799 protein-coding genes, 12 tRNA genes, 1 other RNA gene, 2 pseudogenes and 3 riboswitches (1 of these 817 running past the window's edge) are annotated in these 914,168 nt (G+C 66.7%); of the genes and pseudogenes, 342 read left to right on the forward strand and 472 right to left on the reverse strand.

The features are described from left to right. Nucleotides 1-1,004, forward strand: partial view of a DUF4034 domain-containing protein gene (locus GOC52_RS14105; protein ID WP_191849702.1) — the final stretch only. Its footprint begins 1,069 nt before the window's first position; only the last 1,004 of its 2,073 coding nucleotides appear in the window; the start codon falls outside the window, past its left edge; the stop codon is at nt 1,002-1,004. Between the two features lie 88 nt (nt 1,005-1,092). Here GOC52_RS14105 and GOC52_RS14110 read toward each other — a convergent pair whose 3' ends face one another. Both GOC52_RS14110 and GOC52_RS14115 read right to left on the reverse strand, forming a co-directional pair. Then, nucleotides 1,093-3,423: a TonB-dependent receptor gene (locus GOC52_RS14110; RefSeq protein ID WP_043400871.1), complete on the reverse strand. Its 2,331-nt coding sequence runs from the start codon at nt 3,421-3,423 to the stop codon at nt 1,093-1,095. 180 nt (nt 3,424-3,603) lie between these two features. Next, nucleotides 3,604-4,185: a TetR/AcrR family transcriptional regulator gene (locus GOC52_RS14115; RefSeq protein WP_043400867.1), complete on the reverse strand. Its 582-nt coding sequence runs from the start codon at nt 4,183-4,185 to the stop codon at nt 3,604-3,606. Nucleotides 4,186-4,286: 101 nt separating this feature from the next. Here GOC52_RS14115 and GOC52_RS14120 point away from each other — a divergent pair, with 101 nt between their 5' ends. The 4 genes from GOC52_RS14120 (at nt 4,287) to GOC52_RS14135 (ending at nt 7,343) form a co-directional block, all read left to right on the forward strand. Continuing rightward, complete coding sequence (locus GOC52_RS14120) at nt 4,287-5,342, forward strand: sugar phosphate isomerase/epimerase family protein (protein ID WP_010486563.1); 1,056 nt, start codon at nt 4,287-4,289, stop codon at nt 5,340-5,342. A 21-nt stretch (nt 5,343-5,363) separates the two neighbouring features. Then, nucleotides 5,364-6,257: an alpha/beta fold hydrolase gene (locus GOC52_RS14125; protein ID WP_010486561.1), complete on the forward strand. Its 894-nt coding sequence runs from the start codon at nt 5,364-5,366 to the stop codon at nt 6,255-6,257. Next, nucleotides 6,247-7,173: an alpha/beta hydrolase gene (locus GOC52_RS14130; protein ID WP_043400862.1), complete on the forward strand. Its 927-nt coding sequence runs from the start codon at nt 6,247-6,249 to the stop codon at nt 7,171-7,173. Before GOC52_RS14125 ends, GOC52_RS14130 begins: the two co-directional genes overlap by 11 nt. A gap of 94 nt (nt 7,174-7,267) precedes the next feature. Beyond that, nucleotides 7,268-7,343, forward strand: a tRNA-Ala gene (locus GOC52_RS14135). A 63-nt stretch (nt 7,344-7,406) separates the two neighbouring features. Here GOC52_RS14135 and GOC52_RS14140 read toward each other — a convergent pair. Continuing rightward, nucleotides 7,407-7,577 (reverse strand): hypothetical protein, encoded by a 171-nt coding sequence (locus GOC52_RS14140; protein WP_181390032.1) that lies wholly within the window; start codon nt 7,575-7,577, stop codon nt 7,407-7,409. 161 nt (nt 7,578-7,738) lie between these two features. Here GOC52_RS14140 and GOC52_RS14145 point away from each other — a divergent pair, with 161 nt between their 5' ends. Continuing rightward, nucleotides 7,739-8,224, forward strand: coding sequence for a hypothetical protein (locus GOC52_RS14145; RefSeq protein ID WP_191849704.1), 486 nt, complete (start codon nt 7,739-7,741; stop codon nt 8,222-8,224). Between the two features lie 6 nt (nt 8,225-8,230). On the opposite strand, the gene GOC52_RS14150 is transcribed toward GOC52_RS14145, so the two are convergent. Further along, nucleotides 8,231-8,992, reverse strand: a complete 762-nt coding sequence (locus GOC52_RS14150; RefSeq protein ID WP_043400854.1) for an SDR family oxidoreductase — start codon at nt 8,990-8,992, stop codon at nt 8,231-8,233. Between the two features lie 132 nt (nt 8,993-9,124). Between GOC52_RS14150 and GOC52_RS14155 the strand changes: the two genes are divergently transcribed. Continuing rightward, nucleotides 9,125-9,967: a bifunctional transcriptional activator/DNA repair enzyme AdaA gene (locus GOC52_RS14155; protein ID WP_049409128.1), complete on the forward strand. Its 843-nt coding sequence runs from the start codon at nt 9,125-9,127 to the stop codon at nt 9,965-9,967. Nucleotides 9,968-10,040: 73 nt separating this feature from the next. Here the strand turns inward: GOC52_RS14155 and GOC52_RS14160 are convergent, their stop codons facing one another. After that, nucleotides 10,041-11,066 (reverse strand): NADP-dependent oxidoreductase, encoded by a 1,026-nt coding sequence (locus GOC52_RS14160; RefSeq protein ID WP_043400849.1) that lies wholly within the window; start codon nt 11,064-11,066, stop codon nt 10,041-10,043. A gap of 334 nt (nt 11,067-11,400) precedes the next feature. Here GOC52_RS14160 and GOC52_RS14165 point away from each other — a divergent pair. From GOC52_RS14165 to dxs, 7 genes are all read left to right on the forward strand, one after another. Further along, nucleotides 11,401-11,476 (forward strand) — tRNA-Phe (locus GOC52_RS14165). A gap of 73 nt (nt 11,477-11,549) precedes the next feature. Continuing rightward, nucleotides 11,550-11,625, forward strand: a tRNA-Phe gene (locus GOC52_RS14170). Between the two features lie 161 nt (nt 11,626-11,786). Further along, nucleotides 11,787-12,338, forward strand: a complete 552-nt coding sequence (locus GOC52_RS14175) for a lipocalin family protein (RefSeq protein WP_010486517.1) — start codon at nt 11,787-11,789, stop codon at nt 12,336-12,338. Nucleotides 12,339-12,500: 162 nt separating this feature from the next. Further along, the gene (locus GOC52_RS14180) at nt 12,501-12,977 is read left to right on the forward strand and encodes an LEA/WHy family protein (protein ID WP_010486516.1); all 477 of its coding nucleotides are present in this window, start codon (nt 12,501-12,503) and stop codon (nt 12,975-12,977) included. Nucleotides 12,978-13,042: 65 nt separating this feature from the next. After that, nucleotides 13,043-14,833, forward strand: coding sequence for an acyl-CoA dehydrogenase C-terminal domain-containing protein (locus tag GOC52_RS14185; RefSeq protein ID WP_191849706.1), 1,791 nt, complete (start codon nt 13,043-13,045; stop codon nt 14,831-14,833). 384 nt (nt 14,834-15,217) lie between these two features. Continuing rightward, nucleotides 15,218-15,883 (forward strand): HNH endonuclease, encoded by a 666-nt coding sequence (locus GOC52_RS14190; RefSeq protein ID WP_019336875.1) that lies wholly within the window; start codon nt 15,218-15,220, stop codon nt 15,881-15,883. Between the two features lie 105 nt (nt 15,884-15,988). After that, a complete protein-coding gene (dxs, locus tag GOC52_RS14195; protein WP_010486509.1) occupies nt 15,989-17,896 on the forward strand; it encodes a 1-deoxy-D-xylulose-5-phosphate synthase in 1,908 nt (635 codons plus the stop codon). Between the two features lie 100 nt (nt 17,897-17,996). On the opposite strand, the gene GOC52_RS14200 is transcribed toward dxs, so the two are convergent. From GOC52_RS14200 to GOC52_RS14210, 3 genes are all read right to left on the reverse strand, one after another. Next, on the reverse strand, nt 17,997-18,200 hold the full coding sequence (locus tag GOC52_RS14200) for a hypothetical protein (protein WP_005417823.1): 204 nt from the start codon (nt 18,198-18,200) through the stop codon (nt 17,997-17,999). A 167-nt stretch (nt 18,201-18,367) separates the two neighbouring features. Further along, on the reverse strand, nt 18,368-18,931 hold the full coding sequence (locus GOC52_RS14205; protein WP_010486507.1) for a DUF3011 domain-containing protein: 564 nt from the start codon (nt 18,929-18,931) through the stop codon (nt 18,368-18,370). Nucleotides 18,932-19,062: 131 nt separating this feature from the next. Then, on the reverse strand, nt 19,063-19,269 hold the full coding sequence (locus GOC52_RS14210) for a hypothetical protein (RefSeq protein ID WP_010486505.1): 207 nt from the start codon (nt 19,267-19,269) through the stop codon (nt 19,063-19,065). Nucleotides 19,270-19,671: 402 nt separating this feature from the next. Here GOC52_RS14210 and GOC52_RS14215 point away from each other — a divergent pair, with 402 nt between their 5' ends. The 4 genes from GOC52_RS14215 to GOC52_RS14230 all read left to right on the forward strand — a co-directional run bounded on the left by GOC52_RS14215 (nt 19,672) and on the right by GOC52_RS14230 (nt 21,209). Then, a complete protein-coding gene (locus GOC52_RS14215; protein WP_054172213.1) occupies nt 19,672-19,956 on the forward strand; it encodes a hypothetical protein in 285 nt (94 codons plus the stop codon). A gap of 12 nt (nt 19,957-19,968) precedes the next feature. Then, entirely contained in the window at nt 19,969-20,202 is a 234-nt protein-coding gene (locus tag GOC52_RS14220; RefSeq protein WP_005410421.1) for a DUF1653 domain-containing protein, read from the forward strand. 88 nt (nt 20,203-20,290) lie between these two features. Continuing rightward, entirely contained in the window at nt 20,291-20,863 is a 573-nt protein-coding gene (locus tag GOC52_RS14225) for a TetR/AcrR family transcriptional regulator (protein ID WP_049434141.1), read from the forward strand. Between the two features lie 13 nt (nt 20,864-20,876). Next, a complete protein-coding gene (locus GOC52_RS14230; protein ID WP_049434138.1) occupies nt 20,877-21,209 on the forward strand; it encodes an SMR family transporter in 333 nt (110 codons plus the stop codon). Between the two features lie 22 nt (nt 21,210-21,231). Here the strand turns inward: GOC52_RS14230 and GOC52_RS14235 are convergent, their stop codons facing one another. From GOC52_RS14235 to GOC52_RS14245, 3 genes are all read right to left on the reverse strand, one after another. Beyond that, nucleotides 21,232-21,405 (reverse strand): DUF1328 domain-containing protein, encoded by a 174-nt coding sequence (locus GOC52_RS14235; protein WP_006380555.1) that lies wholly within the window; start codon nt 21,403-21,405, stop codon nt 21,232-21,234. 94 nt (nt 21,406-21,499) lie between these two features. Then, on the reverse strand, nt 21,500-22,141 hold the full coding sequence (locus GOC52_RS14240; RefSeq protein ID WP_191849710.1) for a LysE family translocator: 642 nt from the start codon (nt 22,139-22,141) through the stop codon (nt 21,500-21,502). 97 nt (nt 22,142-22,238) lie between these two features. Continuing rightward, the gene (locus GOC52_RS14245) at nt 22,239-22,871 is read right to left on the reverse strand and encodes a cation transporter (RefSeq protein ID WP_054172216.1); all 633 of its coding nucleotides are present in this window, start codon (nt 22,869-22,871) and stop codon (nt 22,239-22,241) included. Nucleotides 22,872-23,021: 150 nt separating this feature from the next. On the opposite strand from GOC52_RS14245, the gene GOC52_RS14250 reads away from it, so the two are divergent. Continuing rightward, nucleotides 23,022-23,714 carry an aspartate/glutamate racemase family protein gene (locus GOC52_RS14250; RefSeq protein WP_191849712.1) on the forward strand — a complete coding sequence of 231 codons (693 nt, stop codon included), beginning with the start codon at nt 23,022-23,024 and terminating at the stop codon, nt 23,712-23,714. Between the two features lie 24 nt (nt 23,715-23,738). Here GOC52_RS14250 and GOC52_RS14255 read toward each other — a convergent pair whose 3' ends face one another. Then, complete coding sequence (locus tag GOC52_RS14255) at nt 23,739-24,134, reverse strand: hypothetical protein (protein WP_012511691.1); 396 nt, start codon at nt 24,132-24,134, stop codon at nt 23,739-23,741. A gap of 242 nt (nt 24,135-24,376) precedes the next feature. Between GOC52_RS14255 and GOC52_RS14260 the strand changes: the two genes are divergently transcribed. The 3 genes from GOC52_RS14260 (at nt 24,377) to GOC52_RS14270 (ending at nt 25,763) form a co-directional block, all read left to right on the forward strand. Then, nucleotides 24,377-24,886: a DUF3011 domain-containing protein gene (locus tag GOC52_RS14260; RefSeq protein WP_010486479.1), complete on the forward strand. Its 510-nt coding sequence runs from the start codon at nt 24,377-24,379 to the stop codon at nt 24,884-24,886. Nucleotides 24,887-24,972: 86 nt separating this feature from the next. Continuing rightward, nucleotides 24,973-25,326: a DUF6713 family protein gene (locus GOC52_RS14265; protein WP_191849714.1), complete on the forward strand. Its 354-nt coding sequence runs from the start codon at nt 24,973-24,975 to the stop codon at nt 25,324-25,326. Further along, nucleotides 25,323-25,763, forward strand: coding sequence for a GNAT family N-acetyltransferase (locus GOC52_RS14270; protein ID WP_049455701.1), 441 nt, complete (start codon nt 25,323-25,325; stop codon nt 25,761-25,763). The genes GOC52_RS14265 and GOC52_RS14270 overlap by 4 nt, the downstream gene beginning before the upstream one ends. Before the next feature lie 68 nt (nt 25,764-25,831). Here GOC52_RS14270 and GOC52_RS14275 read toward each other — a convergent pair. From GOC52_RS14275 to thrS, 9 genes are all read right to left on the reverse strand, one after another. Then, nucleotides 25,832-25,908, reverse strand: a tRNA-Pro gene (locus tag GOC52_RS14275). 68 nt (nt 25,909-25,976) lie between these two features. Continuing rightward, nucleotides 25,977-26,333 carry a MerR family transcriptional regulator gene (locus GOC52_RS14280; RefSeq protein WP_005410431.1) on the reverse strand — a complete coding sequence of 119 codons (357 nt, stop codon included), beginning with the start codon at nt 26,331-26,333 and terminating at the stop codon, nt 25,977-25,979. Next, nucleotides 26,314-26,613 carry an integration host factor subunit alpha gene (locus GOC52_RS14285; RefSeq protein ID WP_005410432.1) on the reverse strand — a complete coding sequence of 100 codons (300 nt, stop codon included), beginning with the start codon at nt 26,611-26,613 and terminating at the stop codon, nt 26,314-26,316. Before GOC52_RS14285 ends, GOC52_RS14280 begins: the two co-directional genes overlap by 20 nt. 27 nt (nt 26,614-26,640) lie before the next feature. Continuing rightward, entirely contained in the window at nt 26,641-29,022 is a 2,382-nt protein-coding gene (gene pheT, locus GOC52_RS14290; protein ID WP_191849716.1) for a phenylalanine--tRNA ligase subunit beta, read from the reverse strand. Between the two features lie 121 nt (nt 29,023-29,143). Further along, nucleotides 29,144-30,139 (reverse strand): phenylalanine--tRNA ligase subunit alpha, encoded by a 996-nt coding sequence (locus tag GOC52_RS14295; protein WP_005417865.1) that lies wholly within the window; start codon nt 30,137-30,139, stop codon nt 29,144-29,146. Nucleotides 30,140-30,332: 193 nt separating this feature from the next. Beyond that, nucleotides 30,333-30,692 carry a 50S ribosomal protein L20 gene (gene rplT, locus GOC52_RS14300; protein ID WP_005410435.1) on the reverse strand — a complete coding sequence of 120 codons (360 nt, stop codon included), beginning with the start codon at nt 30,690-30,692 and terminating at the stop codon, nt 30,333-30,335. Nucleotides 30,693-30,703: 11 nt separating this feature from the next. After that, a complete protein-coding gene (gene rpmI / locus GOC52_RS14305) occupies nt 30,704-30,901 on the reverse strand; it encodes a 50S ribosomal protein L35 (RefSeq protein ID WP_005410436.1) in 198 nt (65 codons plus the stop codon). Nucleotides 30,902-31,166: 265 nt separating this feature from the next. Further along, complete coding sequence (gene infC, locus GOC52_RS14310) at nt 31,167-31,709, reverse strand: translation initiation factor IF-3 (protein WP_079222586.1); 543 nt, start codon at nt 31,707-31,709, stop codon at nt 31,167-31,169. 48 nt (nt 31,710-31,757) lie between these two features. Continuing rightward, nucleotides 31,758-33,659 (reverse strand): threonine--tRNA ligase, encoded by a 1,902-nt coding sequence (gene thrS / locus GOC52_RS14315; protein ID WP_191849718.1) that lies wholly within the window; start codon nt 33,657-33,659, stop codon nt 31,758-31,760. Nucleotides 33,660-34,087: 428 nt separating this feature from the next. Here thrS and GOC52_RS14320 point away from each other — a divergent pair, with 428 nt between their 5' ends. From GOC52_RS14320 to GOC52_RS14330, 3 genes are read left to right on the forward strand one after another with little or no spacing between them, the layout of a single operon-like run. Further along, nucleotides 34,088-34,384, forward strand: coding sequence for a hypothetical protein (locus GOC52_RS14320; RefSeq protein WP_005410439.1), 297 nt, complete (start codon nt 34,088-34,090; stop codon nt 34,382-34,384). Next, the gene (locus tag GOC52_RS14325) at nt 34,384-34,647 is read left to right on the forward strand and encodes a hypothetical protein (protein ID WP_043401932.1); all 264 of its coding nucleotides are present in this window, start codon (nt 34,384-34,386) and stop codon (nt 34,645-34,647) included. The genes GOC52_RS14320 and GOC52_RS14325 overlap by 1 nt, the downstream gene beginning before the upstream one ends. Before the next feature lie 10 nt (nt 34,648-34,657). Next, nucleotides 34,658-36,217, forward strand: a complete 1,560-nt coding sequence (locus tag GOC52_RS14330) for a PepSY-associated TM helix domain-containing protein (RefSeq protein ID WP_019336890.1) — start codon at nt 34,658-34,660, stop codon at nt 36,215-36,217. Between the two features lie 24 nt (nt 36,218-36,241). On the opposite strand, the gene GOC52_RS14335 is transcribed toward GOC52_RS14330, so the two are convergent. Together GOC52_RS14335 and GOC52_RS14340 are read right to left on the reverse strand one after the other, a co-directional pair. After that, nucleotides 36,242-36,646, reverse strand: a complete 405-nt coding sequence (locus GOC52_RS14335) for a VOC family protein (protein ID WP_054172224.1) — start codon at nt 36,644-36,646, stop codon at nt 36,242-36,244. Between the two features lie 90 nt (nt 36,647-36,736). Beyond that, nucleotides 36,737-37,927 (reverse strand): glycoside hydrolase family 18 protein, encoded by a 1,191-nt coding sequence (locus GOC52_RS14340; protein ID WP_191849720.1) that lies wholly within the window; start codon nt 37,925-37,927, stop codon nt 36,737-36,739. 222 nt (nt 37,928-38,149) lie between these two features. Between GOC52_RS14340 and GOC52_RS14345 the strand changes: the two genes are divergently transcribed. Further along, nucleotides 38,150-39,148, forward strand: coding sequence for a tetratricopeptide repeat protein (locus GOC52_RS14345; RefSeq protein ID WP_238794403.1), 999 nt, complete (start codon nt 38,150-38,152; stop codon nt 39,146-39,148). 114 nt (nt 39,149-39,262) lie between these two features. Here the strand turns inward: GOC52_RS14345 and pnp are convergent, their stop codons facing one another. The 29 genes from pnp to GOC52_RS14485 form a co-directional block, all read right to left on the reverse strand. Then, on the reverse strand, nt 39,263-41,371 hold the full coding sequence (pnp, locus tag GOC52_RS14350; protein ID WP_032128652.1) for a polyribonucleotide nucleotidyltransferase: 2,109 nt from the start codon (nt 41,369-41,371) through the stop codon (nt 39,263-39,265). Between the two features lie 151 nt (nt 41,372-41,522). After that, the gene (rpsO, locus tag GOC52_RS14355; protein ID WP_005410445.1) at nt 41,523-41,783 is read right to left on the reverse strand and encodes a 30S ribosomal protein S15; all 261 of its coding nucleotides are present in this window, start codon (nt 41,781-41,783) and stop codon (nt 41,523-41,525) included. Between the two features lie 173 nt (nt 41,784-41,956). Beyond that, nucleotides 41,957-42,865, reverse strand: coding sequence for a tRNA pseudouridine(55) synthase TruB (truB, locus tag GOC52_RS14360; RefSeq protein ID WP_043401948.1), 909 nt, complete (start codon nt 42,863-42,865; stop codon nt 41,957-41,959). A 105-nt stretch (nt 42,866-42,970) separates the two neighbouring features. Further along, nucleotides 42,971-43,354: a 30S ribosome-binding factor RbfA gene (gene rbfA / locus GOC52_RS14365; protein WP_005410447.1), complete on the reverse strand. Its 384-nt coding sequence runs from the start codon at nt 43,352-43,354 to the stop codon at nt 42,971-42,973. Between the two features lie 132 nt (nt 43,355-43,486). Next, on the reverse strand, nt 43,487-46,132 hold the full coding sequence (gene infB, locus GOC52_RS14370) for a translation initiation factor IF-2 (RefSeq protein ID WP_010486450.1): 2,646 nt from the start codon (nt 46,130-46,132) through the stop codon (nt 43,487-43,489). 92 nt (nt 46,133-46,224) lie between these two features. Next, nucleotides 46,225-47,736 carry a transcription termination factor NusA gene (gene nusA / locus GOC52_RS14375; RefSeq protein ID WP_006458580.1) on the reverse strand — a complete coding sequence of 504 codons (1,512 nt, stop codon included), beginning with the start codon at nt 47,734-47,736 and terminating at the stop codon, nt 46,225-46,227. A gap of 4 nt (nt 47,737-47,740) precedes the next feature. Beyond that, nucleotides 47,741-48,331 carry a ribosome maturation factor RimP gene (gene rimP / locus GOC52_RS14380; RefSeq protein WP_005410450.1) on the reverse strand — a complete coding sequence of 197 codons (591 nt, stop codon included), beginning with the start codon at nt 48,329-48,331 and terminating at the stop codon, nt 47,741-47,743. A 368-nt stretch (nt 48,332-48,699) separates the two neighbouring features. Beyond that, nucleotides 48,700-48,776, reverse strand: a tRNA-Met gene (locus GOC52_RS14385). 82 nt (nt 48,777-48,858) lie between these two features. Beyond that, nucleotides 48,859-48,935, reverse strand: a tRNA-Met gene (locus GOC52_RS14390). 127 nt (nt 48,936-49,062) lie between these two features. Next, a complete protein-coding gene (gene nuoN / locus GOC52_RS14395) occupies nt 49,063-50,523 on the reverse strand; it encodes an NADH-quinone oxidoreductase subunit NuoN (protein WP_191849724.1) in 1,461 nt (486 codons plus the stop codon). Between the two features lie 15 nt (nt 50,524-50,538). Continuing rightward, nucleotides 50,539-52,047: an NADH-quinone oxidoreductase subunit M gene (locus tag GOC52_RS14400; protein WP_005410452.1), complete on the reverse strand. Its 1,509-nt coding sequence runs from the start codon at nt 52,045-52,047 to the stop codon at nt 50,539-50,541. 23 nt (nt 52,048-52,070) lie between these two features. Then, nucleotides 52,071-54,230: an NADH-quinone oxidoreductase subunit L gene (nuoL, locus tag GOC52_RS14405; protein WP_191849726.1), complete on the reverse strand. Its 2,160-nt coding sequence runs from the start codon at nt 54,228-54,230 to the stop codon at nt 52,071-52,073. Nucleotides 54,231-54,237: 7 nt separating this feature from the next. Beyond that, on the reverse strand, nt 54,238-54,543 hold the full coding sequence (gene nuoK, locus GOC52_RS14410) for an NADH-quinone oxidoreductase subunit NuoK (RefSeq protein WP_006381125.1): 306 nt from the start codon (nt 54,541-54,543) through the stop codon (nt 54,238-54,240). After that, complete coding sequence (locus tag GOC52_RS14415; protein ID WP_049437083.1) at nt 54,540-55,196, reverse strand: NADH-quinone oxidoreductase subunit J; 657 nt, start codon at nt 55,194-55,196, stop codon at nt 54,540-54,542. The genes nuoK and GOC52_RS14415 overlap by 4 nt, the downstream gene beginning before the upstream one ends. 9 nt (nt 55,197-55,205) lie before the next feature. Beyond that, nucleotides 55,206-55,694 (reverse strand): NADH-quinone oxidoreductase subunit NuoI, encoded by a 489-nt coding sequence (gene nuoI, locus GOC52_RS14420; RefSeq protein WP_006381128.1) that lies wholly within the window; start codon nt 55,692-55,694, stop codon nt 55,206-55,208. 3 nt (nt 55,695-55,697) lie between these two features. Continuing rightward, nucleotides 55,698-56,792: an NADH-quinone oxidoreductase subunit NuoH gene (gene nuoH, locus GOC52_RS14425; RefSeq protein WP_006381129.1), complete on the reverse strand. Its 1,095-nt coding sequence runs from the start codon at nt 56,790-56,792 to the stop codon at nt 55,698-55,700. Then, nucleotides 56,789-59,023, reverse strand: coding sequence for an NADH-quinone oxidoreductase subunit NuoG (gene nuoG, locus GOC52_RS14430; protein ID WP_191849728.1), 2,235 nt, complete (start codon nt 59,021-59,023; stop codon nt 56,789-56,791). The genes nuoH and nuoG overlap by 4 nt, the downstream gene beginning before the upstream one ends. Next, complete coding sequence (gene nuoF, locus GOC52_RS14435; protein ID WP_191849730.1) at nt 59,020-60,360, reverse strand: NADH-quinone oxidoreductase subunit NuoF; 1,341 nt, start codon at nt 60,358-60,360, stop codon at nt 59,020-59,022. Before nuoF ends, nuoG begins: the two co-directional genes overlap by 4 nt. 4 nt (nt 60,361-60,364) lie before the next feature. Beyond that, entirely contained in the window at nt 60,365-60,892 is a 528-nt protein-coding gene (gene nuoE, locus GOC52_RS14440) for an NADH-quinone oxidoreductase subunit NuoE (RefSeq protein ID WP_006381132.1), read from the reverse strand. A gap of 97 nt (nt 60,893-60,989) precedes the next feature. Further along, entirely contained in the window at nt 60,990-62,297 is a 1,308-nt protein-coding gene (locus tag GOC52_RS14445) for an NADH-quinone oxidoreductase subunit D (RefSeq protein ID WP_191849732.1), read from the reverse strand. After that, entirely contained in the window at nt 62,294-63,043 is a 750-nt protein-coding gene (locus GOC52_RS14450; RefSeq protein WP_010486428.1) for an NADH-quinone oxidoreductase subunit C, read from the reverse strand. Before GOC52_RS14450 ends, GOC52_RS14445 begins: the two co-directional genes overlap by 4 nt. 33 nt (nt 63,044-63,076) lie before the next feature. Further along, complete coding sequence (locus tag GOC52_RS14455; protein ID WP_005410463.1) at nt 63,077-63,631, reverse strand: NuoB/complex I 20 kDa subunit family protein; 555 nt, start codon at nt 63,629-63,631, stop codon at nt 63,077-63,079. Then, nucleotides 63,622-63,978 (reverse strand): NADH-quinone oxidoreductase subunit A, encoded by a 357-nt coding sequence (locus GOC52_RS14460; protein ID WP_008265012.1) that lies wholly within the window; start codon nt 63,976-63,978, stop codon nt 63,622-63,624. The genes GOC52_RS14455 and GOC52_RS14460 overlap by 10 nt, the downstream gene beginning before the upstream one ends. 112 nt (nt 63,979-64,090) lie before the next feature. Beyond that, a tRNA-Leu gene (locus tag GOC52_RS14465) sits at nt 64,091-64,175 on the reverse strand. Between the two features lie 51 nt (nt 64,176-64,226). Further along, on the reverse strand, nt 64,227-64,664 hold the full coding sequence (gene secG, locus GOC52_RS14470; RefSeq protein WP_010486424.1) for a preprotein translocase subunit SecG: 438 nt from the start codon (nt 64,662-64,664) through the stop codon (nt 64,227-64,229). 31 nt (nt 64,665-64,695) lie between these two features. Further along, nucleotides 64,696-65,451, reverse strand: a complete 756-nt coding sequence (gene tpiA / locus GOC52_RS14475) for a triose-phosphate isomerase (protein WP_010486422.1) — start codon at nt 65,449-65,451, stop codon at nt 64,696-64,698. Between the two features lie 239 nt (nt 65,452-65,690). Then, nucleotides 65,691-66,524 carry an IS3 family transposase gene (locus GOC52_RS14480; protein ID WP_043397638.1) on the reverse strand — a complete coding sequence of 278 codons (834 nt, stop codon included), beginning with the start codon at nt 66,522-66,524 and terminating at the stop codon, nt 65,691-65,693. Then, entirely contained in the window at nt 66,521-66,814 is a 294-nt protein-coding gene (locus GOC52_RS20930; RefSeq protein ID WP_019338990.1) for a transposase, read from the reverse strand. Before GOC52_RS20930 ends, GOC52_RS14480 begins: the two co-directional genes overlap by 4 nt. Nucleotides 66,815-67,372: 558 nt before the next feature. Then, nucleotides 67,373-68,308, reverse strand: coding sequence for an isopenicillin N synthase family dioxygenase (locus GOC52_RS14485; RefSeq protein WP_032128257.1), 936 nt, complete (start codon nt 68,306-68,308; stop codon nt 67,373-67,375). A gap of 194 nt (nt 68,309-68,502) precedes the next feature. Here GOC52_RS14485 and GOC52_RS14490 point away from each other — a divergent pair, with 194 nt between their 5' ends. From GOC52_RS14490 to GOC52_RS14500, 3 genes are read left to right on the forward strand one after another with little or no spacing between them, the layout of a single operon-like run. Then, on the forward strand, nt 68,503-70,389 hold the full coding sequence (locus GOC52_RS14490; protein WP_191849734.1) for a DUF3413 domain-containing protein: 1,887 nt from the start codon (nt 68,503-68,505) through the stop codon (nt 70,387-70,389). A gap of 20 nt (nt 70,390-70,409) precedes the next feature. Then, nucleotides 70,410-71,555, forward strand: coding sequence for a glycosyltransferase family 4 protein (locus GOC52_RS14495; RefSeq protein ID WP_109814866.1), 1,146 nt, complete (start codon nt 70,410-70,412; stop codon nt 71,553-71,555). Continuing rightward, nucleotides 71,548-72,405, forward strand: coding sequence for a polysaccharide deacetylase family protein (locus GOC52_RS14500; protein WP_010483075.1), 858 nt, complete (start codon nt 71,548-71,550; stop codon nt 72,403-72,405). Before GOC52_RS14495 ends, GOC52_RS14500 begins: the two co-directional genes overlap by 8 nt. Nucleotides 72,406-72,483: 78 nt before the next feature. Here GOC52_RS14500 and glmM read toward each other — a convergent pair whose 3' ends face one another. The 5 genes from glmM to trpB form a co-directional block, all read right to left on the reverse strand. Continuing rightward, entirely contained in the window at nt 72,484-73,845 is a 1,362-nt protein-coding gene (glmM, locus tag GOC52_RS14505; RefSeq protein ID WP_191849735.1) for a phosphoglucosamine mutase, read from the reverse strand. Then, nucleotides 73,845-74,720, reverse strand: a complete 876-nt coding sequence (gene accD / locus GOC52_RS14510; protein ID WP_005410473.1) for an acetyl-CoA carboxylase, carboxyltransferase subunit beta — start codon at nt 74,718-74,720, stop codon at nt 73,845-73,847. The genes glmM and accD overlap by 1 nt, the downstream gene beginning before the upstream one ends. Nucleotides 74,721-74,935: 215 nt before the next feature. Further along, nucleotides 74,936-75,745 carry a tryptophan synthase subunit alpha gene (trpA, locus tag GOC52_RS14515; RefSeq protein WP_010483070.1) on the reverse strand — a complete coding sequence of 270 codons (810 nt, stop codon included), beginning with the start codon at nt 75,743-75,745 and terminating at the stop codon, nt 74,936-74,938. 1 nt (nt 75,746) lies between these two features. Next, nucleotides 75,747-76,424 carry a hypothetical protein gene (locus GOC52_RS14520; protein ID WP_043400989.1) on the reverse strand — a complete coding sequence of 226 codons (678 nt, stop codon included), beginning with the start codon at nt 76,422-76,424 and terminating at the stop codon, nt 75,747-75,749. After that, nucleotides 76,421-77,638: a tryptophan synthase subunit beta gene (gene trpB, locus GOC52_RS14525; RefSeq protein WP_010483065.1), complete on the reverse strand. Its 1,218-nt coding sequence runs from the start codon at nt 77,636-77,638 to the stop codon at nt 76,421-76,423. Before trpB ends, GOC52_RS14520 begins: the two co-directional genes overlap by 4 nt. 96 nt (nt 77,639-77,734) lie before the next feature. On the opposite strand from trpB, the gene GOC52_RS14530 reads away from it, so the two are divergent. After that, on the forward strand, nt 77,735-78,622 hold the full coding sequence (locus GOC52_RS14530; RefSeq protein WP_053443341.1) for a LysR family transcriptional regulator: 888 nt from the start codon (nt 77,735-77,737) through the stop codon (nt 78,620-78,622). Nucleotides 78,623-78,670: 48 nt separating this feature from the next. Here the strand turns inward: GOC52_RS14530 and GOC52_RS14535 are convergent, their stop codons facing one another. From GOC52_RS14535 to prmB, 10 genes are all read right to left on the reverse strand, one after another. Then, nucleotides 78,671-80,530, reverse strand: coding sequence for a C40 family peptidase (locus tag GOC52_RS14535; protein WP_191849745.1), 1,860 nt, complete (start codon nt 80,528-80,530; stop codon nt 78,671-78,673). 48 nt (nt 80,531-80,578) lie between these two features. Beyond that, complete coding sequence (locus tag GOC52_RS14540; RefSeq protein WP_100049987.1) at nt 80,579-81,256, reverse strand: hypothetical protein; 678 nt, start codon at nt 81,254-81,256, stop codon at nt 80,579-80,581. 187 nt (nt 81,257-81,443) lie between these two features. Beyond that, a complete protein-coding gene (locus GOC52_RS14545) occupies nt 81,444-82,100 on the reverse strand; it encodes a phosphoribosylanthranilate isomerase (protein ID WP_019660598.1) in 657 nt (218 codons plus the stop codon). After that, on the reverse strand, nt 82,097-82,867 hold the full coding sequence (truA, locus tag GOC52_RS14550; RefSeq protein WP_049398724.1) for a tRNA pseudouridine(38-40) synthase TruA: 771 nt from the start codon (nt 82,865-82,867) through the stop codon (nt 82,097-82,099). The genes GOC52_RS14545 and truA overlap by 4 nt, the downstream gene beginning before the upstream one ends. Nucleotides 82,868-82,899: 32 nt before the next feature. Further along, nucleotides 82,900-83,262, reverse strand: a complete 363-nt coding sequence (locus GOC52_RS14555; protein ID WP_032952441.1) for a VOC family protein — start codon at nt 83,260-83,262, stop codon at nt 82,900-82,902. Nucleotides 83,263-83,288: 26 nt separating this feature from the next. Continuing rightward, on the reverse strand, nt 83,289-85,349 hold the full coding sequence (locus GOC52_RS14560; RefSeq protein WP_043400992.1) for a FimV/HubP family polar landmark protein: 2,061 nt from the start codon (nt 85,347-85,349) through the stop codon (nt 83,289-83,291). A gap of 130 nt (nt 85,350-85,479) precedes the next feature. Further along, nucleotides 85,480-86,508 (reverse strand): aspartate-semialdehyde dehydrogenase, encoded by a 1,029-nt coding sequence (locus GOC52_RS14565; protein WP_010483049.1) that lies wholly within the window; start codon nt 86,506-86,508, stop codon nt 85,480-85,482. 92 nt (nt 86,509-86,600) lie between these two features. Then, the gene (locus GOC52_RS14570) at nt 86,601-87,638 is read right to left on the reverse strand and encodes a 2-hydroxyacid dehydrogenase (RefSeq protein WP_010483047.1); all 1,038 of its coding nucleotides are present in this window, start codon (nt 87,636-87,638) and stop codon (nt 86,601-86,603) included. After that, entirely contained in the window at nt 87,631-88,734 is a 1,104-nt protein-coding gene (aroC, locus tag GOC52_RS14575; RefSeq protein ID WP_010483045.1) for a chorismate synthase, read from the reverse strand. The genes GOC52_RS14570 and aroC overlap by 8 nt, the downstream gene beginning before the upstream one ends. Further along, nucleotides 88,731-89,660 (reverse strand): 50S ribosomal protein L3 N(5)-glutamine methyltransferase, encoded by a 930-nt coding sequence (gene prmB, locus GOC52_RS14580; RefSeq protein ID WP_010483043.1) that lies wholly within the window; start codon nt 89,658-89,660, stop codon nt 88,731-88,733. The genes aroC and prmB overlap by 4 nt, the downstream gene beginning before the upstream one ends. Before the next feature lie 122 nt (nt 89,661-89,782). Between prmB and GOC52_RS14585 the strand changes: the two genes are divergently transcribed. Further along, on the forward strand, nt 89,783-90,433 hold the full coding sequence (locus GOC52_RS14585; RefSeq protein ID WP_010483041.1) for an SCO family protein: 651 nt from the start codon (nt 89,783-89,785) through the stop codon (nt 90,431-90,433). Continuing rightward, nucleotides 90,430-91,272, forward strand: coding sequence for an archaetidylserine decarboxylase (gene asd / locus GOC52_RS14590; RefSeq protein WP_019336666.1), 843 nt, complete (start codon nt 90,430-90,432; stop codon nt 91,270-91,272). Before GOC52_RS14585 ends, asd begins: the two co-directional genes overlap by 4 nt. 107 nt (nt 91,273-91,379) lie before the next feature. Here the strand turns inward: asd and GOC52_RS14595 are convergent, their stop codons facing one another. Both GOC52_RS14595 and GOC52_RS14600 read right to left on the reverse strand, forming a co-directional pair. Further along, nucleotides 91,380-91,727 carry a ribonuclease E inhibitor RraB gene (locus GOC52_RS14595; protein ID WP_191849747.1) on the reverse strand — a complete coding sequence of 116 codons (348 nt, stop codon included), beginning with the start codon at nt 91,725-91,727 and terminating at the stop codon, nt 91,380-91,382. Nucleotides 91,728-91,750: 23 nt separating this feature from the next. Then, entirely contained in the window at nt 91,751-93,355 is a 1,605-nt protein-coding gene (locus GOC52_RS14600) for a transglycosylase SLT domain-containing protein (protein ID WP_191849749.1), read from the reverse strand. Nucleotides 93,356-93,477: 122 nt separating this feature from the next. On the opposite strand from GOC52_RS14600, the gene GOC52_RS14605 reads away from it, so the two are divergent. Together GOC52_RS14605 and greB are read left to right on the forward strand one after the other, a co-directional pair. Then, the gene (locus GOC52_RS14605) at nt 93,478-94,983 is read left to right on the forward strand and encodes a helicase HerA-like domain-containing protein (protein ID WP_191849751.1); all 1,506 of its coding nucleotides are present in this window, start codon (nt 93,478-93,480) and stop codon (nt 94,981-94,983) included. Nucleotides 94,984-95,064: 81 nt separating this feature from the next. Continuing rightward, nucleotides 95,065-95,571, forward strand: a complete 507-nt coding sequence (greB, locus tag GOC52_RS14610; RefSeq protein WP_019336668.1) for a transcription elongation factor GreB — start codon at nt 95,065-95,067, stop codon at nt 95,569-95,571. Between the two features lie 87 nt (nt 95,572-95,658). Here the strand turns inward: greB and GOC52_RS14615 are convergent, their stop codons facing one another. Then, nucleotides 95,659-96,498 carry a DUF3025 domain-containing protein gene (locus GOC52_RS14615; protein ID WP_043401151.1) on the reverse strand — a complete coding sequence of 280 codons (840 nt, stop codon included), beginning with the start codon at nt 96,496-96,498 and terminating at the stop codon, nt 95,659-95,661. Next, complete coding sequence (gene rimO / locus GOC52_RS14620) at nt 96,495-97,856, reverse strand: 30S ribosomal protein S12 methylthiotransferase RimO (RefSeq protein ID WP_191849753.1); 1,362 nt, start codon at nt 97,854-97,856, stop codon at nt 96,495-96,497. The genes GOC52_RS14615 and rimO overlap by 4 nt, the downstream gene beginning before the upstream one ends. A 203-nt stretch (nt 97,857-98,059) precedes the next feature. Here rimO and GOC52_RS14625 point away from each other — a divergent pair, with 203 nt between their 5' ends. Genes GOC52_RS14625 through GOC52_RS14635 form a run of 3 tightly spaced genes read left to right on the forward strand, consistent with a single transcriptional unit; the run spans nt 98,060 to nt 99,333 of the window. Further along, entirely contained in the window at nt 98,060-98,731 is a 672-nt protein-coding gene (locus GOC52_RS14625; protein ID WP_191849755.1) for a dienelactone hydrolase family protein, read from the forward strand. Further along, nucleotides 98,728-99,150 carry an HIT domain-containing protein gene (locus GOC52_RS14630; protein WP_010483023.1) on the forward strand — a complete coding sequence of 141 codons (423 nt, stop codon included), beginning with the start codon at nt 98,728-98,730 and terminating at the stop codon, nt 99,148-99,150. Before GOC52_RS14625 ends, GOC52_RS14630 begins: the two co-directional genes overlap by 4 nt. Before the next feature lie 15 nt (nt 99,151-99,165). Next, nucleotides 99,166-99,333 carry a LiaI-LiaF-like domain-containing protein gene (locus GOC52_RS14635; RefSeq protein WP_005418011.1) on the forward strand — a complete coding sequence of 56 codons (168 nt, stop codon included), beginning with the start codon at nt 99,166-99,168 and terminating at the stop codon, nt 99,331-99,333. 74 nt (nt 99,334-99,407) lie between these two features. On the opposite strand, the gene dcd is transcribed toward GOC52_RS14635, so the two are convergent. After that, nucleotides 99,408-99,980, reverse strand: a complete 573-nt coding sequence (dcd, locus tag GOC52_RS14640) for a dCTP deaminase (RefSeq protein ID WP_010483020.1) — start codon at nt 99,978-99,980, stop codon at nt 99,408-99,410. A 77-nt stretch (nt 99,981-100,057) separates the two neighbouring features. Continuing rightward, nucleotides 100,058-100,912 (reverse strand): iron-sulfur cluster carrier protein ApbC, encoded by an 855-nt coding sequence (gene apbC, locus GOC52_RS14645; RefSeq protein WP_026347084.1) that lies wholly within the window; start codon nt 100,910-100,912, stop codon nt 100,058-100,060. 214 nt (nt 100,913-101,126) lie between these two features. On the opposite strand from apbC, the gene GOC52_RS14650 reads away from it, so the two are divergent. The 8 genes from GOC52_RS14650 (at nt 101,127) to GOC52_RS14685 (ending at nt 119,131) form a co-directional block, all read left to right on the forward strand. Further along, complete coding sequence (locus GOC52_RS14650; RefSeq protein ID WP_010483016.1) at nt 101,127-103,916, forward strand: TonB-dependent receptor plug domain-containing protein; 2,790 nt, start codon at nt 101,127-101,129, stop codon at nt 103,914-103,916. Nucleotides 103,917-104,255: 339 nt separating this feature from the next. Continuing rightward, nucleotides 104,256-107,063, forward strand: coding sequence for a TonB-dependent receptor domain-containing protein (locus tag GOC52_RS14655; RefSeq protein ID WP_191849757.1), 2,808 nt, complete (start codon nt 104,256-104,258; stop codon nt 107,061-107,063). A gap of 141 nt (nt 107,064-107,204) precedes the next feature. Then, nucleotides 107,205-109,232, forward strand: coding sequence for an alpha/beta hydrolase family protein (locus tag GOC52_RS14660; RefSeq protein WP_049436800.1), 2,028 nt, complete (start codon nt 107,205-107,207; stop codon nt 109,230-109,232). Nucleotides 109,233-109,428: 196 nt separating this feature from the next. Beyond that, entirely contained in the window at nt 109,429-112,311 is a 2,883-nt protein-coding gene (locus tag GOC52_RS14665; protein WP_043401138.1) for a TonB-dependent receptor plug domain-containing protein, read from the forward strand. Nucleotides 112,312-112,501: 190 nt separating this feature from the next. Beyond that, a complete protein-coding gene (locus GOC52_RS14670; RefSeq protein WP_043401163.1) occupies nt 112,502-114,604 on the forward strand; it encodes a M13 family metallopeptidase in 2,103 nt (700 codons plus the stop codon). A gap of 242 nt (nt 114,605-114,846) precedes the next feature. Further along, complete coding sequence (locus tag GOC52_RS14675; RefSeq protein ID WP_191849759.1) at nt 114,847-116,853, forward strand: M13 family metallopeptidase; 2,007 nt, start codon at nt 114,847-114,849, stop codon at nt 116,851-116,853. A 123-nt stretch (nt 116,854-116,976) separates the two neighbouring features. Further along, a complete protein-coding gene (locus GOC52_RS14680; protein ID WP_057503579.1) occupies nt 116,977-117,471 on the forward strand; it encodes a VOC family protein in 495 nt (164 codons plus the stop codon). A gap of 76 nt (nt 117,472-117,547) precedes the next feature. Beyond that, on the forward strand, nt 117,548-119,131 hold the full coding sequence (locus GOC52_RS14685; RefSeq protein WP_191849761.1) for a phytoene desaturase family protein: 1,584 nt from the start codon (nt 117,548-117,550) through the stop codon (nt 119,129-119,131). A gap of 99 nt (nt 119,132-119,230) precedes the next feature. Here the strand turns inward: GOC52_RS14685 and GOC52_RS14690 are convergent, their stop codons facing one another. From GOC52_RS14690 to GOC52_RS14720, 7 genes are all read right to left on the reverse strand, one after another. Continuing rightward, nucleotides 119,231-119,905, reverse strand: coding sequence for a rhomboid family intramembrane serine protease (locus tag GOC52_RS14690; protein WP_032128229.1), 675 nt, complete (start codon nt 119,903-119,905; stop codon nt 119,231-119,233). 93 nt (nt 119,906-119,998) lie between these two features. Beyond that, entirely contained in the window at nt 119,999-120,337 is a 339-nt protein-coding gene (locus GOC52_RS14695) for an MGMT family protein (RefSeq protein WP_224329410.1), read from the reverse strand. Continuing rightward, the gene (locus tag GOC52_RS14700) at nt 120,334-121,254 is read right to left on the reverse strand and encodes a DMT family transporter (RefSeq protein ID WP_053443833.1); all 921 of its coding nucleotides are present in this window, start codon (nt 121,252-121,254) and stop codon (nt 120,334-120,336) included. Before GOC52_RS14700 ends, GOC52_RS14695 begins: the two co-directional genes overlap by 4 nt. A 162-nt stretch (nt 121,255-121,416) precedes the next feature. Beyond that, nucleotides 121,417-122,775: a glutathione-disulfide reductase gene (gorA, locus tag GOC52_RS14705; RefSeq protein ID WP_049454972.1), complete on the reverse strand. Its 1,359-nt coding sequence runs from the start codon at nt 122,773-122,775 to the stop codon at nt 121,417-121,419. After that, the gene (locus GOC52_RS14710; protein ID WP_043401124.1) at nt 122,772-124,022 is read right to left on the reverse strand and encodes an NAD(P)/FAD-dependent oxidoreductase; all 1,251 of its coding nucleotides are present in this window, start codon (nt 124,020-124,022) and stop codon (nt 122,772-122,774) included. Before GOC52_RS14710 ends, gorA begins: the two co-directional genes overlap by 4 nt. Before the next feature lie 3 nt (nt 124,023-124,025). Continuing rightward, nucleotides 124,026-125,270, reverse strand: a complete 1,245-nt coding sequence (locus GOC52_RS14715) for a DUF418 domain-containing protein (RefSeq protein WP_053443346.1) — start codon at nt 125,268-125,270, stop codon at nt 124,026-124,028. A gap of 99 nt (nt 125,271-125,369) precedes the next feature. After that, on the reverse strand, nt 125,370-125,852 hold the full coding sequence (locus GOC52_RS14720; RefSeq protein ID WP_049436806.1) for an FKBP-type peptidyl-prolyl cis-trans isomerase: 483 nt from the start codon (nt 125,850-125,852) through the stop codon (nt 125,370-125,372). A 73-nt stretch (nt 125,853-125,925) separates the two neighbouring features. Here GOC52_RS14720 and GOC52_RS14725 point away from each other — a divergent pair, with 73 nt between their 5' ends. Together GOC52_RS14725 and GOC52_RS14730 are read left to right on the forward strand one after the other, a co-directional pair. Further along, nucleotides 125,926-126,504, forward strand: a complete 579-nt coding sequence (locus tag GOC52_RS14725) for a C40 family peptidase (protein ID WP_065428014.1) — start codon at nt 125,926-125,928, stop codon at nt 126,502-126,504. 131 nt (nt 126,505-126,635) lie between these two features. Then, nucleotides 126,636-127,412 (forward strand): C40 family peptidase, encoded by a 777-nt coding sequence (locus GOC52_RS14730; RefSeq protein WP_049436807.1) that lies wholly within the window; start codon nt 126,636-126,638, stop codon nt 127,410-127,412. 259 nt (nt 127,413-127,671) lie between these two features. Here GOC52_RS14730 and GOC52_RS14735 read toward each other — a convergent pair whose 3' ends face one another. Next, nucleotides 127,672-129,006, reverse strand: a complete 1,335-nt coding sequence (locus tag GOC52_RS14735) for a dicarboxylate/amino acid:cation symporter (protein ID WP_019338617.1) — start codon at nt 129,004-129,006, stop codon at nt 127,672-127,674. Between the two features lie 154 nt (nt 129,007-129,160). Here GOC52_RS14735 and GOC52_RS14740 point away from each other — a divergent pair, with 154 nt between their 5' ends. The 5 genes from GOC52_RS14740 to GOC52_RS14760 all read left to right on the forward strand — a co-directional run bounded on the left by GOC52_RS14740 (nt 129,161) and on the right by GOC52_RS14760 (nt 134,421). Then, complete coding sequence (locus tag GOC52_RS14740; protein WP_010482981.1) at nt 129,161-130,867, forward strand: alkaline phosphatase; 1,707 nt, start codon at nt 129,161-129,163, stop codon at nt 130,865-130,867. After that, on the forward strand, nt 130,864-131,409 hold the full coding sequence (locus tag GOC52_RS14745; RefSeq protein WP_043401118.1) for a WG repeat-containing protein: 546 nt from the start codon (nt 130,864-130,866) through the stop codon (nt 131,407-131,409). Before GOC52_RS14740 ends, GOC52_RS14745 begins: the two co-directional genes overlap by 4 nt. A gap of 560 nt (nt 131,410-131,969) precedes the next feature. Beyond that, nucleotides 131,970-133,256, forward strand: coding sequence for a tRNA lysidine(34) synthetase TilS (gene tilS, locus GOC52_RS14750; protein WP_191849763.1), 1,287 nt, complete (start codon nt 131,970-131,972; stop codon nt 133,254-133,256). A gap of 36 nt (nt 133,257-133,292) precedes the next feature. Beyond that, complete coding sequence (locus tag GOC52_RS14755; protein ID WP_043402672.1) at nt 133,293-133,553, forward strand: exodeoxyribonuclease VII small subunit; 261 nt, start codon at nt 133,293-133,295, stop codon at nt 133,551-133,553. Continuing rightward, nucleotides 133,543-134,421 carry a polyprenyl synthetase family protein gene (locus GOC52_RS14760; protein WP_019338621.1) on the forward strand — a complete coding sequence of 293 codons (879 nt, stop codon included), beginning with the start codon at nt 133,543-133,545 and terminating at the stop codon, nt 134,419-134,421. The genes GOC52_RS14755 and GOC52_RS14760 overlap by 11 nt, the downstream gene beginning before the upstream one ends. Before the next feature lie 85 nt (nt 134,422-134,506). On the opposite strand, the gene GOC52_RS14765 is transcribed toward GOC52_RS14760, so the two are convergent. Both GOC52_RS14765 and pmbA read right to left on the reverse strand, forming a co-directional pair. Then, a complete protein-coding gene (locus tag GOC52_RS14765) occupies nt 134,507-134,878 on the reverse strand; it encodes a DUF4870 domain-containing protein (protein WP_010482972.1) in 372 nt (123 codons plus the stop codon). Nucleotides 134,879-134,965: 87 nt separating this feature from the next. Next, a complete protein-coding gene (gene pmbA / locus GOC52_RS14770; RefSeq protein ID WP_191849765.1) occupies nt 134,966-136,333 on the reverse strand; it encodes a metalloprotease PmbA in 1,368 nt (455 codons plus the stop codon). Between the two features lie 68 nt (nt 136,334-136,401). On the opposite strand from pmbA, the gene yjgA reads away from it, so the two are divergent. Further along, nucleotides 136,402-136,989 carry a ribosome biogenesis factor YjgA gene (gene yjgA, locus GOC52_RS14775; RefSeq protein ID WP_019338623.1) on the forward strand — a complete coding sequence of 196 codons (588 nt, stop codon included), beginning with the start codon at nt 136,402-136,404 and terminating at the stop codon, nt 136,987-136,989. Between the two features lie 41 nt (nt 136,990-137,030). Here yjgA and tldD read toward each other — a convergent pair whose 3' ends face one another. From tldD to GOC52_RS14795, 4 genes are read right to left on the reverse strand one after another with little or no spacing between them, the layout of a single operon-like run. Continuing rightward, nucleotides 137,031-138,476, reverse strand: a complete 1,446-nt coding sequence (gene tldD, locus GOC52_RS14780; RefSeq protein WP_109814843.1) for a metalloprotease TldD — start codon at nt 138,474-138,476, stop codon at nt 137,031-137,033. A 60-nt stretch (nt 138,477-138,536) separates the two neighbouring features. Then, the gene (locus GOC52_RS14785; RefSeq protein WP_191849767.1) at nt 138,537-142,391 is read right to left on the reverse strand and encodes a YhdP family protein; all 3,855 of its coding nucleotides are present in this window, start codon (nt 142,389-142,391) and stop codon (nt 138,537-138,539) included. 30 nt (nt 142,392-142,421) lie between these two features. After that, nucleotides 142,422-143,909, reverse strand: a complete 1,488-nt coding sequence (gene rng / locus GOC52_RS14790) for a ribonuclease G (RefSeq protein WP_010482960.1) — start codon at nt 143,907-143,909, stop codon at nt 142,422-142,424. Beyond that, complete coding sequence (locus tag GOC52_RS14795; protein WP_029379848.1) at nt 143,902-144,510, reverse strand: Maf family nucleotide pyrophosphatase; 609 nt, start codon at nt 144,508-144,510, stop codon at nt 143,902-143,904. Before GOC52_RS14795 ends, rng begins: the two co-directional genes overlap by 8 nt. A gap of 131 nt (nt 144,511-144,641) precedes the next feature. Between GOC52_RS14795 and GOC52_RS14800 the strand changes: the two genes are divergently transcribed. From GOC52_RS14800 to GOC52_RS14815, 4 genes are all read left to right on the forward strand, one after another. Next, on the forward strand, nt 144,642-145,379 hold the full coding sequence (locus tag GOC52_RS14800) for an SIMPL domain-containing protein (protein WP_006382138.1): 738 nt from the start codon (nt 144,642-144,644) through the stop codon (nt 145,377-145,379). Nucleotides 145,380-145,596: 217 nt separating this feature from the next. Next, the gene (locus GOC52_RS14805) at nt 145,597-146,247 is read left to right on the forward strand and encodes an energy transducer TonB (protein WP_019338627.1); all 651 of its coding nucleotides are present in this window, start codon (nt 145,597-145,599) and stop codon (nt 146,245-146,247) included. Between the two features lie 191 nt (nt 146,248-146,438). Continuing rightward, the gene (locus GOC52_RS14810; RefSeq protein WP_191849769.1) at nt 146,439-149,273 is read left to right on the forward strand and encodes a TonB-dependent receptor; all 2,835 of its coding nucleotides are present in this window, start codon (nt 146,439-146,441) and stop codon (nt 149,271-149,273) included. A 135-nt stretch (nt 149,274-149,408) separates the two neighbouring features. Beyond that, complete coding sequence (locus tag GOC52_RS14815; RefSeq protein WP_049454678.1) at nt 149,409-150,830, forward strand: basic amino acid/polyamine antiporter; 1,422 nt, start codon at nt 149,409-149,411, stop codon at nt 150,828-150,830. A gap of 128 nt (nt 150,831-150,958) precedes the next feature. Here the strand turns inward: GOC52_RS14815 and GOC52_RS14820 are convergent. From GOC52_RS14820 to GOC52_RS14855, 8 genes are all read right to left on the reverse strand, one after another. Next, nucleotides 150,959-151,035, reverse strand: a tRNA-Asn gene (locus GOC52_RS14820). Nucleotides 151,036-151,057: 22 nt separating this feature from the next. Then, nucleotides 151,058-151,528, reverse strand: a complete 471-nt coding sequence (gene rlmH / locus GOC52_RS14825) for a 23S rRNA (pseudouridine(1915)-N(3))-methyltransferase RlmH (protein ID WP_005418108.1) — start codon at nt 151,526-151,528, stop codon at nt 151,058-151,060. Between the two features lie 64 nt (nt 151,529-151,592). Continuing rightward, entirely contained in the window at nt 151,593-152,003 is a 411-nt protein-coding gene (gene rsfS / locus GOC52_RS14830) for a ribosome silencing factor (protein ID WP_005418109.1), read from the reverse strand. 58 nt (nt 152,004-152,061) lie between these two features. Next, complete coding sequence (gene nadD, locus GOC52_RS14835; protein WP_043402704.1) at nt 152,062-152,727, reverse strand: nicotinate-nucleotide adenylyltransferase; 666 nt, start codon at nt 152,725-152,727, stop codon at nt 152,062-152,064. Nucleotides 152,728-152,730: 3 nt separating this feature from the next. After that, complete coding sequence (gene holA, locus GOC52_RS14840; protein ID WP_043402706.1) at nt 152,731-153,768, reverse strand: DNA polymerase III subunit delta; 1,038 nt, start codon at nt 153,766-153,768, stop codon at nt 152,731-152,733. A gap of 9 nt (nt 153,769-153,777) precedes the next feature. Then, nucleotides 153,778-154,362 (reverse strand): LPS-assembly lipoprotein LptE, encoded by a 585-nt coding sequence (locus tag GOC52_RS14845; RefSeq protein ID WP_043402708.1) that lies wholly within the window; start codon nt 154,360-154,362, stop codon nt 153,778-153,780. 136 nt (nt 154,363-154,498) lie between these two features. Beyond that, nucleotides 154,499-157,141 carry a leucine--tRNA ligase gene (leuS, locus tag GOC52_RS14850; protein ID WP_191849771.1) on the reverse strand — a complete coding sequence of 881 codons (2,643 nt, stop codon included), beginning with the start codon at nt 157,139-157,141 and terminating at the stop codon, nt 154,499-154,501. A gap of 105 nt (nt 157,142-157,246) precedes the next feature. Further along, entirely contained in the window at nt 157,247-157,858 is a 612-nt protein-coding gene (locus GOC52_RS14855; protein ID WP_010482937.1) for a DUF998 domain-containing protein, read from the reverse strand. A 125-nt stretch (nt 157,859-157,983) separates the two neighbouring features. Between GOC52_RS14855 and trxA the strand changes: the two genes are divergently transcribed. From trxA to GOC52_RS14880, 5 genes are all read left to right on the forward strand, one after another. Then, the gene (gene trxA, locus GOC52_RS14860; protein WP_019336992.1) at nt 157,984-158,841 is read left to right on the forward strand and encodes a thioredoxin; all 858 of its coding nucleotides are present in this window, start codon (nt 157,984-157,986) and stop codon (nt 158,839-158,841) included. Nucleotides 158,842-158,948: 107 nt separating this feature from the next. Further along, the gene (locus GOC52_RS14865; RefSeq protein ID WP_191849773.1) at nt 158,949-160,649 is read left to right on the forward strand and encodes a FecR domain-containing protein; all 1,701 of its coding nucleotides are present in this window, start codon (nt 158,949-158,951) and stop codon (nt 160,647-160,649) included. Continuing rightward, a complete protein-coding gene (locus GOC52_RS14870; RefSeq protein ID WP_010482931.1) occupies nt 160,646-162,271 on the forward strand; it encodes a CHASE2 domain-containing protein in 1,626 nt (541 codons plus the stop codon). The genes GOC52_RS14865 and GOC52_RS14870 overlap by 4 nt, the downstream gene beginning before the upstream one ends. 75 nt (nt 162,272-162,346) lie before the next feature. Next, complete coding sequence (locus GOC52_RS14875; protein WP_010482929.1) at nt 162,347-162,799, forward strand: DUF4442 domain-containing protein; 453 nt, start codon at nt 162,347-162,349, stop codon at nt 162,797-162,799. Nucleotides 162,800-162,844: 45 nt separating this feature from the next. Further along, complete coding sequence (locus GOC52_RS14880) at nt 162,845-163,561, forward strand: hypothetical protein (RefSeq protein ID WP_191849775.1); 717 nt, start codon at nt 162,845-162,847, stop codon at nt 163,559-163,561. 8 nt (nt 163,562-163,569) lie between these two features. On the opposite strand, the gene GOC52_RS14885 is transcribed toward GOC52_RS14880, so the two are convergent. Continuing rightward, entirely contained in the window at nt 163,570-164,886 is a 1,317-nt protein-coding gene (locus GOC52_RS14885; RefSeq protein WP_126559420.1) for a hypothetical protein, read from the reverse strand. Nucleotides 164,887-164,962: 76 nt separating this feature from the next. On the opposite strand from GOC52_RS14885, the gene GOC52_RS14890 reads away from it, so the two are divergent. From GOC52_RS14890 to rnfB, 9 genes are all read left to right on the forward strand, one after another. Further along, the gene (locus tag GOC52_RS14890) at nt 164,963-165,646 is read left to right on the forward strand and encodes a DUF502 domain-containing protein (protein ID WP_054172268.1); all 684 of its coding nucleotides are present in this window, start codon (nt 164,963-164,965) and stop codon (nt 165,644-165,646) included. Continuing rightward, nucleotides 165,643-166,428 carry a queuosine precursor transporter gene (locus GOC52_RS14895; protein WP_010482923.1) on the forward strand — a complete coding sequence of 262 codons (786 nt, stop codon included), beginning with the start codon at nt 165,643-165,645 and terminating at the stop codon, nt 166,426-166,428. Before GOC52_RS14890 ends, GOC52_RS14895 begins: the two co-directional genes overlap by 4 nt. 95 nt (nt 166,429-166,523) lie before the next feature. Then, nucleotides 166,524-168,464, forward strand: coding sequence for a DUF885 domain-containing protein (locus GOC52_RS14900; RefSeq protein WP_191849776.1), 1,941 nt, complete (start codon nt 166,524-166,526; stop codon nt 168,462-168,464). A 17-nt stretch (nt 168,465-168,481) separates the two neighbouring features. Beyond that, nucleotides 168,482-169,552, forward strand: coding sequence for a serine hydrolase domain-containing protein (locus tag GOC52_RS14905; protein ID WP_191849777.1), 1,071 nt, complete (start codon nt 168,482-168,484; stop codon nt 169,550-169,552). Continuing rightward, complete coding sequence (gene gloA2, locus GOC52_RS14910) at nt 169,549-169,953, forward strand: SMU1112c/YaeR family gloxylase I-like metalloprotein (RefSeq protein WP_191849778.1); 405 nt, start codon at nt 169,549-169,551, stop codon at nt 169,951-169,953. Before GOC52_RS14905 ends, gloA2 begins: the two co-directional genes overlap by 4 nt. Nucleotides 169,954-170,331: 378 nt before the next feature. Further along, complete coding sequence (locus GOC52_RS14915; protein ID WP_005410552.1) at nt 170,332-170,775, forward strand: DUF2147 domain-containing protein; 444 nt, start codon at nt 170,332-170,334, stop codon at nt 170,773-170,775. A 99-nt stretch (nt 170,776-170,874) separates the two neighbouring features. Then, complete coding sequence (gene metG / locus GOC52_RS14920) at nt 170,875-172,956, forward strand: methionine--tRNA ligase (RefSeq protein WP_049411854.1); 2,082 nt, start codon at nt 170,875-170,877, stop codon at nt 172,954-172,956. A 78-nt stretch (nt 172,957-173,034) separates the two neighbouring features. After that, nucleotides 173,035-173,625: an HAD family hydrolase gene (locus GOC52_RS14925; RefSeq protein ID WP_010482899.1), complete on the forward strand. Its 591-nt coding sequence runs from the start codon at nt 173,035-173,037 to the stop codon at nt 173,623-173,625. 25 nt (nt 173,626-173,650) lie between these two features. Next, nucleotides 173,651-174,064: an Rnf electron transport complex subunit RnfB gene (gene rnfB / locus GOC52_RS14930; protein WP_010482896.1), complete on the forward strand. Its 414-nt coding sequence runs from the start codon at nt 173,651-173,653 to the stop codon at nt 174,062-174,064. 51 nt (nt 174,065-174,115) lie between these two features. Here rnfB and GOC52_RS14935 read toward each other — a convergent pair whose 3' ends face one another. Then, nucleotides 174,116-174,463: a RidA family protein gene (locus GOC52_RS14935; protein WP_005410556.1), complete on the reverse strand. Its 348-nt coding sequence runs from the start codon at nt 174,461-174,463 to the stop codon at nt 174,116-174,118. A 192-nt stretch (nt 174,464-174,655) separates the two neighbouring features. On the opposite strand from GOC52_RS14935, the gene mprF reads away from it, so the two are divergent. Further along, the gene (mprF, locus tag GOC52_RS14940; protein ID WP_191849780.1) at nt 174,656-177,220 is read left to right on the forward strand and encodes a bifunctional lysylphosphatidylglycerol flippase/synthetase MprF; all 2,565 of its coding nucleotides are present in this window, start codon (nt 174,656-174,658) and stop codon (nt 177,218-177,220) included. A gap of 29 nt (nt 177,221-177,249) precedes the next feature. Here the strand turns inward: mprF and GOC52_RS14945 are convergent, their stop codons facing one another. From GOC52_RS14945 to GOC52_RS14960, 4 genes are all read right to left on the reverse strand, one after another. After that, nucleotides 177,250-178,596, reverse strand: coding sequence for a virulence factor family protein (locus GOC52_RS14945; RefSeq protein WP_342354957.1), 1,347 nt, complete (start codon nt 178,594-178,596; stop codon nt 177,250-177,252). A 78-nt stretch (nt 178,597-178,674) separates the two neighbouring features. Next, entirely contained in the window at nt 178,675-179,292 is a 618-nt protein-coding gene (locus GOC52_RS14950; protein WP_010482890.1) for a DUF998 domain-containing protein, read from the reverse strand. After that, complete coding sequence (locus GOC52_RS14955; protein ID WP_049398321.1) at nt 179,289-179,462, reverse strand: oxidoreductase-like domain-containing protein; 174 nt, start codon at nt 179,460-179,462, stop codon at nt 179,289-179,291. The genes GOC52_RS14950 and GOC52_RS14955 overlap by 4 nt, the downstream gene beginning before the upstream one ends. A 50-nt stretch (nt 179,463-179,512) precedes the next feature. Then, on the reverse strand, nt 179,513-180,115 hold the full coding sequence (locus GOC52_RS14960; RefSeq protein ID WP_049434156.1) for an HD domain-containing protein: 603 nt from the start codon (nt 180,113-180,115) through the stop codon (nt 179,513-179,515). 228 nt (nt 180,116-180,343) lie between these two features. Here GOC52_RS14960 and GOC52_RS14965 point away from each other — a divergent pair, with 228 nt between their 5' ends. Then, on the forward strand, nt 180,344-181,498 hold the full coding sequence (locus GOC52_RS14965) for a tetratricopeptide repeat protein (protein ID WP_019662133.1): 1,155 nt from the start codon (nt 180,344-180,346) through the stop codon (nt 181,496-181,498). 6 nt (nt 181,499-181,504) lie between these two features. Here GOC52_RS14965 and GOC52_RS14970 read toward each other — a convergent pair whose 3' ends face one another. Continuing rightward, nucleotides 181,505-181,840: a zinc ribbon domain-containing protein YjdM gene (locus tag GOC52_RS14970; RefSeq protein WP_010482882.1), complete on the reverse strand. Its 336-nt coding sequence runs from the start codon at nt 181,838-181,840 to the stop codon at nt 181,505-181,507. A gap of 182 nt (nt 181,841-182,022) precedes the next feature. Here GOC52_RS14970 and GOC52_RS14975 point away from each other — a divergent pair, with 182 nt between their 5' ends. The 3 genes from GOC52_RS14975 to GOC52_RS14985 all read left to right on the forward strand — a co-directional run bounded on the left by GOC52_RS14975 (nt 182,023) and on the right by GOC52_RS14985 (nt 184,101). Further along, on the forward strand, nt 182,023-183,384 hold the full coding sequence (locus tag GOC52_RS14975; protein WP_057504191.1) for an Hsp70 family protein: 1,362 nt from the start codon (nt 182,023-182,025) through the stop codon (nt 183,382-183,384). Nucleotides 183,385-183,655: 271 nt separating this feature from the next. Continuing rightward, nucleotides 183,656-183,907 carry a YkgJ family cysteine cluster protein gene (locus tag GOC52_RS14980; protein WP_005410565.1) on the forward strand — a complete coding sequence of 84 codons (252 nt, stop codon included), beginning with the start codon at nt 183,656-183,658 and terminating at the stop codon, nt 183,905-183,907. A gap of 11 nt (nt 183,908-183,918) precedes the next feature. After that, nucleotides 183,919-184,101 (forward strand): hypothetical protein, encoded by a 183-nt coding sequence (locus GOC52_RS14985; protein WP_005410566.1) that lies wholly within the window; start codon nt 183,919-183,921, stop codon nt 184,099-184,101. Between the two features lie 49 nt (nt 184,102-184,150). Here the strand turns inward: GOC52_RS14985 and GOC52_RS14990 are convergent, their stop codons facing one another. The 3 genes from GOC52_RS14990 to GOC52_RS15000 are packed head-to-tail and all read right to left on the reverse strand — an operon-like array spanning nt 184,151 to nt 186,151. Continuing rightward, nucleotides 184,151-185,032 carry a DUF4097 family beta strand repeat-containing protein gene (locus GOC52_RS14990; protein WP_005414223.1) on the reverse strand — a complete coding sequence of 294 codons (882 nt, stop codon included), beginning with the start codon at nt 185,030-185,032 and terminating at the stop codon, nt 184,151-184,153. A 10-nt stretch (nt 185,033-185,042) separates the two neighbouring features. Then, nucleotides 185,043-185,576, reverse strand: a complete 534-nt coding sequence (locus GOC52_RS14995) for a hypothetical protein (protein WP_019337005.1) — start codon at nt 185,574-185,576, stop codon at nt 185,043-185,045. After that, nucleotides 185,573-186,151, reverse strand: a complete 579-nt coding sequence (locus tag GOC52_RS15000; RefSeq protein ID WP_019337006.1) for an RNA polymerase sigma factor — start codon at nt 186,149-186,151, stop codon at nt 185,573-185,575. Before GOC52_RS15000 ends, GOC52_RS14995 begins: the two co-directional genes overlap by 4 nt. Before the next feature lie 126 nt (nt 186,152-186,277). On the opposite strand from GOC52_RS15000, the gene GOC52_RS15005 reads away from it, so the two are divergent. Then, entirely contained in the window at nt 186,278-186,457 is a 180-nt protein-coding gene (locus GOC52_RS15005; protein WP_043402757.1) for a hypothetical protein, read from the forward strand. A gap of 34 nt (nt 186,458-186,491) precedes the next feature. Continuing rightward, nucleotides 186,492-187,085: a mechanosensitive ion channel family protein gene (locus tag GOC52_RS15010; RefSeq protein ID WP_010482867.1), complete on the forward strand. Its 594-nt coding sequence runs from the start codon at nt 186,492-186,494 to the stop codon at nt 187,083-187,085. Nucleotides 187,086-187,603: 518 nt separating this feature from the next. On the opposite strand, the gene GOC52_RS15015 is transcribed toward GOC52_RS15010, so the two are convergent. Next, entirely contained in the window at nt 187,604-187,870 is a 267-nt protein-coding gene (locus tag GOC52_RS15015) for a DksA/TraR family C4-type zinc finger protein (RefSeq protein ID WP_010482865.1), read from the reverse strand. Nucleotides 187,871-188,040: 170 nt separating this feature from the next. Further along, entirely contained in the window at nt 188,041-188,598 is a 558-nt protein-coding gene (locus GOC52_RS15020) for a DUF2058 domain-containing protein (protein ID WP_019338831.1), read from the reverse strand. Nucleotides 188,599-188,660: 62 nt separating this feature from the next. On the opposite strand from GOC52_RS15020, the gene GOC52_RS15025 reads away from it, so the two are divergent. The 3 genes from GOC52_RS15025 (at nt 188,661) to GOC52_RS15035 (ending at nt 191,603) form a co-directional block, all read left to right on the forward strand. Beyond that, a complete protein-coding gene (locus GOC52_RS15025; RefSeq protein WP_019338832.1) occupies nt 188,661-189,161 on the forward strand; it encodes a M48 metallopeptidase family protein in 501 nt (166 codons plus the stop codon). 47 nt (nt 189,162-189,208) lie between these two features. Further along, on the forward strand, nt 189,209-189,907 hold the full coding sequence (locus tag GOC52_RS15030; protein WP_019338833.1) for an RNA pseudouridine synthase: 699 nt from the start codon (nt 189,209-189,211) through the stop codon (nt 189,905-189,907). A 103-nt stretch (nt 189,908-190,010) separates the two neighbouring features. Further along, a complete protein-coding gene (locus GOC52_RS15035; RefSeq protein WP_191849782.1) occupies nt 190,011-191,603 on the forward strand; it encodes a phospholipase D family protein in 1,593 nt (530 codons plus the stop codon). A 3-nt stretch (nt 191,604-191,606) separates the two neighbouring features. On the opposite strand, the gene GOC52_RS15040 is transcribed toward GOC52_RS15035, so the two are convergent. Then, nucleotides 191,607-192,683: an HDOD domain-containing protein gene (locus tag GOC52_RS15040; RefSeq protein ID WP_010482855.1), complete on the reverse strand. Its 1,077-nt coding sequence runs from the start codon at nt 192,681-192,683 to the stop codon at nt 191,607-191,609. A 278-nt stretch (nt 192,684-192,961) separates the two neighbouring features. Here GOC52_RS15040 and GOC52_RS15045 point away from each other — a divergent pair, with 278 nt between their 5' ends. After that, nucleotides 192,962-194,059 carry a Glu/Leu/Phe/Val dehydrogenase dimerization domain-containing protein gene (locus tag GOC52_RS15045; protein ID WP_010482852.1) on the forward strand — a complete coding sequence of 366 codons (1,098 nt, stop codon included), beginning with the start codon at nt 192,962-192,964 and terminating at the stop codon, nt 194,057-194,059. A 44-nt stretch (nt 194,060-194,103) separates the two neighbouring features. Here GOC52_RS15045 and GOC52_RS15050 read toward each other — a convergent pair whose 3' ends face one another. Then, on the reverse strand, nt 194,104-196,959 hold the full coding sequence (locus GOC52_RS15050) for an autotransporter serine protease (protein WP_191849784.1): 2,856 nt from the start codon (nt 196,957-196,959) through the stop codon (nt 194,104-194,106). 183 nt (nt 196,960-197,142) lie between these two features. On the opposite strand from GOC52_RS15050, the gene GOC52_RS15055 reads away from it, so the two are divergent. From GOC52_RS15055 to GOC52_RS15065, 3 genes are all read left to right on the forward strand, one after another. After that, the gene (locus tag GOC52_RS15055; protein ID WP_049436441.1) at nt 197,143-198,318 is read left to right on the forward strand and encodes a thiolase family protein; all 1,176 of its coding nucleotides are present in this window, start codon (nt 197,143-197,145) and stop codon (nt 198,316-198,318) included. 124 nt (nt 198,319-198,442) lie between these two features. Beyond that, nucleotides 198,443-198,784: a hypothetical protein gene (locus GOC52_RS15060; protein WP_004153024.1), complete on the forward strand. Its 342-nt coding sequence runs from the start codon at nt 198,443-198,445 to the stop codon at nt 198,782-198,784. 158 nt (nt 198,785-198,942) lie between these two features. Continuing rightward, a complete protein-coding gene (locus GOC52_RS15065) occupies nt 198,943-199,353 on the forward strand; it encodes a hypothetical protein (RefSeq protein WP_010482846.1) in 411 nt (136 codons plus the stop codon). Nucleotides 199,354-199,634: 281 nt separating this feature from the next. Here GOC52_RS15065 and GOC52_RS15070 read toward each other — a convergent pair whose 3' ends face one another. Then, the gene (locus GOC52_RS15070) at nt 199,635-201,272 is read right to left on the reverse strand and encodes an acyl-CoA dehydrogenase family protein (RefSeq protein ID WP_010482844.1); all 1,638 of its coding nucleotides are present in this window, start codon (nt 201,270-201,272) and stop codon (nt 199,635-199,637) included. A 113-nt stretch (nt 201,273-201,385) separates the two neighbouring features. Here GOC52_RS15070 and GOC52_RS15075 point away from each other — a divergent pair, with 113 nt between their 5' ends. From GOC52_RS15075 to pdeM, 4 genes are read left to right on the forward strand one after another with little or no spacing between them, the layout of a single operon-like run. Further along, nucleotides 201,386-202,384 carry a ligase-associated DNA damage response exonuclease gene (locus tag GOC52_RS15075; RefSeq protein WP_191849785.1) on the forward strand — a complete coding sequence of 333 codons (999 nt, stop codon included), beginning with the start codon at nt 201,386-201,388 and terminating at the stop codon, nt 202,382-202,384. Next, nucleotides 202,381-203,988 (forward strand): ATP-dependent DNA ligase, encoded by a 1,608-nt coding sequence (locus tag GOC52_RS15080; RefSeq protein ID WP_019336698.1) that lies wholly within the window; start codon nt 202,381-202,383, stop codon nt 203,986-203,988. The genes GOC52_RS15075 and GOC52_RS15080 overlap by 4 nt, the downstream gene beginning before the upstream one ends. After that, nucleotides 203,985-206,444 (forward strand): ligase-associated DNA damage response DEXH box helicase, encoded by a 2,460-nt coding sequence (locus GOC52_RS15085; RefSeq protein WP_191849787.1) that lies wholly within the window; start codon nt 203,985-203,987, stop codon nt 206,442-206,444. Before GOC52_RS15080 ends, GOC52_RS15085 begins: the two co-directional genes overlap by 4 nt. Next, complete coding sequence (gene pdeM, locus GOC52_RS15090; RefSeq protein ID WP_049436446.1) at nt 206,434-207,075, forward strand: ligase-associated DNA damage response endonuclease PdeM; 642 nt, start codon at nt 206,434-206,436, stop codon at nt 207,073-207,075. Before GOC52_RS15085 ends, pdeM begins: the two co-directional genes overlap by 11 nt. A gap of 1 nt (nt 207,076) precedes the next feature. On the opposite strand, the gene GOC52_RS15095 is transcribed toward pdeM, so the two are convergent. The 9 genes from GOC52_RS15095 to rlmD all read right to left on the reverse strand — a co-directional run bounded on the left by GOC52_RS15095 (nt 207,077) and on the right by rlmD (nt 214,408). Beyond that, nucleotides 207,077-207,346 carry a hypothetical protein gene (locus GOC52_RS15095; RefSeq protein WP_049436447.1) on the reverse strand — a complete coding sequence of 90 codons (270 nt, stop codon included), beginning with the start codon at nt 207,344-207,346 and terminating at the stop codon, nt 207,077-207,079. Nucleotides 207,347-207,526: 180 nt separating this feature from the next. After that, nucleotides 207,527-208,795 carry an FAD-dependent oxidoreductase gene (locus GOC52_RS15100; RefSeq protein WP_191849789.1) on the reverse strand — a complete coding sequence of 423 codons (1,269 nt, stop codon included), beginning with the start codon at nt 208,793-208,795 and terminating at the stop codon, nt 207,527-207,529. Between the two features lie 103 nt (nt 208,796-208,898). Continuing rightward, nucleotides 208,899-209,105 (reverse strand): cold-shock protein, encoded by a 207-nt coding sequence (locus tag GOC52_RS15105; protein ID WP_005410590.1) that lies wholly within the window; start codon nt 209,103-209,105, stop codon nt 208,899-208,901. 88 nt (nt 209,106-209,193) lie between these two features. Then, the gene (locus tag GOC52_RS15110) at nt 209,194-209,940 is read right to left on the reverse strand and encodes an S-methyl-5'-thioinosine phosphorylase (protein WP_010482830.1); all 747 of its coding nucleotides are present in this window, start codon (nt 209,938-209,940) and stop codon (nt 209,194-209,196) included. Nucleotides 209,941-210,022: 82 nt separating this feature from the next. Next, nucleotides 210,023-210,577: a hypoxanthine-guanine phosphoribosyltransferase gene (locus tag GOC52_RS15115; protein ID WP_005410592.1), complete on the reverse strand. Its 555-nt coding sequence runs from the start codon at nt 210,575-210,577 to the stop codon at nt 210,023-210,025. Then, nucleotides 210,577-211,584 carry a beta-N-acetylhexosaminidase gene (nagZ, locus tag GOC52_RS15120; RefSeq protein WP_010482829.1) on the reverse strand — a complete coding sequence of 336 codons (1,008 nt, stop codon included), beginning with the start codon at nt 211,582-211,584 and terminating at the stop codon, nt 210,577-210,579. Before nagZ ends, GOC52_RS15115 begins: the two co-directional genes overlap by 1 nt. A gap of 165 nt (nt 211,585-211,749) precedes the next feature. Then, the gene (locus GOC52_RS15125) at nt 211,750-212,445 is read right to left on the reverse strand and encodes a DsbA family oxidoreductase (protein WP_043402358.1); all 696 of its coding nucleotides are present in this window, start codon (nt 212,443-212,445) and stop codon (nt 211,750-211,752) included. A gap of 112 nt (nt 212,446-212,557) precedes the next feature. Then, nucleotides 212,558-213,043 carry a CYTH domain-containing protein gene (locus tag GOC52_RS15130; protein ID WP_043402365.1) on the reverse strand — a complete coding sequence of 162 codons (486 nt, stop codon included), beginning with the start codon at nt 213,041-213,043 and terminating at the stop codon, nt 212,558-212,560. Nucleotides 213,044-213,073: 30 nt separating this feature from the next. Beyond that, on the reverse strand, nt 213,074-214,408 hold the full coding sequence (gene rlmD, locus GOC52_RS15135; RefSeq protein ID WP_010482826.1) for a 23S rRNA (uracil(1939)-C(5))-methyltransferase RlmD: 1,335 nt from the start codon (nt 214,406-214,408) through the stop codon (nt 213,074-213,076). 127 nt (nt 214,409-214,535) lie between these two features. Here rlmD and GOC52_RS15140 point away from each other — a divergent pair, with 127 nt between their 5' ends. After that, nucleotides 214,536-215,264, forward strand: coding sequence for a response regulator (locus tag GOC52_RS15140; protein ID WP_010482825.1), 729 nt, complete (start codon nt 214,536-214,538; stop codon nt 215,262-215,264). A gap of 525 nt (nt 215,265-215,789) precedes the next feature. Here the strand turns inward: GOC52_RS15140 and recO are convergent. The 9 genes from recO to rpoE form a co-directional block, all read right to left on the reverse strand. Next, nucleotides 215,790-216,509: a DNA repair protein RecO gene (gene recO, locus GOC52_RS15145; RefSeq protein WP_010482824.1), complete on the reverse strand. Its 720-nt coding sequence runs from the start codon at nt 216,507-216,509 to the stop codon at nt 215,790-215,792. Nucleotides 216,510-216,527: 18 nt separating this feature from the next. Continuing rightward, nucleotides 216,528-217,424, reverse strand: coding sequence for a GTPase Era (gene era / locus GOC52_RS15150; protein ID WP_043402362.1), 897 nt, complete (start codon nt 217,422-217,424; stop codon nt 216,528-216,530). Continuing rightward, complete coding sequence (rnc, locus tag GOC52_RS15155; RefSeq protein ID WP_010482822.1) at nt 217,421-218,101, reverse strand: ribonuclease III; 681 nt, start codon at nt 218,099-218,101, stop codon at nt 217,421-217,423. Before rnc ends, era begins: the two co-directional genes overlap by 4 nt. Further along, nucleotides 218,091-218,474 carry a DUF4845 domain-containing protein gene (locus GOC52_RS15160; protein WP_010482821.1) on the reverse strand — a complete coding sequence of 128 codons (384 nt, stop codon included), beginning with the start codon at nt 218,472-218,474 and terminating at the stop codon, nt 218,091-218,093. The genes rnc and GOC52_RS15160 overlap by 11 nt, the downstream gene beginning before the upstream one ends. A gap of 52 nt (nt 218,475-218,526) precedes the next feature. Further along, entirely contained in the window at nt 218,527-219,321 is a 795-nt protein-coding gene (gene lepB, locus GOC52_RS15165; RefSeq protein WP_010482820.1) for a signal peptidase I, read from the reverse strand. 54 nt (nt 219,322-219,375) lie between these two features. Then, complete coding sequence (gene lepA, locus GOC52_RS15170; protein ID WP_049435304.1) at nt 219,376-221,169, reverse strand: translation elongation factor 4; 1,794 nt, start codon at nt 221,167-221,169, stop codon at nt 219,376-219,378. A gap of 180 nt (nt 221,170-221,349) precedes the next feature. Beyond that, nucleotides 221,350-222,885: a DegQ family serine endoprotease gene (locus tag GOC52_RS15175; RefSeq protein ID WP_043402378.1), complete on the reverse strand. Its 1,536-nt coding sequence runs from the start codon at nt 222,883-222,885 to the stop codon at nt 221,350-221,352. Between the two features lie 74 nt (nt 222,886-222,959). Continuing rightward, a complete protein-coding gene (locus GOC52_RS15180) occupies nt 222,960-223,841 on the reverse strand; it encodes a sigma-E factor negative regulatory protein (protein WP_043402381.1) in 882 nt (293 codons plus the stop codon). Next, the gene (gene rpoE / locus GOC52_RS15185; protein WP_010482816.1) at nt 223,838-224,458 is read right to left on the reverse strand and encodes an RNA polymerase sigma factor RpoE; all 621 of its coding nucleotides are present in this window, start codon (nt 224,456-224,458) and stop codon (nt 223,838-223,840) included. The genes GOC52_RS15180 and rpoE overlap by 4 nt, the downstream gene beginning before the upstream one ends. Before the next feature lie 235 nt (nt 224,459-224,693). Between rpoE and GOC52_RS15190 the strand changes: the two genes are divergently transcribed. Beyond that, the gene (locus GOC52_RS15190; protein WP_043402385.1) at nt 224,694-226,757 is read left to right on the forward strand and encodes a 3-hydroxyacyl-CoA dehydrogenase NAD-binding domain-containing protein; all 2,064 of its coding nucleotides are present in this window, start codon (nt 224,694-224,696) and stop codon (nt 226,755-226,757) included. Nucleotides 226,758-226,926: 169 nt separating this feature from the next. Here GOC52_RS15190 and GOC52_RS15195 read toward each other — a convergent pair. Then, nucleotides 226,927-228,269 (reverse strand): IS3 family transposase gene (locus tag GOC52_RS15195; protein WP_191849791.1). Its coding sequence is split into 2 segments (ribosomal slippage): nt 226,927-227,822 and nt 227,822-228,269, totalling 1,344 coding nucleotides; the frame shifts between segments, so codons are not numbered across the junction. 564 nt (nt 228,270-228,833) lie between these two features. On the opposite strand from GOC52_RS15195, the gene GOC52_RS15200 reads away from it, so the two are divergent. The 3 genes from GOC52_RS15200 (at nt 228,834) to GOC52_RS15210 (ending at nt 231,191) form a co-directional block, all read left to right on the forward strand. After that, nucleotides 228,834-229,697, forward strand: a complete 864-nt coding sequence (locus GOC52_RS15200; protein ID WP_029550874.1) for a pirin family protein — start codon at nt 228,834-228,836, stop codon at nt 229,695-229,697. A gap of 121 nt (nt 229,698-229,818) precedes the next feature. Then, nucleotides 229,819-230,538 (forward strand): aquaporin Z, encoded by a 720-nt coding sequence (aqpZ, locus tag GOC52_RS15205; RefSeq protein ID WP_126559738.1) that lies wholly within the window; start codon nt 229,819-229,821, stop codon nt 230,536-230,538. 194 nt (nt 230,539-230,732) lie between these two features. After that, nucleotides 230,733-231,191, forward strand: a complete 459-nt coding sequence (locus GOC52_RS15210; protein ID WP_010482811.1) for a hypothetical protein — start codon at nt 230,733-230,735, stop codon at nt 231,189-231,191. A gap of 128 nt (nt 231,192-231,319) precedes the next feature. Here GOC52_RS15210 and GOC52_RS15215 read toward each other — a convergent pair whose 3' ends face one another. Then, nucleotides 231,320-232,171: a pirin family protein gene (locus GOC52_RS15215; protein ID WP_049481948.1), complete on the reverse strand. Its 852-nt coding sequence runs from the start codon at nt 232,169-232,171 to the stop codon at nt 231,320-231,322. Between the two features lie 215 nt (nt 232,172-232,386). On the opposite strand from GOC52_RS15215, the gene GOC52_RS15220 reads away from it, so the two are divergent. Then, entirely contained in the window at nt 232,387-234,468 is a 2,082-nt protein-coding gene (locus tag GOC52_RS15220; RefSeq protein WP_010482809.1) for a carbon starvation CstA family protein, read from the forward strand. After that, nucleotides 234,468-234,692, forward strand: a complete 225-nt coding sequence (locus tag GOC52_RS15225) for a YbdD/YjiX family protein (RefSeq protein WP_005410613.1) — start codon at nt 234,468-234,470, stop codon at nt 234,690-234,692. Before GOC52_RS15220 ends, GOC52_RS15225 begins: the two co-directional genes overlap by 1 nt. Nucleotides 234,693-235,183: 491 nt before the next feature. Here GOC52_RS15225 and GOC52_RS15230 read toward each other — a convergent pair whose 3' ends face one another. Continuing rightward, nucleotides 235,184-236,434, reverse strand: a complete 1,251-nt coding sequence (locus GOC52_RS15230) for a DUF819 family protein (RefSeq protein WP_010482808.1) — start codon at nt 236,432-236,434, stop codon at nt 235,184-235,186. A 135-nt stretch (nt 236,435-236,569) separates the two neighbouring features. On the opposite strand from GOC52_RS15230, the gene GOC52_RS15235 reads away from it, so the two are divergent. After that, entirely contained in the window at nt 236,570-236,959 is a 390-nt protein-coding gene (locus GOC52_RS15235) for a VOC family protein (RefSeq protein ID WP_191849793.1), read from the forward strand. A gap of 86 nt (nt 236,960-237,045) precedes the next feature. Here the strand turns inward: GOC52_RS15235 and GOC52_RS15240 are convergent, their stop codons facing one another. Both GOC52_RS15240 and GOC52_RS15245 read right to left on the reverse strand, forming a co-directional pair. After that, complete coding sequence (locus GOC52_RS15240; protein WP_010482806.1) at nt 237,046-238,332, reverse strand: sensor histidine kinase; 1,287 nt, start codon at nt 238,330-238,332, stop codon at nt 237,046-237,048. After that, the gene (locus GOC52_RS15245; RefSeq protein ID WP_010482805.1) at nt 238,319-239,032 is read right to left on the reverse strand and encodes a response regulator transcription factor; all 714 of its coding nucleotides are present in this window, start codon (nt 239,030-239,032) and stop codon (nt 238,319-238,321) included. Before GOC52_RS15245 ends, GOC52_RS15240 begins: the two co-directional genes overlap by 14 nt. Before the next feature lie 104 nt (nt 239,033-239,136). On the opposite strand from GOC52_RS15245, the gene GOC52_RS15250 reads away from it, so the two are divergent. The 4 genes from GOC52_RS15250 to GOC52_RS15265 all read left to right on the forward strand — a co-directional run bounded on the left by GOC52_RS15250 (nt 239,137) and on the right by GOC52_RS15265 (nt 245,936). After that, entirely contained in the window at nt 239,137-240,867 is a 1,731-nt protein-coding gene (locus GOC52_RS15250; protein ID WP_458309519.1) for an ArnT family glycosyltransferase, read from the forward strand. Nucleotides 240,868-240,978: 111 nt separating this feature from the next. Beyond that, a complete protein-coding gene (locus GOC52_RS15255) occupies nt 240,979-241,746 on the forward strand; it encodes a phosphatase PAP2 family protein (RefSeq protein WP_191849796.1) in 768 nt (255 codons plus the stop codon). Then, nucleotides 241,743-243,392 (forward strand): phosphoethanolamine transferase, encoded by a 1,650-nt coding sequence (locus GOC52_RS15260; protein ID WP_191849798.1) that lies wholly within the window; start codon nt 241,743-241,745, stop codon nt 243,390-243,392. The genes GOC52_RS15255 and GOC52_RS15260 overlap by 4 nt, the downstream gene beginning before the upstream one ends. A gap of 579 nt (nt 243,393-243,971) precedes the next feature. After that, the gene (locus GOC52_RS15265) at nt 243,972-245,936 is read left to right on the forward strand and encodes a M2 family metallopeptidase (protein WP_191849800.1); all 1,965 of its coding nucleotides are present in this window, start codon (nt 243,972-243,974) and stop codon (nt 245,934-245,936) included. Between the two features lie 121 nt (nt 245,937-246,057). Here the strand turns inward: GOC52_RS15265 and GOC52_RS15270 are convergent, their stop codons facing one another. The 3 genes from GOC52_RS15270 to GOC52_RS15280 form a co-directional block, all read right to left on the reverse strand. Then, nucleotides 246,058-246,450, reverse strand: a complete 393-nt coding sequence (locus tag GOC52_RS15270) for a hypothetical protein (RefSeq protein ID WP_019338658.1) — start codon at nt 246,448-246,450, stop codon at nt 246,058-246,060. Nucleotides 246,451-246,533: 83 nt separating this feature from the next. Beyond that, nucleotides 246,534-247,430: a siderophore-interacting protein gene (locus GOC52_RS15275; RefSeq protein ID WP_019338659.1), complete on the reverse strand. Its 897-nt coding sequence runs from the start codon at nt 247,428-247,430 to the stop codon at nt 246,534-246,536. A gap of 141 nt (nt 247,431-247,571) precedes the next feature. Beyond that, complete coding sequence (locus tag GOC52_RS15280) at nt 247,572-248,798, reverse strand: multidrug effflux MFS transporter (RefSeq protein ID WP_010482798.1); 1,227 nt, start codon at nt 248,796-248,798, stop codon at nt 247,572-247,574. Nucleotides 248,799-249,099: 301 nt separating this feature from the next. Continuing rightward, nucleotides 249,100-249,202: riboswitch (glycine riboswitch) on the forward strand. Nucleotides 249,203-249,264: 62 nt separating this feature from the next. Here GOC52_RS15280 and gcvP point away from each other — a divergent pair. Beyond that, on the forward strand, nt 249,265-252,132 hold the full coding sequence (gene gcvP / locus GOC52_RS15285) for an aminomethyl-transferring glycine dehydrogenase (protein ID WP_010482796.1): 2,868 nt from the start codon (nt 249,265-249,267) through the stop codon (nt 252,130-252,132). A 92-nt stretch (nt 252,133-252,224) separates the two neighbouring features. Here the strand turns inward: gcvP and GOC52_RS15290 are convergent, their stop codons facing one another. From GOC52_RS15290 to GOC52_RS15300, 3 genes are all read right to left on the reverse strand, one after another. Then, nucleotides 252,225-252,635 (reverse strand): VOC family protein, encoded by a 411-nt coding sequence (locus GOC52_RS15290; protein ID WP_005410627.1) that lies wholly within the window; start codon nt 252,633-252,635, stop codon nt 252,225-252,227. Nucleotides 252,636-252,774: 139 nt separating this feature from the next. Beyond that, complete coding sequence (locus tag GOC52_RS15295; RefSeq protein WP_043399061.1) at nt 252,775-254,142, reverse strand: amino acid permease; 1,368 nt, start codon at nt 254,140-254,142, stop codon at nt 252,775-252,777. Nucleotides 254,143-254,224: 82 nt separating this feature from the next. Then, nucleotides 254,225-254,947, reverse strand: a complete 723-nt coding sequence (locus GOC52_RS15300) for an AraC family transcriptional regulator (protein WP_043399063.1) — start codon at nt 254,945-254,947, stop codon at nt 254,225-254,227. A 114-nt stretch (nt 254,948-255,061) separates the two neighbouring features. On the opposite strand from GOC52_RS15300, the gene GOC52_RS15305 reads away from it, so the two are divergent. Next, a complete protein-coding gene (locus GOC52_RS15305; protein ID WP_191849802.1) occupies nt 255,062-257,152 on the forward strand; it encodes a catalase in 2,091 nt (696 codons plus the stop codon). A 22-nt stretch (nt 257,153-257,174) separates the two neighbouring features. Next, entirely contained in the window at nt 257,175-257,675 is a 501-nt protein-coding gene (locus GOC52_RS15310; RefSeq protein ID WP_100446390.1) for a hypothetical protein, read from the forward strand. Between the two features lie 138 nt (nt 257,676-257,813). On the opposite strand, the gene GOC52_RS15315 is transcribed toward GOC52_RS15310, so the two are convergent. Then, on the reverse strand, nt 257,814-259,937 hold the full coding sequence (locus GOC52_RS15315; protein ID WP_019338664.1) for a methyl-accepting chemotaxis protein: 2,124 nt from the start codon (nt 259,935-259,937) through the stop codon (nt 257,814-257,816). Nucleotides 259,938-260,172: 235 nt separating this feature from the next. Between GOC52_RS15315 and GOC52_RS15320 the strand changes: the two genes are divergently transcribed. Both GOC52_RS15320 and GOC52_RS15325 read left to right on the forward strand, forming a co-directional pair. Next, the gene (locus tag GOC52_RS15320; protein ID WP_191849804.1) at nt 260,173-261,132 is read left to right on the forward strand and encodes a L,D-transpeptidase family protein; all 960 of its coding nucleotides are present in this window, start codon (nt 260,173-260,175) and stop codon (nt 261,130-261,132) included. A 4-nt stretch (nt 261,133-261,136) separates the two neighbouring features. Beyond that, nucleotides 261,137-261,787 carry a M23 family metallopeptidase gene (locus GOC52_RS15325; protein WP_043399075.1) on the forward strand — a complete coding sequence of 217 codons (651 nt, stop codon included), beginning with the start codon at nt 261,137-261,139 and terminating at the stop codon, nt 261,785-261,787. Here GOC52_RS15325 and GOC52_RS15330 read toward each other — a convergent pair. The 5 genes from GOC52_RS15330 to hflK all read right to left on the reverse strand — a co-directional run bounded on the left by GOC52_RS15330 (nt 261,723) and on the right by hflK (nt 266,370). Continuing rightward, nucleotides 261,723-262,385 (reverse strand): hypothetical protein, encoded by a 663-nt coding sequence (locus GOC52_RS15330; RefSeq protein WP_043399076.1) that lies wholly within the window; start codon nt 262,383-262,385, stop codon nt 261,723-261,725. The two genes, GOC52_RS15325 and GOC52_RS15330, sit on opposite strands and share 65 nt — an antisense overlap. A gap of 127 nt (nt 262,386-262,512) precedes the next feature. Then, a complete protein-coding gene (locus tag GOC52_RS15335; protein WP_005410639.1) occupies nt 262,513-263,805 on the reverse strand; it encodes an adenylosuccinate synthase in 1,293 nt (430 codons plus the stop codon). A gap of 317 nt (nt 263,806-264,122) precedes the next feature. After that, the gene (locus tag GOC52_RS15340; RefSeq protein ID WP_043399079.1) at nt 264,123-264,308 is read right to left on the reverse strand and encodes a DUF2065 domain-containing protein; all 186 of its coding nucleotides are present in this window, start codon (nt 264,306-264,308) and stop codon (nt 264,123-264,125) included. 68 nt (nt 264,309-264,376) lie between these two features. After that, entirely contained in the window at nt 264,377-265,240 is an 864-nt protein-coding gene (hflC, locus tag GOC52_RS15345; protein WP_010482785.1) for a protease modulator HflC, read from the reverse strand. Beyond that, nucleotides 265,237-266,370: an FtsH protease activity modulator HflK gene (hflK, locus tag GOC52_RS15350; protein ID WP_043399081.1), complete on the reverse strand. Its 1,134-nt coding sequence runs from the start codon at nt 266,368-266,370 to the stop codon at nt 265,237-265,239. Before hflK ends, hflC begins: the two co-directional genes overlap by 4 nt. Nucleotides 266,371-266,523: 153 nt before the next feature. Between hflK and GOC52_RS15355 the strand changes: the two genes are divergently transcribed. Together GOC52_RS15355 and pilH are read left to right on the forward strand one after the other, a co-directional pair. After that, on the forward strand, nt 266,524-267,519 hold the full coding sequence (locus tag GOC52_RS15355) for a YhdH/YhfP family quinone oxidoreductase (RefSeq protein ID WP_043399083.1): 996 nt from the start codon (nt 266,524-266,526) through the stop codon (nt 267,517-267,519). A gap of 88 nt (nt 267,520-267,607) precedes the next feature. Beyond that, nucleotides 267,608-267,979: a twitching motility response regulator PilH gene (pilH, locus tag GOC52_RS15360; RefSeq protein WP_005410644.1), complete on the forward strand. Its 372-nt coding sequence runs from the start codon at nt 267,608-267,610 to the stop codon at nt 267,977-267,979. A gap of 88 nt (nt 267,980-268,067) precedes the next feature. Here pilH and GOC52_RS15365 read toward each other — a convergent pair whose 3' ends face one another. After that, entirely contained in the window at nt 268,068-268,961 is an 894-nt protein-coding gene (locus GOC52_RS15365) for a DnaJ C-terminal domain-containing protein (RefSeq protein WP_043399085.1), read from the reverse strand. A gap of 261 nt (nt 268,962-269,222) precedes the next feature. Here GOC52_RS15365 and GOC52_RS15370 point away from each other — a divergent pair, with 261 nt between their 5' ends. After that, nucleotides 269,223-269,705 carry a peroxiredoxin gene (locus tag GOC52_RS15370; RefSeq protein WP_043399087.1) on the forward strand — a complete coding sequence of 161 codons (483 nt, stop codon included), beginning with the start codon at nt 269,223-269,225 and terminating at the stop codon, nt 269,703-269,705. Nucleotides 269,706-269,734: 29 nt separating this feature from the next. Beyond that, entirely contained in the window at nt 269,735-270,310 is a 576-nt protein-coding gene (locus tag GOC52_RS15375) for a ferritin-like domain-containing protein (protein ID WP_043399090.1), read from the forward strand. Nucleotides 270,311-270,464: 154 nt separating this feature from the next. Here GOC52_RS15375 and pbpC read toward each other — a convergent pair whose 3' ends face one another. The 7 genes from pbpC to prpB form a co-directional block, all read right to left on the reverse strand. Then, nucleotides 270,465-272,846 carry a penicillin-binding protein 1C gene (pbpC, locus tag GOC52_RS15380; RefSeq protein WP_049454928.1) on the reverse strand — a complete coding sequence of 794 codons (2,382 nt, stop codon included), beginning with the start codon at nt 272,844-272,846 and terminating at the stop codon, nt 270,465-270,467. A gap of 49 nt (nt 272,847-272,895) precedes the next feature. Then, complete coding sequence (locus tag GOC52_RS15385) at nt 272,896-277,803, reverse strand: alpha-2-macroglobulin family protein (RefSeq protein ID WP_191849806.1); 4,908 nt, start codon at nt 277,801-277,803, stop codon at nt 272,896-272,898. A gap of 158 nt (nt 277,804-277,961) precedes the next feature. After that, on the reverse strand, nt 277,962-279,422 hold the full coding sequence (locus GOC52_RS15390) for a bifunctional 2-methylcitrate dehydratase/aconitate hydratase (RefSeq protein ID WP_049435259.1): 1,461 nt from the start codon (nt 279,420-279,422) through the stop codon (nt 277,962-277,964). 124 nt (nt 279,423-279,546) lie between these two features. Further along, entirely contained in the window at nt 279,547-280,725 is a 1,179-nt protein-coding gene (prpF, locus tag GOC52_RS15395) for a 2-methylaconitate cis-trans isomerase PrpF (RefSeq protein WP_054172323.1), read from the reverse strand. A gap of 50 nt (nt 280,726-280,775) precedes the next feature. Further along, nucleotides 280,776-283,394 (reverse strand): Fe/S-dependent 2-methylisocitrate dehydratase AcnD, encoded by a 2,619-nt coding sequence (gene acnD, locus GOC52_RS15400; RefSeq protein ID WP_191849808.1) that lies wholly within the window; start codon nt 283,392-283,394, stop codon nt 280,776-280,778. Nucleotides 283,395-283,491: 97 nt separating this feature from the next. Next, nucleotides 283,492-284,649, reverse strand: coding sequence for a bifunctional 2-methylcitrate synthase/citrate synthase (gene prpC, locus GOC52_RS15405; protein WP_010482770.1), 1,158 nt, complete (start codon nt 284,647-284,649; stop codon nt 283,492-283,494). 36 nt (nt 284,650-284,685) lie between these two features. Beyond that, on the reverse strand, nt 284,686-285,579 hold the full coding sequence (gene prpB, locus GOC52_RS15410; RefSeq protein WP_010482769.1) for a methylisocitrate lyase: 894 nt from the start codon (nt 285,577-285,579) through the stop codon (nt 284,686-284,688). Nucleotides 285,580-285,733: 154 nt separating this feature from the next. Between prpB and prpR the strand changes: the two genes are divergently transcribed. Then, nucleotides 285,734-287,317: a propionate catabolism operon regulatory protein PrpR gene (gene prpR / locus GOC52_RS15415; RefSeq protein ID WP_191849810.1), complete on the forward strand. Its 1,584-nt coding sequence runs from the start codon at nt 285,734-285,736 to the stop codon at nt 287,315-287,317. 84 nt (nt 287,318-287,401) lie between these two features. Here prpR and pdxH read toward each other — a convergent pair whose 3' ends face one another. Continuing rightward, on the reverse strand, nt 287,402-288,001 hold the full coding sequence (gene pdxH, locus GOC52_RS15420) for a pyridoxamine 5'-phosphate oxidase (protein ID WP_049410407.1): 600 nt from the start codon (nt 287,999-288,001) through the stop codon (nt 287,402-287,404). A gap of 40 nt (nt 288,002-288,041) precedes the next feature. Between pdxH and GOC52_RS15425 the strand changes: the two genes are divergently transcribed. Further along, on the forward strand, nt 288,042-288,869 hold the full coding sequence (locus tag GOC52_RS15425; RefSeq protein WP_191849812.1) for a kinase: 828 nt from the start codon (nt 288,042-288,044) through the stop codon (nt 288,867-288,869). A gap of 6 nt (nt 288,870-288,875) precedes the next feature. Here the strand turns inward: GOC52_RS15425 and GOC52_RS15430 are convergent, their stop codons facing one another. Further along, nucleotides 288,876-289,079, reverse strand: coding sequence for a dodecin family protein (locus tag GOC52_RS15430; RefSeq protein WP_005410663.1), 204 nt, complete (start codon nt 289,077-289,079; stop codon nt 288,876-288,878). 98 nt (nt 289,080-289,177) lie between these two features. Here GOC52_RS15430 and GOC52_RS15435 point away from each other — a divergent pair, with 98 nt between their 5' ends. The 5 genes from GOC52_RS15435 (at nt 289,178) to mdtD (ending at nt 293,800) form a co-directional block, all read left to right on the forward strand. Continuing rightward, on the forward strand, nt 289,178-289,720 hold the full coding sequence (locus tag GOC52_RS15435) for a shikimate kinase (RefSeq protein WP_010482764.1): 543 nt from the start codon (nt 289,178-289,180) through the stop codon (nt 289,718-289,720). Beyond that, the gene (gene aroB, locus GOC52_RS15440) at nt 289,717-290,829 is read left to right on the forward strand and encodes a 3-dehydroquinate synthase (protein ID WP_057502750.1); all 1,113 of its coding nucleotides are present in this window, start codon (nt 289,717-289,719) and stop codon (nt 290,827-290,829) included. Before GOC52_RS15435 ends, aroB begins: the two co-directional genes overlap by 4 nt. Before the next feature lie 120 nt (nt 290,830-290,949). Continuing rightward, a complete protein-coding gene (locus tag GOC52_RS15445) occupies nt 290,950-291,189 on the forward strand; it encodes a WGR domain-containing protein (protein WP_019336384.1) in 240 nt (79 codons plus the stop codon). 26 nt (nt 291,190-291,215) lie between these two features. Continuing rightward, a complete protein-coding gene (hemE, locus tag GOC52_RS15450; RefSeq protein ID WP_019336385.1) occupies nt 291,216-292,298 on the forward strand; it encodes a uroporphyrinogen decarboxylase in 1,083 nt (360 codons plus the stop codon). A gap of 92 nt (nt 292,299-292,390) precedes the next feature. Further along, on the forward strand, nt 292,391-293,800 hold the full coding sequence (mdtD, locus tag GOC52_RS15455; protein ID WP_191849814.1) for a multidrug transporter subunit MdtD: 1,410 nt from the start codon (nt 292,391-292,393) through the stop codon (nt 293,798-293,800). A 515-nt stretch (nt 293,801-294,315) separates the two neighbouring features. Here the strand turns inward: mdtD and GOC52_RS15460 are convergent. Together GOC52_RS15460 and GOC52_RS15465 are read right to left on the reverse strand one after the other, a co-directional pair. Then, a complete protein-coding gene (locus tag GOC52_RS15460) occupies nt 294,316-297,843 on the reverse strand; it encodes a hybrid sensor histidine kinase/response regulator (protein ID WP_049435243.1) in 3,528 nt (1,175 codons plus the stop codon). A 96-nt stretch (nt 297,844-297,939) separates the two neighbouring features. Further along, entirely contained in the window at nt 297,940-301,485 is a 3,546-nt protein-coding gene (locus tag GOC52_RS15465; protein WP_191849816.1) for a hybrid sensor histidine kinase/response regulator, read from the reverse strand. A 166-nt stretch (nt 301,486-301,651) separates the two neighbouring features. Here GOC52_RS15465 and GOC52_RS15470 point away from each other — a divergent pair, with 166 nt between their 5' ends. Genes GOC52_RS15470 through GOC52_RS15480 form a run of 3 tightly spaced genes read left to right on the forward strand, consistent with a single transcriptional unit; the run spans nt 301,652 to nt 303,443 of the window. Continuing rightward, on the forward strand, nt 301,652-302,284 hold the full coding sequence (locus tag GOC52_RS15470) for a YceI family protein (RefSeq protein WP_010482756.1): 633 nt from the start codon (nt 301,652-301,654) through the stop codon (nt 302,282-302,284). Between the two features lie 10 nt (nt 302,285-302,294). Continuing rightward, nucleotides 302,295-302,867: a cytochrome b gene (locus GOC52_RS15475; protein ID WP_010482755.1), complete on the forward strand. Its 573-nt coding sequence runs from the start codon at nt 302,295-302,297 to the stop codon at nt 302,865-302,867. A gap of 3 nt (nt 302,868-302,870) precedes the next feature. Beyond that, nucleotides 302,871-303,443 (forward strand): YceI family protein, encoded by a 573-nt coding sequence (locus GOC52_RS15480; protein WP_143994402.1) that lies wholly within the window; start codon nt 302,871-302,873, stop codon nt 303,441-303,443. A 103-nt stretch (nt 303,444-303,546) separates the two neighbouring features. Here the strand turns inward: GOC52_RS15480 and GOC52_RS15485 are convergent, their stop codons facing one another. Next, nucleotides 303,547-303,780: a glutaredoxin family protein gene (locus tag GOC52_RS15485; protein ID WP_019338792.1), complete on the reverse strand. Its 234-nt coding sequence runs from the start codon at nt 303,778-303,780 to the stop codon at nt 303,547-303,549. Between the two features lie 100 nt (nt 303,781-303,880). Here GOC52_RS15485 and GOC52_RS15490 point away from each other — a divergent pair, with 100 nt between their 5' ends. Beyond that, the gene (locus GOC52_RS15490; protein WP_019338791.1) at nt 303,881-305,263 is read left to right on the forward strand and encodes an L-serine ammonia-lyase; all 1,383 of its coding nucleotides are present in this window, start codon (nt 303,881-303,883) and stop codon (nt 305,261-305,263) included. A 70-nt stretch (nt 305,264-305,333) separates the two neighbouring features. Further along, nucleotides 305,334-306,329: an alpha/beta fold hydrolase gene (locus GOC52_RS15495; RefSeq protein WP_191849819.1), complete on the forward strand. Its 996-nt coding sequence runs from the start codon at nt 305,334-305,336 to the stop codon at nt 306,327-306,329. 109 nt (nt 306,330-306,438) lie between these two features. On the opposite strand, the gene GOC52_RS15500 is transcribed toward GOC52_RS15495, so the two are convergent. Genes GOC52_RS15500 through metX form a run of 3 tightly spaced genes read right to left on the reverse strand, consistent with a single transcriptional unit; the run spans nt 306,439 to nt 309,766 of the window. Further along, a complete protein-coding gene (locus GOC52_RS15500; protein ID WP_010482749.1) occupies nt 306,439-307,506 on the reverse strand; it encodes a homoserine dehydrogenase family protein in 1,068 nt (355 codons plus the stop codon). After that, nucleotides 307,503-308,738 carry an O-succinylhomoserine (thiol)-lyase gene (locus tag GOC52_RS15505; RefSeq protein WP_010482748.1) on the reverse strand — a complete coding sequence of 412 codons (1,236 nt, stop codon included), beginning with the start codon at nt 308,736-308,738 and terminating at the stop codon, nt 307,503-307,505. The genes GOC52_RS15500 and GOC52_RS15505 overlap by 4 nt, the downstream gene beginning before the upstream one ends. Beyond that, a complete protein-coding gene (metX, locus tag GOC52_RS15510) occupies nt 308,735-309,766 on the reverse strand; it encodes a homoserine O-succinyltransferase MetX (protein WP_191849821.1) in 1,032 nt (343 codons plus the stop codon). Before metX ends, GOC52_RS15505 begins: the two co-directional genes overlap by 4 nt. Before the next feature lie 77 nt (nt 309,767-309,843). Beyond that, nucleotides 309,844-309,962, reverse strand: a riboswitch (SAM riboswitch). A gap of 149 nt (nt 309,963-310,111) precedes the next feature. On the opposite strand from metX, the gene GOC52_RS15515 reads away from it, so the two are divergent. The 4 genes from GOC52_RS15515 (at nt 310,112) to GOC52_RS15530 (ending at nt 315,557) form a co-directional block, all read left to right on the forward strand. Next, nucleotides 310,112-310,996 carry a M23 family metallopeptidase gene (locus tag GOC52_RS15515; RefSeq protein ID WP_043399143.1) on the forward strand — a complete coding sequence of 295 codons (885 nt, stop codon included), beginning with the start codon at nt 310,112-310,114 and terminating at the stop codon, nt 310,994-310,996. Between the two features lie 66 nt (nt 310,997-311,062). Then, nucleotides 311,063-312,667, forward strand: a complete 1,605-nt coding sequence (locus GOC52_RS15520; RefSeq protein WP_014038155.1) for a peptide chain release factor 3 — start codon at nt 311,063-311,065, stop codon at nt 312,665-312,667. Between the two features lie 204 nt (nt 312,668-312,871). Then, nucleotides 312,872-313,510, forward strand: coding sequence for a PAQR family membrane homeostasis protein TrhA (gene trhA, locus GOC52_RS15525; protein ID WP_010482744.1), 639 nt, complete (start codon nt 312,872-312,874; stop codon nt 313,508-313,510). 73 nt (nt 313,511-313,583) lie between these two features. Further along, a complete protein-coding gene (locus GOC52_RS15530) occupies nt 313,584-315,557 on the forward strand; it encodes an AsmA family protein (protein ID WP_191849823.1) in 1,974 nt (657 codons plus the stop codon). Between the two features lie 551 nt (nt 315,558-316,108). Here the strand turns inward: GOC52_RS15530 and GOC52_RS15535 are convergent. The 3 genes from GOC52_RS15535 to mtgA all read right to left on the reverse strand — a co-directional run bounded on the left by GOC52_RS15535 (nt 316,109) and on the right by mtgA (nt 318,332). Next, on the reverse strand, nt 316,109-316,540 hold the full coding sequence (locus tag GOC52_RS15535) for a CBS domain-containing protein (RefSeq protein WP_043399148.1): 432 nt from the start codon (nt 316,538-316,540) through the stop codon (nt 316,109-316,111). Further along, nucleotides 316,500-317,519, reverse strand: a complete 1,020-nt coding sequence (locus tag GOC52_RS15540) for a glycosyltransferase family 2 protein (protein WP_010482740.1) — start codon at nt 317,517-317,519, stop codon at nt 316,500-316,502. The genes GOC52_RS15535 and GOC52_RS15540 overlap by 41 nt, the downstream gene beginning before the upstream one ends. A 63-nt stretch (nt 317,520-317,582) precedes the next feature. After that, nucleotides 317,583-318,332 carry a monofunctional biosynthetic peptidoglycan transglycosylase gene (gene mtgA, locus GOC52_RS15545; RefSeq protein ID WP_043399149.1) on the reverse strand — a complete coding sequence of 250 codons (750 nt, stop codon included), beginning with the start codon at nt 318,330-318,332 and terminating at the stop codon, nt 317,583-317,585. A gap of 77 nt (nt 318,333-318,409) precedes the next feature. On the opposite strand from mtgA, the gene hslO reads away from it, so the two are divergent. From hslO to GOC52_RS15560, 3 genes are all read left to right on the forward strand, one after another. After that, the gene (gene hslO, locus GOC52_RS15550) at nt 318,410-319,303 is read left to right on the forward strand and encodes an Hsp33 family molecular chaperone HslO (protein WP_010482737.1); all 894 of its coding nucleotides are present in this window, start codon (nt 318,410-318,412) and stop codon (nt 319,301-319,303) included. A 116-nt stretch (nt 319,304-319,419) separates the two neighbouring features. Continuing rightward, nucleotides 319,420-320,268, forward strand: a complete 849-nt coding sequence (locus tag GOC52_RS15555; protein WP_010482736.1) for an XOO1806 family protein — start codon at nt 319,420-319,422, stop codon at nt 320,266-320,268. Nucleotides 320,269-320,651: 383 nt separating this feature from the next. Beyond that, nucleotides 320,652-323,414 (forward strand): TonB-dependent receptor plug domain-containing protein, encoded by a 2,763-nt coding sequence (locus tag GOC52_RS15560; RefSeq protein WP_010482735.1) that lies wholly within the window; start codon nt 320,652-320,654, stop codon nt 323,412-323,414. A gap of 137 nt (nt 323,415-323,551) precedes the next feature. Here the strand turns inward: GOC52_RS15560 and GOC52_RS15565 are convergent, their stop codons facing one another. Continuing rightward, entirely contained in the window at nt 323,552-324,154 is a 603-nt protein-coding gene (locus GOC52_RS15565) for a TetR/AcrR family transcriptional regulator (RefSeq protein ID WP_006464233.1), read from the reverse strand. A 141-nt stretch (nt 324,155-324,295) separates the two neighbouring features. Between GOC52_RS15565 and GOC52_RS15570 the strand changes: the two genes are divergently transcribed. The 4 genes from GOC52_RS15570 to GOC52_RS15585 all read left to right on the forward strand — a co-directional run bounded on the left by GOC52_RS15570 (nt 324,296) and on the right by GOC52_RS15585 (nt 328,652). Further along, entirely contained in the window at nt 324,296-325,213 is a 918-nt protein-coding gene (locus GOC52_RS15570) for an alpha/beta fold hydrolase (RefSeq protein ID WP_010482732.1), read from the forward strand. After that, complete coding sequence (locus GOC52_RS15575; RefSeq protein WP_043399155.1) at nt 325,210-327,687, forward strand: acyl-CoA dehydrogenase; 2,478 nt, start codon at nt 325,210-325,212, stop codon at nt 327,685-327,687. Before GOC52_RS15570 ends, GOC52_RS15575 begins: the two co-directional genes overlap by 4 nt. Before the next feature lie 74 nt (nt 327,688-327,761). Continuing rightward, a complete protein-coding gene (locus tag GOC52_RS15580; RefSeq protein WP_191849825.1) occupies nt 327,762-328,241 on the forward strand; it encodes a hotdog fold domain-containing protein in 480 nt (159 codons plus the stop codon). A 27-nt stretch (nt 328,242-328,268) separates the two neighbouring features. Continuing rightward, nucleotides 328,269-328,652, forward strand: coding sequence for a hypothetical protein (locus tag GOC52_RS15585; protein ID WP_238794406.1), 384 nt, complete (start codon nt 328,269-328,271; stop codon nt 328,650-328,652). 29 nt (nt 328,653-328,681) lie between these two features. Here the strand turns inward: GOC52_RS15585 and GOC52_RS15590 are convergent, their stop codons facing one another. Continuing rightward, complete coding sequence (locus GOC52_RS15590; protein ID WP_191849829.1) at nt 328,682-329,029, reverse strand: DUF1304 domain-containing protein; 348 nt, start codon at nt 329,027-329,029, stop codon at nt 328,682-328,684. A 30-nt stretch (nt 329,030-329,059) separates the two neighbouring features. Continuing rightward, on the reverse strand, nt 329,060-330,388 hold the full coding sequence (locus tag GOC52_RS15595; protein WP_010482728.1) for an NTP/NDP exchange transporter: 1,329 nt from the start codon (nt 330,386-330,388) through the stop codon (nt 329,060-329,062). Nucleotides 330,389-330,675: 287 nt separating this feature from the next. On the opposite strand from GOC52_RS15595, the gene GOC52_RS15600 reads away from it, so the two are divergent. Continuing rightward, on the forward strand, nt 330,676-332,073 hold the full coding sequence (locus tag GOC52_RS15600) for a serine hydrolase domain-containing protein (protein ID WP_043399162.1): 1,398 nt from the start codon (nt 330,676-330,678) through the stop codon (nt 332,071-332,073). Nucleotides 332,074-332,214: 141 nt separating this feature from the next. Here GOC52_RS15600 and GOC52_RS15605 read toward each other — a convergent pair whose 3' ends face one another. Continuing rightward, the gene (locus GOC52_RS15605) at nt 332,215-332,973 is read right to left on the reverse strand and encodes an SDR family NAD(P)-dependent oxidoreductase (protein ID WP_043399165.1); all 759 of its coding nucleotides are present in this window, start codon (nt 332,971-332,973) and stop codon (nt 332,215-332,217) included. Between the two features lie 114 nt (nt 332,974-333,087). Between GOC52_RS15605 and GOC52_RS15610 the strand changes: the two genes are divergently transcribed. Further along, nucleotides 333,088-333,981: a LysR family transcriptional regulator gene (locus GOC52_RS15610; protein WP_043399168.1), complete on the forward strand. Its 894-nt coding sequence runs from the start codon at nt 333,088-333,090 to the stop codon at nt 333,979-333,981. Between the two features lie 120 nt (nt 333,982-334,101). On the opposite strand, the gene GOC52_RS15615 is transcribed toward GOC52_RS15610, so the two are convergent. Continuing rightward, on the reverse strand, nt 334,102-334,620 hold the full coding sequence (locus GOC52_RS15615) for a hypothetical protein (RefSeq protein WP_032130057.1): 519 nt from the start codon (nt 334,618-334,620) through the stop codon (nt 334,102-334,104). A 111-nt stretch (nt 334,621-334,731) separates the two neighbouring features. On the opposite strand from GOC52_RS15615, the gene GOC52_RS15620 reads away from it, so the two are divergent. Next, nucleotides 334,732-335,103 (forward strand): hypothetical protein, encoded by a 372-nt coding sequence (locus tag GOC52_RS15620; RefSeq protein ID WP_148563093.1) that lies wholly within the window; start codon nt 334,732-334,734, stop codon nt 335,101-335,103. A 292-nt stretch (nt 335,104-335,395) separates the two neighbouring features. Here GOC52_RS15620 and gcvH read toward each other — a convergent pair whose 3' ends face one another. The 9 genes from gcvH to nudE form a co-directional block, all read right to left on the reverse strand. Then, on the reverse strand, nt 335,396-335,791 hold the full coding sequence (gcvH, locus tag GOC52_RS15625; protein WP_010482723.1) for a glycine cleavage system protein GcvH: 396 nt from the start codon (nt 335,789-335,791) through the stop codon (nt 335,396-335,398). A gap of 93 nt (nt 335,792-335,884) precedes the next feature. Then, nucleotides 335,885-336,997: a glycine cleavage system aminomethyltransferase GcvT gene (gcvT, locus tag GOC52_RS15630; RefSeq protein ID WP_010482722.1), complete on the reverse strand. Its 1,113-nt coding sequence runs from the start codon at nt 336,995-336,997 to the stop codon at nt 335,885-335,887. A gap of 144 nt (nt 336,998-337,141) precedes the next feature. Then, nucleotides 337,142-337,585: an NfeD family protein gene (locus GOC52_RS15635; RefSeq protein ID WP_010482721.1), complete on the reverse strand. Its 444-nt coding sequence runs from the start codon at nt 337,583-337,585 to the stop codon at nt 337,142-337,144. 1 nt (nt 337,586) lies between these two features. Continuing rightward, nucleotides 337,587-338,546, reverse strand: a complete 960-nt coding sequence (locus GOC52_RS15640) for an SPFH domain-containing protein (RefSeq protein ID WP_005410704.1) — start codon at nt 338,544-338,546, stop codon at nt 337,587-337,589. Between the two features lie 66 nt (nt 338,547-338,612). After that, complete coding sequence (locus GOC52_RS15645) at nt 338,613-338,915, reverse strand: DUF962 domain-containing protein (RefSeq protein ID WP_029550878.1); 303 nt, start codon at nt 338,913-338,915, stop codon at nt 338,613-338,615. A 161-nt stretch (nt 338,916-339,076) separates the two neighbouring features. Next, nucleotides 339,077-339,406: a YnfA family protein gene (locus GOC52_RS15650; RefSeq protein WP_010482716.1), complete on the reverse strand. Its 330-nt coding sequence runs from the start codon at nt 339,404-339,406 to the stop codon at nt 339,077-339,079. After that, the gene (mazG, locus tag GOC52_RS15655; RefSeq protein ID WP_191849831.1) at nt 339,403-340,242 is read right to left on the reverse strand and encodes a nucleoside triphosphate pyrophosphohydrolase; all 840 of its coding nucleotides are present in this window, start codon (nt 340,240-340,242) and stop codon (nt 339,403-339,405) included. Before mazG ends, GOC52_RS15650 begins: the two co-directional genes overlap by 4 nt. A gap of 13 nt (nt 340,243-340,255) precedes the next feature. Further along, nucleotides 340,256-341,059, reverse strand: a complete 804-nt coding sequence (gene cysQ, locus GOC52_RS15660; RefSeq protein WP_010482714.1) for a 3'(2'),5'-bisphosphate nucleotidase CysQ — start codon at nt 341,057-341,059, stop codon at nt 340,256-340,258. Next, nucleotides 341,056-341,619 (reverse strand): ADP compounds hydrolase NudE, encoded by a 564-nt coding sequence (nudE, locus tag GOC52_RS15665; protein WP_010482713.1) that lies wholly within the window; start codon nt 341,617-341,619, stop codon nt 341,056-341,058. Before nudE ends, cysQ begins: the two co-directional genes overlap by 4 nt. Nucleotides 341,620-341,696: 77 nt before the next feature. Between nudE and bioA the strand changes: the two genes are divergently transcribed. Continuing rightward, nucleotides 341,697-343,088, forward strand: coding sequence for an adenosylmethionine--8-amino-7-oxononanoate transaminase (gene bioA, locus GOC52_RS15670; RefSeq protein WP_071306215.1), 1,392 nt, complete (start codon nt 341,697-341,699; stop codon nt 343,086-343,088). Further along, nucleotides 343,079-343,816, forward strand: a complete 738-nt coding sequence (locus tag GOC52_RS15675; RefSeq protein ID WP_043399181.1) for a 16S rRNA (uracil(1498)-N(3))-methyltransferase — start codon at nt 343,079-343,081, stop codon at nt 343,814-343,816. Before bioA ends, GOC52_RS15675 begins: the two co-directional genes overlap by 10 nt. A gap of 104 nt (nt 343,817-343,920) precedes the next feature. Here the strand turns inward: GOC52_RS15675 and GOC52_RS15680 are convergent, their stop codons facing one another. The 7 genes from GOC52_RS15680 to pilG all read right to left on the reverse strand — a co-directional run bounded on the left by GOC52_RS15680 (nt 343,921) and on the right by pilG (nt 355,913). After that, on the reverse strand, nt 343,921-344,385 hold the full coding sequence (locus GOC52_RS15680; RefSeq protein ID WP_010482710.1) for a chemotaxis protein CheW: 465 nt from the start codon (nt 344,383-344,385) through the stop codon (nt 343,921-343,923). Next, the gene (locus tag GOC52_RS15685; RefSeq protein WP_191849833.1) at nt 344,382-345,722 is read right to left on the reverse strand and encodes a chemotaxis protein CheB; all 1,341 of its coding nucleotides are present in this window, start codon (nt 345,720-345,722) and stop codon (nt 344,382-344,384) included. The genes GOC52_RS15680 and GOC52_RS15685 overlap by 4 nt, the downstream gene beginning before the upstream one ends. Beyond that, the gene (locus GOC52_RS15690; protein WP_191849835.1) at nt 345,709-352,422 is read right to left on the reverse strand and encodes an Hpt domain-containing protein; all 6,714 of its coding nucleotides are present in this window, start codon (nt 352,420-352,422) and stop codon (nt 345,709-345,711) included. The genes GOC52_RS15685 and GOC52_RS15690 overlap by 14 nt, the downstream gene beginning before the upstream one ends. 100 nt (nt 352,423-352,522) lie before the next feature. Continuing rightward, nucleotides 352,523-354,559, reverse strand: a complete 2,037-nt coding sequence (locus tag GOC52_RS15695; RefSeq protein ID WP_191849837.1) for a methyl-accepting chemotaxis protein — start codon at nt 354,557-354,559, stop codon at nt 352,523-352,525. Nucleotides 354,560-354,600: 41 nt separating this feature from the next. After that, complete coding sequence (locus GOC52_RS15700) at nt 354,601-355,131, reverse strand: chemotaxis protein CheW (RefSeq protein WP_171955128.1); 531 nt, start codon at nt 355,129-355,131, stop codon at nt 354,601-354,603. After that, nucleotides 355,131-355,493 carry a response regulator gene (locus tag GOC52_RS15705; RefSeq protein ID WP_005410717.1) on the reverse strand — a complete coding sequence of 121 codons (363 nt, stop codon included), beginning with the start codon at nt 355,491-355,493 and terminating at the stop codon, nt 355,131-355,133. The genes GOC52_RS15700 and GOC52_RS15705 overlap by 1 nt, the downstream gene beginning before the upstream one ends. An 18-nt stretch (nt 355,494-355,511) precedes the next feature. Next, entirely contained in the window at nt 355,512-355,913 is a 402-nt protein-coding gene (pilG, locus tag GOC52_RS15710; RefSeq protein WP_005418455.1) for a twitching motility response regulator PilG, read from the reverse strand. Between the two features lie 240 nt (nt 355,914-356,153). Between pilG and gshB the strand changes: the two genes are divergently transcribed. Then, nucleotides 356,154-357,101, forward strand: coding sequence for a glutathione synthase (gshB, locus tag GOC52_RS15715; protein ID WP_012511876.1), 948 nt, complete (start codon nt 356,154-356,156; stop codon nt 357,099-357,101). Continuing rightward, a complete protein-coding gene (locus GOC52_RS15720; RefSeq protein ID WP_191849839.1) occupies nt 357,101-357,985 on the forward strand; it encodes an energy transducer TonB family protein in 885 nt (294 codons plus the stop codon). The genes gshB and GOC52_RS15720 overlap by 1 nt, the downstream gene beginning before the upstream one ends. Before the next feature lie 573 nt (nt 357,986-358,558). Here GOC52_RS15720 and tsaB read toward each other — a convergent pair. The 4 genes from tsaB to mrcB all read right to left on the reverse strand — a co-directional run bounded on the left by tsaB (nt 358,559) and on the right by mrcB (nt 364,872). Then, on the reverse strand, nt 358,559-359,272 hold the full coding sequence (gene tsaB / locus GOC52_RS15725; RefSeq protein WP_143994928.1) for a tRNA (adenosine(37)-N6)-threonylcarbamoyltransferase complex dimerization subunit type 1 TsaB: 714 nt from the start codon (nt 359,270-359,272) through the stop codon (nt 358,559-358,561). A 9-nt stretch (nt 359,273-359,281) separates the two neighbouring features. Continuing rightward, nucleotides 359,282-361,330 carry an ATP-dependent DNA helicase gene (locus GOC52_RS15730; RefSeq protein WP_191849842.1) on the reverse strand — a complete coding sequence of 683 codons (2,049 nt, stop codon included), beginning with the start codon at nt 361,328-361,330 and terminating at the stop codon, nt 359,282-359,284. Between the two features lie 570 nt (nt 361,331-361,900). Then, nucleotides 361,901-362,437 (reverse strand): hypothetical protein, encoded by a 537-nt coding sequence (locus GOC52_RS15735; RefSeq protein WP_071306674.1) that lies wholly within the window; start codon nt 362,435-362,437, stop codon nt 361,901-361,903. Next, a complete protein-coding gene (mrcB, locus tag GOC52_RS15740) occupies nt 362,434-364,872 on the reverse strand; it encodes a penicillin-binding protein 1B (protein ID WP_043399215.1) in 2,439 nt (812 codons plus the stop codon). The genes GOC52_RS15735 and mrcB overlap by 4 nt, the downstream gene beginning before the upstream one ends. 96 nt (nt 364,873-364,968) lie before the next feature. On the opposite strand from mrcB, the gene GOC52_RS15745 reads away from it, so the two are divergent. Continuing rightward, nucleotides 364,969-367,068, forward strand: a complete 2,100-nt coding sequence (locus GOC52_RS15745) for a glycosyltransferase (RefSeq protein WP_191849844.1) — start codon at nt 364,969-364,971, stop codon at nt 367,066-367,068. Here the strand turns inward: GOC52_RS15745 and GOC52_RS15750 are convergent. Both GOC52_RS15750 and GOC52_RS15755 read right to left on the reverse strand, forming a co-directional pair. Further along, a complete protein-coding gene (locus GOC52_RS15750; protein ID WP_191849847.1) occupies nt 367,065-368,630 on the reverse strand; it encodes a hypothetical protein in 1,566 nt (521 codons plus the stop codon). The two genes, GOC52_RS15745 and GOC52_RS15750, sit on opposite strands and share 4 nt — an antisense overlap. A 30-nt stretch (nt 368,631-368,660) precedes the next feature. Continuing rightward, a complete protein-coding gene (locus tag GOC52_RS15755; protein ID WP_019336379.1) occupies nt 368,661-370,817 on the reverse strand; it encodes a RelA/SpoT family protein in 2,157 nt (718 codons plus the stop codon). Between the two features lie 130 nt (nt 370,818-370,947). Between GOC52_RS15755 and GOC52_RS15760 the strand changes: the two genes are divergently transcribed. Next, on the forward strand, nt 370,948-371,484 hold the full coding sequence (locus GOC52_RS15760; protein WP_010481716.1) for a hypothetical protein: 537 nt from the start codon (nt 370,948-370,950) through the stop codon (nt 371,482-371,484). A gap of 107 nt (nt 371,485-371,591) precedes the next feature. Here GOC52_RS15760 and hrpA read toward each other — a convergent pair whose 3' ends face one another. Next, nucleotides 371,592-375,674 (reverse strand): ATP-dependent RNA helicase HrpA, encoded by a 4,083-nt coding sequence (gene hrpA, locus GOC52_RS15765; protein WP_191849849.1) that lies wholly within the window; start codon nt 375,672-375,674, stop codon nt 371,592-371,594. Between the two features lie 86 nt (nt 375,675-375,760). Here hrpA and GOC52_RS15770 point away from each other — a divergent pair, with 86 nt between their 5' ends. The 6 genes from GOC52_RS15770 (at nt 375,761) to GOC52_RS15795 (ending at nt 382,702) form a co-directional block, all read left to right on the forward strand. Further along, entirely contained in the window at nt 375,761-376,309 is a 549-nt protein-coding gene (locus GOC52_RS15770; RefSeq protein WP_019660109.1) for a Dps family protein, read from the forward strand. Between the two features lie 559 nt (nt 376,310-376,868). After that, on the forward strand, nt 376,869-378,674 hold the full coding sequence (gene recQ / locus GOC52_RS15775; protein ID WP_191849851.1) for a DNA helicase RecQ: 1,806 nt from the start codon (nt 376,869-376,871) through the stop codon (nt 378,672-378,674). A gap of 153 nt (nt 378,675-378,827) precedes the next feature. Further along, nucleotides 378,828-379,208 (forward strand): CopL family metal-binding regulatory protein, encoded by a 381-nt coding sequence (locus GOC52_RS15780; RefSeq protein WP_049435662.1) that lies wholly within the window; start codon nt 378,828-378,830, stop codon nt 379,206-379,208. A gap of 75 nt (nt 379,209-379,283) precedes the next feature. After that, complete coding sequence (locus GOC52_RS15785; RefSeq protein WP_191849853.1) at nt 379,284-381,092, forward strand: copper resistance system multicopper oxidase; 1,809 nt, start codon at nt 379,284-379,286, stop codon at nt 381,090-381,092. Then, a complete protein-coding gene (locus GOC52_RS15790; RefSeq protein WP_191849856.1) occupies nt 381,089-382,108 on the forward strand; it encodes a copper resistance protein B in 1,020 nt (339 codons plus the stop codon). The genes GOC52_RS15785 and GOC52_RS15790 overlap by 4 nt, the downstream gene beginning before the upstream one ends. A gap of 81 nt (nt 382,109-382,189) precedes the next feature. Next, entirely contained in the window at nt 382,190-382,702 is a 513-nt protein-coding gene (locus tag GOC52_RS15795) for a GNAT family N-acetyltransferase (protein WP_109814753.1), read from the forward strand. A gap of 54 nt (nt 382,703-382,756) precedes the next feature. Here the strand turns inward: GOC52_RS15795 and GOC52_RS15800 are convergent, their stop codons facing one another. Beyond that, nucleotides 382,757-383,077 (reverse strand): TFIIB-type zinc ribbon-containing protein, encoded by a 321-nt coding sequence (locus tag GOC52_RS15800; protein WP_171955117.1) that lies wholly within the window; start codon nt 383,075-383,077, stop codon nt 382,757-382,759. Nucleotides 383,078-383,226: 149 nt separating this feature from the next. On the opposite strand from GOC52_RS15800, the gene GOC52_RS15805 reads away from it, so the two are divergent. Then, nucleotides 383,227-383,994 carry a CPBP family glutamic-type intramembrane protease gene (locus GOC52_RS15805; protein ID WP_010481705.1) on the forward strand — a complete coding sequence of 256 codons (768 nt, stop codon included), beginning with the start codon at nt 383,227-383,229 and terminating at the stop codon, nt 383,992-383,994. A gap of 94 nt (nt 383,995-384,088) precedes the next feature. After that, on the forward strand, nt 384,089-384,514 hold the full coding sequence (locus tag GOC52_RS15810; RefSeq protein ID WP_010481704.1) for a response regulator: 426 nt from the start codon (nt 384,089-384,091) through the stop codon (nt 384,512-384,514). A gap of 107 nt (nt 384,515-384,621) precedes the next feature. Here the strand turns inward: GOC52_RS15810 and GOC52_RS15815 are convergent, their stop codons facing one another. Both GOC52_RS15815 and GOC52_RS15820 read right to left on the reverse strand, forming a co-directional pair. Then, nucleotides 384,622-385,560 carry an alpha/beta hydrolase gene (locus GOC52_RS15815; RefSeq protein WP_191849858.1) on the reverse strand — a complete coding sequence of 313 codons (939 nt, stop codon included), beginning with the start codon at nt 385,558-385,560 and terminating at the stop codon, nt 384,622-384,624. Nucleotides 385,561-385,642: 82 nt separating this feature from the next. Continuing rightward, on the reverse strand, nt 385,643-386,482 hold the full coding sequence (locus GOC52_RS15820; protein WP_019337549.1) for an alpha/beta hydrolase: 840 nt from the start codon (nt 386,480-386,482) through the stop codon (nt 385,643-385,645). A gap of 282 nt (nt 386,483-386,764) precedes the next feature. Between GOC52_RS15820 and GOC52_RS15825 the strand changes: the two genes are divergently transcribed. Beyond that, the gene (locus tag GOC52_RS15825; protein ID WP_100050579.1) at nt 386,765-387,055 is read left to right on the forward strand and encodes a hypothetical protein; all 291 of its coding nucleotides are present in this window, start codon (nt 386,765-386,767) and stop codon (nt 387,053-387,055) included. A 78-nt stretch (nt 387,056-387,133) separates the two neighbouring features. Beyond that, nucleotides 387,134-387,451, forward strand: coding sequence for a hypothetical protein (locus tag GOC52_RS15830; protein ID WP_010481695.1), 318 nt, complete (start codon nt 387,134-387,136; stop codon nt 387,449-387,451). A gap of 479 nt (nt 387,452-387,930) precedes the next feature. On the opposite strand, the gene GOC52_RS15835 is transcribed toward GOC52_RS15830, so the two are convergent. The 3 genes from GOC52_RS15835 to GOC52_RS15845 form a co-directional block, all read right to left on the reverse strand. Further along, nucleotides 387,931-388,392 carry a PA2169 family four-helix-bundle protein gene (locus tag GOC52_RS15835; protein WP_043400569.1) on the reverse strand — a complete coding sequence of 154 codons (462 nt, stop codon included), beginning with the start codon at nt 388,390-388,392 and terminating at the stop codon, nt 387,931-387,933. Between the two features lie 432 nt (nt 388,393-388,824). After that, a complete protein-coding gene (locus tag GOC52_RS15840; protein ID WP_019658981.1) occupies nt 388,825-388,986 on the reverse strand; it encodes a hypothetical protein in 162 nt (53 codons plus the stop codon). Nucleotides 388,987-390,018: 1,032 nt separating this feature from the next. Continuing rightward, a complete protein-coding gene (locus GOC52_RS15845; protein WP_053092029.1) occupies nt 390,019-390,219 on the reverse strand; it encodes a hypothetical protein in 201 nt (66 codons plus the stop codon). Between the two features lie 45 nt (nt 390,220-390,264). Here GOC52_RS15845 and GOC52_RS15850 point away from each other — a divergent pair, with 45 nt between their 5' ends. Together GOC52_RS15850 and GOC52_RS15855 are read left to right on the forward strand one after the other, a co-directional pair. Continuing rightward, a complete protein-coding gene (locus GOC52_RS15850; protein ID WP_227200428.1) occupies nt 390,265-390,519 on the forward strand; it encodes a DUF4224 domain-containing protein in 255 nt (84 codons plus the stop codon). Continuing rightward, a complete protein-coding gene (locus GOC52_RS15855) occupies nt 390,519-391,547 on the forward strand; it encodes a site-specific integrase (RefSeq protein ID WP_049481780.1) in 1,029 nt (342 codons plus the stop codon). Before GOC52_RS15850 ends, GOC52_RS15855 begins: the two co-directional genes overlap by 1 nt. 60 nt (nt 391,548-391,607) lie before the next feature. On the opposite strand, the gene GOC52_RS15860 is transcribed toward GOC52_RS15855, so the two are convergent. Further along, nucleotides 391,608-391,683 (reverse strand) — tRNA-Lys (locus GOC52_RS15860). A 178-nt stretch (nt 391,684-391,861) separates the two neighbouring features. Here GOC52_RS15860 and GOC52_RS15865 point away from each other — a divergent pair. Next, nucleotides 391,862-392,860, forward strand: a complete 999-nt coding sequence (locus GOC52_RS15865) for a DUF2268 domain-containing putative Zn-dependent protease (protein WP_010481614.1) — start codon at nt 391,862-391,864, stop codon at nt 392,858-392,860. Between the two features lie 64 nt (nt 392,861-392,924). Here the strand turns inward: GOC52_RS15865 and queC are convergent, their stop codons facing one another. From queC to aspS, 18 genes are all read right to left on the reverse strand, one after another. Beyond that, nucleotides 392,925-393,590 carry a 7-cyano-7-deazaguanine synthase QueC gene (gene queC, locus GOC52_RS15870; protein ID WP_014038216.1) on the reverse strand — a complete coding sequence of 222 codons (666 nt, stop codon included), beginning with the start codon at nt 393,588-393,590 and terminating at the stop codon, nt 392,925-392,927. 78 nt (nt 393,591-393,668) lie between these two features. Beyond that, on the reverse strand, nt 393,669-394,370 hold the full coding sequence (gene queE, locus GOC52_RS15875; protein WP_010481613.1) for a 7-carboxy-7-deazaguanine synthase QueE: 702 nt from the start codon (nt 394,368-394,370) through the stop codon (nt 393,669-393,671). Nucleotides 394,371-394,546: 176 nt separating this feature from the next. Further along, the gene (gene ybgF / locus GOC52_RS15880; protein ID WP_053443405.1) at nt 394,547-395,365 is read right to left on the reverse strand and encodes a tol-pal system protein YbgF; all 819 of its coding nucleotides are present in this window, start codon (nt 395,363-395,365) and stop codon (nt 394,547-394,549) included. A gap of 3 nt (nt 395,366-395,368) precedes the next feature. Next, the gene (gene pal / locus GOC52_RS15885) at nt 395,369-395,887 is read right to left on the reverse strand and encodes a peptidoglycan-associated lipoprotein Pal (RefSeq protein ID WP_005410748.1); all 519 of its coding nucleotides are present in this window, start codon (nt 395,885-395,887) and stop codon (nt 395,369-395,371) included. Nucleotides 395,888-395,951: 64 nt separating this feature from the next. Further along, nucleotides 395,952-397,271, reverse strand: a complete 1,320-nt coding sequence (gene tolB, locus GOC52_RS15890) for a Tol-Pal system beta propeller repeat protein TolB (protein WP_049411092.1) — start codon at nt 397,269-397,271, stop codon at nt 395,952-395,954. A 283-nt stretch (nt 397,272-397,554) separates the two neighbouring features. After that, nucleotides 397,555-398,607, reverse strand: a complete 1,053-nt coding sequence (gene tolA / locus GOC52_RS15895; protein WP_053443407.1) for a cell envelope integrity protein TolA — start codon at nt 398,605-398,607, stop codon at nt 397,555-397,557. Continuing rightward, nucleotides 398,597-399,025 carry a protein TolR gene (gene tolR / locus GOC52_RS15900; RefSeq protein ID WP_005410751.1) on the reverse strand — a complete coding sequence of 143 codons (429 nt, stop codon included), beginning with the start codon at nt 399,023-399,025 and terminating at the stop codon, nt 398,597-398,599. Before tolR ends, tolA begins: the two co-directional genes overlap by 11 nt. A 24-nt stretch (nt 399,026-399,049) precedes the next feature. Beyond that, nucleotides 399,050-399,829, reverse strand: a complete 780-nt coding sequence (gene tolQ / locus GOC52_RS15905; RefSeq protein ID WP_006438802.1) for a protein TolQ — start codon at nt 399,827-399,829, stop codon at nt 399,050-399,052. A gap of 10 nt (nt 399,830-399,839) precedes the next feature. Continuing rightward, a complete protein-coding gene (gene ybgC, locus GOC52_RS15910; RefSeq protein ID WP_010481597.1) occupies nt 399,840-400,271 on the reverse strand; it encodes a tol-pal system-associated acyl-CoA thioesterase in 432 nt (143 codons plus the stop codon). Further along, complete coding sequence (gene ruvB / locus GOC52_RS15915; protein WP_010481595.1) at nt 400,261-401,301, reverse strand: Holliday junction branch migration DNA helicase RuvB; 1,041 nt, start codon at nt 401,299-401,301, stop codon at nt 400,261-400,263. The genes ybgC and ruvB overlap by 11 nt, the downstream gene beginning before the upstream one ends. Nucleotides 401,302-401,659: 358 nt before the next feature. Further along, nucleotides 401,660-403,579, reverse strand: coding sequence for a potassium transporter Kup (locus tag GOC52_RS15920; protein ID WP_014038224.1), 1,920 nt, complete (start codon nt 403,577-403,579; stop codon nt 401,660-401,662). A 49-nt stretch (nt 403,580-403,628) separates the two neighbouring features. Beyond that, a complete protein-coding gene (ruvA, locus tag GOC52_RS15925) occupies nt 403,629-404,222 on the reverse strand; it encodes a Holliday junction branch migration protein RuvA (RefSeq protein ID WP_010481591.1) in 594 nt (197 codons plus the stop codon). A gap of 13 nt (nt 404,223-404,235) precedes the next feature. After that, the gene (gene ruvC, locus GOC52_RS15930) at nt 404,236-404,757 is read right to left on the reverse strand and encodes a crossover junction endodeoxyribonuclease RuvC (RefSeq protein WP_088026882.1); all 522 of its coding nucleotides are present in this window, start codon (nt 404,755-404,757) and stop codon (nt 404,236-404,238) included. A 105-nt stretch (nt 404,758-404,862) separates the two neighbouring features. Continuing rightward, on the reverse strand, nt 404,863-405,594 hold the full coding sequence (locus GOC52_RS15935; RefSeq protein ID WP_010481589.1) for a YebC/PmpR family DNA-binding transcriptional regulator: 732 nt from the start codon (nt 405,592-405,594) through the stop codon (nt 404,863-404,865). 247 nt (nt 405,595-405,841) lie between these two features. Next, nucleotides 405,842-406,474: an esterase/lipase family protein gene (locus GOC52_RS15940; RefSeq protein ID WP_029379762.1), complete on the reverse strand. Its 633-nt coding sequence runs from the start codon at nt 406,472-406,474 to the stop codon at nt 405,842-405,844. Between the two features lie 75 nt (nt 406,475-406,549). Continuing rightward, entirely contained in the window at nt 406,550-407,071 is a 522-nt protein-coding gene (locus GOC52_RS15945) for a GNAT family N-acetyltransferase (protein ID WP_019337539.1), read from the reverse strand. Nucleotides 407,072-407,102: 31 nt separating this feature from the next. Next, the gene (locus GOC52_RS15950; protein WP_010481584.1) at nt 407,103-407,429 is read right to left on the reverse strand and encodes a hypothetical protein; all 327 of its coding nucleotides are present in this window, start codon (nt 407,427-407,429) and stop codon (nt 407,103-407,105) included. A gap of 16 nt (nt 407,430-407,445) precedes the next feature. Then, nucleotides 407,446-409,197 (reverse strand): aspartate--tRNA ligase, encoded by a 1,752-nt coding sequence (gene aspS, locus GOC52_RS15955; protein WP_191849862.1) that lies wholly within the window; start codon nt 409,195-409,197, stop codon nt 407,446-407,448. A 159-nt stretch (nt 409,198-409,356) separates the two neighbouring features. On the opposite strand from aspS, the gene GOC52_RS15960 reads away from it, so the two are divergent. After that, a complete protein-coding gene (locus GOC52_RS15960) occupies nt 409,357-410,100 on the forward strand; it encodes a DUF3011 domain-containing protein (protein ID WP_010481580.1) in 744 nt (247 codons plus the stop codon). A 76-nt stretch (nt 410,101-410,176) separates the two neighbouring features. Here GOC52_RS15960 and GOC52_RS15965 read toward each other — a convergent pair whose 3' ends face one another. From GOC52_RS15965 to blaL2, 3 genes are all read right to left on the reverse strand, one after another. Next, complete coding sequence (locus GOC52_RS15965) at nt 410,177-410,821, reverse strand: hypothetical protein (protein ID WP_019337537.1); 645 nt, start codon at nt 410,819-410,821, stop codon at nt 410,177-410,179. Between the two features lie 55 nt (nt 410,822-410,876). After that, complete coding sequence (locus GOC52_RS15970) at nt 410,877-412,091, reverse strand: cation:proton antiporter (RefSeq protein ID WP_010481576.1); 1,215 nt, start codon at nt 412,089-412,091, stop codon at nt 410,877-410,879. 85 nt (nt 412,092-412,176) lie between these two features. After that, nucleotides 412,177-413,088 carry a L2 family extended-spectrum class A beta-lactamase gene (gene blaL2 / locus GOC52_RS15975; protein WP_043400527.1) on the reverse strand — a complete coding sequence of 304 codons (912 nt, stop codon included), beginning with the start codon at nt 413,086-413,088 and terminating at the stop codon, nt 412,177-412,179. A 175-nt stretch (nt 413,089-413,263) separates the two neighbouring features. Between blaL2 and ampR the strand changes: the two genes are divergently transcribed. Then, nucleotides 413,264-414,130, forward strand: coding sequence for a LysR family transcriptional regulator AmpR (ampR, locus tag GOC52_RS15980; protein ID WP_191849864.1), 867 nt, complete (start codon nt 413,264-413,266; stop codon nt 414,128-414,130). Between the two features lie 77 nt (nt 414,131-414,207). Here the strand turns inward: ampR and GOC52_RS15985 are convergent, their stop codons facing one another. Then, nucleotides 414,208-416,073 (reverse strand): ABC-F family ATP-binding cassette domain-containing protein, encoded by a 1,866-nt coding sequence (locus GOC52_RS15985; RefSeq protein WP_154349537.1) that lies wholly within the window; start codon nt 416,071-416,073, stop codon nt 414,208-414,210. A 336-nt stretch (nt 416,074-416,409) separates the two neighbouring features. Between GOC52_RS15985 and GOC52_RS15990 the strand changes: the two genes are divergently transcribed. The 4 genes from GOC52_RS15990 (at nt 416,410) to ybaL (ending at nt 422,168) form a co-directional block, all read left to right on the forward strand. Beyond that, entirely contained in the window at nt 416,410-418,797 is a 2,388-nt protein-coding gene (locus GOC52_RS15990) for a TonB-dependent receptor plug domain-containing protein (protein WP_099589873.1), read from the forward strand. Between the two features lie 279 nt (nt 418,798-419,076). Then, on the forward strand, nt 419,077-419,385 hold the full coding sequence (locus tag GOC52_RS15995; RefSeq protein WP_049445850.1) for a hypothetical protein: 309 nt from the start codon (nt 419,077-419,079) through the stop codon (nt 419,383-419,385). A 9-nt stretch (nt 419,386-419,394) separates the two neighbouring features. Next, nucleotides 419,395-420,276: an XVIPCD domain-containing protein gene (locus tag GOC52_RS16000; protein ID WP_191849866.1), complete on the forward strand. Its 882-nt coding sequence runs from the start codon at nt 419,395-419,397 to the stop codon at nt 420,274-420,276. 194 nt (nt 420,277-420,470) lie between these two features. Beyond that, nucleotides 420,471-422,168, forward strand: a complete 1,698-nt coding sequence (gene ybaL / locus GOC52_RS16005) for a YbaL family putative K(+) efflux transporter (RefSeq protein ID WP_049445848.1) — start codon at nt 420,471-420,473, stop codon at nt 422,166-422,168. A 325-nt stretch (nt 422,169-422,493) separates the two neighbouring features. Here ybaL and GOC52_RS16010 read toward each other — a convergent pair whose 3' ends face one another. Beyond that, entirely contained in the window at nt 422,494-423,381 is an 888-nt protein-coding gene (locus GOC52_RS16010) for an AraC family transcriptional regulator (RefSeq protein WP_099589876.1), read from the reverse strand. 87 nt (nt 423,382-423,468) lie between these two features. Further along, entirely contained in the window at nt 423,469-424,755 is a 1,287-nt protein-coding gene (locus GOC52_RS16015; protein WP_088480729.1) for an O-acetylhomoserine aminocarboxypropyltransferase/cysteine synthase family protein, read from the reverse strand. A gap of 180 nt (nt 424,756-424,935) precedes the next feature. Here GOC52_RS16015 and GOC52_RS16020 point away from each other — a divergent pair, with 180 nt between their 5' ends. The 3 genes from GOC52_RS16020 (at nt 424,936) to GOC52_RS16030 (ending at nt 427,900) form a co-directional block, all read left to right on the forward strand. Then, a complete protein-coding gene (locus tag GOC52_RS16020; protein WP_191849869.1) occupies nt 424,936-425,673 on the forward strand; it encodes a response regulator transcription factor in 738 nt (245 codons plus the stop codon). Beyond that, the gene (locus GOC52_RS16025; RefSeq protein WP_057501269.1) at nt 425,670-426,959 is read left to right on the forward strand and encodes an ATP-binding protein; all 1,290 of its coding nucleotides are present in this window, start codon (nt 425,670-425,672) and stop codon (nt 426,957-426,959) included. The genes GOC52_RS16020 and GOC52_RS16025 overlap by 4 nt, the downstream gene beginning before the upstream one ends. A gap of 140 nt (nt 426,960-427,099) precedes the next feature. After that, nucleotides 427,100-427,900, forward strand: coding sequence for a MipA/OmpV family protein (locus GOC52_RS16030; protein WP_191849871.1), 801 nt, complete (start codon nt 427,100-427,102; stop codon nt 427,898-427,900). A gap of 40 nt (nt 427,901-427,940) precedes the next feature. Here GOC52_RS16030 and GOC52_RS16035 read toward each other — a convergent pair whose 3' ends face one another. The 3 genes from GOC52_RS16035 to GOC52_RS16045 form a co-directional block, all read right to left on the reverse strand. Further along, the gene (locus GOC52_RS16035) at nt 427,941-428,486 is read right to left on the reverse strand and encodes a hypothetical protein (RefSeq protein WP_219630723.1); all 546 of its coding nucleotides are present in this window, start codon (nt 428,484-428,486) and stop codon (nt 427,941-427,943) included. A gap of 97 nt (nt 428,487-428,583) precedes the next feature. Continuing rightward, nucleotides 428,584-431,169, reverse strand: coding sequence for an ATP-dependent chaperone ClpB (clpB, locus tag GOC52_RS16040; protein WP_057501267.1), 2,586 nt, complete (start codon nt 431,167-431,169; stop codon nt 428,584-428,586). Between the two features lie 181 nt (nt 431,170-431,350). After that, a complete protein-coding gene (locus GOC52_RS16045; RefSeq protein ID WP_088480725.1) occupies nt 431,351-432,166 on the reverse strand; it encodes a DUF3014 domain-containing protein in 816 nt (271 codons plus the stop codon). Between the two features lie 170 nt (nt 432,167-432,336). On the opposite strand from GOC52_RS16045, the gene GOC52_RS16050 reads away from it, so the two are divergent. Next, on the forward strand, nt 432,337-433,047 hold the full coding sequence (locus GOC52_RS16050; RefSeq protein WP_099589881.1) for a glutathione S-transferase: 711 nt from the start codon (nt 432,337-432,339) through the stop codon (nt 433,045-433,047). A gap of 81 nt (nt 433,048-433,128) precedes the next feature. Here the strand turns inward: GOC52_RS16050 and GOC52_RS16055 are convergent, their stop codons facing one another. From GOC52_RS16055 to GOC52_RS16070, 4 genes are all read right to left on the reverse strand, one after another. Next, nucleotides 433,129-434,733, reverse strand: a complete 1,605-nt coding sequence (locus tag GOC52_RS16055; RefSeq protein WP_099589882.1) for a SulP family inorganic anion transporter — start codon at nt 434,731-434,733, stop codon at nt 433,129-433,131. A 611-nt stretch (nt 434,734-435,344) separates the two neighbouring features. Beyond that, complete coding sequence (locus GOC52_RS16060; protein ID WP_191849872.1) at nt 435,345-437,063, reverse strand: thiamine pyrophosphate-dependent enzyme; 1,719 nt, start codon at nt 437,061-437,063, stop codon at nt 435,345-435,347. Between the two features lie 109 nt (nt 437,064-437,172). Continuing rightward, nucleotides 437,173-438,030 (reverse strand): XAC2610-related protein, encoded by an 858-nt coding sequence (locus GOC52_RS16065; protein WP_100447149.1) that lies wholly within the window; start codon nt 438,028-438,030, stop codon nt 437,173-437,175. 36 nt (nt 438,031-438,066) lie between these two features. Beyond that, complete coding sequence (locus tag GOC52_RS16070) at nt 438,067-438,549, reverse strand: DUF3574 domain-containing protein (RefSeq protein WP_010481551.1); 483 nt, start codon at nt 438,547-438,549, stop codon at nt 438,067-438,069. A 214-nt stretch (nt 438,550-438,763) separates the two neighbouring features. Here GOC52_RS16070 and GOC52_RS16075 point away from each other — a divergent pair, with 214 nt between their 5' ends. From GOC52_RS16075 to otsA, 4 genes are all read left to right on the forward strand, one after another. Further along, nucleotides 438,764-441,199 carry a TonB-dependent receptor plug domain-containing protein gene (locus GOC52_RS16075; RefSeq protein WP_191849874.1) on the forward strand — a complete coding sequence of 812 codons (2,436 nt, stop codon included), beginning with the start codon at nt 438,764-438,766 and terminating at the stop codon, nt 441,197-441,199. Nucleotides 441,200-441,365: 166 nt separating this feature from the next. Then, the gene (gene otsB / locus GOC52_RS16080) at nt 441,366-442,124 is read left to right on the forward strand and encodes a trehalose-phosphatase (protein WP_010481547.1); all 759 of its coding nucleotides are present in this window, start codon (nt 441,366-441,368) and stop codon (nt 442,122-442,124) included. A gap of 39 nt (nt 442,125-442,163) precedes the next feature. Then, nucleotides 442,164-443,945, forward strand: coding sequence for a glycoside hydrolase family 15 protein (locus GOC52_RS16085; protein ID WP_191849876.1), 1,782 nt, complete (start codon nt 442,164-442,166; stop codon nt 443,943-443,945). Next, the gene (gene otsA, locus GOC52_RS16090; protein ID WP_043402878.1) at nt 443,942-445,306 is read left to right on the forward strand and encodes an alpha,alpha-trehalose-phosphate synthase (UDP-forming); all 1,365 of its coding nucleotides are present in this window, start codon (nt 443,942-443,944) and stop codon (nt 445,304-445,306) included. Before GOC52_RS16085 ends, otsA begins: the two co-directional genes overlap by 4 nt. Before the next feature lie 72 nt (nt 445,307-445,378). Here the strand turns inward: otsA and GOC52_RS16095 are convergent, their stop codons facing one another. Genes GOC52_RS16095 through rluD form a run of 4 tightly spaced genes read right to left on the reverse strand, consistent with a single transcriptional unit; the run spans nt 445,379 to nt 448,077 of the window. Next, on the reverse strand, nt 445,379-445,816 hold the full coding sequence (locus GOC52_RS16095) for a thiol-disulfide oxidoreductase DCC family protein (RefSeq protein WP_043402863.1): 438 nt from the start codon (nt 445,814-445,816) through the stop codon (nt 445,379-445,381). Beyond that, on the reverse strand, nt 445,791-446,297 hold the full coding sequence (locus GOC52_RS16100) for a DUF4166 domain-containing protein (protein ID WP_019338720.1): 507 nt from the start codon (nt 446,295-446,297) through the stop codon (nt 445,791-445,793). Before GOC52_RS16100 ends, GOC52_RS16095 begins: the two co-directional genes overlap by 26 nt. Nucleotides 446,298-446,317: 20 nt before the next feature. Then, nucleotides 446,318-447,088 carry a peptidoglycan editing factor PgeF gene (gene pgeF, locus GOC52_RS16105; protein ID WP_043402859.1) on the reverse strand — a complete coding sequence of 257 codons (771 nt, stop codon included), beginning with the start codon at nt 447,086-447,088 and terminating at the stop codon, nt 446,318-446,320. Next, complete coding sequence (rluD, locus tag GOC52_RS16110; RefSeq protein ID WP_191849877.1) at nt 447,088-448,077, reverse strand: 23S rRNA pseudouridine(1911/1915/1917) synthase RluD; 990 nt, start codon at nt 448,075-448,077, stop codon at nt 447,088-447,090. Before rluD ends, pgeF begins: the two co-directional genes overlap by 1 nt. A gap of 114 nt (nt 448,078-448,191) precedes the next feature. Here rluD and GOC52_RS16115 point away from each other — a divergent pair, with 114 nt between their 5' ends. Beyond that, nucleotides 448,192-449,079, forward strand: coding sequence for an outer membrane protein assembly factor BamD (locus tag GOC52_RS16115; RefSeq protein ID WP_191849879.1), 888 nt, complete (start codon nt 448,192-448,194; stop codon nt 449,077-449,079). A gap of 190 nt (nt 449,080-449,269) precedes the next feature. Beyond that, nucleotides 449,270-450,469 (forward strand): annotated as a pseudogene (locus GOC52_RS16120) (lipase family protein). Between the two features lie 120 nt (nt 450,470-450,589). Here GOC52_RS16120 and GOC52_RS16125 read toward each other — a convergent pair. The 3 genes from GOC52_RS16125 to sucC all read right to left on the reverse strand — a co-directional run bounded on the left by GOC52_RS16125 (nt 450,590) and on the right by sucC (nt 454,514). Next, nucleotides 450,590-452,224, reverse strand: coding sequence for an NAD+ synthase (locus tag GOC52_RS16125; protein ID WP_043402872.1), 1,635 nt, complete (start codon nt 452,222-452,224; stop codon nt 450,590-450,592). A 224-nt stretch (nt 452,225-452,448) separates the two neighbouring features. Beyond that, complete coding sequence (gene sucD, locus GOC52_RS16130; protein WP_005410793.1) at nt 452,449-453,324, reverse strand: succinate--CoA ligase subunit alpha; 876 nt, start codon at nt 453,322-453,324, stop codon at nt 452,449-452,451. Nucleotides 453,325-453,344: 20 nt separating this feature from the next. Next, nucleotides 453,345-454,514, reverse strand: a complete 1,170-nt coding sequence (gene sucC, locus GOC52_RS16135; protein WP_004154430.1) for an ADP-forming succinate--CoA ligase subunit beta — start codon at nt 454,512-454,514, stop codon at nt 453,345-453,347. 405 nt (nt 454,515-454,919) lie between these two features. Between sucC and GOC52_RS16140 the strand changes: the two genes are divergently transcribed. Together GOC52_RS16140 and GOC52_RS16145 are read left to right on the forward strand one after the other, a co-directional pair. Further along, the gene (locus tag GOC52_RS16140) at nt 454,920-456,533 is read left to right on the forward strand and encodes a sensor histidine kinase (protein WP_143993947.1); all 1,614 of its coding nucleotides are present in this window, start codon (nt 454,920-454,922) and stop codon (nt 456,531-456,533) included. A gap of 60 nt (nt 456,534-456,593) precedes the next feature. After that, entirely contained in the window at nt 456,594-457,967 is a 1,374-nt protein-coding gene (locus GOC52_RS16145) for a sigma-54-dependent transcriptional regulator (RefSeq protein ID WP_010481514.1), read from the forward strand. Between the two features lie 185 nt (nt 457,968-458,152). Here the strand turns inward: GOC52_RS16145 and pilB are convergent, their stop codons facing one another. The 3 genes from pilB to GOC52_RS16160 form a co-directional block, all read right to left on the reverse strand. Further along, entirely contained in the window at nt 458,153-459,886 is a 1,734-nt protein-coding gene (gene pilB, locus GOC52_RS16150; RefSeq protein WP_191849881.1) for a type IV-A pilus assembly ATPase PilB, read from the reverse strand. A gap of 65 nt (nt 459,887-459,951) precedes the next feature. Beyond that, nucleotides 459,952-460,371, reverse strand: coding sequence for a pilin (locus GOC52_RS16155; protein ID WP_049425142.1), 420 nt, complete (start codon nt 460,369-460,371; stop codon nt 459,952-459,954). Nucleotides 460,372-460,479: 108 nt separating this feature from the next. After that, the gene (locus GOC52_RS16160; protein WP_191849882.1) at nt 460,480-460,941 is read right to left on the reverse strand and encodes a pilin; all 462 of its coding nucleotides are present in this window, start codon (nt 460,939-460,941) and stop codon (nt 460,480-460,482) included. A gap of 359 nt (nt 460,942-461,300) precedes the next feature. Between GOC52_RS16160 and GOC52_RS16165 the strand changes: the two genes are divergently transcribed. From GOC52_RS16165 to coaE, 3 genes are read left to right on the forward strand one after another with little or no spacing between them, the layout of a single operon-like run. Beyond that, the gene (locus GOC52_RS16165; protein ID WP_191849884.1) at nt 461,301-462,560 is read left to right on the forward strand and encodes a type II secretion system F family protein; all 1,260 of its coding nucleotides are present in this window, start codon (nt 461,301-461,303) and stop codon (nt 462,558-462,560) included. Between the two features lie 8 nt (nt 462,561-462,568). After that, a complete protein-coding gene (locus GOC52_RS16170) occupies nt 462,569-463,432 on the forward strand; it encodes a prepilin peptidase (RefSeq protein WP_049447482.1) in 864 nt (287 codons plus the stop codon). An 11-nt stretch (nt 463,433-463,443) separates the two neighbouring features. Then, the gene (gene coaE, locus GOC52_RS16175; protein WP_097049714.1) at nt 463,444-464,055 is read left to right on the forward strand and encodes a dephospho-CoA kinase; all 612 of its coding nucleotides are present in this window, start codon (nt 463,444-463,446) and stop codon (nt 464,053-464,055) included. Nucleotides 464,056-464,213: 158 nt separating this feature from the next. On the opposite strand, the gene GOC52_RS16180 is transcribed toward coaE, so the two are convergent. From GOC52_RS16180 to rimK, 6 genes are all read right to left on the reverse strand, one after another. Beyond that, entirely contained in the window at nt 464,214-464,600 is a 387-nt protein-coding gene (locus GOC52_RS16180; protein ID WP_191849886.1) for a hypothetical protein, read from the reverse strand. Nucleotides 464,601-465,082: 482 nt separating this feature from the next. Then, nucleotides 465,083-466,450, reverse strand: a complete 1,368-nt coding sequence (locus tag GOC52_RS16185) for a sensor histidine kinase (RefSeq protein ID WP_032952284.1) — start codon at nt 466,448-466,450, stop codon at nt 465,083-465,085. Then, nucleotides 466,413-467,090 (reverse strand): response regulator transcription factor, encoded by a 678-nt coding sequence (locus GOC52_RS16190; RefSeq protein ID WP_005410804.1) that lies wholly within the window; start codon nt 467,088-467,090, stop codon nt 466,413-466,415. The genes GOC52_RS16185 and GOC52_RS16190 overlap by 38 nt, the downstream gene beginning before the upstream one ends. An 8-nt stretch (nt 467,091-467,098) precedes the next feature. Then, nucleotides 467,099-467,572 carry a hypothetical protein gene (locus GOC52_RS16195; protein WP_010481496.1) on the reverse strand — a complete coding sequence of 158 codons (474 nt, stop codon included), beginning with the start codon at nt 467,570-467,572 and terminating at the stop codon, nt 467,099-467,101. An 89-nt stretch (nt 467,573-467,661) separates the two neighbouring features. Further along, nucleotides 467,662-468,138 carry a hypothetical protein gene (locus GOC52_RS16200; RefSeq protein WP_191849888.1) on the reverse strand — a complete coding sequence of 159 codons (477 nt, stop codon included), beginning with the start codon at nt 468,136-468,138 and terminating at the stop codon, nt 467,662-467,664. 246 nt (nt 468,139-468,384) lie between these two features. Continuing rightward, nucleotides 468,385-469,263, reverse strand: a complete 879-nt coding sequence (gene rimK / locus GOC52_RS16205) for a 30S ribosomal protein S6--L-glutamate ligase (protein WP_005410807.1) — start codon at nt 469,261-469,263, stop codon at nt 468,385-468,387. 167 nt (nt 469,264-469,430) lie between these two features. Here rimK and GOC52_RS16210 point away from each other — a divergent pair, with 167 nt between their 5' ends. Continuing rightward, nucleotides 469,431-469,796, forward strand: a complete 366-nt coding sequence (locus tag GOC52_RS16210; protein ID WP_238794407.1) for a hypothetical protein — start codon at nt 469,431-469,433, stop codon at nt 469,794-469,796. Nucleotides 469,797-469,860: 64 nt separating this feature from the next. Here GOC52_RS16210 and GOC52_RS16215 read toward each other — a convergent pair whose 3' ends face one another. Next, nucleotides 469,861-471,045 carry a hypothetical protein gene (locus GOC52_RS16215; RefSeq protein WP_238794408.1) on the reverse strand — a complete coding sequence of 395 codons (1,185 nt, stop codon included), beginning with the start codon at nt 471,043-471,045 and terminating at the stop codon, nt 469,861-469,863. A gap of 106 nt (nt 471,046-471,151) precedes the next feature. Between GOC52_RS16215 and GOC52_RS16220 the strand changes: the two genes are divergently transcribed. After that, nucleotides 471,152-472,018, forward strand: coding sequence for a PoNe immunity protein domain-containing protein (locus GOC52_RS16220; protein ID WP_329763592.1), 867 nt, complete (start codon nt 471,152-471,154; stop codon nt 472,016-472,018). Nucleotide 472,019: 1 nt separating this feature from the next. Here the strand turns inward: GOC52_RS16220 and GOC52_RS16225 are convergent, their stop codons facing one another. After that, a complete protein-coding gene (locus GOC52_RS16225; protein WP_019336442.1) occupies nt 472,020-472,424 on the reverse strand; it encodes a DUF805 domain-containing protein in 405 nt (134 codons plus the stop codon). Nucleotides 472,425-472,718: 294 nt separating this feature from the next. Between GOC52_RS16225 and GOC52_RS16230 the strand changes: the two genes are divergently transcribed. Continuing rightward, nucleotides 472,719-473,453 (forward strand): hypothetical protein, encoded by a 735-nt coding sequence (locus GOC52_RS16230; RefSeq protein WP_191849892.1) that lies wholly within the window; start codon nt 472,719-472,721, stop codon nt 473,451-473,453. A gap of 136 nt (nt 473,454-473,589) precedes the next feature. Here the strand turns inward: GOC52_RS16230 and GOC52_RS16235 are convergent. Continuing rightward, nucleotides 473,590-473,663 (reverse strand) — tRNA-Gly (locus GOC52_RS16235). Between the two features lie 128 nt (nt 473,664-473,791). After that, nucleotides 473,792-475,645 (reverse strand): autotransporter outer membrane beta-barrel domain-containing protein, encoded by a 1,854-nt coding sequence (locus GOC52_RS16240; RefSeq protein WP_191849894.1) that lies wholly within the window; start codon nt 475,643-475,645, stop codon nt 473,792-473,794. A 207-nt stretch (nt 475,646-475,852) separates the two neighbouring features. Here GOC52_RS16240 and thiS point away from each other — a divergent pair, with 207 nt between their 5' ends. The 4 genes from thiS (at nt 475,853) to GOC52_RS16260 (ending at nt 479,537) form a co-directional block, all read left to right on the forward strand. Next, the gene (gene thiS / locus GOC52_RS16245) at nt 475,853-476,053 is read left to right on the forward strand and encodes a sulfur carrier protein ThiS (protein WP_191849896.1); all 201 of its coding nucleotides are present in this window, start codon (nt 475,853-475,855) and stop codon (nt 476,051-476,053) included. An 80-nt stretch (nt 476,054-476,133) separates the two neighbouring features. Next, nucleotides 476,134-476,928 (forward strand): thiazole synthase, encoded by a 795-nt coding sequence (locus GOC52_RS16250; RefSeq protein WP_049437329.1) that lies wholly within the window; start codon nt 476,134-476,136, stop codon nt 476,926-476,928. Continuing rightward, complete coding sequence (gene trmB / locus GOC52_RS16255) at nt 476,928-477,662, forward strand: tRNA (guanosine(46)-N7)-methyltransferase TrmB (protein ID WP_010481468.1); 735 nt, start codon at nt 476,928-476,930, stop codon at nt 477,660-477,662. Before GOC52_RS16250 ends, trmB begins: the two co-directional genes overlap by 1 nt. A 27-nt stretch (nt 477,663-477,689) precedes the next feature. After that, nucleotides 477,690-479,537, forward strand: a complete 1,848-nt coding sequence (locus GOC52_RS16260) for an SLC13 family permease (RefSeq protein WP_010481466.1) — start codon at nt 477,690-477,692, stop codon at nt 479,535-479,537. A 331-nt stretch (nt 479,538-479,868) separates the two neighbouring features. On the opposite strand, the gene GOC52_RS16265 is transcribed toward GOC52_RS16260, so the two are convergent. Continuing rightward, nucleotides 479,869-480,204: a Rieske (2Fe-2S) protein gene (locus GOC52_RS16265; RefSeq protein WP_010481464.1), complete on the reverse strand. Its 336-nt coding sequence runs from the start codon at nt 480,202-480,204 to the stop codon at nt 479,869-479,871. Nucleotides 480,205-480,382: 178 nt separating this feature from the next. Here GOC52_RS16265 and GOC52_RS16270 point away from each other — a divergent pair, with 178 nt between their 5' ends. From GOC52_RS16270 to GOC52_RS16285, 4 genes are all read left to right on the forward strand, one after another. Next, complete coding sequence (locus GOC52_RS16270) at nt 480,383-480,664, forward strand: hypothetical protein (protein ID WP_010481462.1); 282 nt, start codon at nt 480,383-480,385, stop codon at nt 480,662-480,664. A 75-nt stretch (nt 480,665-480,739) separates the two neighbouring features. Next, nucleotides 480,740-481,456 carry a fumarylacetoacetate hydrolase family protein gene (locus GOC52_RS16275; protein WP_019660190.1) on the forward strand — a complete coding sequence of 239 codons (717 nt, stop codon included), beginning with the start codon at nt 480,740-480,742 and terminating at the stop codon, nt 481,454-481,456. A 55-nt stretch (nt 481,457-481,511) separates the two neighbouring features. Then, on the forward strand, nt 481,512-481,916 hold the full coding sequence (gene mscL / locus GOC52_RS16280) for a large-conductance mechanosensitive channel protein MscL (protein WP_010481458.1): 405 nt from the start codon (nt 481,512-481,514) through the stop codon (nt 481,914-481,916). 243 nt (nt 481,917-482,159) lie between these two features. Next, nucleotides 482,160-483,581, forward strand: coding sequence for a M28 family peptidase (locus tag GOC52_RS16285; protein WP_191849898.1), 1,422 nt, complete (start codon nt 482,160-482,162; stop codon nt 483,579-483,581). A gap of 185 nt (nt 483,582-483,766) precedes the next feature. Here GOC52_RS16285 and GOC52_RS16290 read toward each other — a convergent pair whose 3' ends face one another. From GOC52_RS16290 to GOC52_RS16325, 8 genes are all read right to left on the reverse strand, one after another. Next, nucleotides 483,767-484,600, reverse strand: a complete 834-nt coding sequence (locus tag GOC52_RS16290; RefSeq protein ID WP_191849900.1) for a TrmH family RNA methyltransferase — start codon at nt 484,598-484,600, stop codon at nt 483,767-483,769. Beyond that, the gene (locus tag GOC52_RS16295; protein WP_191849902.1) at nt 484,593-486,110 is read right to left on the reverse strand and encodes an alanine/glycine:cation symporter family protein; all 1,518 of its coding nucleotides are present in this window, start codon (nt 486,108-486,110) and stop codon (nt 484,593-484,595) included. The genes GOC52_RS16290 and GOC52_RS16295 overlap by 8 nt, the downstream gene beginning before the upstream one ends. 179 nt (nt 486,111-486,289) lie before the next feature. After that, the gene (locus GOC52_RS16300) at nt 486,290-486,829 is read right to left on the reverse strand and encodes a GNAT family N-acetyltransferase (RefSeq protein ID WP_088479603.1); all 540 of its coding nucleotides are present in this window, start codon (nt 486,827-486,829) and stop codon (nt 486,290-486,292) included. After that, entirely contained in the window at nt 486,822-489,947 is a 3,126-nt protein-coding gene (locus GOC52_RS16305) for an efflux RND transporter permease subunit (protein ID WP_049447386.1), read from the reverse strand. The genes GOC52_RS16300 and GOC52_RS16305 overlap by 8 nt, the downstream gene beginning before the upstream one ends. Then, on the reverse strand, nt 489,944-491,050 hold the full coding sequence (locus tag GOC52_RS16310; protein WP_088479604.1) for an efflux RND transporter periplasmic adaptor subunit: 1,107 nt from the start codon (nt 491,048-491,050) through the stop codon (nt 489,944-489,946). The genes GOC52_RS16305 and GOC52_RS16310 overlap by 4 nt, the downstream gene beginning before the upstream one ends. Nucleotides 491,051-491,324: 274 nt before the next feature. Beyond that, nucleotides 491,325-493,388, reverse strand: a complete 2,064-nt coding sequence (locus GOC52_RS16315; RefSeq protein WP_191849904.1) for a TonB-dependent copper receptor — start codon at nt 493,386-493,388, stop codon at nt 491,325-491,327. 72 nt (nt 493,389-493,460) lie between these two features. Next, nucleotides 493,461-493,892: a DUF2946 domain-containing protein gene (locus GOC52_RS16320; RefSeq protein WP_126559667.1), complete on the reverse strand. Its 432-nt coding sequence runs from the start codon at nt 493,890-493,892 to the stop codon at nt 493,461-493,463. Between the two features lie 621 nt (nt 493,893-494,513). Further along, the gene (locus tag GOC52_RS16325) at nt 494,514-495,497 is read right to left on the reverse strand and encodes a LysR family transcriptional regulator (RefSeq protein ID WP_049447748.1); all 984 of its coding nucleotides are present in this window, start codon (nt 495,495-495,497) and stop codon (nt 494,514-494,516) included. A 207-nt stretch (nt 495,498-495,704) separates the two neighbouring features. Between GOC52_RS16325 and cysK the strand changes: the two genes are divergently transcribed. After that, a complete protein-coding gene (gene cysK, locus GOC52_RS16330; RefSeq protein ID WP_049447749.1) occupies nt 495,705-496,664 on the forward strand; it encodes a cysteine synthase A in 960 nt (319 codons plus the stop codon). Between the two features lie 210 nt (nt 496,665-496,874). Continuing rightward, nucleotides 496,875-497,474: an O-acetyl-ADP-ribose deacetylase gene (locus GOC52_RS16335; protein ID WP_005410830.1), complete on the forward strand. Its 600-nt coding sequence runs from the start codon at nt 496,875-496,877 to the stop codon at nt 497,472-497,474. A 91-nt stretch (nt 497,475-497,565) separates the two neighbouring features. Here the strand turns inward: GOC52_RS16335 and GOC52_RS16340 are convergent, their stop codons facing one another. The 8 genes from GOC52_RS16340 to gap all read right to left on the reverse strand — a co-directional run bounded on the left by GOC52_RS16340 (nt 497,566) and on the right by gap (nt 509,440). Beyond that, a complete protein-coding gene (locus GOC52_RS16340; RefSeq protein WP_057499336.1) occupies nt 497,566-498,708 on the reverse strand; it encodes an iron-sulfur cluster assembly protein in 1,143 nt (380 codons plus the stop codon). A gap of 129 nt (nt 498,709-498,837) precedes the next feature. Then, nucleotides 498,838-499,842, reverse strand: a complete 1,005-nt coding sequence (locus tag GOC52_RS16345; protein ID WP_049447752.1) for a class I fructose-bisphosphate aldolase — start codon at nt 499,840-499,842, stop codon at nt 498,838-498,840. A 279-nt stretch (nt 499,843-500,121) separates the two neighbouring features. After that, the gene (gene pyk, locus GOC52_RS16350; RefSeq protein WP_191849906.1) at nt 500,122-501,588 is read right to left on the reverse strand and encodes a pyruvate kinase; all 1,467 of its coding nucleotides are present in this window, start codon (nt 501,586-501,588) and stop codon (nt 500,122-500,124) included. A 208-nt stretch (nt 501,589-501,796) separates the two neighbouring features. Continuing rightward, on the reverse strand, nt 501,797-502,450 hold the full coding sequence (locus GOC52_RS16355) for an HAD hydrolase-like protein (RefSeq protein WP_143993920.1): 654 nt from the start codon (nt 502,448-502,450) through the stop codon (nt 501,797-501,799). Continuing rightward, the gene (locus tag GOC52_RS16360; RefSeq protein WP_049434788.1) at nt 502,447-503,622 is read right to left on the reverse strand and encodes a phosphoglycerate kinase; all 1,176 of its coding nucleotides are present in this window, start codon (nt 503,620-503,622) and stop codon (nt 502,447-502,449) included. Before GOC52_RS16360 ends, GOC52_RS16355 begins: the two co-directional genes overlap by 4 nt. Before the next feature lie 639 nt (nt 503,623-504,261). Beyond that, on the reverse strand, nt 504,262-505,638 hold the full coding sequence (locus GOC52_RS16365) for a DUF3999 domain-containing protein (protein ID WP_010484085.1): 1,377 nt from the start codon (nt 505,636-505,638) through the stop codon (nt 504,262-504,264). Then, on the reverse strand, nt 505,635-508,310 hold the full coding sequence (locus tag GOC52_RS16370) for a DUF2339 domain-containing protein (RefSeq protein ID WP_049453734.1): 2,676 nt from the start codon (nt 508,308-508,310) through the stop codon (nt 505,635-505,637). The genes GOC52_RS16365 and GOC52_RS16370 overlap by 4 nt, the downstream gene beginning before the upstream one ends. Before the next feature lie 125 nt (nt 508,311-508,435). Continuing rightward, nucleotides 508,436-509,440: a type I glyceraldehyde-3-phosphate dehydrogenase gene (gap, locus tag GOC52_RS16375; RefSeq protein WP_010484083.1), complete on the reverse strand. Its 1,005-nt coding sequence runs from the start codon at nt 509,438-509,440 to the stop codon at nt 508,436-508,438. A 193-nt stretch (nt 509,441-509,633) separates the two neighbouring features. On the opposite strand from gap, the gene GOC52_RS16380 reads away from it, so the two are divergent. From GOC52_RS16380 to GOC52_RS16395, 5 genes are all read left to right on the forward strand, one after another. After that, on the forward strand, nt 509,634-510,263 hold the full coding sequence (locus tag GOC52_RS16380; protein WP_088026957.1) for an OmpW/AlkL family protein: 630 nt from the start codon (nt 509,634-509,636) through the stop codon (nt 510,261-510,263). A 387-nt stretch (nt 510,264-510,650) separates the two neighbouring features. Then, nucleotides 510,651-510,944: a transposase gene (locus GOC52_RS20935; RefSeq protein ID WP_019338990.1), complete on the forward strand. Its 294-nt coding sequence runs from the start codon at nt 510,651-510,653 to the stop codon at nt 510,942-510,944. Beyond that, nucleotides 510,941-511,774 carry an IS3 family transposase gene (locus GOC52_RS16385; RefSeq protein ID WP_458309520.1) on the forward strand — a complete coding sequence of 278 codons (834 nt, stop codon included), beginning with the start codon at nt 510,941-510,943 and terminating at the stop codon, nt 511,772-511,774. The genes GOC52_RS20935 and GOC52_RS16385 overlap by 4 nt, the downstream gene beginning before the upstream one ends. 135 nt (nt 511,775-511,909) lie before the next feature. Then, nucleotides 511,910-512,728: a S1/P1 nuclease gene (locus tag GOC52_RS16390; protein ID WP_143993921.1), complete on the forward strand. Its 819-nt coding sequence runs from the start codon at nt 511,910-511,912 to the stop codon at nt 512,726-512,728. Between the two features lie 11 nt (nt 512,729-512,739). Next, on the forward strand, nt 512,740-513,540 hold the full coding sequence (locus tag GOC52_RS16395; protein ID WP_010484080.1) for an MBL fold metallo-hydrolase: 801 nt from the start codon (nt 512,740-512,742) through the stop codon (nt 513,538-513,540). Nucleotides 513,541-513,597: 57 nt separating this feature from the next. Here the strand turns inward: GOC52_RS16395 and GOC52_RS16400 are convergent, their stop codons facing one another. The 3 genes from GOC52_RS16400 to GOC52_RS16410 are packed head-to-tail and all read right to left on the reverse strand — an operon-like array spanning nt 513,598 to nt 515,715. After that, nucleotides 513,598-514,161, reverse strand: a complete 564-nt coding sequence (locus tag GOC52_RS16400; protein WP_191849908.1) for a hypothetical protein — start codon at nt 514,159-514,161, stop codon at nt 513,598-513,600. After that, a complete protein-coding gene (locus tag GOC52_RS16405) occupies nt 514,158-515,357 on the reverse strand; it encodes a M56 family metallopeptidase (protein WP_191849911.1) in 1,200 nt (399 codons plus the stop codon). Before GOC52_RS16405 ends, GOC52_RS16400 begins: the two co-directional genes overlap by 4 nt. Further along, on the reverse strand, nt 515,350-515,715 hold the full coding sequence (locus GOC52_RS16410) for a BlaI/MecI/CopY family transcriptional regulator (RefSeq protein WP_010484077.1): 366 nt from the start codon (nt 515,713-515,715) through the stop codon (nt 515,350-515,352). The genes GOC52_RS16405 and GOC52_RS16410 overlap by 8 nt, the downstream gene beginning before the upstream one ends. 118 nt (nt 515,716-515,833) lie before the next feature. Between GOC52_RS16410 and GOC52_RS16415 the strand changes: the two genes are divergently transcribed. Together GOC52_RS16415 and GOC52_RS16420 are read left to right on the forward strand one after the other, a co-directional pair. Further along, nucleotides 515,834-516,391 carry a flavin reductase family protein gene (locus GOC52_RS16415; protein WP_100446616.1) on the forward strand — a complete coding sequence of 186 codons (558 nt, stop codon included), beginning with the start codon at nt 515,834-515,836 and terminating at the stop codon, nt 516,389-516,391. Between the two features lie 34 nt (nt 516,392-516,425). Further along, entirely contained in the window at nt 516,426-518,378 is a 1,953-nt protein-coding gene (locus GOC52_RS16420; protein WP_099559957.1) for an acetyl-CoA hydrolase/transferase C-terminal domain-containing protein, read from the forward strand. Nucleotides 518,379-518,464: 86 nt separating this feature from the next. On the opposite strand, the gene GOC52_RS16425 is transcribed toward GOC52_RS16420, so the two are convergent. The 15 genes from GOC52_RS16425 to GOC52_RS16495 form a co-directional block, all read right to left on the reverse strand. Continuing rightward, nucleotides 518,465-518,770, reverse strand: a complete 306-nt coding sequence (locus GOC52_RS16425) for a HigA family addiction module antitoxin (RefSeq protein WP_010484074.1) — start codon at nt 518,768-518,770, stop codon at nt 518,465-518,467. 11 nt (nt 518,771-518,781) lie between these two features. Next, on the reverse strand, nt 518,782-519,060 hold the full coding sequence (locus GOC52_RS16430) for a type II toxin-antitoxin system RelE/ParE family toxin (RefSeq protein ID WP_010484073.1): 279 nt from the start codon (nt 519,058-519,060) through the stop codon (nt 518,782-518,784). 271 nt (nt 519,061-519,331) lie between these two features. Next, nucleotides 519,332-521,329, reverse strand: a complete 1,998-nt coding sequence (gene tkt / locus GOC52_RS16435) for a transketolase (protein ID WP_019660003.1) — start codon at nt 521,327-521,329, stop codon at nt 519,332-519,334. Between the two features lie 336 nt (nt 521,330-521,665). Next, entirely contained in the window at nt 521,666-522,985 is a 1,320-nt protein-coding gene (locus tag GOC52_RS16440) for a dicarboxylate/amino acid:cation symporter (protein WP_019660002.1), read from the reverse strand. 57 nt (nt 522,986-523,042) lie between these two features. Further along, nucleotides 523,043-524,758 (reverse strand): BatD family protein, encoded by a 1,716-nt coding sequence (locus GOC52_RS16445; protein ID WP_171955070.1) that lies wholly within the window; start codon nt 524,756-524,758, stop codon nt 523,043-523,045. Then, a complete protein-coding gene (locus GOC52_RS16450) occupies nt 524,755-526,593 on the reverse strand; it encodes a tetratricopeptide repeat protein (protein WP_191849913.1) in 1,839 nt (612 codons plus the stop codon). The genes GOC52_RS16445 and GOC52_RS16450 overlap by 4 nt, the downstream gene beginning before the upstream one ends. Beyond that, nucleotides 526,590-527,600 carry a vWA domain-containing protein gene (locus tag GOC52_RS16455; protein ID WP_191849915.1) on the reverse strand — a complete coding sequence of 337 codons (1,011 nt, stop codon included), beginning with the start codon at nt 527,598-527,600 and terminating at the stop codon, nt 526,590-526,592. Before GOC52_RS16455 ends, GOC52_RS16450 begins: the two co-directional genes overlap by 4 nt. After that, the gene (locus GOC52_RS16460; protein WP_191849917.1) at nt 527,597-528,046 is read right to left on the reverse strand and encodes a DUF4381 family protein; all 450 of its coding nucleotides are present in this window, start codon (nt 528,044-528,046) and stop codon (nt 527,597-527,599) included. Before GOC52_RS16460 ends, GOC52_RS16455 begins: the two co-directional genes overlap by 4 nt. Beyond that, nucleotides 528,043-528,972, reverse strand: coding sequence for a DUF58 domain-containing protein (locus GOC52_RS16465; RefSeq protein WP_126560746.1), 930 nt, complete (start codon nt 528,970-528,972; stop codon nt 528,043-528,045). Before GOC52_RS16465 ends, GOC52_RS16460 begins: the two co-directional genes overlap by 4 nt. Nucleotides 528,973-528,980: 8 nt before the next feature. Then, on the reverse strand, nt 528,981-530,006 hold the full coding sequence (locus GOC52_RS16470; protein ID WP_019659996.1) for an AAA family ATPase: 1,026 nt from the start codon (nt 530,004-530,006) through the stop codon (nt 528,981-528,983). Between the two features lie 254 nt (nt 530,007-530,260). Next, entirely contained in the window at nt 530,261-532,234 is a 1,974-nt protein-coding gene (locus GOC52_RS16475; RefSeq protein WP_191849920.1) for a type IV pilus secretin PilQ, read from the reverse strand. 21 nt (nt 532,235-532,255) lie between these two features. Further along, nucleotides 532,256-532,744 (reverse strand): pilus assembly protein PilP, encoded by a 489-nt coding sequence (locus GOC52_RS16480; protein WP_191851466.1) that lies wholly within the window; start codon nt 532,742-532,744, stop codon nt 532,256-532,258. Nucleotides 532,745-532,788: 44 nt separating this feature from the next. After that, nucleotides 532,789-533,445 carry a type IV pilus inner membrane component PilO gene (locus GOC52_RS16485; RefSeq protein ID WP_010484063.1) on the reverse strand — a complete coding sequence of 219 codons (657 nt, stop codon included), beginning with the start codon at nt 533,443-533,445 and terminating at the stop codon, nt 532,789-532,791. Beyond that, a complete protein-coding gene (locus GOC52_RS16490) occupies nt 533,442-534,332 on the reverse strand; it encodes a PilN domain-containing protein (protein WP_191849922.1) in 891 nt (296 codons plus the stop codon). The genes GOC52_RS16485 and GOC52_RS16490 overlap by 4 nt, the downstream gene beginning before the upstream one ends. Beyond that, nucleotides 534,332-535,390, reverse strand: coding sequence for a pilus assembly protein PilM (locus GOC52_RS16495; RefSeq protein WP_010484061.1), 1,059 nt, complete (start codon nt 535,388-535,390; stop codon nt 534,332-534,334). Before GOC52_RS16495 ends, GOC52_RS16490 begins: the two co-directional genes overlap by 1 nt. A 219-nt stretch (nt 535,391-535,609) precedes the next feature. Between GOC52_RS16495 and GOC52_RS16500 the strand changes: the two genes are divergently transcribed. Both GOC52_RS16500 and GOC52_RS16505 read left to right on the forward strand, forming a co-directional pair. Beyond that, entirely contained in the window at nt 535,610-538,033 is a 2,424-nt protein-coding gene (locus GOC52_RS16500) for a penicillin-binding protein 1A (protein ID WP_049410127.1), read from the forward strand. A 359-nt stretch (nt 538,034-538,392) separates the two neighbouring features. Then, nucleotides 538,393-539,037, forward strand: coding sequence for a hypothetical protein (locus GOC52_RS16505; protein ID WP_010484059.1), 645 nt, complete (start codon nt 538,393-538,395; stop codon nt 539,035-539,037). Nucleotides 539,038-539,213: 176 nt separating this feature from the next. On the opposite strand, the gene GOC52_RS16510 is transcribed toward GOC52_RS16505, so the two are convergent. The 16 genes from GOC52_RS16510 to gmk form a co-directional block, all read right to left on the reverse strand. After that, nucleotides 539,214-539,957 carry a hypothetical protein gene (locus tag GOC52_RS16510; RefSeq protein WP_019659990.1) on the reverse strand — a complete coding sequence of 248 codons (744 nt, stop codon included), beginning with the start codon at nt 539,955-539,957 and terminating at the stop codon, nt 539,214-539,216. A gap of 69 nt (nt 539,958-540,026) precedes the next feature. After that, a complete protein-coding gene (locus GOC52_RS16515) occupies nt 540,027-545,141 on the reverse strand; it encodes an ESPR-type extended signal peptide-containing protein (RefSeq protein WP_191849925.1) in 5,115 nt (1,704 codons plus the stop codon). Nucleotides 545,142-545,205: 64 nt separating this feature from the next. Then, nucleotides 545,206-545,913, reverse strand: coding sequence for a pilus assembly protein (locus GOC52_RS16520; RefSeq protein ID WP_191849927.1), 708 nt, complete (start codon nt 545,911-545,913; stop codon nt 545,206-545,208). Nucleotides 545,914-545,930: 17 nt separating this feature from the next. Then, on the reverse strand, nt 545,931-547,040 hold the full coding sequence (locus GOC52_RS16525) for a CfaE/CblD family pilus tip adhesin (protein ID WP_191851469.1): 1,110 nt from the start codon (nt 547,038-547,040) through the stop codon (nt 545,931-545,933). 20 nt (nt 547,041-547,060) lie between these two features. Continuing rightward, nucleotides 547,061-549,784 (reverse strand): TcfC E-set like domain-containing protein, encoded by a 2,724-nt coding sequence (locus tag GOC52_RS16530; protein WP_191849929.1) that lies wholly within the window; start codon nt 549,782-549,784, stop codon nt 547,061-547,063. 51 nt (nt 549,785-549,835) lie between these two features. Then, entirely contained in the window at nt 549,836-550,342 is a 507-nt protein-coding gene (locus tag GOC52_RS16535; protein ID WP_049453695.1) for a CS1 type fimbrial major subunit, read from the reverse strand. A gap of 340 nt (nt 550,343-550,682) precedes the next feature. Beyond that, nucleotides 550,683-551,048 carry a NirD/YgiW/YdeI family stress tolerance protein gene (locus GOC52_RS16540; protein ID WP_029379914.1) on the reverse strand — a complete coding sequence of 122 codons (366 nt, stop codon included), beginning with the start codon at nt 551,046-551,048 and terminating at the stop codon, nt 550,683-550,685. A gap of 438 nt (nt 551,049-551,486) precedes the next feature. Further along, nucleotides 551,487-552,551, reverse strand: a complete 1,065-nt coding sequence (locus GOC52_RS16545; protein ID WP_191849931.1) for a hypothetical protein — start codon at nt 552,549-552,551, stop codon at nt 551,487-551,489. A 291-nt stretch (nt 552,552-552,842) separates the two neighbouring features. Continuing rightward, nucleotides 552,843-554,120 carry a citrate synthase gene (locus tag GOC52_RS16550; protein WP_010484050.1) on the reverse strand — a complete coding sequence of 426 codons (1,278 nt, stop codon included), beginning with the start codon at nt 554,118-554,120 and terminating at the stop codon, nt 552,843-552,845. 296 nt (nt 554,121-554,416) lie between these two features. Beyond that, complete coding sequence (locus GOC52_RS16555; RefSeq protein ID WP_010484049.1) at nt 554,417-554,659, reverse strand: type B 50S ribosomal protein L31; 243 nt, start codon at nt 554,657-554,659, stop codon at nt 554,417-554,419. An 88-nt stretch (nt 554,660-554,747) separates the two neighbouring features. Next, nucleotides 554,748-555,686 (reverse strand): nucleoside hydrolase, encoded by a 939-nt coding sequence (locus tag GOC52_RS16560; protein ID WP_191849933.1) that lies wholly within the window; start codon nt 555,684-555,686, stop codon nt 554,748-554,750. 428 nt (nt 555,687-556,114) lie between these two features. Further along, nucleotides 556,115-558,166, reverse strand: coding sequence for an ATP-dependent DNA helicase RecG (gene recG, locus GOC52_RS16565; protein ID WP_194445517.1), 2,052 nt, complete (start codon nt 558,164-558,166; stop codon nt 556,115-556,117). Nucleotides 558,167-558,233: 67 nt separating this feature from the next. Beyond that, a complete protein-coding gene (locus GOC52_RS16570) occupies nt 558,234-558,620 on the reverse strand; it encodes a RidA family protein (RefSeq protein WP_191849935.1) in 387 nt (128 codons plus the stop codon). A 196-nt stretch (nt 558,621-558,816) separates the two neighbouring features. Beyond that, entirely contained in the window at nt 558,817-560,979 is a 2,163-nt protein-coding gene (locus GOC52_RS16575) for a RelA/SpoT family protein (RefSeq protein ID WP_010484045.1), read from the reverse strand. A 105-nt stretch (nt 560,980-561,084) separates the two neighbouring features. After that, nucleotides 561,085-561,384: a DNA-directed RNA polymerase subunit omega gene (gene rpoZ, locus GOC52_RS16580; RefSeq protein ID WP_005410877.1), complete on the reverse strand. Its 300-nt coding sequence runs from the start codon at nt 561,382-561,384 to the stop codon at nt 561,085-561,087. Nucleotides 561,385-561,494: 110 nt separating this feature from the next. Further along, entirely contained in the window at nt 561,495-562,160 is a 666-nt protein-coding gene (gene gmk, locus GOC52_RS16585) for a guanylate kinase (protein WP_010484044.1), read from the reverse strand. A gap of 291 nt (nt 562,161-562,451) precedes the next feature. On the opposite strand from gmk, the gene fdnG reads away from it, so the two are divergent. The 8 genes from fdnG to selD all read left to right on the forward strand — a co-directional run bounded on the left by fdnG (nt 562,452) and on the right by selD (nt 573,061). Further along, on the forward strand, nt 562,452-565,520 hold the full coding sequence (gene fdnG, locus GOC52_RS16590) for a formate dehydrogenase-N subunit alpha (protein ID WP_191849937.1): 3,069 nt from the start codon (nt 562,452-562,454) through the stop codon (nt 565,518-565,520). A gap of 10 nt (nt 565,521-565,530) precedes the next feature. Further along, on the forward strand, nt 565,531-566,448 hold the full coding sequence (gene fdxH, locus GOC52_RS16595) for a formate dehydrogenase subunit beta (protein ID WP_010484042.1): 918 nt from the start codon (nt 565,531-565,533) through the stop codon (nt 566,446-566,448). Further along, on the forward strand, nt 566,445-567,092 hold the full coding sequence (locus GOC52_RS16600; protein WP_010484041.1) for a formate dehydrogenase subunit gamma: 648 nt from the start codon (nt 566,445-566,447) through the stop codon (nt 567,090-567,092). The genes fdxH and GOC52_RS16600 overlap by 4 nt, the downstream gene beginning before the upstream one ends. Before the next feature lie 402 nt (nt 567,093-567,494). Continuing rightward, on the forward strand, nt 567,495-568,478 hold the full coding sequence (gene fdhE / locus GOC52_RS16605) for a formate dehydrogenase accessory protein FdhE (RefSeq protein ID WP_191849940.1): 984 nt from the start codon (nt 567,495-567,497) through the stop codon (nt 568,476-568,478). Between the two features lie 4 nt (nt 568,479-568,482). Beyond that, nucleotides 568,483-569,907 (forward strand): L-seryl-tRNA(Sec) selenium transferase, encoded by a 1,425-nt coding sequence (selA, locus tag GOC52_RS16610; RefSeq protein ID WP_191849942.1) that lies wholly within the window; start codon nt 568,483-568,485, stop codon nt 569,905-569,907. Beyond that, nucleotides 569,904-571,835, forward strand: a complete 1,932-nt coding sequence (gene selB / locus GOC52_RS16615; protein WP_191849944.1) for a selenocysteine-specific translation elongation factor — start codon at nt 569,904-569,906, stop codon at nt 571,833-571,835. Before selA ends, selB begins: the two co-directional genes overlap by 4 nt. 24 nt (nt 571,836-571,859) lie before the next feature. Next, a tRNA-Sec gene (locus tag GOC52_RS16620) sits at nt 571,860-571,955 on the forward strand. A gap of 26 nt (nt 571,956-571,981) precedes the next feature. Further along, nucleotides 571,982-573,061 carry a selenide, water dikinase SelD gene (gene selD / locus GOC52_RS16625; protein ID WP_191849946.1) on the forward strand — a complete coding sequence of 360 codons (1,080 nt, stop codon included), beginning with the start codon at nt 571,982-571,984 and terminating at the stop codon, nt 573,059-573,061. Nucleotides 573,062-573,118: 57 nt separating this feature from the next. On the opposite strand, the gene GOC52_RS16630 is transcribed toward selD, so the two are convergent. Further along, nucleotides 573,119-573,979 carry a YicC/YloC family endoribonuclease gene (locus GOC52_RS16630; RefSeq protein ID WP_019661992.1) on the reverse strand — a complete coding sequence of 287 codons (861 nt, stop codon included), beginning with the start codon at nt 573,977-573,979 and terminating at the stop codon, nt 573,119-573,121. Nucleotides 573,980-574,102: 123 nt separating this feature from the next. Here GOC52_RS16630 and rph point away from each other — a divergent pair, with 123 nt between their 5' ends. From rph to pepQ, 7 genes are all read left to right on the forward strand, one after another. Next, nucleotides 574,103-574,828, forward strand: a complete 726-nt coding sequence (gene rph, locus GOC52_RS16635; protein WP_008267511.1) for a ribonuclease PH — start codon at nt 574,103-574,105, stop codon at nt 574,826-574,828. Further along, the gene (locus GOC52_RS16640; protein WP_191849948.1) at nt 574,825-575,214 is read left to right on the forward strand and encodes a VOC family protein; all 390 of its coding nucleotides are present in this window, start codon (nt 574,825-574,827) and stop codon (nt 575,212-575,214) included. Before rph ends, GOC52_RS16640 begins: the two co-directional genes overlap by 4 nt. Next, the gene (gene rdgB / locus GOC52_RS16645; RefSeq protein WP_010484033.1) at nt 575,211-575,807 is read left to right on the forward strand and encodes an RdgB/HAM1 family non-canonical purine NTP pyrophosphatase; all 597 of its coding nucleotides are present in this window, start codon (nt 575,211-575,213) and stop codon (nt 575,805-575,807) included. The genes GOC52_RS16640 and rdgB overlap by 4 nt, the downstream gene beginning before the upstream one ends. Nucleotides 575,808-575,863: 56 nt before the next feature. Further along, nucleotides 575,864-577,090 (forward strand): radical SAM family heme chaperone HemW, encoded by a 1,227-nt coding sequence (gene hemW, locus GOC52_RS16650; RefSeq protein WP_227200309.1) that lies wholly within the window; start codon nt 575,864-575,866, stop codon nt 577,088-577,090. A 122-nt stretch (nt 577,091-577,212) separates the two neighbouring features. Continuing rightward, nucleotides 577,213-579,492, forward strand: coding sequence for a DUF1631 family protein (locus GOC52_RS16655; RefSeq protein ID WP_191849950.1), 2,280 nt, complete (start codon nt 577,213-577,215; stop codon nt 579,490-579,492). After that, a complete protein-coding gene (locus GOC52_RS16660; RefSeq protein WP_010484030.1) occupies nt 579,489-579,863 on the forward strand; it encodes a PilZ domain-containing protein in 375 nt (124 codons plus the stop codon). The genes GOC52_RS16655 and GOC52_RS16660 overlap by 4 nt, the downstream gene beginning before the upstream one ends. 75 nt (nt 579,864-579,938) lie before the next feature. Continuing rightward, nucleotides 579,939-581,270, forward strand: a complete 1,332-nt coding sequence (pepQ, locus tag GOC52_RS16665; protein ID WP_191849952.1) for a Xaa-Pro dipeptidase — start codon at nt 579,939-579,941, stop codon at nt 581,268-581,270. A gap of 550 nt (nt 581,271-581,820) precedes the next feature. Here pepQ and GOC52_RS16670 read toward each other — a convergent pair. Next, nucleotides 581,821-583,143: an aminopeptidase P N-terminal domain-containing protein gene (locus GOC52_RS16670; RefSeq protein ID WP_152906759.1), complete on the reverse strand. Its 1,323-nt coding sequence runs from the start codon at nt 583,141-583,143 to the stop codon at nt 581,821-581,823. Between the two features lie 5 nt (nt 583,144-583,148). Then, a complete protein-coding gene (locus GOC52_RS16675) occupies nt 583,149-583,697 on the reverse strand; it encodes a YecA/YgfB family protein (protein WP_049453672.1) in 549 nt (182 codons plus the stop codon). A gap of 153 nt (nt 583,698-583,850) precedes the next feature. Between GOC52_RS16675 and GOC52_RS16680 the strand changes: the two genes are divergently transcribed. The 8 genes from GOC52_RS16680 to GOC52_RS16715 all read left to right on the forward strand — a co-directional run bounded on the left by GOC52_RS16680 (nt 583,851) and on the right by GOC52_RS16715 (nt 587,964). After that, on the forward strand, nt 583,851-584,072 hold the full coding sequence (locus GOC52_RS16680; protein WP_005410898.1) for a TIGR02449 family protein: 222 nt from the start codon (nt 583,851-583,853) through the stop codon (nt 584,070-584,072). Then, the gene (locus GOC52_RS16685) at nt 584,069-584,365 is read left to right on the forward strand and encodes a cell division protein ZapA (protein WP_143994190.1); all 297 of its coding nucleotides are present in this window, start codon (nt 584,069-584,071) and stop codon (nt 584,363-584,365) included. The genes GOC52_RS16680 and GOC52_RS16685 overlap by 4 nt, the downstream gene beginning before the upstream one ends. A 97-nt stretch (nt 584,366-584,462) precedes the next feature. Further along, nucleotides 584,463-584,648, forward strand: a non-coding RNA gene (ssrS, locus tag GOC52_RS16690) — 6S RNA. Between the two features lie 83 nt (nt 584,649-584,731). Next, nucleotides 584,732-585,325 carry a 5-formyltetrahydrofolate cyclo-ligase gene (locus GOC52_RS16695; RefSeq protein WP_033834478.1) on the forward strand — a complete coding sequence of 198 codons (594 nt, stop codon included), beginning with the start codon at nt 584,732-584,734 and terminating at the stop codon, nt 585,323-585,325. Next, the gene (locus GOC52_RS16700) at nt 585,322-585,801 is read left to right on the forward strand and encodes an EVE domain-containing protein (protein ID WP_005410901.1); all 480 of its coding nucleotides are present in this window, start codon (nt 585,322-585,324) and stop codon (nt 585,799-585,801) included. Before GOC52_RS16695 ends, GOC52_RS16700 begins: the two co-directional genes overlap by 4 nt. Before the next feature lie 22 nt (nt 585,802-585,823). Beyond that, nucleotides 585,824-586,471, forward strand: a complete 648-nt coding sequence (gene rpiA, locus GOC52_RS16705; RefSeq protein WP_019338635.1) for a ribose-5-phosphate isomerase RpiA — start codon at nt 585,824-585,826, stop codon at nt 586,469-586,471. Nucleotides 586,472-586,492: 21 nt separating this feature from the next. Continuing rightward, complete coding sequence (locus GOC52_RS16710) at nt 586,493-586,936, forward strand: DUF192 domain-containing protein (protein ID WP_010484023.1); 444 nt, start codon at nt 586,493-586,495, stop codon at nt 586,934-586,936. 182 nt (nt 586,937-587,118) lie between these two features. Further along, nucleotides 587,119-587,964, forward strand: a complete 846-nt coding sequence (locus GOC52_RS16715; protein WP_010484022.1) for a SirB1 family protein — start codon at nt 587,119-587,121, stop codon at nt 587,962-587,964. Nucleotides 587,965-588,042: 78 nt separating this feature from the next. On the opposite strand, the gene GOC52_RS16720 is transcribed toward GOC52_RS16715, so the two are convergent. Further along, the gene (locus tag GOC52_RS16720) at nt 588,043-588,267 is read right to left on the reverse strand and encodes a rubredoxin (RefSeq protein ID WP_014038358.1); all 225 of its coding nucleotides are present in this window, start codon (nt 588,265-588,267) and stop codon (nt 588,043-588,045) included. A 34-nt stretch (nt 588,268-588,301) separates the two neighbouring features. Here GOC52_RS16720 and thiE point away from each other — a divergent pair, with 34 nt between their 5' ends. Next, nucleotides 588,302-588,928: a thiamine phosphate synthase gene (gene thiE, locus GOC52_RS16725; protein ID WP_159360538.1), complete on the forward strand. Its 627-nt coding sequence runs from the start codon at nt 588,302-588,304 to the stop codon at nt 588,926-588,928. 16 nt (nt 588,929-588,944) lie between these two features. Next, the gene (hemL, locus tag GOC52_RS16730) at nt 588,945-590,234 is read left to right on the forward strand and encodes a glutamate-1-semialdehyde 2,1-aminomutase (RefSeq protein ID WP_191849955.1); all 1,290 of its coding nucleotides are present in this window, start codon (nt 588,945-588,947) and stop codon (nt 590,232-590,234) included. A 106-nt stretch (nt 590,235-590,340) separates the two neighbouring features. Here the strand turns inward: hemL and azu are convergent, their stop codons facing one another. Continuing rightward, nucleotides 590,341-590,790: an azurin gene (gene azu, locus GOC52_RS16735; RefSeq protein WP_019338772.1), complete on the reverse strand. Its 450-nt coding sequence runs from the start codon at nt 590,788-590,790 to the stop codon at nt 590,341-590,343. Nucleotides 590,791-590,913: 123 nt separating this feature from the next. Between azu and GOC52_RS16740 the strand changes: the two genes are divergently transcribed. Then, the gene (locus tag GOC52_RS16740; protein WP_049453666.1) at nt 590,914-591,516 is read left to right on the forward strand and encodes an HAD-IA family hydrolase; all 603 of its coding nucleotides are present in this window, start codon (nt 590,914-590,916) and stop codon (nt 591,514-591,516) included. A gap of 93 nt (nt 591,517-591,609) precedes the next feature. Here the strand turns inward: GOC52_RS16740 and GOC52_RS16745 are convergent, their stop codons facing one another. Continuing rightward, nucleotides 591,610-592,836 carry an acetylornithine transaminase gene (locus GOC52_RS16745; RefSeq protein WP_010484016.1) on the reverse strand — a complete coding sequence of 409 codons (1,227 nt, stop codon included), beginning with the start codon at nt 592,834-592,836 and terminating at the stop codon, nt 591,610-591,612. A gap of 63 nt (nt 592,837-592,899) precedes the next feature. On the opposite strand from GOC52_RS16745, the gene GOC52_RS16750 reads away from it, so the two are divergent. Further along, nucleotides 592,900-593,772: an ion transporter gene (locus GOC52_RS16750; RefSeq protein ID WP_043400272.1), complete on the forward strand. Its 873-nt coding sequence runs from the start codon at nt 592,900-592,902 to the stop codon at nt 593,770-593,772. Nucleotides 593,773-593,836: 64 nt separating this feature from the next. Here the strand turns inward: GOC52_RS16750 and GOC52_RS16755 are convergent, their stop codons facing one another. The 3 genes from GOC52_RS16755 to GOC52_RS16765 all read right to left on the reverse strand — a co-directional run bounded on the left by GOC52_RS16755 (nt 593,837) and on the right by GOC52_RS16765 (nt 596,724). Further along, nucleotides 593,837-594,802, reverse strand: coding sequence for a YiiG family protein (locus GOC52_RS16755; protein WP_043400298.1), 966 nt, complete (start codon nt 594,800-594,802; stop codon nt 593,837-593,839). 17 nt (nt 594,803-594,819) lie between these two features. Further along, entirely contained in the window at nt 594,820-595,812 is a 993-nt protein-coding gene (locus GOC52_RS16760; RefSeq protein WP_043400271.1) for a YiiG family protein, read from the reverse strand. 93 nt (nt 595,813-595,905) lie between these two features. After that, nucleotides 595,906-596,724, reverse strand: coding sequence for an SDR family oxidoreductase (locus GOC52_RS16765; RefSeq protein WP_019338776.1), 819 nt, complete (start codon nt 596,722-596,724; stop codon nt 595,906-595,908). A 108-nt stretch (nt 596,725-596,832) separates the two neighbouring features. Here GOC52_RS16765 and GOC52_RS16770 point away from each other — a divergent pair, with 108 nt between their 5' ends. Then, a complete protein-coding gene (locus GOC52_RS16770) occupies nt 596,833-597,516 on the forward strand; it encodes a hypothetical protein (protein WP_019338777.1) in 684 nt (227 codons plus the stop codon). A gap of 74 nt (nt 597,517-597,590) precedes the next feature. Here the strand turns inward: GOC52_RS16770 and GOC52_RS16775 are convergent, their stop codons facing one another. The 3 genes from GOC52_RS16775 to GOC52_RS16785 form a co-directional block, all read right to left on the reverse strand. Then, the gene (locus tag GOC52_RS16775) at nt 597,591-597,953 is read right to left on the reverse strand and encodes a DUF4288 domain-containing protein (RefSeq protein WP_043400269.1); all 363 of its coding nucleotides are present in this window, start codon (nt 597,951-597,953) and stop codon (nt 597,591-597,593) included. A gap of 157 nt (nt 597,954-598,110) precedes the next feature. Then, a complete protein-coding gene (locus GOC52_RS16780) occupies nt 598,111-598,599 on the reverse strand; it encodes a DUF2867 domain-containing protein (RefSeq protein WP_395136557.1) in 489 nt (162 codons plus the stop codon). 14 nt (nt 598,600-598,613) lie between these two features. Next, complete coding sequence (locus GOC52_RS16785) at nt 598,614-599,276, reverse strand: serine/threonine-protein kinase (protein WP_191849957.1); 663 nt, start codon at nt 599,274-599,276, stop codon at nt 598,614-598,616. Nucleotides 599,277-599,361: 85 nt separating this feature from the next. Here GOC52_RS16785 and GOC52_RS16790 point away from each other — a divergent pair, with 85 nt between their 5' ends. Then, a complete protein-coding gene (locus GOC52_RS16790) occupies nt 599,362-601,359 on the forward strand; it encodes a bifunctional DedA family/phosphatase PAP2 family protein (RefSeq protein WP_043400260.1) in 1,998 nt (665 codons plus the stop codon). A 177-nt stretch (nt 601,360-601,536) separates the two neighbouring features. Here GOC52_RS16790 and GOC52_RS16795 read toward each other — a convergent pair whose 3' ends face one another. The 3 genes from GOC52_RS16795 to GOC52_RS16805 form a co-directional block, all read right to left on the reverse strand. Beyond that, the gene (locus GOC52_RS16795; protein ID WP_019338782.1) at nt 601,537-602,115 is read right to left on the reverse strand and encodes an LON peptidase substrate-binding domain-containing protein; all 579 of its coding nucleotides are present in this window, start codon (nt 602,113-602,115) and stop codon (nt 601,537-601,539) included. After that, entirely contained in the window at nt 602,112-603,476 is a 1,365-nt protein-coding gene (mpl, locus tag GOC52_RS16800; protein ID WP_191849959.1) for a UDP-N-acetylmuramate:L-alanyl-gamma-D-glutamyl-meso-diaminopimelate ligase, read from the reverse strand. Before mpl ends, GOC52_RS16795 begins: the two co-directional genes overlap by 4 nt. A gap of 328 nt (nt 603,477-603,804) precedes the next feature. Next, entirely contained in the window at nt 603,805-604,368 is a 564-nt protein-coding gene (locus GOC52_RS16805; RefSeq protein ID WP_010484004.1) for an adenylate kinase, read from the reverse strand. Nucleotides 604,369-604,504: 136 nt separating this feature from the next. On the opposite strand from GOC52_RS16805, the gene GOC52_RS16810 reads away from it, so the two are divergent. The 3 genes from GOC52_RS16810 to GOC52_RS16820 all read left to right on the forward strand — a co-directional run bounded on the left by GOC52_RS16810 (nt 604,505) and on the right by GOC52_RS16820 (nt 607,231). Then, nucleotides 604,505-605,761 (forward strand): 6-phosphofructokinase, encoded by a 1,257-nt coding sequence (locus GOC52_RS16810; RefSeq protein ID WP_159360546.1) that lies wholly within the window; start codon nt 604,505-604,507, stop codon nt 605,759-605,761. Nucleotides 605,762-605,925: 164 nt separating this feature from the next. Further along, nucleotides 605,926-606,720: a hypothetical protein gene (locus GOC52_RS16815; protein ID WP_019338785.1), complete on the forward strand. Its 795-nt coding sequence runs from the start codon at nt 605,926-605,928 to the stop codon at nt 606,718-606,720. Nucleotides 606,721-606,841: 121 nt separating this feature from the next. Beyond that, nucleotides 606,842-607,231, forward strand: a complete 390-nt coding sequence (locus GOC52_RS16820) for a DUF488 domain-containing protein (RefSeq protein WP_029550884.1) — start codon at nt 606,842-606,844, stop codon at nt 607,229-607,231. A gap of 69 nt (nt 607,232-607,300) precedes the next feature. Here the strand turns inward: GOC52_RS16820 and GOC52_RS16825 are convergent, their stop codons facing one another. Next, complete coding sequence (locus tag GOC52_RS16825; protein WP_010484000.1) at nt 607,301-607,804, reverse strand: hypothetical protein; 504 nt, start codon at nt 607,802-607,804, stop codon at nt 607,301-607,303. 382 nt (nt 607,805-608,186) lie between these two features. Between GOC52_RS16825 and GOC52_RS16830 the strand changes: the two genes are divergently transcribed. Continuing rightward, a complete protein-coding gene (locus GOC52_RS16830; RefSeq protein ID WP_019338787.1) occupies nt 608,187-610,214 on the forward strand; it encodes a sodium-translocating pyrophosphatase in 2,028 nt (675 codons plus the stop codon). Between the two features lie 79 nt (nt 610,215-610,293). On the opposite strand, the gene GOC52_RS16835 is transcribed toward GOC52_RS16830, so the two are convergent. The 5 genes from GOC52_RS16835 to GOC52_RS16855 are packed head-to-tail and all read right to left on the reverse strand — an operon-like array spanning nt 610,294 to nt 613,246. After that, nucleotides 610,294-611,013: an energy transducer TonB gene (locus GOC52_RS16835; RefSeq protein WP_071306617.1), complete on the reverse strand. Its 720-nt coding sequence runs from the start codon at nt 611,011-611,013 to the stop codon at nt 610,294-610,296. Continuing rightward, on the reverse strand, nt 611,010-611,435 hold the full coding sequence (exbD, locus tag GOC52_RS16840; protein WP_010483997.1) for a TonB system transport protein ExbD: 426 nt from the start codon (nt 611,433-611,435) through the stop codon (nt 611,010-611,012). The genes GOC52_RS16835 and exbD overlap by 4 nt, the downstream gene beginning before the upstream one ends. 9 nt (nt 611,436-611,444) lie before the next feature. Continuing rightward, a complete protein-coding gene (exbB, locus tag GOC52_RS16845; RefSeq protein ID WP_057502941.1) occupies nt 611,445-612,173 on the reverse strand; it encodes a tonB-system energizer ExbB in 729 nt (242 codons plus the stop codon). Further along, complete coding sequence (locus GOC52_RS16850) at nt 612,160-612,627, reverse strand: YbaN family protein (protein ID WP_019338794.1); 468 nt, start codon at nt 612,625-612,627, stop codon at nt 612,160-612,162. The genes exbB and GOC52_RS16850 overlap by 14 nt, the downstream gene beginning before the upstream one ends. A 31-nt stretch (nt 612,628-612,658) precedes the next feature. After that, nucleotides 612,659-613,246 (reverse strand): biliverdin-producing heme oxygenase, encoded by a 588-nt coding sequence (locus tag GOC52_RS16855; RefSeq protein ID WP_053443478.1) that lies wholly within the window; start codon nt 613,244-613,246, stop codon nt 612,659-612,661. A 106-nt stretch (nt 613,247-613,352) separates the two neighbouring features. Here GOC52_RS16855 and GOC52_RS16860 point away from each other — a divergent pair, with 106 nt between their 5' ends. Beyond that, nucleotides 613,353-613,610: a DUF2789 domain-containing protein gene (locus GOC52_RS16860; protein ID WP_029550886.1), complete on the forward strand. Its 258-nt coding sequence runs from the start codon at nt 613,353-613,355 to the stop codon at nt 613,608-613,610. Nucleotides 613,611-613,760: 150 nt separating this feature from the next. On the opposite strand, the gene GOC52_RS16865 is transcribed toward GOC52_RS16860, so the two are convergent. The 4 genes from GOC52_RS16865 to GOC52_RS16880 all read right to left on the reverse strand — a co-directional run bounded on the left by GOC52_RS16865 (nt 613,761) and on the right by GOC52_RS16880 (nt 618,994). Then, the gene (locus GOC52_RS16865; RefSeq protein ID WP_191849961.1) at nt 613,761-616,679 is read right to left on the reverse strand and encodes a TonB-dependent receptor; all 2,919 of its coding nucleotides are present in this window, start codon (nt 616,677-616,679) and stop codon (nt 613,761-613,763) included. Between the two features lie 228 nt (nt 616,680-616,907). Next, a complete protein-coding gene (locus GOC52_RS16870; RefSeq protein ID WP_010483991.1) occupies nt 616,908-617,843 on the reverse strand; it encodes a FecR family protein in 936 nt (311 codons plus the stop codon). A gap of 104 nt (nt 617,844-617,947) precedes the next feature. Next, nucleotides 617,948-618,448: an RNA polymerase sigma factor gene (locus tag GOC52_RS16875; protein ID WP_014038389.1), complete on the reverse strand. Its 501-nt coding sequence runs from the start codon at nt 618,446-618,448 to the stop codon at nt 617,948-617,950. A gap of 72 nt (nt 618,449-618,520) precedes the next feature. Further along, a complete protein-coding gene (locus tag GOC52_RS16880) occupies nt 618,521-618,994 on the reverse strand; it encodes a hypothetical protein (protein ID WP_019338799.1) in 474 nt (157 codons plus the stop codon). Between the two features lie 183 nt (nt 618,995-619,177). Here GOC52_RS16880 and ppa point away from each other — a divergent pair, with 183 nt between their 5' ends. Together ppa and GOC52_RS16890 are read left to right on the forward strand one after the other, a co-directional pair. Then, nucleotides 619,178-619,714: an inorganic diphosphatase gene (gene ppa / locus GOC52_RS16885; RefSeq protein WP_005410935.1), complete on the forward strand. Its 537-nt coding sequence runs from the start codon at nt 619,178-619,180 to the stop codon at nt 619,712-619,714. A 152-nt stretch (nt 619,715-619,866) separates the two neighbouring features. After that, nucleotides 619,867-620,988 carry an HDOD domain-containing protein gene (locus tag GOC52_RS16890; protein WP_049481594.1) on the forward strand — a complete coding sequence of 374 codons (1,122 nt, stop codon included), beginning with the start codon at nt 619,867-619,869 and terminating at the stop codon, nt 620,986-620,988. A 56-nt stretch (nt 620,989-621,044) separates the two neighbouring features. Here the strand turns inward: GOC52_RS16890 and GOC52_RS16895 are convergent, their stop codons facing one another. The 6 genes from GOC52_RS16895 to thiC all read right to left on the reverse strand — a co-directional run bounded on the left by GOC52_RS16895 (nt 621,045) and on the right by thiC (nt 630,541). Further along, entirely contained in the window at nt 621,045-621,254 is a 210-nt protein-coding gene (locus GOC52_RS16895) for a hypothetical protein (protein WP_010483987.1), read from the reverse strand. Between the two features lie 170 nt (nt 621,255-621,424). Next, on the reverse strand, nt 621,425-624,283 hold the full coding sequence (locus GOC52_RS16900) for a TonB-dependent receptor (protein WP_010483986.1): 2,859 nt from the start codon (nt 624,281-624,283) through the stop codon (nt 621,425-621,427). Nucleotides 624,284-624,332: 49 nt separating this feature from the next. Further along, entirely contained in the window at nt 624,333-625,232 is a 900-nt protein-coding gene (locus tag GOC52_RS16905) for a helix-turn-helix transcriptional regulator (protein ID WP_010483985.1), read from the reverse strand. A gap of 114 nt (nt 625,233-625,346) precedes the next feature. Then, nucleotides 625,347-627,671 carry a winged helix-turn-helix domain-containing protein gene (locus GOC52_RS16910; protein WP_191849963.1) on the reverse strand — a complete coding sequence of 775 codons (2,325 nt, stop codon included), beginning with the start codon at nt 627,669-627,671 and terminating at the stop codon, nt 625,347-625,349. A 260-nt stretch (nt 627,672-627,931) separates the two neighbouring features. Then, entirely contained in the window at nt 627,932-628,603 is a 672-nt protein-coding gene (locus GOC52_RS16915; RefSeq protein WP_010483983.1) for an ion channel, read from the reverse strand. 93 nt (nt 628,604-628,696) lie between these two features. Then, nucleotides 628,697-630,541 (reverse strand): phosphomethylpyrimidine synthase ThiC, encoded by a 1,845-nt coding sequence (gene thiC, locus GOC52_RS16920; RefSeq protein ID WP_010483982.1) that lies wholly within the window; start codon nt 630,539-630,541, stop codon nt 628,697-628,699. An 82-nt stretch (nt 630,542-630,623) separates the two neighbouring features. After that, nucleotides 630,624-630,725: riboswitch (TPP riboswitch) on the reverse strand. 245 nt (nt 630,726-630,970) lie between these two features. Between thiC and GOC52_RS16925 the strand changes: the two genes are divergently transcribed. Then, nucleotides 630,971-632,548 carry a BCCT family transporter gene (locus tag GOC52_RS16925; RefSeq protein WP_043400215.1) on the forward strand — a complete coding sequence of 526 codons (1,578 nt, stop codon included), beginning with the start codon at nt 630,971-630,973 and terminating at the stop codon, nt 632,546-632,548. A 645-nt stretch (nt 632,549-633,193) separates the two neighbouring features. Here the strand turns inward: GOC52_RS16925 and ggt are convergent. Beyond that, the gene (gene ggt / locus GOC52_RS16930) at nt 633,194-634,861 is read right to left on the reverse strand and encodes a gamma-glutamyltransferase (RefSeq protein ID WP_100064779.1); all 1,668 of its coding nucleotides are present in this window, start codon (nt 634,859-634,861) and stop codon (nt 633,194-633,196) included. Nucleotides 634,862-635,602: 741 nt separating this feature from the next. On the opposite strand from ggt, the gene ilvC reads away from it, so the two are divergent. The 9 genes from ilvC to leuB all read left to right on the forward strand — a co-directional run bounded on the left by ilvC (nt 635,603) and on the right by leuB (nt 645,254). Beyond that, nucleotides 635,603-636,577: a ketol-acid reductoisomerase gene (gene ilvC, locus GOC52_RS16935; RefSeq protein ID WP_010480761.1), complete on the forward strand. Its 975-nt coding sequence runs from the start codon at nt 635,603-635,605 to the stop codon at nt 636,575-636,577. A gap of 36 nt (nt 636,578-636,613) precedes the next feature. Continuing rightward, nucleotides 636,614-638,350 (forward strand): acetolactate synthase 2 catalytic subunit, encoded by a 1,737-nt coding sequence (gene ilvG / locus GOC52_RS16940; protein WP_159360553.1) that lies wholly within the window; start codon nt 636,614-636,616, stop codon nt 638,348-638,350. Continuing rightward, complete coding sequence (locus GOC52_RS16945; RefSeq protein ID WP_005410947.1) at nt 638,334-638,585, forward strand: ACT domain-containing protein; 252 nt, start codon at nt 638,334-638,336, stop codon at nt 638,583-638,585. The genes ilvG and GOC52_RS16945 overlap by 17 nt, the downstream gene beginning before the upstream one ends. A gap of 96 nt (nt 638,586-638,681) precedes the next feature. Further along, a complete protein-coding gene (locus GOC52_RS16950; RefSeq protein ID WP_191849965.1) occupies nt 638,682-639,773 on the forward strand; it encodes a threonine dehydratase in 1,092 nt (363 codons plus the stop codon). Further along, nucleotides 639,770-641,356: a 2-isopropylmalate synthase gene (locus GOC52_RS16955; RefSeq protein WP_019338809.1), complete on the forward strand. Its 1,587-nt coding sequence runs from the start codon at nt 639,770-639,772 to the stop codon at nt 641,354-641,356. The genes GOC52_RS16950 and GOC52_RS16955 overlap by 4 nt, the downstream gene beginning before the upstream one ends. Nucleotides 641,357-641,366: 10 nt before the next feature. After that, nucleotides 641,367-642,146, forward strand: a complete 780-nt coding sequence (locus tag GOC52_RS16960; RefSeq protein WP_191849967.1) for a class I SAM-dependent methyltransferase — start codon at nt 641,367-641,369, stop codon at nt 642,144-642,146. 60 nt (nt 642,147-642,206) lie between these two features. Then, nucleotides 642,207-643,625 (forward strand): 3-isopropylmalate dehydratase large subunit, encoded by a 1,419-nt coding sequence (leuC, locus tag GOC52_RS16965; RefSeq protein WP_049413322.1) that lies wholly within the window; start codon nt 642,207-642,209, stop codon nt 643,623-643,625. After that, nucleotides 643,625-644,203 (forward strand): 3-isopropylmalate dehydratase small subunit, encoded by a 579-nt coding sequence (gene leuD, locus GOC52_RS16970; protein ID WP_191849969.1) that lies wholly within the window; start codon nt 643,625-643,627, stop codon nt 644,201-644,203. The genes leuC and leuD overlap by 1 nt, the downstream gene beginning before the upstream one ends. Continuing rightward, entirely contained in the window at nt 644,193-645,254 is a 1,062-nt protein-coding gene (gene leuB, locus GOC52_RS16975; protein ID WP_053443485.1) for a 3-isopropylmalate dehydrogenase, read from the forward strand. Before leuD ends, leuB begins: the two co-directional genes overlap by 11 nt. Before the next feature lie 101 nt (nt 645,255-645,355). Here leuB and GOC52_RS16980 read toward each other — a convergent pair whose 3' ends face one another. Next, nucleotides 645,356-646,129: an SDR family oxidoreductase gene (locus GOC52_RS16980; protein ID WP_053443486.1), complete on the reverse strand. Its 774-nt coding sequence runs from the start codon at nt 646,127-646,129 to the stop codon at nt 645,356-645,358. A gap of 118 nt (nt 646,130-646,247) precedes the next feature. Here GOC52_RS16980 and GOC52_RS16985 point away from each other — a divergent pair, with 118 nt between their 5' ends. After that, complete coding sequence (locus GOC52_RS16985) at nt 646,248-647,153, forward strand: LysR family transcriptional regulator (RefSeq protein WP_053443487.1); 906 nt, start codon at nt 646,248-646,250, stop codon at nt 647,151-647,153. 202 nt (nt 647,154-647,355) lie between these two features. Here the strand turns inward: GOC52_RS16985 and GOC52_RS16990 are convergent, their stop codons facing one another. Both GOC52_RS16990 and GOC52_RS16995 read right to left on the reverse strand, forming a co-directional pair. Further along, nucleotides 647,356-650,517, reverse strand: a complete 3,162-nt coding sequence (locus tag GOC52_RS16990) for an efflux RND transporter permease subunit (RefSeq protein ID WP_191849971.1) — start codon at nt 650,515-650,517, stop codon at nt 647,356-647,358. 4 nt (nt 650,518-650,521) lie between these two features. Next, nucleotides 650,522-651,652, reverse strand: coding sequence for an efflux RND transporter periplasmic adaptor subunit (locus tag GOC52_RS16995; RefSeq protein WP_191849972.1), 1,131 nt, complete (start codon nt 651,650-651,652; stop codon nt 650,522-650,524). Between the two features lie 119 nt (nt 651,653-651,771). On the opposite strand from GOC52_RS16995, the gene GOC52_RS17000 reads away from it, so the two are divergent. From GOC52_RS17000 to GOC52_RS17010, 3 genes are all read left to right on the forward strand, one after another. Further along, nucleotides 651,772-652,452 (forward strand): TetR/AcrR family transcriptional regulator, encoded by a 681-nt coding sequence (locus GOC52_RS17000; protein WP_043400176.1) that lies wholly within the window; start codon nt 651,772-651,774, stop codon nt 652,450-652,452. Nucleotides 652,453-652,588: 136 nt separating this feature from the next. Beyond that, nucleotides 652,589-653,236 carry a protein-L-isoaspartate O-methyltransferase family protein gene (locus GOC52_RS17005; RefSeq protein WP_049398378.1) on the forward strand — a complete coding sequence of 216 codons (648 nt, stop codon included), beginning with the start codon at nt 652,589-652,591 and terminating at the stop codon, nt 653,234-653,236. Nucleotides 653,237-653,252: 16 nt separating this feature from the next. Continuing rightward, complete coding sequence (locus tag GOC52_RS17010) at nt 653,253-654,611, forward strand: TolC family outer membrane protein (protein ID WP_010480790.1); 1,359 nt, start codon at nt 653,253-653,255, stop codon at nt 654,609-654,611. 100 nt (nt 654,612-654,711) lie between these two features. Here the strand turns inward: GOC52_RS17010 and GOC52_RS17015 are convergent, their stop codons facing one another. Together GOC52_RS17015 and waaA are read right to left on the reverse strand one after the other, a co-directional pair. Then, on the reverse strand, nt 654,712-655,932 hold the full coding sequence (locus GOC52_RS17015; protein WP_126560990.1) for an APC family permease: 1,221 nt from the start codon (nt 655,930-655,932) through the stop codon (nt 654,712-654,714). A 229-nt stretch (nt 655,933-656,161) separates the two neighbouring features. Further along, a complete protein-coding gene (waaA, locus tag GOC52_RS17020) occupies nt 656,162-657,460 on the reverse strand; it encodes a lipid IV(A) 3-deoxy-D-manno-octulosonic acid transferase (protein ID WP_010480795.1) in 1,299 nt (432 codons plus the stop codon). 60 nt (nt 657,461-657,520) lie between these two features. Here waaA and GOC52_RS17025 point away from each other — a divergent pair, with 60 nt between their 5' ends. After that, nucleotides 657,521-658,438, forward strand: coding sequence for an LpxL/LpxP family Kdo(2)-lipid IV(A) lauroyl/palmitoleoyl acyltransferase (locus tag GOC52_RS17025; protein ID WP_010480797.1), 918 nt, complete (start codon nt 657,521-657,523; stop codon nt 658,436-658,438). A 100-nt stretch (nt 658,439-658,538) separates the two neighbouring features. On the opposite strand, the gene GOC52_RS17030 is transcribed toward GOC52_RS17025, so the two are convergent. The 3 genes from GOC52_RS17030 to GOC52_RS17040 are packed head-to-tail and all read right to left on the reverse strand — an operon-like array spanning nt 658,539 to nt 661,179. Beyond that, nucleotides 658,539-659,870, reverse strand: a complete 1,332-nt coding sequence (locus tag GOC52_RS17030; RefSeq protein ID WP_164192619.1) for an O-antigen ligase family protein — start codon at nt 659,868-659,870, stop codon at nt 658,539-658,541. Beyond that, nucleotides 659,851-660,966 (reverse strand): glycosyltransferase, encoded by a 1,116-nt coding sequence (locus tag GOC52_RS17035; RefSeq protein ID WP_191849973.1) that lies wholly within the window; start codon nt 660,964-660,966, stop codon nt 659,851-659,853. Before GOC52_RS17035 ends, GOC52_RS17030 begins: the two co-directional genes overlap by 20 nt. A gap of 15 nt (nt 660,967-660,981) precedes the next feature. Further along, entirely contained in the window at nt 660,982-661,179 is a 198-nt protein-coding gene (locus GOC52_RS17040; RefSeq protein ID WP_005410967.1) for a zinc-finger domain-containing protein, read from the reverse strand. A 421-nt stretch (nt 661,180-661,600) separates the two neighbouring features. Between GOC52_RS17040 and GOC52_RS17045 the strand changes: the two genes are divergently transcribed. Next, nucleotides 661,601-664,945, forward strand: coding sequence for a GH92 family glycosyl hydrolase (locus tag GOC52_RS17045; RefSeq protein ID WP_191849974.1), 3,345 nt, complete (start codon nt 661,601-661,603; stop codon nt 664,943-664,945). After that, the gene (locus tag GOC52_RS17050) at nt 664,942-665,685 is read left to right on the forward strand and encodes a basic secretory protein-like protein (protein ID WP_125437700.1); all 744 of its coding nucleotides are present in this window, start codon (nt 664,942-664,944) and stop codon (nt 665,683-665,685) included. The genes GOC52_RS17045 and GOC52_RS17050 overlap by 4 nt, the downstream gene beginning before the upstream one ends. Nucleotides 665,686-666,103: 418 nt before the next feature. Here the strand turns inward: GOC52_RS17050 and GOC52_RS17055 are convergent, their stop codons facing one another. Together GOC52_RS17055 and GOC52_RS17060 are read right to left on the reverse strand one after the other, a co-directional pair. Next, nucleotides 666,104-668,395: an NADP-dependent malic enzyme gene (locus GOC52_RS17055; RefSeq protein WP_043400158.1), complete on the reverse strand. Its 2,292-nt coding sequence runs from the start codon at nt 668,393-668,395 to the stop codon at nt 666,104-666,106. A gap of 230 nt (nt 668,396-668,625) precedes the next feature. Next, the gene (locus GOC52_RS17060) at nt 668,626-669,969 is read right to left on the reverse strand and encodes a dicarboxylate/amino acid:cation symporter (protein ID WP_010480813.1); all 1,344 of its coding nucleotides are present in this window, start codon (nt 669,967-669,969) and stop codon (nt 668,626-668,628) included. A gap of 330 nt (nt 669,970-670,299) precedes the next feature. On the opposite strand from GOC52_RS17060, the gene GOC52_RS17065 reads away from it, so the two are divergent. Further along, the gene (locus GOC52_RS17065) at nt 670,300-671,469 is read left to right on the forward strand and encodes an OprO/OprP family phosphate-selective porin (RefSeq protein WP_043400155.1); all 1,170 of its coding nucleotides are present in this window, start codon (nt 670,300-670,302) and stop codon (nt 671,467-671,469) included. 66 nt (nt 671,470-671,535) lie between these two features. Further along, a complete protein-coding gene (locus GOC52_RS17070; RefSeq protein WP_049453603.1) occupies nt 671,536-674,178 on the forward strand; it encodes a hybrid sensor histidine kinase/response regulator in 2,643 nt (880 codons plus the stop codon). A 214-nt stretch (nt 674,179-674,392) separates the two neighbouring features. Here GOC52_RS17070 and GOC52_RS17075 read toward each other — a convergent pair whose 3' ends face one another. The 5 genes from GOC52_RS17075 to GOC52_RS17095 form a co-directional block, all read right to left on the reverse strand. Continuing rightward, nucleotides 674,393-675,307, reverse strand: a complete 915-nt coding sequence (locus tag GOC52_RS17075) for an IS110 family RNA-guided transposase (RefSeq protein ID WP_010480741.1) — start codon at nt 675,305-675,307, stop codon at nt 674,393-674,395. Nucleotides 675,308-675,640: 333 nt separating this feature from the next. Further along, the gene (locus GOC52_RS17080) at nt 675,641-676,291 is read right to left on the reverse strand and encodes a response regulator (RefSeq protein WP_005414428.1); all 651 of its coding nucleotides are present in this window, start codon (nt 676,289-676,291) and stop codon (nt 675,641-675,643) included. Between the two features lie 28 nt (nt 676,292-676,319). Further along, entirely contained in the window at nt 676,320-677,375 is a 1,056-nt protein-coding gene (locus GOC52_RS17085) for an ABC transporter substrate-binding protein (protein ID WP_010480822.1), read from the reverse strand. After that, nucleotides 677,372-678,763 (reverse strand): sensor histidine kinase, encoded by a 1,392-nt coding sequence (locus tag GOC52_RS17090; protein WP_191851473.1) that lies wholly within the window; start codon nt 678,761-678,763, stop codon nt 677,372-677,374. Before GOC52_RS17090 ends, GOC52_RS17085 begins: the two co-directional genes overlap by 4 nt. Further along, the gene (locus GOC52_RS17095) at nt 678,756-679,445 is read right to left on the reverse strand and encodes a response regulator transcription factor (RefSeq protein WP_019662067.1); all 690 of its coding nucleotides are present in this window, start codon (nt 679,443-679,445) and stop codon (nt 678,756-678,758) included. The genes GOC52_RS17090 and GOC52_RS17095 overlap by 8 nt, the downstream gene beginning before the upstream one ends. 242 nt (nt 679,446-679,687) lie before the next feature. On the opposite strand from GOC52_RS17095, the gene GOC52_RS17100 reads away from it, so the two are divergent. The 5 genes from GOC52_RS17100 (at nt 679,688) to GOC52_RS17120 (ending at nt 686,186) form a co-directional block, all read left to right on the forward strand. Continuing rightward, nucleotides 679,688-680,827 (forward strand): OprO/OprP family phosphate-selective porin, encoded by a 1,140-nt coding sequence (locus GOC52_RS17100; RefSeq protein WP_191851475.1) that lies wholly within the window; start codon nt 679,688-679,690, stop codon nt 680,825-680,827. A 75-nt stretch (nt 680,828-680,902) separates the two neighbouring features. Continuing rightward, nucleotides 680,903-682,231, forward strand: coding sequence for a CitMHS family transporter (locus GOC52_RS17105; RefSeq protein ID WP_049411738.1), 1,329 nt, complete (start codon nt 680,903-680,905; stop codon nt 682,229-682,231). A gap of 24 nt (nt 682,232-682,255) precedes the next feature. Next, a complete protein-coding gene (phbB, locus tag GOC52_RS17110) occupies nt 682,256-682,996 on the forward strand; it encodes an acetoacetyl-CoA reductase (RefSeq protein WP_005419193.1) in 741 nt (246 codons plus the stop codon). A 207-nt stretch (nt 682,997-683,203) separates the two neighbouring features. Next, nucleotides 683,204-683,728 carry a hypothetical protein gene (locus GOC52_RS17115; RefSeq protein ID WP_191849975.1) on the forward strand — a complete coding sequence of 175 codons (525 nt, stop codon included), beginning with the start codon at nt 683,204-683,206 and terminating at the stop codon, nt 683,726-683,728. Nucleotides 683,729-683,888: 160 nt separating this feature from the next. Then, on the forward strand, nt 683,889-686,186 hold the full coding sequence (locus tag GOC52_RS17120; RefSeq protein ID WP_019337119.1) for a TonB-dependent receptor: 2,298 nt from the start codon (nt 683,889-683,891) through the stop codon (nt 686,184-686,186). A 447-nt stretch (nt 686,187-686,633) separates the two neighbouring features. On the opposite strand, the gene GOC52_RS17125 is transcribed toward GOC52_RS17120, so the two are convergent. Then, on the reverse strand, nt 686,634-687,887 hold the full coding sequence (locus GOC52_RS17125; RefSeq protein ID WP_065178327.1) for a flavohemoglobin expression-modulating QEGLA motif protein: 1,254 nt from the start codon (nt 687,885-687,887) through the stop codon (nt 686,634-686,636). A gap of 126 nt (nt 687,888-688,013) precedes the next feature. Then, nucleotides 688,014-689,123: a ribosome small subunit-dependent GTPase A gene (rsgA, locus tag GOC52_RS17130; RefSeq protein WP_053443496.1), complete on the reverse strand. Its 1,110-nt coding sequence runs from the start codon at nt 689,121-689,123 to the stop codon at nt 688,014-688,016. A 114-nt stretch (nt 689,124-689,237) separates the two neighbouring features. On the opposite strand from rsgA, the gene GOC52_RS17135 reads away from it, so the two are divergent. From GOC52_RS17135 to GOC52_RS17145, 3 genes are read left to right on the forward strand one after another with little or no spacing between them, the layout of a single operon-like run. Continuing rightward, on the forward strand, nt 689,238-690,512 hold the full coding sequence (locus GOC52_RS17135) for a pyridoxal phosphate-dependent aminotransferase (RefSeq protein WP_010480840.1): 1,275 nt from the start codon (nt 689,238-689,240) through the stop codon (nt 690,510-690,512). Between the two features lie 3 nt (nt 690,513-690,515). Continuing rightward, nucleotides 690,516-691,133, forward strand: coding sequence for an SGNH/GDSL hydrolase family protein (locus GOC52_RS17140; protein WP_191849976.1), 618 nt, complete (start codon nt 690,516-690,518; stop codon nt 691,131-691,133). A gap of 4 nt (nt 691,134-691,137) precedes the next feature. Next, complete coding sequence (locus GOC52_RS17145; protein ID WP_029379711.1) at nt 691,138-691,854, forward strand: class I SAM-dependent methyltransferase; 717 nt, start codon at nt 691,138-691,140, stop codon at nt 691,852-691,854. 75 nt (nt 691,855-691,929) lie between these two features. On the opposite strand, the gene GOC52_RS17150 is transcribed toward GOC52_RS17145, so the two are convergent. Next, nucleotides 691,930-692,709 (reverse strand): polysaccharide deacetylase family protein, encoded by a 780-nt coding sequence (locus tag GOC52_RS17150; RefSeq protein WP_099560028.1) that lies wholly within the window; start codon nt 692,707-692,709, stop codon nt 691,930-691,932. Between the two features lie 59 nt (nt 692,710-692,768). On the opposite strand from GOC52_RS17150, the gene grxD reads away from it, so the two are divergent. After that, on the forward strand, nt 692,769-693,695 hold the full coding sequence (gene grxD / locus GOC52_RS17155) for a Grx4 family monothiol glutaredoxin (protein WP_010480849.1): 927 nt from the start codon (nt 692,769-692,771) through the stop codon (nt 693,693-693,695). A 77-nt stretch (nt 693,696-693,772) separates the two neighbouring features. Here grxD and GOC52_RS17160 read toward each other — a convergent pair whose 3' ends face one another. Next, nucleotides 693,773-694,312: a DUF924 family protein gene (locus GOC52_RS17160; RefSeq protein ID WP_043400116.1), complete on the reverse strand. Its 540-nt coding sequence runs from the start codon at nt 694,310-694,312 to the stop codon at nt 693,773-693,775. A 43-nt stretch (nt 694,313-694,355) separates the two neighbouring features. After that, on the reverse strand, nt 694,356-695,132 hold the full coding sequence (locus tag GOC52_RS17165) for an AMP nucleosidase (protein ID WP_010480853.1): 777 nt from the start codon (nt 695,130-695,132) through the stop codon (nt 694,356-694,358). Between the two features lie 151 nt (nt 695,133-695,283). Between GOC52_RS17165 and GOC52_RS17170 the strand changes: the two genes are divergently transcribed. The 5 genes from GOC52_RS17170 (at nt 695,284) to GOC52_RS17190 (ending at nt 700,082) form a co-directional block, all read left to right on the forward strand. After that, the gene (locus GOC52_RS17170; protein ID WP_191849977.1) at nt 695,284-696,693 is read left to right on the forward strand and encodes an amidohydrolase; all 1,410 of its coding nucleotides are present in this window, start codon (nt 695,284-695,286) and stop codon (nt 696,691-696,693) included. Then, entirely contained in the window at nt 696,693-697,976 is a 1,284-nt protein-coding gene (locus tag GOC52_RS17175) for an amidohydrolase family protein (RefSeq protein WP_049411696.1), read from the forward strand. The genes GOC52_RS17170 and GOC52_RS17175 overlap by 1 nt, the downstream gene beginning before the upstream one ends. Nucleotides 697,977-697,996: 20 nt before the next feature. Beyond that, nucleotides 697,997-698,629: a 2-hydroxychromene-2-carboxylate isomerase gene (locus GOC52_RS17180; RefSeq protein WP_054172487.1), complete on the forward strand. Its 633-nt coding sequence runs from the start codon at nt 697,997-697,999 to the stop codon at nt 698,627-698,629. Nucleotides 698,630-698,724: 95 nt separating this feature from the next. After that, a complete protein-coding gene (locus tag GOC52_RS17185) occupies nt 698,725-699,666 on the forward strand; it encodes a DegV family protein (protein WP_010480860.1) in 942 nt (313 codons plus the stop codon). Between the two features lie 77 nt (nt 699,667-699,743). Further along, nucleotides 699,744-700,082: a hypothetical protein gene (locus tag GOC52_RS17190; protein ID WP_053443843.1), complete on the forward strand. Its 339-nt coding sequence runs from the start codon at nt 699,744-699,746 to the stop codon at nt 700,080-700,082. A 40-nt stretch (nt 700,083-700,122) separates the two neighbouring features. Here GOC52_RS17190 and GOC52_RS17195 read toward each other — a convergent pair whose 3' ends face one another. The 4 genes from GOC52_RS17195 to GOC52_RS17210 form a co-directional block, all read right to left on the reverse strand. Then, a complete protein-coding gene (locus tag GOC52_RS17195; protein WP_100446719.1) occupies nt 700,123-701,538 on the reverse strand; it encodes an efflux transporter outer membrane subunit in 1,416 nt (471 codons plus the stop codon). Continuing rightward, nucleotides 701,535-702,617, reverse strand: a complete 1,083-nt coding sequence (locus GOC52_RS17200; RefSeq protein ID WP_191849980.1) for an HlyD family secretion protein — start codon at nt 702,615-702,617, stop codon at nt 701,535-701,537. The genes GOC52_RS17195 and GOC52_RS17200 overlap by 4 nt, the downstream gene beginning before the upstream one ends. 20 nt (nt 702,618-702,637) lie before the next feature. Then, the gene (locus GOC52_RS17205; protein WP_191849982.1) at nt 702,638-704,167 is read right to left on the reverse strand and encodes an MFS transporter; all 1,530 of its coding nucleotides are present in this window, start codon (nt 704,165-704,167) and stop codon (nt 702,638-702,640) included. 153 nt (nt 704,168-704,320) lie between these two features. After that, nucleotides 704,321-705,238 (reverse strand): LysR family transcriptional regulator, encoded by a 918-nt coding sequence (locus GOC52_RS17210; protein WP_010480868.1) that lies wholly within the window; start codon nt 705,236-705,238, stop codon nt 704,321-704,323. A gap of 141 nt (nt 705,239-705,379) precedes the next feature. On the opposite strand from GOC52_RS17210, the gene GOC52_RS17215 reads away from it, so the two are divergent. Both GOC52_RS17215 and GOC52_RS17220 read left to right on the forward strand, forming a co-directional pair. Continuing rightward, a complete protein-coding gene (locus GOC52_RS17215; protein ID WP_043400104.1) occupies nt 705,380-705,826 on the forward strand; it encodes a universal stress protein in 447 nt (148 codons plus the stop codon). Between the two features lie 5 nt (nt 705,827-705,831). Next, complete coding sequence (locus GOC52_RS17220; RefSeq protein WP_191849984.1) at nt 705,832-706,302, forward strand: hypothetical protein; 471 nt, start codon at nt 705,832-705,834, stop codon at nt 706,300-706,302. A 54-nt stretch (nt 706,303-706,356) separates the two neighbouring features. On the opposite strand, the gene GOC52_RS17225 is transcribed toward GOC52_RS17220, so the two are convergent. The 5 genes from GOC52_RS17225 to frmR all read right to left on the reverse strand — a co-directional run bounded on the left by GOC52_RS17225 (nt 706,357) and on the right by frmR (nt 710,703). Next, entirely contained in the window at nt 706,357-707,802 is a 1,446-nt protein-coding gene (locus GOC52_RS17225; protein WP_010480871.1) for a GGDEF domain-containing protein, read from the reverse strand. A gap of 187 nt (nt 707,803-707,989) precedes the next feature. Next, complete coding sequence (fghA, locus tag GOC52_RS17230) at nt 707,990-708,820, reverse strand: S-formylglutathione hydrolase (RefSeq protein ID WP_019336472.1); 831 nt, start codon at nt 708,818-708,820, stop codon at nt 707,990-707,992. Between the two features lie 63 nt (nt 708,821-708,883). Further along, entirely contained in the window at nt 708,884-709,243 is a 360-nt protein-coding gene (locus tag GOC52_RS17235) for a YqcC family protein (protein WP_043400095.1), read from the reverse strand. An 8-nt stretch (nt 709,244-709,251) separates the two neighbouring features. Further along, on the reverse strand, nt 709,252-710,361 hold the full coding sequence (locus tag GOC52_RS17240; RefSeq protein WP_049480532.1) for an S-(hydroxymethyl)glutathione dehydrogenase/class III alcohol dehydrogenase: 1,110 nt from the start codon (nt 710,359-710,361) through the stop codon (nt 709,252-709,254). 66 nt (nt 710,362-710,427) lie between these two features. Next, the gene (frmR, locus tag GOC52_RS17245) at nt 710,428-710,703 is read right to left on the reverse strand and encodes a formaldehyde-responsive transcriptional repressor FrmR (protein WP_005411009.1); all 276 of its coding nucleotides are present in this window, start codon (nt 710,701-710,703) and stop codon (nt 710,428-710,430) included. 213 nt (nt 710,704-710,916) lie between these two features. Between frmR and GOC52_RS17250 the strand changes: the two genes are divergently transcribed. Next, complete coding sequence (locus GOC52_RS17250) at nt 710,917-714,009, forward strand: TonB-dependent receptor domain-containing protein (RefSeq protein ID WP_191849986.1); 3,093 nt, start codon at nt 710,917-710,919, stop codon at nt 714,007-714,009. A gap of 47 nt (nt 714,010-714,056) precedes the next feature. On the opposite strand, the gene GOC52_RS17255 is transcribed toward GOC52_RS17250, so the two are convergent. Beyond that, nucleotides 714,057-714,962 carry a LysR family transcriptional regulator gene (locus GOC52_RS17255; protein WP_049411716.1) on the reverse strand — a complete coding sequence of 302 codons (906 nt, stop codon included), beginning with the start codon at nt 714,960-714,962 and terminating at the stop codon, nt 714,057-714,059. Nucleotides 714,963-715,092: 130 nt separating this feature from the next. Between GOC52_RS17255 and GOC52_RS17260 the strand changes: the two genes are divergently transcribed. Together GOC52_RS17260 and GOC52_RS17265 are read left to right on the forward strand one after the other, a co-directional pair. Beyond that, a complete protein-coding gene (locus GOC52_RS17260; RefSeq protein ID WP_109814504.1) occupies nt 715,093-716,196 on the forward strand; it encodes an alkene reductase in 1,104 nt (367 codons plus the stop codon). 59 nt (nt 716,197-716,255) lie between these two features. After that, entirely contained in the window at nt 716,256-716,672 is a 417-nt protein-coding gene (locus GOC52_RS17265; RefSeq protein ID WP_043400085.1) for a VOC family protein, read from the forward strand. 12 nt (nt 716,673-716,684) lie between these two features. On the opposite strand, the gene GOC52_RS17270 is transcribed toward GOC52_RS17265, so the two are convergent. Further along, a complete protein-coding gene (locus tag GOC52_RS17270) occupies nt 716,685-717,380 on the reverse strand; it encodes a DAPG hydrolase family protein (RefSeq protein WP_019336465.1) in 696 nt (231 codons plus the stop codon). A 76-nt stretch (nt 717,381-717,456) separates the two neighbouring features. On the opposite strand from GOC52_RS17270, the gene GOC52_RS17275 reads away from it, so the two are divergent. Beyond that, the gene (locus GOC52_RS17275; RefSeq protein WP_049480521.1) at nt 717,457-718,119 is read left to right on the forward strand and encodes a TetR/AcrR family transcriptional regulator; all 663 of its coding nucleotides are present in this window, start codon (nt 717,457-717,459) and stop codon (nt 718,117-718,119) included. A gap of 77 nt (nt 718,120-718,196) precedes the next feature. Here GOC52_RS17275 and GOC52_RS17280 read toward each other — a convergent pair whose 3' ends face one another. Continuing rightward, complete coding sequence (locus tag GOC52_RS17280) at nt 718,197-719,081, reverse strand: LysR family transcriptional regulator (protein WP_049411730.1); 885 nt, start codon at nt 719,079-719,081, stop codon at nt 718,197-718,199. Between the two features lie 107 nt (nt 719,082-719,188). Here GOC52_RS17280 and GOC52_RS17285 point away from each other — a divergent pair, with 107 nt between their 5' ends. Then, nucleotides 719,189-720,247 carry an NAD(P)-dependent alcohol dehydrogenase gene (locus GOC52_RS17285; protein WP_005419275.1) on the forward strand — a complete coding sequence of 353 codons (1,059 nt, stop codon included), beginning with the start codon at nt 719,189-719,191 and terminating at the stop codon, nt 720,245-720,247. Between the two features lie 91 nt (nt 720,248-720,338). On the opposite strand, the gene GOC52_RS17290 is transcribed toward GOC52_RS17285, so the two are convergent. Continuing rightward, entirely contained in the window at nt 720,339-721,703 is a 1,365-nt protein-coding gene (locus GOC52_RS17290) for a glutamate--cysteine ligase (protein WP_191849988.1), read from the reverse strand. A 152-nt stretch (nt 721,704-721,855) separates the two neighbouring features. On the opposite strand from GOC52_RS17290, the gene GOC52_RS17295 reads away from it, so the two are divergent. The 3 genes from GOC52_RS17295 to GOC52_RS17305 all read left to right on the forward strand — a co-directional run bounded on the left by GOC52_RS17295 (nt 721,856) and on the right by GOC52_RS17305 (nt 724,996). After that, on the forward strand, nt 721,856-722,560 hold the full coding sequence (locus tag GOC52_RS17295) for a VIT1/CCC1 transporter family protein (RefSeq protein WP_032129894.1): 705 nt from the start codon (nt 721,856-721,858) through the stop codon (nt 722,558-722,560). Then, nucleotides 722,557-723,381, forward strand: a complete 825-nt coding sequence (locus tag GOC52_RS17300; RefSeq protein WP_010480900.1) for a helix-turn-helix transcriptional regulator — start codon at nt 722,557-722,559, stop codon at nt 723,379-723,381. The genes GOC52_RS17295 and GOC52_RS17300 overlap by 4 nt, the downstream gene beginning before the upstream one ends. 640 nt (nt 723,382-724,021) lie before the next feature. Further along, on the forward strand, nt 724,022-724,996 hold the full coding sequence (locus GOC52_RS17305) for an MBL fold metallo-hydrolase (protein WP_191849990.1): 975 nt from the start codon (nt 724,022-724,024) through the stop codon (nt 724,994-724,996). 106 nt (nt 724,997-725,102) lie between these two features. On the opposite strand, the gene yihA is transcribed toward GOC52_RS17305, so the two are convergent. Further along, nucleotides 725,103-725,705: a ribosome biogenesis GTP-binding protein YihA/YsxC gene (yihA, locus tag GOC52_RS17310; RefSeq protein WP_014038472.1), complete on the reverse strand. Its 603-nt coding sequence runs from the start codon at nt 725,703-725,705 to the stop codon at nt 725,103-725,105. Nucleotides 725,706-725,861: 156 nt separating this feature from the next. Here yihA and GOC52_RS17315 point away from each other — a divergent pair, with 156 nt between their 5' ends. The 4 genes from GOC52_RS17315 (at nt 725,862) to GOC52_RS17330 (ending at nt 729,147) form a co-directional block, all read left to right on the forward strand. After that, nucleotides 725,862-726,662: a c-type cytochrome gene (locus GOC52_RS17315; protein WP_010480905.1), complete on the forward strand. Its 801-nt coding sequence runs from the start codon at nt 725,862-725,864 to the stop codon at nt 726,660-726,662. 106 nt (nt 726,663-726,768) lie between these two features. Beyond that, nucleotides 726,769-727,419 (forward strand): thiol:disulfide interchange protein DsbA/DsbL, encoded by a 651-nt coding sequence (locus GOC52_RS17320; protein ID WP_010480907.1) that lies wholly within the window; start codon nt 726,769-726,771, stop codon nt 727,417-727,419. A 106-nt stretch (nt 727,420-727,525) separates the two neighbouring features. Continuing rightward, nucleotides 727,526-728,356, forward strand: coding sequence for a thiol:disulfide interchange protein DsbA/DsbL (locus tag GOC52_RS17325; protein ID WP_010480908.1), 831 nt, complete (start codon nt 727,526-727,528; stop codon nt 728,354-728,356). A gap of 53 nt (nt 728,357-728,409) precedes the next feature. Continuing rightward, a complete protein-coding gene (locus tag GOC52_RS17330; RefSeq protein WP_177178893.1) occupies nt 728,410-729,147 on the forward strand; it encodes an endonuclease/exonuclease/phosphatase family protein in 738 nt (245 codons plus the stop codon). Nucleotides 729,148-729,225: 78 nt separating this feature from the next. Here the strand turns inward: GOC52_RS17330 and GOC52_RS17335 are convergent, their stop codons facing one another. Then, nucleotides 729,226-730,101 carry an EamA family transporter gene (locus GOC52_RS17335; protein WP_191849992.1) on the reverse strand — a complete coding sequence of 292 codons (876 nt, stop codon included), beginning with the start codon at nt 730,099-730,101 and terminating at the stop codon, nt 729,226-729,228. A gap of 72 nt (nt 730,102-730,173) precedes the next feature. On the opposite strand from GOC52_RS17335, the gene GOC52_RS17340 reads away from it, so the two are divergent. The 3 genes from GOC52_RS17340 (at nt 730,174) to fhuE (ending at nt 733,596) form a co-directional block, all read left to right on the forward strand. Continuing rightward, on the forward strand, nt 730,174-730,656 hold the full coding sequence (locus GOC52_RS17340; RefSeq protein ID WP_164193352.1) for an Lrp/AsnC family transcriptional regulator: 483 nt from the start codon (nt 730,174-730,176) through the stop codon (nt 730,654-730,656). Between the two features lie 77 nt (nt 730,657-730,733). Next, nucleotides 730,734-731,285, forward strand: a complete 552-nt coding sequence (locus GOC52_RS17345) for a M23 family metallopeptidase (RefSeq protein ID WP_191849994.1) — start codon at nt 730,734-730,736, stop codon at nt 731,283-731,285. A 172-nt stretch (nt 731,286-731,457) separates the two neighbouring features. Then, complete coding sequence (gene fhuE / locus GOC52_RS17350; protein WP_191849995.1) at nt 731,458-733,596, forward strand: ferric-rhodotorulic acid/ferric-coprogen receptor FhuE; 2,139 nt, start codon at nt 731,458-731,460, stop codon at nt 733,594-733,596. A 132-nt stretch (nt 733,597-733,728) separates the two neighbouring features. Here fhuE and GOC52_RS17355 read toward each other — a convergent pair whose 3' ends face one another. The 3 genes from GOC52_RS17355 to GOC52_RS17365 form a co-directional block, all read right to left on the reverse strand. Further along, nucleotides 733,729-736,590: a TonB-dependent receptor gene (locus GOC52_RS17355; RefSeq protein ID WP_191849997.1), complete on the reverse strand. Its 2,862-nt coding sequence runs from the start codon at nt 736,588-736,590 to the stop codon at nt 733,729-733,731. A 274-nt stretch (nt 736,591-736,864) separates the two neighbouring features. Then, nucleotides 736,865-737,239 (reverse strand): ExbD/TolR family protein, encoded by a 375-nt coding sequence (locus GOC52_RS17360; protein ID WP_100051524.1) that lies wholly within the window; start codon nt 737,237-737,239, stop codon nt 736,865-736,867. A 90-nt stretch (nt 737,240-737,329) separates the two neighbouring features. Beyond that, entirely contained in the window at nt 737,330-737,737 is a 408-nt protein-coding gene (locus tag GOC52_RS17365) for an ExbD/TolR family protein (protein ID WP_019338425.1), read from the reverse strand. Nucleotides 737,738-737,888: 151 nt separating this feature from the next. Between GOC52_RS17365 and GOC52_RS17370 the strand changes: the two genes are divergently transcribed. From GOC52_RS17370 to GOC52_RS17380, 3 genes are all read left to right on the forward strand, one after another. Continuing rightward, nucleotides 737,889-739,874: a transglycosylase SLT domain-containing protein gene (locus GOC52_RS17370; RefSeq protein ID WP_191849999.1), complete on the forward strand. Its 1,986-nt coding sequence runs from the start codon at nt 737,889-737,891 to the stop codon at nt 739,872-739,874. Nucleotides 739,875-739,942: 68 nt separating this feature from the next. Next, on the forward strand, nt 739,943-740,179 hold the full coding sequence (locus GOC52_RS17375) for a hypothetical protein (RefSeq protein ID WP_019338423.1): 237 nt from the start codon (nt 739,943-739,945) through the stop codon (nt 740,177-740,179). 55 nt (nt 740,180-740,234) lie between these two features. Next, on the forward strand, nt 740,235-741,455 hold the full coding sequence (locus tag GOC52_RS17380; protein WP_049452803.1) for a multifunctional CCA addition/repair protein: 1,221 nt from the start codon (nt 740,235-740,237) through the stop codon (nt 741,453-741,455). 342 nt (nt 741,456-741,797) lie between these two features. On the opposite strand, the gene GOC52_RS17385 is transcribed toward GOC52_RS17380, so the two are convergent. The 9 genes from GOC52_RS17385 to GOC52_RS17425 all read right to left on the reverse strand — a co-directional run bounded on the left by GOC52_RS17385 (nt 741,798) and on the right by GOC52_RS17425 (nt 753,039). Continuing rightward, the gene (locus GOC52_RS17385; protein ID WP_049429399.1) at nt 741,798-742,232 is read right to left on the reverse strand and encodes an SseB family protein; all 435 of its coding nucleotides are present in this window, start codon (nt 742,230-742,232) and stop codon (nt 741,798-741,800) included. Between the two features lie 49 nt (nt 742,233-742,281). Beyond that, the gene (locus GOC52_RS17390) at nt 742,282-742,617 is read right to left on the reverse strand and encodes a hypothetical protein (protein ID WP_191850002.1); all 336 of its coding nucleotides are present in this window, start codon (nt 742,615-742,617) and stop codon (nt 742,282-742,284) included. Nucleotides 742,618-742,620: 3 nt separating this feature from the next. Then, nucleotides 742,621-743,655 carry a S41 family peptidase gene (locus GOC52_RS17395; RefSeq protein ID WP_191850004.1) on the reverse strand — a complete coding sequence of 345 codons (1,035 nt, stop codon included), beginning with the start codon at nt 743,653-743,655 and terminating at the stop codon, nt 742,621-742,623. 329 nt (nt 743,656-743,984) lie between these two features. Next, the gene (locus GOC52_RS17400) at nt 743,985-747,104 is read right to left on the reverse strand and encodes an autotransporter outer membrane beta-barrel domain-containing protein (protein WP_191850006.1); all 3,120 of its coding nucleotides are present in this window, start codon (nt 747,102-747,104) and stop codon (nt 743,985-743,987) included. Between the two features lie 284 nt (nt 747,105-747,388). Beyond that, nucleotides 747,389-748,456 carry an acyltransferase family protein gene (locus GOC52_RS17405; RefSeq protein WP_191850008.1) on the reverse strand — a complete coding sequence of 356 codons (1,068 nt, stop codon included), beginning with the start codon at nt 748,454-748,456 and terminating at the stop codon, nt 747,389-747,391. Beyond that, a complete protein-coding gene (gene nagA, locus GOC52_RS17410) occupies nt 748,456-749,604 on the reverse strand; it encodes an N-acetylglucosamine-6-phosphate deacetylase (protein ID WP_191850010.1) in 1,149 nt (382 codons plus the stop codon). The genes GOC52_RS17405 and nagA overlap by 1 nt, the downstream gene beginning before the upstream one ends. Beyond that, nucleotides 749,604-750,632, reverse strand: coding sequence for an SIS domain-containing protein (locus GOC52_RS17415; protein ID WP_019338836.1), 1,029 nt, complete (start codon nt 750,630-750,632; stop codon nt 749,604-749,606). Before GOC52_RS17415 ends, nagA begins: the two co-directional genes overlap by 1 nt. 7 nt (nt 750,633-750,639) lie before the next feature. Further along, the gene (locus GOC52_RS17420) at nt 750,640-751,707 is read right to left on the reverse strand and encodes a LacI family DNA-binding transcriptional regulator (protein WP_100446739.1); all 1,068 of its coding nucleotides are present in this window, start codon (nt 751,705-751,707) and stop codon (nt 750,640-750,642) included. Between the two features lie 39 nt (nt 751,708-751,746). Next, on the reverse strand, nt 751,747-753,039 hold the full coding sequence (locus GOC52_RS17425; RefSeq protein ID WP_191850012.1) for a sugar MFS transporter: 1,293 nt from the start codon (nt 753,037-753,039) through the stop codon (nt 751,747-751,749). Nucleotides 753,040-753,415: 376 nt separating this feature from the next. Between GOC52_RS17425 and GOC52_RS17430 the strand changes: the two genes are divergently transcribed. The 3 genes from GOC52_RS17430 (at nt 753,416) to GOC52_RS17440 (ending at nt 759,753) form a co-directional block, all read left to right on the forward strand. Continuing rightward, nucleotides 753,416-754,435: a glucokinase family protein gene (locus GOC52_RS17430; RefSeq protein WP_053443519.1), complete on the forward strand. Its 1,020-nt coding sequence runs from the start codon at nt 753,416-753,418 to the stop codon at nt 754,433-754,435. Between the two features lie 143 nt (nt 754,436-754,578). Then, nucleotides 754,579-757,287 carry a TonB-dependent receptor gene (locus tag GOC52_RS17435; RefSeq protein WP_191850014.1) on the forward strand — a complete coding sequence of 903 codons (2,709 nt, stop codon included), beginning with the start codon at nt 754,579-754,581 and terminating at the stop codon, nt 757,285-757,287. Nucleotides 757,288-757,398: 111 nt separating this feature from the next. Further along, nucleotides 757,399-759,753, forward strand: coding sequence for a beta-N-acetylhexosaminidase (locus GOC52_RS17440; RefSeq protein ID WP_049409114.1), 2,355 nt, complete (start codon nt 757,399-757,401; stop codon nt 759,751-759,753). A gap of 124 nt (nt 759,754-759,877) precedes the next feature. Here GOC52_RS17440 and GOC52_RS17445 read toward each other — a convergent pair whose 3' ends face one another. Next, nucleotides 759,878-760,270 carry a VanZ family protein gene (locus tag GOC52_RS17445; RefSeq protein ID WP_010480949.1) on the reverse strand — a complete coding sequence of 131 codons (393 nt, stop codon included), beginning with the start codon at nt 760,268-760,270 and terminating at the stop codon, nt 759,878-759,880. Then, the gene (locus GOC52_RS17450; RefSeq protein ID WP_191850016.1) at nt 760,267-761,451 is read right to left on the reverse strand and encodes a class I SAM-dependent methyltransferase; all 1,185 of its coding nucleotides are present in this window, start codon (nt 761,449-761,451) and stop codon (nt 760,267-760,269) included. Before GOC52_RS17450 ends, GOC52_RS17445 begins: the two co-directional genes overlap by 4 nt. 59 nt (nt 761,452-761,510) lie before the next feature. Here GOC52_RS17450 and GOC52_RS17455 point away from each other — a divergent pair, with 59 nt between their 5' ends. Further along, nucleotides 761,511-762,248 (forward strand): pteridine reductase, encoded by a 738-nt coding sequence (locus GOC52_RS17455; protein ID WP_008265570.1) that lies wholly within the window; start codon nt 761,511-761,513, stop codon nt 762,246-762,248. A 60-nt stretch (nt 762,249-762,308) separates the two neighbouring features. Here GOC52_RS17455 and folK read toward each other — a convergent pair whose 3' ends face one another. After that, nucleotides 762,309-762,794 (reverse strand): 2-amino-4-hydroxy-6-hydroxymethyldihydropteridine diphosphokinase, encoded by a 486-nt coding sequence (gene folK / locus GOC52_RS17460; RefSeq protein ID WP_010480956.1) that lies wholly within the window; start codon nt 762,792-762,794, stop codon nt 762,309-762,311. A 91-nt stretch (nt 762,795-762,885) separates the two neighbouring features. Here folK and GOC52_RS17465 point away from each other — a divergent pair, with 91 nt between their 5' ends. Continuing rightward, nucleotides 762,886-763,626: a 20S proteasome subunits A/B gene (locus tag GOC52_RS17465; RefSeq protein ID WP_049481514.1), complete on the forward strand. Its 741-nt coding sequence runs from the start codon at nt 762,886-762,888 to the stop codon at nt 763,624-763,626. Between the two features lie 80 nt (nt 763,627-763,706). Here the strand turns inward: GOC52_RS17465 and GOC52_RS17470 are convergent, their stop codons facing one another. The 4 genes from GOC52_RS17470 to GOC52_RS17485 form a co-directional block, all read right to left on the reverse strand. Then, nucleotides 763,707-765,218 carry a hybrid sensor histidine kinase/response regulator gene (locus GOC52_RS17470; RefSeq protein WP_099560000.1) on the reverse strand — a complete coding sequence of 504 codons (1,512 nt, stop codon included), beginning with the start codon at nt 765,216-765,218 and terminating at the stop codon, nt 763,707-763,709. Between the two features lie 4 nt (nt 765,219-765,222). Continuing rightward, on the reverse strand, nt 765,223-765,663 hold the full coding sequence (locus GOC52_RS17475) for a response regulator (RefSeq protein WP_005411057.1): 441 nt from the start codon (nt 765,661-765,663) through the stop codon (nt 765,223-765,225). Continuing rightward, a complete protein-coding gene (locus GOC52_RS17480; protein ID WP_191850018.1) occupies nt 765,660-767,477 on the reverse strand; it encodes a sensor histidine kinase in 1,818 nt (605 codons plus the stop codon). The genes GOC52_RS17475 and GOC52_RS17480 overlap by 4 nt, the downstream gene beginning before the upstream one ends. 231 nt (nt 767,478-767,708) lie before the next feature. Next, nucleotides 767,709-768,095, reverse strand: coding sequence for a BON domain-containing protein (locus GOC52_RS17485; RefSeq protein ID WP_191850020.1), 387 nt, complete (start codon nt 768,093-768,095; stop codon nt 767,709-767,711). A gap of 170 nt (nt 768,096-768,265) precedes the next feature. Between GOC52_RS17485 and GOC52_RS17490 the strand changes: the two genes are divergently transcribed. Beyond that, nucleotides 768,266-769,309: an oxidoreductase gene (locus GOC52_RS17490; protein WP_191850022.1), complete on the forward strand. Its 1,044-nt coding sequence runs from the start codon at nt 768,266-768,268 to the stop codon at nt 769,307-769,309. A 357-nt stretch (nt 769,310-769,666) separates the two neighbouring features. Here GOC52_RS17490 and gnd read toward each other — a convergent pair whose 3' ends face one another. The 7 genes from gnd to GOC52_RS17525 all read right to left on the reverse strand — a co-directional run bounded on the left by gnd (nt 769,667) and on the right by GOC52_RS17525 (nt 777,143). Then, nucleotides 769,667-770,572: a phosphogluconate dehydrogenase (NAD(+)-dependent, decarboxylating) gene (gnd, locus tag GOC52_RS17495; RefSeq protein WP_043401640.1), complete on the reverse strand. Its 906-nt coding sequence runs from the start codon at nt 770,570-770,572 to the stop codon at nt 769,667-769,669. A 10-nt stretch (nt 770,573-770,582) separates the two neighbouring features. Next, on the reverse strand, nt 770,583-771,821 hold the full coding sequence (locus GOC52_RS17500; protein WP_043401637.1) for a hypothetical protein: 1,239 nt from the start codon (nt 771,819-771,821) through the stop codon (nt 770,583-770,585). Between the two features lie 17 nt (nt 771,822-771,838). Beyond that, complete coding sequence (locus tag GOC52_RS17505; RefSeq protein WP_049452827.1) at nt 771,839-772,438, reverse strand: DUF2242 domain-containing protein; 600 nt, start codon at nt 772,436-772,438, stop codon at nt 771,839-771,841. A gap of 243 nt (nt 772,439-772,681) precedes the next feature. Further along, complete coding sequence (locus GOC52_RS17510) at nt 772,682-774,859, reverse strand: carboxy terminal-processing peptidase (RefSeq protein ID WP_191850024.1); 2,178 nt, start codon at nt 774,857-774,859, stop codon at nt 772,682-772,684. 278 nt (nt 774,860-775,137) lie between these two features. Then, nucleotides 775,138-776,148, reverse strand: a complete 1,011-nt coding sequence (lipA, locus tag GOC52_RS17515) for a lipoyl synthase (protein WP_010480979.1) — start codon at nt 776,146-776,148, stop codon at nt 775,138-775,140. A gap of 18 nt (nt 776,149-776,166) precedes the next feature. Then, nucleotides 776,167-776,877 carry a lipoyl(octanoyl) transferase LipB gene (gene lipB, locus GOC52_RS17520; protein WP_010480980.1) on the reverse strand — a complete coding sequence of 237 codons (711 nt, stop codon included), beginning with the start codon at nt 776,875-776,877 and terminating at the stop codon, nt 776,167-776,169. Next, a complete protein-coding gene (locus GOC52_RS17525; RefSeq protein WP_005411067.1) occupies nt 776,865-777,143 on the reverse strand; it encodes a YbeD family protein in 279 nt (92 codons plus the stop codon). The genes lipB and GOC52_RS17525 overlap by 13 nt, the downstream gene beginning before the upstream one ends. 263 nt (nt 777,144-777,406) lie before the next feature. On the opposite strand from GOC52_RS17525, the gene GOC52_RS17530 reads away from it, so the two are divergent. Continuing rightward, a complete protein-coding gene (locus GOC52_RS17530) occupies nt 777,407-778,480 on the forward strand; it encodes a lipid A deacylase LpxR family protein (RefSeq protein WP_019338844.1) in 1,074 nt (357 codons plus the stop codon). Between the two features lie 122 nt (nt 778,481-778,602). On the opposite strand, the gene GOC52_RS17535 is transcribed toward GOC52_RS17530, so the two are convergent. The 10 genes and pseudogenes from GOC52_RS17535 to GOC52_RS17580 all read right to left on the reverse strand — a co-directional run bounded on the left by GOC52_RS17535 (nt 778,603) and on the right by GOC52_RS17580 (nt 791,650). Then, on the reverse strand, nt 778,603-779,820 hold the full coding sequence (locus GOC52_RS17535) for a D-alanyl-D-alanine carboxypeptidase family protein (RefSeq protein ID WP_010480982.1): 1,218 nt from the start codon (nt 779,818-779,820) through the stop codon (nt 778,603-778,605). A 100-nt stretch (nt 779,821-779,920) separates the two neighbouring features. Further along, nucleotides 779,921-781,198 (reverse strand): septal ring lytic transglycosylase RlpA family protein, encoded by a 1,278-nt coding sequence (locus GOC52_RS17540; RefSeq protein WP_191850026.1) that lies wholly within the window; start codon nt 781,196-781,198, stop codon nt 779,921-779,923. Then, entirely contained in the window at nt 781,195-782,346 is a 1,152-nt protein-coding gene (gene mltB / locus GOC52_RS17545) for a lytic murein transglycosylase B (protein WP_191850028.1), read from the reverse strand. The genes GOC52_RS17540 and mltB overlap by 4 nt, the downstream gene beginning before the upstream one ends. A 676-nt stretch (nt 782,347-783,022) precedes the next feature. Then, nucleotides 783,023-783,936: pseudogene (locus tag GOC52_RS17550) on the reverse strand (IS110 family RNA-guided transposase). A gap of 618 nt (nt 783,937-784,554) precedes the next feature. After that, nucleotides 784,555-785,565 (reverse strand): rod shape-determining protein RodA, encoded by a 1,011-nt coding sequence (gene rodA / locus GOC52_RS17555; protein WP_425603860.1) that lies wholly within the window; start codon nt 785,563-785,565, stop codon nt 784,555-784,557. A 146-nt stretch (nt 785,566-785,711) separates the two neighbouring features. Continuing rightward, nucleotides 785,712-786,824: a rod shape-determining protein RodA gene (gene rodA, locus GOC52_RS17560; protein WP_010481418.1), complete on the reverse strand. Its 1,113-nt coding sequence runs from the start codon at nt 786,822-786,824 to the stop codon at nt 785,712-785,714. After that, nucleotides 786,821-788,899: a penicillin-binding protein 2 gene (gene mrdA / locus GOC52_RS17565; protein ID WP_010481416.1), complete on the reverse strand. Its 2,079-nt coding sequence runs from the start codon at nt 788,897-788,899 to the stop codon at nt 786,821-786,823. The genes rodA (GOC52_RS17560) and mrdA overlap by 4 nt, the downstream gene beginning before the upstream one ends. 3 nt (nt 788,900-788,902) lie before the next feature. Continuing rightward, nucleotides 788,903-789,388 carry a rod shape-determining protein MreD gene (gene mreD, locus GOC52_RS17570; protein WP_019660684.1) on the reverse strand — a complete coding sequence of 162 codons (486 nt, stop codon included), beginning with the start codon at nt 789,386-789,388 and terminating at the stop codon, nt 788,903-788,905. After that, the gene (mreC, locus tag GOC52_RS17575) at nt 789,385-790,482 is read right to left on the reverse strand and encodes a rod shape-determining protein MreC (protein ID WP_049481455.1); all 1,098 of its coding nucleotides are present in this window, start codon (nt 790,480-790,482) and stop codon (nt 789,385-789,387) included. The genes mreD and mreC overlap by 4 nt, the downstream gene beginning before the upstream one ends. Nucleotides 790,483-790,603: 121 nt before the next feature. Further along, entirely contained in the window at nt 790,604-791,650 is a 1,047-nt protein-coding gene (locus GOC52_RS17580; protein WP_005419402.1) for a rod shape-determining protein, read from the reverse strand. Nucleotides 791,651-791,933: 283 nt separating this feature from the next. Here GOC52_RS17580 and GOC52_RS17585 point away from each other — a divergent pair, with 283 nt between their 5' ends. Further along, nucleotides 791,934-792,872, forward strand: coding sequence for a carbohydrate kinase family protein (locus GOC52_RS17585; RefSeq protein ID WP_010481412.1), 939 nt, complete (start codon nt 791,934-791,936; stop codon nt 792,870-792,872). A 186-nt stretch (nt 792,873-793,058) separates the two neighbouring features. Here the strand turns inward: GOC52_RS17585 and GOC52_RS17590 are convergent, their stop codons facing one another. The 4 genes from GOC52_RS17590 to ubiE form a co-directional block, all read right to left on the reverse strand. Beyond that, nucleotides 793,059-793,682, reverse strand: coding sequence for an HAD family hydrolase (locus GOC52_RS17590; RefSeq protein ID WP_010481411.1), 624 nt, complete (start codon nt 793,680-793,682; stop codon nt 793,059-793,061). Next, nucleotides 793,682-794,413: a hypothetical protein gene (locus tag GOC52_RS17595; protein WP_019337678.1), complete on the reverse strand. Its 732-nt coding sequence runs from the start codon at nt 794,411-794,413 to the stop codon at nt 793,682-793,684. The genes GOC52_RS17590 and GOC52_RS17595 overlap by 1 nt, the downstream gene beginning before the upstream one ends. 127 nt (nt 794,414-794,540) lie before the next feature. Then, entirely contained in the window at nt 794,541-796,469 is a 1,929-nt protein-coding gene (locus tag GOC52_RS17600; protein WP_053443536.1) for a M1 family metallopeptidase, read from the reverse strand. A 246-nt stretch (nt 796,470-796,715) separates the two neighbouring features. After that, nucleotides 796,716-797,477: a bifunctional demethylmenaquinone methyltransferase/2-methoxy-6-polyprenyl-1,4-benzoquinol methylase UbiE gene (gene ubiE / locus GOC52_RS17605; protein ID WP_005411082.1), complete on the reverse strand. Its 762-nt coding sequence runs from the start codon at nt 797,475-797,477 to the stop codon at nt 796,716-796,718. Between the two features lie 80 nt (nt 797,478-797,557). On the opposite strand from ubiE, the gene GOC52_RS17610 reads away from it, so the two are divergent. The 5 genes from GOC52_RS17610 to GOC52_RS17630 all read left to right on the forward strand — a co-directional run bounded on the left by GOC52_RS17610 (nt 797,558) and on the right by GOC52_RS17630 (nt 799,930). Next, on the forward strand, nt 797,558-798,010 hold the full coding sequence (locus GOC52_RS17610; RefSeq protein WP_005411083.1) for a nucleoside deaminase: 453 nt from the start codon (nt 797,558-797,560) through the stop codon (nt 798,008-798,010). A gap of 198 nt (nt 798,011-798,208) precedes the next feature. Further along, on the forward strand, nt 798,209-798,469 hold the full coding sequence (locus GOC52_RS17615; protein WP_010481405.1) for a hypothetical protein: 261 nt from the start codon (nt 798,209-798,211) through the stop codon (nt 798,467-798,469). 75 nt (nt 798,470-798,544) lie between these two features. Beyond that, nucleotides 798,545-798,880 carry a hypothetical protein gene (locus GOC52_RS17620; protein ID WP_005411085.1) on the forward strand — a complete coding sequence of 112 codons (336 nt, stop codon included), beginning with the start codon at nt 798,545-798,547 and terminating at the stop codon, nt 798,878-798,880. Between the two features lie 67 nt (nt 798,881-798,947). Beyond that, complete coding sequence (locus GOC52_RS17625; protein WP_010481401.1) at nt 798,948-799,370, forward strand: low affinity iron permease family protein; 423 nt, start codon at nt 798,948-798,950, stop codon at nt 799,368-799,370. 107 nt (nt 799,371-799,477) lie between these two features. After that, nucleotides 799,478-799,930, forward strand: a complete 453-nt coding sequence (locus GOC52_RS17630) for an REP-associated tyrosine transposase (RefSeq protein WP_191850030.1) — start codon at nt 799,478-799,480, stop codon at nt 799,928-799,930. 108 nt (nt 799,931-800,038) lie between these two features. Here GOC52_RS17630 and smeF read toward each other — a convergent pair whose 3' ends face one another. The 3 genes from smeF to smeD form a co-directional block, all read right to left on the reverse strand. Further along, nucleotides 800,039-801,424 carry a multidrug efflux RND transporter outer membrane subunit SmeF gene (gene smeF, locus GOC52_RS17635; protein WP_043401010.1) on the reverse strand — a complete coding sequence of 462 codons (1,386 nt, stop codon included), beginning with the start codon at nt 801,422-801,424 and terminating at the stop codon, nt 800,039-800,041. 97 nt (nt 801,425-801,521) lie between these two features. Next, complete coding sequence (smeE, locus tag GOC52_RS17640) at nt 801,522-804,644, reverse strand: multidrug efflux RND transporter permease subunit SmeE (RefSeq protein ID WP_010481397.1); 3,123 nt, start codon at nt 804,642-804,644, stop codon at nt 801,522-801,524. Nucleotides 804,645-804,656: 12 nt separating this feature from the next. Beyond that, nucleotides 804,657-805,841: a multidrug efflux RND transporter periplasmic adaptor subunit SmeD gene (smeD, locus tag GOC52_RS17645; protein WP_019337674.1), complete on the reverse strand. Its 1,185-nt coding sequence runs from the start codon at nt 805,839-805,841 to the stop codon at nt 804,657-804,659. 208 nt (nt 805,842-806,049) lie between these two features. Here smeD and smeT point away from each other — a divergent pair, with 208 nt between their 5' ends. Together smeT and GOC52_RS17655 are read left to right on the forward strand one after the other, a co-directional pair. Next, a complete protein-coding gene (smeT, locus tag GOC52_RS17650) occupies nt 806,050-806,709 on the forward strand; it encodes an efflux transporter SmeDEF transcriptional repressor SmeT (protein ID WP_191850032.1) in 660 nt (219 codons plus the stop codon). Nucleotides 806,710-806,754: 45 nt separating this feature from the next. Next, nucleotides 806,755-807,747, forward strand: a complete 993-nt coding sequence (locus GOC52_RS17655) for a Gfo/Idh/MocA family protein (protein ID WP_043401018.1) — start codon at nt 806,755-806,757, stop codon at nt 807,745-807,747. Nucleotides 807,748-807,801: 54 nt separating this feature from the next. Here GOC52_RS17655 and hslU read toward each other — a convergent pair whose 3' ends face one another. The 9 genes from hslU to GOC52_RS17700 form a co-directional block, all read right to left on the reverse strand. After that, entirely contained in the window at nt 807,802-809,175 is a 1,374-nt protein-coding gene (gene hslU, locus GOC52_RS17660; protein ID WP_010481393.1) for an ATP-dependent protease ATPase subunit HslU, read from the reverse strand. A gap of 60 nt (nt 809,176-809,235) precedes the next feature. After that, on the reverse strand, nt 809,236-809,787 hold the full coding sequence (gene hslV / locus GOC52_RS17665) for an ATP-dependent protease subunit HslV (RefSeq protein WP_005411093.1): 552 nt from the start codon (nt 809,785-809,787) through the stop codon (nt 809,236-809,238). A 74-nt stretch (nt 809,788-809,861) separates the two neighbouring features. Beyond that, nucleotides 809,862-810,062 carry a DUF3079 domain-containing protein gene (locus GOC52_RS17670; RefSeq protein ID WP_006393300.1) on the reverse strand — a complete coding sequence of 67 codons (201 nt, stop codon included), beginning with the start codon at nt 810,060-810,062 and terminating at the stop codon, nt 809,862-809,864. A gap of 77 nt (nt 810,063-810,139) precedes the next feature. Further along, entirely contained in the window at nt 810,140-811,030 is an 891-nt protein-coding gene (gene xerC / locus GOC52_RS17675; RefSeq protein ID WP_100446755.1) for a tyrosine recombinase XerC, read from the reverse strand. Nucleotides 811,031-811,043: 13 nt separating this feature from the next. Further along, the gene (locus tag GOC52_RS17680) at nt 811,044-811,718 is read right to left on the reverse strand and encodes a DUF484 family protein (RefSeq protein ID WP_010481384.1); all 675 of its coding nucleotides are present in this window, start codon (nt 811,716-811,718) and stop codon (nt 811,044-811,046) included. Continuing rightward, nucleotides 811,715-812,566, reverse strand: coding sequence for a diaminopimelate epimerase (gene dapF / locus GOC52_RS17685; RefSeq protein WP_043401027.1), 852 nt, complete (start codon nt 812,564-812,566; stop codon nt 811,715-811,717). The genes GOC52_RS17680 and dapF overlap by 4 nt, the downstream gene beginning before the upstream one ends. Beyond that, a complete protein-coding gene (gene lptM / locus GOC52_RS17690; RefSeq protein ID WP_019337667.1) occupies nt 812,559-812,831 on the reverse strand; it encodes an LPS translocon maturation chaperone LptM in 273 nt (90 codons plus the stop codon). The genes dapF and lptM overlap by 8 nt, the downstream gene beginning before the upstream one ends. A gap of 82 nt (nt 812,832-812,913) precedes the next feature. Next, on the reverse strand, nt 812,914-813,339 hold the full coding sequence (locus GOC52_RS17695; RefSeq protein ID WP_125437725.1) for a YbaN family protein: 426 nt from the start codon (nt 813,337-813,339) through the stop codon (nt 812,914-812,916). A gap of 54 nt (nt 813,340-813,393) precedes the next feature. Then, a complete protein-coding gene (locus GOC52_RS17700; protein WP_191850034.1) occupies nt 813,394-815,505 on the reverse strand; it encodes a S9 family peptidase in 2,112 nt (703 codons plus the stop codon). 143 nt (nt 815,506-815,648) lie between these two features. On the opposite strand from GOC52_RS17700, the gene GOC52_RS17705 reads away from it, so the two are divergent. After that, on the forward strand, nt 815,649-816,833 hold the full coding sequence (locus GOC52_RS17705; protein ID WP_191850036.1) for a pyridoxal phosphate-dependent aminotransferase: 1,185 nt from the start codon (nt 815,649-815,651) through the stop codon (nt 816,831-816,833). A gap of 120 nt (nt 816,834-816,953) precedes the next feature. On the opposite strand, the gene GOC52_RS17710 is transcribed toward GOC52_RS17705, so the two are convergent. Continuing rightward, a complete protein-coding gene (locus GOC52_RS17710) occupies nt 816,954-819,050 on the reverse strand; it encodes a prolyl oligopeptidase family serine peptidase (protein WP_010481373.1) in 2,097 nt (698 codons plus the stop codon). A 69-nt stretch (nt 819,051-819,119) separates the two neighbouring features. Further along, nucleotides 819,120-819,446 (reverse strand): hypothetical protein, encoded by a 327-nt coding sequence (locus GOC52_RS17715; protein WP_043401037.1) that lies wholly within the window; start codon nt 819,444-819,446, stop codon nt 819,120-819,122. Nucleotides 819,447-819,573: 127 nt separating this feature from the next. On the opposite strand from GOC52_RS17715, the gene GOC52_RS17720 reads away from it, so the two are divergent. Next, nucleotides 819,574-820,176: a lipocalin family protein gene (locus tag GOC52_RS17720; protein ID WP_010481371.1), complete on the forward strand. Its 603-nt coding sequence runs from the start codon at nt 819,574-819,576 to the stop codon at nt 820,174-820,176. An 86-nt stretch (nt 820,177-820,262) separates the two neighbouring features. Here GOC52_RS17720 and GOC52_RS17725 read toward each other — a convergent pair whose 3' ends face one another. The 3 genes from GOC52_RS17725 to GOC52_RS17735 form a co-directional block, all read right to left on the reverse strand. Then, entirely contained in the window at nt 820,263-820,952 is a 690-nt protein-coding gene (locus GOC52_RS17725; protein ID WP_010481370.1) for a methionine ABC transporter permease, read from the reverse strand. Beyond that, entirely contained in the window at nt 820,949-821,956 is a 1,008-nt protein-coding gene (locus GOC52_RS17730) for a methionine ABC transporter ATP-binding protein (RefSeq protein WP_010481369.1), read from the reverse strand. Before GOC52_RS17730 ends, GOC52_RS17725 begins: the two co-directional genes overlap by 4 nt. A 185-nt stretch (nt 821,957-822,141) precedes the next feature. After that, nucleotides 822,142-823,038, reverse strand: a complete 897-nt coding sequence (locus tag GOC52_RS17735; RefSeq protein WP_010481368.1) for a DMT family transporter — start codon at nt 823,036-823,038, stop codon at nt 822,142-822,144. Between the two features lie 90 nt (nt 823,039-823,128). Between GOC52_RS17735 and GOC52_RS17740 the strand changes: the two genes are divergently transcribed. Further along, on the forward strand, nt 823,129-823,611 hold the full coding sequence (locus GOC52_RS17740; protein ID WP_010481366.1) for a YajQ family cyclic di-GMP-binding protein: 483 nt from the start codon (nt 823,129-823,131) through the stop codon (nt 823,609-823,611). Nucleotides 823,612-823,646: 35 nt separating this feature from the next. On the opposite strand, the gene GOC52_RS17745 is transcribed toward GOC52_RS17740, so the two are convergent. The 3 genes from GOC52_RS17745 to GOC52_RS17755 all read right to left on the reverse strand — a co-directional run bounded on the left by GOC52_RS17745 (nt 823,647) and on the right by GOC52_RS17755 (nt 827,773). Further along, a complete protein-coding gene (locus tag GOC52_RS17745) occupies nt 823,647-824,744 on the reverse strand; it encodes a helix-turn-helix domain-containing protein (RefSeq protein WP_191850038.1) in 1,098 nt (365 codons plus the stop codon). Between the two features lie 417 nt (nt 824,745-825,161). Then, a complete protein-coding gene (locus GOC52_RS17750; RefSeq protein WP_043401040.1) occupies nt 825,162-826,289 on the reverse strand; it encodes an NAD(P)-dependent alcohol dehydrogenase in 1,128 nt (375 codons plus the stop codon). A 17-nt stretch (nt 826,290-826,306) separates the two neighbouring features. Next, nucleotides 826,307-827,773 (reverse strand): benzaldehyde dehydrogenase, encoded by a 1,467-nt coding sequence (locus tag GOC52_RS17755; RefSeq protein ID WP_191850040.1) that lies wholly within the window; start codon nt 827,771-827,773, stop codon nt 826,307-826,309. A 193-nt stretch (nt 827,774-827,966) separates the two neighbouring features. On the opposite strand from GOC52_RS17755, the gene GOC52_RS17760 reads away from it, so the two are divergent. After that, complete coding sequence (locus GOC52_RS17760) at nt 827,967-828,533, forward strand: DUF1415 domain-containing protein (RefSeq protein WP_043401058.1); 567 nt, start codon at nt 827,967-827,969, stop codon at nt 828,531-828,533. Continuing rightward, nucleotides 828,530-829,333 carry an SDR family oxidoreductase gene (locus GOC52_RS17765; protein ID WP_191850042.1) on the forward strand — a complete coding sequence of 268 codons (804 nt, stop codon included), beginning with the start codon at nt 828,530-828,532 and terminating at the stop codon, nt 829,331-829,333. Before GOC52_RS17760 ends, GOC52_RS17765 begins: the two co-directional genes overlap by 4 nt. 82 nt (nt 829,334-829,415) lie before the next feature. Here the strand turns inward: GOC52_RS17765 and GOC52_RS17770 are convergent, their stop codons facing one another. After that, nucleotides 829,416-831,446, reverse strand: coding sequence for a M3 family metallopeptidase (locus GOC52_RS17770; RefSeq protein ID WP_043401047.1), 2,031 nt, complete (start codon nt 831,444-831,446; stop codon nt 829,416-829,418). A gap of 170 nt (nt 831,447-831,616) precedes the next feature. Between GOC52_RS17770 and GOC52_RS17775 the strand changes: the two genes are divergently transcribed. Further along, nucleotides 831,617-832,021 (forward strand): hypothetical protein, encoded by a 405-nt coding sequence (locus GOC52_RS17775; RefSeq protein WP_010481352.1) that lies wholly within the window; start codon nt 831,617-831,619, stop codon nt 832,019-832,021. A gap of 48 nt (nt 832,022-832,069) precedes the next feature. On the opposite strand, the gene GOC52_RS17780 is transcribed toward GOC52_RS17775, so the two are convergent. Beyond that, a complete protein-coding gene (locus GOC52_RS17780) occupies nt 832,070-833,182 on the reverse strand; it encodes a PLP-dependent cysteine synthase family protein (protein WP_043401049.1) in 1,113 nt (370 codons plus the stop codon). Nucleotides 833,183-833,304: 122 nt separating this feature from the next. Between GOC52_RS17780 and gloA the strand changes: the two genes are divergently transcribed. Together gloA and GOC52_RS17790 are read left to right on the forward strand one after the other, a co-directional pair. Beyond that, complete coding sequence (gene gloA / locus GOC52_RS17785; RefSeq protein WP_043401053.1) at nt 833,305-833,823, forward strand: lactoylglutathione lyase; 519 nt, start codon at nt 833,305-833,307, stop codon at nt 833,821-833,823. 124 nt (nt 833,824-833,947) lie between these two features. Then, complete coding sequence (locus GOC52_RS17790; RefSeq protein ID WP_019338853.1) at nt 833,948-834,376, forward strand: VOC family protein; 429 nt, start codon at nt 833,948-833,950, stop codon at nt 834,374-834,376. Nucleotides 834,377-834,443: 67 nt separating this feature from the next. Here GOC52_RS17790 and GOC52_RS17795 read toward each other — a convergent pair whose 3' ends face one another. Both GOC52_RS17795 and glmS read right to left on the reverse strand, forming a co-directional pair. Further along, nucleotides 834,444-834,875, reverse strand: a complete 432-nt coding sequence (locus tag GOC52_RS17795; protein WP_043401055.1) for a CBS domain-containing protein — start codon at nt 834,873-834,875, stop codon at nt 834,444-834,446. A 445-nt stretch (nt 834,876-835,320) separates the two neighbouring features. Continuing rightward, entirely contained in the window at nt 835,321-837,159 is a 1,839-nt protein-coding gene (glmS, locus tag GOC52_RS17800) for a glutamine--fructose-6-phosphate transaminase (isomerizing) (RefSeq protein ID WP_010481343.1), read from the reverse strand. A gap of 203 nt (nt 837,160-837,362) precedes the next feature. Here glmS and GOC52_RS17805 point away from each other — a divergent pair, with 203 nt between their 5' ends. From GOC52_RS17805 to GOC52_RS17835, 7 genes are all read left to right on the forward strand, one after another. Continuing rightward, on the forward strand, nt 837,363-838,640 hold the full coding sequence (locus GOC52_RS17805) for an efflux RND transporter periplasmic adaptor subunit (protein WP_043401065.1): 1,278 nt from the start codon (nt 837,363-837,365) through the stop codon (nt 838,638-838,640). 35 nt (nt 838,641-838,675) lie between these two features. After that, the gene (locus GOC52_RS17810) at nt 838,676-839,401 is read left to right on the forward strand and encodes an ABC transporter ATP-binding protein (protein ID WP_014038558.1); all 726 of its coding nucleotides are present in this window, start codon (nt 838,676-838,678) and stop codon (nt 839,399-839,401) included. Nucleotides 839,402-839,411: 10 nt separating this feature from the next. Next, the gene (locus GOC52_RS17815) at nt 839,412-840,710 is read left to right on the forward strand and encodes an ABC transporter permease (RefSeq protein ID WP_010481337.1); all 1,299 of its coding nucleotides are present in this window, start codon (nt 839,412-839,414) and stop codon (nt 840,708-840,710) included. 20 nt (nt 840,711-840,730) lie between these two features. Then, nucleotides 840,731-841,948: an ABC transporter permease gene (locus GOC52_RS17820; RefSeq protein WP_010481336.1), complete on the forward strand. Its 1,218-nt coding sequence runs from the start codon at nt 840,731-840,733 to the stop codon at nt 841,946-841,948. A gap of 16 nt (nt 841,949-841,964) precedes the next feature. Further along, entirely contained in the window at nt 841,965-842,342 is a 378-nt protein-coding gene (locus GOC52_RS17825; protein ID WP_191850044.1) for a PDZ domain-containing protein, read from the forward strand. Nucleotides 842,343-842,465: 123 nt separating this feature from the next. Then, entirely contained in the window at nt 842,466-843,812 is a 1,347-nt protein-coding gene (locus GOC52_RS17830) for a sigma-54-dependent transcriptional regulator (protein WP_010481334.1), read from the forward strand. After that, the gene (locus GOC52_RS17835; RefSeq protein ID WP_010481333.1) at nt 843,809-845,161 is read left to right on the forward strand and encodes a sensor histidine kinase; all 1,353 of its coding nucleotides are present in this window, start codon (nt 843,809-843,811) and stop codon (nt 845,159-845,161) included. Before GOC52_RS17830 ends, GOC52_RS17835 begins: the two co-directional genes overlap by 4 nt. A 47-nt stretch (nt 845,162-845,208) precedes the next feature. On the opposite strand, the gene GOC52_RS17840 is transcribed toward GOC52_RS17835, so the two are convergent. Beyond that, nucleotides 845,209-845,742 carry a GNAT family N-acetyltransferase gene (locus tag GOC52_RS17840; protein WP_191850046.1) on the reverse strand — a complete coding sequence of 178 codons (534 nt, stop codon included), beginning with the start codon at nt 845,740-845,742 and terminating at the stop codon, nt 845,209-845,211. Then, entirely contained in the window at nt 845,711-847,078 is a 1,368-nt protein-coding gene (glmU, locus tag GOC52_RS17845) for a bifunctional UDP-N-acetylglucosamine diphosphorylase/glucosamine-1-phosphate N-acetyltransferase GlmU (protein WP_191850048.1), read from the reverse strand. The genes GOC52_RS17840 and glmU overlap by 32 nt, the downstream gene beginning before the upstream one ends. A 121-nt stretch (nt 847,079-847,199) precedes the next feature. Here glmU and GOC52_RS17850 point away from each other — a divergent pair, with 121 nt between their 5' ends. The 3 genes from GOC52_RS17850 to GOC52_RS17860 are packed head-to-tail and all read left to right on the forward strand — an operon-like array spanning nt 847,200 to nt 850,587. After that, a complete protein-coding gene (locus GOC52_RS17850; RefSeq protein ID WP_191850050.1) occupies nt 847,200-849,164 on the forward strand; it encodes a hypothetical protein in 1,965 nt (654 codons plus the stop codon). Continuing rightward, nucleotides 849,161-850,207: a glycosyltransferase family 2 protein gene (locus GOC52_RS17855; RefSeq protein ID WP_191850052.1), complete on the forward strand. Its 1,047-nt coding sequence runs from the start codon at nt 849,161-849,163 to the stop codon at nt 850,205-850,207. The genes GOC52_RS17850 and GOC52_RS17855 overlap by 4 nt, the downstream gene beginning before the upstream one ends. After that, complete coding sequence (locus GOC52_RS17860) at nt 850,204-850,587, forward strand: GtrA family protein (protein ID WP_191850054.1); 384 nt, start codon at nt 850,204-850,206, stop codon at nt 850,585-850,587. The genes GOC52_RS17855 and GOC52_RS17860 overlap by 4 nt, the downstream gene beginning before the upstream one ends. Nucleotides 850,588-850,791: 204 nt before the next feature. On the opposite strand, the gene GOC52_RS17865 is transcribed toward GOC52_RS17860, so the two are convergent. From GOC52_RS17865 to GOC52_RS17905, 9 genes are all read right to left on the reverse strand, one after another. Beyond that, entirely contained in the window at nt 850,792-851,214 is a 423-nt protein-coding gene (locus GOC52_RS17865; RefSeq protein WP_005419509.1) for a F0F1 ATP synthase subunit epsilon, read from the reverse strand. 113 nt (nt 851,215-851,327) lie between these two features. Continuing rightward, complete coding sequence (gene atpD / locus GOC52_RS17870; RefSeq protein ID WP_010481327.1) at nt 851,328-852,734, reverse strand: F0F1 ATP synthase subunit beta; 1,407 nt, start codon at nt 852,732-852,734, stop codon at nt 851,328-851,330. A gap of 38 nt (nt 852,735-852,772) precedes the next feature. Further along, a complete protein-coding gene (atpG, locus tag GOC52_RS17875; RefSeq protein WP_010481324.1) occupies nt 852,773-853,636 on the reverse strand; it encodes a F0F1 ATP synthase subunit gamma in 864 nt (287 codons plus the stop codon). 83 nt (nt 853,637-853,719) lie between these two features. After that, entirely contained in the window at nt 853,720-855,267 is a 1,548-nt protein-coding gene (gene atpA / locus GOC52_RS17880) for a F0F1 ATP synthase subunit alpha (RefSeq protein ID WP_005411130.1), read from the reverse strand. Between the two features lie 44 nt (nt 855,268-855,311). Further along, nucleotides 855,312-855,839, reverse strand: a complete 528-nt coding sequence (locus tag GOC52_RS17885) for a F0F1 ATP synthase subunit delta (protein ID WP_010481321.1) — start codon at nt 855,837-855,839, stop codon at nt 855,312-855,314. 2 nt (nt 855,840-855,841) lie between these two features. Continuing rightward, nucleotides 855,842-856,312, reverse strand: coding sequence for a F0F1 ATP synthase subunit B (locus GOC52_RS17890; protein ID WP_005419512.1), 471 nt, complete (start codon nt 856,310-856,312; stop codon nt 855,842-855,844). Between the two features lie 106 nt (nt 856,313-856,418). Then, on the reverse strand, nt 856,419-856,724 hold the full coding sequence (gene atpE, locus GOC52_RS17895; protein WP_005411133.1) for a F0F1 ATP synthase subunit C: 306 nt from the start codon (nt 856,722-856,724) through the stop codon (nt 856,419-856,421). Nucleotides 856,725-856,797: 73 nt separating this feature from the next. Next, a complete protein-coding gene (gene atpB, locus GOC52_RS17900) occupies nt 856,798-857,598 on the reverse strand; it encodes a F0F1 ATP synthase subunit A (protein WP_010481316.1) in 801 nt (266 codons plus the stop codon). A 31-nt stretch (nt 857,599-857,629) separates the two neighbouring features. Beyond that, a complete protein-coding gene (locus GOC52_RS17905) occupies nt 857,630-857,995 on the reverse strand; it encodes a hypothetical protein (protein WP_006394654.1) in 366 nt (121 codons plus the stop codon). 459 nt (nt 857,996-858,454) lie between these two features. Here GOC52_RS17905 and GOC52_RS17910 point away from each other — a divergent pair, with 459 nt between their 5' ends. Further along, nucleotides 858,455-859,273 (forward strand): hypothetical protein, encoded by an 819-nt coding sequence (locus GOC52_RS17910; RefSeq protein WP_010481314.1) that lies wholly within the window; start codon nt 858,455-858,457, stop codon nt 859,271-859,273. A gap of 232 nt (nt 859,274-859,505) precedes the next feature. Here the strand turns inward: GOC52_RS17910 and lpdA are convergent, their stop codons facing one another. The 3 genes from lpdA to GOC52_RS17925 all read right to left on the reverse strand — a co-directional run bounded on the left by lpdA (nt 859,506) and on the right by GOC52_RS17925 (nt 863,816). Further along, entirely contained in the window at nt 859,506-861,314 is a 1,809-nt protein-coding gene (gene lpdA, locus GOC52_RS17915; RefSeq protein ID WP_191850056.1) for a dihydrolipoyl dehydrogenase, read from the reverse strand. A 106-nt stretch (nt 861,315-861,420) separates the two neighbouring features. Further along, the gene (gene aceF, locus GOC52_RS17920) at nt 861,421-863,133 is read right to left on the reverse strand and encodes a dihydrolipoyllysine-residue acetyltransferase (protein WP_171954623.1); all 1,713 of its coding nucleotides are present in this window, start codon (nt 863,131-863,133) and stop codon (nt 861,421-861,423) included. Between the two features lie 167 nt (nt 863,134-863,300). After that, on the reverse strand, nt 863,301-863,816 hold the full coding sequence (locus tag GOC52_RS17925) for a DNA-deoxyinosine glycosylase (RefSeq protein ID WP_029379745.1): 516 nt from the start codon (nt 863,814-863,816) through the stop codon (nt 863,301-863,303). Between the two features lie 186 nt (nt 863,817-864,002). On the opposite strand from GOC52_RS17925, the gene GOC52_RS17930 reads away from it, so the two are divergent. From GOC52_RS17930 to glpK, 3 genes are all read left to right on the forward strand, one after another. Continuing rightward, nucleotides 864,003-864,638, forward strand: a complete 636-nt coding sequence (locus GOC52_RS17930) for an OmpW/AlkL family protein (protein ID WP_010481310.1) — start codon at nt 864,003-864,005, stop codon at nt 864,636-864,638. Between the two features lie 245 nt (nt 864,639-864,883). Then, complete coding sequence (glpD, locus tag GOC52_RS17935; RefSeq protein ID WP_191850058.1) at nt 864,884-866,386, forward strand: glycerol-3-phosphate dehydrogenase; 1,503 nt, start codon at nt 864,884-864,886, stop codon at nt 866,384-866,386. Between the two features lie 106 nt (nt 866,387-866,492). Next, the gene (glpK, locus tag GOC52_RS17940) at nt 866,493-867,992 is read left to right on the forward strand and encodes a glycerol kinase GlpK (protein ID WP_049411058.1); all 1,500 of its coding nucleotides are present in this window, start codon (nt 866,493-866,495) and stop codon (nt 867,990-867,992) included. 188 nt (nt 867,993-868,180) lie between these two features. Here the strand turns inward: glpK and GOC52_RS17945 are convergent, their stop codons facing one another. Both GOC52_RS17945 and GOC52_RS17950 read right to left on the reverse strand, forming a co-directional pair. Further along, on the reverse strand, nt 868,181-868,975 hold the full coding sequence (locus GOC52_RS17945; protein ID WP_010481303.1) for a MetQ/NlpA family ABC transporter substrate-binding protein: 795 nt from the start codon (nt 868,973-868,975) through the stop codon (nt 868,181-868,183). Nucleotides 868,976-869,001: 26 nt separating this feature from the next. Then, complete coding sequence (locus GOC52_RS17950) at nt 869,002-869,973, reverse strand: helix-turn-helix transcriptional regulator (RefSeq protein WP_010481302.1); 972 nt, start codon at nt 869,971-869,973, stop codon at nt 869,002-869,004. A gap of 81 nt (nt 869,974-870,054) precedes the next feature. Between GOC52_RS17950 and GOC52_RS17955 the strand changes: the two genes are divergently transcribed. Both GOC52_RS17955 and GOC52_RS17960 read left to right on the forward strand, forming a co-directional pair. After that, nucleotides 870,055-870,657: a LolA family protein gene (locus tag GOC52_RS17955; protein ID WP_010481299.1), complete on the forward strand. Its 603-nt coding sequence runs from the start codon at nt 870,055-870,057 to the stop codon at nt 870,655-870,657. A 107-nt stretch (nt 870,658-870,764) separates the two neighbouring features. After that, nucleotides 870,765-871,541: a DUF481 domain-containing protein gene (locus GOC52_RS17960; RefSeq protein WP_010481298.1), complete on the forward strand. Its 777-nt coding sequence runs from the start codon at nt 870,765-870,767 to the stop codon at nt 871,539-871,541. Between the two features lie 128 nt (nt 871,542-871,669). On the opposite strand, the gene hemC is transcribed toward GOC52_RS17960, so the two are convergent. The 5 genes from hemC to mdoH form a co-directional block, all read right to left on the reverse strand. After that, on the reverse strand, nt 871,670-872,581 hold the full coding sequence (gene hemC, locus GOC52_RS17965) for a hydroxymethylbilane synthase (RefSeq protein ID WP_019338866.1): 912 nt from the start codon (nt 872,579-872,581) through the stop codon (nt 871,670-871,672). 570 nt (nt 872,582-873,151) lie between these two features. Next, on the reverse strand, nt 873,152-873,883 hold the full coding sequence (locus GOC52_RS17970; RefSeq protein WP_010481294.1) for a LytR/AlgR family response regulator transcription factor: 732 nt from the start codon (nt 873,881-873,883) through the stop codon (nt 873,152-873,154). A gap of 10 nt (nt 873,884-873,893) precedes the next feature. Next, the gene (locus tag GOC52_RS17975) at nt 873,894-874,937 is read right to left on the reverse strand and encodes a sensor histidine kinase (RefSeq protein WP_053443558.1); all 1,044 of its coding nucleotides are present in this window, start codon (nt 874,935-874,937) and stop codon (nt 873,894-873,896) included. A gap of 3 nt (nt 874,938-874,940) precedes the next feature. After that, nucleotides 874,941-875,600 carry an alpha/beta hydrolase gene (locus GOC52_RS17980; RefSeq protein ID WP_100050030.1) on the reverse strand — a complete coding sequence of 220 codons (660 nt, stop codon included), beginning with the start codon at nt 875,598-875,600 and terminating at the stop codon, nt 874,941-874,943. A 50-nt stretch (nt 875,601-875,650) separates the two neighbouring features. After that, nucleotides 875,651-877,576: a glucans biosynthesis glucosyltransferase MdoH gene (gene mdoH, locus GOC52_RS17985; RefSeq protein WP_191850060.1), complete on the reverse strand. Its 1,926-nt coding sequence runs from the start codon at nt 877,574-877,576 to the stop codon at nt 875,651-875,653. Nucleotides 877,577-878,072: 496 nt separating this feature from the next. Here mdoH and GOC52_RS17990 point away from each other — a divergent pair, with 496 nt between their 5' ends. After that, the gene (locus GOC52_RS17990) at nt 878,073-880,118 is read left to right on the forward strand and encodes a TonB-dependent receptor domain-containing protein (RefSeq protein WP_191850062.1); all 2,046 of its coding nucleotides are present in this window, start codon (nt 878,073-878,075) and stop codon (nt 880,116-880,118) included. Between the two features lie 60 nt (nt 880,119-880,178). On the opposite strand, the gene GOC52_RS17995 is transcribed toward GOC52_RS17990, so the two are convergent. Further along, the gene (locus GOC52_RS17995; protein ID WP_167345305.1) at nt 880,179-880,349 is read right to left on the reverse strand and encodes a hypothetical protein; all 171 of its coding nucleotides are present in this window, start codon (nt 880,347-880,349) and stop codon (nt 880,179-880,181) included. Between the two features lie 213 nt (nt 880,350-880,562). On the opposite strand from GOC52_RS17995, the gene GOC52_RS18000 reads away from it, so the two are divergent. Further along, entirely contained in the window at nt 880,563-880,949 is a 387-nt protein-coding gene (locus tag GOC52_RS18000; protein ID WP_191850064.1) for a DUF2628 domain-containing protein, read from the forward strand. A 78-nt stretch (nt 880,950-881,027) separates the two neighbouring features. Here GOC52_RS18000 and GOC52_RS20845 read toward each other — a convergent pair whose 3' ends face one another. From GOC52_RS20845 to GOC52_RS18015, 3 genes are all read right to left on the reverse strand, one after another. After that, nucleotides 881,028-883,559: a methyl-accepting chemotaxis protein gene (locus GOC52_RS20845; protein ID WP_191850066.1), complete on the reverse strand. Its 2,532-nt coding sequence runs from the start codon at nt 883,557-883,559 to the stop codon at nt 881,028-881,030. Nucleotides 883,560-883,768: 209 nt separating this feature from the next. Then, nucleotides 883,769-884,662, reverse strand: coding sequence for an NAD-dependent epimerase/dehydratase family protein (locus GOC52_RS18010; protein WP_049480185.1), 894 nt, complete (start codon nt 884,660-884,662; stop codon nt 883,769-883,771). A 98-nt stretch (nt 884,663-884,760) separates the two neighbouring features. Continuing rightward, nucleotides 884,761-885,672: a S41 family peptidase gene (locus GOC52_RS18015; protein WP_191850068.1), complete on the reverse strand. Its 912-nt coding sequence runs from the start codon at nt 885,670-885,672 to the stop codon at nt 884,761-884,763. 50 nt (nt 885,673-885,722) lie between these two features. Here GOC52_RS18015 and GOC52_RS18020 point away from each other — a divergent pair, with 50 nt between their 5' ends. Beyond that, nucleotides 885,723-886,187 carry a MarR family winged helix-turn-helix transcriptional regulator gene (locus GOC52_RS18020; protein WP_043397563.1) on the forward strand — a complete coding sequence of 155 codons (465 nt, stop codon included), beginning with the start codon at nt 885,723-885,725 and terminating at the stop codon, nt 886,185-886,187. Between the two features lie 5 nt (nt 886,188-886,192). Here GOC52_RS18020 and GOC52_RS18025 read toward each other — a convergent pair whose 3' ends face one another. After that, complete coding sequence (locus GOC52_RS18025) at nt 886,193-887,677, reverse strand: DUF4434 domain-containing protein (protein WP_043397560.1); 1,485 nt, start codon at nt 887,675-887,677, stop codon at nt 886,193-886,195. 204 nt (nt 887,678-887,881) lie between these two features. Between GOC52_RS18025 and GOC52_RS18030 the strand changes: the two genes are divergently transcribed. The 3 genes from GOC52_RS18030 to GOC52_RS18040 all read left to right on the forward strand — a co-directional run bounded on the left by GOC52_RS18030 (nt 887,882) and on the right by GOC52_RS18040 (nt 890,246). Next, entirely contained in the window at nt 887,882-889,138 is a 1,257-nt protein-coding gene (locus tag GOC52_RS18030) for a M24 family metallopeptidase (RefSeq protein WP_010481275.1), read from the forward strand. Further along, nucleotides 889,131-889,805, forward strand: coding sequence for a CerR family C-terminal domain-containing protein (locus GOC52_RS18035; protein WP_010481273.1), 675 nt, complete (start codon nt 889,131-889,133; stop codon nt 889,803-889,805). Before GOC52_RS18030 ends, GOC52_RS18035 begins: the two co-directional genes overlap by 8 nt. A 135-nt stretch (nt 889,806-889,940) precedes the next feature. Then, nucleotides 889,941-890,246 (forward strand): KGG domain-containing protein, encoded by a 306-nt coding sequence (locus tag GOC52_RS18040; RefSeq protein ID WP_043397558.1) that lies wholly within the window; start codon nt 889,941-889,943, stop codon nt 890,244-890,246. Between the two features lie 10 nt (nt 890,247-890,256). Here GOC52_RS18040 and GOC52_RS18045 read toward each other — a convergent pair whose 3' ends face one another. Further along, entirely contained in the window at nt 890,257-891,729 is a 1,473-nt protein-coding gene (locus GOC52_RS18045; RefSeq protein ID WP_043397555.1) for an MFS transporter, read from the reverse strand. Between the two features lie 126 nt (nt 891,730-891,855). On the opposite strand from GOC52_RS18045, the gene GOC52_RS18050 reads away from it, so the two are divergent. Further along, entirely contained in the window at nt 891,856-892,476 is a 621-nt protein-coding gene (locus GOC52_RS18050) for a TetR/AcrR family transcriptional regulator (protein WP_029379742.1), read from the forward strand. A gap of 15 nt (nt 892,477-892,491) precedes the next feature. Here the strand turns inward: GOC52_RS18050 and GOC52_RS18055 are convergent, their stop codons facing one another. Next, nucleotides 892,492-892,842, reverse strand: coding sequence for a VOC family protein (locus GOC52_RS18055; RefSeq protein WP_043397553.1), 351 nt, complete (start codon nt 892,840-892,842; stop codon nt 892,492-892,494). A 122-nt stretch (nt 892,843-892,964) separates the two neighbouring features. Next, complete coding sequence (locus tag GOC52_RS20940; RefSeq protein WP_029550896.1) at nt 892,965-893,165, reverse strand: hypothetical protein; 201 nt, start codon at nt 893,163-893,165, stop codon at nt 892,965-892,967. 188 nt (nt 893,166-893,353) lie between these two features. On the opposite strand from GOC52_RS20940, the gene GOC52_RS18060 reads away from it, so the two are divergent. Further along, nucleotides 893,354-896,734 carry an autotransporter domain-containing protein gene (locus GOC52_RS18060; RefSeq protein ID WP_043397550.1) on the forward strand — a complete coding sequence of 1,127 codons (3,381 nt, stop codon included), beginning with the start codon at nt 893,354-893,356 and terminating at the stop codon, nt 896,732-896,734. A gap of 66 nt (nt 896,735-896,800) precedes the next feature. Here the strand turns inward: GOC52_RS18060 and cml are convergent, their stop codons facing one another. Both cml and GOC52_RS18070 read right to left on the reverse strand, forming a co-directional pair. Continuing rightward, nucleotides 896,801-897,988 carry a CmlA/FloR family chloramphenicol efflux MFS transporter gene (gene cml / locus GOC52_RS18065; protein WP_043397546.1) on the reverse strand — a complete coding sequence of 396 codons (1,188 nt, stop codon included), beginning with the start codon at nt 897,986-897,988 and terminating at the stop codon, nt 896,801-896,803. A 198-nt stretch (nt 897,989-898,186) separates the two neighbouring features. Beyond that, nucleotides 898,187-899,092, reverse strand: coding sequence for a LysR family transcriptional regulator (locus GOC52_RS18070; protein ID WP_043397606.1), 906 nt, complete (start codon nt 899,090-899,092; stop codon nt 898,187-898,189). Nucleotides 899,093-899,198: 106 nt separating this feature from the next. On the opposite strand from GOC52_RS18070, the gene GOC52_RS18075 reads away from it, so the two are divergent. Further along, nucleotides 899,199-900,689: an MFS transporter gene (locus GOC52_RS18075; protein ID WP_238794410.1), complete on the forward strand. Its 1,491-nt coding sequence runs from the start codon at nt 899,199-899,201 to the stop codon at nt 900,687-900,689. An 85-nt stretch (nt 900,690-900,774) separates the two neighbouring features. Here GOC52_RS18075 and GOC52_RS18080 read toward each other — a convergent pair whose 3' ends face one another. Beyond that, nucleotides 900,775-901,227, reverse strand: a complete 453-nt coding sequence (locus GOC52_RS18080; protein WP_191850070.1) for a PA2169 family four-helix-bundle protein — start codon at nt 901,225-901,227, stop codon at nt 900,775-900,777. A 554-nt stretch (nt 901,228-901,781) separates the two neighbouring features. Between GOC52_RS18080 and GOC52_RS18085 the strand changes: the two genes are divergently transcribed. After that, on the forward strand, nt 901,782-904,616 hold the full coding sequence (locus tag GOC52_RS18085; RefSeq protein WP_191850072.1) for a TonB-dependent receptor plug domain-containing protein: 2,835 nt from the start codon (nt 901,782-901,784) through the stop codon (nt 904,614-904,616). 258 nt (nt 904,617-904,874) lie between these two features. After that, nucleotides 904,875-905,903 carry an IclR family transcriptional regulator gene (locus GOC52_RS18090; RefSeq protein WP_191850074.1) on the forward strand — a complete coding sequence of 343 codons (1,029 nt, stop codon included), beginning with the start codon at nt 904,875-904,877 and terminating at the stop codon, nt 905,901-905,903. A gap of 8 nt (nt 905,904-905,911) precedes the next feature. Here the strand turns inward: GOC52_RS18090 and GOC52_RS18095 are convergent, their stop codons facing one another. Beyond that, nucleotides 905,912-906,862: an EamA family transporter gene (locus GOC52_RS18095; protein WP_191850076.1), complete on the reverse strand. Its 951-nt coding sequence runs from the start codon at nt 906,860-906,862 to the stop codon at nt 905,912-905,914. A gap of 7 nt (nt 906,863-906,869) precedes the next feature. On the opposite strand from GOC52_RS18095, the gene GOC52_RS18100 reads away from it, so the two are divergent. After that, nucleotides 906,870-907,673 (forward strand): AraC family transcriptional regulator, encoded by an 804-nt coding sequence (locus tag GOC52_RS18100; RefSeq protein WP_049436921.1) that lies wholly within the window; start codon nt 906,870-906,872, stop codon nt 907,671-907,673. Nucleotides 907,674-907,680: 7 nt separating this feature from the next. On the opposite strand, the gene GOC52_RS18105 is transcribed toward GOC52_RS18100, so the two are convergent. Next, on the reverse strand, nt 907,681-908,097 hold the full coding sequence (locus GOC52_RS18105; protein ID WP_019336342.1) for a hypothetical protein: 417 nt from the start codon (nt 908,095-908,097) through the stop codon (nt 907,681-907,683). 127 nt (nt 908,098-908,224) lie between these two features. Here GOC52_RS18105 and GOC52_RS18110 point away from each other — a divergent pair, with 127 nt between their 5' ends. Together GOC52_RS18110 and GOC52_RS18115 are read left to right on the forward strand one after the other, a co-directional pair. After that, nucleotides 908,225-908,893, forward strand: coding sequence for a glutathione S-transferase family protein (locus GOC52_RS18110; protein WP_071305906.1), 669 nt, complete (start codon nt 908,225-908,227; stop codon nt 908,891-908,893). Nucleotides 908,894-909,023: 130 nt separating this feature from the next. Next, nucleotides 909,024-909,416 (forward strand): DoxX family protein, encoded by a 393-nt coding sequence (locus tag GOC52_RS18115; protein ID WP_049436918.1) that lies wholly within the window; start codon nt 909,024-909,026, stop codon nt 909,414-909,416. 24 nt (nt 909,417-909,440) lie between these two features. On the opposite strand, the gene GOC52_RS18120 is transcribed toward GOC52_RS18115, so the two are convergent. The 4 genes from GOC52_RS18120 to GOC52_RS18135 form a co-directional block, all read right to left on the reverse strand. Continuing rightward, nucleotides 909,441-910,127 (reverse strand): hypothetical protein, encoded by a 687-nt coding sequence (locus tag GOC52_RS18120; RefSeq protein ID WP_019336339.1) that lies wholly within the window; start codon nt 910,125-910,127, stop codon nt 909,441-909,443. Next, nucleotides 910,127-910,552 carry a hypothetical protein gene (locus GOC52_RS18125; protein ID WP_010481243.1) on the reverse strand — a complete coding sequence of 142 codons (426 nt, stop codon included), beginning with the start codon at nt 910,550-910,552 and terminating at the stop codon, nt 910,127-910,129. The genes GOC52_RS18120 and GOC52_RS18125 overlap by 1 nt, the downstream gene beginning before the upstream one ends. A gap of 58 nt (nt 910,553-910,610) precedes the next feature. After that, complete coding sequence (locus tag GOC52_RS18130) at nt 910,611-911,597, reverse strand: glycoside hydrolase family 43 protein (protein WP_171954607.1); 987 nt, start codon at nt 911,595-911,597, stop codon at nt 910,611-910,613. Between the two features lie 101 nt (nt 911,598-911,698). Continuing rightward, nucleotides 911,699-912,118 (reverse strand): H-NS histone family protein, encoded by a 420-nt coding sequence (locus GOC52_RS18135; RefSeq protein ID WP_043397532.1) that lies wholly within the window; start codon nt 912,116-912,118, stop codon nt 911,699-911,701. A 244-nt stretch (nt 912,119-912,362) separates the two neighbouring features. On the opposite strand from GOC52_RS18135, the gene GOC52_RS18140 reads away from it, so the two are divergent. Further along, a complete protein-coding gene (locus tag GOC52_RS18140; protein ID WP_049452911.1) occupies nt 912,363-912,842 on the forward strand; it encodes a YcxB family protein in 480 nt (159 codons plus the stop codon). Nucleotides 912,843-912,921: 79 nt separating this feature from the next. After that, on the forward strand, nt 912,922-913,305 hold the full coding sequence (locus GOC52_RS18145; protein ID WP_049452913.1) for a hypothetical protein: 384 nt from the start codon (nt 912,922-912,924) through the stop codon (nt 913,303-913,305). A gap of 178 nt (nt 913,306-913,483) precedes the next feature. Here GOC52_RS18145 and GOC52_RS18150 read toward each other — a convergent pair. After that, nucleotides 913,484-913,559: transfer RNA gene (locus GOC52_RS18150), tRNA-Ile, on the reverse strand. A gap of 219 nt (nt 913,560-913,778) precedes the next feature. Then, nucleotides 913,779-913,910: a hypothetical protein gene (locus tag GOC52_RS20850; protein WP_019338915.1), complete on the reverse strand. Its 132-nt coding sequence runs from the start codon at nt 913,908-913,910 to the stop codon at nt 913,779-913,781. Nucleotides 913,911-914,168: the final 258 nt, after the last annotated feature.

Raw genomic sequence — 914,168 nt, forward strand, 5'->3', positions numbered from 1 at the left:
TGCAGCAGGCCTGGACGCTGGACCGCGACATGGTCCTGCATGAAGGCCTCAGCAATCTCGAGGCCTGCGCCTGGTTTGCCCACGTCGATGGTGCCGAAGCGCTGTTCGCCCAGGTGGTGGACTACGCGGCACGCGAAGGTGATTCCGCGATCGGCCTGCTCTGGGCGGCCACCGCCATCGAGCATGGACTGCTCGGCCAGACCGCCGACCCGGCACGTGCCGCGCCCCTGCTGCAGCGCGCCCTGGAACTTGCCCCGCGGGAGAACACCTCGGCAGTCACGTTCGCGGCCAACCTGTTCTGCGATGTATCACAGGCCGCCGGCCTGTCGCTGCTGCAGCGCATGGCCGACGATGGCGACGCCGGCGCGATGTCGGCACTGTGCGACCTGTACAAGGGCCGCCTGGGTGGCCGTGACCAGCCGCAGTTCGTTGATGCGGAAAAGGCCGCGTACTGGCAGGAACGCGCGGTGGATGGCGGCGACCTGATTGCCACCTACAACCTGGGCGTGCGCCTGGTCGCTGCCGGCGGCGCCGGCAACGAAGCACGCGCGCGTGAGCTGTATCTGCGCTGCCTGGATGAAGCGGAAACCGGTGAACGCGTCTGGGCCCCCACTTGCCGCAACCTGGCCTGCCTGGCATTGGATGGCGAGAACGACGCGCACAAGCGCGAAGCGGTCGAGCGCGCATTGATCCCGCTGTGGTGGCGCGGCGATGACGACGACAAGCTGTGGGCGGCCGGCTATCTGGCCGACGTCTACCACTTCGGCAACGGCGTGCCGGCCAACGCCTTCCTGGCGCTGACCTGGCTGCAACGCGCCAGCGAGATCGATCCGGAGTATGTGGATGTGGTGCGCATGGCGCCGCTGATCAATGGCGAAGGTCGCTGGTTCGGTGCCAGCCGCGCACGCAGGCAGCAGGCGCAGGACCGCCAGCAGGTGGACAGCGCCACCTGGGCCCTGACCTTCGGCCAGCGCAGCCAGGACAGCGACCTTACCGCAGTCTGAAGCAACGCAAAGGGCGGCCCGGAACTCCGGGCCGCCCTTTGCTTTCCAGCAGTGCGATGGCGGGAGGCCCCGCCACCGCGCCAGAGCCTTACCAGTTCATGTTCAGCGAGACACCCACGGTGCGCGGCTCGTTGTAGACCGCCGCCATGTAGTTCTCGATCACACCCTTGAGGTTCTTCTCGTTGGTGATGTTGCGCGCGAACAGCGCAACTTCGTAGGCACCGTAGTTGCCCGAGTAGCCGATCTTCAGGCCACCTTCGAAGTCACCCTTGGAGTTGAACTCCTTGCTGTCGTACAGCACGAAGCTGGTGTAACCCTGCTTGTTCCAGTCGGTGGAGACGAACATGGTGCCGGCGTCGCTGACCGGGAAGTCGTAGCGGGCGGCCAGGTTCACGTTGTACTTCGGCGCGTTCGGCAGCGGGTTGCCGTCGATCTGCGCGAAGGTGTTGGCACCGACCTTGATGGTCGGGTCGCCGACGGTGCAGACCACCTGGCCGTTGAGGCCGCAGACCTGCGCGTAGACGCGCTTGTCCTTGATCTCGCTGTGCAGCAGGCTCAGGCCGGCGCTCAGGGTCAGGTTCGGGATCGGGCGCAGCTCCATGTCGGCTTCGAAGCCGTAGGCCTTGGCCTTGTCGGCGTTGAACAGCACGCCGTTGCCGTCCGAATCGTTGCCGTTGAGCTGGATGTCGTTGACGGTGTAGGTGAACGCGGTGGCGTTCAGGCGCAGGCGGTTGTCCCACAGGCTGCTCTTCACGCCCGCTTCCCAGGACAGGATCGTCTCGGAATCGGCGGTGGTGAAGTCGGCATTGAACACTGCCGAACGGCCCTGGATGGTCGGGCCACGGAAGCCACGCGCGACCTTGGCGTAGACGCTCACGTCCGGCGTGATCTGATACATCGCGCTCAGATCCCAGCTCGGGGTGGTGTCGGACATCTTGACGTCGGTGCGGCCCTTGTAGGTGACCACGCCGGCAGCGGTGTCGGCGGTCTTCAGCAGGCGGGTGTGCTTCTCGTCCCTGGTCTGGCGCAGGCCGGCGGTGACGGTGAACTTGTCGGTGAAGGCGTAGCTCAGCTGGCCGAAACCGGCCCACGAGGTGTTCTGGTTGCGCAGGCGCACCCAGTTGTTCGGATTGCGTGCCGCGCCCTGCAGGAACCAGGCGCGCTGGTAGAAGTCGGTGGTGTCGCTGCCGTTGAAGTAGAACGCACCGGCCTGCCACTGCAGCGCGCTGTCGTCATGGCTGGCCAGGCGGAATTCCTGGGTCCACTGGTCCAGGTCGCGGATGCGGCCCATCGACTGGCCGTAGCCGTTCGGCACGCCGTTCACCGGGAAGTTCACCGCAGCGCCGCCGTCGGTGTCGCCACGGCTGTAGCCGGAGGTGGTTTCGTAGGCGGTGATCGAGGTGAAGTCGATCGCGCCGAAGTCGTAACGTGCCTTCACCGAGCCGCCGTAGGTCTTGTAGGCCTGCGGATTGTTGTCGGCTTCATCGTAGGCAACCTTGTCGCGCGGCACGTCGGTCTTGTTCGAGCCCTTGGTCAGCGCACCGCGCAGGAAGAGGGTCGAGGTACCTTCGTAATCACGAGCATGGGCCGAGGCCAGGATCGAGAACTGGTCGCTCGGGGTCAGCAGCAGCTGCGCGCGCACGTTGCGGTCATCGAAGCCGCCCATGGCGTTCTTCTTCGGGCTGACCGTGCCGTCGGCGCTCGGGCCCTTGTAGGTGTTGTCGACGTAGTCGTCGCGGTGCTGGTACAGGGCCGACACGCGGAACGAGGCGATGTCGTTGATCGGGCCGCCGAAGCCGCCGTCGATCGACACGCTGTTGTAGGTGGCGTAGCTGGCGCTGACGCGGCCGGTATAGTCCTGGGTCGGCTTCAGGGTGTCGAACTTGACGATGCCGGCGGTGGTGTTGCGGCCGAACAGCGAGCCCTGCGGGCCGCGCAGCACTTCTACCTGGTCCACGTCAAAGACCGGGTTGGACTTCAGCACCACGTGTTCCAGCACCACGTCGTCCTGGATGATCGAGACCGGCTGCGAGGCACCCAGGTAGAAGTCGATGTTGCCCAGGCCGCGGATGTAGAAGCGCGGGAAGATACGGCCGGTGGTGGTTTCCGCATACAGGCTCGGCACGCGGCCGGACAGCGCCAGCAGGGTGTCGTCGCCGCCAGCGGTGAAGTCGCGCATGCGCTCGCCCTGCACCACGCCGACCGAAACCGGCACTTCCTGCAGGTTCTGCTCACGGTGTTCGGCGGTCACGGTGATCGTGTCCAGGCCGGTCGGGGTCGGCGCGCTGTCCTGCGCGGCGGCGCCGAAGCTGCCGACCAGGGCCAGACCGGCACAGGCCAGTGCCAGCGGGTGGCGGCGGAAGGAAACAAGGGAAGACGACAGACCCGACAGGCGGCGGGAATCGGTATGGGAGGGCATGCAATGCTCTGAGGAGGCGTCCGAGCGGCCTGCGCGGGCCGGGCGGCAAAAAGGAGGAAAACTGCGCAAGCGGCCATTATCCCCCAAATTGTTACGATTTCGTTGCGCAGCCCCCAAACCCGGCGAAACAAGCGCTTTCGGCACAGTTTCAGGGCATTCCGCACGCCCTGAAGGCTTGACTCAGGGCAGCGGGGTCAACGCGACATCGACCATCGCCAGCAGGCGCTCGCGGCTGATGCTGTCACGCGCCTGCACCGAGATGCCATGCAGCACCGTGGCGAAGTGGTCGCCCAGCGCCTGCACCGCCGCGTCGTCGGCCAGCTCCCCCTCGGCCTGCGCCTGCTGCAGCCGCGCGATGATCGCCGCCGTGCGCTGGCGACGATGACTGGCCAGCCAGTCCCGCACGCCTTCGCCATCGGGCGACACGCTGCTGGCCGAGGACACCACCAGGCAACCATGCGGGCGCCCGCGACGGGTGTAGGTCATCACCGCCTCGCGCAGCATCGAACCGATCGCCTCACGCAATGTTGCCTGCTCCAGCGCGCGCGGCGCGAAACCGCCCTCGCCTTCTTCGTACAGCGCCACGGCTTCGCGGAACAACTGCTCCTTGCTGCCGAACGCGGCGTAGATGCGTGCAGAGGCAATGCCCAGTGCTTCGACCAGTGCCGACATCGACGTGCCTTCATAGCCGTGCTGCCAGAACAGCAGCATCGCCTTGCGCAACGCCTGGTCCCTGTCGAATTCGCGCGGTCGCCCTGCCATCTGCCTGCCTGCTCCAGTGAGGCGCGCAGTGTAACGCGGGTGTTGACCATCGCGAGAGTCGCGCCTATTCTTTGTCGATCGACAAATAATTGGAGCAACACATGCAGACCCTCAAGGGCCCCAGCCTGCACCTGGCGCAGTTCGCCGGCGACCAGGCCCCGTTCAACTCACTTGCCAGCATTGCCGCGTGGGCCGCCGGCCACGATTTCAAGGCGCTGCAGATTCCCGCGTGGGATGCACGCCTGTTCGACCTGGCCACCGCCGCCGACAGCCAGGACTACTGCGACGACATCCGTGGCACCCTGGCCGAGCACGGCCTGCAGGTCAGTGAGCTGACCACCCACATCCTCGGCCAGCTGGTGGCCGTGCATCCGGCCTACGATGAACTCTGCGATGGCTTCGCGCCGGAAGCACTGCGCGGCAATCCGCAGGCCCGCACGGAATGGGCACAGCAGCAGCTGCACCTGGCCGCTCGCGCCTCGCGCCGTCTTGGGTTGCAGGACATGGGCACCTTCTCCGGCTCGTTCGCCTGGCCCTACCTGTTCCCGTTCCCGCAGCGCCCGCCTGGCCTGATCGATGCCGCCTTCGATGAACTGGCCCGCCGCTGGCGGCCGATTCTTGACAGCTGCGAGGACAATGGCATCAACCTCTGCTACGAGATCCATCCCAGCGAAGACCTGCACGACGGCACCAGCTTCGAGCGCTTCTTCGAGCGCGTCGGCCAGCACGAGCGCTGCCGCATCCTGTTTGATCCCAGCCACTTCGTGCTGCAGCAGCTCGACTACCTGCAGTACCTCGACATCTACCACCCGCTGATCCGCATGTTCCACGTCAAGGATGCGGAGTTCCGCCCCAGCGGCCGCCAGGGCATCTATGGCGGCTACGCCGACTGGACCGAGCGCGCCGGCCGCTTCCGCTCGCTGGGCGACGGCCAGGTCGACTTCAAGTCGATCTTCTCCAAGCTGGCCCAGTACGACTACCAGGGCTGGGCGACGCTGGAATGGGAGTGCTGCCTGAAGGACCAGGAAGCCGGCGCGCGCGAAGGCGCTGCATTCATCCACGACCACATCATTCCGGTCACCGACAAGATCTTCGACGACTTCGCCGGTGCACCGATCAGCACCGCGCAGATGCAGCAGATGCTCGGCATCGCCTGAGCCCCAACGGAGCACTCCCTCATGACCACTTCTCTTTCCGCTGGCGCTGCCGGCGACGCTCCCCTGCGCCACCATTACCTGCGCATCGACGGCCAGCGCGTGCATTGCGTGTCCGCGGGTCACGGTGAACCCGTATTGCTGATTCCCGGCTGGCCGCAGACCTGGTACGCCTGGCGCCATGTGCTGCACGCCCTGGCCGAAGCCGGCTTCGAAGCCATCGCGGTCGATCCGCCGGGCATCGGCGAATCCGATCGCCCCAGCCACGGCTACGACACCGGCAGTGCCGCCGCCGTCCTGCACCAGACCATGCAGGCGCTGGGCCACGAGCGCTACCAGGTAGTCGGACATGACATCGGTATGTGGATTGCCTATGCACTGGCCAGCGACCAGCCGCAGGCGGTGCGCCAGCTGGCGGTTACCGAAGCGGTGATTCCCGGCCTGGCGCCGGAACCGGGCATCTTCGCTGCCCCGGCCGACAACATCTTCCTCTGGCACTTCATGTTCAACCAGGTCGCGGACCTGCCCGAAGCACTGATCAGTGGCCGCGAACGCGCCTACCTGGAGTTCATGTTCGACCGCTGGTCGTACCGCCGTGACGCGGTGGCTGCCGACACCTACATCGCCGCCTACAGCCGCCCCGGCGCACTGCGGGCCGGCTTCGCCTGGTACCGCGCGATCCCGGAAACCATCCGCCAGAACAAGGAACGTGCACAGCGCCGGCTGGCGATGCCGGTGCTGGCCATCGGCGCCGAGCACGCCACCGCCGATGCGCCGATGCTGACCCTGCAACCGCACGCCGACAACGTGCGCGGCAGCATCGTGCCGGGCTGCGGCCACTTCATCATGGAAGAAGCGCCGCAGGCGTTCCTGGCGCAGCTTCTGCCGTTCCTGCAGGAGGTGCGCCATGCAGCTTGAACCGGCGCTGCAGCAGTTTGTCGACGCCGTCGCGGCGCATCCGCTGCCGGAGGAGCTGCGCGAACTGCGGGCGATCAGCGAGAGCGCGCTGCCACAGTTGCAGGGTGCGCCGCAGCCGGTTGCGCATGTGATCGAACACACGGTGATCGCACGCGACGGGCAGGCGCTGGACGTCCGCCTCTACACACCGGAAGGTTTGCCCGACGGACCAGCGCCGGCCCTGCTGTTCGCCCACGGCGGCGGCTGGTTCCAGTGCTCGTTGGCGGTCTATGACGGTCCCTGCCGTGCGCTGGCCAATGCCAGTGGCTGCGTGATTGTGGCCGTGGGCTACCGGTTGGCGCCGGAACACCCGTTCCCGGTGCCGCTGCACGACGTTGCCGATGCCTGGTCGTGGCTGCAGGACAACGCCGAGCGCCTCGGGCTGGACCCGCAGCGATTGGCGATCGGCGGCGACAGCGCCGGTGGCAATCTGGCCGCCGCCTGCTGCCTGCTGCTGCGCGATCTCGGCCTGCCGCAACCGTGCCACCAGTTGCTGCTGTACCCGGCGCTGGATGCCGGCATGGGCAGCGATTCCTACCGCGACTACGCCACGGGCTACTACCTCAGCGCCGAACTGATGCAGCGCTGCTGGCAGGCCTATCTGGGTAATCTGGATCAGCCGTCGTCACTGGCCTCGCCCGCGCAGGCAACAGACCTGCAGGGGCTGGCGCCAGCCTCCGTACTCAGCTGCGAGCACGACCCGCTGCGCGACGAAGCCGAGCAGTACGCGCATCGCCTGCAGGCCGAGGGTATCGCCTGCACGCTGGAGCAACTGCCCGGGATGATCCATGCCTGCATCCACCTGCAGGGGGTGGCTGTTTCTACCGGCGTGGCGGTACAGCGCGCGGGCGCCCTGCTACGCCAGGCGCTGGCCTGAACCGGCTGGGGGCGGCGGCAGATCAACGCCTGCCGCCGTCCCGGCCCGGCGCTTGGCAAGCCCGCCGGGCGGCGCTACACTGAAAGCCTGCCGTGGGGCCATAGCTCAGCTGGGAGAGCGCGTCGTTCGCAATGACGAGGTCAGGAGTTCGATCCTCCTTGGCTCCACCACTATTCGGAAAGAACCCGTAGATCTCCGCGATCTGCGGGTTTTTTCTTTTCAGCACCCGGGGCTCAGGCCGGCTCCTCACCGCCATCCTTGCGATGTGGACTGCGCGAGTGCCTATCGCGCACCTGTTGATCGCGCTGCCCCGGCCGCTGCTTGGCCACATCGTCCTGCTTCCTGTCCTGGCGGCTTTCCTGGATGCCCTGCTTCGGGTCCTGATCCTTGCCTCGCTCGTTCATCGAAATCTCCCACGCCGGCGACGGGCCCACGTTGCCCACCACGCTAGAGGTTGCCGGGTAAGCCGCAGGTCAGTCCTGTGCCAACGTCATGTGCAGGCACGGGCTTGCCGCCACGGCCCCCGCGCAGCCAGAATCCGGGGCATCACGCCCACCGGTATGCCATGCCCTCTCCTGCCCAGCACGCTGCGCACGTGTTGCCGTTGATCCTCAATGCGACAGACGGCAGCATCCAGCTCGGCAACCTGCCGACGTTGATCTGCCCCACCCTGTCACTGGAGGAGGCGCGCATCGACTTTGCCACGCTGATGCGAGGAGAGCGCGATGTCGGCACCGGCTATCACTGGCTCAGCCTGCACCAGCTCAGCCTGGGCGGTGCGCCCGCTGGCATCAGCCTGTGCTTCCACGGGCAACAGCTCGACATGGTGACAATGGGCGTCGATCTACCCGGTGCAACGTTGGAAGACGGCTGGCCAACCCAGGCCGCGATCGATGCCGAAGTCGCCTTCATGCGCCGCACCCTGGGTGCGGCGTTGGGTCGCAAGCTGGCCGGCGGCCACGCCCGGTTCGGCTGGGGCGAAGCCTGGGCCCGTTTCGATCCGAAAGGCTTCATGGCCAGCAGCGGTATCCGCTACGCGCCACGCTCCTGACCCCGCTCAGGTACGTGTGATCGACACCCCACCTTCCACACGCATCGCGGTTCCGGTAACGAAACTGCTTTCATCGCTGGCCAGGAACAGCGCCGCGTTGGCGATCTCCTCCGGCTCGGCCATGCGCTTCAGTGCGTGCAGCGAGCGCACGAAGTCGCGGGCATCGCCGGTGGGTGCGGCCTGCCGCCCCATCTCGGTATCGGTGCCACCGGGCAGCAGCACGTTGCTGCGCACGCCGCGCGCGCCGTATTCGGCAGCGATCACCTGGCTCAGGCCGATCAACCCGGCCTTGCTCGACGCATAGGCCGCCATGCCCGGGAATCCCACGGTGTGGCCGACGAAGGTACCGACGAACACCAGCGAGCCGCCGCCGCGCGCCAGCAGTGCCGGCAACTGCGCGCGTGCCGCATGGAAGGCGGCATCCAGATTGGTCGCCATCACTTCGCGCCAGGCGTCCACCGGGAACTCCGCCGCCGGCACGCCCGGGCCAAGCATGCCGGCATTGTTGAGGGCGATATCCAGGCCGCCGAATGACTGCTGGGCCAGATCAACCAGCGCCTGCGCCGTACCCGGGTCGGCCACGTCGGCGGCATGTACCACGGCTTCGCCACCGGCGGCGCGAATCTGCTCGGCCAGCGCCTGCAGCGGCTCCGGCCGCCGTGCGTTGAGCACCAGCTTTGCCCCTTCGGCAGCGAAGCGCAGGGCGCTGGCGCGGCCGATGCCGGCGCTGGCACCGGTGATGAGAGCGATCTTGTTGTTCAGGCGCATGGTCGTGGTACCGGTTGTGAAGTGGCCGCCACGATGCCGCGCCTCTCCCCTGCCAACACTCCGTTTCCGGGCCTGGCCCATCGGTGCAGGAAACGGAGTTTCCGCAGCACCGGCGCGTGCCAGAATCCGGCCATGGACAGTACCGCCACCACCGCCCTCGATGCCCGCGTCGAACGGGTCTGCCGCCACCTTCAGGCCAGCCACGACGAACCCTCGCTGCAGGAACTGGCCGGGATCGCGGGTTGCAGCCCAACCCGCCTGCATCGCCTTTTCAAGGAAGCAACCGGGTTGACCCCGAAGCAGTACGCTGCCGCGCTGCGCGCCGACCGCCTGCGCACCGGGCTGGAACAACAGGAACGCATCACCGACGCTTTCCACGATGCCGGCTTCGGCTCCAGCGGACGCTTCTACGAGAACGCACCGAAGTTGCTGGGCATGACTCCCAAGCAATGGCGCGCAGGGGGGCGTGGCGAAGTCATCCACTTCGCGCTTGCCGAAAGTTCACTGGGCAGCGTGCTGGTGGCCAGCAGTGCCACCGGCGTGGTCGCGATCCTGCTCGGCGACGATCCGGAGACGCTGCTGCAGTCATTGCAGCAACGCTTCCGCCAGGCCGAACTGGTCGGCGCCGACCAGGGCTATGAACAACTGGTGGCACAGGTGGTGGGCCTGGTCGAGGATCCCACGCGGGGCGCCACGCTGCCGCTGGACATCCGCGGCACCGCGTTCCAGCAACGGGTATGGCAGGCGCTGCAGCAGATTCCGCGCGGGCAGACCGCGTCGTATGCGGATGTCGCCGCACGCATCGGCGCGCCCCGCTCGAGCCGTGCCGTAGCACGTGCATGCGCAAGCAACCCGCTGGCGGTGGCAGTTCCCTGCCACCGCGTCGTACGTCGCGATGGGGACCTGTCCGGCTATGCGTGGGGTGTAGCGCGCAAGCGCGAACTGCTGCGCCGGGAAAAGGCCTCGACTGCCTGACGTGGGTGCCGACCTTGGTCGGCACGCCCAGCTTCCGGTAGGTGCCGACCTTGGTCGGCACACCGCCAAGCCCTCAATCCAGCTTCACCACCAGCTTGCCGAAGTTGTGCCCCTTCAGCAGCCCGAAGAACGCCTCCGGCGCATTTTCCAGCCCTTCCACCACATCCTCGCGGTACTGGATGCGGCCATCGCGCAGCCACTGCGGCATCTCGCGTTCGAAGTCCGGCCACAGGTGGTTGAAGTCGTGCACGATGAAACCGCGCACGGTCAGGCGCTGGCGCAGAATCTGGCTGAACAGTGCGGGCAACCGGTCCGGACCGGGCTGCTCGACGCCGCGCTCGTTGTACGTGGCGATGGTGCCGCACACCGGAACGCGGGCGAAGTCGTTGAGCAGCGGCAGCACTGCATCCAGCACGTGCCCGCCCACGTTCTCGAAATACACGTCGATACCCGCAGGAACCGCTGCGCGCAGCTGCGCGGCGAAATCAGCGGCGCGATGATCCAGCGCCACGTCCACCCCCAACGTCTGCAGGTAAGCGCGCTTGGCTTCGCCACCGGCGATGGCGACCACGCGCGCGCCCTGCAGCTTGGCCAGCTGCGCCACGGTCGCACCCACCGGCCCGGTCGCGGCAGCCACCACCAATGTCTCGCCCGCCTTCAAACGGGCGATTTCATGCAGGCTGGAATAGGCGGTGAAGCCGGGCATGCCATATACCCCCAGCGCCGTACTCAGCGGCAGCCCGGCCGGATCCAGCCGGCGCCCCAGTGCCTTGGCCGGCAGCACCGCGTGGGTCTGCCAGCCACCCGGTGCCAGCACCAGCTCACCTGTGGCTACGCCCTCGGCGTTCGACTGCAACACCTCGGCCACGGTCTGCCCTTCCATCACCGCGCCCACCGCCACCGGCGCGGCGTACGACGGGCCCTCGTCCATGCGTCCCCGCATGTACGGGTCCAGCGACAGGTAGCGGTTGCGCAGCAGCACCTCGCCAGCGGCCAATGACGGCAACGCAACTTGTTCCAGGCGGAAATTGGCTGCACTTGGCGCCCCCTGCGGACGCGACGCAAGCACGATGCGGGAGGTGGTCGAGGAATCGGACATGGCCAGGTCTCTGCTGCTGCCAGCATCAGGAAAGGAGTGCCGACACTACGCCGCAGCCATCCCCGATGGCGGCCACGAAAACAGCGTTCCATGGACCGGCGCGGCACGGGGCCGGCGCAGCCCTTGCCCTTGCAGCTTTGACGATCGCGGCGATCTGCTGATTTCCACCGCAGACGATGATCGACTGACCACGCCCCGCCCCACGACGGAGGATCAAGCACTTGCGAGCGCGCAGACGGCAATGTGAAGAAATCTTGGCAAAACGCTTGCCGAAGGCAGCCGACCTCCGTAATATACGCGTCCTTGGCAGCGACCTCGCTGCAACGAAACATGTGGCCGAGTAGCTCAGTTGGTAGAGCAGGGGATTGAAAATCCCCGTGTCGGCGGTTCGATTCCGTCTTCGGCCACCACTTTCGAAGGCCTGCAGAAATGCGGGTCTTTTTTTTCCGGAAACCGGGTTTGATGACGGTTGCCACACAATTTGGCCGAGTAGCTCAGTTGGTAGAGCAGGGGATTGAAAATCCCCGTGTCGGCGGTTCGATTCCGTCTTCGGCCACCACTTTCGAAGGCCTGCAGAAATGCAGGTCTTTTTTTGTCTGCGATCTGCGATCCCCCTCCTGGCCTCGATACATGCCAGCCCACCGCCGTCCGGTTGACGAAACATTTACACCGCCGCGCGCCGCGGCACCTACGCTCCAGACTCCTGCCTGGAGCCTGTCGATGCATCTGCGCCCCGCCCTGCTCGCCTGCCTGCTGCTGGCCGCCCTGCCGGTGATCGCCGCCGAGCCGGTGCGCGCGGTCGACATGCTGGACATCGATCGCTATGCCGGCCAGTGGCACGAGATCGCGCATCTTCCGGTGTCGTTCCAGAAGCAGTGCGTCGGCGAGATCACCGCCAACTACGGGCTGCGCCGCGATGGCCGCATCAGTGTCACCAACGCCTGCCGCAACGGCGACGGAGAACGCGTGGTTGCTGAAGGCGTAGCACGCCCGGTCGCCGGCCATCCCGGCCAGTTGCAGGTGCGCTTCGTGCCGGACTGGCTGAGCTGGGTGCCGCTGGTCTGGGCCGACTACTGGGTCCTGGCACTGGATCCGGACTATCAGTGGGCGTTGGTCGGTGAACCGGACCGCAAGTACCTGTGGATTCTCTCGCGCCTGCCGGAAATGGATCGCGCCCGGTTCGAACAGCTGAAAGAAAAAGCCGAAGCCATGGGCTACGACCTCGGCCCACTGCGCCTGATGGCCCCGATTCGCGATACGCCCGCCGACTGAACCGCCCGGCATCCAGCGCACCACGCGTGCGCCATCCGGCGCTGCGCACGCCCGGCCGCCATCTTCACGCGCTACCCTCTGCGACGGGTCGCCACAGGCGATCCAAACGACCATACGCCGTAGTATGCTTATCCAACGCACCCCTCCAGAGGACCTGCGCCCATGCTCCACCGCTTCCGTATCGCCTTGATCGTCCTGTGCACCCTCGCCCTTGTTGCCTGCAACAACGGCATCGTCAAGCGTGTTTCGGAACCGGCGGCCAGCCTGCAGCAGCTGACCGTGCGCGCCGACGGCAACTGGACCGTGGCCCTGCGCCTGCAGAACTACAGCTCCATGCCCATGACCTTCGATGACGTCGCGCTGGCGCTGACCGTGGGCGACAGCGACGCCGGCACCCTGCAGGCCAAGCCGGGCATCTCCATCGGCGGCACCTCGGCCGATGTCATCAATGTCGACCTGGTGCCCAGCTCGGCCGCACGCCTGGTGGTGGCCGACGCATTGGCCAGCAACCGCACCCTGGCTTACGGCCTGAAGGGAACGGTGGCGGCCACGCCGCAGGAAAAGAAGCAACGCAGCTTCGACATCAGCAGCCGCAGCACCCTCAACCAGGCCCCGGGCCTGCCGGGCGTGCTGCGCTGACTCCCGCTTTCCGCCGCGGCGCCCGGCGCCGCTCCCCCTGTCCCTGATCAAATCGAGACGTACCGATGAGCAGCTACACCGCCCCGCTTTCCGACCTCCGTTTCGCCCTGCACGACGTGCTCAAGGTCGAGCCCCTGTTCGCCCGCCTGGGCTTCACCGACGCCACCGCCGACGTGGTCGATGCCGTGCTGGAAGAAGCCGGCCGCTTCAGCGCCACCGTGCTGGCCCCGCTCAACAGCGTCGGCGACGAGATCGGCTGCGTGCTCGACCAGGCCACCGGTGAAGTGACCACCCCGCCCGGCTTCAAGCAGGCCTACGACCAGTTCGTCGATGGCGGCTGGACCGGCCTGACCGCCTCGCCGGAACTGGGCGGCCAGGGCCTGCCGCACACCCTGGGCGTGCCGCTCAACGAAATGATCAACGCCGCCAACCTGGCGTGGGGCAACTTCCCGCTGCTCTCGCACGGCGCCATCGAAGCGCTGAAGCAGCACGGCGAAGCCTGGCAGCACGAAGCCTTCCTCAAGCCGCTGATCGAAGGCCGCTGGACCGGCACGATGTGCCTGACCGAGCCGCACTGCGGCACCGACCTGGGCCTGCTCAAGACCAAGGCCGAGCCGAATGCCGATGGCAGCTACGCGATCACCGGCACCAAGATCTTCATCACCGCCGGCGAGCACGACCTGACCGGCAACATCGTGCACCTGGTGCTGGCCAAGCTGCCTGACGCCCCTCCGGGCGCCAAGGGCATCTCGCTGTTCGTCACCCCCAAGTTCAAGGTTGACCGCGATGGCAACGTTGGCGAGCGCAATGCACTGCGCTGCGGCTCGATCGAGCACAAGATGGGCATCAAGGGTTCGGTCACCTGCGTGATGAACTTCGATGGTGCGCAGGGTTACCTGGTCGGCCAGCCGCACAAGGGCCTGCAGGCGATGTTCACCATGATGAACACCGCGCGTCTGGGTGTGGGCCTGCAGGGCATTGGCCTGTCCGAGCGCGCCTACCAGAACGCGCTGAAGTACAGCCGTGAGCGCCTGCAGTCGCGCGCCCTCAGCGGCGCCAAGTTCCCGGACAAGCCGGCCGACCCGATCCTGGTCCACCCGGATGTGCGTCGCATGCTGCTGACGGTGAAGTCGCTGGTCGAGGGCAGCCGCCTGCTGGCCCTGCACGCTGCCACCCTGATCGATGTCGCCCACCATGCCGAGGACGCCGCCGAGCGCGAGCGCGCCGACACCCTGGTGAGCTTCCTCACCCCGATCTCCAAGGCCTGCCAGACCGAGTGGGGTATCGAGAACACCTACAACGCCCTGCAGTGCTTCGGTGGCCACGGCTACATCCGCGAGCACGGCATGGAGCAGCTGGCGCGCGACGCCCGCATCACCACGCTGTATGAAGGTACCACCGGCATCCAGGCGCTGGACCTGATCGGCCGCAAGACCGCGTCCAGCCAAGGCGCCGGCCTGAAGCTGATGCTGGCCGAGATCGAAGCCTTCGCCAAGGAACACGAGGGCAACGAAGCGCTGGCCGAGTTCATCGGCCCGCTGCGCGCAAAGGCCACCGAATGGGGCAAGCTGACCCTGGACGTGCTGCAGCGCGCGGCCGCCAACCCGGACGAACTGGGTGCGGCCAGCTACGACTACCTGTTCTATTCGGGGTACGTGGTTCTGGCCTACTGGTGGGCCCGCAGCGTGGCCGCCGCCGATGCCAGCGCGCACGGCGCCGCCTTCACCCAGAGCAAGCGCGAGACCGCGCGGTTCTACTTCGCCCGCGTGCTGCCGCGCACGCTCAGCCATGCCGCCGCCATCCAGGCCGGCGCCGCCCCGCTGATGGCGATGGACGACGAGCGCTTCGGCGCCTGAGCCGGGCTGCCGCGGTAGTGCCGGCCGCTGGCCGGCAACCGCAAAAGCAACAGCTGCATCCCGGTGGATGGCGGGGCGGTGTGGGCTGGCAGGACACGCCGTAAACCCATCCTTGGCGGCTCGATGGCGCCAACCATGGCGCCAACGGTCCTGCCAACCCACACCCCCCGCCTCTGACAGTTCCCCGCGATCTGCGTAGATCCACGTCATGCGTGGATGAAAACCACCGAAATCCATCTGGAGAAAAGCCCCCCTTTTGTTAAGGGGGGCGCACCGACAGGTGCGGGGGATAGGAGGAATGCGCGGACCTGAATCTTGCGATTTGGGTTTCGCCCACAGGGCGATACCCAAATCGCAATGATTCAGGTATAAGCTGTTCTCCCGATGGAGACAGACACTACACGCTTGGGTCTGATCGAAGCCGGAGCTCCGTTTTCTGCTCCGGGCGCCGAAGCATCGCCCAACGCCACGACGCTGCATCGCCCCGGTTCGGTCCGGCTGCTCTCGCTTGATGCCCACGGACGCGTACTGGACTGGATCACCTGGCAGGATGCGGCGTGCCTCTACGCCCGCGAAGCCGTCGCCTGGACACTCGGCGATCCCTGCCTGCACATCCACGGCGGCACAAACCGCTTCAGCGGCCTGCAGAGCGGGATGGACCTGCACCCGATCATCGCCGCGCGCGGCCACGCCCGCTCCCGCGCGATCGACCCGACGCCGAACCTGACCAACCCGGCCCTGTTCGCCCGCGACGCCCACCTGTGCATGTACTGCGGCCAGCAGTTCAACCGCCCCACCCTCACCCGCGACCACGTCATGCCGCTGTCCAAGGGCGGCCTGGACTGCTGGGAAAACGTGGTCACCGCCTGCTTCCACTGCAACTCGCGCAAGAGCGACCGCACCCCGCAGCAGGCCGGAATGCCACTGCTGGCGGTGCCCTACCGGCCCAGCTGGATCGAGCATTTGATCCTGTCCAACCGCAACATCCTGGCCGACCAGATGGCCTTCCTGAAGGCGCAATTGCCGAAGCGCTCAAAACTGAGCACCTGAATCGCCGAAAATGCAACCCTCACCGTCCTGTCACGGGCGGCGGCGTTTGCTTGCCCCACCCCCGTTTGAGGGCGAAAATGGGCGTTCAGAACAAGTGCGAACATGATGATCGACTCTGCCCGCTATCCCCGCCTCGCGCGCATCCAGACACCGGATGACCTGCGCACGTTCGACGAATCCGAATTGAGGGCGGTCGCCGACGAACTGCGTGCCTACCTCATCGAGTCGGTGGGCAAGAGCGGCGGCCACTTCGCCGCCGGTCTGGGCGTGATCGAACTCACCGTGGCCCTGCACTACCTGTACCAGACCCCGCAGGACCAGCTGGTCTGGGACGTCGGTCACCAGACCTACCCACACAAGATCCTGACCGGTCGCCGCGACGAGATCCACACCGTCAAGCAGAAGGACGGCGTGGCACCGTTCCCGAAGCGTGAAGAGAGCGAGTACGACACCTTCGGCGTCGGCCATTCGTCGACCTCGATCTCGGCCGCGCTCGGCATGGCCATCGCTCGCCAGTCCGAAGGCGACAACCGCCAGGTCGTTGCGGTGATCGGTGACGGTGCGATGACCGCCGGCATGGCCTTCGAAGCGCTGATGCACGCCGGCGGCATGGAGCCGGAACCGAATCTGCTGGTGATCCTCAACGACAACAACATGTCGATCTCCGAGGCGGTCGGCGGCCTGACCAAGATGCTCGGCCGTGCTACCGGCAGCCGCACGCTCAATGCACTGCGCGAAGGCGGCAAGAAGATCCTAGGCGACAAGAAGAACAACCCGGCGCGCTTCGTGAAGCGCTGGGAAGAACACTGGAAGGGCATGTTCGTGCCGTCCACGATGTTCGAGGAAATGGGTTTCCACTACACCGGCCCGATCGACGGCCACGACATGCCCGCCCTGCTGTCCACGCTGAAGACGCTGCGCGCCTCCAAGGGCCCGAAGCTGCTGCACGTGATGACGACAAAGGGCAAGGGCTACGAGCCGGCCGAAGGCGATCAGATCGGCTACCACGCGGTGGGTCCGTTCGATCCGGACAAGGGCCTGGTGGCCAAGGCTGGCGCCAAGAAGCCCACCTATACCGACGTGTTCAGCGACTGGCTGTGCGATGCCGCCGCCGCCGAGCCGCGCCTGTACGGCATCACCCCGGCGATGCGCGAAGGCTCCGGCTTGGTGCGTTTCAGCAAGGAATACCCGCAGCGCTACTTCGACGTGGCGATTGCCGAACAGCACGCGGTCACGCTGGCCGCCGGCATGGCGACCCAGGGGGGCAAGCCGGTGGTGGCGATCTATTCGACCTTCCTGCAGCGCGCGTACGACCAGCTGGTACATGACGTGGCCATCCAGGACCTGGATGTTCTGTTCGCCATTGACCGCGCCGGTGTGGTCGGCCCGGACGGTGCGACCCATGCCGGCAACCTCGACCTGAGCTTCCTGCGCTGCGTTCCGAACATGGTGGTGATGGCGCCATCCAATGAAGCCGAGTGCCGGCAGATGCTCAGCACCGGCCTGCAGCACCCGGGCCCGGCCGCCGTGCGCTATCCGCGCGGCACCGGCACCGGCGTCGCCGCAGGCACCGACCTTTCCACCCTGCCGATCGGCAAGGGCGAGCTTCGCCTGCAGGGCAGTCGTATCGCCCTGCTCGCCTTCGGCAGCACCGTGGCCGCCGCCGAACAGGTTGGCCGCGAACTGGGCCTGAGCGTGGTCAACATGCGCTTCATCAAGCCGCTGGACCGCGAGCTGGTGCTGGCTGTCGCCGCCCAGCACGAGGGGCTGGTGACGATCGAAGACAACGTGGTGGCCGGTGGCGCCGGCTCCGGCGTCGGTGAGCTGCTCAATGCCGAAGGCGTGCTGCGCCCGATCCTGCACCTGGGCCTGCCCGACAGCTACCAGCACCACGCCAGCCGCGAGGACCTGCTGGCCGAAGCCGGCATCGACGCCGCAGGCATCCGCGCGGCCGTACTCAAGCGCTGGCCGCAGCTGGCTGCCGGGACCCCGCCCCTCAGCGCGGCAGGCTGAGACCGGTCACCACCCAGTGGATCCACGCATGGCGTGGATCCACTGCGGAACAGGGGTCGATCCACGCCATGCGTGGGGACAGATCAGGGAGCCCCAGCCCTCAGCCGTAGCTGACCGCTTCCACGAACGCGCCGCTGGCCTCCACCCGCACCGCAGCGCGCTGCCCGGTGTCGACGAAGTGGAGGCGTGCAAGGGTTTCAGCGAAATCGTAGGCCCGGGCACCATCGCGGAACTCGATCGGTTCCGGCCGGTCCGGGTGCAGCACGCGCCATTGGCGTTGCTCGCATTGCAGGCGGATCAACATGCAGCTCACTCCTTGAGGCAGCGTATCGACGGTGGCGGGATGGGCGTGCCGGTTACGGCAGACTTCATCGCGGCGGATCAGGGGCACGCAGAGGTGCCCTGATCGCAGAAGATACGACGTTCAAAATGTGAGCTGTATCAGATTATTCTGATTTTCGAGGCGCGTGCTCAATTCACCTGGAACTGCGCCCGGCAACCGTCGCTGACCCAGATGCCACGGCGGTCCCAGCCCCAGGTCTGGCCCTCGATGCAGGCGCTGCGTGAATCCTGACGGACCAGGCGCACACCACGACGGATGCGCGCATCGCAGTACTCCTGGCGATGGCCGTTGGAATGGCAGGTGATCACCTCACCCCCACCCCAGCCATTGCCACCATTGCCCCAGCCGTTGCCATGGCCACCACCCCAGCCACCGCCGCGGCGGTACTCGCCAACGAACTCGGCACGACAGCCCTGGGTGACCCAGACACCGTAGCGCGATTGTCCCCAGGTCTCGCCTTCCACGCACGGCGAGCCCGACAACTGGCGGATCATCCGGGCACGGCCTTCCAGGCGACATTCATTGCTGCGGTTCTTGATCGATTCGCAGCGTACGATGCCGCCGCCATCACGACCGCCATAGCGATCGTCGTCATACCCGTAGCCATAGCTCTGCGCCTGCGCGCCGCCCGCGGCCGCCAGCATTGGCAGCAGGGTGCAGGCCAGGGTACGCCAGGTGAGTGCCTTGCCCATCGGGATCTCCGGATGAATACGATGGCGCAAGCATCCGGGATTCGTTGCGCGGCGCACAGGGGGCGCCCTACGGCGGTTTTTTCCCCATTCAAACAACTCAACCGTGGCTGACTGCGCCTCGGCCGGTGGCGTCAACTTCCGACGTGGAGTGCGTCCACCGAATTGCCGAGCGCCTCGACCCGTACCGTGCTGCGCTGGCCGGTACGGCGGTGGTGCTCCAGGGCCCGCGCCGCAGCGACATCGAAAGCCTCGGCGCCCCGTGCATAACGGGTGGCGTCATGCGCCTGCGGATCCAATACGGACCAGTGCCGGGCGTTGCATTGAACGGTAATGACCATTGGAAGACTCCTGCGGAATGAAGGCACGCCGGCAGCGGAAGGCCCTGAGCGCCGGTACACCATCAGGCTAGCGAGCACCTCCGGGATGGCCTATCAGATTTGTACGAAAATGCCGCGCCGGACTGTCAGACCGCCCCGCCCTCACATCCCTGAGGCCGTTTAGTGAATCCCTTTCGTGACCCTTGTCACGGAGTTGGCAGAGCTTCACACTACCGTCACCAACAGGGGCCCCTTCCACATGCGCACCTTCTTCTCGCAGCAGCGTTCGACGTTGCTGAAGTTCTACTTCGTGGCCAGCTATCTGGTGCTGATCGAGGAACTGATCCGCGCCGCCCTGCACTGAGCACTTGCTGCCGTTTTTCCTGCGGTCGACACTGTTGCTTTAGGCACGGAGCTCCGCCGATGAAATCCCTTCTTCTGATTCCCGCGCTGCTGGTCCTGGTCGCCTGCGCCAGCCCGGACAAGGCACCCACGCACGCCGAAGCGACAGCCACGTCGCCGGCCACGCCGGTGGTCGGCGGTGATCGCGATGCGCATGGCTGCATCGGTTCGGCCGGCTACCAGTGGTGCGAGCACAGCCAGCGTTGCGAACGCCCGTGGGAACTGGCGCAGGCACAGGGCCTGGCCAATACCGCCGAAGCCATCGATGCCTACTGCGCAAAGCCGGCCAGCCCGGCGCGCAAGTGAGTCGCGCCCACCATGGCTGAGCTGAGTCCGCTCCCCACCCTGGCCCCGGGCCGCTACCGCCACTTCAAGGGCGGCGAGTACGAAGTGCTGGACATCGTCCGCAGCAGCGAGACCCTGCAGCCGATGGTGCTGTACCGCGCGTTGTATGGCGAAGGCGGCCTGTGGGTACGCCCGTACGCCATGTTCGTCGAGCAGGTGCCCGGCGAGCACGGACCGCAACCACGTTTCGCCCGCGTCGACGCATGACGGTTCCGCTGCCGGTCCAGGCCGGCAGCGCGCGGCAACACAGCGGGCCTGCGCTACAATCGTACCGTCCAGTCGGTTTCTTCCCACCATGTCCGCATCCCCCTCCCGTTCGCGCCGCAAGGCGCCCGACAGCGTGCGCCAGTCACTGCTGCAGGCCACCATTGAAGTGATCGGCCGTAACGGCCTGGCCGCGCTGACCGTGCAGGACGTCGCGCAGGCCGCTGGTGTCAGCAAGGGTGCGTTGTTCCATCATTTCAGCAGCAAGCAGGCACTGGTGGATGAAGCCGTCGGAGCGCTCATCGGCGAGTTCGAAGCGCGGGTACGCGCCCTGCTGCAGGAAAATCCCGAAGGCCATGGCCGTTTCAGCCGCGCCTATGTGCAGGCCAATTTCGAGCATCTGCTGCAGCAGGAGCAGGACAACGACATCGGCCTGACCCTGGGCAACCTGATGGAACCGGCCCTGCTCGCGCATTGGCGCACCTGGAAGCGTGCAATGCTGGCCGAATTCGCCGGCGAAGCCAACGATCCCCGACTGTATGCGGCGCGCTGCGCGGCCGATGGCTACTGGGCCACGGCCTACGGCCGGCCGCTGGACGAGGAGGAACGCATCAACGCACTGGCCATGGCCGAACAGGCCCTGAAACTGTGCGACCCGCAGTGAGCCGGAGCGCGCAATGAATCCCTACCTCTACCTTGCTGCAGCCATCATGCTGGAAGTGATTGCCACATCACTGTTGAAGGCCTCCGACGGCATGAGCCGGCTGGCGCCGACGCTGGGCGCGCTGGTCGGCTACGGGCTGTGCTTCTACTTGTTGTCGATGACCATGAAGTCGATCCCGACCGGCATCGCCTACGCGATCTGGTCCGGCGTCGGCATCGTGCTGATCTCGCTGATCGGGCTGGTGGTGTTCAAGCAGCGCCTGGATGCACCGGCGTTGATCGGCATCGGCCTGATCTGCGCCGGCGTGCTGGTGATCAACCTGTTCTCGCGCAGCAGCGCACACTGAGCACGCTGCTGCGCGATCAACGCTAGCTGACCTTCTTCGCTACGGTCATGCCGAGCAGGAACAGCACCACGGCAATGATGATGCCGGCCCAGAACAGGAACTTGGCGATGCCGACCGCGGCACCGGCAATGCCGCCGAAGCCGAGCACGCCCGCAATGACGCCGATGATGGCGAAGATGATGGCCCACTTGATCATGTCAAACCTTTCCCCGCGGGGACTGCGTACTGGATGATCAGGCTAGGCCGTGGCCGATGCGGCAGTCGTGAACAGGCCGCGTGCGCGGCGTGAATCAGCGCGGACGGAAGCGCAGCAGCGCGACGGCAAACGCCAGGAACACGCTGCCCACCAGCCGCTCGAACCAGCGTCGTGCAAACGGCTTGGCCAGCCAGCGGCGCAGGCCATGGCCACCGGCTGCATACATCACGTACCAGAACAGTTCGCAGGCGGCGAAGGTGGCCACCAGCACGCTGTACTGCAACGCCTGGCCGCGTGACGGATCAACGAACTGCGGCAGGAACGCCGCCGCGAACAGCAGCAGCTTGGGATTGCTCAGGCCCACCAGAAGGCCACCACGGAACACGGTCCAGGCACCAAGCGTCGGCGTCATCGGCAGTGCGGCATCCACCGTCACCGGTGGCGCGGGACGGCAGCTGTCACGCCATGCCTTCAGGCCCAGCCAGGCCAGATAGGCCACGCCCAGATAGCGCAGCACCTCGAACAGCATCGGCGAGGAATGCAGCAGCGCACTCAGGCCCGCTGCGGAGGCCGCCAGCACCAGCAGCATCGCCAGCAGGCAGCCCGCCATGGCCGGAACGCTGCCGCGGAAACCCAGCCCGACGCTGCGCCCCAGGATATGCAGCATGTTCGGCCCCGGCGTGCCACACAGAACGAACACCGTGGCCAGGAACCACCACCAGGTATGCAGGGCCATTTCAACATCCACGCAGGAAAACCCAGCAGGCTTAGAGCGTGACCATGGCCTGCGTCACATACAGCCTGACGCGGATGCGACGGTTACAGACGCGTACTCACGACGTCAGCAGACGCGCGCTGCGCAGCTCTACCCAGGCCGAGCGCAGGACCCTCAACGCCGAGCGCAGGAACAATACCAGCAGTGCGACCGCTACCAGCAGATCCGGCCAACCCGCACCGAACAGCGCTACCAGGCCCGCGGCCAGCAGCACCGATACGCCCTCATACAGATCATTGCGCGAGCATTCCCAGGCGGACGCCAGGTTGATGTCGTCGTTGCGATAAGGGGTCAGCAACCACAGGCACGCCGCGTTGGCGGCCAGGTTGAGCAGCGCCGCCAGGCCCATGCTGGCAAACAAGGGCACCTCCGGATGCAGCAACCGCCATCCGATCTGCGCAGCCACCGCGAGCGCTGCTGCCAGGATCAGTAGCCCCTTGAACAGGGCAACCCGCGCCTTGGCCACGAGGCCTGCGCCGACCACGGCCAGGCTCAATGCATAGGTCGCCGCGTCACCCAGGTTGTCCAGGGCGCCAGACAACAGCGAGGACGAATGGCTGTACCCGGCAGCAGCGACCATCAACGCAAAGGTGGCCAGATTGACCAGCAGCACGATCCACAGCACGCGCCGGTGCCGCGCCTGCATCGCCGCCACGTCCAGGGTCTTGCCACAGCCGCAACACTCGCCCATCGCCCCGCCCTCCCATTGGTAGCGACATTATCGCGCCGCAGCAGCACCGGGGTCGATCAGACCCCGCTCGCGGACCTGCCCAACGCCCACGTATTGCGCAATGCCCTTCCTCATTGTGCTGCAATGACCGCCTCTTCCCTGGAGCAATGCATGAAGACTCTCGGCCTGATCGGCGGCATGAGCTGGGAAAGCTCGGCCCAGTACTACCGGCTCATCAACGAGGACGTGCGGCAGCGCCTCGGTGGCGCGCACTCCGCGCAACTGCTGCTGTGGTCGGTGGACTTCGCGCCGATCAAGCAGCTGCAGCACGACGGCGACTGGGACGCACTGGGCGACCACATGGTCGACGCCGCACGACGCCTGCAGGCCGGTGGTGCCGATCTGCTGCTGGTCTGCACCAACACCATGCACACGCTGGCCGACCGCATCGAGGCGGCCTGCCCACTGCCGCTGCTGCATATCGTCGATCCCACCGCCCAGGCCATCGTGCAGGCAGGCGCACGCAAGGTGGGCCTGCTCGGCACCGCCTTCACCATGGAGCAGGACTTCTACCGCGGCCGGCTGCAGGATCGCTTCGCTCTGGAAGTGCTGGTGCCCGATGCCGATGACCGGCGCAGCGTGCACGACATCATCTACCAGGAGCTGATTGCCGGCGTGGTCAGCGAGCACTCACGGCAGGTCTATGCCGGCGTGATCGCGCGACTGGTGGCGCGCGGTGCCGAAGCGATCATTCTTGGCTGCACCGAGATCATGCTGCTGGTACGCCCGGAGGACAGTGCAGTGCCGTTGTTCGATACCACTGCCCTGCATGCGCGGGCTGCGGTGGACGCAGCACTGGCCTGATCCTGCCTTCGGTGCAGCGCGGAATCAGTCCGCGCCCTGCACTTCCAGCGCGGTGATCAGCCACTCGACCACCGCCTGGGAATCGCACAGGAAGAAGATGGCATCGCCGGAGCGCGCTTCGGTAAGCAGGCGATAGACCGTGATCGCCACCGCCGACTGGTTGGCGATGAACACTTCCGGGCTGCGCGGCCCTTCGCTGTGGCCGGCAACCGCGTGCAGCGCCTTGCGTGCGGCCACGGTCGCAGCCGGGTCCGCGCTGCGGGTCAGTTCCGGCCCGCGCAGGCCCCAGGCAATGAACACATGCTTGCCCTTGAACGTGGTGTCCAGGACCCGCACCTCGGCGCCGCCTGCGTCGGCCGAGCGATGAATGACGGTACTGCTGATCAACGCAACCCCCTGTGGTCGTCGTGGTCCGCGCATCCTCCCCCACAGGCCGCCCGCACACCAGTGACGGCAGCCACAGGCTGCGCCGACAGGCGTGGAAGACATGTAAGAAGGTGTAAACCGATGCGATCGGATGTGCAGCGATGATACGGGATGTAAGCCTCTGCATGGGCCCGTGCGCACTACTAAATCCTTACTGAGCCACTTCCGGAACGATGCGTTCCGACGGCCCCGTGCTGGGTCATTCTTGCCGCCCGAATCCACGCTCGAGGCTCCCTATGACCCTTCGCCCGCTGCTGCCGATCACCGGCGCCGCCCTTGTCCTGCTGCTGGCCGCCACCGCCGTGGCCGCCCAGGACTACGACACTGATCACATTCCAGCGCTGCGCTGCGAATCCCAGTTCAACAAGACCGAGCAATGCCCCATCGAGGGCCCGATGCGCCTGGCCAGGCAACTGTCGGTCACCCGCTGCGTGGAGAACCAGAACTGGGGCCAGAGCCGCCGCACGTTATGGGTGACCGACGGCTGCCGCGCCGAGTTCGTCGCCGATGGATACGGGCGCTGGCCGGGACGTGGCCGCGGCCGTGACCGCGACAACGAGGGTGAACGCCTGGTCTGCGAGTCCTACGAGAACAAGGACAAGGAGTGCCGGATTCGCGTTCGTCACGAGGTACGGCTGGTCAAGCAGAAATCGGTGACGACCTGCATCGAGGACCGCAACTGGGGCTGGGACCGTCGCGGCGTATGGGTCAGCGACGGCTGCCGTGCCGAGTTCCGGGTGTATTGACTGCCTGCCACGCGCTGGCTGCAACGAGTAGACGTGCGTGCAAGGCGGAGTCGATAGACTATGGCCTGCATGGCAGGGAGCACGACATGGAACGATGGTATCTGGCGACGCTGCTGGCGTTGATCCTGCATCAGATCGACGCTGCGTTCTGGCAGGAATGGACCATGTTCCATGTGCCCGGCGGCATCCAGGGCTTCCTGCTGTTCAACCTGTTCGCAGTCGGCGCCGTGCTTGGGGGTTATCGCCATGCCCTGTTGGGTACATCCACGGCGCGCGGCTATGCACTGGTTTGTGGCGCGCTCGGCATTGGCACGGCGCTGATCCACCTGGCGTTTGCCCTGCTCGGTCGCAATGAATTCCACCTGCCGCTGTCGATCATCGTCCTGCTCGCCTGTTTTGTATCGGGTGGCGGTCTGTTGCTGCAGCTCCGCCCGCGATGAGCCGGACGTCCCGTTCTCCGCGCCTGCGTAACGGCAGCCCCCAGGACGCGGATGCCTTGATCGCGCTCGACAGCGTGGCAGCCATTGATCCAGAGCGGATCATGCAGATTGGCAACTGGCTGGCACACGGCGGCCTGTATGTCGCCGAGCAGGACGGCAGGGTCGTCGGCTACCTGGTCATGCATCACCACTTCTTCGGCGAGGCCTTCGTCGAGATGCTGATGGTGGCGCGCGAACGCCGCGGCCACGGCATTGGTACCGCACTGCTGCGACACGCGATCGCACGGCGCGGTCGCGGCAAGCTGTTCACCTCGACCAATGCCTCCAACATCGGCATGCAGCGCCTGCTCGTTGCGTCGGGCTTCATCGACAGCGGCATCGTGCATGGATTGGATGACGGCGACCCGGAGCTGATCTATCGCTTCGCTGAAGACTGATCATCGGCATCAGCAGCGCGCACAAAAAAGCCCACGCATTGCTGCGCAGGCTTCTTGATTCATCACAGTGGTCGGGACGGCCGGATTCGAACCGACGACCCTCTGCCCCCCAGGCAGATGCGCTACCAGGCTGCGCTACGCCCCGACTGATGCTGCGATGTGCCCGCCAGTGCGGCGGGCCGTGAAGTATAGCGGATTACGATGGAAATGGGATCAGCGGCGCAACAACTGCAGCACTTCTTCCAGCTCCATGCGTACCTGCTTGATAATCTGGTTGCTCAGCGCCGATTCCTCGCGGGCATCGGGGCCGTCCAGACGCAGGCGTGCACCACCGATGGTGTAGCCCTGTTCGTACAGCAGGCTGCGGATCTGCCGCACCATCAGCACGTCATGGCGCTGGTAGTAGCGGCGGTTGCCTCGGCGCTTGGCCGGCTCAAGGCTGGGAAACTCGGTTTCCCAGTAGCGAAGGACGTGCGGCTTGACGTCGCACAGCTCGCTGACTTCACCGATGGTGAAGTAGCGCTTGGCCGGGATCGGCGGTAGTTCGCGGTTACTGCCCGGATCCAGCATAAGCTTCCACCCTCTCCTTGAGCTTCTGGCCCGGACGGAAGGTGACCACCGTACGGGCGGAAATCGGAATTTCCTCGCCGGTCTTGGGGTTGCGACCCGGGCGCTGGTTCTTGCGCCGCAGATCGAAATTACCGAAGCCCGACAGCTTCACCTGACGTCCCTGTTCCAATGCTTCACGCAGCACATCGAAAAACGCGTCGACGAATTCCTTGGCTTCCCGCTTGTTCAGACCGACTTCGTCGAACAGCTTTTCCGCCATCTCCGCCTTGGTCAATGCCATTGCCTGCTACCCCCGAGTGCTGCCCGCTCAGCCGCGGATCCGGGCGTGGTGTTCACGCTCGATGGCAGTGACCGCCTCGGCCACCACCGCATCCACGTCGCGGTCCGTCAGAGTGCGCGACTTGTCCTGCAAAATCAAGCCCATAGCGAGACTCTTGAATCCCGGCTCGACGCCCTGGCCGACATAGCGGTCGAACAGGTTCAGGTCGCGCAGCAGCGGGCCGGCGGCCTGGCGGACGGTCGCCGCCAGATCGGCCCAGGCCACCTGTTCAGGCACCAGGAACGCCAGGTCGCGGCGCACGGCCGGGAAGCGCGACAGCTCGCCCGCACGCGGCAGGCGGCGGGCGGTCAGCGGCTCCAGATCCAGTTCGAAGGCGTAGACGTCGGATTCGATGTCCATCGCCTTGACCAGGCGCGGATGGACCTGACCGATCCAGCCGATCGCCACGCCATCGCGGAACACCTCGGCCGAGCGCGCCGGGTGGCCGTAAGGACGGGCCGACGGGCGGAACTCCAGCTGCGCGCCACTGGCAGCGGCCAGCGATTCCAGGTCGCCCTTCAGATCGTGGAAGTCGACCTTGCGGGTCGGCAGGCCCCACTGCACCGCCTGCGCATCACCGCAGACCGCGGCGGCCACGCGCGGGGTTTCCAGCGGCGCCGGCTGGCCATCTCCGGCCTGCTGGGTGAACACCCGGCCGAGCTCGAACAGGCGCACGCGACCCAACTGGCGCGCGGCATTGCGGCCCAGCGTGGCGACCAGGCCCGGCAGCAGCGACGGGCGCATCACCGCCAGTTCGGCCGACAGTGGGTTGGCCAGCGGTACCAGGCCATCGCGCAGCTGCCACTGGGTCAGCAGCGCGTCGTCGACGAAGGCAAAGTTGACGGTTTCCTGCTGGTCGCGGGCGATCAGCTGGCGACGAACGCTCAGCGCGTCCAGCTGGGTCTCGCTCGGCATCGCCACGCGCGAGGCACCGCCCGGCAGCGTGGTCGGGATCTGCTCGTAACCGTGGATGCGGGCCAGTTCTTCGATCAGGTCTTCTTCGATGGCGATGTCGAAGCGACGGCTCGGCGCGGCGACCTGCCAGCCCTCGGCCGTCGCAGCCACGTCCATGCCCAGCGCGCGCAGGATGCGCTCGACTTCGGCGTCGTCGATGGTGATGCCCAGCACGCGGCTGATGCGAGCACGGCGCAGTACGATCGTCGCCGGCTGCGGCAGGTCATCGGCACGCACGGCCTCGGTGACCGGCGCCGGGGTACCGCCGGCGAGGTCCAGCACCAGGCGGGTGGCGTATTCGATGGCGGTGCGCGGCAATGCCGGGTCGACGCCACGCTCGAAGCGGTGGCCGGCATCGGTGTGCAGGCCGAGCTTGCGGCCACGGCCCATGATCGCGGCCGGCGCGAAGTGCGCAGCTTCCAGGAACACGGCGGTGGTCGCGTCGGTGACGCGGGTATCGAAGCCGCCCATCAGGCCGGCCAGACCGACCGCACGGTCAGCATCGGCAACCACCAGGAAGCTGTCGTCCAGTGCGGCATCGCGGCCGTCCAGCAGCTTCAGGCTCTCGCCCGCGCGCGAACGGCGCACGGCAATGCTGCCCTGCAGGGTACCGAGGTCGTAGGCATGCATCGGCTGGCCCAGCTCCAGCATCACGTACTGGGTGATGTCGACCAGCAGCGAGACCGGACGCACACCGCTGCGGCGCAGGCGCTCGGCCATCCACAGCGGGGTCTTGGCAGCGGCGTTGACGCCTTCGATGACGCGGCCCAGGTAACGCGGTGCTTCGGCGCCGGCATCGAGCTGGATCGACAGTTCGCGGCTGCCGACCGGCGCAATGGCGTCGGCCGCGAAGTCCAGCACTTCACTGCGGGTGGCGGCGGCGACGTCGTAGGCGATGCCGCGCAGGCTGAAGCAGTCGGCACGGTTCGGGGTCAGCTTGATCTCGATGCTGGCGTCCGGCAGCCCCAGATACTCGACCAGGGACTGGCCGACCGGTGCGTCGTCCGGCAGTTCCAGCAGGCCGGAGGCATCGTTGTCCAGGCCCAGCTCCTTGGCCGAGCACAGCATGCCGTTGGACTCGACGCCACGCAGCTTGGCCGGCTTGATCTTCAACTCGCCGATCTGCGCACCGACCATCGCCAGCGGCGCGACCAGGCCCGGGCGCGCGTTCGGCGCGCCGCACACGATCTGCAGCAGCTCGCCCTGCCCGGCATCGACCTTGCACACCTGCAGGCGATCCGCTTCCGGATGGCGCACGGCTTCCACGATGCGCGCCACGACCACGTGGTCGAGGCCGTCGCCGAGCGCGGTCACCTCTTCCACTTCCAGGCCGATGGCGGTCAGCACCGCGCTGAGCTCATCGCGCGAGGCGGAGGTCGGGACGTGGCTGCGCAGCCAGTTTTCGGAGAATTTCATGGTGTCACCCTGGTGGGAGGTGTGCCTCCCGTTGCGGTTTTTGTGGTCGCCCAGCGCATGCGCAAGGAGGCGTCCATCCAGAAAAGCAGCCGAGCATGGCTCGGCTCTACACTGTTGCGGCTTACGCGAACTGCTTCAGGAACCGCACGTCGTTCTCGAAGAACGCGCGCAGGTCGTTGACGCCGTAGCGCAGCATCGCGAAACGCTCCACGCCCATGCCGAAAGCGAAGCCGGTGTAACGCTCCGGATCGATGCCGACATTGCGCAGCACGTTCGGATGGACCATGCCGCAGCCGAGCACTTCCAGCCAGCGGGTGCTGCCATCAGGCTGCTGCCAGGCGATGTCCACCTCCGCGCCCGGCTCAACGAACGGGAAGTAGCTGGGACGGAAACGCATTTCGAAATCGCGCTCGAAGAACGCGCGCACGAATTCGGCCAGCGTGCCCTTCAGGTCGGCGAAGGTCGAATGCTCGTCGACCAGCAGGCCTTCGACCTGGTGGAACATCGGCGAATGGGTCTGGTCGCTGTCGCTGCGGTACACCTTGCCGGCGGCGATCATGCGCAGCGGCGGCGCGTGGTCGCCCATGTAGCGCACCTGCACACCAGAGGTATGCGTGCGCAGCAGGCGGCCGTCGCCGAAGTAGAAGGTGTCGTGCATGGCGCGCGCCGGGTGGTGCGGCGGGAAGTTCAGCGCCTCGAAGTTGTGCCAGTCATCCTCGATCTCCGGCCCTTCCGAGAGCTCGTAGCCCAGCCGGCCGAAGATGCCGGTGATGCGCTCCAGGGTGCGGGTGATCGGATGCAGGCCGGCACGGTCGCCATTGCGGCCCGGCAGGGTGATGTCGATGGCTTCGGCGGCCAGGCGCGCATCCAGTGCCGCGTCTTCCAGCAGCGCCTTGCGCTCGCCCAGTGCGCGGGTCAGCGCATCGCGGGCCTGGTTGATCGCTTCACCGGCGGCCTTGCGCTCGTCGGCCGGCAGGGCGCCGAGCTGCTTGAGCTGCGAAGTGATGCTGCCACTTTTGCCAAGCAGGGCCACGCGCAGCTGTTCCAGCACGTCGGGGCTCTGTGCGGCGGCCACATCGGCCAGCGCCTGGGTGGTGAGGGATTGGATGTCGCTCATGGGGGGCCGGAACTCCAGTCGATCTGCCATCGCGATGCGCGAAGGGCCGACCCCTGTCGCCACCGCCGTCCCCGCGCTGCCGTCGTGGCCTCGCCGGGACCCAAAAAAGAATGGGGAAGGACTTGCGCCCTTCCCCATGCATTGCCTTGACCTGACACCGTTCCGAGTGAACGGTTACGGCATCGGGAAGGACTTATGCCGCCAGCGCGCCCTTGGCCTTTTCAGCCAGCGCAGCAAAACCGGCTGCGTCGTGCACGGCGATGTCAGCCAGGACCTTGCGATCCAGGGTAATGCCGGCCTTCAGCAGACCGTTCATGAAGCGGCTGTAGCTCAGGCCGTTGATGCGGGCAGCCGCATTGATACGGGTGATCCACAGCGAACGGAAGTTGCGCTTCTTCTGCTTACGGCCGATGTAGGCGTACTGCTGTGCCTTGATGACCGCCTGCTTGGCGACGCGGAAGACCTTGCGACGGGCGTTGTAATAGCCCTTGGCGAGATCCAGAATTTTCTTGTGGCGGCGACGCGCCTGTACGCCACGCTTAACTCGTGCCATTTTTCAGTTCCTCAGAGGTAAGGGAGCATGCGGTCCAGACGGCCTGCGTCTTCTGCACGGACATGGCCCGTCTGACGCAGATTACGCTTACGCTTGGTCGCTTTCTTCGTGAGGATGTGGCTACGGTTGGCGTGGCCGCACTTGTACTTGCCCGAGGCGGTCTTGCGGAAACGCTTGGCCGCTGCCCGGTTGGTCTTGATCTTGGGCATTGCAATGTCCTTGATGGGGGTGACCCTGGTTTCTGACTGATCTGGCGGCGGCCTGGGCCGCTCTTTCCGTCCTGCCATGATCGGCGTACGACCCGTCCTGGGTGGGTCGAGCCGGGCATGATACAGGCAAAACCGCCCTGTCACCAGCCCCTGCAACCCTTTTGCCGACAATTCACCGGCTTCCTGCAAAAGCAAAGGGACGCCAATGGCGCCCCTTTACCCTGAACCATTCAGCCAGGCGCCCCGGAAGGCGGCCCGTCAGGCCTCAGGTCTTCTTCTTCGGCGCGATCATCATGACCATCTGACGCCCTTCCAGGCGCGGACGGGATTCAATGACGATGTCCTCGCCCAGATCGGTCTCGATCCGGTTGGCCATTTCACGACCCAGTTCCTGGTGGCTCATTTCACGGCCACGGAAACGGATGTTGACCTTGATCTTGTCGCCTTCTTCGAGGAACCCGCGCATCTTGCGCAGCTTGATCTGGTAGTCGCCCTCGTCCGTGACCGGACGGAACTTCACTTCCTTGATCTCGACCTGCTTGGTCTTCTTCTTGGCCTCGCTGGCCTTCTTCTGCGCTTCGAACTTGAACTTGCCGAAGTCCATGATCTTGCAGACCGGCGGATCGGCCTGCGGCTGGATTTCGACCAGGTCCAGGCCTTCATCTTCGGCCATGGACAGCGCTTCGTCGCGCGACAACACGCCGATCATTTCTCCGTCACTGCCGATCACGCGGACGCGCGGCACACGGATTTCCTGATTCTTGCGGTTCTGTTTGTTGTCAGGGGTGCTGATATTACGTTCTCCCAAGGGTATCGAACCGGTCCGGGTGCCTGTGCGCCCGGACCGGACCTTTGCTTACGCGCCCTCGGCGTGGAGCCGCTCGATGAAGGCCTGCAGGCTCATGCTGCCCAGATCTTCGCCAGAACGCGTACGCACCGCCACAGCCCCATTTTCCTTCTCGCGGTCACCAATGACCAGCAGGTAGGGCACGCGCTGCAACGTATGCTCGCGGATTTTATAGCCGATCTTCTCGTTACGCAAATCCGAGCTGACGCGGAAGCCTTGCTCCGCAAGGGTTTTGGTCACGCCCGAGACGTACTCGGCCTGGGCGTCGGTGATGTTGGCCACCACCACCTGGGTCGGGGCCAGCCAGGCCGGGAACTGGCCGGCATGGTGCTCGATCAGGATGCCCAGGAAGCGCTCCATCGAGCCAACGATGGCACGGTGCAGCATGACCGGGTGCTTCTTCTGGCTGTTCTCATCCACGTACTCGGCGCCCAGACGGCCCGGCATCATGAAGTCGACCTGCATGGTGCCCAGCTGCCAGGTACGGCCGATGGCGTCCTTCAGGTGGTACTCGATCTTCGGGCCGTAGAAGGCGCCCTCGCCCGGCAGCTCCTGCCACTCCACGCCACAGGCGGACAGCGCCGAACGCAGTGCGCCCTCGGCCTTGTCCCAGGTGGCGTCGTCGCCCAGGCGCGATTCCGGACGCAGCGCGATCTTGATCTGGATCTCGTCGAAGCCGAAGTGCTGGTAGACCGCCAGCGCCTGCTGGTGGAACGCGGTCACTTCCGATTCGATCTGGCTCTCGGTGCAGAACACGTGGCCGTCGTCCTGGGTGAAACCACGCACGCGCAGGATCCCGTGCAGCGCGCCGGATGGCTCGTTGCGGTGGCAGGAACCGAATTCACCGTAGCGGATCGGCAGGTCGCGGTAGCTGTGCAGGCCCTGGTTGAACACCTGGATGTGGCCCGGGCAGTTCATCGGCTTGACCGCGTAGGTGCGCTTCTCCGACTCGGTGAAGAACATGTTGTCCTGGTAGTTGTCCCAGTGGCCGGACTTCTTCCAAAGGCTCACGTCCAGGATCTGCGGGCAGCGCACTTCGCCGTAGCCGCTGCTGCGGTAGACCTTGCGCATGTACTGCTCGACCACCTGCCACAGCGCCCAGCCCTTCGGGTGCCAGAACACCAGGCCCGGCGCTTCTTCCTGCAGGTGGAACAGGTCCTGCTGCTTGCCGATGCGGCGGTGGTCGCGCATCTCGGCTTCCTCGATGCGCTTGATGTACGCCTCAAGCTGCTTCTTGTCCGCCCAGGCGGTGCCGTAGATGCGCTGCAGCTGTTCGTTCTGCGCGTCGCCACGCCAGTAGGCGCCGGAGATGCGGGTCAGCTTGAAGGCCTTCAGGAAGCGCGTGTTCGGCACGTGCGGGCCACGGCACATGTCCACGTATTCCTGATGGTAGTACATGCCCATCGCCTGGATGTCGTCGGACATGTCCTCGATCAGGCGCAGCTTGTAGTCCTCACCACGGGCCTTGAAGATCTCGATCACTTCGGCGCGCGGCGTCATCTTCTTGATGACGTCGTAGTCCTGGGCGATCAGTTCACCCATGCGCTTCTCGATCGCGGCCATGTCGTCCGGGGTGAACGGGCGCTCGGAGTAGATGTCGTAGTAGAAGCCTTCGGCGATCACCGGACCGATCACCATCTTCACATCCGGGTACAGCTGCTTGACCGCGTGGCCGACCAGGTGGGCGCAGGAGTGGCGGATGATCTCCACGCCCTCCTCGTCCTTGGCGGTGATGATGCGCAGGCTGGCATCGTGGTCGATGACGTCGCTGGCATCGACCAGCACGCCATCCACGGCACCGGCGATGGTGGCCTTGGCCAGGCCGGCACCGATTGACTGGGCGACGTCCATGACGCTGACGGGGTTTTCAAACTCGCGGCGACTGCCGTCGGGGAGGGTAATGTTGATCATCGGAGTGGCTTCGTGCGGGGCCCGCTGGGCGGGCTGGAAAGCGCTCCCGGGGCGGCGCCCGGGCAATAAAAAAGCGCCACGAGGGCGCCAGGGACACAGGGCCTTCGGGGGCAGGTCAACAGTGGGCGGTGGTAGTGCTCATGTCGCACGCTCGGCCGGCGCTGGGCGCGGGCCACCTTGTTCCAGTCAGGGAGTGTGATGATCTTAAACCAGCGCACCGGAAAGCCCAAGGGCTACCGTACGTTACGCTGAATGGCCCTCGCTGGCGGCGTGAAAACGCAATGATTACCATGTCCGCGCAGCCCGCCCCGTGCCAGCCTGCCCGCTTCCCCCCAGGACCTCGTGATGCGCCACCCGCTCCGACCGGCTCCCGCCGGCCCCGCCCGTGCCCCGCGTTCGCTGGCCCGCTGCCACGGCGGCCGCCCGCAATGATCACCGTCGGCCTTTCCACCCTGGGCTTCTGCAGCCTGGGCATGCTGGCGGCGATGTTCTCCGCGCTGGCCTTCTATGCCGCCTCGCCGCACTGCCGCTGGCCGCGCCTGCGCCGGGCCGGCCGCCTGGGCCGCCAGATCGGCCTGGTCGCGGCCGCCGCCGCGCTGTGGCTGTGGATGGCCGAGCTCGGCTTTGCCGCCGGCCTGGTGGCCATGCTGTGCACCTGGATGCTGGCGGCGATGCTGCTGCCGGCACTGGCCGCCTGGCATCGCCCGGGCACGGAGTCGCCCTGATGTGGCCGCGCGCCTTCGCCGGCATCGTCGCCGGCTTCTTCCTGGCCGCGGCCGCGACCGGCCTGCTGGCATGGCTGCCGCCCGGCCCCTGGCAGCGGGCGCTGGTGCCGACCCTGATCGCTTTCATCCCGCTGTGGATGCTGGCCGCCCTGTGGGCGTTCAGTTTCCGCAGCGCGCTGCGTGCCTGGCTCGTGCTGGGCGGCAGCGCCGCCGCCGGCTTCGCCGTGCTCGGGCTGCTGCGCCTGACCGGCGCGGTGCAATGAGACCTCTCCCATGAAGTTCAGTTCGCAGACGCTGCGCACGTTCACCACCCTGCACACCTGGGTCGGCCTGGTCGCCGGGTTCGGCCTGTTCGTGGCCTTCTACGCCGGTGCGCTGACCCTGTTCCATCACGACCTGCCGCTGTGGCAGACCCCGGGCGCGGCCACCGCACTGCCAGCCGGGCTGGACGATGCGCAGTACCTGCTGGAAGACGTACTGGCGACACACCCGGAAGCCCGCCGCCACGTCGGCATGACCTTCCCCGGCGCCGACCACCCGCAGCCACTTGCGTACTGGCAGGCCGATGATGGCAGCTGGCGTTATGCCTGGCCGGGGCAGATTGGCGGCAGCCCGACGCCGCCGCAGACCGGGCTGGCCGAGCTGGTCAACGAGCTGCACTACAGCCTGGGCCTGCCCGTGGCCGGCATCTACGTGATGGGCATTGTCAGCCTGCTGTACGGCATGGCGCTGCTCAGCGGCCTGGTGATCCATCTGCCGAAGCTGCTCGGCGACCTGTTCGCGCTGCGTCCGGGGCGCAACCTGAAACAGCTGTGGCAGGACGCGCACAACGTGATCGGCGTACTGAGCCTGCCCTTCCACCTGATGTTCGCGGTGACCGGCGCCCTGCTCTGCCTGGTGTTCGTGCAGATGGCCCTGCTCAACCCCCTGATCTTCGACGGCAAGGCCCTGCAGGCCGTGCCAACAGCGATGGACACCGCACCGGTGCGTGAAGCGACCGGCATCCCCTCGCCGCCGGGCAGCCTGCGCGTGCTGCAGGCGCGGGCGCTGGAGGTGGCGCGCGCACAGGGCGTGACCAGCTTCGAGCCGGCCTACCTGAAGCTGGCCAACGCGGGCGACACCAACGCCACCATCGAGATCACCGGCGAATCCACCGGCACCCTCGGCCCGCTCGGCGCCGTGGCGCTGGATGTCGCCACCGGCCAGGTACTGGCCACCCAGCTGCCAGGCCAGCGCGACGCCAACCACGCCACGCTCAGCGCCGCCTATGCGCTGCACTTCGGCGAGTTCGGCAACGGCGTGGTGGTCTGGCTGTACTTCCTGCTCGGCCTGGGCGGTGCGTTCCTGTTCTACTCGGGCAACCTGCTGTGGATCGAGTCGCGGCGCAAGCGTCGCCAGCCGCAGCAACCGCGCGCCGGAGTGAACATGGCACGGGCCACGGTCGGCGTGTGCATCGGCCTGTGCGTGGCGATCTCGGTCGCGTTCCTCACCGCGCTGGTGCTGGAACGGCTGGCGCCGGCGGCGGTCGACCACGGCATCCGCTGGGCCTGCTTCGGCAGCTGGGCGGCCTGTGCGCTGTGGGCCGCGCTGCGCCGCCCGGCACAGGCCGCACGCGAGCTGCTGTGGGCGGCGGCAATCAGTACCGCGCTGGTGCCGATCCTGCACGGCGCACTCAATGGTGACTGGCTGTGGCGTGCTGCGGCGCGTGGCCACTGGCCGCTGTTCTGGGTCGATGCCATCGCGCTGGCCATGGCCTTCGGCTTCGCCCGCCTGGCAGTGGCCAGTCAACGCCGCGCCCGCAACGGCGATCCGAACAGCGTCTGGGCCAACTGAGCCTTCGCCGGGCATGGCACGGCGCTACCGGAGCAGGTGCGCTGGGTCCGGGTAACGGCTGACTTCGATCAGGTTGCCATCCGGGTCGCGGAAGTACACCGATTCGATCGGCCCCAGTGCGCCGGTGCGGGCCACCGGCCCCTCCTCCACCGCGACGGCCTGCGCCTGCAGGTGGGCCAGCACATCGACTGTCGCCGTAAACGTGACCAGACACAGGTCGGCACTGCCCGGCGTGGGTCGTAACGCATGCGGCTGCAGCGGGGCACTGGCCGGATGCAGATTGATCTTCTGCTGGCCGAACTGCAACGCGGTACGGCCCGCGCCGAAGCGCACGACCTGCATGCCGAGCACGCGCTGGTAGAAATCACAACTGCGGTCGATGTCGGCGACGGTGAGGACCAGATGGTCCAGGCGTTCGAGATGGATCATGCCCGCAGCGTAACGCTGCGGGCATGGACATGCTGTGCGGGGTTGGGCCGATGGCGTTGCGGCATTGCGCCGGGCATCGCCTGATGCAGCTCAATCGCCGATGCGCGCCTTCTGCCAGGGGCCCAGCATGGCGTTGAGCAGGCTGGCCTGTTCGTCGTCGCCGGTCAGCTCCCACATGAACACACCGGCCAAGCCCTGCTCACGGGCGAACTGCGCACGCAGGCCGATCGAGCGCGGGTCTTCGTAGCTGATGAAGATCTTCCGTTCGGCGTTGTACAGCCACGGGCTCTGCGCCTGCGGCTGCCAGTGCTTCGTCCAACCCGGCTGGTCGAGATAGCGCGCCTTGATCACCCGCCAGTCGCCGGCATCGGCCGGCGCACTGTAGGACTGGTACAGCCCATCCGGGGCATCGCCGGTGACCTTGAAGCCGCGCCCGTAGAACGGCACGCCCAGCACCAGCTTGTCGGCCGGTACGCCGTGGTCGCGGTAGAACTGCACGGCACCGGCCACGTTGTTCCAGCGCCGCAGCTCCGGCGCCAGTGGGTCGGCCGGTACCTCATGCAGCGGTGCGTTGAAGGTCGACACCGTCGAGAAGCCAGTGCCCATGTCGTAGCTCATCAGGTTGATGAAATCGAACACCTTGGCCAGCGCCGGCAGGTCGTAGCTGGCGGCCGGATCGTAGGGGCCGTCGGTCTGCAGGCGACCGGCGGCCAGCGCGGCGGTCAGCAGCATCGGCTGCCCCGCCTTGCGACCGCGCGCATCAAGTGCCACGCGGAACGCCTGCGCGAGCTGGGTCAGATTGGTGCGATCCTGCGGACGGTGCGCCAGCTCCTTCGGGCCGCCACTGACCGGGAATTCCCAGTCGATATCCACGCCATCGAAGATGCCGGCATGGCGATCAAAGAACAGTGCCATGCATGAGTCCACCAGGCGCTTGCGGCTGGCCTCGGTCAACGCTGCATCGGAGAACCCACCCGCGCCCCAGCCACCGATCGAAATCAGCGTGTGCAGGTGCGGATGCGCCTTCTTGAGTTCAGCCAGCGCGGCGAAGTTCTTCGGCGCTTCGGCACCGACCGTGCAGCGGCCGTCCTCGATGGTGGAGAACGCATAGAACAGATGGGTCAAGCGCTCGGCGGGAATGCTCGACACCGGATAGCGCTCGGCGGAACCACCGGGGTAGTAGGCACCGAAGATCGGCGGCTGTGCGGGCGCGGCGTGCGCGGAAATGGGCAGGGCGCCGGCAATCAGCACGGCAAGGACGGCCACGGTCTGGCGGAACATGGAATCTCCCGGTTCGAAGGCGCCGCCACGTTAGCAAACCGATGAGGCTGTGGGACCGATGTCGCCACATGTCGTCCAGTGGACAGCAACGATCCGCCAGAGGGCGACAATGGGGCAGTCATGCCGCTGCCATCATGCATTGCAGCAGGACACGCGCCGACGCGGCGCACCCGGCCTCCTGCATCGGCTAAGGTGGCCGCGGATCTTCAACCGCACATGGACATGAGCATCGATCACGACACCAACCCCGACGGCGACCTGCTGGACGACGCATCCCTCGATGAACGCCAGTCACTGGAAGCGCGCGCCTACGACGCGTTCCACGAAGGCGACCTGCCCCAGGCGGTGGCGCTGTTTGCCGAGCTGATCGCACTCGCTCCCGAAGTGCCGTACCTGCATTACATGCGCGGGCTGGCGCACAAGTACCTGCGCGACTGGCCGGCCTCGTTGCAGGACAACCTGCGATCGGAGCAGCTGCGCGAGGAATTCGATGTCGCCACGGCCTGGAATGCCGGCATCGCCGCCACCGGCATGGCGGACTGGGCCGAAGCACGGCGCCAGTGGACCCGCTGTGGCATCACCCTGCCCGAGGGCGAAGGCCCGATCGAGGGCAACTTCGGCGTGGCCTGCGTGCGCCTGGCGCCATGGTCCGATGCCGAGGTGGTGTACATGAGCCGCATTGATCCGGTGCGTGCACGCATCGACAACGTACCGCTGCCCGAAAGTGGCTTCCGCTTCGGCGACATCCTGCTGCATGACGGTGCATCGACCGGCCGCCGTACATACGGCGAACGCGAGGTACCGGTGTTCAATGCCATGCAGCGCCTGCAGCCATCGGACATGGCGACCTTCACCGTGTTCGTGCAGTGCGATTCAGCCGATGACATCGCTGCCCTGGGGGCCATGAACCTGCCCGGCATCGGCATGGTCGAGGACTGGACCGCGACCGTGCGCCGGCTGTGCCGCCGCTGCAGCTATGGCACCCCGCATCAGCATGGCGACGAGGCAGAAGTCACTGAGGAAGGCACCTGGGCGCGCCAGCGCGATCTGGGCATTGCCGCTCAGGGCCGGGCTGCGGTGGAGACGCTGCTGGCGACGTGGGCCGCTGCGGCCCCGGGACGCGTGCTGGAGGCCATCGAACAGCGCGAGCATCCGCTGAGTGACCCCGCTCCGGGCCAGGTGTGGTGGCTGGGGGAAGAGGAAGAAGGCGCGCAGGTGTAAGGACCAACGGTTCTCACCCACAGGATTGAAGGCAAAGAAAAAGCGGGCCGAAGCCCGCTTTTTCATTTCAGCGATTCCAGGAGCGTGTCAACCAAGGTTGACACCCACCGCCGATTATTCGGCGCTGACGGCGTCGCCTTCTTCCACGGCCTTCATCGACAGGCGGATACGGCCCTGCTTGTCGACTTCCAGCACCTTGACCTTGACCACATCGCCTTCCTTCAGCACGTCGCCGACCTTCTCGACGCGATCGCTGGAGATCTGCGACACGTGGACCAGACCGTCCTTGCCCGGCAGGATCGTGACGAACGCACCGAAGTCCATGATCTTGGCGACCTTGCCTTCGTAGATGCGGCCCGGCTCGACGTCCGAGGTGATCTGCTCGATGCGGGCCTTGGCGGCCTGGGCAGCGATGGCGTTGACCGATGCGATGACGATGGTGCCGTCGTCCTGGATGTCGATCTGGGTGCCGGTTTCCTTGGTGATGGCCTGGATGGTCGAACCACCCTTGCCGATCACTTCGCGGATCTTGTCCGGGTGGATCTTGATGGTCAGCAGGCGCGGCGCGTAGTCCGACAGCTCTTCACGCGGAGCGGTCAGGCCATGGGCCATTTCGCCCAGGATGTGCAGACGGCCAGCCTTGGCCTGCTGCAGCGCCTGCTTCATGATCTCTTCGGTGATGCCTTCGATCTTGATGTCCATCTGCAGGGCGGAGATGCCCTCAGCGGTACCGGCCACCTTGAAGTCCATGTCGCCCAGGTGATCTTCGTCACCCAGGATGTCGGACAGGACGACGAAGCGCTCGCCTTCCTTGACCAGACCCATGGCGATACCGGCAACCGGCGCCTTCACCGGCACGCCGGCGTCCATCAGGGCCAGCGACGAGCCGCAGACCGAGGCCATCGACGAGGAACCGTTCGACTCGGTGATTTCCGAGACGACGCGGATGGTGTACGGGAAGGCTTCCAGCGACGGCATGACAGCCAGCACGCCGCGCTTGGCCAGGCGACCGTGGCCGATTTCGCGGCGCTTCGGGCCCATCATACGGCCGCACTCACCCACCGAGAACGGAGGGAAGTTGTAGTGGAACAGGAAGTTTTCCTTGTACTCACCGGCAACGGCGTCGATGACCTGGCCGTCACGGGCGGTGCCCAGGGTGATGGTCACAATGGCCTGGGTTTCGCCGCGGGTGAACAGCGAGGAACCGTGGGTACGCGGCAGCACGCCGGTCTTCACGGCGATCGGGCGGACGGTGTCCAGCGCACGGCCGTCGATGCGGACCTTGGTGTCCAGCACCGAGTCACGCATGGTGCGGTATTCCAGCTCGCCGAATTCCTTCGACAGCTCGGCCGGGTTCCAGCCTTCAGCGGCCACGCGGCCAGCCAGGGTTTCGACCACGTCCTTCTTGATCGCCGAGATGGCGTCGCGGCGCTGCAGCTTGTCGCGCACCTGGAAGGCTTCGCCCAGGCGCGGGCCGATGGCTTCCTTCAGGGCGGAGATCAGCGCGTCGTTCTTGGCCGGGGCTTCCCAGGTCGACGGCTTGGTGCCGGCTTCGACGGTCAGCTCGTTGATCGCGTTGATGACCTTCTGCATCTCGCGGTGACCGAAGGTCACGGCGCCCAGCATCACTTCTTCGGACAGCAGCGCAGCTTCGGATTCAACCATCAGCACGGCGTTGGAGGTGCCGGCGACGACCAGTTCCAGCTGCGAGTCAGCCAGTTCGCTGACGGTCGGGTTCAGGATGTACTCGCCGTTCTTGTAACCGACCTTGGCAGCGCCGATCGGACCCATGAACGGGGTGCCGGCCAGGGCCAGGGCAGCCGAGGCGCCGATCAGGGCCGGGATGTCGCCGTCCACGTCCGGGTTCAGCGACATGACCGTGGCGATGATCTGCACTTCGTTCTTGTAGTCTTCGGGGAACAGCGGGCGGATCGGACGGTCGATCAGACGCGAGATCAGGGTTTCCTTCTCGGTCGCACGGCCTTCACGCTTGAAGAAACCACCCGGGATACGGCCGCCGGCGTAGAACTTTTCCTGATAATCGACGGTCAGCGGGAAGAAGTCCTGGCCTTCGCGCGCGCTCTTGGCGGCGACGGCGGTGACCAGCAGTACGGTGTCGTCCATCTTGACGATGACGGCACCGCTGGCCTGACGGGCGACTTCGCCGGTCTCGAGCGTGACGGTGTGCTTGCCGTACTGGAAGGTTTTGGTGATTTTTGCCACGGAGGGTGTCCTTGGGGATGCTGTCTGCGAATTTGGACCGTCGGCGACCCTTGCCGCCAGCGGGTGGCCGGATCGTTCCGGCCTGAATCGGGGATTGCGGTGCTACAAAACAAAACCGCGGCGCATCGCTGCGCCGCGGGGGATTCGTTGCTTAGCGACGCAGGCCAAGCTTTTCGATCAGGGCCTTGTAACGCTCGACGTCCTTCTTCTTCAGGTAGTCGAGCAGGCTGCGACGGCGGTTGACCATCTGCAGCAGGCCGCGGCGGCTGTGGTGGTCCTTCTTGTGGGTCTTGAAGTGGCCGGTCAGCAGTTCGATGCGGGCGGTCAGCAGTGCAACCTGGACTTCCGGGGAGCCGGTGTCAGCCGAGCTGCGCTTGTTGTCTTCAATGACCTTCTGGGTGTCGATCGACATTTCTTTTTTCTCTGTGATGCGTGGCCGGCAGGAACGCGCTTCGCGCACCGCCAGGCTCGCCGTGGACTACGAGGATGAAACCTGCGCGAGGCAGGCTGCCGGAAAACGGCCGCGAAATTGTAACGGTCGGGGGGCCTCGGAACAAGGTCCGGGGCTGAACCGTCCGGGCCCGGTCAGAGGTTGAAACGACGCTGCGGAGCCAGCAGGCCACTGTCATCGACCTGACCCAACCCCTGGACAGCATCGTCCGGACCGAACACGGCCACCAGACCACGGGGCCACGACAGATCGCGCTGGCGCTGGCCGACGCAGAAGCGGTGGGCCTGGTCGGCATCGAGGTCGACCCGCGGGTATTCAGCCAGGCCGGCCGCCAGCGGCAGCAGCAGCGCGTCCATGCCCGCCTCGTCACCCGCCTCGACCATCGCCCGCAGCTGATCCAGGGTGACCATCGCCGGTTCACGGAACGGCTCGACCCAGAGCCGGCGCAGCGCACTGATATGCGCGCCACAGCCCAGCGCCTCGCCCAGATCGCGGGCCAGGCTGCGGATATAGGTGCCCGAGCCGCAGGTCACACGCAGCCGCAACCGCTCCGGCTGCTGCTCGAGCACCTCGATGGCGTGCACCTGCACCTCACGCTCCGGCGCTTCAATGACGTCACCGCGGCGGGCCTTCACATACAGCGGCTCCCCGCCCTGCTTCAGCGCCGAATAGATCGGGGCGCGCTGGCGGATGCTGCCGGTCAGCGGCGCCAGCGCCGCCTGCAGGGTCTCGGCACTGATCGAAGGCACCGGGCGCTGCAGCAGCACCTGGCCTTCGGCATCGTCGGTGTCGGTGGTCTGGCCCAGCATGATCTCGGCGTCGTAGGCCTTGGCCGAGCCGAGCAGCAGGCCGGCAATCTTGGTCGCCTCGCCGAAGCACAGCGGCAACAGGCCGGTGGCCAGCGGGTCGAGACTGCCGGTATGGCCGCCCTTTTCGGCACGGAACAGGCGACGAGCCACCTGCAGGGCGGCGTTGGAACTCATGCCGGTCGGCTTGTCGAGCAGCAGGATGCCATCCAGGCGGCGGAACTGAATTCGGGTCATGACAGGACGTTGTAGAGCCGAGCCATGCCCGGCTGCCGCAACGCGGCCCGCACAGGCGTCGCGTTGCCGGAATGAAAAGACGCCGGGCATGGGCCCGGCGCTGGCTTATTCTTCGTCGCTCTCGCGACGCTTCTCCGCGGCCAGCGTATCGGGCAGGTCGCGCAGGATGTTGTCGATGTGCTCACCACGGTCGACCGAGTCGTCGTAGTGGAAATGCAGCTCCGGCACGTGGCGCAGCTTCATCGCGCGGGCCAGATCCATGCGCAGGCGGTAGCCCAGCTCCTTCAGGCCGGCCACGGCTTCAGCCGAACGTTCCGGCATCAGCGCGGTGACGAACACCTTGGCATGGGCCATGTCGCGGGTGATTTCCACGTCGGACACGCTCACCGAGGGCAACCCATGCTCGCGCACGGCGTTGTGCACCAGGGTGCCGAGTTCACGGCGCAGCTGGGCGGAGACACGGTCGGTTCGATGGAAAGTCTTGGGCACGAGGAGCTCTTGGTTCAGTTGTCGCCCGACCAACGGTTGGGCGCTACCTTTGATTCGATTGTCGCCCGACCAACGGTCGGGCGCTACAGGTACATGGTAGGGCCCGACCGTTGGTCGGGCCACCTTGCAGCATTACAGGGTGCGCGGCACTTCGATACGCTCGAAGCACTCGATCTGGTCACCCGGCTTGACGTCGTTGTAGGCCTTCACCGCGATACCGCATTCGGTACCGTTGCGGACTTCCTCGACGTTTTCCTTGAAGCGGCGCAGCGATTCCAGTTCGCCTTCGAAGATCACCACGCTGTCGCGCAGCACGCGGATCGGCTTGTTGCGCTTGACCACGCCCTCGATGACCATCGAGCCGGCAACGGCGCCCAGCTTGGAGCTGCGGAACACGTCGCGGACCTCGGCGATACCGATGATCTCTTCGCGGATCTCCACGCCCAGCAGACCGGAGGCCACCTGCTTCACCTGATCGATCACGTCATAGATGATCGAGAAGTAACGCAAGTCGACGCCGTTGGATTCGATGATGCGACGGGCCGAAGCATCCGCACGCACGTTGAAGCCGATGACGGTGGCCTTCGAAGCAGCCGCCGAGTTGGCGTCCGATTCGGTGATGCCGCCCACGCCGGAGTGGATCACGTTGATGCGGATGTCGTCGTTGGACAGCGCGACCAGTGCCTGGCTCAAGGCCTGCACCGAACCCTGCACGTCGGCCTTGATGACCAGGTTGAGGACCTGCTGGCCCTCGCCCTTGCCCAGGGTCGCCATGATGTCTTCCATGCGGCTGCCAGCGGTGGCCACCAGGCGCGATTCACGGCGCTTGGTCTCACGCTGCTGGGCAACGTCCTTGGCCAGGCGCTCATCCTCGACGACCACGAAGTCGTCACCGGCTTCCGGCACGCCGGACAGGCCCAGGACCTGCACCGGGATGGACGGGCCGGCGAACTCCGGCTGCTTGCCGGTTTCGTCGAACAGCGCACGCACGCGGCCGTACTGGATGCCGCACACCAGGTAGTCGCCCTTCTTCAGGCGGCCCTGCTGCACCAGCACGGTCGCGACCGGGCCGCGGCCCTTGTCCAGCGACGATTCGATCACCACGCCCGAGGCGCGGCCTTCGTCGACGGCCTTCAGCTCCAGCAGCTCGGCCTGGATCGAGATGGCGTCCAGCAGGTCGTCGATGCCCAGGCCGGTCTTGGCCGAGATCTCCACCATCTGGGTATCACCACCGAAGTCTTCGGCCACGACCTGCTCGGACAGCAGTTCGTTCTTGACCCGCATCGGGTCGGCGTCGGACTTGTCGATCTTGTTGATCGCCACGATCAGCGGCACACCCGCCGAACGGGCGTGCTGGATCGCTTCCTTGGTCTGCGGCATGACGCCGTCATCGGCGGCCACGACCAGCACCACGATATCGGTCAGCTTGGCGCCGCGGGCACGCATCGAGGTGAAGGCAGCATGGCCCGGGGTATCCAGGAAGCTGATCACGCCCTTCGGCGTATCCACGTGGTAGGCACCGATGTGCTGGGTGATGCCGCCGGCTTCGCCGGTGGCGACCTTGGTACGGCGGATGTAATCCAGCAGCGAGGTCTTGCCGTGGTCGACGTGGCCCATGATGGTGACCACCGGCGGACGCTGGGTGGCTTCGCCCTGGTTTTCACCGGTCGAGGCCAGCAGTGCGTCTTCGGCATCGTTGTCATTGGCACGGATTGCCTTGTGACCGAGTTCTTCGGTCACCAGCGCGGCGGTGTCGTGGTCGATGGACTGGGTGATGGTGGCCATCACGCCCATCTTGAACAGCGCCTTGACCACCTCGCCGCCCTTCAGCGCGAGCTTCTGCGCCAGGTCGGCCACGGTGATCGTGTCGCCGATCGCCACTTCACGCACCACCGGCGCGGTCGGACGCTCGAAGGCGTGCGGACCGGCATTGTTGCCACCGCGCGACATGTCGCGACGGCCACCCGCCTGGTTGCGCCCGCCCGGACGACCACGGGTGTTGCTGTTGTTGCTGTTGCCACGACGCGCGCGGTCGGCAGCCGACAGGTGCATCTGGCCGGCGAAACGATCGCCCGGGCCACGCTCGTTGCGCGGCGCGCTGCGGTTGTTGCGGTCGTCGTTGCGCGGCGGCGGCGGCGCACTGCGCGGCGCAGCCGGAGCGGCGGCCGGCGTGCGTGGCGGCCGCGGCGCGGTTTCATCGATCGGAGCGCGCTTGGGCTTGGTGGCGGCCAGTGCCTCGGCAGCCTTGGCGGCAGCCGCAGCCTCTTCGGCAGCCTTCTTCTCGGCCTCTGCGCGTTCCTTGGCCGCAATCTCTTCCTCACGGGCGCGGACGATGGCTTCGTCGCGCAGACGATCCTTCTCGGCCAAGGCCTGCTGTTCGGCGAGGTTGCGGGCACGCGACTCTTCGAGCTTGCGCAGGATGTCGGCGCGCTCTTCGTCCGGCGTCATGGCGCGCGCACCATCCTTGACGTAGGTGCGCTTCTGGCGCACCTCGACATTCACGGTCGTCTTGCTGCGACCGGAATTGACCGTCACTTCCTGCTGCTTCCGGCGGTTGAGCGTGATCTTCTTTGCAGACTGATCGGTCTCTTCCGGGGCCTGCTCGGGCTTGCCGTGCGAACGACGAAGGAAGCCCAGGAGCTTAACCTTCTCGGAGCTGGTCACGACCTGGTCGGGACCGCTGAACTTCATGCCGGCACCGGCCAGCTGTTCCAGCAGTTTTTCGACCGGCGTGTTGACCAGTTCGGCAAGCTTGCGGATGGTGGTTTGCTGCGACATTCGGATCCTATGATCTTGTGGGCGCCCCCCCGCATCTGGAGGTGGCGCGGATTCTACGCCCTGAGCGGCTCAGGGCCCTGTTCATTGCCGGCTCATTCGCCGCGTTCCAGTCGGGCGATCTCTTCGGCACGGGCGGCCAGGATCAGCGCAGCGGCGCGCGCCTGATCCAGTCCTTCGATACCGAAGTCCATGACCTCGTCGGCGGCCAGGTCGGACAGGTCCTCGCTGGTACGCACGCCGTGGCCGGCCAGCGCATATGCGGTGGCTTCGTCCATGCCCTTCAGGGACAGCAGGTCCTGCGCCGGCTGGCCGTCTTCAAGGCCTTCTTCGACTGCCAGGGCCTCATTGAGCAGCGCATCGCGGGCACGAGCGCGCAGCTCTTCGACGATGTCTTCGTCGAAACCTTCCACGGCCAGCAGTTCGCCGACCGGGACATAAGCGATTTCCTCGACGGTACCGAAGCCTTCGCTGACCAGGATGCCGGCGATCTCTTCGTCCACTTCCAGCTTGTCCATGAACAGCTGGCGGGCCGACGCCTGCTCGGCTTCCGACTTGGCGGTGACCTGGTCCTGGGTCATCACGTTGAGCTGCCAGCCGGTCAGGCGGCTGGCCAGGCGCACGTTCTGCCCGCCCTTGCCGATCGCCTGGGCCAGGCGGTCTTCAGCGACAGCCAGGTCCATCGAGTGCTTGTCTTCATCAACGATGATCGACTGCACTTCGGCCGGCGCCATCGCGTTGATGACGAAGTTGGCCGGGTTGTCGTTCCACAGCACGATGTCCACGCGCTCGCCATTGAGCTCGTTGGACACGGCCTGCACGCGCGAACCGCGCATGCCGATGCAGGCACCGATCGGATCGGTGCGCTGGTCGTGGGCCAGCACGGCGATCTTGGCGCGGTCGCCCGGATCGCGGGCACAGGCCTTGATTTCCACCAGGCCCTGGCCGACTTCCGGCACTTCCAGCTTGAACAGCTCGATCATGAATTCCGGGGCGGCACGGCTGATGAACAGCTGCGGGCCACGCGGTTCCGAACGGACTTCGGCCAGGTAGCCGCGCACGCGGTCGCCGGCGCGCAGCACGTCGCGCGGAATGCCCTTGTCCTTCGGGATGAAGCCTTCGGCGTTGCCACCGAGGTCGACGTAGATGTTGCCGCGCTCGGCGCGCTTGACCACACCGGTGATCAGCTCACCCACGCGATCCTTCCATGCATCCACGACCTGCTGGCGCTCGGCTTCGCGCACGCGCTGGACGATGACCTGCTTGGCGGCCTGGGCAGCGATGCGGCCGAAATCCGGGTTCTCGATCTGCTCTTCGATGTAGTCGCCGACGTCCACGCCTTCGGCCTCATCGACCGCGTCCATCAGGCGGATCTGGCGATCCGGCGATTCCATGACCACGTCATCGGCCACCACTTCCCAGCGGCGGTAGGTTTCGTAGCTGCCATCCTTGTGGTCGATGACCACGCGGGTCAGCACTTCCTCGTCGGGATAGCGCTTCTTCGCTGCCGAGGCCAGGGCGGCCTCGATGGCATCGAAGATCACTTCACGCGGCACGCCCTTCTCGTTGGCGACTGCGTCGACTACCAGCAACAGTTCCTTGCTCATTGGCTCACTCCGCGCGCGGCTTCTTTGCCGCCGGCTCGTTGGAAGAAGAATTCGTGTTCGGCTTCGGACGCTTCGGTGCCGGACCGGTCGGCTTGCTCGGGGCCAGCCCCAGCGCCACCCAGTCGGGCATGATCCGTGCCTTGTCGATGTTGTCGGCCGACACCACCACTTCGGTCTTGTCGACGATGAAGGTGATGGTGCCAGCGGCCTCGTCGGTCGCCTCGATACGGCCCTGCAGGCGACGACGGTTGTCCTGCGGCAGCTTCAGCGTGACCTTGGCCGATTCACCCTGGTGGCGGGCGAACTGCTCCAGGTTGAACAGCGGGCGATCCACGCCCGGCGAGGACACTTCCAGCGTGTAATTGCCGCTGATCGGGTCTTCGACGTCCAGCTGCGCCGACACTTCGCGGCTGACCCGCTCGCAGTCGTCGACATTGATGATGCGCTCGGGCTGTTCAGCCAGCGGCACGTCGATGTAAAGGCGCAGGGTCGCACCGCCGGGGGCCGGCAGATACTCAACGCCCAGCAGCTCCAGGCCCAGCGACACAACGGTCGGGGCGAGCAGATTCGCGATGTCGGTTGCCTTGTCGCTCACAGCCTGCCTTGATCTCTTGGTTGGGTGCCGGCCTTGGCCGGCGTGAAAACATGACGCCCCGGAAACGACAAAGGGCCCGCTGGGCCCCTTTTCCGGAAAGACTCCGGTGACTGGATTCCGGTTGCAACCTGCATTGCCTGCCGGTTGCGGCCCTCCTTCCGGGTCTGGACTCCCGCTGGGAGGCCACCTTCAGGGGTATTGCTAGGCCGCTGATGATAGCGGCTGCACCGCGCTGGTGCAAGGTGCGAGGCCTGGGGTCAGATCCCATTTCCGCAGGATAAAGGGATCTGACCCCAATCGGACGGAAACGACGCAAACTGCAAAGAAAAACGCCTTCGAAGCAGGACTTCGAAGGCGATCTCTTTACTTGGTAGCGGGGGCAGGATTTGAACCTGCGACCTTCGGGTTATGAGCCCGACGAGCTGCCAGACTGCTCCACCCCGCATCAGAAGCGGAATTATGAGTGATGGCTTCAAAACATGCAAGCTTTCCCTCATTCATCAAACCGGTTGGCGCCGATCTGAAGTTGGTAGCGGGGGCAGGATTTGAACCTGCGACCTTCGGGTTATGAGCCCGACGAGCTGCCAGACTGCTCCACCCCGCACCGGAAGTGTTTGAACTGCTGCCCTGCTCTTTCGAGGAGGACTCCCGCAACGATGTTCTGGCTGAACCGCTGCAGTGACAACTCAGGCTGCGCATATTACACGAATCGCGCAGCTTTGTGTCAACTTTTATGCAAGATGCGCAAATGCCTGCTGGCACCAGACCATGATCGGGTTCCAGGCCAGGCCCAGAGCCAGCAGCGCCAGGGCGTTCACGCCCAGCACCAGGCCCAGCACGCGATCGTTGCTGCGCGGCATGGCCTCACCCACCGGCTCATCGAAGTACATGACCTTGATGACACGCAGGTAGTAGAAGCAGCCGACCACCGCGCACAGCACGCCCAGGATCGCCAGCCACAGCAGGCCACCGTTCACGGCAGCGCCGAGCACGGCCAGCTTGGTCCAGAAGCCCAGGAACGGCGGGATGCCGGCCAGCGACGCCATGATGCACAGCACGAGGCCGGCCATCCACGGGTTGCGGGCATTGAGGCCCTTGAAGTCCTCGATGTTCTCGGCTTCAAAGCCGGCGCGCGACAGGGCGATGATCGCACCGAAGGCGGCGGTGGACATGATGGCGTAGGCCAGTGCGTAGAACAGCGCTGCGGCATAGCCCTGGGCGCCACCACCGGCGATGCCCATCAGCAGGAAGCCGATGTGCGACACGGTGGAGAAGGCCAGCATGCGCTTGAGGTTGCTCTGCGCGATGGCCATCAGGTTGCCGATGACCAGCGACACGGCGGCCAGGCCGGCAATCAGCATCTGCAGTTCGGTCGACAGCGGGCCCACGCCCATTTCCAGCAGGCGGTAGGCCATGCCGAAGGCGGCCAGCTTCGGCGCCGAGCTGATGAACAGCGCGATCGGCGCCGGGGCACCCTGGTAAACGTCCGGCAGCCACATGTGGAACGGCGCGGCACCCAGCTTGAAGGCGACGCCGGCGATCATGAACACCGCACCGGTGATCAGCAGCACGCGCTCTTCCGAGTGCGGGATGGCATCGCGGATGACGTCCAGGTGCAGGCTGCCGGTGGCGCCGTAGATCAGCGACATGCCGTACAGCAGCAGGCCGGAGGCCAGCGAGCCGAGCACGATGTACTTCATCGCCGCTTCCGAGGCCAGGCCGTTCTCACGGTTGCTGGCGACCAGGGCGTAGGAGCACAGCGCCAGCAGTTCCAGGCCCAGGTAGACCATCAGCAGGCTGCCGGCCGACACCAGGATCATCATGCCGGCGGTGCCGAACAGGATCAGCACCGGGATCTCGCCCTGGAACAGGTTGCGGTCACGCAGGTAACGCCAGCCATAGACCAGGGTCAGGCCGCTGAGCAGCACGATCCCGGTCTTCATCACGTCCGCAGCGGTATCGCGCACGAACATGCCATGGAAGACCTCCCCCTGCCCGCCCACGCCGGTGGCCAGCATGAACAGCACCACGGCCAGCGCAGCGAGCGAGAACAGGTGGGTGACGATCTTGTTCCGGTTGCTGACGAACAGGTCGAGGATCATCAGGGCGAAAGCGCTGCCGATCAGCACCAGCTCGGGAGCGAGCGGTGGCAGGTCAGCGGCGGTCAATGGCAGCAGCGGCGAGGTGGTCATCATCAAATCCTGGAATTACAGCAGCTTGCTGGATGCGATCTGCATCGCCAGCTTCGCGATCGAGGGCTCCATCAGGTCGGTCAGCGGCTTGGGGTAGATGCCCAGCGCCAGCACGCCGATGGCGAACACGCCCAGCACCAGCCATTCGCGGCCGTTGATGTCCTTCAGTTCGGCCACGTGGCTGTTGGCCACCTCGCCGAAGAAGATGCGCTTGTACAGCCACAGGGTGTAGGCGGCACCGATGATCAGGGTGGTGGCCGCGCCCAGTGCGATCCACGGATTACGCTGGAAGGCCGACAGGATGACCATGAACTCACCGACGAAACCGCTGGTGCCCGGCAGGCCGGCATTGGCCATGAAGAACAGCATGGCGAAGGTGGCGAACCACGGCATCACGTTGACCACGCCGCCGTAATCGGCGATGCGGCGGCTGTGCATGCGGTCGTACAGCACGCCGACGCAGGAGAACATCGCACCGGACACGAAGCCGTGCGAGATCATCTGCACCATGGCGCCCTGCAGGCCCAGGCGGGCGGCATCGGCGTTGCCGGCCTCACGCACCAGCCACAGGGCGATGAAGGTGCCCAGGGTGACGAAGCCCATGTGCGCGATCGACGAATAGGCGATCAGCTTCTTCATGTCGTCCTGCACCAGAGCGACCAGGCCGACGTAGATCACCGCGATCAGCGACAGCGCGATCACCAGCCAGGCCCATTCCTGCGACGCGTCCGGGACGATCGGCAGGTTGAAGCGCAGGAAGCCGTAGCCACCGATCTTCAGGGCGATGGCGGCGAGGATCACCGAACCGGCGGTCGGCGCTTCCACGTGCGCGTCCGGCAGCCAGGTGTGCACCGGGAACATCGGCACCTTGACCGCGAAGGCGATCAGGAAGGCGAAGAAGATCCAGGTCTGTTCCTTGGCCGACAGCGGCAGCGCGTACAGGTCGGCCAGCTGGAAGCTGCCGCCCTTCATGTACAGGTAGATCAGCGCCACCAGCATCAGCACCGAGCCGAGGAAGGTGTACAGGAAGAACTTCAGCGCGGCGTAGATGCGGCGCGGGCCGCCCCAGACACCGATGATCAGGAACATCGGGATCAGCATCGCCTCGAAGAACACGTAGAACAGCATCGCGTCCGTCGCGGCGAAGATGCCGACGGTGACGCCTTCCAGGATCAGGAAGGCCGCCACGTACTGGTTCACGCGCTTGTCGATGGCGCTCCAGGCGCCGATCAGGGCAAGCACGCTGACCAGGGTGGTCAGCAGGATCAGCGCCACGGCAATGCCGTCCACGCCCAGGTTGTAGCCGATCTTGTACGCCGGGATCCAGGCATGGGTCTCGACGAACTGCAGGCCGTCGATGCCCGCGTTGTAGCCGCTCAGCAGCGAGAGGCTTGCAACGAAGGTGAGCACCGCGACACCCAGCGACGCCCAGCGGGCGGTCTGCGCATCACGGATCGCAAGGATCAGGGCACCACCGATGATCGGCAGCCAGATGAGGACACTGAGTAGAGGCCAGTTCGACACGTCTTCTTATTCCGTACAGGTCATCAACGCAGGTAATGCATCAGCACGCCCAGCAGGGCAATCAGGCCGATGATCATCGCGAAGGCGTAGTGATAGAGGAAACCGGATTGGGTACGACGCAGCACGCCGGCTGCAACGTCCACAACACGTGCCGAGAGATTGACCACGCCGTCGACGATGTTGCTGTCGATCCAGCGCGAGACCTTGCCCAGCTTGACGCTGCCGCCGGCAAAGCCATCGATCCACAGCTTGTCGAAGCCGTACTTGTTTTCCAGCACCGAAACGATCGGGGCGAAGGTCTTGCGCGCCTTGCCCGACAGGTCCGGCTTCCAGAGGTAGAACAGCGCGGCCAGCAGGAAGCCCGCGAGGGTCAGCCAGAACGGCGGCAGCATCATGCCGTGCAGCGCGAACGCGACCGGACCATGGAACTCTTCACCCAGGAACGCGACGGTGTTCTTGGCCGGATCGTAGAAGTCGACGATGCCGGTGAAGAACGTCTGCGCCTGGCCCTTGATCGCCTCGTGCGCATGGTGGCCGGCCCAGTCGGTGCCATGCAGCATCGGGCCGATGCTGAAGAAACCGATGGCGATCGACGGGATGGCCAGCAGGATCAGCGGCAGGGTCACCACCCACGGGGTTTCGTGCGGCTCATGCGGACCGTGGCCATGGCCGTGGTCGTCATGGGCATCGCCATGGTGGGCGTCGGCGGCGTGGTGATCGTCATGGCCATGGCCATGATCGTCGTGCGCGTCGCGGAAGCGTTCCTTGCCATGGAAGGTCATGAACAGCAGGCGGAAGCTGTAGAAGCTGGTCACCAGCACGCCACCCAGCACTGCCCAGTAACCATAGGTGGCCACCCAGCTGTTCTGCATGTGGGCGTGGATCTCGGCCGCCTCGATGATGGTGTCCTTCGAATAGAAGCCGGAGAAGAACGGCGTACCGACCAGGGCCAGCGTACCGATCCACATGGTGACGAAGGTGATCGGCATGTACTTGCGCAGGCCGCCCATCTTGCGCATGTCCTGCTCGTGGTGCATCGCGATGATGACCGAGCCGGCACCCAGGAACAGCAGCGCCTTGAAGAAGGCGTGGGTCATCAGGTGGAACACGGCCGCCGAATAGGCCGACACGCCCAGGGCGACGGTCATGTAGCCCAGCTGCGACAGCGTGGAGTACGCGACGACGCGCTTGATGTCGTTCTGCACGATGCCGATCAGGCCGGTGAAGAACGCGGTGGTGGCACCGATGAACAGCACGAAGTTCAGCGCGGTCTGCGACAGCTCGAACAGCGGCGACATGCGGGTGACCATGAAGATACCGGCGGTCACCATCGTCGCGGCGTGGATCAGTGCCGAGATCGGGGTCGGGCCTTCCATCGAGTCCGGCAGCCACACGTGCAGCGGGACCTGGGCCGACTTGCCCATGGCGCCGATGAACAGGCAGATGCAGATGACGGTGGCGATCGACCAGATCACCGGCTCGTTCAGCAGCTGCATGCCCAGGATCGTGCCGTCCCAGATCTGCAGCTGGGCGCGCGGGTCAGCCAGCATGCCGGCCTGCGAGAACACCTGCGAGTAGTCCAGGGTGCCGAACACCCACAGCACGCCGGCGATGCCCAGCAGGAAGCCGAAGTCACCGACGCGGTTGACCAGGAACGCCTTCATGTTGGCGAAGATCGCGGTCGGGCGCTTGAACCAGAAGCCGATCAGCAGGTACGACACCAGGCCAACCGCTTCCCAGCCGAAGAACAGCTGCAGGAAGTTGTTGCTCATCACCAGGGTGAGCATCGAGAAGGTGAACAGCGAGATGTAGCTGAAGAACCGCTGGTAGCCCGGATCGTCCTGCATGTAGCCGATCGTGTAGATGTGGACCAGCAGCGACACGAAGGTCACCACCACCATCATCATCGCGGTCAGCTTGTCGACCATGAAGCCGACGTGGGCCGAGTACTGGCCGACTTCAAAGAACGTGTAGATGTTCTGGTTGAACGGCTGCGCACCGCCCCAGAGCAGCTGGTAGAGCGTGTACATCGACAGGCCGCAGGCAACCGCAACGCCGAGGATGGTGATGGTCTGCGCGCCGAAGCGCTTGACCTGGCGACCGAACAGGCCGGCGATGATGCTGCCGAACAGCGGTGCAAGCACCACTGCGATCAACAGACTCTTGGAGAGAGTGATTTCCATCTGCGGATCAGCCCTTCAACGAATCGACTTCGCCGACATTGATCGTGCGGCGGGTACGGAACAGGGTCACCAGGATCGCCAGGCCGATGGCGGCTTCCGCGGCGGCGACGGTCAGGATGAAGAAGACGAACAGCTGGCCGGACGGATCGCCCAGCTGACGCGAGAACGCGACGAAATTGACGTTCACCGACAGCAGCATCAGCTCGATCGACATCAGCAGGACGATCACGTTCTTCCGGTTGAGGAAGATGCCGGCCAGGCTGATGGCGAACAGCACCGCGCCCAGCGCAAGCATGTGGCCAAGGGTAATCACGGCTGGGTCTCCTCGCCGGCGGCCGGCTTGCTGTTGCTGTGCACGACCGGTGCCTCGGCGCCCATCTTGACCATGCGCAGGCGCTGGCCGGCCTTGACCATGGTCTGCTCGCCCGGGTTCTGGCTCTTCACGCCGGTACGGCGACGCAGGGTCAGCATCACGGCGGCAACCACGGCCACGGTCAGGATGACCGCAGCAAACTCGAACGGCAGCAGGTATTCGGTGAACAGCGTGCGGGCCAGCCAGGTGACGTTGGAGCTGTCGGCGGCGAGCGCAGCGGCGTTGTCGGCCGGGAACGGGGTGACCGCCCTGCCCTTCACGCCGATCAGGATCAGCATCTGGACCAGCATGGCCACGGCAACGATCAGGCCGACCGGCAGGTAGCGCACCCAACCCTCACGCATCTTGGTGGGGTCGATGTCCAGCATCATCACCACGAACAGGAACAGCACCATCACCGCGCCGACATACACCAGCACCAGTGCCACACCGAGGAACTCGGCGCCGACCAGCAGCCAGACGCAGGCGATGGAGAAGAAGGTCAGCACCAGGCAGAGCACGGCGTGAACCGGGTTGCGCACGCTGATCACCGCACCGGCCGAAACCGTTGCCGCGATGGCGAACACCCAGAAAGCGATATTTACCCAATCCATCTCTCGACCTCAGCGGTAAGCGGCATCGGCGGCGCGACGCTCGGCGATCTCGGACTCGAGACGGTCGCCCAGGGCCAGCAGCTGCGGCTTGGTAACGATGTTTTCGCCACGATTCTCGAAGTGGTACTCGAGGATGTGGGTTTCGACGATCGAGTCCACCGGGCAGCTTTCTTCACAGAAGCCGCAGAAGATGCACTTGAACAGGTCGATGTCGTAGCGGGTGGTACGGCGGGTGCCGTCTTCGCGCTTGGCCGAGTCGATGGTGATGGCCAATGCAGGGCACACCGCTTCGCACAGCTTGCAGGCGATGCAGCGCTCTTCACCGTTGGGGTAACGGCGCAGGGCGTGCAGGCCACGGAAGCGCGGCGACTGCGGGAACTTCTCCATCGGGTACATCATCGTGTACTTGGGCTTGAAGCTGTACTTCAGCGTCAGCCAAAGGCCGCCCAGCAGTTCGAGCAGCAGCAGGCTCTTGAAGTAATGGGTAATCCTGTTCATCACTTAGACGCCCTTTTGAATCACGCCGAAGAACACCATGACGGCGGTAACCGCGATCCACAGAATGGCCAGCGGGATGAAGACCTTCCAGCCCAGGCGCATGATCTGGTCATAGCGGAAGCGCGGGAAGCTGGCACGGAACCAGATGTAGGCACTGGCGAAGAAGAACACCTTGACGAACAGCCACGGTGCACCGCCCTTCCAGATCCAGTCGACCAGCGGCGAGACATCGCCGAAGTTGACCCAGCCCTGGATCGGGCTCAGCCAGCCGCCGAGGAAGAAGATCGAGATCAGGAAGCTGATCAGGATCATGTTGGCGTACTCGGCCAGGAAGAACAGCGCGAACGCACCGCCGGAGTACTCGACCATGTGGCCGGCGACGATTTCCGACTCGCCTTCCACCACGTCGAACGGCGCGCGGTTGGTTTCAGCCACGCCCGACACCCAGTAGATGACGAACAGCGGGAACAGCGGCAGCAGGAACCAGTCGAAGAAACCGGAATTGCCGGCCTGCGCCATCACGATGTTGCTCAGGTTCAGGCTGCCCGACGCGATCATCACGCCGACCAGGGCGAAGCCCATGGCGATTTCGTAGCTGATCATCTGCGCCGAGGCGCGCATCGCACCCAGGAACGCGTACTTCGAGTTCGATGCCCAACCGGCCAGGATGATGCCGTAGATGCCCAGCGAGGTCATCGCCAGCAGGTACAGCAGGCCGGCATTGGCGTTGGACAGCACGATCTGCGAATCGAAGGGGACCACCGACCAGGCCGCGAAGGCCGGGGCCAGGGTGATCAGCGGTGCCAGCAGGTAGATCGCCTTGTTGGCGCTGCTCGGCTGGACCACTTCCTTGAACAGCAGCTTGAAGACGTCGGCAAAGGCCTGGAAGATGCCCATGCCCACGTACATCGGGCCGTGGCGGACGTGCATCCAGCCGATCAGCTTGCGTTCCCAGACCACGTAGAAGGCCACCGAGATGATCACCGGAACGGTGATCACCAGGATCTTCAGGATGATCCAGATCAGCGCGCCGATGTCACCGAGGCCAAGCAGCCACTGGTGCAGCGGGTCGACCGCGTTCAACAGCAATTCGTTCATGCAGCCACCACCGTTACGCGAGCGGCACCCAGCGGCGCGGTCGCGCCGTGGCCCGATTCAATCCAGACCGAACCCGCAGCGACGCGGGCGTCGACCACCACCGGCAGGGTGGCCTTGCCGGCATCGGTGCCGACCTTGGCCATCTGCCCTTCCTGCAGCTGCAGGCGAGCGGCATCGTCAGCGTTCAGCACGATGCGCGGGGCGTTGTTGAGCGGATGCGACTGCAGCGCCGGCGCACGACGGACCACCGCATCGGTGCGGTAGATCGCAGCGGTCGAAGCCACTTCCAGGCCTTCGCCGGCAACCACCGGCTGTGCCGAAGCGGCAACGGCGACCGACACCGGAGCCAGGCTGGCACGCAGGCCGGCCAGGTCGGTGAAGTCGAAACCGGCCAGCGCCATGTCGCCGCCCAGGGCGCGCAGCACGCGCCAGCCCTCACGGGCCTCGCCCGGCAGCTTGCCGCCGGCACGGGCCGACTGCTCGCGACCATCGAGGTTGGTCAGGGTGGCGTCGATTTCCGGCAGCGTACCGATCGGCAGGATCACGTCGGCAACATCACGGGTGGAGACGCAGGCGAACTGGCTGAAGGCCACCACCTGGGCACCGACCAGCGCCTTGCGCGCGGCAGGTGCATCGGCGAAGTCCAGGCCCGGCTCCAGGCCGTACACCACGTAGGCCTGGCGCGGCTGCGCCAGCATCGCGGCGACGTCCTTGCCGGCCGGCAGTACGCCGGCGCGGGTCAGGCCAACAGCGTTGGCGCCCTGCGGGATGCGGCACAGCTTGGCACCGGTGGCGGCAGCGAAGTCACGCGCGGCAGCGCGGATCGCGGCAGCCTGCGGGTGGTTCTCGGCGATGCCACCGACGATCAGCACGGTGTTGTTGCCGCCCTGCACGGCCGAACGCAGCTCTGCGTTGGCCAGGGCGTCGACGAACTTCGACGGTGCAACGATCTGCTTGCCGGCGATGCTGAAGGCGAAGTCGAAGTCCACCGGGTTGACGACGTGGATCTCCGCGCCGTTGGTGGTCTGCGCCTTGCGCAGGCGTGCGTGCAGCAGCGGCAGTTCGTGGCGGATGTTGCTGCCCAGAACGACGATGCGGTCGGCGCCTTCGATCTCGGCCAGCGGCAGGCCGAACACTTCGGCGGTGGCGGCGTCGGAGAAATCGCGGTTGTTGATGCGGTGGTCGATGTTGCTCGAGCCCAGGCCCTTGGCCAGGCGGGCCAGCAGCGCGCCTTCCTCGTTCGAGGTGGACGGATGCACCAGCACGCCCAGGTTGTCGCCCTGGTTGGCCTTGAGGATCTCGGCGGCCGCGGCCAGGCCTTCGGCCCAGCTCACTTCCTTCCACTCGCCATTGACCTTGCGCAGCGGCTTGACCGCACGGTCTTCGCTGTACAGGCCCTGGTGCGAGTAGCGATCACGGTCGGACAGCCAGCACTCGTTCACCGCTTCATTGTCGCGCGGCACGGTGCGCAGCACTTCGCCGCGACGCACGTGCAGGAACAGGTTCGAACCCATCGCGTCGTGGTAGCCCAGCGATTCGCGCGCGGTCAGTTCCCACGGGCGGGCGCGGAACTGGAACACCTTGTTGGTCAGCGCACCGACCGGGCAGACGTCGACGACGTTGCCCGACAGCTCGGTGGTCAGCGGCTTGCCGTCGAAGGTACCGATCTGCAGGTTCTCACCGCGGTACATGCCACCCAGTTCGTAGGTACCGGCCACGTCGGCGGTGAAGCGGACGCAGCGGGTGCACTGGATGCAGCGGGTCATCTCGGTGGCGACCAGCGGGCCCATGTCCTCGTCCGGCACCACGCGCTTGCGCTCGTTGAAGCGGCTGACCGAACGGCCATAGCCCAGCGACACGTCCTGCAGCTCGCACTCGCCGCCCTGATCGCAGATCGGGCAGTCCAGCGGGTGGTTGATGAGCAGGAACTCCATCACCGAGCGCTGGAACTTCAGTGCCTTTTCGCTGCGGGTGGCGACCTTCATGCCGTCCATCACCGGGGTAGCGCAGGCCGGCGCCGGCTTCGGCGACTTCTCCACGTCCACCAGGCACATGCGGCAGTTGGCGGCAATCGGCAGCTTCTCGTGGTAGCAGAAGCGCGGAATCGAAATGCCGGCCTTGTCGGCCGCCTGGATGATCATCGAACCCTTGGGCACGACCAGGGACTTGCCATCGATTTCGATGGTCACGTGATCCGGTGGCACGTTCGGGTTTACGGGTTGCGCGCTCATGCGGCGGCTGCCTCCACCTTCTTGCCGTCAACCATCGAATGACCGTTGACGATGTAGTACTCGAATTCGTCCCAGAACTGGCGCAGGAAGCCCTGGATGGGCCATGCAGCCGCTTCACCGAACGCACAGATGGTGTGGCCTTCGATCTGGCCGGCCACCGCCTTCAGCTGGTGCAGGTCTTCCATCGTGGCCTTGCCGGCGACGATGCGCTCCAGCACGCGGTGCATCCAGCCGGTACCTTCACGGCACGGGGTGCACTGGCCGCAGGATTCCTTGTGGAAGAACTGGCTGATGCGGCAGGCGAACTTGACGCAGCACACGCTGTCGTCGAGCACCACGATCGCACCCGAACCCAGGCCGGAGCCCAGCGCACGGATGGTGTCGTAGTCCATCGGCAGGTCCTTCAGCTCGGCCGCGGTCAGCACCGGCATCGACACACCGCCCGGGATCGCGCCCTTCAGCGTGCGGCCCGGACGCAGACCACCGGCCATTTCCAGCAGATCGTGGAATTTGGTGCCCAGCGGCACTTCGAAGTTGCCACCGTTCTGCACGCAGCCGGACACCGAGAAGCACTTCGGGCCGCCGTTGGCGGTCAGGCTCAGGCCCTTGAACCACTCCGGGCCGTTGCGGATGATCGCCGGCACCGAACCATAGGTTTCGGTGTTGTTGATCGTCGACGGCTTGCCGTACAGGCCGAAGTTGGCCGGGAACGGCGGCTTGTAGCGCGGCTGGCCCTTCTTGCCTTCCAGCGATTCCATCAGCGCGGTTTCTTCGCCGCAGATGTAGGCGCCAGCGCCCAGCGCGCCGTAGATGTCGATGTCCACGCCGCTGCCGAGGATGTTCTTGCCCAGCCAGCCGTTCGCATAGGCATCGGCCAAGGCCTGTTCGAAGTGCTCGAACGGCTCATGGTGGAACTCACCGCGCAGGTAGTTGTAGCCCACGGTCGAACCGGTGGCGTAGCAGGCGATCGCCATGCCTTCCACCACCGAATGCGGGTTGTAGCGCAGGATGTCGCGATCCTTGCAGGTGCCCGGCTCGGATTCGTCCGAGTTGCAGAGGATGTACTTCTGCATGTTGCCCTTGGGCATGAAGGACCACTTCAGGCCGGTCGGGAAGCCTGCGCCACCGCGGCCGCGCAGGCCCGAGGCCTTGACCATCTCGATGACCTGCTCCGGCGGGATCTTCTCTTCGAGGATCTTGCGCAGGGCGGCGTAGCCACCGGTCTTCAGGTAGCTTTCGTACGACCACGGGGTGTCGTAATGCAGGGTGGTGTAGACCACCTGGTGCGGCAGCGGCGCGAGGCCGACCGGACCCTTGGATTCGTGGTGATGTGCCATGCCCTTACTCCAGCCCGTCCAGCAGCTCGTCGACCTTTTCCAGGGTCAGACGCTCATGGTAGTGACCGTTGATGACCATCATCGGCGCGCCACCGCAACCGGCCAGGCACTCTTCCTCGCGCTTGAGGTAGACGCGGCCGTCCGGGGTCGATTCACCGTGCTTGATGCCCAGCTTCTTCTCGCAATGGCGGACGATGTCCTCGGCGCCATTGAGCCAGCAGCTGATGTTGGTGCAGATGGCCACGTTGTTGCGGCCCACCTTCTCGGTCTCGAACATCGAGTAGAAGCTGGCGACCTCGTAGGCCCACACCGGCGGCAGATCAAGGTACTTGGCCACGCCGGCGATCAGCTCGTCGGTAAGCCAGCCCTCGTTCTGTTCCTGGGCCGCATGCAGGCCCTGCAGCACGGCAGAGCGCTTGCGGTCCGGCGGGAACTTGGACAGCCAGTGATCGATGTGAGCGCGGGTCTTGTCGCTCAGCACCACCATCGGGTCGACGTCGCGCGCCGCCTCGAAATTACCTGTCGCCTTCATCGGCCGACCTCAGCGAAATGCATAACGTGAAATTCCAGAAACTGCGGCGCCGGCTTGCGCCGGCTGCCTGCAGCGGGCGTTGGCGTGGCGGACGGCATTACCGGTCAACCTCGCCGAACACCAGGTCGTAGGTACCGATCATCGCCACCACGTCGGCCAGCATGTGGCCGCGCACGACCGAATCGATCGAGGACAGGTGGGCGAAGCCCGGTGCGCGCAGGTGCACGCGGAACGGCTTGTTGGCGCCATCGGAGACCAGGTAGCAGCCGAACTCGCCCTTGGGCGCTTCCACTGCCGCATAGGTCTCGCCGGCCGGCACGCAATAGCCTTCACTGAACAGCTTGAAGTGATGGATCAGCGCTTCCATGTCGTCCTTCATGTCCTCGCGCTTGGGCGGAGCGACCTTGAAGTTCTTCACCATCACCGGGCCCGGGTTGGCCTTCAGCCACGCCACGCACTGCTTGATGATGCGGTTGGATTCGCGCATTTCGGCAACGCGGACCAGGTAACGGTCGTAGCAGTCGCCCTCCTTGCCCAGCGGGATGTCGAAATCGACGGCATCGTACTTGGCGTACGGACGCTTCTTGCGCAGGTCCCAGGCGATGCCCGAGCCGCGCAGCATCACGCCGGTCATGCCCCACTGGTGGGCCAGTTCCGGAGTGACCACGCCGATACCGACGGTACGCTGCTTCCAGATGCGGTTGTCGGTCAGCAGGGTTTCGTATTCGTCGATGCGCTTGGGGAATTCGACGGTGAAGTTCTCCAGGAAGTCCAGCAGCGAGCCTTCGCGCGAAGCATTGAGCTGCTTCAGCGCCTTGCCCTTGTGCCAGCGCGATTCCTTGTACTTCGGCATGTGGTCCGGCAGGTCGCGGTAGACACCGCCCGGACGGTAGTACGCCGCGTGCATGCGCGCGCCGGAGACCGCTTCATAGCAGTCCATCAGCTCTTCGCGCTCGCGGAAGGCGTACAGCATCACCGCCATCGCACCCAGGTCGAGCGCGTTGGAGCCCAGCCACATCAGGTGGTTGAGGATGCGGGTGATTTCGTCGTACATGGTGCGGATGTACTGCGCACGCTCCGGCGCCTCGATGCCCATCAGGGTCTCGATCGCGCGCACGTAGGCGTGCTCGTTGCACATCATCGACACGTAATCCAGGCGATCCATGTAGCCGATCGACTGGTTGAACGGCTTGGACTCGGCCAGCTTCTCGGTACCACGGTGCAGCAGGCCCACGTGCGGGTCGGCGCGCATGATGGTTTCGCCGTCCATTTCCAGGATCAGGCGCAGCACACCGTGCGCGGCCGGATGCTGCGGGCCGAAGTTCATGGTGTAGTTGCGGATTTCCTGCCGGCTTTCGACGGCGTTGCTGGCGAATGCTTCGCCGGCCTGGTGTACGTGGCTCACTTCACTGCCTCCTGCGCGCGCTCACCTTCTGCGGTCTGCAGACGGGCGTCGTCGCGGATCACGCGCGGCACGCCGACGCGCGGCTCCACCGAGGTGACCGGTTCGTAGATCACGCGCTTCTTTTCTTCGTCGTAGCGGACTTCGACATTGCCGATCAGCGGGAAGTCCTTGCGGAACGGATGGCCGACGAAACCGTAGTCGGTCAGGATCCGGCGCAGGTCCGGGTGGCCTTCGAAGATCACGCCGTACAGGTCGAACGCTTCGCGCTCGAACCAGTTCAGGCCCGGCCAGATGCTGGTCAGCGAGGACACCACCGGCAGCGCTTCGTCAGGGGCGAAGCACCGCAGGTGCATCATCAGGTTGTGCTGGTACGAGCGCAGCTGGGCGACCACGGCGAAGCGCTGGGTCGGCATGTGCTGCGGGCGGGCACCGTCGGCGCCGTTTTCCTCGGTGGGGAACTCGCCCCACGCGAAGCGGCCCTGGGCCTTGCCTTCGACGCCGCGGCTGAAGCCCTGAGAAGACACGTCGGCGGTGTCCCATTCGTCGGAGCCATAACCAAGGTAGTCGACGCCGCAGAGATCCACGGCCTGTTCGAAACCAAACTCGTCACGCAGCGCCAGGGCGGTGGCGTGCCACTCGGCGGCAGGCACTTCCAGCGTCACTTCGCCGCGGGGTTCGACCACGATGACTTTCGCACCAGCGAAACGTGCGGACAGTCGGTCGATGAAGGATGCTTGCTCTGCCATGGGGGCTTGGCGCGCTCTTGTCAGGTGAAGGGGTCAGCGGGCGATGGTCTGTGTACGCCAGATCTTCTTCTGCAGCTGCAGGATCCCGTACACCAGCGCCTCGGCGGTCGGCGGGCAGCCCGGGACGTAGACGTCCACCGGCACCACGCGATCACAGCCGCGCACCACAGAATAGGAGTAGTGGTAATAGCCGCCACCGTTGGCGCAGCTACCCATCGAGATGACCCACTTCGGGTCCGGCATCTGGTCGTAGACCTTGCGCAGCGCCGGGGCCATCTTGTTGACCAGGGTACCGGCCACGATCATCACGTCGGACTGACGCGGCGACGGGCGGAACACCACGCCGTAGCGGTCAAGGTCCAGGCGCGCGGCGCCGGCGTGCATCATCTCGACCGCGCAGCAGGCCAGACCGAAGGTCATCGGCCACATCGAGCCGGTGCGCGCCCAGTTCAGCAGTGCATCGACGCTGGTGGTGACGAAGCCCTTTTCCAGCAGCGGGTTGTCGCCTTCCGGCCGCAGGATGTCATCAACCCGGCCTTCCGGCGTGGGGTTGTTCATGAGGCCATCGAGAGTCTGAATCACTCCCATTCCAGCGCTCCCTTCTTCCAGACGTAAATGAAACCGAGGAACAGCATGCCGACGAACAGGCCCATGGTGATGAGCGAACGGGCACCCAGCTCCATGAAGACCTGGGTCCACGGCACGATGAAGATGATTTCCAGGTCGAAGACGATGAACTGGATCGCGATCAGGTAGTAGCGCACGTCGAACTTCATGCGCGCGTCTTCGAAGGCCTCGAAGCCGCACTCGTACGGCGACAGCTTTTCCAGATCGGGGCGGCGGGGACCGAGGAATCGACCAACCAGCATCAGCGTAATGCCGATACCGGTGGCAACGATCAGAAACAGCAGAGACGGCAAATATTCGGCCAGCACAGCGATTCTCTCTTGCCTCTGCCGCCGCGCCTGCAGGCGCTTTGGCATGGGGGGAGTGGACGGGAATCTGCCTGGCGCCTTGCGCGCCAGACGAACCCGCTTTACTTACAAATGGTGCCCAAGAGGGGACTCGAACCCCTACGACTTGCGTCGCTACCACCTCAAGGTAGTGCGTCTACCAATTCCGCCACCTGGGCAAACGATCACATCAGACTATCTTCCCGATGCGCCGCGTATTGTAACCGGCTTCAGTCTTTCTGGGAGCCTTCCGAAGGCTTTTCTTCACCAGAAACCGAAGATTCCGCCTGAGCCGGCACATTCGCGGCCGGAACCGGGGCGGCCGGGACCGCATCGGCCTTCGGAACGGCCGGCAGCTCGCCCGCCGGAGCCGCCGGAGCGACGGCCGCCGGAGCGGACATCAGGCCCAGATCCTGGTCGGCCGCCGGGCGGCTGCCATGACCGGCATACCAGGCCATGAAGAGGCTGATGCCGAAGAACACGACAGCCAGCCACTTGGTCGATTTGGACAGGAAGTTCGAGGCGCCACGCGCACCGAACACCGTACCCGAGGCACCGGCACCAAAGCCCGAACCCGCCGCCGCACCCGAACCACGCTGCATCAGGATCAGCGCGATCATGGCCACAGCGACCAGCACGTAGACGACATTGAGGATCAACATCAGCATTGGAAACCGCCCTCGGACAAAACTTCTAGGATTAGTTCGCGGCCGCCGCCCTTGCGATGGCCAGGAAGTCCGCGGCCACCAGGGAGGCGCCGCCGACCAGCCCACCATCGACATCCGGCTGCGCGAACAGTTCCCCGGCATTGTCGGGCTTCACGCTACCGCCGTAAACAATGGGCAGTGAATCAGCGATTCTAGCATCGATGCGCGCGACTTCGCCACGGATGAACGCGTGCACCTGCTGCGCCTGCTCCTTGGTGGCGGTACGGCCGGTACCGATGGCCCAGACCGGCTCGTAGGCGACCACGGCCTTGGCGAAACCGGCCGCGCCGACCAGCTCCAGCACCGGCGCCAGCTGGCTGGCGATGACCGCTTCAGTCTGCCCGGCCTCGCGCTGCTCCAGGGTCTCGCCCACGCACAGCACCGGCACCAGGCCGGCGTGCTGGGCGGCGGCGAACTTGCGTGCGACCAGCTCGCTGCTTTCATGGTGGTACTGGCGACGCTCGGAATGGCCGACCAGGCCATAGCGGGCCCCGACCTCGACCAGCATGGCCGCGCAGACTTCGCCGGTGTAGGCGCCCTTCTCGTTGCTGCTCACGTCCTGTGCGCCAAAGGCCAGGCCGGCCTCGCCGAAGTCCTCGACCAGCTCCCCCAGGTAGGGCAGCGGCGGCAGGATCACCACGTCCACCCCCTCCAGCGGCAGCCCGGCGGCCACCTGCCCCAGCAGTTCATTGGCGAATTGACGGCTGCCATGCAGCTTCCAGTTTCCGGCGACGATCTTGCGGCGCATGAGCGGTGGCTCCTGTGTGAAGTCAGCCGGTCATGATACCCGTTACGGCAAAAATCCGTTTCCGTGTAAGCGGTTACATGGATTTTCAGCCAACGGCGCGGCCCCTCGTGGCGGGGGTTGGGTTGGGTTGGTCGCGGAGAGCCCGGTTGGATTGGCGGGCTTGGCCGGGCGGGTGGGGATGGCGGGGGACGCCGTAAACCTGTGGTGGTCAAGTATTTTTGGACACTCCCAAAGGGAGTTCAGGCCACCTGCTCTTCACAAAGCGCAGGTGGCACAAGGCCGTTGGCACTGTGCGGCCGACGGTGGTTGTACCAGTCCACGAATTGCTCGATGTCTGCTGCAGCCTCCTGTCGAGTGGGGTATTTGGAGTAAAGCCACTCCCCTTTGAGGGTGGCGAAAACCCGTTCCACCACCGCGTTGTCCCAGCAGTTGCCCTTCCTGCTCATGCTTTGGGTGATGCCGTTGTCACGCAGAATTTCGGCCATGGCATGGCTGGTGTACTGCCGACCTTGATCCGAGTGGAAAAGTAGTCGCCCGTTGGGACGACGCTGTTTCAGAGCCCCACGCAGGGCTCTGACGGCCAGCCAGGCATCCCCTTCGTGAGAGTGGGCCCAGCCCACGATCCGTCGGGCAAACAGATCCACCACGATGGCCAGATAGAGCCAGCCTTGCTGGGTCGGGATGTAGGTGATATCCCCTGCCCAGACTTGGTCGGGTGCCTCCGGGTTGAATTGGCGTTCCAACACGTTGGGCGCGGTCAGTGCCTGCGGCCCCAGACTGTGGTACTTGTGCCGCCGGTGCTGCCGCGCCCTGACGCCGGCCCGGCGCATCAGCGTCCGGGCGCGGTAGCGACCCACTGGCAGGCCGCGATTGGTCAGCTCCCTGGCCATCTTGCGAGAGCCACAGCTCCCCCGGTGGGACTGATGAATGCGACGAACCAGATCAACCTGGGCCAGCAGTTCCCGGTCAATCCGGGGCTCCCGGTGCAGCCAGGCGTAGTAGCTGCTACGGGGATAGTCCATCAACTGACACACCAACCGGATCGGAGCGACCTTCCCCAATTCCTGGATCACCTGTTCCGGTGATCGCTGTCCCGAATGAAGAAGGCGATGGATTTTTTTAGTAGGTCGCGCTCCTCCTTGAGCCTGCGATTCTGGGCCTCCAGCTCGGCGATTCTGACCTGGGCATCTACGGGCGGTGCCTCGGCCTGCGGGTCATGTTTTCGACGCCATTGCTCGATCCAGCGCCTCAGCGCCGTCGGGCCGACATCCATCAGCTGGCAGACGTCCCTGACTGTCTGCCCCTCCACAACCACAAGGCGAACCGCCTCGTCCCTCATGCCCTGAGTGATCTGCTTTGCCATGGGTCTACCTCGATGCTTGAAATTGATCCTATCGAGTGTCCAAGTTGATTAGACCACCACAACCCGTCCCTGGGGGCTTGGCCGCGGCATCCATGCCGCGGACACCCCCGCCATCCCCACCCGCCCGGCCTCTGACACATTCCAGCGGTTCCGCCCGCCACGGAAAGAAAAAAGAAGAGCAAATGCAAAAGCGGCATTGCGGGTGGCTGCCGGGTTGGACCAGCCCCTACCCCACTTCGATCCGACAGATCTCATCCACGCAAGGCGTGGATCTACCGCGTCGACCAAGGTCGACACCCACCGGGAATCGCGATTTACCCACCGTCACCGGGAAACTGTCGAAGGCGGGGAGGTGTCGGATGGCGGGGTGTCCGCGGCATGGATGCCGCGGCCAAGCCCCCAGGGATGGGTCCACGGCGTCCCCGCCATCCGACACCTCCCCGCCTCCCCACGGAACACCCCAGAGCCGCTTTGGCTTTGGCTTTGGCTTTGGCCTCTGCGGGTGCAGGGTGCAACCCTGCAAAGAAACAGGCCGCCTTTCGGCGGCCTCACTTCTCTTTACTTCAGCTTGATCTCGCGCAGGCGTTCCTCGAGGAAGCCGTGGGCGGTGATCGCCTCCGGGTACCGGCTCGGGTTCTCCGGGGTGATGCAGGACGGCAGCACGTCGATCAGGTAGTCGGGGTTCGGGTGCAGGAAGAACGGCACCGAGTAACGCGGCTGGCGCGCCAGCTCACCCGGGGGATTGACCACGCGGTGGATCGTGGACGGATACACGTGGTTGGTCAGGCGCTGCAGCATGTCGCCGATGTTGACCACGATGGTGTCCGCGTCCGAGGTGAACGGCACCCACTCGCCCTCATGCGACTGCACTTCCAGGCCCGCGGCGCTGGCACCGACCAGCAGGGTGATGAAGTTGATGTCGCCATGGGCACCGGCACGCACGTTCGGGATGTCGTCGGTGGTGATCGGCGGGTAGTGGATCGGGCGCAGGATCGAATTGCCGAAGTTGGTCTTGTCGGCGAAGAAGTCTTCCGGCAGGCCGATGTGCAGGGCCAGCGCCGACAGCACGCGCGAACCCAGGTTGTCCAGCGCCTGGTACAGGCCGTAACCGCGCTCACGGAAGCCCTCGACCTCGGTCGGCCACAGGTTCGGCGCCATCACGTCACGGTACTTGGAGTCGTCGGCGATCTCACGACCGATGTGCCAGAACTCCTTCAGGTCGAAGTGCTTGGAACCCTTGGCGGTTTCCACCCCGAACGGGGTATAGCCGCGGGCGCCGCCACTGCCGGCCACGTGGTACTTGCGCTTGACCTCCTCCGGCAGGGCGAAGAAGGCCTTGAAGGCATCGTAGGCCGCGTCGATGTCGGCCTGCGGGATGCCGTGGTTGCGGATGCCCGCGAATCCCCATTGGCGGTAGGCCGCGCCCAGCTCGGCCACGAAGGCCTCGCGGTCGCTGTCGAAACGGGTGATGTCGAGGGTGGGGATCTGGCTCACAGCGGTTCCTGGCTTGTCGTTGGGTCTGGGAGGGCCAGCGCATTCATGGCCCACCTGAACATTGTGACAGATCGCCCCGGGGACGCCACTCGATACGAAGAAACAAACCGATACAATGCGCAACCCGCGCGCGGATTAACGATTCCGTCACAACCGGGACTCCCGCCCTGTTCCACCTGCCCCCTCCGTCCTTCATGCGTCCTGCTGCTCCTTCTGCCGACACCTCCCTGCCCTCCGGCCCGGCACGCCATTGGCGACGACTGGCCTGGTGGTCGCTGTTCGTGGCCGGCAACGCATTGCTGGCCATGGCGATCACGCTCGGCAACGTGCCGTTGGCCGACAACCCAGGTGGCAGCGTGGGCCTGGCCTATCTGGCCGTCGCCCTACCCGGCCACCTGCTGGCCTTCGGCGCCCTTGCCGGCCTGCTGCCTCTGCTGCTGGGCCTGTGGCCGCGCAGCGCACGCACGCTGAGCATCAGCGCCGTGCTGCTGCAGGGCCTGTGGCTGTGCCTGTTGCTGGTTGATGCGAAGGTTTTCACTCTGTATCGGTTCCACCTCAATGCCATGGTCGTGAACATGGTGTTCGGCGGTGCGCTGCAGGACCAGGTCGCGTTGTCGTGGAAAACCTGGCTGCAGGCCGGACTGCTGGTAGCCGCCATCTTCGCTGCCGAAGGCTTGTTGGCCTGGGCCTGCTGGAAGCTGCTGCCTGCCCCGCCGCGCCGCCGCCGGGTCCTGCAGGCCTGGGCCGTGGTTGCACTGCTGATGGCGGGCGGCCAGGTCGCCACGGCCTACTACGATGCCCGCGGCGACCGCGACGTCATCGCCCAGTGGAACTACCTGCCCTGGGCACAGCCGATCACCGCCAAGAGCTTCATGCGCAGGCTCGGGGTCATCAGCGAACAGCAGGCCGGCCTGCCCGACCCGCGCCATGCGCAGCTGCTGTATCCGCTGCAGCCCCTGCGCTGCCAGAACCCACACCGGCCGAATGTGCTGATGGTGGTGCTGGAGTCGCTGCGTCAGGACGCCATGACCCCCGAGCTGATGCCCAACACGACGGCACTGGCCCGGACCGCGCGCGTGTACGACCAGCATTTCAGCACCGGCAATGCCACCCGCTACGGCCTGTTCGGCCTGCTCTACGGCCTCCCCGGCGGCTACTGGCAGAGCATGCTGGACGAACAGCGCGGCTCGCAGCTGTTCCAGGTGCTGGGCCAGCAGGGCTACGACCTGCACCTGTACGGCAGTGCACCGCTGTACAGTCCGGAGTTCGATCGCACGGCCTTCGCCGACGTGCGCGACCAGCTGCACCAGGGCCCCTCCGCCCTGACGCCCGACAAGCGTGACGCAGCCATCGTCGCCGCACTGCAGACCGACATCCGCACCAGCCAGGCCGCGCAGCGCCCGTGGTTCGGCTTCGTGTTCCTCGACTCCACCCACGCCGGCTACCACCTGCCCACCGGCTACCCGCCGGTGGCCACACCGATGGCCAAGGAGATCGACTTCCTGTCCTTCGGACCGGACCACGACCCGACGCCGGAGCTCAATCGCTACCACACCGCCGTGCACTACGCCGACAGCCTGATCGGCTCGCTGCTGGACGACCTTCGCGCGCAAGGCCTGGCCGACGACACCATCGTGCTGGTCACCGGTGACCATGCCGAAGAGTTCAACGACCTCAAGCTGAACTACTGGGGCCACAACGGCAATTTTTCCGACTACCAGTTGCAGGTGCCGTTCGTGCTGCACTGGCCCGGCCAGGCCAGCGGCCATGAGGCGCGCACCAGTTCGCATGAGGACTGGGTGCCGACGTTGATGCGCCACGCACTGGGCTGCGAGAACGCATTGAGCGACTTCAGTACTGGCCAGGACCTGCTGGCGGCACCCACCACCGGCAAACGTGCGCTGGTGGTGGAGAGCTGGTCGCAGCGCGCGGTACGCCATGGCGATGCCATCTACGTATTCGACAAGTTCGGCAACGCCACCGCGCTCGACCGGCACTACCGCCCGCTGCCGCAGCAGGCTCCGGACGCCGCCGCCATCCGCTCCGCATGGGAAGCGCTGACCCGCTTCCGCAACCGCTGATTTTCAAGGGCCGATCCTGCATGAACCGTCCGCTGCGCATCCTGCATACCGAAGCCGCCAAGGGAATGGGCGGGCAGGAGATCTACATCTTCCGGCACATGCAGGTGATGCGCGCGCGTGGCCATGAGGTGTCGTTGCTGTGCCAGCCCGATGCGCGCCTGGCCACACTGGCACGCGACGACGGCTTCACCGTGCATACGCTGCGCATGGGAGGCCTGGCGCGCCTGCTGCGTGGCGTGTGGTGGGTATCGCGACTGGTGCGCCGCGAACATTACGACGTGGTCAACACCACCAGCCGCCGCGATGCACTGATCGCCGCCGCCGGTGCACGCCTGGGCGGCACGCCGCTGGTGGTGCGCTCGCGCCATCTGATGAGCCCGGTCAATTCGCTGCTGACCTATACCGGGCTTCCACACCGGGTATTGACCGTCAGCAGCTTCGTCAAGCAGCTGCTGGCCGACCGCGGCATTCCGACCGAGCGCATCGGCATCGTGCCGCCGATCGCGGTTCCGCCGCGCTGGAGCGAGATCCGCAAGGCCGATCCCTGGCAGTGCCTGCAGGAGGTGCGCACGCAAGTACGTGCCGAGCTCGGCTTCGGTGAACAGGACATCGTGGTCGGCTGCGTGGCGGTGCTGCGCGAGCCCAAGGGCCACGCCGACCTGCTGCAGGCGATGGTGCCGTTGTGCAAGGCCAACCCGGACCTGCACCTGGTGATCGTCGGCGATGGCCAGGCCGTGACGGAACGACTGCAGGCGATGTGCGCCGAGCACGGGCTGCAGCGCCAGGTGCACCTGCTCGGCTACCGCGATGGAGCCTGCCGGCTGATGGCCGGCTTCGACATCTTCGCACTGGCCTCGCACAAGGAAGCAGCCGGCACCGTGTTCCTGGAAGCGGCTTACGTGGGCGTACCGATCGTGGCCACGCGAGTGGGTGGCGTGCCGGAGATGGTGGTCGATGGCAGCAATGCGATCCTCACCCGTTTGGGTGACAATGCCGCCCTGACAGGTGCATTGCGCCTGCTGGTGGACGACCCGGAACGGCGGCGGCAGATGGGGCGCGCTGGCTGGGACTGGATGCACGGCGCACATCGCTTCACGCCGGACGGCCACGGTGAAGCCACCGAACACTACTACCACCAGTGGCTGAAGGAGCTGGGACATGGCTGATGCGCGAACCGTTCCGGTGCTGATGCACCACCATGTCAGCCCCTCGCCGGGCATGATCACCGTGTCGCCGGAAAACTTCGAAAGCCAGATCGCGTGGCTGGCAGGCAATGGCTGGACCTCACTGACGCTGGACCAGTACGCAGGCTTCCTGGCCGGCAAGCCGGTGCCGCGCAGGTCGATCGTCATCACCTTCGACGATGGCTACCTCGACAACTGGGTGTATGCCCATCCGATCCTGCAGAAGTACGGCATGCATGCGGTGGTGTTCGTGGTCACCGGCTGGATGGGCGAAGGCCCGGAACGTCCGCACGCGGGCATTGCCGGGGCGACGCTGCCGCCGACGCCGGACCATCGTGGCTGCGAAGCAGCGATCTACGAGCAGGACCGCAGTGACGATGTGATGATGCGCTGGAGCGAAGCACGTGCGGCCATCGCCGCCGGCACCTTCGAAGTGCATTGCCACACCCATACCCATACCCGCTGGCTGCGCCGCGACGATCTGGACCGTGCGCAGCGCCGCGCAGGCCTCAGCCGGGATCTGGCGATCTCGCGCGAAGTCCTGCAGGACAAGCTCGGCGACGTGTCCGATACGCTGTGCTGGCCGTACGGTGATTTCGACCAGGATCACATCGAAGTGGCGCGCGAGCAGGGCTTCCGCTACCTGCACACCACCCATCCGTTCGGCCGCAACGTGATCGGCGGCGACCCGGAACGCATCTATCGTTTCGCGATCCGCAACCGGCCGGCCAACTGGCTGCGCAAGCGCATCCGCCTGAGTTACAACCCGCTGATCGCGCCGCTGTTCAATGGGTTCAAGGCACGCCAGAAAAAGATGGTGCCGGGGCCGTAGGCGCGACACAGCCCTGCCCGCAAAAAGAAAACGCCCCGGAATTCCGGGGCGTTTTTCCTGTACCGACGGGCACGCGCCTCAACTGGCGGCTTCACGCACCGCAGCGGACAAGCGGTCCAGCGTCTGCTGCATCAGCGTGGCGTCATCGGCCTCCACGGTGACCCGCACCACCGGCTCGGTACCGGACGGACGCAGGAACGCGCGGCCACGGCCGGCTACGGCCTGCTGCGCCACAGCCAGCGCGGACTGCACGCTTTCAGACTGCACCGTGGCCTTGGCCGAGACATTGCCCAGGCGCACGTTGACGGTCTTCTGCGGCACCCGTACCAGGCCCTTCAGTGCCTGGCGCAGGGTCTGCCCACTGTTGCGCAGCGCGACCAGCACCTGCAGGGCGCTGACTATGCCATCGCCGGTGGTGGCCCGGTCCAGGCACAGCAAGTGGCCCGAGGCTTCGCCACCGAGTACACCACCGCCCTCGACCAATGCCTGGTGCACGTAGCGGTCACCGACGTTGCTGCGCACGAACGGGATCTGCAGATCGGCGAAGGCCTTCTCCACACCGTAGTTGCTCATCAGCGTGCCGACCACCGGGCCGCGCAGGCGGCCTTCGTCCTTCCAGGCGCGGGCCAGGATGTACAGCAGGTCATCGCCGTCGACCGGGTTGCCCTGGTCGTCGGCCATCAGCACACGGTCGCCATCACCATCGAAGGCGATGCCGAGATCGGCGCGGGTCTCGCGGACCTTGGCCGCCAGGTTGTCGATATGGGTGGAGCCCACGCCGGCGTTGATGTTGACGCCATTGGGCTCGGCCCCGATGCCGATCACTTCGGCACCCAGTTCGCGGAACAGCAACGGTGCGATCTGGTAGGTGGCGCCGTGTGCGCAATCCAGTACCAGGCGCACGCCACGCAGGTCGAACACGCGCGGCACGCTGGCCTTGCAGAACTCGATGTAGCGGCCGACCGCTTCGCGCGCGCGCGACGCCTTGCCCAGCTTCTCCGATTCGGCGGTGGTGAACGGAATGTCCAGCGCCGCTTCCAGGGCCAGTTCGGTGGCGTCGTCGAGTTTCTCGCCCTGGGCGGAGAAGAACTTGATGCCGTTGTCGTAATGCGGGTTGTGCGAGGCGCTGATGACGATGCCGGCGTCCACACCCAGCGTGCGGGTCAGGAACGCCACCGCCGGGGTCGGCATCGGGCCGAGCAGCTGCACGTCGGCACCGGCGGCCACCAGGCCTGCTTCCAGAGCCGCTTCGAACATGTAACCGGAAATGCGGGTGTCCTTGCCGATCACCACGATCGGCCTGCGCCCGTCCTGGCCGCGCTGGGCGACCAGGACACGGCCCAGGGCGTTGCCCAGGCGCAACACGAAGTCAGCCGAGATCACGCCCTGGCCGACCCGCCCACGGATGCCATCAGTACCGAAGTACTTGCGGCCTCCCATCAAGCCACCTCCGGCGCCGGCTGACGGCCCAGCATCGCCAGCAGGTCGGACAGGCGGTCACGCATCTCGCGGCGGTCACAGATCTGGTCGATGGCACCGTGCTCCAGCAGGAACTCCGAACGCTGGAAGCCTTCCGGCAGCTTCTCGCGCACGGTCTGCTCGATCACGCGTGGGCCGGCGAAGCCGATCAGCGCCTGCGGTTCGGCGATGTTGATGTCGCCCAGCATTGCGAACGAGGCCGATACGCCACCGGTGGTCGGGTGGGTCAGCACCGAGATGTACGGCAGGCCAGCTTCACGCAGCTTGCCCAGCGCGGCCGAGGTCTTGGCCATCTGCATCAGCGAGAACAGGCCTTCCTGCATGCGCGCGCCGCCACTCTGCGAGAAGCACACATACGGGGCACCGATCTCGACTGCGGTTTCGGCGGCCAGCGCGAAACGCTCCCCCACCACCGAGCCCATCGAGCCGCCCATGAAGGCGAAGTCGAACGACGAGGCCACCAGCGCACGGCCCTTGAGCAGGCCGCGCATGGCGATCAGCGCGTCATATTCGCCGGTGTTCTTCTGCGCGATCTTGATGCGCTCGCTGTACTTCTTCTGGTCCTTGAACTTGAGCAGGTCGGTCGGCCCCAGGCGCGCACCGATCTCGGTGGTGCTGTCGGCGTCGAACAGGGCGGCCAGGCGCGCGCGCGCGCGGATCGCCATGTGGTGGCCGCACTTCGGGCAGACCTCCAGATTCTCTTCCAGTTCCGGACGGTACAACGCGCTGCCGCAGTTGCTGCACTTTTCCCACAGGCCCTCGGGGACACTGCGCTTCTTGCTGGGGGTGTTGTCGGTGCGGATGCCGGACGGCATCAACTTGCTGAGCCAACTCATGCGGGAGGACACTTCCGTTCAGGGCGGCCCAAGGGCCGCAAAGGCGGACAGTCTAGCTCCGCTTTCCCCGCCCGTGCACCCCCTTGCCGGCCACGGGGCAGCCTGAAAAAACCATGCTGGGACGTACGTTTAGGTGCTGGGTCGTGCCGGCCGCTGGCCGGCAGCCCTTGCATGCGAGCCGTCAGGAGGATGCCGGCCAGCGGCCGGCACCACCGTTACGCATCCAGCGCCTGCCGCAGCGGGGCCAGGAAGGCTCCAGCGCGCTGCGCGGCCTCTTCAGCCGAGCCCGCTTCGGCCAGCACCGCCACCAGTGCACTGCCGACCACCACGCCATCGGCCTGGCGCGCCATCGCCGCCGCACTGGCCGCATCCTTGATGCCGAAGCCAGCCACCACCGGTACCGAAGCGCGCGCACGCAGGGCCTGCAGGCGGGCGCTGGCAGCATCACTGTCCAGCCGCTCGGACGCGCCGGTGACACCGGCAAAGCTGACGTAATAGAGATAGCCACGGGCCAGCGCCAGCAGCTTGTCGGCACGTGCCTCGCTGGTGGTCGGCGAGGCCAGCAGCACCAACGCCAGGCCGGCCGCATCGAAAGCCTGCTGCGCTTCACCGGCTTCTTCCGGCGGCAGGTCGACCAGCAGCACTCCATCCACACCGGCCTCCACGGCCGCCTTGGCGAAGGCGGCGTAGCCGTGGATCTCCACCGGGTTCAGGTAGCCCATCAGTACTACCGGCGTCTGCGCGTCACGCTCTCGGAACTGCGCCACGGCCTGCAGCACGTAGCGGCTGCCCGCCCCGCGTGCCAGTGCACGTTCGGAGCTGCGCTGGATGGTCGGGCCATCGGCCATCGGGTCGGAGAACGGCACGCCCAGTTCGATCACATCGGCGCCGGCATCGACCAGTGCATGCATGACCGGCACGGTGGCCTCCAGCGAGGGATCACCGGCAGTGATGAAGGGAATCAGCGCCTTGCGCTGCTGCTCGCGCAGTCGCTGGAAACAGGCATCGAGTCGGGATACAGGCATCTCAGGCACATCCTTCAATCAGTTCAATCGCATCGCTGGTCCCCCAGTACATCCGGGTGACCTTCCCTTCAAACAGTTCCAGGCGGATGCCCAGGTCCGAACCCGGGTCCTGCCAGGTGAGGTACTCGCCCTGGTCACCGTCGTAGGCATGCGGGCTGGACACCGGCGGTTTCGGGAACTGGGCCACGGCCTGGGCTCGGGTCATGCCGATGCGCAGGCCGAACGGCCCCGGCTGTTCGACCGGCAGTTCCGGCTCATCGCCCGGCTTCAGATCAAAACGGACCACGCGGTCGTCGTCGGTCATCATCGACACGCCCGGCGGCAGCCCCTTGCCGTCGTAGTACTCGCAGTCGCCTTCGAAGAATTCCTTCGCGCCCTGCGCCTTCCAGGGACCCAGCGCCTTCAGGTCAGTCATGTGCTGGCCAACCAGCACGTCACCGGCATGGTCCAGTGCCACCGAAGCCACCGCAGGCGCGTCATCGCCGCTCGTCCCTTCTTCGGAGGGGGCATCGACAATGGGCGTACGCGCCATCGGGTCAAGATCATCGTTGGCAGCCTGCTGCACAGGCTGCGTGGTGGCCTTGGCGGCCGGTGCCAGCACCGGCGGCTCCGGCGGCTGGCACGCGGCCAACCCCAGTGCCAGCAGCAGCACGCCACTGTTCCGCAGCAGCGCGCTCACAGCACCAGCCCTTCGCGCGCGGCGATGGTATGCACGTCCTTGTCGCCACGGCCGGACAGATTGCAGAGCACGATCTGGTCACGCGGACGCTCACGCGCCAGCTTGATCGCCTGCGCCAGCGCATGGCTGGATTCCAGTGCCGGCAGGATGCCTTCGGTGTGCGCCAGCAGGTGGAAAGCCTGCAGCGCTTCCTCGTCAGTGATGCCGAGGTACCGTGCACGACCGGTATCGGCCAGGAATGCGTGCTCCGGGCCGACGCCCGGGTAGTCCAGGCCGGCCGACACCGAGTGGGTCTCGATGATCTGGCCGTCGTCGTCGCACAGCACATAGGTGCGGTTGCCGTGCAGCACGCCGGGGCGACCCGCCGCGATGGAGGCGGCATGGCGACCGGTGCTGATGCCATCACCGGCAGCTTCGGCGCCGACGATATCGACCTGGCGATCGTTGAGGAAAGCATGGAACAGGCCGATGGCATTGCTGCCACCGCCCACGCAGGCGGTGATCGCATCGGGCAGGCGACCGTATTCGGCCAGCATCTGCTCACGCGCTTCGCGGCCGACGATGGCGTTGAAGTCACGCACCATGCGCGGGTACGGATCGGGGCCGGCCACGGTGCCGATGATGTAGAAGGTGTCCTGCACGTTGGTCACCCAGTCGCGCATCGCTTCGTTGAGCGCGTCCTTCAGGGTGGCCGAGCCGGAAGTGACCGGTACCACCGTCGCGCCCAGCAGCTTCATGCGGTAGACGTTGATCTTCTGCCGCTCGATGTCGGTGGCGCCCATGTACACCACGCATTCCAGGCCCAGGCGCGCGGCAACCGTGGCACTGGCCACGCCATGCTGGCCGGCACCGGTCTCGGCAATGATGCGCTTCTTGCCCATGCGCGCGGCCAGCAGCGCCTGGCCGATGGTGTTGTTGATCTTGTGCGCGCCGGTGTGGTTCAGGTCCTCGCGCTTGAGCAGGATCTGCGCGCCGCCGACGTGATCGCTCAGGCGCTGGGCGTGATAGATCGGGCTCGGCCGGCCCACATAATGCGCCAGGTCGCGGTCATAGGCCGCCTGGAATTCGGGGTCCTGGCGGGCCTGGTCATAGGCCTGGGCCAGTTCCTGCAGCGGGCCGACCAGGGTTTCGGCAACGAAGCTGCCGCCGTAGCGGCCGAAGTGGCCCTGGGCATCCGGGAAGGCGTGGTAGTCGGCAATGGGGGAGGCAGACATGGATACGACCGGTGGTTCAGACAGGTGGATACTCTAGCGCACGGGTCGTGACCGGAAAATGGATATTATCTGGCGCATACCGTCAGGAAATCTCACATGAACCGTTCCCTGCTTCCGCCGCTCAATGCACTGCGCGCGTTCGAGGCCACCGCACGCCTCGGTGGCGTGGGCCGCGCCGCACAGGACCTGCACGTCACCCACGGTGCGGTCAGTCGGCAACTGAAGCTGCTGGAGGATCATCTGGGCCTGGCACTGTTCCAGCGTGCCGGCCGCGGGCTGCGCCTGACAGCGGCTGGCACCCGCCTGCAGGCGGCGTGCAGCGAGGCCTTCGGCGGGATCGAGGACTGCGTGCGCGAGCTGCGCCGGCCAGCGGCCTCCCCAGCACTGGTACTGGGCTGCAGCGGCAGCGTACTGGCGCGCTGGATGATTCCGCGCCTGCCCGTGCTGCAGGCCGCCCTGCCCGGCGTGCGCCTGCAGTGGTCGGCGCTGGATGGCAGTTTCACCGAAGCGCAGGCGGCGCTGGACGCCGTGCTGCTGCTGGCGCAGGGTCCGTGGCCACGGGGCTGGCAGGTCCGCGAGCTGGCACCGGAGCGGGTTGGCGTGGTGGTGGCCCCGTCACATCCGGCGGCGCAGCGCCTGCGGCAGGCACCGCCCTCGGCACTGCTGCAGGAAACAGTGCTGCACACCAGCTCGCGGCCACAGGCGTGGCCGGCATGGGCGCAGGCACATCGCCTGGACCCATCAAAGTTGCAGCTGGGCACCGCTTTCGAACATCTCTATTACCTGCTGGAAGCAGCAGTCGCCGGGCTGGGCCCGGCGATCGCGCCCGAGCCGCTGGTGGCCGAAGATCTGGCAGCAGGCCGGCTGGTCGCACCGTGGGGGTTTGCCGCCACCGGCGGCTTCTGGGTGCTGGCGCGGCCGGATGGCCCGGCCGATGCACGGGTGGACGCCCTGGCCGACTGGGCTGCAGCGCAACTGCGATGAGACGAGGCCCCGGGCGGCATTCACCTCCCGGAGCCCGCAACGCAGGCCTCAGCGACCGCCCATCGCGACCCGCTGTTGCTCCTCATGCACCTGCTGCTGGTGCGACGGATCTGCCAGCAGCTTGGCACTGGTCTGCTCCAGTGACGGCGGCGCCTGGGCCAGATCGACGGCGGTGCGGAAGCCCGGCGTCGTGCCCATCACGAACGCCTTGCCATCCTGCACCGTGATGCTCTGCAGCTTGTCGGCCGCGTCGATACCGTTCTGCTTTGCATGCAGGGTGATATTGGCCGCAGCCTCTTCGGAAAACACGCTGGGAAGCTTGCTGCGGACGGCGTTGTGCAGTGCGTGGTCCGGATGCGATGCATCGTTCAGCGACGGCCCCTTCGGTGCAGCCGCTGCAGGTTCATGGCCCTGCGCACGGCCCGCCGCCAGTGCGGCTGTGGTCTGGCGACCGACAATTCCATCGGCCGCCAGCCCCTGCTGCTTCTGGAACGCGATCACCGCTTCGCGGGTGTGGTCACCGAAACGGCCATCCTCCGACAACCGATGGCCCTGCGCATCACGCACGCCGAGCTGATTGAGGGTCTGCTGCAACGCCTGCACGTCGGTGCCACGCTGCCCCTGCTTCATCACCTCGCTGGTGGCCGCCGGGTGTGATGCAGCCGGCTGCACGGTGGCGCCAGGCCGGGACAGCGCAGGTTCGCCATTGCCATGCAGCGGCGCGCGCACCTGGAATTCCGGCTTCGGTGTCAGCGCACCAACGATGCGGGTGCTTCCGCCATCCCAGTACCCGCCCGGCCGGATGGTGACTTCGGCCGGCCCGGTGCTTCCCTGCGAGCCGATGAACTGGATGTTTCCCTGCGCGTCGTAGCCTTTGAAAATACCGACATGCTGGCCCTGCGACGAGGAGAACATCAGGATATCGCCCTGCTTCAGCGATCCGTTCGGCTTGCGTGCTTCGGCAGCCGAGGTCACATCGAAATGCTCGCGTGCGTAAGCGGTCGTGTTCGCGCCATTGAACAGCGTCGAGGTAGTGAACCCTGCGGCGTTCTCGCCACGCACGTCGTAACCTGCGTTCTTCAGGCCACGCCATACGAATGCCGAGCAATCCACGCCGAAGCGTCCGTCACCATCGAGGTCACGCTCCAGCCGGCTGCTGTCGCGACCGGGACGCGGATGGTCGGGGCGCCCGTATTCGTACTGGCGGCCCGAGGCCATGAAATGCTGATAGGCCTCGTTGTAGAGCGCGGCACTGCCAACTGCAGCCGCGGCCTGGCCCGCCGCGGGCGCAGCTGCCGAAGGCGTCTGTACCTGCGTTTGGGCCTGGGTCTGCACGGGCGTGGCCGCCTGTGCGCGCGTGGGTGGCTGCTGCGTGGCAACCTCACCCGGCTGCCAGCCCTCGAAACGGCGGATGCCGTCGGCCAGCACTTCACGCTCGCGCACGCTCATCTGGCCGACGGTCTTCGAGCGCAGATCGACACCCTGGCGATCGCCTTCGGCATAGATGGTGGCCGCCTGCTCCTTGTGGTGGGTGGTGCCGCTGTAATCCTTCGTGGAGTAGCTCGGCAGCATTTCCTCCACGGTCTTGTCGCCGAACCGGCGTTCGAGCAGCTGGATCTTCGCCACCCGGCCCGCTTCATAGCTTTCGAAGACCGCGTTGCCCCATTGGTCGAGATCGACCACGCCCTTGTAGCGCCCCTGCGCCGATTCCAGCGCCTGCTCGCGGGTACGCGGATTGGTCACCGTCTTGTCCGCGCTGCCGGCGAATTCAAACTTGAGATTGCCAGGATTGTTGTTGCGCCACGAGACGCTGCCACCTGATCGTTCGATGACACTGCCATCGTCCATTTCCAGCGTGCGCGTGGTACCTACGCTGCTGACCAGCCGGGTGATTTTTGGATCCGACATGAGCTGTTCCTTTGCCAGTAGTTGATTGGACCGCTCCCCTGGCGGTGATTACATTCCGTTGGAAAACACGTCGAGCACGTCCGCACTGACCCAGCCCTGTGCGCAGTTCCCGGCGTAACGTCCCGGCGCCGCCGCATGGCAGGCCTCGCCCCCTGTGCTGGCCAAGCCAGTGATCGGCCTGTCGCCATAGGTGTCACACAACGTGTTGCCCTTGCACTTGCCGACCGTCGCAGCGGGAACCGCAACGACGTAATAGAACAGGGGATTCTGTCCGGTGCGCCCGATGCCCTGCACGCAGACCAGCTGCCCCTTCGACAGCTTCGCGGTCACGCTGGCCTTGCTGCCGGTGGATGGCACCGCATTCAACGTCTCCACGCCCTTGGCGTCGGCTACGCCGGCAAAGAAACCCTGGTCGCCACAGTCCGGCAACAGTTCAACATCGTAGAAATCACCGCTGTCCACATCACCGGCCGTGCAGCCGCTGCCCGTACTGGCGTTGCTGCATTTCACGCCACTGGCCTGGATCAGCGCAGCCAGGCCGTCGGCAGCCGGAGCTGTGGCCGGCACTGCGGCAGGTGCGGCCGCCGGTGTGGCAGCGGCCGGTGCCGATGCTGTCGGGGCGGATGAGTCACCGGCCGCACACGCGCCCAAGGCGAGCAGCAGGCCGGGCACGAGCGTCAGGCGGGCCAGGCGGAGACGGTGGGAAGAAAGATGGGGCATATCCATTGCGTCCTCGTTCGAAAGGTAAGTCGTATCTCAAGGGTGCGGCTAGCGACACGCACACGGCATCGCACCCGGCCAGGTAAGGCTGGGCGCATTGTGTCCGATCAGATGTTCGGGGGGTGTCGACTTTTTGGCGCTGGAACCTGAATCGCCCGGAAGCGTGACTCCCATCACACTCAGGTGGCGCAGATCACTCCAGAACGGTGCAATCCGCGCGACGCACTTCCTCGACGAAGGTGCGCATCTTGTAGCCGTCCTTGATGCCCGGTTCCAGTTCGATGCCACTGGAGACGTCCACGCCCCACGGCAGCGTCGCCAGCACGGCGTCGTAGACGTTTTCCGGGTTCAGGCCCCCGGCCAGCAGGAACGGCCGGTGCAATCCGGTCGGAACGCGGCCCCAGTCGAATGCCACGCCGGTGCCGCCACCGCCTCCCGGGGCGTGGCTGTCGAACAGGAAGCCGGCAGCGCTGGGGTAGCGCAACTGCAGGGTGCGAGCGTTGACCTCTTCACGGCCCCCCATGGCGATCGCCTTCAGGTACGGCATGTTGAAGCTGCGGCAGAAGCTCTCGTCTTCCTCGCCGTGGAACTGCAGCAGGGTCGGACGTACCGTACGCAGCACCTCGCGCACTTCTTCCTTGCTGTTGTTGCGGAACAGCGCCACCACGTCGACCATCGGTGCGATCGCCTGGCGCATCGCGCGGGCCTCAGCCGGTGCGACCCGGCGGCTGCTCTCGCGGGCAAAGATGAAACCCACTGCGTCCACGCCCAGCTCACCGGCCAGGCGGACGTCGCCGGCACGGGTCATTCCACAGAACTTGATGCGCGTACGGTAGTAGGAACGGCTCATAGCGTGACCTCGGCGGGCAGATGCCAGTTGTCGGGGTACAGGGGCCCAAGGAACACCAGGCCCTGCGGCGGTGCGGTGGGACCAGCTACGGTGCGGTCGCGCCCGGCCAGCAGTTCGGCGATCCATTCCACCGGTTTTTCACCGCTGCCCACCAGGATCAACGATCCGACGATATTGCGGACCATGTGATGAAGAAATGCATTGCCACGTACTGCGACTTCGATCACTTCGCCATGGCGGCTGACCTGCAACGACTGCAGTTCACGCCGCGCATGCAGCGCCTGGCACTGCACCGAACGGAACGCGCTGAAGTCGTTCTCGCCAAGCAGGGCCTGGCCGGCGGCGTGCATCAGGGTCTCGTCCAGCGCCCGGCGCTCCCAGCTCAGGGTCTGCCGGTCCAGTGCCGGCCGCACCTCGCGGTTGAGCAGCCGATAGCGGTAGCGGCGCGCACGTGCGGAAAAGCGGGCGTGGAAATCATCGGCCACCGGCACGCACCAGCGCACTGCGATCGAGCGCGGCAGGCGGGTGGTGGTGCCGAGCATCCAGGCGCGCGGATCGCGCACCACGTCGGTATCGAAATGCACGACCTGGCACTGGCCGTGCACGCCGGCATCGGTGCGGCCGGCGCAGACCACCTGCAGCGGCGCATCAGCCACCGATGACAGGGCCTGCTCGAGGCTGGCCTGCACGCTGGGACCACCCTCGCCCAGGTTCTGCCAGCCCCTGAAATCGCTGCCGTCGTACTCGACGCCAAGCGCATAACGCATGTGCTACCTCGATGTTGCGGATGGGGCGGCGCTCAGGCCGGATCGCGTTCGGACCAGACCGCCAGTTCGTTGCCACCGGGCTCGACGAACTGGAAGCGACTGCCACCGGGGAAGGAGAACACCGGGCGCACGATCTCGCCGCCGGCGTCGCGTACGGCGGCCTCGACCGGTGCCAGTTGGTCGGCATACAGCACCAGCAGCGGTGCACCGCTGTCGCTGGCCCGCTGCGGCTGGCCACGGAAGAAGCCGCCCTGCAGGCGGCCATCGTCGAACGCCGTGTAGTCGCTGCCGTAGTCGACGAACGACCAGTCGAACACCTTCTCGAAGAAGGCACGGCTGGCGGCCGGGTCGCTGGACGCGAATTCAACGTAGTCGATGCGGCGTTCGCGGCTCATGGCAAGGTCCTTGTCGGCAGGTTCGGTCACGGCAGGCGCGCCAGCAGTTCGCGGGCCTGGGCCTGGCTGTGCAGGTCACCGCCTTCGGCGACTTCCAGCAACAGGGTGCGCGCGGTCTGTGCGTCGCCCAGATCGAGGTAGGCAATGGCCAGTTCCAGGCGCTCCTGGCCGGCACGTGGCGACCAGCCCGCGTCGCCGGCAGGCGCAGCCGCGCTCGACGCGATGTCGTCGGAATGAGAGGCCTCGACGGCGCCATGGTCGATGCCGTCGATGGCTTCGCGACGGGCGGCGTCCACCGGAGCCTCGTTCTCATGCGCGTCGGCCGGCAGATCGAACACGCCGCGGAACTGCGGCTGCTGTTCGGCATGCAGTGCGTAGTCCGGCACCACCACTTCGACCGGCGCCTGCGGTGCAACGCGCTCGTCCTGCAGCGGCTCGGCGACGACACCCTCGTCGCCGGTGGTTGCGGGATCGTCCCAGCGCGGCAGATCGGTCACCGCTTCGGGCAATGCCACCGCGTCCTCCTCGCGCAGCCTGTCGGTCTGCCAGCCGGCCCGCGCCAGGTCCTCGGCAACGGGTTCGGCGACCACCACGTCATGCACTTCGGTTTCGGTGGCCCAGGCGGGCATCGCCGGTTCCTGGCGGCCATTGTCGGCAACAGCCGACGACCATGAGGACTGCTCGGCCAGCGTATCCAGCGCCGCACCCGCCGGCACCGCCGCGGTCAGGCCGGCGGCATCGTCTTCCTCACGCAGCGGCGGCAGCGGCGACGGCTTGCGACGACGCAGCAGCCAGGCCGCGCCCGCCGCCAGCAGCAGTACCGGCAGCCCCAGCCAGTACCACGGCGTTGCCGCATCGCGGGCATCCGGTGCCTGCGCCAGGCGCTGCTGCGCGGCGGCCAGGTCGTTGTCCTTCATCGCGATCAGCGACTGCTGCTGTTCCTTGAGTTTCTCAAGGTCGGCCACGCGCTGCTTCAGCTCGCCGATCTCGGCATCGCGGGTGGCGATGTCCTCACGCGCCTGGCGCAGTTGTTCGTTGCCCAGCATGTCACCCTCGCTGCCGGCAGCGGTGCCGGTGGTTGTGCCCGCGTGCGCGGCGTCGGACGCCAGCGCCGGAGCGATCTCAAGTCGTGCCCCGTTGGCGGCAGGCGGGGAAGAAGCGTTCGTGGTTGCGGCCTTGGCGACCGGGGCGACGGTACCCGCGGGTTGCGGCACGGTACGCGCCTGCCGCCATTGCGCAGCGTGCTCGCGCACGAGCGTCGCCGCTTCGGCAGCGTCGACCGCAGCAAGCGCATCGCTGCCTGGCATGCGCAGCACCGCCCCCTGCTTGAGCAGGTTGACGTTGCCCCGGATGAAGGCTTCGGGATTGGCACGCAGCAGGGCGATCATCGCGCGGTCGCGACTGACCTGGTTGCCACGTGCCACTGCACTGGCGATCTGCGACAGGGTCTGCCCGCGCTGCACGGTGATGCTGCCATCGGCCGCCGGTGCAGCAACCGGCGCGGAGGCCGCACGCGGGCGTGCCGGTGCAGGCACCACCGCAGATGGCGGCGTAGTGGGCGTCTCTGCTGCCGGCACCGTTGCCGAAGCCGGTGCAGGTTCGCGCACGATGGTATTGGAGAGCGTGCCGGCCGGTGCGACGATCTCCGGCTCGGCCACGGCCAGCGCACTGGGCGGCGCATCGACCAGCGCCGAGTACTCACGCACCAGGCGGCCCTGACCCCAGTCGGCTTCGATCAGGAAGCTCAGCGACGGCGTCTCCACCGGCGCCTGCGAGGTGACGCGCACCACTGCCCTGCCCTGCGTGTCGCGGGTCAGTTCGAACTGCAGTTCACTGACCAGTCCGGTTGGCCGCTGCAGGCCGACACGTTCGAAGGTGACCGGTGAGGCAAGCGCCACCCGCAGGTTTTCCAGCTCGGACGGATCGGCCGAGACCACCGGGATTTCAGCCAGCAGGGGCTGGCCCGGCTTGGACAGGACCCGGATGTCACCCAACCCCAGGGCGAGCGCCGAACTGCTGGCCAAGGCGAGCAGTGCGGCGGACAGATAGGTGAGCGGGCGCTTTGCGCCCTTGGCCCGTTTATTCATGGGCGACACTATAAAGCGTGCGGACCGGGGTCCGCACCCATGTAGAGCCGAGCCCATGCTCGGCTGCATGGCCTGAGCCGAGCGTAGGCTCGGCTCTACAGAAAAGGCCGGGGATTGCCCGGCCTCTCCATCAGCGCTGCTCGGCGGCGACCAGCTCGGCCAGCTGCACGGCATTCAACGCCGCGCCCTTGCGCACGTTGTCCGACACGATCCACAGGTTCAGGCCGCGCGGATGCGACAGGTCTTCACGGATACGGCCGACATACACCGCATCGGTGCCCGAGGCATGGGTGACCGGAGTCGGATAACCACCGGCTTCATGGCGGTCCACCACTTCAACGCCCGGCGACTGTTCCAGCAGCGCGCGCGCTTCGGCCACGGTCACCTTGTCGCGGGTTTCGATCGCCACCGATTCGGAGTGGCCGTAGAACACCGGCACGCGCACCGCGGTCGGGTTCACCAGGATGCTGTCGTCACCGAGGATCTTGCGGGTCTCCCAGATCAGCTTCATCTCTTCCTTGGTGAAACCGTTGTCCTGGAAGTCATCGATGTGCGGGATCAGGTTGAAGGCGATCTGCACCGGGAAGCGCTGCGGATCGATCTCCTGGAAGCTCAGCAGCTGGCCGGTCTGCTTGCCCAGTTCCTCGGTTGCCGAACGGCCGCCGCCAGACACCGACTGGTAGGTGGAGACGTTGATGCGCTCGATGCCGTACTTGCGGTGCAGCGGTGCCAGTGCCACCAGCATCTGCATGGTCGAGCAGTTCGGGTTGGCGATGATGCCGCGCGGACGGTTGGCGACCTGCTCCGGGTTGACCTCGGACACCACCAGCGGCACGTCATCGTCGTAACGGAAGGCCGAGGAGTTGTCGATCACCACAGCGCCCGCTGCTGCGAACTTCGGCGCGTATTCCTTGGACACGCTGCCGCCGGCCGAGAACAGGGCGATCTCGACGCCGCTCGGATCAAAGGTAGCCAGGTCCTGAACCTTGACCTTCTGGCCGTTGAACTCGATCTCGCCGCCGGCCGAACGCTCGGAAGCGAGAACGCTCAGGGTACCGACCGGGAAATCACGCTCGGCCAGGATCGACAACATGGTCTCGCCGACCGCACCGGTGGCACCGACGACGGCGACGTGGAAACTGCGCTGTGCATTGCTCATGGGGGAAACTCTCACGAAAACGGGAATGGGGAAGAAACACGCACGACAGCTGGGTTCGGGGAACCTCCTCAAGCGGGGCGCGCGGAGGTTCCCTATCGTTTCCCGGTTTTTTTGCCCAGAGTCACGCGCGCGGCCATCGCCGCGTCAGCGTTGATCGCGCTCGGCATGCGCGACAGGCCGCCGTCCAGGCCGAGCCCGGCAACCAGATTATCCACGGCCAGCTGTACCATCGCCGTGCGCGTGGCCAGCGAGGCGCTGCCGATATGCGGAGTCAGCACGACATTGCGCAGCGCCAGCAGTTCGGGGCGCACCTTCGGCTCGCCTTCGTACACATCCAGGCCCGCTGCGGCAAGGCGACCGTTGGCCAGCGCATCGGCCAGCGCGATCTCATCAACCAGGCCACCACGGGCGATGTTCACCAGCGTTGCCGACGGCTTCATCTTCGCCAGCGCGACGGCATCGATCAGATGGTGCGAGGCCGGCGTGTACGGCAGCACCAGCAGCAGGTGGTCGGACTGTGCCAGCAGCGTATCCAGGTCCACATAGGTGGCGCCCACTTCCGCTTCGGTCGCGGCCGGCAGCTGCGAGCGGTTGTGGTACAGCACCTTCATGCCGAACCCGTGTGCACCGCGGCGGGCAATGCCCTGGCCGATGCGGCCCATGCCGAGGATGCCCAGCGTGCTGCCGTGGATGTCGGCACCGAGCATGGTCTGGAACGACCACTGCTGCCACTGCCCTTCGCGCAGCCAGCGCTCGGATTCAGTGATGCGGCGTGCAGTGGCCATCAGCAACGCGAAGCCGAGATCGGCGGTGGTCCCGGTCAGGACGTCCGGCGTGTTGCTGGCGAGAATGCCGGCGGCGCTGAGCGCGTCGACATCCAGGTTGTTGTAGCCGACGCCGACATTGGCGATCACCTGCAGCTGTGCGGCGTCGGCCACCTGGGCCGCACCAATGCGCTCGTTGAGCGTGATGATTGCGCCGTCGGCGCTGGCCAGCTGTTCGGCGATCTGATCGGGCGACCAGGCGGTGACAGTGTCGGTGCTGCGCAGCTGTACGCGATCGCGCAACGGCGCGATGGCCGCGTCGATCAGCGGCTGGCTCACCCACACCGTCGGCCGCGTGTCAGCCATCGATCTGCCCGGGAATGCGCGGGGTGATCGTGCCGACATCGCCACACTGCGCGCGATGACGCAGCGCCTGGTCCATCAGCACCATCGCCACCATCGCCTCGGCGATCGGGGTGGCACGGATGCCGACGCAGGGATCATGGCGGCCGGTGGTGACCACCTCGACCACGTTGCCGGCCGTGTCCAGCGACGGGCCCGGCAGGCGCAGGCTGGAGGTCGGCTTCAACACGATCGAGGCGACCACCGGCTGGCCGGTGGAAATGCCACCGAGGATGCCGCCGGCATGGTTGCTGGCGAAGCCCTGCGGGGTCAGCAGGTCACGGTGCTCGGTGCCCTTCTGCGCTGCGCTGGCGAAACCGTCGCCGATCTCCACCCCCTTCACCGCGTTGATGCTCATCAGCGCAGCGGCCAGTTCGCCATCGAGCTTGCCGTAGATCGGCTCGCCCCAGCCCGGCGGCACGTTGTCGGCGACCACGTCCACGCGCGCACCGACCGAATCACCGGACTTGCGCAGCGCATCCATGTACGCCTCGAGTTCCGGCACCTGTGCGGCGTGCGGCCAGAAGAACGGATTGTCTTCCACCGCCGACCAGTCGAAACCGGCCGGCGTGATGTCGCCCAGCTGCGACAGGTAGCCACGCACGGTCACGCCGAAGCGCTCGGCGAGCCACTTCTTGGCGACCACGCCGGCGGCCACGCGCATGGTGGTCTCGCGTGCCGAGGAACGGCCGCCACCGCGCGGGTCGCGGATGCCGTACTTGTGCCAGTAGCTGTAGTCGGCATGACCCGGCCGGAACTGCTGGCCGATGTTGGCGTAGTCCTTGCTGCGCTGGTCGGTGTTGCGGATCAGCAGCGCGATCGGCGTGCCGGTGGTCAGGCCCTCGTACACGCCGGACAGGATCTCGACCTCATCGGCTTCGCGACGCGCCGAGGTGTGCCGGCTCTTGCCGGTTGCGCGACGCTGCAGGTCGTGGGCGAATTCGGCCGCGTCCAGCGCCAGCCCCGGCGGGCAGCCATCGATCACGCAGCCGATGGCCGGCCCGTGCGACTCGCCGAACGTGGTGACGGTGAACAGCTTGCCGAACGAATTGGAGCTCACGGGCGCTGCGCCGCCAGTTCGGTGATGCGGGCGCTGTGGGCGATCAGTTCGCGGCACTCGACCGCGAAGATGCCCATCTGGCCAACCTTGAACTCGATCCAGGCGAAATCGACTTCCGGCAGCAGCTTGACCAGATGCTGTTCGGACTCGCCCACTTCACAGATCAGCAGACCGTCTTCGCTCAGGTGCAGCGGGGCATCGCGCAGGATCTTCAGCACCAGGTCCAGGCCGTCATCGCCGGCACGCAGACCCATCTCCGGCTCGTAGGAGTATTCCTGCGGCAGGGCATCGGTCTCGTCGTTGGTGACGTACGGTGGGTTGGTGACGATCAGGTCGTAGTGGCGGCCGGTCAGGCCGTTGAACAGGTCCGACTTGAGCAGGGTGACGTTGTGCGCCTGCAGGCGTTCCTTGTTCTCTTCGGCCAGCGACAGCGCGTCGTCGCTCAGGTCGACGCCATCCACTTCCCAGTTCGGGTAGTAATGGCCCATGGCGATGGCGATGCAGCCCGAACCGGTGCAAAGATCCAGCGCGCGGCTGACATCGCGGCCGGCCAGCCACGGCTCGAAGCCGCATTCGATCAGTTCGGCGATCGGCGAACGCGGCACCAGGGCGCGCTTGTCGCTCTTGAAGCTCAGGCCGGCGAACCAGGCCTCACCGGTCAAGTAGGCGGCCGGGATGCGTTCATCGATGCGACGCTGGAACAGTTCCAGCACGCGCAGCTTTTCGGCCTGCAGCAGGCGCGCCTGGCCATAGGCCGGGCCCAGATCGTGCGGCAGGTGCAGGCTGTGCAGCACCAGCTGGGTGGCCTCGTCCAGCGCATTGTCGTAGCTGTGACCGAAGGTCAGCCCGGCTTCGTTGAAACGGCTGGTGCCGTAGCGGATCAGATCGATGATCGTGTGGAGTTCGGCGGCCGTTTCAGCGGTCATGGCGGTACTGCGGGCAAAGTGGCCCCCGATTATAGGGGCTGGCGCCCGCGGCGGCATCCGTTGCGGCAGAAACGATCGGGCCGCAGCCGGTATGATGGAGCCCACTTCGCGCGGGGGCTCCCATGTTCAATCGCAACGCCGGCATCATCCTGCTGATCGCCCTGGCGGCGGGCCTGGGCCTGCTGGCCGCCCAGCAGGTGTTCGCGCCGAAGCCACCGGCCAACGCCCCGGCCACCGAAGCGATCACGCTGTACCCGCAGCCGCGCGAACTGCCCGACTTCAACCTGGCCCAGTCCGACGGCACCCGCCTGATTCCGGGCGAGCTGAAGGGCCACTGGACCCTGGTGTTCCTGGGCTTCACCTTCTGCCCCGACGTCTGCCCCACCACTCTGGCCGAGCTGGCCGGCGCGCAGAACCAGTGGGAGGCCCTGCCCGACAGCCTGCGCCCGCGCGTGCTGTTCATCTCGGTCGACCCGGACCGTGACAGCGCCACACGCCTGGGCGAGTACGTGCACGGCTTCCACAAGGACACCCTGGCCGCCACCGCCGATATCCCGTCGCTGGAGCGCTTTGCCACGTCGCTGGGTTTCGTGTTCCAGAAGGTGCCGGGCAAGCACTTCGACGAGAACCCTGAGGATTACACCGTCGAGCACTCGGCCAGCCTGGCCGTGCTCGACCCGCAGGGCCGCCTTGCCGGCCTGGTGCGGCCCCCGTTCAACGCGCCGGCCATTGCCCGCGACCTGCAGAAGCTGACCGAGAAAACCGCCCCATGAGCCTCACCACCGCCCTGACGTACGCCCTGCCCCACCGCCTGCTGTCCTCGATGGCGCGTTCGCTGGCGTACTCGGACGATCCGCGCGTGTCGCGCTGGCTGATCGACACCGTCACCCGCAAGTTCAACGTCAACCTGGACGAAGCGGCCAACCCGGACCCGCGCAGCTATGCCACCTTCAACCAGTTCTTCACGCGTGCGCTGAAGCCGGGGGCGCGCGTGGCCGATGCCGATCCGCGCAGCCTGGTGATGCCGGCCGACGGCCGCATCAGCCAGCTGGGGAAGATCGAGGCCGGCCGGATCTTCCAGGCCAAGGGCCAGTCGTTCACCGCCGCCGAACTGCTGGGCAGCGACGAAGACGCCAAGCCGTACAACGACGGCCTGTACGCCACCGTGTACCTGTCGCCGCGCGATTACCACCGCGTGCACATGCCGTGGACCGGCACCCTGCGCGAGACCGTGCACGTGCCGGGCCGCCTGTTCAGCGTCGGTCCGGCCGCGGTGAACGGCGTGCCGCGCCTGTTCGCCCGCAACGAGCGCTTGGTCTGCCACTTCGATACCAGCTTCGGCCCGATGGTGAGCGTGATGGTCGGTGCACTGCTGGTGTCCGGCGTGGAGACCGTATGGAGCGGTGAGGAGATCCCGGCCTACGGTGACCGCATCACCCGCAAGGATTACCGCGGCCAGGGCATCCAGCTGGAGCGCTTCGCCGAGATGGCGCGCTTCAACTACGGTTCGACCGTGATCGTGCTGCTGCCGCCGGGCGTGGCCGAGTTCGCGCCGCAGCTGGGCGCCGAAAGCCCGGTGCAGCTGGGCCAGGCGCTGGCGACGCTGCGCTGAGGTACATGTAGAGCCGAGCCCATGCTCGGCTGCTGGCTGCAACCGGTCATGCATTTCTGTGGGCAAAGGAAGCCGAGCATGGGCTCGGCTCTACAGCCAGAAGCGCGCTACTGCAGGGCCGTGGCTGGACCTACGTCCATGCCGTCGTAGTCTTCCACGCCCTTCTCCGCGGCCAGCGCCGCGAACTCCTGGTTGCGACGGTCCAGCGAGGCTTCGTCGTGAATCTCCACGCGCTCCACATGCAGCACGTGGAACGGCGCGTCGCCTTCTTCCGGCTCCTGCTCGAACAGTTCCACGAAGGTGTAACCCTGCGCCTGCAGATGGTCAGCCAGCACCTGCAACGGCTCAGCAGTGGAATGCACGAAGAAGTACCCCCACAGCAACGGGCCGGTGATGTCCCAGTCGGTGTTTTCGCGGAGGTTGGCGAACAGGTTGCGGGTGTCTTCGAGGTCCATGCGGATTCCAGGGGTCGGGGGGATTACTTGTCGCAGCCCTGCAGCTTCAGCGTCTGGCCGTGGCGCAGGCTGTAGGCCGGGGCCTTCAGGCCGTTGGCGCGGGCCAAGGTCGGCACGTCGCACTGGAATTTCGCGGCGATGGCGCCCAGGGTCTCGCCCTTGCCCACCTTGTGGCTGCGCACCGGCTTCGGGCGCGCCGCCGGGCGCGGGGCCGCCACCGGCGCCACCGGGGTGGTCGGCACGCTGGTGGACGCGGCCGCATCGGCCACCGGCACCACACCGCCCACGGCCACGCTGCCGGTGTAGCTGGCAGCGGTCGGACGCTTGATCGCTGCGTTCAGATCGGCGGTGATCAGGGTACGGGCCAGGTCGGCACGCGGGCCGCTGACGCAGTTGCGCTGGTACAGGCCGGCGATGCGGGTGGTGGCGTTGATCAGCGTGCCGGCCGGAATCCAGCCGTCGGCTTCATAGCGCGGGTTGAGGTTGCGCAGCGCGCGCATGTAGCCATCGCGGGTGCCGTGGCTGCCCAGGCAGATGGTCAGTTCGTAGATGGTGGTGGACTTGGCCAGGCGCAGCGTGGCCGGCTGCGCGCTGATCTTCGGGAATTCCACGCCGTACTGCTGCGGGTGCAGGAAGATCCAGGCCGCCGCGATCACCATCGGCACATAGTCCTTGGTCTCGCCGGGGAACTGGTTGTAGACGCTGTCGGTCCAGAAGCTCTGGCCGGCGCTCTGCTTGAACACGCGCGCGGCACGGCCTTCACCACCGTTGTAGGCGGCCACCGACATTTCCACGTTGTTGTTCAGCTCGCGTAGACGCTCGTTGAGGTAACTGGCGCTGGCTTCAGCAGCACTGCGCGCATCGAAACGGGTATCGAAGCCGGTGCCATCCGGACCGAGGCCGAAGCGGCGGCCGGTGGCCGGCATGAACTGCATCAGCCCGGCGGCGCCGGCGCGCGAGGACGCATGCACGCGACCGTTGGATTCCTTGGCCATGATGCCGAACAGCAGTGCCTCGGGCAGGCCACGCTTCTCCCACTCCGGCCACATCACCGCGCGCAGGTTCTGGTAGTTCTCATAGCTGGTCAGCAGCGCCGGGCGCATGTCGGTCAGCCAGCGGCGGATGCCGGCCTGCACCGCCGGGTTGTATTCGACCATGCTGTCGAAGGCGTGCCGCTTGTCGTTGAGCAGCGCGGCAGCGCGCGCGGCCTCCGGCACGTCGGCGGTGAGCGGGCCGATATGGTCGGGGTCGGCTTCCAGGCGGTCACCGCCCTCGTCGGCCACGTCGTCGCTGGCAGCGGCATCAGCGTCGTGCTTGAGCAGGCGCTTGTAGCTGGCAAGCAGGGTGCCCATCTGGCAGCCCTTCTGCTTCACGCAGTCGTTGAGGACATCTTCCATGTCTTCCAGCGCGGCATCGGCCTCGTTGCTGCCCTTGGGGTCGGCATCGGCGACCAGCAGCAGGGCGTCGCTGTAACGCTTTTCGGCGACGGTCATGCGCTGCTGCAGCGCATCCACCTTCACCTTGTCCCGGGCCGAAACCCGCTGCGCATGGGCGTCGGGCGCCAGGGAAACCAGGCAGGCCAGGGCCAGCAGCGGCCAACCGCGGGAAATCAGGACAGGAACGGGCATTGATGGCACTGTGTGCGAAACAGGCAGGCAGAGTAGCGGCGCCGCCAAGGTCCGGGCAAGCCGACCTTCGGCCCGTCACCGCCGGCGGTTAACATTGGGCTATTCACCACAAGGGCTGGACCATGGATCCGATTCTGCTCGGCAAAGGCATTACCGACGATATTGCCGTCACCCTGCTGCCGAAACTCGGCAACCGCCACGGCCTGGTGGCCGGCGCCACCGGCACCGGCAAGACGGTCACCCTGATGACCCTGGCCGAGGGCTTCTCGCGGCTGGGCGTGCCGGTGTTCCTGGCCGATGTTAAGGGCGATGTGTCCGGCCTGGCTGTTCCCGGCACCGGTGCCGAGAACCTGCTGACGCGTGCTGCCGAGATCGGCGTGGCCGACTATGCGCCGGCCGCCAGCCCCACCATTTTCTGGGACCTGTACGGCAAGCTCGGCCATCCGGTGCGCACCACGGTCAGCGAGATGGGCCCGACCCTGCTGGCGCGCATCCTCGAGTTGAACGACACCCAGTCCGGCGTGCTCGACATCGTGTTCAAGCTGGCCGACGACCGTGGCCTGCTGCTGCTGGACATGGATGACCTGCGCGCCCTGCTCGGCCTGGTGGCCGAGGAGCGCAAGGACATCTCCACCGAGTACGGCCTGGTCAGTGCGCAGTCGATCGCCGCGATCCAGCGTTCGGTGCTGCGCCTGGCGCAGGATGGTGGCGAGAATTTCTTCGGCGAACCGGCGCTTGAGCTGGCCGACATCATGCGGGTCAATCACGACGGTCGCGGCGTGATCGGCATCCTCGCCGCCGACCAGCTTGTGCTCAAGCCCAAGCTGTATTCCACCTTCCTGCTGTGGCTGCTGTCGGAGTTGTTCGAGCAGCTGCCGGAGGTGGGCGACCTGGACAAGCCGAAGCTGGTCTTCATCTTCGACGAGGCCCACCTGCTGTTCGACGACGCACCGCCGTCGCTGGTGCAGCGCATCGAGCAGGTGGTGCGCCTGATCCGCTCCAAGGGCGTGGGCGTGTATTTCTGCTCGCAGTTCCCCGACGACGTGCCGGGCAACATCCTCGGCCAACTGGGCAACCGCGTGCAGCACGCGTTGCGTGCGTTCACCCCGCGCGACCAGAAGGCAGTGAAGACCGCTGCCGAAACCTTCGTGCCGAACCCGAAGCTGGACGTGGCCAAGGTGCTCAGCCAGCTCGGCACCGGTGAAGCGCTGGTATCCACCCTGCAGGACAAGGGTGTGCCGATGCCGGTGCAGCAGACGATGATCGCGCCGCCGCGCTGCCGGATGGGACCGATCACCGAGACCGAGCGTACCCAGGTGCGTGCCGGCAGCCCGGTCGGCAGTCGTTACGACACGGCGATCAACCGTGAATCGGCCGCCGAACTGCTGGCCCAGCGCGCGCAGAAGACGGTCGAGCAGGCGCAGGCGCCGGCCGCCCGCAGCCGCGAGCAGGACGAAGCGCAGGAAGGCGGTTTCGGCCAGGCGATCAAGGATGCGATTTTCGGCACCAAGCGCCGCCAGGGCATGATCGAGACGATGGCCAAGCAGACCACGCGCACGGTCGGCACCAGGCTGGGCAACCAGATCGTGCGTGGCCTGTTGGGCGGCATCTTCGGCGGCAAGCGCTGATTCACCGCCACTGGCGGTCAGAGCTCTTTCCACGGGAAAGGGCTCCGACCCCATCGTTCCCCTGAAAAGAAGTCTTACCGCATGTCCCGTTGGCGTCCCCCCGCAGAAAAAAGCACTGCCCTGATCACCGCCTCCGGCCACGCACGGCTGAAGGCCGAACTGGATGACCTGTGGCGGGTGCGCCGCCCCGAGGTGGTGAAGGCACTGGCCGCAGCCGCCGCAGAAGGCGATCGTTCGGAAAACGCCGAGTACACCTACCGCAAGAAGCAGCTGGGCGAGATCGACCGTCGCGTGCGCTACCTGACCAAGCGATTGGAATCGCTGCGCGTGGTCGACACCACGCCGACCGATCCGCAGGCGGTGTTTTTCGGCGCGTGGGTGGAACTGGAGAACGTGGACAGTGGCGACACCAGCCGCTATCGCATTGTCGGCCCGGACGAGACCGATGCAGGCCTGGGTTGGATCAGCATCGATTCGCCGCTGGCACGTGCGCTGCTGAAGAAGCGGCTGGATGATGAGTTCTCGGTAGAGCTGCCCGGCGGGCAGTTCACCTTTGCGGTGATCGGGGTGGAGTACGAGCCTGTGTAGCGTCGAGCATGGCTCGACTGCCTGCCCTTTGTAGAGCCGAGCCCATGCTCGGCTGATGGGCAAACGCAGCCGAGCATGGGCTCGGCTCTACAACGGCAACCCCACCAGCGGCAACGGATACTGGCGACCGGCACGCAGCGGGCGGAAATAATCGGCATTGCGATAGAAGGCGGAATCCTGCACGCCATGCCAGCCGGGAATACCGGCCAATGGCAGGGGCCGCAGCTGCAGCGGATCGGTCACTGCCCTGCCCTCGGCGATGGCCGCGGTCACTGCGTCAACGCAGGCATCATCGACTTCGTCGCGCACCACCACGCACTTGCCCACCAGACGGCGTTCCGGCAGCAGCGCCTGCTCCATCAGCGCGTGCCCGAATACCGCAGCGATGGCGATGTCTCCGCTCAGCCAGTGCGCTGGCTCGAACAATGCATGCCAGTCATGCCCATCCCACGCACGCATAAACGAGTCATCGCGCACGCGCACGATCACGCCGGTCTCGTCGAACTGGGTCAACGCGGCCTGCGCACGGTTGCGCTGGCCCGGCGGCATCGCCTCGATATGCCGGCACTGCTGCACATTGAGGGCCTGCTTGAGCTGCGGGTAACGGGCCCACACCAGTGCATTGAACAGGTCGTGCCAGTTGTCGGCGCGGGTGGCGATAAGCCCCTGCGCGATGCGGGCTTCGTAGTGCAGGCCGTCAGCCAGCAGCGTGGCATCCTGCTCGACCAGGTGCTTGCCGGGCAGCGTGAGGCGTGCCTCGAGCGCTGCAATGGACGGCCACTCCGGGCCTTCCAACAGATCACGAACGTCGCGCAATCCGGCAAACACCGGGTGCGCGAACACCTGCGGATCGACCGCCGCACGCGGCGGCGGCACGAAGCGGCGGACACCGCTGCCGTCACCGGCGGCGGTCGTCGCGGTGGTCACAGCATCTTGAGATCGAATGCCGGGCGGGTAGCGGCCGGCAGCGCGTCACCGTACAGGTCGTGCTCGTCGCTCTCGGTGATTTCCACGTCGACGAACTCACCCACGCGCAGCGGCACCTGGTCGGCATTCTGGATGTGCACCAGGCCGTCGATCTCCGGGGCATCGGCCTTGGAGCGGGCCACGGCGATATCGCCTTCGATGGCGTCGACCAGGCACTGCTGCACGGTGCCGATTTTGGCTTCCAGGCGTGCCGCGGAAATCCGCGCCTGCTTTTCCATGAAACGGGCCAGCCGCTCCTGCTTCACTTCCTCCGGCACCGCATCGGGCAGGTCGTTGGCGGTGGCGCCTTCCACTGGCGAATAGGCGAACGCACCGACGCGGTCCAGCTGCGCCTCGTCCAGGAACGAGAGCAGCTCTTCGAACTCGGCCTCGGTCTCGCCCGGGAAGCCAACGATGAAGGTCGAACGCACGGTGATGTCCGGGGCGATACGGCGCCAGTTCTGTACGCGCTCCAGGGTCTTCTCGACCGCACCGGGGCGCTTCATCAGGCGCAGGATGCGCGGGCTGGCATGCTGGAACGGAATGTCCAGGTACGGCAGGATGCGGTTCTCGGCCATCAGCGGCACCACCTCGTCCACGTGCGGGTACGGGTAGACGTAGTGCATGCGCACCCACGCATCCAGCTCGGACAGGCCTTCGCACAGCGCCTTCAGGCGGGTCTGGTAGGCCTTGTCGCGCCACATCTTCTCGGCGTACTTCACGTCCACGCCATAGGCCGAGGTGTCCTGCGAAACCACCAGCAGCTCACGCACGCCGCCGCGCACCAGGCGCTCGGCTTCGCGCAGCACCTCATCCACCGGGCGCGAGACCAGCTTGCCGCGCATCGACGGAATGATGCAGAAGCTGCACTTGTGGTTGCAGCCTTCGGAAATCTTCAGGTACGCGTAGTGGCGCGGGGTCAGCTTGATGCCGTAGTCAGGCACCAGGTCCACGAACGGGTCGTGCTTGGGCGGCAGTGCTTCATGCACGGCTTCCATCACGCTCTGGTAGTCCTGCGGGCCGGACACCGCCAGCACGTTGGGGTACGCCTCGCGGATCTGCTCCGGGCGCTTGCCCAGGCAGCCGGTGACGATGACCTTGCCGTTCTGGTTCATCGCCTCGCCGATCGCGTCCAGCGATTCGGTCACCGCCGAATCGATAAAGCCACAGGTGTTGACCACCACCACGTCGGCCGAATCGTAGGACGGCACGATGTCGTAGCCTTCCGAGCGGAGCTGGGTAAGGATGCGTTCGGAATCGACAAGGGCCTTCGGGCAGCCAAGGCTGACGAAGCCGACTTTGGGGTTCAGCTGGGACATGGAATCGCGGGACTCTGGGGGCCTGGGCCCCTGCCGTCGTGGCAGGGGTTCCTGGGGGCCGGGGCCTGAAAGGGCGCCAGTATACCGGGGTTGGCGGCCGCGCTCTGAATGGCCAGCCGCCCGATCCCGCACAGCCGCTGACATCGCGCTAACCCACGCTGCACCGACAATGCCGTTCTGTTCCCCACAACGAGATGGAAACGATGGCCGAGTGGATCACCCTGGATACGCATCACGGCCCGGTACGGGCCTGGCAGGCCCTGCCGGAGGGCACCCCGCGTGGCGGGCTGGTGGTGGTGCAGGAAATTTTCGGCGCCAACCCGCACATCCGCGGCGTAGCGGAGCGCTTCGCGGCCGAAGGCTACGCGGTGCTGGCGCCGTCGTTCTTCGACCTGGTCGACGGTGCAGAAGCCGATCCGGATGCCCTGCCCTATGACGCCGAAGGCGTGAAGCAGGGCCTGGAACGGGTGACCGCACTGGGCATGGAGAAGGCGCTGGAGGTCGTGCGTGCGGCCGCCACCCGGCTGGCACCCCATGGCAAGGTCGGCACGGTGGGCTACTGCTGGGGCGGCACGGTGGCGATGCTGTCGGCCCTGCGCCTGGGCCTGCCCTCGGTCAGCTATTACGGTGCGCGCAATGTCCAGTTCCTGGATGAGACGCCCAAGGCCCCGGTGATCTTCCACTTCGGCGCCCAGGACAGGAGCATCCCGCCGGAGGCGGTCCAGGCCCATCGCGAGAAGCTGCCGCAGATGGCCACCTTCGTCTATCCGGCCGACCACGCCTTCAACCGGGAGGTCGGACATGCGTATGATCCAGACAGCGCCGCCCTGGCGCTGCAACGCACCCTGGACTTCTTCTCGGAGCATCTTGGATGAGCGATTTCGAACTCGATTCACGCCTGGCCACCGATAGCGTGCTGGTGGCGGAAGGACCGTTGTCGCAAGTGCGGCTGATGAACGACGAACGATTCCCCTGGCTGGTGCTGGTACCGCGCCTTGCCGGGGTGACCGAGTGGATCGAGCTGGACGGCGAGCAGCAGGACAAGCTGCGCACCGAGCTCAACCGCGCCTGCAAGGCCCTGAAGGGTGCCGACGGGGTGGAGAAGATCAATATCGGTGCGCTGGGCAACATCGTGCGGCAGCTGCATTTCCATGTGATCGGCCGCCATGACGGCGACCCCGCGTGGCCGGGCCCGGTCTGGGGCAGCGGCCCCGCGCACCGCTACGAGCCGGGTGCGCTGGACCAGCATGTCGCCTACTGGAAGGAACGGCTAGGATATCCAGCCCAGTCCTGAGCGTTTGCCGACCCGATGCGATTCAACCTCGTTGCCGCCGTCCTGCTGATCCTGATCGGCCTGTTCATGCTCGCCAGCAACCTCGGCTGGACGCACCTGAACCTGTCCAAGCTGCTGCTGACCTGGTGGCCGGTGGCACTGGTGGGTGTCGGCATCGCGATGCTGTTCGGTCGCGGAAAATAAAGGAGGCGGCGCATTGCGCCGCCTCCTTCATGTAGAGCCGAGCCATGCTCGGCTTCACAAATCGCCTTCAATCTTCAGGTCCGCGGCAGGGTCACGCCGGTCTGGCCCTGGTACTTGCCACCACGATCGCGGTACGACGTCTCGCAGATGTCATCGGCGGCCGCCTGGAAGAACAGCATCTGCGCCACGCCTTCGTTGGCATAGATGCGCGCCGGCAGCGGCGTGGTGTTGCTGAACTCCAGGGTCACGTGCCCTTCCCATTCCGGTTCCAGCGGGGTCACGTTGACGATGATGCCGCAGCGCGCGTAGGTGCTCTTGCCCAGGCACACCACCAGGGTGTCGCGCGGGATGCGGAAGTACTCCACGGTGCGCGCCAGCGCGAAGCTGTTTGGCGGGATGATGCATTCATCGCCGACGATATCGACGAAGCTGCCCGGATCGAAGTGCTTGGGATCGACGATGGTCGAGTTGATGTTGGTGAACACCTTGAACTCGCGCGAGCAGCGCACGTCGTAGCCGTAGCTGGAGGTGCCATAGCTGACGATGCGCTCGCCGTTGGCCTGCTTGACCTGCCCGGCCTCGAACGGCTCGATCATGCCGTGCTGCTCGGACATGCGGCGGATCCAACGGTCACTCTTGATGCTCATGCTTTGTCCTGGGGTGCGAGGGGGCGCGAGGATTCTAGCAGGGGGCCGGGCGTCGCCGGCGGCCCCTGCCCGGGCACTTACAGCAGCGACGACAGGATCGGGATCGAGGCACGCGGACGCTTGCCAACCTCCTCGATCAGGCGCTGCGCGGCATGGCGGTAGGCCTGGGCCGGAACCGAATCCGGCTGGGCCACGGTGATCGGGGTACCGGAATCGCCCTGCTCGCGGATGCCGATCTGCAGCGGCAGCGAACCGAGCAACGGCACGCCGTACTGCGCGGCCATGCGCTCGCCGCCGCCCTCGCCGAACAGGTGCTCGACATGCCCGCAGCTGCTGCAGGTATGCACCGCCATGTTCTCGACGATGCCCAGCACCGGCACCTCGACCTTCTCGAACATCTTCAGCGCCTTCTTCGCGTCCAGCGTGGCGATGTCCTGTGGCGTGGTGACGATCACCGCACCGGCCAGCGGGATCTTCTGGGTCAGGGTCAGCTGGATGTCGCCGGTGCCCGGCGGCAGGTCGATCAGCAGGTAGTCCAGGTCGTCCCACAAGGTGTCGTTGAACAGCTGGGTCATCGCCGAGGTGGCCATCGGCCCACGCCAGATCATCGGCGTGTCCTCTTCGATCAGGTAGCCGATCGACATGGTGTCGACGCCGAACGCACGCAGCGGCTCGATGCTCTTGTTGTCCGGGCTTTCCGGACGGCCGGACAGGCCCAGCATGGCCGGCACGCTGGGGCCATAGATGTCGGCGTCGAGCACGCCCACGCGCGCGCCGAGCTGCTGCAGCGCCACGGCCAGATTGACCGCGGTGGTCGACTTGCCGACGCCGCCCTTGCCCGAACCAACCGCGATCACATTGCGGATGCGGGCATGCGGCGTGAGTCCCTTCTGGACCTGGCTTGCATGGGGACGGCGGGGAGAACTGTTCACAACGAGCACCGGCGGGGTCAGGGGGAATAACCGAGCATCATACAAGCTGGACGTAACCTGACTGAAATTCAGGATTGCTACAGATTCGTGCAAAGATTGTTAAGTTCATGTTACGTTCGACCCGCACTGTTTTGGGCTGCGGAGCTGGCATTTCCAGCCCGCGCGATGGCGCATGCGCAGTGCCGTTTTTGTTTTTGCTCTCCAATGGAACTACATGAACTACGTAAGCAACACCGCACGTCGCAACACGCTCGCCGTCGCCCTGATTTCCGCTCTGATGGCCGCCGCCCCGGCAATGGCCCAGGACAAGGCGACCAACCTGGACAAGATCACCGTCACCGGTTCGCTGATCCCGCAGACCCAGGTTGAAACCCAGACCCCGGTGATGTCCATCACCGCCGAAGACATCCAGACCCGCGGCTTCAGCAGTGTTGCTGAAGTGCTGCAGCAGTCGTCGCTGACCACTGGCGGCCTGCAGGGCGGCCAGACCTCGGGTTCGTTCACCCAGGGCGCCGAAGCCGCCGGCATGTTCGGCCTGAATCCGGGCTACACCAAGTACCTGATCAACGGCCGCCCGATGCTCTCGTACCCGGCGCTGTACAACGGCAGCGAAACCTTCAACAACATCAGCGGCATTCCGATCGACATCGTCGAGCGCATCGAAGTGCTGCCGGGCGGCCAGTCCTCGCTGTACGGCTCGGACGCGATCGCCGGTGTGGTCAACATCATCCTGAAGGAGCGCATGGACGGCGGCACCATGACCCTCCGCGGCGGCACCTACACCGAAGGCGGCGGCAGCAACATCCGCTTCAGCGCTGCCAAGGGCATCAACGCCTTCGACGACCGCTTCCATGCGCTGTTCAACGTGCAGATCGAGAACGGCAGCCCGATCTGGGGCTACCAGCGCGACATCACCCGCCAGAACAACCCGGTCGGCTACACCGCCCAGGTTCCGTCGAACGACTTCGCCGTCATCACCAACGCTGACAACAAGCTGCTGATGATGGACCCGAGCCGTTGCGCCAACGTCGCTGGGCTGTATGACGGCACCACCGTGGTCGGCCAGCGCGCGTCGGGCGAGTCCTGCGGTTCGGTGTACAGCGCCGGCTACAAGACCCTGAAGAACGGCAAGAACAGCGGCCAGTTCTACTCGTCGATGACCTTCGACGTGAACGACAACTTCCAGCTGTTCGCCGACGTGCTGTACAGCAAGGAAAAGACCGAGTTCACCTCCGGCTCGAGCGCCCTGTGGTGGGGCACCAAGTCGGTCATGGGCGGCTTCTACGACCAGGGCCTGGGCAAGGTCGTGAACCTGCAGCGCGCCTTCGCGCCGGAAGAAATCGGCCCGGGCCACTACAACAACATCATGAACTCCGACGAAAGCCGTGCCTACCAGGTCACCCTGGGCGGCAAGGGCATGGTCGGCGACTGGGACTACAGCGCCAGCTTCACCCGTGGCGAGTACCGCCTGGACCAGAACCGCTTCGTGCGCTGGAAGGACAAGATCGAAGACTTCTTCGGCCAGACCGTGCTGGGCCCGCGCCTGGGCACCTCGGCTGGCGGCTTCGGCATCTACAACCCGGACTATGCGGCCTTCTACTCGCCGATCACCCCGGACCAGTTCGCCAGCTTCACCGGCTACGGCACCCACCGCAGCAAGACCTGGCAGAACCTGGGTCGGGTGCAGGTGACCAACGGCTCGCTGTTCAGCCTGCCGGGCGGTGATGCCGGCCTGGCCGTCGTGCTGGAAGGTGGCAGCGAAGGCTGGGATTACTCGCCGGACCAGGCGTTCGTTGATGGCAATGTGTGGGGCACCACCGCCGTCGCCGGCGCCGGCCACCGCAGCAACTACGCGGTCACCAGCGAACTGCGCATGCCGCTGCACGACACCCTGACCGTCAGCGCCTCGGGCCGCTATGACGCCTTCAAGATCGCCGACAAGACCGTCGACAAGGCCACCTACAGCATCGGCCTGGAATTCCGTCCGATCGAGAGCCTGCTGCTGCGCGGCAAGTACGGTACCGCCTTCCGCGCACCGACCCTGTCCGATGCCTTCCAGGGCATGAGCGGTTCGTACTCGTCCGGCCAGAACGACTACTACCGCTGCAGCCAGATGGGTTATGGCCTGCGTGATGAGGCCTGCTCGTTCTACAAGAACACCTCGGTGTACAGCGAAAAGTCCGGCAACCCGGACCTGAAGCCGATCACCGCCGATGTCTGGAGCGCAGGTGTGGTGTGGGCCCCGGTCAGCAACTTCTCGCTGTCGGCCGACTACTACAACTGGAAGATCAAGAACGAGGTCAAGACCCTGAGCTCGGACCAGCTGCTGCTGGCCGAGTACCAGTGCCACAACGGCCTGCCGAACAACACCTCGGCCAGCTGCGGTGACGTGACCAACTGGATATCCCGCGACGCCGGTGGCAACCTGACCCGCGTATACACGCCGAAGCTCAACGTTGCCAGCCAGAACCTGGAAGCGGTGACCGTGGCGGCCAAGTACCAGCAGGATATCGGCCGCTTCGGCTCGCTGATGTTCTCCGGCAACTACACCAACATGCTGAAGCGTGAAGTGCAGCCGATGCCGGGCGCCGCCAAGCTCGACCTGCTGAGCGACCCGTACAACATGTGGTACTACGACAACTTCGCCAAGGTCCGCGGCGATCTGTCGGTGGCCTGGAACATCGCCAAGTTCACCACCACTGTGTACGCCAACTACGTCGGCAGCACCCCGAACTACCTGGCCTACACCGGCCGCAGCTACGGCTACGTCCACTCCTCCGGCGCCAAGGCCGGCAAGTGGGGTTCGTACACCACGTACAACCTGAGCATGAACTACCAGGCACAGGAAGATCTGGTCCTGTCGCTGATGGTCAACAACGTGTTCAACAAGCTGCCGGAAGGCCAGCGCTACAACTACCCGGGCAACGAATCGACCCCGTTCAACGACGGCTTCTACAGCGTCTACGGCCGCCAGATCTCGGCCCAGGTCAAGTACAACTTCTGATCCCGTCGTTTTCCGGACTCCGTGTCTGGACCAGGCCCCGCTTCGGCGGGGCCTTTTTTTGGTTCCAGGAAGCCTTCGGTAAAGCACTGATGCAGAAGCAGCAAATGCACTACGACAGATTGACCTTCATATCGCCATCTTTTGAAACACACCAAAACAATTGGCGTTAACCATTGATCTGCCGACATTTTTCAGGGCAAACCCCGATTGACGAAATGACGATCGTGTGCACTCTGCGTTAAGTGCGTGTTACGGTCCGACTGAATGGAATGCAACTGAACAGATCGTTAAACCGACATGGAAGCCGGTCGCCAAGACATCTCACTACGGGGATTTTCCATGTCTCGCCATCGTTCCACACTCTCGCGCCACCCACTGACCCTCGCCCTCCTCGGCACGCTGCTCTCCTCCGGCACGGCCCTGGCGCAAAGCAACAATGCGCCGACCCAGCTTGACCGCGTGACGGTCACCGGTTCGCTGATTCCGCAGACCGAGATCGAGAACCACACGCCGGTCCTGACCGTGACCGCCGAGGACATCCAGACCCGCGGCTTCACCAGCGTTGCCGATGTCCTGCAGCAGTCCTCGCTGTCCACGGGTGGCCTGCAGGGCGGCCAGACCTCGGCCTCGTTCACCCAGGGCGCCGAAGCCGCCGGCATGTTCGGCCTCAGCCCGGGTTACACCAAGTACCTCATCAACGGCCGCCCGATGCTTTCGTATCCGGCGCTGTACAACGGCGGCGATACGTTCAACAACATCAGCGGCATTCCGATCGACATCGTCGAGCGCATCGAGATCCTGCCGGGTGGCCAGTCCTCACTGTATGGCTCCGATGCGATCGCTGGCGTGGTCAACATCATCCTCAAGGAACGCATGGATGGTGGCGTCCTCAACGTACGCGGTGGCGCCTACAGTGAAGGCGGCGGCAACAGCTTCCGCCTCAGCGGCGCCCGCGGCTTCAATGGCGTGGATGATCGCTTCCATGCGCTGGTCAACGTGCAGTATGAGAAGACCAGCCCGATCTGGGGTTACCAGCGCGATCTGACCAAGGTCAACAATCCCGACGGTTACAGCCCGCAGTACGTCTCCAACGACTTCCTGGTGCTGCTGCCGGCCGCCAACAACGCCTACGCCATGATGGACCCGAACCTGTGCGCCAATGTGGCCGGGCAGTTCGATGGCACCACGGTGCTCGGCACCCGGCCCACCGGCCAGGCATGTGGCTCCACCTATGGCACCGGCTACAAGACCATCAAGAACGGCAAGGAAAGCGCGCAGATCTACAGTTCTGCCACCTTCGACGTGAATGACAACTTCCAGTTGTTCGGCGATGCGCTGTACAGCCTGGAAGAGGTCAAGTACGCGACGGGTTCCGGCTACACCTGGTGGGGCACCTCGTCCGGCTGGGGCCGCTTCTATGACCAGGCCAGCGGCCAGTACATGAACCTGCAGCGGGTGTTCGCCCCGGAAGACATCGGCGGCGCCGGCTACCGTGACATCATGAACACCGACCGCAACAAGGCCTACCAGGTAACGCTGGGCGGCCGCGGCACGGCCGGCAACTGGGACTACAGCCTCAGCTTCACCCGCGGCGAGTACAAGCTGACCGAGCGCAACTTCGTGCGCTGGAATGACCCGATCAACGATTACTTCGAACAGCGCGTGCTGGGCCCGGTGCTGGGCACCACCAGCACCGGTTACGACATCTACAGCCCGAACTGGGAAGCCTTCTACGCGCCGCTGCCGGCCGGAGACTTCCAGACCTTCACCGGTTACAGCTACAGCCAGAGCCGTACCTGGCAGAACCTGGCCCGTGCACAGGTCACCAACGGCTCACTGTTCAAGCTGCCCGGCGGCGACGCCGGCCTGGCCGTGGTCGTTGAAGGTGGCAGTGAAGGCTGGGACTACAGCCCCGATCCGGGCCTGATGGATGGCAGCGTCTGGGGCACCACGGCGGTCTCCGGCGCCGGCCACCGCAGCAACTATGCGGTGACCGGTGAGCTGCGTCTGCCGCTGCATGACACGCTGACAGTCACCGGCTCCGGCCGCTACGACGCCTTCAAGATCGGCAGCAACACCGTCGACAAGTCCACCTACAGCATCGGCATCGAGTTCCGCCCGATCGAGAGCCTGCTGTTCCGCGGCAAGTACGGCACCGCCTTCCGTGCGCCGACCCTGTCCGACGCATTCCAGGGCCGTAGCGGCTACTACGCCAACGGCTCCACCGACTACTACCGTTGCGGTCAGCTGGGCTACGACCCGGCCAACACCACCGGTTGCCCGTATGACAGCGTCTCGGTGTTCGGCACCCGCGCCGGCAACCCCGACCTGGAACCGATCACCGCCGACGTCTGGAACGCAGGTGTTGTGTGGGCACCGATCAACAACCTGTCGCTGTCGGTGGACTACTACAACTGGAAGATCAAGAACGAGGTCGATACGCTCAGCTCCGACCAGCTGCTGCTGGCCGAGTACTATTGCCGTGGCGGCCAGGCCAACAACACCTCGGCCAGCTGCCAGAACGTCAACGACTGGATCACCCGCGATGCGTCCGGCGTGCTGGACGAGATCTACACCCCGAAGATGAACGTCGCCCGCCAGAACCTGGAAGCGCTGACCGCCAGCTTCAAGTACGTGCACGACATGGACCGCTTCGGTTCGTTGCAGTTCTCGGGCAACTACACCGACATGCTCAAGCGCGAACTGCAGCCGCAGCCAGGCGATGAGTTCCTGGACCTGCTGCGTGACCCGTACGCGATGTGGGTATACGACTCGTACGCCAAGGTGCGCGCCGATGGTTCGGTCGGCTGGGCCAAGGACAAGTGGACCACCACCCTGTATGCCAACTACATCGGCAAGACGCCGAACTACATGGCCTACGTGGGCAATGGCTACGACTACGTCCACAGCTCCGGCTACAAGGCAGGCAAGTGGGGGTCCTACACCACCTACAACCTGAGCGTGAACTATCGCGCGCTGGACAACCTGACCCTGTCGCTGATGGTCAACAACGTGTTCAACAAGATGCCGGACAACCAGCGCTTCAGCTTCGCCGGGACCAGCGGCCAGCCGTACAACAATTACCTGTACAACGCCTACGGGCGTGCCATCTACGTGCAGGCGAAGTACGAGTTCGGGGGCAAGTAAACGAGCCGCGCCAGGGCGCCCCGTGCTGACGGGGCGCCCTGGCACGCGGTCAGCTGCGGGTTTCACATGCAGTTGACGGACGCCCGGCACTCGTTCATCTTCAGGTCATCTTGATGGATAAACGCCAAGGACGTCCCGAAGATGAACCGCCCTGCTGTGACCCGTACCGCCCTGGTGGCCGCCCTGGCACTCGCCGCCAGCCAGGCCAGCTCCGCCCCTTTGCCGGTTGAAGACTTCGCCAAAATCCCTGCGATCCAATCCGTCTCGATGAGTCCGGACGGTAAACAACTGGTCGCCATTATCGCCGCACCGGGCAGCAACAATGGCGACACCGCATTGGCCAACTGGAATCTGGACAAGTTGGGCGCAGGACCGGTCGCCATCACGCCTTCCGGTGACCGCATGAAGTTCATTGCAGCCAGCGCCCTGAAGGCGGGCCGCAGCCTGGTGATCGGTCGCCAGGAGCTGACCGCGCAGTTGGCGGGCTGTGGCGAAGGCAACTCTGTAGGCTCGACCAAGACCTTCCTGGCCAAAGCCTACCTGACCGACAGCAGCCAGACCAAGTTTGACGAAGCCTTTGCCGACAACAGTCGCAAGCTGGGCATCAGCGAACAGACCCGCCGCTGTCTGGAGATCGCGGGTACGGCCTCGCTCGTGCATTCTCTACCGCTGGATCCGGACAGAGTGATCATTTCCCAGGTCAACCAGTCCACACTGTCGTCGAACTACTATCTATTCAATCTGCGCACTGGTGAGACCGGGCTGCTGTTCCGTGGCGACGCCCGTTCCTCGCCAGGCCTGTTCCACCCCCGCGATGGCGAACTGCTGACCCGCACCCAGATCGAACCTGCGGGCTCGAACGAGTATGAGCAGCAGATACTGATCAAGAACAAGGGCAGTGGCCAGTTCGAGAAGCATGACCCGCTGACCACGCGCCTGAGCGATCGCTACACGATGGACGTTGTCGGGATCGACGACCAGACGGGCAAGTTGTACGTGCTCACCGACAGGTTCTCGGAGCAGGTCCAAGCACGCCTGTACGATCCCGCCAACCGAACCTTCGACAACGAACCGCTGGCAGCACATCCCCAGTATCCGATTGGCGGCCTGATCCTGGGCACCAAGCCAAGCAACTTCAATCAGGTTCTTGGGTTCTACCTCGAAGGCCCACGCCGCGAGGCTGTGTACGTGGACCCGCAGATGAAGGGCCTGTACGAAGGCCTGAAGCAGGCCTACCCAGGCACCTACGTTGCCATCTCTGGCTACAACGACGACTTGTCGCGGGTCCTGTTCACGACCAATGCCGCCGATCAGCCCACGACCTACCGCATGCTGAGTGATCGCAAACAGGTCACCACCCTGGGCAGCGAAAGACCCTGGGTCGATGGCAAGCAGATCGGCGAGCAACGCTGGGTCACCTACACAGCGCGTGACGGCCGCAAGATCCCGGCGATTGTCGATCTTCCGGTTGGATGGAAACAGGGAGATGCACCGCTTCCGGCGCTGGTGCATCCGCACGGCGGCCCCTGGGCACGCGATTACACCGGATGGGATGTGTCTGGCTGGGTGCCGTTCTTCACGTCACGCGGTTACGCCGTGATCCGGCCGCAGTACCGGGGTTCGACCGGTTTCGGTCGCGAGCATTGGCTTGCCGGTGACAAGCAGTGGGGCCTGACCATGCAGGATGACAATGACGACGCCGCTGCCTGGCTCGTGCAGCAAGGCATCGCGGCAAAGGATCGTCTGGCCATCTTCGGTTATTCCTACGGCGGCTTTGCTGCTGCTGCTGCGACGGTCCGCGCCCCATCGCCATTCCAGTGCGCCATCGCAGGCGCGCCCGTTACGGATCTCGCACGACTGGGTGTTTCCTGGAGCGAGAACAGGCTGCAGCGGATCCTGCAGGGGCAGACCGTCAAAGGCATGGACCCGATGCAGAACACCGCGAAGGCCAATATTCCGCTCCTGACGTTCGTTGGTGATCGCGACGTGCGTACCCCGGCATTCCATGCCAAGAACTTCTACAGCGCAGTGAAAGACAAGGTACCGGCAAAGTTCGAGCTGATTCCGGACATGCCGCACAGCATGCCGTGGTACCCCCGCCACTACCAGGTAACGCTGCCACTGATGGCCGACTTCCTCGCAAAGGACTGTGGACCGGGCGGGCTTTGACCCCCCTACCCCCTACCCCCGACCCGCGGCTACCAGCCCGCCCCGCCACCGCCAGGTTGGCGGGGTTCTTGCCCCCAGAACGCTGAATTGACCATTAGCAACAATAAGTTACGCAACAGCATCATTCACGTTGCATTTACTTTACGCCCAACATACACTCCGTTAACCGAAGCATAACAAATGGGGGTCAAACAGTATGCGCAGTACCAACCGCCTAATTTCGCCAAGCCGCCTTCCGCTCGCCCTGGCAGTGGTCGCCTGTCTTCAAGCAGCACCGGTTCTGGCCCAGGAAGCAGCACAAAAGGAAGCCGCGGCGTCAAGCGCCTCCCCTGAAAGCAAGAAGGCGACCGACCTTGACAAGGTAACGGTCACCGGCTCACTGATTCGCCGTGCCGACTATGAGACCACCTCCCCGGTCTTCACCATCGACACAGAACGAAATGCGACCCAGGGACAGGTAAACGTCGCTGAGTTCCTGCAGAAGTCGGCCATTGGTGCCGCAGAAACCCAGATCACCAACCAGTTCGGTGGCTTCAACACCAACGGTGGTACCGGCGTACAGACCTTCTCGCTGCGTGGCCTGGGTGCCAACCGCACGCTGGTTCTGCTGGACGGCCAGCGCCCGGGCCCGGCAGGTACTCGTGGCGCCGTCGGGGCCTTCGACCTGAACGTGCTGCCGACTGCTGTGCTGCAGCGTGCCGAGATCGTGAAGGATGGTTCGTCTTCGATCTATGGTTCCGACGCCGTTGCCGGCGTAGTCAATCTGATCACCAAGAAGCACTTCGATCGCCCGGAACTCACCGTGACTGGCCGCGTGCCGACGGAAGGCGGTGGCGAAGTGTTCTCCGCCTCGCTGGCCAATGGTTGGAACTTCGAGAAGGGCAGCATCGTCGCAGCCGTCGAGTGGTACAAGCAGAATGAACTGACCCGCGGCGACCGCGACTACTTCAAGTGCGCTGAAGATCTGGTCTGGGACGCAGATGGCAACCGTATCGATCGTGTCGACCGCTCGATCATGGCCAACACCAATCTGGGTGGCTGCCAGAACATGCTGCACAACGTCGTGGACGTGACCAACAACCGTGTCACCACCCGCTACGTGCCCAGCCCGGACGGCTCCACGGTGGGCCCGTTCCCGGGCTACCGTCCGCGTGCCAACCAGACCTATGCCAACGGCAATCCGATTGCCACCTATGAAGAGCCCAACAACTTCCTGGGTTACGGCAAGTCCCACATCGTCAACAAACAGGAACGCAAGTCGGTCTACTTCGCGACCGACTTCGGCTTCGATTCGTTCAACTGGAAGACCCAGTTCCTGTACAACAACCGCACTACTGACAACTTCCAGTGGCGCCAGTTCTTCCCGACTGTCCGCCTGCCCGGCAGTGCCACCGCAACGGCACAACCAGTCATGCCGTTCAAGAGCATTTCCAACACGGAAGTTGACTACTTCTACTTCGCCAACAAACTCGATGGCCTGATCAAGGGCACCGACACCTGGGCCTGGGAAGTCAATGCCAACTACACCCGTTCCAACGGCAAGTACAGCACCCTTGGCATCCGCAACTCGATAAGCGGTGACCTCGGCCGCCCGGGTGCAGGTACCACCCCGGCAGCCAATTACTTCGACCCCGGCTACCTGAGCGGCGCCAAGGTCGATGAGCTGATCGGCATCCTCGGCGTTTGGGCCAACGGCAAGACCACTTACGATCAGACCACCGTCAACGCGGTGTTCAGTGGTGAACTGTTCGACCTGCCGGCGGGTGCGTTGGCTACTGCGGTGGGCTTCGAGTACCGCAACTACAAGATCGACGACAGGCCGGCGCCGGAGAACTACGATCTGTGGGGTTCGACCACAGCCGATCGCACGAAGGGCGATGACAAGGTCAAGGAAGCGTTTGTCGAGTTCGACATCCCGTTGCTGAAGGGCCTGCCCGGTGTTGAATCGCTGTCGGCCAATGCTTCTGGCCGCGTCTTCAAGTACGACTCGATCTCCGGCTCGGACAACGTGTGGAAACTCGGCCTGAACTGGCAGATCATTCCCTCGCTGCGTCTGCGCGGCACCATCGGCACGTCCTACCGCGCACCGGGCCTGTACGAAATGTACCTGGGCAATCAGACCGGCTTCCTGGCGCAGACGCAGATCGATCCCTGCATCCGCTGGGGTGAAAGCAACAACACCCGCATCCAGGCCAACTGTGGCGCGGCAGGCATCCCGGCCGACTACACCGCCGCTGGCAACTCCAGCGCTACCGTGTATACCCGCGGCGGCAAGGACGGGAACCTGACTCCGGAAACCTCGCGCGCGCGCAGCGTCGGCCTTGTGTTCACGCCTTCGTTCGCCGACCTGAGCATCGCCATCGACTACTTCGACTACGAAGTGCGCGATCAGATCACCTCACTCGGTGCGTCCTCCATCCTGCAGGGCTGCTACGAATCGACCACCTATCCGAATCGTTACTGCGACCTGCTGCGCCGCAATCCGAGCACCAGCGCGAATGCGAACATGGTGACCGAGGTGTATGCCCAGTACCTGAACATCAACCGCCAGCGCACCCGCGGCTGGGACATGACACTGAACTGGGATCATGAGTTCAGCTTCGGCAAGTTCTCGCTGGACTCGCAGATCACCTACACGGTGGAAGACACCGCAGAGCTGTTCGACAGCGCGGCTGCCAGTGGCCTGTCCTCGTCCGACCGTCTGGGTGACCTGGGCCGTCCGGACCTGGTTGGTAACCTCGGTTTGAGCCTGAAGCGTGGTGACTGGACCTACAACTGGTTGACGCAGTACATCGCCCAGACCAAGGATCCAGATCTGGACGAGAAGTTCACCTACCAGAACCGACCGAACTCCTACCGCGATACCACCCTGGAGAGCCGCTTCTACCACACCGCTTCGGTCAGCTACGACCAGGCCGACTGGCAGATCCTGGTGGGTGTGGCGAACGTGCTGAACACCAAGCCGCCGCTGATCTCCAGCAGCGTCTACTCGTCGCGCTACGGCAACACCTACCCGTTCGCCACCCAGTACGACTACTACGGCCGCACCCCGTTCGTGCGCCTGAAGTACAAGTTCTGATCCACGCCTGATCGCAGCACCCCGACAGACCCGGCTTTTGCCGGGTCTGTCTTTTCCGGGCAACGAAACGGCCCCCTTGCGCCCGGCCATGACCTTCGACACCCTTGCAGGGCAGGCCGGCGGCGTATTGTTCGGCCCACGGCCGTCCCCGCGGCCCTTCCCTGACTCACTCGGCCTGGAGGCCATCAAAGTGACCCGTACTCCCAAGATCGTGCTGCTGACCCTGGCCGTTTCGGCCGCGCTGGTCGGCTGCGGCAAGAACGAAACCCCGGCCAAGGACGCCACCGCCTCCACGCCGGCTGCCGCCGAAGCCACCCAGTACACCCTGGACGAGAGCAAGCTGCCGGCCTACAACGCCTTCCAGCCCAGCGATCTGGATGCCAGCAAGGACGCCTGCGGCGCCTTCGGCGACTACGTGAACAGCAAGTGGCTGGCCGCCAATGAAATTCCGGGCGACCGCACCAGCTGGGGCGCGTTCACCATCCTCGACGAGCGTTCGGTGGCCGTGCAGCACCAGCTGGCTGAACAGGTCGCGCAGGTCAAGAACCCGAACCACATTGAGAAGATCGTCGGCGACCTGTGGGCCACCGGCATGGACGAAGCCAAGATCAACGCCCAGGGCATCGAGCCGCTGAAGGCCGACCTGACGGCAATCGATGGCCTGCAGGACAAGGCCGCCATCGCCGACTACCTGCGCAGCAGCGCGGCCAAGGGTGACAACGTCCTGTTCGGCTTCGGCGCCGAAGCCGACTTCAAGAACTCGGCCGTCAACCTGGCCTACGCCAGCCAGGGCGGCCTGGGCCTGCCGGACAGCACCTACTACACCGATGCCAAGAACGCCGACAAGCTGAAGGCCTACCAGGCGCACGTCGCCAAGGTGCTGGAGCTGTCCGGCGTCGCCGCTGCCGATGCTGCCAAGCAGGCCGAGGACGTGGTCAAGTTCGAGACCCGCCTGGCCAAGGCCTCCAAGTCGCGCGTCGAGCTGTCGCGCAACGTCGAGCTGTACTACAACCCGGTCACCCTGGCCGACGCCGACAAGCTGACCCCGAACTTCAGCTGGACCGAGTTCTTCAAGTCGCAGGGCGTGGCCGCACCGGAGAAGTTCTCGCTGGCCATGCCGGCCTTCCATGAGGAAGTGAGCAAGGCACTGGGCGACACCGATCCGTCGGTGTGGCGTGCCTACCTGCGCTTCCACACCGTGGACAGCGCCTCGCCGTACCTGGCCGACGCCTTCGTGCAGGAGAACTACGAGTTCTACGGCAAGACCCTCAACGGCCAGAAGGAACAGAAGCCGCGCTGGAAGCGCGTGCTGGGCACCATCGAGAACGATGCCGGTGAAGCCTTCGGCCAGCTGTACGTGAAGGTTGCCTTCTCGCCGGAAGCCAAGGCGAAGATGGAAGAGCTGGTGAAGAACCTGGCCGCCTCGCTGAAGGAACGCATCCAGGGCCTGAGCTGGATGAGCGATGAAACCAAGGCCAAGGCCATCGCCAAGTGGGAAACCTTCACCCCGAAGATCGGTTACCCGGACAAGTGGCGTGACTGGGCGGGCCTGCAGACCCAGCGCGACAGCTACCTGGGCAATGTGCGCGCGGCCAGCGAGTTCAACTACAAGTTCAACCTGTCCAAGATCGGCAAGCCGGTGGACAAGACCGAGTGGGGCATGACCCCGCAGACGGTCAACGCCTACTACAACCCGCTGCAGAACGAGATCGTGTTCCCGGCCGCCATCCTGCAGCCGCCGTTCTTCGACCCGAAGGCCGATGATGCGCTGAACTACGGCGGCATCGGTGCGGTGATCGGCCACGAAATGACCCACGGTTACGACGACCAGGGCGCACGTTTCGGGCCGACCGGCAACATGGAAGACTGGTGGACCGCCGCTGACAAGAAGAACTTCGAAGGCCTCACCGGCAAGCTGGTCAAGCAGTTCGACCAGTACAAGGTCGACGGCCAGGCCGTGAACGGCCACCTGACCCTGGGCGAGAACATCGCCGACCTGGGTGGCCTGGCTACCGCCTACGACGCGCTGCAGAAGGCCTCCGCCGGCAAGGAAGATGCAAAGGTCGATGGCTTCACCCGTGACCAGCGCTTCTTCTTCAACTGGGCTACCGTGTGGCGCACCAAGTACACCCCGGAAAATGCCAAGGTCCGCCTCGCGACCGACCCGCACGCGCCGGCGCAGTTCCGCGCCATGGGGGCGCCGTCGAACCTGCCGACCTTTGCCGCGGCATTCCAGTGCAAGGCCGGTTCGCCGATGGCCCGCACTGGCGAGCAGCAGGTGGTGATCTGGTAAGCCACGGCTGACGCTGTTGCAGACCTGCAGAGGCCCGGGAATTCCCGGGCCTTTGTTTTTATAGGGAGTCTTTCATCCACGCATGGTGTGGATCCACTGTGCCTGTGCACGCCCACGCCGTTGGTAGATGCCGACCTTGGTCGGCGCACGGCACGGCGGAGCCTCCGTGATGCGTGCATGCCGCGTCGATGCCCGGCTTGCTATAGTGCGCGCGCCCTCAATCCATCACGGATTCGTTCCACATGCCCAACTTCCGTCCGCTTGCCATCGCCCTGGGCATCAGCCTGGCGACCCTGGTCCCGACCCACGACGCGTTCGCTGCCAAGAAAAAGGCTGCGCGTGCCCCGGCTGTCAGTGCCCAGTGCAGCGACTTCTATGACGCCACCAATGCAGGCTGGCTGAAGGCCAACCCGGTGCCGCAGACCGGCGCCACCACCGCGCTGGGCCAGCTGGTCGACCGCAGCCGCCAGCAGCAGCGTGAACTGCTCGACGCCGCGATGAAAGCGCCGCAGGGCAACGTGCAGAAACTGCTGGGTGACTTCTGGGCCAGCGGCCTGGACGAAGCTGCCGTGGAAGCAGACGGCTCCAACCCGATCGCCCCGCTGCTGACCCGCATCAATGCCATCAAGAAGGCCAAGGATGTGCCGGCGTCGATCGCCGCACTGCACCAGGTCGGCATCCCGGTGGCATTCAACTTCGGCCCGGACGTGGACCTGAAGGCGCTGGACCGTCACATCGGCTACTTCATGCAGGGCGGCATGGGCCTGCCGGACCCGGCGTTCTATACCCGCAGCGACGCCGACACCGTGGCGCTGATGGGCCGCTACCGCAACTACGTCAAGCAGATCCTGGCGCTGACCGGCACCCCGGCTGCCAAGCTGGATGCCGAGTCGCAGGCGGTGATCGCGCTGGAAACCGAGCTGGCACGCAATGCGCAGTCGCTGGCAGGCATCAACAACCCGTTCAACAACTACGCGCCGATCTCCACCAAGGAGCTCAACAGCCGCTACCGCAACCTGCAGCTGGATGCCTTCCTGAAGGCACAGGGCGTGGATGACGACCTGGTCTCGCTGGCCGACCCGGGCCTGTTCAAGCAGCTCGACGGCATGGTCACCAAGCTCAAGCCGGACCAGTGGAAGGCCTACCTGCGCTGGCGCGTGGGCGACTCGATGGCACCGTACCTGTCCAAGGCCTATCGCGACGCCGAGTTCGAATTCCGCGGCCGCGTGCTGCGTGGCGAAACCCTGCCGCCGCAGCGCTGGGAAGATGTGCTGGAGGCGATCAACGTGGCCGCCGGCCCCATGGTCGGTCGCGAGTACGCTGCCCGTTACCTGTCCGCCGAAGATCGCCGCCAGGCGGCGTGGATCGTCGACAAGGTGCGCGAAGTGCAGATCGAGGCGGTCAAGAACAGCAGCTGGATGAGCGCCGAAGCCAAGACCGAAGCGCAGGCCAAGCTGGCCGCGCTGAAGATCGAGATCGGCACCCCGCTGCGCGACCTCGACTACAGCGTGCAGCCGATGGGCCGCGGCTCGTTCGGCGGCAACATGCTGATTGCTTCGACCTGGCGCCATCGCGAGGAAATGAAGCGCATCGGCAAGGGCAACGCCGACCGTCGCTGGGACGTGCTGCCGCAGCAGCCGTCGCTGGCCTACGACCTGGCGCAGAACCGCCTGATCGTCACCGCGGCGATCCTGCAGGGCCCGGTGTTCAACGCCAAGGCCGACGCCGCCGACAAGTTCGGCAGCTTCGGTGGCCTGGTCGGCCATGAGCTGACCCGCGCGATCGATGCCAAGGGCGCGCTGGTCGACGCCAAGGGCGAGCTGCGCAGCTGGTGGACCCCGGCCGACAAGACCGCCTGGACCCTGCTCGGCAGCCGCGTGGCCGCGCAGTACAGCGCCTACGACTTCCCGGGCGTGAAGGGTGCCAAGGTCAACGGCACGCTCACCCAGGAAGAGAACCTGGCCGACATCGCCGGCCTGGAACTGGCCTGGGCCGCGTACACCGCGCAGGAGCCGAAGGCCAAGCAGGCCCAGCAGCAGGGCTTCTTCCGCGCGTGGTCGGCGTTGTGGGCGCAGCAGCTGTCGCCGAACGAGGCCGTGCGTCGCCTGACCGCCGACATCCGTGCACCGGGCCTGTGGCGCAGCAACGGCACGCTGGCCAACCTGCCGGCGTTCGGTGCCACCTTCAGCTGCAAGGCCGGCCAGCCAATGCAGCGCAGCGAAGCCGAGCAGATCAAGGTCTGGCGCTGAACCCGCTGCCACACGGGTAATGCAGAGGGCGCCTTCGGGCGCCCTTTTTTGCGGGTGCAGCACGATCCCGGGTTAACACCCGGCATGCTATCGCTGCGGCTTCGTCCATCGCGGAGCCCCGACATGGCACACAAGAACACGATCTGTGTCTGGTATGACAACGGCGCGCTCGAGGCCGCCACCTTCTACGCCAGTATCCTGCCCGACAGCGCAGTAACTGCCGTACATCACGCACCGGGCGACTATCCCGACGGCAAGGAAGGCAACGTACTGACCGTCGAATTCACCGTCTGCGGCATCCCCTGCGTCGGCCTCAACGGCGGCACCGCGTTCAAGCACAACGAAGCCTTCTCCTTCCAGATCCAGACCGAGGACCAGGCCGAGACCGACCGCCTGTGGAACGCGATCGTGGGCAATGGCGGCCAGGAGAGCCAATGCGGCTGGTGCAAGGACCGCTGGGGCATCTCCTGGCAGATCAGCCCGCGCATGTTGATCGAAGCGGTGACCAGCAAGGACAAGGCACTGGCCAAGCGCGCCTTCAACGCGATGATGCCGATGAAGAAGATCGACATCGCCACCATCGAAGCAGCGATCAAAAAGGGGGACGGAGGGGATTAAGTCGTTTTTCCCCATTGCCGATGACCCCATGCGAATTGCGACTTAATCCCCTCCGTCCCCTTTTCCCGAGGTGCTGATGTCCTGGGATGCAATCATCATCGGCGGTGGCCACAACGGGTTGGTCTGTGCAGCCTATCTGGCACGCGCCGGCAAGCAGGTGCTGGTGCTCGAACGGCGTGGTGTGCTCGGCGGCGCCGCGGTCACCGAGGAGTTCCATCCCGGCTTCCGCAACTCGGTGGCGTCGTACACGGTGTCATTGCTGCAGCCGAAGGTGATCGACGACCTGCAGCTGCATGCGCATGGGCTGCGCATCGTCGCGCGCCCCGTCAACAACTTCCTGCCATTGCCGGACGGCCGCCACCTGTTGTCGGCGTCCGGCCGCACCCAAGCCGAGGTGGCGAAATTTTCCGAGCGGGATGCACAGCGCCTGCCCGCATATGAAGCGCGACTGGAGATTTTCGCCGACGTGCTGCGTGCGTGGGCCCTGCGTACACCACCGGACCTGGGCGTGGCGGGTGGTTGGCGCGCACTACCCGCACTGTGGCAGATGGGCCGTCTCGGCCGCGAACTGGCAGCGCTGGATGCTTCGCTGCGGCAGGAACTGCTGGACCTGTTCACGCTCTCAGCGGCTGAATACCTGGACCGCTGGTTCGAGAGCGAGCCGATCAAGGCGCTGTTCGGCTTCGATGGCATCGTCGGCAACTACGCCAGTCCGTACACGCCGGGCAGTGCCTACGTGTTGCTGCATCACGTGTTCGGCCAGTGCAATGGCGTGAAAGGTGCGTGGGGCCATGCGATCGGTGGCATGGGCGCGATCAGCCAGGCCATCGCCGCCGCTGCACGCGAGGCCGGTGCGGAACTGCGCGTGGATGCCGGCGTGCAACGGGTACTGACCGAACAGGGCCGCGCCGTGGGGGTGGAACTGGCCAACGGCGAAACCCTGCGTGCACGCGCGGTGGTCGCCAACGTCAATCCGAAGCTGCTGTACGAACAGCTGCTGGAGCCGGCGCAGGTACCGGCTGCCACACGCGAGCGCATGGCGCAGTGGCGCTGTGGCTCGGGTACCTTCCGGATGAACGTGGCGCTGTCGCGGCTGCCGGACTTCCGCGCCCTGCCCGGCCCCGGCCCGCACCTGAGCGCGGGCATCATCATGGCGCCCAGCCTGGACTACATGGATCGCGCGTGGCTGGATGCGCGGCGCGACGGCTGGTCGCGCGAACCGATCGTGGAGATGCTGATTCCCAGCACACTGGATGACTCACTGGCGCCAGCGGGGCAGCACGTCGCCAGCCTGTTCTGCCAGCACGTGGCGCCGGTGCTGCCCGACGGGCGTCACTGGGATGATCGTCGTGAAGCAGTGGCCGATCTGATGATCGCCACCGTTGAGCGGTATGCACCGGGTTTCGCTGACAGCGTGCTGGGCCGCCAGGTCCTTTCACCGCTGGATCTGGAGCGCACGTTCGGGCTGATCGGGGGCGACATCTTCCACGGTGCGCTCAGTGCCAACCAGTTGTTCTCGGCACGGCCGATGGTTGGCCAGGCCGGCTATCGCGGTGCCCTGCCCGGGTTGTATCTATGCGGGTCGGGTACCCATCCCGGTGGTGGCGTCACCGGTGCGCCGGGGCACAACGCCGCTCAGGTGGTGTTGCAGGATCTCTGAAGGCGTGCCGACCAACGGTCGGCACCTACCGCGTCAAATGATCCTGGCCAAGGTGTGCCAATCAAGGTTGGCACCTACAGCGTCAAATGACCCTTCAGATCATTTGACGCTGCGCAGATGGTTCGGGCGCTTCGGCGGGCCGGGCGGGCGGCGCTTGTTGAACGGCGATTGCCCGCGCCAGTAGCGGATCAGCAGCCAGCCGAACAGCATGCCGCCCAGATGCGCGAAGTGGGCCACGCCTGGCTGCCAGCCGGTCATGCCCAGCACCAGTTCGCCCACACCGAACAGGATCACGAAGGTCCGCGCCTTCATCGGAATCGGCGGGAACAGCAGCATCACCCGCTGGTTCGGGAACAGCATGCCGTAGGCCAGCAGCAGGCCGAACACGCCGCCGGAGGCGCCCAGTACCGTGGCCGGATTCTCCAGCAGGGTACCCACCAGCAGCTGGCAGACACCGGCGCCAGCCACGCACACCAGGTAGTACAGCAGGAAGCGCTTCTCGCCCCAGGTCTGCTCCAGCGGCGCGCCGAACATGAAGACCGCCAGCATGTTGAAGAACAGGTGGCCGAAGCTGCCATGCAGGAAGCCATAGGTCAGCAGCTGCCACGGCTGGAAGTTGCCGCCCGGCGAGAACGCATCGAAACCCTGCTGCAGCGGTTGCAGCATGAACGGCTCGAAGGTCTGCATGCCGAGCAGGAACGGCTGCTGCAGCAGGAACAGGATCGCGTTGGCGATCAGCAGGGCCTTGGTGACGGTAGGCAGTCGCGGGAACATGGGAGCACCGGCATGGAACGGCCTCCATCATAGCCGCAGCACCGTGTGTTGTTGGCGACCGGCAGGCGCAGCCTGTTCAGTCGCCAGCGGTGCTCAGCCCGGGCCCCACACGGCGGCATCCAGCGCCGCGGCCGGATCGGTGGCCGGCATCCGCACCCGGCCGTTCTCCACCACCACACCTTCGGCACGCAGCCGTTGTGACTGCTCGCGCCAACCAGCCGACCCTTCTTCCATGGCAATGCGCCCGTCCGAACGCAGCACGCGATGCCAGGGCAGGTCGGGATCGTCGTTCTGGCCGAGGATGCGTGCGGTCAAGCGCGCACGCCCCGGCAGGCCGGCACGCATCGCCACCTGGCCATAGCCCATCACCTGCCCCGCCGGGATGGCGCGGATCACCGCCAGGATGCGCGCCCGCGCCTGCTCCGGCGTCAGCGCCGCAGGCGGGTCACCAGCAGTACGCCGATCAGCACCAGCACGGTGCCGGCGATCTGCGCCGGCCCCATCGGTTCGTCGAGCAGCCATAGGCTCATCACGATGGTGGAAACAGGGCCCAGCATACCGACCTGCGCGGCCAGCGACGAACCCACGCGCTGCACCGCCAGCATGATCGCCAGCACCGGCAGTACCGTGCACACGGTGGCATTGACCAGCGACAACCATTGCACCGGCGCCGGTGCCTGCCACAGCAACGGCAGCGGATGGGTCACCGCGAAATGCAGCAGCACCAGCACGCTGGCCACGCAGCTGGCGTAGGCGGTGAGGCGCACCGCACCAATGCGCGCGACCACCTGGCCACTGCCGAACAGGTACAGCGCGTAGCTGAGCGCACTGCCCAGTACCAGCAGGCTGCCGACGATGATCTGCCCGCCCTCGCGCTGAAGATCGTGGCCGAAGGCGAGCAGCACGCCGAGATAGCTCAGCACCAGCGCACCGATCTGCCAGCGGCCCGGGCGCTGCCGTGCCAGCAGCACGTTGATCAGCAGCACCAGGGTTGGGTTCAAGTAAAGAATCAGCCGCTCCAGGGTCACGCTGATGTACTGCAGGCCTTGGAAATCGAGCAGGCTGGACAGGTAGTAGCCGGTGAAGCCCAGCCACAGCACGCGGGCGCGGTCGGCCCAGGACAGCGGCTCTGCCCAGCGCGCAGCCCACAGTGCCATCAGCACGAACAGCGGCAGCGCCATCAGCATGCGCAGGGCGAGCAACGTGGTGGCATCGACGCCGTGGCGCAGGCCGAGCTTGACGATGATGGCCTTGCCGGAGGCGGCGATGGCGCCGATCGCGGCCAGGCCGATACCCCCCAGCGCGATGCGCGGGGAAGCGGTGGCGATACGGGAAGCGGGGCTGGACATCAGGACGACGGCGGGCCGCATAGGGCGGCCCGGAAACGCATTGGGGGGCGCCCAGTATCGCATGGGGGCGCCAGGTGCCCTGTAGAGCCGAGCCTGCGCTCGGCTGCACCATGTCTGCACGGAATGCAGCCGAGCATAGGCTCGGCTCTACAACCGCCCAGGTCAGCGCATCAGCACCACTTCCTCGGCCGAGGTCGGGTGGATCGCCACGGTGTCGTCGAACTGGGCCTTGGTCGCGCCCATCTTCACCGCCACCGCGAAGCCCTGCAGGATCTCGTCGGCCGCTTCGCCCAGCAGATGGATACCCACCACCCGCTCTTCCGGACCAGCACAGACCATCTTGAACAGGCTGCGCTGGGTGCCGTTGGCCAGCGCCTGCAGCATCGGGCGGAAACGGCTGTGATACACGCTCACCTGATCGAAACGGGCGCGCGCCTCTTCTTCGCTCATGCCCACCGCGCCCAGCGGTGGATGCGAGAACACCACGCTGGCGACGTTCTCATAGTCCATCTTCGACTGCGGGCGGCCGCCGAACAGGCGATCCATCAGGCGCCGCGATGCAGCCACCGCCACCGGGGTCAGGCCAACCTTGCCGGCGATGTCACCCACCGCATGCACGTTCGGCACGCTGGTGGTCTGCCATTCGTCCACCTCCACCTGCTGGTGCTCACCGATGCCGATGCCCAGCGCTTCCAGGCCCAGGTCGCGACTGTTGCCGCGACGGCCGGTGGCGAAGAACACCGCATCGAATACGCTGTCGAGCGGACCATCATGGCCGAATGCACGCACACGCTCGCCATCGCGCTGCAGTTCGCGCAGGCGATAGCCGAAATGGATGCGCACGCCCTGCTGCTTCAGGTTCTCGGCCAGCTGATCGGTCAGCTCGTAGTCGAAGCGATCCAGCAGCCGCTGGCCGCGCACCAGCAGGCTGACCTTGCTGCCCAGTGCCTGCAGCAGGCCGGCCAGCTCCACCGCAATGTAACCGCCACCGATGATCGCCACCTCGGCCGGTGCCGCGCGCAGATCGAAGAAATCATCGGAGACCAGGCCCAGTTCGGCGCCGGGAATGTCGGGCCGCAGCGGGTGCGCGCCGGTGGCGATCAGGATGTGCTCGGCGCTGTAGCGCACGCCATCGCTGCAGGCCACGGTGTGGGCATCGAGCAGATGACCACGCGCCGGAATGCGCACCACGCCGGTTTCGTCCAGGCGCTTGTGGTAGCTGGTGTGGATGTTGCTGATATAGGCCTGGCGATGGATCACCAGTTCCTTCCACGACAGCGCCGGGCGCGCTTCGACATCGAAGCCCATCGCACTGGCCAGGCCGATGCGCTCGTGCAGGTCGGCCGCCAGCCACATGGCTTTCTTCGGCACGCAGCCGACATTGACGCAGGTCCCGCCCAGTTCGCCAGGCTCCAGCATCGCCACGCGCTTGCCGTGCTGCGCGGCGCGGATCGCGCCAGCCAGGCCGGCGGAACCGCCGCCAAGGACGATCAGGTCGTAATCATAGGGTGCAGTGCTCATCGGAATCGCTCGGGTCGGTAAGGGGCAGGATCGATCGCCGGCGTGCGGCCGCAGACGAGATCGGCGATCAGCTGGCCGGTGCCGGCGCTCATGCTGATGCCGAGCATGCCATGCCCCGCTGCAAGCCAGACGTGAGGATGTGCGGGCGCGCGGCCGATCAACGGCACATCGTCCACGCTCATGGGACGCCAACCGCACCACTGCTCCTGCAGCTGCGCACCACGCGGCGCGCGCAGGTAGTGGTCGGCAGCGTGCTGCAGGGCCTGCAGGCGAGTCGTGCGCAGCTGCGGGTCGGCACCGGCGAATTCCATGGTACCGCCCAGTCGCAGTGCTTCACGCCAGGCAATCACGAACACGGAATGGTCCTTCAGCACGACTGGGCGCTGCGGCACCTGCGCCGGTCGCGACCAGGTCAGCGAATAGCCCTTGCCGGGCTGGATCGGCACGCGCAGATCCAGTTGCCGTGCCCAGCGCGGTGACCACGGCCCGGTCGCCAGCACCAGCTCGCGTGCGTGCAGCGTGCGTTCGCCGACGTGCACGCGCACACCCTGCGCGTCGGCGCTGAAATCCCGCATGTCCGAGTGCTCTTCGATCACCACGCCCTGTGCGCGCAGCACGCGCGCCAGTTCGGCGGTGTAGCGGTCCGGACGCAGCTGCGCATCGCCGGGGAAGTGGATCGCACCGGCAAGGCGATCATGGAACGCTGGATTGTCGCGCGCGTAGTCGGCCCCATCGATGCGCACCGTGGCGATGCCCTGCGCGTTCAGCGCCTCACACTCGGCTGCATGGTGATCGAAATTGCGGGCGTCACCGAACACATAGTCCAGACCGCGCGCCTCGAACTCGCAGTCCAGCGCATGCGTCCGCACCCACTGCGCCAGGCGCAGCCGTGAATCATTCAACAGTGCGCCGCGTGCCCGCGTGGAGTGCAGCCAGTCACGCGCGTTGCAGCGCGCCCCGAACTGCAGCAGCCAGCGCCACAATGCAGGGTCCAGGCGTGTACGGACGTACAGCGGCGCACGCGGATCGAGCATCCAGCGCAGCGCCCGTAACGGCACACCAGGCGCTGCCAGCGGTGGCGCGTGGCTGGGGGTGATGGTGCCGCAGTTGCCATGCGAAGTCGCCGCACCCACGCGTCCCCGCTCGATCATACGGACCTGCCGGCCGTTCGCGCACAGCGCAAGCGCGGTGGCCAGGCCGATGGCACCGGCGCCCACCACGATCACATCCTCGCGCGCGCCCTGCATCGATCAGCCCTGCCCGGCCTCGCGCCGCATCGGCGGCCACTGCCGGTAGGTCATCGCACGCCACAGCCATTCCATCGGGCCAAAGCGGAAGCGGCGCAACCAGACGTGTGAAAGGGCCACCTGCACGGCAAACAACAGCAGTGCGAACAGCAGCTGCACGCTGCGTGGCATCATTTCGAACGCGCCCAGGCCGTAGTGGTAGAACAACCAGGTGCACAGCAGCGACTGGCCCAGGTAGTGGGTCAACGCCATGCGCCCGACCGGTGCCAGCCAGGCCAACCGCGCACGCCAATGCACGATCCACGCCAGGTAGCCCAGGCACATCGGCAGGCCACCGATCGTCACCAGTGCCATTGCGGTTGTCACCGGCAGATTGTAGGCACCCGGTGCCAGGTAGGGTTTCCAGGCAACACCGATCAACGTGACCAGCAGGCCCAACGGCAACGCAATCCAGCGCAGCGTCGCGTACAGGCGCGGGAAGCGCTCCGGTGCCGCCAGCGCGCCACTGCCGGCAAACCAGCTGCCGATCAGGAACATACCCAGCACCTCCGGGCCGGTGATCAGCAGCGCGCCCATCGACGTGCCGAACTCGCTCAGCCGCTGCGCATTGGCCTGCATCCAGCTGCCGTGCCCGTACACCAGGCGCTGCAGCTCGATGCTCTGCTGCGCGTCGGCGAGCATCTTCTGTACGTCTTCCGTCGAAGCCATCGACACCATCGCGCCCACCAGCAGCATCATCGCTATACCGCCGAGGTAGACCGTCACGCCCATCCACGGCAGCCAGCTGCGCGGCGCCTCGCGGCAGGCCAGCAGCGGCAACGAGACCAGCGCGTACATCACCAGGATGTCGCCGGACCAGACCAGCAGTGCGTGGCACAGGCCGATCAGCAACAGGCCAGCGCTGCGGCGCAGGTAGAACGGGGTGAAGTCGCGCCCGGCGGCCTCGGCGCGCTGCGCCATCACCGCGAAGCCGGCGCCGAACAGCAGCGAGAACAGGGTGAAGAACTTGCCCTGCACGAACACGTACACAAAGGCATCGGCCCAGTAGTCGATGCCCTGCCAGTGCACGTCGATGCCAGTGAAAGCCAGATCCAGCGGTCCGCTGAAGGCCTCGATGTTCATCAGCAGGATGCCCAGCAACGCCGCACCGCGCAGCACGTCCAGTAGGGCGATGCGTTCGCCGGAAGCCATCGGCTGCAGGGAAGGAGAAGCGGCGTTCACGGGGCATCCGTCAGGCAGGTCCGCCATTATGCCGCCGGCCCGCATGCCATGGATGGCCGCGTCGTGTTCCAGAAACGCAACGGCCCGCCGAAGCGGGCCGTTGCTGCCATCACGATCGCGCTGCGATCAGTGGTGGTGGCCGCCGTCGCCGTGGACGTGGCCGTGGTCGATCTCTTCCTTGCCGGCTTCGCGCACGTCAACGATTTCGACGTCGAAATGCAGGTCCTTGCCAGCCATCGGGTGGTTCAGGTCGACGTCGACGACGCTCATGCCGACCTTCTGCACGGTCACCGCACGCGGGCCGAAGTTGGTCTGCAGCACGACCTGCTGGCCCGGGGCCAGCTTGGTGTTGCCGAAGTGCTTCTTCGGCACGCGCTGGGACAGGCCCTCGCGGCGCTCGCCGTAGGCATCGGCGGCAGTGACGTCGACGCTGAAGGTCGCGCCGGCTTCCTTGTCCATCATGGCGTTTTCCAGGCCCGGAATGATGTTGCCGTGGCCGATCAGGATCGCCAGCGGCTCGCCGCGGTCCTTGGAAGACTCAATCGGCTCCTGGCCGGCTTCGGAAACGGTGTAGTGGAAGCGGACAACGCGGTCTTTTTCGATCTTCATGCGCAACTCTGTCTGGATCTGCCGAAGGCAGGCGGGTTGGGGCGGGTTGTCGCCCGGCGGGGACGCCGCCATCATGACGGCCAATCCTAAGGTGGCGCATTATCCGGAGATCATGCACATCACGCCAGTTTCGTCCGGCCTGCGCCGGCTCCTCGCCCCGGCCCTGCTGCTGGCCCTGCCCGTGCTGATGACCGCCTGCGGCGGCGGCAAGGCCACCCGCCCCGCGCCGCCCCCGCCGACGGCGAACTGGCCGAAGACCGTGCCGGACAACCCCGAAGCCGCCAACTCGGTGCTGATGCGTGCCATCAGCCTGGTCGGCACGCCCTACCGCTACGGCGGCAACACCCCGGATTCCGGCTTCGACTGCAGCGGCCTGGTCGCCTACGTCTACCGCGAGATGCTGGACCTGAAATTGCCGCGCACCTCGCGCGACCTGGCGGCAGTACAGGGTCCGAAGATCGATCCGCAGCGCCTGGCCACCGGCGACCTGGTGTTCTTCGGCAGCCGCGGCAGCGTCACCCATGTCGGTATTTATGTCGGTGAAGGGCGTTTCGTGCATGCGCCGAGCACCGGCGGCACCGTGCGCCTCGACTCGCTCAGCGGTCCCTACTGGAAGGACCACTACACAGGGGCGAAACGCGTCCTTCGCTAAAATGAACAGGCGATATGTTCAAAACTGTGACGGACATCACCATGCAACTAACGAATTACTAACGGAATTTTTAACTTATCCGCGCTTTTACAGGGCATGATGCCCCATCGTTTTTTTCCTGTGACCGACGCGTGACGACTGACGACCTGAAAAGCGAAGGCCAGACTTCCGTATCTTCACGTAGTGCCCGCCCGCTGTTGCTTGGCCTGGCACTCTGTCTGACCAGCCTTCCGGCCTGGTCGCAGACCGCTCCGAACCGTTCCTCCGATGTGACCCCGGCCCCGGTGGCCGAGAGCACCGCCCGACCGGCCGCCAAGGCCGAGGCTGCCGCTCCGCAGCGCAGCCGCGTCGACGCCGCCGCCAGCGCCACGCTGGCCGCCCTGCTGCCGCACCTGGCCGCCAACGACACCATTCCGCTGATGGACCGCTCGGCCGTGGTGGCCGGTGACCTCAGCCGCCTGCTCGCCAACTACGACACCAGCAGCGCCGCCAATGGCAGCGTTGTCGGCACCGCCGCCGATAACGGCAAGGTGCAGTCGCTGCTGCGCCGTGCGATGACCCTGCTGGGCACCCCGTACCGTTGGGGCGGCAGCAACCCGGACAGCGGCTTCGACTGCAGTGGCCTGGTTGGTTACGTGTTCCGCTCGGCCCTGGGCATCGAGCTGCCGCGCGTCTCGCGCGAAATGGCCCACGACGACAACGCCGAGCTGATCAACGACCGTACCGCGCTGGCGGCGGGTGACCTGGTCTTCTTCGGCCGCAAGGGCCGCGTCGACCACGTCGGCATCTATGTCGGCGATGGCCGCTTCCTGCACGCGCCCAGCTCGGGCAAGGACGTCCGCGTGGACACCCTGCTCAGCGGCTACTGGGGCAACAAGTTCATGCAGGCCCGCCGGGTCGACCTCTGACACACCCGCTGGCGCCTCCGCGCCGCCTGATGCGAGAAGCCGCTGCCCTGCAGCGGCTTTTTTGTTTGCGCCCCCGGTAGGGGCCGACCTTGGTCGGCACGGCGCCGCCTGCCCTGGTGGGTGCCGACCGTTGGTCGGCACTGCCTCCATTCACGCATGGCATGGATCTACCAGGGGCCCACCTTGGCCGGCACCGCGTCGGCCATCTCCCAAACAAAAGGCCCGCCGGTCTGGGCGGGCCTTTCATCTCCACGCAACCTCAGGCGCGTGGCGGTGTCGGGTCCGGATCGTCCACCCCGACATTGCTGGACGGATTGTCATACACCGCCTGATCGAGCAGCCCGGTCTCCTTGGCCACGATCACGGGCACCAGCATCTGGCCCGTCACATTCGTCATCGTGCGCATCATGTCCAGGATGCGGTCGATGGCATACAGGTAGCCGATGGTCTCCAGCGGCAGGTTGGCCGCGCTCAGCACCACCGTGGCCATGATCACCGCAGTACCCGGCACGCCGGCGGTACCGAAGCTGCCCAGCACCGAGGCGATCAGCACCACCACGTACTGTTCCGGGGTCAGCGGCACACCGCTGTACTGCGAAATGAACACCGCGCACAGCGCAGGGTAGATCGCGCCGCAGCCATCCATCTTGATGCTGGCGCCCAGCGGCACCGCGAACGAACCGTAGTCCTTGTTCACACCCAGGTTGTGGGTGATCGAACGCAGCGCCACCGGCATCGCGGCGAAGCTGGACGAGCTGACAAACGCCACCTGCATGCCCGGCGCGGCGCCACGGAAGAACTTCAGTGGGTTCAGGCCGTGCGCCAGCAGCAGCGCGCTGTAGACCACCACGATGTGCAGGGCGCAGGCCACGTACAGCGCCAGCACGAAATGACCCAGCGGCAGCAGCTTCTCGAAGCCGTAGCTGCCGACCAGGCCAGCGATCAGGCCGAAGGTGCCGATCGGGGTGACTTCCAGCACGAAGCGGGTCACCTGGATCATGATGTCGCTCATCTGGCCGACCAGCTTGCGCGCCTCGGTCACCTTCTCGCCCAGCTTGACGATGGCGAAACCGACCAGACCAGCAAAGAAGATCACCGGCAGGATCGAGCCACGGCCCGCGGCCAGCACGGTTTCACCGGCGGCGTTGACCTTGGTGCCGATGCCGGACAGCGCGTAGAAGACATTGGCCGGCACCACATCCAGCAGCACCTGCACCACGCTGGGCACTTCACGCGGCACGTAGTTGCTGGCCATCGTCAGTTGCAGGCCACCGGCGCCGGGCTGCAGCACGGTGCCCACGCCCAGGCCGACGCACACCGCCAGCGCAGCGGTGATCACGAACCACAGGAAGGTGCGGCCACTGAGCGCGGCGACCGATTTCTGGCCGTGCAGCGACGAGATCGCGTTGATGACCGCGAAGAACACCAGCGGCACCGCGATCATCTTGATCAGGGTGACGTACAGCTCGCCGAGCGGGCCGAACCACGTTTCCGCGGCCGGGCCGAGCGCCCAGCCGGCCAGCGCGCCGAGCACGAAGCCACCGACCACGCGCTGCCAGAATGGAATCCGCAGCCAGGCAGAGACCAGCTTCATAGGCAATCCAGAGGGGAAGGAAGGGATGCTGGCACGATAGCCCAAGGCGGCCCGCAGAACGACCGCCCGGCCGGCAAATCAGTGTGTCATCGGCGTGCCTTGCGAGGGCGGGCATAATGAACGTCCCGTTACAGTTTGTGAGATCCCAGCGTCCATGCGCCGTTCCGTCTCCCTGTTGGCCGCCTGCGCCACCACCCTGCTGCTGGGCGCCTGCGCCAGCACCTCCCCCGCGTCCGCTCCGGCCGGCCTGAAGGTCGCCGTCGATCCCGTTACCCACCCGGCCGGCGAGACGCCGCAGTGGTGGTACCGCAGCGGCGCGGCCCAGGCTGCAGCGAACGGTGCGATGTCCGGCAAGGCCAGGAACGTCATCCTGTTCCTCGGTGACGGCATGAGCCTGACCACGGTGGCCGCCTCGCGCATCTACGAAGGCCAGCAGAAGGGTGGCTCGGGCGAAGAGAACCTGCTGTCCTGGGAACGCTTCCCGGCCACGGCGTTCAGCAAGACCTACAACACCGATTCGCAGACCCCTGATTCGGCCGGCACCATGACCGCCATCACCACCGGCGTGAAGACCCACATGGGCGCGATCGGCGTCAGCGCCGGCAGCCGCACCGACTGCGCCGACAGCCTGTCCAAGGGCCTGCTGACCTGGCTGCAGCTGGCCGACAGCGCCGGCCTGGCCACGGGCGTGGTGTCCACCGCACGCCTGACCCATGCCACCCCGGCCGCCACCTATGCACATTCACCCGAGCGCAACTGGGAAAACGACACCGACCTGACTGAAGCGGCCAAGGCGGCAGGCTGCAAGGACATCGCCCAGCAGCTGCTGTCGACCTCGCGCTATGGCCGCGGCCCGCTGGTCGCCCTCGGCGGTGGCCGCGGAGAATTCACCACCGTGGAAGAGCGCGATCCGGAGTACGACGATAAGGTCGGCCAGCGCCTGGATGGCCGCAGCCTGGTGCAGGAATGGCAGCAGGCCCATCCGCAGGGCGCCTACGTCTGGAACAGCAAGCAGCTGGCCGCCGCCGCCAATGCGCCGGCCATCCTTGGCCTGTTCGAGCCGGACCACATGCGCTACGAGTACGAGCGACCGCAGGATCCGGGCGGTGAGCCGAGCCTGGCCGAACTGACGGCTGCGGCGATCAGGAATCTGTCGAAGCACCAGGAAGGCTACGTGCTGATGATCGAAGGCGCGCGCATCGACCACGCCAACCACAGCGGCAACGCCTACCGTGCACTGACCGAGACCGTGGCCCTGTCCGATGCAGTGCGCGTGGCCAACGAACTGACCTCGGCCGACGACACCCTGATCATCGTCACCGCCGACCACTCGCACACGCTGAACTTCGTCGGCTACCCGGCACGCGGCAATCCAATCCTGGGCAAGGTGAAGGACAAGGGTGGCGAAGATGGCGCCGGCAAGCTGGACTACGCGCTGGACGGCACCGGCCAGCCGTACACCACGTTGAGCTACGCCAATGGCCCGGGCCATACCGGCAGCAGCAACCAGCAGCCGGCCGGCCCGAAGCGCTACCCGCACAACCCGAGCAGCTTCGAACCGGCCAACGGCCGCCCGAACCTGCGCGAGGTCGACACCGAGCATCCGGACTACATGCAGGAAGCACTGGTGCCGATGAAGTCCGAGTCGCACGGCGGCGAAGACGTCGGTATCTGGGCACGCGGCCCGGGCAGCAAGGCGATCCGCGGCACGCTGGAACAGAACGCGATCTACCACATGATCGTGCAGGCCACCCCGGCCTTGCGCGAGCGCCTGTGCCAGGCCGGCACCTGCGACGACAAGGGCGTGCCGGTGCAGCTGCCGGCGCCGACGGCCTTCGAACGCAAGGCCGAGGCCAAGTGATCGCACGGCAGGCCCGCCCTGCGCCTGCCAGCGGCCGCTTCGCGCGGTCGCTGGCCCTGCTCGGCGTGCTGGCCAGTGCCACTGCAACGGCACAGGCACCTGCGTGCAAGCTGCTGACCGACGAACACGGGTTGTGGCCGCTGCCCAACTGCGAGGTGGTCAATCACCGGCCGAAGATCAGCGCCGACACGTTGAAGGACCTGAACTACGACGACCACGGCCTGGCCGTGGTCTACGCAGGCGAAGGCTTCCACTACGTCAACCGAAAGGGTCGCAGCCTGCCGGTGCTGACCTGGGACAACGGTCCGGAAACGCCGCAGGAAGGCCTGCTGCGCGGCCGCGTCGGCAATCGCGTGGGTTACTTCGACCTGAAGTTCCGCCAGGTGGTGCCGGGTACGTTCGATTTCGGGTGGCCGTTCCAGGATGGCGTGGCCGAGGTCTGCAACGGCTGCCGTCGCGGCACGCCGGATGCCGATGGCCACACGCCGATGGAAGGCGGAGAGCGGTTCCACATCGACCGCTCGGGCCGTCGGGTGAAGTAGGGTTTTCGGCAGGGCTGCGCCCTGCACCTGCAGACGCAACGGCAACGGCAACGGCCAAAACAACAGCAACAGCGTGCGTTCCGTGGGATGGCGGGGCGGTGTGGGTGGGCAGGACACGCCGTAAACCCATCCATGGGGGCTCGATGGCGCCATCCATGGCGCCAACGGTCCTGCCCACCCACACCGCCCCACCTCTGACAGATCTCCGCGGCTGTCGGTAGGTGTCGACCTTGGTCGACACATCTGTCAGATATCGAATGAGTCATCCACGCATGGCGTGGATCTACTGTGTCGACCAGGTCGACACCCACTAGGGCAATACGCCGTTCCGACAGATCGCGGCCAACTGTCGAAGGCGGGGTGGGTCCGGTTGCGGGAGTGTCCGCGGCATGGATGCCGCGGCCAAGCCCCCATGGATGGGTTTACGGCGTCTCCCGAAACCGGGCCCACCCCGCCATCCTTCAGGAACCCCGCTTCTGCTGTTGCTTCGGCCGTTGCTGTTGCTTGCGCCTCTGCGGGTGCAGGGCGCAGCCCTGCCGAGCAACCCTATACTTGCCGCCGTGACTGCCTTCCCTGCCCTCGTTCCGCTGGATGCGCCGCTGCTGGTGGGCTACAGCGGTGGTGTCGACTCCACCGTGCTGCTGCATTGGCTGTGGCGCTGCGCACAAGCTTCCGGCACTGCGCTGCGCGCGGTCCACGTGCACCACGGCCTGCAGCCCGATGCGGATGCGTGGGTGCTGCACTGCCAGCAGCAATGCGACGCCTGGGGCATTGAGCTGGCCGTGCATCGCGTGCAGGTCGAGAACGGCACAGGCCTGGGCACCGAGGGTGCCGCGCGACTGGCGCGACGCGCCGCATTCGCGGCCGAGCTGCGCGACAGCGAAACGCTGGCACTGGCGCAGCATCAGGACGACCAGGCCGAGACATTCCTGTTGCGCGCCCTGCGCGCTTCCGGCGTCGATGGCCTGGCGGCGATGTCCACGCACAGCCGCCTTGGCGAACATCCCTTGTGGCGGCCGCTGCTGGCGGCCCCGCGCAGTGCACTGCTCGATTACGCGCGCCACCATGCGCTGCACTGGATCGAAGACCCCAGCAATGGCGACGACCACGCCGATCGCAACTTCCTGCGCCTGCAGGTGCTGCCGCTGTTGCGCCAACGCTGGCCGCATGCCGCTGCGGCAATGGCGGGCAGCGCAGCGCATTGCGGGCAGACCCGCGAACTCCTCGATGAGGAAGACGCCGAGCTGATCGCACACCTGGAAGTCGCTCCACGCGTGCTGTCGCTGCAGCTGCTACGCCAGGTCTCACCGGGTCGTGCCGCACGCGTGCTGCGTGCCTGGGTGGCCGGCCACGGTGCGGCGCCGCTGCCGGCCACGGTGCTGCAGCAGGCACTGGACGAGCTGCTGCCGGCCGACAACGATCGTCAGGCCCGTGTGAGCTGGCACGATCACACGATCCAGCAGTGGCGCGACCACGCCTACCTGCTGCCGGCCCGGCTGCCTGCGCTTCCCCTCGAGTGGCAGGTCGAATGGGATGGACGCGCACCGCTGCCGCTGCCCGATGGCGGACAGCTGCGCCTGCAGGGCACCCCGGCCTTCGAACGCCCGCTGCAGGTCCGTGCACGCGTGGGCGGTGAGCGCATTCTGCTGCCCGGTCGCCAGCATTCGCACGCGTTGAAGGACTGCCTGCAACGCGAACATCTCGCCCCCTGGCGACGCGCGCAGCTGCCGCTGATCTTTGATGGCCCGCAGTTGCTGGCCGCCGCCGACGTGGTCATCTCCGCGCCACTGCAGGCCTGGTTGCAGGCCCACCAGGCACAGCTGCAGTGGCGTCCGGGCGGCTGGTGAATTGACCCCCGCGCGCGGCCCGTCCACACTTGCCACATGGCCAAGAAGTCCCCCGAAAACGCCTCCCCGGTTGCCCAGTTCGAGCAGTCGCTCGAATCGCTGGAACAGCTGGTGGAGCAGATGGAAACCGGCGAGCTGACCCTGGAAGCCTCGCTCAGTGCTTACGAACGTGGCGTCGGTCTGTATCGCCAGTGCCAGCAGGCACTGGAGCAGGCCGAACTGCGCGTGCGCCTGCTCAGCGATCCGGCGCAGCCGGAAGCAGCCGAACCCTTCGATCCGCCCAGCCATGACGGCTGAGGTTCTGTTCGCGCGCTGGCGCGACCGTATCGAAAGCCAGCTCGACGCTGCCCTGCCCTCGCCTGCCGAAGCACCGCAGCGCCTGCACCAGGCCATGCGCTATTCGGTGCTGGGCGGTGGCAAGCGCATGCGCCCGCTGCTGGTCTACGCCAGTGGCCACCTGTTCGGTGCACAGCTGGAAAGCCTGGATGCGGCGGCTATGTCCGTCGAACTCATCCACGCCTACTCGCTGGTGCATGACGACCTGCCGGCGATGGATGACGACGCGCTGCGCCGTGGCAAGCCGACCACCCACATCGCCTTCGACGAAGCTACCGCGATCCTCGCCGGCGACGCGCTGCAGACCCGTGCCTTCGGCCTGCTGGCCGATGCACCGCTGCCGGCCACGCTGCGCGTGGCCTGCCTGCAGACCCTGGCCCACGCCTCCGGCGCGTCCGGCATGTGCGGCGGCCAGGCCCTGGATATCGATGCCACCGGCCAGCAGCAGACGCTGGCGGCATTGACCCGCATGCATGCGCTGAAGACCGGCGCCCTGATCCGCGCGGCAGTGCGCATGGGCGCGCTGTGTGGCCAGGCCCACGAACCGCAGCTGGCCCAGCTGGACAGCTTCGCCGATGCACTCGGCCTGGCCTTCCAGGTACGCGACGACATCCTCGATGTCGAGGCCAGTTCCGAGCAGCTGGGCAAGACCGCCGGCAAGGACCAGGCGCAGGACAAGAGCACCTTCCCCGCCCTGCTTGGCATGGACGGCGCAAAGGCCCAGCTGCACGAACTCGCTGCACGCATGCAGTCGATCCTGGCCGGGTATGGCGAGGAAGCCGATGCGCTGCGTGCGCTGGCGACGCTGGCGGTCGAACGCGACCATTGATCGCTCCCCGGGCACCGCCCGTCGCTCCCCGCACATGAAAACGCCCGGCAATGCCGGGCGTTTTCAGTTCCGCATGCAGCCGGTATTACTTGATCAGGCGCAGCGCGAACGGGTAGCGATAGGCTTCGCCGTTGTTGGCCTTGACCGCTGCGATGATGCTGAACACCAGGCTGATGATGCCGACGATCGGGGCCAGGAAGACGCCGATGATCACGATGGTCAGGATCATGCTGATGACCATGGCGATGGTCACGGTGATCTGGAAGTTCAGGGCTTCCTTGGCCTGGTCGGTCACGAAAGCCTTGCCAGCATCGTCCTTGTTGATCAGCCAGATGATCAGTGCGCCGATGAAGCCGGTGAAGATGCCCAGCAGATGGGCAGCCAGGGCCATGGTGCGCTGGTCGGCCGGCACGTCGGTGGTGGCCGGCGGCGGCGGGACGTTATCGAATTCGCTCACGACAAAACTCCTTTTCATTGGGTGGTCTTGACCCACCAGCACCAAGCTGGTTGCGTCAGGCGGGCATAGCTTACGCCATCGACGCCATCAATCATTACCGGCGATGGTCATCCGCCCCAGCAGGATCGAACCGGTCCGGATGTGCGAGCGCGGGTCGACGTCGCTGCCGACCGCTTCGATGCTGCTGAACATCTCGCGCAGGTTGCCGGCGATGGTGATGCCATCCACCGGGTACTGGATCTCGCCATTCTCGACGCGGAAGCCGCCGGCACCGCGCGAGTAGTCGCCGGTCACCCCGTTCACGCCCTGCCCCATCAGCTCGGTCACCAGCAGGCCATCGCCCATCTGGCGGGCGATCTCCTGCAGGGAGCCCGCGTTGGCGGCCAGTTGCAGGTTGTGCACGCCACCGGCATTGGCGGTGGTCTGCAGGCCCAGCTTGCGCGCCGAGTAGCTGCCCAGCACATAGCGCTGCAGCACGCCGTCACGGACCAGGGCCGAAGCACGGGTGGCCACGCCGTCACCGTCGAAGGCGGCCGAGCGCAGGCCACGGCGCAGGTGGGGCAGTTCCTCGATCTGCATCCAGTCCGGGAACAGCTGCTGGCCAACACTGTCCAGCAGGAAGCTGGCCTGGCGGTACAGGGCACCGCCGGACACCGCCGACAGCAGGTGACCGACCAGGCTGCGCGCGACTTCCGGGGCGAACAGCACCGGCATGCTGCCGGTGGCCATCGAGCGAGGCTGCAGGCGGGCAACGGTACGCTCGGCGGCACGACGACCGACCAGGCCCACCTCCTCAAGGTCCTCGCGGGCCAGCGCGCTGGTGTACCAGCCATCGCGCTGCATGCCATCGCCCTGGCCGGCGATCAGCGCACAGCCCACCGAATGATGGGTGCCACGCTCACGGCCGAAAAAGCCATGCGAATTGGCGTACACCGACAGGCTCTGCATGCTCGACACCGAGGCGCCGTCGGAGTTGCGGATCTGCGCATCGGCCTCACGACCTGCGTTCTCGCAGGCCAGGGCCAGGTCCACCGCCTCGTCGGCCTGCAGTGCCCACGGGTGCCAGGCATCCAGATCCGGGAAATCGGTGGCCATCAGCGCCGCCTCGGCCAGGCCGGCGGCCGGGTCGTCCTCGGTATGGCGGGCGATCGCGCAGGCCTGCTCGACCGTGGCGGCAAGGCTGGCCTCGTTCAGGTCGCCGGTGCTGGCGCTGCCCTTGCGTTGGCCGAAATAGACGGTGACGGCGATACCGCGGTCACGGGTGGACTGCACGGTCTCAACCTCGCCAAGGCGGACATTGACCTCCAGGCCACGGTCCTCGCTGCAGCTGACCTCGGCCTGGCTGGCGCCCAGCGCCCGGGCACGGTCGAGCAGCTGCTGGGAAAGGTCGGCCAGCCGTTCCAGCCGGGCCGGGCTGTCGTCGCCGACAGCGACTTCAGGGGCGATCACGTTCAATGCTTTATCCTGTACGGGTTGGGCCCGGCATCACGCCGGGCGACTTTTTTTGAGATCAGGTAGGAACGATGCGCGGACGCGACGAAGAAACCGGTGAATTCCACGACAAGAGCCGCAGCCAGAACCGGCGCGATGCGCTCGACGTCCTGGCCCTGGGCGAGAAGCTGGTGTCGTTGACCCCGGCCCAGCTGGCGCGCCTGCCGATTCCGGAAGACCTGCTGCCGCATATCGCCGAGTGCAAGCGCATCACCGCCCACATCGCCCACAAGCGCCAGCTGGCGTTCCTGGCCAAGCACATGCGCCGCGAAGAAGACGCCACGCTGGATGCGATCCGCGATGCCCTGGACGCCAACAGCGAAACCGGCCGCCGCGAAGTGGCGATGATGCACCGCGCGGAAGACTGGCGCGAGCGCCTGCTGGCCGAGGGTGACAAGGCACTGGCGGCACTGCTGGACGACTACCCGCAGGCCGACCGCCAGCAGCTGCGCACGCTGGTGCGCAATGCCCAGGCCGAGAAGGCGAAGAACAAGCCGCCGCGCGCCTACCGCGAAATTTTCCAGGTGCTGCGTGCCCTGATGCTGCCGGCCGCGTTGGGCCTGAAGGCCAGCGCCGAAGACGCCGCCCCCATTGAAACCGACGAAGCCGACGAGGACTGAGTCCTCGCCGGCAGGGGCGGTGGCACTGGCCATCGCCCGGCTCAGGCCTGGGTACCGCCGACGGTGATGCCCTCGATCAACAGCGAGGGCTGGCCGACACCCACCGGCACGCTCTGCCCATCCTTGCCGCAGATGCCGACGCCCTCGTCCAGGGCCAAATCGTTGCCGACCATGCGCACCTTCTGCATGGTTTCCGGGCCGTTGCCGATCAGGGTCGCGCCCTTCACCGGCGCGGTGATCCGGCCATCCTCGATCAGGTAGGCCTCGGTGGCCGAGAACACGTACTTGCCGCTGGTGATGTCGACCTGGCCGCCACCGAAGTTGACCGCATACAGGCCATTCTTCACCGAGCGGATCATTTCCTGCGGATCGTGCTCGCCGGCGCGCATGTAGGTGTTGGTCATGCGCGGCATGGTCAGGTGCGCGAACGACTCGCGACGCCCGTTGCCGGTCGGCGCCACGCCCATCAGGCGGGCATTGAGGCTGTCCTGCATGTAGCCGACCAGGATGCCGTCCTCGATCAGCGTGGTGCACTGGCTCGGGTGGCCCTCGTCATCGATGTTGAGCGAACCGCGGCGCCCGTCCAGGGTGCCGTCGTCGACGATGGTCACGCCCGGGGCGGCCACGCGTTCGCCGATGCGGCCGGCGTAGACGCTGGTGCCCTTGCGGTTGAAGTCGCCTTCCAGGCCGTGGCCGACCGCTTCATGCAGCAGCACGCCGGGCCAGCCCGGGCCCAGTACCACCGGCATCACGCCGGCCGGTGCCGGTACCGCCTCAAGATTCACCAGCGCCTGGCGCAGCGCCTCACGGGCAAAGGCTTCCGGGCGGCCGTCCGCGAACAGTTCCTCATATCCGTAACGGCCACCGCCACCGGCATAGCCGGACTCGCGACGGCCGTTGTGCTCGACGATCACCTGCACGTTCAGGCGCACCAGCGGGCGCACGTCAGCGCCCAGCACACCGTCGCTGCGGGCGATCAGCACCGTATCGACGCCGCCGGACAGGCTGACCATCACCTGCTTCACGCGCGGGTCGGCGGCACGCAGGTAGCCGTCCAGGCGCTTGAGCACCTCGACCTTGGCCTCGTTGCCGATGCCGTCGATCGGGTCCAGCGCCGGGTAAAGCGCGCGCGCGTTGCCACGCAGCAGCGAGCGACCGGTCTGGGCACCACCTTCGCGCGAGATCGCACGTGCCGATTGCGCCGCCACCCGCAGCGCATCGGCATGGATGTCGTCGGAGTAGGCGAAACCGGTCTTCTCGCCGGAAATCGCCCGCACGCCTACGCCCTGCTCGATGGAATGCGCGCCGTCCTTGACGATGCCGTCTTCCACGCTCCAGCTCTCGCGGCGGGCGTGCTGGAAGTAAAGGTCACCAAAGTCCACACCGGGGCCGAGCAACTGCCCGAAGGTGCGCTCCAGGCCAGCGGTATCCAGGCCACCAGGGCGCAGCAGGCGGTCTTGGGCAAGCGTCAGGGCGATATCAGTCATGGTTCTCGATCTGGGGATGCGGGGGCGCTCAGGCAAGCCCCGTGAACAGGAAAGCCGCGCTCAACGCGCGCGCGGCAGGCCGGTGACGGTCGGCGGAATGGCCGGTGCCGGTGCCGGCGCGGGTGGCGGAGCCTTGTCGCGGCTGCGCTCGATCACTTCCACCTTCGGTTCCTTCCATGGACCGGTCACCTTGTAGGTACGGGCGCCAATCTCGCCCAATGGTTTGGACAATACCGCATTGGTGGCCGCGCCCAGCGCCGCCCCCACCGGGCCACCGGCCACCGCCCCCACCACGGTCAGCAGATTGCCTGCGCGCGGGTTGACGTCGATGGTCTGGTCGAACTGCTGGTTGCGCAGGTCGGCCTGGCCGCGGATGGTGATGTTGGCTGCCGGGCCTTCGATCAGCACCTTGTCTGTGCGCGCCATGCCCTGGCCGAACTGCATGCTGCCGTCGATCTGGTTGAACGCGAAGCCCTTGGAGAAGAAGTCGCGGAAGTCGAACATCAGGCGCCGCGGCAGCTGGGTCACGCTGAGCAGGCCCAGCACGCGGCCGGCGCCGGGTTCCAGCTCCAGCAGCTGGCCGTTGCGTGCGTGCAGGTCCAGGCGGCCCTGCAGGTTGCCCAGCTGGAAGTCCGACGGCCCCCCACTCCACGTGGCCTGCAGCTGCGCCTGGCCGGAACCGCCACGCAGCTGGCCGCCGTAGTCGAGGTTCTGCATCAGTCCGCCCAGATCCTCGCTGCGCACCTGAGCGGTCAGCTCGGTGCGGGCACCACCGGTGCGGCCCAGCCAGCGACCGCTGATGTCGATCTCCTGGTCAGGCGCACGGAAGCGCAGCTCATCCACGTTCAGGCCATTGGCCAGCGGCCGCGTACGCAGCACCGCCTGGCCCAGCACCACCTTGCCGAACTTCAGGTCGGCGATGTCCAGCGCGAACGGCGGCAGCTTGGCCGGGTCCATGTCGTTGGCGCCGGCCTGTACCCGTGCCGGCGCGGCCGGTGCACCTGGAGCCGCCGGCAATGACTGCCAGTGCACGCGGTCGAGCTGGCCACTGATGGTGCCGCCGTCTGCATTGGGGACGGTCAGGCGCCCGGCCAGCGACGGGCCGTCCAGGCGCACATCCAGTGCCTGCGCTCCCGGGCGCAGCTGCAACCGGGTCTGCTCGAACACGCCACCGATCAGCATCAGCTTGCCGACCTGCACATCCACCGCACGCAGCGGCATGCCGTCATCGTCGTTGCCACCACGGGCCAGGCCGATCCACTCCAGCGCGTCCAGGGTCGGGCTGCGGCCATTCACGGACAGTCCGCTCGGCGGCGGCTCGCGATCGGCATGGTCGCTGCCCAGCGTCACCTGCACACCCGTCTGGTTGTTGTGGCTGCGCGCAGCCAGCGCCAGGCGCTGGCCGAACGCCACGTCGATGCGGCCGGCCCCCATCGGCAGCTGTGCAGCCACGGTGGTCGCCAACGGGTCGGCAGCCGGTTTGTCCAGCGGCGCCGGCAGATCCAGCCGGGTCCCGACCAGATCGGAGCTCAACCGCAGCTCGCTGGGCGGCGCAGGCGCCCCCGGAGCGACCTTGGGCAGATTGACCGCGATGGTCCACGGCGAGGTGCCGGCGATGTAGGGCTTCAGCCACGCCATTTCCGGCGCGCGGTCGATCAGCACGCCAGCATCGAGGTTGGCCGACAACTGCGATTCAAAGGCCAGCTTGCTGTCGTGCACGTAGCCACCGGCACGCAGGCTCAGACGACCGTCCTGGCCGAGGTGGCGCACCGCCAGTTCCTCGGCGCCGAAACCGCCGTTGCTGTAGCGCGCCTGCCCGTGCATGTTGTCAAAGGTGAGCTGGAAGCGCTTGTCGACCAGCTTCACGCCGGCCAGATCGACCGTTCCCTGCAGGTGGCCGCCACCTTCATCGTGGTGCAGCGGCTGCAGCAGATCGAAGGTCACATGCGCCGGGCCCGCAGCGGTGAGGTTGTCCAGGGTGTCGCCATAATCCTTGTGCAGCGGGCTCTGCCGCAGCATGGCCAGCAGCCTGCCGGCCTCGCTCTGCGCATCGGCACGCACGTACAGCGGCTGCTGTCCGAAATCCTGGATGCCCGCCTCGAATTTCTGCACCGCCACGCCGGCCAGATCGCCGCGACCGTGCATGTCGAAGCCGGGGCCGATGAAGGCGATATCGGCGTCGACCTGGCGCATCAACGGCCAGTCGTGCTGGAAGCGGATGTCACCATTGGTGATATGGCCGGTCGCCTCGAAGCGGCCATCGTTGTTGTCGAACGGCCAGTCGTCCAGGTCGCCACTGACCAGGCCGATGCCGTTGCGCACCTGCCCACCGGCCAGCGCCATGTCCAGCCAGTCGGTGGCGCCCTTGCTCATCTTGGAGTGGATCCAGAAGCGCTTGGCCGCGGTCATCGGCACGTCGTCCAGCTTGGCCGCCAGCTGCAGCCACGGCCGCGTACCGTCGCCCTGGAACCAGACACCACCGCGCACGTCCGCCGCATAATCGGTGCCTTCAACGCGCATCGCTGCCGTGCCGATGCGCCAGCCACCGCCTTCATCGCGCCAGCCCACCACCTGGCCCGCCAGGTGCAGATCGTGGCGCACGCCGAAGCCGGTCGGCCAATCGAACTGCAGCTGGCGTTGCGGCTGCAGCTGCAGGCTGAAGCCATCCGCGTCGCCTTCGAAGCGCCCGCCCAGGCCGCGCAGGCCGGGCGAACTGCCCACGCTGGCGAAGCCCAGCGACTGCAGTTCGCCCTGCGCCCACAGCGGGCCATCGCGTTCGCCCGCCAGCTGCAGCTCGCGCACGTCCAGCTGCGGCCTGGACAGGAACAGCCAGCGACGCAGGCCCGGTTCAAGACGATCGCTCAGGGCCAGCGCACGCAGCGCGATGCCGGCCTGCACTTCGCCAGAACTGACCCGCAGCTGCTTGCCGAGCTGCAGCTGCAGGCCATCGAGCTGCTGCTCGCCTTCTTCGGTTTTCAGGCGCAGGCGCGGCACCTGCAATGCCCAGCCATCGGCCTGGCGCTGCCAGCGCAGGCGTGCCTGCAACCGCTGCAGCTGCAGCTGCGGAGCCGCCATCGCGGGCATCGGTGCGCCATCGATGCGGACATCACGCAGGTCCGAATCGGTGGTCACCGCCACCGGCGCGAAATCGCGCAGGGTCAGCCACAGGTTGAGTTCGCCCTTGCCTTCGCGCAGGCGCACACCGCCGGCCGCCAGCAGCGGCGACCAGGCATGAAAATCGACCGGATCGGCGCCCAGCCAGGCCTGGCCGTTGCCGCGCACGCGGTCCACGTCCAGCACCGCCGTCAACGGCAGCGCTTCGGTCTGGGCCCAGGCGCGCACGCCTACACGCAGGCGGTCGCCATTGACCCGCAGGCGCACGTCGATGCGTGGCAGCGTGGTATCGATCCCCAGCCCCGGCGCATGCACGCCCAGGCGGCCCCCGATCACCTGCAGTTCGCCCAGACGGCGCAGCGCATCCAGCGGGTCCCCGCCATTGGCGGCCTGCGGCAGGCCACGCACCGACCAGCGGCCGTCCTCGCCCTGCTGCAGGTCCAGTGCCAGGCCACGCAGGCGCAGTTCGGTCAACGAGCGGCCGGGCAGCAGCCCGCTGTACATCGATACCAGCACCTCGGCCTCGCCGATCGCCAGGCCCTGGCCGGCGCCAATGCGCAGGCCCTTGAGCTGCAGCAGCGGACCACGCCGGGTCCAGGCCGTCTGCAGCTGGTCGAAACGCACCGGCTGGCCGGCGCGTTCACTCAACCAGGCGGCAATCCTGTCGGGATGGCGCTCGGCCAGCGGCAGCAGCTGGCTGAGGGTGCCCACCAGCAGTGCCAGCCCGACCAGGCCCACCGCGCAGGCGGCAATGAAATGACGGCGGATCCTTCGCAGTCGCAGGCGCGGCGGCGCGCTCATCGGCCACCGCCGGCCTGCGGCCGGCGAGGATCAGAGCAGAACAACATCGAATTGCTCCTGCAGGTACTGCTCGTCCGCCTGGAAGCGGATGCTCTTGCCGAGGAATTCCTCCAGCTCGGCCACCGCCGCGGATTCCTCGTCGGTGATGCGCGCGACCACCTTGGTCGAGGCGATCACCAGCAGGCGCGCGGCATCGAACTGGCGCACGGCACGGGTGATCTCGCGGAAGATCTCGTAGGTCACCGTTTCGGTGGTCTTGATGCTGCCGCGGCCGCTGCACTGCGGGCAGGTTTCCGACAGCTGGCGCTCCAGGCTTTCCACCGTGCGCTTGCGGGTCATCTCCACCAGGCCCAGCGGCGAGAAGTCGTACACCGTGGTCTTGGCATGGTCACGGGCCAGCGCCTTTTCCAGCGTACGCAATACCTGGCGGCGGTGCTCGGCATCATCCATGTCGATGAAGTCGATGATGATGATGCCGCCCAGGTTGCGCAGGCGCAGCTGCCGTGCCACCGCCTGTGCCGCTTCCAGGTTGGTGCGGAACACCGTCTCTTCCAGGTTGCGCTGGCCGAGGAACGAACCGGTGTTGACGTCGATGGTGGTCATCGCCTCGGTCTGGTCGATCACCAGGTAACCACCGGATTTCAGCGGCACCTGCTTGTCCAGCGCGCGGCCGATCTCGTCCTCCACCCCGAACATGTCGAAGATCGGGCGATCGCCGCTGTACAGCTCGATCTTCTCCGCCAGCACCGGCATGTACTTGGCAACAAAGGCCTGCAACTGCGCGAAGGTCTCCTTGGAGTCCACCTTCACCTTGTCCACGTCCTTGCGGATCAGGTCGCGTACCGATCGCAGCGGCAGGCTCAGGTCTTCATAGATGTTGCTGCACGAGGCCGCTTCGCGGCCACGACGCTCGACCACGTTCCATACGCGCGACAGGTAGGCGATGTCCTCGGCGATGGCTTCGGCCGGCTGGCCCTCGGCATTGGTACGCACGATGTAGCCGTAGCCCCCGTGCTGCGCCGACAGTTCGGTCACCAGCGCCTTCAGGCGCGCACGCTCGGTTTCATCCTCGATGCGCGCCGACACGCCCACCACCTTGGACTGCGGCAGCAGCACCATGTAGCGCGAGGGAATGCTGATCTGGGTGGTCAGGCGGGCGCCCTTGGTGCCGATCGGATCCTTCACCACCTGCACCACGATGTCCTGGCCGTCGCGCAGCAGCTCGACGATCGGCACGCTGGACGGCGGCGGCAGCGTGGTGTTCTCGGTGTCGGCACTGGCTACCGGCGCCGGCCGCACCACGTCGTTGGCGTGCAGGAACGCGGCACGCTCCAGCCCGACTTCGACGAAGGCCGCCTGCATGCCGGGCATCACCCGCTGTACCTTGCCCTTGTAGATGTTGCCGACCACACCCCGGCGCCAGCCGCGCTCGATGTGCAGTTCCTGCAGCATGCCATTTTCGATCACCGCGACCCGGGTCTCGCGCGGGGTCACATTGACCAGGATTTCCTCAGACATCGGCAGCCTCCCTGGCGGCATCGGCAGTGGGGGCCGGCACGCCACAGCGCGCCAGCAAACGATCGGTGTGCAGCAACGGCAGCCCCATCACCCCGGAGTAACTCCCGGACAGGTGCTCGATCCAGCGCTCGGCCCCGCCCTGGATGGCGTAGGCCCCCGCCTTGTCCAGCGGTTCGCCGGTGGCCACGTAGGCGGCGATGTCGGCGGCGTCGATCGGGGCGAAGGTCACTTCAGAAATGACCAGCTCGCTGTCCAGCCCGTCTGCGCCGACCACCACCACCGCGGTCATCACCTGATGGGTACGCCCGGCAAGACGCGCCAGCATCGCCCGCGCATCGGCGGCGTCGGTGGGCTTTCCGAACACGTCGCCGTCCAGCACCACCTCGGTGTCCGAACCGAGCACCCGCGCCTGCGGGTCATCGGCCAGCACCCGGGCCAGGCCGGCGCGCGCCTTGTCGGCGGCGACCCGGCAGACATACTGTTCGGCGCTTTCAGCGGGCGCGCGCTGCTCGACGACCTCCAGGTCCAAGGCCTGGAAGGGGCGTCCGAGTCGGGCCAGCAGCTGGTTGCGTCGGGGGGAGCGGGAAGCAAGGTAGAGCATCGGCACAGCATAACCTGAGGCTGCCACCTGAATCGTCGGCAACCCGTTCTGGAACGCGCTCAACCCCGAACGGGCTCACAGCGCGTTCATCGCTACGACACCACCCTCAACGGCACAACAAGGAGTTCTCCATGCGCCTGACCGCCACCCCGCTGCTGCTCGCCCTGTCCCTCGCCCTTGGAACCTCGATGACCGCCCATGCTGCCCCGTCGTCGCCGTCGATCGCCGCTCCGGCCGAAGGCACCCTGCTGAACATCTCGGCCAACGCCGAGGCCACCCGCGTGCCGGACGTGGCCACCCTGTCGGCCGGCGTGGTCACCCAGGCCGCCGATGGCAACAGCGCCATGCGCCAGAACGCCCAGCAGATGGACAAGGTACTGGCCGCGATCAAGGCCGCCGGCATCGCCGAGCGCGACGTGCAGACCAGTGGCGTCAGCCTCAACCCGCAGTACCGCTATGCCGACAACGAAGCGCCGAAGATCACCGGCTACCAGGCCAGCAACACGGTCAGCCTGAAGGTGCGCGACATCGCCAAGCTGGGCAAGGTGCTGGACGCACTGGCTGCGCAGGGCGCCAACCAGATCAATGGCCCCAGCTTCGAGATCGACCAGCCGGAACCGGTCTATGACGAAGCCCGCCTGGCTGCACTGAAGAAGGCCCAGGCCCGCGCCCAGACCTATGCAAAGTCGCTGGGCCTGCAGGTGCGCCGCATCGTCAGCATTTCCGAGAACGCCGGCGGCGGCTACCGCCCGATGCCGATGATGCGGGCCATGTCGGCCGGCGCGGCGATGGACAAGGCCACCCCGGTCGCACCGGGTGAATCGACCGTCTCGGTCAACCTGGACGTGGTGTTCGAACTGGGTCGCTGATCCCGTCCGTCATTGCCGGCAAAGGCGGATCCCGCAGGGGATCCGCCTTTTTTCATGTCCGCAGCCGGCACTGGCTGAAGGCCAGCCCAACGATCGCCCCCCTGCCTCTAGGCAGTGGCCGCCATGTCGCGCTACTGATGGACTGCCAGCCGCGTGCGGCAACCCCGCCACGGGCCCTGGTGCGTTGAGGACTTCGTCACTGGCATGGAGGTGGACCATGGTTCGTACGTATCCCGTTGCATCCCCGCAGTTCGACCCCGCCCGCGTTGCCGCCTGGAGCGCGGCCATCGCCCTGCATCTGCTGGCCTTCCTGCTGCTGCTGATCCCGGCGACCTACCAGGCTGTGCAGGTCCCGCGTGACAAGACTGCGGTCAGGCTGATCGAGAAGATCCCGCCACCGCCCACGCCGCCGGTTCCGATCCCGCCGAAAGAGATCGTCCAGGTGGTGCCCAAACCGCGGACGCAGCCGGTGGTACCGCCGCTGCCCGCACCCACCGCGACCGTAGAGGAAACCCAGGGCATCGCACTGCCGGCCGCCGAACCGGCCCCGCCCCAGCTCGCACCGAGCATCGATACCGCCACACCACTGGCCGGCGCCCAGCTGCAATACCGCAGCGCCCCGCCGCCGGCCTACCCGCTGGCGGCACTGCGCAACCGCGAGCAGGGTACGGTGCTGTTGCGGGTAGAGGTGGACACCCACGGGCAGCCGGCGGTGGTCAGCATCGAGCGCAGCAGTGGCTCGCGCAGCCTGGACCAGGCCGCACGCCAGCAGGTGCTCAGGCACTGGCGCTTCGAGCCGGCCCAGCGTGATGGCGTGGCCGTGCCGGCCATCGGCATGGTGCCGGTGCAGTTCTCGCTGCCGGACTGAAGTGATCGCCGGCCCGGCCATCTGCCGGGCCGGCCCTTCCGTCCGGGCGGGCACGGACGGAACAGGATCAACTGTTATTGATTAAGCAAAAATTCACGACTTCGTCACCCGCCGGAAACCTAGATTGGTCCGTCCCGGAATCTACCGGAGACAGCCCTCAACGCTACGGTTTTCCAGTTAGGAGAGAAGCTGTGAAACACCTGATCCAACGGCCCGCCAGCCGCCGCCGCACCACCCTGGCATCGTCCATCACCCATATCCTTACCGGCGGCACCCTGCTGCTGGTTGGCGCCGTGGCTTCCACCTCCGCTTTCGCGCAGGAGAAGGCCACCAACCTGGACCGCATCACGGTCACCGGTTCGAACATCCCGCGCACCAACACTGAAACACCGTCCCCGGTGCAGGTGGTGACCCGCCAGGAAATCGACCGCACCGGCAAGACCACGGTTGCCGAATATCTGCAGACGCTGACCGCCGACGGTTCCGGTTCCATTCCCAAGACCTTCGGCAACGGCTTCGCCGGTGGTGGCGCCGGCATCTCGCTGCGCGGCCTCGGTGCCGGCTCGACGCTTGTGCTGTTGAATGGCCGCCGCATGGCCACCTACGGCCTGGCCGATGACGGCCAGAAGGTTTTCACCGACCTGAGCACCATCCCGCTCGACGCCGTGGAACGCGTGGAAGTACTTAAGGACGGCGCCTCGGCAATCTACGGTTCCGACGCCATCGCGGGCGTGGTCAACATCATCCTGCGCAGTGATTTCCAGGGCGCGATCCTTCGGGGCTCCTACGGCCTGTCCGGCGACAGCGATGGCGACGCGAAGAAGGCGACCTTGACCGCCGGTACCGGCGATCTGGCCACCGACGGCTGGAACGCTTTCTTCAGCCTGGATGTCGCAAAGACCGATGCCATCAAGATCAGTGATCGCAAGAACCGGAAGTGGATCGGTACCGGCGATACCCGCCCGTGGGGCTACGGCAACAATGCCCAGTTCCTGGGCGGCGCCTTCCTCAGCGGCAAGACCCGCGGTGGTGTTGGTCCGAATGGTTCGGTGTATGACGACCGCAATGTAACCGAAGATAATCCTGCCTTCCTGGTCGCCCTGCCGGGCTGTGCTGGCCTGACCACGATTCCAGGCCAGACCGAGGCTACGGCGCAGGCGCAGGGCTGCCTGTGGGATCCGAACCAGCTGTATCGCGACCTGACCCCGGAAGAGAAGTACGTCAACGTGTTTGGCCGTGCCAGCTTTGCCTTTGGTGAAGGTGGTGAGATCTACACCGAGATCGGCTACTCGAAGAAGGAAACCACTTTCAGCAACACCCCGTCGGGCGTCTCAGGTGGCTGGGGCTATCCGGAAGGCCCGGTCAATGCCAACAGTGGTGACGGCGCTACGGTGCTGGGTCCGAACCATCCTGACAATCCGATTCCCGGCCAGGCCTCTCGCCTGCGTTATTCGGCATGGGATGTCGGTCCGCGCGTGACCAACAACACCAATGAGTTCACCCGCTTCCTGGTCGGCATCAAGGGCAACTGGGGCGACTGGAGCTACGACACCGCGTATCTGCACTCCGGCACCGACCTGGTCAACAAGCGTACCGGCTTCCTCAACTACAACAATGTACGTTGCGCACTGGCCAATCCGAACTGCGCCGGTGGTGTCTGGCGTATCGGTGACAACGCCGGCATGAACTCGCAGGCGCTGTACGACTTCATCTCGCCTGACATCAGTGCCCGAGCCAAGTCCAGCCTGGACATGTTCGACTTCACCGTGTCGCGCAGCCTGATGGACCTGAAGGGTGGCCCGCTGGGCCTGGCACTGGGTACCGAATGGCGCAAGACCAGCAACAGCCTGACCCCGCAGACCTATACCGACCAAGGCCAGATCATCGGTCTGGGCTACTCGGCCTACGACGGCACCCAGAACGTGTACGCCGGCTACGTTGAGCTGTCTGCGCCCGTGCTGGAAACCCTGGAACTGTCCGGTGCGGTTCGCTACGACAAGTACGAGAGCGGTGAAGGCAAGGCGACACCGAAGATCGGCATCAAGTGGACCCCGGCCGACTGGATCGCACTGCGTGGCAGCTACGCCGAAGGCTTCCGTGCACCGAACCCGGCCGAGAACGGAGATGGTGGCCTGGCCGCCTTCTCCAACGCGTCCGATCCGGTACGTTGCCCCGGCGGCAACCCCGCACCAGGTGCGAACGACGACGACTGTGGCGCCCTGCCAGTCGCCATCATCACCCGCCCGAACAAGGACCTGAAGCCGGAAGAATCCAAGAGCTACTCGGTGGGTATCGTCCTGCAGCCCACGGCCACGACTTCGCTGACCATTGATGCCTGGCAGATCAAGCGCACCAACGAAATCGCCCAGGGCAGCACTTCCGAAGCCATTGCCGCCGGCAACGTACTGCGTGACAGCAACCTGCTCAACGGCGTGCCCGGCACGGGCAGCATCCTGGCGGTCAACACGCAGTACATCAATGCTGCATCGACCCGGGTACGGGGTATCGATACCGATATCCGCCAGACCTTCGACATCGGCCCTGGCCAGCTGGAGATGGACCTGCAGTGGAGCCATGTACTCAAGTTCGAGCGCACCGATGCCGACGTGACCGTCGACTACGCAGGTACTCACGGCAACTGCGACGTGACCAACTGCATCGGCACCCCGAAGGACCGCATCAACTTCGGCACCACCTGGAGGCAGGGCCCGTGGAGCGTCAGCGGCGTGGCCAACTACATCTCGAAGATGGACAACAAGGACTTCCGTGGCCCGAATGGATCCTACCTGTTCGCGTATGCGGACGGCACGGACGTCAAGAAGATCTCCTCGTTCACCACCTTCGACCTGTCGGGCCGCTGGAACATCACTGAAGCCTTCGAGCTGAACGCCTCGGTGCAGAACGTGTTCGATCGCATCGCCCCGCTGGATCCGTCCACCTACGGTGGTGTCAACTACAACCCGCTGCACTTCAGTGGTGCCATCGGTCGTTACTTCACCGTCGGTGCCAAGTACACTTTCAAGTAATACAGGCAACACGCTTCAACGCAACTTCGAAGGCCCGGGCAGCTGCCCGGGCCTTCGTCGTTCTGCCCCTTGCAGGCATGTTCACGGGCACAAGGCTACCGTGTGCACGCGGCATCACCGCCGCAGGGGATCTCCATGGCCGCGACATCGCAGCGCTTGGGCCTGCCCGCGTTGACTGCACTGGTGGTCGGCTCGATGGTCGGCGCCGGTATCTTTTCATTGCCACAGAACGTAGCGCGCAGCGCCGGTCCGGCCGCCGCGCTGATTGGCTGGGCGGTGAGCGGCGCGGGCATGCTGATGCTGGCGTTCGTGTTCCAGGCGCTGGCCAACCGCCGGCCTGATCTCGATACCGGCATCTACGCATACGCGCGCGAGGGCTTCGGCAATTACATCGGCTTCTCCGCTGCGTGGGGTTACTGGGTTGCCTCGGTGCTCGGCAACGCCAGCTTCTTCGTGCTGATCTTCAGCGGCCTTGGCCACTTCATGCCCGTGTTCGGCGAAGGCAATACCCCGGCCGCCGTGGCCGCATCGTCATTGCTGTTGTGGACGGTGCACCTGTTGGTGCTGCGCGGCCTGCGTACTGCAGCCATCGTCAACGGCCTGGTGACCGTGGCCAAGCTGCTGCCGATCGCGCTGTTCCTGATCCTGGCCACCGGCGCGTTCCGCATGGACGTGTTCCGCGCCGATTTCCTCGGCACGCCTGCACTCGGCGACCTTGGCCAGCAGCTGCGCGGCATGATGCTGGTGACCGTGTGGGTGTTCATCGGCATCGAAGGGGCCAGCATCTATTCGCGGCGCGCGGCACGGCGCGCCGACGTGGGTCGCGCCACGGTGATCGGCTTCCTGGGCGTGTGGCTGCTGCTGGTGCTGGTCAGCCTGTTGTCGATGGGCGTGCTGTCGCAGGCGGAACTGGCCGGACTGCCCAATCCGTCGATGGCCTATGTGCTGCGCGCCATTGTCGGCGAATGGGGCGCGACGGTGATCATCATCGGTTCGATCATCTCCGTCCTCGGTGCATTGTTGGCCTGGGTGCTGCTGTGCGCCGAAGTGCTCTATGCCGCTGCAGGTGACGGCACCATGCCCGCCTTCCTGGGCCGTGAGAACGCGCGCGGCGTGCCGGCCAATGCACTGTGGTGGAGCAACGGCCTGATCCAGTTGTTCCTGCTGCTGGTGCTGGTCAGTTCCGGCAGCTACACCGGGCTGGTGCTGCTGGCCGCATCGATGAGCCTGGTGCCCTACTTCCTGTCCACGGCATTCGGCATGCAGCTGGCCTGGCGCGGGCAGGCCTATGCCGGTGAGCCGGGTGTGCGCTGGCGTGATTTCGGGGTGGCAGTGCTGGCCAGTGCGTATGCGCTGTGGCTGGTGTATGCCGGTGGCCTGGACAACCTGCTGCTGTCGGTATTGCTGTACGTGCCCGGCGTGGTGTTGTTCGCACTGACCCGGCGCCAACGCGGCGAGCGGGTATTCACGCGTTGGGAATGGGTGCTGTTCGGTGCGATCCTGATCGTGGCGATCGCCACGCTGGTGGCGTTCTGGCGAGGAGCGCTGGCACTGTAGAGCCGAGCCCACGCTCGGCTTCGCACAGGCAGCCGAGCACGGCTCGGCTCCACAACAACAGTCGAGCAAGCTCGACTCCACAAAGACGCAAAAAAAAACCTGCATCTCGCGATGCAGGTTTCTCAAGGTGGCGCCCGAAGTTGGACTCGAACCAACGACCCCCTGATTAACAGTCAAGTGCTCTAACCGGCTGAGCTATTCGGGCAGACGACTAGTATAACCACTCTTCACGCGCGATGGTAGGGGTGATTGGCGATCATTGCGGCAGCCCGATACAGCTGCTCGGCCACCACCAGGCGTACCAGCATGTGTGGCAGCGTCAGCGGTCCAATCGACCACTTCTCGTCGGCCAGCGCGGAGACTTCCGGCGAATGCCCTTCCGGGCCACCGATCAGGAACGCCAGGTCCCTGCCCTGCCCGCGCCAGTGTTCCAGGCGCTGTGCCAGCTGTTCGGAACTGAGCTGGCGACCCGGCACATCCAGCGCCACTACATAGGCATTCTTCGGCAGCGCAGCGATCACCCGCTTGCCTTCATCTTCAGTGGCGCGGCGCGGATCACGGCCTTTGCCGCGCAGGCCGGGCTCGATTTCCACCAGCTCGAACGGCAGCCAGTGCGACAGCCGCTTCTGGTACTCGGCGAAGCCCTGCGCCACCCAGCTGGGGGCGCGTTCACCGGTGGCGATCAGGCGGGCTTTCATCAACGGTCCTCCAAAACGTCGACGGCGCCATCGGCGCCGTCGAAGGGATGCATCAACGCGTGGCTCAAGCCACTTCGTCGTCGCTGGACGGCGGCTGGTCGCCGACGGTCCACAGGCGCTCGAGGGCGTAGAACTCACGCACGCGCGGCAGCATCACATGGACGATCACGTCGCCCAGATCGACCAGCACCCACTCGGCTTCACGCTCGCCTTCCACGCCCAGCGGCATGACGTCGATGTTCTTGGCGAAGCGCACCACTTCATCGGCAATCGACTTGACGTGGCGGGTCGAGGTGCCCGAAACGACAATCATGTAGTCGGCAACGCTGGACCGGCCGCGCACGTCGATCTCGACCAGGTCCTTGGCCTTCAGGTCTTCGGTGGCTTGGCGGACGCTGGCCAGCAGTTCCGGCACGGACGGCGGCGGGCTGGGCAGATCGACCTTGATGGTCTGGGGCTGGGTCTGGTTGCTCAAAGTGGATCGACTCGATAAACGTGGGGGCGATTATACGGGGATGGCGCCGCTGCGCCATTCACGGCCTGGCCGGGCGGTACAGCCCGTGTGCAGCCACATAGTCCGCCACGCCGGGTGGCAGCAGGGCGCGCCAGGGGCCACCGCCGGCGATCTGCGAACGCACGGCGCTGGCCGATTCCTCGCGCAGCGGATGATGCAGGCGCAGGATGCGCCCGGCCGGGCTGGCGAACAGGGCCTGCTCGGTGTCGGCCCAGCGCCCTTCCAGCGCCTGGCCCAGCTCGCCATCCACCGCAGCCTGCAACGGGCTGCCCGGGCGCTCCGCCACCACGAAATGAGCCAGCCCGAACAGCGCCTCCCACTCGTGCCAGCGGGACAGGCCAAGCAGGCTGTCGGCGCCGACCAGCCAGGCCAGCGGCCGGCTCGGACCCAGCTCGCCACGCAGCTCGCGCAGGGTGTCCACGGTGTAGGACGGCCGACCGGGGAAACGCGCTGCACGGTCCAGCTCGCGACGGTCCAGCAGCAGACCCGGTTCGTCGCCGATGGCCAGCGACAGCATGGTGCAGCGCTGCTCGGCCGTGGCGCCGGGCACGGCCCGGTGCGGCGGATCGGCGGCCGGCAGCATGCGCACGGCAACCTGCAGTTCGTCGCGGGCAGCCCGCGCGATCGCCAGGTGCCCGAGGTGCACCGGATCAAAGGTGCCCCCGTAATAGATCCGCAGGCTCATTGCTCAGGCCCGCGCCAGCAGGCGCACGGCACGCGGTTCGGCCACGGCCACCAGCAGGCGCTCCAGCGCCAGCCAGGCATCACCGTCGGCGCGCCCCTTGGCGATGCGGTCGACCAGCCCGGCTTCGGCCACGAAGCGCTCCCAGCGCTTGCTTTCCGGATGCCGCTGCAGCGCGCGCTTGTACGGCGCCTGCCGCGATTCCCAGATGCCGCGCGATTTCATCTCGGCGGCCAGGTTACCGCCACGGGCCTGCACCCGGGCCAGGCCTGCACCAGCCAGCAGTTCGCGGATCACCATCGGCATCAGTGCAGCCACCGCCTCACCCTCGCCGCGCAGGCCGGCCAGCATGCGCAGCACCGCCGGCGGTTGCCCGGAGAACGTCGCCTCCACCAGCCGGAACACGTCATAGCGCGCGGCGTCGGCCACCAGCGATTCCATCCGTTCCACGTCCAGCGGCTGGCCGTCGGCCAACAGCGCCAGCTTGTCGATTTCCTGGGCGGCAGCCAGCAGATTGCCTTCCACCCGCTCGGCCAGGCGCTGCACGGCGGCCGGGTCCGCGCGCAGGCCCTTGCCACGCAGGCGGCGCTCGATCCAGTCCGGCAATTCGTGCGGCTTGATCGCCCAAGCCACCGACAGCACGCCGATGCGGTTGACCGCCTCGGCCCACTTGCCCTGGTGGGCCTTGCTCCATTCGTTGGCGGTAATCATCAGCACCACGTCCGGCGCCGGATTGGCGCAGAACTGGCTGATCACCTCGGCCCCGTCCTTGCCCGGCTTGCCGCTGGGCAGGCGCACCTCGACCAGGCGGCGGGCGCTGAACAGGCTGGGCGCGTTGAAGCTGGCATCGAGCTGGTTCCAGTCGAAATCACGGCCATCGGCATCGAACACTTCCCGCTCGCCGATGCCGGCGGCGCGCGCGCGCGCGCGGATGGCGTCGGCCGCCTCCAGCACGCGCAGGGTTTCCGGGCCGGCAATCAGGTAGACCGGCGCCAGCGCGGTATCAGCGCCCTGGCTGGCCAGCTGCTCCGGACGCAGTTCCATCGTCGCGACTCAGCGCTTGGCTGCGGGAACCGGCTCGGCCGGCTCCACGCCTTCAACCGGCTTGTCCTTCGGCGCCGACAGGCTGCCACCCTTCTCGATCTCGGCACGCACCACGCTGTCGATGCGGCGGATGATCGAGGCGGACATTTCCCGGCGCAGTTCATTGGCCAGGATTTCACGTTCGGTGGTGGTACCGGTGGCGTCGGTCGGCGGTGACACGTAGTCGCGCGACAGCTCGATCACCTGCTGTGGCACCAGCTCGCTGCCGTCTTCGCGACGGAAGATGAAGATCACCGCGTAGCGCAGGCTGTATTCCTGCGCACGGCCCTGCGAGTCGATGGCGATCGGCAGGTCGCCCCAGCGTTCGGACAGCACCTGCAGCTGGGTACTGGGTTCCTTGCTGTCCTCATCGGCCAGCCTGGCGCCGGAGGCCAGCAGGCTGCGGTTGAGCAGCTTGACCAGTTCGCTGTACGGCGCAGTGGAAACCACCTTCACCGGTGCCGTGTCGGTCGGCAGCATCAGCTTGTTGCGCAGATGGAAACCGCAGCCGGCAAGGCCGAGGACAAGAACGAGGGCAAGCAGGATTCGGGTCATGGAGACAGTCTGGCGGAGCCGGGCGATCACGGCAACACACAGCGTGCCCGAAGCCGCGTGAATGCAGGGCCATCAAACGCCTGGCCCTGCACCGGAATGGCACCGGCCACCACACGGGTGGCCGGTGCGGGGTACATCAGGCGGCGACGATGTTCACGATCTTGCCGGGCACGATGATGATCTTGCGCACCGTCAGGCCTTCCATGAACTTGGCCGCGTTGGGCTCGGCCAGGGCCAGTGCCTCGACCTGCTCGCGCGCGGCGTCGGCCGCCACGTCGATGGTGCCACGCAGCTTGCCGTTGACCTGCACGGCCAGGGTCAGCGCGTCGCGCACCAGCGCGCCGGCATCGGCCTGCGGGAACGGCTGGTCTTCCAGCAGGGTCTCGCCGTGGCCCAGCACCTGCCACAGGGCATGGCTGGCATGCGGGGTGATCGGGTTGAGCAGCAGCACGACGGCCTGCAGCGCTTCCTGGCGCACCGCACGCCCCTGCGCACTGCCGTCCTCGAACTTGGCCAGCGCGTTCATCAGTTCCATCACCGCGGCAATGGCGGTGTTGAAGCTGTGGCGGCGGCCATAGTCGTCACCGACCTTGCCGATGGTCTCGTGGGTCTTGCGGCGCAGTGCCTTCTGGTTGGCATCCAGTGCTGCAACATCCAGTGCCGGAGCGGCACCGTCGGCAGCATGCTTCTGCACCTGGGCCCACAGGCGGCGCAGGAAGCGGGCCATGCCATCCACGCCGGCTTCGTTCCACTCCAGCGACTGTTCCGGCGGCGCGGCGAACATCGAGAACAGGCGCACGGTGTCGGCGCCGTACTTGTCGACCATCGCCTGCGGGTCCACGCCGTTGTTCTTCGACTTGGACATCTTCTCGGTGCCACCGACCACCACCGGCTGGCCGTCGGCGATCAGGGTGGCGCCGGTGATGCGGCCGCGCTCGTCACGCTGCACTTCCACGTCGGCCGGGTTGATCCAGTCCTTCGAGCCGTCCGGGTTCGGGCGGTAGTAGGTCTCGGCAATCACCATGCCCTGGCACAGCAGGTTGCGCGCCGGTTCGTTGCTGTCCACCATCCGCGCGTCGCGCAGCAGCTTGTGGTAGAAACGGAAATACATCAGGTGCAGGATCGCGTGCTCGATGCCACCGATGTACTGGTCCACTGGCAGCCAGTAGTTGCCGCGCTTGTCGACGGCGTCACGGGCACCCGGCGAGGTGTAACGGGCGTAGTACCAGCTCGACTCCATGAAGGTGTCGAAGGTATCGGTCTCGCGCTCGGCCGCACCGCCGCAGTCCGGGCAGGTGGTCTTGCGCCATTCCGGATCGGTCTTGATCGGCGAACCGGTACCCGAGAACGCCACGTCCTCCGGCAGCACCACCGGCAGCTGTTCTTCCGGCACCGGCACCGCACCGCACTTGGCGCAGTAGATCACCGGAATCGGGCAGCCCCAGTAGCGCTGGCGACTCACGCCCCAGTCGCGCAGGCGGTAGTTGACGCGGCGCTGGCCCTGGGCCTTGCGCTCGAATCGTTCGGCCAGGGCTTCGAAGGCGCCCTGGAAATCCAGGCCATCGAACTCGGCCGAGTTGACCAGCTCGAAGGCACGGCTCTTGTCGCTGTACCAGTCCTGCCAGCGGCTGCCATCCCAGGTGCGCTCTTCTTCGGTGCGCGCATCCTTCAGCGCGATCACCTGCTTGATCGGCAGGCCATACTTGTTGGCCACTTCGTTGTCGCGCTGGTCATGCCCCGGCACGGCCATCACCGCACCGGTGCCGTAGCCCATCAGCACGAAGTTGGCGACCCACACCGGTACCGGCTCGCCGGTGACCGGATGCAGCGCACGCAGGCCGGTGTCCATGCCGCGCTTTTCCTGGGTTTCCAGCTCGGCCTCGGACACACCGCCCTGCTTCAGGTCGGCCAGCATCGCGGCCAGTTCCGGGTTGTTCTTCGCCGCATGCAGCGCCAGCGGATGTTCGGCGGCGATCGACACGAAGGTCACGCCCATCACGGTATCCGGACGGGTGGTGAACACGCGCAGCGGATCCAGCACGCCGCCGTCCACGTCACGTACGTCGAACTGGATTTCCAGGCCCTCGGAGCGGCCGATCCAGTTGCGCTGCATGGTCTTGACCGAATCCGGCCAGCCGTCCAGCTCGTCCAGGCCGTCCAGCAGCTCCTGGGCGTAATCGGTGATGCGCAGGAACCACTGCGGGATCTCGCGCTTCTCGACCAGGGCGCCGGAGCGCCAGCCGCGGCCATCGATGACCTGCTCGTTGGCCAGCACGGTCTGGTCGACCGGATCCCAGTTCACCACCGCGTTGCGGCGGTAGGCCAGGCCCTTGCGCATCAGGCGGGTGAACATGCGCTGCTCGTGGACGTAATAGTCCGGGCGGCAGGTGGCGAACTCGCGCGACCAGTCGATGGCATAGCCCAGCGACTTCAGCTGGCTGCGCATGTGGTCGATGTTCTTGTAGGTCCACGCCGCCGGCGCGGTCTTGTTCTTGATCGCGGCGTTTTCCGCCGGCAGGCCGAACGCGTCCCAGCCCATCGGCTGCAGCACGTTATGACCCGTCATGCGCTTGTAGCGGCTGATCACGTCGCCAATCGTGTAATTGCGCACGTGGCCCATGTGCAGCGCACCGGACGGGTACGGAAGCATCGACAGGCAGTAGTACTTCGGCTTGTCCGAAGTCTCGTCGACCTCGAAGGCACGGGTGGCGTCCCAGTACTGCTGGGCGTCGGATTCAACCTGCTGCGGGTCGTAGGCGTTGGTTTCAGCGCTGGTCATGGAACACGCGGTTGCGGCGGCAAAGCGGTACAGCGTACCGCAGTGCGGCAAACGTCTCCAATCCTGCCTGCCGGATGCCGGCGCCGCGGGCGTCCGGCGCCGGTCTCAGCGCGGTCGCGACAGTGGCAGCGCCAAGGCCAGCCAGACCGCCCAGCAGGCGAACGCAAGCCGTTGTGCCAGCGGCGCCGGCAGCACGCCCTGCAGGGCAAACGCCGCCAGCGCGGCCAGCACACCACAGGCGAGCGCCACGGCGCCCAGCGCGCGCCCATGCGCCTGGCGCACCTGCGACGTGCCCAGCAACAAGGTCCCGGCGACAAAACCCAGCACCCAGATCATCCAGGCGCTGGCATGCAGCTGGCTGGCCGGCCCGTGCAGGTCGTCCACATCCAGCGGCAGCAACCCCATCGCGGCGAACGCCAACCCGGCCAGCAGCAGCATCTGGCTGCCCACCCGCGGCGCCCAGCCGGCGGTTGCCGGCAGCCTGCGGCGCAGGCACTCGGCCACAACCACCGCAAGCAGCCCCGGCAGCACGAAGCCCAGCAGATTGAAGGCCAGCGCATGCGGCACCCCCTGTGCCCCCAGCAGCGCTACCGGGTGGCGGGCCTGCGCGTAGCCGTCCAGGCCGGCACCGAAACCGAGCACCGCCAGCACGAACAGCAGCGCGGCGACCAGGCCGGACAGGCCGGACAGGCGCAGCAACGGGGACAGGGACGACATGCAGGCTCCGGAAAGAACGGCGACAGGAAGCCTGCATTGTCAGGCATTTACTACAACCCGGGTTGAGACCGGCATCGATCGTCACCATAGAATCGGTCTCCAGACGCCAAACGATGCTTCCCCCCATGACCGAGACGACCTACGTATTCGACGCCACCACTGCGACCTTCGAGGCCGAAGTCCTGCAGAAGTCGCTGCAGACGCCGGTGCTGGTCGACTTCTGGGCCACCTGGTGCGGGCCGTGCAAGACCCTGGGGCCGATGCTGGAAAAGCTGGCTGCCGAGTACAACGGCGCCTTCGAACTGGCCAAGGTCGACGTCGACAAGGAACAGCAGATCGCCGCCGCCTTCCAGATCCGCTCGGTGCCGACCGTGTTCCTGGTCAAGGGCGGCCAGCTGGTGGACGGCTTCCCAGGGGCCATCCCGGAAGGCCAGCTGCGTGAGTTCCTGGCCCAGCACGGCATCGTGCCGGCCGACATCGGCGACGCCGTCGCCGAAGATGAAGCCCCGCTGGACCCGCAGGCGCAGGTAGACGTACTGCGCGCGCAGATCGCCGCCGAGCCGGACAAGGACGAGCTGAAACTCGACCTGGCGCTGGCCCTGCTGCAGATCGGAGGCGTCGATGAAGCCAGCCTGCTGATTGACGGCCTGCCCGCCAACCTGTCCACCGACGACCGGGCTGTGCGTGCACGCGCCCGGCTGGCCTTCGCCTCGGCCCTGAAGGACGCCCCGGCCGCTGAAGTGCTGGACGCCCGCATCGCCACCGATGGCAAGGACCTCAAGGCACGCCACCTGCGCGGCGTACAGCTGCTGCTCGGTGGCCACGACGAAGCCGCGCTGGCCCAGTTCCTGGAAATGCTGCGGATCGACCGCACGTTCGAGGACGGACTGCCGCGCAAGGCCCTGATCGACGCCTTCAATGTGATCTCCGACGAGGACCTGGTCGGCCAGTACCGCCGCCGGATGGCCTCCCTGCTGTTCTGAACGGAAACCCACTTCGTTCAGAATCCCTGCACTGAACGCGGGCAATAATGCGCGGGATGGCGGCCGTACGGCCGCCACGATCCGTTCGGGGGGATGAGGTCGGGGCCATGGGGTCTTGCAGCTGCGCCCCCGCATTGCCGGGATTGCAAACTGTGACCTTCGTCCGCTCGCTGTCGTTCGCCATGCGCTTCCAGGGCGCGCTGCTCTGCGCTCTTCTCTTCCTGCCGGCCATCGCCGCCGCCCAGGACTGGAACTACCGGGTCCGTCCCGGCGATACCCTGTGGGATCTGGGAGGCCTGTACCTCAAGCCCTCGGTGCGCTGGCAGCAGCTGCAACAGCACAACCGCATCGACAACCCCTACCAGCTGCCGCCGGGCCAGCTGCTGCGCTTCCCGATCAGCTGGCTGCGCATCGAACCGGCACCTGCCCGGGTGCTGTCGGTGCGCGGCAAGGTGGAATTGTCCGGCGCCGATGGCAGCGCCACGCGCGCGATACTCGCCGGGGAACAACTTCGCATTGGTGACACCGTGCAGACCGAAGGCGACTCCAGCGTCACGCTTGAATTCGCCGACGCCTCGCGCCTGCAGCTGCGCGAGTATTCCCGGCTGCGCCTGGACCAGCTCAGCCGCTACGGCCACACCGGCATGGTCGATACCCGCCTGCGCCTGCAGCAGGGCCGCGCGAGCAACCGGGTGACACCTGCCCGTGGCCCGGCCTCGCGCTACATCATCGATGCACCTACGGCGACCAGCAGCGTGCGCGGTACCGTATTCCGGGTCAGCGCCGGTGACACCGGCCACGTCGCTGCCACCGAGGTACTGCAGGGCAAGGTGCAGGTCGGCAACACCCACGGCAAACGCCTGGTCCTGCCTGGACAGGCCAGCCGCAGCATCAGCGCCGATGCCGCACCGGACGCTGTCTCCGCCCTTCTTCCCGCGCCGCAGCTGCGCAGCGACGATGTGCGCCTGGCGCCCCTGCCGACCCTGCTCGCCTGGGACCCCGTCGACGGCGCCGCGCGCTACCGCGTTGAAGTGGTGCAGGCAGCGACGCCGGAAATCCTGCTGTTTGCCGCCACCACTGCCGACACCCGGCTGGCGATCGGTAACCTGCCCCCCGGCCAGTTGCGCATCCTGTTGCGCGCCGTGGATGCGCAGGGCGTGGAAGGCCTCGACGCCAGCGCCGATTTCGAGCTCAGCGACCAGCCCCCACCGCCGCTCACCGTGGCCCCCCTGCATGGGCAGACCGTCAACAGCGACCGCCCGCGCTTCCGTTGGAGCCAGGCGCCGGGCGCGCGCAGCAGCGTGCTGCAGATCGCCGCCGAGCCGAGCTTCGTGCAGCCGCTGCAGGAACAGAGCACCCAAGGCACCGACCTGCGCCTGGCGCAGCCGCTGCCGCCCGGCGAGTACTTCTGGCGGGTGGCGTCGCGCGATGGCAACGGCCACCAGGGCCGCTACGGCCAGGCCCTGCCCCTGCAACTGAGCAATGAACCGGTCGACCCTGCCCTGCAGCCGCCTGAAGCCGCGCATGGCGAGCTGACCCTGCGCTGGCAGGCCGGCAGCGAAGGCCAGCGCTACAGGGTGCAGGTGGACCGTCGTGGCGATTTCAGGACGCCCCTGGTCGACCAGACCGTGAGCGAGCCGCAGGTCAGCTTCAAGCGGCCGTGGAGCGGCACCCTGCATGTGCGTGTGCAGTACATCGACGACGACGGTCATGCGGGCGAGTACTCACCGGCCCAGCAGATCAAGCTGCCCTGCCGCCTGTGCTACGGCGCCGGCGGTGGCGCCCTGCTGCTGTTGCTGTTGTTATGAGGCGCTCGCCGCTGCCGTGGTCGAAGCGGATCCTGCTGGCACTGCTGGCCGGCGTACTGACGGTGATCGCCAGCCAGGGCCAGTGGCTGTGGCGGCAGGACGAAGCCGCCTATGACGCCATGGTCGGCAACTGGGACTACCGCCCCGACCCCAGCGTGCTGATCGTGGCCATCGACGAGGGCAGCCTGCAGCGCATCGGCCAATGGCCCTGGCCCCGCTCGATCCATGCCCGCCTGCTGGACCGGCTGACCGACGCCGGTGCCGAGCGCGTCGCGCTGGACCTGATGCTGTCCGAACCTGATCGACGCGACAGCCGCCAGGACGATGAACTGGCCGCAGCGATCCGCCGCAATGGCCGGGTGGTGCTGCCGGTACTCGCGGCGCCGGCCGCCGGCGACCGCATGGCCGAGGAAATGCTGCCGATTCCGCAGATCGCGGCCAGTGCCGCGGCGATCGGCCATACCGACGTGGAAGTGGATGGCGATGGCGTCGCGCGCGGTGTGTATCTGCATGCGGGCATCGGCCAGGCTCACTGGCCGGCACTGGGCCTGGCGCTGGCCGCCCTGCCGCCGGGCGCGGTGCACGGCCTGCCCGACCCTGATCCGCAGATCGGTTCGCCCTATCAATGGCGGCGCAACGACTACGTGCGCGTGCGCTATGCCGGGCCGCCCGAGCGCCTGCCACAGGTGTCCTATGCCGACGTGCTGGATGGTCACGTGGACATGGCTATGCTGCACGGTCGCCGCATCGTGGTAGGCATGACCGCCAGCGGCATCGCACCGCGGCTGCTGACCCCGACCACCCGCGAGTTCTGGATGAGCGGCAGTGAGTACCAGGCCAACATCGCGTCGATGCTGCTGCAGCACAAGCAGATCGATCTGCTGCCCCGCCTCTGGCAGCACGCCATCAGCGGCGTGCTGGTGGCGCTGTGCGTGATCCTGCTCGGCCTGCGCCTGCCATGGCTTGCTGCGCTGTGCTCGCTGCCGCTTCCACCGCTGCTGAGCTGGTTGCTGTTGCGCGCCGGTGACCTGTGGTGGGCACCGGCCAGCGCAATGCTGGGCATCCTGCTGGTGCTGCTGGCCTGGGCGATCTGGCGAGTCTCGGCCTGGCACCGCCTGGCCAATCGCGATGCGCTGACCGGTCTCGGCAATCGCCTGCGTTTCGAGCAGTCGCTGCAACAGGAATGCGATGCCGCGCGACGCAGTGGCAAATCCCTGAGCCTCGCGCTGATCGACGTTGACCATTTCAAGCGCCACAACGACCGCCACGGGCATCAGGTCGGTGACCGCGTGCTGCGCGATGTCGCGCGCCTGATCGGTGCACATGCGCGACGTCCACGCGACATGGCCGCGCGCTACGGTGGCGATGAGTTCGCACTGGTGCTGCCGGATACCCCGGCCGAAGGCGCACGCCAGGTCATCGAGGACCTGATCGCCTGCGTGCGTGCACTGCCGGCGCCCGGTGACGGCGGCGAAGCAGGCGTCACCCTCACCATCGGCGTGTTCACCCGCGTACCCGACGGCACGCTGCAACCGCACCATTTCGTCGAAGGCGCCGACACCGCGTTGTACCAGGCCAAGGCCAACGGCCGCGACGGGTATGTGATCGACGGCGAGGCATGACCCTCGCCGCCCGGGGTGCAACATACGCATGCGAATGGTTAGACTGGACACCTCGCCCTGCGCCCCCGGACCCGCATGAACGCCCGCCTGTTCCGCTTCGGCATCAATCTCTGGCCGCCGTTCCTGTTCACCGGCATCCACGTCACCCGCATCACGCCGGACTACCGGCAGATCGATGTCGAACTGCGCCTGCGACCATGGAACCGCAACTACGTCGGTACCCACTTCGGTGGCAGCCTGTTCGCGATGACCGATCCGTTCTGGATGCTCGGCCTGCTGCACATCCTCGGCCGCGACTACTACGTGTGGGACCGCGCCGGCGCCATCGACTTCCTCAAGCCGGGCCGTGGCATCGTGCGGACGTCGTTCCGCATCGACGACGCGCTGCTGGACGAACTGCGCGCGGAAGCGGCCAGTGGCGAGAAGGTGCTGCGCTGGTTCAGCAACGACGTGATCGATGAGAGCGGCGAGGTGGTCGCCCAGGTCCGCAAGCAGGTCTATCTGCGCCTGAAGCCACACGCACGCTGATCATCGCTGGGACGCTATCCTCTGGCCTCTGCCATGGAGGCCCCGATGCGCCCGTACACCCTTGCTGCACTGCTGAGCACCCTGCCGTGCGCGGCCCATGCGCTGGACCTGCCGCCGGTGCAGTACCCGACGCTGCCGGCACAGGCTGCCACTGCCGCCGGGTTCGTGCCCAACGGCTGGACGCTTGAATCCAGCATCGAAGGCGATCTCGACCAGGATGGCCGCGCTGATCTGGTCCTGGTACTGCGCCAGCAGGACCCGCGCAACGTCATCGAACACGATGGCTTCGGCCCCTCGCCGCATGACAGCAACCCGCGCATTCTCGCCGTGGCATGGTCACGGCCAACCGGCTATGTGCTGGCGGTGCAGGACCATCAGCTGATTCCGCGCCCGGAGAACCCAGTGATGAGCGATCCGCTTGAAGAAGGGGGTGTCAGCATCCAGCGTGGCACGTTGAAGGTCGCGCTGTTTTCATTCGCCAGCGCCGGAAGCTGGTCGATGGGTACCACCGCCTTCACTTTCCGCTGGCAGGACGGCGCGTTCGCGCTGATCGGCTACGACCAGGATTCGGTAATGCGCAATTCCGGAAAGACCGAATCGCTGAGCGTGAACTTCTCCACGCGCAAGGTAAGGCACGCCGAAGGCAGCATCGACAACGACAAGGACAGCGTGCGCTGGCAGCCACTGCGCGGCACCCGTCGCTGGACGCTGCAGACGGTCGGCGATGGCTGGGCATTCAATCCGCAGGCCGGCACCGACTGAGCCACGGCTCAGTCGCGGGCAGCGGCGGTTGCGCCGGCGCCGGCCACCAACGGTACGGACAACCACGGGCTCTCAGCGTTGCCACGCGGCGGCGAACGACGTGGCACCTGCAGATGATGGCCATCGGCGGACAGCTGCGGCGACCGCACCGGCGAGCGGAACTGCGCCGGCAGCCGCTGCAAGGCGTGCACCGGATCATCCGTCTGCTGCCGCAGCCAACGCTGCGCCCCCAGCAGCCGCACCATCGCCGCAGCATCCTGTGGCCGTGACGAATAGGCAGGATAGATCGGCGCGGCGATATCGGTCAGCACGCAGCCCATGACGTTCGACAGGCAACCGAAGTCATGCTGCGGTGGCGCCGGCACTGGCAACGGGCGATCCACTTCCAGTGCCGCTGTGGCTGCCGCGCCACAGGCCCAGCCGAGATTGCCGGCCGCGCGGGCCAGGGTGCTGCTGCGATCCAGCACCAGCACGCCGCCGAACTCCCGCGCCGATGTCTCGATCGCCGCCCGGCTCATCGCGTACTCGCCCTGCATTGCCCGGCACAGGCTTTGCTCTTCGGCCCGCAGCGGCTGCAGCGCCTGTTCGCATTCCCTTGGCAACGGATGGTCGGCAGGCAGTTCAACCAGCATGTCAGCCAGCAGCTGGGCATTGGCCTGCACCAGGCTGGCACCGATGATGCTCTCGACCAGATAACTGCTGCCGGGCACCAGCCGCCGGCCCAGCTGCAGGCCACGGCAGGCGCCACGCAGAGCACCGTCGATATCGCCCTGCACGTACGCCAGCGCGCGTGCGCTGGTGGCGTCCATCACCACGCCATAGGCCGGCAACGGGACCAGAATGCCCTCGCCCTTCGGCGGGAACGGCGACATGAAGTAGTCCGCTTCGGCCAGCTGATCCAGCCGCGCATGCAACTGCTGGTGGCCGGCGTGGGCCTCCACGAAGCGTTGCGGGTCCGCGCGGACCTGGACGAGACAGCCGCTGGCGGCCGGCCCGCAACTGGCACCGGGCCGCGAGTGCAGCTCGGCATGGTTGGCCACCAGGTGTGTCCGGCCGCCGCCTCCACCGTGTGGGTCGGCCTCCCAGCGCCGTACATCCTCGGCCAGCGCCTGCTCGCGCTGCTGGGCATCCAGGTCGTCGAATGGCAGCGTCCACAACAAGGCATAACCGTTGTGCCCGGTCGCCGGCAGGCGTGCTTCCAGTCGCTGCTGCGCCTGCAGCCGCGATTCGGGTACCGGCCACATGCGCGAGGCGCACCACACCACGATGGCCAGCACCAGCAGGCCTGCCAGGGTCCAGCCCAGTCCGCGCAGAATCTTCAACACAGCTTCCCTTCCATGTGCCGTTGCCGCAGTCGATTTCCCAGCGTAATCGACCTGCAGTGACCGCTACAATGCGCGCATGTCGCTCGAAGCCCCCGCCCTGGTCCCCCGCCCCTCCCTGCAGCGCCTGTTCCTGACCGGCCTGCTCACCCTGCTGCCGATCTGGCTGACCTGGGTCGTGGTCAAGTTCGTGTTCGTGCTGCTGTCGGGTATTTCCAGCCCGCTGGTGGTGCCGCTGTCCGAACAGATCGCAACCAGCTTCCCGCACTATCTGGGCTGGGTCCGCGCCGAGTGGATCCAGGACACCATCGCCCTGCTGGCGACCCTGCTGGTGATCCTGGCGGTGGGCGTGGCCAGTCGCCGCGTGCTTGGCCAGCGCCTGCTGCGCTGGGTCGGCGCGGTCATCAAGCGCATCCCCCTGGCCAGCATCATCTACGACAGTGCCAAGAAGCTGCTGGACATGCTGCAGACCGAGCCGGGCAGCACCCAGCGCGTGGTGCTGATCGACTTCCCGCACCGCGACATGAAATCGGTCGGCCTGGTCACCCGCGTGATCAAGGAACACGGCACCGACCGTGAGCTGGCCGCGGTGTACGTGCCCACCACGCCGAACCCGACCTCGGGCTACCTGGAAATCGTGCCGGTGGAACTGCTGACCCCGACCGACTGGACCGTCGACCAGGCCATGAGCTTCATCATTTCCGGCGGAGCCGTGGCGCCGTCCAGCGTGCCGTTCACCCGCGCCGGCGAACGCACCGAATGACCCCGGCGCCGATCGAGCGCCCGCTGCAGGACCGCGCGGTCCTGTTGTTCATCGTGCTGGCCGCGTTCTTCTGCGGCAATGCGGTGCTGGCCGAGCTGATCGGGGTGAAGATCTTCGCGCTGGAAGACACCCTCGGCATCGCTCCGCTGAACTGGAACCTGTTCGGCCAGACCGGCTCGCTCAGCTTCACCGCCGGCACCCTGCTTTGGCCGGTGGTGTTCATCATGACCGACACCATCAACGAGTTTTTCGGCAAGCGCGGCGTGCGCTTCATCTCGTGGCTGGCGGTGGTGCTGATCGGCTACGGCTTCCTGTTCGCCTTCGCCGCCATTTCACTGGCGCCGGCCAGCTGGTGGGTCACGTCGATGGATGGCCACGGCGTGCCCGATTACCAGGCCGCGTTCGCAGCCGTGTTCGGCCAGGGCATGTGGACCATCGCCGGTTCGCTGGTGGCCTTCCTGCTCGGCCAGCTGATCGACGTGGCAGTGTTCCACCGCATCCGCCAGGCCACCGGCGAGCGCCACGTGTGGCTGCGTGCGACCGGATCCACCGCGATCTCGCAGGTGGTGGACAGCTTCGTGGTGATCTGGATCGCCTTCGTGCTCGGCCCGCAGCACTGGCCGACCTCGCTGTTCCTGGCCGTCAGCAGCGTCAACTACATCTACAAGATGGGTTTTGCGATTGCCTTGATTCCGCTGCTGTACCTGATGCGGCGTGCGATCACCCGCTATCTGGGCGCAGACAGGGCGGCCGCGCTGCGGGCCGCCGCCGCGGCTGACTGAAGCCCCAGCAGCGGAAAGCTGACTGCGCCTTCACGCTGGCCGTACGCGGCCGGATCGTGCAAGCTCCACGGTCTGTGTTCCACGGAAGCTTCTTGATGCCGTATTCCCCCCGCGTACTGGCCGCCGCCATTGCCGCGTTGTTCCTGTTCAGCGCCGTACCGTCGGCCGAAGCAGCGAAAAAGAAGGCCAGCCGCCCTGCCGCCGCGCAGACCCGCCAGGCCGCCAAGCCCAAGGCCCGGCCCGCCCGCGCCACCGCGCCGGCCCGTGGCAGTTCGGCGCGCCGCGCCGCGCCGCGTCCGGCCGCAGCGGCCCGGGCCGTGCCCAAGCAGGTGCAGCTGGAGCGCCTGTACGACGAATACTGGGATGCCTCGATGCGGTTGAATCCGCTGCAGGCAACCTTCCAGGGCGAGGCCCGCTACAACGACCAGCTGCCCAACATCCTGTCCGCCGCGTGGCGCCAGCAATCGCACGACTTCACCACCGAGTGGCTGGGCAAGGTCGAGAAACTCGGCAGCGACGGCCTGCAGGGCCAGGACCTGCTCAGCTACGAGATCTTCGTGCGCGATGCGCGCGCCTCGCTGGCCGCCGAACGCTATCCGAGCTGGATGATGCCGATCAGCCAGTACTACAACGTCGGCAGCATCATGGCGATCCTCGGCGCGGGCGCCGGCGCACAGCCGTTCAACACCGTGCAGGACTACGACACCTGGTCGCGTCGCTCGCTGGGCATTCCCGAGCTGTTCGACCAGGCCATCGACAACATGCGCCAGGGCATGAAGGCCGGCGTGGTGCAGCCGCGCGACCTGATGGAGAAGGTGCTGCCGCAGCTGGATGCGGTCATCAAGCCGACTGCTGAAGAGAGCATCTTCTGGTCGCCGATCCGCACCATGCCCAACACCATCGCGGCCGAGGACAAGGCGCGCATCAGCGCCGAGTACAAGCGCATGATCGAGCTGCGCATCATGCCAGCCTATCGCGCCCTGCGCGGTTTCATCGCCACCGAATACCTGCCGGCCACGCGCACCAGCAGCGGCCTGGGCGCACTGCCCGATGGCCAGGCCTGGTACGCCAACCTGATCGTGCAGACCACTGCCAGCGACCAGACCGCCGCGCAGCTGCACGCACTGGGCGAACAGCGCGTGCAGGAGCTGCAGGCGCAGATCGCCACCGTGATGAAGGATGCCAAGCTGCGTGGCACGCCGTCCAAGCTGTTGCGCAGCATGCGCAACGATCGCCAGTTCCAGTACGGTGACGCCAACGCATTGATCAACCGCTACCGCCAGGTGCAGCAGCAGGTCAACGCACGCCTGCCGCAGGTGCTCGATACCCTGCCCAAGTCCACGCTGGACGTGCGCGCAGTGGAACCGGAGCGTGCGCTGACCGCTGCAGCAGCGGCCTACCAGCCGTCTGCGGCCGGGCAACCGGGCGTGCTGTACGTAAACACCCGCGACCTGCCCAGCCGCAAGCGCTGGAACGTGCCGGTGCAGTACCTGCATGAAGCAATCCCCGGCCACCATGTGCAGCTGGGCCTGCAGCAGGAGCTGGCCAAGCTGCCGCGCTTCCGCCGCCTCGGTGGCGACCTCGCCTTCGTCGAAGGCTGGGGGCTGTATGCCGAAACGCTGGGTGAGAACCTCGGCATCTACACCGATCCCTACGACCGCATCGGCTACCTGTATTCGCGCCTGCTGCGCGCTGCCCGCGTGGTGGCCGACACCGGCGTGAACGCCCAGGGCTGGAGCAAGCAGCAGGCCGTGGCCTACCTGCAGAAGACCGTGGACATGAGCAATGACGACGCCAACGCCGAAGTCGAGCGGATCATGGCCCAGCCCGGCCAGGCGCTGTCCAACGTGGCCGGCCTGACCACCATTGTCGCCCTGCGCGACAAGGCCAAGGCACGCCAGGGCGCCGCCTTCGACCTGCGCCGCTTCCACGCCGAACTGCTGAAGGACGGATCGATGCCGCTGGACGTGCTGGACCGCAAGATGGAACGCTGGATGGCGCAGCCCGCCAGCGCCACACCTGCCCCTTCACCCTGACCCCCTCCGGAGCCGCCATGCGCCCTGCCGTCGCCCTGTTCGCCGTCGTGCTGGGCCTGCTGCCAGTGGCGGGCTGCGCCGCACCGGTGCTGACTCCACCGGATGCGGGCATCGACGGCCTGATGCAGGCCTACGACGGTCAGGTACCCGGCGCTGCGGTACTGGTACTGCACGACGGGCAACCGGTGTTCCGCCGCGGCTACGGCCTGGCGGTAGTGGAAGACGGTACTGCGGTCACCGCGGCAAGCAACTTCCGGCTGGCCTCGGTCAGCAAGCAGTTCACCGCCGCGGCGGTGCTGCTGCTGGTGGAAGACGGCCGGCTCGAGCTGGAGCAGACTGCCCGGCAGTGGCTGCCCGAGCTGCCGCCGGCAGCGGCGGCCATCACGATCCGCCAGCTGCTCTCGCATACCAGCGGCCTGATCGACTACGAAGACCTGATGGATCCGGCTGACCCCCGGCAGGTGCATGACGCCGACGTGCTGACCCTGCTGTCGCACGAGGACCGGCTGAATTTCGCACCCGGCACGCAGTACCGCTACAGCAACAGCGGCTACGCGCTGTTGGCACTGATCGTCGGCCGCGCGTCCGGGAAAGATTACGCGACCTTCCTGCAGGAGCGCATCTTCCGCCCGCTGGGCATGGCGCATACCGTGGCCCACCAGGACGGCGTGGACACGGTCGCCGCACGCGCCTATGGCTACAGCCGGATCGACGGCCGCTGGCAGCGCACCGACCAGAGCACCACCAGCGCCGTACTGGGAGACGGCGGGATCTATTCCTCGCTGGACGACCTCGCCCGCTGGGATGCGTCGCTGTACGACGACCGCCTGCTGTCGAAGGCCTCGCGCCAGGCGATGTTCAGCCCGGCCACATCGACGCCCGAAGCCGACGTGCCGCACTACGGCTTCGGTTGGCGCTTGAATGGCCCGGTGCAATGGCACAGCGGCGAGAGCATCGGCTTCCGCAACGTGATCGTGCGCCACCCGGAAAAGCACCTGACCGTGATCGTGTTGACCAACCGCAACGATCCCGAACCCTATCCGCTGGCGCAGAAGATCGCCCAGCGCTGGCTGGACACCCTGCAATGACCCCCGGTTCCGACGCCCTGCTGGGCATCCACCACGCTGCGCTGATCTGCAGCGACTACGCACGCTCGAAGGACTTCTACGTGCGCATCCTCGGCCTGCGCGTGCTGGCCGAGAACCATCGCGCCGCGCGCGACTCCTGGAAGCTGGACCTGGCCCTGCCCGACGGCGGCCAGCTGGAGCTGTTCTCCTTCCCCTCACCACCGCCGCGCCCCAGCCGCCCCGAAGCCCAGGGCCTTCGCCACCTCGCGTTCCGCGTGGCTGCACTGGAACCCTTCATCCAGCGCCTGGCCGCGCATGGCGTGACCTGCGAACCGATCCGCGTGGACGAGTACACCGGACGCCGCTTCACCTTCTTCGCCGACCCGGATGGCCTGCCGCTGGAGCTGTACGAAGTCGGTTGAGCGTTTTTCAATCGTGATTCATCCATGCACGGCATGGATCTACGTGTCGACCAAGATCGACACCCACCGAGAGCAGGCCGTGCCATTCCGGCAGATCGCAGGAATCTGTCAGAGGTGGGGCGGTGTGGATGGGCAGGACCGTTGGCGCCATGGATGGCGCCATCGAGCCCCCATGGATGGGTTTACGGCGTGTCCTGCCCACCCACACCGCCCCGCCATCCCACGGATAGCTCGCTGTTGCGGTTGCTTCGGCTGTTGCCGTTGCCTCTGCAGGTGCAGGGCGCAGCCCTGCAAGCCCCCCCTTCCCCATACCCCGCCGAATGGGTATACAGTCGACCCGTACCGGCACCGTGCCGGAATGAACCCTGGGAGGGGACCATGCGCAAGACCTTCAAGACCCTGCTGCTGGCACTGCCGCTGTGCCTGGCCGCGCTCTCGGCGCAGGCCGCCGATGGCGCCGCCGGCCGCTGGAAGACCATCGACGACAAGACCGGCAAGGTGAAGTCGATCGTCGAGATCACCCAGGCCGCCAACGGCACCCTGACCGGCAAGGTGGTCGACATCCTGCACTCGGACAAGGGCCCGAACCCGGTCTGTGACGGCTGTGAAGGCGCCAACAGGAACAAGCCGGTGAAGGGCATGACCATCCTCTGGAACCTGAAGGCCGACGGCGCCAACAAGTGGTCCGGCGGCACCATCCTCGATCCGGCCAATGGCAAGACCTACAAGTCGAAGATGGAACTGCAGCCCGGCGGAACCAGGCTTGACGTGTCCGGCTGCATCGCCTTCATCTGCCGCGCGCAGACCTGGCAGCGCGAATAAGCGCCCCCCCTGCTTCACCCCCGTGACCCGGCCCCGGCCGGGTCACCTCGTTGCGGGCATGCGATACTCTTCGGTTCCCCTCGGCTTCACCCCGCGACCATGACCCGTACCGCGCTCGTCACCACCGCCCTGCCCTACGCCAACGGCCCGCTGCACCTGGGCCACCTGGTCGGCTACATCCAGGCCGACATCTGGGTGCGTGCGCGGCGAATGAGCGGCGGCAAGGCCTGGTTCGTCTGCGCCGACGACACCCACGGCACGCCGATCATGCTGGCCGCGGAAAAGGCCGGGGTCACCCCGGAAACTTTCATCGCCAACATCCAGGCCAGCCACGAACGTGACTTCGCCGCCTTCGGCGTGGCCTTCGACCACTACGACTCGACCAATTCGGCGGCCAACAAGGCGCTGACCGAGCAGTTCTACCTGAAGCTGGAAGCGGCCGGTCACATCAGCCGCCGTTCGGTGGCGCAGTTCTACGACCCGGCCAAGGGCATGTTCCTGCCCGACCGCTACGTCAAGGGCATCTGCCCCAACTGCGGCAGCCCCGACCAGTACGGCGACAACTGCGAAGTCTGTGGCGCGACCTATGCGCCGACCGACCTGAAGGAACCGCGTTCGGTGATCTCCGGTGCCACGCCGGAAATGCGCGATTCGGAGCACTTCTTCTTCGAGGTGGGCCACTTCGACGCGTTCCTGCGCGAATGGCTGACCGGCGACGTCGCCCTGCCGGGCGTGAAGGCCAAGCTCGGTGAGTGGCTCAATGCCGAAGGTGGCCTGCGCGCGTGGGACATCTCGCGCGATGCACCGTACTTCGGTTTCCAGATTCCCGGCCAGCCGGGCAAGTACTTCTACGTCTGGCTGGACGCGCCGATCGGCTACCTGTCCAGCTTCCAGACTCTGTGCGGCAGGATCGGCGAGGACTTCGAAGCGCATCTGCGCGCCGGTACCGCCACCGAGCTGCACCACTTCATCGGCAAGGACATCGTCAACTTCCACGGCCTGTTCTGGCCGGCGGTGCTGCACGGTACCGGCCACCGCGCGCCGACCCGCCTGCACGTCAACGGCTACCTGACCGTGGACGGCGCCAAGATGAGCAAGTCGCGCGGCACCTTCGTGATGGCCCGCACCTTCCTCGACGCCGGCCTGGAACCGGAAGCGCTGCGCTACTACTACGCCGCCAAGTCCGGCGGAGGCGTCGACGATCTCGACCTGAACCTGGGTGACTTCATCGCCCGCGTCAACGCCGACCTGGTCGGCAAGTTCGTCAACCTGGCCAGCCGCTGCGCCGGCTTCATCAGCAAGCGCTTCGACGGCCAGCTGGCCGCGCAGCTGCCTGATGCCGCGCAGTACCAGCGCTTCGTCGACGGCCTGGCGCCGATCCGTGAAGCCTACGAGCGCAACGACCCGGCCGCGGCGATCCGCCTGACCATGACCCTGGCCGACGAAGCCAACCGCTACATCGACGACGTCAAGCCGTGGGTCATCGCCAAGCAGGAAGGCGCCGACGCGCAGCTGCAGGCCGTGTGCAGCCAGGGCCTGAACCTGTTCCGCGTGCTGGTCACCGCATTGAAGCCGGTGCTGCCGGCCACCGCCGCGCAGGCCGAGGCCTTCCTGGCAGCGCCGGTCAACGACTGGACCGAACTGGCGCAACCGCTGCTGGGCCACCGCATCACCGACTACACCCCGCTGTTCACCCGTATCGACCCGAAGAAGATTGACGCCATGATCGACGCCTCCAAGGACACCCTGCAGCCGGCCGCTGCTGCCGCCCCCGCCGCCAAGACCGAAGCGGTCAAGCCGGCCGCCTCGGCCCCGGCCAAGGACGACGCAAAGAGCGCCGACGCCCCGGCCTACATCGGCATCGACGATTTCGCCAAGCTCGACCTGCGCATCGGCAAGGTGCTGGTCTGCGAGTTTGTGGAAGGTTCGGACAAGCTGCTGCGCTTCGAACTGGACGCCGGCGAGCTGGGCAAGCGCCAGATCTTCTCCGGCATCCGCGGCAGCTACGGCGAGCCGGAAACGCTGGTTGGCCGCAGCGTGGTGTTCATCGCCAACCTGGCCCCGCGCAAGATGCGCTTCGGCCTGAGCGAAGGCATGATCCTGTCGGCCGGTTTCGACGGCGGCGCACTGGCGCTGCTGGACGCCGACAGCGGCGCACAGCCGGGCATGCCGGTCCGCTGATGCCCGCAGCGGGCGTGGTTGCGGCCACGCCCGCCGGCAGCACCGGCCACCGGAGGCAACGCGATGGGAGGCAACGGAATGGAACTGGCGCTGTTCGACTTCGACCACACCGTGACCACCTGCGATACCTACGGCCGTTTCCTGCGCCGCGTGGCCACCGCCGAACAGCTGGCACAGGCGTGGTGGAAGATTGGTCCATGGCTGGCCGCGTACAAGCTGAAACTGATCTCGGCCGAGCGCATCCGCGCGCGCGTCACCCGTTTGACCTTCAGCGACCGCCACAGCGATGACATCGCCACGCTGGCCGCCGGCTTCTCGCGTGAGTTCCTGCCCGACGTGGTGCGCCCGGAAATGCTGGAGCAGATCCGCTGGCACAAGGAACAGCAGCACACCGTGGTGATCGTGTCCGGCTCGCTGGACCTGTACCTGCGGCCATGGTGCGAACAGCTGGGCCTGCAGTTGATCTGCAACCGGCTGGAGAGCCAGGACGGCCGCCTCACAGGCCGTTATGCCGGTGGCGACTGTGGCCCGCGCAAGGTTGAGCACATCCGTCGCCAGTTCGACCTGTCGCGCTACGTGCGCATCCATGCCTACGGTGACAGTTCCGAAGACAAGCCGATGCTGGCCCTGGCCCACGAGCGCTGGTTCCGTGGCAAACCCCTGAAATGACCCCAACGCGCAGCCTTCGCCACGCATGAGCCTGATCCCGCCCCTGACCGAACGCCTCGACCGCCTGCTGCCGCAGACCCAATGCGGGCAATGCGGCTACGACGGTTGCCGCCCGTATGCGCAGGCGATGGCTCGCGGCGAGGCAGGCGTGGACCGCTGCCCGCCGGGCGGAGATACCGGTGCGCGCGCACTGGCGCAGGTGCTCGGAGTACCTGCCATCCCCTTCGATCGATCGCGCGGCGAGCACAAGGCGCCGCAGGTGGCGCTGATCGTGGAAGCCGACTGCATCGGCTGCACCAAGTGCATCCAGGCCTGCCCGGTGGACGCCATCGTCGGCGGCGCCAAGTACATGCACACGGTAATCGCCGATCTGTGCACCGGCTGCGAGCTGTGCATCCCGCCATGCCCGGTGGACTGCATCGAGCTGGTGCCGCTGTAACGGGGTCAGATCCGCTTTCCTGAGCGAAAAGGATCTGACCCCATTCAATCGTTACGGTACTGCCGCCGTCACCACGATCTCGACCTTCCAGTCAGCGTGGGCCAGCTTGGCCTCGACCGTGGCACGTGCCGGGGTCGCGCCTTCAACCACCCACTCGTCCCACGCCTTGTTCATGCCGTCGAAGTCGGCCATGTCGGCCAGGAACACTTCGGCGCGCAGCACGTGCTGGCGGTCACTGGCGACCAGCGCCAGCAGCTTGTCGATCTCCGCCAGCACCTGCCGGGTCTGGCCGGTGATGTCCTGGCTGGTGTCTTCCGGAATCTGGCCGGAGAGGTAGGCGACCTTGTTGTATACGGTCATTTCGGACATGCGCGGTCCGACGTCGTAACGCTCCATCATGGGCGTGGCTCCTGCGGTTGATCAGGCCTGCATTGTCCTCCAAACCGGTCGCCGGTGGGTGCACGGGTACCCTCCGCGACACGTCACTACCGGGCTCCGACGGTCCCACTGGTCAAATGACGATGACAGGCGCACGATGCGCCACGCCCGCGTTGACACCGCCCTCGCCCCTCCTGCCGCACCCTTGCGCCGATGACCGCCCCCGTCGATTCCACCACTGCCCCTTCCACGCCAACCTGGAAGCGGGTTGCCACCATCGTCATCCCGCTGCTGATCCTCGCCCTGGCCCTGCACGGCCTGGCCAATGAGTTCGACGAGCACGGCTATCGTGCGATCCGCCAGGCGTTCCGGCAGCTCAGCGGCACGCAGATCGCACTCACCGTGGTACTCGGCCTGGCCAGTTACGCCTGCCTGATCGGCTTCGATGCCATCGGCCTGCGTCGCAGCGGCATCCGCGTGCACCCCGCGCGCGTCGGCATCACCGCGTTCCTTGCGCACACGCTGGGCCAGACCGTGGGCTTTGCCGCGTTGACCGGTGGCGCGGTGCGCCTGCGCGGCTACCGCAGCGCCGGCCTGGACCTGGCGCAGATTGGCCAGGTGGTGCTGATGAGCACGCTCGGTTTCGTATTCGGTGCATGGCTGTTGATCAGCGTGGCCCTGTGCATGGAACCGGCGGCGGCAGCGTTGGCATTGCCATTGAATCCCGATGCCGTGCGCATCGTCGGCATCGTCGCCCTGCTCGCCTATCTCGGCACCGTGCTGCTGGTCGGCCGCGACGGACGGCAGTTCAGTGTGCTCGGTCACGCCTTGTGGCTGCCCGATCGCCGCACCATGATCGGTGTCACCGTACTCAGCGTCATCGAGCTGGTGCTGGCCAGTGCCGCGTTCTACGTGCTGCTGCCGGACTCCACGCCAACCGGCCTGCCGGGCTTCGTCGGCCTCTACCTGGTGGCAGTGCTGGCCGGCCTGGTCTCCACCGTGCCCGCAGGCCTGGGTGTGTTCGAGTGGAGCCTGCTGAAGCTGTTGCCGCAGGTGGCACCGGCAGCGGTGCTGGCGGCAGCGCTGATCTACCGCGTCACCTACTACGTGCTGCCGCTGGTGCTGGCCACCCTGCTTGCCCTTGCGCCCGCCCTGCGTCAGCCGCTGCAGGCCAGCGCCGGGGCAACCCGTGCTGGCTGGAACGCGCTGCGCCCATGGCTGCCGCAGATCATCGCACTGGCGGTGTTCAGCATCGGCGCCGCGCTGGTCATCGACGGCACGCTGCCGACGCCACGCCGTCACCTGGTGAACGCCTCGCTGCCGATCCTGGAAACCTCACACCTGATCGGCAGCCTCAGTGGCGTCGCGCTGCTGCTGATCGGCCAGGGCCTGGCCCGGCGCAGCCACGCGGCGTGGATGCTGGCGATGGCGGTGTGCGTTGTCACCCCGTTGCCGCTGTGGCTGCGCGGCGGGCAACCGTTGATCGCAGTCTCGGCGGTGCTGGTGGCGATGGCCTTGTGGGCTGCACGCCGCGAGTTCTACCGTCAGGGCGCGCTGCTGGACGAAGCCTGGTCGTGGCCGTGGCTGCGCAATCTCGGCCTGGTGCTGGTCGCGGTCACCTGGCTGCTGTTCTTCACCTACAGCCATGTCGAGTACCAGAACGAGCTGTGGTGGCAGTTCGCGGTGTCGGGCAACGCACCGCGCGCGCTGCGTGCATTGCTGGTGGTAGCCATCGCGCTGGTGATATTCGGCCTGGCGCGGCTGCTGCACAGCACCCGCAGCCCGCTGCCGGCCGCCGACGAAGCCACGCTGCAATCACTGGCGCCGGTATTGGCCGGCGCCACCGATACCCAGGCCTGCCTGGTACTGACCGCCGACAAGGCGGTGCTGCGCGATGATGCGAAACAGGGCTTCGTGATGATGCAGCGCTATGGCGGTTCGCTGATCGCGATGGGCGACCCGGTCGGCCCGCCTGACGTGGCGCGCGCGCTGATCTGGCGCTTCCGCGAGGAAGCCGACCGGCTGGGCCTGCGCCCGGTGTTCTACCAGGTGGGCGAGACCTACTGGCAGACCTACCTCGACCTGGGCCTGGGCCTGGTCAAGCTGGGCGAGGAAGCGATGGTGCCGCTGCATGATTTCGGGCTGGAAGGTCGCGAACGTGCCGATCTGCGCCAGGCCTGGAACCGGGGCAGGCGCAGCGGCCTGTCCTTCCGCGTGGCACCGGTGGAGGAAATTCCCAGCCTGCTGCCGCGCCTGCACGCAATTTCCAATGCATGGCTGGAAGACAAGGCCGGCGATGAGAAGGGCTTCTCGCTGGGCAGCTACGACCCCGATTACCTGGTGCGCTTCCCGGTAGCGCTGGTCGAGGCCGAAGGCCAGATCGTGGCGTTCGCCAACCTGTGGCAGGCACCGGCCGGCGCCGAGCTGTCGGTCGACCTGATGCGCCACGTCAACGAAGCACCGAAGGGCACGATGGACTTCCTCTTCATCGAACTGTTCCTGTGGGGCCGCGCGCAGGGTTATGCGCGTTTCTCGCTGGGCATGGCGCCGTTGTCCGGTCTGGCCCAGCATCGGCTGGCCGGTCGCTGGAACCGCCTGGCCGGCCTGCTGGCGCGGCATGGCGAACGCTTCTATGGCTTCAGTGGCCTGCGCCGCTTCAAGTCGAAGTTCGATCCGCAGTGGCGGCCACGCTATCTCGCGGCGCCCGGCGGCATGCATCTGCCGGCCGCGCTGCTGGATGCCACGCGCCTGATCTCGCTGGATCCGCGGCGGAACTGAAGCCACGATGCGTCGGGCATGGCTTGACGCTACGCCCCGCCCTTGAGGATCACTTCGGCCAAGCGATCGTAGTCCCCCCCGAAATGGTGATCGCCCGGCAGCTTCACCTTCCTCACGCCGTCATTGGCCGGCAGGTCCGGGCACAGTGCGTCCTCATCCTTGTCGCCGTACACGCACAACGTTTTTTCCGCCGGCAGCCTGGCCACTTCCGGCGCGATCGGCAGGCCGTCGCCGCCACCGCCCAGCCAGTTGCTGACATGGAATTCGAAGTCGGCCTTCCTGCCCACCGACAGCAGCACGATGCGCTCCAGCGCCTCGCGGGTACCGGCGTCGAGCTGGTTGATCGTGGCCGGCAGCACGTCGGCGCCCTGCGAGAAACCGATCAGCATCACCTTGTCGCGGTGCCACTGCTGGCGGTAGTGGTCGATGATCTTCTGCAGGTCGCCCGCAAAGCCCTTCGGTGTGCGCTCGCTCCAGAAGTAACGCAGCGAATCGATGCCGACCACCGCCACGCCATGCTCGTTGAGTGACGACGCCACGTTCTTGTCCAGGCCAGCCCAGCCACCGTCGCCGGAGACGAACACCGCCAGCGTATCGCCGTTGCCGGTCGCCGGCATTTCCACCACCGGCAGGCCCTTCAGTGCAGCAGGCGGGGGGGCCAGGCTGACGCCGGCCTGCGCGCCGATCACCCGTGCCGCAGCCACCAGGCCCGGTGACGCATCACCGCGGGCAGTGCGCTTGAACTCGCGCGCCATGGCGACCTGCTGCACGAACTGGTTGACCTGGCCCACCTTGCAGCCGTGATCACCTGCCGCGCTCAACCACGGAAAATTCAGTTCGGCCGGCTGCAGCCTGTTGTGCTTCACACCATCGCCGCAGACCATGCGCTGGTGGTTGTGGTCCGGGCAGAAGCCGGTGGTGAGTACACCGGCGAACACCTGGGTATCGGCCTGCGCCGCGAGCGAATAGGCCATCTCGGCACCTTCGCCATCACCGCCGACCAGCGGCAGGTGGTAGCCGGGCAGATGCAGCGAGGCCTGCAGCCAGCGTGAGAAATTCTCGACGTCACCGGAACCGAACGAACAGGTCGGGTCCCCCTCGCGCTTGAGCACACCGCGCAGGTGCGCAATGTCCACTGCCGCGACCAGCGCGCCATCGGCACGCAGGGCCTCGATCGGCAGGCGGCTGGTGTCACCGCCGGCCGTGGGTTCGTGGAACCAGATCACCACCCGTTGCGGCGTGCCGGCCGGCATGTGCACCGGAATCTGCTCGAACCGCCCATGGCTGAACTGCTGCGGGGTCACGGCCGCCGTCGCCGGCAGCGCGGCCAGCGCCAGTACCACACCCATTGCCCTGCCCAGCCCTGCACGCTTCATATCGCATCCCCGATGGAATGCGCACACGATACGCCGCCGCCGCGTGCACGGCACGTACCGGCGCAGGCCGTTGGGGATTCAGTGGGCCGCGGCTTGGCGGCTGCGACGGTACAGGGCCATCGCCAGATACAGCAGCCAGCCAACGATCACCGCGATCACCACTTTCTGTCCCAGCCCACGCGGTGGTCCACCACGCCACAGCACATGCAGCCACAGCAGCACGAAGGCCAGCCATGCCCAGCCCCAGAGCAGGCCCGCGGCGGACTGCCAACCCGGTTCGCGGCGCAGGTACCAAGCCTGCAACAGCATGCCGACGCTGGCACACAGGAACGCCGTGTTGGCTGCCAGTCCATGGATGAACGGTGCCAGCAGCGGCGTCGCTTCAGGCAGCCAGCTGTCGCCGATCGCCACCGTCGCCAGGCCCAGCGCGGAAACCGTGAACAGCAAGGGGGCGGCCGCACTGCGCCGCGGGCCGATGCTGCCGCGATACAGCGCAATGCCAAGTGCGGCAATGGCCAGCGCCAGCAGGCAGTAGGCAGCACGCAACGCCAGCCCCCACGGCCCGTGCAGGTACAGGCTCAAGGTCGCCCGCACCCAGTCCAGATCACTGCGCGCGACCTGGGTCCACAGCGCGGTGGCCACGAACAGCAGCAGCGCCACCAGTGCCAGCACCGCCGCCGGGCGCGCACGGCTCATGGTGCGGCCTCGGGATGCCGCGTCTTCCACTCGGCCAGTGCCTTGCGGTAGCGCTGCAGCTCATCGGAATACAGGTCCAGCACGCATAGCGGGCAGCCACTGCCGCAGCACTCGTTGGGACCGGGCTCTTCCGGTGGCAGCGGGCGGGGATCGGGATCAGGAACGGACACGGTCGGAAACAACAATCATTGGAAACAGGACACCAGTGTACCGGGCCGGCTCAACCACCCAGTTGGCGACGCAGGTTGTCACGGGCGGCCGCGTCCAGGCGCTGGTGGAAGAACTCACTGAGGAAGATCCGCGGTGCGCGCAGCAGGCCCTGCAGGAATCGGCGACGGCCGGCACGGTACAGGAAGCCGGGCACCACGCCCTTGTATTCTTCGGCCACGCCACGGTCATAGGCGGCGAACACCGGCTCCGGTGCAGCCAGGATCGCCATGTCGCAGTCCAGGAACAGCGCCGCCTCGGCATCCACATCCTCCGGACCCAGCGCGCCATGGCGGGCGGTCAGCAGGATCAACTGCTCCACGCGAGCAGCGTCGACACCGGCAAGCTCCGGCGCCTGTGCGATCGCCTGCAGGGCCAGCTGCGCCGAACGCGCCTCGTTGTCCTTGCGCCCCGCCTGGTAGATCGCGTCGTGATAGAGCACGGCCAGATAGATCTCGGCCGGCTGCTTCCAGCCGGGGCCATCGGCCACCTCCTGGCAGTGCTGCAGCACCGCGCGCACATGGCCGAAGTGGTGGTAGGCGCGTGGCGGCGTGGCATAGCTGTCCTGCAGCGCCTGCCACTGCGCCGGGGCAAGCGTCAGCGGTGAGAAGTCCATGCCCGGATCATCCCGCCTGTGCCGGCGCCGGGCAAGCTGGCGGTTTTTTCACCACGCACTCACAACGCTTGCCAGGCGAGGCCCGGAGCCAGTTGTCCACAGCTTTGTCGCGCGCTGGTCCACATCGGTTGTGGATGAACGCGGCGCCGACCAACGGTCGCTGCAGCTGGACATCCATGGGAATACACTCGCCACAGGCGGGAGCGCCCGCCGCTGCCGGGAACCGTCATGTACCGTTCTGCCGCCCATTGCCTCACCCTTTCGCTGCTGGCCTTCTGTGCTCCTGCCTTCGGCGCAGGCCAGGCACCGCCCGCCGATGTGGTGACGACCCCGACCATCACCGTGTCGGCCGCACGCGTGCCGACCCCGGAAGAAGTGTTCGCCATTCCCGCGGACCTGCGTGCGATGCTCCAGAAGCAGGTGATCCAGCGCAGCTACTCCCGCGACCAGCGCCTGCAGGCGCTCGTGGAGATGATCTTCGACCAGCACGGGCTGGACCTGCAGTACGACGCCAATGCGACCTACACCGTCAGCGATATCTGGCAGCACCGCCGCGCCAACTGCCTGGCCTTCACCCTGCTGTTCGTAACGCTTGCGCGGGAGGCGGGCATCCAGGCCCGCGTGCAGGAAGTGGGGCAGGTGGTGTCCTGGTACCAGGACCAGGACGCGGGCGTGGTCTACAGCGTCGGCCACGTCAATGCCGGCGTCGATGTCGGCGGGCGTTTCGGTACCGTCGACCTGGATCGCAATGTGCTCTATGACCGCCGCGGGCCGGTTCCCGTGAGCCGTGCGCGGGCATTGGCGCATTTCTACAACAACCGGGGTGCGGAGCGCCTCGCCGACGGTGACTTCGGCGGCGCCCGTGCATTCTTCGACGCATCCGTGGCTCAGGACAGCGGGTTCGCTCCAGTGTGGAACAACCTCGGCGTGCTCGACCACCGCGAAGGCAACAACGAGGCGGCGCGGCAGGCGCTGGACCGGTCGCTGCAGCTGGACGGCCGCCAGGATGCCGCACTGACCAATGCCTCCGCGCTGTTCCGCAGCCTGGGCTTGACCGCGCAGGCGCAGTCACTTGAGCGCCGGTTGAAATCGGTGCAGCGCGAAGACCCGTTCGCGCAGTACATGTTCGGCGCCAAGGCCGAACGGGCCGGCCAGCTGGACCAGGCGATCCGCTATTACCGGCAGGCCGTGCGCCTGTATGACACCGCGCATCAGTTCCACTTCGGGCTGGCGCGGGTCTATTTCCTGGCTGGCCAGCTCAAGCGCGCCGATCGCGAACTGCTGCGTGCACAGGAACTGGGGGGCGCGCCGGAGCAGGCGCGCTACCAGGCCAAGCTGGACAGCCTGGCCCGCTGGCGCGCGCAGCAGCAGGCCAGGCGCTGAAGGTGATCAGGCCTTCTTGAGGAAGCAGGTCTTCAGGACCAGGCCCTTGATCTTGTCCGAGTTGCCTTCGATGTGCTCGGCATCATCCTCGACCAGGCGGATGTTGCGGATCACGGTGCCCTGCTTGAGCGGGATCGAAGACCCCTTCACCTTTAGGTCCTTGATCACGGTGACGGTGTCGCCGGCCTGCAGGGTATTGCCGTTGCTGTCACGCACGACCAGGGTGGAACCGGCGCTTTCCTCGGCGGTCCATTCGAAACCGCAGTCGGCGCAGATCCACAGCGCACCATCGGCGTAGGTGTTTTCCAGGGTGCACTGCGGGCAGGCGGGGGCAGAAGACATCAGCAAATACCTCAAAGTGAATCAACAGCCGCCATTGTAACCGGCCGGCTTCCCCGGCCCTTTTCCGGGCGGGCTCCGGGCTGCCCACTGGACCCGGACCAGAACAGCACGCCCGCTGGAACTTGCAGTCGGCGGCGAACTGCAGCAGAGTGCGCGGCCCCTGATCGCCCCCGGAACTCCCCATGCGCCTCGGCATCGACTTCGGTACCAGCAACTCCGCCGCCGCCATCGTGCATGAGGGAAAACTGCTGCCGATCCGCTTCGGCGATGCCGAGCAGTTCCGCACCAGCGTGTATTTCCCCGGCGTGGTGCCCGATCCGGACGACTTCCAGCTCGATGACGGCCAGGAACACCAGCTGCAGCAGATGATCGACAGCGCCGCGCGCGCAGCCCGTGCCGCCGGCCAGGAACGCACGCCACAGGCACTGCGCCGCGAAGCCCTGCGCGCACTGCGCCGGGAATGGATGGAAGCCCGCGCCGGCAAGGAACGCAGCGCCAGCGACCTGCTGCAGAACGCGGTCTACGGCGATGACGCGCTGGAAGCCTATTTCGAGGAACACGAAGGCAACCTGGTGCAGAGCCCGAAGTCGATGCTCGGCTACAACCTGCACCCGCGCGCCAAGCAGACCATCACCGGCATCGCCGCGCACATCCTCGAGCACATCCGCCTGACTGCCAGCGCCCAGCTCGGCCAGCCGCTGCGTGCCGCCCTGCTCGGCCGCCCGGTGCAGTTCCGCAGCTCGATCGGCGCGGCCGGCAACGACCAGGCGCTGGACATCCTGCGCGAGGCCGCCACCCAGGCCGGCTTCGACCAGATCGATTTCCTCGAGGAACCGGCCGCGGCGGCCATGCATTACCACGCCGAAAGCCGCGAGCGGCACCAGGCGGTGATCGTCGATATCGGCGGCGGCACCACCGACATCGCCCATGCCGAAGTCGGCGGCGACGACGCCCCGCGCATCCACCGCGCCTGGGGTATCGCCCGCGGCGGTACCGACATCGACCTGGCGCTGAGCCTGTCCAGCTACATGCCGCTGTTCGGCCGCGGCATCACCCGCGTGCCGGCCCACCACTACGTGGAAGCGGCCACCGTGCAGGACATGACCCGCCAGCGCGAGTTCCGCCTGCACAAGTACGACCATGTCGACGCGCCCTGGGGCGACCGCCTGCAGGCGCTGCAGGACACCGGCAACACCGCGCGGCTGTACCGCGACGTCGAACGCGCCAAGATCGCCCTCAGTGCCGCCAGCGAGCACCGCAGCACGCTGGACTACATTGCCCGCGACCTGCATGCCGACAGCAGCGCCGATGGCCTGGCCGCCGCCGCCCATGGCTACCTGGAGCAGATCCGGGAACTGCTGGCCCAGGTCCGCAGCGACATCGGGGGCGACCCGGATGCGGTGTTCCTCACCGGCGGCATGTCCCGCGCCGGTTACCTGCGCCAGGCCGTGGCCGAGGCCTTCCCGGGCGCCCGCATGGTCCACGGCGAGCCCTCGCTGGGCGTGGTCCAGGGCCTGGCCTTGGCGGCAGCCAGCCAGGATTAACAAAACGTTACGCGGTCTAAGTTACTCTTGGTCGGCTAGAACTCCGCTGCACCTTCCACCGGCCACGCCGGTGTGTGTCCACGGTGCAGCCTGGCCCGCCCTGCGGGCCTAGCGGCCATGCCTTCCTGGCTCGTTCATGGTCCGCGCAGCACCTGAGCCGCCATCGAGACCCGCTTTGGGCACCCGCCAGGCCCCTGTGGCCTTACAACCTGACGCAGCACCTGCACCCATCGACTGCCGCCGTTGTGACGCGGTCTGTTGCCGGCTGCCCGTGCTGCTGCAGCCCGGCGACCACGTGCCTGGCCAGTTCCTGTCACGCGACACCCACGGCCGTGCCGTGATGGCGCGCAACGAGGAAGGCTGGTGCGCGGCGATCGATCCCTATCACCTGCGCTGCACGATCTATTCGCAGCGCCCGGCGATCTGCCGCCAGTTTTCGATGGGCGGCGATGACTGCCGCCGCGAGCGGCAGGACTACCTGCGCCAGGCCGACGCCTGGGCGCTTTCCTCCCCTTCCACCTGACAGGAGCAACCATGCCCCGCAAGGCAAAGACCCCCGCGAAGGCCAGCAACAGCATCCGCAGCGAACGCAAGGGCGCGGCCGCCAGCACCGTGGTCAGCAGCGATTCGATCGCTTCGGACCTGGCAGCGTTCCGCAAGGCCGGTGGCAAGATCGAAGTCCTCGGCACCACCTGGGCACTGAAGAAGGCCAGCTGACCCAACACTGACCGCGGCGGCGCTGCCGCCGCGGCCTGCCGGATCGCGCTCAGCGGTCAAGGCGTACCCGCACACTGCCCGAATGCGACTGGATGCGGATGTCACCGTCGCCGCCGCCCAGCCGCGTATCGAGGTGGCTGCCCGGCCCATAGCGCGGCCGCTCCACCTGCCCGGCATCGCTGTTGATCGACCCGCTGAAGCTGTTCACCGACAGCTGTGCCGACACCGTGCGCGGCAGGCTCAGCGTGACCGAGGCACTGACCGATTCGACATTGATGCGGCCACCGGGTGCCAATCCGGCTGCTGCCAGATCGATGCTGCCCGAGACGGTCTCCACCGCCAGCCGCTGCACGCGCCCGGCGTCCACCTCGACCCGGCCGGACACCGTCTGCGCACCGATATCACCGGATACCCCGCCGCCGGCCTCGATCCGGCCACTGACCGTATTCACGTCCAGCTTCGGCGTCTGCAGGCGTGCACTGACGCTGCCACTGACCGTGTTGAGCTTGCTGTCGCCACTGCGGCCAGCTGCGCTCAGGCTGCCGCTGACCGTGTCGGCCTGCAGCCGTCGCACATCGATGCCACTGATGTCCTGGCTGGCGCTGACCGTGCTCAGCAGCAGCTCCACCGAGCGCGGCACGTTCAGCACCAGCGTCGCGCCACCATTGTTGCTGCGGCGCGGATATTCGATCTCCCAGCGCACCCGGTTGGCGCTTTTCTCCTGGCGCAACTGCAGGCCGTCGCTGAGCGTGCCGGTGAGCTGCACGTCATTGCGGTCCCAGCCGCGCACGGTCACCTTGCCGGCCACGTTGCTCAGCTCGATGCGACCGCCCGCGGCCAGGGTGTGGCGCTCGTCGATGCGGGTGTCGGCCAGTGCTACGGCAGGGGCCAGCAGCAGCGCGACACAGCAGGAAATCAGGGTTCGGGTCATGGGGGTCTCCTCAGGTCGTCAAGCCGGACTCGGCGGCATAGGCCGCCTGCCGGGTCAGTTCCAGCCGCAGCGCATAGGTGCGCTTGAGCTGGCCAAGCAGGTGCGGCGCACGCGGGTCCTGCGCCAGGGCGGCACGGATCTGCGCCGCGCTTTCATCCAGTTCGTGCAGGGCCGGCTGCCATTCCGGCGCCCGTCCATCGGGCAGCGAAGCAACGGCCTGCTGGTACTGCTCGGTCATCGCCGCCGCCTGCAGCTGTAGTGCTGAAGGTACCGGCACCTCTGGCTGCGCATGGCGCCACGGCGCCACGGCGTAGACCGCCAGACTGGCCGCCAACACCGCACCCACCGGCAACCACCAACGCCGACGCGAACGGTTCGGCAGGGCCACCACGTTGTCGCCCGGCGCAGGCGCCGCCTGCGGCTCACGCGGCGGCAGCTGGGCCGAAAGGCGTGCCCAGCCATCGGTGGGTACGTCGCGCTCGCTTGGCAGCGCGCGCAGCCGTGCCAGTAGATCGTGGTCGGAATCGTGGTCGTGTGTATTCATGTCATGTCTCCCAGCCGTGCGCGCAACAGGCCGCGCGCACGATGCAACTGTGCCTTGGAACTGCCGACGGCCATCTGCAGCTGTTCGGCGATTTCCTGGTGTTTCCAGCCTTCGATGTCGTGCAGTACCAGTACCGCACGTGCCCGTGGCGGCAGTGTCGACAGCGCCCGTTCGAGGTCGCGTTCGGTGCCGGCACAGCGGTCGTGTACCGCCAGTTCCTGCAACCCTCCGTCCACTTCGTCGAGGCTGTCATGGTCCTGCCCGGCAGCACGCCCGCGCAGTTCCATCAGCGCGGCGTTGACGCCCAGCCGGTGCAGCCAGGTCGACAGGCTGCTCTCGAAACGGAAGCCCGGCAGCGCCTTCCATGCCTGCAGGAACGCTTCCTGCAGCGCGTCCTCGGCGCGTGCCTGCTGGCCGCCACACAGCCGCCACAGCACAGCGAATACCCGGGGCGCGTGGCGCCGATACAGCAGTTCATAGGCCGCGGTGTCGCCGGCGGCGGCCGCCCGCACCAGGGCGGGTTCGTCGACGGCGTCGTTGGCGGCAGGCAGCGCGGGCATGGTGGTATCGAGCATATCGCTTGGATGCGGCAACCCGGAAAAAGGTTTAGAGCTCATCCATGATCGATGCCATGCAACCTTTTTGATGGCTGCTGCATCCATGGAAGGTCCTTCGCAAAATTGCCGTCCAGGAGTCCTGCCATGTCCAGCCCATCCTGCGCCGCCCTGCTGGTGATCACCGCCTGCGTCCTGCTGCAGGCGCTGGGCCTGTCACTGCAGCTGCGCCCCGACAACGGCCGCGCCTGCCTGCAGCAGCACCGCCAGGAGCTGGTGTGCCTGGCCTGGACCCCGGCGGTCGAATCCCCCGCACGCGCCGGGTAACATCGGGGGCCGTTTCCCCCTCCGTAGTCGCCCCATGATGTTGTCGCTGAAGGATCACCTGCCCGCCTGGACCCACCCGTGGCTGAACTACGCCGGCGTCGCCGTGCAGATCGTACTGGTGCTGCTGGTTGCGTGGCTCCTGCGCGTGCTCGCCCGTCGCCTGATCCGCCGCTTCGCCGAGCACTACACGCTGCCGCCCGAAATGGTGATGGGTGCACGCCGGATCACCAGTTTCGTGGTCTATTTCAGTGCCCTGCTTTACATCCTCAGCCTGCTCGGCGCGAAGCCGTCGGTGCTGTGGACCGCGTTTACCGGCTTCGCCGCCGTGGGCGCGGTGGCCTTCTTCGCGGCGTGGAGCGTGCTGTCCAACATCTTCTGCACGCTGTTGATCTTCACCACCCGCCCGTTCCGCCTGCACGACTACATCGAGGTGCTGGAGAACGGCGAGAAGCCGGGCCTGAAGGGCCGGGTGATCGACGTGAACCTGATCTACACCACGCTGCAGGAGACCGGCGACGGCCACGAAGGCACGGTGCTGCAGCTGCCGAACAACCTGTTCTTCCAGCGCACGGTCCGCCGCTGGCGCGACCCGGCACAGGCCCCCGGTGGCATCCAGGGCGACGGCTGAGGGTGGGGTTTTCGGCAGGGCTGCGCCCTGCACCTGCTCGGAGCAACGGCAACGGCAAAAGCATGCTATCCGTGGGATGGCGGGGTGGGTCCGGTTGAGGGGGACGCTGCAAGTACGTCCATGTAAGCTCGGTCGCCGCATCCATGCAGCTCACGCCCCCTCAACCGGACCCACCCCGCCTTCGACAGATTTCCGCGAGCTGTCGGAACGGCGTTCTGCTTTGGTGGGTGCCGACCGTTGGTCGGCACGAATGAATTCATTCGATATCTGACAGATGTGCCGACTAACGGTCGGCACCCGCCAACAGCACACGGAATCTGTCAGAGGCGGGGCGGTGTGGGTGGGCAGGACCGTTGGCGCCATGGATGGCGCCATCGAGCCCCCATGGATGGGTTTACGGCGTGTCCTGACCACCCACACCGCCCCGCCATCCCACGGAATGCCCGCTTTTGACGTTGCTCTGGCTCTAGCTCTGGCTTCGGCAGGTGCAGGGCGCAGCCCTGCAATAAAAACCCCCTTTACCTCAGCTGGCTGTCCTTGCTGCCACGCCGGTTGTAGCCGGCATGCGCCTGTTCTTCGTCGTCATGCGCCTGCTGGCACGCCACGCACAGCCGGACACCGGGCACGGCCTGGCGCCGCGCCAACGGGATCGGCGCGTCGCATTCCTCACAGTGCTCCAGACCCGGGCCCTCGCGCAGCTGGCGCCGCGCGCGGGCGATCGCATCGTCGACGGTGGCGTCGATCTGGTCCTGGACCGCGCCGTCTCCCGCCCAACCGGTAGCCATGGCCATCCTCCGCAGGTGTGTCGCCTGATATGGAGACGATACACCCCGGCAAAAAGGCACGCCTTAATGTAGAGCCGAGCCACGCTCGGCTGCTCTTCAGGAAGACGAACAGAGCGCGGATGGGTTCGATCAAGCCGATTGCGACTTAATCCCCTCCGTCCCCTTCTTGTTTACCAGACCAGGTCGTCCGGCACCTGGAACTGCGCGTAGTAGGCGTCGTCCTCGGCGTTGCCGGTGGAGATCTCGGCGGTCGAGCCCGGCTGGCCATGGTCGACAATGATCGCCTCCGGGGCGCGCTCACGCACCTTCTCGGCAGCAGCACGTGGCAGCAGGGCGTAGCCCTCGCCATTGGCGACAATGACCAGCACGCCGACCGACAGCGCCTTGCGCAGCTTGGGGTCGATCAGCAGGGTGCGGATCGCCGCACCATCGCTGAAACGGTACTCGTCGTCGCCCTTGTGGGGCACGGCATGGGCCGTGATGATCTGCTTCGCCTGCGCCTTCTGTTCAGCCTGACGGGCCTGGGCATTGCGCTCGGCGGCCAGTGCGCGGTCGCGCTCGACCTTCTCGGCGCGGGCCCGTTCAGCCTCGCGCTGGACGTCGGCCGAGGTCGATTCGGCCTTGCCCTGCCGGGCCTTGGCCTGCGCGCTCGCGGCAGCGCTGGCCTGCGACTTCTTGGCCAGGCCGGCCTTGAGCAATTGTTCCTGCAGCGCGTTGGGCTTTGCCATGGTCGATGCGTACCGCGTGTAATCTTGGATGCTCCATTCTACCGACGCCCCGCCGCCCCTGCATGGCAGTCCTGAAGTACCTCAACGGCTATCCCGAACCCCTGGTCGCCCAGGTCAGCGACCTGCTGGCACAGGGCAAACTCGGCCCCTGGCTGCAGCAGCGCTACCCCGACCCGCACGAAGTGCGCAGCGACCGCCAGCTGTACGACTACACCCAGGACCTGAAGGACCGCTACCTGCGCAAGTCGGTGCCGCTCAACAAGGTCTGCTACGACAACACGCTGGAAGTGATCAAGCACGCGCTGGGCACCCATACCGCCATCTCCCGCGTGCATGGCGGCCGCCTCAAGGCCAGCCGTGAGATCCGCATCGCCACCGTGTTCCGCCAGGCACCGGCCGCGTTCCTGCGCATGATCGTGGTGCATGAGCTGGCCCACCTGAAGGAAGCCGACCACAACAAGGCCTTCTACCAGCTGTGCCAGCACATGGAGCCGGATTACCTGCAGCTGGAGTTCGATACCCGCCTGTACCTGACCGAGCTGGCCAACCGCGGCCAGCGCTGACCGGCCGCAGCAGCTACACTGCGCGCCCCCTGCCTGACCTTTCCGCCATGGAACCGATCCGTCTCGACAAACGCCTGTCCGCTCTGCTCGGCATCCCACGCGGCGAGGCGCGACGCTACATCGAAGGCGGCTGGGTCACGGTCAACGGCGACGTGGTGGAACAGCCACAGCGTCCGGTCGATGACAGCGCGGTGATCGTCGTGGCCGAGCAGGCCAGCGATGAAAAGGCCGAGCGGGTCAGCATGCTGCTGCACAAACCGGCTGGCGTTGCCGCCGAAACCCTGTGCGCGCTGGTCAGCAGTGACAGCCGCAGCGAACTCGACGCCAGCGACATCCGTCCGCTGCAGCGCCACTTCCACGGACTGCAGCTGGCCGCCTCGCTTCCGGCCAGCGACAGCGGCCTGGTGGTGGTCAGCCAGGATCCGGCCACGCTGGCCCATCTGCAGCGCAATCTGGGCCGCACCGAACAGGAATACCTGATTGAAGTGGCCGAAGGCGGGCCCGAGCGCGGCCCGTGGCTGATGGCGCGGCTGCAGCAGGAATCGGGCGGCGCCAAGGTCAGCTGGCAGAGCGAGCAGCGCCTGCGCTTCGCGGGCAAGGGCCTGACGGCCAAGGGCCTGCGCGTGGCGGTCACCGCTGCCGGCCTGCAGGTGACGGCCGTGCGCCGGCTGCGCATTGGCCGCGTGGCACTGGGACCGCTGCCCGCGCGGCAGTGGCGTTACCTGGGCAGCGACGAGCGGTTCTGACCGCGAAGTTCCAGTCATCCGCGCATGGCGTGACATTGCCTGAAGAAGGCATCCACGCATGGCGTGGATCTACTGCAATGAATCTGTTGGCTTTCATCCACGCATGGCGTGGCTCTACCATCGGGGCATGAGCCTGCCCAAGCCCCTGTGGCGACGCCTGCTGCGCGTCGCTGCAATCATCCTCGCCGCGCTGTTGCTGCTGGTCCTGTCCGGGCTGCTGCTGGCCGACCATCTCACGCCACGGGCGCAGGGCGCACCCTCGCATGTGCTGCCACTGCAGCCGGCGCAGACCCGCATCGACCAGGAAATCGTGCCGCTGCAGGACGCACACCCCGGACAGTCCGGCGTGGCGTTCCTCAGTGATGGCATGGATGCCTTCGCCGCACGCGCGATGATCACCACGCACGCAGGCCGCAGCCTGGACCTGCAGTACTACATCTGGCACGACGACCTGATCGGCCACCTGATGGCCAAGGCGCTGTACGACGCCGCCGAGCGCGGTGTGCGCGTGCGCATCCTGCTTGACGACATGAACGCCCAGGACAAGGACGCGCTGATGATGGCGCTGGACCGGCACCCGAACATTGAAATCCGCCTCTACAACCCGTTCCGAAACCGCAGCGGCATCGCGCGCACGCTGGAACTGGTGCAGCGCGCTTTCAGCGTGAACCACCGCATGCACAACAAGAGTTGGATTGCCGACGGCCGAGTCGCGATCGTCGGTGGCCGCAACATCGGCGAGGAGTACTTCAGCGCACGCACCGATGTGAATTTCCAGGACCTGGATCTGCTGGTTGCCGGCCCCGCCGTGGAGCAGGCCAACCGCATCTTCGACGACTACTGGAACAGTGAAGCGGCCATACCGGTATCGGCGCTTGCCTTCCATACCGATGCACAGCTACGCCTGCTGGTCCGCGAATCGGATCACGAAGCGCAGCGCGACGTGGCCCGGCCCTACCTTGCGCGCGTGGCCGAATCGCGCAAACGGCAGCGCCCAAGCCCTGAGCCGCTACATTGGAGCGGTGCAGTGCGCATCGTGTCGGACCCGCCGATGAAGCACCGCAAGGACGATCGCGCTGCCTGGCTGGTGTCGACCCTGATCAGTGAGCTGCAGGCCGCCCGGCACAAGGTCCTGTTGATCTCGCCCTACTTCGTACCCGGCAACGAAGGCCTGGATGGCTTTTCGGCCATGGCCGGGCGGGGCGTGCAGGTCGGCGTGGTCACCAACTCACTGGCCGCCAATGACGTTGCCGCCGTGCACGGTGGCTACATGGGCTACCGCGTGCCATTGCTCGAAGCTGGCGTCCACGTGTACGAACTGAAAGCGCAGGGGCAGTCCGCCGATGCCGGCGTGTTCGGCAGCAGCGGCGCGAGCCTGCATACCAAGGCGTTCCTGGTCGACGACCGCCGCGGTTTCGTCGGTTCGTTCAACCTCGACCCGCGCTCGGCCTATCTGAACACTGAAATGGGCGTGCTGTTCGACGATCCGGTACTGGGCGCACAGCTGCGGGACGAGTACCTGCGCCTGGCCGATCCCAGGCACAGCTGGTGGCTGGCGCTGGACGACCGTTACCGGTTGCGCTGGCTGGAGCGTGAACCACCACCACACTGGGTGGAGGCCGAGCCAGGGGCAACGGCGCGCAAGCGCTGGTTGTCGCGGGTGATCAGCTGGCTGCCGGTGGAATCGCAGCTGTAACGCTCAGGGCGCCGGACCCGCCTCTTCCTGTCCAGCGTCATCGCGTGTTTCCACGCTGCGCCCGTGCAGGCGCCGCCAGATCCAGCGCAGGGCATGCGGCGGCGCCGAAGGCAACTGTTCGAGCAGGGCCAGCATGCGGCTCTGGCTGGCATGTCCATGCCGGCACAGCAGGCTGGCCGCTGCGGCCGCACTGGCCAGGCGCAGGCTGTCAGCCAGCGGGCCATCCGCCTCGGGCGCCAGTGCCTGGTGCACCGGCTCGGGCAGCTCCCAGGCCGCAGCCACGCGTTGCGCCAACGGCAGCGACCACTGCTGGAGCAGCTGCAGCGCCAGCGCCGGCTCCACCGTCTCATCGCGTGCCTGCGCTTCCTGCAGCAGCTGGCGCATCACCAGTGCGGCCCCCAGCCCCTGTACCAGGCCCAGCCACTGGGCGGCGAAGGCATCGCCGAAGGTGACCGTGCGCGCGTGGTCAGCGGCTGCGCGCGAAGCCAGCAGCGCGTGCTCCCAGATGATCGTGCTGAACTGCGGAAACACCTCGCACTGCACCTGCATCACCGGCTGTACCAGCACCGCGCTGATGATCTGTCGCACGCCTTCGGTTCCGACCAGTGTCACCGCCCGCTGCAGGCTTTCCACTGGGCGCTCGTGCACCTTGTAGGCCGGGCTGTTGGCGATGCGCAGCAGGTTGCCGGTCAGCACCGGGTCCTGGCCGATGATCGCCGCCATCACCCGCGCCGATGCCGCATCGTCGTTGACCGTCTGGATCAGCTGCGGCAGCAGCTGCGGGCGGCGCGGCAACTGACGGGCCGCCCAGTCCCGGTCCTGCAGCGCGCGCGCCACCGCCTCGCCCAGTCCCGCGGCCTGCACCGGCGTGGATCCACCGGCCAGGCGCGGGTACAGGGCCAGCGCATGCAGGCCGCGCTGCAGATGTGCAGCGATCTCGGCCGAAGGCAGCGCCTCACCCTGCAGGCTGGCCGCAGCCGCCGCCACCGCCTGCCGCGACACCGCCGCCAACCGGGACGGCGCGGCCCCGGTCGAGCGCGCCAGCCAGCCGCGCAGCGATCGCCACCAGGCCGGCGTCATCGCCGCCCGCCCTGTCGTTGTGGTGCCCTTGCCGTCACTGACCGCCCTGCCTCTTCACGCGAATCCGGCCACCCGCCGTCGTCGCAGCATCGGCCGCACTTTCATCTTCTTTAACCGGAAGGTCGCCGATGTCGACGGCACCGGCCGGGGGAATGGACTAGAATGGCGCCGCGCGACCCGTCCCCCTGCACCGACGACGTCGCTTTTTTTGTTTTGGGACCCTACCGTTCACTGGCCGTTCGCTGCAGTTCGCCGCTGATCGCGCCATCGGAGACGCCATGCTATTCGAAACCCTCGCCACCACCGGCCACGAACAGGTGGTGTTCTGCCACAACCACGACGCCGGCCTGAAGGCGATCATCGCCATCCACAACACCACCCTCGGCCCGGCCTTGGGCGGCGTGCGCATGCGCCCCTACGCCAGCACCGACGAGGCGCTGGCCGATGCGCTACGGCTGAGCCGGACGATGACCTACAAGAATGCACTGGCCGGCCTCAACGTAGGTGGCGGCAAGGCGGTGATCATCGGCGACCCCAAAGTGGACAAGACCGAGGTGCTGTTCCGTGCCTTCGGCCGTTATGTCGATTCCCTGGGCGGGCGCTACATCACTGCCGAGGACGTCGGCACCGACGTCAACGACATGGAGAACATCTACCTGGAAAGCCAGTTCGTGACAGGCGTGCACCAGGTCCATGGTGGCTCCGGCGATCCCGCTCCGTTCACCGCCTACGGTGCGCTGCAGGCACTGATGGCGTCGATGCGCTTCAAGTTCGGCCATGAGGAAGTGGGCAAGACCAGCATCGCTGTGCAGGGCCTGGGCCACATCGGCATGGAACTGGTGAAGCTGCTGCGCGACCGCGGCGCCAAGCTCTACGTCACCGACCTGGACAGCGCGCTGGTTGATCGCGCGGTCAGCGATTTCGGTGCCGAAGCAGTCAAGCCGGATGAGATCCATGAAGTGAACGCCGACGTGTTCGCACCGTGCGCGCTGGAAGGCGCGATCAACGCCGACACCCTGCCGCGGATCAAGGCGAAGATCATCTGCGGCACCGCCAACAACCAACTGTCGAGCCTGGAGATCGGCGACGAGCTGCATGCGCGCGGCATCCTGTATGCACCGGACTATGCGGTCAATGCCGGCGGCGTGATGAACGTGTCGCTGGAGATCGACGGTTACAACCGCGAACGCGCGATGCGCCTGATCCGCAGCATCTACCACAACCTCACCCGCATCTTCGAACTGTCGCAGCGCGAGAACATCGCGCCGCAGCGTGCCGCCGACCGCATCGCCGAGAGCCGCATCCTGTCGATCGGCAAGCTGAAGATGCCGCTGGGCCGCAGCACCCCGCGCCTGGGCAACCTGCGCGGCGGCTGAGCCAGCCGACGTCGCGCCGGGCATGACCCGGCGCGACCTGTCCTTCAGAAGCCGGTGCTGTAGCGCAAGGCTGCCTGCCGCGCACCTTCGCCACCGACGCGCTGGTCGAAGCCCAGGCTCAGGCGGCCATTGCGACCCCACCACGATTCCAGCGCCACGCCGATCAGCGCACTGCCGCGCGGTACGTTCCAGCCCGCCAGCGGTGCCCAGGCATCGACGCCGACGAAACTGGCCTGCCAGTCCGCATCCGCGCCATCAATCCGTTGTTGCCATTCGGCATGCCCACGCAGCGTCCAACGCCCCCAGCCACGCTCGCCGCGGATACCGGCCAGCATCTGGCTGCGCTGCACGCGATTGGCATCGCCCCGCAGGCCGAAACCGAAGCCGCCGAGCTCATTGAAGGCGTCGGTATCCACGCGCGTGGTGCTGGCGCCGACGTAGGGCGTCAACGATGCGCCTGCACGCCCCAGCCGGTACCCGCCCTCCACGCTGGCACTGCTGAAACGGCCACCATACCGCGCAGAGACACCATAGGCGCCCGCACCGAGCAGCAGCTGACGATCCAGCGCGCGGGTGAACTGGCCGCTTCCGACCTGGGCCAGCGCGTAGCCACGCCCCAGATTCCAGCCCGCGTACAGCTGCGCCTGCGCCTGGCGATCACGCCCACGATCGCCGCCGAAACTGCTGCCACCATTACTTCGGGTCTCGCCAAACGCCACGCCCATCAGGCCGTTACTGCCCAGTGGCAGATCCTGGCCGGCCATCCAGCCCCGGCTGTCGGCGGCGTTGCCGGCGAAGCTGCCCTGCCCCGCCTCACCCAGCGCGCTCTGCCAGCTCCCGCGCAGGCGCGGTGCGGCCTGTACACGATCGAAGCGCTCGGCGATCGCACGCCGCGACATGTCGATGCTGTCGAAGGTCGCCGCTTCGGCACGGGCGTGCGCTTGACCGGACAGGCTCTGCAGGCTGGCGGCCAGGCCCTGCGGGCCACCGCCGGTCCACTGCAGGGCGCCGGCCGCTGCACCAAAGGCCGATCCCTGCAGCCCTGCGTTTTTGTCGAGTGCTGCGAATGCACCTTCCAGGCGCTGTGCTGCCGCCTGGGCGGACGCCCCCAGGCCGCTGGCCGCTGCGGTGACGCTGACCTGGGTCAGGTTCAACCAGGCGTTGTTGCTGTCGTAGCCGTAACTGCTCTGCAGCAACGACAGCCCCTGCAGGCCACTGGAGGTAGCCGGCGTACTGAAGGTGCCACTGAGTCCGCCTGCCGCGTGGATCAGGTCCTGCCGGCTGCCGTTCTGTGGCACGTAGCCGGAAACGAAGCCATGCACGCGCACGCCACCGTCGATCGCGGCATTGCCGGTGACCTGCAGCGCATTGGCGCCCAGTGCGATCATCAGCTGTGCACCGGCCTGCTGGGTGTAGTTGCCCTCGATCGTGCCGGTGGTGTTGCCGGTGGTGAGGAACACGCTGCTGCCGTTGACCACATTGCCGATCACGCGGGGCGTGCCGCCATTGAACTGCAGGCCGGTCGAATCCGGATCGGACTGGCCGAGAATGGTCACATTGGAACGGACCACACCACCGTTCTGCAGCGACAGGATGCCGCGCTCGATGCGGGTGGCGCCGGTGTAACTGTTGTTGCCGGCCAGCACCAGGGTGCCCCCGCCCTGCTTGACCAGGCCGCCGCTGCCGACGATATCGTTGCGCCACGCCGAGCCGGTCGAAGCAAGATCCACGTTGGCGACCACATCCCCCCAGTCGAAACGGCCCGGACCGTTGATCGCACGGCCGATGTCGAGCAGGCCGTAGCCGAACACCGGATCCACGCCCGGCGCGCCGATGTCCTTGGCGGTGCCCAGCAGGGTCTGCCGCACCAGATCGTTGCTGAAGTACGGGAAGCGCTCCCAGACCAGCGCCGCCGCGCCGGAAATCAAGGGCGCCGCAAATGACGTGCCGTAGTTCCAGTAGTAGCTGCCACCATTGGCATCGGGATAGACCGCGCTGCCTGGCGCCGCCAGGCAGTACCGGGCTGCCTGGCCGCAGGCATTGGCATAGCTGGCCAGCGTACCGGGCGCATACGGATCCACGGCGGTGGCCACCAGCCAGCCGCGCTCCAGATCGGCGGCCGGCAGCGTGCCGGCCACGCCCTGCTGGCTGGGCAGCGCGGCCAGGCTGCTCGGTTCGCTGCGGCCATCATTGCCCGCGGCAAACACCACCAGCCCGCCGTGGTTGATCACGAAGGGACGATATTCGGCGGCCACCTGCGCGGTGGTCGGCAGGTCGGTCCAGTACAGGCCGCCCCACGAGTTGTTCATCACCTTCACGTTGTAGCTGATCAGGTCCTGGTGGACCTGGGCCACACCCAGCGGTCCGCTGAATGCATTGCCGCGTCCGCTGCCGTCGTCGGTCGGCGGTTTGTCGGCAATGATCCGTGCCGACACGATCTGCGCCTTTGGCGCGATGCCGCCCGGCCAGGAGCCCGTTGCCGCGCCGGCGGCGAGGCTGGCCACGGCGGTGCCGTGGCCGACCACATCATCGACACCCAGATTGTTTCTGGCCGGATCGATGTAGTTGAGGTTGGCCAGCACCCGGCCATTCAATGCCACCGCATTGCGCTGCACGCCGGAATCGACGATGCCGATGCGCACGTTCTGACCGGTCAGGCCGGCAGCTTGTGCGGCGCGCGCATTGGTGACTGACAGATGCGCGTCGAAAGCCGGCTCCTGTGGCTTGACCGGAGGCGGCGTCGTCGGTGGCGGGGTAGTCGGTGGCGGGGTAGTCGGTGGCGGCGGTGGTGGCGGTGTATCGATGCGCACGTTGCCGCCCCCGCCACCTCCACCACAGGCCGTCAGCGCCAGTGCCAGCGCGGTTGCCAGGGCAGATCTCACCGTCGTCGTGCGTTTCATCGATTCCTTCCCATGAACGTTGGCCCGCCCTTGTGCCGGCAGGCATGCGGCGCCGTCCAACGGCGGCCCTCCCCGACCCTCTATACTTGGGCCGACCCCCACGCAGTCTGCCGGGAAACCGGGGCGCTTCCAACGGCCCACGGTCTCCTTTCCGAACATTGCTTACGCATCAACGAGATTGCCATGTCCAACATCGTCATCGCCGCCGCCAAGCGCACCGCCATCGGCTCCTTCCTCGGCCAGTTCAACGGCGTGCCGACCCCGACCCTTGGCGCGGCCGCCATCGCCGCCGCCCTGGAACAGTCGGGCATCCCGGCCAGCGACGTTTCCGAAGTCCTCATGGGCTGCGTGCTGCCGGCCAATCTGGGCCAGGCGCCGGCCCGCCAGGCGGCGATCGCTGCCGGCATCCCGCTGTCAACCGGTGCCACCACGCTGAACAAGGTGTGCGGCTCGGGCATGAAGACCATCATGCTCGGCCATGACCTGATCAAGGCCGGTTCGGCCAGCATCGTGGTCGCCGGCGGCATGGAGTCGATGTCCAACGCGCCGCACATGCTGCCCAACTCGCGCACCGGCAACCGCTTCGGCAACTTCCAGGCGGTCGATCACATGGCCCACGATGGCCTGGTCAACGCATACGACGGCAAGGCGATGGGTGAATTCGCCGAATGCGCCGTGGACAAGTACCAGTTCAGCCGCGAAGAGCAGGACGCCTACGCCATCGAATCGGTCAAGCGCGCGCAGGCGGCCCAGGCCAACGGTGCGTTCGCCGATGAAATCGTCGCGGTGAAGGTCACCACCCGCAAGGGCGAGGTCGAGGTCACCACCGACGAGCAGCCCGGCCGCTCGGACATCGCCAAGATCCCGACCCTGCGCCCGGCCTTCAAGAAGGACGGCAGCGTGACCGCCGCCAGTTCCTCCAGCATCTCTGACGGCGCCGCCGCAGTGGTCCTGCTGACCGAAGAGGACGCTGCCGCGCGAGGCATCACCCCGCTGGCCCGCATCGTCGGCCACGCCACCCATTCGCAGGAACCGGAGTGGTTCACCACCGCCCCGATCGGCGCGCTGCACAAGCTGCTGGACAAGACCGGCTGGTCGCTGGACCAGGTCGATCTGTTTGAAATCAACGAAGCCTTTGCCGTGGTGGCGATGGCGCCGATGCGCGAACTGGGCATCCCGCATGAGAAGCTCAACGTGAATGGCGGTGCCTGCGCACTGGGCCATCCGATCGGTGCCTCCGGTGCACGCCTGGTGGTGACCTTGGTCAACGCCCTGCGCACGCGCGGTGGCAAGCGCGGCATTGCCACCCTGTGCATCGGCGGTGGCGAAGCAACGGCTATCGCCATCGAATTGATTTAAATGGATTTAACGATGATTTCGCAAAAATGAATGCGGGATCGCTTGACACCCAATCTTGGCTTGTCATCATGTTGTCGGCGCGCAGCATGCGCGTTGCCTAATTCTAACGACGAGGATTCACACAATGAGCATCAACAAGCTGCTGGTCGCGATGTCCCTGGCTCTGGCCCTGGCCGCCTGCTCGAAGCAGGAAGCTGCCCAGGACGCCGCTGCTTCGGCCAACGAAGCCGCCACCGAAGCCCAGGCTGCTGCCGACCAGGCCGCCGCTGCTGGCGCCCAGACCGCCGACGCTGCCCAGCAGGCCGCTGACACCGCCGCCACCGCTGCTGACGCTTCGGTTGACGCTGCTGCCCAGGCTGGCGCTGCTGCCACCGACGCCGCTGCCGGCGCCGCTGCTGACGCTGCCAAGGCTGCTGAAGGCACCGCTGAGAAGGCCAAGGACGCTGCTGAAGAAGCCAAGAAGTAATAACTTCTTTCTTCACGCTGTTCTGGAAAAGCCGCTGGTTCGCCAGCGGCTTTTTCTTTTGTCGAAATGCGCGCGACGGAGCCGCTGCATCGCGACCCCGTCTTCACAACGGCATGAATAGGCTGGCGTCCCCATCCATTGCAGTACCGGAGACCGCCATGAAGATTCGTCCGATCACCACCACCCTGCTGGCCGCCTCCCTGCTGCTGGCCCTGGCCGCCTGCAAGGGCCCGGAAGCCGAACAGGCCAAGCAGGACGCACAGCAGGCTGCCGACAGCGCAGGCGCTGCCGCCCGTGACGCCGTGGACAAGGCCGCCGAAGCCACCCGCAACGCCGCCGACAAGACCGCTGCCGCGTCCGAGCAGGCCGCCGCCGATACCCAGCAGGCGCTGGACAAGGCTGCAGACGCCACCGCGAACGCGGCCGACAAGGCCAAGGACGCCGCAACCGACGCCGCCGCACACGCCAGCGACGCGACCGCCAACGCCGCGCAGAAGGTTGCCGACAAGGCACGTGATGTCGCCAATGACGCCAAGGCCAACGCCGCCAAGGAAGAAGCCAAGCACTGAGGTGTATCGGCAGCCGAGCATCGGCTCGGCGCTACAGGAAAAGCCGCGGCACTGCCGCGGCTTTTCTGCTTTTCGCTCTCCGCTCTTTCTGTTGATTCCGTGGTGGACCGCACGGAAACCGTCCAAGGCCGCGCGGGTAGGTTGCGCAGGGGCGTAAGCGCCATGGATGGCGCGCCCGAGCCTACAAGGACGTATTCACGGCGCCCCCTGCGCGACCTACCCGCGCGGCCCATCTATCAGTATCAGCGCCCACCACGAGGGGCACCGCCGTTGGCCATTCCCTACGGCAGCGCGCGCGCCAGCATCGCCGTCAGCTCCAGCCCCGCCGGCAGCGTCCCAAACGCCAGCCCATGCTCCCCTTCCAGCCGGCTGCGCACGAACGCCTCCGCCATCGGACTGCGCGCACGCAGCAGCAGCGCCGCCTGCAGCAGCAGCGCGGTACGCTCGCAGAACAGCCGCGCCTGCGCTTCCTCCGGTGGCGGCGCCGCTGCCCAACGCTGCAATGCCGCTGCATAGCGCGCATCACGATCAGCCACCGACGCCAGCTCACCGCGCAACGCCGCCATCGCCTCCGGCTCACGCGCCAGCGCGCGCAGCACATCCAGGCACTGGATGTTGCCGCTGCCCTCCCAGATCGAATTCAACGGTGCCTGCCGGTACAGGCGCGGCAGCATCGACTCCTCTACGTAGCCGGCACCGCCCAGGCATTCCTGCGCCTCATTGACGAAAGCCGGTGCGCGCTTGCACAGCCAGTACTTGCCCAGTGCCGTCCCCAACCGCGCCATCGCCGCTTCATTGGCATCCACACCGGCACGATCCACCGCGCGTGCGATGCGCATCGCCAACACCGTGGCCGCTTCCGACTCCAGCGCCAGATCAGCCAGCACGTTGGTCATCAACGGGTGCTCGACCAGCAGCTTGCCGAAGGTGCGTCGATGGCGTGCGTGGTGCAGCGCCTGCGCCAGCGCCATGCGCATCTCTGCCGCCGCACCCAGCATGCAGTCCAGGCGGGTCATCATCACCATGCCGATGATGGTGGCCACGCCGCGCCCCTCTTCGCCCACGCGCCATGCCTGTGCGCCGCAGAACTCGACCTCGCTGGAGGCGTTGGCCCAGTCGCCAAGCTTGTCCTTCAGCCGCATCAACCGGAACGCATTGCGGTCACCATCGGCCAGCCGGCGCGGCATCAGCAGGCAGGTCAGTCCTCCCGGCGCCTGCGCCAGCACCAGGAAGCCATCGCACATCGGCGCGGAAAAGAACCACTTGTGGCCGACCAGGCGATAACGCTCGCCATCGATCGGTTCGGCGCGCGTGCTGTTGGCACGGACATCCGAGCCGCCCTGCTTCTCGGTCATGCCCATGCCCAGGGTGATGCCGGCCTTGTCCGCCACCGGCACGTCGCGCGGGTCATAGACCGGTGCAGCGGCCTTGCGCGCCCACTCGGCCAGATGCGGCTGCGAATGCAGCACCGCCACCGCCGCATGGGTCATGGTCAACGGGCAGCTGGTGCCCGCCTCGGCCTGGTGATGCAGGTAGCTCAACACCGCACGTGCCACGTGTGCGCCAGGCTGCGGCTCATGCCAGGACAATCCTGCGACGCCGTGCGATTTGGCCGCGTCCATCAACCGGTGATAGGCCGGATGGAACTCCACCGTGTCGATGCGATGGCCCTGTGCATCATGCGTGCGTAGCCGCGGACGATCACGGTTGGCATCGAAGCCGAGCCGGTACAGTTCATCACCGGCAAGTGCACCATAGACACCCAGCCGCGGCGCGAAGCTGGCGGCGCCTTCGCGCTGCACGGCTTCCATCAGCGCCACGTCGTCGGTCCACAACTGTCGCCCTGCGAACGGCGGCGGCTGGTTCAGCACCACATGGGTTTCATACGGCGCGTTGCTGCTGAAGCTGGGTCCACTCATCCGGTCCATCCTGGCGGCAAGAGGTCTGCGGCCCGATTGTGCCGCATCGCCTGCCAAGCCCGTGTTCAGGCCGGTTCTCACCCTCTGCACGAGACGCAGGCCACAGTGACCGCATGGCAGGCAACGACGATCTGGTGGTGCTGCGCCCGGAGGGGCTGTACTGCGCCGCCGGCGATTTTCATATCGACCCGTGGCGACCGGTAGCGCGCGCGGTCATCACCCATGGCCACGGCGACCATGCCCGTCCGGGCATGGGCGAGTACCACTGCAGCGAAGGCAGCCTGCCGATCCTGCGCTGGCGCCTGGGTGACGTGCCGGTGCAGGCGCACGTCGAGGGCGTGCCGTTCCGCCTGGGGAAGGTGCAGGTATCGCTGCACCCTGCCGGCCATGTCCTCGGCTCTTCGCAGGTACGCATCGACGACGGCCGGCAGGTCTGGGTGGCCTCGGGCGACTACAAGCGCCAGCCCGACCCGACCTGCGCGCCGTTCGAAGTGGTGCCCTGCGATACCTTCATCACCGAAGCCACGTTCGCCCTGCCCATCTACCGCTGGCCGGACACGCCGGCGGTGGCGGCGGAAATCGTGGCGTGGCGCCGCGAATGCGAACAACGTGGCGAAGCGGCGATCCTGCTGTGCTATGCCTTGGGCAAGGCGCAACGGGTGCTGGCCGAACTGCGGCCACTGGACGATCGCCCGGCCTGGCTGCATGGCGCCATCGCCAATGGTGTGGCGGTCTACCGGCAGGCCGGCGTACCGATGCTGGAGACGCTCACCATGGCCGAACAGGGCCGTCAGCCGGATGCCGCCGGCCAGCTGATCCTCGCGCCGCCGTCAGCTGCGGGCACGCCCTGGATGCGTCGCTTCGGCCGCCACCAGCTGGGCTTCGCATCCGGCTGGATGCAGCTGCGCGGCAATCGGCGGCGTCGCAATGTCGATCGCGGTTTTGTCATTTCCGATCACGCCGACTGGCCAGCACTGCTGCAGACCATCGAACAGACGGGCGCCCAGCGGGTGATCGCCACCCATGGCAATACCGATGCGTTGATTCCGTTCCTGCGCGAGCGCGGCGTGGCTGCCGAAGCCTTCCGTACCGATTTCGGGAGCGAAGAATGAAGGCATTCGCTGCGCTCTACCAGCGCCTGGATCGCAGCACCGCCACGCTGGACAAGCGTGCGGCGCTGGTCGACTACTTCCGCCAGGCGCGTGCGCATGACGCGGCATGGGCGCTGTACCTGCTCAGCGGCGGCAAGGTGGGCGGCGCACGCCGGAAGATCGCCGCCAGCAGCGAACTGCGCGCGTGGGTGAGCGAGGAATCGGGCCTGCCGCCCTGGCTGGTGGAGGACAGCTATGCGCAGGTGGGGGACCTGGCCGAAACGCTGACCCTGCTGCTGGATGATCCATCCCGGCCAGCTGTCGACCGCCCCTTGGCCGAATGGATCGAACAACATCTGCTGGCGGTGGCCAATCAAGCCGAAGCAGTGCGCCGTGCGGCGGTCGTCGCAGGCTGGCAGCAGCTGTGCAGCAGCGAACGCCTGGTGTTCAACAAGCTGCTGACCGGTGCCCTGCGCGTAGGTGTTTCGCAGCGGCTGGTACAGCAGGCGCTGGCCGAATGGTCCGGCCTGGACATCGCACGCATCGCCCAGCGCATGCTTGGCGAGTGGGTGCCCTCGCCCGGGCTGCTGGCTCAGCTGCTGTCGCCGGATGAGCTTCCGCTGGACCGTCAGCAGCCCTACCCGTTCTTCCTCGCATCGCCACTGGAAGGTGAACCTGCCGAACGGCTCGGCCCGATCGATGACTGGCTGCTGGAATGGAAATGGGATGGCATTCGCCTGCAGCTGCTTCGCCGGCGTGGCGAGGTCGCATTGTGGTCGCGTGGCGAAGAGCGGCTGGATGGCCGCTTCCCCGAAATCGAGCAGGCGGCGATGGCGCTTCCCGATGGCTGCGTACTGGACGGCGAGCTGCTGGCCTGGGACGAAAACGCCAACCTGCCGCGTGCCTTCACCGCGCTGCAGACCCGCATCCAGCGCCGCAAACCCGGTGCGGCCACCCTGCGCAACACGCCGGTGCGCGTGCTCGCCTATGACCTGCTGGAAGTCGATGGCGCGGACCTGCGTGAGCTGCCGTTGCAGGAACGGCGTACGCGGCTCACTGAGGTCATCGGTGCGCTGGACGATGTGCGGATCCAGCTGTCGCCCGACGTTGACGCCGACGATTGGCAACGGGCAGCAGCGATGCGCGACGTGGCACGCGAACGCGGCGTGGAAGGTCTGATGCTGAAACGGCGTGTCTCGCCCTACCAGACCGGGCGACGACGCGGCGACTGGTGGAAATGGAAGGTCGATCCACTCACGATCGACGCGGTGCTGCTGTACGCCCAGGCCGGCCATGGGCGGCGCAGCACGCTGTACACCGACTACACCTTCGGCGTCTGGGACGGAGACACGCTGGTGCCGGTGGCCAAGGCGTATTCGGGCCTGGACGACAAGGAGATCCTCGCGCTCGACCGCTGGATCCGCGCCAACACCCGCGAGCGCTTCGGTCCAGTGCGCAGCGTGCGCGCCGAACAGGTGTTCGAACTGGGTTTCGAAGCGGTCAACCGCAGCAGCCGGCACAAATCCGGTATCGCCGTGCGCTTTCCGCGCATCCTGCGCTGGCGCCACGACAAGCCTGCCAGCGAGGCCGATCAGCTGGCTACGCTGCAGGCGCTGGCGCGATGAACCGCAGCCAGGCGCTGCGCAGGCTGGAAGACTGGTTCGCGGCACGCGGCTGGCGCTCACTGCCATTCCAGCGCGCAATGTGGCGCCACTACCTGGCCGGCGAATCCGGGTTGCTGCATACGCCCACGGGCAGCGGCAAGACGCTGGCGATGTTCGGTGGGCCGTTGCTGCAGGCGCTTATCGATCCACCGCCCTCGCCCCGCCGGGCCAGCGCGGTGCGCCCACTGCAGGTGCTGTGGGTGACGCCTTTGCGCGCGTTGGCCAGTGATACCGCCCGCGCCCTTCAGGCCGTCGTCGACGGCCTGGGACTGGGATGGCGTGTCGGCCTGCGCAGCGGTGACGCCAGCAACCGCGAGCGGCGCCAGGCCCGCGAAGGCCGCATCGACGTGCTGGTGACCACGCCCGAATCGCTGGCGCTGCTGCTGAGCTATCCCGATACCGTGGCACGCATGCGCCAGCTGCGCTGCGTGGTGGTGGACGAGTGGCATGAACTGCTGGGCAACAAGCGGGGAGTGCTGCTGCAACTGAACCTGGCGCTGCTGCGCGACATCGCCCCCGCGTTGCAGCTGTGGGGGCTCTCGGCCACGCTGGGCAATCTTGATGAAGCACGCGACGTGCTGCTGCCCGGGCAGCCGGATGCACTGATCGTGCAAGGTGTACGTCCGCGCGCAATCAGCGTGCGCAGCCTGCTGCCCGACCCCGGCGAACGTTTCCCCTGGGCGGGGCATCTGGGCCTGGCGCAACTGCCTCGCGTGCTGGGCGCGTTGATGCAGGCACGCAGCAGCCTGTTGTTCACCAATACGCGTGCGCAGGCGGAACTATGGCATCAGGCACTGGCCGCGGTCTGGCCCGAGGACCAGGACACGCTTGCGCTGCACCACGGCTCACTGGATCCGGCGCTGCGCCAGCAGGTGGAGGATGGCCTGCGCGCGGGCGTGCTGCGCTGCGTGGTTGCCACCTCCAGCCTCGACCTCGGCGTGGACTTCCCTGAGGTTGAGCAGGTACTGCAGCTGGGCAGCCCGAAGGGTGTGGCCCGCCTGCGCCAACGCGCCGGACGTGCGCGCCACCGCCCCGGTGCCAGCGGTTCCATCCTGTGCGTGCCCAGCCATGCGCTGGAACTGGCCGAGTACGCGGCGGTGCGCCGTGCATTGGCCAAAGGCGTGGTCGAAGCACGCAGGCCGCCGACACTGTCGCTGGATGTGCTGGCCCAGCATGCGGTCAGCCGCGCGCTGGCCGGTGGCTTCGACAGCGACGCGCTACTGGCGCAGGTGCGGCGCACCCACGCCTTCACATCGCTCGGCGACGACCAATGGCAGGCCGTGCTGACCTTCATCGTGCAGGGCGGCCAGGCGCTGGCCCAGTACCCTGATTTCCACAAGGTCGTGCGCGATGACGACGGCTACTACCGCATGCACGATCGCCGCCAGGCACTGCGTCATCGGCTGTCGATCGGCACCATCAGCAGCGATGGCAGCGTGCGCGTGCAGTTCCTGCGTGGGGGTGGCCTGGGCGCCGTGGAGGAACAGTTCGCCAGCCGCCTGCGCCGTGGTGATCGCTTCCAGTTCGCCGGGCGCCTGCTGGAACTGGTGCAGCTGCGCGACATGACCGCCTTCGTGCGGTTGGCGCGAGGGCGCGGTGATGGTGTGGTGCCGCGCTGGCAGGGAGGCCAGTTGCCGCTGTCGATGCCGCTCGGCCGTGAGCTGGAGTGGGTACTGTCCGGTGCCGACGACAGTGCCGAATCACGCTGGTTGTCACCGTTGCTGGCACTGCAGCAGCAGTTGTCGGCGCTTCCCGGCCCGGAACATCTGCTGGTGGAAGAGGTGCGGCGCCGCGAAGGCCAGTTCCTGTTCGTCTACCCCTTTGCCGGCCGCCACGTGCACGAGGCGCTGGCGGCCCTGCTGGCACTGCGCTGTACCCGCTGGCAGCGCAACAGCATCGGCTATGCGGTGAACGATCATGGCCTGGTGCTGGCACTGGCGCAGGCGATCGATCTGGATGCGGCGCAATGGCGCGCATTGTTCACCCCCGATCAGCTGCTGGACGATCTGCGCGCGGCAGTGAACCTGGGCGAGCTGGCGCGGCGCCAGTTCCGTGGCATCGCACGCGTATCCGGCCTGCTGGTGCCCAGCCTGCCCGGCGGCATGCCGCGGTCGCTGCGCCAGCTGCAGGCCTCGGCGGGCCTGCTCTACGACGTACTGCGCGAGCATGATCCCGGCCACCTGCTGTTGGCATTGGCCGAACGCGAAGTGCTGCACGACAGCCTGGACCTCCCAGGGCTGCAGCAGGTACTGGCAAGGATCGGCATGCAGGTCCTCTCGGTGCAGCACCCGGCGTCACTCACACCGCTGGGCTTTCCACTGTGGGCCGAACGCCTGCGCGGGCAGTTCAGCAACGAAGACTGGCGCACCCGTGTGCAACGCGCGGCCCAGCAGCTGGAGCGCCGCCATGGCCGATGAACTGCCGCTGCTGCGCGCCGGCGAATCGCTGATTCTGCTTGGCGCGCGTGCACTGTACTGGCCTGCGCGGCAGGCGCTGTTGATCGCCGACCTGCACCTGGGCAAGGCCGATGCATTCCGTCGTGCCGGCATCGCGTTGCCCAGCGGCGGCACCGGCGAAGACCTGCAACGCCTGCAGGGGCTGCTGTACAGGCATGCCTGCCGCGAGCTGTGGATCCTGGGCGACATCCTGCATGGGCCAGCGCATCGCGCTGCCTGGTACCAGCAATGGCTGGGATGGCGTGAACGCAATGCTGCACTGGACGTGCATGTTCTGCGCGGCAATCACGACCGCCAGCTGCCGCATGCGCAGTTGCAGGTCCAGATCCACGATGAAGTACGGCTGGGGCCGTTCCTGCTTCGGCATGAGCCGATGCCCGATGCAGAGCTGCATGTGATCGCCGGGCATCTGCATCCGCAGGTTGCCTTGCCGCCCCTGCGGCGGCGCTTCGCCGCGTTCTGGCTGCGCGACCGGATGACAATCCTGCCCGCCTTCTCCGCGTTTACCGCCGGAATCGTCCCTGCCCCCGTCCCTGGCGAGCAGATGATCGTCTGCGTGCAGGGCGGCCTGGTGGAACTGCCGGAGGCTTGAATCAGGCCGGACGAATACCCAGCTGCGGCATCAACCGGAAATCAGGCGTGTCATCTTCACGTCGTCGCGGCAACGCCTGGATCGCCGCCAGCATCTCCTGCGCGCAGGTGCGGATGCGTGCGTGGTGCTCCGCTGATGCATGACTGATCAGGTTGCCGACATGGAACTCGAACACGTCCTCCAGTACGTCGGGCTGGTCCTCGTGCAGCATCTGCAGCAATCCGCGCAGCTTGCAGATTTCCGATTCCAGCTCCTCGACCGCGAACAACATGGCGTCCTCCTCTTCAACAACAGGCGGCACGTCCGGGCCGCAACAGGCCGCAACGGCAGCGCCGCCCGGGCCACGCGCGATGTTGATCACGGAAAGGAAAACGGGCGACGCGCAATCGCGTGCAACCTACTTCTCGCATATCCGCGGTGAGGCAACCGTTAATTCACGTGACGACGCGCTTCACGCATTGGCCGTGATCGCGTTGATGCGAGGCATCTCCGCTGCGATGGCCAGTGCGTCGACGAAAGCCGGATGCAGTGCCAGCGAGCCAAACCAACCATGCTGCGTGCCACTGAGCACCCGCAGCATGTGGCCACGACCACCGGGCAGGCGCCCCATCGGGCCCAGCAGCACATCACGCGCCTTGGCCCAGGCGTCGCGGTTGGACTGGAACAGCGGCGTCAGCCAACGACTCCAGCGCTGGTACACCGCAACGTGCGCCCTGCGTTGCGCCTGGTACGCCTGCAACGCTTCGGCACCGCCCCCCTGCGCGCGCACGGCATCGCGCAATGCCAACGCATCGAGCAGCGCCATGTTCACGCCCTGCCCCAGCTGCGGGCTCATCGCATGCGCGGCATCACCGGCCAGCACCATGCGGCCCTGGTGCCAGCGCGTCATCACCGCATCACGGTAGACCGCGCGCGCCATCTGGCCGGCATCGCGCAGATGGGCGAAGCGCGCACTGGCCTGCGGCCACAGTGCATGCAGTTCATCCAGCCAGGGGGCCATGCCGTCGGCCTGCCAGCGCTCGAAGTCGGCGCGTGGCAGGCTCCAGAAGAAGCTCAGGCGCGGCGTGTCATCACCGGGGCGCGTACCGACCGGCAGCAGCCCGATCATCTTGCGCGCGGCCACGTAGCGCTGGCGCAGCTCCCGCACGTGCGGCCAGTCTTCGGCCGGCAGCAGGCACCACAGCGCCCCCCACGGATACACGCGGTCCAGCCCGGCACCGCCGGCGATCGTGCCGCGCAGCGTCGAGGCGGCGCCATCGGCGGCCACCACCAGATCGAACGGACCGTGCACGCGACCGTCGCTGTCGCGCAGGCGGCCCTGCTCGGCATCCACCGCCGCGATGCTGACGCCCGCATGCAACTGGCCTGCACCCGCGCGCGCTTCATCCAGCAGCGAGAACAAGGCCCCGCGCTGCATGCCCAGGCCGTGCAGGCGCGCATCCAGTCCGTCGTAACGCATGTCCATCACCGCGCGCTCGCACGGCGTGTCGCCATACAGGCGGTGCACCGGCGCGGCATGTGCGCGCACGGAATCAAGCAGGCCCATCTGCCACAGTACCTGCAGGCCGCTGGGCTGCAGCAGGAAGCCGGCGCCAACCGGTCCCGGCGTGGGCACGCGTTCGAAGATCTCCACCTCGTGGCCGTCACGGGTGAGCAGGATGGACACTGCCTGTCCAGCGGTGCCGTAGCCGATCACGGCGATGCGCAGTCGTTCCTTCATGGGCGCATTGTGCCCGAGGTGGGTGGATCGCGAACGGGCCGCAGGCATGCCGCGCAAAAAAAAACCCCGCCGGAGCGGGGTTTTCAACGCACTGTCGAGTGGATCACTCGGCCGGCGTGATGTTCGAAGCCTGGGCACCCTTCGGGCCCTGGGTCACGTCATAGGTGACACGCTGGCCTTCCTGCAGGCTGCGGAAGCCCTTGGAGTTGATGGCGGAGAAGTGCGCGAACACGTCGGCGCTGCCATCCTCCGGCGAGATGAAGCCAAATCCCTTGGCGTCGTTGAACCACTTGACGGTACCGTTCGGCATGGTGATGCGAGACCTTATGCAATGAATGGGTGGTGTACGCTGAACCCGCGCACAAGCTGAGTATGCAAAGCTTGCTCGGGGAAGACAATCACCCCCGTGCCAATTCGCCCACCAGTTCCGGAAGTCCGTTGCCGGCCGCCTGCACGTTGGCCAGCACTTCGGCCATCGTAATCTCCTCGCCATCACCACACCCGGCAGCCCAGTTTGCGATGATCGCCAGGCAGGCGTAATCCAGCCCCAGCTCGCGTGCCAGCGCGGCTTCCGGCATGCCGGTCATGCCCACCAGGTCGCAGCCGTCGCGGCGCATACGGGCGATTTCAGCGATGGTTTCCAGGCGCGGGCCCTGCGTTGCGCCGTAGCAGCCACCGTCATGGACCGTGACACCGGTCACTTTGGCCGCGGCCAGGATCTTGCTGCGCAGCATCGGCGTGTACGGGTGGCCGAAATCGACGTGGACCACGTCGGTGCCTTCTTCTTCACAGATCGTGCTGATGCGGCCCCAGGTGTAGTCGATGATCTGGTCCGGGCAAGCCAGCACGCGCGGACCAAAGTGTTCGGTGATGCCCCCCACCGTGTTCAACGCCAGCACGCGCTGCGCGCCCAGTTGCTGCAGCGCGGCCAGGTTGGCGCGGTAGTTGATCTTGTGCGGCGGCAGCGAATGGCCTTCGCCATGCCGCGCCAGGAACGCCACGCGATGGCCGAGCAGCGTACCGACGCGCACCGGGCCCGACGGGCGGCCGAAGCGGGTGTCGACCTCGTGGGTCTGCACATCGTCAAGCTTGGCCAGATTGTAGACACCGGTACCGCCGATCACGGCCAGGGCGATCTGTTGCATTCGAAGCACTCCATGAAAAGACGAACGCCGGCACCCGAGGATGCCGGCGGCAGAAGAAGACGCGCCGCGGGCGGCTGCGCCGTTATTCCTTCATCGCGTAGATGGCCGGCACGCAGCGCAGGGTTTCATTGACGTCCATGCCGAAGCCGAACACGTAGCGGTCCGGCAGTTCGATGCCGGCGTAGTCGGCGGTCACGTCCGGCAGCGCGCGGTCGTGCTTCTTCACCGTCATCGCGGCGATGCGCACGTCGGTCGCGCCCTGTTCCAGGCACCAGGTGCGCACGCCCTGCAGGGTGTAGCCCTCGTCCAGGATATCGTCAACCAGCAGCACGCGGCGGCCGAACAGCGAAGTGGCCGGCTTGTGCTTCCATACCAGGTCGCCGCCGGTGGTTTCACCGCGGTAACGGGTAGCGTGCAGGTAATCGAACTGCACGTCCTGGCCGCGCGCGCCCAGTTCCAGTGCCAGCTGGCCGGCGAACGGCAGCGCACCGTGCATGATGGACAGGAACAGCGGCACCTCGCCCTTGTAATCGCGCGCGATGGCGTCGGCGATACCAGCGATGGCCTTGTCGATGGTGGGGCGGTCGACCAGCAGGTCAGCCTGGGCCAGGGCCTGGGAAATGGTGAGGTTGGGCATCAGACGGTTCTTCCAAGGGTTTCAAGCAGACGGGATTGGGTGTCGCCATGGCGGGCATCGGCCAGCAGGCCATCCCAGCCAAGCGCGCCACGGCCGATCAGGCCCAGCAGCGCAGCAGTATTGAGGGAGCGCCCCTGCACCGCGTGCAGGGCTTCATCGACCAGTTCCGGGTGGCAGACCAGCACCACGTCGCAGCCGGCATCCAGATGCGCGTGCACGCGCGCGGGCACACCACCGGCGCTGTGCGAGGCGGCCATGCCGATGTCATCGGAGAACACCACGCCGCGGAAGCCGAGCTCGCCGCGCAGGATGTCCTGGATCCAGCGCGGCGAATAGCCGGCCGGTTCAGGCGCAATCTGCGGGTAGATCACGTGCGCCATCATCACCGCGTCGGCACCGGCGGCGATGCCGGCCTGGAATGGCACCAGGTCCTGCGCGCGCAGCTCGTCCAGCGCGCGCGGGTCGATCGCGGTATCGACGTGGGTGTCTTCCAGCACGGTACCGTGGCCGGGGAAATGCTTGAGCGTGGCGGCCATGCCGACCGAATGCATGCCGCGCACGTAGGCGGCGGTGAACGCGGCCACCACCTGCGGGTCTTCACTGAAGGCGCGGTTGCCGATGGCACGGTTGCCACGGCCAAGGTCGACCACCGGCGCGAAGCTCAGGTCCACACCGCTGGCCCGTACCTCGCTGGCCATCAGCCAGGCGTGCCGTTCGGCCAATGCCAAGGCCTGCTGCGGGTCGGTGGCATACAGCGCACCAATGTCCTGCAGTGGCGGCAGATCGCTGTAACCCTCGCGGAAACGCTGCACGCGGCCGCCTTCCTGGTCCACGCAGATCAGCTGCGGGCGTGGGGCAGCGGCGCGGATGGCCGCGCTCAGATCGGTCACCTGCTGGCGCGAGGCGAAGTTGCGCTTGAACAGCACCACCCCGGCCACGGCATCGTGCTGCAGCCAGTCACGTTCCTGGGCGGTCAGTTCGGTACCGGCAACGCCGATCAGCAGCATGGTCGATCTCCACAACGCGCGCCCGCATGGCGCAGTGCCGCATTGTCGCAGAACCGGCCGACAGGCGCAGTGGTCAGAAAAAGGGGACGGAGGGGATCAAGGCGCAATCGACCCAGGTGGGCTGGATACCTCTTGATCCCCTCCGTCCCCTTTTGGGGGGGCAGGTCAGACCTTGCAGCCGTCCGGGCCGCAGGCCTCGTCGCCGTCAGCCGACGCTGCCGGAGCGCCCTGTTCGGCCGCGATCTGGCGCAGGGCGTTGGCGAAGGCCTCCGGCGGCTGTGCCCCGGAAATGGCCCACTTCCCATCGATGACGAAGGTCGGCACCGAAGAAACGCCCAATGCATGGGCCTGCGCCAGCTTGGCTTCGACCTCGGCCAGGCCGCGGTCGGAGGCCAGCATCTGCGCGATTTCGCCGGCGTCGAGGCCGCCCGCCACGCCGGCCTTGATCAGCACCGCGGGGTCGGCCAGGTTCTGGCCGTGCTCGAAGTGAGCGCGGAACAGAGCCTCGCCGACCGCATCCTGCACGCCATGCTCGCCGGCCAGCCACAGCACCCGGTGCGCCGGCAGCGTGGTCACCCGCACCTGGCCCTGGCTGAAGTCCATCGGCAGGCCCTCGGCACGCGCGGTGGTCTGGGTCTGGCCGAGGATCTGCTCGGTACGCTCGACGCCCCCGAACTTGCGCACGTAGGCCTCGCGCAGCGGCACCGGGGTGGCGTCCGCATCCGGATCCAGCTGGAACGGCTGCCAGTGGATATCGAGTTCAGGCGCGTTCGCGCCCAGCAACTGCACGCCCTGCTGGAAACGATGCTTGCCGATCCAGCACCAGGGGCAGACCACGTCGGAGTAGATATCGATTCTCATCCCCACGACATGGGGCCCGCCTCCCTCGTTAAAAGGGGACGGAGGGGACTAAGTCGGTTCCCGCACAGGTGGGGTAAAGACGACTTAATCCCCTCCGTCCCCTTTTTGGGGTTCACCACTGTGAATAGGGGTGACTGGCCAGCGCGACGTTGTAGTAGCGCGCATCGTCGGTGACTTCGGCACCCACCCAATCCGGCAGGTCGATCGCCTGGTCGGCGCTGTCCAGCTCGACCTCGGCCACCACCAGGCCGGCGTTGTCGCCGAGGAACTCGTCCACCTCCCAGGTCAGGCCGGCGTGTTCGACCAGATGACGGCGTTTGTCGATCAGACCACCCACGCACAACGCCAGCAGTGCGCGTGCATCGTCCACCGGGATCGGGTAATCGAACTCCTGGCGGGTATGGCCGATGGTGCGCGACTTCAGGTTCAACGCGGCGTGGTCGCCTTCGATGCGCACCCGCACCGAGGCGTTCTGGGTGCCGCGGTCAAGCGCCCCCATGTCGTTGATGTAGCCCTGCGCCATCGGGATCACCCGGTGCGCGGCGGCGCGCCAGCCATCGCTGCTGACGAGGAATTTGCGTTCGATTTCGATGCCCATCGCACCATTATGCGCGATGGGCATGACAGATCAGCGCTTCTCGAACACCGCGATGCTTTCCACGTGTGCGGTGTGCGGGAACATGTCCATGGCACCGGCGCTGACCAGGGTGAAGCCCTGTTCGTTGACCAGATAGCCGGCATCGCGGGCCAGCGAGCCCGGGTGGCAGCTGACGTAGACGATGCGCTTGAACTGCTTCAGCGGCAGCTGCTGCAGCACTTCGATCGCGCCCGAGCGCGGCGGGTCCAGCAGCAGCTTGTCGAAGCCCTGGCGCATCCACGGCGTGCTGCGCTGGTCCTGGGTCAGGTCGGCGCTGAAGAACTGGGCGTTGGCCAGGCCATTGCGCTCGGCGTTCTCACGGGCACGCGCGACCAGGCCGGCATCGCCTTCCACGCCGACCACTTCGCGCACGCGGCGCGCCAGCGGCAGGGTGAAATTGCCCAGGCCGCAGAACAGGTCCAGCACGCGCTCGTCCTCACCCGGTTCCAGCAGGTCCAGGGCGTGGGCGATCATCTTCTCGTTGAGCTTGGCATTGACCTGGATGAAGTCCAGCGGGCGGAACGCCAGTTCCACGTCCCACGGCGCCAGCCGGAACGACAGCGGCACGCCCTGCCCGTCCAGCGGCTGCACGGTGTCCACGCCGCCGGACTGCAGGTAGATCACGAAGCCATGCTGCTGGCCGAAGGCGGCCCAGGCCGCACGATCGGCGTCGCTGAGCGGCTGCAGGTGGCGCACGGTCAGGACTACGGCCTGGTCACCGGCGATGAACTCGATCTGCGGGATGTCACGCTTGCCATCGAGCGATTCGATGAAGGTGGACAGCGCCTCGACCTTGGTGCCGATCTCCGGGATCACGGTCAGGCACTGGCTGAGGTCGGCGACGAAACGCGGATCCTGTTCACGGAAGCCGACCAGGGTCTTGTCCTTCTTCTCGACCCGGCGCACCGAGAAGCGGCCCTTGCGCCGGTAGCCCCAGCTCTCGCCGACCAGCGGCGCCAGCACGGTTCCCGGCTTCACGTGGCCGATGCGCTCCAGGTTGTCCATCAGCACGCGCTGCTTGGCCACGATCTGCTGGTCTTCGTCCAGGTGCTGCAGCACGCAGCCGGCACAGGTGCCGAAGTGCGGGCACTTCGGGGTGACGCGCTGCGGCGAGGCCTTCAGCACTTCCACCGTGCGCGCTTCGTCGAAATGGCGGCTGCGGGCGGTCTGTTCGGCCATGACCACCTCACCCGGCAGTGCGCCGCTGACGAAGGTGACCTTGCCGCCCTCACCCTCACGGCGGGCGACGCCGCGACCATCATGGCTGAGGTCGAGGATCTCGGTCTGGAACGGGGTACGGTCGATGCGGGAGCGGGATCGGGCCACGTGGCAACAGGCTGCGGGCAAAAATGGGGGCGTATTGTCGCAGATCCTGACCGGCAGGGCCCGGACCCGCTTGCGCCCGCCGCCGCCGTGCTTGATGATTGCAACAGCTGACATGGAGGCAGCCCTGATGCAGATGACCCCGCGGGCCAGCCGGCCCCGCTTCCTGCTTGTCGAGGACGACATCATCAGCCGCGGTTTTTTCAAGGCGGCGTTGGAAACGTTACCGGCGGACGTGGACACCGCAGATTCACTGGCCAGTGCGCTGGCGAGCGCCGAACCCGGCGCGCATGACCTGTGGCTGATCGACGTCAACCTGCCGGACGGCAACGGCGCGCAGCTGCTGCGCGAACTGCGCCGTTCACACCCCGACACCCCGGCGTTGGCGCATACCGCCGACGGCGACACCTCCATCCATGCCCGCCTGCGTGAAGCTGGCTTCAGCGACACGCTGGTCAAGCCGCTGGGCCGCGACCAGTTACTGAAAGCCGTGCGCCGCGCGCTGGTGAACAGCCCCGCGGGGATCTTCGTTGCGCCGGCTCCGGCTGCGGTGGAGCTGCAGGTGCAGGACTGGGACGAGACCGCGGCACTGGCCGCGCTCAATGGCCAGCGCAACCACCTGATAGCCCTGCGCGAGCTGTTCCTGGCCGAGTTGCCGGGGGTACGCGACGCGGTCGAGCAGGCCGTGGACCAGCACGACGAGCGCCAGCTGCGCAGCCAGCTGCACCGGTTGCAGGCCAGTTGTGGCTTCGTCGGCGCGGCACGGCTGGGACGCGCGGTGCGGCAGCTGCATCATGCGCCGGAGTCCGGGCAGGCCCAGGACGGGTTCCGCGCGGCGGTGGCAGCGCTCCTGCACTGAGGGGGGGGCGGCAGGGCTTGCAGCCCTGCACCTGCCTCAAGCCAGAGCAACAGCCGAAGCAACGGCAATAGTGGGCATCCCGTGGGATGGCGGGGCACTGTGCGTATGCGGGGACGGCGCAAGTACGTCCATGTAGCCTTGGTCGCGCCATCCATGGCGCTCACACCCCGCAAACCCACAGTGCCCCGCCTTCGACAGTTGACCGGTGGCCAGTAGATCCACGCCATGCGTGGATGAATCTCTGTCAGATATCGAAATTCAAACTGGGGTCAGATCCGTTTTACTTCGGAAAACGGATCTGACCCCGTCGGCATGTCCAACAGCTCGCAAGAATCTGTCGAAGGCGGGGTGGGTCCGGTTGCGGGAGTGTCCGCGGCATGGATGCCGCGGCCAAGCCCCCAAGGACGGGTTTACGGCGTCTCCCGCAACCGGACCCACCCCGCCGACCCACGGATAACCAGCTTTTGCTTTTGACGTTGACGTTGATTCGGCAGGTGCAGGGCTGCAAGCCCTGCCGAACATCCCCTACCTGCGGGGCGCGAGCTGCTCGAGCATTTCCCAGGACTTCAGGCCGCGGGCGCCCAGGTGATGGGCCAGCACCCGCCGCATCGGCAGACGCAGGCTGGCCAGGTCGGCGGCATGGGGCTCTTCGTCGGCCGCCAACGCCAGCAGCGCCGAGCCAGTCGCCGCCGCCCGGCGTTCCCCACCGCGCTCGCTCAGCAGGCGCTGCGCGCCTTCCTGCGGATCCAGTTCGTAGCGCGCGGCCGGGTCGATCGGCTGGCCGTCGCTCGCGCTGTCCAGATCGAAACCCAGGCCCAGCGCGGACAGCAGCTCGCGTTCGAAGCGACGCAGGGTCCAGGCCAGGCCGGCGCCCACGGCCAGCCGCGCACGTGCCTCGCCGTAGGCCAGGTACAACTCAGGCAGCGGGTCCTGGCGCGGGGCCAAGCGCAGGGTCAGTTCACTCAGGTAGAAGCCGGCCAGCATCGCCTGGCCGACCAGGCGTGGCGCGGCATCCAGCGCCTCGGCACCCCGCAGCTGGGCCAGTTCGCCCCGCTGCTGGGCACTGAAGCGGATCCACTGCAGCGGCTGCAGAGCAGCGCGCAGCACCTGTCCCTTGGCGGTGGATACGCCACGCGCGAGCAGGCCGATCCGGCCATGCTGCGCACTCAACACTTCGACCAGCAGACTGGTCTCGCGGTAGGCCCGTGCGTGCAGCACGAAGCCAGTGTCGTCCTCGATCATCATCGAAGCGACCGCAACGGCTTACTCGTAACCGAAGGCCTTCAGTGCGGCCTCGTCGTCGGACCAGCCTTCACGCACGCGCACCCAGGTCTCCAGGAACACCTTGGCTCCGAACAGACGTTCCATCTGCAGGCGGGACTTGGCACCAATCTCCTTCAGCCGGGTGCCACCCTTGCCGATCACGATCGCCTTCTGGCCCTCGCGCTCGACCCAGATCACCGCGCCGATGCGCAGCAGGTTGCCATCTTCGGTGAAGCGCTCGATTTCCACGGTGGTCGCGTACGGCAGTTCCTCGCCGAGCTGGCGCATCAGCTGCTCACGCACCAGCTCGCCGGCCAGGAAACGCTGGCTGCGGTCGGTGATCTCGTCTTCGCCGAACATTGGCGGCGCTTCCGGCAACAGCGCCAGTACGTCGCGTACCAGTGCTTCCAGGCCGTTGCGCTTCTGCGCCGAGATCGGGTGCACGGACGAGAAATCGCGGCCGGCCGTGACTTCCTGCAGGAACGGCAGCAGCGCGCCCTTGTCCTTCAGACGGTCGATCTTGTTGACCACCAGCACCACCGGGATACCGGCGTCGCGCAGAACATTGAAGGCCAGGCTGTCTTCTTCGTCCCAGCGACCGGCTTCGATCACCAGCAGGCCGGCATCGACGCCTTCCAGCGAGCCGCGCGCGGCACGGTTCATCACCCGGTTCATCGCCCGCTTCTGCACCTTGTGCAGGCCGGGGGTGTCGACCAGCACCAACTGGCCTTCCGGATAGGTGGCGATGCCCAGCAGGCGATGGCGCGTGGTCTGCGGGCGGTTGGAAACGATGCTGACCTTGGCGCCGACCAGGGCATTGGTCAGGGTCGATTTGCCCACGTTCGGGCGGCCGATGACGGCCACGCTGCCGCAATGATGGGTAGTTTGTTCGCTCACTTGGAATCCAGTTGTTCTAGGACGGCTGCAGCCGCCTGTTGTTCGGCAAGCCGCCGCGAGGCGCCTTCGCCCTCGATGCTGGCGGCCGGGTCGGCTACGTTGCAGCGTACCCGGAAGTGCTTGGCGTGGTCGTCACCGGATTCTGACACCAGTTCATACTGCGGCAACGCCTTCTGTCGGGCCTGCAGCCATTCCTGCAGGCGGGTCTTGGGGTCCTTCTCGGGCCGGCCGGAGGCCGGCAGTGCCTCGATCGAAGCACTGAACCAGGGCAGTACCACCGCCCGGCAGGCCTCGAAGCCGGCATCCAGGTAGATCGCAGCCACCACGGCTTCCACCGCATCGGCCAGGATCGAGTCGCGGCGATGACCGCCGGACTTCATTTCGCCCGGGCCCAGGGTCAGCCGCTCGCCCAGTTCCAGGGTGCGCCCGATCACCGCCAGCGCGCCTTCACGCACCAGCTCGGCACGGGCACGGGTCATCGCCCCTTCGTCAGCCTTGGGCCAACGTCGGTACAACGCCTCGGCCGCCATCATGTTGACGATGCTGTCGCCGAGGAACTCCAGGCGCTCGTTGTGCGGCGCACCGGCACTGCGATGCGTCAGCGCCTGCTTGAGCAGGGCCGGGTCGCTGAAGGCATGACCAATCAGGTCGCCACGTTGGATGAATTTACTGGGCACCGCTTCGTGTCAGGTCCTGGGAAGAATCGAATTTGCCAACCACATCGAGGTTGCCGATCAGCTGACGGCGCACTTCGTAGTTGACCTTGAGGGTCCAGCCATTGTCGCGACGGTCGAACTTCACGTTGGCCGGCTTCACATTGTCCGAGTAGTTGATGTACAGGCGCTTGAAGAACAGGTCCTGGATGCGCGCCGGCTCCATGCTGCCCACGCCCGGCTCGTTGGCCAGGCTTTTCATCGCCGAGCGCACCGCGTAGTACTCCTGGTACATCGGGAACAGCTTCATGCCGATGTAGAGGAAGAAGCCAACCACGATCAGGACCGTCAGGAACGAGGTCAGGGTCATGCCACGCTGCGTGTTCATCGTCTTCATTGCGTTCTCCCCAGATACGCGTTGGATGTGAAAATACCCGGTTGATGCCCGGTCAGTTGATGCTCGAGCCGATCCGCGACGGCTCGAAACCATCCTTGCAGAACCAGCCCTGGCAGTTCAGCCAGATCAGGAAGGCCTTGCCGCGCAGGTTCTCTTCCGGCAGCAGGCCCCAGAAACGGCCATCGTCACTGTTGTCACGGTTGTCGCCCATCACCAGGTACTTGCCGGCCGGCACGGTCCACTGGCCCTGGCCACGCGGGTAGTCGGTCTCCAGCACCGTGTGGGTGCGGCCCGGCAGGTGCTCGACCAGCAGGTTGGCGCCCTCGCCCTGACCCTTGTGGCCGGCGTAGATGCCCTTGTTGTCGTACTTCAGCGGTTCGCCATTGAGGATCATGCCGTCGCCTTCGAAGACCACGGTGTCACCCGGCACGCCGATCACGCGCTTGATGAAGTTCTCGCCCTTTGCCGGGTCGTTGTCGCTGTGGCCGGGGAAGTGGAACACCACCACATCGCCACGCGACGGCTCGCCAAATGGCACGATCTTGGTGTTGCTGATCGGCAGGCGCAGGCCGTACGAGAACTTGTTGACCAGGATGAAATCACCGATCAACAGGTTCGGCATCATCGAGCTGGACGGGATCTTGTACGGCTCGGCGATGAAACTGCGCACGATCAGCACGATCGCCAGCACCGGGAAGAACGCACGCGAGTAATCCACCAGCACCGGCTCGGAATCGAGCAGGCCGGCGCGCTGGGCGCGACGCTTGGCGAGGTACAGCTTGTCCGCAAGCAGGATCAGGCCCGAGGCCAGGGTCAGCACGACCAGGAGGATCTCAAACAGTTTCATTCAGGGTCCTTTGCAACGTCACCAGACGACCGGCCCCGCAGGGCCGGTGCGGGCTTACTTGTTGTCCATCTGCAGCACGGCCAGGAACGCTTCCTGCGGGATCTCCACGCGGCCGACCTGCTTCATGCGCTTCTTGCCTTCCTTCTGCTTTTCCAGAAGCTTCTTCTTGCGCGAAACGTCGCCACCATAGCACTTGGCCAGCACGTTCTTGCGCATGGCCTTGACCGTGGTACGGGCGATGATCTGCGAGCCGACGGCGGCCTGGATGGCCACGTCGAACATCTGGCGCGGGATCAGGTCCTTCATCTTTTCGCACAGCTCGCGGCCACGGCGGTCGGCATGGCTGCGGTGCACGATCAGCGACAGCGCATCGACCTTGTCACCGTTGATCAGCACATCCACGCGCACGAACGGGCCGGCGTCGAAGCGCACGAAGTGGTAGTCCAGCGAGGCGTAGCCACGGCTGACCGACTTCAGCTTGTCGAAGAAGTCCAGCACCACTTCGGCCATCGGCAGCTCGTAGCTGATCTGCACCTGGCTGCCCAGGTAGTTGATGCCGATCTGGCTGCCGCGCTTTTCTTCGCACAGCTTGATGATGTTGCCGATGTACTCCTCGGGAGTGAGCACGTTGGCACGGATGATCGGCTCGCGGATCTCCTCGACCTGGTTCACCGGCGGCAGCTTGGCCGGGTTGTCCATGTTGATGATCGAGCCATCGGTCTTCAGGACTTCATACACCACCGTCGGCGCGGTGCTGATCAGGTCCAGGTTGTATTCGCGCTCCAGGCGCTCCTGCACGATTTCCATGTGCAGCATGCCGAGGAAGCCGCAGCGGAAGCCGAAGCCCATCGCCTCGGAGCTTTCCGGCTCGAAACGCAGCGCGGCATCGTTCAGGCGCAGCTTGTCCAGCGCTTCGCGCAGGTCCGGATAGTCCTCGGCATCGACCGGGAACAGGCCGGCGAACACGCGCGGCTGCATTTCCTGGAAGCCCGGCAGCGGCTTCGGTGCCGGGTCACCGGCCAGGGTCAGGGTGTCGCCGACCGGCGCACCGTGCACGTCCTTGATGCTGGCGGTGACCCAGCCCACTTCACCGGCACGCAGCGCCGGCAGCACCTTACGCTTCGGGGTGAACACGCCGACGTTGTCGACCTGGTGGTTGCGGCCGGTGGACATCACCTGCAGCTTGTCACCGGCCTTGATCTCGCCCTGCATCACGCGCACCAGCGAGACCACGCCCAGGTAGTTGTCGAACCAGGAGTCGATGATCAGCGCCTGCAGCTTGTCGGTGTCGCGCGGCGCCGGCGGCGGGATGCGATGCACGATCGCTTCCAGCACGTCCTGCACGTTCAGGCCGGTCTTGGCACTGACCGGCACGGCGTCGGAGGCGTCAATGCCGATCACGGCCTCGATCTCGGCCTTGGCGCGCTCGATGTCGGCGGTGGGCAGGTCGATCTTGTTGATCACCGGCACCACTTCCAGGCCCTGCTCCACGGCGGTGTAGCAGTTGGCCACCGACTGCGCTTCCACGCCCTGGGCCGCATCGACCACCAGCAGCGCGCCTTCGCAGGCGGCCAGCGAGCGGCTGACTTCATAGGAGAAGTCGACGTGGCCGGGGGTGTCGATGAAGTTCAGATGGTAGGTCTGCCCGTCCTTGGCCAGGTACGGCAGCGACACCGACTGCGCCTTGATCGTGATGCCACGCTCGCGCTCGATCGGGTTGGAGTCGAGCACCTGCGCTTCCATCTCGCGGGCCTGCAGGCCACCACAGAGCTGGATGATGCGGTCGGCCAGCGTGGACTTGCCGTGGTCGACATGGGCGATGATGGAGAAGTTGCGGATGTTCCGCATCGAATCAGAAGACATAGGTGGCGGCGGCGCGCGGCGTCGTCAGGGTAACGGTCGATTATCGCATGCCCGGCGCCCGCCCGCGAAAACGGCCTCATCGGACCGGGTCCGGAACGGCCGAAGCCCCGCCGGGGCGGGGCTTCGGAGGAGAAGCAAGGGCCGCCGAAGCGGCCCCGGCAGGCCTTACTGGCCGGCCTTGACCGCTACGAACGCGCTGTTGCCGCTGCCCGTGCGTACCAGCAGCATCACCACGTCGCCCTTCTTGTAGCTGGACAGCGCGCGGTTCAGCGCGTCCACGCTGCCGACCTGGGTGCTGGCCACCTGCAGGATCACCATGCCCGGAGACAGGCCCGCATCACGCGCGCCCTGGCCCTTGACCCCGGTGATGCGCACGCCTTCGCCCGATTCCAGGCCCAGCTGCTTGCGCTGCGGCGCGGTCAGGTCACTGACGTCCAGCCCCAGCAGGGCATTGGCGCCGGCCTGCGGCGCCGCATCGCTGTCGCCGGTGGCCGGGCCACGCGAACTGGCCTGCCCGTCTTCGGTCAGGGCGGTCAGGGTGGCGCTGAGGTCACGCGGCTTGCCATCTCGGATCACGCCCAGGGTGACCCGGCTGCCCGGTGCCATCGCGCCGATCAGCGGCGGCAGGTCGGACCAGCTGTTGACCGGCGCGCCGTTCACCGAGCGGATCACATCGCCGATCTTCACCCCGGCCCGGGCTGCAGCCGAATCCGGCACGATCTGGTTGACCAGGGCGCCGCGGCTGTCCGGCAGGCCCATCGCCTGCGCCTTCAGGCCGTCGATTTCCTGCACCACCGCGCCGAGCTGGCCGCGGGTGACCTTGCCGGTCTTCTTGATCTGCTCGACCGCACTCATCGCCAGGTCGATCGGGATCGCGAAGCTGATGCCCATGTAGCCGCCCGACGCGGAGAATATCTGCGAATTGATGCCGACCACTTCGCCACGGGTGTTCAGCAGCGGGCCACCGGAGTTGCCCTGGTTGATCGCCACGTCGGTCTGGATGAAGGGCACGTAACGCTGGTCCGGACCGCCGGTGCTGCGGCCGAGGGCGCTGACCACGCCGGCAGTGACCGAGTGATCGAGGCCGAACGGCGAGCCGATCGCGACCACCCACTGACCCGGCTTGAGGGAGTTGGAGTCGCCAACGCGCACGGTCGGCAGGTTCTTGCCGTCGATCTTCAGCAGTGCGACATCGTACTGCTGGTCGCTGCCCACCACTTTCGCGGTGAACTCACGGCGGTCACCCAGCTTGACCTTCACCTCGCTGGCATCGGCCACCACGTGGTAGTTGGTCAGTACATAACCATCGGGCGAGATGATGAAGCCCGAGCCCATGCCGCGGCCCTTGATGCTCGGGCCACCGTCCGGGCCGCCCGGGCCCTGCCCCGGCATCGGGAAATCCGGGCCGAAGAAGCGGCGGAAGAACTCCGGCATGTCATCGCCGCCGCCCATCGGGCCCCGTGAGGCCTGGCGGTTGTTGCGGACGATGGTGGTGTCGACGTTGACCACGCCAGGCCCGACCTGTTCGACCAGATTGGTGAAGTCAGGCAGGCCCGTGACCAGCGGCTGGGCCGGCGCCCGCGGCGCGGCGGCCGGCGCGGCCTGGGTCTGGGCGGCCGGAGCCGGGGCCTGCGCGCAGGCCATCAACGGCAGGGTCAGGGCCAGCAGGCCCATGGCCTGCGTGCGGAGTCGGGGAGTCATCGGACGGCAACCTCCGGATCGGATGGAAAAAGGAATACGGGCCCCGCCGACGGCGGGGCATGAAAGCGCCCGGCTCAGTCGCGCGGGCGCGGCGGCACCGGCAGGTCGTCCTGCAGGCGCGGCTCGAACGGGTAGAACGCCGCGCCCCCGGCATGGGCCGGGAAGCTCGCATTGAGCGCGCCGCCGGCAGCGGGCGCCAGGCTGGAGCGCGGCCACGGTCGCGCCTGCAGGCCACCGACCTCACCGAACGGCATGTTGCGGCTGGCATTGGCCGGCACGGTCGGGGTCAACGGCGCCTGTGCGGCGGCCACAGCGCGTTGCGGCATGTCCTCACGCTGGGCGGCACGCGCGGCCTGCTGGCTGCGGGTAGCGCTGGCGCGACGGGTGTCCTGGCGCCGGCTGGCTGCCGCCATGGCCACTGCCGGTACACCGGCCGCGGCCATTGCGGCGTTATCCACCGAGGCTTCGGTCACCGGAGCCGGCGTCGTCGGTGCCGGCGCGAGTTCGGCCTGGCTGGCGATCACCTGCGGTGCCAACGGCTCGCCCGGGGTGGCCTCCTTCAGCTTCTCACCGCCCATGAACAGGGCCACCGCCGCCACCGATGCGGCCAGTGCGGCGCCACCGCCCCAAGCCCGCCAACCACTGCGGCGTACCTGACGACGCGGCTCGGCCTGCGGCGCCGGTTCGGCGGCGATGGCGGCGGCCACGGCGGCGCTGAAGCCGGCCGGCGCCAGCGCCGACGCCTGTCCGCGCATCACGTCGCCCAGCAGCTGCCAGCGTTCCTGGCAGCCGGCCAGCTCGGGGTCGTGCTCCATCCGGCGCAGCAGGAAGCGCGCTTCATCGGCGCCAAGCTCGCCATCGACCAGGGCCGACAGCTGCTCGCGATGGCGCTGGTCCAGGCGCTGCCCGGCGGGCGATTGGTGGTTCTGCGATTCGTTGAACGGATTACTGGTCATACGCGGCTCTTCTCACGGGTGGCGCTGCCGATGTCCAACAGCGGCCGGAGTTCGGTGTCGATCGCCTCGCGCGCCCGGAAGATCCGTGAGCGCACGGTGCCGATCGGGCACCCCATTTTCTGCGCGATATCCTCGTAACTCAGGCCTTCCACCTCGCGCAGGGTGATCGCCAACCGGAGCTCTTCCGGCAGCGCGTTGACGGCCTTCATTACCGTCTGTTCCAGTTCCTGGCGCATCAACTCGCGTTCGGGCGTGTCGGTGTCGCGCAGGCGCGTCCCGCTGTCGAACTGTTCGGCATCCCCGATGTCGATGTCATCGGTCGGCGGTCGGCGATTGTGTGAAGCCAGGTAGTTTTTGGCGGTATTCACGGCGATTCGATGCAACCAGGTTGAGAACTGGGCATCGCCACGGAAACTTCCGATCGCGCGGTAGGCACGGATGAAAGTGTCCTGGGCGACGTCCTGACATTCGCTCCAGTCGGCGATGTAGCGACCGACAAGGGCCACCACGCGATGCTGGTACTTGCGCACCAGGACATCGAACGCGGCGCTCTCGCCGTGCTGCACGCGCCGGACCAGTTCCAGATCCAGCTCCTGAGGTGTATCAACATCGGCCATGAGGGGCCGCACTCCTGTCAGCCCAACCGACGTCGGGCAATGAGACTGCCAATCCCGGGAAAAGTTCAGTCGCCGATCACCTGGCGCCGCACCAGCTTTTAACCACCGTTCCGTTAGCGTTCCGGTCCACGGCCATGGATCCGGGGTCGCCACTCCCCTGCTATTGGGATTTGACGCGGGGGAAACAACCTCTGGATCATAGCCGCTTCTCCATACACAACCGGATGGAACGTCCATGCTCTCAGGCTTCGATGGTCTCCGCTTCAGCCACTGGCACCCCGAGATCCGCGACGACGGCGTGGTGGTTCTCTCCCTGGATCGTCAGGACAGCAGCGTCAACGCCATGTCGCAGGACGTGCTGCTGGAACTGGGCGACCTGCTCGAGCGCATTGCACTGGACCCGCCCAAGGGCGTGGTGATCCAGTCGCTGAAGAAGGCCGGCTTCATTGCCGGTGCGGACCTGAAGGAGTTCCAGGAGTTCGACCGCCGCGGCACCGTCAACGACGCCATCCGCCGCGGCCAGGCCACTTACCAGAAGCTGGCCGAGCTGCCCTGCCCGACCGTGGCGGCCATCCACGGCCACTGCCTGGGCGGCGGCACCGAACTGGCACTGGCCTGCCGCTACCGCGTGGCCTCCAATGACAGCAGCACGCGCATCGGCCTGCCGGAAACCCAGCTGGGCATCTTCCCCGGCTGGGGCGGCAGCGCGCGCCTGCCGCAGCTGGTCGGTGCGCCGGCAGCGATGGACATGATGCTGACGGGCCGCACCTTGTCGGCCTCGGCCGCGCGTGGCATCGGCCTGGTCGACAAGGTGGTGGCGCCGGCGGTGGTGCTCGACACCGCCGTGGCGCTGGCACTGTCCGGCACCACCCGCCCGTTCAAGCAGCGCGCGACGGCCTGGGCCACCAACACCTGGCTGGCACGCACTTTGCTGGCACCGCAGATGGTCAAGCAGGTCGCACGCAAAGCCAAGAAGGACCAGTACCCGGCGCCCTACGCGCTGATCAGCACCTGGCAGCGCAGCGGCGGCAAGCCGATCCAGGCGCGTCTGGATGCCGAACGCCGCGCCGTGGTGAAGCTGGCCAGCACGCCGACCGCGCGCAACCTGATCCGCATCTTCTTCCTGACCGAGCGCCTGAAGGGCCTGGGCGGCGGTGACTCCGGCATCCGCCACGTGCACGTGGTCGGCGCCGGCGTGATGGGCGGCGATATCGCCGCGTGGGCCGCCTACAAGGGCTTCGAGGTGACGCTGCAGGACCGCGAGCAGCGCTTCATCGACCCGGCCATGGAACGGGCGCAGGCTCTGTTCGCCAAGAAGGTGCGCGACGAGAGCAAGCGCCCGGCGGTGGCCGCGCGCCTGCGTGCCGATCTGGAAGGCAACGGCGTGGCCGAGGCCGACCTGGTGATCGAAGCAATCATCGAGAACCCGGAAGCCAAGCGTGCGCTGTACCAGACGCTCGAACCGAAGATGAAGCAGGACGCGCTGCTGACCACCAATACTTCGTCGATTCCGCTGGTGGAACTGCGCGACCACATCCAGCGCCCGGCGCAGTTCGCTGGCCTGCACTATTTCAACCCGGTTGCGCAGATGCCGCTGGTGGAGATCATCCATCACGACGGCATGGCGCCGGAGACCGAGCGCCGCCTGGCCGCGTTCTGCAAGGCGCTGGGCAAATTCCCCGTGCCGGTGGCCGGCAGCCCGGGCTTCCTGGTCAACCGCGTGCTGTTCCCGTACATGCTGGAAGCCGCCACCGCGTATGCCGAGGGCATTCCGGGCCCGGTGATCGACAAGGCCGCAGTGAAATTCGGCATGCCGATGGGCCCGATCGAACTGATCGACACCGTGGGCCTGGACGTGGCCGCAGGCGTCGGCCGCGAACTGGCACCGTTCCTGGGCCTGCAGATTCCGGCCGCACTGCAGACGGTGGAACCGGACAAGCGTGGCAAGAAGGACGGCCAGGGCATCTACACCTGGGAAAACGGCAAGCCGAAGAAGCCGGACGTGGCCAGCGATTACCAGGCCCCGGCCGATCTGGAGGACCGCCTGATCCTGCCGCTGTTGAACGAGGCCGTGGCGTGCCTGCACGAGGGCGTGGTGGCCGATGCGGACCTGCTGGATGCGGGCGTGATCTTCGGTACCGGTTTCGCCCCGTTCCGCGGCGGTCCGATCCAGCACATCCGCGCAGTGGGAGCCGATGCGATCGTCGAGCGGTTGAAGGCGCTGCAGCAGCGCCACGGCGACCGTTTCGCCCCGCGCCCCGGCTGGGACAACCCCGCCCTGCGCGAACCAGTGGTTTGAGTTTATCGGCCGGGCCTGCGGCCCGGCACCCGCAGAGGCAACCGCCGAAGCAAAAGCCAGAGCCAGAGCCAAAGCGGCTCTGGCTTTTCTGTTTGTTGGGCGGGGCGGTGTCGGGTTGCGGGGACGCCGTAAACCCGTCCTTGAAGTGACCCCCGAGACTTGGACGGGGTCAGGCGGCCGATTGGGCCTGCTCCCGGTACTTTACCGGGCTCAGGCCTTTCAGTTTCAGTTTGATGCGCTCTTCGTTGTAGTACTGGATGTATTCCACCAGCCCAGCCTCCAGACTCTCGATGCTGTCAAAGCTGTTCAGATAGAAGAACTCCGACTTCAGCGTCCCGAAAAAGCTCTCCATTGCCGCATTGTCCAAGCAGTTGCCACGCCGGGACATGCTTTGCTTCAACGAGTGCTTTTCCAGCATGTGCCGGTAGTTTTCATGCTGGTACTGCCAGCCCTGGTCAGAATGGATCATGGGGCGCTCATCCGGGGAAAGCTTGCTGATGGCCTCCTCCAGCATCTGACCCACCAGATCGAACACGGGCTGGCGCTTGATCTGATAAGCCACGATTTCACCGTTGTAGAGGTCCATGATCGGCGACAGGTACAGCTTCATGCCCTGCACCTTGAACTCGGTCACCCACTTCTGGTTGGGCCGCTCGGCCTGGAACTCACGATTGAGGTCATTGCCAACCACAATATTGGCCGCCCCCTTGAAGGCCCGATAGCGCTTCACGCGCACGCGCGATTTCAGGCCCATCTCCCCCATCAGGCGCTGTACCCGCTTGCGATTGGTCCGATGGCCCTGATTGGCCAATTCCAGCGTTACCGTGCGATAGCCATAGCGCCCTTGGCTTTGATCGTAGATTGCACGGATGCGCTCGCGCAGATCTGCCTCGTCCTGATCCGGATGGGCCAGGACATGGTTCTGGTAATAGAACGTACTGCGTGACAGCTCTGCCGCTTCGAGCAGAAGCGACAGTGTATGAACCTGCCTCAATCCTTGGATGGCTTGCGCTTTGCGTCTTGCGCCGCCTGCTCTTCCCGGATCAAGGCATCGAGTTTTTTTAGGTAGTCGGTCTCCGCACGCAGATAGGCGACTTCCTTGAGCAGCTCATCGCGGCTCATATCCTCAGGTGGCTTGGACGAACGGGTCTTTTTCATCAGCTTTCGGGGCGGCGGCAGGGGCGGTGCCAACGCTTGGGCACCGCCCTGAGCATACAGGCGCCGCCACTGCCCCACTGCGCCGGCATCACCAATCTGAAAGTAGGTGGTGGCTTCGCGCCCGGACATGCCGTCCTGGCTCATCTTCTCCAGGACAGCCAGCTTGAACGCGAGGTCATAGGACCGGGCCTGGCGGTGAAACCCGCGCCAACCGTGCAGCCGATAGGTCGCCACCCAGCGCCTGACCGTGGAGAACTCCAGGCTGTGGCGACGAGCAACGGCTTTGACCGATGTGGAGGTCTTGCAGGCCTCTTTGGCGACCTGCAGTTTGAAACGCGCGTCGTATCTGTTCATGTATCCCTCGGGGTTGGGTCTGGTGTCCAACTCCCGGGGGTCACTTCACCTTGGGGGCTTGGCCGCGGCATCCATGCCGCGGACACCCCGCAACCCGACACCGCCCCACCCCTGACAGTTTCCCGGTGACGGTGGGTGAACTGCGATGGCTGGTAGATGTCGACGTTGGTCGGCACGGATCATTACGAACTGGTGGGTGTCGACCTTGGTCGACACCAGGAGCGAAGCGACCGGCGTTTGATTCTGACTTTGATTTTCTTTTTTCTTCTCCGTGGCTGGACGCACACGGAAACTGTCAGAGGCCGGGCGGGGGGGTGGCGCAGGGGCGTGAGCCGCATGGATGCGGCGATCGAGCTTACATGGACGTACTTGCAGCGTCCCCTGCGCCACCCACCCGCCCGGCCAAGCGCGGCTTCTGCTTTTGCTTCTGCCTTCAGCGACCAACCCCACAGCCACGAGGGGCTGCGCCGTTGGCTGGAACAACCTGTTACCCATACGGGGCATGTGCCCGTCACAGCTGCATGCGATGCTGACCACCTGATCCCTGCCAGCGAGAACGCCCGCATGACCACCATCATCGCCCCGCGCGTGCACGACATCGGCGGCCTCGAAGTCCGTCGCGCCGTCCCCACCCTGCAGGCGCGCAGCATCGGCTCGTTCGTGTTCGTCGACCAGATGGGCCCGGCACTCATGCACCCCGGCACCGCCATCGACGTGCGCCCGCATCCACATATCGGCCTGGCCACCGTGACCTACCTGTGGTCGGGCGCGATCGGCCACCGCGACACGCTGGGGTCGGACCAGGTGATCCGTCCCGGTGACGTCAACTGGATGACCGCCGGTCGCGGCATCGCCCATTCCGAGCGCACGCCGCAACCGGACCGCGACCATGACAACCCGATCCACGGCATGCAGACCTGGGTGGCGTTGCCGAAGTCGCATGAGGAAATCGAACCGGCCTTCTACCACCATGCCGCGGCCACCCTCCCCGAGCAGCGCCGCAATGGTGCCTGGCTGCGGGTGATCGCCGGGCGCGCCTATGGCGAGGAATCGCCGGTGAAGGTGTTCGCCGACACCCTCAACGTAGCAATCGACCTCGACCCGGATGCGGAGATCGATATCGACAATGGCCACCGCGAGCGCGCGTTGTACATCCTCGAAGGCGACGCACAATTGGACGGCGTGGACATCCCCGCCCAGCACCTGGTGATCCCCGAAGCCGGTGCGATAGGTCGCCTGCGCGCGAAGACGCCGGTGAAGGCGATGCTGTTCGGCGGCGAGCCGCTGGATGGCCCGCGTCACCTGTGGTGGAACTTCGTGTCCAGCTCGAAGGAGCGCATCGAGCAGGCCAAGCACGACTGGGAGGCCGGTCGCTTCGGCACCATCCCGGGCGACGACAAGGAGTTCATACCGCTGCCGCAGTACTGAACATCGCGTGTTGCACACATCCGAAGGTGTATCCCTGCACCCGGCGTTGACACTACAGTCACCCGCTGATCACTGAAATGTGACATAAATCACACTTTCAACCGTCAAAGGAGTGCAACACATGAGCATGGGTAAACGCTTGTCCGCCGAGTTCCTCGGCACGTTCTGGCTGGTTCTGGGTGGCTGTGGCAGCGCGGTGCTGGCCGCCAAGTTCGGTGGTGACGGCAATCCGCTGGGTATCGGTTTCCTCGGCGTGGCGCTCGCCTTCGGCCTGACCGTGGTGACCGGCGCCTATGCGTTCGGCCACATCTCCGGCGCGCACTTCAACCCGGCAGTCAGCGTCGGGCTGTGGGCTGGCGGCCGCTTCCCGACCAAGGACCTGGTGCCGTACATCATCGCCCAGGTCGCCGGCGGCCTGATGGCCGGCTTCATCCTGCTGCAGATCGCCTCCGGCGCCAGTGGCTTCGCCATTGATGGCAGCCAGGCCGGTGCGTTCGCCAGCAACGGCTATGGCGCGCTGTCGCCCGGCGGCTACAGCGTTGCGGCCGCCTTCCTGTGCGAGGTGGTACTGACGGCGGTGTTCCTGATCGTGATCATGGGCGCCACCCATGGCAAGGCGCCGGCCGGCTTCGCGCCGCTGGCGATCGGCCTGTCGCTGACCCTGATCCACCTGATCAGCATCCCGGTCACCAACACCTCGGTGAACCCAGCCCGCTCCACGGCGGTGGCCTTCTTCGCCGGCAGCGGCGCGGTCAGCCAGTTGTGGCTGTTCTGGGTCGCTCCGCTGCTGGGCGGCGCGATCGGCGGCATCATTTACAAGTGGATCGGCAACGACCGCTGAGGCCTGCGAACCATTGCGGCCGACCTTCGGCCGCAATGGTTACGCTTGTAACCGCAATTTGTGCGATTGCTCACGTTCCGTTAAGGTTGAGTTGACCGTCCGTGCACATGCCGGCCGGGGTGGCATCCGGGGATGGGATGCCAAGGCTGCCGGTCCATCCGGCGGAGCCAACGACACACCACCTTGGGGGATGCATGAAGTTCGCGCCTGTAGTGTTGTCGAGCCTGCTGTTCGCTGCGGCCCAGGCCGCTGCGCAGGCTCCCACCGAATGTCCTTCATTGCCGGCCAGCAGTGGCCTGCAGTGGCAACAGCAGGCACAGGCCGATTTCCTGGTCTGCCGCGCCAGCACCGGGGACGGCCGCGAGGTACTGAGCCTGATGCTCAGTGCGCGCGATCCCAACCTTCCATTGAACCGCTCGCTGCGCCAGGAAAAGGGCAGCTTCGGCGGTGAGTCGCTGTACTGGTACCAGCCCGATCTGGGAGGCCAGCAGCCGCCCGGCTATGCCGAGCGCCGCATCAGTGTGGTCAAGCTCGACAAAGGGCGTTACGCGCAGATTTCGCTGTATCCGGACAGCGCCCAGGAACTGGGCTCGCTGCAGCAGCTGGCGCAGGGCATGAGCCTGACCCCGTCGGCCGTGGCCGCGGGGCGCTGAAGGTGACGGGGATGACTGCCTGGCAGCATCCCCGCAATGCGACCCGATCCGACGGTAGTGCCGGCCGCTGGCCGGCAAACGCTTCGTTCCCGATCAGAAGAGGTTGCCGGCCAGCGGCCGGCACTCCCTCAGAACTTGCCTTCCTGGAAATCGACGAAGGCCTGCATCAGTTCCTGCCGTGTGTTCATCACGAACGGCCCGTGGCGCATCACCGGTTCGCGCAGCGGACGGCCGGCCACCAGGATCAGCCGCGCGCCTTCGCTGCCGGCCGAAAGGTGCAGCTGCTCACCGCCGCCCAGCACCGCCAGCTCCTGGCGTGCCACGTCACGCGCGGCGTCCTGCTCCCCCACGGTCACGCCACCTTCGAACACGTATGCAAAGGCGTTGTGCCCTTCCGGCAACGCATAGGTCCAGGCGCGATCCGGGGCCAGCGTGATGTCCAGGTACAGCGGATCGGTGGCCGGCTGCACGATCGGGCCCTGCGTGCCATCCACGCTGCCGGCAATCACCTTCACGTCCACGCCCGGCTCCGGGTGCACCACGGGAATGCGCTCGGGCGCGAATTCCTGGTACTTCGGATCCGTCATCTTCTCCTTCGCCGGCAGGTTCACCCACAGCTGGAACCCGCGCATCTGCCCGCTCTCCTGCTCGGGCATCTCCGAATGCACCAGGCCACGGCCAGCGGTCATCCACTGCACGCTGCCCGGGGTCAGCAGGCCTTCGTTGCCGTGGTTGTCGCGATGCCGCATGCGCCCGTCGAGCATGTAGGTGACGGTTTCGAAGCCGCGGTGCGGATGCTCCGGAAACCCGGCGATGTAGTCCTCGGCACGATCGGTACCGAACTCATCGAGCAGCAGGAACGGATCCAGGTCGGGCAGCGTGGGGCCACCGATGACGCGGGTCAGGCGCACGCCGGCACCGTCGGAGGTGGGCATGCCACGGATGGTCCGCAGCACGCGGACCGGTTCGGGAAAGCTCATGGCGACTCCTGTTGGATGGATGCCACTGAAGATGGGCGCCACACGGCCGCACGCCAATGGACGGCGCCGCAACCGATTGTTCCATCCCTGATGTTCGCTGCACGTCAGCACAACAAACGTACGACCAAAGTACTACCGCCGATTCGTCCTGTGCCAATTGACCCTGTCGAGGGCACGCGGGACTCTTTGTCTGTCTTTCCGGGAGAGAGCACCTCATGAAAGGGTTTTCCAAACTGGGCTGGGCGGTACTCGCCCTGCTCGGCGCATTCTGTCTGGGCACCGTGGCCCTGCGCCGCGGCGAACACATCAACGCACTGTGGATCGTGGTGGCAGCGGTTTCGCTGTACCTGGTCGCCTACCGCTTCTACAGCCTGTTCATCGCCAACAAGGTGATGCAGCTGGATCCGACCCGGGCCACCCCGGCGGTGATCAACAACGATGGCCTGGACTACGTGCCGACCAACAAGCACGTGCTGTTCGGCCATCACTTTGCCGCCATCGCCGGTGCCGGCCCGCTGGTCGGCCCGGTATTGGCTGCGCAGATGGGCTACCTGCCCGGCCTGTTGTGGCTGGTGGTGGGCGTGGTGCTGGCCGGCGCGGTGCAGGACTTCATGGTCCTGTTCCTGTCCAGCCGCCGCAACGGCCGTTCGCTGGGCGACCTGGTAAGAGAAGAGATGGGCCAGGTGCCCGGCACCATCGCGCTGTTCGGCGCGTTCCTGATCATGATCATCATCCTGGCGGTGCTGGCGATGGTGGTGGTCAAGGCGCTGGCCGAAAGCCCGTGGGGCATGTTCACGGTGATCGCGACGATGCCCATCGCGATCCTGATGGGCGTGTACATGCGCTACATCCGCCCCGGCAAGATCGGCGAGATCTCGGTGGTTGGCCTGATCCTGCTACTGGCTGCGATCTGGTACGGCGGCAAGGTCGCCGCCGATCCGGTCTGGGGCCCGGCGTTCACCTTCACCGGCACCCAGATCACCTGGATGCTGATCGGCTACGGCTTCGTCGCCTCGGTGCTGCCGGTGTGGCTGCTGCTGGCCCCGCGTGATTACCTGTCGACCTTCCTCAAGATCGGCACCATCATCGCGCTGGCCATCGGCATCCTGGTGGTGATGCCGGAACTGAAGATGCCGGCGCTGACCCAGTTCGCCGCCAGCGGTGATGGTCCGGTGTGGAAGGGCGGCATGTTCCCGTTCCTGTTCATCACCATCGCCTGCGGTGCGGTCTCTGGTTTCCATGCCCTGATTTCCTCGGGCACCACGCCGAAGCTGCTGGCCAATGAAGCGCACATGCGCTACATCGGCTACGGCGGCATGCTGATGGAATCGTTCGTAGCGGTGATGGCACTGGTGGCCGCATCGATCATCGACCCGGGCATCTACTTCGCGATGAACAGCCCGGCCGCGGTGATCGGTGCCGACGCGGCCTCGGCGGCGCACTACATCACCAACACCTGGGGCTTCACCATCACGCCCGAACAGCTGACTGCGACCGCGGCGGCGATCGGCGAACCGACCATCCTGCATCGTGCCGGTGGTGCGCCGACACTGGCGGTGGGCATCGCGCAGATCCTGCACGAAGCAATTCCCAGTGGCAGCGACGCGATGATGGCGTTCTGGTACCACTTCGCGATCCTGTTCGAGGCGTTGTTCATCCTGACCGCGGTGGACGCCGGTACCCGCGCCGGACGCTTCATGCTGCAGGACCTGCTGGGCAACTTCGTGCCGGCCCTGAAGAAGACCGAGTCGTGGACCGCCAACATCATCGGTACCGCAGGCTGCGTGGCGCTGTGGGGCTACCTGCTCTACACCGGCGTGGTCGATCCGTTCGGTGGCATCCAGACACTGTGGCCGCTGTTCGGCATCTCCAACCAGATGCTGGCCGGTATCGCGCTGATGCTGGGCACGGTGGTGCTGTTCAAGATGAAGCGTGACCGCTATGCGTGGGTTACCGCAGTACCGGCAGTGTGGCTGCTGATCTGCACCACCTACGCCGGCTTCATCAAGATCTTCGACAGCAACCCGGCACAGGGCTTCCTGGCACAGGCACACAAGTTCCAGGCCGCGCTCGCCAGCGACACCATCACCGCACCGGCCAAGTCAGTGGCGCAGATGAAGCAGATCGTGGTCAACGCCTACGTCAACACCGGCCTGACCGCGCTGTTCCTGCTGGTGGTGGGCGCGGTGCTGGTGTATTCGATCAAGACCATCCTGGCGGCCCGCCGCAATCCGCAGCGCAGCGACCGCGAGACCCCGTACGTGGCGCTGAAGCCGCATGAAATGGTGGATCTGTGATGAGCACGCAACTGGTTCCCGCCGGCCAGTACCAGGCCCACCGCCGCATCTGGCGGCGCCTGGTGCAGACCGCACGGCTGTGCTGTGGCATTCCTGATTACGACAACTACGTCCGGCACATGCTGGAAAAGCATCCGGACCAGGAGCCGATGGACTACAAGACGTTCTTCCGCGAACGCCAGGAAGCGCGTTACGGCGGACGCAATGGCGGCCGCTGCTGTTGAGGGTTGGGTGCCGGGCTTGCAGCCCGGCGCCCGCAAAAGCCCGAGCAACTACAAACTGCAACTGCAACTGCTGGAGCGTCGGCTCTGGGTTTCTGTTTGCTTGGCGGGGCGGTGTCGGATTGCCGGTGACGGCGAGACACATGCGGGGTCAGATCCGTTTTCCGAAAGAAGACGGATCTGACCCCGTTTTATTTATCGATATCTGACAGAAAAATGGTGTCGACCAAGGTCGACACCTACCAAAAGCCGCGCGTACCAGCAGTCGCCGTTACCCACAGCCGCGTGAACCTGTCGAAGGCGGGTGGGTCCGGTTGAGGGGGCGTGAGCGCCATGGATGGCGCGACCGAGGCTACATGGACGTATTCACGCCGTCCCCCTCAACCGCACCCCCCCCCGTCATCACACGGAATGCCGCTCTGGCTTTTGATGTTGAGGTTGCCGGCCAGCGGCCGGCACTACCGCGGGTGCCGGGCGCCGCCTGGCTGGCCTCCTCAGCCGGTGGCCATCCACTTCAGGATCAGACCGGTGACATACGCCAGGCCGGTACCAGTGGCATAGCCCACCGTGCCCAACAGCACGCCCACCGGGGCCAGCGTCGGATGGAACGCCGCTGCCACCACCGGCGCCGAGGCCGCAGCGCCGATGTTGCCCTGCGAGCCGATGGCGAAGAAGAACAGCGGCGCGCGCAGCAGCTTGGCCACGACCCACAGCACCAGCACGTGCGTGGCCATCCAGATCGCACCGAGCAGGAACAGCCATGGCCGGTCCAGCAGCGACAACAGGTTCATCTGCATGCCGATGCAGGCGATCAGGAAGTACAGGAACACCGTGCCCAGCCGCGATGCACCGGCCGCTTCCAACCTGCGTGCACGAGTGAAGCTCAGGCCCAGGCCCATCGCGGTGGACAGCAGGATCACCCACACGAACTGGCTGTCCAGGCTGAACTGGCTGGCCCAGCTGACATGGGCCTTGAACCAGCCCGCCAGCGGCGCGGCGATCGCATGGGCCAGGCCGACGCCGCCCAGTGCCACGCCGACGATCACCATCAGGTCGGTCATGCTGGGAATGCGCGCGTTCTGCGCCTCGTAGGCACTGATGCGTGCCTTCATCTCGTCGATGGCGCGGGTGTCGGCACCATTGCGGGTGTCGATCTGCTGTGCGCGGTTGGCCAGGAACAGCAGGATCGCCATCCACAGGCTGGCGCAGGCCACGTCGACCACGGCGAACTGGCCGAAGGTGGTGGCATCGGTGCCGAACACTTCGCGCATGGCGACCATGTTGGCGCCGCCACCGATCCAGCTGCCGGCCAGCGCCGCCATGCCCGCCCAGGTATCACCGGCCACGGTTTCCGGATGGATCAGCTTCATCAGCTGGAACGAGACGATAGCGCCGAGCATGATGCCGGCGGTACCGGCGCAGAACACGAGCAGCAGTTTCGGCCCGAGCTTGATGACGCCCTTCAGGTCGATCGACAGGGTCAGCAGGACCAGCGCGGCCGGCAGCAGCACGTCACGCGCGACCGGGTTGTACAGCGAGGTGTTGTGGCCATCGATGACACCAGCGGTGTTGTAGATGGCGGGGATGAAATAGCACAGCAGCAGTGCCGGCACCCAGGCGAAGATCTTCTTCAGCAGCGGGGTCGGACCACTGGCGGCCCAGAAGATCAGGGCCAGGGTGGCGGCAATCAGGCCCAGTCCAACGATGTCGTTGCTGATCAGGGCAGTAGCGGGTTCGGTCGGCACGGGATCCTCTGTCGATCGAAAGAGCGGAGAAAAAAAAGCGCCGCATAAAGCGGCGCAGGTCGAGATTAACATTGTCTTCACGCCGGGTCATGCTGCAGTGCCGACCACGCCTCCATCCCCTCAGGGAGCCTACTCATGCAGCTTGGCGCCTTTTCGGTCAGTCTCTCGGTGAAGGATCTCGCGGCCTCCCGTGCCTTCTACGAAGCCCTGGGCTTCTCGGTCACCGGCGTCGATCCAGCACAGAACTGGCTGGTGCTGCGCAGCAACGGCACCGTGATCGGCCTGTTCCAGGGCATGTTCGAGGGCAACCTGCTGACCTTCAACCCCGGCTGGGACCAGCACAAGCAGGAACTGACCCACTTCCAGGATGTGCGCGAGCTGCAGGCGGAGCTGGACGCCAGGGGCATCGCGCTGGCAGTCCGCACCGATCCCGATGGCCAGGGGACCGGCTACCTGCAGCTGGCCGATCCCGACGGCAACGTGATCCTGATCGACCAGCATGTGGCGCGGCCGAACGGGCGTTGACGCGGACAGCCATTGCGTGGGTAGGCGTCGACCTTGGTCGACGGGCAGCATGCCAACCAGGGTTGGCATCTACCAGGACGGCCGGATCAGCCCGGTCGCGAGGCACTGAAATCGAGCGTGACACGCGTGCCACGCGGCTCGCAGGGCTGCAGCTGCAGGGTCCAGCCCAGGTGCTCGCAGAGCCGCGCGATCAGATCCAGCCCGATGCCGCCGCCACGATCGGCGCGCTCGCCACGGGCCATCCGCGCGTGGATGGCCGCGATCTCCTCCGGGCTCATGCCATGCCCGGGGTCCTGCAGGGTCAGCACCGCCGCCGAACTGAGCCGCAATTCGATGTGGCCACGGCCACTGTTCTCGATGGCGTTGCGCACCAGGTTGCCGATCGCCGCCTGCACCACTGCCAGCGGCGCGACGATGTCCACCGGCGCGGCCTGGATGCCGATGCTCAGGTCCTTGTCGCCCAACAGATGGCGATGGTCGTCGACGATCTCCGGCAGCAGCTGGTCCAGCGCGATGCGCTCGGCACGCGCCGCCAGTCGTGCCGGATCACGCGCCAGCACCAGCAGCAGTTCGATCAGCTGCTCCACGCTCTGCGCGGTGCGCAGTACCCGCTGCATCTGCTGGCGCGCACGCTCGGGCAGGCCCGGTTGCTCCAGCGCCAGTTCGGCGGCACCGGTCATCACCGCGATCGGCGTGCGCAGTTCATGGCTGGCGGTGCTGATGAACACCCGCTCGCGTTCGACGAACTGTTCGTTGCGGTCCAGGTAATCGTTCAGTGCACCGGCAATCGTGTGCAGCTCGGAGCTGCCACGCGGGTCGACCTCTATGCGCTGCCCCTGCGCACCGGGCCGCAGATCGGCGATGCGCTGCGCCAGCAGGCTCAACGGTCGCACCATCCGCTCCATGCCGAAGGACGCCATCAGCACGGTGACGAAGATCATGATCACGCCCGCCAGCATCACCCAGCGCGTGGCGAACTGCTCCAGATCGTGGAAGTCGGAGATATCCAGCGCCAGCGCGACCCGCCCCATCGATTCGGTCTCGCGCACCATCACCGCCGTCTCGCGGCCCTTCACCATCACCCCGTCATGCAGCCCGGGATGCAGGGTACGCAGGCTGTCGGGCAGGTTGACCGCGTCGAAGCGGTAGAGGCTGAGCGTGTCCGAATCCTGCCAGCGGTAGTGCGGCTCGTGTTCGACATGTTCGACGATGCTGTCCAGTTCGGAATTGAGCAGCGCGCGCCAGGCAGCGTGCTCGGCATGCTCATGCACGTAATTGCCGACGCTGAACACCGCCAGCGAAAGCAGCGCCAGGTAGCCCAGCAACCACCACAGCACGCGCCGGTACAGCGGCCCGGGCTTACGCGCCTTCATCAGTATCCTTGCCAGCGTCGCTGCCGGTGGTCACGGCCAGCCGATAACCCACCCGCGGCAGGGTGTGGATCAGCTTCTCGGCAAACGGGCCGTCAACGCTGCGACGCAACTCGTAGACATGCGAGCGCAGCAGGTCACCATCCGGCGGCTCGTCGCCCCACAGGGCGAACTCCAGCTGCTGTCGTGTCACCGCACCCGGGCTGGCCCGCATCAGCACTTCCAGCAGTTTGCGGCACGCCGGGTACAGGTGCAGCACCTGGCCCTCACGCTGGGCCTCCAGCGTCGCCAGATCCAGCACCAGGTCGCCCACCTGCAGGCGCTTGCGCGGGTTGCGGCCCTGCGCGCGCAGCAGCAGCGCTTCCAGCCGCACCTCCAGTTCCGGCAGCGCGAACGGCTTGGTCAGGTAGTCGTCGGCGCCGGCACGGAAGCCGGCAATCTTGTCCGGCAGCTCGTCACGCGCGGTCAGCATGATCACCGGCACTTCCGATGCATGCTCGGTGCGCAGCCGGCGCAGCACCTCCGGCCCCTCCATGCGCGGCAGCATCCAGTCCAGGATCACCGCGTCGTAGGGATGGCTTCCGGCCAGGTGCAGGCCAGTGATGCCATCCGGGGCCACGTCGAGCACATGCCCGCGCGACTCGAAATAGTCGAACAGGTTGGCCACCAGCTGGCGGTTGTCCTCGATCACCAACAGACGCATGCACGAAACATCCACGGAAGTTCGTACCATGGTAGCGCCGCCCATGTCGGAATGCGGTCGTCCCGCCCCCCTTCTGACGCTTTTCCCACCCCCGCCACCTCAGAATGGCCGTTTTGCTCCCGGAGCCTGCCGTGCCCGTAGCCCTGCCCCGCCGTTGGCGCCTGCCCCTGTTGTGGCTGCTGATCATTGCTGCATTGGCAGCGGGCATCGGCCTTCGGCAGCCGCAGCCGCCGGACGAGCCGCGCTTCGTGCTGGCCGCGAGGACCATGGTCGAGAGCGGGCAATGGCTGCTGCCGCATCGTGGCAGCGAGCTGTATGCCGAGAAACCACCGGTGTTCATGTGGCTGCAGGCGGCCGCTTACGAGGTGGTCGGCAGCTGGCAGTGGTCGTTCCTGCTGCCGTCATTGCTGGGCGCCCTGCTGAGCCTGTGGCTGGTGTCGGATCTGGCACGGCGGCTGTGGTCGCCGCGGCATTCCATCTATGCCCTCGCGGCGCTGTTCTGCACCCTGCAGTTCGGGCTGATGGCCAAGCGTGCGCAGATCGACATGGTGCTGGTGGGGATGACCACCGTCGCCGTGTGGGGCTTGATGCGGCACCTGTGCGAACGTCGTAACCTGCCCGCGCTGTGGCTGGCCGGTTTCGCCGCAGGCGTCGGCACGGTGACCAAGGGCGTGGGTTTCCTGCCGTTGCTGATGGTGCTGCCCTGGTTCGGCTGGTGGCTGTACCAGCGCCGTCGCGGGTACCGCGTGGAGGGTCCGCACCCGGCAACGCTGCTGTGGCTGATCCCGGCGTTCCTGCTGGGCGTGGGCGTGTGGCTGGCGCCGCTGGGCTGGGCCCTGCTGCACACGCCCAGCGCCGAACTGCAGGCCTACGCGCATGAGCTGCTGTTCAAGCAGACCGGTACCCGTTACGCCAATGCCTGGCACCACCGGCAGCCGGCCTGGTACTACCTGCAGGTGATCCTGACCCTATGGCTGCCGGGCAGCCTGCTGCTGCCGATGCTGTTCAAGCCCTGGTGGCGCCGTATCCGCCGTGGCGACCGTCGCCAATGGCTGCTGCTGGGCTGGGCGGTGCTGGTACTGGTGTTCTTCAGTGCCAGCCCGGGCAAGCGCGAGGTGTATCTGTTGCCGATGCTGCCGGCAATGGCACTGGCCGTGGCCCCGCTGCTGCCCGGCCTGTTGCGCCGCCTGTGCGTGCGCCGCTACCTGTTCGGCTACAGCGTGGTGCTGATGCTGGCCACCGGCGTGCTCGGCGTGATGCTGATGACCGAGCACCCGTGGGCGTTGGCGCAACTGGAACGCCGCGCCATGCCAGATACGCTGCTGCCGGTGCTGGGCGATGGCCTGCTGACCTTCGCCATTGCCCTGGCCACGCTGATCGTGTGGCTGCGGGTACGTCGTGCCGCGACGCTGGTGCTGCTGACCCACGGCATGCTGTGGATGCTCTACGGCCTGGTGCTGATTCCGGCGCTGGACCCCTACGCCTCGGCGTCGGCGCTGATGCGCCGGGTCGGCGCGCGGATCGGACCAGACGCCGAACTGGCGCTGGTGGCCTGGCGCGAACAGAACCTGCTGCAGGCCGACCGCCCGGTACGCGAGTTCGGCTTCAAGCGCCCCTGGGCCGAGCAATGGCACGATGCCGGCCCGTGGCTGGCCGAGGCACCGGACAAGCGCTGGCTGCTGGTGCTGGACGACGCGATGAGCCCCTGCGTGGATCCGGCCAAGGTGATCGACATCGGTGTCGCCAACAGGAATCGTTGGCAACTGCTTCCCGGTACTGCATGGAACCCGGACTGCCACGCCGAGCGGACAGGATCGACCGCCGAAGAAGACTGAACGTTGACATGTGCCGGGCAAGCATTAACCCGGCACGAACGAGCGTCCGACCCTTCTCCGACATCCAGGTGACGAGCATGACCGCGGATTCCCGAACCGCCCTTTCCCAGCATGCCCGTCCGTCCCCTTGATTCGGTAGCGCCGCTTGCGACATCGCCACTGGCGTCACGATTTGCCGTAACTCACCTCTGGCTGCCTGTCGCAATCGGTCTGCCCGTGTTTACGCTGCTGATGGGATTCGGCGGTGATCAATGGGTGGCCGACCACCTGTTCCGTCTTGAGGGCGGCCATTGGGCGTTGCAGGACGCCTGGGGCACCCGCACCCTGGTGCACAAGGCCGGCAAGTGGCTGAGCACGGCAGCGGCGCTGGTCGCGATCCTGCTGTGTTTCCACCACTGGCGTAAGGGTCGCGATTGCACCCTGCAATGGGCGCTGCTTTATGTCGTGATTGCCATGGCGCTGGGCACCGGCGTGATCTCCCTTCTGAAGTCGCTGGTGCCGATGGAATGCCCCTGGGACCTGCTCCGCTATGGTGGCAACCAGCCTTTCATCGGTCTGTTCACCACACGCCCGGCCGGAATGGCCGCGCAGGCCTGCTTCCCTGCGGGGCATGCCAGCGCAGGCTACGCGTGGCTCTGCCTGTATTTCTTCGCGTTGCTGTGGCGCCCGTCCTGGCGCTTGGCCGGGCTGTGGATCGGCCTCGGCACCGGCCTGGTATTCGGCATCAGCCAGCAGCTGCGGGGCGCCCATTTCCTTTCGCATGACGTTGCCACTGCGTTGATCTGCTGGCTGCTTTCGCTGGGCCTGTATCTGATCGTCAAACGCGTCCTGGCACGTCGTCAGCTGGACCGTCCCCACCGCCAGGAGGCAAACGCATGAGTGCATCGGTCCAACGCCCCGCCCGCCTTCCCGCGTTGGCGAACCTTCGCCGTTGGCGGCCGCAGCTGTCCACCGAAGCACTGATCGCACTGACCAGCCTGTTCTTCGCGGTGGCCGGCAACGGCCTGTTCTGGCACAGCGCGATGGCCAGCCATCCGGGCAGCCTGCGCTACGCGCTGTCGCTGCTGCTGTTGCTGCTGGGTGCGCACGGCGTGCTGCTGGGCATCCTGGTCTGGCGCTGGAACGCCAGGGTGGTGATCAGCCTGTTGCTGCTGGTGACCGCATTCGCCGCGCACTACATGAGCCGTTACCACATCTACCTGGATGCGGACATGTTGCGCAACGTGCTGGCGACCGATCCCAAGGAAAGCCGCGAGCTGATGACCGTGTCGCTGGTGTGGCCGGTGCTGTTGCTGGCGGTGTTGCCGATGATCGTGCTGTGGCGCGTGCAGCTGCGCCGTCGCAGCTGGGGTCGCAGCCTGCTCTGGCGCGTCGGCTTCCTGGTGGTGGCGGCAGTGACCGCGGTAGGCGGCGCATTGATCTCGTTCCAGGATATCTCGGCACTGATGCGCAACCAGCGCGAAGTGCGTTACCTCGCCACCCCGGCCAACGTGCTGCTGGGCATGCCGCGCGCACTGCGTGGCGACAACCCGGTGCAGCGCGCGCCGAAGCTGCCGATCGGTACCGATGCCAAGGCCACCCCGCGTGCACCTGCCAGCAAGCCGCGCCTGCTGGTGATCGTCATGGGCGAAACCGTGCGCGCACAGAACTGGGGCCTCAACGGTGGCCGCAACACCACCCCGGAACTGGCCCAGGCACCGGTGATCAACTTCCCCGACATGCACTCCTGCGGCACCAGCACCGAAGTGTCGCTGCCATGCCTGTTCTCGCCGTGGGGACGCCACGACTACGACGAGAAGAAGATCCGTGCACACCAGTCGCTGCTGCATGTGCTGAACCGTGCCGGCATCGCACCGTTGTGGCGTGACAACCAGTCCGGATGCAAGGGCGTGTGCGAAGGCCTGGAGTTCCAGTCGCTGTCCGATGCGACCACCCCGGGCCTGTGCGCCGACGGCCGCTGCATGGACGAGATCCTGCTGCAGGACCTGGCCACCCAGGTGCGTGCCAAGCCCGGCGACCGCGTGGTGGTGCTGCACCAGCTGGGCAACCATGGCCCGGCCTATTTCGAGCGCTATCCGGCCGCCTTCGCCCGCTTCAAGCCAACCTGCGATACCCGTGACATCGGCCGCTGCTCGCGCGAAGAGATCACCAACAGCTACGACAACGCCGTGCTGTACACCGATCACTTCCTGAGCAAGACCATCGGCACGCTGCAGGGCATGCAGGACTACGACACGGCGATGATCTACCTGTCCGACCACGGCGAGTCACTGGGCGAGAAGGGCCTGTTCCTGCACGGCGTGCCTTACGCCATCGCCCCGGCCGAGCAGACCCGGGTGCCGATGACGATGTGGTTCTCGCCGGGCTTCGCCAGCAGCCGCGGGCTGGACCTGCAATGCGTGCGCAGGCGTTCGGCGGCCTATACCGACCACGACAACCTGTTCCCGTCGGTGCTGGGGCTGATGCAGGTGAAGACGGCGCTGTACGAGCGCGATCGCGACGTGTTCGCCAACTGCGAGAGTTGAGGGTTTGTCGGCAGGGCTGCGCCCTGCACCCGCCGAGGCCACTGCACAAGCAACGGCAACAGCAGAAGCAGGAGATTCGTGGCTTGGCGGGGCGGTGTCGGAATGCGGGGACGCCGCAAGTACGTCCATGTAGGCTTGGCAGCCGCATCCATGCGGCTGACACCCCGCACTCCGACACCGCTCCACCTCTGACAGATTGTCCCGATCTGGTAGATCCACGCCATGCGTGGATGAATTTCCATCGGAATCGAATAGTCGAATTGAATTCGAAAAGCATCCACGCATGGCGTGGATCAATGACAGGTCGCGGAAATCTGTCGAAGGCGGGGTGGGTCCGGTTGCGGGGGCGTGAGCGCCATGGATGGCGCGACCGAGCCTCCATGGACGGATTTACGGCGCCCCCCGCAACCGGACCCGCCCCGCCAAACCACGGATAGTCCGCTGTTGCTGTTGCTTCGGCTTTGCCGTTGCTTGAAAGCCTCTGCGGGTGCCGGGCGCCGCCCGGCCGACTTCCGCCACTTGCGGTGGCAGCGACGGCCCACTAGCCTTCGGCCGTCGTTCACCACCCAAGGACCGCCCGTGAAACACCGTCATCTCCTGCTGGCCTCGGCAGTCGCCGTCGCCACGCTGGCCCTGGCCGCCTGCAAGAAGGAAGCTGCCCCAGGCACCGATACCGCCAGCAGCAGCGCCCCGGCCGGCGAAACCGCCGACCAGTTCGTGGCCCGCATCAATGCCGAATTCAAGGCCGCCTACCCGGAGATGACCTCGGCGCAGTGGCTGTCCTCCACCTACATCAACAGTGACTCCGAACGCATCGCGGCCAAGGCCAACGAGCGCTCGCTGACCCAGCTCAACAGCTGGATCGAGCAGGCCGCCAAGTTCGATGGCAAGCCGATGAGCGAGGACAGCAAGCGCGCGATCCACCTGCTGAAACTGATGTCCTCGATGCCGGCGCCACGCGATCCGGCCAAGCTGGCCGAGCTGACCCAGATCGCCACCCGCATGGAAGGCAGCTACGGTGCCGGCAAGTACTGCACCGACGCCAACGATCCCAACTCCTGCCGCCAGCTGGGCGAGCTGGAACAGGTACTGGCACGCAGCCGCGATTACGACAAGCAGCTCGACGCCTGGCAGGGCTGGCACAGCACCACCAAGAGCATGCGCGGCGACTACCAGAAGTTCGTCGGCCTGGTGAACGAAGGTGCCAAGGGCATGGGCTTCACCGATGCCGGCCAGATGTGGCGCAGCGGCTACGACATGCCGCCGGAGCAGATCGGCCCGGAAACCGATCGCCTGTGGGAACAGGTCAAGCCGATGTACGAGCAGCTGCACTGCTACGCACGCGGCAAGCTGGACAAGACCTACGGCAAGGACAAGGCCGAAGTGGGCAACGGCCTGATCGCCGCGCACCTGCTGGGCAACATGTGGCAGCAGGACTGGTCGAACCTGTGGGACCAGCTGGAACCGTATCCGGGCGCTGGCAGCCTGGACATCACCGCAGCGCTGGAAAAGCAGTACCAGACCAACCTGAGCGCGGCGCTGGCCAAGGCCGGCAAGGACGCCAACGTGGCCGCCCAGTACAAGGCGCAGCGTGAGGCCGAACTGCGTACCGCCAAGCAGATGACCGAGCGCGCGCAGGACTTCTACGTGTCGCTTGGCATGCCGTCGCTGCCGCAGTCCTATTGGGAAAAGACCCAGTTCATCAAGCCTGACGACCGCGACGTGGTCTGCCACGCCAGCGCCTGGGACATGAACATGGAAGGCGACGTGCGCACCAAGATGTGCATCAAGCCGAACGAAGAGAACTTCACCACCATCTACCACGAGCTGGGCCACATCTATTACGACCTGGCCTACAACCCGCTGCCGCCGCTGTTCCAGGGCGGTGCCAACGATGGCTTCCATGAAGCAATCGGCGACACCATCGTGCTGGCGATGACGCCCAAGTACCTCAGCTCGATCGGCTTGGTCGATGCGCCGACCGAAAGCCGCGAGGCGGTCATCAACAACCAGATGCGCATGGCGCTGTCGGGCGTGTCGTTCCTGCCGTTCGGGCTGATGATCGACCGTTGGCGCTGGGGCGTGTTCGATGGCTCGATCACCGCCGACAACTACAACAAGGCGTGGTGGGACCTGAAGGCCAAGTACCAGGGCGTGGCGCCGGCCAGCACCCGTGGCGAAGAGTTCTTCGATCCGGGCGCGAAGTACCACGTGCCGGGCAACACCCCGTACACCCGCTACTTCCTGGCGCGCATCCTGCAGTTCCAGTTCTACAAGGGCCTGTGCGACGCGTCCGGCTACAAGGGCCCGCTGCGTGAGTGCACTTTCTACGGCAACAAGGAAGCCGGCCAGAAGTACTGGGCGATGCTGAGCAAGGGTGCCAGCCAGCCGTGGCAGGCCACGCTGAAGGAACTGACCGGTACCGACAAGCTCGATGCCGGCCCGATGATCGAGTACTTCACCCCGGTCAACGAGTGGCTGAAGCAGCAGAACGAAGGCCAGATGTGCGGCTGGCAGGCCAACGCGGCCCCGGCAGCAAAATGAGAAAAGGGGCGGGTCCGCGAGGATCCGCCCCTGATGTTTCCGGTAGCGCCGGGCCATGCCCGGCGGCTCTTCATCGCACCGCTGCGCTCGCCGGGCATGGCCCGGCGCTACCCACGGCGGATCAGCTGTTCTTCTTCGCCGCCATCGCCGCGGCCAGCTCGGCCTTGAATTCCTCGAAGGTCTGGCCTTTCTCCTGCGCTTCGGCCTGTGCGGCATCGCGCAGTGCATCGGAGTACATCAGGCGCACCGGCGTGCCATTGCGCTCGTGCAGCTCACCGGCCTGCATGATCAGCGCCAGCACCTGCGCAGCGCTCTCGCTGTGGCCCGCGATGCGGCCGTCCATGCCCAGCACCCATTCACCGTCGCGGCGCACGACACCGGCCAGCAGGGTGCGCTGAGCATCGCGCAGTTCGGCATGCGGTTCCACCGGCGACGCCTGCGCGGCGGCCTTGTTGGCGGCCTGCTTTTCCTGGCGACGGCGCTGGTCGCGGCGGGTCTTGGAACTGGTGGACATGGTGCGGTACCGCTGCGAAGGGGGGCGCAAGGATAGCGCACCCCGCCCGCAGCGCTGCTTCACGCGTGCTCGATCCAGTCAGGTCAGTCCAGCACCTTGCCATGCCGCCAGTAGCCCATGAAGGTGATCGCGCGGCGGTCCAGCCCGCAATCGCGCACCAGGTGGCGGCGGATCGCCATCACCGCCCCCGCCTCACCCGCCACCCAGGCATACAGCGGACCGGCCACGCGGGTATCAGCCTGCTCCCAGAGGATCTGCGTATCGACGTCGATCTCCTCCAGCGCATCGCCGGCAGCCACGCTCGAGGTCGCTGCCAACCGCGCCTGGACCGCCTGCAGCAACGGCTGTCCGTAGGCGGCCTGCCCGCGCGGCAGCCAGACCAGCTCGGCGCTGGAGGGCGCCTTCAGGTGCACCGCATCACCGGCCTGCGCCACCTCCAGCAGCGCCAGCGTGCGCGGTGGGTCGACCATGGCCGCCAGTTCCTCAAGAATTCCGGCCACCGCCGGCAGCGCGGTTTCATCCGCCACCAGCAGCACCTGGCCGACTCCCGCCGGCGGTTTCCATTCCCAGCCTTCGCTGCTGTCGGCACAGTCGGCATCGGGGGCCAGCAGCACTACGCGGTCGCCCGGTCGCGCGTGGATGGCCCAGCGCGAGGCCGGCCCGGTCTCGCCATGAAGCACGAAATCAACGTCGACCTCGCCCTGCTCGGCGCGCAGGTGGCGGATGGTGTAGGTGCGCATGGGCGGGCGCTGGTCGTCCGGCAGCGCCCGGTAGCGCGGATACCAGTCCTCGCCGCTGGGGACCTGCGGCACGTCCTGGCCGGGCAAGGGGAAGAACACCTTGATGCGCTGGTCCGGGCCTTCGGTCTTCATCCGCGCCACGTCGGCACCAGTGAACACCATGCGGTCCAGGGAAGGGGAAAGAACGCGGCGCTCCTTCAGCGCCACCTCGAACAGGCGATAGGTCTGCTGCGCAGCCATGGGGGAACCTCATGCAACGACATCGGATCGGCTGGCTGTCGTGCATCCACGCACCGGCTGGCTGGAGTCCCCAGCCTAGTCCGGTCGTTCCTCGCCGCAAGCGTTACGGGCATCGCGGCCTGCCCTACCCCTGCGCGCTGCTCAATGGCCCGTGCAGGCTGCCTGCGCCGCGCGTTCACGCTGGTGTTCCCAGTACCAGAAAACGAATCCGGCGCCGAAGAACGCGGCCTGGCCCAGCGCCAGGTGCAGCGGGCTGGCACTGAGCAGCGGCGACACCACGCCGGCCACCACGGTGCTGATCATCAGCTGCACGAAGGCCTGCAGCGACGAGGCCAGGCCGCGCTGGTGCGGGTACATGTCCAGCACCGCCAAGGCCAGGATCGGGAAGATCAGGGCCATGCCCATGCCGCCCAGGAAGATCGGCAGCACCGCCCACGGCAGCACGAACTGCGGCGACAGCGCCACGTAGCCGACATTCAGCAGCGCCGACAGCGCGCACAGGCTGAAACCGATGGCGACCTGGCGTGTGGGCGTGGTGTGCCCGGCCATGCGCCCGGACAGGAACGAGCCGGTGGTCATGCCACCGATGGTGGGGATGAACAACCAGGCGAAACCGCCCTCGCCCAGGTGCAGGTGCTGCATCACGAACACCGGTGCCGAGGAGATGTACAGGAAGATGCCGCCGAAACCGATGCTGCCGGCCAGCGCCAGGCGCAGGAAGCGCGGGTTGAAGCCGATGCGCACGTAGTCACGCAGCAGCACGCGCGGCGACAGCGGCACCCGTGCCTCGACCGCATGGGTTTCCGGCAGGAAGCGCGCGGTGGCCGCCAACAGCACCAGCCCGAACACCACCAGGAACCAGAAGATCAGCGGCCAGCCGGCGCCACTGAGCAGGATCCAGCCACCGATGATCGGTGCGATGGCCGGAGCGATGCCGAACAGCATCGACACCTGGCTCATCAGCCGCTGGGCATCGTGGCCGTGGTACAGGTCGCGGATCACCGCGCGGCCGACGATCATGCCGACACCCGCCGACAGGCCCTGCAGCGCGCGGAACGCCAGCAGCGTGGACAGGTCGGTGGACAGCGCGCAGCCGACCGAGGCGCCGACGAACACCACCAGGCCGCCCAGGATCACCCGCTTGCGGCCCCAGGCATCGGACAGCGGGCCGTGCGCCAGGCTCATCAGGCCGTAGAACAGCAGGTACACGCTGATGGTCTGCTGCACCGCCACCTCGTCCACCGCCAGGCGCTGGGCCAGCTGCGGGAACGCCGGGAAGATGGTGTCGATCGAGAACGGGCCGAACATGGCCAGGCCGGCAAGCAGCAGGGCCATGCGGCGGGTGGAAGGGGCAACAGCGGCGGTCATGGAGGAAGCGTCCGGCAGGGCCATGCGGGGCACGCACGGCGGGCGCCGGTCCCGCAACAACGGGGACGGCGCCAGATGAATTCGGGTATCCGCCCATCATAGGTGGGGATTGCGCCTGATGCCATGCAGCACTGCACAAAACGCACGGCCGGGCCATCGGCCATTCAGGCGCGGCGGCACCGACCGGCGGCCGCTGGCCGGGCCCGCAACGGGCTATAATCGGCGGGCAACACGGTGGGAGAAGCGGAACACCGCTGCCGAAGGCGCAACGCCCGTAATCGCTCAGGCCCGATACCACCCGTAACACAACTCTGGAGAGACCGGTTCGATCCGGCGCCGAAGGGGCACGAAGCTGCGGTTTTCCGCGCTTTTAAACTCTCAGGCAAAAGGACAGAGGGGCGCCCCGCAGACCGCCGACCGGCGGCTTGTGCCCGTGCGTGTGCCCTTTCCTGACGGATCCTTCGCCATGTCCCAGAACACCCCTTCCCTGCGTGAGCTCGAGCACCACAACGCGTTCGTCGAGCGCCACATCGGCCCCAACGACGCCGAGATCGCGCAGATGCTCGATGTCGTCGGCCACGCGTCGCTGGATGGCATGACCGATGCCATCGTACCGGCCAAGATCAAGTCGCCGGCACCGCTGGCGCTGCCGGAGTCGATGACCGAAGTACAGGCACTGGCGAAGATCCGTGCGATCGCCGACAAGAACACCGTGCTGCGCAGCTTCATCGGCCAGGGCTACTACGGCACCCACACGCCGAACGTGATCCTGCGCAACATCCTGGAAAACCCGGCCTGGTACACCGCCTACACTCCGTACCAGGCGGAAATCTCGCAGGGCCGCATGGAAGCGCTGATCAACTTCCAGACCCTGTGCGCCGACCTGACCGGCATGGAAATCGCCAACGCCTCGCTGCTGGACGAAGCCACCGCCGCTGCTGAAGCGATGACCCTGGCCAAGCGTTCGGCCAAGTCCAAGTCGGACACCTTCTTCGTGCACGACGCCGTGCATCCGCAGACGCTGGAACTGCTGCGTACCCGCGCCGAGCCCATGGGCATCGTGCTGCGCGTCGGCACCCCGGCCGAAGCGCTGGAAGCGGAAGCCTTCGGCCTGCTGCTGCAGTATCCGGATACCTTCGGCCAGGTGGGCGACTACAAGGCGCTGGTCGATGCCGTGCACGCACGCGGCGGCCTGGTGGCCGTGGCCACCGACCTGCTGGCCCTGACCCTGCTGGCCGCCCCGGGCGAATGGGGCGCGGACATCGTGGTCGGCAACAGCCAGCGTTTCGGCGTGCCGTTCGGCTTCGGTGGCCCGCACGCCGCCTTCATGGCCTGCCGTGACGCCTACAAGCGCTCGATGCCGGGCCGCCTGATCGGTGTTTCGGTCGATGCCCAGGGCAACCCGGCCTACCGCCTGACCCTGCAGACCCGCGAGCAGCACATCCGCCGCGAGAAGGCGACTTCCAACATCTGTACCGCGCAGGTGCTGCTGGCGGTGATGGCCTCGATGTACGCCGTTTACCACGGCCCGGAAGGCCTGACCCGCATTGCCCGCCGCACCCATCGCCTGGCCTCGATCCTGGCCGCAGCGCTGCGCAATGCCGGCGTGCAGGTTGGTGGCGACTTCTTCGACACCCTGCATGTCACCGGCGTGCACGCCGATGAGATCCATGCCAAGGCCCGCGCCGCCGGCTACAACCTGCGCGCGATCGACAGCGACTCGGTCGGCATCAGCCTGGACGAGACCACCACCCGCGCCGACATCGTCGCCGTGGCTGCAGTGTTCGGTGCTTCGCTGGACGTCGACGCGCTGGATGCCAGCACCGCCGACGCGCTGCCGGCCGGCCTGCTGCGCCAGTCCGCGTTCCTGACCCATCCGGTGTTCAACACCCACCACAGCGAGCACGAACTGCTGCGCTACCTGCGTTCGCTGGCCGACAAGGACCTGGCGATGGACCGCACGATGATCCCGCTGGGCTCGTGCACCATGAAGCTCAACGCCACCGCCGAGATGATCCCGGTGACCTGGCCGGAGTTCTCGCAGATCCACCCGCTGGTGCCGGCCGACCAGGCGCTGGGCTACAAGGAACTGATCGACACGCTGGAAGCGATGCTGGTCGAATGCACCGGCTACGACGCGGTCAGCCTGCAGCCGAACTCCGGCGCGCAGGGCGAGTACGCCGGCCTGCTGGCGATCCGCGCCTACCACCGTTCGCGCGGCGAAGATCACCGTGACATCTGCCTGATCCCGGATTCGGCACACGGCACCAACCCGGCTTCGGCACAGATGTGCGGCATGAAGGTGGTGGTGACCAAGACCGATGCCAACGGCAACGTCGATGTCGAGGACATCCGCCTCAACGCCGAGAAGTACAGCGACCGCCTGGCCGCGATCATGATGACCTACCCGTCCACGCACGGCGTGTTCGAGGAAGAGGTGGTGGAGATCTGCGAGATCATCCACAAGCACGGCGGCCAGGTGTACACCGACGGCGCCAACATGAACGCCCTGGTCGGCGTGGCCAAGCCGGGCAAGTGGGGTTCGGACGTTTCGCACCTGAACCTGCACAAGACCTTCTGCATCCCGCACGGCGGTGGCGGCCCGGGCGTTGGCCCGTGCGCGGTCAAGGAGCACCTGGCGCCGTTCCTGCCGGGCAAGCTGGGTGACAACGGCCCGGTCGGCATGGTCAGCGCGGCCAGCTTCGGCAGCGCCTCGATCCTGCCGATCAGCTGGATGTACATCGCGATGATGGGCCGCGAAGGCCTGCGCAAGGCCACCCAGGTCGCACAGCTCAACGCCAACTACATCGCCAAGCGCCTGGCCCCGCACTTCAAGACCCTGTATACCGGCCGCAACGGCCTGGTGGCGCACGAGTGCATCCTGGACGTGCGCCCGCTGGAGAAGACCAGCGGCATCGGCGCCGAGGACGTGGCCAAGCGCCTGATCGACTTCGGTTTCCACGCCCCGACCCTGAGCTTCCCGGTGGCCGGCACGCTGATGGTCGAGCCGACCGAGAGCGAATCGCTGCACGAGCTGGATCGCTTCATCGACGCGATGATCCAGATCCGCGAGGAGATCACCGCGATCGAAGACGGACGCCTGGACCGCGAAGACAACCCGCTGAAGAACGCGCCGCACACCGCCACCGCGGTGACCGCCAGCGAATGGACCCACGCCTACCCGCGTGAACTGGCTGCGTTCCCGCTGCCCAGCCTGAAGCTGCAGAAGTACTGGCCGCCGGTGGCACGCGTGGACAACGTGTACGGCGACAAGAACGTGATGTGCGCCTGCATTCCGGTCGATGCCTACAAGGATGATGAAGTCGAGGCTTGATTCCTCGCTGCATCGGTAAAGAGAACGGCCCGCGCAAGCGGGCCGTTTTCATGAGGGTGTGTGGACCAAAGTCCACACCCACAAACATCCGATCACGGGTCCGGCATCTGCCCCAGGCTCAACTGCCACGACACGCCGAAGCGATCCTGCACCCAGCCGTAGCGGTTGCTGAAGTCATAGTCGCCCACCGGCATCAACCAGTGGCCGCCCTCGCCCAGCACACGCGCGGCGCGCTCGAACTGCTCGGCACCGGAACACTCGACGAACAGCGAGATCGACGGGCTGAAGGTGAAGTCGTGCACGTCCAGGCTGTCAAAGCACAGGTAGTGGGTGCCGCCCAGCAGGAAGATGGCCTGGCGGACCTGCCCGGGCACGCCGGCACCGGCGCCGTCCGGATGGCGCTGCATTGCCAGCAGGCGGAAATCGGCGAAGGCTTCGGCGTACAGGGCCAGGGCGGCCTCGGCCTGGCCGGTGAACATCAGGAAAGGACGGCTGCGCAGCATGCGGTACTCCCGGTCGACGGGCCGCTGGCGGCCCACGCGATCAGGATGGCACGGTGGATGTATGCCTGCTGTAGAGCCGAGCCCATGCTCGGCTGGCGGCCGCGCGAACAGCAGCCGACCGTGGGTCGGCTCTACAGAATCACGCCTCGCGCATGCGCCGCGCGATGGCGCTGCCAGCGGCGATCGTGGCAGTCAGCGCCACCATCGACAGGAACTGCAGGCGGGTGTGCGCCTCGCTCAGCAGCAGGCCGAAGATCAGCGCCAGGATCGCCAGCGCGCAGCAGGTCAGCCACGGGAAACCGGCCATGCGGAACGGCAGGCGAGTGCCCAGGCGATCGGCGCGGCGGCGCAGCACCAGCTGCGAGACCAGCGACAGCGTCCACACCAGCAGGCAGGTGGAACCGACGATGTTCAGCAGTACCGGCAGCACCCGGTCCGGAAACAGCAACTCCATCACCGTGGCGGCGAAGCCGAACAGCACGCTGGCCAGCACGGCGATCACCGGCACCTGGCGCGGATCGGTCCAGCCCAGCACGGCCGGCGCTTCACGGCGCTGCGCCAGCGAGTACATCATGCGCGAGGCGCCGTAGAGGTTGGCATTGAGCGCCGACAGCAGCGCGATCACCGCGATCAGGGTGATGGCAGTGCCGGCACCCGGAATACGGGCGATATCCAGCACGGCGGCGAACGGCGACTTCAGCGCCTCGCTGGTCCACGGCACCACAGCGATGATCACGCTCAGCGAGCCGATGTAGAACACCAGGATGCGCCACGCCACGGTGCGGATGGCACGGGCGATGCTGCGCTCCGGATCTTCGGTCTCCGCCGCCGCAACGGCCACGATCTCGGTACCACCGAAGGCGAACACCACCACCAGCAGCGCGGCACCGATACCGGCCAGACCCTTGGGTGCGAAGCCGCCATGTTCGGTGAAGTTGCTCAAGCCCGGCGAGGTCACCTGCGGCAGCCAGCCCATCAGCAGCGCCACGCCGATGGCGATGAACGCCAGGATCGCCGCGACCTTGAGGATGGCGAACCAGAACTCAAACTCGCCGAAGTTCTTCACCCCGAGCAGGTTGATCGCGGTGAAGAACAGCATGAAGGCCAGCGCTGCCATCGGTACCGGCACCGCAGGCCAGACCGTGGCCAGCAACCCGGCCGCGCCCACCGCCTCGGCGGCGATCACAATCACCAGCTGCACCCACCACAACCAGCCGACCGTGGCACCGGCGGTGGCGCCCATGGCGTCGGCCGCATACACCGAAAACGCGCCGCTGGTCGGTTTGGCCGCCGCCATCTCGCCCAGTGCGTTCATCACGATGATCACCAGCGCGCCTGCGACCAGATACGACACCAGCACTGCCGGACCGGCCGCCTGCACGCCCACGCCCGAACCGAGGAACAGGCCGGCGCCGATGGCGCTGCCCAGGCCCATCATGATCAGCTGGCGGGGCTTGAGCGAATGCCCGAGGCGGGACGGCGAAGCGGTCGGAATCGAGTTGGGCATCGGCGGGGCTGGCGGCGGGCTACAGGGGCGACACCTTACCCTGTCCCATGCCTGCGGGGATAGGCACAGCGCAGCAGGCGGCTCAGGCCAGCGCTGGCTCGCCGACACTGCCGCCGATGCGGGCGCGGTAGGCGCGCGGCGAGAAACCGGTTTCAGCCTTGAACTTGCGGGTAAAGGCGCTCTGGTCGCTGAAACCGCAGGCCTGGCCGATGCAGGCAATGCTGTCGTCGCCGTGCAGCAGGTGCATGGCCATCTGGATGCGCAGCCGGGTCAGCACCTGCTGAGGGGTCATCTGGAACACCTTGCGGAAACTGCGCTCCAGCTTGGACAGCGAAAAGCCGGTGATGTCCAGCAGGGTCTGCATGCGCACGTTCTCGGCGTAGTGCGCATTGAGGTGGGCCAGGGCCAGCCGTAGCTGCTCGTACTGGGTACCGAGGCTGTCCTTCTGGCCGAGGTCGCGGGAAATGCCGATCAGGCCCTCGATGGCCCCATCGACCACCAGCGGGCGCTTGCAGGTCAGGCACCAGCCCGGTTCGCGGTTGGCGAACAGGTGCAGCTCCATCAGGTTCTCGATCACCTCGCCGGACAGCACGCGGGCATCCTGATCGACGTAGTCCGCACTGAGCCCGGTCGGGTAGATCTCGGCCGCGGTACGCCCGATCACGTCCTTGCGCGCGCGCAGGCCCAGCCGCCGCAGCATGGTCTGGTTGACGTGGGTGTAACGCCCCTGAAGGTCCTTGATGAAAAACAGCACATCCGGGATGGCGTCGAACAGGGCTTCGATGTCGGCGGGCTCGACTCGCATGCAGCAAGCATACCCGAGCCTGCTTTTGCCTGTACGTTCACCTCTGCCGGACCTCGGTTTAACGGGGCTGGTTCCAGTGTCGTGGTTCCTTCTGATGATCCGGAGCCAACGTCAATGGCCGCCAGCAAGCCGACCGGCAAGCGCGCAACCGCCCCTGCCGAAAACCACCGCCGGGGCGACGGCGATGAACTGCACCAGCAGGCCGGGGGTACCCATCCGGTGATGACCACCGATCAGGGCATCCCGGTGGCGGACAACCAGAACTCACTGCGGCAGGGGCCCCGAGGGCCCACGCTGCTGGAGGACTTCATCCTGCGCGAGAAGATCACCCACTTCGATCACGAACGCATTCCCGAGCGCATCGTGCACGCACGTGGCAGCGCAGCACACGGCTACTTCGAGCTGACCCGGTCACTGGCCGCCCATACCCGCGCGCGCATCCTGACCGAGGTAGGCGTCAAGACGCCCGTGTTCACCCGTTTCTCGACGGTAGCCGGCGGCGCGGGCTCGGTGGATACCCCCCGCGACGTGCGCGGCTTCGCGGTCAAGTTCTATACCAAGGAGGGCAACTGGGATCTGGTTGGCAACAACATTCCGGTGTTCTTCATCCAGGACGCCATGAAATTCCCGGACCTGGTGCACGCAGTGAAGATGGAACCGGACCGTGCGTTTCCGCAGGCCGCCACGGCCCACGACACCTTCTGGGATTTCATCTCGCTCATGCCCGAGTCGATGCACATGATCATGTGGGCGATGAGCGACCGCGCCATACCGCGTTCGCTGCGGATGATCGAAGGCTTCGGTGTGCACAGCTTCCGCCTGCTGAACGAGGCGGGAGAGTCAACCTTCGTCAAGTTCCACTGGCGGCCGAAGCTTGGCATCCAGTCAACGGTCTGGGACGAAGCACTGAAGCTGCAGTCGGCCGACAACGACTTCCATCGCCGGGACCTGTTCGAGGCCATCCAGCGCGGTGACTTCCCGGAGTGGGAACTGGCAGTGCAGCTGTTCACCGAAGAAGAGGCCGACGCATTCCCGTTCGATCATCTGGACCCGACCAAGATCATTCCCGAATCGCTGGTGCCGTTGCAGGTCATCGGGCGCATGGTGCTGGACCGCTGGCCGGACAACTTCTTCGCCGAGACCGAGCAGGTGGCTTTCTGCCCGGCCAACGTGCCACCGGGCATCGACTTCAGCAACGACCCGCTGCTGCAGGGGCGCCTGTTCTCCTATCTGGACACCCAGCTGCTGCGCCTGGGCGGCCCGAACTTCCACCAGATCCCGGTGAATGCGCCCAAGTGCCCGTTTGCCAATCATCAGCGCGACGGCCACATGCAGATGCAGGTGCCCAAGGGCCGGGTGGCCTACGATCCCAGTTCGCTGCAGGAGGACACCCCGCGCGAGACGCCTGCCGGATTCCGCAGCCATGCCAGCGCCGACGATGGTCGCAAGGGTCGCACCCGCGCGGAGAGTTTCGCCGACCACTACAGCCAGGCACGCATGTTCTTCCGTAGCCTTGAGAAGCCGGAACAGGCGCATCTGGCATCGGCACTCGTGTTCGAATTGTCCAAGGTGGAAACGCTGAAGGTGCGGGTGCGTACCGTCAGCCACCTGCGCAACATCGACGAATCACTGGCGCAGCGCGTAGCTGATGGGCTCGCGTTGCCTGCACTGCCCGACCCCGCGCCGACCGCCACGCCGGTGCAGGACATGCCTGCCGCTCCCGAGGTGCGCGTGATCGGGCGCAACAAGCCCACCCTGCAAGGGCGCAGCATCGGCATCCTGTTTGATGAGGGCTCCGACGCGCGCGTGATGGCCAGCCTGAGCAAAGCGGCCCGGAAGGCGGGTGCAGACGTGAAGCTGGTCGCGCCCAAAGTAGGCGGCGCCACGCTGAGCGATGGGGCGATGCAGACGGCGGATGGGCAACTGGCGGGCACGCCATCGGCTGTGTTCGATGCGGTGGCCGTGGTGCTCAGCCCGGAAGCCGCGAAGGCCTTGTCGAAAGAGAGTGCAGCCGTCGAATTCGTCAGCCAGGCGTGGGCGCACCTGAAGGCCATCGCCAGCGACGCAGGCGGCCAGGCGCTGCTGAAGGCGGCAAGGGTCGGCAACGACGCCGGCATCGTCGAAGCGGAAGACGCCAAGGCATTCCTGGCGGCGGCCGCCACTCGTCAGTGGGCGCGCGAGCCCAAGCTGCGCCTGCTGGCCTGACTACTACGACAGGAGATCCGTCATGCCCCGTGGTGACAAATCCGCATATACCGAGAAACAGAAGCGCCAGGCCGAGCACATCGAGGAAAGCGAACGTGATCGCGGCGCGAGTGAAGGGACTGCCGAGCGCATCGCCTGGGCCACCGTGAACAAGCAGGACGGCGGCGGCAAGCGTAGCGGCAGTGCCCGCAAGGGCGCGAAGAAGGCGACCAGCAAGAAGGCTGCCAAGAAGGCGCCTGCCAGGAAGTCGGCCACAAAGAAGGCCACGACCAAGGCGACGGCAGCGAAGAAGGCACCTGCGAAGAAAGCGGTGGCAAAGAAGGCACCCGCTCGCAAGACCGCCACAAAGAAGGCCACCAAGAAGGCCGCAAAGAAGACGGCGAAGAAGGCTGCGGCCAATAAGGGGAGTACGGCCGCCTCGCGGAGCGCCGCCGCAAAGAAGGCGGCCAAGACGCGGGCCGCGAAGAAGACCGTGCGCAAGGCGGCGGCGAAGAAAGCTGCGCGTACGCGTGCACTCGGCTGAAGATTCGGTCAGGACGGGAGCGCCCTCATCCATGCGGCAACTTCGGCTGCGTCAGCACGGCCTTCAGCAGTAGACGGGCTCCTTCCAGCGAAATACGGCCGCTCAAGGCGGCCGTATTCCTGTCGCTGCACTGCCCGCTCAGGCTGCGCGACGGGGCACAGCAGAGACCGCCGCGCCTTCCACCTTGAATACCGCCACCGACGTGGTCAGCGCATGCGCCTGTTCTTCCAGCGCGCGGCTCGCCGCAGTGGCTTCTTCCACCAGGGCCGCGTTCTGCTGGGTCACCTGATCCATCTGCACCACCACCTGGTTGACCTGCTCGATGCCGGCGGCCTGTTCCTTGCTGGCCGCTGCGATGTCGCTCATCAGCTGGGTGGTGCGCGAGCTGGCCTGGGCCACGCGCGCGATCGCGGCTTCCGATTCAACGGTCACCGCCAGGCCACTCTTCACCTTGGCAGCGGCGTCTTCGATCAGCTCCTTGATCTCCTTGGCGGCGACACCGGCACGCTGCGCGAGCGTGCGCACTTCGCTGGCGACCACGGCAAAACCACGGCCCTGCTCGCCTGCGCGCGCAGCTTCCACTGCAGCATTCAACGCCAGGATGTTGGTCTGGAACGCGATGCCGTCGATCACCGTGGAGATCTCCGAGATGCGAGCCGACGACTGATCGATCTCGCCCATGACAGATGCCATCTGTGCCATCGCCTGCTCGGTCTCGCGCACCGCGGCACCGGCGGCATGCGCTTCGCTGTCGGCCTGACGTGCCAGCTCGGCGTTCTGGCGTACGGTGGAAGTCAGTTCCTCCATCGATGCGGCCGCTTCTTCCAGATTGGCGGCCTGCTGCTCGGTGCGGCGCGACAGGTCGTTGTTGCCGGCGGCCAGTTCCTGCGCCGCGTTGTTGATGCTGTCGGCAGCCACCTGGATGCCCCGCACGATGCCAGTCAGCTGCGCAGTGGTGGTGTTGGCGTCGTCGCGCATGCGGGCGAACACACCGTCGTACTCGCCATCCATGCGTGCGGTCAGGTCGCCGTGCGAGATCGCGCGCAGCACGTCGGAGACATCGGCAATGCTGGACTGCGAACTGGCCATCATGCCGTTGAGGTGCTCGACCATCGCCTTGAACTGGAACTGGAACGCAGTGGCATCGCCACGCATGCTGAAATCACCGGCACGCGCGGCGCGGGCCAGTTCATCGATCTGCGCGTTGATCGCCATCAGGCTCTGCTTCACCGCGGCCAGGGTGCGGGTCAGCGTGCCCTTCTCGCCCGGGTAGTCCGGCAGGTCGCGGCTGAGGTCACCGATGGCGTAACGCTGCATCACTTCAGCCATCAGCAGTTCCACCTGCACGTGCGATTCGACCAGGCTGTTGGTCGCCTGCACCATGCGGCCGAAATCGCCAGGGAACGCACTGGCGTCCATGCGATAGCGGATCGCGCCCGCCTCATGCTGTTCGGCCATCTGCAGCTGCGCGCCGATCGCCGCCTGCACGCTCTGCCGCACGCTGGCCATCGCCTCGCCAAGCTGGGTCAGCTCATCACGGCCACCCAGACGGAACTCCTGGTCCAGCTGGCCCTTGGACAGCCGTTCGGCCAGGTTCACCGCGCGGGCCAGCGGGCCGGTCAGGCTGCGGCCGATCATCACCGAGGCGCCGATGCCGACCAGCAGTGCGACGCCGCCCAGCACCAGCAGCTGCAGCAGGCTGCGCTCGCCCAGCCTGATCGCCTCGGCGGCTGCATCGCGGCTTTCCTTCTCTTCGAAGTCCACGCCGTCGGACAGCGCCTTGTTCCAGCCATTGGCCGCTTCCTGCACCGGGCCCAGGGTCAGCGCCACGGCGCCCGGGTAGTCGCCCTGCTCCATCAGTTCGCTGGTCTGCTTGTTGAGCGGGCGCGCGATGGCGCGCTTGGCCGCGATGGTTTCCGCGATGGCCTTGCCCTCCGCATCACCCGGCAGTGCCTGATAGGCGGTCCAGCTGGCCTCATAGCGCTTGACCAGATCGGCGATGCGCTGCTCGTCGCTGTCGCGCGCTTCGCCCTGGCGGATCAGCATTTCACGGCGCACCACCATCATCTGGTTGTTGGCATCGAGCATCTGCGACAGCAGGCGCACCTTGGCCACGCTGACGTCGACCACCTGCTGCATCGCGCGCTTCTGCACGACACTGGCGGTGGCGCCGGTGGCCACCACGGCGGCAACCAGCAACAACAGCAGGCCAAAGCCCAGCCCAAGACGCCAGGCAACCCTGACATTCCTCAAGTAGTTCATCGGTACATCCAAAACGGGGGGATGCGCCCCTATCGGCCGTGCCACCGGCAATCTTGATCGGCAACACGCACGCGCGTCGGCAGCCGTTCACCTTGGTGAGGCCACGCGCCGCGCTTCTGCGGCAAGGTCCAACCGCCCGCCGGGACCGCACTGCTCATGCCGGCATCAGGTTGCTTTCACGGGGGCTGCGCAGCCTCTCCGGGCAGGGTGGAGCTGCCATCTGCCGGAGATCTCCATGCCCGTACACCGCCCCGCCCTGCTCGCCCTGTCATTGCTGATGTCCCCCGCCTTCGCGCAGGTGCCGCCGCCGGACCAGCTGCCGGAGCCCATTGCCGAGAAGGCCGGACCCGATACCGCGGCGCGCTCGCCACTGCACGCCCAGGTGCTTCTGGATCGCGCCAATTTCTCCCCGGGCGAGATCGACGGTGAAGTCGGCAGCAATCAGCGCCGGGCCGTGGCAGGCTTCCAGGCGGCCCACGGCCTGACAGTGAGCGGAGAGCTGGACAATGCCACCTGGAAAGCACTGCAGGCCGATGCGACCACGCCGCTTGCCAGTTACACGTTGACCGCCGAGGACGTGGCCGGGCCGTTCATCGCCGTTCCGAAGACGCCCGCCGCGCAGGCAAAGCTGAAGGCACTGGGCTACAGCAGCGTCGAGGAATCACTGGGAGAGCGTTTCCATGCGTCGCCGGCATTGCTGAAGGCGCTCAACCCCGGCGTCGATCTGGCCAAGGCCGGCAGCCGCATCCAGGTGCCCAACATCGCACCGGCTGCATTGCCGAAGGCGGCGAAGATCGTGGTCGACAAGTCCGATTCCACCCTGCAGCTGCTGGATGTGCAGGGCAAGGTGATCGCGCAGGTGCCGGTCTCTTCCGGCAGCCAGCATGATCCGCTGCCGATCGGTGAATGGAAGATTCTCGGCGTCTATCGCGACCCGCCGTTCCACTACAACCCCAAGCTGTTCTGGGATGCGCGCAAAGGCGAGAAGAAAGCCACGCTGCCGCCAGGCCCGAACAATCCGGTCGGCCGGGTCTGGATCGACCTGTCCAAGCCCCACTATGGCCTCCACGGAACGCCGGTACCGGGCCATGTAGGCAAGACCGAATCGCATGGCTGCGTACGCATGACCAACTGGGATGCGCTGCGCGTGGCCGATGCGGTGGATACCTCCGTCCCCGTGGTGATGCAGGAGTGAGCCGATGCGTTTTTCGCAGCTGATCGTGCTGGGCGTGCTGCTGGGTGTGGGACTGGGCTGGTGGCTGCGCCGCGATGCTGGCGAATTCGTGGCCGCGTCCACTCCTGCAGCGCAGCCCAGCGTGGCCACAACGCCGTCGATGCAAGCTGCCGCGCCGCGCGCGACGGCACCGACTGGCATCGACGCAGCCTCGGGCACCCTGCTGCTGCCGGTGCAGGGGGTACTGCCCTCTCAACTGCGCGACACCTTCACCGATGCACGCAGCGAGGGCCGCGTGCACGATGCGATCGACATCATGGCCGATGCCGGTACGCCGGTGCTGGCGGTGGCCGACGGCACGGTGGAGAAGCTGTTCGACAGCAAGCGCGGTGGGCTGACCATCTACCATTTCGAGCCCAGCGGACGCTGGTGCTACTACTACGCGCATCTGCAGCGCTATGCCGATGGCCTGAGCGAAAAGCAGGTGATCAAACGCGGGGATGTGATTGGCTATGTGGGCAGCACTGGTAATGCCAGCGCGGAGGCCCCGCACCTGCATTTCGAAGTACACGTACTGGGGCCGGAGAAGCAGTGGTGGAAGGGGGAATCGATCAATCCGTATCCGCTGCTGAAATCGGCTGCTTCGACGCCCGGCGCTGCCAGCGCCGCAAGGTGAACGTGAACACCGCCAACGCGCCCCCGGGAATCAGCAGGAACAGTGCCGCCACCTTCCAGAAAAAGAACGGCCACAGCCAGACGTAATCCAGGTCGGTCAGCTTCAGCAGGTCCAGCGGGGGCTGCAGTTCGATCACGGCCGCCCTGCCCGCCAGCGCCGGGTCCACCTCCAGTACGGTTACCCGCAGCCATGAGCGTCCGCGTGGCAATGCATCACCGCGGCCATATCCAAAGTAGGACGCCATGAGCCCGCTGGACTCAACCGATGCCAGCCTGCGGTTGATACCCTGCCCGGCCACTCCCGAACGCTCTCCTGCGCGGAAGTCCCCATGATCGGTGGGAGTGTCGATGCGCAGCAGCACTTCAGGGTCAGCCTCAGTACCGTCTGCGGCATACCGCAGGCGCAGCCGCAGTTGGTCATCGATGAAGCGGTAGACCGTCACCTCAGCCGTCGCGCCGGGGCTCAGCAGCAGCGGCAGGGTCTGGGTGCGCGAGGCCAGATGGTTGGCGATGGCGCCGAGCGCCAGAACCGCGCAGGCGATGCCCCACAGGCTCCACAACACCCATAGGGTGATCCGCACCACGGTCTCGCCTTTCACGCTGACATCCTGGTCATCGCTTCGCTTCCTCGCCGGCACTGGCGACACAGTAACGAAAAAGCCCCGCGTTCGCGGGGCTTTTTCTTGCAGCGACGCCAGGCATGGCCCAGCGCTACCGGTCACTCACTCAGGCGAACGGATCCTGCAGGACCATGGTGTGGTCGCGGTCCGGGCCGGTGGAGACGATGCTGATCGGGCAGCCGGCCAGCTCTTCCAGCGAACGCAGGTAGGCACGGGCGGCCGGCGGCAGGTCGTCCCAGTTGGTGATGCCGTGGGTGTTCTCGCTCCAACCCGGGAACTCCAGGTACACCGGGGTGCACTCTTCCCAGCCCTGCGCATCCAGCGGCGCGTACTCGGTGCGCTTGCCGTTGTATTCGTAGGCGATGCAGACCTTCAGCTTTTCCATGCCGTCCAGCACGTCCAGCTTGGTGATGCACAGGCCGCTGATGCCGTTGATGGCCACGGCGCGCTTCAGCGCGACGATGTCCATCCAGCCGCAACGACGCGGACGGCCGGTCGAGGCACCGTACTCGGCGCCGCGGTCACGGATGCCCTGGCCGACTTCGTCGTCCAGCTCGGTCGGGAACGGGCCACCACCGACACGGGTCGCGTAGGCCTTGGCGATGCCCAGCACGTAGTCGATCGAATCGGCGCCGACGCCGGAACCGGCCAGTGCACCGCCGACGGTGGTGTTGGAGCTGGTGACGTACGGGTAGGTGCCGTGGTCGATATCCAGCAGCGCACCCTGCGCACCTTCGAACAGCACGCGCTTACCCTGCTTGCGCAGGTCGTGCAGGATGCCGGCCACGTCGGACTTCATCGGCTGCACGTATTCGCCGAAGGCCAGCGCTTCGTCGAAGGTCTTCTGGAAATCGACCGCATCGGTGTTCAGATACTTGGTCAGCACGAAGTTGTGGTAATCCAGCGCAGTGCGCAGGAGTTCTTCCAGCTGCTTCGGGTAATGCAGGTCGGCGATGCGGATGCCGCGGCGCGCCACCTTGTCTTCGTAGGCCGGGCCGATGCCACGGCCGGTGGTGCCGATCGCCTTGCCGCCGGCGGCGCGCTCGCGCGCCTGGTCCAGGGCGATGTGGTACGGCATGATCAGCGGCGCGGCCGGGGAGATCTTCAGGCGCGAACGCACTTCCACGCCGGAGGCTTCCAGCTCGGCGATTTCCTTCTGCAGCGCGGCCGGCGAGATCACCACGCCGTTGCCGATCAGGCACAGCGCGTCGTCACGCAGGATGCCCGACGGGATCAGGTGCAGGACGGTCTTCTTGCCGTTGATGACCAGAGTGTGGCCGGCGTTGTGGCCGCCCTGGAAGCGCACGACGGCGCCGATTTCCTCAGTGAGCAGATCGACGATCTTGCCCTTGCCTTCATCGCCCCACTGGGCACCAAGCACTACGACAGACTGACCCATGACGGGCTCCTCATATGTTGCGGCCATCGGGGCCGCGGACGGGTAAACCGTGGCGGGGCTGGCCAGCACCTGGAGGGCGGCTCCAAACGGGGAGCAGCCGGCGATGGAAGGCCCAGACACGGAAAAAGCCGAACGGGGAGGCCCGTCCGGCTTTTGTGCATTATCCGGGTTTCCGGGGTCGGGTGCCACCTTTCCGACGGACGGCTTCACCGGCCGGTCAGGCCGGCGTCTCATGTAGAGCCGAGCCCATGCTCGGCTGCCTTCCCGCCGCTGCGCGGCGCCGCCCGAGCATGGGCTCGGACGCTACAGGGCGGGGTTCAGTGCCGCACCCACCACAGCAGGCTCAGGCCGGCCAGCAGCACCAGCCCGCCGAAGCTGCGCAGGGCCGGGCTGGGCAGGTCCAGCAGGCGCTCGGCCATGCGCTTCCAGGCGAACGGGGCGACGAACAGGAACAGGCCTTCCAGCACCGCGATCAGGCAGACGGCGGCGAACAGATCTTTCATGGGGGGACTCCGGAAAAAGCACGGGGCCCGGCGTCTGGCCGGGACCCGTGGGGTAGTGCCCTGCGACCTCAGCGGTCGTTCTTCAGGTACTGCAGGAACGGGTCGTTCTTGTCCAGCACGATCACGCCGTTGCCGTCGGTCATGGAGCCACGGTAGGCCTCCAGGCTGCGGTAGAACGCGTAGAACGAGGGATCGGCCGAGCCGGCCTTGCCGTAGATACGGGCGGCATCGGCATCGCCTTCACCACGCAGGCGCTGGGCATCACGCTCGGCCTCGGCGATCAGCACGGTGCTGTCACGGTCGGCCTGGGCACGGATGGTCAGCGACTGCTCCTCGCCCTCGGCGCGCAGCTTGGCGGCTTCCTGCTTGCGCTGGGCGCGCATGCGCTCGTACACGTCATTGATCACCTGGCTGTCGGTGGGCAGGTCCACCTGCTTGATGCGCAGGTCGATCATCTGCATGCCGAGGCCGGCCACGGCTTCGTTGATTCCCTTCAGCTGCTCGGCGATCAGCTCGCTGCGGTCGCCGGAGACCAGCTGCTGCAGGGTGCGCGAGTTGATCTGGTTGCGCAGCGAGTCGGTGATGATCGGTGCCAGGCGGGCATTGGCGATCCGCGGATCGCCGCCGGTGGCACGGAAGTAGTCACCCACGTTGGAGATGTAGCCGATGGCGAAGAAGTCGACGCTGACGTCCTTCTGCTCGGCGGTGAAGTAACGCGCCGGCGCAGTGTCGAGCACCTGGAAGCGGCGGTCGAAGACCTTCACCGTTTCCACCACCGGCACCTTGAAGTGCAGGCCCGGCTTGATGTCCGAACGCACCACCTTGCCCAGGTTCAGGACCATGGCGGTCTGGTCCTCACGGACCACGTACACCGAGCCGAGCAGGCCCAGCACCACCGCCACGATCACGGCGATCCAGATAGGACTCTTCATCGGCTGCCCTCCTCACGGCCGCTCGGTCGCCCGGTCGGGCGGCCCACCGGCCGGCCCGGATCACGGGAAGCTTCCGCCGCTGCACCCGGCAGCGACGGCATCACCACCTCCGGGTTCGTCACTCCCGGCGGAGCCGAGGTGGTGGGACGGGTATCGCCGGTCATCGGCACGTAGATCAGCTGGCGGCCATCGCCACCGATCACCTTGCGGTTCTCGCTCAGCACCTGCTGCACGGTCTCCAGCCACAGGCGCTTGCGGGTCACTTCCGGAGCGTCCTTGTACTGGGCCTGCAACAGGCTGAAGCGCTGCGCGTCACCCTCGGCCTTGGACACCACGGCCTGCTTGTAGCCTTCGGCGGTGGTACGGGCACGCGAGGCCTGGCCTCGGGCTTCCGGCACGACCTTGGCGGCGTAGGCCTGGGCTTCGTTGATCAGGCGTTCCTTGACCTGCTGGGCGCCATTGACCTCGTCGAAGGCCGGCTTCACTTCTTCCGGCGGACGGGCGTCCTGCAGGGTCAGGCCGGTCACGGTCAGGCCGGTCTTGAACGCCTTCAGCAGCGCCTGCAGGCGCTCTTCGGCGGCCACGGCCAGCGGGCCACGGTTGTTCAGCACGGCGTTGAGGTCGGCGCGGCCGACTTCCTCGCGCACCGCGCTCTGCGCCGACTGCTCCAGCACCTGGTTGGCATCCACGGTGCCGAACAGGTACTGCTGCGGGTCGTCGATGCGGTACTGGACGTTCAGCGAGACGTTGACGATGTTCTCGTCGCGGGTCAGCACCGGCACCTGGATCGAGAAGGTCTTGATCTCGGTGGCATTGACCTTGGTGACCGATTCGATCGGCCACGGCAGCTTGAAGTTCGGGCCGGGCTGCAGGATGCGCGAGAACTGGCCGAAGCGCAGCACCACGCCACGCTGCTGTTCGCCGATCAGCTGGAAGCTGGAGAAGAGCACCAGCAACACCACGGCTGCCACCACCCAACGCACGATGCCACCGTCGAACAGGTCCTTCAGCGGCCCGGGCAGTCCGCCCCAGCCACCACCATTGCCACCGCCGCGCGACCCGAAGGGCCCGCGTCGATTGTCCTCGGGGCCTTGTCCGCCCTTGTTGCCGCCGGGTGTATTCCAGGCCATGCACGCTCCATCAAGATGTGGGCTGCGGCGCGGGCCCTTCCCGCACCGCCAGCCGTGAAACCATCACCGATCATACAAGATGGGGCGGATCGGCAGGATCGAAAGGGGGGCAACGGGGTAAGGTGGCGTTTTCCTCGAAGTCAGGCAACGCCGATGGCCCCCACCACCCCGTTCACCGCCTTCCGCATCGAAAACGACGACGCCGGCTACCGCAGCGGCCTTGCCCAGCTCCGGATCGACGACCTCAACCCCGGCCAGGTGCTGATCCGCGCCCACTGGTCCTCGGTCAACTACAAGGATGCCCTTGCCGGTACCGGCAAGGGGAAAATCCTGCGCCGCTTCCCGCTCGTGGGCGGCATCGACGTGGCCGGTACCGTGGTCGCCAGCTCCGACCCGGACTGGCGTGAAGGCGATGCGGTGCTGGCCACCGGCTGCGGCCTCAGCGAGACCCGTGATGGCGGCTACAGCCAGTACGTGCGGCTGGAATCGCGCGCGGTGATCGCCCAGCCGGCCGGGCTGACCCCGCGCGAAGCGATGGTGCTGGGCACCGCCGGCTTCACTGCGGCGCTGGCCCTGCTGCGCATGCAGGACAACCGGCAGACCCCGGAACTCGGCCCGCTGGCAGTCACCGGTGCCAGCGGCGGCGTCGGTGCGCTGGCGCTGTCGATCTTCAGCCGTGCCGGCTACAGCGTGCACGCGGTCAGCGGCAAGCAGGACCAGGCCGATTTCCTGCGCAGCATCGGCGCCACCGAGGTACTGCCACGCGACGCGCTGGCCGATACCGGCCCGCTGCAGTCGGCGCGCTTCGGCGGTGGCCTCGACAATGCCGGAGGCGACATGCTGGCCAGCCTGCTGGCGCAGACCGTGCCCTACGGCAGCGTGGTCAGTGCCGGTCTGGCCGCAAGCCCGACGCTGGACATGACCGTGATGCCGTTCATCCTGCGCGGTGTCTCGCTGCTGGGGGTGTCCTCGGCCAATGCGCCGCGCGGGCTGCGCGAAGAGGTGTGGTCGCGACTGGGCAGTGACTGGAAGCCGCAGCACCTGGACCGCATCTGCACTGCCGAAGTCGGCCTGGATGGCCTGCCCGCCGTGTTCCAGCGGATGCTGGCCGGCGGCTCGCTGGGGCGCACGGTGGTGCGGATCGACTGAACGTCGCAGGCAGGCGACGGACGGCAGACGCGCCCCTCCCGCCGGTAATGTGCCCGCACTACACTGCGGGCATTACATGGGGAACAACATGGCACGCATTCTGATCGTCGACGACTCACCGTCGCAGCTGTTGGGGATACAGCGCATCGTCGAGAAGCTCGGGCACCAGATCCTGACCGCCACCGATGGCGCCGCCGGGGTCGAAACCGCCAAGGCCGAGCTGCCCGACCTGGTCCTGATGGACGTGGTGATGCCCAACCTCAATGGCTTCCAGGCCACCCGCACCCTCGCCCGCGACGAGGCGACCCGGCACATTCCGGTGATCCTGGTGACCACCAAGGACCAGGACACCGACCGCATGTGGGGCATGCGCCAGGGCGCCAAGGCCTACATCACCAAGCCGTTCTCGGAAGATGAACTGTCCGAGGTGCTGGAACGGGTGTTCGCCGGGCAGGGCTGAAACATTCCGGTGGGTGCCAACCTTGGTTGGCACGCCTTGAACGGCCGAAAGGCGTGTGGACCGAGGTCCACACCCACCAGAATCGATCTCAGATCGTTTCGCCAAACGCCTTGGCCAGGTTCCGATAGGCCTTCTTCTGCGCCTCGTCGGTCGCAGCCGGGGCCACGATCTCGATTTCGACGATCTGGTCGCCATCCGGATTGCCCGGCAGACCACGGCCACGCAGGCGCAGCTTGCGCCCGGCATCGGAATCGGCCGGAATCTTCAGCTCCACCGCACCGCCCAGGGTCGGCACGCTGATGCTGGTCCCCAACGCGGCCTGCCACGGTGTGACCGGCAGCGTATAGAGGATGTTGCGGCCATCGACCTCGAACTGCGGGTGCGCGGCGTATTCCACTTCCAGCAGCAGGTTGCCGCCATGGTTGCCCTGCCCTGCCAGGCGGATCACCTGGCCCGGGCGGATGCCCTTGGGCACGCGCACGTCCAGCTGCTTGCCGTTGACGGTGATGCGCAGGCTGTCACCGTTGTAGGCCGCCTCCAGCGGTACCGACAGCTTGGCGCGGGTATCGCGATTGGGCGCATGGCCCTGGCTGCTGAAGCCCGGCCCCGGACCAGCGCCGCCACCGCCACGCTGGCGCGCGAACAGGCTTTCGAAGAAGTCGCTGAAGCCGCCGTTGGGGCCGCCGCCGCCGAACACTTCCTCGAAATTGAACCCCCCGGCGCCGCCGTAGTTCGGCGGCACGTTGAACTCCTCGCCCGGGCGATAGCCCTGCGCGCGCAGCTGGTCGTAGGCCGCGCGCTTCTCCGGGTCGCGCAGCGCCTCATAGGCCTCGTTGACCGCCTTGAACTTGTCTTCGGCCCCGGCCTCCTTGCTGACGTCCGGGTGGTACTTGCGTGCCAGCCGGCGGTAGGCGGTCTTGATCTCCGCCTCGCCCGCGCTCGGTTCCACCCCCAGGGTGGCGTAGTAATCCTTGAATTCCATCCAGCTACCTCGATTCGCTTCGGCCGCGCCGGTGGCGCCGCCCCGGGTTCATTCTACGCGCCGGCGATGCTACGCCGGGCCTCGTGCGGCGCCGGTGAGGCCGACTGATCCTGCGCAATGCGGCTGCCATCCCCATGCCCCACGCTGTGGCTGGAAGCCCCTGCCGCAAAGCCCGAAGATGGGGCCTGCACGCAGGTTTTCCAATGTCTTGACGCCCCTGTCCCATCCGGCCCACTAGCCTGCCCCAGCAAGGAGTTCCCCATGACCATCCATGTCGGCGACCGCATTCCGGAAGTGACCCTCAAGCGCATCCGCGAGGGCATCGAAACACTCGATACGCATTCGCTGTTCGATGCGCGCAAGGTGGTGCTGTTCGCCGTGCCCGGCGCGTTCACCCCGACCTGCTCGGCGCGCCACCTGCCCGGCTACGTCGAGAAATTCCAGGACTTCCGCCAGCGCGGCATCGATGTTTACTGCATGGCCGTCAACGACCCGTTCGTGATGAAGGCCTGGGCTGCCGACCAGAGCGTGCCCGACGGCCTGCTGATGCTCTCCGACGGCAACGCCGAACTGACCCGCGCGCTCGGCCTTGAGCTCGACGCCAGCGCCTCGGGCATGGGCATCCGCTCGCGCCGCTTCGCGCTGTACGTGGTCGATGGCGTGGTGCGTGCGGCCTGGGTCGAACAGCCGGGCCAGTTCGAAGTCTCTTCAGCCGAGTACGTGCTGGAGCACCTGCCCACCTGATCTTCCACCGCAAGAGGAAACGGCCAGCCATGTCCAGCAAGCCAGCCAAAGCCACAAAGCCTGCCGCAAAGGTTCCCGGCATCAGCGACCGCAAGACCCTGCGCGAACGCGCCCGGCGCAACATCGAAGATGGTGCGATCACCGACAGCTACAATGCCGACCGCGAGGCAGTGATCAAGCTGCTCAACGACGCGTTGGCCACCGAGTACGTGTGCGTGCTGCGCTACTACCGGCACTTTTTCATGGCCAAGGGCATGCTGGCCGACGCGGTCAAGGCCGAGTTCCTGGAGCACGCACAGCAGGAGCAGGCACACGCCGGCAAGCTGGCCGAGCGCATCGTCCAGCTCGGCGGCGAGCCCGATTTAAACCCGGATACGCTAACCGCGCGCTCGCACGCCGAGTACAAGGAAGGCAGCGACCTGCGCGACATGGTGCGCGAGAACCTGGTGGCCGAACGCATTGCCATCGACAGCTACCGCGAAATGATCAACTTCATCGGCGACCGCGACACCACCACCAAACGCATCCTCGAAGAGATCCTGGCGCAGGAAGAAGAACACGCCGACGAATTCGCCGACCTGCTGGATGGGTGGATCGGGGAATAGCGGTTACGCCACACGCTCGCTGCCATCTGCCGCGTTGTAGAGCCGAGCCCATGCTCGGCTGACTGCACCACGCACGTCACAAGAGCAGCCGAGCATGGGCTCGGCTCTACAACAGCGTCGCAAATATACGGAAAGCGGCGACCAAGGTCGGCACCTACCGCAGCACGTTGAACCGTACCTGGGTCCACGCGCCATCTGCCGCCAGCGCGGTCAGGGTGTGTGCTCCCGGATCGGCGAACTCGCGCTGCATCAACTGCGCGCCGTGGGTCTGCGCAATCCAGCGTCCATCCAGCAACCAGTCCACCGCCTGCTCGCTGCCCAGCGCGCGCAGCTGCAGGCGTACGCCATGTTCGGCGTTGGGTGCACGCGCCAGTGCTGCGCCATCATTGAGGCCATCGATGTGCAACGCGACACTGGCCTCACGCCCATCGTCGCGGCAGTCAGGCGATAGCGCTGGCAATTGCGAGGCCTCGCGCGTGGCCTTGGACAACCACGGCGACAACAGCGCCGGCCAGCGCGCGATCTCACGCGCGACTTCCTCATGCGGCAAACGGCAATCAGCGGAGACACGCAGACCGGTCCGCGCATCGGCCAGGTAGCGCTGCCGCCCCGGCTGCCAGCGCCGCGCCTCGCGCTCGGGGAAGGTCGGTGGTGCTGCACCGTCCAGCAGGTAGGCCTGCATCCTGCGCTGGCAGAGCGCAGCTGGCAGTCCCTCGGCACGTTCGCCGGTCGGCCAGCAGATGTCTTCCTGGCTGACACTGGCCGGCATTGGCGCAGCAGCGGAATCGCCACGCTGGCGCGGCAGGCTGTCCACCACTTCGAACATCAGCGGCAGTGCGGTAACCGCACCATACTGGCCCGGCAACGGCGTGCCGTCTGGTCGCCCCACCCACACGCCCACTGTGTAGTGACGGGTACTGCCGATGGCCCACGCATCGCGGTACCCGTAACTGGTGCCGGTCTTCCACGCCACACGCGGGCGGCCACCGACATCGAACGTCCCGACGCCATAGCCCGGCCGCGGATTCGATTCCAGCATCTCGCGGACGATCCAGCTTGCGCCGGGCGAAGCGAGGCGCCGCTCGATCATTGGCTCATCGTCGGTGTAACGCACGCGCCCGGCGATGCCATTGCGGTTGAGCGCGGCGAACGCGCCGACCAGGTCTTCCAACCGCGCGCCGGTGCCGCCCAGGATCAGCGACAGATTAGGCGTGCTGCCCGGCGGGAAACGCAGCTGGATGCCGGAGTGCGACAGGCGAGCGGCGAAACGCGCAGCACCGACCCGTTGCAGCAGATCTACCGAGGGTACGTTGAGCGACAGGCGCAATGCACTGGAAGCGCCGATCGGTCCGTTGAAGGCCATGTCGAAGTTGCCGGGGCGGTAACTGCCGAAACTCTGCGGCGCATCCACCAGCAGGCTTTCCGAATGGATCAGGCCGTCATCCAGTGCCATCGCATACAGGAACGGCTTGAGCGTGGACCCCGGCGAGCGCCAGGCCTGCACCATGTCCACGTGCCCCAGCCGCTGGCGGTCACCGAACGCCAGCGTGCCCACATAGGCACGTGCCTGCAGGGTCTGGTTGTCGACCACCAGCAGGGCGGACGAGGTGCGTTCGGGCAGCGTCGAGAAGTAGCTGGCCACGCGCTCTTCCAGCGTGCGCTGCAGGCCGATATCAATGCTGCTCTGGATGCGCGCTTTGCCCGGCTGCGCTGAATGCAGCCGCTGCGCCAGCAGTGCCGCATGCAGCGGCGGCCGCAGCGAGCGCGCCACCACGTTCTCGATGCGCGCGTCCTCCACTTCCTCCGGCGTCCACGCACCCAGTTCGGCCATGCGTGACAGCACCTTGTCGCGCGCCTTCTGCGCCGCTTCCGGATGGCGGTCCGGGCGCAGCCGGCTTGGCGCCTGCGGCAGCACCGCCAGCAACGCGGCCTCGGCATGCGACAGCTGCGCCGCCGGCTTGCCCAGGTAGGCCCAGCTGGCCGCTTCCACGCCCTCGATGGTGCCGCCGTAAGGCGCGCGCTCCAGATACAGGGCCAGGATCTGCTGCTTGCTCAGATGCACTTCCAGCTGCACCGCGCGCAGCATCTGCTTGAGCTTTCCCCAAGGCGTGCGCGTATGCGGGTCGAGGATGCGGGCAACCTGCATGGTCAGGGTCGAGCCACCGGACACGATGCGGCCGCCGCGCAGCAACTGGCCGCTGGCACGCAGGATCGCCAGCGGGTTGATGCCAGGATGGCGCCAGAACCAGCGGTCTTCGTAGGTCAGCAACGCCTGCAGGTACAGCGGCGAGACGCTGTCGATCGAAGCCGGATAGCGCCACACGCCCTCGGCATCGGCAAAGGCACGCAGCGGCGTGCCGTCGGCGGCCACCACCAGGGTGCTGGTATCACGCTGCTTCGGCAGCGGCGGCGGGAAAGCGAAGTCCAGCACCAGCAGCAGCGCCAGCGAGGCGGCCGTGCCCCAGCGCAACCACGGCCACAGCGGCCGCAGCCGGCGGCGCAGGGCCGCCAGCCGGGTCTTCATTGCGTCATTCATTGCGAATTGCCATCAGGACGGGCCGCGCCGTCGCGGCCCGTCCGCGCGGTCACGGCTGTACCACCGTGATCGTGGTCGGGTTGCTGCGGCCGACGCCGCGCAGCTGCGGCCGGTACATGTCCTCCACCAGCGGCGGCGGCACCGAGTAGGTTCCCGGGGTCACCGCGCGTACCAGGTAGAACACGTTGGCCTTGCTGCCACGCGACAGCTTCAGCGCAGCCACGTAGCGGTCGTCGCGGAACTCCTCGTGCTTGGTATCGGCGGCTTCACCACGATCGCTGATGGTGATGCCATCGACCACCACGTCGGCCCACTGCTTGGCGTCGCCCAGGTTGAAGTTCTCGATCTCCAGGCCGGCCGGCAGCAGGTCGGTCAGCAGTGCATCGGGCATCGTGGTGTCAGCGGTGACGGTGACGCGCACGATAAGCGCTTCGCCTTCCTTCAGCGGGCGCGGCGTCCACGGCTTGCCATCGGTACCGTAGTAGCTGCGCTCGACGCCCAGCACGCTGTTGTCCGGCGCCGGTGCGCTGCGCGGGATGCCGGCCACGTCGATGCTGGCGAACATCGGCGGCTGGCCCTGCGGGGTGAAGCGCACGCCGCTGGCCAGTTCGCTGGCGCTGAAGTTGCGGCCGAACAGCTTGCGCTCACTGATCGCCTCGGTGCTGCCACCGATCACCAGCTCACCGGCCACCAGCGCCTTCTGATTGGCAGCCAGCGCCTTGCCGAGGCGGGCAATCGCCACCTGTTCCTGCGTGCTCAGCCACATCCAGCCGGCATTTCGGCGCGCATCCAGGCCACGGCCGAGATCGACCGCACGCGCATCCCAGGCTGGCTTGGCCAGCTTGTTCTCGTGCGTCAGCGCGATCATCAGCGCGTCATCGCGGATCGCGCTGCCGTAATCGCCGAAGTACGACGGGCGTTCGCTGCTGGACTTGGCGAAGGCCGCGGCCAGCGCCGCTTGGCCGCGCTTGGCATCACCCTGCAGCGACAGCGCCACGCCCAGGTGGACCAGCGACAGGCCACCGACCGCCTTGCTGCGCTCGTTGTCGTACAGCGTGCGCAGGGTACCCAGCGGCGCACGGTTGACCCGTGCCAGCACGTAGCCCGAATACGCCTGGTTGGCGAACTTCAGCTTCTCGCGGTCGTCCTGGCCGTAGAACTGGTTGCCGCCGGACAGCAGATCCTCGCTCAGGCGGTTGAGCGCCTTCTGCAGCACGTTGTCGGGCACCGCAAAACCGGCGTCCTTGGCATCGAGCAGGAACTCGGTGATGTACGGGGTCAGCCACGGGTTCACGTAGCCGTCGTCACCCCACATCGAGAAGTTGCCATTGGCCACCTGCATCGACGCCAGGCGACCGAACGCGCCTTCCATGCGCTCGCGGCGGGACTTGGCATCCAGCCCGTCAGCACCGAGCATCGACGACGTCGCCTGGTCCAGGATCAGCGCAGCGTAGCCCTTGCTGGTGGTCTGCTCGGCGCAGCCGTACGGGTAGTTCAGCGCGCCCTGCAGTGCGCTGGCGAACGGGATCGGCGGCAGCGGGCTGACCAGCAGGCGGGCATTCACCGACTCGGACATCAGGCCATCGGTCAGGCTGTTGTCGAGGCTGACCGCGGCCAGCGGATCCAGCGTGCGCACCTGCGAACGCAGCACCTGCGGCCACGCCGCACGCACCGGCAGGTCGTAGCGGCGATCGGCCTTGAAGCCGTTGCCATCCACGCGCACCCGCACCTTGGCTACGCTGTGGCCCTCGCGTGCGGACAACGGGAAGCTCAACGTGGTCTTGGCATCGGCATTCAACTGCACGCTGCGGCTGCCCTCGCCCAGGTTCAGCGGGCCCTCGCTTTCCACCTTCACGTTGAACTGGCCCGGCTTGCCGGTGAAGTTCTGCACGTCCAGGGTCACGGTGCTGCGGTCGCCCGGGGCCAGCACGCGCGGCATGCTGGCTTCGGCCAGGATCGGCGCGCGCACAATGGTTTCCACGTCACGCTTGCCGTACTGGTCATCGCTGTAGACCAGCGCCGACACGCGCAGGGTGCCGTTGAAGTCCGGCACCTTCAGGCGGATGCGGGCATTGCCCTTGGCATCCAGCTGCACCGGGCCGGAGAACAGGTCCACGGTCTGCACGCGCGCGGTCGGGCGCTTGGCCTGCGGCAACGCCTGCAGCGCCATGTCGCCACCGAACTTCAGCTTGCCGCTGCTGCCGTCGAAGCTCTCGATCACCCGGCTGTAGATGTCGTAGGCATCGATGCCGAGGCGACGCTGGGCGAAGAAGTGCGCGCCGGCGTCGGGCACCGGGAAGCGGGTGATGTTGAGGATGCCCACGTCCACCGCCGAGACGGTGACATGCGCCGTCTTGCCGGCCAGCTGCGGCGCGCTGACCGTCACCGGCAGGTCCTGCTCCGGGCGCATCTGCTTGGGCGCGACCAGGCCGACGGCCACGGTGCGACCCTTGCGGTCCATCGGCACGTGCACCACACCCACGGCGCGGGCCGGGGTGATCTTGCTCGGCGCACTGCCGCCACGGAACACCAGCGCGGTGATGTAGACGTCGTGGCGTTCCCAGTCGGCGGTGACCGGAATCTTGAAGGTCGACCCCGGCTTGGCGTCGATGTCCTGCACGTACAGCATGCGGTCGGTCTCGACCATCAGGATGCCCTTGCCGGCGTGCGGCGGGGTCACCGTCACCTCGAGCGTGTCGCCTGCCTTGTAGCCGGTCTTGTCCAGGCCCAGCTTGATCTTGTCAGGGCGCGCGTCCAGGCCACGGTTGTCATCACCCCAGCTCCAGCCCGCACGGAAGGGATAACGGCTGGTCAGGCCGGTGGTCGGATCGAACACGTCCACCCGGTACTCGCCCCACTCTACCAGGAAATCAAAGGCGACCGCGCTGCTGCCGGCATCGACGGTGCGCGTTTCCTTGTTCTCGAAACGGCGGGTGAAGTCGTAGTCCCAGCGGTTGTCGTTGAAGGTCCAGTGGTAATCGCGCAGCTCGCGCACCAGGGTGATCTTCAGACCCTTGGCCGGCTGTGGCTTGCCCGCCGCGTCCACGCGCATCAGCTCGAAGCGCGCATTGCCGTTGGCATCGGCGCCGTCTTCGGGGTTGAACAGCGGGCGCACGCCCACCAGCGCATTGGCCGGCCACATCACCCGCTTCAGGGTACGGGTGACGGTGCGGCCGCCGGTCTCGTACAGGCTGCCGGACAGCACCACGGCAATCGGTGCCTTGGCCTTGGCCGCCTCCTCCGGCAACGCCACGTCCTCGCGCAGCTGGCCATTGGCCGGCAGCGTGGTGTCGATCACGTCCTTGGCTTCGCGCGGCAGCTGCAGGGTCGGGTCACCGAAGAAGTAGCCCGGCAGGCCCTCCACCGGCTGCTGCTCGGCCGCCACTGCCATGCGCGCGGTGAAGCGGTTGCCATCGGCCGGCGCACCATACAGGTAGGCACCATTGGCCTGCAGGCGCAGGTCCTCACCCGGCTTCAGCGTCTTCTGCGCGCTGTCTAGGTCCAGCTTCATGCGCTCGGGCAGGAACTCCTCGATGCGCAGGGTCATGCCCTGGATCGCTTCCTTGCTGGCCGGGTCGGTGCGGAACTCGACCTGCCAGCGCCCGGTCGGCGCCTCGGCGGGGATCACCTGCTCGAAATTGATGTAGCCCTGGTCACCCGGCTGCAGGCGGGTCTCGCGGAAGGTCTTGCCGTCGGGCTGCTTCAGGCGCAGGAACACCGGTTGCGCCTTGACCGGCTTGCCATCGTTGTCACGCAGCAGCGCGGACAGGCGCACGGTCTCGCCCGGGCGATACAGGTCGCGTCCGGACCAGGCATAGACATCGAACCAAGCGTTGTCACGGCCGGCCACGGCGAATTCGCTCAGGTCCAGCGCCGGTTGGTTGAACGGCAGGAAGCTGGTGTCCTTGCCGGTGCTGGCGACCAGCACGTGGGTTGCATCCAGGGTGTAGTTCAGCAGCGCATTGCCATTGCCGTCGGTGCTGCCTTTCAGCACCACCTCGCCCTTGGCATCGAGAACCCGCAGGTCGATGCCCTTCAGCGGTGCGCCGTCCTTGAGGCCGGCGGTGTGCACGAACAGCTTGTCCTTGTAGGCGCGGGTATGCAGACCGATGTCGCTGACCGAGAAGAACGCGGTATCGAACTCGCCCTCGTAGTCACCGGTGCGCTTGAGCAGGGCGAAGTACAGGCCCGGCTCCTGCAGTTCCTTGATGTCCTGGGTCGGCAGGTAGGTCAGCACCCGCTCGTTCTGCTTGCCGCCCAGGATGAAGCGGTTGACGTAGACCGGCTCGGCCAGCTTGTTGATCGGGCTGCGCTCGTAGTCGCTGCTCAGCTCCCAGCTGCCACGGCGGCCGCCGCGCTGGTACTGGCTGAAGAAGGTCGGCAGGTCCTTCTCGCGCACGCGCAGGAACTCGACATCGACCTCCGGCACGTTCACCGACACCACCGGCAGGCCACGGCTGTCCTTGGCCGGCAGCACGCTGCCCTGCGAGGCGAAGCCGACCACCGGCTTCAGCTCGCCGCTGAACACCTTCTGCTTCAGTTCCTTGCCCAGCCGGCTGCCATCGGCGGCCAGCAGGTCCGGCGAGACCACCAGGCTGAACTCCTTGCCGGCCTCGACGAACGGGTAGCGCAGGGTCAGGCCGTCATCGGACAGCGTCCAGCTGCTGTCGTCGGTGCCGACCTTTTCCTCGAAGCGCACCAGTTTGTCGAAATCCTGGGTGCCGACCAGCGGGCGCGAGAACTCCAGCGCCAGCGACAAGCCGTCATTCTTCTGGTCCGGGTAGGCACGCAGCAGGGTGAACTCCTTCACCTGCTCGGCCTTGGTGGTGATGGCTTCACCGCTGGCCTTGGGCAGCTGCCCGCTGTCGTTGCGGCAGCCGGCCAGGCCCAGCAACAGGCCTCCTGCCAGTACAGCCGCCGCCCATCCCCACCGCTTCCGCCGTGCCGGACCGCTCATGTCGTCACTCCTTGATCGAGGTGGTCATTATAGGCAGGCCGCGTCAAGGTGTTGACGCCCCGGCGGTCGGAAACCCGGTCCCGCCCGGGACCCGGTAGCCGCCAACCTTGGTTGGCGCCCCCCCATGCCAACCAAGGTTGGCATCTACCAGAGCGCCCTCACCCCGGCAGGTACAGGTCCACGTAGTCGGTCACCGGCATCGCCGCCAGCGCCACCGGGTCCAGCGAAGCGGCCCAGATGCGCTGCTGCTGGGCGGTCGGGAAGCGATGGGCCAGGTGCCGGCGGAACTTGTCCATCAGCAGCGGAATGCCTTCCTCGCGGCGTCGGGCGTGGCCAAGCGGGTATTCCACCAGTACCTCCGGCAATTCGCTGCCGTCGGTAAAGCGCACGCTCAGGCCGTTGGCGATGCTGCGCTTGTCCGGATCCAGATAATCCGCGCTGAGCTGCGGGTCTTCATGGCAGGCCATCTTCGCGCGCAGCGCATCAATGCGCGGATCGGCGGCAACGTCGTCCTCGTAATCCTCGGCCACCAGCCGCCCGTGCAGCAACGCGATGGCGACCATGTACTGCACGCAGTGATCGCGGTCGGCCGGGTTATGCAACGGCCCCTGCTTGTCGATGATGCGGATGCAGGCTTCCTGGGTGCGGATGGCGATGTGCGCGATGTCCTCGGCCCGCCGTCCCATCGCGCGCAGCTGCTGGTGCAGCGTGACCGCCGCCTCCACTGCGGTCTGGCCGTGGAACTCGGCCGGGTAACTGATCTTGAACAGCACGTTCTCCATCACATAGCTGCCCAGCGGTCGCCCCAGCGTCAGTGCCTGACCGTGCATGGATACAGCCTCGAAGCCCCAGGTCGGCGCGCTCAGCACGCTGGGGTAGCCCATCTCGCCGCTGGCTGCCATCAGCGCCAGACGCACGCCACGACTGGTCGCATCGCCAGCGGCCCAGCTCTTGCGCGAGCCGGTATTGGGCGCGTGCCGGTAGGTACGCAGCGCCTGGCCATCGACCCAGGCCAGCGACACTGCATTGAGCATGCGTTCGCGGTCCAGGCCGAGCAGCTGCGCGACCACGGCGGTGGTGGCCACCTTGACCAGCACCACATGGTCCAGCCCGACGCGGTTGAAGGAATTCTGCAGGGCCAGCACGCCCTGGATCTCGTGCGCCTTGATCATCGCCAGCAGCACGTCGTGCACGGTCGGCGGCGGACGACGCAGGGCCTGCGCGTTGCGCCCCAGCCAATCAAGGACGGCAAGGATGCCGCCCAGGTTGTCCGATGGATGGCCCCATTCGGCGGCCAGCCAGGTGTCGTTGAAATCGAGCCAGCGCACCATTGCGCCGATGTTGAAGGCGGCCTGCACCGGGTCCAGCACGTAGTGCGTGCCCGGTACGCGCGCGCCGTTGACCACGCTGATGCCCGGAACCAGTGGGCCGAGCAGTTTGCTGCAGGCCGGGAAGGATAGCGCTTCCAGGCCGCAGCCCAGCGTATCAAGCAGGCAGTGATGCGCGGTCTGGAACGCCAGCGGTGAGTCGATGCGGGCGTCACGCACGTAATCGACGATATCCACCAGCAGCGCATCCCACGCTGCACGCTCGTTGGATGGGGTGTGGTTGTCGGACATCGTCGATCTCCTCGTTGCGGTGCGCAGTTGCCCGCGCACCATGCCAACCAAGGTTGGCATCTACCAAAGCAATCGGTCTCTGCGGCCCGGTAGTCGCCAACCCTGGTTGGCGTTTACCAGTACATCATTCGGCCGGCACCCGCACCTTGCCTTCCATCAGCACACGGGCGCTGCGGCTCATGATGGCCTTGGTCACTGTCCACTGGCCGTCAACGAGACCAGCCTGCGCACCCACGCGCAACGTGCCCGAGGGATGGCCGAAGGTCACCGCCTCACGTTCGCCGCCACCGGCGGCGCGATTGACGAGCGTGCCCGGGATTGCCGCGGCGGTACCGATCGCCACCGCCGCGGTACCCATCATCGCGTGGTGCAGCTTGCCCATCGACAACGCACGCGCGTGCAGGTCGATGGCCGACGCCGGGATCGCCTTGCCGCTGGACGACACGTAGTCCTGCGCCGGTGCCACGAAGGCCACCTTCGGCGTGTGCTGGCGGGTCGCCGCGTCTTCCAGGTTCCTGATCAGACCCATGCGCAAGGCGCCGTAGGCGCGGATCTTCTCGAAGCGCTCCAGCGCTCCTTTGTCCTCGTTGATCGCCGGCTGCAGCTCGGTACCGGTGTAGCCCAGGTCGGCGGCGTTGAGGAAGATCGTCGGGATGCCGGCGGTGATCATGGTCACCTCGAAGCTGCCCACGCCCGGCACCTCCAGGGTGTCTACCAGATTGCCAGTCGGGAACATCGCACCCGCGTCGCCATCATCGGACGGATCGATGAATTCGAGCTGGATCTCGGCCGCCGGGAAGGTCACGCCGTCCAGTTCGAAATCGCCGATCTCCTGCACTTCGCCGTCGCGCATCGGCACGTGGGCGATGATGGTCTTGCCGATGTTGGCCTGCCAGATGCGCACGGTGCACAGGCCATCGCGCGGCACGCGGGCGGGATCGATCAGGCCATTGGCAATCGCGAACGGACCGACCGCGGTGCTGAGGTTGCCGCAGTTGCCGCTCCAATCAACGAAGGCGGTGTCGATCGAGACCTGGCCGTACAGATAGTCCACGTCGTGGTCCGGCACCGAGGCGGTGGAGATGATCACGCACTTGCTTGTGCTGGAGGTGGCGCCGCCCATGCCGTCGGTCTGCTTGCCATACGGATCGGGCGAGCCGATCACGCGCATCAGCAGCGCATCGCGCGCGGGACCCGGCACCTGCGCGGCTTCGGGCAGGTCCTGCAGGCGGAAGAACACGCCCTTGCTGGTGCCACCGCGCATGTAGGTGGCGGGAATGCGGAGTTGGGGGAGAAATGCCATGAAAGATCCCTTGCAATGAAAGACGGCCCGTTGCCGGGCCGTCGGTTGCGTCACGCTACCTTGGCGCCTTCCAGGAAGTCCTGTGCGAAGCGCTGCAGCACGCCGCCGGCCTCGTAGATGGCTACTTCCTCGTCGCTGTCCAGGCGGCAGGTGACCGGCACGATCACGTCCTGGCCGTCGCGGCGGTGGATGACCAGGGTCAGTTCGGCACGCGGGGTACGCTCGCCGATCACGTCAAAGGTCTCCGTGCCGTCGATGCCCAGGGTCAGGCGGGTGGTGCCCGGCTTGAACTCCAGCGGCAGCACGCCCATGCCAATCAGGTTGGTACGGTGGATGCGTTCGAAGCCCTCGGCCACGATCGCTTCCACGCCCGCCAGGCGCACACCCTTGGCGGCCCAGTCACGCGAGCTGCCCTGGCCGTAGTCGGCGCCGGCGATGATGATCAGCGGCTGCTTGCGGTCCATGTAGGTCTCGATCGCTTCCCACATGCGCATCACCTTGCCTTCCGGCTCCACGCGCGCCAGCGAGCCCTGCTTCACGCTACCGTCGTCGTTGCGCACCATCTCGTTGAACAGCTTCGGATTGGCGAACGTGGCGCGCTGCGCGGTCAGGTGGTCGCCGCGGTGGGTGGCGTAGGAATTGAAGTCTTCTTCCGGCAGGCCCATCTTCGCCAGGTATTCGCCGGCGGCGCTGGAGGCCATGATCGCGTTGGACGGCGACAGGTGGTCGGTGGTGATGTTGTCCGGCAGCACCGCCAGCGCACGCATGCCCGCCAGCGTGCGCTCACCGGCCAGTGCGCCCTCCCAGTACGGCGGGCGGCGGATGTAGGTGCTCTGCGGCCGCCAGTCGTACAGCGGGCTGACCGCCGCGCCATGCTCCACGCGCACGTTGAACATCGGGTTGTAGACCTTGCGGAACTGCTCGGGCTTCACCGAAGCCTTCACCACCGCGTCGATCTCGGCGTCGCTCGGCCAGATGTCCTTCAGGCGCACCTCGTTGCCATCGGCATCCACGCCCAGCACGTCCTTCTCGATATCAAAGCGGACGGTGCCGGCGATGGCATAGGCGATCACCAGCGGGGGCGAGGCCAGGAAGGCCTGCTTGGCGTATGGATGGATGCGGCCATCGAAGTTGCGGTTGCCCGACAGCACGGCCGTGGCGTACAGGTCACGGTCGATGATTTCCTGCTGGATCTTCGGGTCCAGCGCGCCGCTCATGCCATTGCAGGTCGTGCAGGCGAAGGCGACGATGCCGAAACCGAGCTGCTCCAGGTCCGGCAGCAGGCCGGACTCTTCCAGGTACAGCTGCACCGCCTTCGAGCCCGGCGCCAGCGACGACTTCACCCACGGCTTGCGCTGCAGGCCACGCGCGTTGGCGTTGCGCGCCAGCAGCGCGGCTGCGATCACGTTGCGCGGGTTGGAGGTGTTGGTGCAGCTGGTGATGGCGGCGATGATCACCGCGCCATCGGGCATCAGGCCCTGCGCCTGCTCGGCCTTGCCGGCTTCCAGCTTGGCTTCATCAGCAATGCCACGCTCGGCCAGCTCCGCGGTGGCCACGCGCTTGTGCGGGTTGGACGGGCCCGCCATGTTGCGCACCACGCTGGACAGGTCGAAGCGCAGCACGCGCTCGTACTGCGCGGTCGCCAGATCGTCGGCCCACAGGCCGGTGGTGCGTGCGTAGTTCTCCACCAGCGCCACCTGCGAATCCTCACGGCCGGTCAGGCGCAGGTAATCGATGGTCTGCCCGTCGATGTAGAACATCGCGGCGGTGGCACCGTATTCGGGGCACATGTTGGAGATGGTGGCGCGGTCACCGATGGTCAGTGCCGCAGCACCCTCGCCGAAGAATTCAAGCCAGGCTCCGACCACGCGCTCCTTGCGCAGGAACTCGGTCAGGGCCAGCACCACGTCGGTGGCGGTGATGCCCGGCTGCGGGCGGCCACTCAGTTCGACACCGACGGTGTCGGGCAGGCGCATCCACGACGCACGGCCCAGCATCACGTTCTCCGCTTCCAGGCCGCCAACACCAATCGCGATCACGCCCAGCGCGTCCACGTGCGGGGTGTGGCTGTCGGTGCCCACGCAGGTATCCGGGAAGGCCACGCCGTCCTGCACGTAGACCACCGGCGACATCTTCTCCAGGTTGATCTGGTGCATGATGCCGTTGCCCGGCGGAATCACGTCCACGTTCTCGAACGCCAGCTTGGTCCAGTCGATGAAGTGGAAACGGTCTTCGTTGCGGCGATCCTCGATGGCGCGGTTCTTCTCGAACGCCTGCGGATCAAAACCACCACACTCCACCGCAAGCGAGTGATCGACGATCAGCTGCACCGGCACCACAGGATTCACCTTGGCCGGGTCACCGCCCTTGTCGGCGATCGCATCACGCAGGCCGGCCAGGTCGACCAGTGCGGTCTGGCCAAGGATGTCGTGGCACACAACGCGCGCCGGGAACCACGGGAAGTCGAGGTCGCGGCGGCGCTCGATCAGCTGCTTCAGCGAATCGCCGAGCGTGGCCGGATCGCAGCGGCGCACCAGGTTCTCGGCCAGCACGCGCGAGGTGTACGGCAGGGTGGCATAGGCGCCGGGCTGGATCGCATCGACGGCGGCGCGCGCATCGAAATAGTCCAGCGCGCTGCCGGGGAGGTTCTTGCGGTAATCGGTATTCATGGGCTGGCGGAGTGCTTGAGGCGGGCCGGGTGCCGGCGGTGCGGCGGCGAAAGCATCCGGCCGGCACGCGGCCGGCCGGATGGGTACAGCAGGTGGATCAGACGCGCTTGTCGATGGCGACGAAGTCGCGGTCTTCCGGACCGATGTAGTTGGCGCTCGGGCGGATGATCTTGCCGTCGATGCGCTGCTCGACGATGTGCGCGCTCCAGCCGGCGGTGCGGGCGATCACGAACAGGGGAGTGAACATCGCGGTCGGCACGCCCATCATGTGGTAGCTCACGGCGCTGAACCAGTCCAGGTTCGGGAACATCTTCTTGATGTCCCACATCACCGATTCCAGGCGCTCGGCGATGTCGTACATCTTCATGCTGGACTGCTCTTCGGACAGCTCGCGGGCCACGTCCTTGATCACCTTGTTGCGCGGATCGGAGACGGTGTAGACCGGGTGGCCGAAACCGATCACCACTTCCTTGCGCTCGACGCGGGCCTTGATGTCTTCCTCGGCCTCATCGGGGGTGTCGTAGCGCTTCTGTACCTCGAACGCCACTTCGTTGGCACCGCCGTGCTTCGGACCGCGCAGCGCGCCGATGCCACCGCAGATCGCGCTGTACATGTCGCTGCCGGTGCCGGCGATGACACGGCAGGTGAAGGTCGAGGCATTGAACTCGTGTTCCGCGTACAGGATCAGCGAGGTGTGCATCGCCTTCACCCACGATTCCTGCGGCTTCTCGCCGTGCAGCAGGTGCAGGAAGTGGCCACCGATGGAGTCGTCATCGGTCTCCACGTCGATCGCGCGGCCATTGTGGCTCCAGTGGTACCAGTACAGCAGCATCGAGCCGAGGCAGGCCATCAGCTTGTCGGCGATGTCACGTGCGCCCGGATGGTTGTGATCGTCCTTCTCCGGCGCCACGCAGCCGAGCACGGACACGCCGGTGCGCATCACGTCCATCGGGTGTGCCGACGGCGGCAACTCTTCCAGCGCCGCCTTCACCGCAGCCGGGATGCCACGCAGCGACTTCAGCTTGGCCTTGTACGAAACCAGCTCGGCGCGGGTCGGCAGCTTGCCGTGCACAAGCAGGTAGGCGATTTCCTCGAACTCGCTGGTGTTGGCCAGGTCCAGGATGTCGTAGCCACGGTAGTGCAGGTCGTTGCCACTACGGCCCACGCTGCACAGCGCGGTGTTGCCGGCAGCGGTGCCGGACAGGGCGACGGACTTCTTCGGCTTGAAGGTCGGGGTTGCGGTCGTATCGTTCATGTTTCCCTCCGAAAACTTGATGGTGCAGGGTACTGCTTATTTCTTGGCGGCGAACAGTGCATCGAGCTGCTGCTCGAAGGCGTGGTAGCCGATGCGGTCGTAGAGTTCTTCGCGGGTCTGCATGGTCTCCACCACATTGCGCTGGTGGCCGTCGCGACGCACCGCCTGGTAGACGTTCTCGGCCGCCTTGTTGGCCGCACGGAAGGCCGACAGCGGGAACAGCTGGATGGCAACGCCGGCCGAAGCCAGTTCATCGCGGCTGAACAGCGGGGTGGCACCGAATTCGGTGATGTTGGCCAGCACCGGCACCTTCACCGCGTCGACGAAGCGGCGGTAGGTGTCCAGATCGTAGGCCGCCTCGGCGAAGATGCCGTCGGCACCGGCCTCGACACAGGCAATGGCGCGCTCGATGGCCTTGTCCACACCGTCCACCTGGATGGCGTCGGTACGCGCGATCAGGAAGAAGTCCGGATCGGTCTTGGCATCGGCAGCCGCCTTCACGCGGTCGACCATTTCACCCTGCGAGACGATCTCCTTGCCCGGGCGGTGACCGCAGCGCTTGGCGCCGACCTGGTCTTCGATGTGGCAGGCGGCCGCGCCGGCCTTGATCAGCGACTTCACGGTGCGCGCGATGTTGAACGCACTCGGGCCGAAGCCGGTGTCGATGTCGACCATCAGCGGCAGGTCGCAGACATCGGTGATGCGGCGCACGTCCACCAGCACGTCTTCCAGGGTGTTGATGCCCAGGTCCGGCAGGCCCAGCGAGCCGGCGGCAACACCGCCACCAGACAGGTAGATGGCGCGGAAGCCGGCGCGCTTGGCCAGCAGGGCGTGGTTGGCGTTGATCGCGCCGATCACCTGCAGCGGCGATTCGGCAGCCAGCGCCTCGCGGAAGCGGGCACCGGCGGAGAAGGGGGTGGAAGCGGTCATGCGGCGATCCAGGTTGAGGTACGGAAAAGAAAGCGCAAGCACCATGCCAAGCTGCAAGCCGTTGATTTCACGGGCATGACCGCCATGCAGCGGTGAAACAAATGAAACATTGAAACAGATGTATCATGAAACACCCCGTCCCACGCACGCCGCCATGTACCTGCCCCGCTCGCCCCTGCGCCACGCCGACGCCGACCCCGGTCGCCCGGTGATCTGGACCGTCAGCGTTTCGCGGCTGACCGGTCTGCTCGGCGACGTCATTCCGGAGTTCGACCGCCGCGCGCGCATCGAGCAGATCAACCTCGGTTTCGAGGAAGCCGTGGACGTGATCGGCCAGCGCCTGCGCCGCGAGCACTGCGACGTGGTCATCGCAGGCGGCTCCAACGCGGCCTGGCTGCGCGGCCGGCTGGAGCTGCCGCTGGTGCCGATCCAGGCCAACGGCTTCGACCTGATGGAAGCGCTGGCCCGGGCACGACGGATCGCCAGCCGCATCGGCCTGGTCACCCACGCCAGCGACGTACCGGTGTTCAGCAACTTCCAGCAGAGTTTCGGCCTGGATATCGAGCATCGCCGTTTCGTCACCCGCGAGGATGCGCGCGACTGCATCGCTGACCTGCGCGCCAATGGCATCGAAGTGATCGTGGGCACCGGCATGGCCATCGATCACGCCGAACAGGCCGGCCTGCCCGGCGTGCTGCTGTACTCGGCCGACTCGGTGCGGCAGGCGTTCGAACATGCGCTGGAACTGACCCAGACGCTGGCCCGCTCCAGTGGCAACCGATCCACCCCACGCCGGCGCCCGGCAGTACGTGGCGACGCGCATGAACTGCTCGGCGACAGCGATGCGATGGCACAGGTACGCGCACAGATTACGCTCTATGCACCGCACGACAGCACCGTGCTGGTCAGTGGCGAAACCGGCACCGGCAAGGAACTGGTCGCGCGCCAGCTGCACGCCGCCAGCGGCCGGCGGGGTCGCTTCGTCGCGCTGAACTGCGGCGCGATCAGCGAATCGCTGCTGGAGGCAGAACTGTTCGGCTACAGCGATGGTGCCTTCACCGGCGCACGTCGCGGCGGACGCGTCGGCCTGGTTGAAGCCGCAGACGGGGGCACCTTGTTCCTGGATGAGATCGGCGAGCTGCCGCTGCCGTTGCAGACCCGCCTGCTGCGGGTGTTGGAAGAACGTGAAGTGCTGCGCGTGGGCGCCACCGAACCGACGCCGGTCGACCTGCGCGTGGTAGCCGCCACGCTGCAATCGCTGGAGCAGCGCGCAGCAGCAGGCAGCTTCCGTCGCGACCTGTATTACCGGCTGGCGGCGCTGCGCATCGCCCTGCCCTCGCTGCGTGCCCGGCGCGGGGACATTCCGCTGCTGGCACAGCACTTCTTCCGCCAGCTGCGTGGCATCGACGCGCCACTGGATGAGGATGCACTGGCGGTGCTGACCACGGCCGAGTGGCCCGGCAACGTGCGTGAACTACGCAATCTGGTGGATCGCCTGCGCATCCACTGGCAGCCGGCTGAAGGGCCTATTGATGCTTCGCGACTGCTGCAGCTTGCGCCCGAGCTGGCAAGCGAAGGCGCGACGGCACTGCCGCTGGAAAGTAACGGCAAACGCCCGCCGCGTGCGCAGCTGGAAGCATTGCTGCAGGAACATCGCAATGACCGCGAGGGCATGGCACAGGCGCTGGGCGTATCACGCACCACGCTATGGCGCTGGCTGCGCGCGGAGGGTCTGTAGAGCCGAGCCCATGCTCGGCTGCTTCTGCAGGGACAACAGCCGAGCATGGGCTCGGCTCTACCGCAGCCCCGGCACCGCCCCGACTTACGGATACAGCAGGCGCTTGCTCCAGCGCCCTTCGGCACCGGCTTCATAGCACCAGCGTTCGTGCAGGCGGAACTGCGCGCCGTACCAGAACTCGATGCGGTCGGGCACCACGCGCAGGCCGCTCCAACCCTCCGGGCGCGGCACGTCCTTGCCTTCGAAGCGGGCTTCGATCCCGGCAACGCGCGCGTCGAACTCTTCACGCGTTGCCAGCGTCTTCGACTGCTGCGAGGCCCAGGCGCCGATCTGGCTCATCCGCGGACGGCTGGCGAAATAGGCATCGGCTTCGGCGTCGGCCACCTGCTCCACGCGCCCCTCGATGCGCACCTGGATGCCGGCCTCGCGCAGGCTGCGCCACAGGAACAACAGCGCCGCCTGCGGATTGGCCTGCAGTTCCTGGCCCTTGTGACTGTCCAGATGGGTGTAGAACACGAAGCCGCGCTCATCGAACGCCTTCAGCAGCACGGTGCGTGCCGAGGGACGACCCTGCGTATCGGCGGTGGCCACGGTCATCGCATTCGGCTCGACCTCGCGGCTCTGCTTGGCCTCTTCGAACAGGCCGGCAAACGTGGACAGGGCTTCGGCGTACAGGTCGCTCATGATTGCGTTCTTCTCACACGGATTGGGCTATTGTGGCTGCATGGCCGCTGCTGCGTATATGCCCCAGGTGAAAGGATTCCCCGAAACATTGGCCGAACAGGTGCTGGACGACGCACTGGGCAGCGACGCAGCAGTTCCAGTATTGGCGATCAGCGGCCTGCAGGGGAGCGGCAAATCGACGCTGGCCGCGCAGGTGGTGGCACGTGCACAGGCACGCGGCCTGAACGCGGCGACGCTGTCGATCGATGATGTCTACCTGACCCGCGTGCAGCGCCAGCGACTGGCCCGCCAGGTGCACCCGCTGCTGATCACCCGCGGCCCGCCTGGCACCCATGACCTGCCGCTGGCCCACGCGGTACTGGATGCAGTGGCCGCACGCCAGCCCTTCGCGATGCCGCGCTTCGACAAGCTGGCCGATGAACGCCTGCCCGAAGCGCAATGGCCGCAGCTGCAACAACCGCTGGACCTGCTGGTGTTCGAAGGCTGGTTCCTGGGCACGCCTGCGCAGGATGACGACGCGCTGGACAGCCCGTTGAACGCGCTGGAACGGGAGGCCGACGCCGATGGCCGCTGGCGGCGCTGGTGCAACCAGGCGCTGGCCCGCGACTATCCTGCGCTGTGGCAGCGCTGCGACCGCCTGTGGTTCCTGCAGCCACCGGATTTCTCGGTGGTACCACGCTGGCGCTGGCAGCAGGAGCAGAACCTGCAGGCCGCGCAGCCGGGCCGGCACGGCATGAGCCGGCCACAGCTGGAGCGCTTCGTGCAGTATTACGAGCGGGTCAGCCGCCAGGCGCTGCGTGCCCTGCCCGCTCTGGCCGACCACGTGGTGGTGCTGGACGGCCAGCGACAGGTGCAGGACGTGCGCTGAGCGCGCCTATTCCACCAGGAAGGTCACCCGCAGGTTGACCCGCCATTCGGTGATCTCGCCACTGCCATTGGTGACCACCTTGGTCTCGTTCACCCAGGCGCCCTGGATGCCCTTGACCGTCTCGGAGACCTTTTTCAGCCCGCTGCGCACGGCGTCCTCCACGCTTTTCGGCGAGGAGGCGGTGATTTCGATGACCTTGGCGACCGTCATGGCCTGTACTCCGACTGGCGCGGGAGATCCCGCAGGAACGCCTACCCTGACGTGAAGAACGTAAAGGCCAGGGCACGGAGGTGTTAGCATCAGAGAGCATGAATCCTGCTCCGAACCTGATCCTGATCGGCCCGATGGGCGCCGGCAAAACCTGCATCGGCCGCCGCCTGGCCGAGCGCTTCACGCTGGACTTCGTCGACGTCGACCAGGCCATCGTCGATGCCGCCGGCGCCAGCATCCCGACCATCTTCGAGCACTCCGGCGAAGCCGGCTTCCGCAGCCATGAACGCGAGGCGCTTGCGCGCGTGCTGGAAGGCCGCGGCCAGCTGGTCTCCACCGGTGGCGGCGCGGTGCTGGATCCTGGCAATCGTGCACTGATCGCCCAGCGCGGCTTCGTGGTCTACCTGAGGGTCAGCGTGGCCGCGCAGCTGGAACGCCTGGCCCGCGACAAGGGCCGGCCGCTGCTGCAGCGCCCGGACCGCGAGCAGGTGCTGCACGATCTGGCCGCACACCGCGACCCGCTGTACCGCGAACTGGCCGACCTCACCCTCGATACCGACCCGTATACCGCTGCCGACGCGACCGCCCACCTGGTGGTCAAGCTGGCCACGCAATGGCAGCGCCAGGACCTGACCGCATGACTTCCCCCGCCCTGCTGCAGGTCGCCGTTGGCGGCGACCGCCCTTACACCATCACCATCGGCCCCGGTGCCCAGGCCGACGGCGCTGCGCTGGCCTCGCATGTTCGCGGCCGCCACGTGCTGCTGCTCAGTGACAGCGAAGTGGCCCCACGCTATCTGGACGCCGTGAAGCAGACGCTGTTGGCCGCACGCCCCGACCTGATCGTCGGCGAGCACGTGCTGGCCGCAGGCGAAGCCTCCAAGACCCTGGCCGAGTTCGGCCGTGCGATCGAAGCACTGGCCGCGCTTGGCGCCACCCGCGACGCCTGCGTGTTCGCCCTCGGCGGCGGCGTGGTCGGTGATCTCGCCGGTTTTGCAGCCGCCTGCTGGATGCGCGGCGTGGACTGCGTGCAGCTGCCGACCACCCTGTTGGCGATGGTCGATTCGTCGGTGGGCGGCAAGACCGCGGTCGACATTCCGGCCGGCAAGAACCTGGTCGGCGCCTTCCATCCGCCGCGCGCAGTCATTGCCGATACCCGCGTGCTGGCTACGCTGCCGCCGCGCGAACTGCGTGCCGGCCTGGCCGAAGTGGTGAAGTACGGCGCGCTGGGCGATGCCGTGTTCTTCGAATGGCTGCAGCAGCATGCCGATGCGCTGATCGCCGGTGAAGACAACGTGCTTTCCGAAGCCATCGCGCGCAGCTGCCGGCACAAGGCCGCCATCGTCGAGCGCGATCCGTTTGAGAAGGGCGAGCGTGCCCTGCTCAACCTGGGCCACACCTTCGGCCATGCCATCGAGACCGAACAGGGCTACTCGGCCCCGGGCCGCGATGCGCTGAACCACGGCGAGGCCGTAGCGGTGGGCATGGTGCTGGCGGCGAAGCTGTCCACCCACCTGGGCCTGGCCGAGGATGCCGACCGCGCGCGCCTGCAGTCGCTTCTGGAACGCCTTTGCCTGCCGGTGGCGATTCCGGCCGGGCTGGACCCACAGGCCCTGCTCGGCCGCATGCGGCTGGACAAGAAGAACGTGGCCGGCCGCCTGCGCCTGGTGCTGTGGCGCGGCATGGGCCGTGCCGAGGTGGTGCCGGACGTGGATGAGGCGGCGGTGCTGAAGGTGCTGGGCGCGGGCTGACCTTTCCGCGTTCGCCGGGCATGGCCCGGCGCTGACGGATTGTGCTGCGGCATGAAGCGCAGCCGAGCGTGGGCTCGGCTCTACAGGTCCGTGCCGCCCCGGGGCGATACAATCGGCGCCATGCACGTCTACCTGCAACATCCCGACGCCGGTGCGCAGGCACCGCGCTTCCTGCGCCTGAGCCTGCAGCCGGATCTGTTCGGCGGCTGGGAACTGCTGCGCGAAAGCGGCCGCGTCGGTGCCCGCTCGCAGCTGCGGCGCGAGCTGTTCCTGCAGGCCGACGAAGCCCGCCATGCTTTCGAGAAGGCCCGCGATGCCGAACTGCATCGCGGCTTCCAGATCCTTTCGCACGGCGACTGACGCCGCTGCCAACTTTCGTCCAAGGAATGCCCATCGTGACCAGCCCTCTCCGCAATGATCGCCTGCTGCGCGCCCTGCGCCGCGAACCGGTGGACTGCACCCCCGTCTGGCTGATGCGCCAGGCCGGCCGCTACCTGCCGGAGTACCGCGCGACCCGGGCCAAGGCCGGCAGCTTCCTGGCCATGGCCAAGAATCCGGAGATCGCCTGCGAGGTCACCCTGCAGCCGCTGCGCCGCTTCCCCTTGGACGCGGCCATCCTGTTCTCGGACATCCTCACCATTCCCGACGCGATGGGCCTGGAGCTGTACTTCGTCGAAGGCGAAGGCCCGAAGTTCCGCCACCCGGTGCGTGATGAAGCGGCCATCGCCAGGCTGGCCGTGCCGGACATGGAACAGGACCTGGGCTATGTGATGGACGCGGTGCGCCTGATCCGCCGCGAACTGGATGGCCAGGTGCCGTTGATCGGCTTCTCCGGCAGCCCGTGGACGCTGGCCTGCTACATGGTGGAAGGCGGCGGCAGCAAGGACTTTGCGCGCATCAAGGCGATGGCGCTGAACCACCCCCAGGCCCTGCACCGCCTGCTGGAGGTCACCACTGAAGCGGTGATCGCCTACCTCGGCGCGCAGCGTGCGGCTGGTGCGCAGGCGCTGCAGGTGTTCGACACCTGGGGTGGCGTGCTGTCGCCGTCGATGTACCGCGAGTTCTCGCTGCGTTACCTGCAGCGCATTGCCGAGGGCCTGGAGCGTGGCGAAGGCAGCGAGCGCACGCCGCTGATCCTGTTCGGCAAGGGCACCGGCCTGCATCTGGAAGCGCTGTCGCAGACCGGCGCCGATGCGCTGGGCCTGGACTGGACGCTGGACCTGGACGAGGCCATGCGCCGCACCGGTGGCCGCGTTGCCCTGCAGGGCAACCTCGACCCGACCACGCTGTACGCCTCGCCGGATGCGATCGCCGCCGCTGCCGCACGCGTGCTCGACACCTATGCCGCGGGCAACGGTGGTTCGCGCGAGGGCCATGTGTTCAATCTTGGCCACGGCATGTCGCCGGACATGGACCCGGCGCACGTGCAGGTGCTGGTCGACGCGGTGCACGCGCACAGCCAGCGCTGAACCTTGCGCATGCGGTTGCGGCGCGATGTTGATCGCGCCGTGACCCGCAGTGCGCGATCATGGTCTCCCCAACGCTGCACCGGCCGCGCCCCATGTCCACATCGCCATCGACCTACAACCGCCAGCGCCCCCTGCTGTGGTTGGTTTCGTTGGCGATCTTCATGCAGATGCTGGACTCGACCATCGTCAACACGGCGTTGCCGGCGATGGCCGCCAGCCTGGGCGAAAGCCCGCTGCAGATGCAGTCGGTGGTGTTCAGCTATGCGCTGGCGGTGGCTACCTTCATTCCCGCCTCCGGCTGGATCGCTGACCGCTACGGCACCCGCCGCACCTTCCTGGTGGCGATCATCCTGTTCACCCTCGGCTCGCTGGCCTGCGCGCTGGCCCAGCACCTGCACCAGCTGGTCGGTGCGCGCGTGCTGCAGGGCATCGGCGGTGCGATGCTGCTGCCGGTCGGTCGCCTGGCGGTGATGCGTTCGGTGCCGCGCGAGGATTTCCTGCGTGCGATGAGCTTCATCGCCATCCCCGCGCTGGTCGGCCCGTTGATCGGTCCCACGCTGGGTGGCTGGCTGGTCGAGATCGCCTCGTGGCACTGGGTGTTCCTGATCAACCTGCCGATCGGCGTGATCGGTTTCATCGCCGCGATGAAGATCATGCCCGACCACTACGCCAGCCATCGCACCCGCTTCGACCTGCGTGGCTACATCATGCTGGCCTTCGCGATGGTGGTGCTGTCACTGGCGCTGGACGGCATCTCTGGACTCGGCACGCCACATGCGCTGGTGATGCTGATGACCGTGGCCGGCCTGGCTGCGCTGGTGGGCTACTGGCTGCACGCCGCCAATTCCACCGCCCCCTTGTTCTCGCTGGCCCTGTTCCGCGTGCCCAGCTATCGCATCGGTATCCTTGGCAACCTGTTCTCGCGCATCGGCAGCAGCGCCATGCCGATGCTGATCCCGCTGCTGCTGCAGGTCGGCCTGGGCCTGGGCCCGATGAACGCCGGCCTGATGATGGTGCCGGTGGCAGCGGCCGGCATGGTGTCGAAGAAGCTGGCGGTAAAGCTGGTTGAGCGCTACGGCTACCGCCGCGTGCTGATGGTCAACACCGTGCTGGTCGGCCTGGCGATGGCCAGCTTCATCCTGATGACACCGGGCCAGCACATGGCCTGGCGCCTGCTGCAGCTGGCGTTCTTCGGTGCGGTCAATTCACTGCAGTTCACCGTGATGAACACCGTGACGCTGCGCGACCTGGACCGCGAATTCGCCAGTTCCGGCAACAGCCTGCTGTCGATGGTGATGATGCTCGCCGCTGGTTTCGGGGCCGCCGCTGCGGGCAGCCTGCTGGCCGCGTTCGGCAACCACCTGGACAGCAACAGCGCGACCGCGGCGCTGCATGCGACGTTCCTGTGCGTGGGCGCGATCACCCTGACTTCGACGATGATCTTCTGGCAGCTGCCCGATACCAAGCCGGAGCCACGGCAGGTCGAGCACGTCGCGGAGTGAGGGTGGTTCGGCAGGGCCTGCGGCCCTGCACCTGCAGAGGCTTCAAGCCAAGGCAACAGCAACGGCAAAAGCAGGCATTCCGTGGGATGGCGGGGCGGTGTGGGCTTGCAGGACACGCCGTAAACCCGTCCATGGGGGCTCGATGGCGCCATCCATGGCGCCAACGGTCCTGCAAGCCCACACCGCCCCACCTCTGACAGATTTTCGCGATCGGGTAGATCCACGCCGTGCGTGGATGAACGTCCATTAACATCGAATAGGTCGAATTGAAATCGAAACGCATCCACGCATGGCGTGGATCTACCCGATCGCAGAATTCTGTCGAAGGCGGGGTGGGTCCGGTTGCGGGGGCGTGAGCCGCATGGATGCGGCGACCGAGCTTACATGGACGTACTTGCAGCGTCCCCCGTAACCGGATCCACCCCGCCATCCCACAGGAAGCCAGCTTTTGCTTCGGCTGTTGCTGTTGCTCCGGCTTGCAGCAGGTGCAGGGCCGCAGGCCCTGCCGCCCCCTCCTACCTGCCCATCACCCGGGCGATCGCTTCCACCAGCAGCTCACCGGTCACCGGCTTGCGCAGGAAACCGCCGATGCCGGCCGCTTCCACCTGCTGCTGCAGGTCCGGATCGGTCCGCGCGGTCACGGCAAGCAGCGGCAGCATATAGCCCTGGTTGCGCAGGTGCTGGGCCAGCTCGAAGCCACTCAGGCCCGGCAGGTCAAGATCCAGCAGGCCGACGTCGAAATCACCGGCGCTGATCTCGCGCAGCGCCGCCAGCGCATGCCCCGCATGCACGACCTCGTGCCCGCGCGCACTCAGCAACCCGCGCACCACGTCGGCCACGGTCGCATCGTCCTCCACCAGCAGTACCCGCAATGGCGGCATGTTCGCCGCGTCCTCGCGGTGCGTTTCACCATCTGCTTCGGCATTGGCATCGACCACCATCGGCAACGGCAACGTCACGCCGAAGCAGGTGCCGCGACCGAGTTGGCTCTCCACCTGGATCCGCCCCTGCATCGCGTGCGCCAGTTCGCGGCAGATCGCCAGGCCCAGGCCACTGCCACCGTACTGCGCCGCGGTACGTGCACCATCGGCCTGCTCGAAGCGGCGGAACAGGCGTTGCTGCTGCTCCTGGCTGATGCCGGGGCCGGTGTCGCGCACTTCGAAATGCAGCGATCGCAGCTCGGCGTCGCCGCGCGCGTGCAGGGTGATGGTGCCGCGGCTGGTGAACTTGACCGCATTCGAGAGCAGATTCAGCAGAATCTGCCGGACCCGCATTGCATCGCCGGTGGCCTGCAGGCCGGGGGGCAGCTGGTTGTCGAGGGTGAAACGCAGGCCCTTCTGCGCCGCCAACGGCCCCATCAGCGCGGTCAGGTCCTGCAGCAGGCTGCTCAGTGCGAACGGCTTGTGCTGCAATTCCAGACGACCCGATTCGATCCGCGCAAGGTCCAGCGCATCGTTGACCAGGTGCAGCAGGTGCTCGCCGGCATGGCGGATCGATTGCGTATAGCCGCGCTGCTGCGGATCCAGAGGCGAGGACAGCAGCAGCTCGCTCATGCCCAGCACACCGGTCATCGGCGTGCGGATCTCATGGCCAAGGTTGGCCAGGAAGCGGGTCTTGGCGGCCGATGCCTGTTCGGCCAGCTCCTGCTTGTGCAGCGCCAGCTGATAGGCGTGGCGGCGCTGCAGGCGACGACGGTACAGCCAAGCGAACCAGCTGGTCAGCAGCAGCGCGAACGAGGCCAGCACCAGCAGGCCGGACAAACTGCGCCACCACGGTGGCTGCACGCGGAATTCCAGGCTCTGCACCCGTGACCAGACATGGTCGGCCGACCGCGCCTGCACTTCCAGCCGATAGCTGCCCGGTGCCAGCCGCGAGAACAGGCGCTCACCGGCCGGTCCCACTTCCACCCAGTCCGGGTCGTAGCCGGCCAACCGGTAACGATAGGTATTGGACGCCGAATCGGCGAATGACAGCAGGCGCGCGACGATGCGCAGATCGCGGTCGCCATCGGCGATCTGCAACGGCGTGTCGTGGGTGAGGTCCAGCACCTGCTCGTTGCGGCGCACCTCCACCCGCTCGATCACCAGCGGCGCACGCCGCATCGAGGGCCGCACCTGCTCCGGGTCGAACACCACCACACCGGCCGGCGTACCCGCCACCAGATGGCCGTCTCCCGACATCACCAGCGTGTGCTCACGGAATTCCTGGCTCGGCAGGCCGTCGTGCACGCCATACAGGCGCACGCTCTGGCCATCGGCACCGATGCGCACCAGGCCACGCGCACTGGTTGCCCACGCTACCCCCTGGGCATCGACCACCAGTCCCGAGGCGGAGATCGCCGGGTAGCCCTGCTCGGCACCAATCACGGCCTGCCGCTCCAGCCGGCCCTGGCTCCAGCGGTAGCGCGACAGGCGGCCATCCTCGGACAGCCAGACCTGGCCATCGCTTCCCACGTGCAGAGCATGGATCGCGGTCGCCGGTGCACCCGGCACCGGCTGGAAACGCTCGCTTTCCGGCAGCCACTGCAGCAGGCCACGGCTGCTGGCCAGCCAGATATGGTCCTGAGGCCCGCATTCCACGTCGAGATTGAGCTGGCCCTGCTGCAATCCGCGCTGGCCATTGTCCAGCTGGCGCCGCAGGCGCCCATCCAGATCGCGCTGCTGAAGACCCGCCGACAGCATCAGCCAGAGACTGTCACCATCACAGGTCATCATCGATTCGATGACCCCTTCCATGGTCGCGTCGGCGCCGGCATCCCGGCCCCAGCGGCGCAGATCACGCCGCTTCGGGTCATAGCGCAGCAGTGCGTCGTTGGAACCGATCCAGACCTGGCCGCGGCGATCCTCGCGCACCGAGGTCAGCCAGTGCATGCCGTTGACCCAGGTGCGATGCTGTTCGATGCTGCCGGTCTTCGGATCGAAGCGGTCCAGCGCGCCGTGGCTGCCGACCGTCCAGATGCCGCCGTTGCTGGACGGGCTGGTACCCAGCACGAAAGCGTTGCGCAGCGAGCGGGGGTCGTCCTCCAGCCGCGACAGCACCGAGAACTGCCACCAACGCGGCAGCAGGTGCCAGAGGCCGGCGTTGGTGCTGGCCAGCCAGATACCACCCTCGCGATCCTCGTAGGCGCCGGTCCAGTTCGGGCGCACCGGACCACGCGCCACGGCGCTGTACAGGGGCACGGCCTGGTACTGGCCATCGACCGCCCGGCCAAGGCCGGTGCGGGTGTCCAGCCAGTGCCCGCCCTGCTCGTCGCGCAGCATCATGCCCAGCACCTGTTCGCCTTCGGGCAGCTTCCAGGACGGCGCCTCGAAACGACCGTCGGGGCGACGCACGACGGCACCGGCCATCGTGCTGATCCAGAGGCTGCCATCGGGCTCGGCCGTCAGGCCATTGATCAACTGGCTGGGAACGATGCCGGCACCGACCCGTTCAAAGTCCGTGCCGGTCCAGCGCGCGACGCCATGCTTGGTGCCGATCCACAGGCTGCCATCGGCCAGGGTTGCCAGGTACGGCACCGATGCGGCCGGCAGGCTGCGTGGGTTGTTCGCTTCGGGCAGGAAGCGCTGCAGCCGGTCCTGGTTGTCCAGGCGGTACAGACCACCTTCGTGGGTGCCGAACCAGACCGAACCATCCGGCGTCGTGGCCAGGCTCCAGACCGTGTTGGTGCCCATCAACGGCTGGCTGCTGCGGTCGTAGAAATGCAGCTGGCGGCGATCGGCCGACATCCGTACAAGACCGGCGTTCTCGGTGCCGATCCAGAGCTGGTTGCGGGCATCGACCAGCACCGTCCAGATGCGGTTGTCGCGCAGGCCGTCTTCCGAACGCCAGATCCGGTAGTTGCGCCCGTCGTAGCGGGCCAGGCCGTCGTTGGTGGCGATCCACAGGTAACCGTAACGGTCCTCGGCCATGCGGTTCACGGTATTGGACGGCAAGCCGTCGAACACCGTCACCTGGCGCGGGCTCGGTGGCACCGGCTGCGCCGCAGCGGGCGACAGGCAGCACAGGAGGACCAGCAGCAGCATCGCCGCCCGCAGATACACCACCGATTGCCTCCTCACGCTGCTTCTGATGATTCCCGCACTACGGGCGTCGGCATGGTAAACCGAAAGTCGCGCCGTTCACGCCCGGCACTGCCGCATTCAAAGGGTGGTCTGCCGTTTTGCGCGCGCCTGGGCAATGGCAGCCACCAGCATGTCACCGGTCACCGGCTTGCGCAGGAAGCCATCGAACCCGGCCGCCAGGACCTGGGTCTCAGCGTAGGCATCGGAGCGTGCGGTGACCGCCACCAGGGGTAGTTCATAGCCCATGGTGCGCAGCTGGCGGGCGATGGCGGTGCCGTCCAGCGCCGGCAGATCGAGATCCAGCAGGCCCACGTCAAAGCCATCGGTGGCGATCTCCGAAAGCGCGCCCAGGCCATGCAGCACGTGCACCACATCGTGCCCACGGCCACGCAGCAGGCCGGCGATGACCTCCGCCACGGTCGCGTCATCCTCCACCAGCAGGATGCGCAGTGGCGGCAGCATCGGCAGCACCGGCGATTCGCCCGGCGCATTGGTGGCCTGCCGGATCCAGGGTAGTGGCAACCACACCCGGAAACGCGCGCCCTTGCCCGGCTGGCTGTCCACTTCGATGCGTCCGTTCATGGCCACGGCCAGCTCCTGGCAGATCGCCAGGCCCAGCCCGCTGCCGCCATAGCGCGACGCAGTGCGCGGGCCGTCCGCCTGTTCAAAGCGATGGAACAGGCGGTCCTGCTGCTCGGCGTTGATGCCCGGGCCGGTGTCATGCACTTCGAAGCAGAGGCCGCCGCCATTCTCCTCCAGTCGCACGGCCAGGCCGACGTGCCCACGCTCGGTGAACTTGATTGCGTTGCCCAGAAGATTCAGCAGGATCTGCCGCACGCGCATCTCGTCGCCGCTGACGCTGACCGGCCCCGGCGGATCGCTCCCACGCTGGAACTCCAGGTTGCGCTGCTTCGCCATCGGCTGCATCAACGCCTGCACCTGGTCGAGCAGGCCGGCCAGATCGAACGGGCGCAGGTCCAGCTCCAGCCGGCCGGCCTCGATGCGGGCCAGATCCAGCGCGTCGTTGACCAGCCGCAGCAGGTGGCTGCCAGCCTGCTGGATCGAGCCTGCATAGCTGCGCTGCACCGCATCCAGCGGGGTGGCCAGCAGCAGTTCGCTCATGCCGAGCACACCGGTCATCGGCGTGCGTACCTCATGGCCCAGCGTGGCCAGGAACCGGCTCTTGGCCTGTGAGGCCTGCTCTGCCAGCTGCTGCTTGTGCACGGTCAACTGCCATTGCTGGCGGCGGCGCAGGCGCGCACGGATCGACCACACCAGGATAAGCAGCAGCAGCGAGCCGATCAGCAGGTAGCCGAAGATCGCCATGCCGCTGCGCCACCAGGGTGGCAGCACCTTCACCTGCAACTGCTGCGAAGGCGTCCACGCGCCACTGGCCGTGGCTGCCTGGACTTCAATGACGTAGCTGCCGGTCGGCAGCCGCGACAACGTGCGCTGGCCGTCACCGCCCTGCTCCACCCAGTTCTGGTCGTAGCCCTGCACCCGGAAGCGGTAACGATTGCCCTGCGGATTGGCATAGGAAAGCAGTCGTGCATCGATCTGCAGATCACGATCATCCGGCCCCAGCAACAGCGTGCCGGTGGTCGGCAGTGGTTGCCAACCACGGGCATCATCGCGCCGCACGCGGACCTCGGCGATCACCAGCGACGACGGCGGCAACACGGCATCGGCAGCATTCACATCGAACACCACCAGGCCGGTCTGGGCCACCGCAAGCACGCGACCATCGGCATTCACCGCTGGCGGCCGGCTGGTGAACTCGGCATCGGGCAGGCCATCGCGTTCGTTGAACTGCTGCAGGCGGCGCGCCTTCGGGTCCCACCGCAGCAGGCCACGTGGCGTGGTCGCCCACAGGCGGCCATCTTCGGCCAACGCCAGTCCCCCCATGCTCACCGACGGCACGCCAGCACTGCCATCGATGCGCTGGATCAGGCGCAGGCTCATGCCATCCCACTGGTAGCGCTCGAGCGCGCCCTGGCGGGCCAGCCACAGCTGCTGTGGATCCACCCACACCAGATCGTAGATCAGCCCACGCGAAACGCCCGGCACCACTTCGAAACGCCCGGCCTGTTCACGCCAGATCCCCATGTCGCCCATCACCCAGGCCTTGCCCTGGGCATCAAAGCGGATCTGCTCAACCGGTGAATCGGCCGTCTTGCGGAGATCCTCCAGCGGGAAACTACGCAGCACGCGGCCATCGGCGCTGCGCTGCTGCAGGCCCAGGTTCATCACCGACAGCCAGACCGTGCCATCGGGGGCCTGCCGCATCAGATCGATGCGCTGGCGCAGGTCGGCCCCTCCATCGATATGCCAATCGTGCAGCGCGCGGGTGGCCGGGTCATACACGCTGATGCGGCCGGCACGCCCCAGCCACAGGCGCCCGTCCGGCCGCGGCAGCACCGACCACACCGCCCCGCGGCCGATCTCGCGATCGCTGGCCAACAACTTCAGCACTCCCTGCGCGTCCAGCTGGTACACGCCATGCGCTGAGCCGACGTAGTAATTCCGGCCATCACTGGCTGCACTCAACAGGTACTGGCTGTCCAGCGGCTTGCCGTCAAGCTGGTTCCAGATCGAAAACCGGCGCCAGTCCGGCGGCAGGTAGGCCAGGCCCTGGGTCAGCAGCGCCACCCACAATCCGCCCTCATGGTCCTGCATCAGATCAAGCACACCGCTCTGGGCAGTGAGGAAACCACTGCCACGGTCGCCGTCGAGCCGCCGCAGCATGCTGGCATCTCCGCGCAACAGGCCATCGGAGGTGCCCGCCCAGTAACCCCCCTGGCGATCGGCCAGCACCAGTGCCGAACGCAGGCGTGCACTGTCGGTCCAGCGCGGACGACTGACCCGGTCCTGCGCGTCGATACGGTAGAGGCCGTCGTTCTGGCTGCCGGCCCAGATCGAGCCATCGGGGTCGCGGCTCAGGCGCAACACACTCAGCGCCCCCAGTTCGCGCGGCGCGACAGCCTCGAATCCAGTTCCGTTCCAGCGCGCAATGCCCGCCTCGGTGCCGATCCACAGGCGCCCCTGCGCATCGACCAGGCTGCTGTAGATGGTATTGCTGGGCAACCCGCCAGGACGGGCCGGATCATGCTCGAAGAAGCGCAGGCTGCCGTCTTCACCGAAACGGCAGACGCCATGGCCACTGGTGCCGATCCACAGTGCATCCTCGGCGTAAGCCAACGTCCAGAACTGGCTCATGCAGGGGCCGTTGACCGCATCGAAGGTCTTGAAGTGCTCGCGGTCAGCATCCAGCCGGGCCACGCCCTTGCCATTGATGCCGACCCAGACGCGATCCAGGGGATCGACCAGCAGGGTCTCGATCTCGTTGCCGGGCAGCGATCCCGGCTGCTCCGGATCATGTTCCCAGACCCGCAGGCTGCCGCCGTCATAGCGCACCAGGCCACCATCGGTGGCAGCCCAGATATGGCCCTGGCGGTCCTCGGCCAACGCCAGCACCATGCGCGAGGGCATGCCTTCGGCGGCACCGAAACGGCGCAGGCGCGGTGTTTCCGCCATGTCCAGGGCCGTGGCCGCCGTGGCGAACGCCATCAGCAGCAGCCCCATTCCCGCGATGCCTCGGCACCACCGGCGCCAACCGCTCGTCATCCTGAACCCCCTGTCCTGTCCCGATTGTCACACAGGGCCGGCTTCATGGCTGCAACAGCCTGTTTCCACCGGTGGACCCACCACGAACTGTTGCAGCCATGCACGCAACGTTGGCAGGGGGCTGTGCGTATGATCGCAACGTCCCCCTTTCCGGAGCCCGCCATCGATGCGTCCCTGCCTGGCCCTGCTGCCGATGCTGCTCGCCACCGCCCCCGCCTGGGCGGATGCAGATACCTATCGCCTCGATCCGGTGCATACGCGTGTGCTGTTCACCATCGACCACGCGGGTTACTCGCAGGCGATGGGCACGGTCTCCGGCAGTGAGGGCCGCCTGCAGTTCGATCCCGACAACTGGCGCGAGGCCACACTGGATGTCGAGGTCCCCGTGTCGCGACTGGACCTGGGTGATGCCAAGTGGAACCAGGCCACGCTGGCCCGCAGCCTTCTGGACGGCGAGCGCTTCCCGAAGGCACATTTCGTCTCCAGCCGGGTCGAACCGATCGATGCCAGGCGCGCCCACGTGATCGGCACCCTGACCCTGCGCGGGGTCAGCCAGGAGATCACGCTGGACGTGACCCTCAACGCCATCAAGCGCTATCCCCTGCCCCCGTTCCGACGCACCGCCGGTTTTTCCGCCAGCACCACGCTGAGCCGGCGCGCGTTCGGCATCACCGCCTGGCCGGGCGTCATCGGTGATGCAGTACAGCTGAGGATCGAGGCTGAAGCCACACTCGACCGCAGCGACGCCCCGGGAACTCCCGCTCCCGTTCCACACTCCGACCCCAAGACGGCCCCCTAGAGGACCCTTCATGACCGCCAAGAACACCCCCGCCGCCTGGGGGAGTGTCAGCCAGATCCTGCATTGGTTGATCGCATTGCTGATCCTCGCCCTCGGCGTGGTCGGCCTGACCATGGGCGAACTGCCCAAGACCCCCAAGTATTTCTGGGTCTATACCGCGCACAAGTCGATCGGCATCACCGTGCTGGCGCTCGTACTCTTCCGCCTCGGCTGGCGCCTGTATGCCGGTGCCCCCAAGCCGGTGCCGGGCGTGCCCAGCTGGCAGGAGCGCATCGCCAGTGCCACCCATGTGCTGCTGTATGTGCTGATGTTTGCCATCCCGCTATCGGGCTGGCTGTACGACTCGGCCAGCGGCCTGCGCCCGTTCCGCTGGTTCGGCCTGGTTGACGTGCCCAAGCTGAGTGGCCCGGACCCGCAGGTCGTTGCGGTATCCCATGCCATCCACGAATACGGCTTCTGGCTGTTGATCGCGGTGGTGCTGGCCCATGCCGGCGCTGCCTTCTACCACCACCTGTTCCAGCGCGATGCGACCTTGTCCCGCATGTTGCCGCGTGGCTGGCTCACCTCCCCTCAGAAGGACTGACCGATGAACCTGAAACTGACCACTCCGGCCGCCGTGGCCGCCGCCCTGGCCGGCATGCTGGCCACCGCCCCGGTGCTCGCCGCCAACTACGCGCAGGCCCCCGGTGCCGGTTCGATCCTGGTGTTCGCGACCAAGTACGACGGCGAAGTGTTCACCGGCAGCTTCCCGGGCTTTGCCACCAAGCTCAGCTTCGACCCGGCCAACCCGGCCGCCGGTTCGCTGGACGTGGTGATCCCGCTGGCCGGCGCCAAGAGCGGCAACAGCGACCGCGACTCGACCCTGCAGACCGCCGACTTCTTCAACGTCGGCAAGTTCGCCACCGCGCGCTACACCGCCAAGGGCTTCCGAGCGGTGGGCAACGACCAGTTCGCCGCCGACGGCACCCTGGAACTGCGCGGGGTCAGCAAGCCAGTCACGCTGACCTTCACCTGGAAGCCGGGCACCCAGCCGGTGCTGACCGGCAAGGCCACCGTCAAGCGCCTGGACTTCGGCGTCGGCAGCGGTGACTGGGCCGACACCAAGACCATCCCGGACGAAACCGCGATCAGCACGATCGTGAAGTTCGACGCGAAATGAGCGATGGGCCGGGGCACGGCCCCGGCCGCATCCTGTAGATGCCGAGCCATGCTCGGCTGCCGTCCAGGTCGCGCTGCGCGCGTCAGCCGAGCATGGCTCGGCTCTACAGTGAGCTTTCAGCCAGCCAGGCCTTAACCGTGGCCGCGTCGAACGGCCAGTCCAGCTCACGGTCACCGCGCTCGTCGCGCAGCACCGGCACCCGCGCGCCGTAGCGCGGCTCCAGCGCCGGCTGGTCATCCAGGAACACCGATTCGAACTCCGGCGCCCTGGCCTTGGCCAGCTCGGCCAGGGCCATGTCGCACAGGTGGCAGTCGTCACGCTGGAACAGAGTCAACACCGGATGGGACCCCTTGGCGGAAATGCTGCGCCGCAGCCATGGAAGTGCGGCATGAACCGCTAGAATAGCGGTCTCTTCCGGTACCCGCAGTACGGCAACCATGGCTGTCAGCACGTTCGACGTTTTCAAGATCGGCATTGGCCCGAGCTCCTCGCACACCGTCGGGCCAATGAAGGCCGCCGAGCGATTCATCCACCGTTGGCTGCTGGATCCGGGCCGCCTGCACGAGGTCGCGCGCATCCGCGCCGATGTCTATGGCTCGCTGGCGCTGACCGGCCGCGGCCACGGCACCGACAAGGCGATCCTGCTCGGCCTGGAAGGCCAGCGCCCGAACCTGATCGATCCGGACATCATTCCGGCCACGCTGGAGCGCATCCGCAGCAGCAAGCGCATCCAGCTGATGGGCCAGCACGAAATCGCCTTCGACGAGAAGCGCGACCTCGGCATGAACAAGCGCCAGAAGCTGCCGTACCACACCAACGGCATGCGTTTCACCGCGTACAACGCCGAGGACGAAGTGATCGCCACCCGCGATTACTACTCCGTCGGTGGTGGCTTCGTGGTCAACCAGGACGACGCGGCCGATGACCGCATCGTGCCCGACGAAACCCCGCTGCCCTACCCGTTCAAGAGCGGCGACGAGCTGCTGGCGCAGACCGCGCGCAGCGGCCTGAGCATTGCCCAGCTGATGTTCGAGAACGAGAAGTGCTGGCGCAGCGAGGACGAGATCCGCGCGCAGCTGCGCGAGATCTGGAGTGCGATGCAGTCGTGCGTGACGCGCGGCATCCGTGAGGAAGGCGTGCTGCCGGGTGGCCTGAAGGTGGGCCGTCGTGCACCGGCGCTGTACCGCGAGCTGTCGTCGAAGCCGGAAGCGGCGATGCGCGATCCGCTGACCACGCTGGACTGGGTCAACCTGTACGCACTGGCGGTGAACGAGGAAAACGCGGCTGGAGGCCGCGTGGTGACCGCGCCGACCAACGGTGCCGCGGGTGTGCTGCCGGCGGTATTGCACTACTTCGACCGCTTCTGCCCCGGCGCCAACGAGCAGCGCGTGTTCGACTTCCTGCTGACCTCGGCGGCGATCGGCATCCTCTACAAGGAAAACGCCTCGATTTCCGGCGCCGAAGTGGGTTGCCAGGGCGAAGTGGGCGTGGCCTGCTCGATGGCGGCCGGTGGCCTGGTCGCAGCGCTGGGTGGCAACCCCAGCCAGATCGAGAATGCCGCGGAAATCGGCATGGAACACAACCTCGGCCTGACCTGTGACCCGATCGGCGGCCTGGTGCAGATCCCCTGCATCGAACGCAACGCGATGGGCGCGGTGAAGGCAATCAATGCCTCGCGCATGGCGATGCGTGGCGACGGCAAGCACAAGGTGTCGCTGGACAAGGTGATCAAGACCATGCGCGATACCGGCCGCGACATGCAGGACAAGTACAAGGAAACCAGCCGCGGTGGGCTGGCGGTGAACGTCATCGAGTGCTGAGTTGTAGCGCCGAACGACACCGTCACCGCATTCCGGTTAGGCTCGGGGCTCCCTGCCCCCGGACCGCCCCATGCGCGTGATCGCTGCCGCCCTGCTTGCCTGCCTGCCGCTGCCTGCCCTGGCTGCGCCGACCTATGGGCCACGCCTGGAAGGCTTCGACTACGGCTATCCGGTGAAGACCTTCGCACTGGAATCGCAGCGGCAGCCGCTGGAAATGGCCTACCTGGACATCGCGCCGAAGAAGGCGCCCATCGGTGTGGTGGTGCTGCTGCACGGCAAGAACTTCTGCGCCGCCACCTGGAAGGAATCGATCAAGCCGCTGGTTGCCGCCGGCTACCGGGTGATCGCCCCGGACCAGGTGGGTTTCTGCAAATCCAGCAAGCCCGAGCGCTACCAGTACACCTTCGCGCAGCTGGCCGCCAACACCCATGCCCTGCTGCAACAGCTGCAACTGGGCGATGTGCCGGTGCACCTGGTCGGCCATTCGATGGGTGGCATGCTGGCGGTGCGCTACGCGCTGATGTTCCCGCAGGACCTGCGCAGCCTGTCGCTGGTCAACCCGATCGGTCTGGAAGACTGGAAGGCGTTGGGCGTGCCGTGGCGCAGCGTGGACGCGTGGTACGCCGGCGAATTGAACATCAGCTATGACAGCATCCGCCGCTACCAGCTGGAGGTGTACTACGACGGCAAATGGAAACCGGCGTATGAACCGTGGGCGCGGATGCAGTCGGGCATGTACGAAGGCCCGGGCAAGCAGGCCGTTGCATGGAGCCAGGCGCTGGCCTCGGACATGGTGTTCAACCAGCCGGTGGTCTACGAACTGAAGAACCTGCAGGTGCCGACCACGTTGTTCATCGGCCAGAAGGACCGCACCGCGATCGGCCGTGACCTGGCACCACCTGCAGTAAAGGCGACGCTGGGCAATTACCCGGTGCTCGGCAAGGCCGCGGCCGCGACGATTCCCGGCGCCACGCTGGTCGAGTTCGCCGAACTGGGGCATTCGCCGCAGGTGCAGGACCCGAAGCAGTTCAACAGCGCATTGTTGAAGGCGTTGAAGTCTCGCTGACCGGCAGGCGTGCCCCTGTAGAGCCGAGCCCACGCTCGGCTCATCAGGCGGGATGGGGATTCTGTCAGGAGCAGCCGAGCGTGGGCTCGGCTCTACAGAAGCGGTGCGATCAACCCACGATCCGCAACACATCATCCAGCAGCGCGGCGGCGGTGACTTCCGCGCCAGCGCCCGGGCCCTGGATCAACAACGGCTGGCGCTGATAACGGTCACTGTGGATGGCTACGCGGTTGTCGGTGCCCGCGCCCTGCGCCAACGGGTGATCGGCCGGCAGCTCGCGCAGGCCCACCTGCGCACCCGCGCCATCGACACGGCCAACGAAACGCAGCACGTGGCCGTTGTCGCGCGCCTGCTGCCAACGCGCCTGCAACGGCGCATCCAGCTGCTCCAGTGCCCCCAGTGCATCCTCCAGCGGCAACGCTGCCAGCGTTTCAGGCACCAATGAATCCACCTGCACCTGCGAAGCATCCAGCGCCAGCCCGCTGCTGCGGGCCAGGATCAGCAGCTTGCGCCGCACGTCTTCGCCGGACAGGTCCAGGCGCGGATCGGGCTCGGTATAGCCGGCCGCCAACGCTTCGCGCACCGCCGCCGAGAACGGCGACTGGCCGTCGTAACGATGGAACAGCCACGCCAGCGAACCGGACAGCACACCCTCGATGGCATGGATGTGATCGCCACCGGCCACCAGCGCGCGCAGGCTGCTCAGCAGCGGCAGGCCCGCGCCGACGGTGGCGCTGTCGCCATAGCGCGCACCACTGTCGGCGCAGCTTTCGGCAATCGCCTGCGCGCGTGCGAGCTGCGCACCACGGCCCAGCTTGTTGGCGGTCACCACGTGCACGCCGCGTGCCAGCCACTGCACGTGGCGTGCGGCCACGTCTTCGCTGGCGGTGGCATCGACCACCACGTCGCCACGTTCCAGTCCTTCGGCGCTGGCCCACGGCGGCGAACTCTGGCCATCGCGCGGTGCACGCCGTGCCAGCTCCAGCGGCAACACCAGGTCACGATCGATCTCCAGCGCAGTGCGTGAATTGGCCAGCCACTGCACGCTGGGCAGTTCCAGCCCACGCGCCCGCAATGCCTGGTAACGCTGCACGAAGGCCGAGCCGACCGTGCCAGTGCCCAGCAGCGCCAGGCGTCCCACGCCCAGCGCAGGAATGTCAGCGGCGAGCGCGCTCATGCATCCACCACCTGTTTGCGACGCGCGGCCGCATCAATCACCGCTTCGGCGCGCTGCAGCGCGGCGCCCAGATCTGCCAGCAGGTCACGCTCGGCCTCGATGCCGACCGACAGGCGCAGCAGCCCTTCGCTGATGCCGGCGGCGGCACGCGCTTCGGCGGTCATCGCCGCATGGGTCATGGTGGCCGGATGCGCGATCAGGCTTTCGACGCCGCCCAGCGATTCGGCCAGGGTGAAACAGCGCAGGCCATCGACGAAGGCACGCACTGCGGCATGCGGATCATCGCCTTCGCAGTCGGCCAGTTCGAACGACAACATCGCGCCAAAGCCGCTTTGCTGGCGTGCGGCGATGGCATGCCCGGGGTGATCGGCCAGGCCCGGGTAGTAGACCCTACCGACTGCCGGATGCTGGTCCAGCAGGGCAACGATCGACGCGGTGTTCTCCTGGTGCACGCGCAGGCGCGCATCCAGCGTGCGCAGGCCGCGCAGGGTCAGGAACGCATCGAACGGCGAACCGGTCAGGCCCAGCGCGTTGCCCCACCACACCAGCTGCTCGTGCAGTGCCTGATCGCGCGCGACCACCGCACCACCCACCACATCGCTGTGGCCATTGATGTACTTGGTGGTGGAATGCAGCACCAGATCTGCGCCGAAGGCCAGCGGTTGCTGCAGCGCCGGCGACAGGAAGGTGTTGTCGACCACCACGAGTGCACCGGCCTTGTGCGCGGCATCGATGACGAAGCGCAGGTCGGTGATGCGCAGCAGCGGGTTGGACGGGGTTTCCACCAGCACCAGCTTCGGCTGGGTGGCCAGCGCCTGTGCCAGTGCACGCGGATCGGTCAGGTCGGCGGTGACCAGTTCGAAGTGGCCCTTCTTCGCCAGCGCATTGAACAGGCGCCAGCTGCCACCGTACGCATCGTGCGGCACCACCAGGGTATCTCCCGGCTGCAGCAGTGCATTCAGCACCAGGTTGATCGCCCCCATGCCGGTGGCGGTGATCACGCCGCCGGCACCGCCTTCCAGTTCGGCCAGCGCCTCACCCAGCAGGTCGCGGGTGGGGTTGCCACTGCGCGTGTAGTCGTACTGGCGCTTGTTGCCGAAGCCTTCAAAGCTGAAGTTCGACGACAGCACGATCGGCGGGGTGACCGCGCCATGGGCGGTATCGCGATCGATGCCGGCACGGACGGCGGCGGTGGTGCGACTACAGGACGGCTCGTTGGCGTGCAGGCTCATGCGGACTCTCCAGAGGTGCGGAAGGCAGTGGCGAGGATCGCGTCGATGCGATCGGTTTCTTTGAGGAAGGCGTCGTGGCCGTAGGGCGAGCGCAGCACGCGCAGGCTGCCGCGCGGGCCCAGACCTTCGACCAGGCCGACGAGGTCGGCCAGCGGCACCAGGCGGTCGCCCTCCACGGCCACCACCACGGTCGGCGGCAGGATCGCGGCGGGGTCGACGCGGTGCAGGTCGATCGATTCGGACAGGCGCAGGTAGGCGGTCACCGGTGTGCGCGCGACGTACTGCGCGCCGGCGGCGTCGAGATAGTCTTCGGCGGCCACGCGCACGCGGCCGTTGATCACTTCCGGCGCGGCATCGAAGCGCTCGCCGAATTCTTCCGGGGTGCGGTAGCTGAGCATGGCGAACTGCCGGGCCAGCGCCAGGCCATGATCTTCGCCGCACTGCAGCTGGCCCAGCGCGACGGCGCGGCGCTGCAACGCGCGCCAGGCGGCGGCATACGGGTGCGGGCGATGCGCACCGCTGGCCAGCACCAGCTGGCGCACGCGGGCACGATGACGGATCGCGAACTGCTGGCCGACCAGCGCGCCATACGAATAGCCGACGAAGGCTTTCAGCGCGCGGATGCCGAGATGATCCAGCACCAGCGCCAATGCGTCGGCCTGATCGGCGGTATCGATCGGCACGTCCAGCGCACCGTCGGCGCCGATGAAATCGAACGCCAATACGCGCAGCTGCTGCGGATCCAGCGTGCGACCACTGCCGACCAACTCTTCGGCCCAGCCCTTCTCGCTGAACTGTGCGTTGGAGGCCACATGGCGATGCGCGGAGATGCCGCCGGCCAGTACCACCACCGGCGCGTTGGCCGGGCCGACCCACTCGTAGCGCAGGCGCACCGGGCTGGGGCCGGCATGACGCATCGACAGCACCGCGGCGAACTCACCGCGCTCGGCATGCACACGGTCTTCGACCGGCACGCTGACGGGGACAAAGGGTTCGGGGCGAACGGCGGTACTGGCGGCGAAGCTCATGGCGGGATCCGGTTGGGGAATCGGCCATCGAGCCTTCGCGGGGCCCGCGTTCGAGATGCACGTGTGGTGCATGGTTCGAACCATCTTTCGGTGGACGCCACGATCCCCGCAGGATTTGGCACCTACGCGGACGCTTGCGCGCCTGCGGGCTGCCCCGGCTTCAAAGGGCCTGTCCCTCTGCCGGTCTCGATGGTGAGGCCACGATGCCAGCCCTTCCGCGCACTGTCAATCCCTTCATGCGGATAAAGCGATGAATATTTTCGTCCCGGGTATGCGAGGGGCGTCGCGGTTGTCCCGTTCAGGATCCGGTACAGTCCCGGCGGTCCCTGCCGCTGGAACCCCCCGATGCCACGCCTGCCCCTGACCTGGCTGCTGCTGCCCCTGCTGGCGAGTGCGACGGCCAGCGCCGGCGACTGGCGCCAGGGCTGGGGACTGGTGCCTCCTCCCGCTTCTGCCGCCCGCGCAGGCGATGCCGAGGCTGCCGCACCGATGGCCCAGCTGCGCCTGCAACCGGTCGGCACGCAATGGCAGGCCCGCATCGACAACACCCTGGCCGGACCGCTGCAGATCGAGCTGCGCGCTGCACCCGGACACCCGGTCGAAGGGCTGCCGGTGCAATCGCTGATCCAGGGCGACAGCAGCCTGGTGGTCGGCCACCTGCCTGCCCCGCTCGACGGCCGCACGCTGGACCTGCGCCTGCAGTCGGTACCGGGCAATCCGGCCGCACAGGCCGAGGATGTGGCCTATCGCCTGCCGTTCGATGCGGCCCGTCCACGCGTGGACCAGGCGCCGCAGGGCCGGTTCAGCCACGACGACGAGGAAAACCGCGATGCGGTCGACTTCGCGCTGCCTGAAGGCACGTTGGTGCTGGCCGCACGCGAGGGCACGGTGATGCAGATCCAGGATGGCTTCCGTGGCAACGGCCAGGACCGCGAACGCGATGGTGGCCGCGCCAACTTCATCCGCGTGCTGCACAGCGACGGCAGCATGGCCCTGTACGGCCACCTGCAGGCCGGCGGCATGCGCGTGCGTCGCGGCCAGGCGGTGGGGGCCGGGCAGCCGATCGGCCTGTCCGGCAACAGTGGCTACAGCAGCGCCCCACACCTGCACTTCGTGGTACAGGTCAACCGCGGCATGGGCCTGCGCTCGGTGCCGGCACGCATCTTCGCCGAGCAGGGCCAGCTGCAGTTCGCCCGCCACGGCGAGGCCGACGGCGGGATCGGGCGCTGACCGGCCCCGGCCGGTATAATCGGGCGCTTATCTCTTTGAAAAGCGCCCCGGGCGGGCGCCACTGCCATGTCCGAAGTCGCCAACGAAGCGTCGCGTCGCCGCACGTTCGCCATCATTTCCCACCCTGACGCCGGCAAGACCACGCTGACCGAAAAGCTGCTGCTGTTCGGAGGCGCGATCCAGATGGCCGGTTCGGTGAAGGGCCGCAAGGCTGCCCGCCATGCCACCTCCGACTGGATGGCGCTGGAAAAGGAGCGCGGCATCTCCGTCACCTCCTCGGTGATGCAGTTCCCGTATGAAGGCAAGATCGTCAACCTGCTCGACACCCCCGGCCACGCCGACTTCGGCGAGGACACCTACCGCGTGCTGACCGCGGTGGACTCGGCGCTGATGGTGATCGACGTGGCCAAGGGCGTGGAAGAACGCACCATCAAGCTGATGGAAGTGTGCCGCCTGCGCGATACGCCGATCATGACCTTCATCAACAAGCTCGACCGCGAGGGCAAGGACCCGATCGAGCTGCTGGATGAAGTGGAAACCGTGCTGGGCATCCAGTGCGCCCCGGTCACCTGGCCGATCGGCATGGGCCAGCGCCTGAAGGGCGTGGTGCATCTGCTCACCGGCGAAGTGCACCTGTACGAACCGGGCCGCAACTTCACCCGCCAGGACTCGACCATCTTCCCGTCCATCGATGCCCCCGGCCTGGCCGAGAAGATCGGTGCACAGATGCTGGCCGACCTGCGCGACGAACTGGAACTGGTGCAGGGCGCCAGCCACCCGTTCGACCTGGACGCTTATCGCGCCGGCAAGCAGACCCCGGTGTTCTTCGGCTCGGGCGTGAACAACTTCGGCGTGCAGCCGCTGCTGGACTTCTTCGTCGAGCATGCGCCGTCGCCGCAGGCACGCTCCACCACCGGCCGCGAGATTGCCCCGGAAGAGAACAAGCTGACCGGCTTCGTGTTCAAGATCCAGGCCAACATGGATCCTCAGCACCGTGACCGCGTGGCGTTCATGCGCGTCTGCTCGGGCCGTTTCAGCGCCGGCATGAAGACCTTCCACGTGCGCACCGGCAAGGAAATGAAGCTGGCCAACGCCCTGACCTTCATGGCCAGCGATCGTGAAATCGCCGCCGAAGCGTGGCCGGGCGATGTGATCGGCATCCACAACCACGGCACCATTTCCATCGGCGATACCTTCACCGAAGGCGAAGCGGTCACCTTCACCGGTATTCCGAACTTCGCCCCGGAGCTGTTCCGTCGCGCACGCCTGCGTGATCCGCTCAAGCTCAAGCAGCTGCAGAAGGGCCTGGCCCAGCTGTCCGAGGAAGGTGCGACCCAGTTCTTCCGCCCGCTGACCAGCAACGACCTGATCCTGGGTGCGGTCGGTGTGCTGCAGTTCGACGTGGCCGCGTACCGCCTGAAGGACGAGTACGGCGTGGAAGCCACATTCGAGCCGGTCAGCGTGACCACTGCGCGTTGGGTCCACTGCAGCAACGAAAAGAAGCTGGAAGAGTTCCGCGAGAAGAACGCACTGAACCTGGCACTGGATGCGGCCGGCCACCTGGTCTACCTGGCACCGACCCGGGTCAACCTTCAGCTGGCGCAGGAACGCTCGCCGGACGTGCGCTTCTCGGCCACCCGCGAAGCGGCGCATACGGTTTCGGTGGGCTGATGCCACGCGGTCGGATCCCTTTCCGCAGGAAAGGGCTCTGACTCCTGCAGTGCCGGGCGTTCATCCACGCATGGCGTGGATCTACCATGGACCCGGCGCAGGCCGGCAATTCATCGACCATACGGTGACGGGCGTGCAGACGCCGCCCATCGCGGCGATGATAGGGGGGTGCGGGTCCCCCTCCCCGCGAACGATGCCTACGCCATGTCCACGACTTCCGTTGCTTCGATCCGCGAAGAAATCGCCAGCGCCCTGACCCACGGCCTCGGTGCCGTGCTCGCTCTGGGCGCCGGTGCGGTACTGATCACCCTGGCCGCCATCTACAGCGATGGCTGGCAGCTGGCCGGCGCGATCGTATTCGGCATTGCGCTTCTGCTGCTGTACACCGCCTCCACGCTGTACCACGCCATCCAGCACCCGGTCGCCAAGGGCCGCCTGAAGGTGTTCGACCACTGCGCAATCTACGTATTGATCGCCGGCACCTATACCCCGTTCACCCTGATCGGCCTGCGTGGCCCGTGGGGCTGGGGCCTGTTCGCCGCGATCTGGACCCTGGCCCTGGCCGGGGTGGTGTTCAAGCTGTTCTACACCGGCCGCTTCAAGGCGCTTTCCACCGGCATCTACATCGCCATGGGCTGGCTGGTGATCGTGGCGATCAAGCCGATGCTGGCCTCGATCGACGGCTGGACGCTGGGCTGGCTGCTGGCCGGCGGCCTGTCGTACACGCTGGGCACCTATTTCTATCACCGCGAATCGATCCCCTATTCGCACGCGATCTGGCACCTGTTCGTGATCGGCGGCAGCGTCTGCCACTTCGTCGCGGTAACCATGCAGGTGCTGTAACGGCGCGGGTTGTGCACACCACGCACATGGACGCTTCGCGCCCCGTCCACGATGAAGGGGCAACCATGGCAGCGTGAATGCTGCCGCCTCCCCTGCCGCAACGCGCGCTTCCCGCTGGCGCCTCCGCAGACCTGGCCCGCGCGGCCGGCGCTGGCTCACGGTCCTGGTCTTCCTGCTGGCAGTGATCCTGGTGGTGATCGCGCTGTGGGACTGGAACTGGTTCAAGGGTCCGGTCGAGCGCGCGGTGCAGGCACGCACCGGTCGTGCACTGCACATCGGCCACCTGGATGTCGACCTCGGCCGGACCAGCACCATCCGTGCCGATGCGATCACCTTCGCCAATGCCGCCTGGGCGAAGCAGCCGAACATGGCCACGGCCGACCGCGTCGAGATCGACGTGCGGGTATGGCCCCTGCTGCGCGGCAGCGTGCAGCTGCCGGAAGTGCGCCTGACCCGACCGGACGTGCTGCTGGAAACCGCCCCGCGCAAGGGCGAGCCGGGCAACTGGGATTTCCTGGGTGACAGCAGAGGCGGGACAAGCCCGCAACTCAAGCGCCTGCGCATCGACGACGGCCGGCTGCAGTTCCTCGACGCACTGGGCCGCACCGACATCCGCGTGGGCGTGCGCAGCGGCCAACCGAAACAGGCCGATGCCTCGCCGCCGCTGCTGGTGCGGGGCAAGGGCCGCTGGCAGGGCAACCCGTTCACCCTGCAGGGCGGTACCGAATCACCGCTGGAACTGACCGACAGCGACCACCCGTTCCGCATCCACCTCGACGGCCGCGCCGGTGCCACCCACGCAGTGGCCCGCGGCACGCTCACCAACCCCTTTCAGCTGCGCGTGTTCGACCTGCAGTTCGCGCTCAGTGGCCAGGATCTGGCCGATCTCTACCCGCTGCTCGGCATCGCCATCCCGCCCTCACCGCCCTATGCGTTGGACGGACGCCTGAAGCGCGACCACAACGTCTGGCGTTACGACGGCTTCACCGGCAAGGTCGGCGACAGCGACCTGGGGGGCAACCTGCAGTTCGAGGTGGGACGCGACCGTCCACGACTGACCGCGACGCTGGAATCCAGGCGCCTGGACTTCGATGACCTGGCCGGCTTCGTCGGCGCGCCACCGAAGACCGGCGGCGGCGAAACCGCCAACGCAGAACAGAAGGCCGAGGCAGCACGCGTTGCTGCCCGTGCACGCGTGCTGCCCGACACGCCCTACAACCTCGGAAAGCTGCGCGCGATGGATGCCGACGTGCGCTGGAAGGCCCACCGCATCAACGCCCCTTCGTTGCCGCTGGACGACATGGATGCGCACCTGCTGCTGGATGACGGCGTGCTACGGCTGGACCCACTGAACTTCGGTGTGGCCGGCGGCGATATCCGCAGCACGATCCGCATGGATGCACGTCAGCCGCAGATCCGCACCGCGCTGAAGGCCAGCGTGCGCGGCGTGCAGCTGGGCCAGCTGCTCCCGGACGCGAAGCTGGCCGAGCAGGCCAAGGGCGGCATCGGCGGCGAAGTGGACCTGAGCGGCCGTGGCAACTCGATCGCCGCGATGCTGGGCAGCAGCGATGGCAAGGTCGGCCTGGCGATGGGCCGCGGCCATGTCGGTAACCTGGTAATGGAACTGGCGGGGCTGGACATTACCGAATCGCTGAAATTCCTGGTGACCGGCGACAAGCAGATCCCCCTGCGCTGCGCCTTCGCCGACTTCGGCGTGCGCGACGGCCTGATGACCAGCCAGGCACTGGCGGTGGATACCACCGACACGATCCTCATCGGCGAAGGCACGGTCAGCCTGCGCGACGAGACCTTGGACCTGCTGCTGAAGCCTCGCCCGAAGGACAAGAGCATCCTGGTTCTGCGCTCTCCGCTGTATATCAGCGGCACGTTCAAGGATCCGTCGTTCCGCCCGGACTTCAAGGCATTGGGTATTCGTGGCGCCGTGGCCCTGGCGCTGGGCAGCATCGCGCCGCCGGCGGCGTTGCTGGCGACGATCGAACTGGGGCCGGGCAAGGATGCCGACTGCGGGGGGCAGTATGCGAAGTAGGTTTACAGCGTTGTTCGCGGCGCCTCTTTTCCCGCGCGTAGAGCCGGAGCAAGGCGACAGGCAGGACACGCCGTAAATACGTCCCTGTAGGCTCGGTCGGCGCATCCATGCGCCTCACGGTCCTGCCTGCCGCCTTGCTCCGGCTCCGGACAGTTTCCTGCGCGCGCGGAACGAGAGCGGAAATTCAAAGTCAAAAGAAAAAAGCAGAGTCAAAAGCCGTTGCCAACCAAGGCTGGCAGCTACCCAAGGCGAGGCACCGCGCATGTAAACACCGCGCTCGCAGAAATGTGTCCAGAGGCGGAGGGTGCGGCTGGGCAGGACCGTTGGCGCCATGGATGGCGCCATCGAGCCTACAGGGACGTACTTGCGGCGTGTCCTGCCCAGCCGCACCCTCCGCCTCCCAACGTATCAGGAAGGCGCTGCTTTGGCTTTGGCTTTGGCTTTGGCTTTGGCTTTGGCTTTGGCTTTGGCTTTGGCTTTGGCTTTGGCTTTGGCTGCGGCTCTGGCTTCGAAAAGCGGGCCGGCGGGCCGCAGGCCCGCCAGCGACACCCTCACCCGGCGACGATGTACTGCTGCAGCTGATCCAGCTCGCGCCGCTGCGCATCGATCACCGATTTCACCAGGTCGCCGATGGAAATCACCCCCAGCACCTGCGCCCCCTCCACCACCGGCAGGTGGCGGATGCGGTAATCGGTCACCAGTTGCAGGCAGTGCTCTACCTGTTCGCCCGGCGAGACCGTCACCACCTTCGCCGTCATGATCTCGGCCACCGCCGTATCCCGCGACGAACGATCACGCAGCACGATCTTGCGTGCGTAATCGCGCTCCGAAAGGATCCCGACCAGCCGCGGCCCGTCCATCACCAGCACCGCGCCAATGCCCTTTTCCGCCATCAACCGGATCGCATCGATCACCGCCGCATCCGGCGCGACCGCATGTACTTCAGGAGACTTGCCGTCCAACAGTTGCTGTACCGTGGTCATCTGCCTGCCCTCCGAGGGTGGGTTGCAGGGCCGAGTCTGCCACGGTGGATGCTAGCCACGCGTCAACCAGGTACAACGGGCGCTGCTTGGATTCCTCGTACAGCCGTCCCAGGTACTCACCGATCAGGCCCAGGGCGATCAACTGCACCCCGCCCAGGAACAGGATCACCGCCATCATCGTCGGCCAACCCGCCACCCGGTCACCGTACAGGGCCGCCTTGGCGATCACCCATACACCGAATACGAAAGCAACCGCCGCCGTGGCCAGGCCCATGTAGGTCGCCGCCCGCAGGGGAACGGTCGAGAACCCGGTGATACCTTCCAGCGCGAAGTTCCACAGCCGCCAAAGGCTGAACTTGCTGGAGCCGGCCACGCGCGCGTGGCGGTGGTAGGGCACGGCAATCCGCTTGAATCCGACCCAGCTGAAAAGACCCTTCATGAAGCGATGGCGTTCACGCATCTCGCGCAGCGCGCTCAGCGCGCGCGGCGACAGCAGGCGGAAGTCACCGGTATCGGCAGGGATCGGCGTGCGTGAGAGGCGACCGATCACCCGGTAGAACGCCGCCGCCGTGGCGCGCTTGATCCAGGCCTCGCCATCGCGGGCCATGCGCGTGCCATAGATGTTGTCATGCCCTTCGCGCCAGCGCGCAACGAACTGCGGCACCAGTTCCGGCGGGTCCTGGCCATCGGCGTCCAGGATCATCGCTGCGCCTTCGCGCACCAGATCCAGGCCGGCAGTCAGCGCGGCCTCCTTGCCGAAATTGCGCGACAGCTTCAACGCCGATACGCGCGCGTCGCCCTGCGCCAATCCTGCGATCACCTGCCAGGTCCCGTCGTGGCTGCCGTCGTCCACATACAGGATGTGACCATCGACGTCGGGCATACCATCGAGCACCGCGCACAGCCGTGGATGCAGCAGCGGCAGTGCCAGGGCCTCGTTGTAGGCGGCGATGACAAAAGTGAGCCGTTCGCGGTTCATGTCCGGATTGTACGTTGCCGGCGCGCACACGACCCGCCGCCTGCCGATCGCAGCGCGCCCGCCTCAGTCCTCCGACAGATAGGACGCGCCGCCCAGCTGTCGTGCCTGGCGCTGGATCCATGCCGCGCGCCTCTGCACGTACGGCCCTGGCTTGGCCGCGTTGTAGCGTCGCGGTGCCGGCAACACCGCCGCCAGCCGCGCACTCTCGGCCGGACTCAACCGGGCCGCGTCCTTGCCCCAGAACGTCTGTGCCGCTGCCTGCGCGCCATATACGCCATCGCCGAACTCGGCGATGTTGGCGTACATCTCCAGGATGCGTTCCTTCGGCCACAGTGCTTCGATCAGCACCGTGTACCAGACTTCCAGGCCCTTGCGTACCCAGCTGCGGCCCTGCCAGAGGAACAGGTTCTTGGCGACCTGCTGGCTGATCGTGCTGGCCCCCCGCAGGCGCCCGCCCTTGGCGTTGTGGTCGCGGGCCTTCTCGATGGCCTGCAGGTCGAAGCCGTTGTGGTCGGGAAAGCGCTGGTCCTCTGCGGCCACCAGCGAGATCGGCAGGCTCGCTGCCATCTGGTCCAGGTCGCGCCACTGGTAGTGCAGGCGATAGGACCAGTCGGCCTCGCCCAAGGCCTCGCCATAGCGCCACAGCATGACCGTGGATACCGGCGGGTCGATGAACCGCAGCACCAGCACCTGCAGGCAGCTGAAAGCGGCCAGCAGCAGCGGCAGCCAGAGCAGCCGTTTCCAGCGCCAGCGCCTGCGGCGCGGGACTTCCGCGATGGCCTCCACCTTGTGCTGCTCTCCCCCTGCCCCCATTACTGGTGCATCCTTCTTCTATCTGGTTGTCGGCGCATTATCCGGCAACCGCCCTCGTTTACGCGCGATGTGAGCCGATGACCGCCAACCCCGATTCCCTGATCCGCTTCCTGCTTCCCGACGCTGGCGTCCGTGGCGTCCACGTGCGCCTGCAGGCCACCTGGCAGGAGATCCTGTCCCACGCCGAGTACCCGGATACCGCCGCCGAACTGCTCGGCGAGGCCTGCGTGGCCTCGGCGCTGTTCACCGGCCACACCAAGATCGATGGCCGCCTCTCGATCCAGCTGCGCAGCAGCACCGCCCTGCGCACCCTGTTCGCCGAGTGCACCGCCGCCGGTACCCTGCGCGGCATCGCCCAGCTCAGCGAGGGCGCCGATGCGCCGCGCGACCTGTCCCGCCTGGGTGATGACGCCCTCCTCGCGATCACCATCGAGAACCCGGGCCTGGACCCGCGCGAGCCGCAGCGCTACCAGAGCCTGGTCGCGCTGACCGCACCGGAGCTGGACGAGGCCTTCGAGGATTACTTCCGCCAGTCCGAGCAGCTGCCGACCCGCCTGCTGCTGGCCGCCGACCGCAATGGCGCCGCCGGTCTGCTGCTGCAGAAGCTGCCGGGCGACGAGGGTGACGAGGACGGCTGGGCGCGTGCCAGCGCCCTGTTCGAGACCCTGGGCAAGGCCGAGCTGCTGGCGACCCCGGCCGAGCAGCTGCTGCACCGCCTGTTCCACGAAGAGAAGCCGGAACTGATGGGCGACAAGCCGTTGTCCTTCGCCTGCTCCTGTTCCCGCGAGCGGGTCGCATCGATGCTGCAGTCGCTGGGCGAGGACGAGGCCCGTGCCGCGGCCGTGGACACCGGCGCCGTCGAGGTCCGTTGCGAATTCTGCGGGCGGGAGTATCACTTTCCTTTGACGGAGTTCGGCATACTGTTCCACGGCGCCGAGGGGACTGTACCGGCGCCCGAACGGCTTCAGTAAACGGCTTGTCTTGCATCTGGGGGGATCAAGGCTTGTTAAGAATTCATAAACACCCTAGGATCAAGTTCCCGTCTCTGCGGGAACTTCCGTTGTCCGTCCCTGTCTGAACTGGTCCGATGCGTACCTTCCTGCGTCTACCGCTGGCCCTGCTGATCGCCCTTGGCGCGATCACGGGCGTGCACGCGCAGAGCAAGGACACCCGGACCGTGCTGCCGGTGTGGAACAAGGGCAGCGGCAAGGTCGAGGCCCTGCTGTACCTGGAGCCCACGGGTGAACAGGCCGCCGGCGCCCGCTGGCACTTCGGCCGCAACTCGCTGGATGCGGCCTTCGGCCTGTCATCCGGCGATTCACTGGGCCTGCTCTGCAACAGCAGCAGCGGGACCAGCATGAGCGGCCTGGCCAGTCACTGCATGCTGGCCAGCCTGGGTGACGACGACGACCTCAACAGCCGCCGCTTCACCGGCACCGCCGCGCTGAACCGCGGCAACAGCCGCCTCGGCATCACCGCGGGTACCGGCCGTGAAACGCTGCCGGCGTGGCTGTCCGGCCCGAACAAGACACCCTCGCTGCGCGCCGAGCAGAACGACCTGACCGTATTCGCGCAGAAGAACATCGGCCGCGAGGGTTTTGTCTCGATTGCCGGTACCTACGCCAAGGCCCGCCTGGTACCGCTGGCCGACGCCGCGCCGTCCATCGTCGACCGCTGGGACAGCAAGAGCCTGAGCATCGGCGCCGGCTACGGCAACTTCACCGGCAGCATCATCGGCCGCGTGATCGACGTACCGGGCAAGCCCGGCAAGTGGGAAGGCCTGGGCATCGGCCTGACCTGGCGTACCCCGTGGTCCGGCCAGCTTACCGTTGGCGCCGAGAACGTGATCAGCCGCGGCAAGAATCCGTTCTCCCCACGCAATGAAAGCAACGACGACGGCACCGTGCCGTACGTGCGTTACGAACAGGATCTCTGACCCCACCACGCGGGTCTTCCTGCAGTGACTCCTCCCGGGCGCCGAAAGGCGCCCGTTGCGTATGCGCGATCGTGATACACGTCAAGCGCTTTTCGACGAATTGGATACCGCGCAATTCATGTCGACATACTGCGATACACATCAATGGAAACTTTTTTCATCACTTTGCGCTAACAAACGAGACATTGTGATCGCAGATGCAATTCAACTCATTGATTTTGCTCATTAATTTTCATCTTTACCAAAAACACAGACTTGATTAACGCAGCTTTAATTCTTGGCGAACGCCCGCTACTATCGGCTCAGTCCTCGCGATTTGGGAGCGCTTTTCGCTCCCCCGCCGGGCATTAACCCAGCCAAGATTTCTTGGAGAGAGAGAGCCAATGAATTTCCAGTCCAACAAGCTGCGCGATGCCGTTCTGGTCGCGCTCGTTGCCGGTGTGGCGTCCACTGCCACCGCCCAGGCCCAGGAAGCGACCAACCTTGACCGCATCTCGGTCACCGGTTCGCGCATCAAGAGCACCGACATCGAAACCTCGCAGCCGGTCCTGAGCCTGACCCGCGCCGATATCGAAAAGCAGGGCGTGACTTCGGTCGCCGACATCCTGCAGCGCGTTGCCGCCAACGGTGCCGCCCTGAACCGTACGTTCAACAACGGTGGTGATGGTTCGGCCGGCATCAGCCTGCGCAACCTCGGTTCTGCGCGCACCCTGGTGCTGGTCAACGGCCGCCGCTGGACCACCGGCCTGGATGGCAGCGTCGATCTGAACACCATCCCGACCGCGATGATCGAGCGCATCGACATCCTGAAGGACGGTGCATCGACCATCTACGGTTCGGACGCGATCGCCGGCGTGGTGAACATCATCACCAAGCAGAACTTCGATGGCGCGGAAGCCAACTTCTACAAGGGCCAGTACAGCGCTGGTGACGGCGAACGCGAAGCGGCCGACTTCACCATCGGCACCACCACCGACCGTGCGTCGGTGATGCTGGGTGTCTCCTACGTGAAGGAAGACAAGGTCATGGCTGGCGATCGCAAGATCTCCGCCGGTGGCCCGCCGTTCTTCGACGGCCAGAGCAGCACCGGCATGCCGGGTTCCTACCTGCGCAATGACGAGCGCTATGTCCAGATCAACGGCGTGGAAACGCCGTTCAACGCCAACGTCCACGGCTACAACACCGCACCGGACAACTACCTGCTGACCCCGCAGGAGCGCACCTCGCTGTTCGCATCGGGCTCGTACAACATCACCGACAACGTCACCTTCCGCACCGAGGCGATGTACAACGAGCGCAAGTCAGAGCAGCTGCTGGCCGCCATGCCCGTCACTGGCATGCGCCTGAGCAAGGACAGCATGTACAACCCGACCGGTGAAGACCTGACCGGCGTCAACCGTCGCTTCAACGAGAGCGGCGGCCGTTCGTTCAACCAGAACGTCAAGAACTGGCACTTCTACGGTGGTTTCGAAGGCTTCTTCGAATTCGCCGATCGCAACTTCGACTGGGACGTCGGCTACCGCTACGACAAGACTGACCAGAACGACCTGACCTATGGCCTGTTCAACCTGGCCAACCTGCGCAACGCCTATGGTCCGTCCGAGCTTCGTGGTGGCGTGCCGGTGTGCGTTACCGCTCCGGGTGGCGACATCATCCAGGGTTGCGTGCCGGTCAATGCGCTGGGTCCGGAAGGCTCGATCAGCCAGGGTGCCATCGACTACACCTCGTTCACCGCCCACGACTCCTCCAACCTGGTGTCCAAGGGCTACTACGCCAACATCTCCGGTGAAATCGCCCAGCTGCCGGCAGGTGCCCTGGCGTTCGCCGCGGGCTACGAGTACCGCAAGGAATCCGGCCAGTTCGATCCGGACGCCTTCATTGCTGCTGGCCTGAGCACCGGCAACGGCGCCAAGCCGACCAAGGGCAGCTATGACCTGGACGAGTTCTTCCTGGAACTGTCGATCCCGGTGCTGGCTGACCTGCCGGGCGCCAAGCTGCTCGACTTCAGCGCGGCAACCCGCTACTCGAAGTACAGCAACTTCGGCAACACCACCAACAACAAGTTCGGCTTCCGCTGGAAGCCGATCGACGACCTGATGATCCGCGGTAACTACTCGGAAGGCTTCCGCGCGCCGAGCATCAGCAACCTGTTCGCAGGTGACGGCGACTCGTTCGAAACCTACGCTGACCCGTGCGCGGCCGCCAATGGCCCGACCGGTGCAGTGCTGGCGCAGTGTATTGCCCAGGGTGTTCCGGCTGGCTTCGTGCAGCCCAATACCCGCGACGATGACGGCGTGCCGCAGTCCGGTGCCGCCCAGACCGCCGAACCGTTCACCTGGAAGTCCAACCCGAACCTGAAGCCGGAAACCTCGACCAGCAAGACGCTGGGCCTGGTGTGGAGCCCGAGCTTCGTGACCGGCCTGAACGTCACCCTGGACTGGTGGCAGATCAAGATCGAGGACGCCATCACCCGTCCGGCGATCCAGGACATCATGAACTACTGCTACGGCGGCTCGCCGGCTGAGCAGGCAGCCTACTGCGGCCTGATCACCCGTGACCCGACCTACGGCACTGCCGCCGAGCGCTACACCATCACCAACGTCAACATGCCGCTGCAGAACCTGGCATCGTACAAGGTGGAAGGTTGGGATCTGGGCATCCTGTACCGCCTGCCGGAAACCTCGATCGGCCAGTTCACCGTCACCCTCGACAGCACCTATCTGAGCAAGTGGGAAACCAAGGCCACGGAAGACTCGCAGGTCGAAGGTCGCCAGGGACGTTACCTCGACCAGGATCCGTACTGGCGCATCCGTTCCAACCTGTACGTCGACTGGTCCTATGGTGATTTCGGCGTCAACTACGGCCTGCGTTACAAGTCGGGGATGACCGAGTCGTGCCTGCTGGGTGGTTCGCTGCGCAACTACTGCTCGGATCCCGAGAACCGCGAAAACCACATGGGCGCCACGACCTACCACGACGTCCAGTTCCGCTACAACACGCCGTGGAAGGGCACCATCATGGTCGGCCTGAACAACGTGTGGGACAAGAACCCGCCGGTCTCGTACTCGACCTCGTACAACATGTTCGACCCGCAGTACGACCTGCCGGGCCGCTACATGTACATGCAGTACAAGCAGAAGTTCTGATCGATCCACTGATCGGCTGATGCAGCAACGGCCCCGCAAGGGGCCGTTGTTTTTTGTATGTTCCATGCGGTGAATGCATCAACGGAAAAGGCCGCGGCATTGCCGCGGCCTTTCTGCACTCAACGCAGCAACAACGCTCAACCGTTCGGAATCAGCGTCTCGATGAGATGCTCGACATAGGCTTCGAAATCCTCGCGCGCCTGCTTGGGCTGCTGCAGCTGCAGGGACAGCTGCAGGAAGCCGACATAGGCGGCGTAGGCCAGGCGTGCGCGATGGCGTGCATCGGTCGAGCTGAGCCCTGCCTGGCGGAACGAGGCGATCAGATAGTCGAGACGGCGCTGCGACACGCGGTCGATCACCGGCCGCACCATCGGATGGTCCAATGCCTTCAGCAGCTCGCTGTAGATGATGTGCGGCTGCACTTCATGCGCCACCATCTGGAACAGCTGGCGCAGGCGCACGCGCGGGTCCGGTACGTCTTCCAGGCTGCCGAACACCTGTTCCTGTTCGAACAGTTCCCAGCGTTCCAGCGCGGCCTGCAACAAGGCGTCACGCGAGGGGAAATGCCAATAGAAACTGCCCTTGGTCACGCCGAGTCGCCGCGCCAGCGGTTCCACCGCAACGGCGCCTACGCCTTGTTCAGCAATCAGGTCGAGGGCCGCCTGGGCCCAGTCTTCGGCACTCAGGCGGCTGTTGCGGCCGGCGCGCGGTTCGCCGGCGGAAGCGTCAGGTTGATTCATGGGCTGATTTAACCATACGCCGGGGTTCGTTGCAGTACGCCGTTGCGGGCGAAACCGTCAAAGGCCTCTCCTGCAGGCCTGTCGCACTGCACCATACGATGCAGTATTGACTTCCCTCACAGGCGATCCATACTAGAAAGTATGGTTACGTCCCCTACTCCCGCTGCGTTCCATGACCTGCGCCTGGAGGCGGCCCATGGCGCCCGCCTCGCCGCCACTGCCAGCGACCACGGTCGTCGTGGCCGGGTGCTGTTCGCGCACGGCTTCGGCCAGACCCGTCATGCCTGGAATGCCACCGCGCGTGCCCTGTCTGCAGCCGGCCTGCAGACCTTGGCTTATGACGCACGCGGCCACGGCGATTCGGACTGGAATGCCGCCGACCTGCCCTACCACGGCGAACAGTTCGCCGATGACCTGATCGTGCTGGCCGGCGAGCAGCCGCGCCCGCCGGTGCTGGTCGCAGCCTCGATGGGCGGCCTGTTCGGCCTGCTGGCCGAATCGCGCTGGCCGGGCCTGTTCTCGGCGATGGTGCTGGTCGACATCACCCCGCGTTGGGATACCGCCGGTGTTGAACGCATCCTGGCCTTCATGACCGCCCATCCCGACGGCTTCGCCTCGCTCACCCAGGCCGCCGACGTGATCTCGGCCTACATGCCGCACCGCCCGCGCAAATCCGAGCAGTCGCTGCGCGCCCTGCTGCGCGAGGACGGCCCCGGCCGCTGGCGCTGGCACTGGGATCCGCGACTGGTGGCCGAACTGGCCCGCGACAGCGAGCAGCACCAGGACGCACTGGCCGAGGCCGCGCGCCAGGTGAAGTGCCCGCTGCTGCTGGTCAGCGGCGGCCGCAGCGACCTGGTCACGCCGCAGACCGTGGCCGAATTCCTGGCGTTGGCGCCGCACGCGCGCCATGTACAGCTGCCGCAGGCCACGCACATGGTCGCCGGCGATGACAACGACGCCTTTACCGCTACTGTGTTGGACTATCTGGACGTGTTGCCCGCAGCAGACGCTGCGGCTTCGTCCGCCACAAACGAGCACGTCACCGGAGCACGCTCATGAGCATCGTTCTTCCCTTCCTCGCCCTGCTGCTGGCAGGCGCGTTCGTCGCCTACCACCGCATGCGGCTGGTTACCTGGACGCTGATCAGCGTGGCCCTGCTGGCCGCCTGCTGGTTCATTCCCTACGTCAACCAGACCGCCACGATCGTCGCGGCCGCTGTGCTGGCCGTCATCGCCGTGCCGCTGCTGCTGCCGTTCATCCGCAAGCCGCTGCTGACCGGCCCGATGATGAAGGTGTTCCGCAAGGTGCTGCCGCCGCTGTCGCAGACCGAGCGCATCGCGCTGGAAACCGGCTCGGTTGGCTTCGAGGGCGAACTGTTCACCGGTGATCCGGACTGGAACATCCTGCTCAACTATCCCAAGCCGCAGCTGACCGCCGAAGAACAGGCCTTCCTCGATGGCCCGGTGGAAGAGCTGTGCACGATGGTCAACGACTGGGAAATCACCCACGTCCATGCCGACCTGCCGCCGGAACTGTGGGCCTTCATCAAGAAGAACAAGTTCTTCGGCATGATCATCCCGAAGGAATACGGCGGCCTGGGCTTCTCCGCACTGGCCCACCACAAGGTGATCCAGAAGCTGGCCTCGGTGTCTTCGGTGGTCAGCTCCACCGTCGGCGTGCCGAACTCGCTGGGCCCGGGTGAACTGCTGGTGCATTACGGCACCCAGGAACAGAAGGACCAGTACCTGCCGCGCCTGGCCGATGGTCGCGAGGTGCCCTGCTTCGGCCTGACCGGTCCGTTCGCCGGTTCCGACGCCACCTCCATTCCGGACTACGGCATCGTCTGCAAGGGCGAGTGGAACGGCGAGCAGGTGCTCGGCGTCAAGCTGACCTTCGACAAGCGCTACATCACCCTGGCGCCGGTCGCATCGCTGATCGGCCTGGCCTTCCGCATGTACGACCCGGATGGCCTGATCGGCGATACCCGCGACATCGGCATCACCCTGGGCCTGCTGCCGCGCGACACCGCTGGTGTTGAAATCGGCCGTCGCCACTTCCCGCTGAACTCGACCTTCCAGAACGGTCCGATCCGCGGCAAGGACGTGTTCATTCCGCTGACCCAGCTGATCGGTGGCGCAGCCATGGCCGGCAAGGGCTGGAACATGCTCAACGAGTGCCTGGCCGTGGGCCGCTCGATCACGCTGCCGTCCACCGCCAGTGGCGGTGCCAAGGCCGGTGCCGCCGTCACCGGCGCCTACGCACGCATCCGCAAGCAGTTCGGCCTGTCGGTCGGCCGCTTCGAGGGCGTGGAAGAAGCGCTGGCCCGCATCGGCGGCAAGGCCTACAAGATCAGCGCGCTGTCGCAGGCCACCGCCGCGGCGGTCGACCGTGGTGACGTGCCGTCGGTGCCGTCAGCGATCGCCAAGTACCACTGCACCAACATGAGCCGCGAGGTGATCTCGGACATGATGGACGTGATCGGCGGCAAGGGCATCATCCTGGGGCCGCGCAACTTCGCCGGCCGCAGCTGGCAGGCCGCGCCGATCGCGATCACCGTGGAAGGCGCCAACATCATGACCCGCAGCCTGCTGATCTTCGGCCAGGGTGCCATCCTCTGCCACCCGTGGGTGCTGAAGGAAATGAAGGCCGCGCAGGATCCGGACACCCGCGCCGGCCTGCAGGAGTTCGACCGCAGCCTGTTCGGCCACATCCGCTTCGGTATCTCCAATGCCGTGCGTTCGTTCTGGTTCGGCCTGACCGGCGCGCGCTTCGGCGCCGCCCCGGGCGACGCCTATACCCGCCGCTACTTCCGCAAGCTGGACCGTTACTCGGCCAACCTGGCGCTGATGGCCGATATCTCGATGATGACCCTCGGCGGCAAGCTGAAGTTCAAGGAATCGCTGTCCGGCCGCCTGGGCGATGTCCTGAGCCACGTCTACATGACCAGCGCCATGCTCAAGCGCTACCACGACGAAGGCGCACCGCAGGCCGACCAGCCGCTGCTGGCCTGGGCCTTCCACGACAGCGTGCACAAGATCGAGGAATCGCTGTCGGCCGCGCTGCGCAACTTCCCGATCCGTCCGATCGGCTGGCTGATGTGGGCGCTGATCTTCCCGCTGGGCCGTCGTGCCGAGGCTCCGGGCGACCGTCTGAGCCGCCGCGTCGCCGCGCTGCTGATGGCGCCGAACGAAGCGCGTGATCGTCTGGCCAGCGGCGTGTTCCTGACCCCGTGCGAGAACAACCCGGGTGGCCGCATCAACAGCTACCTGAGCAAGGCGATCATGGCCGAGCCGGTGGAGCGCAAGTTCCTCAAGGCGCTGAAGAGCAAGGGCATCGAAGCGCTGGACTTCAAGGCCCAGCTGGACGAAGCCGTGGCCGAGGGCGTGATCACCCAGGACGAGCGCAGCCTGCTGGAAGAGCTGCGCACGCTGACCCTGGACACCATCACCGTGGACGATTTCGACACCCACGAGCTGCGCGCGGCCAGCTACTACGACCGCCAGCACAAGGACCCGCATTCGCAGGCGGCCTGATCGCCCGCGACACGCGTTGCCTCGACGGCGGGCCTCGGCCCGCCGTCGTTCTATCCGCCGACCGGAAACCGCTCATGTCCACGCCCCTGCTTTCGCTCTACCACCGCCTGCAGCGCTGGCCCGCCGGCAACTGGCTGTTCTCGCGCGCGGTCTGCTTCAAGGCGCCCTACTTCGCCAGCATCGCACCGCGCATCACCCGCCTGGAACACGGCCGCTGCGAAGGCACGCTGGCCGATCGCCGCAAGGTGCGCAACCACATCGGCACGGTGCATGCGATCGCGATGTGCAACCTGGCGGAGCTGACCGCCGGGCTGATGGTGGACGCCAGCCTGCCGGCAGACATGCGCTGGATCCCCAAGGGCATGGACGTGAAATACCAGGCCAAGGCCTTGGGCACGTTGAAGGCCGTGGCGACGCCAGTGTTGTCCATCGTCAGTGCTGCGGACGGCTACGACCTGCCGGTGAAGGTCAGCGTGACCGATGCGGCAGGGACCGAGGTGTTCCATGCGACCATCGCGATGTGGGTATCGCCACGCCCTCCGCGCACAGGCTGATCAACCATGACGACCACTGAACTGCTGGTGCGCCTGGCAGGCATTCACAGTCTGGGGTTTGCCGCCTTCCATCTGGCGTTCTGGCGGCTGTTCGGCTGGAAACGCGAGCTCGCCCAGCTCGGCACGGCCAATCGCGCGATCATGCAGATCCTGAATCTGCGCGTGATCTATGTGTTCCTGGGAATGGGGCTGATCGCGCTGATCTTTGCCCCGGACCTGGTCGACACTCGTCTGGGGGTGGTCCTGCTGGGCTTCATGGCGGTGTTCTGGGTGGGCCGCACGCTTGAACAATTCGTCTTCCTGCGTATCAACGACTGGCGCGTACACCTGCTGACAGGCCTGTTCGTGCTGGGTGCGGCGCTGCATGCCGTGCCAATGTGGCTGGGCTTCATGCGCGCCATCAGCCGCTGAGCGATGGCGCTTGCCAGCACGCGCCCACTTCAGAGCACTCGCAACACCAGTGCCAGGATCGCCGGTACGGCCTGGATCATGAATATGCGCGGGCTTACGCTCCATGCGCCATAGGCCCCCGCCACCACCACGCAGCCCAACGAGAACGTCACCAGCACCGGCTGCGCCATCACCAGCCCCAACACGATGCCCGCCGCCAGGAAGCCGTTGTACAGGCCCTGGTTGGCCGCCAGCACGCGCGTGGTCTCCGCCTTCTCCGGCGTGTTGCGGAACGTCTTCAAGCCCAGCGGACGGGTCCACAGGAACATCTCCAGCACCAGGAAGTACAGGTGCAGCACCGCGACCAGCACGGTCAGCAGCAGCGCGATCAGCGACATGGTTTCTCTCCTCGAAATGACTGGACGGGATCAGCGGTCGCGCGGCAGCTTTTTTTCTTCGCGCAGTACACCAAACGCGGCGGCGGTCATGCACGCGGCAACCACCACGCCACCGATGAACACCACATGTGAACCAAACAGCGACAAGCCCTTGTGCACCCACGCAAAGCTCAGGTCCGCGCCGCGGTACACCACCGTATCGATGGCCGCGCCGGCCTTGTAACGCCACTGCCGGTCCACGCGGGTATAGATGGTTTCACGTGCCGGCTTGGCCAATGCGAACTCGCTGGCGCGGGTCATCACCTGCACCACGGCCACCATCAACGGCATGGGTGATGCGGCAAGCACCGAGAAGCCGATCAGGATCGCAAAGCCAGGGATCAACAGGGCCGGCGCGATGCCGTGGCGCGACAGCAGCCAGCGGGTCAGGCCCAGCTGCATCAGCAGCGCCAGTGCGTTCACCGCCAGATCGATACGCGAGAAGAAGGCCGTGGCAGCGCCTGCATCGTTGAACGCTGCACGCACGATACTGGCCTGCTGGTTGTACAGCAGGGTGCCCACGCCCACACCGAAAACCACCATGATCGCCAGCCAGCGCAGCAACGGCTCACGCACGATCAGTTTCAGGCCGTCCAGCACGCTGCCGCCCATCGGCTGCTCGCCGGATACCAGCTGCTGCTCCTGCTCACGCAGCACCGCCCAGTGCCGCAGCCGCCAGATGCTCAACAGGCAGATGGCGAGAAAGCCTGCCGAGACCAGCATCAGATTGGCAATGCCCACGCGCTGCACCAGCGCACTGGTGATGACCGGACCAAGGAAGGCACCGATGGTGCCGGCCGCGCCGATGTAACCGTAGAAGGCACGTGCCTGCGCGTTGGAAAACACATCGGCCATGAAGCTCCAGAACACCGCCACCGCGAACAGGTTGAAGACGGTGATCCAGAAAAAGAACGCCATCCCGCGGCCTGGCACACCGCTATCGAACAGTACGTAGAAGCCCAGCAGAGTGACGATGAAGAACCCATACACCGCCGGCAGGAACACCCGCCGCGGGAAGCGGCTGACCAGCCAGCCGTACACCGGCTGCAGTACCAGCATGATCACGAACACGCAGGAGAACAGGAACTGCAGGACGAAGTCCTTCAGCGCGATGCCATGGCTGGCAAACCAGGCGATCAGCATCGGCGGGAACACGGTCTCCAGGTCGGCCGAGGCAGCCATCGCCTCACGCACCGGGCGCAGCACGTAGTAGCCACTGAGCAGGCAGAAGAAGTACAGGAACGACCACCACAGCGCCGGCGACTCACGCAGTGCCACCGTCAGCCCACGCAGCGGCCCCTTGCCCTTCACCGCGCTCACGCGGCGTCCCTCGCCAGAAGACGGCGGTTGGACAGCGGCATGGCAGGCTCCGGGGGGCGGTGAAGCGCGTACGTTAGCCAATGCACTGCAACATCGCCAGCAGCAGCCACGCAGAAGGCTGCAACGCAGTGTCACGGCCGCACCCATACGACACGTTCCGACACATGCTTTCAGGGCGTCAAAATTCCAACTTTTTCAACGAGATGCGCATTCATCTTCGCTTTGTTTGTGCACAAGGGAAAAGCGGCGCTAGAATCGCCATCAGCAGTCGCGCACGGGTCTCCACGATGAAAAAGAACAGCCTGCGTCGTCCGATCCGTTCGGCGGCCACCGGTTTGCTGGGCATGTTGATGCCCGTTGCCTTGTCCACCACCGCGCAGACCCCGTCGCCATTGCCGCCGATGCCGGCCAACATCGAATCCGCCGCCACCGCCGTCGCCCACACGCAGCCCGCCGCCTACCGCACCGGCCTGGTGCCGCAGGTGCAGCTGCCGGCGGCCGGCTTCAACGTGGCCAATATCGAATCGATGGCGCAGCAGCTTACCTATGGCGAGCGCGTGCCGGGCATGGCGGTGGCCATCGTGCAGGGCGGCCGCATCCTCAGCGCGCGCGGCTATGGCGTTACCGACGTCAACAACCCGCTGCCGGTCGATGCCCACACCGTGTTCCGCCTGGCCTCGCTGTCCAAGGCCTTCGCCGGCACCATGGCCGGCCTGCTGGTCAACGACGGCACGCTGCGCTGGGACAGCAAGGTCACCGACTATGTGCCGGGCTTCCGCCTGAACTCGCCGGAAGCGACCGATCGCCTGACCGTGGCCGACGTGCTCAGCCATCGCGTCGGCCTGCCCTACAACGCCTACGACCGCGACATCGAAGGCAACGCCGAGTACTACGCGCTGACCCAGAAGCTGGCCAACACCAGCCTGAAGTGCCTGCCGGGCGACTGCTACGCCTACCAGAACGTGGCCTTCAGCCTGATCGGCGACGTCGTCTACGCGGCCTCCGGCAGCTTCTACGAGCAGTCGGTCGAGCGCCGCATCTTCAAGCCGCTGGGCATGAACGATGCCAGCCTCGGCCTGGCCGGCATCCAGGCCAGCTCGCGCTGGGCGCGTCCGCACGTGCGCAGCCGCAATGGCTGGGTGTCGCTGACACCGAAGCCGACCTACTACCGCGTCGCCCCGGCTGCCGGCGTCAACGCCAGCGCCAGCGACATGGCGCAATGGCTGCTGGCCCACACCGGCCACCGCCCGGACGTGCTGCCGGCACCACTGCTGGCCACCCTGCACTCCAGCCTGATCAACACCCCCGGGGAGATGCGTTCGGGCTGGCGCCGCGAGCGCCTGCATTCGGCCGGCTACGCACTGGGCTGGCGCACCTTCGACTATGCCGGCCACGATGTGGTGTTCCATGCCGGTGCCGTGCAGGGCTATCGTGGCCTGGTCGCGCTGGTGCCGGAGCGCGATCTCGGCATCGCCATCATGTGGAACGGCGAAAGCGGCCTGCCCAGCGGCCTGCTGCCGACCGTGCTCGATTCCGCGCTCGGCCTGCCGACGCAGCGCTGGCTGGATGTGGACACCGACTTCGGCAGCGACAACCTGATGGCCGAGGGCGCAAGCCCGGCGCAGCAGGACAAGCGCAAGGGCAAGGGTGCCTCGAGCAACCGCGCGGTGGCGTCCCCGCGCTGATCAGGCGGGCTCGACCGTAAACATGAAGGGCGGCCTGAGGGCTGCCCTTTTTGTTGTTGTGTAGCGCCGAGCCGTGCTCGGCTGAGCGGAATTCTGGCGCGAGGCAGCCGAGCATGGGCTCGGCTCTACAGCTCCGCAGCGCTAATGCGCGAAGTAGTGCATGCCGCCATCCACCGGAATCACCGCACCGGTGATGTAGCCGGCCAGCGGCGAAGCCAGGAAGGCCACCAGCGGCGCCACTTCGTCCGGCTCGCCGAAGCGCCCGATCGGAATGTTGCGTGCAATGAACTCGCGCCGGCTTTCCTCGGTGGGATGCAGGCGATCAAGAATCTGCGGGCTGTTGATGCGCCCCGGTGCAATCGCATTCACCGTAATCCCCTGCCCGGCCACCTCCGACGACAACCCCTTGCTCCACAGATGCAGCGCCGCCTTCGCCGCGGTGGCGGCATTCACCGAACGTGGCTCCATCGAACCGCTGAAATTGATCACCCGTCCCCATGCCTGCGCCTGCATGCCGGGCAACAGCACCTGGGTCAGCCGTCGTGCGGCGGAGAAGTTCAGGGCGATCGCTTCCTCCCAGACCTCGTCATCGGCATCCACCGTGGTCGGCCGGGAGCCCCCTGCGGCATTGACCAGGATGTCCACGCGCTGCAATGCCTCCCGGGATGCCTCCGCGATGGACCGGACGTCGTCGGCGACGGTGACATCGCCGACCACGATGACCGGTGCCGCGCCGCCTTCGGCTTCGATCCGCGCCGCCAGCGCCTGCAGGGGCGCGCGCTGCCGCGACGTGATGGCGACGCGCACGCCTTGGGCCGCCAGATGCCTGGCGACGGCGGCACCGATGCCACTGCCCGCCCCCGTGACCAATGCGGTACGGCCTGCAAGATTCAAGTCCATGGTGTTCTCCTGTCCACGTGGCCGGCCAATCCAGCCCTTGCACGACATGCTGTTTGATCACCCCTGATTGATAAACTCCGCGCAGGTTTCAGCATTCAACACCCGGAGTGTCAGATGAACCTGCTGGAAAGCATGCAGGTCTACGTGCTGATCGTGGACAAGGGCAGCCTCAGTGCAGCGGCGGCGGCGATGGATATCTCCGCGACGATGGTCGGCAAGCATCTGCGCGCATTGGAGGCACGGTTGGGCATGCAGTTGTTGAGCCGTACCACCCGGCGCCAGCATATGACGCCCTTCGGCGAGGACTACTACACCCGCTGCCGGGAGATCCTGCGCCTGGTGGAAGAAACCGATGCGCAGGCGCAGCACCAGCAGCTGGCACCGGCGGGTACGCTGCGCATCAGTGCGCCGGTGATCTTCGGCACGCATGCGCTGGTACCGGCACTGGCCGAGTACATGGCGCGCCATCCGGAGGTCCGGGTCGAAGCCACGCTGACCGACCGCGTGGTCGACCTCGCCGAGGAGGGTTTCGAAGCGGCGCTGCGCATCGGCACGCTGGCCGACAGCAGCATGCTGGTGGCGCGTGCGCTGGCACCGTATCGCTTGATGATGTGCGCATCGCCCGGATACCTCGCCCGGCACGGTACGCCCTCCGACCTGCAGGCGCTTGCCCGGCACCAATGCCTGTCCTTCGAACCCAGCGCACTGGCGCAGTGGCTGCAGGTCGATGCTGGCGGGCTTGAGCGTGTGCCCGACGGCCGGCTGCAGATCAACAACGGCGAAGCACTGCGCACGGCGGCGCTGCATGGGCTGGGCATCGTGCTGCAGTCGGCACTGCTGCTGGCTGCCGACGTCGACGCCGGACGCCTGGTGCAGCTGTTCCCGGAGCATGGCCAGACCGGTCGGCCGATGCACGTGGTCTACGCCCACGATCGCTACCACTCGACCCGCCTGCGCAGCTTCCTGGACTTCCTGGTGGAGCGCTTTCCACCGTCGCCGCACCGCTAGCGTCGACCGTCAGAAAAGCCGTCGGGCATGGCCCGACGCTACAAACCGCTCCATAAAAAAACCCCCTCCCCGCTGGGCAGCCAGGGAAGGGGGTTTCAGGATGCGGCTATCGGGAAGTACTTAGATCAGCGGCGCCGGGGTTGCCGGCAGAGCGACCGGAGCGGCCTTCTTCTTGCGGGCGGCCGGCTTGCGCTTGGCAACCTTCTTCGCTGCCTTCTTCGGGGCAGCCTTCTTGGTGGCCTTCTTCGCGGTCTTCTTTACTGCCTTCTTGGCGGTCTTCTTGACGGCCTTCTTGGCAGTCGCCTTCTTCGCGACCTTCTTGGCCGGCTTGCGGGCCGTTGCCTTCTTGGCAGTCTTCTTGGTGGCCTTCTTGGCTACCTTCTTGACGGCCTTCTTCGCGGTCTTCTTGACGGCCTTCTTGGCAGTGGACTTCTTGGCTACCTTCTTCGCCGCCTTCTTCACTGCCTTCTTCGCAGTGGTCTTCTTGGCGACCTTCTTCGCAGCCTTCTTCACTGCCTTCTTGGCGGTCGCCTTCTTCGCGACCTTCTTCACTGCCTTCTTGGCAGCAGCCTTCTTCGCGACCTTCTTCACCGCTTTCTTGGCGGCGGGCTTCTTCTTCGCAGCTTTCTTGGTTGCCATGGGATGGCTCCTCGTCAGTGATAGGGAGTTGAAACGCCCAGTTGGATCAAACCCGCGGATGCTGCGTGCGGGGACCGCCGGCGCGTCAGGCGCGCCGTTACGGATGCGGCAATGCCCGCCTCGATCGGCGGAGCGGACATCGGAACGGGAGTTGCCTTGCATTTCTCCGGGGGAAGCGGGGCCATGTCCACCGTCATCAGGGTCGCGGTGGTCTTGAAGGGGCTGCTTCGCATCGGACGATTGATTCTGCGCACTCGGTTGGGCAGGCAAGGTCTGCTGAGGCGAAACCTAATCACGGTTTTTTTTACTGTCAACAACCCCCGCGAAAAATTTTCACATCCGCGCCATCCCGGACGCCGCCCGCACCACCGCCGTGCGCGCCCTGCTACGACCATTGAAGCGGCGCGCACGCGCGTCGCATGCGACGACGCCGATGCGCTCTCTGAACAAAAAACACTTGAAATAAGCACTCTGCGCAGATAGGCACATGTTCTGGACAACAGCGCACGTGCATCGCCGATGGTCACCGGCACCGTCGCCAACGCCAGCACAACGGGGCCGCAACGGGGGGCGAAGAGTTTTCACATCTGATCGCTTCGGCGCAGGGCGGAAACGCGGATTTGCGCAAAACTGCGCACGCCGATCGGCACCGTTCGTCTGTCGGCTGATGCCACGCCGAGGGTGCAGAGCGAACCCGCCGTCATGAGTCCGACGCACTCACCAAAACAAAAACGGCCACCCGAAGGTGGCCGTTCCAGAACCCGGAAGTGACGACTCAGTGGTCGTCGTTTTCCAGGGCTTCGGCATACGCGTCCGGATCCAGCAGTTCGTTGAGCTCTTCGGCGTTGGTCAGTTCGACCACGAACATCCAGCCTTCGCCGTAGGCATCTTCATTGATGGTTTCCGGCTTGTCGGACAGCGCCGAGTTGACCTCGACGACCTTGCCGCTGATCGGGCTGTAGACGTCCGAGGCGGCCTTCACCGATTCGACAACGGCGATCTGCTCGCCAGCCTTTGCGTCAGCGCCGACTTCCGGCAGTTCGACGTAGACCAGGTCACCCAGCAGGCCCTGGGCGTGGTCGGAAATACCGACGGTGACACGGCCATTGCCTTCGACACGGGCCCACTCATGGGACTTGAGGAACTTGAGGTCGCCGGGGATCTCGCTCATGGGACTGCTCCAGAGATATGCAGGGGTGGAAAAAACGGGGCTAGTGTAACCAACCGGCCGCCACTGCTGTCAGTGACGATCGGCAGTTTCGGATCAGGCGTCGGCGAGCACGCCGGGCTGGGCCTGGCCTTCGCGCACGAACGGGAACTTGACCACGCGTACCGGTACCTGCCGGCCGCGGATGTCGACGGTGACCTCGCCGAGTTCACCGGCCGGTACGCGGGCGAAGGCGATGCCCTTGGCCAGGGTCGGCGAGAAGGTGCCGGACAGGATCTCGCCCTGGCCGCCCGCGGTGGTCACCGCCTGGCCGTGGCGCAGCACGCCCTTCTCGTCCATCACCAGGCCGATCATCTGGCGTGCGGTGCCGGCGGCCTTCTGCGCTTCCAGCACGTCGCGGCCGATGAAGTCGCGGCCTTCGTCCAGCGACACGGTCCAGGCCAGCGCCGCTTCGTACGGGCTGATCTCTTCGTCCATGTCCTGGCCGTACAGGTTCATGCCGGCTTCCAGGCGCAGCGTGTCGCGTGCGCCGAGGCCGGCCGGCTTCACGCCCGCCGCCAGCAGGCGGTTCCAGAACGCGACCACTGCGTCCTGCGGCAGCAGGATCTCGAAACCGTCTTCGCCGGTGTAACCGGTACGGGCGACGAACAGTTCGACGCCGTCATCGGACTGCACCTGCAGGGCGGCGAAACGGCCCAGCTTGGTCAGCGCCTGACGGTCCGCATCACGCGCCAGGCCGATCACGATGTCGCGCGCCTGCGGTCCCTGCACGGCCAGGATGGCCAGGTCCGGGCGCTGCTCGACGGTGACGCCGAACGGCGCAGCCTGCTCGCGCAGCCAGGCCAGGTCCTTCTCGCGGGTGGAGGCATTGACCACCATGCGGAAGAAATCGTCGCCCAGGTAGTAGACGATCAGGTCGTCGATGACGCCGCCGCGCGGGTTCAGCATGCACGAGTACAGCGCCTTGCCGGTCACCTTCAGCTTGTCGACCGAGTTGGCCAGCAGGCGGCGCAGGAACGGCTTGACCTGCTCACCGCGCAGGTCGACCACCGTCATGTGGCTGACGTCGAACACACCGGACTCGCGACGCACCTGGTGGTGCTCGTCCAGCTGCGAGCCGTAGTGGATGGGCATGTCCCAACCCCCGAAATCGACCATCTTGGCGCCAAGGGCGCGGTGGGTATCGTTGAGCAGCGTCTTCTGGGTCATGACCGGGTCCGGCAGCAGAGGAAACAAGAATCCCCATTATCCCAGATCGGTCGCCCACAGGCGTGCCGCAGCGCAGCGCCGGAGCTGTAGAGCCGAGCCCATGCCCGGCTGCTCTTCGTGTGGGAGCCGAGCGTGGGCTCGGCTCTACAGGGGGCGGCCTGCGTCCTCGACCACCAGCACCGTGCCCTGCACGCTGCGCACCCGCACCCACGTACCCGCAGGCAGCTCCGGACCGCTCACCTGCCAGGACGCATCGTCGATGCTGACCCGTCCCTGGCCACCGACGATGCCCTGCTGCAGTACCACCTCCCGGCCGACCAGCTGCTCGGCGCGGCGGTTGAGCAACGGCGCATCGCTGGGCCGTGCCCGCGGCCGCCCCCAGCGCCGGTAGCACTGGATCGAGACCACACTCAGCAGGACGAAAGCGATCACCTGCCACAACAGCGGAATGTCACTGAACACCGCAACCAATACGAACACCGCCGCTGCGCCGATGCCGATCCACAGCATGAACGCGCCAGGTGCCAACGCCTCTGCCGCGAACAGCAGCAGCGCCAACGCGCCCCAACCGACGACTTCCCAACGCATGTCAGCCTCCGAGCGGCGGCGGCCGCTTGCCGGCGGCCTTGTTGTCCTGGCTGGCCAGCGCCTGCTTCGCCAGTTCGGCCACGCCCGCGATCGAACCGATCACGCCACTGGCCTCCATCGGCATCAGCACCAGCTTCTGGTTCGGCGAACTGGCCAGTTCCTTGAACGCTTCCACGTACTTCTGCGCAACAAAGTAGTTGATCGCCTGCACGTCACCCTCGGCAATCGCCGCCGACACCACCTTGGTCGCCATCGCTTCGGCCTCGGCCAGGCGCTCGCGCGCCTCGGCATCGCGGAATGCAGCTTCGCGACGGCCTTCGGCCTCCAGCACGGTCGCCTGCTTTTCGCCATCGGCGCGCAGGATCTCCGACTGGCGTGAACCCTCTGCCTCGAGGATCTGCGCGCGCTTTTCGCGCTCGGCCTTCATCTGCCGCGCCATCGCGTCCAGCAGATCGCGCGGCGGCTGGATGTCGCGAATCTCGATGCGGTTGACCTTCACGCCCCAGGGATTGGTGGCATGGTCGACCACGCTCAGCAGCTGGGCATTGATCACCTCGCGCTGGCTGAGCGATTCGTCCAGGTCCATCGAACCGATCACGGTACGGATGTTGGTCTGCACCAGGGCGATCATCGCCACTTCCAGGTTGGCCACCTCATAGGCGGCCTTGGCGGCATCCAGGACCTGGAAGAACACCACACCGTCCACGCGCACGGCGGCGTTGTCCTTGGTGATCACTTCCTGGCTGGGCACATCCAGCACCTGCTCCATCATGTTCACCTTGCGCCCCACCCCGTACACGATCGGGATCAGGAAATGCAGGCCGGGGGTCATGGTGTGCGTGTAGCGCCCGAAGCGCTCGACGGTCCACTCGTAGCCCTGGGGCACCATCCGTACCGCCTTGAACAGGATCACCACGGCCACGAAGGCCAGTACCACGGTAAAGAACATGGTCGGGAACATCTTGCTTTCCTTATCGATGACGTCCAGGCCCCAGCATAGCGCGTGAAGGCCGCATTCACAGCGGCGCTACCAGGGCACGCGCCCGCGCAGGATGTCGGCGAACATCACCCAGTCGCCCATGAACGAGTACAGCGGGTGCTGGAAGGTGGCCGGGCGGTTCTTCTCGAAAAAGAAATGGCCGACCCAGGCGCAGCTGTAACCGCAGAACAGGGCGGCCAGCAGCAGCATCGGTTGCCCACGCAGGATCGCTGCCGCGACCAGCAGCAGTACGCCGCAGCTGCCGATGAAGTGCAGCCGGCGCGATACCGGGTGGCGGTGCTCGCTGAGATAGAACGGATAGAACTCGCGGAAGCTGGCGAAGCGGGACATGCGCATGCTCCGGGGGCCGTGGTCAGGCCCATCATGCGCCTTTCGGGGGGCGCTGCGCTGCCTTGCAGCACCGAACCATGCTCGGCTTGCGCGTGCCAGCGCGGTCGGAAAGAAGAGCAGCCGAGCGTGGGCTCGGCTCTACAGAACCGCCTTGCCCGGACCTACACCGATGAGGTGCGCGGCCCGAACATGATCACCGCCATGCCGGCCAGGCACAGCGCGGCGCCGAACAGGTCCCAGCGGCTGGGACGGATGCCATCGACCAGCCACAGCCAGAACAGCGCGGTGCCGATGTAGACGCCACCGTAGGCGGCATAGACCCGACCACTGGCGGTCGGATGCAGGGTCAACAGCCAGGCGAACAGGGCCAGGCTGGCGGCCGCCGGCAGCAGCAGCCAGATGCTGCCGCCCTTGCGCAGCCACAACCACGGCAGGTAGCAGCCGACGATCTCGGCAAGCGCCGTCAGCAGGAACAGGCCGAGTGTCTTCACGCCTTCTCCGCCGCCTTGGCGTGCTGCCAGAGCGCTTCCTGCGCCTCCAGGTCCATCGCAGCCAGCGCCCCACCCTGCGCATCGGCCTGCGCTTCCATCGCACGGAAGCGACGTTCGAACTTGTGGTTGGCCCCGCGCAGCGCCGCACCCAGATCGATATCGGCGTGGCGCGCCAGGTTGGCGCAGACGAACAGCAGGTCGCCCAGTTCTTCCTGCAGGCGCGCCTTGTTGCCGGCGATATCGCCGCGCTCGAACTCCTCGCGCAGCTCCTGCAGTTCCTCGGCAGCCTTGTCCAGCACCGGCAACGGGCCCGGCCAGTCGAAGCCGACCTTGGCCGCGCGCGACTGCAGCTTCACTGCCCGCTGCCATTCCGGCAGGCCGCGCGAGATGCCGGCCAGCGCGGAGGTGTCCTGCTCGCCCTTGGCGGCGCGCTCGGCGCGCTTGATCGCCTCCCAGTTACGCATTACCCCGTCGGCATCATCGACACTGACCTCGGCGAACACGTGCGGGTGGCGGCGCTGCATCTTGTTGCTGATCGCGCGGGCCACGTCTGCGAAGGCGAAGCTGCCCTGCTCTTCGGCCATGCGCGCATGGAACACCACCTGCAACAACAGGTCGCCCAGCTCGTCGCACAGGTCGTCGAGGTCGCCGCGGGCGATCGCATCGGCCACCTCGTAGGCTTCCTCGATGGTGTACGGCGCGATGGTCGCGAAGTTCTGCTCCAGGTCCCACGGGCAGCCGCCCTGCGGATCGCGCAGGCGCGCCATGATCGCCAGCAGGCGCTCCAGTTCGTTGCTTGCGGCGCTGCCGGTGGTGGGGGTGTCGTGCGCGCTCATGCGGCCTCCAGGGTCAATCGGACAACCAGTCACGCCATGGCAGGCTGGTATCACCAAGGGCAATGAAATCGCCGTTCAACAGGGTCTCGCGGCGGTTGTAGCGGAACGGCTTGCCGGTCGCGGCCGACAGTACCGCACCACCGGCGGCGTGCAGCACGCACTGGCCGGCAGCGGTATCCCATTCAGAGGTCGGACCCAGCCGCGGATAGACATCCAGGCCACCTTCGGCGATCCGGCAGAATTTCAGCGACGAGCCCTGCGCGATGGTCTCGATGCGGCCCATCCTCGCCAGCAGCGCCTCGGTCTCCGGTGAGCGGTGCGAACGGCTGGCGGCAACCCGCAACGGTGCGGTGGCCGGTGTACGGGTGCGCAGCACGGTGTCGTGCAGGCCCTGCCGGCGATAGGCCAACTCGCCGCGCATGGCATGCCAGACGATGCCGGTGACCGGGGCCAGCACCACGCCGAAAGCCGGTGCGCCCTGGTAGATCAACGCGATGTTGACGCTGAACTCGCCGTTGCGCTTGACGAACTCGCGGGTGCCGTCGAGCGGGTCGACCAGCCAGTAGGCCCCCCAGTGGCGGCGCTGCTCCCAGCCCACCTGCGCCGATTCCTCGGACAGGATCGGCAGGTCCGGGGTCAGCTGCTGCAGGCCCTGTTCAATGACCTGGTTGGCCGCCAGGTCGGCACTGGTGACCGGGCTGTTGTCGTCCTTGATCTGCACCTCGAAGCCATCGGCATAGACCTGCATGATGGCCTGTCCGGCTTCCTGGGCGATGGCGATGGCGGTCTCGCGCAGGTCCGTGGTCAGTTTGATCATCGCAATCCCTGCAGCCACTGGCGGGCGATGAACAGCGCCGCCAGCGAGCGTCCCTCGGAGAAGTCCTCACGCAGCATCAGCTGGTCCAGCTCGGCCAGCTTCCACGGGACAACTTCCAGTTCTTCCGGCTCGTCGCCGGCCAGCTTTTCCGGGTACAGGTCGCGCGCCACCACCAGCCACGACTGGTGGCTCATATAGGTCGGGGCAAGGGTCATTGCGCGCAGCACGTCGACCCGGCGCGCACCGTAACCGGCCTCTTCCTTCAGTTCGCGGTCCGCAGCCTGCTCGGGAGTCTCGCCGGCATCGATCCGGCCCTTGACCAGGCCCAGTTCGTAGCGGTGCATGCCTGCGGCGTATTCACGTACCAGCAGCACGGTCTCGTCGTCGAGCATCGGCACCACCACCACCGCACCATGGCCACGGCTGACCAGGCGCTCGAAGCGGCGGCGTTCGCCGTTGGAGAACTCCAGGTCCAGGTGCTGGCGCTGGAAGGGACCGTTCTCCTCATCGGTGATCCGATGGATGATCGGCAAGCGACGGCCGGCACGGTCATCGTTCATGCGGAATCTCCGCGGCGGCCGGCGCCTGCGCCGGGGCCGATAGAATGTGCAGGCAGCAACATGTTCATGAGCCCGAAATGCTAGCAGACCCAACCCCCTCCCCGCTGGCCCACCATTGGCGGCAGCGCGACCTGCAGGTGCTGTGGCACCCCTGCACGCAGATGCGCGAGCATCCGGACACCCTGCCGCTGGTGCCGATCGCCCGTGGCGAAGGTGCCTGGCTGATCGACCACGATGGCAATCGCTATCTGGATGCGGTCAGCAGCTGGTGGACCAACCTGTTCGGCCATGCCGAACCGCGCATCGGTGGCGCCATCGCCGCCCAGGCGACGCAGCTGGAACAGGTGATGCTGGCCGGCTTCGGCCATGAGCCGGCCATTACCCTGGCCGAACGCCTGCTGGCCCTGGCCCCGCACCAGCCTGGCCGCGAACCGCTGGCCAAGGTGTTCTACGCCGACAACGGTTCGGCCGGCGTGGAAGTGGCCCTGAAGATGGCCTTCCAGTACTTCCAGAACCGTGGGGAATCGCGGCGCACGCGTTTCATCGCACTGGAGAACGGCTACCACGGCGAGACCCTGGGCGCGCTGGCGCTGGGTGACATCCCGCTGTATCGCCGTGTCTACGCGCCGCTGCTGGCCGAAGGGCTGTTCGCGCCCTCGCCCGACGCTTACCTGGCCGAGCCCGGCCAGAGTGCAGCAGATCGCGCACGCCAGGCCGCCGATGGCCTGGCCACCCTGTTCGACCAGCATCCGGGCGAGATCTGCGCGGTGATCCTGGAACCGCGCCTGCAGTGTGCCGGCGGCATGCGCATGCACGATCCGGTCTATCTGCAGCGCGTGCGCGAACTGTGCGATGCCCATGGCGCGTTCATGATCGCCGACGAGATCGCCACCGGCTTCGGCCGCACCGGCACCCTGTTCGCCTGCGAGCAGGCAGGGGTGATGCCGGACCTGATGTGCCTGTCCAAGGGCCTGACCGGCGGCTTCCTGCCGCTGGCCGCGGTGCTGGCCACGCAGGCGCTGTACGACGCCTTCCTTGACGACTCGCGCGAGCGCGCGTTCCTGCACTCGCACAGCTACACCGGCAACCCGCTGGCCTGCGCGGCCGCGCTGGCGACGCTGGACATCTTCCGCGACGACGATGTGATCGCCCGCAACCGCAGCATCGCTTCCGTGATGGGTACGCTGGCGGCACCGTTCAACGACCATCCGCACGTGGCCGACGTGCGCCAGGCCGGCATGGTGGTGGCCTTCGAGCTGTCGCGCGACGGTAACAAGCGCACGCCGTTCGACCCGGCCATGCGGCTGGGCCTGCACGCCTACAAGGCCGCCTTGAAGCGCGGCGTGGTGCTGCGCCCGCTGGGCGACGTCCTGTACTGGATGCCACCCTACTGCGTGGACGACGAACAACTGGAGCTGCTGGCACATACCACACTGGCAGCGATTGACGAGGCGATTGCATGCGCGTGACCCGCTGCCCCATCGACCTGGCGCTGCACAGCGGCCAGACCGTGACCCTGCCGGAAGAGACGGCCAACCACCTGGTGCGGGTGATGCGCCTGCGCGAAGGCGATACCTGCGTCCTGTTCAACGGCGATGGCCACGACTACAGCGCGACGCTGACGGTGGCCGGCAAACGCGAGGTGCAGGTACGCATCGACGCCGTGCAGGCCATCAAGAATGAATCGCCACTGGCGATCACTCTGCTGCAGGGCATCGCGCGCGGCGAGAAGATGGACCTGATCCTGCAGAAGGCCACCGAACTGGGCGTGGCGGCGATCATTCCGGTCAACGCCGAGCGCACTGAGGTGAAGCTTGATGCAGCTCGGGCGGAGAAGCGCGTGGCGCACTGGAACAACGTGGTGACCTCGGCCTGCGGCCAGTCCGGGCGCGCGCGCATTCCGCAGGTGGGCTCGCCACTGTCGCTGGCGCAGGCCGCGGCGGCACTGCCAGTGGATACGCTGCGGTTGACGCTGGACCCGCAGGGCGCACATCGCCTGTCGACGCTGGCGGCCGCTCCGGCAGGCGGCATCGTGATCGCGATCGGCCCGGAAGGCGGCTGGTCGCCGCGCGACCGCGATCAACTGGCGGCGGCAGGCTTCCAGGGGCTGCAGCTGGGCCCGCGCATCCTGCGCACGGAAACCGCGGGGCTGGCCGCGATCGCGGCACTGCAGGCGCGGTTGGGCGATCTGGGATAAGGAGCAGGTCCGGTGACCGCGGCGCTCGCCGGGCATGGCCCGGCGCTACCCCGGGAATCCGGGTCACCTGTGGTAGCGCCGGGCCATGCCCGGCGGATTCCCCATCAGGCCGCCAGTGAATCCAGCGCGGCTTCCAGTGCATCCAGGTTTGGCAGCAGCGCGCTCTGCTCACCCAGCAGCACGCGCATGTGCACGATCTGCGGCAGGGTTTCTTCGGAGGCGTCGGCCAGCAGGCCGTCGCGCGGCACCGAGATCAGCTGCGGGAAATTCTGCGTCAGCAGCGCATAGTAGGGGCGCTGCGCGTTGCCGCTCAGGGCCTTCAGCACCACCACTTTGTTGTGGCCGGCCACCGCCTCTTCGCCCAGCCCCGAAAGGCGTGCGAACGACACCAGCGGCACCTGCCAGCCGTGCCAGCCGATTTCGCCAACCAGCCAGCGCGGCGCATCGGAGACCGGCTGCACCGGCACGCGCGACATCATTTCGGCCACGGTGGCATTGGGCAGCAGTACGCGCTCGTTGCCGGCCTGGATCAGGACGCCGCGGATTTCATCATTGCTGGCGTAGCTCATGGTGCCTCTCCGTTATCGTCTTCCGAGCCCCAGCGCGAGGCGATGGCCTGCGCCAGTTCCTGTGGCTCACCCGCCACCATGCCAGCGGCGACCACCGCCGTGGCTGCGGCAGGGTCATAGCAGCCCTCGCCGACCTGCCCGGCCACCCAGGCGCCGGCGGCGGCCAGATCCAGCGCCGGACTAACATGCGCAAGATCGGCACCGCTGAGCAGGACCAGCGCAGTGTGGTCAGCCGGCAGCGCGGCAATCGAAATACCCTGCGCGTCGCTGACGAAATGCAGGCCGTCACTGGCTGCCTGCACGCCAATGTCATCGGCCAGCACGTGCACTTCACCGGGTGTTGCACGCTGGCCAGCTTCGGCCAGCTGCACCGGCAACGGCGACACGCGTGCCATCTGCTTGACCAGGTTGCCGTAGCGTCCGCCATCCAGGCGCATGTGCACCAGGACCGGCACGCTCAGCGAAGACGGCAGCGCGCCGAGCAGGCGACGCAACGCGTCCGGGCCACCGATGCCGGCCAGCACCAGCAGCGATCCGGCGCGTGCGCCCACGGGCGCTGCGGCATCCAGGTCGACCAGGCTCAGATGACCGGTATCGAAGGAAGGCAGCGATGCCTCCACTGCAGCGTGGTGCGGAGCGGCGGCCGGGGCATCGGCCCCGTCTTCGACCAGGGACCAAGCGGTGTGGTCGAAGGAGACCGGCGGCAGGGGCGCTGCTGCGGGCGCGGTATCTGCCAGCGACGGCAGTACGGGCGGCTCCAGCGGCTCGGGCACGACCGGCTGCAACGCCGCCAGCGCCTGTTCCAGCGCGATCGGTTCGTGCAGCTGCGCGGGCGGCGAGTACAGGCTGTCAGCAGGGACCTCGTCGGCCCAGCTCAATGCCTGGTCCAGGTGCGGCTGCAACGCTTCTTCCTGCGGCGCCGGCGGTGGTGCCGGGTGGCCCGGCTCCAGCTGCAGGCCGGGTTCTTCTTCGGCCCCCGGCGGCAACACCTGCTGGTGGCCATGCAGCTTGGCGGCCAGATGACGGCCCCAGCGCTGAGCCTCCCAGCCATCACGACGTGCGGCCAGCTCGGCCTCGTCGAAGACCAGGGTCAGGCCCGGTGCGGACAGCACCGCTTCCAGGCGCTCCAATGCATCCTCAATGGCGGCCTCCAGCGCGATCACCACGAACTGCGGGCGCGCCTCCTGCAGGACCCGCACCTCCAGCGTATTGGGGTCATCTTCCAGCACCAGCTGTACATCGGCGTGCGACAACGCCTCGCGCAGGCGCTCACGCGCCGCGCCGGGGCGGGCCAGCAGGGCAACGGCCGGAGCCGTTTGGGTTTCACTCACGGACACGGGCGATCCCCAGCAGGTCGTACACGTTACGCATCAGGTCCAGTTCCTGGTACGGCTTGCCCAGATAGCGCTGGACACCAATCTCGAAGGCGCGCTGGCGGTGCTTGTCGCCGCTGCGCGAGGTGATCATCACGATCGGCACATCCTTGTAGCGCGGGTCGGCGCGCATCGCGGTGGCCAGCTCGTAGCCATCCATGCGCGGCATCTCGATATCCAGCAGCATCAGGTCCGGCACGCGCTCTTCCAGGCGTTCCAGCGCCTCCACGCCGTCGCGGGCAACGCTGACCTCGAAATTGTGGCGTTCGAGGATGCGGCCGGTGACCTTGCGCATGGTCAGGGAGTCGTCCACCACCATCACCAGCGGCACCTGGCGCTCCTGGCGCGGCGCATTGGCCAGTACCGGCAGTGTCGGATTGGCGAGGAAGCGGCGCACCAGCGGCGCCACGTCCAGGATCACCACCACACGGCCATCGCCGGTGATGGTCGCGCCGTAGATGCCCGGCACCGATGCGATCTGCAGGCCGACCGGCTTGACCACGATTTCGCGGTTGCCCAGCACCTGGTCGATTGCCACGGCGGCACGCAGGTCGCCGGCGCGGACCAGCAGCAGCGGCACCTGGTCCTGGCCGTCGGCACGCGCCGGAGCCTGCCCGACCAGGCTGCCGAGGTCGTACAGCGGATAGTCCTCGCCGCTGTAGCGATAGCTGCTGTCGGCCGCTTCGAAACGCTCGCGCGACAGGCGGCCGATGCCACTGACCGAGGCGACCGGCACCGCAAAGGTGGTTTCGCCGATCTGCACGAACACCGCCTGGGTGACGGCCAGCGTCTGCGGCAGGCGCAGGGTGAAGCGCACGCCCTGGCCCCGCACCGACTGGATGTCGACCGAACCGCCGAGCTGGCGCACTTCGTTGCGCACCACGTCCATGCCCACGCCGCGGCCGGCCAGCTGGCTGACCTGATCGGCGGTGGTGAAGCCGGACGCGAAGATCAGGTTGTCCAGCTCCTGCTCGTTCGGCTGTGCATCGGCGGCCAGCAGGCCGCGGTCGATGGCGCGGCGGCGGATCGCTTCGCGGTCCAGGCCGGCGCCGTCATCGGCCACTTCCAGCACGATTTCCGAACCTTCGCGGTGCAGGCGGATGGCGATCTCGCCCTCCTCCGGCTTGCCGGCGGCGCGGCGCTGCTCCGGCGCCTCCAGGCCATGGGCCACGGAGTTGCGCAGCATGTGTTCCAGCGGCGCGACCATGCGGTCGAGGACGTTGCGGTCCAGTTCGCCGTGGGTACCTTCCAGGGTCAGGTGGACCTGCTTGCCGGTATCCATGCCGGACTGGCGGACCACGCGGCGCAGGCGCGGCACCAGGCCGTCGAACGGTACCATGCGCGCGCGCATCAGGCCATCCTGCAGCTCGGAGCTGACGCGCGATTGCTGCTGCAGCAGCGAATCGTACTGGCGCGACAGATCGTCAAGCACGCCCTGCAGGCCACCCAGGTCGGCCGCCGACTCGTTCAGCGCACGGCTGAGCTGCTGCAGGGTGGAGAAGCGGTCCAGTTCCAGCGGATCGAATTTCTGGTCGGCCTGGTCCTGTTCGCGCTGGTAGCGGGCGACGATCTGCGCCTCGGTTTCCAGGTCGAGTCGGCGCAACTGGTCGCGCAGTCGCGCATTGGTGCGCTCCAGTTCGCCCATGGCACCACGGAAGGCACCCAGCTGCTGTTCAAGCCGCGAGCGGTAGATCGCCACTTCACCGGCATGGTTGACCAGGCGGTCGAGCAGGTCGGCGCGCACGCGCACCTGCTCCTGCTGCGGACGCGCCAGCGGATCTTCATCGACCACGCCTTCTGCCGGCAGCGGTGCCGACAACGGCGCATCGAGCAGTGCCGGAGCCGGGCTGGCGACCGGTGCCGAGTCGGTTTCTGCGACGCTCGCGACGGTGGCCGCCGCTGCCGCAGCGATATCGGTGGTGGTACGCACTTCGAACGCGTCGACCAGGTCCTGCGCTGGTTCCACTACGCGATGATCACCGGTGCGGGTAAGCAGCTGGTGCAGGCGATCGAAGCCACGCTCCAGCAGCTGCACATCACGGCGCTCGATCTCGGTGCGACCGGCGGCGACGGCTTCCAGCAGCGATTCGATGCTGTGGCCGAGATCGCCGATGGCGTTGATGCCGGCCATGCGCGCGCCCCCCTTGAGGGTGTGCAGGTCACGCTGCAGGCCGGCCAGCACCTCGCGATCCTGCGGTGCATCGCGCAGTTCGCTGATCAGGCCATCACAGTGGTCGAGCAGGTCCTTGCCTTCATCGACAAAGATATCGACCAGCTCGCGGTCGTACACGCTGAAGTCAAGTGCGTCGGCGCCGTCTTCGGCATCGGCCGCATCAGGCGCCTGCTCGAGGTGCGGCGCACGGGGCGTGACGTCGGCCTCTGCAATCTCGGCCTCTGCAATCTCGGCATCGGCATCGGCGTCGGCATCGGCTTCGACCATGCCCTGGCCCGGCGCCTCTTCCATCTCGAAGAAGCGCACCGCAGCAGCGCTGCCCTGCGGGGGCTCCGCGGTGATCTCCTCAATCACCGTCGCCGGGGACGGCTGATCGGCGCTCTCTCCTTCACCGACCGCCGCCTCCCCGCCGACGTCCGCATCCTCGGCAAAGGCATCTGCCTCGCCCGGCGCGAGTTCGCTGGCCTGGAGGCCGATCACGGGCGATTGCCCGTCGTCGTCCAGGGTCTGCTCTTCCTCGATCACGTGCAGGCCGGCCTCGAGCGCGGCTGCCAGCGTGACCGGTTCTGCAAAACCCGGCACAGCCATTTCATCCTGCAGGCTCGACAGCCCGCTGTCGAGTGGCAGTGCAGCAGCGTCGTCAATGACGCGGTCATCGCCACGGCCCGAATCAAAGGACAGCGACGTATTCAGGTCGATCGCGTCAACTTCCGCAGACACCGGCAGCTCTTCCGCGTCACGGTCATCCACCGGCAGCGCACTGGCGTCGAGGTACGGCGACAGATCGTCGGCCATGGTCAGATCAGCGTCTTCGACCGTCGCGATCGTGGGCACGGCATCTACGTCGGCCACTTCGACAACAGGCGCACTCTCGACCGGCTGGATCGATTCAATCGTGCCGATGTCCGCCACGGCAGGTTCATCTTCGCCTGGCACCGACGCCCAGCCGGCGTCGAAGTAACGCGAAAGATCGTCGCTGGCGGTCAGCTCGCCCACGTCCAGGCCGCTGTCGGCCGCGACATCCAGCGGCTGCGGCTCGGCTGCAGCTGGAACCGGTTCCAGCGCATCTTCGGCAAGCAGTTGCGGCTCGGCAATGAGATCGGGCTCCGCATCGAAAGCGGACGGCATGCTGGTTTCGTCCAGCGCGTCCAGCCCAGCCAGCGGCGCTTCGGCTTCGGATGCCGGCTCGACATCAGCCGCCAGCTCGACGCCCTCCTCATCCTCGTCTTCCAGCGCGAACAGCGGCCAGTGTGCTTCCGGCAGCTCGCCGGCCAATACCTGCAGCCGCTGCACCAACGCGCCCTGCGGAACAATGCGCGGCTGTTCGGCCTGCAGCGCCTCCATGGTCGCGGTGATCGCCTGCGCAGTCGCATCCAGTGCGGCAACGCCTTCGTCGCCAGGCACCACGTCGGCGGCCAGCGCGCGCTTGATGTAGGACTCGGCACCGCCGGTAACCGCCGTGATTTCCGGCACTTCGGTCATCGCGAAGGCGCCGTTCATGGTGTGCACTGCGCGCAGCAGCGCGTCGCTGACCGGCTGCGGTGCCTGCTGCGCCGAGCGCAGCCAATCCTGCAGGGTGGCCTGGTGGACTTCCACTTCGGCTTCGAGGATCTCGCGCAGCACGCTGTCGATGTTGGCTGGCGTGCCCACGGCCTCGGGCACCGGCTCGGCTTCGTCCTGCACCGACGCGATGGCTTCGGCCGCCAGGATGCGGCTGATCTCGTCCTCGCCTTCGGCCTCGGCCACCGGTGCGGCCGCTACCGGCAGCGGCACGTAATAGGTTTCCTCACCGGCGCCGACACGATCGGCGATGGCTTGCATCGCCTGCAGGTCCACGCTTATGCGCTGGCCATGGCGCAGCGCGGCGTTCAGCTGCGGCAGCGCGGCATGTGCGTTATCGACCATCGCCAGCACGGCCGGAGTGGCCGGGCGGCTGCCATCAAGCACGCGGTTGAGCATGCCTTCGATCTTCCAGGCGAACTCGCCCAGGGTGCGCGCCCCCACCAGGCGGCCACTGCCCTTGAGGGTGTGGAAGATGCGCCGGATCGGCCGCAGCCGGTCCATGTTGTCCAGCTGCACACGCCATGCCGGCAGCAGCGTGCCAAGGTTGGTCAGCTCGTCGTCGAACTCTTCCAGGAACACCTCGCGGATGTCCTCGTCGATGTTCTCGGCATCGTCGTCGAAGCCGGCCTCGAAGCCGGCCTCGGTCCCAGCCACGACCGGGATGTCCGCAGCGGGCGGAGCCGCCATGGCCTGCGGATTGAAGTCGGCCGCCGCGGCGCTCAGCTCGGCAAAGAACTGCGCGTCGGCTTCGCTGAAATCGATGGGAGCGATGGTGTCGATATCAATCACCGACACCGCCGGTGCCGGTGCATCGGAGGCCGGCGCCAGCACCTCGGCCATCGGCGCGGGCACGTCCTCCGGCACATCCGCCGGAACGGCGTCCACTCCGGCAACCACAGGGCTTTCGTCTACCCGCAGGGGCGTGGCGGCATCGACGATCTCCAGCGACGGATGCAATCCGGCGTCGTCGTCCAGCGACAGCGTCTCCATCGCGTGCAGCGACAGCACGTCGTCGGCATTGTCCAGTGCATCGCCGTCGAAACGGAATACCACGTCCTCGCCGGCGGCAACCGCATCGTGCTCGGCAGCGACCGGGTCGAACACCGGCACGGCAAAGTCAGCGGTGTCGAAGGGCACCGAGGCGTCGACGTCGCCCTCGACAGCCATCACGGCCGCATCGGCCACTGCCGGCGGCGCTGCCTCCGACAGTGTCCACTGCGGCGCCGATCCCACTCCGGTTTCGGCCCGTTCGAAACTGACCGGCTCGAAGCTGGCGAAGGTCGGACTGCGCTCGTCTTCGGCACTCGCGGCCGGATCGGAGTCGGAATGGAACGGTGCGAGATCCCATTGCGGCACGTCGGGTGCAGGCGCGCTGGAGGCGGCGAAGACCAAGGGCGCATCTGCGTCGTCCTGCAGCGACAGCGGTGCGGATGCAACGGTCCCCAGCGCACCGAACATCAGGCTGTTGTCCACCACCTCCGGTGCAGGCGTGGCCGGTGGCGGATCAAAGGTAAAGTCCGGCAGCGGCACCGGCACAGTGCCGGCGGCGGGCGCGGCCAGCTGCACCGGAATCTCGATGCGCTCCGGCTGCAACGGCTCGGCCTGCAGCGCGACCGGCTCGCGTTCGATCAGCAGCGATGCGAACGGAATCGGCGCGGCGGCAACAGGTTCCACCGTGTTGCGATCCGGCAACGGCCAGTAGCGCAGCGCTTCAAGGCTGCTGCGGGTGATGTCGAGAATGTCCTCGCGACCCGGGCGGCGGTCGCGCAGTGCTTCGAGGTAGTACTCCAGGCTGGCCATGGCATCGGCCAGGGTGTCCAGCTGACGGCCACTGGGCACGCGCTGGCGACCGATCAGCTCGGCTTCGATGTACTGCTGCACACCGCGCAGGTAATCGGCAGCCGTGCCCAGATCCAGCATGCGCAGCGCGCCGGAGACATCGCCCAGCAGGCGCGGCACGTCCTGCAGCTCGGCATGGTTCCAGCTGGTTTCAATGAACGCGACGAAGTGCTCGCGCGCGGCGGCGAAGTTGGCGATGGCCTCATGCGCCAGCACCTCAACCGTGCGGCGGTTCTCCACCGCGCTCGGATCGTCCTCGCCACTGCCGCCGGCGCCCAGATGAGCAACCTGGTCATCCAGCGAGGCATCCACGTACAGCAGTGCCCCGGCGATATCCAGCAGCAGGTTCTCGTCGATCTGCTGGCGCCCTTCGACCACGCCACGCAGTGCATCACGCTGCTGCACGACCACGCCGCGGGCAACGCCCAGGCCCATCATGCCCAGCGTATCGGCCACCGCACCGAGTTCGTTGGCCTGGGTCTGCAGCTGTTCCGGCGCGCCGCCAGTACGCAGGTGCAGGTCCAGCGCATCCTTGATGCGCAGCAGTTCTTCCTTCACCGCACTGCCCACGGTATCGAGCAGCTCGCGGTTGCGCCCGCTCAGGCTGCCGCGGGCATGGTCCAGCTCGGCCTCGGTGGCGGTGACGCTGTCCGGTGCGAATGCCAGCAGCACACTGTCATGCACGCCTTCTTCGCCACGCGCGGCACGGATTTCGTTGAGCAGCGGCATCAGCACGATCGGAATATCGCGATGCCCGTTCTGCAGGCGCTCCAGGTAGTCAGGCAGCAGCACGCTGCCACGCATCAGGGTCGCGCAGGCTTCATCCCGATCGGCCACGCCACCGGCGCCAATGGCATTGGCCAGCTGTTCAAGCTCCTCGGCCACCATCGCCGGGGCATACAGTTCGACCATGCGCAGGGTGCCCTGCACCTGGTGCAGGTAGCCGGCGCAGATGCGCATGCGGCTGGCATCGGCCGGGTCTTCCGCGTAGTACTCGACCTCGTTGCGCACCTGGCGCAGGGTCTCGTCCAGCTCGGGCTTGACCCAACCCAGCGCTGCGTGGCTCATCGCATCGCGCAGACTGCTCATGGACGCGCTCCGTTCGCCGCCGCGCGGAAGCCGCGCGAGTTCTGGCGTGGGGAATGGAAATGCTTCATCGACTGGTTCCTTGCTCGCCGCCCTGCCCGCGTCACGCCGGCAGCTTGAAGTCGGCGACCGAACGACGCAGGTCGGCCGCCAGCTGCGCGAGGTGGCCGATCGATTCGGCGGTCTGCCCGGCACCCTGCGAGGTCTGGCCGGTGATCTGCCGGATCACGCCCATGGTGCGGGTGATGTCCGAGGCCGCGGCGGACTGCTGCTGGGCGGCGATGGAGATGTTCTTGATGAGGGTGTTCAGTGCATTGGACACGCGTTCGATTTCGGTCAGCGCGGTGCCGGCGTCCTCGGCCAGGCGTGCACCGGACACCACTTCGGCGGTGGTCTGTTCCATCGAGGTGACCGCTTCGTTGGTATCGGCCTGAATGGCCTGCACCAGGTTCTCGATGCGTCGGGTCGCGCCGGAGGTACGTTCTGCCAGGCGCTGCACTTCGTCGGCCACGACCGCGAAGCCGCGGCCCGCTTCACCGGCCGACGCTGCCTGCACCGCAGCGTTCAACGCCAGGATGTTGGTCTGCTCGGAAATGTCGTTGATCAGTTCCACGATCGAGCCGATTTCCTGCGACGACTCGCCCAGGCGCTTGATGCGCTTGGAGGTTTCCTGGATCTGGTCACGGATCTGGTCCATGCCCTGGATGGTCTCGCGCACCACGCCGGCACCCTCGGCGGCGATCACCACCGAGCGCTGCGCCACGTCGGCCGACTCGGCCGAGTTGCGCGACACCTGTTCGATGCTCGCCGCGATTTCGCCGATGCGGTCCGAAGCCGAAGTGATCTGGTTGGCCTGGTGGCCCGCCGCCTCTGCCAGCTGCATGGCGGTCGCCTGGGTTTCCTGGGTGGACAGCGCGACCTTGGCCGAGGTGTCGTTGATGGTGGTCACCAGGTGGCGCAGCTCGTCGACGGCGTAGTTGATCGCGTCGGCGATGGCGCCGGTCATGTCCTCGGTCACCGAGGCCTTCACTGTCAGGTCGCCCTCACCCAGCGAGGAAATTTCGTCCAGCAGCCGCATGATCGCCTGCTGGTTGCGGCTGTTGAACTCCACCTGGGTCTGGTAGCGCAGTTCCTGCTCGCGCGAGCGGCTGCGCACGTTGGTGGAGACGAAACCGATGATCGCAATCAGCGACAGCGCACCGGAGACCACGCCGATCCAGAAATTCGGGAACAGGCGGGTATCGGACACCGAACCGAACGAGGAGAACGCCTCGAACAGCTTGCGGCTGTCGTCCAGCATGTGCGCCGAACCCTGGCCCAGTGCGGTGGCCGCCGACTGCGCCGCGAACAGCTGGCGCGAGCTGGCCAAGATCGCGTCGGCGTCCTGCTTCATCGCTTCCCACTTCTGCTGCGACTGCTCCAGCGCGGCCACGGCGGCGGCACCGCGCACGGCGGTGATGCCCAGTTCCTCGTTGCCGTTGCGCAGGCCGTCGAGCACCTGCGAGAACACGGTGATGTCACGGGCCAGTGCGTCGCCCGAGGTGGCAGCGGCGGTGCCACCGGCACGCATTTCCGTCACGCGGCGGGCCATGGAGCCGGCCACCACCACCTGCTGCAGGGCGCTGTACACCTGCGACGACGGGGCGCCGGAAGCGGACATCGCACGCACCAGCTCGTTCAGCTGGGCCTGCAGCCCCGGCACGGCGCCGGTGAAGTTGTTGGCGTTGCCGGCCAGGGCCAGCACCGCCGGTTCACTGGCGACCAGCTGCCCGGCCTGCTTGCCCAGCGGCGCCCAGGTTTCGCCCAGGGTGGCGATCGCACCGGACACGCCCGGTTCCTTGCCGTAGCGCCCCTGCAGGGTCGACACGTTCTGTTCGATCGCGTTGCGGGTGGCCTTGAAGGCGGTGAACGCCTGCGCGTTGCCGCCCACCGCGTCACGGCCCTGGTTGGCCAGCTGCTGTGACAGCACCTGCAGGTCGGCCGCCTTGGAACCGGCATCGGCCAGGCGACTGCCCTGCCAGGTGGCGACGCCGGTGTTGACGCCGAACAGGATCATCGATGCCAGCAGCAGGAACAGCCAGAGGTTGCTGCCGCCCAGCCGCAGCTTGCCGGTCTTGGTGGCGTCCGAAGCAGTACTCATCGTTCAACCTCGATCTTCAATGCAGGGGGCGTTGCCCGGCCTCAGGCCGCGGCTTGCCGGAATTCAGGGGTACGCGACAGCAGCGAGAGCGAGAACACGCCCCAGTCGTGGTCGTCGGCGTGGAAGGCGCGATCGACGAAGTGGCCGTAACGCCCTTCGGCCAGCGTGCCGGCTTCGATCTGCTGGTCCAGTTCGAAACTACGCTGGCCGAACAGCTCATCGATGGTCAGCGCGACGTCGCCGCCGGCCTGGCGCATGATCAGCACGCGCTGGCCTTCCTGCTGCACGGTACGCGTGCCTTCCAGGAAGTACTTCAGGTCGACCACCGGGAACAGGTTGCCGCGCAGGTTGCCCACGCCCAGCAGCCACGGCTGTGCGCACGGCACCGGGGTGACCGGCGGCATGGGCACGATTTCCACCACTTCGCGGAAATCGGACACCAGCCGGCGCTGGCCGACGCGGTAACCCACGCCACGCCAGAGGTCCTGGGCGAACTGCCGCTCGGGCAGCTGCACCGCGTGGGCCAGGCTGCGCCGTTCGTAGGCTTCGAGGATGTCGAAGGGCGAGCGCATCAGGCCACCAGCTCGTTGATCCGCGCGATCAGTTCATCCTCGCGCGGCGGCTTGACGATGTAATCGGCCGCGCCCTGGCGCAGGCCCCAGGCCTTGTCGGTTTCCATCGCCTTGGTGCTGACGATGATCACCGGGATGTGCTTGATCGCCGCATCACGGGCCATCGCACGGGTGGCCTGGAAGCCGCTCATGCCGGGCAGAACCACGTCCATCAGCACCAGCTGCGGCACCTGGTCGCGGACCAGCTGCAGTCCATCCTCGGCGTTGTCCGCTTCCAGCACCTCATGGCCGGCACGGCGCAGCCACTGGGTGAACACCGCGCGGTCGGTCGGTGAATCCTCGATCAGAACGATACGAGCCATTGTGCCTTTCCCCCCTGGTCAGGCGTTGACGTATGTGCGGATGGCACCCAGCAGTTCTTCACGCGTGAAAGGCTTCGTCAGGTATTGCTCCGAGCCGACGATGCGTCCCCGCGCCTTGTCGAACAGGCCATCCTTGGACGAGAGCATGATGACCGGGGTCGCCTTGAACAGCTGGTTGCCCTTGATCAGCGCACAGGTCTGGTACCCGTCCAGGCGCGGCATCATGATGTCGACGAAGATGATCTGCGGTTGCTGGTCTGCGATCTTCGCAAGCGCTTCGAAGCCGTCGGTGGCGGTGACCACCTCGCAGCCTTCGCGCTTGAGCAGCGTTTCCGCAGTCCTGCGGATGGTCTTCGAATCATCGATGACCATCACCCGGAGTCCTGCGAGTTCCCCGCCCGCAGTCGTGTTTTCAGTCATTGCCTATCCCCAAGCGCACGGCCCGATCTCTGGCGGGGGCCGCTACGAAAGCGTATCTATATCGCACTTTCCGCGCCCGCTTCAAGGCCGCCCCATGGCGCGGGGCATGGCACCCTCCTGAACGTGACGGGTTTCGCAATGCGTGCGCGGGCGCCGGGCGGACGCTGCGTTGCAGTACGGCGGGGAGGCGCGCGGGCGGCGTTGCCGCTACCATCAACGCCTTGCCTGACAGGTGCGCCCATGCCGTTGAACGTCATCGTGGTGATGGACCCCATCGCCCACATCAAGATCGCCAAGGACACCACCTTCGCCATGCTGCTGGAAGCCCAGCGCCGCGGCCATGCCCTGCACTACGTGCGCCCGGGCGGCCTGGCCCTGGAGGGCGGCGTAGCGGTGGCCCAGACCGCGCCGCTGCAGGTGCGCGATGACCCGGCCGGCTGGTATGAGCTGGGCGCATTCAGCCGCACCGAATTCGGCCCCGGCCAGATCGTGCTGATGCGCAAGGATCCGCCGGTCGACGCCGAATACATCTACGACACCCAGGTGCTCGACGTGGCCGCAGCGGCCGGCGCCTGCGTGGTCAACAACCCGCAGGGCCTGCGCGACTACAACGAGAAGCTGGCCGCGCTGCTGTTCCCGCAGTGCTGCCCGCCGACCCTGGTCAGCCGCGACGCCAAGGCGTTGAAGGCCTTCGCGCTGGAGCATGGCCAGGCCGTGCTGAAGCCGCTGGACGGCATGGGCGGCCGCTCGATCTTCCGCAGCGGCCAGGGCGATCCGAACCTGAACGTGATTCTGGAAACGCTGACCGACGGCGGCCACAGGATGGCGCTGGCGCAGAAGTTCATTCCCGACATCACCGCCGGCGACAAGCGCATCCTGCTGGTCGATGGCGAACCGGTCGACTACTGCCTGGCGCGCATCCCGCAGGGCGACGAATTCCGCGGCAACCTCGCCGCCGGCGGCCGCGGTGAAGGCCGCCCGCTGAGCGAGCGCGACCGCTGGATCGCCGCCCAGGTGGGCCCGGAGATGAAGCGTCGCGGCATGCGCTTCGTCGGCCTGGACGTGATCGGTGATTACCTCACCGAGGTCAACGTGACCAGCCCGACCTGCGTGCGCGAACTGGACGCGCAGTACGGCCTGAACATTGCCGGCACCCTGTTCGACGCACTCGAGGCCGGCCTGCGCTGATGCCGTCCGCACCTGCCGTCCTGCCCCCGCCGCCGCGCGAAGCGCAACGGCTGGGGGCGACCATCGCGCTGTCTGTGCTGGTCCACGCCCTGCTGATCCTGGGCGTGGGCTTTGCCGTGAAGGGCGATGCACCGCTGGTGCCGACGCTGGAAGTGATCTTCAGCCAGACCCGCACCGCGCTGACGCCGAAGCAGGCTGATTTCCTGGCCGCGGCCAACCAGGAAGGCGGTGGCGAGCACGACCGCGCACAGCGTCCACGCGACAACCAGGCCGGCATCGTCCCACAGGCCCAGTCCGGGCTGAGCCCGGTGCCGCAGCAGCAGCAATCGGCCGCGCCGGTTCCGCCGCCGCAGGCACGGGTGGTCAGCAGCCGCAATGGCAAAGAGGTGGTGGCGCAGGCACAGTCCCGCCCCACGCCGGATCAGCCCGAACCGGACGCACCGCTGAGCGCGCGCGAGCAGCGCGATGTGGAGATGGCGCGGTTGGCTGCCGAAGTGCATCTGCGCTCGGCGCAGTACGCCAAGCGCCCGAACCGCAAGTTCGTGTCGGCCAGCACGCGCGAATATGCCTATGCCAATTACCTGCGTGCCTGGGTCGACCGCGCCGAGCGCGTAGGCAATCTGAATTACCCGGACGAGGCCCGGCAGCGCCGCCTCGGTGGCCAGGTGGTGATCAGCGTGGGGGTGCGCCGCGATGGCAGCGTGGAGAGCAGCCGGATCCTGCGTTCGAGCGGGACGCCGCTGCTGGATGAGGCGGCACTGCGGGTGGTGAAGCTGGCCCAGCCGTTCCCGCCGTTGCCGAAGACCGAAGACGAGATCGACATCCTGCAGGTCACCCGCACGTGGGTGTTCCTGCCGGGCGGCACCCTGCACGACGACCGGTAGGGGTTTGTTGCCCGGGCCTGCGGCCCGGGACCCGCAGAGGCAACGGCCACAGCCGAAGCAACAGCAGAAGCGGCGGCGGGGATGCTGGACCTGGCGGGGCGGTGTGGGCTTACAGGACACGCCGTAAACCCATCCATGGGGGGCTCGATGGCGCCTTGCTCGTGCGCGCAGTCCTGCGCACACGGCAAGACCGGGGTTGGGCATCCTTCCCAACCCGCCCGAGGCATGCCTCGGGCCCATGGCGCCAACGGTCCTGCAAGCCCACACCGCCCCACCTCTGACAGATCGCGGCGCACCATTGCTTTGGTAGGTGTCGACCTTGGTCGATACACATCCACGCCACGCGTGGATGCAAGCGAAGCGACCCGCTTTTGATTTTGACTTTTCTTTTTTTGATCTTCCGTGGCGGACGCGCACGGAAACTGTCAGAGGCCGGGCGGGTGGGCTGCGCAGGGGCGTGAGCCGCATGGATGCGGCGACCGAGCTTACATGGACGTACTTGCAGCGCCCCCTGCGCAGCCCACCCGCCCGGCCAAACCACGGCTTGTGCTTTCGCGCTCCGCCACGAGGGGCTCAGCCGTTGGCCTTCGCCTTCGCCTCGCGCGCAGCCTGCTGCTCGACCAGGGTCAGCGCCACGTTGTCACGCAGGTACGCGGGCTCGACCCTCTCCGGCGCAATCGCCTCGCCACGCGCGAACGCCGGCACCGCCAGTGCCAGCACATCCGATGCCCGCGGCAGTGCTGTCGCATCGAATCCCCGAAGGCCACTGCCCAACTGCGCCACCAGCGCGCCGTCGGCCGCGCCGAAGCCGGTGCCGACGCCATAGGCCGACAGCCCGTCCGGCAACGCCACTGCATCCGGTGCGCACACACGCTCGCCATCGCGCGCGAGCGGCAGGCCGTCAACACGCTCGAAGCGCGCAACGTACAACTCTCCCATCCGTGCGTCGATCGCCGACAGGATCTGCGTTTCTTCTTCCGGTGCCCGCAGCGCCAGCACCTGCAGCGTCGAGACCGGCAACAGCGGCCGGTCCAGCGCCAGTGCGATGCCCTGCGCGATGGCGATCGCCAGGCGCACGCCCGTGAACGCACCAGGGCCGCGGCTGAGCGCGATGCCGTCCAGCTGGCGGCGGCTGATGCCGGCTTCGGCCAGCAGCGCCTCGGCCCACGGCAGGCTCAGTTCGGCATGCCGGCGTGGGGCGATCTCGAAGCGTTCCAGTACCTGCCCATCGACATGCAGGGCAACGGAACAGGCTTCGGTGGCGGTTTCAAAGGCGAGCAGTTTCATCGGATCGGGTCAGAACAGGGGAAACGTGGCACCGGGCGCCGGCTCGGGGCCGGTCGCAACAGCGGCCGGGGCAGCCGCATCATCGGCCACGGGCGCCCATTGTGGCGTAAAGAAGGCCTGCACATCGGTCAGGTTGCGGGTACGGCGGAACGGTGGCAGTGAATCGAGAAACACCCGGCCGTAACCCCGGTTGAGCAGGCGCGGGTCGCACAGCACCAGCACGCCGCGGTCGCTCTCGCTGCGGATCAGGCGGCCGACGCCCTGCTTCAATGCGATCACCGCCTGCGGCAGCTGTTCATCGCGGAACGGGTTGCCGCCCTGGCTGCGGATCGCCTCCAGACGCGCCTCGTACACCGGATCGTCCGGTGCCGCGAACGGCAGCTTGTCGATCATCACCACGCTCAGCGCCTCACCCACCACGTCCACGCCCTCGCGGAAACTGGCCGAGCCCAGCAGCACGCCATTGCCCGATTCGCGGAAGCGTTGCAGCAGCGTCGCGCGCGGCGCCTCGCCCTGCACGAACAACGGCCATGGCCCATCACGCAGTGCCTCGGCGGCCTCGCGCAATGCACGGTGCGAGGCGAACAACAGGAACGCCCTGCCCTGCGAGGCCTGCAGCACCGGCCGCAGGGTCTGGATCAGCGCGGTTCCGAAACCACGCGCGGCCGGATCAGGCAGGCCCTCGGGCAGATAGCACAACGCCTGCTCGGGCCAATTGAAGGGGCTTGGCTGGACCAGCGTATGTGGATCGTCCAGGCCCAGGCGGGTGGCGATGTGATCGAAACCACCGCCCACGGTCAGTGTCGCCGAGGTAAAGATCCATGCGGCGCGACTGCGTTCGCGATGCTCGCGCAATGGACCGGACACATCCATCGGCGTGCGCTGGCAGCGGAAACCACGCGGCGTAAGCTCGTACCAGAGCACATCGGCGGCGCTGGCGGTCTCCTCCGGATCGGTATCGAAATCGAGGGTGGGTTCGTCATCCCCCAGCCAGCGGCTGAGCCGCGAAACCGCTTCGCGCGCACGCGCATGGCAGGCATCGAGGCCGGCAGCCGCTTCGCGCAGCCGCTGCAGCGCCTGCTCCAGCGTCACCAGGCCAGCCATCACCGCATCGAAGCCATCACGCACCTGCGGCATCGCCAGTGCACGCCATTGCGTGCCACGCGCTGGCAGCCCTTCCATTGCCGAGCGCAGCGCCAACAGCGCCTGCTGCAACTGGTCGACCGGTTCCTGCAGCGCCGACTGCGCGCCCCCGACGCCGCGCGCTTCGGCCAGGCAGTCGCGGCCCAGTTCCTGCCACGGACGCATGCCAAAACCTTCGCCGAAGAACTGCGCGGCCAGTTCGGGCAACTGATGCGCCTCGTCGATGACGAAGGCCTGCGCCCCAGGTAACAACTCGCCAAAGCCGTCCTGCTTCAGTGCCAGGTCGGCCAACAGCAGATGGTGGTTGACCACCACCACATCGGCGGCCTGCGCGCGTTGCCGCGCGCGCACCACGAAGCAGTCATCCCAGAACGGGCAGTCGGTCCCCAGGCAGTTGTCGACAGTGGAGGTGACCATCGGCAGCAGCGGCGAATCATCGGCCAGGCCTTCCAGTTCGGCGATGTCACCGAACTCCGAACGACCGGACCAGGCCAGGATCCGCTGGAACTGCGCAGCCTGTTCGGGGCTGGAAAAACGCGGCTCGCCACGCGCCTGCTGCAGGCGATAGCGGCACAGGTAGTTCGCGCGTCCCTTCAGCAGCGCACTGCGCAGGCCGACACCGAGTGCCTGGCGCACCCGTGGCAGATCGCGGTGGTAGAGCTGGTCCTGCAGCGCGCGGGTACCGGTGGAGATGATGGTGCGCAACCCGGACAGCAGCACCGGCACCAGGTAGGCGAACGTCTTGCCGGTGCCGGTACCGGCCTCGGCCAGCAGCAGATCACGCTGCTGCAGCGCATCGGCGATGGCTTCGGTCAGGTGCAGCTGTGCCGGACGCGGGACGAATGCATCCAGGTGCGAGGCGAGCGCGCCGCCGTCGCTGAGGGCTTCGCGGCTGGCATGGACAAGGTCGGACATCAGAGGGAAAGGATACCCGGCCGGGCGCTGCCCGGCACCCGTTTCAAGCCAGAGCACCCGCAAAAGCAACGGCAACAGCTTGGTTCATGGCTCTGGGTTTCTACGTGCTGGGCGGGTCGGGAGGGGCAGGCAGGACACGCCGTAAACCCATCCCTGGGGGCTCGATGGCGCCATCCATGGCGCCAACGGTCCTGCCTGCCCCTCCCGCCCCACCCTCGACAGTTTCCCAGTGACGGATGCGCGCGCGGCGCAGCGTCGAGCTTGCTCAACTGCCATTTCATAAGCGGTTGGTGGAACGGGGAAGGAAAAGGAAAGTGGCAAGTGCGCGCAGCGCGCGCCCCGCTTTTGATCTTCTTTTTCTTTTCCGTGGCTGGACGCACACGGAAACTGTCAGAGGCCGGGCGGGGTGGGTTCGCGGGGGTGTCCGCGGCATGGATGCCGCGGCCAAGCCCCCAGGGACGGGTTCACGGCGTCCCCCGCGAACCCACCCCGCCCGGCCAAGCGCGGCTTTTGCTTCTGGCTTCAGCGACCAACCCACAGCCACGAGGGGCTGCGCCGTTGGCTGAAAATTCAGTACCGCTTGATTCCCGGCACCGTGCAACCTTCAATCTGCGCATGCGCCGACACCGCATTTTCCTTCTCGCCCCGCGCCAGGCGCGACTGTTCGATCGTCGCCCAGTGCCGCCGGCACAACGGCCCCGTCTTCGAGCCCAGATCCACCGCCTTGCGCGCGAACGTCTCCGCCTGCGCCCACTGCCCCTGCAGCAGCGCCAGTTCGGCACGTTCCTGCAGTACCGCCGGGTCGCCGGCGACGATTTCCAGCGCGTGGTCCAGGCTGCTGGCGGCACCGGCCAGGTCGTTCGCCTGGCGTTGCGCCTGCGCGGTCACCCGCAGGTCTTCCACCTGCGAATCACGCAGCGGCTGCACCGACAGCTCCTTGTCGTCCGGACCTGCGGCCGCATCCACCGCGGCCAGGCGCTGTGCCGGCGTAGTGGTATCGACCGGCGTGACCACCGGCGGCGCGCTGGTCACGCAGGCGGCCAGGGCCAGGCTGAGGCCGGTCAGGGCCAGGGGCTGCAGCAGGGATCGCATGTTCATCGGCATCATCGGCTCGGGGGAGGAGTGGCGGCGGCGGGCGCCGCGGCAGGTTCGGCAGGCGCTTCCGGCTTGCGGTCCAGGCCGAACCAGCTGCGCCAGCCACCGCCCTCGCCTTCGGCACCCTGCCCGTCCGGCGACACCGCCGGCGCGCACGGTGCATAGGCCGGTGCATAGCCCACCACGAACGGGAAACGACGCGCGCCCGGGCAGCCTTCATCCGTGCTGTTGAGTCCGGTGGGCGCCACCGACTGCCAGTCCAGGCCCTTGTTGCTGACCCGCAGCGGAGCACTCGGCAGGCGCTGGAAGATACCCGACCAGACCCGCATCGCGCCGGTGGCACCGTACAGGCCGGCCTGCTCGTTCTGGTCGTTGCCGATCCAGATCACCGCCAGGTGATCGCCGGTGTAACCGGCATACCAGCTGTCGCGACCATCGTTGGTGGTACCGGTCTTGCCGGCGGGTTGCAGGCGGCCCAGGCCATCGGCGTTCAAGCGCTGCGCGGTGCCGCTGGCAACCACCTGCTGCAGGCCGACACTGATCAGGTTGGCGGCAATCGAGTCGCCCTCCTGCGCCGGTGCCGGGGTCTTGTCGTAACGCTTGAGCAGCTTGCCCTGCGGATCGAGCACGCCACGCACCGCATGCAGCGGTTGGATCTCGCCACCGGACGCGAGGAACTGGTACAGCTGTGCCATCGCGTACGGGCTCTGGTCGGTCGAGCCGAGGATCACCGCCGGGTTGGCCTCGGCCTTGATGCCGGCCAGTACGTGGATCAGCTGGGTCACGCGCTCGGGGCCGACCTGCATGCCCACGCGCACCGTGGCCTGGTTGTAGGAATGCGCCAACGCATCGATCAGGCGCACCGTACCGTGGCTGCGGTTGTCCGCGTTGCCGGGATTCCAGTTGCGGCCGCGGCCGAGCTGCACGGTCACCGGTGAATCATCGACCCAGCTGGCCAGCGAGTAACGATCCGGCTGCGCCAGCGCCAGCAGGTAGACGAACGGCTTCAGCAGCGAGCCGACCGGGCGCTGTGCTTCGATCGCTCGATTGAAGCCGACCTCGGACACCTCACGGCTGCCGATGACCGCCAGCACGTCACCGTTGTGCACGTCGGTCAGCACCATGCCGGCCTGCAGTTCGGGGCGGCGCTTGCTTTCCAGCGACTTGATGGTGCGGGTCACCGCGCCTTCGGCATAGGCCTGCGCGGACGGCGACATGCCGGTCATCACGCTCAGGCCGGCGCCCTGCAGCGCCGATTCCGGATAGTCATGACCCAGCTGGCGGCGGACCAGATCGACATAGGCCGGGAAGCGGTTGGCGGCAACCAGGCCCGGCGTCTTGGGCACGCCCAGCGGGGCCTTCAACGCACGTTGGTACTCGGCGTCATCGATCAGCGTGGCCTCGTGCAGTTTGCCCAGCACGAAGTTGCGGCGATCCAACGCGCGTTCCGGATTGCGCCGCGGGTCGTAGAAGGACGGGCCTTTGACCAAGCCGATCAGCAACGCGATCTGCTCGGTCTCCAGCGACTGCAGGTCGCGGCCGAACCAGAACTCGGCGCCGGACGACATGCCATGGATCGCCTGGCTGCCACGCTGGCCCAGGTACACCTGGTTGAGATAGGCCTCGAAGATGGTGCGCTTGTCGTAGCGCGCTTCCATGATCAGCGCGTACAGCACTTCGTTGAACTTACGGGTAACCGTCTGTTCCTTGCCGATGCCGAGCAGGCCGCTGCGGGCCAGCTGCTGGGTCAGCGTCGAAGCGCCCTGGCGGCTCTGGCCACCGGAGCGAATGGTCACCCATACCGCGCGCGCGATGCCCGACAGATCGATGCCGTGATGGCGGTTGAAGTCCTTGTCCTCCACCGCCTGCAGGCCGGTCACCAGCAGGTCCGGCGCCTCGTCCATGCGGATCAGGCGGCGTTCTTCCTGCTTCTGGCCGTACAGGGTGGCGATGCGGGCCGGGTCCAACCGTGCGGCCTTCAACGCCTTGCGGTTGTCGGCGTCACGCAGCGAGGCGACCGCACCATCGGCCAGCGACAGCTCGAGCCGGCGCGGGGCAACCCGGCCATCGACGTCGTTGTAGCCGCGGCTGGAGATGACGAAGCGCCCGCCGTTCACCGCATAGGTGGCCGGCTCCTTGCCCTGGCCGTCATCGCGGTAGGCGGAGGCGGCCAGCTCGGTCTTCAGCGTGGACGCATCCATCGCCTTGCCGGGGGTGAGCACCAGCGGGCGCGCATAGACACGCGTCGGGATCTGCCAGCGCAGTTCACCGAAACGCTGGGTCACCTGCTGGTTCAGGTACAGCGTATAGGGAATGAGGAAACCCAATCCCAACGCGACCGCAGCCATGCTCCAGGTGATCAGGCGACGCCGCCACAGCGGGCCGTTGTCCTGCTGGTCGTCGTCGTCGAAATCGTCGATGTCGTCGGAATCGTAGCGTCGGGGCACGGGAATGCGAGAATGTAGGGTCTGGCGAGTCTACCCCAGCCGCTACGGCTGGCGGATTCTCCCGGGTTCCCCTGCTTAAGCTGGAGTTGCAACCGGATGGCGATGTCCCTGGCCGAGATCCGATACCTGATCAACCGCCTCACGGGCCTGGCCCGCCGGAGCCTGGCCAGCCTGCGTACCCGTGGGTGGCGGGCGACCTGGCAGCGCATCCGCGTGCATACCCAGCGCGCCGTTCCCGCGCCGCGAACGCCGCTGTTCCTGCCGCCGACGAAGGATTTCGCCCCCTTCACGGTGCCGTTCAGCGAGACGCCGGAAGTGAGCATCGTCATCCCGGTCTATAACCACGCCGGCCACACCCTGGCCTGCCTGCGCGCCCTGGCGGCACATCCGCCGCTGGCCGCGTGCGAGATCCTGGTAGTGGATGACGGCAGCAGCGACGCCACCGTGCAGTGGATGCCGCAGGTAGCCGGACTGCGCTACGAAGTGCGCGAGCAAAACGGCGGCTTCATCGAGGCCTGCAACGATGGCGTGTCGCGCGCACGCGGCCGCTACGTGGTGCTGCTCAACAACGATACGGTGCCGCAGCCGGGCTGGCTCGACGCTCTGCTGGACACGTTCGCCAGCACGTCCGGCGCCGGCCTGGTCGGCAGCCAGCTGCTCTACCCCGATGGCCGCCTGCAGGAATCAGGGGGGGTGATCTTCGCCAACGGCAGCGGCTGGAGCTATGGCCGTTTCGAGGCCGCGGACGACCCGCGTTTTGCCAGCCTGCGCGACGTCGACTACTGCTCCGGTGCGGCGCTGATGCTGCCGCGCGCCCTCTGGCAGCAGCTGGATGGCTTCGATACCCGCTACAAGCCGGCCTACTACGAGGACACCGACCTGGCCTTCCGCGTGCGTGCACAGGGCCTGCGCGTGCTGGTTCAGCCGGCCAGCCGGGTGATCCACGACGAGGGCACCAGCAACGGCACCGACACCGGCAGTGGAGTGAAGGCCTATCAGGTGCGCAACCAGGCCATCTTCGCCGCCCGCTGGGCCACCGAGCTGGCCCGCCATCCGGCGGTGGGCGGAGTGCCGTCACCGGCGCTGCTGCTGCGTGGCCGACGCCAGGTGCTGATCCTGGACGAGGAAGTACCGCAACCGGATCGCGATTCCGCGTCACTGCGCCAGGTGAACCTGATCCGCCTGCTGCTGCAGGGCGGCGCTCATGTGGTGTTTGTTCCCACCCGCCGCGAACATGGCGGTGCCGCCACCGAAGCACTGCAGCGGATGGGCGTGGAAGTCTGGTATACACCGTTCCTCGATGGCGTCGCCAGCTGGCTGCGAACGCACGGTGCACGCTTCCACGTGGCGCTGCTGGTCCGCCACCATGTCGCCCACGAGTGCCTGCCGCTGCTGGAGCGCTATGCGCCACAGGCACGCACCGTGTTCGACACCGTGGACCTGCACTACCTGCGCGAACGCCGTGGTGCCGAAGTCGCCGGTGATGCCGGGCTGCTGCGCGCCGCCGAGCGCACCCGCGCCAGCGAGCTGGCGGTGATGGAGCAGTGCGACGTCACCGTGCTGGTCAGTGCCGCCGAGCGTGAGCAGCTGCAGGCCGACGCCCCTTCCGTGCAGGTGGAACTGATCTCCAACCTGCACGACGTCGCCGGCGCCGGCAGGCCGTTCGAACAGCGCCATGATCTGGTGTTTGTCGGCGGCTTCCGCCATCCGCCGAACCTGGATGCCATGGAGTGGTTCATCGGCGAAGTCTTCGCCGGCATCCGCGCCCGTCTGCCCGATGTACGCCTGCACTGCATCGGTGCCGCCACACCCGATTCGCTGCTGGCATTGGCCGCACGCCAGCCCGGCGTGCAGATGCACGGTTTCGTCGAGGACATCACGCCCTACATGGACGGCGCACGCATTTCCATCGCGCCGCTGCGCTTCGGTGCCGGCGTGAAAGGCAAGATCAACCTGAGCATGGCCCATGGCCAGCCGGTGGTAGGTACCACCTGCGCCGTGGAAGGGATGCACCTGCGCCCGGGCCAGGACGTGCTGGTGGCCGATGATGCGGCGGGATTCGCCGATGCGGTGGTCCGCCTGTACCAGGATCCGCAGCTGTGGCAGCAGCTGTCCGATGCCGGCCTGGCCAACATCGCAGAGCACTTCTCGCTGGACGCCGCCCGGGCAACCGTGCAGCGGGTGTTCTTCACCTAATCCGGGCGCCCGCCTGCGCGGCGCAGGCGGTCTTCGAACGCTGGCAGCTCGGCCAGGTCCGGCTGCAGCAAACGGGCCTGTCCGGCGGCATGCGCCGCGAAAGCCAGGTCGCCGTTGCCGAGCCGTTCGCTGCCGATCGCCAGCCATCGCTGGGCCAGGCGCAGGCGTGCCGAGGCAAGTCCGGTCGCGGTCGGCGACAGGGTCTGCCAGGCCTGCAGGCAGGCACCTGCGGCCTGCACGCGGTTCTGCCGCAGGTTGTCGTCGAAGCAGCGGCGGCTGGCGGGCAGCAGCCGCGCTGCGGCAGCCTTCACCCGTGCATCGCGTGGCGCCAGTGACTGCGCTTCGCGCAACGCGTCGAACGCACTGTGGCCGGGGGGGCTGATCCATTGCTCGGCACGTTCGGCGCGCTCGATCCTGCGCAGGCGGTCGCGCAGTTGGCGTTCGCGTTGCGTGTTGCTGACCGCCGGCTGCTGCAGCGCCTTCTGCGCCTGTTGTGCGCGCTGCAGGCGTTGCGCGAGCTGCTGTTGCGCGGCCGGCGAAGCACCCAGTTCCGCCGCCAGCGCGGAATCGGCCTGCGCCGCCTCGAACTGGAAGTCGTCGGCCCGCTTCTGGCTGCGCGCCAGCACCGCCTGCAAGGTCTGTTCGCGGCCGCGCTGGGCACTGGAATCATCAACCGCCACTGCCAGCACGGCGAGGAATCCCTTCGCTGCCGATTCCAGCTGCCGCCGCTGCAAGGCGCGCTGGGCCTGGCGCAGGCGCTGGTCGACAGCCTGTGCCAATGCTTCCTGGCTTGCGGGCAGATCGGCGTGGCCGGCATCGAACTGGCGCGCACGCTGCAGTATCGTCGCTGCCTCGGCCAGCTCGCCGCGCCCGGCCAGGATGCGCGCCTGCTGCAGCAGATCGCTCAGTGCGTCCTCGCGACCTTCCAGCGCCGGCAGATTGTCCGGCTGCAATGCCAGGATGCGCTGGAACAGGGGCAGCGCGCTGCTGTCACCTTCGTCCAGCCGGCCCGCTGCAAAGGCGTTGCGCGCCTGCGCCAGCAGTGCACCGATGCCGGCGCCTGCACTGCGCCGGGCCTGCAGCTGGCGAGCCACGGCGTCCGCATCGGCCTGCGGCACCTGCAGCTCCCGGGCCAGTGCCAGCGCCTTCGCGCTGCCCTCGAGGTCGTTGGCCTGCAGTTTTTCGCTGGCCTGCTGCAGGGCCGCGGCGCCGGTACGGGCCAGGCCTTCGCGGGCCTGCGGACGATCACCATCCAGCGCCAGCACGGCCTGGTAGCGCTCGCGCGCACCACTGCCGTCGGCCGCGCTCAACCGGCCGGTGGCAAGCGCGCGGTCACCTTCGGCCAGCAACTGTTCGATCTGCGGCTCATCCCAGAACCAGTCGGCCAATGGCTTGCGCAGCAGCACCAGCAGCACGAACACCGCCAGCGCCGCGACCAGCGCCCAGCGCCACACCCGGCGCGCGTGGCGTGCCTGCAGCCACCACCAACGGCCTTCACGGCGGACGCGGTCCAGCGCAGGGTGTTCAGCGCCATGCGGGCGATGCGGGGGCTCGCGTTCCATGCGTGCAGGGTAGCCGGGGCAGCGTGAAGCTCAGCCGAGGCGACGCGCCTCGCTCACGCCGGGCAGCGCATCCAGCTTGCCGAGCAGGGTCGACAGCTGGCCGTAGTCGCTCACCTTCAGACGCAGGCGCAGGTGGGCACGGCCACTGTTGCGTACATTGTCACTGTGAATGTCGAGCACGTAGGCGTCTTCCTGGGCGATCAGGTTGGTGATGTCCTTCAGCAACCAGCGGCGGTCGACCGCAGTGACCACCACGTCCACTTCGTAGCCGCCGCCGGCCTGGCCCCACTCCACCGGCAGGATGCGCTGCGGGCTGGTGGCTGCCAGCCGGGCCAGCGCGGCACAGTCTGCACGATGCACGGTGACACCACGGCTACGGGTCAGGTAGCCGACGATCGGCTCGCCAGCCACCGGCTGGCAGCAGCGTGCCAGCTGCACCAGCAGGTTGCCCACGCCCTGCACGGTGAACTTGGACTTGCCCAGGTTCTCGCGGCGCGCGGTCGGCCGCGGCAGGGTCGGCGCGGGCGCCGGCTGGCTCGCTGCACGTTCGGCTTCCAGCAGGGTACGGCTGACCTGGTTCGGGCCGGTATCGCCCAGCGCCACCTGGATGTAGAGATCGTCAACGCTGTCGGCATGGAACTTCTTCGCCGCCACCGCCAGGTCCGAGTGCTGCAGGCCCAGACGCTTCAGCTCGCGCTCAAGCAGTTCGCGCCCGGCCTGCACGTTGCGCGCGCGGTCCAGCTTGTGGAACCAGCTGCGTACCTTTTCGCGCGAGCGGTTGCTGGCCAGGAAGCCGTTGGCCGGCATCAGCCAGTCGCGGCGGGGGTCGGCCTCCTTGCCGGTCAGGATCTCGACGCGGTCGCCGCTGCGCAGGCGATAGGTCAGCGGCACGATGCGACCGTTGACCTTGGCGCCCCGGCAGCGGTGGCCCACCATGGTGTGCACCTGGTAGGCGAAATCGAGCGGCGTGGCGCCCTGCGGCAGATCCAGCACCTCATCCTTCGGGCTGAGTGCATAGACCCGGTCTTCGGTCAGCTCGGCATCGAGCGCCCCGGCCAGCTCATTGCCCTGCCCGTCCTGCGCCTGCTCCAGCAGCTGGCGCATCCAGGTGATCTTGCGGTCGAAGGACTTCTCCGCGCCCTTGCCACCTTCCTTGTACTTCCAGTGCGCGGCCACGCCCAGCTCGGCCTGCGAGTGCATCTCATGGGTACGGATCTGCACTTCGATGGTGCGCCCTTCCGGGCCGACCACGGCGGTATGCAGCGAGCGATAGTCGTTGGCCTTGGGCCGGGCGATGTAATCGTCGAACTCGCTCGGCACCGGCGCCCACAGTGCATGCACCACGCCCAGCGCGGCATAGCAGGCGGCGACGTCGTCGACCATCACGCGCACCGCACGGATGTCATACAGCTGGTCGAACGCCAGACGCTTCTTCTGCATCTTCCGCCAGATGCTGTAGATGTGCTTTGGACGGCCGCTGACCTCGGCCTTGATGCCCTGCGCGACCAGCTCGCGCGACAGCACCTTCTTGACGTTCTCGACGTAACGCTCGCGGGCGATGCGGGTTTCGTCCACCTCCCGCGCAATGCGACGGTAGGTCTCCGGTTCCAGGTGGCGGAACGCCAGGTCCTCCAGCTCCCACTTCAGCTGCCAGATGCCCAGGCGGTTGGCCAATGGCGCGTGGATGTCGCGTGTCAGCTGTGCCAGCGCGCGGCGTTGCTCGTCATCCAGCTTGTCGGCCGCGCGCATCCGCGCCAGCTGCCGGGCCAGCAGGATGGGCACCACGCGCAGGTCGCGGATGATCGCCAGCAGCAGGCGGCGCAGGCCTTCGCTGTTGCGCCCTGCCTCACGGCCGGCATGCAGCGCCCACACCGGGTCGGCGGCGTCCTGACCATCCAGCAGGCCGATCACCGCGGCCTTGTGGTTGCCCAGCGGCAGCTGTTCCAGGCTCGCCCGCAGGCCTGGCAGGTCGAACAGCAGGGCCGCGACCACCGCGCCTTCGTCGGCGGAGAGCATCGCCAGTGCGTCGAGGGTGTCACCCAGCACCGACCAGCTGGCGCGCATCTGGTGGTCGCATTCCGGCGCTTCCCAGTGCCCGCGCAGGGCCTGGCGCAGCGGAGCAGGCAGCACGGCTGCCGAGGGACGGTTCAACAAGGCATCCAGGCCGGGGACGGAAGCGCGGTTCACAGCATCGAGCAGGCAAGACAGAGGCCTCTACACTAGCGCCGGCGCCGTTCAGGGACAATCACCGCGGCCACCATCACCCGGCATGAAGACATGCCGTTACACTCGCGGTCAAACCCAGGAGAGTCCCGACATGTCCTCGATCGCCCCGCGTTTCCGCCTACGGCTGCTGGCCTGTGCCGCACTGTTGCTGTCCTTGTCGGCGCCTGCGCTGGCCCAGCGTGTGGTGGAGGGGGACCTGCAGCAGCAGATGTCACCGGCCGAGTTCAAGGCTGCTGGCCTGGACAAGCTCAGTGCGCAGGAACTGGCCACGCTGAACCGCTGGCTGCAGGGCAAGGTCGAAGCCGCCACCACCCAGGCGGTTGCCGCCGTACGGGAATCGGCACGCGAGGAAGGCCGCCAGGAAGTGATCGTGAAGAATCGCGGCTTCTTCGATTTCGGCAGCAGCGAGCCGATTGTCGGCGTGCTGCAGGGCGAATTCCGCGGCTTCGGCAAAGGCCGCGTCTACGTGCTGGACAACGGCCAGGAATGGGAGCAGACCGATGCAAGCACCCTGGCCGGTGTGCGCAAGCAGTCCCCCGCCGTCAGCATCAAGCCCGGCGTGATGGGCGTGTGGTACCTGAAGGTCGACGGCGTGAACACCCAGCCGAAGGTGCGCCGTACCAAGTAACGCCGCCCATTGTGTAGAGCCGAGCCCACGCTCGGCTGCGATCTGCAGGGGAAGCGACGAGGCATCGAAAAGCAGCCGAGCATGGGCTCGGCTCTACAGCAACGACGTCACGCCTGGCGCAATGCGGTCACCCGCTGTGCCAGCTTCTTCGCCGAGATGCCGGTGCGTGCCCCCAGCTCCTGCGCGAACAGTGACACCCGCAGCTCTTCCAGATCCCAGCGCAGCGCCTGCCATTGCGGGCGCTCGCGCAGTCCCTGCTGCTCTCCCACTTCCAGCGCTTCCAGGAACGGGTGCAGTTCCAGCATGCGCGCCTGGTCACGTGGCGGATCACGCTTGGCACGCTCGGTTCGCAGGATCATCGCTTTCAGATAGCGCGGGTACTGCGCCAGCGCGTCAGCCGGCGTGTCGCGCAGGAAGCCGGGATGGATCAGGCCGGCCAGCTGCGCTTCCATGTCGTCCAGGTTGCCGCGCGCCCAGCCCATCAACGGCGCTTCCAGCATCGGCTTCAGTTCCGCCACCAGGGCCAGGATGGTTTCGGCCAGTTTCAGCCGCGACATCGCCTCACCGAACAGGGCCTTGGCCGCATGCTCGCGTCGCTGCTCGAAGGTCGCCGCATCGCGGATGTCTTCCAGCCCCTCGGCCAGCACTGCGTTCATCGCTGCATCGACCAGGTCGCCGCGCAGGCGCTCCTGCGATTCGATCGCGGCATACAGCAGGCCGGTCTTGGCACCGACCGGCAGCTGCTTGCGCGCCTGCTTCACCTTCTCGGCCAAGGCGATTTCCAGCAGGCGGCGCACGCCGAGCGGATGGGCCTCCAGCGCCTGCTGGCGGTCGGCGAAGATGCGCAGCGCCACGCTGTCGCCCTCGTCCAGCAATGCCGGATAGGCCGGCACGCCTGCTTCACCGGGCACCTGCAGCGGAATCGGCGTGGCCGGGAACGTACGCAGGCCATCGGCCGCCATCTCGCGGCCGGCGCGTGCAGCGAAGGCATCGCCGGCACGACCGCCGAACTTGGCGCGCAGTGCATCCAGATCGCGCGAGGTCGCCAGCACCTTGCCCTGCTCGTCGCGCAGCCGCAGGTTCATGTGCAGGTGCGGTTCGATCGAACCGGGCTCGAAATCGAGCGCGGTCACGGTCGCGCCGGTTGCGCGCGACAGGAAACGCGCCAGTTCGCCGGTGATGGCATCGGCGCTGGGCTGCGGGAACGCCTCGTAGAACGCGCGGCCGAAGTCCGGCGCCGGCACGTAGTTGCGGCGCATCGCCTTGGGCAGGCTGCGGATCAATGCGGAGGCCTTGTCGGCGACGAAACCCGGCGCCAGCCAACCCAGTTGCACTGGGTCCAGCGCATTGAGCAGGTGCAGCGGCACATCCAGGGTCACGCCATCGTCGTCGGCGCCCGGTTCGAAGCGGTAGTGCAGCGGCAAGCGCGCCTGGCCCAGCGCCAGGTACTTCGGATAGCGCTCCTGTTCACTGCCCTCACCCGGTAACAGATCGACCAGCGACCAGTGCAGGGTCTTGCGCTGTTCCGGCGCCAGCCCCTTCCACCAGGTATCCAGCCCCGCCGCCGAATGGATCTGCGGCGGCACCCGGTCCAGGTACCAGCGCGCCTGCCAGTCCTCGTCGGCGACGATGCCGGCGCGGCGCAGCTTGGCTTCTTCCTCGCGGGCGGTCTCCAGCACTTTCTGGTTGTCGGCCACGAAGCTGGCGCGGGTGTTGATCTCGCCGGTCACCAGCGCCTGACGCACGAAGATGTCATGCGCTTCGCCCGGTTCGATGCGGCCGTAGTGCACCGGCTTCTTCGGCGCCAGCACCAGGCCGAACAGGCTGATCTGCTCGGACGCCAGCACCTGTCCCTGCGCGCGCGACCAGTGCGGATCGAAGTGCTTGCGCAGCAGCAGGTGCGGCAGTTCGGCGATTACCCAGTCCGGCTCGATCACGGCCAGGGTCATGCCCCACACCTTCTGCGTATCCAGCAGGTTGGCCACCAGCAGCCACGGCGGCGGCCGCTTGGACAGCGCCGAACCGGGGAACGGCAGGAAGCGGCGCTGGCGTGGTGCCTGGAAATCGCCCTTCTCGGTGCGGTGGCCGATCTGCGTCGGCAGGCCCGCCACCAGCGCCCGGTGCAGGGTCTGGTAGGCGGCGGCGCGCACGCGTTCACTGAAACCGCCGCCAACTGGCGTCTGTTCCTTCTGCGCACGCACGGCCACCGGCATCGGTGCGGCCTCGGCCTTGCCTTCGCGGGCCAGGCGCGCGGCACGGTGCAGCTGGCCTCGGGTGGCTTTCACCGCCGCGGCGTCGTCACGCGCCGGTGCCGGCGCACTGCTGCCGGCCAGCAACGGTGCCATCGAGGCCTCGTTGGCCTCTTCCTTCCAGCCCAGTTCTTCGCACAGCAGGCGAAGCTGGCGATGCAGCTCGCGCCACTCGCGCATGCGCAGGAAGCCGAGGAAATGACGGCCACACCAGTCGCGCAGTTTGGACTGGGTCAGGTCTTCGTGGGCCTGCCGGTAGCCATCCCACAGGCGCAGCACGCCGACAAACTCGGAGCGGCCATCGGCGAACTGCGCATGTGCGCTGTCGGCCGCACCGCGTGCTTCGGGCGGGCGTTCGCGCGGGTCCTGGATGCCCAGGAACGAGGCGATCACCAGCATCGGCCGCAGGCAACCGGCAGCCTGCGCAGCGACCAGCATGCGCGCCAGCTTCACGTCCACCGGCAGGCGTGCCATCTGCTTGCCGATGGTGGTCATGCGCCGCTCGGCATCGATCGCGCCCAGTTCGGTCAGCTGCTGCCAGCCATCGGCTACCGCGCGCTCGTCCGGTGCTTCCAGGAACGGGAATTCCTCGATGCGGCCCAGGCCCAGCTGCAGCATGCGCAGGATCACCCCGGCCAGGCTGGAGCGGCGGATTTCCGGATCGGTGAACTCCGGCCGCGCCTGGAAATCAGACTCGGCGTACAGGCGGTAGCAGATGCCCTCGGCGATACGCCCGCAGCGGCCCTTGCGCTGGTTGGCACTGGCCTGCGAGATCGGCTCGATATGCAGCCGGTCCAGCTTGTTGCGCGGGCTGTAGCGCTTGACGCGGGCGAAGCCCGGATCGACCACGTAACGGATGCGCGGCACCGTCAGCGAGGTTTCCGCCACGTTGGTGGCCAGCACGATGCGCCGGTTCGGCCCCGGGTTGAACACCCGGTCCTGGTCCTGGTTGGACAGCCGCGCGTACAGCGGCAGCACCTCGGTGTTGCGGTACTTGCGCCGTTCCAGCGACTGGTGCGCATCGCGGATCTCGCGCTCGCCCGGCAGGAAGATCAGCACGTCGCCGCGCGCATCCAGGCGGGTGATCTCGTCGATGGCCGACACGATGGCGTCGTTGACGGTGCGCTCGCCCTCCTGTTCGCCCTCGCCTTCCAGCGCGCGGTAGCGCACTTCCACCGGGTAGGTGCGGCCTTCCACGCTGATCACCGGCGCATTGTCGAAATGCTGGGCGAAGCGTTCGGTGTCGATGGTGGCCGAGGTGACGATCAGCTTCAGGTCCGGGCGCTTGCGCAGCAGCTGCTTCAGGTAGCCCAGCAGGAAGTCGATGTTGAGGCTGCGTTCGTGCGCCTCGTCGACGATGATCGTGTCGTAGTTCGACAACCAGCGGTCGCTGGCGATCTCCGCCAGCAGGATGCCGTCGGTCATGAACTTGATGCGGCTGTCTTCGCTGACCTTGTCGTTGAAGCGCACCTGGTAGCCCACCAGTTGGCCCAGTTCGCTCTGCAGTTCCTGCGCCACGCGGCTGGCCACCGCACGTGCGGCAATCCGTCGCGGCTGGGTGCAGCCGATCATGCCGGCCTGGCCACGGCCTGCAGCCAGGCACAGTTTCGGCAGCTGGGTGGTCTTGCCCGAGCCGGTTTCACCGGCGATCACCACCACCTGGTGGTCGCGGATCAGCTTGATGATCGCGTCGGCTTCACGCGCAATCGGCAGCTGCGGGTCCAGAGTAATGGACGGCTGCTGCTGCGCCCGCAACTGCCGGCGCTGCACCGACGCCTGCAAGGCCTGCTCGAAGGTGGCGGCCAGTGCCGCATCCTGTGGCTTGGCCTGGCACCGCGAGAGCATCCCCAGCAAACGGCCCCGGTCGCGGCTCATGGCGCCGTCGATGGCGGCGCGCTGTTGGCGCAGGCGGGGCGATGGATTTTTATCGATAGAGTTCATCAATCGGTTCGTTCAAAACTTTGAAAGCGACCAGTCATCACGACCGGTTTATTGTGAAGGCCAACGATTCCACAAGGAGGAACCCCATGGCGAAGACCAAGAGCACGACCAAGGCCAAGACCGGCAAGCAGAAGCTTGCAGCGGCGGCACCGTCGGCGCCGAACATCGATATCGGGATCACCCAGGGCGACCGCAAGAAGATCGCCGACGGTCTGTCGCGCTTCCAGGCTGATGCGTTCACGCTCTACCTGAAGACGCACAACTTCCACTGGAATGTGACCGGGTCGATGTTCAACTCGCTGCACACCATGTTCGAGACGCAGTACACCGAGCAGTGGGCGGCACTGGACGATGTGGCCGAGCGCATCCGCGCGCTGGGCTTCAATGCCCCGGGCTCCTACCGGGAATTCGCTGCGCTGACCTCGATCGTCGAGGAACCGGGCCTGACCGACAGTGCGGACTGGCGTGAAATGGTACGCCAGTTGGTGGTCGCCAACGAAGCGGTCTGCCGTACGGCACGTGAAGTGCTGGAGGTGGCGGCCAAGGGTGACGATGCCCCGACCGAGGATCTGATGACCCAGCGGCTGCAGACGCACGAGAAGTACGCCTGGATGCTGCGTTCCCTGCTCCAGTAAGAGTTTGGGGGGCTCGGCAGGGCTGCGCCCTGCACCCGCAGAGGCCGAAGCAACAGCAACTACCAGAGCAAGAGCAAGAGCTGGTTTCCTGTGGGTTGGCGGGGTGGGTCCGGTTGCGGGAGACGCCGTAAACCCGTCCTTGGGGGCTTGGCAGCCGCATCCATGCGGCTGACACTCCCACAACCGGACCCACCCCGCCTTCGACAGTTTTCCGCGATCTGCCAGCAAAGCCATTGGGGTCAGATCCGTTTTCCGCAGGAAAACGGATCTGACCCCATTTTGTTTGTCGATATCTGACAGATGTGTCGACCAAGGTCGACACCCACCAACGGCCGCGGGAAACTGTCGAAGGTGGGGCGGTGTCTGATTGCGGGGTGTCAGCCGCATGGATGCGGCTGCCAAGCCTACAGGGACGTACTTGCGGCGTCCCCGCAATCCGACACCGCCCCACCAAACCACGAATCACCCCAGAGCCGGCTGTTGCCTTTGACGTTGCACTGGCTTGCAGCGGGTGCAGGGCGCAGCCCTGCCGACTCCCCCGCCGGGGTAAACTAGCGCGATGGCTTCCCGTCCCGCGCACGACCTGCTTCAACGCGTCTTTGGTTACGACGATTTCCGTGGTCCCCAGCAGGACATCGTGGAGCATGTGGCTGCCGGTCACGATGCCCTGGTGCTGATGCCCACCGGCGGTGGCAAGTCGCTCTGCTACCAGGTGCCGGCCCTGCTGCGTGACGGATGTGGCATCGTCATCTCGCCGCTGATCGCGCTGATGCAGGACCAGGTCGAAGCCCTGCGCCAGCTCGGCGTGCGTGCCGAGTACCTGAACTCGACCCTTGACGCCGAGACCGCCAGCCGCGTCGAGCGCGAACTGCTCGCGGGCGAGCTGGACATGCTCTATGTCGCCCCCGAGCGGCTGCTGACCGGCCGCTTCCTGTCGCTGCTGTCACGCAGCCACATCGCCCTGTTCGCCATCGACGAAGCACACTGCGTGTCGCAGTGGGGCCATGACTTCCGCCCCGAATACCGCCAGTTGACCGTGCTGCACGAGCGCTGGCCGCAGATCCCCCGGATCGCGCTGACCGCCACCGCCGACCCGCCGACCCAGCGCGAGATCGCCGAGCGCCTGGACCTTCAGGAAGCACGCCACTTCGTCAGCTCCTTCGACCGCCCCAACATCCGCTACACCGTGGTGCAGAAGGACAATGCCCGCAAGCAGCTGACCGATTTCCTGCGCGGCCACCGTGGCGAGGCCGGCATCGTCTACTGCATGTCACGGCGCAAGGTCGAGGAGACTGCCGAATTCCTCTGCGGCCAAGGCTTCAACGCCCTGCCCTACCATGCCGGCCTGCCGCCGGAAGTGCGCGCTAACAACCAGCGCCGTTTCCTGCGCGAGGACGGCATCGTGATGTGCGCAACCATCGCCTTTGGCATGGGCATCGACAAGCCGGACGTGCGCTTCGTAGCGCACACCGACCTGCCCAAGTCGATGGAAGGCTACTACCAGGAAACCGGGCGCGCCGGCCGTGATGGCGAAGCCGCCGAAGCCTGGCTGTGCTACGGCCTGGGCGACGTGGTGCTGCTCAAGCAGATGATCGAGCAGTCCGAAGCCGGCGAAGAACGCAAGCAGCTGGAGCGGGGCAAGCTCGATCACCTGCTGGGCTACTGCGAATCCATGCAGTGCCGCCGCCAGGTGCTGCTGGCCGGTTTCGGCGAGACCTATCCGCAGCCCTGCGGCAACTGCGACAACTGCCTGACCCCGCCCGCTTCGTGGGATGCCACCATTTCCGCGCAGAAGGCATTGAGCTGCGTCTACCGCAGCGGCCAGCGCTTCGGCGTCGGTCACCTGATCGACGTCCTGCGTGGCAGCGAGAACGAGAAGGTGAAGCAGCAGGGCCACGACAAGCTGAGCACCTATGCGATCGGCCGCGACCTGGATGCACGCACCTGGCGCAGCGTGTTCCGCCAGCTGGTCGCCGCCAGCCTGCTGGAAGTGGACAGCGAGGGCCATGGCGGCCTGCGCCTGACCGATGCCAGCCGCGACGTGCTGACCGGCCGCCGCCAGATCAGCATGCGCCGCGACCCGGCCAGCAGCACCAGCGGACGCGAGCGCAGCGCACAGCGCACCGGGTTGTCGGTACTGCCGCAGGATCTGGCCCTGTTCAACGCCCTGCGCGGCCTGCGTGCCGAACTGGCCCGCGAACAGAACGTGCCGGCCTTCGTGATCTTCCACGACAGCACCCTGCGCAACATCGCCGAGCAACGCCCGACCAGCCTCGACGAACTGGCGCGGGTCGGCGGCATCGGCGGCACCAAGCTGAGCCGCTACGGCCCACGCCTGGTCGAAATCGTTCGCGAAGAAGGCTAGCGGCGGGCCCCTGTAGAGCCGAGCCCACGCTCGGCTGCCTCTGCGCGAACAGCAGCCGAGCGCAGGCTCGGCTCTACATTGATGCTGGTCCAACCTTGAACCGGCCATTCAGCCGGAAGTGCATCCGCGCCCACTTGCAGCTAGATTAACGCCATGTCCCTGGCCTCGACCCTGCTCCGTGTCGTGCTCATGCTCAGCCTGTTGCTCAACGGGCTGAACGCGGCCATGGCCAGTGGTCACGAGGAAATGGGCCGGATGGCCCACGCGGTAGCCGCCCTTGATGGCGGCGATGCCGACTGCCACCACCACGCCGCCATGCAGGCCGACCAGGCCCCGCAGGCCAAGGCCCCCGCGCACGACGCCCACTGCCAGATCAAGGACTGTGTGCGCAGTTGCGCCCAGCACCCGCTGCTGGTGGTGCAGCCGTTGCCGTATCTGGCGGGCCCGGCACTGTCGCTGGCGCCGCAGCCGATGCCGGCCACTGGCCGGCCGGCGCCGCCGCTGCCGCCGATCTCCCGCCCTCCCATCGGCTGATTCCACACACACCGTGCGCCCTGCGCACCGTAGCCGGCCACCTGCCGGCGTCTTTACGTGTCTGGAGTCACCACCATGAATACCCGCATTCCCCCCGGTCCGGGCGCTGTGCCCATGCCGTCGCGCCGCCTGTTCGTGCAGGGCCTGGCCGCCGGTGGCGTGGTTGCCGGCATCGCCGCTGTCGGCGTGCCGCAGCGCGCGCTCGCCGCCGCCACGGCTGCCCCACGCCTGGCCGGCGCCCCCGCCGTGCTCAGCGACACCCGCATCGAATTGGCCATCGGCGAATCGCTGGCCAATTTCACCGGCCGCACCCGCCCGGCGATCACCGTCAACGGCTCGCTGCCGGCCCCGATCCTGCGCTGGCGCGAAGGCCAGACCGTGGACCTGTTCGTGCGCAACACGCTGGGACGCCACCCGACCTCCATCCACTGGCACGGCATCCTGCTGCCGGCCAACATGGACGGCGTGCCGGGCCTGAGCTTCAACGGCATCGGCCCCGGCGAGACCTACCACTACCACTTCCAGCTGAAGCAGTCGGGCACCTACTGGTACCACAGCCACTCGATGTTCCAGGAGCAGGCCGGCCTGTACGGTGCGCTGATCATCGATCCGGCCGAACCGGCGCCGTACCACCACGACCGCGAGCACGTGATCATGCTGTCCGACTGGACCGACATGGACCCGGGCGCGCTGTTCCGGCGCATGAAGAAGCTTGCCGAGCACGACAACTACTACAAGCGCACGCTGCCCGACTTCCTGCGTGACGTGAAGCGCGACGGCTGGTCGGCCGCGCTGTCCGACCGCGGCATGTGGGGCCGGATGCGGATGACGCCGACCGATATCTCCGACATCAACGCGCACACCTACACCTACCTGATGAACGGCACCGCGCCGGCCGGCAACTGGACCGGGCTGTTCCGCAGCGGCGAAAAGGTGCTGCTGCGCTTCATCAATGGCGGGTCGATGACCTATTTCGACGTGCGCATCCCCGGTTTGAAGATGACCGTGGTCGCCGCTGACGGCCAGTACATCCACCCGGTCAGCATCGACGAATTCCGCATTGCTCCCGCCGAAACCTACGACGTGCTGGTCGAACCCACCGGCCAGGACGCCTTCACGATCTTCTGCCAGGACATGGGCCGCACCGGGTACGCCGCCGGCACGCTGGCGGTTCGCCATGGCCTGCAGGCACCGATTCCCGCGCGCGACCCACGCCCGTTGCTGACGATGAGCGACATGGGGCACGACATGGGCAGTGGTGGCCACGGTGGCCACGACATGGCCGCGATGAAGGGCATGGAAGGCGGCTGCGGCGCCAGCATGGGCCACGGCGCCCACGGCGGCGATACCGCCAGCAAGACACCGAAGCATCCGGCCAGCGAACGCAACAACCCGCTGGTGGACATGCAGAGTTCGGCCACCGAACCGAAGCTGGACGACCCCGGCATCGGCCTGCGCGACAACGGCCGCCAGGTGCTGACCTACGGCGCGATGCGCAGCCTGTTCGAGGATCCTGATGGCCGCGAGCCGAGCCGCGAGATCGAGCTGCACCTGACCGGCCACATGGAGAAATTCTCCTGGTCGTTCGACGGCATCCCGTTCGCCAGCGCCGAGCCGCTGCGGCTGAACTACGGGGAGCGCATGCGCATCGTGCTGGTCAACGACACCATGATGCAGCACCCGATCCACCTGCACGGCGTGTGGAGCGATCTGGAAAACGCACAGGGCGAATTCCAGCTGCGCAAGCACACCATCGACATGCCGCCGGGCACGCGCCGCAGCTATCGCGTGCGCGCCGATGCGCTCGGCCGCTGGGCCTACCACTGCCATCTGCTGTACCACATGGAAGCGGGCATGATGCGCGAAGTGAGGATCGAAGAATGAGCCGCTCACTGCTTTCCCCCAGCCTGCTGGCCCTGGGCCTGACCGCCGCATTGCCGGTGTTCGCGCAGTCGCACGCAGGCCATGACATGGCCGCGATGGACGCGCCGGCGAAGGCCACGAAGTCCGCGAAGACGCCTGCCGAACCGGTCGATCATTCGAAGATGGACCACTCGACCATGGATCACTCGAAGATGAACCACGCCGCGATGCAGCCGGCGACGATGGACCATTCCGCGATGGATCATTCCACGATGGAGCACTCCAGCATGGATCACGCGGCGATGGGTCACGGCACGCCCGCACCCACCGAACCTCGCGAGCCGATCCCGGTTCCGACCGACGCCGACCGCGCTGCCGCCTTCCCACCGATCGCGCATGGCGCGATGGAACACGCGCCGGAGATCAACAGCCTGCTGCTGATTGACCGCCTCGAACACTGGGACGGCAAGAGCAGCAACGGCCAGGCCTGGGAAGCCACCGGCTGGATCGGCGGCAACATCAACCGCCTGTGGCTGCGCACCGATGGCGAACGCAGCCGTGGCCGCACCGAATCATCGTCGCTTGAAGCACTGTATGGCCGCAGCGTGTCGCCGTGGTGGGACGTGCTGGTCGGTGTGCGCCAGGACTTCCGGCCGGCCGACTCCCGCACGTGGGCGGCCATCGGCATCCAGGGCCTGGCGCCCTACAAGTTCGAGAGCTCGGCCACGCTGTACATGGGCTCCGGCGGCCAGGTGCTGGCCAAGGCCGAAGTCGAGTACGACGTGCTGCTGACCAACCGTTTGATCCTGCAGCCGCTGCTGGAAGCCACAGTGGCAGCCAAGGATGAACCGGAGTACGGCATCGGCCGTGGCCTGAACAAGGTCGAAGCCGGGCTGCGACTGCGCTATGAGTTCAGCCGCCGCTTCGCGCCGTACATCGGCATCAGCCACGAACGCAGTTTCGGCGACACCTCTGACTATGCCGGTGACCACGCGCGCGACACGCGTTGGGTCGCTGGCGTGCGCATGTGGTTCTGAGCAGCGTTACGTGAGCAGTGGCCAGCCCCGGCAGCCGCCGGGGCCGGCTACACTGCGCCACGTTCCAATGCAGGCACCGCCATGTCGTTGCAGATCCGCCGCGCCACCCTCGCCGACGTCGACACGCTTTCGGCGATCGCCATCGCCACCTATACCGAGACCTGGGGCGACTCATATCCGCCGCAGGACCTGCACGATTTCCTGCAGGATCACTACAGCAGCGAACCGCAGCGCATCGAACTGTCCGACCCACGCAGTGCCATCTGGCTGCTGATGGACGGTGACGCCGTGGTCGGCTATCTGGCCGCCGGTGCCAACACCCTGCCGCACACGGATGCATGCGAGGGCGACATCGAACTGAAGCGGTTCTACATTCTGGCTGCACACCAGAACGGCGGCCATGGTGCACGCATGATGGACGCGTTCATGGCCTGGCTGGACCAGCCGCAGCGCCGCACCCTGTGGGTGGGCGTATGGGAAGAAAACTTCGGCGCGCAGCGCTTCTACGCGCGCTATGGGTGCAGCAAGGTCGGCGAGTACGACTTCATCGTCGGCGACACGCATGACCGCGAGTTCATCCTGCGCCGGCCGTGATCATGCGGCTCCTGTAGCGTCGAGCATGGCTAGACGCTACAAAGAGCGAAGCGGCTAGAAGTCGAACAGCTCCGACAGGAAGCTGTCCTTCTTCTTTTTCTTGTAGCCGTGGCCGTACTGCTGGCCACGGTTGTCCTCATAGCGCTGGCCCAGATGGCGGGTGTCGCGATGCATCACCGGCGGCGGCGCGGCGGCCGGCTGCGACTGCGCCGGGGCGGGCGGCGGTACCGCACTACCCGCACCCGCGCGCTCGATGATCTTGTCCAGTTCACCACGATCCAGCCAGACACCACGGCAACCAGGGCAATAGTCGATCTCGATGCCATGGCGTTCGGCCATCTGCAGGGTCTGGGTCTTGCACACGGGGCACAGCATCGGCATTGCTCCTGTCGGTCTGGTAACGACTGTACCTGCCCTGTGATGACTGTGCGGCAACACATGACCGATGGCACAGGGACTTCCGGCGCGTACCAGCGTGCCCGGCCCCTTCCACACTGCATGCTGGTTCCGCAGGGAGTGCGTGCATGACCGTCCTGTCCCGCCTGCCCAGCGCCGCGCGCCTGCTGCTGGTGCTGCTCGGCGTCGGCGTTGGCCTGAATCTGCGCGACATCGCAGCCGCCGCAGGCACGCCGATTCCCGCCTTGCCCATTGCTTACGGCGGCAGCCTGCTCGACAACGCGCTGGCCGTGCTCGTGGCACTCCTGCTGGCCGCGCTGCTGCGGCCACGCGGGATGGGCCTGATGACCAGCCTGGGGCTGCGCGGCAACGGCTGGGGCGGCCCGTTCTGGGTACTGCTGGCCAGCCTGCCCTGCTGGCTGGGCCTGGCGCTGCTCGGTTCACCGAACACCGCGCTGACCGCGTTGGACGCCACGATGCTGGCAGTGCTGTTCCCACTGGCCGAGGAAGTGCTGTTCCGCGGCCTCGGCTTCGTGCTGCTGGTGAAGATCGTGCGCGCCCCCTGGCCATGGCTCGCACTGCCGCAGGCGCTGTTGTTCGGCTGGGTGCACTGGCTGGGTTTCGGCGGGTTCGACGGCGGCGGCCTCGCGCTGTTCGTCGGCGCGGTGATCGCCCTGGGCGGCTTCATCTTCGCCTGGCTCGACCACCTCGACGGTGACACCTTGTGGTGCGGCCTGGTCCTGCACGTGTCGATGAACCTGGCCTGGAACGTGTTCAGCCTTGATGACGCCGTTGCACTGGGCTGGCAGGCCACCGGCCTGCGCATCGGCACCGCCCTGCTCGCGGTCGCGATCCTGGCCTGGCACGTGCATCGCCGGCGCCAGACGCGGTTGTAACGCCCACTTAGCTTGCCGTGCACGCCGGGATCACTACCGGCTTGCGCATACTTGCGCGCCTTTTGCTCCCCCTGTTGTCCGGAGTTGCCGCGTCATGTTGCTGTCCAAGCGCTTTGTGGAACCGCGCGTCCTGCTCATCGAGGACGCCGAGGAAACCCAGGAACTGAGCCGTCTCGCCCTGGAAAGCCAGGCCTGCCAGGTCACCGCTGTCAGCAGCGCCGAGGCCGCGCTGGGCCTGCTCAACGCCGGTGAACCGTTCGACCTGCTGTTCACCGACGTCTGCCTGGGCGGCATCAGCGGCATCGAAACCGCCAACCGCGTGCGCGAGCACCTGCCGCAGCTGCCGATCCTGGTCACCTCCGGCATGGATCAGCATCGCGTGCTGCCGCAGCTGCGCGCCGGCATCCACTTCCTGCCCAAGCCATACAGCATGAGCGAGCTGCTCGATGCCATCCGCCTGTGCTTCCGGCACGCAGCGGATGCCGCGCTGATGCCGCCGCCGCAGGCCAGCGCGGCCTGAGGGGATCATCCACGCATGGCGTGGATCTACTGATTCCGTTTCTCGTCGGCGTGGATCCACGTCAACAACCCCGGTAGATCCACGCCATGCGTGGATTGAACCTGCGATCAACCGCTGCTGTACGGCCCGCTACCCGGGAACACCTTCAGCAGTGCGCGGGTGATCATGTCCGGGTAGACCGTGAAGTGATCCTCGTCATCGATCACCATGTTCTCCACCTTCAACGATCGCCCGCTGCTGCGCAGCTGCTCGGCGAATTCTGCGTTGTGGCGCAGCATGTCGTTGCGGGTGAAATAACGCGGTTCGGGCTTGACCGTCTCAAAGCTGCCCACCGACAGCACCACCGTGGTCGGCTGCGCCGGCGCCTTGGCCTCGGCCTGCATGCGCGGCACCCGATGGTCGTCGAACCACAGTGATGGGCTGGAGAGGATGTAGGTGCGGAACATGTCCGGGCGCGTGGTCAGCACATAGGCGCCGAACAGGCCACCATAGGAATGACCCGCATAGGCGCGCCGCGCCGGATCAGTGCGGTAGCGCGCATCGATCATCGGCAGCACCCGCTCGGCGAGGAAACCGCGATAGTGCGCCGCGCCACCGTAGCTCACGTCATCGCTGTAATCACGCGGATCGGTACGCGCCGGATCGCTGGGCGTATAGTCGCGCGAGCGGCTCTGCTTGGAGGTCAGCCCTTCCTGCGGCGGCAGCCCGACCAGGATGAAATCCTCCAGGTTGACACCCTTCTGGCCCACCAGGTTGCGCACGCTGCGCACCAGCGGGAAGCTGTACAGCGCGTCGGTCACGTACAGCACCGGATAGTGCTTTTCCGGATGTGCGGCGTAGTCGGCCGGCAACGCCACCCAGACCGGATAATCGCGGCCGATCGGATCGTGCACGCGCAGCGCTTCGGTATCCGGCAGCACCACGCCCGACACTGCGGCGGCTGGGCTCTCCTTCGCTTCACTCTGCGCTGCCGGCGGCGCCACCGACATCGCACAGCCACTCACGGCCAGGCAGGCCGCCACACTCCATCCACGCACACGCTGCATCCACACGCTCCCATTGCGGGCGGCGCACCGGATGGCGCCGCTGCCGCATCCTTGCATGGTGCGCAACCCGCTGCCAGTGCGGTCAGGGCGAGGCCGGCGGCGCCGGGAACAGTGTGCGCAGCGCCTGCAATGCGGCCGGATGATAGATCGTAGCGTGGGTTTCTTCCGGCAACGGCAGGTACTTCACCAGCGGCGACGGCGAAGCCTGCTGCAACAACTCGGCCAGTCGTGCAGTGGATGCGGCCAGCTCCGGCTGCCCACTGCTGGCCAGGAATACGCGCGGCTGCGCACGCGTCACCGCCGGCAGCTGCTTGGCCGCCCCGGCCAGCATTGCACCACGGTTCCACCACAGGCTGGGGTCCAGCGCGATGTAGCTGTTGAACAGTGTCGGTTCCTGCAGCAGCGTTTCGACCACGAACAGGCCGGCCAGCGATTCTCCGATCAGTGCGCGCTCGTCGGTGGTCGGGTAGCGCTGGCGCACCTGTGGCATCAGTTCATCGCGCAGGAACGTGCGGTAGGCCGCCGAGCCGCCGATGCGCGGCGCGATCTTCTGGTCCTGCGGGTCCTTGCTGGGGCCGGTCATGTCGCGGCGGCGCTCGGTGTTCTCGATGCCGACCAGCAGGAACGGACGCATGCTGCCGTTGCCGCTCAGCACCTGCACCAGCCCGGCCACATGCAGGAAGTCCTCACCGATGCCGCCATCGGCCATGTACAGCACCGGCAGCGGCGCCTTCGGATCCAGGCCCCACGGCTGCGGGCGGTAAACATTGATGCGGCGGGTTTCGCCCAGCGCCTTCGACTCGATGGTGAAGGTCTCGCCGATGACCAGAGGAGTTGCGGCAGCGGGCGACGCGGTTTCGGCGGCCATCAGCGGCCCGGCGGAGACAGCGGACAACAACAGCGACAGCACGATCAAGCGCATGGAGCGGCCCATCCTGGGAAAGTGCCGAGCATAACGCCAAGATCAAGGCGTCGGCCGATTCGGCAAGCCTGCCTGTATGCTACGGCGCTGCGCGATGCTTGAACTGTATCGGGAAATGACTGCAATCGCGTTTGCTAGCATTCATCGTTTCCTACAAGGAGTTGGGACATGGGGGGATTCAGCATTTGGCACTGGATCATTCTTCTGGCGGTCGTCCTGATCCCGGTCGGCATCGCAGCCGTCATCGCAGCGATTGTTCTCAGGCGAAAGTAGATCCACGCCATGCGTGGATGCGCATTATGGGGATGCCTCAAGGGCATCCGCGATGGCGACGGCGCCGACGGTCTGCCCTGGCCGGAAACCGATCTGCCGCCCGGGCGGGAACAGGCGATGGCACACGCGGAGCGTGCCGCCATTGGCATGCTGACCGTGGCGGAAATGCTGCACGCCGCGGAACGCTGCCGGTCGATGGCCTCGCCCGACCGCCATCTGGATGAGGGGCTAATCGATGGGTTGTTCTTCGCCTGCCGCGGGCTGGCGGAACGGGTGTGCCGGGATATCCGGCCGGCGTAGCCGCCGTTGCACCCAGATCCGGTCCATACTTGGGAGGGACTGGTTGCCAGTCCCTTCAAAACCTACAAGGAGGTTTGCATGTTGAGTGCCCTGCTCATCGCCGCGCTGGCCGCCAGCTCGGCCGCGCCCGTACCGTATGCCGATTGCCTGCTCGGCAACATCCAGCCCGGGCTGTCTGATCGTGCCGTGCAACTGGTGCAGGAGGCCTGTGCTGCAAAGCATCCGGAGAGCTTCGCCGCAGCAATGGAACTGGAACGCAGAACCAGTCTGCAGCGGCTCACCTATTTCGAGGCGGCAAGAGCGGAGGCGGCACGTTCTGCGAATGCAGCAGCAACGGCCGCACAGGAGGCTGCTGACGCGGCGGCGGCTAAAGCGAAGACTGCGCGGACGAAGTAGTTGCCGTGGAGAAGCGCAACAAAAAAGGCACCGCATTGCGGTGCCCTTCTGAATGACCTGGGTCATTGGATGCAATTGGTGGGCCGTGAAGGATTCGAACCTTCGACCAAAAGATTAAAAGTCCGCCCATCCTTGCTTACAAATCAATTACTTGCCCCCAGATATTTTATGGAGGACTGCCTATCTTCGTCGCGAATTTCGTCTTGGTCCCGAGCCATTTTACGGAGGCCAACGACGCAAAACGCATCTGGGCGTATCCGGCCCTCAAGCTTGTCGGCGCTGGCTTCTGCTCGTCGCGACTGCGTATGCAGGCTCACGTCAACGGCTTTGCAATCGACTGAACCTGATCAACAAGTCAGGCCGATGCGCCAGCGCTACGACTCTGCAACGCATTTCGACCACTCCAACCACAGAACGTGTGAGCCGAGCGTACGCGCAGGACATATGTGGACTATCCGATAGCAGCGGAAAATTCGACCTTAGTGTCGATGCATCGATTGCAGCCGATTCAACATGACGGAATGGCATTCACTGACCTTGGGAATCATCCGCGCAACCTCCCTCTTCACGTCCTGTGATAGCTCCGGATCATTGAGAACTTCGTTGAACGTCTGAACAAGACGCTCTTCAGACTTCTCCAACTCTTTCAAGTATTGGTACTGGGTCTCGCCAAACGCCGCGAGCATCTTCCCATAATACTGATGCATTGCACCCACCAATGTGCCTCGCTCTGCAGGACGACCACCACTTCTGGAGACAATTCTACTGATCTCTTCGACCAGCTCGCCTTTAACGCCTGCAATGCCCATAAAGAGATCGGAAAGCTCCGAGCTCTCTATTCGATCCGAGGCCTCCTCATAGAACGCCTTCCCGTCTCGTGATATCTCTATCAAGTCATTGAGGCGGGTCTCAATTCTAGACTGCATGGTTTGAAGGCCCATGGCACTTCTCCCTGATTAGTTCAATGTCAAACTTCGAAGCCATGCCCTTCACGCTACCGACTTGAAGGCGGAGGAGAAAAAGCTATTTAGATGCAGCCTTCCTCGCATATCGAAGGACAGTCCCTTCATCCTGGATAGCAATCTTTACTGAGGAAAGCCATCTACTTGCAGCCCCCGTGTTCTCAATCAGAACGGCGAGGTCGTCGCATAGGCAATTGGCACATAGGTAGCCGCCAGGGCTTGGTCTCCGGCACCTCTTGCATGGCAGCAACGTCGTCTCAGACGGGCACCTAAGCTGATAGGCCACCCGCACCATCAAAGTCTCTGCATCCGTGCTCCTATCTCTCAACCTGTCCACGGATCGCCGCTCCTTCTACAGAAAAGGGGCAGCGCAAGCCTGCGCCACCCTCTCTCAACTACTCGCAGTCGATCTTACTTATTCGACTTATGAGCCCCGCCTTCATTGGCGTTACGCTCTTTGGACTCCTTGTCTTGGCGTTCCTGCTCCTGTTGCTGTTGCTTCTGCTTCCCTGCATCCGGCTCCGCCACAGCCGGCTTGTTGGTATTGGATGCATCACGTTTGAAGTCATTCATAACATTACTCCATCGCGGTGGACTCACCGCATCAGAAGCATGCACTCCCCCCCGTTAGCTGCAGGTCGCTTTGCAAGAGAAGACTGAACCAGGCACATGAATGAGCCCATTCGACCAACAGGCGTACAGTGACCTCGGTGCATTCGAGGAAAGTGCCATGAGCAGGGATAAAAATTATGTTGATGTGGAACGAGAAATTGTCCACTGGCGCGCTAAGTTCGGGACTGGAGAATTCCCAGGGGCCAGTTTCGGACTAGATATCCAGCCAATCATCAAAATTGCATGTGATATCTACACAAGAGATCCCCACGGAAGCCGTGACGCCTGGGCCGATGACTTGATTAGAAGGCTAGAAATGCGTTCTGGCCGTGCAGACAATGAGGCCGCTGCAAGACGCCTTGCGTCTCGATGCTGGGACCACCTCCTCTCCTGATGACGCCCCCTATTCTGTTGACGACCGACCTCTCAAGGAGTCGCGCTGCACGGCCACCTAATCAGCCACACACCAAACCACCTGCAGGCAAACGGAACGAAGATGGACGGCGCATTTATACGCCATCCACTGCAATTTCACACCAATCGTTATCACTCACCCTTACAAGACTTCAGCATTCCAAACATACTCCACTATATTCGCGCACGACTCTCACTGAATATCTTGAGCTGGATTCGCTGCTCGCAGGAACGCAGCCTCCATGGAACGATCACTTCTGCGTCGAGCATGTACCCGTATCGCTTGAAGCCTTTCACTCCGATACTTGACCCGTATCCATATCGCTCGCAGCCCTTCAAGTTGGTGCTGGATGCGTATCTGTAGCCGTCGACGTCGTTCATACATAAATCACTCCATCGCGATGAATTCACCGCAAGACGATGGTGCGCGCTGTCTCGTTACTACACTGCGATACGACACGAAAATAATGAACGAGAGGCGCAGCAAGCCGCCAGCAATAGCTGGCCTGCCGCCTCAGCCGCGCCGTCAACACGCCACGCAACAATCGCGAGGACCTGCTCCAGCATGTTGCGTGACGTCTACAGCAAGGTGGCTTGGCTGTCGTCCCAGCTCTTGATGATCAGCTCTCCGAACTTCTTTCCTCTTCCCTGCCCGCCGCCGCTGGTGTAGTCCAGCTGCAGCGGCACCAGGTCGAAGCCGGCGAACACTTCGCGGATCTCAGGATGGTCGTTGATCGAGACCACAAAGCGCCCGACCGAGGTGCGCATCAGCTCGGCCATGGCCTCGTACTCCGCGAAGGAGCATTTGAGCGAGATGTCTTGGTGATCGAGCTGGTGAACGCGTTGCTGCGCGATTTCTACGGCCAGGAGGTGGCGCGGTACCTGTCCTGTGACGATATCAAGGCGCTGTGCCGCACGCCGCGGCGCAAGGGCCAAGCTGAGTTCCTGCGCAACAACGGGATCCGGCACTATCTGGACGCCCACGGGTGGCCAGTGGTGCTGTGGTCCGCGATCGAGGGCAAGCCGGAGCCGAAGACGCCGCCGGCGACGGAATGGAAACCGAACAAGGCAGCAGCGTAATGGGAAGGAAACCCAAGAAGCCGGGGGCTATCCCCCGGTTCCGCCCCCGGAAGCAGAAATCCGGCGTGGTGCACTACTACTACGACCACGGTGGCAAGCCGCGCAAGGAAACTGCGCTGGGCAGCGATTATGGCCTGGCCATCCAGAAGTGGGCCGAGCTTGAGCGTGCGGCGACGATCCCCGCCGATGCAAAGCTGACGTTCCGGCAGGCCGCCGAGCGCTACCGCGTCGAGGTGATTCCGACGAAGTCTGAGGGAACGCGGCGGAACAACAACCGCGAGCTCGATTCGCTGATCCAGTTCTTCGACGACCCACCGGGTCCGCTCGACGCGATCCGTCCGACGCATGTGTTCAACTGCCTGCAGTGGCGCCGCAGCGCGCCTGTGGCTGCGAACCGTGAAAAGTCGCTGCTCTCCCACCTGTGGAACCGGTGCCGGCAGAAGGGCTACACGGACCTACCAAACCCATGCGCCGGCGTGAACCGATTCCGAGAGGACGGCCGCGACGTGTACGTGGAGGACGACATTCTGCAGCGCGTGTACGACGCCGCCGACCAGGTGCTGAAAGATGCGATGGACCTTGCCTACCTCACCGGTCAGCGGCCGACCGACATGCGCGAGCTGGACCGCCGCAACATCAAGGACGGGACGCTGGTGCTGCGACAGGGCAAGACCAAGACGCCGGTGCGCATCGCGATCACCGGCGAGCTGAAGGTGCTGATCGATCGCCTGCTGTCGCTGAAGCGCCCGGATGACGCACCGATCAGCACGCGCCTGCTGCTGGGCGAGGACTGGCTTCCGATCGGGAAACATGCCCTGCGCTATCGATTCGACAAAGCACGCGAGCGCGCCGGCATCCCGAAGAAGGTATTCCAGTTCCGCGACCTGCGCGCGAAGGCAGGCACGGACAAGGCCGATTCGGCCGGCGACATTCGCCAGGCGCAGCAGCAGCTGGGCCACAAGTCAGTGACCACGACAGAGATCCATGTGCGGAAGCGCCGCGGTGCGCTGACCAGCCCGACGAAGTGAATTGCGGAGCGGGCGATATTTTGCGGAGCGAGGGGGAAGGACTGAAACCCTTGGTGCATATGGTGGGCCGTGAAGGATTCGAACCTTCGACCAAAAGATTAAAAGTCTTCTGCTCTACCGACTGAGCTAACGGCCCATTGCACTGCCCCAGCCTTTCGGCGGGGTTGGCATTCTACCCTACTTTGCCGGGCCGGGTGAAACCCTGGTGCGTCGAGGTTGCCGGCCAGCGGCCGGCACTACCCGATCTGGGCCGCCGGCTTAAACCTTCCGGGCCGTCGTCGCATCCCATCTGTGATCCTTCCCCGGAGCCACGGATGCGCCTGCCCCTCTGCCTCATTGCCGCCCTGCTGCTGCCCTGCGCGGCACTGGCCGCCCCGCCCCAGGTCGTCACCGACGACATCGGCCGCTTCTGGGCCACCTATGACGCGGTACGCGCCGAGCCCGACGTTGAACGCCAGGTCGCACTCGTGCAGGAGCGCTACATCGATCCAGGCAGCCCCGGCCTGCATGCGCTGATGCAGGTCCGCAACTACACCGCCCGCGAATACGCCGAGGCCATGCGTGCGTGGCCGCGCTTCTGGACGTCGGTTCGGCCGTTGACCGCCAACGCGCAGCAGGCCAGCGCCACACTGGAACGGGATCTTTCCAAATTCCGGGCGCTCTACCCGGCTTTGCGCCCGGCCACCATCACCTACGCAGTCGGTGTACTGCGCACCGGTGGCACCACGCTGGGCGACAAGGTGCTGATCGGTGCCGAGATGGCGCTGGGCGATGAGCGCGTGGACGTGAGCGAACTGCCCGAAAAGATGCGCGAGCGGCTACGGATCTTCTACGACAGCCGTCCGGGGGCGAACAACGCGCAGAACAACCTGCACGAGTACGTGCATACCCAGCAGCGCGAGACCACCGGCAGCCTGGCCCAGTACGCGGTGCGCGAGGGTGTTGCCGAGTACGTGGCCGAACGACTGAGTGGGCGTCGGCCGGCGCTTCCGCTGTACAGCTACGGACCCGCGCATGAGGCGGACATCCGCACGCGTTTCATTGCAGAGATGGACGGGGGTAACCTCGACAACTGGCTCTACAACAGCGCCCGCAATCCATTCGGGGTGAGTGATGTGGGGTACTACGCTGGGTATCGCATCGCGCAGGAGTACATGCGCCAGCAGGCCGACGAGAAGGCCGGTATCGCGCGGATGATCGAGTTGGACTATGACGATCCGAAGGCGGTGCGGGCCTTCATCGAAGCATCGGGATGGTTGCCTGATGAGGCTGCCGGCCAGCGACCGGCGCTACCAGACTCCAGCCGCCGGTAGCGCCGGGACAGAGCGTGCGAACCAACGGTTCGCACCCACCACGGGGGGCATCACCCCCATCACCTCAGGCGTACAGCGTGGGGTCGGCCACGCCGGCTTCGGCGAAGCCCTGCGCGCGCAGGCGGCAGGCGTCGCAGTGGCCGCAGGCAGCGCCGTTGGCGTCGGCGTTGTAGCAGGACACGGTCAGGCCGAAGTCCACGCCCAGGCGCACGCCTTCGCTGACGATCTGGCCCTTGCTGAGGAACTGCAGCGGCGCGTGCACCTTGATGCCCGCACCTTCCACGCCCGACTTGGTGGCCAGGTTGGCCAGTGCCTGGAATGCAGCCACGAACTCGGGGCGGCAGTCCGGGTAGCCGGAGTAGTCCACGGCGTTGACGCCGCAGAAGATGTCATTGGCACCGAGCACTTCGGCCCAGCCCAGCGCCAGCGACAGCATGATGGTGTTGCGCGCCGGCACGTAGGTGACCGGGATGCCGGCGCCGCCGGCCTCGGGTACGTCGATGTCGTCGGTCAGTGCCGAGCCGCCGATGCTGCGCAGGTCCACGTCCACGGTCTTGTGCGCGACCACGCCCTGGGCCTTGGCCACGCGGGCGGCGGCATCCAGTTCGGAGGTGTGGCGCTGGCCGTAGCGCACGCTCAGGGCATGCACGGCGAAGCCCTGTTCCTGGGCCATGGCGATGACGGCGGCTGAATCCATGCCGCCGGAGAGAAGCACGACTGCCTTCTTCATGGGAAAAACGTCCGGTTGGGAGGGGAAAGCCAGCACGCTGTCCCGCGCCGGAGCTACATCAGGGAACGCTGCGCGGGCTCATCGGCCCGGCTCGTCGTTCCACAGGATTTTATGCAACTGCATCTGGAAGCGCACCGGCAGCCGGTCTTCAACGATCCAGTCGGCCAGCTGCCGCGCGGTGATCTCGCCCTTGCTGGGCGAGAAGAACACCGTGCAGCGCTTGACCAGATCGTGTTCGGCCAGCAGGGACTTGGCCCAGTCGTAATCCTCGCGGCTGCAGATGACGAACTTGATCTGGTCGCGGGCGGTCAGCAGCGGCAGGTTGTCCCAGCGGTTGCGCGCCACTTCGGCCGAACCCGGGGTCTTGATGTCGACCACGCGCGATACGCGCGGGTCCACCGCGCTGACGTCCAGCGCGCCGGAGGTCTCCAGCGAAACGTCCATGCCGGCATCGCAGAGCTTCTGCAGCAGCACCAGGCAACGCTTCTGCGCCAGCGGCTCGCCGCCGGTCACGCAGACGTGGCGCACGCCCTGGGCCAGCACCTCGGCCACGATGTCGTCGATGTCCCACCAGGTGCCGCCATGGAAGGCATAGGCGGTGTCGCAGTACTGGCAGCGCAGCGGGCAGCCGGTCAGGCGCACGAACACGGTCGGCCAGCCGGCGGTATCGGCTTCGCCCTGCAGCGAGGTGAAGATCTCGGTGATCTTCAGGCGTGGCAGCGGCGACTGCACGATCTCACTGGGGGTGGCGGCGGCGCTGGACGGGGTAACGGCGGTCATGGCGGGAAGTTCTTGGTGGGACACGTGGCGGGTGGGCTACCGTGGCCGGTAACGAAAGCAGCCGAGCATGGCTCGGCTCTACAACAGCAACCGGACGGGTTTGCCGGTCCGGAAACGAAAGCAGCCGAGCATGGGCTCGGCTCTACAGGGCACCCATTGTACGCCCGGTCAGCGGATCAGCGGATCTGCTTGCCGAGGCGGATGGACTGCAGACGGTCCTGCGCGGTGCGCGCGGCGTCCGAGCCAGGGTACTGCGCCACGACGGTCTCCAGCGTCTGCTGGGCCTGGTCGACCTTGCCCTCGCCGTATTGCGAGAGGCCGACCTTGAGCAGGCCGCCAGCGGCCTTGTCGTGGGTCGGATAGCGCGAGAGCAGTTCGCGGAACTGGGTCTCGGCCATCGGGAAATTGCGGGTGGCGTAGTAGCTCTCGCCCAGCCAGTACAGCGCGTTCGGCGCGTAGACGCCATTCGGGTACAACTCCAGGAAGCTCAGGAACAGCTGCGCCGAATCGTCGTACCTGCCAGCCTTCAAGGCATCGAAGGCAACGTTGTAGGAGGTGCGCTCGTCACCGGTGGCGGCAAGGCTGCCGGCATCACCATGGACGGAAGGCGGCCGCTCGGAAGTGGCCGCCGCTGCGGGTTTTGCCGGAGCCGGTGCGGCCTTCGGCGCGCTCGCCGGAACGGGCGGCAGGGCCGGGGCGGCATTGCCCCCTTCCAACCGGTTCAGGCGGCTGTCCAGATCCAGGTACTGGTCCTGGGCGGACTGCTTGAGCTGGGCGTTGTCGTGCTGCAACTGCTCGATCGAGGCCTGCAGGCTGGTGACCTGCTGCCGCAGCTGATTGATCTGGTTCAACAGGTCCTGGTTGGCACTGTTGTTGTACATCTGCTGCTCGATCGCGCCAACGCGGTCGGCCAGGCTCTGTCGCTGTGCATGCGCCGGTGCGGCAGCCACGAGGGCTGCCGCAACGACCAGCATCAGTTTGATGCCAATGCGCATGGATTACTGCGCGGTGTAGACGATTTCGACGCGACGGTTCTGCGACCAGCAGGACTCGTTCGACTCGGTGCAGACCGGACGCTCTTCACCGTAGGACACGACGGTCAGCTGCGAAGCCGAGCCACCGTTGGCCTGCAGGGCCGAGTTGACGCCGTTGCCACGACGCTCACCCAGGGCCTGGTTGTACGCGCGCGAACCGCGCTCGTCGGTGTGGCCCTGCAGGGTGATGCGCGAGGACGGACGGTCACGCAGGTACTTGGCGTGGCAAGCCATGATGGCCTGGAATTCCGGCTTCACGTCTTCCTTGTCCAGGTCGAAGTAGACAACGCGCTGGCGCAGGCAAGCGTCGGTGTCCAGGTCGCCCGGGCCGTACAGGCCGGAGGTCGACGGACCGGTCGGGGTGGTGGTCGAGGTGCCGGTGTCAACCGGGGCTGCCGGCTCTTCCTTCACCTTCTTCGAGCAACCGGCCAGGACGGCCACAGACAGCAGGGAAACAAGCAGAACGCGGGTGGACTTGTTCATGGCGATACCTTTGTGGCTCCTAGGCCGATGAGGGGTTCAAGACAGCGAAAATATTAACACTCTTTTAGCGCTGGGTACGGTATGGGGACCATGCCGGCTCGCGCACATCACCATCGGCCAGGACCAGGCGCTGGCGAACCCGCGCATCGGCCGAAACGGCATACAACACACCACGGCCACCTTCGCGGGCGGCGTACAGCACCATGCTTGCGTTGGGCGCAAAGCTGGGCGATTCATCCAGCGAACCCGGGGACAGCGTGCTCCAGCGGGGCGAACCCAGCGAGCTGTCCATCATCGCGATCTTGTAGCTGTTGCCCGAGCCCTGGGCGACGGCGATCTTCTTGCCATCGTAGGACACCGAGGGCTTGGCGTTGTAGTTGCCCTGGAAGGTCACGCGCTCGGCGCTGCCGCCGCCCGCACCGACCTTGTAGACCTGCGGACGGCCGCCGCGGTCGGAGGTGAAGTACACCGCGCTGCCGTCCGGCGCCCAGGTCGGCTCGGTATCGATGGCGAAGTGGTTGGTCAGCTGGGTCAGCTGCTTGCTGCCCAGGTCCATCACGTAGATTTCCGGGTTGCCCGAACGCGACAGGGTCAGGGCCAGCTTGCGGCCGTCCGGCGAGAACGCCGGAGCGCTGTTGATGCCGCGGAAGCTGGTGACCAGCTCGCGGGCGCCGGTGCCGATGTTCTGGATGTAGATGGCCGAATTGCCACGCTCGAAGCTGACGTAGGCCAGCTTGCTGCCATCCGGGCTCCACGACGGCGACAGCAGCGGCTCGGCCGAGCGCACGATGGTCTGCGGGTTGAAGCCGTCGGAATCGGCCACCATCAGCGCGTAGCGCATGGCATCACCCTTGCCGCTGGCGGTCACGTAGGCGATGCGGGTCCAGAAGGCGCCGCGCACACCGGTGATCTTCTCGTAGATGGCGTCGGCCATCTGGTGGGCGACGTCGCGCATGGCATTGCCACGGGCGGTCATCGCCAGGCCCAGCAGGCGCTCGCCCTTGGGCACGTCGAACAGTTCGTACTCGACGCGGTAGGCACCGGCACCGGCGTCGAGCACGCGGCCGACCACGATGTAGTTCTGCTTCAGCGCGCGCCAGGTGGCGAACTGGATGTCGCCGCCGCGCACCGGCTTCTCGACGATCTGCGCTTCCGGCAGCGTGCGGAACTGGCCCGAACGCTCCAGGTCGGCACGGACCACGCCAGCGACGTCGGTCTGCGGTGCAGCCGCCGAACCCTGGTAGGGCATCGGCACGATGGTGATCGGCAGCGCGGAGGCATTGCCGCCGATGATGTCGATATCCAGCCCCTTCTGCTGCGCGACGGCAGCAAAGGGCAGCAACAGGGCCGCAAACACGGCAAGCCAGCGAGGCATCTTTTTCATGGAGCGCTCAATAGGGGGAAACCGGAACGAGGGATAGCAAAGCGGGAGTGAACCGCTTCGCAATCATGAACCAAGGGTACGTGAATTCCGGGTCAGTTCCAGCCCGTCCTCTCACGCACCGTTAACGTCGTGGCTAACATCGCACCGTCTGCCCCGGTCACGCCGCCCTGCAGGACGGTGTTCGACAGCAGCCCACAGCCTGCCCGGTCGAATCCGAGCACACCAGAGGCAAGTGCGACATCCGTGGGCGTGGGCGGCCTGATGACCGCCCTGCCTCGCCCGATCAATCCTGCGCGGTAAAGGTCAGGTTGAGCGTGCGGTTGAACACCGACTCGAAGCCCCGGTACGGCAGCGGCTGGGCATTGAGCACGGCGGCCTCGATCGAGCGCTTGCCGGCCTCGTCATAGGGGCAATTCGCGCCCACCTTGGCCTGCAGCACCTGGCCACCCGGGATCTGGGTGATGGTCACCTGGCACTTCTGCCCCAGCGGCACGCTGTCCGGGCGGGTCCAGGTGTCACGCACCTTGGCCTGGATGGCCGCAGCGTATTTGGCAGTCAGGTCATCGCTGTTACCGCCACCACCGGCGGCTGGCTGGGACGCACCGCTGGCACCGGCAGCGGCACTGCCGGCTGCATTGCGCGCGGCGGCCACCTGGCGCAGCTTCTGCTCGGCCAGCTTGGCTTCCTTCTCGGCCTGCTCGCGGCGGGCACGGATCTCGGCGATCTTCTTCTGCTTCTCGGCCTCGGCCTTGTCTGCGGCCTGGCGCGCCTGATCGGCCAGCTTCTTCTTCGCGTCTTCTTCCTGCTGCTTGGCCAGGCGCAGCTTCTGCTCCGCTTCTTCCTGGCGCTTGCGTTCGGTCAGGTCGATCTGCTCCTGGCGGCGCTTGGCTTCCTGCTCCTGCTTGGCCTTCTCCTGCGAGATGGCCAGCGCGCTCACTGCTTCCTGGTCCTTGGTGTCCGGCTGTGCGACGCGCTCCTGCGCCTGTTGCTGCTGGGGCGTGGGAGCGTCCTGCGGGCGCGGTTCGGGAATCGGCTGCGGCGGCGGAATGGTGTCTTCCGGTACGGGGATCGGTTCGGCCACCGGCGGCGGCAGGTCCTCCAGCTTCTCCGACTGGCGCAGGGCCTGGCGTGCGGCGGAGGCCTCGGACGCGGACAGCGCCAGGCTGGCCTCGACCGAGGGATCGCCTGCGGCGGCGTCGGTGTTGCGCTCGGGCGACCAGAACCAGGCCACGATGAAGACCAGCGCGACCAGCAGGTGCACCAGCAACGCCAGCGCCAGGGGCAGGCCCCAGCCGGGTTCGCGCTGCTGTGGAGGTGGCAGGGCGTCAGCGTGCATCGGTGGCCAGGCCTACCTTGTCTACCTTGGCGCGCTTGATCACATCCATCGCAGCGATGACCTTTTCATAGGCCACGGCACGGTCGGCGGCGACGATCACGCGCACGCCCTTGTCCTGGGCGGCGATGCCGGCCAGGCGGCCTTCCAGTTCCTCGGCCGACACAGCGGTCGGTTCCTTGGCGTCGGGCAGCTTCAGGCTGAGCTGGCCGTCCTGGCGCACCGAGACGATCACCGGGTCCTGCTTGCTCTCCAGCGCCTTGGCGTTGGATTGCGGCAGGTCGACGTCGAAGCTCAGCGTGAGCAGCGGCGCGGTGACCATGAAAATGATCAGCAGCACCAGCATGACGTCGATGTAGGGAACGACGTTGATTTCCGATTTCAGCTTGCGGCGCTTGCGGCGACCGATGGCAGCGGACATGGCTTGGACTCCCGGGTCAGGCGCTTACTCGTCGCCAGCGCTCTGGCGCTGCAGGATGGAGCTGAACTCTTCGGCAAAGGTCTCGAACCGCACCGACATGCGCTCTACGCGGGTGGTGAAGCGGTTGTAGGCCCACACTGCCGGAATCGCCACGAACAGGCCGATGGCGGTGGCGAACAGGGCTTCGGAGATGCCTGGCGCGACGGCGGCGATGCCGGCCTGCGCACCGCTGCTGATCATGTCGTGCATGGTCACCATGATGCCGAACACGGTGCCGACCAGGCCCACGTACGGCGCGGTCGAGCCGATGTTGGCCAGCAGCTCCAGGTTGCGCTCGAGCTGGTCCACTTCGCGGGTGTAGGTGGTGCGCATGGCACGCTGCGCGCCTTCCAGCTGCGCGCGGCCATCCAGGCGACGCTTGTCGCGCAGGCGGGTGTATTCGCGGAAACCGGCTTCGAAGATGGCTTCCAGGCCGCCGACATTGCGGCTGCGGTCGGTGGCCGAGCTGTACAGCTTGCCCAGGTCCGCACCGGACCAGAAGCGGTTCTCGAACTCGTCGGCTTCGCGGGTGGCCTGCTTGAACACGCGGGCCTTGCGGAAAATGATCACCCAGCTGACGAACGAGCCGACCAGCAGCAGCAGCACGATGATCTTCACCGGCAGGCTGGCCTTGGCCATCAGTTCGAGGTAGTTGATGCCGCCGCCGGTGGTGGCCTGGGCAAGGGTCTGTGTCGCGGCGTTGCTGACGTCGGCCGGCAGTGCCTCGGTGACCGTGGCCTGCAGGGCCAGGAGCGTTGCGATCATCCGTTGTTCCTCAGTGTTCGGATTCGGGGTGGAGGTGGGGTTGCAGCACGGCAAGGACGGCCTCGTCCATGCCACGCGGGCGGAAACTGGCCGCTTCCAGTGCGGCAATGCGGACCTGCGCCGACAGCAGCAGTTCGCCGTCGCGCAGGATCTGCTGGTCGAAGACCATGCTGGCCTTCTTCAGCTGGACCAGGCGGGCACTCACCTGCAGGGTGTCATCCAGCCGTGCCGGCCTGATGAAATCCATCTGCATCGAGCGCACCGCGAAGACCATCCCATGCTCGGCGCGCATGCGCTCCTGGCCGTAGCCCAGCGCACGCATCCATTCGGTCCGGGCCCGTTCCATGAAGGCCACGTAGCGGGCGTGGTAGACCACGCCACCTGCGTCGGTATCTTCCCAGTAAATGCGTGTCGGCCAACTGAATCGGGGCTCAACCGACATCGGGAACCTCCGCGAACAGGTCCTGCGGCGGGTTCTTCGGCTTCAGGCCCATGTGCCGGTAGGCCTTGTGGGTGGCCATGCGGCCGCGCGCGGTACGCACCAGGAAGCCCTGCTGGATGAGGTACGGTTCAACCACGTCTTCCAGCGTGCCGCGCTCTTCGGACAGCGCTGCCGCCAGCGATTCGATGCCGACCGGGCCGCCATCGAAGTAGTCGACCATGGTCTTCAGCAGGCGCCGGTCAAGCTCGTCGAAGCCCTCCGGGTCGACCTTGAGCATCTTCATCGCAGCCTGGGCCACGGCCTCGTCGATGTGGCCGCCGGCCTTCACCTGCGCGTAGTCGCGCACGCGGCGCAGCAGGCGGTTGGCGATACGCGGGGTACCACGCGCGCGGCGCGCGATCTCCCCTGCCCCATCGGCGGTGCAGTCGATGGCCAGGATAGCCGCCGAACGGCGCACGATGCGGGTCAGCTCCTCGACGCTGTAGAACTCCAGGCGCTGGACGATGCCGAAGCGGTCGCGCAGCGGCGCGGTCAGCAGGCCGGCACGGGTGGTGGCACCGATCAGGGTGAACGGCGGCAGGTCGATCTTGATCGAGCGGGCGGCGGGGCCCTCGCCGATCATGATGTCGATCTGGAAATCTTCCATCGCCGGGTACAGCACTTCCTCGACCACCGGCGACAGGCGATGGATCTCGTCGATGAAGAGCACATCGTGCGGCTGCAGGTTGGTCAGCAGCGCGGCGAGGTCACCGGCCTTCTCGATCACCGGGCCGGAGGTCACCCGCAGGGCCACGCCCAGTTCGTTGGCGATGACATGACTGAGGGTGGTCTTGCCCAGGCCGGGCGGCCCGAAGATCAGCACGTGGTCGAGCGCGTCGCCACGCCCCTTGGCCGCCTGGATGTAGATTTCCATCTGCTCGCGCACCGGTACCTGGCCGAGGTAGTCGGCAAGGCGCTTGGGGCGGATGCTGGCGTCGGCGGCGTCATCCTCGCGGGTGGCGCCGGCGCCGATGATGCGGTCGTCGGTCATGTGCTGATTATGCGGCAAAAGTACGGGTTTCGGCCGGACTGCGCCCGGCACCCGCAGAGGCAACGTCAACATCCAGAGCAACAGCCGAAGCGGTCTTCCTGGGGATTGGCGGGGTGGGTCCGGTTGCGGGGGACGCCGTAAACCCATCCATGGGGGCTTGGTCGCGGCATCCATGCCGCTCACACCCCCTCAACCGGACCCACCCCCGCCTTCGACAGATCGCCGCAGTCTGTCTGGATGGCGTGGCCTGCTCTGCCTGCTCCTGGCGGGTGTCGACCTTGGTCGACACGGTATGGCCTGCTCTTGGTGGGTGTCGACCTTGGTCGACACGGTAGGTTGGATGGATCGACGGTGGAGATTAAATCTCCACCTGCGCGCCGAGTTCCACCAGCCGGTTACCCGGAATCCGGAAGAAGCCGGTCGCAGGAGCAGCATTCCTGTGCATCAGCGCGAACAGCTTGTCGCGCCAGATCGGCATGCCGCGGTTGGCGGTGGCCACGATGGTTTCGCGGCTGGCGAAGAAGGTGGTGTCCATCGGGTCGAAGTAGATGCCGCCGTGGTCGCACGAGCGCATCAGCGCCAGCGGTACGTCCGGCGTTTCCATGAAGCCGAAACGCACGTAGACGCGATAGAACTCGTCGCCCACCGATTCGATCTTCAACCGCTGCCCTTCCATCGCATACGGGATCGGCAGGGTTTCCACGTGCAGGAACACGTTGCGCTCGTGCAGCACCTTGTTGTGCTTGAGGTTGTGCATCAGCGCATGCGGGGCCACGGTCGGGTCGGCGGTGAGGAATACCGCAGTGCCCGGCACGCGTACCGGCGGTGCCAGCATCAGGCCCGGCAGGAAGGTATCCAGGCGGATGCCGTCCTTGCGGATCTCATCGCGCAGCAGCTCGCGGCCACGGCGCCAGGTACGCATCATGGTGAACAGGAAGATGCCCAGCACCACCGGGAACCAGGCGCCCTGCAGCAGCTTGGCGCCATTGGCGATGACAAAGCCGAGGTCGATGATGAAGAACACCACGCACAGCGGCAGGATCCACTTGCGTGCCTTTGGCCACAGCGAGCGGGCCACCAGGGCCAGCAGCAGGGTGTCGATCAGCATCGTCGCCGACACCGAGATGCCGTAGGCCACGGCCAGGTTGGACGAGCTGCGGAAGGCCAGCACCAGGCCGATCACCATCACCGCGATGCCCCAGTTGATGCCCGGGATGTAGATCTGGCCGATGGTGTCGTGCGAGGTGTGCTTGATGCGCATGCGCGGGATGTAGCCCAGCTGCATGGCCTGGCGCGAGACCGAGAACGCACCGGTGATGACCGACTGCGAGGCGATCACCGCGGCCATGGTGGCCAGGATGATCATCGGATACAGCGCCCACGGCGGCACCGCCTCGAAGAAGGGGTTCTTCAGCGCCTCTGGGTGGTTGAGCACCAGTGCCCCCTGCCCCAGGTAGTTCAGCACCAGGCACGGCAGAACGAAGAAATACCAGGCGTGGCGGATCGGCTTGGCGCCGAAATGGCCCATGTCGGCGTACAGCGCTTCGCCGCCGGTCACTGCCAGCACCACCGCGCCGAGGATGAAGATGCCGTGCCAGCTGTGCTCCATGAAGAAGCGGATCGCCCACCAGGGGTTGAAGGCCTTCAGCACTTCCGGCGCGTCGACGATGTTGTAGATACCGATCGCGGCCAGCGAAATGAACCAGACCGACGTGATGGGGCCGAAGGCCTTGCCGATCTTCTCGGTGCCAAAGCGCTGCGCAGCAAACACCATCAGCAGTACCACCACGGTGATCGGCACGATGAAGGCATGCAGGCCCGGCGCGGCCACCTCCAGGCCTTCGACGGCGCCCAGCACCGAAATCGCCGGCGTGATCACGCCATCGCCGAAGAACAGCGAGGCACCGAAAATGCCGAGGATGCCGACCACGTACGCCGAGCGTGACCCGTTGCGCAGCGTGCGCTGGGTCAGCGCCATCAGCGCCATGATGCCGCCTTCGCCGTCATTGTCGGCGCGCATGATGATGGTCACGTACTTCAGCGTGACCACGATGTTCAGTGCCCAGAACGCCAGCGAGAGCACGCCCAGTACCGTGTCGTGGTCGCTGTTGAGCCCGTAGTGCGGCGAGAACGCCTCCTTCAGGGTGTACAGCGGGCTGGTGCCGATATCGCCGAAGACCACGCCGATCGCACCGATGATCAGCGCCATGCCTCCGGCTGGAGGGGCGTGACCATGGCCGCCTGGGGCGGCGGCGTGCGGGGTTTGACTGCTGGACATGGGACTCCTGGCGAAGCTCAGGCGGTGGGTTGGGGGAAAGAAAGGCAGGTCAGCGCAGCGCCGACTGCAGCGCCTTGCGGATCACGGTGGCCACTTCGTCGCCCTCATTGAAGGCGTCGCGGGCCATGCGCGCGGCTTCGGCCGGCTTGTAGCCCAGCTGCTGCAACGCCACGGTCGCATCGGACAGCGGGTCGGCCGGAGCCGGGCCACTGCCGGTGGGCAGCGCGCCGCCGGCACCGAATTGGGCGGCGCGGTCACGCAGCTCCAGCACCATGCGCTCGGCGGTCTTCTTGCCGATGCCCGGAATGCGGGTCAGCGCGGTGATGTCACCGGCCTGGACCATGCGCGCGAACTCCTCGACGGTGACGCCGGACAGCACGGCCAGCGCGATCTTCGCGCCGATGCCACTGACCTTCTGCACGTCGCGGAACAGGCGCCGCTCGCCCTCGCGCAGGAAGCCGTACAGCGAGACGCTGTCTTCCTTCTGCGCGTAATGGGTGTACAGGGTGACCTCGCGGCCGAGCTCGGGCAGGTCATAGAAGGTGCTCATCGGCGCCTCCAGCTCGTAGCCCACTCCGTTCACGTCCACCACCAGCCACGGCGGCGCCTTGTAGGCGACGATGCCGCGCAGTCGACCGATCATTGCGTGCAGCTCCTCATTTGCGGCCCCACGCCTGGCGGGCACTGAGCCCCAGGCGGTTGGCCGTTGCCCTTACGTGGGCATGGGTGATAGCCACCGCCAACGCGTCGGCCGCGTCGGCCTGCAGCTTGGTTTTCAGGTTGAGCATGAGCCCGACCATGTGTTGAACCTGTTGCTTTTCGGCGCCACCACGACCGACCACCGCCAGCTTGATCTCGCTGGCGGCATATTCATGCACCGGCAGGTCGCGCAGCACCACGGCGGAAATCGCCGCGCCACGCGCCTGGCCCAGCTTCAGTGCCGAATCGGGATTGCGCGCCATGAAGACCTTTTCGATGGCCACTTCATTGGGCTGATATTCCCGGCACAGGTCGGCCAGGCCCAGCACCAGCAGCTTCATGCGCTGCGGGAAGTCGTCGGCGCCCAGCAGCACCAGCGGCTGGTGATGCACGTGGCTGACCTTTCCGGTGGCGTCGACATCAATGATGCCGACCCCGGTCCGCTGCGAACCGGGGTCGATGCCGAGGATGCGGGTCATGCGGCACTCCTGGCGGGGCGGAACGGGAGGCGCTGGCAGGCGTATGGGCTCATGACTGTCCGCGGTGACCGTTCAACGGCCCGCGCCCAGGCCGTCGAAGACGGCTCAGGCGTAGGCGTCGGCGCCGAGTTCGGCGTTGGAGTACACGTCCTGCACGTCGTCCAGGTCTTCCAGCATGTCCAGCAGCTTCTTGACCTGCAGGGCGACGTCGCCTTCGACCTTGATGTCGTTGTCGGCGCGGAAGGTGATCTCGGCGTGGTCGGCGACATGGCCCGCAGCGGTCATTGCATCCTTGACCGCGTTGAACGCGTCAGGGCTGGTGACCACATCGATCGAGCCATCGTCCGGATAGACCACGATGTCATCGGCGCCGGCCTCGATGGCCGCCTCGGTGATGGCTTCCTCGTCGACGCCCGGGGCGAAGCTGAGCACGCCCAGGCGCTTGAACATGAAGGCCACCGAGCCTTCGGTGCCCATGTTGCCGCCGCACTTGCTGAACGCATGGCGGACATCGGCCACGGTGCGCACGCGGTTGTCGGTCAGGCAGTCGACGATCACGGCCACGCCGCCCGGGGCATAGCCCTCGTAGCGGATTTCCTCGTAATCGACGCCTTCCAGTTCACCGGTGGCCTTCTTGATGGCGCGCTCGATCACGTCCTTGGACATGTTCACGGCCAGGCCCTTGTCCATCGCCACGCGCAGGCGCGGGTTGTTGTTGGGGTCGCCTCCACCGCCGCGCGCGGCAACGCCGATCTCACGGATGATCTTGGTGAAAATCTTGCCGCGCTTCGCGTCGGACGCGTTCTTGCGGGCTTCGATGGAGGGGCCTCTACCCATGGGTGCTACCGTCTGGCTGCTTCAGGATCAAGGCGCGGATTCTACCTGATCGGGCGCTGCAACCGTGTCTAGGCCCGATGGATGCCGCTGCGCTCGCCGGGCATGGCCCGGCGCTACCGCTGGCGATCTGGCGGTGCTTTTCCCGGTAGCGCCGGGCCATGCCCGGCGAAGAGCGTGCGAACCAACGGTTCGCACCCACCCTGGTGCCGTTCGCACCCACCCTGGCAGGCCGTTCGCTCCCACCAACTTACGCGGCGGCGGCGTCGCGGCTGTGGTCGAACTGGCCGTGGCGCAGGAAATGCGCGGTCTGCCGCGCGGCATCGGGCGACACCACCAGGCCACTGTGGCTGGTGCGGACCACGCAATGGTCGGCCAGACCCGGCAGGCGCGTCTCAGCCAGGGCCACGGTGCCGTCCGAGGCATCGTCGATGGCCCCCAGCAAGCTGCCCAGCCCATGCGGCACCGAACCGGCGATTAGGCCAACCTCGGCCCTGCCCTGCCAGTCCGGCAGGCCATCCAGCAGCAGGTCGCTGCTGCGCCCCAACGCGAGGCCCCAGCCGTGCTCGGACAACGAACGCGCAGTGCCACTGCCGCGCAGCGGCGAGCCCAGGCAGACCACGCGCTGCACATCCAGCTGCGGCTGGCGGCGCAAGGCCTCCAGCGCCAGCAATCCCCCCAGGCTGTGGCCGACCAGCGACAACGGGCCGGCATCGGTCAGCCGCTCCAGCAGCTGCGGCACGGCCACGTCGGGACCACCGAATACCGAGGAATAGCCGAACGCGTGCACCTGGAAACCACGTGCGCGCAGGCGCCAGGCCAGCGGCCCGACCCAGGCACGGGCATTCCAGATGCCATGCAGCAGCAATACGGGGGGAGTCATGCAAACAGCCTGGCGGTCAGCGGGGCGGGAACGTACGGTGATTGAACACGCGCGCGCAGCAAGCGGCGGTGAACGTCAGGCTGCGCGCGGTGTGCGGCGCAGGATGAATTCAAGATCGTGGGTGTCGCCGACCGGGAACAGATATTCGCCCGCCTTCTCGAATCCATAGCGGGCGTAGAAGCGCTGTGCGCCGAAGTTCTCCGACCACACGCCCAGCCACAGCGTGCGCGGGCCTTCGTGCTCCAGCCAGGCCAGCGCGGTTTCCAGCAGGCGGCTGCCCCAGCCACAGTTCTGCTGGGCCTTGATCAGGTACAGGCGCTTGAGTTCGCCGTCACCGGGTTTCACCTCGGGATGCGGCAGGCCACAGGGGCCGGCGGCGGCATGGCCGACCGCCTCCCCGTCCAGCTCCAGCAGCCACACCGCGTAGTCGGGGTGGGCCAGGATCACGCGCTGGCGCTCGACCGTGTAGGCCTCCTCAAGGAAGGCCTGCAGGTCCTGCGGCGGATACAGATGGCCGAAGGTTTCGGTGAACGTGCGGGCAGCCAGCGCCGACAGGGTCGGCGCGTCGTCCACAGTGGCGCGGCGGATCGAATACATGCAGGAAGTTGACGTCAGGGCGAAGGGCGGGTCAAGCCTTTTCAGGCGACTCCGCTTCTTCTTCCTCGTCCTCTTCCTCGTATTCCTCTTCGTCCTCGTCCTCTTCTTCCTCGCCTTCCTCGTCCTCGTCCTCGTCGTACTCTTCCTCTTCGTCGTCCTCGTAATCCTCGACGCCGAAGTCTTCACCGTCCCAACGGCCTTCGCCGTCGGCGACGAAGGTCAGGGCCATCGCCGCCGGGTTGGTACCCACACGAACCAGCCAACCGCCGAACACGCGTGCACGCTCGGTGACCAGATTGGCCTCAGCGCCTTCATTGCCCAGCTTTTCCCACTCCAGCGAAAACGCGAACTCGGTCATTGCCTGGATCTCCTGATCAGTTGGTCTTGGGGCGAACCTGGATGTGCACTTCGGCCAGCTGCGCGTCGACGATCGGCGACGGCGCGTCGGTCATCAGATCCTGTGCACCGGTGGTCTTCGGGAACGGGATGACGTCGCGGATCGACTCGGTGCCGGCCATCAGCGCGGCGATGCGGTCGATGCCGAAGGCGATGCCACCGTGCGGCGGCGCGCCGTAGTTCAGCGCGTCGAGCAGGAAGCCGAACTTGGCGCGGGCTTCTTCGGCACCGATGCCGAGCAGCTCGAACACTGCGCTCTGCATGTCCGGACGGTGGATACGGATCGAACCACCGCCGATCTCATTGCCGTTGAGCACCATGTCGTAGCCGCGCGAGACGGCGGTACGGGCGTTGGCGCGCAGGTCGGCGATGTCGTCCACGGCCGGTGCGGTGAAGGGGTGATGCAGGGCGACGTAGCGCCGTTCTTCCTCGTCCCACTCGAACATCGGGAAGTCGGTGACCCACAGCGGTGCCCAGCCGTCGGCGACCAGGCCGAAGTCCTTGCCGGCCTTCAGGCGCAGCGCGCCCATGAAGTCGGAGACCTTGTTGTAGCCACCGGCACCGAAGAACACGATGTCGCCGTTGCCGGCACCAACGTGCGCGACCAGCGCAGCGAAGCTTTCCTCGCTGAAGAACTTCTGGATCGGCGAGCTGACTTCGCCGTTGTCGGCGATCTTGATGTAGGCCAGACCCTTGGCACCGTACTTGGCGGCATGCGCGGCGTACTCGTCGATCTGCTTGCGGCTGAGCGCTGCACCGCCCGGGATGCGCAGCGCGGCAACGCGGCCTTCGGCATCGTTGGCCGGGCCGGTGAACACGGCAAATTCGCTGTCCTTGACCAGCTCGGCCACGTCCACCAGTTCCAGCGCGATGCGCAGGTCCGGCTTGTCCGAACCGTAGCGACGCATCGCCTCGGCCCAGGTCATGCGCGGGAAGCTGGCGTCCAGCTGCACGTCCACCACTTCCTTGAAGATGGCGCGGATCATGTCTTCGACGAAGTCCTGCACGTCGCGCTCGCGGACGAAGGCGAATTCCATGTCCAGCTGGGTGAATTCCAGCTGGCGGTCGGCACGCAGGGCTTCGTCGCGGAAGCAGCGCGCGATCTGGTAGTAACGGTCGAAGCCGGCCACCATCAGGATCTGCTTGAACAGCTGCGGGCTCTGCGGCAGGGCGTAGAACTCGCCCGGGTGCATGCGCGCCGGCACCAGGAAGTCGCGGGCGCCTTCCGGGGTGGCCTTGGTCAGGATCGGGGTCTCGATGTCCTGGAAGCCCTTCTCGTCCAGGTGGCGGCGCAGGGCCTGCACCAGCTTGATGCGGGTGCGCTGCATGCGCTGCATCTCCGGGCGGCGCAGGTCCAGGTAGCGGTACTTCAGGCGGGTTTCTTCGCCCGGGTTCTCGTGGGCGTGGAACGGCAGCGGCGCGGCCTTGTTCAGCACGGTGATGGCAGTGGCGATCACTTCCACCTTGCCGGTGCGCATCTTGTCGTTCACCGCGTGGCGGGCACGCACCACGCCTTCCACCTGCAGCACGTCCTCATAGCCGAGCGACGCGGCCACGGCAAACACGTCGGCGTTGTCGACTTCCACGGTCACCTGCACGATGCCTTCATGATCTCGAAGATCGATGAAGCAGACGCCGCCCTGGTTACGGGCCACGTCGGTCCAGCCGGCGAGGGTGACAGTCTGGCCAATCAGGGTCTCATCGACCAGGCCGCAGAAGTGGGTACGCATGGGGGGGAAGCTCCGCTGGAGAACGCCGGCACCGGATGGGGGCCGGAAAGCCTCGTATTCTGCGGCCGAGGCCCCGGCCGGGGCAAATCCGGCCAGTCACACCGGCTTGATCGCCCCCCTCCCTATAGTCGGGCACCTGCCACCGTATGGGATGCCGCCATGAAACCGCTGTCCCTGGCCAGCCTGGCCGTAACCCTCAGCCTGGGTGCCCTGGGTACCCTTGCCCTGCCCGCCCCTTCCGCGCATGCGCAGAGCGGCGTGGTCCGCTGCGAAAGCCAGAACAACCGCGAACGGGTCTGCAACACCGGCTGGCGCAATGCGCAGCTGGTGCGCCAGCTGTCCGGCTCGGACTGTGATGAAGGACGAACCTGGGGCAGCCGTAACGGCAGCATCTGGGTCACCAACGGCTGCCGAGCGGAGTTCGTCGAGGCCCGCGGTGGCTGGGGCGGCGGCAATGGCGGTGGCTGGGGCGGCAACAACGGCCGGCCCGGCGAGACCATCCGCTGCGAGAGCCAGAACAACCGTGAGCGCAGCTGCCCGGTCGGCTGGCGCAATGCCCGCCTGGTCCGCCAGCTGTCTGGCAGCCCCTGCAACGAAGGGCGTACCTGGGGCGTGCGCAATGGCGCAGTCTGGGTCAGTGGCGGTTGCCGTGCCGAATTCGCCGAAGCCCGTGGCTGGGGCGGTGGCGGCGGTGGCTGGGGCGGCGGAAACAGCAATTACACGGTGACCTGCAGCAGCAACAACAACCGCTCGCAGACCTGCGACTGGGATGAGCGCCAGGGCCGCCCGGTGCTGCAGCAGCAGCTGTCCGGCAGTGCCTGCCAGGAAGGCCGCAGCTGGGGCTACTCGCGTGGCCAGGTGTGGGTGAGCAACGGCTGCCGGGCACGTTTCGGCACGCGGTGAGGGGTAGCGCCGGGCCATGCCCGGCGAGCGCAGTGGCGCGGTCAACTGCAGAAAACCCGCCGGGCACGGCCCGGCGCTACCGGGCTGGCTGCGCGGCCTCATCACCCCAAGGCGGCGGCGGCAGGTCGACCGGCTTGCTCAGATCGAACTGCACGCGGAAGCGGCGGCCGTCCGGGCGCGTCAGCTCGTAGACGAACGTCTGGTCGGGGTCGATTTCCATCGCCCAGGTGTTGTGCGTGGAGGCCAGCATGTCGGCGCGGCGGAACATCGCCACCGAATCGGCATCGGCCGGGAACTGCTGGCGCTCGGCAGTGCCCGGCGGCGTGCTGTCGCCACCGTACAGGGTGATCGCGTCGGGGCTGCCGTCTTCGTGGCGATGGTCGTGCTTCAGGCGCAGCCCGTTCGGCGTGCGGATCAGCACCCAGGTACGCGAGTGGTCATCCCCCACGTGGAACGGGATGCGCAGCTCATGCGCCGGATCGGCGCAGCCGCGCACATGCATCACCAGGCGCTGCCCGGCGAACGGGTCCTTCCCTGTCGGCGCCGGCGTGTCCTCCACCACCTTGCCGGCGTAAGCCTGGCCGCAATGCGCGGCGATGGCGGCCATGAAGGCATCGGCCGGCGCGGTCGCCAGATCATGGGCGACCGTGTCGGAGCGCTGCGTACAGGCAGCAAGGCTGAGCAGGAGGACGGAAGCGGTGACGGCGGCAGGCAGTTTCATACCCCAACCCTAACGGCCATGGCCGAAGTGCGCAAACCGCACGCGCAGCATCCGCTCAGCGATCGAGGGCAGATGCCGCCGGCAGTGTTTCTGTGGCTGCCACCGGCGCGGCTTCGCCTTCACCCGCAGGTTCCTGCTCGACCGGATCGACATCGAACGGGGTACGGAACACCAGCGACGGCAGCAGCGTGGTCAACGCCGCATACAGCAACAGCGCGCCGAACAGCACCGCCGGAATCTGGAAGCGCTCGCGCATGATCGCCGCCAGCACCAGGGTGAAGATGAGGGTCGGAGCCAATGCCAGCGAGACCCGCAGGCTGCTGCGGAAGCTCTCGCCGAACATGACCCGGCGCTGCAGCCAGACCACGCCGATGCGCAGCGGCAGCACCACCAGGGTGATCACGATGCCCAGCCCCAGGGCCTCGAAGCTGAGCGCTTCGGCGGGCACCTTGGTGCCGGCGTTGAAGAAGTAGAACGGCACGAAGAACGAGGCGAACAGGCGCAGCGCATGCAGGTTCTCGTGCGAGGCCAGCAACGGCATGCGCTGGTGCAGCAGGCGCGCGACCAGCCCGGCGATGAACGCGCCGACCAGGTAGTACACGCCCAGCAGGTAGGTGATGTAGGCCGCGACCATGCCCACCATCACCAGCAGCGAGAATTCCGAGCCCGGCGCGTGCGGCGCCACCCAACGGCCCAGGCCGATGAACAGCAGCGGCAGGCCGACCATCATCGCCAGCAGGGCCAGGCTGGACAGCGCCATATGCCCCGGATCGCCTGCCTGCAGCACGATGAACAACGCTGCCAGCGCCAGCAGTTCGCCGGCGATGGCCTTGCTGGTCACCCAGAACCGCTCGTCCTCGCTCAGGCCCAGCCGCGACAGCGAATCCATGATGAAACCGGTGGAGGGCGTCAGCAGCGCCAGGGCCAGCAGGCCGGCAGCCTGCCAGGGCAATCCCGCGTAGCGCCAGGCCAGCCAGCCTACGCCGAACAGCGTGCCGGTACGGATCACCAGATGCGCCAGCAGCGGCCACATGCCACGGCGCAGCGCCTGCAGGTCCACTTCGAGGCCGGCGAACAGGAACAGCGAGGAAATCCCCAGCGTGGCCAGAAGGCCGATCACCGCATCGTGGGCCTGGTCGCCCAGCCAGAGCATGCCGATGATGCCGAACAGCAGGCAGGTCAGTGGTGCGGGCAGGCTGAAGCGCTGCAGCGCGCGCGGGATCACCAGCAGCGCGAAGATCAGCAGCAGGTAGATCAACTCATGGCTCATCGGGGTCTTCCGTGGGGTTCGAACGCGCGCAGGATGCGCGCGCCGAACCGATCCGGCAAGCCACGTTTGAATGACCCCGGTTACCTCATCCAATCAGTCGATCGGCGATCCGGCCCACCTGGGCCAGCACCAGGGCGCGCTGCTCATTGCTGATCGCGCCGGCCTGCAGATAGGCGGTCAGCACCCACGGTGCGCCGCCCGCGCGCGGCCACAACACGGCAATGTCGTTGCGCGCGTCCTCGCCATTGCTGCCGGTCTTGTCGCCAACGCGCCAGCGCTTGCCGAGGCCCGCGCGCAGGCAGGCGTCGCCGGTCTCGTTGTCGATCAGCCAGTCGGCCAGCTGCTGCCGCGATGCCGGCTGCAGCACTTTCCCCAGCACCACACGCTGCAGCGAACCAGCCATCGCCGCCGGTGTGGTGGTGTCGCGCAGGTCGCCTTCGGCGAAGCTGTTCATTTCCGGCTCCAGCCGGTCGCTGCGGCTGACCGCATCACCGCTGGCGCGCAGGAACGCGGTCACCGCCGGCGGGCCACCGACCACGCCGAACAACAGGTTGGCGGCGGTGTTGTCGCTGGTGATGATCGTGGCCCGGCACAGGTCGCGCACGGTCATATCCTTGCCGGCATGACGGCGGGTGACCGGTGCGTGCGAGAGCAGGTCGGCCTCGCGCACCGGTACGCGCCGGTCGAGCAGCGCGGGTGCGCGCTCGGCCTGGCTGAGCACGGTTGCGGCCAGCATGCTCTTGAAGGTGCTGCACATCGGGAAGCGCTCGTCCTGGCGATGGCCGACGCGGCGACTGCTTGCGGTATCGAGCAGGGTCACGCCCAAGCGTCCTGCGCAGGCCTTTTCCAGCGCGGCGAAATCACCGGCGGCGTTGATGGCGGTGTCTGTGGGTGCGTTGGCGGCGGCCTTGCCCGCTGCACGTGCCAGCAACGGCAGGGCAAGCGAAGAAGCAACAGCGGCACCACTGAACTGCAGGAATCGGCGACGGGCGAGCATGCGGGGGTTCTCCTGGGGACCGTTCGATTATTGGAACCCACGGCCAGGACGACCAGCGCGAAAATTCAGCACCAGCCATTAGATTTATTGATGTCTATTGCATCAATTCCTGCGATTAGCGGCCTTCCCTGCCCAGGCGTTAGGATCAGCCATCATCCAGGCTCACGACTCGACGATGCTGCATCCCACCCTGCCACTGAACGCGCTGCGCGCCTTCGAGGCCGCCGCCCGTCACCAGAACTTCACCCGCGCCGCGCTGGAGCTGTGTGTCAGCCAGGCCGCGCTGAGCCACCAGATCCGTGGGCTGGAGGACCGGCTCGGCATCCGCCTGTTCCACCGACTGCCTCGCGGCGTGGCGCTCACCGACGAAGGCGCGGCGCTGTATCCGGTGCTCAACGAATCGTTCGAGCGCATCTCCGCCAGCATTGCGCGCTATACCGGCGGGCCGGCCCGTGAAGTGCTGACGCTGGGCGTGGTCGGCACCTTCGCCACCGGCTGGCTGCTGCCACGGCTGGCCGCATTCGAGGCCGCGCACCCGGACATCGAGCTGCGCCTGCAGACCCACAACAACCGCATCGACCTGGCCGGCGAAGGCCTGGACCTGGCCATCCGGTTTGGTGATGGCGACTGGCAGGGCCAGGCCTGCACCGCGATCCTCGATGCGCCCTTCGCACCGCTCTGCGCACCGGCATTGGCGCGGCGGCTGAAGCAGCCGCGCGACCTGGGCACGCTGCCGCTGCTGCGCTCCTACCGCAGCGACGAGTGGCCGCGCTGGCTGCAGGCGGCAGGAGTGAGCGGCGTGGAAGCCCGCGGACCGGTGTTTGATTCGTCGTTGACAGTGGCGATGGCCGCGGTCGGCGGCGCCGGCGTGGCGCTGCTGCCGCTGCGCATGTTCGAGCAGGAACTGGCCGAGGGTCGCCTGCTGCAGCCGTTCAGCACCACGCTGGAGCTGGGGCGCTACTGGCTGACGCGGCTGCGATCGCGTGCCGAGCGCGAGCCGGCCAAGCGGTTCCGCGAATGGCTGCAGGCGCAGGGCACGTAACAAAAAAGGGGACGGAGGGGATTAAGTCGTTTGTGGCACAAACGACTTAATCCCCTCCGTCCCCTTTTTTTGCGTGATCAGGACTCCAGCAGTTCCATCCACGCTGCCTCGGCTTTTTCCAGCTGGGCGGCGGCGGTTTCGCGGTCACGGCCGATCACGGCCATGCGGGTGGCATCGGCGTAGTTGGCCGGGTCGGCCAGCTGGCGATCCAGTTCGGCCAGTGCGCCTTCCAGCTCGGCCACTTTCGCTTCGGCGGCGGCCAGCTTGTGCGGGTTCACCGGCTTCTTCTGCACCACCTGCGCCACCGGGGCGGTCTTGACCACTACCGGCTCTTCCACCTGATCCATGCGCGCCTTGGTGCCCTGCGCCTGCGGGCGGGTGCGCAGCCACGCGGCGTAGGCGTCGAGGTCACCATCGAACGGTTCGACCACGCCATCGGCCACGCGCCAGTAGGTGTCGCAGACCAGACCGATCAGGTGGCGGTCATGCGAGACCATCACGATCGCGCCCTCGAAGGTGGCCAGTGCTTCGGCCAGCGCTTCGCGCATTTCCAGGTCAAGGTGGTTGGTCGGTTCGTCCAGCAGCAGCACGTTCGGCTGCTGCCAGGCGATCAGCGCCAGCGCCAGGCGCGCGCGCTCGCCACCGGAGAAACCATCCACCGGCTCGAATGCACGGTCGCCCGGGAAGTTCCACTTGCCGAGGAAATCGCGGAACGACTGGTTCGGTGCGTCCGGGGCGATCTCGCGGAAGTGCTCCATCGGCGACTGGCCTTCGTGCAGCGACTCCACCGTGTGCTGGGCGAAGTAGCCGATCTTCAGGTCCGGATGCGCCATGCGCTCGCCAACGATCGGCGCCAGCTCGCCCACCAGGGTCTTCACCAGGGTGGTCTTACCGGCACCGTTCGGGCCGAGCAGGCCGATCCGCTGGCCCGCTTCCAGGCCGAAGCCGACGTTGTGCAGGATCACCGCGTCCTTGCCGTAGCCGGCCTCGACGTGATTCAGGCGGATCAGCGAGAACGGCAGCTTGGCCGGCGGCGCGAACTCGATGCGGAACTCGCGCTCGGCGCGCACCGCTTCCGTGCCGGCCAGCTTGGCCAGGCGCTTCATGCGGCTCTGCGCCTGCGCGGCCTTGCTGGCCTGCGCCTTGAAGCGGTCGATGAAGCTCTGCAGGTGGGCGCGCTCGGCCTGTTCCTTCTCGTGCGCGATCTGCTGCTGGCGCAGCTGTTCGGCGCGCTGGCGTTCGAAATCGGTGTAGCCGCCCGGGTAGAGCTTGGCGCCGCCACCGTGCAGGTGCAGCGTGTGGGTGGCCACGTTGTCGAGGAACTCGCGGTCATGCGAGATCAGCAGCAGCGTGCCGGGGTACTTCAGCAGCCACTGTTCCAGCCAGTACACCGCGTCCAGGTCCAGGTGGTTGGTCGGTTCGTCCAGCAGCAGCAGGTCGCTGGGCATCATCAGCGCGCGTGCCAGGTTCAGGCGCACGCGCCAGCCACCAGAGAACGAGGACACCGCACGGTGATGGGTCTCGGCCGGGAAGCCGAGGCCGTGCAGCAGCTTGCCGGCGCGCGCTTCGGCGTCGTAGGCATTGAGCTCGGCCATCTTGGTGTGCGCCTCGGCCACGGCCTCCCAGTCTTCGCGGGCGGTCGCCTCGGCCTCGGCGGCCAGCACTGCGGCCACCTCGATGTCACCGCCGAGCACGAAGCTCAGCGCCGGGTCGGGCAGCGACGGGGTTTCCTGGGCCACGCTGGCGATGCGCACCTTGCCGGGCAGATCGACATCGCCCTTGTCGGCCTCCAGCTCGCCCTTCACCGCCGCGAACAGGCTGGACTTGCCAGCACCGTTGCGGCCGACCACACCCACCCGGTAACCGGCGTGCAGGGTCAGGTCGACATTGGACAACAGCAGCCGCTCGCCACGGCGCAAGGCGAAATTACGAAGGGAAATCATCGGGGAAGGCGTCCATATAACCAGATGGAATGTGCTGGTGAGCACTGTTCCTGCGACGCAATTCTAGCGTTAACGAATACTTGACGCGTCCCGGGATGCGCGGCGGCCGGCGTTCCTCTCTCCCACGTCCTCGCCGCGCGCGTCCCGGGCTCCCTCCCCCGCCAGTGCCAATTCGGGCTAAATGGTTGCTGCTGCAACGTTTTTCCCGATGACCGGCATTTGACAGGCGCTGAATATCCCGTTAATTCCTGTATTGCGCACCGCAACAACCGCCGTCCGCCTCACCCCCGTGATGTCGATTCCGGTGCCGCCCCCGCCAACCGGAGCCCCATCCCGATGACCCGCAAGACCAGCCTGATCGCCGCCGCCGTCGCTGTCGCACTCGGTGGCTCTCCGTTCGTTGCCGCTGCCCAGCAGGCTAGCACCGCCGCCAACACCCTGGACACGGTGATCGTCACCGGCACCCGCGTGGCCGACCGCACCGTCGCCGAATCGCAGTCGCCGATCGACATCATCACCCCCGAAGCCCTGCAGTCCACCGGCACAAGCGAGCTGGCCACCGCGCTGTCGCGCGCGCTGCCCTCGCTGAACTTCCCGCGCCCGGCCCTGACCGACGGCACCAGCGGCGTGCGCCCGGCCCAGCTGCGCGGCCTGTCGCCGGACCAGGTGCTGGTGCTGGTCAACGGCAAGCGCCGCCATACCTCGGCGATGATCAACGTCAACGGCAGCATCGGCCGTGGCTCGTCGGCGGTGGACATCAACGCGATCCCGATCGCCGCCATCGAGCGCGTGGAAGTGCTGCGCGACGGCGCGTCGGCGCAGTACGGCTCGGACGCCATCGCCGGCGTCATCAACATCGTGCTCAAGGGCAGCGGCCGTGGCGGCAGCCTGGCCGTGGACTACGGCCAGTACTCGGCCGGTGACGGCAACAAGTACCAGCTCTCCGGCGATACCGGCGTCGAGTTCGGCAATGGCCGTGGCCGCGTGCATGTGGCCGGCCAGATCAGCCAGCAGGACGAGAGCAACCGCGCCGGCCCGTACCGCGGCACCACGCCGAATACCGGCAACTTTCCGAGCATCGGCCAGAAGACCTTCATCGTCGGCGACCCGCGCGTGGATGCCACCGCCGCCTCGGCCAACGCCAGCTTCGATTTCAGCGACCACGTAACCGGCTACGCCAGCGCGCTGCTCAGCAACCGCGACATCACCTCGTTCGCGTTCTACCGCTCGCGCAACCACAACGGGCAGACCGCGCTGCTGGCGCAGACCTACCCGGACGGCTTCGTGCCGGAGATCAACCAGTACTCCAAGGACCGCTCGCTGGTGGCCGGCGTCAAGGGCAACACCGACAACGGCTGGACCTGGGACCTGAGCCTGAACCACGGCGAGAACACCCTCGACTTCCACACCCGCAACAGCATCAACTACAGCCTCGGCGCCAGCAGCCCGCGCTCGTTCTACGACGGCACGCTGAAGTACCAGCAGGACATCTTCAATGCCGACCTGACCAAGTCGCTGGACTGGGGCCTGGCCTACCCGGTCACGCTGTCCTTCGGCGGTGAGTACCGCAAGGAAAAGTGGGACCAGAACCCGGGCGAACTGAACTCGTACACCGGCAGCGGTGCGCAGGGCTTCGCGGGCTTCACCCCGACCAATGAAGTGCATGCCGACCGCCACAACTACGCCGTCTACGCCGGCCTGGAAGCGGACCTGACCGAGAAGTTCTCGGCCGGCATCACCGGCCGCTACGAGGACTACTCGGACTTCGGCGACCGCTTCTCCGGCAAGCTTTCGGCGCGCTATGCATTCACCGACAAGGTCGCGCTGCGGGCCACCGCCTCCAGCGGCTTCCGCGCGCCCTCGCTGGCGCAGCAGGGCTACCAGGCGGTCACCAGCCAGTTCCTCAATGGCGTATTCGTCGAGCGCGGCACCTTCCCGACCACCAGCCCGGCTGCGCAGGCGCTGGGCGCCTCGCCGCTGAAGGCCGAGACCTCCACCTCCTACAGCCTGGGCCTGGTGCTGCAGCCGGTCGACCGCCTGTACATCACCGTCGACGCGTACCAGATCGACATTGATGACCGCATCGCGCTGTCGTCCAGCATCACCACCAATGCCGCCACCAGCGCGCTGCTGGGCACCCTCGGCCTGCCGCAGGTGACCGCGTTCTCCTACTTCACCAACGGCCTGGATACGCGCACTCGTGGCGTCGACTTCGTGTCCAGCTACACGGTGCCGTTCAACGCCAGCAGCCTGGAGCTGACCGCTGCATACAGCTACAACGACACCGAAGTGCGCCGCGTCGGTGGCACCCCGCCGGTGTTCGGCACGCTGGGCCTGACCCAGTCGCTGATCGGTCGCGATGAAATTGGCCGCATCGAGGACAGCTACCCGCGCGACAAGGCGATCCTGAGCGGCACCTGGCGTTCGGACCACTGGGAACTGGGCCTGGCCGCGACCCGCTACGGCAGGTTCACCGTGCGCAACTCGGCCACCGCGCTGCGCGACCAGACCTACGGCGACGCCTGGGTGGTGGATGCCTCGGCCAGCTACAAGCCGAGCAGCAACTGGACCCTGACCGTGGGCGCCGACAACCTGCTGGACAAGTACCCCGACCGCACCGAAGACCTGCAAAACTCGACCTTCGGCATGCTGCCCTACAGCAACTACTCGCCGTTCGGCTTCAACGGCGCGTATGTCTACGGCCGCATCAAGTACACCTGGTAAGCGGTAACGGGCGTGCTGGGCCCTGCCCGGCCGCTGCTCCACACGCCCGCCGGCATTCCGCCCGGCGGGCGCGGTCGTGAACGCATACCGCGCCGGCTCCCCACCCGGTTTCCAAGCTGTGCTCTGTTGCACGCGCCTCATAGGTCGCCCCGTGCATAATCAGCGGACCAACGAAGGAGCCGCTCCGTGACGAGAGCCTGCATCACTCGCCGCCATGTGTACGCTGCGCTCGCGTGGATTGCGCTGGCGGCCCCCCTGTCAGGGTGTTCAGGAGATCACGTGAAACCCAGCTATTCCAAATCGAGCCTTGAGCCGATCGTCGTCACCCAGCTCTCCGCGTCGAAGCTCCAGGTCCAGTTCAATGAACCGATGGAAAGCATGTATTACGCGGCAGGGATGAGCTATGTGGTGGAAGGGGGCACCATGAAAGTCGTTGTTGATCGCTGCCCCATATCCGGCCAATGCACAACCATGCTGCGGCGCGACGTGAAGCCCGGACCTGCTGGCCCGGCCCGTCAGGAAATTCCCTTGATGGCGCCGCGCGTGGTGATGCTGTTCGCCGATGGCGAAACACAGATTTTTCCGTAAGAGCATCCCATGAGCGACAAGGTCGTCCTTGGAATCCACAGTCACGTAGACCCCAATACACAGGGGTCGTTCAATCAGTTCGTGGACGGCCACGCCTGGATCTCGGTGACGCGAAACGGCCATACGACGTTCCATGGCCTGTGGCCAGACAACCATCCACTCGTTGAGGACAATGGCCCAGGTTCGGACATCCGCGAAGGCATGGAAGCCCGGGCCACACCTTCGGCCTCACGCTATTACGAATTGACACCCGAGCAGGTCAAGCGACTTGACCAGGCCTTGGGCGAAAATGTCACCTGGTCATATGGCAATACCTGCGCATCGTGGGCGACCAGTACCGTGAACAAGGTTACTGGGCAGTCCCTGGATGCAGGCGAACTGCTGTTCACCGATACACCGCGGGAGCTGATCGAGTCCATTCGCAAGGCAGAGCGCGTGCGGCCCACCAGTCCTTCGCAGCCGCAACCGGCAACCGAACGGCCGGAAACCAGCATCCCATCGCTGAGCGATGCCTCGGCATCGCTTCACCAGCAGGCACTCGCCGGCGTCCATCCGCTGGACGCATCGCTGGGTCGCGCATCTGATGAATCCAGCCAACGCATGGCGGCCAGCCTCACCCAACTTGCCCGGGCACAAGGTCTGGAACGGATCGACCATGTGGTATTGGGCTTGCCGACTGGTCAGCCCCCACGGCCGGAGAACATCTTCGTCATTCAGGGAGCCTTGGATGACCCGGGCCATCTGCGTGCCCACATCCACATTGAAGCGGCCCTTCAGCCACCCGTTGCGGAGTCGCTGCGGCAGATTCATCAGTTGGACAAGCAGTTGGCCGCCTCGCCGCAGCAGGCCGAGCCTGCCCTGGAAGAGACCCAGCGCCGGCAGATGGTGTGATCGTCGACGGCTACGCCTGGAGCCCCCCATAGGTAGGCACCATTCGGCCCGTCGGGGCCTGCCCTCTCTCAACAAGGCTTGATATCTCGCCCGTACAAGCCGCCCACGCAACGATCCGATACGCTGGTCGGGTTTGCCGTATGTGGCCGCATCGGTGAAAATCGGGGCATCCCCCCGATTTCCTGCGAGTGCCGATGCACCATGACACCGACCTGATCAACATCGTTGCCGTTGGCCTGGGGCTCGCCTTCATCTTCGGCGCGCTGGCCAACAAGCTCCGCTTGTCTCCCCTGGTCGGTTACCTGGTTGCTGGCATCTGCGTAGGTCCGTTCACCCCCGGCTTCGTCGCCGACCAGGCGCTGGCCAACCAGCTGGCCGAGCTGGGCGTGATGCTGCTGATGTTCGGCGTCGGCCTGCACTTCTCGCTGAAGGACCTGATGGCGGTCAAGGCCATCGCCATTCCCGGTGCCATCGGCCAGATCGCGGTTGCGACCCTGCTCGGCTGGGGCGTGGCCTCGCTGATGGGCTGGCCGGCCATCCATGGCGTCATCTTCGGTTTCTCGCTGGCCACCGCCAGTACCGTCGTGCTGTTGCGGGCGATGGAAGAACGCCGACTGCTGGAAACGATGCGCGGCAAGATCGCGGTCGGCTGGCTGATCGTGGAAGACCTGGCCTGTGTGCTGGCGCTGGTGATGATGCCGGTGATGGCCGGTGTGTTCGGCCCCGATGCAGCCAAGGAATCGCACACGCTGGGCAGCGTGCTGGCCGACATCGGCTGGACCTTCGTGCAGCTGGGCCTGTTCGTGGCGGTGATGCTGGTGGTCGGGCGCCGGGTCATTCCGTGGATCCTGGAGCGCATTGCCGGCACCGGTTCGCGCGAACTGTTCACTCTGTCGGTGCTGGCGATCGCGCTGGGGGTGGCGTTCGGCTCGGCGATGCTGTTCGGCGTCTCGTTCGCGCTGGGCGCGTTCTTCGCCGGCATGCTGCTCAACGAATCGGAGCTGAGCCACAAGGCCGCAACCGATTCGCTGCCACTGCGCGATGCATTCGCGGTGCTGTTCTTCGTGTCGGTCGGCATGCTGTTCGACCCGAACATCCTCATCCAACACCCGTGGCAGGTTCTGGCCACGGTGCTGATCATCATGTTTGGCAAGTCGGCCGCGGCGTTCTTCATCGTGCGCGCATTCGGCCACCCGACCAGCACCGCGCTGACCATCTCGGCCAGCCTGGCGCAGATCGGCGAGTTCGCCTTCATCATCGCCGGCCTTGGCGTGGCGCTGCAGATCCTGCCGAAGGAAGGCCAGTCGCTGGTACTGGCCGGCGCACTGGTGTCGATCATGCTCAACCCACTGGTATTCGGGCTGCTGGATCGTTGGCAGGCCAAGCAGGAACAGCAGCCGCAGCCGGCCGAGCCGGAAGAGGCGATCGGTCCATCGCGTGATCTGAACGGGCACGCGATCGTGATCGGCTATGGCCGGGTCGGCAGCGAGCTGGCACAGGTGCTGCGTGATCGCGGCGTGCCGGTGCTGGTGATCGATGACAACAAGGAACATGTGGAACAGGCGCACGCCAAGGGCCTGGCGGCGATCCGCGGCAGTGCCGCTGCCGACCGGGTGCTGGCTGAGGCCCACCCGGAGCGGGCGAAGATCGCGGTGCTGGCCATTCCGCAGCCGCTGGAAGCCGGTGAGGCGCTGGCCAAGCTGCGGGCGATCAACCCGGACCTGACCCTGCTGGCGCGCGCGCACAGCGATGCGGAAGTGAAGCATCTGCTGGAGCACGGCGCCGATGGCACGGTGATGGCCGAACGTGAGCTGGCGTATTCGCTGGCGGAGATGGTGATGTCCACGCCGCCGTACCGGAATCTGGGGCAGCACAGCATTCCGGTGGTGTGAGGGGTGTGCGTGCGGCAGGGCTTGCAGCCCTGCACCTGCCGAAACAACGGCAACGGCAACGGCAAAAGCTGGCATTGCGTGGGATGGCGGTTTTCCGCTGCTGTTGGTGGGTGTCGACCTTGGTCGACACGGCGGTGCATGGGGTCAGATCCATTTTCCGCAGGAAAACGGATCTGACCCCGGAAACAAAAGAATCCCCGGTCGACCCGCATCGACCGGGGATCTGGATCGCCACGTTGCCATGCCTTGGAGAGGCAGTTCCACCGTAGCGCATTGCGGCGCGGGTGGTGATCGCCTGTGGCGATATGCACCAAGCCCGCGGCTATCAGTCCGCCAGTGGAAGGCAGACCTCGGCGCGCAGGCGCTCGGCGGGTACCCGTTCGGGATCATCAAGGAAGTGGAAGTACAGAGGCGCCTCGCCCAGCGTGCGTCCGCTGCCAGGCCACCAGTCGCGCAGCAGCGCATCGCCCAACGCCTGCAGCTCTTCGTAGGGTCCGACATGGTGCACCACTGCGTAATGGCCGTCGCCCAACGTCTGCCGCCGGAAGCGCGATGGCAAGGCAGGAAGCAGAGTCGCGAAACCCATGCCACAGTCGAAGCGGTGCTCCCGCGCGGGCACGTCGCGATGATCATCCACCGCAATACCCACCAAGTGCAGCAATGCGTCCGTCAGTCCCTGTCCCTGCGCCCATGCGAACAGTTCACCGAAGCTGGAGTCGAGGTCGGCGAAGGCCCCCTGCGCACGCAGCAGCACCACTTCGAAGGGTTGCAGTGCCTTCACCTGTACTCTCAATGGTGCGGCCGTCTGTTCGCCCACGTCGGCCGGGGGCTGCGCCAGAACCTGCTCCCAGTGCTCGCGCAGCTGCTGATCGTCGCGCAGCCCGCTCGGGGTGGCATCCAGACGTTGCCGGCAACGGCGCGCCAATGCCTGTGCGCTCTCATAGCCTCCTGCCAACGCGGCATCGGTGACACTGGCGCCTGGGTGCTGCAGCGCCTGCAAGGCGGTGAGCAGGCGCAACCGGTCCAGCGTCTGCCCCGGGCTCTCACCGGTCATTGCCCGGTACAGACGCTGGAAGTGGAACGGCGATTGATGTGCAACGGCTGCCAGGGTCGTCACGTCCGGCAAGGCCTGCCGCTCACGCAGGCAGGCCTGAAGATGCTCAATCACCCGTTCGATGCCATGCGCCCGGCGTAGACCCGCAATTCGCTTCATCACCATCTCCTGTCGAGGACATGGCTGCGATCCTGCCTGATCCCGTTGCCACACGCGTAACCGATCCTGCGCGATCGGAGATCGGCCTCAGGCGCCGGCCAAGGCCTGTTCCAGGTCGGCACGCAGGTCGCCGATATGCTCGATGCCGATCGACAGCCGCACGGTGTCCTCGCTGACGCCGGCCCTGGCCAGTTCGGCGGCATCCAGCTGGCGGTGGGTGGTCGAGGCGGGATGGGTGGCCAGTGACTTCGCATCGCCCAGGTTGACCAGGCGGGTGAACAACTTCAGCGCATCAAGGAAGCGCGCGCCTGCTTCACGGCCGCCCGGCAGGCCGAAGGTCAGTACGCCCGAGCCGTGTCCACCCAGATAGCGCTGCGCGGCGGCATGCTCGGGGTCGTCGGCCAGTCCCGCGTAACGCACCCAGGCGACCTTGTCGTGCGCCTTCAGGTACTGCGCAACGGCCAGCGCATTGGCATTGATGCGCTCCATGCGCAGCGCCAGGGTCTCGATGCCCTGCAGGATCAGGAACGCATTGAACGGCGACAACGCAGCGCCGGTATTGCGCAGCGGCACCACCCGCGCGCGGCCGATGTAGGCGGCCGGCCCCAGGGCTTCGGTGTAGACCACGCCGTGATAACTCGGGTCGGGCTGGTTGAGGCGAGCGAAGCGCTTGGGCTGCGCCGCCCAGTCGAAGCGGCCGGAATCAATGATCGCGCCGCCCAGGCTGGTGCCGTGGCCGCCCAGGTACTTGGTCAGCGAATGCACCACGATGTCGGCGCCGTGCTCGAACGGGCGCAGCAGGAACGGCGTGGCCACGGTGTTGTCGACGATCAGCGGCACGCCCGCGGCATGCGCGACCTCGGCGATGGCAGCGATGTCAGTGACGTTGCCGCGCGGGTTGCCGATCGATTCGACGAACACCGCCTTGGTGCGTTCGTCGATGAGTGCGGCGAACGCGGATGGATCTGCGGGGTCGGCGAAGCGCGCCTGGATGCCGTACTGCGGCAGCGTGTGCGCCAGCAGGTTGAGGCTGCCGCCATACAGCGCGCTGGAGGCGACGATGTTGTCACCGGCCTCGGCGATGGTCTGGATGGCATAGGTGATCGCGGCCTGCCCCGAGGCCAGCGCGAGCGCACCGATGCCGCCTTCCAGCGCGGCCAGGCGCTGCTCCAGTACATCGGTGGTGGGGTTCATGATGCGCGTGTAGATGTTGCCCGGTACCTTCAGATCGAACAGGTCGGCGCCGTGCTGGGTGTCATCGAAGGCATACGCCACCGTCTGGTAGATCGGCACAGCCACCGCCCGGGTGGTTGGGTCGGGACGGTAGCCACCGTGCACGGCCAAGGTTTCCAGTTGCCACTGCGGGTCGCTCATTGCACCAGGCTCCATCCGGGGAAACCGCCACCATAGGACAGCCGGGGGCGCCCGCTGAAAGCCACTGGCGATGACGCCCGTACCGCCGGTTATCACGTTGGCCGCGATTCAGGCAGCCGTCATGGGCCGTTGCTAGGCTTCGCCGCCGGGCGCTCCTGCCCGGGCACGGAGGCCCCACGCATGCAGCCATCCCCCTGGACCCCCACCCCCAGCAGTGCGCCCACGTCGGTACTGCTGGTGGAGGACGACCGTCGCCTGGCCGAGCTGGTCAGCGATTACCTCCACGAACATGGCTTCGCCGTGCAGCACGTCGCGCGTGGCGACCTCGCCGGCGCCGCCTGCCGCCAGCATGCGCCCGAGCTGGTGGTGCTGGACCTGATGCTGCCCGGCCTCGGTGGCATCGACGTATGCCGGCAGATCCGCAGTTTCTCCGATGTGCCGATCCTGATGCTGACCGCCTGCGAGGACGACATCGAGCAGGTGCTGGGCCTGGAATCGGGCGCCGACGACTATGTGCACAAGCCGATCGAGCCGCGCCTGCTGCTGGCCCGCCTGCGCGCGCTGCTTCGCCGTCGCCATGGCAGCAGCAACACCGGCACACCCTGCCGCCTGATGCACGGCGAACTGCTGATCGACCGGATGCAACGCGAGGTGCACCTGCATGGACAGCCGGTGGACATGGGCACCACCGAATTCGAGATCCTGTGGCTGCTGGCCAGCCAGCCTGGGCAGATCCTCTCGCGCGACCAGATCCTGCAGGCGGTGCGCGGCATCGGCTTCGACGGGCTGGACCGCAGCGTCGATGTCAGCATCGGCAAGCTGCGCCGCAAGCTGGGCGATGACGCGCGCGAACCGCGGCGGATCAAGACCGTGTGGGGCCGTGGCTATCAGTTCAACCCATCGGCCTGGACGGCATGAAGCGGCTGTTCCTGTGGTTGTGGTTCGTCACCGGTGCCTGCTTCCTGGTGTCGGTGTTCTTCCTCAACCACATCCTGGACGGCATCTACACGCCCGTGCAGGATCGCGTTTTCGTCCAGCAGGTGCGCGGACAGGTGTACGCCCTGCGCAGTGGCCTGGCTGGCCTGGATGCCGGCCAGCAGCGTGAGCGCCTGCAGCAGTGGCAGCCGCACTATGGCATCGCATTGACCCTGTTCGACACGCCTCCGGCACTCGCCCCACAGGAACAGGCGGCCGTAAAGGCTGATGGCTTCATCGTGCGCGATCAGTACCAGCAGGTCCTGCTGCCCATCGAAGGCGTCGGCGGTCGCTGGCTGCAACTGCGCCTGCCTGGCGCTGTGCAGATGACCACGTACATGACCATCGCGGCCTACCTCAGCATCCTGCTGCTGGTCGGCGCCAGCCTGTATGCCTGGGTACGCCTGCTCTGGCGCGACCTGGAAGCGCTGCGCCGGCACGCCGACCGCATCGGTTCGGGCGATCTGCAGGCGCGCGCGCAGGTTTCGCCACGCTCGCAGATCCGGGTGATCGTCGACCATTCCAACCGCATGGCCGCGCGCGTGGCCGAGCTGGTGCAGCGCCAGCGCGACCTCACCCATGCCATTTCGCACGAACTGCGCACACCCATCGCGCGCGTGGCCTTCGGCCTGGACCTGATGCAGGACAGCGACGATCGCGAACGCCGGGCACGGCTGGCACAGGGGCTGCACGGCGACCTGGCCGAACTCAATCGGCTGGTCAGCGAACTGCTGGCGTATGAACGTCTGGAGCATCCCAGCGAAGGCGAGCCGATGCAGCGCATCGAAGCCAACGACTGGCTGCAGGCCTGCCTGGCCGATGTGCGCCGTGATGCCGAACGTGCCGGCGTGGTCCTGCGCGTGCAGCCCAGTGCGTTGCCACGGGTGGATGCCGAGCCGCGCCTGCTGCAACTGGCACTCAGCAATCTGGTGGGCAATGCGCTGCGCCACGCGCATTCGCAGGTGGAAGTCTCGCTGGTCGGTGCCGGCGGTCGCGCCTGCCTGCGCGTGGACGACGACGGCCCCGGCATCGCCGAAGCCGATCGCGAGAAGGTGATGCGTCCGTTCACCCGCCTGGACGACAGCCGTAGCCGTGACACCGGCGGCTTCGGCCTGGGCCTGGCCATCGTCAACCGCATTGCGGCCCGCCACGGCGGCGAACTGCGCATCAGCCGCGCCACGCTGGGTGGCGCGCGCCTGGAAATGCACTGGCCGCTGGCTGCCAGCTGAACGCCCACGGGCGCGATTACAGTTGATTACAACTCCCGCACAACTGCGGACGGATCGGTCGCCGGCGTATCGCCACGCTAACGACCCTGCAGCACTCGCCGGATGCGAGCGCTGCTTTCCTCCCATTGTCGAGAGTTTCCATGTCCCAGCTTCGCCGTTCCCCCACCCTGCTCTGCCTGGCCCTGCTGCCGCTGTTCGCCGCGCCGATCGCCCACGCCAAGGATGACCACTGGACCTTCGAAGTCGCCGCCGGTGCCGGTGCGACCCCTCGCTACAGCGGCAGCAAGGAGTATCAGGCGTCGCCCATGCTGTCCTTCGATGTCACCTCGCCGGGTGGCTGGTTTCTGGGCACCAGTGGCATCGGCTGGGGCACGTCCATCGGCGAGCACACCCGCGTGCGGGCCTATGTCGGTGCCAGCGGCATCCGCAAGGACAAGGATTCGCTGCTCGGTGGTTCCGACTTCCTGCGCGGCATGGGCGATATCGATTCCCGTCCCCTGGTCGGTGTCTCGGCTGGTTATACGCTGGGCGAAGTCGTGCTGAGCGGCTCCTGGCAGTTCACCCGCAAGGACGAGGACAAGGCCGAAAACGGCCTGGCCACCCAACAGATCCACTTGAACCTGAGCATGCCGCTGTTCGACCTGGCCGGCGGCGTGGTCAGCGGCAGCGTCTCCACCGACTACGGCAACCGTGGCTACATGCAGACCTGGTACGGCGTCAGCCCGGAACAGGCCGCGCGCACCGGCTTTGCCGAGCACAAGCCGAAGGCCGGCCTGGTCAGTGCCGGTCTCGGCCTGAAATGGAGCCACCGCGTGGGCCGCAACGGCAACTGGTACATCTCGGCCGAGGGCACGCGCCTGCTCGGCGATGCAGCCGACAGCCCGATCGTGCAGAAGCCCAACCAGTTCGGGCTGATGAGCGGCTACACGCACCGCTTCTGATGCAGGAAGGGCGCCCCTCGGCGGCCTTTGATCCCTGCGGTCAGCGGCAGGCCGGTGCCTGGCCGCTGCCGCACAGCTCGACCTCGCGCAGCCAACCTATCCACTGCACGACGTCATCCTTCTCCGGCTCGGAGCGGAACGATTTCTGCACGGTGTGGAAGCCCTCTGTGCCCTGGATGCCCTTGATCCAGGTGAACTCGGGCTTGCCGGTGCCCGGGTTCTCCGGGCAGCTGAGCATCAGCAACGCGAACGGGCGACCACCTTCCTCGCCCTCGCGGATCCAGTGACTCTGTGCGTCGGGGCAGGCAATGCGCCAACCGGCTTCGATGATGCCGAGGAACTCGCGCGGGCTTGCGTGGCTACTGTTCGGCGCGTCGTTGACGGTGACCATGTCGGCCCAGTCCTGCACGGTCTGCCCGTTGGGCACGTACTCGGTGATGCGGTTGCCCTGCGCATCGGTGTTCTGGTGGGCCTGGTGGTAGCCCTTCATCGGCGGCAGCTGCACCTGCTCCGCAGCGGCGGCATGGGTGGCCGACGTAGCGAGTGCCAGTGCGATGCAGAGTGAAGCCAGGCGTGTGCCATCCATGCGGTTCTCCTTGTCCGGGCAAAAGTGCAACAAGGCGATTCTGCACCGGGAAAGCCTGCGATGGCGCCCCCACTCGAAGAGGGGGGCGCTTGCGGGGTCAGGCCTTGGCGAACACCAGGTGGCCGCCGTCGTTGCCGACTTCGATGGTGTCGCCGTTGACGAAGGCGCCGGACAGGATCTTCTGCGCCAACGGATTCTCCAGCTGCGCCTGGATCGCGCGCTTCAACGGACGCGCGCCATACACCGGATCGAAGCCGACGTTGCCGAGCAGCTCGAACGCTGCATCGGATACCTCCAGCTTCAGCCCGCGCTCGGCCAGGCGCTTTTCCAGGCCCCGCATCTGGATGCGCGCGATCTGCTTGATCTGCTGCTTGTCCAGCGGGTGGAACACCACGATGTCATCCAGGCGGTTGATGAACTCCGGACGGAAGTGCGCCTGCACCACGCCCATCACCGCCGCCTTCATCTGCGTGTAGGCCTCAGGGCTGTCGTCGGCGCTCATGTCCTGGATCTGGTGCGAGCCCAGGTTCGAGGTCATCACGATGACGGTGTTGCGGAAGTCCACGGTGCGGCCCTGGCCATCGGTCAGGCGGCCATCGTCCAGCACCTGCAGCAGGATATTGAACACATCCGGATGCGCCTTCTCCACTTCGTCCAGCAGGATCAGCGAGTACGGACGGCGACGCACGGCCTCGGTCAGATAGCCGCCTTCCTCGTAGCCAACGTAACCCGGGGGGGCACCGATCAGGCGGGCGACGCTGTGCTTCTCCATGAATTCGCTCATGTCGATGCGGATCATCGCATCGGCGCTGTCGAACAGGAACTCGGCCAGCGACTTGCACAGCTCGGTCTTGCCGACGCCGGTCGGGCCGAGGAACAGGAACGAGCCGGCCGGACGATTCGGATCGGACAGGCCCGCACGCGAACGACGCACCGCATCGGAGACGACCTTGATCGCTTCCTCCTGGCCGACCACGCGGTTGTGCAGCACCTCTTCCATCCGCAGCAGCTTGTCGCGCTCACCTTCGAGCATCTTGTTGACCGGAATGCCGGTCCAGCGCGAAACGACCTCGGCGATCTCCTCGTCGGTGACCCGGTCCTGCACCAGCTTGAAGTCCTTGTGTTCGGCCTCCTGCGCAGCGGCCAGCTGCTTTTCCAGCTGCGGCAGCAGGCCGTACTGGATCTCGCTCATCTTGGCGAAATCCTGGCGGCGCTGCGCAGATTCCAGCTCCAGCTTGGCCTGCTCGACCTGCTCCTTGATCTTGGTTGCACCCTGCAGCGCCGCCTTCTCCGACTTCCAGATTTCATTGAGGTCGGAGAACTCGCGCTCCAGCGCATCGATGTCGTTTTCCAGATCAGCCAAGCGCTGCCGCGAGGCCTCGTCCTTTTCCTTCTTCAGCATCTCGCGCTGGATCTTCAGCTGGATCACGCGGCGTTCCAGGCGGTCCAGTTCCTCCGGCTTGGAGTCGATCTCCATGCGCAGGCGCGAGGCCGCCTCGTCCATCAGGTCGATGGCCTTGTCCGGCAGCTGGCGGTCGGTGATGTAACGGTTGGACAGCGTGGCCGCCGCGACGATGGCCGGGTCGGTGATCTCGACGCCATGGTGCACGGCGTACTTTTCCTTCAGCCCGCGCAGGATCGCGATGGTGTCCTCCACCGACGGCTCACCCACGAACACCTTCTGGAAGCGGCGCTCCAGCGCAGCGTCCTTTTCAATGTATTTGCGGTACTCATCCAGCGTGGTGGCGCCCACGCAGTGCAGTTCGCCACGTGCCAACGCAGGCTTGAGCATGTTGCCGGCATCCATCGCACCGTCGGCCTTGCCGGCGCCGACCATGGTGTGCAGCTCATCGATGAACAGGATGATCTGCCCTTCGCTCTTGGCCAGGTCATTGAGCACGCCCTTCAGGCGTTCCTCGAATTCACCGCGGAACTTGGCGCCGGCAATCAGCGCGCCCATGTCCAGCGACAGCACGCGCTTGCCGCGCAGGCCTTCGGGCACTTCGTCGTTGATGATGCGCTGCGCCAGGCCTTCGACGATCGCGGTCTTGCCCACGCCGGGTTCGCCGATCAGCACCGGATTGTTCTTGGTCCGGCGCTGCAGCACCTGGATGGTGCGACGGATTTCCTCGTCACGGCCGATCACCGGATCAAGCTTGCCGCTCTCCGCACGCGCGGTCAGGTCGATGGTGTACTTCTCCAGCGCCTGTCGCTGTTCCTCAGCGTTTTCCGACTGCACGTTCTCGCCGCCGCGCAGCTTGTCGATCGCGGCCTGCAACCGGCTCTTGTCGGCACCGGCGGCGCGCAGCGCCATGCCCAGCGTGCCGCCGTCTTCCAGCGCGGCCAGCACGAACCACTCGCTGGCGATGAAGGCATCGCCATTCTGCTGGGCCAGCTTGTCAGTGTGATTGAGCAGGCGGCCGAGGTCGTTGCCCATCGACACATTGCCGGCCTGGCCGGACACCTTGGGCAGCGCATCCAGCGCCTCGGTCAGGCGCTCGCGCAGTACCGGCACGTTCACCCCGGCCTGGGCCAGCAACGGGCGCGTGCTGCCGCCCTGCTGGTCCAGCAGCGCGCTGAACAGGTGAACCGGTTCGATGATGCTGTTGTCGCGGCCCACGGCCAGCGACTGTGCGTCTGCCAGCGCCTGCTGGAAACGCGAGGTGAGCTTGTCCATCCGCATTGCGAAACCTCATCGGTCATCTGGGCCGGCCCGTGCCGGCGATGCTGGAAAGATGCGGTTGCCCCACCCGGTTTCAAGGGTGACTGCGACTGCACCCCGAGGCCAGTCAGCCTGCGGCCAGCATGCCGGAATGGGTGTGGTCGGCGCGTTGATCCCGATCAGTTCCGCACGGTGGACGGGTTCAGCGGGTGATCGCGCTGCGGATCGCCCGCAGCTGCTGCTTGACCGCCCGGGCCTGCGCCACGTCCATGCGCAGCAGGGCCTTCTGGCCGATCGAGCGCGACTGCAGGGTCGAATCGACGAAGCGGTAGCGGCCGCGCTCATCGCGTTCCACCAGCGGCGCCTGGGCCAGTTCCGGGGTCTCCAGCAGGTGATCGATCACCGCGACCAGGCGGTCGTTGAAATAGCCCTCCGGCCGGCCAAGGTCGACATAGGCCTGCTGGATCAACGGATAGAAGCGCTTGTAGGTGGTCGCCGTCGCCGCCGGGTCGAGCGCGGTGAAGGCCTGCACATAGGGCGCATAGCGCGCCGCGTTGTCGGCGGCGATGCGTTCGCCGCCCTCACCGGGCTCGACCTGCAGGTTGCCCGGCAGCGGCCGCGCGGCCAGTGCGGTCGGCGGTACGCTGGGCTTGTCCAGGTTGTCGACCTGGGTGACCAAGCGCTGGATCAGGTGATCGCGCAGCAGCAGGGTCAGCGGCCCCTCGCCGTGGAACAGCTGACTCAAAGCGCCCCAGGCAGCGGCATCGCTGTCAGCCAGCTTCGGCAGCGCCGGATCGGCCGCGGCCTCGGTATCCAGCGGATACCTCATCGGGGGCGGCGCTGGCGCGGGTTCTGCGGCCGCCTGCGGTTGTGGCGGTGCGCTGGCAGGGGTTGATTGCACCGGCACCGAAACACCGTCGGCCAGGCGCTTCAGCTGATCGCGGAACAACCAACCGCCCGCGCCACCGATCACCACCACGCCCAACACCCAGGGCCATACCGCCTTTCCACTCTGCATGATGCAGCACCTCGTTTCACACGCATGGAGAAGGTGTGACCCCATCGATTCCAACGGGTTCCCCACCTGTTCCGCTGCCGTTCGGGTTCGCGCTTGCACCAGAGCCGCGCTCACGCCTGCTTTGCATGCCCCGCGCGACGCTGTGGGTCTTGTCCTGTGGAGGCACTGCCATGCAGTACGCGCTGTATTACTGGACCGGCATTCAGGGCCGTGGCGAGTTCGTGCGCCTGGCGCTGGAAGACGCCGGTGCCGACTACATCGACATGGCGCGGGTGCACGGCGATGCAGTGATGCAGCCGTTTCTCGATGGCAGCAGTGAAGGTGCGCAGCCCTTCGCACCACCATTCCTGAAGGCCGGTCGCCAGGTCATTGCACAGGTCGCAGCCATCCTGGATTTCCTGGGCCCGACGCTGGACCTGGTGCCGCAGGCGGCCTCACGGCGGGTGCAGGCGCTGCAGTTGCAGCTGACCATCGCTGATCTGGTGGCCGAGGTGCATGACACCCACCATCCGATCGCTGCATCGAAGTACTACGAAGAGCAGAAGACCGAGGCCAAGGCACGCGCCGCGTCACTGCGCAGCGAGCGGCTGCCGAAGTTCCTCGGCTACTTCGAGCAGGTGCTGGCCGCCAATGGCGGCCGTCATGCGCTGCGCGAGCACTCCTACGTGGATCTGTCGCTGTTCCAGCTGCTGAGCGGGCTGGACTATATGTTTCCACGCCGGATGCGCGCACTGGCACCCACCCTGCCCCTGCTGCGTGCGCTGCAGGAGCGGGTAGCCAAGCGGCCCAACATCGCCGCCTATCTGGCCTCGGAGCGGCGGTTGCCATTCAACACCAACGGCATCTTCCGCCATTACCCGGAACTGGACGCCGAACGGTAGCGCCGGCCGCTGGCCGGCAACCACACATGATGCGTCTGCAGCCCACCGCGTTGCCGGCCCGCGGCCGGCACTACCGTGGGGTCAGCTGTTTTCACCCAGCGGCTGCACCGGCTGCTTCTGCAGCGACAACAACCCCAGCAGCAACGCCAGTGCCACGTAGGCACCGGCGAACTGCCAGCTGATGATGCGTGCCAGCCCGTCCAGATCCCACGGCAGGTAGATGCCGCCGCGCGGGTCCACCGAGTGGATCAGGCCGAACAGGGTCAGCACCGCCGCCACCAGCAGGAAACCGCAGGCACGCCGCAGGCGGCCGTCGACCATCGCCGCCACCGCCGAAATCCACAGCATCGAGGTGATGATGAAGCCGTTGCCGAGGGTGAAAATCACCGCCAGTTCCGGCAGGCCATGGCCATCGAGCTTGGTCAGCAACTGCGGCAGCTGGTCCGGTGCGATCCAGCCGGGCGCCTTGATCGCCAGCAGGTACGCGACCGACGGCAGGAAGCCGAACACCATTGCACCGGTGTGGTGTCGTGGCGTGGCCTGGAAGGCCTGGGTGGTGATGTCGATGGCCACGTACACGATGATTGGTGCCAGCACCGCCAGCGGCAGCCATTGCACCAGCCCGGAGATGATGCCCAGCATGCCGCCGATGCCGACGAACAGGCCGGTCAGCAGCGTGTAGCCGCTGCGCGCACCCATGTGCTTGTAGGCCGGCTGGCCGATGTACGGCGTGGTCTGTGCAACGCCACCACAGACACCGGCCACCAGCGTGGCTACCGCCTCCACCAGCAGGATGTCGCGGGTGCGGTAGTCATCGCCAGCCGCGCGTGCGCTTTCAGAGACGTTGATGCCGCCGACCACCATCAGCAGGCCGAACGGCAGCAGCAACGGCAGGTAGGTCATCGCCGTGGGCAGGCCCTCGAGGAAGCCCAGCGTCGGCAGCGGCAGCACCACCTGCGGCGGCACCCACTCCGGCACGTGGAAGCCCGGCGCGCCCAACCCGGCCAGGCCGAGGCCGTAATAAAGAACGGTGCCGAACACGAAGGCCAGCAGCACCCCGGGGCCACGCACCGGCAACTTGCCCTTGGCGATCAGCACATACAGCAGCAGGCCCAGCGTGGTGAAGCCGACCAGCGGCGAGCGCAGCGTTTCCAGCAGCGGCAGCAGGCCCATCAGCACCAGCGCGATGCCCGCGATGGAGCCGAGAAGCGCGGCGCGGGGCAGCGCTCGGGTGACCGCTTCGCCGAAGAACGACAGCACGAACTTGAGCACGCCCATGATGACCAGCGCGGCCATGCCCAGCTGCCAGGTGGCGATGCCCGCCACATGCGGGTCCATGCCCTGCTGCTTGAAGGCGATGAAGGCCGGGCCGAGCACCAGCAGGGCCATGCCGATGCTGGTCGGTGCATCCAGGCCCAGCGGCATGGCGGTGACATCGTCGCGGCCGGTGCGCGCGGCCAGCCGGCGCGCCATCAGGGTGTACAGCAGGTTGCCGACCAGCACGCCGAAGGCGGTGCCGGGGAACATGCGGCCGAACACTACGTCGGCGGGAAACTGGAAGATCCCCACCAGGGCCATGGCAATGAAGCCGAGGATGGAGAGGTTGTCGACGACCAGGCCGAAGAAGCCGTTGAAGTCGCCGGCGACGAACCAGCGACGCGGTGCGGCGGAAGCGGGAGCGGACATGGAAGGGGCGGTGGGGGTGGGGACCGCCGATGGTAGGCCCAGCGGGGCCCGGGCGCCAATTCCGCGGTGGAATGATGGGTTCCAGCCAACGGCGGGGCCCCTCGTGGCTGGGCGCGGGTAGAGTCGACTGTTAGTCGAATGGCATTGCGAGTTGGGCCGGTCGGGATGGGCTGCGCAGGACACGCCGTAAACCCGTCCCTGGGGGCTCGATGGCGCCATCCATGGCGCCAACGGTCCTGCGCAGCCCATCCCGACCGGCCCCTGACAACTCCCTGCGCGTGCCAGCCACGGAAAGGAATCAAAAGATCAAAAGCAAAAGCGGGTCGCTTCGCTCTGAGCCGAGCATGGCTCGGCTCTACACGAACAATTCGATCATTTCCAGGTTATCCACGCATGGCGTGGATCTACCGACAGATCGCAGGAAACTGTCGAAGGCGGGGTAGGTCCGGTTGCGGGGGCGTGAGCGCCATGGATGGCGCGATCGAGCTTACATGGACGTACTTGCAGCGTCCCCCGCAACCGGACCCACCCCGCCATCCCTCAGGAAACCCGCTTCTGCTCTGGCTCTGGCTCGTAGCGGGTGCAGGGCGCAGCCCTGCATCGACCACCCCCTACTTCTTCAGGAAGTTGTCCACCAGCAGATGCTTCACGTCGTCGAAGCGGCCGTTCAACACCGCCTTGGCCGCATACAGCGCGGTACCGGCCACCTGCTTGGCCTCGATCTGCGGCGGCATCACCAGCTCGGCGCGGCTGGTATGCACGTCCAGCAGCGCCGGGCCACGCTGTGACAGGAAATCCTGCACCGCTTCCTCCAGATCCTCGCTACGCGTCACCGTGCGGCCGTGGAAGCCGATCACCTCGGCCAGGCGACCGAAGTCCGGGTTCTTCAGGTCGGTGTAGTTGTCCAGCAGGCCTTCCACCTTCTGCTCCAGCTCGACGAAATTCAGCGAGCCGTTGTTGAACACCACCACCTTGATCGGCAGGTTTTCCTGCACCGCGGTCAGCAGGTCACCCAACAGCATCGCCAGGCCACCATCGCCGGACAGCGAAATCACCTGCCGGCCAGGAAACGCCTTCTGCAACCCCAGCGCCTGCGGCATCGCGTTGGCCATGGTCCCGTGCAACAGGCTGGTCAGCGTGCGGCGGCGGCCATTCACCCGGATATGCCGCAGCACCCATACCATCGGAGAACCCCCGTCTGCGGTGAACAGCGCATCGTCGCTGGCGTGCTTCGACAGCAGCGCGGTCAGGTGCTGCGGATGGATCAGTTCGCCTTCGCCCGGTTGTTCTTCCTGTTCGCGCTTCTTCAGCGCCTTGTCGCGACGTTCGATGCACTCGTCCAGGAAACTGCTGTCCTCGCGCGGCGGCAGCATCGGCAGCAAGGCATCCAGCGTCGGGGCAATATCACCGACCACGCCCAGGTTCACCGGGTGGCGGCGGCCGAGGTGGCTGCCATCGCGGTCGACCTGGATGATCGTGGCCTTGTCCGGGTAGAACTGGCCCCAGGCGAAATCGGCGCCGAGCAGCAGCAGCGTGTCGCACTCCATCAGCGTGTGGAAGCCGGACTCGATGCCGAAGATGCCGGTCATGCCCATGTTGTACGGGTTGTCCGGCTCGACGAAATCCTTGGCGCGCGAAGTATGCGCAACCGGTGCCTGCAGGCGTCGGGCCAGCTCCAGCAGTTGCGTGTGCGCGCCCTGGCAACCGGCGCCGGCATAGATGCCGATGCGCTTGCCCTGCCCCAGCAGCTCGGCGATACGCTGCAGTTCGGCGTCGGAAGGACGCAATACCGGCTGGGTGTAGTGCACCGAGAACGGCACATCGTGCTTGACCTCGGCCTGGCTGATATCGGCCGGGAGGATCACCACCGCCACGCCGCGGCGGCTGATCGCCGCCTGGCAGGCCAACGTGACCACGCGGCGTGCCTGTTCGGCGCTGTGCACCTGTTCGCAGAACACCGAACAACTGGCGTACACCGCCTTGAAGTCCACTTCCTGCGGGAATTCCATGCCCAGCTCGCTGGTCACCACCTGGCTGGCGATCAGCACCATCGGCGCACGGTTTCGGTTGCTCTCGAACACGCCGTTGATGAAGTGCAGGCTGCCGGGTCCGCAGGAGCCGGCGCAGGCGGTCAGTTCGCCGCTCACCAGCGAATCGGCGCCGGCGGCAAACGCCGCCACTTCTTCATGGCGCACGTGCACCCAGGCGATGTCACTGCCATGCATCGCATCGGTCACATGGTTGAGCGTATCGCCCACGATGCCGTAGCAACGGCGGACACCGGCCTGCTGCAGGGCGTCCACCACGATTTCGGCCACGCGCTTGCTCATCGGATACATCCTCGAACGGGGGAACGCCCGAGGCTAGACCTGATGAAGTGATGCCCCCGTGGGCACGTCGCCCGTCGCCTCGATGTGCAAACTGCGGGCAGAGGTCTCGTCAATCATTGACGTTGATCCAGCCCAGCACCGCGCCCTGCTTCGGGTTGCGGTAGCGCAGCTTCACCCAGCCGGCCTGTTCATCCAGCATTTCCACGCGGTCGCCCTGCACGAGGTAACGCTTGGTGCTGGACGCACCGGGCCGGTCGAACAGGAACAGGCGCGCAGGTACCACGGTGGCCTGCTGACCACGCAACGGCCCATCCGGTGGTGCACCCAGGCCATCGGCAATGGCGCTCTCCAGCACACCGCCGGCGGGGTCATAGGTGCGCCAGACCGCCAGAGGGCCCTGTTCTTCGGTTTGTTCCCACTGCAGCGCGGCGTTCAACGTATCGCCCAGCATCAACACGCTCTCGGCGCGGTACAGGTAGAGCTTCGCACCCGCGAACCGGTACTGGTCGGCGTACCACATCGGCCCGCTGCGGCAACTGCTGGTGAGGGTGCGGGTGGCAACGTCCACGCTCAGCCCCATCAGGTCACCGCAACTGTCCTTGCCGTGGGTGTCGGCCTGCAGCACGCGATACGAAGCACTGGCCGGATCGAAGCGGTACACCGTCACCGCTTCATTGACCATGCCCACCGAGGCGCGTGCGACCAGTTCCGGGTAGCCATCGAAGTCGACGTCCTCCAGACCCCAGCGCGAATTGCCGTCGGCATCGGCCGCGCCCGCCAGCGTCTGGCGCTTTCCCGACGGCGACAGCTGCACGGCGATGCTGCCATCCTGCTGGGGATCGGCGTGCGCCTGCACGTGCGCGGCCACCTGGAACCGCAGTGTTTCGACGTCGTCGCCACTGGCCTGCGCCGACGGTGCCAGCAATCCCACCAGCACCAGGCCCAGCACGCATTCCCTGTGTTTCATCATCGCTCCCTGCGGCACCGCGGTGGTGCCTTCAACTCAGAACGATACCTCGACCGGCTGCCGCGACCACAGCACCGATTGATGCTTGGTCTGCTGCTTCCACGCCAGGCGGATCGCTTCGATATCGGCGCGGCGCTGCGGGGTGTCCTCGTGCAGCACCACCAGCACCTTCGTGCGCAGGCGGTTGGGCGCGGCATCACCGCGGAACAGCCACTGGCCGTAGGCATCGAACACGGTCAGGCCATCCGGGAAGCGCGGGGTCACTTCCTTGTCCAGGAACGTGCGCCACTGCGCCTCGCTGATGGTGTCGGCCTGCGGGCGGTTGCCGGCGCCCTGCTCCTCGCCCACGCCGAAGTACAGCTCACTGCGCACCCAGCCATGGCCGGCGGACGGGCGTGCTGCATCGCCCTTCAGTTCGGCGGTGGTGGCCGTGGCATAGGCGCTGGGCGCCTGCGAAGAGAGGCTGGCGCAGCCGCTGGTGGCCAGCAGCACGGCGAAGACGAGGCCAAGGTGTTTCATCGGTACAGCTCCGGGGAAGGGGGACAAGGCGAGCCGGCAGCGTACAGCGCCACCGGCCCGGCGTGCTGATGCCAGCAGGGCATCAGCTCATGCCGGACTGGCAGGGGCTTGCATCGGCACCGGCCATCACGCGAAGATAATATATCGCTTCATCCGGATGGATGTAAGTGAAACTGTCTCTCCCTTCCCCGTCGTCGTTGTTGCTGGAGCCCCCATGTCCGCCCGCCTGCCCGCGTCGCCGCTCGGCCTCGCCATCGCCCTCTCGCTTTCCTCCGCCGCCGTCCCGGCCCTGGCCCAGGACGCCACCAACCTGGACACGGTGATCGTCACCGGCACCCGTGCCGCCGACCGCACCGTGCTCGAATCCACCTCGCCGGTGGACGTGCTCACCGCCGAGGACATCCGCAAGGCCGGCGTGGTCAACGGCGAGCTGGGCAGTGCGCTGCAGGCGCTGCTGCCGTCGTTCAACTTCCCGCGCCAGTCCAACTCCGGTGGCGCCGACCACGTGCGCGCGGCACAGCTGCGTGGCCTGTCGCCGGACCAGGTGCTGGTGCTGGTGAACGGCAAGCGCCGCCACCACACCGCGCTGGTCAACACCGACAGCAAGATCGGCAAGGGCACCACCCCGGTCGACTTCAACTCGATTCCGGTCAGTGCGATCAAGCGCATCGAAGTGCTGCGCGACGGCGCCGGCGCGCTGTACGGATCGGACGCTGTGGCCGGCGTGATCAACGTGATCCTCGACAACGGCGGTGACGGCGGGGAGATCGAGGCCAGCTACGGCGCCAACCACACCGACCTCAAGCCGATCGGCCGCACTCTCACCGACGGCCAGACCGGCAACATCAGCGCCAAGGTCGGCACTTCGCTGGGCGAAGACGGCGGCTTCCTGCGCGTCGGCCTGGAATACAAGCACCGCAACGGCACCAACCGCGCCGGCTTCGACCAGATTCCGCCATGGGACCAGACCCCGGGCAACCTGGCGCTGCAGGGCAAGCGCAACTATGTGCTGGGCGATGGCAAGAGCAAGGACATCAACCTGTGGCTGAACACCGAGATCCCGGTGGGCCAGACCTCGACGTTCTACGCGTTCGGTACCTTCAACCAGCGGGATACCGAAGGCGCGAACTACTTCCGCTACCCCGATGGCGATGCCAACTGGAAGGAGATCTATCCGAACGGTTACCGGCCGATCTCCGAAGGCGAGAACCGCGACGTGCAGGCCGTGGCCGGCGTGCGTGGGCAGTGGGGCGAATGGAGCTACGACGGCAGCCTGGATTACGGGCAGAACGACTTCACCTACCGCCTGCGCGACTCGCTCAACGCCTCGCTGGGCCCGACCAGCCCGACCCGTTTCAAGACCGCTGACTACGAATACGCGCAGACCGTGGGCAACCTCGATCTGAGTCGCGTGTTCACCCAGAGCGACAGCATCAGCCACACCCTGGGCCTGGGTGTGGAAGCGCGCCATGAGCGCTACCAGACCCGTCCCGGCGACCCGGCCAGCTATGCGGCCGGCCCGTACACCGACCGCCCGACCGGTTCGCAGGCCGGTGGCGGCCTGACCCCGCAGGATGCAGCCACCCTGTCGCGTGATGTGGCCAGCGCCTATGCCAGCCTGTCCAGCCAGTTCGGCGAAAAGTTCTCCACCGATCTGGCCGCGCGCTACGAGCACAACGACGATTTCGGCGGTGAACTGACCGGCAAGCTCGGCCTGCGCTACGAATTCACCCCGGCGTTCGCGTTGCGTGGCGCCATCTCCAACAACTTCCGTGCGCCGTCGCTGGCACAGATCGGCTACGAGTCCACCTCCACCGGCTACAACGCTGGCGGCCAGCTGGTGCAGGGCCGTTTGCTGTCGGTCAACAATCCGATCGCGCGTGGCCTGGGTGCGCAGAACCTGAAGCCGGAGAAGTCGATCAACACCTCGCTGGGCTTCACCAGCCGCATCGGCGAGCACTTCGACCTGTCGCTGGACTTCTTCCAGATCGACATCGACGATCGCATCGCGCTGTCGGAGAGCATCACCGGTGATGCGCTGACCGACTATGTGGCGGCCAATTACGGCGTCAGTGGCCTGCAGAGCGCCAGCTTCTTCGTCAACGCCGCCGACACCCGCACCCGTGGCGCCGAGCTGGTGACCAACTGGCGCCAGTCGCTGGGCGATGGCCAGCTGCTGCTGACCGGCACCTATGCGTATACCAAGACCACGCTGAAGAACGTGCTGGCCACGCCGGCACAGCTGCGTGCGCTGAACCCGGACTACGTGCTGTTCGGCATCGAAGAAACCAACACGCTCACCGACGCCACGCCGCACACGCGCGGTAGTTTCTCGGCAGCCTGGAGCAACGACCACTGGTCGCTGAGCAGCCGCGTGAACCGCTACGGCAGCGCCACCCGCGTGTTCAACTTCGGTGACGGCTACATCCCGCGCCAGACCTACCAGGCCGAGTGGCAGCTGGATGCCGAGGTCGAGTACCGCATCACCCCGCAGTGGAGCGTGGCCATCGGCGGGCAGAACCTGACCGACAACTACCCGGATCGATCCAACAGCGATATCCACTACTTCGGCAACCTGCCGTACGACGTGCTGTCGCCGATCGGCAGCAACGGCGCCTACTACTACGGCCGCGTTCGCTATACCTTCTGATTGCTCTGGGTGTAATTGCCTTGGGTGGGTGCGGACAGTTGGTCCGCACTGTCTGGGTTCAATGCAGGCTGACCCTTTGTGCCGACCCACGGTCGGCACCCACCGAAGCAAGGCCGTAGCCTGCCCTCGACCCCACGTACACGCCCACGCTGGCAAGCTGGGCGTCATGGCTGAACCGCTCCCCCTGCGTCCGCCACCGCCATTGCTGGACGACGCCTGCGCGTTGTTCCTCGATGTCGACGGCACCCTGATCGAATTCGCTGCGCGCCCGGATGCCGTGCAGCTGCTGCCGGATGTGCGTGAAGCCATCGGCCGCATCAGCGACCGCCTGGAAGGTGCCGTGGCACTGGTCAGTGGTCGCCCGCTTGAACAGCTGGATCAACTGTTCGCTCCCCTGCAACTGCCTGCCGCTGGCCTGCACGGCCATGAACTGCGTGGCCAGGATGGTCGTGTGCTGCGTGACGAACACGATGACGACACCGCCGAGTGGCTGCACGCACTGCACCAGCAGGCGATGCGCTTCGCCCACGGCCATCCCGGCGTACTGGTGGAAGACAAGGGCGTCGGCTTGGCCCTGCACTGGCGCGGCGCGCCGCATGCCGCCAGCGATGTCCGCGCCTTCGCCGACCGCCACGTGCGCGGCCGTGCCAGCTACCGCCTGCAACCTGGCGACCATGTGGTCGAGTTCGTGCCTGTCGGCACCGACAAGGGCCGTGCCGTGCGCCGGATGATGCAGTACCTGCCCTTCCGCGGCCGCCTGCCGGTGTTCCTCGGTGACGACCTCACCGATGAATTCGGCTTCGACGCCGCCAACGTCCAGCATGGCTGGAGCGTGCTGGTGGGCGAGCGGGAACCGAGCAAGGCGGTGTTCGCGCTGCCCGACATACGCAGCGTGCACGCCTGGCTGCGTGAGAATGCCTATTGACCCGGCCACCCCACGGCCGCAACCGAGATGTACCGCGTGATGACCCAACCCGATCTTGATCTGGGCGTGGTCGGCAACGGCAGCTTCGGCGCCCTGGTCGACAAACGTGCCCGCGTTGTCTGGAGCTGCCTGCCCACCTTCGACGGCGACCCCACCTTCTGTGCCCTGCTCGGTCCCAACCAGCAGACCGGTGGCGACTTCGCCATCGAGCTGGAGGACTTCGCGAGCAGCGAGCAGGAATACCTGACCAACACCGCGATCCTGCGCACCGTCCTGCGCGACGCGCACGGTGGCGAACTGGAAATCCTCGATTTCGCCCCGCGCTGGCGCCAGAACGACCGTTTCTACCGCCCGGTCAGCCTGATCCGCCAGGTGCGTCCGCTGGCCGGCAGTCCGCGCATCACCGTGCGTGCGCGACCACTGGCGGACTGGGGCGCGCGCGTGCCGGAGTCCACCTGGGGCAGCAACCATGTGCGCTGGATCCTGCCCGAGCATGTGCTGCGGCTGACCACCGATGTACCGGTGCGCTTCGTGCGCGACGGTCTGCCGTTCGTACTCAACCATCCCATCCACCTGATCCTGGGCGTGGATGAATCGCTCAACCGCTCGATCAGTGGCTATGTGCAGGAAGCCTTCCAACGCACCCGCGACTACTGGCGCGAATGGGTGCGTTACCTGTCCATTCCGCTGGAATGGCAGGACGCGGTGATCCGCAGTGCGATCACCCTGAAGCTGTGCCAGTACGAGGACAGCGGCGCGATCATCGCGGCGATGACCACCTCCATTCCGGAAGCCCCCGGCAGCGTGCGCAACTGGGACTACCGTTACTGCTGGCTGCGTGATGCCGCGTTCGTGGTGCGCGCGCTGAACCGCCTCGGCGCAACACGCACGATGGAGCAGTTCCTCGGCTACATCTTCAACCTGGCCACCACCGACGGCACGCTGCACCCGCTGTATGGCATCGGCTTCGAAGCCAAGCTGGACGAGGACGAAGTACCCAGCCTGTCCGGCTACCGTGGCATGGGCCCGGTGCGACGCGGCAACCTGGCCTGGGTGCAGCGCCAGCACGATGTGTACGGCAGCGTGGTGCTGGCGTCCACGCAGCTGTTCTTCGACCGGCGCCTGCAGGACCCGGGTGATGCGCACACCTTCGCCCGCCTGGAGCCCCTGGGCGAACAGGCGTTCGCCCTGCATGACGTACCCGATGCCGGCCTGTGGGAATTCCGCGGCCGCACCGAAGTGCATACCTATACCAGCGCGATGTGCTGGGCCGCGTGCGACCGCCTGTGCAAGATCGCCGTGCGCCTGAAGCGTGATGACCGCGCCCGCTACTGGCGCGAGCGCGCCGACACCATCCACGCGCGCATCATGGCCGAATCCTGGAGCGAGGAGCTGGGCCACTTCACCGATACCTTCGGTGGCCATCGGCTGGATGCCTCGCTGCTGCTGCTGGCCGATATCGGCTTCATCGACGCGCTGGATGCGCGCTTCATTGCCACCGTCGACGCCATCGGCCGCGACCTCAAGCATGGCAATTCGCTGTACCGCTATGTCGCGCCGGATGACTTCGGCGAGCCGGAAACCAGCTTCACCATCTGCACCTTCTGGTACATCGATGCGCTGGCGGCAATCGGGCGCATGGACGAAGCACGCGAGATGTTCGAGCTGCTGCTGAAGCAGCGAAACCATCTGGGCCTGCTGTCGGAGGATCTGGCCTTCGACAGTGGCGAGGCCTGGGGCAATTTCCCGCAGACCTATTCGCACGTCGGCCTGATCACCGCCGCGATGCGCCTGTCGCGGTCCTGGCAGGAGGCATCGTGAGTCGTCTGGTCGTGGTATCAAATCGTGTGGCCGTGCCCGGCGAGAACCGCGCAGGCGGCCTGGCGGTCGGCCTGCTGGCCGCCCTGAAGGAGCGCGGCGGCCTGTGGTTCGGCTGGAGCGGCAAGACCGTAAAGGAAGGCAGCGGCACGCTGCACCGGCAGAAGGACGGTGACATCGACTACGTCACCATGGACCTGAGCAAGCGCGAAGTCGATGGCTACTACAATGGTTTCGCCAACCGCACGCTGTGGCCACTGCTGCACTTCCGGCTGGACCTGGTCGACTACGACCGCGGCACCCGCGAGACCTACCACAAGGTCAATGCGCTGTTCGCCGACAAGCTCGCGCCATTGCTGCGAGAGGATGACATCGTCTGGATCCACGACTACCACCTGATCCCGCTCGGCGCACTGCTGCGCGAGCGCGGCATCGGCTGCCGCATCGGCTTTTTCCTGCACATCCCGATGCCGTCGGCCGACCTGCTGCAGGCGATGCCCGACCACCTGCGACTGTTCTCCGCGCTGTACGCCTACGATCTGGTCGGCTTCCAGACCCAGCGCGACGCCGATCGTTTCCAGACCTACCTGCGCCTGTTCGGCGGTGGCCGCGTACTCGACAACGGCGAGCTGGAAGCACCGGGCGGGCGCCGCTTCCGTGCGGCGGCTTTCCCGATCGGCATCGACACCGAGCTGATCGCACGCCAGGCCGGCACCGCCGCCACCAAGGCCGCGGTGAAGAATCTGCGCAACAGCCTGCGTGACCGCCAGCTGGCGATCGGCGTAGATCGCCTGGACTACTCCAAGGGCCTGCCCGAGCGCTTCCTCGGCTTCGAGCGCTATCTTGAGCGCCACCCCGACCAGCGCGGCTCGCTGACCTACCTGCAGATCGCGCCGGTCTCGCGCGGCGACGTCACCGAGTACCGGCAGCTGCGCAGCCAGCTGGAACAGATCGCCGGCCACATCAACGGCGGCCACGCCGAGCCGGACTGGACACCCCTGCGCTACGTCAACCAGAACTTCACCCATGCCACGCTCACCGGCTTCTACCGGGCGGCGGCGGTCGGCCTGGTCACGCCGCTGCGCGATGGCATGAACCTGGTGGCCAAGGAATACGTGGCCTCGCAGGACCCGGAAGATCCCGGCGTGCTGGTGCTGTCACTGCTGGCCGGCGCTGCCGACGAACTGAAGCAGGCGCTGCTGGTGAACCCACATGATCTGGACGGCGTGGCCGACGCCATCGCCACGGCAGCGACGATGTCGCTGAGCAGGCGCAAGGAGCGCTGGCACGCGATGATGGATCACCTGCGCACCTACGACATCAACCACTGGCGCCGCAGCTACCTCGACGCGCTGGAAGGCTGAGGGAAAAAGGGGACGGAGGGGATTAAGTCGTTTGTGCACAAACGACTTAATCCCCTCCGTCCCCTTTTTTCTTCAATCCAGGAACCGCGCGGCCTGCTCCGGTGCGGGCAGGTAACAAGCGTCATGCCGCCCGAACCAGCGGTAACGGTTGCGCGCCAGCGCGCGATACGCGGCATCACACCAGCCGCGCGGCACTGCCCGCAGCACGCCGCTCAAACGCCAGGCGCCGCCCAGCCCCGCCAGCACGCGCAGGATCGCATCGGTATCGGTCCAGGCGCCCTGCGCGTCCAGCAGCAGGAACGACATCGGGTCCTGCGGGTTCAGCCCGTGCGCGCGCAGCATCGCGCTGCCCTGCGCACCCTGCATCGCCGCAAAGCGATAGCGCCCCCTGCGGTCGAAGCGCAGCAGGAAGCGCACCCAGCGGTTGCACAGCGCGCATACGCCATCGAATACGATCACCGCGCTGCCAACCTCGGCGGCGGCCTCACTGCGGTTCGAGCCAGCCTTCATAGCGGATCAGAGCTCCCACCCAGGGCAGCGTCACATCGACCAGGAAAGTGTAGCGCTCACCCTGCCAGGCTTCGCGGCAACGCACGCCACCAAACCAGCGCCTCGGCAGCGGCAGCAGCCCGAAGGCCCAGACCCGCCGCACAGACCAGTCGATGCCACCTTCGCGGGCCTGCAGATCAAATTCGAAGCGCACCGCGCCCAACTGCTCGCGCAGGTATCCCTCATGCGCCCACAGCCGCGACACCATCGGCCAGCGCCCAAAACGCCGCGCCCACTGCTCGCCCTGCCCGTGTGCCCTGAACGCCACTTCGGTCGGCAGCGCGTCTCCGTCCTTTGGCAACCGTGCCAACGCAGCCAGCAGCGGCACCAGCCAGTGCCACCCCCTCACGATGCGCGCCTGCCCCACGTAGCGGCATGGCAACGGCGCGGCATGCAGCGCCTGCACCGGCGCGGCCAGGGTGGCGAAGGCCGGCCCCAGCACACGCGCGAACAGCGGCGGGGTCAGCGCGCGATCCAGGCCAGGGTCGCCATGCGTCCGGTACGACGGTCGCGCCGGTGCGAATACAGGTCGGGATCGGCCATGGTCGACACCGTGCCGCCATGCACCTGCGCCGGGTCCATGCCCGCCGCCTGCAGGCGCTGGCGGGCCAGCGCGAACAGATCGACCTTCCAGTGACCCGGCCGCGTCGCCACGAACGCCGCTTCGGCCGCCGGATCATGGCCGACGAAGGCGTGGTAGACCTCCTCGCCGATCTCGTAGTCGGCCGGTCCGGCGGCCGGGCCCAGCCAGGCCCGCAGCTGCGCCGGCGGCGTCTGCATGGCGGCCACCGTGGCCTCCAGCATACCGTCGGCCAGGCCACGCCAGCCTGCGTGGGCCGCGCCCACCTCACTGCCATCGGCGGCGGCAAACACCACCGGCAGGCAGTCGGCGGTCAGGATCGCCAGCACCACGCCCGGCACCGAGGTCACCGCGGCATCGGCCACCGGTTCGCTGGCGCCGGGCACCGGCGGCGCGCTGAAGCGCAGCACAGTGCTGCTGTGCACCTGGCGCAGCCAGTGCGGGGCCGACGGCAGCGCCAACCCCTGCTGCAGCAGCTGGCGGTTGTGCTCGACGTTGGCGGGGGTATCACCATCGGCCGCGTGCCGGTTGCCCAGGTTGAACTGCGCGAACGGCGCCGGCGAGATGCCCGCACCGTGCCGGCGCGTGGTCAGCGCATGAACGCCCGGAGGCGCCGGCCAGTCCGCCTGCAGCAAGGGCAGCGCGGCGTCCATCACCAGCGGTCCCGCTCGCGCGCGGCGAAGGCTTCGCTGTCTTCGCGCAGCACCTTCATCAGGTGCAGCATGTCGTCCGGCACCGGCGCGGTGTTGCGCACCGGCTCACCGGTGATCGGGTGCGTGAACTCCAGCGTCTCGGCGTGCAGGGCCTGGCGCTTGAAGCCGCGCAGCGCGGCCACCAGCTCGTCGCTGGCGCCCTTGGGCAGCTTCAATGCACCGCCGTACAGCGGGTCGCCGATGATCGGATGGCGCACGTGCGCCATATGCACGCGGATCTGGTGGGTACGGCCGGTTTCCAGGCGGCACTCCAGTGCGGTGTGCGCACGGAAGCGCTCGCGCAGGCGGTAATGGGTGATCGCCTCCTTGCCGTCCTCGCGCACGGCCATCTTCAGGCGGTCGCGCGGGTGGCGGTCGATCGGGGCATCAGCGGTACCGCCGGCCACCAGCGCGCCCATCACGATGGCCAGGTACTGGCGGTGCACGTCGCGTGCGGCCAACTGCTCGACCAGCGCGGTCTGCGCTTCCAGGGTCTTGGCCACCACCATCACGCCGCTGGTGTCCTTGTCCAGGCGGTGCACGATGCCCGCGCGCGGCAGTACCGCCACCGACGGGTCGCGGAACAGCAGGGCATTGACCAGGGTGCCGCTGTGGTTGCCGGCGCCCGGGTGCACCACCAGGCCGACCTGCTTGTTGATCACCAGCAGGTGCTCGTCCTCGAACAGCACGTCCAGCGGGATGTCCTCCGGCTGGGCGTCGGTCTGGGTTTCCAGCACCACGTTGAGGGTCACCACCTCGCCGCCGCGCAGCGGATCGCGCGGACGCACCTGGGCGCCGTCCAGCAGGACCTCACCGGCTTTGATCCACTCGGTCAGGCGCGACCGCGAGTATTCGGGGAACAGTTCGGCCACGACGGCGTCGAAACGGCGGCCGGCAGCGGTGTCGGGGACGATGGCCTGGCGGGCCGATTCAGAGGGTTGTTCAGACATGGCAGGGGGGCATTCTTTGAAATTTTGGGGTCCCGGCGGCCGGTTTCAGTCGCTGGACAGGACACTAGGCTATCATCGACCCTTCGTATTCCAGCCGCGTCCCGCCTCGACCCCATGATCCGACGCTCCGCCATGCTCTCCGCGCCCGTCCGCCTCACCGCCCTGCTGCTGGTGCTGGTCATCGCCGCCACCGGCTGCCACCGTGGTGCCAAGAAGGGCGATCGCCCCGATGAAGGGACGCCGGTCGAACAGTTGTACGAGAAGAGCCACAAGCTGATGCAGGGTGGCAACTGGAGCGGCGCCGAAGCCAGCTTCCGCCGCCTGGTGGCCCAGTATCCGTACGGCCCGTACACCGAGCAGGCGATGATCGAGACCGCCTACGCCCAGTACAAGGCCGGCAAGCACGATGACGCGGTGTCCAGCATCGACCGCTTCATCCGTACCTACCCGACCCATCGCAACATCGCGTACCTGTACTACCTGCGCGGCCTGGCCAACTCCAATCGCAGTACGGTTTTCCTTCGTCGCGTATGGTCGCTGGATGCCAGCCGGCGCGATCTGTCCACGCCGCACCAGGCGTATTCGGACTTCAACATCGTGGTGGACCGCTACCCGAACAGCCGGTACGCCGCCGATGCGCGCCAGCGCATGCTGGAGCTGCGTGACGTGTTCGCCCAGCACGAGCTCGACAACGCCCTGTACTACATGCGCCGCGGCGCCTGGGTCTCGGCCGCCGGCCGCGCCAACTACCTGCTGGAAACCTACCCGCAGAGCGCGTTCCAGTACGACGCCGTCGCCGTCCTGGCCGATTCCTACACCCACCTGGGCAACAAGACCATGGCCGACGACGCCCGCCGCGTCCTGAAGCTGAACCAGCCGGACCACCCGTGGCTGGAAGGCAAGTGGCCGAAGTACCCGTGGATGATCCGCAAGCTGAACCCGTTCGCTGGCGAGAAGTCCGCCAGCACCGGCCAGCGCAACGCGCGACTGGAAAAGAAATAAGAAAAAGGCCCCGCAAGGGGCCTTTTCTTTGTCGGTTATCCACGCCATGCGTGGAGGGTTCGTGCGCCCATGGACCACGACACTAGGAATTCTACGAATCCCCGGCGGATGCGACGCCGGTCCCAATCGGCGCGGGCGAGCCCCTCCACACTGCGGCGCAACGGCCATCCCGGCCGTGAAGGAGCGCCTCATGATCCCACTACCCCGCCGTTTCCGCCCTCTCGCCGGCCTCCTCGCCACTGCCCTGCTGGCGCTGTCCCCGGGCCCCCTGGCCGCCGCACCGGTTGCACCGGGCGACCTGCTGTCTGCTGCCCCCTATCGCGCGTCATGGGTGCCGTCCAAGGCCGCGCAGGCCTACAAGCTGCACTACCGCACCCCGGATCATCGCGGCCAGCTGGCCGAAGGCACCGGCCTGCTGTACCTGCCCGCCGGCGCGGCTCCTGCAGGCGGCTGGCCGGTGGTGTCCTGGGCACATGGCACCCAGGGCATCGCGGATCGCTGTGCGCCATCGGTGTCCGGCCCCTACCAACCCCAACGCGACGGGCGCTTCCTCGATCAATTCCTGGCGGAGGGCTATGCGGTGGTCGCTGCGGACTACCAGGGCCTTGGCAGTCCAGGTGACCATGCCTATCTGCATGTGCGCACTGCCGCGCGCAACGCCATCGACCTCGTCAAAGCCAGCCGCCAGTAACTGGGCAACGCGCTGTCGCCGCGCTGGGTATCGGTCGGCCATTCGCAGGGTGGCGCCGCCGCGCTCACGGCAGGCCACATCGCCCCCACCCATGGAGGGCCGGCGTTGCACTACCGTGGCAGCTTCTCCACCGGTACGCCCACGGCAGTGGAGTTGACCGCGCTGGTGATGAAACCGGACAACCGCAGCCCCAATCCCGGTGCAGTCAACGCGTATCACGCGTATCTGCTCGACGGCCTGCTGCAGGTCGCGCCGCAGATCGACCGCGTCCTCAGCGACACCGGCCGCGCCCGCGTGGCAGCGGCACGTGAGCAGTGCCTGGGCGAACTGGCCGCCACCCTGGACGGTGCGGATATCGGCAGCATGTTCACTGCACCGCTGACCAGCGTGCCGGGCATCTGGGCGGTGCTGTACGACTATCTCGGCGTACCGCGCCGCGGCTTCAGCCAACCACTGATGCTGGGCCATGGCAGCGCGGACCGCGATGTGCCCTATCTGACCACGCTGCTGTACGCCGCAAGCCTGGCCCTGCGAGGCGAGCCGGTCGCGTTCCGACGCTACCCGGTCGACCACCGCGGCACGCTGGATGCGGCGGCGGCGGATGGCCTGGCATTTGTGCGTGCACGGCTTGAGGGCGGCCACTTCAGCGACGCTGCGGAAACCGCCGGCCTCGAACAGCTGCTCGGCGAAGCCCGGTAGATCCACGCCATGCGTGGATGATCTTCGACCATCGTGCGGACCAGGGTCCGCACCCACCGGAGAGGGCCAACGGGTTGCCGGCCATCGGCCGGCACTCCCTGTCGTCTGCTGGACCGGGCCTCAGCCCTTGTAGCCGTTGCTGATCGGGTAACGACGCTCACGGCCGAACGCCCGGCGCGAGACCTTCGGCCCGGGCGCGGCCTGATGCCGCTTCCACTCGCTGATGCGCACCAGGCGAAGCACGCGGTCGACCACGGTCGCGTCGTAACCGGCCGCCACGATCTCCGTGCGCGACTGCTCCTGATCGATGTAGCGGTACAGGATGCCATCCAGCACGTCATAGGCCGGCAGCGAATCCTGGTCCAGCTGGTTCTCGCGCAGCTCGGCCGACGGCGGGCGGCTGATCACCGCCGGCGGGATCACCGGTGCGCCGCCCACGGTGTTGCGCCACTTGGACAGCCCGAACACCTCGGTCTTGTAGAGGTCCTTCAACGGCGCATAGCCACCGCACATGTCGCCGTAGATGGTGGCGTAACCGACCGCGTACTCGCTCTTGTTGCCGGTGGTCAGCAGCAGGCCGCCGAACTTGTTGGCCAGCGCCATCAGGATCACGCCACGGCTGCGCGACTGCAGATTCTCTTCGGTCACGTCCGGCGTGGTGCCCTCGAACATCGGCGCCAGCGATTCCATCAGGCCCTTGAACGCCGGCTCGATCGACACCGCCTCCAGCTTCACGCCCAGTGCCTGGCACTGCTCGGCGGCCAGGTCATTGGACAGGCCTGCGGTATAGCGCGACGGCAACCGCACGGCGGTGACGTTCTCGGCGCCCATCGCGTCCACGGCCATGGCCAGCACCAGTGCCGAATCGATGCCACCGGACAGGCCCAGCCACACCTTCCTGAAGCCGTTCTTGCGGCAGTAGTCCTGGATGCCACGGGTCACGGCACGCCAGGCCAGCGCGTCCATGCTCTCGTCGCCATCGTCCATCCACACGTGCGGCATGAAGCGGCGGGTTTCACCGTCGTACTCCACCACCAGCCACTGGTCGACGAAGGCGGCGGCGGCCGGGTGCACGGTACCGTCGCCATCGGCCACCACCGAGGCGCCATCGAACACCAGCGCGTCCTGGCCACCGACCACGTTGAGGTAGGCAATCGCCGCCCCGCTCTCACGGGTGCGCGCGGCCAGCACCGCATCGCGCTGGGCATGCTTGCCCCGCTCGTACGGCGACGCATTCGGCACCACCACCAGCTGCGCGCCGGCGCGCACGGTGTCGGCCAACGGCTCGGCGAACCACAGGTCCTCGCAGATCAGCAGGCCGACCGGCACACCGTTGACCTCGAACACGCAGCTGCCGCCATCCGGATCGACATCGAAGTAGCGGCGCTCGTCGAACACCGCGTAGTTGGGCAGCTCGCGCTTGCGGTAGGTCTGCTCGACCAGCCCGTCGCGCAGCACGCTGGCGGCGTTGTAGACCACCGCACCCGCCGCCTGCGGCCAGCCAACCACGGCGGTGATGCCACGGCAGGCGGCAGCGATGCGGGTCATCGCCTGCTCGCACTCGTACAGGAAGCCCGGGCGCAGCAGCAGGTCCTCCGGCGGGTAACCGCTCACCGCCAGCTCGGGGAACATCACCAGCTCGGCGCCGTACTCGTCGCGCGCCTGGCCGATCATCTCGATGATGCGCTCGGTGTTGCCGGCGACATCGCCGACCGGGAAGTCGAACTGCGCCATCGCGATGCGGATCGAAGCCATGGGAATCCAGCCTGTGGTTGCAATGCCGCCATTGTAGCGCTGCGCCATGCGCGTGCCGGGCGCGCTCACTGCGTGGACAGCCCTGGCTCAGTAGATCCACGCCATGCGTGGATGGGCCGACCAGGCGGCCGCCAGACGCAGAAAAGCCGCCCGAGGGCGGCTTTTCCAAAGCAAGCCGAGCGTGGGCTCGGCTCTACAGAATCGGCTGCCAGAGGCAGTCGTTCTTATTTCACCAGCTTGGCGATGGCAGCGCCCAGGTCGCCCGGCGAACGGACGGTGACAACACCGGCAGCTTCCATCGCGGCGAACTTGCCTTCCGCGGTGCCCTTGCCGCCCGAGGCGATCGCACCGGCGTGGCCCATGCGCTTGCCGGCCGGAGCCGACGCACCGGCGATGAAACCGACGACCGGCTTCTTCACGTGGTTCTTGATGTACTCGGCGCCGGCTTCTTCGGCGTCACCGCCGATTTCGCCAACCATGATGATGCCTTCGGTCTGCGGGTCTTCGTTGAACAGCTTCAGGCAGTCGACGAAGTTCAGGCCGTTGATCGGGTCACCACCGATGCCGATGCAGGTGGACTGGCCCAGGCCGACTTCGGTGGTCTGCTTGACCGCTTCATAGGTCAGGGTGCCCGAACGCGACACGATGCCGATCTTGCCCGGCTGGTGGATGTGGCCCGGCATGATGCCGATCTTGCACTCACCCGGGGTGATGACGCCCGGGCAGTTCGGCCCGATCAGCACGGTGTCCGGATGCGAACGGGTCAGCACGTTCTTGACGCGCAGCATGTCCAGCACCGGGATGCCTTCGGTGATGCAGACGATGACCTTGATGCCGGCAGCAGCGGCTTCCAGGATCGCGTCGGCCGCGTACGGCGGCGGCACGTAGATGACCGAGGCGTTGGCGCCGGTGCTCTGCACGGCGTCGGCAACGGTGTTGAAGACCGGCAGGTCGATGTGGGTGGTGCCACCCTTGCCCGGGGTCACGCCGCCAACAACCTGGGTGCCGTACTCGATCATCTGAGTGGCGTGGAAGGTGCCCTGCTGGCCGGTGAAGCCCTGCACGATCACCTTGGTGTTCTTGTTAATCAAAACAGACATGGGAATTCCTTGGTGTCGAATCAGGCAGCGTTCTTGACAGCTTCAACGATCTTCTTGGCGCCATCGTTGATGTTGTCAGCCGGGATGATGGCCATGCCGCTGTCACGCAGCAGCTGCTTGCCTTCTTCCACGTTGGTGCCTTCCAGGCGCACCACGACCGGAACCTTGACGCCCACTTCCTTCACAGCGGCGATGATGCCTTCGGCAATCATGTCGCAGCGGACGATGCCGCCGAAGATGTTGACGAAGATGCCTTCGACCTTGTCCGAGGACAGGATCAGCTTGAACGCTTCGATGACGCGCTGCTTGTTGGCACCGCCGCCCACGTCCAGGAAGTTCGCCGGCTCGCCGCCGTTGAGCTTGATGACGTCCATGGTGGCCATGGCCAGGCCGGCGCCGTTCACCATGCAGCCGATGTTGCCGTCCATGGTGACGTAGTTGATGTCCAGCTCCGAAGCGATCACTTCGGTCGGATCTTCCTGGGTCTTGTCGCGCATGGCGACCAGGGCCTTCTGGCGGAACGCGGCGTTGTCGTCGCTGTCGAACTTGCCGTCCAGCGCGTACAGGTTGCCGTCGTCCAGGATGGCCAGCGGGTTGATTTCAACCAGGGCCAGGTCCTTTTCGTTGAACAGGCGGTACAGGTTCACCATGATGCTGGCGAACTGGCCGGCCTGCTTGGCGGTCAGGCCCAGCTTGAAGCCGAAATCACGGCCGTGGTAACCCTGCACGCCTTCGACGAAGTCGACGTTCAGCGAGTGGATCAGCTCCGGGGTTTCAGCGGCGACCTGCTCGATCTCCACGCCGCCTTCCGAAGAGGCGATGTAGGTGATGGTCTTGGTGCCACGGTCGACCAGCACCGACAGGTACAGTTCCTTGACGATCTCGCCGGCGGTGGTCACCAGCACCAGGTTGACCGGCAGTTCAACGCCAGCGGTCTGGTAGGTGGCCATCTTGGTGCCGAGCATCTTGGCCGCAGCGGCCTTCACGTCGTCGGTGGTCTTGCAGAACTTGACGCCGCCAGCCTTGCCGCGGCCGCCAGCGTGGATCTGCGCCTTCACCATCCAGGGGCCCTGGCCCAGGGAGTTGGCAGCGGCAACCGCTTCGTCCGGGGTCGCAGCGACCTTGCCGGCCGGGACCGGGATGCCGTACTCGGCAAGCAGTTGTTTTGACTGGTATTCGTGGAAATTCATGCGTCACCGTGGGAATAGGAACGACCGCACGCAATTCCTCAGGGCCCCGGCGGGGCGCCGGCATGGACCGCGGCGGGCCCACTATTGTGGCCGAGCCAGCGCCGGGGCGCAAAGAAGTCTGTACAAAACGCCAGACCTGGCCAGATTTCCACCACCATTCAGGCAGTTGCGCCCGGGCCGCCGTTGGCCACCGGTATCCACGGCAGGCCAAATGCGCGATCCGGGCGGCTCCGGCGGCGTCCTGCCGGGGGCCCTATACTGGTCAACCAAGGTGTGTAGTGCCGGGCCTGCCCGGCTGCTTCCACCGCAGGCCACAGAGAAGCGACGTACCCGCCCGGCTTCAGGGGATGCCAGGCAGGGCCGCCGCAGATTCCAGACCCAGGCAGCCAGAAGGGGAGTTCCGGCGTGTCACCCAGTGCTTCATTGATCGACCGCATCGAATCGATTCCGCGGCGTGAGCTGTACTTCTTCGCGCTGTACCGGGTGCTGATCGCCGCGGTCATCGCCGGCCTGCTCTACAGCCCCCTGTCCGGCATGGTCGGCGAGGCCCATCACCCGCGCCTGGCCGATACCGTCGCGGCCATCTATCTGCTGCTGTCGCTGCTGGCCCTGGCGATCGGCCGCAACGAACGCTGGCTGCGCCCGATCGTGGTCAGCAGCGTGCTGGTGGACATCATCGCCGCCACCCTGCTGGCGCATGCCCTGCCCGGCGCCAGCGCCGGCATCTCGATGTCGCTGCTGTTCAACATCGCCGCTGCCGCCACCCTGCTGCCGTTGACCTGGGGCCTGGGCCTGGCAATCGCTGCCAGCCTGGCCACCGGTACCGAATACCTCTGGAAGGTGCTCGAAGGCGGCGACCCCACCCGCACCCTGGCCGAGCTGGCCATGTTCGCCACCAGCTACCTGGCGCTGGCCTTCATCAGCTACCAGGTGGGCAACCGCGCGCGCCGCAACCAGCAGCTGGCCAACCAGCGCGGCGACGAAGTGGCCAACCTGTTCCAGATCAACGAACTGATCATCCGCCGCATGCGCACCGGCGTGCTGGTGGTGGACGCCGACAACCGCATCACCCTGGCCAATGAAGCGGCCTCGATGCTGCTCGGCGACAACGACGGCATCGGTGAGACAGGACGCCTGGATCTGGCCAGTGCCGCGCCGGAACTGGCGCGCCGCCTGCAGCGCTGGCGCAACGGCTGGGCGCAGGACGAACTGCCGCTGCAGCTCAACCCCGACCAGCCGGAAGTGCAACCACGCTTCGCCCGCCTGCTGGCCGGCAGCGAGCTGGCCCTGGTGTTCCTAGACGATTCCAGCGTGGTGTCCCGGCGCGCCGAATCGCTCACCCTGTCGGCGATGGGCCGCTTCTCGGCCAGCCTCGCCCACGAGATCCGCAATCCGCTGGCGGCGATCAACTACGCCGTGCAGCTGCTCGAGGAAGGCACCGGTTTCAACGAGAGTGACCGCCGCCTGCTGCAGATCATCCGCCAGCAGTGCCAACGCACCAACGGCATCGTCGAGAGCGTGCTGGGGCTGGCACGGCGCGAACGCGCCACGCCCGAGAACGTGGACCTGGTCGCCTTCGTGCGCCGCTTCGTGCTGGAGTACAAGCAGGGCCAGACGCTGGAGACCGACAGCATCGAACCGATCATCAGCGACACGGCGGTGATGGCGCAGGTCGATACCAAGCACCTGTACCAGGTGCTCACCGTGCTGGTGCACAACGCACTGAAGTACGGCCGCATCGGCCAGCAGCCGGCGCGGGTGCGCCTGCGCGTGGCGCAGCACGAACGCAGCGCGGTGATCGACGTGATGGACCGTGGCCCCGGCATTCCCGAGAGCGTGGCCGCACAGCTGTTCCGTCCGTTCTTCACCACCTCCGAGCACGGCACCGGCCTGGGCCTGTATATCGCCCGCGAGTTGTGCCGCGCCAACCAAGCACGGCTCGACTACATTCCAGTGCCGGCAGGCGGCTCCTGCTTCCGCCTGGTGCTGCCCGGCCCGCACACGCTGTTGCCCACCTGATTCCAAATCTGTGCGTCAAACATTTGTCGCTTCCAGCCCCCTCGTTTATCTTTCACGCCCATGAACGAAACCCGCAGCGCCCTCGTCGTCGACGATGAACGCGACATCCGCGAACTGCTGGTACTGACCCTCGGCCGCATGGGGCTGCGCATCAGTACCGCCGCCAACCTGGCCGAAGCACGCGAGCTGCTGGCCAGCAATCCGTACGACCTGTGCATCACCGACATGCGCCTACCGGATGGCAACGGCATTGAGCTGGTCAGCGAAATCGCCCAGCACTACCCGCGCACGCCGGTGGCGATGATCACCGCCTTCGGCAGCATGGACCTGGCGGTGGAAGCGCTGAAAGCCGGCGCCTTCGACTTCGTCAGCAAGCCGGTGGACATCTCGGTGCTGCGTGGCCTGGTCAAGCACGCACTGGAACTCAACAACACCGAACGCCCTGCGCCCGGCCCCGCCACCGAACAGGCTGCACGCCTGCTGGGCGCTTCGCCGGCCATGGACGTGTTGCGCACCACCATCGGCAAGGTCGCGCGCAGCCAGGCACCGGTCTACATCCTCGGTGAATCCGGGGTTGGCAAGGAACTGGTCGCTCGCACCATCCACGCCCAAGGCGCGCGTGCGGCCGGCCCGTTCGTGCCGGTTAACTGCGGCGCCATTCCCGGCGAGCTGATGGAAAGCGAATTCTTTGGCCACCGCAAAGGCAGCTTCAGCGGCGCGCATGCCGACAAGCCCGGCCTGTTCCAGGCGGCGCACGGCGGCACCCTGTTCCTGGACGAAGTGGCCGAGCTGCCGCTGCAGATGCAGGTGAAGCTGCTGCGCGCGATCCAGGAGAAGTCGGTGCGCGCGGTCGGTGCTGCCAACGAAGAGCCGGTGGACGTACGCATCCTCTCTGCCACCCACAAGGACCTGGCCGAGCTGGTCGAAGACGGGCGCTTCCGCCACGACCTGTACTACCGCATCAACGTGATCGAACTGAAGGTGCCGCCGCTGCGCGAGCGCCGCCAGGACCTGCCGGAACTGGCGGCCGCCGTACTGGCGCGGCTAGCCCGCAGCCACGGCCGTGCCACCCCGCTGCTGGCCCCGTCGGCGCTGGAGGCGCTGGCCCACTATGCGTTCCCGGGCAATGTGCGCGAGCTGGAGAACATTCTGGAACGCGCGCTGGCACTGGCTGAGGAAGACCGCATCGGTGCCGACGACCTGCGCCTGCCGCAGCACGCCCCGCGTGCGCCCGGCGGCGCAGCTCCCGCCGAAGCCGTGGCCGACCTGCAGCCGGGCGGCGCCGCCCTGCCCTCGTACATCGAGCAACTGGAACGCAGCGCCATCCAGCGCGCGCTGGAAGAGAACCGCTGGAACAAGACCCGGACCGCCGCGCAGCTGGGCATCACCTTCCGCGCGCTGCGCTACAAGCTGAAGAAGCTGGGAATGGAGTAAGGGCTGAACGGCCCTGGCAGGCGCCAACCTTGGTTGGCGCTGCGCCGCCGCGCCATCCGCGCATGGCGTGGATCTATCATGGGATCCGTGGCCGATCATCCACGCATGGCGTGGATCTACTGTAGAGCCGAGCCCACGCTCGGCTGCTCTTCGGGCCATCAGCCGAGCATAGGCTCGGCTCTACCTCAATCCTTGGTCACGCGATTGATCTCGGCCAGGCTGGTCACGCCCGCAGCCGCCTTCTTCAACGCCGACTGCCGCAGGTCATTCACCCCGATCTGCTGCGCCGCCTCGGCAATCTGCAGCGCATTGCCACCGGCCAGCACGATCGTGGCGATCTCATCGGTCATCGGCATCACCTGGTAGATACCGGTTCGGCCCTTGTAGCCTTCGGTGCACTCATCGCAGCCCACCGCCTCGTACAGCTGGATGCCCGCATCCAGCTGCGCCTGGGTGAAGCCCTCGGCCAGCAGCGCATGCTCCGGCAGGTTGGCCGGACGCTTGCAGTTGCCGCACAACCGGCGTGCCAGGCGCTGCGCGATCACCAGCGTCACCGAGCTGGTGATGTTGTACGGGGCGATACCCATGTTCATCAGGCGCGCGATGGTCTGCGGCGCATCGTTGGTATGCAGCGTGGACAGCACCATGTGGCCGGTCTGCGCCGCCTTGATCGCAATCTCGGCCGTCTCCAGGTCGCGGATTTCGCCGACCATGATGATGTCCGGATCCTGTCGCAGGAACGAGCGCAGCGCCGCGGCGAAGGTCATGCCGCGCTTGTTGTTCTGCTGCACCTGGTTGACACCGGGCAAGCGGATTTCCACCGGGTCTTCGGCAGTGGAGATGTTGCGCGTCTCGTCGTTGAGGATGCCCAGCGCGGTATACAGCGACACGGTCTTGCCCGAACCGGTCGGGCCGGTCACCAGCACCATGCCATACGGCTTGTGGATGGCGTCGTGGAACAGCTTCTGCTGGTCTGGTTCGTAGCCCAGCTTGTCGATGCCCAGCTTGGCCGCGCTGCCATCGAGGATACGCAGCACCACTTTTTCACCGAACAGGGTCGGCAGCGTGCTGACGCGGAAGTCGATCTGCTTGGTCTTGGACAGGTTCAGCTTGATGCGCCCGTCCTGCGGCACGCGCTTCTCGGCGATGTCCAGCTGCGCCATCACCTTCAAACGCGCGGCAATGCGCTGGTTCAACTTCACCGGCGCGCGCGCCACCATCTTCAGCAGGCCGTCGATGCGCAGGCGCACGCGGTAATCGTCTTCGTAGGGCTCGAAGTGGATATCCGATGCGCCCTTGCGGATCGCATCGACCAGTACCTTGTTGACGAACTTCACCACCGGGGTGTCGTCACCCTTGGCGTCGATGCCAGAGTCGCCGCTGCTGGCGCCGAGATCTTCGTCACCAGCCGCGACATCCAGGTTGCCCATGCCCTCGTCATCGCCACCCAGTGCGTTTCCGATGGCATCGTGGCTGGCGTGCCACTGCTCAAGCGTGCGGCGGATCTGGTCCTCATCGACCAGGATCGGTTCCACCACCAGATTGGTGTGGAACTTGATCTCGTCCAGCGCATGGGTCGGGTTGCTGGTACCCACGAACAGCTTGCCGCCGCGTTTGAACAGCGGCAGCACGTTGTGCTTGCGCAGCAGCTCCTCGCTGACCAGGCTCATCGCGTTCTGGCTGGTGTCGAACGTGGAAACGTCGAACAGCGGCATGCCGAACTCGACTGCATTGGCGGCGGCGAGCTGCGAGGCACTGACCAGCTTGTTCTGCGCGAACCACGTAGGCAGCGGCTGGCGGGCAGCCGCCGCCTTGGCCATGGCGTCGCGGGCGGAGGCCTCGTCCAAGGCACCGTCCTGGACCAAGCGACGGGCCAAGCCGGTGATGCCGACAAGGTTGGCGGTGACAACTGTGTTCATGTGTGTACTCCTACTCCCCCGCGCAGCCTACCCCACACACCGCTTGCACGGAATGCCCAGCAGCATCAACCGTGAGGGCAACCCTTGGGCGCCACTTCAGCCGGAGCATCGGTCTTGCAGTCCCATATGCCGGAATTCGCGGCATAGGTGATGGTGACAGTGGCGGACTTCACTTTGTCGTTCACGCCTGTGGCCTTCATCGTCGCCGTGATGACACAAGGAACCGCGGCTGTCGCCTTGATACCGTCGACATATTTGCCAGTCAGGACTGCGCTGTCCGGCAGTGCGCAGGATGCCGCGCCGTTGCTATTGGCGAACTGCTCGGCCACCGGCGTCTTCAGCCCCCCCAACAGCACAATGGCCTCGGATAGCTGACTGCGCGCGGTGTAGTCGTTGTATTGCGGGATAGCGATAGCTGCAAGGATGGCGATGATGGCTACAACGATCATCAATTCGATCAGGGTGAAACCGGTTTGCTTGTTCATGGAGGCGCTCCCCAACGCGCAGACGGATATTCCCTGCGAAGCAGGGTTCATGCCAAAAAAAAGCCCCGGCGCGGCCGGGGCTCTATTGAGCCAAAGAAGCTTTGACTCTTACGGGGTGGTGCCGCCACCGCCACCGCCACCGCCAGCAGCCGCAGCAGTGCAGGCCTTCGGCGTCAATGCAGCATTGACGCTGCTATTGCAGGACCATTCGCCGGTCGACGGCTTATAGGTCAGGGTAATCTCGGCATCCTTGACTTTGTCGTTGACGCCGGAGCCCTTCATTTTTGCAACAATTTTGCAGCTATCGGCAGCACCCGTCGGCGTAATGCTGGTCACATACTTACCCGAGGTAACCGTGCCAGTCGGAACGGCACAGGAAGTCGTGGCACTATCCTGGGCATAAGCTTCAGCGACAGGAGTCTTTAGGCCACTAGCCAAGGTGAAAGCCTCGGTCAGCTGAGCACGAGCCGTGTAATCGTTGTACTGCGGGATGGCAATGGCAGCCAGAATCGCGATGATCGCAACGACGATCATCAGTTCGATCAGGGTGAAGCCCTTCTGGTTCTTCATGGTGGTACGTCCCCAAGATGAGTGGTAGTTGATGTCGGGGTGGCGGCCGACCAGCCAATGGCCGGTTGAGCAGGCTACCCGTCCCCGCGGGTGGATCAACGCAGGTTACGTGCCAATCTCCCATGGCAGCGTCTCCTCGATTTCCCCCTGCCCATGATGGCAGCAATTTCGCGGATGGAAACCCCCTCCGGCCGAATCTGCGATGGACGCGGCAATGTGACGCAGCGCGTCACCTTTCGTCTCCGCTGGTCAAGAACTCTGCGCAACGTCACGCTGGCACACTCCCCGGACGGCCCCGAACCGGCTACCATCGCCGGTCATGATGCCCGCCTGGGGATGGCGGGCCTTGGGGAGCCAACATGTCTGTCAGTCGCAGTGCGATCAAGAAAGAGCCCGTGGCTCGCACCACCACGGAGCTGCAACCGTTTGTCTGGGAGGGGACCGACAAGCGGGGCGTGAAGATGAAAGGGGAGCAGGTCGCCAAGAACGCGAATCTGCTGCGGGCGGAACTGCGGCGCCAGGGCATCAACCCCGGCACGGTAAAGCCCAAGCCGAAGCCACTGTTCGGAGCAGCCGGCAGCAAGGTTTCACCAAAGGACATTGCCTTCTTCAGCCGTCAGATGGCGACGATGATGAAGTCCGGTGTGCCGATCGTCTCAGCGCTGGACATCATCGCAAGTGGGCATAAGAACCCACGCATGAAGAAGATGGTGGAAGGGATCCGCGCCGATATCGAGGGCGGTTCCTCGCTATATGAGGCGGTCAGCAAGCATCCCGTGCAGTTCGACGAGCTCTACCGGAACCTTGTCCGGGCCGGGGAAGGCGCCGGTGTGCTTGAAACGGTGCTGGACACGGTCGCCACCTACAAGGAAAACATCGAAGCGCTGAAGGGCAAGATCAAGAAGGCGCTGTTCTATCCTGCCATGGTGGTGGTGGTTGCGTTGGTGGTCAGTGCCATCATGCTGATCTTCGTCGTACCACAGTTTGAGGAAGTGTTCCGTGGTTTCGGCGCGGACCTGCCAGCATTCACCCAGATGATCGTCAATCTGTCACGCTTCATGGTTTCGTGGTGGTGGCTGATAGCGATCGTGGCGATTGGCGCCGTCGTTGCGTTCACCATGGCCTACAAACGATCACCCAACATGCAGCACACCATGGATCGGCTGATTCTGAGGGTGCCGGTGATCGGCCAGATCATGCATAACAGTTCGATCGCCCGCTTCGCCCGCACTACGGCGGTGACCTTCAAGGCTGGCGTGCCACTGGTGGAGGCGCTGGGCATCGTTGCCGGCGCTACCGGCAACAAGGTCTATGAGGAAGGCGTACTGCGGATGCGCGACGACGTGTCGGTCGGCTATCCGGTCAATGTAGCCATGAAGCAGCTGAACCTGTTCCCGCACATGGTCATCCAGATGACCGGCATCGGCGAAGAGGCCGGTGCCTTGGACGCCATGTTGTTCAAGGTTGCCGAGTATTATGAGCAGGAGGTCAACAATGCCGTTGACGCCCTGAGCAGCCTGCTCGAACCGATGATCATGGTCTTCATCGGTGTCGTCGTTGGCGGTATGGTCATCGGCATGTACCTGCCCATCTTCAAACTTGGCGCCGTCGTCGGCTAAAGGTATCAATGGCATTTCTCGACCAGCACCCTGGCCTCGGCTATCCCGCCGCGGCCGCCCTGGGACTGCTGCTGGGCAGTTTCCTGAACGTCGTCATCCTACGGCTGCCCAAGCGGCTGGAGTGGCAGTGGAAGCGCGATGCGCGCGAAGTCCTGGAGGAACCGGACTTCTATGAACCACCCCCACCGGGGATCGTAGTCGAGCCGTCGCACTGCCCGCACTGCAAGCACAAGCTGAGCTGGTACGAGAACATCCCGCTGTTCAGCTGGATCATCCAGGGTGGCAAATGCCGCCACTGCAAGGCGCCGATCTCGCTGCAGTACCCGCTGGTGGAGGCGCTGACCTCGGTGCTGGTGCTGGCCTGCGTCTGGCAGTTCGGCTTCGGCTGGCAGGGTTTCGGCGCCATCGTGCTGACCTGCTTCCTGATTGCCCTGTCCGGCATCGACCTGCGCACGCAGCTGCTACCCGACCAGCTCACCCTGCCGCTGATGTGGCTGGGGCTGATAGGCAGCATCGACAACCTGTACATGCCGGCCAAGCCTGCCCTGGTAGGCGCGGCGGTGGGTTACCTGTCGCTGTGGACGGTCTGGTGGCTGTTCAAGCAGCTGACCGGCAAGGAAGGCATGGGCCACGGCGACTTCAAGCTGCTGGCGGCGCTGGGCGCCTGGTGCGGCCTGAAGGGCATCCTGCCGATCATCCTGCTGTCGTCGGTGCTGGGCGCCATCATCGGCTCGATCTGGCTGTACAGCCGGGGCCGTGACCGCGCCACGCCCATCCCGTTCGGCCCCTACCTGGCCGTTGCTGGCTGGCTGTACTTCATGTGGGGTGCGCCGCTGGTGGAGCAGTACATGGTGATGAGCGGGCTGCGCTGAGGGGAGTCCCCATGAGCCGCTATGTGGTTGGCCTGACCGGTGGTATCGCCTCGGGCAAGAGTGAAGTAACCCGGCGCTTCGAGGCGCTGGGCATCGTGGTGGCCGATGCTGACCTGGCCGCCCGCGCCGTGGTGGCCGCCGGCAGCCCGGCGCTGGCCCGCATTGCCGAGCGTTTCGGCGCCGACATGCTGCTGGCCGACGGCAGCCTTGACCGGGCCCGCCTGCGCGCTCACGTGTTCGCCGACCCGGCGGAGCGGACGGCGCTGGAAGCGATCACCCACCCGGCTATCCGCCTGCTGATGCAGCAGCAGTGCGAGCAGGCCACCAGCGCCTATGCGATTGCGGCCATTCCGCTGCTGACCGAGGTGGGTGGGCGGAAGGCCTACCCGTGGCTGGACCGGGTGTTGCTGGTGGATGCGCCCGAAGCCGTGCAGCACGCCCGGCTGATGCAGCGCGATGGTATCGACGCGGCGCTGGCCGACCGGATGATTGCTGCCCAGGCCAGCCGCGCGCAGCGGTTGGCGTTGGCCGATGACGTGGTGGTCAATGATGGGCAGCCGGAGGACCTGCAGGTGCAGGTGGAACAGCTGCATGCGCGGTATCTGGGGTTGGCCGGGGGTTGAGGCCGGGTTGCCGGCCAGCGGCCGGCACTACCGAAGTGCATCCACGCATGGCGTGGTTCTGGGGATCTTCTGTAGCCGAGCCGATGCTCGGCTGCGACCATCAAGCCGAGCATCGGCTCGGCTCTACAAAACGCTCTGCATCCACGCGTGGCGTGGATCTACTCCAGCTGCAGGCGGGCGTAGCGGGCGAGTTCGCGCGCGCCTAGCAGCAGGCCGTCGACCACATCGGGATTGAGCTGCTGGCGCGCGCCGCCCTGCTCTCGCGCGAGTTCGGCAGCGTGCAGCAGCTGGATCAGGGTATTCAGACCGGCAAGCGTGCGGCTGAGGCCGGCCATCATGGCTGCCCGCGCCGGGCTGGCCCCCTGCACGTCCAGCGGCTGGCCGTCGGCGGCGTCGCGGCCATCCATGCGCGCCAGCAGGGCAGGCAGCAGGTCCTTGGGGTCATCCAGCAGAACTTCGACACGCTCGGCGACGTCGGCAGGCAGCAGGTGGGCGGCGTCGCCGATCAGGGCGTGCAGCTGGGGGAACAGCGGGCGGGTGGACATGGTGGAGCTCCTCGCAGTCGGCAGGCCACCTGCAGATGCAAGGTGGCGGACGGTGCGGGTTGGCGTACCGGACAACTCCCAGATGGATGGAAACTCCGGCGGATTCCCGGGAATCCCCACGCACCGCCCGCCATGAAGCGAGCACGGTGCATTGTCCGCGATGCCGCGCAAGGCATCGGAAGCTTTCCATCTAACAGTTGATTTCAGGACGCCAATCCCGGCCAAGGCACCTGCCCCGGCCAGGTCATCAGGCCATCGCCACACGCGGCGATCTGTAAGGAAATTCCCAAGTGCGGCGCGGGCTTGCCAATGCGTGCGCTGGAACACGCGCGGGGCGCGGCAGCGATCACGGTGGTGTCGTGTTGGGCCTGAGGCCCGATCATCGCGCGAGGGGAATTCGGTGGCACAAGCGACACAGCGCGCGATGCAAGGTCGGCAAGGTTCGTGCCGACCAAGGTCGGCACCCACCAAAGCACGGGCCCTTACAACGGCTTCGGCGAGAACGTCAGGGTGGCGATCACGCCACGCTGGCCACCGGGGCGCACGCTCACCTGCCAGCCGTACAGATCGCACAGGCGGCTGACGATCGACAGGCCGATGCCGCCACCCTGCGAATGGCCGGCGTGGGTGCCACGGTAGCCACGCTGGAACAGCTTGGCTGCGTCTTCCTCGCTCAGGCCCGGGCCGCTGTCGGTCACCGACACCGAATTGGTGCCGACGAACACGCGTACCTCGCCGTCCTGCGAGTACTTCACGGCATTGCCGATCAGGTTGCCCAGTGCCACCGACAGCGCCGCCTCGGGCGCATCGATCACCAGGTTGCGCTCACCTTCCAGCAGCAGTTCCAGCGGCTTGCCACCCAGCTGCGCACGATGCGCGTCCAGCAGTTGCTCGGCCACGCGGGCGACGTTGCTGGTGCCCTGCCCGCGCTCGTTGCGCGACAGCAGCAGCAGCGCGCCGATCAGGTCGCTGCACTGCTGTTCGGCACGCTGGATGCGCTGCAGGCGCTGCAGCACCTTCTCGTCCAGGCCGGGCCGGGTCAGCAGCAGCTCGGTGGCGCCACGGATCACCGCCAACGGCGTGCGCAGCTCATGGCTGACGTCTGCATTGAATTCACGGTCGCGCTGCACCACTTCGGTCAGTCGCGAGGAATAGTCGTCCAGCGCCTGTGCCAACTGCCCCACTTCGTCGTCGGGGAAGCGTGGCGCCAGCGGTTCGGGATCGCTGGTGCCGCCGCGATAGGCGCGCAGCCGCGCGGCCAGATCCGACACCGGCTTCATCACCTTCGACGCCGACCACCAGCCCAGCACCAGCGACAGCACGCTGAACACCAGCACCGACAGCACCAGCGCGCGGTTGAGCTGCTTGCCGCCGCGCACGCTGTCGGTCATGTCATAGGCAAGGAAGAACCAGGCGTCGGGCGTCTTGCGCACGGCCAGCTTGTAGGAGTACGGCTCGCCGTGCTCGTCACCGCTGACGCTGTGGATGCCATCGGAGAAGCCCGCCCACTGCGCGCGTTCTTCGCGCACCCGGTCGAACTTGTCCTTGGAATAGGCATAGGCCCTGATCTGCAGCACCGGTGCGTCCGGGTTATGCCCGGGGTGCTCGTAATAGCGGCGCGCATACTCGTCGATGTTGCGGTTCATCAACTCTTCCACCAACTGGTTTTCCACGCGCAGGCGGGCCCAGTTGGTAGCGAACGCGAACAGTGTTGTCAGGCAGAACCCCAACAACACGAACGAAACGATGATGCGGCTGCGCAGGCGCCGCCGATAAGGCGTGCGCCGGCGCTCCCCCTTGGTTGCCACCGAATCAGGCTTCCGGGGTGGCGATGCGGTATCCGATGCCATGGCGGGTCTGGATCAGCGGCACTTCAAACGGCTTGTCGACCACCGCACGCAGGCCATGGATGTGCACGCGCAGGGAATCGGAATCGGGCAGTTCCTCGCCCCACACACGGGTTTCCAGTTCCTGCCGGGTCACCACGGCCGGGGCCGCTTCCATCAGCGCCTGCAGAATCTTCAGTGCGGTCGGGTTGAGCTGCAGCAGCTTGCCCTGGCGGCGCACTTCCAGCGTATCCAGGTTGTATTCCAGATCGCCGGTTTCCAGCACGCGGGTCTGCACGCCCTTGCCGCGTCGCGACAGGGCGTTCAGACGCACTTCCACTTCCTGCAGCGCGAACGGCTTGATCAGGTAGTCGTCCGCGCCGGAATCGAAACCGGCCAGCTTGTTGTCCAGCGAGTCGCGGGCGGTGAGCATCAGCACCGGGGTCTGCTTGCGCGCTTCATTGCGCAACTTGCGGCAGACCTCGATGCCGTCCATGCCTGGCAGATTGAGATCCAGCACGATCGCGTCGAACTCGTGCACCACGGCCAGGTGCAGACCGGTAACCCCGTCAGCCGCGAAGTCCACGGTGTGGCCCCGGTCCTCCAGGTAGTCGCCCAGGTTGGCCGCAATGTCGCTGTTGTCTTCGATTACCAGGATTCTCACTGTCACCTCTAATTGACGAATTTGCCGACGCGCTGGGCCTGGCCCATATCACGCTGTGCCTTGTCCTTCCGCCGGGCGCGCTCGGCAACGGTAGTGCACTGCGTCGTGGCCCGGTTCGAACCCGTGGCCTTTTCACGTTGGCATATTAGACGACTATCTTCACGTGCCTGTGTCAAAACCGTGTTCACGATCTGCTGGTCGTTGAAGACATCGGTTCGTACCTGTTCAGGCATGGAATCGCGGTCAGGGTGCTGCTCGACGGCCGTACGCATGCGCACCAGCGCCTCGCGCACGCGGCTGCGGTCGGTCTGCTTCAGTTCGCTGTAGGTCTCGCCATCGTTGAGTTCGATTTCGATGCGCTCGATCTGCTGCTGCAGCGGCTTGCCGGGGATAAAGACCTCGCCGGCCTGGTTCGATGCAGAGGCGGCGGTAGCCAGGGTCAGGCCCGAGATCAGGACCGCCGACATCAGGAGGGACTTCATGACAAACGAATCCTTGTTTGAGTTGAGTGCTGACTGTATTCGCACCACCTTCACGCCAGCAAGTGCCATGCGCAGGGGCATCGGACGGCCTAGTGGTTGGTGGCAGGGTTGAAGTTGTTGAAGGTGCGCTGGTCGTTGAGCAGGGCCTTGCCCTTCTCCTCGATCCGGCGGCGCTCAGCCACGGTCAGGCAGCGGCTTTTAGGCATGTTGCTGCCGGTGGTGCGGGTGTGCTGGCAGATCTGGCGGCTGTCTTCATGGGCGCGGACAAGAACCGTGTTGATCCGCTCCTGGTCGTTGAAGACCTCCGCCTGGACCTGCGGCGGGAGCTCCTGAAGCGTGCGGTGGTCACCCATGCGCTGGGTGATGCGCGCCAGTGCCTGCTGCACCTGGGCACGGTCGTCAGCGGAAATCTCGCTGTATTCGCCGTCATCGAGGGCCTTTTCAACCCGCCGGACCTGCTCGGCCACCGGTGCCTGCACGTCCATCTGTATGGCGGTCTTCTCCGGCTTGGCGGAGACAGCACCAGACAGCCCCAGCAACAACGCGATCATCGTGATGCGGTACATCGCCAGCCTCCGGATCCATCCAGGAACGATGGGCGCCACTCTACGGCCGTCACGTTGCCTCCACAAGGGACCTGCGGCTGGCATAAAAAAGACCCAGGCGGTGCCCCGCCTGGGTCTGAAGTCGTATCCCGATACCGATCCTGCTGAGAGGCAGAGCTGCGGTTCGCTGAAGGCTACGCCGGCGCCGATTAAAGGCATGTTAAAGCCGGCCTCATTTGCCCATGAGAATTTCAAGCCATTGATTGATCATGGCTTTTTGAGCTTCTCGACGTGCTCGATGATGCGCGTGGCCACATCTACCCCGCAGGCGGCTTCGATGCCCTCCAGCCCTGGCGTGGAGTTGACCTCCAGCACCAGCGGGCCGCGCGCGGAGCGGATCAGGTCCACGCCACAGACCGAAAGGCCCAGCGCCTTGGCCGAGCGCACCGCCACCTGCTGTTCGGCGCGGCTGGCCTTGGCCGCCACCGCGGTGCCGCCGGCATGCAGGTTGGAGCGGAAGTCCCCTTCCGGCGCCTGCCGCTGCATCGACGCCACCACCTGGTCACCGACCACGAAGCAGCGCAGGTCGGCGCCCTTGGCTTCGCCGATAAACTCCTGCATCAGGAAGTTGGCGTACAGGCCCCGCAGGGCCTCGACGATGCCACGCGACGCACTGGCCTTCTCGGTGAGGATCACCCCCCGTCCCTGGGTACCTTCGTTGAGCTTCACCACGTGTGGCGGCGGGCCGAGCATGGACAGCAGGTCGACGGTGTCATCCGGGTTGTCGCCGAACACGGTGACTGGCATGTCGATGCCCTTGGCGGCCAGCAGTTGGTGCGCGCGCAGCTTGTCGCGCGAACGCAGGATCGCGTCGGAGGGGTTGGGCGTACGCGCCCCCATCAGCTCGAACTGGCGCAGCACGGCGGTGCCATAGCGGGTGATCGAGGCACCGATGCGCGGGATGACCATGTCCACGCCGGTCATCGGCCGGCCCTTGTAGTGCATCGAGAAACCATCGGCGGCAATGCGCATGTAGCAGCGCAGCGGGTCGAGGATGCGTACGGTGTGGCCGCGCGCGCGGGCCGCCTCGACCAGCCGGCGGGTGGAGTACAGGGAGCTGTTGCGGGACAGGATGGCGAGCTTCATCGCGGCAGGATCGGACGGCAGGCGCGCAGCATAGCGCGGGCGTGTGGCGGGTGGATGATGCCCAGCAGGCCGCCGCATCTGCGTGCCTGACGGGGCTGTGCGAAGATGCCTTTCGCCGGCTGATGGACAGAACACGACCGGCTTACACACCCCAAGGAGAACCACAGATGCGAATGGGAATTCCGCTGTTGTTGCTGTTTGCCCTGGTGGGAGGCGCCGCAGACGTACAGGCTGCGCCGACCCATGCAGTCTCCCGGCTCTACTTCGATGCCAACAACACGCTGATCGGCCAGGGCCTGCGCTACTGCACAGGCAAGACACAGCACCAGGGCGTTGCCTCACACGCCAATACCCGCTGGATCGATGTTTCCTACGCCTGCCAGGGCGACTCGACCGACGTTTCCTACGGCAGCTGGGTGCCTGCGCAACTTCGGCAGGACTTCTGCACGCTGTATGACGCCTGCACGTCACTGATGCCATGGCCGGAACCCGGTCTGCCCGGCACCCTCGGCAACGGCTTCTACTCTGACTGACGGCCGGTAGCCGCCGCACCGTCTCCGGCGATGGCCGCACCGTCGCCGGGGACATCCTCATGGCTCATCCAAGGGATGCGTGGCGCCGCCGAACCGCGCGGGGCAGGCGCAACGAGAAGTGCCCATCGCGGACACGCACGGCCAGTGCGGTTTCCCGCCATTCCACAGGCAAGGCGAGTGCCGTGTGTGGCGTGGGGATGCGTGTGATCGCGTCGAACGTCCAGTGTTCCTCATAGGCGTCGCAGCGAAGCGTACCGTCATCGCCGGCCTCGATCACATCGATCCAGGCCCCACTGCGGGCCTTGCCGCTGCCGCCCGTCGCACGGCGGCCAATGGCCTGCCAACGCCCCTGCCAGTGGACGAGCCATACGCCCTCGATGGGACGCAGATCCCCATCAAGCACGCTGCCCGCCACCACCACGCATCGTCCGGACGGGCTGGTGATCACCGTCTCCAGATCGCAGGCGTGACGGTCACTGGGCTCGCCATCGAGACAGAGCGCGTACGGGCAGATGCGCGCGAACAGGGTCGGATGCGCGGTCAGGCGCAGATCGTCGGGCAGCAGCGGGATGGCCCGCAGCACCCGGGCATCCGGCAGGACATGCCGCAATGCCTGCGGCAGCCCGGCGGCCAGTGCGGGATGCTCCGGTTCCAGCCATAGACCCCGGCAGGAGCGCAGCGTGCTCGATCGGCAGGGAAGATCCCGCAACCACATCGCGGCTTCGGCATCCCCGCCAAGCTGCCGGCGCTCGTGCAGCTCCTGCCAGAACAGGCTGGGAACAATCGCCAGCAGGTACATCACCCTCTTGTCCGCTTCGTCGTAGACGATCACCGCTTCGCTGCGATCAATGTAACCACTGGCCACGCGCAGCGCGCTTCCCGCCAGCGTCTGCCACTCGCCACTGGCATCGTGACTGCCTCCGGTGGATACGCCCTCGACAATGGCGCCATCGCGCAGCATCTGGGTGCTGTAGGCCGGCCCTCCCATGCCCAGCTCACCCCAATCCAACAGGACATCATGCGTGGGCGGCCGGGTGGCAAAGGGCAGCGTCGCCCGCGAGCGCAGCAGTGCGCCGCCTACGGCATCGCCGACCAGATCGAAGCGCTGCAGCACGCCGCCCACTGCAAGGCACGCGGCCAGGGCGACAACCACGCCCAGCGGCGACCACCAGGCCACGCAGATGGCGACCAGGACCAGGAACGGCAGCCACTGGGTGAAACGGCGGAGGGCGATTCGATCAACGGTCATGCGGGCAGGGTGACTGCGATTGCGCACCATTCAAACCTTCAACGCGGTGCCAGGCAATGGGGGTCGAACCGGCATTGCCGCTAGACTTTCCCTGATGATGGAACCAATGACTGCCGTGAAGCACCGGAATCTGCTGCTGGACGTACTACCGCGGTGGAGAGCACTGGCCAAGGATCCGGGAGTACCGCGCCGCATGCTTCGCCTGCCGGACTGGCAGGCGGACTGGAACGCGGGCATGGCCCTGCTTGCGCGTCATGCGCGCAATGGCGGTGAACCTGCGGAGGAACCGCTGCAGGGTCATGCGGCGCTGGAGCATGCCTACGGCTGGGAAGCGGTTGCCCAGACCGGCAGCAACCTGCTGCTGAAAGGCATTGACCGCGGCTTCGCCCCCACGGCATTGCAGCAGATGCATGCCGACGTGACAGAGCTGTGGCTGGAACACGCACGTTTGCTGGCGTTAGCCCGGGACAGCCTGCAACAGCAAGGCCACGACATCGCGCTGGCCGCGTCGTTGCAATCGCGCACAACGCAGCACTACGAATACGCACTACAGTTGTTGTCACTGGGCGTGCTGCTGGATGCGCAGGATCGTCTTCCGGCGCTGGTGGAGCAGGTGCTCTGCTTCGAAACCGACCGCGTGCTGGACTACCTCAGCGCGCCGGCACTCGGCCTTGCCGAAGCCAGCGATGCGATATTCCATCCGCGCCCGTTCGCCGAGCTGTTCGCGCCATTGCGCGACGGTGAAGCGTTCGACCCTTCACTGCTGGCCGGCTACCTGCAGGTGCAGTACCGCGACTTCTTCCTGCTGTCGCCCAAAGCCCAGAAGCGGACCCGACGCCTGACCGGACCGAATGCCTGGGGTTACTGGGCGCTTGAGGTAGCAGCGCTGGTGGTGCTGTATGGCGGCGACGATGCCGCGCTGCGCACCTGCCCGCACTACCCTTCCGACCTGGTGGACTTCGCCCGGCGCTGAGTCAGGCGCCCGGCAGACCGGAAATGCCGCCGAATCGATTCTCTTCCTCGTTGCCCGGCAGCAGCATGACCGGGAAGAGGACGAATACGCCCAACGGGATGAAGGCGATCACGACGTACCAGCCAGACTCGTCGATGTCATGCAGTCGTCGAACGGCCAGGGCCAGCATCGGCGGAAGGAGGACGATGACCGCGCAGACCGTCATGCCCCACCCCAGCATCCGGAACGGCTCGAAGGCCTCCCCATCGAGCAGCACGGTGCCCGTCAGCCAGTATCCGCCGTCCATCAAGGTGTAGCTCGCTGCCACCACAAGCGCAGCAGACAGGGAGTACGACCAGAACTCTTTCCGGTTGGATCGCCCTGAAAAATCAAAGCAACGCCTGAGGGGCAAAAGTGCGGGGATCATTCGCGCTCCGGGCAGCGGACGATAGGTCGACGGTTAACGATCTTTTAGCATCCCCAAGCCCAGCACCAACTGAACCCTGCGGCCCGACGGGCCCGGCAGACAGCGGAGGTTGCAGGAGCCCGCCGCAGCAGTCGCGCAGCCGGAGACGCAGCGCGAACTACCGCACATTTTCACAGACGCGGGCATTCTGAATCGAATCACTGGCTTGCAGCAGTGGCGGATGGGTCGAATTCCAGTTTTCCAGAATGGCGCCTCTGCTAGCGTCACTGCTCACTCATGGATTCGAGGTTTTGAATGGCTGCGATTTCTTTTCCGCTGATGCTTGCACTGCTTTCCACCCAGGCCCCGATGGCCGCAAACGCAGAAAGTGACTACGCCAGAGCCGCAGCAGCATCGATCGGGCCGGGCATCTGCGACCCCGGCATGGACATGCTGCCGAACGGCGGAGGCGTGGTGATCCGGCGCTGCGGCAAGAACGGTACGGTCGCGGGCGTTGGCAGCAATATCGATGCTGCGACGGCCAACACCAATGGCTTCCTGGCCGTCGCCGAGGAAGGCCCGGTATGCAGTGTTTTCGCACGCGATCCCTATGTCAGCATCCCGGCACCGGGTGTGGGTATCAAAGGAGAGTGCAGTTCCACTCCGATTTCCGCCTATGGCATGACGACCACCACTGCGGGACAGAACCTGCTTGAGCTGGCCATCACCCTGGCGGCGACGCAGGCGCGGTGCAATGTCGACTACTACTATGGGTCGGCACATGGCTATAAGTATCCCTACAACTGCACTCGCCCGGGCCAATCCTGGAGCGTTGCCGGCCTTGGCTCCAGCGTCGACGATTCAAACGCGATGGCAATGCGGCTTGTGAAGAAATCTTCCAAGACCGGTACGCACTGCTATTTTGACAACGCCGAGTTGAATGGCGTCGTCTTCCGCGCATACCTGCACTGCAACGGATCGACCTATACCGGTTTCGGGAGCTCTGTAACTGCCGCGGCCAAGGACGCGGCTGCGCAAGCGGGCGCATAAGCCACTCGGGCTGTGGTTCGGAGGAGCCACAGCCCAACACTGGGGAAAGAGATTCCTGCGCTGCTGCCACACGCTCGACCTGGGTGTGGTTCAACGAGTGCGCCGCGTCTGCCTAGGGTGAATACCCATGGAGACATGGAGCGGGCGATGGGAATCGAACCCACGTCAGTAGCTTGGGAAGCTACAGCTCTACCATTGAGCTACGCCCGCATTGCGGATGAAAGTCTATGCGGAGCGGCCGGTGTTGCGCAATGGTGGCCGCCGCACCCGCCGGGCACGGCCCGGCGCTGCCGTGCAGGCATCCCAGGCACCTTGCGGTGCCCGGGATGTTGCATTCATCAGAAACTGCCACCCACGGTGGCGAAGATCGTCGCGTCACGGGCGCGCTTCTGCGCAGCCGTGGTGCTCAGGCCAACGTTGCCCTGCAGGCCGAACAGGTCCATGCGCGCACCCAGTACGGCGGTGGCGTAGTTCTTGTCGAAGTCCAGGCCCGGCACACGGTAGCTGCCCAGTTCCGGCAGGGTCTGCAGCCAGGCGCTGGCCTGCTTGGTGTCCTCGAACTCGTGGTCGTAGGTCACCTGCACGTAGGGCTTGACGGTACCGCCATCGAAGCGGGCCTGCCAGCCGACGCGGCCGACGGTCGAGTCGACGTTCTGGCGGTCGTAACCCAGCGCAGTAGCCATGGTGCCGGCGGTCGCGCTTTCGGTGTAGCCGTCGATCTTCACCTTCTGCCAGACCACCGAAGCGATCGGGCCGTGGCGGAAGCCACCTTCGGTGCCGAACTCGTAACCGGCATTCAGTGCAGCGGTCAGGTTGCTGCCATCCGGCGAACCACCATGCTCACGGGTGGCCGGGCCCAGCTGGACCTTGCGGTTCACGTCATACGACAACCAGGTGTAGCTGACCTGGCCGTTGACCCAGACGCGGTCGCCATACCAGGCAGCGAACAGGCCGGCGGTGGTGTCCTTCTGGGTGAAGTCGCCACGGCTGTTGCCGAAGTCGGCACTCATGCGGCCGAAGCCGGCGAAGCCGCCGACCACCACGCCGTTACGTGCCCAGTCGACACCGAACAGTCCGGCCGGCGCCACGCCGTCGTACAGGTCGGCGTGGTCATAGCGCTGCATGTCACCGCGCACGCCACCCCACCACGACAGGCCATCGGCCGGACGGGCGCCCAGGTGGTTGCTGACCTGGTCGGCACGCGAACGGCCGACCGTCTGTGCCGAGTGGCTCAGCACCTGCTGCAGGCGCGGAGCCTCCAGCACCGAGACGGCGTACTGGCCCAGCAGCTGGTGACCGGTCACGGTGGGATGCACGCCATCGGCGAACAGATAGGTCTGGTACGCATCGGGGCTGACGTAGGTCGTCGGGTTGCAGCCGATGATGCTGCCCGTGGTGTTGGCCGGGTTGATCTTGCAGGCGGTGCCGGTGACGTTGGTGAAGCCGTACATGCCCGGGTTGGCGGTCACTTCACGCAGGATGCTGAAGGTATCGAGCGGAATGAACTCGATGCCTGCCTGCTTCAGGCCGCCGTACAGCGCCTTGTTGTAGCCCACCGACATGGCGGTGGCGGCTGCCGCGTTGGGGCCGCGGAACTGCGGGGTGATGCCCACGTCCGGCAGGTTCGGCACCAGCACGTACTGGGCGCCGGCCTGCTTCAGGGCGCCGACCAGCGCGATCTGGTCGGTGGCCGCCGCGCCGATGATGCCCTGCACCTGGGCCGGCGACGCACCCGCGCCGGCAGCACCGGCCGCGGCGAACAGATCGTTGGCGCCGCCCCAGACGGTATACAGGGCATTACGATCAGCCTTGCCGCCGTTTGCGGCAAGGTAACGGGCCGCCTGCGACTTCAGCGACGGGATCGCGCCAAGGGCACCACCGCCTTCGACCGACACGCGGGCACCGCCGACAGCGTAGTTGTCGCCGTTCTGGCCGTTGCCGTTGGGGTCCTTGTTGAGGCCGTAGTAGTTGGCGACCTGCTGCGACCACACCCAGCCCGGGTTGGTGGTGAACTGGCCGGAGAGCCCCTGGGTGGCCTCAGGCAGCAGCGGGCGGAAATAGCCTGCGTCGGTGAGGCTGTCGCCGAAGAACACCGCCTTGGAATACGGACTTTCGCCTGCCATGGCCGGAAGCGCGGCCAGCGCGATCGCGGCCGCCATCAGGGAGCGGATCGGGCGTTTGCTGAGCAACATGTAAGAAACTCCTGTGGGGATATCGTTGAGGATCCGGCGCACGTACGCCGGCGCACGGTGAATGGTTTCACCGCGCCGCGGTTTGCTCACGCTGCGCCGCCGCATGGATTGTCGCCTGATCACGCCGGAACCCGCTGTGCTGGAGCTGGCGCCCGGTTCAAATTGCAAACGTTCCGATCCCGACGGGCTATCAGCGACAATGCAGGGATGAACATCCAGCTCAACGGCGAACCCCGCACCCTGCCCGCCTCGGCGACCCTCCACGACCTGCTCGAGGCCGAGCAGCTGCTGCAGCGCCGGGTGGCGGTGGAGGTCAACGGCGAGATCGTCAGCCGCAGCCGCCATGGCGAGCACGCCCTGGCCGAAGGCGACATCGTGGAAATCGTGCACGCGCTGGGCGGGGGCTGAGACCTGCGCGGGTTTGCCGGCCAACGGCCGGCACGCCATTGCGTGATCCCATCTTCAGGCGGATAGGCGATAATCGCGCCATGAACGTTCATGTCTCCCCCGATTCGCTGGTGATCGCCGGCAAGACCTATGGCTCGCGGCTGCTCACCGGCACCGGCAAGTTCAAGGATCTGGAAGAAACCCGCCTGGCCACCGAGGCTGCAGGCGCCCAGATCGTCACCGTGGCCATCCGCCGCACCAACATCGGGCAGAACCCGGGCGAGCCCAACCTGCTCGACGTGCTGCCGCCGGAGCGCTACACCATCCTGCCCAACACCGCCGGCTGCTACACCGCCGAAGACGCGGTGCGTACCTGCCGGCTGGCCCGTGAGCTGCTGGACGGCCACAACCTGACCAAGCTGGAAGTGCTGGGCGACCAGAAGACCCTGTACCCGGACGTGATGCAGACCCTCAAGGCCGCCGAACAGCTGGTCAAGGACGGCTTCGAGGTGATGGTCTACACCTCCGACGACCCGATCCTGGCCAAGCGCCTGGAAGAGATCGGCTGCGCTGCGGTGATGCCGCTGGCCGCACCGATCGGTTCGGGCCTGGGCATCCAGAACAAGTACAACCTGCTGCAGATCATCGAAGACGCCAAGGTGCCGATCATCGTCGACGCCGGCGTGGGCACCGCGTCGGACGCGGCAATCGCGATGGAGCTGGGCTGCGACGGCGTGCTGATGAACACCGCCATTGCCGGCGCACGCAGCCCGGTGCTGATGGCCAGTGCCATGCGCAAGGCGGTCGAGGCCGGCCGCGAGGCCTTCCTGGCCGGGCGCATCCCGCGCAAGCGCTACGCCAGCGCCTCCTCTCCGGTGGATGGGCTGATCGGCTGATGACCAATCCTTTCGACAGCGCCGGTTCCAAGGCTCCGCCCAAGCCCTTCACCGTAAGCGAAGGCCGCCGCGAGGTGCGCAGCTTCGTGTTGCGCCAGGGTCGCTTCACCCCCGCCCAGCAGCGCGCGTTCGACGAACGCTGGCCGCGCTTCGGCATCGACTACAACGGCCAGCCGCGTGACCTGGACGCCACCTTCGGGCGCCCGGCGCACAAGGTGCTGGAAATCGGCTTCGGCAACGGTGCCGCGCTGCGCTTTGCCGCCCAGCACGACCCGTCGCGCGATTACATCGGCATCGAAGTGCATGCGCCCGGCGTGGGCCGGCTGCTGAACGCGCTGGCCGACGACAACGCCGACCACGTGCGCCTGTACCACCACGATGCGGTGGAAGTGCTGCAGAACGAGATCGCCGACGGCGCGCTGGATGAAGTGCGCATCTACTTCCCGGACCCGTGGCACAAGAAGCGCCACAACAAGCGCCGCCTGCTGCAGCCGGCGTTCGCCGAGTTGCTGGTGCGCAAGCTGCGCCCGGGTGGCCGCCTGCACTGCGCCACCGACTGGGAAGACTACGCCGAGCAGATGTGGGACGTGCTTGACGCGACTGCCGGCCTGGTCAACCGTGCCGGCCCGCGTGGCAGCGTGCCGCGCCCGGACTGGCGCCCGCAGACGCACTTCGAGACCCGCGGCCAGAAGCTCGGCCACGGCGTCTGGGACCTGCTGTACGACCGCACCTGACGATCGCCTGAGGACGCCGCGCCCCACATGGATACCGCGCTGACGCTGACCAACGACATGAAGCTCGTGCTCGGGCTGGTCGGCTTCACGATGGCGATGTTCCTGTTCGAGCGCATCCGCGCCGACGTGGTCGCGCTGGTGGTGCTGGTGGTGCTGGGTGTCACCGGCCTGATCGCGCCGGAGGAAATCTTCGGCGGTTTCTCCGGTAACGCGGTGATGAGCATCATCGCCACCACCATCCTCGGTGCGGGCCTGGACCGCACCGGGGCGCTGAACCGGCTGGCGGCCTGGCTGCTGCGTCGCGGCCATGGCGTCGAGCAGCGCTTGCTGATGATGACCACGGCCATCGCCGGCCTGAACTCGTCCTTCATGCAGAACCCGTCGGTGATGGCGCTGTACCTGCCGGTCGCCTCGCGACTGGCAGCGCGCACCGGCCTGACCCTGCAGCGCCTGCTGCTGCCGATCTCGGCGGCGATCGTGATGGGCGGCGCGCTGACCATGGTCGGCAACTCGCCGCTGATCCTGCTGAACGATCTGCTGGCCTCGGCCAACAACAACCTGCCCTCGGGCCTGGCCACCATCGAACCGCTGCGCATGTTCGCGCCGCTGCCGATCGGCGTGGCCCTGCTGATCGCCTCGCTGCTGTACTTCCGCTACTACGGCGACCGCAAGCTGATCGAGGAAGAGAACCTGGTCAACGACGGGGTCACGCCCGCGCGCACCGAGAGCTACTTCGCCAAGACCTACGGAATCGAAGGCGATGTGTTCGAGCTGGTGGTCAGTGCCGAAAGCCCGCTGGTGGGCATGACCCTGGGCGAGGCCGAGAACCTGCACGATGCCCCGCTGCTGCTGGCCCTGAAAACCGGCAACGACACCCGCCTGGCGCCGCCAGCGGAAATGCGCATCTGGGTCGGCAGCGTGCTCGGTGCGATGGGCCCGCGCGAGCAGATCAACGATTTCGCGCAGAACCAGTTCCTGCGCATGTCTTCGCGCCTGAAGCACCTGGGCGACCTGTTCAACCCGAGCCGTGCCGGTATTTCCGAGGCGGTGGTGCCGCCGACCTCCAACGTGATCGGCAAGAGCGCCGCCGACCTGCGCCTGCGCAAGGAGCGCGGCATCAGCCTGCTGGCGATCAACCGCGACAAGCAGGTGATCCGCGAGGACGTGCGCGACGTGCAGCTGCGCGCCGGCGACATGCTGGTCTTCCACAGCATCTGGACCGATCTGGCGCAGGCCGCGCGCAGCCGTGACTTCGTGGTGGTGACCGACTACCCGACCGGCGAGCAGCGCCCGCACAAGTTCAAGATCGCGATGGCGATCTTCGCGCTGACCATCCTGATCGCGCTGACCAGCAAGCTGCCGGTGGCGCTGACGCTGATGACCGGCGTGGCCGGCATGCTGCTGACCGGCGTGCTGCGCATGGACGAGGCCTATGCCTCGATCAACTGGAAGACGGTGTTCATGATGGCCGGGCTGATTCCGCTCGGCTGGGCGATGGATTCCAGTGGTGCGGCGGCATGGGTGGCCGGCCATACCATCGACAAGCTTCCCACAGGTATTCCGGTGTGGGTGCTGGAGGTGGCGCTGGCGCTGCTGACCACGGCATTCTCGCTGGTGATCAGCCATGTGGGCGCGACCATCGTGATGGTGCCCATTGCGGTGAACCTGGCACTGGCGGCGGGTGGCAACCCGACGGCGTTCGCGCTGATCGTGGCGCTGTCGGCGTCCAACAACCTGATGACGGCCTCCAACCCGGTGATTTCGATGATCACCGGTCCGGCCAACTACACCCCGCGCGAGATGTGGCGGGTCGGCGGACCGTTGTCGCTGATCTACACCTGTGTGGTGGTGTTGATGATCAACCTGATGTTCTGAGGGTTGGGTTTGTTGGCAGGGCTGCGCCCTGCACCCGCCGAAGCCGAAGCAACAGCAACAGCAACAGCGTGCATTCCGTGGGATGGCGGGGTGGGTCCGGTTGCGGGGGACGCTGCAAGTACGTCCCTGTAAGCTCGGTCGCCGCATCCATGCGGCTCACGCCCCCGCAACCGGACCCACCCCGCCTTCGACAGTTTTCCGCGAGCTGTCGGCGTTCTGCTCTGGTGGGTGTCGACCTTGGTCGACACGGTGGATCCAAGCCATGCGTGGATGAATCTCTGGATCCCCATTGATCCTATGAGTGCGAACCTTGGTTCGCGCACCGGTTACATCAGGCCAGGTAAACCTGCCCGTCGCGCACATCCACCGGCACTGCGCGCAGGCGGTCGCCCTTGCAGGGACCGGCGATGCAGTCGCCGCTGTCCAGCGCGAACGAGGCGCCATGTGCGGCGCAGACCAGGTGGCCTTCGCGGCTCTTCAGGAACTGGCCCGGGGCCCAGTCCAGGCGTCGGCCGGCGTGCGGGCAGATGTTCAGGAAGGCACGCACCTGCGCGCCGTCGCGGTACAGCACCAGCGATTCGGCATCGCCATCCACCACCGCTTCGACCTCGGCAAACGCGCCATCGGCAATGGCATCAAGGGCGATCAGGGAAGCAGCGGCAGTCATGGCGAAGGCTCGGACAGTAAACCCGCATTGTCGCATGCCCACTCAGGTGACTGGCTGCGACATGAACACAAGTCATTGATCCGTAATAAGCACAGGCTATATTTAACGAGTTTTTCACTCAATGACAGTGGCGCGTCCCGATACTCTGTTTTCGCTGATCCCAGCCTATCGAGCCGCCATGTTCAATCGCGCATCCGCCTTCAACCAGTTCCGCACCCTGTTCGCGCCGCGCAAGCCTCGTCACCCGCTGGTGCGCGTTGCCGTGGGCCTGCTTGGCCTGGCGATCCTGGCCGCGATGGTGTTCATCGGCGTGTTTGTTGGTGCGGCGATGATCATGGTCGGCCTGGCGTGGAAGCTGCTGGCCTCGCGCAAGCCGGGTGCCGCGCGTCCGGTCGACCCGACCGTGGTCGAGGGCGAGTACCGCGTGGTGCGCAAGCCGGTGTTGCCGGTCTCGCGCTGACTTACGCCATCCGCGCCCGCTGACGGCGGGCGCCATGCGTTCTAGACTGCGGGCACGCCCTTCCTGGATGCCCGCATGTCCGATGTCTCCGATGTGATCCCTGCCGTAGCACTGCCGCGTGTGCCGGTAGCCGGTGGCGGCAGTTTCCCCGTGCACCGCATCTACTGCGTCGGCCGCAACTTCGCCGACCACGCCCGCGAAATGGGCGCAGCGGTGCCCGCGGCCGATGACCGCGGCCGCCCGATGTTCTTCAGCAAGCCGGCCGATGCGATCGTGGTCGGCCACGACGATGCCATCCCCTACCCGCCGGCGACTGCCAACCTGCACCACGAAGTGGAACTGGTGGTGGCGATCGGCCGTGATGCGCCCGCGGGCGAGTTGGCCGTGGCCGATGCCGATGCGCTGGTCTACGGCTACGCCGTTGGCCTGGACCTGACCCGCCGCGACCTGCAGGCCGCCGCCAAGGACAAGGGCCACCCGTGGGACGCGGCCAAGGGCTTCGATGCCTCCGCGCCGATCAGTGAAATCGTCCACGCCGAGGAAGTGGGCGACCTGGCCGCGCTGAACCTGTCGCTGGAGGTCAACGGCGAGGTGCGCCAGCAGGCGCTGCTGGACCAGATGATCTGGAACGTGCCGGAGATCCTGCACGAGCTGTCCAAGCTGTGGCAGCTGCGTGCCGGCGACCTGGTGTTCATGGGTACCCCGTCCGGGGTGGCCGCACTGAAGCCCGGCGACCGTTTCAGTGCCCGCCTGGAAAACGTGGCCGAGCGCCACGGCGTGATCGCCGGCTGACATCACCTGCGCTACCCTGCGCGCTGTCCACTTCCCCCACCGGAGAAAAACAACAATGGGAATGCTCACCGAGTTCAAGGAATTCGCGATGCGCGGCAACGTCATCGACCTCGCCGTCGGCGTGGTGATCGGCGCGGCCTTCGGCAAGATCGTGACGGCGCTGGTCGAGAAGATCATCATGCCGCCGCTGGGCATGCTGATCGGCAAGGTGGATTTCTCGCAGCTGGCGTGGACGCTGTCGCCGGCCCGCATCGGGCCGGATGGCAAGGAGATTCCGGCGGTGGTGATCGGCTACGGCGACTTCATCAATACGCTGATCCAGTTCGTGATCGTGGCCTTCGCCATCTTCCTGGTGATCAAGGTGATCAACCGCCTGTCGCGCAAGAAGGAAGCCGCTCCCGCTGCGCCGGCCGAGGAAGTGGTGCTGCTGCGCGAGATCCGCGACAGCCTGAAGAAATAAGGTATCGGGCGCCTACCGGCGCCCCTCCCACCTGTAGAGCCGAGCCCACGCTCGGCTGATCTGCAAAAGGCAGCCGAGCATTGGCTCGGCTCTACAGAAGCAGGCGAAAGCCCCGCCCCGGCGGGGCTTTCGCTTTGCTGCATCTGGCGGAAAACAGCATCCGCGCCAGCCATGACCTCCCGCCCATGCACCGGGCTGAACGACTGTTAAGCTCCAAGGCTTGGTCCCTTCCCGGAGCTGTCCATGCGTCGCCGCGTCCTTGCCATCGCATCCTCCCTCGCCCTGCTGGCCGCCCCGGCCTTCGCGGCGCCGCACACCACCACCCTGGCCCCGGCGTCGCTGGCCACCGCCGCACAGCTGCGCGACCAGGCGCTGGCCGATGACACCGGCTGGAAGGTGGTCGAATCGCTCACCACCGAAATCGGCCCGCGCATTGCCGGCAGCGAGGCTGACGCCCGTGCCGTGGCCTGGGCCGAGGCCAAGTTCAAGGCACTCGGTTTCGACAAAGTCTGGAAGGAGCCGGTGACCTTCCCGAAGTGGGAACGCCGCAGTGAGCACGCCGCAGTGACCGGCAAAAACCCGCAGCCGCTGCAGATCACCGCACTGGGCGGCAGCCCGGGCGGCACGGTGGAAGCGGAAGTGGTGCGCTTCGCCGACCTGGCCGCACTGCAGGCCGCACCGGCCGGTTCGCTGAAGGGCAAGATTGCCTTCGTCGATTACCAGATGCTGCCGTTCCGCGATGGCCGCGACTATGGCCGTGGCGGCGCGATCCGCAGCAAGGGCCCGTCCGAAGCGATCCGCAAGGGCGCAGTCGGTTTCCTGATGCGCTCGGCCGGTACCGACTCGCACCGCGTGCCGCACACCGGCATCACCCGTTTCGATGACGGCCTGACCCCGGTGCCGTCGGCGGCGCTGTCGGTGCCCGATGCCGACCAGCTGGCGCGCCTGCTGGCCCGTGGCAGCACCACGGTGAAGGTCGCGCTGGATTGCGGCTGGGATGGCACCGCCACCTCGTACAACGTGATCGGTGAGATCACTGGCCACACCCTGCCGAAGGAAGTGGTGGTGATCGGTGGTCACCTGGATTCGTGGGACCTGGGCACCGGCGCGGTCGATGACGGCGCAGGCGTGGGCATCACCATGGCTGCTGGTCACCTGATCGGCCTGCTGAAGCAGGCACCGAAGCGCACCATCCGCGTGATCGCGTTCGCCAACGAAGAACAGGGTCTGTACGGCGGCAAGGCCTACGCCGAAGCACATGCAAAGGACGTGGCCCTGCACCAGCTGGCTGCCGAGAGCGACTTCGGCGCAGGCCGCATCTACGCCTTCAATACCGGTTCGCCGAACCCGGAAGGCTCGCGCGAAGCGACCAGGCAGATTGCCGAAGTGATGAAGCCGCTGGGCATCGAGTACCAGGCCGACAAGGGTGGCCCGGGCCCGGACGTCGGCCCGCTGGCCGCCAAGGGCGGTGCGTGGGCGTGGCTGGCGCAGGATGGCTCGGACTACTTCCACCTGCACCACACCGCCGACGACACGCTGGACAAGATCGACCCGAAGGCACTGGCGCAGAACGTGGCCGCGTATACCGTGTTCGCGTACCTGGCGGCGGAGGCTGATGGCAGTTTCGGCAGCGAGGCCAAGGCGACCACGCCGCCGAACGAATGATGCGGTAGCGACAGGCCCTGCCCGGCCGAGCGCAACGGCAGGAGCGGTGCGAACCAAGGTTCGCACCCACCAAGGCAGATTTCGCACCCACCAAAGAAGATCCCGCATCGGTAGCGCCGGGCCATGCCCGGCGAGCGCAGCAGCAGGAGCGGTGCGAACCAAGGTTCGCACCCACCGGGCGCCACTCAGCTGCGGCGGCTGGCCCACTGCGCCAGCAATACCGCCGTGGCCGAGGCCACGTTGAGGCTCTCCACCGCACCGCTGCCGGGAATGGAGACCTGCAGATCGCACTGCCCTGCCAGGTTGCGGTCCATGCCTTCGCCTTCGGCGCCCATCACATACACCAGCCTGTCCGGCAGGGACGCGCGAAACACGTCATCACCGCCCTCCACCAGGGTCGCGGCCAGCCCGAAGCCGGCCGCACGCAGCTGCGCCATCGCCTGAGCAGTCTCCGGCAGCTGCACCAGCTGCACCGATTCCGCACCGCCTTCGGCCACGCGTGCGGCAGCGCCGGACAGCGCCAGTGTGCTGCCAGCCGGCAGCAGCAGCGCCTTGACGCCGAAGTGCGCGGCCGAGCGCAGGATCGCACCGAAGTTGTGCGGATTGCCGACACCGTCCAGCCACAGCGCCAACGCCGGGCCTTCGCCCAGATCCTCCAGCCACTGTGCCAGCGGCACGACCGGCGCGCGCAGCACGTCAGCCACCAGGCCTTCGTGGTGCGTGGTGGCGGCCAGCTTGTTGAGATCGCCCTCTTCCACCACGCGATAGCCCACGCGGTTGGCCACGCACCACTTCAGCACCGGCTGCATGCGCGGAATCAGCGCGTCCACCAGGTACAGCTTGCGCAGCGCCTGCGGGCGCTTGGCGAACAGGGCCTGCACGGCGTTCCAGCCATACAGGCGTAGTTCGTCGTTGCCACGCCCCGGCGGTGGCGAGGTGCCGCCCTCACGCGGTGGCAGCGGGGTGGCCCGCGGCGGTCGCGACGACGGGCGGCGGGCGTTCTTCCAGGGATCATTCACTACGGGACAACTCCAGCTTGCGTTGACGCCAGAAATCGGCGTTCTTGATGCCCAGGGCATCGGGGTCGAAGATCGGATCGAGGCCGAGCTTCTTCTGTCGTTCGTAATCACGCAGGGCCAGCATGGCCGGCTTCTGGATGATGAGGATGGCAATGATGTTCAGCCAGGCCATCAGGCCCACGCCGATGTCACCCAGCGCCCAGGCCAGGGTGGCATTGTGGAACGCGCCGAACACCACCATGCCGATGATGCCCAGGCGCAGCAGCAGCACGGTCAGCGGGCGCTTCTTGTTGTGGTTCACATAGCTGAGATTGGTCTCGGCCATGTAGTAGTACGCCATGATGGTGGTGAAGGCGAAGAAGAAGATGGCGATCGATACGAACGCCGAACCCCAGCCCGGCAGCACCGCTTCCACGCCGGCCTGCGCGTAGCCCGCGCCTTCCGGAATGCCGGCCAGGCCCTGGAAGATCGGCTCGGCGCCGGCCACGGGCGAGTACACGTTGTAGGTGCCGCTGGCCAGGATCAGGAACGCGGTGGCGGTACACACCATCATGGTGTCGAAGTAGATGGCGAAAGCCTGCACGTAACCCTGCTTGGCCGGGTGCGAGACTTCCGAGGCGGCTGCCGCGTGCGGGCCCGAGCCCTGGCCGGCTTCGTTGGCGTAGATGCCGCGCTTGATGCCCCACTCCACCGCCAGGCCCATCATCGCGCCGAACGCGGCGTGGGTGCCGAAGGCGCTCTTGAAGATGATGCCGAACATTTCCGGCACGCGGTCGTAGTTGATGATCATGATGACGATGGCCATCAGGATGAAGCCGGCGGCCATGAACGGCACCACCACTTCGGCGAAGTTGGCGATGCGCTTGACGCCGCCGAAGATCACCACGCCCAGCAACAGCGCGACCACGATGCCGATGCCCAGCTTCAGCGCCTGCACCGATTCCATGCCGAAGGCCTGGCCATCGAGCGGGCCGCACAGTGCGGTGCCACGGCAGGCGTTGATGATGCTGTCGGCAATGGCGTTGGCCTGCACGCCCGGCATCAGGAAGCCGGCGGCGATGATCGTGGCGATGGCAAAGGCCAGCGCGTACCACTTCAGGCCCATGGCCTTTTCGATGTAGTACGCCGGGCCACCGCGGTAGCGGCCTTCGGCGTCCTTGGTCTTGTAGATCTGCGCCAGGGTGCATTCCACGTACGACGTGGACGCGCCTAGGAAGCCCATCACCCACATCCAGAAGATGGCACCGGGGCCGCCGAAGGCGATGGCGGTGGCCACGCCGGCGATGTTGCCGATGCCCATGCGGCCGGCCATCGACATGGCCAGGGCCTGGAACGAGGACACGCCGGCGTCGGATTTCTCACCCTTGACGGTGAGGCGGCACATCTCGAAGAAGCCGCGGATCTGCATGAAGCGCGTGCGCAGGCTGAAGAACAGGCCGGCGGCCAGGCACATGAAGATCAGCGCCTTGCTCCAGATGATGCTGTTGATGAAATGTACGGTAGCTTCCACGCGCGCTCTCTCCAGTCGGCGGGTTGTAAGGACGTCCCGTCGGCTGGAAGGGACCGGTCGATTCTCCCTGATCGAAGGCCGCTGCGGTAGCGCTGTTTTGTAGAGCCGAGCCCATGCTCGGCTTGGGCCCCGAGGGCAGCCGAGCATGGGCTCGGCTCTACAGCGGCCAGCCCGCGTCTTCAGGGCAGCTGCGTGCGTACCCGGGCGAACCGGCGCAGGTCGTGCAGGACGCCGCGCTTGTAGACCGCGCAGCGCTCCACGCCTTCTTCCTGGAAGCCGTTCTTCTCCAGCACCCGGGCCGAGCCGAGGTTGAAGTCGACCACGGTGGCCTGCAGCCTGAACAGGCGCAGTTCGTCCATTACCCACGGTGCGAACTGGCCGACCACGCGGGTCATCACGCCCTGGCCCCAGTAGGCCTGGCCCAGCCAGTAACCCAGTTCGGCGGTATGCCCACGTTCGGCCACGCCCTGCTGGGCACCGACGCTGCCGCAGGCCTGGCCGTCTATCTCGATGGCCAGGTTCAGGGTGCCGGGGGCCAGCACGCGGCCCGCGAGGAAGGCCTCGCCATCCTCGCGCGTGTACGGGTACGGAAAGCGATCACGCAGGCCCCGCGACACTTCGGCGTCGTTGGCATGGCGCAGCAGCGATTCCAGATCATCCGGGCGCCAGGGGCGCAGCTGGAAGCCGTCGCCCCGCAGCAGAGTGGTCGGATCAGGCATGGCCGCCCACCGAGGGCGATTCCGCTTCCTGCTTCTCCAGTTCGCGCTTCACCGCTTCCGGCGAGCGGGTGTAAGGGGCCAGCCGCGCGTAGAACGCCGGCACCACGAACAGCGACAGGAAGGTGGACAGGGTGACGCCGAAGATGATCACGATGCCGATCGTGCCACGGCTGGCCGAACCGGGGCCACCGGCCACCACCAGCGGAATCGCACCGACCACGGTGGCGATGGAGGTCATCAGGATCGGGCGCAGGCGCACCATCGCCGATTCGATGATCGCTTCGCGCACGGTTCTTCCGTCGTCGCGCAGCTGGTTGGCGAATTCGACGATGAGGATGCCGTTCTTCGCTGCCAGGCCGACCAGCATGACGATGCCGATCTGGCTGAACAGGTTCACCGTGCCGCCGCTCACCCACAATCCGACCAACGCACCGAGCACGCCCAGCGGCACGGTCAACATGATGGTCAGCGGGTGGATGAAGCTCTCGAACTGCGCGGCCAGCACCAGGTAGACCACCAGCAGGGCCATCGCGAAGGTCAGCAGCACAGCGCCGCCAGCGCTCTGGTACTCGCGCGATTCACCCTTCCAGTTCACCTGCGCGTACTGCGGCAGCTCTTCGCGCGTGACCTGCTGCGCCCAGGCGATGGCCTCACCCAGCGGATAGCCCGGCGCCAGGCCGGCGCTGATGGTGATCGAACGCAGTCGGTTGAAGCGGTTCAGGGTGCCGGCCTCGGCCACTTCGCTCAGTGTGACCAGGTTGGACAGCGGCACCAGTTCGCCGGAGGTGGCTCGCACGCGGATCGCGGCCAGGTCGGCCGGGCTGGCACGGCCATCGCGACCGGCCTGCACCAGTACGTCGTATTCCTCGCCGTTGTCGACGAAGGTGGTGACACGGCGCGAACCCATCATGGTTTCCAGCGCCGAACCGATCGCGGTGACCGGCACGCCGAGGTCGGCCGCACGCTGGCGGTCGATGTTCACCCGCATCTGTGGCCGGGTTTCCTTGTAGTCCGAGTCCGGGCCGACCAGGCCGGGATTGTCGGCCATGCGCAGCAGAATGCGGTCGCGCCACTGCGCGATCTCGGCGTATTCCGGGCCACCCAGCACGATCTGGAACGGCTGCCCGCCACTGCGCACCAGGCCGCCACCCACCTGGGTGCGCACGCGCACGCCACGGATGGTGTCCAGCTCCTTCTGCAGTTCGTTGGCGACTTCCGGCGTGCCTTCGCTGCGCTGACGCCACGGCTGCAGGAACACGCTGACGCGGCCGGTGTGCATTTCCTCGCTGGCGCCGAAGCCGCCGGGCACGCGCGGGTTGGCGCGCACGATCGGCTTGTCCGCGCCCACGTGCGGCGCCAGCAGCGCTTCCACCTGCTGCACCTGCTGCACGGTGTAGTCGTAGCCGGCGCCTTCCGGTCCATCGATCATGATCTGGAACGAACCGCGGTCTTCGGCCGGCGCCAGTTCCGACGGCAGCACCTTGATCAGCAACCAGCTGGCCGCCAACGCAGCAACCATCACCAGCAGATAGATCCAGGTGCGATCCACATGATGATCGAGCACCCGCCCATAGGCACCCGCCAGGCGTTCCAGGTTGCGATTGATGAAGCCGTGCAGGCCGCGCGGTGCCTGCCCGGTATGCGGCTTGAGCAGCTTGGAGGCCATCATCGGCGTCAGTGTGAGCGCCACGAACGCCGACAGCGCCACTGCGGCGGCCAGCGCCACTGCCAGTTCGCGGAACAGGCGCCCGGTGTTGCCTTCCAGGAAACCGACCGGCAGGAACACCGCCACCAGCACGGCGGTGGTGGCGATCACCGCGAAGGCGACCTGCGCCGTACCCCGCTTGGAGGCCACCAGCGGCGGCTCGCCCAGGTCGATGCGGCGCTGCACGTTCTCCACCACCACGATCGCATCGTCCACCACCAGGCCGATGCACAGCACCAGAGCAAGCAGGGTCAGCAGGTTGATCGAGAAGTCGAACGCATACAGCGCGATGAACGCCGCGACTAGGCACACCGGTACCGTCACCGCCGGAATCAGTGCGGCGCGGAAGCTGCCGAGGAACAGCCAGATCACCGCCAGCACCAGGATCATCGCCTCCACCAGCGTGGCGTAGACGCGGTCCACGGCGGCTTCGATGAAGGTGGTGTTGTCGAACGCAACGAAGATCTGCGTGCCCTTGGGCAGCGACAGCGCCACACGCTCGGCTTCGGCACGCGCAGTGCGCGCCACGTCCAGCGAGTTGGCGGTGGAGGTCTTGACGATGCCCAGGCCGATGCCCGGCTCGCCGTTGCTGCGGTAGTATGCGCGACGCTCGGCCGAGGCCAGCTCGATCTTCGCCACGTCGCCCATGCGCACCACGTAGCCATCGCGGCCCTTGCCCAGCGGGATGGTCGCGAAGTCTTCCGGCTTGATGTAGTTGCGCTCCACGCGCAGGGTGAAATCACGGTCGGTCGACTCGATGCGCCCGGCCGGCAGTTCCACGTTCTCGTTGCGCAGCGCGGTTTCCACGTCGCCGGTGGTCAGCCCGCGTGCGGCCAGCTGGTCACGGTCCAGCCAGATGCGCATTGCATAGCGCTGGCGGCCGCCGATGCGGACCTGGGCCACGCCGTCGAGGCTGGAGAAGCGGTCGACCACGTAGCGGTCGGCGTAGTCGCTCAGCTCCAGCGTGTCCATGGTCGAGGAGACCATGTTGAACCAGATGATCGGGTCGGCATCGCTTTCGACCTTGGCGATTTCCGGCGGCCGCGCTTCTTCCGGCATGCGGTCGGCGACACGGCTGACCGCGTCGCGCACGTCATTGGCCGCCGCTTCGATATCGCGGTTGGAGGTGAACTCGATGCTGACCTGCGAGCGGCCGTTGGTGCTGCGCGCGTTGATCGTATCGATGCCTTCGATGCCGGCCAGCGCATCTTCCAGCACCTGGGTGATGCGGCTTTCGATGACCGCTGCCGAGGCGCCGGTGTAGTCCACCGATACCGAGACGATCGGCGGATCGATGGCGGGCAGTTCGCGCAGGGTCAGGCGGGTGAAGGACATCACGCCCAGCACCAGCAGCAACAGGCTCATCACCACGGCGAACACCGGCCGCTGGATGGAGACGTCGGACAGCTTCATCCGCCGTGGCCCTCGGCCGCGACCGGTGCAGCGGCGTCAGCGGGCTTTGCACCGCTGGCCGGTGCCGCATCCTTGGCCGCGACCTTCAGGCCTGGGCGCAGCTTGCCGGTGCCATCTACCACGATGCGCTGACCGGCTTCCAGGCCTTGCTTGATCTCAACCACGCCGGCGCGGCGCGCACCGGTCACCACGTCCACGCGCTCGACGCTGTCGTCGCTCTTGATGCGGTACACGAACGTGTCGCGGCCCACCTGCACCACGGCGATTTCCGGCACCACCAGCGCCGGACGCTCGGGGCGGAACAGGCGCACGTCCAGCAGCATGCCCGGGCGCAGCGCGTGGTCGCTGTTGGCGAAATCGCCGCGCACGGTCACCGCACGGGTCGCCGGGTCGATGCGTGCGTCGATGGTGCTGACCACGCCCTCGAAGGTGCGGCCCGGCCACGCCACGCTGGTGGCGCTGACCTTGTCACCGACGCCCAGCGCGGCCAGTTCCACTTCCGGCACCTGGAAATCGATGTGCATGTGCTCGATGTCGTCGAGCGTGGCGATCACCGTGGTCGGCGTCAGCAGCGTGCCCGGGCTCACCTGGCGGATACCCAGGACCCCAGCGAACGGCGCACGCACGCGGCGGTCGCCGATATCCGCCTGCATCTGCGCCACACGCGCCTCGGCGGCATCACGGATCGACTTCTGCGTATCCAGCGTGGCGCTGGACACCAACCGCTGGGCGGCCAGCTCGCGCTGGCGCTTGTACAGCTGGTCGGCCTCGTGGAAGGTGGCCTGCGCCTGCACCAGCGCAGCCTCCTGGGCCTGGCCGCGCAGGGTCACGATCGGTGCGCCGGCGGCGATGTGCTGGCCGCTTTCGAAGTGCACCTTCTCGACGATCTCGCTGACCTTGGCGGTGACGCTGATCGACTCGCGTGCCTTGGCCGTGCCCAGTGCCTGCAGGGTGTCGTTCCACTGCCGGGACTGCACGACCTGCGCGGTGACCGGCACCGCTTCTCCCTGCCGACGCGCGGCGGCCTCCTGTTTGCCTGCGCACCCGGCCAGCACGGCCAGGCTGAGGCCAAGGGCCAGGGTCGAAGCGATACGAGCCAACATGAATGGTCCTGATTGATCCACGGCCGCCGAGTGTAGGCAAGGGCCCGCAAAAGCGGTATGTGCCAAGCGTTTACCAGCGTGGAACCAGTGCCGTGATAGCGCCCGGAATCCGTTCCGTGCAAGGCGGGTCGTGGCGATGTCGGCGTGTGTCGAGGTGTATCCAGCCGTGCACCGCAGGCGTTGCCATCGTAGAGTCGAAGCTGCCCGGCAGAGGGCGTCGGGCGGGGACGGATCCTGGCGGGGATCCGGCCCCGGTTTTTTTACACCCGGCGGATCAATACCGGTAGTTCACCTTCATCCACAGGCTGCGGCCCGGCTCGTTGATGCGCACCGGATCGGCCGGGAAGCCGAAATCGGCGCTGCCGGCCAGGTTCAGATGCTCGCTGTAGGCACGGTCGAACAGATTGTCGACACCCGCGCTGAGCTGCAGCTGCGAACTGAAGCGGTAGGCCGCATTGAGCGCGAAGGTGGCGAAGCCGGCACTCGGCCCCAGGTCCTGCGCAACCACATTGCCTTGGCCATCGGCGACACGATGCTGGTGGGTCACCGCGCGCAGCAGCGCACCGGCACTCCAGCGCTCGCCTTCCCAGTTCGCGCTCAGGCGTGCTTCCAGCGGCGGCATCTGCGGCAGCGGACGCTGCTGGTCGCGGTTCTCGCCCCAGGCATAGGCCAGCGTACCGCCCAGCTTCCATCGTTCGGCCAGGCTCACTTCCAGCCCGGCCTCGGCACCGGCAATGCGCGCCTGCACGTTGTCGGCCTGGCTCAGGCCCATCATGCCGCTGCCGTGATAGGTGAACAGGATGTAGTCCTGGATCTGCCCGGCGTACGCCGAGACCCAGGCCTGCACGCGCGGTCCCTTGTACTGCAGGCCGACGTCGAGCTGGGTGGTGCGTTCGGGCTGCACGCCGGTGAACGCGTTCACCGCGCCGGCTGGGCCATGGTTGGGCGAGAACAGCTCCCAGTAGTCGGGCATGCGCTCGCTGTGGCCGAGACCGGCATACCAGGTCAGGCCATCGGCCAGATCCTGCTCGTAGCGCAGGAAACCGCTGCCGAGCCATTCCTTGCGGCGCTGGCCCGCAGTCGGATTGGGCATGTTCCCCATCATTCCGCGGATCGAGTGCCGCTCGTCGCGCACGCTGGCGCGGTCAATGCGCAGGCCGCTGATCCAGCGCTGGTCGGTGCCGGCGCCCAGGGTCAACTCAGTGAACACGCCATAGCGGCGGAAGTTGGCATCGGTCTCCCAGACGGCCTGTCGGTAGGTGTCGCGGCCCATGCCCATGCGGCCACGATGGCGGCTGTCCTCGCCATCCACACCGGCCACCAGCTGCACGTCCTGCCAGCGCCACTCGGAACTGACCCGGCCGCCCTGGGTACGGCGATCCACGTTCGACGCCATCGGCATCGGCATCATGCTGTGCGGGTTCGGCGTGCGCAGCGTGTAGTTGTCCATCACGTGGTCGGCCTCGTTGTAGTACACGTTGGCCTGCAACGTGTCCCACGCACCGGGAAGATTTCGTTTTTCGAAGCGCGCGGCATAGCTGGTGCGTTCGAACGCGGCACCGTCCATGCCGCGCCCGGCGTAACGCGCGATGGCATCACCGGCACCGGCGGAGATTTCCAGCAGCGTGTCGACATCCGGCGTCCAGCCGATGGCCACGTCGCCATTCCACTTGCGCCACTTCGAGGGCACCACATCACCGTGGCCATCCTTGTAGTCGTCAGCTTCGGAACGGTTGCCGCTGGCGCGTACATAGCCGGTCGGATTGCCCAGGGTCAGGTCCAGCACCTGGTCGTTGCGGTTGCGCGAGCCAACCAGCGCACTGGCGTCCGCCCGCAGGCCAGGCTCCTCGAAGCGCGGCGTATCGCGTTCGAAGCGCACGGTGCCGGCCGAGGCACCGGCGCCCCAGCGCACGCTCTGCGGGCCCTTGATGATGGTCAATCGGTCGAAGCTCTCCGGCGCGATGTAGGACAGCGGATTGTCCATGCGCGATGGGCAGGCGCCGATCAGGTTGCCATCGTTGCTGAGGATGTTCAGGCGCGAACCGAACATGCCGCGCAGCACCGGGTCGCCGTTGGTGCCGCCATTGCGGATGGCGGAGAAGCCGGGGACGGTCTTCAGGTAATCGGCACCGTCGCTGGCCGGCACAGGCTGCCGCGGCAGGCGCGGATCGGTCACCCAGTGCAGCGGCGAGGACGGTGCGGCGGCGGTGACCACCATCGTGTCGAGGGTGCGCGCCTGCTCGGCAGGCGCAGCATGGGCCAGTGACGCGGCCACGGCCAGGCCAAGGGCAACCGGCAGGCGCGCGCAGGCGCCCGCGGGGCGGGAAGTCATTTTCATCGGAACAGCTCCAAAGTACGCACGCGCGCACGGCGCCCGGTCAGGCGTCGTGCGGCAGATTCGATAGGGACATCAGCGGACGATGGAGAGGCGCGGCGGCCCACGTGCGGCATGCGCCGGCCAGCGCAGTGCCGGCAGCACCTGTTGCGACCACGGGAACACCAGGCGCGGCCGCCACAGCAGCGGCAACAGCAGCACCAGCACCGCCAGCCACGGCAGCAGGCGCATGGCCAGCACGCAGTATTCGCAGGCTTCGCCGTGCATGGCGTGGGGGTCGGCTGGGCGGTTGGGCGCTGCCGGCGCAGCGCCATGCTGATCGTGCCCGGCCATGGCCATGTCGTGCATGTCGTGGCCCATGGCGGCGTGGTCCATGCCTGCCATCGCGGCGTGCTCCATCGGCTGCGCCTGCAGCGCGCGGCTGACCAGGGGCGCAAGCACCATCAGCAGCGTCGCCAGGACGGCGAGCTGGAGCAGAAGGCGCTGCGGGCGGGACAGGCGGGTCACCCCGCTAGTGTAGAGCCGGGTCCAGGGTTGCCCGTGCGACGAACCGTCGCAGGAGGGGTTTATCGGCAGGGCTGCGCCCTGCACCCGCCGAATCAACGTCAACGCCAACGTCAAAAGCGGGCAATCCGTGGGATGGCGGGGCGGGTCCGGTTGCGGGAGACGCCGTAAACCCATCCATGGGGGCTTGGCCGCGGCATCCATGCCGCGGACACTCCCGCAACCGGACCCACCCCGCCTTCGACAGATCTCCGCGATCTGCAGTAGATCCACGCCATGCGTGGATGCTTTTCGATTTCAATTCGAAATATTCGATTTCGATGGAGATTCATCCACGCATGGCGTGGATCTACCGTGTCGACCAAGGTCGACATCTACCAACAGCCGCCGGAATCTGTCAGGGGTGGGGCGGTGTCGGAGTGCGGGGTGTCAGCCGCATGGATGCGGCTGCCAAGCTTACAGGGACGTACTTGCAGCGTCCCCGCACTCCGACACCGCCCCGCCAACCCACGGAATGCCGCTTCTGCTGTTGCTGTTGCTGTTGCTGTTGCTGTTGCTGTTGCTGTTGCTGTTGCTTGAATGCCGCAGCAGGTGCAGGGCTGCAAGCCCTGCTCGACCAACCCCTCACACCGTGATGGTCTGGGTCAATGACTCCCACGTCGGTGGCACCGGCCACGCCGCCGCCTGGTTGCCGTCCAGCACCCGCCGCAGATCGCGCGGATCAATCTGCGGTGCCAGCACATGCACCAGCTCCAGCGCGTAATCACGCAGCACACGGTCGCGCGGCAGCACCGCCCAGGCAATGCACTCGGTGATCGGCTCCGGGGCCGGCCACGAGCGCAGGTCTTCATCGTTGGAACTGACCGCCATCTCCGCCAGCAGGCCTACACCCAGACCGGTACGCACGTAGGTCTTGATCAGATCCGCATCGAGCGCGGTCAGTGCCAGGTCGGGCGCCAGCCCATTGGCGGCGAAGGCACGCTGCAGCGACGAGTTCGGACGGGTCGAGGACTCGTAGCTGATCAATGGCTGGCGGGCCAGCGCGGCCAGGTCCGGGGCGCGGCCGGCGCGGTCCAGCGGGTGGCCCTTCGGCACCACCACCAGCCGCCGCCAGCGGAACAGCGGCACCGCGATGCCATCGGTGGGCTCACCGCCGGCGGTGCTGATGATGGCGATATCGGCATCACCCTGGTTCAGGCGATCCAGCGCATCGGCTTCGCCGGCCTGCTGCAGGTGCACGCTCACCTGCGGGTAGGCCTGTTTGATCGCCGCCACCGCCGGCGGCAGCACGAAACGCGCCTGGGTGTGGGTGGTGGTCAGGATCAGCTGGCCCTGGCTCTCGCGGCGCTGGTTGGCCGCATAGGTGCGGATGTTGTTGGCCTCGGCCAGTACCGCACGGGCGCGGGCGATGACCTCGGTGCCGGCCGGGGTAACCGACTCCAGACTGCGGCCCTTGCGTACGAACAACAGGAAGCCAAGCTCGTCCTCCAGCTGCTTGAGCTGCTTGGACAGGCCGGGCTGGGTGGCATGCACGCGCGAGGCAGCCAGCGTGATGTTCAGCTCGGCGTCGGCGATGGCAACCAGATAGCGCAGCTGGGTCAGCGTCATGGGAGGCAGGCGGCGTGGGGCGGAGGTCCACTCTAGGGTCATTTGCCGTCACCAGCTTATAACCAAAGGTTGTTTAAGAAAGGTATCTGGTCATTTCCGGGCGTCATATGCCGGCGCTACGGTCAGCCGGCAGCCGCTGGCCTGAACAGCCAGCCCTCCCCCTTCGCCCGCCGAAACCCGGCGCGGCCCCGTTTCCGGAGCGCTTCCATGGCCCTGTACGACTCCATCCTCGATACCGTCGGCAACACCCCCATCGTCAAGCTGCAGCGCCTGGCGCCACCGCAGGTCAGCGTCTACGCCAAGGTCGAGTCGTTCAACCCGGGCGGCTCGGTGAAAGACCGCCTGGCGCTGGCGATCATCCTCGACGCCGAAGCGCGCGGGGTGCTCAAGCCGGGCGACACGATCGTGGAGGCCACCTCGGGCAACACCGGCGTGGCACTGGCGATGGTCGCCGCCGCGCGCGGCTACAAGTTCGTGGCCACCATGGTCGAGACCTTCTCGGTGGAGCGCCGCAAGCTGATGCGCGCCTATGGCGCCAAGGTGATCCTGACCCCGGCCGCCGAACGCGGCAGCGGCATGGTGCGCAAGGCTGCTGAACTGGCAGAGCAGCATGGCTGGTTCCTGGCCAGCCAGTTCGCCAACCCGGCCAACCCGGCGTATCACCGCAACACCACCGCCGCCGAGATCCTGCGCGACTTCGCCGGCAAGCGGCTGGACTACTTCGTCAGTGGCTGGGGCACCGGCGGTACGCTCACCGGCGTGGGTGAAGTACTGAAGGTCGCGCGCCCGCAGACCCGCATCATCGCCACCGAGCCGGCCGGCGCCGCACTGCTGAAGGGCGATGACTGGAAGCCGCACAAGATCCAGGGCTGGACCCCGGACTTCGTGCCGGATGTGCTCAACCGCGATGTGGTGGATGAATTGGTGACGGTGGAAGATGACCGCGCCATAGCCACCGCACGCCGACTGGCTGCGGAGGAAGGCATCTTCGTCGGCATCTCCGCCGGCGCTACCGTGGCCAGCGCACTGGACGTGGCCGCGCGTGCCGAACCGGGCTCAGTGATTCTCGCCATGCTGCCGGACACCGGTGAACGCTATTTCTCCACGCCGCTGTTCGCCGATGTGAATGAGGGTTCCGACGACGACTGGCTGGCCGGCCTGCCGTGACACCCGGGGTCGGCTTCCTTTTCCGCAGGGGAAGGGAGCCGCCCTCCTCCGCTTCAGCCTGCGTGAAGGCGTCGCCCGCCATCGTGCGTGAAGACCGTCGGATCGCAGCGCGTGAGACGGTCATGACGCAGTATCGATGCCCTGTCCCCTACCGTGGGAACAGCCGGCGCAGATGCTGCGCGGATCACCTCACAGGCAGGAGACGGACGCATGAAGATCGAAGTTTGGCAGGGCGACATCACGACCCTGGCGGTGGATGCGATCGTCAACGCGGCCAACGAAACACTGCTCGGTGGCGGCGGGGTGGACGGCGCGATCCATCGTGCAGCGGGCCCCGCATTGCTGGCCGAATGCGAGCAGCTGCCGGAACTGCGCCCGGGCGTACGTTGCCCGACCGGCGAAGTACGCGCCACCAGCGCTTACGCTTTGCCTGCACGCTATGTACTGCACACGGTGGGCCCGGTCTGGCATGACGGCCAGCGCGATGAACCGGCGTTGCTCGCCAACTGCTACTGGAAGTCGCTGCAACTGGCCGAATCGCTGGGTGTGCAGTCGATCGCGTTCCCGGCCATCAGCTGCGGCGTATACGGCTATCCGCTGTACCAGGCCGCACAGATTGCAGTGACCGAAACACTGGCCTGGCAGCGCAGCCACGCGCAACCGATGCGCATCGTGCTGGTGGCGTTCAATACCGCTACGGCCAAGGCCTACCAGCAGGCGTTGAGTGCCGCCGGGCAAAGCGCCGACAGCGAACCGCGCGGGTCGATGCTCCCGCCCCTGGGTGACGCGGGCTTCGCCGCTGCGCACTGAACCGCAGCGCGGCAGGTAGAAGAAAAGGCCGGACATTGCCCGGCCTTTTCCGTTGCAGCCTTGATGTCATCCACGCTACGCGTGGACCACCTCAACGGCTGGCAGCTTCCACCGCTGCAGCGTCATCGGCCACGGCGGCGGCATCGGCCGCAGCGCGGGCCGCAGAGGCCGCAGCACCGTCAGCACTGGCCCCATCCACCTGCACGCGCACTTCCACCATGCCTGCGCCATTGTTCAGGCTGGAAACGTCGACAGTGTAGTGACCGGCCGGCAGGGTCTCTTCCAGGCGCGAGTTGGTACCGTTGCCACCGTCGTCGTCGGTCAACTCGACATCGCCACCGACCACGCGCAGCACGGTATCGACCTGGCTGGAAATCGCATCCAGGCGCACGTCGGCCGGGCGGTCCAGGGTCAGCAGGAAGCGGCGGCGGCCATCGTTGTCGAGCATCGTGTACACGCTGCCCGACTTCGGCAGTGCAGTGCCATCGCGCTCGACCAGATTGCCGGGCAGCTCGATGCGGTTGGCCGACAGGGTGAACATGCCATTGACGCCGTCGCCCAGGCCACGTGCGGTCAGGGTGTACTTGCCCGGCTTCAGTGACAGGGTCAGGCGCGAGTTGGTGCTGTCCCCGCCATCGTCATTCTCGGCATCCACGCCCTGGCCCGACAGCTTCAGCACCGGATCGAAGACCTCCGACACCAGGCGGATCTCGTACAGGCCGGCCTTGTCGACCTGCAGGGTGTAGTCCTGGGAACCACCGGCCAGCATGTCGACGATCTCGCCACTGCCCGCGAGCGGCTTGCCGTCATACGGCACCAGCTTCTCGGCGCGCAGGCGGTACGGACCGTAATCGGTCGAGCCGTTGGCGTTGACCGCCACCTGGTAGGTGCCGCCACCGTTGGCACGGAAGGCAAGCGAAACGTCGCCTTCGCGCTCGTAGCCGGTGTTGCTGCTGGCCACCAGGCTGCCGTTGTTGAACACGGCGATCGAGCCGCTCAGCGAACCGGTCAGCTTCAGCCCGACCAGCTGCTTGTCTTCCAGCTTGATCTGGTAGAGCTGGTGGTGGCTGCCGTCGTTGTAGTTGATGCCGCTGCGCGAGGTGATCTCGCCGGACACCGGCTTGTCGAAATCGAGCGACGCGGCCTTGCCTGCGTCACCACCGCCACCGAGACGGTTGCACCCGCCGGCGACCAGGACCGTGGCGACGGCCAGTGTGAGTGCTGCCAAACGCATGTTGTTTCTCCTTGGCCTTCCATGTGGTTCCCGCGTACCGGCCGGGCACGCGGGGGCGGAAAAGATACCCGCAAAAGCAAACGCCGGCGTGATGCCGGCGCTGCCTTGTTCATCCAGCGATGGGACGGATCAACCGTTCCACTTGCCCAGCGCGGCCAGGCCGTTGTCCTTGGCGCGCTCGTACACGGTCTTCTGGGCAGCGGCGTAGTTGCCCTTCATGTCCTTGGCCCACAGCTTCAGCGCGGCCTGCTGCATGGCGCGGCCGTAGGAGAAGCTCAGCGGCCACGGCAGGTTGCCCAGCTGGTTCATCGCGTTCAGGTGCTCGGTGGACTGCTCGTCGCTCTGGCCACCGGACAGGAACACCACGCCCGGCAGGATCGCCGGCACGGTGCTCTTCAGGCACATCACGGTCGACTCAGCCACTTCCTCGACGTCGGCCTGCTCATCGCAGTTCTTGCCGGAGATGACCATCGAGGCCTTCAGGATGGTGCCTTCCAGCAGCACGTTCTGCTGGTACAGCGCGTCGAACAGCGAACGCAGGGTGGCTTCGGTGACTTCGTAGCAGGTCTCGATGTCATGGTCGCCGTCCATGATCACTTCCGGCTCGACCATCGGCACCAGGCCGCATTCCTGGCACAGGGCGGCATAACGGGCCAGCGCGTGAGCGTTGGACTCGATGCAGGTGCCCGACGGAATGCTCTCGCCGATGTTGATGACCGCACGCCACTTGGCGAAGCGCGCACCCAGCTTGTAGTACTCCTGCAGGCGCTCGCGCAGGCCGTCCAGGCCTTCGGTGACCAGCTCGCCCGGGCAGCCGGCCAGCGGGTGCGCACCCTTGTCCACCTTGATGCCCGGAATCATGCCGTGGTCAGCCATGTACTTGGCGAACGGCACGCCGTCCTTGGTCGACTGACGGATGGTTTCGTCAAACAGGATGGCGCCGGAAATGTGCTCGTTGAGCTTCGGCGTGGTCAGCAGCAGTTCGCGGTAGGCACGACGGTTCTCCTCGGTGTTCTCGATACCGACGCCAGCGAAACGCTTGGCGATGGTAGCGGTGGATTCGTCGATCGCGATGATGCCCTTGCCCGGGGCAACCATGGCCTGGGCGGTTTCAGCCAGCTGTTCGATGCTCATGTACTTCCTGTGGCGGGTGCGGGAAAAACGTAAGTATAGCCCCGCTACCCGTTGCCCCGACGTGGAGGCCAGGCTGGAAACGATTCCAATGCCCGCGCAGGACAATCATTGACCCATGCGGACTGAGCGTGGGTACCGCGCAAACCCGGATCCCGGGACGAGTGCCCCCTGAGTCAGGGGGCGGCCGTGCAGCGGCGGGGGTCTGGATGCTGGTAAGAAGGGGCCCACGATCTGCACAGCAGATCGTGGGGCGGCAGCGCGCATGCGATGGCGCGTACCTTACAGGTCGCCCAGCCCAATGGCGCGGCCGTCTTCGCCCACTTCCAGCAGGCGCAGGGTATTGGTGGCACCGTGGGTTTCCATGTGCTCACCGCTGGTGAACACGACGCGGTCGCCGGCCTGCAGCAGGTCGGCTTCCACCAGCAGGCGGATGCTGCCACGCGCCGCTTCGCGCGGGGTCAGGCCACGGCTGTCGAAATTGATCGGATAGACGTCGCGCATCAGCGCCATCTGCCGGCGTGCGCCGTCATGGCGGGTGACCGCGAACACCGGCGCCTTGGCGCGGAAACGCGACAGGTAACGCGCAGTGCCGCCGGATTCGGTCATCGCCACGATCGCGCGCACGCCCACGTGCTGCGACAGGAACATGGTGGCCATGGCGATGGCCTGGTCGGCACGTTCCAGGTTGCGCGGCGAAGCGTTGAAGTCGGTCTCGGTCTGGAACTGGCGCTCGGCACCCAGGCAGATGCGTGCCATCGCTTCCACGGCCTTGACCGGGTAGGCACCGGCAGCGGTTTCGGCCGACAGCATCACCGCGTCGGTGCCGTCGATGACCGAGTTGGCCACGTCCAGCACTTCGGCGCGGGTCGGGATCGGGCTTTCGACCATCGACTGCAGCATCTGCGTGGCGGTGATCACCACCTTGTTCTGGGCCAGCGAGGCCTTGATGATCTTCTTCTGCAGGCCCGGCAGTTCGGCGTCGCCGATTTCCACGCCCAGGTCGCCACGGGCCACCATCACCACGTCGCTGGCCTCGACGATCTCTTCCAGGTTCTCGATCGCCTCGGTACGCTCGATCTTCGATACCAGCGCAGCATCGCAGCCATGCGAGCGGGCGATGTCACGCGCATCGTTCATGTCCTGCGCGTTGCGGCAGAACGACACGGCGATGAAGTCGACACCGATCTTGGCGACGATGCCGATCAGCTCCTTGTCACGCTCGGTCAGCGCGCCCAGCGAGAGGCCGCCGCCCTGCTTGTTCAGGCCCTTGCGGTCGGACAGCACACCGTCGTTCAGTACGGTGTTGATGATGCGCTCGCCCTGCACCTCCACCACCTGCAGCTGCATCAGGCCATCATCGAGCAGCAGGACATCGCCCGGGCCGACGTCCTGCGGCAGGCCGAGGTAGCTGACGCCCACCTGGGTCGCATCGCCGGGGCCGGCGTTGGCGCTGGCGATCAGGTCGAAGCGGTCACCCGCCTTGAGCTGCACCTTGCCTTCGGCGAAGCGTTCGATGCGGATCTTCGGGCCCGGCAGGTCAGCCAGGATGCCCACTTCCACGCCCACGCGGGCCGCAGCAGCACGCACTTCGGCGGCACGCTTGGCCTGGCCGGAGGGATCGCCGTGGCTGAAGTTGAGGCGCACCACGTTGACGCCGGCGCGGAACAGATCCTCCAGCACGCCCGGCGGATCAGTGGCCGGACCGAGGGTGGCAAGGATCTTGGTGCGACGCTGACGCTCGAACATGGTGAATGGGCCTCTCCCGATAAAGAACGGAAATTAGCACATCCTTCACGCCGCATGTATACGGTTACAGCCTTGTGCTGCCTGACTTCGCGGGTCATGGAACGGACATCGGCCGGACATACGCTGGCGCAGGGCGTGCTGTAGCCGAGCCCATGCTCGGCTGGGCACACGCCGAAGCAGCCGAGCATGGGCTCGGCTCTACAGGAGCCTAGGCCAACAGCGTCGTCAGCTGTGCTGGCTCACGGGCCAGCTGGCCGGCACCGGCTTCGGTGAGTTCGGCCTCACCGCCGAAACCCCACAGCGCGCCGACACTGCGCAGGCCGTGGTGGCGTGCGCCTTCGATGTCCATGCGGCGGTCGCCGATCATCCAGCACTGCGCGGGCTGCACCTGCAGGCGGCGCAATGCCTCACCCACCAGTTCCGGCTTGTGGCTGCGCGAACCGTCCAGGGTCGAACCGACGATCTCCTCGAACAGCCCGCCGAACGGCAGGTGGGCGAGGATGCGGCGCGCATGCGGCTCGTTCTTGGCCGTGACCACCGCCAGGCGGTGGCCACGACCGTGCAGCGTGCGCAGGGTGTCTTCCACCTGCGGGTACACCGTATGCTCGCGCCAGCCCTCGGCGTCGAAGCGCTCACGGTAGTAGCCCACCGCCTGTTCCACCCGCGCCGGTTCAACGAACAGTGGCGCGAAGGTGGTCCGCAGCGACGGACCGATCCAGCCCAGCAGCGTCTCCTGCGGCGGCACCGGATGGTCCATCTTCTGCAGCGCGTAAGCGATGCAGGCGGTGATGCCCACCTGCGAATCGATCAGCGTGCCATCGAGGTCGAAGAACAGCACATCCTTGCCGCGCTCGGCACTCATGCGCCGCGCGCGTCGAGTGCGGCCACCGCCGGCAGGGTCTTGCCTTCCAGGAACTCCAGGAACGCACCGCCGCCGGTGGAGATGTAGCTGACCTGCTGGGCGATATCGAACTTGTCGACCGCGGCCAGGGTGTCGCCGCCACCGGCGATGGAGAATGCCGGCGAGCTGGCGATGGCGCGGGCCAGCGCTTCGGTGCCCTTGCTGAAGGCTTCGAACTCGAACACGCCGACCGGGCCGTTCCAGACCACGGTGCCGGCCTTGTCGATCAGCTGCGCGTACTGCGCAGCGGTCTGCGGGCCGATGTCCAGGATCAGATCGTCTTCGGCAACCGCGTCGACCGCCTTCACTTCAGCAACCGCGTCCGGCATGAACTGCTTGGCGGTGACCACGTCCACCGGCAGCGGAATGTCGGCGCCACGCGCCTTGGCATCGGCCACGATTTTCTTGGCGGTATCCAGCAGGTCCGGCTCGTACAGCGACTTGCCGACGTTGTAGCCGGCGGCAGCAATGAAGGTATTGGCGATGCCACCACCGACGATCAGCTGATCGACCTTGCCGACCAGGTTGGCCAGCAGTTCCAGCTTGGTGCTGACCTTGCTGCCGGCGACGATGGCCAGCAGCGGCTTGGCCGGTGCATCCAGCGCCTGCGCCAGCGCGTCCAGTTCGGCCATCAGCAGCGGGCCACCGGCCGCCACCGGGGCGAAGCGGATGACACCGTGGGTGGAGGCCTGCGCACGGTGCGCGGTGCCGAAGGCATCCATCACGAACACATCGCACAGCGCCGCGTACTTCTTCGACAGGGCTTCATCGTCCTTGCCCTCGCCGACGTTCATGCGGCAGTTTTCCAGCAGCACCAGCTGACCCGGCTGCACGTCGACGCCGTCGACCCAGTCACGCACCAGCGGAACCTCGCGGCCGAGCAGCTCGGACAGGCGCTGGGCAACCGGCGCCAGCGACTCGGCTTCGCTCCACACGCCTTCCTTCGGGCGCCCCAGGTGCGAGGTGACCATCACCGCCGCGCCCTGCTCCAGCGCGCGCTTGAGCGTCGGCAGCGAAGCGGTGATGCGCTGTTCGGAGGTGATGCGGCCATTCTCGATCGGCACGTTCAGATCCTGGCGGATCAGCACGCGCTTGCCGGAGAGGTCGAGGTCGGTCATGCGGACGATGGACATGGGCAACTCTTTGGCTCAGGGACGGGATGCCGGGGTACGGCAGACGGCCATTGTATCGGGTGCGGGTGGTGGGAGGGTCGATGCCTGCGGCAGGCAGAGGCGCACGGCAACGGCAACGGCAACTGCCAAAGCGCTGACGCTTCATGATGCTGGGGGTGGGCCGGGGTGGTGTGGGCTCGCGGGGGACGCCGTGAATCCATCCCTGGAGGCTCGGGCGCGCCATCCATGGCGCTTACGCCCCCGCGAGCCCACACCACCCCGGCCTCGACAGGTTCATGAGGCGGAGCGGACGGCAAAGGCAAGATCGGTTTCTGATGTCGGAGAAAAATGTAGAGCCGAGCCCGTGCTCGGCTGGGTCTATCGCGAACAGCAGCCGAGCGTGGGCTCGGCTCTACAAAGAGCGCCCTGCCAAGCAGCTTTTGCTCTTCTTTTTTTCTTTCCGTGGGTGGACGCACACGGAAATTGTCAGAGGCCGGGCGGGGTGGGTTCGCGGGAGTGTCCGCGGCATGGATGCCGCGGCCAAGCCCCCAGGGACGGGTTCACGGCGTCTCCCGCGAACCCACCCCGCCCGGCCAAGCACGGCTTTTGCTTTACGCGACCATCCGCCCACCCACGAGGGGCTGCGCCGTTCGCCGGAACCTACGCCGAAGGCGCCGGCTTCTGCCGAAGCAGACTGACCGCCAGACCGCCCACTACCAGCACACCCAGACCCAGCAACGCCCACAGCAACCACGACTTCCAATCGTGCTGCGGTTTCAGCGCCGCGTCGCCGGCCAGCGGCTCCGGGCTGCCTTCCAGGCGCGCCAGCGTCGGCTGCCACGACGGGTCGTTGCGCAACCGCAGTTCCTCGATCAGCACGCCAATCGGCGCCTCCGTGCGGCGCGCGGTCGAGCTGCCCACCGCCAACGCGTAGGGCGCCGCGCCCTGGCTCAGGAATACCAGTACTTCGGGCTGGTAACCCAGGCGCAGAGTCGGTGCGGTGGCCGTTTCGGCCGGGTTCGCCACCAGCTTCCAATAGCGATCCCGATGCACCCCGCCCAGCGGCTGCGCGGCCGATTGCTGCCGTTGGCCCTGCGCACCCTGCTGCAGCTGATAGGCAATCCACGGTGCACTGCGGCGCTGCCATTCCGCGCTCTGGTCATCGCGGCTGAACAATGTCCACTGCACCAGGCTGTTGTCGGTGCTGGCCACGTCGGCACGTGCCGCCGGGAAGCGGCCATCCATCTCGAAGGTGTATTCGCCCTTGCCCTTCGAGGTCGGTTCCAGCGACAACCATTCCCACGGCAGCGTCGCCGGTGCCGGCGGCAGCTCGGCCAGTACGCTGCGCAGCGTCGGCAGACGCGCATCGCCTTGCGCCAGCACGCGCAGATAGCGCGCTTCACCATCCACCTGCAGGCGGCGCTGCAGCAGGCGCTTGCCGGCGCGCTGCAGATCCACCAGCGGAATGTCGCGGCCAATCGCACGCCAGTGCTGCAGGTCGTCGCTGACGTCCAGCTGCACCTGAGCCTGCAACGGCTGGCCACTGTCAGCCCAATCCAGCACCAGCGCCGCCAGCGGCTGCTGGCCCAGCACACTGGCGTCGATCAGCCAGCCACCCTGCCCGCTCGCCGCCGCACCACCACTCACGCGGGCTTCCACGCGACGCACACGGCCATCGGTATCGCGCTCGGTCAGCAACTGCAGGTCGTTGCGCTGTGCTTCGGCCAATGGCGGCAACGCGAACCACGGCAGCTCACGCTGCACCGGCGGCTGCGCCAGCGGCTGATCCGGCGCCAGCAAGGCCGACGGCAACGATTGGCCGGCGGCATTGAACACCTGCACATCGCCCAGGTCCGCACTGCCGGCGCGACGGTAGATCGCCGGTTCCAGCACAACACGGTAGGCACCCGATTGTGCGCTGGACAACGTCAGCGGCCACTGTTCGGCGTACTGGGTACGGTAATCGGCGGCCTGTGCGGTGACGGCGGCCAGCATGCCGAACATCGCCGGCAGCAGCGCCCTGCTCCACGTCTTCATTGTTTTTCCTCCACGGTCGGCGCCGCGCTCGGCGGTGCCGGTGCCAGATAACCCACGACCGTGCACAGCAGGCCGTAAGCGATGAACGATGCGATACCCAGCAGGTTGCCCAGGTGCTGGCGATCGATGAGTACCAGCTTGGCCAGCACCACACCCATCAGCACGGCACCGACCATCCACAACACGCGCTGGCCGCGGCGCGAACCCCAGACCCAGGCGATCACGCCGAGCACGCTCCACAGCACGGTCAGGCTGGTCTGCGCCAGGCTGGAACGCATCATCGACGAACTCCACGACAGGCCGCCCCACTGATGCACGCCGTGCAGCACCAGGCTGGTCAGCGCGACGAAGGTGGCCAATGCCAACAGCGGCAGCCGGATCTTCACCAGTGCCTGCGGCGCCTGCCCGCTGTACAGCCAGCGCGCCAGCAGCGCCAGGCTCAACCACTGCCCCAGCTCGGCCGGGTTCAACACCGGCAGCCACAGCAGCGGCGCGGCGTCCCCCGGCAGCAACTGGCCGAACAGCCAGCCTGCGGACAGCAGGCCGAACAGCACGCACTGCAACGGCAGGCGCACGCTGTCGAAGGCAGCCCCCAACGGCCAGCGCAGTGCATTCCAGCGCCACAACGACAGCGCCGCCATCAGCAGCCACGGCAGCGTGAACAACAGCAGCGTCCAGCCCTGTGCCAGCCCGGCCTCGCCGCCGCCCCACAGGGCCAGCAACGAAAGCAGCGACGGCCACAGCAGCCACCACAGGAACTGCGCGATGCGTGCCACGGTGTCGCCGCCCTGACGCAGGCACAGCAACGTACGTACGCCCAGCGCCGCGAACACCGCCCAGGCCAGTGCGCCATAGCCGGCGAACGGCTGCTGGTGCGCATCGCTCTGCATCAGCGCCAGCGGGAAGCCCAGGGCCAGCATCGCCAGGGCGGTTACGCCCAGCGCGCGTGCCGGCTGGCGGCGCTGCATTTCAGCCGCCAGCCAGGCCGTGGCCGCGACCAGCACCAGCAACGCATCGGCCTGCGTGCGCTGCGGGAAGAAGCGGAAGATCTCGTGCACCAGACCGCCCAGCCACCACAGCAGGCCCCACAGGTAGTAGACCAGTGCGATCTCATGGCGCTCCCTGCGCTGGTAACTCCACGCCGACGCGAAGCCGGCAATGGCCAGCAGCAACGCGCCGATGGCGGTCGGGTTGAGCAGGAAGCGTGCGTCTTCGAGCCAGTGGTCGGCGCCGGCCACAAAGGCGAACGCAGCACCGATCTGCAGCAACGCGCCGGACACCTGCGGCAGCCAGCGTTTCTGGCGCAGGCCCAGCCAGGCCAGGCCCGCACCTTCCAGCGCGAACACCGCGCCGGTGGCACGCGCAGACAATGCCAGCGGCACCGCCAGCGTGGCGAAGCCCACCGCCAGCACCGCATGCGACTGCGCCAGCACGGTGTAAGACGCGCGCGCGATCAGTGCCCGCGCCAGTACGGCGTAGATCGCCGCCAGGCCCAGCGCGCACAGCGCCAGCGTCATCGGCTGCTCGTGCAGCATGCCCGCCTGCATCGAGAAGGCGACCAAGGGCGTGCCGAACACCAGGCTGCCGTCGACCAGGTCACGTCGCCCGGCGGGCTGCCGGCGCGCGTACAGCAGCGGGATCAACAGGTAGAAGGCGAAGAACAGCAGCAGGAACGGCTCGGTGCTGCTGAACTTGTCCGGCGCGTACTGCAACACGCCCCAGAACGTACCGATGCCGAAGGTAAAAGCGAAGCCAAGCAGGTTCAGCGCACGCCACGGACGGAACCAGGCGATGGCAAAGATGCCAGCGTTGAGCACCGCGTAGTAGCTGAACAGCCCCACGTGGTTGCCACTGCCGGTGGACAGCCACAGCGGTGCCATGAAGCCGGCGAGGATGCCCAGCACCGCCAACGTGCGCGAGTTCTGCACCACCGCCAGCACGCACAGGCCGGCCACCAGCGCGATCGAACTGGCGAAGGCAAACCCGGGGTTGAGCAGCTCGAACCGTTTGAATGCGGCGAAGATGGTCAGCAGCAACACGCCAATGGCACCGCCCTGCAGCGCCAGTGCGAACAGGCGCCGGCGCTCGCGCTGGTGCCAGCCGAACGCCAACAGGCCCAGCGCACCCACGGTGACACCGGCCAGGCGCAGCTCGATCGGCAGCACCAGCCAGCCCTGGTCGCTGACGTACTTCAACAGCGCGGCAACACCGGCCAGCAGCACCAGCATGCCGATCTTGACCGGCACGTTGCCCTCGGTGAACCAGCGCTTGACCGCTCCGATGCCGCGCTCGATGAAGTTGGGCAGCGCCGGCTCGGAAGGCAACGGCGGCTGCAACGGCGCGTGTGGCACTGGCGGTGGTGCGACCGGGCGCGGCACCTCCGTTGCTGCAGGCACCACTTCGCGCACCGGCGGCGGCGTTGGCTGGGACGGAGGCGGTGCGGCAGCCGCCACCGGCCGCAGGAACGGCGGATCGGCGCCGGCCGCAGGCATGGGCGCAGCCCGTTCTGGCGCAGGCTCGGCTGCAACCGGCCGGACGGCCGGCGCGGCGGCCAGGGCACCTTCCAGCGCGGCCACACGGCGGCGCAGGCCGGCAATCATCACCAGCGCCACCACCAGCAGCAGCGGGATGGCCAGCAGGACCAGTACCACCAGGGCGATCAATGCTTCCATTGCATGCTTCCATTGCAATCCCGCGCCCCAGCGGCAGCGGTCGACCGGCCCATGCTACGACAGGGCTGGCCCCATAAACGACGAACCCCGGCCAGGCCGGGGTCCGCGTGCGATCTTCGCCGGCCTTACTTGGCGGCGACGACCTTGGCCATTTCCAGGCACTTGTTCGAGTAGCCCCACTCGTTGTCGTACCAGGTGACCAGCTTGACGAAGGTGCCGTCGAGGGCGATGCCGGCCTCGGCGTCGAACACCGAGGTGCAGGTCTCGCCGCGGAAATCGGTGGCCACGACCTTGTCTTCGGTGTAGCCCAGGATGCCCTTCAGCGGGCCTTCGCTCTGTGCCTTCACTTCAGCGCAGATCTCGGCGTAGGTGGCTTCCTTTTCCAGCTCGACGGTCAGGTCGACCACCGACACGTCCGAGGTCGGGACACGGAAGCTCATGCCGGTCAGCTTCTTGTTCAGTTCCGGGATGACCACACCGACGGCCTTGGCCGCACCGGTGGACGACGGAATGATGTTTTCCAGGATGCCACGGCCACCGCGCCAGTCCTTGTTGGACGGGCCATCGACGGTCTTCTGGGTGGCAGTAGCCGCATGCACGGTGGTCATCAGGCCACGCTTGATGCCCCACTTGTCATTGATGACCTTGGCCAGCGGGGCCAGGCAGTTGGTGGTGCACGAAGCATTGGAGACGATCGCCTGGCCGGCGTAGGTCTTGTCGTTCACGCCGTAGACGAACATCGGCGTATCGTCCTTCGACGGGGCCGACATGATGACCTTCCTGGCGCCGGCATCGATGTGCTTCTGCGCGGTTTCCTTGGTCAGGAACAGGCCGGTGGACTCGATCACCACGTCCACGTCCACTTCGTTCCACTTCAGGTTGGCCGGGTCGCGTTCCTGGGTCAGGCGGATCTTCTTGCCGTTGACCAGCAGGTCGTTGCCCTGCACCGCCACGTCGGCCTTGAAACGACCGTGCACGGAGTCGTACTTGAGCATGTACGCCAGATAGTCCGGCTCCAGCAGATCGTTGATGGCCACGATTTCGATGTCGTCGCCGAAGTTCAGCACCGCCGAGCGCAGGACGTTACGCCCGATGCGACCGAAACCGTTGATACCAACCTTGATTGCCATGTTCTCAAGCTCCTGCGGCCGCGACGGGTGCGGCGGGATGGATAGGGCCCACAAGTCTAGCAAACCGGGGCTGGCCACCGCGGGCCAGCCCCGGCGGGCAGCGGGCCGGCAGACAGGATTTGATCCGGATCAAAGCGTTAGCGCGATGTGAGGCCGAAACTGGCCACATCCACCCAGCAACGAGATCACCCCCATGCGCAAGACCTCCCCCCTGATCGTGGCCAGCCTGGCCGCCGCCCTGTCGCTCGCCGCCGCCCCGGCCATGGCCCAGTCCAAGGGCGACTGGACCATTTCCGCCGGCGTGCACCAGGTGGCCCCGAAGTCGAACAACGGCTGGCTGGCCGGCCACACCCTGAAGGTCGACGTCGACAACGACGTCAAGCCGACCATCACCGGTGAGTACTTCATCGCCGACAACCTGGGCATCGAAGTGCTGGCCGCGCTGCCGTTCAAGCACGACATCAACATCAATGGCCTGGGCCGCGTGGGCAGCACCAAGCAGCTGCCGCCGGTGGTGACCGTGCAGTACCACTTCAACAGCAAGGGCAAGGTGTCGCCGTTCATCGGTGCGGGCGTGAACTACACGACCTTCTTCAGCGAAGACACCACCGGTGCGCTGAAGGACAGCCGCCTGAAGCTGCAGGATTCGTGGGGCCTGGCCGCGCATGCGGGCGTGGACTTCGCGATCGGCGAGAAGGGCGCGCTGCGCGTGGACATGCGCTGGATCGACATCGACAGCAAGGTGAAGTTGAACGGCGAGAAGATCGGCACGGTCAACATCGATCCGCTGGTGTACGGCGCTTCGTACGTCTTCAAGTTCTAAAGCGGTGTGTTGAGCGCGGGGGCTTCGCCCCCGCTCCCCCGCTGCACGCGAAACCCTCGCAGCATGTTGCCCCGGTGATTGCCGGGGCTTTTTTGTGCCTGGGACTGAAGCGGTTCCGGAGCTGGGGCAAGGCGGGGAGCCTGCACATCCGAGGCGTAATGGTTGCCTGCAATTGCAGAAGGCGGATTTTGATCCTGCATTTGTTCTTGATGTTGCCTTTGACGTTTGCATCCGCCTCCGCGGCCATGTTTGGAGGGGAGCGCAGAGGGAGGGGCGGCGGGACCGTTGGCGCCATGGATGGCGCCATCGAGCCTCCAGGGACGGATTGTGGTGGTCTAATCAACTTGGACACTCGATAGGATCAATTTCAAGCATCGAGGTAGACCCATGGCAAAGCAGATCACTCAGGGCATGAGGGACGAGGCGGTTCGCCTTGTGGTTGTGGAGGGGCAGACAGTCAGGGACGTCTGCCAGCTGATGGATGTCGGCCCGACGGCGCTGAGGCGCTGGATCGAGCAATGGCGTCGAAAACATGACCCGCAGGCCGAGGCACCGCCCGTAGATGCCCAGGTCAGAATCGCCGAGCTGGAGGCCCAGAATCGCAGGCTCAAGGAGGAGCGCGACCTACTAAAAAAATCCATCGCCTTCTTCATTCGGGACAGCGATCACCGGAACAGGTGATCCAGGAATTGGGGAAGGTCGCTCCGATCCGGTTGGTGTGTCAGTTGATGGACTATCCCCGTAGCAGCTACTACGCCTGGCTGCACCGGGAGCCCCGGATTGACCGGGAACTGCTGGCCCAGGTTGATCTGGTTCGTCGCATTCATCAGTCCCACCGGGGGAGCTGTGGCTCTCGCAAGATGGCCAGGGAGCTGACCAATCGCGGCCTGCCAGTGGGTCGCTACCGCGCCCGGACGCTGATGCGCCGGGCCGGCGTCAGGGCGCGGCAGCACCGGCGGCACAAGTACCACAGTCTGGGGCCGCAGGCACTGACCGCGCCCAACGTGTTGGAACGCCAATTCAACCCGGAGGCACCCGACCAAGTCTGGGCAGGGGATATCACCTACATCCCGACCCAGCAAGGCTGGCTCTATCTGGCCATCGTGGTGGATCTGTTTGCCCGACGGATCGTGGGCTGGGCCCACTCTCACGAAGGGGATGCCTGGCTGGCCGTCAGAGCCCTGCGTGGGGCTCTGAAACAGCGTCGTCCCAACGGGCGACTACTTTTCCACTCGGATCAAGGTCGGCAGTACACCAGCCATGCCATGGCCGAAATTCTGCGTGACAACGGCATCACCCAAAGCATGAGCAGGAAGGGCAACTGCTGGGACAACGCGGTGGTGGAACGGGTTTTCGCCACCCTCAAAGGGGAGTGGCTTTACTCCAAATACCCCACTCGACAGGAGGCTGCAGCAGACATCGAGCAATTCGTGGACTGGTACAACCACCGTCGGCCGCACAGTGCCAACGGCCTTGTGCCACCTGCGCTTTGTGAAGGGCAGGTGGCCTGAACTCCCTTTGGGAGTGTCCAAAAATACTTGACCACCACAGATTCACGGCGTGTCCCGCCGCCCCTCCCTCTGCGCTCCCACTTCGGAACAGGAACGCGCCGCTCTTCAATCCACCTACCCCGCTAGAATGTGCACATGAAAGCCCTGCACTCCCTGTTCCTCGCCGCCGCCCTGGCGCCGGCCCTGCTGTCCGTCTCCGCCCCCGCACATGCCTGGGGCGCGCAAGGCCACCGCCTTGTCGCCGAAGTCGCCGACGCCCGCCTCAACCCCGCCGCCCGCGCCGAAGTGGACCGCCTGCTGGCCACCGAACCGGACGCCACGCTGGCCAGCATCGCGCCGTGGGCCGACCAGCTGCGCGCCAAGGACCCGGGCCTGGGCCGCCGCTCGGCCGGCTGGCACTACGTCAACATCGCCGAAGACAACTGCCATTACGAAGCACCGAAGCACTGCAAAAACGGCAACTGCATCGTCGAGGCCCTGAAGGCACAGAGCGCCATCCTCGGCGATCGCAGCCTGACCGACGGCGAGCGCCTGCAGGCGCTGAAGTTCGTGGTGCATCTGGTCGGCGACATCCACCAGCCGATGCACGCCGGTTACGCCCACGACAAGGGCGGCAACGATTTCCAGCTGCAGTTCGGCAACCGCGGTACCAACCTGCACTCGCTGTGGGACAGCGGCATGCTCAATACCCGCAAGCTGGACGATGCGGGCTATCTGCCGCTGCTGCAGAGCCAGCGCGCGCCGAAGCTGGCGCGCCAGTCCAACCCGCAGCGCGACCCGCAGACGTGGGCCGAGGCCAGCTGCCGCGTCTCCATGCAAGCTGGCGTTTATCCGGCCACGCGTAAAATCGGTGACGAATACACCGAACGCTACCGGCCGCTGGCCGAAGCGCAGCTGCGACTGGCCGGTGAGAACCTGGCGCAGTTGCTGAACCGCGTGCTCGGCACGCGCTGAGGAGAGTTCCGATGTCGGTCCAGGTGCAGTCGTTCTTCCACCGTGACAGCAACACCTTCAGCTACCTGGTCAGCGACCCGGCCAGCGGCGAGGCGGCGCTGATCGACCCGGTCCTGGACTACGACCCGGATACCGATGCCAGCAGTGAAGCGCCGTTGCAGGCCGCGTTGCAGGCCATCGAACAACAGGGCCTGCAGCTGCGCTGGCTGCTGGAAACCCATGCCCACGCCGACCATGTGTCGGCCGGGCGCCGGCTCAAGCAGCGCTTCCCGCAGGCCACGCTGGCCATCGGTGAAGGCATCCGCGCGGTGCAGGCCACGTTCGCACCGCGCTATGGCCTGCAGCTTCCCGCGGCCGATGAGATCTTCGACCACCTGTTCAGCGATGGCGAAACCTTCGCTTTGGGTGAACTGCGCTGCCAGGTGATCGCCGTGCCCGGCCACACCAGCGACAGCATCGCCTATCTGATCGACAATGCGCTGTTTACCGGCGACTCGCTGTTCATGCCCGACGGCGGCACTGCCCGCTGCGATTTCCCGGGCGGCGATGCCGCGCAGTTGTACCGCTCGATCCAGCGCCTGCTGGCCCTGCCCGATGCGACGCGCGTGTTTGTCTGCCACGACTACGGCCCGGGTGGCCGCGGGTTCGCCAACGAAACCACCATCGGCGAACAGCGCGCGCACAACATCCACGTGCACGACGGCGTGGCCGAGGCAGAGTTCGTCAGCGTGCGCCAGGCCCGCGATGCGACGCTGGAAGAACCGAAGCTGATGCAGCCCGCAGTGAAGGCCAACATCCAGGGCGGGGCCTGATCCACGTCGCTGCGCCCGCCGGGCATGGCCCGGCGCTACCCCGGTCATCGCGAGCGATCATTTTCCCTGCGTGCGCACCACGTGCTGGCCCTTCACGATCTCGAAGGTAAAGGCATATTGCAGGGTGACGGCCACCGGCTCGACACGCTCGGCGCCCCGGCAGTCACCGCGATTGGCAGGCACCTTGCCGGCCGCGAAGTGGCAGACCGCTGCGGACGAGTACTTCCACATCGCCACGGCTTCCTGCGCTGCCTGCAGCAGGGGCGCATTCTCGCCCGCAGCACCTGCCACGCACTCCGGGCGATCGGTCAATGGCAGGCTGCGCTCGACGTCGCCGTTGGCATCAACCACCACCTGCAGGCAGATGGTGGTCGGCGCCAGTTCCGCGCGCGGGTCGCGATCACCGACCTCCGGGTCCGGTGCCGCGTACAGTTGCGGCATCCGGTAGCCCTCGGTCGCACCCAGCGAATACACCTGCGGCTGCCCACTGCCGCCGCCCGTCTGCGGCTGCAGGCGCTGGTGACCGACATTCTCGCTGCGGGTATCGACGGTGGTCAGGCGATCCTGGGTTGCACACCCCACCAGCAGCGCCGCCATCATCAACAGCGGCGCGGACTTCACTTCGCGTCCTCGGTGTCATCCATGGCGTAGGTGATCGGAATGCGTACGGCACCGGCCACCGGCTTGCCGTTCTTCACCGCGGGACGATAGGTCCAGCTGCGCGCGGCGGCGACGGAGACGGCGTCGAACACCCCCGGATTGGTCGCACTGAGTACCCGCACATCGGTCGGATGGCCCTGTGCATCCACTTCCACGCGCAGGTTCACCACGCCTACCTGACGCTGCTCGATCGCAGATTTCGGATAGGACGGTGGCGGCATCTTGTCGACCTGGATCTCCCGATCCATGACGGGCGCTGCCGGGCCAGCCTCCACAGCGCTCTGGCTGGCCCATGCCACCGCCCCCATGCCCACACACAACCCGACCACCAGCACCTGCCCGGACACCCACGGCAATGCCTTCCGCTTGGACTGCTTCAACATGGCGATACGCTCCTTCAACACGGGTTGGCTGCGCCAATGGCAGACCGCGGGCGCAACCGGGTGGACCAGCTGCGCCTTCAGCAGCGTGCTGGCATAGAGGCCGCGCAGCGCAGGCTGCGGACCGATGGTGCGGGCATCGCAGGCCAATTCCTGATCGCGCAGGAAGCGGCGTGCCGCCCATGGCAGCAGCGGGTGGAACCAGAACACCGCGCGCGCCAGCAGCAGCGCGCCGTTGGCCCAGTGATCGCCATGGCGGCGATGGCTGCGCTCGTGCTGCAGGATCAGCCCCTGTTCCTGTGCGCTGAACTGCTGGTCGAATGCCGGACCGACCACGATGCGCGGCCGCCACAGGCCCACCAGGGCCGGCAGGCCGGGGTCGCCGCTGGCCTGCCAGCTGCCATCGGCACGCAGCTTCAGTGGGCCCATCCGTCGTTCGAAACGACGCTGTGCGCGCAGGTCGCGCAGCAGGCACAGGCCCGTGCCCAGTGCCCACAGCACCAGCAACAGCCCGGCCCATGGCAACGACGGCCCGTTCAGGGCATCGATGGCACCGGGCATCACTTTCAGCGGCAGCGTGGGTACCTGCTGCAACAACGCAACCTGCGGCAACGGCAGCATCAGTGCCACCAGCAGCATCGGCAGCAGCCACCAACTGCGGTAGGCCAGCCCCGCGCCGCCCATCCGCACCAGCAGCGGTCGCATTACTGCCAGCAGGACCGCGCCCACCGCCAGCCACAGGCTGGCCTGCCACAATCCGTCGAGCAGCTCAGTCATGGTCCAGCTCCTGGATCAGCTTCTTCAGTTCGGCGATGTCCTGCGCGCTCAACTGGCCGCGCTCGCTGAAGTGCGCGACCAGCGGCGCCACGCGCCCCTCGAAAACACGCCCGATGAAGTCCTGGCTCTGCGCCTCCACCCATGCCTGGCGCTGCAGCAGCGGCCGGTACAGGTAGCGCCGGCCATCGCGCTCGGCAGCGATCGCGCCCTTGGTCAGCAGGCGGTTGAGCAGGGTCTTGATGGTCGGCTCGGCCCAGTCGCGGTGGGCCAGCGCGGCCACCACGTCATCGGCGCTACGCGGTGCCTGCTGCCACAGCACCTCCATCACAACGGCTTCGGCTTCGCTGATCGGGGTCATGGTTTACATCCGTAATCGACAGCCCGATTACGCGCGTAATCGAATCGCCTGTCAAGCCCCTCTACTCCAGGTTCATCGCACGTGCGCCAGCATCGATTCCTCCCGCCCCAGGCCCCGGATGAAAGCGCTGTCCAAGAAGGATTTCCCGGTCGAGCAGGCGCGCCGCTTGCTCGAACCCGGCCCGATCGTGCTGGTCAGTACCGCGTGGCAGGGCCAGCGCAACCTGATGACGATGGGCTGGCACATGGTGATGGGCTTTTCGCCGTCGCTGGTCGCCACCTACCTGTGGAATGAAAACCACAGCCATGCACTGGCCGTCAGTAGTGGCGAGTGCGTGATCAACGTACCCGGCGTGGAGCTGCTCGATACCGTGGTCGACATCGGCAACTGCAGCGGCCGCGAGGTCGACAAGTTCGCGCGTTTCGGGCTGGATGCAGTACCTGCGCGCGAGGTCGGCGCGCCGCTGGTCGGGCAATGCCATTCCTGCTTCGAATGCCGTCTCTACGACGACAGCCAGGTGCAATCGAGCAACCTGTTCATCTGGGAAATCGTGCGCGCCCACGTCGCGCCACGGCCGAAACTACCGCGCACGGTGCATTACCGCGGCGATGGGCAGTTCATGGTGTCCGGCGCGGAAGTCTCGCGTCGACGGCGGTTCAAGCCCGACATGCTGTAATGCCAGCACTCCCCCACACGCAGGACCGCCCCGCATGACCGAACACCTCACCGACCTGGACGCCGCCGTCGACTGGTTGTTTGCGCGCGTGGACGGGCCGCTGCGGATCGGGGCACCGCTGGCACTGGGCAAGCCACACCGGCTGCTCAATGCCCTCTACGCACGCGTCGAGCACGACCCTTCGCGGCCGCTGCAGCTGTATACCGCACTGTCGCTGAATCCGCCGAAGGCGCGCGGCAACGGTCTGGAAGCGCGCTTCATGGCACCGTTCGCGCAGCGCCATTTCGGCGACGATTTCCCGCGCCTGGCCTATGCCGATGCGATCGCGCGCGACGCGTTGCCGGCACATGTGCAGGTGGAAGAGTTCTACATGCAGTCCGGCGCCCTGCTCGGTTCGCGGCAGGCGCAGTCCAGCTACACCAGCCTGAACTACACCCACGCCGCCGATGCGGTCGCCCAGCGCGCGCCGCAGGTGATCGTGCAGAAGGTGGCGATGCGGCCGGATGACCGCCGGCTGTCGTTGTCGTGCAACAACGACATCACCCAGGACACCCTGGATGCGATGACCGCGCGCGGCCTGCCGCGCCCATTGATGATCGCCGAGATCGATCCGCAGCTGCCCTATCTGGGCGGCTCGGCGACGGTCGATGTGTCGTTCTTCGATCTGGTGATCACCCCGCCGCCGCCGTACCCGGCGCTGTTCGGGCTGCCGCGGCAGCCGGTCGGCGATGCCGACTACGCCATCGGCCTGTACGCCAGCACGCTGGTGCGCGACGGCGGCACCCTGCAGATCGGTATCGGCACGCTGGCCGATGCACTCAGCCACGCACTGGTGCTGCGCCATACCGACAACGCCCGCTACCGCCGCGTGCTGCACGCGCTGGATCCGCAGCTGGCCAGCCACCCGCTGGTGCAGGAGATCGGCGGGCTGGATCCGTTCGAAGTGGGCCTGTACGGCTGCAGCGAGATGCTCAACGAGGGCTTCCGCCGGCTGGTACAGACCGGGGTGATCAAGCGCAAGGTGCACGACGACCTGGCGCTGATGCAGCGCATCGAAAATGGCAGCACGCTGTCCATCGACCACGCCACCCTGGCCGCCGAGGGCGAGTACCTGCACGGCGCGTTCTACCTGGGCTCGCCGGAGTTCTACGAGTGGTTGCGCACGCTGCCGGAAGATGAGTGTCGTGCGATCGGCATGCGCCGCATCAGCGAGATCAACCAGCTGTACGGTGGCAACGAAACGCTGGAACGCCTGCAGCGCCGGCACGCGCGCTTCTTCAATTCCTGCATGATGGCCACCGCGCTGGGTGCAGCGGTGTCGGACGCGCTGGACGATGGCCGCGTGGTGTCCGGCGTGGGTGGCCAGTACAACTTCGTGGCGATGGCACATGCCCTGCCGGAAGCGCGCAGCGTGCTGATGTTCCGCGCCGCGCGCGATGACAAGGGCCGGCGCGAGTCCAACGTGCGCTGGAACTACGGGCACACCACCATCCCGCGCCACCTGCGCGATATCTACCTGAACGAGTACGGCATCGCCGACCTGCGAGGTCTGACCGACGAGGACTGCGTGCATGCGATGACCGCGATCACCGAAGCCCCGTTCCAGGGCGATCTGCTGCAGCAGGCACATGCCGCGCGCAAGCTGCTGGCGACCGCGCAACCGCACCCGGCGCGCCTGCAGCGCAATACGCCGCAGGCATTGGCGGCAGCGCTGGCACCATTCCGCGCCGATGGCAGCCTGCCGGACTATCCGCTGGGCAGCGACTTCAACGAGATCGAGCAGGTGCTGGTGAAAGCGCTGGGTTGGCTGAAGGCCAACACGCAGACCCGCGGCGACAAGCTGCGTACCGTCTGGGCAGCGTTGCGGCAACCGGCCGGCGACGGCGATGCGGTGTACCTGCAGCGCATGGGTCTGCAGGCCCCGACGGATTTCGCAGAGCGCCTGGACGCGCGACTGCTGCGCCTGGCGCTGGCACGCACTGCCTGAGAAAAGGGGACGGAGGGGATCAAGTCGTTCATGCACAGACGACTTGATCCCCTCCGTCCCCTTCTTTATTCATGCATGGCGCGGATCTACTGTCCGATCCTCACTGCATCCTCAAGATACAGGCGGGCAATGGGCGGATGCTCTCGATGCTCGACCTGCCACAGGTCATAGGCCGCCTGCATCGCCAGCCACATACGAGCACTGCCGAGGCCCGCAAGTTCAAGACGGTACGCGAGTTCAGCAGAGATGCCGGCGTGCCCGTTGATGATGGTCGACAGCTGTCCACGGGAATAACCAAGGTGCTGCGCCAGCGCACTGATGGACATGCTGATCGCCGGCAGGATGTCTTCGCGCAGCGATTCTCCTGGATGCGGCGGATCATGCAACGGCATCGAGCAGACTCCTAGTGGTAATCAAGGTAATCGACCAGTTCGACGTCGAGCCCACGAAAGCGGAACACCAATCGCCAACTCGCCGAGACATTCACAGCCCAGTAGCCGCTATAGCTTCCGTGCAGGGGATGCAGGCGATTTCCGGGCAGCCCCATGTCTCCAGGCAGCCGGGCTTGATCCAACTGCAGAAGCAAACGCCGCAACCGAGCCACATGATCGGCACGGACTCCGGAAATGTCGCCCCGCTCATAGAGCGCCTTCAGGCCCTTATGCCTGAAGCTGACGATCATGCAGCACCAGTGTAAGGCCACACCTTACACTCCGCAAATCCAGTATAGGTTTCTGCGCCGCGCTTGTTGACCATTTTTACTATTGAGGTTGTCTCGGCAGACTCTCCTTTTCGCAAGGAACGCAGGCCAGATGAAGAGGCCAACGCGACAGCGGTGCCGTCGGGCGGAACACGCCGTCCCCTTTTCTCGTCCACGCATGGCGTGGATCTACCCAGGAAAACGAGAAAGGCCGGCTTGCGCCGGCCTTTCCTTCATCACGCTGCGATGCTGCTTACAGCGACTTGGCCGCTTCCACCACGTGGGCGGTGGTGATGCCGAAGTGCTTGTACAGCTGATCGGCCGGCGCCGAGGCACCGAAGGTGTCGATACCGACCACAGCACCGTCCAGGCCGACGAACTGGCGCCAGAAACCGGTGACGCCGGCTTCCACGGCCACGCGCTTGCGCACGGCATTTGGCAGCACCGATTCACGGTAGGCCGCATCCTGGCGCAGGAACACGTCGGTGGACGGCATCGAGACCACGCGGGTCTTGATACCGGCCGCGTCCAGCTGGGCCTTGGCTTCGGTGGCCAGCGAGACTTCCGAGCCCGTGGCGATCAGGATCACGTCCGGGGTACCGGCAGCATCGGCCAGCACATAACCGCCGCGCTCGATCTGGGCAATCTGCTCGGCGCTGCGCGGCTGGTGCGGCAGGTTCTGGCGGCTGAACACCAGGCAGCTCGGGCCGTCCTGGCGGGTGATCGCGGCCTTCCAGCTCACCGCCGACTCGACCGCATCGCACGGACGCCACACGTCGTTGTTCGGGATGTAGCGCAGCGAAGCCAGGTGCTCCACCGGCTGGTGGGTCGGGCCGTCTTCGCCCAGGCCGATCGAGTCGTGGGTGTAGACGTGGATGGCGTGGGCCGGGATCAGCGCGCTCATGCGCACGCCGTTGCGGGCGTAGTCGCTGAACACCAGGAAGGTGGCGTCGAACGGAATGAAGCCACCGTGCAGGGCCAGGCCATTGGCAATGGCGGTCATGCCGAACTCGCGCACGCCGTAGTACACGTAGTTGGCGTTGGCGTCGTCGCTGGCAACGGACTTGCTGCCCTTCCACAGGGTCAGGTTGGAGTGCGCCAGGTCGGCCGAGCCGCCGACGATTTCCGGCAGCAGCGGAGCATAGGCTTCAATGGCCAGCTGCGAGGCCTTGCGCGAGGCGATCGTCGGGCCTTCAGCCGCCACCTGGGCGATGTAGGCATCGGCCTTGGCAACGAAGTCGGCCGGCAGTTCGCCGTGCGAACGACGGGTCAGCTCGGCGGCTTCGCTCGGGTATTGGCTGGCGTACTTGTCGAACAGCTGTTCCCACTCGGCCTGGCGCAGGGTGCCGGCGCCATTGGCGCGCCAGCCGTCGTAGATCGCCTGCGGGATCTCGAACGGACCGTACTCCCAGCCCAGCTGCTTGCGGGTGGCTTCCAGTTCGTCCTTGCCCAGCGGTGCGCCGTGGCTGGATTCCTTGCCCGCCTTGTTCGGCGAACCAAAACCAATGGTGGTGCGGCAGCAGATCAGGGTCGGCTTGTCGCTCTGCGACAGCGCGGCCTCGATGCCGGCCTTGATGCTTTCCGGGTCGTGGCCATCGACGTCACGGACCACGTTCCAGCCATAGGCTTCGAAACGCTCCGGGGTGTTGTCGGTGAACCAGCCCTCGACGTTGCCGTCGATGGAGATGTGGTTGTTGTCCCAGAAGCAGACCAGCTTGTGCAGGCCCCAGGTACCGGCCAGCGACGCCGCTTCATGCGATACGCCTTCCATCAGGCAGCCATCGCCCATGAACACCCAGGTGCGGTGGTCGACCACTTCCAGCTCCGGGCGGTTGAAGCGCTGTGCCAGCAGCTTCTCGGCCAGGGCGAAGCCCACGGCATTGGCAAAGCCCTGGCCAAGCGGGCCGGTGGTGGTTTCCACGCCCGGGGTCTCATGGCGTTCCGGGTGGCCGGCGGTGTGGCTGCCCAGCTGGCGGAACAGCTTGAGCTGCTCGATCGGCAGGTCGTAACCGCTCAGGTGCAGCAGCGCGTACTGCAGCATCGAACCATGGCCGTTGGACAGCACGAAACGGTCGCGGTTGAACCAGTGCGGGTTGCTCGGGTTATGGCGGAGGTAGTCGTTCCAGAGGACTTCGGCGATGTCGGCCATGCCCATGGGCATGCCGGGGTGGCCGGACTTTGCGGTTTCAACCGCATCGGCGGCAAGGAAGCGGATGGCGTTGGCCAACTGGCGACGGGTAGGCTGCGTCATGGTTCTGTCGGAATCGGGAGGCGGCCGCGGACGTGCGGGCGGCCTATTGTCCCATAGTCGCCGGGCGGGGGGTCGGTTCACCGTGCCCGGCAGTGCCGGCCGCTGGCCGCCAACTGCGCAGAATTCAATGAAGATCATGAAGTTGCCGGCCAGCGGCCGGCACTACCGCCCCCGGAGTCCGGGGGCTGCGCCCTAGGCGCGGGGGTGTGGAAGCCGGTAAGGGGGGCCTACGATTCGCATCGCGAAACGTGGGAGCGGCAGCGCGCATGCGATGACGCGTACCCGGCCAGCGGCCGGCACTACCCGCCCCCGGAGTCCGGGGGCGGGAATCCGGACTCAGTCCTGCTGCGGGCCCAGCGCCGGGCCATCGTGGCCTTCGCCCTTGGCCACCAGCGTGGTCAGGGCCAGGTCGCCAGTCACGTTCAGCGCGGTACGGCACATGTCCAGGAAGTGGTTCACGCCCAGGATCAGGCCGATGCCCAGCGGGTTCACGCCCACCATCGCACAGATCATCGCCACCACCGGCAGCGAGCCCGAGGGCACGCCGGCCGTGCCGATGCCACCGAGGATGCAGACCGCCATCACCATGATCTGCTGGCCGATGCTCAGGTCCACGCCGAAGAACTGGGCCAGGAAGATCACCGTCACGCCCTCGAACAGCGCAGTGCCGTTCTGGTTGGCGGTGGCGCCCACGGTCAGCACGAAGCGCGACACGCGCTGCGGCAGGCCCATCTGGTCGGCCACGCGCAGCGCGGTCGGCAGGGTGGCGTTGCTGGAGGCGGTGGAGAACGCCATCACCGTCGCTTCCTGGGTATCGCGGAAGAACGACAGCGGCGAGCGGCCGGACAGCCACACGGCGGTGCCGTAGGTCACGATCATGTGCAGGCCCAGCGCGAGCACCACCACGCCCACGTAGGCGCCCAGGCGGATGATCAGCTCGAAGCCGAACAGCGCGGCCAGGTTGAACATGAAGCAGGCCACCGCGTACGGCGCCAGGCGGATGACCAGGTTGATCAGGGTCATCGAGATTTCAAACACGCCTTCGATGGCGCGGCGCAGCGGGGCGACCTTCTCGTCGTCGGTCAACACCATGCCGATGCCGAACATCAGCGCGAAGAACATCAGCGACAGGATCGCGCCGTTGTCAGACGCCGCCTGCAGCACGTTGCTCGGCACGATCGACAGCAGCATGTCCATGCCCTTCGGCGTGCCATGGATGCCAGCAACGATTTCCTTGCTGCGCTCGGCGTTCTCCGACAGCATCATCGCGGCGACCTGCGGATCGACGCCCGCGCCCGGCTTGAGCAGGTTGACCAGCACCAGGCCGATGCCCACGGCAATGCCGGACAGCAGCACGGTATACGCCAGGGTCTTCCAGCCGATGCGGCCGAGGGCGCGGATGTCGCCCATCTCCGACACGCCCATGATCAGCGCCGAGAAGATCAGCGGCACGATCAGCATGAAGATCAGGTTGAGGAACAGGCCCGACGCCGGGGTGGTGATGTAGTCCATTACCCACTTGGCACCGGCCTGCAGACCATCGACGCTGCCACCCAGGGCGTGCACGATCAGTCCCAGGATCAGGCCGATCGCAAAGCCGATGCCCATCTTCCAATGCAGGGGCAACTTCTTCTTGTCGGCAGCAGCTGCTGTCATGCGCGGGTTTCCTCGAAAAATGAATGCACTCTAACAAAGCGCGCAAGCGGCGCCGGTTCAGGTTCGCCGCGGTGGATACAGCGGCGCCAGGCCAGTGTCAGCGGTGATCGCCGCCGCCGACCAGTGCGGTCCGTCACGGAAGACCTCGCGCAGGCGCGTGCGCAGCGGCGCCAGATCACCCTGCCCGCCCCAGCGGGCCTGCTGCAGGTCCTGCAGCACCTGGCGCTGGGCCGGGTCATCCAACCGCGCGATGACCTGCTCGATGCGTTCAACGCCGGCCATCGCGCACAGCTGAGCTTCTACCTGATCGAAGCCTTCACCATCCAGCGCGCGGCGCAGTTCGGCCAGGCCGGCACGTCCAGTCGCCACAGCCGGCACAGCCCCCCTGCCCGCCTCAGGCGACGCCACGCGCGGGCGACGGCCACGCTGCCAGCCCCACAACAGGGTCAGCAGCCACAGCAGCGCCAGGCCGATGGCGGCGCCCATCCATGGCCACGGACGCTCGGCCAGGCCGCTGGCGCGCGGATCGGTGGCCGCGATACGACTGTCCTGGCCATCGCCCCCCGGCAGCGCAGCATCGGTGTCGATCGGCGGCAGCGGCGCAGGTGAAGCACTGCCACCGCCATTACCGGCTGCGACGGCGAGTGTCAGGTCCGGCAGCTTCGCTTCCTGTGGCTTGCCGTTGCGCACGTCCCACCACGGCAGGCGCGGCCCCGGCACCACCAGCGAACCCGGCTGGCGCGGCACGATCGAGTAACGGCGGGTGATCTTCAGCCGCGGCGTGCTGCCGTTGAAGGTCTCTTCGTACTGCGCCGGTTCGGCGAACACCTGCGCGGCGCTGCCAACGTCGGGCACCGGCAGGTCGGTGAACTGCGCGCGGGTGGCACCGTCGGCAATCGCCTCGACCACCACGTTGGCCGCCTCACCGGTACGTGCGCTGGTCGGTGCACTGGTGTAGCGCAGCTGCAGGCCCTGCAGCGGCAGCCACGGCTGCGGCGCCTGTGCCGGCTGTGCCTGTACCTGCAACGTGCGGTCGGCGCCGGTGGCATTCATCCGCCCGTCGCCGCCGCCAAAGAAGTCGTCGAAGAAGCCACCGGCACTGCGCCCACTGAAACGCGCACCGGCCAGCCGAAGTGCACCGCTGCGCTCGGGGATCAGCAGGAAGCGCCGCTCGACCACGTTGTAGCGGCGGCCATTGACCTGCCGCACATCGGTGCGGTCATCGCCCACCCGCTGCAACGACGCACCGGCGGGGGTATCCAGCACCAGTTCGCCGGAGGCCAGCTGCGAAGCGAAATACAACCGCACCACCACGCCTACGCTCTGCTGCACATACGGCGTCTGGTCATCGACAACGGTTTCGATGAAGGCCACCGCGTTGCTGTCGGGGCCGGCCACGGCAGCGGCATCCACCTGCAGGGTCAACGGCGCAGTACGTACGCTGCCCACCTGCAGGCCCGGCACCACCAGTGCACCGCTACGCCGCGGCGTGAGTGCCACGCCATACAGATTGCGCTGCTGCATGCTGCCATTGCTCCACTCCACCTGACGGCTGCTGGTCTGGCCGCTGAGATCGAAGTCGGTACGCAACGGCGTGAAGTCTGGCGCGCCCTGATCGCTCTCGACATTGAGAGTGACCGTGTCGCCCATCGCGATGCGGTCGCGGTCCAGCCACGCGCGCGGCTGCGCCCACGCCAGCAGCGGCAGCCACAGCAGCAGTGCTGCCAGTACCTGCAGTGGCCAGCGCCCGTGCATGTTGATCGCCCGCGTCATCGCCCTTCCCTCTTCCTGCGTTCGTTTTCCAGCTGGAACTTGGCCCGCAGCAATGCGCCCGGATCATCCGGCACGCGCCGCATCCACGCCTCCACCGCCTGTTGCTCCTCGCGTTGGCGCGGGGTGGTGCCGTCGCTGCCTGGCACGGGCTTGCCATCCTGTTCGCCCTTGCCCTCACGTGCCTGCTGCATTGCCTGCTGCATGCGCTGGCGCTGCTGCTCATCCGCCTGCGCCTGCGCCTTGGCATCCTCCACCTGTGGTGGCGCCTGCTGTCCATCGCGGCCACGCTCGCCGGGCTGCGGGCTCGACGGGTTCTTGTCGTCACCGGGCCTGGGCTGCCCCTGCTGGCCCAGTTGCGGCTGGCCCTGGCCGGGATTCTGCTGGCCCTGCTGCGGCTGCTGGCCCTGGGGATTCTGCTGCCCCTGGCCGTTCTGCGGTGGCTTCTGCTGCCCGTTCTGCGGTGGCTTCTGCTGATCCTGGCCTTTGCCACCCGACTGCTTGCGCTTGCGCGCGGCATCGACCACGGCGCGGTTGGCGACCGCGTCGGCCATGCCGGGATGCAGTGCCAGCGCGCGGTCGTAGGCGGCAATGGCTTCGTCGTAGTTGCCTTGGCGGGCCAGTGCATTGGCCAGGTTGTACCAGCCCGCATCGCTGTCGATGCCCTCGAACTGCTTGCGGGCACTGGCGAAATCGCCATTGCGGTACGCCTGCGCACCTTCGGCCAGACGCTGGTGCTGCACCTGGTCGGCGCGCTTCCACAGTGTGCCCTGCACCGGCGGTGAAGCCGGCACGGCGGGTGCCTGCGCCTGCACATCACTCATCCACGGCAGCAGGCCCACCGCCAGCACCGCCGCCAGCAGCGCGCGGCGGCGGAAGGCCAGCAGCGCCAGCAGCATCACCGGTGGCAGCAGCCAGAACCCTTCATCACGCCATTGCTTGCCCTCCCCGGGCCGCTGCGCCGCAGTACCTTCGCGTGCATCCAGTACACCCAGTGCGCGCAGATCACTGTCATCGGCGGCGATGCGGGCATAGCGGCCACCACCGGCGGTAGCCACCGCACGCAGGCTGCCTTCATCCAGCGTGGCCTGGCGGATCTGCCCACTGCCATCCCGGTACGCCGCACCGGCAGCTGTGCCCAGGCCCAGTACCGACACCTGCAGGCCGAGGCTGCGCGCCTGCGCAGCGGCCAGTGCCGCTTCATCATCCGCCTGATCGCTGACCAGCAGGATCTGCCCCCGCAATGCCCCGATCTGGCGCATCAACCGCGTCGCCCAGTCGATACCGCGGTCGGCACGCTGGCCGTCGCGTGGCATCACATCCGGCGACAACGCGTCCAGATACAGCGCAACGTTGCTGCCGTCGTCGGTCAGCGGCGCCACGGTGTAGGCATCCTCGGCGTAGACCACCAGGCCCACCTGTCCGCCCTGGCGGGCACGCAGCAGCTCACCCACTTTCGCCCGGGCCTGCAGCAGGCGCGACGGCGGCAGGTCGGTGGCATTGATCCGGCTGGACAGATCCAGCACGACCAGCAGCGGTGCGCTGGCCTGGAACATCGGCTGTGCCTGCTGGCGCCAGCTCGGCCCGGCCATGGCCAGCGAGGCCAGCGTCCAGCCCAGCAGCACGGCCCAGGGCAGGCGTGCACGGCGGCGCGTGCCCGCAGCCAGCAGATGCGGCAACAGGTGGGCATCGACTGCTGTTCGCCACACATCGCTGCGCCGCTGCCGGTACAACGCCAGCGCGAGGATCAGCGGCAATGCCAGCAAGGCCCACAGCCATTCCGGGCGCAGGAAGTGCAGCGCATTCCAGTCGGGAAGATGGGATGCCAACGCGATCATCGGCGGCGCTCCGGCCACACCCATGCCAACGCCCCCAGCAACAACGCCAGGCCCAACGGCCAGGCATAGCGCTCCTCGCGCGGTCGCAGGCTTGGCCCCTTCGCCGCGATCGGCTCCAGCCGGTCCAGTTCGGCGTAGATGCCGGCCAGCTGCGCGGTATCGCGGGCGCGGAAGAACTGGCCACCGGTCATGCTGGCAATCTTTTTCAACGTGGCCTCGTCGACCGGATCCTGGTCGGCGGAAATGGGAATGCCGAACAGGCGCATGCTGCCATCGCCACCAAACGCGACGGTGTGGATGCGTACACCTTCGGCGCGGGCCACTTCCGCCGCACGCAGCGGCTCCAGCACCCCGGCGTTGCTGACGCCGTCGGTCAGCAGGATCAGCACGCGCTGCCCCTCCGGTTGGCTGCGCAGGCGTTTCACTGCCAGGCCGATGGCATCACCGATGGCCGTCTCGCGCCCGGCCAGGCCGACCACGCTGTCGCGCAGCTGGTCGCGCACGCTGGCCAGATCGGCAGTAAGCGGCGTAAGCGTGTAGGCGCGGTCGCCGAAGATCAGCAGGCCGATGCGATCACCGGCACGACGATCAAGGAAATCGGCGAGCACGGCCTTGGCCGCGGTCAGGCGATCCACCGCCTGCCCGCCCAGCACCATGTCGCCCTCGCCCATGCTGCCGGACACGTCCATCGCCAGCATCATCTGCCGGCCCTGCTGCGGCGGGGTGATGGCCTCGCCCAACTGCTGCGGGCGCGTGAGTGCGATGCACAGCGCGCACCAGCCCAGCCACAACAGCAGCGTGCGCAGCCACGACACATCGACGCGGCCGCCACCGGCCAGCGCTTCCAGTTCCGTCGCTGCATAGGGCACGCGCAGCGCAGCGCCGGGGTCGGCACGACGCTTCCACCAGCGCATCAGCAACGGCAACGGCAACGGCAGCGCCAGCAGGGCCAGCGGCCACGCCAGCTGCAGGTCCGGCCATGGCCAGTAACTTGCCAGCAGGTTCATCGGCGGCGCTCCAGCAGCATGGCCAGGTAGCGCTCGCGCGCCCAGCTGCGCAGCGCCGCCACATCGTTGGCGTCCACCCGCGGGCGATAGGCACCTTCGGCCAGCAGACTGCGACGTGCCGCGGGCAGCGTGCCTTCCGGATCCACGCGCTGCCACCAGGCGTCATCGCGCAGGGATTCACTGCCGGGCTGTGCCTGGCGTGCAGCGCGACGCAGCAGCCCTGCGATCGCCGCCAGTTCGGCAGCCGCATCGGCGGTGGTTGCCAGCTCCTGATCAAACAGCTGCAACCAGCGCTGGCGGCGTCGGCGGCGCTGCCACCACAGGAAGGCCATCGCCACCAGCAACAGCAGCACCACGCCGCCGATCATCAGATAGCCCGGTGCCGGTGGCCACCACGATGGGGACGGCGGCAGCTGCACATCGCGCAGCGGCAGGTTCGCGCTCATGCCGGCACCTCGGTGGGCGATGGTGCCAGCCAGGTGTCGCTGGGCGCATCGGAGGACAGCACCTGTACGTCGACGCGGCGCGCGCCGAGCTGGCGCCGCAGTTCCTGCAGCGGCTCGACAAAATGCGCCTGCCAGTGCGCCTGCACTTCGCTGCGGCGCAGGTCGAGGCCGATGCGCTGGTGCAGGGTCTGGAACTGCAGCGCGGCCGACGGAGGCTGCAGTTCCAATGGATCGACCAGCAGCACCAGGCTGAGGTCATGGTGCTGGGCCAGCGCGCTCCAGCGCGCAGGCGGAATACGGATGGCCTGCTGCGGATCGGCCAGCACCAGCACACGTGCACCGGGGCGCAGGACGCGACCGGCATGGTCCAGCGCGCGTTCCAGGCCAAGGTCATCGGCCGGGGGCTGCGCATACCAGCGGGTGAGCGCATCCAGCACGCGCAGCACGCCGCGCGGGCCTCCTGCCGGTGCGATCGGTGGTTCACGGTCGCTGCCACGCAGGGCGCCGATGCGATCGCCACGACGTTGCGCCGACCACGCGGCGACGGCGCCTGCACGTGCGGCCTGCACCGATTTGAAGCGCACGCGGGTGCCGAAGTACAGGGCCGGCGAGGTATCGGCCACGATCAGGCTGACCCGCTCGCGTTCGGCCTGGAACAGTTTGGTATGGGCACGACCGGTCCGTGCGGTCACCCGCCAGTCGATATGCCGCGCATCATCACCGGCCACGTACTCGCGTGACTCGGCATATTCCATGCCACGCCCACGCAGCGGTGACGGCGCCTGCCCGGCGTTGCCGGCACGGCCACGGCGTGGCGGCGGCGGACGCTGTGCAAGGCGGCGCAGCGCCACCAGTTCGGACAGCTGCGGGCGCAGCCCGTCACCGTCGCTGACGGAGGAGGCGTGGTCCAGGGATGGATCGGTCATGCGCAGGCTCAGGGTGCCGGCACCCGGGCCAGCAGCTCCTGCACCAGGCGTTCGCCATCCCAGCCTTCGGCAGTAGCTTCGTAGCTGGGCAGCACGCGATGGCGCAGCACGTCAGCAGCGACCGCACGCACATCATCAGGGGTGACGAAATCGCGGCCGGCCAGCCAGGCGCGCGCACGCGCGCAGCGTTCCAGTGCGATGGAACCGCGCGGGCTGGCGCCCCAGGCAATGCGGCGGCCAAGGCCAGCGTCATAGCGCGCCGGATCACGCGAAGCCAGCACCAGCTCGATCAGGTAGCGCTCCAGCGCCGGCGCCATGTGCAGGTCCAGCACTTCGCGGCGGGCATCGAACACATCCTGCATCGGCAGCTTTTCCGGCGCCGGTGCGGCTTCGCCCAATGCGCCACGGGCGCGCTCGCGGGCCAGGCGCAGGATCTCCGATTCGGCAGCCTGGTCCGGGTAGCCGATGCGCACATGCATCAGGAAGCGGTCCAGCTGTGCTTCCGGCAGCGGGAAGGTGCCTTCCTGCTCGATCGGGTTCTGCGTGGCCATCACCAGGAACAGCGGCGGCAGCGCGTAGGTGTGGCGGCCAACGGTAACCTGGCGCTCGCCCATCGCTTCCAGCAGTGCGGACTGCACCTTGGCTGGCGCGCGGTTGATTTCATCGGCCAGCAGGATCGGGTGGAAGATCGGTCCGGGTACGAATTCGAAGCGACCTTCCTGCGGACGCCATATCTCGGTGCCGGTCAGGTCGGCCGGCAGCAGGTCCGGGGTGAACTGCACGCGGGCGAAGTCAGCTTCCAGGCGCGAGGCCAGCGCGCGGATCGCCGTGGTCTTGGCCAGGCCCGGAGCGCCTTCCACCAGCAGGTGGCCATCGGCCAGCAGCGCGATCAGCAGGCGTTCGACCAGTGCCGCCTGGCCGACGATCTCGGCCGACAGGGCATCGCGCAGCTGGGTGAAGGCGCCATGCAGGCGGGAGGTGGCCGGCGCGGGCGGCGGCGAGACGGTTTCGGGCATCGGCGGTGGCAGGTTCATGGGGGCCTTTGACCGGCGCGGGACGGCACGGGTTCCCGACATCATCGCAGGGTGCCCTGCGATTGGCATCAAGAACGGCTGAACGGCCCATCCACGCATGGCGTGGATCTACTGGGCTATCCACGCATGGCGTGGATCTACTGGGCTATCCACGCATGGCGTGGATCTACTGGACATGGCGGCGTGGATCTACGGGTGGAAACGAAGAAGGGCCGCGCATGGCGGCCCTTCTTCGTTTCGCGGGTGGCGCGGGCTCAGTTCTGCTTGGCCACGCGCAACACCTTCGGCGTCACGAACACCAGCAGCTCGGCCTTGTCCTTGTTGCGGCCGCGCTTCTTGAACAGGTTGCCCAGGAACGGCACGTCGCCCAGGAACGGCACCTTGCTGATGCTGCTGCGGTCGGTGAACTCGTACACACCACCGATGACCACGGTCTGCCCATCCTCGACCAGCACCGCGGTGTTGACCTCGCGGCGGTTGATCGACGGCACCGTGCCGTAGCCCTGCAGCTCGATCAGGCGGTCGACTTCATCCTTCTTCACCTGCATGTTGAGGAACACGCGGTTGTCGTTGGTGATGGTCGGGGTCACCCGCAGTTCCAGCACCACTTCCTTGAACTGCACGTTCGGGGTGGAGCCGGCGCCACCGGCAGCACCGGTGCCGCTGATGGTGACGTAGCCGATTTCCTTGCCTTGCTTGATCATGGCCTCGCGCTGGTTGGTGGTGACCACGCGCGGGTTGGAGATCACCTCACCTCGCGACTCTTCCTGCATGGCCGACAGCTCCACGTCCAGCAGGTAGCCTGCGTTGAGGATCGACAGCGCCAGCGAGCCAGGGTTGTTGGCTGCGGCCACCGGCAGGTTCCAGTTCAGGCCGCGCTTGATGGTCGGGCCGCTGGGAATCGGCGCCGGGCCGACGCTGCCGCCGGCCTGCCACTCGCGAATCGCCTTGGCGTTGGCCTGCGCCGTATCGACCTGCGACTTGCGGGTTTCGGCATTGGCATCCAGGCTGCCGCTGAAGTACACGTTGTCGCGGCTGCCGCTGATGCCGAACTTCGCACCCAGCTCGCGGGCGAAGGTATCGGTAGCGATGACGATACGGCTTTCGATCAGCACCTGGTCAACCGGACGGTCGATCACACCGATCAGCTCACGCATGCGCGCGAGCTTCTTCGGGATGTCGCTGATCATCAGCGTGTTGGTGCGCTCGTCGGCCACGATACGGCCGCGCGAGGACAGGAAACCACTGTCTTCCTGCGACGAACCGCCACCACCGCCATTGCCGCCGCCACTGCCGCCGCCGATGCCCTTGGCCTCGGTCAGCGCTTTGAAGATCTGCGTGGCACTGTGGTAGTTGATCTGGACGTAATCGGTGACCAGGTCTTCGCGGTTCTCGATGGCGATGCGCGCGTCTTCCTTCTCCTGCTCGAACTTGGCCAGCTCAGCCTGCGGAGCGACCCAGATCACGCTGCCATCGCGACGCTTGTCCAGGCCCTTGGCGCGCAGCACGATGTCCAGCGCCTGGTCCCACGGCACGTTGACCAGGCGCAGGGTCACATTGCCCTGTACCGAATCGGACGCCACCACGTTGAGGTTGGATTCTTCGGCGATCAACTGCAGCACGGTGCGCACCGGCACGTCCTGGAAGTTGAAGGTCACCGGCTTGCCGGTAAAGCCACGCTGCCCCACCGCCTTGGCAGCCTGGGTGACGCTGCCGGCGGTGACCGCGCCCACCGCGGCGGGCGCTTGCCGCGGGCTGATCTCCACCACGTACTCGTTGCCGCTCTGGTAGGCCAGCGACTCCACCGCGCCACCGGTACTGAGCACCAGCTGGGTACCGGCACCGGACGGCTTGGCGTCGATGCGCTGCACCGGCGTGGCGAAGTCGGTGACGTTCATCGGCTTCTGCAGGTTGGCCGGAAGCCGGGCGTTACCGACATCGACCACCACGCTGTTGCCCTGCGTCCGCAGGTCCGGGACCGCGCCCTGGCCGTCGAACTGGACGATCAGGCGCCCGGCGCCATCATCGCCGCGCTTGAAATCGATCTTGGCCACCGACAGGCCCGCCGGCGCTGCCGCCGGTGCCACAGTGGCGCCCACCGGCTTCTCGGCCGGTGCGGCGGCCAGCGCCGGAGCGCAGGCCAGCATCAGCGCGACTCCCAACGCGCTGACACGGTTCAAGGTAGAGCGCCGGATGGGACGCAGCCCCTTGGCTTGGTGAAAGGTCATCGTGCTATCCCCAGTAAACGATCATTGATCTTCAAGCGAGAGCGTTGCCGGCCGTTCCAGCCAGCCGCCCGCGCCATCCGGCACCAGTTCGATCAGCTCCACGTGGTCCTCGAAGACCGCCGTGACCCGCCCGTCGCTCTGCCCAAGGTACCCACCCGGGCGTACCCGGTAGGTCACCTTGTCCGGCCCCATCACCAGCGCCACGGTAGCGGCGCCGGTGCCGATGGTACCGACCATGTCCAGTGCATCCAGCGGGAAGCCTTCCAGCGGCTCCTTGCGCCGGTTCGGATCCGGACGCAATCCGCCATTCCCCTGCTGCGGATTGGTCCAGGCATCGGTGAACGGGTCGCGCAGACCCTGTGCGGAGTATTCGAAGGTTTCGAACTGCTGCATCACCGGCAGCGGCTCCAGCGGCTGCGCCGGTCGGGCACGCTCGCCTTCCACCCACTTTTCAAGGTTCGGCGCATCACCCGGCGTGCTGGTCACATCGCGGCCGCACGCGGCCAGCATCAGCACGACCGCTGCCACCCCACAACGCGCAAAGAGGGAACGGATCACTTTTTCTCCTCCTTGCCGGCGTCAGCCGCCTGCTGTGCCTGCACCTCGGTCTCATCCAGATAGCGATAGGTCTTGACCGTGCCGGACAGTTCCAGCGCACCGCTGCGGGCGTTGCCGGTGGCCTTGTCCTTGGGCTTGAGGTTGATGTCGTGCATGGTCAGGATGACCACGCGCGGCAGCGACGCCACGCCACTGACGAAAGCACCGAACTGGTGGTAACTGCCCACCATGCGCAGCTTGATCGGCTTTTCGGCGTAGAACTCCTTGACCTGCTCCTGCTCCGGCTCGAACAGCTCGTTGGTCAGGCCGCTGGACAACGCCGTCTGCGAGATGTCGATGATCAGGTCAGGCATTTCGGTCTTGCTGGGCAGCTGCCGCAGCATCTGCTGCAGCACCTGTTCCATCTGTGCCAGCTGCTGCTTCAGCGGTGCCAGGTTCACCGCGCGCTCCTGCTGCTTGGTGAACTCGGCACGCAGATCGACTTCCTTCGATTCCAGGCCGGCCAGTTCCTCGCGCTTGCCACTGATCAGCAGCATCCACGCAACGAACATGATCACCAGCGCCAACAGCGAGCAGAAGACGATCTTGGCCTTCTGCGGCCAGTTGCCGATGTCGTTGAAATCCAGGTTCTTCAGATCGATTTTCTGGCTCATGCGCGATCCCCCTGCAGCGGGGCGTTGAAGGCCTGCGGCGGCTGCGCCAGGCGGCTGCCCTCGGGCTTCGGCACAGGCTTGGCAGCCGGGGCTGCCGGCTGGTTCGGCGCGGCCGGGGTGGCAGCAGGTGCGTTGACCGGCGCGGCGGTGGGGGCGGGTGCAGCCGGAGCAGCAGCGGGCTGGCCTGCGGCCGGTGCAGCAGGCGCCGCTGCATCCGGGCCGGCGGCAAGCGGGGCCACTGCGGGCGGAGCCGGCGTTGCCACCGAACCATCGGCGTTGAGGCCTGGCGTTCCGGCCACTTCCTCACTCTGTGCCGGCAGCTTCACCTTGACCACGAACACATAGGGCAGCGCCTTGATGTCGGCCAGCGGGCCAACCTTGCCGTCCTTGTCCTTCTCGGGATCACGCGCTTCGATGATCGACAGTTCCGGGTTGGTCATCCAACCGGAGGTCTCCAGGTTGCGCATGTACGCCGAAACACGGGCGTTGGACTGGGTGCGGCCTTCCAGGGTCAGCACGTCGCCTTCCTGCTTCAGCGCGGTCAGCACCAGGCCATCGGGAATCGTGCGCACCAGCGCATCGAACAGGTGCACCATCTGCGAGCGCTTGGCCTGCAGTTCCTCAATGACCTTCTTGCGGGCCAGCAGGCGTTCCTTCTGCGCGTCGAGGCGGTCGATCTCCTTGTTCTGTTCCTTGACCTTTTCGATCTCGGCTTCCAGATAGGCGTTGCGGTCCATCTGGCCGCTCACCTGGCGGTCGTAATAGAACCAGATCACCAGCGACAGCAGCAGGCCACCGATCGCGGCCATGCCCAGCATTGCGTAGAACTCGCGCTGGCGTTGCTTGCGCCGCTCGGCGCGCCAGGGCAATAGATTGATGCGTGCCATCAGTCGAAGCTCCTCAGCGCCAGACCGGTGGCGATCATCAGCGCGGGGGCATCCTGGGCCAGCGCATGTGCGTTCACCTTCGGCCCCAGGGTCATCTGCGCCAGCGGGTTGGCGACCACGGTCGGCACGCCCAGCTGTTCCTCGACCATTTCCGGCAGCCCGCCGAGCACGGCGCAGCCGCCGGCCAGCACGATGTGGTCAACGCGGTTGAACTCGCTGCCTGCGTAGAAGAACTGCAGCAGGCGGCTGATCTGCTGGACCGTGGCTTCCTTGAACGGCTCCAGCACTTCCATCTCGTAGCTTTCCGGCAGCCCACCCTGGCGCTTGGCCAGGCCGGCCTCCTCGTAGCTCAGGCCGTAACGGCGCATGATCTCGTCGGTCAGCTGCTTGCCACCGAACACCTGTTCGCGGCTGTACAGGCTGCGGCCACCGCGCAGGACGTTGAGGGTGGTCATGGTGGCGCCGATGTCGACCAGCGCGACCACGCCCTCGATGGACACCGGCAGCTCGCTGGCCACCAGGGCATAGGCGTTCTCGACCGCGAAGGCCTCCACGTCCATCACCTTGGCCTGCAGGCCACCCAGTTCCAGGGCCGACTGGCGCAGTTCCACGTTCTCCGAACGCGACGCGGCCAGCAGCACCTGGACCATCTCCGGGTTGTTCGGGATCGCCCCGATCACCTCGAAGTCCAGGTTCACTTCCTCGATCGGGTACGGAATGTAGTTGACCGCTTCCAGCTCGATCTGGGCTTCCATGTCGTTTTCGTCGAGCTCGGCCGGCATCGGGATCACCTTGGTGATCACCGCCGAACCGGCGACGGCGGCAGCGGCCAGCTTGGCCTTGCTCCCCGAGCGGTTCATCGCACGGCGGATGGCCTCACCCACGGCCTCCACTTCCACGATGTTCTTCTCCACCACCGCGTTCGGCGGAAGAGGTTCCACGGCGTAATGTTCCACACGAAAACGGTTGCCACTGCGGGACAGCTGCAAAAGCTTTACCGCAGTCGAACTGATGTCGACGCCTACAAGCGGCGACTGACTTTTTGGGATGAGCCCCACGGTTTCTCCCCTGCCGACGGGCACTTGGACGCAAGACCTGCGCCCGAGCATTAATAACGTATTCTTAGCAAATGGCAACGGCCCTGCTGTGAAGTCCCTCACGGATTCACCATGCAGCCCCTGACTGTTCCCCTTGCGCTCCCCGGCGACGACCCCAGCCGCCACCTTGCGTAATCTATACTCTGCGACCACGAAATTCGCAATCGGAATCTGAACCCGATGACTCGACTCCGCCGCTGGCTGCGCTGGATCTTCCTGATTGTCCTGGTCCTGGCGCTGATCGGCGCGGCCGCCGTAGGCGGTCTGTACTACGCCGTGTCCTCCAAGCTTCCCGACGTGCAGACCCTGCGCGACGTGGAAATGCAGGAGCCGATGTACGTCTACGCTGCCGACGGCAAGCTGATGGCGGTGTTCGGCGAGACCCGGCGTACCCCGATCACCATGAAGGACGTGCCCGAGCGCCTGAAGCAGGCCTTCCTGGCCACCGAGGACGCCCGCTTCTACGAGCATGGCGGCGTGGACTACATGGGCATCGGCCGTGCGGTGTGGCTGCTGGCCACCACCAACGACAAGCGCGTGCCGGGTGGCTCCACCATCACCCAGCAGGTGGCCCGCCAGTTCTTCCTCAGCTCTGAGTACAGCTACACCCGCAAGCTGGCCGAGATCCTGCTGGCGCGGAAGATCGAGTCCGAGCTGAGCAAGGACGAGATCTTCGAGCTGTACCTGAACAAGAGTTTCTTCGGCAACCGCGCCTACGGCGTGGCCGCCGCCGCCGAGTTCTATTACGGCAAGAAGCTGAACGAGCTGGACCTGGACGAGATGGCCTCGCTGGCCGGCATCCCCAAGTTCCCGTCCTCGGGCAACCCGATCTCCAACCCGGAGCGCGCCCGCCAGCGTCGTGACAACTATGTGCTGCAGCGCATGGCCGACCTGAAGTTCGTCAGCCAGGCCGAGGCCGACGCGGCCAAGGCCGTGCCGATGCACGCCACCGCGCATGAGCCGCCGGTGCAGGTCGATGCCCCGTACGTGGCCGAGCTGGTGCGCCAGGAAATGATCGCCCGCTTCGGCGGTGACGTGGTCAACAAGGGCTACCACGTCACCACCACGATCGATTCGACCCTGCAGACCGCCGCCAACCAGTCGGTGCGCGACGGCCTGCTGCTGTACGACCACCGCCACGGCTGGCACGGCGTGGAGAAGCAGGTCCAGGTGGGTGCCGGCGAAGACGCCGCCGCCCTGGCCGAGCACCTGCGTGGCCTGTACGGCCAGGCCGGCCTGCTGCCGGCCATCGTTGCCAGCACCGGTGCCGATGGCAGCGCCACCGTGGTGCTGGCCAACCGCAGCGAGATCGTGCTGCCGGCCGGTGCCGCCAAGTGGACCAACAAGACCCCGGGCAAGCTGGTGCAGCGCGGTGACATCGTGCGCGTGCGTGCCGGTGCCAAGGAAGGTGAGTGGCTGCTGGACCAGCTCCCGCGCGGCCAGTCCGCGCTGGTCTCGCTGGATGCCCACAGCGGCGCGCTGAAGGCGCTGGTTGGCGGTTTCAGCTTCTCCGGCAACAAGTTCAACCGTGCCACCCAGGCCCGCCGCCAGCCGGGTTCGAGCTTCAAGCCCTTCATCTACGCCGCGGCCTTCGACAAGGGCTACAACCCGGCCTCGATCGTGCTCGACGCCCCGGTCGTGTTCCGCGACCGCCGCGGCAAGACCTGGGCCCCGCAGAACGACGGCGGCGGTTTCCGCGGCCCGATGCGCCTGCGCGAAGCGCTGGTGCAGTCGCGCAACCTGGTCTCGGTGCGCCTGCTCGATGGCATGGGCGTGGACTACGCGCGCAAGTACATCAGCGAATTTGGTTTCGCCGAATCGGAACTGCCGCCGAACCTGTCGATGTCGCTGGGTACGGCGTCGCTCACCCCGCTGTCGGTGGCCCGTGGCTACGCTGTGTTCGCCAACGGCGGCTCGCGCGTGGACACCTGGCTGATCGACCAGGTGAACGACCGCGACGGCAACCTGGTGTTCAAGGAAAACCCGGCGATGGCCTGCCGCGAGTGCGCCGGCAGCAGCGACCAGCCGGTGAACCAGGTGGTGGACGGCTTCAACTTCGGCGCCCCGGCGCCGAAGGTAGACCCGGCCGCTGCGGCCAAGGCCGAAGCCAAGACCGAAACCCCGGCCGCGCCGGTCAACCCCGATGCCCGCACCGCCCCACGCGCGATCGACGCCCGCACCGCCTACCAGCTGGTGTCGATGATGCGCGACGTGGTCCAGCGCGGTACCGGCGCCCAGGCCAAGGTGCTCGGCCGCGAGGACGTGGGCGGCAAGACCGGCTCCACCAACGACCACCGCGATGCTTGGTTCTCCGGCTTCGGCGGCCCGTACGTGACCACCGTGTGGGTGGGCCGCGACGACTTCCGCTCGCTGGGCTACCGCGAATACGGTGGCAAGGCCGCCCTGCCGATCTGGATCGACTACATGCGCACCGCGCTGAAGGACACCCCGATCGCGCAGAACGAACCGCCCAGCGGCATGGTCCAGGCCACCCTCAACGGCGCGACCGAGTGGGTGAAGGTGGAAGACATGGACCGCCTGACCGACTACGACCTGAACCTCAATACGCCGCAGGCCGACGCCGCCGCGTTCGATATCTTCTGAGGAAGGCACAGGTGGGTGCCAACCTTGGTTGGCACTGCCCTTTGTAGAGCCGAGCCCATGCTCGGCTCCGGGCGCTCGCGATAGAGCAGCCGAGCATGGGCTCGGCTCTACAGGATCAACGGCACCCGTTTGCTCCGGTAGATGCCAACCTTGGTTGGCGCCGCCTTTGTAGAGCCGAGCCATGCTCGGCTCCGGGCGCTCGCGATAGAGCAGCCGAGCATGGGCTCGGCTCTACAGGATCAACGGCACCCGTTTGCCGTGGTAGCTGCCAACCGTTGGTTGGCATCTCCGCGCCATACCCACGCAGATGTCACATCCCTGCGCTACTCTGTACCCAGGTCGCAACAGGGAGTCATCGCATGCACCGCGCCCGTCAGCATGCTGCCAGCCAGACCCGCGAGCGTCGCCACCGCCTCGCCCACGAAGCCGCCCGCCTGATGGCCGAAGGCGGCATCCGCGACTACCACCAGGCCAAGTTGAAGGCCGCCAGCCGGCTCGGCATCCACGACGATGCCTCCCTGCCCCGCAACACCGAGATCGAAGACGCCCTGCGCGAGTACCAGCGGCTGTTCTCCGGGCCCCAGCACGGCAACGAACTGCAGCGCCGCCGCGAAGCCGCAATGCGCGCGTTGGAGTTCCTGCACGGCTTCTCACCTCGCCTGGCTGGCCCAGTGCTGGACGGCACCGCCGACGCCAACAGCCCCGTGCAGCTGCACCTGCACAGCGACGACCCGGAAGCCGTGCATCGCTTCCTGGACGAGCACGGCATCCCCGCCGAATCACGGACGCGCCGCCTGCGCATGGACCGCGAACGCTGCCTGGATGTGCCGGTGTGGGTGTTCAGTGCGGAGGAACTGACCTTCGACCTGGCCGTACTGCCGTACGACGCCCTGCGCCAAGCACCGCTGTCGCCGGTGGATGAGAAGCCGATGCGGCGCGCGTCCGTGGCGCAGTTGCGGCAGGTGCTGGCCGAGGCCGAGATCACCGCGTACATCGGCGGATGACGGCAGCGCCGGCCCATGGCCGACGCGCGTAGCGGTACCTGCCAGTGGTGGGTGCGGACCGTTGGTCCGCACCGTGCTTCAGGCAACCGATTGCTGGCCGAAGAGCAGTCGAGCGCGGCTCGACTCTACAAAAGCTGCGCTACCTGCTCTGGCAGATGGCGCCCATCATGCTCCCGCTACCAGACGAAACGGGTATCGCGCAGCGGGTCGCTGAGCAACCGCGGCAACCAGGGCGCGGGGGCCCGCTGCGGATACTCCCGCATCATCTGCGCATGCATGGCCTGCAGGTCCCGCAGCAAGCCGGCCTGAAAGTAGACGTCGTTGAACGTATCCGACCACCCACTCTTCACCCGCTCACGCTCGCCGCCCTTCAAGAGCGGCATCTGGTCCAGCGGCACGTCCAGGATCGTCGCCAGTGAGGCGTTGATCTGCGCATTCTCCACAGCGGCCTTGCGCACAGGATCCAACCGATCCCGAATCTGCCGGCAGTCGTAGGGAAAGCACCCGCCTGTGACGTTGATGTAGTCAGCGATGTCCGCCAGCATGTCGGCCTTCAGCCGCCACACCACTTCGCTGTCCATCACCTGCCGTACCCGCATCGTGCGCAGCGTACTCGCCCGCACGTCCTCCGGCGTGGTGAACTCGGCCCCCCGCGTGCTGCCAGCGTGGCGCACCAGCACGATGCGATGGATCGCCTCGTGGGTGACGCCCTCGATGCGCAGCGCCGCTGTATCCGGATGTATGCGCGGCGGCGGCACGCCCAGCATCTGCCACATGTACCACAGCACCAGCAGCAGACCGGCAATGCATAGACCGCTCATCAGCGTCCACAGATCCAGGTTCCGTGTGTAGTAGCGATAGCGCGCCCGCCAGATATAGAACGTGCGATAGCTGATGAAGCCGCTTACCCATCTGTACATTGCCATCTCCTTGGCCAGGACCCCGGCGCGACGGGGTGGATTACGCGCGTCACGCCGGGGCTCCATCGCTTACCAGCCGATGCCCACACCCACGCCCATGCTGCGTTCACCGCTGTTGGTGAACGCACCATTGAGGCTGAAGGTGGCTGAGCCCTTTTCGTTGAGTACGCGCTGGTAGCCCACCGCCATGGCCGATTCGCCTTCGGCATAGCCCACGCCCGCGCCGAGTCGGTTGTAGGTGGCCAAGCCAGCGGTGTTCATGGCCATGGCCGTCTGCGCGCTGCTCATCGCCGCCATGCGGTTGAAGCGCTTGTCCATCTTGTCCAGGCGGCGTTCGAAGTTGCTGATGGCACCATCGGTGTATTCGTTGGCGCGGGCCAGCATCTTCTCCAGTTCGGCGGTATCGACCTGTGGCGTGGGCGACGGCGTGTCGTCCTTCTTCGACTTCGGCTGCGGCGTGGGCGACGTGCCCTCGCCTGCCGAGGCCACCTGCGGTGAATCGCTGGCTTCCGGCGTTGGCGTGACCTGCTCGGTGGGCGCGGCCGAAGCCGTGGACAGCGCACGCGACTGCGGCTGGCCATCCACGCGCTGCTCCAGGCCATCCATGCGGCCATTGAGCTGCTGCTGCACCGCATGCAGCTGGCCACCGTTGACCGCCTCGCGGCTGCCGGCGGCGATCAGGCCGTTGGCCACGTTGGAGATGACCATGCCGTTGGCGCCGGCCAGGGTGAGCTGGGCGGTGCCGTCGCTGCGGGTGGAGGGCGTTTCCTGGAAGACCGAGCGGAGCTGGGTTTCGACGCGGTCCATGCGGGAGCCTGTGCTGACTACGGCGGAGTCCAGCGTGGTAAGTGCGTCGTTGATGGTGTTCTGGTGCTGGCCCTGGACGTTGAAGCCGGGGGTGGTGACGTTGCCGTTGGCGTCGATGTTGCCGCCGAGCGTGGACAGGGCGCCGCGGAGCTGGCCGATGGTGGCTGCGTCGTTGGTGTTGCGGCCGTTGGCTACGTTGACGAGGCGACGCTGGAATGTCGCGTGACCAACTGACACAGTACCAAACTCGTCAGCCACCGAGAGACTGCCTAGTGCAACGCTATACTTAGCACCTGCAGAAACTCGGCTTTCGGCACCAATAGCCATACTGGCATCAGCTTCCACCAATGATCGCGTGCCGACTGCAAACCCGTCGTTAACTCCGTCTCGAATAGAAGCTGCGCGACCGAGAGCAATCGAGTTCATTCCCCCTGCGTAAGCGTACGCGCCGATAGCAACGCCCCCCTCGTTTCCCTTTGCGGCCATCGCCGAATCGCCAACTGCGACGGAGAACGCCCCAGCAGATGCTGCATTCTGTTCTCCACCGCTTCCGATAGATACAAACCTATCCTTGCCCTCCATGTCATTCAGTCGCTGATTAGTCTCGAATAGCTGGCTCCCACGCACCACATCCGAACTATCCGCGGAGAGACGCGCATCGGCGACACCGGTCAGGCGTGCGCCGCCGAAATCGATGAGAGCTCCATCGCTAATCTCAGTCAGCAGATTCCTCTGATCCAAACGCCAATCGCGCCGCATTGCATCAATGTCGCGTCTGTTGTGCTCGATCTTCTGCTCCGCAGCATGCAGCTGATTGCCAGTCACCGCATCACGGCTGCCTGCCGCAATGCGTCCATCGGCCAGATTCGACAGAACCATGCCCTGCGCACCTGCCAAGTTCAGCTGACCAACTCCATCCGCCCGGGTCGATGGTGATTGTTGGAATGTCGCACGCAGCTGGCCTTCGAGGCCATCTACGCGACTGTCAGCCCTTACCACCGCACCATCCAGCGCAACTAAGGCGTCTTCAACGTTCTTCTGTGTTCCCCCCTGGAGGTTGTAGGTCGGAGAAACGACATCGCCATTTCGATCCAGACCTGCGCCCCCGCCAAGAGCAGCCAAGGCTTCGCTCAGTTGCCCAACAGTAGTTGCATCACTGGAGTTCACCCCTCGCCCCACATTGACGATCCGCCGCATAAGCCGAGAGTTCCCAACGGACACAACGTTTGCGTCCTCGGCTACGGAACCGGTGCCTAGCGCAACTGAGTTTTCCGCTCCTGATTCAATCTGACTGAAGGAACCCAGTGCTGCCCCTCCCGATGCGTAGACATTAGAACCCGTCCCAAGTGCAAATCCACTCTTTGCTGCGGCGTCGACAAGCGCCCCCCTGCCAAGAGCCACGGAGCCCTGCCCACGAGCGCGCGCGAATGAACCAACTGCGGTAGCCCCATCAGAGTGAATGGCTGCCTCTGCCGAATCTCCAATCGCCACACCCATCAATCCCGCCTGCGCGTAATTGCTCTCATCATCCACTCCAACTCTCAGGTAGCCATTTGATTTTTCGATCTTCTCTACCCGATCGTTAGTCGCAAACAGCTGCCCGCCATTCACCGCATCCGTGCTGGTCGCAGAACTGATATCCCCCGCTGCCACACCCGATACGCGGGCGCCCTCCATATCCACCAAGCGACGATCAGCACTGAACTTGACCACGCCATCCAGATCCGGATCGAAGTTGTCGAAATCCGTACGCAGCGCATCCAGCTCGACCCGGTTGTCGGCGATACGCCCGTCCTGATCCGTCAGCTGCTGCGCATGCCCAGCCAAAGCCTGTCGCTGTGCCTCCACCGTGGCATTGGTCGCAAACAGCTGCTGCCCGGTCACCGCATCCGTACTGCCCGCGCTCAGCGTGCCGTTGGCGATGTTGTAGATGCGTCGCTTGGCCCCGGTCTTGTTGGCGACATCCACGATGGTCCCAGTGTTCTCTGCACCCAGGCGAACATTGCCGCTGGCAGACACCTGGCCCACCAGTCCGCCCAAGGCATCAGCCTTCTGCATAGCGCCATCGGCTACACCACGGGCGGCATCGGCCGCCGTCTTCGCTGCGGTTGCCGCCGTGCGCACACTGGCCACTTCGCTGTTGGTGGCATTGAGCTGCTGCCCGGTCACTGCATCCGTGCTGGACGCACTGAGCACGCCATTGGCCAGATTCTGCAGTTTGCGCTTGGCGCCACTCTTGTTGGCGACGTCGATGACGGTGCCGGTGTTGTCTGCGCCCAGCCGTACGTTGCCGCTTGCCGACACCTGCCCCACCAGGCCATCCAGTACCGCCACGCGCGCCTGCGCACCGTCCGCGGTCGCCTTCACAGCAGCCACGCTGGTGTTGGTGGCATGCAGCTGCTTGCCGGTCACCGCTTCACTGCTGGACGTACTCAGGGCGGCATCCGCCACGTTGACCACTTTGCGCTTCAACGAGCCATTGCCCACCGAGACCTGATTGGTCCCAGTCGTGGCTGAGCCATTGCCGAGCGCAACAGCGCCCGCGTGTGCCGCATTGGCGCGATCACCAAGGGCCAACGCACTCTGCGCCGTGGCGCTCGCCTGATTACCCAGTGCCGAGGCATACAGGCTGCTGGCAACCGCCCCGCGCCCGACCGCCGTGGCCTGGTTGGCCGACGCGTTGCTCTGGAAGCCCAGAGCGGTGGCGTGCGTGCCTTTACCAGACGCCTCATGGCCGACGGCAACGCCTCGATCACCCGTTGCCACAGCGTCCAGTCCAAGCGCCACCGCACCGTTGCCACTGCGGGTTCCAGCACCGATGGACACACCCGCGTTGCCACTGATCTTGTTACCCGCGTCATCCACTGTCGCGCGAGCGTCTGCGCCCATGGCGACGCTCTTGCCGTTGTAGGCTTTGGCGTTGTTGCCGAGCGCAGTACTGATACCGTAGCTGGCCTGCTCCGCGACAGCTCCCGCGCCAAGGGCCACTGCGCTGGCGTTCAGCCGTGTAGCCGTCGCGTCGGCTGCTGCCTGCGCCTTGCTGACATTGGCGTTGGTTGCATTGAGTTGCTTACCCGTCACGGCCTCAGTGCTGGATGTAGAAAGCGCCCCATCCTTCAGGCCGGTGATGCTGCGAACAGCGTTGGACTTGTTGCGGACATCCAGCACGGTGCCAGTGTTCTCGCCGCCCAGGCGCACGTTGCCACTGGCCGAGACCTGGCTGACCAGGCCGCTGACCGCATTGGCCTTGGCCAACGCTGTATTGGCATTGGTATTGGCCGTATTGGCCGTCGCCTTTGCAGCGTCGGCTGCGGCCTGAGCACTGGCGACATTACCGTTGGTGGCATTGAGCTGCTTGCCGGTTACCGCATCGGTACTGGTTGTCGACAGTCGTGCGTCGGCCAGATTCACGATGCGCCGCTTGATCGAACCATTGCCAACAGAGATGGAATTGGCCTCGTTGGCCAGTGAATGAGATCCCAACGCGATGCTTCCGGAGACTGTTGCTTTCGCACCGTAGCCCACTGAAATCCCGTCGTACTCCGAACTGGCAGAGCCGCCAATAGCGATGGCTCCCGTGTAGCCGCCGGTCCCGGCAAACGCTCCACCACCGATGGCAATTCGCGAGATGCCAGCGGAACTGTCCACGGTCCTTGCGCTTCGTCCAATTGCGATGGCATCGTCGCCAATGGCCGTCGCGTGGTTGCCCACTGCGATTGAGTATGCGCCGAATGCTTTGGCTACTGTTCCCACCGCAGTCGCGTACTTTGCCGTTGCCTGGCTCAGATACCCGAGCGCGTGAGCGCTATCTGCAGATGCAACGGCAGAGCTTCCAAGTGCGACCGATGACTGCCCACTGGCGGCGGCCTGACCGCCAATAGCAACTGCACTCATGGCGGATGCCTTTGAATCCCTGCCCATCGCTATGGCGAAGGACTCGGTCGCCTGAGCGTTGGCACCCGCGGCAACACTGTAGGATGCACCGGCAAGCGCCCTCCAGCCGAACGCAGCGGAGTAGAAGTTTTCGGACTTCGCTTCCGGACCCACGGCCGAACTGCCATAGCCATTGGCTTTCGCTTGATAGCCAAGTTCCAGCGCATTGATGCCCGCACGTGGCGTAGCTGAGAACAGCGAGTATGCGGAAGAGGATCCTGCGCGCACCCCCGCGTTCAGGCAAAGCGCCTGCCAGATGGACTCATCGCACTCATCAGCCGCGATGATGTCGCTGGCTTCCGCAGAGGGAACCGCAAGAACAAGCCCAAGCAACACTGCGCCCGCAGCCGTTGACCGCGGCTTACCTGCGGTCGACGCCAGTTCGCTGGCGACAACCCAGCATTGGCGGGTTCGATTCCACACACGTCTGTAGATACGGTTCATTGCTTACTCCTTAACAGCCAGTTCAAGTGAAAGCCCGCCAGCACTCGCTGGCGGGGCTGGGGAATCAACCGGCGCTGGGCGCCAGGGTTTGTACGTGCTCGCGATAGCCATCGCGGGTCAGGCGGTAACGCATCTGCAGCGTGTGCCCCGGCTGCACGGGGAACGGCAGATCCAACGCGCTGCCGGGATACAGGCTTCGCGACACGTCGTGCGCGGTGCAGCGCGCGCCATCGCAGTCGGCAATGCTGGTGATGCCCACGCGCACCGTGCCGGTGTTGCGCAGGCGATTGCCTTCCACCTGCACCGCCATGGCTGCCTGCGCAGGCAGCACATTGACCAGCGCGCCCCAGACCAGGCTGACGCCGATGTTGGCCTGCGCGCGCTCGCCCTCGCCTGCGCGTTCAATCCCTTCAGGGCCACGCACACCTTCGAAGTACACGCGGTAGGCGGTTTCCTTCTCGACCGGCTGCAGCGGAATCACCCGGATCAGACGATTGCCGCCACCGGCCAGCGCGAACTTGCCAGGCGTGATGGCGATGGCGGCTTCGCCGGGCTCGACCTCGACCTCCTGCTCATCCGCGCCGGCTGGATTGACGATGCGCTTGATGGAGGCCTGCACGTACTGCGGCTGGGTGGACTGCGAATAGATGCGGATCTGCGCGCCCTTCTTCACGTCCACCGACGTGCGCATGGGGTGCACGGTGAGATTGGCGTGGGCAGGCATCGCCATCAGCAGCGACAAGGGAAGCAGGCAACGAATGAGAGGCTTCATCGGGGGCTCCATGGGAATCAGGGCGTGACGGTGGGAACGCGCAGTTCCACCTTGAGATCGCCGTCGTAATAGCCGGGGCGCTTGCTGCTGACCGGCACGCGGGGGGTATCCAGCGCCAACGGCGTGGGCACGCAGAACACGGGTTGCGTCATCCCAGGCAGCAGCACCAAGCGCAGTTTTGCGGTGTCGATGCCGTGCAGCAGCTGCTCCACGCCGTTTCGAAGGGGAACGGCGCTGCCGTTGTGATCGAGGGTGACGGTGTAGTCCACGCGCTGCGTGGCATCACTGCCGCCGTCGGTATGCCAGACCGAATAGCCGGAAGGCCCCGGAGGACGTGGCCCGCTATCGCGCACGGTGACGCCCAGGTACTGGCTTTGCGAACCCAGTCCGTCGTACAGGCACATGTCGAGTTGAGTTCGGCCGCCGACTGTCTGTGCGATCGGGTCGTACTGCAGGTTCAGGCCGACGTGCGGGGTGACCTGATCGAAGAGCGGGAAGTAGATGGAGACCGCGTTGTAGTCGGTGATGGTGAACGCAAGATTGAAAGTGTTCACAGCAAGAACGGAGCCCGCTGGATCAGTCCTCAAGTTCAAGATCAGCTTCCCGTGCCAACGACCAGCGACAAGCTGATTCAGTTCGCTCTCCGGAAGAAGCAGTTCAACAGAGGTCCCTATTGCTTTCTCGCCGCCACACTCCTCTTGGCGCGAGGTCCAGATCGGTCGCTTCCAGCCAAGCCAGAACTCTGGACCACAGGCACGTTCGCCAATCGCTCGACTTAGAGCCGCCATGACGCGAAGGTCTGCAGTCAAACCGCTGCGCTCCTCGACCATCCGCGTCAGAATGGGCGCCGGCCCGCTTTCGAGGCTCTCCAGTCCACTAGTCGGGCACAAGCCTGTACTCGTGGTCGAGTTCGATTCGCATGTCAGATGGATCCGACCGTACTGCAGACTTTGATCCCTGCTGTAGCCCATAACCGTCCTCGGCGCCCACAACTCGATCTCCCCGGGCATCGCAGCGCGATCCCAGCTCATCACGATGTCGCGATGCTCACTCGTCGGATGCGTCTCCGGCGGCCGCTGCGCCATCGCTCGCGGCATCAGCACCACCAGCGCGCACAGCACCACCATCACCCACCACAACCGCCGGCTCACTGCGCACCTCCCGCGGCCGCGGTCTGCGGCGTGGCGGCAATCAACGCCTGCTCCTGCAGCAGTCGCGTCACCCGTGCCTGATGGCGGATATCGGGCGGCAGCTGCGCCACGGCCAACGGTTCGCACTGCACGGCGCCCACCAGCATCACCACGCTGCGGCGCTCGCGCACCTGCAGCGGGCAGTGCAGCAGCCGGTCGTCCTGCAGCAGGTACAGGGTCTTTTCGCGTCGTGGGAAGTCAGCCACGAAGCCTCCGTTGCTGCCGGTGCCGGGCACCGGCGCGTTGAGAATGCGGGCGCCGCGCAGCGGTGCACCGGCGATGTCGTGGGCGTTGCCGATGAAGGTGTAAGTCACTTCAATCGGCACCGGCATGCGCACCAGCCGCCCGGGCGAGAGGAACAGCGGGCGCGCACCGCCCACACCGCTCACGCGCACCGCCGCGATGCTGTCCAGTGCGCTGGCGTCCTGCACTTCGGCGCGGTGCGATTGGTAGGCGGACACCGGCAGCAGGCGGCGTTCGCCCAGCTTCAGCCGCTGCCGGCGCAGGCCACCCACCTGCAGCTCGGCGGCCACGCCGGTCAGGTCCAGGTCGTCGGTGCCGTCCACCTGCACCGCCAGCCCGGCATCGGCGCCCACGCCTGCGCCCCAGTAAAGCCCACGCGAGCCGATGGCCAGGCCGGAACTGTGCGTAGCGCTGTACGCCACTTCATTGCCACCCTGGTGCTGGTAGCGCGATACCGTGGCGCCGGTCTGGCCGATGCGGTTCTGCAGCTGCCCGCTCAGAGTGGCGCTGTAGCGTTCGTTGTTGTTGCCGCGCAGTTCGCCCGACACTTCGCGGTACTGGTCTTCGTATTCCTGGCGCAGGGTCTGGCCGGCGCTGTAATTTATGTCCGGTCGTGCGTGCTGCGGCTGGCGCACATCCAGGCCGTAGCGCCGCTGTGAGCTGCCGCGGTCGCCGCGCTGCAGGCGGTTGAGGCTGACGTTGAAATAGATGCCGCGGTCACGACCATCGCGCAGGCCGCCACCACTGGTCTGCTGCCACACGCCGATGCGGCTGGAGACACTGAACTCGCCCCAGCGCTGGCTGCGGCTGTAGCTGGCCTGCCAGGTGCGGCTGAGCTGCGGCACGCGCGAGGGCTGTGGCAGCCATGGCGGCAACAGCGGGTCCAGCCCCGCCAGCGGATCATCCCCCAGCCCCGGCTGCACGGTGCCTGCGCGCCAGGTCTGGCGGCGGGTGTAGGCCACGTAGGCATTGCCGCCCGCCACCGGCAGCGCCATCGAGGCGCTGAGCGAGTCGGCACAGCCGAGCCGGTCGCGCGCGTCGTCCTCGAACTGGCATGCGCGGCCGCGCATGCGCTGGTGGTACACATTCCACGAGGCACGGCGGCGGTAGGACAGCTGATGCTGCTGGCCACGGCTGCCATCGCTGCCGTGCATGCCGCTGAAAGCGCCGCGGATCTCCTGGGTGGCGAACACATGGCGCAGGTCCAGCCGCAGTTCGCCATAGCTGAAGCCACCGAGGTCGGCGACACCGGCGGTCACTGCCACGTTGCGCGATACCGGCACGCGCAGGCCGGCCATCGCTGCCAGCTCGTCGTTGAAACGGTCGCTGCGGCGCTCGTTACGGCGGCCGCCCTGCATGAACCACTGCACGCTGCTGTCGGTCCAGTCGCCGCCCTTGTCGAACGGCGCGTCCTCGCTGCGCACCAGTACGCCGTCTTCGTAGATGCGCAGGGTGACGGTGTAGTTGCCCAGCGGAAACCGGCGCGTATCGAGCTGGTTGATACCGGCCTGCAGGTAGAAGGTCTGCAGCAGGCGCTCGCCATCGAACGCATCCACCCGTGCATCGCGTGCCAGCAGCACGGTGAGCGGCGTGGCTTGTACGGCGGCCGCCGAATCCACGTAGGCCTGCGTGGTGCCCAGGCGCAGGCCCTGGAAGCGGTCCATCGGCAGCATGCTGAAGCTGAACGTGCCGCCCTGCGGACTGCTCAGGTTGCGGCGGTCCATGCGCCCGGCCTGCAGGTAGTGCTGCTGCCCCAGGTCATGGCGGTAATAGGCGTTGTCCAGCTGGAAGTCGCGGTTGGCGCGGCCGCCGCGATAGTGCTGTTGGCTGAAGGTCCAATCGGCAGACAGGTGCCCGCGCTGCAATACGCCCAGCGCGCCCATGCCCTGCGCGGCCAGCGACTGGTAGCCGCGGCCGCCGCTGACGTTGAGCGTGTGCTGGTGCAGGAAGGCATTTTCGGCATTGGCGCTGACCTGGTGGTAGCGCTCGGCGGCCGGTTCGCCGGGAATCCATTGGCGGGCGACGAACAGGCGCACGGCGCCCTCGCCTTCGTCATACAGCGCGCGCACGGCGGTGGGCTCCTCGGGGGGATCGATGTAACCGCAACCGGCGCTGGCGCCACCGTAACGGCAGGCCAGATGGCTGTTGCGTGGCAGCGGCTGCGACAGCGCGGGCAACAACGCGGCCTGTGCCTCGGCGGGCAGCTGCAATGCCTGCAGTGCCTCCGCCGGTGCTTCCAGCTGCACGTGCTCCAGGGTCACGCGCACCGGCACCAGCCCGGTTGAACGGCCGAACAGGCGTACCTCGAGTTGTTCGGTCTGGCCTTCGACCAGATCCTCGAAACCGGCGGGAACGCCGCGCGCCGCGACCAAGGGCGTGGCCAACGACAGGGCGAGCGCGACCGCCAGCCGGGTGACGGCGGGTGCGGGAAATTTCATGGGGGTGTTACCGGAAGCGGCCGGCCCGGGATGCGGGCCGGCGCGGGCGCCTTACGGGCTGGCGGTCTTCTGCTGCATGGCGATGGTGACGATGCCTTCGTAGGTACCGCCCTTGGCGATCGGCGCCTGGGTGGTCTGCGCAATGCGCAGCGGCATCGGGATCGATGCGCCCGGCAGCGCGCCGTCGAACAGGTCGGAGGCGGTGAAGTCCTGTGCGGCCACGGTCAGCGCCTTGCCGTTGAGGCTGACGGTCAGTGGTACCGGGGCGCCGCTGCCATCGGTATTGAGCAGCTGCGGGGCGCTGCCGACGCGCACTTCGATGTCCTTGTCTTCGTCGTTGGAGTAGATGCGCACCTGCTGGGTCCACGGCACCAGGCCGCTGACCGGGTTGTGGACCAGGTTCACGACGGAGTCCAGCGCGGTGCCATCGGCCTTCAGCAGGGCCAGGGTCGGGTCGACGTTGGCCCAGACCTTGATGTCGGCGTCGAACGCGTTGGCGGACAGCGAAACGGTGGCCAGCGCTGCAGCGAGCGTGGCCTTCTTCAGAATGGCGTGCATGTGTGTCTCTCTCGGACAGGGGGAATTTGAAAGCCCCCCTCCCCAAGGAGAAAGGGAGGGAGGCGCCGCCCGTGGAGGTGGTCACGGGCGACGAGAGAATGGTAGGTAGGCCTACCGCACGCAGGCCATGCAACAATTCCTAAATAGCTGGACGTTAAGAAGAATTCTTGAGGGCTTTCAATGTTTGAGGATTATGCAAATTTCCTCACGACTTGAATGCAAGAAACCTCATTGCGTTGCATTTGTGGCGTCGAGCGATACTCGACTGTCGCTTGAGGCGCACCGTGTGCGCATGAGTCGAGCACGGCTCGACGCTACGTGTAGAAATCGCGAACGACCTTCAATGCGCAGGCACCACGGCGACGTACTCCACGTCGATGTCGGTGGGCTTGAAGCGGTGCGTATCCACCTCTCCGTGCAGCTCCACCACGGTGGTCGCGCTGACGGCCTGGTGGCTGGGCAGATCCTTGTCGTCGATTTCCACATCGATCTCACCGGTGGCGTCCTTGAAGCGGTAGCGCTCGTGGCCGATCCTGGCCACCAGCGTGCCCCGCAGCACCACCGGCTGATCGTCACGCTGGGCGCGCGCCTCGGCAACCGTGGTGACGGCATGGGTGGCGCCCGGGCCGGTGTACTGGGCAAAGGCCCCAGCGCTGAGCAGGCTCAACGTGGTGGCGATGAGCGCAAGGGTGAGTCGTCGGTTCATGGTGTTGTCCATGCAGGGATAAGTGCCCACAGCTTCCCTCGCCTCGATAGTGACGCCCATGCAATAACTCCGAAAAGATGTGAAAACGACATCCGACGTCAGAAACCATTCATCGCGGACCCGACGCCTCTTTCAGCATCCATTCCGAGCGCATTTTCTACGGCCTTCCGGCGTGCGCTGGGGTGTTCGCCGAGCCGGTGCGCGGAGTCGTAGTTCAGCTACCGAGGCTTGCTTTTGTAAAGTCGAGCAGGGCTCGACGCTGCACACATGCTCACGCACGACGGGATGGCATCAGGCCGCCTTACGGCGGCCTGACGGGTCCCACTCAACGATGCAATCTCAGAAGAAGATTGCGTACAGGATCAGCAGCGGAATCGGCACGCCCAACAGCCAGAGCAGAATCATTTTCATGGCAGGTCTCCTTGCATGGAATGCGGGTTACAGGTCGCGGCGGCGGCCGCCCCAGGTGGCGCTGAGGCTGGCGAAGAACGCGCCGATCAGCAGGGTGATGAACAGCCACAGCGCGGCATACGCTGCGGCCTTGCGGGCATCGTCGGCCGCCTGCTTGGCGGTGGTCTTTGCCTTCTCCAGCGCGGCACGCATGCGCGTCTGCACATCGGTCACACGGGCCTGCGCTTCGGCCTGGCTCATGCCGGTTTCGCGCGCGATGAGCTGCGACAGGTACTGGGTGTCGGCCGGGTCGAGGCCATCGCCCTGCAGGCTGTTGACGATGATGCGGTTCACTTCGGCGCGCAGTTCACGACGGTCGCCGGCCGGTGCACGGCCCGGCATCGGGCGCGGCGGCGCCATGCCGGCCTCGCGCGGGCCCGCATTCGGTGCCGGCGGCGGAGCCGCGTTCGGATCCGACAGCGCGCCCGGCGGTGGCGGTACCGTGGGATCGGCAGCACCGGCGTTGGTGGCATTGCGGAACAGGGAATCCACCCAATAGTTGAGGTCGCCTTCCGGTGCGGCCGCGACGGCGCTACCGGCACCTGCGGCCGCAACGCCGGCCGTGGATGCGGCAGCGCCTGCAGTGGCACCCGCCACCTTCGCGCCCGTGCCGAGCACGCCGCCGATGGCCGAGGTCAGCAGGCCCGCAGTCAGCAGCGTGGCCACGGCCCACGACACGAAGCCGTGCGCGGTATCGCGGAAATAGGTTTCATCGCCATGGATCTGCGTCCACTTGGTGCGCAGGCGGCCGGCCAGGTAGCCGCCCAGACCCGATGCGGCCAGTGCGGTGAAGGTGAGCCAGGCGATGCTGGACCAGCCGAAGGTTTCCTTGCTGACGCCTTCGAACGACCACGGCGACACCGAGGAGAGGCCAAGGCCGACACCGAGGATGAGCAGGATGAGGGAGAGTGCGGCGGCAGCGGCGGCACCTGCGAAGATCGCGCCCCAGGAAACGGCGCTTTCGCTGGGAGGGGCGACGATGGGGGCGGTGACGACAGTGGCGACGTCGGGACCAAGCGGGCCGCGCTCGGGTGGGTCGAATCGGGTACTCATCGGGATGGACGCTCCATTTCAGGTGCTGCGGATGCAGCTGGCGTCCTGAGGCTGCGCGAGCGGTCGTGAAGCTGGCGAGACCCTTGAATCACGCGGTCTTGGCGCGATGAAGAGCGTGCCAACCAAGGTTGGCACCTACCGAAGGCGGATGCGGTGGTAGATCCACGCCATGCGTGGATGATTTTTCGCGGGCGCCGAAATCGTGCGGACCAACGGTCCGCACCTACCAGGTCCGCGCAAAAAAAACGCCCCGCGGATGCGGGGCGTTCTCAGCACAACCTACGCGGGCGATCAGCCCTGGTAGTCGCGCACGTCGCTGCCGGTGTAGACCTGGCGCGGACGGCCGATCTTCATTTCCGGGTCGACCTGCTGTTCCAGCCAATGCGACACCCAGCCGGAGGTACGGCCCAGGGCGAACATGACGGTGAACATCTCGGTCGGGATCTGCAGCGCCTTGTAGATGATGCCGCTGTAGAAATCGACGTTCGGGTACAGCTTGCGGGCGACGAAGTACTCGTCCTGCAGCGCGGCCTGTTCCAGCTTCACGGCCACGTCCAGCAGCGGATCCTGCACGCCCAGCTGCTTGAGCACCTTGCTGGTCATCTCGCCGATGACCTTGGCGCGCGGGTCGAAGTTCTTGTAGACGCGGTGGCCGAAGCCCATCAGGCGGAAGCCGGAGGTCTTGTCCTTGGCCTTGACCACGGCGGACTCGACGTTGTCGGCAGTGCCGATCTCTTCCAGCATCTTCAGCACGGCTTCGTTGGCACCGCCGTGGGCCGGACCCCACAGCGCGGTGACGCCAGCGGCGACCGACGCGTACGGGTTGGCACCGGTCGAACCGACCAGGCGCACGGTCGAGGTCGAGGCGTTCTGCTCGTGGTCGGCATGCAGGATGAACAGCAGGTCCAGCGCCTTGACCACGTCCGGGTTCAGGTCGTACTGGCCGTCAGCCGACTCGAAGGTCTGCTTCAGGAAACGGCTGACGTAGTCCAGCGAGGTGTCCGGCTTGTTGGCCGGCAGGCCCTTGCCGTGGCGGTAGATCAGCGCCGACAGGGTCGGCACCTTGGCGATCAGGCGCACGGCGGCCTGGCGGCGCTGTTCGGCGTCGGACAGGTCCAGCGAGTCGTGATAGATGGCCGACAGCTGCGCGATCGCAGCGGCCAGGATGGCCATCGGGTGGGCATCCTTGGCGAAGCTGCCGATCAGGGTGTTGACCGACTCATCGACGTTGGCTTCGGCGGTCAGCTCATCGGTGAAGGCCTTCAGCTGCTCGGCGCTCGGGCGCTCGCCGTTGATCAGCAGGTAGGCCACTTCGACGTAGCTCGACTTTTCCGACAGCTGTTCGATCGGGTAGCCGCGGTACAGCAGCACGCCCTTGTCGCCATCGATGTAGGTGATGGCGGACTTGCAGCTGGCCGTCGCGGTGAAGCCGGAATCGTAGGTGAAATACCCCGTTTCCTTGGTCAGCTTCGCGATGTCGACGCAGTCGTTGCCAAGGGTGGGTTTGATGACGGGCAGAACGACCGACTTATCGCCGGCGTTGAGCGTGACCTGATCAAGATCGGACACTGTGTGCGCTCCTTCATGGGAAGGCGCCTGCCCAAGCGCATTGGTCAGGCACGTGAATGACGTCCTCGGCCTGTGCCGGGGATCAGGTCATTATCGCACAGCAGCATTTGCCCGGCGCTAGACAGAAGTCGTATACGACAGGCGACCAGACGCCGGCCGTTGAGCGGCCCGGATCGGCAAAAGTGTTGTCACACGAACGCAGTGTTCCGTCCATCCAAACGCCCGTTGGGTTGGCGTTGGGGAAAAACAAACGGCCGCGCAGAGCGCGGCCGTTGGTTCGAAGCTGGATCGACAGATCAGCGCGCGTAGCGCTTCTGGAACTTGTCGATACGGCCCGAGGTGTCGATGACCTTGTGCTTGCCCGTGTAGAACGGGTGCGAAGCCGAGGAAATTTCAACCTTCACCAGCGGGTAGTCGTTGCCGTCTTCCCACTTGATGGTTTCCTTCGTCGCCATGGTCGAGCGGGTCAGGATCTTGAAATCGGAGGTGACGTCATGGAAGACGACGTCGCGGTAGTTCGGATGGATATCGGCCTTCATGGGCTCACACCGTAAATGGGCTGGTGGTCAAGAGCGGCATTATAAGCACCGGTTGCCGCTCGGGGCAACCGGTGCGGGTCAATCGGCTTCAGTCCGCGCCCAGGGCCTGGCGCACCAGGGCCTCGAAACGCTGCTGGTCGTAGGCCATCAGCAGATCGCAGTTGTCCGGCTGGCCGGTCTGGCGGTTCCAGTCGACGATGGTGGCGCCGCGGCTGAACGCGCCGTTCAGCTCCACGTTCAGCGGGCGCGACTCGACCCGCAGCTGCCCTTCCGGGTTCAGCGCCCAGGCCATGGCCACCGCATCGGCGGTGTACCAGCGGCCGCCCTTGCTGTCTTCGGACAGGCCACGGGTCTTGCGCGAGATCAGCTCGTAGAAACGGGCGCGATCGGAATCGGCCTGCAGCCACTTCTCGGCGTCCTGCAGCGGCAGGCCATGGGCGACGGTAGCCTCCCAGTCCGACACCAGCAGGTGCTTGAACGAGGTGAACACCACGTGCGCCGCTTCCGGATCGAACGCGATGTTGAATTCGGCCGCCGGGGTGATGTTGCCGTGGCAGGTGACCGCACCGCCCATCACCACGATGCGCTTGATGCGCTGTGGCAGGGTCGGGTCCAGCTTCAGCGCCAGTGCGAGGTTGGTCAGCGGGCCGAGCATCACCAGCATCAGTTCGCCGGCGTGCTCGTGCGACAGGCGCAGGATGGCCAGTGCGGCGTGCTCGGCTTCGGCCTGGCGGCTGGGCGGCGGCAGGTCCACGTCGCCGTAGCCGTCACGGCCATGCACGTGGGCAGCGTCGACGGAGGGATGCAGCAGCGGATCCGGGCTGCCGGCAAACACCGGCACGTCGGCGCGGCCGACGATGTCGCAGAGCTTGAGGGCGTTGCGGACGGTGTACTCGAGGCCGACATTGCCGGCGGCGATGGTCAGGGCGACCACGTCGTGCCGTTCATCGGCGAAGGCCATCAGCAGGGCCAGGGCGTCGTCCACACCGGGGTCGGTGTCGATCAACAGCGGGATCTTGTGGGTCATCGTTGCCGTCTTCAGATCGGCAACGAAGTGTGGACCGGGTTGATGACCGTTGCAAGTACGGGGTGTTGGGGTTCTGGCAGGGCTGCGCCCTGCACCCGCAGAGGCAGGAGCAACGGCAACGGCAACAGCAACGTCGAAAGCTGGTTTCCTGGGGTATGGCGGGGTGGGTCCGGTGGCGGGGGACGCCGTGAACCCGTCCATGGGGGCTTGGCCGCGGCATCCATGCCGCGGACACCCCCGCAACCGGACCCACCCCGCCTTCGACAGATCGCTACCGCTGTTGGTAGGTGTCGACCTTGGTCGACACATCCACGCAATGCGTGGATGAAGATGGAAATGATCGAAAGCGATGTCTGTAGAGTCGAGCCATGCTCGATTCACGCGCGCAGCGCGAACGGCAGCCGAGCATGGGCTCGGCTCTACAGGGATCAGGCCGAGGCGTAACGCACGGCGGTGCCGATCCAGCGCTGCACCACGCGGTCGGCCAGCGCGGGTTGCTGGTCCAGCAGGCGCTCGGCCAGGTCGTGCACGCCGGGCAGCAGGCCGGCATCGCGGGCCAGATCGGCGATGCGGAAACCGGCCAGGCCGGTCTGCCGCGTACCCAGCAGTTCGCCGGGGCCGCGCAGTTCCAGATCCTTTTCGGCAATGACGAAACCATCGTTGGTTTCGCGCATGGTCTGCAGGCGCTCGCGTGCCATCTGCGAGAGCGGTGCCTGGTACAGCAGCACGCAGCGCGATACCGCCGAACCACGACCGACGCGGCCGCGCAGCTGGTGCAGCTGGGCCAGGCCGAGGCGCTCGGCGTTCTCGATCACCATCAGCGAGGCGTTCGGCACATCCACGCCCACTTCAATCACCGTGGTCGCCACCAGCAGATCGATGTCGCCGGCCTTGAACGCGACCATCGTCGCCAGCTTCTCGGCGGCTTTCAGGCGGCCATGCACCAGCCCCACGCGTACGCCGGGCAACAGCGCCTGCAGCGATTCGTAGGTGGCCTGCGCGGGCGTGGCATCCAGCTCTTCGCTTTCCTCGATGAGCGTGCACACCCAGTACACCTGCCGCCCTTCCTGGCAGGCCAGGGCGATGCGCTCGATCAGCTCCGGGCGACGATCGTTGTTCAATGCGACGGTCTGCACCGGGGTGCGGCCCGGCGGCAGTTCGTCGATGGCCGAGACATCCAGGTCTGCGTACTCGGACATCGCCAGCGTGCGCGGAATGGGCGTTGCGGTCATCACCAGCTGGTGCGGCACGCTGTTGCCGCCTGCGCCCTTGTCGCGCAGGGCCAAGCGCTGGTGCACGCCGAAGCGGTGCTGCTCGTCGACGATGGCCAGTGCCAGATCCTGGAACACCACCGCCTCCTGCATCAGCGCGTGGGTGCCGACCACCACCTGCGCTTCGCCGCTGGCGACCTGCTCCATCACCTTCGCGCGCGCCTTGCCGGTGACCTTGCCGGCCAGCCAGGCGATGCGCACGCCGAGCGGTTCCAGCCAGCCGCGCAGATTGTTGAGGTGTTGCTCGGCCAGCAGCTCAGTCGGTGCTGCCAGCGCAACCTGCTTGCCCTGCTCCACCGCCAGCATCGCCGCCAGCGCGGCGACCACGGTCTTGCCGGAGCCGACATCGCCCTGCACCAGCCGCAACATCGGGCTGGGGCGCGCGAGGTCCTCGCGGATCTGCTTGAAAACGCGCGCCTGCGCGCCGGTCAGCGCGAACGGCAGCTGCTTCAGCAGCGCCTTGGCCAGCTTGCCGGGGCCGGCCAGCGGCGGCGCATGATGCGCCTGCAGCGCGATACGCTGGCGACGCAGGCTGAGGTGGTGGGCCAGCAGCTCTTCCATCGCCAGGCGGCGCTGGGCCGGATGAGTGCCGGCGGCCAGCGCGGCCAGGTCGGCATCGGGCGGCGGCCGGTGCACGGTCAGCAGCGCGCTGCGCAGCGACGGCAGGCCGAGGCCATCGAGCCAGCCGCTGGGCAGCAGTTCCAGCGTGCTTTCCTCGGGCAGGCGGTCCAGCGCCTGGCCGATCAGCTTGCGCATCGTCATCGGGCCCACGCCTTCGACGGTGGGATACACCGGGTCGAGGCGGTCACCGAGTTCGGGATCGTCGTTGCGGCCCAGCACCTGGTAGCTGGGATGGACGATTTCCAGGCCCAGGTGGCCCGGCTTGGGCGTGCCGAAGCAGCGCAGCCGGTTGCCGACCGCGAACTGGCCGACCTGCTGCTGGCGGAAATGGAAGAAGCGCAGCACCAGGGTGCCCTGCCCTTCGTCTTCCACTGCCACTTTCAGCATCGGCCGGTAGCGCATGCCGCGCTCGACCGCGACCACCCGCCCTTCCACCTGCGCCGGCACGCCGTTACGCAGGTCTTCGATGCGGGTCAGCCGGGTCCGGTCTTCATAGCGCAGCGGCAGATGAAGCCAGAGATCCTGCAGGGTGGCCAGGCCACGCGCCTGCAGTTTGGCGGCCACGGCCGGACCGACGCCCGCGAGCATCGCCAGGGATGCTTCGCCGGACGGTGACAGGACCGGGGTGACCGCCGCCTTGCGTGCCACGTGGCGGTCAGTCGATGACCATCACCGCGTCGACCTCGAAGTTGGCGCCCTTCGGCAGGCCGGAGACTTCGATGGTGGAACGGGCCGGGTACGGGGCCTGGAAGTAGTCCTGCATGACCGCGTTGACCTTGGCGAACTCGCCCAGGTCGGTCAGGTACAGGCCCAGGCGCACGACCTTGTCGAGCGAGCCGCCGGCGGCTTCGGCCACGGCCTTGAGGTTGTCGAAGGCGCGGCGGGCCTGTGCTTCGACGTCCCCGGCGCCGACGATGTCGCCGGTGGCCGGGTCGAGCGGGATCTGGCCGGAGAAGTACACGGTGTAGCCGGCGCGCACGGCCTGCGAGTACGGGCCGATGGCGGCGGGAGCCTTTTCGGTGTTGATGATCTGGCGGGACATGGGTCGCTCCGGTGCTTGGGGGAAAACAGAGCGCTGATTGTACCGGGTGGGCGCGCATCCACGCATGGCGTGGATCTACGGCAATCCGGTCATGTGATGCGCCGTCTGTAGAGCCGAGCCCATGCTCGGCTGCCTCGGGCTGGAGCAGCCGAGCATGGGCTCGGCTCTACAGAAAGCATCCACCCATGGCGTGGCTCTACTGGCGGCGTACCGACTGCACGACCGACAGGCGGCGCAGGCGGCGCATCACTTCGGCCAGGTGGTTGCGGTCGCGTACCTGGATGTTGAACGCCAGCACGGCGGCGTTGAAGTCGCGGTCCAGGTAATCCACGCGCTCGATGTTGGAGTGGCTCTGCGCGATGGCGGCGGCCAGCTGCGCCAGCACGCCGGTGCCGTTCTCCACTTCCACCACCAGCGAGGTGTCGTAGTCGCCGGAAACGGTGGTGTCCCAGCCGATCGGCACCCAGCGCTCGGGCGACTTGCGCAGCTCGGCCAGGTTCGGGCAGTCCATGCGGTGCACCACGATGCCCTTGCCGGCGGTGTGGTAGCCCATGATCTCGTCGCCGGGAATCGGCTGGCAGCAGCCGGCGAAGGTGACCACGCCGCGCTCGCTGCCGTTGATCAGGATCTTTTCCTGCGAGTGGTGGCGCGAATGCGGGCCGCCACGCAGTTCGGCGTAGGCCATCAGCGCCTGCGCGGCCTGGGTCGGCATCCAGTTGCCCAGTGCGACCTCGGCCAGCAGCGCCTCCAGGCGTGGGAAACGATGCTCGGCCAGGAACGCATCCAGGCGCCCCTTCGGCAGCCGTTCCAGCGACGAATCCATCGCTTCCAGCGCGCGGTCGAGCATGCGGTGGCCCAGCTGCACGGCGTCCTCGTGCTCCAGCTGCTTGAGCTGGTGGCGGATGGCGGTGCGTGCCTTGCTGGTGACCACGAATTCCAGCCACTGCGGTTTCGGCGTGGCCGAGCGTGCGGTGATGATCTCCACCGACTGCCCCGACACCAGCTTGGTACGCAGCGGCACCAGTTTCTTGTCCACGCGCGAGGCCACGGCCATGTTGCCGACGTCGGTATGCACGGCGTAGGCGAAATCGAGCGCGGTGGAGTTGCGCGGCAGCGCCAGGATCTTGCCCTTCGGGGTGAACAGGTAGACCTCGTCCGGGAACAGGTCGACCTTGACGTTGTCGAGGAACTCCAGCGAGGAACCAGCAGCACGCTGCGAGTCGATCAGCTCGACGATCCAGGCGTGCGCACGGCTCTGCGCGCTGTTGGGTGAATCGCCGCCGAACTTGTAGGTCCAGTGCGCGGCCACGCCGCGTTCGGCGATCAGGTCCATTTCCTCGGTACGGATCTGCACTTCGATCGGCGAGCCATACGGCCCGAACAGCACCGTGTGCAGCGACTGGTAACCGTTGGCCTTGGGGATGGCGATGAAGTCGCGGAAGCGGCCATCCAGCGGCTTGAAGGTGGCATGCACCGACCCCAGCGCGTGGTAGCAGCTGGGCACGCTGCGCACGACCAGGCGGAAGCCGAACACGTCCATCACCTGGTCGAAGGATTTGTTCTCGTCGCGCATCTTGTTGTAGATGCTCCACGGCGTCTTGATGCGGCTGACCAGGCGGTGCTCGATGCCTTCCTTCGCCAGCCGCTGCGACAGCTGAACTTCCACCTGTGCCAGCGCTTCACGGCGTACCACCGGCTGGCTGCGGATGTGCTTTTCCAGGATCGCGTGGCGCCACGGATACAGCGCCTTGAAGCCTAGGTTCTGCAACTCGCTCTTGACCAGGCTCATGCCCAGGCGCTGGGCGATGGGCGCATAGATCTCCAGCGTCTCGCGGGCGATGCGGCCGCGCGCTTCGCGGCTCTGCGCGCCCAGCGTGCGCATGTTGTGCAGGCGATCGGCCAGCTTGATCATGATCACGCGCAGGTCGCGCGACATTGCCAGCAGCATCTTGCGGAAGCTCTCGGCGGCCGCTTCCTGGCGGTCGCGGAACTTCAGCTTGTCCAGCTTGGTCACGCCGTCGACCAGTTCGGCCACGGCTTCGCCGAACTCGGCAGCCAGCGCCTCACGGGTCAGCGGGGTGTCTTCGATGGTGTCGTGCAGGATCGCGGCGATCAGCGCTTCCACGTCCAGGCCGAGCTCGGCCAGCACCTGGGCCACGGCCACCGGATGGGTGATATAGGGCTCGCCCGACTTGCGCGTCTGCCCAGCGTGCGCGGCGGCTCCGACTTCCCAGGCGCGGCGCAACAGCGGCAGCTGTTCCGGCGGCAGGTAATGGGCGGCGCGTTCAAGCTGGAGGACGTAGTCGGGTACGGCGGCAGCGGGGGCTGCGGCGACCTTGGCAGTGGGGCCTGGGTTCATGCCCGAAGCCTATTCCAGCGCGACGTTTACGGCAAATCCTGAATGCGAAACAGCCCGCACGGGGCGGGCTGTTCGGCGATCCAGCAATGACGTTGATCGATGCGATCAATCGTCGTTCTTGGACATGTCTTCGTCGGCGACCACTTCGGCGGCGGCCCACTCCAGCGCTTCGCGCTCGGCGCGCTCACGCTCGGCCTTCTCGACTTCGTCGATCAGCGCGTTGTCGATCTTGCGGGCGGCGATTTCGCGCAGCGCCAGCACGGTCGGCTTGTCCTCGGTCTCGCTGTTGTCCAGCGTGGCCTGCACGCCGTTGGCGAGCTGGCGGGCACGCTTGGAAGCCATCATGACCAGTTCGAAACGGTTGTTAACGACTTCCAGGCAATCTTCTACGGTGATGCGGGCCATACGGGCTCCCGGCGACCGGTCGGCCGCTCAGTCGAATGAGGGAAAGGGGACGGAGTGTACTGGCAGGGGCTGGACAAAATCAAGCCAACCCTCACCCGATTCTTTTGGAATCAGTCAGTTGCGCCCGAATCAGGGGTCAACAGGGCCTGGATCAGGCCGGCGTGGCGGACCTTCTGGGCCTCCCGGCGCAGGCGGCTGGCGGTGAAGATGGCGCACAGCTCGTCGACGGCGGTGTCGAACACCTCGTTGACGATGACGTAGTCGAACTCGTTGAAGTGCAGCATCTCGTCACGGGCCGCGCCCAGGCGCTGGGCGATGACCGCCTCGCTGTCCTGGCCGCGCTTGCGCATGCGGTCCTGCAGGGCCTGCTTGGACGGCGGCAGGATGAACACGGTGACCGTGCCCGGCACCAGCTGGCGCACCTGCTGCGCGCCCTGCCAGTCGATCTCCAGCAGCACGTCCTGGCCGGCGGCCAGCTGCGGTTCAACTGATTGGCGGGCGGTGCCCTTCCAGTCGCCATGCACCCAGGCATGCTCGAAGAAGTCGCCGGCGGCGATCATTTCCTCGAACTTTTCCGCAGAGACGAAATGGTAGTGCTGGCCGTTCACTTCACCCGGGCGCATCGCACGCGAGGTGAAGGAGATCGACAGGGCGATCTGCGGGTCACGCGCCAGGGTGGCATTGACGATGCTGCTCTTGCCGGCACCGGACGGGGCGGCAACGATGTACAGCGTGCCGCGCGCAACGGCCTCCGACGGCTTCGACGGTGCGCTCATGCGGGGGATCCAACGGGTTGATTTCGCAAAATTTTTCCTCGATGTTCCAGATCCGGCGCGGAGGATCGCGCCAGGACGGCGGGGGCTGCGCGGAACATCCTGGAACCAGGCCCGGCAGACGCTTTCCCCGGGGTGCGGGCACGCAACTTTACCAGAGCCGCCCCGTTGCGCGCCCGCCCGGCAGGCGCCGGGCCTTGTGCCACATGGGCGTGCGGGGGCCTGTGCTATAACCGGGCCGTACCCAACGACAGCCCGGAGGCCTGCGCCTCCCCGCCATCCCAGGAGAACGGCATGCCATCGATGAGCCGCCGCCAGTTCCTGAAAGTGACCGGGACAACCCTGGTCGGCTCCAGTCTGGCACTGATGGGCTTCGCGCCCGACATCGCGCTCGCGGAGGTCAGGCAGTACAAGCTGACCCGCGCGACCGAGACCCGCAACACCTGTACCTACTGTTCGGTGGCCTGCGGCATCCTGATGTACAGCCTCGGCGATGGCGCCAAGAACGCCGAGCCGAGCATCTTCCATATCGAAGGCGACCCGGACCATCCGGTCAACCGCGGCACGCTGTGCCCGAAGGGTGCCGGCCTGGCCGACATCATCCACAGCAAGTCGCGCCTGCTCTACCCCGAGTACCGCGCGCCGGGCTCGAACGAGTGGAAGCGGCTGAGCTGGGACGATGCACTGGACCGCATCGCACGGCTGATGAAGGAAGACCGCGATGCCAATTTCGTGCAGAAGAACGAGGCCGGGCAGACGGTCAACCGCTGGCTGACCACCGGCATGCTGGCAGCCTCGGCCACCAGCAATGAAACCGCGGTGCTGACCCACAAGGTCGTCCGCTCCCTTGGCATGTTGGCATTCGACAACCAGGCACGTGTCTGACACGGCCCGACGGTGGCAGGTCTTGCCCCGACGCTAGGCCGTGGTGCGATGACGAATCACTGGGTCGACATCAAGAATGCCGACCTGATCCTGATCATGGGTGGCAATGCCGCCGAGGCGCACCCGTGCGGGTTCAAATGGGTGACCGAGGCCAAGGCACACAACAAGGCCCGGCTGATCGTGGTCGATCCGCGCTTCAACCGCTCGGCCGCGGTGGCCGACGTGTACGCGCCGATCCGCACCGGTACCGACATCGTGTTCCTGGGCGGCCTGATCAACTACCTGTTGACCGAGGACCGCATCCAGCACGAGTACGTGCTGAACTACACCGACATGTCGTTCCTGGTGAAGGACGAGTTCGCCTTCAAGGACGGCCTGTATTCGGGCTACAACGAAGAAAAGCGCAGCTACGACCGTTCCAGCTGGGACTACGCCTACGGTGACGATGGCTTCGTGCGCAGCGACCCGACGCTGAAGGACCCGCGCTGCGTCTACAACCTGCTCAAGCAGCACTACGCGCGCTATACCGTGGAGATGGTCGAACGCATCTGCGGCACGCCGGCCGACAGCATCCGGCAGGTCTGGGAGATGATCGCGTCCACCGCCGGCAAGGACAAGGCGATGACCATCCTGTACGCGCTGGGCTGGACGCAGCACTCCATCGGTGCGCAGAACGTGCGCGCCGGCACCATGGTGCAGTTGCTGCTGGGCAACATCGGCGTGGCCGGTGGTGGCATGAACGCGCTGCGCGGGCATTCCAACATCCAGGGCCTGACCGACATCGGCCTGATGTCCGACCTGCTGCCCGGCTACCTGACATTGCCGAAACAGGACGAGCAGGACTACGACGCCTACATCGCCAAGCGCACGCAGAAGCCGCTGCGCGCCAACCAGATGTCGTTCTGGCAGAACTACCCGAAGTTCCACGTCAGCCTGATGAAGTCGTGGTGGGGCGACGCTGCCACCGCCGACAACAACTGGTGCTTCGACCACCTGCCCAAGCTCGACAAGCCGTACGACATGCTGCAGGCGTACGAGCTGATGAACGAAGGCAAGATCCACGGCTACATCTGCCAGGGCTTCAATCCGCTGGCCTCGGCGCCGAACAAGGGCAAGCTGATCAGTGCGTTCTCCAAGCTGAAGTTCATGGTCAGCATGGACCCGCTGGAAACCGAGACCATCGCCTTCTGGCAGAACCACGGTGCGTTGAACGACGTCGACCCGAGCACGATCCAGACCGAAGTGTTCCGCCTGCCGACCACGTCCTTCGCCGAGGAGAACGGCGCGGTGGTGAACTCCTCGCGCTGGCTGCAGTGGCACTGGAAGGGGGCCAATCCGCCGGGCGAAGCGCGCAGCGACATCGAGATCATGTCCGAGCTGTTCCATCGCATCAAAGCGATGTACGAGAAGGACGGCGGCGCGTGGTGGGAGCCGGTGCGCGACCTGGCCTGGAAGTATTCCAACCCGAAACTGCCGACGCCGGAAGAACTGGCGATGGAATACAACGGCAAGGCGCTGGCCGATGTGTTCGATCCGAAGGACCCGACCAAACTGGTGCGCAAGGCCGGCGAGCAGCTGGCTGCGTTCGGCGACCTGCGCGACGACGGCAGCACCTCCTCTGGCTGCTGGATCTACATCGGTGCCTGGGGCCCGACCGGCAACATGATGGCGCGGCGTGACAACAGCGACCCCACCGGCATCGGCAACACGCTGGGCTGGGCCTGGGCGTGGCCAGCCAACCGCCGCGTGATGTACAACCGCGCCTCGTGCGACGTGGCCGGCCAGCCCTTCGATCCGCGGCGCACGCTGCTGGCCTGGAACGGAAAGAACTGGGGCAGCGTGGACGTGCCGGACTTCAAGGCCGACGAAGACCCGGCCGGCGGCATGGGCCCGTTCATCATGAACCCCGAAGGCATCGCGCGCTTCTTCGCCAAGGCCGGCATGGCCGAGGGACCGTTCCCGGAGCACTACGAGCCCTTCGATACTCCGCTGCGCAGCAACCCGCTCAGCCCGGGCCAGGCGCAGACGCTCAACAACCCGGCCGCGCGCGTGTTCGCCAGCGACCGTGCCCAGATCGGTTCGCCGGACGAGTTCCCGCACGTGGCCACTACCTACCGCCTGACCGAGCATTTCCACTTCTGGACCAAGCACGGCAAGCTCAACGCCATCATCCAGCCCGAACAGTTCGTCGAAATCGGTGCTGCACTGGCCGACGAGCTGGGCATCAACAACGGCAGCCGCGTGCGCGTGAGTTCCAAGCGCGGCCATATCGAAGCCGTTGCGATGGTAACCAAGCGCATCAAGGCCCTGCAGATCGATGGAAAGACCGTGCACCAGGTGGGCATTCCGATCCACTGGGGTTTCCTCGGTGCGGCCAAACCCGGCTACATCGCCAATACGCTGACCAACGCCATCGGTGACGGCAACTCGCAGACGCCCGAATCGAAGTGCATCCTGGTCAAGGTCGAGAAGGTGTAGGAGACACGCCATGTCACTGCAATCGCTGGACATCATCCGCCGCTCGGCCACCACCACGCCCTCGCCACAGGCGCGCAGCGCGCACACCGGCCAGGTCGCCAAGCTGATCGACGTGAGCAAATGCATCGGCTGCAAGGCCTGCCAGGTCGCGTGCATGGAGTGGAACGACCTGCGCGACGAAGTGGGCAGCTGCGTTGGCAGCTATGACAATCCGCCGGACCTCAGCGACCAGTCGTGGACGGTGATGAAGTTCCGCGAGTACGAGGACGAGAAGGGCAAGCTGGAGTGGCTGATCCGCAAGGAAGGCTGCATGCACTGCAGCGACCCGGGCTGCCTGAAGGCCTGCCCATCGCCCGGCGCGATCATCCAGTACGCCAACGGCATCGTCGACTTCCAGGAAGAGAACTGCATCGGCTGCGGTTACTGCGTGACCGGTTGCCCGTTCGACGTGCCGCGCATTTCCAAGAAGGACCACAAGGCCTACAAGTGCACGCTGTGTTCGGACCGGGTGGCGGTAGGCCAGGAGCCGGCCTGCGTGAAGACCTGCCCAACCGGTGCGATCACCTTCGGCAGCAAGCAGGCGATGACCGAGCATGCGGCCGGCCGTGTGGAAGACCTGAAATCGCGCGGCTACGAGAACGCCGGCCTGTACGACCCGCAAGGAGTGGGTGGTACCCACGTGATGTACGTGCTGCAGCATGTGGACAAGCCCGAGCTGTACGCCGATCTGCCCAAGGACCCACGCATCAGCCCGATGGTGGAGGTCTGGAAGGGCGTGGCCAAGCCGCTGGGCGTGCTGGCGATCGCCGCCACCGCCTTCGCCGGCTTCCTGCATTACATCGGCATCGGCCGCAACACGGTCAATGACGAGGAAGAAGAGGAAGCCGAACACGAGGCGAAGCAGATCGAAGAGGAGCAGCGGCCATGAAGTACGCCCCGCACCCGCGCCAGATCATCCGCTACCGTGCGCCGACCCGCATCAATCACTGGATCGTGGCGATCTGCTTCGTGCTGACCGCGCTGTCCGGGTTGGCCCTGTTCCACCCTGCCCTGTTTCCGCTGACGCAGCTGTTCGGCGGTGGGCCGTGGACGCGCATCCTGCATCCGTTCATCGGCCTGGTGATGGTGGTGGGCTTCGCCTTGCTGGCGTTTCGCATGTGGCGCGACAACCTGCCGACCGCCGACGATGGCAAGTGGATGCGCGGCATGCGCGATGTGCTGCGCAATGAGGATGAGAAGCTGCCGCCGGTGGGCCGTTTCAATGCCGGCCAGAAGCTGCTGTTCTGGGCGATCATCGGTTGCCTGTCGGCGCTGCTGCTGACCGGCTTCGTGATCTGGCGGCAGTACTTCAGCCACTTCTTCCCGATCGGGGTGATCCGCTTCTCGGTGCTTGCCCACGCGTTGTTCGGCTGGGTGCTGATCTGCGCGATCGTGGTGCACATCTATGCGGCGATCTGGATCAAGGGGTCGGTGCGGGCGATGACCCAGGGCAAGGTGACCTACGGGTGGGCGTACAAGCATCACCGGCAGTGGTTCCGGGACATCCTGCGCGGGCGCCGGGAAGAGGGGTAGCGGCAGGGCCTGCGGCCCTGCACCCGCAGAGGCAACGTCAACGTCAACGTCAACGTCAACGTCAACGTCAACGTCAAAAGCTGGCTTCCTGAGGGGTGGCCGGGTGGGTCCGGTTGCGGGGGACGCCGTAAACCCGTCCTTGGGGGCTTGGCCGCGGCATCCATGCCGCGGACACCCCCGCAACCGGACCCACCCCGCCTTCGACAGTTTCCTGCGATCTGTCGGGACGGCGTTCTTCGTTGCGATTGGTGGGTGTCGACCTTGGTCGACACGATGAACACGGGAACGACCGAAACCGACTTTTGTAGAGTCGAACCATGCTCGACTGCTCTGCCTCGAACACGCTGGACGCCAGCGCCGACAACGGCGAGGATGGAGGCTGGTTCTTCTGGCTGGCCCTGCATGGCGCAACGCATCCTTGAACCCGGTGAGATCGAGACACTGGCCTCGCGCGATGTTCCGCGCATCATCCTGCCCGATGTCGCTTCCCTGTTCGCCGAGCGCGCGACGCGCCTGCGCAGCCTGGCTGCGCACAGTGCCATCGGCGGTTACCTGCAGTTGCTGGCGGCGTTGGCAGATGCACAGCAGGCACTGCTGGACGAACTGACACCACAGCAACGCGAAGCGCTGCAATCGCAGGCACGTGCGCAGCAGTCGAGTGCGGCGGTCGGTGCCGGCATGCCGTTGCGGCCGGCCAACACACTTCACCTGGATGGACGCTGGCGCGACTGGCTGCGCACGCTGTGCCAGCACTGTGCCGACGAAGCCGGGCTGCCGGCGGAAACCCGCCAGGAGTTGCAGCGCGTCGCCGCGGCCGACGATGCCTGGCTGGAGGCGCAGGCCCATGCCGTGCTGGAGCGTGATGATGCGCCATCGGTGGACGCGGTCGCGGCGCTGCTGGTAATGAACGCACTGCAGGTCTACTGGGCGGTGCTGGCGGACAGCTTCCGCTCCACCGACCTGAAACCGCTGGCCGATGCACCCGGCCTGTGCCCGTTGTGCGGCTCGCTACCGGTGGTCAGCGTGGTGCAGGCACGCCCACCCTATGCGTCCTACCGTTACCTGTCGTGCTCGCTGTGCGCGTGCCAGTGGCACTACGTGCGCGTGCAGTGCAGCCAGTGTGGCACCGCCGGCAAGGACATCGCCTACCGCGCCCTGGCCGATGTGGATGGCGACAGCGGCGAGGCCGTGCGCGAGAGCGCGGTCCGTGCCGAGACCTGCGACCACTGCCACAGCTACCGCAAGATCCTGTACCTGGAAAAGGATCCCTCACTGGAACCGGTCGCCGATGACCTCGGCACGTTGGCGCTGGACCTGCTGCTGGGCGAAGAAGGTTATGCGCGCGCCAGCCAGAATCCGCTGCTGTGGCAATCCGACGGCGAGTGAGGCGATGACAGCCACGCCCTCCACCCCGGCATCGGTTTCCGCCCTGCCCTCGCTGGACCGGTTGCTGCGCCTGCCTGCCCTGGCAGCACTGATCGAGGGCCACGGCCGTAGCCGCATCACCCAGCTGCTGCGTTCGCACCTGCAGGTGCTGCGCGACCGTATCAGCGCCGGCCAGCTTTCGGCCGCGCAGCTGCAGGAAGCGGTTGGCGGTCCGGCGCTGGTCGCGGAGATCGAGTCCGCACTGGCGGCCGATGCACGGCTGGATCTGCAGCCGATGTTCAATCTGACCGGCACCGTACTGCACACCAATCTCGGGCGCGCATTGCTGCCCGATGCCGCCGTGCACGCGGTCAGCCGCGCGATGACCGCGCCGGTGGATCTGGAGTTCGACGTCATTCGTGGTCGTCGCGGCGACCGCGATGCACGGGTGCAGGCATTGATCTGCGAACTGACCGGCGCTGAAGCCGCCACCGTGGTCAACAACAATGCGGCGGCGGTCCTGCTGCTGCTCAACAGCCTGGCCAACCGCCGCGACGTGGTGGTGTCGCGCGGCGAACTGGTGGAGATCGGTGGCGCCTTCCGCATTCCCGACGTGATGCGCAGCGCCGGTGCCCGGCTGCTGGAAGTGGGCACCACCAACCGCACCCATCCGGCTGACTTCGCCAACGCCATCGGCGCGCGCACCGCACTGCTGATGGAGGTGCACGCCAGCAACTACGCGATCACCGGCTTCACCGCCAAGGTCGACACCGCTGCGATGGCGGCAATCGCGCACGAACATGGCCTGCCGCTGGTGGTGGACCTGGGCAGTGGCAGCCTGTGCGATCTGGCCACGTTCGGCCTACCGCACGAGCCCACTGTGCAGGAAACGCTGGCAGACGGCGCCGATCTGGTTTCGTTCAGTGGCGACAAGCTGCTGGGTGGGCCTCAGGCCGGCATCATCGCCGGCCGCGCCGACCTGATCGCGCGGATCAACCGCAACCCGCTCAAGCGCGCGCTGCGCATGGACAAGATGGGCCTGGCTGCGCTGGAAGCGGTGCTGGCCCTGTACCGCGAACCGGAGCTGCTGGCACAGCGCCTACCGACCCTGCGCACGCTGTCGCGCACGCAGAACGACATCGATGCGCAGGCCCAGCGCCTGCTGCAGCCGATGCGTGCCTCGCTGGCGGCGGACTACACCCTCGAGCCTGCGTCGATGCACAGCCAGATCGGCAGCGGCGCGCAGCCACAGGCGCAGCTTGCCAGCGCCGGACTGCGCATTGCCAGCGCACGCCGTGGCGGACTGGATCGCCTGGCCAAGCGCTTGCGTCAGCTACCGCGCCCGGTGCTGGGCCGCATTGCCGATGACGCGTTGTGGCTGGACCTGCGCTGCCTGGAACCCGGGGACGAAGCGGCCTTCCTCGCCCAATGGAGCGCGCTGCAGGCATGATCGTCGGCACCGCCGGGCATATCGACCATGGCAAAACAAGCCTGGTACGCGCACTGACCGGCATCGAAACCGATCGCCTGCAGGAAGAGCGTACGCGCGGCATTTCGATCGAACTGGGCTACGCCTATGTCCCGGTGGAAAGCAGGGACGTCGAAGGCCCGGCGACGACGCTGGGTTTCGTCGACGTGCCGGGCCATGAGCGCTTCGTGCATACGATGGTGGCCGGTGCGACGGGTATCGATGTCGCCCTGCTGGTGATCGCCGCCGACGACGGCGTGATGCCACAGACCCGCGAGCATCTGGCCATCCTGCAACTGCTGGGCGTGAACCGGGGTGCGGTGGCCCTGACCAAGATCGACCGTGTGGATGCGGCGCGCGTCGCCCGGGTCGAGATCGAGATCGCTGCGCTGCTCGCCGCGACACCGTTGCAGGATTCTCCTCTGTTCGCCTGCAACAGCACCGCACCCGACGATGCCGGCATCAGCGCACTGCGTACCCAGCTGCACGCGTGGGCGGCGGACGACGCCAGCGCGCGCCAGGCCGAACTGCGCAGCGAGCTGTTCCGCATGCCGGTGGACCGCGTGTTCTCGCTGGCCGGCCACGGCACGCTGGTGACCGGCGCGGTACATGGCGGCATCGCCTTGGTGGGTGAGCATCTGCAGCTGATGCCGGCCGCCACTGAAGTACGCATACGCAGCATCCACGCGCAGAACCAGGCCAGCGACCACGCGATGGCCGGGCAGCGCTGCGCGTTGAACCTGGCAGCCATCGCCCGTGACGACATCCGCCGTGGCGACTGGATCGCCGACCCGCGCGCACTGCTGGCCACCACCCGCGTTGATGTACGGCTGCGGCTGTCCGCGTTGGCCGCACCGTTGCGCGACTGGGCGCCGCTGCATATCCACTGGGGCACGATGCACCGGCAGGCCCATGTGGTGCTGCTGGAGGACCCGGACCAAGGCGATGGGCAGTTGGTGCAGCTGGTGTTCGATGCACCGGTCTGTGCGATGTGTGGTGATCGCTTCATCGCCCGCGATTCAGCGGCCACCCACACGCTGGGCGGCGGCATCGTGCTCGATCCGGACCCGCCACAGCGGCGCCGGCGCAGCCCTGCACGCCTGGCGTGGCTGGTGGCGCTGGAACAGCTGGCCACCAGCGCAGATGTTGGCCCGCTGCTTCAGCAGGCGGCCACCGGAATTCCATTGGCCGCACTGCAGCGCTACTGCCGGCGCGCCGCCGACCGGATCGATCTTCCCGCAGGCGCACAGCGCATCGCCACCCGCGACGACACGGTGGTCATCCTCGCTGCGCACTGGCAGGTGCTACGCGAACAGGTAATCGCCTCACTGCGTGGCTGGCATGAACGACGCCCTGACGAACCCGGTGTCGACAGCGGGCGCCTGCAACGCAGCACCCTGCCTGCACTGGCAACGAGCCTGTGGAACGCGCTTCTCCAGGACCTGCTGGACGACGGCAGCGTGCAGCGCGTGGGCGCCTGGTGGCGCCTGCCCGGCCATGACCATGCGCCACCGGAACGCGAGCGTCTGCTGCTGGAACGCGTGCTGCCGCAACTGCACGCCGGTGGCTTCGATCCGCCGTGGGTGCGCACCCTGGCCGCCGACATCGGCCTGGCCGAAGACGAGGTCCGCGCCGTCCTGCGCCGCGCCACCACACGTGGCGAACTGTTCCAGGTGGTACCGGACCTGTTCTATGCACCGGCCCGCATTGCCGAGCTGGCCACGATCGTCGCGCAGCTGTCGCAGGCCAGCGGCGCGGTGGATGCGGCCGCTTTCCGCGATGCCATCGGCCTGGGCCGCAAGCGCAGCATCCAGATCTTGGAGTTCTTCAATCGCGTTGGCTACACTCGACGCGTCGGTGACCAGCATCGGCCGCGTGGCGACCTGCAGTGGAACGCAGCGCGCGACTGAGCCCACCGGTACCGCGGTACTTTCGGAAGGCATGCGCATCCGGGCATGCGGCTGGGCTTCAAACCCAGTAGGGGGCGTCGATCGTTCCCTGGTAGGTTCGACTCCTGCTGCCTTCCGCCATTCGTGTTTCCGCAGGAGATGTCGGCATGGCCACGCACGCGCAGTCCCCCGCCCCTTCGACGGCCGATGCCCCACAACGACTGACCTCTCTGGCACATGGTGGCGGTTGTGGCTGCAAGATCGCGCCGGGCGTGCTGAGCGAACTGCTGCGCGGCGTTCCGGCGCTTCCGGCACCGGCTGAGCTGCTGGTTGGTCGCGAGACCAGCGACGACGCCGCGGTGTACCGCCTTGATGACCGCCAGGCGATTGTCGCCACCACCGATTTCTTCATGCCCATCGTCGACGACCCGTTCGACTTCGGCCGCATCGCCGCCACCAACGCGTTGTCGGACCTGTACGCGATGGGTGCCCGGCCATTGTTCGCACTGGCCATCGTCGGCATGCCGATCAACACGCTGCCGCAGGACACCATCCGCGGCATCCTGCAGGGCGGCGAACGCGCCTGCGCCGATGCCGGCATCGTGGTGGCCGGTGGCCACAGCATCGATTCGGTGGAACCGATCTATGGCCTTGCCGCGATCGGCGTGCTCGACCCGCAGCGGCTCAAGCGCAATGCCGATGCCCGCGCCGGCGATGTGCTGGTGCTGGGCAAGCCGTTGGGCGTGGGCGTGTATTCGTCAGCACTGAAAAAAGAAGTGCTGGACGCCGACGGCTACCGGCAGATGATCGAGTCGACCACCCGACTTAACACCGTGGGCGTGCCGCTGGCGGCGCTGGACGGCGTGCATGCGATGACCGACGTCACCGGCTTCGGCCTGCTCGGCCACCTGCTGGAAGTGTGCCGTGCCAGTGGCGTTGCCGCCGAGGTGGACAGTGCACAGATGCCACTGCTGCCACAGGCGCTGGAGCTGCTGCAGCGTGGCTGCGTGACCGGCGCCTCCAACCGTAACTGGGCCTCCTATGGCACCGAGGTGCACTTCGCCGAGGGGTTGCCAGCATATTGGCAGCCGCTGCTGACAGATCCGCAGACCAGTGGCGGGCTGTTGGTGTCCTGTGCCCCGGAAGCGGTGGATGCGGTGCTGGCCTGTTTCCACGACGCAGGGTTCGTCCAGGCAGCCGTGATCGGCCGCTTGAGCGCTGGAACACCGGGCGTCAGCGTGCGCTGATGCGCGGAAACGACAAGGGCGCCCGAAGGCGCCCTTGTCGTTTCGCCGGGTGCAGCATCACTCGATGTTCTGCACCTGTTCGCGGATCTGGTCGATCAGCACCTTCAGCTCCACCGCGGCATTGGACGTACGGCTGTCCACCGACTTCGAGCCCAGCGTGTTGGCTTCGCGGTTGAACTCCTGCAGCAGGAAGTCCAGGCGGCGGCCGACCGGCTCACGCTGCTTGAGCACGCGGCGGATCTCGACGATGTGGCTGCCAAGACGGTCCAGCTCTTCATCCACGTCCAGCTTCTGCAGCCACAGCACCAGCTCCTGCTCGGCACGGCCGGGGTCGACCGGGTGCGGCAGGTCAGCCAGGCGTGCGGCCAGCTTGGCGCGCTGGCCGTCGCGAATGGCCGGAATCAGCGTGCGGACTTCGGTGGCGATGCGTTCGATGCCGTCCACGCGCTCGCTGATGGCGGCCGACAACTTGCCGCCTTCGCGCTCACGGGCCTCGACGAAGCCGTCCAGCACCTGGTCCAGCAGGGCCAGTGCCTCGACCTGCAGGGCGGCGGCATCGGTGGCCTCGCCACGGGTCACGCCCGGCAGCTGCAGCAGGTCGGTGAAGCTGACCTGCAGGTTGGGGAAATCGGAGGTCAGGCGGTGGGCCAGGCGGCCCAGCTGGCCCAGCAGGGCCTCGTCCACCTGCAGGTTGGCCGCCGCTTCCGGCGCGCGCAGGCGCATCACCAGATCCAGCTTGCCACGGCTCAGGCGTGCGGCGATGCGCTCGCGCAGCTGCGGTTCGAGCGCCCGCAGTTCCTCGGGCAGGCGGGTGCCGACCTCCAGGAAGCGGTGGTTGACCGAGCGCAGCTCGCAGCCCAGCGTGCCCCACGGGGTGACCCGCTCGCCGCCGGCATAGGCGGTCATGCTTCGAATCATGGATTGTGTCCGGTGCGTGCAAAGGGGGAATGGTACCCTAGCGCCCTCACCAGAGCCCCTTGCCCGCCCCGTGAAGGCCGCGGGCGTGGCGGCGTACTCCCTCGCCATTACGGAACCCGCACCATGTCCGATTCCCGCCCCAGCGGCCGCCAGCCCGACCAGCTCCGCCCGGTCGTCATCCAACGCGGCTTCACCCGCCACGCCGAAGGTTCGGTGCTGGTGTGCTTCGGTGAAACCCGCGTGCTGTGCACCGCCAGCGTCGAGAACCGCGTGCCGGGCTTCCTGCGCGGCAAGGGCGAAGGCTGGGTCACCGCCGAGTACGGCATGCTGCCGCGCGCCACCCACACCCGTAGTGACCGTGAAGCGGCCCGTGGCAAGCAGGGCGGCCGCACGCTGGAGATCCAGCGCCTGATCGGCCGCAGCCTGCGCGCGTGCGTGGACCGCAACGCGCTGGGCGAACGCACCATTACCCTCGACTGCGACGTGCTGCAGGCCGACGGTGGCACCCGCACCGCCGCCATCACCGGCGCCTACGTGGCCCTGGTCGATGCAGTGAACGTGCTGATGAAGCGCGGCGACATCAAGCGCAACCCGATCCTGGGCGCAGTGGCCGCCGTGTCGGTGGGCGTCTACCGCGGCACCCCGGTGCTGGACCTGGACTACGCCGAAGACAGCGACTGCGACACCGACATGAACGTGGTGATGAACGACGGTGGCGGCTTCATCGAGCTGCAGGGCACCGCCGAAGGCCATGCCTTCCGCCGCGACGAGCTGGACGCGCTGCTGGGCCTGGCCGAAAAGGGCGTGCGCGAGCTGCTGGCCGCGCAGCAGGCAGCGCTGTCGGCATGAACCGGCGCCTTGCCCTGGCCACCCTGGTGGTGGCCGATTACGACGAAGCCATCGCCTGGTACACCGGCAAGCTCGGCTTCGCACTGTTGGAGGACATCGACCAGGGCCACAAGCGCTGGGTGGTGGTCGGCCCGACCGACGGCAGCGCCGCCGCGCTGCTGCTGGCCCGTGCCAGCAATGAGGAGCAGCGCAGCCGCATCGGCAATCAGACCGGTGGCCGGGTAGCCTTCTTCCTCAACACCGATGACTTCCACCGCGACCACGCGGCGATGCTGGCCGCCGGCGTCGAGTTCCTGGAAGCGCCGCGCGAAGAACCCTATGCAACGGTTGCGGTGTTCCGCGATCTGTATGGCAACACCTGGGACCTGCTGGAGCCCCGTCAATGAAGAAACTGGTACTGGCCAGCCACAACGCCGGCAAGCTGGTGGAGATGCAGGAGATCCTCGCCGACCTGCCGCTGCAGATCACCTCGGCCGCCGAACTCGGCCTGGGTGACGTGGAAGAGACCGGCCTGACCTTCGTCGAGAACGCGCTGCTGAAGGCGCGCGCCGCCTGCGAAGCGACCGGCCTGCCGGCGCTGGCCGATGATTCGGGCCTGATCGTCGACGCCCTCGGCGGTGCGCCGGGCCTGTACAGCGCGCGCTATGCCGGTCACCCGACCAACGCGGCGGCCAACAACGCCAAGCTGCTGGACGCGATGGCCGATGTTCCCGACGGCCAGCGCAGCGCCCGGTTCTATGCGGTGATCGTGCTGCTGCGCCACGCCACCGACCCGCAGCCGCTGATCTGCGAAGGCCGTTGGGAGGGCCAGATCATCCGCGAGCTGCGCGGCACGAATGGTTTCGGCTACAACCCGGTGTTCCTGGACACCACCCACGGCCTGACCGCCGCGGAAATGGAGCCGGCGCTGAAGAACGCCATCAGCCACCGCGCCATTGCCCTGCAGCAGCTCAAGCAACAGCTGGCGACGCTGTACTGACGCCACCCGATCGAACCAGGGAAGCCGGCCAGCGGCCGGCACTACCGAAGAAGCCCATGCCGCACGCCCACGACCACTGCAACCACCTGCCCGGCGAAGCCTGCTCCGCTGACCACGACAGCCCGCCGCGGCTGGTGCCGCCACCGCTGTCGCTGTACGTGCACCTGCCGTGGTGCGTGCGCAAGTGCCCGTACTGCGATTTCAATTCGCACCAGGCCAAGGGCGAACTGCCATTCGATGCCTACATCGACGCGCTGCTGCGTGACCTGGACCAGGACCTGCCACTGGTCTGGGGCCGGGTGGTGCACAGCGTGTTCTTCGGTGGTGGTACGCCCAGCCTGTTCCCGCCGGAAGCGATCGACCGTTTCCTTCAGCAGGCCAGCGCGCGCCTGCGTTTCGCGCCCAATGCCGAGATTACCCTGGAGACCAACCCGGGCACCGCCGAGCACGGTCGTTTCGACCGCTACCGCGCGGCCGGCGTGAACCGCCTCAGCTTCGGCATCCAGAGTTTTGACGACGCCATGCTCAAGCGCCTGGGCCGCATCCACGACAGTGGCGAAGCCGAGCGCGCGGTGAAGATGGCGCAGGACGCGGGCTACGACAACTTCAACATCGACCTGATGTACGCGCTGCCGGAACAGACCCTGGCCGGCGCCGAGGCCGACCTGGAACGTGCATTCGCGCTGCAGCCGGCGCACATCTCGCACTACCAGCTGACCCTGGAACCGAACACGGTGTTCTTCGCGCGGCCGCCGCATGGCATTCCCGATGAAGACAACGCCTGGGACATGCAGGAACACTGCCAGGCCCTGCTGGCACAGGCCGGTTTCGGCCAGTATGAAGTCAGTGCCTACGCCCGCCCCGGCCGGCAGAGCGCCCACAACCTGAACTACTGGCGCTTCGGCGACTACCTGGGCATCGGTGCCGGCGCGCACGGCAAGATCAGCTCGGGCGCCGAGGAACACGTGCTGCGCCGCTGGAAGCTGAAGCATCCGCAGGCCTACCTGGACAGCGCGGGTACCCCGGCCTCGTTCGGTGGTGACGATGTGATCGCGCCCGAGCGCCTGCCGTTCGAGTACATGCTGAATCTGCTGCGCCTGCACGAAGGTTTCGGCCTGCGCGATTTCGAGTCGCGCACCGGCCTGCCGCGCGGCGTGCTGGACGCACCGCTGGCCGAGGCCGTGCAGCGCGGCTGGCTGGACGTGACGGATGGCCATGTGCAGCCGACCGAGCTGGGCCGCCGCTTCACCAACGATGTGGTGAGCCTGTTCCTGGAAGATTGATCTCGCGTGACCGGGGCAATGCCTGGCGAACGGAAGGCACATCCACCCTAAAGTAGCGCCGACAGCGGCCGACACGGTAGATTCACCAGATCGATCCGCGGGAATCCGGGTACCGCCTGCCGATGTCAGCCGTCTTTTCCATCACTCCTGCCGACAAGAACCGACTGGCCGCCAGCGACCTGCCACCGCGGGTACGTGAGCTGTTGGGCGCGCTGATCGGCCTGTGCCGGCAGACGCTGGCCGCGCCCCTGATCCTGACGGTGGAGGCGCTGGAGCAGAATCTGCTTCACGACGCCGACCGCGCACGTAATCCGCAGCAGCAGGCCGAGCTGATGGCCCAGCGTGGGCAGCTGCATGCGTTCTCCGGCCACTTCGCCGACCGTATGCTCGACGCCGTGGCCGATGCCCTCGCACGGCTGCGCGAACCGGCCAGCGGTGTCAGCACCAGTGCTACGCCGCCAGCGCTGCCGGGCATGCTCGGGCTGTCGCTGGTCGATGAGCATGAAGTGGATCGCGACCTGCTGCTGACCGAGATGGTGCGGCGCGAGACGCTGCGTTCAACCAATACACTGAACCTGCTGGGCCAACGCCTGGGCGTACTGGCGGCGGCGCCGGCCTTCGAGGCCGACACCCTGCCACTGGCACCGCAGGCACTGTGCGCGATGGTGCGCCGGATTGCCGAACAGGACGCGCTGAGCGTCGAGGTACAGCTGGCGCTGTATCGCAGTTTCGAACGGCAGGTGCTGGAACGGCTGGGCGATATCCTTGACCGTGCCAATGCCCTGCTGGCCCAGTCCGGCGTACTGCCGGGGCTGGTCTACACCCCCTACCTGGCACGCTCGTCGAGCACGCGGCGGATCATCACCCAGTCGGTGGGTGGCGGCCGCACCACGCAGCCGGCCAAGCGCGCCGCAGCCCCGCTGACCGGCTGGAACGGTTCGGCACCGGCCGGCTCCTGGTCCAGCCTGGTACAGGACGCCTTCCACGGGGGCGGCGCAGCCGGCCCCGCCACGCCGGGCGTAACCACGTCCACCGGCGGTGCATTGCATGAACTGCTGCAGCAGGCACGGCATGCCAGCCCTGCCCCTGCGGACAGCGGCGCAGTGCCCAGCGCGGCAGTCGACGCAGTCCTCGCGCGCCTGCAGGCCCAGTCCAGTGCCGCAACCGGAGTGGCCGACCTGCAGGCTGCCGTGGTCGCGCAGCTGCGCAGCGAGCATGGTGCGCAGGCCCAGCTGGGCAGTCACGACCGTGACAACCTCGACCTGCTGCGCATGCTGATGCAGCAGGTGCAACAGCAGCAGCGTCCCGATCCGGTGCCGGCCGCCCTGCTGGCGCGCCTGCAGGTGCCCCTGGCACGCGCGGCCATGGCCGACCCGGGCTTCTTCGTGCGCGACGAACACCCCGCGCGTGAGCTGCTCAACCAGATCGCCGAAGTCGGCGCCAACTGGCTGGGCGATGACGATGTGGACCCACAGCTGCTGCAGCGCATGGCGCAAAGCGTGCAGGGCCTGCTGGGGCAGGATGCACGTGCGCCGGAGGCCTTTGCCGCCGCCAACGAAGACGTGCAGCAGCACCAGCGCGCGGCGGCCCATCGTGCCGAACTGGCCGAGCGCCGCCATGTGGAAGCCGCCCGCGGCAAGGAACGATTGGAACTGGCCCGTCGCCAGGCCACCGCACAGATCGACCAGTGCTGCGACACGCAGTCGCCGCCGCGCTTCGTGCAGACCCTGCTGCGCCAGGCCTGGGCCGATGCACTGACCCTCACCCGCCTGCGCCATGGTGACGATTCGCCACAGTGGCAGGAGCGCCTGCAACAGACCGAGCGCATCGCTGCCATCACCGCACAGGCCGTCGACGCCCCTGGCGGCACCGATACCGCGCTGGCAGCGGACGTGGAGGCCGCACTGCTGCAGGTCGGCTACCACGCCGAGGAAGCCGCCGCCGTCGCGCGCAGGCTGGCCACGCCCGGCGGCGAGGATGAAAGCACCTCGCGTACCGAGCTCAGCGCACGCCTGAAGGCACGTGCGCGCTTGGGCGAGCACGCCGGCACGAACAGTGGCACCGCACCTGCCACACCGCGCAGCAGTACTGAAGAAGCGGCCTACCAGCAGCTGTCCACGCTGCCGTTCGGCAGCTGGTTCGACATCGATACGGGCGATGGCACGCTGCGCCGCCAGCGCCTGTCCTGGTACAGCCTGCTGACCGGCCACGCGTTGTTCGTCAATGCGCGCGGGCAGAAGATCACCGATACCGACCTGGATACGCTGGCACGGCAGATCAGTGCCGGGCGCGCGCAGCTGGTCACCGAAGACAAGGGCCGGCTGGTCGACCGTGCCTGGGAAGCCAGCCTCGGTGCGCTGCGTGCACTGGCCACGGGCCGCGCACAGGAGACCCCCGCATGAAAGCCGTACCGCCGCAGGACACCCGCCGCGCGCCGCGCCGCCAGGTCTCGGACCTGGTGCCGGTCACCGACCAGATGCGCGAGTGCGTGGTCGGGCGCCTCGGCAATGTCTCCGAAACCGGCATGCTGATGCTGGCCAGCGTGCCGCTGCGCGAGGATGCGCTGTACCAGCTGCGCTTCCCGTTGCCACTGGGTGATGGCCGCCAGCAGGCCATCGACGTGGGCGTGCATCTGCTATGGAGCGAGCCCGCGCACGTACCCGGGCAGAGCTGGACCGGCTTCCGCTTCCTCACCCTGTCACGCGAGCATCGGCAGCTGCTGCGGCAGTGGGTGGGCGAGGACAGCGACGAGGGACCGGTTTCGACGGCCTGAGTGCCGGTTCCGGCACAGCGGTTTTTCGCGGTATGCGGCAGAATCTAGGGCCGTTTTCCGTGTCGAGCCACCGCAATGATCCAGCAAGACCCCGGCGCCCTGTATTCCGACCACCTGGCCGTGCTGTGCCGACGTGCCGAACAGGCGCTGGCCCGCGGTGGCTTCGATCACCTGGTGGTGCCCAGCGGCACCCTGCACTACCAGGTGTTCGACGACCGCGACTACCCGTATGCGGTCAATCCGCAGTTCAAGGCCTGGCTGCCGCTGACCCGCGTGCCCAACAGCTGGATCGTGTTCACCCCGGGCAAGCGCCCGGCCGTGATCTTCCACCAGCCCTTCGACTACTGGCACGTGGTGCCGGACGCGCCCAGCGGCTGGTGGGTGGAGCACTTCGACATCCACATCATCCGCAAGCCCGAAGAGGCGCTGGCCCTGCTGCCGGCCGATCCGGCGCGCTGCGCGATCCTGGGCGAGCCGCAGAGCGCGCTGGGTGCCTTCGTGCCGAACAACCCGGCGCAGGTGGTGAACTACCTGGAATGGCACCGCGGCAGCAAGACGCCGTATGAGATCGCACTGATGCGTCAGGCGCAGGTGCTGGGCGTGCGTGGCCACCGCGCCGCCGAAGCCGCGTTCCGCAACGGCGCCGACGAGTTCAGCATCCACATGGCCTATTGCCAGGCCGTCGGCCAGGACGCCAACGAGCTGCCGTACGGCAACATCGTGGCCCTGAACGAGCACGCTGCGGTGCTGCACTACACCGAGCTGGGCCGCAAGGCGCCGCAGCCGCTGCGCAGCTTCCTGATCGATGCCGGTGCCAGCGCCTACGGCTACGCCAGCGACATCACCCGCACCTACGCCGCGCAGGGCCACGACGAGTTTGCGGCGATGATCGCCGCCGTCGACGCCGCCCAGCAGCAGATGTGCGCGGCGGTGCGCCCGGGCTTCGACTACAAGCAGCTGCACGTGGACGCGCATCTTTCGCTGATGGGCGTGCTGAAGGACTTCGGCGTGATCAAGGTATCGCCGCAGACCGCGCTGGAGACCGGCGTCAGCGCCGCGTTCTTCCCGCACGGCATCGGCCACTTGATCGGCCTGCAGGTGCACGACGTGGCGGGTTTCGCGGCCAGCGACGAAGGCGGCCGCATCGAGCGCCCGGCCGGCCATCCGTACCTGCGCCTGACCCGCGTGCTGGAACCGGGCATGGTGGTGACCATCGAACCGGGCCTGTACTTCATCGACATGCTGTTGAACGAAGTGAAGGACGCCGGCCATGGCGACGCGATCAACTGGGAGCGCGTGGACTTCTTCCGCCCGTATGGCGGCATCCGCATCGAAGACGAAGTGCTGTGCACAGAGGGCGAGGCGGACAACCTGACGCGGCCGGCGTTTGCGGCGGCGAACGGCTGAGCCCCTCGTGGTTGGTCGCTTGGAGCAAAAGCCGCGCTTTGCCGGGCGGGGTGGGTTTGCAGGACACGCCGTAAACCCATCCATGGGGGCTCGATGGCGCCATCCATGGCGCCAACGCCCCTGCATGGCCTACCCGCCCCACCTTTGACAGTTTCCTGCGCGCGTCCAACCACGGAAAAGAAAAAGAAAAGCAGAAGCGGGTCGCTTGCTGCGCTCGCTCCGTGTCGACCAAGGTCGACACCTACCAACAGCCGCGCGTGCCAACAGCCGCAATTGCCAGTAGATCCACGCCATGCGTGGATGATTCATTCGATGTCTGACAGATGTGCCGACCAACGGTCGGCACCCACCAACAGCCCCGTGAACCTGTCGAAGGCGGGGTACTGTGGGTTTGCGGGGTGTGAGCCGCATGGATGCGGCGACCAAGCCTCCAGGGATGGATTCACGGCGTCCCCGCAAACCCACAGTGCCCCGCCATCCCACGGATAGCCCGCTGTTGCTGTTGCTGTTGCCTCTGCGGGTGCAGGGCTGCAAGCCCTGCCGACCCCCCTTACCCCGCCATCACCGCTTCGATCTCGTCGGCGCTGCGCGCCAGGCCTTCGGTCAGCACGCGATGGCCGTCATCGGTGATCAGCACGTCATCCTCGGTACGGATGCCGATGCCGCGCCAGCGCGGCTCCACCGTCGTGTCGTCCACGCCGATGTACAGCCCCGGCTCGATGGTGAACGCCATGCCCGGCTCCAGCAGGCGTGAATCACCGGCGAGGCGGTAATCGCCTACATCGTGCACGTCCAATCCGATCCAGTGCCCGGTCTTGTGCCGGTAGAAACGCTGGTACAGGCCCTCGGACACGTTCTTTTCCAGCGTGCCCTTCAGCAGGCCCAGCCGCAGCAGGCCCTCGGTCAGGGTCTGCACTGCGGCGAGGTGGCCGGCCTCGTACGGCACGCCCGGCTTGGCCTGCGCCAGCGCCGCGGCCTGCGCATCGCCGACCAGGTCGTGCAGTGCACGCTGCTCGGCATTGAAGCGGCCATTCACCGGGAAGGTGCGGGTGATGTCGCTGGCGTAGCCGCGGTATTCGGCACCGGCATCGATCAGCACCAGCTCACCATCGCGCGAACGCGCGTTGTTGTCGCGGTAATGCAGGATGCAGCCGTTGCGGCCGGCACCGACGATGCTGCAGTACGCCGGCACGGCATCGTTGGCGCGGAACACACGCTCCAGCTCGGCCTGCAGTTCGTATTCGTGGATACCTGCCTTGGCCACCTGCATCGCAGCCAGATGCGCACGCACGCTGATCTGCGCGGCGTGGTGCATCAACGCGACTTCCGCACCCGACTTGAACAGGCGCTGCTCGTGCAGCAGGTGGCCCAGCTCCAGGAACTCATGCGGTGGCTGCGCGCCGTGGCGCACCTGCGAACGCACGCGGTTGACCCAGCCGATCAGCTTCAGGTCGAAGTCGGCATCGCGGCCGAAGTGGTAGTAGACGCGCGAGCGCCCTTCCAGCAGGCCCGGCAGGATGTCGTCCAGATCGTCGATCGGGTAGGCATCGTCCATGCCGTACTGCGCCACCGCGCCTTCCTGGCCGGCGCGGCTGCCGTCCCAGGCCTCGCGCTCGGCATCACGCTCGCGGCAGAACAGGATGGCCTCGCCGTGGCGGCGGCCCGGAATCAGCACCAGCACCGCTTCCGGCTCCGGGAAGCCGCTCAGGTACTGGAAGTCCGAATCCTGGCGGAACGGATAATGGGTATCGAGGCTGCGCACCTTCTCGGCTGCGGCCGGCAGTACCAGGATCGCGTCCTCGCCGGCCATGTCCATCAGCTGGCGGCGGCGACGCTTGTATTCGCCGGCCGCGATGCCGGTGCGCTGCTTGATGTCCATCAGTTCAGGCGCTGCCGATGGCGCGAGGCCAGCACCACGTCACCGTGCAGCAGCAGCACCGCCACGCGGATGAATTCCTCGATCTCCGACAGGGCTTCGTCGTCATCATCGCCGCTGGCCTCGAAATCCTCGCTGGAGGCGCGGGCCAGGCTGGCCATGTCGGTCAGCGCTTCCTCGCCCTCTTCGGACAGGGCTGGCCGGTTGCCACCACTGCCCAGACCGAAGCCGCCCAGGAACGAGCGGGTCCAGCTGAACATGGCATCGGCCTGCGCGGACACGTCATCGTTGTCGGTCAGCAGCAGTTCGAAGGCGAAGTCACGGTCTTCCAGCTGCTTGATGGTGGCCTGCAGCAGCTGCCCCAGCACGCTGTCGGCGGCCACCGGCGGCAGGTTGTCGTCGGCCAGCACGCGCGCCGGCCAGTCGTTGCCGGGGGCACCGCCGGCGGCCAGCCAGCCACACAGCGCACCATGCAGCTCGGCAGCGGTGGCGCCCAGTCCCAGCTCCTGGCTGGCGCGGGTAACGTCGTCGACGGAGGGAAGTTCGGTCATCGTGCGGCTCGTTCGGAAAGGAAACCCGGAGCGCGCACGCGCGCGCCCGTGAGACCCCGTAGTGTAGCAACCCGGCGGCATCCTCCCGGTAGCCCTCCGGCCTTGCTGCGACAGCGCTTGACCGCCCTTGCCCGGCTTGCCTATCGTGCCTGCATGGAACCCGCCGACCCCCTTGCCCAGCTGCAGGACTTCGCCGCCCGCGTGGAAGCGTTGCTTGAACGCAACCAGCGCCTGGCCGAGGAGAACCGCAGCCTGCGCCACCAGCAGGAACAGCTTGTGGCCGAGCGCTCGACGCTGCTGGCCAAGAATGAGCAGGCACGTTCGCGGGTGGAAGCAATGATCAGCCGGCTCAAATCCCTGGAGCAGCACACATGAGCGCCGAACCGGTCAGTGTCCGCATCCTCGATCGTGAATACACCGTGGGCGTCGGCGGCGATGAACGCGACAGCCTGATGGCCGCCGCGCGCCTGCTGGATGCGCGCATGCGCGAGATCCGCGGCAGCAACCGCATGGCCGCCGTGGACCGTGTCGCCGTGCTGGCCGCGCTGAACCTGGCCCACGAACTGCAGCTGCTGCGCGACGAGAACGCCCGCCAGGCCGTGGCCCTGCAGCAGACGCTGGCGGACCTGAACCGGCGGCTGGACCGCGCCATCGACGGCGGCACCTGAAGACCGTGCACAACGCGTCTTCTCATATCTGAATTGGCACGGACTGTTGCCGACGAACGGCCTATCCAGATCCTGCGTGCTGGCTATAATGGCCACGCGTTCTCTGCGGTACTCGACGGCATGTGCAAACATTCGCCTTGTCCCTTAAGAACGACACCGGGAGCGCGACAGCGCCGGGAGTGCAGGTCCGCCTTGTAGCGGGAAGCCCGATGGTTCTCCAGCGTTCCCACTTGAGCCCCCGGGTTCAAGGTCGTTTCGCATGCATCGACATTGCGGAGAATGCAATATTCCAGCAAGGGCGGCGTCTTCGGGCGTCGCCCTTGTTCTTTGCGGCACAATGACGGCTGATCCTTGCCGCACGCTGCCATGACCGACCCGCGCCAGGCCCTGCGCCACGACCTGCGGCAACGCCGCCGTGACCTTTCCGCCGCTGAGCGCATCGCCGCCGCCGAATCCCTTGCCGATGCCCTGCTGGCGCTGCCGTTCGCCCCGCGCGAAGGCGCCGTGGCTGGCTACTGGGCGCTGGATGGCGAAATCGCCCTGCACCGCTGGCAGTTGCAGTTGCCCGAAGGACTGACCTATTGCCTGCCGGTGCTGGCCGGTGACGTGCTGCGCTTCGCGCCGTGGCGGCCGGGGCAGCCGCTGACCAGCAACCGTTACGGCATTCCCGAGCCGGACGTGGCGCTGGAAGACACCCTGGAACCAGCACAGATGGCGCTGGTGGTGGCCCCGCTGGTGGGTTTCGACACGCAGTGCCGGCGGCTGGGCATGGGGGGCGGCTGGTATGATCGCAGCTTCGCCTTCCGCCACGACCGGCCGGCGCCGCCCTGGCTGGTCGGTGCTGCGTTCGCGGTGCAGCAGGTCGAGTCCTTGCCGGTGGCGTCGTGGGACGTGCCCGTGGATGCGATCTGCACCGAAGACGGCACCCTGTTCCCCTCCGCTGCCCCCGTGAACGCATGACCGCCCGCAAGCGCTACTGGCTGATGAAGTCCGAACCGGACGCCTTCTCCATCGATGACCTGGCCAAGGTCAAGGTCGAACCCTGGAACGGGGTGCGCAATTACCAGGCGCGCAACTTCATGCGCGATGGCATGCAGGTGGGCGACGGCATCCTGTTCTACCACTCCAATACCAAGGTGCCGGGCATCGTCGGCCTGGCCACGGTGGCCAGCACGGCCTATCCGGATGACACCCAGTTCGATCCGAAATCCGACTACCACGACCCCAAGAGCACGCGCGAGAACCCGCGCTGGATGCTGGTGGACGTGGCCTTCGACCGCAAGCTCAAGCAGGTGATCGCGCTGGACGAGATCAAGCTGCACGCCGAAGAGCTCGGTGAAGGCTTCCCGCTGGTTGCCAAGGGCAACCGCCTGTCGGTGTTCCCGGTGACGGCCGCGCAGTGGAAGCTGCTGCTGTCGCTGGAAAAGAAATCCTGATTCCCTGCCTGAGAGTTCTCCCATGTCCGAAGCCAAGCGCCTGGCCGCCGAGAAAGCCATCGAGTACGTAGAAGACGGCATGATCGTCGGTGTCGGCACCGGTTCCACCGTGGCCTATTTCATCGATGCCCTGGCCCGCATCCAGCACCGCATCAAGGGCGCCGTATCCAGCTCCGAGCAGAGCACCGCGCGCCTGAAGCAGCACGGCATCGAGGTGATCGAGCTGAACCATAGCGGCAACCTGTCGCTGTACGTGGACGGCGCCGATGAGTGCGACGCCAACAAGTGCCTGATCAAGGGCGGCGGTGCCGCGCTGACCCGCGAGAAGATCATCGCCGAGGCCAGCGAGCGCTTCATCTGCATCGTCGACCCGAGCAAGCAGGTGCCGGTGCTGGGCAGATTCCCACTGCCGGTGGAAGTGATCCCGATGGCGCGCAGCCTGGTCGCCCGCCAGATCCGCGACATGACCGGCGGCCAGCCGACCTGGCGCGAAGGCGTGGTCACCGACAACGGCAACCAGATCCTGGACATCCACAACCTGCAGATCACCGATCCGGAAAAGCTGGAGCGCGAGCTCAACCAGCTGCCGGGCGTGGTCTGCGTGGGCCTGTTCGCGCGCCGTCGCGCCGATGTGGTGATCGTCGGCGGCGAGCCGCCGGTCGTGCTCTGACCCTTTCGAAGGATCCTGACGATGTCGCTGTTGCGTTCGCTGCTGATGCTTCCGCTGCTGGCCCTGGCCGGCTGCGCCACCGATGCGGCCCGCCATTGGGTCGAGCTGGATGGCGCCCGCTACCAGGTCGAGCTGGCCACCAACGATGAAACCCGCGCGCGCGGGTTGATGTTCCGCGACCAGATGGCCGCCGACCACGGCATGCTGTTCATCCACGACCGCGAGGAAATGCAGGCGTACTGGATGAAGAACACGAAGATCGCGCTGGACATCCTGTACTTCGACAGCGAGCGCAGGCTGGTCAGCCAGCAGCGCGACGTTCCGCCGTGCTCGGCCGGCGACATGTGCCCGCCGTATCCCAGCGGTGGCCCGGCCCGGTACGTGCTGGAGCTCAATGCGGGCCAGGCCGAGAAGCTGAAGCTGAAGGACGGCACCGCGCTGACCTTCGGCCCGGGCATCGAGTAGATCCTCGCCCTGCGTTGAGGAGGAGCGGTAGGCGCCGACCTTGGTCGGCACTGACTTGCCGCGCGCTGGCTGGCTGTGGTGTGGACCAAGGTCCACACCCACCGGAAACCCATCGCCCCAGGCCGTGACTTTTTCACGCGGCACCGCTTGAAACCGCCTGCAAATGTCGCCAGTCTGTGGTCATGCAGGACCGGATCTCTCTCCCCGACTGGGATGCACTGGCCGACCTCGAAGACGAGGCGCTGCCACTGTTGCCGACCGCACTGCTGATCGCGCGCGATGAATACCCCGATCTGCAGCCGTCCACCTACGACGCGTTGATCCAGAGCCATGTCGACCACCTCCGCTCGGAAGTGGACAGCATCGACAACAGCCCGCTGAAGATGGCAGCGATCAACCGCCACCTGTTCGACGAGCTGGGCTACAGCGGCGACCACGACGAGTACTACGACCCGCGCAACAGCTACCTCAACCAGGTATTCGAGCGGCGCCTGGGCAACCCGATCTCACTGGCGCTGGTGCAGATGGAAGTCGCGCGCCGGCTGGGCATTCCGCTCGATGGCGTGTCCTTCCCCGGCCACTTCCTGGTGCGCCTGCCGGTGGACGACGGCGTGCTGGTGATGGACCCGTTCAACGGTGGCCGCCCGTTGGACGTGGACGAACTGCGCGAGCGGGCCAAATCACACTTGGGTGGGCAGATGCCGGACGACCAGGTGCTGGCGCAGATCCTTGACCCGGCGCCGGCGCGCGCGATCCTGATGCGCATGCTGCGTAACCTGCATGGCGTGTATGCCGAGGCCGGCGAGTGGGACCGCGCTGCACGCAGTGCCGATCGCCTGCTGAAGCTGGCCCCGGAGCAGGACGACGCGCTGCGGGATCGCGGCCTGGCCTATCTGCAGCTGGAATATCTGGCCGGTGCCCGCCACGACCTGGGGCAGTACCTGAAGCGCAATCCCGAGGCCAGCGATGCGCAGTGGCTGCGTGAGAAGCTGATCGACCTGGGCGGGCCGGTGCCGCGGCTGCATTGAGGGAGTCGGCGTGTGGACCAACGGTCCACACCCACCCCAACGGTCCGCACCCACAGAAGGGCCTGCAGGCCCTACCGGTCAATCGACTTCAACCATCTCGAAATCGGCCTTGGTCACCCCGCAATCGGGGCAGGTCCAGGTCTCGGGGATGTCCTCCCAGCGCGTCCCCGGCGCGATGCCCTCCTCCGGCAAGCCTTCCGCTTCGCTGTAAAGGAAGCCGCAGACCACGCACATCCAGGTGCGCAAGGTGGTGGGGGTGGCATCGCTCATCGGATAATCAGGGCTGGATTCACGGGCCGCCATTGTCCCATCGCGGCCCACGCACCGGTAGCCATCGATGACTTCTGCTTCCCCGGCGCCCCGCGGCGTCTACCTGATCACCCCGGACGAGCCCGATACCGTGCACCTGCTGGCCCGTACCGCGCCGCTGCTGGCCGCTGGCGCCACCTGGCTGCAGTACCGCAACAAGACCGCCAACGACGCGCTGCGGCAGGAACAGGCCACCGCACTGCAGGCGCTGTGCGCGGAGCGCGGCGTGCCGCTGATCATCAACGACGACCCGGCGCTGGCCAAGGCCGTGGGCGCGGCCGGCGTGCACCTGGGCGGCACCGACGGTGACATCCCCAGCGCGCGCGCCCTGCTCGGCCCCGACGCCATCATCGGCGCCTCCTGCTACGACCAGTTGGCCAATGCCGAGAAGGCCGTGGCTGCCGGCGCCAGCTACGTGGCCTTCGGCGCGTTCTTCCCGACCACCACCAAGATCACCACCAGCCGCGCCCATACCGACCTGCTGCGGCAAAGCGCCGCACTGGGCGTGCCGCGGGTGGCGATCGGCGGGCTGACGCCGGACAATGTCGGTCCCATCATCGACGCCGGCGCCGACCTGGTGGCCGTGGTCAGCGGCATTTACGCCGCGCAGGACCCGGTCGCGACCCAGCGCGCCTACCTCGCCCAGTTCGCGTAACGCCCAGGAAAGCCCCATGAACCACGACCAGTCCCACGCCCTGTTCTCCCGCGCCCAGCAGCTGCTGCCGGGCGGCGTCAATTCGCCGGTGCGCGCGTTCAAGTCGGTCGGCGGCGAGCCGTTCTTCGTCGAACGCGCCGACGGCGCCTACCTGTACGACGTCGACGGCAACCGCTACATCGACTACGTCGGTTCCTGGGGCCCGATGATCGTCGGCCACAACCACCCGGCGGTGCGCCAGGCGGTGAAGAAGGCGATCGACAACGGGCTGTCGTTCGGTGCGCCGTGCGCGGCCGAAGTGACCATGGCCGAAACCATCACCCGGCTGGTGCCGTCGTGCGAGATGGTGCGCATGGTCAACTCCGGCACCGAGGCCACGCTGTCGGCGATCCGGCTGGCGCGTGGCGCCACCGGCCGCAACCGCATCGTCAAGTTCGAAGGCTGCTACCACGGCCACGGCGACTCGTTCCTGGTCAAGGCCGGCAGTGGCATGTTGACCCTGGGCGTGCCGACCTCGCCAGGCGTCCCGGCCGGCCTGAGCGAGCTGACCCTGACCCTGCCCTACAACGATTTCGAAGCCGCCACCGCGCTGTTCGAACAGCAGGGTGACGACATCGCCGGCCTGATCATCGAACCGGTGGTCGGCAACGCCAACTGCATCCCGCCGCGCGAGGGCTACCTGCAGCACCTGCGCGAACTGTGCACGAAGCATGGCGCGCTGCTGATCTTCGACGAAGTGATGACCGGCTTCCGCGTCGCCCTCGGCGGTGCGCAGGCGCACTACGGCATCACCCCGGACCTGACCACCTTCGGCAAGATCATCGGCGGCGGCATGCCGGTGGGCGCCTACGGCGGTCGTCGCGAGCTGATGCAGCAGATCGCCCCGGCCGGCCCGATCTACCAGGCCGGTACGCTGAGCGGCAATCCGGTGGCAATGGCCGCTGGCCTGGCGATGCTGGAGCTGATCCAGCAGCCGGGTTTCCACGCCGACCTGGCCGAGCGCACGGCGCGCCTGTGCGCCGGCCTGGAAGCCGCCGCCGCCGACGCCGGCGTGGCGGTGACCACCACCCGCGTGGGCGCGATGTTCGGGCTGTTCTTCACCAACGAGAAGGTGGAGACCTATGCACAGGCCACCGCCTGTGACATTCCGGCGTTCAACCGCTTCTTCCACGCAATGCTGGACCAGGGCGTGTTCCTGGCACCGTCTGCGTACGAGGCCGGCTTCCTGTCCAGCGCGCACGACGATGCCGTGATCGAAGCAACGCTGGCCGCTGCACGCGTGGCGTTCAAGGCCGCCAAGGGCTGAGCCCTGCTCTGGTAGGTGCCAAGCTTGGTTGGCACTGCCGCATCTGGTGGGTGCCAACCTTGGTTGGCACAGAGCAGTCGAGCATGGCTCGACTCTACAAACGGCATCAACCGAAGACGAACTTGCCCTTCATCATCGCGAAGTGGCCGGGGAACGAGCAGAAGAAGGTGTAGTCACCGCCCTTCTGCAGGCCCTGGGTAGAGAAACGCACGCGCGTGGTCTCACCACCGCCGATCACCTTGGTGTGCGCCAGCACGCGCTTGTCGGCCTTCGGCAGGTAGCTGTCGGCCAGGGTCATGCGCATGCCCGCCATCGCCACCGGCTGATAGTCGGCGGTGCGGGTCAGCACCCAGTTGTGTCCCATCGCGGTAGTGGCCAGCTTGCCCGTGTGGCGCAGGGTCAGGTCCACGGCGGTGCAGTCGGCGGCGACCTTGATCTCGCGGCTGCTGAAGCTCATCTGGTCGGTGCTGTCGATGCTCACCGCACACACCCGCGCCATCGCCGACGGCGCCAGCATCAGCGCGCCCACTCCCACTGCCACCCTCCAAGCCTTCATCGTTGCATCTCCTGCGGATTCAAGCGCCATTCTAGGCAGGCCCCTGTGGCCGCGTCTGCGACCGTCTGTCGCATGGCTGCTCCAGGGTTTCCCGAGTGTTCACTGCAATGGCATGCTCGGCCGATGCGTATCGATCTGTTGCTGTTGGATGTGGATGGCGTGCTGGTGCAGTACCAGCGCGCGCAACGCGTGCTGCACCTGGCCCAGGCGCTGCAGGTTCCGGCGCAGGCCGTGCAGGCCGCGCTGTATGACAGCGGACTGGAAGCGGCGCATGACAATGGCACGCTGGATGGCCCGGCCTATCTGGCGCAGCTGGGGGAGCGTCTGGGCACGACGGTCGATGTGGCTGCATGGACCGCGGCGCGGCGGGCCGCCAGCCATCCGCAGGCTGCCGTGCTGCAGCGGCTGCAGGCCCTGCAGCTGCCGATGGCGGTGCTGACCAACAACGGCGCGCTGATGCAGCAGGCCTTGCCCGCCCTGCTGCCGGAACTGTTCCCGGCCCTGCGGGAGCGCGTGTTCTGCAGCGCCGGTTTCGGCCTGCGCAAACCCGCACCGGAAGTCTTCCTGCGCACGCTTGAGGTACTCGGCGTGGCGCCTTCGCACACGCTGTTCATTGATGACCTGTTCGCCAATGTGCGCGGCGCACGCGCTGCCGGCCTGCACGCGGAAACCGTGCGCGATGGCCGGGGATTGGGCAAGGTGTTGAAGCGCTATCGGATCGCATGACGCGCTGTAGAGCCGAGCCCATGCTCGGCTCCTGTTGCCTGACATCGCGATGAGCCGAGCGTAGGCTCGGCTCTACAGATGCCTCTTCCGGCGTCAGCGCGCGGCAATGAACGCAGCAATCGCTGCGCGCAGGCGCTTCAGGCCTTCGGCCACTTCTTCATCAGTGATGTTCAGCGACGGCACGAAGCGCAGCACGTCCGGGCCGGCCTGCAGGGTCAGCAGGCCCTGCTCGGCGGCGTGGTCGAGGATCGCACCGGCCTGGCCGGCAAAGTCCTTGCTCAGCACCGCGCCCAGCATCAGGCCACGGCCACGCACGTCGCTGAACACGCCGAATTCTTCGTTGATGCGCGCAAAGCCATCGCGCAGCGCCTTCGACTGGCGGCTGACATTGGCGGCGATCTCCGCAGAGGCCAGCTTGCGCAGCGCAACGCGTGCGACCGCAGCGGCCAACGGGTTGCCACCGAAGGTGGTGCCGTGCGCACCGAACTGCATGGTTTCGGCCACCTTCGGGCCGGCCAGCATCGCACCGATCGGGAAGCCGCCACCCAGCGCCTTGGCCAGGGTGACCATGTCCGGCACCACGTCGTCCTGCCAGTGCGCGAACAGGGTGCCGGTGCGGCCCATGCCGGCCTGGATCTCATCCAGCACCAGCAGCGCGTTGTGCTGGTCGCACAGCTCGCGCACGCGCTTGAGGAAGCCGGACTTGGCCGGCATCACGCCGCCCTCGCCCTGGATCGGCTCCAGCATCACCGCTGCCACGTCACCGGCGGCCATCGCAGTTTCCAGCTGCACCTCATCGTTGAAATCGATGTAGCGGAAGCCACCGGGCAGCGGCTCGTAGCCTTCCTGGTACTTCGGCTGGGCAGTCGCGGTCACTGCGCCCATGGTGCGACCGTGGAAGCTGCCGCGGAAGGTGATGATCACCCGCTTGTCGGCCGGGCGGCCCTGGCTGGAGGCCCACTTGCGGACCATCTTGATCGCCACTTCATTGGCTTCGGCGCCGGAATTGCACAGGAACACGCGCTCGGCGAAGCGGCTGGCCTTCACCAGCTCCTCGGCCAGGTGCAGTGGCGGCGCGCTGTAGAACACGTTGCTGGTATGCCAGAGCTTGCCGGCCTGTTCGACCAGCGCGGCCACCAGGTCCGGGTCGTTGTGGCCCAGGCCGCACACGGCGATGCCGGCGGCCAGGTCGATGAACTCACGGCCCTGGCTGTCCCACACGCGGGCGCCCTGGCCTCGCTCCAGTACCACCTGGCGGGGCTTGTAGACCGGCAGGTAATAGTGCGAAAGGGAGATCAGCGGATCGGTAGCGGCGGTCATGGCAGTCGGCAGGATTCAGGAATCCCCATTCTCGCGCCGGAACCCCTGCGGCACAATGCGCCCATGCGACCGTTTTCCGCCCCCCAGCTGAACCCCGCCACCGAGACCGGCTGGCGCCGTCGGTGGTTCGACATCATCTACCGCCACGACACCCGCCCTTCGCGCAATTTCGACCTGATCCTGGTGGTGGCGATCGTCGCCAGCATCCTGGTGGTGATGATCGACAGCGTGCAGCACCTGCACGCCGAATGGTCCACCGGCCTGTACATCCTGGAATGGGGCTTCACCATCATCTTCACCGCCGAGTACCTGCTGCGGCTGGCGGTGGTCAAGCGCCCGCTGCGGTATGCGGTGAGCATCTGGGGCATCATCGACCTGCTGTCGATCCTGCCCGCCTACCTGTCGATGTTCATCCCCGGCGCGCAGAGCCTGCTGGTGGTGCGCGCACTGCGCATCCTGCGCGTATTCCGCATCCTCAAGCTGACCCGCTACATCGAGGAAAGCGGCGTGTTGATGACGTCGCTGTGGCGCAGCCGGCGCAAGGTGCTGGTGTTCCTGTTCACGGTGATCACCATCACCATCATCGCCGGTGCGCTGATGTACGTGATCGAGGGCCCCGAACACGGCTTCACCAATATCCCGGCCAGCATGTACTGGGCGGTGGTGACCATGGCCACGGTCGGCTTCGGTGACATCGTGCCGCAGACCGTGCTCGGCCGCTTCGTCACCTCGGTACTGATCCTGATCGGCTACAGCATCATCGCCGTGCCCACCGGCATCTACACCGCCGAACTGGCCAGCACAATGCGTGAAGCCGAACAGGCCGCGCGCCGCGATGCGCGTGGCTGCCCGGACTGTGGGCTGGAAGGCCATGAGCCGGAGGCACTGCACTGCCGCAAGTGCGGTGGCAAGCTGCCGGATGCGTTCAACCATTGAGGCATATGCCGGCCAGCGGCCGGCACTACCTTGGGCGCTTACGCAGGGATGCGTGCGCCGTTGCTCATCGCATGCGGTTGCTGGTGGTCACCAGATCGTTGTATGCGGCAAGGATCGTTGACTGCGCCCCTTCCGGGTCGGTGGTGAGCCAACTGCCCGACGCCTTCCGCTCTGCCGCCAGCGCTTCGGCGGTGATCGGCTTGTGCTGCTCCAGACGCTCGACGCCGCGTCCCGCGGTACGTACCAGCTTGTCCGCCGAACGCTGCACGTGGCCCCACATCGGGTCGTCCTTGCCGACACCCCCGTTCTGGATTTCCGTCACCAGTGCCTGATAGTCAGCCAGCTGCGCGCGCAGCGCCGCGACGTCCGGTGCGTCGTCCTGGAACGCCGTGGCCAATCGCTTGCCGTCGCCCAGCAGGCGAAGGTGGTAGTAGGCCAGCGAGCGCCCTTCGCTTTCCTCGATCTGCTTCAGCTGCGCGGCACGGCGATCGTTCTCGTTCTTTTCCAGCGCCACATCCATCGCTTCGCTGGCCTTGAAGAAATCGGCGTAGGCCTGCATCAGCGGGGCATGCTGGCTGCGCATCCCTTCACCGCCATCACGGCGATAGTCCTCGCGGGTGAAGTAGCCATCGGCACGCTCGACCAGGGTGTTCAATGCCTGGAATGCCTGCTGATAGTCACGCGCGGGGCCATCCACCGGCAGTGCCGGGGTCTTCGCCAGCGCGTCGGTCAGTGGCTGGCCGCAGTACTCGACGCGGTGCGACAGCACCTTTCCGGGCGAACGCGGCTGCGCTTCCTTGCCGGTCGGGCCGGCTTCGGGGTCCTTCATCCAGCTGGTGTAGGCCTGGAAGCCCTCGTGGATGGGCTGTTCAACGCCGTTGTAGCACTCGATGTAGGCGTTCACCTTCTCCAGCCCGGGGTCGGCCACGCCCAGCCCTGCCGATCTGTTGCAGCCGCTGAGGCCCGCCACAGCGCCGATCAGCAGCAGCGGCGCGATACGCAGACAGGACGTCGTCCTGGTCTCTCGCATGAGTGCTGGCGCGCCGGTCACTGGCGGTTGCTCTGGAAAACGAGCGAGTTGTATTCCTGCATGAGCTTGCTGGCCGAACCGCGCGGCGCCATCGACGGCGAATCAAGCATGCGTCGTTCGAAATCGGTGTAAGGCTTTTTCTCGCTGACGCGCTGCAGCCGCTCCTTGCCTTCGCGCCGGAAATTCTCGGCCCCACGTTCGAAGCCTTCCCAGTCCGACTTGCCCGGCTCCTGGTCTGCAACCTTGGCGTGCGCTTCATCGGAAATGCGGTTGAAGGCATCCAGGCGTTCGCGGGCCTTGGCCTGATCGAAATCATCCTCGCTCATCAGATCCATGATGGCCTTGGCCTCCAGCATCATCGCCAGGCGGTAGTACTCGCGCGTGCGCCCCTCAGCCTGCTCCAGCGCCTTGAGCTGCTCGCGCTGGGCGGCGTCGTTCTGGCGCTCCAGCTCGGCATTGAACGTTTCGCTGGCAGCCACGAAATCCTTGAAGGCGGCCATCAAGGGCGCGTGCAGCTGCTTGCCCTTGGCAAACTGGTCGTCTTCGTAGTCCTGGCGATCGTAGTAGTCGTGCGCGTCCTTGCTGACCGGCACCAGCGCTTTCAGCGCCTGCTGGTAATGGCCTGCAGCAGCATCGAGTTCGGCCAGCGCCGGCTTGGCAGCGATCGCCCCGGTCACCGGGGCGTCGCACTGCTTCATGTCGTAATCGCTGATCTCGAACGGTCCGTACACGTGCGTCTCGCGCCCGGTCGGGCCAGCGTCGACGTCCTTGATCCAGCGCGTGTAGGACTGGATGCTGCCGTGGGTCTTCGAATCCAGCGCGTTGAAGCAGCCGATGTAGGCATTGAGCTTGGCGGTCAACTGCTGCTGTGTATCGGACGGTGCCGCGCTGGCGTCCGGCGTGCCGGAGGCAGCGGCGCCGCCCGCAGCTGCGGGGGCCTTGCCACCGCAGGCGGTCAGGATCAACGACAACGAAGCGGCCAGCGCCGCGACGGAAAGAGTGCGTGACATGTGTTCACATCCCTGTTGAAAACGATTACAGCCACGCATTCTAGCGCAGCAGGCCGAGGGTCGCAGCCCTCGGCCTCTTCCGGCGACGCGCGATCAATCCAGGAACAGATCCGGCAACAACGGACGCGACGGATCCACTGCATAGCCCGAAAGATCGGTAATACCGGCCTGCGCCAGCACTTCATCGTCGATCAGGAACTGGCCGTGGAAACCGGCAGCTTCGCGCACCAGCACCGCGTGTGCGGCATCGGCCATGATCTGCGGCGTGCGGCAGCCAGCCGCATCCACGCCCGGAATCATGTTGATCGCATCGGTGGCGATGACCGTACGCGGCCACAGCGCATTCACCGCAACGCCCTGCGGGCCGAATTCCGCGGCCAGGCCCAGGGTGACGAAGCTCATGCCCATCTTCGCCAGCGTGTAGCCGGTATGTGCGCCCCACCACTTCGGCTCCAGGCTCGGCGGCGGTGCCAGGGTCAGGATGTGCGGATTCGGCGCCTGCAGCAGGTACGGCAGGCAGGCCTGCGCACACAGGAAACTGCCGCGCGCATTGACCTGCTGCATCAGGTCGAAACGCTTCATCGGCGTATCCAGCGTGCCGCGCAGCCAGATCGCGCTGGCGTTGTTGATCAGGATGTCGATGCCACCGAAGGTGTCGACCGTGGCCGCCACCGCCGCCTGCACCTGCTCTTCCTCGCGGATGTCGCACTTCAGCGCCAGGCCCTGCCCGCCTGCAGCCGTCACCGCTTCGGCGGCGGTGTGGATGGTGCCCGGCAGCTTCGGATTCGGCACCGACGACTTGGCCGCAATGGCCACATTGGCGCCGTCGCGCGCAGCGCGCAGTGCGATGGCCAGGCCGATGCCACGCGAGGCACCGGTGATGAAAAGCGTTTTGCCCTGCAGACTGCCCACGTTCCACACTCCAGCGTATGCAATGAGCCGCTAGTATGCCGCGCCGACGCGGAGTTCACCCGCCCTTGACGATACTCGGGCCTCCAGACAACGCACGAGGTCCACGCCATGCGCCGTTCCCGCCTGTTGCTGCCTGCCCTGGGGCTTGCCCTGCTGACCGCCTGCCAGGGCCGTTCGCCGGAACCCGGAAAGGAGCCGCCCGCCGGTGACGCGCCAAGTGCGGAGAAGGCCGCCGCCGACGGCAAGATGCGCTGGAGCGAGGCGGTGGTCTGGGATGGCGACCTCAACGCCTGCCGCCAGGGCGAGAATGCGGCCACCCGGGATTGCCTTCGCGACGCGATGCGCGCCGGTGGCGCCAGTGCCGAGGCCATCACCGCCGCCGAGCAGTTGTCCACCGGCGGTGAGTTGGCCTATGTGACCGCCTGGCACGAGAACGAAGGACTGGGCATTGCCACGGTCGAGTATCCGTTCCGCGCCAACACCAATGAAGGTACCCGTCTGGTTGATGCCAGCGGCAAGCGCATCGATGTGGATGCCGTGCAGTTGGACGACACCCTGCGTGCCGACCCCACTGTGCAGGAACTGCTGAAGGCCAACCCGCAAGCCACGCCGTTCGCACCGGCGCAGTCGGCCGGCGCCTCGCCGCTGGAGAACGGTGGCATCCGTTTGCTGTACCGCACGCCGCTGCGCGACTGCCACGCCTGCCCGGATGTGGGGCAGTTGCAGATTGCCTATGACTTCGACGCCAAGCGCAACTTCATCGGCCAGCAGGTGGTGCCGGCGACGCCGTAAGGCCACCGCCCCCTGTAGAGCCGAGCCATGCTCGGCTCATTGAATGCAGCCGAGCATGGCTCGGCTCTACATTTCTATTCCTGGTACAGCACTGCCACGCCATCACCACGGGCAAGCCGTTTCACCTGATCCAACGTATCCACCGCCATCACGGAGTACGTGACCTCCACGCCGGAGTGCAGGCGCCCCTCGGCGGTGTCCTGACCAGGCTCCACAGATATCAGCTTGCGGATTCCGGCGAATCGATAAAGGTACGGCCTACCGTCTTCACCCACCAGGCGACCGGTCAGATCCTCATACCCGGAAGCAAGCGCTTCTGCATTCTCAAGAGCGTGTTCATCGTTGTCGGCACTGATCAGGTACACGTTCTCATGCACCAGGAACGAGCCCTGGCCTGGGCTCTCGTAATAGAAAATTGCGTGCGCGCAATACCACATGCATCACCTCGATCATTCTCTTGCGGATTGTCCCTGGTTTGGATGTCGCGAGCCTTCTGCTGCCGATGGAATCCACATTCATGCGGCACTGGGCAATGAGCCGTTTAGCCGTTGAGCAGCCCGCGGATCACAAACCGCATCCACGCATGGCGTGGATCTACCGGTAGGCCTGCACCTGCTTCTCCAGCAGATGCGGCACGATCAGCCGATGCAACGGCGCAACCGGCAGCATGTATACACGCCCGAACGCGTTGTGCGTATGCACCACGGTCGCCACTTCCAGCACGTCGCCCTGCCACTGCAGGGCCAGCTGCACACGCAAGTGGCGGTCGTTGTCCTCCAGCACGATGGCATCGTCATCCATCGACTGCAGGGTGAAGATGCCCAGCCGCTGGCCGGGTTGAGGATCTTCGACAACCTGCACCGCCCGCAACGAGCCCAGATGCTTCATGCCGAGCAGGCGCATGCCGTGGTTGCGCAGCGCCATCAGCCCATCGAACCAGCCGGGAATGGTCGCCGCCATGTCGCGGTAGGCCTGCAGTGCGGTACGCCCGTCGCGCCGGGTGGTGGCCTGACAGGCGTGCACGAAGTCGGCACCAGGCAACTGCGCACGCAACACATTGCCCGCGCTCGGCGGGCCGGTCACTATCCGCGAAGCCTTCACGGCTTGGGCCCCTGCCCTTCGTTGTCTTCCCAATGCAGGATGCGGCGGGTGACGAAGCGGTAGACCGGCTTGCCGGTAGCAAACCACAGTTCGCGCACCCACGAGGTGCGCTTGAGCAACCGCTTCTCCACCGGCGTAAGCAATTCACGGCAGTACATGCGCTTGTGCTTGAGCAGGTGGCGCAGGTCCTCGCGCGCCAGCAGCCGCATCCAGCGCGAGCGCGGGTTGCCGATCACCGCCAGCTGGAAGTCGATCAGCGCCGGCCGTCCATCTTCAGTGACCAGCCAGTTGGCTTCCTTGGCCAGATCGTTGTGGGCCACGCCGTTGCGATGCAGCTGCTGCAGCAACCGGCGCGCGGCGCGGAACCAGGCCAGGTCGCCGCGCGGTGGGCGCTGGTACATGGCGTCGCCGGCCATGAAGCTGCGATCCAGGTGATGGCCATTCCAGGCCAGCAGCTGCGGTACGTCGGCCATGCCGTGAATGTGCTTCAGCGCGCGGGCTTCACGGCGGGCCAGCCACCACGCAGGCAGCCGCAACCACAGCGGCGTGGCGCCCAGATCACGGCGCACGAAGGGGCCATCAGGCCCTTTCACAAGGAGGATCCGGCCGAAGCTGTCGGCCTTCAAAGCATGCGGTTGAGCGTCAGGCGTATGCGGCATGGGCCCATTCTAGGCGATGGCACTGGTTGCAAACGGTCACGAAGCGGCTGGGAACCAGTCACCTTCACGCCCCTATAATCGGGCAATGGACTCTTCATGGATCGACGCCACCCTCGCGTGGATTGCCGCTCATCCCGTGTTGGCGGGTGCGGTCATTTTTCTGATCGCCTTCTGCGATGCGGTCATCATTCTCGGCGCGATCGTGCCGGCGCTTCCGTTGCTGTTCGCGGTGGGCGTGTTCATCGGCCTGGGCCAGATCTCCGGGCCGTACGCGGTGGCGGCGGCAGCCCTGGGCGCGTTCGCCGGTGACGGCATCAGTTACTGGATCGGCCGCCGCTGGGGCGACCGGCTGCGTGGCGTGTGGCCGTTCAGCCGCTACCCGCAGCTGCTCGACCGCGGCGAGAACCTGTTCCGCCGCAACGCCTTCAAAAGCATCCTGATCGCACGCTACGTCGGCGCGATCCGCCCATTCGTGCCGGCCATCGCCGGCATGATGAAGATGCCGGCCAGCCGCTACGTGCAGGCCAGCGGCATCGCCAGCATCTCCTGGGCCGTACTGTTCCTGGCCCCGGGCTGGATCCTCGGTGAGGCGTATGACGCGGTGGCCGCCGTGGCCGGGCGACTGGTAGTGGTGGTCGGCCTGCTGGCGGTGATCCTTGGCCTGGTCTGGGCCATCGTGCTGTACGGCTACCGCTGGTCGGCCGCGCGCATGGACAACTGGCTGGCACGCCTGCTGGACTGGTCCAACCGCCACCCGACGCTGGGCCGCTATACCGTCGGCGTGCTTGATCCCAAGCGCCGTGAATCGGTGCCGCTGGCAATGCTGGCGTTGATGCTGCTGGTACTGGGCTGGGGCTGGTTCGCGTTGCTGACCGTGGTGGTCGCGCACGGCGAGCCGCTGGCGATCGACCTGCTGGTGCACCAGGCCATGCTGGCGCTGCGCAACCCGCTGGCCGATTACCCGATGGCCGCGCTGGCGTCGCTGGGCGCCTGGCAGGTACTGCTGCCGGCCACCGCTGCAGCGATGGGCTACCTGATCTGGCGCCGGCGCTGGATGGCGGCCGCACATTGGCTGGCTGCCCTCGCCTTCGGCCTGGCGCTGACCATGCTGCTGGGTGCCACCGTGGATGTGGTGCGCCCGGTCGACGCCAGCAGTGGCTTCGGCTTCCCTTCGGTGTCGGTGACCATGGCCACCATCACCTTCGGCTTCTTCGCGGTGCTGATCGCCCGCGAGATGCCCGGCCGCACCCGCGTCTGGCCCTACCTGGTGTCGGGCATCGTGGTCAGCCTGATCGGCTTCTCGCGCCTGTACCTGGGTGCGCATTGGCTGAGCGACGTGATAGGCGGCATGCTGTTCGGCACGTTCTGGCTGCTGGTGCTGGGCATCGCCTACCGCCGCCGCTTCAACCGTTCGTTCTGGGTGAAACCGGTGGCCTGGCTGTTCTATGGCGTCTTCGCCGTGGCGGCCATGTGCTATGCGCCGCGCAACATCCCGGTGAAGCTGGAACGCTTCGAACCGACCCTGCCGGCACCACAGGCGATGGACATGCAGGCCTGGTGGCAGCACGACTGGGTGACGCTGCCAGCGCGCCGCAATGAGTTCGACGACGACCAGCGCTGGCCGCTGGACGTGCAGGTGGCCGGGCCGCTGGCACCGCTGCAAGCGCAGCTGGAAGCACGCGGCTGGAAGCGGCAGGAACAGGCGGGCTGGCAACAGGCGCTGCTGATGCTGGACAAGAACACCGGCGCCGACGAACTACCGGTGCTGCCGGCCACGCTGGACACCCGCGTGGAAGCACTGCTGATGGTGCGCCAGGGCGCGCAGCCGGATGAGCGCTATGTGCTGCGCCTGTGGCCGGCGCCCGCGCAGCTGCAGCCGGGCAGCACGCCGCTGTGGCTGGGCAGCGCGCAGACCCTGCGCTACGAGCGCCACTTCGAATGGATCGGCATGTGGCACCCGTTGCGTGGTGTCGACCCGGCATTGAATGCCGTGAAGGACGCCGTGCAGGACCTGCCGCAGCGCGAGGATGTGCACAGCGAAACCGGGTTGCCGGTGCTGCGGTTGAAGACCACCACGCCCTGACCGGTACCGGTGCGCGGCCACCCACTGTAGAGCCGAGCCCATGCTCGGCTGCTCTTCGCGGGATTCATCAAGCCGAGCATAGGCTCGGCTCTACAGCAGATCCACGCCATGCGTGGATGGCATTCCACGCATGCCCCAGCGTGTACACCAAGGTGCACACCCACCCGAGGCAGGCTTCTACGGCATCCAGCCCAGCAACTGCTGCAACCGCTGGTGCGGGTCGTCCATCTGCAGCAGCTGCAACCGCTGCTGCTCGCTCAGCGGCAACAGCTCGGCCAGCCGCCAGCCGACCCAGCTGGCCTGGTCCAGCAACGCCGGGTTGGCCGGTGCATAGGCTTCACCCGCCTGTTCGATGATGTGCCCCAGCACCGTGGCCAGCAGCGCATGCTGCGGCCGCAGTTCGTCGTCGGGGTCTTCCTCGCACCAGCGCACATCGGCCACCACCAGCCCGTTGTCGCGCACACGGGTGCGCTCGACATGGAAGCGGCGGGTGCCGCGCAGACGCAACTGCAGCACGCCGTCGGCGCCGACATCGAAGTCTTCGATGCGTACCTGCACGCCATACGCGGCCGGCGTTGCCGGGGCTCCCACTTCCTGGCCGTCGAGGATCAGGCAGACACCAAAGCCCTCACCACTGCGGCCGCTGTCGCGCACCAGATCCAGGTAGCGCCGTTCGAATACGCGCAGGCCCACCGCCGCACCTGGCACCAGCGTGGTGTGCAGCGGAAACAGCGGCAGCGAACCGTCGACGCTCATCGGGCCTGCAGCGCGGCAAGGAAGCGGCGCGGTGCGCCGTCGAAGCCACCGTTGGACATGAACACCACGTGGTCACCCCTGCGCGCGCTGGCCTGCAATTGCGCCAGCAGCGCGTCGGTATCGGGCACCGCGTGCGCTTCGCCACGCACTGCGGCGATCACCGCAGCAGCATCCCAGGCCAGTTCCGGGCGATGCAGGAACACCACTTCATCGGCCAGCGCCAGCGAGGGGGCCAGCGCCTGCGCGTGTGCGCCCAGCCGCATCGAATTGCTGCGCGGCTCCATCGCGACCACGATGCGCGCATCGCCCACCTTGGCGCGCAGCCCTTCCAGCGTGGTGGCGATTGCGGTCGGGTGGTGGGCGAAATCGTCGTAGACGGTGATGCCCTCGTGGCTGCCGATCACTTCCATGCGGCGCTTGACGCTGCGGAAGCGCGCCAGCGCCGGGATCACCTCGGCCGGCGCAACACCCACCGCATGTGCGGCTGCCAGCGCCGCCAGGCCGTTGAGCACGTTGTGGCGGCCCAGCAACGACCACTGCACATCACCCAGTGCCTGCCCGCGGTGGTGCACGCGGAACGCGCTGCCATCGGCAGCGAGCAGTTCCGCATGCCACTCCAGCGATGGATCGAAGCCGAAGCGCTCGACCGGGGTCCAGCAGCCCATCGCCAGCACTTCGGCCAGATGCTGATCCTCGCCATTGACGATCAGTCGGCCACGCGCCGGCACCGTGCGCACCAGGTGGTGGAACTGGCGCTGGATCGCGGCCACGTCCGGGAAGATGTCGGCGTGGTCGTATTCAAGGTTGTTGAGGATGGCCACCAGCGGCCGGTAGTGCACGAACTTGCTGCGCTTGTCGAAGAAGGCGGTGTCGTACTCGTCGGCCTCGACCACGAACTCGCGGCCCTGGCCCAGGCGGGCGGAGACGCCGAAATCCTCGGCGACACCGCCGATCAGGAAACCGGGAGAACGACCGGCGCTTTCCAGCAGCCAGGTGAGGATGGTGGTGGTGGTGGTCTTGCCATGGGTACCGGCCACGGCCAGCGTGTCGCGGCCCGGCAGCACCTGTTCGGACAGCCACTGGGCACCGGAAATGTAGTGCTGGCCGGCGTCGAGCACGGCCTCAACGGCGGCATTGCCGCGCGAGAGTGCGTTGCCGATCACCACCTCGTCGGTGCCCGGTGGCACGCTGTCGGCGCGGTAGCCCTGGTCCAGGGTGATACCCAGCTGCTCGAGCTGGGTCGACATCGGCGGATAGATGGCCTGGTCGCTGCCACTGACCGTATGGCCCAGTTCCCGCGCCAGGGCGGCCACGCCGCCCATGAAGGTGCCGGCGATTGCAAGGATATGTACGCTGCTCATGACCGAGGATTGTGACCGATGACGGCTGTATAGGGCCAATGTCCGATCCGGGGTAAGACAAGTCCTACACAGGATGTGAGAAAACTCCAATCTTCTGTCAGGGAAATCCCGATAGCGATGTTCTGTGAACCCGGACACAATTCGAACTGCCAGCCGCAGTACCCGAACCGGTCCTACTCCCCAAGAGGCCATCCCCAAGGGAGCTCATGCTGCGGGGCCCTGAGCAAGCCCTCTGCTGGCGCCTATCAAACGACACAGGCCTGGTCCTCGCGGACCAGGCCTGTGTTTTTTGCGCCCGAAGGGCCGGCAGTGCACCGGCCCTGCAGGATCAACCCTTGATCGCCGCCAGGATGCGGGCTTCGATCTCGTCCAGCTCGCCGACGCCATCGACGCGGGCCAGGGTGCCACGGCCGGCGTAGAAGTCCACCACCGGGGCAGTCTGGTCGTTGTAGACCTGCAGGCGCTGGCGCACCGCTTCCGGCGTGTCATCGGCGCGGCCCTGCTCCTTGGCGCGACCGGCGATGCGGTCGACCAGCAGCTCGGTGGCCACGTCCAGCTGCACCACGGCATCCAGCGGCTGGCCGATCTTGGCCAGCAGGCCGTCCATCGCATTGGCCTGGGCCACATTGCGCGGGTAACCATCGAGGATGAAGCCCTTGGCGACATCGGCCTGGGTCAGGCGCGACTCCAGCATGCCCAGCAGGATGTCGTCCGACACCAGGTTGCCGGCATCCATCACCGTCTTGGCCTGCTTGCCCAGCTCCGTGCCGGCGGCGATTTCCGCGCGCAGCATGTCACCGGTCGAAATGTGGGCGATCCCCAGCTTTTCCTTCAGGCGCGTCGCCTGTGTCCCCTTGCCCGAACCGGGCGGTCCCAACAGAACCAATCGCATTGACCTGACTCCAACGTGTTGAAAACAAAGAAGGTTCGCGTCCCGGACGGACCGGTATCGCTGCACCGCAATAGCGCCACTTTACCGCATCCGGGTAATGTCCCTGCAATGTCCCCTCCCCCGAGCAGGTAGAAGCATGCGCAACGGTACTCTCCTCTACGCCCAGTCCGGCGGTGTCACCGCGGTCATCAATGCCACGGCGGCAGCGGTGATCGAGCAGGCCCGGGCCAAGGGCATCAAGGTCCTTGCCGCCCGCAACGGCATCCTCGGCGCGCTGCGCGAGGAGCTGATCGACACCAGCAAGGAGAGCGCCGCCGCGATCCGCGCCCTGGCCCATACCCCGGGTGGCGCCTTCGGCTCGTGCCGGGTGAAGCTGAAATCGCTGGACGCCGACCGCGCCCGCTACGACCGCCTGCTGGAGGTGCTGCGCGCGCACGACGTGCGCTGGTTCCTCTACAACGGCGGCAACGACTCGGCCGATACCGCGCTGAAAGTCTCGCAGCTGGCCAAGGCCTCCGGCTACGACCTGACCTGCATCGGCGTGCCCAAGACCATCGACAACGACCTGGCAGTGACCGACACCTGCCCCGGCTTCGGCTCGGCGGCCAAGTACACCGCCGTCTCGGTGCGCGAAGCGGCGCTGGACGTGGCGGCGATGGCCGAGACCTCCACCCGCGTTTTCATCTACGAGGCCATGGGCCGCCACGCGGGCTGGCTGGCTGCGGCCGCCGGCCTTGCCGGCAACGGCGATGACGAAGCGCCGCACATCATCCTGCTGCCCGAACGCGCCTATGACGAGGCGACGTTCCTGGCCAAGGTCAAGGCCGTGGTCGACCGCGTCGGCTACTGCGTGGTGGTGGCGTCGGAAGGCATCGCCACCGCCGATGGCCGCTTCGTCGCCGATGCCGGTGGCGGCAAGGACTCGTTCGGGCACTCGCAGCTGGGCGGCGTGGCCGCGCACCTGGCTGGCCGGGTCAAGGACCAGCTGGGCCTGAAGGTCCATTGGGCGCTGCCCGATTACCTGCAGCGCTCGGCCCGCCACCTGGCCAGCAGGACCGACTGGGAGCAGGCGCAGGCGGTCGGCAAGGCCGCGGTGCAGCTGGCGCTGAAGGGCCAGAACGGGGTGATGCCGGTGATCGTGCGCAGCAGCGACGCACCGTACCGCTGGAAGATCGAAGCGGCGCCGCTGTCGAAGATCGCCAACCATGAAAAGAAGATGCCCGCCGGCTTCATCCGCCGCGACGGCTTCGGTATCACCGCCAAAGCGCGCGCCTACCTGTCGCCGCTGATCAAGGGCGAAGCCCCGCTGCCGTATGGCACCGATGGACTGCCCAAGTACGTCACCCTCAAGAACGTGGCGGTGAAGCAGAAGCTGCCGGCCTTCGAAGGCTGAGGTGCACCTGCGCCCTGTGCGGAGCGCAGGGCACATTGCAGCGACCACCGAAGCACCCCACAATCGGGCTCCGGCCCGGGGCAAAGGGGCCGCCGCAAGCCAGATTCGACGCTGCCCGGCCACCTGGCCTGGGCCTGTGCTGCCATTTCACAAGGACTGTAACCATGAAGCACCCGATCCTGATCGCCGCGCTGCTGTGCGGTGCTGCCGCACCCGCCTTCGCTGCGACCTGCGAAAGCAACTTCCAGAAGAAGGGCAATCCCTTCGTCGGCACGACCTTCACTTCATCGGTCACCCATCCGGACCTGACCGTGGCGAGTGCCATCGGCCAGATGCGGGTGATCGCCAAGAACGCCAACATGGACGTCCTCAGCGAGGACGTGGAAGGCGGCTCGATGCTGATCGAAGAGCCGGAATCCATGGCCCACAAGCCGATCCCGATGATCATCAGCGCCACTTCCGAAGGCGGCCAGGGCACCGTCGGCATGGTGGTGAAGGTCAACAAGGGCGCCATTGCCTCGGCCGATGGCGTGCGTGAAGAAATGTGCAAGCTGCTCAACCAGATCAAGCCGGGCAAGGCTGGCGAACAGGCAGCCAAGGCCACTCCGCAGGCGTCGGTGGTAACGATTGCCGCCGACCGCTTCGGCTTCCAGCTGCGCAACCAGAACAAGGACAACCCGGCCGCGGTCGAGCCGCGCTACAAGGGCAAGACCTACGCCATCACCGGTCGCATCACCACCGTGCTGCGCAGTGGCGGCACCTACAACACCAGCTTCGACCTGCCCAGCGATGGCAGCATCGACTTTGAACGTGTGGCCATTTCCTGCTCGTTCGCAGCCAACCAGGCCGCGTATGCGCTGGCCCTGCGCCCGCGCGAGAAAGTGACGCTGACCGGCGTGGTCGACAGCTACGACCAGATTGGTCGTGTGCTGTGGCTGAAGGACTGCCGCGGCAACTGATCCGCTGCCGGCATTGGAAAAGGCCCGGGTGCGCAGGCGCCCGGGCCTTTTCGTTTCCACAGCGGTTCACGCCTGGCGCACGTGCATCGTTGGATGATGGATGCGCCGCCTGGAGATCATCATGGCATTGCGTGTTGTTCGACTGGGTATGCCGCGCCACCCCAGCGAGGGGCTGCGTATCGGTACCGTGCGGCGCCCGCCGCGTGGCGTGCCGCGCAGCGAGTTCGCCCGGCAGGACTGGTATGACGTCTGGTTCCCGACCCTGTCACCCAGCGCCGAGCTGGTGAAGCAGGCGCATGAGGCGAAGTCGGCCGCCGACTGGACTGCGTTCTTCCGCCACTACAAGGCCGAGATGAGGGCGCCGGATGCGGCCCACGCGCTGGACCTGCTGGCCGCGATGTCACGGCACAGCGACATCAGCGTAGGGTGCTACTGCGAGGATGAAGCGCATTGCCATCGCAAGGCATTGCGCGAGTTGCTGGTAGCGCGGGGAGCAATGCTGGCGGAGTGATCACCCAGATGCCGGCCAGCGGCCGGCACTACCGGGGGATGACTGCGTGGGTGCACCGCCCACGCAACTTCAATTGCAGGCCTTGCCTTCCATCTGCAGCTGCGCGGCGAACATGGTCACCTGCGGAATCTGGCCGGCCGCGGCCTGCTTCTTGGCTTCTTCCAGATAGATGCGCGACTGGCCCTGACCGTCCAGCTCGACCTTGTTGCTCGACGGCAGTCGCCACACGCGCACCACCGCCTGCTGTGCCGGGCATGCTGCGCTGGGCACGCGGATCACATCATTGAGCTTCCAGCCCTTGTCGGCACTTGGCTGTGCCTTGGCGTAGTCGACGAAGCGCGCGCGTGGCTGGCACTGCTCGCTGGTCCGCACCGGCGCAAAGCGGTACGGCTCGGCCGCCTGGCCGGTGAAGGCACCTTCCAGGCGCGCGCAGGCCTCGGGGATCTGCCGCAGGGTGTGCACTGCGCCCACTGCCTGGGGAGCACCCACGGCGCGCTGCAGCTCCGGGGTTTCCGCGGCGAGTGCCGGTACGGCCGGGACCAGGGCGGCAAGCATCAACAGGGACAGGCGCATGGGGAATCTCCTACGGGACTGTGCGCAGGCTTGCAGAGGCTGGCTTAACGGGGTGCAAAGGCCTGCGGCTCTCGAATCATGTCCATGGACTGGCGGCGGGTTCCGCGCGCATGGCGATGCGTTCATCTGGAGGGCGCCCTACGGGTCGTGCGGCGCGGCTCCCAGGAGCCAGTCGAGCATGGCCTCTGGAAGCCAGTCGAGCACGGCTCGACTCTACAGTGCGCCGAACGCATACTGCGGGCACCAGGGAATGCTGAACACCGCCATACGTCGGACGACCACCAAGGTCGGTACGGGTTGGTTCCAGGCTGCAGCCCGTCGTCCCCCTCGTGGTGCCGTTCATCGCCACTGGATGCCTACATCCATTCTGCGGAGGGGTCTAATGCTGGAACGTCACGGGCTTTCATTGGCGCTGGGCTGCGCCATTCTCGCGATCCTGTTCGGAATCGTCTCGGCGCGCTGGATCCTGCGCCAACCCACCGGCAATGAACGCATGGTCGCGATCGCCACCGCGATCCAGGAAGGTGCGCGTGCCTACCTCAACCGCCAGTACCTGACCATCGGCGTGGCCGGCGTGGTGCTGTTCGTGCTGGTCGGTGTGTTCCTCAGCTGGTACACCGCGATCGGCTTCGCGGTCGGCGCGGTGCTGTCCGGCGCGGCCGGCTACATCGGCATGAACGTGTCGGTACGCGCCAACGTGCGCACTGCCGAAGCTGCACGCCACGGCATCAGCGCCGCAATGGACGTCGCCTTCCGCGGCGGTGCGATCACCGGCATGCTGGTGGTCGGCCTGGGCCTGCTGGGCGTGGCCGGCTACTACGCATTGCTGCTGCGGATGGGCCTGCCGATGGAACAGGCGCTGCACGCGCTGGTCGGTCTGGCGTTCGGTTCGTCGCTGATCTCGATCTTCGCGCGTCTGGGCGGCGGCATCTTCACCAAGGGCGCCGATGTGGGCGCCGATCTGGTCGGCAAGGTCGAAGCCGGTATTCCCGAAGACGATCCGCGCAACCCGGCGGTGATCGCCGACAACGTCGGTGACAACGTCGGCGACTGCGCCGGCATGGCCGCCGACCTGTTCGAGACCTATGCGGTCACCGTCATCGCAACGATGCTGCTGGGCAGCCTGATGCTGGCCGAGGCGGGCGCCAATGCGGTGCTGTATCCGCTGGTGCTGGGCGGTGTGTCGATCATCGCCTCGATCATCGGTGCGCTGCTCGTCAAGGTGAAGCCTGGCGGCTCGATCATGGGCGCGTTGTACAAGGGCGTGATCGTCTCCGGCGTGCTGGCCGCGATCGCGTTCTACCCGATCACCACCGGGCTGATGGCCGACAATGTGCATGGTCCCATCGCGCTGTATGGATGCGCGCTGATCGGCCTGGTCCTGACCGGCCTGATCGTGTGGATCACCGAGTACTACACCGGCACCCAGTACAAGCCAGTGCAGCACGTGGCGCAGGCGTCGACCACCGGCCACGGCACCAACATCATCGCCGGCCTCGGCATCTCGATGAAGTCCACCGCGCTGCCGGTGGTGGCCGTGTGTGCAGCGATCTGGGGCGCGTTCGCGCTGGGCGGCCTGTACGGCATCGCCATCGCCGCCACCGCGATGCTGTCGATGGCCGGCATGATCGTCGCCCTCGATGCCTATGGACCGATCACCGACAACGCTGGCGGCATCGCCGAGATGGCCGAGCTGCCCTCGGAGATCCGCGACATCACCGATCCGCTGGATGCGGTGGGCAACACCACCAAGGCGGTGACCAAGGGCTATGCGATCGGCTCGGCAGCGCTGGCCGCACTGGTGCTGTTCGCCGACTACACGCACAACCTGCAGGCCGCGCATCCCGGCCAGGAGTTCCGCTTCGATCTCAGCGACCACACGGTGATCATCGGCCTGCTGATCGGTGGCCTGATCCCCTACCTGTTCGGTGCGATGGCGATGGAAGCGGTCGGCCGTGCAGCAGGTGCGGTGGTGGAGGAGGTACGCCGCCAGTTCCGCGAGATCCCCGGCATCATGCAGGGCACCGGCAAGCCGCAGTACGACAAAGCGGTGGACATGCTGACCCGCTCGGCCATCCGCGAAATGATCGTGCCCTCGCTGCTGCCGGTGGCGGTGCCGGTGGTGGTCGGCCTGCTGCTCGGGCCGCGCGCACTGGGCGGCCTGTTGATCGGTACGATCGTGACCGGCCTGTTCGTGGCCATCTCGATGACCACCGGCGGCGGCGCCTGGGACAACGCCAAGAAGTACATCGAGGACGGCCACTTCGGTGGCAAGGGCAGCGAAGCGCACAAGGCCGCGGTGACCGGTGATACCGTCGGTGACCCGTACAAGGACACCGCCGGCCCGGCAATCAACCCGCTGATCAAGATCATCAACATCGTCGCGCTGCTGCTGGTACCGCTGTTGTAGATCCACGCCATGCGTGGATGGCGGCGCCGAATGGGGTCAGCGCCCTTTCCTGCGGAAAGGGATCCGACCCCATCGTCAATCACCGCCCGCGCAGGAAGAAGGACACCGGCACCATCACGTCCACCGGGTCGCCGGCTACCTCGGTCGGCGGCGCCGGTACCGGGCTGGCACGTCGCACGGTGTCCAGCGTCTCCTGGTCGAGCAACGCGAAGCCACTGCTGCGGCCCAGTGTCAGCCCCGAGACCGCGCCATCCCGGGCCACGGCAAAACGCACGTAGACCACGCCCTGCTGGCGCAGCCGCTCGGCCTGGCGCGGATAGCGCCGATGCTTCTGCAGATGCCCGAGCAGGCGCCCCTCCCAGGTGGCCTCGGCGCGACTGCGCTCGCCGGCGGTGGTCTGCGGTGCGGTGTAGCGTGCGGCCGCGTCGGCCGCCACCTGCGGCGGTGCGCTGGTCTGCGCGACATTGGCCTCGGCGGTGTCCGGCGAGGGCGTCGGCTCCGGCGTACGCGGCGGTGGCAGGTCACCCTGCGGCTGCACCGGTGCCTTGGGTTGCTCACGCAGGGCCGGTTTCGGCGCCTGTCGCTGCTGTTGCTGTTGCAGCGGCCCAGTGGCAACCTCGCGCGGCGGCACCGGAGGCGCCTGTGCCATCGGCGCCAGCTCCAGCATCAATGCAGCGGGCGGCGCTGCGGCGGCCACCGCCGGTGCGCGCGCCGCCCACCAGCAGGCCACGCTGACCAGCAACGCATGCACCAGCAGCACGATCGCCAGGCTGGTCGCCCAGCGCCGCAGTCCGCTCATCGCGCGCCCTGCTCCAGTCCAACCAGTGCCACCTTCAGGTAGCCCGCCGCACGCAGCGCATCCAGCGTTGCCATCAGTTCACCGTAAGGCACGCGGGTATCGGCACGCAGGAACAGGCGTTGCGAGGTGTCACCGTGGGTGGCTACCTGCAGCGCAGCGGCCAGCCCGTCGCGTGCCACCGCCTGCTCGCCGACACGCAGCGACAGATCGGCCTGCACGGTCACGTACACCGGCGCCTGTTCCGGCGGCGTGGCACTGGCACTGCTGGCCGGCAGCTGCACCGGTACCGACACGGTGGCCAGCGGTGCCGCCACCATGAAGATGATCAACAGCACCAGCATCACATCGATGAAGGGCGTGACGTTGATCTCGTGCGATTCTTCCGGCGTGTCGTCGCGGTCGGACGCGGTCCTGATGGCCATCGCCGCCTCTCAGTGCACCGCACGCAGCGACGCCGCTGCAGCGCGTGGAAGGGCGCGGTCGAGATCGCGCGAGACCAGCTGCTGCACGGCCGCCGACAGATCGCCGAGCAGGCCACGCAGACCGGCCAGCACGCGACTGAAGTGGTTGTAGACCAGTACCGCCGGGATCGCGGCGACCAGGCCGAGCGCGGTGGCCAGCAGCGCCTCGGCGATGCCGGGTGCGACCACCGCCAGGTGGGTGGTGTTGCTGTGGGCGATACCGATGAAGCTGTTCATGATGCCCCACACCGTGCCGAACAGGCCGACAAACGGCGCCACCGCGCCAATGCTGGCGAGCACGCCGATGCCGCGCCGCTGCACGCGTGCGGCTTCCAGTTCGATGCGGTCCAGGCGCGAGGCGATGCGTTCCTTGATGCCGTCGCGCCCTTCCAGATCCTGCGACAGGCGCAGTTCGGTGCGGGCCGCATCCAACATCGCCAGCGCAGTGCCCTGCTGCACACTGGCATCGGCGCTCTCGCCGGGCAGGCTCGGCGCCTGCAGCAACAGCGCGCGCGCCGCCCGCAGCTGCCGGGCCTGGCGGGCCAGCTCCCAGCCCTTGGCCAGCAGCACCGTCCAGGTGGCCAGCGACGCCAATGCCAGCGCGATCATCACGGCTTTCACCACCACGTCGGCGGCCAGGTACATGCCCCACGGGGTCAATGCGGGGGCGGCCACAGGAGCCAGGTCAGCAGGCAGCATCGTCTCGGTTTCCATCAGCATCAGGGGTCGCTGCGCGACGACGGGCCGCGCGCGGATCATGGGCGTCGTCCACTTCCACGACCGGATGGGGCTCCAGCCGCGGTGCGGGTCGACTGAGCACGTAGCCGGCGCTGACCGCGAAGAACAGGCCCACGCCCAGCAGAAGACGCCACGACGGGTGCGCACCCCAGCAGAACAGGGCAAAGCCCACCGCCATGCCGGCACTGGCGAACGCCTTGCCCTTGCGCGACACCGCCCCCTGCTCACGCCACAGCCGCAGTGACGGCCCGTAGCGCGGATGTGCCAGCAGGCGCTGCTCGAACTTCGGCGAGCTGCGTGCGAAGCAACCCACGGCCAGGATCAGGAAGATGGTGGTCGGCATCACCGGCAGCAACGCGCCGATTACCCCGAGGCCGACCATCAACCAGCCCAGCGCGAACCAGAGCCAGCGCATCAGCGTTGCGCCTGCGGGCGCGCGCCGTGCATCAGGCGAATTCCACTTCGACGTGGCCGTGCACGCTGCGGAACGCGGCATCGGCTGCGTCGATCACCTGCTGCTCCTGCTCGGCACTCAGCGGCACCGCGTCCAGCGCGGCGGTGAACTCACGCCAGTGGCGTGCCGCACCATCCGGGTGCGCGGCCAGGTGGCGGGCGCCGAAGTCACGGTCCAGCCCGAGCTTGGCGGCCATCTTGTAGAGAATGGTGCCGCCGAGGTTGGAGCCTTCGGCTACGTACAGCCAGCCAAGGGCGGCCGGCAGCGCCAGGTCCGAGGGCAGCGCGTCGATGTCCGCGCCTGGCAGGGTCTGCTCCAGGTCCTGCAGGTCGCGCGCGACCTGGGTCAGGCGGCGGCGCTCACCGAGATCGGGCAGCAGTGCGTCCAGCGCAGGGTTGGCATACAGCGCATCGATGCTGCGGTGGAACCGATACTGCACGCGCAGGAAACGGGCGAAATTACTGCGGTCGGCGAAGATGTCGCCGGCCATGATGCGCTTGTCCAGGGCACCGTGGCTGTCGCGGGTGGCGGCCTTGAGCCGCAGGCTGCGGCTGTCTTCGGGAGCGATGTGTGCGTTCATGGGGGATGCCAAGGGGGTCGTCGTGCTGTAGACGTTCGCCGCGGGGCTTTCCCCAAGGCCGTGTGCGCCGATAATGGACCATCCCTTCTTCCAGCAGGAACCGATGATGATCACCACCGAACCGCGCATGACCAACCTGTTCCTGCAGCTGGGCCTGGACGCCAGCGCCGAGGCCATCGCCCGTTTCATCCGCGAGCACCAGCTGGCCACCGACGTTGAAGTGGTCGAGGCCCCCTACTGGAACGATGCCCAGCGCCAGTTCCTGTCCGAATCGCTGCAGGCCGATGCGGCATGGAGCACGGTGGTGGATGAGCTGAACGAGTCGCTGCACGAAGATGCGGTGAAGGCTTCGACCGGGCTGTAAACAGACGCCGGGCATGGCCCGGCGCTGGCGATCACACGGCGGAAGCGGTGCGAACCAAGGTCCGCACCCACCGAGGGCGGTCGGAGCCCGATGGGGTCAGAGCCCTTTCCTCAGGAAAGGGATCCAACCCCACCGCCCATCCGCGACCGATCAATACTTCCAGGTCAACGCCAGCCGCGCGGTGCGGCCCGGTGCCGGCATCACGCCCAGCGCCAGCGGGTCCAGGTAGTAGCGGTCGGTCAGGTTGTCCACGCCCGCTTCCACCGACAACTGGTCGTTGAAGCTCCAGCTGGCAAACAGGTCCACCAGCGTGGTTGGCCGGTACAGCTGCTGGATCGCCGACAGGCCCACGTTCCAGTCCTTGTCCAGCTTGCTGATCGGGCCGGCGTTGTGGACCACGCGGGTGCCGAAGGTCAGGCGCTCGTCGAACAGGCGCGAGCCCAGGGTCAGGTTGACCATGTAGCGCGGCGGATTCTGTGTATTGGTGTACGAACCCTCGAAGCCGCCGTCCACGCAGTTGGGCGTGCTGGCCAGTTCATCGTTCTTGCGCTGTGCACCATAGGCGCGGCGCTCTGCGGCGATGTCCGGCGCGCAGGTCTTGGCCTTGAAGTAGTAGTGCGCGGAAAGATCGGCAAACACCTTGCCGCTGTCATAGCTGGACTGGAACTCCATGCCCGAGACCTTGAACTGGTCGACGTTGCGGATCAGGCCCGCCGACAGCGTGCGATAGTCACGGGTGATCAGGTCGTCGATGCGGGTATCGAAGTACGCCAGCTTCAGCGCCAGGCGGTCGCCGGCGGTGAACAGGTCGTAGCGGATGGTGCTGGCACCGATTTCCCAGCTGCGCGCACGCTCCGGCTTCAGCTCGCCCACCGGCTTGGCGGCGGTGAACAGGCCCAGCGTGGTCTCGAACAGGCTCGGCAGCTTGGTGCCTTCGGCGTACTTTACGTAGACCATGGTGTCTTCGCTGAAGCGATAGGCCACGCTGGCGGTCGGCGAGAACGCGGTGTCACGACGGCGGATCGGCTGCGACCAGGTCCAGCTGACCGGCACTTCCAGGTCCTGCGCCTTGCCTGCGTCGTAGAAGTTCCAGCCACCGATGTCGCCCACCGCGCCCTTCTTGTACGGTGAGGCCAGCAGTGATTCCTGGGTGAAGTTGCCGTTGGCGTCCGGGTACCAGTTCAGCAGCGCGATGCGCTTGGCCCGCCACGACGGCAGCGCCGGGTTGCCATTGAGCAGTTCGGTGTAACGGTACTGGCCCTGTACCTCATAGGCGTCGGGCGTGGCCAGGCGGTTGCGGTCATGCACATCCACGCGGTTCCAGCGTCCGCCGGCCAGCAGTTCCCAATGCTCATCGGGCTGCCACTTCAGCGAGGCCACGGCACTGTATTCCTTGCGCTCGGCGTTGCGCAGGAAGCGGTTGTTGACCAGATCGTCGTGCATGACCGGCCCCGAACTGCCCGGCGCGATGTCTTCGTCGCTGTAGGACAGGCCGTAGTCGAAGGTGAACGCACCAGCACGAGTGTCGAACTTCGAGGTGTTGCTGGCATCCAGGCCGAAGCGCTTCTGTCGCAGCGGATTGCGGTAGGCATCCTTGTAGCCGGGGTCGCCGCTGAAGCTGGGCGCGTCATACCACTCGGTGCGGCGGTCGAAGTACCACGGGGTGATGCCGGTCAGGCTGTTGTACATCACGCTGTCGGTATCGGTGTATGTGGCGTTGACACGCAGGTCGACCAGATCGCTGTCCGGATTGAAGCGGTAGCGCAGGGTGTAGCTGTCCATGTCGACATGGCCCGGGTCCCACTGCGGAATGCGATCGCGGTCGACGCGGATGATCTGCGAGGCCATGATCTCGCCGGCGGTGCCTTCGTAGCGGCGGTAGCCCGCTTCCAGCGTCTGCGCATCGTCGATGCGCCAGGTGCCCTTGAGCAGCGCCGACTTCGAACGCGACGAGGTGTTGAACACTTCGGTACGCGGCGGATTCAGCGGTGCCAGCGTGCGACGGGTCTGCGGGAAGTCGTCGTAACCGTGCTTGCCGGAGAAATAGTTGCCGTTGTCGCGGTAAGCATAGGCGGCGACCAGATCGAAGCGGTCACAGTGACCGGCTGCGGCCACGTTGAAGAACTGGCTGTCGGTGGCGCTGCGATCGGAACGCGGCGCGGCGCTGTAGGACGGCAGGTTGTTGGCACTGGCGTTGGCCAGGCCGCCACGCACGCGCACGCCGAAGTCGCGGCCTTCGCGCAGCACGTCACCGATCTTCAGCGTCTCCATCTCGACCACGCCGCCGATGCCACCGGAGGCGTTGGCCTGCAGGCTCGGGCCCTTGGTGATGGTCAGGGTGGAGATCAGGTCCGGGTCGAGGTAGGTGCGCTGTGACTGGCCGGCATAGCCGCGGTAGGTATCCATGCTGGACTGGCCGCCATCGATGATCACCGGCACGCGGCCCTGGCCCTGGATGCCGCGGATGTTGACGTCGAAGCCGTTGCCCACGCGCGGATCGCCAGCGGTGACGCCGGCCACGCCCTTGATGATGTCGCCATTGGAGGTGCCGCGGAAGCGTTCCAGGTGCGTGCGGTTGAGCGTGGTGGTGGAACCGACGCTGCGATAGCTGTCGAGCAGGCGCGCCTCATCGCTGGTCGCGCCACTGTCGACGCGGTCGCCGGCCACGCTGAGCGTGTCGGTGACGATCACACCGCTGTCGGCCTGCACCGGCGTCGCCGCTTCCAGAGTGACTGCATCTGCGCTGACCCGGTGCACCGCCAGGCCACTGCCCTGCAACAGCTGCTGCAGCGCCTCGTTGGCAGGCAGGCTGCCCTTGACCGCACGCGAGGTTACGCCCTGGGCCAGGGTGGCCGGATACACGACCTGCACGCCGGACTGGCGCATATAGCTGCGCAGCGCTTCATCCAGCGGCTGCGCTGGAATGTCGAAGCGCTGCACGTCAGCGTGGTTGCCGGTGGCGCTCTGTGCCAGCACGGACGGTGCGGCGCTGGCCAGGCCGGCGGCCAACAGGGCGATGCACAGGCGGGACGGGCGCAGCACGCGGCCCGGGCGGTGGGAGTCGAACATGGGGAACCTGTCAGGTAATCGGTGCCGCAGGCGCGGCGTCATCCGCAACACAGGCGGACACGGCGACGTACGTGGCGGCGGCGGGTACGTTCGCGGGGTAAGACGGTTGGGCGCGCGGCAACCCCAAGAGCGATTTGCGGTCGCGACAGGTGCCGACCGGCCGGTGATCGTGGTGGGTGCCGACCGTTGGTCGGCACACTGGGACCTTCATCCACGCATGGCGTGGATCTACTGGTGAATGATGGCGACGCCGAGCGGCAGGCGGGTGACCTGCAGACCTGCTGTTGCGGCCAGTGCATCCAGCGCCTGCTCCGGGCGATCGATGCGCAATGCGGCACTCACTGCGGGTAGTCGCGACAGATCGCCGCGCACGAAGGTCGGGCCGGCGCGGTAACGCCCCACCCATTGCACGGCGTCGGCGACGCTGGCCTGCTCCAGCAGCAGCTCGCCCTGCCGCCACGCGCCGACGCTGTCGGCAGCCACATCCCGCAGACGCGTCACGCCGCTGTGCTCGCCATAGACCGCACGCTGGCCCACCTGCAGATAGGTCCAGCCACCGTCGGCCGGGCTGGCCACGCGCACCCTGCCCTGCCCGACCTGGGTTTCAACCTGGTCATCACCGCGCGCGACGGTGAACGCGGTCGAGATGTCCTCGATCACGCCGTTGCCCGCACGCACGCTGAAACGTCGCTGCGCATCCGGGCTGACCTCGAACCAGGCACGCCCGCGCAGCAGCTCGATCTCGCGTGCATGTGCATTGAAGCGCACGGCAATCGCACTGTCCGCATCCAGCACTGCGCGGCTGCCATCGGGCAATTGCACGTTCTGCACGACGTGCGTGCTGCGATGGTCGGCCTGCAGCCGCAACCAGGCCTCCGGCCATGCCACCAGCATCGCCAGCGCGGCTGCAGCGGCCATTGCCCAGCGCATTCGATGCGGCCGCGGGCGTTCGGCGGGCCGGACCTGCGGGCGTGGCCCGACACTGCGCCACAGCGCGCGCTCGTGTTCGAAGGCGCGTCGGTGCCCCGGTTGTGCCAGCCAGCGCTCGAACTCGTGCATGCGCCCCTCGCCGATGTCACCCGAGGCCAGCCACGCGATCCAGCCCCGGGCCTGTTCGGCCAGGGCATCGTCATTGGCGGCGGGCAGCGTGTTCGGCGGGCTCATCGGCTGGCGGACAGGCGCATTCAAGCGCGGACGGAGGAACTAGACCGCATCCACGGTCCAGTGATCAAGACGTTTCAGCGAGGGCCAGCCCCAAGCCGGGGCGATCATCGGCCGCTGCGTGCCCAGGCCAGGCGCTGCAGGGCGGTGCGCACATGGTTCTCGACGGTCGTCACCGACACCCCGAGACGGCGGGCGATCTCGGCCTGGGTCAGGCCCTGCAGGCGGTTGAGCCGGAAGATGGTGCGGGTCGGCTCCGGCAGGTGCCCCGCCGCGTCGAGCACACGCTGCAGCTCGTCCTGGGCCATGGCCTGTTCCTCAGTCGAGATGACCTCGTCCGGCCCCCACAGGTAGTGGTCGGCCAGCAGGCGGTTGCGTCGGGTCGATTCGCGGCCGTGGTCGGTGGCCAGGTTGGCGGCCAGCCGGTACAGATAGGCCCGCGGGTTGTCGATGGCCTGGCTGTCGTCGACCCCTCGGGCCTTGAACCATACGGCCTGGATCACGTCCTCGGCACCATTGTCTCCGCCGAGGATGCGCTGCACCCGGCGCAGCAGTGCCGGCCGCTCACGGATCAGCAGTTCGGTAAGGGAGGCGGCATTGGAGGACATGCGCGGAACCGGGACGACAGACGGAAGGCGCCGCGCATGCTACTCCGTTAATGAGAATCAGTCACGTTCGCATCAGTGGATGCAGCCGGTCAGCCCGTCATAGACGCTCTCCGACGTGCCGGGCAACGGATCATGCAGCGGATTACGGGCCGCCAGCGCCGCATGGAAGTCCTCAACCGGGGTGCCAGGCACCAGCGGCAGCCGGCATAGCCAGGTCGGTTGCCGGGCCACGATCGCACCGTCGTTCCGCGACACGGCCAGGTCACTGGCGGCAAATGCCCAGAGGCACTCACGCACCGTGCCGTGCACCGCATCCACTGAACACCGCAGGCGCAGCGCCTGGATGTCGCTGTACTCGCCCTCGCAGAAGGTGTCGCCGCAGATCCTGTCGAAGCCATGCTGCAACCGGCCTTCCAGGGCAAAGAAGCGGTCCCAGTTGGCTTCCTGGTGCGGGTAGTCGATCAGGTCCACGTAGGGAAAGGCCTGGGCGGCGGGCGCGATCAGCAGCGCGCAGAACAGGCCGAGTGACAGGGCGGATGGTTTCATGCGGGAACTCCTCGGGTAGGTGCATCCAGCCTGCGCGCGCACGCCGCCCGGCCCCATCGGTCAACCCCGGCCCGCCGGGTCGGCGCCTTCCACGCCCTGCCGTCGGCCCCCTCCCCTGCACAGCGCCCGGCAAAGGCATAAAATGGGGGGCTATCCGTCTATACCCCCCACCTGGAGCACACCATGGGTCTGGAACTCGTCTCGCCCGGCAAGAACCCGCCGGAAGAAATCAACGTCATCATCGAGATCCCGAAGGACTCGGAGCCGGTGAAGTACGAAGTGGACAAGGAAACCGGCGCGATCTTCGTCGACCGCATCCTGTCCACCCCGATGCGCTACCCCTGCAACTACGGCTACGTGCCGAGCACCCTGTGCGGCGACGGCGATCCGGCCGACGTGCTGGTGGTGCTGCCGCTGCCGCTGGTGCCGGGCTCGGTCGTGCGCTGCCGTCCGGTCGGCGTGCTGAAGATGAGCGATGAGGCGGGCAGCGACGAGAAGATCCTGGCCGTGCCGGTGTCGAAGATCTTCAGTGGCTACGCCCACGTCGAAGACATCGCCCAGGTGTCCAGCCACTGGCTGGAGCGCATCGGCCACTTCTTCGAGCACTACAAGGACCTGGAGAAGGGCAAGTGGGTCAAGCTCGACGGTTGGGGCGGCGCCGCTGAGGCCAAGCAGATCCTGATCGAGGCGCACCAGCGCCATCTCGACAGCAAGGCCTGAGCCTGAACCGGATCGCTCCGGCGGCACCCCGCCGGAGCGATGCGGGTCACGTTTCATGACGACGGCACATCACTCTTGCCGCCGTATTAGGTAAATTGCGTCACTTCACACGTCGTCGACATCCATCGTCGAGACAGCCAGGGGAATGTGTCGTGCGTATTCTGCTTGTTGGGGATGCAGCCAGCCTGCCGGCTGAGCTGACCGAATTCATTGCCGATCTTGGGGAAGACTGGCAGCCGCTGACCGCCACCGATGGCCAGACCGCGATGACCGCGGTGGCCACGCAGGGCGTGGATGCGGTGATCGTCTGCCCGCAACTGCCGGATCTCAATGCCACCACGCTGCTTGGCCAGATCCGGACCTTGCGCCCGGAAACCATCCGCATTGCGCTGGTGGACGCCCAGCACGGCAACCGGCCGCCGCCGGCACGCCTGATCGGCGTGGCCCACCGCTTCCTGCCGTTGCCGCTGGCACCGGAAGTGTTGCTGGAAGCGCTGACCAGCCTGGAAGAGCTGCGTGAAGTGCTGGACAGCCCACGCCTGCGCGACGCCATCGGCCGTATCGAGAAGCTGCCCTCGCCGCCGCACCTGTACCTGAGCCTGACCCAGGCACTGGAACATGACGACGACGCCGACAGCGCCGACGTCGCCAAGCTGGTGGCCGCTGATCCGGCGATCGCGGCCAAGGTGCTGCAGCTGTCGAACTCGGCATTCTTCAGCCAGGGCCGCACCATCGCCGACCTGCGCACCGCCGTGACCCGCCTCGGCCTGTCGACGCTGCGCGATCTGGTACTGGCCAGCGAGGTGTTCTCGGCACCGACACTGTCCACGGCCGAGCGCAATTCACTACAGCAGCGCGCCCTGCTCGCCTCGCGGCTGGCGGCACGCCTGCTGCCCGAATCCAGCGCCGAACTGGGCGCGACCGCCGCGCTGCTGGCCGACATCGGCCTGCTGCTGCCCGGCGTGCGCAACGAGCGCAGCGAACCGTCGCTGGCCGGTGACACCCGCCCGGGCCACGCCGAAGCCGGTGCCTATCTGCTCGGCCTGTGGGGCCTGCCGATGCCGATCATCGAGGCGGTGGCGTTCCATCTGCAGCCGCAGCGTGCCAATACGCGCAGCTTCTGGGTGACCGGCGCGGTGCACGTGGCACTGGCACTGGTCAATGGTGATCCGGTGGACGAGGACTACCTGCAGCGCGCAGGTGTACTCAACAGGCTGCCGCAGTGGCGCGAGCATGCCAATGCGTTGATGGGACTGGTGCCCAGCGCGGTCTGAGCCGTCAACGCAGGAAGAACCTCGAAGGCGCGCCCAAGGGCGCGCCTTTATTTGCATCAGCGCGCGCCGCAGGCATCCTGCACGCAGTGGCGATACTGCAGATCGCACAGGACCTTCGACTTGCCTGCAGCCAGGCATTCCTGACGCAGCTCCTCGCAGTACAGCCCGCCCCCACAGACGCCACCGGTCTGGGCGAACACCGCACCCACCAATGTTGCATAGATCAGTGCAGCAGCAGACAGTTTGTGCAACAGCGTGCTCTTCATCGCTCTCCCCATGTGCAAGTGTCCGCAAGTGGACCCAGCAACTGTGTTGAATACGACACGACGGGAACGTGACTTCCCTCACCTTCCAAGATATTTCGGAATTCCCCTACAGAGAAAGAGGGCGGACCTTGCGGTCCGCCCTCCTGGTACTGCTATCGCACTTCGAACTATCAGAAGCGCTGGGTGTACTTCATGTACAGGAAGCGACCGACGTCGAAGCCACCGTAGTAGGCGAAGCTCGAGTTCGGCGCCGAGTACTGCAGCGCACCGCGGTGATCGAACACGTTGTTCGCACCCAGGGCGATGGTGGCATCCCACGGAGCCTTCCAGCTGACCTGCACGTCGTGGAAGGTGTTGGAGCCGGTGTGGCGCAGCGGATCCGGCTCACCATTGGCGTAGTGGTTCGGAGCGTCGCACCATGCGTCGTCGATGCAGCTTTCCTTCATGCCCGAGTAGTAGCGGGCAGTCCAGTTGACGCCGAAGTCACCCAGCTCCCAGTTGACACCCAGGTTCGAACGGACGCGGAACAGGCCCGGCTCACCAACGCGACCGATGGTGATGTTCTCACCCTTCTTGTTCTGGCCGGCTTCGTCGTACTTGGCCAGGTAGCTGGTCTGCCAGTCGATGCTGAACTTGCCGATCGACAGTTCCGGCAGGCGGTACTTGACACCCAGATCGTAGCCTTCGGTCTCCATCGAGCCGAGGTTGGCCAGGCCGTAGGTCAGCGCCTCGATATGGCCATCAGCGGCACGGGTGACGCCTTCGCAGCGAGCTGCGTTGCCCAGCACGTAGCAGTCACGCAGGATGCGATCAACGCTGTCAGCGATGATCATGTTCTTCAGCTCGTAGCGGTACCAGTCGAGCGAGATGTCCAGGCCCTGCACCCAACGCGGGCTCCAGACCAGGCCAACCGTCTTGCTCTTGGAGGTTTCCGGCTTCAGAGCCGAATTCGAACCGCTGACGAACTGGTCCGGGGTCGCGCACGGGAAGGTGCTGCAAGGCGCGAAGCCCTGGCCGACCTGCACGTAGTTGGCCGGCACGCCAGCCGCGGCGCAGGCAGCATTGCCAGCGACGTTGCCCGGCGAGGTCGAACCGCACGGATCGGTATAACGCTCGAAGCTCGAGTTGGTGCCGCCGTACAGATCGTCAACGGTCGGTGCGCGGAAGCCTTCTGCGTAGGTACCGCGGACCAGCAGTTCGTCGATCGGGCGCCACACCAGGCCGAACTTCGAGTTGATCGTGTCACCGAAGTTGCTGTAGTCAGAGTAGCGGCTTGCGACGTTGAAGGTCAGTTCCTTGGCAAACGGCAGGTCCGACAGGATCGGCACGTTCAGTTCCAGGTAGAACTCATCCAGCGAGTAGTTGCCCGAGGTGGTGGTCGACGCCAGGCCGGTCGACTGGCCCGACTGACGGAAGGCGTCCGGCACGAAGCGGCCTTCTTCCTTGCGGTGCTCGTAGCCCATGGCCACACCCAGGTCACCGGCCGGCAGCTCGAACAGCGAACCGGACAGGTTGGCGGTGTAGCTGGTGGTCTTGGTCACACCAGTGTCGGTGTAGGTCGGGAACAGGAAGTTCTGCAGATCACGGTCGGCAAGCGAGCCCTGGCCGTTGACGCCGTAAGGCAGCAGCGGGTTCCACGGGCGGCACTGGCTCAGCGGGATCGGATTGGCGGCGGTCCCGCACTGAGCAACGCCCTGGCCGTTGATGAACGACTTGCCAAGTGCCTGCTCGGAAGCGATCAGGCTCATGTCGCCGTAGCCGGTCTTGGTCAGCTCGTTGCGGTTCCACAGCGCGCCAACGTCCCAGTCCCAGGTCTTGCCGGCAAACTCGAAGAAGCCACTCAGGCTCGGCGCGAAGCGCAGGGTCTTGAGGTCGCTCTTGGTGGTACGCGGCACTTCCCACAGGCGGCGACGGAACTCAACGTCCTGGCCGATCGGGTTGAACGCGCTGTCCTTCGACAGCGGGGTACCGAACGACAGCGACTGGTACGGGTAACCCGCGATCTGCTGGTCGGTGGTGCGCTGGTTGTACAGCACGTCAGCATTGAAGGTGATCGAATCAGCCAGATCGTAGCTGCCGTTGACATACACGGACTTACGCTCGATGCCGGTCTGCACCATCATCTGCTGGTTGGCGTTGGAGTACTCGGCCGGAGTCAGCAGGTGGTAGTCGGCCGCATTCTTCGGGTCACCGCCCGGATTCAGGGTCTTCCACTCCGGCTGCGGCTGGCCTGCAGCGCGCGGCTTGCAGTCGCCCCACACGCGCGGGTCGCACCAGGTGCTGTTCTGGCTCAGCGGGCTCCAGTCGGCAGAGGTCGAATTCGGGCCCAGGCCGCCGTCGCGGCTGAACCAACGATCCTTCGCCCACACCGGATCCTGCTTGGAGTACTCGGCCGACAGGGTCACGCCGCCACGCTCGCCTTCAGAGCCGAGGGTGAACGAGTAGGTGTTGGTGTCGCCGTCGCCGCGGCCGTACTGGCCAACGTAGACGCTGGCTTCAGCACCATCGAAGCGCTTGCGGGTGATCACATTGACCACGCCAGCAATGGCGTCCGAACCGTAGATGGCGGAGGCGCCATCCTTCAGCACTTCGATGCGCTCGACGGCAGCCATCGGAATCTGGCTCAGATCCTGGTAGCCGGCAGTGGTCGCGCCCAGGCGCTTGCCGTTCATCAGCACCAGGGTGCGCTGCGCGCCAAGGTTGCGCAGGTCGACGTAGTAGCCGCCAACGTTTTCGCCGGAGGACAGCGAGTCCGCGCGGGAAATGGCCGGCGAACCTGCCGAGGTCAGGTTCTGCAGGACATCGGCGACGGTGGTGTAGCCCTGCTTTTCCAGGTTCTCACGGCTCAGCGTGAGGACCGGCTGCTGGGTCTCCATCGAGGCGCCGCGGATGCGCGAGCCCGTGATTTCGATGCGATCCAGGGTGGTCGCATCCTTTGCTTCCTGCGCAGAAGCAAAGGCGGGCGTCAGCGCCAACGCAATGCCAGCCGGCAGAAGGCCCAGCCGCACTGCGGGATTACGAACGTTCATCTATCTCTCCAAGGTACGTGTTAGCAGCGTGTTAAAACACCCCAGCACGTTACGATTGCGTTGCAGCGCTGTATTTGCGCGAGCCAACCGGAGACTTTGCAGATTGTGGCGGCAGCAAGCCGCCGTTTTCCCTGAAGCGCGATGCGGACTGGCCGTAGCGGGCGCGGAACGCACGCGCGAAGCTGCAGCAGTTGTCGAAGCCACTGGCCGCAGCGACCTCGCCAACCATCATGTCGGTGTCACGCAGCAGGTCGGCCGCCCGTTCCAGGCGCAAACGTGCTGAAAGCGACTGCGGGCTTTCCTCGTACAGGCTCTGGAAGGTCTTGGAGAGATACCAGCTGGAGAAGTTGGTCAGCTCGGCCAGTTCACCGATGCGCACCACGCGGTGGCTGTTGCCTTCCAGGTACAGGCGGGCGCGCTGCATGCGGCCGAATACCTGGCGCTTGCGGCTGCGCGAGCGACCCGGGCAACGCTGCACGTTGTCGGCCAGCCCACGCTGCAGGCCCGCCAGATGCAGCAGCAGCGGGCGCAGTGCCTGTGCCGGCTGGCCACTGGCCAGCGCATCGCGCCACAGGCGCAGCGCAACGCGGGCATCGCCACGGCTCATGCGGCCACGCCCGGCGTACAGGCCGCAGTCGGCCATCTCGGCCAGCACGCGCAGTGCTTCGACAGTCAGGTTCAGGCCAACGCACAAGCCGTTGCGGCCTGCCTGCACCAGCGGCCGCGACTCTTTCTCGAAGGCGATCCACTCGCCCTGGCGCAAGCGGAAGCGTCCTTCCTTGGCTTCCACCCAGGAGCTGCCGCGCACCTGCATCCACACAGTGAAGCTGCTGCCTGCGGTCTGCAGGCTGCCGAGCCGGGCCACGCCCAGGCAGGTCGGCGCAGCATCGTCGAGCGACCGGTCCAGAGAGACGGTTTGGCCGCGATCGGCCAGCGAGAGTTGACGCATGGGGGCACCACGGTTTGCCTAGTACAGGCCTCCGTTTTGCCAAATCAGGCGGCACCACGTCAGGAAAGTCAGACGAGATCGCCACGAATTCGCGGCGAGGTCGCCACGAAGAAATTACGAAGGCCCATTTCCGTTGAACAACAACAACTTGGAGAACGCCGGAAGCAGCGTCGGCGAGCGCTCGGGCAAGCGCATCACGCCGATGTCGGCACCGTCGCTGACCGCCATTGCCACGAACAGCGTGTGCCCATCGGCGCCGGCACTCAGCCCGTTGCCGGCACTGAGGCGTTCCGCATCCAGGCAGCGTTCCGGTTCCTCGCGCCCGGCCTGGATCAGCACCAGTGTGGTGCCACAACGGGTGGACGTACCGAGGTAGCCGATCGCGTTGCTGCCGGCCACAGTCCAGGCACGGTACCGCCACCGGCTGGGCCGGTCATCGCTGATCTGCTGCACGCTTGCCGGTGCCAACGCCGCATCCACCGACCACAGGCCTCCTGCGGCCAGGCGGGTGAACAGCACACGCCCGCTGCTGCGATCGAACCGCGCCTGCGAAACACCGTCGATGCTGGCCAGGCGGCGCCAGGGCTGCACGCTTCGATCAAACAGGCTCAGCCGGGTCTGTTGCTGGTCATCGCGCTCGACCACCAGCAGCTGGTCCGGGCGTGCCCCGTACAGTGCCTGCAGCGGCTGCTCCGACGGGACAGGCAACGGCTGGACGCGTTCGTCACGTGGGGCGATCTCATAGACCACTGTGCGTCCGTGCTCGTCGCGCCCCACCACCAGCAACCGGCGGCTGTCGGCCGACCAGTCCGGTGCCTGACGTGCCTCGGGCCGCAAGCCTTCGATCGGCCGCAGCGAATCGGGGCGCTCCATGTCCGCCCACCACAGCGCGAAGCTGCCTGAACGATCGGACGTGAACACCAGTTGGCGTCCATCCGGCGCCGCCATCGGCTGCCCATCCCGGCCACTGGACGCAAACAAGCGCTGCGGCGGCGAGCCGCCCTCCATCGGCACCTTGAAGATGCCGAACTGCGCGCGCCGATGGACGAAGGCCAGCATGCCCGCGCGGCGCGCAGTGGCCGGCCACTGTGCGTCGTCGAGCCCGGCATCGCGCAGCGTGCGGCTCTCGACGTCCAGGTAGTACAGGCGCACTTCACTGTCGACACGGCGTCCAAACACGATCGTCCGGCCATCACGCAACCAGGCCCAGCCACGCAGTTCAGCGGCCTCGCTGGTCAGCTGCTCGGGCGTGCCCCCCGCTGCCGGCATGCGCCACAGGTCGCCCAGCTGCGGATTGCGCACGAACACCAGCCACTTGCCATCAGGCGAGTAGCGCGGCGCATAGTCGAAGTCATCCTCGGCAACACCGTAGTCCAGCGCCTCCCATTGGCCACTGGCCAGATCGAGCTTGCGGATGCCCCGATGGGCATAGCGCCCCACCATGCTGCCGAACACCAGGCCACGGCCGTCCGGCGTCCAGTCGAAACTGAGCAGCTCGGTGCCATCGCACCGCGTGGCCTGGCGCAGGGCACCACCGGTCGCGCTGGCGATCAGCACCTGGCAGCCGCCGTTGTTGCTGAACCGCGCGAAGGCGATCTCGCGTCCATCCGGCGACCAGCTCGGGAAGCGGTCAACCGAGCCGGCCGGCGGAGCCAGCAGCTGCCGCGCTGGCGCGTTGCCGGAGGTCTGTACCTTGATCGCCCCACCCCCTTGCCCGTCTTCGTTGGCGCCTTCATAGGCCACCAACGAGCCATCGGGTGAAAGCGTGGGATAGGTTTCAAAACCGCTGGTTGCGGTGATCAACCGATAGGGACGCTGCGGGCTGCCGATCACGCGCGTGCCGTTCTCCACGGCCGCATCCACCGCTGAACTGCTGGCCGGTGCCCGCCGCAGCAGCAGCGCGGCCAGCACCACCACCGTGGCCAGCATCAGCACGCCCAGCACCAGCAGCACGCGCCGGCGGACATGGCGCCAGCGGCGGCGCGATGCCTGCACGTGTGCCGGCCTCTCCTCGGCGATGCCCATCACCGGTTGCAGGTCCGCGATTCCGTCATCGGCTTCTGAGGACGGTGCCGCCTCGACATCGTCCAGTACCTGCACCGGCACCAGCAGGCGATAGCCGGTCTTGGCGATGGTCTCGATATAGGCCTGGCCGTTGTCGTCGTCGTTGCTGAACGCCTTGCGCAGCTGGGTGACGGCCTGGGTAAGCACATCATTGGTCGGCAGCGTGTCCGGCCAGACTTCCGCGAACAGTTCATCGCGGGTGACAACGCGCCCGGGCTGGCGCAGCAGTACACGCAGCACGCCCAGCGCCTTCGGCGTCAGCCGACGCGGGCGACGCGCACCGACGACCTCGACTTCTCGCGAGGACAGAGTGACAGTGCACTCTCCGATCCGGATCCGATCGAATCCGGGGGGCTGGTTTTCACTGCTGTTCATTTTCCGCTACACAGTAGAGACAGGTCCGGGGCAGCGTTTGCCTTCGATACCCTCCCGTCCTGGGAACAGCAAAAAGCCAGACTCCGCACAAAGCATCGGCGCATACCGCAAAAACAATGAAGCGGGCGAATACTAGCCTATGCGGGTTACCTCGCCTATCGCGTGGTCGACATCCAGGCTCTCTCTCGCCGACGCATTCACATAATTTGCTGCACCATTCGCGCCCTGCGGGGCGCGGAATTTTTATCTGGCGTTCATTTTCACATGCGCCGCAGCATGGTCAATCCGACCAGTCGCGAAACCACCAAAGCCACGTACATCACGCCTGAAAACTGCTCCAGCATGACCAATGCACGCGCCTGCGGATGCAGTGGCACGACGTCGCTCAGGCCGACACCCGAGAGCAAACTGAAGCTCAGATAAAGCAGTTCCATCCAGGTGCGCTGTGCACCACCACCGGTGCCCTGGAAACTGCCCGGATACCACTGCTGGCACACGGCGAAAGCAAACGCGAAGGCCCAGGCCAGCAACGTGAATGTCGCACCTGCCGCGAACAGTTCATCGCGGGTGACTTTATGGTCCTGGAGCATGTAGGCGATGAGTGCACCGGCCGTATAGAAGTACAGCAGGCTTTCCAGCAGCTGCGCGGTGGTCAGCAGCGCACTGCGATCCAGCAATGCACCGGCCAGCGAGAACACCACCGAAGGAATGGCCAGCAGCAGCGCCAGCCAAGTGCCCAGCGGGCTGCGCTGGACCACCCACAGCGCCAGGCCCAGTACCGCCATGCCGAACATGCCCAGCGCCGCGCGGCCCGCAGCGGTGTCATCCAGCGCGGGGTATAGCAGCACGGCGATCAACTGGGCCCCCAGCAGCCAGGCCGAAGGATGACGGCGGGCAATGGCCAGCCAGCGGGTGGTGATGGCAACGGGCATGGCGTCCTTTCCCCAGGGTGGTGGGCCGAGGATAGCCGGGAGCGGTGTGATGAGCGGTAGTGCCGGCCGCTGGCCGGCACCCCCGCTTCCGCATCACCCCTGGCGGTAGACCTCGGCACCGGCCGCGCGGAACTCCGCCGACTTCTCCTTCATGCCGGCCTCGGCGTAGTCGCGCACGTCCTGGGTGATCTTCATCGAACAGAAGTGCGGACCGCACATCGAGCAGAAGTGCGCCAGCTTGTGCGCATCCTTCGGCAGCGTCTCGTCATGGAATTCCTTGGCCTTCTCCGGATCCAGGCCAAGATGGAACTGGTCTTCCCAGCGGAACTCGAAGCGCGCCTTGCTCAGCGCGTTGTCGCGCACCTGCGCGCCCGGATGGCCCTTGGCCAGGTCGGCCGCGTGCGCGGCGATGCGATAGGCCATGATGCCGTCACGCACGTCCTGGCGGTTGGGCAGGCCGAGGTGTTCCTTCGGCGTCACGTAGCAGAGCATGGCGGTACCAAACCAGCCGATCATTGCTGCACCGATCGCGCTGGTGATGTGGTCGTAGCCCGGCGCGATGTCGGTGGTCAACGGGCCCAGCGTATAGAACGGCGCTTCGCCGCACTCGCGCAGCTGCTTGTCCATGTTCTCCTTGATCAGCTGCATCGGCACATGGCCGGGGCCCTCGATCATGGTCTGCACATCGTGCTTCCAGGCAATCTTCGTCAGCTCGCCCAGCGTTTCCAGCTCACCGAACTGCGCGGCGTCGTTGGCATCGGCGATGCAGCCCGGGCGCAGGCCGTCACCCAGCGAGAAGGTCACGTCATAGGCCTTCATGATCTCGCAGATGTCTTCGAAATGCGTGTAGAGGAAATTCTCCTTGTGGTGCGCCAGGCACCACTTGGCCATGATCGAGCCACCACGGCTGACAATGCCGGTCACGCGCTTGGCGGTGAGTGGCACGTAGCGCAGCAGCACGCCAGCGTGGATGGTGAAGTAGTCCACGCCCTGCTCGGCCTGCTCGATCAGCGTGTCACGGAAGATTTCCCAGGTAAGTGCTTCGGCACGGCCGTCGACCTTCTCCAGCGCCTGGTAGATCGGCACGGTACCGATCGCCACCGGCGAGTTGCGGATGATCCACTCGCGGGTCTCATGGATGTGCTTGCCGGTGGACAGGTCCATCACCGTGTCACCGCCCCAGCGGATCGCCCACACCAGTTTCTCCACTTCCTCGGCAATGCCCGAGGACACCGCGCTGTTGCCGATGTTGGCGTTGATCTTGGTCAGGAAGTTGCGGCCGATGATCATCGGCTCGCTTTCCGGGTGGTTGATGTTGTTGGGCAACACCGCGCGGCCGCGTGCGATCTCATCGCGCACGAACTCCGGTGTGATGATCTTCTGGATCGAGGCACCAAATGCCTCGCCGGGGTGCTGCTGCAGCAGGCCGGCATCGCGGATCGCGTCCAGGCGCTGGTTCTCGCGGATGGCGACGAACTCCATCTCCGGCGTGATGATGCCACGGCGCGCGTAGTGCATCTGGGTGACGTTGGCACCTGCACGCGCACGGCGCGGCAGGCTGCGCGCGGGAAATCGCACCGCATCGAGCTTCGGGTCCTGCTCGCGATCGCGGCCGAACGAAGAACTCAGTCCTTCGAGCTGCTCGGTATCACCGCGCTCTTCCACCCAGCCGCGGCGCAGTTCCGGCAAACCGGCCGACAGATCGATGCGCACCTCCGGATCGGTGTACGGACCGGACGTGTCGTAGACCGTGACCGGTGCGTTCTCTTCGCCGCCGAACAGCGTCGGCGTGCGGGTCAACGCGATCTCGCGCATCGGTACCTGCAGATCCGGACGTGAGCCGGGCACGTGGATCTTGCGCGAGCCGGGGATGGGCCGGGTCACGGATTCGGAGAGTTGCTGGGCCTGTTGCTGCAGGGCGGAGAGCTGTGCGTTCATCGGGCATCGTCCAGGAAGGTCAGGGACGAAGCGGCGGCGCACTGCTGCCGCTCCCGGACGGTCCTAGGGCGGAGTCCGGGCATGGCTGCACTGCAAAGCTTCCCTACGCCGGTATGAGCCGGATCAGGTTCCAAGGGACTGTCTCAACCGTGGCCACATGGCCGCGGTACCCCCGCTTCTTGGTGCGCATTAGACCATAGAACGCACCGCAGCTCCTGGCTGTTCCATCCACGCACGGCGTGGATCCGCTGTTTCTGTATTAACAGAACCGTGACATCGCATTCAGTAACGTGCACGCGCATCGTGCCGCTGCGGCCGGTGTTTCCTCGCCGCCTTCGCGGCCCCTGCCCGGCCTGTGCTGCATGTCGCCGGCCCCTCGCAGCAAGCTCTGCTCGCTCCCCTCAATCCCTTGATCGGAGAAGCCCCTTCATGGTGTTTCGCGTTTCCATTGCACTGGTTCTGCTGCTGGTGCTGCTCGCCGGTGTTGCACCCGGCCCCTTCAATACCGTGGTGCAGAGCATCCTCGGCGAACTCATCCGCGGCATCGGCTGGCTCTACCTGCTGGTCGTGTTCCTGGCCCTGGTATTCCTGATGTACCTGGCCTTCGGCCGCTTCGGCAACCTGCGCATCGGTGGCGAAGACGCCGAACCGGAATTCTCGCGGGCCAGCTGGATGTCGATGCTGTTCGCCGCCGGCATGGGCATCGGCCTGGTGTTCTGGGGCGCCGCCGAGCCCATTTCGCATTTCAGCAAACCACCGGAAGGGCTGGCACCTGAAAGCATGGACGCTGCGCGTGCTGCCATGCGCTACGTGTTCTTCCATTGGGGCCTGCACCCGTGGGCCATCTATGCGTTGATCGGCCTGGCAATGGCCTGGTTCCAGTTCAACCGCAACGGCCGTGGCCAGATCAGCGATATGTTGCAACCGATCATCGGCCGTCACCATCGTGGCTGGATCGGGCATGTGGTCAACATCTCCGCAGTCGTCGCCACTGCGATTGGCGTGGCTACAGCTCTCGGCTTCGGCACGGTGCAGATCGCAGCCGGCGTGGAACGCGTGTTCGGCGTGCAGGCGGGCGTGCCGCTGCAGCTGACCATCATTGCGGTGGCCTTCGTTCTGTACATGGCGTCCACGCTCAGCGGCGTCGGCCGCGGCATGAAATGGCTGTCCAACTTCAACCTTGCACTGGCGGCGCTGCTGCTGGCGCTGGTGCTGGTACTCGGCCCGACTGGCGCGATCTTCAACACGTTCACCACCACGCTGGGCTCCTATCTCAACCAGCTGGTGACGATGAGCCTGCGCATGTCACCGTTCTCGTCCAGCACCTGGGTCGCGGACTGGACGATCTTCTACTGGGCCTGGTGGATTTCCTGGGCACCGTTCGTCGGTTCGTTCATCGCGCGCATCTCGCGCGGGCGCAGTGTTCGGGAGTTCGTGATCGGCGTGGTGCTGGCACCGACGCTGCTGGGCTTCTTCTGGTTCTCGGTGTTCGGTGGCACCGCGATCTGGATGCAGATCTTCGGCCAGGCCGACCTGCTGCAGGCGCTGGGCAACGGCTATGAAACGGTGCTGTTCACCATGTTCGACAGCATGCCGCTGCCGTTGCTGCTGTCGTGCATTGCGCTGGTGCTACTGATGATCTTCTTCGTGACCTCGGCTGATTCTGCGGTACTGGTACTGGCCAGCATGTCCACGGACGACGCTGGCGAGCCATTGCGCAAGCACAAAGTGGCGTGGGGTGTCGGCATTGCGCTGGTGGCGGGTTCCTTGCTGTTGGCAGGCGGACTGGAGGCGCTGCAGGGCATGATCACCATCGCAGCGCTGCCGTTCGCGCTGCTGATGCTTCTTGTGATGGTGTCGCTGTACCGGGTGCTGGACCAGGAGTACACGCGGGAGCGGCGGCAGGCGCAGCGCCAGCGGCACATGATCGATGCGTGGATCGCACGCGAGATGGCGGCGCAGGAGGAGACCCAGGCGGAGGCAGCGCGCGCGCACGATCAGGATTGAGGGGGTTTTGCAGCCTGCGGCTGCACCGCTTTTCTCAAGCAACGGCAACAGCAACTTCAAAAGCGGCTCTGGATTTCTGCTGGTTTGGCGGGGAGGGGGCCGATGGCGGGACACGCCGCAAGTACGTCCTTGTAGGCTCGGCCACGGCATCCATGCCGTGGACGGTCCCGCCATCGGCCCCCTCCCCGCCTCCGACAATTTCCCGGTGACGGCAGTAGATCCACGCCACGCGTGGATCAGGTGTATCGGAAAACAAGAAGGGGTCGGATCCGTTTTCCTTCGGAAAACGGATCCGACCCCAACCCACAGCGCGCGGCTGTTGCTGTTGCTGTTGTCTTTGCTTTTGATCTTCTTCTTTCTCTTCCTGCGGTGGCGGCCGCAGGAAACTGTCCGTGGCCGGGCGGGTGGGCTGGGCGGGGGTGTCAGCCGCATGGGCCCGAGGCATGCCTCGGGCGGGTTGGGCAGGACGCCCAACCCCGGTCTTGCCGTGTGCGCAGGACAGCGCACACGAGCAAGCGGCTGCCAAGCCTCCAGGGACGGATTCACGGCGTCCCCCCGAACAGCCCACCCGCCCGGCCCAATCACATGATCCCGCTTCCACTAACCACCACCGCAGAGGGGGCTCAGCCCGGTGGCCGGGAAACCTCAATACCCCGCCGCCTGCCCATCCTTGCGGCTCTCCGACGCGCCGTAATACACCCCGGTCTCGGGATCACGCATGATCGCCTGGTACCCGCCATACGGGCCGTCGGCGAACACGATGCGATGTCCCTTGCGCATCAGCGCGCGCACCGTTTCATACGGGAAGCCGGTTTCCAGATTCACTTCGCCGCCGTCGGTCATCGCCGTGGCCTGCCCGGTCGGTTCCGTTGAACCTTCGTGCTGGATGCGCGGCGCATCGCCGGCTTCCTGCAGGTTCATCCCGAAGTCCACCAGGTTCATCACGATCTGCGCGTGGCCCTGAGGCTGCATCGCGCCGCCCATCACGCCGAAGCTGGCGTACGGCTTGCCCCCCTTGGTGATGAAGGCCGGAATGATGGTCTGGAACGGGCGCTTGCCCGGCGCATAACCGTTGGGATGATTCTTCTGCAACACGAACATCTCGCCACGGTCCTGCAGGATGAAGCCCAGCCCCGGCGGCGCCATGCCACTGCCCATGCCGCGGTAGTTGGACTGGATCAGCGACACCATCATGCCGTCGGCATCGGCCACGGTCATGTAGATCGTGTCGCCCTCCTCCAGTTGCTTCGGCGTGCCCGGCTGCACTTCCTTCAACGCCTTGTCCATCGAGATCAGCGCGCGGCGCTGCGTGGCGTACTCCTTGGAGATCAGCTTCTGCACCGGTGCCGGCTGGAATGCCATGTCGGCGTAGAAGCGTGCACGGTCGGCGAAGGCCAGCTTCTTCGCTTCAACGAACAGGTGCACATGCTCCGGTGAACCGAACGGGATCTTCGAGAAGTCGTAGCCTTCCAGCACGTTGAGTATCTGCAGCGCAGCGATGCCCTGGCTGTTCGGCGGCAGCTCCCACACGTCGTAGCCACGGTAGTTGCTGCTGACCGGCTCGACCCATTCACCATGGTGGTCGGCCATGTCCTGGTAACTCAGGTATCCACCATTGGCCTTGAAGTAATCACCGATCGTGCGGGCGATGTCACCTTTGTAGAAGGCGTCGCGGCCGCCGTCGGCGATCTTCTGGAGGGTGCTGGCCAGGTTCGGGTTCTTCCACATCTCGCCCTTGCGCGGGGCATGGCCGTTGATCGTGAACTGCTCCTTGAAGCCCGGGTACTGCGACAACTTCGGCACCGAGCGGTCCCAGTAGTACGCGATCACTTCGGCCACCGGGTGCCCTTCGCGGGCATAGCGGATGGCCGGCGCCAGGTTGTCGGCCATCGGCTTGCGGCCGAAGCGTTCGTGCAGCGCGAACCAGCCATCGACCGCGCCGGGCACCGACACCGGCAGCGGGCCGGTGGCCGGAATGTCCTTCAGGCCACGGCGCTGGAACTCGGCCAGGGTGAGCGATTTCGGCGAGCGGCCCGAGCCGTTGTAGCCATAGAGCTTCTGCGTCTTCGGGTCCCAGACGATGGCGAACAGGTCGCCGCCGATGCCGTTGCCGGTGGGCTCCATCAGGCCGAGCGCGGCGTTGGCGGCAATCGCAGCGTCCACTGCCGAACCGCCGCCCTTCATCACGTCCAGCGCGATCTGGGTGGCCAGCGGCTGCGACGTGGCGGCCATCGCGTGCGGGGCGATCACCTCCGAACGGGTGGCGAAGGTCTGGCCGGTAATGCGGTCGGCGGCGAAGGACAGTGCAGGCATGGCGGCGAGCACGGCGGTGGCGAGCAGGGAACGGGCAAGGCGTCGGGACACGGTCGGGTTCCGATGGAAGGGTGGTGCTCCGATCTTCGCCGCTGCGGCCTTCACGCGGTATCGGGCAGAGGTCATGGGCGATGGTCTTTCGGTGGGTGCGGACCCAGGCCCGCACCCAGCAAGGCGAAAACAGCCCGGAATCCGCGCAAAAAACGCACTGAAAGGAGTGAATTCGGGTTCACCGAAACACTTTCAGCAGCAACCATCCTTGTGCCGCAAGCGATTGCGGGGGATGCGCCGGAAACCGATAGAAAATCCGTCGCGAGGGTTGACAGCGCCGAAATGGCTGTGTTTCTCTCGATCACATGTTGCATCACAACACGCCACCGCGAACCCACATTGAAGCCGCCGACACCGGCGCCGCCTCGCTGCGTTCGATTCTTGTGCTCGTACTTATTACCCAGCCAACAGGTGCGGGACGAGCCAGCGTGTAAGCAACAAACACACCGGAACTCATCAAAACCCGCACCCGCCCCGGTGCGGGTTTTTTCATTTCAGGACCTGGTTTCAGACGCAACCACCATGAACAACGCCAACTTCAAAACCTGGACCAGCACCGCCACGACGCCTCGTAGCGGCTGTGCCTGTGCGACGCATGGCGCCTCCTCCACCGCTTTCCCCTGACCGGCCGGCACGTCACCTTCGACGACCGGCCGTTCTTTTTTCTTCCCACCGCAAGGAACCTCCCCCATGAGCACCAACGACCTGCCCCAGACCAAGATCGCCGTCATCGGCTACGGCAGCCAGGGCCGCGCCCACGCACTGAACCTGCGCGAATCCGGCTTCGACGTGGTGGTAGGCCTGCGTCCGGGCGGCCCGACCGAGGTCAAGGCACAGGCCGATGGCTTCACCGTCAAGGCCCCGGCCGATGCAGTGAAGGATGCCGACCTGGTTGCCGTGCTGACCCCGGACATGGTGCAGAAGAAGCTGTACGACGACGTGCTGGCGCCGAACATGAAGCAGGGTGCGGTGCTGTTGTTCGCGCACGGCCTGAACGTTCATTTCGACATGATCAAGCCGCGTGACGATCTCGACGTGGTACTGGTCGCACCGAAGGGCCCGGGCGCGCTGGTCCGCCGCGAGTATGAAATCGGCCGCGGCGTGCCGTGCATCTGGGCGGTCTACCAGGACAAGAGCGGCAAGGCGGCTGAGTACGCCCTGGCCTATGCAGCCGGCCTCGGCGGCGCCCGCGCCAACCTGATCCAGACCACCTTCAAGGAAGAAACCGAGACCGATCTGTTCGGTGAGCAGGCCGTGCTGTGCGGCGGTGCCTCGGCGCTGGTGCAGGCCGGTTTCGAGACCTTGGTGGAAGCCGGCTACCAGCCGGAGATCGCCTATTACGAAGTACTGCACGAACTGAAGCTGATCGTGGACCTGTTCTACGAAGGTGGCATCTCGCGCATGTTGGAATTCATCTCCGAGACCGCGCAGTACGGCGACTACGTCAGCGGCCCGCGCGTGATCGATGCCGGCACCAAGGCACGCATGAAGGAAGTGCTGAAGGACATCCAGGACGGCACCTTCACCAAGAACTGGGTGGCCGAGTACGAAGCGGGCCTGCCGAACTACAACAAGTTCAAGCAGGCCGACCTGGAACACCCGATCGAGAAGGTAGGCAAGGAACTGCGCGCCAAGATGGTCTGGTTGCAAGGTCAAGCCGCGTAACAACGCGGCACCCCCACCCGCTCTGCAAGGTCCCCCATGAACTCTCCCACACACCGCAGCGCGCCGCCCAACGGCGCGCGCTGGCTGACCCAGGCGCTGGAGGCCGAGGGCGTCCGCACGCTGTTCGGCTATCCCGGCGGCACCATCATGCCGTTCTACGACGCGCTGGTGGATTCGTCGCTGAAGCACATCCTGGTGCGCCACGAGCAGGGTGCAGCGCTGGCGGCCAATGGCTTCGCCCGCGCCAGCGGCCAGGTCGGCGTCTGCGTGGCCACCTCCGGCCCCGGCGCCTCGAATCTGGTCACCGGCATTGCCGACGCGATGCTGGATTCGGTGCCGATGGTCTGCATCACCGGCCAGGTCGGCACGCCGCTGCTGGGCACCGACGCCTTCCAGGAACTGGATGTGTTCGGCCTGACGATGCCGATCGTCAAGCACAGCTGGCTGGTGCGCAGCGTCGATGATCTGCCGCGCGTGGTGGCCGATGCCTTCCGCATCGCCCGCGAGGGCCGTCCCGGCCCGGTGCTGATCGACCTGCCCAAGGATGTGCAGCTGGCCGATGCCAGCCATCTGCCGGTGCATGTGCCCAGCAGCGTCGAACCGCCGCCGGCGCCGGCCGAGGCCGCCATCGCCGAGGCGATCGCCGCACTGGCGGCGGCCGAGAAGCCGGTGGTCTACGCCGGTGGCGGCATCGCGCTGGGTGATGCGGTGCAGGACCTGCGCGACTTCGTCGAGGCCAGCGCCATCCCCACGGTGATGACCCTGCGTGGCCTGGGTGCGCTGCCGGCCAGCCATCCGCAGTCGCTGGGCATGCTGGGCATGCATGGCACCCGCGCGGCCAACATGGCCGTGCAGGAAAGCGACCTGCTGCTGGTGCTGGGGGCGCGCTTCGATGACCGCGCCACCGGCAAGCTGGCCGAGTTCGCGCCATTCGCCCGCGTCGTCCACATCGATGCGGACGCTTACGAGATCTCCAAGCTGCGCAGCGCCGACGTCGCCGTGCCTGGCAATGTCGGCCATGCCATCCGTGCCCTGCGTGCGGCCTTCCCCTCCCCCAGGGCCCACCAGGATGCATGGCGCAAGCGTTGCGCGCAGCACCGCGATCGCTTCGCGGCCCGCTACGATGCACCCGGCCAGCACATCTACGCGCCGGCGTTGCTGAAGCGCCTGAGCGAGCTGGCCCCGGCCGATGCGGTGATCGCCTGCGATGTCGGCCAGCACCAGATGTGGGTGGCCCAGCACTGCCGCTTCAACCACCCGCGCAACCACCTGACCAGCGGCGCGCTGGGCACCATGGGCTTCGGCCTGCCGGCGGCGATGGGCGCGCAGTTCGCCTGCCCCGACCGCACCGTGGTGCTGGTGTCCGGCGATGGCAGCTTCATGATGAACGTGCAGGAGCTGGCGACCATCGCCCGCTGCCGCCTGCCGGTGAAGATCGTGCTGCTGGACAACAGTTCGCTGGGCATGGTGCGGCAGTGGCAGGAGCTGTTCTTCGCCGAGCGTTACAGCGAGATCGACCTGTCCGACAACCCGGACTTCGTGGCATTGGCGCAGGTGTTCGGCATCGCCGCCACCCGCATCGACAACCGCGACGACGTGGAAGGCGGCCTGGCCGCGCTGCTGGCCGAACCGGGCCCGGCACTGCTGCACGTGGCCATTGATGCACGCGCCAACGTGTGGCCGCTGGTGCCGCCGAACACCGCCAACAGCACGATGCTGGAAAGCAACCCCGCCCATGCCCGCCAGGAGACCCCCAATGCAATACCGGCTTGACCTGGTGCTGCACCCGGCCGAAGGCGCGCTGTTGCGCGTGATCGGCATGGCCGAACGTCGCGGCTTCGCGCCGCGTGCGATCAGCGGCGCGCCGGTAGCTGCCGACGATGGCCGCTGGCACCTGCAGCTCGTGGTGGATGGCCAGCGCCCGGCGGAAACGCTGTGCCGGCAGATCGAGAAGATCTACGACTGCGTGTCCGTACAGGTCACCGCCGTGGAAGGAGTATCGCCATGAACACCCGTACCGTAGCGACCACGGTGCCGGTACGGAGGCGTCTTCTTCGTCGCCCGTGCCCGCACGCGGCGGTCTTCGGCACCGCGCTGGTGGCCCATGCCGGCCGCTGATGCCAGCCAGGAAAGCGATGTCGGCGACGTAAGCGTTGCCGACGTTCTGGCAGCGCAGGCCCGCCTGCGCCGCTTCCTGCCGCCCACCCCGCTGCACTATGCCGAGCGCTTCGGCACCTGGCTGAAGCTGGAGAACCTGCAGCGCACCGGTTCCTACAAGGTGCGCGGCGCCTTGAACGCTCTGCTGGCCGGCCGCGAACGCGGCGACACCCGTCCGGTGATCTGCGCCTCGGCCGGCAACCACGCCCAAGGCGTGGCCTGGGCCGCCTACCGTCTGGACGTACCGGCCATCACGGTGATGCCGCACGGCGCACCGGCCACCAAGATCGCCGGTGTTGCCCACTGGGGCGCCACCGTGCGTCAGCATGGCAACAGTTACGACGAGGCCTACGCCTTCGCGGTCGAACTGGCACAGCGCCATGGCTACCGCTTCCTGTCCGCGTTCGACGATGCCGATGTGATTGCCGGCCAGGGTACGGTCGGCATCGAGCTGGCCGCGCACGCGCCGGACGTGGTGATCGTGCCGATCGGCGGCGGTGGCCTGGCCTCCGGCGTTGCACTGGCACTGAAATCACAGGGCGTGCGCGTGGTTGGTGCACAGGTGGAAGGCGTTGACTCGATGGCGCGCGCGATCCGTGGCGATGTCCGTGAGATCGCCCCCGTCGCCTCGCTGGCCGATGGCGTGCGGGTGAAGATCCCCGGCTTCCTGACCCGCCGCCTGTGCACCTCGCTGCTGGACGACGTGGTGATCGTGCGCGAGGCCGAGCTGCGCGAGACCCTGGTGCGGCTGGCGCTGGAAGAACACATCATCGCCGAGGGCGCCGGTGCGCTGGCGCTGGCCGCCGGCCGCCGCGTTGCCGGCCGCCGCAAGTGCGCGGTGGTGTCCGGCGGGAACATCGATGCCGGTGTCCTGGCCGGCCTGCTCACCGACATCCGTCCGCGCCCGCCACGCAAACCGCGGCGACGGCGCAGCGAAACACCGCGCTCGCCCGGCAAGGCCAGCGCCACCGCTTCCCCCACCTCTTCCCCTTCCCCCCTGCAAGCCGTCGCACCCGCTGTCGAGGAGATTTCCCTGTGACCACCATCGAACGAATTACCACCCCGCGCATCCGCATCTTCGACACCACCCTGCGTGACGGCGAGCAGTCCCCCGGCTGCAGCATGAGCCCGCCGCAGAAGCTGGTGATGGCGCGTGCGCTGGACGAACTGGGTGTGGACATCATCGAAACCGGCTTCCCGGCCAGCTCGCAGTCCGACCGCGAGGCGATGGCACTGATCGGCCGCGAACTGCGCCGACCGAGCCTGAGCCTGGCGGTGCTGTCGCGCTGCCTGCAGGCCGATATCGAGACCTCGGCACGTGCACTGGAAGCCGCGGCCAACCCGCGCCTGCACGTGTTCCTGTCGACCAGCCCGCTGCACCGCGAACACAAGCTGCGCATGACCCGCGAGCAGGTACTGGAGTCGGTACGCAAGCACGTTGCGCTGGCGCGTTCCTACATCGACGATGTCGAATTCTCGGCCGAGGATGCCACCCGTACCGAGCTGGATTACCTGATCGAGGTCTCGCGCGTAGCGATCGCCGCCGGCGCCACCACCATCAACCTGCCCGACACCGTCGGCTTCACCACGCCGGAAGAAATCCGCGCGATGTTCCAGCAGGTCATCGCCGGCGTCGCCGACGTTCCGAACGCCGCCAATGTGATCTTCAGCGCGCACTGCCACAATGATCTGGGCCTGGCCGTGGCCAACTCGCTGGCCGCCATCGAAGGCGGCGCGCGCCAGGTCGAGTGCACCGTCAACGGCATCGGCGAGCGCGCCGGTAACTGTTCGCTGGAAGAGATCGCCATGGTGCTGAAGGTGCGCCAGGCCTTCTACGAGCAGGACAGTTCGATCAACACCCCGCGCATCGTCGGCACCTCGCAGCTGCTGCAGCGCCTGGTCGGCATGCCGGTACAGCGCAACAAGGCCATCGTCGGCGCCAATGCCTTCGCCCACGAATCGGGCATCCACCAGCACGGCATGCTGCGCCATCGCGGCACCTACGAAATCATGCGCCCGGAAGACGTGGGTTGGGAGGACTCGCAGATGGTGCTGGGCCGCCACAGTGGCCGCGCCGCCGTCGAAGCGCGCCTGCGTGCACTGGGCTTCTGGCTGGACGAGGACGAGCTGAAGCTGGTGTTCGAGCAGTTCAAAGGCCTGTGCGAACAGCAGCGCGTGGTCACCGATGCCGACCTGCAGACGTTGATGCAGGGCGGCTCCAACGCGCAGGGCTACCGCCTGGCCTCGATGACCATCAGCGATGTCGGCAGCCGCGCCAACGCGCTGGTCGAACTGTCCGACCCGGACGGCAACCGCGTGGCCGAGACCGCGCAGGGCGATGGCCCGGTCGATGCGCTGTTCGGCGCGCTGTCGGCCGCCACCGGCGTGCAGCTGATGCTGGACAGCTACCACGTGCACAGCGTCGGCATCGGCGCCGATGCGCGCGGTGAGGCCAACCTGAGCGTGCGCCACGAAGGCGTGGAGTACGACGGCACCGGCACCAGCAAGGACATCATCGAAGCCTCCGCGCTGGCCTGGCTGGATGTGGCCAACCGCCTGCTGCGCCAGCGCCAGGCCACCGCCCACAACAGCACCGACGTTCCCACCCCTGCCACCGCCTGAGGAACCCGCCATGAGCGCCTTCGACACCTTCACCCCGGCCAGCGCCGCTGGCCAGCAGTGGAACGCCCAGGACTATGCGATCGACGCCGGCTTCGTCCCGCTGCTCGGCGGCGCGGTCTCGCGCCTACTCGACCCGCGCGCCGGTGAGCGCATCCTCGACCTGGGCTGTGGCGATGGCGTGCTCAGCACCGAACTGGCCCTGAGCGGCGCACGCATCCACGGCGTGGATGCCTCGCCGGAACTGGTGATCGCCGCCCGCGCGCGCGGTGTCGATGCCCAGGTGATGGACGGCCACGCACTGTCGTTCGACAGCGAGTTCGATGCCGTGTTCAGCAACGCGGCACTGCATTGGATGGGCACCCCGGACCGCGTGCTGGAAGGCGTACGCCGCGCGCTGCGCCCCGGTGGCCGCTTCGTCGCCGAGTTTGGCGGCCATGGCAACGTGGCCACGATCATCGCGGCCGTGCAGGCCGCACGCGTGGCGCACGGCCATGGCGCCAGCGCCTTCCAGTGGTACTTCCCGACGGCCGATGCCTACGCCGACCGCCTGCGCCAGCATGGCTTCCAGGTGCAGCTGATCGAGTGCACGCCGCACCCAACGGCATTGCCGACCGGCGTGGCCGGCTGGCTGCGCGTCTTCGCCGCGCCGCTGCTGGACGACCTGCCAGCCGAGGCACGCGCTACGGTGCGCGAGGCCGCCACCGCGCTGCTGGCCGAGCTGCCGCGCAATGCCGCCGGCCAGGCGCTGGCGGACTACGTGCGGCTGCGCGTGCTCGCCCGCCGTCGCTGACTTGACCGTTCCGCTTTCTTTACTGATGTTCGCTATTTCGTACTTCTGCCAGGCATACGCATGACTTCCGCACCCCGCACCCTGTACGACAAACTGTGGGACGCCCACGTGGTGGTTCCCGAATCCGACAGCGCGCCCGCCGTGCTGTACATCGACCTGCACCTGATCCACGAGGTGACCTCGCCGCAGGCGTTCACCGAGCTGCGCGAGCGCGGCTTGTCGCCGCGCCGCCCGGACCGCACCAAGGCGACGATGGACCACTCCACGCCGACCCTGCCGGCCGCCGCTGACGGCACGCTGCCCTATGCCAGCGCCGCCTCCGAGGCACAGGTCGCCACGCTGGCGCGCAACTGCGCCGAGCATGGCATCGAGCTGTTCGACATGGCCTCGGACAACCGCGGCATCGTCCACGTGATCGCGCCGGAACAGGGCTTCACCCAGCCGGGCATGACCATCGTCTGCGGCGATAGTCACACCTCCACCCATGGTGCGTTCGGTTCGCTGGCCTTCGGCATCGGCACCAGCGAAGTCGGCCACGTGCTGGCCACGCAGTGCCTGCTGCAGCGCAAGGCCAAGACCTTTGCCATCACCGTTGATGGCCCATTGGCGCCAGGCGTCGGTGCCAAGGACGTGGTGCTGCACATCATCGGCGTGATCGGCGTCAACGGTGGCACCGGCCACGTCATCGAGTTCCGTGGCAGCACCATCGAAGCGATGGACATGGAACAGCGCATGACCCTGTGCAACATGTCGATCGAAGCCGGCGCGCGTGCCGGCATGGTGGCGCCGGACCAGGTCACCTTCGACTTCGTCGCCCGCACGCCGCGCGGCCCCAAGGGCGCCGACTTCGACGCTGCCGTGGCGCGCTGGCAGCAGCTGCGCAGCGATGACGGCGCACGCTTCGACAGCGAAGTGCACATCCACGCCGCCGACATCCGCCCGACCCTGACCTGGGGCACCCATCCGGGCACGGCCATCGCAGTGGACGCGCCGATTCCGGCGGCCAACGATGCCGCCGCACAGAAGGGCCTGGACTACATGCACTTCCAGGCGGGCAAGGCGCTGGCCGGTACGCCGGTGGACGTGGTGTTCGTCGGTTCGTGCACCAATGGCCGCCTGAGCGACATGCGCGAAGTCGCGCAGGTCCTGCGCGGCCGCCGCGTCGCTGACCGCGTGCGCATGCTGGTGGTGCCGGGCTCGGAGATCGTCAAGCGCGAGGCCGAGGCCGAAGGCATCCACGAAATCGTGCGCGCGGCCGGTGCCGAGTGGCGCGAGCCGGGCTGCTCGATGTGCATCGCCATGAACGGCGATCTGGTCGCACCCGGCCAGCTGGCCGTGAGCACCAGCAACCGCAATTTCGAAGGCCGCCAGGGCCCCGGTTCGCGCACGCTGCTGGCGTCGCCGATGAGCGCGGCGTGGGCCGCTGTGAACGGGCACGTTGCCGATACCCGCGAACTGTTCGCACAGGAGGTGGCGTGATGGCCGGTTTCCGTACCCTGACCTCGGCCAGCGTGGTGCTGCGCCAGACCAACATCGACACCGACCAGATCATCCCGGCGCGGTTCCTGTCCACCACCGAACGTGCCGGCCTGGGCCGCAACGCCTTCAATGACTGGCGCTGGCAGGCCGACGGTTCGCCGGTGGCTGACTTCGCCTTCAACCAGCCGCACAATGCCGGCCGCGGCATCCTGCTGGCGGGCCGCAACTTCGGCTGCGGTTCCTCGCGCGAGCATGCGCCGTGGGCACTGACCGACCTGGGCCTGCGTGCCATCGTCAGCAGCGAGATCGCAGATATCTTCCGCGGCAACTCGCTGAAGAACGGCCTGCTGCCGATCGTGCTGGACGAGGCCGACGTGCAGGCGCTGATGCAGCGCCCGGACGATGAGCTGACCATCGACGTGGCTGCGCGCGAACTGCACACGCCCGATGGCCGCGTCTATTCCTTCCCGCTGGATGGCTTCTCGCAGACCTGCCTGCTGGAAGGCGTCGACCAGTTGGGGTATCTGTTGGGCCGTGTCCCTGAAATCGAACGTTACGAGAGTGAGCATGCACGCTGAGATTGTTGTCCTGCCCGGTGATGGCATCGGCCCGGAAGTGGCCGCCGCGGCAGTGGCCGTCCTGAAGGCCGTCGCCGGACGCTTCAACCACACCTTCACCTTCAGCGAGCACGACATCGGCGGCATCGCCATCGACCGTCATGGCGAACCGCTGCCCGCCTCCACGTTGACTGCCTGCCAGGCCGCCAACGCCGTGCTGCTGGGCGCGGTTGGCGGCCCGAAGTGGTCCGACCCGAACGCCAAGGTGCGCCCCGAGCAGGGCCTGCTGGCGATCCGCAAGGCGCTGGGCCTGTACGCCAACCTGCGCCCGGTGCGCACCCACGAAGCCGCGCTGCATGCCTCGCCGATCAAGGCCGAGCTGCTGCAGGGCGTGGACTTCGTGGTGGTGCGCGAGCTGACCGGTGGCATCTACTTCGGCGACAAGACCCGCGACGCCGACAGCGCCAGCGACCTGTGCCGCTACACCGTGGCCGAGATCGAACGCGTGCTGCGCAGTGCCTTCCGCCTGGCGCAGCAGCGTCGCGGCAAGGTCACCTCGGTGGACAAGGCCAATGTGCTGGAAACCTCGCGCCTGTGGCGTGACGTCGCCGCGCGCATCGGCCGCGAGGAGTTCCCGGACGTTGCCCTGGAGCACCAGCTGGTCGATTCGATGGCCATGCACCTGCTGGCCAAGCCGCGCGAGTACGACGTGATCGTGACCGAGAACATGTTCGGGGACATCCTCACCGATGAAGCCTCGATGCTGGCCGGTTCGCTGGGCCTGCTGCCGTCGGCCTCGCTGGGTGAACCGGGCGCGGTGGGCATCTACGAGCCCATCCACGGTTCGGCCCCGGACATCGCCGGCAAGGGCATCGCCAATCCGTACGCAACGATCTTCAGCGCGGCGATGCTGTTGCGCCATTCGCTGGGCCTGGAAGCCGAAGCCGCCGCGGTGGAAGCGGCCGTGCATGCGGTGCTGGATGATGGGGTGTTCACTGCCGACCTGGCCGCCAAGGGCCAGGCCGTGAGTACCGCCGCCGCCACGGATGCGGTGCTGGCCAAACTCAACTGATCCGATGGCGCCACTCCATGCGTGGCGCCTCTCCCTTTGGTCATTGTGCGCAGCCACCCATGGGGTGGCTCTACTGTAGATCCACGCCATGCGTGGCTGCCTTACTTGGTGGTGTACCCACCATTGACCAGGATGGTCTGCCCGGTCATCCACCAGCCATCGGTGACCAGGAAGCGGATCCACGGCACGATATCGGTGATATCGGTCAGGCCGGTGCGGGTGAATGCGGACAGCGCCGCCGCGGTCTTGTGGTACGCCTGCGCGTCGGCACTCTCTGCCGGGTAGAAGAACGGCGTGTCCATCGGACCAGGGCCGATCGCGGTCACCGAAATGCCGCGTTCACCGAACTCCTTCGACGCCGCGCGGGTGAAGTGCTCGACTGGCGCCTTGGTACCGGCGTAGCTGGAATAGAACGGCGTGTAGGCACCCAGCAATGAGGTGACCAGGGTGCAGATGCGACCACCGTCGTTGACGTGGCGGCCGGCTTCCTTGAGGAAGAAGAACGCCGCCTTGGCGTTGACCGCGCTCATCTCGTCGTACTCCGCTTCGCTGATGTCCAGCAGCGGTTTCTTCAATACCTTGCCGACCGTATTGATGGCGATGTCGGGACGGCCGACTGCGGCCGCGGCATCGGCGAACAAGCGCTCCATCGCTGCCGCCGAGGTCAGGTCCCCCTGCAGGGCCACCGCCTTGCTGCCGGCGGCCTGCACGGCGGCGACGGTCGCCTCTGCATCGGCCTGGGTGGCGGCGCTGTTGTAGTGGATGACGATGGCTTTGGCGCCCTGTGCAGCGAAGTCGCGGGCGATCAGGCCGCCCAGGTTCTTGGCGCCACCAGCGATCAGCACGGTCTTGCCCTTGAGGGAATGGTCGGTCATGGCTTCGGTCTCGGGGAGGAGGCTGCCCGGGGTGGCAACCCTGCCCTGACGACGATATCGTGCAGAAAATGCGGATAAAGCCCGCCACATTGACTTAACTTTCCAGAGCCAGCGAACAATGGACCGGATCGATCGCTTCCGCATCTTCACCCGGGTGGTGGAGTGCGCCAGCTTCACCCGCGCCGCCGACCAGCTCGGCCTACCCCGCTCCACCGTCTCGGCAGCCATTGCGGAGCTGGAGCAGCGGCTCGGCACCCGCCTGCTGCAGCGCTCGACCCGCCGGGTGTCCACCACCCATGATGGCGACGTGTTCCATGCCCGCTGCCTGCGCCTGATCGCCGAAGTCGAAGACACTGAATCGCTGTTCCGGCAAGACGACGCGCAACCGGTCGGTTTGCTGAAGATCGACGTGCCCAGTCGCATCGGCCGTCGCATCATCGCTCCGGCGCTGCCAGGGTTCTTCGCGCAGTATCCGCAGGTGGAAGTCGACCTGGGCATGACCGACCGCGCGGTGAACCTGATCGAAGACGGTTGCGATGCGGTGCTGCGGGTCGGTCAGCTGGGTGACTCCAGCCTGGTGGCGCGCACACTGGGACAACTCGACTTCGTCAACGTCGCCGCGCCGGCCTACCTGCGCGAGCATGGTGTACCGCAGCATCCTGCCGACCTGCAGCAGCACCGCGCGGTGAACTATGCGTCGCCGACCACGGCACGGGTGGAACCGTGGGAGTGGCAGGACGGCGGCCAGCTGCGCACGCTGCCGATGCCCGGCTGGGTGCGGGTGAACAGCGCCGAGGCGTCGATCGCGTGCTGCGTAGCCGGGCTGGGCTTGCTGCAGATTCCGCGCTACGACGTGCAGGCGGAACTGCAATCCGGCGAACTGGTGGAAGTGATGCCGCAGTATGTGGCGCAGCCGTTGCCGGTGACTCTGTTGCAACCGCATCGGCACCACCGTGCGCTGCGCGTGCAGGTGTTCATCGAATGGCTGCTGCCGGTGCTGCGGAGCGGCCTGCAGCTGCAGTAGCTCCACGCCATGCGTAGATGCTTCTGTAGCGTCGAGCCATGCTCGACTCATCCCGTCATCGCGCGAAGAGCAGCCGAGCATGGCTCGGCTCTACAGAAAGCAGATCCCGCGAGCAGATCAATCCGGGCCATGCGTGGATGCAAGCCGCAGTGCCAACCAAGGTTGGCACCTACCAGAGGCGGTGGCCGTAGAACCCGGGGCGTTATGCCCCGGATTCGTCCGGCTTCACCCGGAACCACGCCGCGTACAGCGCCGGCAGGAACACCAGGGTCAGCACCGTGCCCACGATCAGGCCACCCATGATCGAAATCGCCATCGAGCCATAGAACGCACTGCGCGACAGCGGAATCATCGCCAGCACCGCCGCCAGCGCGGTCAGCACGATCGGGCGGAAACGGCGCACCGTGGCATCGATGATCGAATGCCAGCGGTCATGCCCGGCATCGATGTCCTGCTGGATCTGGTCGATCAGGATCACCGAGTTGCGCATGATCATGCCGGCCAGTGCGATCGTGCCCAGCAGCGCGACGAAGCCGAACGGCGCCCGGAACAGCAGCAGGAACAGGGTCGCGCCGATGATGCCCAGCGGCGCGGTCACCAGCACCATCGCTGCACGCGAGAAGCTGCGCAGCTGCAGCATCAGCAGCGTGGCCACCACCACCAGGAACAGCGGCATGCCGGCCTTGATCGAGTTCTGGCCACGGGCCGAATCCTCCACCGTACCGCCGGTCTCCAGCAGGTAGCCACTGGGCAGTTCAGCGCGGATCCCGTCCAGCGTCGGCAGGATCTGGTGCACCACGTCCAGCGGCTGCATGCCGTCGCTGATGTCGGCACGCACGGTCACCGTCGGCAACCGGTTGCGGTGCCAGATGATGCCGTCCTCAAAGCCATACTCCATCGTCGCCACCTGCGACAGCGTGATGCTGCCGCCGTTGGCGGTCGGCATCGACAGGCTGGACAGCAGCTCCAGCTGGTTGCGCTCATCGGCCGGGCCACGCAGCAGCATCTCGATCTGGCGGTTGCCTTCGCGGTACACGCTCACCGACTGCCCAGCCAGCGAACTGGACAGGAACTGGCTGACCTGGGCACTGCTCACGCCCAGCGCGCGGGCGCGCTCCTGGTCGATCACCAGCCGCACTACCTTGCTCGGCTCGCTCCAGTCCAGGTTCACGTTCATCACGTGTGGGTTCTCACGCACCTTGGCTTCGACCTGGCGCGCGATCGCCTGCACCTTCTCGATGTGCTCGCCGGAAATACGCATCTGCACCGGATAGCCGACCGGCGGGCCGTTCTCCAGGCGGGTCACGCGCATCTGCACGTCCGGGAACTTCGGAATCACTTCGTGCAGCAGCCAGTCGCGGGTGCTTTCGCGCGATTTGATGTCCTTGGCCAGCACCACGAACTGGGCGAAGTTGGTGGCCGGCAGCTGCTGGTCCAGCGGCAGGTAGAAGCGCGGCGAACCGGTGCCCACGTAGGAGACGTAGTTGGCAATGCCCTCGCGGCTGGACAGCAGCTTCTCCAGCTTCTCGGCCTGGGCCTGGGTCGAGCGCAGCGACGCGCCCTCGGCCAGCTCGATGTCCACCATCAATTCCGGCCGGGTCGAATCCGGGAAGAACTGCTGCGGCACGAAGCGGAACATCATCAGCGAGAACACGAACAGCGCGATGGTCGCGGCGATCACCCACCAGCGGTGACGCAGGCAGCCATCGAGGAAGCGACGGAAACTGCGGTAGAACGGGCGCTGGTACGGATCATGGTCATGCCCGTGCTGCGGCGGCGCGATCAGGTTGGCCAGCGCCGGGTAGCGGTCGGCCCACTGCTGGCGCCTGGCCAGCCAGCGCGCGGACAGGCTGCCCGGCCTCGGCGGCTGCGGATTGAACAGGTCCGGCAGCATCTTGTCGCCCAGGTACGGGATGAACAGCACCGCCGCGATCCACGACACCACCAGCGCGATGGTCACCACCTGGAACAGCGAACGGGTGTACTCACCGGTGCTCGATGCCGCTGTAGCGATCGGCAGGAAGCCGGCCGCCGTGATCAGCGTACCGGTCAGCATCGGGAACGCAGTTGATTCCCAGGCAAAACTGGCCGCGCGCAGGCGGTCGTAACCCTGTTCCATCTTGGTGGCCATCATCTCCACCGCGATGATCGCATCGTCCACCAGCAGGCCCAGCGCCAGCACCAGCGCACCCAGCGAGATCTTGTGCAGGCCGATGTCGAAGTAGTGCATGACGAAGAACGTCATCGCCAGCACCAGCGGGATGGTCACGCCCACCACCAGGCCGGTGCGCAGGCCCAGCGAGAAGAAGCTGACCAGCAGCACGATCACCACCGCCTCGGTCAGCACCTGCACGAACTCGCCGACCGACTCCTCCACCGACTGCGGCTGATCGGACACCTTGCGCAGCTGCATGCCCGCCGGCAGGGTCTTCTGCAGGCGCTCGAACTCGGCATCGAGGTTGGCGCCGAGCTTGAGGATGTCACCGCCATCCTTCATCGCCACCGCCAGGCCGATGGCCTCTTCACCCATGAAGCGCATCTTCGGCGACGCCGGATCGGCGAAGCCACGCTTGATCTCGGCGATGTCGCCCAGATGCACCGTACGCTCACCAGCACGGATCGGGAACTGGCGGATCGCTTCGATGTCGTTGAACTGGCCGGTCACGCGCAGCTGCACGCGGTCGGTGGCGGTCTCGAAGAAGCTGGTGCCGGTGATCGCATTCTGGTCGGCCAGCGCCTGCTGTACCTGCTGCATCGACACGCCCAGCGTCGCCAGACGAGTGTTGGACAGCTCGATCCACACCTTCTCGTCCTGCAGGCCGACCAGGTCGATCTTGCCGACGTCGGGCACGCGCTGCAGTTCCAGCTGGATGCGGTCGGCGTAATCACGCATCACCGCATAGTCGAAGCCCTTGCCGGTCAACGCATAGATGTTGCCGTAGGTATCGCCGAACTCATCGTTGAAGAACGGGCCGACGATTTCGCGCGGCAGCGTCGGGCGGATGTCGCCCACGCGTTTGCGCACCTGGTACCAGAGGTCGGGGATCTGCCTGGAACGCAGGCTGTCGCGGGCCATGAAGATGACCTGCGATTCGCCCGGGCGCGAGTACGAGCGGATGAACTCGTACTCGCCGGTGTTCATCAACGCCTTCTCGATCGGCTCGGTCACCTGCCGCGAGACCTGCTCGGCGGTGGCGCCCGGCCATAGCGTGCGCACCACCATCGCCTTGAAGGTGAACGGCGGGTCTTCGGACTGGCCCAGATGCTTGTACGACCATGCGCCGATGAGGGCGAAGGCGAGCATCGCAAACAACACCAGCGGACGATTGGCCAGCGCCCACTCGGAAAGATTGAAGCGGCGCACCGGCTTACTCCTTGGCCTTGGCGGCAGCCGCCGGCGTAGCCGGCTTCAGCACCGGGCGGTTCTGACGATCCACCGCGATCACCGGCTGGCCGGCGCGCAGCAGGTGTCCGCCGGCAGCAACCACCCAGTCACCCGCGTTCACGCCGGACAGTACCGGAACCGTCTCGCTGCCAAACGCCCCAGTGGTGACCGCTGCGGCCTTCAGCGTACTGTTGGCCGGATCGACCACCCACACGCTGGCGGCACCGTTGGCACCGCGCTGCAGCGCGCCGAGCGGCAGCTGCAGGGTGCCGTGGCGGCCGGCGCTGCTGTAGACGCGCGCGCTCTGGCCCAGCTCGACATCGGCCAGCGCATCGGCGGCCAGACTGACCCGCGTCGCGTAGGTGCGCGCCTGCGGATCGGCGGCGGCAGCAATCTCGCGGATCGTGCCCGGCAGGCGCTGCCCCGGGCGGTTCCACAACTCCACCTCGACCGGCTGGCCGACCGCGTAGTCGCGGATGGTGGCTTCGGGCAGGTCGATCAGCACTTCGCGGCCACCATCGGCGGCCAGGTTGAAGATGGTCTGTCCGGCGGACACCACCTGCCCGGCCTCGGCCTCGCGGCTGGCGATCACGCCGTCAGCCGGTGCGCGCAGCTGCGCGTAGTCGGCCTGGTTGCGCAGCATATCGAGGTTGGCGCGGGCAGCGTTGGCCTGGCCCTGCGCCGCTTTGAAGGCGGCGGACTGCTGGTCCAGCTGCGAACGGCTGACCAGTTGCTGGTCGGCCAGCACCTGGTAGCGATTGAGATCGTCGCGGGCGCGCACCAGATCGGCTTCAGCTGCGGCCAGTTGCGCCTGCGAAGCGCGCGCCTGCAATGCGAAGTCGGCTGCATCCAGCTCGGCCAGCACGTCGCCCTTCTTTACCCGCTGCCCGGCATCGACATGGCGCTTGACCAGGTTGCCGCCGACGCGGAACGACAGCGGGCTTTCCTGGCGGGCACGTACCGTGCCCGGGAACGCAGCCGGGGCCTGTCCGGCCTGTTCGCCGGGGTGAACCACCAGTACCGGCACGGCCGCCTGTGGCGCCTGTTCCTGTCCCGAACAGGCTGCCAGCGCAGCCACCCACACCATACCGCCCATCCAGCGCACGATCTTCATCGGTCAACGTCCTGAAAACGCAGGGTTGCAACTAAGGGGAGAGCCGCGACTGCCGGCCCAATTTAATAAACCGGCCGGTATAGTATAAATATCGAACCGCTTGGTCTAGTATTGTCGCGATGAGTTCTCCCACTTCCCGCAAGCCGTCGGCCAAGCCCGCTGCCAAGGCCGCCGGACCCGGGCGTCCCAAGGACCTCGGCAAGCGCGCGGCGATCCTTGAAGCAGCCAAGGCACTGTTCATCGAACAGGGCTATACCGGCGTGAGCATGGACACCATCGCTGCTCAGGCGGGCGTCTCGAAGCTGACTGTGTACAGCCACTTCGGCGACAAGGAGACCCTGTTCTCCGAGGCCGTGCAGTCCAAGTGCATTGAAATGCTGCCCGATGCCCTGTTCGTGGCCGACGCGGACGGCCCGCTGCGCGACCAGCTGATCGGCATCGGCCTGGCCTTCTTCGAACTGATCACCTCCGACGCGGCGATCTCGATCCAGCGCATGATGATGGCGCCGGAGACCGACGAACGCCTGCGCGAGCTGTTCTGGAAGGCAGGCCCGGAGCGCACCTGCGAGGCCCTGGCTGACTTCCTGCGGGCACGCGCCGAGCGCGGCGAACTGGACATCACCGACTATTCGCTGGCTGGCGAGCAGTTCCTGACCCTGGTCAAGGGCGAAGTGCACATGCATATGATGTGCGGCATGCCACTGTCACCGGTGGAGTGCGACCCTCTTGCCCATGTGACCGCCAGCATCGACTTCTTCCTGCGCGCTTATGCGCCGCGAGGGGCCGGGACGGCTGAATAACCAAAACTGAACGAACCGGAGGTCGCGATGACTTCCGGCACTGCGACCCCGGCCACCCGGCAGCTGATGCTCTGGGCGCGCCGCCGGCCTCCGGCACCGGTAAAATGGCCGGCCCACTGCGCTGGATTTGAACCTCATGACGATTGATTACGCCCACGCCCGCGAACTGATGGTGGAACAGCAGATCCGTCCCTGGGACGTGCTGGACATCAAGGTGCTCGACGTCCTGGCCCGCCTGCCGCGCGAGGCCTTTGTCGCCGATGCACACCGGGCGCTGGCCTACGCCGATGTCGAACTGCCGATCGGCCATGGCCAGAAGATGATGAAGCCGGTCATCGAGGGCCGTACCCTGCAGGCACTGGATCTGCAGCCGGGTGACGAAGTGCTGGAAATCGGCACCGGCAGCGGCTTCCTGGCAGCCTGCATCGGCGCGCTGGCGCGCGACGTGCTGAGCCTGGAGATCGACCCGGAACTGGCCGCCGCCGCGCGTGCCCGCCTGGATGCTTCCGGCCTGGGCACCAACGTCCGCGTGGAAGTGGCTGACGCCCTGTCCTGGCAGACCGAACGCCGCTTTGACGTGATCTGTGTCACTGGTGCGGTCGACGTGGTGCCGTCACAGTTCGCCTCGTGGCTGCGTCCGGGTGGTCGCCTGTTCGTGATCCACGGCCGCTCGCCGGCGATGGAGGCCCTGCTGGTCAAGGCCGACGGCAGCACCGAGTCCCTGTTCGAGACCGATATCGATTACCTGCGCGGTGCCGCCCCGGCACCCCAGTTCCACCTCTGAGTCCAAGGAAGCCGCAATGATCCGCCGATCCCTCGCTGTTGCGCTGGCCACTGCCCTGCTGCCGTTGTCCGCCCATGCCGCCGACCTGCTGCAGGTCTACGAAATGGCGCGCAACGGCGATCCGCAGCTGTCCGCCGCCGAATCGACCCGGCTGGTCGACAAGGAAGGCGCCGTGCAGGCGCGCGCCGCCCTGCTGCCGCAGATCAACGGCCAGGCCACGCTGAACCGCACGCGCAGCGAGCCGAACGCCGACATCAACTCCGGCTCGTTCACCAACAAGCGCCGCAATTACACGATCGATGGCAGCCAGACGCTGTTCAACTGGACCCAGATCAATAACCTGCGTTCGCAGCGTGAGCTGAGCAAGGCGGCGGACTTCACCCTCGATTCGGCCAACGACAGCCTGATCGTGCGCACCTCGGCGGCCTACTTCAACGTGCTGGTGGCGATCGAATCGCTGAACGCCGCACAGACCAACGAAGCGGCCGCGAAGAAGCAGTTCGACTTCGCCGACAAGCGCCTGGAAGTGGGCCTGGCGCCGATCACCGACGTGCACGAAGCCCGCGCCCAGTACGACCAGGCGCGCGCCAACACCATCGTTGCGCAGAACACCCTGGCCGATAACTACCAGGCCCTGACCGAACTGACCGGCCAGCCGGTGGTCAACCTGCGTGGCCTGCCGGCGGACTTCCGCCCGGAAGTGCCGGCCAACCGCGGCAACATCGACGAGCTGGTGCACCAGGCCACCACCCAGAATCCGGCGCTGAAGGCGCAGGAACTGAAGGTCAGCGCCGCCGAAGCCGGCGTGCAGGCCGCCCGTGGTGGCCACTACCCGACCCTGTCGCTGGGCGGCAGCTGGGGCAAGACCGCGACCTGGGGTGACAGCACCGGCGCCGGCTCGCTGTCGCCGGACGCGCGCACCAACAGCATCGGCCTGACCCTGAGCGTGCCGATCTTCGCTGGCGGAGCCACCCAGTCCAACGTGCGCCAGGCGCTGGCCCAGCGTGACATCGCCCAGGACGGCTACGAGCAGCAGAAGCGTGCCCTGGACCGCAACACCCGCAATGCCTACCAGACCCTGGTGCAGGGCATCAGCGAAGTGGAGGCCCGCCGCCTTGCGGTAGTCTCGGCGCAGAGTGCATACGACGCGTCGCAGGTTGGCCTGGAAGTCGGTACCCGTACCGTGCTGGACGTGATCCAGAACCAGCGCATCCTGTTCTCGGCGCAGCTGGACTACGCCCAGGCCCGCTACACCTTCCTGCAGAACCGTCTGCTGCTGAGCCAGTCGCTGGGTGCGCTGGACGTGGCCGAGCTGCAGGACGTGAACCGCCTGCTGACCCAGGACGCCGGCAACCCGGCAACGACCACGCACTGAGTCGTCGCCCTGCCGGCAGCGAAGAAGCCACCCGCGAGGGTGGCTTTTTTGTGGGCGGCGCGTACGGCCCGACCCACGCATGGCGCAGATCTGCCGGCCGTCAGCCCGGCCACGCGCCTGCCCGTTCCACTGCGGCCAGCACGCACAGCGCCGTGGCCAGGGGCGCAAGCACCATTGCAGCACCCGGCATCGGCGCACGGACACGCAGTGCCGCCGGGCACAAGGCTGCCATCACCAGCAGGGTTGCTGGACCCGGCAGCACCGGCAATGCGCCGGCCGGCGCTCCCAAGGCCAGCAGCGCCGCCGTCAGCACCACGGTGACCGGTATCAGCCGCGTCCGGAACGCGGGCGCTTCATCACCGGCCACAGGCCGGAGCTGCGCTGCCAGGTGTGCGGCCAGCGACAACAGCACCAGCAGCAGTGCTGCCAGCCCGGCCATGCCCGCCAGCGGCAGCAACGGCAGCAGCCACTGCAACTGCGGATGGCCCTGCAATGCCACCGACAACGGCCGCGTACTGTCCAATACCGGGAACTCGACCAGGCCGGCCTGCAACGCGGCCAGCATGATCAGCAGCAGCATCGCCAGCAGCAGCGCGGCCGCCAGCAGCCAGGGTGATCGCGTGCGCGCCTGCCGGCCACGTCCGGGAAATCCCAGTGCCAGCCCCACACTGGCAAACACCCCCAGCAAGGGTACGCTTGCCGCCAGCACCCCGCCGGGGCCGAATCGATAGGGCGCGGTGGCGTCCGGCAGCCACGGAATCCAGTTGGCGTAGTGCACGTGGCGAACCGCCAGCGCCAACAGCAACAGCCCGACACCGATCTTCACCGTCAACAACACGCAGACCGTCAGCGCGATGCGACGCGGGGGCAGCAGCACGAACGCACCCAGCACCAGCAGACTGGTGACGGCCATCACCGGATCCGGCAGCGCGCTGCCGGTTTCAATACCGCGACTGGCAAACACGGCACGCGCGTGGCTGGCCGTGGACTGCGCCACGCCGGCGCTGGTCATCACCAGTTCCAGCAGCAGTGCAGTACCCAGCAGGCGCGCGGCTGCCGTGCCCCAAACGGCCCGCAGCAGGCCGTGCAGGCCATCGGCTGCGGGCTGCTGCTGGTTCAGCACGTGCAGGCAATACAGCATCGGCGCCGTGCCCAGTGCGGCCAGCAGCAGACTCAGTACGATGGCCGGACCCGCCTGGGCGGCGGTGTACTGGCCAACCAAGGCGATCACGCTGCCACCCAGCAGCAGGGTCAACGCCACCATCGCGAAGTGATCCATTCCCAGCAGCGCGTGCCGGCCACGGCGGTTATCGCTGTCCATCGCAAGCCCTCTTGAATCCGCACAAGCGCGGTCGACAGGAGGCTGGCAGCGTGCGCCAAGTGGCGGTATCAGAATCCGTACTGTGCGCACCGCGATGTGACCACAAACACGTTCGCAGCCACGCATCCGGTCCTGCTGCGACAGGAATCCGGCTGCTAAGCAGAATTGATGCAGTCGATCACGTCAGTCGGTCCGCGTAGCGTCCGCCCTGGCGGTGTTGCTGCCCGGCTCAGCTGCGCGGGGGCGGCAGGTGTGGCGCGACCAGCGCCAGCGTGCGCTGCAGGGCACCGCGGCCGTTGCTGACCAGCGTGCAACCGGCACGGGCCATGTCCTCGCGCGCCTGGGCGTCGCCCAGCAGGTGCTGCAGCAGGTCACCTACCGCCTGCACGTCCTCGCCGATCAGCAAGGCACCGGCCTCTCGCATGCGCCGTGAGATCTCGGCGAAGTTGTGCAGGTGCGGACCGGTCACAGCGGCAGTGCCCATCGCCGCCGGTTCCAGCAGATTGTGGCCACCGATCGGCTGCAGGCTGCCGCCGACGAAGGCGACCTGTGCACAGGCATAGAACGGCATCAGCTCACCCAGGGTGTCGATGACGAAAACATCCGTGCCGGCCTCCGGCCATTGCTTCGCGCGACGGGTCGCCACGTTCCAGCCCTGCTCGCGCGCCAGCGCCTCCACCTTCGGGAAGCGCTCGGGGTGCCGTGGTGCCCACAGCAACAACAGGTCGGGGTGCTGCTGGCGCAGGCGCCGATGCAGGTCGATCACCGCCTGCTCCTCACCATCGTGGGTACTGGCCGCGATCCACACCGGGCGCCCGGCGGGCACGCAGGCATGGAACTGCTCGACGAAGCCCTGCACATCCGGCGTGGCGATATCGAACTTGAGGTTGCCCAGCGCCTGCACCTGTTCCCGCGCAGCCCCCAGCTGCACGAAGCGCTCGGCGTCGTCCTGCGACTGCGCGGCCACGCAGGTAACCGTGCGCAGCGCACGGCGGATCAGCGCCGCCAGCACCCGGTAACCGCGCAGCGAGCGCGCTGACAGGCGGGCGTTGAGGATGTAGACCGGAATGCGGCGGTCGCGGCAGCCGAACAGCATGTTCGGCCACAGCTCGGTTTCCAGGATCAGCGCCAGGCTGGGCTGGAAGTGGCCGAGGAAGCGGTTGACGCTGCCCGGTACGTCGTACGGCAGGTAGACGTGGTCCAGCGCATCGCCCCACAGCGCGCGCACGCGCTCCGAACCGGTCGGGGTGATGGTGGTGATGACCCAGCGGATGTCCGGACGCTGCTGGCGCAGGGCATTGACCAGCGGCGCGGCGGCATTGACCTCGCCCACCGAGACCGCGTGCAGCCAGACCCGCGGCTGGCCTGTCGGCTGCGGATACGAGGCATAGCGCTCATCCCAGCGCCGGAAGTATTCACGGACCCGGAAACCGCGCCAGACCAGGTGGTACACGGTGATCGGCAGCAGGATGTAGAGCACGGCCGAATACAGGCCGCGCAGGATCCATTCGACAGGGTCTTTACGCATGCGGCAAGGATACGGGAGCCCCCCGGGAAAGACACGCAGCCGGGTTGGTAGAATGGCGCCATGTCCGATGCCACCACCGCCATCCGCCCGTCGCTGCGCGATCCCCGCAACTGGCCGATGTTCACCGCCATGCTCGGCGCCTTCGCCATCGCCCGCCTGCCGTGGATGCTGCAGCGTGCGCTCGGCCGTGGCGTCGGCTGGATCAGCTGGCGCCTGCTCGGCAGCCGCCGTCGCGCCGCCGAGGTCAACCTGAAGTTGTGCTTCCCGGAGAAGGACGAAGCCTGGCGCCAGCGCCTGGTGCGCGACAGCTTCGACGCGCTGGGCGTGGGTGTGCTCGAGTGCATCCGCGCCTGGTGGGGCAGCATCGACCGCATCCGCCCACAGGTGAAGATCGAAGGCCTCGAGCATCTGCGGCAGATGCAGGCCGAAGGCCGCGGCGTGCTGCTGGTGTCCGGCCACTTCATGACCCTGGAGATGTGCGGCCGCCTGCTGTGCGACTACGTCGATCTTTCAGGCATGTACCGCAAGCACAAGAACCCGGTGTACGAGTGGGCGGTGAAGTTCGGCCGCCTGCGCTATGCCAAGGCGATGTTCGCCAATGAAGACATCCGCGCGACCGTGCGCCACCTGAAGAAGGGCGGCTTCCTCTGGTACGCGCCGGACCAGGACATGCGCGGCAAGGACACCGTGTTCGTGCCCTTCTTCGGCCATACCGCATCCACCATTACCGCCACCCACCAGCTGGCGCGGATGACCGGTTGTGCGGTGATTCCTTACTTCCACCGCCGCGAGGGCGGGAAGTACTTCCTGAAGATCGGCGCGCCGCTGGAGAACTTTCCCAGCGAGGATGTGGAAGCCGATACCACGCGGGTCAACCAGGCCATCGAGGAGATGGTGCGCGAGGCCCCCGACCAGTACCTGTGGATCCACCGCCGTTTCAAGCGCCAGCCGGGCGGGCGGAGCGACTTCTACAAATAACGGGATGCGGTGGAAGGGCCGGCGTGCTCATGGTAGTCGCCAACCTTGGCTGGCGCCGATGAACCGAGGCCGGTCCCGAGGCGCCAACCAAGGTTGGCAACTACTGCATCGGCGGAGATTCATCCGATTCGCGGGCCAACAGGCTGCCGGCGAACAACGCCGCCAGCAGCACGGTCAGGCCACCCCAGAACGCGGAATAGAACGCCAGATGCGTGTTGAGCGGGAACACGGTGACCGCCAGCGCCAGCATCGCCGGGCGGGCCCGCTCACGCGCGGCCATCGGTGCATAGCGCCAGGCCCGCCAGGCCTGGGCCACGGCTGCCAACCACAGCAGCAGGCCGAGCACGCCGGTTTCCGCCAGGATTTCCAGCACGATCTGATGGGCATGCAACGCCGGGGCATCGCCCCACACCGCCGGTTCGTCGCCAGACACGCAGGCCGGATAGGCATCGCGGAAGCCGCGTGCACCGACGCCATTGAGCGGATGTTGCTCGATCATGCAGGCCGCGGCGTCCCAGATCCGCGCACGCCCTGACAGTGCCTCGTCGACACCGCGCTCGCTTCCATCCCAGGCCAACGCCGTTCGCGCGAAGCGTTCGCGCAGCTGCGGCACGCTGGCGGTCAGCGCGCCCGCACCGAGGACAGCGACCAGCGCCAGCAGCACCAACCGTTTCCAGCCGAACTGGCGCACGCCGCTGTAGGCAAGCACCAGCGCGAAGGTGATCCACGATGCGCGCGAGCCGGCCAGCAGCAGCACGCAGCCCAGCGCCGCCGCGGCCAGTACCCAACCCGGATTGCCAAAGCGACGCGCCAGCGGCAACAACAGGAACGGTGAGAGACTGGCCAGGACCTGGCCGAACTTCAGGTTGCACGGCCCGAGTGCCCCACTGAGGCGATCGACCACGGCCGCCTCAGTGGCCGGGCACAACGCGTGACCACTCACCGCAAGCTTCAGCTGCTCAAGCGACCAGAACCACGGGCTGGTTCCGGCCAGCGCCTGCACCAGCGCATCCAGGGTCCATGCGCCGGTGATCAGCGCCAGGCCACCGAAGGTCAGCCGCCGCCGTTCGGGCGTGGCCACCGCGATCGCCACCAGCCACATGAAGGGCAGGTAGCGCAGGCCGGCGGCCGCCTTCGTCCACGACGCTGCCGGATCGATCGCATCAAACGCCGAGAACGCCTGCGGCAGCCAATAGCCGAGGAACAGGATCGAGGTCAGCGCCCACGCTGCCGTGCTCAACAGGTGCGGGCGGCGCTGCAGGCGGCGCATGACCATGCGCGCGGCTGCATACAGCGCGCCAAGACCGAGCACGGTTTCAGCGATGCCCGGCAACGGCCACAGCGCCACGTACGCCAGCACCCACCAGGGCGCCCAGCGCCCGGCGCGGTCGTCGCGCACGGTGACGGCGGGGTCAGCCGGCGAGGTCGGCATAGAGGCGGAGGGTATCGCGCTGCATGGCCTGCAGGGTAAACGGGATGCGGGTCGGCAAGGACGGCGGCTGCGCCAGCAGGGCCAGCGCACGTTCACCCAGCGCGCGTGCATCGCCCAGCGGCACCGCACCAGCGGGTTGCAGCTGCCGCAGCAGTTCGCCGACGCCACCATGATCCCAGCCCAGCACCGGGCGGCCCACCGACAGCGCCTCGACCACAGTACGGCCGAATGCTTCGGGCTTGTCCGACAGCTGCAGCACCAGATCGCTGGCCGCATAGGCCTGGGCGATGCGCGCGGTCGGTGTGCTGATCTGCACGGCGTCGGTCACGCCCAAAGCAGCGGCCTCCCGGCGCAGGTCGGCCACGTAGGCTTCACGGCCCGGTTCATCGGTGCCCAGCATCCACAGCTGTGCCGGCACACCGGCGGCGCGTACATCCGCCAGCAACTGCAGCGCATGAGCATGTCCCTTCAGCCGGGTGCCCCGCCCCGGCAGCAGCAGCAGCGGGCCCTCAACCTGCGCCAGCCACGGGTAGTCGGCTGCCAGCGCCAGTCGTGGCCGGCGGTCGGCGCGGGCCACGCGCGGAAACTGTGCGACATCGACGCCGCGCGGAATCACCTGCAGCCGCGCTTCGGGAACTGTCGGATAGTGCCGCTGCACGTAGTCGCGCACGCTGTTGGACACGCAGATCACGCGTTCACCGCTGGTCATCACCGCGCTGTAGCGACTGGGCGAATTCAATCCATGCACGGTGGTCACCCAGTGCGGGCGCTGCGTGGCGGGCATGGCGCGGATCGCGTACAGCCCCAGCCAGGCCGGCAGCCGCGAGCGGGCATGCACGACGTCCGCGCCAACCTCGGCGAACAGTCGGCGCAGGGTCGGCAGGTGGCGCAGGGTCAGCAGCGATTTGCGGCCGATGTCGAGGGTGAGGTGCTCGGCACCGCCATCGAGCAGGGGCTGCACCAGGCGGCCACCGGCGGAGACCACCAGCGCACGATGGCCGGCGGCGACCAGGGCCGCAGCGACTTCCAGGGTCGAGCGTTCGACACCGCCGGAGTGCAGCGCCGGCAGCAACTGCACCACGGTCAATCGGCGCATCGAAGGGGCGGCCGCTTAGTCGGCCAGCACGAACACGGAGCCGCAGTACGGGCACTGCGCTTCGCCATTGGGCTCGTCTTCGATCGGCAGGTACACGCGCGGATGCGAGTTCCACAGCGCCATTTCCGGGGTCGGGCAGCTCAGCGGCAGATCGCTGCGGTGCACGGTGTAGCGCTTCTCGGCGTTGGCGGGCGCAGTGGCGGTATGGCTCATGGCGGATGTCGATGAACGGGTTGCGAGGCCTGTGATTCTAGCATCTGGGCCGCCCCGACATTGCGCCGCAACGGGTCTTTACGCGTACCGGGCCGATTCCCTGCGACCTTGCATGCCACCTCGGGATGGGGTGCCGGTGGAAATTCCCGACCGAACCAGCAGGATCACGACGGGAAACCGCCGACAACGATATTTCCCGCATTTGGATCGAACTAAATGGCACTTGTCAGGTTGCCACGGCTGTTGCAGGATCGGGCCAGGTCGTGAACCGGCCTGCCCCAATCCGACCCGATCGCATGGCCCGCCCCCACCGGACCGGCATCGCTTCTTCCACTGCCATCCCGGCGGGCGGAGCGATGCTGTCCGTGGTGTCCGCCGATGCGGGTTCTGCCCGCCGCCTGCCCTTCCGGGAGACCCTTGCATGACCCTGTCCGATCCACGCCGCGCCCTGCTTCCGCTCGCCCTGGCCCTGGCCTGTGCGACTACCGCGATGCCGGTGCTGGCACAGGGACTGCAGACCTCGTTCGAGCCCGGCGAACCTGCCCCGTCGCAGGCCGCGGGTGCACTGCAGGTCAGGATCGGCAACGGCCCTGCGGCGCCTTACGCCGCCAAGCGCAATGCGGGCTACAGCGGCCTGCACGCACTGCGCTACAGCAGCGAAGGTGGCAGTGCGCGGCGCGAGCTGTTCAAGGTGGACATGGCCATCGAGGCCGATACCACCCTGTCGTGGCTGGTGCTGCCGGAGATCGTCGGCAAGGACACCGTGGCCTCGACCTATGTGTCACTGGACCTGCTGCTGGACGATGGCAGCCGCGTTTCGGCCGGCGCGGCACGCGACCAGCACGGTATAGCCCTTGGCGCACACGCGCAGGGCGTGTCGAAGACGCTGTATCCGCAGCAATGGGCACGCAAGGCGGTGCGACTGGGCGACGTGCCCGCGCTGAACGGTCGCCGCGTGGTGGCGATCGAACTGGAGGTGGCGAGTGCCGACGGTGCACCGGTCGCCGGCTGGATCGACGACGTGCGCCTGGATGCTCAGCCGCGACAACAGCCGCAACGCGTCTCCGACTGGGTGCTGACCACCCGTGGCACCCAGGCCAACGGCACCTTCTCGCGCGGCAACAATTTCCCGGCCACGGCGGTACCCCACGGCTTCAACTTCTGGACTCCGGTGACCGATGCCGGCGCACTGAACTGGCTGTACCGCTGGAACGAACAGAACGACGCACAGAACCGCCCGCAACTGCAGGCGCTTGCGCTGAGCCATCAGCCCAGCCCGTGGATGGGCGACCGCCAGACCTTCCAGGTGATGCCCTCGGCCAGCCGTGGCGTGCCGGAGGCCGACCGCCGCAAGCGCGCGCTGTCGTTCGATCGCAGCCACGAGAGCGCCCGCCCTTACCGCTACGACGTGCGCTTCGACAACGGCATCGCCGCCGCCATCGCGCCGACCGATCATGCGGCGCTGTTCCGCTTCGATTTCCCCGAAGGCGGCGACGCCAACCTGCTGTTCGACAATGTCGATGCACGCGGTGGCCTGACTCTGGACGCCGCCACGCAGACGCTGTCCGGCTATACCGACACGCGCAGTGGCCTGTCCAACGGCGCCAGCCGCATGTACGTGGTGGCCCGCTTCGACAAGCCCTGGCGCAGCAGTGGGCGCCTCGACACCGGTCGCCCGACCGGTTACATCAAGTTCGATGCGGGCAGCGACCGGCGGGTGACCATGCGCATCGCCACCTCGTTGATCTCGGTGGAGCAGGCGCGGCACAACCTGGCACTGGAAATCGCCGCGGCCGACACGCTGGAAAGCGTGTCCGGCCGTGCGCAGGATGCATGGGACGCACGCCTGGCCCGCTTCGACATCGGCGATGCCAGCGACGACCAGAAGACCACGCTGTATTCCAGCCTGTACCGGCTGTTCCTGTACCCGAATTCCGGCCATGAGAACGTGGGCAGCGCCGCCGCACCGGAGTGGCGCTACGCCAACCAGGCCAGCGCCAGCGATGACAACACCGAGGGCAGCGCGACCCGCAGCTACGCCGCCGTGCGCGACGGCAAGGTATTCGTCAACAACGGCTTCTGGGACACCTTCCGCACCACCTGGCCGGCCTATGCGCTGTTCACGCCCGACGATGCCGGCCAGCTGGTGCAGGGCTTCATCGAGCAGTACCGCGCCGGCGGCTGGATCGCGCGCTGGTCGTCGCCGGGTTACGCCGACCTGATGGTCGGTACCAGCTCGGACGTGGCCTTTGCAGATGCGTGGCTGAAAGGCGTCGGCGGCTTCGATCCGGCAGAGGCCTACGCGGCCGCGCTGAAGAACGCGACCGTGGTCCCGCCTGACCGCCACGTCGGCCGCAAGGGCATGGACCGCTCGACCTTCCGTGGCTATGCCAGCGCCGACGTGCACGAAGGCATGTCGTGGACGATGGAAGGTGCACTCAATGACTTCGGCATCGCCAACATGGCCGACGCCCTGGCCAAGCGCGCGGCCACGCCGGCGGCACGCGAGCGCTACAGCACCGAAGCCGACTACTTCCGCCACCGCGCCGCCAGCTACGCGACGATGTTCGACCCGGACGCCGGCTTCTTCCAGGGCCGCAAGGCCGATGGGCGCTGGCGCGTGGACGCCAAGGCCTACGACCCGCGCGTGTGGGGCCACGACTACACCGAATCCAACGGCTGGACGTTCGCGTTCACCGCCGCACACGACGGCGAGGGCCTGGCGGCGCTGTACGGAGGCCGCGAGAAGCTGGCGGCGAAGCTGGACACCTTCTTCGCCACACCGGAAACCGCGGACCCGGCACTGGCCGGTTCCTACGGCGGCACCATCCACGAGATGACCGAAGCGCGCGACGTGCGCATGGGCATGTATGCGCACAGCAACCAGCCGGCACACCACATCCCGTGGATGTACCTGTACGCCGGGCAGCCGTGGAAGACCCAGCAGCATGTGCGCGAGATCCTGTCGCGGCTGTACGTCGGCAGCGAGATCGGCCAGGGCTACCCGGGCGATGAGGACAATGGCGAGACCTCGGCATGGTACGTACTGGCCTCGTTGGGCCTGTACCCGCTGCGCATGGGCGCCCCGGAGTACGTGATCGGTTCGCCGGCATTCCGCCACGCGCGGGTGGAACTGCAGGGTGGCGCGGTGCTGACCGTGAACGCGGCCAACAACTCGCGTGAGAACGTCTACGTGCAGTCGCTGAAGATCAACGGTACGCCGTGGACGAAGACTTGGGTGCCGCACGACCTGATCGCCAAGGGCGCGACCCTCGACTTCGTGATGGGCCCCCGTCCCTCGCGCTGGGGCAGTGGCGTGGACGATGTGCCGCGCTCGTTGACCCCGCGCGGCCAGCGCCCCCAGCTGCTGCACGACCTGCTCGGCAGCGGCACCAAGGCGACGCTGGCCGATGGCCGTGCCCTGCCCGCGCTGCTCGATGACGATGCCGGCACGACGGTGGGCCTGGGTAGCGGCGCAACCATCGCGCTGACCGGCCTGGCCGAGGGCACCCCGACGATGTACACGCTGACCAGCGGCGACGGCCGCATCCAGGGCGGTGAGTGGACGCTGGAAGCGCGCAACGGCAGCGGCAGCTGGGCCATGCTCGACCAGCGCAGCGGCGAAGACTTCGAATCCGCCCGCCAGACCCGTCCATTCCGGATCGCCAAACCCGGTCGTTACAGCGAGTACCGCCTGCGCCTGGCGGCACCGGCACGGCTGCCGCTGGCGGAGATCGAACTGCTGGCGGCCGGCACCGTACAATGAGCGGCATGCGCTTCCGTCTTCTGCCCTTGGCCCTTGTTGCCCTGTCCTTCTCCAGTTTCGGCCAGACCCAGGCGTTCGATACGCAGCTGACCCGCGACGGCGTGACGCTGAACTACCAGGACGCCCGTGGCGCGCTGGCCGCGCCGCAGCGCAAGCGGGTGATCGATACGTTCTTCTTCGCCTATCTGCGCGAACGTGCGGACTTCCATCCGGCGGCGCCGTCCATGGTGCGCATCGTGATCGATCCGGCCTACACCGGCATCGCCTTCGTCGGCGACAAGGACCACGCAGCGACGATCACCATCAACCCGGGGTGGCTGGCGCAACACCCGAACGACATCGACCTGGTCACCCATGAGGCCATGCACATCGTGCAGGGCTATCCGGGCTACGGCGACGCGCGGGTGCCGGGCTGGCTGGTGGAAGGCATCGCCGACTACGCACGTGACCGCTACGGCATGGACAATGCCGCCGCGGGCTGGGCACTGCCGGGCAAGGTCGAGAAGGGGCAGAACTTCGACAGTGGCTACCGGGTGACCGGTGCGTTCCTGAAGTGGGCCGACGCCGAACACCCGGGACTGGTGCTCGCACTGGACAAGGCCCTGCGCGACGGCCGCTATGCACCGACGCTGTGGCAGAAGCACACCGGCAAGGCACTGCCAGCGCTGTGGGCGCAGTACGCCAAGCCGCGTTCGGATGCACCGCCGCCGGCCCCTGCACGCCGCGGCAAGCGGCACTGAGCCCCCACGCACTTTACGTTCGCCGGGCATTGCCCGGCGCTACCGCATCGCGGCCTCAGCGCGACTGCACGAAGCCGGCGTACAGCGCGAACAACTGCTGGAAGTACCGCCGCGTCACTCGATTGCGCATGACACCCTCGCCCATGGAAAGTTGGTCGGGCCCAGGGTGGGAAGGCCGGTCCGGTCCCTTCCCACGGCCAGGCCGCGTGGGCGTATTGGGCCGCAGCGGCGTTGCAGGGAAATGACCGCCGGACTGCAATTCATCGGGTAGCGCCGGGCCATGCCCGGCGGAATGCGAGAAGCGCCGCGCTGCGCGCTCGCCGGGCATGGCCCGGCGCTACCCGATCCGGTTTCCGCTGGGCGGAAACGAAACGCGCCCCGAAGGGCGCGTTTCTGCAGATCGCAGCGGAACGAAGGCTTACGCCTTCTTTTCCGCTTCGATCTGCTTGCGGATCTGCGCATCGACCGCCGCAATGGCGGTCATGTTCAGGATCCGGCGCGAGGTCGCGCTGGTGGTCAGGATGTGCACCGGCTTGTTCACGCCCATCAGGATCGGACCGATCGCCACGCCGTCGGTGAACACGCGTACCAGGTTGTAGGCGATGTTGGCCGCTTCCAGGTTCGGCAGCACGAACAGGTTGGCGCGGCCCTGCAGGGTCGAGCCCGGCAGCAGCTTCTGCCGCAGCGCTTCATCCCATGCGGTGTCGCCCTGCATTTCGCCGTCCACGTTCAGACGCGGGTTGCGCTTGAGCAGCAGCTCGCGCACCTGGCGCATCTTCAGCGCATCCTTCGAATCATGGCTGCCGAAGTTGGAGTGCGACAGCAGCGCCACCTTCGGCTCGATGCCGAACAGCTTCATGCGGTAGGCCGCCTGCAGGGTCGCTTCGCACAGCTGCTCGGCGGTCGGGTCTTCCTGCACGTGGGTGTCCACGAAGAAGAACACGCCCTGCTGGTTGATCACGCCGGTCATCGCCGAGGTCGAGGTGACCTTCGGCTCCAGCGGCAGCACGCTGCGCACGTAGCCCAGCTTCTTGTGGAAGCGGCCGACGATGCCGGTCAGCATCGCATCGGCTTCGCCACGGGCCACCATCACCGCCGCGATCAGGGTCGGGCGCGAACGCATCAGGTTCTTCGCCGCGGCCACGGTCACGCCACGGCGGCCGGTCAGGCCATGGTAGTACTGCCAGTATTCGTTGAAGCGCGGGTCGTCGTTGATGTTGGTGACTTCAACGTTCTCGCCGATCTTCAGGCGCAGGCCGAGGCGCTCGATGCGCGATTCGATCACTTCCGGGCGGCCGATCAGGATCGGGTGCGCCAGGCCGTCATCGACCACGTTCTGCACCGCCTGCAGCACCACTTCCTCTTCGCCCTCGGCATACACCACGCGCTGCTTGTCGCTGCGCGCGCGGTCGTAGACCGGCTTCATCATCAGGCTGGTGCGGTAGACGAACTGGGCCAGCTTGTCGCGGTAGGCGCCCATGTCGGCGATCGGGCGCGAGGCCACGCCCGAATCCATCGCGGCCTGGGCCACGGCGGCCGACAGCTCCACCAGCAGGCGGCGGTCAAACGGGCGCGGGATCAGGTATTCACGGCCGAAGCTCGGCGTCTCGCCACCATAGGCCGAACCCATGTCGGTGGCCGCACGGCGCGCCAGCGCAGCGATGGCGCGCACGCAGGCGATCTTCATTTCCTCGTTGATCGCGGTCGCGCCCACGTCCAGCGCACCACGGAACAGGTACGGGAAGCACAGCACGTTGTTGACCTGGTTCGGGTAGTCCGAACGGCCGGTGCCGATGATCGCGTCCGGACGCGCGGCGCGCGCCAGTTCCGGCATGATTTCCGGGGTCGGGTTGGCCAGCGCGAAGATCACCGGATCCGGCGCCATGGTCTTGACCATGTCGGCGGTCAGGATGCCCGGTGCCGACAGGCCCAGGAAGATGTCCGCGCCGTCGACGATCTCGGCCAGGGTGCGCTTGTCGGTGTCGCGCGCATAGCGCTGCTTTTCCGGGTCCAGGTCGGTACGGCCGGTATGGATCACGCCCTCGCGGTCGAAGGCCAGGATGTTCTCCGGCTTCAGGCCCAGCTGCACCAGCATGTTCACGCAGGAAATGCCGGCTGCGCCCATGCCCGTGGTCGCCAGCTTCACTTCCTCGATCTTCTTGCCGGTGATCGCCATGGCGTTGAGCACGGCCGCGCCGACGATGATCGCCGTGCCGTGCTGGTCGTCATGGAACACCGGAATCTTCATGCGCTCGCGGAGCTTGCGCTCGACCACGAAGCATTCCGGCGCCTTGATGTCTTCCAGGTTGATGCCACCGAAGGTCGGCTCCAGCGAGGCGATGATGTCGACCAGCTTGTCCGGGTCGGTTTCATCCACTTCGATGTCGAACACATCGATGCCGGCGAACTTCTGGAACAGCACGCCCTTGCCTTCCATCACCGGCTTGCCGGCCAGCGCGCCGATGTTGCCCAGGCCCAGCACCGCGGTGCCGTTGGAGATCACCGCCACCAGGTTGCCGCGGGCGGTCAGCTCGCTGGCCTGCTGCGGGTCGGCCTTGATCGCTTCACAGGCGTACGCCACGCCCGGCGAATACGCCAGCGACAGGTCGCGCTGGGTCAGCATGGGCTTGGTAGCGGAAACCTTGATCTTTCCCGGCGGGGACATCCGGTGGTAATCGAGGGCGGCCTGTTTGAAATCTTCGTTGGACATCGATGTGGGTTACATGAATGGGCAGAAGGGACAGGGGATGATACCCCCGTTGGAGCGTCTGGACCTGTCGCTATCCTGTCGCAGGCATGCTGCGACCGCACAATTCCGTGCCGTATGCGACGGTACCGGGATACCAGCTTCGGCGTCTGCCATGACAGCCATGGGACGCCCTGAAACGCCGCGGGGCCGTACCACTGTCGTGATCGGCCCCGCGGTACCACACACCTGGATCAGCCCCTGGCCGGCAGCGCCTCGGGCACGGCATCGATCAGCGGCGGCAGTTCGCTTTCGCGGCCATCCAGCGCCAGCTGCAGGCGGTTGCGGTCCAGCGCACCCTCCCAGCGCGAGACCACTACCGTGGCCACGGCATTGCCGATGAAGTTGGTCAGCGAGCGGCATTCGCTCATGAAGCGGTCCACACCCAGGATCAGCGCCATGCCAGCCACCGGCACTTCCGGCACCACCGCCAGGGTCGCGGCCAGGGTGATGAAGCCGGCGCCGGTAACGCCAGCGGCACCCTTGGAGCTGAGCATGGCGACCAGCAGCAGGGCGATCTGGTGGCCCAGGGTCAGTTCGGTGTTGGTGGCCTGGGCGATGAACAGCGCGGCCAGGGTCATGTAGATGTTGGTTCCGTCCAGGTTGAACGAATAGCCGGTCGGGACCACCAGGCCCACCACCGACTTGCTGCACCCGGCGCGTTCCATCTTCTCCATCAGCGACGGCAGCGCCGACTCCGACGAGGAGGTACCCAGCACCAGCAGCAGTTCGGCCTTCAGGTAACGCGCAAGCTTGAACACCGAGAAGCCACACAGGCGGCAGACCAGGCCCAGGATCACCGCCACGAACAGGAACGCGGTGAGGTAGAACGAGCCCACCAGCCAGGCCAGGTTGATCAGCGAGCCGACGCCGTACTTGCCGATGGTGAAGGCGATTGCGCCGAAGGCACCGATCGGGGCGGCCTTCATCAGGATGTGCACCAGCTTGAACACCGGGGCGACCAGCGCCTCCAGGAAGTTCACGATCGGCTTGCCCTTCTCGCCCACCGATGCCAGCGCGATGCCGAACAGCACGGCCACGAACAGCACCTGCAGGATGTTGCCATCGACGAACGCGCTGAGCAGCGTCTTCGGGATGATGTCCATCAGGAAGCCGACCAGGGTCAGGTCATGCGACTTCTCGACGTAGCTGTGCACCGCGGTCTGATCCAGCTCGGCCGGGTTGATGTTCATGCCGGCGCCGGGCTGCACCACGTGCGCCACGATCATGCCGACGATCAGTGCCAGCGTGGAGAAGAACAGGAAGTACGCCATCGCCTTGGCGAACACGCGGCCCACCGTGCGCAGGTGGGTCATGCCGGCGATGCCGGTGACGATGGTCAGGAAGATCACCGGCGCGATGATCATCTTCACCAGGTTGATGAAGGCATCGCCGAGCGGTTTCATCTTCTCGCCGATCAACGGCTCGTAGTGGCCGAGGATGGCGCCCAGGACGATCGCCACGATCACCTGGAAGTACAGCTGGCGATAGATCGGCAACGGCTTTGCAGGCACCGGTGCTGCGGTCGGGATGTGCATGGCGGACTCCGGAAGGGGCGTTTTCAGGCACGTACGGCCCCGGGACTGCACGGGAACCGTAACCGTGGAAACTGATCGCAGGCCCTGTGCTGCACGCGCAGGGGGTGCGACCAATGGACGCCTTTGTACGCGCCGGGCACGCTGGCGCAGATAACCTATTGGTACTAGCCCCCCGGTTCAGGTGGCCGCGATGCCTACACTGGCGCCGCACCGCCCGATCACGGGGAGGCCGGTGGCCCGGGCTGAACGGCCGGGCGCGTCATTGCGAAAGTTCCGGCCCTTGCGGCCGTTGTTGTCCTGTCCACACGCAATCTGAGAGAGCCGCACCTAATGCGCCCGATTCCCACCTTGCTGGCCCTGTCGCTGGCCGCGCTTCCCGCCTTCGCTTCGGCTGCCGATTTCGACAACTGGCCGACCAGGTACGCCTTCGGCGACGGCACCGAATTGGCCGCGACCGCCAACATCGCCTACGACTACAACGATTTTTCCTCGGGCAGCGGCCTTGAGGACGATGACGCCGTGCGCCGCAAGGAGTTCGGCGCGACGCTGAAGAAGAAGGGCGTCTACGACGCGATGGTCTACTACGACTTCCAGTCCGACACCTGGCTGGACGTGTTCGTGCGCTTCGAAAGCAAGGCCTTCTTCGGCCGCGACATCGGCCGCTTCCGCTTCGGCTACATGAAGACCCCGGTTGGCCTGGACGCGAACACGTCTTCGCGCGCCGGCAGCTTCCTGGAAACCGCACTGCCCGTGCAGGCCTTCTACGCCGGCCGCCGCACGGGTGTGGAATGGGTGCTGGAGCGCCCGCAGTACCTGCTGCAGGCTGGCGCCTATGGCGGCAAGGACCTGCAGGGTGACAACCCCGGCACCACCCAGGCCGTGCGTGCGGTGTGGACCCCGGTGAAGGCGCCGGGTGATGTAATCCACCTGGGCCTGGCCTACTCGCAGGAAAATCCGCGTGGCTACAGCGATGGCCGCGACGTGCACCACGAGGCCAGCGCGCGCCTGCGCGCACGCCCGGAGGCCGGCCTGACCGACATCCGCTATGTCGATTCCGGCGCGCTGGTCACCGCCGACCAGATCCGCCGCACCGGCCTGGAAGGCATCTGGATCCGCGGCCCGTTCTCGCTGCAGGCCGAAGCCCTGCGCGCCACGGTCACCCGTCATGACGGCAAGCCCGACTACACCGGCAGCGGCCAGTACGCGATGGCCAGCTGGGTGTTGACCGGCGAATCGCGCCCGTACAACGCAGGTGCCGTGGCCAACATCAAGCCGGCGCACGACTACGGCGCGGTGGAACTGGTGGCCCGCTACAGCCGCCTGGACCTCGACGATGGCAGCATCCTCGGTGGCCGCCAGCACGACCTGACCCTGGGCGCGAACTGGTACCTGACCAGCCACTTCAAGTTCCAGGCCAATTACGTGAAGGTCGACGCCAGCCGTCGTGGCGTGCACAGCACGCCGGAGATCTTCGAACTGCGCGCGCAGATGCACTTCTGACCCCTTCCACGTCAGATCCCGGCGGGCGTGCACGCCACGCCCGCCGGCCCTGCGTAGACTGCCGCCATGTACTGGCTCAGCCGCCACCGCATGCTGTTGCTGACCATCCTGGTGATGGTCGGTGGCACCGTGCTGTGCGCCGTCGCCGCCGGCCACTACGCCTGGCGGCGCGCCCTCGGCGAGGAAAGCAGCCAGGTGCAACGCCAGCTGCAGCTGTATGGACAGGGCCTGCAGCAGCGCATCGACCGCTTCGGCACGTTGCCGCAGGTGCTGGCACTGGATCCGGATCTTCTGCACGCCCTGCGCGTACCGCCCTCGCCTGCCGAACGGCAGCGGCTGAACCTCAAGCTGCAACGCGCCAATGAAGTTACCCGCGCCTCGACCCTGACCCTGGTGGGCCACGATGGCGTGGCAGTGGCAGCCAGCAACTGGGACCAGCCGACCACCAATGTCGGCGAGAACTACAGCTACCGCCCTTACTACCGCCAGGCACTGGCGCAGGGCCGCGGCCGCTTCTACGGCATCGGCATGACCACCGGCGTGCCCGGTTACTACCTGTCGCAGGCCATCGAGGAAGACGGCCAGCGGCTGGGCGTGGTGGTGATCAAGGTCGAGCTGTCGGCGCTGGAACAGGAATGGTTGAGCAGCCCCGATGTGGTGCTGGCCAGCGACGACCACGACGTGGTGTTCCTGGCCAACCGTGACAGCTGGCGCTACCGGTTGCTGCGGCCGCTGGGCGCCGACGAGCGCCGCGAGATGCTCGATGCCCGCCAGTACGCCGACCGCGCATTGCAACCACTGCGTGCGCGTACCGAAGACGTGCTGGCCGATGGCGGCCGCATGGTGCGCCTGCTGGACCCGACGTTGCCGCAGCCGATGCTGTGGCAGAGCCTGCCGCTACCCGCCGAAGGCTGGAACCTGCACCTGCTGCACGATGCCAGTGCAGCCACATCTGCCGGGCGCGCGGCCGCACTCACCGGCGGTGCCGCATGGCTGGCGCTGGGCTTCCTGGTGCTGTTCGTGCAGCAGCGCCGGCGCCTGGCCAAACACCGCCTGCGCAGCCGCCGCGAACTCGAAACCCTGCTCAAGCAGCATGCACAGGAACTGCGCACCGCACAGGATGGCCTGCTGCAGGCCGCAACCGACGCTGACAGCGGCCTCAGCCGCAGCCTGGCGCACCTGCCGCAGGGCGTGGTGGTGATCGACCGCGAGCTGCGGCTGGTGGCATGGAATGCGCGCTATCTGGAACTGTTCCGGTTCCCGGCAGACCTGGTTCGCGTCGGCCGCCCGATCGAGGAACTGTTCCGTTTCAATGCACGCCGTGGCCTGCTCGGTCCCGGCCCGGTGGACGAGGCCATCGAGCGTCGCCTGAACCACCTGCGCAGCGGTCGCCCGCACATGCGCGAAAGCGAGAAGGACGACGGCACGGTGCTGGAGATCCGTGGCAATCCGCTGCCCGACGGCGGTTTCGTCACCAGCTATGCCGACATCACCAGCTACAAGAACGCCGCGCGCGAACTGCGTTCGCTGGCCGATGCGCTGGAGCACCGCATCGCCGAGCGCACCCGTGACCTGGACGAAGCACGACGCGAAGCCGAACAGGCCAACCGCTACAAGACCCGCTTCGTCGCCTCGGCCGTGCACGACCTGCTGCAGCCACTCAACGCTGCACGCATGTTCGTCTCGGTGCTGCGCGGCAAGCTGAGTGACCCGGCGCAGCAACAGACCAGCGACCACATCGATGCTGCATTGGCCGCGCAGGATGCGATCCTCAACAGCCTGCTGGATATCGCGCGCCTGGAATCGGGCAGCCTGCCCACGCGCGTACAGGCGTTCCGGCTCGGGCCTTTGCTGCAGACGCTGGCACGCGAGTTCGGCATCGCCGCGCAGTCACGTGGGCTGGTGGTCGACTGGGTCGATACCGCTGCGGTGGTGGTCAGCGATGAAGCGTTGCTGCGCCGCATCCTGCAGAACTTCCTGTCCAACGCGCTGCGCTACAGCGAACGCGGCCGCGTGCTGCTGGGTTGCCGCCGCCGCGAAGGCCTGCTGTGGATCGAAGTGCACGACCAGGGCCCGGGTATTCCGGATGCGCTGCAGGGCGAGATCTTCGAGGAGTTCCGCCGCCTTCACGACGGCCAGCAGCGCGGCGCTGGCCTTGGCCTGGCGATCGTCGATCGCATCGGTCGTCTGCTCGGCCATCCGATCCGCCTGCGCTCGCAGCTGGGCCAGGGCAGCGTGTTCGCGGTGGGCGTACCGTTCGGCGACGCCAGTGCGATTCCTGCTACGGCACCTGCGCCGGTGCTGGTGCAGGAACCGGCCGCGGACAATCCGCTGCGCGGGCGCCGGGTGTGGGTGATCGATGATGATCCGCACGTCTGCGCCGCCAGCCGGGCGCTGCTGGAACGCTGGGGCTGCGAGGTGATGCTGGCCGATGGCCCGCAGGCCGCGTTGCAGCTGGCAGCGACAGGCGCGGTACCGGAGCTGGTGCTGCTGGATGTGCGCATGGGCGATCACCACGGACCGGTGCTTTACGAGACGCTGGCGGAACTATGGCAGGCTCGCCCTCCGGTGGTGCTGGTCACTGCCGAGCGCGATGCGGGATTGCGTGAGATGGCCGCCGAGCGAGGCTGGGGGATGATGGCCAAGCCGGTGAAGCCGCCGGCGCTGCGGGCGCTGATGAGTCAGTTGCTGATCCGGCATCGCGGGTAGTTTCCAGCCAACGGCGCAGCCCCTCGTGGGTGGTGTCTGGTTGGTCGTGGAAAGCAAAAGCCGTGGGTGGGCCGGTCGGGCTGGGTGCGCGGGGGACGCCGTGAATCCGTCCCTGGAGCAACTGTGTTGATGGAGGAGCTTGGCCCCTCCATGAGACGGGCACGGTAGTGCCGGCCGCTGGCCGGCAGCCTTTGGTCTTGCGCCCTGCCTGGCCTTAGGCTGGGACCAACCCGTTTTCAGCGTCGCGCACCCGGGCGTTGAGGATCACCAGCATCTTCCGCATCACCGCCACGATGGCTACTTTTCCTTCTTTGCCTCGGGCTCGCAGCGACTGGTAGAAATCGCGCAGTTGAGGTTCATGCCGCATGGCCGACATGCTGGCCATGTAGAGCACCTGGCGGATCTCGGCTCTGCCGCCATGGATGCTGCGTTTCCCTCGCATGGTTCCGCTGTCGTGGGACATCGGAGCCACACCGACGAGGCTGGCGATGGCCTTGCCGCTGATCTTTCCCAACTCGGGAAGATAGCTTGCCAATACCGCCTGCAGGCCAGGGCCAACGCCCTTCATCGACTTCAGGACAGCCAGTTGAGGCTGCTGGGTAACCTGCTCGGCAATTTGCTTTCCCAGACGTTCAACCAGCGTCTGCAAGCGGGTGATGTTGGCCTGCAGTAGCCGGCGCAATTCACGATCACCGACCATTTCCAGCTGCTGCCGCGCGATGGTCAGCGCGTGCATCGCCTGTCGACGTGCCCGCACGAATTCCCGCATTTTCTGCTGCCAAGGCTCCAGCGGTTGGTAGGCCGGAAGTTTCACCAAGGCCGCCATCTGCGCCAATGCATAGGCATCCAACCGGTCGGTCTTGGCCATCTGCCCCATCCCCTGAGCCAGCCTGCGGGCCCGCAGGGCATTGGCGCGGACCACCGGATGGCCCACTGCGTGCAGAAAATCCAGCACCGGTCGTTCGTAGCCGCCGGTGGCTTCCAGCACGATCTGGCTGACCGGACGCTTCTTCAGCCAAACATCCAATTCAGAAAAGCCGGAGCGGTTATTGCAGACCTGCAGGGTCTCTCCGTCCGTCGTGCCGACATCCAGTTGGCGCTTGCTGACATCAATCCCGATCCCGTTCATCACCGGACTCCGTATAGTCTGGAAGGGTCGAGAGCTCCCCCGCTTGCCCAGTCTTATCACTGCGAGTGTCAGCTCCAGCAACTGTTCGGGCGGATCAAGGGAGATTCCGGCGTGGGCGCCAAGCTCCAAGGCGATCGTCGAGATCCAGGCTTACACGGCGGCCCACGCCGGCTCTCGGCACCTACGCTGCCAGATTTCCATCAGATAAGGCTTGGCAGCCGCATCCATGCGGCTGACACCCCCGCGCACCCAACCCGACCGGCCCGCTCGCAGCTTCTGCTTTCAGCGACCAACCCAAACCCACCCACGAGGGGCTGCGCCGTTGGCCGGAAACTACAACCCGATGCCGGCGTCGCCCTCGGGCTCCAGTGCCTTCACCAGCACCGCTGCCTGCGTTCGGCTATGGCACTCGAGTTTCTTCAGGATCGCGGTGACATGCACCTTCACCGTGTTCTCGGCCAGGCCCAACGTATAGGCGATCTGCTTGTTCAGCAGGCCATCGGCCAGGCACAGCAGCACGCGGAACTGCTGCGGGGTCAGCTGCGCCAGGCGGCTGGCCAGCAGTGCATCGGCCTCCGAACGCTCGGCGGCCATCGCCGGGAACCACAGGCCACCATCGAGCACCGCCTGCACGGCCTCGCCGATGGTCTCGGCCGGCGCCGACTTCGGGATGAACCCGGCGGCGCCGAACTGCTGCGCGCGGCGAATCACCCGCGGATGGTCGTTGGACGAGAGGATCACCACCGGGATGTCCGGATGCGAGCCACGCACGTGCAGCAGCGCGGAAAAACCGTGCGCGCCTGGCATGGTCAGGTCGAGCAGCACCAGGTCCACATCCGGATGTGCGTCGAGTGCTTCGGCCAAGGCCTCGGCGCTGGCGACCTCGCGCACCTGCGCCAGCGGCAGGCTCTGCCGCAATGACTGCACCACCGCCGAACGCAGCAGCGGGTGGTCATCGGCGATCAGGATGGTGTATTCGCTCATGCGGCCATTGTACGGGCAGGCCGGAGCCTCAGCGCCCTGCCGGCTCCACGCTGCTGCGCCAGGCATCGAGGAACTGGCGGCGCTTGAGCGCGTCCAGATACACCAGCAGGCCCGGACCCAGCTGGATCGGGCGGCGGCTGCGGCCCGGCGCATCATCGCCGCGCGCGTTGCCGGTCACGATCGGCATCAGCCGTGCCTCGCGCGACAGCACCTGCTGGCCGCGTGGCGACAGCAGGTAGTCGAGGAAGCGCCGGGCTTCTTCCGGGTGCGGGCCGGTGCGCGGAATCACTGCGGTGCGCAGCACCACCAGCGTGTAGTCCTCGGGCTCCACAATGCCCAGCGGTGCGCCGGCATCAACGCGCGCCTGCGCGTAGGAGCCGAGCACGTTGTAGACCAGCGACAGCTGTCCGCTGGCCACCTTGTCCAGCAGCACGCCGGTGCGCTCCTCGCGCACCACGTCGTTGTCGCCCAGCGCGCCCAGCAACGCACCGGCGATGCTGCCACGCTGCGCATCCTGGGTAGACAGCAGGTAGCCGACGCTGCTGCGCTCGATGTCATAGGTGCCGACCCTGCCGCGTAGCGGTGCTCCCTCGGCGCGCAGCCGGTCCAGCAGCTGCCGACGCGTGTGCGGCACCTTCGCGGCCGGCAGCATGCGGGTGTTGTAGACCATCACCACCGGCTCGTAGCTGATGCCGAAGGCCTCGTTGCGCCACTGTGCCCAGGCCGGCAGTGCAGCGGTCTGCGCCGAACGGTGTGGCAGCGCGTGGCCATCGTTGACCAGCTTGGTCTGCAGATCCATGCCGCTGGAGATCAGCAGGTCCGGCGATGCCGGCCCGCCGCGGTCGTGCAGGTAACGCGCGTACAGGTCCTGGGTGATGATGTCCTCGTACACCACCTCGGTGCCGGGATGCAGGCGCTGGTAATCGGCGATCACCACCGCGAACACTTCGATGTCGGTGGTGCCGTGAATGCGCAGCTGCGCAGTGGCCTTTGCCTGGGCCGGGAAACGGCGTACGTCGCCGGGCGCGGCCAGTACCGGCAGGGCCAGCAGCAAGGCAACGGCAGCAGCGAACAGGCGGATCATGGACTGCTCCGTGGCAGGCGGATGGTGGCGATCAGCCCGCCCTGCGGGCGGTTGCTGAGGTCGATGCGGCCGCCATGGCTGTCGACCACGCGCTTGACGATGGCCAGGCCCAGCCCGGCGCCGCCGGACGGCGCGCCTTCGCCACGGGCGAAGCGCTCGAACACGCGTTCGGCATCAGCGGGGGCGATGCCTGCGCCATGGTCGGCAATGGTCAGCACCGCCTGACCGCCTTCCACGGTCAGCGCGATCTGCAACGGGCCCTCGCCGCCGTACTTCAGTGCGTTGTCGACCAGGTTCTTGATCGCCTCGCGCAGCAGCAGCGCGTCGCCGTGCACCTGCACCGGCTCGGCGGTCATCGCCAGCTGCACGCGCGGTACCGGTCCGGCCTGCGGCAGGGCTTCATGCAAGGCCTGGTGCACGGTCTCGGCCAGGTCCACCGCTGCAAAGCGCTGCAGGTGCGAACGATGGATCACGCTGGCATCGCTGAGCAGCTGGTTGAGCAGGCGGCTCATATGGGTGGCATTGCGCTCGATCGCCTGCAGGCTGCGCCGCATGTCTTCCGGATCGTCATCATCCAGCGCCAGCTGTGCCTGCGCGCGCAGCGCCGCCAGCGGCGTACGCATCTGATGCGCGGCCTCGGCCATGAACGCGCGCAGCGTCTCGTTGCTGCTGGACAGGCGCTCCATGAAGCGGTTCAGCGCCGCCACCATCTGGTCCATCTCACGCGGTACGCGCGCGTCGAGGGGCTTCAGGTCGGACGGTTCGCGGCGCGACAGCTCGCGCTCCACCCGCACCAGCGGCCGGAACGCACGGTGCACCCCGAAGGCCACCAGCGCCAGCAGCAGGCCGGACAGCACGCCAATCGCCAGCAGCGCGCGATTGACCATGTCCTGCGCCACGGCTTCGCGGGCACGCCGGGTCTGGCCCACCTGCACCTGCACCTCGCCCTGCGCCGAGGCCGCGGCGAAACTGCGGCCGACCACCACGAAGCGCACCGTTTCGCCGCTGTAGGCGGCGTCGAACAGCTGCGGTTGCGTGCCCGGACGGCGCGGCGGCGACGGCAGATCGCCATAACCTGTGATCAGGTTGCCGCGGCTGTCGGCCACCCGATAGAACACGCGGTCTTCCGGGGCCATCGCCAGCAGGTCCAGCGCGGCATAGGGCAGATCGACCTGCCACTGGCCGTCGACCAGCGCCACCGAATCGGCGATGGACAGCGCCGAAGACACCAGCAGGTGATCGTAGGAACGGTTCGCCGCACGCTGGCCATAGTCGCGCGCGGCGAACAGCAGCGCCACCGCGAACACCGCCAGCAACGCACCGAGGTAGAGCAGCAGCGTGCGCCGCAGCGAACCTGGCGCCGCGTTCGCAGCGCGTACGTCAGCCATCGGCGTCGGCGCTGCCATCGCTGGCCTCCAGCAGGTAGCCGACACCGCGCACCGTGGTGATGCGCAGCGGTGCACCGGCCAGTTTCTTCCGCAGGCGACCGACGTACAGCTCGATGGCATTCGGGCCGGCTTCGTCGTCGAAGCCGAACAGGCCGTTGCCGATCTCGTCCTTGCCGACCACCTGACCGAGGCGGCCGACCAGAATCTCCAGCAGCCGGTACTCGCGGTTGGGTAGCTCGATAGGCTCGCCGTCGAGACTGACCCGATGCGCGGCATTATCGAACTGGAAGCCGCCGATCTGCACCACTTCGCTGGCCTGGCCTCGTGCACGACGCAGCAGCACGCGGCAGCGCGCTTCGAATTCGCGGAAATCGAACGGCTTGCCCAGGTAGTCGTCGGCGCCGACATCCAGCGCCTGCACGCGGTCTTCGATGCCATCGCGTGCGGTCAGCATCAGCACCGGCGTGCTGTCGCCACGCTCGCGCATGCCGGCCAGCACGCGCAGGCCATCGAGCTTGGGCAGGCCGATGTCCAGCACCACCAGGTCGAAGCTCTGGTAGCGCAGCACGCTGGCGGCGGCCAGGCCATCGGCCTGCCAGTCCACGGCGTGCCCACTGCGGCGCATGCGGCGGATGATCGCATCGGCCAGATCCGGGTTGTCTTCGACCAGCAGCAGGCGCATGGGCACGAGGGTGGGAGGGGAAACGAATGCTACCGCATGCCGCTGCCGCGCTCGCCGGGCCCTGCCAGGAAGCAGCAGCGAGCCGCCTTACGCTGCACCGCACAATCCGTTGACAGGACGATGACAGCTTGCCCGACCCAGACTGCGGCCGCGCACCGTCCGGTGCCCACGATTGCCGCGCGCCTGGCGCGCACCTGGGAGGGTTTGTGGAATTCACGTTTGCCTGGCGGCGTCCTGCCGCCATGATGGCGCTGGCTGTCCTGTCGGCGCCGGCCTTCGCTGCCGAAGACGACCGCCCGGTCACGGCCACCCTCGGTGGCCGCCTGCACCTGGACTTCGCTACCTTCGACAACGACAACCGCGGCACCCCGAACAAGGACGACACCGAAATCCGCCGCGCGTGGGTTGACGTATCCGGCAAGTTCTTCGTGGTCGACTACAAGCTGGAGGCCGATTTCTCCGGCGACCGCGTCGAGGCCAAGGACGTGTACCTGGCGCGCAGCTTCGGCAAGGCCGGCAAGCTCACCGTCGGCCAGTTCAAGCAGTACTTCTCGCTGGATGACCGTACCAGCTCCAACTACGGCAGCTTCCTGGAGCGCGGCAACGCCGGCACCACGCTGGCCCCGCTGTACCGGCTGGGCGCGTCGTGGCAGGCCAATCCGGGTGACTTCACCTGGGCCGCCAGCATCTACAGCCTGGAAAGCATCGATGCCTGGCAGGTGAAGGGCCGCGCCGCGGGTGGCCGCGTTACCTGGGCGCCCTCGCCCAGCGACGGCGACGTGCTGCACCTGGGCCTGTCGCTGGCCCGCGAGGCCTATGACAACCCCGGCGCGAACGGCGTTCCGGGCCTGAAGATCCGACCACGCCCGGCCGGCCACCTGTCCGATGAAAGCCGCCTGACCCTGGTCGACTTCTCCGCCGGCCGCGATACCGACGTCAACAAGTGGTCGCTGGAATACGCGCAGGTGCGCGGCCCGCTGTCGTGGCAGGGCGAGTTCAGTGGCGCCACCTTCGATGACGGTGCGCAGCGTGGCGACGTGATGGCCGCCTACGGCATGCTCAGCTGGTTCGTCACCGGCGAAAGCCGCGCATACGACCGCAAGACCGGCCGCTTTGCGCGGGTGAAGGACATCCGCCACAAGGCCGGTGCCTTCGAAGTAGCGCTGCGCTACGACCAGATGTGGGGTGCGCAGCACCTCGATGGCGCGCCAGACCTGCGCCGTGGCAGCACCGAAGCCTGGACGCTGGGTGGCAACTGGTACCTGCGCGACAACCTGCGCTTCATGCTCAACGTGATCGAAAGCCGCAACCGCGACCGCTTGGCCGGGGTGACGGTGGACCGCACGCGCGCGGTCACCGGACGCCTGCAGTACGACTTCTAAGCCCGGATTCCCGGGCATGCCGCCCGGGCCCCTTCCACTCCCCCACGTCCTGTATTCGCAAGGAGTCCGCAGATGATGCTGAGCATCCTCGGCTTTGGCATGGTCATTACGTTCATGTACTTGATCATGAGCAAACGCCTGTCGCCGCTCGTCGCCCTGATCACCATTCCCATCCTGTTCGCGCTGATCGGCGGCTTCGGCGCCGGCATCGACGAGATGATGCTGGAAGGCATCAAGAAGATCGCGCCGACCGGCGTGATGCTGATGTTCGCGATCCTCTACTTCGGGGTGATGATCGATGCCGGCCTGTTCGACCCGCTGGTGCGGGTGATCCTGCGCTTCGTCAAGGGCGATCCGATGAAGATCGTGCTCGGCACCGCGGTGCTGGCGATGCTGATCTCGCTTGATGGCGATGGCTCGACCACCTACATGATCACCGTCTCGGCGATGCTGCCGCTGTACCAGCGTCTCGGCATGAACGCGCTGAACATGACCTGCGTGACCATCCTGGCCGGCGGCGTGATGAACCTGACCCCGTGGGGCGGCCCGACCGCACGCGCGGCCACCGCGCTGCACGTGGACCCGGCCGATGTGTTCGTGCCGCTGATCCCGTCGATGGTGATCGCCTGCGCCGGCGTGCTGCTGCTGGCCTGGTACCTGGGCCTGAAGGAACGCCGTCGCCTGGGTGTTGTGACCCTGCCCAAGGGCGGCAGCTGGATGGACAACAGCGTGTCCGACGACAGCAACGCGCTGCCGACCGTGGAAGATGCCGAAGACATCAAGCGGCCGAAGCTGCTGTGGGTGAACCTGGCACTGACCGTGGCGCTGATGACCGCGCTGATCATCGGCGTGCTGCCGATGCCGGTGCTGTTCATGGTCGGCTTCGCCATCGCCCTGGTGATCAACTACCCGAACCTGGCCGAGCAGCGCCGCCGTGTGGTCAACCACGCCGGCAACGTGCTGTCGGTGGTGTCGCTGATCTTCGCCGCGGGCATCTTCACCGGCATCCTCAACAACACCGGCATGGTCGAAGCGATGTCGCACAGCTTCCTGGCGGTGATTCCGGAGTCGTGGGGCCCGTACCTGGCGGTGATCACGGCGGTGGCGTCGATGCCGTTCACCTTCTTCATGTCCAACGACGCGTTCTACTTCGGCGTGCTGCCGATCCTGTCCGAGGCGGCCAGCAACTACGGCATCACCCCGGTGGAAATGGCGCGCGCCTCGCTGGCCGGCCAGCCGGTGCACCTGCTCAGCCCGCTGGTGCCCTCCACCTACCTGCTGGTGGGCCTGGCCAAGGTCGAGTTCGCCGACCACCAGAAGTTCACCCTGAAGTGGGCCATCGCCATCTCGATGCTGCTGATGATCGGCAGCCTGCTGTTCGGCCTGTATCCCCTCGCCGCCTGACCCTTTGCCAAGGAGCCTTCTGCAATGACGCTTCGAATCGCTTACGTCACCAGTGGAATGGGCAGTGTCGGCACTGCCATCTGCCAGAGCCTGGCCCGCAGTGGCCACACCGTGGTTGCCGGTTGCGCGCCGAACTCGCCGCGCAAGGCCAACTGGCTGCGCGAGCAGCGCGAACAGGGCTTCGATTTCATCGCCTCGGAAGGCAACGCCACCGACTGGGCTTCGACCAGCGCCGCGTTCGCCAAGGTGCGAGCGGAAGTGGGCGAGGTCGATGTGCTGGTCAACAACTCCGGCGGCAGCCGTGATCTGCTGTTCCGGCAGATGACGGTGGAAGACTGGAACGCGGTGATCGCCTCCAACCTCAATGCGCTGTTCAACCTCACCAAGCAGGTGGTGGACGGCATGGCCACGCGTGGCTGGGGCCGCATCATCAACATCGGTTCGGTCAGCGCCCACAAGGGCCAGATCGGGCAGGTGAACTACGCCACCGCCAAGGCCGCGATGCACGGTTTCAGCCGTGCACTGGCTGCCGAAGTGGCCTCACGCGGCGTCACCGTCAACACGCTGTCGCCGGGCTACATCGCCAGCCAGGCGATCAGCAGCTTCCCGCCGGATGTGCTGGACCGGCTGGCGGCGTCGGTACCGGTGCGTCGCCTGGGCCGCCCCGAGGAAGTGGCCGGCCTGTGCGCCTGGCTGGCCTCGGATGAAGCCTCGTATGTGACCGGTGCCGACTATCCGGTCAACGGTGGCCTGTACATGGGTTGAGCCTGTCTCCACGCAAGGCGTGGACCGCCTCCCCCACGGAGTGCGCGGGGCCGGTGAACCTTCGCTTGCGAGGGGGATCCGGCCCCTTTTTGTTTCTGCATTTTCGGGACGTATTGCCCGATACATCGGCAGAACCGGTGCTATACCTGCCAACGCTCGCCGAGCCCGATGGATGAACGGCCGGAATCGCGGATCAAGGAGGTTGGCATGCGTGCATTGCTGATTGCGCTTCTTGTGGTCGCCACCCCGCCACTGGCGGCCACCCCACCTGCTGCCACTGCGGAAGAGGCGGATGCAACCTGGCGGCTCGTGGAGCGCTGGTCCTTGCAGCTGGCACGCTCTGACCTTGTCGCGCAGCTATCACCCCTGGCTCCGGCCGGCTCGCGTTCGGAAGCAAGAATGGGCCGGGGCGACAGCGCCACCATCGATCTGGCGCCATTCGTGGTCGCTGGGAGGATCAAGGGGCCCTCTGGCCAGATCTACACCGACGCGTCGGGGCGAATCATCAAAGGCATTACGCTGCGGCTGAGCGGCGCCTGCATCTCGCGAAAGCAGATGGGTCGTCGCTACCCCGACTTCAATGTCCTTTCCGTGCCGTCAGGGCATAGCCTGGACGAGTCGACGGTGTTCGGCACAGTAGTGAACGGCATCCAGATCGGGTTCTCATTCTCCGAACATGACCGCGACTGCATGGACCAGCTCAAATTGAGCTGGCCTGGGGAGCGCTTCTGATTCCCACCGGCCTACCACCATGACGAACATGTTGCAGGACACGCACCACTGCCCTGCATCGTTCGTTGGTTTTTCGTAAAGAAGGTTTCATGTTCCGTTCGCATAGTGGCCATGCACCGCGCACGCGTGCCGGTGACCCCCCCCAATGCAACGGACCACCATGCAGACCCGACACCTGACGATCGCCGTGGCGATCGCGCTCTCCGCCGCCGCCAGCGCCCATGCCGCCACCGCCGCCGATACCGGCGCCAGCACCGATGCCGCGCTGAGCGCGCAGACGCTGGATACCGTCTCCGTGATCGGCCAGGGCGAGACCCGCCAGGTGCAGCGCATCACCACCGTCGACAAGCAGGTGCTGCCGCCGGGCACCAGCGGCCAGAAGATCCTCGACCGCCTGCCGGGCGTGTCGGTGCAGTCCAACGACGCCTTCGGTGCCAACGAAGAATCGCAGACCATCAGCCTGCGCGGCTTCGACAAGAGCCGCCTCGGCTATACGCTGGACGGCATTCCGCTGGGTGACAACAGCTACGGCAACTACAACGGCCTGAGCATTGCCCGCGCGATCATCGCCGAGAACCTGGCCGGCGCAGAGTTGTCGCAGGGCATCGGCTCGCTGGGCGTGGCGTCGACGAGCAACCTGGGCGGCACCATCCAGTACTTCTCGATGGACCCGTCCACCGAATTCGGTGGACGCGCCAGCGTCACCGTGGGTGACAACAACCAGCGTCGCGGCTACCTGCGCGTGGATACAGGCGACATCAATGGTTTCTCGGCCTACGTGTCCGGCGTGCACCAGGACCAGGACATGTGGGCCGCGCCGTACCAGAACCAGACCACCCGCCAGTTCAACGCCAAGGCCGTGTGGAATGTCGGCGACCACCGCTTCGGTGCGTTCGTGGCGACCTCGCGCGCCAGCCAGGCCAACTACGCCTACCTGTCCAAGGACATGCTGGCACGTGGCCTGGGCTACGACTGGAACATCTATGCGCCGGACTGGGATCGCGCTGTCGCTGCCGCGTACTGCGCACCGGGCACCTACAACAAGGCACGCTGCAAGTTCAGCGGCGGCGTCAACAGCATCGACGATGCCTACTACCAGAGCCGCGCGCTGCGCGACGACAACCTCTATTCGGTCGATGCCGACCTGCGCCTGGGCGAGCAGGGCCGCCTGAAGCTGCTGGCCTACCACCACGACAACCGTGGCCAGGGCCACTGGTGGGCACCGGGCCAGCCGTCCTACCCGGGTACCGACAAGATGCTGCCGATCTCGATCCGCAGCACCAACTACACGATCAACCGCGATGGCCTGACCGCCGCGCTGTCGTGGACGGTGGGCATCCACGAACTGGAAGCCGGCCTGTGGTACGAGCAGAACGACCATAACGTGTCGCGCAACTTCTACTACATCAGCGGCCCGTTCCTGGACGACCTGTACCTGAAGAACCCGGACCGCCTGCTGTTCAACCAGGACTTCGACATCCGCACGCGCCAGTTCTACGTGCAGGACCGCATGCGCTTCCTGGACCAGCGCCTGACCGTGGATGTCGGTATCAAGAGCCCGAACACCCGCATGCGCGCCACCGCCCAGCCAGGCGTGGAAACCCGCATCGCCTCGGGCACGCTGACCGCCAAGAAGTCGGTGCTGCCGCAGGTGGGCCTGGGCTTCAAGCTCAACGCCAACAACGAGCTGTTCGCTTCGTACGCAGAGAACATCGCCGCCTTCGTCGGTGGCGGCAGCGGTGGCCCGTTGCAGGTGTCGCCGGAATCGTTCGCGGCCAGCGCCGGCCTGGAGCCGGAGAAGTCCAAGAGCCTTGAAGCCGGCTTCCGTACCTTCGGCGAGAAGTACCAGGCCTCGATCGCCGCCTACAACGTGAAGTTCGACAACCGCCTGCTGTCGCTGAACCCGTGCTCGAGCATCGAAGTCGGCACGCGTCCGGAGTGCGTGACGCGCTTCATCAACGTCGGTTCGGTGAAGAGCCACGGTGCGGAGCTGACCTTCATCCTCAAGCCGATCGACGGCCTGCAGTGGTACAACGCGCTGTCCTGGAACAAGACCACCTACGAGGATGACTACACCTCGGGCGGCGCGATCGTGCCGGTGGCCGGCAAGATCACGGTGGATACGCCGCAGCGCATGGCCTCCAGCGAGATCAGCTGGAACCGCGATGGCTTCTTCGCCAGCCTGCGCGCCAAGTACACCGGCAAGCGCTACTACACCTACACCAACGACCAGTCGGTGCCGGGCGTGACCACCTTCGACGCCGGTGCGGGCTACGACTTCGGCCCGGGCCTTGGCCTGCGCAACGTGCGGGTGTCGTTGAACGCGACCAACCTGACCAACAAGCGCTATGCCGGCCAGCTGAGTTCGTTCGCGCCGACCGATCCGAAGGGCACGCGGTATGCGATCCATGCGAGCGCGCCGCGGCAGCTGTTCATGACGGTGGCGGCGGAGTTCTAAATCGAAAGCGTTGCCCCGCGGCGTCTTGATTACCGCTGCGGGGCAGGGCCGGATGAGCAGGCGCAGGACACGCCGTAAACCCATCCATGGGGGCTCGATGGCGCCATCCATGGCGCCAACGGTCCTGCGCCTGCCCATCCGACCCTGCTCGACGGTTTCCCGCGCCACGGTGCGGAGGGCAAAGAAGAGCAAGAGCAAAGAGCCGGGCATTGCCCGGCTCTTTGCTATTCAAGCTTTTCAAGCGCAATCCCTTCGGCGCGGTGATGTGCTGCCGCCCGCGCGGGAAACTGTCTGGCGGCGGTGGCGCACCCTGGCCAGGACCGTGAGGCGCATGGATGCGCCGATCGAGCCCCCATGGATGGGTTCACGGCGTGTCCTGGCCAGGGTGCGCCACCGCCGCCCAGCGATATCAATCGAGGCGCCAGCGCATCATCCCGCCAACGCCTTTCATTCCGGCGCCAGCTGGTCCATCCGTATCCGGTTGGCGAACAGCGAAAACGCCAGCATGCCGGCCAGGCCGTTCGCCCGGCTCACCCAGTGCGGCAGCCAGCGCGGCGGCTTCAGCACACCCGCTTCGAACAGCGGCGCGAACGCGATCGCATCGGCCAGGCTCATCTTGCCGGCAAACAACCAGCGGCAGACCTGCAGGCGGTCCTCGGCCAACATGTGGCGGAAGAAGGTATGCACCGACACCAGGCCGCGCAGGTACACCGTGTCCTTGGTGAAGGCCAGGCCGCCACTCGGCGGCACCCCACGGAACACGCGCTGTGCCGACGCAAAGCTCTCTTCGGCGTTCTGCCCGGCATCGCAGAAGTAGCGGAACACCTCGATGAAGTCGGCGCCTTCGCGGGCCATGGCAATCGCTTCGGTACGCAGGCTGATGCGTTTCAGGCGCTCGATGTCGATGCTGCCGGTGATCTGTTCGGCGAAGGTAGCCAGCCCTTCCTGGGTGGCCGTCACCCGCGGCGAGGACAACGCCAGGCTGGGCAGCACCGGTTGTTCGCGGCCATTCAAGGCGGTCAGCGAATGCACCAGCGCTTCGTGGTGGAACAGCTGCGCGCGGTCGTAGGCACTGAAGCGCGCACTGGTGCGCAGGCGGATGCGGGTCGGTCCGGCAGCGGCCTTGGACACCAGCTCTGGATCGAGCTGCACCTGGATGATGCGCGATTCGAAGAACGCATCCAGGTCATTCTGCAGCTGCAGCTGCAGGGCAATGGCCGAGACCGGCACCTGCTCTTCCGGCGCCAGCAGTTCGTGATCGAGTTCGGCAGCAATCTGGATGAAGTGACGCGCCGCTTCGCGCGTGCTCGGGCCATTGCCTGGCAACGGCTGCTCGGGCGCGCCGAACAACTGCACCGAACAGGTATCGACCGCCGCCGTGCCCAACCCTTCCAGCAGCTGCGCGGCCAGGTCCCAGCTCTGCGCCGACTGGCGCACGTAGTGGCCCAGCGGGTGAGTATCATCGCAGTCGGCGGCGATCGCAGCCAATGCGTGGCGCTCCTCGCTGAAATCCAGCCTCGGGTAATCCACCTTCGGCAGCACCGGCTGTCCACGTGCCACGCTGTCCAGGAACGGTGCCTGCAGCGTGGCCGGCCAGCTGGTCAGGCCCAGCAGGCGGATGCCCCCCACGGCCTCGACCAGGCGCGCATCGAGCGCTGCATGGTGGGCCACGTCACGGTCCAGCGTCGCGGTCGGTTCCATGGGCGGACTATAGCGCCCTGCTGTGTCCGACGCTGCGCGCCGCCGCCCGAGCATCGGCTCGGGCGCTACAGGAAATGACTCCGCCGCGGACCCACTGTAAAGCCGAGCCCACGCCCGGCTGCTGTGCTACCGCCGGCGGTTCTTGCTCGCCGGGCGGAACTGCTGGCCCTTGCCCTTCCTGCCACCACGCTCCTGCGCGGTCTCGGCCTGGCGAACCGCCAGCTTGGCGGCGGCGGCGGCCACTTCTTCCTTCAGCTTGAAGTAGTTCAGCAGGCGGCTCTCTTCGATCTCGCCGGCCTCGATCGCGGCACGTACCGCACAGCCCGGTTCCTGCTGGTGCTTGCAGTCATTGAAACGGCACTGTGCGGCCAGCGCTTCGATATCGGCGAAGCCGCCTTCCGACAGCGTCTCTTCACCGGTCGGCTTCAGCTCGCGCATGCCGGGGGTGTCGATCAGGCAGGCGCCCGTCGGCAGCGGCATCAGCGCGCGATGGGTGGTGGTGTGTCGTCCGCGCGAATCGTTGGCACGCACCGCGTTGGTCTTCATCCGCTGCTCGCCGAGCAGCGTGTTGGTCAACGTGGACTTGCCGGCACCGGACGAGCCCACCAGCACCACGGTGCGGCCCGGGCCCAGCCACGGTTGCAGCACGGCAACGCTGTCGGCATCCAGGCCATTGATCGCATGCAGCGCGATGCCCTGCATCTCCAGCTCTTCCAGCACCGCCAGCGCATCCTCGCTGTATTCGGTCTGGTCGGCCTTGGTCAGCACCACCACCGGTTCGGCACCGCCACCGCCGACCAGCAGCAGGTAGCGCTCGATGCGGCGCGGATTGAAGTCAGCGTCCAGGCCACAGACGATGAACACCGTATCGATGTTGGCCGCGATCACCTGCTGGTGGTAGTGCTCACCTGCGGCACCACGCTTGATCGCGGTGCGCCGTGGCAGCAGGGCGACGATGCGGATGCCATCGAGCAGCACCCAGTCGCCCACCGCCGGCCGCTCATGGCTGGGGAAGCGCGGGCGCTGCCATTCGGGCAGCGACTCGGCCTTGATCGATGCATCCGGGCCATCGGCCACCACGTAGTGGGTGCGGTGCTGTTCGATCACCCGTGCCGGGCGGGCCTGCGGGTGCGCGGCCATCGCGGCCTGCCAGTCGGCCTGCTGTGGCGGGCCCGGCCAGGGCCAGCCGATGGTCTGCAGGGCGATGAAATCGGGGGTCTGGGTCATCGCCGCCATTCTACCTGTGCCAGCGCCCTGCCAGCCCAGCAGTGACGGGCCCGGAGCCCTTGCCATGCAGTGCAGCAATTCCGGTAGGATGGAAGCCCCATGCCTTTTGACGGCCCAGCTCCCATGTCCACCACCTCGCCCAAGCCCCTGGCCATCCGCGAGCGCCTTTCCGAAGTGCGCTACGAAATCCGCGGAGAACTGGCGCGGCGAGCCCGGGAGCTGGAGGCGCAGGGCCGCAAGCTGATCAAGCTCAACATCGGCAACCCGGGCGCTTTCGGCTTCCGCGCGCCGGAGCACCTGCAACGCGCGATCGCCGACGACATGGGCCGCACCGACCCATACACCCACCAGCAGGGCCTGCCGGTGGCGCGCGAAGCCATCGCCAGCTACTACGCCCGCCGTGGCGCGCCCGATGCGCACCCGGACCGCGTCTTCCTCGGCAACGGCGTCAGCGAGCTGATCGACCTGTCACTGCGTGCGCTGCTCAACCCGGGCGACGAAGTGCTGGTGCCCTCGCCCGACTACCCGCTGTGGTCGGCTTCGACCATCCTCAACGATGGCCGGCCGGTGTACTACCGCTGCGCGCCGGAGAACGGCTTCCAGCCGGACCCGAGCGAGATCGAGACGCTGGTCTCTTCGCGCACCCGCGCCATCGTGCTGATCAATCCGAACAATCCCAGCGGCGCCAGCTACCCGCGCGAACTGCTGGAGCGCGTGGTGGAAATCGCGCGCCGCCACAACCTGCTGCTGCTGGTCGATGAGATCTACGACCAGATCCTGTACGACGACGCGGTGTTCCAGCCGGTCGCGCCGCTGGCCGGTGATCATCCGTGCCTGACCTTCAGTGGCCTGAGCAAGGTGCACCGCGCCTGCGGCTGGCGTGTGGGCTGGGCCCACCTCAGCGGTGACGATGCCCGCCTGGGCGACTTCCGCGCCGCGCTGGACCTGTTGGGCGCACTGCGCCTGTGCGCCAACGTGCCGGGCCAGTACGCCATCGAGGCGGCGGTGAACGGTCCGGACACCATCTCCGAGCTGTGCACGCCGGGCGGCCGCCTGTATGAAACCCGCCGCGCGGTGATCGAGGCCTGCGAAGCCAGCGAGCACCTGTCACTGGTCGCGCCGGCCGGCGCGCTGTATGCGTTCCCGGCCGTGGTCGGTGCCGCTGCGAAGGGCTTCGACGACCACGATTTCGCGCTGGACCTGATGAACAACGAAGGCGTGCTGGTAGTGCCGGGCTCAAGCTTCAACGTGCCCTACCGCCATCATTTCCGCGTGACCCTGATGCCGGAAGCTTCGGTGATGCGCGATGTGTTCGCCCGCATCGACCGCGTGCTGGCGCGGCGTGCCGAGGATGCGACCAAGGTCGTGCCGCTGAAGCCCCGCCGGTCGGTGGCTTGAGCGATGGGCTTGTCGTATCTGGCCCTAGGCGATTCCTACACCATTGGTGAAGCGGTCGCGGTCGACGGTCGCTGGCCGCATCAGCTCGCCGCCGCGCTGCGCGCGCAGGGCATCGATCTGGCCGACCCGCAGACGATCGCCACCACGGGTTGGACCACTGACGAGCTCGATGCGGGTATCGACGCGACCGCACCGCAGGGTCCGTTCGATTTCGTCAGCCTGCTGATCGGCGTCAACAACCAGTACCGCGGGCGTCCTCTGGACGAATACCGCAGCCAGTTCCAGGCCCTGCTGCAGCGGGCGATCGGCTTCGCCGGCGGTGATGCCGGCCGCGTGCTGGTGCTGTCCTTCCCCGATTGGGGTGCCACCCCGTTCGGTGCCGGCAGTGGCCGCGACCTGGCCGCGATCGAGATCCAGACCGACGAGTTCAATGCCGCCGCCGAGGTGATCAGTACCCGGCACGGCGTGGCCTTCGTCGACATCACCGACATCAGCCGCGCACAGGGCGAAGACCCGACGATGATTGCCGAGGACGGCCTGCATCCTTCAGCGCGGATGTACGCGCTGTGGAGCGCACGCGCCCTTCCGGTGGCCACGCATCTGCTTGGCGGCACGGACTGAAGCGATGGACGGCACGCCACGGAACGGCCCGCCCCTGCCCTGTACTCCCCTGACGTCCCCGCAGGCGCGCTTGATCGCCGAAGCGTTCCGCCCGGCGCAGGCCTGGGGCAGCCGCCGCGACTACTACTACACCCGTAGCAAGCTCGGCAGCGATCCGCTGTACGACGGCGTGCTGCAGCATCTGCCTGAGGACGGGCAGCCGGTGCTGGACCTCGGCTGCGGGTTGGGCCTGTTCGCCCATGTACTGCGCCAGCGCGGCGGCACCCAACGCTACCTGGGCGTGGATGTGGATGCGGGCAAGATCGCCCGCGCGCAACGTGCTGCCGTCGAACTGCATGACGTGCGCTTCGACTGCGTGGATGTGCAGGCGCCGCTACCGGCGCAGGCCGGGCACGTCCTGCTGCTGGACGTGCTGCAGTACCTGGACGCGGGCCCGCAGCAGGCACTGCTGCGCGCGGCCAGTGCGCGGGTGGCTCCCGGTGGCTGCCTGCTGCTGCGCACGCCGCTGGCCACCGGCGATGGCCGCGACCGCACCACGCGGGTGGCGGACCGGCTGGCCTGGCTGGTCGGCTGGATGGGCACGCGGCCGCGCCACTACCCCGATCCAGAGGTGCTGCAGACGACGCTTGCCGAAGCGGGATTGCAGGTGACCGCCCCCCGGCCGCTGCATGGGCGTACGCCGTTCAACAGCTGGCTGCTGGTGGCACGCCGGAACCTGTAGCGCCGGGCCATGCCCGGCGAGCGGAGCGGCACCTGTGGCATCCGCCGGGCATGGCTCGGCGCTACCGCATACGTATCAGCCGGTAGGCAGCTGCGCCTTCAGCCCGCGTTCGTCCAGCGCCTGCAGCACGCGCTCGATGATCACCAGATTGTGGCCGTGGGCGGCGCCTTCGTGCAGCAGCACGATGGCTCCTGGCCGCAGGTCGGGCAGCAAACGCGCCAGCACGCCCTCCGGCGTGCAGCCGACGCCGTCGTAACCGCGTGCACTCCAGCCCACGCGCACCAGGCCGAGCGCCTTCAACACCGGCGCCACGAACGGGTTGGTCATGCCCACCACAGAGCGATACCAGCGCACCGGATGCCCGCTCAGGGCCTGCAATGCATGCTGGCAGCCTTCGATCTCGGCGCGCATCGCAGCCGGTCCCAGCCGCCAGAAGCGGGCCTGCGGGTGGCTGTGGCTGTGATTGCCGAGGTCGTGGCCACGGCGCAGGATCTCGGCCACCAGTTCCGGCTGCGCCAGCGCACGGTCCCCCACCAGGAAGAAGGTCGCACGCGCCTGGTGGCGATCCAGCAGGTCGAGCACGGCACGGGTTTCCGGGCCGGGGCCGTCATCGATCGTCAGCCAGACACTGTTGCCGGCGTCCGGCACCCGGCTCAGTACCGGCGCGTAGAAACGGCTGTTGGGCAGGAACACCGGCACCATGAACAGCGCGTGGCTGGCCACCATCAGCGGCAGCCCCCAGTGCCACCCAGCCTGTACCCAGACCAGGATCACGGCCAGCTGCGACGCCACCAGCCAGGGCAGCCAGCGCCAGGGGCGGGCCGGGATGCGATGCAATGTTCCTGCGTTGCTCATCCCCCATGATGCCATGGGGGGTAGAATTGATGATTCGAATTCCCGGAACCCCGACGTCCATGTCCCTCGATCCCGCCCTGCGTTCGCGCATCGAATCCATCCTCAACGCCAACCGCGTCGTGCTGTTCATGAAGGGCCAGCCGTCGATGCCGCAGTGTGGTTTCTCGGCCAAGGCCGTGGGCGCCCTGCAGGACCTCGGTGTCGAGTTCGCCCACGTCAACGTGCTGGCCGACCAGGAAATCCGTGAAGGCATCAAGGCCTACGGCGACTGGCCGACCATCCCGCAGCTGTACATCGACGGCGAACTGGTCGGCGGCAGCGACATCGTGCTGCAGATGGCTGCCAGCGGTGAGCTGAGCAGCGTGCTGGGGCTGGCCGCACCGGACCGCACCCCGCCGAGCATCACCGTCACCCCGGCCGCCGTGGAAATGCTCAAGGGCGCGCTGGCCGACGCTCCGGGCGCTGCCCTGCAGCTGACCATCGACGCCGGCTTCCAGCCGAACTTCCAGCTGGCCCCGCATGACGAAGGCGCGATCGCTGCCGAATCCAACGGCCTGCGCGTGCAGTTCGACCTGTCCAGCGCCCGTCGCGCCAACGGCATCACCATCGACTGGGTGGACGACATCCGCGGCAAGGGCCTGGCCATCGACAACCCGAACGCGCCGAAGCCGGTACAGGAAATCAGCGTGCGTGATGCCGATGACATGGTGCGTGCCGGCAACATCACCCTGGTGGACGTGCGCCCGGCCGACGAGCGTGAGATCGCCGCCGTGGGCGTTCCGTTCAAGACCTTCGACGGCAACGGCCGTGCCGAGCTGGAAGCCCTGCCCAAGGACACCGCACTGGCCTTCATGTGCCACCACGGTGGCCGCAGCGCGCAGGCCGCCGAGCAGTTCCGCGCCCTCGGCTTCACCAAGGTGTTCAACGTCACCGGCGGCATCAATGCCTGGTCCGAAGACGTGGACAACGGCGTGCCGAAGTACTGATCGGCACTGAAAAAGGGGACGGAGGGGATTAAGTCGTTTGTGCCATAAACGTCTTAATCCCCTCCGTCCCCTTTTTCTTAGCCGGCAAACCCGCCTTCGGCCAGGTAATCCAGTTCTTCCGGCGTGGGGATGCGGCCCAGCACGGCATTGCGATGCGGGAAGCGCCCGAAGCGGCGGATGATGTCGCGGTGCAGTTCGGCGTACTGCAGGTATTCCTTGTCACCCAGCACGTCGAACATCGCCACCGAGCGGTCCTGGTCCAGCGGATCCTCGGAGTGCTCGAACGGCAGGTAGATGAAGGCGCGCAGCTTCGGCACCAGCTGCAGGTCCAGGCCTTCCTCGATGGCGCGCATGGCGTAATGCCGAGCCAGGCCATCGGTGGCGTAGGAGTGGGCGGTACCGCGGAAGCAGTTGCGCGGGAACTGGTCCAGCAGCAGCATCAGGGCCAGCGCCCCTTCGGCACTGCCCAGCCAATGCTCACGCCCGCGCGAAGCGGCGGCGAAATGCTCATCCAGAAACAACTGGCGGAACTGCGCGTCGAACGCATCATCGCGGGCGAACCACTTTGCAGGGCCCGCCTCGTTCCAGAATTCCACCACTTGCGCGGCAACGTCCATTACCTACTCCCAGGCCCGGACGCCCCGCGCCCGGCCTTCATCATCATTCGTCGAAGCGCAGGTGGCGGACCGACTTGCCGTTGCGCCGGATAAGCTTAAGCGCCTCGATACCGATCTGGATATGGTTTTCCACGAACTGGGAGCTGACCTTGGCATCGGAGGCTTCGGTCTTGACCCCATCGGGGATCATCGGCTGGTCCGAGACCAGCAGCAGCGCGCCACTGGGGATGTGGTTGGCGAAGCCGGCGGCGAACACCGTGGCCGTTTCCATGTCGATGGCCATGCAGCGCATCGCCCGCAGCCGCTCCTTGAAGCCCTCGTCGTGTTCCCAGACCCGGCGGTTGGTGGTGTAGACCGTGCCTGTCCAGTAGTCGTGGCCGAGGTCGCGGATCATGGTCGAGACCGCACGCTGCAGGGCAAAGGCCGGCAGGGCCGGGACTTCCGGTGGCAGGTAATCGCCCGAGGTACCCTCGCCACGGATCGCAGCGATCGGCAGCACCAGGTCACCCAGCTGGTTCTTGCGCTTGAGGCCACCGCACTTGCCCAGGAACAGCACCGCCTTGGGCATCACCGCCGACAGCAGGTCCATGATGATCGCGGCATTGGGGCTGCCCATGCCGAAGTTGATCATGGTGATGCCATCGATGGTGGCACTGGCCATCGGCCGGTCCAGGCCGATGACCGGCGCGCCGGTCAGCTCGGAGAACGTATGCAGGTAGCCCCCGAAGTTGGTCAGCAGGATGTGCTGGCCGAACTGGTCCAAGGGCACGCCGGTATACCGGGGAAGCCAGTTGTCGACGATTTCCTGCTTGCTCTTCATGGGCGGTCCGGTACGGCGGGGACCGGGTATTTTCAGCCACCCGGCTGGTGCCGTCGAGCTACCGTCGGCAGGCCTGTGAAGAAGGTCACTTGGCAAGCCCGCCGCCTCCGGGCTAGCGTCGGCGGTTGGACCAGGCTGCAAGGGGAACTGCATGGCATCGACGTTGTTGCGCGCTGGGGTAGCCCTGGCACTGCTTTCATTGAGCACGGCTCCGGCGGTGGGCGCCTCGCGCTTCGTCGCCGATCCCTACTCCAGCACCTACCAGGCCCATCCTGATGCGCCGGTACTGATCCAGAACGCCACGGTGCTGACCGGTACCGGCCAGCGCCTGGACAACGCCGACGTGCTGCTGCGCGACGGCCGCATCGTCGCCGTCGGTCGCCAGCTGCAGGCCGATGCCGGTGTCACCCGCATCGATGCGCAGGGCAAGTGGGTCACCCCCGGGCTGATCGACGTGCATTCGCATCTGGGTGTATACCCCAGCCCCGGCGTCGGCGCGCACAGCGACGGCAACGAGATGACCGCACCGGTCACCGCCAACGTCTGGGCCGAACACTCGGTGTGGCCGCAGGACCCAGGCTTCGCCACGGCACTGGCCGGCGGCGTGACCAGCATGCAGGTGCTGCCCGGCTCGGCCAACCTGGTGGGTGGCCGCGGCGTGACCCTGAAGAACGTCCCGGCCATCACCTACCAGGCGATGAAGTTCCCCGGCGCACCATGGGGCCTGAAGATGGCCTGCGGCGAGAACCCCAAGCGGGTCTATGGCGAAGGCAAGGGCGTGACCCCGGCCACGCGCATGGGCAACGTGGCCGGCTACCGTGCCGCCTTCATCGACGCCGCCGACTACATCGCCAAGAACAAACCCATGCCGGCCAAGCGCAAGGGATGGTTCGGCAGCGACAAGGGCGACAGCGCCGGGGATGCAGGCGGCAAGCGCGATCTCAAGCTGGACACGCTGGCCGGCGCCATCGAAGGCGACATCCGCGTGCACATCCACTGCTACCGCGCCGACGAGATGGCCACCATGCTCGACCTGGCCAAGGAATTCGGCTTCAAGGTGGCCGCTTTCCACCACGGTGTGGAGGCCTACAAGCTGGCCGACCGGCTGGCCGCCGACGGCGTCTGCGGCGCACTCTGGGCCGACTGGTGGGGCTTCAAGATGGAAGCCTTCGACGGCATTCCCGAGAACATCGCGCTGGTCGACCGGCCGAAGAACAGCTGTGCCATCGTCCATTCCGATTCACCCGAAGGCATCCAGCGCCTGAACCAGGAAGCGGCCAAGGTAATGGCGTCCGCGCGCCGCGCGCGCATGGCGGAGATCACGCCCGAGCACGCCATCACCTGGATGACCGCCAACGCCGCCAAGGCGCTGGGCATCGAGGGCCAGACCGGCACCCTGGAAGCCGGCAAGATGGCCGATGTGGTGGTGTGGAACGGCAACCCCTTCAGTTCGTACGCACTGGCTGAGCAGGTCTTCATCGACGGCCGGCGGCTGTATGACCGCGGCGCGCCGGCGAGCACGCCGCGTTCTGATTTCCAGCTCGGCCAGGAGGTGCGCTGATGGTGGTGCTCAAGCAGTTGGCGCAGTCTGCCGCGAAGGGCAGCCGGGCATGGCTCGGTTCTACTGTCATGGTGCTGGCCTGCATTTCCGCATCCGCATCGGCACAGGACCTGCTGGTGCGCAACGCGACGGTGCATACCGCCAGCACGCGCGGCAGCCTGCAGAACGCCGATGTGCTGGTGCAGGGCGGCATCATCCGCGCGGTGGGCAACGGCCTGTCAGCGCCTGCCGGCGCCACCGTGATCGAGGCCAATGGCCGCCCCCTGACGCCGGCGCTGTTCGGCGGTATCACCGAAACCGGCATCGAAGAGGTCTCGGGTGAATCGAGCACGGTGGACAGTTCGTTGAAGCTCGGCGAGCAACCACTGCGTCCGGAATTCGACGTCACCCTCGCCTACAACCCGGCCTCGGTGCTGATTCCGGTCACGCGCCTGGAAGGCATCGGCTTCACTGCGTTGGGCGCTGCCACCGGCGGTGGTTTCGTGGCTGGCCAGGGCGGCGTGATGCGGTTGGACGGCAGCGCCGACCCGATCGGCCCGCGCGCCCTGTTCCTGCGCATCGGCGCGGCAGCCTCCGAACTGACCGGGCATTCACGCGCCGCGCAATGGATGCTGTTGCAGCAGATGATCGACGAAGCACGCGGACAGGTGGCTGCGGACTCGCCGCACGCACTGCTGACGCCGGCCGGGCGTCGCGCACTCAGCCGCTACCTGGCCGGCCAGGGCCGCATCGTGGTGGAGGTCGATCGTGCCTCGGACATCCGCCAGCTGCTGCGCTGGGCCGCGCGCGAGAAGGTGAAGATCGCCATCGCCGGTGCCAGCGAAGCGTGGCAGGTCGCGCCGGAGCTGGCCGCCGCACAGGTGCCGGTGTTCGTCGACGTGCTGGCCAACCTGCCGGCCAGCTTCGACCAGATCGGCGCCACCCTGGAAAATGCCGCACGCCTGCAACGCGCCGGCGTGCCGGTGTCGTTCGTGCAGCGCGGCGACGCCACCCACAACGCGCGCAAGATGCGCCAGCTGGCCGGCAACGCGGTGGCCAACGGTTTGCCGTGGGCCGATGGCCTGGCCGGGCTGACCCGGGTGCCGGCGCAGGCGTTCGGGGTGGCCGACCAGATCGGCAGCATCGAGCCTGGAAAACGCGCCGACCTGGTGCTGTGGGAAGGCGACCCGCTGGACGTGGCGCACTATGCCGAGCAGGTCTGGCTGGGCGGCCGTGCGATGCCGATGCGCTCGCGCCAGACCGACCTGCGCGACCGCTACCTGCAGCGCAACGCGCAGCCCTGACCGCACACGAGGACACACCGATGGCGACACTGCGCTGGTACTTCGACTTCGTTTCGCCCTACTCCTACCTGCACTGGCAGAAGCTGAAGCAGCTGCCGCAGTTCGCGCAGATCCAGACCGTGCCGATCGCCTTCGGTGCGGTGCTGCATCACCTGGGCAACCTCGGGCCGGCCGAGATTCCGGCCAAGCGCCGCTTCATCTACCGCCAGCTGCTGTGGACCGCACAGGCCGAGGGAACACCGCTGCGGTTCCCGCCCGGCCATCCGTTCAACCCGCTGTCCGCCCTGCGCCTGTGCCTGGCCGCCGGTTCCAGCGTGCAGGCGGTGGACGTACTGTTCGACTGGATCTGGCGCGACGGCAACGCGGCCGACAGCGCCGAAGCCCTGCGCGAACCCGGCGCACGGCTGGGCATCGAGGATGTCGCATCCGCCATTGCCGGGCCTGCAGTGAAGGAGCAGCTGCGGCGCAACACGGAGGTCGCGATCGCGGCCGGCGTGTTCGGGGTCCCCACCCTGGCCATCGGCGACGACCTGTTCTGGGGCAACGACGCGCATCCGCTGATGGCGGCGGTGCTGGCCGATCCGGGCCTGCTGCGGCAGCCCGAATGGCAGCGCTTGGCCAACCTGCCGGTGGCGGTGCAGCGCAGTCGCTGAACAGGGCGTGGCGCGTTTCCCTCGCGCGCCGGGCTGGGATTTGAGATAGATTTCACGTTTCCGAACCTACAACCGCCCTGGAGGGGGAGCCGCGGATGCGCATCGGAATCGTCGTCGACTCGGCCTGCGACCTGCCGCCGGACTTCATCGCCACACACAACATCGTGCTGCTGCCGATCACCGTACGGATCGGCGAAGCCGTGCTGGCCGATCACCGCGATGAGCAGGCCACGCTGAGCTTCCTGCACGCGCACGTGGCCGAGCACGGCGCGGAGGCGGAAACCATCCCCTTCAGCGTCAACCAGATCCGCGACCTGTTCCTGCAGCAGCTGGTGATCGACTACGACCACGTGTTCTGCATGACCATCACCAAGACCCGCAGCCCGATCCATGACAACGCACTGCAGGCCAGCTTCGCCATCCTCAACGACTACAAGCCGGTGCGTCAGGCAGCGGGCTACAACTCGCCGTTCGCGCTGCGCGTGCTCGACACCCAGAACCTGTTCGCTGCCCAGGCGGTGACCGCGGTGGAAGCCGTGCGTCTGCGCGACAGCAATGCCAGCGTGCAGCAGATCCGTGAGCGGCTGGAGGAACTGGCCAGCAACGTGCACGGCTACATGGTCACCCGTGACCTGTACTACATGCGCGCGCGTGCGCGGCACAAGGGCGACCGCAGTGTCGGCCTGCTCAGCGCCGCGCTGGGCAGCGCACTGGACATCAAGCCGGTGCTGCATGGCTACCGCGGCGAGACCGGGCCGGTGGCCAAGATCAAGGGCTTCGACAACGCCGTGCAGAAGCTTTTCGCGGTGGTCGGCCAACGTGTGCGTGCCGGGCTGATGACACCGACGGTGTGCGTCAGCTACGGCGGTGAGCTGGACGAGCTGCGCACCCTGCCCGGCTACGCCCAGTTGAAGGAGGTCTGCGCCACCCATGGCGTGGCCGTGTACGAATCGGTGATGAGCCTGACCGGCATGGTCAATGTCGGCAAGGGCGCGGTCACCGTGGGCTTTGCCGATGGGCCACATCGGTTTGAATGAAGGCCAACCGTGGCTGGAATCTGCACATCGATTCCACCACGACTGTGCCAGCCTTGCCGCACTTCAAGGAGAACTCCATGCCTGCGCAGTACCACATCAGCTTGCCCGATCCCTCCAAGGCCCGCGGCAACGACCCTGACCTGTCCTTCCATTCGCAGGGCGCCGCCGGCTTCGCCGAGGAACTGCAGGACGCGCTGCGCAGCGGCGCGCTGTTCGAGCGCTGGAAGGCCAAGCAACCCGACCCGGATGCGGTGGAACCGCAATGGGGCGTGACCGATCCGGATGCCACCGTAACCGGCGAACAGAAGGATCTGCGCATCAACCTGGTGGCGACCACCCGCATCGACAGCGACGTGTTCAAGCAGCGCCTGCGCCTGCTGGCCGGCCACCATTGGGAACTGCGCGACGTGCGTTGAGGCACCCGCCCGCCGGGCATGGCCCGGCGTTTCCATTTCCCTACCAGCCACCGCCCAGCGCGCGGTACAGCTCCACCCGCGCGATTGCCGCCGTAGCCTGGCTGTTGGCCAGTGCAGCCTGGTTGTCCAGTGCGATGCGCTGGGTGGTCAGCACGTCCAGCATGTCGACCACGCCGGCCTGGTACTGCCGGCGCGCCGCACCGAGCGCGGTCTCGCTTTCGTCCACCGCCACGTGCAGCTGCACGGTGCGCTGCTGTTCGGCGGCGTAGCCATCGATGGCGTCGTCCACTTCATGCCAGGCCTGCAGCACCGTGCGCTGGAACTGCAGCGACGACTGTTGCTGCTGCAGCTTGCTCAACGCGAGGTTGGCCTTGAGCCTGCCGCCCTGGAAGATCGGCAGGCTGATCGACGGCCCGATGCTGAAACGGTGTGCGTTCCAGCCATCCAGATCATCCAGCTGCTTGGCCTGGAAGCCAGCGTCGCCATTCAAGGTGATACGCGGCAGGAAACTGGCCTTGGCCACGCCGATGCCGGCCGTTGCGGCATGCAACGCCGCTTCGGCGCGACGGATGTCAGGGCGACGCTCGGCCAGTTCGCTGGGCAGCCCCACCGCCACGGCCGGCAGTGCGGGCCAGTCACGGCATGCATTCTGCAGCTGCGCATCCAGTGCCTGCGGAGGCTGCGCCAGCAGGAACGCCAGTGCATTGCGCAGCTGCGATTCACGATGCCGCAGCGGCGCGATGCGTGCCTGCAGCGATGCCACCTGCGCGGACGCGCTGGACACCTGCAGCGTGCTGGCCACGCCCTGGCGTTGGCGTGCTTCGGTCAGGCGCTTGATGTCGTGGGCGATGCCGAGGTTGTCCTCGGTGATCGCCAGCAGCTGCCGCGTCGCGCGCAGCTGCAGATAATCACGCGCGGTTTCCGCCAGCAGCGCGATGCGCACTGCATGTGCATCCTCCTCGGCCATCTGCACACGCGCATCGGCGGCTTCCACCTGGCGGCGCACGCGGCCCCACAGATCCAGTTCCCAGCTCAGGCCGATGCCGGCCTGGAACAGCCCATAGTCATCACGACCGCCGTTGCCGGACGGATCGTTCAAGCCCACCTCGCTGTTGCGTGCGCGTGCGCCGCTGGCGGTTGCGCTGACGCTGGGCAGACGGTCGGCAGCGCTGATGCCACGCGCGGCGCGGCTCTGCTGCACGCGGTTGGCCGCCAGCTGCAGGTCCAGGTTGGCCTCCAGCACCTGGCTGGCCAGCTGTCCGAGCAGTGGGTCGTCGAAGCCGGCCCACCAGGCGGCGTCCTGATCGATCGCGTTGCCCGCGACGGCCTCGCCCTGCCAGTGACTGGGCAGTTCCGCCTGAGGACGTACGAAGTCCGGCCCCATCGTGCAGGCAGCCAGGGCCGTGCACAGGCTGGCCGCGACGAAGGTGCTGCGGAACAAGGCAACTGCGCTCATGCGCCCTCCCCGGCCTCATGGCCCGGACTGTGCTTCACGCTCTGCGCGCGCGCGCGGCTGCCCAGGTCGACACTGGCTTCCACCGACATGCCGGCACGCAGCTGGTCCAGCAGCGGCTGGCCCGGCTCCAGCACGATCTTCACCGGAATACGCTGCACCACCTTGGTGAAGTTGCCGGTGGCATTCTCCGGTGCGACAGCGGCGAAGGTGACGCCGGTGGCCGGCGCGATGCTGTCGATGTGCCCGCGCAGCGGCTTGCCCGGGAACACGTCCACCTTCAGTTCGACCTGCTGGCCGGCCTGCATGCGGGTCATCTGTGTTTCCTGGAAGTTGGCGACCACGAAGGCACGCTTCAGCGGCACCACCGCGGCCACCGGTGTACCCGGGGTCAGGTAGGCACCTACGCGCACTGCTCGACGACCGACCACGCCGTCGATCGGTGCACGCAGCACGGTGTGCGACAGATCCAGTTCTGCGCGGGCCTGCGCCGCTTCCGCGCGTTGCACCGCGGCCTGCGCAGCCTGCACACCGGCGGTCAGGATGTCGGTGCGCTGGCGCGCGGTCGACAGCGCCGCCTGGCCCTGCTGCAGGTGGGCACTGGCCACGGCCTGCTTCGACTGCGCCTGCTGCGCGTTCTGCACGGTTCCGGCGCCGTCACGGGCCAGTTCGCGGTAGCGCTGCTGGTCGGCACTGGCCAGGGTCAGTTCGGAACGGCTGACATCGACACTGGCCCTGGCCTGCGCGATCAGCGAATCCTGCTGGGCCAGTGCGGCCTGTGCGTTGGCGAGCTGTGCGCGGGCATTGGCAAGGTCGGCACGGGCCGCCTGCAGGGCGACCTGGTAGTCACGGTCGTCGATGCGGGCCAGCACGTCGCCGGCCTTCACCGACTGGTTGTCCTCCACCTCCACGGCACTGACGAAGCCGGGAATTTTCGGAGCCACCAGGGTGTAGTCGGCCACCACGTACGCATTGTTGGTGCTCTGGTGGCCAGAGTCGCGCAGCAGCAGCCAGGCGCCGATGGCCAGGGCCAGTACGCCCAGGCCCAGGCCGGTGTTGAGAGTGGTTCGATTGATCGTCATGAGGGGTTCCTGCGAAAGGTTCAGGCCACGGCACGTGGCGGGTGGATGCGGGTGGGCATCCAGGCAATGAGGGGAATGAAGGCCAGCGCCACCAGCGCGACCACCCAGTACAGGTCGGCCGAGGTCAGCGCCTGCACCTGTGCATGCAGGCGCGCGCCGAGCTGCGGGCCATCGGCCAGCCACGGTTGCTCGCCCAGGCGGTCGACCAGCACGGTGGAATGGAAATGACGGCGGCCCTGGGCGACGGCATCCAGTACGCCGCTGGCGAGCACCGCAGCGAAACCCTTGACCGTGTTGAACCACGCCGAGGCAAATGGGCCGTCCTGCGGCGCCAGGCCGCCGGTGGCCAGCATCAGTAGCGGCAGCACTGCCATGGGTTGTGCGAACACCTGCAGCAGCTGCACCCACAGGAAGTTGTCGCGGATCCAGGCCACGTCCAGGTGCGAGCCCAGCCAGCAGGCCAGGGCCAGCATCGTCAGGCCGGTGGCCTGCACCCAGCGGCAATCCACCGCGCGGATGTTCAGCAGCGCCGCCACCAGCGGCAGCGCGATCACCTGCGGCAACGCCACCCACAGCAGCATCGGTGCGGTCTGCAACGGCCGGTAGCCCTGCACGCTGGCCAGGAAACCGGACGGGATGGAGATCACCGCCAGCAGCACGAACAGCACGCCGCCCAGCGTCACCAGCGAGTAGCTGAGATTGCGGTTGGCCAGCAGTTGCAGCTTGAAGAACGGCAAGGGGTGGAACCATTCATTGATCATGAACAGCACCATCAGGCCGGCACCGCCACCGATCATCAGCGTGATCATCGGCGAGTCGAACCAGTTCAGGCGCGGGCCCTGCACCAGGCCCAGCACCAGCAGCACCAGCGCCGGCAGGCCCAGCAGCAGGCCGACGCCATCGAACTGGGCAAAACGCTCCAGCCGCAGCGGGTCCTGAGGCAGGCCCCAGCCGACCATCGCCATGGCGGCCAGGCAGTACGGCACGATCTGCCAGAACGCCCAGTGCCAGCCCACCTGCTCGACCCAGAACGCGGCCAGCGGCGTGCCCATGCTCGGGCCGAACGTCGCCGTCAGCGCGTAGCCGGCCAGGCCGTACAGCTTGATGCCCGGGGGCAGGAAGCGCAGCGCCACGCTCATCAGCAACGGCGGCAGTGCACCACCGCACAGGCCCTGCAGCGCGCGCAGCAGCAGGAACACCTGCAGGTTCGGGGCAAGCGGGCACAGCACGCCCAGCACCATGAACCCACCGATCATCGCCAATGCGAAGCGACGCAGCGAGAAGGTGGCGGCGCACCACGGTGCGAACGCCATCGCGCTGACCGACATCGCGCTGTAGAGGGCGACGACCCAGCTGCCGTCGTCGACGCTGAAACCCATCGCGCCACGGATGTCGGCCAATGCGACCTTGGTGATGTTCTCGTTGAAGCCCGACACCAGCACCGCCAGCAGCACGCCACACAGGCCGACCAGAATGCGGCGATCGAGCCCGGGGGCGGTGGCAGGACGGGGCGGCGCGGCGGCCGGGACAGCGGCGGCCGGCGTACTCATCGCCGGGCACCGATCCGTGCAGTGCACGGCATGTTGGGGGTCATTGGAATGCGCTCAGTGAAACTCCGGGGAGCGCAGTCTAGGGAGCCGGTATCCTGTAAAAAATGGCGTCGCCGGCATCCCAGGCGTGCGCCGGGCGCACGCATGCAGATGTCAGCGCGAGGCCTCCCCTGCGCTTTCGCACATGGTCTTGATCGAGCGCCGCAGCCACTGGTGCGCGGCGTCGTTGTCCAGGCGCGGATGCCAGGCCTGCACGATGGCCGCGGTCCGCACCGGAATCGGCAGCGGGAACAGGCGCAACGGCAGGCGCATGTTGACGATCCGCTCCAGCATCACGCTTGGCATCTGCGGCAGGATCAGGTCCGATTCGGCCGCCGCGAAGATCGCACCGTGGAAGGTCGGGCTGATCAGCGCCACGCGACGCTGCAGGCCGAGCGTGGCCAGGTCATCATCGATCGGCCCACGTGGCAGGCCACGGCGCGACACCGCGATGTGGTCGCACGCGGCAAAGCGCTCGGCACTGATCTCCTCGTCGAACAGTGGATGGTCTTCGCGCGCTGCGCCCATGAACGAGGTACTGAACAGGTTCTGCACCTTGGTATCGGGCGCATGCTTGCCGGCCGTGCTGATGTACAGGTCGATCCGGCCCTGTGCCATCGCATCGTCGTCGGTATCGCCCTCGGGCACGAAGCGCAGCACTGCGCGCGGCGCCTGCTGGCGGAACAGCTCGCGCAGGCGTCCGCCGAAACCACCGACGAACACATCATTGGCACGCACGCTGAAGGTCCGCTCGAGCACGCGCATGTCTACTTCGCGACCGGCGTTGAAGACGCGGTGGGCCTGCTCGATCACATCGCGGACCTGCTCGCGCAGCTGCAGGGCGCGGGGTGTGGGCGCCAGACCGCGGCCTGCACGCACCAGCACCGGGTCGCCCAGCGCAGTGCGGATCCGGCCCAGGGTGCGGCTCATTGCCGGCGCGCTCAGGTTCATCCGGCGCGCAGCGGCGGCCACGCTGCATTCGTCAATCAGCACGTCCAGTGCCAGCAACAGGTTCAGGTCCGGCAGGGGCATGACAGTCTCCGGTAAATCAGATGACTCTACGGCACTTGCAACCACCATGGATTGCGTTCTACGCATTCATTGACTGCCGCGCACGGCATGGGTGCGCGCGATGACATCGGCGACCATCCCCGGCCTGCCAAGGAGACATCCATGTTCAATACCCTGCTGGTCGCCCTGGACGGTGGCCCCCAGCACGCGCGCGTGCTGGACCTGGCCGCGGCCATTGCCGGCCCCCGCAGCCGCCTGCACCTGCTGTGCGTGCTCGACCCCGAATTCGCGCTGGCGGCCGATGCCAGCGAAGCCGACCGTATCGAGTACCCGGAAGCCGCCCGCCAGCGCTCCCGCGCCGAGGCGGTGCTGGCCGAAGCCCTGGCCGAGCTGCGCGAGCGCGGCGTCGATGCCATCGCGCAGATCCCCTCCGGCGACCCCGGCGAAGTCATCAGCGACCAGGCCAGGCGCCTGAAGTGCGACCTGATCGTGATCGGCCACCGCCACCTGTCCCGGCTGGAGCGCCTGTTCGAACCCTCGATCGGGCAATGGACCATCGATCACGCCCCCTGCCCCGTGCTGGTGGAAACCCGCGACCCACAACCCTAGCTGCCATGGCCTCCCGTTCCCCCTTGTTTCCCACCCGGGTCAGCTACCGTGCCTTCGGCCGCCAGTTCGGCCGTGGCGAGCAGGCGCTGCTGGCGGCGATACGCCAGCTGCGTGACCCCGATCTCGTAGCCGATGGACTCGCACAGCTGAGCGGCCTCGGCGTTGATCCTGAAGGCTGCGACGCGTTCATCAACCTGCTGCCGCTGCTGGCCGCGCCGACGGCACCGATCGACCTGTTGCCCGCCGGCTCTCCGTTCATTGCCGCCAGCGAACTGGACCTGCTGGTCTGCCTGCTGCGCATCGCACAATGGCGGCATGCGCGCCCGCGCGAAGACGACACGCTGGCACCGTTGCGCCAGCAGCTGGCGCGCTGTGCGATAGCCGTGCAGGCGGCAAAACTGCCGTTGCGACAGCGCTCGTTGTCACCGGTCGGGCTGAGGCTGCTCGATCCCACCGGCTGGCTGCGGCAGCGATGACCCGGCCGCGCCGACCGTGCGCAATCGCGCACAGGGAGCGGCTACCTGGCGCGCTCAGCAATCCATCCTGCCGTGCGCACTGCCTTCGTCGTCGAGCACGTGCGCATGCAGGATCACCTGGTTGCGACCGGCGCGCTTGGCGGCATACAGGCCGGCATCGGCGTCCGCCAGCAACTGATCGGCACTGGCCAGGGCCGGCGGATGCAGGTAGCCCACTCCGATGCTGATACTGACCGACCCTTCCGGCAGCGGCAGCGCTGCCACCGCCTCGCGCAGGCGCTCGGCCAGCGCCAGCACGCCCGAGAGCGGGCTTCCCGGCACGATCACGGCGAATTCCTCGCCGCCATAGCGAGCAACGCTGTCACCACCGCGACCGGCTATGGCCTTCAGCACCCCGGCCACCGCCTGCAGGCAACGATCACCAGCCGGATGGCCGTGCTGGTCGTTGAAGGCCTTGAAGTGGTCGATATCCACCAGCAGCAGGCCCAGCTCGGTGCCGCTGCGCCGTGCGCGATTCCACTCGGACATCAGCCGTGCGTCGAATTCGCGACGGTTGGCCACGCCGGTCAGGCCATCCTGCCGCGCAAGTTGATCCAGTGCTGCCTGGCGTTCCAGAAGATCCGCCTGGAGCAACACGCTGCGCAGGCCGAAACCAAGGGTAGCTACGACGAAGCCCGCGACCGCCAACGGCCGCGCATGATCGACCACCAACGTGCCGACCACCAGCAGCAGCAATGGCAGGATGATCGGACCGGCGGCCTGTACCGTCCGCGCCAGCCTCGGGTGTGCCGTGGTGCCTGTGTCCGGCGCCGTGTCCAGCGCCAAGCAGGCGATCAGCAGAAAAGGTACGTCGATCAGCAGATCGTTGAACGCACCGAATGCATCATCGGATGTGTAATGGTTGATGTAGTAGGCCACCAGCAGATAGGCCAGAGCGTACAGCGCCAGTGCGCGGAAGAATCTACGCCGTTCGGGCACGTCGCCGGCCAGCCATCGCACCACGGCGAACCCGGCGATACACAGATTCTGGATGTCGAACATGCGCTGCATGTTGGACATCGCATGGGCGTCGACCTCGACACGGGCGGCAAACGATGCGGTGTGCACGAAGAACAGCACCCCCAGCAACGCCGCCATCGCCGCGTCGATCAGGCTGATGCTCAAGCGCTCGCGGCGTGCCCGGGCCAGGATGAACACCAGCGGCACGCCATACAGCACGTACAACAACAGGCTGACGCGCGGGGTGAAGTCAGCCCGGCCGGCGCCCAGCGCATCCACCATGTTGAACGTCATGCCGCCGGCCCACAGCAGCAGTGCCATCGCGGTAGCACGCCAGCCCAGAGCGGCGCGGTCACGTTGCGCCCGCACCAGGCACGCGGCAGCGGCCAGCAGCGGCGCACCGGTCAGGAATACGAAAGAGCCTACGCCCGCCGGGCTCGGCCAGAACGCCACGACCAGCCCATGGCAAAGCACGTACAGCATCGCCAGCACTACCGGCATGCATCCCCCCGATCCGCAAGGCCGTATGGCCGCACCATAGCGCGCCTGCACGCCACAGCGGCGTGATCCACTGCGGCAAAACGACACTCCGCGTGCACCACCAGGGTAGTGCCGGCTACTGCCGGCAATCCCAGGGAATCACAGGGCGGCAGGTAGCCGGCCAGCAGCCGGCACCACCGGAACGCCCTCAGCCGTGCAGGGCGCGGGCGTGGTGGGCGATGTGCTCCCCGATGAAACTGGCGATGAAGTAGTAGCTGTGGTCGTAGCCGGGCTGCAGGCGAAGGGTCAGCGGATGGCCGGCGGCATCGCAGGCCTGCTGCAGGCGCTGCGGCTGCAGCTGGGTCTGCAGGAATTCGTCCGCCTCGCCCTGGTCGACCAGCAACGGCAGGCGCTCACGGGCCACGGCGACCAGCTCGCTGGCGTCCCATTGCGCCCAGTCCGCCGGGTTGTCGCCCAGGTAGGCGTGGAAGGCCTTCTGCCCCCACGGCACGTGGCTGGGTGCAACGATCGGCGAGAACGCCGACACGCTGCGGTAGCGCCCCGGGTTGCGCAGCGCGATCACCAGCGCACCGTGACCGCCCATCGAGTGGCCGCTGATGCCACGCGCATCGGTGACCGGGAAATTCGCCTCGATCAGTGCCGGCAGTTCCTGTGTCACGTAGTCGTGCATGCGGTAGTGCTTCGCCCACGGCGCACGGGTGGCATTGAGGTAGAACCCCGCCCCCTTGCCCAGGTCATAGCCTTCGGCATCGGCCACGTCATCGCCGCGCGGGCTGGTATCAGGCGCAACGATGATCACACCGTGCTCGGCCGCATAGCGCTGCGCGCCGGCCTTGGTGATGACGTTCTGCTCGGTGCAGGTCAGGCCGCTCAACCAGTACAGCACCGGCAGTGCCTGCGTTTCCGCCTGCGGCGGCAGGTACACGGCGAACTGCATGTCGCAGCCCAGCGTGGTGGAATGATGGCGGTAGACGTCCTGCCAGCCGCCGAAACAGGCGCGGTGTTCAATGCGTTCCATGGTGCTCTCCTGCGCGGCGCGCCAGCGCACGCGTACTTCTGGTAGATGCCGACCTTGGTCGGCTTATCCACGCGCGGCGTGGATGCCTTTGTTGATCAGCTCATCCAGCTGCGCCAGCAGGCGCAGCAATGGTTCGACGCCAGGCTGGCCATCAAGATTGCGAGAGGCCGCCACCGCCACATCGCTGCGCGGTGGCCACTGCCCGGCCGCGCGCGCCTCGTAGAGGCGCGGCAGGAATACCTGCGCAAGCCATTGCTCGAATGGCATGCCATCGTCGCTGCCGAAGGCCGAGGTCACCGTACGCGCTGGCCCCACCTCGCCCACTACCCAGCCCAGCGCACGCAACGCCTGCTCGATCGGGGCCACCAGCGCCGCGCGCGGGTCTTCCGCACGCGGCCGGCGCAGGGCATCCAGCCAGCCCATGACGCGGCTCAGTAGTGGACCACCGAACGGATCGACTTGCCTTCGTGCATCAGGTCGAAGGCGTCATTGATCCTGTCCAGGTCCATGGTGTGGGTGACGAACGGGGCCAGTTCGATATCGCCCTTCATCGCGTCTTCCACCATGCCCGGCAGCTGGCTGCGGCCCTTCACGCCACCAAACGCGGTGCCCATCCACTTGCGGCCGGTCACCAGCTGGAACGGACGGGTGGAGATCTCCTGGCCCGAACCGGCCACGCCGATCACCACGCTCTGGCCCCAGCCACGGTGCGCGCATTCCAGCGCCGCGCGCATCACGTTGACGTTGCCGATGCACTCGAAACTGTGGTCCACACCCCAGGTGGTCATCTCGACGATGACCTGCTGGATCGGCTTGTCGTAGTCCTTCGGATTGATGCAGTCGGTGGCGCCGAATTCGCGCGCCAGCTCGAACTTGGACGGGTTGGTGTCCACCGCGATGATGCGGCCGGCCTTGGCCTGGCGCGCGCCCTGGATCACCGCCAGGCCGATGCCGCCGAGGCCGAACACCGCCACGCTGTCGCCTTCCTGCACCTTGGCGGTGTTGTGCACCGCGCCGATGCCGGTGGTGACGCCGCAGCCGAGCAGGCAGACGTGTTCCGGGTTCGCTTCCGGGTTGATCTTCGCCAGCGACACCTCGGCCACCACGGTGTACTCGCTGAAGGTCGAGCAGCCCATGTAGTGGTACAGCGGCTCGCCGTTGTAGCTGAAGCGGCTGGTGCCGTCGGGCATCACGCCCTTGCCCTGGGTGGCGCGCACCGACACGCACAGGTTGGTCTTGCCGCTCTTGCAGAACAGGCATTCGCCGCACTCGGCGGTGTACAGCGGAATCACGTGGTCGCCGGGCTTGACGCTGGTCACGCCCTCGCCCACGTCCACCACGATGCCGGCGCCTTCATGGCCCAGCACCACCGGGAACAGGCCTTCCGGGTCATCGCCGGACAGGGTGAACGCATCGGTGTGGCAGACACCGGTGTGGGTGATCTTGACCAGCACTTCGCCCTTCTTCGGCGGGGCGACGTCGATCTCGACGATCTGCAGCGGCTGGCCGGGACCAAAGGCGACGGCGGCACGGGACTTCATGGTGGCTTCTCCAGGATCAGGCGGGAATGGGATGGCAGGACGATCGACGCGATGTGGCGCCGATGCTTATTTCAGGTACGAGCGGATCAACGCGCTCATGTCGCGCACGCGTTCGGCGCGTTGTTCGTCGGAGGCTGCGGGTTGCCCGAACTCCTCGCGCAGATGGGCCTCCATCACTTCGGACATCAGGCCGTTGACCGCGCCACGGATGGCCGCGATCTGCTGCAGCACCGGCCCGCAGTCGGCACCGGCTTCCAGCGCGCGGTCCAGCGCATCGCACTGGCCGCGGATGCGGCGCACGCGGGCCAGGACCTTCTTCTTCTCTTCGGGGGAGTGCGGCATGGCGGGGCCACCTCGGAACTATACTGGGGGATAGTATACATGGGCGAACGAAGGAAGCCAGATCGTGCAGCCGGCGCATGCGCTACGGACAGATCAGCCCCAAAATATGAATGAACATTAAATAGATTCATTTGTTACTTTTTCATGACCTAGGGTGTCGTATTCGCCCCTGCGTTTACCCCTGAGTCACATTGGCGTGACCAGGGAGAGATCATGTACCGACCGTTGTTCGCCCGCAGTCGCTTGTCTGTCGCGTTGGGTTCGGCATTGGTGCTGGTGGCCGCCGCACCGGCCATGGCGCAGCAGGCCGCCACGCAGGAACAGGGGGCCGAGCCCGCCAGCAGCAAGACCCCCGTGCAGCTGGACCGGATGACCGTCACCGGCTCGCGCATCTACCGCGCCGGCTTCGACACGCTGGAGCCCGCTGCGGTGGTCAGCCGTGAATCGATCGAGAACTATGGCGACACCAACCTCATCGACGCGGTGACCCGGATTCCCGGGGTCAGTGCCGGCGTCAGTTCACGCGGCGACCAGGCCGGTTTCGGTGCGGGCGTCAACTTCGCCAGCAAGTTCGGCCTGGGCAGCAATCGCCTGCTGACCCTGGTCAATGGACGCCGCTTCGTGACCTCTACCCCGCCCACCATCTTCGGTGCCGGCGGCGGCTCGGGCATCCAGGTGGACATGAACGCCATTCCCAGCGTCATGGTGCAACGCATTGAAAGTCTGAGCGTTGGCGGTGCCCCCACCTATGGCTCGGATGCGATCTCCGGCGTCAACAACATCATCCTGCGCGACAAGTTCGATGGCGCCGAAGTCGAACTCGGCTATGGCAGAACCAGCAAGAACGACAACGAGCGCTACTCATGGTCGGCCATCTTTGGTACCGGATTCGCCGATGGACGGGGCCACATCGTGGTGGCGGCGGAACTGGACAATGCCGACGGCGTGAACGCGCTGCAACGTGATTTCTACCGCCAGGGCTACAGCCTGCAGGCCAACCCCACTGCAGCCAACGCTGGCAACTTCCAGCCCCTGCGCCGGCCAACCAATGATGGCCGCATCGACGGCAGCATTCCCTTCAATACCGGACCGGCCGACGGCATCCCCGACCAGGTCTGGATCCGCAACCGGCGCATCGCCAGCATGACCTTCGGTGGCCTGGTGATGCCGGCGACCGGCAGCTACACGCGCAACGGCCTGGGCGACATCCTTGGCTTCGGTCCGAACAAAGACAAACTGTGGCAGTTCAACAACGAGGGCAAGCTGGTCGAGTTCAATCCCGGTACCAGCTATGCGGGCGGCAACGCCTCCGGCGGTGACGGCCTGAACCTGTTCGAGACGGTGCCGCTGATCGCCGACCTTGAACGACGCTCGGTGTTCTCCACCGGCAGCTTCGACTTCACCGACAACGTGCGCGGCTTCTTCGAGCTATCGCGATACGAAGCGACCGCCCGCGAAACCCTGGATCAGAACGTCTACAACGCCGTGTCCTTCGGCAATGCACGCCTGGATGGCGGCGGTACCGCCAGCGGTGCGCTGACCTTCAGCGCCAGCAATCCGTTCCTGAGTGCGGAAACCCGCAGGATCCTCGCCGACAACGGCATCACCTCGTTCCGGCTGTCGCGCTCTTCGCGCGACCTGTCGATGAACAACGCCAGCACCGAGACCCGCCTGACCCGCGCGGTGCTTGGGCTGAACGGCTTCTTCGAGGTTGGAAAGCGCAACTTCAACTGGGAAGCCAGCGTCACCCATGGCCGCGGTGACTTCGACTACCTCGGCACCGGCCTTATCCAGCAGAACTTCATCAATGCGATCAACGTCACCACCGACGCCAGCGGGCGCATCATCTGTGATCCCACCCGCCCGGGCACCACGGCCGATGCGAACTGCCGCCCGCTGAATCTGTTCGGCGAGAACCAGGCGTCGCGCGAAGCCCTGGACTACGTCTCCACCCGGACCGTGGCCAAGGCGCAGACCCGCCAGACCGTCATCAACGCGTCGGTATCCGGCGGCCTGTTCGATCTTCCCGGCGGCGAGCTGTCCGCCGCGGCCGGCTTCGAACACCGCCGCGAAGAAGGCTCCTTCACCCCCAGCGAGTACCAGCGCCTGGGCCAGGGTCGTTCGGTGCCGACCCAGGCGGCGGAAGGCAAATACCACACCAATGAAGTGTTCGCCGAAGTGCTGGCACCGCTGTTCAATCCCGACTGGGACATCCCGGGCCTGCATCGCCTGGACCTGACCGCCAAGTTCCGCCGCGTCGACAATTCCGTCGCCGGCGCGTTCAATGCGTTCACCTACGGCATCCAGTACGAACCGATCGCCGGCCTGCAGCTGCGCGGCAACAAGACCCAGTCACTGCGTGCGCCCTCCATCGCCGAGCTCTACACCACCCAGCAGCCGGCCTACTACAACATCCCGGAAGTGTGCTCGCTGGACAACATCAGCGGCGGCTCCAATCCGGCGGTGCGTCGCCGCAACTGCCAGGCATTCTTCGCCGCCTACCCGGGCGCCGATCCGAACACCTTCCGCCAGCAACCGACCAATACGCTGGGCTCGACCAACGGCAGCACCCGCCTGCAGAACGAAACGGCGAAGTCGTGGACGGCCGGCATCGTGTTCGCGCCGGAGTGGATCCCGGGCCTGCGCGTCGCCGCCGACTGGTATGACATCAAGATCAACAACGTGATCACGTCGCTGAGCGCCAACGACATCATCACCGGTTGCTTCGACACTGCCGACTTCAACGCCGCCAACGTGCCAAACGCCAACCGCTTCTGCGGCCTGGTGACGCGCGATCCGAGCACCGGCGTGGCTACCAGCATCAAGACCGAGTATGGCAACGGCCCGGTACTGATGTTCCGTGGCTGGACCGCCGAAGTCGGCTACCGTTGGGACCTGTCGCGCTTGGGCGTGCTGGACCTGGACTTCTACGGCTACATGCCGAAGAACCGTGGCCAGGCCGCGAACCGGGACGTGCCGTTCGTCGAACAGGCGGGCAGCTTCAACGAGCCCAAGCGCCAGTTCCGCTGGACCGCCCAGCATCGCATCGGCAACTGGAACTACGGCGTGGCCTCCAACTACACCAGCCGCGCCCAGTACACGATGACCGATACCCCGGAAAGCCGTCAGTACTTCTACCGCGACAGCTGGACCACCTGGGACGCCAACGTCACCTACCGCATCACCGATGCCGCACGCGTGACGCTGTCGGTGATCAACGTGGGCGACGACATCGGTCCGTTCCCCTATGTATTGGATGCACTGGGCCGTCGCTATATGGCCAGCCTGCGCTACAACTTCAAGTAGGCCAGCCACAGCGGTTTCACAGGCGGGGCCCGCTGTACGGGCCCCGCTCAATCAAACAGACCTTGTTCCGCCAACCGGGTCAGCTCGTCCACCACATAGCGTACCTTGGGCCGCAGGTGGCGCGTCGGTGGCCACAGCGCATGGATGTCGATGTGCCGCTGCATGTGCGCGTCAAGCACCAATTGCAACGCGCCGGAATCCAGATGGCGGCGCACCAGTGAAATGGGCATCTGGCAGATGCCGAGGCCAGCGATGGCCGCTTCGATCACCGCATCGCCATCATTGAGTTGATAGGGCGCGCCGGGAATGAATGTTCCCTCGTCCTGCTCGCTGCCGATCCGCCACCAGACCGGCTGGCCATGACGGAAGCCGACGATGCTGCGGTGCTGCGCCAGTTCCTCGACCGTGCGCGGCACGCCGTATGCCTGCAGGTATTCCGGCGATGCGCAGGTGACCAGCCGCTGGCGCCCCAGCCGCCGCGCCACCAGATGCTCTGCCTGGTGCAGCCCACCGAAACGGATCAGCAGGTCGATGCCTTCCTCGACCGGATCGACGAAGTGATCGGTGAAGGTCATCGTCAACTGCAGGTCCGGGTACTGCCGGCACAGTCGCAACAGCACCGGCAGCACCACCAGCCGCCCGAACGAGGACGGCATGTCGATGCGCAGCCGCCCGCTGGGCAGGCCGGCCGACCCCAGGCAGGCCTCGGCCGCGGAGATCTCTTCCAGCGCCGCCGCACAGGAGGCGTAGTACGCCTCGCCATCGGTGGTCAGCGCGATGCGCCGCGTGGTGCGGTGGAACAGGCGCACCCCCAGCCGTGTTTCCAGCCGGGCGATGGCCTTGCCCACCGCCGAGCGCGAGATGCCCAGCGCATCGGCAGCTTCGGTGAAGCTGCCCGAGCGTGCGGTGGTGACAAAGGTCACCAGGCCATTCAAGGACTCCAGCGGCAGCATCGTTCGCACTCCATTGGGGACAAATAGTCCCGCACCAAGGGAGATCGAAGCGCTTTATGCGCCTGCATGTCAACTCCATCCTGTGTGCATCGCGCCGCTGGCGCCCCTCCCCCGCACTGAGATGACCGACATGACCGCCGCCCTGTTCCACCCCTTCGACCTGGCAGGCACCGCCCTGCGCAACCGCATCGCGATGGCCCCGATGACCCGCGCCCGCAACCCCGGCGCGGTCGCCAACGCACTCACCGCGCAGTACTACCGGCAGCGGGCCAGCGCCGGCCTGATCATCAGCGAAGGCACGCCGGTCTCGCCGCAGGGCCAGGGCTACATCGACGTGCCGGGCATCTGGTCGGCCGAACAGGTGGCCGGCTGGAAGCTCGTCACCGAGGCGGTGCACGCCGCGCAGGGCACGATCTTCGCCCAGCTCTGGCATGTCGGCCGCATGTCGCACAGCTCGCTGCAACCCGATGGTGGGCAACCGGTCAGCGCCGGCACCCGCCCGGTGGCCAGCGCACCGAAGAACACCTCGTTCGTGTATCTGGCCGATGGTAGCCGCGGCCATGCCGATCCCACCCCGGCACGTGCACTGGAGACCGCCGAGATCCCCGGCATCATTGCCGACTTCGCACGGGGCGCCGACAACGCTATCAGCGCCGGCTTCGATGGCATCGAGCTGCATGCGGCCAACGGCTACCTGTTCGAACAGTTCCTCAACCCGCTCATCAACCAGCGCGAAGACCGCTACGGCGGCTCGCTGCCCAATCGTGCGCGGTTGATCCTGGACACCGTCGATGCGATGGCCCAGCGCATCGGTGCGCAGCGCATCGGCGTGCGCCTGGCACCGAACAACCTCACCTTCGACATGCCGTTCTACCCCGACAACGAAGCCACCTATCTGTACCTGGCCGAGGAACTGGGCACGCGCGGGCTGGCCTATGTGCACCTCAACGACAACCTGCAGGCGGGCCAGTCGGTGCTGGGCGAGGCCTTCCTGCAGCAATTCAAGCAGGCCTACGGTGGCACCGTGATCCTGGCCGGCGGCATGACCCGCGAACGCGCCCTGCAGCTGGTCGAGGCCGGCACCATCGACCTGGCCGCGTTCGGCCAGCCGTTCATCGCCAACCCGGATCTGGTCGAACGCCTGCAGCGCAACATCGCGTTGGCCACGCCCGACCGCAGCACCTATTACGGTGGCGGCGAAGCAGGCTACCTCGACTACCCGCGCGCACAATAGAGCCACGCCATGCGTGGATGCGGGCGTACACTGCCCGCCCGCATCCACCGGATCTGCCCATGGATACGCCCACCGCGTCATTCATCGTCAATCTCGATGTCCCCGATCTCGCCGCTGCCGAAGACTTCTACATCCGGGCCTTCGGCCTGCGCATCGGCCGCCGTCTCGGCCCGGGCGCGGTGGAGCTGCTCGGTGGGCCAGCGCCGCTCTACCTGCTGCACAACGACGCCGGCAGCGCCGCCACCGAAGACGGCGACGTGCGCGACTACGAGCGCCATTGGACGCCGCTGCACCTGGATTGGGTAGTGGATGACATCGACGCCGCGCTGGCGCGTGCGGTTGCAGCCGGGGCGACACTCGAGCAGTCCGTGCGCGAGCGTCGCTGGGGCCGCATCGCCGTGCTGGCCGACCCGTTCGGCCACGGCTTCTGCCTGATCCAGTTCAGTGCTGAAGGCTACGACGCGCTGGTCGAATGACCGGCGCGCGGTTCACCACGGCAACGGTACCGCCTCGCCATTCGCGCGTTCGCCGTAGTACAGCGACGGCAGCAGCCGCGAGAGGAAACTGAACTCCGTGTAGCAGTGCTTGAGCAGGCCCAGGCCGACCGCATCGCCGGCATCGCGGTGCGGATCAGCGCTGTCCAGGCCCAGCACGAAGCGGCTGCGCAGCACACAGCCGAACGGCGTATCGCGTGCCACGTGCAGCATCTGCCCGTCGCAGGGATCACCGTTTACATCCAGGCGCACGTGGTCGCCGAAGCCGATGCGCGCGGCAATCACCGCCGATACATCGCCGGCATCCTGTGCCGCCTGCAGGCGCTCTGGCACCAACAACGTGCGCGGATCATGGAACTTCAGGCGCGCCGCCACCGGCGGAATGTCGGCCAGCGATTCCACCGCATGGATGCTGGCACCGTGGTAGCTGCGCCCGCGCTGCCACGCCGCGTCCCAGCCGCGATGCTCGACATGATCAACCGGATGCCACCAGCGGATGTGCTGGGTGGTCTCGAAGAAGGTGAACCACCAGTCCAGCATGCGGCCCTTGCAGCCGTGCAGATCGGTACGCACCGCGACAAGCAGGGTGCCGTCTTCGCGGCGCTGGATGCCGGTCTCCAGGTGCATCGGCGCCGGGTCGAGCAGATCGTGGTGGTCCAGCCAGGCGCGTGCGTTCACAGCGGTATCCATCGGGGTCTCCTGCGGTGTTGGGAGACCCGACAATACGGAAACGTCATTCGTTTCGCAATTAGCCGGATGCGGTAAGATGGGGGCAATGAACAGCCCTCCCCTGCCCGAGCCCACAACACCGAGCCGCCGCCGCGGCCGCCCCGCTCGACCGGAAGCCGAGGTCCGCCACGCCGTGCTGCAGGCCACGCTGGAGCTGCTGCTGGCACAGGGTTACGAGGCGACCACGATCGAAGCGGTGGCGACCCATGCCGGGGTGGCGAAGAAGACCGTGTACCGCCACGCCAGCAACCGCGAGGAACTGGTCGGGTTGGCGGTGCGCGAATGGACCGACGGCTTCGCGCCGCAGCTGCAGCGCGATGCGCACGGTGCCGACGAGGTGCTGCCGTTGCTGCAGGACATCCTGCAGGCGGTGTGCACGCAGGCACTGTCGGCGCAGGCGGTGCAGGTGTTCCGGCTGCTGGCTACCGATTTCCCTGGCAAGGATGCGCTGCTGCAGGCCTATCTGGACAACGGCATCGAACGCGGCCGTGCGCTGCTGGCTGACTGGCTGGAACGGCAGCAGCAGCGTGGGCTGCTGCGTGAGGGGGATTCCGCACGCATGGCGCGACTGATCCTGGCAATGGCAGTGGCCGAGCCGCTGCGCGAACGCGTGATCGGCGTGGTGGCCGAGGATGCGCCGGTGGAGGTGCACCTGCGTGAGTGCCTGGCGTTGTTGGCGCCGGTGTTGCGGGTGCCGTAGGGTTGCCCCATCCGCGCATGGACGACAGTGGGTGGTGGGTGCCGTCCGTTGGTCGGCACCACATCATCCATCGCAACTCATTCGCGCAGCATATCCACGAACGCGCGCAGCGCACCGGGCATCTGCCGCTGCTTCGGGTAGTACAGCGCGAAGCCGGCGAACGGTTCGCTCCAGTCTTCCAGCACCGCCACCATCTGCCCCGAATCAATGTAGGGCCTTGCCGTGTCTTCCAGTACGTAGGCCAGGCCGATGCCATCAAGCACTGCACCCACGACGGTGCCCTGCTCACTCAACGTGAGCCGGCCCGGCACATCGATCTCCAGCGCTTGCCCGCTACGCTCGAACTGCCACTTGTAGAGATGCCCGCTGGCGAAGCGGAAGCGGATGCATTCGTGTGCCGCCAGGTCCCGCGGATGCTGTGGTGCCGGGTGTCGCCGCAGGTAGTCCGGCGAGCCGACAATCAGCCCGCGCAGCGGTGGCCCCATCGGCACCGCCACCATGTCCTCGGGCACGAACTCGTGCAGGCGCACGCCGGCGTCGTAGCCCTCGGCGACGATGTCGACCAGGCCATCGTTCTCGGTCAGCTCCACCCGCACGTCGGGGTGAGCGTGCAGGAAGCGCGCCAGTCGCGGCCCCAACTGGGTCGGTACCGCCGCGCGGGTGGCGTTGATGCGCAGCAGGCCAGCCGGGGCGGCACGGAACTGGTTCATCTCTTCCAGCGCGTCATGCACCTGGCCCAGCGCCGGCTGCAGGCGCTCCAGCAGGCGCTGCCCGGCCTCAGTCAGGGCCACGCTGCGGGTGGTGCGATGGAACAGGCCCACCCCCAACCGCTCTTCCAGCGCGCGGATCGCATAGCTCACCGCCGAGGTCGACAGCGCCAGCTCGGCACCGGCGCGGCGGAAGCTGCGGTGGCGGGCGACCGCGGCAAACGCGGCCAGGTGGGTGAGGTTGTCAGTGGCCATGATTGTGCAGTTCCACTTGATGAATCATGCCGATATCCGAGATTCCTGCCGCTGGGAACGGGGCGTATTGTAAAACGCCTTTCGATAAACCCTGCCAAGGATTCCCCATGTCCCTCGCCCGTGGTTACGCCGCCCATTCACATACCGACCCGCTGATTCCGTACGAGTTCGAACGCCGCGCGGTCGGCCCGGACGATGTGCGCATCGAGATCCTCTACAGCGGCATCTGCCACTCCGACCTGCACCAGGCCCGCGACGACTGGGGTGGCTCGATCTACCCGATGGTGCCGGGCCACGAGATCATCGGCCGCGTGACCGAGGTCGGCAGCAACGTCACCCGCTTCAAGGTCGGCGACCACGCCGGCGTGGGCTGCATGGTCGACTCGTGCCGCCACTGCGACGCCTGCGAGCACGACCTGGAGCAGTACTGCGCCGAAGGCGCGACCTGGACCTACAACGGCCGTGAACGCGAAAGCGGCGCACCGACCTACGGCGGCTATTCCGACCACGTGGTGGTCGAGCAGCGCTTCGTGGTGAAGGTATCCGACACCCTCGACCTGAAGGCGGCCGCCCCGCTGCTGTGCGCCGGCATCACCACCTGGTCGCCGCTGCGCCACTGGAAGGTCGGCCCGGGCCAGAAGGTCGGCGTGATCGGTCTGGGTGGCCTCGGCCACATGGGCGTGAAGTTCGCCAAGGCACTCGGCGCGCACGTGGTGATGATCACCACCACCCCGGAAAAGGGTGCCGATGCCAAGCGCCTGGGCGCCGACGAAGTGTTGGTCTCGCGCGATGCCGCACAGATGAAGGCACATGCCGGCAGCTTCGACTTCCTGCTCAACACCATTCCGGTCGGCCATGACACCAACCCGTACATGGGCCTGCTCAAGCGCGAGGCGACCATGTGCCTGGTCGGCGTACTGACCGAACTGGACCCGCCGCTGACCGGTGGCAGCGTGATCTTCGGCCGCAAGCACCTGACCGGCTCGGCGATCGGCGGCATGGCCGAGACCCAGGAAATGATGGACTTCTGTGCCGAGCACGGCATCGTCAGCGATGTGGAGATGATCGACATCAAGAACGTCAACGAAGCCTGGGAACGCATGGCGAAGAACGATGTGCGCTACCGCTTCGTGATCGACATGGCGACGATGAAGAACGCGGCCTGATCCAAGGCAGGTGTGAAAAAGAAAAACCCCGGCAGTGCCGGGGTTTTTCTTCTGGGATTGCCGGCCAGCGGCCGGCACTACCGCATGGCGATCAATACGCGAACTCGCGGAACACCGGATCCACATCGCCGTGCCAGCGGCCATGGAACAGCGCCAGCTTGCGCTCGGCCGGGGTCAGGCCGGATTCGACGATCTCCTGCAGCACGTCCAGGAACTTGCTCTCATCCTGGCCGTCTGCATTGCGCGCCGCGCGGCGCTTGAGGCCTTCAACGGAAATCTTCACCGCTTCGCGGGCCAGGTCGCGCACGCTGCCACTGCGGAACGGCAGGTTCATCGCGTCCTTCGGCACGCCGTCGCGCAGTGCATGGCGCTCGGCCAGGGTGAAGTCACGCACCAGGTCCCAGGCGGCATCCAGTGCGGTGTCGTCGTACAGCAGGCCGACCCAGAACGCCGGCAGCGCGCACAGGCGGCTCCACGGGCCACCGTCGGCGCCGCGCATTTCCAGGTACTTCTTCAGGCGCACTTCCGGGAACGCGGTGGTCATGTGATCCGACCAGTCGCGCAGGGTCGGCAGCGCACCCGGCAGCACCGGCAGCCTACCCTGCATGAAGTCGCGGAAGCTCTGTCCGCTGGCGTCGTGATAGATGCCATCGCGGTAGGAGAAGTACATCGGCACGTCGAGCAGGTAATCGACATAGCGCTCATAACCGAAGCCATCCTCGAACACGAAGTCGAGCATGCCGGTACGGTCGGCGTCGGTGTCGGTCCAGATGTGCGAGCGGTAGCTCAGGTAGCCATTCGGCTTGCCTTCGGTGAACGGCGAATCGGCGAACAGCGCGGTGGCGATCGGCTGCAGCGCCAGCGACACGCGGAACTTCTTCACCATGTCCGCTTCGGTGGCGTAGTCCAGGTTCACCTGCACCGTGCAGGTGCGGGTCATCATGTCCAGGCCCAACGAGCCGACCTTGGGCATGTACGACCGCATGATCTTGTAGCGACCCTTCGGCATCCACGGCATCTCATCGCGCTTCCACTTGGGCTGGAAGCCCATGCCGAGGAAGCCCAGCTGCAGCTCACCGGCCACCTGTGCCACTTCGTTGAGGTGGGTGCCGGTCTCCACGCAGGTCTGGTGGATGGTCTCCAGCGCCGCTCCGGACAGTTCCAGCTGACCGGCCGGTTCCAGCGTCACCGAAGCGCCGTCGCGCAGCAGGGCGATGGTGTTGCCATTCTCCTGCACCGGCTCCCAGCCGAAGCGGACCAGGCCGTTGAGCAGGGCTTCGATGCCGCGCTCGCCCTCGAAGGTCGGTGGGCGCAGGTCATCCAGGCGGAACCCGAACTTCTCGTGCTCGGTGCCGATGCGCCACCGCGCGCGGGGCTTTTCGCCGGAGGCGATCTCCGCCACCAGCTGCGAGCGGTCGGTAATGGGGGTATCGGCGACGTGGCTGGGGCTCGACAAGGGGAAGGCTCGCTGGACGGTGGCGGGGGATGTGGGGCTCGGAGCCTTCCATCGCAAGGGCGCACTATAGCGTGGTGACCCGTTGCGTCATGCGACGGAGACGGTTTTCAGCATCCTACCGACGCCCTCTTGACCCTCGTACACTCGGGGGCATGAGCCGCCATTCACGACACCCCGAACTGCACCGCTCCGAGCGCGTCGGCTGGCTGCGTGCCGCCGTGCTGGGGGCCAACGATGGCATCGTCTCGGTGGCCGGCCTGGTGGTCGGCGTAGCCGCCAGCGGCGCCTCCGCTGCGACCATCCTGGCCACCGGCGTGGCCGGCACCGTGGCCGGCGCGATGTCGATGGCGGCCGGCGAGTATGTCTCGGTGCAGACCCAGGCCGACACCGAAGACGCCGACCTGGCGATGGAAAAACGCGAACTGCACGAAGATCCGCACAGCGAGCTGGAAGAGCTGGCCGCGATCTACCGCCACCGTGGCCTGGAGCCGGCGCTGGCACGGCAGGTGGCCGAACAGCTCACCGCCCACGACGCACTGGGCGCCCACGCCCGCGACGAGCTGGGCATTACCGATACCCTGCGCGCCCGCCCGCTGCAGGCAGCGCTGGCCTCGGCCGGCGCCTTCACCTGCGGTGCGGCACTGCCGGTGCTGACCGCGCTGCTGGCGCCGGTCGACAAGGTCGCGATGATGACCACCGCCAGCACCCTGCTCGGCCTGTGCCTGACCGGCGCAATGGCAGCCCAGGCCGGCGGCGCACCGCCGGTACGCGGCGCGATCCGGGTGATGTTCTGGGGCGCGCTGGCGATGGCCGCAGCCGCCGGCGTCGGTCGCCTGCTCGGCGCACACGTGACATGACCGCCATGCTGCCCGCGGCCACCGCACTGCTGGCTGAGATGGCCAGTCTGGCCGGCTGCGAGCGCGCCGACGGCTATGCCTGCATCACCGCACGTCGCGAGCATGGCGCCAGCTCGGTGGAGATTCCGCAACCGCAGTTCGCGATCCTGCTGGAAGGCCGCAAGCAGGTGCGTACCGCTCATCAGTCTCTGGCGTTCGTTCCCGGCGACATCCTGCTGCTGACCCAGCGCTGCCGCATCGATGTGGTCAACACCCCCGACCCGCGCAGTGGCCGTTACCTCAGCGCCATCGTGCCGCTGTGTGCCGAAGTGCTGGCGGCCGCTCGCACGCTGTGGATCGAGGGGCTTCCCGCGCCTGGCCAGGCGATGGCGCGGTTGCCGTTGATCGAACATGGCGCGGTACTGCGCCAATGGCGGCAATCGCTGCAGGACGGGCGTTACAGCGAAGCACGATTGGCCCTGGCCTCGCTGGTACTGACCCTGTGCCGGCAGGGCCATGGCAACCTGCTGCTGCCGCAGGCGCCGAGCCTGGGCGAACAGATCCGCGACCGCATCGCCGCCGAACCGGCACGCGACTGGCAGTCGCGCGATGTGGAAGAACAGTTCGCGCTGAGCGGCGCGACCCTGCGCCGCCGGCTCGCTGCCGAGGACACCAGCCTGCGCCAGCTGCTCACCGAGGCACGGCTGGCGCATGGCATGCAGCTGCTCTACACCACGGACCTGCCGTTGAAGACCGTGGCCGCACGCGCGGGCTATCGGTCTGCGGCGAGTTTCAGCAAGCGCTTCGCCGAGCAGTACGGGCTGGCTCCCACAGACATTTGAGGGGGTTCGGCAGGGCTGCGCCCTGCACCTGCCGAAGCGAGTGCAAGAGCCAAAGCAACAGCAACAGCGGGCTATCCGCGGGATGGCGGGGCACTGTGGGTTTGCGGGGACGCCGTAAACCCGTCCATGGGGGCTTGGTCGCCGCATCCATGCGGCTCACACCCCGCAAACCCACAGTGCCCCGCCTTCGACAGATTCCGGCGGCTGTAGGTAGGTGTCGACCTTGGTCGACATATCTGTCAGATATCGATAACAAAAATGGGGTCAGATCCGTTTTTCTGCGGAAAACGGATCTGACCCCAAGAGCATTTCCAACAGATCGCGGAAAACTGTCGAAGGCGGGGTGGGTCCGGTTGCGGGGGCGTGAGCCGCATGGATGCGGCGACCGAGCTACATGGACGTACTTGCAGCGTCCCCCGCAACCGGACCCACCCCGCCATCCCACAGATAGCCCGCTGTTGCTGTTGCTTCGGCTGCTGCTATTGCTTCGGCTGTTGCCGTTGCCTCTGCGGGTGCAGGGCGCAGCCCTGCAGACACCCCCCCTTCCCTGAGCATTCCACGTAGTGGTTTGAGCGCCGCGCACACGCCAGCCACGGCACGCTAGGCCAACGGAACCACCCGTCATCCACCGAGAACCACCATGACCCTGCGCCACCTGCCCCTGCGCTCCGCCCTGCTGCTGGTCCTGTCGTCCCTGCCGCTGGCCGCGCTGGCCGAGGCTACTTCACCCGCCCCCACCCAGCAGGTGCCTGGCGTCTATCACCAGCGCGTCGGCGCACTGCAGGTCACCGCCCTGTTCGACGGCGTGGTCGCGCTGGGCCGGCAGGAAGTGGTGGACGTGCCGCCGACGCTGGTCAGCCGCCTGCTGGAAGGTCGCTACGTACCTGAGGACAAGAAAGGCCTGCAGACAGCGATCAACGCGTTCCTGATCCGCCAAGGGAACCACCTGACCCTGGTCGATACCGGCACCGCGCAGTGCTTTGGCCCCGGCCTGGGCCAGGTGCTGGGCAATCTGCGCGCCTCCGGCGTCGACCCGACCGAGGTGGATGAGGTGCTGCTGACCCACGCCCATCCGGACCACCTGTGTGGCGTGCTCGATGCACAGGGCAAGCCGGCCTATCCCAATGCCACGGTGTGGCTGTCCAAGGCCGATGCCGATTACTGGCTCAACCCCGCCAGCGAGGCCACCGCGCCGAAGGGCGTGCGCTTCGCCTTCCCGCTGGCACGCAACGCGGTGGCGCCGTACCAGGCCAGCGGCCACCTGCGCACCTTCAGCCCCGGCGATGCCCTGCCCGGCGGCGCGGTGGCGATGGACACCCATGGCCACACCCCCGGCCATGTCTCCTACCGGTTCGACAGCCAGGGCCAGTCACTGCTGGTATGGGGCGATGTGCTGCACTTCCACGCGGTGCAGTTCGCGCATCCGGAAGCGGCATTTGAGGCGGATTCGGACCGCAATGCGGCCATCGCCAGCCGGCGGGCGCTGTTGCAGCAGGCCACCGCCAATGGTTGGTGGGTGGCCGGTGCGCACCTGCCGTTCCCTGGCCTGGGCCATGTGCGTGGCGAGGGCAAGGCCTATGCGTGGGTGCCGGCGGAGTATTCGCCGTTGAAATGAGCCGATGAGCCCTTGTAGAGCCGAGCCCATGCTCGGCAACCTGGGCCTGGCCGCGCTGCGCGCGGCAGCCGAGCGTTGGCTCGGCTCTACAGGAAAACCGGAAGCCTTATTCCAGCCCCAGCCAGCCGCCGATCACGCCGCGGGCTTCGTCCACGCCGGTACGGTCTTCGCCGGAGAACACCTGCACGCTCACGCTGTCGCCATAGGCCGATTGCAGCTCCTTGCGCACCTTCTGCAGGGACTGCATCTGCTGGCTGCGGCTGAGCTTGTCGGCCTTGGTCAGCAGCGCGTGCGCCGGCAGGCCACGCTGCACGGCATAGGACAGCATCTGCCGGTCGTAGTCCTTCAGCGGATGGCGGATATCCATCACCACCACCAGGCCCTTCAAGGCTTCGCGGGTACGGAAATACCTGTCGATGAAGGCCTGCCAGTGCGCCTGCAGGTCCAGCGGCACCTTGGCGTAGCCGTAACCGGGCAGGTCGACCAGATGCGCTTCCGGGGTGACCTGGAAGAACACCAGCTGCTGGGTGCGGCCGGGGGTCTTGGAGACACGGGCCAGGGCGTTCTGGCGGGTCAGCGCGTTGAGCGCACTGGACTTGCCGGCGTTGGAGCGGCCGGCGAAGGCCACTTCGGCCCCTTCGTCGGGCGGCAGCTGCCGCACGTTGTGGGCCGAAAGGTGGTAACGGGCGCGTTCGATGAGCAATGACATGTGCCTAGGATCGCATGTTGCGGCGCCGCGCGCCCGTGCCGGCGGCCTTTGCGGGCATTTTGCTGCACTGCTGCGTTGACCGTGTGCGGAAACGGCGTTGATAATCCGGGCGATGCCGGCGGCCACCGCCCGGCCCGGTCCATACGGAGCTTCAGCATGCGCCACGCTCGCGTTCTTGCCGTATCCGCCCTTGCCACTGCTGTAGTCGTTGCCGCTGCTGCGTTCGCGCAGACCACGTTGACCCCGCTGCCCGACAACGGGCCGATCCGCACCGCCTCGCTGGAAGTGGATTTCAGCAAGACCACCTGGGGCGACGCCAAGGCCGGCCAGACCAAGGCCTCGGCCTGCGCGGCCTGCCACGGCGCCGACGGCAATTCCACAGTGGAGATGTACCCGTCCATCGCCGGCCAGAGCGAACGCTACGTCGCCCAGCAGATGGCCCTGATCGCCAACGGCCAGCGCAGCTCCGGTGCGGCGGTGGCGATGGTGCCGTTCGTGCAGAACCTCACCCCGCAGGACATGCGCGACATCGGCGCGTTCTTCGCCACCCAGAAGGCCACCGCCGGCATCGCCGATGACACGGCGGTCACCGACGGCCCCTACAAGGGCATGAAGTTCTACGAGATCGGCCAGCAGCTGTACCGCGGCGGCGACGCCAAGCGCGGCCTGCCGGCCTGCATGGCCTGCCACGGCCCCAGCGGCGCCGGTAATCCCGGCCCGGCCTATCCGCACATTGGTGGCCAGCACGCCAGCTATGTCGCGCGCCGCCTGCAGGAATACCAGGCCGGCCAGACCAACGAAACCGACAAGGCGCACTTCCAGATCATGGCCACGGTCGCGCAGAAGCTGAGCGAGCAGGAGGTGCAGGCACTGTCGAGCTACCTGCAGGGTCTGCACAACAAGGCCGACGACGTGGCCGTTGCCACCACGCCGGCACAACCGGCTGCCGCCCCCTGACCACCATTGGTCGGCCGGGGCCGCCACCGCGGCCCTCGCCTGCGGTATGTTTCCTTCACGCCGGCGACCGCGCCGGCGTTGCTTTTTTCAACGGAGATGCGTGTCGATGAGGTTGATTTCCCGCCTGCTGTTGTCTGTGCTGGTGCTGCTGCCGCTGGTAGCCTGCGCCGCAACCCCTGCCAATGCCCCGCTGGTCGAAGGCAAAGACTACGAGCGCATCGCCCAGCCGGGCCCGTTCCAGCCGCTGGCCGGCAAGATCGAGGTGGTCGAAGTCTTCGGCTACACCTGCCCGCACTGCGCCCGTTTCGAGCCGCAGCTGGAAGCCTGGGCAGCCAAGCTGCCGGCCGACGTACGCTTCACCCCGGTTCCGGCGGCCTTCGGCGGCGCCTGGGACGCCTGGGCCCTGGCCTACTACGCCGCCGACGAAGTCGGCGTGGCCAAGCGCAGCCACGGCGCCGTGTTCAAGGCCCTGCACCAGGACGGCTCGCTGCCGATGCAGAACGTTTCGGCCGATGAGCTCGCCACCTTCTACAAGGCCTACGGCGTGACCCCGGACCGTTACCTGCAGGCCCTGCGCGGCGATGCCGTACAGAAGAAGGTCGATGCCGCCCGCGCGTTCGCCCAGCGCACCAGGATCCCGGGTACCCCGGCGCTGATCATCAACGGCCAGTACCTGGTGCGTGGCGACAGCTTCGACGACCAGCTGCGCATCGCCTCGGCGCTGATCGCCCAGGCCCGCGCCGCCCGCGGCCGCTGAACCAACACCCACCACCGACACGGCGCTGTCGCCGCCGCGTGTCATCATTTCCCCCTGGCCGGCGCATGACGCCGGCCCCACCTTTCCAGATGCTGGAGACGTTTCCATGAAGATCCGTTACGCCCTCGCCCTCGCAGCGCTGCTGCCAATCCTGGCTGCCTGCAAGGCCGACGACGGCAGCACCAACACCACCGCGGCCCCGGCCGAACCGGCTGCAGCTCCGGCGACCACCGAACCGGCTGCGCCGGCCGCGGGTACCGAAGGCGCCGCACCGGCCGCTGCCGAAGGCGAGAAGGCCGCGGCTGAAGCCGCCCCGGCCGCTGCACCAGCCCCGACCACCGCCGCGCTGACCGGCCCGGCCCCGGTGGAAGGCGCCGACTACCAGGTGATCCCGAACGGCCAGCCGTTCCAGCCGGCCGCCGGCAAGATCGAAGTGACCGAGATCTTCGGCTACGTCTGCCCGGCCTGCGCCGCGTTCCAGCCGCTGGTCGGCCCGTGGAAGGCCGGCCTGCCGAGCGATGTGAACTTCGTCTACGTGCCGGCCATGTTCGGCGGCACCTGGGACAACTACGCCCGTGCCTTCTACGCCGCGCAGACCCTGGGTGTGCAGGAGAAGACTCACGAAGCCCTGTACGCTGCCATCCATTCGCAGAAGACCCTGAAGGGTGAGCGCGGCACCGATTCGGTTGACGACATCGCCAAGTTCTACGGTGCCTACGGCGTGGATCCGAAGCAGTTCGCCGCCACCATGGGCAGCTTCGCAGTGAATGCCAAGACCAACTCGGCCAAGCAGTTCGCCCAGCGCAGCCAGATCAGCGGCACCCCGTCGATCATCGTCAACGGCAAGTACCTGGTGAAGGGCAAGAGCTTCCCGGACATGCTGCGCATTGCCGACCACCTGATCGCCCGCGAACGCGGTGCGGCCCAGGCTCACTGATCCAAGAGAAGCGTTTCCCGGCCGTGAATTCCCCCCGTACACGGACCCTGCGCTTGCTGACGGCCAACATCCAGGCCGGCTCAAGTACCCGCCGCTACAGCGACTATGTGACCCGCAGCTGGTCACATGCGCTGCCGGCGGGTCGCAAGCGCAGCAGCCTGGACGCGATCGCCACCCTGGCGCGCGAACATGACATCGTCGGCCTGCAGGAGGCCGACCCGGGCAGCCTGCGCTCGGGCTTCACCAACCAGACCCATTACCTGGCCCAGCGTGCCGGCTTCAACTACTGGAGCCACCAGCCGAACCGGCGCATGGGTGGGGTCGCCTCCAGCGCAAACGGCCTGCTGAGCAAGCTGGAACCGGTGGAAGTGCAGGACCACGCCCTGCCCGGCCGCATCGGCGGGCGCGGCGTGCTGCTGGCCAAGTTCGGCGATGGCGCCGACGGCCTGGCGGTGGCGGTGGCCCATCTGTCGCTGGGTGCAGGCTCGCGGATGTCACAGCTGGGCTTCATCGCCGAGCTGTTGTCCGACCACCCGAACGCCGTGTTGATGGGTGACTTCAACTGCCTGGCCGAGCGCCCGGAAATGCAGGTGCTGTACCAGAAGACCCGGCTGCAGCCCCCGGGCTGCATCGTGCCGACCTTCCCCAGCTGGCGCCCCGACCGCGCCATCGACCACATCCTGGTCAGCAGCGGCCTGCAGACCCGCGCCGTGGAGGCCGTTCCGGCCGCCTTCTCCGATCACCTCGCCCTGGCGATGCAGATCGACGTCCCGGCTGACGCCCTGCGCTGAACGCTCCTGGTGGGTGCCAATCTTGGTTGGCACGCCGCTCTGGTGGGTGCGGACCGTTGGTCCGCACGCTCTCTGCCGCTACCCGGCCTGCACCACCGGCACCTTCAACCGCCGCGCGGTCATCGTGCTGCCCACCGAGGCCAGCACCGTGCAGCCGATCGCCAGCCACTGCAATCCATGCAGGTGCTCGTGCAGCAGCAGCATCGCCCACAACGCGGCCACCGCCGGTTCCATGCTGATCAGGATGCCGAACGTTTCCTTCGGCAGGCGCTTGAGCGCCATCATCTCAAGCGACATCGGAATCGCGCTGGAGACCAGCGCCACCAGCAGGCCGGCCGCCAGGATCTTCGGCTCGAGCAGCGCGGCGCCGGCATGCACCACGCCCACTGGCACCACCACCAGCGACGCGGCCAGCAGCCCCAGCGAGACCGAGTGCCCAGCGTGCAGATGACCGGCACGCTTGCCGAACACGATGTACAGGCCCCAGCACGCCGCTGCGCCCATCGCATACAGCACGCCAGCCGGATCCAGCGCCGGGCCACCGCCCAGCGGCAGCAGCAGCAACAAACCCACCAGCGCGCAGCCCACCCAGACGAAGTCGATGGGGCGTCGTGACGACAGCATCGCCACCGTCAGCGGCCCGGTGAACTCGATGGCCACCGCGATGCCGAAGGGAATCGTGCGCAGGGCCATGTAGAACAGCAGGTTCATCAGGCCCAGGGTGAGCCCGTAGCGCAGGATGGTGATCGCGTCCACGCGGCTGGTCTTCCAGCGCCATGGCCGCCAGAACATCAGCAGCAACAGTGCCGAGAAGCCCACACGCAGCGCGCTGGTGCCCTGGGCGCCGATCAGCGGGAACAGGTGTTTTGCGTAGGAGGTGCCGATGGCCAGCGAGGTGACCGAGCCGAGCACCGCCAGCGCCGGCAACATCGGCGCGAGTCGTGAGGTCTGCATGCGCAAAGTCTATTGCGCCGGCGCCGAGCACTTGGCTCAATTGACAGCCTGTTCGTGCAACTTCTGCTCGCCATGGCCATCGCTCCCGTGCTCGACAGCTTCGACCGCGCCATCCTCGACCTCCTGCAGCGGAATAACACCCTGCCGCAGCGCGAAATCGCCGAGGCCGTGCACCTGTCCACCCCGGCCGTGCAACGCCGCATCAAGCGCCTGCAGGACAGTGGCGTGATCGCCGCCAACGTGGCGGTGGTCGCCGCAGCCAAGGTTGGGCGACCGCTGACCATCATCGTCGAGGTGCGCGTGGTCAGCGAGCAGCGCGAACGCGTGGCGCCGTTCAAGCGCCGCGTGCAGGACGACCCGGCCGTGCAGCAGTGCTACTCGATCACCGGCGATGGCGATTTCCTGCTGCTGCTTTCGGCGGCGTCGATGGAGGAGTACGAAGCGATCACCGAGCGCCTGTTCGGTGGCGATGACAACATCGAGCGCTTCCGCACCTCGGTAGCACTGGGCACGCTGAAGCGGAGTTTCGAGGTTCCGCTGCTGCCGGTCCTGTAGCGTCGAGCCATGCTCGACTGCCTTTTGACCGCAAAACTGAAGCAGTCGAGCATGGCTCGACTCTACACTCCGAAACCATGAGCACATCGCCCTCCCACGCCCACCGCCTGCGCCGCTGGTTGCTGCGCGGCCTGTGGCTGGCCATTGCCGTCGTTGCGATGATGGCGTTGTGGAACAGTCCCTGGGCCGCCGCACCGAAGATGCTGTGGACACTCGCGCGGATGCCGCCGGCCACGCAACTGCCGGTGCCAGTGGACGGCGTGCGGCCACGCCAGATTGCCGATACCTTCGGTGCGCCGCGAGGCCGTGACCGCTCGCACGCCGGCATCGACATCTTCGCCAGCCGTGGAACGCCAGTGCGCAGCGCCACGGTCGGTGTCATCGCGGATGTCAGCGAACGTGGGCTCGGCGGGCGCCAGGTGTGGGTGATCGGGCCCGGACGCGAGCGCTACTACTACGCGCACCTGGAAAGCTGGGCCGAGGACCTGGCGCGTGGCCAGGTGGTCCAGCCCGGCGACCTGCTCGGCCATGTGGGCGACAGCGGCAACGCCAAGGGCACGCCCCCGCACCTGCACTGGGGCATCTACGGCGCAGACGGCGCCCGCGACCCGCTGCCACTGCTGCGCTGACCGCCATTGCGCACCCGCGCATCGATCTGTTCATGATTTGTAAATAGGAATAGTTCGTATTACCATTTCTTTCGTTTCCGGTGGTGCCAGGACGGCCTGCCCGTCCTCTCCCTACCCGTAGCGCCTCGCCTCCTGGATGCCGGCCGATCGCGCGTGCTCGCCCAGGACCCCCATGAACCGTTCCGCCTTCCGTACCCCGCCGCCGCAGCGGCTGTCCGTTGCCGTGTTTGCCGTTCTCTGCGCCGTGGCCCCGGCCGCCTTCGCCGACACCGCCGCCGACCCGACCACGCTGGACAAGGTCGTCGTCAAGGGCGAACGCGCCGAAGGCTACTCGGTGCGCCGCACCTCGGCCGGCACCCGCTTCGATCTGGCGCCGCGCGAGATCCCGCAGTCGGTCAGCATCATCAGCCACCAGCGCATCGAAGATCAGAAGCTGGACGACATCATCGACGTGCTGGCCAACACCACCGGCGTCACCAGCACCCAGTCCGACAGCGAGCGCACCGAGTTCTACGCGCGCGGCTTCTACATCGATGCCTACCAGTTCGATGGCCTGCCGACGCAGATGGTGCAGAACTGGAGCTACGGCGATTCCGGCCTGGACCTGGCGCTGTATGACCGCGTGGAAGTGGTGCGCGGTGCCACCGGCCTGCTCAGCGGCGCCGGCAATCCGTCGGCGTCGGTGAACCTGATCCGCAAGCATGCCGACAGCGCCGAACTGACCGGCAGCGTCTCGGTGAACGTCGGCAGCTGGGGCCGCACCCGCACCACCGTGGACGTGGGCAGCGCGCTCAACGCCAGTGGCACGGTGCGCGGCCGCGTAATCGGCAGCTACCTCGACACCGACGGCCAGATGGACCGCTACAACCAGCGCAAGACGCTGGGCTACGCCGTCATCGACGCCGACCTGACTCCGGACACGCAGCTGAGCGTGGGCTACGACTACCAGCAGAAGCGCGCCAATGGCGCGACCTGGGGCGGCTTCCCGATGTGGTACGCCGATGGCAGCCCGACGAACTATCCGACCTCGTTCAATCCGTCGCCGGACTGGACCTACTGGGACACCACCAGCAAGCGTGCGTTCGCCACCCTGCAGCACGCCTTCAGCAATGGCTGGAAGTTCAAGATCGGCGCCACCCACGACCGCACCAAGGCCGACGACAAGCTGTTCTATCCGGCCTATACCGCATTCAACAAGACCACGGGCGCCGGCATCACGCCGATGGCCGGCTTCTACAACACCGAGCGCAAGGTCGACGGCATTGATGGCTACATCGACGGTCCGTTCCAGCTGTTGGGCCGCGAACACCAGTTCATGGCCGGCCTGAGCTACAACAAGCGCGAGTTCGCCAACCATGGTGACTTCCAGATGGGCGGTCCCGGCACCGGCTGGAATCCCTTCAGCTCCTATCTCGACTGGACCGGCAACATCGCCCAGCCGAACTGGAACCCGCTGGCGCTGGCCAGCCAGGGCACCATCACCCAGAAAGCCGGCTATGCCGCCGCGCGCCTGTCGCTGGCTGATCCGCTGAAGCTGATCCTCGGGGCGCGCTACACCAACTGGAAGAGCGAAGGCGAGAACGACGACCGCGAACACAAGGTGACCACCCCGTACGCCGGCCTGGTGTATGACATCAACGACACCTACTCCGCGTACGCCAGCTACACCGAGATCTTCCAGCCGCAGACCGCGCGCGACCGCAACGGCCGTTATCTCGATCCGGTAGACGGCAAGAGCTACGAGGTGGGCGTCAAGGGCGCCTGGTTCGACAACCGTCTGAACGCCTCGCTGGCGGTGTTCCGCATCGAGCAGGACAACGTCGCCCAGGTCACCAGCGAGCCGATCATCGGCCGCCCGGGTGAATTCGCCTCGATCGCTGCACGCGGTACCGTCAGCCGTGGCTTCGAGTTCGAAGTGAACGGCGAACTGGCACCCGGCTGGAACGCGACCTTCGGTGCTTCGCGCTATGTGGCAAAGGACATCAACGGCGCCGACATCAACACCAACCTGCCGCAGACCGCATTGAAGCTGTTCACCAGCTACACCCCGCAGTCGCAGCAGGAACTGACCGTCGGTGGCGGTGCCAACTGGCAGAACCGCATCTACTACGCCGCACCGGTGGTGGGTCGCTTCGAACAGGAAGGCTATGCGCTGGTCAGTGCGTTCGTGCGCTACCGCATCTCGCCGGAGTTCAGCGTGCAGGCCAACCTCAACAACCTGCTCGACAAGAAGTACTACTCGCAGATCACCGGCTACGGTGCATACGGCGACGGCCGCAATGGCTCGCTGACGTTCACCTGGGCGTTCTGATCAGGCGCGGGGCACGATCGCCCCGCACCTGTAGAGCCGAGCCCACGCTCGGCTGATTCTCTGAGCCGAGCGTGGGCTCGGCTCTACACCAGCAAGGCAGCGCCGGAACTGACCGGCACTGCCACCGTTACATCAGAAGCGCAGGTCCGCGCGCAGGTACCAGTAGCGGCCGCGCGGGATGTCGTAGGTCGAGGCGTCGTAGCCGTTCAACGAGCACGACAGGCAGATCGGCGGATCCTTGTCGAACACGTTGTTCAGGCCGGCCGTCAGCTGCAGCCCCTTCATCCAGTCGATCTTGTAGCCCACCTGCATGTCATGGAAGGTGGTGGCCGACAGCGTGTTGGTGCCCGCAGCCTGGTTGCTGCAGACCGGGAACACGGAGGCGTCACCGCAGTTTTCGGTCAACTCGGAGATATGCCGCACGGTCCAGTTGGCGCTCCAGCGGTCCAGCGTCCAGCCGATGCTGGCATTGCTGGTCCATTCCGGAATCGAGCTGTCGGCCACTTCCACGCCCGGCTTCTGCGGCTGCTTCTGGCCCGCCGCACCAGTGGCTTCGTAGCGACCCACGAAGGTGTTCTTCCAGCCCAGCTTGAACTGGCCGATCGAGCTCTGCGGCAACGTCCAGAACAGATCCACATCCCAGCCATCGGTCTTGATCGAACCCAGATTGGTCAGGCGGTTGTTGAAGCTGCTGACCGCGCCGGTGCTGGCACGGCTGATGCCGTTGCAGTAGATCGGGTCCAGCGTATCCACGCACAGGTCCAGCTGGGTCTGCGCGTTGATCGCCTGGATTGCGCCATCGATGGCGTGGCGGTAGAACGTCACTTCAACGTCGAAGCGTTCCGACCACGAGGCGTTGTTGCCGAACCACGGGCTCCACACGAAGCCGGCGCTGAAGCTGCGCGAGCGTTCCGGATCGAGCTCGCGGTTGCCGCCGGTGGTCACCGAGATCTGCGAGTTGGCCTGCTGGAAGCCGGTCGGTACGCCCAGCGCGGCACAGTTGGCGGCACTGCCACGCGGTGGCGTTCCACCCAGGCCCACCGAGCACGGATCGAACAACTGCAGATCGGCACGCGCGGCCGAGCCGTACAACTCACCGATCGACGGTGCGCGGAAGCCCTCGGCATAGGTCGTGCGCAGCACGAAGTCGTCGGTCACCTGCCAGCGCAGGCCGTACTTGGGCGTGAACTCGCCACCGAAGGTGGAGTAGTCCGAGTAGCGGCCGGCCAGGCTCAGGTCCAGCTTCTTGCCGAAGGTCGAATCGGCGAAGATCGGCACGCTCAACTCCAGATAGGCCTCGTTGACGTCATAGGAGCCCGAGGTCGGCTGCGAAGGCACGCCGTTGTAATGGCCGGCCACCGTCAGCGGATCGGGCTGGTACGAACCCTCGTACTTGCGATACTCGAAGCCGGTAGCGAACGACACCGGGCCGGCCGGCAGCGTGAACAGGTCGCTGGACAGGTTGGCGGTGAACAGGCTCAGTTCGTTCTGGCTGCGGTCACGCACCACCGGCTGGATCCACTTCAGCATGTCCGGGGTGATCGAACCGACACCGCCGAAGATGTTCAGCGGCACGCAGCCCGGCGTCGCCGCACAGACCGACGGATCGCCCAGCGCCATGTTGACGTTGTAGATGTTGTAGCTGCCGTAGTTGGTCTGTTCGGCCTTGTTCTTGCTGTACATGCCGTTGACGTCCCAGTACCAGCTGCGGTCAGCCGCCTGGAAGTTGCCGACGAAGCCGGTGGCGAAATACGTGGTGTCCACTTCCTGCTTGAACACGCGCGCGCCGCCTTCCACCGGGCGGCGGCCGATCAGGCTCAGGTTGTCACCCGAGACCAGGTCGAAGCCGAACGGGTTGTACGGATTGAGCGCGGACACGGTGATGTTGTCGGCCAGCGGATTGCCGGTGGCGCCATCGGGGCCGAAGAACAGCGGCTCCGGGCCGGCCTGGTTGGTCGACTCACGACGGTTGCCCAGTGCCTTGACGTACCACTGCACGTTGTCGGTGATGTCGAAGCGGAACTGACCGAACAGGCCCTTACGCTCCGAGGGCGTCAGCACCATGTTGTACTCGGCGAAATTGAACCGGTCGGCGCTGGTGAAGCAGTGATAGTCATCGGTGCGCGCGCAGCCGGCGCTGCCGTCGTAGCGCGGGTTGCTCACGCCGGTATTGGGCACGATGTTCTGCACCGCGCCGGTGTTCGGGTCGGTGAACATGAAACGACCCTGCGGAATGCCACCGCTGCCGAACGCCAGCCCGGTGCCGGGAATCGGGAAGCGCGACTGCTCGCGGTCCTTGGCAAACACCGGATCCTGCTTGGTCCAGCTGGCGCCCAGGAACAGGCTGAAGCGGTCGCCGCTCTTGCCCCAGGCCAGGTCCACGCCCTTCTGCGTGCCATCGCCCTTTCTGTACTCGCCATAGTTCAGGGTCACCTGGCCGCCATCGAAGTCACGGCGGGTGATGATGTTGACCACGCCGGCAATGGCGTCGGAACCGTACAGCGACGACGCGCCATCTTCCAGCACTTCGATGCGCTCGACGATGGCCAGCGGAATGGTATTGAGATCGGTGGCCGAGCCGACGCCGGATGCGGATGACTCATTGACCCAGCGGATGCCGTCGACCAGCACCAGCACGCGCTTGGCGCCCAGGTGGCGCAGGTCCACCTGCGCCGAACCGGCACCTACACCACTGCCATCGGGCGGGAAGCCGAAGTTGCCGGACGAGTTGAACTTGGCGTTGAGCGCCGAACCGGAACCGGTGAGCTGCTGCAGCACTTCGCCGATCGAGGTCAGGCCGGTGCGTTCGATATCGCCGCGCGTCAGCGTCTGGATCGGCACCTGGCCCTCCACCTCAGCGCGCTTGATGCGGGTACCGGTGACTTCCACCGCATCCAGGTTGGTGGTGGATTGTGCAGCGGCACCCAACGGTGCAAGGGTCATCACGCACAGCGCGACGGCAACCGCCAAAGGGCGGTGGTGCAGGTGATTCATTCGCTCTCTCTCCAAAGGAATGTCGGGACATGGGCCGCCGCACTCCCTCCCTGCATGGCGGCGCCGTCTCCTTTGTAAACAAGTGGTAAAAATCGCGGCGTGATGATCGACACTCTTTCACGCGGAATTGACGCAATTGCAGGCCGATTGCGTCAGATAGCTGCAGGTTATGACCGGACGATACTGTTCACCGCATGCAGCCTTGATGCAGGCTGCGACAGCGCGCGCCGGTAGCTGCCGCAGCTCATCAAGTAGACAAGTCGGTGCCCCGTCCCTAGTTGCCTGGCGCGGCGACGCGCAGCCCATGCTGGCTTACGGCCAGCAGCACGCGTGCCATGTCTCCGTAGTCGGTGTCGTCGGCGGTCGCCAGGTGCACCCACGGGCGATGCTGCTGCGGCATCTGCTGCGCCTGCATCAGGTGCCGCTGCAACGCGGCAGCGTCCAGCGGCTGGCCATTCCAGAACACCGCCCCCGCTGCGTCGATGCGCAAATTGATCGGCTGGGGCGAAGACGCCGGCCAGGGTGGGCACGAGGTGCGCTGCTGGAACGCCAGCAGGCCAGTTGCCTGCGCCATCGGCAGCGTGGCAATCACCAATGCCAGCAGCACCAGCATCACATCCACCAGCGGTGCCAGATTGGGGGTGGCCATCAGCGAGGTCGCGCGTTGTGTCCCGTATCGCATGCCACGTTCCCTCGCAGTAGGAGCGGCCTGCCGATGGCAGGCCGCCCGTTGCCGGACTCACCGCACGAACGCAATGCGCTCCATGCCAGTGGCTTCGGCCGCAGCCAATATCCGCGCCATGCCTTCGTACTCGGCCGCCGGATCGGTGGCGATGCGCAGCTCCGGCAGGTTACCGGCATGTTCGCCCGCCTGTGCCTGCAGGCGCGCCTGCAGTTCGCCGATCGCCATCGGCTGGCCATTCCAGCTGAGCTGGTTGGCAGCATCCAGGCGCAGCTCGATCGGCGGTGGCGGTTCGGGACGGTCGACCACCCGATCGGTGGCCTGCGGCAATTGCACGGCAATCGGCCGGGCCACGATCGGCGCGGTCACGATGAAGATGATCAACAGCACCAGCATCACATCCACCAGTGGCGTGACATTGATGTCCGCCAGCGGGCCGCTTCTTCCTGCGCTACTGAACGCCATGTGCCGCTCCCTGCAGCCGGGCCGTTCGCCCAAGGCCGACGTTACGACGCCTCCCATCCGCTGCGGCAGTGGCCTGCGCGGGGTCATTCAGCTGTCGTTGCCGACGCTCGGCGTGCACGCAATGCGAAACTGAATTCAGCCATCGCCCGCTATGCTGGTCGCCATGACCCGACGCACTTCAACTGCCCTGTCCCTGCTGCCCTTGGCCACCACGCTGCTGATCGGCTGCGCCAACGCCCAGTCCCTCGACGCCCAGAACGCGCAGCTGAAGGCTGCGATCGCGGCCGCCGAACGCGGCCAGTTCGATCCCGGCCAGGCCGCTGCACTCAGCCGCCATCCGGCTTACGGATGGCTGGAGTACGCCAACCTGCGCCGCAACATCGACACCGTCGATACCGCGCAGGCACAGGCCTTCCTCAAGCGCTATGACGGCCAGGCCGTGGCCAACACGTTCCGCAGCGTGTGGCTGCCCTCGGTCGCACGCCGCCAGGACTGGCCCACCCTGCTCGCCAACTGGGTGCCCACCGACAACGCCGGCCTGCGCTGTGCGCAGCTGACCGCGCGCCAGGTGACGGGCAAGGTCGATCCGCAGTGGATCAGCGAGGCGCAGGACCTGTGGCGCAAGAACGGCAAGTCGCTGCCGGACGGCTGTGATGCCGTTTTCGCCGTGCTGCAGGCGCAGGGTGGCCTGAGCGACGCCCTGCGCTGGGAACGCATCGATGCCGCCGCCGACGCCCAGCAGCCGGCCGTGATGCGCAGCGCCGCACGTGGCCTGCCTGCCACCGACCTGGCGCTGGCGAACAATTACGCTGCCTTTGTCGACAAGCCCAATGCCAGCGCGTTGAACTGGCCGCGCAACGAACGCAGCCGACGCATCGCCACCGATGGCCTGGCCAAGCTGGCCAAGGCCGACCCGGCCGCCACCGAACAGCAGCTGCCGCAGTATGCCCAGGCGCTGGGCCTGAGTGCCGAGCAGCAGGGCCAGGTGCTGTACCAGATCGCACTGTGGACGGTGGCTTCCTACCTGCCCGATTCGGCGCGCCGCCTCAACGCGGTGCCGGAATCGGCGTATGACGAACGCCTGCACGAATGGCGCGTGCGCGAAGCGATGTCGCGCGGTGACTGGCCGGCGGCGCTGACCGCGATCCGCAAGATGGCCAGCAAGCAGCGCAGCGACCCGCGCTGGCGCTACTTCGAAGGCCGCATGCTGGAGAAGACCGGGCAGGCCCAACAGGCGCAGCCGTTGTTCCGCGATGCGGCGCGTGCCCCCACCTTCCACGGTTTCCTGGCCGCCGACAAGCTGCAGCAGGGCTACACCCTGTGCCCGTGGAAGCCGAATGACAGCGCGCAGGCACAGGCAGTGGTCGCGCGCGATCCGGCCATCCAGCGCGCGATGGCGCTGTACCAGATCGACCGCGCCGGCTGGGCCGTGGCCGAATGGAACAGCGCGCTGTCGCGCTTCGATGACACCCAGCGCCGCCTGGCGGTACGCGTGGCGCAGGACAACGGCTGGTTCGACCGCGCCGTGTTCGCACTCGGCAAGCAGCCGCAGGAGCAGCGCCTGTACGACCTGCGCTTCCCGCTGCACCACGACGCCACCATCCGCCGCGAATCGGCACGCAACGCGATCGATCCGGCCTGGGTAGCGGCGGAAATCCGCGCCGAGAGCACCTTCACTCCGCGTGCGCGCTCGCCTGCCAACGCCATGGGCCTGATGCAGGTGCTGCCGGCCACCGGTGCCGGTGTGGCCAAGTCGATCGGCCTGACTGGCTACGGCGGTGCCGACAGCCTCTACGACCCGGACACCAACATTGCCATCGGCACCGCCTACCTGCGCCAGCTGATGAACAAGTACGACGGCCTGCCGTACGTGACCATCGCCGCCTACAACGCCGGCCCGACCCCGACCGCACGATGGCAGGGCCAGCGCCCGGGCTTTGATCCGGACCTGTGGATCGAGACCATCAGCTACAAGGAAACCCGCGAGTACGTGGCCCGCGTGCTGGCCTTCAGCGTGATCTACGACTGGCGCCTCAATGGTGATGCGCTGCCGCTGAGCGACCGCCTGATGGGCCGCCTGGTGGACAAGCGCAAGAGCTTCAGCTGCGCGGCCAACGCCGACCAGGGCGGCGATTGATCGCACTGCGGTCGTGCCGGCTTCTGGCTGGCACGACCTGGTAGCCATTTCCCGGGGAGGGGAACGCAATGAGCCTGTTGGCCTGGATCGGGATATTCGCCGCCTGGAGCCTGTTCGCCACCTGGGTACTGCGCTGGGGTGGCGCGGCCTGGATGGAAGGCTGGAAGTCGCTGGCCTTCGTCGACAGCTGGGGCAGCCTGTGGGACGAAGCCCAGATCAAGCTGTACGTCCTCTGCCTGTGGATCGTCTACGGCCTATGGTTCCTGGCCGGCCTGTTCGTGCCGGAGTGGCGCGGCCTGCCGTGAGGCCTCAGCATCGGTCGTGCCGGAACATCTGCGCCGGCCATGCGATCATCCCCCCATGAAGATCTATCTTGTCGGCGGCGCCGTGCGCGACCGCCTGCTGCAGCGCTCTGCCGGCGACCGCGACTGGGTGGTGGTCGGCACCACGCCTGCGCAGATGGAAGCGCAGGGCTACACCGCAATCGGCCGCGATTTCCCGGTGTTCCTGCATCCGAAGACCGGTGAGGAATACGCGCTGGCGCGCACCGAGCGCAAATCCGGCCGCGGCTATCGCGGCTTCGTGGTCGATGCCGATCCGGCGGTGACGCTGGAAGAAGACCTGCAGCGCCGCGACTTCACCATCAATGCGATTGCCTGCGACGAAGACACCGGCACGCTGGTCGATCCCTATGGCGGTGTCCGCGACCTGGAACAGCGCGTGCTGCGCCATGTCGGGCCGGCCTTCGTCGAGGATCCGCTGCGCGTGCTGCGCGCGGCGCGCTTCATGGCCCGTTTTGCACCACTGGGCTTCAGCGTCGCCGAAGAGACCATGGCACTGATGCGCGAGGTCGCCGCCAGCGGTGAACTGGACGCGCTGGTGCCGGAACGCGTCTGGCAGGAACTGCGCAAGGCGCTGGTCAGTGAACGGCCCTCCGCCTTCCTGCGCACGCTGCACGATGCGCAGGCACTGGGCCCGATCCTGCCCGAACTGGAAGCACTGTACGGCGTACCGCAGCGTGCTGAATTCCACCCGGAAGTCGACACCGGCATCCACCAGGAAATGGTCAGCGACATGGCCGCGAAGCTCGCCCCCGGCGATGACCTGGTCGGCTTCGCTGCCCTCACCCACGATCTCGGCAAGGGCCTGACCCCGCCGGAGGAATGGCCGCGCCACATCATGCACGAGCAGCGCGGCATCAAGCCGTTGAAGGCACTGTGTGCGCGGTTGAAGATTCCCACCGAACACCAGCAGCTGGCCGAAGCGGTGTGCCGCGAGCACTTGAACGTGCACCGCATCGACGACCTGCGCGATGCCACCGTGCTGGAACTACTGGGCCGCTGTGATGCGTTGCGTCGGCCGGAGCGCGTGGCCCGCATCGCACTGTGCTGCGAGGCCGACAAGCGCGGCCGGCTCGGCTTCGAGGATGCCGACTACCCGCAGGGCGAAACGCTCAAGCGCCTGCACCAGGCGGCGCTGTCAGTGCAGGCACGGGATCTGGATACCACGCACCTGAAGGGGCCGGCCATTGGCGAGGCGCTGGCCAAGGCGCGGGTGAAAGCCATCGCTGCCGCCCGCTGAAGCACCTGGTGATGCCGGCTGCTGGCCGGCACCGATCGCCCGTCTATCGACGACGCTTACGCGAGAAGTGGTCGACAGCATGAGCACCCAACAAGATGGGTTGCATCAAGAGGAACAGCCATCCACCCAGCCGGAGTGTCTCCACCGGATTGAACCGGGTGATGAACGCAGCTACCAGTGCCAAACCCGCAACAAGGCCGACCTCATAGACCCACAGCGATCGGTTAGAACGCTTGCCCACGATGCTCCTCTCCATTGAACAGGACGCACTTGCAAGCCATCGCCGCCGTCCGGCACCACGGGTAGTGCCGGCCGCTGGCCGGCAACCAGACAATCGCGGGATCAGTGCGCCATCCCACGGGTGATCGCCGCAGCCCGCTGCTTCAGCTGGGCCACGGCATCGGGAATCATCTCCATGCCCACGTCCAGGCCCGGGTTCAGCACCAGGCCGACGCCGTCGCCGATACCGGCCAGCAGCGCGTGCACCGCGATCGGCATGGCATGCGCAAACTGCGGCAGCTGCTCGTGCCACAGGCCCGCGCGCTCGGGGGCGGTGAACACCGCGAACATCGGCTCGCCGCTCTCGCTGGTCAGCACCAGCGGCGAGATGCTCTCGTCCCAGGCGCCATCTTCGCCAATGGCCTTGTCCAGCAGCACGAACGCCGTCGAGGTCAGCAGGCCGTCGAGGAACTGCGACGCAGTCAGCGTGCCGTCCTGTGCCTGCAACAGGCGCACCTCGAGGTCGTTGAGGGGGTCGAACGGGGTGTCGTGGTCCATGGTCGCTTCCGGTACGTGATTGCAGGGCAGACTTTAACAGGCCCGGTCCTCAACCGAGGAATCGGTGCCGCCACAGCCAGCCCAACGCCGCCAGACCGGCCACCACCACCAGCATCAGCGGCAGGCCGAAGCGGTGCCGCCACGGGATCGGCACCCCACCCAGCTGCTGGTCCATGGTGTCGGTGTCCAGCACCCAGCCGTGCCCGCACCGGGTGCAGGCCAGCTCATAACGGCGGTGGTAGGTGAAGCCGAACAGCAGGTCGATACGCGCCATTTTGTAACGCAACTGCGGTGCGAACTCGGTTTCCGTCTGGCAGCGCAGGCAGTGATGGGCTTCGGTCGGGCCGACGATCAGCACCCGTTCCTGCTGGCCGATCAGCAGCATGGGTCAGCTGCCCTGGCAGGCGGGTTGGGCCAGCAGCCAGGCTTGGGCGGCGGCAAGGGTGGCCGGTCCGCTGGCGGTGGCCTCGTCCGGCTGCAACCTGGTACCGTCGCCCTGCCCGTTACGATCGGTCATCACGTTGTGGGTCAACAACAAGGTGGTACCGTCCACCAGCGTCGTCGGTCGATTGCCGGTAGAAAAGCCCGCGCTCGGCTGACCGAAACTACGACTCCCAGGTTGCCCTCGAAACGCGAGTGCCACTGCTTCGCCGGAGCTTGCAGTGCCTGCCCCCATCACCACCGCCACCGGCGCCGTGCCCGCACGTAACCGATACGCGCCCTGTCGTGAACGCAGCATCGAGGCATTGCCTTGCACGACTTCACCTTCCGCCTGCCGCCACCACAGCAATCCATCGGCACTACGGAAGGCGCCGATCAACGCCCCCTGCGTATCCTGCGTTCCATGCAGCAATGGCAACAAACCAAACAACATCGGCCACATGTTGCCACCACCATTGCTGCTTACATCCACTACCCAGCCGCACCGCGTGCCGTCATCCAGGCCAGCGATACGCCCCTGCAACGCCAGCGCGTAGACCTTGCGTGCTTCATAGCGTTCCGATTCGCTGCGTTGCAGGTCTTCCACGAAGGGGCTCACCCGAAGCACGCCGATGCGGGGACTGGCATGACTGGGGGCAGCGAGGTCGGTCGCCTGACCGGCATTCAAGCGCTGAGCACGTTCGGAACGCTGACGCTGCTCGCTTGGTGAAAACCAACGGCCATGGCCTCCGCTGCTGCGTGCGGCGGCCTCATCCAGAACACGTCGCTGTTGGGCGCGGTCATCGCCTGCCGCGTTCAGGCGCGCGCGCACGTCGTCCCAATCTACGCGACCACGGTACAAGGACTGGGTTTCCAACAATTGCAGCATCTGCTCACGCGCTTCGGGCGACGGCAGCTCCACTGTCTCCTCCGCAACTGCGGCCGAAGAGGAAAGCAGCAGCGTGGTGAGCATGGTGGCACGAACATTCCTTAGGTCCAGCATCGACGACTCCTTGTCATGTATCGAAGCCGTAGGATAGCCATGGTGGGATCGATCTCGCCACCCGCCAGTGTTCTGTAGAGCCGAGCCTATGCTCGGCTTGGGGAAATTGCGACTGAAGCAGCCGAGCATGGCTCGGCTCTACAGAGTCATGACGGCGGCAGGGTTCGTGTCGACCAAGGTCGACACCTACCAGAGCGGGTCAATGGCGTCGGTTGGGGATGTGTGCCGACCAAGGTCGGCACCTACCAGAGCAGGTCATGGCGGCGGAAAGCACCGTGCCGACCAAGGTCGACACCCACCAGAGCGGGTCATGACATCTGCACCGCGCGCTACCAGTCCGCACGCAGGCCGATGTTGCCTTCGATGATGCGGCGCTTCTCGTTGCGGTCACCGCCCAGCTCGCGCGTGTAGTCGGCCACGGCGTACGCGCTGATGGTGCGATTGAAGCGCCCTACCACGCCGACACCGGCCTCCAGCGCGCGCGAGCGCTGCGAATTGACGATCACGTCGTCGTCGAAGCGGATGCGGTCTTCACCGGAGCGGCCATGCCAGTAATTGAGCTTGAAATACGGCTGCCAGCCGTTGTCGGCCAGCTGGTAATCGCCGGCCAGGCGCAGGCCGATGCGGCCAGTCCAGGCGTTGTCGTTGTCGAAACGCACGCTCGACACCTCATCGCGGCGGTCGTCCAGCGACGTGCGTTGCCAGATCACCTGTAGCTGCGGTTCCAGCAACCATGCGGACTGACCGAAGTGCAGCAGCGGTTTGCCGGCCTCCACCGACACGCTGGTGCCATCGCCGCTCAGGCCGAAGCCGAGCCCACGCGAAGAACGCACGCGGCCGTCGTAGCGGCTCTGCATCGCTACGGCGTCGATATAGCCACCACTGCTGTCGGTGAGCGTCCAGTACAGGCCCACGTGCTTGTCGTCCAGGCGGTTCTGTCCCACCTGTACGTTCTCCCAGCCCAGTGCCAGGCCGGTGGTCTTGCCCTGCGCGCGGGTGCGGCCGACGAACACGCCGATCTGGTTGCGGTGGTTGTCGGAGGCAGCGGCCCACACGTCGAGACCAGCCTGCAGGCCCATCACATCGCCATCGAAGCCGGGCTGCGCATCGCCCTTCCAGTGGATCTCGCTGCTCTGCCCCACCAAGCGGCCCCAGGCGGTGCGGAATGCGCCCTGGTTGTACAGCAGGCGCTGCTCGCCCTGCCGCTCGTGGAAGGTGCCGAGGCTGGCCAGCGAGGTCTCCCGCAGGAGCGGCGGCACCACGGCATAGGTGGCAGTCTCCACGCGGTACAGCGGCACCACTGCGCCCTCGGCGGGGCGTGCACCCGGCGTCGGCGGGGCACCGGTTCCGGGCAGCGCACCGCCGGCCACTGGCACGTCCGGCACGGCCGGATCGCTGGGTGGCGCCACCGGCGCGGGTTCCGGTGGCGGTGGTGGCGGCGCGGTCTCGCCCGCGGTCAGGTCCGGATCGGTGGCGCCTTCGGGCGGCGGCGGCGGTGCCGGGGTGATCGGCGGCGGTGGGGCCACTGGAGGCGTCAGCGGTGGCGGTGTCGCGCTGCCGCCACCATTGGGTGCTGGCGTCGGCCCGGTCACCAGCGTCGAACGCAGGTACCAGTTCTCGGCGGTACCGGCACTGACACCGCCCTTGAACAGGTAGTACTCGTAGGCACCGGCCGCAACCGGTGCGAACAGCGAAAACGCACCCGGCGCGGTGCGGCCGCCATTCAAGGCCTGCACCACCAGGATGCCATCGGCCAGCGTGGCGGCGCCGCTGCCGCCGGCATTGAGCACGCCGATGCCGGTGGTCCCGGTGGCAGTACCGCCGTCGATCACCAGACGGTCGCTGGTGGAGTTGTCCGCGCCCAGCACGGTACGCAGGTACAGGCCACCACCGTCTCCGCGGTAGTTGCCACGCACGGTGAACACGTCGCCAGCGCCGGTACCTGTCAGGTCGATGCGCCCGGCATTGACCATCTCCACCAGTGCACCACTGTTGAATGGGCGGATGGCATGCCCCCCACTGCCCGCGTAGACGGTACTGGTGTCATCCACCGTAAGCGTGCCGGTGCCGCTACCGCTGTCGCCCAGCACCAGATCGCCATCGAAGCTCAGCTCGGTGCTGTTGGCCAGGCTGATCGCCTCCCAGTTCTGGAAGCGGCCCACGCCCGTGGTCTTGACGTTGCTCAGGTTGAGCTGGTCGATGCCACCGCCACCGTCGAACAGCGGAACCGCACCGAGGTTGCCCTGGTTGAGGTTGCTGAGGTTGGCCACGTCGTTGTCCGGGCCCATGTCGATCGCGCCGTAGACGATGCCACCGCCATTCCAGTTGAAGGTGTCATTGCCGGTACTGAGCAGCACCTGCCCGCGCACGGTGCCGTCGGTGATGGTCACGCTGTCGTTGCCGCCGCTGACGCTGATGTTGCCGCCGATGTAGGCGGTACCAGAAATGATGATGGTATCGGTGTCGAAACCGGTAACCACATTGCCATCCACGGTGCCGCCGGACTGGTCCCACAGGTTCTTGTCCAGCTTCATGTTGACGCGGCCGATGCGGCCACCGGTCATCCAGGCCTGGTCGCCATCCTCGAACGCGCCGATGATGCGGCCACCGCTCATGCGGAAGGTATCGATGTTGTCGCCCTGCTGCAGCGCGCCGACCGTGCCGCCACTCATGACGAAATCATCGCGGCCACTGCCCTGCGCTACCAGGCCGGTGACGGTGCCGCCGGTGACGGTCATCTGGTCATCGCCACTGCCCTGGTCGACGCTGTCGATCGTGCCATCGCTCAACAGCAGCACATCATTGCCATCGCCCTGCTGCACGCCGCCGCTGATGCTGCCGGCCAGCATCTGCAGGCGATCGTTGCCGGCGCCGAACTGCACGCCACCGGTACCGCCGCTGATGGTGCCGCGGTTGACCACGCTGCTGTCGCCTGCACCTTTGAAGGCGATGCCCCAGCCAGCGGCTGCGCTGATCTGGCCGTCGTTGACGACGCCGCTGCCCCCCTGCAGATACAGCGCGTAGCCCTGTGCCGAGGAAATGCTGCCACTGGCAGCATTGTTGACCGTCACCACGGCGTCGGCATTGATGCCACCGGCGGTGCCGCTACCGACGGTGCCGCTGGCCGCGATGCTGCCCTGGTTGTTGATGGTGCCGCTGGCCGTCGGGGCGACGTAGATCGCATTGGCGTTGCTGCTACTCAGCTGTGCGCCGCTCTGCACGTTGATGGTAACGCCGGTGGCTCCGGCGCCAAGGGTGACTGGCGTTGCATCGGGGTTGGGCGCGGCCGCACTACAGGTGACGGTCTGCCCGGCGGCGGGGGCGGACGCATCGCATCCCGCCCAGGCTGCCGGGGCGGACAAGGCGAGCAACGACGGCGCCGCCAGGATCTGGACCAGGGAAACGGTCAAACGACGCCGGCGGAACCCGGGCGGGACGACATGGGACATACGGCACTCCTGGGTCGGGGATCAGGAACTGCGGATGCTATGTACGGCGCTACTCACGCAGTCTGCCACTGCCATGAATGGTTTCGATAGGTGAAATTGCAGGCAACCGGTCACGCTTTCGATGTGAAATCGGGAAGTGCTCACGCGCCCCGCATATCGATGAATGCGTTCACCATCATTGGCCCGCCAAGAGCATCCACGCATGGCGTGGATCTACTGCAATCCTGGCCCAGTAGATCCACGCCATGCGTGGATGAGCCGTTCGCTACTATCTTTGCCCGCGCTCAGATCTTCAGATAAATGCGACGTCGGTCCAGCCACCACGCCACGCCCCACCACAGCGCAACGAACACCAACGCCTGCAACATCGAGGCCAGCTCCAGCACCTGCGGCATCGCTGCAGCCAGCTGCTGCCACACCCACTCCCAGGCACCGGTCGCCAGCAGGATCACCGACATCACCGAGGCCCCCAGATAGGCGGTGATCGCATTGACACCGAAGCGACGGCCCAGTGCGGGCCATCCCTTGCGGTCGATCAGCGCGTGGCCCAGCCACAATGCCAGCGCGGCCAGGCCCCCGGTCCACAGCACGTAGCTGGGCGTCCACAGCTGCTTGTTGAGCGGCAACACCGTCGTCAGCAGCAGGCCGAGCACGGCGGTGATCGCACCCAGCGCCGCCAATGCACCGGCGCGGCCACTGCGCAGCAGGCCGCCGGCCAGCAGGCCCAGCACCGTGCTGGCCAACGCGCCGAGGCTGCTCAGCAATCCTTCCGGGTCATGGCCCAGACCGGTATCGGCCTGCCATTGGTAGATCCATGGCGCGAACAAGGTGGTGTCGAGACGGCTGGCCGGGTTGGTCCAGGGCGCAAGGTCACCCACGCCCAGCAGCAGCGCTGCATACCCCACCAGCAACGCCACCAGCACGGCCGCCTGCACGCGCGGACGCGTGTACACCGCCAGCAGGCCCACCACTGCCGCGCACAATGCAATGCGCTGCAGCACACCCCAGATGCGGAAGTGATGCGTATGCAGTGCCCACCACACCAGCAGGTGCAGCAGCACGCCGGCAACGGCGATGCGCAGTGCGCGTTCCAGCACGCCACGCGCCAGTGCAGGCCGCACCGACGCGTCCAGCGCGCGCGGCGCTACGCTGAACGCCATCGACACGCCCACCAGGAACAGGAAGAACGGGAACACCAGATCGGTGGGCGTGCAGCCATGCCATTCCGAATGGCGCAGCGGTGCGAACACCGCACTCCAGTCGCCCGGGTTGTTGACCAGCAGCATCGCCGCCACGGTGATGCCACGCAGGGCGTCGATCGAGCCCAGCCGGCGTGGCGGCGTCGCGTTCATCAGGCGGCCTCGTACTGTCCGGTAATCCAGGTGCCACGCACCTGCAGGGCATCATCCAGCAGCACCAGGTCGGCCTGGTAGCCCTCGGCGATGTGCCCCAGGCGGTCGTCGACGTTGAGGAACTGCGCCGGGTAAGTCGAGGCCATGCGTGCGGCTTCGGCCAACGGCTGGCCGAGCAGCTGCACGGTGTTGCGCACGGCGGTGGCCATGTCCAGCGCCGAGCCGGCCAGCGAACCGGCGGCATTGCGCACCACGCCGTCGAGGGCGGTGATGGTTTCGCCATACAGCACGTAACTGGGATCGTCGGCGCCAACCGGCGGCATCGCATCGGTCACCAGCAGCAGGCGGCCGCGCGGCTTGGCCGCCAGCGCCACGCGCAGGCTGGCCGGATGCACATGCACGCCATCGACAATGATGCCGATCCAGCTGTCGCGGTCTTCCAGCGCAGCGCCCACCGCACCGGGCTCACGGCCCTGCAGCGGCGACATCGCGTTGTACAGATGGGTGAAGCCACGCACCCCAGCATCCAGTCCGGCACGAATCTCTTCGTACGTGCCAGCAGTGTGGCCAGCAGCAACGATCACGCCACGTTCGACCAGCGCACGGATGGTCTCCAGCGGCACGCGTTCCGGCGCCAGTGTCAGCAGGGTCACGCCGTTGTCCAGCGAGGCGGCCAGCGCGATCTCTTCTTCGTCCGGCACGCGGAACTTGCTGGCATCGTGGGTGCCCTTGCGCGCCGGCGCGATGTACGGGCCTTCCAGGTGGATGCCGATCACGCCGGGCACGCCCTGAGCGATTGCTTCGCGCATCGCAGCGATTGCTTCGCGCATCACGTCCACATCGTCGCTGATCAGCGTCGGCAGCATCGCGGTGGTGCCGAAGCGCCGGTGCGCACGCGCGATGGTGCGCAGCGAGGCGACATCGGGCGTGTTGTTGAACAGCGCGCCGCCGCCGCCATTGACCTGCACATCGATGAAGCCGGGCAGCAGCCAGCCGCCGTCCAGATCGATCTGCTCGACCGCCTGGCCCAGCTGCGGTGCAGCGTCAGGCAGCAGCGCGCTGATGCGACCGTCCTCGATCACCACCGCCAGATCGTCGCGGAACTCCTCGCCTGCCAGGATGCGGGCGTTGCGCAGGACCGTGGCCATCACACCGTCTCCGTAACCTTGTTCAGATGCGGCGGCAGATCCGGGTTGAAACCACGGCGCAGCGCCAGCGCGTTGATCGCGCGATAGAAGCTCTGCACGGTCAGCAGCGGGGCACACAGCGGATGCGGTGCGGCCGCCACCGGCAGGTTGCCACCGGCACCGGCCATCCACACCTGTGCACCGCGCGCGGTGAATTCTTCGACGACAGCACGGGTACCGGCGCCGGTCTCGTCGGGTTGGGCAAAGGCCAGCACCGGGAAACCACGGTCAACCAGCGCCATCGGGCCATGCTTCACTTCAGCCGAGCTGTAGGCTTCGGCATGCAGGCTGCAGGTTTCCTTGAACTTCAGTGCAGCCTCCTGGGCCGCGCCCAGGCCCAGGCCACGGCCGAGCACGAACAGGTTGGTCGCCTCGACCAGGCCTTCGGTCACCGCACTCCAGTCGCACTGCCAGGCCTCGCGCATCGCGTCCGGCAGCAGGTCCAGTGCGGCGCGAAGGCTGCTGTCCTGCTTCCAGTACGCAGCCAGCTGCAGCAGTGCGGCCAGCGACGCCAGGTAGCTCTTGGTCGCCGCCACGCTCTTTTCGGCACCGGCATGCAGCGGAATGACCGTATCGGCCAGCAGCGCCAGCGGCGAATCCTCGACGTTGACCAGCGCGATCACGCGCGCACCGGCGGCCTTGGCGGCCTCGGCGTTGCGCAGCAGGTCCGGGCTCTTGCCCGACTGCGAGATGACGATGAACAGTGCGCCGCGCAGCTGCAGGGGTGCGGCATAGACCGACCCCACCGACGGCGAGGCCGATGCGACCACCAGGCCCAGCTGGGTTTCCAGCAGGTACTTGCCATAGGTGGCGGCATGATCGGAACTGCCGCGTGCGCAGGTGACCACGAACGGGGGCGGCGCAGCACGCAGGCTGGCGGCCAGGGATTCCAGGGTGGCGTGGTTGCGCGAGAACTGGCGGGCAACCACGTCAGCCGCTTCAGCGGCCTCGGCGAACATCAGGGTGGAAGTGGGGTCTGACAGCGACATGGCAGGCTCAGGCAGGATCGGAAGGAAGGGGGCGTACGCCGGCCGGGCGCATCGGCGCGGTCGAACCGCGCACCACCAGCTGCGGCACGAAGCCCTGGTTGTGCAGTGGTGCCGGCGCATCGTCGTAGGCGTCGCTGCGCAGCTGCGCGATCAGCAGGCGCGCGGCATGGCGGGCGATGTCCTCGGTGGCCTGCTTGGCGGTGGTCAGCGGCGGCCACGACTGGCGCGAGAACGGGCTGTCCTCGAAGCCGGCAATGGACAGGTCGTAGGGCACGTTCATGCCGGCCGACTTGGCGGCGGCCAGCACGCCGGCAGCGATTTCGTCGTTGGAACCGAAGATGGCGGTGGGCGGCTCGCGCAGCGCCAGCAGGCGGCGCGCGCCGCGGAAACCATCGTCGAAGGTGTAGTCGCCCTGCACCACCAGATGCTTGTCCACGGTCATGCCGTAGTCCTTCAGCGCGGCTTCGTAACCGGCATAGCGTTCGCCCGAGGAGCGGTGCGAGATGCCGCCCCAGAGGAAGCCGATGCGCTGGTGGCCCAGCTGGATCAGGTGCTCGGTGATTTCGTAGGCCGCCTCGCGGTCGTCGACGAACACGCAGGCACCGTCGGCGGGGTCTTCGGTGGCGGCGATGATCCGCACCAGCTTGATGCCGCGCGCAGTCAGCGCCTGGATCAGGTCGCGGCGCTCGGACATCGGCGCGGTCAGCACCAGCCCGGCCAGCCGCGAACGCTGCACCCAGTCGGCCAGCTCATCGGCCAATAGCGGCGAGCTGGAATCGCAGGGGTGGATCTGGAGGCCGAAACCGGTCTCGCGGCAGGCGGCCAGCACGCCGTTCTGCACGCCGATGATGTGGTACGGGTTCGGGTTGTCGTAGACCAGCCCGATCACGAAGGTGGTGCCGCTGCGCAGGTTGCGCGCCGACGGATCGGGCTCGTAATCGAGTTCAGCAATGGCACGCAGCACCCGCGCACGGGTGGCCTGCATCACCGAAGGCTCGTTGTTGATCACCCGCGAGACCGTTTTCAGCGAGACCTTGGCCTTCTCCGCAACGTCCTTGATGGTCGCTCTGCGCATGGGTTTTCCCTGGGGTTGGCTGCCGTCCATCATCGCCGATCAGGCCTTGTCCTGCGGCAGGCCGGCGCGGTGGCCGACCACCGAATAAAACAGGATGTACAGGTAGCACGGCACCATCAGCAGCACGAACACCAGCTGGAAGTCGATGTGCTGCTTGAGCACGGCGAACAGCTGCGGAATGATCGCGCCGCCGGCGATGCCCATCACCAACAGGGCCGAGCCGGTCTCGGTGAAGCGGCCCAGGCCGCGGATCGCCAGCGGGAAGATGGCCGGCCACATCATGGCGTTGGCAAAGCCCAGCAGCGCCACGAAGGCCACCGAGACGTAGCCGTGCGTAGCCCAGGCGCCCAGGCAGAACACCACGCCCATCACTGCCGAAATGGTCAGGTAGCGCGACTGCGAGACCAGGCCAGGGATCGCCAGCAGGCCGACCACGTAGCCGGCCAACATCGCACCCAGCGTCAGCGAGGTGAACATCTTGGTCTGGTCCAGCGGCAAGCCGAAACCGTGGCCGTAGGTGCCGATCGCATCACCGGCCATGACTTCCACGCCTACGTACACGAACAGGCACAGCACGCCCAGCCACAGATGCGGGAACTGGAAGATGCTGCGGCGCTCGGCCGTTCCCGGTGCCCCTGACGGCGTTGCATTGGCTTCGGAGGACTTGATCTCCGGCAGAGGCGAGAACAGCACGGCCACCGCCAGCACCACCAGCAGCGCGGCCATCGCCAGGTACGGCGCATGGATCTTGGAGGCGAATTCGTTGAGCAGCGCGACCTTGGTGACCGCGTCGGCGGCCTGCACCTGCTTGTCCAGGTCACCGATGCCATGCAGTACCAGGGTGCCGATCAGCACCGGCGCCAGCATGCCGGCGATCTTGTTGCAGATGCCCATCAGCGCGATGCGGCGTGCCGCCGTCTCGATCGGGCCGAGGATGGAGATGTAGGGATTGATCGCCGTCTGCAGCAGGGCCAGCCCGCTGCCGATCACGAACAGCCCGCCCAGCGCGCCGGGGTACCAGCGCTGCGTCGCGAATTCACCGAAGAGTGCCGCGCCGCCGGCCATCACCAGCAGGCTCAGGCTGAGGCCCTTCTTCATGCCGGTGCGGCGCAGGATCCATGACGCCGGCAGGGCCAGGAAGAAGTAGGACAGGTAGAACACCATCAGCACCAGGAAGGCGCCGACCTCGCTGAGTTCGAAGGCCAACTTGACGAAGGTGATCAACGGGCCGTTGAGCCAGGTGAAGAAGCCGATCAGGAAGAACAACACGCCAACGATGGCGATGGAGGTGGCCACGTTCGGGCGCGCGCTTGCAGCGGGGACGGCGGACATCAGGAGGGCTCCTGCGGCGACGGCCGCAGAACGCGGCGTCGGAGAGTGGCTGGGAACAACGTTGTCACATTCTTTCGATGGACAGCTGCGGTTTGTCAACTTCCACACGCAGCCCCGTGAACCTCGTGCTGCACTGCGCAACCCGATCGCAACGCATCGTGCTGAATGCGCCGGAGGCCTTGGCCCATGTGCAGCAACGGTTCCAACGTGAAATCCGCACTCACGCCATGTAAACGTTTACTGCATGTCGCATTCGTTGCGATGCAGCAACGAAAGTGTCACGAACTCGTTGACATCGTTGTCAGCGGGGTTACAGACTCCGCCCCAATCGCCGCCCCCGATCCCGGGGCCGGCCCCACCTGCAGCAGGAGCCCGCGTGACCGCCAGCCACCCCGCCCCGGCCCATGTCCTGTCCCGAGTCGCGCCCTCGTTCCTGGCCGCCGACGTCGGTGGCACCCATGTGCGCGTGGCCAGGGTCCAGGCCAGCGGTGATGCCGCCCACCCGGTGCAGGTGCTGGAGTACCGCAAGTACCGCAATGCCGACCATGCCGGCCTCAGCGCGATCCTGTCCGACTTCCTCGGCGAAGGCCCGCGGCCCACGCATTGCGTGGTCGCCAGCGCCGGCTACGCCCGCGAGGACGGCACGGTGATCACCGCCAACCTGCCGTGGCCGCTGTCGGCGCGCCAGGTGGAAGCCGACGTCGGCCTGCAGCGGGTCTACATCGTCAACGACTTCGAAGCGGTGGCCTATGCCGCCGCGCAGGTGGACGCCAGCGGCGTGCTGCACCTGTGCGGGCCGGACACCGCCACGCGCGGCCCGACCCTGGTGGTCGGCCCCGGTACCGGCCTCGGTGCAGCACTGTGGATTCCCACCGCGCACGGCCCGGTGGTGCTTCCCACCGAAGCCGGCCAGCCGACCCTGGCCGCCAGCACCGAACTGGAAATGGCCATCGTCCGCCACATGCAGCGCGACCGCGCCCATGTATCGATCGAACATGCGATCTCCGGCCCGGGCCTGATGAACCTGTACCGCGCGGTGTGTGCGCTGCAGGGGCAGGCACCGACGCTGGCCAGCCCCGATGCGGTCACCGCCGCCGCCATGGCCGATTCCGATGCACGCGCGCGCCAGGCGCTGGATGTGTTCTGCGGCCTGCTCGGCAGCACCATCGGCGACATGGCCCTGTTCTACGGCGCCCACGGTGGCGTCTACCTGGCCGGCGGCATCCTGCCGCAGATCCGCGAATACCTGCACGCCAGCACCTTCGTCGAACGCTACCTGCAGAAGGGGCCGATGGGCGAAGCACTGGCACGCATCCCGGTGAAGGTCGTCGAACACGGCCAGCTGGGCGTGGTCGGCGCTGCAAGCTGGTACCTGCAGCAGCAGTCGGCCGCCTGACACCGCAACAGGCTTCAACGCAATCGCAGCACGCAGTACGTGGCACGCCAACGCACGGGACTTCGCCGCCACCCCGCGCATGTCATCGCAACCGTAACCGAACACCGCCGCCGGCATCCAATCGAGTGATGAGGAGAGACATCATGAACACCCGCAAGACCCTGCTTTCGGCCGCCATCGTCAGCTGCATCGCCTTCAGTGCGCACGCGCAGCAGGCCGCCCAGACCGCCACCGACCTGGATACCGTGCAGGTCACCGGCATCCGTGGTTCGATGGAAAAGTCGCTGGATACCAAGCGCGAAGCCAATGCACGCGTGGAAGTGGTCACCGCCGAAGACGTGGGCAAGCTGCCCGCGCACAACGTCGCCGATACGCTGCAGCGCCTGCCGGGCGTGAACATCAGCTCGTCCAGCGCCGACGAAGGCGGCTTCGACGAAGCCGACCGTGTCAGCCTGCGCGGTACCAGCCCGAGCCTGACCCAGACCCTGATCAACGGCCACACCGTCGGCACCGCCGACTGGTTCGTGCTCAGCCAGGGCAACAACGTCGGCCGCAGCGTCAGCTACTCGTTGCTGCCGTCGGAACTGGTGCGCTCGGTGGAAGTGAACAAGTCCTCGCAGGCCAAGCTGCAGGACGGCGGCACCACCGGTACCGTCAACATCCTCACCCGCAAGCCGCTGGAATTCTCCAAGCAGCTCACTGCGGAAGGCTCCATCGGCATGGTGCGTTCGGACCAGGCCAAGTCCAACGACCCGCAGCTGTCGGCACTGTTCAACTACAAGAACGACGAAGGCAACTTCGGCGTGATGGTGCAGGCCTTCAGCCAGAAGCGCGAGCTGCGCCGCGAAGCGCAGGAAATCCCGGGCGGCTTCTTCCAGATCGATCCGAATGGCACCGTGGCCAAGTCCAACCCGGACCTGGCCGGCGTGTACGCGCCGGGCCTGCTCGGCTCGACCCTGTTTGAACAGACCCGCGAGCGCAAGGGCGGCCTGGTGTCGCTGCAGTTCAAGCCGATGGACAACCTGACCCTGGGCCTGGAAGGCTTCAGCTCGGAACTGAAGGCGAACAACTACAACCGCAACTTCATGCTGTGGGGCGGCCGCATCCTCAACGACCGTACCGTTGAAGATGCCAATGGCAACAAGATCCTGATTCCGGGCCAGGCCCCGAATCCGGGTTACGTCGTCAAGGATGGCGTGCTGTCCAACGCCACCTTCGCCGGCCAGGCCGACCGCGACTACGCGGTGTACGACATGATCTATCGCGAGTCGAAGGCCAAGACCAACTACATCACCTTCGATGCCGACTGGCAGATCAGCGACAACCTGGGCATGAAGTTCCAGGCTGGCAGCACCAAGGGCACCGGCGAAACGCCGCGCCAGTACATCGCCGAAGTCAACCTGGCCCGTGGTGGCGGCGCCACCTGGGCAACCCACGGCAACGGCTCGCCGATCGACTGGAACGTCGGTGGCAACATCGGCCCGAGCGGCGTGACCGACTTCGGCACCTGGGGCAACCAGCAGGTCACCGCGATCGACAAGGAAAAGTGGGCCACGCTCGATTTCAACCAGTACTTCGCCGACGCTGGCGTACTGAACTCGATCGATTTCGGCGCCCGCTTCGGCGACCACAAGCGCGAGGCCAAGTCGCCGGAAGGCGCAACCCCGGGCGCGATCTGGAATGCGCTGAAGAACGGCGCTACCGCCAACTTCCCCGGCGGCTTTGCCAACGGCATCGGTGGCAGCTTCCCGCGTGACCTGTGGTACTTCACCCCGGGTGCGCTGAAGGAAGCGGTGACCAACAACTCCACTTGGCTGTCCGGCAATGACGGCCCGACCGGCCGCCACAACTACGGCGCCGAGTGGAAGGTGTCCGAGAAGAACTTCGCCGCGTACGTACAGGGCAACTTCAGCGGCGACCGCTGGAGCGGCAACGTCGGCCTGCGCTACGTCAACATCAAGCAGGATATCGATACCTACGCCGCCGCCACCGGCTCGACCGTGCCGGACGTGAGCAGCCTGTTCGGCGCGTGGACCCGCGAAGCTTTCGAGAACAAGCACAACCGCGTGCTGCCGAGCGCCAACTTCAAGTACGACCTGCGCGACGACCTGGTGCTGCGCGTGGCCGCCTCGCAGACCCAGACCCTGCCGGACTTCTCGGCACTGGGTGCCTCGTCCTACGGTTCGGACCTGAACCGGACTGGCGGTGGCGGCAATCCGAAGCTGAAGCCGGTGGTGTCGACCAACTTCGATGCCAACCTGGAGTGGTACTTCATGCCGCGCGGCATGTTGTCGATCGGTGCCTACTCGATGCGCCTGAAGGACTACGTGGCCTTCAGCACCGAAAAGGAGATGCTGTTCAGCGAGCTGACCAACCGTCTCGAGGAATACAACATCTCCCGCCCGCGCAATGCCGACGGCAAGGTCCGCGGTATCGAAGTGGCCTATGAGCAGCCGATCGGCGAGTACTTCGGTGTCAATGCCAACTACACCTACGCCGATGGCAGCACCGAACACACCTGGGCCGATGGAACCGACAACCTGCTCGGCACTTCGAAGAACACCTACAACGTCGGTGCCTACTTCGAGAACGATACCTTCGGTGCACGCGTCAGCTACACCCGCCGTTCGTCGTTCCTGATCGGCCTGTCCGGCGCCAACCCGTACTACCAGGATGACTTCGGCACCCTGTCGGCGTCGCTGAGCTACAAGGCCACCGACTGGCTGAGCATCAGCTTCGATGCGCTCAACCTCAACAACCCGACCTACAAGTACTACCAGACCGCGGCGATCCCGACCTCGTTCTACAGCAACGGTCGCCAGTACTACCTCAACTTCCGCTTCAAGTACTGATCCAGCGGCAGCAACATCGCCGAGTCGTGCACGCACGCCGGGCCTGGGTCATTCCGGGCCCGGCGTTTTTCATGTATAGCGTTCATCGCACCGTTCCAAGGAGTCGTACCGATGGTCAAGCCTTCCCGCGCCCGGATGCGCAGCGCAGTGCTGCTGGGCAGCCTGCTCGCCCTGTTGCCGGCGCTGCCGGCACTTGCCGCCGACCCCACGCCTGCCGCTGAAGCACCCGGCCCGCAGCTGCGCGCCGGCAGCCTGATGCTGATTCCCGCCCCGGCCACCGTGCAGCGCGGCCAGGGCAGCGGCATCACCGTGCGCGCCGATACCGTGCTGCAGGCCGAAGGCGAAGCCGCGCAGCGCGTCGCCAACCAGTTCGCCGACCTGCTGGCCCGCAGCGGTGGCCCGCGCCTGGCACTGGCCAAGGGCAAAGTCAGCGCCAAGGCCGGCAGCATCCGCTTCCAGATCGTGCCCACCTTCCGCGACAGCGGTGAGGGCTACACGCTGGAAAGCACCGCACAGGGCGTGCTGGTGCAGGCTGGCAACGAAACCGGCCTGTTCTACGGCGCGACCACCCTCGCCCAGCTCGCCACCGGCGGCAGCAACGGCGTGCTGCCCGCAGTGCAGATCCAGGACGCGCCGCGCTTCAGCTGGCGCGGCTTCATGCTCGACTCCGCCCGTCACTTCCAGAGCCTGGACGAGATCAAGCACGTGCTCGACGCGATGGCCGCGCACAAGCTCAACACCTTCCACTGGCACCTGACCGACGACCAGGGCTGGCGCATGGAGATCAAGCGCTACCCGAAGCTGACCGAAGTGGGCAGCTGCCGCCTGCCGGCCGGTGACGGCGGCATCGATCCGGTCAGCGGCCAGGAGCATCCGTACTGCGGCTTCTACACCCAGGAGCAGATCCGCGAAGTGATCGCCTATGCCGCGAAGCTGCATATCCAGGTGATTCCGGAAATCGATGTACCGGGCCACGCGACTGCTGCGATTGCCGCGTATCCGGAGCTGGGCACCATCGATACGCCGCTGAAGCCGATCAGCGAATGGGGCGTGTTCCCAAACCTGTTCAACGTGGAAGACAGCACCGTCACCTTCCTCGAGAACGTGCTGGAAGAAGTGATCGCGCTGTTCCCGGCCAGGTACGTGCACGTCGGTGGCGACGAGGCGGTGAAGGACCAGTGGGAAGCATCCAAGCGGGTGCAGCAGCGCATGCGTGCGCTGGGCATCAAGAATGAAATGGCCATGCAGAGCCACATCATCAAGCGCCTGGAAACCTTCCTGGAGGAACACGACCGGCGCCTGATCGGCTGGGACGAAATCCTCGAAGGCGGATTGCCGCCGCAGGCCACAGTGATGTCGTGGCAGGGCACCGAAGGCGGCCTGGCTGCGGCCAGCGCCGGCCATGACGTGATCATGTCGCCGGTCGGCTACCTGTACCTGGATTACCTGCAGACGGCCTCGCCAAATGAACCGCCGGGCCGTCCGACCCAGGTCAACCTCGGCAAGCTCTACAACTTCGAGCCGGTGCCGGCCGAGCTGGCCGCCGACAAGCGTGGGCACATCCTGGGCCTGCAGGCCAACATGTTCACCGAGCACACGCGCAGCTATGCACGCCTGCAGCACAACCTGTTCCCGCGCCTGGCCGCGGTGGCCGAGACCGGCTGGAGCACGTCGGAGCATCGCGACTTCCGCGATTTCCTCGCGCGCCTGCCCTCCCAACTGCAGCGCTACCGTGCCTGGGGCCTGGCCTATGCGCAGACCCCGTTCGAAGTGGGCGTGGACTACACCGACAACCGCGCGGCCGGCACAGTGACCGTGTCGCTGGCCAATCCGCTGGGTTATGAAGTGCGCTACAGCACCGATGGCCAACCGGTGACCGCGCAGTCGCCGCTGTACCAGCAGCCGCTGACCGGGAAACTGCCGACCACCGTGCAGGCGGCGGCGTTCTACCAGGGGCAGATGCTGGCCGCGAAGCCGACCATCGCCGCATTCACCGTGCAGTCGCTGCTCAGCCGCCGCAGCGATGAGCTGCTCAGCTGCGTGGGCACGAAGGGCCTGGTATTGCGCCTGGAAGACGATGGCCCGCGTGAGGGAACGCGTGCGGTGTTCAACGTGGACATCTTCCAGCCGTGCTGGCGCTGGCCGCAGGCGCAGCTGGACGGCATCGGCAACGTGGAAGTGCGTGCGGGGCGTATTCCGTACTACTTCCAGCTGGCCCACGACGAGCCGAAGCGCCGCTTCGAAAAGGCCCGGAGCGCACACGGTGAAATGCTGATCCGCCGCGGTGATTGCACGGGCAAGGTGCTGGCTCAGGTGCCGCTGCCGGCGCAGACCGATGCCGACGGCTTCGTGACCCTGCGCGCGGCGCTGCCGAAGGGCACCGCTGGCAACGGCGATCTGTGCATCAACTTCACCGGCGACACGCGCCCGGCGATGTGGGTGCTGGATGAGGTCACGCTCAGGTAGGTGCCAACCTTGGTTGCGCTTTGCGGCCGGATCCACGCATCGCGTGGATCTACTGTAGAGCCGGGCCCATGCTCGGCTGCTTTTCAACCGGAAAGCCGAGCATGGGCTCGGCTCTACAGGAACCTCACCCGCGCCAGCGCAGCAGCAGGTCGCGCAGCGGGGTCAGTGCGGTGGCCATGCCGGCGAGCACACCGATCGTGTTGGCGATGGCATCCATCGGGTCGGCCATGCGGTTGCTGGTCAGCGCGCCCTGCGCGAACTCGATGCCGATGCCCATCAGCACCAGGCCCACGCCCACCCACAGCAGCGGGCGGCCCCGACGGAACAGCTGCACCGCGCTGCCTGCCAGGATGAAATAGGCGAGGAAGTGTTCGCCCTTGTCGCTGTTTTCCGGCAACGGAATCGGCGGTGGCGGGATCAGGCAGACCACAATCACCAGCAGCACGGCCAAACCCCACAGCACGGCCCACAACCGCGGCCGCCGCAACGGCTTGATCACCGGCAACACCTCGCTCACAGGCGCCAGCTCAGGTCACCCAGTTCGAAGGCCGGTTCGAAATCGACGCCACGCTGCAGGCCGATGGCCTGGAAGCGCTCGCCCATCTCGGTCGGCAGGGTCAGCTTCTTCACCTGGTCGCGCAACTGGATGCGGCCGACCTCGTCGGTGCGTTCCTCGGCCAGCAGCAGCACCTGGTCCAGGCCATTACCGAGCAGGAAGCTGGCCTGGCTGCAGTAGCCGGCCAGCTCGAAACCGCCGTGCATGCCGGCCTCGGCCATCGCGGTGAAATCCACCGACGCCGTAATGTCCTGCAGGCCCGGCCAGCGGTGCACGTCGTTGTGCACGTGGTGGCGGTAGAACGCGCGCACGGTGCCATCTTCGCGGTCGTGCTGGTAGAACTCGCCGCGGTTGTAACCGTAGTCGACGAACAGCATCGCGCCACGCTGCAGGCCGCCGGCCACCGCCTGCAGCCAGTACGGCAGCTGCGGCAGCACCTCGGAGCGGTAGCCTTCGGCGAAGGGCTTTTCCAGGTAGCGCTCGATGTGGCGCACCGCACCGTTGAGCAGGATATCGGCCGGCTGCGCACCACGGATGAAGTTGCCTTCGGCATCCAGCTCGACGGTTTCCTCATAGACCTCGCCATCGCGGATCAGGAAGCGCGGCGTCGGCAGCGCGTCGATCACCTCGTTGGCGAACACCACGCCTTCCCAGTCCTCTTCGAACGGGCGGTCGACCCAGTCCACGCGCGCGGCCAGCTCGGCCGGCAGGTTCTGCTGCAGGCGCTGCTGCTGGCGCTCGCGCAGGTCCGCGCTGGGTTCGAGGATGGCATAGCGCGACGGCAGCGCGTCCAGTTCGGCCAGGCGCAGCAGCACGGCCTCGGCAAAGGCGCCGGTACCGCCGCCCAGTTCCAGCATCCGCGCCTGTGCACCCAGCTGCGCGAACACCGGCGCCAGCGCATTGGCCACGCTGCCGGCGAACAGGCTGCCAAGCTCGGGCGCGGTGGTGAAGTCACCACTGCCACCGAACTTGCTGGCGCCGGCGCTGTAGTAACCCCAGCCAGGGGTATACAGGCACAGCTCCATGAAGCGCGAGAAGGGCATCGCCCCGCCCTGGGCAAGGATCTCGGCGCGCAGGGCGGCGGCCAGCTGGTCGCTGTGGGCCAGGGCATCGGCTTCGGGCAGGGGGAAGGTGGGCTGCATGGCGTCTTCGAATGCGGTGACAATGGTGCACAGGATAGCCGAGCCTTGGAGGACCCTCGATGAGCGACACCCACCCCGTGGTCCTGATCACCGGCAGCGCGCGCCGGATCGGTGCGGCCATCGCCCGCCAGTTCCACGCCTGTGGCTGGTCGGTGGTGCTGCACGCCAACACCTCCAGCGCCGAGCTGCAGCAGGCCGCGTTCGATTTCGACAACGTGCGCCCCGGCAGCGTGCTGGCCCTGCAGGCCGACCTGCGTGACGCCGACGCCCTGCCCGACCTGGTGGAACAGGCCGTCACCCACTTCGGCCGCCTGGACGCGCTGGTCAACAATGCCTCCAACTTCTTCCCCACCCCGCTCGGTCAGGTCACCGCCGAGGCAATGGACGAGCTGTATGCCGTCAACGCGCGCGCGCCGCTGCTGCTGTCACAGGCGGCGGCGCCCTACCTGCGCCGCCAGCAGGGCTGCATCGTCAACCTGACCGACCTGCACGGCACCGACCCGATGCGGGACCACATCGCCTACACGATGGCCAAGGCCGCGCTGGAGATGGCCACCCGCTCGCTGGCGCTGGAGCTGGCGCCGAAGGTGCGGGTCAATGCGGTGGCGCCCGGCGCGATCCTGTGGCCGGAACAGGGCAAGGACGATTTCGCCCGCGAGGCGCTGCTGGCGCGCACGCCGCTGGCGCGGATCGGCACGGTCGAGGAGATTGCCGAAGCGGTGTACTGGCTGGTGGCCGAAGCCAGCTTCGTCACCGGCCACACCCTGCGCGTGGATGGCGGGCGCACGGTCAGTTGAAGCATTGCCGGCCAGCGACCGGCACTACCGGTAGTGCCGGCCGCTGGCCGGCGACCTCCCTCATTCCAGGTCGACCACCTCGAACGCTTCGCCAAACTGCGTGTGCGCACGCCACAGCGTGGCCAGGTCCAATCCGCTGACCGGGTCGATGAAGTCCGGGGCGATGTCGGCCAGCGGCTTCAGCACGAAGGCGTGCTTCAGCTCCGGGCGCGGGATGCGCAGGTGGCCGGGGCCTTCCACCACCAGGTCACCGTAGAACACCACGTCGATGTCCAGGGTCCGGTCGGAGAAGCGCGGCCCGCTGCGGTCGCGGCCGTGCGCGTCTTCCAGCGCGTGCAGCCAGTCGTCCAGTTCCTGGAGCGGCAGGTCGGTGTCGATCGCCACGGCGTTGTTGAGGAAGGCCGGGCCGTCGAAGCCGACCGCGGCAGTACGGTAGGCCGGCGACACCCGCAGCGCGCCGAAGCGCTCGCGCAGGGCCGTCACCGCGGCGTGGAGGTAGCGGCGGGGCTGGACGTTGCTGCCCAGGCTCAGGAGCACGGTGGTCATGCGGTTCAGGTGACGGCACTTGGGGGGCGTGGACATGCCGTCGTCACGGCGGCCTGCCTACAATCCGGGACGCACATGATAGGGCACCGACATGACCTATTGCGTTGGAATCGAGGTGGACGAGGGCCTGGTCTTCGCTGCCGACACCCGGACCAATGCCTCGCTGGACGATGTGCGCGTGCACCGCAAGCTGCACGTGTTCGAGTACCCCGGCCAGGCAGCCTACGTGCTGATGGCGGCTGGCAACCTGGCCACCACCCAGCTGCTGGTGTCGCGCCTGGGGCGCGACGCCAGTGAACGACGCACGCCCAACCTGCACGACATGACCCACCTGTTCGAGGCTGCCGAGTACGTCGGCCAGCTGCTGGTGGACAGCCAGGTGCACAGCAGCCACAGCGAACATGGCCACGATGGAGTCAACACCCAGGCCACGCTGATCTTCGGCGGCCAGATCGCCGGCGAGCGGCCCGGGCTGTACATGATCTACCCGCTTGGCAACGCCATCGCCGCCTCGCCGGAGACGCCCTACCTGCAGATCGGTGAGTCCAAGTACGGCAAGCCGATCCTCGACCGCATTCTCAGCCCGGCCACCCGCCTGGAAGACGCGGCGCGCACGGCGATCGTCTCGCTGGACTCCACCATCCGTTCCAACCTGTCGGTGGGCCTGCCGATCGATCTTGCGCTGCTGCGCGACGGCGAGCTGCGCATCGGCCAGCAACTGCGGCTGGGCGCGGATTCGGCGTTGTATGCCGACATCCATCAGAACTGGTCGCGGCGGCTGGAACAGGCGGTGGACGCCCTGCCGCGGTTCCCCTGGGAAACCGTGGATTGATCGACCTGACCTGCCGCCGGGCACGGCCCGGCGCTACCGAAGGCGGTGGGTAGCGCCGGGCCATGCCCGGCGACGCTTACTCAGCCCAGCGCTTCGGCCACCGCGCGGAAGACCTGCTGCATCTGCAGCGGCTTGCGCAGCACATGCACCTCCACACCGGCCGGGAATGCATCGACCGAGACCGGCACCGCAGGGTCCTCCAGCACCAGCGCCGGGCCGCGATAGCCCAGTGCCGCCATCTCGCCCAGCAGCTGGCTGGCCGGCAGCAGCTTGGAGCCGGCGTCGGCGATCACCAGTGCCGGCAACGCCTCCTGCTGCATCCAGCGCAGCGCAGCCGGGCCGTCGGACGCCAGCTGCAGCTGGTAGCCCTGGCTGGACAGCGCATTGCCCAGCAGCGACAGGCGCGTGGCTTCGCCATCGACCACCAGGATCGACTGGCCACTGCCCAGTGCCACCAGCTGTTCGATCGGCTCACTGCCATCAATGGCGTCGTGCATCGGCAGGCGCAGCTCGAAGCAGGTGCCCTGCCCCGGCTGGCTGCTGACGTGGATGCTGCCGCCGGCGCCTTCAACAATGCGTTTGCAGGAGATCAGGCCCAGGCCGGTGCCGTCGGCCTTGGTGGTGAAGAACGGATTGAACAGATGCGACAGTGTGTCCGCATCCATGCCGATCCCTTCGTCAGCCACCCGGATATGCATCCAGTCCACGCCATCGCGCTGGCCGGCATGGCTGGCGGTCAGGCTCAGGCGACCGCCGTTGGGCATCGCCTGGATCGCGTTGAGCGCCAGGTTCAGCATCACCTGCTGCAGTTCGGTGTAGTTGGCGTCGACCACCAGGCCTTCGTCCTGCACCTGCAGTTCCAGGCGCACCGCATCGGGCACGTTGCTGCGCAACAGCAGCGCCACCGCATCGAACAGGCCATCGATCTCGATGCGTTCGCTCGGCTTGCGCGAACCGCGCACGAACGACAGCATCGATTCGGCCATCTCATGGCCACGGCGGCCGCACTCGGCGATGACATCGGCCAGATGGTGCAGCTGCGGATCGTCGGTTCGCGCCTTCAGCAGGTCCGGCATGATCAGCAGCGGCTGCAGGATGTTGCGCAGGTCGTGACTGAGGCCGGCGGCGAGCAGCGACAGGCTTTCCAGGCGCTGTGCGCGCATCAGTTCGGTTTCCACCCGTGCACGCTCGATCGCGCTGCGTGCATCGCGGATCGCACGCGCCACTGCCGACGGCAGGCGCGCCGGCAGGTGCTTGATGATGTAGTCATTGGCGCCCTTCTGCAGCGCCGCCACCGCGTTCTCCTCACCCATGGTGCCGGAGACGAAGATGAAGGGCACTTCCGGTGAGGTTTCGCGCACGATGCGCAGCGCGTCGTCACCGGAGAATCCCGGCATGCTCAGGTCGGACAGCACGATGTCCGGCTGGAACGCGACCAGTGCCTGGCGCAGTTCAGCCTCGCTCTCGACACGCTCGAAACGGGCCTCCAGGCCCGCATCAAGCATCTGTTCGGACATCAGCTCGGCATCTTCCGGTGAGTCCTCCACCAGCAGGATGCGCAGCGCCCCCAGGGCGGGACCGGTCAGGGGCATGGGCTCACTCGAGTTCCGGTGCCTGGTTGATCAACGCCCAGAACTTTCCCAGGGTCTGCACCGCGCCAAAGAACTGGTCCACGTCCACCGGCTTGACCACATAGGCGTTCACGCCCATGTCCCAGCTGCGGGCCAGGTCGCTTTCCTCGCGCGAGGACGACAGGATCACCACCGGCAGGCGCTTGAGCTCTTCGTGCTCGCGGATCTGCCGCAGCACTTCCAGGCCATCCATGCGCGGCATCTTGATGTCCAGCAGCAGCACCGCCGGCAGGCCTTCCTCACGGTTGGCGAAAGCACCACGGCGCAACAGGTAGTCCATCACTTCCACGCCATCCTCGACGTGCACGATGGGGTTGGCCAGACGCGCCTCTTCCAGGGCGTCGATCGCCATTTCAGCATCAGCCGGGCTGTCTTCGGCGAGAAGAATGGTGCGCAGAGTGGTCATGCAGAAGGCCCTTGTTTGTCCGCATCGGTCGCGGGAGGCAGGTAGAAGTGGAAAGTGGCGCCGACGTCCGGTTCAGCCTCGGCCCAGATACGGCCACCATGACGGGTGAGCACGCGGCGCACGCTGGCCAGGCCGATGCCGGTACCCGGGTAGTCGCTGGCCTTGTGCAGGCGCTGGAAGACACCAAACAGCTTGCCGGCGTAGGCCATGTCAAAGCCTGCACCATTGTCGCTGACCGTGAACTGATGACCGCCGTCAGGCTGCGGCTGGTAGTCCACGCGGATCTTCGCCGGTTCGCGGTTGCCCGAGTACTTCACCGCGTTGCCGAGCAGGTTCAGCCAGACCTGGCGGATCATGTTCTCATCGCCCACCACGATCGGCAGCGGTGCGATGCTCCACTCCACGTGGTGCGCATGGCCGCTGTTCTCGGCCTCGGCCTGCAGGTTGGAATCGAGCATGGCGCGGGTATCGGCCACCAGCGACTGCATGTCCACCGCCTGCTGGCGCATTGCCGCGCGGCCCAGCCGCGAATAGACCAGCAGGTCGTCGATCAGTGCCGCCATGCGCCGCGCCGAACTGGAGATCACCTCCAGGTAATGGCGGCTCTTGTCATCGGCGGCGTCGCCCAGATGGCGCGACAGCTTGTCGGAGAATCCGGCCACGTGGCGCAGCGGCGCGCGCAGATCGTGCGAGACCGAATAGCTGAAGGCTTCCAGTTCCCTGTTGACCTCGGACACCTGCGCAACCTTGCCTTCCAGCTGGCGGTTCAGTTCCTCCACCCGCAACTGCACGGCACGCTGCACGGTGACGTCGCTGACCGTGAGCAACACCACTTCGTCGTCGGTGTCCGGCAGCGGCATGCGCCGTGCATTGAGCAGCATGTAGCGCACCATGCCATCGGCAGCGCGCTGTTCATGCTCGAAGTCCCACAGTTCGCGGCCGCGCAACAGCACATCGGACAGTCGCTGGCGCATCACGGGATCTTTCCACGCGCCGTCGCCGACAGTATCCAGCAACAGGCCATCGGCGCGTTCATCCTGCAGCCCGTACAATTCGGCGAAGGCAGGGTTGTGCAGCTGCACGCGCAGGTCGCGGTCGAGCAGCACGATCGGTTCACGCACGGTCTGCAGCACCGAGGCTGCACGTGCGGCCGAGCGCAGCGACTGCCGTTCGGCATGCAGGCGTCGACCAATCTGCCGCTGCAGCAGCCACAGCACCAGGCCGAGCAGCGACAGCTGGATCACCAGCGAACTCCACGACACCAGCTCGGTCTGCTTGCGCTGGCGGGCAGCCTGCTCGGCACGCTGTGTCAGCAGTTTCTGCTCGCTGGCCTGCAGTTCCTCCACCAGGCCACGGATCGGATAACGCGTGCTCAGATCCTGCACCAGCTCGCGCTGATCACTGTTGGGCTCGGACTTTGCCAGTTCGCGGGCAAGCGCCATGCGCCCTTCCAGCATCGACTCGATGCGGCCGATGCGGATCAGCTGATCAGGATTGTCGCGGGTCATCCGCCCCAGTTCGGCCAGGCGCCCGGGAAGGTCATTGGCTTTGGCCATGCGCTCGCGCAGGCCAGGTGCGTCCACGCCCTTGGACAGGGTCAGCGCGGCCGATTCGACATCGCGTACATCGGCCTGCAGCTGTTGCAGTGCCACACCGACAGCCTGGGTATGATTGACCCAGGCCATCGCATCTTCGCTGTCCTGCTGCAGTTTGCGCAGGGTCAACCACGGCACCACGATGATCGCGGCAGCGGCCAGCGCCAGGGCCGGCAACCGCCAGCGGTCCCAGATGTCATCACTGAAAACCAGCGCCATAGTTCCTCGTCAGCACAGCCGCAAAGCGTCTGCCGTTACCGGCCCCACTGCGGCGGAACCGGCAATATAGCGCAGGCGGTCACAACTCTGGAATTTCCAGCGCGGTTGGCTGAACGGGTTCGGAATTCGATGCTGTAGAGCCGAGCCCACGCTCGGCTGCCTTGGAGTTCCAGCCGAGCATGGCTCGGCTCTACAGGTCAGTGGGCGCCCCGCATGGGGCGCCCACCGGGGTCAGCGCTTGGCAGCAGCACTGACCTTCAATGCAGCGGCATCGACGCGGGTCACGCCCTTGATGCCCTTGGCGGTGGTGACCGCCTTGTCCTTCTCGGCCTGGGTCGCCACGGCGCCACTGAGGCTGACCACGCCGTTCACCGTTTCCACCTTGATCTCCGTGCCCGGAACGTTGCTGCTGGCCAGCAGATCAGCCTTCACCTTGGTGGTGATCCAGCTGTCGGTCACCGGCTCGTTGGAATCATGGCGGTCGGCGTGGGTCATTGCCGAATGATCGGTCTTGGGGGGACTCTTCGCGGCCGGATCGTTGGCGAATGCGGCCGAGGAGGACAGCGCCAGGGCCAGCGTAAGGGCCGAGGCAATCAGCGTGCGGGTCGTATTGCTCATCGTGTCGTACTCCTGCGGAATGTGCTGCCAGTCTGGACAAGTGGGCGTAGAGCACGCGTGGCGCTGCGGTCACGCTGCCGTGAATCGACCCGCATTCAACGGCAACGGTTCAGTTTGGGGTTGCCGTCGCGGGTCGTTTACCCTGCCCTTCCCACTGCCGGAGCTCTGCCATGCGCCCCGACCTGCATCTGGCCCTGATCGGCTACGGCCTTGCCGGCCGCGTCTTCCATGCGCCCCTGATCCAGCACACGCCGGGCCTGGTGCTGCACAGCATCGTGAGCTCGCAGCGCGACACGCTGCTGCGCGCGTTCAGCGACGTGCACGTGCGTTCCACGCCGCAGGAGGTGTTCGACGATCCAGCCGTGGATGCCGTAGTGATCGCCACGCCGAATGAACAGCATGCGCCGCTGGCAATCGCGGCACTGGCTGCGGGCAAGCATGTGCTGGTCGACAAGCCGTTCGCGCTGGACGTGGCCCAAGCGGAAACGGTATTGGCTGCGGCACGCGATGCCGGACGCATCGCCACCGTGTTCCAGAACCGGCGCTTCGATGCCGACTTCCTCACGCTGCAGGCGCTGCTTGCGGACGGGACGCTCGGCAACATTGCCGAGTGCCATGCGCACTTCGATCGCTACCGTCCACAGGTACGCGACCGCTGGCGCGAACAGGATGGCCCCGGCAGTGGCCTGTGGTACGACCTGGGCCCGCACCTGCTGGACCAGATGTTGGTGCTGTTCGGCTGGCCCGAGGCGGTCGATGCCGATCTGGCCGTGCAGCGCGAAGGTGGCAGCGGCATCGATTACTTCCACGCGGTGCTGCACTACCCGCGGCATCGCGCGATCATCCATTCCGGTTCGCTGGTGGCGGCGCAGACGCCGCATTTCAGCGTGCATGGCAGCAAGGCAAGCTGGATCAAGCACGGCCTGGACGTGCAGGAGGCGCAGCTGCGCCGCGGTGTGGCACCCGGTGCGCCAGGCTGGGGTATCGATCCGCGGCATGGTGAGCTGGTGCGCTGCGATGCCGAAGACAACGTGCAGCGCACGACGGTCGACAACCTGCCCGGTGACTACCGGCGGCTGTATGCACAGTTCGCGGCGGCGATGCATGGCGACGGAGAAGCCACGGTCAGCCCGGTGCAGGCATTGCAGTTGATGCGGCTGCTGCAGGCCGGCATGGACAGTGCGCGCGAAGGGCGGCGAATCGCGTTGGGGTGATCGGCAGGGCTGCGCCCTGCACCCGCAGAAGCGGTAGTGCCGGCCGCTGGCCGGCAACCTCAACAGCAACAGCAAAAGCCGGCTATCCGTGGGATGGCGGGGGGGGGCCGGTTGCGGGGGACGCCGTAAACCCTTCCCTGGGGGCTTGGCCGCGGCATCCATGCCGCGGACACCCCCGCAACCGGACCCACCCCGCCTTCGACAGTTTCCCGCGGCTGTTGGTGGGTGCCGACCGTTGGTCGGCACAGTAGATCCACGCCATGCGTGGATGGCGTGGAAATGATCGGAATGCGCTCGTGTGGCCTCATGGGGTCGGAGCCCTTTCCTGCGGAAAGGGCTCCGACCCCGGCTTCGTGCTTACGACTTCTTGATCGCGTGACCGCCGAATTCATTGCGCATCGCCGACAGCAGGCGGTCGGTGAACGAATTGGATTCACGCGAGCGCAGGCGTTCCAGCAGCGACAAGGTGATCACCGGTGCCGGCACATCCAGTGCGATCGCTTCGGCCACGGTCCAGCGGCCTTCACCAGAATCCTCCACGTACGGCGCGATGCCATCCAGCGACGGATTGCGCTTGAGGGCTTCGGTGCTCAGGTCCAGCAGCCACGAGCGCACCACGCTGCCGTGGCGCCACACCTCGGCCACCTGGGCCAGGTCCAGCTCCATCTCCTGCTTGCGCTCCATCAACGCGAAGCCTTCGGCGTAGGCCTGCATCATTCCGTATTCGATGCCGTTGTGGACCATCTTGGTGAAGTGGCCGGCGCCAGACGGACCGACACGTGCCCAGCCGCGATCTTCAGCCGGTGCCAACGTGCGCAGCAGCGGTGCGATCTGCTCCACCACCGGCGCTTCGCCACCGACCATCAGGCTGTAGCCCTCCTGCAGGCCCCACACGCCACCGCTGGTGCCGCAGTCGACGTAGCCGAGATCGTCCTCGGCCAGCGCCTTGGCGCGGCGGATCGAGTCCTGGTAGTTGGAGTTGCCGCCGTCGATGACGATGTCACCCTCGGCCAGGTGCGGGGTCAGCTGGCCCAGGGTCTGGTCGACGGTTTCGCCAGCCGGCACCATCAGCCACACCACGCGCGGCACCGGCAGTGCGGCTACGGCCGCGGCCAGAGAATCAACCACCTCCAGGCCGGCCTCGGCGGCGCGCTGGCGGGCGCCTTCGCCCGGGTCGTAGCCGACCACGCGGTGGCCGCCGCGATGCAGGCGCTGGGCCATGTTGGCGCCCATGCGGCCGAGACCGATCATTGCAATATCCATTGTTTCACCTTCAGTTGGGGTCTAGGGTCAGGCTGCCTGGCCTGCCGGTAGCCGCGCAGTGGCGCAGCTGCGCCTCGCGCCAACGCCGGTAGAGCGTGGTATGCAGATTGTGCACCGCCAGGTCGATCGAAAACGGCGTTCGTGGGTTGCGATCAAGCAGGCGGGCGATGTGGTAGCCGATGGGACGTATACCGCGTGGATGCACATAGATCACGAACTGCTGGTAGAACGGATCGTCCAGCAGTTGGTCCATGCGTGCCAGCGTGGCGTGGTAGCGCGGTTCCAGCCGTGCACGAAGGTCCGGGTCGCGCTCGAACAGCAGGCGCTCGAAGTAGCGCTGGCCGATCCGCGGGATGTCCTGCGCGAGTTTCCATAGTTCGACATTGCGCTGGTCGTACCAGGCCAGGCCGCCGTGGGTGGCCAGGGCCTGCGCAGCGTCCGCGCCCACGTCAACCACCACGAAGTTCTCGGCCTGGTTGCTCAGGTCGTCCAGCGTGCCCTTGTCGTACACATGTTCGATGAAACCGGGCACGCCCACGAACGCCTGTTGCCCCATCGCCGAGGTGCGCACCGCCTTGCCATCGGCGAAGAAATCGCCGGAATGAGCGCCGAGCAGAATGCTGTCGGTACCGTGCAGGGCGAGGAACGTGCCGATCGACAACTCCTCTGCGGCAAATTCGGCGTCGAATGCAGCATCGCCATACAGCTCGCGCTGGGCGGACAGCTGCGCGACCTGGCGGCCGACTCCGCATTCGGCGCGCACATTGCCGCTGTAGAACGCCTGCAGCGCCTGGCTGTTGCTCGCAGTGGGCACGAAACCACGGCCGAAACTTCGCGTGCGCTGCCAGCCTTGCGCCTGTGCGCCGTGCAGGCCGAAGCCAATCCAACCGAGCTGCAGGCCAGAGAAGCGGAATCCTGGATTGCCCTGCAATGCAGTAGCGGCACGTTGCGTGGCTGCACCCAGCTGGAACGCATAGGCGCAGACCGTGGCCGGATCGTCCAGCAGCTGCTGCAGCAACGCCTGGCGCGCTGTAGCAGACATGTCTGCCGGCCAGCGCACGTGCAGGTCGCCGGCAGCCTGCGACTCGGCCAGCGACGCGCGCGTACACACTGCGCCGCCGTGGACCTGCGGCGTACTGAGCGCGGCTTCATCGAAACGCCAGCCCAGCCGCTGCAGCAGCCCCTGCGTACAGTCGGCGGCTGTGGCCGCCATGCCCAGCACGGGCGCCAGCAGCAGGGCCGCGCCCATCAACCCGCCGTGCACGTTCAGCCCTGGTCCGTGCGGGCGGGTGCGGGCTCAGGAACTGCAGAGGGCGGCGGCGGCAACGGTGATGGCATGCCCGCAGCCGGCGGCAGGTACTGCTGCAGGCGCTGGAAGAAGCGGCGATAGAAATCGGCGTCGGTGACCGTGCTGCTCGCCACTTTCACCAACGAATCGTCGTTGCTGCCGAACGGCAGCGATACCGAGCCCAGCGCACCGACACCGACACTGGCTGAGGTCGGGCTCTTCTTCAGCGCATAGCGGTCCTGCACCGCACTGACGAACACCAGCGTCTGGTTGCCACGCGGCGCGCAGGAGATGCGCAGCACCAGCTGCTCATGGTCGTCTTCGCGCGGCTGGAAGTTCTTGTTGCCTTCCACCTGTGCGTCATCGGCACGGGCGATGGCATAGCCCTGGCTGAGCAGGGTGCGTCGCGCGGCTTCACAGGCTTCGCCCGGGCGGCCATCGACGGTACGCGAGAACGTGTCGCCGGAGTCGAAGGATTCGCGCAGCAGGGTACTGTCGGCGGTGCGGCCACCACAGGCCGACAGGATCAGGGCACTGCCAAGCGCCACAACAGCACTGGAAAGACGGGAGGCCCGCATGGGTACTCCTGCGAGGACGGTACCGCCAAGGGTAGTCCTGCGGCCGTGTGCGGCGGGTCGAAACCGGCATGACCGCGCCACCCCGTTGCTGCCTGTTCATGCACAAAAAAGGGACGGAGGGGATTAAGTCGTTTGTGGCATGTGGCTCGCCGGGCATGGCCCGGCGCTACCGGGACGGAGGCACCCAAACGAAAAGGGGCCGGCAATGCCGGCCCCCCTGCGGTATCGCATGCCGTCGCCGGCTCAGTCCGCCCAGCGACCGGCGCCGGTGGACTGCGGCAGCACCTGCGCCGACAGCGGGCGGTCGCTGGCCAGCAGGTTCACCGCATCGGCCAGGATCGAGGCCGACTCGCGCAGCAGCGGGTCAGGACGCTTCTCAGCAGCCTTCTCGCGTGCGGCATCCTTGACGATGTCGCGCTCGTTGCCCGTCAGGCCGTCGTCGTTGCTGTCATCGGCCAGCGGGTCCAGGGCCAGGCCCAGTTCCTTGCGCATTGCCTGGCGCTCCTTGCGCTGGGTGTCCTGGCGCTCACGCTCGGCGCGGCGGGTGGCCTCGTTGAGCGAGATGTACTTCTTCGCGGCCTCCGTGCGGAACTGCTGCACGTCCTCGTTCCACCACTGGAATTCCTTGTCGGCGGCAATGCGCGCGTCATGGCGGGTTTCCAGCTTCGGCAGCAGCGGCGCGAAGTTGCCGTACTGGGTGTGCGGCACGGCAGCGATGCGGGTCCACGGCAGCGCGTTGTCGTAGGTGCTCTCGCCGAACTCGGTGGCATCGACGCTGGCCGGGAAGGCCAGGTCCGGCACCACACCCTTGTGCTGGGTGCTGCTGCCGCTGATGCGGAAGAACTGGGCGATGGTCAGCTTGACCTGACCGAAACGCTGGGTCTCACCGCTCGGCCAACGGTCGAGGTCGACGATGTTCTGCACCGTGCCCTTGCCGAAGCTGGTCTCACCGATCACAAGGCCACGGCCGTAATCCTGGATGGCACCGGCGAAGATCTCCGAGGCCGAGGCCGAGCCGCGGTTGATCAGCACCGCCAGCGGGCCATCCCATGCCACGCCCTGGTTGCGGTCGCTGTTGACGGTGACGCGGCCACCGGACTCGCGCACCTGCACCACCGGGCCCTGCTCGATGAACAGGCCGGTCAGTTCAATGGCTTCGTCCAGCGAACCACCGCCGTTGTTGCGCAGATCCAGCACCACGCCATCCAGCTTGTCGTTCTTGAAGCCGGCCAGCAGCTTGGCCACGTCGCGGGTGGCCGAAGCGTAATCGGCCGCATTGCGGCGACGGCCTTCGAAGTCCTGGTAGAAGGTCGGCAGCTTGATCACGCCGACCTTGCGTGCCGGCTCGCCGTTGGCGGCCGGAATGGTCATGGTCTCGCCCTTGGCAGCCTGTTCGGCCAGGCGCACCTTCTGGCGGGTCAGCACCAGGGTGTGGTGCTTGCCGTCGGCACCTTCAGCGGCCGGAATGAATTCCAGCTTGACCTGGGTGTCCTTGGCGCCACGGATCTTGGCCACGACATCGTCGATGCGCCAGCCGATCACGTCCTCGGCCAGGCCGGACTTGCCCTGGCCGACGCCGACGATACGGTCACCCGGCTTCAGCGTGCCGTCCACCGCAGCCGGACCACCGGCGATGATCTCGCGGATCACCACCACGTCGTCCTGGCGCTGCAGCTGCGCACCGATGCCTTCCAGCGACAGCGACATCGCCTGGTTGAAGTTCTCGGCGGTGCGCGGGGTGAAGTAATCGGTGTGCGGATCGACCGCGCTGGTGTACGAATTCATGAAGAACTGGAAGACGTCTTCGCCCTTCAGTTCATTGACCGACTTCTCCAGCGTCGCGTAGCGCTTGTCCAGCGTCTTGCGGATGTCGTCCGGCTTCTTGCCGGCCAGCTTCAGGCGCAGCCAGTCGTTCTTCACCGACTTGCGCCACAGCTCATCCAGTTCGGCGCTGCTGGCCGCCCACGGCACCTTCTTGCGGTCGTATTCGAAGCGCTCGTCGGTGGTGAAGTCCGGCTCCTGCTTGAGCAGCTTGCGCGCATAGGCCACACGTTCGCCGACGCGCTGCTTGTAGACCGCGAACACCTGGAACGCCGGCTCCAGCTCGCCGCCACGGATGGCCGAGGAGATGTTGGCTTCGAACGGCGCGAAGCGCGCCACGTCGGCCTGGGTGAAGTACTGCTTGCCGCCGTCCAGCGTCTCCAGGTAGCGCTTGAACACGTCCTTGGAGGTGGCCTCGTCCAGCGCGCGCGGGCGGTAGGCGTAACGGCTGTCGGACAACAGGCCGTACACCAGCTTGGAGGTGGTCACCTGATCGGCGGTTGCCGCGGCGGGCAATGCCGGCGAGTCGGCCTTGGCCGCCAGCGCCAGCGGCGCAACCAGCGCCAGGGCCATCAGGAATGCGGGGGCTTTGAATTTCATTGACGTGCTCGAAGGCGCCTTGCCAAGGGGGAGACTGCGTGGTGTTCAGACACCACGACAGTGCCGAAAGTTGCCGGGTTTGTCACCCGGCCGCGCTCGGTGGAAAACCAGCCTAGCGGGGCCGGTGTAGCAAATTGTGAATGCATGTAGAGCCGAGCCCATGCTCGGCTGGCCGGCAGCAAGCAGCCGAGCATGGGCTCGGCTCTACGGCAGGCAGAGGTGTGCGGACCAACGGTCCGCACCCACAGGAGAAGCAGCTCCCACCCACCGGCAGGATGTCAGGAAACGCCGGCGCCCTTGGCCTGGACGTCGGCGTGGTACGACGAGCGCACCATCGGGCCGGAGGCCACGTGGCTGAAGCCCAGTTCGTAGCCGTAGACTTCCAGCGCCTTGTAGTCCTCGGGCGTCCAGTACTTCAGCACCGGGTGGTGGTGCGCGGTCGGCTGCAGGTACTGGCCGATGGTGATCATGTCCACGTCGTGCGCGCGCAGGTCACGCATGGTGGCCTTGATCTGTTCGAAGTCTTCGCCCAGGCCCAGCATGATGCCGCTCTTGGTCGGCACGTCCGGGTGCTGCGCCTTGAAGTTCTTCAGCAGGTTCAGCGACCACTGGTAGTCCGCACCCGGGCGCACGTTGCGGTACAGATCCGGCACGGTCTCGATGTTGTGGTTGAACACATCCGGCGGGTTCTGCGCCAGGATCTCCAGCGCACGTTCCATGCGGCCCTTGCCGCGGAAGTCCGGGGTCAGCACTTCGATGCGGGTACCCGGCGACTTTTCGCGGATGGCGGTGATGCAGTCGACGAAGTGCTGGGCACCGCCGTCACGCAGGTCATCACGGTCGACGCTGGTCACCACCACGTACTTCAGGCCCATGTCGGCCACGGTCTGGCCGAGGCTGGCCGGCTCGTTGGCATCCGGCGGCTTCGGGCGGCCGTGGGCCACGTCGCAGAACGAGCAGCGGCGCGTGCAGACTTCACCAAGGATCATGAAGGTGGCGGTGCCGTGGCCGAAGCACTCGTGGATGTTCGGGCAGCTGGCTTCCTCGCACACCGTCACCAGGCGGTTCTCGCGCAGCTTGGCCTTCAGGTTCTGCACGGCATTGCCCGAAGGAATGCGCACGCGGATCCAGGACGGCTTGCGCAGCACCGGCGCGTCGGCGAACTGCACCGGCGAGCGGTTGATCTTGTCACCGCCCAGCTGCTTGACCCCGGCCTGCAACGGCGCGGCGGTCGGAGAGTCGCCCTGCACGATCTGCAGGGGAATGGAACGGGCGGTGGTTTCAGTCATGGCAGTTCCGGGGGGCGGTCAGGCGGCCGCAGAAAGATCAGGCAGTTCGGGCGTGGGCTGCAGCAGCAGGCCGAACTGGCGGGCCAGGTGGTCCAGCAGCACCGGCTTGACGGCCTCCATCCCGGAGGGCCCGCCCAAGTCTACTACCGAGGTCACCTGCAACCCCTGATAGCCACAGGGGTTGATGCGGTGGAAAGGTTCCAGGTCCATCGACACATTGAAGGCCAGGCCATGGAAGGTGCAGCCGCGGCGCACGCGGATGCCGAGCGCGGCGATCTTGGCGCCACCGACGTAGACGCCCGGGGCGCCCTCGCGGCGTTCGGCACCGATGTTCCACTCGGCCAGGGTATCGATGATGGCCTGCTCGATGCGGCATACGTAGTCGCGCACACCGATGCCCAGCCGTGGCAGGCGCAGCAGCGGATAGACCACCAGCTGGCCGGGGCCGTGATAGGTCACCTGGCCACCGCGGTCCACGTGCAGCACCGGAATCTCGCCCGGCGCCAGCACGTGCTCGTCCTTGCCGGCCTGGCCCAGGGTGAATACCGGGTCATGCTCGACCACCCACAGCTCATCGGCGTCGGCCTCGCTGCGCTGGTCGGTGAAGCGCTGCATGGCGCGCCACACCGGCTCGTACGCCTGGCGGCCGAGGTCGCGGACCAGCGCCGGACGCGGCGCGCGGTCTTCCGGGGCGGCTTCGGCCGGGCAGCTGTCGGCTACAGCGTCCACTTCACTTCCGGGTGGTCGCGCAGCGCCTGGTGCGCCAGGTCGTACTGTTCGCGGCTCTCGGCCTTGAACACGATGCGGACGGACACGTACTTGCCGTTGGAGGAATGCTTCCAGCTGATGCGTTCATTGACGACATCGATGCCGGCAGCCAGCAGCAGGCGGGGGAGCTCATGTTCCAGGCCGCGGTTGGCCGGGCCCATGGCACTGAGCTCGAACTGGCCGGGGAACTGGAAGCCGTGGTCGGGGTTGTCGGACTTGATTTCCATGCCCCCCATTATCGGGCCGCAGGGCAACAAACCCAAGAGTATTCATCAACGTCAAACAGTGCACCGGTGAGTCGCTGCGTTGCAGCTGAACGGCCGTTCAGCATTGGCCCCGGCCCCGTGGCGCACCGCAGGACAGGGCAGGATTGTCTTCACGAGACAATGTCGTTTTCGGAACAGACAAGTGATCCGAACGCGCTCGTTCCATCACGTTCGCGCGAGTACCGTGTCGCAGCATATAACGACAGACAGAAACAACTTCTCACATGAGCCCCCCTTCCCAACGCCGCCTTGCAGCCCTCGGGCTGTCAGGCCTGCTGGCTGCTGCCCTCCCCCTTACCGCCCAGGCGGCCGAACAATGTGGTCCGGACGCAATGCGCGACCACCCGCCGCAGGTCAATTTCCGCGTCGACAATGACCTGTTCGGCGGCCGCCACCAGGACCAGGGCTACACCAACGGTGCACTGTTGACCCTGGTCTCGCCCAATCTGGTCGATTACACCGACGACCCCTGCCTGCCGCGCATGGCGCGCTGGGTGAACCAGTACCTGGAAGGGCTGCACCCGGGCAAGTTCGAACAGCAGAACATGATCTTCAGCATCGGCCAGGGCATCTTCACGCCGACCGATTTCAGCCGTAGGGACCTGATCGAGGACGACCGCCCTTACGCCGGCGTACTGATCGCAAACTTCGGTTTCAATGCGCGCAGCGGCGACCGCCTGCAGACCACCCAGCTGACGCTGGGCGTGGTCGGCCCGTGGGCACAGGGCAAGCAGGTGCAGAACGCCGTGCACGACGTGCTGGGCGACGAGAAATTCAAGGGCTGGGACAACCAGCTGCACAACGAGCCGCTGTTCATGCTGACCCATGAGCGCATGCGCCGCTGGCCGGGCGATGCCAGCGTCAATGCCGACGGCTGGGGTTGGGACGCCATCAGCCACTACGGTGGATCGATCGGCAACCTGGAAACCAAGGCCAACCTCGGCGGTGAAGTGCGCTTCGGCTGGAAGCTGCCGGACGACTTCGGCAGCACGCCGTTGCGCCCGGCCGGCGAGAACACTGCGCCGACCCGCGGCGGCCGTCCCAATGGCTGGTCCTGGCACCTGTTCGCGACCTCGGACGCTGCCTGGGTGATCCGCGACATCACGCTGGACGGCAACACGTTCCGCAACAGTCACAGCGTGGACAAGCGCCATGTGGTGGCTTACGGCGGCTACGGCGTGGCCGTGATGTACGGACGCTGGAAGTTCGCTGCGGCGCGTTACCACAGCACGCGCGAGTTCAACGGCCAGCGCGAAGCACCGGTGTTCGGCAGCTTCACCATCAGCCGGTCGCTGTAGGTAGGTGCCGACCGTTGGTCGGCACGCCGGTTGATGGCAACGACAGTCGAGCACGGCCCGACTCTACAGAACGAAAAGGCCGGCATTCGCCGGCCTTTTCCTTCACCACGCCGGGGCGCGGATCATTCCGATTCCCACCACATCCAGAAGCTGTCCCACAGGCGCTTGAAGAAGCCGGCCTGTTCAACGGCAGCCACCGCCACCAGCGGCGCTTCAGCCACCAGCTTGCCATCCAGCATCACCTTCACGGTGCCGATCTGCTGGCCGGCGGTGAACGGTGCTTCCAGGGTCTTGGGCACATCGATGCTCGGCTTCAGGTCGTTGTAGCGGCCGCGCGGCACGCTCACCAGCATCGGTTGCGCCACGCCCAGCTGCACCTTGTCGGTGGTGCCCTTCCAGACCTTGTGCTCGGCTACGGCCTTGCCCGGTTCGTACAGGCGGTGGGTCTCGAAGAAGCGGAAGCCCCAGTTCAACAGCGCCAGGCTGTCATCGGCACGCTGCTTTTCCGACTGGCCGCCCAGCACCACGGCCACCAGACGCTGGTCACCACGCTGGGCCGAGCTCATCAGGCAGTAACCGGCTTCCGAGGTGTGACCGGTCTTGATGCCGTCCACGCTGCCATCGCGCCACAGCAGCAGGTTGCGGTTCGGCTGCTTGATGTTGCCGACCTGGAATTCCTTGATCTTGTTGTACGCGTAGGTTTCCGGGTAATCGCGCACCATCGCGCGGCCCAGCAGTGCCAGATCGTAGGCGCTGCTATGGTGGCCCGGAGCGGTCAGGCCATGGGCGTTCACGAAGTGCGAATTCTTCATGCCGATCTTGGCGGCATAGCTGTTCATCAGCGAAGCAAAGGCTTCCTCGCTGCCAGCCACGTGTTCGGCCAGGGCGATCGCGGCGTCGTTGCCGGACTGGATCGCCATGCCTTTTTCCATGTCTTCCAGGCGCGCGGTCTGGTTGACCGGGAAGCCGCTGTAGCTGCCATCGGTACCGGCGCCACCTTCGCGCCAGGCGCGCTCGCTCATCATCACCTGGTCATCCGCACGGACCTTGCCGTTCTTCACCTCGGCGGCGATCACGTAGGACGTCATCACCTTGGTGATGCTGGCCGGAGCCAGCTGTTCGTGGATGTTTTCACCGGCCAGCACCTGGCCGGTGGCGTAATCCATCAGCACCCAGGCCTTGGACACGCTGGGCGCGGGCGCCGGCGGAGTGGCAACAGTGGCCGGGGCGGCAGCGGCGGCAGGCGTCGGCGTTGCCGGGGTCGGCAGCGGCGTCTGGGCGGAAGCCAGGCCCACCACCAGGGTGGCGGCCAGGGCGGTGGCGGCGGAACGGAAATTCATTGGACAGCAGGCTCCAGGGGACGGCCGGGAATGGAGGGTGGAACGTAACGGCCATTGTAAGGCCGGGGGAGCATGGGCCGGCAGCACCGGCCCGGGCGGATCAATCCTTGACGATCTGCGGCGAACCCAGGCCCAGACCGGCGATGCGGCCGGCAAGTTCCGCAGCACTGGCATGGTCGCTGGCGGGAACGCGCAGGCGGAACAGGGTGCGGCCACCGGCAGCGATGTCACTGATGGTCGCGCCGACGATGCCGGCGGCGTTGAGCTGGCCCATCGCGCGGTTGGCATTGTCGCGGCTGGAGAAGCTGGCGACCTGCACCATCACCGCGCCCACCACCTGCTGCGACAGGCTGGGTGCGGCCGGCGTGGTCGATGCACTGCGCACCGGTGCCGGTGCCACCGCGCGCGGAGTGGTGCTGGCCACGACAGCCGGAGCGGGCACCGTGCTGCGCACCGGCGGCGCGCTCGGCGGCAGGCTGCTGACCGCCACATCCGGCACGGTGCTGGCCACGCCCTGGGTGGTGGCAGGCTGGCCACGCGCAGGCATGCTGTCGCCCGGCAGGCGCTTGACCAGGCGATCGATGTCGCTGTCGGCTGTGGCACGTGCAGCCGGCGTCGGGCGCGCGCTGGCCACGGCGGTGGTTGCGGCCGTTTCGGCGGCACGGCGCTCGCGGCGCGACGGCTTTTGGGCCAGCAGGTTGCTCTCGCCCGGTTGCAGCGCACGCACTTCCACGTTGCCGGTACCGCGCTGGGTGATGCCCAGCCGCACCGCGGCGGCATAACTGAGGTCGACCACGCGGCCATCATGGAACGGGCCACGGTCGTTGACGCGCACGATCACCGACTCGCCGTTGTCCAGGTTGGTGACGCGGGCGAAGCTGGGCAGCGGCAGCGTCTTGTGCGCGGCGGTGAACTGGTACATGTCGTAGACCTCGCGGTTGGAGGTCAGGCGGCCGTGGAACTTGGCGCCGTAGTACGAGGCCGTACCGCGCTCGACATAGTTGCGGGTGTCGTCGAGCACCTTGTACGACTTGCCCAGCACCACGTACGGCGACTTGTTGCCGATCGCCGAGCGCTCCTCGGCGGTCACTTCCGGCTCGGGAATGCAGGCCACGTTGGGAATGTAATCCGGCGTGCTGTCGCGCACGCCCGGCTTGTACAGGCCACCGGCGGTGTAGTTGCCGCGGGTGCTCAGGTCTTCCTTGGCCGCCGCGTACGGCGACCCTTCCGGGCAGTGTGCCGGGCGCGAGCCGCGCCCCTGCACCAGGGTGCCGCCGGACTTGCCACCATGGCCGGCCGTGGCCGGCTTCTTCGGCGCGCTGCTGCAGGCAGCCAGCGCGAGGACGATCAAGCCTGGGACCAGCCATCTGATGTTCATGCCGGGGGCAGCTCCTGTCCGGCAATGGCCTGGGACAACTGGAACACGGCCATCGCGTACATCTTCGAGAGGTTGTAGCGGGTGATCGCGTAGTAGTTCTGGAAGCCCAGCCAGTACTGCTTGCCGGTGCTGCCTTCAAGCGTGATCGGGGTGGCGGTGGCGCCCGGCTGTACCGGCGCGCTCGGCTGGTAGCCGCGCTGCGCCAGGTCGGCCATCGACCAGGTCGGCATCCATTCGGTCGGATTGAACTCCTCGCGGCCCGGCGCCAGCGTGGCCGGCACGGCCACCTGGCCACCCCGCACCCAGCCACCCTTCTTCACGAAGTAGTTGGCAATGGACGAGAACACGTCGTCGTAGCTGGTGAACAGGTCGCGACGGCCGTCGCCGTTGCCGTTGCCGTCCACTGCGTAATCCAGATAGCTGGACGGCATGAACTGGCCCATGCCCATCGCACCGGCATAACTGCCCTTGAGCGTGGTGATGTCCAGGTTTTCTTCGCGGCCCAGCTCGAACAGCTTGGCCAGCTCATCGCGGAAGAACAGCTCGCGGCGCACTTCGCGTTCCAGCTTGGCCGGGTCGCCGCTGCGCGGGTAATAGAAGGCCAGCGTGTACAGCGCATCGAGCACGCGATGGCTGCCGGCATTCTTGCCGTAGCTGGTTTCCACGCCGATGATCGCCACGATCACTTCGGCCGGCACACCGGTGCGCTGCTGCACGCGATCCAGCTCGGCGCGATGCTGGGCCAGGAACGCGCGGCCGCCATCGATGCGGGCCTTGCTGATGAACATCGGCCGGTATTCGTTCCACGGCTTGACCCGTTCGGCCGGGCGCGACATCGCGGCGATGATCGGCTGGCGCACCTGCGCCTGGTCGAGCACGCTGCTGATCTGCTCCGGCTTCAGGCCATAGCGCTTGGCGGTATCGGCAATGAAGCGGGCCCGTGCGACCTCGAACGGCACCGGGGTGAGATCGACCGGCGGCGCGGTGGCAGCGGTGGCTTCGGGCGCGGCCTCGGCCGGGCCATGGGCCTTGGCGGCGGGTTGGCGCGGCGTGCTGCTGGCCTGGGGCGAAGACGGTGGGGACTTCGGCTGGGTCGCGCAGGCGACCAGGCCGAGGGTGAGCATGCAGGCCAGAGTGCGTCGAATCATCGTCGCAGGTTAGCAGGTCATGGATGAATTAAAACCCCTAACACCATGAATCACAACGATTTGCCCGCGTTCAGCGGGAAATGTGAAGGCGTCGTGATCGGGCTTCCCCATTCAGATAGAGGTGGCCGGTTGCGTCCCCATCCCCGCAGACGCAACCGGCAACCGGATCCGGTCGATACCCGCGCGGCTGCCGCTCCCCAGTGGCAGTACCCCGCGCTCCCTGTATCCGTTGGATCAGTACTGCTCCCGCCCGACGCCCCCTCGCGCTGCAACGATTGACGGCGCGCCGTGCCGAACGGGCCGCCATTGTGCAGGCCGATTACGACAAGTCCATTGATCAGGATCAACGCGCTGTAAAAGTGTGAACCAGCTAACGTTTTTTCCGGACTTTGGTCAGCGGGTGTGCTGCCGTGCATCGTTGTGAGAACGCTTCCACAACGGGCGTTGCGCAGAGTCAGGAAGTTTCCAGCCAACGGCGCAGCCCCTCGTGGGTGGTGTCTGGGTGGTCGCGGAAAGGAGAAGCCGCGGGTGGGCCGGTCGGGTTGGGTACGCGGGGGACGCCGTGAATCCGTCCCTGGAGCAACTGTGTTGATGGAGGAGCTTGGCCCCTCCATGAGACGGGCACGGTAGTGCCGGCCGCTGGCCGGCAGCCTTTGGTCTTGCGCCCTGCCTGGCCTTAGGCTGGGACCAACCCGTTTTCAGCGTCGCGCACCCGGGCGTTGAGGATCACCAGCATCTTCCGCATCACCGCCACGATGGCTACTTTTCCTTCTTTGCCTCGGGCTCGCAGCGACTGGTAGAAATCGCGCAGTTGAGGTTCATGCCGCATGGCCGACATGCTGGCCATGTGGAGCACCTGGCGGATCTCGGCTCTGCCGCCATGGATGCTGCGTTTCCCTCGCATGGTTCCGCTGTCGTGGGACATCGGAGCCACACCGACGAGGCTGGCGATGGCCTTGCCGCTGATCTTTCCCAACTCGGGAAGATAGCTTGCCAATACCGCCTGCAGGCCAGGGCCAACGCCCTTCATCGACTTCAGGACAGCCAGTTGAGGCTGCTGGGTAACCTGCTCGGCAATTTGCTTTCCCAGACGTTCAACCAGCGTCTGCAAGCGGGTGATGTTGGCCTGCAGTAGCCGGCGCAATTCACGATCACCGACCATTTCCAGCTGCTGCCGCGCGATGGTCAGCGCGTGCATCGCCTGTCGACGTGCCCGCACGAATTCCCGCATTTTCTGCTGCCAAGGCTCCAGCGGTTGGTAGGCCGGAAGTTTCACCAAGGCCGCCATCTGCGCCAATGCATAGGCATCCAACCGGTCGGTCTTGGCCATCTGCCCCATCCCCTGAGCCAGCCTGCGGGCCCGCAGGGCATTGGCGCGGACCACCGGATGCCCACTGCGTGCAGAAAATCCAGCACCGGTCGTTCGTAGCCGCCGGTGGCTTCCAGCACGATCTGGCTGACCGGACGCTTCTTCAGCCAAACATCCAATTCAGAAAAGCCGGAGCGGTTATTGCAGACCTGCAGGGTCTCTCCGTCCGTCGTGCCGACATCCAGTTGGCGCTTGCTGACATCAATCCCGATCCCGTTCATCACCGGACTCCGTATAGTCTGGAAGGGTCGAGAGCTCCCCCGCTTGCCCAGTCTTATCACTGCGAGTGTCAGCTCCAGCAACTGTTCGGGCGGATCAAGGGAGATTCCGGCGTGGGCGCCAAGCTCCAAGGCGATCGTCGAGATCCAGGCTTACACGGCGGCCCACGCCGGCTCTCGGCACCTACGCTGCCAGATTTCCATCAGATAAGGCTTGGCAGCCGCATCCATGCGGCTGACACCCCCGCGTACCCAACCCGACCGGCCTCTGACAGATTTCGGAGGTCTGCCACCCACGGAGAAGAAAAAGAAGATCAAAAGCGGATCGCGACGCTGCGCTTGCTCGTGAGCCGAGCATGGATCGGCTCTACACAAGGCAATGAAGCGACCCGCCAGGCCGCCTTTGCTTTTGATCTTCTTTTTCTTCTCCGTGGGAGACGCGCACGGAACCTGTCCGTGGCCGGGTAGATGGGCTGCGCAGGGGCGTGAGCCGCATGGATGCGGCGACCGAGCTTACATGGATGTACTTGCAGCGTCCCCTGCGCGGCCCATCTACCCGGCCCCACCCATGAACTGCTTTGCGCGGTCATCCACGAGGGGCTGCGCCGTTGGCTGGAAACCCTATCCCCCGTGCACGGGCCGGTGCCCACGCACCGCCATCACCAGTCCGATGCCGGCCAGCAACGAGACCGCCGATGTCCCGCCATAGCTGATCAACGGCATCGGGATGCCCACCACCGGCAGCAGGCCGGAAATCATTCCACCATTGACCAGTACATAGACGAAGAACGCCAACCCCAGGCTGCCGGCCAGCAACCGTGCATGCGTGTCGCGTGCGTGCACTGCGATCCACAGGCAGCGTCCGACCACGAACAGGTACAGCGCGAACAGCGTCGCCACACCGATCCAGCCGAATTCCTCGGCCAGCACCGAGAACGCGAAGTCGGTGGTGTACTCGGGCAGGAAATCCAGCGTGGCCTGCGTGCCCTGCCCCCAGCCACGCCCCTGCCAGCCACCGGAACCGATCGCGATGCGTGACTGCAGGATGTTCCAGCCGGTGCCGAGCGGATCTGCCGCCGGGTCGAGGAAGGTCAGTACGCGATCCTTCTGGTACTGCCGCAACAGCCCGAACCACGCCAGCGGTGCGGCCACCGCCAGCCCCGCCGCGCCCGTTGCCACCCAGCCCCAGTGCAGGCCGGCCAGCAACAACGCGAACACCCCGCTGGCAGTGACCAAGGTGGCGGTGCCGAGGTTCGGCTGCATCAGGATCAGCACGGCAGGAACGCCGATCAACACTGCGGCCGTCAGCACCGTGCGTGGCGAGGGCGGCAACGGCTGCCGGTGCAGGTACCAGGCCATCATCAACGGCAGGCTGAGCTTGAGCAGCTCCGACGGCTGCAGGTAGAAGACGCCCAGGTTGAGCCAGCGCTGCCCGTACTTGCCGGTGCCGATCACATACACCGCCATCAGCGGCAGCATCGACAGCGCATACAACGCCGGTGTCCACGCGCGCAGGCGCAGCAGCGAAACACGCGACAGCAGCCACATCGCCACCAGGCCACCGGCAAAGCGCGCCGCCTGCCCGGTCACTGGCCCGGACACGCTGTGCAGCACCGCCAGGCCCGCGCCCATCAGGATCAACAACGCGACCAGCAACGGCAGGTCGATCGTGCGCACCGCCTCACGGCAGCCGCCAAGCAGTCGTTTCCATTCCACGCGCGCCACGGTAGCAACGGGCGCTTGCGTGAAGCTGTCATGGTGGTCCTGCGCAGCCGGTGTTACCCGTAGCCGCCGTGCACCGGGTTGTGACTGCGCACGGCCATCACCAACCCGAAGCCGGCCAGCAGTGACACCGCCGAGGTACCGCCGTAGCTGATCAGCGGCATCGGCACGCCCACCACCGGCAGCAGGCCGGAAATCATCCCGCCGTTCACCAGTACATAGACGAAGAACGCCAGGCCGGTAGCGCCGGCCAGCAGGCGCGAGTACGAATCGCGCGACTGGCTGGCAATCCACAGGCAACGCCCGATCACCACAAGGTACAGCGCCAGCACGGTGGCCACGCCGATCCAGCCGAATTCCTCACTCAGCACCGAGAACGCGAAGTCGGTGGTCTGCTCGGGAATGAAGTTCAAGTGCGACTGCGAGCCTTCGCCCCAGCCCTTGCCGTCGAAGCCGCCGGAACCGATCGCGATCTTCGACTGGATGATGTTCCAGCCGGCCCCCAGCGCATCCATCTCCGGGTCCAGGAACATCATGATGCGGTCCTTCTGGTACGGCCGCAGCAGCCAGAACCAGGCCACCGGCGCAACCGCGGCCACGCCGCCCACACCCAGGCCGACCCACCACCACGGCAGGCCTGCCAGCAGCAGCACGAACACGCCGCTGGCGGCGATCAGCACACCGGTGCCGAAGTCCGGCTGCAGCATCACCAGGCCGGTTGGTACGCCGATGATGACCAAGGCCACGAGCACGGTGTTGAAGCGCGGTGGCAACGGCATCTTGTGCAGGTACCAGGCCACCATCATCGGCAGGCTGACCTTCAGCAGCTCGGCCGGCTGCAGGTAGAAGAATTTCAGGTCCAGCCACTGCCGGCCGTATTTGCCGGTACCCAGCACAAACACCGCCAGCAGCGGGATCATCGAGATTGCGTAGATCATCGGCGTGGCCGAGCGGATCCGCAGGATCGGTACCCGCGAGATGCCCCACAACGCGGCCATGCCCACTGCGAAGCGCGCGCCCTGTGCCATCACCAGGCCATCGCCACCGGCACTCTTCAGCGTGGCCAGACCGATCACCATCAGCGCGCCCAGGGCCAGGCACAACACCCAGTCCAGCGTGCTGAAGAAGCGACGCAGCATGTCGCCGGCCCAACGCAGAAACACTCTCATCGTGCGGGCTCCACGGTGGTCGGGCGTGGCGTGGCCGGCAGCGCGGCCGCAGCCGGCGCCCCCGGCTGCGGCGGTGCGGGTGCCGGTTCCGGCGCGGGCACGCCGACCAGCACCGGGTGCTCGCCCAGCTGTGCCGCAGCAAGGTCACCGGCCTGGCGCGCGCCCACATCTTCGTTGTCGAACGCGGTGGCACCGATGGCGGTGGTGCCGCGCTCGCTGTCCAGCGGCTGCATGCCTTCAGGCATCTTGCCCAGCAGATAGGCGTCGAACACCTTGCGTGCGATCGGCGCAGCCGCCGCACCGCCGTAGCCGCCGCCCTCCACCGCGATCGCCAGCGCGATCACCGGCTGGTCGACCGGCGCGAAACCGACGAACAGCGCGCGGTGGCGCAGGTGCATCGGCAGGCTCTTCGGATTCACCGCGGCCGTGCCCTTGCGGCTGACGACCTGCGCGGTACCGGTCTTGCCGGCCATCGTATACGGCGCGCCGGCGGCCATGCGGGCTGCGCTGCCGCCAGGCAGCATGGTGGCCATCATGCCTTCGCGCACCGCCTGCAGATTGTTCGGGTTCGGGCTGACCGGTTTGCTTTCGCCCGGGTCGGTCGCCATCCAGTCATGGTCGAACCCCGCACGCTGCTGGATCACCAGATGGGGCGTGCGCAGCTGCCCGTTGGCCAGCCCACTGACACCCCGCGCCAGCTGCAGCGGGGTGACCTTCCAGTCACCCTGGCCGATGCTGATGTTGACTGTATCGCCCGGATACCAGGCCTCCTTGCGGCTCTTCCGCTTGTAGGCCGGCGACGGCAGGATGCCGCCGATCTCGCCGGTCAGGTCGATGCCGGTCGGCTGGCCGAAGCCGTAGTACTCCATGTAATGGTCGAAGCGCTCGATGCCCAGGTCCAGCGCCAGCTTGTAGTAGTAGGTGTTGACCGACTGCGCGATGGATTTGCGCAGGTCGGTCCAGCCGTGACCACCGCGGTGCGAGTCACCCCAGCCACGCGAGGTGCCGGGCAGGTAGAACATGCCGGTGGACAACACCTTGTCTTCCGGGCGGCGTACACCCGAATCCAGGCCGGCCAGTCCGATCAGCGGCTTGAGCGTGGAACCGGGCGCGACGCCACCGAGCACCAGGCGGTTGAACTGCGGCCGCGACGGGTTGTCGTTCAGCGCCTTGAAATCGGCATGCGAGATACCGTTGACGAACAGGTTGGGGTCGTACGACGGCAGGCTGACCATCGCCAGCACTTCGCCGGTACGCGGGTCCATCGCCACGGCCGAGCCTTCCTGGTCGCCGAACGCGGCCACCATGGCGCGCTGCAGGTCGGCGTCGATCGACAGCCGCAGGTCGGCGCCGGACTGCGCGGCAACGCGGCCGATGGTGCGGATGGCACGGCCCTGCACGTTGGTCTCGACCTGCTCGTAGCCGACCTTGCCGCGCAGCTGCTGCTCGTAATAGCGCTCCAGGCCGGACTTGCCGATGTGGGTCAGCGCGGCGTTGCCTTCGCCGAGGATCTCCAGATCCTTGTCGTCGACACGGCCGACGTAGCCGATGATGTGCGCGAACAGGTCGCCATACGGGTAGCGCCGGGTCAGGTAGGGCTCCAGCTCGACGCCGGGGAAGCGCCAGCGGTCGACGGCGAAGCGCGCCATCTCCTCGTCGCTCATGCGCAGCTTCAGCGTGACCGGCAGGAACTTGCGGCGCGCCTTGCGCGACTTGTTGAACGCTTCCAGCTCTTCCGGGCTGATGCTGATGATCTTCGCCAGCCCTTCCAGGGTGGCGTCCATGTCCTTGACCTTGTCCGGGGTCACGTCCAGGCGGAACGCCGGCACGTTCTCGGCCAGCAGGCGACCGTTGCGGTCGTAGATCATGCCGCGCCCGGGCACTACCGGCCGCGGCTTGATGCGGTTGGCTTCCGAGCGCGTGGCGTAGACGTCGTGGTCCAGCACCTGCAGCTTGAAGTACCAGCCGCCCAGTCCCAGCAGGCAGACCAGCACGCCCAGGAAACCCAGCGCCGCGCGGCGGCGGAACTGTTCGGCTTCGGCGTGCGGATTCTTGACCTGGCGGCGCGGGATCATGGCTCAGCGCCCGCGCTTGCCGAAGCGCACCGCATCCAGCAGCACGAACACCAGCGGCCACAGGCCCATGCCCAGCAGCGGCGCCCACCAGTACGACCACGGCAGGGTGGGTTCACCCACCAGGATGTGCACCAGGGCGCTGACGATGCGATCGTTGAACAGCAGGCCGCCGATGGCCAGCATCTGCTGCGACATCGGGAAGAAACGGATGCGGGCGCGGAAGCGCTGCAGGATGAAAGCCAGCATCACCAGCCGCAGTGCCTGTTCGCCGAGGACACCGCCGTACAGCAGGTCGGCGATGACGCCGCTGGCGAAGGCGATGCCCAGGCCGACGCGCTCGGGCGCTTCGATGACCCAGTACGCCAGCACCAGCGCCAGCCAGTACGGGCGCAGCGGCTGCAGCAGCGCCGGCAACGGCAGCAGGCCCAGCAGCAGCGCCACCACCAGGCTGGCCGGCAGCACCCATGGCTTGTCGCGCAGGCGGCTCATCGCTGCGCCTCCGGCGTGGTCGGTTGCCGGCCAGCGGCCGGCACTACCGGAGCAGCAGGATCAGGGGAGGATGCGGGGGCAACAGACCTCGTTTGCGACGAGGGCTGTTGCCGGCCAGCGGCCGGCACTACCGGGGCGCTGACCGGAGCTGGCGTCGTTGCCGCTGGCGCGGTTCCCACGGGCACGGTGGCGCCGGTGGCCGGGCCACCCGGGGCGGTTTCTTCCAGCTGCAGGCGCAGCTCCGGCGGAATGCGGATCGCCGCGCCCGGGCGCAGCAGCAGCACGTCGCGGCCGCGGTCGAGCTGCGCCGCCGGCTTCAGTTCGCCGACCAGGAACGCATGGGTGTCGTCCGGTCGCAGGCCGGTGATGGTGCCGACCGGGAAGCCGGCCGGGAAACGACCGCCAAGACCGGAGGTGACGATCTCATCGCCCACTTCCACCCCGGCGCTGAGCGGAATATCGCGCAGTTCCAGCGTGTCGCCGCGGCCATAGACGATCAGGCGAACGCCGTTGCGGGCCACGGTCACCGGCACGGCATGGTCAGGGTCGGTCAGCAGCAGCACGGTAGAGGTGCCGCCGGTGACGCTGATCACCTGGCCCATCAGGCCGCCGGCGTCGATCACCGCCTGGCCGACATGCACGCCCTCGCGGCTGCCGGCATCGAGTACCAGGCGCTGTTTGACCGGGTCCAGGTCGATGTCCAGGATCGGCGCCAGCTGCACGTCCAGGCCACTGCGCTCGGCCACGTTCAGCAGTTCGCGCAGCTGGGCATTGTCCAGTGCGGCGGTCTGCAGGCGGGTCAGGCGCGCGTTGGCCAGCAGCAGCTGGTTGCGCAGTTCGCGGTTCTCGGCGACCAGCTGGCTGTGGCTGGCGGCAGAATCCTTGACCTGGTTGCCGAGCTTGCCGGGCAGGCCGGCCAGTGCCCAGACCGGCTGCACCAGGCTGTTGGCCTGCTCGCGCAGGCGCGCCAGCCAGCCGGCCTGGTCGTCAAGCACGATCAGAGTGATGGCCAGTGCCAGATAAGCCAGCAGACGCAGCGGGCTGGCGGCATCACCGGATCGGGAAGCAACGGGAGGTCCGGCGTAGGGCGGCACGGCAACGATTCAATTGGCAGAAGGCGGAAGGGGAACACGCGGGCGCCCCGCCGGTGCCGGCCCACCCTCGTGGTGGGCCGCACCCCGGAGGGGCGCTGCGGGCGCAGGCAGCCGGGACGGCTTATTCCGGCGCAAAGAACTCGTTGCCGTGCATGTCGACCAGCTCCAGCGCACGGCCACCGCCGCGGGCCACGCAGGTCAGCGGATCGTCCGCCACCTGCACGTGCAGGCCGGTTTCCTCGGAAATCAGGCGGTCCAGGTCACGCAGCAGGGCGCCGCCACCGGTCAGCACGATGCCGCGCTCGGCGACGTCGGCACACAGTTCCGGCGGGGTCTGTTCCAGCGCCAGCTTGACCGCGCTGACGATGCCCGACAGCGGCTCGTGCAGGGCTTCAAGCACCTCGTTGGAGCTGATCTTGATCATCTTCGGCACGCCCTCGGCGAGGTTGCGGCCGGAGATTTCCATCTCGATCACTTCCGCCTGCGGGTAGGCACAGCCCAGCTCGACCTTGATGCGCTCAGCGGTGGCTTCACCGATCAGCATGCCGTGGTTGCGGCGCACGTAGTTGGTGATCGACTCGTCGAAGCGGTCACCACCGATGCGGACCGACGCCGAGTAGACGATGCCGTTGAGCGAGATCACCGCCACTTCGGTGGTGCCGCCGCCGATGTCGATGACCATCGAGCCACGCGCTTCAGTGACCGGCATGCCGGCGCCGATCGCGGCCGCCATCGGTTCTTCGATCAGGAACACGTCACGGGCACCGGCTTCCTCGGCCGATTCCTTGATCGCGCGGCGCTCGACCTGGGTCGAGCCGGCCGGCACGCAGACCAGCACGCGCGGGCTCGGGCGCAGCACGCGCGATTTGTGCACCTTCTTGATGAAGTGCTTGAGCATCGCCTCGGTATAGGTGAAGTCGGCGATGACGCCGTCCTTCATCGGGCGGATGGTGGTGATGTGGCCCGGGGTACGGCCCAGCATCTGCTTGGCTTCGGCGCCTACGGCTGCCACCGAGCGGGTGCCACCGATGGCACGGTCCTGACGCACGGCCACGACCGATGGCTCGTTCAGCACGATCCCCTGCCCGCGCACGTAGATGAGGGTGTTGGCCGTGCCCAGGTCGATGGACAGGTCGTTGGAGAACATGCCACGGAGTTTCTTGAACATCTGAGGAAGGAGTCCTGAGGGGTGTCGTGCCCGCCGCGGGATGGCGAAAAAATGGGCAGAAATCGAGGCCGACAAGCCTAGCAACCCGCCTGCCGCCGAGCAAGGAAAAAACTAGCTGAACCCGCGTCTTCACAGGCTTTCGGCCTGATCGGGTCTCACCCGGTTCTGGCCCTGAGCGGCACCAGCGGGTAACCTTTGCGCCGTCGGGCGCCCAAGGGCGCCGTTTGCTTGCCCGCCGAACCGGGCCGGCCCACCCCAAAATTCACCGCATAGGCTTACATCGATGTCCGCTCTGATCTGTGGTTCTCTTGCCTTCGACACCATCATGGTGTTCCCGGACCAGTTCAAGAATCACATCCTGCCGGACAAGGTGCACATCCTGAACGTGTCCTTCCTGGTCCCGCGCATGCGCCGTGAGTTCGGCGGCTGCGCCGGCAACATCGCCTACAACCTGCACCTGCTGGGCGGCCAGCCGATCCCGATGGGCACCGTGGGTTCGGACTTTGGCCCGTACCGTGAGTACTTCGAAGGCCTGGGCATCGACCTGTCGCGCGTGCGCGTGATCGATGAGCTGTTCACCCCGCAGGCGTTCATCACCACCGATCACGACAACAACCAGATCACTGCCTTCCACCCGGGCGCGATGATGCGTTCCTACGAAAACCACGTGCGTGGCGTACCGGGCGTGACCCTGGGCCTGGTCGGCCCGGACGGCCGCGAAGGCATGATCCAGAACGCGCAGGAATTCCACGAAGACGGCATCCCGTTCATCTTCGACCCGGGCCAGGCCATGCCGCTGTTCAACGGCCCGGAACTGCGCGAGTTCATCGAGCAGGCCGACTACGTGGTGGTCAACGACTACGAGTCGAACCTGCTGCAGGAACGCACTGGCTGGGACGAGAAAGAGATCGTCAGCCGGGTCAAGGCCTACATCACCACCCGCGGCCCGAAGGGCGCGGTCATCCACACCCCGGAAAAGAGCTACGACATTCCGCCGGCGCATGAGCGCCGCGTGGTCGACCCGACCGGCTGTGGCGACGCCTTCCGCGCCGGCCTGATCTACGGCATCCAGAAGGGCTACGACTGGCTGACCATCGGCCGCATGGGCAACCTGATGGGCGCGCTGAAGGTCGAGCACCCGGGCACGCAGAACCAGCGCTTCACCTTCGATGAGTTCAACGAGCAGTTCAAGCAGCAGTTCGGTTACGCGCTGAGCGCGTAACCGAACTGCCCGCACATCTGATCGGTGGGTGTCGACCTTGGTCGACACTGCCGGCCAGCGGCCGGCACTACCGGAACCTCCGACCGACACGTGGCCTGCTCTCTGTAGAGCCGAGCCATGCTCGGCTTGCGCGCGCCAGCGCGATCTGACCGGAGGAGAGCAGCCGAGCGTGGGCTCGGCTCTACATCAGCAAGCGCCCTGCCAGGCAGCCAGCAAGGCGCGGCAATCAGCGAAATGCCAGTCGGCACGGCCCGGCCATGGGTTTTCCGGCAGGTTGACCAGCACGGTATGGGCGCCGGCCGCACGGCCGCACTCCAGGTCGTAGGCGTGGTCACCGACCATCACCGCCTCCGCAGCCCCGATCCCCCAACGCCGCAGATGCTGCTGCAGGCCATCCGGTGAGGGTTTGGGCACCGCTTCATCGCGGCCGATGATGTCGGCATCGTCGAACAACGCCCCGACCCCGATCGCGTCCAACGTCAGCTTCGCCAGCGCATGATCATTGCGGGTCAGGATGCCGAGCCGGCAGCCTGCCGCCGACAACGCGCGCAGCAGCTTCAGCGCACCCGGTGCCGGCAGTGCGTCCTCGGCCAGCGCGCGCTCATGATCCAGCAGCCACTCGCGCTTGGCCTGCGCCGGTGCGTCCGGCAACGCCGCAATATGGTCAAGGATGTCTTCCTCGGCCGCGATCTCCAGCGCGCGGCGGATCGCGGCGAAATCATGCACGGCGACGGTCAGCGTGCCATCCATGTCGAACACCCAGTGCCGGATCGCGGACAACGCGTGCACTGCGCTGCCCGCCGCAACCATCACTGCCACCACTGCGGCATGCGGCTGGCGTCGACGCCACCGGTTTCGAACACAGCGGTGCGGGTGCCACCGGCCTTGACCGGGAACTCGATGCTGATCGACTTGCCCTTGCGCGCCAGCTTCCACAGCGCCTTCTGGTCGGTGATGAACAGGGCAATGGCTTCATCGGTCTTCGGACGCCACGCCGCCATGGAAATCGGCTTGCCGTCGTCCACGGTTACTTTCACCGTGCACTGCGGGCAACGGAAATCGCCGGCCTGCAGCACCAGATACGCATGCCGCTTCCACTCCGGATGATCGCGGAACACCAGCTGCACCGGCTTGGCGCCGCTGCCATCCACGTCCACCCGTTCCTTGCTGTAGATCTGCGCCGAAACCTGGTTGCCCTTGTTGCCCACCGGGATCTGGTTGTACTGCCACAGCGCCTGCATGCGGCGCAGGTCGCGCGCGGCATCGCCCTTGGCCTTGACCTCGTCGAAGCCTGCGGCGATGCGCTCGGCGGCCGCGGTGTCCTTGTACTGGTCCAGCAGCGAGGCACCATGCAGGCGCGCGCGCTCCCAGTCCTGCGCGGCCACGGCCATGTCGTACTGCTTGGCCACGTCTTCGGCCTTGGCCTCCTTCTGCGCCTGCACGGCGGCTGCGGCGGCTTCCTGCGCCTTGCGTTCTTCCTCGGGGTTGCTGCAGGCGGCCAGCGCCAGGGTGCAGGCGGTGAGCAGGATCAGTCGTTTCATGGCGGAGGTCCTTTGCGGGTGCATCCCGATTCTATCGGCAGCGAAAAGCGGATACACCAACGGCGGGTTTCCCCGCCGTTGGTGGTGAAGCAGTGACCGGTTGCCGGCCAGCGGCCGGCACTACCGCTTACTTGGCTTCAGCCTTGGCCAGCATGTCCTGGACCGAGGCGGTGGTGATCGGGTGGTAGCCCGGCTTGGCCTTTTCGAAGGCCTGCTTGGCCAGCTCCAGCCCCTTCGGGGTCTTCACCAGTTCGGCGTAGATCGGCAGGATCAGCTTGCGACGGCCGACGCGCTCGATGAATGCCGCCGCGCCTTCATTGGCCTGCTCGTAGCCGCTGCGGATCGCCAGCGGGTACCAGCGCATGGCGATCTCGCCATTCGGGGTGCCAGTGAAGTGGAAGGCCTTGTCCAGCGTGGCCAGCTTGTCCAGCGGCTGGGTCGCACCCAGGCCGTCGATGAAGCGCACCCATTCCTGCGTGCTCCAGTCGGCGATGACCTGGCTGCTCGGCACGGTGCCGGCGCTGGCGAAGGCGATGCGCGCGGTATCGACGCTGCTGAAGTTGCGCGACTGCGCCTTGGCAGCGAACGCCGGAATGCCCGGCTCGTCCAGCCACGCCTTCAGTTCGGCCTCGGTCACGGCCGAGGGATTCTTCGGCAGCAGGTTCTTCTTCATGTACTCGACGAACTGGTCGGTGTTCGCGCTCTGGAAGGCGTGGTCATCGAACCAGCCGCGCAGGAACGGATCGAAGGTCTCGCGGCCGAAGCGCTGCTCCAGGAATTCCAGGAACCACGCACCCTTGACGTAGGCGACCTGGCTGAGCGCTTCGTCGGGATCACGCTCGTTCAGCGGCGGCAGCGCCAGTGCCTGGTCAGCCGGGCTCATGTCCTTCACTTCGGCCAGCAGGTCGGTCTGGTCGATCTGCTTCTCCATCTCGGCCATTTCCTTGCCGTACAGGGCTTCGGTGATGCGGCCCTGGACGTAGGTGGTGAAGCCTTCATTGAGCCAGATGTCCTTCCAGCTGGCGTTGGTCACCAGGTTGCCCGACCAGCTGTGCGCCAGTTCGTGGGCGACCAGCGAGACCAACGACTTGTCGCCGACGATCACGGTCGGGGTGGCGAAGGTCAGGCGCGGGTTTTCCATGCCGCCGAACGGGAACGACGGCGGCAGCACCAGCATGTCGTAGCGGCCCCAGCGGTATTCGCCGTACAGCTTCTCGGCGGCACCGATCATCTTTTCGGTGTCTTCGAATTCCTTGGCGGCCTTGTTGACCATGGTCGGCTCGGCCCAGACGCCGGAGCGGCCGGAGATCGGCTCGAACACCAGGTCGCCGGCGGCGATGGCCAGCAGGTAGGACGGAATCGGCTGCGGCATCTTGAAGGTGTAGTCACCGTCACGCGCGGCCTTCGGATCGTTGTCGGCGCTCATCAGCACCATCACGTCCGGGCGCGAGACCACGTGCGCGCTGTAGGTGAAGCGAACGCTCGGGGTGTCCTGCAGCGGCACCCAGGAACGGGCGTGGATCGCCTGCGACTGGCTGAACATGAAGGGCAGCTTCTTGCCCTCGGTCATCGACGGTGCCAGCCACTGCAGGCCCGAGGCGGTCGGCGCGGTGTGATAGGTCACTTCCACCTTGGCCGGCTGTTCCGGAGCCTCGATGGTCAGCTTGCTGCCGAACACCTTGTCAGCGGCGGCCAGCTCGAACTTCAGCGGGCTGCGCGCGCCATCGGCGGCAACGGCCTCAACCTTGGACACGGTCAGCTCGCGGGTGTCGAGCACCAGCTGCTTGGCGTCCTTCTGCTTCCATTCCAGGGTGTAGGTGGCGGTGCCGCCGATCTGCTTCTGGTCGAAGTCCAGCTTCAGATCCAGTGCGATGTCCTTGATGGCGACCTTGTCCGGCTCGGCGTACGAGCTTTCGTCGTGGCTGCGGTTCTCGGCGTTCACGGGGGCGGCAGGGGCCTTTGTGGCAGTCGGGGCGGCGGCGGGCGCGGCCGCCTCCTGGGAGCAGCCGGCGGCCAGGGCCACGGCCAGCGGAAGGAGCATCAGCGGATTACGCATGAATCGGGACCGTTACGGGGATCAAACCCCAATGGTACCTCCCTCCGGCCCGGCAGGCGTTGCGCGGTGCGGGGTAATGCGGCCAAGGCCGATCCTGCGGCTGCGCCCCGGGTAGGTGCCAACCTTGGTTGGCACGAATCTTTCATCGCATGTGGCAGGCCCGTGCCGACCAAGGTCGGCACCTACCAGAGCGGATGACCGCAGCGGCCGAGTGCCAACCAGGGTTGGCACCCACCCGGGCAAGGCTTACAGCTTGTAGCCGGAGTGGATCGAAACGATGCCGCCGGTCAGGTTCTTGTAGTGGCAGCGCTCGAAACCGGCCTGCCCCATCATCGCCTTCAGTTCATCCTGCGGCGGGTGCTTGCGGATGCTCTCGGCCAGGTACTGGTAGCTGTCCGAATCATTGGCGAACAACTTGCCCAGCTTGGGCAGGATCTTGAACGAGTGGAAGTCGTAGATCGGCTTGAACCAGTCCGCGGTGACTTCGGAGAACTCCAGCACGCGGGCCTGGCCGCCCACCTTCAGCACGCGGTACATCTCGCGCAGGCCGGCGTCCTTGTCGGTGACGTTGCGCAGGCCGAAGGCGATGGTGACCAGGTCGAAGCTGTTGTCCGGGAACGGCAGGGCTTCGGCGTTGCACTGCACGTAGTCCAGGCCGAGCACCAGGCCGCGGTTGGTCAGGCGGTCGCGGCCGACCGACAGCATGCCGGCGTTGATGTCGCCCAGCACCACCGAGCCCTCGGCGCCGACGCGCTCCTTCAGCAGGGCGGCGATGTCGCCGGTGCCGCCCGCCAGGTCGAGCACGCGGTCGCCCGGCTTCACCTGCGCGGTCGCCACGTAGTAGCGCTTCCACGCCCGGTGCACGCCCAGGCTCATCAGGTCGTTCATCAGGTCGTAGTTGCGCGCGACCGAGGTGAATACCTGGCCGACCAGCTTCTGCTTGTCCTTGGCGGCGACGTCGCGGAACCCGAAATGGGTGGTACCGGCTTTGTAGGGGGATTCGCTCATGGCCCCGATTATCGCACCGCCGGGGGCCAGCGGCACCCCCTGCCCGTATCATGGCGGGCCACGACTTACCGGAGCCCCGCATGATCACCACGCCCGACTACCAGGCCCTGCTGCAGACCGCCATCGCCGAAGCCCGCCAGGGCCTGGCCGAAGGCGGCGTGCCGATCGGCGCGGCGCTGTACCACAACGACGGCCGCCTGCTCGGCTGCGGCCATAACCGCCGCGTGCAGGAAGGCGACCCCTCTGTCCATGGCGAAACCGATGCGTTCCGCAAGGCCGGCCGCCAGCGCCGCTACCAGGACACGATCATGGTCACCACCCTGGCACCGTGCTGGTACTGCTCGGGCCTGGTGCGCCAGTTCAACATCGGCACCGTGGTGGTGGGCGAATCGCGCACCTTCCAGGGCGGCATCGACTGGTTGCGGGAGAATGGCGTCAACGTGATCGACCTGGACAGCCAGGAATGCGTGGACCTGCTGGGCGGCTTCATTGCGCAGCACCCGGAGATCTGGAACGAAGACATCGGTGAATGATTACCACGCAGTGTCCTGTTGATCCCATTTAATGAACGCTTCAGCGCCGGCACGCCCTAGTGCCGGCAGCGTTTGCGGCCATTGCCGTGAACCCGTGCACAGTCAGCTGCGCAACGTGCACACGCTGCGATAACACCCCGCCCGGCTGCCGCGCCTAGGGTGGGGTTACCGGGACTTCTTTCCCCGGCGGAGCCAGCCATGTGCGCGCACGCCGTACGACCTACGCCTGACCCGATCCTCGACGCCATCCGCAAGCGCCTGCAGCAGCAGTACGCACTGCACCAGCGTGGCGCACTGTTCTGGACTGCCTACCAGGGCCTGCAGCTGGAGCTGGTGCGCGGCCACCCGCTCGACCACGAGCGCCTGTGCAATGCGATGGCCGACATCGCCGAAGATCTCGGTGCCGTCGAGCGTGCGCAGTTGATCGGACATGCCAACGCCAGCTCCACATCGCGCTGACGCGGCATGCACCGCCACATACGCCACACTCCGATGAACCCCCACTCCCTTTCCACTCAACCGAACTGGATTGTCATGCACGCTGAAGTCCCCACCATTCCTCCGGTCATCAACGTTGACGCCGAGCTGGATCACTGGCGCCGCCAACATGCCGAAGGCGCACTGCCGCACAACTCGTTCGGCTCGTACGTGCCGTGGATCAAGTTTGCCTGCGATTCGCTGATCACCCAGCCGCGCGCCAGCGAGGCCGAACGTGACGAGATGTTCCAGACCCAGTACGCCCTGCAGATCATGCCGCGACTGAGCGAAGCACAGGCCCGCGAGTTCGTCGACCGTTGCTGGCAGCACGTCTACCAGAGCAGTCCGGTGCGCAGCCTGCAGGCACCGCGCCTGCAGCGCATGCGCGCCTGACTGCCGCTGCACGGCGCCTGCACGGGCCACTGCCGATCATCCTCGTCACCTGAGTGGGACGACGACGATGAAAGCACGCAACCTGTTCAATACGATCGCCAAGAAGGCCGCGGCCGCCACCGGCTCGCCGTGGACCTTCCTGGCCGCAGTAGCGATCGTGGTGATCTGGGGCATCAGTGGCCCGGTGTTCGGTTTCAACGACACCTGGCAGCTGGTGATCAACACCGGCACCACCATCATCACCTTCCTGATGGTGTTCCTGATCCAGCACACGCAGAACGCGGATACCGCCGCGATGCAGATCAAGCTGGACGAGCTGATCCGGGCGACAGCCGAAGCCAACAACGAACTGTTGGATCTGGAAGAACTGGACGAAGCGCGGCTGGAAGAGATCCGCGCCGAATACGAGCGCATGGCCCGCGAGGCCGGTGACGCGCTGCTGCGCGTGCGCGCCTGCCGCGCGGCCCCGCGCGATGATGAAGCGATCTGACGGTAGCGCCGGGCCATGCCCGGCGAGCGCGATACCCGGAAGAATCCCACACGGGCCATCGCCCTCGGCTGATAACTGCGGACATCCCATCAGTGCAGACTGGCGCCATGTCCAGCCGTCATCTGGAACGTGGCCGCCACTCCCATATCGGGGGCTACTACGTCCTCACCACGGTCGTACGCCACCGGCGCCCGGTCTTTGAAGATCCACGTTGTGCAACGTGTCTTGTGGATGCATTGAGGTATGTTGAACGCATGGGCCTCAGTCGGTCCTTTGCTTGGGTCGTCATGCCTGACCATCTGCATTGGCTGATGCAGCTGCGCGACGGATCACTGGCGCGCATGATGGGAACGGTGAAATCCCGCAGCAGCCGGTTGCTGGGGCAGCAGTTCGGCATACAGACGCCTTTGTGGCAGCCGAGCTATTTCGATCACGCGGTACGCAGCGAGGAAGCCTTGAGGCGCCATGCGTTGTACATCCTGGGCAACCCCATCCGAGCAAGATTGACCCTGCATCTCGATGAATATCCGTTTGCATGGTGCCGTTGGCCCATGCGGTAGCGCCTGGCCATGCCCGGCGAGCACGAAGTGCGGTCCGCCCAGCCGTCAGGCATGCAGGAACGAAAGGCCGCCGGGCGTGGCCCGGCGCTACCGGTATCGAATTGCTGCTCAGCTGCGCTCGTGCCAGCCGCCACCCAGCACCTTGTACAGGGTGATGCGGTTGGCCTGTTGCGCCAGCTGGGCCTGCAGCTGGGTCTGCTGCGCGTTGTAGGCGGTACGCCGCGCATCAAGCAGGGTGACGAAGCTGTCCAGCCCCGCGTCGTAGCGGGCCTGCGACAGGCGGTTGGCCTGTTCGGCCGCGTCCACCAGGCGCTGCTGTGAACTCACCTGCTCGTCCAGGCTGACATTCAATGCCAGCGCATCGGCGGTTTCGCGGAAGCCCACCTGGATCGACTTCTCGTACTGCGCCAGAGCGATATCACGATCTGCGTTGGCGATGGCCAGATTGGCGCGCAGCTTGCCGCCCTGGAAGATCGGCAGGGTGATCTTCGGCAGGAAACTCCATACACGGGTGCCACTGTCGAACAGGTTGGACAGTTCGTTCGAACCACTGCCGATGCTGCCGGTCAGCGAGATGCTCGGGAAGAACGCTGCGCGTGCCGCACCGATGTTGGCGTTTGCGGCCAGCAGCTGGTGTTCGGCGGCCATGATGTCCGGGCGCTGCAGCAGCACGTCGCTGGGCAGGCCGGCCGGCGGCGGGGCCAGTGCAAGCAGCTGCGGTTCGATGCTGTCCGGCAGCAGTGCCGGATCCAGTTGGCCACCGGCCAGCAGCGCCAGCGCATTGCGGTCCTGGGCCAGCTGGCCACGCAGGCGTGCAGCATCCGTACGTGCGGTCTCGACCAGGGTACGGGTCTGGGTCAGCTCCAGCGCCGAACTGCCACCACGTTCGTGGCGGGCCTCGGCCAGGCGCAGCGAATCCTCGTAGGTCTTCAGCGTGGCCTCGGCGATCTTCAGCTGCTGTGCATCGGCACCATAGGTCAGCCACGCAGTCGCGGTCTCGGCCACCAGGCTCAGCTGCGCGTTGCGGCGGTTGGCGGCCACGGCGAAGTACTGCTGCAACGCCGCTTCACTGAGATTGCGCACGCGGCCGAACAGATCCAGCTCGAACTCGGCCACGCCGACACCGGCGGTGAACTGCTCGGTGACGCCGGCGTCGGTGCCTCGGCGCTCCATCTGGCCGGTGACAGCCACGCCGGGCACGCGGTCGGCGCGTTGTACGCGGTACTGGCCGCGCGCGCGCTCTACATTGAGCACGGCCACGCGCAGGTCGCGGTTGTTCTGCAGCGACTGGTCGATCACCTGCTGCAGGCGTGGATCGGTGAAGAAGTCGCGCCAGCCGACGGCGGCGACATCGGCCACCTGGCCCTGCGCGGCTTCGGCCGGCCACTGCGCTGGAATCGCCGGAGCGACAGCGGTGTTCTTCGGCACCAGAGTGGAGCAGCCGGCCAGCGCGAGCACGCCGGCCAGGGATACAGCAAGAGAAGAGAATTTCATGGCGACACCTTGGGGGTCACGGTGGTAGCGCCGGGCCATGCCCGGCGGCTACGCGGTGAGGCATCCGCCGGGCATGGCCCGGCGCTACCGGATTTCATCACTCGGCGGTCTTGCGCTTGAACACGCGCTGCACCACCACGAAGAACAGCGGCACGAAGAACACACCGAGCACGGTGCCGACGATCATGCCGCCGAGCACGCCGGTACCGATCGCCTGCTTGGCGCCGGAACCGGCACCGGTGGAGACCGCCAGCGGTACCACGCCCATGCCGAAGGCCAGCGAGGTCATCACGATCGGACGCAAGCGGTCGCGCACGGCATGCATGATCGACTCGATCAGGCTGGCGCCCTTCTCCAGGTTCTCCTTGGCGAACTCGACGATCAGGATCGCGTTCTTGCTGGTCAGGCCCACCGTGGTCAGCATCGCCACCTGGAAGTAGATGTCGCGTTCCAGGCCCTTGAAGGTGTTGGCCAGCACGGCGCCGAGGATACCCAGCGGGGCCGCCAGCAGCACCGCGGTCGGCACGCTCCAGCTTTCGTACATCGCGGCCAGGCACAGGAACACGATCATCAGCGACAGCGTGTACAGCAGCGGCGTCTGCGAGCCGGCCTGGCGTTCCTGGTAGGACATCGCCGTCCACTCGATGCCGAAGCCCGCCGGCAGCTGCTTGGCCAACTGTTCGATCTCGGCCATGGCGTCACCGGAGGCCACACCCGGGGCCGGTTCGCCCTGGATTTCCATTGCCGACACGCCGTTGTAGCGCTCCAGGCGCGGCGAGCCGTAGTCCCAGTGCTTGGTGGCGAACGCGCTGAACGGCACCATCTCGCCCTTGTCGTTCTTCACGGACCAGAGGTCGAAGTCTTCCGGGACCATGCGGAACGGCTGGTCAGCCTGCACGAACACGCGCTTGACGCGGCCGCGATCGACGAAGTCATCGATGTACGAGCTGCCCCACGCGGCGGCCAGGGTGCCGTTGATCTGGTCGATCGACAGCCCCAGCGAGGTCGCCTTGGCCGCATCGATGTCGATGCGGAACTGCGGCGTGTCTTCCTGGCCGTTCGGGCGCACGTTGGCCAGTTTCTTGCTGCCGGCGGCGAGGCCGAGCAGCTGGTTGCGCGCGGCCACCAGCGCCTCGTGGCCCTGGCCGCTGTTGTCCTTCAGGAAGAAGGTGTAGCCCGAAGCGGTACCCAGCTCCGGGATGGCCGGCGGCGGGAAGGCGAAGATGAAGGCATCCTTGATCTGGCCCAGTGCCGCCATCGCGCGACCGGTGATCGGCATCACGCCATTGTTGGCGTCACGCTCGCTCCAGTCCTTCAGCTTGACGAACGCCATGCCCGCGTTCTGGCCCATGCCGGCGAAGCTGAAGCCCTGCACCGAGAACACCGAGTCCACCGCATCCTTCTCGTTCTGCAGGAAGTGGTTTTCCAGTGCCGCGATCGATTCCAGCGTACGTTCCTGGGTGGCACCGACCGGTGCCTGCACCAGCGCCATCAGCACGCCCTGGTCTTCGTTGGGCAGGAACGAGCTGGGCAGGCGCACGAACAACACGCCCATCAGCACGAACAGTGCCGCCACGATGCCCATGAAGCGCCACGGACGATGGATGATGCCGCGCACGCCGCGCTGGTAGCTTTCGCTGGTGCGGTCGAAGCCGCGGTTGAAGCCATTGAAGAAGCGACCGGCCAGGCCGCGATGGGCGACGTGGTGCTCGCCCTTCTTCAGCGGCTTGAGCATGGTCGCGCACAACGCCGGGGTCAGCACGATCGCGACCAGCACCGACAATGCCATCGCCGAGACGATCGTGGCCGAGAACTGGCGGTAGATCACGCCGGTGGAACCGCTCATGAAGGCCATCGGCACGAACACTGCCGACAGCACCAGGCCGATGCCGACCAGCGCGCCGGTGATCTGGCCCATCGACTTGCGGGTGGCCTCGAGCGGCGACAGTCCCTCTTCGGACATGATGCGCTCGACGTTTTCCACCACCACGATGGCATCGTCCACCAGCAGGCCGATCGCCAGCACCATCGCGAACATGGTCAGCATGTTCACCGAGAAGCCCAGCATCGCCAGCACGCCGAAGGTACCCAGCAGCACCACCGGCACGGCGATGGTCGGGATCAGGGTGGCGCGGAAGTTCTGCAGGAACAGGTACATCACCACGAACACCAGCACGATCGCTTCGATCAGGGTCTGCACGACGCCCTTGATCGACACACGCACAAACGGCGTGGTGTCGTACGGGATCTCGGCTTTCAGCCCGGCCGGGAAGAAGCTCTTCATGTCCTCCAGCGCGGCATCCACGCCGGCGGCGGTATCCAGCGCGTTGGCGCCGGTGGCCAGGGTGACCGCCAGGCCGCTGGCCGGCTGGCCGTTGTAGCGGGTGACGAAGTCGTACGATTCCGCACCCAGCTCGACGCGGGCGACATCACCCAAGCGCAGCTCGGCACCGTCCTGCGCACCGCGCACGATGATGTTGCGGAACTGTTCCGGGGTCTGCAGGCGCGACTGCGCGTTGATGGTGGCGTTGAGCTGCTGGCCCTTGATCGACGGCGCACCGCCGAGCTGGCCGATGGCGACCTGGGCGTTCTGTGCCTTGATCGCTGCGGTCACTTCGGCGACCGACAGGCCATAGGTATGCAGCTTGTTCGGGTCCAGCCAGATGCGCATGGCGTACTTGCCACCGAACACCTGGATGTTGCCCACGCCCGGCACGCGGCTCAGGCGGTCGACGACATTGGAACCGACGTAGTCGGCGATGTCGTTGGCGTCCATGCTGCCGTCCTCGGACACGAACGCGATGACGTTCAGGAAGCCCGAGCTGGACTTGGCCACGTTGATGCCCTGCCGCTGCACTTCCTGCGGCAGCAGCGGCATGGCCAGCTGCAGCTTGTTCTGCACCTGCACCTGGGCGATGTCCGGGTTGGTGCCGCTCTCGAAGGTCAGGGTGATGGTGGCCTGGCCGTTGGACGAGCTGTTGGAGGAAAAGTAGATCAGGCCATCAAGGCCCTTCATGTTCTGCTCGATGATCTGCGTCACCGAGTCCTCGACCACCTTGGCCGATGCACCCGGGTAGGTGGCGCTGATTTCCACCGCCGGCGGTGCGACGTTGGGGTACATCGAGACCGGCAGCTTGAACAGGGCCAGGCCTCCGGCGAGCATGATGATGATGGCGATCACCCATGCAAAGATGGGTCGATCAATGAAAAAGCGTGCCATGGGGTTCTCCGCTTACTTCGCGTCGCCGGCCGGAGCGGCAGGCTGGGCGGCCGCTGCCGGCTTGGCCGGAGCAGCGCCCTTCTCGGTGGCCTTGACCGGCATGCCGGGGCCGATCTTCTGCAGGCCTTCGACGATGACCTTGTCGCCGGCCTTCAGACCGTCCTCGACCAGCCACTTGTCGCCAACCGTGCGGCTGACCTTGACCGGGCGCACTTCGACCTTGTTGTCCTTGTCGACCACCATCGCGGAGGTGTCACCCTTCGGATCGCGGGCGATGCCGGCCATCGGCACCAGCACCGCATCGCTGCGCACGCCGCCGCCGATCACTGCGCGCACGTACATGCCCGGCATCAGCAGGCCGTCCGGGTTGTCCACCTTCACGCGCAGGCCGAAGCTGCCGGTGGCCGGATCGACGCTGACTTCGGAGAACTCCAGCGTGCCCTTGTGCTCGAAGGTGCTGCCGTCTTCCATCAGGATGCTGACCGGCAGCGTCTGGTTGTCCTGCAGGCGGCCGGCGGCCAGTTCGCGGCGCAGCTGCAGCAGCTCGGCCGAGGACTGGGTCAGGTCGACATAGATCGGATCCAGCTGCTGCACGGTGGCCAGCGCATTGGCCTGGCCGGCGTTGACCAGCGCACCCTGGGTGACGCTGGACTTGCCGATGCGGCCGCTGATCGGCGCGGTGATACGGGCGTAGCCGAGGGTGACGTTGGCCGCATCCAGCGATGCCTTGGCGGCGCCGACGTCGGCCTCGGCCTGCTTCTGCGCGGCCACGGCGTTCTCCAGATCCTGCTGGCTGACCGCGTCGACCTTGGCCAGCTCGGTGATGCGCCTGGCGCTCAGGCGGGCGGCATTGGCGGTGGCTTCTGCGCGGGCCAGCTGGGCACGGGCATTGTTGGCCTGGGCGCGGTAGCTGGCGTCGTCGAGCTGGTACAGCGGCTCGCCGGCCTTGACCATGCCACCTTCCGTGAACAGGCGCTTGGCGACGATGCCATTGACCTGCGGGCGCACTTCGGCGACCAGGAAGGCATTGGTACGGCCCGGCAGTTCGCGGGTCAGGCCCACGGTCTCGGACTTCAGCGTGACCACGGTGACGTCACCGGGGCCCTGTTCGGGGGCCTGGGGTTGGCCGCCGCAGGCAGCCACGGTCGCGGCGATGGCCAGCGACAGCGCGATGGGTCGGATTCGGCTCAGCAACATGACGGAAAGGCTCTCAGGGGAAGGAATCTCAAAACGCGCTGATACAGGTCGAAAGCGCCAGCAGGCAACGCTCACCGGCGGGGAGAAGCAGCCGGCAACGGCCTGCCACGCACACGGCGGGAATGATGGGACGGAAATATACATACATGCGTGTTTGTTTGTAAACAGGTACAATTCAGCCACGTTTCACCCGCACTCGTACCCATCCATGGCCCGCAAGACCAAAGAGGACACCCAGGCAACCCGGGAAGGCATCCTTGACGCCGCCGAAGCCTGTTTCCATGAACACGGCGTGGCCCGTACCACGCTGGAGATGATCGGCGCCCGCGCCGGCTATACCCGTGGCGCGGTCTACTGGCACTTCAAGAACAAGAGCGAGGTGCTGGCCGCGATCGTTGAACGGGTGCACCTGCCCTTCATGCAGGAACTGGAACGCACCTCCACCGAGCAGCGCGACACGCCGGTACACGACCTGCGCGCGGTGATGATCCACTCGTTCATCGAGCTGTCCGAGGACGAGCGCCTGCGCAAGACCATGGAGATCATGCTGCGCAGCGATGCCTCGGCCGACACCAAGGTGCTGACCGAAATGCAGCAGGCCGGATTCCGCGATGCCCTGGACCGGATGGAGCGTGCGCTTCGCCGGGCCCGGGACCTGGGCCAGCTGCGCGAAGGAGCGGACCCGAAGATCGCCGCGCGCATGCTGCACGCCACCGTCCTGGGCGTGCTGCACGGCGCGATGGTCGAACCGGAACTGATGGACCTCAGGCGCGACGGCATGCTCGCGCTGGACATGACCCTGGCCGCCTACGTGAAGGATGGCGTGTTCGTGCCCGGAACGGTGCCCGAGCCGTTGCCGGACGCGTGAGCGGCGCTGCTGCCACCACCGCCGTACCCATCTGAGGACAGACCCATGATCCTGGACAATGTGGTGTGGGGCTTCATCGGCTGCGGCAGTGTCACCGAGAAGAAGAGCGGCCCGGCCCTGGCCAGCACACCCGGATCACGGGTTGCAGCGGTCATGCGCCGCAATGCGGCGTTGGCCGAGGATTACGCGAGGCGCCATGCCATTCCCCGTTGGTACGCGGACGCTGATGCGCTCATCGCCGATCCGGAAGTGAACGCGGTGTACGTCGCAACGCCTCCCTCGACGCACATGCAGTACGCGCTGCAGGCGATCGCCGCGGGCAAGCCGGTCTACATCGAAAAGCCGATGGCCATGGATCACGCCGAATGCGAACGCGTACTGGAGGCCAGCGCACGCCGCGGCGTGCCGGTGTTCGTGGCCTATTACCGCCGCGCCCTGCCCCGCTTCGCACAGGTGAAACAGCTGCTGGACAGCGGCGCGATCGGTACGCCGCGCAGCGTGCGCGCCACCCTGCATCGGCCGCATTCGGCGAATGCCGCCTCGCCGGACTTCTGGCGGACCCATCCGGCGATCGCCGGCGGCGGGCTGTTCGTCGATCTGGGCTCGCATACCCTGGACCTGCTCGACCATCTCCTGGGGCCGCTGAGCGATGTGCGTGGCCTGGCCAGTTCGTTGACCGGCGCCTACGCCGCCGAGGACAGCGTCTCGATGTGCTTCCGCACCGGAATGGGCGCGCATGGCATCGCGCAATGGAGTTTCTGCGCCTTCCGCCGCCAGGATGAGATCGAGATCACCGGCGACCGCGGGCAGCTGCGCTTTGCCACCTTCGAGGACGTTCCGGTGGTTCTGGAGACCGAGGCGGGCGTGCAGGCGTTCGATATCCCGAACCCGCCAGCGGTCCAGCAGCCGTTGATCGCCTCCCTCGTGGACGAACTGCGTGGCAACGGCTGTTCACCGTCGACCGGCATCAGCGCTGCGCGCACCAGTGCGGTGATCGACCAGGTACTGCAGGCCTACCGCGCCCGGCACCCGCACTGACCGCCAACAAAAAGGCCGCCTTTCGGCGGCCCCATAGCTTTGCAGAGCCGGGCATTACAGGATGTAGCGGCTCAGGTCCGGATCCTGCACCAGCTCGCCCAGGTGTGCATCGACATAAGCACGGTCGATGGCCAGGGTTTCGCCGTCGCGGTCCGGTGCCTCGTAGCTGAGCGAATCCAGCAGGCGCTCCAGCACGGTATGCAGGCGGCGGGCACCGATGTTCTCCTGGCGCTCGTTCACCTGGAAGGCGATCTCGGCCAGACGATCAATGGCGTCGGCAGTGAAGCTGACCTTGACGCCCTCGGTGGCCAGCAGCGCTTCGTACTGCTTGGTCAGCGCGGCCTTCGGCTCGGTCAGGATGCGCACGAAATCGTTCTTGCTCAGCGCCCCCAGTTCAACGCGGATCGGGAAGCGACCCTGCAGCTCCGGAATCAGATCGCTGGGCTTGGCCAGGTGGAACGCACCGGAGGCGATGAACAGGATGTGGTCGGTTTTGATGGTGCCGTACTTGGTGGACACGTTGGAGCCTTCCACCAGCGGCAGCAGGTCGCGCTGCACGCCTTCGCGGGACACGTCGCCACCGCCCACGTTGTCACCACGCTTGGCGACCTTGTCGATCTCGTCGATGAAGACGATGCCGTGCTGCTCACAGGCCTCGATCGCCGCCGTGCGGATATCGTCTTCGTTGACCAGCTTGCCGGCCTCTTCTTCCACCAGCAGCGGACGGGCGGCCTTGATGGTCAGCGTGCGCTTATGCGCCTTGGCGCCGCCGCCGAGGTTGGCGAACATCGACTTCAGCTGCTGGCCCATTTCCTCCATGCCCGGTGGGGTCATGATGTCCATGCTGACATTGGCGGCCAGGTCGAGCTCGATCTCGCGCTCGTCCAGCTCACCGTTGCGAAGCATCTTGCGGAACTTGATGCGGGTCTCGTTGTCCTGCGCCGACGGTTCGTTGCGGGCGACTTCCGGATCGAAGCCGATGCCACCGCTGCGGCGCGGCAGCAGCGCATCGAGGATGCGGTCCTCTGCGCGTTCTTCGGCCTGGGTACGCACGCGCACCTTGGCCTGTTCGCGGTACAGCTTCACGGCCGTATCGGCCAGGTCACGGATGATCTGCTCGACATCCTTGCCGACGTAGCCGACTTCGGTGAAGCGGGTCGCTTCGACCTTTACGAACGGCGCGTTGGCCAAGGTGGCCAGGCGGCGCGCGATCTCGGTCTTGCCGACGCCGGTGGGGCCGATCATCAGTATGTTCTTCGGCATCACTTCATTGCGCAGCTCAGGGACCAGCTGCATGCGGCGCCAGCGGTTGCGCAGGGCGATGGCCACGGCGCGCTTGGCGTCGTGCTGGCCCACGATGTGCCGGTCCAGTTCCTGCACGATCTCGCGCGGGGTCATGGTGGCGGAGGAAACTTCGATCTTCGACATGGATGTGCTCACGGATTCGTTGTCGGTAGCGCCGGGCCATGCCCGGCGGATCGGGAGGCCTTACAGCTCCTCGACCACCACGTTGCGGTTGGTGTAGATGCAGATGTCGCCGGCAATGCCAATGGCTTCGCTGGCGATGGTGCGCGCATCCAGTTCGGTGTGCGCCATCAGCGCGCGTGCGGCCGACAGTGCATAGGAACCACCGGAACCGATGGCGATGATGCCGTCCTCCGGTTCGATCACATCGCCGGTGCCGCTGATGATCAGCGAGGTTTCCTTGTCGGCCACTGCCAGCAGGGCCTCGAGCTTGCCCAGGCGGCGCTCGGTGCGCCAATCCTTGGCCAGTTCGACCGCAGCGCGCTGCAGCTGGCCGTGCTTTTCCAGCTTGGCCTCGAACAGCTCGAACAGGGTGAAGGCATCGGCGGCGGCACCGGCGAAGCCGGCCAGCACCTGGCCATCACGACCGAGGCGGCGCACCTTGCGCGCGTTGCCCTTCATCACGGTGTGGCCCAGCGTGACCTGGCCGTCGCCGGCAATGGCCACGTGCTCGCCGCGACGGACGCAGACGATGGTGGTGGCGTGGAAAACGTTGGGATTCTGACTGGGGTCCATGCGGCCTCCGATAGCTGTTCCCGGGACATGGGGACAGCGCCGGGTGCGATCAAGCCTGTGCGGATGGCTGCCGTTCAGCGCTTGGCTTGCGATGGCCGATCCGGATTGGGCTCGATGCCCCAGGCGATATACCAGTCTTCGCCCTGCGTCTCGATCGGATGCTGGGTGCGACCGGAGCCATTGCCGCAGGCCAGTGCGTCAGCTGCGCAGTAGCGGTCGCAGCCCCAGCAGATGCGCTCGGGATGCTTCGGATGCAGCGGAATGGGCTTCGCCATGGTGGCGGGTTCCTCGTGGCCTGCGGCCACGATGCGCCGGTAGCGCCCGCCCTGCCCTGATCCAGATCAAGGGCGGGCTATTCAGCCGTGTCGCCCTTGTTGCGGCGCTTCGCGCGTGGATGCGCGGCGTCGTAGACCTTGGCCAGGTGCTGGAAATCGAGGTGGGTGTAGATCTGGGTGGTGGCGATGTCGGCATGACCAAGCAGCTCCTGCACGCCACGCAGATCGCCGGATGATTCCAGGATATGGCTGGCGAAACTGTGCCGCAGCATGTGCGGGTGCACGTGCTTGAACAGGCCCTGGCGCTGCGCCAGCTGGCGGATGCGGATCTGCACCGCGCGTTGGCTGATCGGCCCGTTGCGGCCGGGAAATACCGGCGAGGCCGGTCCACCGCCACTTTCCGTGCGCCACGCCTGCAGTGCTTCGCGCGCTGGCCTGCCGAACGGCACGCGGCGCTGGCGATTGCCCTTGCCCAGCACGCTGACCAGGCCGCTGTCGAAATCCAGATCGCGCCAGGTCAGCGCGCAGACTTCGCTCAGGCGCAGGCCGGAGGAATAGAACAGTTCCAGCAGCGCGCGATCACGGCGGCCCAGCTCGCCTTCCGGTTCCAGCTCGACCAGCTGCACGGCTTCGTCGGCGTCAAGCACCTGCGGCAACCGGCGCGGCGCACGCGGCGCCTTCAGCGTCGCCGCCGGACTGACCTCGATGCGCCCGTGCTTGAGCAGCCAGGCATAGAAGCTGCGGCAGGCCGACAAGCGGCGCTGCAGGCTCTTGGCCGACAGGCCGCGGCGATGCTCGTCGGCGACGAACTGGCGCACCGCGTCAGCATCAAGCGCCTCCACCGCTACACCACGTGGCTCGGCCCAGACCGACAGCGCATCCAGGTCGCGGCGGTAGGCATCAAGCGTATGCGCCGACATCCGCCGTTCCACCTGCAGGTGCTGCAGGAAGGCCTGTACCGCGCTCATCGTCGTGTCCTGCTCAGCCCGGGAAGCGCTTCAGGCCGGTGACCAGCGCATCGCCCATCATGCGCAGGAACAGCGTGCCCATGCCCGGATAGAAGCGGTTCGGGTCGTGGCTTCCGACCGCAATCAGGCCCACGCCCGGTAGCGGCAGCAGTGCGGTGGTCTGCACTTCCTCGCTGCGCACGCCATACAGCACGGCATTCTTTTCCGGCTGCAGGCGGCCGCAGATCGGCTCGCCATCCTTCAGGCAGTCGCGGAACGGGCCCAGCTGCGGATCATCGGCGGCGATCACCTGCAGCCAGTCGGCCTGCTCCAGCCCGGCCACCGGCCTGTGCACCACCAGCCGTACCAGGTCGCCGGCGAAATCTTCCTGCAGCGAGGCAGCCATAGCACGCAGGGTATCGGCGGCGTTGTCCTGCTTCATCAGCGCCAGGGTCAGCTGATGCGTGCGCACCGCCAGGCGTTCATTGATCTGGGCGGTTGCGCCCAGATCGGCCAACCGTCGTGCCAGCTCGCGGTTCTTCTCGCGCAGCACTTCCAGCTGGTAGCTGGCCAGCGACGCGGTCGGACCGTCATCACGCGGCACCACCAGGGTCAGGGCCAGGTCCGGGAACTGCTTGAGGAAGCCCGGATGACGCCGCAACCAGGCAGCGACTTCGTGGGCCCCGAGCTTGTCGACGGTTTCGGTCATGCGATCCACTCCCCTTCGAAGACGAATGCGGTCGGGCCGGCCATCACCACCGGCTGGCCATCGCCTGGCCACTGGATGCGCAGGTCACCACCGGGCAGGCTGATGCGCGCGTCACGCTGCAGGCGGCCACGCTGCATCAGGGTCACCGCAGCGGCACAGGCACCGCTGCCACAGGCCAGGGTTTCACCGACGCCGCGCTCATTCACACGCAGACGTGCATGCGCCGGGCCCATCACCTGTACGAAGCCCACGTTCACCGAGCGCGGGAACGACGCATGCTGCTGCAGCAGCGAACCGACGCGCTCGACCGGTGCGGCATCGATCAGGCCCACTTCAATCACCGCATGCGGATTGCCCATCGATACCGCAGCAAAGCGGACGCTCTCGCCCTGCAGCGGCAGCAGGTATTCCTCGCGCGCGTGGGCGAAGCCCATCAGCGGCACGTTGGCCGGCTCGAACGCGGGCACCCCCATGGTCACCGCGAACTGGCCCTCGCCCAGCATCTTCACTTCGTGGCTGGCCAACGGGCTGTCGATGACGAATGCACCGCCCTGCGCACTGCCCTCGCGCACCAGCCAGGCCGCGATGCAGCGCGCGCCGTTGCCGCACTGCTCGGAGTTGGAACCGTCGGCATTCCAGATGCGGTAGGACGCCACCGAGCCTTCCGCGCGCGGTGCTTCGATGGTCAGGATCTGATCGCAGCCGACGCCGGTGTGGCGGTCGGCCAGGCGCGCGGCCAGTTCAGGCGTGGGCGGCGCAGTGCCGTCACGCAGGTCGATCACTACGAAATCATTGCCCGCGCCATGCATCTTGCTGAAGCGCAGCGCCTTGGAACCGGCCTTACTCATTCCCGCCGCCCACCTTCTTCGCAGGCGCAGGCGCCGGTTGGGTGGTCGGTGCAGCCGGGTCCACGGTCGTGGCCGGCGTGCCGCTGCCCTGGGTCTCGGTCGGGGTCGCTTCGGTCGCGGGCTCGGCAACCGGTTCGACGGTTTCTTCCACCGGCACCGGCTTCTGCGGCAGTACCAGCGGGCCCTTGTTGCCGCAGGCGGCGAGGAACAGCAGCGAAGCCGCTGCCAGCGGAATCAGGATGGCGTTTCGATGGGGGGTCTTCATGCCCCGAGTATAGCCACTGGCGGCTGAGCGGTTGGTGCAGGGGATCGGGTTGCCGGCCAGCGGCCGGCACCACCGCAGGGGTTCAATCCGCGGGCGGCGGCAGCGGCCGGGTCCACAGCCAGATCGCCACCACGGTCATGCTGCCGATCGAGAACCACTTCACCCAGGCGATCGGCACGCACCACAGCATGATGCCGGCGCATACCGCCATGGTGATCGTGGCCATCCACTTGCCGTAGCGGCTGACTGCACCATGCGCCTGCCAGTTGGCGATGGCCGGGCCAAAGCGTGGATGCTGCAGCAGCCAGCTGTGCAGGCGCTCGGAGCCGCGCGAGGCGGCCCACGCCGAGATCAGGATGAATACGGTGGTCGGCAGGCCCGGCACGAAGATCCCGACGATGCCGGTACCGAGGCTGACGTACGCCAGCAGCCACCACGCCCAGCGGAAACGCACCACGCGCGGTGGCGCGGTGGCGTCGCGAGGGGCGGAAGGATCTGGCGCGCTCATGGCCGCAAGGATACCGGTTCAGGGTGCCAGGCAGTGCCCGGCACCCTGTCGCCATCACGGCTGGGCGATGCCCAGCTGCTGCAGCACGAACGCATACGACTCGGACAGCTCGCGGTAACGCTGGAAGCGCCCCGACTTGCCGCCGTGGCCGGCTTCCATGTTGGTGCGGAACAGGATCGGGTAGGGGCCGGTGTTGTCGTCACGCAGCTTGGCTACCCACTTGGCCGGTTCCCAGTACTGCACCTGCGAATCCCACAGGCCGGTGCCCACGAACAGCGCCGGATAGGCCTGCTTCTTCACGTTGTCATAGGGCGAGTAGGACAGCATGTAGTCGTAGTACGGCTTCTGTTCCGGGTTGCCCCACTCGTCGTACTCGTTGGTGGTCAGCGGAATGGTCGGGTCGAGCATGGTGGTGACCACATCGACGAACGGCACCTGCGCCACCATCACCCGGTAATCCTGCGGGGCCTGGTTGGCCACCGCGCCCATCAGCAGGCCACCGGCACTGCCGCCGGATGCGGCGACGCGATCCTTCGCCGCCCAGCCCTGTGCCACCAGCCCTCGGGTGACGTCGATGAAGTCGTTGAAGGTGTTCTGCTTGTGCAGCAGCTTGCCGTTCTCGTACCAGTCGCGGCCCATTTCCTGGCCACCGCGGATGTGGGCGATGGCATACACCACGCCGCGGTCGAGCAGGCTCACCGCGGTCTGGTTGAAGTACGGGTCCATCGACATGCCGTAGCTGCCATAGGCGTACTGGAACAGCGCGCCCTTGCCATCCTTCTGGTAGCCCTTGCGGTAGACCAGCGACACCGGCACCTTCACGCCATCGCGCGCGGTGATCCAGACGCGATCGGTTTCGTACTTCGAGGCGTCATAGCCGATCACCGGCTGCACCTTCAGCTGGCGGCGCTCGCCGGTGGCGGTGTTCAGTTCGAACACCGTGGTCGGGGTGGTCATCGAGGTGTAGATGTAACGCAGCCACGGCGTATCGGCCTCGGTGTTGTCGCCCAGGCCCATCGAGTACGCCGGCTCGTCGGCCTTCACGTAGTCGCTGCGACCGTCCTCGAACAGCAGGCGGATGCGTTCCATGCCCTGCGAACGCTCGGCGATGGCGGTGTAGCCATCGAACAGTTCGAAGCCTTCGATGAACACCGCATCGTCATGCGTGATCCAGTCCTTCCACTGCGCGCGCGAGGTCGCATCGGTCGGTGCGGTGACCAGCTTGAAGTTCTTCGCACCATCGTTGGTACGGATCACCCAGCGGCCGTCGTAGTGATCGGCGTCGTACTCGACATCGCGCTGGCGCGGGGCCAGTACGGTGAAGGTGGTCGGGTCGCTGGCGGGTGCATAGCGCTCTTCCGAGGACACGGTGCTGTGCACGCCGATGGTGATGAAGCGATCGTCGCGGGTGCGGCCGATGCCCATGTAGAAGCTGTCGTCCTTCTCTTCGTAGACGACGGTGTCGGCGCTGGCCGGGGTACCCAGCACGTGCTTCTTCACGCGCACGGTCAGCAGTGTTTCCGGATCGTTCTCGACATACAGCACGGTGCGGTTGTCGTCGGCCCAGACCAGGTCGCCGGAGCTGCCGGTGATCACATCGGGCAACACCTTGCCGGTGGCCAGGTCCTTGAAGCGGATCGTGTACTGGCGGCGGCCCACATCATCATCGGCCCAGGCCAGCAGCTGGTTGTCCTGGCTGACCTCCATCGAGCCGACGCTGAAGTAGCCCTTGCCAGCGGCCATCATGTTGACGTCCAGCAGGATCTCTTCGGCCGCGTCCATGCTGCCCTTGCGGCGCGCGTGGATGGGGTAGTCCTGGCCGGTCTCGAAACGGCTGTAGTACCAGTAGCCGCGCTCGCGCGCCGGCACGCTGGAATCGTCCTGCTTGATGCGGCCGACGATCTCCTTGTACAGGGTGTCTTCCAGCGGCTTCAGCGGTGCCAGCAGCTGGTCAGCGTAGGCATTCTCGGCCTGCAGGTAGGCCAGCATGTCCTTGTTCTCGCGCTTGTCGTCGCGCAGCCAGTAATAGTCATCGTTGCGGGTCGCGCCGAACGGCGCCTTGACCACATGCGGGTGCTTGGCGGCATCCGGCGGAACGGGCGGCGTGGCGGCGGTAGCGGTCGTGGTCATCAGGCTCGCAAGCAACAGGCAGAGAGTGGATTTCATGAGATAAGGCTCCAGGCGCATCAATGCAATGGTCTTCGGCGGGGTCAGATCCCTTTTCCCGAAAAGGGATCTGACCCCAATCCCTGCAATGCGGCAACCCTGCGGATCGTCATGGGTCATGCCGACCGGCGTACCATGGGCAGATGAGTACCCTGCCCCACACGCCGGGCTACAGCCGGCGCAGCCATGAAATCGCTCCGTTCCACGTGATGTCGCTGCTGGCCCGCGCACAGGCGCTGGAACAGGCCGGCCACGATGTGATCCACCTGGAAATCGGCGAACCGGACTTCACCACGGCCGAACCGGTCGTGCGTGCCGGCCAGGCCGCATTGGCCGCCGGCCATACCCGCTACACCGCCGCACGTGGCCTGCCGGCCCTGCGCCAGGCCATCAGTGGTTTCTATCGCAGCCACTACGGGCTGGACATCGATCCCGAACGCATCCTGGTCACCCCCGGCGGCTCCGGTGCGCTGCTGCTGGCCAGCAGCCTGCTGGTCGATCCTGGTCGCCACTGGCTGCTGGCCGACCCAGGTTATCCGTGCAACCGCCACTTCCTGCGCCTGGTGGAAGGCGGTGCGCAGCTGGTGCCGGTCGGGCCGGACACCGCCTACCAGCTGACCCCGTCGCTGGTGGAACAGCACTGGAATACCGACAGCGTCGGCGCGCTGGTCGCCTCGCCGGCCAACCCGACCGGCACCGTGCTTTCCGCCGACGAACTGTCAGCCCTGTCGCAGACCCTGCACGCGCGGGGCGGCCACCTGGTGGTGGACGAGATCTATCACGGCCTGACCTACGGCCTGGATGCGCCCAGCGTGCTGCAGGTGGATGACAGCGCGTTCGTGCTGAACAGTTTTTCCAAGTACTTCGGCATGACCGGCTGGCGGCTGGGCTGGCTGGTGGCACCGCCGGCGGCCGTGCCCGATCTGGAAAAGCTGGCACAGAACCTGTACATCAGCGCGTCGAGCATCGCCCAGCACGCCGCACTCGCCTGCTTCAGCGAAGAATCGATGGCGATCTTCGAACAGCGCCGCGAGGCGTTCCGCCGACGCCGTGATTTCCTGCTGCCTGCACTGCGCGAACTGGGCTTCCGCATCGAAGTCGAGCCGCAGGGTGCGTTCTACCTGTACGCCGATGTGAGCGCATTCACCGACGACGCGCAGGCGTTCTGCGCGCACTTCCTGGAAACCGAGCACGTGGCATTCACCCCCGGGCTGGATTTCGGCTTCCATCGCGCCAACCAGCATGTGCGCCTGGCCTATACGCAGGAAGTGCCGCGATTGCAGGAGGCGGTGGCGCGGATCGCGCGTGGATTGAAACATTTCCGGTAGCGCCGGGCCATGCCCGGCGAGCGCGCAGCGCGGCAAAGGAGCCGCCGGGCATGGCCCGGCGCTACCGTTCAACGAATGCCCAACGAAAAACGCCGCCCGAGGGCGGCGTTTTTCATTTCATCATTTACCGCCCAACCGCTCCCACAGGAAGCTGTAGGCCAGTGCCGACATGTGCGCGGCCTGCGCGTTGTTGGCCGCACCGCCATGACCGCCTTCGATGTTCTCGTAGTAGGTCACGTCCTTGCCGGCATCGATCATCTTCGCCGCCATCTTGCGGGCGTGGCCCGGATGCACGCGATCATCGCGGGTGGAGGTGGTGAACAGCACCGGCGGGTAGTTCTTCTTCGCGTTGAACAGGTGATACGGCGAGAAGGTCTTGATGAACTCCCAGTCGCTGGTATCCGGGTTGCCGTACTCGGCCATCCACGAGGCGCCGGCCAGCAGATGGCTGTAGCGCTTCATGTCCAGCAGCGGCACCTGCACCACCACCGCACCAAACAGTTCCGGGTACTGGGTCAGCATGTTGCCGGTCAGCAGGCCACCGTTGCTGCCGCCCTGCACGCCCAGGTGCTTGGCGCTGGTGATCTTGCGCTTGACCAGATCGCGCGCCACCGCGGCCATGTCTTCATAGGCCTTGTGACGGTTCTGCTTCAGCGCTGCCTGGTGCCAGCGCGGGCCGTACTCGCCACCACCACGGATGTTGGCGACCACGTACACGCCGCCCTTCTCCAGCCAGGCGCGGCCCATGCCACCGGAGTAGTTCGGAGTCAGCGAGATCTCGAAACCACCGTAGCCGTACAGCAGGGTCGGGTTGGAGCCGTCCAGCTTCATCGCCTTGTCGTGCACCACGAAGTACGGCACGCGGGTGCCGTCCTTGCTGGTAGCGAAGTGCTGCTCGATCACCTTGCCCTTGGCATCGAAGAAGGCCGGCATGGTCTTCAGCGTTTCCGGCGCCTGGCCGATCTCGGCCAGTGCCAGCGTGGTCGGGGTCAGGTAGTCGGTGGCGGTCAGCCACACCGCGTCGCTGTCGTTGCTGTCCACCGCGGCCACGCCCAGCGTGCCGAAGGCCGGCGCGCCGACGAAGCGGCTGGTCTGCCAGCCATCGGCGCCCGGGGTCAGCACCGACAGGCGGTTCTTGACGTCATCCAGCACGTTCAGCACCAGATGGCTCTTGGTCCAGGTGGCGCTGGCCAGCGAGGTGGTCGCGGTCGGGGTGAACAGCACCTCGAAGTCGCGCTTGCCCGCCAGGAAGTCATCCAGCTTGGTGGCCAGCAGCGAACCGGAGGCATAGGTCTTGCCGCCCACGGTCCACGGGTCGCGCAGCTCCAGGGTCAGCCACTGCTTGTGCAGGCCCTTCTCGGCCGAGTTCGGCGCATCAATCTTGGTCAGCGTGCCGTCGTCGCCGCGCAGGTAGATCTCGTTGTTGTAGAAGGCCAGGGTGCGGCTGACCAGGTTGCGCTCGAAGCCCGGGGTGTCATCGTGCATCGCCGCGATGTACATGTCTTCCGGCTTGCCTTCGTACACGGCCGTGGCCGAGGCCATCGGCGTGCCGCGCTTCCACAGCTTGGCCACGCGCGGGTAGCCGGAGGTGGTCATCGAACCGGCACCGAAGTCGGTGTAGACGAACACCGTATCGCGATCGATCCAGCTGAGGCCGCCCTTCGACTCCGGACGGAAGAAGCCGTCCTTGATCCAGCTCTTGTTGGACAGGTCGAATTCGCGGGTGACATCGGCGTCGGCGCCACCGCGCGACAGCGCGATCAGGCAGCGGCTGTAGTCCGGACGCAGGCAGTCAGCACCGTGCCAGACCCAGTTCTCGCCTTCGGCCTTGTTCAACGCATCCAGGTCAAGCACGGTTTCCCACTGCGGCGAGGCCTTGCGGTACTCGGCCAGGGTGGTGCGGCGCCACAGGCCACGCTCGTGCTGCTGGTCCTTCCAGAAGTTGTAGTAGTAGTCGCCGATCTTCTGCACGCCGGGAATCTTGGCATCGGAGTCGAGCACCTCGCGGATGCTGGTCTCCATCTGCTTGAAGGCCGGGGTCTGCGCCAGGCGCGCCTCGGACTTGGCGTTCTGTTCCTTGACCCAGGTCAGCGGCTTGTCGCCGGTGACGTCTTCGAGCCAGGCGTAACGGTCGGTGTCTTCAGCGGCCACGGCGGTCCCCACCGAGGCAGCGGTCATCATGCCGGCCAGCAGGCAGGCGGAAGCGAGTCGTGACATTGCAGCTCCAGGCAGTCATAAGCCTTGGAACGCTAGCACGGAATGTCGCGGTCTCCCCCGTGTCGAAGGTCAGGCCGTGGCCGCGGGGCTGCGCCGGCCACGGGTCGTGCCGCCGGTGCGGCGACGGGCCTGTCCACCGGTACGCCGGGCCAGCCGCTGCCACGACAGTCCAGGCAGCGGGAAGCGCAGCAACGCCCACCAGGCCACCAGCGGCATGCCCACCAGCCACATCGGCAGCCAGCCCAGCCAGGCGTTGCTGACGCGCGCGGCTGGCCAAACCAGCACCAGTGCCAGGCCGGCCAGCGCCACCTGCTGCACGCTGCGCAGCAGGCGTGGATCGGCGCGTTCAATGATGACGCGTTCAGTTGCAGGGCGGCGAACGGAACGTGCGTACATGGGGCTTCTCCGGTGGACAATGCAACACAGTTTGGGCAAGGCCCTTCTCACAGGTTGCGACACCATTGACGGATCGCGTGCACACAGTCGACCATGCGCGTGCAAGCCCACTGGAGCCCGCTCCCGCATGACTTCGATCCGCCCGCTCTGCGCCGCGCTGCTGGCCCTTTCCCTGGCCGGCCCCGCCGTGGCCGCCAGTGAGCCGCCGTCGCCCCGTACCAGTGCCTCTGGTGCAGCTGCCCTGGACGCACCGATCGACCTGAAGCGCTTCATGGGCACCTGGTATGTGATCGGCCGCGTGCCGAACTTCATCGAACGTGGCCATGTCGCCAGCGTCAACGAGTACGAGCTGCGCGACGCGCACAAGGTCGGCATCACCTACCGCTACCGTGATGGCTTCGGCGAACCGCTGCAGGAAGTGCGTGCCCGCGCCAGCGTCGACCCGGACAGCGGCAACCACGGCTGGCGCACCTGGTTCTACCGCGTCGTGCCGACCCATTCGCGGGTGCTGGAAGTGGCGCCGGATTACTCGTGGGCGCTGATCGGCTACCCCGGCCGTGAGATGGCCTGGATCTTCTCGCGCACGCCGGACATGGACAAGGCGCTGTACAAGGAGCTGGCCGAACGCCTGCGCGACGAGTACGGCGTGAACACCGACAAGCTCAAGCGCGTACCGCAGCACCCGGAACAGGTCGGGAAGCTGGGCTACGAAGTGCCGAACGTGCGTTGAGAGAGCGCTCGCCGGGCATGGCCCGGCGCTACCGTAGCCGCGCGGCCATTCTGGTAGCGCCGGGCCATGCCCGGCGGACGCACCGATTACTTGCGGCTGTAATGCGCGACCAGGCGGTCGCCGAGCATCTGCAGCAGCTGCACCAGGATCAGCAGCAGGACCACGGTGACCAGGGCCACATCGGTGTGCGAGCGCTGGTAGCCGTCGCGGAAGGCCAGGTCGCCAAGGCCACCGGAGCCGATCGCACCGCCCATCGCGGTGAAACCAATCAGCGCTACCGTGGTGACCGTCGCACCGGCAATCAGGCCGGGGCGCGCTTCGGGCAGCAGCACGCGGGTGACCAGCTGCCAGGTGGTGGCACCCATCGCCTGGGTCGCCTCGATCACGCCCCGGTCGACTTCACGCAGCGCGGTCTCGACCAGGCGCGCATAGAACGGTGCAGCACCGATCACCAGCGGCACGATCGCACCGCGTACACCCAGCGACGTCCCCATCAGGAACAGCGTGACCGGAATCAGCACGATCATCAGGATGATGAAAGGCACCGAGCGCAGCAGGTTCACCACCAGCGCCAGCACGCCATAGGCGAACGGCCGGCGCTTCATCTGCGGCGCGCCGAACAGATACAGCAGCACGCCCAGGGGCAGGCCGATGGCCAAGGTCAGCGGCAGCGAACCGAGCAGCATCAGCAGGGTGTCGATGGTGGCCTGGCCGATGTCGGCCCACTTGCCCGCATCCAGGTGACGGAAGAAGCCGCCGGCAGTAGCGATGATCATCGACGCAGCTCCTCAACATGCACGCCGGCGGCCACGAACGCGGCCTGCGCGGCGGACTGGTCGCCGCCCACCAGGGCGACCACCAGCTGGCCATACGGGGTGTCCTTGATCCGGTCGATACGGCCGGACAGGATGTTGTAGTCGACCCCGGTCTGGCGCGCGACGCTGCCAAGCAGGGGTTCGTAGGTGTCGCCGCCGAGGAAGGTCAGGCGCACGATGCGGCCGCCGACCACGTCGAAATCGCGGTGCAGCGCGCCCTCGTCCACATGCTCCGATTCGCTGACGAAACGGCGCGTGGTCGGGTGCTGCGGGTGCAGGAACACGCGGGTGACCGGCCCGGTCTCGACCATCTGGCCGGCGTCGAGCACGGCCACGCGGTCGCACACACGGCGGATCACATCCATCTCGTGGGTGATCAGCACGATGGTCAGGCCCAGCTCGCGATTGATCTTCGACAGCAGCGACAGCACCGAGGCCGTGGTCTGCGGGTCGAGCGCACTGGTCGCCTCATCGCACAGCAGGATCTGCGGGCGGGTCGCCAGCGCGCGGGCGATGCCGACGCGCTGCTTCTGGCCACCGGACAGCTGCGCCGGGTACTTCTGCGCGTGCGCCTCCAGGCCCACGGTCTGCAGCAACTCGGCCACGCGCGCGTCGATCTCCGCCTTCGGTGTGCCGGCCAGCTCCAGCGGGAAGGCGACATTGCCGGCCACCGTGCGCGAGGACAGCAGGTTGAAGTGCTGGAAGATCATGCCGATGCGCCGGCGCAGTGCGCGCAGGCCGTCCGCATCCAGTGCGGTGACATCCTCGCCACCGATCAGCAGGCGACCACCGCTGGGCTCTTCCAGGCGGTTGATCATGCGGATCAGGGTCGACTTGCCGGCGCCGGAATGGCCGATGATGCCGAAGACCTCACCGGCCTCGATGGTCAGGTCCAGCGGTTGCAGCGCGCTGACTTCGCGGCCGGCAACGGCATAGGATTTGTGCAGGCGCTGGAACTCGATCACGGGCGTGGCTCACCGGCTGGGTGACGGAAGGGGGCGTGCAGCCTACCAGCGCAGGCGGTCGCGCGCCCGCGCCATGGGCCAGAATGTTATTCCTTTTGGTTCTAAGTCGCCCGTGCCGACGCATTGGCTGGGGTTAGAGCCCCTGCGGGGACCCGACCCCGGGGTCGGATCCTGGCCCAACCGGCTCAGGGGTGATCCAGCGGCTTCGGCGGCTCCTGCCGGTTCACCCGCTCGCGGTGCAGCAGGTACAGCCCCGAAGCCACGATGATCGCCGCGCCCACCCAGGTATAGCCATCAGGCAGCTGGCCCCAGAAGGCCAGGTCCCAGCCAATCACCCAGACCAGCCCGCTGTACTCCAGCGGCGCGATCATCGAGGCCTCGCCCAGCTGGAAGGCCTTGGTCAGGGCGATCTGGCCCAGTGCCCCGGCCAGTCCCATGCCGGCGATCAGCGGGGCATGTGCCAGCTGCAGCGGCACCCAACCGGGAATGGACAGCAGCCCGGCACCGATGGCCATGATCACCAGGAACCAGACCACCATCGACTGCGAGGTATCGGTGCGGGTCAGCAGGCTGACCGTGATCGCTGCCACGGCATAGGCGGTGGCCGCAGCAAGCACCATCAGCCCCGGTACCGAGATGAAGCCATCCACGCCCGGCCGCAGCACCACCAGCACGCCCACCAGGCCGATGCCGATGGCAACCCAGCGCCGCGGCCCGACCCGTTCACCGAGCAGCGGCACCGAGAGTGCAGCGATCAACAACGGGGCGACGAAATAGATGGTGTAGGCGGTGGACAGCGGCAGGTCGCGCAGGGCGAACACGAAGCAGCCGATCATCGCCATGCCCAGCCCGCCACGCAGCAGGTGCAGGCCCCAGCGGCGCGGGATCAGCGAGCGCGGGCCGGCGCTGACCAGCACCCACACCAGCACGAACGGCAACGAGGCCGCACCACGCAGGAAAGTCACTTCCAGCGTGGGATAGCTGGCCGACAGCTGCTTCATGCCAGCGTCCATCAGCGAGAAACAGGCGACCGCCGCGACCATCCAGGCCACCGCGCGCGAAGGGGAGCGTTGCACGTTCATGGCCCATTATCGCCGACCGCGCGCCCCGCCGGGCGCCGGGCATGGGCGCCGCGATAGAATGGCAGCCACTGAATTCCGCGGAGCCCGCCCATGCCTTCCTTCGACGTCGTGTCCGAAGTCGACACCCACGAGCTGACCAACGCCATCGACCAGGCCAACCGCGAACTGGCCACCCGCTTCGACTTCAAGGGCGTGGACGCCAAGTTCGAGCGCGATGGCGATGTCATCAACCAGACTGCGCCGACCGAGTTCCAGCTCAAGCAGATGAACGACATCCTGCGTGCACGCCTGGCCGCGCGCGGCATCGATGTGCTCAGCCTGGAGTTCGGCGACATCGAGACCAACCTGGCCCAGGCCCGGCAGAAGATCACCGTCAAGCAGGGCATCGAGCAGAAGATCGCCAAGAAGATCGCTGCCGCGCTGAAGGAAGCCAAGCTGAAGGTCGAAAGCCAGATCAACGGCGACAAGCTGCGCGTGCAGGGCAAGAAGCGCGACGACCTGCAGGACGCCATTGCCGTACTCAAGGCAGGCAAGTTCGAGCTGCCGCTGCAGTTCAACAATTTCCGCGATTGATCTGCCCGCCGGGCATGGCCCGGCGGACTGCAACGTCAACCGCGCAGCAGCTTGTACAGCGTAGTGCGCGAGATGCCCAGCTGGCGAGCGGCCAGGCTCAGATTGCCGTCCGCCGCCTGCGCCGCACGGCGCGCCGCTTCACGCTGCTGATCACGCAGCAGCGGTGCATTCATCGTCGCCGCTGGAGGGCTTTGTGCGCTGCGGCCAGCGACCTTGCGCGGCGCCTGCAGGTGCTGCAGGTAAACCGCACTGCCCTCGCCTACCCGCACCCGATGCGGCGCCCCGGGTTGCAGCAGGCGCCGCCGCTGCGCGGCACTGGCGCCGGCAAACACGCTTTCCAGGTTCAACAACGGCAATGGCCCCCGACGCGGCAGGCCCAGCAGGCGCCGCGCAACACGGTTGGCCGCGCGCAGCTGGCCATCCTCCTGCACCGCCAGCAGCCCCTGCAATGGCGACGCCAGCCAGCGCGGATCATGCTGCAGCGCCAGCAGGTGCACGTCGGCAAGCGCGTGGAACAACCGGTTCTCGCTGGCCAGCGCGGCCTGCCGGAAGTAGCCCTGCAGCAACGAGGGATCGCGCTCACCCAGGCCGGTGATATCGATCACCCCGCATACCTGCCCATTGAGATCGTGCAGTGGCTCGCTGAGGCAGAACACCGGGGCGAACCGCTGCAGGTAGTGTTCATTGCCCCGTACCAGCGCAGGCAGGTCGTCGGCCAGGCTGACTGCCGGTGCCGTGGTGCCGATCTCGCCCTCGCCCAGCCTCCGCCCGACCTGGATCGGGCGCAGCAGCGGTGCATCTTCCAGGCCATGGGCCTGCTGCGCGATCACCATGCCCTCACGGTTGGCACAGAACATCGTCCAGCCACGCCCGCCAAAGGCGGCCCACAGCTGTTCCAGCTCCGGCCGCACGCAGCGCGCGAGCCGACGGTCGCCGGGATCGGAAAGATGCCGGCCATCACCCAGCAGCGGACGGTAGTCCGGCTCCTGCCCGGGCAGCAGGCCCGCCGCGCGCGAACGCAGCCATGACTGCTGCAGCGGCAGCGGCAACACGCCCAATGCGCGCGCATCGCCCTCGGCGAAAGCGGCACGTGCCGCCACCAGTTGTTGCTGCCCGACTGTCGTGGCCATCATGGACGCAGCCTACACCCGTCGGCGGCAACGCCACGTTACGTTCCGACAACGGAATGTTTCCGCCAACGGTTCAAACACGGGGTCAGAGGCGTTTTCCTTTGGAAAACGGATCCGACCCCGTGCCGACCAACAGCGGCGGGAACCTGTCGAAGGCGGGGTGGGTCCGGTTGCGGGGGTGTCAGCCGCATGGATGCGGCTGCCAAGCCCCCAGGGGTGAGGGCGCTTTGCTCGCGAAGCACTGCTTCGCAAGCGCGCGAACGCACAGCCGCCAGCGGCTGGGCCGGACCGCGGAGCGGGGTTTACGGCGTCCCCCGCAACCGGGCCCACCCCGCCATCCCACGGAATGCCCGCTTTTGCCGTTGCCGTGGACGTTGCTTCGGCGGGTGCAGGGCGCAGCCCTGCAAACCCTCCCCACCCTTACGCTGCGATGCGCAGGATCGGCTTGAGCGTGATTCCCTTCGTACTGTCCTCCGCCGCCTGGTTGATCTGTTCCAGCGGGTAGAACTTCACCAGCTTGTCGAACGGGAAGCGGCCCTGCAGGAACAGCGTGACCAGCTGCGGAATGAACACCTGCGGCACGCTGTCGCCTTCCACGATGCCGCGGATGCTGCGACCACCGAGCAGCAGGTTGTTCACATCGAAACTGGCGGTGGTGCCCAGCTTCGGTGCGCCGACCACGCCCATCATGCCCAAGCCGCCCAGCGCCTCGATACCCGCCGACAGCACCTCGGGGCGACCGGTCGATTCCAGCGCGAAGTCCGCACCACCGCCGGTGATCGCGCGTACAGCCTCGATCACGTCGGTCTCGCGGCTGTTCACCACGTGGGTGGCGCCCAGTTCCAGCGCCAGCTCCAGCCGCGAGGGCACTACGTCGATGGCGATGATGGTGGTGGCACCGGCCACCTTCGCCGCCATCACCGCACTCAGGCCCACCGCGCCGGCACCGTAGCTGGCGAAACTGCTGCCCGAGCGCACCTGCAGCGAATTGAGCACCGCACCGGCACCGGTCTGGATGCCGCAGCCCAGCGGGCCCAGCAGTTCCAGCGGCGCATCGTCGGGTACCTTGATCGCGTTGATCTCGCGCGCGATGGCGAAGGTGGCAAACGAAGACTGCGCGAAGAAATGGTCGTGCAGCGGCTGACCCTGCGCATCGGTGATCGCGGTATGGCCGTGGCCATCGTCGCCACCAAAGTTCAGCGCAAAGAAGTCCTTGCAGTAGGCACCGTGGCCGCCCCGGCAGGGATTGCAGTGACCGCAGGCGCCATAGGTCAGCACCACATGGTCGCCCACCTTGAGGTCGCGCACGTTCGGGCCCACCGCCTCAACGATGCCAGCCCCCTCATGGCCGAGCACTGCCGGCAGCGGCACCGGGTAGTACTGGTCGCGCACGATCAGGTCGGTATGGCACAGGCCCGTCGCCACCACCTTCACCAATACCTCGTCGTCCTGCGGGCCACGCAGCCGGGCCTGCTCGATGACGAAGGGCTGTTCTTTGCCGCGGACCACGGCGGCGGTGATCTCGTGGGTTGTGGTCTTGTCGTTCATCGTGATGGCTCCTTCGATCAGATCGGGTAAGCGGGCGCTTCGCCCTTGACGGTCAACCACTGCCACTGGGTGAACTCTTCCCCGTTGGCGGGGCCACCGATGCTGGTGCCGTTGCCGGACGCACCGACGCCGCCGAAGGGATTGATCACCTCGTCATTCACGGTCTGGTCGTTGATGTGCAGCAGGCCGGTACGCAGGCGCTCGCCGATCTTCAGCGCGCGGCCGACGTTGCTGGACACGATCGCCATCGACAGCCCGTACTCGCTGTCGTTGGCCAGGCGCACGGCATCGTCGTCATCGTCGAACGGCACCACCACCGCCACTGGCGCGAAGATCTCTTCGTTGAAGGCTGGATTGTCGGCAGAGACGTTGCCAAGCACGGTCGGCGCGAAGAACAGATCGCGGTGCGTACCGCCTGCCTCCAGCGAAGCACCGGCCTGCAGCGCCTGCTCGACCACGCGCGCGGCGTGGTCACGCTGGCCGGCATTGATCAGCGGGCCGATGGCCACCTCTTCGCGTGCCGGATCCCCCACCTTCAGCGAATTGGCCTTGGCCACCAGCTTCTGCAGGAATGCGTCATGGATCTTCCGCTGCACCAGCACGCGGCCGGTCGCCATGCAGATCTGGCCCTGGTGCAGGTAGACGCCCCACGCGGTGTTGGCCACCGCCAGGTCGAGGTCGGCATCGTCGAGAATGATCAGCGAGTTCTTGCCGCCCAGCTCCAGCGAGACCTTCTTCAGGTGCCTGCCCGCCGCTTCGCCGACCTTGCGTCCAGCGGCGGTGGAACCGGTGAACTGGATCATCGCCACGTGCGGATCGCTGGTCAGCGCTGCACCGGCCGCGCCATCGCCGGGCAGCATGTGCAGCACGCCGGCCGGCAGACCGGCCTGTTCGAACAGGCGTGCGATCACCGCGCCGCCGCACACCGCCGTGCGCGGGTCCGGCTTGAGCACCACTGCATTGCCCAGCGCGATGGCCGGCGCCACCGCGCGCATGGCCAGGTACAGCGGGAAGTTGAAGGGCGAGATGACGCCGACCACGCCCAGCGGCCGGCGTCGCGCCAGGTTCAGCCGACCCGGCTCGGAGGGCAGGATCTCGCCGGTGCTGCGCGACGGTAGCGCCGCAGCTTCGTGCAGCGCCTTGATCGTCACCTTCGCTTCGAAGCCGGCCTTGAGCCGTGTCGAGCCGCTTTCGCGCACCAGCCACTCCACCAGGTTGTCGATGTGTTCCTCGGCCAGGCGTGCCGCGTTGCGCAGCACCTCCGCGCGCTGCTCGTAAGGCGCTGACGCCCACGCCTGTTGCGCCTGTGCAGCGGCCGCCGCCGAACGCGCTACCTGCGCCGGGTCGGCCAGGCCGATTTCGCCGAGGGTGTTGCCGGTGGCCGGCTCGATCACCGGCTGCCGTTGCTCGGCCGCCTGCCAGTGACCATCGAAGAAGGCGCCGGCCCAAAGGGCATCCGGCAGCCACGGAGAAGATGCAGTCATGGGTGTCCTCCTGTGTCGTCCATCCATTCCACGCCCGCCGTCCGCGGCAGGCAATCGGCCATCCAGCGGTCGCCCGCAAGGGCTTGAATCGGCGGGAATATCCAGCATGGCGACTGTCCAGTTCCTGCACAGTGAACAGCGCGGCAGCGGCACACTGCCTACAATGTCCGCCCCGCCAGCCGACGTGCCCGCCATGACCGACACCCACCTGCCCACCGATGACCCGATCGCCGCCACCCGCCTGTGGCTGGAGCGCATCGTCATCGGCCTGAACCTGTGCCCGTTCGCCAAGGCGGTGTACGTGAAGGACCAGGTCCGTTTCGTGCTCAGTGATGCGACCACGCCCGAAGCGCTGGTCGAACAGCTGGCCGAGGAGCTGGTGCTGCTGCGCGATACGCCGGCCGAGCAGATCGACACGACGCTGATCGTGCATCCGCAGGTGCTGACCGACTTCCTCGACTACAACGATTTCCTCGACAACGCCGACGCGGCAATCGAAGCGCTGGACCTGCTGGGCATCCTGCAGGTGGCGAGCTTCCATCCGGACTACCAGTTCGAAGGCGTGGCCGCCAACGACGCCAGCAACTACACCAACCGTGCGCCCTTCCCCACCCTGCACCTGCTGCGCGAGGACAGCGTGGCACGCGCGGTGGACGTCTATCCGGACCCGGACGTGATCGTCGAGCGCAACATCCAGACCCTGGACCGCATCGGCGTGGACGGCTGGCATCGCCGCCTGCGTGGCGACGACCTGTCATGAGCCGCGTGCCGCCGATTGCCACATGGCCGGTCGCGCCGCTGTCGGGCAAGGTGGCGCTGATCACCGGCGGCGCCAACGGCATCGGCCGCGGCATCGCCCAGGCCGTGCTCGGTGCCGGGGGCCGCGTGCTGATCGGCGACCTGGACATGGAGGCCGGCGAGGCGTGCCTGGCGGAATGGCAGCGCGGTGATGACGCCGCGTTCCAGCGCCTGGACATCACCGACGAAGCCAGCGTGCGCGACTTCATCGCCGTGGCGCTGCAGCGTTTCGGCCGCATCGACGGACTGGTCAACAACGCGGGCATCGCCGGCCCGCACGGCACGCGGCTGCAGGACATGGCGTGGGATGAGTGGCAGCGCCGGCTGTCCTCGCTGCACGGCGCGTTCCTGTGCAGCAAGCATGCATTGCCCGCGCTGACCGCCAGCGCTGCCGGTGCGATCATCAACATCGCCTCCACCCGCGCCTGGCAATCCGAAGCACATAGCGAAGCCTATGCCGCGGCCAAGGGCGGACTGGTGGCCTTTACCCATGCGCTGGCGATCAGCAGCGGCCCGGCGGTGCGGGTGAACAGCATCAGCCCTGGCTGGATCGGCACCACTGCGTGGCAGGCACCCTCACGGCGCCATGAGCCTGAGTACTCGGCCATCGACCATGCGCAGCACCCGGTCGGCCGGGTCGGCCAGCCCGAGGACATCGGCGCGCTGGCGGTGTACCTGCTGTCGTCACTGTCCGGCTTCACCACCGGCCAGGACTTCGTCGTCGACGGCGGCATGACCCGGAAGATGATCTACGCCGAATAAGCACCGCTTTCCGGTGGGTGCGGACCTTGGTCCGCACCATTGCCAGGAAGTGCCAACCAAGGTTGGCACCTACCAGAGCGGTTTACGCCATGCCCGAATGGCGCAGCAGCGCGTCGATCTGCGGTGCGCGGCCGCGGAAGGCCTTGAAGTTCTCCGCCGCCGGGCGGCTGCCACCCCGCGACAGGATCTCATCGCGGAAGCGTGCACCGGTTTCCGCGAGCGCCTGCGGCGCTTCCTCGAACGCGGCGTAGGCATCGGCGCTCAGCACCTCGGCCCACTTGTAGCTGTAGTAGCCGGCCGCATAGCCCCCCGCGAAGATGTGGCTGAACTGGTGCGGGAAGCGGTTCCAGGCCGGCGGATGGTTCACCGCTACCTCCGCGCGCACCCGATCAAGCAGCGCCAGCACGCTGTCCTGCGCCGGTTCGAACTGGCTGTGCAGCAGCATGTCGAACAGGCCGAACTCCAGCTGGCGCACGGTCGCCATGCCGCTATGGAAGTTGCGTGCAGCCAGCATGCGTTCGTACAGCGCGCGTGGCAGCGGCTCGCCACTGTCCACATGCGCGGTCATCGCCTGAAGGTGCTCCCATTCCCAGCAGAAGTTCTCCATGAACTGGCTCGGCAGCTCGACCGCGTCCCACTCCACGCCGTTGATGCCGGCCACGCCCAGCTCGCCGATGCGGGTCAGCAGCTGGTGCAGGCCATGGCCCATCTCATGGAACAGCGTGGTCACTTCGTTGTGGCTGAAGGTAGCCGGCTTGCCATTGGCACCGCGACCGAAGTTGCACACCAGGTAGACCAGCGGCGTCTGCACACTGCCGTCCGCGCGCACGCGGCGGTTGCGGCAATCATCCATCCACGCGCCACCGCGCTTGCCTTCGCGCGCGTACAGGTCCAGGTAGAACTGGCCAACCAGTGCGCCCTGCGCATCGACCAGACGGAAGAAGCGCACATCCTCGTGCCACACTGGCGCGCTGTCCTCCTGCACACGCAGGCCGTACAGCTGCTCGATCACCGAGAACAGGCCGCCCAGCACCTTCGGTTCGGCGAAATACTGCTTCACTTCCTGCTCGGAATAGCTGTAACGCGCCTGCTTCAGGCGATCGGCAGCGAACGCCAGGTCCCAGGCCTGCAGCTGCTCGATACCCAGTTGCTCGCGCGCGAACTGCTCCAACTCGGCACGGTCCTTGGCCGCGAACGGTTTGGCGCGCGAGGCCAGGTCACGCAGGAAACCGAGCACTTCGGCCGGGTCCTGCGCCATCTTGGTCGCCACCGAATAATCACCATACGAACCGAAGCCAAGCAGCGCGGCCATTTCCGCGCGCAGGGCCAGGATGCGGTCGATGTTGCCGCTGTTGTCCAGCGCGTCGTCGCCGAATTCGGACGCACGCTGCGCACTGGCGCGGTACAGGATCTCGCGCAGGTCGCGGTCCTCGCCCCAGGTCTGCACCGGCAGGTAGCACGGCATCTGCAGGGTCAGTTTCCAGCCGGCCTTGCCATCCTTCTGTGCTGCGGCATGCGCGGCCGCCTTCACATCTTCCGGCAGGCCCTTCAGTCGCGCTTCGTCCTCGATGATCAGCGACCACGCATCGGTAGCGTCCAGCACGTTCTGCGAGAACTTCGCCGACAGTGCCGACAGCTCCTCCTTGATCGCCGCGAAGCGCTGCTGCGCCTCCGGCGCCAGCTCGGCACCACCGAGGCGGAAATCACGCAGGGTGTTGTCCAGCACCTTGCGCTGGGATTCGTCAAAGCCTGCGGCTTCCGGGCTGTCGGCCAGCGTCTGGTACTGCCGGTACAACGCCAGGTTCTGGCCCAGCGCGCTGGCGAAGCGGGTCACCCGTGGCAGGTTGCTGTTGTAGGCCTCACGCAGTTCCGGGGTGTTGACCACGCCCTGCAGGTGGCCGACCAGGCCCCAGGCACGCCACAGCCGCTCGGTGGCATCGTCCAGCGGGGCAACGAAGGTCTGCCAGGTGACCGGCTGCACCTGCTCGGCCGCGCTGACGGCGGCTTCGGCCGCGGCCAGCAGCACGTCCAGCGCCGGCGCCACGTGCTCGGGGCGGATGGCCTCGAAGCGCGGCAGGCCGGAAAAATCGAGCAGGGGGTTGGCAACGGTCACGGCAGATCTCCAGGGTACGGGCCCGGCAGGCGGGCAGCCCAGTAGATATGGCGCTGGCAGGCGGGGCTGACAAGGGGGCGCGGCCCGGTATTCACGTCGGCCTTACGGTCGCGGTTTGAAGCTCTGGCTGCGGGGGAGTCCGCAGCGGTACGCACCGAACGAGGCCCTACATGGAAGGTCTGGCTGCAGTTGCATCCGCCTCACCGGCCCGGTCACTGGCATTGTCCGCCAGCCCGGCCGAACTGACCTGGATCGCCGCATTGTGCGATGCCGACGACGACGCCCCGCGTCACCTGCAGCAATTGCAGGCTGTGCTGCAGCAGGGCGGCACGTTCAGCGATGCCCAGGAGTGGTACCCGTTCGAAGTGATCGAACGCGGCGCCAGCCAGCTGCGGCTGGGCCATGAGCGCGAGTTCGTGATCTGCGTGCTGCTGTGGCTGCAGGCGCTGGCCCAAGGCCGCGCCAGCATGCTGGACCCGAGCCTGCACCTGGATGATCGCGCGATGGACATCGAGGCCTTGCCCGATGCGCTGCGTGATGCGGTGCTGGATGCGTTCACCGCGGCGGGGTATTGAGACGCCCTCGTGATCGCCGGGCGTGGCCCGGCGACAACGTCGACCGACCTACAGCGCCTCCAGGCTGCACCACGGCAGTTCCGGCAACCCCTGCCCGGCCACTGCGGCGGCCAGCTGTGCATCGGCGCCCTCAACATCAATGCCCTGCCGCGCGTACCATGCCGGGTCGTAGTAACTCTGCGCGTAACGCTCGCCGCTGTCGCACAGAATGCTGACGATGCTGCCCTGATGGCCCGCCTCGCGCATCCACTGCGCGGCCTGCAGCACACCAATGAAGTTGGTGCCGGTGGAGCCACCGACGCGGCGGCCGAGCTGGCGGCTGACATGGCGCATCGCGGCCAGGCTCAGCGCGTCGGGCACCTTCACCATCGCATCCACACTGGTCGGGATGAAGCTCGGCTCCACCCGCGGCCGGCCGATGCCTTCCACGCGCGAACCGCCGCTGCAGGTCAGGCCACGCCAGTCCTGCTCACCGGCCACGGCGGACTGGTATCCGTCGAAGAACACCGATACTTCCGGGTCTGCACAGAGGATGCGGGTGTCATGCCGGCGGTAGCTGACATAGCGGCCCAGCGTCGCTGCGGTACCGCCGGTGCCGGGGCTGCACACGATCCATTCCGGAACCGGGCTCGGCTCTTCCGCCATCTGCTTGAAGATGGACTCGGCAATGTTGTTGTTGGCCCGCCAGTCGGTCGCGCGTTCGGCGTAGGTGAACTGGTCCATGAAGTGGCCGCCGGTTTCGCGGGCCAGCTTCTCCGATTCGCCGTTGAGTTCGCAGGCACGCTCGACCAGATGGCAGCGGCCACCGTGGAACTCGATGGCGGCAATCTTCTCCGGCGAGGTCGTGGCCGGGATCACCGCAATGAACGGCACCCCCAGCAGGCGCGCGAAATAGGCCTCGGACACCGCCGTCGAACCGCTGGATGCCTCGATCACCGGCCGCCCTTCGCGCAACCAGCCATTGGTCAACGCATACAGGAACAGCGAGCGCGCCAGCCGGTGCTTGAGGCTGCCGGTGGGATGGCTCGATTCATCCTTCAGGTACAGGTCGATGCCCTCGAACCCGGGCAGCGCCAACGGGATCAGGTGGGTATCGGCGGAACGGTTGAAATCGGCTTCGATCTTGCGGATGGCAGCAGCCACCCATTCACGCTGCGACATGGCGGGCAATGCTCAGAACGGAACGGTGCGATCCGCCCATTGTACGTCGCGGTGCCGTCAGGTGACGGCCGGTAGAATGACCCCATCCGGCCTGCAACGGCCCTGTCTGAAGGACCTCCCCCATGACCATTCCCGCCCTGCGCGATGTCCCCGGCGTCGCCGCCCAGGCCCCGGCCGAAACCACCGGCTTCGTGTTCAACCACACCATGCTGCGGGTCAAGGACATCACCGCCTCGCTGGACTTCTACACCCGCGTGCTCGGCTACCAGCTGATCGACAAGCGCGACTTCCCGGACGCCCAGTTCAGCCTGTACTTCCTGGCCTACGTACCGGCCGGTACGGTGGTGCCGGAAGACGATGCCCAGCGCCGCCTGTGGATGGCCGGCCTGCCGGGCGTGCTGGAACTGACCCACAACCACGGCACCGAGACCCAGGACGGCGCGGTCTACCACGACGGCAACAGCGACCCGCGCGGCTTCGGCCACATCTGCGTGTCGGTGCCGGACATCGAGGCCGCCTGCCAGCGCTTCGAGGCCCTGGGCGTGACCTTCCAGAAGCGCCTGACCGACGGCCGCATGAAGAACCTGGCCTTCATCAAGGACCCGGACGGCTACTGGGTCGAGATCATCGCCAACGTCTGACCCGGAAAGGGGCACAATTCCGGTAGCGCCGGGCCATGCCCGGCGGCCTTGAGCAGGCCGCGCTGCGCGCTCGCCGGGCACGGCCCGGCGCTACCGACTCCGTCCCCTTTTTTACGAGGTTCGTATGGAAACGATGGAACTGCACCGTGGGCGATTGATCGACCACATCCAGCTGGTGGTGCGTGACCTGGCCGCCAGCCGCCGCTTCTATCAGGCGGTGTTCGATACGATCGGCATTCCAATCGCCGGCGAAGGCGATGATTACTTCTGGGCCGATGAGCTGTTCATTTCCAGCGCCAGCAGCGAGGCTGCCGCCGGCCAGCTGACCGGCCGCCACCACCTGGCGTTCCAAGCGCGCGACAGCGCCACCGTTGATGCCTTCCACACTGCAGCCATCGCCGCCGGCGGCACCGACAACGGTGCACCGGGCGAACGCCCCTACCATCCGGGCTACTACGGCGCGTTCGTGCTCGATCCCGATGGCAACAACATTGAAGTGGTCTACCACGGCCCAGCCAAGTACAGCGCCGACTCGGTGAAGGTCACTTTCTGATTTCACCGATGCCGTGAACGAAGAAGCCGGGCAATGCCCGGCTTCTCTGCGTCCAAGGATCCAGCCCTCAGTGCGCCGCCATGTAGATGTCCTGCAGCACGGCCCTTTCCAGTTCCAGCTCGCCCAACAGGTTCTTCACGATGTCGCCCAGGCTGAGGATGCCGACCAGTCGGGTGCCTTCAGTGACCATCAGATGACGGCGCCGCGAGTACGTCATCAACGACATGGCCTGCTTCAGGGTGGCCTCCGGCGCAATGCCTTCCAGACCGGTGGACGGCAGGCTGGAGATCACCCGGCGGCCGGCCTGCGGGCCGTCGTCGGCCAGGGTACGCACGATGTCCTTTTCGGAAATGATGCCGACCGGGGCATCGTCCTTCATCACCACCAGCGCAGCGATCCTGTTCGCGCTCATCTTGTGGGCGGCGGCACCGATGGTGTCTTCGGCGTCGATGGTGATGACAGCTTCTTTCTTGGATTGCAGGAGTTCGCGGACGTTCATTCTTGTTTCCTGGTGCAGGTCACTAAGTCAAAAAGTGTGCTCTTCCGATACGCCCCCTCCCCGGGAACAGACCTTTCAGCGCACGTCTGGCGCACCCGGCTGCCGCTTGGAATGGATCGGCAGACGACGTGCTGCAACGCGAACGAGGTGGGCTCAACGGCGCAACCCGGCCCTCGGTCAAAGTGATTCTACGACTGCGACCATCGGTCACTACCGGCATCGATGGGACAGTTCGTCGTGGGAACCAACTGACGATCCAGAGAATGGCACCGCGGCTGAAACCGCCGCTGAATACTGGCGGTGCCACGCGTTAAAGATTGAGTGCGCCCTGCCGAAGGCGGACAAAGCGCGCGGCAGCTGTCCCACTTTCCACGGCTACCGACGCAAACGAAAGGGGCCACGCAGGCCCCTTTCGCATACAGCATCCAACAGCGCCGGGAGTGCTTTACTCCACCGTCACGCTCTTGGCGAGGTTGCGCGGCTTGTCCACGTCGGTGCCACGTGCCAGCGCGGTGTGGTACGCCAGCAGCTGCACCGGAATGGTGTGCACGATCGGGCTGAGCACGCCGGCATGACGCGGCGTACGGATCACGTGCACGCCTTCGGACGCGTTGAAGTTGCTGTCCTGGTCGGCGAACACGAACAGCTCGCCGCCACGCGCACGCACCTCCTGCATGTTCGATTTCACCTTCTCCAGCAGGCTGTCGTTGGGCGCGATCACCACCACCGGCATGTCCTCGTCCACCAGCGCCAGCGGGCCATGCTTCAGTTCACCGGCCGGGTAGGCCTCGGCGTGGATATAGGAGATTTCCTTGAGCTTGAGCGCGCCTTCCAGCGCGATCGGGTAATGCAGGCCGCGGCCCAGGAACAATGCGCTGCTCTTGCGCGCGAAACGCTCGGCCCAGGCAGCGATCTGCGGCTCCATGTTCAGCGCGTGCTGCACGCTGCCCGGCAGGAAGCGCAGCTGCTCCAGGTAGTCCGCTTCCTGCGCGGCGTCGATGCGGCCATGCAGCTTGCCCAGCACCACGGTCAGCTGGAACAGCGCGGCCAGCTGGGTGGTGAAGGCCTTGGTCGAGGCCACGCCGATCTCGGCGCCGGCGCGGGTGTAGCAGACCAGTTCGCTGGCGCGCGGAATCGCACTTTCCGGCACGTTGCAGATCGACAGCGTGTGCTTATGGCCCAGCGACTTGGCGTACTTCAGCGCTTCCATCGTATCCAGCGTTTCGCCGGACTGCGAGATGGTCACGATCAGATGCTTGGGGTTCGCATAGGCCGCGCGATAGCGGTACTCGCTGGCGATTTCCACGCTGCAGGGCAGGCCGGCGATGGCCTCGATCCAGTAGCGCGCGGTCAGGCCGGAGTAATAGCTGGTACCGCAGGCGATGATCTGCACGCCTTCAATGCCCGACAGCACGGCTTCGGCGTTCTTGCCGAACAGCTCGGCCGGGAAACCACCGGCGTCGATCGCCGCTTCGATGGTGTCGCCCAGCGCGCGCGGCTGCTCGTGGATTTCCTTCTGCATGAAGTGGCGGTACGGGCCCAGCTCCAGCGAAGCCAGCGACACATCGGACAGATGCACGTCGCGCTCGATGGGCTGGTCATGCTCATCGAAGATGCGCACGCCGTCACGGCGGATTTCGGCGGTGTCGCCTTCCTCCAGGAAGATCACCTTGCGCGTGGCCGAGATCACCGCCGAGACGTCGGAGGCGACGAAGTTCTCACCCTCGCCCAGGCCGACCAGCAGCGGGCAGCCCATGCGCGCACAGACGAAGCGCTCCGGCTCGGCACGGCTGACCACGGCCAGCGCGTAGGCGCCGGTCAGTTCCTTCACCGTGTGCTGCAGCGCCACCAGCAGGTCGTCGCCGTCCTTCAGGTGGTGGTGGATCAGGTGCGCGATGACTTCGGTGTCGGTCTGCGACTCGAAGGTGTAGCCCAGCGCGCGCAGTTTCTCGCGCTGCTCTTCGTGGTTCTCGATGATGCCGTTGTGCACCAGCGCCACGCCGTGGCTGATGTGCGGATGCGCGTTGGCCTCGGTGACACCGCCATGGGTGGCCCAGCGGGTGTGGCCGATGCCCAGCACCGCGTTGAAGCCCTCGGCCTCGGCCGCAGTGGCCATTTCCGACACACGACCGGTACGACGCACACGACGCACATCGCGGCGCTCACCCTGGTCGATCACCGCGATGCCCGAGGAATCGTAGCCACGGTACTCAAGGCGCTTCAGACCCTCGATCAGCACCGGCACTACGTCACGATCAGCGATCGCACCCACGATTCCACACATGTCACGCATTTCCTTGAAGACGATCGGCGCATTCTAGCCTGCGGGCCCGCGCTCCCCCTCCTGTCCGCTTAATGAAAGTGTCCGGAAAGGTGTCCGCGGACACCCGGACACTTCAGCACGCCGCCCAACCCATTGACCTGAAAGGAAATAAACTTGGCACGCTACGTGCTTGGTACTGGCTACCACCGTCAGGCACGCACCCGATGATCCGCGACACTTCCGCACAGGACCAGATCGTTTCCTCCGCCCCGGCCGGCACCACCCGCGCCAACTGGCAGCGCTACCGCTGGCCGGCACTGGGCGCCATCGTGCTGCTCGCCGGCATCGGCTGGGCCGTGCACGCCTGGTCCAACGCCAGCCGCTCCTTCGACAGCAGCCGCGTGCGCATCGCCGAAGTGAAGCGCGGCGACCTGGTCCGCGACATCGCCGCCGACGGCCGCGTGATCGCCGCCAACAGCCCGATCCTGTACGCCATCTCGGCCGGTACCGTGGACCTGAAGGTGGTCGCCGGCGATGTGGTGAAGAAGGGCCAGGAGCTGGCCATCATCGACAGCCCGGAACTGCGCAGCAAGCTGGCCCAGGAACAGGCCACCCTGGCCGGCCTGGAAGCCGAGGCCAGCCGCGCCGCGCTGGACGCCACCCTGGCCCGCGCCAAGTCGCGCAAGGAAACCGACCAGGCCACCATCGAGCGGCAGGCCGCCGACCGCGACCTGCAGCGCTACCAGCGCGGTTACGACGGCGGTGCAGTACCGCAGATCGATCTGGCCAAAGCCAAGGACTCGCTGAAGAAGGCCGACATCACCCTGGCCAACGCCACCACCGACGCACGCCTGCAGAGCCAGGGCGCCGACCTGGATGCCCGCAACAAGCGCCTGCTGGCCGACCGCCAGAAGGCCGTGGTGGCCGAGGTGCAGCGCCAGGTCGATGCACTGACCCTGCGCGCCCCGTTCGATGGCCAGGTCGGCCAGGTGCAGGCCGTCCAGTCCACCAACCTGGCCGCCAATGCGCCGGTGCTGGGCGTGGTCGATCTGTCCAAGTTCGAGGTCGAGATCAAGGTGCCGGAAAGCTTCGCCCGCGACCTGGCGATCGGCATGCCGGCACAGCTGACCGGCGGCAATGGCCAGCCGTTCCCGGGTGAGATCAGCGCGGTGTCGCCGGAAGTGGTCAATGGCGAGGTCAATGCCCGCGTGCGCTTCGCCAGCGCGCAGCCGGAAGGCCTGCGCCAGAGCCAGCGGATGTCGGTGCGCGTGCTGCTCGATACCCGCAAGAACGTGCTGAAGGTCGAGCGCGGTCCGTTCGTCGAACAGGGCAACGGCATGGCCTACGTGATGGATGGCCGCACCGCCGTGCGCCGTCCGGTCGAACTGGGCGTCAGCAGCCTGGGCGAAGTGGAAATCAAGTCGGGTGTGCAACCGGGCGACCGCATCGTGGTCTCCGGCAGCGACCTGTTCAAGGACGCCGAACGCGTCTCCGTCAACTGATACCTGAACCCTGAATCCTGGAGAGAGGACACCCCATGTACATGCTCGAAATGCGTTCGGTCGCCAAGGTCTTCCGCACCGAACAGGTGGAAACCCACGCACTGCGCTCACTGGAACTTCAGGTCAAGGAAGGTGAGTTCGTCGCGGTCACCGGCCCGTCAGGCTCCGGCAAGACCACCTTCCTCAACATCGCCGGCCTGCTGGAAACCTTCACCAGTGGCACCTACATGCTGGACGGCCAGGACGTGAGCACGCTGGGCGATGATGCGCGCAGCCGCCTGCGCAACCAGAAGATCGGCTTCATCTTCCAGGGCTTCAACCTGATCCCCGACCTGAACCTGTTCGACAACGTCGACGTGCCGCTGCGCTATCGCAAGATGAGCGCCAACGAGCGCCGCGAACGCATCGAGAAGGCGCTGACCCAGGTCGGCCTCGGCTCGCGCATGAAGCACTACCCGAACGAGCTGTCCGGCGGCCAGCAGCAGCGCGCGGCGATCGCACGTGCCCTGGCAGGCAGCCCGCGCCTGCTGCTGGCCGACGAACCGACCGGCAACCTGGACACGCAGATGGCCCGCGGCGTGATGGAGCTGCTGGAGGAGATCAACGCTGCCGGCACCACCATCGTGATGGTCACCCACGATCCGGAACTGGCCGCGCGCGCGCAGCGCAACGTGCACATCGTTGATGGCCAGGTCACCGACCTGGTGCGCGAGCCGGTGCTGGCCACGCCGCCGCGCCACATCGTCGCCGTCAACGAGTGAGGGCCCTATCATGTTCGCCTACTACGCCCGACTGGCGGTGCGCAGCTTCCGCCGCAACAAGGTCCTGACCGCGCTGATGGTGGTTGCCATCGCGCTCGGCATCGGCGCCTCGATGACCACCCTGACCGTGTTCCACGTGCTGTCCGGTGACCCGATTCCCGGCAAGAGCGACCGCCTGTTCTACGTCCAGCTCGACGCCGCGACCGGCGCCTACGTCGCCGGCGAGGAGCCGGAAACCCAGCTGACCCGCTTCGACGGTGAAGCCCTGCTGCGCGAAGCCAAGGGCGAGCGCCAGGCGCTGATGAGCGGCGGCGGCGGCACCATCGAACCGGACAACAGCACCCTCAAGCCCTTCAGCATCGACACCCGCTGGACCTCGGCCGACTTCTTCCCGATGTTCGAGGTGCCCATGCAGTACGGCCGCCCCTGGACGCGCGAGGACGATGAAGGCCGTGCGCGCGTGGTGGTCATCTCCAAGGCGCTCAATGACAAGCTGTACCAGGGCGCCAACAGCGTGGGCCGCGACCTGCGCATGGAAGGCCAGAGCTACCGCATCGTCGGCGTGATGAAGGAATGGAGCCCGGAGCCGCACTTCTACGACCTGACCACTGGCAGCTACGGCAAGAACGAAGACCTGCTGCTGCCGATCTCCACCTCCTTCGACCTGAAGCTGGGCAACAACGGCAACATGAACTGCTTCGGCGAGAATCCGGACGGCAACAGCTACTCGCTCAACGCACCGTGCGCGTGGCTGCAGTACTGGGTGGAGATGGACCCGGCCAAGGCCGACGACTACCGCCGCTACCTGGAGAACTATTCGACCCAGCAGCGCGAGGCCGGCCGCTTCAAGCACCCGCCGAACGTGCGCCTGCGCACCGTGATGGAGTGGCTGGACTTCAATGGCGCAGTGCCCAGCGACGTGCGCCTGCAGCTGTGGCTGGCACTGGGCTTCCTCGGTGTCTGCCTGGTCAACACGGTGGGCCTGCTGCTGGCCAAGTTCCTGCGTCGCAGCGGTGAGATCGGCGTGCGCCGCGCGCTCGGTGCCAGCCGCGGCCAGATCTTCCTGCAATGCCTGGTGGAAGCAGGTGCGGTCGGCGTGGTCGGTGGCGTGCTGGGTATCGGCCTGGCCCTGCTCGGCCTGTTCGCGGTGCGCCAGCAACCGGTGGAATACGCCAAGCTGGCCCACCTGGACGGCAACATGCTGCTGCTCGCACTGGGCCTGACCCTGCTCGCCAGCCTTGCTGCCGGTTTCCTGCCCGCCTGGCGCGCCATGCAGGTCACCCCGGCCATCCAGCTCAAGTCGCAGTAAGCACCCGAACGAGGACTCCCATGGACATCCGCCCCATCCTCAGCACGCTGCGCCGGCACAAGACTGCCGCTGCCCTGATCGTGCTGGAAGTCGCACTGACCTGCGCCATCGTCTGCAACGCGCTGTTCCTGGTCAGCCAGCGCGTGGAGAAGATCAGCATGCCCAGCGGCATCGCCGAGAGCGAACTGGTGATGCTGCGCGTCAGTGGCATCGGCAAGCAGACCGACGCCATGGCCCGCACCCGCGAGGACCTGGCATCGCTGCGCGCAATTCCTGGCGTCAGCAACGTCACCATCATCAACCAGGTTCCCTTCCGCAACGGCTCCTCCAGCAGCAGCATCTCGCGCGAGGTCGACCAGGAACGGCCGACCACCAACGCCTCGATGTACACCCTGTCCGAGAACGGGCTGGCCACGATGGGCATCAACCTGATCGCAGGCCGCGATTTCCTGCCCGACGAATACCAGAACTTCGAAGACGCCAGCAAGGGCGGCGCCAAGGAAAAGGCGATTCCGGTGATCTTCACCCAGGCCACCGCCGCCAAGATGGAACCCAACGGCAGTGCGCTGGGCAAGACCTACTACATGGGCAAGCAGCCGCTGCATGTGGTCGGCATCGTCGACACGCTCAGCACGCCCAATGGCTGGAATGACAACTGGACCAACTCGATGCTGCTGCCCATGCGGCGCACCTTCGACGAAGGTGGCACCTATGTGCTGCGCACTTCGCCGGAACGCCGCCAGGAGGTCCTCGATGCCGGTGCCGCCGCGCTGGAACGCAACGACCCCAACCGCCTGATGCGCGACAAGCTGACCTATGAAGACCAGCGCAAGGACTTCTTCAAGAACGACCGCGCGATGGTCGGCCTGCTGATCACCGTCAGCATCTCGCTGCTGGTGGTCACGGCGCTGGGCATCATCGGCCTGGCCAGCTTCTGGGTGCAGCAGCGCAGCAAGCAGATCGGCATCCGCCGTGCGCTGGGCGCGACCCGTGGGCAGATCCTGCGCTACTTCCAGACCGAGAACTTCCTGCTCGCCTCGCTGGGCATCGTGCTGGGAATGCTGGCGGCGTATGCGATCAACCTGGCCCTGATGAACCTGTACGAGCTGCCGCGCATGCCGCTGTACTACCTGCCGCTGGGTGCGCTGCTGCTGTGGGTGCTGGGCCAGATCGCGGTGTTCGGTCCGGCACGGCGTGCGGCGGCGGTACCGCCTGCGGTCGCCACGCGGGGCGCCTGAGATGCGTGCCTGCGCGATGTGCCTGATACTGCTCCTGCCGCTGCCGGCGCTGGCCGGCGGTGGCAACGCGCAGACACTGGAATGGCGCCAGGATGCCGCGCGGCTGTCACTGCGCTCGACCGAGGGCCAGGTGCGCGTGGAGGCTGCCAGCCCGGAAGCACGCTTCGGCGTGCGCAGCGGTGATCGCATCCTCCGCGTGGACGACACGGCGGTGCGTCGGGTCGAACACCTTGCCGAGGCCCTGCGCCATTCCCACGCCGCCACCGCCTATCTGTTGCTGCGCCGCGACAGACGCGAACTGACGGTGGCGGTCGACGCCGCAGCCTGGCGCCAGGCACTGGAAGTGCCGCTGCCACCTGCGCCGCCAGCGCCCCAGGCGCCTCCCCGGCGCTGAGCGGGGGCCGCTCCTGCACAGCCACGGGTTTGGCTATGCTTGATGGGTGGCGCCGGGCTCTCCCGGTGCGTGGACACGAACGGCTCCAACGGCGCCGCCCATCCCTTTCTGCAGAACCGTTTGATGCCTGCGATCCTGATCATCGACGACAACGCCAGCGTGGGTACCGCGCTGGACGTACTGTTCTCCCTGCACGACATCGACACCCTGCAGGCGCAGACGCCCGCCGACGGGCTGGCGCTGCTCGAATCTCAGCCGGTCGACCTGGTCATCCAGGACATGAACTTCAGCGAGGACACCACCTCCGGCGAGGAAGGCGAGGCCCTGTTCGCGCAGATCCGCGCGCGCCATCCGGACCTGCCGGTGATCCTGCTCACGGCGTGGACCCATCTGAGCAGCGCCGTGGACCTGGTCAAGGCCGGCGCCGCCGACTACCTGGCCAAGCCCTGGGACGACCGCAAGCTGATGACCACGGTCAACAACCTGCTGGAACTGTCCGAGGCGCGCCGCGAACTGGACCGGCGCCGCAGCCGTGAACTGCACCAGCGCAACGCACTGGAAGAGAAGTACGACCTGTGCGGCGCGGTCTTCGCCGACCCCGCCAGCGAGCGCGTGATCGCGCTGGCCTGCCAGGTCGCACGCTCGGAACTGCCGGTATTGATCACCGGCGCGAACGGTGCCGGCAAGGAAAAGATCGCGCAGATCATCCAGGCCAATTCCCTGGTGGCCAAGGGGCCGTTCGTGGCGGTCAACTGCGGCGCGCTGCCCTCGGAACTGATCGAAGCCGAACTGTTCGGTGCCGAAGCCGGTGCGTATACCGGCGCCAACAAGGCCCGCGAAGGCAAGTTCGAGGCCGCCGATGGCGGCACCCTGTTCCTGGATGAGATCGGCAACCTGTCACTGGGCGGGCAGATGAAGCTGCTGCGCGTGCTGGAAACCGGCCGCTTCGAGCGCCTGGGCTCCAACCGCGAGCGCCAGGTCAAGGTCCGCGTGGTCAGCGCGACCAATGCCGACCTGCCGGCGATGATCCGCGACGGTACCTTCCGCGAAGACCTCTATTACCGCCTCAACACGGTAGAACTGGTGCTGCCGCCGCTGGCCGAACGACCGGGCGACATCGTGCCGCTGGCCGAGCGCTTCCTGACCGCTGGCAAGCCGTTGTCCACTGCGGCCACCGCGGCCTTGCAGCGGCACCCCTGGCCGGGCAACGTGCGCGAGCTGCGCAACGTGATCCAGCGCGCCGAGCTGCTGGCCACCGGCAACCGCATCGAAGTGGCCGATCTCAACCTGCCGCGCGCAGCCGCCACACCGCGCCCGGCCCCCAGTGCGGGCAATGATCCCGACCGTGCACGCATCGAGGATGTGCTGGCGCGCAACCATGGCGTCATCGCCCAGGCCGCCGCCGAACTCGGCCTGAGCCGCCAGGCGCTGTACCGGCGCATGGACCGCCACGGTATTCCGCGCGAATGAAACGGCGCTCGTTCACTTTCCGCCTGTTCCTGCGCCTGCTGCCGGTATTGGCACTGGCGGCGGCACTGCCGTGGCTGCTGGCCTACTGGATGGACCATGGCTGGGTGGTGACCACGGTGTCGGCGTTGATCCTGCTGTCATTGATGTGGTGGACCCTGCGCCGGGCGACCGCCCCGGTGCGATCTCTGATGCGGGCCCTGGCGGGTACCACCAGCAGCTATCGCGACGGCGAGTACAACTTCGGCGTGCACTGGCCGGGGAACGACGAGCTGGGCGACCTGGTGCAGGCCCACCGCGAACTGGGCGATGTACTGCGTGAGCAGCGGCAGGGCCTGGTGCAGCGTGAACTTCTGCTGGACACGATGGTGCAGAACACGCCGGTGGCGATGCTGCTGATCGCCTCGGGCGGTGATGGCATCGCCCGGGTGGTGTTCTCCAATCTGGCGGCACGCAAGCTGCTGCATGGCGGCTGGAAGCTGGAAGGCCAGCGCCTGGAGGACGTGCTGGAACAGGTGCCGGTGGAACTGCGCGATGCCATCGCCCGTGGCGGTGACAGCCTGTTCGCGGTGCATGCCGAGGGCGAGGACGGCGACGAGGATGACGAGCAGGTCTACCACCTCTCGCGCCGCGCGTTCCAGCTCAACGGCCGCCCGCACGACCTGTTGCTGGTGCGGCTGCTGACCGCCGAACTGCGCCGCCAGGAAGTGCAGACCTGGAAGAAGGTGATCCGGGTGATCAGCCACGAGCTCAACAACTCGCTGGCGCCGATCGCTTCGCTCGCCCATTCCGGCGGCGTGCTGGTGCAGCGTGAGCGCTTTGACCGGCTGCCCGAGATCTTCACCACCATCGAGGACCGGGCGCGTCACCTGGAAGGCTTCATCCGTGGCTACGCACGCTTTGCCAAGTTGCCGCAGCCGCAACTGCAGACCGTGCACTGGGCCCCCTTCCTGTCCAGCCTGCGCCAGCAGATCCCGTTTACCATGGAGCGCGAGCCGGACGAAGAACTGAGCAGCCGCATCGACATCGCGCAGTTCGGGCAGGCGCTGCTGAACCTGTTGAAGAACGCGCACGAAGCCTGCGCCGAAGCAGAGCCCCCAAACGATGACGTACAGGTGCAGCTGACGCGGCTGCCGCAGTGGCTGCGGCTGGACGTGCTGGATCGTGGCAAGGGCATGAACGAGCAGGTGCTGCAGAACGCACTGATGCCGTTCTATTCGACCAAGCGCAATGGCACCGGGCTGGGGCTGGCGCTGACCCGCGAAATCGTGGAGGCACACGGTGGTCGGGTGTCGTTGCAGAACCGCGGCGATGGCGGGCTGTGCGTGTCGATTCTGTTGCCGGTGGGCTGAGCGGGTAGATCCACGCCATGCGTGGATGTGCCGACCCAGGTCGGCACCTACCAGACCTGCCGCATCGCCACCCGCAGGTGCATAGGGAACCCCAGCGCGGCTTCTTCGGCCATCACCGCGCGCAGACCATCGTTCCACTGCGCCTCCGGCACTACCTCGAACCCTTCGCTGGCATAGAAGGCCGCATTCCACGGCACGTCGGACAACGTGGTCAGCACCGCTGCCGCGTAGCCTCCAGCCCTGGCCTGTGCCAACGCATGGCGCAACAACACGCGACCATGACCGCGGCGCGCGTGCGCGGGATCCACGTCCATCTGCAGCACATGGAAGTCACCGCACAGCTCGCCGGCCAGCAGGTAGCCCGCGATGCCACCGTCAGCCGCATCCACCACCCACAACTGGCCACGTTGAAGGCCATCCTGCAGCGTCGGCAGGTCGAGGCCATGCCCGGCAAATACCGGGTAGGCCTGGTGTCCCTTCAGCAGCTCACCGGCACGTTGTTCAATTGCCGGCAGCATGCCGAGTTCGTCGGCGTGCGGGATGCGTGGCTCAGGACTTCTTGAGCGGGCGCTTCCAGCCATCGATGGTTTCCTGTCGTGCACGTGCCAGCGTCAGCTTGCCATCCGGGGCGTTGCGGGTGATGACCGAACCGGCAGCGATGGTGGAGCCCTCACCGATCAGCACCGGTGCCACCAATGCGCTGTTGGAACCGATGAAGGCGTTGTCGCCGATGGTGGTGGTCGACTTGTTCACGCCATCGTAGTTGCAGGTGATGGTGCCGGCACCGATATTCACCTTGCTACCGATCACCGCGTCGCCCAGGTAGGTCAGGTGATTGGCCTTGCTGCCAACACCGAGGGTGACCTTCTTGGTCTCGACGAAGTTGCCGACATGCACGCCATCGGCGAGCACGGTACCCGGGCGCAGCCGTGCGAACGGCCCCACCAACGCAGCACCTTCGGTGACCACACCTTCCAGGTCGCAATGCGCGCGCACTTCGGTGCCCGGGCCAAGATTGACGTCCTTCAGCCGGTTGAACGGGCCCACGGTGACGCCGTCACCGAGCACGATGTTGCCTTCCAGAACGACATCGACATCGATCAGCACGTCGCTGCCCACGGTGACGGTGCCACGGATATCCAGGCGTGCCGGGTCGCGCACGCGCGCACCCTGCGCGCACAGGGCCCGTACCGCGCGACGCTGCCAGGCACGCTCCAGCTGCGACAGCTGCCAGGGATCGTTTGCCCCTTCGGCCTCCTGCGCGTCGGCCACCAGCGCCATCTCGGCCGGAGTGTACTCGTGCGCGGCAAAGGCGAACACGTCGGTCAGGTAGTACTCGCCCTGCGCGTTGCTGTTGGACAGCTGCGACAGCCAGCGCCGCAGCGCGGTCGACTCGGCGGCGATGATGCCGGTGTTGATCGTGCGCACACGCAGCTGGTCGTCGGTAGCGTCCTTCTGTTCGACAATCGAGCCGACCTTGCCTTCGGCATCGCGCAGCACGCGGCCGTAACCGGTCGGGTCATCGACATCGGCGACCAGCACCGCCAGTCGACCCGGCTGCGCCAGCAGGTCGCGCAGGGTCTGCGCGCGGATCAGTGGCACGTCGCCGTACAACACCAGCACCTGTGCGGCGTCGGGCACCTGTGGCATCGCCTGGGCCACCGCATGGCCGGTGCCCAGCTGCTGCGCCTGTTCAGCCCATTGCAGGTCGGGCTGGTCGGCGAAGTGCTGGCGTACCGCTTCACCGCCATGGCCGTAGACCACGTGGATCGCGGCCGGCTGCAGCGCGCGGGCGGCGTCGATCACATGCGCCAGCATCGGTTGGCCAGCGATCGGCTGCAGTACCTTCGGCAGCACCGACTTCATGCGCTTTCCTGCACCGGCGGCGAGGATGATGATGTGCAAGGCTTGGGTCATGGAGAGGGGCCACGCAGCGGCGGCAATCTGAGGACTGGCTGATAGGATAGCCGAGCTCCTTCCCTGCCTGACGTGAACCGAGAATTCCTTGAAGAAGCGATTCCTCGATCTTTTGCCCTGGATGGGCCCACTCCTGCTGCTCATCGGCCTGGCCATCACGCCACTGCTCAGGGGCTTGCCATCAGGTCGCTTCCGTGAACTGGTCGTACTGGGTCTGCTGACCTGCGCCTTGGCATGGCTGATGCGGCGCCTGCGTGGCTGGTCCATGGCCAGCTGCCTGGCGATGCTCTGGATACTTCTGCTCCCCCTGTTCACCGGTGTATCTCCGCTGCTGGCAACGGCCTTGCTGCTGCTGGTTGCGATCGTGATCGGTCAGGCGCTGTTCGCGCAGCGCTCGTTGGCCCTGCAGACGATGGCTGGCCTGTTGGTACTTTCGGCAGTGCTGGGCTGGGCCCTGCTGGTCCCGATCCATTTCCGCTGGGTCTATCTGCCGGTGGGCCTTGCCGTGGTGATATGGCGCCGTTCGCTGCTGTGGTCATCGTTGCGGGCCGGCGTGGCGCAGTGGCGGCAGTCCGTGGCGGACGCGCCGCGCAGCGCCGCATTCGCTGTGCTGGTGGTCGGCTTGGCCAGTACCGCCTGCTGGTTGCCGACCCTGCAGTACGACGACCTCACCTACCATCTGCGCTTGCCATGGCAGTTGCTGGAACAAGGCGTCTATCAACCGGCTCCCCAGCACCAGATCTGGGCGCTGGCGCCCTGGGCGACGGATATCATCCAGGCAGTACCACAGGTAATCGCAGGGGCTGAATCACGTGGCCCGGTCAACGCGATCTGGCTGCTGCTGCTGGCCACGGGCGCCTGGCAGCTTGCGGCGCAGCTCGGCGCGAGCGTGCTGCTGCGCTGGCTGGCGGTTGCCATGGTAGCCAGCCTGCCGCTGACCGCCGGCCTGGCGGGTGGCATGCAGACCGAGCTGCCAACCGCTGCGGTGCTGCTCTGGATGTGTGCGCTGGCTGCCGCGCCCCGTGATGGCCGCTTGTCCAACTGGATGCTGCTGGCGGTGCTGGCCGGTGGACTGCTGGCGATGAAGTCGATGAGTGCGGTGATGGCACTCCCTGTCCTGGCCTGGGCCCTGATCCGCCATCCGTGGCCGTCGTTGCCGCGCATCGGCCTGGTGCTGCTGGCAGGACTGCTGGTCGGTGGTGCCAACTACGTGTTCGCGCAGTGGATTGCTGGCAATCCGGTGCTGCCGCTGTTCAACGGCATCTTCCAGTCGCCCTACTTCGCTCCGACGAACTTCATCGACCTGAAGTACAAGATCGGCTTCGGTCCCGACCTGCCGTGGGCACTGACCTTCCATTCATCGCGCTACTTCGAATCGCACGATGGTGCGGCGGGCGTGGTCCTGATCGGCTTGGCCGGGCTGTGGCTGCTGGCCGTGCTGCGTCCGCCAACTCGCGCGGCGGCACTGGTGGCACTGGCCGTGCTGGCACTGCCGCTGTTGCCGATCCAGTACCTGCGCTACGCCTATCCTGGCATGGCATTGCTGTGCGTGGTCGCCGTGGCGTCGCTCGGCGCCGGCCCCTTGCGCCGGCCTCTCATTGGACTGCTGGTGGCGCTGTGGGTGCTCAATGTCAGCTTCCAATCCACCGGCTACTGGATGCTGCGTAGCGGAGCGTTGAAGGACACGCTGAAGGCGGCTGGCCGCGATGCTCCGTTGTTCCAGCGTTTTGCACCCGAACGCACACTGGCCGCAGCCATCCGTGCGTCGGGTGAAGACGAGGGCACCGTGCTGCTGCTGGATCCGGGTGACCCGTTCTTCGCCGAATTCGGTACCCGTGGGCGCACGATCAGCTGGTACTCGCCCAGCCTGCAGGCGGCCGCCGCCAACGCCGAGCTGGATCCCAGCGGCAAGCGCTGGCTCGCCATGCTGCAGCAACAGCAGGTCAGGCACGTCATCCTCCGCAGTGAAGCGCTCACACCCTCACAGAAACTCGCACTTGAGCTGGCAGGTGCCCACCTGCGCGAAGAAGCCGGCGGCCGCCAGTGGTGGAGCCTCCCGGCGCCTCCAGGAAAGCCATCGCGATGAACATCCCCCCTCCGACCAGCCCCACCACAGCGGTCCGGCCCGACGACTCGCCGCGCATTGCGGTGGTGATCCCGTGCTATCGCGTGCGCGCGCATATCCTGCAGGTCATCGCCGGCATCGGACCGGAAGTGGGCTGGATCATCGCCGTCGATGATGCCTGTCCCGAGGCAAGCGGCGCCTGGATTCGCGAACACTGCACCGATCCGCGCGTCATCGTGGTCCATCACGAGCAGAACCAGGGAGTGGGTGGTGCCACGCTGACCGGCTACCAGCACGCGCTGCAGACACCTGCCCATGTGGTGGTCAAGCTCGACGGCGACGGGCAGATGGATGCCGGCCTGCTTCCCCGCTTTGCCAGCCCACTTCTGTCCGGCCACGCGGACTACGCCAAGGGCAACCGCTTCCATCGCGTCGGCTTCGTGCGCGGCATGCCTTGGGTGCGCCTGGCTGGCAATGCGGCACTTTCGTTCATGACCAAGCTGTCCAGCGGATACTGGCAGATCGCTGATCCGACCAACGGCTACACGGCGATCCGCAGTGAAGTACTGCACGAGCTGGAGCTCGAGCGGATCGCAAAGCGCTACTTCTTCGAATCGGACCTGCTGTATCACCTCAACCAGGTGCGTGCCGTGGTGATCGATGTACCGATGCGCGCCCGCTATGAAGACGAAACCAGCAGCCTGAGCCCGTTACGCATCCTTGGCCCGTTCCTGCTGGGGCATCTGCGCAACACCCTGCGTCGCCTGCTTTACAGCTACGGCATACGCGGCTTCTCGCTGGCCAGCGTAGAGCTGCTGCTTGGCAGCGTTCTACTGGCCGGCGGCGGCATATTTGGCCTGTGGCGGTGGTGCCTCTCAGCCGACAGTGGTGTACCGGCCACTGCGGGTACCGTGATGATCGCCGGCCTGCCCATCATCGTGGGTATGCAGATGCTGCTGTCCTGGCTCAATTTCGATGTAGCCAGCGAACCGCGGCAACCCGTGCATCGTCTGCTTGGCGTCGAACAGGCCCTGCGCAGCGTCATCGGGAAGCCTCGGCAATGACCCTCCTGCGCCAGGGCAGCGCATACATCGTCATCGGCCTGGTGCAGCTGCTGCTGGACTGGCTGGTGTTCGTGGGAAGCACCGCACTCGGGCTGCCGGTCGCTCCTGCCAACATCGTCGGCCGTTTGGCCGGCATGCTGCTCGGCTTCTGGCTCAACGGCCGCTATACCTTTGCTGACGCCGGCCAACAGCGCCTGGGCTGGAAGCGCTTCGCGCGCTTCTTCCTGCTTTGGATTCTGCTCACAGCGACCAGCACCCTGCTGGTGACGGTGGTCGACCATGGGTTGGGGCTGCAGTACGCGTGGCTCGCCAAGCCGCTGGTGGAAGGCGGCCTGGCCCTGGTGACATTCGTGCTGCTGCGGCACGTCGTGTACCGCTGACCGGATTCATTGACGACCATCGTCACCGGCCAGATGCATGCTCAATCCCACGCGCCACAACTCAGCGGGCTGTAGCGCGACAGCGTCTGATGGCTGCCTGCTCCGGGCATGCGGCAGCGGAAAACAAACAAAAACGCCGGCATGGCAGCCGGCGTTCCTGCACTCCCCCATGCCTTGCAGGCAGAGGTGTCACCTCGGCACAGTTCAGTGCTTGAGGTTCTTTCGCAGGCGCTCCAGCGCCTGCAGCTGGACAACGGCTTCAGCCAGCTTCTGCTGGGCCTCAGCCACTTCCATCGCCTCGCCGCGGTTGGCCAGGATGCGCTCGGCTTCTTCCTTGGCCTTGCGGACCGAGGCTTCGTCGATGTCCTGCGCGCGGATCGCGGTGTCGGCCAGCACGGTCACCACCTGCGGCTGCACTTCCAGGATGCCGCCGGAAATGGCGAAATCCAGCTGCTCGCCGTTCGGCGTGGTCACCACCACCTTGCCCGGCTTCAGGCGGGTGATCAGCGGCGCGTGCTTGGGCGCGATGCCCAGTTCGCCCAGCTCACCGGTGGCCACGACCAGGGTCGCTTCGCCACGGAAGATTTCCTGCTCGGCGCTGACGATGTCGCAACGGATCGTGCTCATGCAAATCTCTTCGCTGTTCGCGGCGGCGCAATGCCACCGTGGGGGTCCACCGGCGCAGGCGGTTGCCCGGCGCCGGCGTCAGGTCGGGCAGGATCGCTCCCGCCCGTCCCGGATCAGGCCTTCTCGGCCATCTTCTTGGCCTTCTCGACCGCTTCTTCGATGCCGCCGACCATGTAGAACGCCTGCTCCGGCAGGTGGTCGTACTCGCCATCAACGATGGCCTTGAAGCCACGGATGGTGTCCTTCAGCGGCACGTACTTGCCCGGCGAACCGGTGAACACTTCGGCCACGTGGAACGGCTGGCTGAAGAAGCGCTCGATCTTACGGGCGCGCGACACGGCCTGCTTGTCCTCTTCGGACAGCTCGTCCATGCCCAGGATCGCGATGATGTCCTTCAGTTCCTTGTACTTCTGCAGGGTCTGCTGGACGCGCTGGGCGGTGTCGTAATGCTCGTGGCCGATGACCAGCGGGTCCATCTGGCGGCTGGTGGAGTCCAGCGGATCGACGGCCGGGTAGATACCCAGCGAGGCGATCGAACGCGACAGGGTGACAGTCGAGTCCAGGTGGGCGAAGGTGGTCGCCGGCGACGGGTCGGTCAGGTCGTCCGCGGGAACGTAGACGGCCTGGATCGAAGTGATCGAACCGTTCTTGGTCGAGGTGATGCGCTCCTGCAGGACGCCCATTTCCTCGGCCAGGGTCGGCTGGTAACCCACGGCCGACGGCATACGGCCCAGCAGTGCCGACACTTCGGTACCAGCCAGGGTATAGCGGTAGATGTTGTCGACGAACAGCAGGACGTCCTTACCCTTGCCGTTTTCGTCCTTCTCGTCGCGGAAGTACTCGGCCATGGTCAGGCCGGTCAGGGCGACGCGCAGACGGTTGCCCGGCGGCTCGTTCATCTGGCCGTACACCATCGCCACCTTGTCCAGGACGTTGGAGTCCTTCATTTCGTGGTAGAAGTCGTTGCCCTCACGGGTACGCTCACCCACGCCGGCGAACACGGACAGACCGCTGTGCGCCTTGGCGATGTTGTTGATCAGTTCCATCATGTTGACGGTCTTGCCGACGCCGGCGCCGCCGAACAGGCCGACCTTGCCGCCCTTGGCGAACGGGCACATCAGGTCGATGACCTTGATGCCGGTTTCCAGCAGTTCGGTGGCCGGGGACTGGTCTTCGTACGACGGGGCCGCACGGTGGATTTCCCAGCTGTCGCTGGCGGCCACCGGGCCGGCTTCGTCAATCGGACGGCCGAGCACGTCCATGATGCGGCCCAGGGTGCCAGCGCCGACCGGCACGGAGATGCCGCGGTTGGTGTTGGTGGCAACCAGGTTGCGCTTCAGGCCGTCGGTGGAACCGAGGGCGATGGTACGCACCACGCCGTCACCCAGCTGCTGCTGGACTTCGAGGGTGATTTCGGTGTTGTCGACCTTCAGTGCGTCGTACACCTTCGGCACCGACTCACGCGGGAATTCGACGTCGACGACCGCGCCGATGATCTGAACGATCTTGCCCTGACTCATTGCTGCATCCTCTAAATGTGTGCTTTGAACGAACGCGGTCAGACTGCTGCCGCGCCGCCGACGATTTCGGAGATTTCCTGGGTGATCGCTGCCTGGCGCGCCTTGTTGTAGACGAGCTGGAGGGTGCCGATCAGCTTGTTGGCGTTGTCGCTCGCCGCCTTCATCGCAACCATGCGTGCGGCATGCTCGGAGGCGACGTTTTCCAGCAGTGCCTGGTACACCAGCGACTCGATGTAACGCGTCATCACGTGCTCCAGCACGGTCGCGGCATCGGGTTCGTACAGGTAATCCCAGTCGTGGTGAGCGACCTGCTTCTCAGCCGGCGGCAGCGGCAGCAGCTGATCGAAGCTGGCCTTCTGCACCATGGTATTCACGAAGCGGTTGTAGACCAGGTACACGCGGTCGACCTTGCCTTCGGTGAAGGCGTCGAGCATGACCTTGATCACACCGATCAGAGATTCCAGCTTCGGCACGTCGCCGATGTGGGTCACGCTGCCGACCATGTTGACCTTCACGCGGCGGAAGAAGGTCGATGCCTTCTGGCCGATGGTCACCAGGTCCACTTCCGCACCCTTGTCCTGCCATGCCTTGGCTTCGCCCAGCATCTTGCGGAACAGGTTGTTGTTCAGGCCGCCGGCCAGGCCGCGATCGGAGGAGATCACGATGAACCCGACCCGCTTGACCTGCTCGCGCTCGACCAGGAACGGATGCTGGTAGTCGGTGCTGGCCTGGGCCAGGTGGCCGATCACCTGCTTCATCGCCTGCGCGTACGGACGCGAGGTCTTCATCCGATCCTGCGCCTTGCGGATCTTGGAGGCCGAGACCATTTCCAGGGCGCGCGTCACCTTGCGGGTGTTCTGCACGCTCTTGATCTTGGTTTTGATTTCGCGTCCGCTTGCCATCTCTTGTTTCCCGTGGCGCGGGGCTGATGCCCCGCGTTGTTCAACCGTTTGAGCGGGGCGAGCCCCGCTCTACGAGCGCTGGATTACCAGCTGCCGGTGGTCTTGAACTCGGCGATGCCCTTCTTGAAGGCACCTTCGATGTCGTTGTCCCAACCGCCGGTGGCGTTGACCTTGCTGACCAGTTCGCCCTGGGTGTTGGCGAAGTGGGCGTGCAGGCCTTCTTCGAACGCCAGCAGCTTGTTGACCGGCACGTCGTCGAGGTAACCCTCGTTGACGGCGTAGATCGACAGCGCCTGGTTGGCGATCGACATCGGCGCGTACTGCTTCTGCTTCATCAGCTCGGTGACGCGCTGGCCACGCTCCAGCTGCTTGCGGGTCGCCTCGTCCAGATCCGAGGCGAACTGCGCGAACGCAGCCAGCTCGCGGTACTGGGCCAGCGAGATACGGATGCCGCCCGACAGCTTCTTGATGATCTTGGTCTGGGCCGAGCCACCGACGCGCGACACCGAGATACCGGCGTTCACGGCCGGGCGGATGCCGGCGTTGAACAGGTCGGTTTCCAGGAAGATCTGGCCGTCGGTGATCGAGATCACGTTGGTCGGAACGAAGGCGGACACGTCGCCGGCCTGGGTTTCGATGATCGGCAGCGCGGTCAGCGAACCGGTCTTGCCGGTGACCTTGCCTTCGGTGAACTTCTCGACGTATTCCTCGGACACGCGGGCAGCGCGCTCGAGCAGGCGGGAGTGCAGGTAGAACACGTCACCCGGGTAGGCTTCACGGCCCGGCGGGCGCTTCAGCAGCAGCGAGATCTGGCGGTAGGCAACGGCCTGCTTGGACAGATCGTCGTACACGATCAGCGCGTCTTCGCCGCGGTCCATGAAGTACTCACCCATGGTGCAGCCCGAGTAGGCGCTGATGTACTGCATGGCAGCCGATTCGGAAGCGGTCGCGGCCACCACGATGGTGTGGGCCAGCGCGCCGTTCTCTTCCAGCTTGCGCACGATGTTGGCGATGGTCGAAGCCTTCTGGCCGATCGCAACGTACACGCACTTGATGCCGGTGCCCTTCTGGTTGATCACCGCATCGATCGCCATCGCGGTCTTGCCGGTCTGGCGGTCACCGATGATCAGCTCGCGCTGGCCACGGCCGATCGGGATCATGGAGTCGACCGACTTGTAACCGGTCTGCACCGGCTGGTCGACCGACTTGCGCCAGATCACGCCCGGAGCAACACGCTCCACCGGAGCGGTCAGGTCGGTGCCCAGCGGGCCCTTGCCGTCGATCGGTTCGCCCAGCGCGTTCACGACGCGGCCCAGCAGCTCCGGACCAACCGGCACTTCCAGGATGCGGCCGGTGGTCTTGGCGACGTCGCCTTCGCGCAGGTGCTCGTAGTCACCCAGCACCACGGCGCCGACCGAGTCGCGCTCCAGGTTCAGGGCCAGGGCGAAGGTGTTGTTCGGCAGTTCGATCATTTCGCCCTGCATCACGTCGGCCAGACCGAAGATGCGCACGATGCCGTCGGACACGCTGGTCACGGTGCCTTCGTTGCGCGATTCCGCGGCCAGCTTGACCTTCTCGATGCGGTTCTTGATCAGTTCGCTGATTTCGGAGGGGTTGAGCGTGGTTGCCATCGTCAAGTCCTAGTGCCGGCAGCGGGGCCGGACGTTAAATGAATTCAGTTAGCGAGCGCGGTCTGCAGACGGGCCAGCTTGCCCTTCAGCGAACCATCGATGACCACGTCGCCGGCGTCGATCACGGCGCCGCCGATCAGCGAGGCATCGACCGCGGTGGTCACATCGACCTCGCGGTTGAAGCGCTTGCGCAGCGCGACCTTGATCGCGTCCAGCTCACTGGCCGACAGTTCGGCGGCCGAGGTGACGGTGGCCTTGACCACGTGCTCGGCTTCGGCGCGCAGGGCGTCGAACATGCCGGAGATTTCCGGCAGCAGCGGCAGACGATGCGATTCGGCCAGGATGGCCAGGAAGCGCGAGTAGGTCTCGCCGTGCGACACCGGCGCCAGCAGGGCGACGGCGTCGTCACGACCCAGCTCCGGGTTGGCGAGCAGGGCCGCCACGCGCGGGTCGGCGGCGACGTGGGCGGAGAACGCCAGGGCGTCCGACCACGGCGCGAACGCGCCTTCGTCGCGCGCGGTCGCGAACGCGGCGCGGGCGTACGGGCGGGCAAGCGTGAGGGCCTGGCTCATCCTTAGATCTCCGAGGCCAGCTCGTCGAGCAGCGCCTTGTGGGCGTTGGCGTCGATTTCGCGCTTGAGCAGCTTTTCGGCACCGGTCACGGCCAGCGCGGACACCTGCTTGCGCAGATCTTCACGGGCACGGTTGGCGGCGGCGTCGATTTCAGCCTGGGCCAGTTCCTTCTGACGGGTGGCTTCGGTGATCGCTTCGTTACGGGCAGCATCAACGATCTGGTTGGCACGTGCGTGGGCCTGATCGATGATCTCGTTGGCCTTGGTGCGTGCTTCCTTCAGCGCTTCGTTGACCTTCTCCTGCGCCTGGGCCAGATCTTTCTGGCTGCGGTCGGCAGCAGCGAGGCCTTCAGCAATCTTCTGCTGGCGCTCTTCGATCGCGTTCATCAGCGGCGGCCAGATCTTGGTCGCGATGATCCAGATCAGACCAGCGAAGGCCAGCGCCTGCGCAAGAAGGGTGAAATTGATATTCATGGTTAGCTCGATCGCTGGTTTCGGGGTGGACGCGCCGCCGTAGCGGCGCATCCGGCCTTCATCCGAAACCGGGTGCATCAGCACCCGGTCGTCTCAAACCGCTGTATCAGCCGGCCAGAGCCTTGGTGACGGCGCCAGCGAAGGCAGCCGACAGCGGGTTGGCGAAGGCCAGCAGCAGGCCGACGGCGACCGAGATGATGAACGCGGCGTCGATCAGGCCGGCGGTGATGAACATACGGACCTGCAGGACCGGGATCAGTTCCGGCTGGCGGGCGGCCGACTCCAGGAACTTACCAGCCATGATGGCCAGACCCAGACCGGCGCCCAGCGCGGCCAGGCCGATCATGATGCCGACGGCAAGGGCGGTGGAGCTCTGAATCTGCGCGAAGTTGGTCAGGACGGCGAAGTACATGGTTATCTCCAGGAACTTAAGTTGCTAAGGGTGATGAAACGGATGAAGGTTGAAACGCGTTGAAGCTTGAAACTCAGTGAGCGTCTTCCGACAGGCTCAGGTACACGATCGACAGCATCATGAAGATGAAGGCCTGCAGCGGGATCACCAGCAGGTGGAACAGCATCCAGCCGAGGCCGAACACACCACCGGCAATGGCACCGAAGAAACCGGCACCACCCAGCACCCAGATCAGCAGGAACACGATTTCGCCGCCGAACATGTTGCCGAACAGTCGCATCGCCAGCGAGATCGGCTTGCTCAGCCACTCGACGATGTTGAGGATCAGGTTGAACGGCATCATCCACTTGCCGAACGGCGCCGTCAGGAATTCCTTGATGAAGCCGCCCAGGCCCTTCGACTTCAGTGCGAAGAACAGCATCAGGAAGAACACGCTGATGGCCATGCCCAGGGTGGCATTGACGTCAGCGGTCGGGACCGGCTTCCAGTAGTGCACGCCCACCCACTCCAGCGGCTTGGCGATGAAATCGGCCGGGATCATCTTCAGCAGATTCATCAGCAGAATCCAGAAGAAGATGGTGATGGCGATCGGCGTGACCAGCTTGCTCTTGCCGTGGTAGGTGTCCTTGGCCTGGCGGTCGACGAACTCCAGGCAGATCTCGACGAAGGCCTGCCACTTGCCCGGCACGCCGGCGGTGGCCTTGCGGGTCCCCAGCCAGAACGCGACAACGATCACCAGGCCCATCAGGACCGCAGTGAGGAAGGTATCGACGTGGATATGCCAGAACATACCCTCACCCTTGCCGACCGGTGCGGTCAGGTTGTGCAGGTGATGCTGGATGTAGCTGGTAGGGGTTAGAGCCTCGCCCGCCATGTGTCCGGAACCTTCAGTTAATTGAATTCTGTCAACGCCTGGCCATGGCCAGGACCTGGAACATCAAGCCGACGGCGATACCGGCCAACAGCGCCAATGCAGGCAGCTTGAAGACCAGGAACCCCACCAGCAGGACGCCGAAAACCACCACCCACTTGGCCACGATCGCAATGATCAGGCGAGCCATCGCCGATCCTGCGGCCAGTGCCCCACCACCCAGTGCCATCCGTGCCGCCACCCAGCCACCGGCCGAAATGGCCACACCGGACGCCAGCGCGCCGAGGGCATATTTCGGACCTACCAGCAGGAAGGCCAGGGCCAGGACAGCCACTGCGGCCAGCGGGTAGACCGCGGCGCGCAGCATCAGTCGCCGACCCGCATCAACGGAGTTCAGCACAGGACGTCCCGCGTGGTTGCAAGTGGAGGGCTGAGGCGGCTACAGCAGGGGGGCCTCATCGAGCCGCCAAATTATAGCAATGGGACAATTTGCGAGACAACCGCTGCCTGTTCATCCCGGGAAGCCGCAAGTTGCGGTAACGGTTACATTTTTGCGTGCCACCCGGGGGACAATGACGTCCGTATGATGCTGCGGCGCAATATTGAACTTTGGTCGCATCCGGCGGAACTTTCGCCGAATGCGCCGGTCCGATCTTTCGACCTGCCTGCAGCAACCTCGTCGACGCTCCGCCCCGCAGGTCCCACGATGGCCCCGAAGCCCGGCTCCGGGGCCATCTTTTTGCATCGTCGCGACAGCGCTGAACCGTGCACACGCCGTGGACCATACGTTCACGGATGGTGGACGGGCCTGTCCGGCACAGTGGTCTTCATTCTGATGAACCACTGCAAGGACTCTTCGATGCGCCCTGTACCCACCCTGCTCGCCCTCTCCCTGCTCGCCGCCGGCGCCTCGTTCGCCACTGCCGCCCACGCCGCTGAAGGCGACGACCGCTTCGCCCTGCGCCTGGGTGCGATGAACATCGACTCGGACAATACCCTCCGCGGCAAGACCAACGTGGCCGGCCAGGACATCGGTTTCTCCGAGGACTTCAAGCTGGGTGGCAAGGAGTGGGAACCACGCATCGACGGCATGTTCCGCATCAGCAACCGCCAGCGCCTGCTGTTCAACTACTTCAAGTACGACAAGGACCGCCGCGAGACTCTCGGCCAGGACATTTCCTTCGGTGACGTCAACGTGCCGTCGGGCAGTTTCGTCAAGGGCGAGCTGAAGTACCAGGTCGCCAGCCTGGTCTATGACTACTCGGTGGTGGACACCGACACCTTCGACCTCGGCCTGCAGCTGGGTGCCGAGTACGCCAAGGTGAGCACCAAGGCCTACGCCGATCTGGGCACCGTCTACGAAGGCCAGTTCCTCAACGAGAAGACCGACGGCGTGGCGCCGGTGGTCGGTGCGCGGCTGAGTTTCACCCCGTCCGAGAAGTGGATGATCACGCTGCAGGGCCAGTACCTCAACACGCGCTGGGGCAGCTTTGATGACTACAAGGGCGACCTGAGCCGCGCCAACGCCATCGTCGATTACCGCTTCACGAAGAACTTCGGCGTGTTCGCCGGCTATGACTGGTTCAAGCTGGACGCGGACAAGAAGGGCAGCGACGGCACCATCGGCCTGAAGCAGGAATTCAAGGGCCCGGTGGCCGGCGTCAGCTTCGTGTTCTGACACCCGCCCCTTCCACGGCATTCTCTCTCCTGGCGCGGCCTCCGGAACATCGGGGCCGCGCTTTTTTGTTTGCACGGTCAAGCAGAAGCGGGTTGGTCGAGCGCGGGGGGACATTTGTCCAAATGCCTGCCACCCGCGCTGCGGCCCGAACGCTCGCAATGAGAGTGATCGAGGCTCAACAAAAAAACCCCGGCAAATGCCGGGGCTTTTCATTTGGAACGGCGCAGGCGCCTTACTTCTTCTTCGGCATGTACAGATCGGTGATCGTGCCGTCGTAGATTTCCGAGGCCATTGCCACCGATTCGCTCAGTGTCGGGTGCGCATGGATGGTGTGGCCGATGTCTTCGGCTTCGGCACCCATCTCGATGGCCAGGCCGATCTCGGCCAGCAGGTCACCGGCATGCACGCCAACGATCGCACCACCGATGATGCGGTGGGTCTCTTCGTCGAAGATCAGCTTGGTGAAGCCCTCGGTACGGCCGATGCCGATCGCGCGGCCACTGGCGGCCCACGGGAACTTGGCCACGCCCACCTTCAGGCCCTTGGCCTTGGCTTCGGTCTCGGTCACGCCGACCCAGGCGATTTCCGGGTTGGTGTAGGCCACCGACGGAATCACACGGGCCACCCACTCCTTCTTGTGGCCGGCAGCCACTTCGGCGGCCAGCTTGCCTTCGTGCGTGGCCTTGTGGGCCAGCATCGGGTTGCCGACGATGTCGCCGATGGCAAAGATGTGCGGCACGTTGGTGCGCATCTGGCGGTCGACCGGAATGAAGCCGCGGTCGGTGACCTGCACGCCGGCCTTTTCCGCATCGATCTTCCTGCCGTTCGGCGAGCGGCCCACGGCCACCAGCACGCGGTCGAAGGTGCCCTGCGCCAGCGCAGGCGCCTGGCCTTCCTCGGCAGCTTCGAAGGTCACGGTGATGCCCTTGGCATCGGCGGTGACGCCCGAGGCCTTGGTCTTCAGGTGCACTTCGATGCCCTGCTTCTTCAGGCGGTCAGCCAGCGGCTTGACCAGGTCCTTGTCGGCGCCCGGCATCAGCTGGTCCATGAACTCGACCACGGTGACCTTGCTGCCCAGCGCACCGTACACGGTGGCCATTTCCAGGCCGATGATGCCGCCACCGACGACCAGCAGCGAGCCCGGCACTTCGGCCAGCTCCAGCGCGTCGGTGGAATCCATCACGCGCTTGTCGTCCCACGGGAAGTTCGGCAGCTTCACCGCCTGCGAACCGGCGGCGATGATGCACTTCTGGAAGCGCAGCAGCTGGGTGCTGCCGTCAGCTGCGGTGATTTCCAGTTCGTTGGCGGAAACGAACTTGCCGACGCCCTGCACGCTGCGGACCTTGCGCTGCTTGGCCATGCCGGCCAGGCCCTTGGTCAGCTGGTTGACGACTTTTTCCTTGTACTGGCGCAGCTTGTCCAGGGTGATGGTCGGCTTGCCGAACTCGACGCCGAAATCACCGGCGTGGGCCACTTCGTCGATCACCGCAGCAGCATGCAGCAGTGCCTTGGACGGAATGCAGCCGACATTGAGGCAGACGCCGCCGAGGCTGGCGTAGCGCTCGACCAGCACCGTATCCAGGCCGACGTCGGCGGCGCGGAACGCCGCCGTGTAGCCGCCCGGACCGGAGCCCAGCACAACCATCTCGCATTCGATGTCGGCCGGCTTGCCGCTGGACAACGCCGGCTTCGGTGCGGCAGGTTCGGCCGGGGCGCGGTGCGACGGGGTCACCGGCGGCTTGCTGGCCGGAGCAGCTGCTGCCGGAGCCGGCGCAGCGGCCTTGGCTGGGGCTTCGGCGACGCCTTCAGCGTCCAGCACCACGACCACGGCACCCTCGGACAGGGTGTCGCCCAGCTTGACCTTGATTTCCTTGACCACGCCAGCAGCCGAGGACGGCACTTCCAGAGTGGCCTTGTCCGATTCCAGGGTCACCAGACCCTGATCCTTCTTCACCGTGTCGCCAACGGCGACCAATACTTCGATCACCGGCACATCGCTGTAATCGCCGATGTCGGGAACCTTGACTTCAATCGTGGCCATGGTGGTTTTCCTCGTGCCCGCCTGGCATGGCCGGCGGACTGTCACTGCATCTGTTCACGCGGCCGCGCCAGGGGCTGCGGCCGCACGGTGGGGGCGAAGCGGTGCCTTACAGCAGCACGCGGCGCATGTCGGCCAGTACCTGCGACAGGTACGTGGTGAAGCGTGCGGCCAGGGCGCCGTCGATGACGCGGTGGTCGTAGCTCAGCGACAGCGGCAGCATCAGCTTCGGCGCGAATTCCTTGCCGTTCCAGACCGGCTGGATGGAGGACTTGGACACGCCCAGGATGGCCACTTCCGGTGCATTGACGATCGGGGTGAACGCAGTGCCACCGATGCCACCCAGCGAGCTGATCGAGAAGCAGCCGCCGCTCATGTCGGCCGGGCCCAGCTTGCCGTCGCGCGCCTTCTTGGCCAGTTCGCCGGTTTCCTGCGCGATCTGCACCACGCCCTTCTTGTCCACGTCGCGGATCACCGGCACGACCAGGCCGTTCGGCGTATCGGCGGCAAAGCCGATGTGGAAGTACTTCTTCAGGGTCAGGTTTTCACCGCTGGCATCGAGGGAAGCGTTGAATTCCGGGAACTTCTTCAGCGCCGCGGCGCTGGCCTTGATCAGGAAGGCGAGCATGGTCAGCTTGATGCCGGCCTTCTCGTTTTCCTTGTTCAGCGCCACGCGCAGGCCTTCCAGATCGGTGATGTCAGCCTGCTCGAACTGGGTGACGTGCGGGATCATGGCCCAGTTGCGGGCCAGGTTCGCACCCGAGATCTTCTTGATGCGCGACAGCGGCTGGACTTCGGTCTCGCCGAACTTGCTGAAGTCGACCTTCGGCCACGGCAGCAGGTTCAGGCCACCACCGGCAGCGACAGCAGCACCGCCGGCAGCCGGCACGCCACCGCTGAGTGCGGCCTTGACGAACTTCTGCACGTCACCCTTGGTGATGCGGCCACCCTTCTCGGTGCCGTTGATCTGCAGCAGGTCCACGCCCAGTTCGCGGGCGAACACACGCACCGCCGGGGTGGCATACGGCACCTTGGCCGGCAGCACGCCATCGGCGTTGAACTGCACCGGCGGGCTGGACGGGGTACCGGCCGAGGCGATCTCGCGGGCCGCCAGCCTGTCCGGCTGCGCCGGCACAGCGACCGGCTCGACCTTGGTGGAGGTCTCGGCGGCAGCCGGAGCGGCGGCTGCGGCAGCCTTGGTCGGCGCCGGTGCGCCAGCGCCCTCGGCTTCGATGATGGCGACCACATTGCCCTGCGACAGATTGTCGCCAACCTTGACCTTGATCTCCTTGACCACACCGGCCACCGACGACGGCACTTCCATGGTGGCCTTGTCGCTTTCCAGCGTGACCAGGCCCTGGTCCTTCTTGACCGTGTCGCCGACGGCGACCAGCACTTCGATGACCGGGATGCCGGAGTAATCGCCGATATCCGGCACCAGCGCCTCCACCGCGCCACCGCTGGCGGCCGGGGCAGCCGGGGCAGCAGCGGCCGGAGCCGGCGCGCTCTGGGTAGCGGCAGCCGGGGCAGCGGCCTTGGCCGGTGCCGGAGCAGCAGCGGCCGGCTTGGCGGCTTCGCCTTCGGCCACTTCGATCAGCGCCACGACCTTGCCTTCGGACAGGCTGTCGCCGACCTTGACCTTCAGTTCCTTGACCACGCCAGCCACCGACGACGGCACTTCCATGGTCGCCTTGTCACTTTCCAGCGTCACCAGGCCCTGGTCCTTCTTGACCGTGTCGCCGACGGCGACAAGCACCTCGATTACCGGGATATCGCTGTAGTCACCGATATCGGGGACAAGTGCTTCCTTGATTTCGGCCATGGGGATAACTCCGGCAATCTGGTGTAGGGAAACGTCTATTGTGCGGCCAGCGGGGGCCAGCGCCAACCGTTACAGGTGTTTTCAGTACTCACGCAGCCGGGACACGCTGTTGCTCATGGGTTGCGGCCGCGACCAGTCGGTAGCGTATTGTCCGGACGATGTCCGCTTCATGTCGCCAGTGCGTCGGCTACCGGCTGCCAGGCCTGGCGCAGCCGCGGCAGCGACCAGGCCGCGTTGGCCGGGCTGGTGGACGGCAGTGCCAGCAGCCTTGGCGGAGTCTCCAGGCAGGGCAGCACCCAACGCTGGAATGCCTTCAGCGAAGCGGCACCGTTGCAGCCGATCAGCTCCAGCTCAGGAAGCGAAGCGATCAATGCCGGCAGCGCATTGGGCACTTCCGTGCCACGCACGATGTCGGCATCCAGGCTGCCACGCCGCTCGCACTGGCCGATCACATCCCACAGGCCGATACCTGCCGCCTGTAGTGCCTGCAGTCGCTGCGCATAGGGCAGACCCGCGTCGAAGCCACAGATATCGGCCAGCACAGGCCAGAAGCGATTGCGCGGATGCGCGTAGTAGCGCTGCTCCTGCAATGACGCAACGCCGGGCATCGAACCCAGCAGCAGCACCCGGCACTTCATGTTCACCTGCGCTTGCAGGCCGATGCACACCGTTGCTTCGCTCACATCTTCTCCAACTGCATGAATGTCGCCGAAGGCCGAAAAGCCCATGAAAACAGGCTTTTCACTCCGGTCGCTGAACAAGGAAAACTATTTTTTAACGTGCGTCGGATTCGATTCATGTTGGGGCGACTACGGTGTGCTCGCCCCGCAACCGGGGGCCCAAAACAAGAAACATTAGGAGATACCCCCATGCGCTCCATCCGTATCCTGAGTCTCGCCCTGCTGACCTCCGCCGCCTTCGCGCCGGCCGCTTTCGCCCAGGACAGCAGCAGCACCGACACCGCTTCGGGCAAGCATTTTGCCGTTGTCGGCGGCATCTCGCTGCTGGAACCGAAGAACGACCCGATCACCGGCGTGAAGAAGACCGATGGTGGCCCGGCGCCGACCGTCAGCTTCAGCTACTACATCAACGACAACTGGGCCGTTGAGCTGTGGGGCGCTGCCGACAAGTTCGACAACAAGTTCAAGGGCCCGGACAACGCCCGCCTGGGCTCGGTCGAGCAGCAGCCGATCGCGCTGAGCGGCCAGTACCACTTCGGCCAGGCTGACAACGTGTTCCGCCCGTTCGTGGGCGTGGGCTACTACCAGTCGAGCTTCAGCAACGAGAAGCTGGGCAACGGCGCTGACACCGACATCCGCTTCAAGGATGCCAAGGGCGTGATCGGCACCGTCGGTGTGGACATGAACATCAACTCCACCTGGTTCGCCCGTGCTGACGCCCGCTACATGCGTTCGCGCCCGGACGTGAAGGTGGGCGGCGAGAAGATCGGCGAAGCCAAGATGGATCCGTGGACCGTCGGCTTCGGCATCGGCGCCCGCTTCTGATCCAGGCTGCACCTGCTTCACTGATGTAACGCGACGGGCCCTTCGGGGCCCGTCGTCGTTTCTGTCACCCGCGTTCCACCTGTAGAGCCGAGCCCATGCTCGGCTGCTTTTATGTAGAGTCGAGCCAAGCCCCTATCCCGAGTCGAGCGGCGGGCTCCGCGCGCATTGCGATGCGTTACGTTCAATGGCGCCCACGGTAAATGGTGGCGCGGCTCGGCTCTACATAAACAGGATGCGGAGGCACGATGCACGACGTCGACCTGCTGGTGATCGGTGGCGGCATCAACGGCGCCGGCATCGCCCGTGATGCCAGCGGCCGCGGCCTGCGCGTGCTGCTGTGCGAACAGCACGACCTGGCCGCGCATACCTCCAGTGCCAGCAGCAAACTGGTCCACGGCGGCCTGCGTTACCTGGAACAGGGCGAGCTGGGCCTGGTGCGCAAGGCGCTGGGCGAACGCGAGGTGGTACGCCGGCAGGCGCCCCATCTGGTCCATCCATTGCGCTTCGTACTGCCGTGGGAACCCCACCTGCGCCCACGCTGGATGCTGCGCATGGGACTGTGGCTGTACGACCACCTGGGCCGGCGCAGCCCGGCATTTCCCGCCTCGCACGCCCTGGACCTTCAGCGTGATCCGCTCGGCCCTTGGCTCTCTCCGGACCTGCGGCAGGCCTTCAGCTACGCCGACGCGCAGGTGGATGACGCGCGCCTGGTGCTGCTCAACGCCCTGGACGCTGCCCAACGTGGCGCGCAGGTACATGTGCGCAGCCGCTGCATCGAGCTGCGCCCTGTACAGGGCCATTGGCAGGCCATGCTGGAATCCGCCGATGGACAGCATCATGTGACCGCGCGCGCCGTCGCCAATGCGGCCGGTCCATGGGCCGGCGGCCTGCTGGAGCAGATGGAGGCACGCAGCGGCGGCCCGTCACTGCGGCTGGTACAAGGCAGCCACATCGTGCTGCGCCGTCCCTGGCCCGATGACAGTGCCTGCCTGCTGCAGCAGCCCGATGGCCGCGTGGTGTTCCTGCTGCCGTTCGCCCACGATCATCTGCTGGTCGGCACCACCGACACCGACTACCGCGGTGACCCGGCGCGCTGCGGCGTACTGCCCTCCGAGGTGAGCTACCTGTGCGCGGCCGCCAACCGTTATCTGCGCGAGCCGATCACTGCGCAAGACGTGGTCTGGCAGTTCGCCGGTGTGCGCCCACTACTGGCCGACCCGGACCCGCGTGCGGCAAAGCTGAGCCGAGACTACCGCCTTCAGCTGCAGTCCGACCCGGCGCCGGCGCTGCATGTACTGGGCGGCAAGCTGACCACCTACCGGGTGCTGGCCGAAGAAGCGCTGAACCTGCTGCGGCCAGCGCTGCCACAGATGGGACCGGACTGGACGGCAGGTGGAGATCCGCTGCCGGGCAGCGACTGGGGTGACGCCGCACAGGCGCGCTCCCGCCTGCAGGCGCTGGCACCGTGGTTGCCCGAGGAAATCGCACGCCGCTGGGCCGGCGCCTACGGCAGCCGCAGCGCGGAGCTGCTGCATGGCCTGCAGGGTGTGAACGATCTTGGTGAGGACTTTGGCGGGGGCCTGCATGCGCGGGAAGTGGCTTTCCTGCGTGAGCACGAATGGGCCCTGGATGCCGAGGACGTGCTGTGGCGGCGGAGCAAGCTGGGGTTGCGGCTGGATGCGGCGCAGGTGGCGCGACTGCAGGCGTGGATGGGGGGGCGGATCCCTTTCCCACGGAACGGGCTCTGACCCCCCGTGTTGCCACGTGTGCCAACCAGGGTTGGCAGCTACCAGGGCGGCCGCGCGCGACGCGGTCGATGCATTAGGATCTCCCCATCGCTACCGGAGACGCTGCATGACGCCCCGCTACGTGCTGGCCATCGACCAGGGCACCACCAGTTCGCGCGCGATCCTGTTCGACCGTGCCGGCGACATCGTCGGCAGTGCGCAGCGCGAGTTCGCGCAGATCTTCCCGCAGCCCGGCTGGGTCGAGCATGACCCGCGCGAGATCCTCACGAGCGTATATGCCACGCTGACCGAACTGCTCAGCCGCGGGCAGATCGACCCGCGCCATATCGCCGCACTGGGCATCACCAACCAGCGCGAAACCACCGTGGTCTGGGACCGTGCCACCGGCCAGCCGATCCACAATGCCATCGTCTGGCAGTCGCGGCAGAGCCACGCCATCTGCGAGCGGCTGAAGTCCGACGGGCATGAAGCGCTGATCCGCGAGCGTACCGGTCTACTGATCGACGCCTATTTCTCCGCCACCAAGGTGCGTTGGATACTTGACCATGTGGAGGGCGCGCAGCAGCGCGCCGAACGCGGCGAGCTGCTGTTCGGCACCATCGACAGCTGGCTGGTGTGGAACCTCAGTGGCGGCCAGGCGCACGTGACCGATTACAGCAATGCCGCGCGCACCCTGCTGTTCAACATCCACACGCTGGACTGGGATGACGACCTGCTGGCGCTGCTGGACATCCCGCGAGCGATGCTGCCTCAGGTGCGCGATTCCAGTTCGGTGTATGCGCACACCCGGCCGCAGTTCTTCTTCGACCACCCGATCCCGATCGCCGGCATCGCCGGTGACCAGCAGGCGGCGTTGTTCGGCCAGGCCTGCTTCCAGCCGGGCATGGTCAAGAACACCTATGGCACCGGCTGCTTCATGCTGATGCACACCGGCACGCAGGCGGTGCGTTCGCGCAACGGCCTGCTGACCACCATCGCCTGGGGCCTGGATGGCCGCGTGGAATATGCGCTGGAAGGTTCGATCTTCATCGCCGGCTCGGTGGTGCAGTGGCTGCGCGACGGCCTGCGGATGATCGAGCGCGCCAGTGACAGCCAGGCGCTGGCCGCGCAGGTGCCCGACAGCAGCGGCGTCTATCTGGTTCCCGCCTTCGTCGGCCTGGGGGCGCCGTACTGGCGCAGTGATGTGCGCGGTGCGATGTTCGGCCTGACCCGTGGCACCCGCAAGGCGCACTTCGTGCGCGCGGCGCTGGAAGCGATGGCCTACCAGACCCGCGACGTGCTCGATGCGATGCAGTCCGATGCCGGTATCGCGCTGACCGAACTGCGCGCCGATGGCGGCGCGATCGGCAACGACTTCCTGGCCGGCTTCCAGGCCGACATCCTCGGCGTGCCACTGCTGCGGCCGCGGTTGACCGAGACCACCGCGCTGGGCGCGGCCTACCTGGCCGGTCTGGCAGTGGGGTTCTGGTCCAGCCGCGAACAGATCGCCGCGCAATGGGGCCTGGACCGGCGCTTCGAGCCACAGATGGACGTGGCCCGGCGTGAAAAACTGTATGCAGGATGGCAGCAGGCCGTTGCCGCCACCCTCGCCTTCCACGTCGATTGAAACTGCAATGCCGTGCCGTGCCGTGCCGTGCCGTGCCGTGCCGTGCCGTGCCGTGCCGTGCCGTGCCCGGCTACGGTACGTGGATTGACCCTGTAGAGCCGAGCCATGCTCGGCTGCCGTTGGTGGGGCGCCGCAAAAAAGCAGAGCCGAGCATGGGCTCGGCTCTACAGGGACATTGGCGCCGGGGATCAGAACGCCGGCAGCACCGCGCCCTTGTACTTGGTCTCGATGAAGGCCTTCACCTGCGGGCTGGTCAGGGCCTTGGCCAGCTTCTGCACGCGGGCGTCGTCCTTGTTGTCCGGGCGCGCGACCAGGAAGTTCACGTACGGCGAGTCCTTGCTCTCGATCGCCAGTGCATCCTTGGTCGGGTTGAGGCCGGCGTCCAGCGCGTAGTTGGTGTTGATCAGGGCCAGGTCGACCTGGTCCAGCACGCGCGGCAGCATCGCCGAGTCCAGCTCGCGGAACTTCAGGTTCTTCGGATTGGCGGTGATGTCACGCAGTGTCGACAGCGCGTTGGTCGGATCCTTCAGCTCGATCACGCCGGCCTTGTGCAGCAGGATCAGCGCACGGCTGTTGTTGCTCGGGTCGTTCGGGATCACCACGTCGGCGCCTTCGCGCAGCTCGGCCAGCGACTTGATCTTGCGCGAGTACGCACCGAACGGCTCGATGTGCACGCCGATCACCTTCACCAGATCGGTCTTGCGGTCGCGGTTGTAGGCGTCCAGGTAAGGCTCGGTCTGGAAGTAGTTGGCGTCCACCTGCTTCTGCACCAGCTGGTCGTTGGGCTGCACGTAGTCGTTGAATACGCGCACGTCCAGATCCACGCCTTCCTGCTTGAGGATCGGCTTGACCACTTCAAGGATCTCGGCATGCGGCACGGCCGTGGCGGCCACCACCAGCTTCTGCGAGGGCTCGCCGGACGTGCCGCAGGCGGTCAGGGCCAGCGCAGCGGCGAGCAGGGGCAGCAACAGGGTCTTCTTCATGGGCGGGAGGGTTCTCGGGGGGAGTGTCAGGAGTTGTCGTAGTTGCTCAGGGCGAGCTCAAGCAGCGCCTTGGCCTGCTCGCGCAGCATCACCGGTTCGACGATCTCGGCATCCGAGCCGTAGTGCAGCACGTCCATCAGCAGCTCGCGCGAGACACTGTACGGCACCTTCAGTTCATAGCGGCCGTCGGCCAGGAAGCGGCCCTGCTGCTTGGAATGCCAGTGCTCGTCGGCCACCCAGCGCGCGGCCTTGGCGCTGAACAGGATGGTCGCCCAGCCCTTCGGCGCGCCGGAGAAGATGCCGTAGCTGGCCCCCAGCTGCTCGTCAAGTTCGCTGTCGGCCACGTCGCGGGCGGTGCTGTCGATCACCCGCGCCTTGTGGATGCGATCCACGGCAAAGCTGCGCAGCGCCTCGCGGTCATGGTCCCAGGCATCCAGGTACCAGTTGTCGCGGTAGTGGGTCAGGCGCTGCGGCGAAACGGTGCGCTTGGTCGGCTCGTCGGTGGAGCGGGCGCGGTACTCGAACGCCAGCTGGCGGCGCTCCAGCACCGCCGAAGCCACGCTGCGGAAGCTGCCTTCATCGAACTTGCGGCCACGGTGCGGAATTACCCGCACGCGGTCCACCGGCCAGCTGGAAACACCAGCCTGGGCTGCCAGCAGGCTCTCGATGCGCTGCTGCAGAGGTGCCAGCACCGAGGACAGCACGCCGCCGCCGGTCCGCGCCAGCAGGTGCTGCGAGGCCAGCAGGGCATGCAGTTCCTCCGAGCTCAGCCACAGGCCGGGCAGCTCGAAGCGGTCGCTCTCGTCGGCCTGGTAACGGAAGCCGGCCTCGCCGTCGCCCTCGATCGGTGCCATCAGCGCGTCGCGCAGGAAGGCCAGATCGCGGTAGACGGTGGCACGGGAGCAACCGAGCTTGTCCTGCAGGGTCGCCACCGTCACCGGATAGCGTGCGGACTTGAGCAGACGATGCAGGGCGGTGATGCGTTCGTATCGGTCCATACCCCCGATTATGTCCGAGTCGCGGGTCTTGTGTGGGACGTTTGGGCTATCGTGGTCGCCCCCACCCCTCTGGAACACCCGATGCGCCGGTTGCCTGCCCTGTCCCTGCTGGCCTGCCTGCTGCTGGCCGCCTGTGATCGCGCCCCCGCGCCGGCCAGCACCGACGCGCCCGTGCCTGCGGCGGATCCGGCGCAGGCGGTACTGGGCGCCAGCCAGCGCTTCTCGGCCCTGCGCAGCTTCCACGCCGAACTGGAGGTGCTGGGTGCACCGCAGCCGGTGCGCAGCGCCATGGACTTCGTCGCCCCCGACCGCTTCCGGGTGCAGACCCCGGCCGGTCCGCAGACGATCATCGGCGACACCATGTTCCTGCAGGCCGACGACGCGATCCGGCAGGTGCCGACCCCACCGGGCCTGCTCGAGCAATGGCGCAACCCGCTGCCGGCCGATGCCCTGCCCGCCGATCTGCAGGCCGAAGACCTGGGCAGCCAGTCGCTGGACGGGGTCGAGACGCGTCACTACCGGCTGCGTGGCGCGCAGCCCGGCGAACGCCTGGAGTACTGGGTGGACGCACAGGGCCTGCCGCGGCAGATCGTCCGCAGCGGCAGCAGCAATGGCCGCAGCTTCCAGCTGCGCCTGCGCTATTCGCGCTTCAACGACCCGGCATTGCGCGTCGATCTGCCCTGAATAGGCGATCGCGGCAACGTCTGCTGAAGAAACCGTTTGGATCGATTCGGACCGCCATCACGCTTCCAGTATCATCACCGGCTGTCAACCGCTTCGGAGAAGCCCCGATGTCCCTGCGCGTGTCCCTGCTGATCCCCCTGCTGCTGTGCGCACCGCTCGCGTATGCGCAGGATGCCTCCGAACTGGCGGCGATGTCCTCGCCGTGGAGCGGCAGTGGCGGCGAGCTCGGCTTCGCTTCGGCACGCGGCAACAGCAGCACCGAGAGCTTCAACGGCCGCCTGCGCCTGCGCTACACCGATGGCGACTGGGTGCACAGCATGGACCTGGCCGGCCTGCGTTCCAGCTCCAAGGTGATCGAGACCCGCGACGACGGCTCCACCAGCCGCCGCAACAACACCACCGCCAACCGCTACACCGGCAGTGCCGGCAGCGCGCTGCAGCTGGGCGAGCACCGCCAGCTGACGGCCACGGTGCGTACCGAGCGCGATGACTTCGCCACCTACGACCGCCAGAGCTCGTTCGGTCTGGGTTACGGCACCCGCCTGTGGAACACCGAGCGTTTCTCGTTCGACGCACAGATCGGCCCCGGTGTGCGCCGCACCCACAGCACCGAGGACGACCGCACCCGCACCGGCATGATCGGCCGCGGCCTGTTCGACATGAAGTACTCGCTGACCGACAACACCGACCTGGTCAACACCCTGCTGGTCGAATCGGGTTCCTACAACACCTTCGGCCAGAACGACTTCGGGGTTTCGGTGAGCATGAACGAGCATCTGGCGCTGAAGGCCGGCTGGCAGGCGCGTTACAACAGTGACGTGGCCGAGGACAAGCGCAAGACCGATACGCTGACCACGATGAACGTGGTCTACAAGTTCAAATAGGCAGAACGGGCGCCGAGGGCGCCCGTTTCGTTTTTGTAGAGTTGAGCCATGCTCGACTTGAGCGCGAAGCCCGGGATTTTCCCGGCGAAGAGCAGCCGAGCATGGCTCGGCTCTACAGACATCGGGGCTCAGGCGTTCAGCAGTTCGCCGGCGCCATCGTCCAGCAGCAGCTTCGCCACGCGCTGGCCCAGCGCTTCCGGGGCATTGGCCGGGCCCACCGCCTCGGCACGCACCGCACGGCCATCGCTGGCGCTGCCAACCAGCCCCTGCAGGTGCAGGTCGTCGCCCTGCCACTGCGCGATGGCCGCAACCGGTACATGGCAACTGCCATGCAACGCACGGTTCATCGCCCGCTCGGCTTCCACGCAGGCACGCGTGGTTGCGTCATCAAGCGGGGCGAACAACGCCATCAGGCGCGCATTGCCGCCATCGCACTCCACTGCCACCGCGCCCTGCGCCGGGGCCGGCAGCCACTGCGGCGGTTGCAGGCGCGCGACGATGCGCCCGCCCAGGCCCAGACGCTCCAGGCCGGCCACGGCCAGCACGATGGCGTCGTAGCCGCCGTTGTCGAGCTTGGCCAGGCGGGTGTTGACGTTGCCGCGCAGGTCCAGCAGCTCCAGGTCCGGGCGCAGCGCGCGCAGCTGGGCCTGACGACGCAGCGACGAGGTACCGACCCGCGCGCCGATCGGCAGCGCGTCCAGCGAAGCGTACAGATTGGAGACGAAGCCATCGGCGGGATCGTGGCGGGTCAGCATTGCCGGCAACGCGAACGGCGCGTCCAGTTCCATCGGCACATCCTTCAGCGAATGCACGGCGCAGTCGGCCTCGCCACGCAGCATGGCCAGCTCCAGTTCCTTCAGGAACAGGCCCTTGCCACCAATCGCGGCCAGCGAACGGTCGAGCACCTCGTCGCCGCGGGTGCTCATCGGCACCAGTTCCACATGCAGGCCGGGGTGGGCCTGGCGCAGGCGGTCGGCGACGTGTTCGCTCTGCCAGAGGGCGAGCGGGCTCTTGCGGGTGGCGATGCGGACGGTTTCCATCCGGTCATTATCGCGCCTATCGGCGGGATACGGCCAACGGCGGAGCCCCTCGTGGCTTGAAGCAGCAGCTGGGCTTGGCCGGTCGGGGTGGGCTGCGCAGGGGTCGCTGCAAGTACGTCCATGTAAGCTCGGTCGCCGCATCCATGCGGCTCACGCCCCTGCGCAGCCCACCCCGACCGGCCTCTGACAGTTTCCGTGTGCGTCAGCCACGGAAGATCAAAAGAAAAAAGAAAAAAGCAGAAGCAGAAGCAGCAGCCGTCGGCTTCCGGGGTCAGATCCCTTTTCCGCAGGAAAAGGGATCTGACCCCTCTTCCCCCCACCCGATAACAACAATGCCTTTGCCGTCCGACACGGGAAAAGCGAGAGGGTTGGGCCGGGGTGGGGTGGCGGGACCGTTGGCGCCATGGATGGCGCCATCGAGCTTACAGGGATGTACTTGCAGCGTGTCCCGCCACCCCACCCCGGCCCGACCCCGCACGTAGAAACACCGAGCCATGACCCGCTGTTGCTGTTGCCGTTGCTGTTGCTGTTGATCTCGAAGCAGTCGCGGCCGCAGGCCGCGCGGAACACTCACAGATGCCGCAATTCCTGCTTCAACGTCGCCACGCAGCGGCGGCTCACTTCCAGCGGCTGCTTGCCATGGCGCAGCATCGCCTGCACCTGGCCGCCCGTGCCTCGACGCAGCTCCACCAGCTCATGGCGTGCCACCAGGCAGTTGCGATGGATGCGGATGAAGCGGCTGGCGAACTCCTCCTCCAGCGACTTCAGCGACTCCTCGATCAGGTCTTCGCCGCGTGCGTGGTGCACCACCACGTACTTCTCTTCGGCCTGCAGGTAGTGGATGTCGTCCAGCGGAATCAGGCGCAGGCTGCCGCGCAGGCGCGCGCACAGCATGCTGCGGGCCTGCTGCCCGCGGTGGTCCTGCGGCTGGCCGTCGCGGCCGGCCAGGAACGTGCGTGCGCGTGCGATCGCTGCAGCCAGGCGCTCGGCACGCACCGGCTTCATCAGGTAATCGATCGCTGCCGCTTCGAAGGCCGACAGTGCATGCGCGTCGTAGGCAGTGCAGAACACCACCGCCGGGCGTGGCTCGAAGCTGGCCAGGTGGCGGGCCGCTTCCAGCCCATCCAGCCCGGGCATGGCGATATCCAGCAGGACCAGGTCCGGCTGCAGCTCCGCGCACGCGTGCAGGGCCTGCTCGCCGTTGCCGGCCTCGGCCACCACATCCACGCCGTCCTGCGCGGCCAACAGGCTGCGCAGGCGCTCGCGCGCCAGCGGTTCGTCATCGGCGATGACTACCCTCACGATCGCTCCCTCACTGGATCGGCACTGTCACCTGGCAGGCATAGTAGCCCTCGCTCCAGCCAGCCGTCATCCGCGCGGCGCTGCCGAAGCGCCAGGCCAGCCGATGGCCGATGCTGTGCTGGGCATGGCCGGCACCGCGCGCCAGGGCCAGCCCGGGGGCCTGCGGATCGGGCGCCGGATTACGCACGCGGATCTGCAGCTCGTTGCCCTCGCGCGCCAGCTGCAGCTCGATGGTCCCACCCTCGGGCAGCCGCGAGATGCCATGCAGCACGGCGTTCTCCACCAGCGGCTGCAGTACCAGGCGAGGCAGGGGAAGATCCCAGGGCAGTGGCTCGTCGCGTTGCCAGCGCACCTGCAGGCGCTCGCCCAGTCGAAGTGATTCGATCGACAGATAGCGCTCGGCCAGCTCGCATTCGTCACGCAGGGTGGAATCGCCCTCGCCCGCCCCCAGCGCGGCACGGAACAGATCGGACAGGTCCAGCACCGCCCGCTCGGCCACCACCGGGTCGCGATGCAGCAGGCTGGCGATCAGGTTCATGCTGTTGAACAGGAAATGCGGGCGGATCCGCGCCTGCAGCGCGTCGGCCTGTGCGCGTGCGTTGGCCTGTACCTGCGCGGCCCAGCGATCACTCACATAGAAGTAGCGCAGGGCCAACGCCGTGATCAGCGCCGTCGTCGCGGCGCTGCCCAGCGTGAAGCGCCAGAAGCTGATGCCGCGGGCGAAGTTGTCGCCAAGCACCGCGTACAGGGCATGCACGATGCCCGCGCAGACCACCGCGATCAGCGTCGCCAGTGCGATGGCCGAGACCGCCCCCAGGACCTGTGGCAACCTCGACAACGCGTTCCGCAGCAGGCACAGGCTGGCCGTTACGGCCAGCGCCAGCCACAGCGCGAAACCACTGGCCGACAGCAGTTCGCCCACGGTCCAGTGGCGGCTGCCATCCGGGGCCAGGGCCAGCACCACCACCACCAGTTCGGCCAGGCCGAGCATCGCCGCCAGCCGCGGCAGGCGGCACAGTTCCGGCATCCAGGGCGGGGCGCTGGCCGGTGACATGGCTCAGGCAGCGCCCAGGCGTTCCTGCAACCAGTCACCCAGCGCCTGGATCTCTTCGGCGCAGACCTGGTGGGCCATCGGGTAGCTGTGCCATTCCACCTCCAGGCCCAGTGCCTGCAGGGCCTGCGCGCTGTGTACGGCCACCGCCTGCGGAATCACCGGGTCGCTGCTGCCATGGGCCATGAACACCGGCACCTGCACCGCTCCGTCAACGCGCTTGGCGCTCTCGGCTTCCGGCAGGTAGGTGGACAGTGCGATCAGGCCAGCCAGTGGCGCGGTGCGTGACAGCGCGGCGGTCAGGATGATCGCGCCCCCCTGCGAGAAGCCGGCCAGGAAGATCTTCTCCGGCGCGATGCCGCGCTCGACCTCCCGCGCAATCAGCGCATCCAGCTGCACCACCGATTCCTGCACGCCGGCCATGTCGGCGCGCGAACGGAAATCCATGCCGACGATGTCGTACCAGCCACGCATCGGCACGCCGTTGTTGATCGTGATCGGCCGCACCGGTGCATGCGGGAACACGAAGCGCAGCGCCGGCCAATGCGGACGCACCAGCTCCGGCACGATCGGTGCGAAGTCGTGGCCGTCGGCGCCGAGGCCGTGCAGCCAGATCACCGACCACTGCGGCGAGGCGCCGGTTTCCTGTTCCACCGTTTGCAGCATGATGCGGCTCCTTCAAGTTCGAGCCGCATTATGCCGCTGCCGCGGGACGATCAGTACAGCGTCGGTTGTTCGGCGGCTTCCCGTCGCAGCTGCGCGGCGCGTACCAGCACCGGCGGCGGGATGTTCTCCTCGGGAATATCGAGCAGGCCGAGGCGATGCAGGAAGGCACCCGGGCCGCGCGAAGACGTCAGCGCCACCACCGGTACCGCCAGCACCATGCCGATCACCACCGGCGCCATCCACGCGGCCAGCGAGGGCGATACCGCCCAGGCCAGCACGCCCATGAAGGCACCGAACACGCCCAGGCCGCCGTAGCCGCGGATCAGCGCCAACCACGAGATGCCGCCATCGTCGCGCTGCTGTGCGTCCCAGCCGGAATCGCGGCCGGACAGCACTTCGGCCACGCCGCGCGACTGCACGTACATCACCACCGGTGCCATCAGTGCCGCCAATACGGTTTCCACCAGCATCGAGACGAACGCGCGGATCGCACCACCGCAGCCGCGGCGGTCGACCGGGTCCAGCAGCATCGCCAGGTAACCCAGCACCTTGGGCAGCAGCAGCACCGCCATGGTCGCCGCGAACAGGCGCACCACCTGCTGCTCGTCCTGGGCCCGCCAGTACACGCTCGGCGACAGGTGCAGCAGGGCGTTGAAATCGATGCCTTCCTGGAACAGCGGGATGGCGATGCCGATCAGCATCAGCATCGCCCACATCGGCGCGGTGAAGTAATGACCGATGCCGATCAGCATGTGCATGCGGCTGATCCAGTGCAGGCCGCGGCTGCCGACCACCTTGCCGTGCTGCAGGTTGCCCTGGCACCAGCGGCGGTCGCGCACCAGCAGGTCGGTCAGCGTCGGCGGACCTTCTTCATAGCTGCCCCCCAGGTACGGCACCATGTGCGCGGCCCAGCCGCCACGACGCATCAGCGCCGCTTCGACGAAGTCATGGCTGAGGACGTGGCCACCGAACGGCTTGCGCCCCGGCAGCGCCGGCAGCCCGGCCTGATCGGCAAAGGCGCGGGTGCGGATGATGGCGTTGTGGCCCCAGTAATTGCTCTCGGCACCGTGCCACCAGGCCACGCCGCGGGCGATCACCGGACCGTACACGCGGCCGCCGAACTGCTGCATGCGCGCGAACAGGGTGCGCCCACCGATCACCGACGGCAGGGTCTGGATCAAGCCGACATCGGCGTTGTGTTCCATGCCCGCGACCAGGCGCACGATGCTGTCGCCGGTCATCAGGCTGTCGGCGTCGAGGATCAGCATCTGCGGGTAGGCGCCGCCGAAGCGACGGACCCAGTCGGCGATGTTGCCGGCCTTGCGCCCGCTGTTGTCGCCACGGCGGCGGTAGAACAGCCGCGCCTGGCCATCGGGCACGCGCTCGCGCAGTTCGGCGAACACCTGCTCCTCGGCCCGTGCGATGTCTTCGCGGCGGGTATCACTGAGCACGAAGAAGTCGAACCGGTCGAGCTGGCCGGTGGCGGCCACCGACTCGTAGATCGCCTGCAGGCCGGCCAGCAGCCGGCGCGGGTCTTCGTTGTAGGTCGGCATCAGCAGCGCGGTGCGGCTGTGCACCGTCGGCAGCGGCTTGTCCGGGTCGATGCCGAGGCGGTAACCCCGGTCGAACACGGCAGTCAGGAAGCCGGCCACTGCACTGGCGAAAGACAGCGCGATCCAGGCGAACAGGCCGACAAACAGGACCAGCAGGCAGGCTTCGAGCACGCTGATGCCATTGGCCGACAGCACCCGCCACATCATCCGGGTGGCGATGGCGGTCATCGCCAGCGTGCCGCCGAAGATGTAGAACCGGCGCAGGCCGATCAGTCGCGGCGAGGTGCGGTGGCGGCGAACCTTCAGTTGGCCTTCGCGCAGGGTCTGCTCGGGCATCTGCAACGGCGATTCGGCCGGCAGCAGCGTCCAGCCGGCATCACGCCGGGACGTATCTGCTTCCGCATGGATGGTCTGCACCCCCATTGCCGCCTACTCCGCGCAGTCGGCACGGCCGGCCATCCCGGCCGGGCTGCATGCACCAAGGTTCCCGGCGCGCTTTCCCGGCGCCCGCACTTGTCCTGGCTGCGTCGGCCTCACGCCACGCAGTCGCTGTCTGTCACTACCGGAACCCACACGATCTCCAACGGGGCGGAATCGAAAATGCGGCTCAGTCTAGGGCGCCGGATGTAAGCCGAGTGCGAAGGTCTACGCCGGGATTTATCCCCATTCAGCAAACAGCAGGCGAGTGCCGGGGCGTGGGTACGGATGTCACTTGGTCGCCCCAGGTACTGGATCGTAACAAACGCGAACGGTTATCATTTCATTAACCAGGCAGGTCACCGTCTTCCGCACGGCCGAGACCCACCCAGCTGCGCCGGTTCGAGCCGCGCGCCCAACGACCCATGGAAGGGGGGCCTGCCTGCTTGTCTGCTTGCGCCCGTTGCTTCCATCCGGTCCCCCTCATCCGATGGAAGCCGTCATGTCCCAGCTGTTCCGTTCCCGTTCCGCGCGCCTGCCGCGCCCCCGCCTGGCCAGTGCCCTGGCCACCGCCTGCCTGCTGGCCCTGCCCGGCCTGGCCACCGCAGAGGCCAGCGCCGATGCCTCCACCAAGGATCTGGATACCGTGGTGGTCACCGCCTCGGGCAACCAGCAATGGATCAAGGATGCGCCGGCCAGCATCAGCGTGATCAGCCGCGAGGACATCGAGCGCCAGCCGGTGCACGACCTGGCCACCCTGCTCAGCCGTGTGCCGGGCGTGACCGGTGGCCTCAGTGCGGTCGGCGAGCAGTCCAAGATCAAGCTGCGCGGCATGCCGTCCAATTACACGCTGGTGCTGGTGGACGGCAAGCGCATGGGCAGCTCGGCCTCGACCAACTACCGCCCCGACCTCGGCCGCCAGGATCTGAACTGGATCTCGCCCGACCAGATCGAGCGCATCGAAGTGGTGCGCGGACCGATGTCGTCGCTGTACGGCTCCGACGCCATGGGCGGCGTGATCAACATCATCACCCGGCGCATCGGCGATGACTGGAACGGCAGCGCAACGCACAGCTATACCCGCCCCGGCGATGACAAGCGCGGTGATACCCAGCAGATCGGTGCGACCTTCTCCGGCCCGCTCGGCGAGCGCTTCGGCCTGCGTATCGGTGCCAACAGCATGCGCCGCGACTCGGACCGCTCCAACGGCGGTGTCTACGGCAACGCCTACGCCGGCGAGAAGGACCGCAACGTCGACGCGCTGCTGCAGTGGAAGCTCAGCGATGCGCAGGAACTGTCGCTGGAAGCCGGCCATGGCGTGCAGCAGGCCTTCATCGATGCCTCTCTGGAGAAGCAGGACGAAGGCGCCTGGGGTGCCAGCGAACTCAAGCGCAGTTCGCTGGCGCTCAACCACGACGGCAAGTGGAGCTTCGGCAACTCGAAGATCAGTGCGTACTGGACCGAGTACAAGAACGACATCGGTGCCACAGGCCGCTCCGAAGCCACCGATACGATCATCGAGGGCAGCCTGACCACGCCCTTCACCCTGGGGGTTGAACACCAGTTCGCCGTGGGCGGCCAATGGAAGCGCCAGGAACTGACCAACACCGACACCATCGGCCGCGCGCCGATCGACTATGCCGGCAATGCCGTCAGCGGCTCCGATCTGGAAGTGGATACCTGGGCCCTGTTCGTCGAAGACGAACTGAAGCTGCACCGCACCTTGGCGCTGACCCTCGGCGCACGTCTGGATCACCATGAGAAGTTCGGCGGCCACGTCAGCCCGCGTGCCTACCTGGTCTGGCATCCGGCCGAGCAATGGACCATCCGCGGTGGCGTTTCCAAAGGCTTCCGCGCACCCAGCCTGACCGAGAATTCGGCCACCGCCGCCACCCAGTCCGGCGGCCGAGGCTGCACCTCGCTGATCCCGCTGGGCTATACCCGCGGCGGCTGCTACATGGCCGGCAACCCGGACCTGGACCCGGAAACCAGCACCAACCGCGAGATCGGCATCAGCTTCGACAACGACCTGGTCGATGCGGGCCTGACCTACTTCCATACCGACTTCAGGAACAAGATCGAGTACGCGCCCCTGGGCAACTTCAACGGCATCTGGTGGACGCGCATGAGCAACGTGCAGCGCGCACGCACCAGCGGCATGGAAGGCAACCTCAATTTCCGCTTCGGCGAGCACTGGCGCTGGCGCACCTCGGCGACCTGGATGAAGGAAGCCAAGAACCTGACCACCGGCCGCAACCTGATCGATACTCCGGAATTCTCTGGCTATTCGTCGCTGGACTGGACGCCCAGTACGGTGTTTTCCAGCAGCCTGTCGGCGCAGTACACCGGCAAGCAGACCGGCACGGCGACGACCTTCCTCAAGGCCTACACGTTGTATGACCTGACCGCGGCCTGGAACGTCAACGAGGTACTGACCCTGCGTGGCGGCGTCAGCAACCTGGCCGACAAGAAGCTGTATGCCGAAGGCTCCACCGACTACTTCGTGGCCGGGCGCAGCTACTTCATGAGCATGACCGCGCGGTTCTGACCGGCCGCGCGCGCCGCGATCGCGCTGGCAGCACGCCAGCGCGATCGGCGGTGTTGCGGATTACTCGCTTTCCAGCGCCGCCGCGGCCGCGTTCTGCGTAGCGGCCGTGCGTGCACGGTCCATCGCTACCGCCAGTTGCTGGCGTGCGAGCAGTTGTTGAGCCTGCACCACTTCAGGTGTCGGCAGGAGCACCGGTCCCGGTGCGTTTTCCGGTGTAGCAGGTGTGGTCATGCAACCTCCATGGACATCCCGCCGCCACCCGGGTTCAGCTGGGGCAGCAGCGGAACTGCGCACCCTATCCTAAAAACAAGGCGGATGGGTGACGGTGCGGCGCCCCGCCGCACCACAAGGAACAAGGCGGGCGTCACATTTTTGACGCCGAAGCTTGGATCCTGAATAGGACTTGTCCTATCATGAAAACGTTTTCCAACAGGGATGTTTCCCATGAATACCACTGACCTGTCCCAGTTCAGCCCGAAGTGGCAGTTCCGCTTCAACTTCTTCCGCCAGCACGGCGCCCCCAAGAATCCCGGCTTCAAGCATGCCTGGAAGGCGCTGTCCTTCGGCGACCGCCTGAAGATCAACCTGAACTTCTTTGCGTTGTTCTTCGGCGCCATCTACCTGTTGATCCTGGGCATGTGGCGCAAGGCACTGGTGTTGATCGGCATCAACATCGTGCTCGCCATCATCACCATGTTCCTTCCGGACGTGGTGGGGCGCATGCTGTTCATCGCCATGAACCTGCTCGTCGCCTCCAGCACCAACTACAGCTACTACCTGGAGAAGGTGGAAGGACGCACCAGCTGGAACCCGTTTGAAGGCATGTTCTGAGCCCTCAGAACTGCGCAGGGATGCGCGGCAAGGATGCAATCGACGCCCGGCCCCCGCCGGGCGTCTTCGTTTGCGGGATCAGGCCGCGCGGCGAGCCGTGGCCACCGGCTCGGCCTGCAGGCGGAAGCGCGAGACCGCCACCGCCAGCTGCTCGGCCTGTTCTTCCATCGCACGCGCGGCGGCACTGGCTTCCTCCACCAGCGCGGCGTTCTGCTGGGTGGTCTCGTCCATCTGCACCACGGTCTGGTTGACCTGCTCGATGCCCGCCGACTGCTCGCGAGAGGCCGCCGAGATCTCGGCCATGATCTCGTTCACTCGACCGACCTGGCCAACGATTTCCTGCATGGTGCGGCCCGCGCCGTGCACCAGCTGCGCACCGGCACCGACCTGCGCCACCGAGGCGTCGATCAGCTCCTTGATCTCCTTCGCCGCACCTGCCGAGCGCTGGGCCAGCGCGCGCACTTCGCTGGCGACCACGGCGAATCCACGTCCCTGTTCGCCGGCACGCGCCGCTTCCACCGCCGCGTTCAGCGCCAGGATGTTGGTCTGGAACGCGATGCCGTCGATCACCGAAATGATCTCCGCAATGCGCTGCGACGAGGCCTCGATCTGCTCCATGGTCTGCACCACCTGGCTGACCACCTGCCCGCCTTCGCTGGCCACACCCGCTGCGGAGCCGGCCAGGGTGTTGGCCTGCAGCGCGTGGTCGGCATTCTGGCGCACCGTGGAGGTCAGCTCCTCCATCGAGGCCGCGGTCTCTTCCAGGTTCGCTGCCTGCTGCTCGGTACGGCGCGACAGGTCACTGTTGCCCGCGGCAATCTCACCCGCCGCCAGGCGGATGCTGGCCGCCGACTGCTGGATCTGGCCGACGATCTGGGTCAGCTGCTGCACGGTGCTGTTGGCATCGTCGCGCATCACCGCGAACACACCGTGGAAGTCGCCGTGCATGCGTGCGCTGAGATCGCCTGCGGCGATCGCGCGCAGCAGCGTCGACAGCTCGGCCAGGTTGTGGTCGCTGACCTGCATCATGGTGTTGAGGGTTTCCACCATGCGGCGGAAGTCGTGGTCGAAGCGCAGCGTGTCGCCGCGCACCGCGAAGTCGCCGGCGGCGGCGGCGGCGGCCAGCTGCTGGATCTGATCGTTGATCGCCGCCAGGTTCCTCTTGGTGGTGGCCATCGCAGCGGTGAACACCGCCTTCTCGCCCGGCAGCGCTTCCATGTCCACGCTCAGGTCACCCACCGCATAACGCTGCATCACCTCGACCAGGCGCTGGGTGACGGCGTTGCTGGAGGCCACCAGCTGGTTGCTGTCGGCCACCATCCGGCCGTACTCGCCCGGGAACGCCGCGGCGTCCATGCGGTAGCTGATTTCGCCGGCGTCATGGCGACGCGCCATCTCCGCCTGCGCCGCCATCACCGACTGCAGCTGACCCCGCATGCCCTGCATCGCGTCCAGCAGGCGGCCCACTTCGTCGTTGCTGCGTGCCGGCAGGGTGCTGTCCAGCTTGCCTGCGGCGACGTCGCCGGCCACGCGCACGGCTTCGGCCAGTGGGCGGATCGCCAACCGGCGCAGCAGCACATAGACACCCACACTCAGCGTCAGCGCGGCTACCACGCCAACCAGCAGGGTCAGCCACAGCAGCTGGCGCGCCTCGGCCACGATCACCGCGTGTGGCATCACCACGCCCAGCGCGAAGCGCTGCGGCGCGTCGCCCACGCGCAGCGGCACGTACACGCGCACGTTGCCTGCCGCATCCGGAGTGAAGGCTTCGAACCGGCGGTCGGCGGCGATGTCGGCCAGCATGCTGCGGGTCAATGCGTCGTTGCGCGGCTTGCCGATCTCGGCGGCGTTCGCCGAGGCCAGCACCACACCGTTCGGCGAGAGCAGTTCAACGCGCCCGGCGCCCATCGGCTTCAGCGTGGCCAGGTGCTTCTGCAGCGCCGCCAGCGAGAAGTCCACGGTAAACACACCGAGGAACGTGCCGTTTTCCACGATCGGCGTGCTCAACGTGCTCATCAGCACCTGCTGGCCGGCGATGTCGTAGGCGTAGGGCTCGCTGACCTTGGGCAGCTTGTCGCGGCTGGGCACCACGTACCAGTCGGCCGAGCCGTCAGCGGCTTCGGTGTAGTCGGTCATGGTCGACTGCTGTGGCTTGCCGTCATGCCAGGCCCAGTAGCTCATGTAGCGGCCACTGGCATCGTGCATCTCGGCATTGGCGAACTCGGCATCCTTGCCATCGAAGGCGTCGGCTTCCCACATGGTGCTCTTGCCCAGCCATTCTGGATGGCTGCGCAGCTGCTCGCCCAGCACGGCCGCCAGGCTGGCGCGATCAGGCGCGTCACCCCGCGCACGCTGGGCGAGCACGGCCTCGACCATGGCGTCGTTGCTTGCAAAGGCGGTGCCCAGATCCGCCGCGACCTGGCGGGCTTCGGCGGTGGCTTCGCTGGCCATGGTCTGGCGCGAGGCATCGATCAGGCTGGCGCTGGCCTGGCGGTAGATCAGGAACGCGGTCAGGCCGAAGCACAGCAGCGCGATCGCAGCGGTGCCCAGCATCAGCTTGTGGGCGATGCTGCCCGGGCGGCGGGCAGCGGCGGAACGGGGAGAAGGCATGGAAGGGTCCGCAAGGCAGTTCAGGACGACCGGCACCGCGAGGGCACCGCGCAGGTGCGCGATCCGTCGCGCAGGCCACCGGCCGCCGGGACCCGCCCGGCGCAGGAAGCGCACCGGGTTAGCGGCCGCCTGCGAACGAGGTTGAGGCGCTCCGCCTGCACATTCCTGAATCTGCTCAGGGTCGGGTCAGGAACCCGCCCCGTTCCGTCCTATTCGGCAACCCGATCCTTGATCCACTGCGCCCGAGGCAACACCTCGATGCTGCCAGCCGCGTACTGCTGCAGCACGTCGTCCGGGCCGAAGCGCGGCTGCCAGCCCAGTGTGCTGCGCATCAGTGCACTGTCGTAGACGCGGTCGATGCTCAACGGCAGCGGCCAGCCGCGGCGCTCGAACTCGGCCAGCAGCAGCGGGGCGCGGCGGGCCAGCACCCGGCGGGGCTGGGTCGCCAGTTCCAGGCAATCCTCGCGCAGGAACGGTGTCGGTGCGCAGGCAATATAGCGTGCGAAGGCAGCGCCCTCATCGTGCAGCAGCGCGGCATGTGCACTGGCCACGTCGCGCGCGTCGATGCCGCGGTGCAGGCGGAACATCGCCATCCGCTCCGGTGGCTCGGGGAAGCAGCGGGCCATGCGCAGCACGCGCACGCTGAAGCCCGGTGCCGCAGCGGCTTCGGCCAACGCCTCTGCCTGCAGCTTGCTGCGATGGTAGATCGTGCGCGGCAACGGCTCGGTATCTTCATCGATCCAGCGGCATCCGCCCGCCACTACCGCATGGCCATACAGCGCCGTGGTGCTGGTCAGCACGAAGCGGCGTGCACCGGCCTCGCGGGCAGCCTGCAACAGGTGTGCGGTCGCCTCCACATTGATCTGCTGGAATACCGCATCCGGCACCAGGCCGACATGAGGTGCGTGCAGGGCGGCGGTATGGATCACCGCATCGACCCCCTGCACCGCCCGCGTCACGGCCTGACGATCGGTGACATCGGCAATGATGCGGGTGGTGGCAAATGGGCTGCGATCCAGCCCCACCACTTCGTGGGCCGCCGCCAGCGCGCCGAAGATCGCACGCCCGATCCGCCCGGAACTGCCGGTCAACAGAATCTTCATTGAGTCCATTCACTCGAAGCGCCCGGGAACTACCGGGATGCTTCGATTCTAGGCACGCTGCATGTCGTCTGCGATAGGGCGCGGTTGCAATTGTGCGTTCATTTTGGCGATGCCGATCGGGCCAGCAGCTGCCGGGCGACGAACAGCGGATCGTCACCGCCTGCCGCATCAGGCGTGACCCCGGTACGTTCCCAGTTGGTTCCGGTACGAAGGTTGATCGGCTGCCGGTCGGGAATGCTGATCTGATAGCCATCCGGCAGCAGCACAGGATCATCGAACATATGTGCCGCGCCGCCACTTCGACTCCCAACGACACGTGCCCGCCCCTGCGCCTGCAGCGAGTACGCGACGAATTCGGCGGCCGAGCCGGTGCGGCGGTCGATCAGCACCACCAGCGGCTTCAGGTACAGCCCCAGGCTCGCCGGTGGCAACGGTACCGGACTGCGTTGGCCACGTTGTTGCAGTGACTGCACCTGGGTGATCTCCGCCGCCAGCAGGGTCCGCACCAGCAGGTCCGCACTGCCGTCATCACCCCCCCCGTTCTGGCGCAGATCGAGCACCAGGCCATCGGTGTCGGCCAGCAGGGTGAAGGCCGCGGCCAGCTTCGGCCGGGCCAGATCGAGCGGATAGAAGGTGCTCAGGCGCAGGTAGCCGATGTTGCCTTCCAGCACCCGCACCTCGCGCACGCCCGCACCATTGCTGCGTGCATCCGCGCGCCAGGCCATCAGCCAGTCATCCTGGCCGGCGCTGGCATCCACCCGCTCGACATGGAAGTGGCCATCGAACACGTCCAGGTCCTGGTTCAGGCGTGCGCTGAACACCTTCGGGTCCGCGCAGCTGTCCGCATAGCGCTGCTGGGCGGACCAGCCGCGCACCACCTCGGCAATGCGCGCGCCTTCGGCCACGTCCAGGTACTGCGCCTGTATCGCCGTGGCCGCCGCCTGCAGCACCGCGTCCTGGGCCGGGCAGGACGCCGCCAGCAGCGCGCCCAGCATCCACGAAACCACCATGACCGTACTCCACGTTGATGATATGTAAGTGCTTATATATCATCGCGACCATGGATCTCCAACATGCCTCCCTGGGAACGCTGCTGCGGGCCCTGCTCGACCAGCTCGACCCGGCGGTCGAGCAGGCCTACCGCGACCTGAAGCTGGACTACCGGCCGCGCTACACCCCGGTGCTGCGCACGCTGATGGCGCAGGGCCCCTGCCGCATCAAGGACCTCGCACTGGCCTGCGGGCTCAGCCATTCGGCACTCAGCCAGACGGTTTCAGCAATGGTGCGCGACGGCTGGCTGCACGCTGCGGTCGGTGAAGACAGCCGTGAGCGCATCCTGCAGTTGAGCCCGCGCGCACTGCAGGCGCTGCCGGCGCTGCAGACGCAGTGGCAGGCCACGGCTCGCGCGGCGCGCAGCCTCGATGCCGATCTTGGACAGTCGTTGGAGCAGGTGCTGCGCGGCGCACTGCAGGCGCTTGAGCAGCGGCCGTTCGCGCAGCGACTGCGCGACACACCCCAGCGCTGAGGCACCTACTGTTCGGCTGCCATCTCGATTTCACTGAGGAAGGTCCAGCTGCCATTGGCCAACCGCAGCTCGAGCGTGCGGCACTGCGCGGCCAGCGGCGCGGCATTGCCCAGCACGTATTCCTCTTCGGTCGAACCGCTCAGCCCGGCCTGGGTGAATGGCGCCGACAGCACGCCGATGCGGGTTGCGGCAGAGCCCGGCTCAGCGCACATCACCTCCACCGACGTCGGCGTGACGATGCCCCAGGCCGGGCGGGTCATCGTGTGCAGGCCGATCCAGTCCACCCGCCGGCGCTGGCCGAGGTCGATGGTGATGCTGACGTTGCCGTGCACGCCCACCCAGCCGGCATCCATCGGGTTGCGCGGATCCCCCACCCGGCGATCGAACAGTTCATGCCCGGTGCTGTCGGGATAGTTTGCGTCCGGCGCCGTGCTGTAGCTGTAGGTGGTCTGCACCGGATCGACACTGTAGGACGCACCGAGGCCATACAACCCGCGATAGGTGTTCATCATCCGCGGCGATTCGCCATACCCCTGGCCGGGGCCGACCACCTCGGACATGTGGTACTGGTTGAGCCAGGCAACGCGCTTGCCGGCCGAACGCGCACTCCACAACTGCTGGTTGATGCGCTGCACCGACGCGGAGCGATAGGCACCGGACAGCCCGTTGCCGGTCTCCAGGAACAAGGGGCTGCCATGGTTGAACAGTTCGATGTCGGCCCACAGGCCGCTGGCACCCAGCGCCGCCGACAGCGCCTCGTAGTACGCCTCGGTGGAATGACCCGCGCGATCCCACTGGAACAATCGGGCATGCGAGGCAGCACCGATGCCGTCCTGCCAGATCTGCACGTCCACGCCGGTGGCGGTGCGGAACTGTGCAGCAGCCCGGCCCACGCTGGCCGGATCCACGCTGGATGACGCCAGGTAGGGTGCCACCATCACCGGCCGCGAGGGTGTACTGCCTTTGAGCGCCGTCACGATCGCGCGATAGAACGACGCGCGATCAATCGGCACCTGTGCCGGCTCGTCGGTGATGTACCAGCCGGCGAACGCCGGATGCGATCCGTACTGCTGGCCAAGCTGCGCCAGCGACTGCGCCGCATCCTGTGCCACGGCCGTTGCATTCTGGCCCTGCCAGAAGGTGGCGCACTGCCCCGAACTGTAGGTGGTGCCCACCACGACCTTCATGCCGCGCGCGGCTGCCGCATCGAGCACGGTGCCGAGCTTGCCGGGAAAGCCGGCAATCCATTCGAAATCCTGCACACCGCTGGCGCATCCCACGCCGGCACGGGTGGCACGCACCTGACCGAGGATGATCGTGTCGTTGCCGAGGTCCTGCAGTTCATCCAGGAACAGCGGCAATTGCGCGGCTGGCAGCTGTTCGTCGGTGGCCGAATAGCCGACGTGGACGAAGCTGCCGGACAACAGCGGGTTACCTGCATGGACGGAGCCGGCACACGCCAGCAAGGCGATCAATCCAATCCTGTTCATCTTCTACGTCCCTGTCGTGGCCAGGCGAGTGGCGTTGTCACTCATCCTATCAACAGCGGCCAGCACGCCACGATCACCTGCAGCGCTGCGCAGGCGCCGACTTCCACTGCTCCCGCAGCAATGCCCATGCAAAGTCGATTCAAGCGGTTGATTCATTCATCTGCGTGATCGAGCCTGCGCGCTCCTTCCCCTGGAGTACCTCTCATGCGCACGCCGCCCGCACCGCTCAGCCTGATGGAACGCGACCGCCGCTGGGCGCTGGCCCGCGACATCATGGCCGGTGAGTGCCTCGATGCCCTGGTTGTACATGGCGACCGGGAAGCCGCCGCGCCCGCCGGCTTCTCGCCAGACTGCTACTTCACCAATGACCGGCCCGGCTCGATCGTGGTGTTCGTCGGCGACCAGCCCCCCCGGGTGTTCACCTTTGCCTCGCTGATGATTGCCGACCACCTGCAGGCCGGCCTGCGCGGCGATCTGCAATGGATCGCACCCGAACAGCTGTGGGTGGGCAAATCCGGGCAGGAGGTGGGCCGCTGGCTGCAGCAGTGTGGCCTGCACTCGGCACGTATCGGCGTGCTGGGGCTGGAGCCGTATCCGCCGTTCTACTTCGACGGCGCGATGCCTGCGCGCACCCTGCAGGGCATGCAGGCGGCAGTGCCGGGCGCGGAATTCGTACCGGTGTATCGTGCGTTCTTCCAGCGCGCCTCGGTCAAGAGTCAGGAGGAACTGGCGCTGATCGCGCATGCCGCCTGGATCGGTGAATCCATGAGCGAGGCGCTGCGTGCCACCGCTCGCCCCGGTGTTTCCGAAGCCGAACTGGTTGCCGCAGTGACCGCCACTTGTTTCTCGCTGGGAGGCTATACCGCCGAGGTGCTGCTCGGCTCGGGTCCCGAGTATGTAGGCTGGGGACCGCCCGCCTGGCAGTACCGTGCACAGCCGCCGCGCATTCTGCGCGATGGTGACCTGGTGTTGTCGGAGATCTTCGCACTGTACGGGCTGATGGAAACACAGCATCAGGCCGCGGTTGCCATCGGCGAGGTACACGACGACATCCATCGCGCCGCCGCTGTCGCCCGCAGCAGCTACGAAGCGGGCCTGTCTGCACTGCGCGTGGGCAATACCTTCGGCGACGTCGTCGACGCGATGGAAGCGCCCCTGCTGGAGGCGGGGGGTTGGCACGTGCATCCGTTGGTCCACAGCCTCAACCCCTATGGACCGGTTGGCTTTGGCCGTGCGCCGGGCATCGAAGCGCTGCCGGAGGCCGCGCGCTATGCGCACATCGCGCCGCTGCCGACTGTCGGGCGCGAACTGCCCCTGCAGGCCGGCATGTGCTTCGCCTTCGAACCGAACTGTGCATTCGGCCGGCACATGGCCAACATCGGCGGTACGGTCATCGTCGGCACGGATGCGGGTACCGCGCTGAATGAAAACTCGACACGGTTGATGCAGGCCGATGCCTGAGTTCATCGCCCACCTGCAGACACCGGCACGGCGGCGCGCGGCCGAGACGCGCAGCGGGCAGACCCGAGCCCGACTGCTGCACGCGGGGCTGCAGCTGTTCAGCGCGTTCGGCGTGGAGGGCGTGCGTACCCGCCAGCTGGTGGACATGGCTGGCTGCAGCCAATCGGCCATCCCATATCACTTCGGCGGCAAGCAGGAACTGTATGCCGCAGTGCTGCAGCGCTGTGCCCAATCCATTGCCGAACGACTGCCGCTGCCGGCAGCACCGCCGACTGGCGTGCGGCAGGCCGCGCAGCAGCTGCAGCAATTGATGCAGGTATTTGTCCATGCCTTGCTGTCGGCACCGGATGCGGGGCCACGCACGCTGCTGTTGGCGCGCGAACAGATCCAACCGACGGCCGCGTTCGCCAGCGCCCACCGTACGCTGTTCGAACCCCTGCACACCACGTTGGCCGCGTGCGTGGCGTGCCTGCGTGGCAGCGAACCAACCAGCGTCGAGACGCTGCTGCGTACCCACGCCCTGCTCGGGCAGGCGATCGTCTTCGCCGTCTCCCATGGCGCTCTGCAGGCCAGATTGAACCAGGGAGCACCCTTGGCAGACGTAGAGACGATCGCGGCGGTGGTCGGTGGCATGGCATTGGCTGCAGCGAAGGCAGCGCCCACCTGAATGGCTGCGTGATCGGTCCCGTGCGCAGGGCGCGTGAAAACCGTGGCGAAGATGGCGACCTGGACTTAGCGTGCGATGGCCAAGCATGGAGGCCGTCGTCTACGAAGGCGACGCCCACACCGCAGGAGATTTCACATGACTGAGCAGAACCCGCGCAGCTCCAACCGGGGCTTCGCATCAATGGACCAGGCCAAGCAGCGCGCGATCGCTGCCAAGGGCGGGCGTGCAGCACATGCGTCCGGCAACGCGCATGAATTCAGTCCGGCCGAAGCACGTGTCGCAGGCCGCAAGGGCGGCGAGGCGATCAGCCGCAACCGCCAGCACATGGCCGCGATCGGTCGTGAAGGTGGACACGCTCGCCACGCCAATGCGCGCCAGCAGCAACAGCAGCCACACGAGATCGAACGCACGGCAGAGGGCCCGCAACGCCAGCAGGGCTGACCGCTGCGCGTCAGGCCGGTGCGCGCTGGCGATACAGACCCAGCGCAGCAAGCAGGACCAGCGCACCGGCCACAGCCATCGCCCAGCCGAAACCACTGGCCATCGCACTGCGATACCACGCCAGTGTCTGCGGCGCGGCGTGCATCGAGCTTGGTTGCAGGATGAGTTCGCGCGCCTGTGCCACCAGCCCCCGCTGCCCGGCCGCCTGCGCGGAAACGGCGAAGTGCTGCACGGCGCGCTGGCCCATCAAGCTGCCCAGCAGCGCGATGCCCAGGCTCATGCCTGCCTGGCGTAACGCGTTCATCGTGGCTGAGGCGATACCCGCGCGCTCGACCGGCGCGCTGGCCATGACCGCCATGCCGGTCGCCGGCACTGCCAGCCCCATGCCAATGCCAAGCAGCACCAGCACAGCGCTGGCAAAAGCACGCGACGTAGCCGGTTCGAACGTGGCCATCGCGCACAGCGCTATCCCGGCCAGGGCGTAGCCCAGCACCAGCGCGGCATGCAGCCCGAGGTGGGCGACCAGACGACCGAACAACAGCGAGACGCCCCCCATCAACAGGAACTGCGGAGCCAGCTGGGAGCCGGCCTGCGCAGCGCTGTGGCCCTGCGCCTGCTGGAAGAACAGCGACAGGAAGAACAGGCTGGCATAGGCAGTGAAGCCCAGCACGAACGATGCCAGGTTGAACATGCCGAAGCGGCGGTCGGCAAACAGGTCCAGCGGCAGCAATGGGCGTACAACCCGGCGTTCAACGATGCCGAACAGGATCAGTCCGGCGGCTGCGACGCCCAGCGCCAGCAGGGTCACCGGCGCCAGCAGGCCATGCTCGCCGATCGCGATCAGGCCATAGCTCAGCGCACCCAGCGCGACGATGCTGAGCAGCTGCCCGGCGGGGTCCAGTGCGGCGTGCTGCGGATGCCGCCGCTCCGGAATTCCCCAGACGCCCAGCGCCAGCGCGAGCAGGCCCAACGGCAGGTTGATCAGGAAGATGCTGGGCCATCCGGCGCGCTGCACCAGCACGCCGCCCAGCAGCGGGCCAAGCACCAGGGCCAGCGCACTGAACGCGGACCAGCCTCCGATCGCACGTGCACGTTGGCGCGCATCGGGAAACGCATGGCTGAGGATCGGCATTGCGGCGGGAATCAACAATGCGCCCGCGATGCCCTGCACTGCGCGCCCGGCCACCAGGGTTCCAAGATTGCCGGCACAAGCGCACAGCAGGGACCCCAGCGTGAAGGTGGCGACGCTGAGCAGCCACATCCGCCGATGACCGTAACGATCCCCAAGCGGCCCCGCCGACAGCATCAACGCCGACAACGCGATCGCGTAGGCGTTGATCACCCATTGCAGGCCGGCCATGTCGGTGTGCAACGCCTGCTGCAGGGTCGGCAGGGCGACGTTGACGATGCTGATGTCCAGCGAGGCGAGGAATGTGCCGAGGTAGGCGGCCAACACCAGGGCCGGACGTTGGAAACGCTGCATGTGTGGATCCCGGGGGAGGACGTGCGCGCATCGTAGCCACTGACTGACCGTCGGTCAATGACCGACGGTCAGTCAATGCCGAAGGACAGCTAGAATGGCCACCGTCGCACCCGGACCTTGCCCACCATGCAGACCCCAGCTGTCGCCAGGCCTCGCACCAAGCCTGCGGAAACCCGCCAGGAAGAACTGATGGACGCCGCGCAGGCACTGTTCCTGTCAAAGGGAGTGGACGCCACCACCATCAGCGACATCGTCGCCGCGGCTGATGTGGCCAAGGGCACCTTCTATACCTACTTCGCCTCGCGCACCGAGATCCTGCAGGCGCTGGCACAACGCTACACGCGGCAGTTCATGGAAGCGGTCGACCAGGCCGTGCAGCAGCACCCCGTAGGCGATGGCGTAGCACGCCTGCGCGCCTGGATCCGCGCCAACATCGAACTTTACGTGCGCACCCATGCACTGCACGATGTGGTGTACGCCAACCATCACCATCATCAGCGCGGCAACGCCGAACGCAACGCAATCCAGCAGCAACTGCTGGGCATCCTCGAAGCGGGCAACGCCGCCGGTCTGTGGCAGCTACCGGCGCCGCAGGTTACCGCCTCGTTGATCTACGCCGGCGTGCACGGCGCTACCGACGACCTGATCGCCACACCGGCACAGGATGCCGATGCGTTCATCGAAGCCGTGCAGGCCGATTGCCTGCGCATGGTCGGCGTGCCACCGGCCGGTGCCAAGCGGCGCTGACGAACCGTCTGTCGCTCAGCTATGGGCGAGGATGTTCAACAACCGCCCGAACGGGTCACGGACGAAGAAGCGACGCACGCCCCAGGGCTCATCGGCTGGGCCATATTCCAGCGGGATGCCGGCCGCGCGCATGCGCTCCAGTACCTGCTGCAGATTGTCCACTTCGATCGACAGATCCGGCACTGCGGTGCCGGACCCCCCTTCACTGGCAAAGCTGACCTGCGCCAGCGCGCTGCCCTCGCCGCCGTGGGTGACGATCCAGCCGTGGTCCATCACCACCGGCATGCCCAGCAGCTCGCCATAGAACACTGCGGCACGCGCAGGATCAGGCGTGGCGATGTTGGCGACGACACGTTTGACGGCCATGTGCAGCGGCTCCGATGCGATTCCCCATCCTCGCCGCTGCGTGCATGGCCTGCAAGCGGGCTGCGCTGAAACAGAAGAGCCCCGTCGGTGACGGGGCTCGTCATCAGTCCTGCTGCCACTGCTTACACAGCGCCGCAGCGATCCATGACGCAACGATCGTATTCGTACTGGCATTCCATCGCATCACCGCCACCGGACAAACAGGCCTGGTAAGCCTTCCAACAGGGAAGATCGCATGGCGGAATCGGCCCGGCCACAGCAACCGAACCGCTGCAGGCCAAGGCGAACACGGCACCTACGATCATTTTCCTGAAAGTACGCATCGACATCACTCCTTGATAAGCCTGGTGAGCCCAGGCCGGGCCACGGTAGCGGGGTTTCCCGGAGATGGAGTGAACACGCGCGTCACGAAACATTAACCTGTTCATTAAATTTTCTTCACACCACTGGGGGTGATCGGCGCGCTGCGGGGTTAACGGCCTTGTTGTCCGTCAATCAAGGAAGTTGTCCGATGAATCACCCGCTGCACGGCCGTTCGTCCCGCTCCCGTTCTCCGATGCACAGCCGCCTCGCACTGGCGGTCACCAGCACATTGCTGCTTGCCAGCACGTTGCCCGCGATGGCCAACGACTCATTCGAGGTCTGGCAACAACAGCGCCAACTGCAGGCGGCGTGGGCACAACCGGCCACTGCGGCGATCCCGTCCGCAACCACCCCGTTGCCGATTGCAGCCCCCGCAGCGGCGGCCAGCAGCACGACGACCCTCGGCAATCCGGGCGATCCAGCCAGCTGGCGTACGGACGAATTCAATGCCGACTGGGGCCTGGCCGCGACCAACGCGGACCACGCCTATGCGCGGGGCCTGACCGGTACCGGCATCCGCCTGGGTGTGTTCGACAGCGGCACCGGCCTGGACCATCCGGAGTTCGCCGGGAAGAACCATCGCAGCCTCCGTCTGGCCGATGTGTTGGCCGATGGCAGCCTGTGCGGAAGCGAGGTACTTGCCGGCCCGGATGCCTGCTTCACCAGTGACGGCAATCAGGTCGCCATCGATTACACCCTCATTGATCCGGCCTACAGGGACCTGCTCAATCGCAACGGCTACTTCGAGGGCCCGGGCTACAACGTGCACGGCACCCACGTATCCGGAACCATCGCCGCCAACCGCGACGGCAACGGAATGCACGGCGTCGCGTTCGGGGCGGACCTCACCGTGGCCCGCCTGTTTGCCAACAGCGTGAACTACCTGACCGTCGTCGAGCGCAATGGCGGACTGTATCTGGACAGTAAATCGGTTGCCGGGCTGGGAGCCTCCGACTCGATCTTCCCGCAGCTATACGCACAGCTCAACGAACAGCACGTCCGCGCAGTCAACCACAGTTGGGGCCTGACCAACGAACCGGACACTGCCGAGAAGCTCGACTTCTATCTGTCGCATCCGGATCTTGCGGACAGCCTCGGCGCGATAGCAGAAGGCTCACGTACCCGCGGCCTGATCCAGGTATGGGCTGCGGGAAACACCGACTCGGTCAATCCCTCGCCAGAGCAGGCGCCGATCGCGGGCATGTATGCATCGATGCCACGCGAATTCACTGACGTCGAGCCGTACTGGTTGGCCGTAGTCAACGTCAACCAGGCGCTGGAGCTGAGCAATCGCTCGATGCGCTGCGGCCTGGCCGCGAACTGGTGCCTGGCCGCGCCTGGTTCGAACATCAATTCGACCGTCTATGGCGAAGATTCGGTCATCGATGCCAGCCCCCGCGAGGACAATGGGAATGTGATCCTCGAGGTCTCCGGCCAGGCCCCAACGTATGCCTACGGGAACCTGAGCGGCACCTCGATGGCCGCACCCCACGTCACCGGTGCACTGGGCCTGTTGTTCGAACGCTTCCCTTATCTGGACAGCGCCCAGGTGCGCGACGTACTGCTGACCACCGCGCGCGATCTTGGCGCACCGGGCATCGATGATGTCTATGGCTGGGGCCTGATGGACCTGCGCAAAGCCATCGAAGGCTACGGCTCGCTGCGCGTGGATACCAACGTGGTGATGAACCAGAAGGCCGGTGGCCTGAAGGTCTGGGAAGGCGATGCCTGGGACGACTGGACCAACGACATCGGTGGCCCCGGCAAGCTGACCAAGTCCGGCATCGGCTGGCTGCGCCTGAGCGGTGACAACACTTTCAACGGCGCGGTACTGCAGGACGGTACGCTGGAATTGAATGGCGCCAACACGCTCACGTCTGCGGTCGAGGTCCAGGGTGGCCAGTTCCTGCTCAATGGCAGCCTGGTCTCCACCGCGCTGAACACCACCGGGGGCGTGAGCACGGTCAGCAGCAGCGGCCTGCTGAAGGACAGCAACCTGACCGTCAACGGTGGCGTGGTGTCCTTCAACGGTACGCAGACCGGCGGCACCACCACGGTCGGTGCCAACGGCCTGCTGAAGGGTGTCGGTACGCTCGGCAGCACCCACGTCGACGGCATCATCGCGCCCGGCAATTCGATCGGCACGCTGACCATCAACGGCAACTACGTACAGGGTGCAACCGGCGTCTATGCTGCCGAACTTGCTCCGGGCGGGCGCAGTGACCAGCTGCACGTGACCGGCACCGCCACCCTCGGCGGCACCCTGATCGCACTGCCGGAGCCGGGTACCTACTACCTCGGCGAGCAGTTCAATTTCATCCGCGCCGACGGCGGTGTCAGCGGCCAGTTCGCGAAAACCGACTTCAGCGCGTTCTCGCCGTTCCTGCAGTTCAGCCTGGCTTACGGTGCCAATGGCACCCGCATCGACGTGGCCCGTGGTGCGTCGCTCGCCAGTGCCGCCGCCACGCCGAACCAGCGTGCGGCCGCGGCGGCGGCCGATGGACTGGCAATCAACCAGGGCCTGCCCAAGCCGCTGACCCAACTGTTCCCGCAACAGGTCGGTGGCGTGCTCGATGGCCTCAGCGGCGAGCTGCATCCGGCCACGGCACTGGCCCTGGTCGAGGGCAGCCGCCATGTGCGCGATGCCGCACTGTCACGCCGTGCCGGTGCAGCCGCACCGGGATCCGATACGGGTGATGCCACCGGTGCCTGGGTGCAGGCGCTGGGCGGCAACAGCAAGCTGGATGGCAACAGCAACACCGCGCGCACTGATGCCAACAGCAATGGCCTGCTGGTCGGCATCGACCGCGAGTTCGGTGGCTGGCAGATCGGCGTGCTGGCCGGTACCGGCCGCACCGACGTGAAGCAGCAGGAGCGTCGTGCCAAGTCGAAGATCGACAACACGCACTTCGGCGCCTACGCCAGCCACACCTGGGGCGGGTTCGGCCTGCGCGGTGGCGTGGCATGGAGCCGCAATGAAGTGAAGAGCACGCGTGATGTTGCCTTCGCAGGCTTCAGCGACAGCCTGAGCGCGCGCTACAACGCACATACACGCCAGGCCTTCATCGAAGCGGGCTACCGTTTCGGCAATGCGGAAGGTGGGCTGGAGCCGTACCTGCAGGTCGCCCGCGTGGAAGTGGACCTGAAGCAGATCAACGAGCGTGGCGGCGCGGCGGCACTGCACGGCAAGGTGGACGACACCGGCACCACCATCGCCACCGCTGGTCTCCGCTTCGACAAGGGTCTGAAGGCATCGTTCCAGCAGGACAGCTGGTTGCACCTGCGTGGCGGTGTCGGCTACCGCCGTGCCTCCGGCGACCGCAGCCAGGTGGCCAACCTCGCCTTTGCCAACAGCAGCACCACGTTCGCGGTCGAGGGTGCTCCGATTGCCGACAACGCCGTCGTGGCCGAGCTGGGCCTGGCGGCGTGGCTGACCCCGCGGCAGCAGCTGGAGCTGGGCTACAGCGGTCAGTTCGGCAGTGAAAGCCGCGACCATGGCGCCACTGCACGCTGGTCCGTCCGCTTCTAAACACGTGTTCTCTTGACGGGTTGGGGCGGCCTCGCGGCCGCCCCTTTTTTTGCCCGCCATCCAGCGCTATGTGCGGTGCCGCAGCGCGGCGGTACCTGCCAGGCTGGCAAGTGGCAGCAGCAACCCGTAGGCCACCAGCGGCCACACGGTATCGCCGGGCAGCACCAGGGTAACCAGCGTGCCGATGCCTGCCACGATCAGGCTCTGCACCGCGTAGTACAGAGCCACCGCCGTACCCGACGCATCGGCGAAATCACGCAGCGCGCCGCTTGCGGCCACCGAAACCACCATCACCAGCCCCACCGCGATGCCCCACATGGGCAGCACCACCGCGATGAACGAGGGAGGCCACGCTGCGGCCAACGCCATCAGCAGCACCCCGGCCACCATCACCCACAGGCCGCGCAGGAAGGTACCGCGCACGTTCCAGCGGGCAATGCACACGTGCGCCATCCGCGCCGTGACGATCATCACCAGCGCCACCGTGGCGAAGGCAAGGCTGAACGACAGGGGCGAGTACTGCATGCGTCCGACCAGCAGCCGGGGCGCGACCGAGAAGAACACGAAGAACGTGCCCATGCCCGCACTGAAGCCCAGCGTGTAGACCCAGAACGCGCCGCTGCCGAGGATGCGTCGTACCGCCGGTCGCGACGCGTCATGGCACCGCGGGCGGGTTTCCCGCCAATGCCGTACCGCGCGCATGCCGGCGATCATGCCCAGTGCGCCGAGCAGAACGAAGATCGCGCGCCAGCCAACCGCGCCTGCCAACAGTGCGCCGAGGATCGGCCCCAGTGCCGGCACGAAGGCCAGCATCGAGGCGAACAGCCCATACAGCGACGCACCTTCGGGTGTATCGGCATACACGTCACGGACCGTGGCAAAGGTCGCCACCAATGCCGCCGACGCCCCCACCGCCTGTACGGTCCGCCAGGCCAGGAATGCTGCGCCGCTGCTGGACATGGCCAGCGCAAACGACGAAAGCGCGAACAGCAACGCCCCCAGCAACAGGACCGGCCGCCGCCCGATGCGGTCGGACAACGGGCCGAACAGCAACTGGCCCAGGCCGAGCACCAGCAGGTAGATGCTCAACGTCAGCTGCACCACCGTCGGTGATGTCTGCAGTGCCCGCGGCATCACCGGCACCACAGGAAGATAGATATCCATGGCCAGCGAGGCCAGGAGGTCGAACGGCGCCATCAGCACAATGGCCGATGGCAGCGGGTGGGCCCAACGCGGGGCCTGTCGATTGAACATGGGGAGTCTCCGCCCAGAGTGAATCCGGCGGTGATCCATCCACTTCGCGTGCATCGCAGGGATGATCACCGCAACAACGTCTGCATCGTTGTTGCGGCTCAGCGAACTGTCTGCGGACCGTTCCCGTTGTTCATGATGTCCATCGAATGCAAATGCAGGTGGCGCAAGTGTAGCAATCGTCCACCTGCCGCGCGGCGCTCAGGCCAGGGGCAACATGTCGATGCGCCGGCACGGCGTCTCCTTCACCTGCTCGATCAGCCGTCGCACCACAGGCGAGGACTCCGCCCGCCGGTACTGCACAGCGATGGTCGAGACGATGGTGGGGCCGGCCAGTGGCAGATAGATCATTCCGGGCAGCACCAGCGTGCGTTGCAGTACCGATGGCACGATCGCCACCGAACCAACGCCGACCGACACCTCGGCCAACACCGCCGCCAGATGCCCGGGCTGGGAACGGATACGTGGAATGAACCCGCCGCGGCGCCCGACTTCCATTGCGCCCACCGGCTGCTCCGGCATGACGAAGCTTTCCCGGGCCAATGACGCCGGCTGTACCGGCGCGCGGGCCTGCGCCAGCGGATGGGTTTCCGGCAGGGCCACGCAGAACTGGTCTTCGACCAGGGTGTGTTCGCCGAAACTGTCGGGTACATCCATCGGAGGCCGGCAGAACACCACATCCACCCGGCCTTCCTGCAGCAGCTGCGGGAGCTCGCCCATCGGCCATTCGCTCACCTGCAGTTCCACGCCCGGGTAGCGGCTGCGGAACCGGCTGAGCTGATCCTGCAACGCACCGGCATACAGCGCCGAGCCGACGTAGCCGATCTCGATCTTGCCGATCTCACCCCGCCCGGCGCGCCGGCCCAGGGTTTCGGCCTGTTCGAACCGGCGCAGCACATCGCGGGCTTCCGCCAGGAACACCTCGCCTGCGGAGGTCAGCAGCACTTCGCGCCGGCTGCGGTCGAACAGGCGCGTGCCGAGGCGACGCTCGATGTCCTGGATCTGCACGCTCAGCGTGGGAGTGGCGATCCCCAGCCGCAGGGCCGCGCGACCGAAGTGCAGTTCCTCGGCCAAGGTGACGAAGTACTCCAGGTGACGGCGTTCCATGGGCGGCATTTCGTTAGGTTCAAGCTAACGTAACCAGAAAACACCGAGAATGAAACAAACACCTATCATTGCTGGAATGGCGGTCCTCCCTTCGTGCGAGTGACCGGTGCCGCCCTCCCCTCCCTCTTCGCCTGCACGGCACACGCTGCCTGACGCGATCCTGCTGGTGGCCTCGCTGGGCTGCACGATGACCGTGCTGGAGACCAATGCCGTAGCGGTCGCACTGCCCAGCATCGCGCGCGACCTGCACGCCGGATTCGCCGATATCGAGTGGGTGATCAGTGCCTACATCCTGTCCTTCACCTCACTGCTGCTGCCCGCCGGTGCTGTCGCCGACCGCTACGGCCGCCGCCGGGTGCTGCTGATCGGCATCAGCCTGTTCGCCCTCACTTCTCTGCTCTGTGCACTGGCGCCCGGTGCCACCCTGCTCTACCTGGCGCGGGCACTGCAGGGCATCGGTGCTGCTTTCCTGCTGGCGCCCTCGCTGTCGATCATCGGCCACACCTACCACCAGGGGGCCGCCAAAGACACTGCATGGGCGTTCTGGGGCACAGCCATGGGCGTGATGATGGTGCTCTCGCCACTGATCGGCGGCCTGCTGTCCGCGCTCTGGGGCTGGCGCGCGGTGTTCATTGCGATCCTGCCGTTCCTGGGCCTGCTCGGCTACGGCACGCTGCGCTGGATACCCGAGTCGTCCGACAGCGCGGTCCGCCCGCTCGACCCGCCCGGCATCATCACCTTCAGCGTTGCCATCTTCGGCATCGTGTTCTTCCTGGTCGAAGGACTGGCAAAAGGATGGTCATCGGCGCCGGCGCTGAGCGGGCTGGGCCTGGCCATCATCATGGCCGCCGCCTTCGTCATCGTTGAGCGGGCACGGTCACATCCCATGGTCGATCTCGGGCTGCTGGCCAGTCCACGTTTCATCGGCGCACTCATTGCCATGGTCGGCTATTCGGTCAGCGCACAGGTGATGGCGTCGATGCTGCCGCAGTACCTGCAGAACGGCATCGGCCTGGGCGTACTGGCTGCGGGTGCCGGCATGCTCCCGTTCGCTGCGGCGATGCTGCTGTTTCCCAGCGTGGGCCGCCGGCTCGGTCGCCATCTGAACAGTCCGGCGGTGCTGGCGATCGGGCTGTCGATCACTGCCGCGGGCAATGCCGTGGCCGGACTGGCCGCGTGGCAGCATCTGTCCTGGCTGGCATTCGTCGCAATGGTGGTGATCGGTGCCGGCGGCGGCATCCTCAATGGCGAGACATCCAAAGCCATCATCGGCGCGGCACCGCGCGAGCGGGCCGGCATGGCCTCCGGCATCAGCGCGACCACGCGCTTTGTCGGCATCCTGCTCGGATTCACCGTGCTGTCCAGCGCCTTGAGCCTGGGCATCCGCAACGCACTGTCGGCTGTGGGTCCCGCGCGCGATGTACTGTCGATGGCCGATGCGATCGCTACCGGCACCTTCACCAGTGCGCGCAACATGGCCTTCGCACAGGCGATCTACAGCCACGGATTTGCCAGTGCACTGTGGACGTCGGCCATTGCCGCGCTGCTGGCCAGCCTTGCGGTGTTGCTGCTGGGCCGTAGTCCCGCACAGCGATGACGCTGGAGCGCGGATTACGAAGTTGGCCGGGGCAGCCACGCTGCCCCGACCGTGGCGGCCCCGGGGAGAAGGCCGCCGATGATCGTCAGGCCGCCTTCATGGCGTGCTTGCGCGCCCGCATCACGTTGTGGCATTCCTGCGCTTCGGGCAGCAGCTGGGTGACTTCCTGGCGCACGGCCGGCGGCAGTTCGTTGTCCTTCAGCACGTCCTTGAACGCGCCAAGCAGCCGGTCTTCCGACTCTTCCAGCTCGGCCACGTAACCATAGTTGGTGTCGCCGAATGCAGCGCGCACCTTGCCGTAGAACTGCTGCATCGACCCGACCATGGTGCCGTGCTCGGCGGGCTTGCCGCCGCTGGCGGCGACCGAACTGCTCAACGCGGCGACGATGCGGCCCTTGACGCCGGCAATGCGGGTGAACAGGGCCGACAGTTCGGCATCCTTCACCTTGGTCGCAGCTTCTTCGTAGAACGACTTTCCGTCCCGGGCAATCTCGATCAGGTCGTTGAGGCGATGTTCGATGGTGGACTGGGTGCTCATGGAATCGCTCCTGTGTGCTCGATGGTCTATTGAGAATGACAGCGCGAGTGCGTTGCCTTCGGGATCACTGTGGAGGTTTGAATGTGCCGGTTGGGTGAGTACGAATTGATGCATGCATCACCACCCTCAACGCGTCCTGACTCCTTCATCCCATCGCATTTCCGCGTTCACGGCATCTGAGCAGAACGCCCACGATTCACCAGGGCGCGATGACGATGATCAGCGCCACCAGCAGTGCGATGGCAAGCACCAGCAACAGCACATGCCACTGCTTCCACGTGGGTTTTGGTTTACCGGGGGTATTCATCGGATGTCTCCTGGAGTCTGTCATCGGCCCGCAGCCAGACTGAAGCAGGGCACCCCCGGTGCGCGTCGCGGTTTCGTGCATGGCTTGTGCATGAACGCTGTATCCAGCGCGCGACGATAACGCGTCCATAACGTAATCGAGTTGTAAACGGAATGTTAGGTTCCTTCCGATTCCGCACAGCGGAGTTTCAGATCGGTTTCCACGCAGCTATGCGGAAACCCATTCAACTGGATTTGGAGAGAGCCAAATGCATTACAAGTACACCCTGCTTTCCCTGGCAGTGGGCACGGCCCTGGCCGCCGCCTGGTCACCGGCCGCGCATGCGCAGGATGACGGCGACAAGACGCCGAAGAACCTCGATCGCATCCAGGTTACCGGCTCTGCCATCCGCAGCGTGGATATCGAAACGCAGCAGCCGATCATCGCCATCACCCGCACGATGATCGAGCAGCAGGGATTCACCACGATCGCCGACCTGTTGCAGAACCTGACGTCCACGGGCGCGCCGGCGATCTCCCGCGCACGCGCATTGTCGTCCGGTGAAAATGTCGGCGGCTACTACGTCGACATCCGCAATCTGGGCGCCACGCGCACGCTGGTGCTGGTCAATGGCAAGCGCCTGGGCGCGACCACCAGTGGCCTGCAGGATCTCAGCCAGATTCCGATGAGCGCGGTGGAACGCATCGATGTCCTGAAGGACGGCGCCTCCTCGCTGTACGGTTCGGATGCGATCGCTGGCGTGGTCAACATCATCACCCGCAAGAACTACGAAGGGCTGGAAGTGTCCATGCAGCACGGGCAGTTCAGCCAGGGCGATGGCAAGGACAGCACGTTTTCGCTGGTGACCGGCGCCCGTGGAGAACGTGGCGGATACACCCTCGCACTGGAATACCAGAAGTCGGACCCGGTATTTGCCCGCGACCGCGAGTTCTCCCGGTACGGCGGCGCCGGCCCCAACTACCCGGGCGCAGACTGGAGCAACATCAGCCAGAACGGTTCGTGGTGCGACCCGGCGCTCTACAAGTGCAACACCGGTGACGCGGTGTTCAAGACGCTCAACCGTGGCGGCGACCCGAAGAATCCGAACGACTACCACCCGATCACGCCGGCCGAGTTCGCCAACGGCAGCGACCAGATGCACCTGCAGACCGGCATCGAGCGTCGCTCGCTGTTCCTCAGCACGGACTACGCGCTGACCGACCAGATCAAGTTCGCCGCCGACATCGGCTACAACGAGCGCACCACCGACCAGCAGATCGCGGGCTACCCGTACCAGTCGACCAAGTTCGGCACGCCCCTGGACGCAGGCAGCGTTTTCAACCCGCTCGACCACAGCGTCGCGTTCAATCGCCGCCTGTGGGAAGTGCCGCGCACGACCGAAAGCAAGCTGAAGTCGCTGCGCATTGCACCAAGCCTGTCCGGCTACTTCGAACTGGGCGCCAAGACGTACGACTGGGAAGTCGGTGCGCTGTTCAACCGCAATGAAGTCACAAAAACAGGCCGTGGCGACATGAGCCTGATCGCTTCCCGGCAGGCATTGGGGCCCTCCTACCTCGATGCCAACGGTGTGGCCCGGTGTGGCACGGCGGCATCGCCGGTCACGGGCTGCCTGGCCTGGAATCCTTTGCTGCCATACGGTGTCGCGGGGGCTGGCTCTCTCTCCGATCCCGAACTGCAGCGCTTCTTGTTCCCGACGTTCAACGATACCGGCATCACCAAGACCCGCAGCTATTTCGCCAATATCTCCGGGCCAGTGATCGAACTGCCTGCCGGTGACCTGTCCGTCGCTCTGGGTTACCAATACCGCAAGGAAGAAGGCCGCTTCGTGCCCGACGCCTTTGCCCAGTCGCGCCAGAGCACGGCACTGGGCGCATCCACCACCTCGGGTGAGTACAGTCTCAATGAGTTCTTCGCCGAAGTGAACGTGCCGGTGCTGCGTGACCTGCCGTTCGCCAAGGAACTGACCGTGAACCTGGCCACGCGCTATTCCGACTACAGCAATTTCGGCAACACCACCAATTCCAAGGCCAGCTTCGCCTGGCGCCCGATCGAGGAATTGATGATCCGCGGCACTTTCGCCGAAGGCTTCCGCGCCCCGAGCATCTCCGACCTGTATGGTGGAATGGGGACCAGCTTCGAAACCTATGTCGATCCCTGCGGCACCGGCGCCACCAACAGCGTCAACGGCAACGCTGCCTGCAACGCTGCCGGCGTCCCGCTGGGCTACCAGCAGCTGAACCAGAGCCTGAAGCCCTGTGCCAGCTATCCGTGTGCCACGCCCGACGAATTCACCACCGGCTCCAACGCGAAGCTGCGACCGGAGGAGTCCAAGAGCAAGACCGTGGGCGTGGTCTGGAGCCCGCGCTGGGTCGATGGCCTGGACATCAACCTCGACTGGTACAGCTACAAGATCACCAACATGATCATCGAGGACAGCGTCGACCGCATCCTGCGTGACTGCTACGTGCTGGGCAATTCCTCGCGCTGTGGCAGCATCAGGCGCGCTGGCGATGGCCACATCACCAGCATGTTCTACGGCCTGGCCAACCTGGGCTCGATGGAAACCGAAGGCTGGGATCTGGGCATCCACTACCGCCTGCCCGAGTTCTCGTTCGGCCGCTTCACCATCGACCTGCAGAACAGCTATGTCTCCAAGTACGACGAGGAGAACCAGAACTCGGCCGGCGACACCATCATGATGGGCCGGATCGGTCGGCCGGGCATCTTCCGCCTGCGCTCGAACCTGGGTGTGAACTGGCAGCTTGGCAACTTCAGCACGCAGTACACGGTGCGCTACTACTCCGGCATGGCCGAAAGCTGCGTGCCGAACCGTCCGTGCTCGCTGCCCGATCGCTACGCCTACGGAGAACCGGATGCTCTGCGCAAGGTGGGCTCCAATGCCTTCCATGACATCCAGGTCAGCTACAGGCTGCCGTGGGACGGTACCGTGGCGCTGGGTTCGAACAACGTGTTCAACCACCAGGGCCCGATCATGTTCTCCAAGCCGTCCAGCTCCTTCCCCTACTACGGCGGCTTCGATATCGGCCGCACCGTGTACGTGAAGTACTCGCAGCGCTTCTGACGGGCATGTCCGTGCTCGTGGCCGGCGGAAGGGGAGTCCGCCGGCCACGATGCACACCACCTCCACCCAATCTCCATCGTTTTTCGACGGAATCTCCAAGGTTCCCGGCAACACTTGATGTCATGACGGCTAAGGAGCAGGACCGCATGGATCGCCACGCGCCCCGACACTGCACACCCGTCTCCAGGTTCACCACTGAATGTGGCGATGTGGCCGGGTTCCGACCCTCCGGACGTGACGCCGCAAGGGAAGTACGAGATGACGACGGCAGTTCGCACCGGCCTGACCGACCTGGTCGCTGACGCGCAGCGGTACCTGCGCAGGATTCTCCCCGGGCTCGCCTCGGCGGTGCATCCACTTGCTTCATTGCATGCCATTCCCCACGCAACTGCATCGCGCTACCACCTCGCCGGACTGATGCTGTACGGGGAAACCCCCGCCATGCTCGCCGTGGCCCGCGAGCCCGGCGAATCCAGCACCCGCGTGATCCAGGATGTACGCTGCCTGCGCTCTGCTGCGAATGCACTGGTGTTGTACGTCTCGCCCTATCTCACGCCGACCCAGCGTCGCTTCCTGGTCGAGAACCACATCGACTTCGTGGTCCCGCACACCCAGTTGTTCGCGCCCAGCCTGGCCATAGAGTTCCGCGACGACCCTGATCATGAGAAGAAGGCCATCTCGCTGCTGCCTTCGGCGCAGGCCGTGCTGATCCACGTGCTGCTGAGCGGCCAGTCGCGCTGGTGGTCGCCGCGCGAGATCAGTGCTGCCGCCGGCTACACCTCGATGACGGCGTCGCGCCTGTCTGCCGAACTGGTTGGTCGCGGCCTGGTTGAACGCTCCACCGGTGGCCGCGAGCGCTTCCTGAAGCTGGCCGGCAACCGCGACGAGGTCTGGGCCAGGGCGCAGCCGTTCCTGCGTTCCCCCATCCTGAAGGAAGTGGATGTCTGCTGGGGCCCGACCGCCGAGGCGCTCCGCGATGCCGGGCACCCGGCGCCGACGGCGGGCCTCGATGCGCTTGCTGACACGTCACCGCCCGCGATCGGCGGCACCCGCGCGCTGCACATCGATGCGTGGCGGTTGCTGGGTGCACTTCCCATGCCCGGCCCGGACTGCGTCCAGAGCGCACGGCTGCAGATCTGGGCCTATCCGCCGGCATTCACCAGCATCGGCGATGTGGTTGACCCGCTTTCGCTGTATCTCAGCCTGCAGGGCAAACGCGGCCATGATGCAGACGCGCTGGAACAGCGGGTGGAACAGGCGCTGAGCGGGGACACATACCCCGCATGACCGAAGCCCTATGCGGGCTGCTCGCCCGGCACTGCAGCGGCGCGCCTGGCACCGTACTCGGCGAACACCACGCCGGACACCGCCAGCAGGCCACCGCCCAGTACCCAGCCACTGAGTGATTCGCCCAGCAGCAGCACGGCCAGCGCGGCGGTCACGATCGGCACCAGGTTGAAGAAGCCAGAGACGCGCGCAGCGCCCAGGCGTGAAAGTCCAGTCATCCAGGTCAGCGGCGCCAGGATCGAGGCACAGACTGCAGCGAAGCCGATGCAACCGACGGCGGTCGGATTGCTCACCCCGGTACCAACCAGCAACTGCAGTGGCAGCAGGATCAGCGAGGCCGCCGTGGCCTGCAGGAACAGCGACTCCAGCACCGACAACGGAATCTTCCAGCGCTGCATCAGCACGTTGTAGGCGGCGAAGGCCAATGCGCCGATCAGCATGATCGCGTCTCCGCGGTTCAGGCCCTGCGCCGCCAACCGTGCCAGGTCGCCCTGCGATACCACCGCCACCACGCCGGCGGTGGAGATCACCGCGCCAAGAATGGAAGTACCACGCACCGGATGGCCCATGAACACGCGTGACAGCGCCAGCGCGATCAACGGAATCAGCGCCTGGATCACCCCCATGTTGGTGGCCGAGGTGAAGTGCGCCGCATAGTAGGCCAGGCACTGGTACATCACCCCACCCAGGCAGCCCAGCACCAGGAAGCGCCCGAGGTTGGCGCGCACGGTCGGCAGATTGCCGCGCAGCCGCGGCAGCGCGAATGGCAGCAGGACCACCGCCGCGACCAGCCAGCGGAAGAAGCCGATATCGATGGGACCGACCGAGCCCGAAGCAAGCTTGGTCACGATGGTGTTCGCGCCCCACAGCAGGCAGGCGAGGATCGGGAAGAGATAGTTCACGCGTGCAGGTGTACGTGGGGGAATGGCCAGCGTACGCTTGGCGTATATTGAGGACATCCCGAAAATGCGCCACCCCGACCCCGGCTTGCGGCAATCGATGGAGCCGATCCCCACCTTCCGCCAGCTGCCCGGCCCGATCTACTTCCGGCAGGGCGCGATGGAGCCCACGGACTGGGGCACGCACAGCCATCCGTGGGGTCAGTTCAACTTCGTCGCGCAGGGGGTGATGGAGATGAAGATCGACGGCGAGTGGATGGTGTCGCCGCCGCACTACGCGATCTGGATTCCACCAGGAATGGCGCACTATTCACGCAACCGCTCGCAGCTGGCCTACCGCTCGGCCTATCTGTCGGCGGCACTTTCACGCCGGCTGCCCACGCGTTGCAGTGCGCTGGAAGTCAGCCCGCTGCTGCGCGAACTGCTGCATGAACTGGCACGACAGGGCGTGACCGATCCGCAGACACCGGTCCAGCGGCGCATGGCCGCCGTGGTGATCGACCAGATCGTCAACGCCGCTGTGCTGCCCAGTTTCCTGCCGATCGCCAGCAGCGATGCCTTGAAGCAGGTGATGGCGTACATGGAGAAACACCTGTCGGCGGCCGAATCGGTTGCCGAGATCGCGCGGCGGCACCACATGAGCGTGCGCAAGCTGGAGCGCCTGGCACGCAGCGAACTGGGCATGTCGCTGGGCGACTGGCGTGGGCGGGTGAAGTTCGTGCGCGCCACCGAGGCGCTGTGTACACGCCGGCCGATCAGCCGGATCGCCGAAGAGCTGGGCTATTCCGGCGTCAGCGCCTTCGCCGAGATGTTCAAGCGGCACGCGCAGTGCACGCCGGATCAGTACAGGAAGCTGCATCGGGCGGGGTGAGCGCGGCCTAGAGAGCGACCAGCAGGTCCACAAGCAGCCCCGGCAGGAACAAGGCGGCCAGAACGCTGGCCAACAGGATCAGCAGGACCTTCGCCGTCAAGGGGCGACGGCGCGGATTGCTGAAGTACAGGTGCAGATCGCGCAGTTCATCTTCCAGCTCCTTCCGCACGCCTGCGCTCTGTGCACCGGGTTCGAGCAGCTGTCGCTCAAGCGCCTTCAGGCGCTTCATCAGTTCACGCGGCGGTGTAGCCCGCAGGATCAGCTGATTGAGCTCCTGGAGCCGGTGCGCCTGCGGCATCAGCGCTGCCACGAGATCATCCGGCGGAAGCCGTGAGACCCGTCGCTGGGCATCCGCATCCATCTCAGCCTGCAGCACATCGCGTTGCCGCTGCAGTTCGGCCAGGGAGGTGCGGCGCTGCCACATGAGGAGGCACAGGATTGATGGGTGGCGGGCAGTGTATCGCCCGGCGCCCCGGGAAGGTTGTCGATTTCCCGCCCCATCGTTCGTCGGAGAAGGAAAGGCGGGTCTTTCAGCCTGCAGGAGTGCCCCGATGTGCCCGATCCTCACCGCCTTCGCCACCTCTCCCGACCGCGGCCAGGGCCTGGCCCGTGACATGCGCGTACGCTGGGCGCTGGAGGAACTGGCCGTGCCCTATGACGTGCAGCTGCTCAGCTTTGCCGAGCTGAAGCAGCCCGTCCACCTGGCGCGCAACCCCTTCGGGCAGATCCCCACCTGGCAGGACGGCGACCAGGTCCTGTTCGAATCCGGCGCAATCGTCCTGCACCTGGCCGAACAGCATGCCGGCCTGCTCCCCGCTGATCCGGACGCACGCATGCGCGCGATCATGTGGGTTTTCGCTGCGTTGAACACGGTGGAACCGCCCATCGTCGAACGCTCGATGGCCTGGGTGCTGGAACGCGAACTACCTTGGTATTCACAGCGGCTGGTGATGCTGGACGAGCGCGTGCGGATGCGTCTCTCGCAGCTGTCTGCGTGGCTGGGCACGGCGGCGTGGCTGGATGGCGACTTCAGCGTGGGCGACCTGATGATGGTCTCGGTGCTGCTGCGCCTGAAGAGCAGCGGCCTCCTCGACGAATACCCGAAGGTGGCTGCCTATGTGGGCCGTGCAACGCAACGCCCCGCCTACCAGCGTGCGTTTGCCGCGCAGCTGCAGGTGTTCCTGCAAAGCACAGACGCGCCATCACCAAAGGATGACTGAGGCAGCCTCCTTCGGCATTCGAAGGTCCCCGGCCGCGCGGGAAACCGGAAGGCAGCCGTGTGGTGTATACACGGGCTTCACTGCCTGTGGGCTCCGATCGCGGGGGTCGGACACCCTCAAGGACTTCACTGTGAGCACTTCCTCGCACTCGCTCGCTTTCCTGCTTGCGCGCATCCTGCTGATGGCACTGTTCCTGGTCTCCGGCCTGGGCAAGCTTGGCGACCTCAGTGGTACCCAGGGCTACATGGAAGCAATGGGAGTGCCCGGCATCCTGCTGTGGCCGACCATCGCCTTCGAGATCGGCAGCGGCCTGTGCATCCTGCTCGGCTTCCAGACCCGGCTGGTATCGATCGTCCTGGTGGGCTTCAGCCTGGTCACCGCCTTCATCTTCCACCACAACTTCGGCGACCAGACCCAGCAGATCATGTTCCTGAAGAATCTGGGCCTGGCCGGTGGCTTCCTGTTGCTGGCCTGCACTGGAGCCGGGCGCTACAGCATCGACGGCCGGGGACGCCGCGCATAGGTACGGGCCAGCAGGCTCGCCACGCTAGCGACGGAGCTCCGCCTCCGGCGCCAGCGTGTGGACCACCTTGCCCTGCGCATCGAGGAACTCGATTGCCCCGTAGCCCTCCGGCGTGACGGTCAACCGCAGTCGCGGCCGATCCGCCTTGTCATTCAGTGCAATGGCCGGCGTTCCATCGGCGCCGACCACCAGGCCGATGCGGGTCGGCGCCTGCACACCGGGAATCAACGCATTCCCGAGCGCGGGTTCGCGTATCAGCTTCGGTGCCTGGTTGATCGAGAAGCTCACTTGGCCATCGGGAGACACCCGCCATCCGATCGCATCCATCGCCGGATGATCCAGCGCCAGCACCGCCATGCCGCCGTCGACATCAGCGGTGCCGAAACCACCGCGCTCGCTGCCCTTGTCGTCGTACAGCACCATGCCGGCCACGTTGAAGGCGCGCTTGTACTGGATGCCATCGATGATCGGCGCCGGCGTCTTCCCGGACAGCGTCATGCGGATCACGCCCTGGTCATCGACGATATCGATGCGACGCGCGGTGATGCGCTCGTTGTCGGGCGTCCCGATCCGCGTCTGCGGAGCCTTGTCCACGATCAGGCGCTGCAGGGTTTCCACCGAAGGCCGCTTGGGCGCTCCGGCATCTTCGGCCGCACGCGCCGGAATGCTGTGGAATGCAATCAGCAGGACCAGCGCGCAGGCAGGGCGCATCATGCGGCCTCCAGAGCGGCGTGCACCGGGCGCCGGCAGGCGGCCTGCACCAGCATCAGCTGTGCCACCAGGATCAGCATCGCGCAGCCGGACAGCAGCCATGGGTCGATGTACCACTGGGCATTGAAGCTGAATTCGCCGGCGGAGATTCGCTTCCAGCCGTTGAAGTGCTGCATCGCCGCGACCACGAACGCGAAACCACCCATCGCGTTCGAAAGCCACGGCACGACGATGCCACCCGGCCGTGCAGACATCATCAGTAGACCCAGCACGCCGATGACGGTGCGCTGCACGCGGCAGTAAGGGCAGACATAGGCCAGCCCACTCCATTCCACCGACCAGGCCAACAGGCTGATCAGCACCGCTGCCGCCCCCGCGACGTACAGGACCCTCGGCGCGATCGCCGTGCTGCCGTTATGTGCCATGCTGTGGCTCTCTGCGGTAAGGACCCGCGCAGGGTAGCGCGGTTGGCCCTCGTACGGTTCAGCGCAGCGGATCGGCGGCCACACCCTCGCGGGTGATCTTCACCGGCAGGATGTTCCCCTGCGCATCGAATTCCAGGCGTTCTATGGCGGTCTGCCGATGGTCGCGCGTGGTGTCACCCAGCGGCCGGCGATGGTAGACGATGTACCAGCGGTCGCTATTTGGCACCTTGATCACCGAGTTGTGGCCGGCACTGGTGGCGATGGCCTCGTCCTGCTGCAGCACCTTGCCGATGCGCTTGAAGGGCCCGGTGGGTGTATCGGCGATGGCGTAGGCCACCGAGTAATCCGGGCCACCCCAACCGCCTTCGGACCACATGAAGTAGTAGCGGCCTCCGCGCCTGAACATCAGCGGGCCCTCCACGTATTCCGGCGCCGGGGTGATCTCCTTGAACAGCAAACCATCGGTCAGCGGCAGCACGCCGGTGAAATCATCCTTCAGGCGCACGATGTTGGCGCGCTTCCAACCGCCGTAGATCATGTACCAGGCGCCATCGTCATCCTTGAAGACGAACTGGTCGATGGGCTGCGCACCATTATGGAAAGCGCCGACCAGCGGCTTGCCCAGCAGGTCTTTGTAGGGCCCTTCCGGGCGGTCGGCCACCGCCACGCCGATGCCACCCAGCTCGCTATCGGTCTTGATGTCGTTGGCGGCGAAGAAGAAGTAGTACTTGCCGTTGTTTTCCACGACGGACGGCGCCCACATCGCGCGCTTCGCCCAGGGCACGTTCCTGGCGTTCAGGACGTCGGCATGCTTTGTCCAATGCACCAGATCAGGCGACGAGAAGGCATCGAACGTAATCTGCGCATCGTAGTCCGCCGAGGTGGTTGGAAATATCCAGTAGCGGCCTGCAAATACCGCCGCTTCCGGGTCGGCATACCACCCCTGCAGGATCGGATTACCCGAGGTGGCCGGCGGCGCGGCGTGCGCGCCCGTTGCCAGTGCCGCTGCCGTGCAGGCGGCCATCATCCACTTGCTCAACGCCATGCCGTGCGCTCCCGTGCTGGATGGATGGGAGCATATTAGATCGATTCAGATGCGGATTGCGAAGGCAGCCTCACCCCATGGGCGGGAATGGGACGAAGGCCTCAGGCTTTCTTGATGACGGTGCGCTTGCCGATGCTGCTGGTCTTGCCCGCTGTCGGCCTGGCCAGGCCAGGAATCAGGAAATCGGTGACCTTGTGGCCCATCGATACCTTGGCGGCCAGCCAGCGCGGCATGCGGCCACGGCCGGTCCAGGTCAGGCGCTTGTATTCCGGATCGCGGTATTTGGCCGCGACCTTGCCGGTTTTACGGCGGGCGGACTTGCGCGCAGGTGCGGCGGTTTCTGCGGCTTCATCGCCGAAGAGCTCTTCGATGGTGTAACCAGCTTCGGCGGCAGCGGCCTTCAGCAGGCGGCGCACGGCCGCGGCCGGGCGGCGGGTGGTGATGAGCGCTTTGCGCTGTTCGGCCGCAGCCACCAGTGCGCCCAGCTCCCGAAGGCTGAGCGATTCGATATCGATAGTCATGCGGGGAAAGGTCTACTGCGGCGGGCTGGGTGTCAAGTTTGGTTTATAGGTGCAGCAACTTGCCGACGGCCACCCTCTGCAGCCTGCCGGCATGAGATCGGGATAATTTGATTAGTTTCATTCTCGGCCATCCCACGGAATGACAGAATGTCATGAATCCGATCCCCCCCTAAATGATGATGCGTCAAGGATTAGCCGGATTCAGGAACGTCTCGATTCATGGCGATACCACAAGGAAAGAAGGATGATCTCCGGAACGCTTACTCAAGAGCATCATCTCCACGCACTTCGCCTGCACCGGCGGAAGGCGGTAAAGGTGCTGGTAGGGGTCCTGCTGGCATGTGCGGTGATCGGCGTTGTCGCTCTTGCCACGGACCATCACATCTCTGGCCTTATCCTGGTCTGCGGCGGCGTCGGTGGCGCGATCAGTGCGTTCGCCCAGTCCAGGCTGACCCTGCCCCGTCAGGTGGCCAAGATCCACCGTCAACAGGCGAGTCTGCACGCCCACTACACCTGTAGCTGGGACGAAGAGTGGCTCAGCGTTGCGTCCGAGCATGTGCAGGCCAAACGGCGGTGGTCGGATTACGCCAAGGTGCGGGAGAACGAGGAAGTGCTGCTCCTCTACCACTCGGACGTCATGTTCGAGGTTCTCCCGAAAGCATGGTTCAACGGCCAGGCGCAGATGGATGAATTCCGGAGATTGGCCTCGCGCGCGGCGGGCTGAGCGTATCTACCGAACGTTTGAAACATTGCAGCTCTCCAATGAACACGTCACAGTTCGTTGCGTATAACGGAGACAGCGCATGCAAGGGAAGACTCATCACCTCAGGATGGCAGCGACAGGAATCACATTGCTACTGGCCGCCTGTACCTCCGTCGGCGACATGCGACGCACTGGACACGTCGCGACATTCTCGTCCGATCAGAATCCCTTGGCTGCGGCCACTTGCGTACGCGATGCGTGGGGAGAGGTGAGCATTGGGGGATCGCACTGGCAGTACGTCATTGAGCCCCGTTCCGATGGCTACTCCGTGTCCACTTCCAACGGCGGCGTCCCGGCAGAGTTTGTTGAGATCACCCCTCAGGCTGGAGGAGGAAGCGAGATCAAGTTCTACAGCAAGTTCCTGAAGCGCCGGCAGGCACGCTACATCGAGGCCGCCACGCAATGCGGTGCCCGCACGAAGTAGATCGAGCCCGGCGAACATCCCCGATTTCATGAGTCCTGATGGAAAGCCATCTCGCCATGACCAGCGCTCACTCACTTTCTTCGTGGATGCCACTGAACATCAATAGACGCAATAACTGCTCCAAATCCAGCATCAATAACCCTTGCTAGACGCTCTTGGACTCCGCCGGAGATCAGTGTGGTGGGCCCATCAGGATTCGAACCTGAAACCAAGGGATTATGAGTCCCCTGCTCTAACCGTTGAGCTATAGGCCCTGCGCAGCGCCACAGTGTAGTGGACCGCCCCCCCGCCCGGCTACTCAGGCATCACTGCCAACGCATTGGCCACCTGCTCCAGCCGCACCTCCGCAATCTCCGCGAAGTGCTGCATCTGGCGTAGATGCGCCTGAAAGAGCGCGACGGTTCTTCGCGCCCCTTCCAGCCCCGACTGCTTACTGCCACCAAACCCATCAACCAGTTCCGAGCCAGAATGCGTCAGCAGCGCATCGTGCGCCGGGCGAACCCAAGTCGATCCTCGCGCTCATCCTGCAGTACCTCATCCCGGTCCAGCAGCGGCGTGAAATCGTCTCGCGGGGAATCGGGCGCGTCGTTCTCTACATCGTTCATGGCGTAGCTCCAGATACAGGACTAACCAGAGCAGCAGTGCGTACATGGCGCCTACGACCTGCTGCGCGTCTGCATCGGTGCCGGTGATGTCCGGCCCGCCTAAGTGATATGTTGAGCATCTGCCCGGCCAGACTGCGGCCGCCATTGAGTGAATTCAAATGGCATATGCGACAGGCGGCAGTTCCCCGGGGCATTGCCCGGTTCTACCGGGTGGTGAATTATGGGACGAATAGTGTTACGTAATTCCGGCACTCACCG

The organism is Stenotrophomonas sp. SXG-1, assembly GCF_014083965.1.
GTDB lineage: Bacteria > Pseudomonadota > Gammaproteobacteria > Xanthomonadales > Xanthomonadaceae > Stenotrophomonas > Stenotrophomonas geniculata.

What these genes read in the sequence shown, in the direction of transcription:
- GOC52_RS14270 (WP_049455701.1), top strand. Translation starts at nt 25,323, where the DNA reads ATGAGCCGGACGTCCCGTTCTCCGCGCCTGCGTAACGGCAGCCCCCAG.
- GOC52_RS15365 (WP_043399085.1), bottom strand. Translation starts at nt 268,961, where the DNA reads ATGGAATTCAAGGATTACTACGCCACCCTGGGGGTGGAACCGAGCGCG.
- GOC52_RS14285 (WP_005410432.1), bottom strand. Translation starts at nt 26,613, where the DNA reads ATGGCATTGACCAAGGCGGAGATGGCGGAAAAGCTGTTCGACGAAGTC.
- GOC52_RS14625 (WP_191849755.1), top strand. Translation starts at nt 98,060, where the DNA reads ATGGCCGAGTGGATCACCCTGGATACGCATCACGGCCCGGTACGGGCC.
- prpB (WP_010482769.1), bottom strand. Translation starts at nt 285,579, where the DNA reads ATGACCGCTTCCACCCCCTTCTCCGCCGGTGCCCGCTTCCGCGAGGCG.
- GOC52_RS17990 (WP_191850062.1), top strand. Translation starts at nt 878,073, where the DNA reads ATGTCCCAGCTGTTCCGTTCCCGTTCCGCGCGCCTGCCGCGCCCCCGC.
- GOC52_RS16510 (WP_019659990.1), bottom strand. Translation starts at nt 539,957, where the DNA reads ATGTACAGATGGGTAAGCGGCTTCATCAGCTATCGCACGTTCTATATC.
- GOC52_RS17490 (WP_191850022.1), top strand. Translation starts at nt 768,266, where the DNA reads ATGCGCCCCGACCTGCATCTGGCCCTGATCGGCTACGGCCTTGCCGGC.
- GOC52_RS15075 (WP_191849785.1), top strand. Translation starts at nt 201,386, where the DNA reads ATGGCAGGCAACGACGATCTGGTGGTGCTGCGCCCGGAGGGGCTGTAC.
- GOC52_RS16900 (WP_010483986.1), bottom strand. Translation starts at nt 624,283, where the DNA reads ATGAACGTTCGTAATCCCGCAGTGCGGCTGGGCCTTCTGCCGGCTGGC.
- pilB (WP_191849881.1), bottom strand. Translation starts at nt 459,886, where the DNA reads ATGAACACAGTTGTCACCGCCAACCTTGTCGGCATCACCGGCTTGGCC.
- pgeF (WP_043402859.1), bottom strand. Translation starts at nt 447,088, where the DNA reads ATGGACGCCGCGCTGCCCTTGCTGCAGGCGGACTGGCCGGCGCCTCCG.
- gnd (WP_043401640.1), bottom strand. Translation starts at nt 770,572, where the DNA reads ATGGATATTGCAATGATCGGTCTCGGCCGCATGGGCGCCAACATGGCC.
- GOC52_RS18130 (WP_171954607.1), bottom strand. Translation starts at nt 911,597, where the DNA reads ATGGCGTTGAGCAAGTGGATGATGGCCGCCTGCACGGCAGCGGCACTG.
- GOC52_RS15990 (WP_099589873.1), top strand. Translation starts at nt 416,410, where the DNA reads ATGACCCGCAAGACCAGCCTGATCGCCGCCGCCGTCGCTGTCGCACTC.
- GOC52_RS18000 (WP_191850064.1), top strand. Translation starts at nt 880,563, where the DNA reads ATGAATACCACTGACCTGTCCCAGTTCAGCCCGAAGTGGCAGTTCCGC.
- GOC52_RS17485 (WP_191850020.1), bottom strand. Translation starts at nt 768,095, where the DNA reads ATGAGCAATACGACCCGCACGCTGATTGCCTCGGCCCTTACGCTGGCC.
- GOC52_RS14325 (WP_043401932.1), top strand. Translation starts at nt 34,384, where the DNA reads ATGTGGCCGCGCGCCTTCGCCGGCATCGTCGCCGGCTTCTTCCTGGCC.
- GOC52_RS16790 (WP_043400260.1), top strand. Translation starts at nt 599,362, where the DNA reads ATGGACTCTTCATGGATCGACGCCACCCTCGCGTGGATTGCCGCTCAT.
- GOC52_RS14795 (WP_029379848.1), bottom strand. Translation starts at nt 144,510, where the DNA reads ATGCTCTACCTTGCTTCCCGCTCCCCCCGACGCAACCAGCTGCTGGCC.
- GOC52_RS15320 (WP_191849804.1), top strand. Translation starts at nt 260,173, where the DNA reads ATGCCCGTACACCGCCCCGCCCTGCTCGCCCTGTCATTGCTGATGTCC.
- GOC52_RS16960 (WP_191849967.1), top strand. Translation starts at nt 641,367, where the DNA reads ATGAGCGCCTTCGACACCTTCACCCCGGCCAGCGCCGCTGGCCAGCAG.
- hemL (WP_191849955.1), top strand. Translation starts at nt 588,945, where the DNA reads ATGAACCACGACCAGTCCCACGCCCTGTTCTCCCGCGCCCAGCAGCTG.
- GOC52_RS17855 (WP_191850052.1), top strand. Translation starts at nt 849,161, where the DNA reads ATGAACATCCCCCCTCCGACCAGCCCCACCACAGCGGTCCGGCCCGAC.
- GOC52_RS17260 (WP_109814504.1), top strand. Translation starts at nt 715,093, where the DNA reads ATGACCGCCGCCCTGTTCCACCCCTTCGACCTGGCAGGCACCGCCCTG.
- tolB (WP_049411092.1), bottom strand. Translation starts at nt 397,271, where the DNA reads ATGAAAAAGATGCCTCGCTGGCTTGCCGTGTTTGCGGCCCTGTTGCTG.
- greB (WP_019336668.1), top strand. Translation starts at nt 95,065, where the DNA reads ATGTCCCGTTGGCGTCCCCCCGCAGAAAAAAGCACTGCCCTGATCACC.
- GOC52_RS15600 (WP_043399162.1), top strand. Translation starts at nt 330,676, where the DNA reads ATGAAAAAGAACAGCCTGCGTCGTCCGATCCGTTCGGCGGCCACCGGT.
- GOC52_RS14185 (WP_191849706.1), top strand. Translation starts at nt 13,043, where the DNA reads ATGAGCAGCTACACCGCCCCGCTTTCCGACCTCCGTTTCGCCCTGCAC.
- GOC52_RS17125 (WP_065178327.1), bottom strand. Translation starts at nt 687,887, where the DNA reads ATGGAACCGACCGCGACGCTGGACCGTGACGTGGCCCACCATGCAGCG.
- GOC52_RS17135 (WP_010480840.1), top strand. Translation starts at nt 689,238, where the DNA reads ATGTCCACCACCTCGCCCAAGCCCCTGGCCATCCGCGAGCGCCTTTCC.
- GOC52_RS17365 (WP_019338425.1), bottom strand. Translation starts at nt 737,737, where the DNA reads ATGGCGTTCAGTAGCGCAGGAAGAAGCGGCCCGCTGGCGGACATCAAT.
- GOC52_RS18125 (WP_010481243.1), bottom strand. Translation starts at nt 910,552, where the DNA reads ATGGCACATAACGGCAGCACGGCGATCGCGCCGAGGGTCCTGTACGTC.
- GOC52_RS16250 (WP_049437329.1), top strand. Translation starts at nt 476,134, where the DNA reads ATGAACGTTCATGTCTCCCCCGATTCGCTGGTGATCGCCGGCAAGACC.
- pdeM (WP_049436446.1), top strand. Translation starts at nt 206,434, where the DNA reads ATGGCCGATGAACTGCCGCTGCTGCGCGCCGGCGAATCGCTGATTCTG.
- GOC52_RS17960 (WP_010481298.1), top strand. Translation starts at nt 870,765, where the DNA reads ATGTCCCTGCGCGTGTCCCTGCTGATCCCCCTGCTGCTGTGCGCACCG.
- GOC52_RS16025 (WP_057501269.1), top strand. Translation starts at nt 425,670, where the DNA reads ATGAAGCGGCTGTTCCTGTGGTTGTGGTTCGTCACCGGTGCCTGCTTC.
- GOC52_RS17700 (WP_191850034.1), bottom strand. Translation starts at nt 815,505, where the DNA reads ATGAAATCCACTCTCTGCCTGTTGCTTGCGAGCCTGATGACCACGACC.
- GOC52_RS15940 (WP_029379762.1), bottom strand. Translation starts at nt 406,474, where the DNA reads ATGACTCCCCCCGTATTGCTGCTGCATGGCATCTGGAATGCCCGTGCC.
- GOC52_RS15250 (WP_458309519.1), top strand. Translation starts at nt 239,137, where the DNA reads ATGGCCGTTTTGCTCCCGGAGCCTGCCGTGCCCGTAGCCCTGCCCCGC.
- GOC52_RS15945 (WP_019337539.1), bottom strand. Translation starts at nt 407,071, where the DNA reads ATGTATTCGATCCGCCGCGCCACTGTGGACGACGCGCCGACCCTGTCG.
- GOC52_RS17045 (WP_191849974.1), top strand. Translation starts at nt 661,601, where the DNA reads ATGACCCTGTCCGATCCACGCCGCGCCCTGCTTCCGCTCGCCCTGGCC.
- GOC52_RS14865 (WP_191849773.1), top strand. Translation starts at nt 158,949, where the DNA reads ATGGGGTCTTGCAGCTGCGCCCCCGCATTGCCGGGATTGCAAACTGTG.
- rdgB (WP_010484033.1), top strand. Translation starts at nt 575,211, where the DNA reads ATGAAGAAACTGGTACTGGCCAGCCACAACGCCGGCAAGCTGGTGGAG.
- GOC52_RS15055 (WP_049436441.1), top strand. Translation starts at nt 197,143, where the DNA reads ATGTCCAACATCGTCATCGCCGCCGCCAAGCGCACCGCCATCGGCTCC.
- GOC52_RS18070 (WP_043397606.1), bottom strand. Translation starts at nt 899,092, where the DNA reads ATGGAACGCCGTCACCTGGAGTACTTCGTCACCTTGGCCGAGGAACTG.
- mscL (WP_010481458.1), top strand. Translation starts at nt 481,512, where the DNA reads ATGGGAATGCTCACCGAGTTCAAGGAATTCGCGATGCGCGGCAACGTC.
- GOC52_RS14845 (WP_043402708.1), bottom strand. Translation starts at nt 154,362, where the DNA reads ATGACCCGAATCCTGCTTGCCCTCGTTCTTGTCCTCGGCCTTGCCGGC.
- GOC52_RS15865 (WP_010481614.1), top strand. Translation starts at nt 391,862, where the DNA reads ATGCGCCTGCCCCTCTGCCTCATTGCCGCCCTGCTGCTGCCCTGCGCG.
- GOC52_RS17865 (WP_005419509.1), bottom strand. Translation starts at nt 851,214, where the DNA reads ATGAGCACGATCCGTTGCGACATCGTCAGCGCCGAGCAGGAAATCTTC.
- GOC52_RS15025 (WP_019338832.1), top strand. Translation starts at nt 188,661, where the DNA reads ATGGCAGTCCTGAAGTACCTCAACGGCTATCCCGAACCCCTGGTCGCC.
- frmR (WP_005411009.1), bottom strand. Translation starts at nt 710,703, where the DNA reads ATGCCGCACTCCCCCGAAGAGAAGAAGAAGGTCCTGGCCCGCGTGCGC.
- GOC52_RS15040 (WP_010482855.1), bottom strand. Translation starts at nt 192,683, where the DNA reads ATGACGCCGGCCTGGTGGCGATCGCTGCGCGGCTGGCTGGCGCGCTCG.
- accD (WP_005410473.1), bottom strand. Translation starts at nt 74,720, where the DNA reads ATGAGTTGGCTCAGCAAGTTGATGCCGTCCGGCATCCGCACCGACAAC.
- GOC52_RS16420 (WP_099559957.1), top strand. Translation starts at nt 516,426, where the DNA reads ATGACCGAACACCTCACCGACCTGGACGCCGCCGTCGACTGGTTGTTT.
- fhuE (WP_191849995.1), top strand. Translation starts at nt 731,458, where the DNA reads ATGAACCGTTCCGCCTTCCGTACCCCGCCGCCGCAGCGGCTGTCCGTT.
- GOC52_RS17670 (WP_006393300.1), bottom strand. Translation starts at nt 810,062, where the DNA reads ATGGCGAAGCCCATTCCGCTGCATCCGAAGCATCCCGAGCGCATCTGC.
- thiS (WP_191849896.1), top strand. Translation starts at nt 475,853, where the DNA reads ATGAACATCCAGCTCAACGGCGAACCCCGCACCCTGCCCGCCTCGGCG.
- GOC52_RS17050 (WP_125437700.1), top strand. Translation starts at nt 664,942, where the DNA reads ATGAGCGGCATGCGCTTCCGTCTTCTGCCCTTGGCCCTTGTTGCCCTG.
- GOC52_RS20850 (WP_019338915.1), bottom strand. Translation starts at nt 913,910, where the DNA reads ATGAACGATGTAGAGAACGACGCGCCCGATTCCCCGCGAGACGATTTC.
- hemC (WP_019338866.1), bottom strand. Translation starts at nt 872,581, where the DNA reads ATGGAAACCGTCCGCATCGCCACCCGCAAGAGCCCGCTCGCCCTCTGG.
- mltB (WP_191850028.1), bottom strand. Translation starts at nt 782,346, where the DNA reads ATGATTCGACGCACTCTGGCCTGCATGCTCACCCTCGGCCTGGTCGCC.
- GOC52_RS15220 (WP_010482809.1), top strand. Translation starts at nt 232,387, where the DNA reads ATGAAAGGGTTTTCCAAACTGGGCTGGGCGGTACTCGCCCTGCTCGGC.
- GOC52_RS16720 (WP_014038358.1), bottom strand. Translation starts at nt 588,267, where the DNA reads ATGGCGGCCCGTGAATCCAGCCCTGATTATCCGATGAGCGATGCCACC.
- GOC52_RS14495 (WP_109814866.1), top strand. Translation starts at nt 70,410, where the DNA reads ATGAACCGTCCGCTGCGCATCCTGCATACCGAAGCCGCCAAGGGAATG.
- GOC52_RS17435 (WP_191850014.1), top strand. Translation starts at nt 754,579, where the DNA reads ATGAACACCCGCAAGACCCTGCTTTCGGCCGCCATCGTCAGCTGCATC.
- GOC52_RS18060 (WP_043397550.1), top strand. Translation starts at nt 893,354, where the DNA reads ATGAATCACCCGCTGCACGGCCGTTCGTCCCGCTCCCGTTCTCCGATG.
- exbD (WP_010483997.1), bottom strand. Translation starts at nt 611,435, where the DNA reads ATGGCCATCAGGACCGCGTCCGACCGCGACGACACGCCGGAAGAATCG.
- GOC52_RS17600 (WP_053443536.1), bottom strand. Translation starts at nt 796,469, where the DNA reads ATGCGTAATCCGCTGATGCTCCTTCCGCTGGCCGTGGCCCTGGCCGCC.
- GOC52_RS17805 (WP_043401065.1), top strand. Translation starts at nt 837,363, where the DNA reads ATGATCCGCGACACTTCCGCACAGGACCAGATCGTTTCCTCCGCCCCG.
- GOC52_RS15535 (WP_043399148.1), bottom strand. Translation starts at nt 316,540, where the DNA reads ATGACCACGGTACAGCAACTGTTGGACGGCAAGTCTCCTGAAGTACAT.
- GOC52_RS16260 (WP_010481466.1), top strand. Translation starts at nt 477,690, where the DNA reads ATGGATACCGCGCTGACGCTGACCAACGACATGAAGCTCGTGCTCGGG.
- GOC52_RS14690 (WP_032128229.1), bottom strand. Translation starts at nt 119,905, where the DNA reads ATGTTCCCGCGACTGCCTACCGTCACCAAGGCCCTGCTGATCGCCAAC.
- GOC52_RS16390 (WP_143993921.1), top strand. Translation starts at nt 511,910, where the DNA reads ATGAAAGCCCTGCACTCCCTGTTCCTCGCCGCCGCCCTGGCGCCGGCC.
- GOC52_RS15355 (WP_043399083.1), top strand. Translation starts at nt 266,524, where the DNA reads ATGGCCCCCACCACCCCGTTCACCGCCTTCCGCATCGAAAACGACGAC.
- GOC52_RS17655 (WP_043401018.1), top strand. Translation starts at nt 806,755, where the DNA reads ATGATCCTGGACAATGTGGTGTGGGGCTTCATCGGCTGCGGCAGTGTC.
- GOC52_RS17980 (WP_100050030.1), bottom strand. Translation starts at nt 875,600, where the DNA reads ATGCTGCAAACGGTGGAACAGGAAACCGGCGCCTCGCCGCAGTGGTCG.
- GOC52_RS14680 (WP_057503579.1), top strand. Translation starts at nt 116,977, where the DNA reads ATGGCACACAAGAACACGATCTGTGTCTGGTATGACAACGGCGCGCTC.
- GOC52_RS14120 (WP_010486563.1), top strand. Translation starts at nt 4,287, where the DNA reads ATGCAGACCCTCAAGGGCCCCAGCCTGCACCTGGCGCAGTTCGCCGGC.
- GOC52_RS16230 (WP_191849892.1), top strand. Translation starts at nt 472,719, where the DNA reads ATGGCTGCGATTTCTTTTCCGCTGATGCTTGCACTGCTTTCCACCCAG.
- GOC52_RS15490 (WP_019338791.1), top strand. Translation starts at nt 303,881, where the DNA reads ATGGCTGTCAGCACGTTCGACGTTTTCAAGATCGGCATTGGCCCGAGC.
- GOC52_RS17420 (WP_100446739.1), bottom strand. Translation starts at nt 751,707, where the DNA reads ATGCGCAGAGCGACCATCAAGGACGTTGCGGAGAAGGCCAAGGTCTCG.
- GOC52_RS17610 (WP_005411083.1), top strand. Translation starts at nt 797,558, where the DNA reads ATGATCACCACGCCCGACTACCAGGCCCTGCTGCAGACCGCCATCGCC.
- GOC52_RS16985 (WP_053443487.1), top strand. Translation starts at nt 646,248, where the DNA reads ATGGACCGGATCGATCGCTTCCGCATCTTCACCCGGGTGGTGGAGTGC.
- GOC52_RS17170 (WP_191849977.1), top strand. Translation starts at nt 695,284, where the DNA reads ATGGCATCGACGTTGTTGCGCGCTGGGGTAGCCCTGGCACTGCTTTCA.
- yihA (WP_014038472.1), bottom strand. Translation starts at nt 725,705, where the DNA reads ATGTCATTGCTCATCGAACGCGCCCGTTACCACCTTTCGGCCCACAAC.
- GOC52_RS15555 (WP_010482736.1), top strand. Translation starts at nt 319,420, where the DNA reads ATGCGTACCTTCCTGCGTCTACCGCTGGCCCTGCTGATCGCCCTTGGC.
- gloA (WP_043401053.1), top strand. Translation starts at nt 833,305, where the DNA reads ATGACCATTCCCGCCCTGCGCGATGTCCCCGGCGTCGCCGCCCAGGCC.
- GOC52_RS17015 (WP_126560990.1), bottom strand. Translation starts at nt 655,932, where the DNA reads ATGGACAGCGATAACCGCCGTGGCCGGCACGCGCTGCTGGGAATGGAT.
- tpiA (WP_010486422.1), bottom strand. Translation starts at nt 65,451, where the DNA reads ATGCGCCGCAAGATCGTCGCCGGAAACTGGAAGCTGCATGGCAGCCGT.
- GOC52_RS14870 (WP_010482931.1), top strand. Translation starts at nt 160,646, where the DNA reads ATGAGGCGCTCGCCGCTGCCGTGGTCGAAGCGGATCCTGCTGGCACTG.
- GOC52_RS17510 (WP_191850024.1), bottom strand. Translation starts at nt 774,859, where the DNA reads ATGAAATTCAAAGCCCCCGCATTCCTGATGGCCCTGGCGCTGGTTGCG.
- GOC52_RS16865 (WP_191849961.1), bottom strand. Translation starts at nt 616,679, where the DNA reads ATGTTCGACTCCCACCGCCCGGGCCGCGTGCTGCGCCCGTCCCGCCTG.
- smeE (WP_010481397.1), bottom strand. Translation starts at nt 804,644, where the DNA reads ATGGCACGCTTTTTCATTGATCGACCCATCTTTGCATGGGTGATCGCC.
- GOC52_RS17775 (WP_010481352.1), top strand. Translation starts at nt 831,617, where the DNA reads ATGGAAGGTCTGGCTGCAGTTGCATCCGCCTCACCGGCCCGGTCACTG.
- GOC52_RS16855 (WP_053443478.1), bottom strand. Translation starts at nt 613,246, where the DNA reads ATGAACGCACACATCGCTCCCGAAGACAGCCGCAGCCTGCGGCTCAAG.
- GOC52_RS16880 (WP_019338799.1), bottom strand. Translation starts at nt 618,994, where the DNA reads ATGAAACCATCCGCCCTGTCACTCGGCCTGTTCTGCGCGCTGCTGATC.
- GOC52_RS15845 (WP_053092029.1), bottom strand. Translation starts at nt 390,219, where the DNA reads ATGGCCGAGCTGATGCGCACCTCGGTCGGGCGCTTTGTGGTCTCGATC.
- ppa (WP_005410935.1), top strand. Translation starts at nt 619,178, where the DNA reads ATGGGTCTGGAACTCGTCTCGCCCGGCAAGAACCCGCCGGAAGAAATC.
- mdoH (WP_191850060.1), bottom strand. Translation starts at nt 877,576, where the DNA reads ATGGGGGTGCAGACCATCCATGCGGAAGCAGATACGTCCCGGCGTGAT.
- GOC52_RS15575 (WP_043399155.1), top strand. Translation starts at nt 325,210, where the DNA reads ATGAGCATCGTTCTTCCCTTCCTCGCCCTGCTGCTGGCAGGCGCGTTC.
- GOC52_RS16675 (WP_049453672.1), bottom strand. Translation starts at nt 583,697, where the DNA reads ATGACCGAACTTCCCTCCGTCGACGACGTTACCCGCGCCAGCCAGGAG.
- GOC52_RS17525 (WP_005411067.1), bottom strand. Translation starts at nt 777,143, where the DNA reads ATGGAAATCAAGTCCGACAACCCCGACCACGGCTTCCAGTTCCCCGGC.
- GOC52_RS17850 (WP_191850050.1), top strand. Translation starts at nt 847,200, where the DNA reads ATGGGCCCACTCCTGCTGCTCATCGGCCTGGCCATCACGCCACTGCTC.
- GOC52_RS14200 (WP_005417823.1), bottom strand. Translation starts at nt 18,200, where the DNA reads ATGTTGATCCGCCTGCAATGCGAGCAACGCCAATGGCGCGTGCTGCAC.
- pbpC (WP_049454928.1), bottom strand. Translation starts at nt 272,846, where the DNA reads ATGAATGACGCAATGAAGACCCGGCTGGCGGCCCTGCGCCGCCGGCTG.
- GOC52_RS17340 (WP_164193352.1), top strand. Translation starts at nt 730,174, where the DNA reads ATGGCCATCGCTCCCGTGCTCGACAGCTTCGACCGCGCCATCCTCGAC.
- GOC52_RS18145 (WP_049452913.1), top strand. Translation starts at nt 912,922, where the DNA reads ATGCAAGGGAAGACTCATCACCTCAGGATGGCAGCGACAGGAATCACA.
- tolQ (WP_006438802.1), bottom strand. Translation starts at nt 399,829, where the DNA reads ATGATCGCAACGCTCCTGGCCCTGCAGGCCACGGTCACCGAGGCACTG.
- GOC52_RS17085 (WP_010480822.1), bottom strand. Translation starts at nt 677,375, where the DNA reads ATGATCCGCCTGTTCGCTGCTGCCGTTGCCTTGCTGCTGGCCCTGCCG.
- cml (WP_043397546.1), bottom strand. Translation starts at nt 897,988, where the DNA reads ATGTTCAATCGACAGGCCCCGCGTTGGGCCCACCCGCTGCCATCGGCC.
- GOC52_RS14455 (WP_005410463.1), bottom strand. Translation starts at nt 63,631, where the DNA reads ATGGGAGTGATTCAGACTCTCGATGGCCTCATGAACAACCCCACGCCG.
- GOC52_RS15965 (WP_019337537.1), bottom strand. Translation starts at nt 410,821, where the DNA reads ATGAAACTGCCTGCCGCCGTCACCGCTTCCGTCCTCCTGCTCAGCCTT.
- pilG (WP_005418455.1), bottom strand. Translation starts at nt 355,913, where the DNA reads ATGACTGAAAACACGACTGCGGGCGGGGAACTCGCAGGACTCCGGGTG.
- GOC52_RS16445 (WP_171955070.1), bottom strand. Translation starts at nt 524,758, where the DNA reads ATGACGCGGGCGATCAACATGCACGGGCGCTGGCCACTGCAGGTACTG.
- GOC52_RS14555 (WP_032952441.1), bottom strand. Translation starts at nt 83,262, where the DNA reads ATGAGCCGCGAACGCCGCATCGACTACGTTGAATTCGCGTCCAGCGAC.
- asd (WP_019336666.1), top strand. Translation starts at nt 90,430, where the DNA reads ATGAGCCTCACCACCGCCCTGACGTACGCCCTGCCCCACCGCCTGCTG.
- waaA (WP_010480795.1), bottom strand. Translation starts at nt 657,460, where the DNA reads ATGCGTAAAGACCCTGTCGAATGGATCCTGCGCGGCCTGTATTCGGCC.
- GOC52_RS17535 (WP_010480982.1), bottom strand. Translation starts at nt 779,820, where the DNA reads ATGAATTTCCGTTCCGCCGCCACCGCCCTGGCCGCCACCCTGGTGGTG.
- GOC52_RS15495 (WP_191849819.1), top strand. Translation starts at nt 305,334, where the DNA reads ATGCGCGTGATCGCTGCCGCCCTGCTTGCCTGCCTGCCGCTGCCTGCC.
- GOC52_RS15290 (WP_005410627.1), bottom strand. Translation starts at nt 252,635, where the DNA reads ATGCTGCGCAGCCGTCCTTTCCTGATGTTCACCGGCCAGGCCGAGGCC.
- acnD (WP_191849808.1), bottom strand. Translation starts at nt 283,394, where the DNA reads ATGAATACCGATTACCGCAAGAACCTCCCCGGCAGCGCGCTGGACTAT.
- GOC52_RS16805 (WP_010484004.1), bottom strand. Translation starts at nt 604,368, where the DNA reads ATGCGATTGGTTCTGTTGGGACCGCCCGGTTCGGGCAAGGGGACACAG.
- GOC52_RS16950 (WP_191849965.1), top strand. Translation starts at nt 638,682, where the DNA reads ATGCCGGCCGCTGATGCCAGCCAGGAAAGCGATGTCGGCGACGTAAGC.
- GOC52_RS14585 (WP_010483041.1), top strand. Translation starts at nt 89,783, where the DNA reads ATGTTCAATCGCAACGCCGGCATCATCCTGCTGATCGCCCTGGCGGCG.
- GOC52_RS15015 (WP_010482865.1), bottom strand. Translation starts at nt 187,870, where the DNA reads ATGGCTACCGGTTGGGCGGGAGACGGCGCGGTCCAGGACCAGATCGAC.
- GOC52_RS14965 (WP_019662133.1), top strand. Translation starts at nt 180,344, where the DNA reads ATGTACCGTTCTGCCGCCCATTGCCTCACCCTTTCGCTGCTGGCCTTC.
- atpG (WP_010481324.1), bottom strand. Translation starts at nt 853,636, where the DNA reads ATGGCAAGCGGACGCGAAATCAAAACCAAGATCAAGAGCGTGCAGAAC.
- bioA (WP_071306215.1), top strand. Translation starts at nt 341,697, where the DNA reads ATGCTAGCAGACCCAACCCCCTCCCCGCTGGCCCACCATTGGCGGCAG.
- GOC52_RS15435 (WP_010482764.1), top strand. Translation starts at nt 289,178, where the DNA reads ATGAATCCTGCTCCGAACCTGATCCTGATCGGCCCGATGGGCGCCGGC.
- queC (WP_014038216.1), bottom strand. Translation starts at nt 393,590, where the DNA reads ATGAAGAAGGCAGTCGTGCTTCTCTCCGGCGGCATGGATTCAGCCGCC.
- fdhE (WP_191849940.1), top strand. Translation starts at nt 567,495, where the DNA reads ATGGCGCAACGCATCCTTGAACCCGGTGAGATCGAGACACTGGCCTCG.
- GOC52_RS17720 (WP_010481371.1), top strand. Translation starts at nt 819,574, where the DNA reads ATGACTTCGATCCGCCCGCTCTGCGCCGCGCTGCTGGCCCTTTCCCTG.
- GOC52_RS14675 (WP_191849759.1), top strand. Translation starts at nt 114,847, where the DNA reads ATGCCCAACTTCCGTCCGCTTGCCATCGCCCTGGGCATCAGCCTGGCG.
- ampR (WP_191849864.1), top strand. Translation starts at nt 413,264, where the DNA reads ATGCTGCATCCCACCCTGCCACTGAACGCGCTGCGCGCCTTCGAGGCC.
- GOC52_RS16360 (WP_049434788.1), bottom strand. Translation starts at nt 503,622, where the DNA reads ATGTCCATCGTCCGCATGACCGACCTCGACCTCTCCGGCAAGCGCGTG.
- GOC52_RS17080 (WP_005414428.1), bottom strand. Translation starts at nt 676,291, where the DNA reads ATGAGCGAATACACCATCCTGATCGCCGATGACCACCCGCTGCTGCGT.
- holA (WP_043402706.1), bottom strand. Translation starts at nt 153,768, where the DNA reads ATGGAACTGCGTCCGGAGCAGCTGGCCAGCCAGGGCGCTGATACCGCG.
- GOC52_RS16380 (WP_088026957.1), top strand. Translation starts at nt 509,634, where the DNA reads ATGCGCAAGACCTCCCCCCTGATCGTGGCCAGCCTGGCCGCCGCCCTG.
- GOC52_RS17790 (WP_019338853.1), top strand. Translation starts at nt 833,948, where the DNA reads ATGGAAACGATGGAACTGCACCGTGGGCGATTGATCGACCACATCCAG.
- GOC52_RS16160 (WP_191849882.1), bottom strand. Translation starts at nt 460,941, where the DNA reads ATGAAGAACCAGAAGGGCTTCACCCTGATCGAACTGATGATCGTCGTT.
- GOC52_RS15730 (WP_191849842.1), bottom strand. Translation starts at nt 361,330, where the DNA reads ATGTCCGACCTTGTCCATGCCAGCCGCGAAGCCCTCAGCGACGGCGGC.
- glpD (WP_191850058.1), top strand. Translation starts at nt 864,884, where the DNA reads ATGCACGACGTCGACCTGCTGGTGATCGGTGGCGGCATCAACGGCGCC.
- GOC52_RS17815 (WP_010481337.1), top strand. Translation starts at nt 839,412, where the DNA reads ATGTTCGCCTACTACGCCCGACTGGCGGTGCGCAGCTTCCGCCGCAAC.
- GOC52_RS17505 (WP_049452827.1), bottom strand. Translation starts at nt 772,438, where the DNA reads ATGCGGGCCTCCCGTCTTTCCAGTGCTGTTGTGGCGCTTGGCAGTGCC.
- GOC52_RS14215 (WP_054172213.1), top strand. Translation starts at nt 19,672, where the DNA reads ATGAAATCCCTTCTTCTGATTCCCGCGCTGCTGGTCCTGGTCGCCTGC.
- pheT (WP_191849716.1), bottom strand. Translation starts at nt 29,022, where the DNA reads ATGAAATTCTCCGAAAACTGGCTGCGCAGCCACGTCCCGACCTCCGCC.
- GOC52_RS15840 (WP_019658981.1), bottom strand. Translation starts at nt 388,986, where the DNA reads ATGAATGACTTCAAACGTGATGCATCCAATACCAACAAGCCGGCTGTG.
- GOC52_RS17910 (WP_010481314.1), top strand. Translation starts at nt 858,455, where the DNA reads ATGCGCCCTGTACCCACCCTGCTCGCCCTCTCCCTGCTCGCCGCCGGC.
- GOC52_RS20845 (WP_191850066.1), bottom strand. Translation starts at nt 883,559, where the DNA reads ATGCCTTCTCCCCGTTCCGCCGCTGCCCGCCGCCCGGGCAGCATCGCC.
- GOC52_RS14340 (WP_191849720.1), bottom strand. Translation starts at nt 37,927, where the DNA reads ATGTTCCGCCAGACCGTGGCCGTCCTTGCCGTGCTGATTGCCGGCGCC.
- aspS (WP_191849862.1), bottom strand. Translation starts at nt 409,197, where the DNA reads ATGCGTACCCACTTCTGCGGCCTGGTCGATGAGACCCTGATTGGCCAG.
- sucC (WP_004154430.1), bottom strand. Translation starts at nt 454,514, where the DNA reads ATGAATTTCCACGAATACCAGTCAAAACAACTGCTTGCCGAGTACGGC.
- GOC52_RS18105 (WP_019336342.1), bottom strand. Translation starts at nt 908,097, where the DNA reads ATGTGGCAGCGCCGCACCTCCCTGGCCGAACTGCAGCGGCAACGCGAT.
- GOC52_RS14490 (WP_191849734.1), top strand. Translation starts at nt 68,503, where the DNA reads ATGCGTCCTGCTGCTCCTTCTGCCGACACCTCCCTGCCCTCCGGCCCG.
- GOC52_RS15280 (WP_010482798.1), bottom strand. Translation starts at nt 248,798, where the DNA reads ATGACCGCCGCTGTTGCCCCTTCCACCCGCCGCATGGCCCTGCTGCTT.
- GOC52_RS16155 (WP_049425142.1), bottom strand. Translation starts at nt 460,371, where the DNA reads ATGAACAAGCAAACCGGTTTCACCCTGATCGAATTGATGATCGTTGTA.
- gorA (WP_049454972.1), bottom strand. Translation starts at nt 122,775, where the DNA reads ATGAGCACTGCACCCTATGATTACGACCTGATCGTCCTTGGCGGCGGT.
- GOC52_RS16335 (WP_005410830.1), top strand. Translation starts at nt 496,875, where the DNA reads ATGAAGATCGAAGTTTGGCAGGGCGACATCACGACCCTGGCGGTGGAT.
- gcvT (WP_010482722.1), bottom strand. Translation starts at nt 336,997, where the DNA reads ATGACCCAGAAGACGCTGCTCAACGATACCCACCGCGCCCTTGGCGCC.
- ruvB (WP_010481595.1), bottom strand. Translation starts at nt 401,301, where the DNA reads ATGACCGACGACCGCATCATCGGCGCCGGCGCCACCCGCGAGGATGAC.
- GOC52_RS17240 (WP_049480532.1), bottom strand. Translation starts at nt 710,361, where the DNA reads ATGAAGTCCCGTGCCGCCGTCGCCTTTGGTCCCGGCCAGCCGCTGCAG.
- GOC52_RS16285 (WP_191849898.1), top strand. Translation starts at nt 482,160, where the DNA reads ATGCGTCGCCGCGTCCTTGCCATCGCATCCTCCCTCGCCCTGCTGGCC.
- GOC52_RS15325 (WP_043399075.1), top strand. Translation starts at nt 261,137, where the DNA reads ATGCGTTTTTCGCAGCTGATCGTGCTGGGCGTGCTGCTGGGTGTGGGA.
- lptM (WP_019337667.1), bottom strand. Translation starts at nt 812,831, where the DNA reads ATGAAGACCCCCCATCGAAACGCCATCCTGATTCCGCTGGCAGCGGCT.
- GOC52_RS17315 (WP_010480905.1), top strand. Translation starts at nt 725,862, where the DNA reads ATGCGCCACGCTCGCGTTCTTGCCGTATCCGCCCTTGCCACTGCTGTA.
- GOC52_RS15115 (WP_005410592.1), bottom strand. Translation starts at nt 210,577, where the DNA reads ATGCCCAACCTCACCATTTCCCAGGCCCTGGCCCAGGCTGACCTGCTG.
- GOC52_RS16115 (WP_191849879.1), top strand. Translation starts at nt 448,192, where the DNA reads ATGATCCGACGCTCCGCCATGCTCTCCGCGCCCGTCCGCCTCACCGCC.
- GOC52_RS17715 (WP_043401037.1), bottom strand. Translation starts at nt 819,446, where the DNA reads ATGTACGCACGTTCCGTTCGCCGCCCTGCAACTGAACGCGTCATCATT.
- thiE (WP_159360538.1), top strand. Translation starts at nt 588,302, where the DNA reads ATGACTTCTGCTTCCCCGGCGCCCCGCGGCGTCTACCTGATCACCCCG.
- GOC52_RS17455 (WP_008265570.1), top strand. Translation starts at nt 761,511, where the DNA reads ATGAGCGACACCCACCCCGTGGTCCTGATCACCGGCAGCGCGCGCCGG.
- GOC52_RS16315 (WP_191849904.1), bottom strand. Translation starts at nt 493,388, where the DNA reads ATGAAAATGACTTCCCGCCCCGCGGGCGCCTGCGCGCGCCTGCCGGTT.
- GOC52_RS17400 (WP_191850006.1), bottom strand. Translation starts at nt 747,104, where the DNA reads ATGTCCCATGTCGTCCCGCCCGGGTTCCGCCGGCGTCGTTTGACCGTT.
- pilH (WP_005410644.1), top strand. Translation starts at nt 267,608, where the DNA reads ATGGCACGCATTCTGATCGTCGACGACTCACCGTCGCAGCTGTTGGGG.
- GOC52_RS15830 (WP_010481695.1), top strand. Translation starts at nt 387,134, where the DNA reads ATGTTGAGTGCCCTGCTCATCGCCGCGCTGGCCGCCAGCTCGGCCGCG.
- GOC52_RS17275 (WP_049480521.1), top strand. Translation starts at nt 717,457, where the DNA reads ATGGGGGCAATGAACAGCCCTCCCCTGCCCGAGCCCACAACACCGAGC.
- dapF (WP_043401027.1), bottom strand. Translation starts at nt 812,566, where the DNA reads ATGAGTAAGGCCGGTTCCAAGGCGCTGCGCTTCAGCAAGATGCATGGC.
- GOC52_RS17105 (WP_049411738.1), top strand. Translation starts at nt 680,903, where the DNA reads ATGCTGAGCATCCTCGGCTTTGGCATGGTCATTACGTTCATGTACTTG.
- GOC52_RS15750 (WP_191849847.1), bottom strand. Translation starts at nt 368,630, where the DNA reads ATGGAACGCGAGCCCCCGCATCGCCCGCATGGCGCTGAACACCCTGCG.
- GOC52_RS14125 (WP_010486561.1), top strand. Translation starts at nt 5,364, where the DNA reads ATGACCACTTCTCTTTCCGCTGGCGCTGCCGGCGACGCTCCCCTGCGC.
- dcd (WP_010483020.1), bottom strand. Translation starts at nt 99,980, where the DNA reads ATGAGCATCAAGAGTGACCGTTGGATCCGCCGCATGTCCGAGCAGCAC.
- nusA (WP_006458580.1), bottom strand. Translation starts at nt 47,736, where the DNA reads ATGAGCAAGGAACTGTTGCTGGTAGTCGACGCAGTCGCCAACGAGAAG.
- gmk (WP_010484044.1), bottom strand. Translation starts at nt 562,160, where the DNA reads ATGAGCGCACCGTCGAAGCCGTCGGAGGCCGTTGCGCGCGGCACGCTG.
- GOC52_RS14970 (WP_010482882.1), bottom strand. Translation starts at nt 181,840, where the DNA reads ATGTCTTCTGCCCCCGCCTGCCCGCAGTGCACCCTGGAAAACACCTAC.
- GOC52_RS15475 (WP_010482755.1), top strand. Translation starts at nt 302,295, where the DNA reads ATGACCGCCAAGAACACCCCCGCCGCCTGGGGGAGTGTCAGCCAGATC.
- gap (WP_010484083.1), bottom strand. Translation starts at nt 509,440, where the DNA reads ATGGCAATCAAGGTTGGTATCAACGGTTTCGGTCGCATCGGGCGTAAC.
- GOC52_RS17035 (WP_191849973.1), bottom strand. Translation starts at nt 660,966, where the DNA reads ATGCGCCGATTGACCGTGGTGCAGTTGCTGCCGGCGCTGCACTCCGGC.
- GOC52_RS17470 (WP_099560000.1), bottom strand. Translation starts at nt 765,218, where the DNA reads ATGCCCCTGACCGGTCCCGCCCTGGGGGCGCTGCGCATCCTGCTGGTG.
- ggt (WP_100064779.1), bottom strand. Translation starts at nt 634,861, where the DNA reads ATGCCTGCACTGTCCTTCGCCGCCGACCGCATTACCGGCCAGACCTTC.
- GOC52_RS16700 (WP_005410901.1), top strand. Translation starts at nt 585,322, where the DNA reads ATGACCGCCCGCAAGCGCTACTGGCTGATGAAGTCCGAACCGGACGCC.
- grxD (WP_010480849.1), top strand. Translation starts at nt 692,769, where the DNA reads ATGTCCCTCGATCCCGCCCTGCGTTCGCGCATCGAATCCATCCTCAAC.
- GOC52_RS16430 (WP_010484073.1), bottom strand. Translation starts at nt 519,060, where the DNA reads ATGATCGTCAGCTTCAGGCATAAGGGCCTGAAGGCGCTCTATGAGCGG.
- GOC52_RS14950 (WP_010482890.1), bottom strand. Translation starts at nt 179,292, where the DNA reads ATGAGCCGTGCGCGCCCGGCGGCGGTGCTGGCACTGGTGGCGCTGCTG.
- GOC52_RS14710 (WP_043401124.1), bottom strand. Translation starts at nt 124,022, where the DNA reads ATGCAGGGCGCGCGCGAGGATGTGATCGTGGTGGGCGCCGGTGCCATC.
- GOC52_RS14160 (WP_043400849.1), bottom strand. Translation starts at nt 11,066, where the DNA reads ATGTCCGATTCCTCGACCACCTCCCGCATCGTGCTTGCGTCGCGTCCG.
- GOC52_RS15590 (WP_191849829.1), bottom strand. Translation starts at nt 329,029, where the DNA reads ATGTCGCTGATCGCGCTGCTGCTGACCGTGCTGGTCGCGGTGCTGCAC.
- GOC52_RS15200 (WP_029550874.1), top strand. Translation starts at nt 228,834, where the DNA reads ATGACCACCATCATCGCCCCGCGCGTGCACGACATCGGCGGCCTCGAA.
- GOC52_RS18055 (WP_043397553.1), bottom strand. Translation starts at nt 892,842, where the DNA reads ATGGCCGTCAAACGTGTCGTCGCCAACATCGCCACGCCTGATCCTGCG.
- GOC52_RS14570 (WP_010483047.1), bottom strand. Translation starts at nt 87,638, where the DNA reads ATGGCTGACACGCGGCCGACGGTGTGGGTGAGCCAGCCGCTGATCGAC.
- GOC52_RS17235 (WP_043400095.1), bottom strand. Translation starts at nt 709,243, where the DNA reads ATGGGCTGGCTGGATGCCCTGCGCCGGCCGCGTGCGGAAGACCCGCGC.
- GOC52_RS15935 (WP_010481589.1), bottom strand. Translation starts at nt 405,594, where the DNA reads ATGGGTAGAGGCCCCTCCATCGAAGCCCGCAAGAACGCGTCCGACGCG.
- GOC52_RS15125 (WP_043402358.1), bottom strand. Translation starts at nt 212,445, where the DNA reads ATGAGAATCGATATCTACTCCGACGTGGTCTGCCCCTGGTGCTGGATC.
- GOC52_RS15680 (WP_010482710.1), bottom strand. Translation starts at nt 344,385, where the DNA reads ATGAGCTACGCCAGCAATGATGAAATCCGCGGCGTCCTGATCCAGGCC.
- GOC52_RS16715 (WP_010484022.1), top strand. Translation starts at nt 587,119, where the DNA reads ATGCAGGACCGGATCTCTCTCCCCGACTGGGATGCACTGGCCGACCTC.
- GOC52_RS17390 (WP_191850002.1), bottom strand. Translation starts at nt 742,617, where the DNA reads ATGCTGCTGATCGGCCAGCAGGAACGGGTGCTGATCGTCGGCCCGACC.
- GOC52_RS15045 (WP_010482852.1), top strand. Translation starts at nt 192,962, where the DNA reads ATGCTATTCGAAACCCTCGCCACCACCGGCCACGAACAGGTGGTGTTC.
- GOC52_RS14655 (WP_191849757.1), top strand. Translation starts at nt 104,256, where the DNA reads ATGTCTCGCCATCGTTCCACACTCTCGCGCCACCCACTGACCCTCGCC.
- GOC52_RS18025 (WP_043397560.1), bottom strand. Translation starts at nt 887,677, where the DNA reads ATGAACAGGATTGGATTGATCGCCTTGCTGGCGTGTGCCGGCTCCGTC.
- GOC52_RS15295 (WP_043399061.1), bottom strand. Translation starts at nt 254,142, where the DNA reads ATGCCCAACTCGATTCCGACCGCTTCGCCGTCCCGCCTCGGGCATTCG.
- GOC52_RS16170 (WP_049447482.1), top strand. Translation starts at nt 462,569, where the DNA reads ATGGCATTTCTCGACCAGCACCCTGGCCTCGGCTATCCCGCCGCGGCC.
- GOC52_RS17210 (WP_010480868.1), bottom strand. Translation starts at nt 705,238, where the DNA reads ATGCCCCTGCCGGACCTGAACCTGTTGCTGGCACTGGACGTGCTGATT.
- GOC52_RS16035 (WP_219630723.1), bottom strand. Translation starts at nt 428,486, where the DNA reads ATGGATGGCACACGCCTGGCTTCACTCTGCATCGCACTGGCACTCGCT.
- GOC52_RS16750 (WP_043400272.1), top strand. Translation starts at nt 592,900, where the DNA reads ATGCGACCGTTTTCCGCCCCCCAGCTGAACCCCGCCACCGAGACCGGC.
- gcvH (WP_010482723.1), bottom strand. Translation starts at nt 335,791, where the DNA reads ATGAGCGAGATCCCCGGCGACCTCAAGTTCCTCAAGTCCCATGAGTGG.
- GOC52_RS15695 (WP_191849837.1), bottom strand. Translation starts at nt 354,559, where the DNA reads ATGAGTACTGCTTCGGACGCCACCAAGACCGGCAAGCTGCGGCTGGGC.
- GOC52_RS15540 (WP_010482740.1), bottom strand. Translation starts at nt 317,519, where the DNA reads ATGAACCGCGAACGGCTCACTTTTGTCATCGCCGCCTACAACGAGGCC.
- rng (WP_010482960.1), bottom strand. Translation starts at nt 143,909, where the DNA reads ATGTCTGAGGAAATCCTGGTCAATGTGACCCCGCGCGAGACCCGGGTC.
- smeT (WP_191850032.1), top strand. Translation starts at nt 806,050, where the DNA reads ATGGCCCGCAAGACCAAAGAGGACACCCAGGCAACCCGGGAAGGCATC.
- GOC52_RS16215 (WP_238794408.1), bottom strand. Translation starts at nt 471,045, where the DNA reads ATGACCGTTGATCGAATCGCCCTCCGCCGTTTCACCCAGTGGCTGCCG.
- GOC52_RS18045 (WP_043397555.1), bottom strand. Translation starts at nt 891,729, where the DNA reads ATGCAGCGTTTCCAACGTCCGGCCCTGGTGTTGGCCGCCTACCTCGGC.
- GOC52_RS20940 (WP_029550896.1), bottom strand. Translation starts at nt 893,165, where the DNA reads ATGCGTACTTTCAGGAAAATGATCGTAGGTGCCGTGTTCGCCTTGGCC.
- GOC52_RS15215 (WP_049481948.1), bottom strand. Translation starts at nt 232,171, where the DNA reads ATGAGCTTTCCCGAACCGGTCCGCGTGCTGCGGACCATCCGTGGCATG.
- GOC52_RS15675 (WP_043399181.1), top strand. Translation starts at nt 343,079, where the DNA reads ATGCGCGTGACCCGCTGCCCCATCGACCTGGCGCTGCACAGCGGCCAG.
- GOC52_RS15110 (WP_010482830.1), bottom strand. Translation starts at nt 209,940, where the DNA reads ATGCAACAGATCGCCCTGGCCGTGATCGGCGGTACCGGTGTCTACAAT.
- GOC52_RS17145 (WP_029379711.1), top strand. Translation starts at nt 691,138, where the DNA reads ATGGACGGCACGCCACGGAACGGCCCGCCCCTGCCCTGTACTCCCCTG.
- GOC52_RS15760 (WP_010481716.1), top strand. Translation starts at nt 370,948, where the DNA reads ATGTCCTCGATCGCCCCGCGTTTCCGCCTACGGCTGCTGGCCTGTGCC.
- GOC52_RS16240 (WP_191849894.1), bottom strand. Translation starts at nt 475,645, where the DNA reads ATGTTGCTCAGCAAACGCCCGATCCGCTCCCTGATGGCGGCCGCGATC.
- GOC52_RS17065 (WP_043400155.1), top strand. Translation starts at nt 670,300, where the DNA reads ATGCGCCCGATTCCCACCTTGCTGGCCCTGTCGCTGGCCGCGCTTCCC.
- GOC52_RS16545 (WP_191849931.1), bottom strand. Translation starts at nt 552,551, where the DNA reads ATGAGTACCCGATTCGACCCACCCGAGCGCGGCCCGCTTGGTCCCGAC.
- GOC52_RS15700 (WP_171955128.1), bottom strand. Translation starts at nt 355,131, where the DNA reads ATGCGCTCGCCCTTCGACATCCTCGAAGCCTACGAACGGCGCAGCCTG.
- pdxH (WP_049410407.1), bottom strand. Translation starts at nt 288,001, where the DNA reads ATGAGCGACCTGTACGCCGAAGCCCTGTCCACGTTTGCCGGCCTGTTC.
- nadD (WP_043402704.1), bottom strand. Translation starts at nt 152,727, where the DNA reads ATGAGCCTGCGGATCTATTACGGGGGCACCTTTGATCCGGTGCACCTC.
- GOC52_RS15300 (WP_043399063.1), bottom strand. Translation starts at nt 254,947, where the DNA reads ATGCGAGTCGAGCCCGCCGACATCGAAGCCCTGTTCGACGCCATCCCG.
- GOC52_RS15635 (WP_010482721.1), bottom strand. Translation starts at nt 337,585, where the DNA reads ATGCGTTGGGAAGTCGTCGGTTGGGGCGCGTTGGCGCTGCTGCTGTTC.
- GOC52_RS14960 (WP_049434156.1), bottom strand. Translation starts at nt 180,115, where the DNA reads ATGGACTTCTCACCGCTGACGCTTGCCCCGGCGCAGTGGCAGGCGCTG.
- GOC52_RS15095 (WP_049436447.1), bottom strand. Translation starts at nt 207,346, where the DNA reads ATGTTGTTCGCGGTCGAGGAGCTGGAATCGGAAATCTGCAAGCTGCGC.
- ubiE (WP_005411082.1), bottom strand. Translation starts at nt 797,477, where the DNA reads ATGAGCGAATCCCCCTACAAAGCCGGTACCACCCATTTCGGGTTCCGC.
- GOC52_RS17115 (WP_191849975.1), top strand. Translation starts at nt 683,204, where the DNA reads ATGCGTGCATTGCTGATTGCGCTTCTTGTGGTCGCCACCCCGCCACTG.
- GOC52_RS15430 (WP_005410663.1), bottom strand. Translation starts at nt 289,079, where the DNA reads ATGACGGTCGCCAAGGTCATCGAAATCACCGCCTCCTCGCCGAAAAGC.
- GOC52_RS15960 (WP_010481580.1), top strand. Translation starts at nt 409,357, where the DNA reads ATGAAACCGCTGTCCCTGGCCAGCCTGGCCGTAACCCTCAGCCTGGGT.
- GOC52_RS18030 (WP_010481275.1), top strand. Translation starts at nt 887,882, where the DNA reads ATGCGCACGCCGCCCGCACCGCTCAGCCTGATGGAACGCGACCGCCGC.
- GOC52_RS14175 (WP_010486517.1), top strand. Translation starts at nt 11,787, where the DNA reads ATGCATCTGCGCCCCGCCCTGCTCGCCTGCCTGCTGCTGGCCGCCCTG.
- trpA (WP_010483070.1), bottom strand. Translation starts at nt 75,745, where the DNA reads ATGCCTGTATCCCGACTCGATGCCTGTTTCCAGCGACTGCGCGAGCAG.
- GOC52_RS15385 (WP_191849806.1), bottom strand. Translation starts at nt 277,803, where the DNA reads ATGAGCGGTCCGGCACGGCGGAAGCGGTGGGGATGGGCGGCGGCTGTA.
- GOC52_RS15470 (WP_010482756.1), top strand. Translation starts at nt 301,652, where the DNA reads ATGCGTCCCTGCCTGGCCCTGCTGCCGATGCTGCTCGCCACCGCCCCC.
- GOC52_RS18040 (WP_043397558.1), top strand. Translation starts at nt 889,941, where the DNA reads ATGACTGAGCAGAACCCGCGCAGCTCCAACCGGGGCTTCGCATCAATG.
- GOC52_RS14115 (WP_043400867.1), bottom strand. Translation starts at nt 4,185, where the DNA reads ATGGCAGGGCGACCGCGCGAATTCGACAGGGACCAGGCGTTGCGCAAG.
- GOC52_RS16530 (WP_191849929.1), bottom strand. Translation starts at nt 549,784, where the DNA reads ATGAAATTTCCCGCACCCGCCGTCACCCGGCTGGCGGTCGCGCTCGCC.
- GOC52_RS15815 (WP_191849858.1), bottom strand. Translation starts at nt 385,560, where the DNA reads ATGCAGCGTGTGCGTGGATGGAGTGTGGCGGCCTGCCTGGCCGTGAGT.
- GOC52_RS16455 (WP_191849915.1), bottom strand. Translation starts at nt 527,600, where the DNA reads ATGAACCTGCTGGCAAGTTACTGGCCATGGCCGGACCTGCAGCTGGCG.
- GOC52_RS16695 (WP_033834478.1), top strand. Translation starts at nt 584,732, where the DNA reads ATGACCGACCCGCGCCAGGCCCTGCGCCACGACCTGCGGCAACGCCGC.
- GOC52_RS14990 (WP_005414223.1), bottom strand. Translation starts at nt 185,032, where the DNA reads ATGACCCGAACCCTGATTTCCTGCTGTGTCGCGCTGCTGCTGGCCCCT.
- GOC52_RS14265 (WP_191849714.1), top strand. Translation starts at nt 24,973, where the DNA reads ATGGAACGATGGTATCTGGCGACGCTGCTGGCGTTGATCCTGCATCAG.
- GOC52_RS14630 (WP_010483023.1), top strand. Translation starts at nt 98,728, where the DNA reads ATGAGCGATTTCGAACTCGATTCACGCCTGGCCACCGATAGCGTGCTG.
- leuS (WP_191849771.1), bottom strand. Translation starts at nt 157,141, where the DNA reads ATGACCAGCGCTGAAACCAACGCCTACGACCCGCAGCAGGTTGAATCC.
- GOC52_RS16875 (WP_014038389.1), bottom strand. Translation starts at nt 618,448, where the DNA reads ATGTCCTCCAATGCCGCCTCCCTTACCGAACTGCTGATCCGTGAGCGG.
- nuoH (WP_006381129.1), bottom strand. Translation starts at nt 56,792, where the DNA reads ATGAACGAATTGCTGTTGAACGCGGTCGACCCGCTGCACCAGTGGCTG.
- GOC52_RS17370 (WP_191849999.1), top strand. Translation starts at nt 737,889, where the DNA reads ATGCTGGTCGCCATGACCCGACGCACTTCAACTGCCCTGTCCCTGCTG.
- GOC52_RS14855 (WP_010482937.1), bottom strand. Translation starts at nt 157,858, where the DNA reads ATGTCGTCCCTGTCCCCGTTGCTGCGCCTGTCCGGCCTGTCCGGCCTG.
- GOC52_RS17930 (WP_010481310.1), top strand. Translation starts at nt 864,003, where the DNA reads ATGCGCTCCATCCGTATCCTGAGTCTCGCCCTGCTGACCTCCGCCGCC.
- GOC52_RS15800 (WP_171955117.1), bottom strand. Translation starts at nt 383,077, where the DNA reads ATGCTGTGCCCCGTGTGCAAGACCCAGACCCTGCAGATGGCCGAACGC.
- GOC52_RS16895 (WP_010483987.1), bottom strand. Translation starts at nt 621,254, where the DNA reads ATGAAGAGCACGCTGTTGCACAAACTGTCTGCTGCTGCACTGATCTAT.
- GOC52_RS14720 (WP_049436806.1), bottom strand. Translation starts at nt 125,852, where the DNA reads ATGAAGATCGAAAAAGACCGCGTTGTCCGCTTCCACTACACCGTTTCC.
- queE (WP_010481613.1), bottom strand. Translation starts at nt 394,370, where the DNA reads ATGACCGCCGTTACCCCGTCCAGCGCCGCCGCCACCCCCAGTGAGATC.
- GOC52_RS16740 (WP_049453666.1), top strand. Translation starts at nt 590,914, where the DNA reads ATGCGTATCGATCTGTTGCTGTTGGATGTGGATGGCGTGCTGGTGCAG.
- folK (WP_010480956.1), bottom strand. Translation starts at nt 762,794, where the DNA reads ATGACCACCGTGCTCCTGAGCCTGGGCAGCAACGTCCAGCCCCGCCGC.
- prpR (WP_191849810.1), top strand. Translation starts at nt 285,734, where the DNA reads ATGTACCTGCCCCGCTCGCCCCTGCGCCACGCCGACGCCGACCCCGGT.
- GOC52_RS14700 (WP_053443833.1), bottom strand. Translation starts at nt 121,254, where the DNA reads ATGTCCAGCCCCGCTTCCCGTATCGCCACCGCTTCCCCGCGCATCGCG.
- nagA (WP_191850010.1), bottom strand. Translation starts at nt 749,604, where the DNA reads ATGGCCACGGTCCTGCGCAACGCCCGCATCCTGGCAGGCGAGGAGTTC.
- GOC52_RS16365 (WP_010484085.1), bottom strand. Translation starts at nt 505,638, where the DNA reads ATGAAGACGTGGAGCAGGGCGCTGCTGCCGGCGATGTTCGGCATGCTG.
- GOC52_RS17060 (WP_010480813.1), bottom strand. Translation starts at nt 669,969, where the DNA reads ATGCACATCCCGACCGCAGCACCGGTGCCTGCAAAGCCGTTGCCGATC.
- otsB (WP_010481547.1), top strand. Translation starts at nt 441,366, where the DNA reads ATGGCTGAACCGCTCCCCCTGCGTCCGCCACCGCCATTGCTGGACGAC.
- GOC52_RS17840 (WP_191850046.1), bottom strand. Translation starts at nt 845,742, where the DNA reads ATGGCTGGAAGCGCCCGCTCAAGAAGTCCTGAGCCACGCATCCCGCAC.
- GOC52_RS17090 (WP_191851473.1), bottom strand. Translation starts at nt 678,763, where the DNA reads ATGGCTGACGTACGCGCTGCGAACGCGGCGCCAGGTTCGCTGCGGCGC.
- GOC52_RS17820 (WP_010481336.1), top strand. Translation starts at nt 840,731, where the DNA reads ATGGACATCCGCCCCATCCTCAGCACGCTGCGCCGGCACAAGACTGCC.
- GOC52_RS17825 (WP_191850044.1), top strand. Translation starts at nt 841,965, where the DNA reads ATGTGCCTGATACTGCTCCTGCCGCTGCCGGCGCTGGCCGGCGGTGGC.
- hrpA (WP_191849849.1), bottom strand. Translation starts at nt 375,674, where the DNA reads ATGAACTCTATCGATAAAAATCCATCGCCCCGCCTGCGCCAACAGCGC.
- GOC52_RS17280 (WP_049411730.1), bottom strand. Translation starts at nt 719,081, where the DNA reads ATGGCCACTGACAACCTCACCCACCTGGCCGCGTTTGCCGCGGTCGCC.
- GOC52_RS14345 (WP_238794403.1), top strand. Translation starts at nt 38,150, where the DNA reads ATGAGCATCGATCACGACACCAACCCCGACGGCGACCTGCTGGACGAC.
- GOC52_RS15735 (WP_071306674.1), bottom strand. Translation starts at nt 362,437, where the DNA reads ATGATGCCGATGAACATGCGATCCCTGCTGCAGCCCCTGGCCCTGACC.
- GOC52_RS14735 (WP_019338617.1), bottom strand. Translation starts at nt 129,006, where the DNA reads ATGAAGCTGGTCTCTGCCTGGCTGCGGATTCCATTCTGGCAGCGCGTG.
- metG (WP_049411854.1), top strand. Translation starts at nt 170,875, where the DNA reads ATGACCCGTACCGCGCTCGTCACCACCGCCCTGCCCTACGCCAACGGC.
- GOC52_RS14715 (WP_053443346.1), bottom strand. Translation starts at nt 125,270, where the DNA reads ATGGCGGACCTGCCTGACGGATGCCCCGTGAACGCCGCTTCTCCTTCC.
- GOC52_RS14915 (WP_005410552.1), top strand. Translation starts at nt 170,332, where the DNA reads ATGCGCAAGACCTTCAAGACCCTGCTGCTGGCACTGCCGCTGTGCCTG.
- GOC52_RS14260 (WP_010486479.1), top strand. Translation starts at nt 24,377, where the DNA reads ATGACCCTTCGCCCGCTGCTGCCGATCACCGGCGCCGCCCTTGTCCTG.
- GOC52_RS16165 (WP_191849884.1), top strand. Translation starts at nt 461,301, where the DNA reads ATGTCTGTCAGTCGCAGTGCGATCAAGAAAGAGCCCGTGGCTCGCACC.
- GOC52_RS16305 (WP_049447386.1), bottom strand. Translation starts at nt 489,947, where the DNA reads ATGAAGCTGTCCGACGTCTCCATCCAGCGGCCGGTGTTCGCCGTGGTG.
- GOC52_RS15970 (WP_010481576.1), bottom strand. Translation starts at nt 412,091, where the DNA reads ATGAGCCATGAGTTGATCTACCTGCTGCTGATCTTCGCGCTGCTGGTG.
- GOC52_RS17530 (WP_019338844.1), top strand. Translation starts at nt 777,407, where the DNA reads ATGAGCCCCCCTTCCCAACGCCGCCTTGCAGCCCTCGGGCTGTCAGGC.
- GOC52_RS16660 (WP_010484030.1), top strand. Translation starts at nt 579,489, where the DNA reads ATGAAAGCCGTACCGCCGCAGGACACCCGCCGCGCGCCGCGCCGCCAG.
- GOC52_RS15810 (WP_010481704.1), top strand. Translation starts at nt 384,089, where the DNA reads ATGTTGCTGTCCAAGCGCTTTGTGGAACCGCGCGTCCTGCTCATCGAG.
- GOC52_RS14250 (WP_191849712.1), top strand. Translation starts at nt 23,022, where the DNA reads ATGAAGACTCTCGGCCTGATCGGCGGCATGAGCTGGGAAAGCTCGGCC.
- GOC52_RS15235 (WP_191849793.1), top strand. Translation starts at nt 236,570, where the DNA reads ATGCAGCTTGGCGCCTTTTCGGTCAGTCTCTCGGTGAAGGATCTCGCG.
- mprF (WP_191849780.1), top strand. Translation starts at nt 174,656, where the DNA reads ATGACCGCCCCCGTCGATTCCACCACTGCCCCTTCCACGCCAACCTGG.
- ruvC (WP_088026882.1), bottom strand. Translation starts at nt 404,757, where the DNA reads ATGACCCGCATCCTCGGCATCGACCCCGGTTCGCAGCGGACCGGGGTC.
- nudE (WP_010482713.1), bottom strand. Translation starts at nt 341,619, where the DNA reads ATGAACGATGACCGTGCCGGCCGTCGCTTGCCGATCATCCATCGGATC.
- GOC52_RS14975 (WP_057504191.1), top strand. Translation starts at nt 182,023, where the DNA reads ATGCGCCTCGGCATCGACTTCGGTACCAGCAACTCCGCCGCCGCCATC.
- rsgA (WP_053443496.1), bottom strand. Translation starts at nt 689,123, where the DNA reads ATGGCGGCGATGACCCAGACCCCCGATTTCATCGCCCTGCAGACCATC.
- GOC52_RS15245 (WP_010482805.1), bottom strand. Translation starts at nt 239,032, where the DNA reads ATGCGTCTGTTGGTGATCGAGGACAACCGCCAGCTGGTGGCCAACCTG.
- GOC52_RS14880 (WP_191849775.1), top strand. Translation starts at nt 162,845, where the DNA reads ATGCGCCCGTACACCCTTGCTGCACTGCTGAGCACCCTGCCGTGCGCG.
- GOC52_RS20935 (WP_019338990.1), top strand. Translation starts at nt 510,651, where the DNA reads ATGGCAAAGCAGATCACTCAGGGCATGAGGGACGAGGCGGTTCGCCTT.
- GOC52_RS14205 (WP_010486507.1), bottom strand. Translation starts at nt 18,931, where the DNA reads ATGGGCAAGGCACTCACCTGGCGTACCCTGGCCTGCACCCTGCTGCCA.
- fdxH (WP_010484042.1), top strand. Translation starts at nt 565,531, where the DNA reads ATGTCACTGCAATCGCTGGACATCATCCGCCGCTCGGCCACCACCACG.
- GOC52_RS15805 (WP_010481705.1), top strand. Translation starts at nt 383,227, where the DNA reads ATGACCGTCCTGTCCCGCCTGCCCAGCGCCGCGCGCCTGCTGCTGGTG.
- nagZ (WP_010482829.1), bottom strand. Translation starts at nt 211,584, where the DNA reads ATGCTGCTGATCGGCGTTGCCGGTACCGAACTGACCGCCCAGGAACGT.
- rluD (WP_191849877.1), bottom strand. Translation starts at nt 448,077, where the DNA reads ATGTCTGAACAACCCTCTGAATCGGCCCGCCAGGCCATCGTCCCCGAC.
- GOC52_RS16355 (WP_143993920.1), bottom strand. Translation starts at nt 502,450, where the DNA reads ATGAGTGCCGAGCGCGGCAAGGATGTGCTGTTCTTCGACCTCGATGGC.
- ybaL (WP_049445848.1), top strand. Translation starts at nt 420,471, where the DNA reads ATGCACCATGACACCGACCTGATCAACATCGTTGCCGTTGGCCTGGGG.
- GOC52_RS17005 (WP_049398378.1), top strand. Translation starts at nt 652,589, where the DNA reads ATGACGATTGATTACGCCCACGCCCGCGAACTGATGGTGGAACAGCAG.
- GOC52_RS14900 (WP_191849776.1), top strand. Translation starts at nt 166,524, where the DNA reads ATGCCGTATTCCCCCCGCGTACTGGCCGCCGCCATTGCCGCGTTGTTC.
- GOC52_RS17270 (WP_019336465.1), bottom strand. Translation starts at nt 717,380, where the DNA reads ATGGATACCGCTGTGAACGCACGCGCCTGGCTGGACCACCACGATCTG.
- GOC52_RS15190 (WP_043402385.1), top strand. Translation starts at nt 224,694, where the DNA reads ATGCTCTCAGGCTTCGATGGTCTCCGCTTCAGCCACTGGCACCCCGAG.
- GOC52_RS15070 (WP_010482844.1), bottom strand. Translation starts at nt 201,272, where the DNA reads ATGAGTGGACCCAGCTTCAGCAGCAACGCGCCGTATGAAACCCATGTG.
- rpsO (WP_005410445.1), bottom strand. Translation starts at nt 41,783, where the DNA reads ATGTCGATCGACACCCAGAAGGTCATTGAAGACAACAAGCGCAGCTCG.
- GOC52_RS17625 (WP_010481401.1), top strand. Translation starts at nt 798,948, where the DNA reads ATGAAAGCACGCAACCTGTTCAATACGATCGCCAAGAAGGCCGCGGCC.
- GOC52_RS16270 (WP_010481462.1), top strand. Translation starts at nt 480,383, where the DNA reads ATGTTCAATCGCGCATCCGCCTTCAACCAGTTCCGCACCCTGTTCGCG.
- GOC52_RS16925 (WP_043400215.1), top strand. Translation starts at nt 630,971, where the DNA reads ATGGTGTTTCGCGTTTCCATTGCACTGGTTCTGCTGCTGGTGCTGCTC.
- GOC52_RS17890 (WP_005419512.1), bottom strand. Translation starts at nt 856,312, where the DNA reads ATGAATATCAATTTCACCCTTCTTGCGCAGGCGCTGGCCTTCGCTGGT.
- cysQ (WP_010482714.1), bottom strand. Translation starts at nt 341,059, where the DNA reads ATGATCAAACTGACCACGGACCTGCGCGAGACCGCCATCGCCATCGCC.
- GOC52_RS17075 (WP_010480741.1), bottom strand. Translation starts at nt 675,307, where the DNA reads ATGAACGGGATCGGGATTGATGTCAGCAAGCGCCAACTGGATGTCGGC.
- GOC52_RS14330 (WP_019336890.1), top strand. Translation starts at nt 34,658, where the DNA reads ATGAAGTTCAGTTCGCAGACGCTGCGCACGTTCACCACCCTGCACACC.
- GOC52_RS14245 (WP_054172216.1), bottom strand. Translation starts at nt 22,871, where the DNA reads ATGGGCGAGTGTTGCGGCTGTGGCAAGACCCTGGACGTGGCGGCGATG.
- truA (WP_049398724.1), bottom strand. Translation starts at nt 82,867, where the DNA reads ATGCGTTATGCGCTTGGCGTCGAGTACGACGGCAGCGATTTCAGGGGC.
- GOC52_RS17975 (WP_053443558.1), bottom strand. Translation starts at nt 874,937, where the DNA reads ATGTCACCGGCCAGCGCCCCGCCCTGGATGCCGGAACTGTGCCGCCTG.
- metX (WP_191849821.1), bottom strand. Translation starts at nt 309,766, where the DNA reads ATGAGCTTCGCCGCCAGTACCGCCGTTCGCCCCGAACCCTTTGTCCCC.
- GOC52_RS17375 (WP_019338423.1), top strand. Translation starts at nt 739,943, where the DNA reads ATGAGCCTGTTGGCCTGGATCGGGATATTCGCCGCCTGGAGCCTGTTC.
- GOC52_RS16755 (WP_043400298.1), bottom strand. Translation starts at nt 594,802, where the DNA reads ATGCGAGAGACCAGGACGACGTCCTGTCTGCGTATCGCGCCGCTGCTG.
- GOC52_RS17165 (WP_010480853.1), bottom strand. Translation starts at nt 695,132, where the DNA reads ATGAAGAGCAAGCAGGAAATCGTCGACAACTGGCTTCCCCGGTATACC.
- GOC52_RS16710 (WP_010484023.1), top strand. Translation starts at nt 586,493, where the DNA reads ATGTCGCTGTTGCGTTCGCTGCTGATGCTTCCGCTGCTGGCCCTGGCC.
- GOC52_RS18085 (WP_191850072.1), top strand. Translation starts at nt 901,782, where the DNA reads ATGCATTACAAGTACACCCTGCTTTCCCTGGCAGTGGGCACGGCCCTG.
- GOC52_RS16520 (WP_191849927.1), bottom strand. Translation starts at nt 545,913, where the DNA reads ATGAAGCCTCTCATTCGTTGCCTGCTTCCCTTGTCGCTGCTGATGGCG.
- glpK (WP_049411058.1), top strand. Translation starts at nt 866,493, where the DNA reads ATGACGCCCCGCTACGTGCTGGCCATCGACCAGGGCACCACCAGTTCG.
- GOC52_RS16460 (WP_191849917.1), bottom strand. Translation starts at nt 528,046, where the DNA reads ATGAGCGCGAACCTGCCGCTGCGCGATGTGCAGCTGCCGCCGTCCCCA.
- truB (WP_043401948.1), bottom strand. Translation starts at nt 42,865, where the DNA reads ATGACCCGAATTCAGTTCCGCCGCCTGGATGGCATCCTGCTGCTCGAC.
- GOC52_RS17885 (WP_010481321.1), bottom strand. Translation starts at nt 855,839, where the DNA reads ATGAGCCAGGCCCTCACGCTTGCCCGCCCGTACGCCCGCGCCGCGTTC.
- selB (WP_191849944.1), top strand. Translation starts at nt 569,904, where the DNA reads ATGATCGTCGGCACCGCCGGGCATATCGACCATGGCAAAACAAGCCTG.
- GOC52_RS16045 (WP_088480725.1), bottom strand. Translation starts at nt 432,166, where the DNA reads ATGCAGAGTGGAAAGGCGGTATGGCCCTGGGTGTTGGGCGTGGTGGTG.
- GOC52_RS14415 (WP_049437083.1), bottom strand. Translation starts at nt 55,196, where the DNA reads ATGGATTGGGTAAATATCGCTTTCTGGGTGTTCGCCATCGCGGCAACG.
- GOC52_RS15780 (WP_049435662.1), top strand. Translation starts at nt 378,828, where the DNA reads ATGTCCCTGGCCTCGACCCTGCTCCGTGTCGTGCTCATGCTCAGCCTG.
- GOC52_RS17195 (WP_100446719.1), bottom strand. Translation starts at nt 701,538, where the DNA reads ATGAGCGCAGTTGCCTTGTTCCGCAGCACCTTCGTCGCGGCCAGCCTG.
- GOC52_RS16425 (WP_010484074.1), bottom strand. Translation starts at nt 518,770, where the DNA reads ATGCCGTTGCATGATCCGCCGCATCCAGGAGAATCGCTGCGCGAAGAC.
- GOC52_RS15080 (WP_019336698.1), top strand. Translation starts at nt 202,381, where the DNA reads ATGAAGGCATTCGCTGCGCTCTACCAGCGCCTGGATCGCAGCACCGCC.
- GOC52_RS17475 (WP_005411057.1), bottom strand. Translation starts at nt 765,663, where the DNA reads ATGACCACTCTGCGCACCATTCTTCTCGCCGAAGACAGCCCGGCTGAT.
- GOC52_RS16010 (WP_099589876.1), bottom strand. Translation starts at nt 423,381, where the DNA reads ATGAAGCGAATTGCGGGTCTACGCCGGGCGCATGGCATCGAACGGGTG.
- GOC52_RS14650 (WP_010483016.1), top strand. Translation starts at nt 101,127, where the DNA reads ATGAACTACGTAAGCAACACCGCACGTCGCAACACGCTCGCCGTCGCC.
- GOC52_RS14295 (WP_005417865.1), bottom strand. Translation starts at nt 30,139, where the DNA reads ATGAGCGACATCCAATCCCTCACCACCCAGGCGCTGGCCGATGTGGCC.
- lepA (WP_049435304.1), bottom strand. Translation starts at nt 221,169, where the DNA reads ATGCGGAACATCCGCAACTTCTCCATCATCGCCCATGTCGACCACGGC.
- nuoI (WP_006381128.1), bottom strand. Translation starts at nt 55,694, where the DNA reads ATGAACAGGATTACCCATTACTTCAAGAGCCTGCTGCTGCTCGAACTG.
- GOC52_RS17055 (WP_043400158.1), bottom strand. Translation starts at nt 668,395, where the DNA reads ATGTCCAACGAAGATTTCAAACAGGCCGCCCTCGATTACCACCGGATG.
- mreD (WP_019660684.1), bottom strand. Translation starts at nt 789,388, where the DNA reads ATGAGCCGCCTGCGCGACAAGCCATGGGTGCTGCCGGCCAGCCTGGTG.
- GOC52_RS15560 (WP_010482735.1), top strand. Translation starts at nt 320,652, where the DNA reads ATGAATTTCCAGTCCAACAAGCTGCGCGATGCCGTTCTGGTCGCGCTC.
- rpoZ (WP_005410877.1), bottom strand. Translation starts at nt 561,384, where the DNA reads ATGGCCCGCATCACCGTAGAAGATTGCCTGGAAGTCGTTAACAACCGT.
- GOC52_RS15085 (WP_191849787.1), top strand. Translation starts at nt 203,985, where the DNA reads ATGAACCGCAGCCAGGCGCTGCGCAGGCTGGAAGACTGGTTCGCGGCA.
- GOC52_RS16825 (WP_010484000.1), bottom strand. Translation starts at nt 607,804, where the DNA reads ATGCGCCTGTCCCTGTTGATGCTTGCCGCCCTGGTCCCGGCCGTACCG.
- GOC52_RS15640 (WP_005410704.1), bottom strand. Translation starts at nt 338,546, where the DNA reads ATGTTCCCGACCATGTTCTTTACCGTGGTACTGGCCTTCGTGGCCGTG.
- GOC52_RS16490 (WP_191849922.1), bottom strand. Translation starts at nt 534,332, where the DNA reads ATGGCACGCATCAATCTATTGCCCTGGCGCGCCGAGCGGCGCAAGCAA.
- trhA (WP_010482744.1), top strand. Translation starts at nt 312,872, where the DNA reads ATGTCCACGACTTCCGTTGCTTCGATCCGCGAAGAAATCGCCAGCGCC.
- GOC52_RS14560 (WP_043400992.1), bottom strand. Translation starts at nt 85,349, where the DNA reads ATGAATAAACGGGCCAAGGGCGCAAAGCGCCCGCTCACCTATCTGTCC.
- ybgC (WP_010481597.1), bottom strand. Translation starts at nt 400,271, where the DNA reads ATGTCGGTTGAGCCCCGATTCAGTTGGCCGACACGCATTTACTGGGAA.
- GOC52_RS16515 (WP_191849925.1), bottom strand. Translation starts at nt 545,141, where the DNA reads ATGAACCGTATCTACAGACGTGTGTGGAATCGAACCCGCCAATGCTGG.
- tldD (WP_109814843.1), bottom strand. Translation starts at nt 138,476, where the DNA reads ATGACTGATATCGCCCTGACGCTTGCCCAAGACCGCCTGCTGCGCCCT.
- GOC52_RS16910 (WP_191849963.1), bottom strand. Translation starts at nt 627,671, where the DNA reads ATGAACAGCAGTGAAAACCAGCCCCCCGGATTCGATCGGATCCGGATC.
- GOC52_RS18110 (WP_071305906.1), top strand. Translation starts at nt 908,225, where the DNA reads ATGTGCCCGATCCTCACCGCCTTCGCCACCTCTCCCGACCGCGGCCAG.
- GOC52_RS17345 (WP_191849994.1), top strand. Translation starts at nt 730,734, where the DNA reads ATGAGCACATCGCCCTCCCACGCCCACCGCCTGCGCCGCTGGTTGCTG.
- GOC52_RS16680 (WP_005410898.1), top strand. Translation starts at nt 583,851, where the DNA reads ATGGAACCCGCCGACCCCCTTGCCCAGCTGCAGGACTTCGCCGCCCGC.
- GOC52_RS15270 (WP_019338658.1), bottom strand. Translation starts at nt 246,450, where the DNA reads ATGTCCACCAGTTCCAAGACCCGCCGCGACCAGCGCCGTCGCCAGGAA.
- GOC52_RS17285 (WP_005419275.1), top strand. Translation starts at nt 719,189, where the DNA reads ATGTCCCTCGCCCGTGGTTACGCCGCCCATTCACATACCGACCCGCTG.
- GOC52_RS16905 (WP_010483985.1), bottom strand. Translation starts at nt 625,232, where the DNA reads ATGCGTCAACTCTCGCTGGCCGATCGCGGCCAAACCGTCTCTCTGGAC.
- GOC52_RS16325 (WP_049447748.1), bottom strand. Translation starts at nt 495,497, where the DNA reads ATGACGCTGACCCAGCTGCGCTATCTGGTTGCCATCGCCGACGCCGAG.
- GOC52_RS16795 (WP_019338782.1), bottom strand. Translation starts at nt 602,115, where the DNA reads ATGAGCGTCGACGGTTCGCTGCCGCTGTTTCCGCTGCACACCACGCTG.
- GOC52_RS15240 (WP_010482806.1), bottom strand. Translation starts at nt 238,332, where the DNA reads ATGAAGGCGCGTAAGCCCGGGCCGCTGTACCGGCGCGTGCTGTGGTGG.
- GOC52_RS15340 (WP_043399079.1), bottom strand. Translation starts at nt 264,308, where the DNA reads ATGAAAGATCTGTTCGCCGCCGTCTGCCTGATCGCGGTGCTGGAAGGC.
- GOC52_RS14545 (WP_019660598.1), bottom strand. Translation starts at nt 82,100, where the DNA reads ATGAGCCGTTCCTACTACCGTACGCGCATCAAGTTCTGTGGAATGACC.
- GOC52_RS15505 (WP_010482748.1), bottom strand. Translation starts at nt 308,738, where the DNA reads ATGAGCCTGCACGCCAACGAGCCGTCCTGTAGTCGCACCACCGCCGCC.
- GOC52_RS14225 (WP_049434141.1), top strand. Translation starts at nt 20,291, where the DNA reads ATGTCCGCATCCCCCTCCCGTTCGCGCCGCAAGGCGCCCGACAGCGTG.
- GOC52_RS16210 (WP_238794407.1), top strand. Translation starts at nt 469,431, where the DNA reads ATGCGAATGGGAATTCCGCTGTTGTTGCTGTTTGCCCTGGTGGGAGGC.
- trxA (WP_019336992.1), top strand. Translation starts at nt 157,984, where the DNA reads ATGACCGAGACGACCTACGTATTCGACGCCACCACTGCGACCTTCGAG.
- GOC52_RS17265 (WP_043400085.1), top strand. Translation starts at nt 716,256, where the DNA reads ATGGATACGCCCACCGCGTCATTCATCGTCAATCTCGATGTCCCCGAT.
- azu (WP_019338772.1), bottom strand. Translation starts at nt 590,790, where the DNA reads ATGAAGGCTTGGAGGGTGGCAGTGGGAGTGGGCGCGCTGATGCTGGCG.
- GOC52_RS17585 (WP_010481412.1), top strand. Translation starts at nt 791,934, where the DNA reads ATGTCCGCTCTGATCTGTGGTTCTCTTGCCTTCGACACCATCATGGTG.
- GOC52_RS16070 (WP_010481551.1), bottom strand. Translation starts at nt 438,549, where the DNA reads ATGAAACACCTTGGCCTCGTCTTCGCCGTGCTGCTGGCCACCAGCGGC.
- GOC52_RS17380 (WP_049452803.1), top strand. Translation starts at nt 740,235, where the DNA reads ATGAAGATCTATCTTGTCGGCGGCGCCGTGCGCGACCGCCTGCTGCAG.
- hflC (WP_010482785.1), bottom strand. Translation starts at nt 265,240, where the DNA reads ATGAAGAGTCCTATCTGGATCGCCGTGATCGTGGCGGTGGTGCTGGGC.
- GOC52_RS14150 (WP_043400854.1), bottom strand. Translation starts at nt 8,992, where the DNA reads ATGCGCCTGAACAACAAGATCGCTCTCATCACCGGTGCCAGCGCCGGC.
- GOC52_RS17395 (WP_191850004.1), bottom strand. Translation starts at nt 743,655, where the DNA reads ATGCTGGACCTAAGGAATGTTCGTGCCACCATGCTCACCACGCTGCTG.
- tolA (WP_053443407.1), bottom strand. Translation starts at nt 398,607, where the DNA reads ATGCACGCTGACGCCCTGCCACCTCCACAGCAGCGCGAACCCGGCTGG.
- GOC52_RS16225 (WP_019336442.1), bottom strand. Translation starts at nt 472,424, where the DNA reads ATGATCCCCGCACTTTTGCCCCTCAGGCGTTGCTTTGATTTTTCAGGG.
- GOC52_RS17010 (WP_010480790.1), top strand. Translation starts at nt 653,253, where the DNA reads ATGATCCGCCGATCCCTCGCTGTTGCGCTGGCCACTGCCCTGCTGCCG.
- GOC52_RS16685 (WP_143994190.1), top strand. Translation starts at nt 584,069, where the DNA reads ATGAGCGCCGAACCGGTCAGTGTCCGCATCCTCGATCGTGAATACACC.
- GOC52_RS16485 (WP_010484063.1), bottom strand. Translation starts at nt 533,445, where the DNA reads ATGAGCCAGAAAATCGATCTGAAGAACCTGGATTTCAACGACATCGGC.
- GOC52_RS14635 (WP_005418011.1), top strand. Translation starts at nt 99,166, where the DNA reads ATGCGATTCAACCTCGTTGCCGCCGTCCTGCTGATCCTGATCGGCCTG.
- GOC52_RS15835 (WP_043400569.1), bottom strand. Translation starts at nt 388,392, where the DNA reads ATGGGCCTTCAAACCATGCAGTCTAGAATTGAGACCCGCCTCAATGAC.
- GOC52_RS14665 (WP_043401138.1), top strand. Translation starts at nt 109,429, where the DNA reads ATGCGCAGTACCAACCGCCTAATTTCGCCAAGCCGCCTTCCGCTCGCC.
- GOC52_RS17735 (WP_010481368.1), bottom strand. Translation starts at nt 823,038, where the DNA reads ATGAACGTGCAACGCTCCCCTTCGCGCGCGGTGGCCTGGATGGTCGCG.
- coaE (WP_097049714.1), top strand. Translation starts at nt 463,444, where the DNA reads ATGAGCCGCTATGTGGTTGGCCTGACCGGTGGTATCGCCTCGGGCAAG.
- GOC52_RS17215 (WP_043400104.1), top strand. Translation starts at nt 705,380, where the DNA reads ATGTTCAATACCCTGCTGGTCGCCCTGGACGGTGGCCCCCAGCACGCG.
- selD (WP_191849946.1), top strand. Translation starts at nt 571,982, where the DNA reads ATGGCCACGCACGCGCAGTCCCCCGCCCCTTCGACGGCCGATGCCCCA.
- GOC52_RS15950 (WP_010481584.1), bottom strand. Translation starts at nt 407,429, where the DNA reads ATGACCGAGTTCGCGTTTTCGCTGGAGTGGGAAAAGCTGGGCAATGAA.
- mrdA (WP_010481416.1), bottom strand. Translation starts at nt 788,899, where the DNA reads ATGATCCCGCGCCGCCAGGTCAAGAATCCGCACGCCGAAGCCGAACAG.
- GOC52_RS17200 (WP_191849980.1), bottom strand. Translation starts at nt 702,617, where the DNA reads ATGACGATCAATCGAACCACTCTCAACACCGGCCTGGGCCTGGGCGTA.
- GOC52_RS17995 (WP_167345305.1), bottom strand. Translation starts at nt 880,349, where the DNA reads ATGACCACACCTGCTACACCGGAAAACGCACCGGGACCGGTGCTCCTG.
- GOC52_RS16300 (WP_088479603.1), bottom strand. Translation starts at nt 486,829, where the DNA reads ATGCCTGATCCGACCACTCTGCTGCGGGGCGACGGCTTCCAGCTGCGC.
- GOC52_RS17695 (WP_125437725.1), bottom strand. Translation starts at nt 813,339, where the DNA reads ATGAGCGCGCCAGATCCTTCCGCCCCTCGCGACGCCACCGCGCCACCG.
- GOC52_RS16015 (WP_088480729.1), bottom strand. Translation starts at nt 424,755, where the DNA reads ATGAGCGACCCGCAGTGGCAACTGGAAACCTTGGCCGTGCACGGTGGC.
- nuoG (WP_191849728.1), bottom strand. Translation starts at nt 59,023, where the DNA reads ATGAGCGCGCAACCCGTAAACCCGAACGTGCCACCGGATCACGTGACC.
- tsaB (WP_143994928.1), bottom strand. Translation starts at nt 359,272, where the DNA reads ATGAAACTGCTCGCCTTTGAAACCGCCACCGAAGCCTGTTCCGTTGCC.
- GOC52_RS14500 (WP_010483075.1), top strand. Translation starts at nt 71,548, where the DNA reads ATGGCTGATGCGCGAACCGTTCCGGTGCTGATGCACCACCATGTCAGC.
- GOC52_RS17755 (WP_191850040.1), bottom strand. Translation starts at nt 827,773, where the DNA reads ATGACTGCATCTTCTCCGTGGCTGCCGGATGCCCTTTGGGCCGGCGCC.
- GOC52_RS15855 (WP_049481780.1), top strand. Translation starts at nt 390,519, where the DNA reads ATGGGAAGGAAACCCAAGAAGCCGGGGGCTATCCCCCGGTTCCGCCCC.
- rpiA (WP_019338635.1), top strand. Translation starts at nt 585,824, where the DNA reads ATGTCCGAAGCCAAGCGCCTGGCCGCCGAGAAAGCCATCGAGTACGTA.
- GOC52_RS15140 (WP_010482825.1), top strand. Translation starts at nt 214,536, where the DNA reads ATGCAGATGACCCCGCGGGCCAGCCGGCCCCGCTTCCTGCTTGTCGAG.
- GOC52_RS17025 (WP_010480797.1), top strand. Translation starts at nt 657,521, where the DNA reads ATGTCCGATGCCACCACCGCCATCCGCCCGTCGCTGCGCGATCCCCGC.
- GOC52_RS15375 (WP_043399090.1), top strand. Translation starts at nt 269,735, where the DNA reads ATGTCCAGCAAGCCAGCCAAAGCCACAAAGCCTGCCGCAAAGGTTCCC.
- GOC52_RS15520 (WP_014038155.1), top strand. Translation starts at nt 311,063, where the DNA reads ATGTCCGAAGTCGCCAACGAAGCGTCGCGTCGCCGCACGTTCGCCATC.
- GOC52_RS15480 (WP_143994402.1), top strand. Translation starts at nt 302,871, where the DNA reads ATGAACCTGAAACTGACCACTCCGGCCGCCGTGGCCGCCGCCCTGGCC.
- GOC52_RS16560 (WP_191849933.1), bottom strand. Translation starts at nt 555,686, where the DNA reads ATGACCCACAAGATCCCGCTGTTGATCGACACCGACCCCGGTGTGGAC.
- GOC52_RS17750 (WP_043401040.1), bottom strand. Translation starts at nt 826,289, where the DNA reads ATGAACGACAAGACCACAACCCACGAGATCACCGCCGCCGTGGTCCGC.
- mpl (WP_191849959.1), bottom strand. Translation starts at nt 603,476, where the DNA reads ATGAGCAGCGTACATATCCTTGCAATCGCCGGCACCTTCATGGGCGGC.
- GOC52_RS15035 (WP_191849782.1), top strand. Translation starts at nt 190,011, where the DNA reads ATGGCGTGGCTCTACCATCGGGGCATGAGCCTGCCCAAGCCCCTGTGG.
- GOC52_RS17955 (WP_010481299.1), top strand. Translation starts at nt 870,055, where the DNA reads ATGCGCCGGTTGCCTGCCCTGTCCCTGCTGGCCTGCCTGCTGCTGGCC.
- GOC52_RS14805 (WP_019338627.1), top strand. Translation starts at nt 145,597, where the DNA reads ATGGTTCGTACGTATCCCGTTGCATCCCCGCAGTTCGACCCCGCCCGC.
- GOC52_RS17335 (WP_191849992.1), bottom strand. Translation starts at nt 730,101, where the DNA reads ATGCAGACCTCACGACTCGCGCCGATGTTGCCGGCGCTGGCGGTGCTC.
- GOC52_RS16265 (WP_010481464.1), bottom strand. Translation starts at nt 480,204, where the DNA reads ATGACTGCCGCTGCTTCCCTGATCGCCCTTGATGCCATTGCCGATGGC.
- GOC52_RS14595 (WP_191849747.1), bottom strand. Translation starts at nt 91,727, where the DNA reads ATGGACCTCGAAGACACCCGCAACCTGTTCGCCAACCTCCGCGAAAAC.
- blaL2 (WP_043400527.1), bottom strand. Translation starts at nt 413,088, where the DNA reads ATGCTCGCCCGTCGCCGATTCCTGCAGTTCAGTGGTGCCGCTGTTGCT.
- GOC52_RS16195 (WP_010481496.1), bottom strand. Translation starts at nt 467,572, where the DNA reads ATGAAGTCCCTCCTGATGTCGGCGGTCCTGATCTCGGGCCTGACCCTG.
- GOC52_RS14985 (WP_005410566.1), top strand. Translation starts at nt 183,919, where the DNA reads ATGCCCCGCAAGGCAAAGACCCCCGCGAAGGCCAGCAACAGCATCCGC.
- GOC52_RS15275 (WP_019338659.1), bottom strand. Translation starts at nt 247,430, where the DNA reads ATGGCTGCGCAGCAGACCTATCGCCTGTTCGAGGTGGCGCTGAAGGAG.
- GOC52_RS16480 (WP_191851466.1), bottom strand. Translation starts at nt 532,744, where the DNA reads ATGCTGGCCGCGTGCGGCCGCGATGTGACCAGCACGCCGGGTGATGCG.
- GOC52_RS16000 (WP_191849866.1), top strand. Translation starts at nt 419,395, where the DNA reads ATGAGCGACAAGGTCGTCCTTGGAATCCACAGTCACGTAGACCCCAAT.
- smeF (WP_043401010.1), bottom strand. Translation starts at nt 801,424, where the DNA reads ATGAAATTCTCTTCTCTTGCTGTATCCCTGGCCGGCGTGCTCGCGCTG.
- glmM (WP_191849735.1), bottom strand. Translation starts at nt 73,845, where the DNA reads ATGGGAGGCCGCAAGTACTTCGGTACTGATGGCATCCGTGGGCGGGTC.
- GOC52_RS14755 (WP_043402672.1), top strand. Translation starts at nt 133,293, where the DNA reads ATGGCCAAGAAGTCCCCCGAAAACGCCTCCCCGGTTGCCCAGTTCGAG.
- GOC52_RS14740 (WP_010482981.1), top strand. Translation starts at nt 129,161, where the DNA reads ATGCGCCGTTCCGTCTCCCTGTTGGCCGCCTGCGCCACCACCCTGCTG.
- rnfB (WP_010482896.1), top strand. Translation starts at nt 173,651, where the DNA reads ATGAGCCTGATCCCGCCCCTGACCGAACGCCTCGACCGCCTGCTGCCG.
- GOC52_RS16200 (WP_191849888.1), bottom strand. Translation starts at nt 468,138, where the DNA reads ATGTACCGCATCACGATGATCGCGTTGTTGCTGGGGCTGTCTGGTGCT.
- GOC52_RS14895 (WP_010482923.1), top strand. Translation starts at nt 165,643, where the DNA reads ATGACCCCGGCGCCGATCGAGCGCCCGCTGCAGGACCGCGCGGTCCTG.
- ilvC (WP_010480761.1), top strand. Translation starts at nt 635,603, where the DNA reads ATGAGCACCAACGACCTGCCCCAGACCAAGATCGCCGTCATCGGCTAC.
- GOC52_RS14815 (WP_049454678.1), top strand. Translation starts at nt 149,409, where the DNA reads ATGGCCGCGACATCGCAGCGCTTGGGCCTGCCCGCGTTGACTGCACTG.
- hslV (WP_005411093.1), bottom strand. Translation starts at nt 809,787, where the DNA reads ATGGACCCCAGTCAGAATCCCAACGTTTTCCACGCCACCACCATCGTC.
- atpB (WP_010481316.1), bottom strand. Translation starts at nt 857,598, where the DNA reads ATGGCGGGCGAGGCTCTAACCCCTACCAGCTACATCCAGCATCACCTG.
- GOC52_RS17945 (WP_010481303.1), bottom strand. Translation starts at nt 868,975, where the DNA reads ATGAAGAAGACCCTGTTGCTGCCCCTGCTCGCCGCTGCGCTGGCCCTG.
- GOC52_RS16640 (WP_191849948.1), top strand. Translation starts at nt 574,825, where the DNA reads ATGAACCGGCGCCTTGCCCTGGCCACCCTGGTGGTGGCCGATTACGAC.
- GOC52_RS15605 (WP_043399165.1), bottom strand. Translation starts at nt 332,973, where the DNA reads ATGGACTTGAATCTTGCAGGCCGTACCGCATTGGTCACGGGGGCGGGC.
- GOC52_RS17780 (WP_043401049.1), bottom strand. Translation starts at nt 833,182, where the DNA reads ATGTCGCAGCGTGAATGGGTGGCTGCTGCCATCCGCAAGATCGAAGCC.
- rlmH (WP_005418108.1), bottom strand. Translation starts at nt 151,528, where the DNA reads ATGAAAGCCCGCCTGATCGCCACCGGTGAACGCGCCCCCAGCTGGGTG.
- secG (WP_010486424.1), bottom strand. Translation starts at nt 64,664, where the DNA reads ATGCTGATGTTGATCCTCAATGTCGTCTACGTGCTGGTCGCTGTGGCC.
- GOC52_RS16050 (WP_099589881.1), top strand. Translation starts at nt 432,337, where the DNA reads ATGCAGTACGCGCTGTATTACTGGACCGGCATTCAGGGCCGTGGCGAG.
- GOC52_RS15790 (WP_191849856.1), top strand. Translation starts at nt 381,089, where the DNA reads ATGAGCCGCTCACTGCTTTCCCCCAGCCTGCTGGCCCTGGGCCTGACC.
- pal (WP_005410748.1), bottom strand. Translation starts at nt 395,887, where the DNA reads ATGAACAAGTCCACCCGCGTTCTGCTTGTTTCCCTGCTGTCTGTGGCC.
- GOC52_RS18020 (WP_043397563.1), top strand. Translation starts at nt 885,723, where the DNA reads ATGGATCTCCAACATGCCTCCCTGGGAACGCTGCTGCGGGCCCTGCTC.
- GOC52_RS14335 (WP_054172224.1), bottom strand. Translation starts at nt 36,646, where the DNA reads ATGATCCATCTCGAACGCCTGGACCATCTGGTCCTCACCGTCGCCGAC.
- cysK (WP_049447749.1), top strand. Translation starts at nt 495,705, where the DNA reads ATGGCCCTGTACGACTCCATCCTCGATACCGTCGGCAACACCCCCATC.
- GOC52_RS16030 (WP_191849871.1), top strand. Translation starts at nt 427,100, where the DNA reads ATGTCCCAGCTTCGCCGTTCCCCCACCCTGCTCTGCCTGGCCCTGCTG.
- GOC52_RS16770 (WP_019338777.1), top strand. Translation starts at nt 596,833, where the DNA reads ATGCGCCGTTCCCGCCTGTTGCTGCCTGCCCTGGGGCTTGCCCTGCTG.
- GOC52_RS14905 (WP_191849777.1), top strand. Translation starts at nt 168,482, where the DNA reads ATGCGCCCTGCCGTCGCCCTGTTCGCCGTCGTGCTGGGCCTGCTGCCA.
- GOC52_RS17830 (WP_010481334.1), top strand. Translation starts at nt 842,466, where the DNA reads ATGCCTGCGATCCTGATCATCGACGACAACGCCAGCGTGGGTACCGCG.
- GOC52_RS14255 (WP_012511691.1), bottom strand. Translation starts at nt 24,134, where the DNA reads ATGCGCGGACCACGACGACCACAGGGGGTTGCGTTGATCAGCAGTACC.
- GOC52_RS15175 (WP_043402378.1), bottom strand. Translation starts at nt 222,885, where the DNA reads ATGACTCCCCGACTCCGCACGCAGGCCATGGGCCTGCTGGCCCTGACC.
- ruvA (WP_010481591.1), bottom strand. Translation starts at nt 404,222, where the DNA reads ATGATCGGTCGACTGCGCGGCATCGTCGCCTACAAGGCGCCGCCGTGG.
- tolR (WP_005410751.1), bottom strand. Translation starts at nt 399,025, where the DNA reads ATGTCCGCTGCCATCGGTCGCCGCAAGCGCCGCAAGCTGAAATCGGAA.
- GOC52_RS15920 (WP_014038224.1), bottom strand. Translation starts at nt 403,579, where the DNA reads ATGTCCAGCAGTCAAACCCCGCACGCCGCCGCCCCAGGCGGCCATGGT.
- sucD (WP_005410793.1), bottom strand. Translation starts at nt 453,324, where the DNA reads ATGTCTGTTTTGATTAACAAGAACACCAAGGTGATCGTGCAGGGCTTC.
- GOC52_RS15010 (WP_010482867.1), top strand. Translation starts at nt 186,492, where the DNA reads ATGATGTTGTCGCTGAAGGATCACCTGCCCGCCTGGACCCACCCGTGG.
- GOC52_RS15065 (WP_010482846.1), top strand. Translation starts at nt 198,943, where the DNA reads ATGAAGATTCGTCCGATCACCACCACCCTGCTGGCCGCCTCCCTGCTG.
- mtgA (WP_043399149.1), bottom strand. Translation starts at nt 318,332, where the DNA reads ATGGGGGCAGGGGGAGAGCAGCACAAGGTGGAGGCCATCGCGGAAGTC.
- GOC52_RS16410 (WP_010484077.1), bottom strand. Translation starts at nt 515,715, where the DNA reads ATGACCCCGATCAGCGAAGCCGAAGCCGTTGTGATGGAGGTGCTGTGG.
- GOC52_RS15180 (WP_043402381.1), bottom strand. Translation starts at nt 223,841, where the DNA reads ATGACCAGTAATCCGTTCAACGAATCGCAGAACCACCAATCGCCCGCC.
- GOC52_RS17440 (WP_049409114.1), top strand. Translation starts at nt 757,399, where the DNA reads ATGGTCAAGCCTTCCCGCGCCCGGATGCGCAGCGCAGTGCTGCTGGGC.
- GOC52_RS17220 (WP_191849984.1), top strand. Translation starts at nt 705,832, where the DNA reads ATGGCCTCCCGTTCCCCCTTGTTTCCCACCCGGGTCAGCTACCGTGCC.
- GOC52_RS16415 (WP_100446616.1), top strand. Translation starts at nt 515,834, where the DNA reads ATGAAAGCGCTGTCCAAGAAGGATTTCCCGGTCGAGCAGGCGCGCCGC.
- GOC52_RS16340 (WP_057499336.1), bottom strand. Translation starts at nt 498,708, where the DNA reads ATGCGTTTGGCAGCACTCACACTGGCCGTCGCCACGGTCCTGGTCGCC.
- GOC52_RS14890 (WP_054172268.1), top strand. Translation starts at nt 164,963, where the DNA reads ATGTCGCTCGAAGCCCCCGCCCTGGTCCCCCGCCCCTCCCTGCAGCGC.
- GOC52_RS16310 (WP_088479604.1), bottom strand. Translation starts at nt 491,050, where the DNA reads ATGTTGGCTCGTATCGCTTCGACCCTGGCCCTTGGCCTCAGCCTGGCC.
- GOC52_RS16060 (WP_191849872.1), bottom strand. Translation starts at nt 437,063, where the DNA reads ATGAGCAAGCGCGTGGCCGAAATCGTGGTGGACGCCCTGCAGCAGGCC.
- GOC52_RS17000 (WP_043400176.1), top strand. Translation starts at nt 651,772, where the DNA reads ATGAGTTCTCCCACTTCCCGCAAGCCGTCGGCCAAGCCCGCTGCCAAG.
- GOC52_RS14180 (WP_010486516.1), top strand. Translation starts at nt 12,501, where the DNA reads ATGCTCCACCGCTTCCGTATCGCCTTGATCGTCCTGTGCACCCTCGCC.
- GOC52_RS15745 (WP_191849844.1), top strand. Translation starts at nt 364,969, where the DNA reads ATGGCGATGTCCCTGGCCGAGATCCGATACCTGATCAACCGCCTCACG.
- infB (WP_010486450.1), bottom strand. Translation starts at nt 46,132, where the DNA reads ATGTCGCAGCAAACCACCATCCGCAAGCTTGCCGAACTGGTCAACACG.
- GOC52_RS17160 (WP_043400116.1), bottom strand. Translation starts at nt 694,312, where the DNA reads ATGGACGTTGCCGCGCAAGTGGTGGAATTCTGGAACGAGGCGGGCCCT.
- GOC52_RS17620 (WP_005411085.1), top strand. Translation starts at nt 798,545, where the DNA reads ATGCACGCTGAAGTCCCCACCATTCCTCCGGTCATCAACGTTGACGCC.
- GOC52_RS16945 (WP_005410947.1), top strand. Translation starts at nt 638,334, where the DNA reads ATGCAATACCGGCTTGACCTGGTGCTGCACCCGGCCGAAGGCGCGCTG.
- GOC52_RS17355 (WP_191849997.1), bottom strand. Translation starts at nt 736,590, where the DNA reads ATGAATCACCTGCACCACCGCCCTTTGGCGGTTGCCGTCGCGCTGTGC.
- GOC52_RS14660 (WP_049436800.1), top strand. Translation starts at nt 107,205, where the DNA reads ATGAACCGCCCTGCTGTGACCCGTACCGCCCTGGTGGCCGCCCTGGCA.
- GOC52_RS16500 (WP_049410127.1), top strand. Translation starts at nt 535,610, where the DNA reads ATGACTCGACTCCGCCGCTGGCTGCGCTGGATCTTCCTGATTGTCCTG.
- GOC52_RS17725 (WP_010481370.1), bottom strand. Translation starts at nt 820,952, where the DNA reads ATGATCATCGCTACTGCCGGCGGCTTCTTCCGTCACCTGGATGCGGGC.
- leuC (WP_049413322.1), top strand. Translation starts at nt 642,207, where the DNA reads ATGACTTCCGCACCCCGCACCCTGTACGACAAACTGTGGGACGCCCAC.
- GOC52_RS16810 (WP_159360546.1), top strand. Translation starts at nt 604,505, where the DNA reads ATGCGCAACGGTACTCTCCTCTACGCCCAGTCCGGCGGTGTCACCGCG.
- GOC52_RS17500 (WP_043401637.1), bottom strand. Translation starts at nt 771,821, where the DNA reads ATGGGCGCGGCCCTGCTGCTGGCGCCCGTGCTGGGCATGGCGGCCACA.
- GOC52_RS15610 (WP_043399168.1), top strand. Translation starts at nt 333,088, where the DNA reads ATGAACCTGCTGGAAAGCATGCAGGTCTACGTGCTGATCGTGGACAAG.
- GOC52_RS16095 (WP_043402863.1), bottom strand. Translation starts at nt 445,816, where the DNA reads ATGAAGGCTGGCTCGAACCGCAGTGAGGCCGCCGCCGAGGTTGGCAGC.
- GOC52_RS14945 (WP_342354957.1), bottom strand. Translation starts at nt 178,596, where the DNA reads ATGAAGCGTGCAGGGCTGGGCAGGGCAATGGGTGTGGTACTGGCGCTG.
- GOC52_RS18050 (WP_029379742.1), top strand. Translation starts at nt 891,856, where the DNA reads ATGCAGACCCCAGCTGTCGCCAGGCCTCGCACCAAGCCTGCGGAAACC.
- GOC52_RS18080 (WP_191850070.1), bottom strand. Translation starts at nt 901,227, where the DNA reads ATGAGCACCCAGTCCACCATCGAACATCGCCTCAACGACCTGATCGAG.
- GOC52_RS14875 (WP_010482929.1), top strand. Translation starts at nt 162,347, where the DNA reads ATGAACGCCCGCCTGTTCCGCTTCGGCATCAATCTCTGGCCGCCGTTC.
- GOC52_RS18140 (WP_049452911.1), top strand. Translation starts at nt 912,363, where the DNA reads ATGATCTCCGGAACGCTTACTCAAGAGCATCATCTCCACGCACTTCGC.
- GOC52_RS15615 (WP_032130057.1), bottom strand. Translation starts at nt 334,620, where the DNA reads ATGGCAACCAAGAAAGCTGCGAAGAAGAAGCCCGCCGCCAAGAAAGCG.
- GOC52_RS17480 (WP_191850018.1), bottom strand. Translation starts at nt 767,477, where the DNA reads ATGGCGCTGGTTTTCAGTGATGACATCTGGGACCGCTGGCGGTTGCCG.
- GOC52_RS18015 (WP_191850068.1), bottom strand. Translation starts at nt 885,672, where the DNA reads ATGGTGGTTTCGTGGATGCTGGGCGCGCTGCTGGCGGCGTCCTGCCCG.
- trmB (WP_010481468.1), top strand. Translation starts at nt 476,928, where the DNA reads ATGACCAATCCTTTCGACAGCGCCGGTTCCAAGGCTCCGCCCAAGCCC.
- GOC52_RS15825 (WP_100050579.1), top strand. Translation starts at nt 386,765, where the DNA reads ATGCGTGGATGCGCATTATGGGGATGCCTCAAGGGCATCCGCGATGGC.
- GOC52_RS14130 (WP_043400862.1), top strand. Translation starts at nt 6,247, where the DNA reads ATGCAGCTTGAACCGGCGCTGCAGCAGTTTGTCGACGCCGTCGCGGCG.
- rimK (WP_005410807.1), bottom strand. Translation starts at nt 469,263, where the DNA reads ATGAAGCTCGCCATCCTGTCCCGCAACAGCTCCCTGTACTCCACCCGC.
- GOC52_RS14220 (WP_005410421.1), top strand. Translation starts at nt 19,969, where the DNA reads ATGGCTGAGCTGAGTCCGCTCCCCACCCTGGCCCCGGGCCGCTACCGC.
- GOC52_RS17630 (WP_191850030.1), top strand. Translation starts at nt 799,478, where the DNA reads ATGTCCAGCCGTCATCTGGAACGTGGCCGCCACTCCCATATCGGGGGC.
- mazG (WP_191849831.1), bottom strand. Translation starts at nt 340,242, where the DNA reads ATGAGCGCGCACGACACCCCCACCACCGGCAGCGCCGCAAGCAACGAA.
- GOC52_RS16505 (WP_010484059.1), top strand. Translation starts at nt 538,393, where the DNA reads ATGCACCGCGCCCGTCAGCATGCTGCCAGCCAGACCCGCGAGCGTCGC.
- GOC52_RS16600 (WP_010484041.1), top strand. Translation starts at nt 566,445, where the DNA reads ATGAAGTACGCCCCGCACCCGCGCCAGATCATCCGCTACCGTGCGCCG.
- GOC52_RS14190 (WP_019336875.1), top strand. Translation starts at nt 15,218, where the DNA reads ATGGAGACAGACACTACACGCTTGGGTCTGATCGAAGCCGGAGCTCCG.
- thiC (WP_010483982.1), bottom strand. Translation starts at nt 630,541, where the DNA reads ATGAACGCACAGCTCTCCGCCCTGCAGCAACAGGCCCAGCAACTCTCC.
- GOC52_RS14155 (WP_049409128.1), top strand. Translation starts at nt 9,125, where the DNA reads ATGGACAGTACCGCCACCACCGCCCTCGATGCCCGCGTCGAACGGGTC.
- recG (WP_194445517.1), bottom strand. Translation starts at nt 558,166, where the DNA reads ATGCTCGCGGGCGTCGGTCCGGCCGTGGCCGCCAAACTGCAGGCGCGT.
- GOC52_RS17185 (WP_010480860.1), top strand. Translation starts at nt 698,725, where the DNA reads ATGCGCATCGGAATCGTCGTCGACTCGGCCTGCGACCTGCCGCCGGAC.
- atpD (WP_010481327.1), bottom strand. Translation starts at nt 852,734, where the DNA reads ATGAGTCAGGGCAAGATCGTTCAGATCATCGGCGCGGTCGTCGACGTC.
- GOC52_RS16055 (WP_099589882.1), bottom strand. Translation starts at nt 434,733, where the DNA reads ATGTCCGCTCCCGCTTCCGCCGCACCGCGTCGCTGGTTCGTCGCCGGC.
- GOC52_RS15315 (WP_019338664.1), bottom strand. Translation starts at nt 259,937, where the DNA reads ATGAACTACTTGAGGAATGTCAGGGTTGCCTGGCGTCTTGGGCTGGGC.
- GOC52_RS14925 (WP_010482899.1), top strand. Translation starts at nt 173,035, where the DNA reads ATGGAACTGGCGCTGTTCGACTTCGACCACACCGTGACCACCTGCGAT.
- GOC52_RS16525 (WP_191851469.1), bottom strand. Translation starts at nt 547,040, where the DNA reads ATGGTGGTGCTGTGCGCGCTGGTGGTGCTGATGCCGCGAGCGATGGCG.
- GOC52_RS15160 (WP_010482821.1), bottom strand. Translation starts at nt 218,474, where the DNA reads ATGAAGACGATGAACACGCAGCGTGGCATGACCCTGACCTCGTTCCTG.
- GOC52_RS14685 (WP_191849761.1), top strand. Translation starts at nt 117,548, where the DNA reads ATGTCCTGGGATGCAATCATCATCGGCGGTGGCCACAACGGGTTGGTC.
- GOC52_RS17595 (WP_019337678.1), bottom strand. Translation starts at nt 794,413, where the DNA reads ATGAAACGACTGATCCTGCTCACCGCCTGCACCCTGGCGCTGGCCGCC.
- lepB (WP_010482820.1), bottom strand. Translation starts at nt 219,321, where the DNA reads ATGAAACTGTTTGAGATCCTCCTGGTCGTGCTGACCCTGGCCTCGGGC.
- GOC52_RS15570 (WP_010482732.1), top strand. Translation starts at nt 324,296, where the DNA reads ATGGTTACGTCCCCTACTCCCGCTGCGTTCCATGACCTGCGCCTGGAG.
- aqpZ (WP_126559738.1), top strand. Translation starts at nt 229,819, where the DNA reads ATGAGCATGGGTAAACGCTTGTCCGCCGAGTTCCTCGGCACGTTCTGG.
- GOC52_RS17740 (WP_010481366.1), top strand. Translation starts at nt 823,129, where the DNA reads ATGCCTTCCTTCGACGTCGTGTCCGAAGTCGACACCCACGAGCTGACC.
- GOC52_RS17095 (WP_019662067.1), bottom strand. Translation starts at nt 679,445, where the DNA reads ATGCGCCTGCTGCTGGTCGAAGACAACCCGGATCTGGCCGATGCGATC.
- fghA (WP_019336472.1), bottom strand. Translation starts at nt 708,820, where the DNA reads ATGGAACGCATTGAACACCGCGCCTGTTTCGGCGGCTGGCAGGACGTC.
- GOC52_RS16020 (WP_191849869.1), top strand. Translation starts at nt 424,936, where the DNA reads ATGCAGCCATCCCCCTGGACCCCCACCCCCAGCAGTGCGCCCACGTCG.
- GOC52_RS17225 (WP_010480871.1), bottom strand. Translation starts at nt 707,802, where the DNA reads ATGCCGGTAGTGCTGGCGATGCTGTACGTGCTTTGCCATGGGCTGGTC.
- GOC52_RS17745 (WP_191850038.1), bottom strand. Translation starts at nt 824,744, where the DNA reads ATGATGGCCACGACAGTCGGGCAGCAACAACTGGTGGCGGCACGTGCC.
- pepQ (WP_191849952.1), top strand. Translation starts at nt 579,939, where the DNA reads ATGATCCAGCAAGACCCCGGCGCCCTGTATTCCGACCACCTGGCCGTG.
- GOC52_RS17465 (WP_049481514.1), top strand. Translation starts at nt 762,886, where the DNA reads ATGACCTATTGCGTTGGAATCGAGGTGGACGAGGGCCTGGTCTTCGCT.
- GOC52_RS16835 (WP_071306617.1), bottom strand. Translation starts at nt 611,013, where the DNA reads ATGAGCGGACTGCGGCGCTGGGCGACCAGCCTGGCGATCGTGCTGCTG.
- GOC52_RS16775 (WP_043400269.1), bottom strand. Translation starts at nt 597,953, where the DNA reads ATGTGGTATTGCGCGCACGCAATTTTCTATTACGAGAGCCCAGGCCAG.
- GOC52_RS16065 (WP_100447149.1), bottom strand. Translation starts at nt 438,030, where the DNA reads ATGAAACACAGGGAATGCGTGCTGGGCCTGGTGCTGGTGGGATTGCTG.
- clpB (WP_057501267.1), bottom strand. Translation starts at nt 431,169, where the DNA reads ATGCGGATGGACAAGCTCACCTCGCGTTTCCAGCAGGCGCTGGCAGAC.
- GOC52_RS15100 (WP_191849789.1), bottom strand. Translation starts at nt 208,795, where the DNA reads ATGAAGGAACGACTGCGCATCGCCGTGATCGGCTACGGCACCGCTGGA.
- GOC52_RS17100 (WP_191851475.1), top strand. Translation starts at nt 679,688, where the DNA reads ATGATGGCGCTGGCTGTCCTGTCGGCGCCGGCCTTCGCTGCCGAAGAC.
- GOC52_RS15445 (WP_019336384.1), top strand. Translation starts at nt 290,950, where the DNA reads ATGCACGTCTACCTGCAACATCCCGACGCCGGTGCGCAGGCACCGCGC.
- GOC52_RS15000 (WP_019337006.1), bottom strand. Translation starts at nt 186,151, where the DNA reads ATGCTCGATACCACCATGCCCGCGCTGCCTGCCGCCAACGACGCCGTC.
- GOC52_RS16185 (WP_032952284.1), bottom strand. Translation starts at nt 466,450, where the DNA reads ATGGCATCGGATACCGCATCGCCACCCCGGAAGCCTGATTCGGTGGCA.
- GOC52_RS16220 (WP_329763592.1), top strand. Translation starts at nt 471,152, where the DNA reads ATGACTGCCGTGAAGCACCGGAATCTGCTGCTGGACGTACTACCGCGG.
- GOC52_RS15390 (WP_049435259.1), bottom strand. Translation starts at nt 279,422, where the DNA reads ATGTCCGACAACCACACCCCATCCAACGAGCGTGCAGCGTGGGATGCG.
- GOC52_RS16655 (WP_191849950.1), top strand. Translation starts at nt 577,213, where the DNA reads ATGTCAGCCGTCTTTTCCATCACTCCTGCCGACAAGAACCGACTGGCC.
- recQ (WP_191849851.1), top strand. Translation starts at nt 376,869, where the DNA reads ATGGCTTCCCGTCCCGCGCACGACCTGCTTCAACGCGTCTTTGGTTAC.
- GOC52_RS15425 (WP_191849812.1), top strand. Translation starts at nt 288,042, where the DNA reads ATGGCCGCTGCTGCGTATATGCCCCAGGTGAAAGGATTCCCCGAAACA.
- hslU (WP_010481393.1), bottom strand. Translation starts at nt 809,175, where the DNA reads ATGTCGAAGATCGAAGTTTCCTCCGCCACCATGACCCCGCGCGAGATC.
- GOC52_RS17405 (WP_191850008.1), bottom strand. Translation starts at nt 748,456, where the DNA reads ATGAACGCGACGCCGCCACGCCGGCTGGGCTCGATCGACGCCCTGCGT.
- GOC52_RS16830 (WP_019338787.1), top strand. Translation starts at nt 608,187, where the DNA reads ATGCTGGAACGTCACGGGCTTTCATTGGCGCTGGGCTGCGCCATTCTC.
- tkt (WP_019660003.1), bottom strand. Translation starts at nt 521,329, where the DNA reads ATGACGCAGCCTACCCGTCGCCAGTTGGCCAACGCCATCCGCTTCCTT.
- GOC52_RS17040 (WP_005410967.1), bottom strand. Translation starts at nt 661,179, where the DNA reads ATGAGCCATACCGCCACTGCGCCCGCCAACGCCGAGAAGCGCTACACC.
- GOC52_RS16405 (WP_191849911.1), bottom strand. Translation starts at nt 515,357, where the DNA reads ATGACTGAGCTGCTCGACGGATTGTGGCAGGCCAGCCTGTGGCTGGCG.
- GOC52_RS17305 (WP_191849990.1), top strand. Translation starts at nt 724,022, where the DNA reads ATGACCCTGCGCCACCTGCCCCTGCGCTCCGCCCTGCTGCTGGTCCTG.
- GOC52_RS17450 (WP_191850016.1), bottom strand. Translation starts at nt 761,451, where the DNA reads ATGCAGCCCACCTTCCCCCTGCCCGAAGCCGATGCCCTGGCCCACAGC.
- GOC52_RS17835 (WP_010481333.1), top strand. Translation starts at nt 843,809, where the DNA reads ATGAAACGGCGCTCGTTCACTTTCCGCCTGTTCCTGCGCCTGCTGCCG.
- GOC52_RS17680 (WP_010481384.1), bottom strand. Translation starts at nt 811,718, where the DNA reads ATGACCGAAACCGTCGACAAGCTCGGGGCCCACGAAGTCGCTGCCTGG.
- atpA (WP_005411130.1), bottom strand. Translation starts at nt 855,267, where the DNA reads ATGGCAACCACGCTCAACCCCTCCGAAATCAGCGAACTGATCAAGAAC.
- GOC52_RS16540 (WP_029379914.1), bottom strand. Translation starts at nt 551,048, where the DNA reads ATGAACCGACGACTCACCCTTGCGCTCATCGCCACCACGTTGAGCCTG.
- rpmI (WP_005410436.1), bottom strand. Translation starts at nt 30,901, where the DNA reads ATGCCCAAGATCAAGACCAACCGGGCAGCGGCCAAGCGTTTCCGCAAG.
- GOC52_RS16915 (WP_010483983.1), bottom strand. Translation starts at nt 628,603, where the DNA reads ATGCCCGTTGCCATCACCACCCGCTGGCTGGCCATTGCCCGCCGTCAT.
- atpE (WP_005411133.1), bottom strand. Translation starts at nt 856,724, where the DNA reads ATGTACTTCGCCGTCCTGACCAACTTCGCGCAGATTCAGAGCTCCACC.
- GOC52_RS15210 (WP_010482811.1), top strand. Translation starts at nt 230,733, where the DNA reads ATGAAGTTCGCGCCTGTAGTGTTGTCGAGCCTGCTGTTCGCTGCGGCC.
- GOC52_RS18090 (WP_191850074.1), top strand. Translation starts at nt 904,875, where the DNA reads ATGACGACGGCAGTTCGCACCGGCCTGACCGACCTGGTCGCTGACGCG.
- gshB (WP_012511876.1), top strand. Translation starts at nt 356,154, where the DNA reads ATGCCGTTGAACGTCATCGTGGTGATGGACCCCATCGCCCACATCAAG.
- GOC52_RS14760 (WP_019338621.1), top strand. Translation starts at nt 133,543, where the DNA reads ATGACGGCTGAGGTTCTGTTCGCGCGCTGGCGCGACCGTATCGAAAGC.
- GOC52_RS17150 (WP_099560028.1), bottom strand. Translation starts at nt 692,709, where the DNA reads ATGAGCAACGCAGGAACATTGCATCGCATCCCGGCCCGCCCCTGGCGC.
- GOC52_RS15645 (WP_029550878.1), bottom strand. Translation starts at nt 338,915, where the DNA reads ATGTCCCGCTTCGCCAGCTTCCGCGAGTTCTATCCGTTCTATCTCAGC.
- prmB (WP_010483043.1), bottom strand. Translation starts at nt 89,660, where the DNA reads ATGACCGCTGAAACGGCCGCCGAACTCCACACGATCATCGATCTGATC.
- gloA2 (WP_191849778.1), top strand. Translation starts at nt 169,549, where the DNA reads ATGACCCCCGGTTCCGACGCCCTGCTGGGCATCCACCACGCTGCGCTG.
- ybgF (WP_053443405.1), bottom strand. Translation starts at nt 395,365, where the DNA reads ATGCGCATTGGCATCAAACTGATGCTGGTCGTTGCGGCAGCCCTCGTG.
- GOC52_RS17860 (WP_191850054.1), top strand. Translation starts at nt 850,204, where the DNA reads ATGACCCTCCTGCGCCAGGGCAGCGCATACATCGTCATCGGCCTGGTG.
- GOC52_RS17250 (WP_191849986.1), top strand. Translation starts at nt 710,917, where the DNA reads ATGTACCGACCGTTGTTCGCCCGCAGTCGCTTGTCTGTCGCGTTGGGT.
- dxs (WP_010486509.1), top strand. Translation starts at nt 15,989, where the DNA reads ATGATCGACTCTGCCCGCTATCCCCGCCTCGCGCGCATCCAGACACCG.
- GOC52_RS14995 (WP_019337005.1), bottom strand. Translation starts at nt 185,576, where the DNA reads ATGAATACACACGACCACGATTCCGACCACGATCTACTGGCACGGCTG.
- GOC52_RS17415 (WP_019338836.1), bottom strand. Translation starts at nt 750,632, where the DNA reads ATGTCGCTGTCAGACCCCACTTCCACCCTGATGTTCGCCGAGGCCGCT.
- GOC52_RS15705 (WP_005410717.1), bottom strand. Translation starts at nt 355,493, where the DNA reads ATGGCTCGTATCGTTCTGATCGAGGATTCACCGACCGACCGCGCGGTG.
- GOC52_RS15130 (WP_043402365.1), bottom strand. Translation starts at nt 213,043, where the DNA reads ATGGGCATCGAAATCGAACGCAAATTCCTCGTCAGCAGCGATGGCTGG.
- xerC (WP_100446755.1), bottom strand. Translation starts at nt 811,030, where the DNA reads ATGAGCGCGGTACAGGCCTTCCTGCAGCACCTGCAGGTGGAACGGCGG.
- rpoE (WP_010482816.1), bottom strand. Translation starts at nt 224,458, where the DNA reads ATGGCCGATGTTGATACACCTCAGGAGCTGGATCTGGAACTGGTCCGG.
- GOC52_RS17140 (WP_191849976.1), top strand. Translation starts at nt 690,516, where the DNA reads ATGGGCTTGTCGTATCTGGCCCTAGGCGATTCCTACACCATTGGTGAA.
- GOC52_RS16085 (WP_191849876.1), top strand. Translation starts at nt 442,164, where the DNA reads ATGACCCAACCCGATCTTGATCTGGGCGTGGTCGGCAACGGCAGCTTC.
- GOC52_RS16995 (WP_191849972.1), bottom strand. Translation starts at nt 651,652, where the DNA reads ATGAAGATCGTGCGCTGGATGGGCGGTATGGTGTGGGTGGCTGCGCTG.
- GOC52_RS18120 (WP_019336339.1), bottom strand. Translation starts at nt 910,127, where the DNA reads ATGCGCCCTGCCTGCGCGCTGGTCCTGCTGATTGCATTCCACAGCATT.
- nuoE (WP_006381132.1), bottom strand. Translation starts at nt 60,892, where the DNA reads ATGAAGGCGACAGGTAATTTCGAGGCGGCGCGCGACGTCGACCCGATG.
- GOC52_RS15515 (WP_043399143.1), top strand. Translation starts at nt 310,112, where the DNA reads ATGCCACGCCTGCCCCTGACCTGGCTGCTGCTGCCCCTGCTGGCGAGT.
- phbB (WP_005419193.1), top strand. Translation starts at nt 682,256, where the DNA reads ATGACGCTTCGAATCGCTTACGTCACCAGTGGAATGGGCAGTGTCGGC.
- GOC52_RS15005 (WP_043402757.1), top strand. Translation starts at nt 186,278, where the DNA reads ATGTCCAGCCCATCCTGCGCCGCCCTGCTGGTGATCACCGCCTGCGTC.
- GOC52_RS16440 (WP_019660002.1), bottom strand. Translation starts at nt 522,985, where the DNA reads ATGACAGCAGCTGCTGCCGACAAGAAGAAGTTGCCCCTGCATTGGAAG.
- GOC52_RS16275 (WP_019660190.1), top strand. Translation starts at nt 480,740, where the DNA reads ATGTCCGATGTCTCCGATGTGATCCCTGCCGTAGCACTGCCGCGTGTG.
- GOC52_RS15690 (WP_191849835.1), bottom strand. Translation starts at nt 352,422, where the DNA reads ATGAGCAGTCTGCGCGATGCGATGAGCCACGCAGCGCTGGGTTGGGTC.
- GOC52_RS16860 (WP_029550886.1), top strand. Translation starts at nt 613,353, where the DNA reads ATGATCACCACCGAACCGCGCATGACCAACCTGTTCCTGCAGCTGGGC.
- nuoN (WP_191849724.1), bottom strand. Translation starts at nt 50,523, where the DNA reads ATGACCACCTCGCCGCTGCTGCCATTGACCGCCGCTGACCTGCCACCG.
- GOC52_RS15310 (WP_100446390.1), top strand. Translation starts at nt 257,175, where the DNA reads ATGCCCCGTGGTGACAAATCCGCATATACCGAGAAACAGAAGCGCCAG.
- GOC52_RS14235 (WP_006380555.1), bottom strand. Translation starts at nt 21,405, where the DNA reads ATGATCAAGTGGGCCATCATCTTCGCCATCATCGGCGTCATTGCGGGC.
- lpdA (WP_191850056.1), bottom strand. Translation starts at nt 861,314, where the DNA reads ATGGCCACGATTGAAGTCAAGGTTCCCGACATCGGCGATTACAGCGAT.
- GOC52_RS17795 (WP_043401055.1), bottom strand. Translation starts at nt 834,875, where the DNA reads ATGAACGTCCGCGAACTCCTGCAATCCAAGAAAGAAGCTGTCATCACC.
- nuoL (WP_191849726.1), bottom strand. Translation starts at nt 54,230, where the DNA reads ATGGAAATCACTCTCTCCAAGAGTCTGTTGATCGCAGTGGTGCTTGCA.
- GOC52_RS16345 (WP_049447752.1), bottom strand. Translation starts at nt 499,842, where the DNA reads ATGAGCATCGAACAGCTGGCTGAAACCGCCCAGGCCATGGTTGCCCCG.
- GOC52_RS16180 (WP_191849886.1), bottom strand. Translation starts at nt 464,600, where the DNA reads ATGTCCACCCGCCCGCTGTTCCCCCAGCTGCACGCCCTGATCGGCGAC.
- GOC52_RS16370 (WP_049453734.1), bottom strand. Translation starts at nt 508,310, where the DNA reads ATGGAAGCATTGATCGCCCTGGTGGTACTGGTCCTGCTGGCCATCCCG.
- GOC52_RS17295 (WP_032129894.1), top strand. Translation starts at nt 721,856, where the DNA reads ATGAGCCGCCATTCACGACACCCCGAACTGCACCGCTCCGAGCGCGTC.
- GOC52_RS16465 (WP_126560746.1), bottom strand. Translation starts at nt 528,972, where the DNA reads ATGACCGATCCATCCCTGGACCACGCCTCCTCCGTCAGCGACGGTGAC.
- GOC52_RS14605 (WP_191849751.1), top strand. Translation starts at nt 93,478, where the DNA reads ATGGATCCGATTCTGCTCGGCAAAGGCATTACCGACGATATTGCCGTC.
- ilvG (WP_159360553.1), top strand. Translation starts at nt 636,614, where the DNA reads ATGAACTCTCCCACACACCGCAGCGCGCCGCCCAACGGCGCGCGCTGG.
- GOC52_RS18095 (WP_191850076.1), bottom strand. Translation starts at nt 906,862, where the DNA reads ATGTCCTCAATATACGCCAAGCGTACGCTGGCCATTCCCCCACGTACA.
- GOC52_RS16630 (WP_019661992.1), bottom strand. Translation starts at nt 573,979, where the DNA reads ATGATTCGAAGCATGACCGCCTATGCCGGCGGCGAGCGGGTCACCCCG.
- GOC52_RS18035 (WP_010481273.1), top strand. Translation starts at nt 889,131, where the DNA reads ATGCCTGAGTTCATCGCCCACCTGCAGACACCGGCACGGCGGCGCGCG.
- GOC52_RS16535 (WP_049453695.1), bottom strand. Translation starts at nt 550,342, where the DNA reads ATGCACGCCATTCTGAAGAAGGCCACGCTCGCTGCAGCGCTGGCCACC.
- GOC52_RS17320 (WP_010480907.1), top strand. Translation starts at nt 726,769, where the DNA reads ATGAGGTTGATTTCCCGCCTGCTGTTGTCTGTGCTGGTGCTGCTGCCG.
- GOC52_RS17030 (WP_164192619.1), bottom strand. Translation starts at nt 659,870, where the DNA reads ATGCCGACCTCGCCGGCTGACCCCGCCGTCACCGTGCGCGACGACCGC.
- GOC52_RS17190 (WP_053443843.1), top strand. Translation starts at nt 699,744, where the DNA reads ATGCCTGCGCAGTACCACATCAGCTTGCCCGATCCCTCCAAGGCCCGC.
- GOC52_RS15785 (WP_191849853.1), top strand. Translation starts at nt 379,284, where the DNA reads ATGAATACCCGCATTCCCCCCGGTCCGGGCGCTGTGCCCATGCCGTCG.
- GOC52_RS16555 (WP_010484049.1), bottom strand. Translation starts at nt 554,659, where the DNA reads ATGAAGGCCGATATCCATCCGAACTACCGCGACGTCGTCTTCCATGAC.
- recO (WP_010482824.1), bottom strand. Translation starts at nt 216,509, where the DNA reads ATGATGATCGAGGACGACACTGGCTTCGTGCTGCACGCACGGGCCTAC.
- GOC52_RS15720 (WP_191849839.1), top strand. Translation starts at nt 357,101, where the DNA reads ATGCCGTCCGCACCTGCCGTCCTGCCCCCGCCGCCGCGCGAAGCGCAA.
- GOC52_RS16760 (WP_043400271.1), bottom strand. Translation starts at nt 595,812, where the DNA reads ATGTCACGCACTCTTTCCGTCGCGGCGCTGGCCGCTTCGTTGTCGTTG.
- GOC52_RS17810 (WP_014038558.1), top strand. Translation starts at nt 838,676, where the DNA reads ATGTACATGCTCGAAATGCGTTCGGTCGCCAAGGTCTTCCGCACCGAA.
- GOC52_RS18135 (WP_043397532.1), bottom strand. Translation starts at nt 912,118, where the DNA reads ATGACTATCGATATCGAATCGCTCAGCCTTCGGGAGCTGGGCGCACTG.
- aroB (WP_057502750.1), top strand. Translation starts at nt 289,717, where the DNA reads ATGACTTCCCCCGCCCTGCTGCAGGTCGCCGTTGGCGGCGACCGCCCT.
- GOC52_RS20930 (WP_019338990.1), bottom strand. Translation starts at nt 66,814, where the DNA reads ATGGCAAAGCAGATCACTCAGGGCATGAGGGACGAGGCGGTTCGCCTT.
- GOC52_RS15020 (WP_019338831.1), bottom strand. Translation starts at nt 188,598, where the DNA reads ATGGCAAAGCCCAACGCGCTGCAGGAACAATTGCTCAAGGCCGGCCTG.
- GOC52_RS15305 (WP_191849802.1), top strand. Translation starts at nt 255,062, where the DNA reads ATGGCCGCCAGCAAGCCGACCGGCAAGCGCGCAACCGCCCCTGCCGAA.
- GOC52_RS16870 (WP_010483991.1), bottom strand. Translation starts at nt 617,843, where the DNA reads ATGAGCCCGCCGAACACGCTGCCCGCCGCCAATGACGATGCCCTGGCC.
- GOC52_RS15050 (WP_191849784.1), bottom strand. Translation starts at nt 196,959, where the DNA reads ATGAAACGCACGACGACGGTGAGATCTGCCCTGGCAACCGCGCTGGCA.
- hslO (WP_010482737.1), top strand. Translation starts at nt 318,410, where the DNA reads ATGACCGCCAACCCCGATTCCCTGATCCGCTTCCTGCTTCCCGACGCT.
- GOC52_RS14800 (WP_006382138.1), top strand. Translation starts at nt 144,642, where the DNA reads ATGCGCCTGACCGCCACCCCGCTGCTGCTCGCCCTGTCCCTCGCCCTT.
- GOC52_RS16470 (WP_019659996.1), bottom strand. Translation starts at nt 530,006, where the DNA reads ATGAACCTGCCACCGCCGATGCCCGAAACCGTCTCGCCGCCGCCCGCG.
- GOC52_RS15255 (WP_191849796.1), top strand. Translation starts at nt 240,979, where the DNA reads ATGCCCGTCCGTCCCCTTGATTCGGTAGCGCCGCTTGCGACATCGCCA.
- rodA (WP_425603860.1), bottom strand. Translation starts at nt 785,565, where the DNA reads ATGGGCGCGGGCCTGGCGGTGCTGCACAGCGTGTCCGGGCCAGTGACC.
- GOC52_RS15500 (WP_010482749.1), bottom strand. Translation starts at nt 307,506, where the DNA reads ATGAGCGCGCTCGCCGCTGACATTCCTGCGCTGGGCGTGGGACGCCTG.
- pyk (WP_191849906.1), bottom strand. Translation starts at nt 501,588, where the DNA reads ATGTTCGAGCGTCAGCGTCGCACCAAGATCCTTGCCACCCTCGGTCCG.
- GOC52_RS14240 (WP_191849710.1), bottom strand. Translation starts at nt 22,141, where the DNA reads ATGGCCCTGCATACCTGGTGGTGGTTCCTGGCCACGGTGTTCGTTCTG.
- GOC52_RS15985 (WP_154349537.1), bottom strand. Translation starts at nt 416,073, where the DNA reads ATGATTTCCCTTCGTAATTTCGCCTTGCGCCGTGGCGAGCGGCTGCTG.
- GOC52_RS14320 (WP_005410439.1), top strand. Translation starts at nt 34,088, where the DNA reads ATGATCACCGTCGGCCTTTCCACCCTGGGCTTCTGCAGCCTGGGCATG.
- rph (WP_008267511.1), top strand. Translation starts at nt 574,103, where the DNA reads ATGTCCGATTCCCGCCCCAGCGGCCGCCAGCCCGACCAGCTCCGCCCG.
- GOC52_RS15105 (WP_005410590.1), bottom strand. Translation starts at nt 209,105, where the DNA reads ATGCCGAACGGTACCGTCAAGTGGTTCAACGACGCCAAGGGATTTGGC.
- thrS (WP_191849718.1), bottom strand. Translation starts at nt 33,659, where the DNA reads ATGATCAACATTACCCTCCCCGACGGCAGTCGCCGCGAGTTTGAAAAC.
- GOC52_RS17760 (WP_043401058.1), top strand. Translation starts at nt 827,967, where the DNA reads ATGACCGACACCCACCTGCCCACCGATGACCCGATCGCCGCCACCCGC.
- GOC52_RS15225 (WP_005410613.1), top strand. Translation starts at nt 234,468, where the DNA reads ATGAGCACGCAACTGGTTCCCGCCGGCCAGTACCAGGCCCACCGCCGC.
- GOC52_RS14535 (WP_191849745.1), bottom strand. Translation starts at nt 80,530, where the DNA reads ATGTCGGATCCAAAAATCACCCGGCTGGTCAGCAGCGTAGGTACCACG.
- GOC52_RS16570 (WP_191849935.1), bottom strand. Translation starts at nt 558,620, where the DNA reads ATGTCCCGCCAGATCATCAACACCGAAAAGGCTCCCGCCGCCATCGGC.
- lipA (WP_010480979.1), bottom strand. Translation starts at nt 776,148, where the DNA reads ATGACTGAAACCACCGCCCGTTCCATTCCCCTGCAGATCGTGCAGGGC.
- selA (WP_191849942.1), top strand. Translation starts at nt 568,483, where the DNA reads ATGACAGCCACGCCCTCCACCCCGGCATCGGTTTCCGCCCTGCCCTCG.
- GOC52_RS16125 (WP_043402872.1), bottom strand. Translation starts at nt 452,224, where the DNA reads ATGGCTTCGATCCGCATCGCGATGGCGCAGTTCGACTTCCCGGTCGGC.
- leuB (WP_053443485.1), top strand. Translation starts at nt 644,193, where the DNA reads ATGCACGCTGAGATTGTTGTCCTGCCCGGTGATGGCATCGGCCCGGAA.
- GOC52_RS16785 (WP_191849957.1), bottom strand. Translation starts at nt 599,276, where the DNA reads ATGCCGCATACGCCTGACGCTCAACCGCATGCTTTGAAGGCCGACAGC.
- GOC52_RS17705 (WP_191850036.1), top strand. Translation starts at nt 815,649, where the DNA reads ATGAGTACCCTGCCCCACACGCCGGGCTACAGCCGGCGCAGCCATGAA.
- GOC52_RS17175 (WP_049411696.1), top strand. Translation starts at nt 696,693, where the DNA reads ATGGTGGTGCTCAAGCAGTTGGCGCAGTCTGCCGCGAAGGGCAGCCGG.
- GOC52_RS14725 (WP_065428014.1), top strand. Translation starts at nt 125,926, where the DNA reads ATGACGGCCAATCCTAAGGTGGCGCATTATCCGGAGATCATGCACATC.
- smeD (WP_019337674.1), bottom strand. Translation starts at nt 805,841, where the DNA reads ATGTTGCTGAGCCGAATCCGACCCATCGCGCTGTCGCTGGCCATCGCC.
- GOC52_RS16475 (WP_191849920.1), bottom strand. Translation starts at nt 532,234, where the DNA reads ATGACCTTTCACCAAGCCAAGGGGCTGCGTCCCATCCGGCGCTCTACC.
- nuoF (WP_191849730.1), bottom strand. Translation starts at nt 60,360, where the DNA reads ATGGCACATCACCACGAATCCAAGGGTCCGGTCGGCCTCGCGCCGCTG.
- GOC52_RS15260 (WP_191849798.1), top strand. Translation starts at nt 241,743, where the DNA reads ATGAGTGCATCGGTCCAACGCCCCGCCCGCCTTCCCGCGTTGGCGAAC.
- GOC52_RS16450 (WP_191849913.1), bottom strand. Translation starts at nt 526,593, where the DNA reads ATGATCGCGTTGGCATCCCATCTTCCCGACTGGAATGCGCTGCACTTC.
- hemE (WP_019336385.1), top strand. Translation starts at nt 291,216, where the DNA reads ATGCCCATCGTGACCAGCCCTCTCCGCAATGATCGCCTGCTGCGCGCC.
- gcvP (WP_010482796.1), top strand. Translation starts at nt 249,265, where the DNA reads ATGTCCCAGAACACCCCTTCCCTGCGTGAGCTCGAGCACCACAACGCG.
- GOC52_RS15620 (WP_148563093.1), top strand. Translation starts at nt 334,732, where the DNA reads ATGCCCGCCTCGATCGGCGGAGCGGACATCGGAACGGGAGTTGCCTTG.
- GOC52_RS15370 (WP_043399087.1), top strand. Translation starts at nt 269,223, where the DNA reads ATGACCATCCATGTCGGCGACCGCATTCCGGAAGTGACCCTCAAGCGC.
- GOC52_RS14450 (WP_010486428.1), bottom strand. Translation starts at nt 63,043, where the DNA reads ATGGCAGAGCAAGCATCCTTCATCGACCGACTGTCCGCACGTTTCGCT.
- trpB (WP_010483065.1), bottom strand. Translation starts at nt 77,638, where the DNA reads ATGTCTGCCTCCCCCATTGCCGACTACCACGCCTTCCCGGATGCCCAG.
- GOC52_RS16820 (WP_029550884.1), top strand. Translation starts at nt 606,842, where the DNA reads ATGGCATTGCGTGTTGTTCGACTGGGTATGCCGCGCCACCCCAGCGAG.
- GOC52_RS14935 (WP_005410556.1), bottom strand. Translation starts at nt 174,463, where the DNA reads ATGATGGAGCGTTACGACGTCGGACCGCGCATGTCCGAAATGACCGTA.
- GOC52_RS17325 (WP_010480908.1), top strand. Translation starts at nt 727,526, where the DNA reads ATGAAGATCCGTTACGCCCTCGCCCTCGCAGCGCTGCTGCCAATCCTG.
- GOC52_RS16075 (WP_191849874.1), top strand. Translation starts at nt 438,764, where the DNA reads ATGTCCGCCCGCCTGCCCGCGTCGCCGCTCGGCCTCGCCATCGCCCTC.
- exbB (WP_057502941.1), bottom strand. Translation starts at nt 612,173, where the DNA reads ATGCTGCCTGCTGACCTGGCTCCTGTGGCCGCCCCCGCATTGACCCCG.
- GOC52_RS17540 (WP_191850026.1), bottom strand. Translation starts at nt 781,198, where the DNA reads ATGAACATCAGATGGCTGGTCCCAGGCTTGATCGTCCTCGCGCTGGCT.
- aceF (WP_171954623.1), bottom strand. Translation starts at nt 863,133, where the DNA reads ATGGCCGAAATCAAGGAAGCACTTGTCCCCGATATCGGTGACTACAGC.
- GOC52_RS16575 (WP_010484045.1), bottom strand. Translation starts at nt 560,979, where the DNA reads ATGAACCCAGGCCCCACTGCCAAGGTCGCCGCAGCCCCCGCTGCCGCC.
- GOC52_RS15030 (WP_019338833.1), top strand. Translation starts at nt 189,209, where the DNA reads ATGGAACCGATCCGTCTCGACAAACGCCTGTCCGCTCTGCTCGGCATC.
- GOC52_RS16980 (WP_053443486.1), bottom strand. Translation starts at nt 646,129, where the DNA reads ATGACCGACCATTCCCTCAAGGGCAAGACCGTGCTGATCGCTGGTGGC.
- rimO (WP_191849753.1), bottom strand. Translation starts at nt 97,856, where the DNA reads ATGTCCCAGCTGAACCCCAAAGTCGGCTTCGTCAGCCTTGGCTGCCCG.
- GOC52_RS17205 (WP_191849982.1), bottom strand. Translation starts at nt 704,167, where the DNA reads ATGAGTACGCCGGCCGCCGCTGTCCCGGCCGCCGCGCCGCCCCGTCCT.
- GOC52_RS15795 (WP_109814753.1), top strand. Translation starts at nt 382,190, where the DNA reads ATGTCGTTGCAGATCCGCCGCGCCACCCTCGCCGACGTCGACACGCTT.
- glmS (WP_010481343.1), bottom strand. Translation starts at nt 837,159, where the DNA reads ATGTGTGGAATCGTGGGTGCGATCGCTGATCGTGACGTAGTGCCGGTG.
- GOC52_RS18010 (WP_049480185.1), bottom strand. Translation starts at nt 884,662, where the DNA reads ATGAAGATTCTGTTGACCGGCAGTTCCGGGCGGATCGGGCGTGCGATC.
- GOC52_RS17615 (WP_010481405.1), top strand. Translation starts at nt 798,209, where the DNA reads ATGTGCGCGCACGCCGTACGACCTACGCCTGACCCGATCCTCGACGCC.
- GOC52_RS17180 (WP_054172487.1), top strand. Translation starts at nt 697,997, where the DNA reads ATGGCGACACTGCGCTGGTACTTCGACTTCGTTTCGCCCTACTCCTAC.
- GOC52_RS17255 (WP_049411716.1), bottom strand. Translation starts at nt 714,962, where the DNA reads ATGCTGCCGCTGGAGTCCTTGAATGGCCTGGTGACCTTTGTCACCACC.
- yjgA (WP_019338623.1), top strand. Translation starts at nt 136,402, where the DNA reads ATGCGCGGACGCGACGAAGAAACCGGTGAATTCCACGACAAGAGCCGC.
- GOC52_RS17070 (WP_049453603.1), top strand. Translation starts at nt 671,536, where the DNA reads ATGTACTGGCTCAGCCGCCACCGCATGCTGTTGCTGACCATCCTGGTG.
- GOC52_RS18100 (WP_049436921.1), top strand. Translation starts at nt 906,870, where the DNA reads ATGCGCCACCCCGACCCCGGCTTGCGGCAATCGATGGAGCCGATCCCC.
- GOC52_RS16745 (WP_010484016.1), bottom strand. Translation starts at nt 592,836, where the DNA reads ATGACCGCCGCTACCGATCCGCTGATCTCCCTTTCGCACTATTACCTG.
- GOC52_RS14280 (WP_005410431.1), bottom strand. Translation starts at nt 26,333, where the DNA reads ATGCTGGATCCGGGCAGTAACCGCGAACTACCGCCGATCCCGGCCAAG.
- mdtD (WP_191849814.1), top strand. Translation starts at nt 292,391, where the DNA reads ATGTCCACATCGCCATCGACCTACAACCGCCAGCGCCCCCTGCTGTGG.
- prpF (WP_054172323.1), bottom strand. Translation starts at nt 280,725, where the DNA reads ATGGCATTTCTCCCCCAACTCCGCATTCCCGCCACCTACATGCGCGGT.
- GOC52_RS14140 (WP_181390032.1), bottom strand. Translation starts at nt 7,577, where the DNA reads ATGAACGAGCGAGGCAAGGATCAGGACCCGAAGCAGGGCATCCAGGAA.
- GOC52_RS15580 (WP_191849825.1), top strand. Translation starts at nt 327,762, where the DNA reads ATGTCCACGCCCCTGCTTTCGCTCTACCACCGCCTGCAGCGCTGGCCC.
- GOC52_RS17360 (WP_100051524.1), bottom strand. Translation starts at nt 737,239, where the DNA reads ATGGCCACCCCCAATCTGGCACCGCTGGTGGATGTGATGCTGGTGCTG.
- GOC52_RS14600 (WP_191849749.1), bottom strand. Translation starts at nt 93,355, where the DNA reads ATGCCCGTTCCTGTCCTGATTTCCCGCGGTTGGCCGCTGCTGGCCCTG.
- glmU (WP_191850048.1), bottom strand. Translation starts at nt 847,078, where the DNA reads ATGACCCAAGCCTTGCACATCATCATCCTCGCCGCCGGTGCAGGAAAG.
- GOC52_RS15465 (WP_191849816.1), bottom strand. Translation starts at nt 301,485, where the DNA reads ATGACGAGCGGTTGGCGCCGGTGGTGCCGAGGCATCGCGGGAATGGGG.
- hflK (WP_043399081.1), bottom strand. Translation starts at nt 266,370, where the DNA reads ATGGCCTGGAATACACCCGGCGGCAACAAGGGCGGACAAGGCCCCGAG.
- GOC52_RS14540 (WP_100049987.1), bottom strand. Translation starts at nt 81,256, where the DNA reads ATGGATATGCCCCATCTTTCTTCCCACCGTCTCCGCCTGGCCCGCCTG.
- GOC52_RS14230 (WP_049434138.1), top strand. Translation starts at nt 20,877, where the DNA reads ATGAATCCCTACCTCTACCTTGCTGCAGCCATCATGCTGGAAGTGATT.
- GOC52_RS17710 (WP_010481373.1), bottom strand. Translation starts at nt 819,050, where the DNA reads ATGTCACGACTCGCTTCCGCCTGCCTGCTGGCCGGCATGATGACCGCT.
- GOC52_RS14785 (WP_191849767.1), bottom strand. Translation starts at nt 142,391, where the DNA reads ATGAGCGCGCCGCCGCGCCTGCGACTGCGAAGGATCCGCCGTCATTTC.
- GOC52_RS15335 (WP_005410639.1), bottom strand. Translation starts at nt 263,805, where the DNA reads ATGGGTCAGTCTGTCGTAGTGCTTGGTGCCCAGTGGGGCGATGAAGGC.
- GOC52_RS16850 (WP_019338794.1), bottom strand. Translation starts at nt 612,627, where the DNA reads ATGCGCTGGCTCTGGTTCGCGCTGGGCTGGTTGATGGTCGGCCTCGGG.
- GOC52_RS17120 (WP_019337119.1), top strand. Translation starts at nt 683,889, where the DNA reads ATGCAGACCCGACACCTGACGATCGCCGTGGCGATCGCGCTCTCCGCC.
- GOC52_RS17580 (WP_005419402.1), bottom strand. Translation starts at nt 791,650, where the DNA reads ATGTTCAAGAAACTCCGTGGCATGTTCTCCAACGACCTGTCCATCGAC.
- GOC52_RS16815 (WP_019338785.1), top strand. Translation starts at nt 605,926, where the DNA reads ATGAAGCACCCGATCCTGATCGCCGCGCTGCTGTGCGGTGCTGCCGCA.
- GOC52_RS17590 (WP_010481411.1), bottom strand. Translation starts at nt 793,682, where the DNA reads ATGGTTGCGGCGGGCAGCGCAGTGCACGCGTTGTCCGCGATCCGGCAC.
- GOC52_RS14530 (WP_053443341.1), top strand. Translation starts at nt 77,735, where the DNA reads ATGAACCGTTCCCTGCTTCCGCCGCTCAATGCACTGCGCGCGTTCGAG.
- GOC52_RS17385 (WP_049429399.1), bottom strand. Translation starts at nt 742,232, where the DNA reads ATGGACCACGACACCCCGTTCGACCCCCTCAACGACCTCGAGGTGCGC.
- hemW (WP_227200309.1), top strand. Translation starts at nt 575,864, where the DNA reads ATGCCGCACGCCCACGACCACTGCAACCACCTGCCCGGCGAAGCCTGC.
- rodA (WP_010481418.1), bottom strand. Translation starts at nt 786,824, where the DNA reads ATGAGAGTGTTTCTGCGTTGGGCCGGCGACATGCTGCGTCGCTTCTTC.
- GOC52_RS15770 (WP_019660109.1), top strand. Translation starts at nt 375,761, where the DNA reads ATGGCGAAGACCAAGAGCACGACCAAGGCCAAGACCGGCAAGCAGAAG.
- prpC (WP_010482770.1), bottom strand. Translation starts at nt 284,649, where the DNA reads ATGAACGATACGACCGCAACCCCGACCTTCAAGCCGAAGAAGTCCGTC.
- GOC52_RS14110 (WP_043400871.1), bottom strand. Translation starts at nt 3,423, where the DNA reads ATGCCCTCCCATACCGATTCCCGCCGCCTGTCGGGTCTGTCGTCTTCC.
- GOC52_RS14210 (WP_010486505.1), bottom strand. Translation starts at nt 19,269, where the DNA reads ATGGTCATTACCGTTCAATGCAACGCCCGGCACTGGTCCGTATTGGAT.
- GOC52_RS15820 (WP_019337549.1), bottom strand. Translation starts at nt 386,482, where the DNA reads ATGCGCTTGATCGTGCTGTCGCTGTTGTTGTCCGCTGTCTCCGCCGGG.
- GOC52_RS14145 (WP_191849704.1), top strand. Translation starts at nt 7,739, where the DNA reads ATGCCCTCTCCTGCCCAGCACGCTGCGCACGTGTTGCCGTTGATCCTC.
- GOC52_RS14565 (WP_010483049.1), bottom strand. Translation starts at nt 86,508, where the DNA reads ATGAGCAATGCACAGCGCAGTTTCCACGTCGCCGTCGTCGGTGCCACC.
- leuD (WP_191849969.1), top strand. Translation starts at nt 643,625, where the DNA reads ATGGCCGGTTTCCGTACCCTGACCTCGGCCAGCGTGGTGCTGCGCCAG.
- GOC52_RS16395 (WP_010484080.1), top strand. Translation starts at nt 512,740, where the DNA reads ATGTCGGTCCAGGTGCAGTCGTTCTTCCACCGTGACAGCAACACCTTC.
- GOC52_RS16145 (WP_010481514.1), top strand. Translation starts at nt 456,594, where the DNA reads ATGAACGAAACCCGCAGCGCCCTCGTCGTCGACGATGAACGCGACATC.
- rplT (WP_005410435.1), bottom strand. Translation starts at nt 30,692, where the DNA reads ATGGCACGAGTTAAGCGTGGCGTACAGGCGCGTCGCCGCCACAAGAAA.
- GOC52_RS17950 (WP_010481302.1), bottom strand. Translation starts at nt 869,973, where the DNA reads ATGGACCGATACGAACGCATCACCGCCCTGCATCGTCTGCTCAAGTCC.
- GOC52_RS15060 (WP_004153024.1), top strand. Translation starts at nt 198,443, where the DNA reads ATGAGCATCAACAAGCTGCTGGTCGCGATGTCCCTGGCTCTGGCCCTG.
- GOC52_RS17765 (WP_191850042.1), top strand. Translation starts at nt 828,530, where the DNA reads ATGAGCCGCGTGCCGCCGATTGCCACATGGCCGGTCGCGCCGCTGTCG.
- GOC52_RS17300 (WP_010480900.1), top strand. Translation starts at nt 722,557, where the DNA reads ATGACCGCCATGCTGCCCGCGGCCACCGCACTGCTGGCTGAGATGGCC.
- GOC52_RS15565 (WP_006464233.1), bottom strand. Translation starts at nt 324,154, where the DNA reads ATGAATCAACCTGACGCTTCCGCCGGCGAACCGCGCGCCGGCCGCAAC.
- GOC52_RS17425 (WP_191850012.1), bottom strand. Translation starts at nt 753,039, where the DNA reads ATGTCCGCCGTCCCCGCTGCAAGCGCGCGCCCGAACGTGGCCACCTCC.